862 protein-coding genes, 8 tRNA genes, 1 other RNA gene, 4 pseudogenes and 4 riboswitches (1 of these 879 running past the window's edge) are annotated in these 903,297 nt (G+C 66.2%); of the genes and pseudogenes, 549 read left to right on the top strand and 326 right to left on the bottom strand.

Features of this window, described 5'->3' with window-relative positions:
- Positions 1–1,223, bottom strand: partial view of a chromosomal replication initiator protein DnaA gene (gene dnaA / locus NNX34_RS05630; RefSeq protein WP_146359770.1) — the 5' portion only. 199 nt of this gene lie to the left of the window's left edge; only the first 1,223 of its 1,422 coding nucleotides appear in the window; the start codon lies at positions 1,221–1,223; its stop codon lies off the left edge, out of view.
- A gap of 525 nt (positions 1,224–1,748) precedes the next feature.
- Here dnaA and rpmH point away from each other — a divergent pair.
- The 8 genes from rpmH (at position 1,749) to NNX34_RS05590 (ending at position 7,716) form a co-directional block, all read left to right on the top strand.
- Positions 1,749–1,886 (top strand): 50S ribosomal protein L34, encoded by a 138-nt coding sequence (rpmH, locus tag NNX34_RS05625; protein ID WP_022892375.1) that lies wholly within the window; start codon positions 1,749–1,751, stop codon positions 1,884–1,886.
- 63 nt (positions 1,887–1,949) lie between these two features.
- Positions 1,950–2,297: a ribonuclease P protein component gene (gene rnpA, locus NNX34_RS05620; RefSeq protein WP_227920389.1), complete on the top strand. Its 348-nt coding sequence runs from the start codon at positions 1,950–1,952 to the stop codon at positions 2,295–2,297.
- A gap of 30 nt (positions 2,298–2,327) precedes the next feature.
- A complete protein-coding gene (gene yidD, locus NNX34_RS05615; protein ID WP_255765516.1) occupies positions 2,328–2,699 on the top strand; it encodes a membrane protein insertion efficiency factor YidD in 372 nt (123 codons plus the stop codon).
- Between the two features lie 9 nt (positions 2,700–2,708).
- Complete coding sequence (gene yidC / locus NNX34_RS05610; protein WP_255765515.1) at positions 2,709–3,671, top strand: membrane protein insertase YidC; 963 nt, start codon at positions 2,709–2,711, stop codon at positions 3,669–3,671.
- Positions 3,668–4,213, top strand: a complete 546-nt coding sequence (locus tag NNX34_RS05605; protein WP_255765514.1) for a R3H domain-containing nucleic acid-binding protein — start codon at positions 3,668–3,670, stop codon at positions 4,211–4,213. Before yidC ends, NNX34_RS05605 begins: the two co-directional genes overlap by 4 nt.
- A gap of 40 nt (positions 4,214–4,253) precedes the next feature.
- Positions 4,254–4,886: a 16S rRNA (guanine(527)-N(7))-methyltransferase RsmG gene (gene rsmG / locus NNX34_RS05600; protein WP_255765513.1), complete on the top strand. Its 633-nt coding sequence runs from the start codon at positions 4,254–4,256 to the stop codon at positions 4,884–4,886.
- Positions 4,887–5,280: 394 nt separating this feature from the next.
- Positions 5,281–6,168 (top strand): ParA family protein, encoded by an 888-nt coding sequence (locus NNX34_RS05595; protein WP_370646978.1) that lies wholly within the window; start codon positions 5,281–5,283, stop codon positions 6,166–6,168.
- 105 nt (positions 6,169–6,273) lie between these two features.
- Entirely contained in the window at positions 6,274–7,716 is a 1,443-nt protein-coding gene (locus tag NNX34_RS05590; RefSeq protein ID WP_255765512.1) for a ParB/RepB/Spo0J family partition protein, read from the top strand.
- A 2,953-nt stretch (positions 7,717–10,669) separates the two neighbouring features.
- Here the strand turns inward: NNX34_RS05590 and NNX34_RS05585 are convergent.
- Positions 10,670–11,956, bottom strand: a complete 1,287-nt coding sequence (locus tag NNX34_RS05585) for an MFS transporter (protein WP_255765511.1) — start codon at positions 11,954–11,956, stop codon at positions 10,670–10,672.
- Between the two features lie 59 nt (positions 11,957–12,015).
- Between NNX34_RS05585 and NNX34_RS05580 the strand changes: the two genes are divergently transcribed.
- Entirely contained in the window at positions 12,016–12,579 is a 564-nt protein-coding gene (locus NNX34_RS05580) for a transcriptional regulator (RefSeq protein ID WP_255765510.1), read from the top strand.
- A gap of 77 nt (positions 12,580–12,656) precedes the next feature.
- Here NNX34_RS05580 and NNX34_RS05575 read toward each other — a convergent pair whose 3' ends face one another.
- A complete protein-coding gene (locus tag NNX34_RS05575) occupies positions 12,657–13,916 on the bottom strand; it encodes a DUF1116 domain-containing protein (protein WP_255765509.1) in 1,260 nt (419 codons plus the stop codon).
- A gap of 74 nt (positions 13,917–13,990) precedes the next feature.
- Here NNX34_RS05575 and NNX34_RS05570 point away from each other — a divergent pair, with 74 nt between their 5' ends.
- Complete coding sequence (locus tag NNX34_RS05570) at positions 13,991–14,665, top strand: class I SAM-dependent methyltransferase (protein WP_255765508.1); 675 nt, start codon at positions 13,991–13,993, stop codon at positions 14,663–14,665.
- Here NNX34_RS05570 and NNX34_RS05565 read toward each other — a convergent pair.
- The 6 genes from NNX34_RS05565 to NNX34_RS05540 all read right to left on the bottom strand — a co-directional run bounded on the left by NNX34_RS05565 (position 14,662) and on the right by NNX34_RS05540 (position 21,361).
- Positions 14,662–15,855 (bottom strand): peptidoglycan-binding protein, encoded by a 1,194-nt coding sequence (locus NNX34_RS05565; RefSeq protein WP_255765507.1) that lies wholly within the window; start codon positions 15,853–15,855, stop codon positions 14,662–14,664. The genes NNX34_RS05570 and NNX34_RS05565 overlap by 4 nt on opposite strands.
- Before the next feature lie 6 nt (positions 15,856–15,861).
- Positions 15,862–16,188 (bottom strand): thioredoxin, encoded by a 327-nt coding sequence (gene trxA, locus NNX34_RS05560; protein ID WP_229951243.1) that lies wholly within the window; start codon positions 16,186–16,188, stop codon positions 15,862–15,864.
- Positions 16,189–16,215: 27 nt separating this feature from the next.
- On the bottom strand, positions 16,216–17,259 hold the full coding sequence (trxB, locus tag NNX34_RS05555; RefSeq protein WP_255765506.1) for a thioredoxin-disulfide reductase: 1,044 nt from the start codon (positions 17,257–17,259) through the stop codon (positions 16,216–16,218).
- Positions 17,260–17,437: 178 nt separating this feature from the next.
- Entirely contained in the window at positions 17,438–18,940 is a 1,503-nt protein-coding gene (locus NNX34_RS05550; RefSeq protein ID WP_255765505.1) for an ABC transporter substrate-binding protein, read from the bottom strand.
- Positions 18,941–19,106: 166 nt separating this feature from the next.
- The gene (gene murJ, locus NNX34_RS05545; RefSeq protein WP_255765504.1) at positions 19,107–20,720 is read right to left on the bottom strand and encodes a murein biosynthesis integral membrane protein MurJ; all 1,614 of its coding nucleotides are present in this window, start codon (positions 20,718–20,720) and stop codon (positions 19,107–19,109) included.
- 110 nt (positions 20,721–20,830) lie between these two features.
- On the bottom strand, positions 20,831–21,361 hold the full coding sequence (locus NNX34_RS05540) for an NUDIX hydrolase (RefSeq protein WP_255765503.1): 531 nt from the start codon (positions 21,359–21,361) through the stop codon (positions 20,831–20,833).
- A gap of 143 nt (positions 21,362–21,504) precedes the next feature.
- Here NNX34_RS05540 and NNX34_RS05535 point away from each other — a divergent pair, with 143 nt between their 5' ends.
- The 5 genes from NNX34_RS05535 (at position 21,505) to NNX34_RS05515 (ending at position 27,903) form a co-directional block, all read left to right on the top strand.
- Positions 21,505–23,031, top strand: a complete 1,527-nt coding sequence (locus NNX34_RS05535) for a CCA tRNA nucleotidyltransferase (protein WP_255765502.1) — start codon at positions 21,505–21,507, stop codon at positions 23,029–23,031.
- The gene (locus tag NNX34_RS05530; protein ID WP_255765501.1) at positions 23,028–23,684 is read left to right on the top strand and encodes a histidine phosphatase family protein; all 657 of its coding nucleotides are present in this window, start codon (positions 23,028–23,030) and stop codon (positions 23,682–23,684) included. The genes NNX34_RS05535 and NNX34_RS05530 overlap by 4 nt, the downstream gene beginning before the upstream one ends.
- A 691-nt stretch (positions 23,685–24,375) precedes the next feature.
- Complete coding sequence (locus NNX34_RS05525; RefSeq protein ID WP_255765500.1) at positions 24,376–24,681, top strand: hypothetical protein; 306 nt, start codon at positions 24,376–24,378, stop codon at positions 24,679–24,681.
- A gap of 184 nt (positions 24,682–24,865) precedes the next feature.
- The gene (gene mshA / locus NNX34_RS05520) at positions 24,866–26,110 is read left to right on the top strand and encodes a D-inositol-3-phosphate glycosyltransferase (protein ID WP_255765499.1); all 1,245 of its coding nucleotides are present in this window, start codon (positions 24,866–24,868) and stop codon (positions 26,108–26,110) included.
- A 107-nt stretch (positions 26,111–26,217) separates the two neighbouring features.
- Positions 26,218–27,903 carry a formate--tetrahydrofolate ligase gene (locus NNX34_RS05515; protein WP_255765498.1) on the top strand — a complete coding sequence of 562 codons (1,686 nt, stop codon included), beginning with the start codon at positions 26,218–26,220 and terminating at the stop codon, positions 27,901–27,903.
- A 92-nt stretch (positions 27,904–27,995) separates the two neighbouring features.
- Here the strand turns inward: NNX34_RS05515 and NNX34_RS05510 are convergent, their stop codons facing one another.
- Complete coding sequence (locus tag NNX34_RS05510) at positions 27,996–29,081, bottom strand: inositol-3-phosphate synthase (protein WP_255765497.1); 1,086 nt, start codon at positions 29,079–29,081, stop codon at positions 27,996–27,998.
- A 197-nt stretch (positions 29,082–29,278) separates the two neighbouring features.
- On the opposite strand from NNX34_RS05510, the gene NNX34_RS05505 reads away from it, so the two are divergent.
- The 5 genes from NNX34_RS05505 to NNX34_RS05485 all read left to right on the top strand — a co-directional run bounded on the left by NNX34_RS05505 (position 29,279) and on the right by NNX34_RS05485 (position 35,953).
- Positions 29,279–30,739 carry a glycosyltransferase family 87 protein gene (locus tag NNX34_RS05505; RefSeq protein ID WP_255765496.1) on the top strand — a complete coding sequence of 487 codons (1,461 nt, stop codon included), beginning with the start codon at positions 29,279–29,281 and terminating at the stop codon, positions 30,737–30,739.
- Positions 30,736–31,827 (top strand): peptidoglycan bridge formation glycyltransferase FemA/FemB family protein, encoded by a 1,092-nt coding sequence (locus NNX34_RS05500; protein ID WP_255765495.1) that lies wholly within the window; start codon positions 30,736–30,738, stop codon positions 31,825–31,827. Before NNX34_RS05505 ends, NNX34_RS05500 begins: the two co-directional genes overlap by 4 nt.
- Positions 31,827–33,281, top strand: coding sequence for an NAD(P)/FAD-dependent oxidoreductase (locus NNX34_RS05495; protein WP_255765494.1), 1,455 nt, complete (start codon positions 31,827–31,829; stop codon positions 33,279–33,281). Before NNX34_RS05500 ends, NNX34_RS05495 begins: the two co-directional genes overlap by 1 nt.
- A gap of 421 nt (positions 33,282–33,702) precedes the next feature.
- Positions 33,703–34,647, top strand: coding sequence for a hypothetical protein (locus tag NNX34_RS05490; RefSeq protein WP_255765493.1), 945 nt, complete (start codon positions 33,703–33,705; stop codon positions 34,645–34,647).
- A 256-nt stretch (positions 34,648–34,903) separates the two neighbouring features.
- Positions 34,904–35,953 carry a hypothetical protein gene (locus NNX34_RS05485; protein ID WP_255765492.1) on the top strand — a complete coding sequence of 350 codons (1,050 nt, stop codon included), beginning with the start codon at positions 34,904–34,906 and terminating at the stop codon, positions 35,951–35,953.
- Between the two features lie 30 nt (positions 35,954–35,983).
- On the opposite strand, the gene NNX34_RS05480 is transcribed toward NNX34_RS05485, so the two are convergent.
- On the bottom strand, positions 35,984–36,304 hold the full coding sequence (locus NNX34_RS05480) for a putative quinol monooxygenase (protein WP_227920318.1): 321 nt from the start codon (positions 36,302–36,304) through the stop codon (positions 35,984–35,986).
- Positions 36,305–36,404: 100 nt separating this feature from the next.
- Between NNX34_RS05480 and NNX34_RS05475 the strand changes: the two genes are divergently transcribed.
- From NNX34_RS05475 to NNX34_RS05410, 14 genes are all read left to right on the top strand, one after another.
- Positions 36,405–38,087 (top strand): ATP-binding cassette domain-containing protein, encoded by a 1,683-nt coding sequence (locus NNX34_RS05475; protein WP_255765740.1) that lies wholly within the window; start codon positions 36,405–36,407, stop codon positions 38,085–38,087.
- 14 nt (positions 38,088–38,101) lie between these two features.
- Positions 38,102–39,334 (top strand): MFS transporter, encoded by a 1,233-nt coding sequence (locus NNX34_RS05470; RefSeq protein ID WP_370646958.1) that lies wholly within the window; start codon positions 38,102–38,104, stop codon positions 39,332–39,334.
- A gap of 66 nt (positions 39,335–39,400) precedes the next feature.
- On the top strand, positions 39,401–40,408 hold the full coding sequence (locus tag NNX34_RS05465) for an ATP-binding cassette domain-containing protein (protein ID WP_255765491.1): 1,008 nt from the start codon (positions 39,401–39,403) through the stop codon (positions 40,406–40,408).
- Complete coding sequence (locus NNX34_RS05460; protein WP_255765490.1) at positions 40,405–41,247, top strand: ABC transporter permease; 843 nt, start codon at positions 40,405–40,407, stop codon at positions 41,245–41,247. Before NNX34_RS05465 ends, NNX34_RS05460 begins: the two co-directional genes overlap by 4 nt.
- A 33-nt stretch (positions 41,248–41,280) precedes the next feature.
- Positions 41,281–42,210, top strand: coding sequence for an ABC transporter ATP-binding protein (locus NNX34_RS05455; protein ID WP_255765489.1), 930 nt, complete (start codon positions 41,281–41,283; stop codon positions 42,208–42,210).
- A gap of 113 nt (positions 42,211–42,323) precedes the next feature.
- Positions 42,324–43,277: an ABC transporter ATP-binding protein gene (locus tag NNX34_RS05450; RefSeq protein WP_255765488.1), complete on the top strand. Its 954-nt coding sequence runs from the start codon at positions 42,324–42,326 to the stop codon at positions 43,275–43,277.
- A 4-nt stretch (positions 43,278–43,281) separates the two neighbouring features.
- On the top strand, positions 43,282–44,157 hold the full coding sequence (locus NNX34_RS05445) for an ABC transporter permease subunit (protein WP_255765487.1): 876 nt from the start codon (positions 43,282–43,284) through the stop codon (positions 44,155–44,157).
- A gap of 162 nt (positions 44,158–44,319) precedes the next feature.
- A complete protein-coding gene (locus NNX34_RS05440) occupies positions 44,320–45,600 on the top strand; it encodes a M18 family aminopeptidase (protein WP_255765486.1) in 1,281 nt (426 codons plus the stop codon).
- Between the two features lie 201 nt (positions 45,601–45,801).
- Positions 45,802–46,152: a 30S ribosomal protein S6 gene (gene rpsF, locus NNX34_RS05435; RefSeq protein ID WP_227920298.1), complete on the top strand. Its 351-nt coding sequence runs from the start codon at positions 45,802–45,804 to the stop codon at positions 46,150–46,152.
- A 34-nt stretch (positions 46,153–46,186) separates the two neighbouring features.
- On the top strand, positions 46,187–46,756 hold the full coding sequence (locus tag NNX34_RS05430; RefSeq protein ID WP_255765485.1) for a single-stranded DNA-binding protein: 570 nt from the start codon (positions 46,187–46,189) through the stop codon (positions 46,754–46,756).
- A 150-nt stretch (positions 46,757–46,906) separates the two neighbouring features.
- Complete coding sequence (gene rpsR, locus NNX34_RS05425; RefSeq protein ID WP_003800144.1) at positions 46,907–47,146, top strand: 30S ribosomal protein S18; 240 nt, start codon at positions 46,907–46,909, stop codon at positions 47,144–47,146.
- 18 nt (positions 47,147–47,164) lie between these two features.
- Positions 47,165–47,614, top strand: a complete 450-nt coding sequence (gene rplI / locus NNX34_RS05420) for a 50S ribosomal protein L9 (RefSeq protein WP_146359901.1) — start codon at positions 47,165–47,167, stop codon at positions 47,612–47,614.
- Between the two features lie 574 nt (positions 47,615–48,188).
- Positions 48,189–49,571 carry a replicative DNA helicase gene (gene dnaB / locus NNX34_RS05415; RefSeq protein WP_229951200.1) on the top strand — a complete coding sequence of 461 codons (1,383 nt, stop codon included), beginning with the start codon at positions 48,189–48,191 and terminating at the stop codon, positions 49,569–49,571.
- 52 nt (positions 49,572–49,623) lie between these two features.
- Complete coding sequence (locus NNX34_RS05410; protein ID WP_255765484.1) at positions 49,624–50,244, top strand: cell division protein CrgA; 621 nt, start codon at positions 49,624–49,626, stop codon at positions 50,242–50,244.
- A gap of 34 nt (positions 50,245–50,278) precedes the next feature.
- Here the strand turns inward: NNX34_RS05410 and NNX34_RS05405 are convergent, their stop codons facing one another.
- The gene (locus NNX34_RS05405) at positions 50,279–52,276 is read right to left on the bottom strand and encodes an APC family permease (protein WP_255765483.1); all 1,998 of its coding nucleotides are present in this window, start codon (positions 52,274–52,276) and stop codon (positions 50,279–50,281) included.
- A gap of 677 nt (positions 52,277–52,953) precedes the next feature.
- On the opposite strand from NNX34_RS05405, the gene NNX34_RS05400 reads away from it, so the two are divergent.
- Positions 52,954–53,745, top strand: coding sequence for a transglycosylase family protein (locus NNX34_RS05400; protein ID WP_255765482.1), 792 nt, complete (start codon positions 52,954–52,956; stop codon positions 53,743–53,745).
- A 107-nt stretch (positions 53,746–53,852) separates the two neighbouring features.
- Here NNX34_RS05400 and NNX34_RS05395 read toward each other — a convergent pair whose 3' ends face one another.
- Positions 53,853–54,191: a MoaD/ThiS family protein gene (locus NNX34_RS05395; protein WP_255765481.1), complete on the bottom strand. Its 339-nt coding sequence runs from the start codon at positions 54,189–54,191 to the stop codon at positions 53,853–53,855.
- A complete protein-coding gene (locus NNX34_RS05390; protein WP_255765738.1) occupies positions 54,169–55,293 on the bottom strand; it encodes an exo-alpha-sialidase in 1,125 nt (374 codons plus the stop codon). The genes NNX34_RS05395 and NNX34_RS05390 overlap by 23 nt, the downstream gene beginning before the upstream one ends.
- 175 nt (positions 55,294–55,468) lie before the next feature.
- Between NNX34_RS05390 and NNX34_RS05385 the strand changes: the two genes are divergently transcribed.
- The 5 genes from NNX34_RS05385 (at position 55,469) to NNX34_RS05365 (ending at position 60,115) form a co-directional block, all read left to right on the top strand.
- Positions 55,469–56,401 carry a DUF4031 domain-containing protein gene (locus NNX34_RS05385; protein ID WP_255765737.1) on the top strand — a complete coding sequence of 311 codons (933 nt, stop codon included), beginning with the start codon at positions 55,469–55,471 and terminating at the stop codon, positions 56,399–56,401.
- Positions 56,398–57,693 carry an MFS transporter gene (locus tag NNX34_RS05380; protein WP_255765480.1) on the top strand — a complete coding sequence of 432 codons (1,296 nt, stop codon included), beginning with the start codon at positions 56,398–56,400 and terminating at the stop codon, positions 57,691–57,693. The genes NNX34_RS05385 and NNX34_RS05380 overlap by 4 nt, the downstream gene beginning before the upstream one ends.
- Positions 57,694–57,703: 10 nt before the next feature.
- A complete protein-coding gene (locus NNX34_RS05375) occupies positions 57,704–59,062 on the top strand; it encodes an MATE family efflux transporter (RefSeq protein ID WP_255765479.1) in 1,359 nt (452 codons plus the stop codon).
- A 59-nt stretch (positions 59,063–59,121) separates the two neighbouring features.
- Positions 59,122–59,676 (top strand): hypothetical protein, encoded by a 555-nt coding sequence (locus NNX34_RS05370; RefSeq protein ID WP_255765478.1) that lies wholly within the window; start codon positions 59,122–59,124, stop codon positions 59,674–59,676.
- Between the two features lie 76 nt (positions 59,677–59,752).
- On the top strand, positions 59,753–60,115 hold the full coding sequence (locus NNX34_RS05365) for a hypothetical protein (protein ID WP_255765477.1): 363 nt from the start codon (positions 59,753–59,755) through the stop codon (positions 60,113–60,115).
- A gap of 4 nt (positions 60,116–60,119) precedes the next feature.
- Here NNX34_RS05365 and NNX34_RS05360 read toward each other — a convergent pair whose 3' ends face one another.
- The 3 genes from NNX34_RS05360 to NNX34_RS05350 are packed head-to-tail and all read right to left on the bottom strand — an operon-like array spanning position 60,120 to position 64,026.
- Positions 60,120–61,016, bottom strand: coding sequence for a glycosyltransferase family A protein (locus tag NNX34_RS05360; RefSeq protein WP_255765476.1), 897 nt, complete (start codon positions 61,014–61,016; stop codon positions 60,120–60,122).
- A complete protein-coding gene (gene rfaE2 / locus NNX34_RS05355) occupies positions 61,013–62,587 on the bottom strand; it encodes a D-glycero-beta-D-manno-heptose 1-phosphate adenylyltransferase (RefSeq protein WP_255765475.1) in 1,575 nt (524 codons plus the stop codon). The genes NNX34_RS05360 and rfaE2 overlap by 4 nt, the downstream gene beginning before the upstream one ends.
- Positions 62,584–64,026, bottom strand: a complete 1,443-nt coding sequence (locus NNX34_RS05350; RefSeq protein WP_255765474.1) for an aldehyde dehydrogenase — start codon at positions 64,024–64,026, stop codon at positions 62,584–62,586. Before NNX34_RS05350 ends, rfaE2 begins: the two co-directional genes overlap by 4 nt.
- Positions 64,027–64,316: 290 nt before the next feature.
- Here NNX34_RS05350 and NNX34_RS05345 point away from each other — a divergent pair, with 290 nt between their 5' ends.
- The 6 genes from NNX34_RS05345 to NNX34_RS05320 all read left to right on the top strand — a co-directional run bounded on the left by NNX34_RS05345 (position 64,317) and on the right by NNX34_RS05320 (position 69,517).
- Positions 64,317–65,471, top strand: coding sequence for a glycosyltransferase family 9 protein (locus NNX34_RS05345; RefSeq protein ID WP_255765473.1), 1,155 nt, complete (start codon positions 64,317–64,319; stop codon positions 65,469–65,471).
- 150 nt (positions 65,472–65,621) lie between these two features.
- Positions 65,622–66,683 carry an ABC transporter substrate-binding protein gene (locus NNX34_RS05340; protein WP_255765472.1) on the top strand — a complete coding sequence of 354 codons (1,062 nt, stop codon included), beginning with the start codon at positions 65,622–65,624 and terminating at the stop codon, positions 66,681–66,683.
- Positions 66,684–67,535, top strand: a complete 852-nt coding sequence (locus NNX34_RS05335; protein WP_255765471.1) for an ABC transporter ATP-binding protein — start codon at positions 66,684–66,686, stop codon at positions 67,533–67,535. It abuts the gene before it with no gap.
- Positions 67,532–68,353, top strand: a complete 822-nt coding sequence (locus NNX34_RS05330; protein WP_255765470.1) for an ABC transporter permease — start codon at positions 67,532–67,534, stop codon at positions 68,351–68,353. Before NNX34_RS05335 ends, NNX34_RS05330 begins: the two co-directional genes overlap by 4 nt.
- Entirely contained in the window at positions 68,353–69,135 is a 783-nt protein-coding gene (locus tag NNX34_RS05325; RefSeq protein ID WP_255765469.1) for an ABC transporter permease, read from the top strand. Before NNX34_RS05330 ends, NNX34_RS05325 begins: the two co-directional genes overlap by 1 nt.
- A 154-nt stretch (positions 69,136–69,289) precedes the next feature.
- On the top strand, positions 69,290–69,517 hold the full coding sequence (locus tag NNX34_RS05320) for a hexameric tyrosine-coordinated heme protein (RefSeq protein ID WP_227920259.1): 228 nt from the start codon (positions 69,290–69,292) through the stop codon (positions 69,515–69,517).
- 26 nt (positions 69,518–69,543) lie between these two features.
- On the opposite strand, the gene NNX34_RS05315 is transcribed toward NNX34_RS05320, so the two are convergent.
- From NNX34_RS05315 to NNX34_RS05300, 4 genes are read right to left on the bottom strand one after another with little or no spacing between them, the layout of a single operon-like run.
- Positions 69,544–70,020: a MaoC family dehydratase gene (locus NNX34_RS05315; RefSeq protein ID WP_255765468.1), complete on the bottom strand. Its 477-nt coding sequence runs from the start codon at positions 70,018–70,020 to the stop codon at positions 69,544–69,546.
- 39 nt (positions 70,021–70,059) lie between these two features.
- Positions 70,060–71,256, bottom strand: a complete 1,197-nt coding sequence (locus NNX34_RS05310) for an acyl-CoA dehydrogenase family protein (RefSeq protein WP_255765467.1) — start codon at positions 71,254–71,256, stop codon at positions 70,060–70,062.
- Positions 71,253–72,182 (bottom strand): amidohydrolase family protein, encoded by a 930-nt coding sequence (locus NNX34_RS05305; protein WP_255765466.1) that lies wholly within the window; start codon positions 72,180–72,182, stop codon positions 71,253–71,255. The genes NNX34_RS05310 and NNX34_RS05305 overlap by 4 nt, the downstream gene beginning before the upstream one ends.
- 14 nt (positions 72,183–72,196) lie before the next feature.
- Positions 72,197–73,147 (bottom strand): SDR family NAD(P)-dependent oxidoreductase, encoded by a 951-nt coding sequence (locus NNX34_RS05300; RefSeq protein ID WP_255765465.1) that lies wholly within the window; start codon positions 73,145–73,147, stop codon positions 72,197–72,199.
- Between the two features lie 176 nt (positions 73,148–73,323).
- Here NNX34_RS05300 and NNX34_RS05295 point away from each other — a divergent pair, with 176 nt between their 5' ends.
- The gene (locus tag NNX34_RS05295) at positions 73,324–73,776 is read left to right on the top strand and encodes a MarR family winged helix-turn-helix transcriptional regulator (RefSeq protein WP_255765464.1); all 453 of its coding nucleotides are present in this window, start codon (positions 73,324–73,326) and stop codon (positions 73,774–73,776) included.
- 123 nt (positions 73,777–73,899) lie between these two features.
- Here the strand turns inward: NNX34_RS05295 and NNX34_RS05290 are convergent, their stop codons facing one another.
- Together NNX34_RS05290 and NNX34_RS05285 are read right to left on the bottom strand one after the other, a co-directional pair.
- Positions 73,900–75,237 carry an MFS transporter gene (locus tag NNX34_RS05290; RefSeq protein ID WP_255765463.1) on the bottom strand — a complete coding sequence of 446 codons (1,338 nt, stop codon included), beginning with the start codon at positions 75,235–75,237 and terminating at the stop codon, positions 73,900–73,902.
- Between the two features lie 52 nt (positions 75,238–75,289).
- Positions 75,290–76,798: a long-chain fatty acid--CoA ligase gene (locus tag NNX34_RS05285; RefSeq protein WP_255765462.1), complete on the bottom strand. Its 1,509-nt coding sequence runs from the start codon at positions 76,796–76,798 to the stop codon at positions 75,290–75,292.
- Between the two features lie 298 nt (positions 76,799–77,096).
- Here NNX34_RS05285 and NNX34_RS05280 point away from each other — a divergent pair, with 298 nt between their 5' ends.
- The 3 genes from NNX34_RS05280 (at position 77,097) to NNX34_RS05270 (ending at position 78,667) form a co-directional block, all read left to right on the top strand.
- Positions 77,097–77,534, top strand: a complete 438-nt coding sequence (locus tag NNX34_RS05280; RefSeq protein WP_255765461.1) for a hypothetical protein — start codon at positions 77,097–77,099, stop codon at positions 77,532–77,534.
- Between the two features lie 234 nt (positions 77,535–77,768).
- Entirely contained in the window at positions 77,769–78,251 is a 483-nt protein-coding gene (locus NNX34_RS05275; protein WP_255765460.1) for a helix-turn-helix transcriptional regulator, read from the top strand.
- A gap of 5 nt (positions 78,252–78,256) precedes the next feature.
- Positions 78,257–78,667, top strand: coding sequence for a VOC family protein (locus NNX34_RS05270; RefSeq protein WP_255765459.1), 411 nt, complete (start codon positions 78,257–78,259; stop codon positions 78,665–78,667).
- Positions 78,668–78,677: 10 nt separating this feature from the next.
- Here the strand turns inward: NNX34_RS05270 and NNX34_RS05265 are convergent, their stop codons facing one another.
- Positions 78,678–79,883 carry an ROK family protein gene (locus NNX34_RS05265; protein WP_255765458.1) on the bottom strand — a complete coding sequence of 402 codons (1,206 nt, stop codon included), beginning with the start codon at positions 79,881–79,883 and terminating at the stop codon, positions 78,678–78,680.
- Between the two features lie 96 nt (positions 79,884–79,979).
- Between NNX34_RS05265 and gap the strand changes: the two genes are divergently transcribed.
- The 5 genes from gap (at position 79,980) to NNX34_RS05240 (ending at position 83,600) form a co-directional block, all read left to right on the top strand.
- Positions 79,980–80,987 carry a type I glyceraldehyde-3-phosphate dehydrogenase gene (gene gap, locus NNX34_RS05260; RefSeq protein WP_255765457.1) on the top strand — a complete coding sequence of 336 codons (1,008 nt, stop codon included), beginning with the start codon at positions 79,980–79,982 and terminating at the stop codon, positions 80,985–80,987.
- A 152-nt stretch (positions 80,988–81,139) separates the two neighbouring features.
- Positions 81,140–81,736, top strand: coding sequence for an RNA polymerase sigma factor (locus NNX34_RS05255; protein ID WP_255765456.1), 597 nt, complete (start codon positions 81,140–81,142; stop codon positions 81,734–81,736).
- Positions 81,702–82,754, top strand: coding sequence for a CU044_5270 family protein (locus NNX34_RS05250; protein WP_255765455.1), 1,053 nt, complete (start codon positions 81,702–81,704; stop codon positions 82,752–82,754). Before NNX34_RS05255 ends, NNX34_RS05250 begins: the two co-directional genes overlap by 35 nt.
- Before the next feature lie 85 nt (positions 82,755–82,839).
- Positions 82,840–83,331 carry a DUF2975 domain-containing protein gene (locus NNX34_RS05245; protein ID WP_255765454.1) on the top strand — a complete coding sequence of 164 codons (492 nt, stop codon included), beginning with the start codon at positions 82,840–82,842 and terminating at the stop codon, positions 83,329–83,331.
- The gene (locus NNX34_RS05240; RefSeq protein ID WP_255765453.1) at positions 83,331–83,600 is read left to right on the top strand and encodes a helix-turn-helix transcriptional regulator; all 270 of its coding nucleotides are present in this window, start codon (positions 83,331–83,333) and stop codon (positions 83,598–83,600) included. The genes NNX34_RS05245 and NNX34_RS05240 overlap by 1 nt, the downstream gene beginning before the upstream one ends.
- Here the strand turns inward: NNX34_RS05240 and NNX34_RS05235 are convergent.
- Positions 83,597–85,270, bottom strand: coding sequence for an FAD-binding protein (locus tag NNX34_RS05235; protein ID WP_255765452.1), 1,674 nt, complete (start codon positions 85,268–85,270; stop codon positions 83,597–83,599). The two genes, NNX34_RS05240 and NNX34_RS05235, sit on opposite strands and share 4 nt — an antisense overlap.
- Positions 85,271–85,349: 79 nt before the next feature.
- Between NNX34_RS05235 and NNX34_RS05230 the strand changes: the two genes are divergently transcribed.
- A complete protein-coding gene (locus NNX34_RS05230) occupies positions 85,350–85,955 on the top strand; it encodes a TetR family transcriptional regulator (protein WP_255765451.1) in 606 nt (201 codons plus the stop codon).
- A 3-nt stretch (positions 85,956–85,958) separates the two neighbouring features.
- Here the strand turns inward: NNX34_RS05230 and NNX34_RS05225 are convergent, their stop codons facing one another.
- Positions 85,959–87,374 (bottom strand): PLP-dependent aminotransferase family protein, encoded by a 1,416-nt coding sequence (locus tag NNX34_RS05225; protein WP_255765450.1) that lies wholly within the window; start codon positions 87,372–87,374, stop codon positions 85,959–85,961.
- On the opposite strand from NNX34_RS05225, the gene NNX34_RS05220 reads away from it, so the two are divergent.
- Positions 87,373–88,311: a DMT family transporter gene (locus tag NNX34_RS05220; protein WP_255765449.1), complete on the top strand. Its 939-nt coding sequence runs from the start codon at positions 87,373–87,375 to the stop codon at positions 88,309–88,311. The genes NNX34_RS05225 and NNX34_RS05220 overlap by 2 nt on opposite strands.
- Before the next feature lie 22 nt (positions 88,312–88,333).
- Here the strand turns inward: NNX34_RS05220 and NNX34_RS05215 are convergent, their stop codons facing one another.
- The 7 genes from NNX34_RS05215 to NNX34_RS05185 are packed head-to-tail and all read right to left on the bottom strand — an operon-like array spanning position 88,334 to position 95,029.
- Positions 88,334–89,125 carry an SDR family oxidoreductase gene (locus NNX34_RS05215; protein WP_255765448.1) on the bottom strand — a complete coding sequence of 264 codons (792 nt, stop codon included), beginning with the start codon at positions 89,123–89,125 and terminating at the stop codon, positions 88,334–88,336.
- A 56-nt stretch (positions 89,126–89,181) separates the two neighbouring features.
- Positions 89,182–90,540, bottom strand: coding sequence for a PfkB family carbohydrate kinase (locus NNX34_RS05210; protein WP_255765447.1), 1,359 nt, complete (start codon positions 90,538–90,540; stop codon positions 89,182–89,184).
- Positions 90,537–91,163: an SIS domain-containing protein gene (locus NNX34_RS05205; protein WP_370646956.1), complete on the bottom strand. Its 627-nt coding sequence runs from the start codon at positions 91,161–91,163 to the stop codon at positions 90,537–90,539. Before NNX34_RS05205 ends, NNX34_RS05210 begins: the two co-directional genes overlap by 4 nt.
- On the bottom strand, positions 91,160–92,416 hold the full coding sequence (locus tag NNX34_RS05200) for a glycosyltransferase (protein ID WP_255765446.1): 1,257 nt from the start codon (positions 92,414–92,416) through the stop codon (positions 91,160–91,162). The genes NNX34_RS05205 and NNX34_RS05200 overlap by 4 nt, the downstream gene beginning before the upstream one ends.
- Positions 92,413–93,441, bottom strand: coding sequence for a glycosyltransferase (locus NNX34_RS05195; protein ID WP_255765445.1), 1,029 nt, complete (start codon positions 93,439–93,441; stop codon positions 92,413–92,415). The genes NNX34_RS05200 and NNX34_RS05195 overlap by 4 nt, the downstream gene beginning before the upstream one ends.
- The gene (locus NNX34_RS05190) at positions 93,438–94,499 is read right to left on the bottom strand and encodes a glycosyltransferase family 9 protein (protein WP_255765735.1); all 1,062 of its coding nucleotides are present in this window, start codon (positions 94,497–94,499) and stop codon (positions 93,438–93,440) included. Before NNX34_RS05190 ends, NNX34_RS05195 begins: the two co-directional genes overlap by 4 nt.
- Positions 94,496–95,029: an HAD-IIIA family hydrolase gene (locus NNX34_RS05185; RefSeq protein WP_255765444.1), complete on the bottom strand. Its 534-nt coding sequence runs from the start codon at positions 95,027–95,029 to the stop codon at positions 94,496–94,498. Before NNX34_RS05185 ends, NNX34_RS05190 begins: the two co-directional genes overlap by 4 nt.
- 157 nt (positions 95,030–95,186) lie before the next feature.
- Here NNX34_RS05185 and NNX34_RS05180 point away from each other — a divergent pair, with 157 nt between their 5' ends.
- Positions 95,187–96,125, top strand: a complete 939-nt coding sequence (locus NNX34_RS05180) for a glycosyltransferase family 9 protein (RefSeq protein ID WP_255765443.1) — start codon at positions 95,187–95,189, stop codon at positions 96,123–96,125.
- On the opposite strand, the gene NNX34_RS05175 is transcribed toward NNX34_RS05180, so the two are convergent.
- From NNX34_RS05175 to NNX34_RS05150, 6 genes are all read right to left on the bottom strand, one after another.
- Positions 96,122–97,156, bottom strand: coding sequence for a S66 peptidase family protein (locus tag NNX34_RS05175; protein ID WP_255765442.1), 1,035 nt, complete (start codon positions 97,154–97,156; stop codon positions 96,122–96,124). The two genes, NNX34_RS05180 and NNX34_RS05175, sit on opposite strands and share 4 nt — an antisense overlap.
- Positions 97,157–97,218: 62 nt before the next feature.
- Complete coding sequence (locus tag NNX34_RS05170) at positions 97,219–98,016, bottom strand: sigma-70 family RNA polymerase sigma factor (RefSeq protein WP_255765441.1); 798 nt, start codon at positions 98,014–98,016, stop codon at positions 97,219–97,221.
- A 103-nt stretch (positions 98,017–98,119) separates the two neighbouring features.
- Positions 98,120–98,449, bottom strand: a complete 330-nt coding sequence (locus NNX34_RS05165) for a hypothetical protein (protein ID WP_255765440.1) — start codon at positions 98,447–98,449, stop codon at positions 98,120–98,122.
- Positions 98,450–98,546: 97 nt separating this feature from the next.
- Positions 98,547–98,969, bottom strand: a complete 423-nt coding sequence (locus NNX34_RS05160; protein ID WP_255765439.1) for a hypothetical protein — start codon at positions 98,967–98,969, stop codon at positions 98,547–98,549.
- 283 nt (positions 98,970–99,252) lie between these two features.
- On the bottom strand, positions 99,253–101,643 hold the full coding sequence (locus NNX34_RS05155; protein ID WP_255765438.1) for a trypsin-like serine protease: 2,391 nt from the start codon (positions 101,641–101,643) through the stop codon (positions 99,253–99,255).
- Between the two features lie 353 nt (positions 101,644–101,996).
- The gene (locus tag NNX34_RS05150) at positions 101,997–103,316 is read right to left on the bottom strand and encodes an LPXTG cell wall anchor domain-containing protein (RefSeq protein WP_255765437.1); all 1,320 of its coding nucleotides are present in this window, start codon (positions 103,314–103,316) and stop codon (positions 101,997–101,999) included.
- A 324-nt stretch (positions 103,317–103,640) separates the two neighbouring features.
- Between NNX34_RS05150 and NNX34_RS05145 the strand changes: the two genes are divergently transcribed.
- Complete coding sequence (locus tag NNX34_RS05145) at positions 103,641–104,621, top strand: DMT family transporter (protein WP_255765436.1); 981 nt, start codon at positions 103,641–103,643, stop codon at positions 104,619–104,621.
- A gap of 195 nt (positions 104,622–104,816) precedes the next feature.
- On the opposite strand, the gene NNX34_RS05140 is transcribed toward NNX34_RS05145, so the two are convergent.
- Positions 104,817–106,358, bottom strand: coding sequence for a long-chain fatty acid--CoA ligase (locus NNX34_RS05140; protein WP_255765435.1), 1,542 nt, complete (start codon positions 106,356–106,358; stop codon positions 104,817–104,819).
- Positions 106,359–106,479: 121 nt separating this feature from the next.
- On the opposite strand from NNX34_RS05140, the gene NNX34_RS05135 reads away from it, so the two are divergent.
- Genes NNX34_RS05135 through NNX34_RS05120 form a run of 4 tightly spaced genes read left to right on the top strand, consistent with a single transcriptional unit; the run spans position 106,480 to position 109,154 of the window.
- Positions 106,480–106,953: an RNA polymerase sigma factor gene (locus NNX34_RS05135; protein WP_255765434.1), complete on the top strand. Its 474-nt coding sequence runs from the start codon at positions 106,480–106,482 to the stop codon at positions 106,951–106,953.
- Positions 106,940–107,569: a methylated-DNA--[protein]-cysteine S-methyltransferase gene (locus NNX34_RS05130; protein ID WP_255765433.1), complete on the top strand. Its 630-nt coding sequence runs from the start codon at positions 106,940–106,942 to the stop codon at positions 107,567–107,569. Before NNX34_RS05135 ends, NNX34_RS05130 begins: the two co-directional genes overlap by 14 nt.
- Complete coding sequence (locus NNX34_RS05125; protein ID WP_255765432.1) at positions 107,566–108,249, top strand: alpha-ketoglutarate-dependent dioxygenase AlkB; 684 nt, start codon at positions 107,566–107,568, stop codon at positions 108,247–108,249. Before NNX34_RS05130 ends, NNX34_RS05125 begins: the two co-directional genes overlap by 4 nt.
- Positions 108,246–109,154 carry a DNA-3-methyladenine glycosylase gene (locus NNX34_RS05120; RefSeq protein ID WP_255765431.1) on the top strand — a complete coding sequence of 303 codons (909 nt, stop codon included), beginning with the start codon at positions 108,246–108,248 and terminating at the stop codon, positions 109,152–109,154. Before NNX34_RS05125 ends, NNX34_RS05120 begins: the two co-directional genes overlap by 4 nt.
- Before the next feature lie 17 nt (positions 109,155–109,171).
- Here NNX34_RS05120 and NNX34_RS05115 read toward each other — a convergent pair whose 3' ends face one another.
- On the bottom strand, positions 109,172–109,552 hold the full coding sequence (locus NNX34_RS05115) for a DUF1304 domain-containing protein (protein WP_255765430.1): 381 nt from the start codon (positions 109,550–109,552) through the stop codon (positions 109,172–109,174).
- Between the two features lie 221 nt (positions 109,553–109,773).
- Between NNX34_RS05115 and pstS the strand changes: the two genes are divergently transcribed.
- From pstS to NNX34_RS05100, 3 genes are all read left to right on the top strand, one after another.
- On the top strand, positions 109,774–110,889 hold the full coding sequence (gene pstS, locus NNX34_RS05110) for a phosphate ABC transporter substrate-binding protein PstS (RefSeq protein WP_255765429.1): 1,116 nt from the start codon (positions 109,774–109,776) through the stop codon (positions 110,887–110,889).
- A gap of 126 nt (positions 110,890–111,015) precedes the next feature.
- Positions 111,016–111,216, top strand: coding sequence for a hypothetical protein (locus NNX34_RS05105; protein WP_227920152.1), 201 nt, complete (start codon positions 111,016–111,018; stop codon positions 111,214–111,216).
- 78 nt (positions 111,217–111,294) lie between these two features.
- The gene (locus NNX34_RS05100) at positions 111,295–112,773 is read left to right on the top strand and encodes a mannitol dehydrogenase family protein (RefSeq protein ID WP_255765428.1); all 1,479 of its coding nucleotides are present in this window, start codon (positions 111,295–111,297) and stop codon (positions 112,771–112,773) included.
- A 24-nt stretch (positions 112,774–112,797) separates the two neighbouring features.
- On the opposite strand, the gene NNX34_RS05095 is transcribed toward NNX34_RS05100, so the two are convergent.
- Positions 112,798–113,529 (bottom strand): GAF and ANTAR domain-containing protein, encoded by a 732-nt coding sequence (locus NNX34_RS05095; protein ID WP_255765427.1) that lies wholly within the window; start codon positions 113,527–113,529, stop codon positions 112,798–112,800.
- A gap of 59 nt (positions 113,530–113,588) precedes the next feature.
- Positions 113,589–114,539: a lantibiotic dehydratase C-terminal domain-containing protein gene (locus tag NNX34_RS05090; RefSeq protein WP_255765426.1), complete on the bottom strand. Its 951-nt coding sequence runs from the start codon at positions 114,537–114,539 to the stop codon at positions 113,589–113,591.
- A 377-nt stretch (positions 114,540–114,916) separates the two neighbouring features.
- On the opposite strand from NNX34_RS05090, the gene NNX34_RS05085 reads away from it, so the two are divergent.
- From NNX34_RS05085 to NNX34_RS05070, 4 genes are all read left to right on the top strand, one after another.
- Positions 114,917–116,464, top strand: a complete 1,548-nt coding sequence (locus tag NNX34_RS05085) for an ATP-binding protein (protein ID WP_255765425.1) — start codon at positions 114,917–114,919, stop codon at positions 116,462–116,464.
- Between the two features lie 56 nt (positions 116,465–116,520).
- Positions 116,521–117,666, top strand: coding sequence for a zinc-dependent alcohol dehydrogenase (locus NNX34_RS05080; RefSeq protein WP_255765424.1), 1,146 nt, complete (start codon positions 116,521–116,523; stop codon positions 117,664–117,666).
- A 16-nt stretch (positions 117,667–117,682) separates the two neighbouring features.
- A complete protein-coding gene (locus tag NNX34_RS05075; RefSeq protein WP_255765423.1) occupies positions 117,683–118,258 on the top strand; it encodes a hypothetical protein in 576 nt (191 codons plus the stop codon).
- Between the two features lie 111 nt (positions 118,259–118,369).
- Positions 118,370–118,963, top strand: coding sequence for a DUF1992 domain-containing protein (locus tag NNX34_RS05070; protein ID WP_255765422.1), 594 nt, complete (start codon positions 118,370–118,372; stop codon positions 118,961–118,963).
- A gap of 3 nt (positions 118,964–118,966) precedes the next feature.
- Here NNX34_RS05070 and NNX34_RS05065 read toward each other — a convergent pair whose 3' ends face one another.
- From NNX34_RS05065 to NNX34_RS05050, 4 genes are all read right to left on the bottom strand, one after another.
- On the bottom strand, positions 118,967–120,007 hold the full coding sequence (locus tag NNX34_RS05065) for a hemolysin family protein (protein ID WP_227920127.1): 1,041 nt from the start codon (positions 120,005–120,007) through the stop codon (positions 118,967–118,969).
- Positions 120,000–121,361, bottom strand: a complete 1,362-nt coding sequence (locus NNX34_RS05060) for a hemolysin family protein (RefSeq protein WP_255765421.1) — start codon at positions 121,359–121,361, stop codon at positions 120,000–120,002. Before NNX34_RS05060 ends, NNX34_RS05065 begins: the two co-directional genes overlap by 8 nt.
- Before the next feature lie 543 nt (positions 121,362–121,904).
- Positions 121,905–122,417 (bottom strand): CarD family transcriptional regulator, encoded by a 513-nt coding sequence (locus NNX34_RS05055; RefSeq protein WP_255765420.1) that lies wholly within the window; start codon positions 122,415–122,417, stop codon positions 121,905–121,907.
- Between the two features lie 296 nt (positions 122,418–122,713).
- Positions 122,714–123,553 (bottom strand): formate/nitrite transporter family protein, encoded by an 840-nt coding sequence (locus NNX34_RS05050; protein WP_255765419.1) that lies wholly within the window; start codon positions 123,551–123,553, stop codon positions 122,714–122,716.
- 230 nt (positions 123,554–123,783) lie between these two features.
- Between NNX34_RS05050 and NNX34_RS05045 the strand changes: the two genes are divergently transcribed.
- The gene (locus NNX34_RS05045) at positions 123,784–124,533 is read left to right on the top strand and encodes a response regulator transcription factor (protein ID WP_255765418.1); all 750 of its coding nucleotides are present in this window, start codon (positions 123,784–123,786) and stop codon (positions 124,531–124,533) included.
- Positions 124,530–126,074, top strand: a complete 1,545-nt coding sequence (locus tag NNX34_RS05040) for a cell wall metabolism sensor histidine kinase WalK (protein ID WP_255765417.1) — start codon at positions 124,530–124,532, stop codon at positions 126,072–126,074. Before NNX34_RS05045 ends, NNX34_RS05040 begins: the two co-directional genes overlap by 4 nt.
- A gap of 13 nt (positions 126,075–126,087) precedes the next feature.
- Here the strand turns inward: NNX34_RS05040 and NNX34_RS05035 are convergent, their stop codons facing one another.
- Positions 126,088–126,618 (bottom strand): GNAT family N-acetyltransferase, encoded by a 531-nt coding sequence (locus NNX34_RS05035; protein ID WP_255765416.1) that lies wholly within the window; start codon positions 126,616–126,618, stop codon positions 126,088–126,090.
- A gap of 157 nt (positions 126,619–126,775) precedes the next feature.
- On the opposite strand from NNX34_RS05035, the gene NNX34_RS05030 reads away from it, so the two are divergent.
- Positions 126,776–127,591 (top strand): DUF1295 domain-containing protein, encoded by an 816-nt coding sequence (locus tag NNX34_RS05030; protein WP_255765415.1) that lies wholly within the window; start codon positions 126,776–126,778, stop codon positions 127,589–127,591.
- Positions 127,592–127,854: 263 nt separating this feature from the next.
- Positions 127,855–128,514, top strand: a complete 660-nt coding sequence (locus tag NNX34_RS05025) for a TetR/AcrR family transcriptional regulator (protein WP_255765414.1) — start codon at positions 127,855–127,857, stop codon at positions 128,512–128,514.
- Here the strand turns inward: NNX34_RS05025 and NNX34_RS05020 are convergent.
- The 7 genes from NNX34_RS05020 to NNX34_RS04990 form a co-directional block, all read right to left on the bottom strand.
- Positions 128,511–129,668 carry an alpha-hydroxy-acid oxidizing protein gene (locus tag NNX34_RS05020; RefSeq protein WP_255765413.1) on the bottom strand — a complete coding sequence of 386 codons (1,158 nt, stop codon included), beginning with the start codon at positions 129,666–129,668 and terminating at the stop codon, positions 128,511–128,513. The genes NNX34_RS05025 and NNX34_RS05020 overlap by 4 nt on opposite strands.
- Positions 129,669–129,724: 56 nt before the next feature.
- On the bottom strand, positions 129,725–130,366 hold the full coding sequence (locus NNX34_RS05015) for a GNAT family N-acetyltransferase (protein ID WP_255765412.1): 642 nt from the start codon (positions 130,364–130,366) through the stop codon (positions 129,725–129,727).
- A gap of 28 nt (positions 130,367–130,394) precedes the next feature.
- Positions 130,395–131,258 (bottom strand): hypothetical protein, encoded by an 864-nt coding sequence (locus NNX34_RS05010; protein WP_255765411.1) that lies wholly within the window; start codon positions 131,256–131,258, stop codon positions 130,395–130,397.
- 99 nt (positions 131,259–131,357) lie between these two features.
- Positions 131,358–133,442, bottom strand: a complete 2,085-nt coding sequence (locus tag NNX34_RS05005) for a xanthine dehydrogenase family protein molybdopterin-binding subunit (protein ID WP_255765410.1) — start codon at positions 133,440–133,442, stop codon at positions 131,358–131,360.
- On the bottom strand, positions 133,439–134,518 hold the full coding sequence (locus NNX34_RS05000; protein ID WP_255765409.1) for a xanthine dehydrogenase family protein subunit M: 1,080 nt from the start codon (positions 134,516–134,518) through the stop codon (positions 133,439–133,441). The genes NNX34_RS05005 and NNX34_RS05000 overlap by 4 nt, the downstream gene beginning before the upstream one ends.
- Complete coding sequence (locus NNX34_RS04995; RefSeq protein ID WP_255765408.1) at positions 134,515–135,135, bottom strand: (2Fe-2S)-binding protein; 621 nt, start codon at positions 135,133–135,135, stop codon at positions 134,515–134,517. Before NNX34_RS04995 ends, NNX34_RS05000 begins: the two co-directional genes overlap by 4 nt.
- Before the next feature lie 213 nt (positions 135,136–135,348).
- Positions 135,349–135,425 (bottom strand) — tRNA-Met (locus tag NNX34_RS04990).
- 45 nt (positions 135,426–135,470) lie between these two features.
- Between NNX34_RS04990 and NNX34_RS04985 the strand changes: the two genes are divergently transcribed.
- From NNX34_RS04985 to NNX34_RS04970, 4 genes are all read left to right on the top strand, one after another.
- Complete coding sequence (locus tag NNX34_RS04985) at positions 135,471–136,406, top strand: metal-dependent hydrolase (RefSeq protein ID WP_255765407.1); 936 nt, start codon at positions 135,471–135,473, stop codon at positions 136,404–136,406.
- Between the two features lie 204 nt (positions 136,407–136,610).
- Entirely contained in the window at positions 136,611–137,993 is a 1,383-nt protein-coding gene (locus tag NNX34_RS04980) for a sugar ABC transporter substrate-binding protein (RefSeq protein ID WP_255765406.1), read from the top strand.
- The gene (locus tag NNX34_RS04975) at positions 137,994–138,938 is read left to right on the top strand and encodes a carbohydrate ABC transporter permease (RefSeq protein WP_255765405.1); all 945 of its coding nucleotides are present in this window, start codon (positions 137,994–137,996) and stop codon (positions 138,936–138,938) included.
- A gap of 103 nt (positions 138,939–139,041) precedes the next feature.
- Positions 139,042–139,833, top strand: a complete 792-nt coding sequence (locus tag NNX34_RS04970) for a carbohydrate ABC transporter permease (RefSeq protein WP_255765734.1) — start codon at positions 139,042–139,044, stop codon at positions 139,831–139,833.
- Between the two features lie 37 nt (positions 139,834–139,870).
- On the opposite strand, the gene NNX34_RS04965 is transcribed toward NNX34_RS04970, so the two are convergent.
- The gene (locus NNX34_RS04965) at positions 139,871–140,344 is read right to left on the bottom strand and encodes a VOC family protein (RefSeq protein ID WP_255765404.1); all 474 of its coding nucleotides are present in this window, start codon (positions 140,342–140,344) and stop codon (positions 139,871–139,873) included.
- A gap of 498 nt (positions 140,345–140,842) precedes the next feature.
- Between NNX34_RS04965 and soxR the strand changes: the two genes are divergently transcribed.
- Together soxR and NNX34_RS04955 are read left to right on the top strand one after the other, a co-directional pair.
- Complete coding sequence (gene soxR, locus NNX34_RS04960) at positions 140,843–141,322, top strand: redox-sensitive transcriptional activator SoxR (protein WP_255765403.1); 480 nt, start codon at positions 140,843–140,845, stop codon at positions 141,320–141,322.
- Positions 141,323–141,429: 107 nt separating this feature from the next.
- Positions 141,430–141,912 (top strand): nucleoside deaminase, encoded by a 483-nt coding sequence (locus NNX34_RS04955; RefSeq protein WP_255765402.1) that lies wholly within the window; start codon positions 141,430–141,432, stop codon positions 141,910–141,912.
- A 39-nt stretch (positions 141,913–141,951) separates the two neighbouring features.
- On the opposite strand, the gene NNX34_RS04950 is transcribed toward NNX34_RS04955, so the two are convergent.
- Positions 141,952–142,476, bottom strand: coding sequence for a GNAT family N-acetyltransferase (locus NNX34_RS04950; RefSeq protein WP_255765401.1), 525 nt, complete (start codon positions 142,474–142,476; stop codon positions 141,952–141,954).
- A gap of 125 nt (positions 142,477–142,601) precedes the next feature.
- On the opposite strand from NNX34_RS04950, the gene rlmN reads away from it, so the two are divergent.
- Entirely contained in the window at positions 142,602–143,858 is a 1,257-nt protein-coding gene (gene rlmN / locus NNX34_RS04945) for a 23S rRNA (adenine(2503)-C(2))-methyltransferase RlmN (protein ID WP_255765400.1), read from the top strand.
- 97 nt (positions 143,859–143,955) lie between these two features.
- Here the strand turns inward: rlmN and purB are convergent, their stop codons facing one another.
- Positions 143,956–145,371, bottom strand: coding sequence for an adenylosuccinate lyase (gene purB, locus NNX34_RS04940; protein ID WP_255765399.1), 1,416 nt, complete (start codon positions 145,369–145,371; stop codon positions 143,956–143,958).
- A 308-nt stretch (positions 145,372–145,679) separates the two neighbouring features.
- On the opposite strand from purB, the gene NNX34_RS04935 reads away from it, so the two are divergent.
- Together NNX34_RS04935 and NNX34_RS04930 are read left to right on the top strand one after the other, a co-directional pair.
- Positions 145,680–145,922, top strand: coding sequence for a hypothetical protein (locus NNX34_RS04935; protein ID WP_255765398.1), 243 nt, complete (start codon positions 145,680–145,682; stop codon positions 145,920–145,922).
- A gap of 2 nt (positions 145,923–145,924) precedes the next feature.
- Positions 145,925–147,271, top strand: coding sequence for a WXG100 family type VII secretion target (locus tag NNX34_RS04930; RefSeq protein WP_255765397.1), 1,347 nt, complete (start codon positions 145,925–145,927; stop codon positions 147,269–147,271).
- Between the two features lie 45 nt (positions 147,272–147,316).
- Here the strand turns inward: NNX34_RS04930 and NNX34_RS04925 are convergent, their stop codons facing one another.
- On the bottom strand, positions 147,317–147,748 hold the full coding sequence (locus NNX34_RS04925) for a phage holin family protein (protein WP_255765396.1): 432 nt from the start codon (positions 147,746–147,748) through the stop codon (positions 147,317–147,319).
- A 41-nt stretch (positions 147,749–147,789) separates the two neighbouring features.
- Between NNX34_RS04925 and NNX34_RS04920 the strand changes: the two genes are divergently transcribed.
- From NNX34_RS04920 to NNX34_RS04905, 4 genes are all read left to right on the top strand, one after another.
- Positions 147,790–148,929, top strand: a complete 1,140-nt coding sequence (locus tag NNX34_RS04920) for a histidinol-phosphate transaminase (protein ID WP_255765395.1) — start codon at positions 147,790–147,792, stop codon at positions 148,927–148,929.
- 143 nt (positions 148,930–149,072) lie between these two features.
- Positions 149,073–150,299: a pyruvate dehydrogenase (acetyl-transferring) E1 component subunit alpha gene (pdhA, locus tag NNX34_RS04915; RefSeq protein WP_370647224.1), complete on the top strand. Its 1,227-nt coding sequence runs from the start codon at positions 149,073–149,075 to the stop codon at positions 150,297–150,299.
- The gene (locus NNX34_RS04910) at positions 150,296–151,273 is read left to right on the top strand and encodes an alpha-ketoacid dehydrogenase subunit beta (protein WP_255765394.1); all 978 of its coding nucleotides are present in this window, start codon (positions 150,296–150,298) and stop codon (positions 151,271–151,273) included. The genes pdhA (NNX34_RS04915) and NNX34_RS04910 overlap by 4 nt, the downstream gene beginning before the upstream one ends.
- 46 nt (positions 151,274–151,319) lie before the next feature.
- Positions 151,320–152,756, top strand: a complete 1,437-nt coding sequence (locus NNX34_RS04905; RefSeq protein WP_255765393.1) for a dihydrolipoamide acetyltransferase family protein — start codon at positions 151,320–151,322, stop codon at positions 152,754–152,756.
- 24 nt (positions 152,757–152,780) lie between these two features.
- Here the strand turns inward: NNX34_RS04905 and NNX34_RS04900 are convergent, their stop codons facing one another.
- Both NNX34_RS04900 and NNX34_RS04895 read right to left on the bottom strand, forming a co-directional pair.
- The gene (locus tag NNX34_RS04900) at positions 152,781–154,076 is read right to left on the bottom strand and encodes a PLP-dependent aminotransferase family protein (protein ID WP_255765392.1); all 1,296 of its coding nucleotides are present in this window, start codon (positions 154,074–154,076) and stop codon (positions 152,781–152,783) included.
- A 103-nt stretch (positions 154,077–154,179) separates the two neighbouring features.
- Positions 154,180–155,148, bottom strand: a complete 969-nt coding sequence (locus NNX34_RS04895) for a helix-turn-helix transcriptional regulator (RefSeq protein WP_255765391.1) — start codon at positions 155,146–155,148, stop codon at positions 154,180–154,182.
- 477 nt (positions 155,149–155,625) lie between these two features.
- Here NNX34_RS04895 and NNX34_RS04890 point away from each other — a divergent pair, with 477 nt between their 5' ends.
- Positions 155,626–156,585 (top strand): lantibiotic dehydratase C-terminal domain-containing protein, encoded by a 960-nt coding sequence (locus tag NNX34_RS04890; RefSeq protein ID WP_255765390.1) that lies wholly within the window; start codon positions 155,626–155,628, stop codon positions 156,583–156,585.
- 31 nt (positions 156,586–156,616) lie between these two features.
- Positions 156,617–156,805: a hypothetical protein gene (locus NNX34_RS04885; protein ID WP_255765389.1), complete on the top strand. Its 189-nt coding sequence runs from the start codon at positions 156,617–156,619 to the stop codon at positions 156,803–156,805.
- A 66-nt stretch (positions 156,806–156,871) separates the two neighbouring features.
- On the opposite strand, the gene NNX34_RS04880 is transcribed toward NNX34_RS04885, so the two are convergent.
- Positions 156,872–157,432, bottom strand: coding sequence for an NADPH-dependent FMN reductase (locus tag NNX34_RS04880; protein ID WP_255765732.1), 561 nt, complete (start codon positions 157,430–157,432; stop codon positions 156,872–156,874).
- A 112-nt stretch (positions 157,433–157,544) separates the two neighbouring features.
- Between NNX34_RS04880 and NNX34_RS04875 the strand changes: the two genes are divergently transcribed.
- Positions 157,545–158,141: a TetR/AcrR family transcriptional regulator gene (locus NNX34_RS04875; RefSeq protein WP_255765388.1), complete on the top strand. Its 597-nt coding sequence runs from the start codon at positions 157,545–157,547 to the stop codon at positions 158,139–158,141.
- Positions 158,142–158,143: 2 nt separating this feature from the next.
- Here the strand turns inward: NNX34_RS04875 and NNX34_RS04870 are convergent, their stop codons facing one another.
- Complete coding sequence (locus NNX34_RS04870) at positions 158,144–158,635, bottom strand: MarR family winged helix-turn-helix transcriptional regulator (protein ID WP_255765387.1); 492 nt, start codon at positions 158,633–158,635, stop codon at positions 158,144–158,146.
- A gap of 316 nt (positions 158,636–158,951) precedes the next feature.
- Here NNX34_RS04870 and NNX34_RS04865 point away from each other — a divergent pair, with 316 nt between their 5' ends.
- Complete coding sequence (locus NNX34_RS04865) at positions 158,952–160,286, top strand: MFS transporter (RefSeq protein WP_255765386.1); 1,335 nt, start codon at positions 158,952–158,954, stop codon at positions 160,284–160,286.
- Positions 160,287–160,354: 68 nt separating this feature from the next.
- Here NNX34_RS04865 and ald read toward each other — a convergent pair whose 3' ends face one another.
- Positions 160,355–161,473 carry an alanine dehydrogenase gene (gene ald, locus NNX34_RS04860; RefSeq protein WP_255765385.1) on the bottom strand — a complete coding sequence of 373 codons (1,119 nt, stop codon included), beginning with the start codon at positions 161,471–161,473 and terminating at the stop codon, positions 160,355–160,357.
- Positions 161,474–161,596: 123 nt separating this feature from the next.
- Positions 161,597–162,055, bottom strand: coding sequence for a helix-turn-helix domain-containing protein (locus NNX34_RS04855; protein WP_255765384.1), 459 nt, complete (start codon positions 162,053–162,055; stop codon positions 161,597–161,599).
- Positions 162,056–162,223: 168 nt separating this feature from the next.
- On the opposite strand from NNX34_RS04855, the gene NNX34_RS04850 reads away from it, so the two are divergent.
- Both NNX34_RS04850 and NNX34_RS04845 read left to right on the top strand, forming a co-directional pair.
- Positions 162,224–163,369 carry an alcohol dehydrogenase catalytic domain-containing protein gene (locus NNX34_RS04850; RefSeq protein ID WP_255765383.1) on the top strand — a complete coding sequence of 382 codons (1,146 nt, stop codon included), beginning with the start codon at positions 162,224–162,226 and terminating at the stop codon, positions 163,367–163,369.
- Positions 163,366–164,376 carry an alpha/beta hydrolase gene (locus NNX34_RS04845; RefSeq protein ID WP_255765382.1) on the top strand — a complete coding sequence of 337 codons (1,011 nt, stop codon included), beginning with the start codon at positions 163,366–163,368 and terminating at the stop codon, positions 164,374–164,376. Before NNX34_RS04850 ends, NNX34_RS04845 begins: the two co-directional genes overlap by 4 nt.
- On the opposite strand, the gene aceB is transcribed toward NNX34_RS04845, so the two are convergent.
- Positions 164,373–165,971 carry a malate synthase A gene (aceB, locus tag NNX34_RS04840; protein WP_255765381.1) on the bottom strand — a complete coding sequence of 533 codons (1,599 nt, stop codon included), beginning with the start codon at positions 165,969–165,971 and terminating at the stop codon, positions 164,373–164,375. The genes NNX34_RS04845 and aceB overlap by 4 nt on opposite strands.
- Positions 165,972–166,075: 104 nt before the next feature.
- Positions 166,076–166,717, bottom strand: coding sequence for an RNA polymerase sigma factor (locus NNX34_RS04835; RefSeq protein ID WP_255765380.1), 642 nt, complete (start codon positions 166,715–166,717; stop codon positions 166,076–166,078).
- A gap of 201 nt (positions 166,718–166,918) precedes the next feature.
- Here NNX34_RS04835 and NNX34_RS04830 point away from each other — a divergent pair, with 201 nt between their 5' ends.
- From NNX34_RS04830 to NNX34_RS04810, 5 genes are read left to right on the top strand one after another with little or no spacing between them, the layout of a single operon-like run.
- Positions 166,919–167,479 carry an Asp23/Gls24 family envelope stress response protein gene (locus tag NNX34_RS04830; RefSeq protein ID WP_255765379.1) on the top strand — a complete coding sequence of 187 codons (561 nt, stop codon included), beginning with the start codon at positions 166,919–166,921 and terminating at the stop codon, positions 167,477–167,479.
- Between the two features lie 30 nt (positions 167,480–167,509).
- On the top strand, positions 167,510–167,689 hold the full coding sequence (locus NNX34_RS04825; protein ID WP_227919989.1) for a hypothetical protein: 180 nt from the start codon (positions 167,510–167,512) through the stop codon (positions 167,687–167,689).
- Positions 167,686–168,093 (top strand): alkaline shock response membrane anchor protein AmaP, encoded by a 408-nt coding sequence (locus NNX34_RS04820; protein WP_255765378.1) that lies wholly within the window; start codon positions 167,686–167,688, stop codon positions 168,091–168,093. Before NNX34_RS04825 ends, NNX34_RS04820 begins: the two co-directional genes overlap by 4 nt.
- Positions 168,090–168,704 carry a DUF6286 domain-containing protein gene (locus NNX34_RS04815; protein WP_255765377.1) on the top strand — a complete coding sequence of 205 codons (615 nt, stop codon included), beginning with the start codon at positions 168,090–168,092 and terminating at the stop codon, positions 168,702–168,704. The genes NNX34_RS04820 and NNX34_RS04815 overlap by 4 nt, the downstream gene beginning before the upstream one ends.
- A 31-nt stretch (positions 168,705–168,735) precedes the next feature.
- Entirely contained in the window at positions 168,736–169,365 is a 630-nt protein-coding gene (locus tag NNX34_RS04810; protein WP_255765376.1) for an alkaline shock response membrane anchor protein AmaP, read from the top strand.
- Positions 169,366–169,372: 7 nt separating this feature from the next.
- Here the strand turns inward: NNX34_RS04810 and cycA are convergent, their stop codons facing one another.
- A complete protein-coding gene (gene cycA, locus NNX34_RS04805) occupies positions 169,373–170,863 on the bottom strand; it encodes a D-serine/D-alanine/glycine transporter (protein ID WP_255765375.1) in 1,491 nt (496 codons plus the stop codon).
- Positions 170,864–171,154: 291 nt separating this feature from the next.
- A riboswitch (glycine riboswitch) is annotated at positions 171,155–171,260 on the top strand.
- Positions 171,261–171,408: 148 nt separating this feature from the next.
- Between cycA and gcvP the strand changes: the two genes are divergently transcribed.
- The 7 genes from gcvP (at position 171,409) to NNX34_RS04770 (ending at position 181,073) form a co-directional block, all read left to right on the top strand.
- Entirely contained in the window at positions 171,409–174,258 is a 2,850-nt protein-coding gene (gene gcvP / locus NNX34_RS04800; protein ID WP_255765374.1) for an aminomethyl-transferring glycine dehydrogenase, read from the top strand.
- Positions 174,259–174,270: 12 nt separating this feature from the next.
- Complete coding sequence (gene gcvT / locus NNX34_RS04795) at positions 174,271–175,401, top strand: glycine cleavage system aminomethyltransferase GcvT (RefSeq protein ID WP_255765373.1); 1,131 nt, start codon at positions 174,271–174,273, stop codon at positions 175,399–175,401.
- A gap of 318 nt (positions 175,402–175,719) precedes the next feature.
- Complete coding sequence (gene gcvH, locus NNX34_RS04790; protein WP_255765372.1) at positions 175,720–176,097, top strand: glycine cleavage system protein GcvH; 378 nt, start codon at positions 175,720–175,722, stop codon at positions 176,095–176,097.
- A complete protein-coding gene (gene glyA, locus NNX34_RS04785) occupies positions 176,094–177,401 on the top strand; it encodes a serine hydroxymethyltransferase (RefSeq protein WP_255765371.1) in 1,308 nt (435 codons plus the stop codon). Before gcvH ends, glyA begins: the two co-directional genes overlap by 4 nt.
- 11 nt (positions 177,402–177,412) lie before the next feature.
- Positions 177,413–178,828 (top strand): L-serine ammonia-lyase, encoded by a 1,416-nt coding sequence (locus NNX34_RS04780; protein ID WP_255765370.1) that lies wholly within the window; start codon positions 177,413–177,415, stop codon positions 178,826–178,828.
- Between the two features lie 131 nt (positions 178,829–178,959).
- Positions 178,960–180,510 carry a sodium:alanine symporter family protein gene (locus NNX34_RS04775; protein ID WP_255765369.1) on the top strand — a complete coding sequence of 517 codons (1,551 nt, stop codon included), beginning with the start codon at positions 178,960–178,962 and terminating at the stop codon, positions 180,508–180,510.
- 140 nt (positions 180,511–180,650) lie between these two features.
- Positions 180,651–181,073 (top strand): ChaB family protein, encoded by a 423-nt coding sequence (locus NNX34_RS04770; protein ID WP_255765731.1) that lies wholly within the window; start codon positions 180,651–180,653, stop codon positions 181,071–181,073.
- A gap of 9 nt (positions 181,074–181,082) precedes the next feature.
- Here NNX34_RS04770 and NNX34_RS04765 read toward each other — a convergent pair whose 3' ends face one another.
- Positions 181,083–181,859, bottom strand: coding sequence for an SDR family oxidoreductase (locus tag NNX34_RS04765; protein WP_255765368.1), 777 nt, complete (start codon positions 181,857–181,859; stop codon positions 181,083–181,085).
- 186 nt (positions 181,860–182,045) lie between these two features.
- Between NNX34_RS04765 and ctaD the strand changes: the two genes are divergently transcribed.
- From ctaD to NNX34_RS04730, 7 genes are all read left to right on the top strand, one after another.
- On the top strand, positions 182,046–183,800 hold the full coding sequence (gene ctaD, locus NNX34_RS04760) for a cytochrome c oxidase subunit I (RefSeq protein WP_255765367.1): 1,755 nt from the start codon (positions 182,046–182,048) through the stop codon (positions 183,798–183,800).
- A gap of 197 nt (positions 183,801–183,997) precedes the next feature.
- On the top strand, positions 183,998–185,809 hold the full coding sequence (locus tag NNX34_RS04755) for an L-lactate permease (RefSeq protein WP_255765366.1): 1,812 nt from the start codon (positions 183,998–184,000) through the stop codon (positions 185,807–185,809).
- Positions 185,810–185,851: 42 nt separating this feature from the next.
- Positions 185,852–187,240: an FAD-binding oxidoreductase gene (locus NNX34_RS04750; RefSeq protein ID WP_255765365.1), complete on the top strand. Its 1,389-nt coding sequence runs from the start codon at positions 185,852–185,854 to the stop codon at positions 187,238–187,240.
- 131 nt (positions 187,241–187,371) lie between these two features.
- Positions 187,372–188,256, top strand: a complete 885-nt coding sequence (locus NNX34_RS04745) for a Rieske 2Fe-2S domain-containing protein (RefSeq protein WP_255765364.1) — start codon at positions 187,372–187,374, stop codon at positions 188,254–188,256.
- A 32-nt stretch (positions 188,257–188,288) separates the two neighbouring features.
- Positions 188,289–189,266, top strand: coding sequence for an aldo/keto reductase (locus NNX34_RS04740; protein WP_255765363.1), 978 nt, complete (start codon positions 188,289–188,291; stop codon positions 189,264–189,266).
- A 117-nt stretch (positions 189,267–189,383) separates the two neighbouring features.
- Positions 189,384–190,088: a TetR/AcrR family transcriptional regulator gene (locus NNX34_RS04735; protein WP_255765362.1), complete on the top strand. Its 705-nt coding sequence runs from the start codon at positions 189,384–189,386 to the stop codon at positions 190,086–190,088.
- Positions 190,081–192,600, top strand: coding sequence for an MMPL family transporter (locus NNX34_RS04730; protein ID WP_255765361.1), 2,520 nt, complete (start codon positions 190,081–190,083; stop codon positions 192,598–192,600). Before NNX34_RS04735 ends, NNX34_RS04730 begins: the two co-directional genes overlap by 8 nt.
- Before the next feature lie 95 nt (positions 192,601–192,695).
- Here the strand turns inward: NNX34_RS04730 and NNX34_RS04725 are convergent, their stop codons facing one another.
- The gene (locus NNX34_RS04725; protein WP_255765360.1) at positions 192,696–193,937 is read right to left on the bottom strand and encodes a multidrug effflux MFS transporter; all 1,242 of its coding nucleotides are present in this window, start codon (positions 193,935–193,937) and stop codon (positions 192,696–192,698) included.
- Positions 193,938–194,027: 90 nt separating this feature from the next.
- Between NNX34_RS04725 and NNX34_RS04720 the strand changes: the two genes are divergently transcribed.
- The 3 genes from NNX34_RS04720 to NNX34_RS04710 all read left to right on the top strand — a co-directional run bounded on the left by NNX34_RS04720 (position 194,028) and on the right by NNX34_RS04710 (position 195,391).
- The gene (locus NNX34_RS04720; RefSeq protein ID WP_255765359.1) at positions 194,028–194,483 is read left to right on the top strand and encodes a MarR family winged helix-turn-helix transcriptional regulator; all 456 of its coding nucleotides are present in this window, start codon (positions 194,028–194,030) and stop codon (positions 194,481–194,483) included.
- A 94-nt stretch (positions 194,484–194,577) separates the two neighbouring features.
- On the top strand, positions 194,578–194,937 hold the full coding sequence (locus NNX34_RS04715) for a VOC family protein (protein ID WP_255765358.1): 360 nt from the start codon (positions 194,578–194,580) through the stop codon (positions 194,935–194,937).
- Positions 194,938–195,025: 88 nt separating this feature from the next.
- Positions 195,026–195,391: a VOC family protein gene (locus NNX34_RS04710; protein WP_255765357.1), complete on the top strand. Its 366-nt coding sequence runs from the start codon at positions 195,026–195,028 to the stop codon at positions 195,389–195,391.
- Positions 195,392–195,419: 28 nt separating this feature from the next.
- Here NNX34_RS04710 and NNX34_RS04705 read toward each other — a convergent pair whose 3' ends face one another.
- Complete coding sequence (locus tag NNX34_RS04705) at positions 195,420–197,282, bottom strand: ABC transporter ATP-binding protein (protein ID WP_255765356.1); 1,863 nt, start codon at positions 197,280–197,282, stop codon at positions 195,420–195,422.
- A 93-nt stretch (positions 197,283–197,375) separates the two neighbouring features.
- Between NNX34_RS04705 and NNX34_RS04700 the strand changes: the two genes are divergently transcribed.
- The 3 genes from NNX34_RS04700 (at position 197,376) to NNX34_RS04690 (ending at position 200,697) form a co-directional block, all read left to right on the top strand.
- A complete protein-coding gene (locus tag NNX34_RS04700) occupies positions 197,376–197,879 on the top strand; it encodes a MarR family winged helix-turn-helix transcriptional regulator (protein WP_255765355.1) in 504 nt (167 codons plus the stop codon).
- 371 nt (positions 197,880–198,250) lie between these two features.
- Positions 198,251–199,063, top strand: a complete 813-nt coding sequence (locus NNX34_RS04695) for an alpha/beta fold hydrolase (protein ID WP_255765354.1) — start codon at positions 198,251–198,253, stop codon at positions 199,061–199,063.
- Positions 199,060–200,697: a PAS domain-containing sensor histidine kinase gene (locus tag NNX34_RS04690; RefSeq protein ID WP_255765353.1), complete on the top strand. Its 1,638-nt coding sequence runs from the start codon at positions 199,060–199,062 to the stop codon at positions 200,695–200,697. The genes NNX34_RS04695 and NNX34_RS04690 overlap by 4 nt, the downstream gene beginning before the upstream one ends.
- Here the strand turns inward: NNX34_RS04690 and NNX34_RS04685 are convergent.
- Both NNX34_RS04685 and NNX34_RS04680 read right to left on the bottom strand, forming a co-directional pair.
- Positions 200,681–201,145, bottom strand: coding sequence for a MarR family winged helix-turn-helix transcriptional regulator (locus tag NNX34_RS04685; RefSeq protein ID WP_255765352.1), 465 nt, complete (start codon positions 201,143–201,145; stop codon positions 200,681–200,683). The genes NNX34_RS04690 and NNX34_RS04685 overlap by 17 nt on opposite strands.
- Position 201,146: 1 nt before the next feature.
- Positions 201,147–202,889 carry an MDR family MFS transporter gene (locus NNX34_RS04680; protein WP_255765351.1) on the bottom strand — a complete coding sequence of 581 codons (1,743 nt, stop codon included), beginning with the start codon at positions 202,887–202,889 and terminating at the stop codon, positions 201,147–201,149.
- 212 nt (positions 202,890–203,101) lie between these two features.
- On the opposite strand from NNX34_RS04680, the gene NNX34_RS04675 reads away from it, so the two are divergent.
- Positions 203,102–204,484 (top strand): DUF2254 domain-containing protein, encoded by a 1,383-nt coding sequence (locus tag NNX34_RS04675; protein ID WP_255765350.1) that lies wholly within the window; start codon positions 203,102–203,104, stop codon positions 204,482–204,484.
- On the opposite strand, the gene NNX34_RS04670 is transcribed toward NNX34_RS04675, so the two are convergent.
- The gene (locus NNX34_RS04670) at positions 204,481–205,239 is read right to left on the bottom strand and encodes a sulfite exporter TauE/SafE family protein (RefSeq protein WP_255765349.1); all 759 of its coding nucleotides are present in this window, start codon (positions 205,237–205,239) and stop codon (positions 204,481–204,483) included. The genes NNX34_RS04675 and NNX34_RS04670 overlap by 4 nt on opposite strands.
- A 47-nt stretch (positions 205,240–205,286) precedes the next feature.
- A complete protein-coding gene (locus NNX34_RS04665; RefSeq protein WP_255765348.1) occupies positions 205,287–205,877 on the bottom strand; it encodes a rhodanese-like domain-containing protein in 591 nt (196 codons plus the stop codon).
- A 102-nt stretch (positions 205,878–205,979) separates the two neighbouring features.
- Here NNX34_RS04665 and NNX34_RS04660 point away from each other — a divergent pair, with 102 nt between their 5' ends.
- A complete protein-coding gene (locus NNX34_RS04660; protein ID WP_255765347.1) occupies positions 205,980–206,237 on the top strand; it encodes a metal-sensitive transcriptional regulator in 258 nt (85 codons plus the stop codon).
- A gap of 42 nt (positions 206,238–206,279) precedes the next feature.
- Here the strand turns inward: NNX34_RS04660 and NNX34_RS04655 are convergent, their stop codons facing one another.
- Complete coding sequence (locus NNX34_RS04655) at positions 206,280–207,677, bottom strand: rhodanese-like domain-containing protein (RefSeq protein ID WP_255765346.1); 1,398 nt, start codon at positions 207,675–207,677, stop codon at positions 206,280–206,282.
- 428 nt (positions 207,678–208,105) lie between these two features.
- Between NNX34_RS04655 and NNX34_RS04645 the strand changes: the two genes are divergently transcribed.
- Together NNX34_RS04645 and NNX34_RS04640 are read left to right on the top strand one after the other, a co-directional pair.
- Positions 208,106–208,672: a GNAT family N-acetyltransferase gene (locus NNX34_RS04645; RefSeq protein ID WP_255765344.1), complete on the top strand. Its 567-nt coding sequence runs from the start codon at positions 208,106–208,108 to the stop codon at positions 208,670–208,672.
- Between the two features lie 96 nt (positions 208,673–208,768).
- Positions 208,769–209,911 (top strand): serine hydrolase, encoded by a 1,143-nt coding sequence (locus NNX34_RS04640; protein ID WP_255765343.1) that lies wholly within the window; start codon positions 208,769–208,771, stop codon positions 209,909–209,911.
- 23 nt (positions 209,912–209,934) lie between these two features.
- Here NNX34_RS04640 and NNX34_RS04635 read toward each other — a convergent pair whose 3' ends face one another.
- Positions 209,935–210,663 carry a GAF and ANTAR domain-containing protein gene (locus NNX34_RS04635; RefSeq protein ID WP_255765342.1) on the bottom strand — a complete coding sequence of 243 codons (729 nt, stop codon included), beginning with the start codon at positions 210,661–210,663 and terminating at the stop codon, positions 209,935–209,937.
- A gap of 184 nt (positions 210,664–210,847) precedes the next feature.
- Here NNX34_RS04635 and NNX34_RS04630 point away from each other — a divergent pair, with 184 nt between their 5' ends.
- Together NNX34_RS04630 and NNX34_RS04625 are read left to right on the top strand one after the other, a co-directional pair.
- A complete protein-coding gene (locus NNX34_RS04630; protein WP_255765341.1) occupies positions 210,848–211,234 on the top strand; it encodes a hypothetical protein in 387 nt (128 codons plus the stop codon).
- 41 nt (positions 211,235–211,275) lie between these two features.
- Positions 211,276–212,079: a MerR family transcriptional regulator gene (locus NNX34_RS04625; RefSeq protein ID WP_255765340.1), complete on the top strand. Its 804-nt coding sequence runs from the start codon at positions 211,276–211,278 to the stop codon at positions 212,077–212,079.
- Positions 212,080–212,147: 68 nt separating this feature from the next.
- On the opposite strand, the gene NNX34_RS04620 is transcribed toward NNX34_RS04625, so the two are convergent.
- Positions 212,148–212,900 (bottom strand): glucose 1-dehydrogenase, encoded by a 753-nt coding sequence (locus tag NNX34_RS04620; protein ID WP_255765339.1) that lies wholly within the window; start codon positions 212,898–212,900, stop codon positions 212,148–212,150.
- A 165-nt stretch (positions 212,901–213,065) separates the two neighbouring features.
- Between NNX34_RS04620 and NNX34_RS04615 the strand changes: the two genes are divergently transcribed.
- From NNX34_RS04615 to NNX34_RS04605, 3 genes are all read left to right on the top strand, one after another.
- Entirely contained in the window at positions 213,066–213,467 is a 402-nt protein-coding gene (locus NNX34_RS04615; protein WP_255765338.1) for a VOC family protein, read from the top strand.
- Between the two features lie 195 nt (positions 213,468–213,662).
- A complete protein-coding gene (locus NNX34_RS04610; protein WP_255765337.1) occupies positions 213,663–214,067 on the top strand; it encodes a cupin domain-containing protein in 405 nt (134 codons plus the stop codon).
- A gap of 28 nt (positions 214,068–214,095) precedes the next feature.
- Positions 214,096–214,941 carry an aldo/keto reductase gene (locus tag NNX34_RS04605; RefSeq protein ID WP_255765336.1) on the top strand — a complete coding sequence of 282 codons (846 nt, stop codon included), beginning with the start codon at positions 214,096–214,098 and terminating at the stop codon, positions 214,939–214,941.
- 19 nt (positions 214,942–214,960) lie between these two features.
- Here the strand turns inward: NNX34_RS04605 and NNX34_RS04600 are convergent, their stop codons facing one another.
- From NNX34_RS04600 to NNX34_RS04575, 6 genes are all read right to left on the bottom strand, one after another.
- Positions 214,961–215,500 carry a hypothetical protein gene (locus NNX34_RS04600; protein ID WP_255765335.1) on the bottom strand — a complete coding sequence of 180 codons (540 nt, stop codon included), beginning with the start codon at positions 215,498–215,500 and terminating at the stop codon, positions 214,961–214,963.
- Positions 215,497–215,742 carry a hypothetical protein gene (locus tag NNX34_RS04595; RefSeq protein WP_255765334.1) on the bottom strand — a complete coding sequence of 82 codons (246 nt, stop codon included), beginning with the start codon at positions 215,740–215,742 and terminating at the stop codon, positions 215,497–215,499. Before NNX34_RS04595 ends, NNX34_RS04600 begins: the two co-directional genes overlap by 4 nt.
- A gap of 96 nt (positions 215,743–215,838) precedes the next feature.
- The gene (locus NNX34_RS04590; RefSeq protein ID WP_255765333.1) at positions 215,839–216,135 is read right to left on the bottom strand and encodes a hypothetical protein; all 297 of its coding nucleotides are present in this window, start codon (positions 216,133–216,135) and stop codon (positions 215,839–215,841) included.
- A gap of 15 nt (positions 216,136–216,150) precedes the next feature.
- A complete protein-coding gene (locus NNX34_RS04585) occupies positions 216,151–217,317 on the bottom strand; it encodes a DUF4232 domain-containing protein (protein WP_255765332.1) in 1,167 nt (388 codons plus the stop codon).
- Between the two features lie 57 nt (positions 217,318–217,374).
- On the bottom strand, positions 217,375–218,337 hold the full coding sequence (locus tag NNX34_RS04580; RefSeq protein ID WP_255765331.1) for an alpha/beta hydrolase: 963 nt from the start codon (positions 218,335–218,337) through the stop codon (positions 217,375–217,377).
- A gap of 18 nt (positions 218,338–218,355) precedes the next feature.
- Positions 218,356–218,763, bottom strand: coding sequence for a hypothetical protein (locus tag NNX34_RS04575; RefSeq protein WP_255765330.1), 408 nt, complete (start codon positions 218,761–218,763; stop codon positions 218,356–218,358).
- A gap of 199 nt (positions 218,764–218,962) precedes the next feature.
- On the opposite strand from NNX34_RS04575, the gene NNX34_RS04570 reads away from it, so the two are divergent.
- Complete coding sequence (locus NNX34_RS04570) at positions 218,963–221,359, top strand: excinuclease ABC subunit UvrA (protein ID WP_255765329.1); 2,397 nt, start codon at positions 218,963–218,965, stop codon at positions 221,357–221,359.
- A gap of 40 nt (positions 221,360–221,399) precedes the next feature.
- On the opposite strand, the gene NNX34_RS04565 is transcribed toward NNX34_RS04570, so the two are convergent.
- The 3 genes from NNX34_RS04565 to NNX34_RS04555 form a co-directional block, all read right to left on the bottom strand.
- A complete protein-coding gene (locus tag NNX34_RS04565) occupies positions 221,400–222,872 on the bottom strand; it encodes a DUF2252 domain-containing protein (protein WP_255765328.1) in 1,473 nt (490 codons plus the stop codon).
- 107 nt (positions 222,873–222,979) lie between these two features.
- Positions 222,980–223,111: a hypothetical protein gene (locus tag NNX34_RS04560; protein ID WP_255765327.1), complete on the bottom strand. Its 132-nt coding sequence runs from the start codon at positions 223,109–223,111 to the stop codon at positions 222,980–222,982.
- A gap of 49 nt (positions 223,112–223,160) precedes the next feature.
- Positions 223,161–224,117, bottom strand: a complete 957-nt coding sequence (locus NNX34_RS04555; protein ID WP_255765326.1) for a D-2-hydroxyacid dehydrogenase family protein — start codon at positions 224,115–224,117, stop codon at positions 223,161–223,163.
- A 255-nt stretch (positions 224,118–224,372) separates the two neighbouring features.
- Here NNX34_RS04555 and NNX34_RS04550 point away from each other — a divergent pair, with 255 nt between their 5' ends.
- Complete coding sequence (locus tag NNX34_RS04550; RefSeq protein WP_255765730.1) at positions 224,373–226,268, top strand: FAD-binding monooxygenase; 1,896 nt, start codon at positions 224,373–224,375, stop codon at positions 226,266–226,268.
- Between the two features lie 109 nt (positions 226,269–226,377).
- Complete coding sequence (locus NNX34_RS04545) at positions 226,378–227,079, top strand: hypothetical protein (protein WP_255765325.1); 702 nt, start codon at positions 226,378–226,380, stop codon at positions 227,077–227,079.
- Between the two features lie 78 nt (positions 227,080–227,157).
- Here the strand turns inward: NNX34_RS04545 and NNX34_RS04540 are convergent, their stop codons facing one another.
- The 3 genes from NNX34_RS04540 to NNX34_RS04530 all read right to left on the bottom strand — a co-directional run bounded on the left by NNX34_RS04540 (position 227,158) and on the right by NNX34_RS04530 (position 229,463).
- Positions 227,158–227,967 (bottom strand): SDR family oxidoreductase, encoded by an 810-nt coding sequence (locus tag NNX34_RS04540; protein WP_255765324.1) that lies wholly within the window; start codon positions 227,965–227,967, stop codon positions 227,158–227,160.
- A 9-nt stretch (positions 227,968–227,976) separates the two neighbouring features.
- Positions 227,977–228,621 (bottom strand): hypothetical protein, encoded by a 645-nt coding sequence (locus tag NNX34_RS04535; RefSeq protein WP_255765323.1) that lies wholly within the window; start codon positions 228,619–228,621, stop codon positions 227,977–227,979.
- A gap of 104 nt (positions 228,622–228,725) precedes the next feature.
- Positions 228,726–229,463 (bottom strand): SDR family oxidoreductase, encoded by a 738-nt coding sequence (locus tag NNX34_RS04530; protein ID WP_255765322.1) that lies wholly within the window; start codon positions 229,461–229,463, stop codon positions 228,726–228,728.
- A gap of 115 nt (positions 229,464–229,578) precedes the next feature.
- Between NNX34_RS04530 and NNX34_RS04525 the strand changes: the two genes are divergently transcribed.
- Complete coding sequence (locus tag NNX34_RS04525; protein ID WP_255765321.1) at positions 229,579–230,511, top strand: AraC family transcriptional regulator; 933 nt, start codon at positions 229,579–229,581, stop codon at positions 230,509–230,511.
- Here NNX34_RS04525 and NNX34_RS04520 read toward each other — a convergent pair.
- Both NNX34_RS04520 and NNX34_RS04515 read right to left on the bottom strand, forming a co-directional pair.
- Positions 230,508–231,812: an LssY C-terminal domain-containing protein gene (locus NNX34_RS04520; protein WP_255765320.1), complete on the bottom strand. Its 1,305-nt coding sequence runs from the start codon at positions 231,810–231,812 to the stop codon at positions 230,508–230,510. The genes NNX34_RS04525 and NNX34_RS04520 overlap by 4 nt on opposite strands.
- Positions 231,813–231,819: 7 nt before the next feature.
- The gene (locus NNX34_RS04515) at positions 231,820–232,059 is read right to left on the bottom strand and encodes a hypothetical protein (protein ID WP_255765319.1); all 240 of its coding nucleotides are present in this window, start codon (positions 232,057–232,059) and stop codon (positions 231,820–231,822) included.
- Between the two features lie 132 nt (positions 232,060–232,191).
- Positions 232,192–232,258: riboswitch (guanidine-III (ykkC-III) riboswitch) on the top strand.
- Positions 232,259–232,268: 10 nt separating this feature from the next.
- On the opposite strand from NNX34_RS04515, the gene NNX34_RS04510 reads away from it, so the two are divergent.
- From NNX34_RS04510 to NNX34_RS04495, 4 genes are all read left to right on the top strand, one after another.
- On the top strand, positions 232,269–232,583 hold the full coding sequence (locus NNX34_RS04510) for a multidrug efflux SMR transporter (protein WP_255765318.1): 315 nt from the start codon (positions 232,269–232,271) through the stop codon (positions 232,581–232,583).
- A gap of 31 nt (positions 232,584–232,614) precedes the next feature.
- The gene (locus tag NNX34_RS04505; protein ID WP_255765317.1) at positions 232,615–233,301 is read left to right on the top strand and encodes an ABC transporter ATP-binding protein; all 687 of its coding nucleotides are present in this window, start codon (positions 232,615–232,617) and stop codon (positions 233,299–233,301) included.
- 3 nt (positions 233,302–233,304) lie between these two features.
- Positions 233,305–234,849: a DUF6297 family protein gene (locus NNX34_RS04500; protein WP_255765316.1), complete on the top strand. Its 1,545-nt coding sequence runs from the start codon at positions 233,305–233,307 to the stop codon at positions 234,847–234,849.
- A gap of 108 nt (positions 234,850–234,957) precedes the next feature.
- The gene (locus NNX34_RS04495; RefSeq protein ID WP_255765315.1) at positions 234,958–235,509 is read left to right on the top strand and encodes a dihydrofolate reductase family protein; all 552 of its coding nucleotides are present in this window, start codon (positions 234,958–234,960) and stop codon (positions 235,507–235,509) included.
- 58 nt (positions 235,510–235,567) lie between these two features.
- Here the strand turns inward: NNX34_RS04495 and NNX34_RS04490 are convergent, their stop codons facing one another.
- The 3 genes from NNX34_RS04490 to NNX34_RS04480 form a co-directional block, all read right to left on the bottom strand.
- The gene (locus NNX34_RS04490; RefSeq protein WP_255765314.1) at positions 235,568–236,353 is read right to left on the bottom strand and encodes an NADPH-dependent F420 reductase; all 786 of its coding nucleotides are present in this window, start codon (positions 236,351–236,353) and stop codon (positions 235,568–235,570) included.
- Positions 236,354–236,421: 68 nt separating this feature from the next.
- Positions 236,422–237,462: an FAD-dependent monooxygenase gene (locus NNX34_RS04485; protein WP_255765313.1), complete on the bottom strand. Its 1,041-nt coding sequence runs from the start codon at positions 237,460–237,462 to the stop codon at positions 236,422–236,424.
- 83 nt (positions 237,463–237,545) lie between these two features.
- Complete coding sequence (locus NNX34_RS04480) at positions 237,546–238,262, bottom strand: DUF4386 domain-containing protein (protein ID WP_255765312.1); 717 nt, start codon at positions 238,260–238,262, stop codon at positions 237,546–237,548.
- 57 nt (positions 238,263–238,319) lie between these two features.
- Between NNX34_RS04480 and NNX34_RS04475 the strand changes: the two genes are divergently transcribed.
- Positions 238,320–239,066, top strand: a complete 747-nt coding sequence (locus NNX34_RS04475) for a TetR/AcrR family transcriptional regulator C-terminal domain-containing protein (protein ID WP_255765311.1) — start codon at positions 238,320–238,322, stop codon at positions 239,064–239,066.
- A 42-nt stretch (positions 239,067–239,108) separates the two neighbouring features.
- Here NNX34_RS04475 and NNX34_RS04470 read toward each other — a convergent pair whose 3' ends face one another.
- Positions 239,109–239,387, bottom strand: a complete 279-nt coding sequence (locus NNX34_RS04470) for a hypothetical protein (protein ID WP_255765310.1) — start codon at positions 239,385–239,387, stop codon at positions 239,109–239,111.
- A 453-nt stretch (positions 239,388–239,840) separates the two neighbouring features.
- Between NNX34_RS04470 and NNX34_RS04465 the strand changes: the two genes are divergently transcribed.
- From NNX34_RS04465 to NNX34_RS04455, 3 genes are all read left to right on the top strand, one after another.
- Positions 239,841–240,608, top strand: coding sequence for an Ltp family lipoprotein (locus NNX34_RS04465; RefSeq protein WP_255765309.1), 768 nt, complete (start codon positions 239,841–239,843; stop codon positions 240,606–240,608).
- Between the two features lie 161 nt (positions 240,609–240,769).
- Positions 240,770–241,339 (top strand): sugar O-acetyltransferase, encoded by a 570-nt coding sequence (locus tag NNX34_RS04460; RefSeq protein WP_255765308.1) that lies wholly within the window; start codon positions 240,770–240,772, stop codon positions 241,337–241,339.
- A 117-nt stretch (positions 241,340–241,456) separates the two neighbouring features.
- A complete protein-coding gene (locus tag NNX34_RS04455; RefSeq protein WP_255765307.1) occupies positions 241,457–242,605 on the top strand; it encodes a Vms1/Ankzf1 family peptidyl-tRNA hydrolase in 1,149 nt (382 codons plus the stop codon).
- Between the two features lie 13 nt (positions 242,606–242,618).
- On the opposite strand, the gene NNX34_RS04450 is transcribed toward NNX34_RS04455, so the two are convergent.
- Complete coding sequence (locus NNX34_RS04450) at positions 242,619–243,257, bottom strand: bifunctional 2-polyprenyl-6-hydroxyphenol methylase/3-demethylubiquinol 3-O-methyltransferase UbiG (RefSeq protein WP_255765306.1); 639 nt, start codon at positions 243,255–243,257, stop codon at positions 242,619–242,621.
- A gap of 352 nt (positions 243,258–243,609) precedes the next feature.
- Here NNX34_RS04450 and NNX34_RS04445 point away from each other — a divergent pair, with 352 nt between their 5' ends.
- Positions 243,610–244,566 (top strand): lantibiotic dehydratase C-terminal domain-containing protein, encoded by a 957-nt coding sequence (locus NNX34_RS04445; RefSeq protein ID WP_255765305.1) that lies wholly within the window; start codon positions 243,610–243,612, stop codon positions 244,564–244,566.
- 54 nt (positions 244,567–244,620) lie between these two features.
- Here the strand turns inward: NNX34_RS04445 and NNX34_RS04440 are convergent, their stop codons facing one another.
- The 6 genes from NNX34_RS04440 to NNX34_RS04415 form a co-directional block, all read right to left on the bottom strand.
- Positions 244,621–245,382: an SDR family NAD(P)-dependent oxidoreductase gene (locus NNX34_RS04440; RefSeq protein WP_255765304.1), complete on the bottom strand. Its 762-nt coding sequence runs from the start codon at positions 245,380–245,382 to the stop codon at positions 244,621–244,623.
- A 27-nt stretch (positions 245,383–245,409) separates the two neighbouring features.
- The gene (locus NNX34_RS04435; protein ID WP_255765303.1) at positions 245,410–246,411 is read right to left on the bottom strand and encodes an acetamidase/formamidase family protein; all 1,002 of its coding nucleotides are present in this window, start codon (positions 246,409–246,411) and stop codon (positions 245,410–245,412) included.
- A 148-nt stretch (positions 246,412–246,559) separates the two neighbouring features.
- On the bottom strand, positions 246,560–247,549 hold the full coding sequence (locus NNX34_RS04430; protein ID WP_255765302.1) for a glycosyltransferase family 2 protein: 990 nt from the start codon (positions 247,547–247,549) through the stop codon (positions 246,560–246,562).
- Positions 247,550–247,676: 127 nt separating this feature from the next.
- Positions 247,677–248,510: a class II fructose-bisphosphate aldolase gene (locus tag NNX34_RS04425; RefSeq protein ID WP_255765301.1), complete on the bottom strand. Its 834-nt coding sequence runs from the start codon at positions 248,508–248,510 to the stop codon at positions 247,677–247,679.
- A gap of 48 nt (positions 248,511–248,558) precedes the next feature.
- On the bottom strand, positions 248,559–249,476 hold the full coding sequence (locus NNX34_RS04420) for a PfkB family carbohydrate kinase (RefSeq protein ID WP_255765300.1): 918 nt from the start codon (positions 249,474–249,476) through the stop codon (positions 248,559–248,561).
- An 88-nt stretch (positions 249,477–249,564) separates the two neighbouring features.
- A complete protein-coding gene (locus NNX34_RS04415) occupies positions 249,565–250,443 on the bottom strand; it encodes an SIS domain-containing protein (protein ID WP_255765298.1) in 879 nt (292 codons plus the stop codon).
- Between the two features lie 138 nt (positions 250,444–250,581).
- Here NNX34_RS04415 and NNX34_RS04410 point away from each other — a divergent pair, with 138 nt between their 5' ends.
- From NNX34_RS04410 to nagA, 8 genes are all read left to right on the top strand, one after another.
- Positions 250,582–251,379 carry a DeoR/GlpR family DNA-binding transcription regulator gene (locus tag NNX34_RS04410; RefSeq protein WP_255765296.1) on the top strand — a complete coding sequence of 266 codons (798 nt, stop codon included), beginning with the start codon at positions 250,582–250,584 and terminating at the stop codon, positions 251,377–251,379.
- A gap of 198 nt (positions 251,380–251,577) precedes the next feature.
- The gene (locus tag NNX34_RS04405) at positions 251,578–252,858 is read left to right on the top strand and encodes a Gfo/Idh/MocA family protein (protein WP_255765295.1); all 1,281 of its coding nucleotides are present in this window, start codon (positions 251,578–251,580) and stop codon (positions 252,856–252,858) included.
- Entirely contained in the window at positions 252,858–254,201 is a 1,344-nt protein-coding gene (locus NNX34_RS04400; protein ID WP_255765294.1) for a sugar ABC transporter substrate-binding protein, read from the top strand. Before NNX34_RS04405 ends, NNX34_RS04400 begins: the two co-directional genes overlap by 1 nt.
- A 4-nt stretch (positions 254,202–254,205) precedes the next feature.
- Positions 254,206–255,186 (top strand): carbohydrate ABC transporter permease, encoded by a 981-nt coding sequence (locus NNX34_RS04395; RefSeq protein ID WP_255765293.1) that lies wholly within the window; start codon positions 254,206–254,208, stop codon positions 255,184–255,186.
- The gene (locus NNX34_RS04390; RefSeq protein WP_255765292.1) at positions 255,179–256,099 is read left to right on the top strand and encodes a carbohydrate ABC transporter permease; all 921 of its coding nucleotides are present in this window, start codon (positions 255,179–255,181) and stop codon (positions 256,097–256,099) included. The genes NNX34_RS04395 and NNX34_RS04390 overlap by 8 nt, the downstream gene beginning before the upstream one ends.
- A 20-nt stretch (positions 256,100–256,119) precedes the next feature.
- Positions 256,120–257,859: a DUF4832 domain-containing protein gene (locus NNX34_RS04385; RefSeq protein ID WP_255765291.1), complete on the top strand. Its 1,740-nt coding sequence runs from the start codon at positions 256,120–256,122 to the stop codon at positions 257,857–257,859.
- Positions 257,860–257,946: 87 nt separating this feature from the next.
- The gene (locus NNX34_RS04380; RefSeq protein ID WP_255765290.1) at positions 257,947–258,924 is read left to right on the top strand and encodes an ROK family protein; all 978 of its coding nucleotides are present in this window, start codon (positions 257,947–257,949) and stop codon (positions 258,922–258,924) included.
- Positions 258,921–260,042, top strand: coding sequence for an N-acetylglucosamine-6-phosphate deacetylase (gene nagA / locus NNX34_RS04375; protein ID WP_255765289.1), 1,122 nt, complete (start codon positions 258,921–258,923; stop codon positions 260,040–260,042). Before NNX34_RS04380 ends, nagA begins: the two co-directional genes overlap by 4 nt.
- A gap of 58 nt (positions 260,043–260,100) precedes the next feature.
- Here nagA and NNX34_RS04370 read toward each other — a convergent pair whose 3' ends face one another.
- A complete protein-coding gene (locus NNX34_RS04370) occupies positions 260,101–260,664 on the bottom strand; it encodes an MOSC domain-containing protein (protein WP_255765288.1) in 564 nt (187 codons plus the stop codon).
- A gap of 243 nt (positions 260,665–260,907) precedes the next feature.
- Here NNX34_RS04370 and NNX34_RS04365 point away from each other — a divergent pair, with 243 nt between their 5' ends.
- Positions 260,908–261,906: a hypothetical protein gene (locus NNX34_RS04365; RefSeq protein ID WP_255765287.1), complete on the top strand. Its 999-nt coding sequence runs from the start codon at positions 260,908–260,910 to the stop codon at positions 261,904–261,906.
- A 49-nt stretch (positions 261,907–261,955) separates the two neighbouring features.
- On the opposite strand, the gene NNX34_RS04360 is transcribed toward NNX34_RS04365, so the two are convergent.
- The 3 genes and pseudogenes from NNX34_RS04360 to NNX34_RS04350 form a co-directional block, all read right to left on the bottom strand.
- Entirely contained in the window at positions 261,956–262,198 is a 243-nt protein-coding gene (locus tag NNX34_RS04360) for a hypothetical protein (RefSeq protein ID WP_255765286.1), read from the bottom strand.
- Between the two features lie 353 nt (positions 262,199–262,551).
- Complete coding sequence (locus NNX34_RS04355; RefSeq protein WP_255765285.1) at positions 262,552–263,322, bottom strand: DUF4839 domain-containing protein; 771 nt, start codon at positions 263,320–263,322, stop codon at positions 262,552–262,554.
- Between the two features lie 177 nt (positions 263,323–263,499).
- A pseudogene (locus NNX34_RS04350) lies at positions 263,500–263,781 on the bottom strand (alkene reductase); the annotation flags it as partial.
- A 354-nt stretch (positions 263,782–264,135) separates the two neighbouring features.
- Here NNX34_RS04350 and NNX34_RS04345 point away from each other — a divergent pair.
- The gene (locus tag NNX34_RS04345; protein ID WP_255765284.1) at positions 264,136–264,561 is read left to right on the top strand and encodes a hypothetical protein; all 426 of its coding nucleotides are present in this window, start codon (positions 264,136–264,138) and stop codon (positions 264,559–264,561) included.
- A 67-nt stretch (positions 264,562–264,628) separates the two neighbouring features.
- Here the strand turns inward: NNX34_RS04345 and NNX34_RS04340 are convergent, their stop codons facing one another.
- Positions 264,629–265,708 carry an alkene reductase gene (locus tag NNX34_RS04340; protein WP_255765283.1) on the bottom strand — a complete coding sequence of 360 codons (1,080 nt, stop codon included), beginning with the start codon at positions 265,706–265,708 and terminating at the stop codon, positions 264,629–264,631.
- Positions 265,709–265,924: 216 nt separating this feature from the next.
- On the opposite strand from NNX34_RS04340, the gene NNX34_RS16115 reads away from it, so the two are divergent.
- From NNX34_RS16115 to NNX34_RS04300, 8 genes are all read left to right on the top strand, one after another.
- Positions 265,925–266,626 (top strand): DUF4145 domain-containing protein, encoded by a 702-nt coding sequence (locus NNX34_RS16115; protein ID WP_370647222.1) that lies wholly within the window; start codon positions 265,925–265,927, stop codon positions 266,624–266,626.
- A 228-nt stretch (positions 266,627–266,854) separates the two neighbouring features.
- Positions 266,855–267,979, top strand: a complete 1,125-nt coding sequence (locus NNX34_RS04330) for a GTP pyrophosphokinase family protein (RefSeq protein ID WP_255765281.1) — start codon at positions 266,855–266,857, stop codon at positions 267,977–267,979.
- A 122-nt stretch (positions 267,980–268,101) separates the two neighbouring features.
- Positions 268,102–269,571, top strand: a complete 1,470-nt coding sequence (locus tag NNX34_RS04325) for a fumarylacetoacetate hydrolase family protein (protein ID WP_255765280.1) — start codon at positions 268,102–268,104, stop codon at positions 269,569–269,571.
- Positions 269,568–270,275 (top strand): GntR family transcriptional regulator, encoded by a 708-nt coding sequence (locus NNX34_RS04320; protein ID WP_255765279.1) that lies wholly within the window; start codon positions 269,568–269,570, stop codon positions 270,273–270,275. The genes NNX34_RS04325 and NNX34_RS04320 overlap by 4 nt, the downstream gene beginning before the upstream one ends.
- A gap of 60 nt (positions 270,276–270,335) precedes the next feature.
- Positions 270,336–271,853 carry a 5-carboxymethyl-2-hydroxymuconate semialdehyde dehydrogenase gene (gene hpaE / locus NNX34_RS04315; protein WP_255765278.1) on the top strand — a complete coding sequence of 506 codons (1,518 nt, stop codon included), beginning with the start codon at positions 270,336–270,338 and terminating at the stop codon, positions 271,851–271,853.
- A gap of 49 nt (positions 271,854–271,902) precedes the next feature.
- Positions 271,903–273,000: a 3,4-dihydroxyphenylacetate 2,3-dioxygenase gene (gene hpaD, locus NNX34_RS04310; RefSeq protein WP_255765729.1), complete on the top strand. Its 1,098-nt coding sequence runs from the start codon at positions 271,903–271,905 to the stop codon at positions 272,998–273,000.
- Between the two features lie 99 nt (positions 273,001–273,099).
- Complete coding sequence (gene hpaH / locus NNX34_RS04305) at positions 273,100–273,885, top strand: 2-oxo-hept-4-ene-1,7-dioate hydratase (RefSeq protein ID WP_255765277.1); 786 nt, start codon at positions 273,100–273,102, stop codon at positions 273,883–273,885.
- Positions 273,870–274,670: an HpcH/HpaI aldolase/citrate lyase family protein gene (locus NNX34_RS04300; RefSeq protein WP_255765276.1), complete on the top strand. Its 801-nt coding sequence runs from the start codon at positions 273,870–273,872 to the stop codon at positions 274,668–274,670. Before hpaH ends, NNX34_RS04300 begins: the two co-directional genes overlap by 16 nt.
- Positions 274,671–274,736: 66 nt before the next feature.
- Here the strand turns inward: NNX34_RS04300 and NNX34_RS04295 are convergent, their stop codons facing one another.
- Entirely contained in the window at positions 274,737–275,423 is a 687-nt protein-coding gene (locus NNX34_RS04295) for a M23 family metallopeptidase (protein WP_255765275.1), read from the bottom strand.
- 223 nt (positions 275,424–275,646) lie between these two features.
- On the opposite strand from NNX34_RS04295, the gene bsh reads away from it, so the two are divergent.
- From bsh to NNX34_RS04280, 3 genes are read left to right on the top strand one after another with little or no spacing between them, the layout of a single operon-like run.
- Positions 275,647–276,594: a choloylglycine hydrolase gene (gene bsh / locus NNX34_RS04290; RefSeq protein WP_255765274.1), complete on the top strand. Its 948-nt coding sequence runs from the start codon at positions 275,647–275,649 to the stop codon at positions 276,592–276,594.
- A gap of 48 nt (positions 276,595–276,642) precedes the next feature.
- Entirely contained in the window at positions 276,643–277,539 is an 897-nt protein-coding gene (locus NNX34_RS04285) for an alpha/beta fold hydrolase (RefSeq protein ID WP_255765273.1), read from the top strand.
- The gene (locus NNX34_RS04280; RefSeq protein WP_255765272.1) at positions 277,539–277,991 is read left to right on the top strand and encodes a MarR family winged helix-turn-helix transcriptional regulator; all 453 of its coding nucleotides are present in this window, start codon (positions 277,539–277,541) and stop codon (positions 277,989–277,991) included. The genes NNX34_RS04285 and NNX34_RS04280 overlap by 1 nt, the downstream gene beginning before the upstream one ends.
- On the opposite strand, the gene NNX34_RS04275 is transcribed toward NNX34_RS04280, so the two are convergent.
- Positions 277,988–278,404 (bottom strand): hypothetical protein, encoded by a 417-nt coding sequence (locus NNX34_RS04275; RefSeq protein ID WP_255765271.1) that lies wholly within the window; start codon positions 278,402–278,404, stop codon positions 277,988–277,990. The two genes, NNX34_RS04280 and NNX34_RS04275, sit on opposite strands and share 4 nt — an antisense overlap.
- A 31-nt stretch (positions 278,405–278,435) precedes the next feature.
- Positions 278,436–278,636 carry a hypothetical protein gene (locus tag NNX34_RS04270; RefSeq protein WP_255765270.1) on the bottom strand — a complete coding sequence of 67 codons (201 nt, stop codon included), beginning with the start codon at positions 278,634–278,636 and terminating at the stop codon, positions 278,436–278,438.
- A gap of 105 nt (positions 278,637–278,741) precedes the next feature.
- Between NNX34_RS04270 and NNX34_RS04265 the strand changes: the two genes are divergently transcribed.
- The 5 genes from NNX34_RS04265 to NNX34_RS04245 all read left to right on the top strand — a co-directional run bounded on the left by NNX34_RS04265 (position 278,742) and on the right by NNX34_RS04245 (position 284,472).
- Positions 278,742–279,299, top strand: a complete 558-nt coding sequence (locus NNX34_RS04265) for a GNAT family N-acetyltransferase (protein ID WP_255765269.1) — start codon at positions 278,742–278,744, stop codon at positions 279,297–279,299.
- A gap of 248 nt (positions 279,300–279,547) precedes the next feature.
- Positions 279,548–280,720, top strand: coding sequence for a substrate-binding domain-containing protein (locus NNX34_RS04260; protein ID WP_255765268.1), 1,173 nt, complete (start codon positions 279,548–279,550; stop codon positions 280,718–280,720).
- Positions 280,720–282,375 (top strand): sugar ABC transporter ATP-binding protein, encoded by a 1,656-nt coding sequence (locus tag NNX34_RS04255; protein ID WP_255765267.1) that lies wholly within the window; start codon positions 280,720–280,722, stop codon positions 282,373–282,375. The genes NNX34_RS04260 and NNX34_RS04255 overlap by 1 nt, the downstream gene beginning before the upstream one ends.
- Positions 282,375–283,445 (top strand): ABC transporter permease, encoded by a 1,071-nt coding sequence (locus NNX34_RS04250; RefSeq protein WP_255765266.1) that lies wholly within the window; start codon positions 282,375–282,377, stop codon positions 283,443–283,445. Before NNX34_RS04255 ends, NNX34_RS04250 begins: the two co-directional genes overlap by 1 nt.
- Positions 283,446–283,515: 70 nt before the next feature.
- The gene (locus NNX34_RS04245) at positions 283,516–284,472 is read left to right on the top strand and encodes a LysR family transcriptional regulator (RefSeq protein WP_255765265.1); all 957 of its coding nucleotides are present in this window, start codon (positions 283,516–283,518) and stop codon (positions 284,470–284,472) included.
- 32 nt (positions 284,473–284,504) lie between these two features.
- Here the strand turns inward: NNX34_RS04245 and NNX34_RS04240 are convergent, their stop codons facing one another.
- From NNX34_RS04240 to NNX34_RS04185, 12 genes are all read right to left on the bottom strand, one after another.
- The gene (locus NNX34_RS04240) at positions 284,505–285,509 is read right to left on the bottom strand and encodes a fumarylacetoacetate hydrolase family protein (protein ID WP_255765264.1); all 1,005 of its coding nucleotides are present in this window, start codon (positions 285,507–285,509) and stop codon (positions 284,505–284,507) included.
- Positions 285,502–286,620, bottom strand: coding sequence for an amidohydrolase family protein (locus NNX34_RS04235; RefSeq protein WP_255765263.1), 1,119 nt, complete (start codon positions 286,618–286,620; stop codon positions 285,502–285,504). Before NNX34_RS04235 ends, NNX34_RS04240 begins: the two co-directional genes overlap by 8 nt.
- On the bottom strand, positions 286,617–287,744 hold the full coding sequence (locus NNX34_RS04230) for an FAD-dependent monooxygenase (protein WP_255765262.1): 1,128 nt from the start codon (positions 287,742–287,744) through the stop codon (positions 286,617–286,619). Before NNX34_RS04230 ends, NNX34_RS04235 begins: the two co-directional genes overlap by 4 nt.
- 44 nt (positions 287,745–287,788) lie before the next feature.
- The gene (locus tag NNX34_RS04225) at positions 287,789–288,769 is read right to left on the bottom strand and encodes a cyclase family protein (protein WP_255765728.1); all 981 of its coding nucleotides are present in this window, start codon (positions 288,767–288,769) and stop codon (positions 287,789–287,791) included.
- A 26-nt stretch (positions 288,770–288,795) separates the two neighbouring features.
- The gene (locus NNX34_RS04220; RefSeq protein ID WP_255765261.1) at positions 288,796–289,770 is read right to left on the bottom strand and encodes a fumarylacetoacetate hydrolase family protein; all 975 of its coding nucleotides are present in this window, start codon (positions 289,768–289,770) and stop codon (positions 288,796–288,798) included.
- Between the two features lie 4 nt (positions 289,771–289,774).
- A complete protein-coding gene (locus NNX34_RS04215; protein ID WP_255765726.1) occupies positions 289,775–290,794 on the bottom strand; it encodes a VOC family protein in 1,020 nt (339 codons plus the stop codon).
- A gap of 83 nt (positions 290,795–290,877) precedes the next feature.
- On the bottom strand, positions 290,878–292,137 hold the full coding sequence (locus tag NNX34_RS04210; RefSeq protein WP_255765260.1) for a glycosyltransferase 87 family protein: 1,260 nt from the start codon (positions 292,135–292,137) through the stop codon (positions 290,878–290,880).
- Positions 292,138–292,271: 134 nt separating this feature from the next.
- The gene (locus tag NNX34_RS16110) at positions 292,272–293,063 is read right to left on the bottom strand and encodes a GNAT family N-acetyltransferase (protein ID WP_308219718.1); all 792 of its coding nucleotides are present in this window, start codon (positions 293,061–293,063) and stop codon (positions 292,272–292,274) included.
- Between the two features lie 186 nt (positions 293,064–293,249).
- Positions 293,250–294,215: a hypothetical protein gene (locus tag NNX34_RS04200; RefSeq protein ID WP_255765259.1), complete on the bottom strand. Its 966-nt coding sequence runs from the start codon at positions 294,213–294,215 to the stop codon at positions 293,250–293,252.
- Between the two features lie 139 nt (positions 294,216–294,354).
- Positions 294,355–295,383 (bottom strand): hypothetical protein, encoded by a 1,029-nt coding sequence (locus NNX34_RS04195; protein WP_255765258.1) that lies wholly within the window; start codon positions 295,381–295,383, stop codon positions 294,355–294,357.
- On the bottom strand, positions 295,380–295,718 hold the full coding sequence (locus NNX34_RS04190) for a PadR family transcriptional regulator (protein ID WP_227919600.1): 339 nt from the start codon (positions 295,716–295,718) through the stop codon (positions 295,380–295,382). The genes NNX34_RS04195 and NNX34_RS04190 overlap by 4 nt, the downstream gene beginning before the upstream one ends.
- Before the next feature lie 288 nt (positions 295,719–296,006).
- A complete protein-coding gene (locus NNX34_RS04185; RefSeq protein WP_255765257.1) occupies positions 296,007–296,483 on the bottom strand; it encodes a MarR family winged helix-turn-helix transcriptional regulator in 477 nt (158 codons plus the stop codon).
- Positions 296,484–296,529: 46 nt separating this feature from the next.
- Between NNX34_RS04185 and NNX34_RS04180 the strand changes: the two genes are divergently transcribed.
- Positions 296,530–297,444, top strand: coding sequence for an EamA family transporter (locus NNX34_RS04180; protein ID WP_255765256.1), 915 nt, complete (start codon positions 296,530–296,532; stop codon positions 297,442–297,444).
- Positions 297,445–297,455: 11 nt separating this feature from the next.
- Positions 297,456–298,349 carry a dihydrodipicolinate synthase family protein gene (locus tag NNX34_RS04175; RefSeq protein ID WP_255765255.1) on the top strand — a complete coding sequence of 298 codons (894 nt, stop codon included), beginning with the start codon at positions 297,456–297,458 and terminating at the stop codon, positions 298,347–298,349.
- A gap of 324 nt (positions 298,350–298,673) precedes the next feature.
- Here the strand turns inward: NNX34_RS04175 and NNX34_RS04170 are convergent, their stop codons facing one another.
- The 4 genes from NNX34_RS04170 to NNX34_RS04155 all read right to left on the bottom strand — a co-directional run bounded on the left by NNX34_RS04170 (position 298,674) and on the right by NNX34_RS04155 (position 304,480).
- Positions 298,674–301,643 carry a molybdopterin cofactor-binding domain-containing protein gene (locus NNX34_RS04170; RefSeq protein ID WP_255765254.1) on the bottom strand — a complete coding sequence of 990 codons (2,970 nt, stop codon included), beginning with the start codon at positions 301,641–301,643 and terminating at the stop codon, positions 298,674–298,676.
- Positions 301,640–302,506: a xanthine dehydrogenase family protein subunit M gene (locus tag NNX34_RS04165; RefSeq protein ID WP_255765253.1), complete on the bottom strand. Its 867-nt coding sequence runs from the start codon at positions 302,504–302,506 to the stop codon at positions 301,640–301,642. The genes NNX34_RS04170 and NNX34_RS04165 overlap by 4 nt, the downstream gene beginning before the upstream one ends.
- Before the next feature lie 9 nt (positions 302,507–302,515).
- Positions 302,516–303,661, bottom strand: coding sequence for an XdhC family protein (locus tag NNX34_RS04160; RefSeq protein WP_255765725.1), 1,146 nt, complete (start codon positions 303,659–303,661; stop codon positions 302,516–302,518).
- Between the two features lie 288 nt (positions 303,662–303,949).
- A complete protein-coding gene (locus NNX34_RS04155; protein ID WP_255765252.1) occupies positions 303,950–304,480 on the bottom strand; it encodes a DUF3995 domain-containing protein in 531 nt (176 codons plus the stop codon).
- Between the two features lie 238 nt (positions 304,481–304,718).
- On the opposite strand from NNX34_RS04155, the gene uraD reads away from it, so the two are divergent.
- The 9 genes and pseudogenes from uraD (at position 304,719) to NNX34_RS04110 (ending at position 313,300) form a co-directional block, all read left to right on the top strand.
- A complete protein-coding gene (gene uraD / locus NNX34_RS04150; protein ID WP_255765251.1) occupies positions 304,719–305,246 on the top strand; it encodes a 2-oxo-4-hydroxy-4-carboxy-5-ureidoimidazoline decarboxylase in 528 nt (175 codons plus the stop codon).
- Positions 305,243–305,584 (top strand): hydroxyisourate hydrolase, encoded by a 342-nt coding sequence (gene uraH / locus NNX34_RS04145; RefSeq protein ID WP_255765250.1) that lies wholly within the window; start codon positions 305,243–305,245, stop codon positions 305,582–305,584. Before uraD ends, uraH begins: the two co-directional genes overlap by 4 nt.
- Before the next feature lie 3 nt (positions 305,585–305,587).
- Positions 305,588–306,535, top strand: coding sequence for a factor-independent urate hydroxylase (gene pucL / locus NNX34_RS04140; protein WP_255765249.1), 948 nt, complete (start codon positions 305,588–305,590; stop codon positions 306,533–306,535).
- Entirely contained in the window at positions 306,535–308,049 is a 1,515-nt protein-coding gene (locus NNX34_RS04135; RefSeq protein WP_255765248.1) for a nucleobase:cation symporter-2 family protein, read from the top strand. Before pucL ends, NNX34_RS04135 begins: the two co-directional genes overlap by 1 nt.
- Positions 308,033–309,361, top strand: coding sequence for an aldolase (locus NNX34_RS04130; RefSeq protein ID WP_255765247.1), 1,329 nt, complete (start codon positions 308,033–308,035; stop codon positions 309,359–309,361). The genes NNX34_RS04135 and NNX34_RS04130 overlap by 17 nt, the downstream gene beginning before the upstream one ends.
- The gene (locus NNX34_RS04125) at positions 309,361–310,185 is read left to right on the top strand and encodes a bifunctional allantoicase/(S)-ureidoglycine aminohydrolase (RefSeq protein WP_255765246.1); all 825 of its coding nucleotides are present in this window, start codon (positions 309,361–309,363) and stop codon (positions 310,183–310,185) included. The genes NNX34_RS04130 and NNX34_RS04125 overlap by 1 nt, the downstream gene beginning before the upstream one ends.
- Positions 310,185–310,973, top strand: a pseudogene (locus tag NNX34_RS04120) (hydroxypyruvate isomerase family protein); the annotation flags it as partial. The gene NNX34_RS04125 and the pseudogene NNX34_RS04120, both read left to right, overlap by 1 nt.
- 33 nt (positions 310,974–311,006) lie before the next feature.
- Positions 311,007–312,374 (top strand): allantoinase AllB, encoded by a 1,368-nt coding sequence (allB, locus tag NNX34_RS04115; RefSeq protein WP_255765724.1) that lies wholly within the window; start codon positions 311,007–311,009, stop codon positions 312,372–312,374.
- 80 nt (positions 312,375–312,454) lie between these two features.
- Positions 312,455–313,300 (top strand): CoA ester lyase, encoded by an 846-nt coding sequence (locus NNX34_RS04110; protein WP_227919561.1) that lies wholly within the window; start codon positions 312,455–312,457, stop codon positions 313,298–313,300.
- Here NNX34_RS04110 and NNX34_RS04105 read toward each other — a convergent pair.
- The 3 genes from NNX34_RS04105 to NNX34_RS04095 form a co-directional block, all read right to left on the bottom strand.
- On the bottom strand, positions 313,297–313,884 hold the full coding sequence (locus NNX34_RS04105; protein WP_255765245.1) for a dienelactone hydrolase family protein: 588 nt from the start codon (positions 313,882–313,884) through the stop codon (positions 313,297–313,299). The two genes, NNX34_RS04110 and NNX34_RS04105, sit on opposite strands and share 4 nt — an antisense overlap.
- An 8-nt stretch (positions 313,885–313,892) precedes the next feature.
- The gene (gene rraA / locus NNX34_RS04100) at positions 313,893–314,360 is read right to left on the bottom strand and encodes a ribonuclease E activity regulator RraA (protein WP_255765244.1); all 468 of its coding nucleotides are present in this window, start codon (positions 314,358–314,360) and stop codon (positions 313,893–313,895) included.
- A gap of 201 nt (positions 314,361–314,561) precedes the next feature.
- Positions 314,562–315,128 (bottom strand): TetR/AcrR family transcriptional regulator, encoded by a 567-nt coding sequence (locus NNX34_RS04095; protein WP_255765243.1) that lies wholly within the window; start codon positions 315,126–315,128, stop codon positions 314,562–314,564.
- A gap of 115 nt (positions 315,129–315,243) precedes the next feature.
- Between NNX34_RS04095 and NNX34_RS04090 the strand changes: the two genes are divergently transcribed.
- Positions 315,244–316,782, top strand: coding sequence for an MFS transporter (locus NNX34_RS04090; RefSeq protein ID WP_370646944.1), 1,539 nt, complete (start codon positions 315,244–315,246; stop codon positions 316,780–316,782).
- A gap of 106 nt (positions 316,783–316,888) precedes the next feature.
- Here NNX34_RS04090 and NNX34_RS04085 read toward each other — a convergent pair whose 3' ends face one another.
- The gene (locus NNX34_RS04085; RefSeq protein ID WP_255765242.1) at positions 316,889–317,329 is read right to left on the bottom strand and encodes a universal stress protein; all 441 of its coding nucleotides are present in this window, start codon (positions 317,327–317,329) and stop codon (positions 316,889–316,891) included.
- 221 nt (positions 317,330–317,550) lie between these two features.
- Here NNX34_RS04085 and NNX34_RS04080 point away from each other — a divergent pair, with 221 nt between their 5' ends.
- Positions 317,551–318,459: an SDR family oxidoreductase gene (locus NNX34_RS04080; RefSeq protein WP_229950751.1), complete on the top strand. Its 909-nt coding sequence runs from the start codon at positions 317,551–317,553 to the stop codon at positions 318,457–318,459.
- 449 nt (positions 318,460–318,908) lie between these two features.
- Here the strand turns inward: NNX34_RS04080 and NNX34_RS04075 are convergent, their stop codons facing one another.
- Complete coding sequence (locus tag NNX34_RS04075) at positions 318,909–320,102, bottom strand: hypothetical protein (RefSeq protein ID WP_255765241.1); 1,194 nt, start codon at positions 320,100–320,102, stop codon at positions 318,909–318,911.
- Between the two features lie 296 nt (positions 320,103–320,398).
- Here NNX34_RS04075 and NNX34_RS04070 point away from each other — a divergent pair, with 296 nt between their 5' ends.
- Positions 320,399–320,899 (top strand): DUF456 domain-containing protein, encoded by a 501-nt coding sequence (locus NNX34_RS04070; RefSeq protein WP_255765240.1) that lies wholly within the window; start codon positions 320,399–320,401, stop codon positions 320,897–320,899.
- A 42-nt stretch (positions 320,900–320,941) separates the two neighbouring features.
- Positions 320,942–321,697, top strand: a complete 756-nt coding sequence (locus NNX34_RS04065) for a class I SAM-dependent methyltransferase (protein ID WP_255765239.1) — start codon at positions 320,942–320,944, stop codon at positions 321,695–321,697.
- 3 nt (positions 321,698–321,700) lie between these two features.
- On the opposite strand, the gene NNX34_RS04060 is transcribed toward NNX34_RS04065, so the two are convergent.
- On the bottom strand, positions 321,701–323,182 hold the full coding sequence (locus NNX34_RS04060) for a S10 family peptidase (protein WP_255765238.1): 1,482 nt from the start codon (positions 323,180–323,182) through the stop codon (positions 321,701–321,703).
- A 175-nt stretch (positions 323,183–323,357) separates the two neighbouring features.
- Here NNX34_RS04060 and NNX34_RS04055 point away from each other — a divergent pair, with 175 nt between their 5' ends.
- Positions 323,358–324,239 carry a manganese catalase family protein gene (locus NNX34_RS04055; protein ID WP_255765237.1) on the top strand — a complete coding sequence of 294 codons (882 nt, stop codon included), beginning with the start codon at positions 323,358–323,360 and terminating at the stop codon, positions 324,237–324,239.
- A 64-nt stretch (positions 324,240–324,303) separates the two neighbouring features.
- On the opposite strand, the gene NNX34_RS04050 is transcribed toward NNX34_RS04055, so the two are convergent.
- Complete coding sequence (locus NNX34_RS04050) at positions 324,304–325,806, bottom strand: DHA2 family efflux MFS transporter permease subunit (protein WP_255765236.1); 1,503 nt, start codon at positions 325,804–325,806, stop codon at positions 324,304–324,306.
- Between the two features lie 245 nt (positions 325,807–326,051).
- Here NNX34_RS04050 and NNX34_RS04045 point away from each other — a divergent pair, with 245 nt between their 5' ends.
- Entirely contained in the window at positions 326,052–327,413 is a 1,362-nt protein-coding gene (locus tag NNX34_RS04045) for an MFS transporter (protein ID WP_255765235.1), read from the top strand.
- A gap of 4 nt (positions 327,414–327,417) precedes the next feature.
- Here NNX34_RS04045 and NNX34_RS04040 read toward each other — a convergent pair whose 3' ends face one another.
- From NNX34_RS04040 to NNX34_RS04020, 5 genes are all read right to left on the bottom strand, one after another.
- The gene (locus tag NNX34_RS04040; RefSeq protein ID WP_255765722.1) at positions 327,418–327,807 is read right to left on the bottom strand and encodes an META domain-containing protein; all 390 of its coding nucleotides are present in this window, start codon (positions 327,805–327,807) and stop codon (positions 327,418–327,420) included.
- Positions 327,807–328,802: a magnesium and cobalt transport protein CorA gene (locus NNX34_RS04035; RefSeq protein WP_255765721.1), complete on the bottom strand. Its 996-nt coding sequence runs from the start codon at positions 328,800–328,802 to the stop codon at positions 327,807–327,809. Before NNX34_RS04035 ends, NNX34_RS04040 begins: the two co-directional genes overlap by 1 nt.
- Before the next feature lie 34 nt (positions 328,803–328,836).
- Positions 328,837–330,762, bottom strand: coding sequence for a heavy metal translocating P-type ATPase (locus NNX34_RS04030; RefSeq protein WP_255765234.1), 1,926 nt, complete (start codon positions 330,760–330,762; stop codon positions 328,837–328,839).
- A 74-nt stretch (positions 330,763–330,836) separates the two neighbouring features.
- The gene (locus tag NNX34_RS04025; RefSeq protein WP_255765233.1) at positions 330,837–331,553 is read right to left on the bottom strand and encodes an IclR family transcriptional regulator; all 717 of its coding nucleotides are present in this window, start codon (positions 331,551–331,553) and stop codon (positions 330,837–330,839) included.
- A gap of 77 nt (positions 331,554–331,630) precedes the next feature.
- Positions 331,631–331,855, bottom strand: a complete 225-nt coding sequence (locus NNX34_RS04020) for a hypothetical protein (protein WP_255765232.1) — start codon at positions 331,853–331,855, stop codon at positions 331,631–331,633.
- 147 nt (positions 331,856–332,002) lie between these two features.
- Here NNX34_RS04020 and NNX34_RS04015 point away from each other — a divergent pair, with 147 nt between their 5' ends.
- Positions 332,003–332,512 (top strand): DinB family protein, encoded by a 510-nt coding sequence (locus tag NNX34_RS04015; protein ID WP_255765231.1) that lies wholly within the window; start codon positions 332,003–332,005, stop codon positions 332,510–332,512.
- Here NNX34_RS04015 and NNX34_RS04010 read toward each other — a convergent pair.
- Positions 332,509–332,916: a four-helix bundle copper-binding protein gene (locus NNX34_RS04010; protein ID WP_255765230.1), complete on the bottom strand. Its 408-nt coding sequence runs from the start codon at positions 332,914–332,916 to the stop codon at positions 332,509–332,511. The genes NNX34_RS04015 and NNX34_RS04010 overlap by 4 nt on opposite strands.
- 222 nt (positions 332,917–333,138) lie before the next feature.
- Between NNX34_RS04010 and NNX34_RS04005 the strand changes: the two genes are divergently transcribed.
- The 7 genes from NNX34_RS04005 (at position 333,139) to NNX34_RS03975 (ending at position 336,635) form a co-directional block, all read left to right on the top strand.
- Positions 333,139–333,211 (top strand) — tRNA-Ala (locus tag NNX34_RS04005).
- A gap of 92 nt (positions 333,212–333,303) precedes the next feature.
- Positions 333,304–333,591: a hypothetical protein gene (locus NNX34_RS04000; RefSeq protein WP_227919498.1), complete on the top strand. Its 288-nt coding sequence runs from the start codon at positions 333,304–333,306 to the stop codon at positions 333,589–333,591.
- A 124-nt stretch (positions 333,592–333,715) separates the two neighbouring features.
- A complete protein-coding gene (locus tag NNX34_RS03995; protein WP_255765229.1) occupies positions 333,716–333,856 on the top strand; it encodes a hypothetical protein in 141 nt (46 codons plus the stop codon).
- Positions 333,857–334,062: 206 nt separating this feature from the next.
- Positions 334,063–334,239: a hypothetical protein gene (locus tag NNX34_RS03990; protein WP_255765228.1), complete on the top strand. Its 177-nt coding sequence runs from the start codon at positions 334,063–334,065 to the stop codon at positions 334,237–334,239.
- A gap of 24 nt (positions 334,240–334,263) precedes the next feature.
- Positions 334,264–334,770: a GNAT family N-acetyltransferase gene (locus NNX34_RS03985; RefSeq protein WP_255765227.1), complete on the top strand. Its 507-nt coding sequence runs from the start codon at positions 334,264–334,266 to the stop codon at positions 334,768–334,770.
- A gap of 99 nt (positions 334,771–334,869) precedes the next feature.
- Entirely contained in the window at positions 334,870–335,763 is an 894-nt protein-coding gene (locus tag NNX34_RS03980) for an ABC transporter ATP-binding protein (RefSeq protein WP_255765226.1), read from the top strand.
- Positions 335,760–336,635, top strand: a complete 876-nt coding sequence (locus tag NNX34_RS03975; protein WP_255765225.1) for an ABC transporter permease — start codon at positions 335,760–335,762, stop codon at positions 336,633–336,635. The genes NNX34_RS03980 and NNX34_RS03975 overlap by 4 nt, the downstream gene beginning before the upstream one ends.
- 15 nt (positions 336,636–336,650) lie before the next feature.
- Here the strand turns inward: NNX34_RS03975 and NNX34_RS03970 are convergent, their stop codons facing one another.
- Genes NNX34_RS03970 through NNX34_RS03960 form a run of 3 tightly spaced genes read right to left on the bottom strand, consistent with a single transcriptional unit; the run spans position 336,651 to position 338,215 of the window.
- Positions 336,651–337,208, bottom strand: a complete 558-nt coding sequence (locus tag NNX34_RS03970; RefSeq protein WP_255765224.1) for a GNAT family N-acetyltransferase — start codon at positions 337,206–337,208, stop codon at positions 336,651–336,653.
- Positions 337,205–337,666: a hypothetical protein gene (locus NNX34_RS03965; RefSeq protein ID WP_255765223.1), complete on the bottom strand. Its 462-nt coding sequence runs from the start codon at positions 337,664–337,666 to the stop codon at positions 337,205–337,207. Before NNX34_RS03965 ends, NNX34_RS03970 begins: the two co-directional genes overlap by 4 nt.
- 24 nt (positions 337,667–337,690) lie before the next feature.
- Positions 337,691–338,215, bottom strand: coding sequence for a GNAT family N-acetyltransferase (locus NNX34_RS03960; protein WP_255765222.1), 525 nt, complete (start codon positions 338,213–338,215; stop codon positions 337,691–337,693).
- 106 nt (positions 338,216–338,321) lie between these two features.
- Between NNX34_RS03960 and trxB (NNX34_RS03955) the strand changes: the two genes are divergently transcribed.
- The gene (gene trxB, locus NNX34_RS03955; RefSeq protein WP_255765221.1) at positions 338,322–339,299 is read left to right on the top strand and encodes a thioredoxin-disulfide reductase; all 978 of its coding nucleotides are present in this window, start codon (positions 338,322–338,324) and stop codon (positions 339,297–339,299) included.
- A 2-nt stretch (positions 339,300–339,301) separates the two neighbouring features.
- Here trxB (NNX34_RS03955) and NNX34_RS03950 read toward each other — a convergent pair whose 3' ends face one another.
- The 7 genes from NNX34_RS03950 to NNX34_RS03920 all read right to left on the bottom strand — a co-directional run bounded on the left by NNX34_RS03950 (position 339,302) and on the right by NNX34_RS03920 (position 345,666).
- Positions 339,302–340,558 carry an Nramp family divalent metal transporter gene (locus tag NNX34_RS03950; RefSeq protein ID WP_255765220.1) on the bottom strand — a complete coding sequence of 419 codons (1,257 nt, stop codon included), beginning with the start codon at positions 340,556–340,558 and terminating at the stop codon, positions 339,302–339,304.
- Positions 340,559–340,720: 162 nt separating this feature from the next.
- A complete protein-coding gene (locus tag NNX34_RS03945; protein ID WP_255765219.1) occupies positions 340,721–341,212 on the bottom strand; it encodes a DUF5684 domain-containing protein in 492 nt (163 codons plus the stop codon).
- Positions 341,213–341,273: 61 nt separating this feature from the next.
- Positions 341,274–341,636, bottom strand: a complete 363-nt coding sequence (locus NNX34_RS03940; protein WP_255765218.1) for a DUF1622 domain-containing protein — start codon at positions 341,634–341,636, stop codon at positions 341,274–341,276.
- Between the two features lie 161 nt (positions 341,637–341,797).
- A complete protein-coding gene (locus NNX34_RS03935; protein WP_255765217.1) occupies positions 341,798–342,094 on the bottom strand; it encodes a hypothetical protein in 297 nt (98 codons plus the stop codon).
- 62 nt (positions 342,095–342,156) lie between these two features.
- Positions 342,157–342,597, bottom strand: a complete 441-nt coding sequence (locus tag NNX34_RS03930; RefSeq protein WP_255765216.1) for a hypothetical protein — start codon at positions 342,595–342,597, stop codon at positions 342,157–342,159.
- A 121-nt stretch (positions 342,598–342,718) separates the two neighbouring features.
- Positions 342,719–344,185: an amino acid permease gene (locus NNX34_RS03925; protein ID WP_255765215.1), complete on the bottom strand. Its 1,467-nt coding sequence runs from the start codon at positions 344,183–344,185 to the stop codon at positions 342,719–342,721.
- Between the two features lie 125 nt (positions 344,186–344,310).
- Complete coding sequence (locus NNX34_RS03920) at positions 344,311–345,666, bottom strand: GntP family permease (RefSeq protein WP_255765214.1); 1,356 nt, start codon at positions 345,664–345,666, stop codon at positions 344,311–344,313.
- A gap of 250 nt (positions 345,667–345,916) precedes the next feature.
- On the opposite strand from NNX34_RS03920, the gene NNX34_RS03915 reads away from it, so the two are divergent.
- The gene (locus NNX34_RS03915) at positions 345,917–346,936 is read left to right on the top strand and encodes a GTP pyrophosphokinase family protein (RefSeq protein WP_255765213.1); all 1,020 of its coding nucleotides are present in this window, start codon (positions 345,917–345,919) and stop codon (positions 346,934–346,936) included.
- Between the two features lie 25 nt (positions 346,937–346,961).
- Here NNX34_RS03915 and NNX34_RS03910 read toward each other — a convergent pair whose 3' ends face one another.
- Positions 346,962–347,882, bottom strand: coding sequence for an SMP-30/gluconolactonase/LRE family protein (locus NNX34_RS03910; RefSeq protein ID WP_255765212.1), 921 nt, complete (start codon positions 347,880–347,882; stop codon positions 346,962–346,964).
- A 103-nt stretch (positions 347,883–347,985) separates the two neighbouring features.
- On the bottom strand, positions 347,986–348,648 hold the full coding sequence (locus NNX34_RS03905; protein WP_255765211.1) for a nucleoside/nucleotide kinase family protein: 663 nt from the start codon (positions 348,646–348,648) through the stop codon (positions 347,986–347,988).
- Positions 348,649–348,898: 250 nt separating this feature from the next.
- Here NNX34_RS03905 and NNX34_RS03900 point away from each other — a divergent pair, with 250 nt between their 5' ends.
- From NNX34_RS03900 to NNX34_RS03875, 6 genes are all read left to right on the top strand, one after another.
- Positions 348,899–349,195 (top strand): hypothetical protein, encoded by a 297-nt coding sequence (locus NNX34_RS03900; protein WP_227919463.1) that lies wholly within the window; start codon positions 348,899–348,901, stop codon positions 349,193–349,195.
- Between the two features lie 144 nt (positions 349,196–349,339).
- Positions 349,340–349,709, top strand: a transfer-messenger RNA (tmRNA) gene (gene ssrA / locus NNX34_RS03895).
- A 140-nt stretch (positions 349,710–349,849) separates the two neighbouring features.
- Entirely contained in the window at positions 349,850–350,902 is a 1,053-nt protein-coding gene (locus tag NNX34_RS03890; protein WP_255765210.1) for a glucose 1-dehydrogenase, read from the top strand.
- A gap of 98 nt (positions 350,903–351,000) precedes the next feature.
- Positions 351,001–351,288 carry a hypothetical protein gene (locus NNX34_RS03885; RefSeq protein WP_255765208.1) on the top strand — a complete coding sequence of 96 codons (288 nt, stop codon included), beginning with the start codon at positions 351,001–351,003 and terminating at the stop codon, positions 351,286–351,288.
- Positions 351,289–351,456: 168 nt separating this feature from the next.
- Positions 351,457–352,215, top strand: coding sequence for a trimeric intracellular cation channel family protein (locus NNX34_RS03880; RefSeq protein ID WP_255765207.1), 759 nt, complete (start codon positions 351,457–351,459; stop codon positions 352,213–352,215).
- 224 nt (positions 352,216–352,439) lie between these two features.
- Positions 352,440–353,819: an NAD-dependent succinate-semialdehyde dehydrogenase gene (locus tag NNX34_RS03875; RefSeq protein ID WP_255765206.1), complete on the top strand. Its 1,380-nt coding sequence runs from the start codon at positions 352,440–352,442 to the stop codon at positions 353,817–353,819.
- Positions 353,820–353,863: 44 nt separating this feature from the next.
- Here the strand turns inward: NNX34_RS03875 and NNX34_RS03870 are convergent, their stop codons facing one another.
- From NNX34_RS03870 to NNX34_RS03810, 13 genes are all read right to left on the bottom strand, one after another.
- Positions 353,864–354,907 (bottom strand): ABC transporter substrate-binding protein, encoded by a 1,044-nt coding sequence (locus NNX34_RS03870; protein WP_255765204.1) that lies wholly within the window; start codon positions 354,905–354,907, stop codon positions 353,864–353,866.
- 26 nt (positions 354,908–354,933) lie between these two features.
- The gene (locus tag NNX34_RS03865; RefSeq protein WP_255765203.1) at positions 354,934–355,827 is read right to left on the bottom strand and encodes an ABC transporter permease; all 894 of its coding nucleotides are present in this window, start codon (positions 355,825–355,827) and stop codon (positions 354,934–354,936) included.
- Complete coding sequence (locus NNX34_RS03860; protein ID WP_255765202.1) at positions 355,824–356,591, bottom strand: ABC transporter ATP-binding protein; 768 nt, start codon at positions 356,589–356,591, stop codon at positions 355,824–355,826. Before NNX34_RS03860 ends, NNX34_RS03865 begins: the two co-directional genes overlap by 4 nt.
- Positions 356,588–357,553: a DUF6282 family protein gene (locus NNX34_RS03855; protein ID WP_255765201.1), complete on the bottom strand. Its 966-nt coding sequence runs from the start codon at positions 357,551–357,553 to the stop codon at positions 356,588–356,590. The genes NNX34_RS03860 and NNX34_RS03855 overlap by 4 nt, the downstream gene beginning before the upstream one ends.
- 164 nt (positions 357,554–357,717) lie before the next feature.
- The gene (locus NNX34_RS03850; RefSeq protein ID WP_255765200.1) at positions 357,718–358,194 is read right to left on the bottom strand and encodes a GtrA family protein; all 477 of its coding nucleotides are present in this window, start codon (positions 358,192–358,194) and stop codon (positions 357,718–357,720) included.
- A 142-nt stretch (positions 358,195–358,336) separates the two neighbouring features.
- Complete coding sequence (locus NNX34_RS03845) at positions 358,337–359,899, bottom strand: ATP-binding protein (protein WP_255765199.1); 1,563 nt, start codon at positions 359,897–359,899, stop codon at positions 358,337–358,339.
- A 7-nt stretch (positions 359,900–359,906) separates the two neighbouring features.
- On the bottom strand, positions 359,907–360,722 hold the full coding sequence (locus tag NNX34_RS03840; RefSeq protein ID WP_255765198.1) for an alpha/beta fold hydrolase: 816 nt from the start codon (positions 360,720–360,722) through the stop codon (positions 359,907–359,909).
- A gap of 221 nt (positions 360,723–360,943) precedes the next feature.
- Positions 360,944–361,486, bottom strand: coding sequence for a dihydrofolate reductase family protein (locus NNX34_RS03835; RefSeq protein ID WP_255765197.1), 543 nt, complete (start codon positions 361,484–361,486; stop codon positions 360,944–360,946).
- Between the two features lie 77 nt (positions 361,487–361,563).
- The gene (locus NNX34_RS03830) at positions 361,564–363,021 is read right to left on the bottom strand and encodes a benzaldehyde dehydrogenase (protein ID WP_255765196.1); all 1,458 of its coding nucleotides are present in this window, start codon (positions 363,019–363,021) and stop codon (positions 361,564–361,566) included.
- 63 nt (positions 363,022–363,084) lie between these two features.
- The gene (locus NNX34_RS03825) at positions 363,085–364,119 is read right to left on the bottom strand and encodes an ABC transporter permease (protein WP_255765195.1); all 1,035 of its coding nucleotides are present in this window, start codon (positions 364,117–364,119) and stop codon (positions 363,085–363,087) included.
- Positions 364,120–364,164: 45 nt separating this feature from the next.
- Positions 364,165–365,724: a sugar ABC transporter ATP-binding protein gene (locus NNX34_RS03820; RefSeq protein ID WP_255765194.1), complete on the bottom strand. Its 1,560-nt coding sequence runs from the start codon at positions 365,722–365,724 to the stop codon at positions 364,165–364,167.
- An 83-nt stretch (positions 365,725–365,807) separates the two neighbouring features.
- Positions 365,808–366,926 (bottom strand): sugar ABC transporter substrate-binding protein, encoded by a 1,119-nt coding sequence (locus NNX34_RS03815; protein ID WP_255765193.1) that lies wholly within the window; start codon positions 366,924–366,926, stop codon positions 365,808–365,810.
- Positions 366,927–367,069: 143 nt separating this feature from the next.
- The gene (locus NNX34_RS03810) at positions 367,070–368,074 is read right to left on the bottom strand and encodes a helix-turn-helix domain-containing protein (protein ID WP_255765192.1); all 1,005 of its coding nucleotides are present in this window, start codon (positions 368,072–368,074) and stop codon (positions 367,070–367,072) included.
- A 205-nt stretch (positions 368,075–368,279) separates the two neighbouring features.
- Between NNX34_RS03810 and NNX34_RS03805 the strand changes: the two genes are divergently transcribed.
- Positions 368,280–370,073 (top strand): thiamine pyrophosphate-requiring protein, encoded by a 1,794-nt coding sequence (locus NNX34_RS03805; protein WP_255765191.1) that lies wholly within the window; start codon positions 368,280–368,282, stop codon positions 370,071–370,073.
- Positions 370,074–370,157: 84 nt separating this feature from the next.
- Here the strand turns inward: NNX34_RS03805 and NNX34_RS03800 are convergent, their stop codons facing one another.
- From NNX34_RS03800 to NNX34_RS03790, 3 genes are all read right to left on the bottom strand, one after another.
- Entirely contained in the window at positions 370,158–371,444 is a 1,287-nt protein-coding gene (locus NNX34_RS03800) for an ammonium transporter (protein WP_255765190.1), read from the bottom strand.
- 243 nt (positions 371,445–371,687) lie between these two features.
- On the bottom strand, positions 371,688–372,284 hold the full coding sequence (locus NNX34_RS03795; RefSeq protein WP_255765189.1) for an HdeD family acid-resistance protein: 597 nt from the start codon (positions 372,282–372,284) through the stop codon (positions 371,688–371,690).
- A gap of 160 nt (positions 372,285–372,444) precedes the next feature.
- Entirely contained in the window at positions 372,445–373,122 is a 678-nt protein-coding gene (locus NNX34_RS03790) for a phosphoribosyltransferase (protein ID WP_255765188.1), read from the bottom strand.
- 136 nt (positions 373,123–373,258) lie between these two features.
- Here NNX34_RS03790 and NNX34_RS03785 point away from each other — a divergent pair, with 136 nt between their 5' ends.
- The 5 genes from NNX34_RS03785 (at position 373,259) to NNX34_RS03765 (ending at position 379,303) form a co-directional block, all read left to right on the top strand.
- Positions 373,259–374,011 carry an SDR family oxidoreductase gene (locus NNX34_RS03785; protein WP_255765187.1) on the top strand — a complete coding sequence of 251 codons (753 nt, stop codon included), beginning with the start codon at positions 373,259–373,261 and terminating at the stop codon, positions 374,009–374,011.
- Positions 374,012–374,128: 117 nt separating this feature from the next.
- Positions 374,129–375,094: a RimK family alpha-L-glutamate ligase gene (locus tag NNX34_RS03780; protein WP_255765186.1), complete on the top strand. Its 966-nt coding sequence runs from the start codon at positions 374,129–374,131 to the stop codon at positions 375,092–375,094.
- Between the two features lie 81 nt (positions 375,095–375,175).
- A complete protein-coding gene (locus NNX34_RS03775) occupies positions 375,176–376,864 on the top strand; it encodes a long-chain-fatty-acid--CoA ligase (RefSeq protein WP_255765185.1) in 1,689 nt (562 codons plus the stop codon).
- Positions 376,865–377,081: 217 nt separating this feature from the next.
- A complete protein-coding gene (locus tag NNX34_RS03770; RefSeq protein ID WP_255765184.1) occupies positions 377,082–378,041 on the top strand; it encodes a DUF2382 domain-containing protein in 960 nt (319 codons plus the stop codon).
- Between the two features lie 458 nt (positions 378,042–378,499).
- Positions 378,500–379,303 (top strand): hypothetical protein, encoded by an 804-nt coding sequence (locus tag NNX34_RS03765; RefSeq protein WP_255765183.1) that lies wholly within the window; start codon positions 378,500–378,502, stop codon positions 379,301–379,303.
- Positions 379,304–379,340: 37 nt separating this feature from the next.
- Here the strand turns inward: NNX34_RS03765 and NNX34_RS03760 are convergent, their stop codons facing one another.
- The gene (locus NNX34_RS03760) at positions 379,341–380,237 is read right to left on the bottom strand and encodes a LysR substrate-binding domain-containing protein (RefSeq protein ID WP_255765182.1); all 897 of its coding nucleotides are present in this window, start codon (positions 380,235–380,237) and stop codon (positions 379,341–379,343) included.
- Between the two features lie 140 nt (positions 380,238–380,377).
- On the opposite strand from NNX34_RS03760, the gene NNX34_RS03755 reads away from it, so the two are divergent.
- Positions 380,378–383,845: a bifunctional proline dehydrogenase/L-glutamate gamma-semialdehyde dehydrogenase gene (locus tag NNX34_RS03755; protein ID WP_255765181.1), complete on the top strand. Its 3,468-nt coding sequence runs from the start codon at positions 380,378–380,380 to the stop codon at positions 383,843–383,845.
- Here NNX34_RS03755 and NNX34_RS03750 read toward each other — a convergent pair.
- Positions 383,842–385,485, bottom strand: coding sequence for an AMP-binding protein (locus NNX34_RS03750; protein WP_255765180.1), 1,644 nt, complete (start codon positions 385,483–385,485; stop codon positions 383,842–383,844). The genes NNX34_RS03755 and NNX34_RS03750 overlap by 4 nt on opposite strands.
- A gap of 186 nt (positions 385,486–385,671) precedes the next feature.
- Here NNX34_RS03750 and NNX34_RS03745 point away from each other — a divergent pair, with 186 nt between their 5' ends.
- Complete coding sequence (locus NNX34_RS03745) at positions 385,672–386,436, top strand: SDR family NAD(P)-dependent oxidoreductase (RefSeq protein ID WP_255765179.1); 765 nt, start codon at positions 385,672–385,674, stop codon at positions 386,434–386,436.
- A gap of 18 nt (positions 386,437–386,454) precedes the next feature.
- On the opposite strand, the gene NNX34_RS03740 is transcribed toward NNX34_RS03745, so the two are convergent.
- The gene (locus NNX34_RS03740; RefSeq protein WP_255765178.1) at positions 386,455–386,688 is read right to left on the bottom strand and encodes a hypothetical protein; all 234 of its coding nucleotides are present in this window, start codon (positions 386,686–386,688) and stop codon (positions 386,455–386,457) included.
- A gap of 113 nt (positions 386,689–386,801) precedes the next feature.
- On the opposite strand from NNX34_RS03740, the gene NNX34_RS03735 reads away from it, so the two are divergent.
- The 4 genes from NNX34_RS03735 to NNX34_RS03720 all read left to right on the top strand — a co-directional run bounded on the left by NNX34_RS03735 (position 386,802) and on the right by NNX34_RS03720 (position 392,248).
- Positions 386,802–387,128 carry a DUF6221 family protein gene (locus tag NNX34_RS03735; protein WP_255765177.1) on the top strand — a complete coding sequence of 109 codons (327 nt, stop codon included), beginning with the start codon at positions 386,802–386,804 and terminating at the stop codon, positions 387,126–387,128.
- 65 nt (positions 387,129–387,193) lie between these two features.
- Positions 387,194–389,380 (top strand): 4-alpha-glucanotransferase, encoded by a 2,187-nt coding sequence (gene malQ / locus NNX34_RS03730; protein WP_255765176.1) that lies wholly within the window; start codon positions 387,194–387,196, stop codon positions 389,378–389,380.
- A 290-nt stretch (positions 389,381–389,670) separates the two neighbouring features.
- Complete coding sequence (locus NNX34_RS03725) at positions 389,671–390,684, top strand: ABC transporter substrate-binding protein (protein WP_255765175.1); 1,014 nt, start codon at positions 389,671–389,673, stop codon at positions 390,682–390,684.
- Positions 390,685–390,688: 4 nt separating this feature from the next.
- Positions 390,689–392,248 (top strand): long-chain fatty acid--CoA ligase, encoded by a 1,560-nt coding sequence (locus NNX34_RS03720; RefSeq protein WP_255765174.1) that lies wholly within the window; start codon positions 390,689–390,691, stop codon positions 392,246–392,248.
- Positions 392,249–392,329: 81 nt separating this feature from the next.
- On the opposite strand, the gene NNX34_RS03715 is transcribed toward NNX34_RS03720, so the two are convergent.
- The 4 genes from NNX34_RS03715 to NNX34_RS03700 form a co-directional block, all read right to left on the bottom strand.
- Positions 392,330–393,559 carry an ABC transporter permease gene (locus NNX34_RS03715; protein ID WP_255765173.1) on the bottom strand — a complete coding sequence of 410 codons (1,230 nt, stop codon included), beginning with the start codon at positions 393,557–393,559 and terminating at the stop codon, positions 392,330–392,332.
- Positions 393,556–394,437 (bottom strand): ABC transporter ATP-binding protein, encoded by an 882-nt coding sequence (locus NNX34_RS03710; RefSeq protein WP_255765172.1) that lies wholly within the window; start codon positions 394,435–394,437, stop codon positions 393,556–393,558. The genes NNX34_RS03715 and NNX34_RS03710 overlap by 4 nt, the downstream gene beginning before the upstream one ends.
- A gap of 107 nt (positions 394,438–394,544) precedes the next feature.
- Entirely contained in the window at positions 394,545–395,303 is a 759-nt protein-coding gene (locus NNX34_RS03705) for a response regulator transcription factor (RefSeq protein WP_255765171.1), read from the bottom strand.
- Positions 395,304–395,374: 71 nt separating this feature from the next.
- Entirely contained in the window at positions 395,375–396,778 is a 1,404-nt protein-coding gene (locus NNX34_RS03700) for a sensor histidine kinase (RefSeq protein WP_255765170.1), read from the bottom strand.
- 233 nt (positions 396,779–397,011) lie between these two features.
- Between NNX34_RS03700 and NNX34_RS03695 the strand changes: the two genes are divergently transcribed.
- Positions 397,012–398,187 carry a M20 family metallopeptidase gene (locus NNX34_RS03695; protein WP_255765169.1) on the top strand — a complete coding sequence of 392 codons (1,176 nt, stop codon included), beginning with the start codon at positions 397,012–397,014 and terminating at the stop codon, positions 398,185–398,187.
- A gap of 66 nt (positions 398,188–398,253) precedes the next feature.
- The gene (locus NNX34_RS03690; RefSeq protein WP_255765168.1) at positions 398,254–398,712 is read left to right on the top strand and encodes a hypothetical protein; all 459 of its coding nucleotides are present in this window, start codon (positions 398,254–398,256) and stop codon (positions 398,710–398,712) included.
- A 9-nt stretch (positions 398,713–398,721) separates the two neighbouring features.
- Here the strand turns inward: NNX34_RS03690 and NNX34_RS03685 are convergent, their stop codons facing one another.
- Positions 398,722–399,255, bottom strand: a complete 534-nt coding sequence (locus NNX34_RS03685) for a hypothetical protein (RefSeq protein ID WP_255765167.1) — start codon at positions 399,253–399,255, stop codon at positions 398,722–398,724.
- A 368-nt stretch (positions 399,256–399,623) separates the two neighbouring features.
- On the opposite strand from NNX34_RS03685, the gene NNX34_RS03680 reads away from it, so the two are divergent.
- The 9 genes from NNX34_RS03680 (at position 399,624) to NNX34_RS03640 (ending at position 407,585) form a co-directional block, all read left to right on the top strand.
- On the top strand, positions 399,624–400,181 hold the full coding sequence (locus NNX34_RS03680) for a hypothetical protein (RefSeq protein WP_255765166.1): 558 nt from the start codon (positions 399,624–399,626) through the stop codon (positions 400,179–400,181).
- Positions 400,181–400,789, top strand: a complete 609-nt coding sequence (locus NNX34_RS03675) for a hypothetical protein (RefSeq protein WP_255765165.1) — start codon at positions 400,181–400,183, stop codon at positions 400,787–400,789. The genes NNX34_RS03680 and NNX34_RS03675 overlap by 1 nt, the downstream gene beginning before the upstream one ends.
- Before the next feature lie 173 nt (positions 400,790–400,962).
- Positions 400,963–401,667 (top strand): DUF6308 family protein, encoded by a 705-nt coding sequence (locus tag NNX34_RS03670; protein ID WP_255765164.1) that lies wholly within the window; start codon positions 400,963–400,965, stop codon positions 401,665–401,667.
- Between the two features lie 334 nt (positions 401,668–402,001).
- Positions 402,002–402,448 carry a hypothetical protein gene (locus NNX34_RS03665; protein ID WP_255765163.1) on the top strand — a complete coding sequence of 149 codons (447 nt, stop codon included), beginning with the start codon at positions 402,002–402,004 and terminating at the stop codon, positions 402,446–402,448.
- Positions 402,449–403,193: 745 nt separating this feature from the next.
- Positions 403,194–403,835, top strand: coding sequence for an ABC transporter permease (locus NNX34_RS03660; RefSeq protein ID WP_227919365.1), 642 nt, complete (start codon positions 403,194–403,196; stop codon positions 403,833–403,835).
- Positions 403,828–405,111 (top strand): ATP-binding cassette domain-containing protein, encoded by a 1,284-nt coding sequence (locus NNX34_RS03655; protein ID WP_255765162.1) that lies wholly within the window; start codon positions 403,828–403,830, stop codon positions 405,109–405,111. The genes NNX34_RS03660 and NNX34_RS03655 overlap by 8 nt, the downstream gene beginning before the upstream one ends.
- The gene (locus NNX34_RS03650) at positions 405,108–405,887 is read left to right on the top strand and encodes an ABC transporter permease (RefSeq protein ID WP_370647220.1); all 780 of its coding nucleotides are present in this window, start codon (positions 405,108–405,110) and stop codon (positions 405,885–405,887) included. The genes NNX34_RS03655 and NNX34_RS03650 overlap by 4 nt, the downstream gene beginning before the upstream one ends.
- Positions 405,887–406,888, top strand: coding sequence for a glycine betaine ABC transporter substrate-binding protein (locus NNX34_RS03645; RefSeq protein WP_255765161.1), 1,002 nt, complete (start codon positions 405,887–405,889; stop codon positions 406,886–406,888). The genes NNX34_RS03650 and NNX34_RS03645 overlap by 1 nt, the downstream gene beginning before the upstream one ends.
- Before the next feature lie 10 nt (positions 406,889–406,898).
- On the top strand, positions 406,899–407,585 hold the full coding sequence (locus NNX34_RS03640; protein ID WP_255765160.1) for a DUF6308 family protein: 687 nt from the start codon (positions 406,899–406,901) through the stop codon (positions 407,583–407,585).
- Between the two features lie 29 nt (positions 407,586–407,614).
- Here the strand turns inward: NNX34_RS03640 and NNX34_RS03635 are convergent, their stop codons facing one another.
- Entirely contained in the window at positions 407,615–407,911 is a 297-nt protein-coding gene (locus NNX34_RS03635) for an EthD family reductase (RefSeq protein WP_229950574.1), read from the bottom strand.
- Positions 407,912–408,051: 140 nt separating this feature from the next.
- On the opposite strand from NNX34_RS03635, the gene NNX34_RS03630 reads away from it, so the two are divergent.
- From NNX34_RS03630 to NNX34_RS03615, 4 genes are all read left to right on the top strand, one after another.
- Positions 408,052–409,143, top strand: coding sequence for an NAD(P)-dependent alcohol dehydrogenase (locus tag NNX34_RS03630; RefSeq protein ID WP_255765159.1), 1,092 nt, complete (start codon positions 408,052–408,054; stop codon positions 409,141–409,143).
- A 106-nt stretch (positions 409,144–409,249) separates the two neighbouring features.
- A complete protein-coding gene (locus NNX34_RS03625; protein ID WP_255765158.1) occupies positions 409,250–409,798 on the top strand; it encodes a thioesterase family protein in 549 nt (182 codons plus the stop codon).
- A 95-nt stretch (positions 409,799–409,893) separates the two neighbouring features.
- The gene (locus NNX34_RS03620) at positions 409,894–410,523 is read left to right on the top strand and encodes a dihydrofolate reductase family protein (RefSeq protein WP_255765157.1); all 630 of its coding nucleotides are present in this window, start codon (positions 409,894–409,896) and stop codon (positions 410,521–410,523) included.
- Between the two features lie 80 nt (positions 410,524–410,603).
- Positions 410,604–411,359, top strand: a complete 756-nt coding sequence (locus NNX34_RS03615) for an IclR family transcriptional regulator (protein WP_255765156.1) — start codon at positions 410,604–410,606, stop codon at positions 411,357–411,359.
- 117 nt (positions 411,360–411,476) lie between these two features.
- Here the strand turns inward: NNX34_RS03615 and NNX34_RS03610 are convergent, their stop codons facing one another.
- Positions 411,477–413,117, bottom strand: a complete 1,641-nt coding sequence (locus tag NNX34_RS03610) for a hypothetical protein (RefSeq protein WP_255765155.1) — start codon at positions 413,115–413,117, stop codon at positions 411,477–411,479.
- Between the two features lie 317 nt (positions 413,118–413,434).
- On the opposite strand from NNX34_RS03610, the gene NNX34_RS03605 reads away from it, so the two are divergent.
- Complete coding sequence (locus tag NNX34_RS03605) at positions 413,435–414,841, top strand: OFA family MFS transporter (RefSeq protein ID WP_255765154.1); 1,407 nt, start codon at positions 413,435–413,437, stop codon at positions 414,839–414,841.
- 124 nt (positions 414,842–414,965) lie between these two features.
- A complete protein-coding gene (locus NNX34_RS03600) occupies positions 414,966–415,400 on the top strand; it encodes a DUF5956 family protein (RefSeq protein ID WP_255765153.1) in 435 nt (144 codons plus the stop codon).
- Here NNX34_RS03600 and NNX34_RS03595 read toward each other — a convergent pair.
- Complete coding sequence (locus NNX34_RS03595) at positions 415,394–415,900, bottom strand: hypothetical protein (protein WP_255765152.1); 507 nt, start codon at positions 415,898–415,900, stop codon at positions 415,394–415,396. The two genes, NNX34_RS03600 and NNX34_RS03595, sit on opposite strands and share 7 nt — an antisense overlap.
- Positions 415,901–416,013: 113 nt before the next feature.
- Here NNX34_RS03595 and NNX34_RS03590 point away from each other — a divergent pair, with 113 nt between their 5' ends.
- On the top strand, positions 416,014–417,051 hold the full coding sequence (locus tag NNX34_RS03590; protein WP_227919338.1) for an NAD(P)-dependent alcohol dehydrogenase: 1,038 nt from the start codon (positions 416,014–416,016) through the stop codon (positions 417,049–417,051).
- Positions 417,052–417,100: 49 nt separating this feature from the next.
- Here NNX34_RS03590 and NNX34_RS03585 read toward each other — a convergent pair whose 3' ends face one another.
- From NNX34_RS03585 to NNX34_RS03575, 3 genes are read right to left on the bottom strand one after another with little or no spacing between them, the layout of a single operon-like run.
- Positions 417,101–418,198, bottom strand: coding sequence for a phosphotransferase family protein (locus NNX34_RS03585; RefSeq protein ID WP_255765151.1), 1,098 nt, complete (start codon positions 418,196–418,198; stop codon positions 417,101–417,103).
- 5 nt (positions 418,199–418,203) lie between these two features.
- The gene (locus NNX34_RS03580) at positions 418,204–419,469 is read right to left on the bottom strand and encodes an acyl-CoA dehydrogenase family protein (RefSeq protein ID WP_255765150.1); all 1,266 of its coding nucleotides are present in this window, start codon (positions 419,467–419,469) and stop codon (positions 418,204–418,206) included.
- Positions 419,470–419,500: 31 nt separating this feature from the next.
- On the bottom strand, positions 419,501–420,289 hold the full coding sequence (locus NNX34_RS03575; protein ID WP_255765149.1) for an SDR family oxidoreductase: 789 nt from the start codon (positions 420,287–420,289) through the stop codon (positions 419,501–419,503).
- Positions 420,290–420,408: 119 nt separating this feature from the next.
- Here NNX34_RS03575 and NNX34_RS03570 point away from each other — a divergent pair, with 119 nt between their 5' ends.
- Positions 420,409–421,020 (top strand): TetR/AcrR family transcriptional regulator, encoded by a 612-nt coding sequence (locus NNX34_RS03570; protein ID WP_255765148.1) that lies wholly within the window; start codon positions 420,409–420,411, stop codon positions 421,018–421,020.
- Between the two features lie 3 nt (positions 421,021–421,023).
- On the opposite strand, the gene NNX34_RS03565 is transcribed toward NNX34_RS03570, so the two are convergent.
- Complete coding sequence (locus NNX34_RS03565) at positions 421,024–422,997, bottom strand: acyl-CoA dehydrogenase family protein (protein ID WP_255765147.1); 1,974 nt, start codon at positions 422,995–422,997, stop codon at positions 421,024–421,026.
- A 201-nt stretch (positions 422,998–423,198) separates the two neighbouring features.
- Here NNX34_RS03565 and NNX34_RS03560 point away from each other — a divergent pair, with 201 nt between their 5' ends.
- The 13 genes from NNX34_RS03560 to NNX34_RS03500 all read left to right on the top strand — a co-directional run bounded on the left by NNX34_RS03560 (position 423,199) and on the right by NNX34_RS03500 (position 435,042).
- Positions 423,199–423,828, top strand: coding sequence for a TIGR03085 family metal-binding protein (locus NNX34_RS03560; protein WP_255765146.1), 630 nt, complete (start codon positions 423,199–423,201; stop codon positions 423,826–423,828).
- Positions 423,829–424,027: 199 nt separating this feature from the next.
- A complete protein-coding gene (locus tag NNX34_RS03555) occupies positions 424,028–424,444 on the top strand; it encodes a helix-turn-helix domain-containing protein (RefSeq protein WP_255765145.1) in 417 nt (138 codons plus the stop codon).
- 53 nt (positions 424,445–424,497) lie between these two features.
- Complete coding sequence (locus tag NNX34_RS03550) at positions 424,498–424,842, top strand: bifunctional 3-phenylpropionate/cinnamic acid dioxygenase ferredoxin subunit (RefSeq protein ID WP_255765144.1); 345 nt, start codon at positions 424,498–424,500, stop codon at positions 424,840–424,842.
- Positions 424,843–424,874: 32 nt separating this feature from the next.
- Positions 424,875–426,083 carry an FAD-dependent oxidoreductase gene (locus tag NNX34_RS03545; RefSeq protein ID WP_255765143.1) on the top strand — a complete coding sequence of 403 codons (1,209 nt, stop codon included), beginning with the start codon at positions 424,875–424,877 and terminating at the stop codon, positions 426,081–426,083.
- A 158-nt stretch (positions 426,084–426,241) separates the two neighbouring features.
- A complete protein-coding gene (locus NNX34_RS03540) occupies positions 426,242–427,291 on the top strand; it encodes an iron-siderophore ABC transporter substrate-binding protein (protein WP_255765142.1) in 1,050 nt (349 codons plus the stop codon).
- Between the two features lie 143 nt (positions 427,292–427,434).
- Complete coding sequence (locus NNX34_RS03535; RefSeq protein ID WP_255765141.1) at positions 427,435–428,670, top strand: mechanosensitive ion channel family protein; 1,236 nt, start codon at positions 427,435–427,437, stop codon at positions 428,668–428,670.
- Between the two features lie 110 nt (positions 428,671–428,780).
- A complete protein-coding gene (locus tag NNX34_RS03530) occupies positions 428,781–429,092 on the top strand; it encodes a PRC-barrel domain-containing protein (RefSeq protein WP_255765140.1) in 312 nt (103 codons plus the stop codon).
- Between the two features lie 60 nt (positions 429,093–429,152).
- Positions 429,153–430,262, top strand: coding sequence for a YihY/virulence factor BrkB family protein (locus NNX34_RS03525; protein ID WP_255765139.1), 1,110 nt, complete (start codon positions 429,153–429,155; stop codon positions 430,260–430,262).
- A gap of 178 nt (positions 430,263–430,440) precedes the next feature.
- Positions 430,441–430,995, top strand: coding sequence for a TRAP transporter small permease (locus NNX34_RS03520; protein WP_255765138.1), 555 nt, complete (start codon positions 430,441–430,443; stop codon positions 430,993–430,995).
- Positions 430,995–432,266: a TRAP transporter large permease gene (locus NNX34_RS03515; protein WP_255765137.1), complete on the top strand. Its 1,272-nt coding sequence runs from the start codon at positions 430,995–430,997 to the stop codon at positions 432,264–432,266. Before NNX34_RS03520 ends, NNX34_RS03515 begins: the two co-directional genes overlap by 1 nt.
- 51 nt (positions 432,267–432,317) lie before the next feature.
- The gene (locus tag NNX34_RS03510; protein ID WP_255765136.1) at positions 432,318–433,346 is read left to right on the top strand and encodes a DctP family TRAP transporter solute-binding subunit; all 1,029 of its coding nucleotides are present in this window, start codon (positions 432,318–432,320) and stop codon (positions 433,344–433,346) included.
- Between the two features lie 32 nt (positions 433,347–433,378).
- Positions 433,379–434,341: a phosphotriesterase-related protein gene (locus tag NNX34_RS03505; RefSeq protein ID WP_255765135.1), complete on the top strand. Its 963-nt coding sequence runs from the start codon at positions 433,379–433,381 to the stop codon at positions 434,339–434,341.
- 5 nt (positions 434,342–434,346) lie between these two features.
- Positions 434,347–435,042, top strand: coding sequence for a TetR/AcrR family transcriptional regulator (locus NNX34_RS03500; RefSeq protein ID WP_255765134.1), 696 nt, complete (start codon positions 434,347–434,349; stop codon positions 435,040–435,042).
- An 85-nt stretch (positions 435,043–435,127) separates the two neighbouring features.
- Here NNX34_RS03500 and NNX34_RS03495 read toward each other — a convergent pair whose 3' ends face one another.
- Complete coding sequence (locus tag NNX34_RS03495; RefSeq protein ID WP_255765133.1) at positions 435,128–436,510, bottom strand: APC family permease; 1,383 nt, start codon at positions 436,508–436,510, stop codon at positions 435,128–435,130.
- 66 nt (positions 436,511–436,576) lie between these two features.
- On the opposite strand from NNX34_RS03495, the gene NNX34_RS03490 reads away from it, so the two are divergent.
- On the top strand, positions 436,577–437,554 hold the full coding sequence (locus tag NNX34_RS03490; protein ID WP_255765132.1) for an NAD(P)/FAD-dependent oxidoreductase: 978 nt from the start codon (positions 436,577–436,579) through the stop codon (positions 437,552–437,554).
- A gap of 7 nt (positions 437,555–437,561) precedes the next feature.
- Here NNX34_RS03490 and NNX34_RS03485 read toward each other — a convergent pair whose 3' ends face one another.
- Entirely contained in the window at positions 437,562–438,608 is a 1,047-nt protein-coding gene (locus NNX34_RS03485) for an NAD-dependent epimerase/dehydratase family protein (protein ID WP_255765131.1), read from the bottom strand.
- Between the two features lie 150 nt (positions 438,609–438,758).
- Between NNX34_RS03485 and NNX34_RS03480 the strand changes: the two genes are divergently transcribed.
- The 9 genes from NNX34_RS03480 to NNX34_RS03440 all read left to right on the top strand — a co-directional run bounded on the left by NNX34_RS03480 (position 438,759) and on the right by NNX34_RS03440 (position 448,683).
- Positions 438,759–439,817 carry a glutathione S-transferase family protein gene (locus NNX34_RS03480; protein ID WP_255765130.1) on the top strand — a complete coding sequence of 353 codons (1,059 nt, stop codon included), beginning with the start codon at positions 438,759–438,761 and terminating at the stop codon, positions 439,815–439,817.
- Between the two features lie 104 nt (positions 439,818–439,921).
- Positions 439,922–441,061, top strand: coding sequence for a FecCD family ABC transporter permease (locus NNX34_RS03475; protein ID WP_370647219.1), 1,140 nt, complete (start codon positions 439,922–439,924; stop codon positions 441,059–441,061).
- Positions 441,062–441,156: 95 nt separating this feature from the next.
- A complete protein-coding gene (locus NNX34_RS03470) occupies positions 441,157–442,131 on the top strand; it encodes an iron chelate uptake ABC transporter family permease subunit (RefSeq protein WP_255765718.1) in 975 nt (324 codons plus the stop codon).
- Between the two features lies 1 nt (position 442,132).
- A complete protein-coding gene (locus NNX34_RS03465) occupies positions 442,133–443,050 on the top strand; it encodes an ABC transporter ATP-binding protein (RefSeq protein ID WP_255765129.1) in 918 nt (305 codons plus the stop codon).
- A gap of 110 nt (positions 443,051–443,160) precedes the next feature.
- The gene (locus tag NNX34_RS03460) at positions 443,161–444,162 is read left to right on the top strand and encodes a siderophore-interacting protein (RefSeq protein ID WP_255765717.1); all 1,002 of its coding nucleotides are present in this window, start codon (positions 443,161–443,163) and stop codon (positions 444,160–444,162) included.
- A gap of 72 nt (positions 444,163–444,234) precedes the next feature.
- The gene (locus NNX34_RS03455) at positions 444,235–445,263 is read left to right on the top strand and encodes an iron-siderophore ABC transporter substrate-binding protein (RefSeq protein ID WP_255765128.1); all 1,029 of its coding nucleotides are present in this window, start codon (positions 444,235–444,237) and stop codon (positions 445,261–445,263) included.
- Positions 445,247–446,350 (top strand): iron ABC transporter permease, encoded by a 1,104-nt coding sequence (locus NNX34_RS03450; RefSeq protein ID WP_255765127.1) that lies wholly within the window; start codon positions 445,247–445,249, stop codon positions 446,348–446,350. The genes NNX34_RS03455 and NNX34_RS03450 overlap by 17 nt, the downstream gene beginning before the upstream one ends.
- Positions 446,347–447,432, top strand: coding sequence for an iron chelate uptake ABC transporter family permease subunit (locus NNX34_RS03445; RefSeq protein ID WP_255765126.1), 1,086 nt, complete (start codon positions 446,347–446,349; stop codon positions 447,430–447,432). Before NNX34_RS03450 ends, NNX34_RS03445 begins: the two co-directional genes overlap by 4 nt.
- Before the next feature lie 297 nt (positions 447,433–447,729).
- The gene (locus NNX34_RS03440) at positions 447,730–448,683 is read left to right on the top strand and encodes a M23 family metallopeptidase (RefSeq protein ID WP_255765125.1); all 954 of its coding nucleotides are present in this window, start codon (positions 447,730–447,732) and stop codon (positions 448,681–448,683) included.
- 39 nt (positions 448,684–448,722) lie between these two features.
- On the opposite strand, the gene NNX34_RS03435 is transcribed toward NNX34_RS03440, so the two are convergent.
- Positions 448,723–449,685: a diacylglycerol kinase family protein gene (locus NNX34_RS03435; RefSeq protein WP_255765124.1), complete on the bottom strand. Its 963-nt coding sequence runs from the start codon at positions 449,683–449,685 to the stop codon at positions 448,723–448,725.
- A 129-nt stretch (positions 449,686–449,814) separates the two neighbouring features.
- Here NNX34_RS03435 and NNX34_RS03430 point away from each other — a divergent pair, with 129 nt between their 5' ends.
- The 10 genes from NNX34_RS03430 (at position 449,815) to NNX34_RS03385 (ending at position 460,462) form a co-directional block, all read left to right on the top strand.
- On the top strand, positions 449,815–450,591 hold the full coding sequence (locus NNX34_RS03430) for an SGNH/GDSL hydrolase family protein (protein ID WP_255765123.1): 777 nt from the start codon (positions 449,815–449,817) through the stop codon (positions 450,589–450,591).
- Between the two features lie 212 nt (positions 450,592–450,803).
- Positions 450,804–452,390: an MFS transporter gene (locus NNX34_RS03425; protein ID WP_255765122.1), complete on the top strand. Its 1,587-nt coding sequence runs from the start codon at positions 450,804–450,806 to the stop codon at positions 452,388–452,390.
- A gap of 136 nt (positions 452,391–452,526) precedes the next feature.
- The gene (locus NNX34_RS03420) at positions 452,527–453,021 is read left to right on the top strand and encodes a MarR family winged helix-turn-helix transcriptional regulator (protein ID WP_255765121.1); all 495 of its coding nucleotides are present in this window, start codon (positions 452,527–452,529) and stop codon (positions 453,019–453,021) included.
- A gap of 98 nt (positions 453,022–453,119) precedes the next feature.
- Positions 453,120–454,262: a glucose-1-phosphate adenylyltransferase family protein gene (locus NNX34_RS03415; RefSeq protein WP_255765120.1), complete on the top strand. Its 1,143-nt coding sequence runs from the start codon at positions 453,120–453,122 to the stop codon at positions 454,260–454,262.
- Between the two features lie 374 nt (positions 454,263–454,636).
- Positions 454,637–454,873, top strand: a complete 237-nt coding sequence (rpmB, locus tag NNX34_RS03410; protein WP_146360594.1) for a 50S ribosomal protein L28 — start codon at positions 454,637–454,639, stop codon at positions 454,871–454,873.
- Positions 454,873–455,040 carry a 50S ribosomal protein L33 gene (gene rpmG / locus NNX34_RS03405; RefSeq protein ID WP_227919278.1) on the top strand — a complete coding sequence of 56 codons (168 nt, stop codon included), beginning with the start codon at positions 454,873–454,875 and terminating at the stop codon, positions 455,038–455,040. The genes rpmB and rpmG overlap by 1 nt, the downstream gene beginning before the upstream one ends.
- 2 nt (positions 455,041–455,042) lie before the next feature.
- The gene (gene rpsN, locus NNX34_RS03400) at positions 455,043–455,348 is read left to right on the top strand and encodes a 30S ribosomal protein S14 (RefSeq protein WP_146360596.1); all 306 of its coding nucleotides are present in this window, start codon (positions 455,043–455,045) and stop codon (positions 455,346–455,348) included.
- 483 nt (positions 455,349–455,831) lie between these two features.
- A complete protein-coding gene (locus tag NNX34_RS03395; protein ID WP_269440137.1) occupies positions 455,832–456,119 on the top strand; it encodes an HU family DNA-binding protein in 288 nt (95 codons plus the stop codon).
- Between the two features lie 180 nt (positions 456,120–456,299).
- A complete protein-coding gene (locus tag NNX34_RS03390; RefSeq protein WP_370647217.1) occupies positions 456,300–458,510 on the top strand; it encodes a cytochrome c oxidase assembly protein in 2,211 nt (736 codons plus the stop codon).
- The gene (locus tag NNX34_RS03385) at positions 458,510–460,462 is read left to right on the top strand and encodes an NHL domain-containing thioredoxin family protein (RefSeq protein WP_255765117.1); all 1,953 of its coding nucleotides are present in this window, start codon (positions 458,510–458,512) and stop codon (positions 460,460–460,462) included. The genes NNX34_RS03390 and NNX34_RS03385 overlap by 1 nt, the downstream gene beginning before the upstream one ends.
- 99 nt (positions 460,463–460,561) lie before the next feature.
- On the opposite strand, the gene NNX34_RS03380 is transcribed toward NNX34_RS03385, so the two are convergent.
- The 11 genes from NNX34_RS03380 to NNX34_RS03330 form a co-directional block, all read right to left on the bottom strand.
- On the bottom strand, positions 460,562–461,539 hold the full coding sequence (locus tag NNX34_RS03380; RefSeq protein WP_255765116.1) for a hypothetical protein: 978 nt from the start codon (positions 461,537–461,539) through the stop codon (positions 460,562–460,564).
- Positions 461,540–461,641: 102 nt separating this feature from the next.
- Complete coding sequence (locus NNX34_RS03375) at positions 461,642–462,901, bottom strand: ABC transporter ATP-binding protein (protein WP_255765115.1); 1,260 nt, start codon at positions 462,899–462,901, stop codon at positions 461,642–461,644.
- Positions 462,902–462,942: 41 nt separating this feature from the next.
- Positions 462,943–463,785, bottom strand: a complete 843-nt coding sequence (locus NNX34_RS03370; protein WP_255765114.1) for a carbohydrate ABC transporter permease — start codon at positions 463,783–463,785, stop codon at positions 462,943–462,945.
- Entirely contained in the window at positions 463,786–464,748 is a 963-nt protein-coding gene (locus NNX34_RS03365) for a carbohydrate ABC transporter permease (protein ID WP_255765113.1), read from the bottom strand.
- Positions 464,745–466,067, bottom strand: coding sequence for an extracellular solute-binding protein (locus NNX34_RS03360; RefSeq protein WP_255765112.1), 1,323 nt, complete (start codon positions 466,065–466,067; stop codon positions 464,745–464,747). The genes NNX34_RS03365 and NNX34_RS03360 overlap by 4 nt, the downstream gene beginning before the upstream one ends.
- A 140-nt stretch (positions 466,068–466,207) precedes the next feature.
- Positions 466,208–467,134, bottom strand: coding sequence for an AEC family transporter (locus tag NNX34_RS03355; protein WP_255765111.1), 927 nt, complete (start codon positions 467,132–467,134; stop codon positions 466,208–466,210).
- A gap of 9 nt (positions 467,135–467,143) precedes the next feature.
- Positions 467,144–467,605: an aspartate 1-decarboxylase gene (gene panD / locus NNX34_RS03350; protein ID WP_227919251.1), complete on the bottom strand. Its 462-nt coding sequence runs from the start codon at positions 467,603–467,605 to the stop codon at positions 467,144–467,146.
- A gap of 113 nt (positions 467,606–467,718) precedes the next feature.
- Positions 467,719–467,792 (bottom strand) — tRNA-Gly (locus NNX34_RS03345).
- A 117-nt stretch (positions 467,793–467,909) separates the two neighbouring features.
- A complete protein-coding gene (locus NNX34_RS03340; protein WP_255765110.1) occupies positions 467,910–468,188 on the bottom strand; it encodes a protealysin inhibitor emfourin in 279 nt (92 codons plus the stop codon).
- Positions 468,185–469,252, bottom strand: coding sequence for a M4 family metallopeptidase (locus NNX34_RS03335; RefSeq protein ID WP_255765109.1), 1,068 nt, complete (start codon positions 469,250–469,252; stop codon positions 468,185–468,187). The genes NNX34_RS03340 and NNX34_RS03335 overlap by 4 nt, the downstream gene beginning before the upstream one ends.
- A 137-nt stretch (positions 469,253–469,389) precedes the next feature.
- Positions 469,390–469,872, bottom strand: coding sequence for an SseB family protein (locus tag NNX34_RS03330; protein ID WP_255765108.1), 483 nt, complete (start codon positions 469,870–469,872; stop codon positions 469,390–469,392).
- Between the two features lie 69 nt (positions 469,873–469,941).
- Here NNX34_RS03330 and NNX34_RS03325 point away from each other — a divergent pair, with 69 nt between their 5' ends.
- The gene (locus tag NNX34_RS03325; protein ID WP_255765107.1) at positions 469,942–470,796 is read left to right on the top strand and encodes a tryptophan 2,3-dioxygenase; all 855 of its coding nucleotides are present in this window, start codon (positions 469,942–469,944) and stop codon (positions 470,794–470,796) included.
- 22 nt (positions 470,797–470,818) lie between these two features.
- A complete protein-coding gene (dcd, locus tag NNX34_RS03320; protein WP_227919236.1) occupies positions 470,819–471,439 on the top strand; it encodes a dCTP deaminase in 621 nt (206 codons plus the stop codon).
- Between the two features lie 203 nt (positions 471,440–471,642).
- Here dcd and NNX34_RS03315 read toward each other — a convergent pair whose 3' ends face one another.
- Complete coding sequence (locus NNX34_RS03315; protein WP_255765106.1) at positions 471,643–473,019, bottom strand: MFS transporter; 1,377 nt, start codon at positions 473,017–473,019, stop codon at positions 471,643–471,645.
- 201 nt (positions 473,020–473,220) lie between these two features.
- On the opposite strand from NNX34_RS03315, the gene NNX34_RS03310 reads away from it, so the two are divergent.
- The 6 genes and pseudogenes from NNX34_RS03310 to mnhG all read left to right on the top strand — a co-directional run.
- Positions 473,221–476,247, top strand: a complete 3,027-nt coding sequence (locus tag NNX34_RS03310; protein ID WP_255765105.1) for a Na+/H+ antiporter subunit A — start codon at positions 473,221–473,223, stop codon at positions 476,245–476,247.
- A complete protein-coding gene (locus NNX34_RS03305) occupies positions 476,244–476,729 on the top strand; it encodes a Na(+)/H(+) antiporter subunit C (RefSeq protein WP_255765104.1) in 486 nt (161 codons plus the stop codon). Before NNX34_RS03310 ends, NNX34_RS03305 begins: the two co-directional genes overlap by 4 nt.
- Positions 476,726–478,336, top strand: coding sequence for a Na+/H+ antiporter subunit D (locus NNX34_RS03300; RefSeq protein ID WP_255765103.1), 1,611 nt, complete (start codon positions 476,726–476,728; stop codon positions 478,334–478,336). The genes NNX34_RS03305 and NNX34_RS03300 overlap by 4 nt, the downstream gene beginning before the upstream one ends.
- Positions 478,333–478,929, top strand: coding sequence for a Na+/H+ antiporter subunit E (locus tag NNX34_RS03295; protein ID WP_255765102.1), 597 nt, complete (start codon positions 478,333–478,335; stop codon positions 478,927–478,929). The genes NNX34_RS03300 and NNX34_RS03295 overlap by 4 nt, the downstream gene beginning before the upstream one ends.
- Entirely contained in the window at positions 478,926–479,186 is a 261-nt protein-coding gene (locus NNX34_RS03290; protein WP_227919225.1) for a monovalent cation/H+ antiporter complex subunit F, read from the top strand. The genes NNX34_RS03295 and NNX34_RS03290 overlap by 4 nt, the downstream gene beginning before the upstream one ends.
- Before the next feature lie 4 nt (positions 479,187–479,190).
- A pseudogene (mnhG, locus tag NNX34_RS03285) lies at positions 479,191–479,559 on the top strand (monovalent cation/H(+) antiporter subunit G); the annotation flags it as partial.
- 209 nt (positions 479,560–479,768) lie between these two features.
- Here the strand turns inward: mnhG and NNX34_RS03280 are convergent.
- Positions 479,769–480,032: a DUF4235 domain-containing protein gene (locus NNX34_RS03280; RefSeq protein WP_227919224.1), complete on the bottom strand. Its 264-nt coding sequence runs from the start codon at positions 480,030–480,032 to the stop codon at positions 479,769–479,771.
- Positions 480,033–480,123: 91 nt separating this feature from the next.
- Positions 480,124–480,258: riboswitch (TPP riboswitch) on the top strand.
- A 90-nt stretch (positions 480,259–480,348) separates the two neighbouring features.
- Between NNX34_RS03280 and NNX34_RS03275 the strand changes: the two genes are divergently transcribed.
- Genes NNX34_RS03275 through NNX34_RS03265 form a run of 3 tightly spaced genes read left to right on the top strand, consistent with a single transcriptional unit; the run spans position 480,349 to position 483,397 of the window.
- Positions 480,349–480,966 carry an ECF transporter S component gene (locus tag NNX34_RS03275; protein ID WP_255765101.1) on the top strand — a complete coding sequence of 206 codons (618 nt, stop codon included), beginning with the start codon at positions 480,349–480,351 and terminating at the stop codon, positions 480,964–480,966.
- A gap of 2 nt (positions 480,967–480,968) precedes the next feature.
- A complete protein-coding gene (locus tag NNX34_RS03270; protein ID WP_370647215.1) occupies positions 480,969–482,597 on the top strand; it encodes an ABC transporter ATP-binding protein in 1,629 nt (542 codons plus the stop codon).
- Positions 482,594–483,397 (top strand): energy-coupling factor transporter transmembrane protein EcfT, encoded by an 804-nt coding sequence (locus NNX34_RS03265; RefSeq protein WP_255765100.1) that lies wholly within the window; start codon positions 482,594–482,596, stop codon positions 483,395–483,397. The genes NNX34_RS03270 and NNX34_RS03265 overlap by 4 nt, the downstream gene beginning before the upstream one ends.
- A gap of 20 nt (positions 483,398–483,417) precedes the next feature.
- Here the strand turns inward: NNX34_RS03265 and NNX34_RS03260 are convergent, their stop codons facing one another.
- Complete coding sequence (locus tag NNX34_RS03260) at positions 483,418–484,305, bottom strand: aminodeoxychorismate lyase (RefSeq protein WP_255765099.1); 888 nt, start codon at positions 484,303–484,305, stop codon at positions 483,418–483,420.
- Positions 484,306–484,416: 111 nt separating this feature from the next.
- On the opposite strand from NNX34_RS03260, the gene cls reads away from it, so the two are divergent.
- Complete coding sequence (gene cls, locus NNX34_RS03255) at positions 484,417–485,865, top strand: cardiolipin synthase (protein WP_255765097.1); 1,449 nt, start codon at positions 484,417–484,419, stop codon at positions 485,863–485,865.
- A gap of 3 nt (positions 485,866–485,868) precedes the next feature.
- Here cls and NNX34_RS03250 read toward each other — a convergent pair whose 3' ends face one another.
- Positions 485,869–486,459, bottom strand: a complete 591-nt coding sequence (locus NNX34_RS03250; protein WP_255765096.1) for a hypothetical protein — start codon at positions 486,457–486,459, stop codon at positions 485,869–485,871.
- A 63-nt stretch (positions 486,460–486,522) separates the two neighbouring features.
- On the bottom strand, positions 486,523–487,326 hold the full coding sequence (locus tag NNX34_RS03245) for a methyltransferase domain-containing protein (RefSeq protein WP_255765095.1): 804 nt from the start codon (positions 487,324–487,326) through the stop codon (positions 486,523–486,525).
- Positions 487,327–487,582: 256 nt separating this feature from the next.
- Between NNX34_RS03245 and dnaK the strand changes: the two genes are divergently transcribed.
- The 5 genes and pseudogenes from dnaK to NNX34_RS03220 all read left to right on the top strand — a co-directional run bounded on the left by dnaK (position 487,583) and on the right by NNX34_RS03220 (position 492,606).
- On the top strand, positions 487,583–489,469 hold the full coding sequence (gene dnaK / locus NNX34_RS03240; RefSeq protein WP_255765094.1) for a molecular chaperone DnaK: 1,887 nt from the start codon (positions 487,583–487,585) through the stop codon (positions 489,467–489,469).
- 2 nt (positions 489,470–489,471) lie between these two features.
- Entirely contained in the window at positions 489,472–490,116 is a 645-nt protein-coding gene (locus tag NNX34_RS03235; RefSeq protein ID WP_255765093.1) for a nucleotide exchange factor GrpE, read from the top strand.
- 137 nt (positions 490,117–490,253) lie between these two features.
- The gene (locus tag NNX34_RS03230) at positions 490,254–491,252 is read left to right on the top strand and encodes a DnaJ C-terminal domain-containing protein (RefSeq protein ID WP_255765092.1); all 999 of its coding nucleotides are present in this window, start codon (positions 490,254–490,256) and stop codon (positions 491,250–491,252) included.
- A 69-nt stretch (positions 491,253–491,321) separates the two neighbouring features.
- Positions 491,322–491,720: pseudogene (locus NNX34_RS03225) on the top strand (heat shock protein transcriptional repressor HspR); the annotation flags it as partial.
- Between the two features lie 151 nt (positions 491,721–491,871).
- Complete coding sequence (locus NNX34_RS03220; RefSeq protein WP_255765090.1) at positions 491,872–492,606, top strand: MOSC domain-containing protein; 735 nt, start codon at positions 491,872–491,874, stop codon at positions 492,604–492,606.
- A gap of 222 nt (positions 492,607–492,828) precedes the next feature.
- Here the strand turns inward: NNX34_RS03220 and NNX34_RS03215 are convergent, their stop codons facing one another.
- From NNX34_RS03215 to trmB, 3 genes are read right to left on the bottom strand one after another with little or no spacing between them, the layout of a single operon-like run.
- The gene (locus tag NNX34_RS03215) at positions 492,829–493,479 is read right to left on the bottom strand and encodes a class I SAM-dependent methyltransferase (RefSeq protein ID WP_255765089.1); all 651 of its coding nucleotides are present in this window, start codon (positions 493,477–493,479) and stop codon (positions 492,829–492,831) included.
- The gene (locus NNX34_RS03210) at positions 493,476–494,474 is read right to left on the bottom strand and encodes an NYN domain-containing protein (protein ID WP_227919205.1); all 999 of its coding nucleotides are present in this window, start codon (positions 494,472–494,474) and stop codon (positions 493,476–493,478) included. The genes NNX34_RS03215 and NNX34_RS03210 overlap by 4 nt, the downstream gene beginning before the upstream one ends.
- 5 nt (positions 494,475–494,479) lie before the next feature.
- The gene (gene trmB, locus NNX34_RS03205) at positions 494,480–495,346 is read right to left on the bottom strand and encodes a tRNA (guanosine(46)-N7)-methyltransferase TrmB (RefSeq protein ID WP_255765087.1); all 867 of its coding nucleotides are present in this window, start codon (positions 495,344–495,346) and stop codon (positions 494,480–494,482) included.
- Between the two features lie 286 nt (positions 495,347–495,632).
- Here trmB and NNX34_RS03200 point away from each other — a divergent pair, with 286 nt between their 5' ends.
- A complete protein-coding gene (locus tag NNX34_RS03200; protein WP_255765086.1) occupies positions 495,633–497,258 on the top strand; it encodes a DEAD/DEAH box helicase in 1,626 nt (541 codons plus the stop codon).
- Between the two features lie 79 nt (positions 497,259–497,337).
- Here the strand turns inward: NNX34_RS03200 and NNX34_RS03195 are convergent, their stop codons facing one another.
- The gene (locus NNX34_RS03195) at positions 497,338–497,799 is read right to left on the bottom strand and encodes a pyridoxamine 5'-phosphate oxidase family protein (RefSeq protein WP_255765085.1); all 462 of its coding nucleotides are present in this window, start codon (positions 497,797–497,799) and stop codon (positions 497,338–497,340) included.
- An 87-nt stretch (positions 497,800–497,886) separates the two neighbouring features.
- On the opposite strand from NNX34_RS03195, the gene NNX34_RS03190 reads away from it, so the two are divergent.
- Entirely contained in the window at positions 497,887–498,351 is a 465-nt protein-coding gene (locus NNX34_RS03190; protein ID WP_255765084.1) for a YccF domain-containing protein, read from the top strand.
- A gap of 16 nt (positions 498,352–498,367) precedes the next feature.
- On the opposite strand, the gene NNX34_RS03185 is transcribed toward NNX34_RS03190, so the two are convergent.
- Positions 498,368–500,323, bottom strand: a complete 1,956-nt coding sequence (locus NNX34_RS03185; RefSeq protein ID WP_255765083.1) for a penicillin-binding transpeptidase domain-containing protein — start codon at positions 500,321–500,323, stop codon at positions 498,368–498,370.
- A 330-nt stretch (positions 500,324–500,653) separates the two neighbouring features.
- Here NNX34_RS03185 and NNX34_RS03180 point away from each other — a divergent pair, with 330 nt between their 5' ends.
- Both NNX34_RS03180 and clpB read left to right on the top strand, forming a co-directional pair.
- Complete coding sequence (locus tag NNX34_RS03180) at positions 500,654–501,250, top strand: SRPBCC domain-containing protein (protein ID WP_255765082.1); 597 nt, start codon at positions 500,654–500,656, stop codon at positions 501,248–501,250.
- A gap of 115 nt (positions 501,251–501,365) precedes the next feature.
- On the top strand, positions 501,366–503,987 hold the full coding sequence (clpB, locus tag NNX34_RS03175) for an ATP-dependent chaperone ClpB (RefSeq protein ID WP_255765081.1): 2,622 nt from the start codon (positions 501,366–501,368) through the stop codon (positions 503,985–503,987).
- A gap of 82 nt (positions 503,988–504,069) precedes the next feature.
- Here the strand turns inward: clpB and NNX34_RS03170 are convergent, their stop codons facing one another.
- On the bottom strand, positions 504,070–505,731 hold the full coding sequence (locus NNX34_RS03170) for a septum formation family protein (protein WP_255765080.1): 1,662 nt from the start codon (positions 505,729–505,731) through the stop codon (positions 504,070–504,072).
- Between the two features lie 277 nt (positions 505,732–506,008).
- Between NNX34_RS03170 and NNX34_RS03165 the strand changes: the two genes are divergently transcribed.
- Complete coding sequence (locus NNX34_RS03165; protein ID WP_146361664.1) at positions 506,009–506,242, top strand: DUF3073 domain-containing protein; 234 nt, start codon at positions 506,009–506,011, stop codon at positions 506,240–506,242.
- Between the two features lie 159 nt (positions 506,243–506,401).
- Here NNX34_RS03165 and purM read toward each other — a convergent pair whose 3' ends face one another.
- From purM to NNX34_RS03140, 5 genes are all read right to left on the bottom strand, one after another.
- Entirely contained in the window at positions 506,402–507,511 is a 1,110-nt protein-coding gene (gene purM / locus NNX34_RS03160; RefSeq protein WP_255765079.1) for a phosphoribosylformylglycinamidine cyclo-ligase, read from the bottom strand.
- Entirely contained in the window at positions 507,508–509,067 is a 1,560-nt protein-coding gene (purF, locus tag NNX34_RS03155; RefSeq protein WP_255765078.1) for an amidophosphoribosyltransferase, read from the bottom strand. Before purF ends, purM begins: the two co-directional genes overlap by 4 nt.
- 50 nt (positions 509,068–509,117) lie before the next feature.
- Complete coding sequence (locus NNX34_RS03150) at positions 509,118–509,438, bottom strand: hypothetical protein (protein ID WP_255765077.1); 321 nt, start codon at positions 509,436–509,438, stop codon at positions 509,118–509,120.
- A gap of 80 nt (positions 509,439–509,518) precedes the next feature.
- Positions 509,519–509,884 carry a sterol carrier family protein gene (locus NNX34_RS03145; protein WP_255765076.1) on the bottom strand — a complete coding sequence of 122 codons (366 nt, stop codon included), beginning with the start codon at positions 509,882–509,884 and terminating at the stop codon, positions 509,519–509,521.
- Positions 509,885–509,888: 4 nt separating this feature from the next.
- Positions 509,889–510,893, bottom strand: coding sequence for an asparaginase (locus tag NNX34_RS03140; RefSeq protein WP_255765075.1), 1,005 nt, complete (start codon positions 510,891–510,893; stop codon positions 509,889–509,891).
- A gap of 306 nt (positions 510,894–511,199) precedes the next feature.
- On the opposite strand from NNX34_RS03140, the gene purD reads away from it, so the two are divergent.
- Entirely contained in the window at positions 511,200–512,543 is a 1,344-nt protein-coding gene (gene purD, locus NNX34_RS03135) for a phosphoribosylamine--glycine ligase (RefSeq protein ID WP_255765074.1), read from the top strand.
- Positions 512,540–513,445 (top strand): phosphoribosylaminoimidazolesuccinocarboxamide synthase, encoded by a 906-nt coding sequence (locus NNX34_RS03130; protein ID WP_255765073.1) that lies wholly within the window; start codon positions 512,540–512,542, stop codon positions 513,443–513,445. Before purD ends, NNX34_RS03130 begins: the two co-directional genes overlap by 4 nt.
- A 66-nt stretch (positions 513,446–513,511) precedes the next feature.
- Here the strand turns inward: NNX34_RS03130 and NNX34_RS03125 are convergent.
- The 3 genes from NNX34_RS03125 to NNX34_RS03115 form a co-directional block, all read right to left on the bottom strand.
- A tRNA-Pro gene (locus NNX34_RS03125) sits at positions 513,512–513,588 on the bottom strand.
- Positions 513,589–513,731: 143 nt separating this feature from the next.
- On the bottom strand, positions 513,732–514,682 hold the full coding sequence (locus tag NNX34_RS03120; RefSeq protein WP_370647213.1) for a metallophosphoesterase: 951 nt from the start codon (positions 514,680–514,682) through the stop codon (positions 513,732–513,734).
- Complete coding sequence (locus NNX34_RS03115) at positions 514,682–517,009, bottom strand: transglycosylase domain-containing protein (RefSeq protein ID WP_255765072.1); 2,328 nt, start codon at positions 517,007–517,009, stop codon at positions 514,682–514,684. Before NNX34_RS03115 ends, NNX34_RS03120 begins: the two co-directional genes overlap by 1 nt.
- A 35-nt stretch (positions 517,010–517,044) precedes the next feature.
- On the opposite strand from NNX34_RS03115, the gene NNX34_RS03110 reads away from it, so the two are divergent.
- The 3 genes from NNX34_RS03110 to NNX34_RS03100 are packed head-to-tail and all read left to right on the top strand — an operon-like array spanning position 517,045 to position 518,586.
- On the top strand, positions 517,045–517,203 hold the full coding sequence (locus NNX34_RS03110) for a DUF4177 domain-containing protein (protein WP_227919175.1): 159 nt from the start codon (positions 517,045–517,047) through the stop codon (positions 517,201–517,203).
- Positions 517,200–517,682 (top strand): RidA family protein, encoded by a 483-nt coding sequence (locus NNX34_RS03105; protein WP_255765071.1) that lies wholly within the window; start codon positions 517,200–517,202, stop codon positions 517,680–517,682. Before NNX34_RS03110 ends, NNX34_RS03105 begins: the two co-directional genes overlap by 4 nt.
- Positions 517,675–518,586 (top strand): NUDIX hydrolase, encoded by a 912-nt coding sequence (locus tag NNX34_RS03100; RefSeq protein ID WP_255765070.1) that lies wholly within the window; start codon positions 517,675–517,677, stop codon positions 518,584–518,586. Before NNX34_RS03105 ends, NNX34_RS03100 begins: the two co-directional genes overlap by 8 nt.
- Before the next feature lie 102 nt (positions 518,587–518,688).
- Here the strand turns inward: NNX34_RS03100 and NNX34_RS03095 are convergent, their stop codons facing one another.
- A complete protein-coding gene (locus NNX34_RS03095; RefSeq protein ID WP_146360700.1) occupies positions 518,689–519,366 on the bottom strand; it encodes a Crp/Fnr family transcriptional regulator in 678 nt (225 codons plus the stop codon).
- Positions 519,367–519,586: 220 nt separating this feature from the next.
- Here NNX34_RS03095 and NNX34_RS03090 point away from each other — a divergent pair, with 220 nt between their 5' ends.
- Entirely contained in the window at positions 519,587–520,768 is a 1,182-nt protein-coding gene (locus tag NNX34_RS03090) for a MarP family serine protease (protein WP_255765069.1), read from the top strand.
- A gap of 31 nt (positions 520,769–520,799) precedes the next feature.
- Here NNX34_RS03090 and aroQ read toward each other — a convergent pair whose 3' ends face one another.
- The 3 genes from aroQ to NNX34_RS03075 form a co-directional block, all read right to left on the bottom strand.
- Entirely contained in the window at positions 520,800–521,264 is a 465-nt protein-coding gene (aroQ, locus tag NNX34_RS03085; protein WP_255765068.1) for a type II 3-dehydroquinate dehydratase, read from the bottom strand.
- Positions 521,261–522,559 (bottom strand): MFS transporter, encoded by a 1,299-nt coding sequence (locus NNX34_RS03080; RefSeq protein WP_255765067.1) that lies wholly within the window; start codon positions 522,557–522,559, stop codon positions 521,261–521,263. The genes aroQ and NNX34_RS03080 overlap by 4 nt, the downstream gene beginning before the upstream one ends.
- A 139-nt stretch (positions 522,560–522,698) precedes the next feature.
- Complete coding sequence (locus NNX34_RS03075) at positions 522,699–523,271, bottom strand: TetR/AcrR family transcriptional regulator (RefSeq protein WP_255765066.1); 573 nt, start codon at positions 523,269–523,271, stop codon at positions 522,699–522,701.
- A gap of 90 nt (positions 523,272–523,361) precedes the next feature.
- Here NNX34_RS03075 and NNX34_RS03070 point away from each other — a divergent pair, with 90 nt between their 5' ends.
- Complete coding sequence (locus tag NNX34_RS03070; protein ID WP_255765064.1) at positions 523,362–523,784, top strand: organic hydroperoxide resistance protein; 423 nt, start codon at positions 523,362–523,364, stop codon at positions 523,782–523,784.
- 68 nt (positions 523,785–523,852) lie between these two features.
- On the opposite strand, the gene acs is transcribed toward NNX34_RS03070, so the two are convergent.
- Positions 523,853–525,841, bottom strand: coding sequence for an acetate--CoA ligase (acs, locus tag NNX34_RS03065; protein ID WP_255765062.1), 1,989 nt, complete (start codon positions 525,839–525,841; stop codon positions 523,853–523,855).
- Positions 525,842–526,146: 305 nt separating this feature from the next.
- Here acs and NNX34_RS03060 point away from each other — a divergent pair, with 305 nt between their 5' ends.
- Genes NNX34_RS03060 through NNX34_RS03050 form a run of 3 tightly spaced genes read left to right on the top strand, consistent with a single transcriptional unit; the run spans position 526,147 to position 528,929 of the window.
- On the top strand, positions 526,147–527,400 hold the full coding sequence (locus NNX34_RS03060; RefSeq protein WP_255765060.1) for a hypothetical protein: 1,254 nt from the start codon (positions 526,147–526,149) through the stop codon (positions 527,398–527,400).
- 51 nt (positions 527,401–527,451) lie between these two features.
- On the top strand, positions 527,452–528,249 hold the full coding sequence (gene nth / locus NNX34_RS03055; protein ID WP_255765059.1) for an endonuclease III: 798 nt from the start codon (positions 527,452–527,454) through the stop codon (positions 528,247–528,249).
- On the top strand, positions 528,246–528,929 hold the full coding sequence (locus NNX34_RS03050) for a CoA pyrophosphatase (protein ID WP_370647212.1): 684 nt from the start codon (positions 528,246–528,248) through the stop codon (positions 528,927–528,929). The genes nth and NNX34_RS03050 overlap by 4 nt, the downstream gene beginning before the upstream one ends.
- 9 nt (positions 528,930–528,938) lie before the next feature.
- Here the strand turns inward: NNX34_RS03050 and NNX34_RS03045 are convergent, their stop codons facing one another.
- The gene (locus tag NNX34_RS03045) at positions 528,939–530,651 is read right to left on the bottom strand and encodes a bifunctional 3'-5' exonuclease/DNA polymerase (RefSeq protein WP_255765057.1); all 1,713 of its coding nucleotides are present in this window, start codon (positions 530,649–530,651) and stop codon (positions 528,939–528,941) included.
- Positions 530,652–530,765: 114 nt separating this feature from the next.
- On the opposite strand from NNX34_RS03045, the gene NNX34_RS03040 reads away from it, so the two are divergent.
- Positions 530,766–531,032: a hypothetical protein gene (locus NNX34_RS03040; protein ID WP_255765055.1), complete on the top strand. Its 267-nt coding sequence runs from the start codon at positions 530,766–530,768 to the stop codon at positions 531,030–531,032.
- A gap of 7 nt (positions 531,033–531,039) precedes the next feature.
- Here the strand turns inward: NNX34_RS03040 and NNX34_RS03035 are convergent, their stop codons facing one another.
- Positions 531,040–533,463, bottom strand: a complete 2,424-nt coding sequence (locus NNX34_RS03035; protein ID WP_255765053.1) for an alpha/beta fold hydrolase — start codon at positions 533,461–533,463, stop codon at positions 531,040–531,042.
- 245 nt (positions 533,464–533,708) lie between these two features.
- On the opposite strand from NNX34_RS03035, the gene ssd reads away from it, so the two are divergent.
- From ssd to NNX34_RS03000, 7 genes are all read left to right on the top strand, one after another.
- On the top strand, positions 533,709–534,881 hold the full coding sequence (gene ssd / locus NNX34_RS03030; RefSeq protein ID WP_255765052.1) for a septum site-determining protein Ssd: 1,173 nt from the start codon (positions 533,709–533,711) through the stop codon (positions 534,879–534,881).
- A gap of 2 nt (positions 534,882–534,883) precedes the next feature.
- The gene (locus NNX34_RS03025; protein WP_304659727.1) at positions 534,884–536,128 is read left to right on the top strand and encodes a TadA family conjugal transfer-associated ATPase; all 1,245 of its coding nucleotides are present in this window, start codon (positions 534,884–534,886) and stop codon (positions 536,126–536,128) included.
- 7 nt (positions 536,129–536,135) lie between these two features.
- Entirely contained in the window at positions 536,136–536,891 is a 756-nt protein-coding gene (locus NNX34_RS03020; RefSeq protein ID WP_255765050.1) for a type II secretion system F family protein, read from the top strand.
- A complete protein-coding gene (locus NNX34_RS03015) occupies positions 536,888–537,499 on the top strand; it encodes a type II secretion system F family protein (protein ID WP_255765049.1) in 612 nt (203 codons plus the stop codon). The genes NNX34_RS03020 and NNX34_RS03015 overlap by 4 nt, the downstream gene beginning before the upstream one ends.
- 150 nt (positions 537,500–537,649) lie before the next feature.
- Positions 537,650–538,021 (top strand): DUF4244 domain-containing protein, encoded by a 372-nt coding sequence (locus tag NNX34_RS03010; protein ID WP_255765048.1) that lies wholly within the window; start codon positions 537,650–537,652, stop codon positions 538,019–538,021.
- Positions 538,022–538,105: 84 nt separating this feature from the next.
- Entirely contained in the window at positions 538,106–538,534 is a 429-nt protein-coding gene (locus NNX34_RS03005) for a TadE family type IV pilus minor pilin (RefSeq protein ID WP_255765047.1), read from the top strand.
- Complete coding sequence (locus tag NNX34_RS03000) at positions 538,512–539,171, top strand: hypothetical protein (RefSeq protein ID WP_255765046.1); 660 nt, start codon at positions 538,512–538,514, stop codon at positions 539,169–539,171. The genes NNX34_RS03005 and NNX34_RS03000 overlap by 23 nt, the downstream gene beginning before the upstream one ends.
- 17 nt (positions 539,172–539,188) lie before the next feature.
- Here NNX34_RS03000 and NNX34_RS02995 read toward each other — a convergent pair whose 3' ends face one another.
- Entirely contained in the window at positions 539,189–541,528 is a 2,340-nt protein-coding gene (locus NNX34_RS02995; RefSeq protein WP_255765045.1) for a DEAD/DEAH box helicase, read from the bottom strand.
- A 70-nt stretch (positions 541,529–541,598) separates the two neighbouring features.
- Positions 541,599–542,252, bottom strand: a complete 654-nt coding sequence (locus NNX34_RS02990; protein WP_255765044.1) for a GNAT family N-acetyltransferase — start codon at positions 542,250–542,252, stop codon at positions 541,599–541,601.
- Positions 542,253–542,335: 83 nt separating this feature from the next.
- Between NNX34_RS02990 and NNX34_RS02985 the strand changes: the two genes are divergently transcribed.
- The 7 genes from NNX34_RS02985 to proC all read left to right on the top strand — a co-directional run bounded on the left by NNX34_RS02985 (position 542,336) and on the right by proC (position 552,602).
- Positions 542,336–543,229 carry a rhodanese-related sulfurtransferase gene (locus NNX34_RS02985; protein ID WP_255765043.1) on the top strand — a complete coding sequence of 298 codons (894 nt, stop codon included), beginning with the start codon at positions 542,336–542,338 and terminating at the stop codon, positions 543,227–543,229.
- A 158-nt stretch (positions 543,230–543,387) separates the two neighbouring features.
- Positions 543,388–545,193 carry an FAD-dependent oxidoreductase gene (locus NNX34_RS02980; RefSeq protein WP_255765042.1) on the top strand — a complete coding sequence of 602 codons (1,806 nt, stop codon included), beginning with the start codon at positions 543,388–543,390 and terminating at the stop codon, positions 545,191–545,193.
- Between the two features lie 98 nt (positions 545,194–545,291).
- Positions 545,292–546,911, top strand: a complete 1,620-nt coding sequence (locus NNX34_RS02975; protein WP_255765041.1) for a methyltransferase — start codon at positions 545,292–545,294, stop codon at positions 546,909–546,911.
- Between the two features lie 166 nt (positions 546,912–547,077).
- Positions 547,078–549,813, top strand: a complete 2,736-nt coding sequence (gene topA / locus NNX34_RS02970) for a type I DNA topoisomerase (RefSeq protein ID WP_255765040.1) — start codon at positions 547,078–547,080, stop codon at positions 549,811–549,813.
- 25 nt (positions 549,814–549,838) lie between these two features.
- Positions 549,839–550,861, top strand: coding sequence for a Ppx/GppA phosphatase family protein (locus tag NNX34_RS02965; RefSeq protein WP_255765039.1), 1,023 nt, complete (start codon positions 549,839–549,841; stop codon positions 550,859–550,861).
- A 2-nt stretch (positions 550,862–550,863) separates the two neighbouring features.
- Positions 550,864–551,697 (top strand): sugar phosphate isomerase/epimerase, encoded by an 834-nt coding sequence (locus NNX34_RS02960; RefSeq protein ID WP_255765038.1) that lies wholly within the window; start codon positions 550,864–550,866, stop codon positions 551,695–551,697.
- A gap of 59 nt (positions 551,698–551,756) precedes the next feature.
- A complete protein-coding gene (gene proC / locus NNX34_RS02955) occupies positions 551,757–552,602 on the top strand; it encodes a pyrroline-5-carboxylate reductase (RefSeq protein ID WP_255765037.1) in 846 nt (281 codons plus the stop codon).
- 694 nt (positions 552,603–553,296) lie between these two features.
- Here the strand turns inward: proC and NNX34_RS02950 are convergent.
- On the bottom strand, positions 553,297–553,965 hold the full coding sequence (locus NNX34_RS02950; RefSeq protein ID WP_227919084.1) for a TrkA family potassium uptake protein: 669 nt from the start codon (positions 553,963–553,965) through the stop codon (positions 553,297–553,299).
- Positions 553,958–555,367, bottom strand: a complete 1,410-nt coding sequence (locus NNX34_RS02945) for a TrkH family potassium uptake protein (RefSeq protein WP_255765036.1) — start codon at positions 555,365–555,367, stop codon at positions 553,958–553,960. The genes NNX34_RS02950 and NNX34_RS02945 overlap by 8 nt, the downstream gene beginning before the upstream one ends.
- A 110-nt stretch (positions 555,368–555,477) precedes the next feature.
- Here NNX34_RS02945 and NNX34_RS02940 point away from each other — a divergent pair, with 110 nt between their 5' ends.
- From NNX34_RS02940 to NNX34_RS02920, 5 genes are all read left to right on the top strand, one after another.
- On the top strand, positions 555,478–556,686 hold the full coding sequence (locus NNX34_RS02940; RefSeq protein WP_255765035.1) for an acetoin utilization protein AcuC: 1,209 nt from the start codon (positions 555,478–555,480) through the stop codon (positions 556,684–556,686).
- Between the two features lie 49 nt (positions 556,687–556,735).
- Positions 556,736–557,215, top strand: coding sequence for a helix-turn-helix transcriptional regulator (locus tag NNX34_RS02935; RefSeq protein WP_255765034.1), 480 nt, complete (start codon positions 556,736–556,738; stop codon positions 557,213–557,215).
- Between the two features lie 103 nt (positions 557,216–557,318).
- Positions 557,319–558,659, top strand: a complete 1,341-nt coding sequence (gene gdhA / locus NNX34_RS02930; protein WP_255765033.1) for an NADP-specific glutamate dehydrogenase — start codon at positions 557,319–557,321, stop codon at positions 558,657–558,659.
- A gap of 197 nt (positions 558,660–558,856) precedes the next feature.
- Positions 558,857–559,069, top strand: a complete 213-nt coding sequence (locus NNX34_RS02925; RefSeq protein ID WP_227919077.1) for a helix-turn-helix domain-containing protein — start codon at positions 558,857–558,859, stop codon at positions 559,067–559,069.
- 209 nt (positions 559,070–559,278) lie between these two features.
- Positions 559,279–559,377, top strand: coding sequence for a 30S ribosomal protein bS22 (locus NNX34_RS02920; RefSeq protein WP_003792170.1), 99 nt, complete (start codon positions 559,279–559,281; stop codon positions 559,375–559,377).
- Between the two features lie 135 nt (positions 559,378–559,512).
- On the opposite strand, the gene NNX34_RS02915 is transcribed toward NNX34_RS02920, so the two are convergent.
- The gene (locus tag NNX34_RS02915; RefSeq protein ID WP_255765032.1) at positions 559,513–560,325 is read right to left on the bottom strand and encodes an HAD family phosphatase; all 813 of its coding nucleotides are present in this window, start codon (positions 560,323–560,325) and stop codon (positions 559,513–559,515) included.
- Between the two features lie 66 nt (positions 560,326–560,391).
- Here NNX34_RS02915 and NNX34_RS02910 point away from each other — a divergent pair, with 66 nt between their 5' ends.
- Together NNX34_RS02910 and NNX34_RS02905 are read left to right on the top strand one after the other, a co-directional pair.
- A complete protein-coding gene (locus NNX34_RS02910) occupies positions 560,392–560,643 on the top strand; it encodes a glutaredoxin family protein (RefSeq protein ID WP_255765031.1) in 252 nt (83 codons plus the stop codon).
- On the top strand, positions 560,643–561,401 hold the full coding sequence (locus NNX34_RS02905) for a redox-sensing transcriptional repressor Rex (RefSeq protein WP_255765030.1): 759 nt from the start codon (positions 560,643–560,645) through the stop codon (positions 561,399–561,401). Before NNX34_RS02910 ends, NNX34_RS02905 begins: the two co-directional genes overlap by 1 nt.
- Here NNX34_RS02905 and NNX34_RS02900 read toward each other — a convergent pair.
- The 3 genes from NNX34_RS02900 to NNX34_RS02890 all read right to left on the bottom strand — a co-directional run bounded on the left by NNX34_RS02900 (position 561,357) and on the right by NNX34_RS02890 (position 564,924).
- Positions 561,357–563,276 (bottom strand): hypothetical protein, encoded by a 1,920-nt coding sequence (locus NNX34_RS02900; RefSeq protein WP_255765029.1) that lies wholly within the window; start codon positions 563,274–563,276, stop codon positions 561,357–561,359. The genes NNX34_RS02905 and NNX34_RS02900 overlap by 45 nt on opposite strands.
- Positions 563,277–563,444: 168 nt before the next feature.
- Positions 563,445–564,164, bottom strand: coding sequence for a hypothetical protein (locus tag NNX34_RS02895; RefSeq protein ID WP_255765028.1), 720 nt, complete (start codon positions 564,162–564,164; stop codon positions 563,445–563,447).
- 220 nt (positions 564,165–564,384) lie between these two features.
- Entirely contained in the window at positions 564,385–564,924 is a 540-nt protein-coding gene (locus NNX34_RS02890) for a YceI family protein (protein ID WP_255765712.1), read from the bottom strand.
- A gap of 158 nt (positions 564,925–565,082) precedes the next feature.
- Here NNX34_RS02890 and NNX34_RS02885 point away from each other — a divergent pair, with 158 nt between their 5' ends.
- Genes NNX34_RS02885 through ccsB form a run of 5 tightly spaced genes read left to right on the top strand, consistent with a single transcriptional unit; the run spans position 565,083 to position 570,055 of the window.
- A complete protein-coding gene (locus tag NNX34_RS02885) occupies positions 565,083–565,745 on the top strand; it encodes a histidine phosphatase family protein (protein WP_227919063.1) in 663 nt (220 codons plus the stop codon).
- Between the two features lie 59 nt (positions 565,746–565,804).
- A complete protein-coding gene (locus NNX34_RS02880; protein ID WP_370646931.1) occupies positions 565,805–566,440 on the top strand; it encodes a TlpA family protein disulfide reductase in 636 nt (211 codons plus the stop codon).
- Between the two features lie 5 nt (positions 566,441–566,445).
- Positions 566,446–567,243, top strand: coding sequence for a cytochrome c biogenesis CcdA family protein (locus tag NNX34_RS02875; protein ID WP_255765027.1), 798 nt, complete (start codon positions 566,446–566,448; stop codon positions 567,241–567,243).
- Positions 567,243–569,027, top strand: a complete 1,785-nt coding sequence (locus tag NNX34_RS02870; protein WP_370647210.1) for a cytochrome c biogenesis protein ResB — start codon at positions 567,243–567,245, stop codon at positions 569,025–569,027. The genes NNX34_RS02875 and NNX34_RS02870 overlap by 1 nt, the downstream gene beginning before the upstream one ends.
- A complete protein-coding gene (gene ccsB, locus NNX34_RS02865) occupies positions 569,027–570,055 on the top strand; it encodes a c-type cytochrome biogenesis protein CcsB (protein ID WP_255765026.1) in 1,029 nt (342 codons plus the stop codon). The genes NNX34_RS02870 and ccsB overlap by 1 nt, the downstream gene beginning before the upstream one ends.
- Before the next feature lie 126 nt (positions 570,056–570,181).
- Here the strand turns inward: ccsB and NNX34_RS02860 are convergent, their stop codons facing one another.
- Complete coding sequence (locus NNX34_RS02860; RefSeq protein WP_255765025.1) at positions 570,182–570,553, bottom strand: PLD nuclease N-terminal domain-containing protein; 372 nt, start codon at positions 570,551–570,553, stop codon at positions 570,182–570,184.
- A gap of 84 nt (positions 570,554–570,637) precedes the next feature.
- On the opposite strand from NNX34_RS02860, the gene NNX34_RS02855 reads away from it, so the two are divergent.
- The gene (locus tag NNX34_RS02855; protein ID WP_255765024.1) at positions 570,638–570,943 is read left to right on the top strand and encodes a DUF4229 domain-containing protein; all 306 of its coding nucleotides are present in this window, start codon (positions 570,638–570,640) and stop codon (positions 570,941–570,943) included.
- A gap of 23 nt (positions 570,944–570,966) precedes the next feature.
- Here NNX34_RS02855 and NNX34_RS02850 read toward each other — a convergent pair whose 3' ends face one another.
- From NNX34_RS02850 to NNX34_RS02840, 3 genes are read right to left on the bottom strand one after another with little or no spacing between them, the layout of a single operon-like run.
- Positions 570,967–571,851 (bottom strand): 1,4-dihydroxy-2-naphthoate polyprenyltransferase, encoded by an 885-nt coding sequence (locus tag NNX34_RS02850; protein ID WP_227919052.1) that lies wholly within the window; start codon positions 571,849–571,851, stop codon positions 570,967–570,969.
- A gap of 48 nt (positions 571,852–571,899) precedes the next feature.
- A complete protein-coding gene (locus NNX34_RS02845) occupies positions 571,900–573,036 on the bottom strand; it encodes an AMP-binding protein (RefSeq protein ID WP_255765023.1) in 1,137 nt (378 codons plus the stop codon).
- 7 nt (positions 573,037–573,043) lie between these two features.
- Positions 573,044–573,997, bottom strand: a complete 954-nt coding sequence (locus NNX34_RS02840; RefSeq protein ID WP_255765022.1) for a 1,4-dihydroxy-2-naphthoyl-CoA synthase — start codon at positions 573,995–573,997, stop codon at positions 573,044–573,046.
- 149 nt (positions 573,998–574,146) lie between these two features.
- On the opposite strand from NNX34_RS02840, the gene NNX34_RS02835 reads away from it, so the two are divergent.
- From NNX34_RS02835 to NNX34_RS02800, 8 genes are read left to right on the top strand one after another with little or no spacing between them, the layout of a single operon-like run.
- Positions 574,147–577,866, top strand: a complete 3,720-nt coding sequence (locus tag NNX34_RS02835; RefSeq protein ID WP_255765021.1) for a nitrate reductase subunit alpha — start codon at positions 574,147–574,149, stop codon at positions 577,864–577,866.
- Complete coding sequence (gene narH / locus NNX34_RS02830) at positions 577,866–579,623, top strand: nitrate reductase subunit beta (RefSeq protein WP_255765020.1); 1,758 nt, start codon at positions 577,866–577,868, stop codon at positions 579,621–579,623. The genes NNX34_RS02835 and narH overlap by 1 nt, the downstream gene beginning before the upstream one ends.
- The gene (gene narJ / locus NNX34_RS02825) at positions 579,620–580,318 is read left to right on the top strand and encodes a nitrate reductase molybdenum cofactor assembly chaperone (RefSeq protein WP_255765019.1); all 699 of its coding nucleotides are present in this window, start codon (positions 579,620–579,622) and stop codon (positions 580,316–580,318) included. The genes narH and narJ overlap by 4 nt, the downstream gene beginning before the upstream one ends.
- Positions 580,315–581,130 (top strand): respiratory nitrate reductase subunit gamma, encoded by an 816-nt coding sequence (gene narI / locus NNX34_RS02820; protein WP_255765018.1) that lies wholly within the window; start codon positions 580,315–580,317, stop codon positions 581,128–581,130. Before narJ ends, narI begins: the two co-directional genes overlap by 4 nt.
- Before the next feature lie 33 nt (positions 581,131–581,163).
- Complete coding sequence (locus NNX34_RS02815) at positions 581,164–582,396, top strand: MFS transporter (protein WP_255765017.1); 1,233 nt, start codon at positions 581,164–581,166, stop codon at positions 582,394–582,396.
- Between the two features lie 38 nt (positions 582,397–582,434).
- A complete protein-coding gene (locus tag NNX34_RS02810) occupies positions 582,435–583,175 on the top strand; it encodes a histidine phosphatase family protein (RefSeq protein ID WP_255765016.1) in 741 nt (246 codons plus the stop codon).
- Complete coding sequence (locus NNX34_RS02805; protein WP_255765015.1) at positions 583,156–584,037, top strand: NAD(P)H-hydrate dehydratase; 882 nt, start codon at positions 583,156–583,158, stop codon at positions 584,035–584,037. The genes NNX34_RS02810 and NNX34_RS02805 overlap by 20 nt, the downstream gene beginning before the upstream one ends.
- Positions 584,038–584,078: 41 nt before the next feature.
- Positions 584,079–584,843, top strand: coding sequence for a CPBP family intramembrane glutamic endopeptidase (locus tag NNX34_RS02800; protein ID WP_255765014.1), 765 nt, complete (start codon positions 584,079–584,081; stop codon positions 584,841–584,843).
- Between the two features lie 65 nt (positions 584,844–584,908).
- Here NNX34_RS02800 and NNX34_RS02795 read toward each other — a convergent pair whose 3' ends face one another.
- The 3 genes from NNX34_RS02795 to NNX34_RS02785 form a co-directional block, all read right to left on the bottom strand.
- Entirely contained in the window at positions 584,909–585,346 is a 438-nt protein-coding gene (locus tag NNX34_RS02795; RefSeq protein WP_255765013.1) for a VOC family protein, read from the bottom strand.
- Between the two features lie 112 nt (positions 585,347–585,458).
- A complete protein-coding gene (locus NNX34_RS02790) occupies positions 585,459–585,863 on the bottom strand; it encodes a hypothetical protein (RefSeq protein ID WP_255765012.1) in 405 nt (134 codons plus the stop codon).
- Positions 585,864–585,878: 15 nt separating this feature from the next.
- Positions 585,879–586,011, bottom strand: a riboswitch (SAM riboswitch).
- Positions 586,012–586,741: 730 nt separating this feature from the next.
- Positions 586,742–587,761 carry an LLM class flavin-dependent oxidoreductase gene (locus NNX34_RS02785; protein WP_255765011.1) on the bottom strand — a complete coding sequence of 340 codons (1,020 nt, stop codon included), beginning with the start codon at positions 587,759–587,761 and terminating at the stop codon, positions 586,742–586,744.
- A gap of 74 nt (positions 587,762–587,835) precedes the next feature.
- Here NNX34_RS02785 and NNX34_RS02780 point away from each other — a divergent pair, with 74 nt between their 5' ends.
- The 3 genes from NNX34_RS02780 to NNX34_RS02770 all read left to right on the top strand — a co-directional run bounded on the left by NNX34_RS02780 (position 587,836) and on the right by NNX34_RS02770 (position 590,963).
- Positions 587,836–588,387: an alpha/beta hydrolase gene (locus tag NNX34_RS02780; protein ID WP_255765010.1), complete on the top strand. Its 552-nt coding sequence runs from the start codon at positions 587,836–587,838 to the stop codon at positions 588,385–588,387.
- 10 nt (positions 588,388–588,397) lie between these two features.
- Positions 588,398–589,465 (top strand): ATP-dependent DNA ligase, encoded by a 1,068-nt coding sequence (locus NNX34_RS02775; RefSeq protein ID WP_255765009.1) that lies wholly within the window; start codon positions 588,398–588,400, stop codon positions 589,463–589,465.
- Between the two features lie 115 nt (positions 589,466–589,580).
- Positions 589,581–590,963, top strand: a complete 1,383-nt coding sequence (locus tag NNX34_RS02770) for an FAD-binding oxidoreductase (protein ID WP_255765008.1) — start codon at positions 589,581–589,583, stop codon at positions 590,961–590,963.
- 42 nt (positions 590,964–591,005) lie between these two features.
- Here the strand turns inward: NNX34_RS02770 and NNX34_RS02765 are convergent, their stop codons facing one another.
- Positions 591,006–591,953 (bottom strand): SGNH/GDSL hydrolase family protein, encoded by a 948-nt coding sequence (locus NNX34_RS02765; protein ID WP_255765007.1) that lies wholly within the window; start codon positions 591,951–591,953, stop codon positions 591,006–591,008.
- Between the two features lie 241 nt (positions 591,954–592,194).
- Between NNX34_RS02765 and paaZ the strand changes: the two genes are divergently transcribed.
- Positions 592,195–594,270: a phenylacetic acid degradation bifunctional protein PaaZ gene (paaZ, locus tag NNX34_RS02760; RefSeq protein ID WP_255765709.1), complete on the top strand. Its 2,076-nt coding sequence runs from the start codon at positions 592,195–592,197 to the stop codon at positions 594,268–594,270.
- Between the two features lie 31 nt (positions 594,271–594,301).
- Here the strand turns inward: paaZ and NNX34_RS02755 are convergent, their stop codons facing one another.
- Complete coding sequence (locus tag NNX34_RS02755; RefSeq protein WP_255765006.1) at positions 594,302–594,952, bottom strand: CGNR zinc finger domain-containing protein; 651 nt, start codon at positions 594,950–594,952, stop codon at positions 594,302–594,304.
- A gap of 206 nt (positions 594,953–595,158) precedes the next feature.
- On the opposite strand from NNX34_RS02755, the gene NNX34_RS02750 reads away from it, so the two are divergent.
- Positions 595,159–596,463 (top strand): MFS transporter, encoded by a 1,305-nt coding sequence (locus tag NNX34_RS02750; RefSeq protein ID WP_255765005.1) that lies wholly within the window; start codon positions 595,159–595,161, stop codon positions 596,461–596,463.
- Between the two features lie 19 nt (positions 596,464–596,482).
- Here the strand turns inward: NNX34_RS02750 and NNX34_RS02745 are convergent, their stop codons facing one another.
- The 3 genes from NNX34_RS02745 to paaI are packed head-to-tail and all read right to left on the bottom strand — an operon-like array spanning position 596,483 to position 599,066.
- Positions 596,483–597,193: a TetR/AcrR family transcriptional regulator gene (locus NNX34_RS02745; protein ID WP_255765004.1), complete on the bottom strand. Its 711-nt coding sequence runs from the start codon at positions 597,191–597,193 to the stop codon at positions 596,483–596,485.
- A gap of 29 nt (positions 597,194–597,222) precedes the next feature.
- Entirely contained in the window at positions 597,223–598,575 is a 1,353-nt protein-coding gene (gene paaK, locus NNX34_RS02740; protein WP_255765003.1) for a phenylacetate--CoA ligase PaaK, read from the bottom strand.
- On the bottom strand, positions 598,572–599,066 hold the full coding sequence (gene paaI / locus NNX34_RS02735) for a hydroxyphenylacetyl-CoA thioesterase PaaI (protein ID WP_255765002.1): 495 nt from the start codon (positions 599,064–599,066) through the stop codon (positions 598,572–598,574). Before paaI ends, paaK begins: the two co-directional genes overlap by 4 nt.
- 198 nt (positions 599,067–599,264) lie before the next feature.
- On the opposite strand from paaI, the gene NNX34_RS02730 reads away from it, so the two are divergent.
- From NNX34_RS02730 to NNX34_RS02705, 6 genes are all read left to right on the top strand, one after another.
- Positions 599,265–600,110: a DedA family protein gene (locus NNX34_RS02730; RefSeq protein ID WP_255765001.1), complete on the top strand. Its 846-nt coding sequence runs from the start codon at positions 599,265–599,267 to the stop codon at positions 600,108–600,110.
- A 374-nt stretch (positions 600,111–600,484) separates the two neighbouring features.
- Positions 600,485–601,783 carry an ABC transporter substrate-binding protein gene (locus NNX34_RS02725; protein ID WP_255765000.1) on the top strand — a complete coding sequence of 433 codons (1,299 nt, stop codon included), beginning with the start codon at positions 600,485–600,487 and terminating at the stop codon, positions 601,781–601,783.
- Between the two features lie 90 nt (positions 601,784–601,873).
- Positions 601,874–602,833 (top strand): carbohydrate ABC transporter permease, encoded by a 960-nt coding sequence (locus NNX34_RS02720; protein ID WP_255764999.1) that lies wholly within the window; start codon positions 601,874–601,876, stop codon positions 602,831–602,833.
- Complete coding sequence (locus NNX34_RS02715) at positions 602,830–603,774, top strand: carbohydrate ABC transporter permease (protein WP_255764998.1); 945 nt, start codon at positions 602,830–602,832, stop codon at positions 603,772–603,774. Before NNX34_RS02720 ends, NNX34_RS02715 begins: the two co-directional genes overlap by 4 nt.
- A 2-nt stretch (positions 603,775–603,776) precedes the next feature.
- Positions 603,777–605,243: a GH1 family beta-glucosidase gene (locus NNX34_RS02710; protein WP_370647209.1), complete on the top strand. Its 1,467-nt coding sequence runs from the start codon at positions 603,777–603,779 to the stop codon at positions 605,241–605,243.
- The gene (locus NNX34_RS02705; protein ID WP_255764996.1) at positions 605,240–606,292 is read left to right on the top strand and encodes a LacI family DNA-binding transcriptional regulator; all 1,053 of its coding nucleotides are present in this window, start codon (positions 605,240–605,242) and stop codon (positions 606,290–606,292) included. Before NNX34_RS02710 ends, NNX34_RS02705 begins: the two co-directional genes overlap by 4 nt.
- Here the strand turns inward: NNX34_RS02705 and NNX34_RS02700 are convergent.
- Together NNX34_RS02700 and NNX34_RS02695 are read right to left on the bottom strand one after the other, a co-directional pair.
- Positions 606,289–608,466, bottom strand: a complete 2,178-nt coding sequence (locus NNX34_RS02700) for a S9 family peptidase (RefSeq protein ID WP_255764995.1) — start codon at positions 608,464–608,466, stop codon at positions 606,289–606,291. The genes NNX34_RS02705 and NNX34_RS02700 overlap by 4 nt on opposite strands.
- A 171-nt stretch (positions 608,467–608,637) precedes the next feature.
- Positions 608,638–609,237, bottom strand: coding sequence for a hypothetical protein (locus NNX34_RS02695; RefSeq protein WP_255764994.1), 600 nt, complete (start codon positions 609,235–609,237; stop codon positions 608,638–608,640).
- 164 nt (positions 609,238–609,401) lie between these two features.
- Between NNX34_RS02695 and paaA the strand changes: the two genes are divergently transcribed.
- The 7 genes from paaA to NNX34_RS02660 all read left to right on the top strand — a co-directional run bounded on the left by paaA (position 609,402) and on the right by NNX34_RS02660 (position 614,456).
- Complete coding sequence (gene paaA / locus NNX34_RS02690; RefSeq protein ID WP_304659653.1) at positions 609,402–610,361, top strand: 1,2-phenylacetyl-CoA epoxidase subunit PaaA; 960 nt, start codon at positions 609,402–609,404, stop codon at positions 610,359–610,361.
- A 2-nt stretch (positions 610,362–610,363) separates the two neighbouring features.
- Positions 610,364–610,798 carry a 1,2-phenylacetyl-CoA epoxidase subunit PaaB gene (paaB, locus tag NNX34_RS02685; protein ID WP_255764992.1) on the top strand — a complete coding sequence of 145 codons (435 nt, stop codon included), beginning with the start codon at positions 610,364–610,366 and terminating at the stop codon, positions 610,796–610,798.
- Positions 610,795–611,613 carry a 1,2-phenylacetyl-CoA epoxidase subunit PaaC gene (paaC, locus tag NNX34_RS02680; protein ID WP_255764991.1) on the top strand — a complete coding sequence of 273 codons (819 nt, stop codon included), beginning with the start codon at positions 610,795–610,797 and terminating at the stop codon, positions 611,611–611,613. Before paaB ends, paaC begins: the two co-directional genes overlap by 4 nt.
- Positions 611,614–611,618: 5 nt before the next feature.
- Positions 611,619–612,170 (top strand): 1,2-phenylacetyl-CoA epoxidase subunit PaaD, encoded by a 552-nt coding sequence (paaD, locus tag NNX34_RS02675; RefSeq protein ID WP_255764990.1) that lies wholly within the window; start codon positions 611,619–611,621, stop codon positions 612,168–612,170.
- A gap of 4 nt (positions 612,171–612,174) precedes the next feature.
- Positions 612,175–613,308: a 1,2-phenylacetyl-CoA epoxidase subunit PaaE gene (gene paaE / locus NNX34_RS02670; RefSeq protein WP_255764989.1), complete on the top strand. Its 1,134-nt coding sequence runs from the start codon at positions 612,175–612,177 to the stop codon at positions 613,306–613,308.
- A 9-nt stretch (positions 613,309–613,317) separates the two neighbouring features.
- Positions 613,318–614,085, top strand: a complete 768-nt coding sequence (locus NNX34_RS02665) for an enoyl-CoA hydratase/isomerase family protein (protein ID WP_255764988.1) — start codon at positions 613,318–613,320, stop codon at positions 614,083–614,085.
- A 122-nt stretch (positions 614,086–614,207) separates the two neighbouring features.
- Positions 614,208–614,456: a DUF6480 family protein gene (locus tag NNX34_RS02660; protein WP_255764987.1), complete on the top strand. Its 249-nt coding sequence runs from the start codon at positions 614,208–614,210 to the stop codon at positions 614,454–614,456.
- A 128-nt stretch (positions 614,457–614,584) separates the two neighbouring features.
- Here the strand turns inward: NNX34_RS02660 and NNX34_RS02655 are convergent, their stop codons facing one another.
- Positions 614,585–615,037: an Lrp/AsnC family transcriptional regulator gene (locus NNX34_RS02655; protein ID WP_255764986.1), complete on the bottom strand. Its 453-nt coding sequence runs from the start codon at positions 615,035–615,037 to the stop codon at positions 614,585–614,587.
- A gap of 184 nt (positions 615,038–615,221) precedes the next feature.
- Between NNX34_RS02655 and pdhA (NNX34_RS02650) the strand changes: the two genes are divergently transcribed.
- The 5 genes from pdhA (NNX34_RS02650) to NNX34_RS02630 all read left to right on the top strand — a co-directional run bounded on the left by pdhA (NNX34_RS02650) (position 615,222) and on the right by NNX34_RS02630 (position 621,391).
- Positions 615,222–616,439 carry a pyruvate dehydrogenase (acetyl-transferring) E1 component subunit alpha gene (gene pdhA, locus NNX34_RS02650; RefSeq protein ID WP_255764985.1) on the top strand — a complete coding sequence of 406 codons (1,218 nt, stop codon included), beginning with the start codon at positions 615,222–615,224 and terminating at the stop codon, positions 616,437–616,439.
- A gap of 68 nt (positions 616,440–616,507) precedes the next feature.
- Positions 616,508–617,611 carry an alpha-ketoacid dehydrogenase subunit beta gene (locus tag NNX34_RS02645; protein WP_255765708.1) on the top strand — a complete coding sequence of 368 codons (1,104 nt, stop codon included), beginning with the start codon at positions 616,508–616,510 and terminating at the stop codon, positions 617,609–617,611.
- On the top strand, positions 617,608–619,194 hold the full coding sequence (locus tag NNX34_RS02640; protein ID WP_255764984.1) for a dihydrolipoamide acetyltransferase family protein: 1,587 nt from the start codon (positions 617,608–617,610) through the stop codon (positions 619,192–619,194). Before NNX34_RS02645 ends, NNX34_RS02640 begins: the two co-directional genes overlap by 4 nt.
- Before the next feature lie 62 nt (positions 619,195–619,256).
- Entirely contained in the window at positions 619,257–620,117 is an 861-nt protein-coding gene (locus tag NNX34_RS02635; protein ID WP_255764983.1) for an MBL fold metallo-hydrolase, read from the top strand.
- 41 nt (positions 620,118–620,158) lie between these two features.
- A complete protein-coding gene (locus tag NNX34_RS02630) occupies positions 620,159–621,391 on the top strand; it encodes an MFS transporter (protein WP_255764982.1) in 1,233 nt (410 codons plus the stop codon).
- Here NNX34_RS02630 and NNX34_RS02625 read toward each other — a convergent pair.
- Positions 621,388–622,323, bottom strand: coding sequence for a phosphatase PAP2 family protein (locus tag NNX34_RS02625; RefSeq protein ID WP_255764981.1), 936 nt, complete (start codon positions 622,321–622,323; stop codon positions 621,388–621,390). The genes NNX34_RS02630 and NNX34_RS02625 overlap by 4 nt on opposite strands.
- Before the next feature lie 86 nt (positions 622,324–622,409).
- On the opposite strand from NNX34_RS02625, the gene NNX34_RS02620 reads away from it, so the two are divergent.
- Positions 622,410–623,411 (top strand): o-succinylbenzoate synthase, encoded by a 1,002-nt coding sequence (locus NNX34_RS02620; protein ID WP_255764980.1) that lies wholly within the window; start codon positions 622,410–622,412, stop codon positions 623,409–623,411.
- A 31-nt stretch (positions 623,412–623,442) separates the two neighbouring features.
- Here the strand turns inward: NNX34_RS02620 and NNX34_RS02615 are convergent, their stop codons facing one another.
- Both NNX34_RS02615 and NNX34_RS02610 read right to left on the bottom strand, forming a co-directional pair.
- Positions 623,443–625,071, bottom strand: a complete 1,629-nt coding sequence (locus tag NNX34_RS02615; protein ID WP_255764979.1) for a DASS family sodium-coupled anion symporter — start codon at positions 625,069–625,071, stop codon at positions 623,443–623,445.
- A gap of 109 nt (positions 625,072–625,180) precedes the next feature.
- Positions 625,181–626,269: a tartrate dehydrogenase gene (locus NNX34_RS02610; protein WP_255764978.1), complete on the bottom strand. Its 1,089-nt coding sequence runs from the start codon at positions 626,267–626,269 to the stop codon at positions 625,181–625,183.
- Positions 626,270–626,499: 230 nt separating this feature from the next.
- On the opposite strand from NNX34_RS02610, the gene menD reads away from it, so the two are divergent.
- Positions 626,500–628,266, top strand: a complete 1,767-nt coding sequence (gene menD / locus NNX34_RS02605) for a 2-succinyl-5-enolpyruvyl-6-hydroxy-3-cyclohexene-1-carboxylic-acid synthase (protein WP_370647207.1) — start codon at positions 626,500–626,502, stop codon at positions 628,264–628,266.
- A 46-nt stretch (positions 628,267–628,312) separates the two neighbouring features.
- On the opposite strand, the gene NNX34_RS02600 is transcribed toward menD, so the two are convergent.
- Positions 628,313–628,933, bottom strand: coding sequence for a DUF3237 domain-containing protein (locus NNX34_RS02600; protein ID WP_255764977.1), 621 nt, complete (start codon positions 628,931–628,933; stop codon positions 628,313–628,315).
- A gap of 141 nt (positions 628,934–629,074) precedes the next feature.
- Between NNX34_RS02600 and NNX34_RS02595 the strand changes: the two genes are divergently transcribed.
- On the top strand, positions 629,075–630,376 hold the full coding sequence (locus NNX34_RS02595; protein WP_255764976.1) for an MFS transporter: 1,302 nt from the start codon (positions 629,075–629,077) through the stop codon (positions 630,374–630,376).
- Between the two features lie 24 nt (positions 630,377–630,400).
- Positions 630,401–631,312: a LysR substrate-binding domain-containing protein gene (locus NNX34_RS02590; protein WP_255764975.1), complete on the top strand. Its 912-nt coding sequence runs from the start codon at positions 630,401–630,403 to the stop codon at positions 631,310–631,312.
- A gap of 71 nt (positions 631,313–631,383) precedes the next feature.
- Here the strand turns inward: NNX34_RS02590 and NNX34_RS02585 are convergent, their stop codons facing one another.
- The 5 genes from NNX34_RS02585 to NNX34_RS02565 form a co-directional block, all read right to left on the bottom strand.
- The gene (locus NNX34_RS02585) at positions 631,384–632,133 is read right to left on the bottom strand and encodes an amino acid ABC transporter ATP-binding protein (protein ID WP_255764974.1); all 750 of its coding nucleotides are present in this window, start codon (positions 632,131–632,133) and stop codon (positions 631,384–631,386) included.
- Positions 632,134–632,138: 5 nt separating this feature from the next.
- Positions 632,139–632,924 (bottom strand): amino acid ABC transporter permease, encoded by a 786-nt coding sequence (locus tag NNX34_RS02580; protein WP_227918949.1) that lies wholly within the window; start codon positions 632,922–632,924, stop codon positions 632,139–632,141.
- A 74-nt stretch (positions 632,925–632,998) separates the two neighbouring features.
- On the bottom strand, positions 632,999–633,787 hold the full coding sequence (locus NNX34_RS02575) for a basic amino acid ABC transporter substrate-binding protein (RefSeq protein ID WP_255764973.1): 789 nt from the start codon (positions 633,785–633,787) through the stop codon (positions 632,999–633,001).
- Between the two features lie 169 nt (positions 633,788–633,956).
- Entirely contained in the window at positions 633,957–634,736 is a 780-nt protein-coding gene (locus tag NNX34_RS02570) for a basic amino acid ABC transporter substrate-binding protein (RefSeq protein WP_255764972.1), read from the bottom strand.
- A 186-nt stretch (positions 634,737–634,922) separates the two neighbouring features.
- Entirely contained in the window at positions 634,923–636,272 is a 1,350-nt protein-coding gene (locus NNX34_RS02565) for an isochorismate synthase MenF (protein WP_255764971.1), read from the bottom strand.
- A 119-nt stretch (positions 636,273–636,391) separates the two neighbouring features.
- Here NNX34_RS02565 and NNX34_RS02560 point away from each other — a divergent pair, with 119 nt between their 5' ends.
- From NNX34_RS02560 to NNX34_RS02550, 3 genes are read left to right on the top strand one after another with little or no spacing between them, the layout of a single operon-like run.
- The gene (locus NNX34_RS02560) at positions 636,392–637,102 is read left to right on the top strand and encodes a demethylmenaquinone methyltransferase (protein WP_227918937.1); all 711 of its coding nucleotides are present in this window, start codon (positions 636,392–636,394) and stop codon (positions 637,100–637,102) included.
- Positions 637,099–638,427 carry a geranylgeranyl reductase family protein gene (locus NNX34_RS02555; RefSeq protein ID WP_255764970.1) on the top strand — a complete coding sequence of 443 codons (1,329 nt, stop codon included), beginning with the start codon at positions 637,099–637,101 and terminating at the stop codon, positions 638,425–638,427. Before NNX34_RS02560 ends, NNX34_RS02555 begins: the two co-directional genes overlap by 4 nt.
- Before the next feature lie 49 nt (positions 638,428–638,476).
- Entirely contained in the window at positions 638,477–639,532 is a 1,056-nt protein-coding gene (locus tag NNX34_RS02550) for a polyprenyl synthetase family protein (RefSeq protein WP_255764969.1), read from the top strand.
- 68 nt (positions 639,533–639,600) lie between these two features.
- Here the strand turns inward: NNX34_RS02550 and NNX34_RS02545 are convergent, their stop codons facing one another.
- From NNX34_RS02545 to NNX34_RS02530, 4 genes are all read right to left on the bottom strand, one after another.
- Positions 639,601–640,089, bottom strand: coding sequence for an HIT family protein (locus NNX34_RS02545; protein WP_255764968.1), 489 nt, complete (start codon positions 640,087–640,089; stop codon positions 639,601–639,603).
- 7 nt (positions 640,090–640,096) lie between these two features.
- The gene (locus NNX34_RS02540; RefSeq protein WP_255764967.1) at positions 640,097–640,525 is read right to left on the bottom strand and encodes a hypothetical protein; all 429 of its coding nucleotides are present in this window, start codon (positions 640,523–640,525) and stop codon (positions 640,097–640,099) included.
- 117 nt (positions 640,526–640,642) lie between these two features.
- On the bottom strand, positions 640,643–641,272 hold the full coding sequence (locus tag NNX34_RS02535) for a putative glycolipid-binding domain-containing protein (RefSeq protein ID WP_255764966.1): 630 nt from the start codon (positions 641,270–641,272) through the stop codon (positions 640,643–640,645).
- A 9-nt stretch (positions 641,273–641,281) separates the two neighbouring features.
- Positions 641,282–642,691, bottom strand: a complete 1,410-nt coding sequence (locus NNX34_RS02530; RefSeq protein WP_255764965.1) for a PucR family transcriptional regulator — start codon at positions 642,689–642,691, stop codon at positions 641,282–641,284.
- Between the two features lie 146 nt (positions 642,692–642,837).
- Here NNX34_RS02530 and NNX34_RS02525 point away from each other — a divergent pair, with 146 nt between their 5' ends.
- The gene (locus tag NNX34_RS02525) at positions 642,838–644,268 is read left to right on the top strand and encodes a gamma-aminobutyraldehyde dehydrogenase (RefSeq protein WP_255764964.1); all 1,431 of its coding nucleotides are present in this window, start codon (positions 642,838–642,840) and stop codon (positions 644,266–644,268) included.
- Positions 644,269–644,318: 50 nt separating this feature from the next.
- Positions 644,319–645,674, top strand: coding sequence for a 4-aminobutyrate--2-oxoglutarate transaminase (gene gabT / locus NNX34_RS02520; RefSeq protein ID WP_255764963.1), 1,356 nt, complete (start codon positions 644,319–644,321; stop codon positions 645,672–645,674).
- Between the two features lie 31 nt (positions 645,675–645,705).
- On the opposite strand, the gene NNX34_RS02515 is transcribed toward gabT, so the two are convergent.
- On the bottom strand, positions 645,706–647,538 hold the full coding sequence (locus tag NNX34_RS02515) for a DUF222 domain-containing protein (RefSeq protein WP_255764962.1): 1,833 nt from the start codon (positions 647,536–647,538) through the stop codon (positions 645,706–645,708).
- A gap of 286 nt (positions 647,539–647,824) precedes the next feature.
- Positions 647,825–648,934: an EamA family transporter RarD gene (rarD, locus tag NNX34_RS02510; protein ID WP_255764961.1), complete on the bottom strand. Its 1,110-nt coding sequence runs from the start codon at positions 648,932–648,934 to the stop codon at positions 647,825–647,827.
- Positions 648,935–649,087: 153 nt separating this feature from the next.
- Here rarD and NNX34_RS02505 point away from each other — a divergent pair, with 153 nt between their 5' ends.
- The 10 genes from NNX34_RS02505 (at position 649,088) to NNX34_RS02460 (ending at position 658,990) form a co-directional block, all read left to right on the top strand.
- A complete protein-coding gene (locus tag NNX34_RS02505) occupies positions 649,088–650,509 on the top strand; it encodes an FAD-dependent oxidoreductase (protein ID WP_229950156.1) in 1,422 nt (473 codons plus the stop codon).
- Positions 650,510–650,671: 162 nt separating this feature from the next.
- On the top strand, positions 650,672–652,036 hold the full coding sequence (locus tag NNX34_RS02500) for a GAF domain-containing protein (protein ID WP_255764960.1): 1,365 nt from the start codon (positions 650,672–650,674) through the stop codon (positions 652,034–652,036).
- A 100-nt stretch (positions 652,037–652,136) separates the two neighbouring features.
- Positions 652,137–653,660, top strand: a complete 1,524-nt coding sequence (locus NNX34_RS02495) for an aldehyde dehydrogenase family protein (RefSeq protein WP_255764959.1) — start codon at positions 652,137–652,139, stop codon at positions 653,658–653,660.
- A gap of 82 nt (positions 653,661–653,742) precedes the next feature.
- Positions 653,743–654,762, top strand: a complete 1,020-nt coding sequence (gene adhP, locus NNX34_RS02490) for an alcohol dehydrogenase AdhP (RefSeq protein WP_255764958.1) — start codon at positions 653,743–653,745, stop codon at positions 654,760–654,762.
- Positions 654,762–655,157, top strand: a complete 396-nt coding sequence (locus NNX34_RS02485; protein ID WP_255764957.1) for a DUF779 domain-containing protein — start codon at positions 654,762–654,764, stop codon at positions 655,155–655,157. The genes adhP and NNX34_RS02485 overlap by 1 nt, the downstream gene beginning before the upstream one ends.
- Positions 655,158–655,259: 102 nt before the next feature.
- Positions 655,260–655,625, top strand: coding sequence for a hypothetical protein (locus NNX34_RS02480; protein ID WP_255764956.1), 366 nt, complete (start codon positions 655,260–655,262; stop codon positions 655,623–655,625).
- A 156-nt stretch (positions 655,626–655,781) separates the two neighbouring features.
- Positions 655,782–656,351 (top strand): TetR/AcrR family transcriptional regulator, encoded by a 570-nt coding sequence (locus NNX34_RS02475; protein ID WP_255764955.1) that lies wholly within the window; start codon positions 655,782–655,784, stop codon positions 656,349–656,351.
- A gap of 271 nt (positions 656,352–656,622) precedes the next feature.
- Positions 656,623–656,922: a DUF4193 domain-containing protein gene (locus tag NNX34_RS02470; protein ID WP_146360892.1), complete on the top strand. Its 300-nt coding sequence runs from the start codon at positions 656,623–656,625 to the stop codon at positions 656,920–656,922.
- Between the two features lie 80 nt (positions 656,923–657,002).
- Entirely contained in the window at positions 657,003–657,656 is a 654-nt protein-coding gene (locus NNX34_RS02465) for an NTP transferase domain-containing protein (protein WP_255764954.1), read from the top strand.
- Positions 657,657–657,799: 143 nt separating this feature from the next.
- On the top strand, positions 657,800–658,990 hold the full coding sequence (locus NNX34_RS02460) for a TerC family protein (RefSeq protein ID WP_255764953.1): 1,191 nt from the start codon (positions 657,800–657,802) through the stop codon (positions 658,988–658,990).
- Here the strand turns inward: NNX34_RS02460 and NNX34_RS02455 are convergent.
- A complete protein-coding gene (locus tag NNX34_RS02455; protein WP_255764952.1) occupies positions 658,987–659,781 on the bottom strand; it encodes a hypothetical protein in 795 nt (264 codons plus the stop codon). The two genes, NNX34_RS02460 and NNX34_RS02455, sit on opposite strands and share 4 nt — an antisense overlap.
- A gap of 89 nt (positions 659,782–659,870) precedes the next feature.
- Between NNX34_RS02455 and NNX34_RS02450 the strand changes: the two genes are divergently transcribed.
- Complete coding sequence (locus tag NNX34_RS02450; protein WP_255764951.1) at positions 659,871–660,647, top strand: glycosyltransferase family A protein; 777 nt, start codon at positions 659,871–659,873, stop codon at positions 660,645–660,647.
- 93 nt (positions 660,648–660,740) lie between these two features.
- Here NNX34_RS02450 and idi read toward each other — a convergent pair whose 3' ends face one another.
- Positions 660,741–661,262 (bottom strand): isopentenyl-diphosphate Delta-isomerase, encoded by a 522-nt coding sequence (idi, locus tag NNX34_RS02445; RefSeq protein WP_255764950.1) that lies wholly within the window; start codon positions 661,260–661,262, stop codon positions 660,741–660,743.
- 35 nt (positions 661,263–661,297) lie between these two features.
- Between idi and NNX34_RS02440 the strand changes: the two genes are divergently transcribed.
- Genes NNX34_RS02440 through NNX34_RS02415 form a run of 6 tightly spaced genes read left to right on the top strand, consistent with a single transcriptional unit; the run spans position 661,298 to position 666,603 of the window.
- On the top strand, positions 661,298–662,365 hold the full coding sequence (locus tag NNX34_RS02440; RefSeq protein WP_255764949.1) for a polyprenyl synthetase family protein: 1,068 nt from the start codon (positions 661,298–661,300) through the stop codon (positions 662,363–662,365).
- Positions 662,366–662,368: 3 nt separating this feature from the next.
- Complete coding sequence (locus NNX34_RS02435) at positions 662,369–663,304, top strand: squalene/phytoene synthase family protein (RefSeq protein ID WP_255764948.1); 936 nt, start codon at positions 662,369–662,371, stop codon at positions 663,302–663,304.
- Between the two features lie 2 nt (positions 663,305–663,306).
- Entirely contained in the window at positions 663,307–664,986 is a 1,680-nt protein-coding gene (crtI, locus tag NNX34_RS02430) for a phytoene desaturase family protein (RefSeq protein WP_255765706.1), read from the top strand.
- Positions 664,986–665,378: a lycopene cyclase domain-containing protein gene (locus NNX34_RS02425; protein ID WP_255764947.1), complete on the top strand. Its 393-nt coding sequence runs from the start codon at positions 664,986–664,988 to the stop codon at positions 665,376–665,378. The genes crtI and NNX34_RS02425 overlap by 1 nt, the downstream gene beginning before the upstream one ends.
- Positions 665,375–665,719, top strand: a complete 345-nt coding sequence (locus NNX34_RS02420) for a lycopene cyclase domain-containing protein (protein WP_255764946.1) — start codon at positions 665,375–665,377, stop codon at positions 665,717–665,719. Before NNX34_RS02425 ends, NNX34_RS02420 begins: the two co-directional genes overlap by 4 nt.
- A gap of 35 nt (positions 665,720–665,754) precedes the next feature.
- Positions 665,755–666,603 (top strand): prenyltransferase, encoded by an 849-nt coding sequence (locus NNX34_RS02415; protein ID WP_255765705.1) that lies wholly within the window; start codon positions 665,755–665,757, stop codon positions 666,601–666,603.
- A 69-nt stretch (positions 666,604–666,672) separates the two neighbouring features.
- On the opposite strand, the gene NNX34_RS02410 is transcribed toward NNX34_RS02415, so the two are convergent.
- Positions 666,673–668,163, bottom strand: coding sequence for a catalase (locus NNX34_RS02410; protein ID WP_255764945.1), 1,491 nt, complete (start codon positions 668,161–668,163; stop codon positions 666,673–666,675).
- A 50-nt stretch (positions 668,164–668,213) separates the two neighbouring features.
- Positions 668,214–668,663: a Fur family transcriptional regulator gene (locus NNX34_RS02405; RefSeq protein WP_255764944.1), complete on the bottom strand. Its 450-nt coding sequence runs from the start codon at positions 668,661–668,663 to the stop codon at positions 668,214–668,216.
- 160 nt (positions 668,664–668,823) lie between these two features.
- On the opposite strand from NNX34_RS02405, the gene NNX34_RS02400 reads away from it, so the two are divergent.
- Together NNX34_RS02400 and NNX34_RS02395 are read left to right on the top strand one after the other, a co-directional pair.
- Positions 668,824–669,576, top strand: a complete 753-nt coding sequence (locus NNX34_RS02400; RefSeq protein WP_255764943.1) for an alpha/beta fold hydrolase — start codon at positions 668,824–668,826, stop codon at positions 669,574–669,576.
- Between the two features lie 92 nt (positions 669,577–669,668).
- Complete coding sequence (locus tag NNX34_RS02395; RefSeq protein ID WP_255764942.1) at positions 669,669–670,307, top strand: alpha/beta hydrolase; 639 nt, start codon at positions 669,669–669,671, stop codon at positions 670,305–670,307.
- A gap of 7 nt (positions 670,308–670,314) precedes the next feature.
- Here NNX34_RS02395 and NNX34_RS02390 read toward each other — a convergent pair whose 3' ends face one another.
- Positions 670,315–671,058, bottom strand: coding sequence for an MBL fold metallo-hydrolase (locus tag NNX34_RS02390; protein WP_255764941.1), 744 nt, complete (start codon positions 671,056–671,058; stop codon positions 670,315–670,317).
- 120 nt (positions 671,059–671,178) lie between these two features.
- Here NNX34_RS02390 and NNX34_RS02385 point away from each other — a divergent pair, with 120 nt between their 5' ends.
- The 3 genes from NNX34_RS02385 to NNX34_RS02375 all read left to right on the top strand — a co-directional run bounded on the left by NNX34_RS02385 (position 671,179) and on the right by NNX34_RS02375 (position 674,167).
- The gene (locus NNX34_RS02385) at positions 671,179–672,450 is read left to right on the top strand and encodes an MFS transporter (protein WP_255764940.1); all 1,272 of its coding nucleotides are present in this window, start codon (positions 671,179–671,181) and stop codon (positions 672,448–672,450) included.
- 123 nt (positions 672,451–672,573) lie between these two features.
- On the top strand, positions 672,574–673,446 hold the full coding sequence (htpX, locus tag NNX34_RS02380) for a zinc metalloprotease HtpX (RefSeq protein WP_255764938.1): 873 nt from the start codon (positions 672,574–672,576) through the stop codon (positions 673,444–673,446).
- A 43-nt stretch (positions 673,447–673,489) separates the two neighbouring features.
- Positions 673,490–674,167 (top strand): histidine phosphatase family protein, encoded by a 678-nt coding sequence (locus NNX34_RS02375; protein WP_255764937.1) that lies wholly within the window; start codon positions 673,490–673,492, stop codon positions 674,165–674,167.
- Positions 674,168–674,252: 85 nt separating this feature from the next.
- Here the strand turns inward: NNX34_RS02375 and NNX34_RS02370 are convergent, their stop codons facing one another.
- Complete coding sequence (locus tag NNX34_RS02370) at positions 674,253–674,744, bottom strand: YajQ family cyclic di-GMP-binding protein (protein WP_227933012.1); 492 nt, start codon at positions 674,742–674,744, stop codon at positions 674,253–674,255.
- A gap of 134 nt (positions 674,745–674,878) precedes the next feature.
- Between NNX34_RS02370 and NNX34_RS02365 the strand changes: the two genes are divergently transcribed.
- From NNX34_RS02365 to NNX34_RS02340, 6 genes are all read left to right on the top strand, one after another.
- On the top strand, positions 674,879–675,217 hold the full coding sequence (locus NNX34_RS02365; protein ID WP_255764936.1) for a hypothetical protein: 339 nt from the start codon (positions 674,879–674,881) through the stop codon (positions 675,215–675,217).
- Between the two features lie 163 nt (positions 675,218–675,380).
- Positions 675,381–675,462 (top strand) — tRNA-Tyr (locus NNX34_RS02360).
- Between the two features lie 92 nt (positions 675,463–675,554).
- Entirely contained in the window at positions 675,555–675,992 is a 438-nt protein-coding gene (locus NNX34_RS02355) for a MarR family winged helix-turn-helix transcriptional regulator (protein WP_255764935.1), read from the top strand.
- A 62-nt stretch (positions 675,993–676,054) separates the two neighbouring features.
- Positions 676,055–676,456: a thioredoxin gene (trxA, locus tag NNX34_RS02350; protein ID WP_227918870.1), complete on the top strand. Its 402-nt coding sequence runs from the start codon at positions 676,055–676,057 to the stop codon at positions 676,454–676,456.
- A 227-nt stretch (positions 676,457–676,683) separates the two neighbouring features.
- The gene (fdhA, locus tag NNX34_RS02345; protein ID WP_255764933.1) at positions 676,684–677,904 is read left to right on the top strand and encodes a formaldehyde dehydrogenase, glutathione-independent; all 1,221 of its coding nucleotides are present in this window, start codon (positions 676,684–676,686) and stop codon (positions 677,902–677,904) included.
- 291 nt (positions 677,905–678,195) lie between these two features.
- Positions 678,196–679,788, top strand: a complete 1,593-nt coding sequence (locus NNX34_RS02340; protein ID WP_255764932.1) for an ammonium transporter — start codon at positions 678,196–678,198, stop codon at positions 679,786–679,788.
- A gap of 7 nt (positions 679,789–679,795) precedes the next feature.
- Here the strand turns inward: NNX34_RS02340 and NNX34_RS02335 are convergent, their stop codons facing one another.
- Positions 679,796–680,080 (bottom strand): putative quinol monooxygenase, encoded by a 285-nt coding sequence (locus tag NNX34_RS02335; RefSeq protein WP_255764931.1) that lies wholly within the window; start codon positions 680,078–680,080, stop codon positions 679,796–679,798.
- 63 nt (positions 680,081–680,143) lie between these two features.
- Positions 680,144–681,124 (bottom strand): DNA-3-methyladenine glycosylase, encoded by a 981-nt coding sequence (locus NNX34_RS02330; RefSeq protein ID WP_255764930.1) that lies wholly within the window; start codon positions 681,122–681,124, stop codon positions 680,144–680,146.
- A gap of 124 nt (positions 681,125–681,248) precedes the next feature.
- Here NNX34_RS02330 and NNX34_RS02325 point away from each other — a divergent pair, with 124 nt between their 5' ends.
- Together NNX34_RS02325 and NNX34_RS02320 are read left to right on the top strand one after the other, a co-directional pair.
- Complete coding sequence (locus NNX34_RS02325) at positions 681,249–682,628, top strand: cystathionine beta-synthase (protein WP_255764929.1); 1,380 nt, start codon at positions 681,249–681,251, stop codon at positions 682,626–682,628.
- A gap of 70 nt (positions 682,629–682,698) precedes the next feature.
- On the top strand, positions 682,699–683,844 hold the full coding sequence (locus NNX34_RS02320; RefSeq protein ID WP_255764928.1) for a cystathionine gamma-synthase: 1,146 nt from the start codon (positions 682,699–682,701) through the stop codon (positions 683,842–683,844).
- Here the strand turns inward: NNX34_RS02320 and NNX34_RS02315 are convergent.
- Both NNX34_RS02315 and NNX34_RS02310 read right to left on the bottom strand, forming a co-directional pair.
- Positions 683,841–684,284: a hypothetical protein gene (locus tag NNX34_RS02315; protein ID WP_255764927.1), complete on the bottom strand. Its 444-nt coding sequence runs from the start codon at positions 684,282–684,284 to the stop codon at positions 683,841–683,843. The two genes, NNX34_RS02320 and NNX34_RS02315, sit on opposite strands and share 4 nt — an antisense overlap.
- Positions 684,284–685,462: an amidohydrolase gene (locus tag NNX34_RS02310; RefSeq protein ID WP_255764926.1), complete on the bottom strand. Its 1,179-nt coding sequence runs from the start codon at positions 685,460–685,462 to the stop codon at positions 684,284–684,286. Before NNX34_RS02310 ends, NNX34_RS02315 begins: the two co-directional genes overlap by 1 nt.
- Positions 685,463–685,620: 158 nt before the next feature.
- Between NNX34_RS02310 and NNX34_RS02305 the strand changes: the two genes are divergently transcribed.
- From NNX34_RS02305 to NNX34_RS02295, 3 genes are all read left to right on the top strand, one after another.
- A complete protein-coding gene (locus tag NNX34_RS02305) occupies positions 685,621–686,910 on the top strand; it encodes a glycosyltransferase 87 family protein (RefSeq protein ID WP_255764925.1) in 1,290 nt (429 codons plus the stop codon).
- Positions 686,911–686,919: 9 nt separating this feature from the next.
- Positions 686,920–687,600 (top strand): MOSC domain-containing protein, encoded by a 681-nt coding sequence (locus tag NNX34_RS02300; protein ID WP_255764924.1) that lies wholly within the window; start codon positions 686,920–686,922, stop codon positions 687,598–687,600.
- Between the two features lie 344 nt (positions 687,601–687,944).
- The gene (locus NNX34_RS02295) at positions 687,945–689,843 is read left to right on the top strand and encodes a DEAD/DEAH box helicase (RefSeq protein WP_304659652.1); all 1,899 of its coding nucleotides are present in this window, start codon (positions 687,945–687,947) and stop codon (positions 689,841–689,843) included.
- 120 nt (positions 689,844–689,963) lie between these two features.
- On the opposite strand, the gene NNX34_RS02290 is transcribed toward NNX34_RS02295, so the two are convergent.
- Positions 689,964–691,337 (bottom strand): protein kinase, encoded by a 1,374-nt coding sequence (locus NNX34_RS02290; RefSeq protein WP_255765703.1) that lies wholly within the window; start codon positions 691,335–691,337, stop codon positions 689,964–689,966.
- A 183-nt stretch (positions 691,338–691,520) separates the two neighbouring features.
- On the opposite strand from NNX34_RS02290, the gene NNX34_RS02285 reads away from it, so the two are divergent.
- The 8 genes from NNX34_RS02285 (at position 691,521) to NNX34_RS02250 (ending at position 695,834) form a co-directional block, all read left to right on the top strand.
- Positions 691,521–691,592 (top strand) — tRNA-Thr (locus NNX34_RS02285).
- A 75-nt stretch (positions 691,593–691,667) separates the two neighbouring features.
- Positions 691,668–691,741, top strand: a tRNA-Met gene (locus tag NNX34_RS02280).
- 243 nt (positions 691,742–691,984) lie between these two features.
- A complete protein-coding gene (locus NNX34_RS02275; RefSeq protein WP_255764923.1) occupies positions 691,985–692,551 on the top strand; it encodes a type 1 glutamine amidotransferase domain-containing protein in 567 nt (188 codons plus the stop codon).
- 81 nt (positions 692,552–692,632) lie between these two features.
- Positions 692,633–693,583 carry a DUF2797 domain-containing protein gene (locus tag NNX34_RS02270; protein WP_255764922.1) on the top strand — a complete coding sequence of 317 codons (951 nt, stop codon included), beginning with the start codon at positions 692,633–692,635 and terminating at the stop codon, positions 693,581–693,583.
- 58 nt (positions 693,584–693,641) lie between these two features.
- Positions 693,642–693,881, top strand: a complete 240-nt coding sequence (locus NNX34_RS02265) for a hypothetical protein (RefSeq protein WP_255764921.1) — start codon at positions 693,642–693,644, stop codon at positions 693,879–693,881.
- A complete protein-coding gene (locus NNX34_RS02260) occupies positions 693,878–694,327 on the top strand; it encodes a MaoC family dehydratase N-terminal domain-containing protein (RefSeq protein WP_255764920.1) in 450 nt (149 codons plus the stop codon). The genes NNX34_RS02265 and NNX34_RS02260 overlap by 4 nt, the downstream gene beginning before the upstream one ends.
- Before the next feature lie 5 nt (positions 694,328–694,332).
- Entirely contained in the window at positions 694,333–694,764 is a 432-nt protein-coding gene (locus NNX34_RS02255; protein ID WP_255764919.1) for a MaoC family dehydratase, read from the top strand.
- Positions 694,765–694,769: 5 nt separating this feature from the next.
- Positions 694,770–695,834 (top strand): UDP-N-acetylmuramate dehydrogenase, encoded by a 1,065-nt coding sequence (locus NNX34_RS02250; RefSeq protein WP_255765702.1) that lies wholly within the window; start codon positions 694,770–694,772, stop codon positions 695,832–695,834.
- Positions 695,835–695,855: 21 nt separating this feature from the next.
- Here the strand turns inward: NNX34_RS02250 and NNX34_RS02245 are convergent, their stop codons facing one another.
- The 8 genes from NNX34_RS02245 to NNX34_RS02210 all read right to left on the bottom strand — a co-directional run bounded on the left by NNX34_RS02245 (position 695,856) and on the right by NNX34_RS02210 (position 704,276).
- Entirely contained in the window at positions 695,856–696,347 is a 492-nt protein-coding gene (locus tag NNX34_RS02245) for a hypothetical protein (RefSeq protein WP_255764918.1), read from the bottom strand.
- A 138-nt stretch (positions 696,348–696,485) separates the two neighbouring features.
- Positions 696,486–697,628, bottom strand: coding sequence for an aspartate-semialdehyde dehydrogenase (gene asd / locus NNX34_RS02240; RefSeq protein ID WP_255764917.1), 1,143 nt, complete (start codon positions 697,626–697,628; stop codon positions 696,486–696,488).
- 10 nt (positions 697,629–697,638) lie between these two features.
- Positions 697,639–698,349, bottom strand: a complete 711-nt coding sequence (locus NNX34_RS02235) for a dihydrofolate reductase (protein WP_255764916.1) — start codon at positions 698,347–698,349, stop codon at positions 697,639–697,641.
- A gap of 10 nt (positions 698,350–698,359) precedes the next feature.
- Positions 698,360–699,163 carry a thymidylate synthase gene (locus NNX34_RS02230; RefSeq protein ID WP_255764915.1) on the bottom strand — a complete coding sequence of 268 codons (804 nt, stop codon included), beginning with the start codon at positions 699,161–699,163 and terminating at the stop codon, positions 698,360–698,362.
- Between the two features lie 77 nt (positions 699,164–699,240).
- Complete coding sequence (locus tag NNX34_RS02225; protein ID WP_255764914.1) at positions 699,241–700,209, bottom strand: NUDIX hydrolase; 969 nt, start codon at positions 700,207–700,209, stop codon at positions 699,241–699,243.
- On the bottom strand, positions 700,209–702,434 hold the full coding sequence (locus NNX34_RS02220; protein WP_255764913.1) for an RNA degradosome polyphosphate kinase: 2,226 nt from the start codon (positions 702,432–702,434) through the stop codon (positions 700,209–700,211). Before NNX34_RS02220 ends, NNX34_RS02225 begins: the two co-directional genes overlap by 1 nt.
- An 89-nt stretch (positions 702,435–702,523) precedes the next feature.
- Positions 702,524–703,513, bottom strand: coding sequence for a mycothiol synthase (gene mshD / locus NNX34_RS02215; RefSeq protein ID WP_255764912.1), 990 nt, complete (start codon positions 703,511–703,513; stop codon positions 702,524–702,526).
- 58 nt (positions 703,514–703,571) lie between these two features.
- On the bottom strand, positions 703,572–704,276 hold the full coding sequence (locus tag NNX34_RS02210) for a response regulator transcription factor (RefSeq protein WP_255764911.1): 705 nt from the start codon (positions 704,274–704,276) through the stop codon (positions 703,572–703,574).
- A gap of 193 nt (positions 704,277–704,469) precedes the next feature.
- On the opposite strand from NNX34_RS02210, the gene NNX34_RS02205 reads away from it, so the two are divergent.
- The 4 genes from NNX34_RS02205 to NNX34_RS02190 all read left to right on the top strand — a co-directional run bounded on the left by NNX34_RS02205 (position 704,470) and on the right by NNX34_RS02190 (position 707,687).
- Positions 704,470–705,162 (top strand): hypothetical protein, encoded by a 693-nt coding sequence (locus tag NNX34_RS02205; protein WP_255764909.1) that lies wholly within the window; start codon positions 704,470–704,472, stop codon positions 705,160–705,162.
- 312 nt (positions 705,163–705,474) lie between these two features.
- Positions 705,475–706,074, top strand: coding sequence for an FABP family protein (locus NNX34_RS02200; protein WP_227918809.1), 600 nt, complete (start codon positions 705,475–705,477; stop codon positions 706,072–706,074).
- Positions 706,075–706,134: 60 nt separating this feature from the next.
- Positions 706,135–707,226, top strand: coding sequence for a folate-binding protein YgfZ (locus NNX34_RS02195; RefSeq protein ID WP_255764907.1), 1,092 nt, complete (start codon positions 706,135–706,137; stop codon positions 707,224–707,226).
- A 59-nt stretch (positions 707,227–707,285) separates the two neighbouring features.
- Entirely contained in the window at positions 707,286–707,687 is a 402-nt protein-coding gene (locus tag NNX34_RS02190) for an ankyrin repeat domain-containing protein (RefSeq protein ID WP_255764906.1), read from the top strand.
- A 16-nt stretch (positions 707,688–707,703) separates the two neighbouring features.
- Here the strand turns inward: NNX34_RS02190 and NNX34_RS02185 are convergent, their stop codons facing one another.
- The 5 genes from NNX34_RS02185 to NNX34_RS02165 form a co-directional block, all read right to left on the bottom strand.
- A complete protein-coding gene (locus tag NNX34_RS02185; RefSeq protein WP_255764905.1) occupies positions 707,704–708,420 on the bottom strand; it encodes a GNAT family N-acetyltransferase in 717 nt (238 codons plus the stop codon).
- A 152-nt stretch (positions 708,421–708,572) separates the two neighbouring features.
- Positions 708,573–709,604, bottom strand: coding sequence for a 6-phosphofructokinase (locus tag NNX34_RS02180; protein ID WP_255764904.1), 1,032 nt, complete (start codon positions 709,602–709,604; stop codon positions 708,573–708,575).
- A gap of 71 nt (positions 709,605–709,675) precedes the next feature.
- Positions 709,676–709,918: a PspC domain-containing protein gene (locus NNX34_RS02175; protein ID WP_227918799.1), complete on the bottom strand. Its 243-nt coding sequence runs from the start codon at positions 709,916–709,918 to the stop codon at positions 709,676–709,678.
- 78 nt (positions 709,919–709,996) lie between these two features.
- Positions 709,997–710,383 (bottom strand): hypothetical protein, encoded by a 387-nt coding sequence (locus NNX34_RS02170; protein ID WP_255764903.1) that lies wholly within the window; start codon positions 710,381–710,383, stop codon positions 709,997–709,999.
- 2 nt (positions 710,384–710,385) lie between these two features.
- Positions 710,386–711,900, bottom strand: a complete 1,515-nt coding sequence (locus NNX34_RS02165; RefSeq protein ID WP_255764902.1) for a PspC domain-containing protein — start codon at positions 711,898–711,900, stop codon at positions 710,386–710,388.
- A gap of 134 nt (positions 711,901–712,034) precedes the next feature.
- On the opposite strand from NNX34_RS02165, the gene NNX34_RS02160 reads away from it, so the two are divergent.
- On the top strand, positions 712,035–713,423 hold the full coding sequence (locus tag NNX34_RS02160) for an ATP-binding protein (protein ID WP_255764901.1): 1,389 nt from the start codon (positions 712,035–712,037) through the stop codon (positions 713,421–713,423).
- On the top strand, positions 713,420–714,082 hold the full coding sequence (locus tag NNX34_RS02155) for a response regulator transcription factor (RefSeq protein WP_255764900.1): 663 nt from the start codon (positions 713,420–713,422) through the stop codon (positions 714,080–714,082). Before NNX34_RS02160 ends, NNX34_RS02155 begins: the two co-directional genes overlap by 4 nt.
- Positions 714,083–714,088: 6 nt before the next feature.
- Here NNX34_RS02155 and NNX34_RS02150 read toward each other — a convergent pair whose 3' ends face one another.
- A complete protein-coding gene (locus NNX34_RS02150) occupies positions 714,089–715,309 on the bottom strand; it encodes a pyridoxal phosphate-dependent aminotransferase (RefSeq protein ID WP_255764899.1) in 1,221 nt (406 codons plus the stop codon).
- Between the two features lie 273 nt (positions 715,310–715,582).
- Here NNX34_RS02150 and NNX34_RS02145 point away from each other — a divergent pair.
- From NNX34_RS02145 to rplL, 8 genes are all read left to right on the top strand, one after another.
- Positions 715,583–715,655: transfer RNA gene (locus tag NNX34_RS02145), tRNA-Trp, on the top strand.
- An 84-nt stretch (positions 715,656–715,739) separates the two neighbouring features.
- On the top strand, positions 715,740–716,021 hold the full coding sequence (gene secE, locus NNX34_RS02140; protein ID WP_227918785.1) for a preprotein translocase subunit SecE: 282 nt from the start codon (positions 715,740–715,742) through the stop codon (positions 716,019–716,021).
- Between the two features lie 96 nt (positions 716,022–716,117).
- Positions 716,118–716,891, top strand: a complete 774-nt coding sequence (gene nusG, locus NNX34_RS02135; RefSeq protein WP_230021194.1) for a transcription termination/antitermination protein NusG — start codon at positions 716,118–716,120, stop codon at positions 716,889–716,891.
- Positions 716,892–717,020: 129 nt separating this feature from the next.
- Positions 717,021–717,452, top strand: coding sequence for a 50S ribosomal protein L11 (gene rplK, locus NNX34_RS02130; RefSeq protein WP_227918781.1), 432 nt, complete (start codon positions 717,021–717,023; stop codon positions 717,450–717,452).
- A gap of 113 nt (positions 717,453–717,565) precedes the next feature.
- The gene (gene rplA, locus NNX34_RS02125; protein ID WP_227918778.1) at positions 717,566–718,273 is read left to right on the top strand and encodes a 50S ribosomal protein L1; all 708 of its coding nucleotides are present in this window, start codon (positions 717,566–717,568) and stop codon (positions 718,271–718,273) included.
- Positions 718,274–718,406: 133 nt separating this feature from the next.
- Positions 718,407–719,486 carry a GNAT family N-acetyltransferase gene (locus tag NNX34_RS02120; protein WP_255764898.1) on the top strand — a complete coding sequence of 360 codons (1,080 nt, stop codon included), beginning with the start codon at positions 718,407–718,409 and terminating at the stop codon, positions 719,484–719,486.
- Positions 719,487–719,814: 328 nt separating this feature from the next.
- On the top strand, positions 719,815–720,384 hold the full coding sequence (gene rplJ, locus NNX34_RS02115; RefSeq protein ID WP_227918774.1) for a 50S ribosomal protein L10: 570 nt from the start codon (positions 719,815–719,817) through the stop codon (positions 720,382–720,384).
- Positions 720,385–720,445: 61 nt separating this feature from the next.
- Complete coding sequence (gene rplL, locus NNX34_RS02110) at positions 720,446–720,820, top strand: 50S ribosomal protein L7/L12 (RefSeq protein ID WP_227918771.1); 375 nt, start codon at positions 720,446–720,448, stop codon at positions 720,818–720,820.
- Positions 720,821–720,947: 127 nt separating this feature from the next.
- Here the strand turns inward: rplL and NNX34_RS02105 are convergent, their stop codons facing one another.
- Positions 720,948–722,183, bottom strand: coding sequence for an acetyl-CoA C-acetyltransferase (locus NNX34_RS02105; protein WP_255764897.1), 1,236 nt, complete (start codon positions 722,181–722,183; stop codon positions 720,948–720,950).
- Positions 722,184–722,681: 498 nt separating this feature from the next.
- On the opposite strand from NNX34_RS02105, the gene rpoB reads away from it, so the two are divergent.
- The 18 genes from rpoB (at position 722,682) to tuf (ending at position 746,293) form a co-directional block, all read left to right on the top strand.
- Entirely contained in the window at positions 722,682–726,182 is a 3,501-nt protein-coding gene (rpoB, locus tag NNX34_RS02100) for a DNA-directed RNA polymerase subunit beta (protein ID WP_255764896.1), read from the top strand.
- A 192-nt stretch (positions 726,183–726,374) separates the two neighbouring features.
- Positions 726,375–730,265, top strand: a complete 3,891-nt coding sequence (locus tag NNX34_RS02095; RefSeq protein ID WP_227918767.1) for a DNA-directed RNA polymerase subunit beta' — start codon at positions 726,375–726,377, stop codon at positions 730,263–730,265.
- A gap of 133 nt (positions 730,266–730,398) precedes the next feature.
- Entirely contained in the window at positions 730,399–731,166 is a 768-nt protein-coding gene (locus tag NNX34_RS02090) for an IclR family transcriptional regulator (RefSeq protein WP_255764895.1), read from the top strand.
- A gap of 162 nt (positions 731,167–731,328) precedes the next feature.
- The gene (locus NNX34_RS02085; RefSeq protein ID WP_255764894.1) at positions 731,329–732,612 is read left to right on the top strand and encodes an MFS transporter; all 1,284 of its coding nucleotides are present in this window, start codon (positions 731,329–731,331) and stop codon (positions 732,610–732,612) included.
- Between the two features lie 80 nt (positions 732,613–732,692).
- A complete protein-coding gene (locus tag NNX34_RS02080) occupies positions 732,693–733,889 on the top strand; it encodes a 4-hydroxybenzoate 3-monooxygenase (protein WP_255764893.1) in 1,197 nt (398 codons plus the stop codon).
- A 115-nt stretch (positions 733,890–734,004) separates the two neighbouring features.
- The gene (gene pcaH / locus NNX34_RS02075) at positions 734,005–734,829 is read left to right on the top strand and encodes a protocatechuate 3,4-dioxygenase subunit beta (protein WP_370646920.1); all 825 of its coding nucleotides are present in this window, start codon (positions 734,005–734,007) and stop codon (positions 734,827–734,829) included.
- A complete protein-coding gene (pcaG, locus tag NNX34_RS02070; RefSeq protein ID WP_255764892.1) occupies positions 734,829–735,395 on the top strand; it encodes a protocatechuate 3,4-dioxygenase subunit alpha in 567 nt (188 codons plus the stop codon). Before pcaH ends, pcaG begins: the two co-directional genes overlap by 1 nt.
- Before the next feature lie 2 nt (positions 735,396–735,397).
- Positions 735,398–736,813 (top strand): lyase family protein, encoded by a 1,416-nt coding sequence (locus NNX34_RS02065; RefSeq protein ID WP_255764891.1) that lies wholly within the window; start codon positions 735,398–735,400, stop codon positions 736,811–736,813.
- Positions 736,810–737,622, top strand: coding sequence for an alpha/beta fold hydrolase (locus NNX34_RS02060; RefSeq protein WP_255764890.1), 813 nt, complete (start codon positions 736,810–736,812; stop codon positions 737,620–737,622). The genes NNX34_RS02065 and NNX34_RS02060 overlap by 4 nt, the downstream gene beginning before the upstream one ends.
- Before the next feature lie 52 nt (positions 737,623–737,674).
- On the top strand, positions 737,675–738,031 hold the full coding sequence (gene pcaC / locus NNX34_RS02055; RefSeq protein WP_146361690.1) for a 4-carboxymuconolactone decarboxylase: 357 nt from the start codon (positions 737,675–737,677) through the stop codon (positions 738,029–738,031).
- A 59-nt stretch (positions 738,032–738,090) separates the two neighbouring features.
- On the top strand, positions 738,091–739,290 hold the full coding sequence (locus NNX34_RS02050) for a thiolase family protein (RefSeq protein WP_255764889.1): 1,200 nt from the start codon (positions 738,091–738,093) through the stop codon (positions 739,288–739,290).
- Between the two features lie 32 nt (positions 739,291–739,322).
- Positions 739,323–740,006: a 3-oxoacid CoA-transferase subunit A gene (locus NNX34_RS02045; protein ID WP_255764888.1), complete on the top strand. Its 684-nt coding sequence runs from the start codon at positions 739,323–739,325 to the stop codon at positions 740,004–740,006.
- Positions 740,003–740,668, top strand: coding sequence for a 3-oxoacid CoA-transferase subunit B (locus tag NNX34_RS02040; RefSeq protein WP_255764887.1), 666 nt, complete (start codon positions 740,003–740,005; stop codon positions 740,666–740,668). The genes NNX34_RS02045 and NNX34_RS02040 overlap by 4 nt, the downstream gene beginning before the upstream one ends.
- A 19-nt stretch (positions 740,669–740,687) precedes the next feature.
- Positions 740,688–741,470 carry an IclR family transcriptional regulator C-terminal domain-containing protein gene (locus NNX34_RS02035; RefSeq protein WP_255764886.1) on the top strand — a complete coding sequence of 261 codons (783 nt, stop codon included), beginning with the start codon at positions 740,688–740,690 and terminating at the stop codon, positions 741,468–741,470.
- A 341-nt stretch (positions 741,471–741,811) separates the two neighbouring features.
- Positions 741,812–742,186, top strand: a complete 375-nt coding sequence (rpsL, locus tag NNX34_RS02030) for a 30S ribosomal protein S12 (RefSeq protein ID WP_146361060.1) — start codon at positions 741,812–741,814, stop codon at positions 742,184–742,186.
- 1 nt (position 742,187) lies between these two features.
- Positions 742,188–742,658 carry a 30S ribosomal protein S7 gene (rpsG, locus tag NNX34_RS02025; protein ID WP_146361062.1) on the top strand — a complete coding sequence of 157 codons (471 nt, stop codon included), beginning with the start codon at positions 742,188–742,190 and terminating at the stop codon, positions 742,656–742,658.
- Between the two features lie 110 nt (positions 742,659–742,768).
- On the top strand, positions 742,769–744,883 hold the full coding sequence (fusA, locus tag NNX34_RS02020) for an elongation factor G (RefSeq protein WP_255764885.1): 2,115 nt from the start codon (positions 742,769–742,771) through the stop codon (positions 744,881–744,883).
- A gap of 219 nt (positions 744,884–745,102) precedes the next feature.
- Complete coding sequence (gene tuf, locus NNX34_RS02015) at positions 745,103–746,293, top strand: elongation factor Tu (protein WP_227918747.1); 1,191 nt, start codon at positions 745,103–745,105, stop codon at positions 746,291–746,293.
- A gap of 49 nt (positions 746,294–746,342) precedes the next feature.
- Here the strand turns inward: tuf and NNX34_RS02010 are convergent, their stop codons facing one another.
- Genes NNX34_RS02010 through aroA form a run of 3 tightly spaced genes read right to left on the bottom strand, consistent with a single transcriptional unit; the run spans position 746,343 to position 752,702 of the window.
- On the bottom strand, positions 746,343–748,367 hold the full coding sequence (locus NNX34_RS02010; protein ID WP_255764884.1) for an FAD-dependent oxidoreductase: 2,025 nt from the start codon (positions 748,365–748,367) through the stop codon (positions 746,343–746,345).
- Between the two features lie 7 nt (positions 748,368–748,374).
- The gene (locus NNX34_RS02005) at positions 748,375–749,640 is read right to left on the bottom strand and encodes an acyl-CoA dehydrogenase family protein (protein ID WP_255764883.1); all 1,266 of its coding nucleotides are present in this window, start codon (positions 749,638–749,640) and stop codon (positions 748,375–748,377) included.
- Positions 749,637–752,702 carry a 3-phosphoshikimate 1-carboxyvinyltransferase gene (gene aroA, locus NNX34_RS02000; RefSeq protein WP_255764882.1) on the bottom strand — a complete coding sequence of 1,022 codons (3,066 nt, stop codon included), beginning with the start codon at positions 752,700–752,702 and terminating at the stop codon, positions 749,637–749,639. Before aroA ends, NNX34_RS02005 begins: the two co-directional genes overlap by 4 nt.
- A gap of 844 nt (positions 752,703–753,546) precedes the next feature.
- Between aroA and NNX34_RS01995 the strand changes: the two genes are divergently transcribed.
- The 36 genes from NNX34_RS01995 to glmM all read left to right on the top strand — a co-directional run bounded on the left by NNX34_RS01995 (position 753,547) and on the right by glmM (position 780,898).
- Positions 753,547–758,706, top strand: coding sequence for a hypothetical protein (locus NNX34_RS01995; protein ID WP_255764881.1), 5,160 nt, complete (start codon positions 753,547–753,549; stop codon positions 758,704–758,706).
- Positions 758,707–758,918: 212 nt separating this feature from the next.
- Entirely contained in the window at positions 758,919–759,050 is a 132-nt protein-coding gene (locus NNX34_RS01990; protein WP_255764880.1) for a hypothetical protein, read from the top strand.
- Between the two features lie 509 nt (positions 759,051–759,559).
- A complete protein-coding gene (gene rpsJ, locus NNX34_RS01985) occupies positions 759,560–759,868 on the top strand; it encodes a 30S ribosomal protein S10 (protein WP_146361073.1) in 309 nt (102 codons plus the stop codon).
- A 17-nt stretch (positions 759,869–759,885) separates the two neighbouring features.
- A complete protein-coding gene (gene rplC, locus NNX34_RS01980; protein ID WP_255764879.1) occupies positions 759,886–760,542 on the top strand; it encodes a 50S ribosomal protein L3 in 657 nt (218 codons plus the stop codon).
- A gap of 4 nt (positions 760,543–760,546) precedes the next feature.
- Positions 760,547–761,161, top strand: coding sequence for a 50S ribosomal protein L4 (gene rplD / locus NNX34_RS01975; RefSeq protein ID WP_227918737.1), 615 nt, complete (start codon positions 760,547–760,549; stop codon positions 761,159–761,161).
- Entirely contained in the window at positions 761,158–761,463 is a 306-nt protein-coding gene (rplW, locus tag NNX34_RS01970) for a 50S ribosomal protein L23 (RefSeq protein WP_104052736.1), read from the top strand. Before rplD ends, rplW begins: the two co-directional genes overlap by 4 nt.
- 30 nt (positions 761,464–761,493) lie before the next feature.
- Positions 761,494–762,333, top strand: coding sequence for a 50S ribosomal protein L2 (gene rplB / locus NNX34_RS01965; protein ID WP_146361090.1), 840 nt, complete (start codon positions 761,494–761,496; stop codon positions 762,331–762,333).
- A gap of 12 nt (positions 762,334–762,345) precedes the next feature.
- Complete coding sequence (rpsS, locus tag NNX34_RS01960) at positions 762,346–762,627, top strand: 30S ribosomal protein S19 (RefSeq protein WP_104052734.1); 282 nt, start codon at positions 762,346–762,348, stop codon at positions 762,625–762,627.
- A gap of 38 nt (positions 762,628–762,665) precedes the next feature.
- Positions 762,666–763,031, top strand: a complete 366-nt coding sequence (gene rplV, locus NNX34_RS01955; protein ID WP_227918735.1) for a 50S ribosomal protein L22 — start codon at positions 762,666–762,668, stop codon at positions 763,029–763,031.
- The gene (rpsC, locus tag NNX34_RS01950) at positions 763,032–763,874 is read left to right on the top strand and encodes a 30S ribosomal protein S3 (protein ID WP_227918732.1); all 843 of its coding nucleotides are present in this window, start codon (positions 763,032–763,034) and stop codon (positions 763,872–763,874) included. It abuts the gene before it with no gap.
- Positions 763,875–764,291: a 50S ribosomal protein L16 gene (gene rplP, locus NNX34_RS01945; RefSeq protein WP_055239353.1), complete on the top strand. Its 417-nt coding sequence runs from the start codon at positions 763,875–763,877 to the stop codon at positions 764,289–764,291.
- A gap of 2 nt (positions 764,292–764,293) precedes the next feature.
- Entirely contained in the window at positions 764,294–764,623 is a 330-nt protein-coding gene (rpmC, locus tag NNX34_RS15995) for a 50S ribosomal protein L29 (protein WP_304658988.1), read from the top strand.
- Positions 764,620–764,925: a 30S ribosomal protein S17 gene (gene rpsQ / locus NNX34_RS01935; RefSeq protein WP_279326965.1), complete on the top strand. Its 306-nt coding sequence runs from the start codon at positions 764,620–764,622 to the stop codon at positions 764,923–764,925. The genes rpmC and rpsQ overlap by 4 nt, the downstream gene beginning before the upstream one ends.
- A gap of 381 nt (positions 764,926–765,306) precedes the next feature.
- Positions 765,307–765,675, top strand: coding sequence for a 50S ribosomal protein L14 (gene rplN, locus NNX34_RS01930; protein WP_055239356.1), 369 nt, complete (start codon positions 765,307–765,309; stop codon positions 765,673–765,675).
- Between the two features lie 3 nt (positions 765,676–765,678).
- Positions 765,679–766,038 carry a 50S ribosomal protein L24 gene (gene rplX, locus NNX34_RS01925; protein ID WP_227918730.1) on the top strand — a complete coding sequence of 120 codons (360 nt, stop codon included), beginning with the start codon at positions 765,679–765,681 and terminating at the stop codon, positions 766,036–766,038.
- A complete protein-coding gene (gene rplE, locus NNX34_RS01920; protein WP_227912807.1) occupies positions 766,038–766,607 on the top strand; it encodes a 50S ribosomal protein L5 in 570 nt (189 codons plus the stop codon). The genes rplX and rplE overlap by 1 nt, the downstream gene beginning before the upstream one ends.
- A 90-nt stretch (positions 766,608–766,697) precedes the next feature.
- Positions 766,698–767,096: a 30S ribosomal protein S8 gene (rpsH, locus tag NNX34_RS01915; protein ID WP_146361106.1), complete on the top strand. Its 399-nt coding sequence runs from the start codon at positions 766,698–766,700 to the stop codon at positions 767,094–767,096.
- Between the two features lie 18 nt (positions 767,097–767,114).
- A complete protein-coding gene (rplF, locus tag NNX34_RS01910) occupies positions 767,115–767,651 on the top strand; it encodes a 50S ribosomal protein L6 (RefSeq protein WP_255764877.1) in 537 nt (178 codons plus the stop codon).
- 2 nt (positions 767,652–767,653) lie between these two features.
- A complete protein-coding gene (gene rplR / locus NNX34_RS01905) occupies positions 767,654–768,037 on the top strand; it encodes a 50S ribosomal protein L18 (protein ID WP_227918722.1) in 384 nt (127 codons plus the stop codon).
- 29 nt (positions 768,038–768,066) lie between these two features.
- On the top strand, positions 768,067–768,747 hold the full coding sequence (gene rpsE / locus NNX34_RS01900; RefSeq protein WP_227918719.1) for a 30S ribosomal protein S5: 681 nt from the start codon (positions 768,067–768,069) through the stop codon (positions 768,745–768,747).
- Positions 768,747–768,959, top strand: a complete 213-nt coding sequence (rpmD, locus tag NNX34_RS01895) for a 50S ribosomal protein L30 (protein WP_227918717.1) — start codon at positions 768,747–768,749, stop codon at positions 768,957–768,959. The genes rpsE and rpmD overlap by 1 nt, the downstream gene beginning before the upstream one ends.
- Before the next feature lies 1 nt (position 768,960).
- Positions 768,961–769,416: a 50S ribosomal protein L15 gene (gene rplO, locus NNX34_RS01890; RefSeq protein WP_255764876.1), complete on the top strand. Its 456-nt coding sequence runs from the start codon at positions 768,961–768,963 to the stop codon at positions 769,414–769,416.
- A 245-nt stretch (positions 769,417–769,661) separates the two neighbouring features.
- Positions 769,662–770,972, top strand: coding sequence for a preprotein translocase subunit SecY (gene secY, locus NNX34_RS01885; RefSeq protein WP_255764875.1), 1,311 nt, complete (start codon positions 769,662–769,664; stop codon positions 770,970–770,972).
- On the top strand, positions 770,969–771,541 hold the full coding sequence (locus NNX34_RS01880; RefSeq protein ID WP_255764874.1) for an adenylate kinase: 573 nt from the start codon (positions 770,969–770,971) through the stop codon (positions 771,539–771,541). The genes secY and NNX34_RS01880 overlap by 4 nt, the downstream gene beginning before the upstream one ends.
- Before the next feature lie 45 nt (positions 771,542–771,586).
- A complete protein-coding gene (gene map / locus NNX34_RS01875) occupies positions 771,587–772,411 on the top strand; it encodes a type I methionyl aminopeptidase (protein WP_227918708.1) in 825 nt (274 codons plus the stop codon).
- Between the two features lie 245 nt (positions 772,412–772,656).
- On the top strand, positions 772,657–773,481 hold the full coding sequence (locus NNX34_RS01870; protein ID WP_255764873.1) for a glycerophosphodiester phosphodiesterase family protein: 825 nt from the start codon (positions 772,657–772,659) through the stop codon (positions 773,479–773,481).
- Between the two features lie 170 nt (positions 773,482–773,651).
- Positions 773,652–773,873, top strand: a complete 222-nt coding sequence (gene infA, locus NNX34_RS01865) for a translation initiation factor IF-1 (protein WP_055239372.1) — start codon at positions 773,652–773,654, stop codon at positions 773,871–773,873.
- 83 nt (positions 773,874–773,956) lie between these two features.
- Positions 773,957–774,070 (top strand): 50S ribosomal protein L36, encoded by a 114-nt coding sequence (gene rpmJ / locus NNX34_RS01860; protein WP_012397712.1) that lies wholly within the window; start codon positions 773,957–773,959, stop codon positions 774,068–774,070.
- A 201-nt stretch (positions 774,071–774,271) separates the two neighbouring features.
- The gene (gene rpsM / locus NNX34_RS01855) at positions 774,272–774,649 is read left to right on the top strand and encodes a 30S ribosomal protein S13 (RefSeq protein WP_227903828.1); all 378 of its coding nucleotides are present in this window, start codon (positions 774,272–774,274) and stop codon (positions 774,647–774,649) included.
- 65 nt (positions 774,650–774,714) lie between these two features.
- Positions 774,715–775,116 carry a 30S ribosomal protein S11 gene (gene rpsK / locus NNX34_RS01850; protein WP_049829160.1) on the top strand — a complete coding sequence of 134 codons (402 nt, stop codon included), beginning with the start codon at positions 774,715–774,717 and terminating at the stop codon, positions 775,114–775,116.
- Between the two features lie 181 nt (positions 775,117–775,297).
- Positions 775,298–776,308: a DNA-directed RNA polymerase subunit alpha gene (locus tag NNX34_RS01845; RefSeq protein WP_146361126.1), complete on the top strand. Its 1,011-nt coding sequence runs from the start codon at positions 775,298–775,300 to the stop codon at positions 776,306–776,308.
- Positions 776,309–776,373: 65 nt separating this feature from the next.
- Positions 776,374–776,919 carry a 50S ribosomal protein L17 gene (gene rplQ, locus NNX34_RS01840; RefSeq protein ID WP_227918703.1) on the top strand — a complete coding sequence of 182 codons (546 nt, stop codon included), beginning with the start codon at positions 776,374–776,376 and terminating at the stop codon, positions 776,917–776,919.
- Between the two features lie 38 nt (positions 776,920–776,957).
- Complete coding sequence (locus NNX34_RS01835; protein WP_255764872.1) at positions 776,958–777,887, top strand: tRNA pseudouridine(38-40) synthase TruA; 930 nt, start codon at positions 776,958–776,960, stop codon at positions 777,885–777,887.
- Positions 777,888–778,207: 320 nt separating this feature from the next.
- On the top strand, positions 778,208–778,651 hold the full coding sequence (rplM, locus tag NNX34_RS01830) for a 50S ribosomal protein L13 (RefSeq protein WP_227918698.1): 444 nt from the start codon (positions 778,208–778,210) through the stop codon (positions 778,649–778,651).
- Between the two features lie 39 nt (positions 778,652–778,690).
- Positions 778,691–779,188 carry a 30S ribosomal protein S9 gene (gene rpsI / locus NNX34_RS01825; protein WP_227918696.1) on the top strand — a complete coding sequence of 166 codons (498 nt, stop codon included), beginning with the start codon at positions 778,691–778,693 and terminating at the stop codon, positions 779,186–779,188.
- Between the two features lie 339 nt (positions 779,189–779,527).
- On the top strand, positions 779,528–780,898 hold the full coding sequence (glmM, locus tag NNX34_RS01820; RefSeq protein WP_255764871.1) for a phosphoglucosamine mutase: 1,371 nt from the start codon (positions 779,528–779,530) through the stop codon (positions 780,896–780,898).
- Between the two features lie 38 nt (positions 780,899–780,936).
- Here glmM and coaA read toward each other — a convergent pair whose 3' ends face one another.
- Entirely contained in the window at positions 780,937–781,920 is a 984-nt protein-coding gene (coaA, locus tag NNX34_RS01815; RefSeq protein WP_255764870.1) for a type I pantothenate kinase, read from the bottom strand.
- Between the two features lie 120 nt (positions 781,921–782,040).
- Here coaA and glmS point away from each other — a divergent pair, with 120 nt between their 5' ends.
- The 13 genes from glmS to tsaD all read left to right on the top strand — a co-directional run bounded on the left by glmS (position 782,041) and on the right by tsaD (position 797,964).
- Positions 782,041–783,927, top strand: coding sequence for a glutamine--fructose-6-phosphate transaminase (isomerizing) (gene glmS / locus NNX34_RS01810; protein ID WP_255764869.1), 1,887 nt, complete (start codon positions 782,041–782,043; stop codon positions 783,925–783,927).
- A 13-nt stretch (positions 783,928–783,940) separates the two neighbouring features.
- Positions 783,941–784,291, top strand: coding sequence for a holo-ACP synthase (locus tag NNX34_RS01805; protein WP_229949943.1), 351 nt, complete (start codon positions 783,941–783,943; stop codon positions 784,289–784,291).
- 10 nt (positions 784,292–784,301) lie between these two features.
- On the top strand, positions 784,302–785,861 hold the full coding sequence (locus NNX34_RS01800; RefSeq protein WP_255764868.1) for an NAD(P)H-hydrate dehydratase: 1,560 nt from the start codon (positions 784,302–784,304) through the stop codon (positions 785,859–785,861).
- A gap of 48 nt (positions 785,862–785,909) precedes the next feature.
- Positions 785,910–788,090, top strand: a complete 2,181-nt coding sequence (gene glgX, locus NNX34_RS01795; protein WP_255764866.1) for a glycogen debranching protein GlgX — start codon at positions 785,910–785,912, stop codon at positions 788,088–788,090.
- Entirely contained in the window at positions 788,087–790,423 is a 2,337-nt protein-coding gene (gene treY / locus NNX34_RS01790) for a malto-oligosyltrehalose synthase (protein WP_255764865.1), read from the top strand. Before glgX ends, treY begins: the two co-directional genes overlap by 4 nt.
- Entirely contained in the window at positions 790,420–792,162 is a 1,743-nt protein-coding gene (gene treZ, locus NNX34_RS01785) for a malto-oligosyltrehalose trehalohydrolase (protein ID WP_255764863.1), read from the top strand. The genes treY and treZ overlap by 4 nt, the downstream gene beginning before the upstream one ends.
- Positions 792,163–792,301: 139 nt before the next feature.
- Positions 792,302–793,348, top strand: coding sequence for an L-glyceraldehyde 3-phosphate reductase (mgrA, locus tag NNX34_RS01780; RefSeq protein WP_255765700.1), 1,047 nt, complete (start codon positions 792,302–792,304; stop codon positions 793,346–793,348).
- Positions 793,349–793,873, top strand: a complete 525-nt coding sequence (locus tag NNX34_RS01775) for a GNAT family N-acetyltransferase (protein ID WP_255764862.1) — start codon at positions 793,349–793,351, stop codon at positions 793,871–793,873.
- On the top strand, positions 793,870–795,120 hold the full coding sequence (gene alr / locus NNX34_RS01770; protein ID WP_255764861.1) for an alanine racemase: 1,251 nt from the start codon (positions 793,870–793,872) through the stop codon (positions 795,118–795,120). Before NNX34_RS01775 ends, alr begins: the two co-directional genes overlap by 4 nt.
- The gene (gene tsaE / locus NNX34_RS01765; RefSeq protein WP_255764860.1) at positions 795,120–795,644 is read left to right on the top strand and encodes a tRNA (adenosine(37)-N6)-threonylcarbamoyltransferase complex ATPase subunit type 1 TsaE; all 525 of its coding nucleotides are present in this window, start codon (positions 795,120–795,122) and stop codon (positions 795,642–795,644) included. The genes alr and tsaE overlap by 1 nt, the downstream gene beginning before the upstream one ends.
- Positions 795,645–795,701: 57 nt before the next feature.
- Positions 795,702–796,370 carry a tRNA (adenosine(37)-N6)-threonylcarbamoyltransferase complex dimerization subunit type 1 TsaB gene (gene tsaB, locus NNX34_RS01760; protein WP_255764859.1) on the top strand — a complete coding sequence of 223 codons (669 nt, stop codon included), beginning with the start codon at positions 795,702–795,704 and terminating at the stop codon, positions 796,368–796,370.
- A 29-nt stretch (positions 796,371–796,399) separates the two neighbouring features.
- Positions 796,400–796,885, top strand: a complete 486-nt coding sequence (gene rimI, locus NNX34_RS01755; RefSeq protein WP_255764858.1) for a ribosomal protein S18-alanine N-acetyltransferase — start codon at positions 796,400–796,402, stop codon at positions 796,883–796,885.
- Positions 796,882–797,964 carry a tRNA (adenosine(37)-N6)-threonylcarbamoyltransferase complex transferase subunit TsaD gene (gene tsaD, locus NNX34_RS01750; protein WP_255764856.1) on the top strand — a complete coding sequence of 361 codons (1,083 nt, stop codon included), beginning with the start codon at positions 796,882–796,884 and terminating at the stop codon, positions 797,962–797,964. Before rimI ends, tsaD begins: the two co-directional genes overlap by 4 nt.
- A 78-nt stretch (positions 797,965–798,042) precedes the next feature.
- Here the strand turns inward: tsaD and NNX34_RS01745 are convergent, their stop codons facing one another.
- Positions 798,043–799,188 carry a glutamate--cysteine ligase gene (locus tag NNX34_RS01745; protein ID WP_255764854.1) on the bottom strand — a complete coding sequence of 382 codons (1,146 nt, stop codon included), beginning with the start codon at positions 799,186–799,188 and terminating at the stop codon, positions 798,043–798,045.
- A gap of 158 nt (positions 799,189–799,346) precedes the next feature.
- Between NNX34_RS01745 and NNX34_RS01740 the strand changes: the two genes are divergently transcribed.
- A complete protein-coding gene (locus NNX34_RS01740; RefSeq protein ID WP_255764852.1) occupies positions 799,347–800,159 on the top strand; it encodes a shikimate 5-dehydrogenase in 813 nt (270 codons plus the stop codon).
- Positions 800,160–800,189: 30 nt separating this feature from the next.
- On the opposite strand, the gene NNX34_RS01735 is transcribed toward NNX34_RS01740, so the two are convergent.
- Complete coding sequence (locus tag NNX34_RS01735) at positions 800,190–801,407, bottom strand: methyltransferase (RefSeq protein ID WP_255764851.1); 1,218 nt, start codon at positions 801,405–801,407, stop codon at positions 800,190–800,192.
- A gap of 54 nt (positions 801,408–801,461) precedes the next feature.
- Here NNX34_RS01735 and NNX34_RS01730 point away from each other — a divergent pair, with 54 nt between their 5' ends.
- The 5 genes from NNX34_RS01730 (at position 801,462) to NNX34_RS01710 (ending at position 806,390) form a co-directional block, all read left to right on the top strand.
- Complete coding sequence (locus tag NNX34_RS01730) at positions 801,462–802,637, top strand: MalY/PatB family protein (protein WP_255764850.1); 1,176 nt, start codon at positions 801,462–801,464, stop codon at positions 802,635–802,637.
- 120 nt (positions 802,638–802,757) lie between these two features.
- Complete coding sequence (locus NNX34_RS01725) at positions 802,758–803,126, top strand: DUF6507 family protein (protein WP_255764849.1); 369 nt, start codon at positions 802,758–802,760, stop codon at positions 803,124–803,126.
- A gap of 166 nt (positions 803,127–803,292) precedes the next feature.
- On the top strand, positions 803,293–804,462 hold the full coding sequence (locus NNX34_RS01720; protein ID WP_255764848.1) for a hypothetical protein: 1,170 nt from the start codon (positions 803,293–803,295) through the stop codon (positions 804,460–804,462).
- Between the two features lie 96 nt (positions 804,463–804,558).
- On the top strand, positions 804,559–804,978 hold the full coding sequence (locus tag NNX34_RS01715) for a hypothetical protein (protein ID WP_255764847.1): 420 nt from the start codon (positions 804,559–804,561) through the stop codon (positions 804,976–804,978).
- A complete protein-coding gene (locus NNX34_RS01710; RefSeq protein WP_255764846.1) occupies positions 804,978–806,390 on the top strand; it encodes a hypothetical protein in 1,413 nt (470 codons plus the stop codon). Before NNX34_RS01715 ends, NNX34_RS01710 begins: the two co-directional genes overlap by 1 nt.
- A gap of 10 nt (positions 806,391–806,400) precedes the next feature.
- On the opposite strand, the gene NNX34_RS01705 is transcribed toward NNX34_RS01710, so the two are convergent.
- From NNX34_RS01705 to NNX34_RS01685, 5 genes are all read right to left on the bottom strand, one after another.
- The gene (locus tag NNX34_RS01705) at positions 806,401–806,700 is read right to left on the bottom strand and encodes a hypothetical protein (RefSeq protein WP_255764845.1); all 300 of its coding nucleotides are present in this window, start codon (positions 806,698–806,700) and stop codon (positions 806,401–806,403) included.
- A 193-nt stretch (positions 806,701–806,893) separates the two neighbouring features.
- Complete coding sequence (locus NNX34_RS01700; RefSeq protein WP_229949906.1) at positions 806,894–807,652, bottom strand: ABC transporter ATP-binding protein; 759 nt, start codon at positions 807,650–807,652, stop codon at positions 806,894–806,896.
- A gap of 37 nt (positions 807,653–807,689) precedes the next feature.
- Positions 807,690–808,706 (bottom strand): iron chelate uptake ABC transporter family permease subunit, encoded by a 1,017-nt coding sequence (locus NNX34_RS01695; protein ID WP_255764844.1) that lies wholly within the window; start codon positions 808,704–808,706, stop codon positions 807,690–807,692.
- Positions 808,699–809,739, bottom strand: coding sequence for an ABC transporter permease (locus tag NNX34_RS01690; RefSeq protein WP_255764843.1), 1,041 nt, complete (start codon positions 809,737–809,739; stop codon positions 808,699–808,701). The genes NNX34_RS01695 and NNX34_RS01690 overlap by 8 nt, the downstream gene beginning before the upstream one ends.
- Positions 809,740–809,806: 67 nt before the next feature.
- Positions 809,807–810,748 carry a siderophore ABC transporter substrate-binding protein gene (locus NNX34_RS01685; protein WP_255764842.1) on the bottom strand — a complete coding sequence of 314 codons (942 nt, stop codon included), beginning with the start codon at positions 810,746–810,748 and terminating at the stop codon, positions 809,807–809,809.
- 335 nt (positions 810,749–811,083) lie between these two features.
- Between NNX34_RS01685 and groES the strand changes: the two genes are divergently transcribed.
- The 11 genes from groES (at position 811,084) to NNX34_RS16105 (ending at position 825,681) form a co-directional block, all read left to right on the top strand.
- Positions 811,084–811,380 (top strand): co-chaperone GroES, encoded by a 297-nt coding sequence (gene groES, locus NNX34_RS01680; RefSeq protein WP_146361179.1) that lies wholly within the window; start codon positions 811,084–811,086, stop codon positions 811,378–811,380.
- Positions 811,381–811,456: 76 nt separating this feature from the next.
- Positions 811,457–813,067 (top strand): chaperonin GroEL, encoded by a 1,611-nt coding sequence (gene groL / locus NNX34_RS01675; RefSeq protein WP_255764841.1) that lies wholly within the window; start codon positions 811,457–811,459, stop codon positions 813,065–813,067.
- A 213-nt stretch (positions 813,068–813,280) separates the two neighbouring features.
- Positions 813,281–814,798, top strand: a complete 1,518-nt coding sequence (gene guaB / locus NNX34_RS01670) for an IMP dehydrogenase (RefSeq protein ID WP_227918618.1) — start codon at positions 813,281–813,283, stop codon at positions 814,796–814,798.
- Between the two features lie 139 nt (positions 814,799–814,937).
- Positions 814,938–816,077 carry a GuaB3 family IMP dehydrogenase-related protein gene (locus tag NNX34_RS01665; protein WP_255764840.1) on the top strand — a complete coding sequence of 380 codons (1,140 nt, stop codon included), beginning with the start codon at positions 814,938–814,940 and terminating at the stop codon, positions 816,075–816,077.
- Between the two features lie 64 nt (positions 816,078–816,141).
- The gene (locus NNX34_RS01660; protein ID WP_255764839.1) at positions 816,142–817,866 is read left to right on the top strand and encodes a glycerol-3-phosphate dehydrogenase/oxidase; all 1,725 of its coding nucleotides are present in this window, start codon (positions 816,142–816,144) and stop codon (positions 817,864–817,866) included.
- Between the two features lie 100 nt (positions 817,867–817,966).
- Positions 817,967–818,443 (top strand): PTS sugar transporter subunit IIA, encoded by a 477-nt coding sequence (locus NNX34_RS01655; protein ID WP_255765699.1) that lies wholly within the window; start codon positions 817,967–817,969, stop codon positions 818,441–818,443.
- A gap of 55 nt (positions 818,444–818,498) precedes the next feature.
- Entirely contained in the window at positions 818,499–819,314 is an 816-nt protein-coding gene (locus NNX34_RS01650) for an SURF1 family protein (protein ID WP_255764838.1), read from the top strand.
- Complete coding sequence (locus NNX34_RS01645) at positions 819,311–819,727, top strand: DUF3817 domain-containing protein (RefSeq protein ID WP_255764837.1); 417 nt, start codon at positions 819,311–819,313, stop codon at positions 819,725–819,727. Before NNX34_RS01650 ends, NNX34_RS01645 begins: the two co-directional genes overlap by 4 nt.
- 83 nt (positions 819,728–819,810) lie before the next feature.
- Positions 819,811–821,400, top strand: coding sequence for a glutamine-hydrolyzing GMP synthase (gene guaA, locus NNX34_RS01640; protein ID WP_255764836.1), 1,590 nt, complete (start codon positions 819,811–819,813; stop codon positions 821,398–821,400).
- A 147-nt stretch (positions 821,401–821,547) separates the two neighbouring features.
- On the top strand, positions 821,548–825,393 hold the full coding sequence (locus NNX34_RS01635) for a DUF4011 domain-containing protein (protein ID WP_370647206.1): 3,846 nt from the start codon (positions 821,548–821,550) through the stop codon (positions 825,391–825,393).
- A gap of 3 nt (positions 825,394–825,396) precedes the next feature.
- Positions 825,397–825,681, top strand: a complete 285-nt coding sequence (locus NNX34_RS16105) for a hypothetical protein (protein WP_370646914.1) — start codon at positions 825,397–825,399, stop codon at positions 825,679–825,681.
- 19 nt (positions 825,682–825,700) lie between these two features.
- Here the strand turns inward: NNX34_RS16105 and NNX34_RS01630 are convergent, their stop codons facing one another.
- The 3 genes from NNX34_RS01630 to NNX34_RS01620 all read right to left on the bottom strand — a co-directional run bounded on the left by NNX34_RS01630 (position 825,701) and on the right by NNX34_RS01620 (position 827,617).
- A complete protein-coding gene (locus NNX34_RS01630; RefSeq protein WP_255764835.1) occupies positions 825,701–826,444 on the bottom strand; it encodes an SAF domain-containing protein in 744 nt (247 codons plus the stop codon).
- Positions 826,445–826,645: 201 nt separating this feature from the next.
- Positions 826,646–826,945 carry an FmdB family zinc ribbon protein gene (locus NNX34_RS01625; protein ID WP_255764834.1) on the bottom strand — a complete coding sequence of 100 codons (300 nt, stop codon included), beginning with the start codon at positions 826,943–826,945 and terminating at the stop codon, positions 826,646–826,648.
- A gap of 54 nt (positions 826,946–826,999) precedes the next feature.
- The gene (locus NNX34_RS01620) at positions 827,000–827,617 is read right to left on the bottom strand and encodes a 5-formyltetrahydrofolate cyclo-ligase (RefSeq protein WP_255764833.1); all 618 of its coding nucleotides are present in this window, start codon (positions 827,615–827,617) and stop codon (positions 827,000–827,002) included.
- Between the two features lie 65 nt (positions 827,618–827,682).
- On the opposite strand from NNX34_RS01620, the gene galU reads away from it, so the two are divergent.
- The 4 genes from galU (at position 827,683) to NNX34_RS01600 (ending at position 831,591) form a co-directional block, all read left to right on the top strand.
- On the top strand, positions 827,683–828,588 hold the full coding sequence (gene galU / locus NNX34_RS01615) for a UTP--glucose-1-phosphate uridylyltransferase GalU (protein ID WP_255764832.1): 906 nt from the start codon (positions 827,683–827,685) through the stop codon (positions 828,586–828,588).
- Between the two features lie 6 nt (positions 828,589–828,594).
- The gene (locus NNX34_RS01610) at positions 828,595–829,209 is read left to right on the top strand and encodes a GNAT family N-acetyltransferase (protein ID WP_255764831.1); all 615 of its coding nucleotides are present in this window, start codon (positions 828,595–828,597) and stop codon (positions 829,207–829,209) included.
- 81 nt (positions 829,210–829,290) lie between these two features.
- On the top strand, positions 829,291–830,310 hold the full coding sequence (locus NNX34_RS01605) for a hypothetical protein (protein WP_255764830.1): 1,020 nt from the start codon (positions 829,291–829,293) through the stop codon (positions 830,308–830,310).
- A 30-nt stretch (positions 830,311–830,340) separates the two neighbouring features.
- Entirely contained in the window at positions 830,341–831,591 is a 1,251-nt protein-coding gene (locus tag NNX34_RS01600) for a phosphotransferase (RefSeq protein WP_255764829.1), read from the top strand.
- A 19-nt stretch (positions 831,592–831,610) separates the two neighbouring features.
- On the opposite strand, the gene NNX34_RS01595 is transcribed toward NNX34_RS01600, so the two are convergent.
- Complete coding sequence (locus NNX34_RS01595) at positions 831,611–832,087, bottom strand: Lrp/AsnC family transcriptional regulator (RefSeq protein ID WP_227918579.1); 477 nt, start codon at positions 832,085–832,087, stop codon at positions 831,611–831,613.
- Positions 832,088–832,226: 139 nt separating this feature from the next.
- Here NNX34_RS01595 and NNX34_RS01590 point away from each other — a divergent pair, with 139 nt between their 5' ends.
- The 8 genes from NNX34_RS01590 (at position 832,227) to NNX34_RS01555 (ending at position 839,904) form a co-directional block, all read left to right on the top strand.
- Complete coding sequence (locus tag NNX34_RS01590) at positions 832,227–833,468, top strand: MFS transporter (RefSeq protein WP_370646974.1); 1,242 nt, start codon at positions 832,227–832,229, stop codon at positions 833,466–833,468.
- Positions 833,469–833,504: 36 nt separating this feature from the next.
- Positions 833,505–834,425, top strand: coding sequence for an N-acetylglucosamine kinase (locus NNX34_RS01585; RefSeq protein ID WP_255764827.1), 921 nt, complete (start codon positions 833,505–833,507; stop codon positions 834,423–834,425).
- The gene (locus NNX34_RS01580; RefSeq protein WP_255764826.1) at positions 834,415–834,852 is read left to right on the top strand and encodes an NUDIX hydrolase; all 438 of its coding nucleotides are present in this window, start codon (positions 834,415–834,417) and stop codon (positions 834,850–834,852) included. The genes NNX34_RS01585 and NNX34_RS01580 overlap by 11 nt, the downstream gene beginning before the upstream one ends.
- A gap of 171 nt (positions 834,853–835,023) precedes the next feature.
- Positions 835,024–836,124 (top strand): ABC transporter ATP-binding protein, encoded by a 1,101-nt coding sequence (locus tag NNX34_RS01575; RefSeq protein WP_255765698.1) that lies wholly within the window; start codon positions 835,024–835,026, stop codon positions 836,122–836,124.
- 1 nt (position 836,125) lies between these two features.
- Positions 836,126–836,884 carry an ABC transporter permease gene (locus tag NNX34_RS01570; protein ID WP_255764825.1) on the top strand — a complete coding sequence of 253 codons (759 nt, stop codon included), beginning with the start codon at positions 836,126–836,128 and terminating at the stop codon, positions 836,882–836,884.
- A 2-nt stretch (positions 836,885–836,886) separates the two neighbouring features.
- A complete protein-coding gene (locus NNX34_RS01565; protein WP_255764824.1) occupies positions 836,887–837,648 on the top strand; it encodes an ABC transporter permease in 762 nt (253 codons plus the stop codon).
- Positions 837,648–838,598, top strand: coding sequence for an ABC transporter substrate-binding protein (locus NNX34_RS01560; protein ID WP_255765697.1), 951 nt, complete (start codon positions 837,648–837,650; stop codon positions 838,596–838,598). The genes NNX34_RS01565 and NNX34_RS01560 overlap by 1 nt, the downstream gene beginning before the upstream one ends.
- An 88-nt stretch (positions 838,599–838,686) precedes the next feature.
- Positions 838,687–839,904, top strand: a complete 1,218-nt coding sequence (locus tag NNX34_RS01555; RefSeq protein ID WP_227918526.1) for a pyridoxal phosphate-dependent aminotransferase — start codon at positions 838,687–838,689, stop codon at positions 839,902–839,904.
- Between the two features lie 20 nt (positions 839,905–839,924).
- On the opposite strand, the gene NNX34_RS01550 is transcribed toward NNX34_RS01555, so the two are convergent.
- Complete coding sequence (locus NNX34_RS01550; RefSeq protein WP_229949868.1) at positions 839,925–840,161, bottom strand: exodeoxyribonuclease VII small subunit; 237 nt, start codon at positions 840,159–840,161, stop codon at positions 839,925–839,927.
- A gap of 48 nt (positions 840,162–840,209) precedes the next feature.
- Positions 840,210–841,478 carry an exodeoxyribonuclease VII large subunit gene (xseA, locus tag NNX34_RS01545; protein ID WP_255764823.1) on the bottom strand — a complete coding sequence of 423 codons (1,269 nt, stop codon included), beginning with the start codon at positions 841,476–841,478 and terminating at the stop codon, positions 840,210–840,212.
- Between the two features lie 146 nt (positions 841,479–841,624).
- Between xseA and NNX34_RS01540 the strand changes: the two genes are divergently transcribed.
- From NNX34_RS01540 to NNX34_RS01515, 6 genes are all read left to right on the top strand, one after another.
- Complete coding sequence (locus NNX34_RS01540; RefSeq protein ID WP_255764822.1) at positions 841,625–842,452, top strand: hypothetical protein; 828 nt, start codon at positions 841,625–841,627, stop codon at positions 842,450–842,452.
- A 67-nt stretch (positions 842,453–842,519) separates the two neighbouring features.
- Positions 842,520–843,605 carry a 4-hydroxy-3-methylbut-2-enyl diphosphate reductase gene (locus NNX34_RS01535; protein WP_255764821.1) on the top strand — a complete coding sequence of 362 codons (1,086 nt, stop codon included), beginning with the start codon at positions 842,520–842,522 and terminating at the stop codon, positions 843,603–843,605.
- A gap of 21 nt (positions 843,606–843,626) precedes the next feature.
- Positions 843,627–844,712, top strand: coding sequence for a redox-regulated ATPase YchF (ychF, locus tag NNX34_RS01530; protein WP_255764820.1), 1,086 nt, complete (start codon positions 843,627–843,629; stop codon positions 844,710–844,712).
- Between the two features lie 352 nt (positions 844,713–845,064).
- On the top strand, positions 845,065–845,631 hold the full coding sequence (locus NNX34_RS01525; RefSeq protein ID WP_146361237.1) for a hypothetical protein: 567 nt from the start codon (positions 845,065–845,067) through the stop codon (positions 845,629–845,631).
- Positions 845,632–846,873: 1,242 nt separating this feature from the next.
- The gene (locus NNX34_RS01520) at positions 846,874–847,263 is read left to right on the top strand and encodes a hypothetical protein (RefSeq protein ID WP_255764819.1); all 390 of its coding nucleotides are present in this window, start codon (positions 846,874–846,876) and stop codon (positions 847,261–847,263) included.
- A gap of 422 nt (positions 847,264–847,685) precedes the next feature.
- Positions 847,686–847,994: a hypothetical protein gene (locus tag NNX34_RS01515; RefSeq protein ID WP_255764818.1), complete on the top strand. Its 309-nt coding sequence runs from the start codon at positions 847,686–847,688 to the stop codon at positions 847,992–847,994.
- Positions 847,995–848,307: 313 nt separating this feature from the next.
- Here NNX34_RS01515 and NNX34_RS01510 read toward each other — a convergent pair whose 3' ends face one another.
- Positions 848,308–850,173 (bottom strand): hypothetical protein, encoded by a 1,866-nt coding sequence (locus NNX34_RS01510; RefSeq protein ID WP_255764817.1) that lies wholly within the window; start codon positions 850,171–850,173, stop codon positions 848,308–848,310.
- An 841-nt stretch (positions 850,174–851,014) separates the two neighbouring features.
- Here NNX34_RS01510 and NNX34_RS01505 point away from each other — a divergent pair.
- The 3 genes from NNX34_RS01505 (at position 851,015) to NNX34_RS01495 (ending at position 858,030) form a co-directional block, all read left to right on the top strand.
- Positions 851,015–851,527, top strand: coding sequence for a hypothetical protein (locus NNX34_RS01505; protein ID WP_255764816.1), 513 nt, complete (start codon positions 851,015–851,017; stop codon positions 851,525–851,527).
- A 174-nt stretch (positions 851,528–851,701) separates the two neighbouring features.
- Positions 851,702–854,740 carry a DEAD/DEAH box helicase gene (locus tag NNX34_RS01500; RefSeq protein WP_255764815.1) on the top strand — a complete coding sequence of 1,013 codons (3,039 nt, stop codon included), beginning with the start codon at positions 851,702–851,704 and terminating at the stop codon, positions 854,738–854,740.
- Positions 854,737–858,030: a sacsin N-terminal ATP-binding-like domain-containing protein gene (locus NNX34_RS01495; RefSeq protein WP_255764814.1), complete on the top strand. Its 3,294-nt coding sequence runs from the start codon at positions 854,737–854,739 to the stop codon at positions 858,028–858,030. The genes NNX34_RS01500 and NNX34_RS01495 overlap by 4 nt, the downstream gene beginning before the upstream one ends.
- 242 nt (positions 858,031–858,272) lie before the next feature.
- On the opposite strand, the gene NNX34_RS01490 is transcribed toward NNX34_RS01495, so the two are convergent.
- Entirely contained in the window at positions 858,273–858,839 is a 567-nt protein-coding gene (locus NNX34_RS01490) for a TetR/AcrR family transcriptional regulator (protein WP_255764813.1), read from the bottom strand.
- 89 nt (positions 858,840–858,928) lie between these two features.
- On the opposite strand from NNX34_RS01490, the gene NNX34_RS01485 reads away from it, so the two are divergent.
- From NNX34_RS01485 to NNX34_RS01475, 3 genes are all read left to right on the top strand, one after another.
- Positions 858,929–859,942: a hypothetical protein gene (locus tag NNX34_RS01485; RefSeq protein WP_255764812.1), complete on the top strand. Its 1,014-nt coding sequence runs from the start codon at positions 858,929–858,931 to the stop codon at positions 859,940–859,942.
- 137 nt (positions 859,943–860,079) lie between these two features.
- A complete protein-coding gene (locus tag NNX34_RS01480; RefSeq protein WP_255764811.1) occupies positions 860,080–860,610 on the top strand; it encodes a putative immunity protein in 531 nt (176 codons plus the stop codon).
- Positions 860,611–860,695: 85 nt separating this feature from the next.
- Positions 860,696–861,136: a GNAT family N-acetyltransferase gene (locus NNX34_RS01475; RefSeq protein WP_255764810.1), complete on the top strand. Its 441-nt coding sequence runs from the start codon at positions 860,696–860,698 to the stop codon at positions 861,134–861,136.
- On the opposite strand, the gene NNX34_RS01470 is transcribed toward NNX34_RS01475, so the two are convergent.
- Positions 861,133–861,744, bottom strand: coding sequence for an NAD(P)-dependent oxidoreductase (locus NNX34_RS01470; protein WP_255764809.1), 612 nt, complete (start codon positions 861,742–861,744; stop codon positions 861,133–861,135). The two genes, NNX34_RS01475 and NNX34_RS01470, sit on opposite strands and share 4 nt — an antisense overlap.
- A gap of 382 nt (positions 861,745–862,126) precedes the next feature.
- Between NNX34_RS01470 and NNX34_RS01465 the strand changes: the two genes are divergently transcribed.
- From NNX34_RS01465 to NNX34_RS01440, 6 genes are all read left to right on the top strand, one after another.
- Positions 862,127–863,779 (top strand): ABC transporter substrate-binding protein, encoded by a 1,653-nt coding sequence (locus NNX34_RS01465; RefSeq protein WP_255764808.1) that lies wholly within the window; start codon positions 862,127–862,129, stop codon positions 863,777–863,779.
- A 135-nt stretch (positions 863,780–863,914) separates the two neighbouring features.
- Positions 863,915–864,841, top strand: coding sequence for an ABC transporter permease (locus NNX34_RS01460; RefSeq protein WP_227918490.1), 927 nt, complete (start codon positions 863,915–863,917; stop codon positions 864,839–864,841).
- Positions 864,834–865,787, top strand: a complete 954-nt coding sequence (locus tag NNX34_RS01455) for an ABC transporter permease (RefSeq protein ID WP_255764807.1) — start codon at positions 864,834–864,836, stop codon at positions 865,785–865,787. Before NNX34_RS01460 ends, NNX34_RS01455 begins: the two co-directional genes overlap by 8 nt.
- Positions 865,784–867,478, top strand: a complete 1,695-nt coding sequence (locus NNX34_RS01450) for an ABC transporter ATP-binding protein (protein WP_255764806.1) — start codon at positions 865,784–865,786, stop codon at positions 867,476–867,478. The genes NNX34_RS01455 and NNX34_RS01450 overlap by 4 nt, the downstream gene beginning before the upstream one ends.
- 337 nt (positions 867,479–867,815) lie before the next feature.
- Positions 867,816–869,738, top strand: coding sequence for a translational GTPase TypA (gene typA, locus NNX34_RS01445; protein WP_255764805.1), 1,923 nt, complete (start codon positions 867,816–867,818; stop codon positions 869,736–869,738).
- 113 nt (positions 869,739–869,851) lie between these two features.
- Positions 869,852–870,184, top strand: coding sequence for a hypothetical protein (locus NNX34_RS01440; protein WP_255764804.1), 333 nt, complete (start codon positions 869,852–869,854; stop codon positions 870,182–870,184).
- Positions 870,185–870,269: 85 nt separating this feature from the next.
- Here the strand turns inward: NNX34_RS01440 and NNX34_RS01435 are convergent, their stop codons facing one another.
- Positions 870,270–870,512: a hypothetical protein gene (locus NNX34_RS01435; RefSeq protein ID WP_255764803.1), complete on the bottom strand. Its 243-nt coding sequence runs from the start codon at positions 870,510–870,512 to the stop codon at positions 870,270–870,272.
- 140 nt (positions 870,513–870,652) lie between these two features.
- On the opposite strand from NNX34_RS01435, the gene fdxA reads away from it, so the two are divergent.
- From fdxA to NNX34_RS01420, 3 genes are all read left to right on the top strand, one after another.
- Positions 870,653–870,976 (top strand): ferredoxin, encoded by a 324-nt coding sequence (fdxA, locus tag NNX34_RS01430; protein ID WP_227918473.1) that lies wholly within the window; start codon positions 870,653–870,655, stop codon positions 870,974–870,976.
- On the top strand, positions 870,973–872,148 hold the full coding sequence (gene dapC / locus NNX34_RS01425) for a succinyldiaminopimelate transaminase (protein WP_255764802.1): 1,176 nt from the start codon (positions 870,973–870,975) through the stop codon (positions 872,146–872,148). Before fdxA ends, dapC begins: the two co-directional genes overlap by 4 nt.
- A 233-nt stretch (positions 872,149–872,381) precedes the next feature.
- A complete protein-coding gene (locus NNX34_RS01420) occupies positions 872,382–873,674 on the top strand; it encodes a citrate synthase (RefSeq protein ID WP_255764801.1) in 1,293 nt (430 codons plus the stop codon).
- 140 nt (positions 873,675–873,814) lie between these two features.
- Here NNX34_RS01420 and galE read toward each other — a convergent pair whose 3' ends face one another.
- From galE to dapD, 3 genes are all read right to left on the bottom strand, one after another.
- Positions 873,815–874,831, bottom strand: coding sequence for a UDP-glucose 4-epimerase GalE (gene galE / locus NNX34_RS01415; RefSeq protein ID WP_255764800.1), 1,017 nt, complete (start codon positions 874,829–874,831; stop codon positions 873,815–873,817).
- 61 nt (positions 874,832–874,892) lie between these two features.
- Positions 874,893–875,762, bottom strand: a complete 870-nt coding sequence (locus NNX34_RS01410; protein WP_255764799.1) for a hypothetical protein — start codon at positions 875,760–875,762, stop codon at positions 874,893–874,895.
- Positions 875,763–875,774: 12 nt separating this feature from the next.
- A complete protein-coding gene (gene dapD, locus NNX34_RS01405) occupies positions 875,775–876,752 on the bottom strand; it encodes a 2,3,4,5-tetrahydropyridine-2,6-dicarboxylate N-succinyltransferase (RefSeq protein ID WP_255764798.1) in 978 nt (325 codons plus the stop codon).
- 33 nt (positions 876,753–876,785) lie between these two features.
- On the opposite strand from dapD, the gene dapE reads away from it, so the two are divergent.
- The gene (gene dapE / locus NNX34_RS01400; RefSeq protein WP_255764797.1) at positions 876,786–877,877 is read left to right on the top strand and encodes a succinyl-diaminopimelate desuccinylase; all 1,092 of its coding nucleotides are present in this window, start codon (positions 876,786–876,788) and stop codon (positions 877,875–877,877) included.
- Between the two features lie 111 nt (positions 877,878–877,988).
- Here dapE and NNX34_RS01395 read toward each other — a convergent pair whose 3' ends face one another.
- The 4 genes from NNX34_RS01395 to NNX34_RS01380 all read right to left on the bottom strand — a co-directional run bounded on the left by NNX34_RS01395 (position 877,989) and on the right by NNX34_RS01380 (position 881,413).
- The gene (locus NNX34_RS01395) at positions 877,989–878,894 is read right to left on the bottom strand and encodes an amino acid ABC transporter permease (protein WP_255764796.1); all 906 of its coding nucleotides are present in this window, start codon (positions 878,892–878,894) and stop codon (positions 877,989–877,991) included.
- Positions 878,891–879,568 (bottom strand): amino acid ABC transporter permease, encoded by a 678-nt coding sequence (locus NNX34_RS01390; RefSeq protein ID WP_227918455.1) that lies wholly within the window; start codon positions 879,566–879,568, stop codon positions 878,891–878,893. The genes NNX34_RS01395 and NNX34_RS01390 overlap by 4 nt, the downstream gene beginning before the upstream one ends.
- An 88-nt stretch (positions 879,569–879,656) precedes the next feature.
- The gene (locus tag NNX34_RS01385; RefSeq protein WP_255764795.1) at positions 879,657–880,514 is read right to left on the bottom strand and encodes a glutamate ABC transporter substrate-binding protein; all 858 of its coding nucleotides are present in this window, start codon (positions 880,512–880,514) and stop codon (positions 879,657–879,659) included.
- 119 nt (positions 880,515–880,633) lie between these two features.
- Positions 880,634–881,413, bottom strand: coding sequence for an amino acid ABC transporter ATP-binding protein (locus NNX34_RS01380; RefSeq protein ID WP_255764794.1), 780 nt, complete (start codon positions 881,411–881,413; stop codon positions 880,634–880,636).
- 149 nt (positions 881,414–881,562) lie between these two features.
- Here NNX34_RS01380 and NNX34_RS01375 point away from each other — a divergent pair, with 149 nt between their 5' ends.
- From NNX34_RS01375 to NNX34_RS01350, 6 genes are all read left to right on the top strand, one after another.
- A complete protein-coding gene (locus tag NNX34_RS01375) occupies positions 881,563–882,330 on the top strand; it encodes a TIGR00730 family Rossman fold protein (protein ID WP_255764793.1) in 768 nt (255 codons plus the stop codon).
- Positions 882,331–882,377: 47 nt separating this feature from the next.
- Positions 882,378–882,716, top strand: a complete 339-nt coding sequence (locus tag NNX34_RS01370) for a DivIVA domain-containing protein (RefSeq protein WP_255764792.1) — start codon at positions 882,378–882,380, stop codon at positions 882,714–882,716.
- Positions 882,713–883,291, top strand: coding sequence for a DNA-3-methyladenine glycosylase I (locus tag NNX34_RS01365; RefSeq protein ID WP_257794792.1), 579 nt, complete (start codon positions 882,713–882,715; stop codon positions 883,289–883,291). The genes NNX34_RS01370 and NNX34_RS01365 overlap by 4 nt, the downstream gene beginning before the upstream one ends.
- Positions 883,281–884,516 carry a hypothetical protein gene (locus NNX34_RS01360; protein ID WP_255764791.1) on the top strand — a complete coding sequence of 412 codons (1,236 nt, stop codon included), beginning with the start codon at positions 883,281–883,283 and terminating at the stop codon, positions 884,514–884,516. Before NNX34_RS01365 ends, NNX34_RS01360 begins: the two co-directional genes overlap by 11 nt.
- A 146-nt stretch (positions 884,517–884,662) precedes the next feature.
- Positions 884,663–884,830 carry a DUF3117 domain-containing protein gene (locus tag NNX34_RS01355; RefSeq protein ID WP_146361313.1) on the top strand — a complete coding sequence of 56 codons (168 nt, stop codon included), beginning with the start codon at positions 884,663–884,665 and terminating at the stop codon, positions 884,828–884,830.
- 10 nt (positions 884,831–884,840) lie between these two features.
- Positions 884,841–886,478: a M17 family metallopeptidase gene (locus NNX34_RS01350; protein ID WP_255764790.1), complete on the top strand. Its 1,638-nt coding sequence runs from the start codon at positions 884,841–884,843 to the stop codon at positions 886,476–886,478.
- Between the two features lie 33 nt (positions 886,479–886,511).
- Here the strand turns inward: NNX34_RS01350 and map (NNX34_RS01345) are convergent, their stop codons facing one another.
- Positions 886,512–887,282, bottom strand: a complete 771-nt coding sequence (gene map / locus NNX34_RS01345; protein ID WP_255764789.1) for a type I methionyl aminopeptidase — start codon at positions 887,280–887,282, stop codon at positions 886,512–886,514.
- A gap of 50 nt (positions 887,283–887,332) precedes the next feature.
- The gene (locus tag NNX34_RS01340; RefSeq protein ID WP_227918438.1) at positions 887,333–887,968 is read right to left on the bottom strand and encodes an O-methyltransferase; all 636 of its coding nucleotides are present in this window, start codon (positions 887,966–887,968) and stop codon (positions 887,333–887,335) included.
- Positions 887,969–888,243: 275 nt separating this feature from the next.
- On the opposite strand from NNX34_RS01340, the gene sigE reads away from it, so the two are divergent.
- From sigE to NNX34_RS01325, 3 genes are read left to right on the top strand one after another with little or no spacing between them, the layout of a single operon-like run.
- On the top strand, positions 888,244–888,852 hold the full coding sequence (gene sigE / locus NNX34_RS01335) for an RNA polymerase sigma factor SigE (RefSeq protein ID WP_227918437.1): 609 nt from the start codon (positions 888,244–888,246) through the stop codon (positions 888,850–888,852).
- A 3-nt stretch (positions 888,853–888,855) separates the two neighbouring features.
- Positions 888,856–889,785, top strand: a complete 930-nt coding sequence (locus tag NNX34_RS01330) for an anti-sigma factor (RefSeq protein ID WP_255764788.1) — start codon at positions 888,856–888,858, stop codon at positions 889,783–889,785.
- 48 nt (positions 889,786–889,833) lie between these two features.
- Positions 889,834–890,292: a Sec-independent protein translocase TatB gene (locus NNX34_RS01325; protein ID WP_255764787.1), complete on the top strand. Its 459-nt coding sequence runs from the start codon at positions 889,834–889,836 to the stop codon at positions 890,290–890,292.
- Between the two features lie 27 nt (positions 890,293–890,319).
- Here the strand turns inward: NNX34_RS01325 and NNX34_RS01320 are convergent, their stop codons facing one another.
- The 3 genes from NNX34_RS01320 to NNX34_RS01310 are packed head-to-tail and all read right to left on the bottom strand — an operon-like array spanning position 890,320 to position 893,387.
- On the bottom strand, positions 890,320–891,516 hold the full coding sequence (locus NNX34_RS01320; RefSeq protein WP_255764786.1) for an Mrp/NBP35 family ATP-binding protein: 1,197 nt from the start codon (positions 891,514–891,516) through the stop codon (positions 890,320–890,322).
- A 4-nt stretch (positions 891,517–891,520) separates the two neighbouring features.
- Positions 891,521–892,108, bottom strand: a complete 588-nt coding sequence (locus tag NNX34_RS01315) for a DUF1003 domain-containing protein (RefSeq protein ID WP_255764785.1) — start codon at positions 892,106–892,108, stop codon at positions 891,521–891,523.
- Positions 892,101–893,387 (bottom strand): magnesium transporter, encoded by a 1,287-nt coding sequence (locus tag NNX34_RS01310; RefSeq protein ID WP_255764784.1) that lies wholly within the window; start codon positions 893,385–893,387, stop codon positions 892,101–892,103. Before NNX34_RS01310 ends, NNX34_RS01315 begins: the two co-directional genes overlap by 8 nt.
- A gap of 119 nt (positions 893,388–893,506) precedes the next feature.
- Between NNX34_RS01310 and NNX34_RS01305 the strand changes: the two genes are divergently transcribed.
- Positions 893,507–894,409 carry a general stress protein gene (locus tag NNX34_RS01305; protein WP_255764783.1) on the top strand — a complete coding sequence of 301 codons (903 nt, stop codon included), beginning with the start codon at positions 893,507–893,509 and terminating at the stop codon, positions 894,407–894,409.
- Between the two features lie 276 nt (positions 894,410–894,685).
- Here NNX34_RS01305 and NNX34_RS01300 read toward each other — a convergent pair whose 3' ends face one another.
- Positions 894,686–896,269, bottom strand: a complete 1,584-nt coding sequence (locus NNX34_RS01300) for an aminopeptidase P family protein (RefSeq protein ID WP_227933096.1) — start codon at positions 896,267–896,269, stop codon at positions 894,686–894,688.
- Positions 896,270–896,381: 112 nt separating this feature from the next.
- Between NNX34_RS01300 and NNX34_RS01295 the strand changes: the two genes are divergently transcribed.
- The gene (locus NNX34_RS01295; RefSeq protein WP_255764782.1) at positions 896,382–897,239 is read left to right on the top strand and encodes a PHP domain-containing protein; all 858 of its coding nucleotides are present in this window, start codon (positions 896,382–896,384) and stop codon (positions 897,237–897,239) included.
- Positions 897,240–897,293: 54 nt separating this feature from the next.
- Here the strand turns inward: NNX34_RS01295 and NNX34_RS01290 are convergent, their stop codons facing one another.
- Together NNX34_RS01290 and NNX34_RS01285 are read right to left on the bottom strand one after the other, a co-directional pair.
- Positions 897,294–898,190, bottom strand: coding sequence for a site-specific DNA-methyltransferase (locus NNX34_RS01290; RefSeq protein ID WP_255764781.1), 897 nt, complete (start codon positions 898,188–898,190; stop codon positions 897,294–897,296).
- 17 nt (positions 898,191–898,207) lie between these two features.
- Positions 898,208–899,842 carry a DEAD/DEAH box helicase gene (locus NNX34_RS01285; RefSeq protein WP_255765695.1) on the bottom strand — a complete coding sequence of 545 codons (1,635 nt, stop codon included), beginning with the start codon at positions 899,840–899,842 and terminating at the stop codon, positions 898,208–898,210.
- A gap of 444 nt (positions 899,843–900,286) precedes the next feature.
- Here NNX34_RS01285 and NNX34_RS01280 point away from each other — a divergent pair, with 444 nt between their 5' ends.
- Together NNX34_RS01280 and NNX34_RS01275 are read left to right on the top strand one after the other, a co-directional pair.
- Complete coding sequence (locus NNX34_RS01280) at positions 900,287–901,000, top strand: ferritin-like fold-containing protein (protein WP_255764780.1); 714 nt, start codon at positions 900,287–900,289, stop codon at positions 900,998–901,000.
- Positions 901,001–901,068: 68 nt separating this feature from the next.
- The gene (locus NNX34_RS01275; RefSeq protein WP_255764779.1) at positions 901,069–901,947 is read left to right on the top strand and encodes an SGNH/GDSL hydrolase family protein; all 879 of its coding nucleotides are present in this window, start codon (positions 901,069–901,071) and stop codon (positions 901,945–901,947) included.
- A gap of 135 nt (positions 901,948–902,082) precedes the next feature.
- Here the strand turns inward: NNX34_RS01275 and NNX34_RS01270 are convergent, their stop codons facing one another.
- The 3 genes from NNX34_RS01270 to NNX34_RS01260 are packed head-to-tail and all read right to left on the bottom strand — an operon-like array spanning position 902,083 to position 903,280.
- A complete protein-coding gene (locus NNX34_RS01270) occupies positions 902,083–902,382 on the bottom strand; it encodes a hypothetical protein (RefSeq protein ID WP_255764778.1) in 300 nt (99 codons plus the stop codon).
- Between the two features lie 12 nt (positions 902,383–902,394).
- On the bottom strand, positions 902,395–902,619 hold the full coding sequence (locus NNX34_RS01265) for a DUF3107 domain-containing protein (protein ID WP_227918419.1): 225 nt from the start codon (positions 902,617–902,619) through the stop codon (positions 902,395–902,397).
- Between the two features lie 46 nt (positions 902,620–902,665).
- Complete coding sequence (locus tag NNX34_RS01260) at positions 902,666–903,280, bottom strand: TetR/AcrR family transcriptional regulator (protein WP_255764777.1); 615 nt, start codon at positions 903,278–903,280, stop codon at positions 902,666–902,668.
- Positions 903,281–903,297 lie beyond the last annotated feature (17 nt).

The raw sequence follows: 903,297 nt of genomic DNA, 5'->3' as shown, positions 1-903,297 counted from the left end.
CGTGCGGTGACCAGGGTCCGGGTCCGGGACTTGCTGCAGAGTTCCTCAAGGCTGATCTGGAAATAGGCTGCCGTCTGCCCAAGAATGGATGCGGCAGTAATTTCCTGGGCGCCGTCGTCGGTAATCAGGTCCTTAAGGACGATTTCGGCCAGGCCCACGTCTACCTGCTGCCGGTTCAGGCTGGCGAAGGCGGTCACGCGGATCAGTGCGCCTTCAAGCTCCCGGATGTTGGTGGAGATCTTGGACGCGATGTATTCCAGGACGTCATCCGGAGCGCTCAGGCTGTCGCCGATGGCCTTCTTCCGCAGGATGGCGATACGGGTTTCAAGTTCCGGCGGCTGCACATCCGTCAACAGGCCCCACTCAAACCGCGACCGCATCCGTTCCTCGAAACCGGAAAGCTGCTTGGGCGGCAGGTCGGAGGTGATCACAACCTGCTTGTTGTGGTTGTGGAGGGCATTGAAGGTGTGGAAGAACTCTTCCTGGGTGGCGTCCTTGTTGGCCAGGAACTGAATGTCATCAATCAGCAGGATGTCCACGTTGCGGTACAGCTGTTTGAAGCTGGCGCCTTCGTCATAGCGGATGGAGTTGATGAAGTCGTTCGTGAACTCTTCCGAATTCACGTAGCGGACGCGGATCCCGGTGTACAAGTGACGTGCATAATGCCCGATGGCGTGAAGGAGGTGGGTCTTGCCCAACCCGGAGTCCCCATAGATGAACAAGGGGTTGTAGGCCTTCGCCGGCGCTTCGGCCACGGCTACGGCCGCTGCATGGGCAAACCGGTTGGACGAACCGATAACGAAGGTCTCGAAGACGTACTTGGGGTTGAGGCGGCCGAATTCCTGGCTGGTGCTCGGCGGCGTCGGGGAAGGAGCACCGCTTTCGCCGGAGGGTACGGGGCTGGGGGCCGCCGGCTGCTCTTCGGGTTCCGGTTCGGCTTCAGCCACGGGAGTGAGGTCCGAGTCGATGACGAACGCACACTGGATATCGGCCTGGAAAACGCCGCGCAGGACTTCATCGAGGATGTTCTTCAGCTGCGTCTGCAGCACTTCACGGGTCAGTTCGTTGGGAACGGCTACCAGAAGGGTCGTACCGATCAGGCCCTGGGCCTGCGCAAGCACCACGAATCCACGCTGTCGGGGAGTGACCCTGTCATCGGTCTCCAGAGTCCGAATGACCTTGCGCCAAGAGCTGCCAACATCGTTGATTTCGTCCGTACCCACAAAAACCTCTCATGACGCCCTGCGGCTGTCTAAGAAAACTCGGGATCCCGGTGGGGATCCCGGCACTTCATCCACAGAGTTATGCACAGATAGTGGATAAAGTACCCGTCGCCAAGCCTAGAGGATGATTTCCCTTGGTGGTAGCTGGAAATCCGCCTGCACAAGGGCCTGTTGGCTCTCTCACAGGACCTATGGACGCAGGATACCCACAGCAGTTGTCCACAGCTGTTGAAAAATCTGGGTGCACAACCGGATGTGCGGACTATCCACAGGGTATCCACAGTCCGTTGCGGGCTGTGGATTACTCCGGGGCTGAGCCCGGTTTGACTGGTGCCCCCGTCTCACCTAACGTTGAGTAGTCCTTTGTGTCTGCTATCTGTACTCACACATGCCCTGCAGGGGTTCTGGAAATCAGGGTCCAGGTCCGGGCGAGTACAGACAGACACATGAAAAAAGCGCCGCTTGTTCTTCCCCCTTGTCGCAACAAGTGCCGGCGCGACTCAAGATTGTCTTGGAGTAACTACCGTGAGCAAGCGGACTTTTCAGCCGAATAACCGCCGTCGTGCCAAGAAGCACGGCTTCCGCCTTCGCATGCGTACCCGTGCCGGCCGTGCCATCCTTTCCGCACGCCGTGGCAAGGGCCGTACCGAACTGTCGGCCTAAATAACCTCAAAGTTTGTCGATGCTGCCTCTTAGCAGCTTTACTCCGGATTCCAGGTGGTCATAATGCTGGCCGTGCGGAACCGGGTAAGGGCATCGGCAGATTTTTCTCGTACTGTACGTTCCGGTGCCCGCAGTGGGCGCCGGAACGTAGTGCTATATGCGCTTCCTACGGGTGACCAGCCGAGCCGCATAGGCTTTATAGTGGCCAAATCCGTCGGGAACGCGGTGACACGCAACCTCGTTAAGAGAAGACTGAGGGAAGCGGCAGCGCAGAGCCTCGCTCTTCACCCCACCGGGTTTGACGTAGTGGTGCGGGCCCTGCCTGCTTCCGCGTCGGCGTCGTGGCCGGTACTGAGTGCCGACTACCACAGCGCTTTGAACGCCTGCATAGCCAAACTTTCGCAGCTTTAGACATGCCAGGTGAGGAAGGATGAGCCAGCGATGAGGGACTCCGGATCTATTCCGTTGAGGGCCTTGATTGTTGTTGCCCGTTTTTTATGGAACCTCCCGCGCATGCTCCTCATCGGCCTGCTGATGGCGTACCGGAAGACCGTTTCCCCCCTCTACGGGCAGGTCTGCCGATTTTTCCCATCGTGTTCCGCCTATGCCCTCGAAGCAGTCACCGTCCACGGAGCCGTCAAGGGTTCCTGGCTGGCTTTCCGACGGCTTATCCGCTGCCATCCTTGGAACGGCGGCGGCGTGGACCACGTACCTGATGGACACCGGATTTGGGACTCAAAGAAGGTCCCGAGGATCATTGTGCTGAATCACCCCGTGATTCCAGCTGACGAAGACAGCCGCTCGGCGGCCTGAGGAGAGTAAATGGGTTTCTTCGAGACGATACTGTTCCCCTTTAAGTGGGTAGTGTCATGGATCATGTGGGTCTTCCACGAGGGATTCGTTTTCCTCGGGATGGATGCCGCATCCGGGTGGACCTGGACGTTGTCCATCATCGGCTTGGTGATCGTGATCCGTGCCGCGTTGATTCCGGTCTTCGTCAAGCAGATCAAGGCGCAGCGCGGCATGCAGTCCCTGCAGCCGGACCTGCGCAAGCTGCAGCAGAAGTACAAGGGCAAGACCGACCAGCTTTCGCGTCAGGCAATGACGCAGGAGCAGATGGCCCTGTACAAGAAGCACGGCACCAACCCGTTTGCTGCCTGCCTGCCCATGCTCGTGCAGATGCCGTTCTTCTTTGCCCTGTTCCAGGTGCTGAACGGGATCTCCACCTCGAATGCCGAGGGCAAGGGCCAGGGCGCGCTGTCGCACAGCGCCATCCAGCAGTTTGACGAGGCCACCATCTTCGGTGCCCCGCTGTCCTCCTCGCTCCTGCACGGTTTCGGCGACGAAGGCCACTTCTCGGTTGTAGTGCTCTCGATCATCATGATCCTGGCGATGACCGCTTCGCAGTTCATTACGCAGAAGCAGATCATGTCCAAGAACATGTCCGAAGAGGCACTTGCCAGCCCGTTCATGCGCCAGCAGAAGATGATGCTCTACGTACTGCCCATCGTCTTTGGCGTCGGCGGCATCAACTTCCCCATCGGTGTGCTCATCTACTGGACCACCACCAACCTGTGGACCATGGGACAGCAGTTCTTCGTCATCCGGCGGATGCCTACCCCCGGCTCGCCGGCGGCAAAGGCCCTCGCCGAGCGCCGTGCCCGCAAGGGCCTGCCGATGGCGCCGCTCCTCGGAGAGAAGAAGGGCGAGGCACCGGTCGAGGTCCCCGCGGCACCCAAGGGCCAGCGCGTCCAGCCCGCGCGGAAGAACAGGAAAAGGAAATGAGCACTGAGCACATTGACGACCCCGTAGTTCCCCTGGAAGAAGCCGAGGAACCTGTTCAGGCGCGCACCGGGAGGCTCGAGGAAGAAGGCGACGTAGCCGCCGACTACCTGGAAGAGCTCCTGGATATCGCCGACATCGACGGGGATATCGACATTGAGGTCCGAAACGGCCGGACGTATATCTCCGTAGTGTCCGAGGAAGGCGACGACGCCGCTCTTCAGGCACTCGTGGGACGCGATGGCGAAGTGCTTGAGGCATTGCAGGAACTCACGCGGCTGTCGGTGCTGACAGCAACGGAAAACCGCTCCCGCTTGGTCCTGGACATCGTTGGCTACCGTGAAGAACGCGGCGGCCAGCTGCAGTCCATAGCTGAGGACGCAGCCAAGCGTGCCAAGGAAACCGGGCAGGAAGTGGCGCTCGTTCCCATGAGCGCCTATGAGCGCAAGATTGTTCACGACGCCGTGGCCGAGCTTGGCCTGGTCAGTGAATCCGAGGGTGAAGGCGCGGACCGCCACATCGTCGTTTCCCTGCCTGCTTCCTAGTTATCCCCGCCCGGCAGTGCAGACAAGGAATATGAAGTAAGTGGTTGAAACAACTCCCGCAGAACTGGACGCCGCCCGGAAGATCTTCGGTGACCGCCTGGATCTGGCGCAAAGATACGTAGAGCACCTCGCGACGTCGGGCATGGAACGGGGACTCCTCGGCCCGCGGGAAGTTCCGCGGCTATGGAGCAGGCACGTCCTGAACTGCGCCGTGGTGGCCGAGCTGATCCCTGTGAATGCCGCCGTCGCGGATGTCGGCAGCGGTGCCGGGCTGCCCGGGTTGTGCCTGGCCATTGCCCGGCCTGACCTGTCCATGACGCTCATAGAGCCCCTTGAACGGCGGGTCATATGGCTGAACGAAGTCGTTACGGATCTTGGACTCGACAACGTCCGCGTAATCCGCGGCCGTGCCGAACAGGTAGTCGACGAGGTAAATGTGGATGTGGCCACCGCCCGGGCCGTTTCGGCCCTCGGCGGATTGGCCGGACTGACAGTACCCCTGCTGCATGGCAGGGGGCAGGTGCTGGCCATCAAGGGCCGCAGCGCTGAAGAAGAAGTGCAGAAAGCCGCGAAAGCAATTCGCAAGCTGGGCGGACGGGATACCGCAGTGCTGACCGTAGGGGCGGATGTACTTGAAGAACCCACCACGGTGGTACGCATCTCCGTAGGGTGAGAAGCCCGACACCTCAGCTTTCATGCACACACCCATGCCGGTCCCGGGGAATGGCCGCGAAGCGGATAGTCTAGATGAACTAATGCCTTAACGCTTTATGTTGGAAAGTGAGCATGACCAGGTGAGTGCGCGTGATTCTGCCGCAAAACGAATTCCTCCCTTCGCCGCACTCGGTTCTGCCCTGTCCGCCTCATTCGGTAGAAAGCAACCCCAATTGGTTGTGGAGAAGCCGGCCGCCGTTTCACGTGAAACGGTGCCGGCCGAGCCGCTGGAACCCGCCAAGCCGCTGGAACCCGCCAAGACTGAAAGCAGTGCCGCACTCGTGCAGGCCCCCCGAGCTATCGAAGGTGGTGTATCCGAAGAAGCCGCTGCTGTGGCGACCTCGGAAGACGTTATGGATTTGATGGACGAGAGCACCCCGCTGGCGCGGGAACTGGCTAGTGAAAACCGGCGTCGGGAGAAGCTCCGCGGACGCGTTCTGCCGCGGCCTCCCCAGACGCGCATCATGACGGTGAGCAACCAGAAGGGCGGGGTGGGAAAAACGACCACCACGGTCAACCTTGCTGCTGCTCTGGCGACTGCCGGCCAGAACGTCCTGGTTATCGACATCGATCCGCAGGGAAACGCATCAACGGCCCTGGGAATCGACCACCGTGCTGACGTGGAGAGCATCTACGACGTGCTGATTGATGACCTGCCGCTGGCAAATGTGGTTGCGCAGTGCCCGGACATCAGTAACCTCATCTGCGCTCCGGCCACGATCCACCTCGCCGGGGCGGAGATCGAACTGGTATCGCTGGTTGCGCGTGAACAGCGTTTGAGCCGCGCCATTAACGTCTACGCGGCCGAACGGGAAAAGCAGGGCCTGGAGCGTCTGGATTACATATTCATCGACTGCCCGCCGAGCCTTGGCCTCCTCACCGTCAATGCCTTTGTCGCGGCAAGGGAAGTCCTGATCCCAATCCAGTGCGAGTACTACGCGCTCGAGGGCCTCAGCCAGCTGCTGAAGAACATCGAAATGATCCAGAAGCATTTGAACGCCGATCTGGTTGTCTCCACCATTCTGCTGACCATGTACGACGGTAGAACGAACCTTGCCGCACAAGTCGCCGCCGAGGTGCGCGAGCACTTCCCGGAGCAGGTCCTGCGCGCCGTCGTGCCGCGCTCCGTGCGCGTTTCGGAGGCTCCCAGCTACCAGCAGACGGTCATGACCTATGACCCGTCTTCAACGGGTGCGCTGTCCTATTTGGAAGCGGCAGCCGAGATAGCCCAGCGCGCCTAGTGACACCCCGGCGGGGTTCGGCTGCCAGCTTGGCTCCGCGCCATAGAATACTCTCACAATCAATCCGTGCCGCTTGAAGTGCGGGCATAAGGGAAGGACTTACCCATGGCCGAGAAGCGTCGGGGTTTAGGCCGCGGTCTGGGAGCTTTGATTCCTAGCAGTGCGGAACCTGCGGAGACAGAAAACTCGAGCCAGGGAACCGTTACTCAGGGACGTCCGGCTGATTTGTTCTTCGCCGCAGCCGATGAGTCCCGCTCACAGTTCGGTGGTACGGGTCCGCGTAAGGGCGCGGGGATCAATAAGGAAGCGCTTCGCGGTCCGGCAAAGAAGTCAACAACGCGCAGCTCTGCGGCCCGTTCGGGAGTCCGTACCGACAAAGGTGTGGAGCCGGAAGTGCCCAGCCCTGTCCCCGCTGCCAAACCCGATGACGCCACGTCTGTAGGGACGGATGCTGGGACCACCCCGGCTTCCGCCCAGGCTTCCGGAAGCAAGGGCACCAAGCGGGCTTCCAAGGCCTCTCAGGGGGCTGTGGAGGTGGCGGCGAAGGCCAAGGATCCCGAAAGTCCTGAGACCGCCGCAGAAGACGTGCAGTCGGCACCTGCTTCGCTGCCGGTCCCCGCGGAGGCCGCCCCGAAAGCGTCGAAGCAGGCAGCTGCTGCCCCGGTGGAAGCGGATGTTTCCCGTGAAACATCGTCCCCGGATTACAGTGGTGAGGATGGCCTGGTCCAGGTTCCCGGCGCGACGTTCGCCGAGCTTCCCATTGATTCCATCCACCCGAACCGTAAGCAGCCGCGGTCCGTCTTCGATGAAGACGACATGGCCGAACTGGTGCATTCCATTAGGGAAATCGGCGTGCTGCAGCCGATTGTTGTTCGCCCCTCGCTCGAGGAGGATGCGGAACACCCCTATGAGCTTGTTATGGGTGAACGTCGCTGGCGTGCATCGCGCGAAGCTGGACTATCCTCGGTGCCGGCTATCATCCGCTCCACACAGGATGTCGATCTCCTCCGCGACGCCCTCCTGGAGAACCTGCACCGGAGCCAGCTGAACCCGTTGGAAGAAGCTGCGGCTTACCAGCAGCTTCTGGACGACTTCGGCTGCTCCCACGAAGAACTCGCAGACCGCATCGGACGCTCACGTCCGCAGGTAACCAACACCTTGCGGTTGATGAAGCTTCCGCCGTTGGTTCAGCGCCGGCTGGCGGCTGGAGTTCTGTCAGCGGGGCACGCACGCGCGTTGCTCGGGCTGGGTGACCCGGCGGAGATGGAAAAGCTGGCCCAGAAAATCGTGGCGGAGGGCCTTTCCGTTCGTGCCACCGAAGAGATCGTGTCGCTGGCCGACGGCCTGCGGAAGCCGGCGAAGACTTCCAAGCCGAAGATCGGTGCACGCCACGAACGGCTGGACTACCTGGCAACGTCTCTGGCTGACCGCCTGGACACGAACGTCAAGATCACCCTTGGAGCACGAAAGGGCAAGGTCAGCATCGAATTCGCTAGCGTGGATGACCTGAACCGGATTATGGGCGTCCTCTCCACACCCGGAGAGTAGCTCCAAGCTCGGCGAGCTTCCCTAAGGGCCGGTGTTTCACGTGAACACCGGCCCTTTCGGCTTTCCGGGCACACCTGGGTGGGTAGGGTGCGGGATAACCAGCCGGCGCGAAGGCTGGCCGCAGGAATGCACCCGCAACCGCGGGCCAGCTGAGCAAACCAACAAAGGGCCGGATGAGCGGTACCCCCGCCACTGTCGGCTGTAACCTGCACCAGGTGCGTGAGGCCTAAACCCGCTGCCTGTGGGGCCTGTCCGCCCCGGAGCTGTCCGTACCGGGTAGCGAAACAAGACGGCATGCCCCTTCTGTCGTATTTCGCGCGCCGTCCTACAGTCTGGGCTTACGTGTTTCACGTGAAACACGTAAGACTCGTTCAGGTGTCCTCACTCCGGGTGCCTGCTCGCTGACGTGATTACCGCACTCGTTGCCGCTCGGACCGAGTGAGTCGACGTTTCACGTGAAACCTACCTCCCGCTGCGTCGGTACGTCCGGCATCCGGACCCTGCAACTACCTTTGCGCCGCGGGTCGTCCGGGGCATCCTCTCGTAGTTGAATGCCGGTCCAGTTGTAGGTAAGGAGCTGGATGGAGTCGTATGGAGCCAAACCGCGAGTATCGCAGGAACCAGGCTGCGCCTATTTGCTGGACGTAGTCGGCGGTCCATTTGCGTAGTTAGGTGCTGCAACTCTCTACGTAAGTTGGGGGTCACTGAGCTCAGTTTGGAGGTTCGTCGCAACGGCACCCAATGGTGCGGTTGATTATTAGAGCGGCGAGGCCCGGGTAATGTGCAGTTTTGGCTCCAAAAAATCTTCGCGGGCCACCCTCAGGTCGGCCTAGCTTCCGTGTTTGGCAGACTTCTTGCCGGGCCGGACGGGTCTATAAGCCGGAGCAGCTATACAGCAGGCGGTGTTTCACGTGAAACGATGCCTTGGCTGCAGCCAGCACCCGGTACTGCAGTCCACGAAAAGCCATTCGTCCACTGACCGGGTCGAATCAGGCCGTGCGGTCGGCTTCGGTAGCCGGGTGGACGCCGCGCGCAATGGTAGTTTGCACGGTCCTTGCAGAGCTCCAATGTCTATGCAATCGGCCTCCTTACAGGTCCAGGCAGAAGGGTTACCACCTCTCCGCCGCCAGAACTGACGTCCCGGACGTCCAGTCGGTAAGCCGGATAGGAAACGCAATCAGCGCTTTGCCTGCCAAACACGCGTATAGGGCGTCGGTCATGCACCGGCATGGGAGCTTGGCATGACGTGCCATAGGGCGTATGCCCGTGACGCCGAATAGAGGATAGGGGCGGGGTTTCACGTGAAACATTGTAGAAGGCGGCCAACCACGACGTGTGGCTAGCCATGCAGATGACATGTCCAACCGCCGTACACGGTAGAGCGCGGCCGGATTGGGGCCTGCAAAGCGGCTCTCTGTGCACCCCGTCGCAGCAAAGGCTGCGTATGAATTCTTAGAACTGGGGCCAGCGCCTGGCGGTGTTTCACGTGAAACTGGGGCCACGGCGCCCTCCAGGGGAACCCCTCCCAAGGTTGCTGTGCCGGGGATGGCAAGGCGTGGGTGCTAGGAATCGTACTCTCTGGAGCGGCTTTAGGCGCGGCCTGGGATGGCAGGGATGTCTTCGGCGGGTTACCCCGTGCACCGACCGGTTCTCTGTCAGCCTGCGTGCCCTGCCTGCCGCCGGCTTGCGTGCCCGACTGTCTGCCGGCCTGCCCGCCCTGCCCTGCAGGCAGGCCTGCGTGCCCGCCTGCGTGCCCGCCTGCCGGCCTGCCCGCCTGCCGGCCCACCTGCCCGCCCTGCCGGGTCATAGGCACGCTCTGGGCGGCCCCCCGGCACACCAGTTTCCAATGCCTATCTTCCTTTTGCCGGGCGTCAGGGAGTCGTCCAGAGAGCCGAGAATGCCATCAAGCTACCGGCGCACGCTACCGCCGATACAGCCTCCCGTTTCGGTTCTCGGATGCGCGCTCAGTGCGCGTTGCCTTGTTTTCGTGTGGCGAGTCCTATGACCTATCGTCCGCAACTAGACGATATCTACCCCCAACGCTGCCTTAAAAACGTCGGATCTCCGGTGGAAACAACTACACACTGCTGCTTCAGAGAACATCTAAGCGAAGGCAAGAAGGGAATCGAACCACGAACAATGGTGGCAGCGGATGTGTGGCGGGTCCCTGGAGTCGGGTTCGTGGCGTTTCCAAGCTCTGCCCAGGCGGAAGCGCTGCAGCGGATATCGCCGCTTGGCGTAAACGCGGCCCTTGGCGTATGTCTAGCTGCGCCGTCCCAACACCACGGGTATGCCTTGATAGAGGCGGATTGTGTGCAGGGCTGTCGAGTAGGGACTTGTGTGGGAAGTGAAGTGAAGTGAAGTGGAGTGCGGTGAAGGGCAGTGCACTGCTGTGAACGGCAGTGCAGAGCAGGGCAGGGCAGGGCAGGGAGGGTGGGGGCAGGGGCAGGGGCAGGGAGGGAGCTCACTTGTCTTGCGCAGCCACGCTCGTGCCGACGATTGCCTGCCGCTCGGGGACCCTGCCCAGCGTGCGGCAGCCCCGGTGGGGCTCGGCTTCACCCGGCCCGTGACGTGTCTGGTGCAGTGAGGGAGCCCTCCCGGAGCCTGAGGATGTTATTCATCCACCCTGATCGACCATGTCATTCATTGCCGTCGGGCGGGTAGGAACGAATACGGCGTAGTTGCGCCGCTGCTGGATCCTGGAGGAAGAGAGAAGCAGTCTGTGGTCGACAACGATTATGCTTTCACTCTCAGCCCCCAACGCTCAGTATTGAGCACCCGGCACCCGGCACCCGGCACCCGGCACCCGGCACTCAGCCCCCACCCCCCCCGGCGCCCAGCACCAAGCAGCGCACCGCACACGCAGACCAAGTCCGCCATCGGCGTCGTGTTTCACGTGAAACGCGACGCCGAACTTGTACTCGGCGTCAGCGGTGGAAGAACATATGAAGGCTTACGGGCCGGAAGGCGCGGTCGATGCCGGCTGTTCATCGGGTAGCTTCCGCATGCTCCGCAGGGGAGACAAGGTGACGGGCAGGAAGGCGACACAGGCCGCCGCCGCCGCGATCCACAGCGCCGCCTCAGCTCCGTATAGCTGTCCAAGCAGGCCGCCTAGCAGCGCGCCGACGGGCTGGGTTCCCCAGACCAGGAAACGCATGGTTGCGTTCATGCGGCCTAGCAGGCGGTCCGGAGTCAGTCTTTGCCGGAAGCTCACCTGCGTGACGTTGTAGACGACCATGCCGAAGCTGGCCACAGCAAGCCCGGCCGCGCCGAGCCAAACCGACCATTCGCCCCCCGCCGCAGGCATCAGGAGCGCAAAGGGAGCTGTCGCCGCCACGGACCAACAAATGGCGGGTCCTTCACCCAGCCACAGGGTCAGTCGACGGGTAGCCAGGGCGCCGGCAAGGCCGCCCACCCCGAGGACCGAAAAGACTATGCCGATTTGGTGCGCGCCCAGGCCGACTTCTCTAGGAAGGAAGAACACCAGCATCGCCATGTAGGCCGCGAAAGCCAGGTTGAACAGTCCTGTGGACCCGGCAATCGCCCGCAGCAGGGGGTTGCCCAGGACGAAACGCAGGCCCTCTGCGATGTCCGTGCCCAGCCGGGATCCCGGTACCGGCTCCGGCTTGGGCTGCCGGTGCCGCATACGCCCAACGAATAGTGCGGACAACCCCATCGCGATGGCATCCAGGGCCAGGGCAACAGGTGCCGTCAGCCAGGCGATCAACTGGCCGGCTGCGACCGGACCAGCGAGTTGGGCAACCGAGTGCACCGTTTCCAACTTGGCATTTCCTTCAACCAAATGGTCACGCCCGACAAGGCGCGGCAGAAAGCTCTGGTAAGCGACGTCAAAAAAGACGCTGAAAACGCCGATGAGCAGCGCCACGACGTAGAGCTGCCAGACTGTCAACACCCCGAGCCACCAGGCGAGCGGAACAGTGAGCAGGACCGCTGCCCGAATCAGGTCCGACGAGACGAGCACGTGGCGGTACCGCATCCGATCGACCCAGACCCCGGCGGGCAAGCCAATCAACAGGAACGCAGCGGTACTCAGGGCCGAAAGCAGCCCCACTTCGAATTCACTGGCAGTCAGCGTCACCACCGCCACGAGTGGCAAGGCGAGACTGGATACCTGCTGCCCAAGTTGGCTCAAGGAGGTGGAATAGAACAGGAATCGGAAGTCACGGTCCCGCAGGACGCCGCCAGGAACCGTGGCTGCGCCGCCGTCTTCAGTCGTCATGCGGTTGACTCTGGTCAATCGATTGATATTTGTCAATAGCACTCTGGTATTCTGCACACATGACAGAGGAGAGCGGCCAGGTCCCTCGGCGTTCAGCGAGTGAGGAAGAGGCGAAGGCTCTTGCCTCGGCAATGCGTATCCGCATTTTGCGGCTCTGCATGAAAGAGCAGCTGACCAACAAGGAAATTGCAACCATGCTCGGCGCCAACCCGGCAACGGTGCTTTATCACGTCCGCAAGCTGGTCTCGGCAGGCTTCCTCGAACCCCAAGAGGCGCGGTCCGGACCGAGTGGCGCATATGAGATCCCCTACCGTGCCACGGGGAAGTCGTGGCGGTTGAATCTCGACGGCCGGGATCTGCGCTTGCGGGGCGCAATGATCGGTGCGTTCGTGTCCGAGGTGGGACAGCTCCCTGCATCGGATCAGGTCGGAATCTCCCGGCTGGGTGTACGCCTCACGGAAGAAGGACATGCCCGGCTCCTCGAACGTGTCCAGTGCCTGCTGGATGAGTTCGAGGCCGAAGAACCGCCTGAGGGCAGCACCCACTACTCGGTCTTTATGGCCATCCATCCTGATCGGCACCCGGAGCAGAATCCGGAAAGAGGAGGTGAGGGCAACCCTTGAGGGTTTAGGCGGGTCATATCGGACGAAGACGCCGGGCTGCGAGGCGGCAGGAAACGTGTTGTTTCACGTGAAACGGATCAGACGATTGACTGCAGGCGCTCGATTGCGTCGATAAAGGGTTGCAGCGGCGGGGTGAAATAAATGGCGCCGGCAAGTCCGCCGCTCCGCAGTGTCGCCCCGATGTGCACCGGAGGTACGAGGCGGCGCTCCACGATCGCGACAGCGTCCATACCCCAAGGGACCCCGCGCCCGCCCAGTGCCGGAATCCGCATCGTCGGGTGCTCCGACGATGCAACCGCGTACAGGGAGCTCGTCAGTTCCATCATTTGCGCCGGAGTCCCGACGGAGACCGGACTCAGGGCCGGAGCCGCCGCCGCAGCGGCGCCCCCCAGCCCCAGCGTTTCCATAATCAAGCTGTCACCACCGCTGTACCCCAGATCGGCGGGCGTCCAGGGCGCCATGATTCTTCCGGGAAACCCGGAGATCGGCGGTAGGGGTGCGCGGAACCACTGGCCCGGCAAGCCGGAAACCCGGACTGCGAACTCCTTCTCGTTCATCGCCATGGCCGTGACGATTGAGCTCCCTGGAATTGAGTCTGATCTGTCCGCAATAACCTTTGCGGCTGCCATCGCGACGTGCAGGAAATGGAATTCCGCTGTGTCGAGGTAGGCCAGCAACGCAGGGGTCTCCGGGGCATTGCCCCGGAGGTGGACGAGGCGTTCCAGGACGGCGTTCCGGAACAGCAGCCCGGCAGCAGTCTGCCTGCCGTGCAGTTCGTCGCCCATGGCCAGCGCCCGGGCCATGATCGGCAGGAGCGGTATCGGAGATGCCCGGAGGATACGTGCCAGGGCCGGCGCCACTCGGTCCCTGATGCGGGCCAGGTTGGCGTTGACTGCTGGTCCCTGGGAGCCGAACGTAAGGGCCCGCGTCCCCGCGCCTTCATTCGTCCTGCATGTAGCGGTGCGCCCGGACAGACGGTCCTGTACAACCAGTACGGGCATGGAGGCGGAACAAACGCCCGTTAGCGAACCTACGGCACCGTACTCGTGGCAGGAGGCCAGCCGGATCGCGCCGGAGCGGAGCAAGCCGTCAGCCTCTGCCGGAGAGGCTGCAAGTCCTTCGAATACAGCCGCGCCGACAACCGCCAAGCGTTGGCAACCCGTGTAATCCTGCCACCGCATCAGCGGACCCGAGACGAGGATGATGTCCTTGGCCATGCCCGGAACTGCCTCCAGGGCCGGGAGAACGTCGATCAACTCGGGCTCCGCGGAAAGCATTGCCTCGACAGCTGCTTCGTTGGCAGAGAGTCGGGAAGCATCCCTTGTCGTCGTCGTCACATTATTTCCGTCGCCATGGCATTCCCCGGACCGTCATGCCAGAAGCATGGCATACGGCACGGTACGTTGGTGCGATGAACGAGGGAGCCCTGCACAGTGTCCCCGGCGCCGTCGCCCGGGCCTACAACCTTGTTTCCCAGGCCTACGCGGAGCTGATCCCCACTGCCGGCAGGGAGGGAGACCCGGAGGACGAGCTGGACTTGGCCATGGTGCGCAGGTTCGCCGGTTCACTGCCGTCCGGGGCGGCCGTCCTGGATGCGGGGTGCGGAGCCGGCCGAATGATTACCTATCTCGACACCCTGGCGCCGCTGGCCATCGAAGGGTGCGACATTTCCGCAGGCATGGTCCGGCAGGCCCGGAAGGCACATCCGCATCGGCAGTTCGAGGTCACGGCGATGTCCTCGTTGCCGTACGGCGACGGGTCATTTCACGGGGTTCTGGCCTGGTATTCGATTATCCATACCCCGCCTGCAGGGCTGCCGGCGGTTTTCGCCGAGTTTCGACGGATCCTGCGTCCCGGCGGCCGGCTCCTGTTGGGTTTTCAGGCAGGAACGGGTTCCCGTCGAATAACGACGGCCTACGGACATACCGTGGAACTCACGGGCTACCTCCACGACATCCCGGAAACCGCCGCGCTGCTGGAGGGCGAAGATTTCCAGGTTGATGAACACCTGCTCCGCTCCCCGACAGCTGCGGAACGCTATGCGCAGGGGTTCATCAGCGCCGGGAAAAGCGGCAGAACGGCCTAGAGGCCGGAAACCCGCCTGGTAGCCGGCTCTTCCGTCGGGTTGAACTTGAGGACGTCGTCCAAAGCCAGGGTGCCCGTGGGCTGGTCCTCCTCCTCGAGGAGGTACAGGCGCTGGATGCCAATCACGATTGAATCGGCAACCGTCTGGCGGAAAACCGGATCGGCGAGGCGCTCGGCGTCGTGCGCATTGCTGAGGTAGCCCAGATCGAGGCCCACGGAGGGTACACCGGGCACCTTGAGCGTGTCCCAGGTCCGGGCATGCACGCCCAGATTGTCCAAGTCGGTACGGGCACCCAGTTCCTTCAAAAGCAGGACGGCGGCCCTGTGGCCGATGGGGGAGCGTGCCTCACCGGTACCGGGTAGGCCCCAGTAGTAGGCAGCCATCCCCGAGGCGGCCTGCTGGTCCAGCCAGTCACAATGGATATCCAGGTTCAGGCTGGGCACGTTCCGCCGAGACCCCGATTCGGTGGCCGCACCGCTTTGCTGCGGAACCAGCCGGGCACCGAATTCACGCAGGATGCGTTCTACACGCCCGGCGATGTCAGTGGTGACCAGCAGCTCGGTCAGCGGATCCCCGCTGAGCCGCTCGACGCCGTGCGGAGACACCAGCCGCGCACGGCCGATGTTCACGGAGATAACACGTCCGCGCAGGGCCGCGGTTGATCGGTCCAGCCGTTCGTAGTCGCGCAGGGCGAACGCCTGGCTCGGCGAGATGGCGCGGTTCACGCGGGACATGGAACGCATGGTGTCGGCGTCGCACACGCCGGTACCCGGCAGCCCGAGGTTCTGCTGCAGCTCGGCCACGGCGTAGCGGGTACGCACCCCGAAACTGCCGTCGATGTGGCCGTAGTAGAACCCCAAGTGGGACAGGTGGCGCTGGAGTTCGGCGACGTCGTCGCCCCGCAGCTGCCCGCCCTCAACATAGTTCAGGGTCCGGTCGCCAAAGCGGAACTGCGCTTCGGACAAGGCCCGCTGGGTGTCCGGACCGGCAACGCCGTCGACAATCAGGCCTCGGCTCTGCTGGAACGCGCGGACCGCCGCGTCAACGTGGTCATCGAAAATAGTCGGATCGTTTACCGCGTCCGGTGCCAGGTAGGACAGGGTGACGCCGGCGCGCAGCAGCGCTTCACGAAGCGCCACCACACGCCGGCTGGCATCCAGCCTCCGCAGGCTTTCACCATGCACACTCATTGCTGTTTACTTCAGGAAGGCCGCGAATTCCTGCTCCAGGACCTGCTTCGGCTTTGCGCCGATGGAAGTCGCCGCAACCTCACCGCCCTGGAACACGTACACCGCCGGGATGGAGGTGATGCCGTACTGAGCGGCGATCGCGGGGTTTTCATCCACGTTCACCTTCACAACGTCCACCTTGTCGCTGTACTGGGCGGCAATATCGTCGAGGATGGGGGACAGCATGCGGCACGGGCCGCACCATTCAGCCCAGAAGTCCACGATTACGGGCTTGTCCGCGGTCAGGACATCGGTACCGAAAGAAGCATCGGTTACTGCTTTTGCACTGCTCATTTTTGCTCTCCTAAGCGAGGAACGGAATTAGAGGGCTGCGTGTTCGGAAACAGCCTCGGACGGCGGGGTGGGGACCTCCGCCGCGGTGGGGACGGAATCGCCCAGATCGGCGAGGTAGTGCTCGACGTCGACGGCGGCCACACAGCCGGAGCCGGAGGCGGTGATGGCCTGCCGGTAGGTCGGATCGATGACGTCGCCCGCCGCGAAGACGCCCGGAAGGGACGTCTTGGAGGTGCGTCCGAGGACCGCGATGGTGCCCTCCTCGGTGAGTTCAAGCTGGCCGCGGACCAGGTCCACCCGGGGGTCGTTGCCGATGGCCACGAACACACCCGTGACGGGAAGCTCGGATTCGGAACCGTCCTTGGTGCTGCGCAGCACGAGGCCGGTGACCTTGTCCTCGCCGCGGATGGCGGCTACTTCCGAATCCCAGGCGAAGCGGATCTTCTCGTGGGAAAGGGCCCGCTCCTGCATGATCTTGGAGGCCCGCAGGCTGTCGCGGCGGTGCACCACGGTTACCGAAGAAGCGAACTTGGTCAGGAACAGTGCTTCCTCCAAAGCGGAGTCGCCGCCGCCGATGACGGCGATGTCCTGGCCCTTGAAGAAGAAGCCGTCGCAGGTAGCACACCAGCTGACACCGCGGCCGGAAAGGCGCTTCTCGTCCGGCAGTCCCAGTTCACGGTAGGCGGACCCGGTGGAGATGATGACTGCACGGGCGCGGAAGGTCTCGCCCGTGCCGATCGTCACCGTTTTGATGTCGCCGGTCAGGTCCACCTCGGTGACGTCCTCGAAAAGGATTTCGGTGCCGAAACGGGCGGCCTGCTTTTCGAAGTTGGCCATCAGGTCCGGCCCCATGACGCCTTCGGGGAAGCCGGGGAAGTTCTCCACATCGGTGGTGTTCATGAGCTCCCCACCGGCGGTGACGGAGCTCGCAATCAGGAGCGGCTTCAGATTGGCACGTGCCGCGTAAACGGCTGCCGTGTATCCGGAAGGGCCGGAACCGACGATGATGACCTCGCGGACGTCGCCGGCAGCAGCGGCGCCGTCTGTGGCAACGGAGTTTGCGGTGCTCACTGGGGGGTGTTCCTCTTCCTTGTTGAACTACGGTGTCGAACTAAAAATACGGACCGATCCGAAAGGACCGATTCATAAGTGGATCACCCGGCACAACGGATACCGGGTCCAGCTTATTCCGGCAGCCCGGCGCTGGACATGCTCATCACAGCCGGACGGCCGGTCCGGAGCGTAGTAGTCAGGACACGCCGATTTCGGCGATCCTGAGTCCCCACGGGTAAGCAGCCTGGACCCCGTTAAGCCGGGGCAGCTGCGTGAAGTTGACGATCACGTAGCGGGCAGTGGCAGCCTGGCCATCCGTCTTCGGCACCGGAATGCTGGTGGTGGGACCGGTAAAGCCGCTCTGGGCAACCGACGTCGCACCCTCCAGGTCCGGAGTGTCGTTGAGCATTACGGAGAAGCTGCCGCCCGTGCCGTTCAGCTGGGTGATGTTGACCTCGTTGACCGCCGAATCCGCACCCAGGTCCACCACCAAGGCCAAGCTGGGGGCGAGCCCGCCGAACGTGTCACTGGCGTAGACGTAGCTGGACCAGTACGAGGACGGGTTGCCGTCGATGATCTGCGGCAGCGCGCCGTCGTTGGCCGAATCAAGCTGCGGATTGCCTGGAACCAGACGTGTGATGCCGGCAATCTCCGGTGCCGGTGCAGGTGCGGCGGCGTCCGCGCTCGGGGCGGCCTGTGCAGCCTCCTGCGTGGGGGCGGTGGATGCACCGGCTTCCGGGTCGGATCCGAAGATATCGCCCATTTTGCCCAGCTGGGAAACCGCCAGCACCACTGCGAGGACAAGCACGAGGCTCAGGACCGCTCCGATAAGCACGCGGCCGGACTTGCGGTTCGGCTTCTCCTCGGCGCTGTCCTCTTCGTAGTCGTCGTCCGGATCGCCGTACCCGTAGCCGTCATCGTCGTAACCGCCTGCCGCCAGGGCGGACTTGGGGAAGGTCGACGCAGAGCGGGAGTTCCGTTCCGGAACCGGTGCCGACTGGGGCTCGTCATCTTCCCACTTGGTGACCTTTGCCGGCCGGGCTTCTGCGGCGGACTGCTTGGGCCGGGTAGTGGGAGCCGGGGGAACGTTGGCACCGCCGGTGGCGGCCTCTGCCGGAGCGTCGGCGGCCTCGCCGAACTGAAGATCGCGCTCCGCCGCAGCGGCCCCGGCTCCGGTTCCGGCAGCAGCCCCGGCTCCGGCAGCAGCAGCGTTGCGTCCGAACCGGGGGAGCTTGGGCTTGTGCGACCCGGAGAGCAGCGGCTTGCGCGGCTCGCGCTCCTCATGTTCGACGTAGCGGTCTTCTTCGACGGTTTCCGGTTCGCGGGAACGGGGCATGCCGAAGATTTCCGAGCCCAGGGTGTCGGTGAAGAAAGGCTCGACGTAGGGGGCATCGCGCTCAATCACGAGATCCAGGAGATCCGCCGCGCTGGCGGTATTCGTGATCAGGTACGTGCGGCCGTCGCTGACGCCCAAATCCAGCACCTGGACATTGCCATGGCGTTCACCGGTGGCGATTTCGCGGGCGCTTGCCGAGACCTGGCTGGCATTCATGGGGGCGGCTACGAGGATGCTGACGGAACGGTTCAGGACCTGGTCCACACCATCGAGCACCATGTCCTGCTCAGCTGAAGCGAGTACAAGGGCTGTCACCTTGTAACGTCCGCCCAGCACTGAACCGACGTCTACGGACTGTGGCACGTGTTCCTCCCATGAAAACGGCAATAAGACTGCGTCAGGCTTATCTGACATTGCGTACTCGGATGTTCGTTCACGGACACGGAACACGGCCGGCTGCCGCAGTCCTGAACTGCCTGCTTTGTTCCCATGCTACCCGTGCCGAAAGCAGAATGCCGGAAGCGGCACTTTAGGGAGTCCGCCGGAGTTTGGCAAGGAGCGGTGCCAGGAACGCGTCCAGCTCGGAGACCTTCAGAACCCGCAGCATGAAGTAGTACGCCACGGCCATCAGGGAGCCGCAGACCACCAGGACCACTGTGGCGGAAGGCACCGACTGCCAGGCGAAGCCGTCGGCCGAGTACCCGCCCAGCAGGGCCAAGGCGGCCGAACCGACGGCGCCGGCGGCCAAAGCGGCAACCACGAGCCGGACGTGGACGTCGAAGACCCGGGCTCCGCCGTAATCGCCGAGGCTGCGGCGGAGGAAAATATGGCTGAGGACGACGGCCGCGACGTTGCCCAGGGAATAGGCAATTGCCAGGGCGAAGATGATCTGGTCCGCCGGCAGGGCGGCCGCCCCCAGGGCAAGCGCAATGCCGAAGGCCGACAGGATCAGCTGCATAACGAGCGGGGTCTTCGCGTCCTCGTTGGCATAGAAGGCACGGTTCATCAGGAAGGTGGCACTGAGGAAGGGCGCGGTGATGGCCAGCAGCACCAGCACCTGGGCCTGCAGCGCGGCGGAAACATTCGATCCGCCGCTGAACCAGATGCTGATCGGTCCGGCCAGGACAATCAGCACCGCAGAGCAAAAGACAGTGGCCACCCCGATGGCCCGGAGCCCCTGTGAAAGGGTCTCCCGGACGCCGTCGTAGTTTTTCTCCGCATAGGCGTGGGACATCTGGTTGAAGAGCACCGTGGCGAGGGACAACGTGATGACCGAGTGCGGAATGATGTACAGCATCGACGCCGTTTCCAGGTTCATCTGCCCGGCAATCTCACGGCCCATGGCTTGGTATTCCGGCCGCGCTTCCGAGGCGATCGTGGCCACGGCCGTGTAGACCAGGTAAGCGCCGTTGCCCACGAGCATGGTGATGATCGTCCACTTGGCCACCTTCCCGGTTTCCCTCAGGCCCACCCCGCGAAGCCCGAACGAGGGACGCAGCCCCAGGCCCAGGCGGCGCAGCGGGACCAGCAGGACCACTGCCTGCATCACAATGCCGAGGGTGGTGCTGCCGGCCAGGATGAGGGTGGCCTGCGAAGTCCAGTTCTCCGGCGAGAACGACGACGTCTCCTCCCTGCCGATGAACGTAATGAAGACGAGCAGGCCGGCGATCGCGATGATGTTGTTGACCACGGGCGCCCACATATAGGCACCGAACCTGCCGTTGGCGTTGAGGATCTGCCCGATCACCGCGTAGGCGCCGTAGAAGAAGATCTGCGGGAAAAGCCAGTAGGCGAAGGTGGTCGCCAGCGTCAGCTGGTCCGGGCCCAGCGACAGGACCGTGGACAGGATCACGGGTGCCGCGAGCGTGGCCACGAGGGCTATGCCGGCGAGCACGAGGAGGCAGAGCGTGAGGATCCGGGAAACGTACTCGGCACCCCGGTCAGGCCGCTTGCTCGCCTTGATGATCTGCGGAACCAGCACTGCGTTGAAGACACCGCCGGCCACCATCAGGTAGATAAAGTTCGGCAGCACGTTCGCTGAGCTGAAGATATCGGTGACCAGTCCGGTGCTGCCGATGGCGATTGCCAACAGGGCGGTGCGGACCAGTCCAAGGACACGGGAAACCAGGGTTCCCGATGCCATCACAACACTCGAACGCGTAGTACTGGGGGCTATGTTCTTTTCGGCCATCGTGACCCTATGTTCTCACCTCCGGTACGGATTGCCTCAAACGGCGCTGCGCACCGGGGGAGTCACAGGTAGCGGGGGAGGATCTCGCGGGCGAGGTCCGCGATGCGGCGCTCGTTGGGGAAGGAGAGCCTCCGGCCGAGCTCCGCCAGCGGAACCCAGGCGACGTCCACAGCTTCGTGGTCCGGATCGTTCTCGATGGTCAGGTGCCCGCCGCAGGCTTCCAGGAGGAAGTGGTGGACCGTCTTATGCACCCGGTGCCCGCTGACCGTAAACCAGTAATCGATGCTGCCCAGCGCCGTCAGGATGCGGCCGTCGATGCCCGTTTCCTCCGCAATTTCGCGGATGGCAGCAGCCTGGCTGTCTTCGTCGTTTTCCGGGTGGCCCTTCGGCAGGCACCATTCCAGCCGGCCGCCGCGGTTCAGGCGGGCAATAATCGCCACGTGCAACTGCTCCGTTGAGGTGTCGACCACAATCCCGCCGGCAGAAACCTCCTCCACCGTGGGGAGGGGGGCATGTACCGAATGCGCACCGGCGCCACCCATTGACGCAGTCAACGGGGTCCGCTTGGGCGCGCTCGGTACGGGATGGGCCATACTCCCACTGTAACGATCTTTGCCGGGGGATGATGACTGTTATGCGGGCTGCCGGAGAGGAAGCGGGAACCCTCGGCGTGTCCGCGCTCCGGCTCCCACCCCTTGTCGGCCTTCACCGTTTTATCTGGCAGGCTTAAAGCACTATGGTGCACCTTTTTGATAGTTCGGCCTTGAAGTCCCCGCTACCCGAGGTGATCCCGGAACTCGGGGCGCGTTTCGAGGATGCCGGGTACGAGCTTTCGCTCGTAGGCGGTCCCGTCCGCGACCTGTTCCTGGGCAGGGTTTCCCCGGACCTGGATTTCACCACCAACGCGCGCCCGGACGACATCATCCGGGTGATCAAGGGCTGGGCCGACACTTACTGGGAGATCGGCCGGGAGTTCGGCACCATCGGAATGCGCAAGGACGGCTTCCAGGTGGAGGTCACCACCTACCGTGCCGATGCCTATGATCCCGACTCCCGCAAGCCCGCCGTGGCTTTCGGCGACAAGCTTGAAGACGATCTGTACCGCCGCGACTTCACCATGAACGCAATGGCGCTGCGGCTGCCGTCGATGGAACTGGTGGATCCCTTTGGCGGAGCCCGCGACCTGCATGCCGGTATGGTGCGTACCCCCGGTGCGCCGTCGACGTCGTTCTCCGACGATCCGCTGCGCATGATGCGGGCCGCACGGTTCGCGTCCCAGCTGGGCGTGGAGGTGGCGCCGGACGTTTTTGAAGCGATGCGGGACATGGCCGGGCGGATCGAAATCATCTCCGCCGAACGGGTCCGGGACGAATTGACCAAGCTGATCTGCGGCAAGGCGCCGTGGACCGGCGTGAACCTGCTCGTGGAGAGCGGCCTGGCCGACCACGTGCTGCCCGAGGTCTCGGCACTGCGGCTCGAGATTGACGAGCACCACCGGCACAAGGACGTGTACCAGCACTCGCTGACGGTCCTCCGCCAGGCGTGCGAACTGGAAACCGACAGCGACGGTCCGGTGCCGGCACCGGATTTCGTGCTGCGCTTCGCGGCCCTGATGCACGACGTCGGAAAACCCTCCACCCGCCGTTTTGAGTCAACCGGGTCTGTGAGCTTCCTGCACCACGACGCCGTCGGCGCCAAGCTGACCGCGAAGCGGATGAAGGCCCTGCGGTTCGACAATGACACCATCAAGGCCGTGGCCCGGCTGGTGGAACTGCACATGCGCTTCTACGGCTACGGCGATGCAGGCTGGACCGACTCGGCAGTGCGCCGCTACGTGAACGACGCCGGTCCGCTGCTGCAGCGGCTGCACCGGCTCACGCGCTCCGATGTCACCACCCGCAACCGCCGCAAGGCCGAACGGCTGGCTTTCGCCTACGACGATTTGGAGCAGCGCATTGCTGTCCTGGCCGAGCAGGAAGAGCTGGCCGCGATCCGTCCGGACCTGGACGGCGAACAGATCATGGCCCTGCTGCAGATCCGTCCCGGGCCGGTGGTGGGCCGCGCGTACCGGTTCCTGCTGGAGGAACGGATGGAAAACGGTCCGCGGAGCGAGGCCGAAACAGCGCAGCTGCTCCGCGCCTGGTGGGCGGAACAGTCCGAGAACCCGATTGCTGCCGCTGGCACAGCACCTGATACAACGGAAAAGGAACCCCAGCGGGAACCGGAAGTATCAGGTACGAATGTGAAGGACAGCGAAAAATGAGCAACGGGGAAAACTTCGGACCGGCAGTTCCGGACCTGACTCCGTCCGGAACCCGGCTGCCCCGCCTCTGGCTGCTGCGCCACGGGGAAACCGAATGGTCCCGGGAAGGCAACTACACCGGCCTGACGGATATCCCCCTTACGGCCGAGGGGGAAGCCCAGGCTGAGGCCGCGCGGGCCAAGATCGGTCCGGTGACCTTTGACCGGGTACTGACCTCTCCGCTGATCCGTGCCCGCCGCACCGCCGAACTGGTGGGTTACCCCGACGCCGAGGTGGTTCCGCACGCCCACGAGTGGGACTACGGCGACAACGAGGGCCGCAACAGCCGGCAGGTCCGCGCCGAGAATCCCGGGTACCTGATCTGGAAGGACGGCGTGCCCAACGGGGAGACCCTGGCACAAGTTGCCGCACGGGCCGACCTCATCATCTCCTCCGTGCAGGCCGGCTGCGGCACCGAAATGGACCGCGACCCCGAGGCGACGCCGGTGGAGAAGGTCCTGCTCGTGGCGCACGGCCATTTCCTCCGTATCCTGGCGGCCCGCTGGCTCGGCCTTGCCCCGGAGATGGGCCGGCACTTTGCGCTCAGCACCGCAGCGGTCTGCACCCTCGGTTGGGACAAACACACGCCCGCCGTTGTCGGCTGGAACCTCTAGTACCGCGATACGGCCCTGCCCGCACGACCCTGGAATAAAAGTTTTTTAGGGAATTTTGTGAAAGTGCTTGGCAGGGCCGCGAACTCTGTTGTACCTTTCTTTTGCGGGCACATTAATTGTCCGCAATAGACCGAACTGGATTCCCTGCTTATGTAGCTGCTTCTGCAGCCACGCCAGGCTCCAGTACCCCGGGTACCGCGAACAGGAGGTGGAGATTGATGAACACTAATGGAATTCACATCGTAGTTACCGGTGGCAACACCGGCGGCAATCTCCGGCCGTCCTTCCGGAACCCGCAGGTACCGCCTTCGGTCCTCCCCGGTCGGCCCTATGCCGCTTCCCGGTTTACCGTGACTGCCAGCTGGTCGGCCGTTTCAGCGTAAACGCTGCCGGCCCGGCAAGCCGTCCACGCCACCGGGGCAAGCACCGCGCACTCCCGTCCGACTCCACACCCGCTCTTTCAGCACCCCTCGTTTCCAGGGGAAGTTGGCGGAACGCGTGTATCGGGTGTGTGCGGAACCGCAGCCGGAATTCCCCTTTGAAAGACATTGCCGCGTCATGGTCGGGTATTTCCCGCAAATCGCCTTGACGTCGCTTTAACGTCCTTTATCGGTTTCCTGCGTCATTTCGACCTCCTTTTATCCGCTTATTCTTTTGCGCCCTTTTTCGCGCCTTCCCGTCGGAGCTTCCAATGCCAGAATTGCCCCTGCCCAATACCACTCTGCCCAAAACCAACCAACCCGGCCCACGGCCCGGACTCCAGGACCGGCTGCCCAATGACGCCGCCGGCAGCGACGAGCCGCTGCTGCCCCGTGCCCGGCCTCCGGAACAGGCCGCTCCTGTCCTGCGACGCGCAGCCAAGGGGGTGTACACAATGCTCAAGCGCCTGCGGAGCTCCTTTCTCCGTTCCAATGCCGTCCACCATGCCCGGATGGACGCGGCCCTGAAAGGCGAACAGGGTCACCTGCTGATGCACTACTTCAATTCCGTCAAGTAATCGAAGTACCCGCCCGGACCCGTTCAACCGGCACTGCCCGGCGCCTCCCTTGGGGTGCCGGGCAGTGCCGTGCCCGGCGTCCGGAGGTGAGGGGACGGACGTGTTCTGGCTGACAGGAAACAAAGCTCGAGCCCGTGGCGTTATAAAGTCGATAGAGAAAGATAACGGTCAGGAAGGGAGCGAAGTGCCCCAGGTCAAGCGTGTGGCCATGCTCTCCCTTCATACCTCCCCGCTTGAACAGCCCGGGTCCGGTGATGCCGGCGGCATGAACGTCTACGTCCGGTCCGTCGCCCTCGAACTGGCACGCGCAGGTACTGAGGTGGAGATCTTCACCCGGGCGACCGACCCGCTGCAGACCGCCGACGTTGCCCTGGCCCCCGGGGTGAAGGTTCGCCACGTGGTTGCCGGTCCCGTCCGCAAGGTGGCCAAGGAACAGTTGCCGTACCTGGATCTGGCCGGCGCGGTGGCAGAATCCCAACCGTTCCTGCTGGACGGCGGTTTCGACGTTGTCCACTCCCACTACTGGGTTTCAGGCGCCGCAGGACTATCCGTGGCGCAGCAGTGGGACCTTCCGTTGGTCCACACCATGCACACCATGGCTCGGGTCAAGAACCTGCAGGGGCAGCCCGGCGAGGCGCTCGAGCCGCAGATCCGGATCGACGGCGAGGAGCAGATAGTCCGCGGCGCCACCCGGTTGATAGCCAATACCAGCACCGAGGCAGCCGAACTGGAAACGCTCTACGGAGCCGATCCGGAGTCTGTGGACGTGGTGGCGCCGGGCGTGGACCTGAATGTGTTTTCACCACGCGGCAGGCCCGGAGTGCAGGCCGGAATGGGCTTCCTCCCCGGGGTCTTCCATGTGGTCTTTGCCGGCCGGATCCAGCGCATGAAGGGCCCTCAGATCCTGGTGGAGGCCGCCGCCGAGCTGCGCCGCCGCCGGCCGGACATTCCCCTGCGCGTAAGCATCCTCGGCGCCGGCAGCGGCTCCTCCGTGCTTGACCTGGCACCGCTGGTCCGCCGGCTGGGACTGCAGGACACGGTGTCCCTGCGCCCGCCGGTCGAGCCGCACCAGCTCGCTGCCTGGTTCCGGTCCGCCGACGTTGTGGCCGTGCCTTCCTTCAGCGAATCATTCGGCCTGGTTGCCCTCGAGGCCCAGGCCTGCGGCACCCCAGTCCTCGCCGCCAACGTGGGCGGGCTGCCCAAGGCCGTGCGCAACGGCAGCAGCGGCGTTCTCGTTGACGGCCACGCCCCGGGCCGGTGGGCCGCCGAACTGGAGGCACTCTACGACGGCACCGACCGCCGTCGTGCGCTCGGAGAAGGCGCGGCCGCCCATGCCCAGGCGTTCGGCTGGCGCCGGACAGCCATGCTGACGGCGGAAAGCTACCGCGAGGCAGCGGACCAGTTCGCCAGCCGTTCCGTGCGCAAGTAGGCCGAAGCAGCCCCCGCGGGCCGGCACTGCTGGTAGCTTGGCTTCCATCCAGCGACCAGCAGCCGTCCAGCGAATCCGTTGACGGCACAGCGGAAGGAACGCAGAACATGCGTATCAGTGCCGATATGCCCTCGGACCTCGAAATTTCCCGGGCGGCCCGCCTGCTGCCGATCACGGAGATTGCCCGCGCCGCGTCGATTCCCGACGCCGCCCTGGAATCCTACGGACGGTACAAGGCGAAAATCGACCCGGCGCTCCTGCGGGAGGATTCGGTCCGCGGCCGGGTGGTCCTGGTGACGGCCATGAGCCCCACGCCTGCCGGCGAAGGCAAATCAACTGTGACGGTGGGTCTGGCGGACGCCCTGCACCGGGCCGGGGAAAACGTGATGATTGCCCTGCGTGAGCCGTCCATGGGTCCGGTTCTCGGTATGAAGGGAGGCGCCACCGGCGGCGGCTACTCGCAGGTGGTGCCCATGGAGGACATCAACCTGCATTTCACCGGCGATTTCCACGCCATTACCTCGGCGAACAATGCACTGGCCGCACTGCTGGACAACCACATCTTCCAAGGCAACCAGCTGGGCCTGGATCCGCGGCGCATCACCATCAAACGCGTCCTGGACATGAATGACCGCGCCCTGCGCGACGTCGTCATCGGCCTCGGCGGACCGGCCCAGGGCGTGCCGCGGCAGGACGGCTTCGACATCACCGTGGCCTCGGAGGTGATGGCTGTTTTCTGCCTCGCCCGGAACCTGGCGGACCTCACGGAACGCCTGTCCCGGATCACCGTCGGCTACACCTACGACCGGCGGCCCGTCACCGTTGCCGATCTCGGCGCGCAGGGCGCCATGACGCTGCTGCTGCGCGACGCACTGAAACCGAACCTGGTGCAGACCCTGGCCGGTACCCCGGCCCTCGTCCACGGCGGGCCGTTCGCCAACATCGCGCACGGCTGCAATTCGGTCATTGCCACGTCCGCGGCCCTCCGCCTGGCCGACCTCGTTGTGACGGAAGCCGGCTTCGGGGCGGACCTCGGGGCGGAGAAGTACCTGGACATCAAGTCCCGGGTGGCGGATGTCGCCCCGGACGCCATAGTGGTGGTGGCCACCGTCCGTGCCCTGAAGATGCACGGGGGCGTGCCCAAGACCGGCCTGGCGGCGGAGAACCTTCCTGCACTGCGGGCCGGCGTCGTCAACCTGCACCGGCACCTGGAGAACGTCCGCCGGTTCGGGATCAACCCCGTGGTGGCGGTCAACCGCTTCAGCACCGATACGGACGCCGAACTGCGCTGGCTGATGGACTGGTGCGCCGAGCAGGGCGTCAGCGCCGCGGTGGCCGAGGTGTGGGCGCACGGCGGCGGCGGAACGGGCGGCGATGACCTTGCTGCGGCGGTGCTCCGGGCCCTGGAGCGACCGGCGGACTTCCGGTTCCTCTATCGGGACGAGCTGCCGGTGGAGCAGAAGATCCGGGCCGTGGCCCGGGAGATTTACGGTGCCGCCGACGTCGAATTTGCCCCGGCCGCGCTGCGCCGGCTGGAGGAGATTGCGGCGCGGGGACTGGAGCACCTGCCGGTCTGCATGGCCAAAACGCCGTACTCCTTCTCCGACGACCCCGCGGCCCTGGGCGCGCCGTCGGGCTTCACCCTGCACGTGCGGGATCTGTCCATCAAGACCGGGGCCGGCTTCGTGGTGGCCCTGACCGGGGCGGTCATGACCATGCCGGGATTGCCCAGGGAACCTGCGGCGCTGCGCATGGGTGTCGCCGCGGACGGGACGCCGAGCGGACTTATCTAGGATTCAGGTTCGGGGCCCGGGGGAGGACCGGGCACGGCAAGGCCCCCGGTCCCGGAGCGTTCCGGGGACGGGGGCCTTGTGCTGCCGGGGTCCTAGCGCTCGACCTCGCCGCGGATGAACTGCTCTACCTTTTCCTTGGCGAGGTCATCGTTGTACTGCTCCGGCGGCGACTTCATGAAGTAGCTCGAGGCCGAGAGGATGGGCCCGCCGACGCCGCGGTCCAGGGCGATCTTGGCGGCACGCACGGCATCGATGATGACGCCGGCGGAGTTGGGGGAGTCCCAGACCTCCAGCTTGTACTCCAGGGACACCGGAGCGTCGCCGAAGTTGCGTCCCTCGAGGCGGACGAAGGCCCATTTGCGGTCATCGAGCCACGCGACGTAGTCCGACGGGCCGATGTGGACGTCGTCGGCCTTCAGGTGGGCCGAGGTATTGGAGGTGACGGCCTGCGTCTTGGAAATCTTCTTGGATTCCAGGCGCTCGCGTTCGAGCATGTTCTTGAAGTCCATGTTGCCGCCGACATTCAGCTGGTACGTGCGGTCCAGGATAACGCCGCGGTCCTCGAACAGCTTGGCCATGACGCGGTGCGTGATGGTGGCGCCGATCTGGCTCTTGATGTCGTCGCCGACAATCGGCACGCCGGCGGCGGTGAACTTATCCGCCCACTCCTTGGTGCCGGCAATGAAGACGGGCAGCGCGTTGACGAAGGCGACACCGGCGTCGATGGCGCACTGGGCGTAGAACTTCGCAGCCTGCTCGGAACCGACCGGCAGGTAGCAGACCATAACGTCCACCGCGTTGTCCCGAAGGGCGGCAACAATGTCCACCGGCGACGCATCGGATTCGGTGATGGTTTCCCGGTAGTACTTGCCCAGCCCGTCGAGGGTGTGCCCGCGCTGCACGGTGATGCCGGTCTGCGGGACGTCGGCGATCTTGATGGTGTTGTTCTCGCTTGCGCCGATCGCATCAGCCAGGTCAAGGCCGACTTTCTTGCTGTCGACGTCGAACGCGGCAACGAACTGCACGTCATTGACGTGGTATTCGCCGAACTTCACGTGCATCAGGCCAGGGACGGTTTCGTTGGGATCGGCGCTTCGGTAGTACTGGACACCCTGCACCAGCGAAGCTGCGCAGTTTCCAACACCGACAATTGCCACCCGGATGGGGTTCTCGGACACGGTTCTCCTTTGAAGAAAAATGTTGAACGCTGCGCCCCCGGCGCAGACAACCTCCACAGTCTACGTGCTTGGCATCACATCTTCGGTTTGGGTCCGGACCGCCGGGTCATCAAGGGGCATTTTCCCTCGTTACCCCGTCCGTTTCCCCGGTTCCCCGCCGGGACCGAAGCGATGGTTCGCTAGTGGATACTGGACCCATGCAGCCCAACTCCCGGCGCGGCCCGCAGCGCATTGCGGCGCCCTCCCGCAACGATCCGTTCCTCAGGAAGTTCGCGGAAGGCATCGGCGGCCCCATGGGCCGCCACGCCGCCCCGGGCATGGTCTCGCCCGGATTCTTCACCGTGGAACGGGTGCTGGTCCTGTTCACGATCGTCTCCGCGCTGCTGGCCGTCCTGGTTAAGACTCCCTGCCGTGCGGGCGGTTGGGGCACTCCGGACCAGTTTTACTCCGCCTGCTATTCGGACTGGCCGGAGCTCTTCCGTACCCGGGGGATAGGCGACGGCGTTTTCCCGTTCCTGACGGAGGGCACCCTTTTTGAGTATCCGGTCCTCCTGGGACTCCTGGCCGGTGCCACCGCACTGGTGGTTCCCGGCGAGGGCGGCACGGCCCTGAGGTCGCTGCAGTATTTCGACGTCAACGCGCTTCTGGCCACGGGGGCCTGGATTGCCACGGTCATAGCAACCATGCGCCTGGCCGGGCGCCGGCCGTGGGACGCAGCCATGGTGGCCGTCGCCCCGGCGGCGATCCTGTCGGTGTTCATCAACTGGGACATTTTCGCAGTGATGCTGGCCACGGCCGGCATGCTGGCTTTTGCCCGGAACCGTCCGGTGGCAGCAGGAGTGCTGATCGGGCTGGGTGCCGCATTGAAGCTCTATCCCGTGCTGATTCTCGGCGCCGTGCTGGTGCTCGCGCTGCGGACGCTCCGCCTGCGGCCGGCGGTGCTGACCTTCACGGCTGCGGCAGCAACCTGGCTGGCCGTCAACCTGCCGTTCCTGCTCCGCGATTACGAGTCCTGGCGCTTCTTCCTCACGTTCACCGCGGAGCGCCCGGCGGGCTACTCGTCGATCTGGTTCGCCTGGAACCTGACCGTGGAGCGGGCCGGCGGAACCGGCGTCGGACCCGAATTCATCAATCTGTGGGCTTACCTGCTGTTTGCGCTGGCGTGCCTTGGAATCGCCGTGCTGGCGCTGCGCTGCGGGCGGCGGCCGCGGCTGGCGCAGCTGGTTTTCCTGATTGTGGCGGCATTCGTCCTCACCAACAAGGTGTACTCGCCGCAGTTTGTCCTCTGGCTCATTCCCCTGGTCGCCCTGGCCCGGCCGAGGTGGCTCGACTTCCTGATCTGGCAGTTCTTCGAAGTGATGCACTGGTGGGCTATCTGGATGTACCTCGCGAAAGAGACCTCCGGCGGAGCGGCCGAGAACAACCTCGATTCGCCCTACTATGTGCTGGCGGTGCTGGGCCACGTGCTGGCCACGCTCTATCTGATGTTCCGGGTGGTGTCCGACATCCTGGAGCCCGACGGCGACCCCGTGCGCCGGCACGGCGTCGACGATCCGCAGGGCGGACCGTTCAACGGCGCCCCCGACCGCTGGGCCCTGCGGCGGCGAAGGCCGGTATCCTTGGAAACGCATGCGGCCCCGGCGAAAGAAGCACAGTGACCCCCGTTCCATACCGTTCCGAGCAGCTCAGCCACGAGGAGTTCGAGGCGCTCGCCGCCGCGCACCCCGATGTGGTGATCCCGCTGGAGCAGACCCCCTATTGGGCGGATTTTGAGCGGAAGCTTGGCCGCAGCCCCTACGGCATCTGGGCCTATTACGACGGCGGCACCCTGGTTGCCACCGCCAGTTACCTCCGCTCCGAACGGCGGCTGCGGCCGTCGCTGGTGGTCGTTAACGGCCCCACCTGGTTCACCACGCGCACGCACAACGCCGAGGCCCGGCTCGTTTCCACCGTGCAGGAACAGTTCCGGGCCGATCCCGCCGTGGACCCGCTGTACATCCGGATGCAGATCGCGCATCCGCAGCCACCCGTCACCGGTCCGCTGGAACACGGCTGGTACGAACGGGAAATCGTCGTCGACCTGACTCCGGATACGGACGAAATCTTCGCGTCTTTCCGTTCCAACGCGCGGAACCTGATCCGCAAGGCGGAGAAGCTGGGCGTCAAGGTCCAGACCATCGAGCGCGCACGCTGGGCGGAGGTGTTCCGCACCGAACTCTTCCCCATCATGCAGGAAACGGCTTCGCGGGACGGCTTCTCGAGTTTCGAGTCCTCCTTTTACGAAACCCTGCTTACCGAACTCGGTGACCATCTGCGCCTCATGGTGGCCTACATGGACGGACAGGCCGTGTCCTGGCTGATCACCACCGAGTACCGCGGCTACTCCGTCTACTACTTCGCGGCGAGCTCGCACAGCGCCCGCAAGACCAACGCGCCCTACCTGCTGCTCTGGGAGGCCTTCAAGGTCCTCAAGGAAGCGGGCAACACGGCGTGCGGGCTGACCGGGATCGTCAGCGACAACTACCCGAGCCTGATTAACGTCACCACGTTCAAGCGGAACTTCTCCAAGACCGTGGTCACCATCCCCACTACCTATGACGTTCCCCTCCACCCGCTGCGGTACGCTCTGGTGGCAAACGCCCTGAAGCTGCGGCGCGAGGCGCCCGCGAAGCTGCGCAGCCTGCCGGCCTCCGCCAAGGGTTTGGCCGGCCGGATCCCCGGACGGAAGGGCGAAAAGGCGGCCTAATGAGCGATGTCAGTGTAGTCGGGGCCGGTCCCAACGGACTCGCGGCTGCGGTCATCATGGCCCGCGCCGGCCTCAAGGTCGAGGTGTTCGAAACCCAGTCCACGGTGGGCGGCGGCAGCCGCACCAAGGAACTGATGGCACCCGGCCACCTGCACGACATCTGCTCCGCAGTGCACCCCATGGCCCTGGCCTCTCCGTTCTTCCGCAGCTTCGGACTGGACCGGCGGATTGACCTGGTGGTGCCGGAGATTTCCTACGCCTCACCGCTCGACGGCGGACGCGCCGCACTGGCGTATCGGGACCTGGATCGGACGGTGGAGGGACTCGGAAGGGACGGTGCCGCCTACCGACGGCTGATGGAGCCGCTGGTCCGGCGCAGCGAAGCAGTCACTGAATTGCTGATGGGTTCCCTCCTGAGCGTCCCCCGGGATCCGATTGCGCTGGCGTGCTTCGGCCTGGCCGCCCTGGACCAGGGCACGCCCCTGTGGAACCGGCGGTTCGTGGAGGACGCTGCACCGGCGCTGCTCTCCGGCGTAGCGGCGCATCCGGTGGGGAAAATGCCCTCCCTGCCCTCCGCCGGAGGCGGCTTGATGCTCGGGACGCTCGCCCATTCAGTCGGCTGGCCCATCCCGGTAGGCGGTTCCCAGGCCATCGCCGAGGCGATGGCCGACGATCTGCGGGCGCACGGCGGCAGGATCTCCACCGGCCACCGCGTCACCTCCCTGGACGAGGTGGCCGGCTCCCGGGCCGTCATCCTCGATGTCTCTCCTTCGGTGCTGCTGGAGCTGGGCGGGGACCGCCTGCCGCCGCGCTATGCGCGGGCGCTGGAACGCTTCCGCTACGGCAATGCCGCCTGCAAGGTGGACTTCATCCTCTCCGGTCCGGTCCCTTGGGCGAATCCGGAAATGGCCCGTACCGGCACCGCCCATCTGGGCGGCACCCGGGCGGAACTGGCCGCAGCGGAGGCCGACGTCGCGGCCGGCCGGCACCCGGCCCGCCCCTACGTCCTGTTGTCCCAGCCCAGCGGCTTCGATCCCACCCGGGCCCCCGCGGGCCGTTCCGTGCTCTGGTCCTACTGCCATGTGCCCGCCGGATCCACGGTGGACATGACGGAAGCGGTCACGGCGCAGATCGAGCGTTTCGCGCCGGGCTTCCGGGATGTGGTTGTCGATTCGCGGGTGACGACGGCGGCGGACCTGGCCCGGTACAACGCCAACTATGTGGGCGGGGACTTCGGCGGCGGGGCAGTGACGCTGGCCCAGATGCTGATTCGGCCGGTCCTGTCCCCGAAGCCGTGGCGTACGGCGCTTCCCGGTGTCTACCTCAGTTCGGCCTCCACCCCGCCGGGGCCGGGCGTTCACGGGATGGGCGGCCTGCATGCTGCGAAGCTGGCACTGAAGGACGTGTTCGGGCTGCCGATGCCCTCACTGGAACCTGCGCAGGGAGCCCGCTAGGGACCTCCGCCTCCCGGTTATCCGGGGTTCCTCGGCACCCCGTTTCCCGCCCTGCCGTGATTGTGACCCATGCCATAAAGCCTTGTATGTTATCGGTTACCGGCACCGTAGCCGGGGTACTTGAACTGGGGGACAAGTCATGGGGGACAGACAAATGGATAGCCACGGTCCGGTTGTTGGCGCACAGGGGAACCAGGGGGCTCCGCCGCCGCCCGGTCCGGGCACCGAGCTGCAACAACCACAGCAGCCGTACCAGTCCAATCCCCCTGCTCCACAGGCACCGGGACCGCAGGGGCAATGGCCCCAGGCGGCTCCTCCGCCACCCGGGGGACCCGGACTGCCGGGACAGGCATCGAAGCAGCCGAACCCGAAGCGGCGTAAAGGCCTGATCATTGCCGGCAGCGTTGCGGCTGGATTGCTGGTGATTCTGGGCGTCGGAGGGTTCTTCGGCTACAAACACCTCAGCGAGACGACTTACAGCCCCCGGGTGCAGGCAGAGGAGTACCTCCAGGCACTCGTCGACGCGGACGTTGAACGCGCCATGGAAATGGCTCCTGCCACCGGGGATGAGCTGGACTACTCGTTGATGACGAACGAAATTTACTCGAAGGCCACCGACAGGATCAGCGGATTCGAAGTGACCGATGTGGTGGTCAACGACGGCACCGCTGACGTGACCGTGGACGTCAAACAGGGGGACGACACCCAGGCCATGAAGCTGGACCTGTCAGAGAACGGCACGGAGGCAGTGTTTTTCAAGAAGTGGAAGCTGGACGCCCCGCTGGGCTCCTGGTCGCTCCGCTACACGCTGGATGAGGATGCCTCCGAACCTGCCGTAAACGGCGTCAGCGTGGAAATGCCCGAGGACGGCAGGAAGCTGGCCGTGCTGCCGGGCGAGTACACCTTCAATGCACCTACCGGAACGAAGTTCGTCAGCTACGGCGGGGACGAGAAAATGTCCGTCCGCCTGGACGGCCAGGAATCATTGATGGGGGTCGCATTCATCCCGGAGATCACGGACGCGGCGCGCGAGGAGATTAAGGCCCAGACAAAGGCGCACCTGGAAAGCTGCCTGAAGCTGACGGAACTGCAGCCCAAGGGCTGCCCCAACCAAGCGGACGGCGAGGATCCCAACAACTTCCGCAACATCAAATGGAGCATGGCCAAGGAACCCGCTTACGAGTCGATTGAGGGGGACCCGTCATTCCCGTTCTCGGTGGAGCTAGTAAACGGGCAGTTCACCCTGGATGCGGAAATGAAAGAGGGTGACGAGTGGCGGGCCATGAAGGGAACTGTTGAGCTCTACTCGCTGCCCGCCATGGTGGACATCCAGGGCGAAACGATCACCATGACTTTCGCCGACTAGCAGCAGGCGGCCCCGCCGGATCCGGCGGGGCCGTAATTGTTACCTCCGTCATAAAACCCGATAAGTTATCGAGTGCCGGCCGCGCAGCCGGGTACTTGAACCGGGGGAACAAGTCATGGCGGACCAGAATGTTGATTACTACGGGCCGGGGGCGGGGGCAGGGGTGTACCCAGCCTCGCCGCCGCCGGGAGCTGGCAGCGAAAACCGGCAGCAGTGGCCAAAACAGCAGTGGCCGCCGCCGCCCGGACAGAACGGCATGCAAGGACAGGAACCGCCCAAAGCCGACCCGTCGCAGCGCAACACCCTGTTGATCGCCGCCGGCGTTACCGTCGCCGTGCTGGCGGCATTGGTTGCGGGAGGCTACTTCGCCTTCAGGCACTTCAACGAGACCGTGTACGGCCCGCAGGTGCTGGCCGAAGAGTATCTCCAGGCAATTGTCGACGGTGACGTGGAACGGGCCATCGGCATGGGTCCCGACCTTGACTGGGAGGACTACTCCCTGATGACCAACGAGGTGTACGCCGAGGCGGAAAACACAATCACCGGCTTTGAAGTGACCGATGTGGTGGTCACCGACGGCCAGGCTGTCGTGAGCGTGGACATCGAACAGGGCGGCGACAGCCATGCCGTAACACTGGATCTGCGCACCGCCGGCAGTGAAGCGTTGTTCTTTCGGAAATGGAAGCTGAATATCGGCCTGGGGAGCACCCAGGTGCACTACATCCTGCGGGGAGACGCCACTGCCGTCGCTGTCAACGGGGTGGACATCCCCGGCCAGGACATGGAGGCGCTCCGCAGAAGCACGTTGTTTAATTTCCTGCCCGGCGACTACATCCTGGGTGCCGCTACCGGCAGCCCTTATTCCGGCTATCCGGACCGGGTGGTGAGCGCGCGCCTGAACCCGGACGGCGCTGCGGCTGTACGGGCGGGAACCGTCGACCTGAAGCCGCAGGTCACGGAAGCCGGCCGCGGGGAAATCGAGGCCGGGCTAACGGCGCACCTCGAAAAGTGCATGAAGGCGACTGAACTGATGCCGAAGGGCTGCCCGAACCAGTGGACGGCCGAGGATCCGGATAGTTACCGGAACATCTCCTGGAGCATGAAGACTCCGCCCACCCTCGACCCCATCGAAAGCGATCCCACGGGACCGTTCTCGGTGCGGGCCGTGGACGGGGAATTCATCCTGGACGCCGAAGTGAATCGGGGCGGTTCGTGGCAACCGGAGCGGGAGAGCTACCAGCTTTACTGGATGTACGCCGAAGTGGAGATCAACGGCGAGGAACTCTCCCTCACCTTCGCTGACTGACAGCACTCCGGCTCCGGACGAAAAGCGGCCCTATTCGACCGTCAGCTCACCCATCCGGGACCATTCTTCGCCCTCAATGACGGTGTTGATGATCTTCGGGGTTTCCACCAGCGCCGGGACCATGTCCTTCATGGCCTGCTGGAAGTGGTCGCTCTGGACGTGGGCGGCCGCGGCGTCGTCCTTGAACGCCTCCACGAGGACAAACTCGTTGGGGTTTTCCAGGCTCCGGGACCAGTCGAACCAGAGGTTCCCCGGCTCGGCCCGGGTGGCTTCGGTGAAGCCGGCGGTCAGTTCCGGCCAGCGCTCGGTCCACTCGGGCTTGACGAGGAACTTGACGGTTATGAAGATCATTTCAGTCCTGCTTTCGCTGATTCTCGGGGTTTTCATCGTATGCCCCGACGGCGGCACCGGGCCACCGGAGGGAGGGACGGAAGGATGGGAAGATGGGTACGTGGCGCACCTCGACGTATCCAACATTGACTATTTCCTCTCCGACGGACGGCAGCTGCTCAACGGCGTCAGCTTCAAGGTCGGCGACGGGCACAAGACCGCTCTGATCGGCCCCAACGGCACCGGAAAAACCACCCTGCTCCGAATCATCGCCGGTGACCTGATGCCGGACGAGGGCACGGTTTCCCGGTCCGGGAACATGGGCATCATGCGCCAGTTCGTCGGGCAGGTCCGGGATGACAGCACGGTCCGCGACCTGCTCGTCTCGGCCGCGCCGCCGGCACTTGCTGCCGCTGCCCGCGAAGTGGACGCCGCCGAGCTGGCCATGATGGAGCACGACGACGAGCCCACCCAGATGCGCTACGCCACCGCCATCACCGAATGGGGCGACGTCGGCGGGTACGAGCAGGAGACCGTCTGGGACGAGGTGACCATGGCGGCGCTCGGGCTGCCCTTCGACCGGGCGCAGTACCGCAAGGCCGCCACCCTTTCCGGCGGCGAGCAGAAGCGGCTGGTCCTGGAAGCGCTTTTCGCCGGCCCCGACGAGCTCCTGCTCCTGGATGAACCGGACAACTACCTCGACGTGCCCGGCAAACGCTGGCTCGAAGGAAAACTTGCCGCCTCCAAGAAGTCCGTGCTGTTCGTCAGCCACGACCGGGAGCTGCTGGACAACGCCGCCACCCGCATCGTGACCCTGGAGCCGGGCATCAACGGCGCCTCCGCATGGATCCACGGCGGCGCATTCGGCAGCTACGTCAAGGCCAGGGAAGACCGCAACGCCCGGTTCGAGGAACTGCGCCGGCGGTGGGACGAGGAGCATCTCAAGCTCAAGGAACTCGTCAACATGTACAAGAACAAGGCCGCGTTCCGCTCGGACATGGCCAACCGCTATCACGCGGCCCAGACCCGGCTGGCCAAGTTCCTGGAAGCCGGGCCGCCGGAGGCCCTGCCGGTGGAACAGAACGTCAAGATGCGGCTGCGCGGCGGCCGCACTGCCAAGCGCGCCGTCGTCGCCGAGAAGCTGGAACTGACCGGACTGATGAAGCCGTTCAGTACCGAGATCTGGTTCGGCGACCGGGTGGGGGTGCTCGGCTCCAACGGCTCCGGAAAATCCCACTTCCTGCGCCTGCTGGCCCTGGGCGGCAGCGATCCGGACCGGGAACACGAGCCGGTGTCGGAGGTGGAGCTCGCCCCGGTGCCGCATGCCGGCTCGGTGAAGCTGGGTGCCCGCATCCGGCCCGGGTTCTTCGCCCAGACCATGATGCGCCCGGACCTGGCCGAACGGACCCTGCTGGACATCCTGCACCGCGGCGACGAACACCGCTCCGGGCTGGGCCGCGAAGCAGCCGCGGGCGCCCTGGACCGCTACGGGCTGGCCGCCTCTTCGGAGCAGAAGTTCGAGTCGCTCTCCGGCGGCCAGCAGGCGAGGATGCAGATCCTGCTCCTGGAGCTGTCCGGCGCCACCCTGCTCCTGCTGGATGAGCCCACCGACAACCTGGACCTGCACTCGGCCGAGGCGCTGGAAAAGGCCATTGACGCGTTCGAGGGGACCGTCCTGGCGGTCACCCACGACCGCTGGTTTGCCCGCAGCTTCGATCGGTTCCTGGTGTTCGGCTCCGACGGCAGGGTCTACGAGTCCGAGACACCGGTCTGGGACGAGAAACGCGTGGAGCGTGTGCGGTAGGGGACAATACTGGCGTGAACGAAAACAGTGCGCAGCCCCTCAATGATGCCGCCCTCCGCCATGAAACCGGAGTGAATAAGGCGCTCATCGCCGTCTTCGTGATCTTCGGCCTCAACGGCTTGGTGTTTGCCAGCTGGGCAGCCCGCATTCCGGCCGCCGCAGAGGATTTGGGGATCGGCGCCGCCGGTGTTGGCCTGCTCCTGCTGTTCTCGGCCATCGGATCCGTGGCCGCGCTGCCGCTGGCCGGTTCGGTGGCGCAGCGCATCGGCACCGCAGGCACCGTGCGCGCCGGTGGAATTACGACGTCGATAGCCTCCCTCGTCATAGCCGCCGGACTCAGCCTGGGGTCGATTCCGCTGACCGGTGCCGGTCTGCTGGTCTTCGGCGTCGGCATTGCCGGCTGGGATGTCGCCATGAACCTGGAAGGGGCCGACGTCGAACGCCGGGTGGGCCGGACGGTGATGCCCAAGTTCCACGGCGCCTTCAGCGCCGGGGCGTTTGTGGGTGCCATGATCGGTGCGTTGCTCTCCTGGGCGGGAATCTCGCTGTCCCTGCATCTGCTGGGCATCCTGACGGTGGTCTGCGTGGCGGTGCTGATCGTGCCGCGGAACTTCCTCCAGTTGCCGCACGCATCTGCAGGCCACGGCGCCGACGCGACGGCTAAACCCTCCCGGTTCGGTGCCTGGCGGGAGGGCAGGACGCTGCTGATCGGCGTCGTCGTCATGGGCGCAGCCCTCACCGAAGGTGCGGCAAATGACTGGGTTGCCAAGGCGACCGTGGACGGACTGGGCACCAGTGAGTCCGCCGGCGCCGTGATGTTCGGCGTCTTCGTGGCAGCCATGACCCTTACCCGCTGGTTCGGTGCCCGGCTGATCGACCGGATGGGCCGCGTACCGGCGCTGCGGGTGTGCATGAGCGCCTCCCTGGCCGGACTGCTGCTCTTCGTTTTCGCCCCGAACCTCGGTCTCGCCGCCCTCGGCGCCGTGCTGTGGGGCATCGGTGCGGCCCTGGGCTTCCCGATGGGCATGTCTGCCGCGGGGGAAGATCCGGTCCATGCCGCGGGCCGGGTATCGGTGGTGTCCACCATCGGCTACATGGCCTTCTTCGTCGGACCGCCGGTGCTGGGTTTCCTGGGCGAACACTGGGGCATACGCAACGCCCTGCTGGTGGTGGGCGCAGCCATGCTGGTTTCCATTGCTTTTGCTCCGGCCGCCGCCGAGCAGAAGGCCGAGTCCGAACCCGCCTAAAGCTGCGGACCGTTTCTGTCCGCAAAGCACGGGCGCGGGGGCCCTTCCCGGTCCTACCCTCGACCCATGTCCTTTTCACCACAGTCCACGCCGTTGATTTCCGCCGAGGGGCTGACCAAGGTCTACTCCTCGAAATCCGGTCCCGTGCATGCCCTGGACGGACTGGATATCACTGTCCCTGAAGGAACGGTGACCGCTTTGCTGGGCCCCAACGGGGCCGGGAAAACGACTGCCGTCAAGGTCCTCACCACCCTGATCCGGCCCGATTCGGGCACAGCCGCCATTGACGGCATAGACGTTCTCTCCAACCCCAAAGAAGTACGCCGGGTCATTGGAGTGTCCGGCCAGTACTCCGCCGTGGACGAAAACCTCACCGGTATCGAAAACCTGGACATGGTGGGGCATCTGTACCACCTGCCTGCCCGGCGCGCGAAGGAACGCGCGATCGAACTTATCGACATGTTCGAGCTTTCCGACGCCGGCAACCGGCCGGTCAAGGGCTATTCCGGCGGCATGCGCCGCCGCCTGGATCTCGCCGGCGCGCTGGTGAACCAACCCCGGGTCCTGTTTCTGGACGAACCGACAACGGGGCTGGATCCGCGGTCCCGGATCGCGCTGTGGGGCGTCATCACCGACCTCGTGGCCCGGGGAACCACCCTGCTGCTGACCACCCAGTACCTGGAGGAAGCGGACCAGCTGGCAGACAAGGTGGCCGTGATCGATGAGGGGAAGGTTATCGCCGAGGGGACCTCGGATGACCTGAAGGCACAGATCGGCGGGCACCGAGTGGCGGTGGCCCTGCACCGCCAGGAGGACGCTGACGCAGCGCTGACCATCCTGGGCCGGCACGGTTCGGGCGATCCGCACGTTTCCGGCGACGGCCGGACCCTGGAGGTCGCCGTCGTCGACGGTCCCGCAGCGCTCCAGCGCATCCTGTCCGAGCTGGAGGCCGGCGGCATCGAACTGCACGACGCCGGCATCCGCCGCCCCACCCTGGACGACGTCTTCCTGCAGCTCACCGGCAAGCCGACCGCAGAGGACAGCGAAACGGAGAAAGAGGAGGCACGCCGATGAGCGCGGCAGTATCCGCAACCGGCATCCGGACCGGCACCCCCAGTCTTCCGGCACGGTGGGCAGGGGACGGGTGGACCGTCACCAAACGGAACCTGATCAAGATCAAGCGGTCCCCGGACATGATCATCTTCGCCGTGCTGCAGCCGATCATGTTCGTGCTGCTGTTCAGCCAGGTCTACGGCGGGTCCATTGCCGTTGCGGGGACGGATTACACCCAGTTCCTGATGGCGGGCATCTTCGCCCAAACCGTGGTGTTCGGGTCCACGTTCTCCGGCTCCGCCATGGCGCAGGACCTGAAGGAGGGGATCATTGACCGCTTCCGGACCCTGCCGATGAGCCCGTCCGCGGTGCTGATCGGCAGGACCAACGCCGACCTGGCGCTCAACGGGATCTCCATGCTCATCATGATGGGTACCGGCCTGCTGGTGGGCTGGCGGGTGAACTCCACGCCCGGCCGGTTCGTGGCCGCCATCGCCCTGCTGCTGCTGTTCTCCTACGCCTTCAGCTGGGTCATGGCCCTGCTCGGTATGTCGGTGCGTTCACCGGAGACAATCAACAACGCGTCCTTTATGATCCTGTTTCCGATCACCTTTATCTCCAACGCATTCGTGCAGAGTTCCACCCTCCCCGGTCCGCTGGAGGCTTTTGCGGACTGGAACCCGGTCTCGGCACTCGTGCAGGCCGTGCGCGAACTGTTCGGCAACCTCGGCACCGCCCCGGTGCCGGACACCTGGCCGATGCAGAACGCCGTTGCCACGGTGGTGATCGGCGCGGTCGTGATGCTCGTCGTCTTCGTCCCGCTGGCGGTACGGAAGTTTGAGTCGATCAGCTCCCGGTAGCGGGGCGGAGCCCTTCGGAAACGAGGATCAACCATGATTGAGGCCCGCAGCCTCGCCAAGGTCTTCGGCGGCAAGACTGCCGTCGACGGCATCTCCTTCGATGTCCAGCCCGGCAAGGTCACCGGCTTCCTCGGCCCGAACGGGGCCGGCAAGTCGACCACCATGCGCATGATCATGGGGCTCGACCATCCAACCGCCGGCAGTGTGGAGGTCAACGGACGGCCCTACGCCGACCATAAGGCGCCCCTGCGGGAGGTCGGTGCGCTCCTGGAGGCAAAGGCTGTCCACCCTAAGCGGACGGCATACAACCATCTGCGGGCGCTCGCCGCCAGCCACGGCATTCCCAGGGAACGCATCACCGAGGTCATCGAACTGACGGGCCTCGGAGCGGCGGCCAACAAACGCGTGGGCGGTTTCTCCATGGGGATGGGCCAGCGGCTGGGAATCGCCGCGGCGTTGCTGGGAGACCCCCGCACGCTTATCTTCGACGAGCCGGTCAACGGACTGGACCCGGAAGGCGTGCAGTGGGTCCGGCATCTTGCCAGGGGCCTGGCCGCGGAGGGCCGCACGGTGTTCATTTCCTCGCACTTGATGAGCGAAATGGCAGTGACCGCCGACCACCTGATCGTGATCGGCCGCGGCAGGATCCTGGCGGACGCACCCATGGACCAGGTCCTCGCCGGCAGCGGGCGTGAACGCACCCTGGTGCGCGCGGACGACGTCGATGCCCTGGCGGCCGCAATAGGTTCGGACGGCGTGGAAATACGCCGGCCGGCACCGGGCCAGCTCGAAATCCTCGGGCTGTCCGCCCGCGGGATTGCCGAAGCCGCGCTGTCACGGCGGATCCTGGTCACGGAGCTGACCCCGCTGCAGGCATCCCTGGAGGACGCCTATATGGAGTTGACCCGAGGAGAGGTCGAGTACCAATCCCGGGACATCGGGCAGGGTCGGGGAAACCCCTAGTCATCCCTAAGGGGGACCCCTGATTCATCCCTTGGACCGGTCCCGTTGCGGCGCCGGCCCTCTATGGTGGAGGTAGACCCCCCAGCTTTTGCTTCCCAACGTGAGGATCACCCATGATCGAGGCATCCGGCCTCTCCAAGCGCTACGGCGGAAAAACAGCCGTCGATAATGTTTCCTTTACTGTCCAGCCGGGCAAAGTCACCGGCTTCCTGGGTCCGAACGGGGCCGGTAAATCCACCACCATGCGCATGATCGTGGGCCTGGACCGGCCCACCGCCGGCAAGGTTCTGGTCAACGGCAAGCCCTACGCCCAGCACAAGGCGCCGCTTCGCGAGGTGGGAGCCCTGCTGGATGCGAAGGCCGTGCACACCAAGCGCAGCGCGTACAACCATCTGCGGGCGATGGCAGCCACCCACGGTATTTCAACCAAGCGGATCAACGAGGTCATTGAACTCACCGGCCTCTCTCCGGTGGCGAAAAAGCGCGTGGGCGGCTTCTCCCTGGGCATGGGCCAGCGGCTGGGCATCGCGGTGGCGCTGCTGGGGGATCCGCACACGGTCATCCTGGACGAACCGGTCAACGGCCTGGATCCCGAGGGAGTGCTCTGGGTGCGGCACCTGGCCCGCGGGCTGGCATCGGAGGGGCGTACGGTCTTCCTTTCCTCGCACCTCATGAGCGAAATGGCACAGACCGCAGATCACCTCATCGTGATCGGCCGCGGCAGGATCATCGCCGACGCTCCCATCAGCGAAATCATCGCCGGAGAGGACAAGGTCCGCACGCTTGTCCGCACGGACAGCCCGCGGGAGCTGTTGCTTGCCCTGGACCGCCCCGGGGTTGCCGGTGTGGAGAAGGAAGGCGGGCTGCTGGAGATCACCGGCGCCGATCCGCGCCTGATCGCCGAAACGGCACTGGAGCGCCGGATCCTGGTGTACGAACTGACACCCCAGCAGGTGTCCCTCGAGGACGCCTACATGGAACTGACACGCGACGACGTCGAATACCGGTCTCAGGACCTGCCGCAGGACCTTGTTCCTGCGGGCGCTGCCTCCGGGAAGGGGAACTAGCACCGTGAGTACTGCTACATCAACTAACAAACACGGCGCGCCCGCCCCGACCGGCTCCGGTGTCAACTTCGGCCGGGTCCTCAAATCCGAGTGGATCAAGGTCAACACCGTACCCTCCACCGTCATCCTGCTGGCCATCACGGTTGTGGTGATGGTCGGCCTGGCCGCCCTGGCGGCCTGGCAGGTGGTGGCCGTGCTGGACATGATCAGCTCGGCGAGCACCCCCGAAGAAGCCATGGCGTTCGGCGATCCGAAGATATACACCGATCTGGTGCCTGAAATACCCGCCAGCGGCCTGTTCTTCGGCCAGCTGCTGATCGCTTCGCTGGGCGTGGTGCTGATCGCCTCGGAGTGGGGCACCGGCATGATCCGCTCCACGTTCAGCGCGGTCCCGAAGCGGATCCCCGCACTGCTGGCCAAGGCCCTGGTCATTGCCGTGATCTCCTTCGTCATCGGCGCCGGCGCCGCCTTCATTTCCTTCCTGGTGGCACAGCCAATCCTGGACAGCGGGGACCTCAGCCTGTCGCTGGATGACAACGGCGTTCTCGCCAGCATCCTGAACACCGGTACCTGCCTGGCCCTGATCGCCGTGTTCTCGATGGCGATCGGCACGCTGCTGCGCAACACCGCCGGGGGAGTGGTCACCGCCATCGGCATCATCTTCGTACTGCCGCTGGTGGTTCAGATTGTGCAGGGAATCGCCGACTGGATCCCCGACGCCGCGCGGTTCCTGCCGAGCAACGCCGGCACCCAGCTGGTCACCGCCGGGGCCACCGCCGAAGGGGCCCTGACCCAGCTGCAGGGCGGCCTGGTGTTGGCGGCCTGGGCCGTGGTCCTGCTCATTGCTGCCCTGATCGTCACCAAGCGCCGCGACGTCTAAGGGAAACCCGGACTTCGGTGAAGGCGGCGGCGGAAGAACGGCCGCCCCCGCCTTCACCGGACATCACCTCCACAACCCCCGGCAATGGTCTTGCCGGGGGTTCTTTACGTCCCGGAAGGCCGATGGTTACGCCGGGGCGGCGGGCTCTGGTTGAATCGGAGCATGTCTGACGCATTGGCCCACATAAATGACCTCGGCGCGTTTGTCAGCGCCTCACCCTCCAGCTTCCATGCGGCGCGTGAAGGCGCGCGCCGCCTGGCGGAGGCAGGGTTCACGGAAGTACTCGAGACCGGGGATTTCCCGCGCTCGTCCGGAAAATTCTTTGTGGTGCGCGACGGCGCATTCATCGCCTGGGTCACGCCTGAGGCCGCCGGCCCCGCCACCGGGTTCTCGATCTTCGGTACCCACACCGATTCCCCGTCCTTCAAGCTCAAGCCCCGGCCCACCACCGGACGGCTCGGCTGGCTGCAGGCCGGCGTCGAAGTCTACGGCGGCCCGCTGCTGAACTCCTGGCTGGACCGGGAGCTGCAGCTTGCCGGGCGGATGGTCACCCTGGCCGGCGAGGAGCGGCTCGTGGAGACCGGCCCGCTGATGCGCTTTCCGCAGCTGGCCATCCACCTGGACCGGGCCGTGAATGAGGGCTTGAAGCTGGATAAACAACAGCACATGAACCCGGTCTGGGGACTGGGGGACCCGTCCACTTCCGACCTCGTGGCTCTGCTGGCGGCCAAGGCCGGCCTGGCGCCGGAGGAGATCGGAGGCTACGACATCGTTGCCGCCGACACCCAGGAACCGCAGGTTTTCGGCGCCGAGGGGGAGTTCTTCGCCTCCGGGCGGCTGGACAACCTTTCCTCTGTCCACGCCGGCGTCGTCGCACTTATCGCGGCCGACGTCGCGCCCACCGCTCCGGTTGCCGTCCTCGCGGCGTTCGACCATGAAGAGGTGGGCAGCGGCAGCCGGTCCGGCGCTGCCGGACCGTTCCTCGAAGATGTACTGCTGCGGATCGGTGACGGACTCGGCGCGACGACGGCGGACCGTGCCCGCGCGATGGCCGCCTCCTTCTGTATTTCCGCGGATGTCGGCCACGCCGTCCACCCCAACTACGCGGAGCGGCATGATCCCGCCAACCACCCGGTGCTCAACGGCGGGCCGCTGCTGAAGATCAACGCCAACCAGCGTTACACCACCGACGCCCCCGGCATGGCCCGCTGGGCGAGCCTCTGTGCGGCCGCCGAGGTGCCGTACCAGGAATTCGTTTCCCACAACTCCGTCCCCTGCGGCTCCACCATTGGACCCCTGACCGCAACCCGGCTCGGCATCCGGACCGTAGATGTCGGGATTCCCGTACTTTCCATGCACTCGGCCCGGGAAATGGCAGGCGTGCAGGACCCCCGGCGCCTGGCCGCAGTGGCACAGTTGTTCTTCGCGGCGGGGGTGGCCTGACCCGGACGGAAGGGTCGGCGGATCCCGGCGTGTCAATCCCGTCCCGGGAAATCGGATAGGATAAGAAAGTCTGTGCTGTCGGCTTCGGCCGGCAGATTCCCCCCGCTGCGGATCAGCTGCATGCCGAGGGGAGACAACGCAAAAGAACCTCCTGTTACGGAAATGCCGTGACCGTATAGCCCAAAGGAGGTGGGTTCACAAATGCGTGCTTATGAACTGATGGTAATCATCGACCCCGAGGTCGAAGAGCGTACCGTCGAGCCTTCGCTCGACAAGTTCCTCAATGTTGTCCGCAACGATGGTGGAACCATCGACAAGGTAGACATCTGGGGCCGTCGTCGACTGGCCTACGAAATCCAGAAAAAGACTGAAGGCATCTACGCGGTGGTTAACTTCACCGGTACGCCTGCAGCAGCAGCCGAGCTTGATCGCCAGCTGAGCCTCAATGAGACCATCATGCGCACCAAGATCATCCGCCCGGAAGAGCAGAAGATCTCGAAGAAGGATGCCAAGAAGGCCGCTAAGGACGCTGCAAAGGTTTCCGCAGAATAATTTCGGCAACCCGTACTGATATCAGGAGGCTTTCATGGCAGGCGAGACAACAATCACCGTCGTCGGTAACCTAACCAACGACCCGGAACTGCGGTTCACTCCGTCCGGTTCGGCAGTGGCGAACTTCACCATTGCCTCGACCCCGCGGACCTTCGACCGTCAGTCCAACGAGTGGAAGGACGGCGAAACGCTGTTCCTCCGCGCGTCTGTCTGGCGTGAAGCTGCTGAAAACGTCGCCGAGTCCCTCACCAAGGGAACCCGCGTAGTTTGCCAGGGCCGCCTGAAGTCGCGTTCGTACGAAACCAAAGAAGGCGAAAAGCGCACCGTAATGGAGCTTGAGGTCGACGAAATCGGCCCCTCGCTGCGTTATGCCTCTGCCAAGGTCACCCGCACCCAGCGCTCCGGCGGTGGCGGCGGCGGCTTCGGCGGCAACAACGGCGGCGGTGGCGGTGGCGGCTTCGGCGGCAACTCCAACTCCGGTTGGGGCGGCGGCCAGCAGCAGCCCGCGCAGTCCGCACCGGCTGACGATCCCTGGGGCGCCCCTGCGGGCGGCAACTCCGGTGGATGGGGCAGCGGCCCGGATTCGAACGATCCGCCCTTCTAAACCTCTTCATCCGAAGAGCGGCGACCCCCATTCGGGAGAAGCGGCCCTTCACCCGGCGCCTTCGGGCGCCATCCTCAGACGGCAACCGCCGTCGAGCCCATCCCGTGGAAAATGTATCCACGGGCTCCACTAGACATAAGGAGCTCCACGATGGCTAAGGCTGAACTTCGCAAGCCCAAACCAAAGTCCAATCCCTTGAAGGCCGCTGACATCACTGTCATCGACTACAAGGACGTAGCATTGCTGCGCAAGTTCATTTCCGACCGCGGAAAGATCCGCGCTCGTCGCGTAACTGGCGTCACCGTGCAGGAACAGCGCAAGATCGCCCAGGCAATCAAGAATGCCCGCGAAGTTGCTCTCCTGCCTTACTCCGGCGCTGGCCGCGGCTAAAGGAAAGGAACCTAACTCATGGCAAAGCTCATTCTGACCCACGAAGTAACCGGTCTCGGCGCTGCCGGCGACGTCATCGAGGTTAAGGACGGTTACGCACGTAACTACCTCCTGCCCCGCGGCTTCGCTCTGACCTGGACCAAGGGTGGCGAGAAGCAGGTTGAGTCCATCAAGGCTGCCCGCGCTGCCCGCGAGCACGCTTCCCTGGAAGATGCTCAGAAGCAGGCTGCTGCTCTCTCCGCCAAGCCGGTCAAGCTGACCGTCAAGGCCGGCGAGTCCGGACGCCTCTTCGGTACCGTCAAGCCCGGCGACGTTGCCGCTGCTGTCGAAGCCGCCGGTCTCGGCGCCATCGACAAGCGCAAGGTTGAACTCCCGACGCACATCAAGTCGGTTGGTTCCTTCCAGGCCAACGTCCGCCTGCACAACGATGTTGCAGCTGTCATCGACCTCGAGGTCGTTGCAGGCTAACGTCTGACGCAGACACCAAAGCACCCTCCTGCCTTCGGGCCGGGGGGTGCTTTTTTGTGTGGGGAACCGCTGATCCGGCCGCCGTTCAGCATGCCCCGGCAGCAGACGTACGCAATCCATGCTCCGTTGAGACTGCTGTTGTGGATATCGCGGGGGGTATTTGTGGATTTCGGCACTCTTAGGCCTGTTTTGAGCTGCTGTCAACACGGCACCGGCAGCCGGGCGCGGCGGAAAAATAGTTTGTTTACACAGGTGTGGACAAGCGTTTGCCCTAGTCAGAGCCCCTTTTGTGGAAAAAACTAAGATTTATCCACATGCTTATGCCCAGCCTGTGCACAAGACACGCCGCGTTATGCACAGCCTGTCCACAGGACCTGTGGATAACTCGTTTGTCGGTAGGGCGAAGGAGGCATACGGTTGCGGTGAATCCCTTCTTCAGACGCATGTCCGCCGGCTCGGATCCGTCAGCACGCCGCCGCCGTTCCGGCGATAGTCAGTGCGGGCTGATAGAGATAAGCAAGCCCTCCGGCAGGGCAGGGATCGAAACGTCTTAGCCTTTATGGAAAGGGTCACAGTGTCGCTCACGCATACGGACTCCCCGGCATCAACATCAAGTCCGGACTTCGCGAGGACACCGCCGCAGGACCTGGTTGCAGAACAATCGGTGCTTGGCGGCATGATGCTCTCCAAGGACGCCATCGCAGACTGCGTGGAAGTCCTGCGCGGGCTGGACTTCTACCGCCCTGCACATGAGGCCATCTACGAGGCCATCATTGATCTCTACGGCCGCGGGGAACCGGCCGATGCCGTCACCGTTTCGGATGAACTCACCAAGCGGGGCGAGATTGGCCGGATCGGCGGACCGGCCTACCTGCACGAGCTGATCCAGTCCGTTCCCACCGCGGCCAATGCCGGCTTCTATGCCGAAATCGTGCGCGAGCGGGCGGTTCTCCGCCGCCTTGTTGGTGCCGGCACCAAGATTGTCCAGTTGGGCTACTCCAACGAGGGCATGGAAGTGGATGACATTGTCAACGCTGCCCAGGCCGAAATCTACGCCGTGGCCGAGCGGCGGACTGCTGAAGACTACGTGCCCCTGAAGGACATCATCGAGGGCACGGTGGACGAGATTGAGTCCGCCGGGCACCGCGGCGAAGGCATGACCGGCGTGCCCACCGGCTTCTACGAACTGGACGAGCTCACCCAGGGCCTGCACCCGGGCCAGATGATCGTTATCGCTGCCCGTCCGGCCGTCGGCAAGTCCACCTTCGCGCTGGACTTCGCCCGGTCCGCGGCCATCAAGAACAACATGACCACCGTCTTCTTCTCCCTCGAAATGGGCCGCAACGAAATCGCCATGCGCCTGCTCTCAGCTGAAGCGACCATCGGGCTTCAGGACCTGCGCAAGGGCACCATCAAGGACGAACAGTGGGGCAAGATTGCCACCACGATGGGGCGCATGAATGATGCGCCGCTGTTCATCGATGACAGCCCGAACATGTCCCTGATGGAGATCCGTGCGAAGTGCCGCCGCCTGAAGCAGCGCCACGACCTCAAGCTCGTGGTGCTGGACTACCTCCAGCTGATGTCCTCGGGCAAGCGCGTGGAATCCCGTCAGCAGGAAGTCTCCGAGTTCTCACGTGCCCTGAAGCTGCTGGCCAAGGAGCTCGAAGTCCCCGTGATCGCGTTGTCGCAGCTGAACCGAGGTTCGGAGCAGCGCACCGACAAGAAGCCCATGGTCTCCGATCTGCGTGAATCGGGCTCCATCGAGCAGGATGCGGACATGGTCATCCTGCTGCACCGCGAGGACATCTACGACAAGGAATCGCCGCGCGCCGGCGAGGCCGACGTCATTGTGGCCAAGCACCGTAACGGCCCCACCAAGACCATCGTCGTAGGGTTCCAAGGCCACTATTCACGCTTCTCGAACATGGCGGTTGAGGGCGGCAGCGGCTTCTAGCCGCCGCGTCCACCCCTCCACCGCTTTCCCCCACCGCCGCAGGAGATCCAGCATGCCCAAGTCCAAGCCCCGCAAGAAAGCCGTTTCCAAAAAGAAGCAGGCCCGCCGCGCCGAGCATGAAGTCAATGCCCTGCTGCGCGGCGAAACCGCCTACTTCAGCGATGAGGCAGAGGCACTGCTGACCGCCCGCGGCTGGATCAGCGAGCGGGACCAGCCCGGCGGCCCTGACCAGGGCGACGCCTGGTACTGGATGCCGTCCCAGCTGCAGGCGTACCTGGAGGAAGGCGAACCCGTCCCCACCTCCATCTACCCGTCTTCCGAGAGCACCTTCGTCAGCCAGCTGGCGACACCGGACGGCTCCGTTCCCCCCGTGGCACAGACGGAGTACGACTCCCTGGCGGAACTTGAGGCGGACCTGGACCGGCTGCAGGCCTACCGGGTGCCCGACGGCGAGTGGACTGTCCTGGGCGGAGGCCCGTCCGCTGAAGAGACCCCCGGCGATCTCATTGACTCGATTACCGAGGAATGGGAGCTCATTGCAGAGCTCATCCACTTCCCGTACAGCAGCGACGCCGGTGCGCGTTCCTTTGCTGTCGTGGAGCAGGCCGTGCAGGACGGCAGGCTTACTGAGTACGCCTACCGGTCGATCCTCGCCGGCCGCGCCGGAAAGTAGGCGCCCCCGGGGGAGTAGGCGCCCCCGGCCGCGCCTAGCCCCGGTTTGAAGCGCCGGGGCCGCCCGCCGGCTCTCCGTGGGCGTCGTGGCTGGACGCCAGCTGCCACGGCACGGAGGCAACCATGATGGCCGGCTCGAAGTGGAGCCGGGCCTTGATGCGCAGGGCGGTCTGGTTATGCACCAGCTGCTCCCACCAACGGCCCACCACGTACTCCGGAATGTAGACCACGAACAGTTCCCGCGGCGCGTTTCGCCGGGCATCGCGCAGGTACGCCAGCACCGGGGAGATGGTCTCGCGGTACGGCGAGGAGAGGACCGTCAGCGGCACGGGAATCTGCAGCCGCTCCCAGTCAGCCAGCGTGCGGCGGGTGTCCTCCGGATCAAGATCCACAATGATCGCGTTCAAGCTGGAGGGACGGGACGCCCGCGCATAGGCAATGGCCCGCAGTGCCGGCTTGTGGACCTGTGAAATCAGGATCACCGCATTGACCCGGGAGGGCAGGGCCAGGCCGTGGTCGTCAGCGCTGAGCGCCAGCTCGCGGGCAACCGTGTCGTAGTGGACCCGGATGCTGTTCATGATCACGTAGAGCACGGCCATGGCCAGCAGGGCAATCCACGCGCCGTGGGTGAACTTGGTGATGATGACGATGAGCAGCACCAGTGCCGTCATGCCGAAGCCGAGGGAGTTGATCGCCCGGGAACGCTGCATCCGGCGTCGTACGTCCTTATCCCGCTCGGTGCGCAGCTTGCCGGTCCAGTGCCGGATCATACCCAGCTGGCTGGCGGTGAAGGAGACGAAGACCCCGACAATATAGAGCTGGATCAGCTGGGTGACATCGGCGTCGAAGGCCACGATGAGCACCAGGGCGCCCAGACCGAGCGAAATGATGCCGTTGCTGAACGCCAGCCGATCCCCGCGGGTGCGCATCTGGCGCGGGAGGAACCCGTCCTTGGCCAGGATCGAGGCCAGCACGGGGAAGCCGTTGAACGCGGTGTTGGAGGCAAAGACCAGGATCAGCCCGGTGGCGGCCACAACAAGGTAGAACGCGATGCTGCCGTCGCCGAAGATGGTCTCCGCCAACTGGCTGATCACCGGATGCTGCACGTAGTCCTCGCCCACGGGTGAACCGTTGGATGTGAGCTGGGTGGCCGGGTCCTGGGCGACGTGGACCTTGGTGAGGTTGGCCATGGCGATGATCCCGCCGATCATGGCCGCGGAAATCACGCCCAGGAGCAGCAGGGTGGTGGCGGCATTGGCGCTCTTGGGTTTGCGGAACGTGGGGACGCCGTTGCTGATGGCTTCAACGCCGGTCAGTGCGGCTGCGCCGGAGGAAAAGGCCCGCAGCAGCAGGAGGACGCCGGCAAGTCCTACGAGCCCTTCGTCGAAACCGGATTCCCGCACCAGTTCAAAGGATGCCGAGGGGGCCTGGCGGAGGTCTCCGCTGAGGAACTGGAGGAAGCCGGTGAGGCACATGCCCAGTACGGAGAGCATGAAGATGTAGGTAGGTACGGCAAACAAGGCGCCGGCCTCCCGGATGCCGCGCAGGTTCACCAGGACCAGTACGGCCACCCCGATCACGGCGATGGTGGCCTGGGTGCCGTGCAGCGCGGGGATGGCCGTCACGAGGTAGGACGCCGCCGAGGACATCGACACAGCGACGGTGAGCACGTAGTCCACCAGCAGTGCGGAGGCGACGGTCAGGCCGGCGGGCTTGCCCAGGTTGGTGCTCGCGATTTCGTAGTCGCCGCCGCCGGATGGATAGGCGTGGACGTTCTGGCGGTAGGACGCCACCACCGTGAGCAGGACGACAATAACGGCCAGCCCCACCCAGGGGGACAGGGTCACGGCAGCCACGCCGGCCAGCGCCAGGGTAAGGAGAATCTCATCGGGCGCATAGGCAGCAGATGAGAGGGCGTCCGAGGCGAAAACCGGGAGCGCAATCCGCTTGGGGAGGAGGGTGTGCGAGAGCCGTTCGTTGCCGTAAGGACGCCCGACCAGAATGCGTTTGAGCGCATTGAAGAATGTGAGCACGAGGACCAACGTTAGACGGGTCCGCCTGCACTGTCCAGAAGCGGAAAAACGCGGCGCTGCGCCCTTCAAGGGCCGGGGCGCGACTGGGTCCCCGGCACCGTCCGGAACCCGGGCGCCGGTATCGGCGCGATCACCGGAGCATGATCTAGGACACGTTGAATAACGGTATGGCTGTTGCACATGGGGTGGGAACGGGTCTCGGCAAGAAGCTGTAGGCGGCGGACGTCCGCACGGCGTCTGCCGGCGTTCTTTTGATGGCGTTCCTCACTGCTTTGAGGGTGACCCGGATCACGGAAAACGCGTCCTGGGCCCCGAAAATGAATACGTGACGGAATCTACAAAAACGGGTGTGGATTGTACTTCTGCCGCTTATCTACGCGGATCTGGAAAAGATAACGATTCGTGCATATTAGATATCGATTTGATCTCGATAAAAGACTCCCTTACGTTGGTTAAGGCCCTGATCGAGGGCTGGACCGCCTGACTGAATCGAAGTCGGCGGCGGCCGCTACTAATGCTGGTGCGGCCTCAAACCAGTAAGCCTGATGCCACGCGTCCACTGCACGTCGCCGCTGCGTGGCATCCAAGAAGACCTCTATCAATATGGGGAAGGCGACGGCGTGCAGACGCCCGGGGACGGGATGAGCGCAGGTGGAACCCGTGGGAGCACAAAACTTATGAAGAACCAGAAGATCCGTCGTATCGTACGTCGCGGCCTGGCTACCGCCGCCATCACCGGTGCTGGCGCTGCCGGCCTCGCCGGCCTGGCCGCTCCGGCAAACGCAGCCTCCATGGACTGGGATGCCCTTGCACAGTGCGAGAGCGGTGGAAACTGGGCTATCAACACCGGCAACGGTTTCTCCGGCGGGCTGCAGTTCACGCCCAGCACCTGGGCAGCCTTCGGCGGTACCGGCAACCCGGCAGACGCCAGCCGCGAGCAGCAGATTGCCGTCGCTGAGCGTGTCCTGGCTGAGCAGGGCCCCGGCGCCTGGCCTGCCTGCACCGCCAAGCTGGGCATGACCGGCGCCACCGCCAACCCGCAGGCCGCCCAGCCTGCTCCGGTTGAGCAGGCTCCTGTCACCGAAGCCGCTCCGGTTGAGACCTACACCGAGCCTGCTCCTGTGGTCGAAGCCGCTCCGGTTGAGACCTACACCGAGCCCGCTCCGGTTGAGACCTACACCGAGCCTGCTCCGGTGGTCGAGGCCGCTCCGGTCGAGACCTACGTACAGCCGCAGACCGTTGCCCCGGCACCGACCAGCGTCCCGGTTGAGGCCGTTGCTCCGGTACAGACCCCGGCTCCGGCCCTGTCCGGCGAGACCTACGTCATCCAGGCCGGCGACACCCTCTCCGGGATCGCCGAGAAGCTTGGCATCGAGGGCGGCTGGCAGGCGCTGTACAACGCCAACCTGGACACCGTTATCCACCAGGACCTGATCTTCACCGGTCAGACCCTGCAGCTGCCGGCCTAGTCACGGCAGCGTGAGTCTTCGGTAGCTGTTCCGCCTTAGTGCGGCGATCGAAGCAGAACGGGCGCTTTACGCGAAATGCGTAAAGCGCCCGTTCCTTTTAACAATCCTCATCCGCCGGCGATCGACTGCAGGACCAGAAGCTCCGCGCGGGCGGGCAGCACTGTGGAAGCGCCGTCCAGGTCCCGGATGTCCTCGCCGTCCAGGTACAGGTTCACATAGCGGCGCAGCTCCCCGGTCTCGTCACAGATCCGGCGATACACACCGGCGAAATCGGACTGCAGGAGCGCCAGGACATCCGCAACGGTGATGTTTTCCGGTGTGCCTTCGCCAGGCGCGGGACGAAGCGTCAACAGGCGGCGTCCGTCCGCGGCGTCGGCCAGCGCCGCCGGGAGCAACAGCTCGACGTCGGTGCGGCCGGGAGCGTCAGGCCGCGACGGCGCGGACACAGAGCACATCCGGAAGATTGGCTGCCACCAGGTGAAAGCTCTCGCCCTCGTCGGCGCTCGCATACACCTCACCGCCGCGGGTACCGAAGTAGATGCCGGCGGGATCGGCGTCGTCCACGTAGGCGGCATCGCGCAGCACGGCGTTGAAATCATAGGCGGGCAGGCCGGCGTCGAACCGCTCCCAGCTCCCGCCTGCATCTGTGCTGCGGTATACCGCCGGGCGGCCCTGCGGCGGATTGCGTTCCCCCGCCGAGCCCAGCGGAATGGTCCAGATGGTATCCGGGCGGGTGGGGTGGGCAAGCATCACGAAACCGAAATCCGCGGGAAGGCCGTCCGCAATGGACAGCCACTGTCCGCCGGCGTCGTCGCTGCGGTACACCCCGCCGTGGTTCTGGGCGTATAGCCGCTGCGGGTTGCCCGCGTCCCGGGCAACCTTGTGCACGCACTGCCCGAACTCGGGATATTTCTCCGGCATAAAATCCGCGATGATGCCGGTGTTGAATGCGTCCCAGGTCTCCCCGCGGTCATCGGAGCGGTAGACCCCGCCGCTGCTGATCGCCACGTGGACGGAATCGTCGCTCGGGCTGGGCAGGACCGTATGGGCGGCCGGGCCGCCGTAGCCGGCACCCCATTGGGTGCGGTGCGGGTGGTCCCACAACCCCCGCACCAGTTCGAAGTGCTTGCCGCCGTCCTGGGAGCGGAACACGGAGATCGGTTCGCAGCCCGCCCAGACAACGCCCGGCCGGTCCGCGCTGTCCGGCGCCAGCTGCCAGATGCGCTCCAGCGAGGCGCCGGTGTCCTCCGGAAAGGCAATGGCCGCCTGCTCGGGTTCCTGCCAGGTCCGCCCCAGGTCATCCGAAATCGCGACATTGGTGCCCCACCACTCGGACCGGACACCGGCCAGCAGGCGCGGGGTCCCGCTGCGGGCGTCAAAGGCCAGGGACGGGACTTCCGTCATCGCAAACTCCGGCCCGCGCAGCTCCCAGTTGCGGCGGTCGGGGCTCGTGGCCAGCCACAGGCCCTTGCGGGTTCCGATGGCGACGACGGTGGAGGCACCGGGGGATGCGGCGGCGGGCACGGCAGCGGGGTCGGCGGCGGGCATCGCTTCGGGCACGGCATCCATGCGGTTATTCCAGCACCGGGGGGTCCCCGGAACAAGGGGTTGCGCAAAGACCGGCTGCCCGGCGGTCCGACGGATGCGCTGCCGCATGGAAATTGCTGCCCCGGGTGCGATAGACATACAGGATGCTGTTGCTGCAGCCGGAAACCCGGCGTCCATGATCTACATCGATCCGCCGATGTGGCCGGCGCACAACACCCTCTTCTCGCACCTGATCTCCAACTCCGGGCTGGACGAGCTGCACGCGTTCACCCGGGCGGCCGGCATCTCGGACCGGGCGTTCGACGGCGACCACTACGACGTGCCCCGGGAACGCTATGACGCGCTCGTGTCGCTTGGGGCCGTGCCGGTCAGCTGCGGTGACCTGGTCCGCATCCTGATCTCCAGCGGGCTCCGGATCCCGGCGAGGGAGCGTCCCTCTGCCCTTGCCGCCCCGCTGCGCCACCGGTGGAACCGGCTGCTTCCCGGGACCCCGGAGCTGGGCGAACACCTGCTTCAGCTCTGGAATGAACCGCACCGCCGCTACCACGACCGCAGGCATCTGCTGCAGGTCCTGGAGGCCCTGGACCTGCTTGCCGGCGGCGAAGTGCCCCGCCCCGTGGCCCTGGCCGCCTGGTTCCACGATGCCGTGTACACCGGCCGGGCCGGCGCCGATGAGGATGCCTCGGCCCGGCTGGCGGAGCAGCTGCTCTCCGGCGCGGGCGTAGCTGCGGCCGAGACCGCCGAATGCGCACGGCTGATCCGCCTGACCGCCAGCCACGATCCGGCTCCGGCGGACGGCAACGGCGCGCTGCTCACGGACGCGGACCTGGCCGTGCTGGCCCGCGATCCGGCGGGCTATGCCGCCTACCTGCAGGCGGTCCGCGCCGAGTACGCGCACCTTTCAGCGGAGGACTTCACTGCCGGACGACGCCGGGTGGTCCGGCAGCTTGCCGCAGCCGATCCGCTCTACCGGACGCCCGCCGGCCGGCAGCTCTGGGAGGAACGGGCCCGCCGTAACCTGGCTGCGGAACTGGCGGAAGACCCGTCCGGGGCATCGAGGACCGCGCCCGCCGGCCCGGCCCGGGACGCGGCAACGGACCAGCCATGACGAGACGCGATGACGCGCCCGGGTTCAGCGGCCAGTTCACCGGGCACCGGCGCGGCAGCCCCGGCTACCGCGGCGTCCTGGTGGGACTGGCCGCGGCCGGTGTGGCTACCTTCGCCCAGCTGTACTCCCTGCAGGGAGTCCTGCCCGAACTCGCTGCCGATCTGGGTATCTCCGCCTCGTCGGCGGCGTTGACGGTTTCCGCAGCCACCCTCGGACTCGCCGTCACGGTGATTCCCTGGTCCGCCGCAGCGGACCGGTTCGGCCGGCTGCCAGCCATGCGCCTGGCAATCCTGGCCGCCGTGGTGCTGGGCCTGGCCGTTCCGCTCAGCCCCAATCTGCCGATGCTGCTGGGACTCCGCTTCCTTGAGGGGGCGGCGCTGGGCGGGATTCCGGCGGTGGCGCTGGCTTACCTCAGCGAGGAAGTGAGCAGGCTGCATGCCGCAGTGGCGGCCGGGACCTACGTTTCGGGCACCACCATCGGCGGTCTCGCGGGCCGGATCCTGGCCGCACCCCTGGCGGAATTGGTGAACTGGCGGGTGGGTGTAGCCGCGGTGAGCCTCCTGGCAGCCGGAGCCGCAGTCGTTTTTATGCTCACCGCACCCCGCCAGCACGGTTTTGTCCCCGTCCGCCGTGCCGCCTCCGGACACGGCCTGGCTGCGCGGCTGGCGGCGAACCTTCGCAGCCCGCGGCTGCTGGCCCTGTATTCACAGGGCTTCCTGCTGATGGGCGGGTTCGTGGCGGTTTACAACTATCTGGGTTTCCGGCTGGGCGAGCCGCCCTTCGGGCTGCCCCAGAGCCTGGCCAGCTCCCTGTTCCTCGCCTATCTCGCCGGAACCTGGTCCTCCCGGGCCGCCGGTACCCTTGCGGCCCGGCTTCGCGGCGGGCGGAAGCCGGTGCTGCTGCTGTCCCTCGGTGCCATGGCGGTGGGTCTTGCCCTGACGCTGGCCGAGAACCTTCCGGCCATCGTGGCCGGACTGCTCGTCTTCACCGCCGGTTTCTTCGCCGCGCATTCCATTGCCTCCGGCTGGACTCCGCTACTCGCCCGGGAGGGGCGGGCACAGGCCTCCTCGCTCTACAACCTCTTCTACTACACCGGGTCCAGCCTGCTGGGCTGGGTGGGCGGCTATTACTTCCAGCAGGGCGGCTGGCTGTTCCTGGTGGTTTTTGTCGGCGTGCTGCTGCTGGCGGCGGCACTGGCGGCCGGCCTGGTCCTGCGCAGCAACGACGACGACGGCGGCGCCGGGGCGGCGGACCCCGCAGCAGCGGCACCGGACAACGGACGCAAAACGTAGGCTGGATGGTGTGAAGACCGAAGCCGACCTTTCCTCCCGGCGGCTCAGCCGCCGGATCCTGGCCCTGGCCCTCCCGGCGCTGGGCGCACTGATTGCCGAACCCCTGTTCCTGCTGGCGGATTCCGCCATTGTCGGGCACCTCGGCGTGGCCCAGCTGGCCGGCGTGGGCCTCGCCTCCACGGTGCTGCAGACCGCCGTCGGGCTGATGGTCTTCCTGGCCTATTCCACCACCGGCACGGTGGCGCGCTACCTCGGCGGCAACCGGCAGCCTGAGGCGCTCGCCGCGGGACGGGACGGCATTGCCCTGGCCGTCCTGTTGGGCGCCGTGCTTTCGACCGCGGGGTACCTCTTCGCTCCACAGCTGTGCAGTGCCATGGGTGCCACCGGTGACGTGCACCGCTACGCCGTCGATTACCTGCGCTTTTCGATGCCCGGCCTGACCGCGATGCTGGTGGTCCTGGCCGCCACCGGCGTCCTGCGCGGGCTGCAGGACACCCGCACCCCGCTGGTGGTTGCCACGGCCGGCTTCGCCGTGAACATCGGGCTGAATTACCTGCTGGTCTACGGGTTCTCCCTGTCCGTGGCGGGATCTGCCCTGGGCACCAGCATCGCGCAGTGGGGCATGGCGGTGTTCTACCTGATCGCGGTGGCGCGGATGGCACGCTCCCAAGGCGTGCCCCTGCTTCCCGCAGTGTCGGGGATCCGGGCCACCGCCCACGTGGGTTCGTGGCTGATGCTGCGGACGCTGAGCCTGCGTGCCGCCGTGCTCGCGACCGTCCTGGTTGCCACCGCGCAGGGACCGGAATCCCTCGCGGCCCACCAGCTGGTCATGACCGTGTTTACCTTCCTGGCGTTCGCGCTGGACGCCCTGGCCATCGCGGCGCAGGCAATGATCGGGAAGGAACTGGGAGCCGGAGATACCGTGACGGCCCGCGCGCTGACCCGGCGGATGATTGTGTGGGGTGTGGGCTTCGGCGTCATCACCGGAGCCCTGTTGGCGCTGGTGGCGCCGGTGGCAGGGGTGCTCTTCACCAGCGACGCCGGAGTGCAGCAGGCCATGACCGCCGGGCTTTGGGTCCTCGCGGTTTCGCAGCCGATCTGCGGTCTGGTGTTTGTGCTGGACGGCGTGCTGATCGGGGCGGGGGACGCCAGATACATGGCGCTCACCGGCATGCTGAACCTGGCCGCCTATCTGCCGCTGCTGATCTGGGTGCACGCTGCGGGGCTGTCCGGCGCCGGGGGGATCGCCTGGTTGTGGGCGGCGTTTGCCCTTGGCTACATGAGCGCACGCGGAATCACCTTGTCCTGGCGGACCCGGCGGGACGCCTGGATGGTGACCGGTGCCCGGGCCGGAGCAGGGAGCGACTAAGCTTGACGGTGGCCAACCGGCCACCGAAATGACGCAAAAGTGAAAGCGGAGGCTCTGCAGTGGGCGCATCCAATCCCGGAGCACCTTGGGGACCCATGCTGGTCCGTTCAATGGTCGCAGCAGTCTACGGCGTGCTGACCGTGTTCTGGCAGGACCCCACCGAGCCCGTCCTGGTGGTTGCCGGCGGCACGTATCTGCTGCTCACCGGCGTCGCACTCTGGCCCATGCTCACCGCGGCACGCGGACACGGCAACGTTCGGGCTTTCCTGCTGGTTGAAGCCGCCGCCTACGTTCTGGCCGGTGCGGCCACGCTGGTCTTCGCCTCGGCCGAGGCATTCCGGGCCGCGGCTGCCGCCGCCCTCATCCTCGGGGGAGTCCTGGAAATCATCCTCTGGGTCCGGAACCGCAGCGGCTTCCTGCCGGCCCGTGACTGGCTGATCACCGGTGCCGCCGCCCTGGGGGCCGGCATCCTGGTGCCGCTCGTCTACAGCCTGGGTGTCCGCGCCTTGCTCGGCGTGACCGGTGGCGCGGCGATCATCATTGCGGTGATCGTGGCCATTTCCGCCCTGGGCGCCCGGCATGATTCCCGTGCAGCCGTGGACGAGCAGGCATAGGCCGTAAACTAGGTAACGCGCGCGGTGCATCTACGCTCCGATCCGCGCCACCCCAACGCAGCAGGAGGCAATCATAGTGGCGAACAGCTCAACCGGTGGACCGCAGAGGCGGAACTCCGTTAAGGCACCGCTGATTTTCTCTGCCGTGCTGGCGTTGATTGCCGGCATTGCCACCATGATCTTCGCCACCGGGGGAGCGGAGCAGGAACTGAGGTTCGACCTCGGGCTCATTGCCGTCGGCATTGCGTTCATCGCGTCGCTGCTGGTCTCTTCGCTGCTGCTGATGACGGAGAAACCGAACCCCGAGCACCTAAGCCAGGGCTCGGGTGTCCACCGCAGTTCGGCAAAGATCCCGGGCGGTGCGGGAAACGTGGGCAAGCCAACCGCGCCCGCAACGGATCAGGACGATTCGCCCCGGCCCGCGGATCCCACCGCCTGAGCAGCTAGATCTCCCGTCCGCTGGACGGGTCGCACCCGCCGGTGCCCAGAATGAGCTCAGCAGCGTCAGCGGACCGGTCGGTAACCGTGGTCGGCGACTCCAGATGCACTGCGCCGGAGGGAATCATTCCGGCGCCGCCGAACCTCTCCATTACCCGCCACTGGGCTGCCACGTCCTCCCCGGCGTGCCCCGGCGGCAGCTGGTCCCAGAACCCGAAGCCGCCGCACGCAAGCAGGGACTGCCGGTCATAGAGGACGCACGCCCCCACCCAGGCGATCCGGTACAGCCGCCATTCTCCCGGCGGAATCCCGAGTCCGGACGCCACATGTGCCAGATTCGCGGCGTTGTGCAGGGTCCAGCGTGAGAAGCCCGGCTGGTTGCGGCGGATCCGCTCCGGCTGCACCTGTCCGTTCTCCCAGGCCTCGAACGGCTGCTGTTCCTCGGGCCGCCGGTCGGTGAGGTAGGACAGCCCCTGCACGGCCGCCCCCACAAACCCGCCGCCGGACGCCGCCAGGGCCGCCGTCAGCCGGGCCAGCATGTCCGGTTCCAGCCAGACGTCGTCGTCCAGGAACAGGACCAGCGGAGCGCCGGCCTGCCCAAGCAGGAAGTGCCGCTGTTCGGCCAGCCCCCGGGCCGGCAGGTGCCTCAGCAACCGGACCGGACGGCCCTGCGCCTGCAGGACCCGGACCATCGCTTCGGCGGCGGGATGGTCCCAGGACGGGACGTCGGTGCTTTGGTCGCTGATGACGACGGCGAAGTCCGGCCCGTCCTGCGCGGCCAGCCCGGCGAGGGTGACCGCGAGCTCGGCCGGCCGGTTGCGGGTCGGAATCAGCACGTCCACCGCCGCCGCACTGCCCGCCTGGGGTGGGCGGGCCCAGTCCCCGGACCAGCGGCGCGTCACGGCGGGATCCCGGAGCCGTTCCCGCCAGCGGTTGCTTCCGAGCCGCCGCTGCCCGCGGGGTTTCCCTCAGTCCCGCCGGGACCATTCCCGGTGCCGCCGGACCGGATCCGGGACACCAGTGCAGTGGTGGAGTGGTCGGAAACATAGTCCAGGATCAGCACCCGGCCGCCGCACTCCTCCACCACCGGGGTTTCAGCCAGCATCTGGGCGGAGTAGTCCCCGCCCTTGGCGTAAACATCCGGGCGCAGCTCCCGGATGAGCGGAATCGGCGTGTCCGTGTCGAACACGGTCACGTAGTCCACGCAGCTGAGCGCGGCAATGATTCCGGCCCGGTCATGGACGGGATTGATGGGACGGCCCGGTCCTTTCAGCCGTCGGGCGGACGCATCGCTGTTCAGGGCGACCACCAGTATGTCGCCGAGCTGTTTGGCCTGGTTCAGGTACCGGGTGTGCCCGCGGTGCAGGACGTCGAAACAGCCGTTGGTCAGGACAATCCTGCGCCCGGCGGCACGTTCGACGGCGGTCCGGGCCAGGAGATCGGCCTGGCTGAGTGCCGTGTCGGCAAAGCTGTCCAGATGCTTTTCCAGGTCGGCGGTGCTGCAGACGGAGGTGCCGGGCCGCTGGACCACAATATCGGCGGCGTTCTGCGCCAGGTCCGCGGCGGTGGACAGGGGCAGGCCTGCGGCCCGGGCCAGCGTCAGGCAGGCAACGAAGGTGTCGCCTGCTCCCGACGCCTGTTTTTCGGCGGCGGGACGCGCCCAGGTGCGGTGGAACCCGCCGTCCGCGCCGATCACGGCCGCGCCGTCGCGGTCCAGGGTGACGGCTGCCGCTGCCGCACCGGCGGCGGCGAGCAGGGCCGGTGCAGCGGTCCGAACCGCTGCCGCCCGGTCATGCCCCAGCGACTTTGACCCGCCCAGCAGTTGCGCGGCTTCGGCGGCATTCGGCGTGACCAGGTCGGGGGACAGATGGGCCCAGCCCGCGGCGTCGTGGGCGTCCACGACGGTGAGGCGGCCGCCGCGCAGTGCCACCAGGGCGTCGTGGACGGCCCCGTGCAGCAGCCCGGTGCCGTAGTCGCAGACCACCAATGCATCGGCGCCCTCCAGCAGTGCAGGCACGGAAGCCGCCAGCAGTTCTTCTGCCTCCGGCGGGAACCGCCCGCCGTCGTCGAGCCGGAACAGGACCTGTTCCGCGGCGACAATCCGGTCCTTCGTGGCGGTCTGCGCGTCGGGGTGCCGCACCATCCCGCGCAGGTCCACGCCCGCCTCTGCCAGGATGCCGCGCAGCCGGTCACCGGCGGCGTCGGTGCCGGTCAGTCCGCCGAGCCGGACCCGTGCTCCGAGCGCCTGCAGGTTCATGGCGGTGTTTCCCGCACCGCCGGGTGCGTAGTTTTTCCGCTGCACATCCACCACGGGAGCCGGGGCCTCGCGGCAGAACCGTTCGGTGACCCCGGACCACCAGCCGTCCAGCATCACATCGCCGATGACCGCTATGCACAGGGAGGCGGCCGCGAGGCGATCAGGGAGCCCGGGAGCGAGGCTGCGGACCTCCCCGGGGTTCCGGAAGTCCGTCACTCCGGTATTCCCGGTGCCGCGGTGCCCGGAGAGCCGACGTGGACCACCTTTACGAGGGAGAACTCGTCCAGCAGTTCCGGGCCGTAGCCAAATCCTCGGCCGCTCCGGCGCCGGGGCTGTGCCGAACCGCCCGGGGCGCCGCCGAACACGGCGTTGATCTTCACCGTGCCCACGTCCAGGCCAGCCACTGCCTGCTGCGCGTGGGCAATGCTGCCCGTCAAGACCGTGGCGGCCAGCCCGTAGGACCCCGCAGCGGCGAGGGCGAGCCCTTCGTCGAAGCTGTCCACCACCTGCACGGCGGCCACCGGGCCGAATGTTTCGGCATCGAAGACCTCCATCCCCGCCGAGCAGTTCAGCAGGACGGTCGCGGGGTAGTGGGCTCCGGGTCCTTCCGGTAATGCGCCGCCCTCCGCAACCGTGGCGCCGCGGCCCAGCGCCTGGGTGACCTGCTGGTGCACGGTGTCGCGGAGCCGGGTATCCACCAGCGGCGCGACCGCGTGCGCGCGGTTGCGCCGCCGCGCTTCGGCCATCAGCTCGGCGCAGAACACATCCGCGATGTTGCGGTGAACGTAAATGCGCTCCACCGAGGTACAGATCTGTCCGCTGTTGCTGAATGCCCCGACAGCTGCCTGTCCGGCCGCCCATCGCGGATCCACATCTGCATCAACCAGCAGCGGATCGTTGCCGCCGTTCTCGAGAATGACGTGGGCTCCCGTCAGGGCGGCCGCCCGGGCAATCCTGGCGCCGGTCGCACTGGAACCCACGTGTGCCAGGACGTCCGCCCCTGCCTCCATGGTCAGCTGGGCACCCACGTCCGGGCCGCCGGTGACCGTGGTGAGGACACCGGCGGGGAACAGCGGAGCGAGGATCTCCCCGAGCAGTTTCCCGGTGTGGGGAGAACGCTCGCTGGGCTTGTGAATCACCGTGTTTCCGGTGACCAGCGCCGCGCCGATCAACCCGGCGGCGACGGCCACCGGGTCGTTCCACGGAGTCAGCACCACGGCGACACCGCGAGGCCCGGCTACCGTGTAGTCCGCAGCCAGCGATGCACCGCGGAGGCTATGCCCCCGGTGCACAGGGCCAAGTTCGGCGTATTGCTCCAATGCGGCCACCCCGGCCTGCACCCCGGCAAGGGCTTCGGTCCCGGGCCGTCCGGTCTCACGGGTGTTCCACTTGGCCAGTTCGGCGGCCCGCAGCTCCAGGGCAGCGGCGGCGGCGCGCAGGAGGCGCCCCCGCTCTGCGGGGTCGGTGCCCGCCCACCCGGGCAGGGCGCCGCGGGCTGCCGCCACGGCGGCGCGGATGCCGGCCCGTCCGTCCTGCTCCACCCGACCCACCGGCGTTCCGTCCCGGGGATCGAAAATGGTGAGCGGCTCGGGGGAACCGGCGGGGTGCATCGGGGAGGCGGGCCGGGGAGCCGGCGGCTGGATGGTGGTGGACATGCTGCTCCTTGTCGCGCGTTGTATAGCTCCCATACCCCGTTTCCGGCGGATTCAGACAGGCGCGGAAAGCAGGTGCGGGGCTGCAGGCGGCGGCACGGGGTTCCGGCCGCCTCGACGGACTTATGCCGTCAGCGGCATATATTGCCGGAGCCTTCTGGTCCTTCGGACCGCGATCCGCCGCGGCCAACTGGAGGAGACACCTCCCTTGGGTCCGGCGTCGCCAGCACCTATGGTGAGTGCCCACAGGGCAGACCGGCGCGGCACGCGCGTCCTCGGCGAAAGGAAGCCCAATGAAGCAGCAGACCACGGAACAGCGCGGGCCGCTGCACCCGCCTGGCGACCGGGCGGGGCTCGTCCGCGGTGTCGGCCCCCTGGCCGCACCCTTTCCGGCGGTGAAGAAAATCGCCGTGCTGCGCGGCGGAGGGCTGGGGGACCTGATGTTCGCCCTGCCTGCGGTCGAAGCGCTCGCCGCCGCCTATCCGTCCGCGTCCATCACGTTGCTTGGTACTGCACTTCACGCCGCCCTGCTGGCGGACCGGCCCGGGCCGGTGCAGCGGGTGGAGGTCCTGCCCGCCGCCCCCGGCATTGCCTCCGGACCGGCGGACCCGGCGGCCGTTGAGGCATTCCTGGCCCGGATGCAGCGGGAGCGGTTTGATCTGGCCGTACAGGTGCACGGGGGCGGCCGGAATTCGAACCCCTTCCTGCTCCGCTTGGGGGCACGGCACACAGCGGGGACCCGCACCCCCGATGCTGCTGCCCTGGAGCGGAGCATTCCCTACATCTACTACCAGCACGAGGTCTTCCGGGCCCTGGAAGTGGCCGGGCTCGCCGGGGCCGCCCCCGTCAGCCTGGACGCGCAGCTGCCCGTCCTGCCCGAAGAAGCAGCAGCGGCGCGGGCCCTGGTATCGCCGGGCCGGAACCTGGTGACCCTGCACCCCGGGGCCACGGACCCGCGGCGGCGGTGGCCGGCGTCGTGCTTCGCGGAGGTGGCGGTGCGTGCCGTCGCCCGGGGCTGCCAGGTTGTGGTGGTGGGCGACGACGCCGACCGGGGCCTCGCGCAGGAGGTTGTGGACCTTGCGCTCGCCGAGGCCGGACCCGATGCGCCCGTCCGCTCACTCGCCGGCGAACTGGGCATCGGCACACTCGGAGCCCTGCTGCAGGCCAGTGCGGTGATGGTGGGCAATGACAGCGGGCCCCGGCATCTGGCGCAGGCGGTTGGCGCGGCCACGGTGGGGATCTACTGGTTCGGCAACGTCGTCAACGCCGGGGCGATGGGCCGCACCCGGCACCGGGTGCACATGTCCTGGGTGTCGGAGTGCCCCGTCTGCAAGGCGGACGTCACGCAGGTCGGCTGGACGGCGGAGCGGTGCGAACATGACGATTCGTTTGTGGCGGAAGTGCGGACCGCAGATGTGTGGGCCGACGTCGACGAGCTGCTGGGGTAGCGCCGGGATCCCCTTGATGCCAGCGGAGGAGAGGGAGTTTACGGCACCGTAACGGACCGATACCGCACCGTAACAGGGGGTGTCCGCCGCAGAAACAAAGCGTTCGTAGGCTCGGGATTCATCACCCCGCACCTACTGAAAGCGGTACCCATGAACGTCCTGCCCCGGTTGCGCACACGCGCCGCGAATACACGAATCCTGCTCGGCACACTCGCCGCGTCCAGCCTTCTGATGGTCACCGCCTGCGGCGGGTCTGCCGACGCCGGGGACGCGGAGTACGACACCCTGGACGTGAACCTGTCCTGGATCAAGAACGCCGAATTCGCCGGTGAGTACTTCGCCGAGGAGAAGGGCTATTACGCGGATGCAGGCTTCTCCGAGGTGAACCTCATAGCAGGCGGTCCCGGCGGCACCTCGACGGAAACCATGGTCCTCTCCGGCGGCGCCCTGGTGGGAACCTCCAGCCCCATGGGGGTGGCCCCGGTCATCGCGGAGCAGGACGCACCGCTGAAAATCATCGGCACCACCTATCAGAAGAACCCGTTCGTCATCATCTCCCTGGGTTCCCTGCCCATCACCACGCCGGAGGACCTCGTTGGCAAACGGATCGGAGTGCAGGCCGGCGTCAACGAAACACTCTTTGACGCCCTGCTCGAGGTCAACGGGATCGATCCCGGTTCCGTGGAAAAGGTCCCGGTGCAATATGACCCGCAGCCGCTGGTCAACGGGGATGTGGACGGATTCTTCGGCTACCTCACCAATGAAGTGCTGACACTGGAGCAGGCCGGGCATCAAACCGCCGTACTGCCCTTCGCCGACAACGGCCTCCCGTTCATCGCAGAGAGCTTCGTGACGACTGACGAAGCCATTGAAACCCGCCGGGAGGAACTCAAGGCATTCCTGAAGGCGACCGCGCAGGGATGGAAGGACGCCGTCGCCGACCCCGAGGAGTCCGCACGGCTGGCCGTCGAGGTCTACGGCACGGACCTGAACCTGGACACGGCCAAGGAGACCCGGCAGGCCGAGGAACAGAACACCAAGCTTGTTGTATCCGCGGATACCGAAGCCAACGGATTGTTCACCATCTCGGACTCGCTGATCGCGGAGAACCTGGAAATCCTGAAACTGGCCGGATATGACCTCACCGCCGAGCAGGTGTTCGACATGAGCCTCCTGGCCGAGGTGTACGAGGAAAACCCGGAGCTGAAGTAGATGCAGTCCGAACACGCCCTGGCACCGGCTTCCCCGGGCATCACAGCACCCGGGGAAGCCGCCCGGCCGGGCAGCGGCACGGGAATCCGGCTGACGAATCTCGGTAAGACGTTCGGATCGGGGCGGAAAGAGGTGACAGCCCTGGCGGAGACCAACCTCGTCACCGACCGCGGATCCTTCATCTCCCTGCTGGGTCCTTCCGGCTGCGGAAAATCCACCGTGCTGCGGATCCTGGCCGGGTTGGAAACACCGACCACCGGGGAAGTCCTTGTAGACGGAAAGTCGCCCCAGGATCTCCGGCGCGGCCATGAACTGGGCATCGCCTTCCAGGACTCGGCGCTGCTGCCGTGGCGGAGCGTGTACACGAATATCCGGTTGCCGCTGGAGGTCGCCGGGCGTGCAGCGGATGACGCTTATATCCGCGAGCTGATCAATCTGGTGGGCCTGGAGGGATTCGAAAAGGCCCGGCCCGCGCAGCTCTCCGGCGGCATGCGGCAACGCGTTTCGATTGCGCGGGCGCTGGTTCTGAAACCGTCGGTACTGCTGCTGGATGAGCCCTTCGGGGCCCTGGACGATATGACCCGCCAGCGCCTGAACCTTGAACTGCTGCGGATCTGGACCGAGAAACCCGCCACGACGCTGATGGTCACCCACGGAATTTCCGAGGCCATCTTCCTCTCGGACACGGTGGCGGTGATGAGCCCGCGTCCCGGCCGCGTGAAGGAGGTCATCACCGTGGACCTCCCGCGGCCGCGCACCCCGCAAATGATGCGGACCCCCGAATTCCACGCCCTGCACGACCACGCCTCCGAGCTGCTTTTCGGCGGGCCGTCCTCCGCGGAGGCATCATGACCCGCGTGCCGCCGTGGGCCGTGGGGGTCACCGGCGCGGCTGCCGTACTGGCCCTCTGGTGGGTAGGTGCGGCCACCTTCCTCAGTGGCATCGGCGCCGCAGGCGACGGCGGCCCCGGAGCCATCCCGACCCCGTGGGAGGTGCTCGCCCAGGTGGGGGCCGACGGATGGGGTTTCTACTGGCGCAATGCCGCCGTGACCCTGGCCGAAGCCGGCGCCGGTTATCTGTGGGGCAACGCCCTGGCCCTGCTGCTGGCGTTCCTGGTGCTGTTGGTCCCGCGGCTCGAGCAGCTCGCCACGCAGCTGGCCGTCGTCAGCTACTGCCTGCCGGTGGTCGCCGTCGGCCCCGTGATCTTTATTGTCCTGGGCCCGCCGCGGTCCGGAGAGTCCTCGGGAACGGCGGTGGCACTGGCTGCACTGTCGGTGTTTTTCACCACGATGGTCAGCGCCCTGGCCGGGTTGAAAGCGGCGGACCGTGCCTGCCTGGACATCGTCACGGTGTTCGGCGGCCGCCGGATCCATCAGTTGCTCAAGGTCCGCATCATTGCTGCCCTGCCGTCGGTCCTGGCTGCGTTGAAAATTGCCGCACCGGCCGCGTTGCTTGGTGCCATCCTCGGTGAGTACGTGGGCGGAGTGGACCGTGGACTGGGGCCCGCGATGGTCAACGCGCAGCAGACCCTGGAAGTGGCACGGGTATGGGGTGTGGCGGGTGCCTGTGCCGCCCTGGCCGGTTCCGCCTACGCGGTGCTGGGGCTCCTGTCCCGATTTGCTGTTCCGTGGGCCTCCGGCGCGCCGGGTGTCCGGGTGGGCGGCCTGTGATGGGCGCGCTGGTCCGGTCCGTCGGCCGGATGCTGCTGGGCCTGGCGGTGTCACTGGCCGTGGTTGGTGCGCTCTGGATCGGGCTGCTGAAGGTTTTCGACGTGTCCGCCTACATCGGCAAGGGACCGTGGGAGGTCTGGACATTCCTGGTCCTGGACCCGGAGGCCGCAGAGAACCGCGCGCTGGTCGGCGGGCAGCTGGGACAGACACTGCTCGACGCCGGCATGGGGTTCGCCGCCGGAATGCTGGCCGCGCTCGCCGCGGCCTGTGTCTTCACCCTGTTCCGCGGGGTGGAGCACGCTCTGATGCCGCTGGCCATGCTCCTGCGCTCGGTGCCGCTGGTGGCACTCGCCCCGATGATCATCCTGGTCTTCGGCCGGCAGGAAGCTGCGGTGGCCGCGATGGGCGGCATTGTGGTGCTGTTCCCCGCGCTCGTCACCATCGTGTTCGGCCTGCGCTCCGCCTCACCGGCCATGCTCGAAGTGGTGCAGGTGTACGGGGGCAGCCGGTTCGATGCCTTCCGGAAGGTGGCGGTGCCGACAGCAGTGCCCGCCCTGTTCACCGCGCTGCGGGTCTCCATTCCCGGGGCACTGACCGGGGCGTTGCTCGCGGAGTGGCTCGCCACGGGGCAGGGAATCGGCTACGGGATAGTCTCCGCGGTGTCCCGGGCGCGGTATGACCAGGTGTGGGCCGCCGTCGTCGCCGTGACCTTGGCCTCGATCCTGCTGTACGCGGTGGTTGCCGCAGTGGAGGCGGCCCTGAAGCAGCGCGCAGGGACGTAGCCTGCCACCCGCCGTCCCGGCTCCGGGGGAGGGCAAAGCCGAGGAAACGGTTGAGTGCCGGGCGGCGCGGCGCAAGACTGTTGGCGTCGGGTGTATCCGCCCGCGTGCGCCGAGCCGGCAGGCCGGCGGACTTTGAAAAGACAGGACGGACACCATGGAGCTTGTTCCGAACAATTCCCTCAAGTGCGCCACCCCGGAGGAAGGCCGGCAGCTGGCCATTCAACTGGCGCTGCAGACCGCCTTTGCCATCCAGCCGGACGGGCAGGCGGAGCACATCATCCGGGATGCCTATGCCAACAACCCGGACGGCATCATTGCGGCCTCACACGTGGTTGCCACAGAGTTCGCGACCGTTGCGGCCGCGAACAACTACTGGCGCTAGTCCTCCGGCCCGCCTGCCCCGACCGCCTAGGCGTACAGCCGGCTGAGGAACCGGGCAATGACTGCCGGGCGCTCCTGGCCCTCGATTTCGATGGTGAGGTCCGCGACCACGTGCAGGCCGTTGCCCTTGACCTCCTGGACCTCGGCGATCGCGGCGGTCATCCGGATCCGGGAACCGACCTTCACCGGCGAGGTGAAGCGGACCTTGTCCAGGCCGTAGTTGACCTTTGTCTTGACGCCCGTCACGTCGAACAGCTCGCCCCACATCGGGATCAGCAGTGACAGCGTCAGGAAGCCGTGGGCTATCGGGGCGCCGAAAGGGCCGTCCTTGGCCCGCTCCGGATCCACGTGGATCCACTGATGGTCGTCGGTGGCATCGGCAAACAGGTCCACCTGCCCCTGGGTAATGTCGCGGTACGCCGAGGTGCCGAGGTTCTTGCCGATGAGGTCCTTGACCTCTTCGAACGCTACGACGGTCTGGGCGGAGGCGGGTGCTTCAGTCATGGAAACTCCTAGGTTGCTGGACGGATACGGCGGAGCGTGTCAGGCGAAGGCGCTCTTGCCGGTGACTGCGCGGCCTACGACCAGCGCATTGATTTCGTGGGTTCCCTCGTAGGAATAGACGGCCTCGGCGTCGGCGTGGAAACGGGCGACGTCGGTGGCCAGGGTGATCCCGTTGCCGCCGACCACTTCGCGGGCCAGGGCAACGGTTTCACGCATGTGCAGGCTGATCCACATCTTCGCCAGGGCGGAATCCTCATCCCGGAAAATCCCTTCCTGCTGGCGCTCCGCGAGGCCTGCCACCAGGTTCAGGGACGCGGTGACGTTGCCCAGCATGCGGGCAAGTTTTTCCTGGACCAGCTGGAAGCTGCCCAGCGACCGGCCGAACTGTTCGCGGCTGCGCACGTACCGCAGGGCAGCTTCGTATGCTCCGGCCTGGATGCCGGTGGCAATCCAGGCCACGTCGGACCGCATGGCCCGCAGCATCGCCGCGACGTCCTTAAAGGAGTTCACGTTGCCGAGCCGCCGGGATTCAGGAACACGGACACCGTCGAGGTAAATATCGGCGTTCTGCATCATCCGCAGAGACGTTTTGCCGCGGATCTTTTCGAGCCGCACCCCGGCTGCTTCGCGGTCCACGAGGAACCCCTTGACCTGTCCGTCGGCGCTGTCCCGGGCGAAGACGGCCAGGTAGTCGGCGGTGAACGCCCCGCCGATCCACCGCTTGGCGCCGTCCAGGATCCACTCCTCGCCGTCGCGGCGTGCCGACGTCGCCAACCCGCCGGCAATGTCCGAACCGTGCTCGGGCTCGGTCAGGCAGAACACGCCGGTCATCTCAAAGGAGGTGATCAACGGATCCCACTGGGCGAACTGCTCCGGCGTTCCGCCTACCCGGCACGCGGTGCGGAACAGCCCGGCCTGCGCGGTGTAGTAGGTGGCAAGCGAGGCGTCGGTGCGGGCCAGTTCGAAGATCCGGAAGCCGTGGTAGAGCGCGCGGGGTTCGGCGCCGTCCGCGGTGAGTTCCTCCGGCACCATCAGGTTCAGCTCCCGCAGCGGGCCGTCCAATTGGTACGGGAACTCCCCGGCCTCCCAGTATTCCGCCAGCAGCGGCCGGGCTGAGTCCTCGAGTACCCGGCGCAGGCGCCGCAGCGGAGCCTTCTCCGCCTCGGTCAGCCGCCCCTCGACGTTGAACGGATCGCAGTCCGGGTACAGGCGCGGCTCGGTCAGCAGCCCGGTCATGCGCTTTCCCCTGCGCTGGCGGCGCCGGCGGCAGCACCGGCAGCGGTATCCAGCCCGAGCAGGCGCACCGCGTTGTCCTTCAGGATCTTCGGGCGTACTTCATCCTTGAAACTCTGCTGCTCAAAGGCACCCAGCCACTTCTGCGGGGAGATCAGCGGATAGTCGGTGCCGAACAGGACCTTGTCGGCCAGCATCGAGTTGGAAGCCCGGACCAGGGACTCCGGGAAGTACTTCGGCGACCAGCCGGACAGATCGATCCAGACGTTGGCCTTGTGGGTGGCAATGGAGTTGGCTTCGTCCTGCCACGGCACGGAGGGGTGGGCCATGATGACCTGCAGCTCCGGGAAATCCGCGGCGACGGCGTCGAGCAGCATCGGGTTCGAATACGCAAGCTTGATGCCGTAGCCGCCGGGCAGCCCGGCCCCCATGCCGTTCTGCCCGGTGTGGAACAGGGCCGGGACGCCCAGGGCGGAGATGGCCTCGTAGATCGGATAGAACTGCTGGTCCGAAGGATCGAAGCCCTGCAGCGAAGGGTGGAACTTGAAGCCCTTGACCCCGTAGTCCTCCACCAGCATCCGCGCCCGGTCCACGGCGCGGCTGCCCTGCAGCGGATCCACTGAGCCGAAGGGGATCAGTACGTCGTTGTTGCGCGCCGCGCCCTCGGCAATCTCCTCGATGGAGTTCGGTTCATGGCCCAGCGCGGTGGTGGCATCCACGGTGAAAACGACGGCGGCCATCCGCCATTCGCGGTACCGCTCGGCGATGGTGTCCAGGGAGGGGCTGCGGTCCTCGGACTTGAAGTACTTGGCCGACGCCTCGGTGAGGGCTGCCGGCAGCGACGCGTGGCCGTGGTCGGAGCACTCGATGTGCACGTGCATGTCGATGGCGTCCAGGGACGCGAGGTCCAAGCCGTATTCGTAGCGCATATCGGTCTCCGTCCCTACCGGGCCTGCGGTTCGGGCTGCAGTTCCTCGGGCAGCGGAGGCATCTTCTCGCCGACCGGCTGCAGGTTCCCCTCCAGGAGCGCCGGGAACTGCTCGCGCAGGGCCTCAAACGTCCAACCGCCCTCACGGTATTCGGTGACCACGGGTACGGGGTGGGAGAAGATCTGCAGCCGGTCGCCGCCGGCGCCGATGACCTGCCCGGTGATCCCCGCCGCGTCGTCGGAGGCCAGGTACGCAACCAGCCCGGCGACGTCGGCGGAGGTGCCGAAACCCAGGTCCTTGCGGAAGAAGTCCGGCATCGGTTCGCCGCGGCGGTCAGCCTCGACGGCGGCACGGAAGTAGGGGACAGTCTCGGTCATGGCGGTGGCGGCCACGGGAATGACGGCGTTGGCGGTGACGCCGGCCTTGCGCATTTCCAGCGCCCAGGTGCGGACCATGCCGACAATGCCGGCCTTGGCGGCGGCGTAGTTGGTCTGCCCGAAGTTGCCGTACTGGCCGGTGGGGGAGCCGATGGTGATGATCCGGCCGGCCACGTTGTTTTCCTTGAAATACCGGTAGGCCTCGCGGGCGCAGGTGAACGTTCCGCGCAGATGCACCTGGATCACGAGGTCAAAATCCTCGTCCGTCATCTTCAGCAGCGACTTGTCCCGCAGCACACCCGCGTTGGTGACCAGGATGTCCAGGCGACCGAAGGCGGACACGGCGCCTTCCACCAGGGCTACGGCGGCCTCCGTGGTGCCTACCGGGGCGACGACGGCGACGGCCCGGCCTCCGGCGGAAGTAATCATTTCGACGGCGCGGTCCGCTGTTTCCTGGACCACGTCATTGATAACGACGGCGGCGCCCTGGCGGGCGAGTTCGGCGGCGTAGGCCAGCCCGAGGCCCTGGCCGGAGCCGGTGACAACGGCGACCTTTCCGGCGAGTGCACCAGTGGATTCAGTGGTCATGCGAAGCTCCTTTGCTCAGGCCGGCCGCATGTGACTGCGGCCACGTTGCGGCGGTATTCCCATTCCACGGCATATCATTGAAAAAGTCAACAGTTAATATCCTCACTTATTGGGAGAAGCGACTATCTCCTAGGATGGGGTTCTGACCGTGCCCCTGCCGAAGGATCAAACACTCCATGAGCACCTTCCCTGACGGCGTTGCCGCCCGCTTCGCCGCTACCGATCTCGGTGCCGAACCCGTCTTCCTGATGGCCCGCGCCGCGTCCATGGGCTCGGCCGAGGCCAACCGCCGGCTGGCCGACCTCGGCCTGAAGGTGCGCCACTACTCCGTGCTGTCCCTGGCCTGCAGCGGAGCGGCGCCAACACAGCGGGAGCTGAGCCAGTTCCTGGTGCTGGATCCCAGTCAGATCGTGGCCATCATCGACGAGCTGGAGAGCCGCGGCGCCGTCGAACGCCAGACCGACCCCCGGGACCGCCGCTCAAAGGTCATTGCGCCCACCAAGGACGGAGACGAGCTGTATGCACGGGCCAGGGAGGCAGTGGTCGGAGCCACAGCGGCCTCCATGGCGCAGCTCTCCGCCGCCGAACAGGACGAACTCCGCCGGCTGTTGCAGCAGGTTGCTTTCTAGCTGCCGCGGGCTGGGCCGGGGAGTGTCATCCCGCTTCCGGGACAGACCCCTGAAGCGGGGGGCCGGACGCCGTAGTGCCGCATCCTCTAGCAGCGGAGGACGCGGCACTGTTTTGAGGCGGGGTCAGTGCTCGTGCGTCTCCAGGTCATAGTCCTTGGACTCGCGGGTCAGCAGGATGAAGATGGCACTGATCAGTGCCATTCCGGCCAGGTACCAGACCACGGGCCCGGTGTCCCGGCCGCTGGAGGCATAGATCGAGGACAGGATGCCGGGTGTGAAGCCGGCACCGAGCAGGGTGGCGAACTGGTAGCCCAGGGACGCACCGGTGTACCGGGCGGTGGTGCCGAACTGTTCGGAGATGAACGCGGCCAGCGGTCCGTAAATGGCGGCATGGAAGAGCAAGCCCAGCATAAAGACGGCGAAGATCAGCCAGACGTTGCCCGTCGACAGCCAGGAGAACATCGGGAAGATCATGGCGATGAACAGCACCAGGCCGGCGACCATGACCGGACGGCGGCCCAGCCGGTCGGAGAGCCGGCCCATACCCACCACGAACGCGACGCTGAGGATGGAAGCGGCGGCGAAGACGTAGAGGACCGACTGGCGCTCGGCTCCGTGTTCGACGGCGTAGCTCACGGCGAAGGTGGCCAGGAATACCTGCAGGGCAAAGCCCGAGGCTCCGCCGAGCATGGTGAAAATCAACGCACGCGGCCGGCGCAGCACCTGCAGGATCGGCAGCTTGGGCTTGGCGTAGCCCTGATCGGCTGCTTCCTTCTCCACGGCTGCCTTGAAAATGGGGCTTTCGGAAACGCGGGAACGTACAAAGAGTCCCACCACAAGGAGCAGCGCCGAGAGCAGGAACGGAACCCGCCAGCCCCAGGACAGGAACTGGTCCTCCGGCATGGAGGCGAAGAGGCCCAGGATGAACGTGCCGAGGGCCGCACCGGTGGGGGCTCCGGCATTGGTGAAGGAGGCGGCGAATCCGCGTTTCCCCTTCGCTGAGTGCTCCAGTGCCATGAGGGCGGCTCCGCCCCATTCGCCGCCTACGGCAATGCCCTGGCAGACGCGCAGCAGGATCAGGATCACGGCGCCCCAGGAACCAATGGTGTTGGCGCTGGGGATCAGGCCGATCAGGGTGGAGGCGATGCCCATGATGAGCATCGACAGAATAAGCATCTTCTTGCGGCCCAGCCGGTCACCGAAGTGCCCGAACACGGCACCGCCCAGCGGCCGGGCAAGATAGCCGGCGGCGAAGGTGCCGTAGGAGGCGATGGTGCCGGCCAGCGGATCCAGGTTGGTGAAGAAGACATGCGGGAACACCAGTGCCGAGGCGGAGGCGTAAAGCAGGAAGTCGTAGAACTCGATGGTCGAGCCGAGGTAGCTGGAGAGAATGACCCGGCGGGCCTCGTTCTTTCCGGTGCGCAGCGCCGGGGCGGCCGGAGCGTCAGGAGCGGATGACATGGTTTCCTTCGAAGGGGAGTGATGGATGGCGGGGTTGCGGGCCGGGACCTGCTCAGGCACCGGCACGCAGGACGTGCTTTTGGATCTTGCCGGTCGCGGTGCGGGGAAGCTCGGTAACGACGTTGATCCGGCGCGGCAGCTTGTAGGTGGCCAGCCGCTGGCTCAGCTGGGTGCGGAGGTCCTCGCTGGTGCGGGAGTCGCCGTCGGCCAGGACAATGAAGGCCAATCCGGTTTCGCCCCACTTCGAGTCGGGGATGCCGATGACCGCTGCATCCCGGACGCCGGGGATGTTCAGCAGAGCGTTTTCCACTTCGGCGGGATAAACGTTCTCGCCGCCGGAAATGTACATGTCCTTGATCCGGTCCTTGATGTACATGTATCCGTCTTCGTCCACGACGGCGATGTCACCGGAGTGATACCAACCGTCAGCAAGTGCCTTGGCGGTTTCTTCCGGCTTGTTCCAGTAACCGGACATCACGTTGGGGCCCCGGACGATCACTTCTCCGGGCGCACCCGGCGGCACGGGCTTGCCGTCGAAATCCACCACCTGATGCTCCGTGAAGAAATGCGAACGGCCCGCTGAGCCGGCTTTCGTAACGCCGTCACGTGCCTCGAGCATGCACACCCCGGGACCGGTCTCCGTCATGCCGAAGCCCTGCATGATGGCCGCCCCCTTGCCCGCCCAGGTGCGGATCATCCGTTCGGGGACCGGTGATCCTCCCACCATGAATCCACGAACCGAGGACAAATCCGCATCGGCAAACCCGGGGTGCTCGCTGAGTGCATCGAGCATGGCCGGAACCATGAAGGAGGAGGTGACTCGGGAAGCGGCGATTTCGCGCAGTACGGCCTCCGGCTTGAAGGAGCGGTGGATGATGATCCGGCCGCCCAGGGTGAAGGCGGGCAGGGTCATCATGTTCAACCCGGCAATATGGAACAGCGGCGCCACGGCCAGGTGCACCTCGTCCTGCCGCAGATCGACGCCGATCAGCGCGTTCACGTACTGGTAGAACAGATTCTGGTGCGAAAGCATCGCGCCCTTCGGCCGGCCGGTGGTGCCGGAGGTGTACATAATCAGGGCGAGATCCTCCATCTCGACGCCGTCCGGCACCGGATCCTCGCTGCCGGCGGAGAGGAAGTCTTCGAACCCGGTTCCCGGCCCGCCGCCGTCCACGCTCAGCCACCGCTCGACGTCGAGCTCCGCGGCGAGCTGTTCAATGTTCTCCCGCTGCTCATCGGTGTAGACCACGGCCCTGGCACCGCAGTCGCGCAGGATGTAGTCCACCTCGGCCTGCCGCAGGCGCGGATTGACCAGGACGCAGGCGGCGCCGATCAGGCCGGCGGCAAAGAAGGTTTCCAACAGGGCCGGATGGTTGAAGCCGACGTAGGCCACGCGGTCTCCGCGGCGGATCCCGGCGTTGAGCAGGGCATTGGCCAGCTGGCGGACGCGGCGGTCCACGTCCGCGTAGCTCCACTCGCGACCCTCGAACACGATCGCCGGATCATGCGGGCGTACCTTTGCCCGCCGTGCCGGCCAGGAACCGATTCCCAGATTCACCATGACTCCTTTGTCGTGAGCTAGTTCACATCAAAACCATTGGAACAGCAATCTATTGATAAAGTCAATGATTGTTGAAGCGGACGACGGCGAAGGTGTTGGGCGCCCGGCGCGGTCGAAGATGATCGAGGCCTGACCGGAATGCTGGCGAGGGGCCGGATATCAACGGGCTGAATCCCGCCGCCGGCATCTCCCTGGTGCGCGTGCCGCTGGCCCTCAGCTGCTTTTGAGAATTCTCAAAGCAACAAGTTCGAGGATGGTAACCGTCAGCAAACCACTTATTCGGAGGTGAAACAGCACCATGGGTATAGGCAGCGGAGCTCGGAAAGTCATCGTCTGGGGCGGCGGTGCCCTTGCCGGTGTGGGCCTGCTGGTTGCCAGTTTTTTTGCGGGTACCGCCGTAGCGGAGAACCCGGAGTTTGAGCAGGCCGGCTCCACCGCCCAGGAACAGGACGCCGGGGACAACGAGAGCCGGGACTTCTTCGACGAGCAGGACGAGCAGGACACCCGGGACGAGCAGGACACCCGGGACGAGGAACGCCCGGATGCCGACGGCGAGGCGGAACAGGGTCCGGACGGCCAAGGTCCCGAGCAGAAGGACCCGGACGCCGAGGAGGGTGAAGGCCGGTACGACGACGACGGCCGCCACCACGGCCGGCACCATGACGACGGCCACCACGTCGGCGGACCGGATGAGGACCGGGAGAACCAAAGCGGGGACGGATCGGCCCCGGCGTAGTTTCCGCAGTCAAAGGGCCGGGTGCAGCGGCACCCGGCCCTTTCTGTGTCGAGCGACCGGTTCGCTCGTGTTCTTGAAGTTCATCGCGCGGATTTCGGTATCCTGCCGCGCCCTGAAGTGGAACCATGGCAAAAAGGGCCGGCGGACAAATCGATCAGGAATCAAGAAGCGCCTTCCGCCCGCCCGCCGGTAGCGTGAGGGAACACCGGACAGGACAGCAGCAGGGAAAGTGCGATGAGTGTCGTATCAGCAGCCGTGGACAAGGACGGAGGATCCGGCCGGGCATTGGAGAACTCCCGCCGGCTCGCCGACCTGGCCCGACTGCGTCGGGTGCGGGACCGGATCGACCGAGAGTATGCCAAGCCACTGGATGTCGAAGCGCTGGCACGCGGGGTATTTATGTCGGCCGGACACCTCAGCCGCCAGTTCCGCCTGGCCTACGGGGAATCGCCGTATTCGTATCTCATGACCCGGCGCATTGAACGGGCCATGACGCTGCTGCGCTGCAGCACCCGGAGCGTCACCGACGTGTGCTTCGCCGTGGGGTGCTCCTCGCCGGGTACCTTCAGCACACGCTTTACCGAGCTGGTGGGGGTCCCGCCGGGAACCTATCGGCGGCTGGCTGCAGAGCAGGAGCCGGACCTGCCGGGGTGCGTGAGGCGCACCGTGCAAAGACCGATCAGGAAAGGGCGGTTTTCGCCGTCCCAGAGAGGGTGAGCCCGATGGACATCTCCATCAATGCGGTATTTCTTCCCCAGACCGATCCCGATGCTTCGCTGGCGTTCTACCGCGACGTGCTGGGCTTCGAGGTCCGCAACGATGTCGGCTACGGCGACATGCGGTGGATCACGGTGGGGCCGCCGGACCAGCCGGGAACTTCCATTGTGCTGGAGCCGCCCGCAGCGGACCCCGGCATCACTGACGCCGAGCGCAGGACCATCGAGGAAATGATGGCCAAGGGCACCTATGCCGGGATGATGCTGGCAACTGCCGATCTGGACGCGGCATTCGAGCGCGCCGTCGCCGGCGGAGCGGAGGTGGTCCAGGAGCCCATGGAGCAGGACTGGGGAGCGAGGGACTGCGCGCTGCGGGACCCGGCGGGCAATCAGCTGCGGATCCAGGAACTGCGGTAGCCTCCCGGCCCTACTCCCGGCGCGGCTCGGGCACCAGGTCCAGGAGGTGGGTTTCCACGTAGTCCAGGGCCAGGCGCACCGCACCGGTGGGCACCAGCATGGTGCCCAGGTTCGAAACGGCGACCCGGGGCGGTTTCACCACGTACCCGTTCAGCTCACGCGTCATGGCGGGCAGCAGGGCAGTGGCCGACGCCGCCACCGCGCCGCCGATCACGATCAGCCGAGGATCGAAGAACGAGGACACCAGTGCCAGTACCCGGGCCATCCGGCGGGCAATCCGGTCCAGGATTTCTTCGGCCACCGGGTCTCCGGCCTCGGCCGCTTCGAACACCAGCCGGGCCGAGGCGCGGTTGGTATCCGGTCCCACGAGTTCGCGGATGCGGCCGTTGTGCCCTTCCTTCAGTGCGGCACTGCCCCAAAGGCGGGCAAGCTTGGCAATGCCGTCCTCGTTGCCTACGCCTTCCACCAGGTCCAGCGCACCCATGGCGCCGGTGCCGCCGGTCGCACCGTGCAGCAGGCGGCCGGACTCGATGATGCCGCTGCCGAGGCGCTCGCCGGCCAGGATCACCGCCAGGTCGTTTTCGCCCGCGCCCACCCCGCGCCAGCGTTCGGCGAGGGCTGCCAGCTTGGCATCGTTTTCCACGAGCAGCGGCCAGCCGCGGGAATCGCTGAAGATGGTGCTCAGTCCGAGATCGAACATCGGCGCCACCTCCTGCCCCGGGGCGACGTCGCCGGCGCCGGTGACCTGCGCGGCGATGCCCATCCCCGCGCACAGCACGGCCGACGGGGAAATCCCTGCGTCCTGCAGGGCGGCATCGACGGCCTCGGTGACCACGCGCCGTCGTTGTTCCGGTTCGCCGCCGTGACGCGGGAACCGTGCCTCCGATTCGCCGACGACGGCGCCCGCGAGGTCGGCGACCAGTACCCGGACGGTGGCGATGCCGACGTCGAGCCCCAGGACATAGCCGGCACTTTCGTTGAATTCGAACCGGCGGGCGGGCCGGCCTTTTTGCCGGTCGATGCGCGGGGACTCCGTTTCCCGGGCCCAGCCTCGGGCAATCAGGTCATCACACACGGCAATGACGGTGGCGCGGGTCAGGCCGGTGGCGTTGATCAGGTCGGTGCCCGTGACGGAGGGGGCAGCACGGAGCACCTCCAGCACCGCGCGCAGGTTGGTGCGGCGCAGTAGCTGCGGAGTGTTTGCTGAGGCGTCCATGGAAGTGCCCTTTGACGTGTGGCGGTAATAACAGCATAATTATAGGAGACAATAAATTTAGTTCCTAAATTTAGTTTCAGCATCAAGGAGGCACCAGTGACGGTACGCGTCGGAATCAACGGTTTTGGTCGGATTGGCCGCAATTACCTGCGGGCAGCCCTGCAGCACGGCGAAGGGTTCGAGGTTGTCGCAGTCAACGACCTTGGCGACCCCGCGCAGCTGGCCCACCTGCTCAAGTACGATTCGGTAGCCGGACGCCTGGCCGAGAAGGTCACCGTCGAAGACGGAAACCTCGTGGTCGGCGGCCACACCATCAAGGTCTTCGCTGAGCGCGATCCCAGCAACCTGCCCTGGGCCGACCTCAACGTGGACATCGTCATCGAATCCACCGGCTTCTTCACCAACGCCGAGGATGCACGCAAGCACATCTCCGCCGGCGCCAAGAAGGTCCTGGTTTCCGCACCGGCCAAGGGCGACGCGTTCACCGTGGTCATGGGCGTGAACGACGGCGACTACGACGCCGAGAAGCACGACGTCATCTCGAACGCTTCCTGCACCACCAACTGCCTGGGCCCGCTGGCCAAGGTCCTGAACGACGCCTTCGGCATCGAAAAGGGCCTCATGACCACCGTGCACGCCTACACGGCAGACCAGAACCTGCAGGACGGCCCGCACAAGGACCTGCGCCGCGCCCGTGCCGCAGCACTGAACATGGTTCCCACCTCCACCGGTGCCGCCAAGGCCATCGGCCTGGTCCTGCCGGAACTGAAGGGCAAGCTGGACGGCTTCGCCATCCGCGTTCCCGTCCCCACCGGTTCCGTCACCGACCTGACCGTCACGCTGGAAAAGGAAGCCACGGTCGAGGAGATCAACGCCGCCTACGCCAAGGCTGCACAGGATCCGCGCTGGGCCGGCATCCTCACCTACACCGAGGATGAGATCGTTTCCTCGGACATCGTGGGCGATCCGTCCTCCTGCATCTTCGACTCCGGCCTGACCCGCGTCATGGGCAACCAGGTCAAGATCGTCGGCTGGTACGACAACGAGTGGGGCTACTCCAACCGCCTGGTCGACCTGACCGGACTGGTTGCTTCCAAGCTCTAACAAGCAACAACGCACGACGGCGCCGCGCCGGACTCCCTGTGAGTCCGGGCGGCGCCGTCGTCGTTTAATGTGCAGGTTGCTGAAACAGGGGAAAGACGAAAAGAAAATCGGGGGAACCGTGAACCATTTGCGGTGAGCGGGCATTACAGGGTGTGAACACAGACAAAGAGATTGTGGAGCGGTCGCGGAGCGCCCCCGCCACATTCGGGGAACTCTATGACCGGCACGCGCCGGACATCTACCGGTACGCGGCCCGCCGTGCCGGTGACTTTGCCGCCGAAGACGTGATGGCGGAAACCTTCCTGGTCGCCTTCGAAGGCCGGGCCGGCTTTGACGGGCCGGCCGAAGCCGTGCGGCCCTGGCTCTTCGGCATCGCCACCAATTTGCTGCGCCGGCACCATCGCGCCGAAGCGCGCATGCTGCGTGCCCTGGCCCGAAACGGCGGCCGCGGACATTCCGCGGACGGGCTCGATGCGGTGGACGCGAAAGTGGATGCCGACGGCGACCGGTCCCGGATCGGTGCGGCCCTGCATGCGCTGGCACCGATCGAGCGGGAAGCCATCCTCCTCTACGCGTGGGCGGACCTGACCTACGACGGAATCGCCACCGCCACCGGCGTGCCTATCGGCACCGTCCGCTCCCGCATCAACCGTGCCCGGCGCAAGCTCCGGGCCGACCTCGGCTTTGCCCTTTTCGACGATATGGACAGTGATCATGGACGAACTGCACCTGCTCCGCACAACGCGTAACAGCACCGGAACGGTACTCCCGGCCGTCCTGGCCGCCGGGCGGGAGAAACTGATGCAAAAGGCCGCGGAAGAGGAATCCTCCCGTCGCGCGGCGGGCCCGGTGCACGCCCGGCGGCCCTGGCGCCGCACTCTGTTGGCCTCCGCCGCGGCTGCGGCGCTCGTTGCAACGCTCGTGGCGGTGGACGTCGTCGGAGCCAATGAACGCCCGGGTGCGACGGCGGAGGCGGCCTTGGTCCTCAACGCTGCGGCGACAGCCGCGATCAACACGTCTGATCCCGTAGTCCAGCCAGGCCAGTACCTGAAGATCGAAACCACCGGCGTGATAATGATGTTCGAGCGCGGGCCCGCAAATGAAGCCACTCACCGGTGGCTAGCCAGTATGGACCGGCAGATGTATGTGCCGGCGGATAGGACCGGGGAATGGGTCTGGGCTTCGGAGCCCAGCGCACCGGTGCAATTCTTCGGCGAAGGTTCGCGGCAGGCGTCCGAGAGGATGGCGGCGGAAAGGCGGGCCTTCGGAATGCCGATGGAAGGCGAAGTGCTGCGTGCACCCGGCGGGCAATGGGGCGGCTCCGACTGGTATGTCCTCAACGATATGTCGCTGAACGAGGTGATTAAAAGCGCCCCCCGCGACCCGGACGAATTGTTGAAGATGATCTATGCACAAACTGAGGGCAACCACTGGAACACGGAGGCCGAAGCCTTCATGGCCTTCGCGAATATCCTGCGTACGGGAGCCGTTCCTGCGGACCTGCGTGCTGTGATCTACCAAGCCATTGCGCTGATTCCGGGAGTATCCGTGGTGGACCGCGAGGCCACGTTGGACGGGCGGACCGGAGTCTCCCTGGGAATGAAAAGCAGCAATTACCGGGCCAGGATGGAAATCATCATCGACCCGGCGTCCGGCCACGTGATCGGCGAGCGGGAGGTGCAGCTCAGGGAGGACAAAGGGGTCCCGGCGGGCACCGTGACTGCTTGGACGGCAATCACCGCCTCCGTGGTGGATTCGGCGCCCTAGTTTGCCGGAACCCCTTGCTGGACCTCTCGATTGTCGATAAGTATTGATTGTCCTTCAATCGAAGTGGTCCGGTAGGGAGAGCCTGATGGGAAAATCAACCATCCTGGCATTGCGGATAGTGCTGGTGCTGGTGTTCCTCGGCACCCTGTTTGTGCAGGCCGTGCTGGTGCCGCTGTTCGGCGTCGACCTGGCCGAGGCGGGCGCCGAAGCCGTCCGTGTGTCGGTCCTGGTGATTGTGGTGCTGGGGGTCCTCGCCTTCCAGGTCTGCCTGGTCTGCGTCTGGCGCCTGCTGACCATGGTGCGGCGGGGAACCGTGTTTTCCTCTGCGGCTTTCCGTTACGTGGATGTGGTGATTGGCGCGCTCTCGGTGGCAGCCCTGCTGCTCTTTGCACTGGGGGCCGTGCTGGCACCGGGGGAAGGGGCGGCTCCCGGCATTGTCCTGCTGATTGGCGGCATGGGGGTGACCGTTGCGGCCGGTGCCCTGCTGGTGCTGGTGATGCGCGCGCTGCTGGCCTCCGCCGTCGATACCGCGGCCGAGGCCAGCCGCCTGCGCGCCGAACTCGGCGGGGTGATCTGATGCCGATCATTGTGGACATCGACGTGATGCTGGCGAAGCGCAAAATGCCGGTTGGCGTGCTGGCCGAGCGGATCGGCATCACCCCGGCGAACCTGGCCGTGCTGAAGAACGGCCGTGCCAAGGCGGTGCGGTTCACCACTCTGGCTGCCCTTTGCGAGGTACTGGACTGCCAGCCCGGGGACCTGCTGCGCTGGGAGGCCGGTGAAACGGACGGGGCCGACGACAGCGGCGGGCTCCTCGTCGCCGTGCCCCGCCAACCGGCAGACTAGGCCATCGATTCATCTGCCGCGTCCGTGAGGATCTGGCCTCCTTGCAGGTCTTCCCGCCCGGAAGCCGTGTCTTCTGCCAGTGCGGCTTTTAGTCGGGCGGCAGCGTGCTGTCCGGCACGGCGGCCGCTGAAAATGCAGTCTGCGAGGGATAGTCCGCTGACGTAACTGTTGGAACAGACGCCGACGGCATTGCGGCCAGCGGCATAGAGGCCAGGGATAAGCGTCCCGTCCTGCCGTTTCACCAGCCCGGACTCCCCGTCCACCACCAGTCCGCCCAGCGTGAGGCCCGGAATCGGATAGAACGGCGAGGCATCAACGGAAATGTCGTAGGCATAGAAGGGAGCCTTGCCTACGGGAACGGATAGTTCAGGAGCTTTATGGGCGGGATCGCCGGCGCCGCTGGCAATACCTTGGTTGTAGGCCTCTACGGTTTGCTGCAGACCCGAGGCATCAACACCGATTTTCATCGCAAGCTCCGCGAGGGTATCCGCTTTCTTGTGGCCCACGGTCAGAAGGAAGGCGACCTGTAACTTTTGGAAAATCTGGGTCTGGGACCGGACCTGGCCGCGCGCTTTCTTCCAACTCACCGAGTCATAGACGGCCCAGCCCTTGCCGCCGAACTCCCGCATCAGCACGTTGCCGTGGGTGGCCCCGTAGAGATCCTCGTTCTTGATCCGGCGGCCGTTCAGCCCCACGGTAACTCCTTCTATGAAGGCGCTCGGCGGGGAGAGGAACCGCCAGGCCGTCACGTTGCCCATCTTGGCCGTGGCTCCGCCCGCATCCATGCCGAGCTGGATTCCCGACCCGTCATCCGCCGGTGTTCCCAGCGGGGAAATCCCGGTAAATTCCGGGGCGTAACGCTGGACCCATTCCTGGTTGTAGATGAAGCCTCCAGCAGCCAGAACCACTGCTGTCGCGCGGGCTTCCTTCTCTTCGGCGCCGTTTTCCCACAGGCTCTTGATCTTCGCCACCGGTCCCTTCACCAGACCGGGGGCCCAGTTGCCCAGCTTCCCCGTGAGCCGGGTCAGCCGTGCGTGTTCCGCCGCATTGGCATGGTCCTGCCCGAGTACGCGGTACCGCACCCCCACCACGCCGCCGTCCTCCACGATCAGGTCACTCACTTGGGCCAGTGGAACAAACACCACCCCCTTCCGCCGGGCGGCGGCAGCGAGGGCTGACCACAGCACCTTGCCTGAAGCCAGTCCCTTGGCAACGGCGCGGTGTCCACGCGGCGCGGGTTCGGCGGTGAGGTTGTACGGATAGGCCTTCTCGTTGCCGGAAAAATACAGGTAGTGCTGATCGGTGGGGTACGACGTCTTGTAGGACGGAACGCTGCTTCCGAAGACCACTCCCTGCTGCTCCAGCCAGGTGATTGTTCCCGGGCTCTGGGCGCAGAAGCGGCGAAGCGTTGAGTCGTCAACACTGTTTCCCGCCTCCTGCCGCAGGTAGTTGTAGAGATTCTCGACGGTGTCTTCGTACCCGGCCTCGCGTTGCTGCCGGGTGCCGCCACCTGCATAAACGACGCCTCCGGAAAGGGCGCTCGCTCCGCCGCCGTAAGACCGGTCCAACACCAACACCCGTGCTCCGTTGTCGGCTGCCTCAATGGCTGCTGCCGCACCTGCGTCTCCGTACCCCACTACGATCACATCGAACTGCTGCACTTCGGGCATAACGACCTCCTTGTCGGTACCTCAATTCCGGCAGAGTCTGCCATAACTCGCAGAACCGGACAAGGGCTACGGTTGAGCCATGAGTTCGAGCAGACGGGCACCGGGACGGCCCCCGCTTCTGGAAGACGTTGAATTGCGTGCACGGGCATTCGACGTCGTCGTCCGGCAGGGCTACGAAAACGTCACCGTTGGAGACATCGCGGCGGAGGTAGGAGTAAGCGTCCGTACCCTGCATCGATACTTTCCTGCCAAGGCGGACATTGTCTGGGGAGCCGTTGACTCTGCTTTTGAGGCGTTGAAGCAGGGGTTCGATCAAGCGGGAGAGGACCTTCCCCTCATCGACCTCATCATCGCCGCCGTCACGGCGGCGTTCGGCGAACCCGATGAACATTCCGTGCTCAGCCGCCAGCGCATGCGGCTGATCGTGACCATCCGCGAACTGCAGTCCAGCCAGTCGGAGATGTACCAGTTGTGGCACGGTCAACTGGTAGAGATCATCTCCAGGCGACTGGGTGAACCCGAGGACGGACTCCGACCGAGGGCGCTGGCCTCGGCCGTGCAGGCTGCGATCATGGAAGCCCTCGCGTTCTGGGCATTCCAGGATGATGCAGACACGCCTTCGGCGGTTGTCGCCAAGGCGCTGAGGGCGTTCGAGCTGTTGAATGCGGCGGCGGCGCGGGACTAGCGGTCAGCCGTGCCGGTGCTGCTCCAGCACCCGCCCCAGGATGCGCGCCCCCTCGCCGAACGCACCGGGATTCGGCCCGGAGTAGTTCAGCCGCAGATAGGCACCGGCCTGCTCGGCCGGAAACCACTCGTTCCCCGGTGCCACCCGCACGCCGGCGCTTTCGCAGTCCCGGGTGAGGGCGGCGAGGTCCGTGTTGTCCGGCAGGCGCACCCACAGGTTGAGTCCGCCCTTGGGGACCGCCTCCACCTGGGCTAGCGGAGCGTGCTCCCGGAGCGCATCAATCAGCAGGTCCCGCCGTCCTGCCAGCTGGGGCCGCAGCTGGCGCAGATGCGTGCGCCAGGCGGGCTGGGTGACGACGTCGAGCGCCACCGCCTGCAGTATTCCGCTGACATACACGGAGGATGCCTGGAAATCCGCCAGCAGCCGTTCGCGTGCAGGGCCGCGGGCAATGATGGCCGCCACCCGCACCGCCGGGGAAATGCTCTTGGTGAGGGAGCGCAGGTACACCACGTGCCCGCCGTCATCGCGGGCGGCCAGGGGCGCGGGATCAGCGGCAATGCCGAAGTCATGTGCCCAGTCATCTTCGATCAAAAACGCCCCGTGCCGCCGTACGGTCTGCAGCACCTGGTCGGCCCGCTGCCGCGACCAATAGGCACCGGTGGGGTTGGCGAAAGCGGGCTGGGCGTAGAAAGCCCGCGCACCGGTCTGCGCGAAGGCGCGTGCCAGCTCCTCCGGGTCCGGTCCGTCACTGCCGCTGGGTACCGGGACCACCTGCACTCCGGCCTGCGCGGCGGCCAGGATGGCGCCCCAATAAGTGGGGGATTCCATCAGCAGCGGACGTCCGGACCCCACGAGGGCGCGGAAGGCGGCGCTGAGCCCGATCTGGCTGCCGGGGAGGATTACGACGTCGGAGGCTGCCGGAGGTGCCACCCCCGGCGGGGCATCCCTGCCCAGTTCGGCGGCAAACCAGGCACGCAGTTCGGGCAGCCCGGCGGCGGGGGAGCGGGAGAGGGCGGCGTCGGTGCGGGCGGCGCGGGCGAAAGCTGCCCGGACCAGGCGTCCGGGCAGCAGCTCCGGGTCCGGATAGCCGGAGTGCAGCGCAATCACGTCATCCGCCACGGACCGCATGGCGGTGGAGAGGGTGGGCAGGCTGCGCGGAGCGCCGAGGGCGGCGGTCTGCCAGCCGTAGTCGTGGGCACGGGCAACGGTGCGGGCGCGGACGAAAGTTCCTGCACCGGGCCGGCCTTCCACCAGGCCCAGGGATGCCAGGGTCCGCAGCGCTTTCTGCACCGTGACCGGGCTGGCTCCGTGCCGTGCCACGAGCTCCCGGGTGGACGGCAGTTGCGCTCCGGGAGCCGCAGCCGAGATCCACGAGCGCAGGTCTGCCACGATCCGGTTCGCACTGCTACTATCTGCCATGAAGCCACATAATAGCGCTACTCTCCGAGTGCCAACAGTGCTACCGCCCAGCCGCGAGGGCCTGTGGTGGGGCCTGCTCGGCGTCACCGCCTTCTCCTTTACCCTTCCCTTCACCCGACTCGCCGTGGCGGGCGGCATGGCGCCGCTTTTTGTCGGATCAGGCCGGGCGGTGGTCGCCGCCCTGCTCGCTGCCGCCGCGCTTGCACTGACCCGGCAGCGGCTGCCCCGGGGCACGCAATGGGCGCGCCTGGCCCTGGTAGGCGGCGGCGTGGTAGCCGGTTTCCCGCTGCTGACCTCCTTCGCACTCGCCACCGCCCCGGCCAGCCACGGCGCCGTTGTCACCGCCCTCCTGCCCGCCGCCACCGCCGTTATGGCAGTCCTGCGCACGCATGAGCGTCCGCCCCGCCGGTTCTGGGTTATGGCAGCGGTCGGGGCAGCGGCCGCCGTTGGGTTCGCGGCCCTCCAGGGCGCCGGGCTGGCCGGGCTGCACCCGTCGGACCTGCTGTTGTTCGCCGCGGTGATCGCCGGAGCGGTTGGCTACGCCGAGGGCGGCATCCTGACCCGGGAGCTGGGTGCCTGGCAGACCATTTCCTGGGCGCTGGTGCTCGCCTCGCCGGTGATGGCAGGCCTGACTTTGTTCAGCCTTGCCGGGAGGGCACCTGCCGGCGGCCCGGGGGAATGGGCTGCCTTCGCCTACCTGGGTGTGGTGAGCATGTTCCTGGGCTTCTTCGCCTGGTACCGCGGCCTGGGCATCGGCCCCATGGCCCAGGTCAGCCAGGTACAGCTGGCCCAGCCGGTGCTGACCATCTGCTGGGCAGCCCTGCTCCTGCATGAGCAGCTGACCTGGGCCACCGTCCTGGGCGGGCTGGCCGTCATCCTCTGCGCCGGCGTCGCCGTGCGGACCCGCGGACGGAAGGCGCCGCCGTCGTCCGCGTGACCGGCACGCACCGGAGCCGGGCTCAGGGCCAGGAATCCTCCTGATCGTGGCAGATCAGCATTTCACGGACTTCGCAGCCGACGGGCTGGCCTAGCACAAAGAGGATTGCCGCGGCCACGTTTTCCGGATCGTTCAGCCGTGAATCGTCCTGCGGGCGGTACTGCTCGGTGCGGTCCTCGAAAAACCGCGTTTTCATGCCGCCGGGAATCATGGTGGTCACACCCACCTGGCCGCGGGTCTCGGCGGCCAGGGCGCGGCTGAAGCCGATCACCCCGAACTTGGAGGCGCAGTACGCCGTCGCATCGGAGACGGCCTTGAGCCCCAGCGTGGAAGCCACGGTGATGACCCGGCCGTGGGAGGCGGCCAGATACGGCAGGGCGGCGCGGACCACGGAGACCGTGCCCAGCAGGTTCACGCCGATGACCTTTTCCCATTCCTCCGCCGCCACGTCTTCAAGCCGGCCGCAGCGGTCAATACCGGCGGCGGTGACCACGGCATCGAGTCCGCCCAGGATCTGCGCCGCCTCCCGGACGGCCGCTTCCACGCCGGCGCGGTCCGCCACGTCCACCTGCACGGCCTTGGCCTCCGTGACGGCGCTGATATCCCGGTCCAGCACCACCACGGACCCGCCGGCGGCGGTCACGGCGGCACTGACGGCGGCGCCCAGCCCGGAGGCGCCGCCGGTGACCAGCACCCGGCCGGTAAACACCGCGGGAAGGGGGCGCGTTTGGAGGAGGGGGTCCGGAACCGGGAGAGGACCGGGCACAGGATCGGGCAGCGAAGCCGGCGCGGGGGCCGCGGGGAACAGGGTCATGGGAATTCCTTTCGACGGAGTTATTAGGGGGCAGTGGAGCCAGGGGCCGGGGCCGCTCAGCCGACCTTCGCGAGTGCGGAGGCCAGGGCCGTGGTGGAACGGGCCGGATGGAACGGGACGGTGACCGTTTCCCCGCCCCAGGAACGGATCAGCGCGGCCTCCGGAAGTTGGTCTTCGCGGTAATCCCCGCCCTTGACCCAGATGTCCGGGCGCAGCCGCTCCAGCACGGCGGCCGGGGTATCCTCTTCGAAGACCAGGACCCCGTCCACGCATTCCAGGGACTGCAGCAGTTCCGCCCGGTCCCCGGCACCGATAATCGGGCGCTGCTCTCCTTTGAGCCGCCGGACGGAATCGTCGGAGTTCAGGCAGACAATCAGGCAGTCGCCCAGCCCCCGGGCCGCCAGCAGGGTGCGGGCATGTCCGGCGTGGAGCAGATCGAAGCAACCGCCGGTGGCCACCACGGTTCCGCCGCGCGCCCGGACCTGCGCCGCCGTCGCCATCGCGTCCGGTGGTTCGGTGCCGAAGATGGGGTCTTCCGCGTCCAGTCCGGCCACCCCGCCGGCGGCCAGGAAAGAGGCCGCCGCCTGCACCGCGCCTTCGGCGGCGGTTTCCAGCCCGTCGCCGTCGAGCAGCCGCACGGCGAGGGACGCGGCAAACCGGTCTCCGGCACCGCATGCGTCCTCGGCGGAAACCTTCGGGGCCGGAAGGATCTGTGCCAACCCCGCTGCGGGGAGGGCCAGCGCGCCCTGCGTCCCCAGGGTGAGCACCACGGATTGGCTTTGCCAGCGGGTCAGCAGTTTTTCCGCCGCCCGAAGTGCGGCCGGAACCCCGCCCGGTGTCTCCCCGGCAGCGGACAGGGCCTCAGCCAGGTTCGGCGTCACTGCCGCAACCCCGGGCACCGGATCGGCCCCGGCCGGGTGCGGGTCCCAGACCACGGGGATACGCCCTGCCAAGGTCTCCAGCAGGTCCCGGAGGGCCGGGTTGGCCGTGAGCCCGCGGCCGTAGTCGGCAACCACCACCGCATCGGCCGCCGCGACCACGGACAGCATCTGCGCGGTGACCGCAGGGACCGGGGCGGGGGAGCAGCCCTGGTCGAAGCGGACCACGGCGTGGGTGCCGGCCCGGATCCGCGTCTTTACCGGGGTGGGAGCGTCGGACGGGCCGGAGGTCAGGGGGATGCCGGCCAGCGCGGTCCGCAGCAGCCCGGAGGCGTCGTCGTCGGAGAGTACCGTCACCAGATGGACCTGCCGGCCGTCCCGCTCCAGCAGGCGCGCCACCAGGCCCGCTCCGCCGGCCCGGCGTCCGACGTCGTCCACGTCCACCACGGGCACGGGCGCATCGGGGGAGAGGCGCTGGGCCGAGCCGGAAATGTCCGTGTCCAGCAGGACATCACCCACCACTACGATTGTCTTCACGCGGTTCCTCCTGCAGCGGTGAGCCGTTCAATCTCGGCGTCAAAGGACCGGCAGAGCGCATGCAGGGCAACCAGATGGGCCTCCTGGGCATTTGCTGCCGGTGCATCAATGGCAATGAAGTCCTCACAGGCCGCCGCGAGCGGATTCGGCGCCCGGCCGGTCAACGCCCAGGTCCGCAGCCCGGCAGCGTGTGCGGCCTGCACTGCGGCCAGCAGGTTGGGGCTCGCGCCGCTGGTGGAGAAGAGGATGAGGACGTCTCCGGGCCTGCCGTGGCCCCGCACCTGCCGGGCGTAGAGCTGGTCGAAGCCGTAGTCGTTGGCGATGGCCGTCACGGCTGAGGTTTCGGCATGCAGGGCAATCGCGGAAAACGGGCGGCGCTCGCCGTCGAACCGTCCCACCAGTTCCGCGCTCAGGTGCTGGGCTTCGGCCGCGGACCCGCCGTTTCCGGCGGTCAGCAGCCGGTGCCCGGCCAACAGGCGGGCCGCCAGCTCAAGGCCCCATTCCGTCAGATGCCGGGCCTGCCGTTGGAGGGAGAGCAGGGCGGGCTGCGCCTGGGCCAGGTGGTCCAGCACTGCCTGCTCCGGCCCGGAGACGGGCGCGGTGACCGGTGATTCGATGCTCACAGCGCCTTCCCTCCCAGCGACTGCAGCCGTCCGGGCCTCGCCGCGGCGCCCAGCGCCAGCTGATAGGCCTTCTCCGTCTCCAGCGCCACCCGGTCCCAGGAGTAGCGGGCGGAGGCGCGCTGCTTGCCCGCTGCGCCGAGCCGCCGGGCGTAGCGGGGGTTCTGCAGCAGCTCCGAGAGCGCGGCGGCCAGGGCTGCCGGATCCCGTGGCGGCACATGCAGGCCGGTTCTGCCGTGGACCACGGTGTCGATCAGCCCGCCCACTGCCGAGGCCACAACGGGGACTCCGCACGCCATCGCCTCCAGCGGCACGATCCCGAAGGGTTCATACCAGGGCGCGCACACCACGGCATCGGCGCTGCGCAGTACTGCGGGCATTTGTTCGCGGGGGACCTGGCCCCGGAGCAGCACCCGGTCCGCCACATCCAGGGACCGGGCGAGGGCCAGCAGCCGGCGGGCCTCCGGATCCGATTCCAGTCCGGCACTGTCACTGGAGCCGCCGACAATCAGCAGCTCCACATCTTCCAGGCCCTCGTCCCGCAGCAGTGCAAGGGCCCGGATGGCCAGGTCCACGCCCTTGCGCGGCACCAGGCGCCCGACGGCGGCAATCCGGTGCCGCCGTCCGCGTGGTTCCGCCGGTCCACTGGAAGAGAAGAGGGACAAGTCCACGCCGCAGGGCGCAATGGAGATCCGGCTGCCAGGCACCCCGATGGCCTTGAGTTCGAAGACCTCGTCCGAACAGGTGGCCAGCACCCGGTCCGCCCGCCGGCCCACGGAGGGTTCCAGCCAGGCCCGTTCCGGCGGGGAGGTGTCCTCGGCACCCTGATGCCGTTTCTTCACAGTGCCCAGGGCGTGGAAGGTGTGGACCACCGGCACGCCCTCGTCTCCGGCGCTGCGCGCCGCCTCCAGTGCGGCGAGCCCGGACATCCAGAAGTGCGAGTGCACGACGTCGGGCGGTTCGGTTCCCCAGTCGGCCAGCACGCCGCCGGCCAGCTGCCCCATGTACGGCAGCAGGTCATCCTTGGGCAGCGGCAGGGCCGGACCGGCGGTCAGGTGCACTACCTCCAGGCCGTCCTGCACCTGCACCCGGTCCGGGAGCCCGGGATCGTCCCGCCGCGTGTACACCTGCACGGTGTGGCCGCGGGCGGCCAGCGCCACGGACAGCGCGGCCACATGCACGTTCTGGCCGCCGGCATCCACCCCGCCCAGTGCGGCCAGCGGACTTGCATGTTCGGACACCATTGAGATTCTCACTGTTGTCCCCCTCCTGTTGATGCCGGTGCGGTTCCCGCGGCCGGAAGAAACGTTGCGGCGGAAACCGTCTCGGTTAGCAGGTCCGCGAAGAGCCGGTCCCAGTCGGAGAGGAACCGCTCCAACCCGTACCGGGCCAATGCCGCCGTACGGGCGGCCCGGCCGCAGGCGCGTGCCTGCTCGGGCTCGGCCAGGAACATCCGCGCCGCCCGGACCAGCTCGTCGGGATCGTTGCTGGCCACCCCCGCCTCCGGCGGGATTGCCCGGACCGCTTCAGTGGTTGCAAGGGCCAGGACCGGCAGTCCCAGATGCATAGCCTCAAGCAGGGACAGGCCCAGCGACGTCCAGCGCATCGGGTGCAGGTAGGCCCGGCAGCCGGCCAGTTCCCGGTGCAGCCTGGCAACGGGCAGGTCGCCGCGGACCAGCAGGCGGTCTGCGCCCAGCAGTCCGGGCAGCCGTTCCGTGCCCATCCCGAAGATTTCCAGCGGTGCGGCCCGGGCAAATCCGGGCAGGAGATCGGTGCCGGCCACCCGGCTGCGGCGGACCGGCTCGTTCACCACCACTCCCAGATGCGGGCGCTCCCCGGTGTAGCGGTAGCCGGGGTCGGGGATGCCGTGTTCGATCACCCGTACCGGCGCCCTCCCGGTGTCCCAGAACAAGCGGTTGAACTGCGTGACGTGCACAACCGGGATGTCCGTTCGGCCCGCCAGCGGATGCCGGGTCTCGGGCACGTTGCCGCGCGGGGTGTTGTGTTCCAGGTACACCGCCGGAATGTCGCGGCCGGGCCGCCTGCCGAGCAGGCGGGTGCAGGCTTCGATCTCTTCGGGACGCTGCAGCACGACGACGTCGATCTGCTGTGTGCGTAGATCTTCCGGCACCACTTCCACGGCAGCTGCCGGCCAGGACCGGCCGCCGCGTCCCAGCCCCCAGCCATCCCGTGCGGGAGTAGCCGGCAGCAGGTACTCATGGGCGCCGCGGACAAAGGCCTCCATCCAGCCGCCGTGCACGTGCCACAGCAGAATCCTCATCGGTGCCTCATTTCACGGTGCGTCTGCAGCGACGGCACGCCGGTGACCAGGCGCTGCACCGCTTCCACCACCTGCTCGGGGGAAACGCCGGAGAGGCAGGGATGCCCGGGCACCGGGCAGATCCGGGCACGGGTTCCGCTGCAGGCAGCGTGCTGGTTCCCCAGCAGTTCCAGCGGAACCCCGTAGGGCGCCCACCGGATGGCGGGCACCACGGGTGCGAAGAGGCTCACCACCGGAGTGCCTGCCGCGGCCGCCAGATGGGCCGGCCCGGTGTTTCCGGCCACCACCGCGTCCGCTCCGGCCAGGACTGCCGCCAGCGTGGCCAGATCCGTGCGTCCGCCCAGGTCCAGGCCGGCCACCGCCGCCACGGTGGCGGTCAGCTCCTTCTCTCCGGGGCCGCCGGTGACCACCACGCGGAAGCCGGCGGCGGTAAGCAGTTCGACGGCGGCGGCATGGTGCAGCGCCGGCCAGGCCCGGGCCGGGACGGCGGCACCCGGATGCACCGCGATGTAGGGTCCGGTGCCCACCAGGTGGGAGACGTCGGGCAAGGGTCCCAGCCGCAGCCGGCCGTCGTCGCCGGCGGGAAGCGGAAAACCTGCGGCGGCAGCGATCCGCAGCGCACGTTCCGGCTCCGGCTGGTCTTCGGGGAAGTCCTCCCCGGGTTTGAGCCGGTGGGCCAGTAAGGCACCGGCGTAATCCGTGGACGCCCCCGTAATAGTGCGTACCCCGGCTTCGCGGAGCAGCAATGCCAGGGGCAGCGGGGACTGGTGGAAGGACGTCAGGATCACCGCCTCCTCGGCTCGGACGGACCGCACCATGACCCGCAGTGCCTCCAGCAGGTCCCGGGAAGGTTCCGGGGCAGGATTCAGGATCCATGGGCAGGACCACTCCAGCACCTGCGCGACCCCGGGCAGCAGCCGTCCGGCGGGCGCCCCCTGCGGACCGCACAGCAGCACCGTTTCCACCTCCGGTGCCGCCGCCACCGCCCGGACGGCAGGGCCCGCGAGCAGGACGTCCCCGGCGCCGTCGAGCCGGGCCACCAACACCCGGCGGCTCATCGGCTGCCCCACAGCAACTCCACGGCCTCGGCCAGGTCGCCCGCCACGAGCGGAGCCGCGGCGGTTTCCTCGGCACGGGTAGCGGCGGTGGGCACCAGCACGCCGCGTGCACCGGCGGCCGCGGCGGCTCCGACGTCGGCACCAATGTCACCGATGACGGCGACTTCTGCCGGATCGAGCCCCAGGCGGCGGCTGGCCCGCAGCACCATGCCGGGCATCGGCTTGCGGCAGGCGCAGCCGTCGCCCGGTGCATGCGGGCAGATTTCCCAGACATCGAACGGTCCCAGCAGGCCTTCGACGGCGTCGTTCACTCCCGCTACTTCTTCGGCGGACAGCATTCCGCGGCCGATGCCGGACTGGTTGGTGATTACCCCTACGGCCACGCCGGCTTGCCGCAGCCCGGCCAGCACCTCGACGGCGCCGGGCACCGGCCGCACGCGCGCCGGATCCGCGTTGTAGGGCACGTCAAAAATCAGCGTGCCGTCCCGGTCAAACAGGACGGCACGCGGCGGCGACGGCAAAAATCCCATACCGCATCTGTTCCCCGCCGGAAGGGAAGCTAAACACCGCGGGGACCACTTCTTAGACAACCGGATCAGCCGCCCCACGCGTATCCCGCGGCACAATCTTCTGGCAGGATGTGGACGTTCTGGCAGGAGTTGACCCGACCGGAAGGAAACTGCGCCCATGTCCGAGGTGCCCGAGCGTCCCGAACTGCTGGTGCTGCGAGCCTTGAAACTGGGGGATCTGCTGGTTGCAGTTCCGGCGCTGAAGGCCCTGCGGCGGGAGTATCCGGAGCACCGTATCCGGTATGCCGCGCAGGAGTGGCTGCGTCCCATCCTGCCGCTCACCGGCGCCGTGGATGACCTGCTTCCCCTGCACGGCCTGGATGTGCCCATTCCGCTCGAACCCGGACAAATCGACGTGGCCGTGAACCTGCACGGCAGCGGTCCGGAGAGCTGCAGCCGGATCGAGGCGCTGCAGCCCCGTCGCTGGATCGGGCACGCCGGACCCGGATGGGACGGTCCGCCGTGGAAGGACGGCGTCCACGAACGCGAGCGGTGGGCAGGACTGCTGTCCTGGCACGGCATCCCGGCGGATCCGCTGGATTACCGGTTGGCTCCGCCGCCGGCGGCGGAAAACGCACCGGAAACGGTAGTGATCCATGTGTGCGCGGCCTACGGCAGCCGGCTCTGGCCCGCGGACCGGTTTGCCGACGTCGCCCGCGAACTCGCCGCCACCGGTTCCCCGATTCTCTTTACGGGCAGCGGGTCCGAGCGGCAGCGGGCGCTCGCCGTCGCCGCCGCCGCCGGGCTTGGGGCGGAGTGCGTTGTGGCCGGTGAGCTCCGGCTGGACGAGTTCGCCGCCGTGATTTCCCGATCCCGGCTGGTGATCTCGGCCGATACCGGTGCGGCGCATCTGGCGTCGGCCTATGCCCGGCCGTCAGTGGTTCTGTTCGGCCCGGCGCCGGTCAGTGAATGGGGTCCGCCGCCGGGCCCGCACATCGCCCTGACCGACGGAAGCCGACGCCGCGGAGACACCTTCGCCGCGGATCCGGACCCTGCGCTGCTGGCGGTCACAGTGGAGGACGTCCTGGCCGCCGTGGAGAAGCTCGAGGCGCTCTAACGGTCGCTGAGGCGCAGCCGGCCGCCGGACGCGTCCACCGTTAGATCCGCCCGCCCGCCGATCGGCAGGGTCAGCTGCGGCTGGGTGTGCCCGAAATCCACGTTCGCCAGAACCGGCAGGCCGGCCAGGGCAGGCTGGGCCGCGATCTCCTGGAGATGCGGCAGCGTGATGCCGCTGGACGCCTGGAACCTGCCGATGACCAGACCCTGAATATCTTCCGCGTCCGGCTGCTGGAGCAGGGAGGTGAGGTCACGGGCAAACGTCATGGGATCGGTGGAGGCATCGTCCTCCAGCATGAGGACGGCGCCGGCCAGCGGAGGCATCTGCGCGGTCCCCTGCAGGAGGTTCAGCGTGCACAGGTTTCCTCCGATAATGCGGCCGGAGGCGCTGCCCTGCTGCACTGGCCACCATCCGGTCCCCGGCCGGGGACTGCGGTTGTCCTGGTCCAGGAACCAGGCATCGTCGGTCCACTCCGGGGAGGGGGAAAGCTCCATCCGGTAGCCGTTCACCAGCGCGTCCTCGAACCACTGCTGCGTTAGGTCAAAGTGATCCCGCATACCGAAGCTGGACCAGTGCGGACCGGAATAGGTCACCAGGCCGGTGCGGGCGAAGATCGCGTTCTGCAGCGCCGTAATGTCGGAATATCCGCACAGGATCTTCGGATTGGCGGCAATCAGGTCCCAATCCAGATAGGGGAGCAGTTCGTTGCTGTTGAAGCCGCCGATGACGGTCAGGATGCCCTTGACCTCCGGATCCGCAAACGCGTCATGCAGGTCGGCAACGCGGGAGGCGACCGATGTGGAGTCGAAAATGTCGCGCTCATCCACGTGGCGGCCGTAGGAAAGCCGCAGGCCCAAGTCGGCGAAACGGCGTTCGATGAGGGCGCTGTGATCGTGTTCGGCCACCATGGCGCGGCTGGCCGCCGGGGCAATGACGCGCAGCAGGTCGCCCCTGGCCAGTTTGGGCGGGACGGTGGCTGGCGGGACTCTATTTTCCGGGCTGGCAGTTTCCGGAGCGGCGGCAGGATCCATGCTGGAACGGTAACAGGGCGCCGTACGGTATCCGGGGAGGGCAGGGCAGGCCGCGCGGCGGTTCAGGCGGTTGCGCTGCCCCTGGCCGCGGGCGTCGCTGCTTGGCTGAGTGGCTTGGGCGCATCCAGCAGGTCATGCTGCAGCCGCACCAGGATCCTCGCCAGTCCGCGGGAGACCTGCATCTGGGTCAGGCCCAGCCGCTCTCCGATGGCCTGCTGGGATTCCTCGTGGAAATACCGCAGGAACAGCAGCTCCTTGTCCTGGTCCGTCAGGTCCCGCACGGCGCGGCGCAGCATGGCAAGGTTCTCGGCCCGCTCCAGCCGGCCATCGGCTACGGCCCATTGTTCAGCGCCGGTGGTGTCCGCCAAGGCTTCGAGGGATTCCGGGCGAAGGCTGCTCTGGCAGTTCAGTGCTTCCGAAACGGCTTTCGCGGGAACTCCCAATGCCTCGGACAATTCACGGAGTGACGCTTCCCGCCCCAGTGTCTGCAGGAGTTCCGGTTGCAGCCTGGCGATGGCGGTCCGCAGGTCCTGGAGCTGCCTCGGCGGCCGGACAACCCAGGAGTGATCCCGAAGATAGCGCTTGAGCTCGCCATGAATGGTGGGAACCGCGAAGGCGGGAAAGTGCGGGCCGACGGTAGGGTCAAAGCGGCGAACCGCCTTGATCAGGCCCATGTAGGCGACCTGGCGCAGGTCCGCCAGCTCGCGCCCTCTCCCCGCGTAGGCGGCGGCAGCCGTTTCGGCGATTTCCCGGTACCGGAGGACAAGTTCGTTGTGCAGCGCCTGCTGCAGGTCACCGCGTGCCTGGCGGGCCTTTTCAAACGGAAGCAGGGAGGACGGAACACCGGAGAAATCGCTCATGAGCAGCACGGGTTTTCAGGAGCAGGTCCGGCCCCCTGCTGGACCGCCTGATCAGGACACCAGAGCGTTCAGGGGTTATCAATAGTCCGGACCACCTGTTTTGTTACTGCTTCTTGAGCTCTCGGTGGAGCAGAAGGTATAAGCGCCGTGAACGGTCCGCATCCTCCGGCACGGCGGGCCCGGCTCCGTTTGCCGCGCCGGCCCGGTCCACGGAGCGGTGCAGGACCAACGCGGCGACGGCGGCCGCAGCCACCGGCACGCTTCCCAGGGCAAGCATAAGACTGCAGTACATCCACAGGAACATCAGGGTGGGCGGGGTGCCGAGCGGTGCCTCCAGGAATCCGGTGGCCAGAACCAGCCAGAACGCCGCACAGACGGCGAGGAGAATCCACGCGGTGCGGCGGCTGAGCAGGGTGAGCAGCTTTTGTTCCATGGGAACATCCAGACAGGAAGAACGGAGGTGCCGCCTGCTTGACCCATCAACCCTAGGCCCGCAGGCGGCTTCACCGCCGGTTTTGCGGAGCTTGTCCCTACTTTGTGGACAGCGGGGTTGCCATTCCCGCTGATTCCTCCACAATTACGGATATTTCCCCGGCCGGTGCCTGCTCGTCGGCTGCCGATTGCAGCGCGGCGACCTGATCCGCTGGGACCTGGACAGTCACCGCGCCGGCGCGTCCGCTGGTGCTGATCGAGTGCACTTCCAGGTCCGGAACGGGCTTGGCCGCGAGCCAGGCCTGCACTTGGCTGCGGGCCTGCTGCAGTTGGTCGGCGTTGAACGCCACGAGGACCGGCTCTGCACCGGCGTCGCGCACCTTGGCCTCGGCCTCCGGACCGGTTACCGCGACGTGGAGAACGCCGCGGTCAATCCAGCCGTCCGCGTAATCGGCTCCCAGCTCATTCTTGAGGCGCGCGTGCAGCAGCAGGAGCTGGGCAGCGGGTCCGTCCGTTGTCATGGTTGCATCCGATCCTGGTTGAGGTGACGTGGCAGTGCCGGATGGTGAATCCGGCGGGGCGCCCGGGCCTTCGTCTGCGGATAGCGGCGCGCAGCCGGTAACCGCGCCTGCGGCGATCAGGGTCGCCAGGGCGACCCCGGCCAGGGATCGGGCTGAAAGCAGGTGGAGCGACGGCGGCGTCCGGTTTCGGATCATGATTCCTCCTGGTGCGTGACAGTAGCTTAAGTCAAAGCGGGTCCCGGCCGTTGGCAGGGACCCGCTTCAGTGTGTACCGCTGGTGCTGTTAGGCGTCGACGGAGACCCGGCGGCGCTTGTTGTACATCAGCGCTGCAGCACCGGCGGCGAGCAGGGATGCTCCGCCACCGGCCAGCAGGGCGAGGTTGGCGGCGCCGGTGTCAGGCAGTCCGCCACCCGGATTGGCGGCCGGAGCCGGGTTCACCACAACCGGAGCTGCGGTGACCGTGATGCCCGCGGAGGCGTCGGCCGACGGAGCGCTGTTGATGGTCTGGACGGCCGTGATTGCGTAGTCGCCCGCGGTCAAATCGCCCATCGGAACAGACCAGTTGCCGTCTTCGTCCACGACTACGGCCTCGAGGGCTTCGTCATCGACCGCAACGGTCACCTCGACGCCGGCGGTGCCGGTACCGGTGATTTCGTTGGGGAGTGAACCTTCAACGAACTCCTGGCCGTCAGTGGGGGAGGTGATCACCGGAGCGTCGGGTGCGACCGTAAGGTTCAGCGTCGCTGCCCCCGAGTCTTCCTTGCCGGCAATGCCGCCCTGGACTGCGGACAGGTTGTAGACGCCGTACGTCAGCGGTTCCTCGAGGGTTACCGACCAGTTGCCTTCGTCGTCGACCTCGGTATCGAGAACTGCAGCCGCAGCTACTTCCTCTTCCTCGGCGTCGCCCGGCACGGTCAGGGATACGGTGGCGCCGGCTACGCCGGTGCCTTCAATGGTCTCAATGGAATGCAGCACTGTGGCGGGAGTCGTGAAGACCGGAGCCGGCAGGGGAGCTTCCTTGACCGTCAGTTCGAAGTTGCTGACGGTGGACTTGTTGAACCCGTTGATGGCCTGCGCGGTGATGGTGAGCTTTTCGTCGGCCGGTACCAGGGTCGGTGCCTTGAAGGACCAGGTGCCGTCCGCGGCGACCTCTACCGTCGAGTCGACGCCGTCGACGGTCAGGTCCACGGTCTTGGCGCCCGTTGCGGTGCCGGTGATGACCGCGTCGGTGTCAACGGTGCCGTTGTTCGCCGGGCTGGTCAGCGCGGGTGCGTCCAGGTGGATGGCGAGGGTGTAGCCGGAGAGCACGGGCATGGCACGGTGGAGGTCGGCGCCCGTGACCTTGCCGGAGCCGGGTACGCCCGCGCTGATGAGGCCTACGGCCAGGTTGCCGGAGATCATGGATCCGCCGGAGTCGCCCTGCGCAGCCTGGAGCTGGGCTTCAAACCCTTCAACCCAGGAGCCCTCAACGTTGACAAGATGATCACTCTGCAGGATGGTGCCGCAGGTCCAGAACGTTGTCCGGCCGGACTTGCAGATCGGTGCGCCCACGACGGGAGCGGTGGATCCGGCGATCTTCACCGTGGTGGCGGAAAGATCATCAACGTTCTCCCACTGCAGGGTTTCCGGCAGCAGGGTCAGCTCGGGGTTGATGTCGTCGATGACGCCGATATCGGTACCGGGATCGGTCTCGGTGCCGCCGAATTCATAGGTGGCACTGAAGAGGCCCAGGTCGTAGTCATGATGTTCGAGAGTGGTTTCGGGGAATGCTCCGTCCGGGCAGTGCCCGGCGGTGATGGCCGCAGCCTCGCCGTCGGCGTTGAACCCGGCGAAACCGATGGAGCAGGCAAAGGCACCTTCGGCGGTCTCGAAGAGGTAGCCCGAACCATTCGGAATGTCTTCAAACTTCAACGTGGTCCCGTGGTCGTAGGTGACCGTGACGTTTGAGTACAGGTCGGCGAACTCCTGGGGCGTCATCAGTGCAGCCGCGCTGCGGGCCTTAGGGGAACCCAGCGCTTCTGCGGGCTCGCCCACCCTGAGCTCAAACCCCTGGTCGAAGTTGCCGCTGACTGACTGCAGCTTGTCCGCACTGCCCGTTGCTGCCGCGTACTCGGCCAGCAGGCTCCGGAGATCCGATGCCCGCTTTGCTTTTACATCAGCCGGAGCTTTGTCCTCGGCTGCTTCGGGAGCTGCAGCTTCGGTTTCGGCGGGCTGGAGTGCGGGGGACGCCGCGGGGGCCGGTTCTGCGCTGGGAGCCTCCACAACCGGGGCCTCAGGCTTAACGACTGTGGCGTCGAGTTCGGTAGCGAGTGCCTGGAGTTCTTCTCCGCTGCCGGTGATAACCAGGCTGCCGTCGAGGACCTCAATGCCGACGAAGCCCGCAGTGGCCTTGAGCCGCTCGAGGTTGTCCGAGGCTTTCTTGCCGAGGTCGCCTGCAGCCACGAATTCGTCGACGGTCATGCCGAGGTCGCGCTGGAGGGCCTCCTCGAGACCGGGAGCCAGTTCTCCGGTGCCCTGCATTGCAGCGGCGGGTGTTTCGCTCGTGGTCGGCTGCGGGGTGTCCCCGGTATCAGCCATGGCCGGGCCGGCGATGAATGCGCCGCTCACCGCCAGAAGGGCAGCGGCGCTAAGGGCGCCTACCCGTGCGTAGAGCGGGCGTGAACTTTCCTGCATGAAATTTTTCCCCCATAAAACATCGACCACCGGCGTTTCCGTGCAGGCGCACGTACGGCACCTGGAGATTGCGGAGGTAATGAGACTGAAAATGCTGATTTTGTGCTGATCCCGGTCGATTCTATGAAAGACCGTTATCCGGCCAGTGAATTCAGCCGGCTGGAATTGAAGCGCCAGGTAACCGAGATCACAGACACGCGAAAGAATAGCGGTCATCATACGGTATGGCAAGGCTTGTGTATGGGCGCTTTGCATGCCGGGCCCAACGCCACCGCGTTCGCGAAAAAGGGCATAAACGCGAGGCGGGCCCCGGCTATTCGCCGGGGCCCGCCTCGTTTACTGCTTAGGAATTCCTATGATTCGGAAGCCGCGTTGCGGCGACGGTTGAACAGCAGGGCTGCACCACCGGCGGTGAGGAGAGCTGCTCCGCCTCCGGCCAGCAGGCCCAGGTTTGCCGCACCGGTGTCGGGCAGTCCGCCGGCTCCCGGGTTTCCGGCCGGAACGGGATTGACGGTGACGGGCGGAGCAACAACTGCAGCCGTAACGGTGAAGCTGGTGTCGGAGAAATCGGAGATTGCATCCCCGACGGCCTGGATGGCAACAATGTTGTGGGCACCCTCAGCCAAAGGAGTCAGCGGGACGGACCAGTTGCCGCTGGCATCGGCGACAGTTGCCTGGATCGCGAGTTCATCCACATCGGCCTCACCGTCGAGGTCGAAGTCGACCACGAGCTCGACGTCCGCACCGGGCACCGCGGTGCCGGTGATTGCTGCCGGCAGCTTGTTGACGGGGACTTCGGCACCCTCGCCCGGGGTGGTGACCACCGGAGCGGCGGGGACCACATCGATGAAGTCGGTGATTGTCTCGGAGCTTTCCTTGCCCTCCTGCGACTGCACGAGGGTCAGGTCATAACCTCCGTAGCCCAGCGGCGTCTCGAGGGCCAGCTCCCAGCTGCCGTTCTCGCCAACCGTGACAACTCCGGTAATCGGTGCTGCTACGTCCCCGGCGATCGTGATCGTGACGGTGGCTCCCGGCACGCCGTTGCCGGTGAGAACCTTCAGGGAGTCCACGACGCGGGTCGGGGTGGTGACTCCGGGTGCCGGCAGTGGTGCATCTTCAAGGGTCACAACGACAGTGGTGGGTTCTGACCGGGTGTCGCCGTTGATGGCAACTATCGTAAGGGTCAGCGTAGCCCCCCCTTCCGCAGTGAAGGTGGGCGCGAGAATACTCCACGTGCCGTCTGCCGCTACAGCAATGGTGTCCGGCTTTGCTCCATTGATGGACAATTCCACGGAGGTTGCCCCCGGAGCTGTTCCCTTGATGAGGTGGCTCGTCTTAATGACATCACCATCGGCCAGATTGGTCGTGGGCGGCGCCAGAACTGCGGGTGCGGTGGGTGCCTCGGTGGCCGGTGCGGTCGGTTCCTGGGTGGCCGGCGGCGTGGCCGGTGCGGTGGGTTCCTGGGTGGCCGGCGGCGTCGTCGGCGGCGTGGTCGGTTCCTCGGTGGGCGGCGGCGTCGTCGGCGGCGTAGTGGCCGGCGGCGAGGCGGGTGCCGACGGGTCCAGCTCTCCGGCCATCGCGGGGCTGGCAATGAATGCGCCGCTGACTGCCAAAAGGGCTACGGCGCTGACGGCGCCGACCCGTGCCGAAATGTTGCGTGAATTTTCCTGCATGAAATTTTCCCCCATAAAACCGTCAACCTCCGACGTTTCCATGCTGGTAAGGCGGCAAATGGACAATGCGGAGGAAACGAGACTGAAACTGCTGAACAAGTATTTGAAGTGCGCACAGTATTGTGCGCCATCAATAAGTGGTACCTGCACCGGATAGAGACCCATACCGCAGGTAAGGGCGAGAATAGCGTGCCTCTCCTCAGATAGCAAGGATGCGGATTATCCGGACAAAGAGCATATTGAAAGCGCTCCCCGGGCCGGGTAGCGTCGCCGTCGTAATCCCGGACCATCAGTCCCGGGCTGTCCTAAACCGCAGGGAGATTCATGGCACGGGCGCGGACAAAAGGCAGCCAAACGGCACTGCGGCCGGGAGCGGCCGGGATTCTCGTGGCGCTGGCATCGTCGGCGGTGTTTGGATTGTCCGGATCCTTTGCGAAGGCGCTGCTGGAAACCGGTTGGAGCCCCACCGGCGCCGTTGCTGTCCGGATGCTCGGAGCAGCACTCGTCCTCGCGGTTCCTACTGCGTTCGTCCTGCGCGGACGCTGGAGCCAGGTGCGGAGCAACTGGCGCACCATCGTACTGTTCGGGTTCATCGGGGTGGCCGGTTGCCAGTTCTTCTATTTCAACGCGGTGGAGCGACTGTCCGTGGGGGTTGCCCTGCTCCTGGAGTTCCTTGCCCCGGTACTGATGGTGCTTTGGATCTGGGTCGCCACGCGACGCCGCCCCGGCATCCGCACGGTCCTTGGCACGGTGGCCGCCGTGGCGGGGCTGGTCCTGGTCCTGGACCTGGGCGGGAGCACACGGATTGACCCGGTGGGAGTGCTGTGGGGACTCGCCGCCGCGGTCTGCCTGGCGAGCTATTTCTTCATCACCGCCAAGCAGAACGATTCCCTTCCGCCATTGGTGCTGGCCACGGGCGGGATGTTCGTGGGCGGTGCCACCATGGCCGCGTTGGGCCTCACCGGCGTCCTTTCCCTGGATTTCAGCACCACGGATGTGGACCTGGCCGGCTGGCGGACCGCATGGTGGGTCCCGCTGATCGGCCTGGTGCTGTTCTCCACGGTGCTGGCCTACGTCACCGGGATCATTGCGGCCCGCTCCCTCGGCTCGCGGGTGGCCTCGTTCGTGTCCCTGACCGAGGTGCTGTTCGCCGTCCTATGGGCGTGGCTGCTGCTTTCGGAGCTGCCACGCCCCGTCCAGCTGGCAGGCGGGTGCCTGATTGTTGCCGGTGTTGTGCTGGTCCGTTCCGACGAATCGGCCGGGCTGCCGGGGGAGGCAGCGGCCGACGTCGAGCCCTACGCCTAGCCGCCGCTTAACCCTTCAATTCCCGCAACGCCTGCGGGCCGCAAACTGGAGACTGGCACTTGCTGGCCCTTCCGCGGGCACCGGAGGGGCCTGGAGGAAGGCGGCTTTAATATTCTCGCGAGCTCTGCGAGCGGAGAATTTCGTTGCCGCCGTTCCAGGCCCCGTAGGGGCCTAAAGGCCCCAGGCCCCGGGCCGCTACACCCCGGGCGCCTCAGCCGCCAGGGGAGCGGAAACCTTGATTTCCCGCTTCAGGATCTTGCCCGTGGGCCCCTTGGGCAGCGCGTCGGTCAGCTCGATCCGGCGCGGATACTTGTACGCGGCCAGCCGGTCCTTGGTGAACTGCTGGATGTCTGCGATCAACTCGTCCCGTGCTGCGTCGTCAGCGGGCATTGCTTCTTCACGAAGTCCGACCACCGCCACGATTTCCTCGCCGTGCAGCGAATCGGGGATGCCGATGACCGCTGCTTCGGCCACGGCCGGGTGCTCGTAAAGGACCTCTTCGACCTCACGCGGGTAGACGTTGTAGCCGCCGCGCAGAATGATGTCCTTCTTCCGGTCCACTATGTAGATGTTCCCGTCCTCGTCGAAACGGGCCAGGTCCCCGGTGCGGAACCAGCCGTCCGGGATGGCAGCGGCCGTGGCGTCGTCGTTCTTCCAGTAGCCCTTCATCACGCCGTCGCCGCGGACAGACAGCTCCCCGACCTCGCCGACCGGAACGTCGTTGCCGTCCGGGTCCAGCATCCGGACCTCCGTCCCCGCCACGGTTTTACCGATGGAGCCGGGCCGGCGGTCGCCGCCGGGAACATTGAAGGAGACAATCGGCGAGGTCTCCGAGAGGCCGTAACCCTCCAGGAGTTCGATGCCGAAAACCTCCTCGAACTCGTGCAGGATTTCCAGCGGCATGGCGGAACCGCCGGTGATGGCTCCGCGCAGGGATGACAGGTTGGTGGTCTTGACCGCCGGGTGGCGGAGCATGCCCACGTACATGGTGGGCACGCCTTCGAAGATGGTTACGCCGTCGCGCTCGATGATCTCCAGGGCCTTGCCCGCATCGAAACGAGGCAGCAGGCTGATGGACGCGCCGGACAGGACGGACGAGTTCAGGGCCGCGGTCTGGCCGAACACATGGAAGAAGGGCAGGCCGCCGAAGTGGACATCCGTCTCCACCGTGTTCAGCAGGGACTGCGCCACGTAGGCGTTGGTGAGGAGGTTCCGGTGCGTGAGGGCTGCGCCCTTGGGCCGTCCCGTGGTTCCGGAGGTGTAAAGGATCACCGCGGTGTCCTGGTCATCCACTTCAGCCACTTCGGTGCGGCTGTCCGCACCGGCCAGCAACTGCAGGAATGCGGCCGAATCCACGGAAACCACCTCCACTCCGCCGGCCTCTTCCGCCCCGGCAGAGACTTCCCCGGCCACGCCTTCCCACGCGAAGGCAATCCGGGCACCCGAGTCCTGCAGGTGGTAGGCCACCTCGCGGGCCTTCAGCAGCGGGTTCATGGGAACGACGACGGCGCCGTGGCGCAGGGCGCCGAAGTACAGGAACGCCATCTGCGGGATGTTCGGCATCACCAGCGCAACGCGGTCTCCGGGCTCCACGCCCCGGCTGGCGAGGAAGCCGGCAACCTTGGCGCTCATGGCGTCGAGGGCCGCGTAGGAGACTACGGTTTCATCTAGCTTCAGGGCTGTCCGCTCCGGAAAGCGCGCCACCGTGTCGGTCAGAATGCCGGCGAGGTTGTGCATGGGGTGATCTCCTTTGATCTGCGACGTAGAGGGAAGTCTAGCCACCGCCGTCGGACGCGGGAAACTTTCTTGACCCGGCGGCTCACAAACGGAGCGCGGAAAACGTCTACCGTATGTGGAAGTGAAACCCTTTGAGCAGATTGTCCGCGAACACGGCCCGTCCGTGCTGCGCGTCTGCCGTGCCGTCGTGGGCCCGGACCAGGCCGAAGATGCGTGGTCCGAAACGTTCCTCGCCGCCCTGGGCGCCTACCCGGACCTGCCCGAGGGCGCCAACGTCCAGGCCTGGTTGGTGACCATAGCCAAGCGGAAGGCCGTGGACCAGCACCGTTCCGCCGCCCGAAACCCGGTTCCGGTGGACGAAGTCCCCGAACCGGTGAGGGCACCGCAGGTGGACACCGACGGACTGTGGTCGGCCCTGAAAACCCTGCCGGTCCGCCAGCGCGAGGCGCTCGCGTACCATCACCTCGCCGGGCTCCCGTATGCCGAAGTGGCCCGGCTGCTCGGCGGCAGCGAAGCCGCCTGCCGCCGCTCCGCGGCAGACGGGATCAAGAAACTACGAACCCTGTATGAGGAGGACCGCCATGGCATCCTTTGAGACCACCGACGCCGGCCCCTCCAGTGCCGGGCTCCTGGACCCCGACCCCCGCGAGGGCGCGGTCCTTGCCGCCCTGCATTCCCGCCTGGCCGCAGGAGCCGGGTTAGCCGGGCTGCTGGACGTTGCCTACACCGTCATCGACAGTCCCGTGGGCCGGCTCATCCTTGCCGCCACCGACGCCGGCCTGGTCCGGGTCGCGTTCGAATGCGAAGGGGTGGATACCGTGCTGCAGGACCTCAGCACCCGGATCAGCCCGCGGATCCTCGAGGCTCCGGAGCGCCTGGCCCGTCCCGCCGCCCAACTCCGCGAGTACTTCGAAGGGACCCGGCGCAGCTTCGACCTGGACCTGGACCTGCGGCTCACCGCCGGATACCGGCGGACCGTGGTCCAGGCGCTGCAGCAGATCGGTTACGGGCACACCTCCACGTATGCGGGCATAGCCGCACTGACCGGAAACCCCGGTGCCGTCCGGGCTGTGGGCACCGCCTGCGGCCGCAATCCGCTGCCCCTGGTCATCCCCTGCCACCGGGTCCTGCGCTCCGACGGGACTACCGGCGGCTACCGCGGCGGTCCCGCCGCCAAGAAGATCCTCCTCGACCTGGAAGCCGCCGCATGAGCAACTCCCTCTTTCCCCGCGAACGATCCGAACCCGCCGTCGGCGCCGTCCATGTGCCGGGCTGGCTGCCGCCGGAGAAACAGCAGCGCATTGTCCAGGCCTGCCGGCAGTGGGCCATCGGGCCCGTTCCCATGCGCGCGGCCGTCCTCCCCGGCGGGCACACCATGTCCGTGCAGACCGTATGCCTGGGCTGGCACTGGCAGCCCTACAAGTACACGCGGACGGCCGACGACGTCGGGGGCGGCCGCGTTGCCGAGCTGCCGGACTGGCTGGTCGAGCTGGGCCGCGACGCCCTACGCGAGGCCTATCGGCAGCCCGACGGCGGGTACGCCCGGGACGATTTCCGGCCGGAGAACTACACCCCCGATACGGCGCTGATCAACTACTACGCCGAGGGCGCCCACATGGGCATGCACCAGGACAAGGACGAGAAATCCAGTGCACCGGTGGTATCCATCAGCATCGGGGACACCTGCGTTTTCCGGTTCGGGAACACCGAGACGCGGACCCGGCCCTACACCGACTTGGAGCTGGAATCCGGAGACCTGTTTGTCTTCGGCGGTCCCTCCCGGTTCGCGTACCACGGTGTTCCGCGGACCCTGGCAGGCACGGCGGACCCGGCATCCGGCCTGCCCGCGGGGCGGATCAACATCACGCTGCGCATGACCGGACTGTCATGACCGAGGGGGCGGCCCTGGCAGGCAGGCAGCGGCGTCCACTCCGGCACCGCGGCCCCTTCGCCTGGGAACCGCTCGCCGGTGCCCTGCAGGCGCACGCCGTGCCCGGCCTGGAGCGGGTTACCCGGACGGACGACGGCGCTACGGTCGAGCGGTTGCTGGAGGGAGCTTCGTCCCCCGTGGCCGTGGCAGTGTCCCTGGCGGACGCCGGAGTAGTCCTCGACCTGCCCGCGCTGCCCGCGGCGGAGGAAGCCGCCCTCATATCAACGGTCCGGACCTGGCTGGACCTGGATGCCGATCCGGGCGTAGTGGACCCGTTCCTCTCCCGATTCGAGCTGCTGGAACCCCTGGTGAACAGGCACCCCGGCCTGCGGGTGCCCGGCTCCACGGACGGCTTTGAAACCGGCGCCCAGACTGTCCTCGGGCAGCAGGTATCCCTCGCGGCCGCCCGGACCTTCGGCTCCCGGCTGGTTGCGGCGTTCGGGGAGCCCGGGCCGAACGGGTTGTCCGCTTTTCCGACGGCGGAGCGGCTGGCAGCAGTGCCGGCCGCCGAGATCCAATCCGCGGTCCGGATCACCCATGCCCGTGCCCGAACTCTTTCTGCGCTGGCCGAAGCCGTGGCCGGTGGCCTGCCGCTGCGCCCGGGAGCGGAGCCGGCGGCCGTGCGCACCGGCCTGCTGGCCCTGCCCGGAATCGGACCGTGGACAGCGGACTACCTGGCTGTACGGGTGCTGGGGGACCGGGATGCCTACCCGGCCGATGACTTGGTGTTGAAACGCGCTCTCGGGGTGGGGAGCGGGCGGGAGGCAGCCCTGCTTTCGCAGCCCTGGCGCCCGTGGCGCTCCTACGCCCTGTTCCACCTGTGGACCCGGGCAGCCTACGCGGTGCCGGCCCCCGCTGCGCGGTAGCTTCCGCCCGCAGCCCGTCAGGTCCCGAGCAGCGCAAAGACGAGGGACAACGCCGCCGGACCGCCCTGCACCAGGGACAGCCTGCCCATTCTCCTGTCGCTGAGCACCAGGACCACCGCAGCGAGCAGCATGCACGCAGTGGTGAAGGTCATCAGCGTCAGCCCGGCCACGGCATTACCGGCGACAAGCAGGACCACACCCAGTCCTGCGCCCACCGCCAGGAACAGGTTGTAGAACCCCAGGTTGTAGGCCAGTTGTGCGGTGGCCGCGGCATTGGTTCCCCGCAGCTGAAAGATCGCCGCGGTTTCCGGCTCGGCCCAGCGCAGGGATTCGAGCATAAAGAAGTAGAACGCCACGGCGGCGGCTACTACGGCAAAAATTGCGGCGGCAATCAGCACGGGCACTCCTTGCGGATGCGGGGGCTGCCGGCGCAGTCGCGCCCCAGCAGTGTTCTCCGCAGTGCCGTCAATGCTGACAGCAGACCCCGGCGATCCTCAAGGGGGAAGGGGTTTTCGGTTGGCAGGCGGGACCGATTCCCCGCTAGCCTTGAAAGGGCAGCATTTTTGTACCTGCCTCCCCGGCGCTGGACGCCGTATCCGCTTCTTTGGAAGGACACCCCTTGCGCCCGATCCGCCCCGCCCGTTCCCTGGCCACGGTGGTGCTGGCAACGCTTGCCCTGACCGCCTGCGGATCCGATTACCCCCTCGGTGACGCCCAGCGCGAGGCTGCCGAGAACAGCACCTCCAACCTCACCGGAGTGCTGTCCGGCGCCGGATCGAGTGCCCAGGGCCCTGCAATGGATTCCTGGATCGCCGGTTTCGGGACGCTGCATCCCAAAGTCCAGCTCCAGTATTCGCCGGACGGCTCCGGTGCAGGGCGCAGCGCGCTGCTGGCCGGTGCGGTGAACTTCGCCGGGTCCGACGCCTATCTGCAGGAAGAAGAGATAGAGGACGCCAAGGCAGTCTGCGGGCCGGAGGGTGCCCTGGACATTCCCGCCTACATTTCCCCGATTGCCGTGGCGTTCAACCTCCCCGGCATCGAGTCGCTGAACCTGGACGCCGTCACCATTGCCCGGATGTTCCGCGGCGAGATTGACACCTGGAACGATCCGGCCATCGCCGCACTCAACCCGGGCGTGCAGCTGCCTGAAACCCGGATCACTCCCGTCAGCCGGGCGGATGACTCGGGCACCACGGAGAACTTCACCGAATACCTGCACGAAGTGGCGCCCGATGCCTGGCCGGATGCACCGTCCGGAACCTGGCCGGGAGGGCTGCAGGGCGAGAATGCACAGGGAAGCTCCGGCGTCGTCAGCACGGTGACACGCACCGAGGGAGCCGTCACCTACGCCGACGACTCGGTGATCGACGATTCCATGGGCACCGCCAACCTGCTCGTCGGAACCGAATTCGTGCCGATCAGCGCCGAAGCGGCAAGCACCGCCGTCGAACAGTCCAAGCGCGTCCCCGGACGCGGGGAACATGACATTGCGCTCCAGCTGGACCGGCGGACCACGGCGCCGGGGGCCTACCCGCTGGTGCTGGTTTCCTACCAGATCTACTGCAGTTCGTATGATGACGCCGACCTCGTCGAGCGGGTGCGGACCTTCGGCCAGTACGTGGTGAGCGAGGAGGGGCAGCAGACCTCCGCGGAAGCAGCGAAGAGCGCCCCCATCCCCGAATCCCTGGCCGAAGAGGCCCGCGAGGCGCTGGAATCCATCACCGTCCGCGACTAGTTCCACGGGCCTGCGGTGCTACCTGCCGGTAGCACCGCAGCTTCCCCTGCTGCTCTTTCGTTGCCCTCTTGCGCCCCCTCATTGCCGGTGTCACCGTGGATTTACGCAACGCTGAAGGGGGCTGCTGTGGAACCCATCCGAATCGAACGCTGGTGGCCTTACCTGGACGGTTCGGCCAAGGACTGGTTGAGGCACAATCTCCGCCAGGACGGCCTGCCGCCCAAGGTCCAGGACCGGATTGCCGAGGCCGGCGGCCCCGTCATGGACCCCATCCTCGCCGAGCCGGACTGGGCCTTCATCGAACTGGACGCCCAGGCCGTCGAGTAGGGGTGCGGCACCAAGGCTGCTATGGGAGGGGCCGAGCCAATCTGCTAGATTGGCCGCACCCCGGCCTAAGGCGGCATTATGACCAAGCTCAGTGACGAGTCCCTGCCCCATCTCCCGCAGTCCATTGCCCGGCCCGGCTATGACCGCTCCCGGCTCAGCACCGGCATCGTGCATTTCGGTGTCGGAGGATTCCACCGGGCACACCAGGCGATGTACCTGGACCGGCTGATGAACGCTGGCAAAGCCCTGGACTGGGCTATTTGCGGAGTGGGTGTACTGCCCTCCGACGCCGCCATGAAAACCGTGATGGACAGCCAGGACTGCCTGTACACCCTGGTCCTGAAGCACCCCGACGGGGCCCTGGAAGCCCGCGTGATCGGCTCGATTGCCGAGTACCTTTTCGCACCCGAGAATCCCGAAGCGGTCATTGAAAAAATGGCATCCCCGGCCACGCGCATCGTCTCCCTCACGATTACCGAGGGCGGCTACAACATCAGCGACACCACGGGAGAATTCGATCCCGGAAATGCCGGCGTCGCGGCGGACCTGCAGCCCGGTGCGGTGCCCTCAAGCGTCTTCGGCCTGGTGGTCGAGGCACTGCGCCGCAGGCGCGAGCGAGGGCTGGCACCGTTCGCGGTGATGTCCTGCGACAACGTCCCGGGCAACGGCGAAGTGGCGCGAAAGGCCTTCGGGGAGTTCGCCCGGCTGCGGGACCCGGAGCTGGGCAAGTGGGTGCAGGAGGCTGTTTCCTTCCCGTCCTCGATGGTGGACCGGATCACTCCGGCGACCACCGATGCCGACCGCGCGCTGCTGTCGGAGGAGTTCGGCGTCGAGGACGCGTGGCCCGTGGTGGCCGAGGACTTCGAGCAGTGGGCACTCGAGGACGCCTTCCCGCAGGGCAGGCCACCGTGGGAAGACGCCGGTGTGAGCATGGCGACGGATGTGGAGCCGTACGAGCACATGAAACTGCGCCTGCTGAACTGCGGCCACCAGGGCCTGGCCTATCTGGGCTACCTTGAGGGCTACCGCTATGTGCATGAAGCAGCCCGTGACCCGCAGCTGGCACAGTTCCTACTGGACTACATGGATAAAGAAGCCACGCCCACCCTGCTCCCCGTCCCGGGCATCGATCTGGCCGAATACAAGAAACGGCTGCTGCAGCGCTTCGGCAATGAACACGTCCGGGACACCCTCGCCCGCCTGTGCGCTGAAAGCTCGGACCGGATTCCAAAGTGGCTGGTTCCTGTGGTCCGCGAGAACGTGGCGGCCGGCGGCGAAGTCTCCCGTTCCGCTGCGATCATTGCCGCCTGGGCACGTTACGCCGAGGGCGTGGATGAGGCAGGCGAACCGATACGGGTTGTGGACCACCGGCGGGACGAGGTAATGGCCGTAGCCGCCCGGAACCGGGAGGATCCGCTGGCCTTCATTTCACAGCAGCAGTTCTTCGGCGATCTGGCCTCCGATGCCCGGTTCACGGAAGCGTACCTATCCGCTCTGGGGACCCTGCACCGCAGCGGAGCCGGGGCTGCCGTCGCCGCACTGGTGGACAAGGCCTGACCGGACAGCGTCCAGAGGCACGCCCTAGTCGACGAAGTGGGTTTTCACAGCCTGCGAGGTCACGGACTGCACCACGCGCTCGGCGACGTCCCGGAGTTTCACGTTCCGGTTGCTGGAGGCGTCGCGCAGGATTTCGAAGGCCGCTTCCTGGCTGCATTTGTTCTGCGCCATGACAATGCCCACGGCAACGTCGATGGTGGTCCTGGCTCCCATGGCCGCGCGGAGGTGATCGGCGGTGCTCCTGTGCCGGGCGATCTGGACGGCCAATTGCAGGGTAACTGCCGCCTCGGCGGCGAACATTTCGGCTGACCGGATGATGTCCGGCGTGAAGTGACCGGCGTCCCGGGCATACAGGTTGAGCCCGGCACCGCCGTCGTTACCGAGGATGAGCGGAACGCCGAGGATGGAATAGAAGCCGCGGTCCCGGATGGCATCCGCATACTCCGGCCACCGCGGGTCGGTGCGCACGTCTTCCACCACGACGGTCCGCCCTGTCCGCGAGGCCCGCATGCACGGCCCGTCTCCGAAGCCGTACTGGACTTCGTCCAGCGCCCGCGCCGCCTCGCTGCTGCTGGCCACGGTGGTGCCCTGCTTGTTCCGAAGCAGGGTCACCCCGGCCAGGACTTCGGCATCGCTGCTGAAAAGCTCAGCGGCACGCATGGCGAACCCCTCAAGGAAGAACTCCACCGACTCAGTCTGCAGAATTAGCTGCTGCAATTCAGCTGCAACGGACTGCTGGTCCGCGGTTAGGCTCATACGCTGATTCTATCGCCGCCCGGCCCCGCACCCGTCCGCGCATCCGCTGCCCGCCACGCCTAGGTGGCCTCCACCAATTCGGTTTCCTTCTCCCTGCTCCACGTCCTGGCATAGACCCCGATCAGTGCCTCCTGGCGAAGCGTGAATCCCAGCCGGTTCAACAGGCCGTGCGCCTGGTACACAGTGAGGTGCTGGGCGCTGCGGCTGGCTCCGGCCTTGTCTGCCCGGTAGAGGTAGGTGTCAATGGTCCGCAGCCAGCGCCGGCGCCAGTTGGTGACGGCGGGTTCGGAGGCGGTGGCCATCATCAGCCGGTGCACGGGCATCAACTGGGCCTGGGCCTGCGCACCGGTAGCCTTCTGCACTCCGGCAGCCCGCGGATCGGAAGCGGTGCAGCTATGGAGATGGCTGTCCCAGTAGTACTCCCAGGAAACACGACGGCGGTCCGGCCATGTGGAGGCCCGCGGTCCCTTCATCATGGCGTAGGCCGAATCGAAGAGAAGCAGGGATGCCAGCGCCGATCGGTTCTGTGCCTTCGCAAACCGGGCGGTTGCCCAGAGGCAGAGATCGGAGGAAAGCTCGAAGACTTCCTCTGCCAAGGCCAGCCCGTCAACGCCGCCGTAGCGGGCCAGGTCCGCTTCGACCGACGGCAGCAGCGCGTCCGTGCCGATTGTCCGGTCCAGCACCGGTTCGTTGAATTCATGCTCCACCGAGAGGCTGCGCACCGGATCCCCGGATTGCTCCTGCAGTGCCCCCAGCAGGGACTGAAGCCGATCCAGGGTTTCCACGGGGGCAAGTACCCGAAGCCGGACCTGCGCATTGGACGGCTGCATGCGTCGGGTATAGAACCAGCGCTTGGTTCCGCAAAGCCTCGCCTGCGCAACGAGGGGGGTCACAAGTTCACCGATGATCCGGTCTGCCAGTTCGAAACTACCGGCATCTACAGTCAGGTTCCACCATGTGGGGTGAGGAGAGGGGCGGGAGGGGGTGCGGAGCGCGGCTGGCTGGGTCATGGCCATCCTTTCGGTGCTTGTTGTGCTGAGCCACCCCACCCGGAACGCCCATTCCAGCGCGTCCCGGGATGGAAGTCTTTCCCAATCCAGCGGCCGTGTCCACCACCTGAGGTTCCTCGCTGCGAAGACGGGCGGAACCCATCCCGAAGCGCTCGATTAGTAGTAATATCTCCTGCTTGTGCACGCAGGTCCGAGGGCGCCGTGCAGCCGTGCCGCCGGACCTGCAGAGGCCGGGAATGGGGCAATTCCGTCATATTTACAGAAACCGCAAGCAGGCTGATAAATTGTTTGGCCGGGCACAAGACTTCTTCGAATATCCGATGAATGCGGGCCCCGGAAATTGTCCCTGCATAACTTGTTCTTCCAAAAGGTCCGGCATGCCCATGATTTCCCGCCGTTTTCCGCGCATCGGCCGGCAACGGACGTCCATTCCGGACTGGCCGGCCCTTTTCCACTGTTCCCCGTCCGGATACGTTGTGGTTTCCGGGCAGGGCGTCATCCTGGAATCAAACTCCACTTTCGCGGCGTGGATCGGCCGGAACCGGAGCGCGCTCGCAGGCACCGTTTTTGCCGATCTCCTTTCGCCCGAAGACCTGCTGGAATACCAGCGCTGGAGCGCGGCACACACAACAACACCTGCAGCGAGTCTAAGCGTCGACTTCAACGGAGCCGGAAACACCAGGCTGCCGGCTCACATCTCGGCGGTCCGGACCGCCTCCCGCGGCCGCACCGTGGACCTGATCACGGTTTTCCCCATGCCCGGAAGGCGCAGGTATGAACGCGACCTGGTTGATGCGCTCCAGCAGGCCGAAGCCGCAGAAGCCGCACGCGGTGCTGCCGAGCGCGCGGCCAAGGAGCGGGAATCACTGCTGAAAACCATCCTGGACACGGTGGACGTGGGGGTGCTCGTGGTGGATGACGAGGGCCGGGAAATCCTCGCCAACGCCCATATGGAGGCCAGCCGGACCATATTGGGGGCCGAAGACCTGAGCGACTTCGAGTCCGGAGCGTGGTCTGTCTACGGTCCGGACCGGATCACACCGCTTCCGGACGAGTTGCTCCCCATCCGCCGTGCCGTTGCCGGTGAATCCTTTTCGCAGCAGATCATGTGGATCGGCACCGGCGAGGGCAAGATGGCGGTCAGCGTGTGTGCACGCCCGGTGCGGAACGGAGGGGACTTCAAGTGCTCGGTCCTGGCATTCAGCGACGTCACCCAGCTGGTGCGCGCGCTGGCGGCACAGGGTGAGTTCGTGGGTAATGTGTCCCACGAGCTGCGTACACCCCTGACGTCCATCCTCGGCTACCTGGATATGGCCCTGGAAGAAGAAGGACAGTTGCCGGGCACGGTCGAATCGGCCCTGCAGGCAGCGGTTCGAAATTCCGAGCGGCTGCTGCAGCTGGTCTCCGATCTGCTGTCCGTGGCATCCGACAGCGGCGCGATGGAACTGCAGGAAGTGGATCTGGCTTCCACCGTCGCAGCCGCCGCCGATTCCTTCCGCCCCCACGCGCGGATCAACGGGGTGGAAATCGGTGTTGAGGTGGCGGCCGGGCTGCGGGCCGTGGCGGACGAAGGCCGGATCCGGCAGGTGCTGGAAAACCTGGTGTCCAATGCCGTCAAGTTTTCACCCGGCGGCGGAACGGTGCGGATAGGGGCGCGGAGGCAGGATGAAGCCGTGGTGATTGAGGTCGCCGACACCGGCATCGGCATGACGCCGGCGGAGCAGGAACAGGTCTTCAGCAAGTTCTTCAGGTCCGGGCAGGTTCTCACCGCGGCCATCCCCGGGGCAGGATTGGGCCTGGTGATCACCCGCAGGATTGTGGAAGAGCACGGGGGGAGCATCGACTTCAGCAGCGAGGCGGGGCGGGGAAGCGTCTTCACCGTGAAGCTGCCGGCGGCTGGGCCGGGTACAAGCTTGCAAAGTTAGTAAGTCTGCTTATCGTTAAGGGGCCAGATCCGGCTTCAGAGCGAGGAGACTGTCCAATGCGAGCGATGGTGTACCGAGGGCCCTACAAGGTGAGGGTGGAAGAAAAGGACATACCGCCGATCGAGCACCCCAATGATGCCATCGTGCGGGTCACCCGGGCGGCCATCTGCGGCTCCGATCTGCACCTTTACCACGGCCTGATGCCGGATACCCGGGTCGGCACGACGTTCGGCCACGAGTTCATCGGAGTGGTGGAGGAAGTCGGATCGTCCGTGCAGAACCTCAAGGTCGGGGACCGTGTGATGGTCCCGGCCAACATCTACTGCGGATCCTGCTATTTCTGCGCACGGGGGCTCTACTCGAACTGCCACAACGTCAACCCCAACGCCACGGCCGTAGGCAGTCTCTACGGCTATTCGCACACCACCGGCGGTTACGACGGCGGCCAGGCGGAGTTCGTCCGGGTCCCGTTCGCCGACGTCGGACCCTCCCTCATCCCCGAGTGGATGGACGAAGAAGACGCCCTGATGTGCACCGATGCACTCGCCACGGGCTATTTCGGCGCCCAGCTGGGGGACATCGTCGAAGGTGACACCGTAGTGGTTTTCGGTGCCGGCCCGGTGGGTTTGTACGCCGCCAAGTCCGCCTGGCTGATGGGCGCCGGCCGGGTGATCGTGATTGACCACCTGGACTACCGGCTCGAAAAGGCCCGGACCTTCGCCCACGCCGAGACCTACAACTTCACCGAGTACGACGACATCGTGGTGCACATGAAGAAGATCACCGACTACCTGGGTGCCGACGTCGCAATCGACGCCGTGGGAGCCGAGGCTGACGGTAATTTCCTGCAGCAGGTTACGGGCACGAAGCTCAAACTGCAGGGAGGGTCCGCAGTGGCACTCAACTGGGCGATCGACTCGGTACGCAAGGCCGGCACCGTGTCCGTCATGGGCGCCTACGGTCCGCTCTTCAGCGCCGTGAAGTTCGGAGACGCACTGAACAAGGGCCTGACGCTGAACATGAACCAGACGCCGATGAAACGGCAGTGGCCGCGCCTGTTCGAGCACATCAAGGCCGGCTACCTCAAGCCCAGCGAGATCATCACGCACCGGATTCCGCTGGAGCACATCGCCGAGGGCTATCACATGTTCTCCGCCAAGCTGGATAACTGCATCAAGCCCGTCATCGTCCCCGGTTCCTGAAAGGAAGGACACTGCAATGGCCTACACGCCGCAAAAGCCGACCCGAACCCCGTCCAGCGAGGAACTGCGCGCGCGGATCCCGGGCTGGGGTGTTGACCTCGATCCTCGGGACCGTCCTGCCGTGCCCAAGCTGCAGTTTGATCCCACCCTCAGCGGCGCGCATTGGGAATTCCCGGAACGGCAGGAAGAAAAGTTCCCGCGGGAGCGCTCGATCGAGCACAAGTTCCTCACCCCGGTGTTCGGCACCGCCTGCCCGCCCAAGGGACTGTCCGGCGTGATGCGCCGGTACGCCTACCGCCGGTACAGCGAGGCCCGTGCGGCCCACTGGTTGATCCTGCTCGCCGCGGACCGCGTAGACGCCGTGGAGAGCCATCTGGCTTCCTTCGCGACCCTGCACCCGGATAATCCGATCACGGAGACCGGGGTGCTGAGCGAGTTCACCCGCCACGGCGTCTCCTCCCGGGTGGGCCGGAAGCGGGCGGACGTCAATCACCAGTGGATCGACCCGATCATCGTCGGCGGCCCGTGGCTGCTGGCCGGTGCGGGCGCGGCTACCGCCGTCGGCGCCATGGTGCGCCGGCTGCGGAAGTAGCGCGGAACCGGGCACGCCTTCGTCGTGTCTGCCGTTGGTCCTTAGTAGGAATACCGGAGAGGTCCGAATCGGTTAAGACACCACACGGGACACGTTAGGCGGCGGGAGATCATGGACGGCAGGGGCGTTGAGCAGTACCGGCGCAGGATGGAACGGGCCGCACAGCTGCGGGCGGCGGCGGCCGGCGGAGGGCTCGACGATGAAAACCTCCAGCGTGCAGAGGCCGAGGAAGGGCTGCGGCACAAGCGCCGGAAAGTCGACGACGCCGCCAAAGCCGATTATCTGGTTCGGGATGCCATGGCCCGGGGCGAATTCGACAACCTGTTGTACGCCGGAAAACCTATCCCGAACCTGGGCGACGGCCATGATCCGGACTGGTGGATCAAGGGGCTGATGCAGCGCGAGAACGTGACTGGATTGGGACCCAAGGCCATCCTGCTGCGCACGGAAGACGCGGAACTGGACGCTCGGCTGGACACGCGGTGGACCGAAAAGCAGGTTCGGGAGATCGTCCAGGATTTCAATGCGCGTGTCATCGATGCGCGCCGCCAGCTCGAAGGAGGTCCGCCCGTTATCACGCGCACCCGCGACGTCGAGAAGGAAGTGCAGCGCTGGCGGGAACGGAAGGCGGAGGAAGCCGAAAAAGAAGCCGCCGCCGCTCCGGAACCGGAGCAGCGGCGGCCTTGGTGGAAACGCAGGCGCTAGGCGTTAGACGGTGGTGGCGTCGTGGACTTCGCCCACCAGCTCTTCGATGATGTCCTCGAGGAACAGGACACCCGTGGTGTTGCCCTTCGCGTCAAAAACCCGCGCCACGTGGGCGCCGGTGCGGCGCATGGTGGCCAGGGCATCCTCCAGCTCGCTGCCCCGGTAAGCGGACGCCAGGCGGCGGATCCGCTTGGCGGGCACCGATGCGGCGAACTCGTCCGGCGTGGTGAGGTCCATGACGTCCTTCAGGTGAAGGTAGCCGTCGGGGTCGCCGTCGTCGTTGGTGAGGATGTACCGCGAGTAACCGTGGACGTCCACAGCCTGCTGCAGGTCCGCAGGGGTTGCGGTCTCGGGCAGCAGCACCATCTGGCTGATCGGAACTTCGACGTCGGCCACGGTCTTCTCCGTGAACTCGAACGCGGCCGTCAGGGTACCGCTGCGGTCTGAAAGGACACCGTCACGCGTGGACTGCTCCACGATGTTCGCGACCTCGTCCAGGGTATAGGCGCTGGTGGCTTCGTCCTTAGGCTCCACCCGAAACAGGCGCAGGACACCGTTTGCTATGCCGTTCAGCGTCCAGATGATCGGACGGACAATGCGGGACACGATCACCAGGGGCGGAGCCAGCAGCAGTGCGGCGCGGGTGGGCACGGAGAACGAGATGTTCTTCGGCACCATTTCACCCACCACCACGTGCAGGAACGTCACCAGCAGCAGCGCCACCACAAACGCGATAATGCCGATGGCGTCTGCGGACAGCGGAGTCAGGCCCAGCGGAATCTCCAGCAGGTGGTGGATGGCCGGTTCCGAGACATTCAGGATGACCAGGGAACAGACGGTGATGCCAAGCTGGCTGGTCGCCAGCATCAGCGTGGCGTGCTCCATGGCCCACAGGGTGGTTTTCGCGGCCTTGCTGCCGGCTTCGGCCTTGGGTTCAATCTGTGACCGGCGGGCCGAGATGACGGCGAATTCAGCACCGACGAAGAACGCGTTGACCACCAGCAGCACTACGAGCCAGATGATTCCGGGCAGGTATTCACTCATGGGTCAGGTCCTTGGTCAGCGAGTCGACAATGCGGTCATGGGCGCTCACCGGGGTCTCCAGCGAGCCCGACGGGGTGAAGCGCAGGCGTTCGATGTGGTTGCGGACCACCCGTTCCACACGGAGCGTGCCGCCCTCGATTTCCACTTCGTCGCCCAGCTCCGGCAGCCGGTCCAGTACGTCCGTGACAAAACCGGCGATGGTGTCATATTCCTCGCCGTCGGGAACCTCGACGCCGGTGCGGTCCAGGAGTTCGTCCGGCCGGAGCGAGGCGTCGAAGGTGATGGCGCGGCCCGTGCGGACGACGCCGACGCGCGCGCGGTCGTGTTCGTCCTCGAGTTCGCCCACAATCTCCTCCACGAGGTCTTCGAGGGTGACGATGCCGGCGGTGCCGCCGTGCTCGTCGGACACGATCGCGACCTGCAGGCCCTGGGCGCGCAGCAGTCCCAGCAGCGTGTCAACGCCCATGGACTCGGGTACATGCAGCGGTTCCACCATGAGTTCTGCGGCCGTGACGGAGGTCCGTGCGGCCAGCGGTACGGCGAAGGCCTGCTTGAGGTGCAGCACGCCCAGAACGTCGTCCGAATCGCGTCCGATCACGGGGAAGCGGGAATAGCCGGTTGCCGTGGCAACGGCGACCACCTGTTCGGCAGTGTCGGACTCGTGGACCGTCCGCATGCGGACCCGGGGGGTCATAACGTCCGCCGCGGAGTGTTCGGCGAAGCGCAGAGTTCGGTTCAGGAGCACGGCGTGGTCCAGGTCCAGCACGCCTTCCAGCGCTGAACGCCGAACCAGGGAGCTGAGTTCTTCGGCGCTGCGTGCGCCCGAGAGCTCTTCCTTGGGTTCGATGCCGAAGGACCGGATGATGGCGTTCGCCGTGTTGTTGAACAGCAGGATGACGGGCTTGAACACCGTGGTGAAAACGGTCTGGAAGGGCACTACCAGCTTGGCGGTGGCCAGGGGGAGCGCCAGGGCAAAGTTCTTGGGAACCAGTTCGCCGATGATCATCGAGAAGATGGTGGCGAGGAAAATGCCGGCGACGGCGCCGATGCCCGGCACCATCCCCTCCGGCAGGCCCAGCGCCGTGAGCGGGGAGCGCAGCATCGAGCTGATTGCAGGTTCGAAGGTGTACCCGGTCAGCAGGGTGGTCAGGGTGATGCCGAGCTGTGCGCTGGAAAGATGGGTGGAGGTGATCTTCAGCGCGTTGATTGTGGGATTGAGGCGTTTCTCGCCCTTGTCGCGGCGGGACTCAAGGTCCGCACGGTCCAAATTGACGAGCGCAAATTCGGAGGCGACAAACAGTCCGGTGCCGACGGTGAGGAGCAATCCTACGCCGACCATGAGCCATTCATACATGGGGCTGCCCCTCTCTCGTGATAGCCGGTGCAGCCGGAGTGGGCACAGTCTGCAGGTCGGTCAGGACGGGGAGGGGCATGGGTTTATGTGAGGGAGGGTCATCCATAGTCCAAGGAATGTTACAGGATGGACCTGTTTGCTGTTCCAAGGTTTCCTTCAGGCTGCAGCCGGAAACCACGTCAATGCCTACCAGCTGCCCTGCCCGTGCCGATACGTGGGCTCGTGGTTGGTGGAGGCCGCCACCCGGTGCTGGCGCACCAGGCAAAACGGGTCATAAAGTTCGATCCCCAGCCGGCCGGTGCCGGGCACGGGCTGGCAAAAGCAGGTGCAGGGAAAGTTCACGGGCGCCTTTCCGGGCCCTCGCATCAAGGCCCTCGAAGTTCTCTCGATCCGCAGCGGAGGGTCCCCGCGGGAAGCGGAAACCGTCCTACTTTCCTTGATACAACGCCAGCGCGTCCTGAGCCAAAACGGGCAGTTTCCGCAGCCTTCCCGTCCTTCCGCACGCCGGTGGAATGCGGAAGGACGGGAAGCGGCGGCCGGGAACTAGCTGGTCGCCAGCTCCGGCTCGCTAACCGTTTCCATCAGGACGGAATCGAGCAGGTCACCGGCGTCCTCCGCTGACGAGGATCGGGCCAGGGCAAGTTCGGAGACAAGCAGCTGCCTGGCCTTCAGCAGCATCCGCTTTTCCCCGGTGGACAGGGGGTGGGTCCGCTCGCGGCACCACAGGTCGCGGACAACTTCTGCGATCAGGCGAAGTTCACCGGTGGACATTTTGCCTTCGTTGGCCTTGAACCGCCGGGACCAGTTGTCCGGTTCCATCCCCACGGGTCCGCGCAGCACCGTAAACACGGCCTCTACGCCGGCGTCGTCGATGACGGAACGTACCCCTACGTCTTCGGCGTTGTCCGCCGGGAGCTTGATGGTCAGTTCAGTCGCGTGGACGCGGAAGGTCAGGGTTTCCCGCTCCACTCCCTTGACTGTCATGGGGGAAATATCGGTAACGGTGACGGCGCCGTGGTGCGGGTACACCAGGGTCTGCCCGACGGTGAAATTCAAAATGACGTCCCTCTGTTCAAATGGTTCCGAGCTTGCTTCGGAAGCGGGCTCCCGAGACCGCTTGGACCTGTCCGGGCCGGTCACCGGTGAAGGGTGACGGCCGGGCGCGCGGGCAATAGAGAAGGAGTCAATTTCCAGGCGGGAGGTGCGGATCTTGCTGAAAAGGTTGACGGATTAGTCGTTGACTGTCCGGCTCGCGGTCCCCACGCTGTCCCGTCAGCTTATCCTCCCTGCGCAAGTGCCTTCTTTTCGGGGCCGCTGGCAGTGCTTGTTTCTGCCGCTCGGCGCACTTGCGCTCAGGCTTTCCCCCGTGAGGCGTCGGGGTCCTCGGGTGCCTCACTGCGCCGCTGTGCCACCAGTTCCTTGGTGCGCACCAGCCGCAGTGCCGTGACCAGCACCAGCCCGCCCAGCATGTTGAACAGCAGGGTGTAACCGAACCAGCCCAGCCATTCGAGGTACGTGATTTCCGCGCCGGAGATGATCGCGCCGAAGATCAGCAGCGAGTCCAGGATGGAGTGGAAAAGCTGGAGCCCGGCGAGCAGGAAACCGCCGATTACCGTCGCCACGATCTTTGCCGGGTCCGAGGTGGTTCCCTGCTGCATACGGCTCATCAGGGTGATGGTGCTGCCGCCCAGAACCGCCAGTGCCACGGTCTGGAGTGAGAAGGGCGCCTCGGTAAAGTGCGACGCCGATGTTGCCACCGTGGACGACCACTGCGGAAAGGCCTGCATCACTATCCACATGAAGATCCAACCGCCGGCCAGGTTGGCCAGCAGGGTCCCGCCCCAGAGCTTGGCGAGCAGTTTCATGCTGCCTTCCCTTGCGGCAACTGCCGCGACGGGCATGAGGAAGTTCTCCGTGAACAGCTCGCTGTGGGCCAGGAAGAGGGCGATCAGGCCGACACTGAATGCCAGGCCCGCCAGGAGGTGGTCTCCCGTTTCATGCATCACGGCGAGATAGGCCATGACGCCCAGGCCAACCTCCATGCCGCCGAACACCCCGGTCACCAGGATGGTCCGGAAGGTGCGGTGCAGCCGTTCTGCGCCTTCCGTCACCGTCTTGTCGAAGGATTCCTTAAGTTCGTCCTCCACCGGCGCTGCGGACTCTCCGATTTCGCTGCGGCGTTCCTCGCTCATGGCGTCCTTCCGGTGCGGCTGGATCTTTCTGGATGCGGTGCTGTTAAACCATAAAGCGGCCGGGGCGCGGTTCAATTCCCATTCCGTGAGTCCGTACCCGTACCGGCTTCGCACAGACATGGCACAGTCTCAGCACAGGGTGGAGACAGCAGGGAAAATACCGGGACGCAAAAGGGAACTTTGCGCTTACGCTTGACCCAGCCACCGGCACCGAGCCAAAGGACGTATTCATGGCACACGTTTCGTCCCAATCGCCCACGGGTAATCTTCCGCGCCTCGCGCACCCGGACGGGAGTCCGATCCGGGCGCTGGTGGTCGACGACGAGACCAGCCTCGCGGAGCTTGTTGGCATGGGCCTGCGGATGCTGGGCTGGAACGTCGTTACTGCAGGTAATGGACTCGGTGCGGTCTCTGCTGCCCGCGAATTCCGGCCCGACGTCCTGGTGCTGGACGTGATGATCCCCGGGGTCAACGGGCTTCAGGCCCTGCAGAAGATCAGGACCTTTCTGCCGCAGGTTCCCGCTCTGTTCCTTACCGCCAGGGATGCCGTGGAGGACCGTATCTCAGGGCTGGCCGCCGGCGGGGATGACTACGTGACCAAGCCGTTCAGCATGGAGGAACTGATGCTCCGCCTGCACCGCCTGGTGCAGCGTTCCGGGGCCGCGGCGTCGGGTTCGGACGAACTGGTGGTCGGCGACCTGGTGATGAACCTCGAAACCCGCGAGGTCATCAGGGGCGGGGAGGACATTGCCCTCACGAATACCCAGTGGGAGCTGCTGCGGTACCTTATGGAAAACCCGAGGCGGGTGCTGAGTAAGGCGCAGATCCTGACGAATGTCTGGAACTACGATTTCGGCGGCCAGGCGAACATTGTCGAGCTGTACATTTCCTACCTGCGCAAGAAGATCGACGTCGGACGCCCGCCCATGATCCATACGGTCCGGGGCGCCGGCTACGTGCTTAAACCGGCGGCCCCATGATCCACGCGGGTACTCGTCCGGCTGCCGGGGGATCGCAGATACGCAGCCATCCGCTGCGCACCAAGCTCATACTCACCACCCTGGCGCTCCTGACTGTGACCTGTGCGGCGTTGGGCATTTTCAGCCACGTGGCCATGGACCGGTATCTCACTGGAGTGCTCGACGACGGATTGGAACGTGCGGCGGCCAGAGCCGGGTTCCGCCCCGGCCACTCTGCGGGGGAGTATCCGTCGCCCCAAAAGGAGCCGGCCCCGGGCACCGCCGGCACGGACAACGGAGCCGGGGAACGCGGTGACGGCAGCGACTACCAGTCCGGCCAGCGCCCGGGCTCCCTGAATGCCTTCTTCGAGGACGGCGCTGCCCGCCGATCCACGCTTGTGCTTGAGGACGGCTCTGCGGTGTCGCTGAACGGGGCAGATCTGGAACTGCTGGCGGGAATGGATCCGGCCCGCGGCCCCCAGGACATGAACCTGTCCAGCGAGCATTACCGGGTGGATGCGTTCCCCTCCCCGCCCGGCGCCGGGAACGGAATGCTGGTCACCGGACTTTCAACGGCGCAGCGGGAGAGCACCCTGGCCTCGCTCGATCTGACCATGGTTGTGCTGTCCCTGGCCGGCCTGCTCGTCACCGGGTTTGCGGGCACAATGATCATCCGCCGCTCGCTGCGCCCGCTGGATGAGCTGGCCGCCGTCGCGACCTCCGTATCCAAGCTGCCGCTGGCCTCCGGAGAGGTGGAGATTCCAGTCCGTGTGCCCCCGGCGGCCGCGCGGCCCGGGTCCGAAGTCGGAACGGTGGGGATGGCCCTGAACGGCATGATCGATCACGTTACCAACGCCCTGCGCGCCCGGCAGGACAGCGAAACGAAGGTGCGGCGGTTCGTTGCCGACGCCAGCCACGAGCTGCGCACGCCGCTCACCTCGATCCGCGGGTACACGGAGCTGGTCCTGCTCAGCGAACACGTCAGCCCTCCGGGCCGCGCCGCATTGGAACGCGTGGACAGTGAGTCCAAGCGTATGTCCGCGTTAGTTGAAGACCTGCTGCTGCTGGCGAGGCTGGACGAGGGCCAGCGGGGCGAGCGGACCGGCGTCGACCTCACCGAACTGATCGTGGAGGCAGTCAGCGATGCGCAGGTCTCGGCCCCGGAGTATCAGTGGACGCTGATGCTGCCTGATGAACCGGTAGTGGTGTCCGCCGTCGAGCCCGAGCTGCGGCAAGTGCTTATTAATCTGCTTTCCAATGCCCATAAGCACACTCCTCGGGGGACCCGCGTGGAAATCGGACTGCAGGCAGGAGCAACCTGGGCCACCTTGACGGTGACGGATGACGGCCAGGGGATAGAGCCGGACTTCATCGATTCACTGTTCTCCCGGTTCAGCAAGGCCGATTCCGCGCGGACGGGGAATACGAGCAACACGGGGCTCGGCCTGGCCATTGTCTATGCCCTCGTTGCGGCCAACGGGGGGACCATCGAGGTCGAGAGCAAACCCGGCCGCACCAGCTTCACCGTGGCCCTGCCGCTGGCTGGTGCGGTAGCGGTCTGAGCCCGTCGGGCAGTTATTCGGGCAGGCCGATCCAGTACCGCCGCGTGCCGTCCCGGCTGTCCTCGTAGACTCCGCCGTTTTTCTCGATGACCGCCCGGGATCCGGCGTTGTCTTCGGCGCAGGTGACGAGTACCCGTGCAATGCCGAGATCACGGGCAACCGGCAGGGCGTCCTGAAGTGCGCGTGCGGCATGCCCCTGCCGGCGTGCGGAGGGCCGGACGCTGTAACCAATGTGGCCACCCTGCTCGAAGAGGAAATCATTCAGGGTGTGCCGGACGGCAAGCGAACCCAGGAACTCATCGCAGTCCACCAGCCACAGGTAGGTGCAGGGCACCAAGCCTTCCTGTCGCGGTGTGTCGGGGAACCGTTCCTTGACCAGGCTGTCGACGAAACCGGCAAAGTCCCCGGCAATTTCCGTGCGAATGCGCTCTTTCGAGGTGTCCCCGTACACGCCGGAACCGTCCATCCTCTCGCCGTTGAATTCTTCGGCCGCGGCCAGCCAACTGTTCCGGAAACGGACATCGGGGGTAATCAGGGTTGCCATTGGCAAAGTGTAGGGCTATTCCGCAATCGAGCCTGAATTCTCCGCATTAGTTCGATATCCGGAAGGTCTGCCCGGTTGTGTTCCCTGTATTACCTATGAATGCAGGGTCCCGCGGTGAAGGGTTCCGCAGACAGGGAACCGAACGTATCCTCCGAGGATGGACCCGGTTCGCGTTTGTTTGGAGATATTCGCCGCTGCCTGCGCCGGAACCTGGGTGCTGTCACTGATCACCCGGGAATACTCCTGGACAGACCGCATCTGGTCCGTCATTCCGCTGGCCTACCTTTGGGTGTTTGCCGTCGCGTCCGACGGCGACCACCGGGTAACGCTGATGGCGGTCCTGGTTACGCTGTGGGGCGTCCGGCTGACGTTCAATTTTGCCCGCAAGGGCGGTTACGCCCCGGGCGGCGAGGACTACCGGTGGGGGATCCTGCGCCAACGGCTGAAGCCGTGGCAGTTCCAGGCCTTCAACCTGCTGTTCATCAGCATCTACCAGAACATCGTCATCTGGGTGATGACCCTGCCGGTGCTGACCGTCTATCAACACCCCGGAGTGCTCACGGGTTGGGACTGGCTGCTGGCGGTCCTGTTCCTGGCCGCGCTGGCTTCAGAGACCGTGGCGGACCAGCAGCAGTGGAACTTCCAGCAGTGGAAAAAGGCACTGCGGACCGCCGGCCGAATTCCGCCGGCCGACTTCCTCCGGACGGGACTGTTCCGGTACTCGCGCCACCCGAACTTCTTCTTTGAACAGCTCCAATGGTGGATCTTCTACGGTTTCGCCGTCACCGCCTCGGGGGAGTGGCTGCATTGGACGCTGGCAGGGCCGATCCTGCTGACCCTGCTCTTCGCCGGGTCCACCGCCTTCACCGAGAGCATTTCCCTGGCACGCTACCCCGACTACGCGCGGTACCGGCGCCGGACCTCCCCGCTCGTTCCGCTCCCTCCCCGCCGGGGTTCAAAGCACGCCCGCTAGGGGGGAAGGCAAGGCGGAAGGTTGAGTGGGCCGCCGGGCACCGATCCGCGCCAACAGCTGTCTCCTCAGTCACATTCGACGGTTTTGGGAACGGCAGGTTCTTCTACAGGTGTTGAATAGGGCAGGATAGAAACGTACCGGTGCTGTTCCCGGCGAACCGCTGGGCCGGTTACAACTAAAAGTTTGCGGCGTCCCCCAGCGCCGCGGCACGGAAGGGCTTCGCTTCGGCGGGGCCCTTCCGTGTATCTGAGAAGATTGGTCGCATGCCCGGACTGCACCGCCCAAAGCCGCATCGGCACTCACCGTCGGATGAGCCGCGGATAACGCGCACCCGGGACGCGCTCGAGGCGGGACTGTGGGAGCTGCTTCGGGACCACGACCTCGCGGATATCAGCGTGGCTGCACTCTGCCGGCAGGCAGGGGTGCACCGCACCACTTTCTACGGACACCACCGGAACATTTTCGACTTCGCCGGCTCGGTATACGCCGGCGTCGTGGACCGGCTTGGCACAGTTGAACTGGACCAACGCGGCACCGGCCGGACAATCGCGGAGATCGGGGACCTGTACGTCGAGTCCATCCGGCAGATCCTGCAGCACACCAAGGCAGAACAGCGGGTCTACCGGGCGCTTTTTCACACGGAGACCTTCCTGGGGATCCTCGCCGACCGGCTAAACGCGCGGATTCTCCTGGCACTGCATGTCTGGCGGGCGCACAACGCGCCGCCGGCGGCCCTGGACCTGGACACGACTGCGGCCTTCCTGGGCGGCGCCTATGCCTCCTGGTTCGAACATTGGGTGGTCAGTGACGACGACGACGCCGAGGCCTGGCTGGGTTCCCTGCGGAACCTGCTGCCCGCCTGGTGGCCGCGGGACGGTCTTCCCCCGGCATCCCCGGCACCCCCTGCGCCGCGTAGCGCCTAGAGCCGGTGCAGGGATCCGCGCAGCGAGGCCAGGTCCGGGTAGCCGTTGACCGCCATGGTCAGGTCGGCTTCGGCGAGCAGGCTGCGCATCACATGTGTCACCCCTGCCTGCCCGGCCGCCGCCAGGCCATAGACGTAGGGCCGGCCGATCCCCACCGCTGTAGCTCCGAGTGCCAGCGCGCGGAGGGCATCCACGCCGGAACGCACGCCTGAATCGAAAAGCACAGGGGCGCCGTCGGCCGCCTCAACGACGCCCGGCAGGCAGTCAATTGCCGGGATGCCGCCGTTTGCCTGCCGTCCACCGTGGTTGGAGCAGTAAATGCCGTCCATCCCGCCGTCCAGCGCACGCCGGGCGTCGTCAGGTGAGCAAATGCCCTTGAGGATGATCGGCAGCGAGGTCAGGGACCGGAACCACTCCAGGTCCTCCCACGTCATGGTGGGGTTGCCGAACAGCGAGGCCCACAGCATTACGGCAGCGGCAGGGTCCGGTGACCCCTGGTCGGCCAGGAGCTTCCGGAACCGGTCATCGGTCAGGTAGTTGGCCAGGCACTGGCCGGACAGCATCGGCAGGTAGGCGGCACTGAGGTCGCGGGGCCGCCAGCCGTTCACCCACGTATCCAACGTGATGACAATGCCCGAGTACCCGGCTGCTTCGGCGCGGTGCACCAGGGACTCGGCCAGCTCCCGGTCCGCCGGCGGGTAGAGCTGGAAGAACCCGGGGGTTTCACCGGCGGCTGCACGGACCTGTTCCAGCGGAGCGGCGGAGAGGGTGGACGCCACCATCGGGATGCCCAGCTCTGCGGAAGCGGCAGCCGTCGCCAGGTCGCCGTCGTCAGCCACTGCGCCCAGCACCCCCACCGGAGCGAAGAACAGGGGAGAAGGCAGCCGGTGCCCCAGCAGATCAATGCCCATGCTGCGCCGGGCGGCTCCGACGAGCATCCGCGGCATGATGCCGAGCCGCTCAAAGGCAGCCACATTGGCACGTTGGGTGTGCTCGTTGCCGGCACCGCCGGCCACGTAGCCCAGGATCCGCGGATCCATCCTGCTTTCTGCCAGGTCCTCCATGGCGGCGGAGCTCATGGGCAGATCCGGCAGGACGCCGCGTGCGCCGTTCATGTAGATGCCAAGCTGATAATCGCCGTAGTTCGTGCTCATGGAGGCTCCGCCTTTTCTTTCCGGCCGCTTTGCCGGTTTTCCGCTTTGCCCGGATGCTACTCCAGCGGCGGCGGGGCATCCTGCCGACCCGCGGCGAAACGTTCCAGCCGTTCCTCCAGGCCGGCGCGGACTGCCGGCCAGTCGTCGGCCAGGACCGAGTACACCGCGGTGTCCCGCCAGCTGCCGTCGGCGCGGCGTTTGTCCCGGCGCCTGATGCCCTCGAAGACGGCACCGATCCCGCTGATCGCCGCGCGGGAACGGGTATTGAGCGAGTCCGCCTGGATGCTGATTCGTCCGAAACCGGCTGCAAAGGCGGAGCCGAGCAGGAGCAGCTTCGTTTCTGTGTTGACCGCAGTGCCCCAGACCGCGGGAGCGTAGGCGGTCCACCCCAGCTGCGCGGATTCGCCGGGCAGGTCCAGATCAGCGAGGCTGCTGGTCCCCACGACGGCGCCCGGCGTATTGCCGTGGACCAGCCGCACCGCGAACGGCAGCTCGTCCCAGCGGTAATAGGCGCGGGCCCAGGCAGTGAACCCGTCCAGATCGGTGTGCAGCCCGGCGGGTCCGCCGCCGTAGCCACCGGCAAAGACCTCAGGAACCGCAATGGCCCGGTGCAGGTCCGGGATCAGGTCCAAGGTGAGCGGCTCGAGCCGGACAAACCGGCCGGAAAGAACCGAGTGCCGGGGCCGTGCGGCGCTCATGCGGTCAATCCGGCGTTGCCTGCCACGCTCAACCCGCCGTGACCTGGAACTTGTTGCGCCAGTCCGTGATCAGCCATTCGCCCGCGTCCTGCCCCGGCCGCGAGCAAAGCGTCATGGACGCCTCGATAACCTGTGTGTTGGTTCCGGGTTCGCCGACACCGGGCGCCACCTCCATTTCCGCGGATGCGGAAATCTCGGTGACGATGCTCTTGTTGTCGTCAGCCAGCCACACCTCGAGGACTTCGATGTCCAGCTTTGTGAAGCGTGACCGGTCCGGTTCGTAGACATACCGGTAGGAATCGCCGTAACGCTCCTGATGGAAGGTGCTTTGCATAACGACTCCACCAAAGGGCGAACCGTCGTTGAGGCTCTGCTGAGCCATGCCTTGGAGCTCCGGAGCGATCCGCTGCCCATTCGCGGCCCACCATTCCTCCGGCGTCCAGGCGCCGCCGTTAAGCGGGGAGTCGAGCCCTTCCTCGACCATAAAAGCCAGGTTGTTCCGGTGCGCTTCCTCGATTTGCGCCTGCGAGTACAGGGAAAGCAGCTTCGGCTCCACCACCGCCGGATCGAGGGTCCACGCCGGATCATCTTCGGCCGGCGAAACCTGCAGGTAGGTTCCGTGGGCCGTCTCCACGTTGCCCTTGACTCCCAGCCCGCGCTGGGAAGCGGACGACGTCGGCGGCGGACTCGTCGTCGGCGGTGCCGAGGGGGAGGGCTTGGCCTTCACTGATGCTTTTTCCGTCGATTTCACTGCGGGCGACGCCGAAGGCGAGCTGGAAGCGGTGGACCTGCTGGTGTCGGTGTTCGCCGGGTCGGTGCCGCAGCCGGCAAGGACGGTCACCAGCAAGGCCAGACCCGCTGCGGCCGGGCGCGGGCCGGCTGAAATACCCATGGTCACGATTCCCCCAATCGGAACACACCGATTCCCGGTGCGGAAAGCGCCAGTATAGGGCGGGAATTCCGGCCGAGCGCACCGCCACGGGCAGCCCGGTCAGGCCAGGAACTTGTCCGGGGTCAGCGGTAGGTCCCGGATCCGGGTGCCGGAGGCGTTATAGGCGGCATTGGCAATGGCCGCAGCGCTGCCCACAATCCCTATTTCTCCGATGCCGCGGGCACCCAGCGGGCCGGCATGCTCGTCACGGTCCTCGATCCACAACGCCTCCATGTCCAGCACGTCCGCGTTGGTGGGGATGTGGTATTCCGCAAGGTCGGAGTTCACGAAGATCCCGAACCGCGGATCCAGCACCCCTTGCTCGTGCAGTGCCATGCCCAGGCCCATGGTCATGGCGCCGAGGAACTGGGACCGGGCCGTGCGCGGGTTGATGATCCGGCCGGCGGAAAACACCCCGAGCATGCGGGGGACCCGGATCTCCCCGGTATCCGCGTGGATCCGGACCTCGGCGAAGTGCGCACCGAAGGAATACAGGGCAAGGTTCGCAGCCTCCGGGTCTTCCGGTGGCTGCGCTTCCGTGTGGGCCCCGGGGGAGGGATGCTCGCCGTGATCCTCCCGGAAGGCACGCGCGGCGGCAATGATAGTGCCGCCCCAGCTGGCCGTCCCCGAGGAACCGCCGGCCACGCTGGCAGTCGGGAACCGGGTGTCACCGATGCCCAGCCTGATCCGGTCCACCGGCACCCGCAGGGCATCGGCGGCGATCTGCGTCAGGGCGGTCCAGCTGCCCGTGCCGATGTCAGAGGCACCGATCTGCACCGAGTAGACGCCGTCCTGCTCATACTGGATCCGCGCCGTGTTCGAGGGCTGGCGCATGAAGGGGTACACGGCGCTGGCGGTACCCATCCCCACCAGCCAGCCGTCCTGCTGAACGGAGCGTGGGCGGGCCACCCGGTTCTCCCAGCCAAATCGCTCGGCCCCGAGGTCGAAGCATTCCAGCAAGTGCCGACTGGAGAACGGATTGCCGGTTTCCGGGTCCACCTCCGGTTCGTTGCGTCGGCGCAGCTCGATCGGATCCAGGCCGGCCGCCGCCGCCAGCTCATCCATGGCCACCTCGGGGCCGAACATGCCCGGGCACTCGCCGGGGGCCCGCATCCAGGACGGCACCGGAATATCCAGCGGCGCCAACCGCGTGCTGGTTCGCCGGTTAGGGGCGGCGTACATCATCCGAAACGGCGCCGGGGTCTGCTCGGCGAACTCCTTGATCCGGGAGGTGTGTTCCAGGATGTCCAGCGACATGGCGGTGAGCCGTCCGTCGTCGGCCGCACCCAGCCGGACGTGCTGGATAGTGGGGGTTCGGTGGCTGGTCAGCGTGTACATCTGCTGCCGGCTGACAGGGAACTTCACCGGCCGGCCGTCCGTGCACTGCGCGGCCAAGGCCGCCATCACCACCTGCACGTGCGGCATACCCTTGGATCCGAAGCCGCCTCCCACGTGCGGCGCGATGACGCGGACCTGCTCCTCATCAAGACCCAGCACCTGCGCCAGCGTGCTCTTCACCGCGTGGACGCCCTGCGTGGAGTCCCAGAGGGTCATGACGGTCCCGTCCCACTGCGCCACCGTGACGTGCGGCTCCAGCGGGTTGTTGTGTTCGGGCGGAGTGGAATACGTCGCGTCGATCCGCAGTGCGGCGGTGTCAAAGGCGCCGTCAAAATCGCCCTGGCTGCTGTCCGTCGGGGTGCCGGCGTTCAGCTCCTCGGGGGCATACAGTGCAGGATCGTCAGCGCGCAGCTGGGCGGTGAACGGCTCCTCCGTGTAGGTCACCTGCACGGCAGCGGCTGCCTCCCGGGCGGTTTCCGGGGTCTCGGCCAGTACTGCAGCCACTATCTGCCCCCGGTAGCCCACGCTGGGATCCTGCAGGACCGCCAGTTCCCGGTCCGAGCTGTCTGCCAGTCGGGGAGTGGTCTCCGCTGTAAGGATGGTCAGGACCCCGTCGAGGGCCTCCGCTGCGGCGGTCTCCACCCGCTCCACCCGCCCGCGGGCAATGGTGGAAAGCACGGGATAGAGGTGGACGGGGTTCTCCACCGGCTGTTCATAGGCATAGGGCGCGGTGCCGCGGACCTTAAGTTCGCCGTCGAGCCGTTCATACGGGGTACCGATGGCGGAAGCGGGCATCAGCTTGCTCATGAGTTCAATTCCTCCCAGCCTGCGTCATCCGGGCCGCCGGGCCCTTCCGGATGGTCCGTCCCCGGTGCACTGGCGTCCGGCCTGGCGGTGCCGGTCAGGTCCCGCAGCACTGCGGCCAGGGTGTTCCGGACCATGGGCACCTTGAAGCCATTCCCGTTGAGCGTCTCGGCGTGCCTTAGCTCGGCATCCGCGGCGGCCCGGAAATTGTCCTCGGTGGCTGCGGCCCCGCGGAGCACCGCTTCGGCCTGGAGCGCCCGCCAGGGTTTGTGCGCCACTCCGCCCAGCGCTATCCGCACGTCCCGGATCACCGGGACGGCGGCGTCGTCGTCGTCCAGTTCCAGTGCCGCGGCCACGGAAACCAGGGCGAAGGCGTAGGACGCACGGTCGCGGACCTTGCGGTACGCGGAACGGGCCGGTGCCGGCGGGAGTTCAACGGCGGTGATCAGCTCGCCGTGGTCAAGCACCGTGTCCTTCTGCGGCTCGTTGCCGGGCAGCCGGTGCAGATCGGATACGGGGAGCACTCGTTCGCCCGCGGGGCCCATGACGACGACGGCGGCATCCAGGGCGGCCAGCGCCACCGCCATATCTGACGGATGGGTGGCGACGCAGTCCTCGGAGGCGCCGAGGATGGCGTGGTACCGGGTGTAACCCTCCAGTGCGGAGCAGCCGGTGCCGGGCTCCCGCTTGTTGCATGGCGTAGTGGGGTTCTGGAAATACACGCAGCGGGTGCGCTGAAGCAGGTTTCCGCCGGTGGTGGCCAGGTTCCGCAACTGGCCCGAGGCTCCGGCTAGCAAAGCTTGGGACAGGGCGGGGTAGCGGCTGCGGATGAACGTGTTGGCCGCCAGGTCCGCGTTGCGCACATTCGTACCGATCCTGACCCGCCCGTCTTCCTGCACCTCCACCGTGTCCAGCGGCAGCCGGGAGATGTCCACCAGCAGGGTGGGTTGGGCGACGCCGAGCTTCATCCGGTCCACCAGGTTGGTGCCCCCGGCCAGGAAAGCGGCCTCAGGGTTGCCGCTCACCAAGGCGACAGCCGACGCGACGTCCTCGGCGCGGTGATAATCGAACGGGATCATGCGCGTTCCTCCGGATGCTCGGGCATCGATTCCGCGGTGGGGGAGTCCGCCACTACCGGAACCTCCGGGTCGGGCGCTCCGCCCCGCCGTGCCGCGGCTGCTTCGGCGGCTTGCCGGACGGCGGCAACAATGTTCACGTACGCCCCGCAGCGGCACAGGTTTCCGCTCATGCGTTCGCGGATTTCAGCATCGGTGAGGTCTACGCCGCCCTCGGCCCGCAGATCTTCCGTGGCCGTGGATGGGTGCCCGGCGGCGGCTTCCTCGATGATGCCCGCGGCGGAACAGACCTGCCCCGGAGTGCAGTAACCGCATTGGAACCCGTCCTGTTCCAGGAAAGCGCGCTGGACCGGGTGCAGTTCGCCGTCGGGCGTGCCGCCGGCCAGGCCCTCGGCCGTGATTACCTCGGCGCCGTCATGGGCTACGGCCAGGGCGAGGCAGGAATTGGCGCGGCGCCCGTCCAGGAGGACCGTGCAGGCGCCGCATTGGCCGTGGTCGCAGCCCTTCTTGGGGCTCGTGACGCCCAGCTGGTCCCGCAGCGCGTCCAGGACCGTGGCGCGGGTATCCACCGTCAGGGTGCGCGGTTCACCGTCCACCTGCAGGGTTATTCCGGCTTTCATGAGATGTGGCCCACCTCTCCCTCGCGGTTTGTTCTCGCAACCTACCGGAGGGGATGTGGTGGAGACAACCAACGATGAGATCTATTGGTGATCATCTGCACTCTTGTGATTTAGAAGGCCCTGAAACCGCAGTGGTTCCCTTCGCTGCCTGCAGGAGCGCGAGCCAGGACAAAAAAGATCCCGATCCGGGTTTCCGGATCGGGATCTTTTTCTTGGTTGCGGGGGCAAGATTTGAACTTGCGACCTCTGGGTTATGAGCCCAGCGAGCTACCGAACTGCTCCACCCCGCGGCGTGGTATCAACTTTACCGCAGATCCGCCGCACAGCGTAATCCAGTGGCCGGGCTCACAATTTCCGCCGTCCGGTTCGGTACGCTGGGGCGGGTGAGCCTGCCGAAAACCGATACCGCCGTCACCTATCCCGCCGGAGCCCTGACGGGCACGGGAGCCGTACTCCACGTGGAGACAGTGCCGGACGGAAGGCTTGCGGTGCTCCTGGACACCACTCCCGTACACCCGGTGGACGCCGGCTGGCCGGACCAGGGGCCGGACCGGGCAACGCTAACGACGCCGGACGGCCGCGAGGTGCCCGTGCTCGACTGCGTGGTCGGGGCCACGGACGGCACCGCATTGTTCCTGGGCGGGGACATCCCGGTCCGCAAGGGCACCGAGGGCTGGGTGTTCGCGGTGGTTCATGTGCTGCCGGGAGATACCGGCATTGCGGAGGGAAACCGTGTCGAGGTCCGGGTAGACGGCGAACACCGGGCCGCTCTTTCTGCCGGGCACACAGCCTGCCACCTGGCGGCCCTTGCCCTGAACCGGCAGCTGGCCGGGGCATGGAAAAAGGACGTGCCCGCAGACGCGGCCGGCAACCCGAACTTCGACGCCCTGGCGATCGAGACAACCACGATTCTGCCCGGAGGTTCCCGGGACGTTTACCGGTTGGGGAAGTCACTGCGACGCAAGGGCTTTTTGCCGGACGCGTTGCTGACGGACCCTGCCGCCGTGGAAAAGGGTGTGAACGCAACGTTGGCGGAGTGGGTGGCCTCCGATGCGGAGGTCCGCATCGAGCGCGAATCGGACCTCCTTACCGGCATGCGCCGCTGGGTCTGCGACCTGCCCGGCGGATCGGTCGGCATTCCCTGCGGCGGCACCCATCTGGCCTCCTTGGCCGCTGTTTCCGAAATTGAAGTGCGGTTGAGCTGCGAACCCGGCGAGGGAGCCGCGGAAGTAGTTATGGATACCATTTGCACCCGCACCGGATCGGCTTAGCCGGCAAACGATTCCCGGCCTGCCGCCGCGGGTATTCCTCAGCGCCCTCTTTCGACAGCATTCCCCGCTGCCCCTTGCCTCCGGAAATGCCTTGCGCCAATTGATCCGGTAACCCAGGGATAACCCTTGCCCGCTCGAATGGATGAACGTAGTGTTCCGCGCACGTGAGCGGAACCGCTGTCTCAAATGAGCAAAGGTGACCAGATGAGATTTCGACGCAGCAGGGGGAATCGCAACCACAGCCGTTACCGGCTTCGAACGGGTCTGGCATCCGCGGCCGCAGCCGCCCTGGTGCTGACCGGCTGCGGCGGTTCTGAGGCGGAGGGCGGGGATGAGATTGTCGTAGCAATTGTCTCCAACCCGCAGATGCAGGACGCAATCACTCTTCAGGACGAATTCAAGGCGCAGTATCCGGACATTGACGTCAGCTTTGTGTCCCTTCCCGAAAACGAGGCACGGGCTAAGATCACTGCCTCTGTTGCCACGCAGGGCGGGGAATTCGACGTCGTGATGATCTCCAATTATGAAACGCCGATGTGGGCGGAAAACGGCTGGATCACTAATCTCCAGGACTATGCCGATTCCACCGAGGGATATGATCCCGACGATTTCGTCCCCACTATCCGTGAGGCACTGAGTTACGAGGGAGATCTCTACTCCGTTCCGTTCTACGGTGAATCCTCCTTCCTCGTCTACCGGCAGGACCTGTTCGACGAAGCCGGCCTGACCATGCCGGAAAGCCCCACCTGGGAAGACATCCGCGGCTTCGCCGAAGCACTCAACGATCCGGAAAATGACATGGCCGGTGTCTGTCTGCGCGGGCTGGCCGGCTGGGGTGAGGTCATGGCGCCGCTGGACACCATGATCAATACCTACGGCGGCCGTTGGTTCGACGAGGACTGGAACGCCCGTTTGGATGAGCCCGTAGTGGAAGAAGCCGTCACCGATTATGTGGACCTGGTGCAGAACTACGGGCAGGCCGGTGCCGCCACCAGCGGCTACGGGGACTGCCTGACCCTCTACAGCCAGGGAAACACGGCCATGTGGTACGACGCCACGGCCATGGTTTCCGCCATTGAGGACCCCGCGTCCTCCCTCGTAGTCGGGAAAAGCGGATACGCGCCGGCACCCGTCAAGGAGACGGAGTCCGCCGGCTGGCTTTACAGCTGGTCCCTGGCCATCCCCACCACCAGCAACTCCAAGGACGCTGCCTGGGACTTTGTTTCCTGGATGACGGATAAGGAATACATCCAGCTTGTGGGCGAGGAGATCGGCTGGGAACGGGTGCCGCCGGGCAGCCGGCTCTCCACCTATGAGATCCCCGAATACGCCGAGGTGGCAGAGGCCTATGCCGAGCCGACCCTGGATGCCATGGCCGGGGCATCCCAGGAAAACAGCATGGTCCGCGGTGTGCCCTACACCGGGCTCCAATTTGTCGGTATCCCGGAGTTCCAGGATCTGGGCACGCGGGTGGGGCAGCAGATTTCGGCGGCCATAGCCGGGCAGCAGACAGTCCAAGAAGCGCTGGAACAATCCCAGGGATACGCCGAAACGGTGGCGGAAAGCTACCAGGACGGAGCGGGTTAAATGTCCACGTTGGTAGAGCGGCAACAGGTCCGCGCCAGGAAGGCCGCAACGGAGCGGGAGGGCGGGGGAATGTCCTCCGCCGAGGGGTGGCGGCGGCGGCTGCCGCTGTTGCCGGCCCTGATTTTCACCTTGATCGTGACGCAGGTGCCCTTCCTCTTCACCATCTGGTACTCCCTGCAGAACTGGAACCTGCTGCGGCCGGAAGGAAACCAGTTTGTGGGGCTGGGGAACTACATCGATATTTTCTCGGACTCCACGTTCCGCGGGGCGGCGCTGAACAGCGTCCTCTTCACCGTGGCCTGTGTTTTCTTCGCGATGTTGCTGGGCATCATCTTCGCCCTGTTGCTGGACCGCAGTTTCGCAGGCCGGGGAGTGGTGCGTACCCTCCTGATCACCCCGTTCCTGATCATGCCGGTGGCGAGCTCCCTGCTGTGGTCCATTTCAATCCTCAATCCGAGCTACGGCCTGCTGAACTGGGTGATCGGGCTGGTGGGCATCCCGCCGGTGGACTGGACGTCGCAGCACCCGATCGTGTCCATCCTGATGGCGCTGGTGTGGCAGTGGACGCCGTTCATGATGCTGCTGGTGCTGTCCGGGCTGCAGGCGCAGTCCAAGGACGTGCTGGAAGCCGCGCAGGTGGACGGCGCGGGGTGGTGGCGGACGTTCATCTCGGTGACGTTGCCGCAGTTGCGCCGGTACATCGAACTCGGAATCCTGCTTGGCGCCATCTACGTGGTGAACACCTTCGACCAGATCTACCTCATGACCGCCGGCGGACCCGGGACGGCCAGTGCAAACCTGCCGTTCTACATCTACCAGCGGGCTTTCCTTGGCTTTGACATCGGCCAGGCCGCTGCCATGGGCGTGGTGGTTGTCATTGCCACCATCATTGTGGCCACCCTGGCCCTCCGCCTGATTTTCAAGAGCTTCGACGTAAAGGACTGACGACGTGGCTACCCAGACTGCTGCACCTACTCCCGCCGGGAAAGAAACAACTCCCGCTGCCAATACCGTTCGGAAACCGGCCCGGCGTTTCAACTCCGCACCCATCCTCACCACGGTGACGTGGGTCCTGGCACTGATTTTCTTCTCACCGGTGCTCTGGATGGTGCTGACCTCCTTCAAGCAGGAGTCCGCCGCCGCATCCGATCCGCCGGTGTTCTTCTTCGCCCCCACGCTGGACCAGTACCGGGCGGTGCTGGACAGCGGGGCCGGAAGCTATTTCGCCAACTCCGCGATTGCCACCGGCGTCTCCACCATCCTGGTGGTCATCCTGGCGGTGCCGGCCTCCTATGCCCTGAGCATCCGGCCGGTGAAAAGGACCTCGGACGTGCTGTTCTTCTTCATCTCCACCCGCATGCTGCCGGTAGTGGCCGTGATTATGCCGATCTACGTGATTGCCGGGCAGCTGAAGGTGTTGGATAACGTGTGGACGCTGGTGGTGTTGTACACCTCGATGAACCTGCCCATCGCCGTGTGGATGATGCGCTCGTTTTTCCTGGAAGTGCCCGGCGAGGTGCTCGAGGCGGCGCAGATGGACGGAGCCGGGCTGATGAAAACCCTCCTGCGGGTCCTAATGCCCATGGTCGCCCCCGGCCTTGCCGCGACGGCATTGATCTGCGTGATTTTCGCCTGGAACGAGTTCTTCTTCGCACTGATCCTCACGGCGGGCCAATCGGCTACGGTCCCGGTCTTCCTGGTGTCCCAGATGACCAGCGAAGGCCTGTTCCTGGCGCAGCTCTCGGCAGCATCGGTGCTGGCTTCGCTGCCGGTGGTGATTGCCGGGTGGGTGGCGCAGAAGCAGCTGGTCCGCGGCCTGTCCATGGGCGCGGTCAAGTAGCCGGCACGCGCCTTGACCGGGCCGCACCGGAGCCCGGTCAAAGCGCGGAGTTCTGCTCCTGGACCGTGGCGTTGGAGGAAACCTCGAAGGTGCGCTCGGGCGGCTCGACATTGGAGGGATCCATCCACATGAACTCCCAGACGTGTCCGTCCGGGTCGGTTGCCGAGCCGCTGTACATTCCGGGCATATGCTCCTCAGCCGGCGCGTAGAGGGCACCCCCGCCGGAGGCGCAGGCGGCCAGGAAACGGTCCACTTCGTCCGTGCTGTCGCAGCTGATGCAGTTCAGTACTTCCTTGCCTGCCGAGGCCAGGTGCGGCGTGTCCCCTTCGGGGAGGAAGCCCTGGTAGAAGTCCTGCTGCAGCAGCATCACCACGATGCTGTCCGAAATGACGATGGCGGTGGCGTTTTCATCACTGAACTGCGGGTTCTTGGTGAATCCGAGACCCAGATAGAAGTTCTCTGCAGTCTTGAGGTTCGCCACCGGCAGGTTGGGGAAAATCATGCGTTCCATGTCTGGTCCTTCCTTCGAAGCCCGCGGGTGCCCTTCGCGGCGGAGAACCCGCGGTGGAGGTGCGTTCGGGTAGCGCGCTGTTCCTTCACAATCCCACTGCCCGCCCCTGCTGACAACGGGTACCCGGAACGATCGGCAGCGGATCCGGGGCTCCGCCCACGACGGGCTGTCACGGCCACGATTCACTCTAGAAAGGAAACCTCCTCCGGTCCTCAGTGGAAAGGGAAGAGCAAGTGTCCGCTCTCGGACAGTACCCTCGCCAGCAGGTCTGCAGAACGCTGATCGCGAGGCCTTCCCTGCGGAGTCTGCCGGGGATCGGACTCGAGTCCGGGAAGACTGCGGCGGTTCTTCTTGGCCTGTCTGCGATTCATGGCGGTGCCTCCCTTGTGGCTCCCCTTTCGGGAGCTTAGGGTTACAGCAAACGTGCTCAAGTGCACTTGAGGTCAAATCCCCGTCACAGTTCTTCGGTTGCCCGACAGCGTGCGCAACACTGGACGAGTGAACCAACCACCACGCCAATTGCTGGCTATCGGCGAGGTGGCGGAGCGCGCCGGTATTTCGGTGCCTGCCGTCCGCTACTACGAAGAGCGCGGATTAATCGTTTCCTACCGCACCAGCAGCAATCAGAGACAGTTCCCGCGCCACGTCCTGCGCCGGCTGGCTGTCATTTCCGCAGGCCGTCGTATCGGTCTGTCGCTCGAGGAAGTGGGTGTTGCCCTGGGCGGGCTACCTGTGGACCGGGCCCCCACGAGAAGCGAGTGGGCTGCCATGAGCGCCGACTGGTCACGGATGGTCGCCGGAAGAATCCGCGTACTTCAGGCGTTGCAGGCGTCCCTTGACGGCTGCATCGGATGCGGATGCCTGTCCCGGGAACGGTGCGGGATCTTCAACCCCGGCGATCAGGCAGCACTGGAGGGACCCGGCTCCCGCTGGGAGCGTGAGGCCCGCGGCAAGGCAGGAAACGATTTCGCATCATGACGCAGCCCATATTCCCCTTGTCCCAATAACTGCTAGTCTCACTGCTGCGAAGGCGGGCCGGACACTTCCGGCTATCTACCTGGCACAACCGGACCAAGGGAGAAGCCATGAGCAGCACTTCGGACGATATTTACCTGGCCCAGGCCATTCGCCTTGCCACGGAGAATGTGGCCAACGACGGCGGACCGTTCGGTGCCGTCGTCGTCACCGCCGAAGGCGCGGCGTTTGAGGGCGTGAACCGGGTGACAGCGAACAACGATCCCACCGCGCACGCCGAAGTCACGGCCATCCGCAACGCGTGCGCCACCCTGGGCACCTTCGACCTCACGGGTGCGGTGCTCTACACCAGCTGCGAACCGTGCCCCATGTGCCTGGCGTCCTCGCTCTGGGCCCGCGTGGACCGCGTGGTTTTTGCCGCGGACCGGCACGACGCCGCCAGCGCAGGTTTCGACGACGCCGCCTTCTACGAATTCTTTGAAACGCCGCTGGACCAGCGCTCCATGCAGGTCACCCAGCGGGGTGTGGAGGGCACCCCCTCGATGGCCCCGTTCAATGCCTGGACCGCGGCGTCGGAGCGGATCGACTACTAGGCTCTGGCTCGTCCGGCGCTCGCAGCGGGCCTCGGACGCCTAGAGCCGGTGCTCCAGCGCGGCGCCGATGGTCTTGGAATAGCAGGTTGACCCATCGGAGGCGATATACGGGCCGAAGTTCGGCACCACCCGGTAGCCGGCGTTCTCGTAAAAGCGGTGACCGTCCGGCTGGGCGGAGCCTGCTTCTGCCGTAAGGACAGCGAATCCCATCTGCTTCGCGCGTGCCTCCAACGCCCCGAGGACCGCCGTCGCCACTCCTGAACCGCGGGCATACGGCAGGACATACACCCGCTTGATCTCCGCCGTCGTGGTATCCAGCCGCCGAAGCCCCCCGCAGCCCAGCGGCTGGCCCGTGCTGCGCTCGTAGGCGATGAGGAAGACTGCGGAATCGGATGCGCGCGGCGGATTGGGGTCGTGTTCCGCGGTGCCGTAGCGGGCGTCCAGTTCCGCCTGCTGGGCTTCGCGCAGGTCAGCGCCTACGGGGTTGCTCCACGGCACTTCGCGGATCCGCAGGTGCGGGGTGGAGTAGGGACGGAATCCGGAAAAGGGTCGCAAATCCGACATGCTGCCTCCAGCGTCAGGGGTAGTGCTTCCACGCTAGGAGCCCGGGGTTTCACCCGTGTTTCGGCAGTGTGCCGTCCCGGCAAAAGGAATGTTCCGGATATGCGAACCGTGCGAGAATAGTAGCGATGTCAACTGTCGATTCTTCCCCCGAGAAAAACACCGCCAAAAAGCAGCGCACCGCCCGCGCGCTTCCCACCGCCACCGGACTACAGGTCCGCCCCGCCACGGAGGGCTGGGAACAGGCCAAGGAGCCCGACGGCCGGCCGCTGCTGCAGTTCAAGTCGCCGCGCGTGTCCCAGCCGCCGGCGCATCTGGCCGATATGACGCTGGCCGAACGCCAGGAGAAGCTGAAGTCCCTGGGCCTGCCTGCGTTCCGCGCGAAGCAGCTGTCGGTGCACTACTTCCAGCACTACACCACCGACCCCGAAGCCATGAGCGACCTGCCGAAGGAACGCCGTGACGAGCTGGTGGGCGAAATGTTCCCCACGCTGCTCACCGAGATCAAGCGCCTGACCACCGACAACGGCGACACGATCAAGTTCCTCTGGCGCCTCTTCGACGGCTCCCTCGTCGAGTCCGTGCTGATGCGCTACCCCGGCCGCATCACCCTATGTGTCTCCAGCCAGTGCGGCTGCGGCATGAACTGCCCGTTCTGCGCCACCGGCCAGGCCGGCCTGACCCGCAACATGTCCACCGCGGAAATCCTGGACCAGATTGTCCAGGCAAACCGCGTGATCAAGGAAGGCGGCCTCGGCGGCAAGCGCCGCGACGGCGGCCACGATGCCGAGCGCGTCACCAACATTGTCTTTATGGGCATGGGCGAGCCGCTGGCCAACTACAAGCGCGTGATGAACGCCGTCCACCGGATGGCCGCCGAGGTTCCCGAAGGCCTGGGCATGAGCGCCCGCAACATCACCGTCTCCACCGTGGGCCTGGTGCCGGCCATCAAGAAGCTTGCCGAGGAGAACATCCCGGTGACCTTCGCACTGAGCCTGCACGCCCCGGACGACGAACTGCGCGACGAGCTGATCCCGGTCAACAGCCGGTGGAAGGTGGACGAGGCCCTGGACGCCGCGTACAACTACTACCGCGTCACCGGCCGCCGCGTCTCCATCGAGTACGCGCTGATCAAGGACATGAACGACCACGCCTGGCGTGCGGACCTGCTGGCCAAGAAGCTCAATGCCCGCGGCCGCGGCTGGGTGCACGTGAACCCCATTCCGCTGAACCCCACGCCCGGTTCCATCTGGACGTCGCCGGAGCCCGAGGTCATGCAGGAGTTCATCAACCACCTGATCGACGCCGGCATCCCCACCACCATCCGCGACACCCGCGGCAAGGAAATCGACGGCGCCTGCGGCCAGCTCGCCGCGGCGGACTAGCACCGGTAACGACTTCTTAACCACTTAACGACGACGGCGGGAGGCCGGGCTGCGAGCCCGGCTCCCGCCGTCGTCGTTTTGGCTTAAAGCGGGCAGCCTATTTGAGGTGGTCCACCAGGGTGTCCGCGATGCCCGTGTACTTGGCGGGGGTGAGGGCCTGCAGGCGGGCTTCCGCCTCGGCGGGGAGGCCAAGCCCGGCAATGAATTCCTTCATCCGCTCGGCGTCCACGCGGTGGCCGCGGGTGAGGTCCTTGAGCCGTTCGTAGGGGTTTTCCATGCCCTCAACGCCGGCCACGGCTTCGGCGCGCATCACCATCTGGATGGCTTCCCCGAGCACCTCCCAGTTGGAGTCCAGGTCAACGGCCAGGACCTCTTCGGCGACGTGCAGCCGCTGGAGTCCCTTGGCGACGTTGGAAATTGCCAGCACCGAGTGTCCGAAGGCCACACCGATGTTGCGCTGCGAGGAGGAGTCGGTGAGGTCGCGCTGCCAGCGGGAGGTGACCAGGGTGGAAGCCAGGGTGTCCAGCAGTCCGTTGGAGATTTCCAGGTTTGCTTCGGCGTTCTCAAAGCGGATCGGATTCACCTTGTGCGGCATGGTGGAGGAGCCGGTGGCGCCTTCCACGGGGACCTGCGCGAAGTAGCCAATGGAGATGTAGCTCCAGACATCCGTGCAGAAGTTGTGCAGGATGCGGTTGAAGCGGGCGATGTCTGCGTAGAGCTCTGCCTGCCAGTCGTGGGATTCGATCTGCGTGGTCAGCGGGTTCCAGGCCAGGCCCAGGCCTTCCACGAAGCTGCGCGCCACCTGCTGCCAGTCTGTCTGCGGAGCCGCGGCGTAGTGGGCCGCGTACGTTCCGGTGGCGCCGTTGATCTTGCCCAGGAACTCAGTGTTGCGGATCCGACGCAGCTGGCGGGTGAGGCGGTAGACGGTGACGGCCAGTTCCTTGCCCAAAGTGGTGGGGGTGGCCGGCTGTCCGTGCGTCCGGGACAGCATGGGCACGGTGCGGGTGTCCTCCGCCATCCCGGCAATCTGGTCCACCAGGTCCTGCGCGGCCGGCAGCCAGACGTTTTCGACGGCGCCCTTGATGCCGAGCGCGTAGGAAAGGTTGTTGATGTCTTCGGATGTGCAGCCGAAGTGCACGAGGCTCTTCAGATTCTCGAGACCGAGGGCCGGAAGCCTGTCGGCAATGTAGTACTCGACGGCCTTGACGTCGTGCACGGTGCGCTTTTCAATTTCGCCCAGCTCGGCCACGGAGTTGCCGTCGAAGCCCGTCACGATTTCCCGCAGCTGGTTCTGCTGGTCTTCCGTAAGCGGCGCGGTGCCCGGCAGGACGGCGTTGGAGGTCAGGTGAATCAGCCATTCCACCTCCACATGGGTCCGGTCCCGGTTAAGTGCGGCTTCGGACAGGTAGTCCACCAGCGGCGCGGTGGCGCTGCGGTAGCGGCCGTCCAGCGGGCCCAGGGCGATAGCGGGGGATACGGAGGCGAGGGAGACACGGGGTTCGGATGCGGCCATGCGGCAATTCTTTCATGCCGGCGCAGCGCTGTTGGTGTGTGACTCATCGCTGCTCTGCGGTTTTGCCCTGGGTCGGCACACTTTCCCTCGACACCCGGGCATCACCGTGCACAGGTCCCGGTTGTTTCCACCGGAGGCGTGCGGAACCCGCGGTCCGGTGACATGCACGGCACCCTTGACGGACCGGCGTCGTTCTTGAGCGGTCCTGGTCCCGACCCCTCCTGACCCGGCCCTGCACCCGGAAGGCCTGGGCCGGTTCATTCGAGATGTGGACAATCCGTCACCCGAGGGAGGAAACGATGAACCAAATGGCTGCTGCAGCGTACGCGGCGGAGACGGAACGGTTGCTTTTGGCGTTCGCTGTAGAAACCGACGAACTGGAGCATGAGGTTGCCGCCGCCGCAGTTGTCCAGTGGGAGTCTCCCGCGGCAGACGCGTTCCGGCAGGAGCTCCTTGCCATAGCGCAGCGGTTTCCCGACGTTTCGCTGCAGCTGCGGTTCTCCGCGGGCGAGCTGCAGCAGGATCCGCTCATGTTGGCTGCGGGGAGCTGACAATGGCGGAGATAGGAACCTGCGACCGGCCGATGTACGAGGTGCGGGGCGGGGCCGCAGGTCTCCTGGTCCAGTACGAGGACCTGGTCCGGGTTGCGGGCAGGTTGGAGTCGACCGCGGACCGCGTGCGGCTGCTCGGGCAGAGGGTGGCGGAGCTTTGGCTGGAGGTCGGGGCCGTTGGCGGCGGTTCGGCGCCGGCTGACCGCGTGCGGTTGCGGATGCAGGAGGCGGCCCACACCCTAAAAACCTCCGCTGCCGCCGTCGATGCCCTTACGGGCGGGGTGCGCGGGAGTGCCCGTGCCTATGCGGAAGCGGAAGGCCGGATCAAGGAACGGACGCCGTCCATCGGCCTGTTCCCGGTGAACCCCTGGTTCGTCCGCGGCTCCTATCCGCGGGCTGAGTGGTGGTTCCCAACCCTGCGGCAGTCAGAGACGGGCCTTGCCGATCCGGCCTCCGAAACCTTGATGAACGCTGCTTTGCTCCTGCTTTACGGAGCCGGGAGGGGGAAGCTGCGGCCGGTGGAGGTATCGGAGCTGCCCGGCGAACAAAGCCGCGTACGCCTGGACGGAACTGCTGCCGGGCTGCTGGAGCGGTCGAAGGTACTGTTGCGGGAAAACAGGCCAGGCGTGATCGAAGTCCTGCCGGTCACGGGGAGCGACGGAAAGAAGACGTTTGTTGTCACCCTTCCCGGCACGCAGAGCTCCGGCATTTCCCCCGGAAGCGAGAACCCGTTCGATGCCATGGGTGTCTTCGAACCTTCGCTGAAAGACAGTTCGTACGTTACGGCGGGAGTGCGGGAGGCCTTGCGGCTGGCCGGGGCGGAAGCGGAGGATGCCGTCATCCTTTCCGGTTACAGCCAGGGCGGGGACCATGCCATCCGCGTTGCCGCATACCTGGCCGAGGAAAGCGACTACAACGTGGCGTACCTGCTGACCGCCGGCAGCCACACCGGAGCCGCCGACCTGCCCCCGGGCGTCCCCGCACTGCACCTCGAGCATGTGCAGGACTGGGTGCCCGGGATCGACGGCATCGCCAATCCTGATACACCGGACCGGGTCACCATGACCCTGACAAATCCGGTGGCCACACCGGTTGGGGAGGACGCCGGTTTGGGTCCCGGGCACCGGCTGGACAATTACCGTCGGGGTGCCGCGCTCGCAGACGCCAGTGATGATGCGTCGCTGCGGGCCTCTGTGGCATCCCTCGGCGCCGCCGTTGCGGCCGGAAGCGTTGCAACCAGGCACTTGTACCGTCTCTCCCGGGAAGAACTGCCGCAGCGGGAAGTGAGGGTTGTGCCGAGGCCTTCGCCGGGGCCGAGGAAGGACTACCGGCCGCCCGTCGGACCCTAGCTTTCCGGAAGATCGAAGCGGTTCGCCTCCCGCTTCAGCTGGGGGCTAGTTGCGGCTCCGGCTGTAACTCCGGTTCCGGCTCCGCCTGCCGGTGACCGTATCCAGGACCAGCGACACAAGGCTGATGACAACAGCGCCCAGAACGGCGGTCCAGAAGAAGGAATCGACCTCGAAGCGGATGGGAGTGTAGCTGCTGAGCCAGGCGGTGAGCTCTAGCATGGCGGCATTGATGACTATCCGGAACAACCCCAGGGTCAGGATGGCCAACGGCAAGGTCAGTCCCTGCGCGATGGGACGGACCAGGGCGTTCACCACGCCGAAAATCAGGCCCACAAAAAGATAAGCGAGCACCGTATCGATCACCGGATCACCGCTGAGGCTGCCGGTCGGCGCGCTCACCGTGAGGCCCGGTAAAAGCCAGCCGGCCACCCAGAGGGCAACGGCGTTCAGGACTATCCGCAGCAACAGAGAGAACATGCCCCCATGCTGGCAGAAAACGGACCATTACTGTTAACGCCATGACCACTACCGAGAATGACACCGACGCAGTTGAAGTTCCCGCACCCGGCGTCGCCCCACGGCCCGTTATCGGGATGCTGCCCCAATACGCCGCCGGCAAGCCGCCGGTGGTTGTAGAAGGGCTGCAGAGCTACAAACTCTCTTCCAATGAGAACCCGTTCCCGCCGCTGCCCGCCGTGCTGGATGCGATAAACGCTGCCGCGACGGTAAACCGGTATCCGGATCCGCTTTCCACTGCCCTGCGCAATGAACTCTCCACCTTCCTGGACGTTCCTGCGGAAGACATCGTTACCGGCGGCGGCAGCTTGGGAGCACTGAATCAGCTGCTCGCCACCTTTGCCGGACAGAACATGGACGGAGCAGCAGACGAGGTTATCTACCCCTGGCGTTCCTTCGAGGCCTACCCCATCAGCGTCGGCCTGGCCGGCGCCCGGAGCGTCCAAATACCGCTGAACTCCGACGGCACCCATAACCTGGCAGCCATGGCCGAAGCGGTCACTGACCGGACCAAAGTGATTCTGCTGTGCACCCCCAACAACCCGACCGGCCCGGTCCTGACGACAGCACAGGTGGAGGACTTCCTCCGGCGGATCCCCACCCACATCATTGTGGTCATCGATGAAGCGTATGAGGATTTTGTCCGGGACGAGGAAGCCGTCAACGGCGTCGAAATGTACCGCAGGCACCCCAATGTGGTGGTGCTGAGGACCTTCTCCAAGGGTGCTGGACTGGCCGGACTGCGCGTGGGCTACTCCATTGCGCACGCGCCGATCACCCAGCACCTCCGGGTGGCGGCTGTCCCGTTTGCCGTGTCCACCATCGCCGAACAGGCGGCCGTGGCCTCCCTCCGGCACCACGACCAAATTGTGGAGAGAATACAAGGACTCGTTGCTGAACGAACCCGGGTGGTGGAAGGGCTGCAGGCGCTGGGCTGGTCCATTCCTGCTGCGCAGGGGAACTTTGTATGGCTGGCCCTGGGCGAAAATACCCCCGAGTTTGCAGCACTGGCGGGGCAGCAGGCGCTGGCTGTCAGGGCCTTCGGTAACGAAGGTATGCGAGTGACCATCGGCGAAGAGGAAGCAAACACGCGGTTCCTGGCGTTATGTGCGACTTATACAAAAGGCCCACGCGTTTCCTAGCGTGTCTTAGGTAGGGCCGGAAGCCGCACCGTCGTTAGGCTTTGGAAGGTAACTTCCACTTATATGCGACACAGGGAATGTATTCCCTGCGAGGTATATTTCCAGCGCGGTGCGGCTTTGGGCTGTCCAGGCAAGGAGAAGGCATGGACGTAGGACATTTGCCGGCCAGTGAATTCGACTCGGCCGGACTAGAGCAATCCCTCATGGGTGCTCCGGAGGAAAACCCTGTCCCCGACATGGTTCAGCTGCTCAGTATCGACGGCGAGCTCCTGCAGGACGAGACCTACGGCAGCTACGTCCAGGGCCTGACTTCCGAGGAACTCCGCGGGTTCTACCGCGACATGTTCCTGGTCCGCCGGTTCGATGAAGAAGCCACCGCCCTTCAGCGGCAGGGCGAACTGGTGATGTGGGTTCCGCTCACCGGCCAGGAAGGCGCGCAGATCGGTTCCGGCAGGGCCCTGGAGCCGCAGGATTACGTTTTCCCCACTTACCGGGAACACGGCGTCGCCTACACCCGGGGCCTGGAACTCGCCCAGCTGCTCCGGCGGTTCCGCGGCATCTCCCACGGAGGCTGGGACCCGCGCGAGGCCAACTTCCACCTCTACACGCTGGTGCTGGCCGCCCAGGTGCCGCACGCGGTCGGCTATGCCATGGGAATGGCCCGCGACCGGCTGGTCGACCCCAAGCTGCCCGAAGCCGCCACTGTTGCCTACTTCGGCGACGGGGCGAGCTCCGAAGGCGACGTGCACGAAGGCATGGTCTTTGCCGCGTCCTACGACGCACCGGTGGTCTTCTTCTGCCAGAACAACCACTGGGCCATCTCCGTGCCCACCGAAGTCCAGTCACGCATCCCCCTGGCCAACCGGGCACAGGGCTACGGCTTCCCGGGAGTGCGCGTTGACGGCAACGACGTCCTGGCCGTCCACGCCGTGACGCGCTGGGCGCTGGAACACGCCCGTTCGGGCGGCGGTCCGGTGCTCATCGAAGCCTTCACCTACCGGATGAGCGCGCATACGACGGCGGACGACCCCACCAAATACCGCCTCAGCGCCGACGAGGAAGCCTGGCTGGACCGGGACCCGCTGCTGCGGATGGAAAAGTACCTGCGCCGCCAGGGGCTGGCCGATGATGCGTTCTTTGAGGACCTCCGCGAGGAAGGCCGCAGCATGGCCGTCCGGCTCCGCGAGAACGTCCAGCAGATGGAGGCGCCGGGCTTTGAAGACGCCTTCGCCGACGTCTACGCAGAGGCCCATCCGCTGATCCGCGAAGAGCTGGATGAGCATCGCCGGTACGAAGCCGGATTTGCCGGCGCCGACGACGACGCCAGCCCCGCCACCACCAACCCCGCAGCCCCGGAGCACACCGCATGAGCACCACCATGACCATGGCCAAGGCCATCAACGCCGGTCTGCGCGCAGCCCTCGAATCCCACCCGAACTCCCTGCTCATGGGCGAGGACATCGGTTCCCTGGGCGGTGTATACCGGGTCACCGAGGGCCTGTTGGCCGACTTCGGTGCGGACCGCGTTATGGACACACCCCTGGCTGAATCCGGAATCATCGGGACCGCCATCGGCCTGGCCCTGCGCGGCTACCTGCCCGTCTGCGAAATCCAGTTCGACGGGTTCGTCTTCCCGGGTTTCAACCAGATCACCACCCAGCTGGCGAAAATGCACTCCCGCAGCGAGGGGGCGCTCAGCGCACCCGTGGTCATCCGGATCCCGTACGGCGGCGGCATCGGCTCCATTGAGCACCACTCGGAATCACCCGAAGCGCTCTTTGCCCACACCGCAGGTCTGCGCATCATCACGCCGTCGAACCCCCAGGACGCCTACTGGATGATCCAGCAGGCCGTGGCCTGCAAGGACCCGGTCATCGTCTTCGAACCCAAGCGCCGTTACTGGCTCAAGGGCGACGTCGACACCACCGCCCCGACCTCGGATCCGTTCTCTGCCCATATCGTCCGCGAAGGAACCGACGCAACCATCGTCGCCTACGGCCCGCTGGTCCCCGTCGCCCTGGCCGCAGCCGCAGCGGCTGAGGAGGACGGACGGTCCGTCGAGGTGGTGGATCTGCGGTCCATTTCACCCATCGACTTCGACACCGTGACCGAGTCCGTACGGAAGACGGGACGGCTGATTGTCACCCACGAAGCCCCTACCTTCGGCGGGATCGGCGGCGAGATCGCCGCACGGGTGGCCGAACGCGCCTTCCTGTCCCTGGAAGCTCCGGTGCTTCGCGTGGGTGGCTTCCACATGCCCTACCCGGTAGCGAAGGTCGAGGAACACTACCTGCCGGACATCGACCGCCTGCTTGAGGCGCTGGACCGCTCCTTCGCCTACTGATGCGCCTGCCCGCCCGCCTACACTCCATGACGAAGAACGAGTTGCAATGACTGAAAAGACATTCCGCCTGCCGGACGTGGGCGAAGGCCTGACCGAAGCCGATATCGTGCAGTGGAAGGTGTCGCCGGGGGACACGGTTGCCGTCAATGACGTGATCGTGGAAATCGAAACGGCGAAGTCCCTGGTGGAACTTCCCTCCCCGTTCGCCGGCACGGTCTCTGCCCTGATGGTGGCGGAAGGCGAAACGGTCGACGTCGGCACGCCCATTATCAGCGTGACGGTCGACGACGGCGCCGGCAAGGCGCCGACGGCGGCAGGGAAGCCTGCAGCCTCCGCGCCGGAAGAGGTTCCCGCGGAAACCAACCCCATGCCGTCCGCAGCGGCAGGGGAAGCTCCGGCAGCCTCGCTGACCGGCACCGGCCCCAAGCCGGACGCGGTGCGTCGCCGCCCGCGCCGCCCCGTATCCTCCGGTGCGCCGGCGGCCGCGAAGCCGGAACCAGCCGCAGGGTCGGCTTCGGCCGCTCCCGCCGCTCCGGCCCCGGCAGCTCCAGCTCCGGCGTCGTCCGGCACCGCAGCAGTCCAGGACCGGGTCAACCGGCTGATCCAGCGCGTGCTGGCCAAACCGCCGGTCCGCAAGGCTGCCAAGGACCTGGGCATCAATCTGGCGGACGTCACCGCCACCGGAGCCAGCGGCGAGGTAACCAAGCAGGACCTGATCAGCTACCAGGCCCAGCGTGAAGCAGAGCGCGAGTCGGCCGGCGACTTCTGGTCCCCGGGTGACGGTGCCATTGATTCGCGGATTGAACGGATCCCCGTCAAGGGAGTGCGCCGCGCCACCGCAAAGGCCATGGTGGAAAGCGCCTTCAGCGCACCCCACGTCAGCATCTTCGTCGACGTGGATGCGTCCCGGACCATGGAGTTCGTGAAGCGGCTGAAGGCGGCCAAGGACTTTGAAGGCATCCGGGTTTCACCGCTGCTGATCCTGGCGAAGGCCGTCATCTGGGCGGCCGCACGCAATCCGTCCGTCAATGCCACCTGGGCCGGCGACGAGATCCTGGTGAAGCACTTCATGAACCTCGGGATTGCGGCGGCCACCCCGCGGGGACTGATGGTGCCGAACATCAAGGATGCGCAGGAACTGTCCCTGAAGGAACTCGCGATCGCCCTGAACACCCTGGCGGCAACGGCCCGAGAGGGACGGACCCCGCCGGCCGATATGCGGGGCGGCACGCTGACCGTGACCAATATCGGTTCGCTGGGCATCGACACAGGCACCCCGATTATCAATCCCGGCGAGGTGGCCATCGTGGCGTTCGGCACCATCAAGCAGAAGCCCTGGGTAGTTGACGGCGAGGTGGTGCCGCGCTGGATCACCACCCTGGGCGGTTCCTTTGACCACCGCGTGGTCGACGGCGACCTGTCTGCCCGCTTCATGGCGGACGTCGCCTCAATCCTGGAAGAGCCTGCACTGCTCCTGGAGTAGGCCCTTACGGCGCCGGACGGGTCCTCAGCGGACCCTTACTTCGCCGACGGCGGCACTCAGGATCGGTGCCAGCCGGCGCACACCCTCGGCTATGTCTTCGGAGGAGACGGCACTGAAGGCCAGCCGCAGCTTGTTGGAGGGGCCCTCGCCGGGCGTGAACGCCGCACCCGGGATGAAGACTGTCCCGGCGTCGATCGCTTCATAGAGCAGGGGATAGGTGTCCACACCCTCGGGCAGCGTCACCCAGATGAAGAACCCGCCGTCCGGCCGGGTCCACGTGACACCCTCGGGCATGTGTTCGTCCAAGGCATCCAGCATCGCGGAGCACCGCTCGGCGTAGAGGCTGCGGGAGCTGCGCACATGGCCCATCCAGTCGTACTCGCGCAGGTACGCGGAGACCAGCATCTGGGTCAAAGGCGAGGGACAGAGGACCACGGCCTCGCAGGCGAGGTAGAACCGCCGGTAAAGGTGGCGGGGGACCAGCGCCCAGCCGAGCCGGACTCCGGGGGCGAAGATCTTGGAGAACGAGCCCAGGTACAGCACGTCCTGGGCGTTCCCTGCCCGCATCGGGGTCAGGGGTTCGCCGTCGAACCGGAGGAGGCCGTAGGGGTTGTCCTCCAGGATCAGGATGTTGTTCCGTCGGCAGATTTCCACTACCGCCTGCCGGCGGTCGGCGGTCAGGGTGACGCCGCTGGGATTGTTGAAGCTCGGGATCGTATAGAGCAGCTTGATGGTTTTGCCTTCGGCACGAACCTCGCGGATCCGCTGCTCGAGTGCCTCCGGGACGAGGCCGCCGTCGTCCATCGGGACGGTGCGTACATCCACCTCATAGGCCTCGAAGGCATTCAGCGCCCCTACGTACGTGGGATCCTCGCAGAGGATGACGTCTCCCGGATCGCAGAAGACCTTGGCTGCGACATCCTGCGCGGACTGCGAGCCGGTGGTGATGACGATGTCGGCCGGATCGGCGTCGAGGATGCCCTCCGCAGCCATGACCTCGCATGCCTGCGTGCGCAGCTCTTCCATCCCCTGCCCGCCGCCGTACTGCAGCGCCTCAAGCCCGTGTTCCGCAATAATGCGCTGGGCGGTCCGGCCGAGGTCTTCCAGGGGGAGCGAACGCAGATAGGGACTCCCGCCTGCCAGGGAAATCAGGCCCGGACGGATGGAAATGTCGAAGACATCCCGTACCGCGGACTGCTTGATGTGGAAGGCGCGGTTGGAGAACAGCACCTCGTGGCGATGGGAGCCGGCGGCGCGTTCCAAAGCGGCCATGGTGTCAACGGGCAGTTCTACGGCATCGGAGAATTCCTCGCGGGTCATGCCACCCATGCTAACCCCAATAGTTGACCGCCAGGCAACGGCTGTTTAGTACACCAATGCCGGGCACTCCGGGTCCGGCTGAACCCGATCAACCGGTGGAGCCTTAGATCCAGCCGGCCTTGTGGGCCTTGATCCCGGCCTGGAACCGGCTCTCCGCACCCAGCTCCTCCAGCATCCAGGCGATGTGGCGGCGGCAGGTCCGCACACTGATGCCAACCCGTCGGGCAATGGCCTCATCCGAATAACCGGCAGCCAGCGCCGTGAGGACGGACCGCTGGGTGCTGGTAAGTCCCTCCCTGCCGGGGTCGTCAATCAGGAACGGCTCCGCCAAGCCCCACGCAAACTCGAAGAGCAACCCGAAGATACGGATCAGGTTGGTATCCCGCACTACCAGCCCGGCAACGTCGCCGGGGTGCAGATCGCGGGCCACCACCGCCACTTTGTCATCGAAGATCAGTGTTCTCAGCGGCATGTAGGGAAGGGTGCGGAACTGCCCTCCTGCTTGGGTAATAACTTCCACGGCTTTGCGGGTGGGCACATGGTCCCGCGTGCTTGCGTGGTACAGGGTTTGCCGGCGGACGCCGCTGCGAAGGAGATCCAGGTCCTTCTGCACGCTTTCCTCATGGATGTCTGCGTTGGCACCCTGTCCCGGACGGGCGATCAGCACACGGTCGGTGGCGCTGCGCCCGTACTCGATCAGTACCCGCTGGACTTTCTCCTGGTCCTCGACCACCTCCACCGAGGAATCGGCGGCCAGGCGCTTGCGTGCCTCGACATAGGCCGGGGTCAATGCCGCCATTTCCCGCCGGCGGGTGCTGATTCTTCCGCGCAGTTCCAGCAGGGTCCGTTCGTCCGGATCCACCAGTTCCGCGAGGGCAACATCAGGGGAAACCGCCGTGTAGCTCGGGCAGTCCGCGCCCTGCTGCAGCAGGAGGCAGCTTGCGGTCAGTTCGGAGATGGCGCCATCGATTACCTTGCTGGTGTACCCCAAGGCCTCGGAAGCCTCCTTCGCCGTCCACCCCGGACGGCTCACGGCAAAGCGGTAGACGTCGAGCGAAACCTGAGACAGCACGGCGAATCCTTTCAAAGCATCAGCTGTAGCCCCCACAGCTACCCTACCCAGCGGGCCCGGTTTCCGGGCCGCATGTGACAAAAGTGTTTTGTGACCGCAACACACTTTGGAATGCAGGACATGGCCGGTTAATGCCAACGGCGGCGGTGCAAAGTTCCTGCCGCGGAAAACCTCAGGCCATGGGGCTTTCCGTCCCGGCTGCAACAGGGATAAGCAACCCCGAGGGTCCACATCCGGACATGTCAGGAACCGGGCAGCGGAGGCTATTTACAGGCCGTGCAGCGGCGGGGGAAGCTTTCGGAGTCAATCAAGGCGCCGGCTGAGCAACAGCCCAAGACCCAAGGGGGATAGCAATCATGAAGAGCTGGGATTGGTTCTAACTGAGGCCCCCAAGGGGCCATAGACAAGTAACTCGAACACTAGAACACTGAAAGGCCGCCCAGTGGCGGTAACCGCACCCCGAGGGGAAAGACGCATATGAGCCAGCTAGCTGCAGTTCGACCAGCCTCACGGACGCAACCGGGCACTCATTGGTGGTCGCTCTCCATTCATACCGGGGGCTTTGATGTAGCGGACGGCATCATCGGAGAACTGGTTACCCCGCTGGCGGCTCAGGCCCAGCTCCTGGGCGCGCAGCGCTGGTATTTCACGCGGTGCTCGGATCCGGCCAACGCACATGTAAAACTCCGGGTGCTCGCACCTACAAGCACGCTGGACCGGCTGCAGTCGCTGATGGTGGCCCTGCAGGACCAGTCCAGCGGTGTCATCGGCCACCTCGAAACCAGCCAGCAGTTCAGTGAGCCGGCAACGGACCGGCTCAGCCCCGGAGGCGGCGAGCCGCAGGACCCGCGCATTGAAGCAGACCTCGCGAAATACGGCGGTGTGGAAGGACTTTCCCTCGCCGAAGAGGTTTTCGAGCTCTCTTCCGATCTGGCGAGCTGGGCCACCGCACGCTTCCCCAAGGTCCAGAACCGCTGGGCACTGGGATCGCTCCTGCTGTTCGATGCGGCCCGGAGCATGATGAAAGGACCCCGGGCATCAGCGTGGCCGGACCGGCGCCGCCTTTCCTGGGACTACTACTGGGACAGCCACCTGCGTAGCTGCACGGCAGGGTTCGGCCCGCGGGCCGCCGGTGTGCGGCAGGCCATGACCGTCCAGGTGGGCGCCAAGGTCATGCCCACCCACCGGCTAATGGCAGCGACGGCAGCCGAATCCGCCGTCGAAAACTGGCGGCGGCGCTGGTTCCGGGGCATTGACACGTATTTGTATCGGGCGGACAAGGCCCGCCTGAGCCGTAGCGCCCAGCACCTGACGGTCTACCAGGCGCACATGCTCCTGAACCGCCTGGGCCTGAGCCTCCGCGAGGAAGCAGCCATGGGATTGTACGCACGGACCTGGAGTCCGGAACGGGAATCAGTTCTGCTCGATAAGCGCTGAACCTGCGCACAATGGGAAGGGGGCCCATCCGGTGGCCGATCATGAAGAAGTAGTGGTAGCGGACGCGCAGGAACTCGGCACGGTCCTCGGTTGCTCGGAAGACGTCCTGGCGGATCTGAAAAACAGCGGAGTGCTGGCGCCCTACGGCGAAGCCTGGAATGTTGGCCCGGCGCGTGAATACCTAAGGGACGCGGCCTGGGCGGACGAGGTCTGGTACTAGCAGGACGCCGAACGCAGAAGAGGGACGGACCCGTGACGGTCCGTCCCTCTTTTCTGTCTGTTTTGCCTAGGCTACGGAGACAGACGCCTCAGCGAGAACGCGGACGGCCTCGCCGAGCTGGGCCACGGTGTCCGGGTCATCCTGCGGGTGCAGTCCGGCGTAACGCGTTACGGATCCGCCGATGGCCAGGCGCACTTCCTCGACTACGCGGGCGCCGGCGATACCGACCGACTTGCGTGCATCGTCCTGTGCCCAAACGCCGCCGTACTGGCCGAAGGCGGCACCGATGACGGCGGTGGGCATACCGGAGATGGCACCGGCGCCGAAGGGGCGGGACAGCCAGTCAATGGCGTTCTTCAGCACTGCAGGCATGGTGCCGTTGTACTCGGGGCTGATCAGCAGCAGGCCGTCGGACGCAGCGGCGGCGTCGCGCAGTATCTGTGCTGCCTCCGGGACGAGCCCCTCCAAATCAATGTCCTCGTTGTAGAACGGAATTTCGCCCAACCCCTCAAAGAGCTTCACCTCGACGCCTTCCGGAGCGCCGGCGGCTGCGGCTTCAGCGAGCTGGCGGTTGATGGAACCGGCGCGGAGGCTGCCGACGAGGGTCAGGATGGTGGTGCTCAAAATTGGAACTCCTGTCTTGGCCGCGCCGCCTTGGGGGCACGGGCACGGATTCTTCTTCAAGGCCTTAAGCGGACTACAGTCCGATTTTATTCCCCACGGCGATACACTGGCCCGCATGGGCGGGAGAGGACCATCACAAGCGGGTATCCGGGTGGATGCCGCCCGGAACCATCACCGCCTGCTCGAAGCAGCTTTGGAACTCGTGGCCGCCGGCGGTGCGGACGCCTTGACGATGGATGACCTTGCCGAGCGCGCACACGTGGGCAAGGGGACGGTGTTCCGGCGCTTCGGCTCCCGTGCCGGCTTGATGCAGGCGCTTCTGGACCATGCCGAGCAGGGGTTCCGGACCGCCTACCTGTTCGGTCCGCCCCCGTTGGGGCCAGGGGCGCCGCCCAGGGACCGGCTGCTTGCCTTCGGCCGGGCACGGTTGGCATCGCTGGCCGTGACCGGCGAGCTGGCCCGGGCCGCCGACGTCGATCCCCGGACCCGCTACCAGCATCCGTCCCGGAGCCTTGCACGCCGGCACCTCGCCGGGCTGCTCCGGCTGACCGGCACGGTTCCGGACCCGGAACTCGCCGCCTACCAGTTGATGGCCTTCCTGGATGCAGGCCTGCTTCTCCACCTGCGCGGCGAGGAAGGCATGAGCCTGTCCCGCCTGGAGACGGGGTGGGAGGAGCTGGTGGGCGCGCTTGCCCGCCCCGCGGGTTCCTGAGCTCAGGGTTCCTTCTGCGTGCCGCCTTCGGGCTGCTCGAGCCGAAGCGAGGAGATGAGGGTGCGCAGCGCCTGCCGCAGTTCCTGGCTGTCCTCTGCGTCCAGGGTCGCTTCCGCCTGGGCCAGATTGGCGCACTCCATGACGTTGAGGCCTGCCTCCGTAACCGACCAGATCCCGGATCCGTCCCGGGCGGAGTATCCGGAGGACTGGAGCTGCAGGAGGTGGACTCTTATAGCCGTTGAGGACTGGCCGGCGGCCTTGGCCAGCTCAGCTTCCGTAGCCGGCGCTGAGGCAAGGCAGCCAAGCAGGTGAAAGCTGTCCCGGTTCAGGCCGAACCGGTCCAGTGCACTGTCTGAGGCGATGTGTTTTACATGGGCAGCTGCCGAGAGGAGCCGGGGGAAATAGCCCGGTGCCGCGGCGGGCTCGGAACCGGAGACGGGGTTCAGGCCGGGGGTGGGGCCAGAAGCTGGTTCTTCGCCGCGGGCCGGCGTCACGCTGCCGCCCACGATGTGCGGGAGCTGACGGACAAGCGCGTAACCGTGGTCTCAGGGGCGCTCAGGAAAAAGGTGTCGCGGGGGCAGACGTGGCGAAACGGCACTGGTTCCTCGGAGGTGATAAAGGTCGGGTGCGGCTGGCAAACAGCCTGTGGCCACGTCTTGACCAAAGGTCATCCTATTGTGAAGTATCCACGCCGGACAAGCGGGAACAGGCCGCGCCGCGGCCTGCTGAGCCGGTGCCGGGTCCGTAACGATTCCGATGTCGGGCGACACGGAATCTTTTTGTGACGTAGTTCTCAGTTAGCTTTGTTTGGTGCAAATTAAGGAACGGATCGAAGATTCGCGGATGAGCCCCCGGCAGGTGGCTATTATCGCCATCTGCACCACCCTTTACATGATCGACGGCTTCGATGTCCTGGTCATGGCCTTCAGCGCCAGCCATGTAGCCGAAGAGTGGGGATTGAACGGTGCACAGCTGGGCTACCTGCTCAGCGCCGCACTCGTGGGCATGGCCGTCGGATCCATCTTCGTCTCGACGGTCTCAGACATTATCGGGCGCCAGAAAACGCTGCTGATCGGTGTCTGCATTGTCGCCGCCGGCATGCTGGCCTCCTACTTCGCCCCGAACTATGGGGTGCTGCTGATTCTGCGCCTCCTGACGGGCGTGGCCATTGGAACGCTCCAGTCCACCATCAGCGTCTTTGCCTCTGAGTTCTCCAACGCCAAGCGCCGATCCACTGCCCTGTCCCTCGTCAGCATCGGACAGCCGATCGGCGGCGTCCTCGGCGGCCTGATCAGCGGCGTCTTGATCAGCCAATACGGCTGGCGTTCCGCGTTCCTGTTCGGCGCCGTCGTCACCCTCCTGATGATCCCGCTGGTGATGAAGGTATTCCCGGAATCCGTCGACTACCTGTTGACCCGCCGGCCGGCCGGCGCACTGGAACGGGTCAACCGCAGCCTGCGGGCCATCCGGCAGCCGGCCGTGGATGAGCTGCCGGAATCCGTCGCCGTCGAGCAGAACAAATCCCGTTTTGCGGACGTCCTAACCGGCTACAACGCCCGCCGGACCATCCTGCTGGCCATGGCCTACTTTGTCCTCATGGCGAGCTTCTACTTCGCGAACTCCTGGACCCCTCGACTGATTGCGGAAAGCGGTTTCACCGCCCAGGACGGCATCAACGCAGGAGTGCTTTTCAGCGTCGGCGCGATTGTCGGCGGCGTCCTGCTGGGCCTGCTGGGGGCGCGCTTCCCCATGCGCAGGGTCCTTGCCGTGTTCTTCGTGATTGGGGCAGCCACCTTCGTCGTGTTCGCCAACTCGACCAACGGTTCGCTTGGCTGGGCCCTGTTCGCGGCGGCGCTGGTAGGGTTCGGCTCCAATGCGCCCATCGCAGGCATGCTGGCGATCAGCCCCACCTACTACACGAGCGAGGTCCGCGGGACCGCCCTGGGACTGGTGATCGGCATGGGCCGCATCGGCGCCATCATCTCGCCGATCCTGGCCGGCACCCTGATGGACGGCGGCTGGACGCCCGGTGACCTGTACTTCCTGTTCGTTATCCCGATGGCACTGGGCGCCGTCATCATTTCCATGCTCGGCCAGCCGGTCCTTCGCGGCCCCAGCCCCAAGGCTGCCGCACCGGTTCACTGACTCCCGCCGTCCGATCCGCCGCCGTCCGATCCAAACGGCCGCGGACCGGACGGTCGCCGGTGGAACTGCTAGGAAGTCACCAAATCAGGCCACTCCGAGGCCAGCTCCAACCCGTGGGCTGCAGAGACCGATGAGTGGGTGACGCGGCCGCCGGCGATGTTGAGCCCGTGCGCGAGGTCCGGGTGCTTCTCAAAGGCGCCGGCCACACCGAGGCTGGCCAGCGAAACCGCGTACGGCAGCGTCACGTTGGTCAACGCGTAGGTGGACGTATTCGGAACCGCACCGGGCATGTTGGCCACGCAGTAGAACAGGGAGCCGTGCACCCGGAAAGTCGGATCTTCGTGCGTGGTGGGGTGGCTGTCTTCGAAGCAGCCGCCCTGGTCCACCGCGATGTCCACCAGTACGCTTCCCGGCTTCATCCGCGAAACCATCTCATTGGTGACCAGCTTCGGAGCCCGTGCCCCGGGGACCAGTACCGAGCCGATCACGAGGTCCGCATCCACTACGGCCCGCTCGATCTCGAAGGCGTTGGATGCCACCGTCTTGATCCGGCCGGCATACAGCTCATCGAGCTCCCGCAGCCGGTCGATATTGATGTCCAGGACCGTGACGTCCGCATGGGCGCCTACGGCCGCCGCCGCCGCGTTGGTTCCGGCCACGCCGGCCCCCAGCACCACGACCTTGGCCGACCGGACACCCGGAACGCCGCCCAGCAGCAGGCCGGGCCCGCCCGCCGGGGCCATCATGGACTGCGCACCTACCTGGACCGAAAGCCGCCCGGCTACTTCGGACATGGGTGCCAGCAGGGGGAGGGCCCGGCCGCGCTGCACGGTCTCATAGGCGATCGCGGTGACTCCGCGGTCCAGCAGTGCAGCCGTCAGTTCCGGCTCCGCGGCCAGATGCAGGTAAGTGAAGAGGATCAGGCCCGGCCGGAAATGCCGGTATTCGGAGGCAATGGGCTCCTTGACCTTGAGGATCATGGCTGCCTGGGCCCAGACGTCGTCGGCTGAGTCCAGGATCTGCGCCCCGGCGGCGGTGTATTCCGCGTCCGTAATGTTCGAGCCGGTGCCGGCACCGCTTTGTACCAGCACCTGGTGGCCATGGGAGCGCAGTTCGTGCACGCCCGAGGCGGTTATTGCTACACGGAATTCATTGTTCTTGATTTCCTTGGGGATACCGATGATCACAGTATTGCTCCGTCAGTAGGGTCAGCCGGCGGGGTGTCCGCCGACACATCCCCAGCATAGGTCCCCGCCACACGGCCGTGCAGTGGCACCGGGAGCCGGTTTTCCGCCGGCGGACTTCCGGTATCAGGTGTCGGGAGTCTCCGCGCTGTTCCCGGTTGCTTCCCCGGCTGCTTTGGCTGCCCTCGCGGCCTGCTGCGAGTCGAGCCAGGCCTGGACGTCTTCCATCCGGATACGGCGGTGCGAGCCGCGGTATTGGACCGGGATAATCCCGGCATCCGTCAGGTTGCGCAGGTAGGTATGGGAGATGCCGGCAGCAGCGGCCGCCTGGGAAGTGGTCAGCAGCGGCACGGATCCGGCCGGAAGCGGTGGATCCACCGGCGCCGCCGGCTCCGACGACACAGTCACGGGGGCGCCCGCCGCGAGACGGGACAGCAGGTCCAGCACAGCGTCCCGGGCGGCGTCGGGCAGCCGCAGCGCCGTACCGTCCACGAAGACGGTGACATCGCCGGCAGCCAACGCGCGCTTCAGCGCAAGGGTGTCTTTGTCCGGCAGCGCCGGTACGGTCCTGGAACTCTCATTCATGGCCCTAATCTTGCCAGTGGAACGGCGGGCGGGCGGGCACCGGTGCCGTGTTGAGGCGGTTCGGGCAGCGGAAACAGCGGGACGGCCCGGGTTCTTCGTGGTGGAATAGTGCTGGCGTATCGCGAAAGGGACCGGAAGCCGGTTCGAAATCTACTCGAGGGAGAGTTCATGGGCACCGAGAGCACCCGGTCCATCCGCGGCGCGGTCCTGCAGACCATCGGCGCCCCGCGCCCCTACGCTCAGTCCCGGCCGGTGGTGGTCCAGGACATCCAGCTGCAGCCGCCCGGGCCCGGGGAAATCATGGTGCGCATCGAGGCTGCGAGCCTGTGCCACTCGGACCTGTCGGTGATAAACGGCAGCCGGGTGAGGCCGCTGCCCATGCTGCTCGGGCACGAGGCCGCGGGCAAGGTGGAGGAGCTGGGCGAGGGCGTGGACGACCTCGCCGTCGGACAGCGCGTGGTGATGGCCTTCCTGCCCCGCTGCGGTGAATGTGCGGGCTGCCGGACCGAGGGCAAGATGCCCTGCATCCCGGGATCCGCAGCGAATAATGCCGGCACGCTGCTCGACGGCGGGATGCGCCTGACCGCCGCGGACGGCGGTGAAGTACGCCATCACCTCGGCGTCTCCGGCTTCGCCACGCATGCCGTGGTCAACCGGAAGTCAGTGGTACCCGTCGATGACGACATTCCGCCGCACGTGGCGGCCCTGCTGGGGTGCGCCGTCCTCACCGGTGGCGGCGCGGTGCTGAACCCGGCCCGTCCGGGCAAGGACGACGACGTCGCGATCGTCGGGCTCGGCGGCGTCGGCATGGCTGCGCTCCTGACGGCACTGTCCCTGGACGTGCACAGTGTGATCGGCATTGACTCATTGCCGGAGAAACTGGCGCGCGCCCGGGAGCTCGGAGCCGATGCCGTGTATACGCCGCAGGAGGCGCTCGACGCCGGCATCCGGCCAGCGCTGGTGATCGAGGCTGCCGGCCATCCCCGCGCCTTCGAAACGGCCGTACGGATCACGGCCCCCGGGGGTACCACCGTCACGGTAGGGCTGCCGGCCCCGGACCAAACCTCCGAAATCACGCCGCTGACGCTGACCGCCGAAGCCCGGACCATCATCGGCAGCTACCTCGGTTCCGCCGTTCCTGCCCGGGACATCCCGGTTTACGCGCAGCTGTGGCGGGAGGGGAAACTACCCGTGGAGGAACTGGTCTCCTCCACCATTGCGCTGGAGGACATCAACTCGGCCATGGATACCCTGGCGGACGGCCTCGCCATCCGCCAGGTCATCCGCTTCGAGCCCGACGGCGCTTCTGCATGAGCAAACCGCGCCGGTGGGAACCGGACATCCTGGGCGAGGAATTCGACCAGCTGACCCTGGACCTGCCCGGCGGCAAGGTTGCCACCCTGGTCCGCTACACGCCGTCGGACACGCCGCCCGACCCGCCCGCGTCCGGGCCGACGGCGGATGTCCTCTACGTGCACGGCTGGTCGGACTATTTCTTCCAGACCGAGCTGGCGCGCTACTGGGCCGGGCAGGGCGCGCGGTTCTTCGCCGTTGACCTGCACAACTACGGGCGCAGCCTGCGCCCGGGGGAGGAACCCGGCTATGTCCAGGACCTCCGCGACTATGACGCGGATGTGGGTGCAGCGCTGGAAGCCATGGGGCAGGACGCGGCCGACGCCCGACCGCTGATCCTGCTTGGGCACTCCACGGGCGGCCTGACGCTGGCGCTCTGGGCACAGCGCCACCCCGGCCGGGCCGCAGCCCTGATCCTGAACAGTCCGTGGCTGGAATTCCAGGCCACGGAACTGGCCCGCCGGGTTATTTCGCCGCTGGTCAGCCTGGAGGCCCAGCATCACCCGCGCCGCCCGTTGCCGCCGGTTGACCCCGGAATCTACACCCGGACGGTGTCTGCGGCGTTCGGCGGGGAATGGCAGTACGACACTGAATGGCGTCCCGTGCGGGGGTTCCCGGTCACGGTCGCTTTCCTGCATGCAGTGTTCTCCGCCCAGGCAACGGTCGCCGCGGGACTGCAGCTGCAGCTGCCTGTGCTGGTGCTGCTGTCAGACAACAGCTACCTGCATCCACGCTGGTCGGAAGATGCGGCGCGCTCCGACGTCGTGCTGGACGTCAACGTGGTGGCTCACCGCTCGCTCTCCCTGGGCTCCACCGTGAACGTGGACCGGATCCCCAATGCGATGCACGACGTGTTCCTGTCCGCACCGGCGGTCCGGGCCCAGGCGTACAACGCCATTACCCGCTGGGGGAGCGGCTACCTGCGGGCCCTGCCGCACTTCGGCAAGGCCCGCCCGCCCGAGGGCTAGTCGATCAGCTCGTACGCCGGCAGGGTCAGGAAGTCCGTGTAGTCCTTGGACAGGCTGATCTCCCCGATGATCCGGCTGGCCGGCTCGAAGTACCCCGTGAACATTTCGTCCGACACCTCCCCGCGCAGCCGTTCCGTTTCTTCGGCCAGGATCCGGCTGACGAGCTCCTCGGTGACGGTCTCGCCGGTATCCTCAAGCACCACGTTGTTGCGGACCTGCTGCCAGACCTGGGAGCGGGAAATCTCCGCAGTGGCAGCGTCCTCCATCAGGTTCCGGATGGCGACGGCACCGTTGCCGGAGAGCCAGACGGCCACGTAGTTGACGGCCACATAGAGGTTGGACCGCAGCCCTGTTTCCGTGATGGAGCCTTCGGCGGTGCTGACGTCGAGCAGGTCGGTGGCCGTGACGGACACGTCTTCACGCTGCCGGTCCACCTGGTTCGGCTTGTCGCCCAGGACGTCATCGAAGACCTCCCGGCAGACGGGCACCAGATCAGGGTGGGCCACCCAGGAACCGTCAAAGCCGTCGCCGGCCTCACGGGTTTTGTCGGCCTTCACTTTAGCCAGGGCGGCGGCCGTCACCTCAGGCTCACGCCGGTTGGGGATGAAGGCCGCCATGCCGCCCATGGCAAAGGCACCGCGCCGGTGGCAGGTCTTCACGAGCAGTTCGGTGTAGGCGCGCATGAAGGGTGCAGTCATGGAGACGTCGGCCCGGTCCGGCAGCAGGTAGTCCTTCCCGGCGTCGCGGAAGACCTTGATCATGCTGAAGAGGTAATCCCAGCGCCCGGCGTTCAGGCCGGAGGCGTGATCGCGCAGTTCGTAGAGGATCTCCTCCATTTCGAAGGCGGCCGGAATGGTCTCGATCAGGACGGTGGCCCGGACGGAGCCCTGCGGCACGCCCACGTACTCCTCGGCGAAGTTGAAGACGTCGTTCCAGAGCCGTGCCTCCAGATGGCTTTCCATCTTGGGCAGGTAGTAGTACGGTCCCTGTCCGTTGTCCAGCAGCTGCCGGGCATTGGAGAAGAAGTGGAGTCCGAAATCCACCAGGGCGCCAACGGCAGGTTCGCCGTCGATCAGCACATGTTTTTCGGGCAGGTGCCATCCGCGCGGGCGCATTACGACGACGGCGAGCGGGGCATCGGTGCGCAGTGCATACTCCTTGCCCTCGGGTGAGGTGAAGGAGAGGTCATTGCGTGCGGCACGGTAGAGGTTCACCTGCGAATCCACCACGTTGTGCCAGGTGGGGGTGCAGGCATCTTCAAGGTCGGCCAGCCAGACCTTGGCGCCGGAGTTCAGGGCGTTGATGGCCATTTTGGCGGGGGAAGCCGGGCCGGTCATTTCCACCCGGCGGTCCTGCAGCGCGGCGGGTGCCTCGGCCACCTTCCAGTCTCCGCTGCGGATGTCGGCGGTCTCGGGCAGGAAATCCAGCCGGCCGGTGGAGGCGGCTTCCTGGCGGCGGACGGCGCGGGCGGCAAGCCGCTCGTCGCGGGTGCTGCGGAAGCGGCGGTGGAGTTCCTCGATGAATTCCAGCGCTTCGGGGGTCAGGATGTTTTCCGATCCTTCGGCGGGCGAGGAGTCGGTTACTTCAATGGCCATAATGATTCTCCCTGTGGCAATGCCGGTGGACAGCAATAAAAGTGATGCCGGTTACTTCTTCCGTATCGTGGATATTATTGTCTGACAAGTGGAATTACAAGGGATTACCGCCACGGCGTCATGGCTGCTGACAGGTGTTCGCGGGCCCGCGACAACCGTCCGCGCACGGCCTGCGGGCTGATCCGCAGCGCAGCGCCGATCTCCGCATAGCTCTGTCCATGGACTTCACGCAGCAGCCAGCAGGCCCGCTGATCCGCAGGAAGCAGGGAGAGGGCCCGCCGCAGGGCGTCCAATTCTGCCGCCACCTCCGCCGTGCGGTGCGGATCCGCTTCCCGGTCCGAGTCGCGGGCGGTAGCGACCGCGGCGGCGTCGGCCAGCGGATCGGCGCCCGGCAGGTCCTGCGGGTGGGAGGTCCGGTGCCGGAGGACGTCCAGGCAGCGGTTAGTGGCCGTCCGGTAGACCCAGCCGCCGAAGGCTTCCTCCCGGGTCAAGGTCGGGAGCATCCGCCAGCCGGCCGTCAGCGTGTCCTGCACGACGTCCTCGGCATCACCGCGGTCCCGAAGCATGCGGTAGGCGAGGCGGAACAACCTGCGCTGGTAAATGGCCACAAGATACTCGAAGGCGGGCAGGTCTCCTCCGCGGGCCAGCGCAACCAGGGCCGCCTCGTCCGGATACCGGTTCCCCGGCCCGGTGCGCGGGGATCTCCCGCCGTTATGCGCCGCCTGCGGCAGCTCGGATCCCGCCATGGTGTCCCTGTCCCGTCCGGCAGCGGCCGGACGTGGCTCGATTGTCCCAGAACGGCGGCCATGACGGAATAACCGCAGGACGGACCGGGCGAAAGACGGCCGAAGTCCCGGTTCTGCCGTGACGATTCGGTCCTTCGCACGTCATTAACTCTGTAAGGGACGCGCGCGGTGCATCCGCAATGAACGCAGGAGATGATTCCCATGGCAGATCCATCAAAGACAGCGGGGGCAACGTCCGCTACGGCCAATCCGCAGGGTGCCCAGAGTATGCAGACCGGACAGGGTTCACCCCAGGGGCAGGGCGGCTCCTCCGCGTCGCCGTCGGCTGACGCCGAGCGCCGGACCGGACCGCTGCACACACCCCGGGGCGACACCACCATCGAGGAAACCGTGGTGCAGAAGCTGGCAGGCATGGCCACCCGCGAGGTGCCGGGCGTGCATGCCATGGGCAATGCCGCCCGGCGTGCCTTCAGTTCCATGACCGAAAGGATCCCGGGCTCGCAGACCAACGTCAGCAACGGCGTCACGGTGGAAAAGGGCGAACGCCAGGCCGCGATCGACGTCAGCATCGTGGTGGAGTACGGCTTCTCCGTGGTGGAGGTGAGCCAGGGCATCCGGCGCAACGTCATCCGGTCCGTGGAAAACGCCACCGGCCTGGAAGTGCTGGAGGTGAACGTGAATGTCACCGATGTCCACCTGCCGGATGAGAACGAGGACCAGGACGACCAGCAGCCCTCCAGCCAGTCCAAGAGCCTGGAGTAAGGGCCGTACAACAACCAAAAGGAGGACTCCATGTCCGCAACGCGGTGGTGTCTGTTAATCGGGCTGGTGCTGGGAATCGTGCTGGCCTTCGGCGGTTGGCTGGCGTTCCTCATTACGCTGCTGTTCGGCCTGATCGGGCTGCTGGTGGGGTTGGTGGCGGATGGGAAGGTGGACGTGGCGGGAATGCTCGGTAAAGCGTCAAGCCGATGAGCATTCCCTCGGCTCCGCCGTCGCTGGTTTCGGGGCGGGATGCCGATGACCGCGGCGAAACCGTCCTGGCCCGGCGGGTGCTGGAAAAAACAGCCAGCCAGGTAGCCCGGGACGAAACGTTTGCAGGCGGAAGCTCCGGAGGATTCCTCGGTATCGGCAGCCGGGCGGATCTTTCCGCACGGCCGGATGCCAGCGTGGAGTTGGCCGGAAACGTCGCCAGCCTCAAGGTCACTGTGGGGTTGCCCTATCCGATGCCGCTGCGCCAGGCCACCGAGCAGCTGCGCCGCCGGATCACGGAGCGGGTCACCGAGCTGACCGGAGTCCAGGTGCGGCAGGTGGACATTACGGTTGCCTGGCTGAAGCCGCCGCAGCGGGATACGCGTGGTCGAAGGAAGCTGCAATGAACGCGAAGATCCCGCCGCCGGTGTCCATGCGGCGCAGGCCCAGCCGCTCCGTTCCCGCAGCAATTTCCGCCATCGTGATGCTGGCGCTCGGTGTAAGCCTGGTCTGGGCCGCCGTCGCCCGCCTCATTCAGGGGAGCTGGCCGGCCTTCGTGACGGAACCGCTGGGTTGGCTCTCCGAGACCGGGTGGGACAGCACCCGGGGCTGGACCGGTGCCGTAGTGCTGCTCCTGATCGGGCTGATCCTGCTGCTGTGCGGAATGGTCCCCGGCGACTTCTCCGCACTGCCGCTGCGGGCAAAGCCGGTGAATATGCCGGGGCTGCCCGGAGCGGGGGAAGCGGGCGGCGTTCCGTCGGTCCGGGGAGGGGAAACCGTGGTGATGAGCCGGCGTGCAGTTGCGCGGTTGGCGGCATCCACCTGCGACCACATTGACGGGGTGGCCTCCGCCTCCGCGACGGCGTCCTCGCGCAAGGTCCATCTGGATGTGCGGACGGCGCTGCACGGCACCACCGATCTGCAGCACTGGGTGGTGGACGGGGTGCGCTCCCGCCTGGCGGCCACCGGACTGGATCCGGTGCCGGAAGTCACGGCAACCATTCGGACGCGGGACTGACAGACGGGACCAGGAGAGGAAGGCAGGGGCAATGAGGCACCATTCAGGCAGGGCCAACCGGACGTGGCTGATTATCCTCGGGGTCCTGTTCCTTGCGGCAGGAGTGCTGGCAGCACTTATTGCCAGCGGAACCCTGGACCGCCTCATCGGGGGCAGCCCGGGCCGTTCGGACCGGGTGCTGTCCGAATCCGACGGCCAGGGGTTCCTGGCCGGGGAGTACGTGCCCTGGGGCATGCTGCTGGCCGGGGTGATCCTGGGCATCCTGGGGCTGTGGTGGCTTCAAGCCCAGATTCCCCGGGCCCGGCCGGCGGGGACATTCCGGTTGCAGGAAGACCCGGCGCACGGCGTCACCGTGTGTGATCCGCAGGTGCTGGCCTCCGCCGTCAGCAATGAGACGGATCAGCTGCCCGGCGTGGTGGGCTCAACCGTCCGCCTGCGCGGCACTGCGGACGAGCCGGACCTGGCCATGAAGGTGACGGTGAATTCCGACGCCGACGTGCAGGGCGTGATCGCCCGGATCCAGCAGGAAGTGGTGCCGCACCTGGTCTCGGCCCTGGAGGTGCCGCTGAATACCTTCGGACTGGAGATAGACGCCAGCAGCAAAGCCGGTGCCCCGGGAGGCGGCGCAACGGTCAGCTCCCGGGGAACGGTGGTGTACTAGGCGCCGCTTATGGCTTCGCAGCGGGGAGCGCCGCGCGCTCGCGGGCGACGTCGTCGTGGTGTGCAGCCACCCGCGCCTGATGCACGGGGGTCCGCCGCAGGACGGCATAGACAATGCCCAGCAGGACGAACCACGCGGGGGTCACGAGGAGCGCCTGCAGGGTGTCTGCCTGGGTGGTGAGCGTCCACAGGATAAACACGAAGAACGCCAGCACGAGGTAGGCCATCACGACGCCGCCGGGCATCGGAAACTTCGACGCCTCATGCAGCTGCGGCCGGCGCCTGCGGTACACCAGGTAGCTGATCAGGATGATGGACCAGACGAACATAAAGCACAGGGCCGAAATGGTGCTCACCAAGGTGAATGCCGCGCTGACGGATTCGCCCGCGTACAGCAGGGCGACGCCGGCCAGCAGGAAGGTGCAGGAGAAGAACAGCGCGTTCTGGGGGACCTTCCGCCGGGAGAGGCGGCCGAACTGACGGGGAGCATCGCCCTCCTGCGCCAGGCCGAAAACCATACGCGAAGTGGAATATATCCCGGAATTCGCTGAAGATGCCGCGGATGTCAGCACTACGAAGTTCACGATGGCTGCGGCGGTGCCAAGCCCGGCCAAGGTGAACATACCCACGAACGGGCTTTCGTCGGCGCTGAATTCGTCCCACGGGATCACAGCCATCAGGACGGTCAGGGCGCCTACGTAGAAGAGCAGGATACGGATCGGAATGGAGTTCACGGCCCGGGGCAGGTTCTTTTCCGGATCCTTGGTTTCCGCCGCGGTGGTGCCCACCAGTTCAATGCCGACAAACGCGAACACCGCGATCTGGAAGCCGGCGACAAAGCCCATGGGGCCGGTGGGGAAGAAACCGCCGTGTTCCCAGAGGTTGCCGAAGCCGGCGGTAACCCCGTCGCCGTGCGTGAAGCCGGTCAGGATCATGACCAGCCCAACTACGATGAGCGTCAGGATGGCGACGATCTTGACCAGCGCAAACCAGAATTCGGTTTCGCCGAACGCCTTGACCGTCGGCAGGTTCAGGGCCAGCAGGACCAGGATGCAGGCCAGGGCCGGGATCCACAGGGGAGCGTTGCCCCACCAGAAGGTGACGTAGTGGGCAATCGCCACCACGTCGGCAATGCCGGTGACCACCCAGCAGAACCAGTAGGTCCAGCCCGTGAAGAAGCCTGCCCAGGGACCCAGCAGGTCCGCGGAGAAGTCGGTGAAGGACTTGTAACGAAGGTCGGAGAGCAGCAGCTCGCCCATGGCCCGCATAACGAAGAAGAGCATGAAGCCGATGATCGCGTAGACGAAGATCACTGACGGGCCGGCCGCGGAGATGGTCTTGCCTGACCCCATGAACAATCCCGTGCCGATGGCCCCGCCGATGGCCAGCAGCTGGATGTGCCGGCTGGACAGGGAACGGGCGAGGTGGGGTTCTTCCGCACTGTTTTGCGGCGCGGAAACAGAACTGTCGCTTGGTGGGCGGGTTATGTGCTCAGACATTGAAATCTCTCTTTTAGGCACCCGCCGGCAGCTCATCCGCCGTAATCGCCTATGCCGCCCGATAAGGCAAACCTGGATGTTGGCGCTGCCGCCGACATTTCAGTTTGGAAGCCGTTAACAGGCCCCGTCAAATTCAGGCAGCTGTGACGTTGCAGGTCACACGGGGGTTCGGAAGGCTTCCCGGGCGGAAGCCGGCACCCGCGCCCGGGCGTGTCTGAGGGTTGAGGCGCTGCCGGGGGCAGGCTAAAGTTGGCCGTGTCACATCAGCAGTTCCAACTGAATATGCCTTTATCAGCCGTGGCGGGAGAGTCCCGCCGGATGCGCATCAGCATCGGCGGGCGCCGTAGGAGCAAACCCTCCCCGGGAATCTCTCAGGCCCCCGTACCGCCACAGCGAGGCAACTCTGGAAAGCAGTTCCCGGCCGCGCCGGAAACTCACCGACGGTGCAAGCGGAAGTACACCCGCGGAATCTCTCAGGTCCAATACAGAGCGGGGAGGAGCCGTCGCCGTCGACGTACCCCCGTCTGCCTTTCCTGGAGCCTCACATGCCTGTAGAACCGTCCTCCTCTACTCTTGCCGCCGCGTTTGTGGACCGGCACATCGGTGCCCGCGCCGACGCCGTGGAAACCATGCTCAAAGCCGTCGGCTACGACTCCCTTGACGGTCTGGTGGACATGGCCGTCCCCGCCGCGATCCGGCAGAATTTCCCGTTGGTCCTGGATCCGGCGAAGAGCGAAGAGGAAACCCTCGCGGCCCTGCGGAGGATTGCCGGGAAGAACAAGACGGCCGTCCAGATGATCGGCCAGGGCTACTACGGCACCCACACCCCTCCGGTGATCCTGCGCAACGTGGTCGAGGACCCGGCCTGGTACACGGCCTACACCCCCTACCAGCCCGAAATCTCCCAGGGCCGGCTCGAAGCGCTGCTGAACTTCCAGACCATGGTCCAGGACCTCACCGCCCTGCCCATCGCCAACGCGTCCCTGCTGGACGAAGCCACTGCCGTGGCCGAGGCCGTGCTGCTGATGCGCCGGTCCAACAAGTCCCACAGCAACGGCGCCATCGTGCTGGACTCGGAGCTCTTCCCGCAGACCATCGCCGTGGTGAAGGGCCGGGCCAAGGCGCTCGGCTTCGACGTCATTGTTGCCGACCTTGCCGACGGCCTGCCCGAAGGCGAGCTGGCCGGCGTTGTGCTCCAGCAGCCCGGCGCCTCCGGCGTGGTGCGCGACTCCTCCGCCCTGATCGCCGAGGCGAAGGACCGCGGGGCGCTCGTCACCGTGGCCGCGGACCTGCTGGCCCTGACCCTCATCACGCCTCCCGGTGAGCAGGGCGCGGACATTGCCGTCGGCTCCGTACAGCGCTTCGGCGTTCCCCTGTTCTACGGCGGACCGCACGCCGCCTACATGGCCGTCCGCAAGGGCCTGGAGCGTTCCCTGCCCGGCCGCCTGGTGGGCGTCTCCAAGGATTCCGCCGGCACCCCCGCCTACCGCCTGGCGCTGCAGACCCGGGAGCAGCACATCCGCCGCGAAAAGGCGACCTCGAACATCTGCACCGCGCAGGCGCTGCTGGCCATCGTGGCCTCCATGTACGCCGTCTACCACGGCCCCGAAGGCCTCACCGCGATTGCCCGCCGCGCCCACGATTCCGCCCGGGCGCTGGCTACCGCACTGAAGGCCGCTGGCGTCGAACTGCTGCACGAGTCCTTCTTCGACACCGTTACTGCCCGCGTTCCCGGCCGCGCTGCGGAGGTCATCGCCGCCGCGGAGGCGAAGGGCATCAACCTGCGCCGGATCGATGCGGACACCGTGGGTATCTCCGCCGACGAAACGACGACGCCGGCCGTGATCGCCGACGTCGCCGCAGCCTTCGGTGCCGCCTCCGTGGAAGCGGCGGACGGCTTCGACCTGCCGGCTGGGATCCTGCGTACCTCGGAGTTCATGACGCACCCGGTGTTCTCCTCCTACCGCTCCGAAACCCAGATGCTGCGCTACCTGCGCCGCCTCTCGGACCGCGACCTGGCCCTGGACCGCACCATGATCCCGCTGGGCTCCTGCACCATGAAGCTCAACGCCACCGCCGAAATGCAGGCCATGACCTGGCCGGAGTTCGCCTCCATCCACCCGTTCGCTCCGGATTCCCAGACCGAGGGCTGGCGCGAACTGATCGCGGACCTGGAGGAGAAGCTCGCGGTCATCACCGGCTATGACACGGTTTCCATCCAGCCCAACGCCGGTTCGCAGGGTGAACTGGCTGGGCTGCTTGCCATCCGCGGCTACCACCACTCGCGCGGCGACGAACAGCGCACTGTCTGCCTCATCCCCGCCTCGGCGCACGGCACCAACGCCGCCTCCGCAGTGCTGGCCGGCATGAAGGTGGTGGTGGTGGCCACCGCCGACGACGGCGCCATCGACCACGCGGACCTGCGCGCCAAGATCGATGCGAACCGCGAAAACCTCGCCGCCATCATGATTACCTACCCCTCCACCCACGGCGTGTTCGACGACGACGTCCGCGACGTCTGCGAAGCGGTCCACGAGGCCGGCGGCCAGGTCTACATTGACGGCGCCAACCTCAACGCGCTGGTCGGCCTGGCGCAGCCGGGTGAGTTCGGCGGCGACGTGTCCCACCTGAACCTGCACAAGACCTTCTGCATCCCGCACGGCGGCGGCGGTCCCGGCGTCGGCCCCGTGGCAGCCAAGGCGCACCTCGCGCCCTTCATGCCCGGCGATGCCGCCACCTGGACCGGCGGCGAGGACATTCCCGTGTCCGCGTCCCGCTTCGGCTCCGCCGGCGTGCTTCCCATCTCCTGGGCGTACGTCAGCCTGATGGGCGGTGAAGGCCTGACCAGCGCCACCAAGCACGCCCTGCTCGCGGCGAACTACGTGGCTGCCCGGCTGAACGAGTACTACCCCGTGCTCTACACCGGCAAGGGTGGACTGGTGGCGCACGAGTGCATCCTGGACCTGCGGGAACTGACCGCCAAAACCGGCGTTACCGCCGAGGACGTGGCCAAGCGGCTGGTGGACTACGGGTTCCATGCCCCCACGCTGTCCTTCCCGGTGGCCGGCACCCTGATGGTGGAACCCACCGAGTCCGAGGACCTGGGCGAAATGGACCGCTTCATCGACGCGATGATCGCCATCCGTGCCGAAATCGACCAGGTGGCGGCCGGGGACTTCACCCTCGAAGGCAGCCCGCTGCGCAATGCCCCGCACACCGCCGTCGTCGTGGCAGCCAATGAATGGGACCGCGCCTACCCGCGCGAACAGGCCGCTTTCCCGCTGCGCAGCCTGCGCATGGACAAGTACTTCCCGCCGGTAGGCCGCATTGACGGCGCCGCAGGGGACCGGAACCTGATCTGCTCCTGCCCGCCCATCGAAGACTTCGAAAACTAGAAGGAACATTCCATGACTGAGAAGTACACGGCGCTCTACGAGGCGCACAAACAGCTGGGCGCTTCCTTCACCGACTTCGGCGGCTGGCAGATGCCCCTGAAATACAGCTCCGAGTTGGCCGAACATAAGGCCGTGCGCAGCGCAGCCGGGCTGTTCGACCTCTCCCACATGGGTGAAGTGGAGGTCTCCGGGCCCGACGCCGGGGCGTTCCTGGACTACGCCCTGGTCGGCAAACTCTCCGCAGTGAAGGTGGGACGCGCCAAGTATTCGCTGATCACCAACAACGACGGCGGGATCATCGATGACCTGATCAGCTACCGGCTCGCCGACGATTCCTACCTGGTGGTGCCCAACGCGGGCAACGCGGACACCGTGGCCGCCGAACTGGCGTCCCGCGCCGAGGACTTCGACGTCGCCGTGAACAATGTCTCGGCGGAAACCTCGCTGGTTGCCGTCCAGGGCCCGGTGGCCGAAGCGATCCTGCTGGACCTGGTCCCCGCCGATCAGGCTGAGACCGTCACCGGGATGAAGTACTACGCCGCGGCCACGGTGGGCATCCGGGCGGGGGAGCGGACCTTGGACCTGCTCGTGGCCCGCACCGGGTACACCGGCGAAGACGGGTTCGAGATCTACGTCTCCAACGACGACGCCGCGGCCCTCTGGTCTGCGCTGCTGGCTGCGGGTGAGGACCGGGGGCTGATTCCGGCGGGTCTGGCCTGCCGCGATTCGCTCCGTCTGGAAGCCGGGATGCCGCTCTACGGCAACGAGCTCACGCTGGACACGGACCCGTACGCCGCAGGCCTGGGGCCCGTCGTCGCCCTCTCCAAGGAGGGGAACTTCGTGGGGCGTGCCGCCCTCGAAGCCCGGAAGGCCGCCGGACCGGCCCGCCGCCTCGTGGGCCTCAAGGGCTCCGGCCGCCGTTCGGCGCGCAGCCACTATCCGGTCCTCAGCAGCGACGGCGAAACGGTCATCGGCGAAGTCACCTCCGGTGCTCCCAGCCCGACCCTCGGCTTCCCTATCGCCCTCGCCTATGTGGATACGCCATTCACGGAGCCCGGCACGGCCCTCTCAGTGGACCTCCGTGGCAAACCCGAACCCTTCACGGTTGTGGAACTTCCGTTCTATAAGCGCAGCAAGCAGTAACGCCCAAGACAAAAAGATTCTTGTGACGGCGGCGCGGGGTGACGCTGTGGGCAAGGTACAGACAGCGGCTCACGTGTGTAGGTGAGCACGTTTCTGACACCTTTGAACGGTGCGCGCGGCGCGGCGTTCGTGTAGCCCCGCATCGCCGAACGAGGAACGAGCGAGGCAGTGAAAGATCCAGGGTCCCCTCTCCGAGCTTGCGAGGAGGAGGGCAGGATCTGGAACGCTAAGGGCGGCAGAATGCCGCGCTTCCGACGCCCCGGCCTAGACTTTGAACCAGACCCGAACGCACCCGACACAGCTTCGAAAGGCAAACAGATGAGCAAAGTAAACGCAGGACTCCGCTATTCCGCCGAACACGAGTGGGTAGACTCCTCGAGCCCCGTCCGCGTCGGCATTTCAGCTGTCGCCGCAGACGCCCTCGGCGATGTCGTCTATGTTGACCTTCCTGCCGTCGGCGACACCGTGACCGCCGGCGAAACCTGCGGCGAGGTTGAGTCCACCAAGTCCGTCTCGGATCTCTACGCGCCGGTGTCCGGCGAGATCGTGGAGATCAACCAGGAGGCCATCGACAATCCGGCCCTCCTGAACGAGGACCCGTACGGTGCCGGCTGGCTGTTCACCGTTAATGCCACGAGTGAAGGCGCACTGCTCAGCGCCGAGGAATACGCGGAAAAGAACGGCGGCGAACTGTGAGCGATTACCTCAACGACTCCCTCGCGGTAGTTGACCCCGAGGTCGCAGCGCAGATCGACAACGAGCTCCGCCGGCAGCAGCAGGGCCTGGAGATGATCGCCTCCGAGAACCACACCGCCGTTTCCGTCATGGAAGCCCAGGGATCGGTGCTGACCAACAAGTACGCCGAAGGCTACCCGGGACGGCGCTACTACGGCGGCTGCGAATTCGTGGACGTCATTGAGCAGCTGGCCATCGACCGCGCCAAGTCCCTGTTCGGTGCGGGCTTCGCCAACGTCCAGCCGCACTCCGGCGCGCAGGCCAACGCCTCCGTTATGCACGCCCTGATCCGGCCCGGAGACACCATCCTGGGCCTGTCCCTGGCGCACGGCGGGCACCTGACGCACGGCATGAAGATCAACTTCTCCGGCCGGCTCTACAACGTGGTCCCCTACAACGTGTCCGAAGAGGACCACCGCGTGGACATGGCCGAAGTAGAGGCCCTTGCCAAGGAACACCGGCCCAAGCTGATCGTGGCCGGCTGGTCCGCCTACGCCCGCCAGCTGGACTTCGCCGAATTCCGCCGCATCGCGGATGAGGTGGGTGCTTTCCTGATGGTGGATATGGCCCACTTCGCCGGTCTGGTGGCCGCGGGACTGCACCCCAGCCCCGTCCCCCACGCCCACGTGGTCACCACCACCACGCACAAGACCCTTGCCGGTCCCCGCGGCGGCATCATCCTGTCCAACGACGCCGACATTGCCAAGAAGATCAACTCTGCAGTGTTCCCGGGCCAGCAGGGCGGACCGCTGGAACACGTGATTGCCGGCAAGGCGACAGCCTTCAAGATTGCAGCCACCCCCGAGTTCAAAGAGCGGCAGGAGCGCACGCTCGCCGGCGCCCGGATCCTTGCCGAACGCCTGCTGGCCGACGACGTCGCTGCCGCCGGCATCTCGGTGGTCTCCGGCGGCACGGATGTGCACCTGGTGCTCGTGGACCTGCGCAATGCGGCCCTCAACGGCCAGGAAGCCGAAGACCGTCTCGCGCAGATAGACATCACCGTGAACCGCAACGCCGTGCCGTTCGATCCGCGGCCGCCCATGGTGACCTCGGGCCTGCGGATCGGCACCCCCGCCCTGGCCACCCGCGGCTTCGGTGAAGACGCATTCCGGGAAGTCGCGGACATCATTGCCCAGGCTCTCATCGCCGGTGAGGACACCGATCTGGCACCGCTGCGCGAACGAGTTACCGCTCTCGCGCAGGCCCATCCGCTGTACCCGGAGGTGGCGGATCTCGCTGCTGCCCCCGCTGCGGCAAACCGTTAGGAAGCACTACCTTGGCTGTCGGCGTTTTTGACCTGTTTACCGTGGGCATCGGCCCATCGAGCTCCCACACGGTGGGGCCGATGCGTGCCGCTGCCGTGTTCGCGGCGGAGCTGGTCGACGCCGGCAGCCTGGCCGACGTCGCCGGCCTGAGGGTGGACCTGTACGGTTCCCTCGCGGCGACCGGCCGGGGCCACGGCACCATGACTGCAGTGCTGCTGGGTCTGGAGGGCTTCGCCCCCGAACTCATCCTGCCCGAACAGGTGGAGCAGCGGCTGGCCGACATTGAGGCGACCCGGAAACTGCAGCTGTGCGCGCAGGTTCCCGGTGCAGTGGCCTGCCCGCTGGAGTACGGCGAGGCGGACATCGTGCTGCACCCGCTGACGGTGCTGCCGCGGCACACCAACGGCATGAAGTTCGCCGCCCTGGCCGCCGACGGCTCCGTGCTGCGGGACGCTACCTTCTTCTCCGTGGGCGGCGGCTTCATTGTCCGCGAGGGTGAAGAACGGGCGGATGCCCTGGAACTCGAGGCCAGCAAATCCGACCTGCCGTACCCCTTCCGCACCGCCGTCGAGCTGCTGCAGCACTGCACCGGCAGCGGACTGAGCATTAGCGAAGTGATGCTGGCCAACGAGCTGGCCTCCCGCACCGAAGCGGAGATCCGCTCCGGCCTGCTGCACATCCGCGACGTGATGGAGGAGTGCAAGAACTCCGCCATCCGCCGCACCGGCCTCCTGCCCGGCGGACTGAAGGTCCGCCGTCGTGCGCCGGCCTGGCACACCCGGCTGCGCGCCGAGGATCCGAACCGGGACCCGAAGTTCTGGCAGGAATGGGTGAACCTCGTGGCACTGGCCGTTAACGAGGAAAACGCCTCCGGCGGGCGCGTAGTCACCGCCCCCACCAACGGCGCGGCGGGCATCATCCCCGCAGTGATGTTCTACGCCACCCACTACGGTCCGGGCATGGAGAACGCCACACCGGAGCAGCGCGACGACGTCGTGGTCCGCTTCCTGCTTGCCGCCGCCGCCGTGGGGGTGCTCTACAAGGAGCAGGCCTCCATTTCCGGCGCCGAGGTGGGCTGCCAGGGCGAGGTGGGATCGGCGTCGTCCATGGCCGCCGCCGGGCTGGCCGAAATCCTGGGCGGTACCCCGGAACAGGTGGAAAACGCCGCCGAGATTGCCATGGAGCACAACCTCGGCCTGACCTGCGATCCGATCGGCGGGCTGGTGCAGGTGCCCTGCATCGAGCGGAACGCCATCGGCGCCGCGAAGGCTGTCAATGCCGCCAAAATGGCACTTTGGGGCGACGGCGAACATCGGGTCTCGCTGGATGAAGTCATTGTGACGATGCGGGAAACCGGCCGCGATATGAGCTCCAAGTACAAGGAAACCGCGCTCGGCGGGCTGGCCGTGAATGTGGTGGAGTGCTGACCGGCTGTCTCACGTACAGCGTGTGATTTGTGCGATACCCCTGTGTTAAGCGAGGCTATGTTGTCGCATTCGACAGCACACTTACTTGAAACAGGGGTTCGAACCAAATGAACGCAGCTCGGGCAGTCTCCATGGCACCGGCATCTGAGGACGGTGGGTTGCTCGGCACCATCGACTCCGCGGTCAACTCCTTTTTCGAACCGATTACCACCGTGTTCTCCGGGATCGTGTTCTTCCCGGTCAGCATCGGCGACTTCAGTTTCCCCGTAGTGGTCGCCTGGCTGATCCTCGCCGGCATCGTCTTCACTTTCTACTTCGGCTTCATCCAGTTCCGCGGACTGAAGGTGGCCACCCAGGTGGTCCGCGGCAAATTCTCCTCCAAGGATGATCCGGGGGAGGTGCCGCATTTCCAGGCCCTTACCTCCGCCCTGTCCGGCACAGTCGGCCTCGGCAACATCGCCGGCGTCGGTGCGGCCATGGCCCTGGGCGGTCCCGGCGCAACCTTCTGGATGATCCTGGCCGGCCTGCTGGGCATGGCCTCGAAGTTCGCGGAATGCACGCTCGGCGTGAAGTACCGCGAAGTCCATGAAGACGGCTCGATCAGCGGCGGTCCGTTCAAGTACCTGCCGGTAGCCTTCCGGCGCCTGGGCCGCTGGCCCGCGAAGATCCTCACCGGAATCTTTGCGGTAGCGATCCTGATCTTCGGCATTGCCGGCGGCAACATGTTCCAGGCCAACCAGACCTTCGCGCAGATCCAGAACGTCACCGGCGGCGAGGACGGTCTCCTCGGCAGCGCGGGCGCGGCCCTGATCTTCGGACTGGTCCTGGCGGCCCTGGTGGCCGTGGTGATCCTCGGCGGCATCAAGTCCATCGGTGCCACCACTTCCAAGCTGGTGCCGGCCATGGGTGGCATCTACATTCTGGCCTGCCTGTTCGTCATCATCGTCAACTTCGAGAACGTGCCGGCATCCTTCGGCGCCATCATCGAGGGGGCGTTCCGTCCCGAGGGCTTCGCCGGCGGCATCTTAGGCGTTATGATCGTGGGCTTCCAGCGGGCGTCCTTCTCGAACGAGGCGGGCGTCGGTTCCGCAGCTATCGCCCACTCGGCGGTCAAGACCCGCCGGCCGGTCAGCGAAGGCTTCGTGGCGCTCTTCGAACCGCTGGTGGACACCGTGCTCATCTGCACCATGACCGCCCTGGCCATCATCATGGCCTCCACCCCCAGCCTGCAGGCAGGAATTGACCAGGTCCAGGCCGGAGGCGACGCGCCCGACGGCGTCATCCTCACCTCCGATGCGTTCGCCACCGTCCTGCCGTGGTTCCCGATCGTGCTCTCCATCGCCGTGGCGCTCTTCGCCTACTCCACCCTGATCACCTGGTCCTACTACGGCCTGAAGTCCTGGGAGTACCTCTTCGGCCGCGGCAAGCGCCGCGAGATCGCCTACAAGGTCATCTTCCTGCTCTTCACCGTGGCCGGCTGCGTCCTGTCCTTCAGCCAGGTCATCAGCTTCGCCGACGCCGCGCTCTTTGTCTGCGCGTTCGTGAACCTGCTCGGCGTGTACCTGCTGCTGCCCGTGATCAAGAAGGAAATGAAGCAGTACCTGGCAGACCGCAAGAGCGGAAAGCTGGAGATGCTGGGCATTGACGACGACGACATCGAGGCCGCCGCCGCCACCGCGTAACCGTGCGTCGGGCACGTGCCCTTGCTGCCAAACTCCTCCGCCGCTTCCGGGTATCGCCCGGAAGCCGCGGGGGAGTTTTTGGTTGAGCCCGTGCCGCGCAGGGTGGTAGACCGTAAGGAAATCTACGGACAGGGATGACGATGCCTAAGACCGGCAAGAACGACCGCGCAGTGAAGAGCGAACTGCCTTCGACCCTGCAGCGCTCGGATTCCAAGGCTCAGAACACGTTCGCCAAAACCTACGATTCCGCGGTGGAGGAATACGGCGACGGCGAGCGGGCCGCCCGGACGGCGTACGCCTCCCTCAAGCACACCCACGAAAAAGTGGGCGACCACTGGGAGGAAAAGGAGCAGAAAGGACCCTCCGATGCCCGTGCTGCCGAAGGGCGTACTTCGTCCAAGAACACGGCCGGAGGAGTGGACGCCAACGCGTCCAAGGCGCACTTGTACGAACTCGCGTCCCGGCTGGACATTCCCGGCCGCTCGAAGATGACCAAGGACGAGCTGGTGGAGGCGCTGCAGAAGGCCAGCGAAAAGCAGACCCGGAAGGCCCGGGAAAGCTAGCGGCGGGCCCTAGCCGCGGCCGCCGAAAGGCATCCCGGCCGCGGTAACCAGCAGTGAGCGGACATTGGCCGACGCCGGGGCGGAGGCCATAAACAGCACGGCGGCAGCGGCCTCCTCCGCGGGGAACGAGGGTTCCTCGGCCCGGGTGCCGTTGGCCTGCAGCGCCCCCTGCCCGCCGCCGATCCCCGCAAGCAGGTCGGTGGCGGCGTTGCCGATGTCGATCTGCCCGCAGGTGATGCCGAAGGGGCGCCCGTCCAGGTCTATGGCCTTGGTCAGGCCGGTGACCGCGTGCTTGGTCGCGGTATACGCCGCCGAAAGTGGACGGGGCGTGTGCGCCGACACCGAGCCGTTGTTGATGATCCGGCCGCCCTGCGGGGACTGGGCCTTCATGTGCCGCACGGCCGCAGCGGCACACAGCATGGTGCCGGTGACGTTGACCGCCAGGGTCCGGTTCCAGTCCTCGATGCTCAGCTCGTCGATGCTGCCCGTGGGACCGAACGTCCCGGCATTGTTGAACAACACGTCTATCCGCCCGAATGCGCCGACGGCCGCGGCGAAAAGCCGCTCGACGTCGTCGGGCACCGTTATGTCCGCGGGCACCACGAGTGCCGCTTCGGAGCCGGCGGCGGTTTCCTGCAGCTCCGCCTCCCGGCGGCCGGCCAGGACCACCCGGAAACCGGCGGACAGGAAAGCCCGGGCCGTGGCACGGCCGATCCCCGACCCCGCCCCGGTAATAACGGCGGTCAGGGGCGGAGGTGTTTCGGTCGAACGGGTCTGGTTGTCCATCATTGCATTGTGCCTTGCCCTTCCTCCGGGCGGCACCGGTTCCGGAACGGGCCTGCCGCATCGCGTGCCGCTGCCTGCTGATTCCCGCAGGGGTCTGGCGGGCTGTCCGCCGCCGCCATACGATACCAAGCACAGTCTCGGATGTTCCTGGCAGGGCAGTACCCTTCGGCGGATCGGGATAGTTCCATGTCGACAGTGAAATACACCGCGGAACCGGACGGAACGTTTGTAGCGCCCCGGGTGGTGCCGGTGTCCAGGGGGCGGATCGTCGTCAACTGGATCACCTCCACGGACCACAAGACCATCGGCTACATGTACCTGATCACGTCCTTCGTCTTTTTCTCGCTGGCCGGTGTGATGGCACTGATTATCCGCGCCGAGCTGTTTGAACCGGGGATGCAGATCCTGCAGACGCGGGAGCAGTACAACCAGCTCTTCACGATGCACGGCACCGCCATGCTGCTGATGTTTGCCACTCCGCTTTTCGCCGGCTTCGCGAACGTGATCATGCCGCTGCAGATCGGGGCGCCCGACGTCGCGTTCCCGCGCCTGAACGCCTTGGCATTCTGGTTCTTCCTGTTTGGCTCGCTGATTGCACTGTCCGGGTTTATCACCCCGCAGGGCACCGCGTCCTTCGGCTGGACAGCCTATACGCCGCTGTCCAACGTCGCGTTCAGCCCCGGCCTCGGCGGTGACCTGTGGGTCTTCGGACTGGCGTTATCCGGCTTCGGCACCATCCTGGGCTCGGTCAACTTTGTCACCACCATCATCTGCCTGCGCGCGCCCGGCATGACCATGTGGCGGATGCCGATCTTCACCTGGAACACCCTCGTGACGGCGATTCTGGTCCTGATGGCGTTCCCGCCCCTGGCCGCAGCACTGTTCGCCCTGGGCGCGGACCGGCGCTTCGGGGCGGACATCTTCAACCCGGAACGCGGCGGCTCCATCCTCTGGCAGCACCTGTTCTGGTTCTTCGGCCATCCCGAGGTCTACATCATCGCGCTGCCGTTCTTCGGCATCGTCTCCGAAATCCTCCCGGTGTTCAGCCGGAAATCCATTTTCGGCTACAAGGGCCTGGTGTTCGCCACGATTGCCATCGCCGCCCTGTCGATGACCGTTTGGGCGCACCACATGTATGTGACCGGCGCCGTTATGCTGCCCTTCTTCTCCTTCATGACCATGCTGATCGCAGTGCCCACCGGGGTGAAGTTCTTCAACTGGATCGGCACCATGTGGCGGGGGTCCATTACCTTCGAAACCCCCATGCTCTGGAGCATCGGCTTCCTGATCACGTTCCTCTTCGGCGGACTGACCGGCATCATCCTGTCCTCCCCGCCGCTGGACTTCCACGTCTCGGACACGTATTTCGTGGTGGCGCACTTCCACTACGTGGTGTTCGGGACCGTGGTCTTTGCAATGTTCGCGGGATTCTATTTCTGGTGGCCCAAATTCACCGGGAAAATGCTGAACGAACGGCTCGGCAAGATCCACTTCTGGCTGCTTTTCCTGGGTTTCCACACCACGTTCCTGATCCAGCATTGGCTGGGCGTGCTGGGGATGCCCCGGCGATACGCCGACTACCTGGTGGAGGACAACTTCGCCGGAATGAACCAGCTCTCCACCATCGGATCGGGCATCCTGGCGCTGTCCATGATTCCCTTCTTCTGGAATGTCTACAGCACCTGGCGGCACGGCAAGAAGGTCGAGGTGGATGATCCGTGGGGCTTCGGCGGATCGCTGGAGTGGGCCACTTCCTGCCCGCCGCCGCGGCACAACTTCACCTCGCTGCCGAAGATCCGCTCGGAACGGCCCGCGCTGGACCTCCACCATCCCGAACTGATGGCGCGCGCGAACTCCGACACGAATTCGCCGGCGGAAAAACTGTTCGGTGCTGCGGATATGGGCAGCGAGCAGCCGCGCAATCCCGATCCGCGGCAATAGGTAACTACTGCAGCCGCCGCCGCGGTTCCCGGGCCCTTACCGGCAGGGAACCGCGGCGGCGATTGTGTTTACGGCGCTTCGGTTTGGCTGAGCCGATTTTGTTCCGGGTGGTCACCAGCCGTTGACCCTGCCAAGGGGCGGGCCTAGGGTCAACGCATCATCACCGTGGATGTGGAAACAAAAACAAAGGAGTTTTTGTGACGACTGCTGCTGCGTTCCAACAGCCCCTCGACCCGATTGCCGGTTCCCTGGCCCTGTCCGCCATCCTGGCCGCGCTGCCGCTGCTGATTCTGTTTGTCCTGCTGGGCGTGTTCCGGATGAAGGCCTACCAGGCGGCACTGATCAGCCTGGCACTGTCCATCATCCTTGCCGTCGTGGGCTGGAAGATGCCGGTGGGGCAGGTCCTTTCAGCCACGGGGCTCGGCGCCTTCTATGCCATCTTCCCCATCCTCTGGATCCTGATTAACGCCCTGTGGATCTACAAGCTGACCGTGGCAACGCCGTGGTTTGAGGTCCTGGGGCGCACCATCCGCTCCATCTCGGACGATCTGCGCATCCTGTCCATCCTGATCGCCTTCTGCTTCGGCGCCCTGCTGGAATCCCTGGCCGGCTTCGGAGCGCCCGTAGCCATCGCGGCTGCCATGCTGATGGCCGCAGGCATGAAGCCGCTGAAATCCGCCATGGTCGCCCTGCTGGCGAACACGGCGCCGGTGGCCTTCGGCGCCATGGCGGCACCGATCATCGCGCTGAACGGTGTCACGGGCATCCCGCTGCAGGAACTGTCCTCCATGACCGGACGGCAGACACCCTTCATTGCGCTGGTGGTTCCGCTGATCCTGGTCTTCCTGGTGGACGGTAAACGCGGTCTGCGGCAGACGTGGCCGGTAGCACTCGTCGCCGGAGCGGCCTTCGGGCTGGCACAGTTCGCGGCCTCGAACTTCTTCATTGTGGAACTGACCGACGTCGTTGCCGCCGTCGTGACAGTAGTGGCAGTACTCCTGATGCTCCGGGTCTGGCAGCCGTCCGAGATCATCGGCATGACCGGTGAAACCCGCGAGGCCGAGAAGGCAGGGGAAACCGCGTCGGTGTCGGAAACGGAATCCGTCGGAACGGACACCCTCACCGGAGCGGGCCGCGGTTCCGCACCAGGGGCCGGAACCAGTGCCGCAAGCGGAGGGGCTGCCGGGGGAGCAACCGCCGTGGGCGCGGGGGCCGACGGCGGGGAGGGAGACGGAGCTGCCAGCGGCACCACCACCGGACGGCCCTCCGGACACGATGTCTGGATGGCCATCGCACCTTATCTGGTGATCATCGTGGTGTTCTCCATTGCCCAGGTTCCCGTGGTCAAGACCTGGCTGACCAGCATCGGCAGCACCACGTTCCTGTGGCCGGGACTCGACGTCACCGGAAACAACGGCAAACCGGCGGCTGCCCAGACACTGCGTTTTGACCACATCCGGGCCACCGGCACCCTGCTGCTTTTCTCCGGCATCATCACCATGGTGCTGTACCGGATCGCGGCGGGCCGCGGAGTACGCGTCTACGGAGAAACGCTGAAGCAGCTGCGCTGGACCATCCTGACCGTCTGCTCCGTGCTGGCCCTGTCCTTCGTGATGAACCTTTCCGGCCAGACCACCACCCTCGGGGTCGCCCTGGCCTCCGCGGGAAGCTTCTTCGCACTGCTTTCCCCTCTGCTGGGGTGGATCGGCGTGGCCCTTACGGGTTCCGACACCTCCTCGAACTCCCTGTTCGGCGCCCTGCAGGTAGCCGCGGCCAACGAAACCGGGCTGTCGCCCACGCTCATGGCCGCAGCCAACTCCTCCGCAGGCGTTATGGGCAAGATGCTTTCGCTGCAGAACCTGGCCATCGCCTCCGCCGCTGTAGGCCTGGAGGGGGCGGAAGGAACCCTGCTGCGCAAACTCATCGGCTGGAGCCTTGGCCTGCTGGCGTTCATCACCGTGCTGATCTGGCTGCAGTCCACGTCGATTCTTGGCTGGATGGTCCCCTAATCCCTGCCCGAACCACCTCCCCGAACTACAAGGAGAAGTCCCGTGAGCACGCACTCCCTCAACCCGGTTCCCGCTAACACTGCCGGCTCCGGCAGCACCGTCCTAAGCGGCTTCCCTTCCGTTTCCTTCCTGGAAGCGGACCGGCAACGGGTGAGCACCGACAGGTCCGGCTTCGTTCCGGAATCGCTGCCGGACGGCGTGGTGCTCGCCCGCACCGCCGACGACGTCGTCGCCACCCTCAAGTTGGCCACCGAACACCGCATACCCGTGGTTCCGCGGGGAGCCGGCACCGGGCTCGCCGCGGCGTCGTCCTCCCGGGCCGGGGAACTGGTGCTCGATGTTTCGGGCATGAACCGGATCCTGCGCATCGACCCCGTGGAGCAGTTGGCCGTGGTGGAGCCCGGAGTGCTCAACGCCGACCTCAATGCGGCCGCCGCGGAGTATGGGCTCTTCTATGCACCGGATCCGGCAAGCACCGCCATCTGCAGCATCGGCGGCAACATCGCCACGAACGCCGGCGGCATGCGCTGCGCCAAGTACGGCGTCACCCGGGAATCGGTGCTGGCCCTGCGCGTGATCCTGGCGGACGGACGGGAACTGCGGACCGGCCGCGAAACCATCAAGGGTGTCAGCGGCTATGACCTCAACGCCCTGATGATCGGTTCGGAGGGGACGCTGGGGGTGGTGGTCGAAGCCACGCTGCGGCTGCGCCCGCTACCGGTGCATACCGCCACAGTGGCTGCCTTCTTCCCGGACGTCACCGCCGCTGCCCAGGCCGCGTCCGCCGTCGTAGCCGCCCGGATCCAGCCGTCCGTGATGGAGCTGATGGACGGACAAACGCTGGAAGCGGTGGATATGGCCATGGGGACGGATTACCGCTCAAAGGGCGGAGCGTTCCTGCTGGTGCAGACGGACGGGTACGGTGCGTTCCTTGAACAGGACGTGGTGATGGACGTCCTGACGACGCTGGGCAGCTGCGAAAGGGCCGTCGACGACGAGCACGCCGCCGCGCTGATCACTGCGCGCCGGGAAGCCATCCCCTCACTGGAGAAGCTGGGCCGGGTGTCGATCGGCGATATCGGCGTTCCCCGGGGACGGCTGGCGGAAGTGGTGACTGGGCTCGAAGAAATCTCCGCGCGCACCGGGGTCCGCATCTTCACCATCGCGCATGCCTCCGACGGGAACCTGCATCCCATGATCGTGCTGGATCCGGAGGACTCGGTCACCACCGGTCCGGCGAAAGCGGCCCTGGGGGAGATGTTCCACCTTGCCCATGGACTGGGCGGCACCCTCACCGGCGAACACGGCATCGGGCTGCTCAAGCGGGATTGGCTGGCAGAGGAGCTGGGCGAGGTATCCCTCGAGGTCATGCACACCATCCGCACCGCCCTGGACCCGCTGGGCATCCTCAACCCGGGAAAGGCGCTCTAGGCCGGGCCGGCCCCCGGGACCGGCGCAACAGTAGCCGGGGGCGCCGCGGTGCCGGGGTTTCGGTGGCGCACGCCCCAGACGGGGCCTACCCTGTGCAGTCCACCAGCTGTTTATCCCCGTGAGGAGGGGCCATGCGCCGACTGCCCTTGGTTACTGTTGCCGACAAACTGGAAAACGCGGGCTGGCTGGACCCTGCAGCCGGCTGGATGGCGAAGACCGTGAAGTCGGTGCTGCCCTGGCCTGCCGTCCGGGACGTCCTGCACGGCGTCCCCTTGGGACATCCCCTGCACCCGCTGATGATCGTGGTGCCGCTGGGAGCGTGGGTTTCCGCTGCCGTGCTGGACGTGCTGCCCGGTAACGAGCGGGCCGCCCGGACCCTGGTTGGCGTGGGCGTAGCAGCGGCTGGTCCCACGGCGCTCGCGGGCGCCGCGGACTTCTCCCAGCTGGATACCGAACAGCGGCGCACCGGAATTGTGCACCAGGGCGCCAACGCACTCGCCGTCGGCCTCTATTCCGCCTCCTGGCTGGTGCGGGGGCGGGGCCGGACGGGCCTGGGCCGGGTCCTGGCCTTCACCGGCCTTGCAGTCACCGGTGCCGGCGGCTTCCTGGGCGGACACCTGTCCTACCGGCAGGGGGCGGGAGTCAACCGCAATGGGGACTTCGCCGGGAAGGTGCCGGAAGGCTGGCACTCGCTGGGACCCGCGGCGTCGTTCGCTTCGGGGGTTCCGCAGCCGGCCCGGCTCGGAACGGTGAACCTCATGGTGCTTAAACGGACCGACGGCGCCGCGGACGGTGCGGTTTCCGTCCTGGCGGACACATGCAGCCATCTCGGCGGTCCCCTGCACGAGGGTGAGCTCCGCCAAGTGAAAAACGAGCTGTGCATTGTCTGTCCCTGGCACGGCAGCACGTTCTCCGTGCAGTCGGGTGAAGTGGTGCACGGACCGGCTACCTCCCCGCAGCCGGTTTTTTCCACCCGGATCCGGGACGGTCTGCTGGAAGTGAGCGTTAAGCCTTAAACCTGTCCGCTGCACTACGCAAGGAGCCTGCAATGCGTACAACTTCACTGGGAGCCAATGGTCCAGAGGTCGGCGTCATCGGCCTGGGTTGCATGGGCATGAGCTACGCCTACGACATGAATGCGGAACGCGACGACGAAACCTCTATCTCGGTAATCCGCGGAGCGATCGAACTCGGGACCACCCTGATTGACACCGCCGACGTGTACGGCCCCTACACCAATGAGGAACTCGTGGGGCAGGCGTTGAAGGACGGCTACCGGGAGCGGGTGGTGCTGTCTACCAAGGTGGGGCTGGAGGTCAGCAACGAGGCCCCGGCTGCCGGAACCATGCCCGGACTGAAGAAGGACGGCCGCCCCGAGCACATCCGCGCATCCATCGATGCGAGCCTGCGCCGGCTCGGCACCGATCACGTGGACTTATACATCCTGCACCGGGTGGATCCGCAGGTGCCGCTTGAGGAATCCTGGGGCGCCATGGCCCAGGTGGTCCGTGACGGCAAGGCCCGGGCCATCGGCCTGTCCGAGGCCGGCGTGGAACAGATCCGGCTGGCGCAGACGGTGCATCCGGTGACCGCCGTGCAGTCCGAACTCTCGCTCTGGACCCGGGACCGGCTGGCCGACGTCGTGCCCTACTGCGAGGAGCAGGGGATGGCGTTCCTGCCCTTCTCGCCGCTGGGCCGCGGTTTCCTCACCGGCCGCTTCACCTCCTTCGACGACCTGCCCGCTGATGACATGCGCCGCAGGCTTCCGCGCTTCCAGCAGGAGAACCTCAAGGCAAACCTCGCCATTGTGCAACGGGTGCACGACGTCGCGGCACGGGTGGGGGCCACGCCCGCCCAGGTGGCGCTGGCGTGGACGGTGGCCCAGGGCCGGCGGGTAATTCCGATTCCCGGCACCAAGACCCCCAAATACCTGCGCGAAAACGTGGGTGCCGGGGACCTGGTGCTCAGTGGCGAGGACCTGGCATTGCTCAATGACGCACCGCAGCCGGAGGGCGCCCGGTACTGACCCGGCGGATCGCGTCAGGCCCCGCCCACTGCCGTCAGATCCGCGCGGACCTGCTCGGGTATCGACGCCTTCCGGAATCGTTTGCACCGAGTGCAATGATGCACGTAGTGTAGAAACGTGCTCACCACCCTCCCGGTTGAAGACCGCCGCAAAGCGCTGAAAAGCCGCCACCGGCAGGACATTGTTGCTGCCGCGGCCGCGCTGATGGACGAACGCCAGGCCACGGACTTCACCGTGGACGAGTTGGCGCAGCGCGCAGACGTTTCGCGCCGCACGGTGTTCAACCACTTTGCCTCCATCAACGACATTGTCTCGGAGGTGTGCAGCGACATACTCAGCGCCGCCGTCGCCAGCCTGACCGCCGTCCCGGCGTCCGACGGCCCGGCCGTGCTGGACGAAATTGCCGAGGCCTTCCGCAAGGCGGACCTGGTGGCACCCATGGCCTACCTGAACCGCGTGCTCGGCGACGGCGGGCCGGCGGTGACGGCACATCCCATGGCCCTGCGGGCCTTCACCGAGCTCAGCGAACGGCTGTCAGCCGTGATGCTCAGCCGCCACCCCGAGGCCGACAAGCTCAGCGTGCACCTTCTGGTGGGCGCCCTGACCAGCGGGCTTGGGGTGCTGTACCACCACTGGCATTGCGCCACCGGCGCCGTCGACACCCCGGAGTCCCGGCGCAGCTGGGCGCGGATGCTGGACCAGCTCCTCGAAACCGTCCGTACCGGCCATGCCGCCGGACCGGCCGGCCAGGCCGGCCAACCCTGCCCTAGTTCCGTAGTTTCCTCCAACCATCCCTCTAAAGGACAGACTCTCAATGGCTGAATTCCTCTACCGCCTCGGAGCAGCTGCAGCCCGCCGTGCACGCACTGTGCTGGCGGCGTGGTTCGCAGTGCTCGTGGTGGCCGGCGTGGCCTTCACGCTCTTCAGCGGTACCCTCACCACCGCGTTCTCCATTCCCGACACGCCCACCACCCAGGTCACCGAACGCCTGCAGGAAAAGCTTCCGCAGGCATCGGGCGGCTCCGGCTCCGTGATGGTCCAGACGGAGGACGGCTCCCGCTTCACCGACGCCCAGCAGCAGGAAATCACCGCTCTGGTGAACAAGGCAGCCGAGATCGACGGCGTGGAAAACGTCATCGATCCGTTCGCCACCGAGGCGGACCGGGCCAAGCAGGGGCAGGAGCTCGAGGCAGGCCTGGCGCAGGTTGAGGCGGGCCGCGCCCAGATCGAGGACGGCCGCGCCCAGCTGGAGGCCGGGCAGGCCCAGCTCGACACCGCACGGCAGCAGGCCGAAGCAGCCGGCGCCCCCGCCGAAATGATGGCGGCGCTGGACGCGCAGCAGGCCGAACTGGATGCCAAGCGCGCGGAACTGGACGCCGGCAGTGAAGAGCTGGAAGCCGGCGCGGTGCAGGCCGAACAGGGTGCAGCCCTGCTGGACATGGCCAAGGAGATCCGCATGGTTTCCGAGGACGGCAGCGCCGCCATCCTGAACGTGACCTTCACGGATACGCAGATGGAAGTGACGGAGGAAACCAAGGACGCCCTGGTGGCCGTCTTTGAAGACGAGCCTATCGACGGGGTGAAAGTGGATTACTCCGCCGAGATCTCCGCCGCGGTGCCTGCACTCTTCGGCATCGGTGAAGTAGTTGGCCTCGTCATCGCAGGAATCGTCCTGTTTGTGATGCTGGGGACCCTGATCGGTGCCGGCCTGCCGCTGCTGACCGCCCTGATCGGTGTGGGCATCGGCGCCCTCGGCGCGCTGGCCTTCTCCGGCGTCGTCGAAATGGCGTCGGTAACCCCCGTACTCGGCCTGATGCTTGGCCTGGCAGTGGGCATTGACTACGCACTGTTCATCGTCAACCGGCATCGCCGGCAGCTCAAGACCGGCCTCTCCCTGCAGGAATCCATTGCGCTGGCCAACGGCACCTCCGGCAACGCCGTGGTGTTCGCCGGTGCCACCGTGTTCATCGCCCTGCTCGCCCTGAACATCACGGGCATCCCGTTCCTGGGCCTCATGGGAACCGTGGGGGCAGCCTGTGTTGCCATCGCTGTCCTGGTTGCGGTCACCCTGACCCCGGCACTGCTGAAGCTTGTAGGCATGCGCATCCTCAGCCGCAAGGAACGCGCTGCCATCACCCCGGCCGAGGGCGCCGACTCCAAGGAAGGCCGCCCGCAGCTCGCCGAGGCCAAGCCCATGTCGACCGGCCGTGCAGTGATCACGGTTGTTGCCTCCATTGCCGCGCTGCTGCTGCTGGCGGTGCCTTCCATGGACCTCCGGCTGAACCTTCCCGACGGTTCTTCCGAATCCCACGACACCACCCAGTACCGGGCTTACGCTGCAGTCTCTGAGAAGTTCGGGGAAGGCCAGAACGGCCCGCTGCTGCTGGTGGCCGAGCTGCCCGGCGAGCCTAGCGAAGAGGAAGCACTGGTAGCCCAGAACGAGATTGCCAGCGCCATCTTCGACCAGGACGATGTGGCGGCAGTGGCCCCCATCGGTACCTCCGAGGACCGCAGCGTGGCCGCCTTCCAGGTGATCCCGGAAGAAGGCCCCACGAGCGAATCCACCGAGGCCCTGGTGAACTCGCTGCGCGGCATGTCCCCGATTGAGGGTGAGAACGGCGACTACGAGATCGGCGTGGCCGGCTCCGCCAGCGGCAACATCGACATCTCCGAGAAGCTGGGCGAAGCCCTGCCGCTCTACCTCGGCGTGGTGGTGGGACTGTCCCTGCTGATCCTGATCCTGGTGTTCCGGTCCATCTTTGTTCCGATCATCGCCACGCTCGGCTTCATCCTGTCCTACTTCGCCGCGCTCGGCGGCGTGGTGGCCATCTACCAGTGGGGCTGGCTGTCCGGCATCTTCGGGGTGGAAACCCCCGGCCCGATCCTGAGCTTCCTGCCGACCATCCTGGCGGGCATCCTCTTCGGACTCGCCATGGACTACATGCTCTTCCTCGGTTCGGGCATGCGGGAGGCCTACGTCCACGGAGCCCCTGCACGCCTCGCCGTGGCGCAGGGCTTCCGCGCCGGCCGCTCGGTGGTTGCCGCGGCCGCCATCATCATGGCGTCCGTGTTCGGCGGGTTCATCTTCTCGCACAGCACGATGATCCGGCCGATTGGTTTCGCCCTGGCCTTCGGTGTCCTGGTTGATGCCTTCGTGGTCCGGATGCTGCTGATCCCGGCTCTGATGCACCTTGCCGGCGACAAGGCCTGGTGGCTGCCGAAGTGGGTGGACAAGATCCTGCCGGACGTCGACGTCGAGGGCGCGTCCCTGGAACGCCGCCATCCGCACGTCGATGAGCAGCACTCAGAGGTGGAGGAACCGGTCCGGAGCTAGTTTCCGCCCGTTTCCTGAGAACAAAAGGTGCCGCCCTTCCTTCGGGAAGGGCGGCACCTTTTTGGTTCGGGAATGGGAGTCCGGGAAGAGCGTGCCTAGACGGCTGCGGCCTCTTCGGCCGGAGCTTCCACGGACGCACGCGTGAGCAGCAGGAAGGACGCGGCGGCCAGGACCAGGAAACCGAGCATGGCGACGCCCATCGGCACGCCGGTCTCTTCGCCCCACAGGCCAACCAGCGGGGACACGAGGGCTGCCAGCAGGAACTGCAGGGAGCCCAGGAAAGCGGAGCCGGTGCCGGCGTGGTGCCCGGCCTCTTCGAGCGCCAGCGCCGTGGCGTTGCCGAAGATCAGGCCCAGGGAACCCTGGAAGACGGCGAACAGCACCAGGGTGGGGACTGTCGGGGTGCCGTTGGACACCGAAATGAGCATGCCGGCAGCCGCCAGGACGGCGACGGACAGGCCAACGGCGATCATCAGGCGGTACGGTGCCTTGCCCGCCAGGGCGGCAGCTACGGCACTGACGATGGTGATGGCGACGGCGTTCATGGCGAACACGAGTGAGAACCGGGTTTCGGACATGCCCAGGATGTTCTGGATGACGAACGGGGAGGCGGCGATGTACGCAAAGAGGCCAGCGAAGGAGAAGCAGAAGGTCAGCAGGTAGCCGGTGTAGTTGCGGTTGCGGAGTACTTCTCCCGCCACGCGGAAGGTGGTCTTGAGGCCGCCGCGGTTGCGGTCGGCGTCGGGCAGGGTTTCCTTCACTCCGAACAGTGCGCCCAGGAACATCAGCAGGACCAGGACCGCGAGGACCCAGAACACCATCCGCCAGCCGCCGGCGGCAATGATGCCGCCGCCGGCCAGCGGGCCGATCACGGGGGCAATGACGCTGATCATGGTCAGCACACCCAGCAGCTTGGCAGCTGCCGCGCCGCGGGAGGTGTCCGAGACAATGGCGCGGGCCAGCACAATGCCGGCGGCGCCGCCGAGGCCCTGCAGGAAGCGGGCGGTGGCCAGGATTTCAACGTTCGGGGCAGCGGCGCAGAGCACGGTGGCCAGCAAGGCAACGAAGGAGCCGACCAGCAGCGGCTTGCGGCGGCCGACGCCGTCGGAGAGCGGGCCGATAACCAGCTGACCGAGGGCCAGGCCCACCAGGAACGCCGTCATGGTGAGCTGGATGCCGGTGGCGCTGGTGTTCAGGTCATGCGCCATGTGCGGGAAGGCCGGCAGATACATGTCGATGGACAGCGGGGCCACCGCGGTCAGCAGGGCCAGGATGCCCGTCAGCATGCCGGCGTTGGGCCGCTTGGAGGGCGGTGCGGGGAGCGTGGTGCTCGTCATGGAAAACCTTCTTCTAAAACCGTTTAAGTGCCGAGCGAGCATAGCATATGTAGACATATATATCCTAAGATATGCGCTAGGATCGTTGGCATGACGAACGACGGCGCATCGGCGGCAACGCGCGAAATTGCGGACCTGCTGCGCGATCTTTCCTGGAACATCCACCGGAAGGCGCCCGAGATCACCGGGATCGAACCGCTGCCCAACACAGAGCTGGCCGTGCTCAAGCATGTGCTGGACAACCCGGGCCTGACGGTCACGGAACTCGCCCGGCTGATGGGGCTGAAGCAGAGCAATGCCAGCGCCGCCGTCCGTACGCTGGCCGACCGCGGGCTGGTGACGCGGTCGAGCAGCCCGACGGACCGGCGGGTCAGCCTCCTGCTGCCGACGGAAGAGGCGCGGGCGCAGAACGAGGTCATTGCCCACGCCTGGGCGGGGCCGATCCGTGCCGGGATCGAGCGGCTGAATGCCGACCAGCGGGAAGCGCTGGCGGCGGCATCGGGGGCGCTGGTTGCCCTGAACCGCACCATGCAGGCCCGGGGCTGAACGCCTGCTGCCGGTTCACACCGGCAGCAGAAAGGTAAACCGGCGGCCGAAATTCCCGTGACAGCCGGCGGCATGGGGTCCTAAGCTTCCGGCCATGGCTATCGCACGCGTTCCCAACACTGTTATCGACTGCCCGGATCCCGAGGCACTCGCCACCTTCTACGGCACCCTCCTGGACTGGAAGGTGGGTGTGGACGACGACGGCTGGGCCGACATCACCGACGTCACCGGCCAGCGCTTCGCCTTCCAGCGGGTGGAGGACTACACGCCGCCGGCCTGGCCCGGCCAGGACGTTCCCCAGCAGATGCATATCGACGTCGATGTGGATGACCTGGATGAGGCGGAAGCCGCTGTCCTCGCCCTTGGCGCCACCAAGCACGAGTACCAGCCGGGGGAGACCTTTCGGGTGTTCCTTGACCCGGCCGGCCATCCGTTCTGCCTCTGCGTCGGCTAGCAGGATGACTGAAGCCCGGCGCCCGCCCGGCATCGGGTGGGCAGAAATTCCGTGACAGCCGGCGGCAGGGTGCTCTAAGGTTCCAGCCATGGCTATTGCACGAGTACCCAGCACGGTTATCGACTGCCCGGACCCCGAGGCACTCGCCCTCTTCTACGGCGCCCTCCTGGACTGGAAGGTGGACCTGGACGGGTACGACGGCGACTGGACCGAAATCTCCGACGTCACCGGCCAGCGCTTCGCTTTCCAGCGGGTGGAAAACTACACTCCGCCGGTCTGGCCGGGCCAGGATGTTCCCCAGCAGATGCATATCGATGTCGATGTGGACGATCTGGACGAAGGGGAAGCCGCGGTTCTCGCGCTTGGGGCAACCAAACACGAGCAACAGCTGGGGAGGACTTTCCGCGTGTTCCTGGATCCGGCAGGTCATCCGTTCTGCCTCTGCCAGGCCTAGCCGTCCGGGGCGGCCGGCGTCCCGCAGATTAGCGGGCGAGGTTGTCCTCCAATGTGGCGGTGTGCGCGGCAAGCCGGGCGAACGCGCCCTCGGCCGCCCGCAGCTCGGCGGGCGTGCCCGCTTCGATGACCCGGCCGGCGTCGAGCACCACCACCTGATCCGCATTCTCCACGGTGGAGAGCCGGTGCGCGATGGTCAGCGTGGTGCGCCCGGCGGACAGCAGCTCGAGGGCTAGCTGCACCTGCGCTTCGGTGGTGTTGTCCAGCGCCGAGGTGGCCTCGTCCAGGACGAGCACCGGCGGATTGCGCAGGATGGTGCGGGCAATGGCGAGCCGCTGCTGCTCCCCGCCGGAGAAGCGGTGGCCGCGCGCACCCACCAGGGTGTCCAGGCCGTCGGGCAGGGCGCCGACGGTGTCGGCCATCTGCGCGGCGGCAAGCGCGGACCAGAGCTGCTCGTCGGTGGCGTCCGCCTCGGCCAGCAGCAGATTCTCGCGGATGGAGGCATGGATCAGGTAGGTCTCCTGCGAGACGACGCCGACAATCCGGGCGAGGTCCTCGGGGGCCAGGTCGCGCACGTCCACGCCGTCGATGGTGACGCGGCCGGAGCCGGTGTCATTGAGCCGCGGCAGCAGGGACGCCAGGGTGCTCTTGCCGGAGCCGGTGGGGCCGACGACGGCGGTGGCGGTCCCGGCGGGCAGCGTCAGGTCGATGCCGTGCAGGACTTCCGTGCCGTCGTCGTACGCAAAGTGCACGTCCTCGAACCGCACGTCGCCGCGCACGGTTGCCGGGTCCAGCCGGACCGGATTTTCGGCCGGCCGGATCTGCGGCTCGAGGTCCAGGTACTCGAAGATCCGGCTGAAGAACGCCAGCGCGGTCACCCACTGCACGCCGATGTTCAGCAGCCCCATGACCGGCCGGAAGATGCCGGCCTGCAGTCCGGTGAACGCCACCAGGGTGCCGATGGTCATGCCGCCGCTGGTGGCGGGGAAACCGGCGGCGAGGTAGATGACGGCCGGAATGGCGGCGAAGACAATCTGCATGGTGGCCATCCGCCAGCGCCCGGCGAGCTGGCTGCGCAGTTCCAGTCCCACCAGGGTTTCGGAGCGGGCGCGGAACCGGTCGGCGTCGCGCGGACCGGTGCCCAGCGTTTTGGCCAGCCGGACGCCCGAGACCGAGAGGCCCTCCTCCACCTGGGTGTGCAGGGCGGCGAGCTCGCGCTGGCGTTCGTCGGTGACGTCGCGGCGGATCATCGCCACGCGGCGGGAGAGCCAGATCGCCGGCGGGAGCACCACCAGCGAAATCAGGCTCAGGCCGGGGGAGAGTGCCACCATCGCCACGGCGGTGGCGACCGCCGTCGTGAGGTTGGATGCCACGCCCGTGGCGGTGGTGGTGACCACGGACTGCATGCCGGAGATATCGTGCGTGAGCCGGGACTGCACCTCCCCGCCGCGGGTGCGGGTGAAGAAGCCGAGCGACTGGGCCTGCAGATGGGTGAAGAGATCCACGCGCAGGGTGTGCATAACGCGCTGGCCCATGCTGGTGGCCAGCCAGGTCTGTACGACGCCGATGGCGGCGGTCAGGGCGGCCACGCCCACCATGGATGCGGTCAGGAACAGCAGCAGCCGGGTGTTGCCGTGCGGCAGTGCGTCGTCAATCACCGCGCGGACCAGGAACGGCTGTGCCAGGCCGACCACCGACGAGGCAGTGATCAGCAGGACGACGACGGCGATGGTCCCCTTGTGCGGGGCGAATAGTGCGGCGATGCGCCGCAGGTGAACCGGATGCCGGTTCAGTTGCTTTTGGTCGGCGGGATTCAGCTTTGCGGGGCCGCGGCCGCCGCCTGGTCCCCTGCCGCTTCCGGGGCCTTCGGGGGCCGCTTCGGGAATAGCCATGGTTCCTCCTGTCGCTGCCGGAAGATGCGATTCGGCAGCTAATGCAGAGGTTACCTCATTATGTGGTTACCGCGAAATGGGTAGACTGTTTTCATGACTGATGCTTCTGCCGATCCGGCCGCCCTGGGGGAACTGATGCATACGGCGTTCCGCGGACTGCGGAAGCGCTGGATGCAGCAGCTGGCCCCGTATGACCTGACGCCGCACCAGTTCCGGGCGCTGAGCGCCGTGGCACGGGCAGCGGCGCACGGGGCGGCACCGGACACGGCCGGGGTCGGCTGCGAGCCGGGGCTGCGGCTGAAGGAACTGGCGGAGCGGCTGCGCATTGCCCCGCGCTCGGCCACGGAGGTGGTGGACCAGTTGACTGCCAAGGGGCTGGTGGAGCGCCGGGCGCATCCGACCGACCGTCGGGCTACCCTGCTGACGCTGACGCAGGCAGGGGAGCGGCTGCGGGAAACGGTGCTGGCGGACCGGAAGCGCGAGGCGGACGAGTTCTTTTCCGTCCTGGAGCCGGGTGACCGGGCGGAGCTGGCGCGGATCCTGGGGGAACTTGGCGGAGGCAGGGACGGGTCCCGGCAAAACATGATGGAAAGCTAAGCAGCCTGATTTTCTCCTGTGGCGGTCGCTCTGTTAGATTTCGAACGGGAATTCCACGCATTGCTGCGTGCCTTCCTTGGCGGCAATTTGCCGGTGATTGAAAAAAGTCTCGATATAAGGTCTCTATTTCATGTGTAAAACGAGCGGTAAGTCCCTCACCCGGGCGGGTTTCGCGGCCCCGGCACGGCCCGCACTAAGTTCCTCGCCGCCCCCGAATCCTGCCCGCCCCTTGTAGGGCGCCGGCGCAGGACGGCCAGCGTACACAGCAGCTGCCGCGCGCCCCACGGGATGCCCGTGCCTTTCTCGCTCTTTTCCATCCGCTGAACCGCCCCGCTCACGCTTCGAACGGATCAACCGAAAGCAGGTGCAGGATGAATGCCCAGGCAGTAATCCAGCGCAACAACGTCCGGGTGCTTGGACGTCCCGATGGCCCTGTGCTGCTGCTGGTCCAGGGCTTTGGCTGCGACCAGGTGATCTGGGACCCGATCCTGCCGTTCTTCACGGACGCCTACAAAGTGGTGCTGTTTGATCATGTAGGAACCGGGGAGGCCGATCCGGAGGCTTACAACGCAGCAAAATACGCTGATCTGGAAGGTTATCTGGGCGACCTCATCGAGGTGCTGGATGCCCTGGATGTGCAGGACGCCACCATCGTGGGGCACAGCATTGCCGGCACCATGGCGCTGGCCGCCTCAGCGCGCACCCCTCGGATTGCACGCCTCATCCTGCTCTGCACCTCGCCCTGCTACGTCAACGACGAGGGCTATTCGGGTGGATTCGCCCCCGGCGACATCCAGAAGGTTATTGATGCGGTGGAGGCCAACTACCCCCTCTGGGCGAGGACGATGAGCGCGGGCATAGCGGGAGCGGACGCAGGCCCGGAGATCAATGACATATTGGCGGACCGGCTGTGCCGGTTGCATCCGGAGTACGTGCGGGACTTCCTGCGAATGAGCTTTGCCACGGACATCCGGCACCTGCTGCCCCTGGTATCTGTTCCGACCCTGGTGCTGCAGTCGCGGGCCGACCCGCTGACCCCGGAAACGGCGTCGTTGTACCTGCACCGGCATCTCCCCGGCAGCACGCTTGTGGAACTGGAAACGCGCGGCAACATGCCGCACATCATCAACCCCCGAGAGACGGCCGAGGCCATCCTCCAGTACCTGCCGACGGTTCAGGCATGACCGGCGCGACCAGCGCAGCGGCGGATGGTCCGCAGGCCGGCGACGGCGTGTACGAGGAGCACTTCCACGCGGCGGCTTCCGGGTACCTCGTCCTCACCACGGACGGAACGATCCTGGATGCCAACCGGACGCTGGCCTCCTGGACCGGGCATTCCCGGGAGGGGCTGCTCGGAGGCAACATCATTGACCTGATGCCGTTGGCAGACCAGGTGGTCTTCACCTCCTACGCCGTACCGCAGCTGGCCGTGGCGGGATGCTTCAACGAAATGGCGGCGGAGCTGGTATCCGCAGACGGGGACCTGATTCCGGTTCTCCTCTCCGGCGTGCGCTCGGAGGAAAAAGACGCCCGAGACGGGGCCGGCGTGGACCGGATCGCCGTCTTTAACGCCTCCGAACGCAGGCTCTACGAGCGGGAGCTGGTGGCTGCCCTGCGCAAAGCCGAGGCGGCTGAAGCAGCGCGGGCCGCAGCGGAAGAAGAAACCCGGGAAAAGCAGAAGGCACTGGAGGAGAAAGACCGCGTCCTGCAGGCGAATCTGGCGAAGAGCAGGGAGCGCGAAGCCTTACTGGAAACGGTGCTCAACACGATCGACGTCGGCCTGCTTGTGGTGGATGCGCAGGGCAGGACCATGCTGACAAACGCCCACCTCCAGTCCGCCTGGAACAGGGTGCAAACGGATGTCACCCCGGGCGGGGACCGGCCGATTTTCGGTCCGGACCGCGTCACGCCCCTGTCCGATGTCGAGAGTCCGGTGAGGCGGGCCGTCGCGGGTGAGTCCTTCTCGAACCGGTTGGTATGGTTCGGGTCCTTGGACCGTGGAAACCAGATGGCCCTCAATGTCTCCGCCCGGCCCATCAGGGCGGAAGGAGTGGTTTCCGGATCGGTGATCGTCTACAGCGATGTCAGCCGGTTGGTCCATGCCGTCGCGGCCCAGGAGGAATTCGTGGCGAGTGTGTCCCACGAACTGCGGACCCCGCTGACTTCGATCATGGGTTACCTTGACCTCGCGCTGGACGAGGAGGGACTGTCCCCGGTGGTGACCTCAGCGCTGAATGTTGCGCTGCGCAACTCGGAACGACTGTTGGCGCTGGTGTCCGATCTGCTGTCCGTAGCGTCCGGAGCCACCAAAATGGACCGCCGGCCGGTGGACCTGGCCGAAATCGTGCGGGCAGGCGTGGTGTCGGTATCCCCGAAGGCTACTGCGGGACGGGTAGACCTGGTGTCGGAGATTCCGGCCTCGCTGACGGCTGATGCGGATCCGCAGCGCCTGGCCCAGGTGGTCGATAATCTGCTGTCCAACGCCGTGAAGTACTCCCCGGACGGGGGAACGGTGACAATCCGCCTCGGGCAGGACGACCACGCGGTCCGCCTTTCCGTGGCAGACACCGGGATCGGAATGAGCGAAGCAGAACAGGAAAAGGTATTCACCAAGTTCTTCCGGTCCCGCCGTGCTGTCGCCTCGGCGGTGCCCGGGGTCGGGCTGGGCCTGGTGATCACCAAGAACATTGTGGAATCGCACGGGGGAAAGCTGAGCTTCGTCAGCAGTCCGGGGCAGGGAAGCGAGTTCACGGTGTCCCTGCCCCTGCCCCTGCCCCTGGCCGCGGAAACCGCGGCCGGAATCAGTCCCGCTCGTTAAGCTTCTTCAGCAGGTCGGTAAGGTTCTGCAGCTCGGACGAAGTCCAGCTCCCGAGCCGGTCCCGCAGGAGGGCCCGCTTCGCCGAGTGGGCATTCTCGAAACGGGCCCGGCCTTCCGGCGTCAGGTCCAGCAGCTGGACCCGCCCGTCGGAAGGGTTCGCCCGGCGGACCACCAGGCCCAGGGTTTCCAGCTGTGACACGGTCCGGCTGAGCAGGGCCTTGTCCACCTGAAGGGCCTCGGCCACGCTGCCCTGCGGACATTCGCCGCCGCGGTACAGGGTCATCAGCACCGTGAACCCCAGCGGCTGCACGCCCGGATGAACCGCTGCGGCGGCGTCCTTGAACGTCCCCCGAGCGGCGGCAAGCATCACCGAAAACTCGCGCTCCACTTCCAGGACGGCGGACTCGAAGGTGATGTTGTCAGCGTCCCCGGCTGCCGACGTCGTCACCCTATGCGTTGTTCTTCCCGGCCGGAACATCCTTTCCGGGCGCTACGTCCGGATCCTGCCCGGCTGCCTCTTCGGACACGGCGGCTACCGTTTCTGCAGTGGTCCCGGAGTCCTTCCCGGACGCCGCAGCAGCTTCTTCGGCCTGCATCTTCTCGTGCCGGGTCAGGCTGCCCAGCGGCAGGTTCGGCAGGAAGAGCACCGCCAGCAGGGTCAGGATCCCCAGCGGGGCGGCGATCATGAAGATGTGCGCCACCGAGGAGCCGTACACGGATTCCACAATGAGGCGCACGGATTCGGGCAGCGCTTTCACATTCGGGATGCTGCCGGAGGCCAGCGACGCGGCGACCGCCTTGCCCTCCTCGCCCAGCGCGCCGATGGCGGCCATCAGCTCGCCCTGCTTCTCGGCCAGACGGTCCGTCACCTGGGTGGCCAGCACCGCGCCCAGCGCGGAAACTCCGACGGTGCCGCCGATGGTGCGGAAGAAGTTGATGCTGGAGCTGGCGACGCCGAGATCCCGGGTGGAAACGTCGTTCTGCACCACAAGCACCAGGTTCTGCATCACCATGCCCACGCCGGCGCCGAGCAGGAACATGTACAGGGAAACCAGCCCGAAGTTCGTGTCATATTCGATGGTGCCCATGAGGACCAGGCCCACCGTCAGCAGCACGGAACCGACCACCACGTAGGCCTTCCATTTGCCGCTCTTGGTGATCATCCGGCCCACGATGGTGGAGATGATCAGCAGGCCTGCCATCATCGGGATGGTCATCAGCCCGGACATGGTCGCGGATGCGCCGCGGGCCAGCTGCATGTACTGGGACAGGAACACGGTGGTGCCGAACATGGCGACGCCGACGGCGAGGGAGCCGATCACTGCGAAGGTGAAGGTCCGGTTGCGGAACAGGGTCAGCGGGATCAGCGGCTCCGGGGCCTTCAGTTCCACGGCCACGAACGCGGCCAGGCCCAGCAGTGAACCGCCGACCATCCATGCGGTGGCCGCACTGGCCCAGCCGAAGTCGGTGCCGACCAGGGAAACCCAGATGAGCAGGCAGGACACGGATGCCGAAAGCAGCACGATGCCGGCGTAGTCGATCTGCACCTTGCGCTTCTTCAGCGGCGGCAGGTGCAGGGTCTTCTGGATCATCACCAGGGCGACGGCGGCAAGCGGCACGGCAACGTAGAAGTTCCAACGCCAGTTGACGGTGTCCGTGATGACGCCGCCGATCAGCGGCCCGCCCACCGTGGACAGGGCCATCACGGCGCCGAACAGGCCCATGTACCGGCCGCGTTCCCGCGGCGAAACAATGTCCGCCATGACAATCTGGGTCAGCGCGCCGAGGCCGCCGGCGCCGATGCCCTGCACCACGCGCATGGCGATCAGCCAGTCGGTGTTATGCGCGAAACCTGCCGCGGCGCTGGCGACAATGAAGATGATCAGGGCCAGTTGGACCAGGACCTTGCGGTTGAGCAGGTCTGCGAGCTTGCCCCAGATCGGGGTCGAAACCGCGGTGGCCAGCAGGGTGGCGGTGACCACCCAGGTGAAGGCGGCCTGGTCGCCGTCGAGGTCCGAGATGATCACCGGCAGCGAGGTGCTCACCACCGTATTCGCCAGCATCGAGACGAACATGCCCAGCAACAGGCCGGTCAGGGCCTGGAGAACGGCACGGTGCTTGCGCTTTGCTTCAGCCCGCACCTCGGCTCGGGTTGTGGGTGCGGCGCCCTGCGGGGCAGGGGAAACGGACATGGGGTACTCCAAAAAGCCGAACGACGGTTAAAGGTTGATTTATATCAACGGTACGTCCGGGGTTTTTGCTGCCCTGACCAGATGCGCCCCTCGGTGACTGATCTCATGGGGGAAGGTGACGAGGTCGTCTTCCGGGTGTGGGATCGGAGCGCGCAGCGGTGAAGCCGGGCACAATGAAGGGTGGCCGAGATTCCGCTTTCCAAGGGGCACCGATGAGCAATACCGTGCATGGTTCGTCCACCTTCCCGCCGCACCACCCGGGCCTGGAGCCGCGCTTCCGGGTGTCCCGGGAGGCACTGCGTGCCTCCCTCTGGTTTTGGCCCACCTGCGCCTCGCTTGCAGCGGTGCTGCTGACCCTGCTGCTGCTGCAGGTTCGCCCGGGTGACGACGTCGCGTGGGCACGCTGGATCTGGCCGGCCGGCGTCGATGCCGCGAGCAGCCTGCTGCAGACCGTGGCCACCAGCGTGATGACGGCAGCGACCGTGACGTTCTCCCTGACCGTGGTGGCACTGCAGCTGGCCTCGCAGCAGTTTTCGCCCCGGCTGCTGCGCGACTTTGCCCGGGATGCCCGGACCCAGACCATCCTGGGCGTGCTGATGGGAACGTTCATGGCGTCCGTCACCGGCCTCTACGGGATGGAGGTGGACCGCTCCGTCCCGGTGCTGGTGGTAGGCCTGGTCTACGTGCTGGGGATTGCCAGCGGCGTGGTGCTGCTCCTGTTCATCGGGCACATCACCCGGTCGCTGCGGGTGGACACCATGATGCTCAACGCGCATCAGGGCTGCCTGGCGGTGCTGCGCGAAACCTATCCCGCATCCGATACCGGCGAGGTGCAGGACTTTCCCCGGCCCGACGGCGGCACTCCCGTGCCGGTCGGCCGCAGCGGCATCGTGCAGGCAGTGCACGCGAAGCCCCTGGTCCAGATGCTGCACGAACACGGGCTGACTATGCGGATGGAGGTGCAGCCAGGCGACCACGTCACCATCGGAACGCCGGTGGCCCGGGTCTGGAGCGACGACGGCGGCCCGGTCCCGCTGGGTGCCGTGCGCGAGTCCCTGGCGGGTGCGCTGGAGATCGGCTATGAACGGACACCGGAGCAGGACGCCGCGCTGGGGCTGCGCCAGCTGACCGACATTGCGGTCAAGGCCATTTCCCCGAGCATCAATGATCCGATCACCGCCGCCCATGCACTGGGCTACTGTGCGGATCTGTTGGTGGACATCTCGCGCCGGCGGCTCGGCCCCGAGGGGCAGGAAGATCGCGACGGGGTGCTGCGCCTGGTCACTGTGGGCCGTGACTACCGGTACTTCTTGGACCTGGTCTGCGGACCGGTCCGCCGCTTCGCGGATTCCGAACCGATTGTGCTCACCGCCGTGCAGCGCCTGCTGCGTGACTGCGCGGCCACTGCCGTCAATGAGAACCAGCGCGAGGAGATCCGCCGGCAGTCCTCGATGGTGCTCGAGAACACCTCACGGAACCTGGCGGTGGCTGACGGGCAGGAGGTCCGCGACATGGCCCGCCGGGTGGAGGAGGCCTTGGCCGGGGACCTGGAAGCCGCCTTCGGGGACCGGGCGGGGGAGACCCGCTCGGTCTAAGGCAGCAATTCCATGGCCAGGACGAAAATGCCCATGGCCAGCACGAAGAACCCGAAGCCGCGGCGCAGTGAGGCCTCGGGAATGCGTCCGACCAGCCGGGCGCCGATCAGCGATCCGACGATGGCCGCCGCAGTGACACCGCCCACCAGCGCCCAGTCCAGGGACACGGTGGTGAGGTAGCCGGCGAGGCCGGCGAAGGACTTCAGGGAAATGACCACCAGCGAAGTTCCCACCGCCACGGGCATGGAAAGCCCGCCCAGCAGGGCCAGCGCCGGGACCACCAGGAAGCCGCCGCCGGCGCCCACCAGGCCGGTCACCAAACCCACCACCAGGCCTTCCACAATGACCTTCCCCACCGGGAGTTCCTTGCCATGGGATTCCACCGCCCCGCCCTTGCGCCCGCGGATCATCGCCGCCGAGGTGGCGATCATCATCAGGGCAAAGGCGACCATCAGCACCGCTCCCGGTATCCGCCCGCCGAGCAGGCCGCCTGCAAACGCCCCTGCCATCCCGGCCGCACCGAAGAGCAGCCCGGTGCGCCACTTCACCCGGCCCTTGCGGGCGTGTCCGACGGCGCTGAAGGCCGAGGTGACGCCAACAACGAACAGGGAGGAGGCAATGGCTTCGCGGGGGCTCATGCCGGCCACGTAGGTCAGGATCGGGACGGTGAGGATGGACCCGCCGCCGCCGAGCAGGCCGAGCGAGAGCCCGATCAGCACGGAAAGCAGGAGGGTCGCGGCGAGGGGAACGGTCATGGGTGGTGTCCTTGAAAGTGGGGCAGTGGTGGTGGATGCGGGCCGGGTCAGCGCTTTGCGGGCAACGCGCTAATGGCCGACTCCGCCGTGGGCTCGGATGCCGCCTTGTTCCACGGCATCTTCGACAGGGCCTGGCCCATGGCGCAGGTATTGGTCGCAGCGGAGAACGTCAGTCCGGCACCGATTCCCCCGGCCAGCAGCCGCACCTTGGGGGAGACGAACCGGCCGCCGGCGAGGCCGGCGATCACCAGGGAGCCTGCGGCCATACGGACCTGGCGCTCCAGGGACCAGCGCTGGGCCCCTCGGACGACGTCGCCGCCGGCCGCGGCGAACGCGGGAACTCCTCCGGTGAGGACCTGGGCGGTGTTGATGCCGGTGCCGCTGAGCCGCCCGCGGGCCTGTTCGGCGCGGACACCGGACTGGCAGACCAGCACCACGCGGTCGCCCAGGCGTGTGGCCAGTTCATCGGTGTGCTCGGACAGCAGCGGCAGCGGCACGTTGTAGGAGCCCCGGATGTGCATGCTTTCAAACTCGGCAGCGGAACGGACGTCGAGGATCACGAGGTCCTCGTGCCGGCCCATCCAGTTCTGCAGGGTGGCGGCGTCGAGCTCGGTCACGGGGGAGGCGGAGGAGGCCATGGGGCCCTCATTTCTGTAGGTAGGTAGGTCTGCGGGGAACGCTGGAGCGAAACCCCTGGGGGTATACTTCCGGTAGGAAAACCACCACCGGAGGAGAAATCCATGCAGCTGGACAGCAACGAACTCGCACCCGTCATCAACCGGTTGAAGCGGGCTCAGGGGCAGTTGGCTGCCGTCACCCGCATGCTCGAGGAGGGGCGGGACTGCAAGGACATCGTCACGCAGCTGGCTGCTGTGTCGAAGGCCCTGGACAAGGCAGGATTCGCAGTCATCGCGGCCGGCCTGGAGCAGTGCCTGCTCAAGGAGGACGGTTCGATGGACAAGAAGGACCTCGAAAAGCTCTTCCTCTCCCTGGCCTAGGCGGCAGGGGCGGCGGTTCGCCTGCCGCCCTGCCAGCGGAAATCAGCTGTTGTTGCGGGCCTGCATGCCGGTCCATCCGGCGTAGCTGCCGTCCAGTTCGACGACGTCGTACCCGGCCCGGCGCAGGGCGCTGGCGGCCACGGAATTGCGCACGCCGCTCTGGCAGTACGTCACGATGGTCCCCTCGTCCGGCAGCTGGTCCAGGTTCCAGAGCACCCGGCCGGCACTGAGCTGCTTGGATTCGGGGATATGGCCCGCGGCGTGCTCGGTGCGGTTGCGGACATCAAGGACCAGGGCAGCGTCGAAGCCGTCCAGCTCCTCCGGCTGGATCAGGCGCGGCAGAGCCTGCGGCAGGCCGTCCAGGGTGGTGGTGAATCCGGCCACCCGGTCAATGCCGACCCGGACCAGGTGGTCCCACATCTCCTGCGCAGAGCCCTGATCGGCGGCGAGCAGCACCAGCGGGCGCTGGTCGGTTTCGGGGTCGACGGCCCAGGCGCCGAAGCTGGCGGTCTTGGTGCCTGCGGGGATGTTGACCGATCCGGAGACGGTTCCCTTGTGGACCTGGCCGTTCGGACGGGTGTCCACGAAGGTGAGGGTGTCCTGCGCCAGCCCGCGGGCGACGTCGTCCGTAGATAGTTCCTGCAGCGGTGCGCGTTCGCCCATCACGGCCGGACCCTGCCGGTTTTCGCGCTTCATCCGGCCGAAGTAGGCGTGCGCATCGGGCTGCCCGTCGAGCAATTCATCCACGAAGCCCTGCTCGTCATTGGCGGCAAGGTACTTGCCCCACCATGCGTAGAGGCGTTCGTAGCCCACGGTGGTGGAGGGGAGTGCGCCGAGCGCCTTGCCGCAGGCGCTGCCCGATCCGTGGCCGGGGTAGACCTGGATGTGGTCGGGCAGGGTCAGGAACTTCTCCTGCAGGCTGCGGAAAATCTGCCGCGCGCCTTCGAAGCGGGTGTCCACGCCGCCGGCGGCTTCATCCAGCAGGTCGGGGCGGCCCAGGTCTCCCGAGAAGACGAAGTCGCCGGAGAGCAGGTAGCCGGGTTCGCTGCTGAAGGCGCCGTCGGTGACCAGGAAGGAGAGGTGTTCCGGCGTGTGGCCCGGGGTATGCAGGGCCTGGAGGGTGATGTTTCCGAGGGAAACGGTGTCGCCGTCGTGCAGTCGGGCTGCCTCGAACCGGTACTGCCAGTCGGTGCCGCCCTCGCCGGAAACGTACATTTCGGCGCCGGTGGCGGCCGCGAGCTCGCGGGTGCCGGAGAGGTAATCGGCATGGATGTGGGTTTCGGTGACTGCGACAATGCGCATGCCGTTGGCGGCGGCGAGCTCCAGGTAGGTGTTGATGTCGCGGCGGGCGTCCACCACCACGGCCTCGCCCTGGCGCTGGCAGCCGATGAAGTAGCTTGCCTGGGCCAGGTCCTCGTCATAGATGCGTTCAAGCAGCATGGAATCTCCTTTTGGGGGTTTTGGACACCCCCTGGGGTATTGGTCTGATTCGACGGTAATACCTCCGGGGGTATGCAGGCAAACCGGAGGAGCATGCTTTTGCATACCCTAGGGGGTATCTGCCACGATGGTGGAGGGGCACCAAGTCCGGTAGGAAATCGAGCCAAGGAACAAGCAAAAATGTGCAGAGCAGTAAAGTGCGGCAAATGCGGCAAGACCACGTGGGCCGGATGCGGAAACCACGTTGACCAGGTGATGCGCGGGGTGCCGAAGGCGGACCGCTGCAGCTGCGGCGCGGAAGCGAAAGCTACAGTCGGCGCGCAGCCGTCCGGCGGCTGGCTCGGGAAACTGTTCGGCCGGAAGTAAGCGACGTCCGGGGCAGGCCGCGCCTCCGGCCACCGCAGGTGCGGCTGTGGCAGGCTGTCGGCATGGAAACCAGCACCGGCATGCCAGCCTGGCCGTCCGCAGACCCGGAGCACGGCAACGTGCGCCTGCGGCCCTTCCGGGATGAGGACGCGGCCACGGTCATGGAGATGTCCCGGGACGAGTATTTCCCCGCCATTGGCACTCTTGCCGGGAACGCCAGTGTGGAGCAGGCGATGGAGTGGGTGGAGCGGCAGCGGAACCGGTACGCGGAAGGTGCCGGCTTTTCCTTTGCGGTGGCCGACGCCGGCACCGACCGCTGCGTGGGTCAGCTGGGGCTGTGGCTCCGGGAGCTGGCGAAGGGCCGCGCCCAGGCCGGCTACGGGATAACTCCGTCGGCCCGCGGCCACCGGTTTGCCGCCTCGGCACTTCTCGCCGCGTTGGAGTTCGCTTGGACCATTCCGGAACTGCACCGCGTGGAGCTGTACATCGAGCCCTGGAATACCGCCTCCATCCGCACTGCCGAACTCGCGGGTTTTGCGCGCGAAGGACTATTGCGCAGCTACATGGAGATTTCCGGGCAGCGGCGGGACCTGCTGGTTTATGGAGCGGTCAGGGGACACGAGGGGTAGCTGGCGCCGGGACGGTGCACCCGCAATCATCCGCTCCGGCACACACGCGGCCCTCGTCCGTTGACGCCCCGCCCCGCGGAAGCGGACAGTTGAGGAATGCCAGGCATCGCCGCACCCCTCTGGGACAGGCTGACCGAGACCGTCCAATCGGGCTGGTGCCCGGGACTGGTGGCAGGGGTCCGGATCAACGGGCAGACCGAAGTCTTCGCCACCGGGTCACTGGGACTCGACCAGTCCGAGCCGATGGCCGAGGACACTCCGTTCCGCATCTCCTCGCTGAGCAAGCTGATCGGCGGCGCCCTGGCCATGAGCCTGGTGGCCGACGGCGCGCTGGGATTGAATGACGAGGCCGGCCGGTGGCTGCCGGGGCTCGCAAACCTGCGGGTGCTTCCCACGCCGGATGCCCCTTTGACGCTGACGGTCCCGGCCCGCGGCCCCGTCACGGTGCGCCACCTGCTGACCTTCACCGCCGGCCTCGGCGTCGACTTCGATCCGACCCCGTACGTGGCGGCCACCCAGGACTTCCTCTGGGGACCCAACCCGCCGGACATGACCCCCGAGGAGTATCTGGCCCGGCTCGGCAGCCTGCCGCTGGCCTACCAGCCGGGGGAGCGCTGGATGTACCACGCCAGCGCGGACGTGCTCTCGGTCCTGCTCGCGGCAGCCACTGTCACACCCCTGGACCAGCTGGTGCAGGAGCGGATCAGCGAACCGTTCGGGCTGACTGGCACCGGCTTCCCGACGGGCACCGAACATTTCCCGGTGGTGTACGCGGTTAACGACGACGGCGCGTTGTTCGAGGCGGTGTCCTACCGGGATGCCATGGCGGGACCGCCGAAGTTCGCGTCCCTGGGCGGCGGCATGGTCTCCACCGTGCCGGACTTCATGCGCTTTCTCACCGGGCTCGCGGATGACACGGTGCTGCCGGCCGAGCTGCGGCACCAGATGACCGCGGACCAGCTGACCTCCCCGCAGCAGGTCGGCGTGGCTGAAGTGGCAGGTCCGGACGAGTCCTGGGGGTTCATGACCGCCGTGCAGACCGGGCGCGGGGCGCCTTGGTCGGAGCCGGGCATGTGGGGGTGGGCCGGCGGATCCGGCACCAGCGCCGCCGTTTATCCCGACGGGGACATCGGCGTCGTGTTCACCCAACGGTTCATGGGTAGCCCGCAGGAGCATTTCGATTTCTTCTGGGAACCGTTCGGGGAGCTGCGGGAGAGTATTCGGAATACCGCTACTTAGTCGGCCGCGGCCTGGAGGTCTTCCTATGCGAAGTGGGTTGCTACCTTGGCAGCGGTCACCGACTCGACCAGCCGTTCAGCCAGCTCGCGCAGCTTGATGTTCTGGTGGCTGGACGCCCGCCGGAGGATGCCAAAGGCTTCCTCCTGGGTGCAGCGGTTCTGTCCGGCAACGATACCGACGGCAATGTCGATGGCGGTGCGGGATTCCATGGCTTTGCGCAGATCGTCGCTGTCGTCTTTGTGGTTGGCGATTTGAACGGCAACCTGCAGCGTCACGGCAGCTTCCGCCGCATAGTCCTCCACGGCATGCACGAAATCATCGGTGAAAATACCGGTGCTCTTGCCGTACAGGTTGAGGGCCGCGCCGCCGTCGTCACCAATGAGCAGGGGGACGGCGAGCATGGAATAGCAGCCCAGGCCATGGATAGCCTCGAAGTACTCAATCCAGCGGGAACCGGTGCGGGTATCCGGCACCAGCGTCAGCTCTCCGCTCTCCGCCGCGTACAGGCACGGACCGTCGCCGTACCCGTACTGGAGTTCATCGAGCTTGTTGGCCTCGGTGCTGCTGCTGGCCACGGTCTGGGCGCGTTTGTCCCGCTTCAGGGTGATGCTGCAGAAGAGCTGGTCCGGGTCGCTGAAGAGTTCCGCAGCTTGTCCGGCGAAGGCTTCAAGAAAAAGCTCCATGCCCGGGTTGTCCAGAATGAGTTGCTGCAGCTGCGCCGCAACTGAGGTTCCGCGAGTAAGGGCTGTCATTGCAACAGCTTACCCAACGTGCTTCTCCGCGAGACGGTTGGGAAATGGTCCACGGACGACGGCGCGCGGCCGGCGGCAACGCGGCCTGAACTTACGCGTTACGCTCCGGATGGGACCGACGAGCTCTAGGATAAACGCAGTCCCGAAGCGCAGCAGAAACACAGCACCGTAGAAACGAGGCCCCGTGTCCACGCCCCACCCTGATCCGCAGAACGACCACTACCCCTACCCAACAACAGCGGAATCGGGGGATCGTCCCCCGGCGTCGGCTCAATTCCCGTCCTACCCGGCGTCTGCCCAGCTGCCCGGCGGGCGTGCAGCGGGGGAGGGCTTTAAGAACCAGTCGCTGCTCTTCGGTGTGCTCGGCCTGTTTGTCGCTGGATTCGTCCTCGGTCCCATGGCCATTTACTACGCCCAGAAAGCCGAGGCGCTGAATGTCCCTGCAACTGCGGGCAAGGTGCTCGGCTGGGTCAACGTGGTTATGTGCGCCATCACCGTGGCTATCTTCCAGACGCTGATTTACTTCCTGGTGTTCGCCGCGGTTACCGGGTTTGGGGGCCGCGCCATCTAAGTGCTTGACCCTGACACAGTGGCAGGCAGGAGAACTGAGACATGCTATCCATCGGAGCCTTCGCGCAGATCGGCCAGGTGACCCACCGCATGCTGCGGCACTGGGACACCGCCGGGCTGCTCGTCCCGGCCCACGTGAACGAGTTCAGCGGCTACCGCTCCTACGATCCCTCGCAGCTGGAACGGCTGCACCGGATCGTCGCCCTCCGCCAGCTCGGCTTCGGCCTGGAGGAAGTTGCCTCCATCCTCGATGCCGGCGTCGACGCCGACCGGATCGCCCGGATGCTCCGCATCCGGCGGGCCGAGGTGGAGAGCGAACAGCGGACAGCGGCCGCGAGGCTCCTCGACGTGGAACGACGGCTCCATCTCATTGAAAAGGAAAATGCCATGTCCCAGATCGAAATTGTGCAGAAGTCCCTGCCCGCGGTCCGTTTGGCCGCCCGCACCGCCGTCGTCTCCGAACAGCACGAGGTGGCCGCCGTCGTCGGGCCGTTGTTCGACGCCGTGGCGAAGGCCCTGGCACCCACCGGCGCATCCCTGGATAGGCCGATCGCCCAGTACGAGACGAGCGAAAACGGCATGCACATCATGGCCGGGTATGCCGTCTCCACTGCAGGTCCCGACGGCGTGGAGCTGGTGGATCTGCCGTCCGTCCCGACGGCCATCTGCGGTGTCCACCTCGGCGCCATGGACCGCATAGGGGAAAGCTGGCAGGCCGTGCATACAGAGACCATTGCCCGCGGCTTTGTTCTCTCGGGTCCGTGCCGCGAGGTGTATATCCGTGCGGCCTCCGATGACCAGTCGGACTGGGTCACGGAGCTGCAGCAGCCCGTCCAGCCGGCGTAAGGAAACCTGCCCGAGGACAAGCACCGCGGACCGGCGCCGGGTGCGCCGGTCCGCGGATCTCCGCCGCTTTAGACGTTGTAGATCTTCCCGGCGGTGATCCCGCCGTCCACCACGAACTCCGCGCCCGTGGAGAAGCTGGACTCGTCGCTGGCCAGGAAGACGACCACACTGGTGACCTCTTCCGGAGCCGCCGGCCGGGTGAGGGTGGTTTCGGTGAAGTCGATCGGCTTCTGCCTGCCCATCACGGCGGTCATCGGGGTCTGGATGGACCCGGGGTGCACCGAGTTGACCCGCACGTGGGACGCGGCGAGTTCCAGTGCGGTGGACTTCGTCAGTCCGCGCAGGCCGAACTTCGACGCCGTGTAGCCGTGCATTCCGGCAATGCCCTCCAGCCCGGCGGTGGAGGAAATGTTGATGACCGACGACGGCGCGGACGCCTTGAGCGCCTCGACTGCTGCGGACATGCCGAGGAAGGGTCCGGTCAGGTTGATGTCCAGTGCCCGCTGCCAGCGCTCCGCCGGGTATTGGCCGAGCGGGCCGCCGTCGAGGATGCCGGCGTTGTTCACCAGGATGTTGAGCCCGCCGAAGGTGTCCAGCGTGGCTGCCACGGCGGCCGCCCAGTCCTCGGCGCTGGTGACATTCAGATGCACGTAGCGGGCGGCGTCGCCCAGTTCCGCGGCCAGGGCGGCACCGGCGTCGTCGTTGATGTCGGCGATCATCACCTTGGCGCCTTCACGCACGAAAGCGCGCGCATGGGAAGCGCCCATACCGCTGGCTGCGCCGGTAATCAGGGCTACTTTGTCTTTGAGTCGTTCGCTCACGGTTGGATCCTCCTGGTTGGATTGCCGGTTTCCACGGCACGTTCGGCGCTGGGGTGGGGCGGGGCCCTTTTTCGATCGTACGGCGGCGGAATCGGGCAATACCCGACGGAGTGGCCCCGTTGTGGGCAGTGTCATATCCGCAGGAAACCCTTTAGGCTCCTCCTCATGGCATCCCTGATCTCCCACACCTCCTTCGACAGCCTCGACGCCTACGGGCAGTCCGTGTTCTGGCGGCGGATCCTCGGCTTCCGGGAAGACCCGGAGGACCCGAACCGGCCCGGCGAGGAGGAATGCATGATCTTCTCGCAGGACGGCACCCAGCGGCTGCTGTTCATCGAGGTTCCGGACGCCAAGCAGATCAAGAACCGCGTCCATCTGGACTTGAAGCCCGCCGAAGGTACCCGCGACCAGGAACTCGAGCGACTCCTGGGGCTGGGCGCCCGCGAAGTGGACGACCGGCGCAACGCGGACGGCACCGGGTGGGTGGTGCTCGCCGATCCGGAGGGCAACGAATTCTGCATCCTGCGCAGCGACGAGGAGCGCCGGGCGTCGGCGGCAGCAGTCTAAGGCCGCTGATCAGAAGGGCTGGTGCCGGCGCGGAACTGCCGGCACCAAATTGGCCGTCCGGCGTAGAAACGGTGCGGAGAGCCTCCCGCCTGCCGGTCACAGCTTGTAATCTCGAAAGGCCCATGGCGGCCGAATGACCGCAGCATCCGCGGCCACCCGTACACCCCGCCGAACCCGTTCGCCCAGGGAGCCCCCATGCAACTGGAACCGCGCAGACCCAGCACCAAGGGACCGGCACACATGTTCACCGGCGACGTTTGGTTCGAAGTCATTGCGGCACCGCAGCCGGCACCGTCCCGGATGCGTGTCAACGCCGTGCACTTTGCTCCCGGCGCCCGCACCGCCTGGCACGTCCACGCCGTTGGGCAGACCCTGCACGTCACCGAAGGCTACGGCCTGATTCAGTCCCGGGGCGGGGACATCCTGACGATGCGCCCCGGAGACACCGTCTACACCCCGCCGGGGGAGTGGCACTGGCACGGCGCCGCCCCGGACAACCTCATGACCCACCTGGCCATGTGGGAGGCCCCGCTCGACGACGGCGCGGAGTCCGACTGGGGCGACCTCGTCACCGACGAGGAATACGGTACCCGGCCCTGATTTCGGATGACCAACGAGAGGAAAGCCGATGGAAAACGTGACCCTGAACAACGGCGTCGAAATGCCGATCCTGGGCTTCGGCGTGTACCAGGTCCCGCCGGACGAGACCGAAGAGGCCGTGACCAACGCGCTGGCCGCGGGATACCGCTCGCTGGACACCGCCGCGGCCTACCAAAACGAGGCCGCCGTGGGGCGTGCCGTGCAGAAGAGCGGCCTGGCACGCAACGAACTGTTCATCACCACTAAGCTCTGGATCCAGGACAACGGTGAGGCCACCACCACGCGCGCCTTCGAGGCCTCGCTGCAGAACCTGGGTACGGAGTACGTGGACCTGTACCTGATCCACCAGCCGTTCGGCGACGTCTACGGCGAGTGGCGGGTGATGGAACAGCTCTACAGCGACGGCGCGGCGCGGGCCATCGGGGTCTCGAACTTCGCCCCTGACCGGCTGGTGGACCTGGTCATTCACCACGACGTGGTTCCGGCGGTGAACCAGATTGAAACCAACCCGTTCTACCAGCGGGCGGTCGAAAACCAGCTGATGAGCGACCGCGGCATCCGGCACGAGTCCTGGGCACCGTTCGCCGAGGGGAAGAACAACCTCTTCTCCGATCCCACTCTCTCGGCCGTCGGCGAGGCGCATGGGAAGTCCATTCCCCAGGTAGTGCTCCGCTGGCTGATCCAACGCGGGATAGTGGTGATCCCGAAATCGGTCCGGCCGGACCGGATGGCGGAAAACTTCGACGTGTTCGACTTCGAGCTCAGCCCCCAGGAAATGGCCGCGATTGCCGACCTGGACACCGGGAAGTCCATGTTCTTCGACCACCGGGACCCCGAGGCTGTGGCCCGGTTGAGCGGGGTCACTTTGGAGTAGGTTCGGGCGCCCGGGTGTCTTACTTCGTTTCGGGCGCCCGATGCAGGTCCCGCACGAGGTAGAGCCACGGGAAGGACCGGCTCCCCACCTGCCAGCCGTCCGTTTCGTAGTGGGAGGACGGCCGGGTCCAGAGGACGCGGCGGTGTTCCCACTGGGTGTCCGTCTGCAGCATCCGGTGCCGGAGCATGTCGACGCCGATGGTGCGCCAGCCGAGCCGCCCGGCCAGTTCCAGCTCGGGCATTTCATCGAAGGCCGTGACCGGGCCGAGCCAGCGCTCGCGGGAACCGGGGGCCTGTTCCGCCGGGCGGGCACCGAAACGCTGTTGCACCGCCTGCCGGGTCATCCCCAGCTCACGGCCCAATGCGGCCCAGCTGACTCCCGCGCTCCGGGCCGCCGCGACGGCACGGTGCTGCAGCTGCTGGCTGGCCTGCTCGGCGGCTCCCGCCCTAGCCACCAGGGCGAGGTGGTCCTCCTCGGTGAGGGTCCCGGCGTCGTCGTAGTCGCCGAGGATCAGTGCGCCGATCTGTTCCTGCAGATCGGTGACCGGGCCGCGGGTCACGGCTGTTCCCCGGCATCTCGGCTGGGCAGCCAGTATTCGGTGCCGCTGCTGTCCGTGTTTCCCCGCCGGACCTGCGTGACGGCAAGGTACACGCTGAGCGCGATCAGAGCGAAGCCACCGCCCTGGCAGAGGCCCTTGGGGAAACCATGCAGGTCAAGCAGCAACCAGATGGCAAACAGAGCAACACCAACCAGGAACATCACTGCGGCGTAAACGGCGGTGAAGATGCGGAAAGTTCTCATGGTGTCAATCAAAGCTTGACGCCATCGAAACGTCAAGGATTTGTTGACACTTCTTTTTCCGGCTTGCGGTACTCGCGTATTAGGGGGCCGCGGCGGCTAGGGTGCGGGCATTGGTGCACCATCAGCGGTGCCCTGAAAAGAAGGTGCGCTGAAGAGAAGAGGAGCAGACGTGGAACGTTCGGTGTTGTCGTTGTGGTCATCCGGGTCGGTGCTGTCCATCGGGTCGAAGAACTCGGTGCTGTCGATCGGCAGTGTGGGATCGGCGTGTTCGATCGGTTCGATCGGATCGTTTGGGTCGGTGCTGTCCATCGGATCCGCGCTATCCGCGGCGGCGGTGATGTCCTGGCTGTCCGTCGGGTCGATCATGTCTTCACGGTCGAAGGCGGGGGTCATGGCCGCAGGGAAGGCCTAGCCTGCGGGCGCCCAAGCTGTGACCGTCAGATAGCCGGGTTCCGCCAGATCGATGTCCGCCTCCAGTTCCTGCCGCTGGGTCCCGGAGTAGGGCGCCACCAGCAAAGTGCCTACCCGGACCATGCCCGCGCCGGCCGTACCGCGCCAGCCGATCGAGGCCGCTGCTTCCTCGCCCGGGGCCAGCGTCACCGGCTCCACCGGAGGATCCTCGGTCATATGGGAGCCGCCGTGCACCGCGGTGATGCCCATGACCCAGCCATCGCTGCTCTCGAAGTCCAGATCCGGGTAGCCCTGCACCGTGCAGGACCGTGTTCCCGTGTTTCGCACGGTGATCTGCGCTGCCCGGTGGCCCGTGGCCGCATCCCACCCGCCGATCGAGGACTCGACTTCTTCACCGGTGCACCACAGCGGATCTGGCTCGGAGAGGGCGGCACCCACCGGGGCGGCACCGTAAACCGTTGGCTCCGGAGTGGGCGTCGCGGCAGGTTCCGGGGCCGGCTGCGAGGGGTCGCGGGCGGTGAGCGGAAGCGCAACCATCACGGCTGCGGAGAAAAGGGCGAATGCCCCCAAGGCCCAGCCACGCTGCCGAACCCGGGCGGTGAGGGCGGGTTCCTCCGGAACCCGGGCTGCGTGACGTTTCTCCGGCAGATGGGAACCCGCCCCGTCGGAAGCGGGGGCGGAAAGGAAGGTGGCCACGAGGGCCGGCACCCAGCCCCAGGCAACCCCCCAATACGCTCCGGTGAGCAGCGAGGGCCCAAGCAGGTCAAAAATCCACTGTGCCCGGCCCAGGGGCCATTGGGCTAGGACCGAAGCCACGGCCAGCACCGCTGAACCGGCCACGGCCGCCAGCGTCACGCTCATCCAGTTGGCCAGGAAGAGCGCGCCCCGGGTACCGGTCTTCCTGCTATCGGGCAGGAGCACCAAGGTGAACGCGGCCACGGCCAGGGCTGTTAACCCGGCCACCAGCACCAGGCCGGAACCGTCTAGGAGAGATTTGATGCGGACCGGCATAGTGTCCGGGGAGACCAGTGAAGCCAGATGGATCGGTATCCGGCCGTTCCCTGCGGTCAGCAGCGCTTCGAAGGCCCAGCCGGAAATCAGCCAGAGGGCGGCGACGGCGGCGGGTAGAAGCAGCGGTTTCAATCTTGCGGAAGAGTTCCCCATGCCGCGAGGGTACCCCGTCATCCTCAAGCCGGACCCGGCAGCGGTGCGTGCGGGAAGTTACCGGACCCTTGCCGGTGCGAGTTGCCGTCGCAGTTCAGCGCACAGTTCCGCCAGCGCCTGCGGGGCGCTGCGGCACAGCCGCGGGAAGGCCAGGTAGCCGTGCGGCATCCCGACATAGGTGGTGACGCGGACGGGAACGCCCGCCTTGCGCAGCACTTCGGCGTAGCGCAGCCCGTCGTCGCGGATGGGGTCGTGTTCGGCTACCTGGATCAGTCCCGGCGGCAGCCCGGTGTGGTCCAGTGCGAGCAGGGGTGAGGCGTACGGGTTGCTGCGGTCTTTCAGGTCAGGGACATAGAGGCTGCCGTAGCGGAGGATGTCTTTCTTGGTGAGGATGGGTGCGTTGGCGTTTTCCTCGATTGACGGGCTGCCCAAGGTCATATCGGTGGCGGGGTAGATCAGCCCCTGGAACGCGATGGCGGGACCGGACCGGTCCCGGCACATCAGCGTCAGTACCGCCGCCAGGTTGCCTCCGGCACTGTCGCCCACCACGGCGAGCCGGCCGGCGTCGGCCTCCCATTCATCGGCACGGGCGGCCACCTCAAGCAGCGCCGCATAGCAGTCCTCGGCGGCGGCGGGCCAGGGATGCGTCGGCGCCAGCCGGTACTCGAGGGAAACGACGACGGCGCGTGCGTCCCGGGCGATGGTGCTGGCCAGCGAGTCATAAATATCCAGGTTGCCGACGGTCCAGCCGCCGCCGTGGATCAGGACCACCAGCGGCAACGTTCCGTCGGCGTCCTTCGGCCGGTACACCCGGACGGGGATCCGGCCCTCCGCACCCGCGGCGGTGTCGTCCTTCAGCTTTACGCCGGATGCGACGCCGCCCAGCACCCAGTCCAGAACCGGGTTGTGCTTGATGGTGCGCTGCTGGTCAGCGAGGATCTGTTCCTCGCTCTTGTGCGCCACCGACACCCTGCCCAGCACCTTGCCCACCAGCCGCACCCGGAGATCAAGCTTTGCCATCGTGAACCTTCCTTCTGCTTACCGGCACAGCCAGGGAACTTCCTCCGCTGCTCCGGACGGGCTATACCCCCGGCCGCCCGGGGCGCCCTCGCACCACTCGCTCACCAACGCCCCGCCGAGGCTCAGCGTAACGGGAAGCGCACCCACAAGGAGCAGCATCCCGGTGAGTGTTGAACATAGCCAGGCCTGGCCCGCAGAGGTGGCACGCCGCAACACGATATAGGCAGCTACCGCCCCGAAAAACGTGAGAAGAAAGGGCAGGAAGCGCAGAGCCTGGTCCCAGGTGGAGCCCGTCCCGGCGAGGGCGGACTGGAGGGAAGCTGCAGCCAGGACCGCCCCGATTAGGGCCGGTACCCCGCAGATGGCCCACACGATCATTGCCAAGGCCAGCGGCGCCTGGGGAGGGGGTGCAGCGTATGCGGGCATGCGCCCGAGTGTAGCTCAGGCGCCGATGTGCAGGATCGGCCAGGCCTTCCGCGCGTGCGGAAAAGCCGCGCCTGCCGGGACCCGCCGTCGTCGTTCCCGTCAGCCGTTGCCGCGCCGGAAGCGACCGGGCAGAATCGGACCGTCGGTGAAGGCACGGGACAATGAGGCCCGGGTACCGGCCTGGGCGGATGGAGCGGCAATGAGCACGGACACTACGACGAGCACGGGCACCGGGGCTGCGCCGCACGCCGCGGACAGCCATGACGTGATCCGGGTGCAGGGTGCACGGGTGAACAACCTGCGGGATATCAGCATCGAGATTCCCAAGCGGCGGCTAACGGTGTTCACCGGGGTGTCCGGCTCCGGCAAGAGCTCGCTGGTGTTCGGCACCGTGGCCGCCGAATCCCAGCGGCTGATCAACGAGACTTACAGTGCCTTTGTGCAGGGCTTTATGCCCTCCCTGGCCCGGCCGGAAGTGGACCTGCTGGAGGGACTGACCACTGCGATCATTGTCGACCAGGAACGGATGGGTTCGAATCCGCGCTCTACGGTAGGCACCGCCACGGACGCCAACGCGATGCTGCGGATCCTGTTCAGCCGGCTGGGTCAGCCGAACATCGGCCCGCCCAACGCGTATTCCTTCAATGTCCCGTCCGTGAAGGCATCCGGCGCCATCACGGTGGAGCGGGGCGACGGTAAGACCCGGGCGGAAAAGGCGGTGTTCAACCGGCTCGGCGGCATGTGCCCGCGCTGCGAGGGGACGGGAGCGGTCACCGACTTCGACCTCACGGCACTGTTCGACGGCGCGAAATCACTGTCCGAAGGCGCCATCACGGTGCCGGGCTACAGCATGGAGGGCTGGTTCGGGCGGATCTACGCCGGCTCCGGGTTCTTCAACATGGACAAGCCGATTGCAAAGTTCAACAAGCGCGAGCTGCATGACCTGCTGTACAAGGAGCCCACCAAGATCAAGGTGGAGGGCATCAACCTCACCTATGAAGGGCTGATCCCCAAGATCTCCAAGTCCATGCTGTCCAAGGATCCCGAAGCGATGCAGCCGCACATCCGCGCCTTCGTGGAACGGGCCATCACCTTCAGCACCTGTCCCGAATGCGACGGCACCCGGATCAGCCCGGAGGCACGGTCCTCGAAGATCGGCGGCCTCAACATCGCCGATGTCTGCGCCATGCAGATCAGCGACCTCGCCGGGTGGGTGCGCGGCCTGAAGGAACCCTCGGTGGCGCCGCTGCTGGCCGGACTGCAGCACCTGCTGGACGCCTTCGCCGAAATCGGGCTGGGCTACCTCTCCCTGGACCGCCCCTCGGGCACCCTCTCCGGCGGGGAGTCTCAGCGGACCAAGATGATCCGCCACCTGGGCTCCTCGCTGACCGACGTCACCTATGTCTTCGACGAACCGACCATCGGCCTGCACCCGCACGACATTGCCCGGATGAACCAGCTGCTGCTGCAGCTGCGGGACAAGGGCAACACGGTGCTGGTGGTGGAACATAAACCGGAAACCATTGCGATTGCGGACCACGTGGTGGACCTGGGGCCGGGCGCCGGCACCGAAGGCGGCACGGTGACCTTCGAGGGACCGCTGGAGGAACTGCGGCAGAGCGGCACCCTGACCGGCCGCCACCTCGGGGACCGGGCGCGGCTCAAGGACTCGGTGCGGCCGGCGTCGTCGTCCCTGGAAGTGCGCGGTGCCGCCACCAACAACCTGCGCGACGTCGACGTCGACATTCCGCTGGGCGTGCTGGTGGTCCTCACCGGGGTGGCCGGCTCCGGCAAGAGCTCGCTGATCACCGGGTCGGTATCCGGGCGGGACGGCGTGGTGACGGTGGACCAGGGTGCCATCCGCGGCTCCCGGCGCAGCAACCCGGCCACGTACACCGGTCTGCTGGAACCGATCCGCAAGGCGTTCGCGAAGGTCAACGGGGTGAAGCCTGCCCTGTTTTCCTCCAATTCCGAAGGGGCGTGCCCGTCCTGCAACGGCGCCGGCGTGATCTACACCGAGCTGGGCGTGATGGCCACGGTGGAATCGGTGTGCGAGGACTGCGAAGGCCGCCGCTTCCAGGCGTCGGTGCTGGAATACACGCTGGGCGGGAAGGATATTGCCGAGGTGCTGGCCCTGTCAGTGGCCGAGGCGCAGGAGTTCTTCGGCGACGGCGAAGCCCGCACCCCGGCCGCACATAAGATCCTGAGCCAGCTGGCCGACGTCGGGCTCGGGTACCTGCAGCTGGGGCAGCCGCTGACCACGCTTTCCGGCGGCGAGCGGCAGCGGCTGAAGCTGGCCACGCATATGGGCGGCAAGGAAGGCGTCTTTGTACTGGACGAGCCGACCACCGGGCTGCACCTGGCCGACGTCGAGCAACTGCTGGCCCTGCTGGACCGGCTGGTGAATGCCGGGAAGTCCGTGATCGTGATCGAGCACCACCAGGCGGTGATGGCGCATGCGGACTGGATTATCGATCTGGGTCCCGGTGCCGGGCGGGACGGCGGGAGCATCGTGTTCGAGGGGACCCCGGCGGATCTGGTGGCGGACGCGTCTACGCTGACCGGCCAGCATCTGGCGGCGTACGTGGCGGGGTAGGTTTGCTGCCGGCAGGGTTTTTCCCCAGCGGCAGCCGCTCCTAGACCCCTTCGACCGCGGGCAGGCGCCCGGAACGTACCGCGTCCGCGAAGGTCTGGTAGTCCTGCTCGTTTTGATCTGCGTACCGCTCGCAGAAGTCGGTGATCGACTTATCGAACTTCTCGCTCTTGCCAAGATAGGCCGCGATCGCGACCGGGTCTCCCGATCTGGCGTGGGCCCGGGCCAGTGTCCAGCCGCAGGTGCGGGCGTAAAACTCCATCCCGCGGGGTTTCATCGTTTCCACGACCACTGAGCCCTTCATATCCCGCAGCTGGCGCCAGTACAGGTACCGGTTTTCCTGCACGCCCTTGGTCCAGCCCAGGAAAATGTCGCTGGCGGCCTGCATCCTTCGCTGGCCCTGCACTACGCGCTGTCCCGGCTGGCGGTATCTGCTTTTGGGCAGGTGGTCCTCAAGGACTGACCGTGTTGCTTCCTTGACCTGCAGGAACAGCGGGTCGTCTGAATCGCGGCCCTGAAGCAACGCGATAAAGCCCCGGGTGCCGACGCTGCCCACACCCACCACCTTGCGGGCGATGTCGACGATTTCGAAGCGCTCGAGGAGGTGGCGCCTGTCGTCCTGCAGAGTGGCCCGGTAGGACCGGAGCTGCTCGCGGGATTCCTCCCACATCTGGTCCGCGGATAAACCGTATGAATCACCGAACTCCCTGAGGGGGATGACGATCGGCGGCTGGCTGACGATTCGGTACTTCCCGTCCACGAGCTCAGCCAGCTTCGCGAGTGCCTGCAGGCTGTCCCGGGAGCGTGCCTTCCGGGCGGTTTTCTCCGCCGTCTTTCCGATCTGCTTCGCCGCCTTTTTCGCCGCCTTGCCCTTGCCGGTGTCCGCCCCCAGCTGGATCGTCGACAAAATATCCTGCTCCGTCAGACGCGCGTACCAGATGTCCATGGTTCCCATTTGTGCGAACTCACGCATCGCTTCGCGGTAAGCCCGAACCGCGGCGAGGGTTGCCGAGCGCGCGTCTTCGTTGGAGAAGGAGTTGTTCCTGGCCGCAATGGTGAAACTCGCGGTCATCCGCAGCACGTCGTACTCGAATGGTCCCGGAAGCGTTTCGTCGAAGTCATTCAGGTCGAACATCAGGATCCGCTCGGGGGAGGCGAATACGCCGAAATTGGACAAATGGGCGTCGCCGCACAACTGGGCGGTCAGCCCCGATCGAGGCGTGTCCTTAAGGTCGGCAGCCATGATCTTGGCCGCACCGCGGTAGAAGGTCAACGGCGAGTCAAGCATCCGGCCGTGGCGCACCGGCACGAGGTCCGGATCGCGGGTGAGGTTCTGCTCTTCGATGAGCGCGACGGGGTCCGGGCGGTCGGGTGCGGGAACCCAGCCCTGATGGACGGAGACGGGTATTGTCTCCCGGCGGTCCTTGCCTGCTGCCACGCGTTCCGTAACGCTCGGGTGCTGAACCTCGATACTGGCCATGATCGGCGACCTCTCTGCAACGGCTTGTTGCGCCATCCGGCAGGTCCTGCGGGGGCCGGGCTCTGAGCGGCGGCCGACGTCCAAAGAATAGCGGATTGGCCTCTCCGAGGGGATGGGCCCGGCGTCCGGAATGCGGCGAAAGCTCACCCTTCGGGCCCGGCCGCCTGCGCACCCCGCACCCGGTGCCGGACCTCGCGGTACAGCAACTCGAAGGTGGTGACCCGGTGCGTTTCATCCGAGATGCGGGCATGCGGCGGGCGCGGCAGATGCGGCATGGCACAAAGAATAGAAGTCCGCGGCCCCGCCTAGAAGACCGGCCGGCGCCTAGAGTTCCCGGATCGGGGTGCCGGCCAGGAACGCCGAGATATCCTCCACCACCTGCGGAAAGAACGTGCGGTAGTTCCGCTCGGTGACGTAGCCGAGGTGCGGGGTTGCCAGGACGTTGGGCAGCTCCCGGAACGGGGAATCTGCGGGCAGCGGTTCTTCGGCAAACACGTCCAGCCCGGCGCCGGCAATCGTCTGCTGCCGCAACGCATGGAGCAAGGCGGGCTGGTCGACTATCCCCGCCCGGGATGTATTGATCAGGAAAGCGCCCGGCTTCATCAGCGCCAGTTCTCCGGCCCCGAGTAGCCCGCGCGTCCGGTCGCTCAGCACCAGATGGATGGAAACGACATCGGACGCCGCCAGCAGCGCTTCCTTGGAGGGAGCGAGTCGGGCTCCGGCGGCTTCGGCACGTTCGGCGGTGAGATTCTGGCTCCAGGCGAGGACCTCCATCCCGAACGCAGCGCCTACCCGCGCCACCTGTACCCCGATCTTCCCCAACCCCAGCAGGCCGAGCGTGGCGCCGTGCAGGTCGGTGCCGATGGTCTGCTGCCAGGGTCCGCGGTCCCGGAGTGCGGTTGCCTCCGGGACCAGGTGCCGGGACAGCCCCAGGATCAGCGCCCAGGTCAGCTCAACGGGCGGGGTCGAATTGCTGGCCGTCCCGCAGACAGTCACACCCCGCTCCCGGGCCGCGGCCAGATCGATCGAGGCGTTGCGCGCCCCGGTGGTCACCAGCAGTTTCAGGCGGGGCAACCGGGCGAGCAGGCTCGCGGGAAAAGGGGTGCGCTCGCGCATGATGACGACGACGTCGAACCCGGCCAGGCGCGCGGCTACGTCGTCCTCGTCGGCCAGGTGGTCGGAGAAGACGGTCAGCTCAACCTGGCCCTCCAGGGAAGCCCAGTCGGCGAACCGGGTGGCGGCTTTCTGGTAATCGTCGAGCACTGCGCATGTAACAGACATGAACTCTTCCCTGGTGGCGGTGGACGGACGGGGAACGGCTGGGAACAAAGTACCGCGGCCGGCGGCAATGCCGCTCCCCGGCTCCGGCAGGCCGAGGGGGAGTGATACCGGAAAGACACACGGCGCCGTCCTGCTTGTGACCCACGTCATGTCTCCGGTACGGTGACTACACCCCGGCGGTTCGACTATCGAACGTTCTGTTCAAATAACGAACACGATCGGCGGCACCAACGGCACAACGAAGTGAGGACCCCCGTGCAGTTCCACCACCACGGCTACGTATCCGGTGACCCCCGCATCCAGCCCGCCGCCGGCACCGGCGTCGACCGCCCCGCAGACCTGCCCGACAAAGTGGACGTGCTGATCGTCGGCTCCGGTCCCGCCGGGATGGTCACCGCCGCACAGCTCTCGCAGTTCTCCGGCGTAACCACCCGAATCGTGGAGCGCCGGGACAGCCGCCTCGCCATCGGCCAGGCGGACGGCATCCAGGCCCGCAGCGTGGAAACCTTCCAGGCCTTCGGCTTCGCCGAGGAAATTACCGCCGAGGCCTACCGCATCACGGAGATGTGCTTCTGGCGCCCGGACCCGGAAAACCCGGAAAACATCGTCCGCTCCGGCCGCGCCTTGGACGACCCCGCCGGAATCAGCGAATTCCCGCACCTGATCGTCAACCAGGCCCGCGTGCTGGACTACTTCGCCCGGTTCATGGCCAACTCACCCACCCGCATGCGGCCCGACTACGGGTTCGAGTTCCGCAGCCTGACGGTCGACGACGACGCCGAGTACCCGGTCACCGTCACCCTCCTGTCCACGGCCGGCCCGGACGAAGGCACCGAACGCACGGTTAAAGCCAAGTACGTGGTGGGCTCCGACGGCGCCCGCAGCAAGGTCCGCGACGCCATCGGCTGCACCATGGCCGGAGACAAGGCGAACCACGCCTGGGGCGTGATGGACGTGCTGGCCAACACCGACTTCCCCGATATCCGCACCAAGTGCGCCATCCAGTCCTCCAACGGCGGCAGCATCCTGCTCATCCCGCGCGAGGGCGGCCACCTGTTCCGCATGTACGTGGACCTCGGCGTTGTGCCCGAAGGAGACAACGGCGCCGTCCGGAAGACCTCCGTTGACCAGATCATCGCCAAGGCCAACGGCATCATGGCACCCTACACGCTCGACGTCCGCAACGTCGCCTGGCACAGCGTGTACGAAGTGGGCCACCGGCTCACCGACCGGTTCGACGACGTCCGGCCCGAGGACCTCGGCACCCGCACCCCGCGCGTCTTCATCACCGGCGACGCCTGCCACACGCACAGCGCTAAGGCCGGCCAGGGCATGAACGTCTCCATGCAGGACGGCTTCAACCTGGGCTGGAAACTCGGCCACGTGCTGGAAGGCCGCAGCCCCGAAACCCTGCTCTCCACCTACTCGGCCGAACGCCAGGTGGTGGCGAAGAACCTCATCGACTTCGACAAAGAGTGGTCCACGCTCATGGCGAAGAAACCTGAAGAGTTCGAGAACCCCTCGGATCTGGAGGACTTCTACGTCCGCACCGCCGAGTTCCCGGCCGGGTTCATGACCGAATACACCCCCTCCATGCTCATTGCAGAGCCGAAGCACCAGGACCTGGCCGCCGGCTTCCCCCTCGGCAAGCGCTTCAAGTCCGCACCCGTGCTGCGGGTCTGCGACACCAACCCGGTGCAGCTGGGCCACCAGGCGCGGGCGGACGGCAAGTGGCGGATCTACGTCTTCGCCGACGCCGCGGCCGCCGGCTCCCCCTCGCCGGTCACCGAGCTGGCCGAATGGCTGGGCACCGCGCCGGACTCCCCGCTGGCGGCCACGCCGGAAGGGGCGGACCGGGATGCCTGGTTCGACGTCAAGGTGATTTACCAGCAGGACCACACGGGCATCGATCTCGGCGCCGTGCCGGCGGTGTTCAAGCCGCAGGTCGGACCGTTCCAGCTCGATGACCTGGCGAAGGTCTACGGCACGGACCCGACCGCCGACATCTTCGAGGCGCGCGGCATTTCCCGCAACGGCGCCGTGGTGGTGGTCCGCCCGGACCAGTACGTGGCCAACGTGCTGCCGCTGACGGCCACGGCGGAGCTCGCCGGGTTCTTCGCGCCCCTGCTGCCGGCCCGCCAGCAGGCGTAACCGGTTCCCAACGTACGACGACGGCGGCGCCTTAGGTGCCGCCGTCGTCCCGCGTTAACGGCAGTGCGGCTGGCAGACTGCCCCGTATGGACCCATTCGAAAGGCACCAATGAGCTATACGCAGTACCCCATGCCCAGTCCGCCCAAGAAGGCGTCACTCGGACCGGTTGGAAAGACGGCCATTGCAGTGACCGCTTTCCTGCTGGTTATGGCCGTAGTGGCGGTAGGAGTCTTCATCGCGAGGGGTGGAGACGGGTATCAGGACCGTGATTGGGCAGACAAGGTGGACTCCATGGTCGACTCGCTGCTCCCGATGGTGTCCGGCGAGGTGGACGATCCCCACGGCGACGAGTTCGATGAGTTCTGGAAAGACCCGGCGATGAATACCCCGGAGGCCACCGCCCTCACGGCCGCGGTGACAGCTCAGTGGGAGTCCCACTTCCGCACCAACCAGCTTCAGGCGCAGGGATACCTGTCCAAGATCGAGGATGCGGACGCCAAGGCGAGGGCCCAAGAGAAGATGGACCAGCTTGACCGTGCGTTTGCCGACGACCGACCGGCGCGTGGAAAGGTGGTCATCTTCGAGGACCTGTCCCCGTTCCTCTCTGCGAGTTGCGACCCGGACGACAGCGACAAAGACCTGATCAAGTTCGACTCCTCCGGGAACCCCAAGCCACAGTTCACCAATCGCAACACGCGGGCCGGTACTTGGCCTTCGGACCCCGATTTTGAAGCGCGGGTTAAGCCCCTGATCGCGAAGGCGTACCCGGAGATGTATGACGCTTGGCTCTCCGAGCGTTGTAGCAAGTAACCCTGGGCGGGACCTTTGCCGACGCGGATGAGGCTTTCGCCTACGCCGAGGGCGAAGATGACCGGAGCCTTAAACGGTTCAGCCCCGCCGGAAACCGCCCTCGGTGCTGATCGTCTGCCCGACCACCCAGCGGCCCTCGTCGGACACCAGCCAGGCGATCAGCCGGGCCGGATCATCGGGGGCGCCGATGTGGCCGCCGGGGAACCGGGACCCGACGTCGTCGAGGACTTCCAGCGGACGGTCCGCCGTCGCCGGATCCAGGTAACCGGTGTTGACCGGCCCCGGATTGACGGTGTTAAGCAGGATCCCGCGGTCGGCGAGGTCAGCCGAGACTGATGGAGTGATGCCGGCGAGGGCGGCCTTCGAGGTGCAATAGGCAATTTCATCTGGCATCGTCCCCAGCAGCTGTCCACTGGTGAACCAGATGACCCGCCCGCCCGTCCGTCCGTCGTGCTGGTCGGCGAAGCGGGCGGTGGCGAGCAGCACGGAGCGGGCATTGACGGCCCAGTGCGTGTCCAGCATGGCGGCGTCCAGTGCCTGCAGCCGACCGTCGCCCCCGCTGCGGGCATGGTTGCAGATCAGAATGTCCAGGTGACCCAGGGCTGCCGCGGCGTCGCGGATCAGGGAATCGGGCGCCTCGGGTGCAGCGAAATCGTGTTCACCGTGGGCAAGCCGGGCGCCGGGCTGCAGCCGTGCCCGCAGCAGGTCCATCACTTCGTCGATGTCCTCGGCACCCCACGGCTGTTCGTCGTCGTGCGGCGCGAAGTGCTGCAGGTACAGGCTGGCACCCATATCGGCCAGGCGTGCGGCAACGGCGAAGCCAATGCCCCGGCGGCGGCTCACGCCGGTGACGACGGCGGTGCGGCCGGTCAGGGGAGGGGTAGTCATCGGGCCATGCTAGCGGGAGGACTCCGCGGACCTGCGGAAGGACGAGCAGCTGCCCTTGAAATACTCCCGCAGCTGAGCGGGATCTCCGGCCTGTGCAGGGGCAATCACGGAGGCATCAAAGACTTCGGGGTTGACCATGAACTCCTGCGTTGAGGGCAGGGAGGTGTACTTGGCTAGGTACTCCATGCTGTGGTCCTGGCCCGCCGCGTCTCCGCTGTCGAGGGCCTGAAGGTAGGAATCCATCCACGCGCAGAGCCAGTAGCCGGCGACCGTGGTGTCCTGGACTCCGTCCTGGATGCTGATCCCTCCCTGCTGGGTTCCGGACGAGGGGTCGCTGAAATTTCTGAGTTCGATCCGCCATTCGATCCCGGCCGGCAGCGGCTCCGGGAACTCGGCGATGGCTTCCGCCACCGCCTGGTCGAAGCAACCGGGTGCGATGCTCACGTAGCCCCCGGCCGGGTCGATCCGCAGACTTTCGCCGCCCGGGCAGGGCCGCAGGGTCATTGTGGGTTCCGGGGTGGGACGGGCGCTGGCCTCGGCGCGGGCCAGCGCCTCGTTGCTTTCCGCGTCGGTGGTTCCGCAGCCCGCAAGCATGCCGGTGAATAGGACGCCGGCTGCGGCAATGCCCATCGCTGCGGTAAATCGAGTTTTCATGTGTCCCCCCGGTCTACGCAGACAATAGCCGAGCAGGGATCGGGGGGATAGCCGCATTTTTTGGCGAGCAGGCCGGGGCTAAGCCGTCCGGACGCGGGTTCGTCCTACCAAGGCAAGGGACCGTCCTCATCGCTGAAGGTGCCGGTGGGTCCGTTGGCCGGGATGGTGGCCATCCGGACGGCGGCCCTGGCACCCTGCTCCGGGGTGCGTGTTCCCCGCCAACCGTTCAGATCCGTGGCAACAAAGCCCGGGCAAACCGCATTGACCAGGATGCCCTCCGGCGCCAGCCCTTTCGCATACTGCAGCGTCAGGGAGGTCAGGGCCGTTTTGGACGGGGCGTACCCGGCGGCGATCGGGTCGGCATTGGCCGGATCGGATACTGCGGCGAGGGATCCGGCCACGCTGGAGACGTTGACGATCCGAGGGGCCTCGGAGAGGCGCAGCAGCGGCAGGAAGGCGGCGGTCACGGAGATGACCCCGAAGAAGTTGGTCTCGAAGACGGAGCGGATTTCATTCACGTCCGCCGAGCCCGGCTGCTGGGCAGCAAAGCTGACTCCCGGCGTCGCCACAATCCCGGCGTTGTTGATCAGGGCATCCAGCCGCCCGAAGCGGCGTTTGACCTCGTCCGCAGCGGCCGCCACCGAGGCCGGATCGGTCACATCGAGGACGACGGCGACGGCGTCTCCACCCTCCGCGCGCACGGCCGCGGCAGCCCGCTCACCGGCGTCGGCGTTCCGTGCGGCTACCACCACGGTGTGGCCGAGCGCCGCCAGCTGGCCGGCAATCTGCCGCCCAATACCTTTGTTGGCTCCCGTGACGAGGGAAATCATGCTGTCATTCATGGCACTCCTTGAAAAAGCGGTTTCTTCCGGGTTGTGGAAGATACCTCCACTCTGTCTCCTCTATTCGGGACTGGGAATAAGGAAAAGTCCGCATTTCTTGCCCTAGAGTACAAACATGGTTTCCGACCGTTTATCCGAAGTCCTTGATTTCATCCAAGTCCGGGGCGTCATTTCCGGCAGCATTGCCGTGCACGGCCGCTGGGAAACGGAGGCAAGGATAGACGACGACATGAAGTTCTTTGCCGTGGTGCAGGGCAGCATGAAACTGGCGACCGACGGCCTTGAAGAACCACTGCATTTGGAGGCGGGCGACGTCGTCGTACTTAACGGCCGCACCTGGCTGCGGCTCCACGGCGGCAGCGGAGACGCAGTGCCCGCCCGCCTCGATCCCCCCGCCAGCGGCACCTTTGTCCGGGCGGGGGAGGGCGAGCCCGGAACCGAGGACATCATCATTGGCGGCCGGGTGGCGGTAAATACCGTGGGCAGGGACCTGCTGCTGCAGGCGCTTCCGCCCGTGGCCCACGTCCGGTCCGGCACCGACGCCGCACCCCACCTGCCCATGCTGATTCGGCGTCTTTTCGACGAAGTTTCCCGGCAGCAGATCGGCTCCGGGTTTGCGGTCCGCCAATATGCGCAGCTCCTGCTGCTGGACGTACTCCGGTCCTTCATCACCGATGCCGAACTCCCGCAGGGATGGCTGAAGCTGATAGCCGATGAACGGCTCCGCCCGGCCCTGGCCCTGATCCATGCCCCGGGGGCTCCGCCGCCGAGCCTGGCGGAACTCGCGAACGCAGCCGCCATGTCCCGCACCGCCTTCGCGGAGCGGTTTCGGGACGTTGCCGGCACTCCGCCCCGCGCGTACCTGAACAACTGGCGCATGCTCGTGGCGCAGCGGGAACTGAGGTCCGGGGATACCCGGATCCGGTCATTGGCGTTGGACCTCGGTTTCTCCTCCGAGAGCGCCTTCAGCACAGCGTTCAAGCGCAGCGTGGGCGAATCGCCGTTGCATTACCGGTCCCGGGTGCGGGCGCTGGAGTCGGTGGATTAGCTCGCGCTGGCCGGACGACGACGGCGGGTGTGGGCGTAGATTCGAGCCTGATCGCCGGACAGGGCGAGGATCAGTAGGACGTCAAAGGCGTAGCCGAACAAGTTGGTCCGCAGCGCGGCCTCGGGTCCGGCGGACACGGCGGCCACCTGCACGGCAATGGCGACCGAGCTCAGGGACATCGCGGTGATCCGGGCCCGGTTACTGCCGCGCAGAATGAGTACTGCCAGCACAACCTCCACCCCGGCGAAAACGGTGAGCGAGACGCTGGTGGGAGCATAGGCACGGCCCAGCTCGGCAACGCCGCGGCTCTGGGTGCCCAGCAGGTTGATCACCGGGGAGATATCGGTCAGGTGGACCAGGAAGGGCGCCGCCACCGCCAGGGAGGCGAATCCGCGCAGGAACACCAGAACGGCACCGAAAATAACCGCAGCCGGCGGCCGGTCCGGGGCGGCAGCTGTGTCGACGGGCACGGCCGGGCCGGTCTCCGGGAGCCTGCTCAGGTCCGCCACCGGCAGGTCCCCGTCGGTGACAATTGAGTCCCCGCCGCCGTTGCGGGAGTGGTATCCGGTGGAGAAGTTCTTGATGACCTCCACGGACACCGCGGGGGAGGCTTCCCGGAGGGAGTTGATCAGGTAGTCCCGTTCGGCGTCGATGTTCTCGCCGACCCGGTGCGTGACCTGCAGGGTAAACAGGGATAAACCAACGGCACGGTCAAAGGACGCGGCACCCAGCCAGTCCGCGGCAATGCCGCCGGGGAGCATCCAGCCCTCGGGGCAGCGCCAGAAACGGACATGGTGGCGCTGCCGCGGGTTGCCGTGCATTTCCTGCTCGTAGGCAAAATCCTGCTGCCGGTCGAACAGGAGCAGGGGGCTCACCGGGGCGTGGATGTAGCTGCGGTGCAGCAGGGTGGAGGAGACAATGCGCCAGCTGCTGGCCAGGGTCACCGGGTCCGCAAGGTGCCAGCCGGCCTTTTCCAAGGCGCCCCGCAGCTGCGCCTCGCTGCCAAGGAAGGCCAGGTTGACGGCGTCGCCGAACAGGCCGGCATTGGTGCGGGTGCGGCCCATGAAGTAGTTGGGAATGAAAATCTGCGTCAGGACGCGGTCCAGGCGCGGCAGCACCAAGTACGCCAGCGCGGCCCAGAACACCACCAGGAACCAGATATGCCGCTGCTGCAGGCTTTCCTCCAGCAGCAGCACGGCGAACCAGGCTGCACCGATGCCGCTGAACGTGAAGAAAGCCCAATCGACGGCGGTTGCGCCGGGTCCGCCGTCGGACTCCGCTGCGGTGCCCGGCTGGATCATCCGGAAGTCATAGCCCCGGCACTTCGCCGTTTGCCCGGGCCTCAATCCAGTCCACGGCCGCATCCGGCAGGTAATAGGCCCCGCTGCCGTCCGAAGCCATGCCGCGGCTGCGGGAGATCTCCTCCACCACCCACGGCTCTACGGCGTCACCGTTATTGGCGGTCAGCCACTCGCGGGACTCGGAGGTGAGCATCGGCCACCAGAGGGCAATGTCCAGGTCATCGCGCTCAAACTGTTCATCAGTCATGGCTAAAACTCTGGCACTAACGGACCGGATGGTCGACGGTCTGCGCTTCCCGGTTACCAACCGGCCGGAAATTCCCGGGCCCACCCGCCGCGAAGCCGGGTTGCCCCGGAAAACCGGACGTGCGACCGTGGAAGGGAGGCCGCGACACGGTCTCCCGGACGAGGGGTGCCGTACCCGGTGTGCGACAAGACGGCCCAAGGGAGACTCTCATGTCATGGATTGTTCTGGTGCTGTCCGGCGTCCTGGAAGCAGTGTGGGCCACCGCGCTGGACAAATCGCAGGGGTTCAGCCGGTTCTGGCCCTCGGCCATCTTCGTTACCGCCCTGCTGGCGAGCATGGCCGGGCTCGCCTACGCCATGCGGGAACTGCCGCTGGGCACCTCGTATGCCGTCTGGGTGGGCATCGGCGCCACGCTGACCGTCATCTACGCCATGGCCACCGGCGCGGAATCCGTGTCCCTGCTGAAGATCGTGTTCCTGGCGATGATTGTGGGCGGCGTGATCGGCCTGAAGTCGCTCCACTAGACGGCGCCCCGGGCCCGCTAGATTAGACGGCATGACTGCTGCGGGGGCCGTGCTCGAGATTTCCAACCTACTGGTGGGCTACGCCGGTGCACCCGTCTGCGGCGCCATCACCGCGCACGCGGACGCGGGGGAGATCCTCGGCGTCGTGGGCTTCAACGGTGCGGGCAAGTCCACCGCCGCCCGCACCATCGCCGGGAAACAGCTGATGCTCGACGGCGAGGTGCGCGTCCACGGGCTGCCCGCCAACGAGGACGCCATCCCGTTCCGCCGGCAGGTGGCCGCACTCTTCGATGAGGACGCCTTCTTCCCCTCCCTGTCGCTGCGGGAACATCTGCAGCTGGTCGCCCGCGGGCACGGGGTCGCGGACCCGGACGCCGCCGTCGACGCGGAACTGGACTTTTTCGGCCTGCAGGACCGCGCAGACGCCGTCCCGGAGTCCGTCTCCTCCGGCCAGAGGCGGCGGCTGCTGCTCGCCTCGGCCCTGATCCGGCCGTCCTCCCTGCTGATCCTCGACGAACCGGAACAGCGCCTGGACCCGGTGATGCGCGAACGGGTGGGGAAGCGGATCCGCCAATACGCCGACGACGGCGGCACGGTTCTGCTTGTGACCCACGATCCGGCGTTGCTCCTGGCGACCGCGGAACGCTGCCTGCTGATCGATGACCAGGTGCAGGAGATCGAACCGGCCCGGGCCGCGGCCGAGATCGCGGGCCGGTAACCCGTGACCCGCATCGAAGCCGCCCCGAGGGCGACGGAGTTCAACCCGGCCCGCTACACTCGTGCAGCCTCGCGGGAACACCGCCGGGGCAGTGTCCGCGTCCGGGATGTGCTGCTGGACGCCTATGCCACCTTGCTGGGAGTCGGAACCATTGGCGCTCTGGCCGGGGGACTGGTGCTGGCGATGCGGAACGAGGTCGCGAAGGCCCTGGGTTCCGGAACCGGCAGCCGCCGCACTGTTATCACCGCGGACTGGACCGCCCTGCACGACGGCGCCGCGGCGACCGTCCTGCTGTTCGCGGCCCTGGCTGCGGTGTTGGCCGGTGCCCGGAAGCTCGGGCCGGTGGCCGTGGCCTCGGCCGAGGGGTACTGGTGGCTGAGCCTGCCCGTGGACCGTCGCCCCTTCCTGGCCGGACCGCTGCTCCGCCGAGCAGGCCTGGTCTGGGCCGGAGGTGCGGTGCTATATCTGCCGGTCGGCTTCATCAGCGACCTGCAGGCACCATTGCAAGGCCAGTTCCTCGGTGCCGCCGTCTTCGGGCTGGCGGCGGTCTGTGCACTGTTGCTGGCGGCCCTGCGGCAGTCGGCGGGGACCGGTTTCCCGGGCGGAACAGCGGGTACGGCCGGCGGGCTGGTGCTGCTGGTCCTGCTGAGTTTCGTTCCCCGGCTGGCCGCCGCCGGGGAGCTATGGCCGGCCGCCGCAGCGTTGGCCGCCGTCGTTGGACTGTGGGCGCTGGTGTTCGCACGGATAGGTGCGATCCCGGGCCGTGAGCTGATCCGGGGCGGCGGGGTGTCCGGGCACGCCGGTGCTGCGCTGTATCTGATGGACACCAACGAGCTTGGCCGGGCGTTCGCCGGCACGCCGAAGGTCCGGACGACCTCCCGCGCGCGGCGCTGGTACGCCAGGGGAGCGCGCACCCCGTTCGGCGCACTGCTGCGGGCGGATGCCACCGCATTCCTGCGCACCCCCGGGACCTGGGGCCGTCCCGTACTGCTGCTCCTGCTCTGCATCACGGTTCTGCTGTCCGCCGGACAGCAGCCCGCGCCGCTGCAGCTGGTCATCATCCTGCTCACCATCTGCGCGGTGGTTCCGGCGCTGGGCACCCTGGCCCGGCAAACCGCAATCACACCGGGGCTGGACGCCCTGCTGCCGCTGTCCCCGGCACTGGTGCGGCTGAGCCGGACGGCCCTGCCCGCGGCCGCACTGATGATGTGGTCCGCAGGGTTCTGCGCCGTCCTGGTGCTGCTGGGTGCGGGCAGCCCGGCGCTGATCGGGCTTGGCGCGCTCGCCGGGGTCGGGTTCGGTGCTGCGGCGGTCCGGGGTGCGTACCGGCCGCTGCCGGACTGGACCGCTCCGCCGACCGAAACCGTGTTCGGTCCGGTGCCCACAGCGCAGACCGGATCCCTGGCCCAGGGGCTGGATGCGATCCTGCTGGCCGCGGTGCCGTTGCTGCTGGGCCTGTTCCTCGGCTACGTTCCCGTAGTGCTGCTGCTGGCCCAGGCGGTCTTTTCCGCGGTCTGCGTCCTGCTGGTGATGTATTCGCGGAAATAGGACGGGCGGCAGACTCGATGGCGCACTGGGCCTTACGTGAGCAGTGCTTCGCGGTGCATGCGCGCCAGCGCCCTTGTGCAGGGAAAGACCCGGGGGTTGAGTTGCGGGATGGGATCCCTTACATACTCCATGAACTGCTCACTGGACGGGTACGGCGCCGACGCTGACGGCAACTTCGCCTGGTTGGAGCCGACCGAAGATTTTCTTGCCTCACACTCCGAGGACCTGGAAGACGCGACCGCCGTGCTCTACGGGCGGCGCATGTACGAAACCATGGCCGTGTGGGAAACCGATCCAACCTTGGCCGCGGGGCCGCCGGGGGCAGCCCGGTTCGCGGCGGCCTGGACGGCGGTGCCCAAGGTCGTGTTTTCCTCCACACTGCAGGATGTTTTCACCGGGCGGACGACTTTGGAACGCACCCTGACTCCGGAAGCCGTGGAACGGGCCAAAGCCGCGGGAAACGTTATGATCGGCGGCCCGGAACTGGCCAAGAGTGCTATGCGCATGGGGCTGGTGGACATTGTGTCGCTGGTGATCTGTCCGGTAATTGCCGGCGGCGGTCCGCGGGCCCTGCCCGACGGGTTGCCGCTGGACCTTCGCCTGCTGCGGGAACAACGCCTCGACAACGGGGGAGTCCGGGTGACCTACGCCGTGGGCTGAGGCGTGCTTTCTGCGCGGCGGCTGGATCGGAACCAACCGCCGCGCACCCTGCTCCCGCCTAGAAGAGGCGTTCGGCCACGTTCACCCGGGTGGCCGACGTCAGAGCGGACTCGACCTTCGCCTTGGGTGTTGTGCCCGGAACCGAACTCATCAGCTGGTCATCGGGCGTGCCGGCATCCGCGAGGTAAAGACGGGTGTAGCCAGCAGAGTCCGGCTCAAACCTCCAGCTCTCGGCGACTGTGCCGGCGTCGACGACGTCGAAGCCCAGTCCGTCGATGAGTGCGGCCGCCTCGGCCTTGGCTGAGTCGTCGTCGGACGCGATGGGCAGCGCGGAGCGGTCAGCGGACCCGGCGGGGCGGGCCAGAAGCGGAATGTGATGGGCCAGGATGTTATTGAAGGCCTTGACGTACTGCGCCCCGGGAAGCCGGCTCTGCACCAGTTCACTGGTGGTCACCGTGCTGTCATCAAGCTCGGCGATCCGCCCGTCCCGGGACGGGTAGTAATTGCTGGTGTCCAGGACGATTTTGCCGGCCAGCAATCCATCCGGAAGAGCGGAAACCGCATTCAAGGGAATGGAAAGCACGACGGCGTCGCCGAGTTTTGCGGCGTCTTCCACCGTTCCGGCCTGGGCCAGCGGCCCGAGGTCGGCCACCAGTTCCGTGAGCGTTTCAGGTCCCCTCGAGTTGGCAATCACGACGTTCATGCCCGCCGCAACCGCGAGACGCGCGACTGCCGATCCGATGTTTCCGCTTCCAATGATGCCCAATGTCGGCATTGCGTATCCCTTCGATGATGTTTCGTTGGACTGGCGCGGGTGTACTCCGGCAGTCCCTAAAGGAGGCAACTGCCCGTGCTGCGGAGGAATTCCCTCGGACGAAGGCGTCCAGGACGGCGGATTCCGGGCGGAAAGTGCTAGGCGAACCGTGCCCCGGCGGACATCGCGAGGTTTCGGGCTCCGGTGAAATGCTCGGCCGTGGCGACACGGTTCAGCAACCGTGCCGCCCGGACCATGAGGTTTCCCCGCCGACGCCGGCCGGCGTCGTAGCGCTGCAGGCCGGCGGTGACGTCGGGAGCCGAACTGAGTGCGTCAATCAGGGCCACCGCGTCCAGAAGAGCGTCACAGGCACCGCGGCCAAGGTTCGGCGCCATGCCGTGCGCAGCGTCGCCCAGCAGTGCCAAGTTGCCGGAAACGTAGGACGGGAGCGGCGGAACGTCGAACAGTTCCCGGTAATCCATCGGGCTTCCGTCCAGTTTCCCCAGGACCCGGGCGACGTCCGGATGCCACCCGCGGTAGAGGCTGCGCAGCAGTTCTACCCCCTGGGCGCCGATAGCCTCCGGGGAACCCAGCGGAGGAAGGTCTGTGGAACGGAGGCAGGCAAACCAGTTGGTGCTACCGGCATCCAGCGGGGTAATGCCGAACAGGCGGCCGCGCCCCCACGTCTCGCTGACCCCGCCGGCCGGGCCGGGTACAACGCCGCGAAAGGCCACTGTTCCCAGCGCCCGGGGCGGTATTCCGTTGCAGGCGGTGCGCAGGCGGCTGAAGATTCCGTCGGCGGCCACAACAACATCCGCAGAGGGCAGGGTTGAGGGCCCTGCAGCCGGTGAATTCCATTGGATAAGCCCGGCAGGCAAGTCCCCGGCCAACGCCTCCAGCAGGACGGTGCGCGGCACCAGGCGGGCGGTCCGGCTGCGGCCCATGGCGGCGATCTGGCTGCCGTCCGGTTTCAGGATCCGTGCGCCCTGCTCTACCACCGAGCCGGCGCGGACTGCGTCACCGGCGCCCAATGCGTCGAGGGCCCGCATCGCCTCGGGCCACATGGCCAGCGCCGTTCCGCTGCCGGGAAGGTTTGCGCCGCGTTCGAGCACCTGGACCGACCATCCTGCGCGGAGCAGCCCCCGCGCAACGGCGGTTCCTGCGATACCCGCTCCGACGATCAGTGCTGAACCGCGCATGCGTGTCTCCTCATCATCAATGGTCCGGTTCCGTCGGGCTCGGGGCGGCCCCCGTCTGAGGGTGATTCCGTTCCTGCGGGAATCTACGCCGCCTGCTGCCTGCTGTCGACGTCGGCCGCCAGGTCCGCGGCGGTCTCCCGAGGCCGTCGGAAACCGACGACCGTCAGGTAGATCCCCAGCGACGCCTCCCAGATGATCTCCGGGAGCGTGGCCAGCGCGGAGGGAACCGAAGACTGTTCGTAGGCGCCGAAAAGCACGGCAATACCGGACAGCGACATCAGCGGACCGCCGACCAGGCCGAACAGTGCCATCGGCCGCGGCACCAGATGCGATCGGTACATCAGGAACCCGAGCAGCAGGCCGTTGCCGATACCCACCACGAACCCCGGGCCGAGCAGGAACGTCCAGTCATGCACCGTTACCAGTGCCCGCGCCACGGGCAGGTATTGCCCGGCGTCGGCACCCCCAGTCTGCCGCAGCGTCACCACGGTGAGCACGCTGAGAATCCCGAAGGCAATAAGCGCGCACTCCATGATCCGGGCCGCAACATAGCCGACAGCGGCAGTCTCGCTGTAGCGCCGCAGCACGGGAAACAGCACGACGGCGGTCCCGATGTTCGCGACGATCAGCACCAGTTCGCAGACGGCGCCGAGCAGGATCCGGGTGTCGGCGCCGGGTCCGGCGAGGTAGTTGGGGTCGGTGAGCAGCGGTGCGTACAGTGCGGCCCCGGCGATGGCGGAGGCGAAGGTGAGGAGGAAGAGGATCCCGGCGGTCCGGGCCGTGCGGTTAGAGGTCTGCATGACGCTCCTGTAGGCCAAAGGTGTACGACGTACACCCGATGCGATGAACTTAGGTGTATGTCGTACACTCTGTCAAGCATCGATTTCCGGGAAGGCGGCCCTGTGGGACAGGTATCCAAGGCACGGCAGCAGGAACCGTCCGCGCGGCGTCCGCGCCTGAACCGGGACGCCGTGCTGCGCGCCGGCGTCGAACTGGCTGACCAGGTGGGCACCGACGGCTTCACCATGCGCACGCTGGCGGACGAACTCGGCGTGGTTCCCATGGCGCTGTACAAGCACGTGGCCAACAAACAGGAACTGCTCGAGGGCATGGTGGACCTGGTCTGGGCCGAGGTCACGGAACCGGAGAGTGCGCGCGGCTGGAAACAGGCCGTGCGTGATCGAGCCGCCTCCCTCTGGGCCGCATTGGTCACGCACCGCTGGGCGGTGGGGCGGATGGAAGCGGCAGGCCGGCCGGGGCCGGAGAGCCTGCGCCAGCACAACGCGATGCTGGGCTGCCTGCGGCAGAGCGGATTCACGTTCCGCGCCGCCGTCCACGTCATGAGCCTGCTGGATGCCTACGTGTACGGCTTCGCCCTGCAGCAGAAGACGCTGTCCTTCGAAACCCCGGAGGAGTCGGCCGAGGCCGCCGCCGACACCCTCAACGGGGAATCGGCGGAGGCTGCGGCCCGGTATCCGTACCTGCTCGAAGTGGTGGGCGAGCTGGCGAAGCAAGGCTACGACTACGACGCCGAATTCAACGTCGGGCTCGACGTGCTGTTGGACGGCATCGAAACCCTGCGGGGCTCCTGGCGGGACGGCTAGGTTCGTCGGAGCGAGATCATCATTTCTTTGACGGCTTGATACTCAGCAGTGCGCTGATACGCCTCGAAAAAGCTGCTGTTCCCGGTAGCTTTGAGGCTCGGACGGAAAGTCTGACTTGAAAGTATTGATGCTCATTTCAGCACCCACTTCGCCACGAACCGGGTTGAACCTTGTTTCATAGTGATAAGCGACTGCCGTCCCTTCATGGGTTGGGGCAATCTGCTCACCCGGGATTTTCTGATATTCGAGCGGAACAGGTGCGATAGGCCCGGCGACCACCGAGTCATTGACTGCTGGAAAACCTGCGACAAAAGCAGCCATCTGCCTTCCTCGCGCATCCTGCACGATGAGGGACGTGGACACTTCGTTCGGGACCGACGTGGGATTGGAGACCACTGACCATTCGGAGGGGTAATCGAACTCGAACATGCCGTCGGGGGTAACGTACGTCGAAACCCGAGGTGTGGAGACCGCCGGTTGAAGAATACGGTGGCTTTGAGGCATGGATTTCAATATCCCCTGATTTTATCGCTGATCGCAACATGAAACTCCGACAATCAGTAATTTATAGGAGATCCCGCGCTTTCGACGTGAGAGCAGGCGTGCTCCGTCGGATAATATGTCCGGGTCGACCTAATTGTTCCGGTATTTGCCAGGTGTGCGGCAACTTCGGAATCGACCGTAGTTGCAATCTCCGCTGCGGCGAAGACATGACGCTTTGACATCGTCGACTACTGAAGCACAACCCTGATAACAGAAAAGGCAAACACCTTAATGAGCACTACCGAAACAAGCTATAAACCCGTTATCGGCACCGGGAAGTCCTTTGTCGTGACATGGCTGCTCGCGCTCTTCCTGGGCGGGCTGGGTATCGACCGGTTCTACCTGGGCAAGATCGGGACCGGTGTCCTGAAGCTCCTGACGGGTGGCGGTTTCGGCATCTGGACGCTGGTTGACCTGATCATCACCCTGACCGGGAACCAGAAGGACAAGCAGGGCCGCCCGCTGGACGGATATCAGCAGAGCAAGAAGACGGCGTGGATCGTCACCATCATCGTGTGGGTCCTGAACGTCATTGTTTCGGTGATCATGATTGTCACCATGACGGCGACAATTAGCGCGGCTGTTCAGGAAAGCCAGAAGGCATCGGAGACGAACAGCACTACGCTGTCCAGCCCGGCCCCGGTCTCCTCCGCGCCGACCGAGGAGGCACCAGCTGCTCCTGCCGTTCCAAAGAACAATGACAATGTGCAGGCGCTGAACAGTGCCACGTTCTACAGCGACTCCCTGCACATGAGCAAGGCCGCCATCCAGGACCAGCTGGGCGGGGAATACGGCCAGTACACCCCGGAGGCCGCGCAGTACGCCGTCGATAACCTCAAGGCCGATTACAAGACCAACGCGCTGGAAGCCGCGAAGTCTTTGCAGAAGGAAAACCCTATGCCCCTGGATGAGCTGCGGGATTACCTCGCCAGCACCGATATGTACGGCGCAATGTTCACCCCTGAGGAAGCCGACTACGCCATTCAGAACCTGAAGTAGTCCCCTTCCGCAAGACTCCGATGCCGGCCGGCGGCTGACGACCCGAGGACGACGACGGCGGGGCGAATGCAGCGGCATTCGCCCCGCCGATCCGGGAGCTGTTGCCACCCCGCTGCACCGGTGCAACGGTAGGACGGGTAGGCCAACCGACAAGGGGCACCATGGACCTCGAGGAACTGCTCGCGGCGCTCAACGCAGGCGAAACCGTTACCGCCGGATCACCGCTGCATGAAGCCATGCATCACGCCAGCCAGACCGCCCTGCAGGTTACCGGCGAGCTCAACGGCGGCTACCATGAACCGGCCCGGGTGCGGGAGCTGCTCTCCCGGCTGACCGGGAAACCGGTGGACGAGACCGTTGCCCTGTTCCCGCCGTTCTCCTCCGACTTCGGGAAGAACATCAGCCTGGGGAAACGGGTGTTCATCAACGCCGGCTGCCGTTTCCAGGACCAGGGCGGGATCCGCATCGGCGATGACTGCCTGATCGGCCATAACGTTGTCCTAGCCACGCTCAACCATGATCTGTCGCCGGACCGCCGGGCGGACATGCATCCGGCGCCGGTCACGCTCGGCCGGAACGTCTGGCTCGGCTCCAACGTCACGGTCCTGCCGGGGGTGACGGTCGGCGACGATTCCGTGGTGGCCGCCGGCGCCGTCGTCACCAAGGACGTTCCGGCTCGGGCCCTGGCCGTCGGGTCACCGGCACGGGTTCTCCGGCACCTCGCGGATTAGACCGGCGGCGGCAGGCGTGTGGCGTGCGCAGCCCTTTAGTTGCCGTGAACGCCGGTGTTAGCTTGAGGCACGGATTGAATCGATGTGCGGGAACACCCGTACGGGATGGAGATCGCCATGACTGAACACCTCCACAAATACGCCGACCTGTACCGGAAACAAGGACCCTGGTGCGCGGCCTATGTCGATGCCGGGGCCGGAACGGTGGAAGGCCGGGAAGCGGCCGAAGTCCGCCCGGGCGCTGTCCGGAGGGCGCTGGCGGAAAAGGGGGCTCCGCCGGCGGACCTTGAGGCCATGGAAGCCGCGGTGGCTCCTGCCTACGGCGTGCCCGCCCCGGTGTCGCGCTTCGTCCTAGTCCGGCAGGGGACGGAGGAACTGAACGAACTCCTGCCCGGCCCGCTTGTCGGCCCGAAGCACGTTTCCGTGGGGCCCGTTCCGGACCTGCTGCCGCTGCTCAAGCACCGTCCGGAAGAATTCCCGTACATCGTTGCGGAAGTGTCGCGGGAAGGCGCCGAGATCCGGCTGGCACACGTGGGCCGCCCCGGTCCCGCCAGCATCCAGGATGTCGCAGGCTCCACCGAGGACATCCGCAAACTCTCCGCCGGCGACGGCTGGGCGCAGGACAAGCAGCAGCGCAGGACCGAAGGCATCTGGCGCCGGAACGCGGACGAGGTCGCCGGCCAGATCGACAGCATCGTGGACAGCAGCGGTGCCCGGCTGATCGTGCTCGCCGGTGATGTCCGTGCCCGCGGACTGGTGCAGGACCAGCTCGCCGAAGCGCACCGGAACCTGGTCCGCATGCTCGATTCGCATACCCGTACCGGCGGTGCCCATCATGAGGGTTTCGAGGACCGCGTCCAGGAACTGATTGCCCTGCAGTGGGCGGACGAGCAGGAACAGATCATGGACCGCCTCGCCCTGCAGCAAGGGCAGGCCAACCCCGAGTCGACCACCGGCATCGGTGCTGTTGTCCAGGCCCTTCAACAGGCGCAGGTGGACATGCTGATCCTGAATGACACTGCGCTCGCCGACCACCGGTTGTTGGCCCTCGCCGTCGAGCCGTGGGTGGCCACTGCGGAGGAGCAGGCGCTGGGCTCAGACGTGCTGGGCAAGGTTTCCGCTCCAGTGGCCCTGCTGCGCGCGGCGGCCCTGACCGATGCTTGCCTCCTTCTGGTGCCCGACGGCGTCCTGCCCGCCGGAGCCGGCGTCGCCGCGCTGCTGCGCTGGCCCACCGGCCCCGAAGCTCCCGGCAGGAACGCGACCTAGGGGCAGTCGCGGATTAGCGCTCGCGGACGGCCTGGACGACGACGTCGCGCAAGGTGACCTGGCTGCCGTCCGGCGCGGTCATGGAGCGCGGATGTTCCTCGGCGACGGTGATGCTCCATGTCGCCGGATCCAGCAGCGCCCGGATGGCTTCGGCAGTCACGACCGTGTCGGCCGGCGGGTGGTGCCCGTGCGCTGTGGTGGCCTCGTCGTCGTGCGCGTGCCCGACAATCAGGAGGGTGCCGCCCGGTGCCACCCACTCCGCGACCCGGGTATAGAACGTCAGCTGCGGCATGGCCGGGTGGGCGTAGTTGGTGGTGACCAGGTCAAAGCGGCGTCCCGGTTCCCAGGAGACCAGGTCCGCCTCGATCCAGTCCACGCTGCCGGACAGTGTCTGCGCTTCGGCACGCCGGGACGCTGCGGCGAGGGCAGATGCCGATACGTCCGCACCCACTACCGTCCAGCCGTGCGCGGCCAGTTCCAGGGCTTCCGCGCCCGTTCCGCAGCCGGCGTCCAGCGGCGTGCCTGCCGGGAGCTCCGCCGCGAGGCGCGCCACGTAGGGGTTCGCGGGCGGCTGGTGGCCGCCGGCCGGGGCGGTGTCCGGGGCCTCGTGCCAGTGCTGCTCCCAGTAGTCCTTGTCGAAGCTGTGTGTCATTGTTCCAGCGTAGTCCGGGCCGCGCCGGAGGTAGCTGGAGGTGTCCTCCTGCAGCAAGGCGGTGGCATCGCTGCACCTGGTGACGGCGCCGAAGCCGGTGTGGTGCAGTGGGCGTCGCTGGTTCGCAAAACCCATAGTCGCTCAGCATGCGAAGGAAAAGCCCCCCTGACACAAATATGAAATTTCCTAGAGCCCGTATGGACATTCATATTTTGGCAACACAGTGTTGGCGACACCCTGTTGGGAACGCAGTTGGGAACGCGCCTACAGAAGCCACGACGATCATTTTGGGGATGATATGAGCCGCATAGTGCAATCAAACACTGTTCATCGAGAGGCAACTACCCGTCCTGTGCAGCACCACGCCAGCACAACCACCCTGTGGTCCGTCCTGAGCATAGAGCCCGAGCGGAGGGATGCGGGTGATGAAATAGTCCGCCGTATTGTGGGCCCGCTGTCTTCCCAACTGCGGGTCGGGGAGGGGAACCGGTTCCGGTTTTCACGCAACCTGGAATCCGCCCATCCGGCCGTAGTCCTGCATTTGCTTGCCACCGACGACGTCGTTAAGCGCCTATGGAAGTTTGCGCACGCGCTGGCGGACGAAAGCGCTGCCACACTGGGCCCCGTGAAGATCTCCCAGGCGCCGGACATCATTTATCCACCACGGCCGGGCGAACCGGTACCTGAGGTGGTGGAAGCGGGGCTTGCCCGGTTCGGTGGGCCAAAGGGCTTGGAACTGGCTTCCGGGATTTCCGAGGTGTCTTCGGACCTGGCTTTGTGGGCAGTCAACCGCTTTCCCCGCCTCAACATGCGCTCGATGCTGGCTGCCCTGCTGCTCTACGACGCCGGCCACGCCATGATGTGCGGACCCCGGTCCGCTGTTTGGCCCGACCGCAGAACCACTAGCTGGGACTTCTACTGGAACGCTCATCTGCACGCCTGCACAGGATCTTTTGGCGCGCAGTCGGAGCATGCGCGCAGGGCAGCGATGGCGCAGATGGCACCGCGGGTTATGCCCGCGCACAGGGTGATGGCCGCCCTTGCCGCGGAGTCGGCAGTGGATGTCTGGCGGAAGCGCTGGGCAAGGACCGTCGATGAATATTTGTACCGGGCAGACAAGCAACGCATCAGTCGCAGTGCGCAGCAGCTGGCTACGGGGGCCAGCCAGCTGGCACTGAAACAGCTGGGCTTCCCGCTCCGGGAACAGGGGGCACTCGGGATCTACGCGCGTGCTTGGAGTAAGGATATTGAAGCGAAGTATTCCGGTGAGGAGAGCTCGTCGCAGCCGTCGAAGCCGGGTAGGAAATGACGGTGTAGGCGGCACACGCCAGGGGCCACCGCTTATGCTCGGGACCACAATTTCCTAGAACTGGATCCCCCGGGAGAGGGCGCCGTCCGCCAGGACGTTCGCTCCGGTCATCCGGGAGGCGCGCGGGCTGGAGACGAACACAACGACGTCGGCCACCTCCTGCGCGCTGCCCATCCGCCCGGTGGGATTCAGCGCCATGGACGAGGCGAACATCTCCGGACTGTTCCGTTCCATGCTCTGCCAGACGCCGCCGTCGTGATAGGTGTTGCCCGGCGACACCGTGTTCGCGCGGATCCCTGTCCCGGCCAACTGGAAGGCCAGCCCTGCCATATAGGCGATCAGCGCGGACTTGACCGTTCCGTACGGGCCGGACGCGAAATCCACCTCCCGGCCGGAGACGCTGGAAATGGCCACCAGCGACGGCGACTCGCTGCGCCCAACATGCGGGACCGCAGCCTGCATCAGGCGTACGGTGCCCATCAGGTCTACCCGCAGGCACGCTTCCCACGATTCGGCGCTGTCGTCGATGGCCAGGGCGCTGACGTTGCTGACCACCGCGTCCAAAGCGCCGAAGCGTCCGGCGACGGCATCCACCCAGGCGGCCACGGCATCGCCGTCGCCCACGTCCAGGACGGCGCCTTCCACCTTCACCCCGCTGCCGGCCAACGCCGTTTCGGTAGCGGTGATTTCCGCCGCGTCCCGGGCACAGAAGGCCACGTTGGCCCCTTCCGCGGCGAACGCTTCCACGATGGCCCGCCCGATTCCGCGGGTTCCGCCGGTGACCAGTGCCGTCTTGCCGTTCAACTGCAGATCCATGATTCCTCCGGAGCGGGTTGTCGGGTCTTAGAGAAGTTCTTCGCTGCGCCGGCGCAGGTCGGCGTGCAGCCCGTCGTAGGCCGTGGCGGGCGGGAACAGGGCCTTGCGTGCCTTGACCACCACGGAGTAATTGGCGTCCACGGCGTTGGCGATCGGGGCCTGCGCTGTCTGGGTGAGCAGCTGGTAGGCGTCCATCTGGTGCAGGCCGAAGAGCTCACCGAACCAGCGCACCATCTCCACCTGGCCGATGCGCCAGGAATCCTCCATGGGCCGGGACGAACCGACGGCCATCCACTCGGCATCGGTCTCCAGCCTCGGCCAGGCCGGGGCTCCGCCCTTGATCAGTTCCACCAGGATCGTGGAATGCATGGCCCCTTCCACGGCGGTGCCGCAGGCTTCACCTTCGCCCTGGCGGTAGTGCCCGTCTCCGATGGAGAACAGTGCGCCCGGCTGGTTCACCCCGAGGTACACGGTGGTTCCGGCCTTCACCTCCGGGGCGTCCATGTTTCCGCCGAAGCGTTCCGGGACCAGGGAGGAGCGGACCTCCCCGCCGGGAGGAGCCACCCCCACCGTTCCCAGCATGGGTTCCAGCGGCAGGGCGACCTCAAAGTTCCCGAACCGGGCGGAGAAACCGACGGTGGATCGGGCCGAGTCCACGTGGTAGATCCAGGTGGTGTCCGGCAACGGATCCTGCAGGAAAGCGGTCCGGTCGGTGCTGGTGAGCCCGCCGAAGAACGGGATGGTGGCGGAGGCGCCGTAGCTTCGCGCCGGGGTCAGCTCCACGATGTGCAGGGCGAGCGTATCGCCGGGTTCGGCACCCTCGACGTAGAACGGCCCGGTCTGCGGGTTGACGAAGTTGAGGTCGACCTTTTCGCTGGACAGGTCCTCGACCGAAGTCAGCGCGTTGTTGAACGCGTCCTCGGACCAGAGCTTCAACGCGGTTCCCGGCCGGACTGTCATCACGGGCTCAGCCCCGCCGAAGGTGTACACCAGCTGATCCGGACGCGGGCGGTACTCAAGGATTTCCATGGGGCCGGATGCTATCGAAGGATTCCGGTTCTGGATACACGCGGCGTCGGGCTTGCTCCAGGCGAAGCGGCGGCGCCGGCCCGGTTTCCATCGAAACCGGGCCGGTAGCCGGAGCGCCGGGCGTCTTGCTCTCCGAGGACGTCGTCTCTTACGCCCTTGAGGGCAAACGATCCTTGAGGCGGCGGTACCGGCGGCGGATGAGGCTAACGAGGCTTGCGTCGCTGACTGCGGCTTCCAGAAGTCGCGCCCGTTCCTCTGCCCTCTCTGTTTGGGCCTTCAGCTCGTGCAGAAGGCTCTCGGAATAGTTGAGCCGCTGGTGCAGGTGGTGGAAGTGTTCCTCGATCGATCCCTCCAGATGCAGCAACGGGGCGATGCCTTGGCTGCCCGCATATTCCCGGAGGTAACGGTCGCGGACCACCCGGTCGTAGAGCCTATGCGCTTCGTTGCCCGCGAGGACACTGTTAGCGGTCTCGTCTGTGGCCTCCAAACGTTGCCGCCAGAAGGCGAGCGGCTCACCGTCGATGAACCCGACGGGGTGCACCTGCATGACCCGAAGCAGGAATTCCCAATCCCCGACGGCGGTCAGGTTCTCATCGAAGCCGCCAACCTCTTCGTGGAGTGAGCGCCGGTACAGCAGGGAAATGGGAACGCAGCGGTTGTAGCGCAGGATTTCGCCCAGCAAAAGCGCCGGCACTGCGGGGCCGAACGGTGCACGTCCGGTTTCCGTGATGGTTTCCCCGTCCAGGCGCTCGTAGACGATTTCAGTCCGCACCCCCACCGCGGCGTCGGTGCTGCTGTCCAGGTATTCGACGGTCCGGGCGAGGAAATCCGCGTGCCAGGTGTCATCGTCGTCGTGGATTACCAGATACTGCGACGACGACGCCGCGATCCCGGCGTTCGAAGCGGCTTCCATTCCACGGCTGGTGGCGTGGTGGATGACGGTCACCCGGTCCTCGAGTTTGTCCTTGAAGCCATTCACGAGTTCATCGACCACGGCCGCCCGACCGCCGTCATTGACGATGACGAGATGCCAGTTCTGGAATTTCTGGTCGAGCACATCTCCGATTGCACGCTTCAGCAGAACCGGGCGGTTCTTTGTGCGCATGATGATTGCGACGTCGGCGGTACGCATCTGCATGGTTGCCTCTTTCTTGGAAACAGTTGGCGGGGAGCGGCTATCCTTCTCGCCATTCTTACCCATTTCCGGCGGAGGGCCGAACGCGGCAAACTGCCGTGGTGCCCCTTGCACCGGCCCGGCGGAACGGTCAGGGCGCGAGCAACCGCAGCAGGCGGGCGACTTCGCCGGCCACCGCGTTCCGGGCAGGAGTGATGTACTTGCGGGGATCAACAAGTGCGGCATCGGCATTGAGCGCCTGCCTGGCCGCGGCGGTGAAGAGCCCGTTGAGATGGGTGGAGATGTTGATCTTGGTCATCCCGGCACCGACGGCGCCGATTAACTCCTCATCGCTCAATCCGGAGGAGCCGTGCAGGACAAGGGGGACACCGGCACAGGCAGCCAGTTCTCCTATGAGCTCCCGGTCAACGGTCGCAACCCGGGCGGTCATGGCGTGTGAGGTTCCCACGGCGACGGCGAGGGCATCCACCCCGGTGGCGGCCACAAAGGCGGCCACCTCGTCCGGACGGCTTCGGGCGCCGGGGGCGTGCACGCCGTCCTTTCCGCCGACCTCGCCCAGCTCGGCTTCCACGAAGACCCCATGATCGTGGCAGAACTCAACGACTTTGCGGGTAGTTGCCACGTTCTCCTCATAATCGAGGGTGGAACCGTCAAACATCACGCTCTGCACCCCGAATTCGACGGCGGTGTACACAAGCTGAAGGTCTTCGGCATGGTCGAGGTGCACGATTGCCGGCACGCTTGCCGTGCGCGCAATGGCCAGGCTTGCCGCCATGATGGGTTCAAAGGACCCGTGGTAACTGACCGTGTTTTGGCTGATCTGAAGAATCACCGGCCGGCCCGCCCGCTCAGCTCCGGCCACGATGGCCTCCGCATGCTCAAGCAGCACCACATTGAAGGCGCCGATTCCCTGGCGGGCCGCGCTGGCGTTGGCCACGAGGTCGAGTTCAGTGGACGAGTTCATGAATACCCCAGGGGTCGGTAGTGGGCGGGAGGGTGAATGGCATGGCGCCTAGCGGTGCGCCTCAAGGCGTTCGCTGAGCAGGGTGAGGTGGGCGGGATCAATCGCTCCCGCTGTCGGAGCGAGCACCGCGGCGGCGCCGACGACGGCGGCCCGTCGAAGCGCCTCCGGCAGGGTCGCGCCGCCCACAAGTGCCGCCACGAGGCCGGCGGTCGTTGCGTCTCCGGCCCCGGTCGGATTGCCCGAAACGCCAGGCACGCCCGGCTGGGATTCGCGGGTTCCGTCACTGGAGGCGAGGACGAGGCCTGCCGCGCCCCTCGAGGCGATAACGCTCCCGGCGCCCTGCTCCAGCAACCGGGCAATGCCCGACTCGAGGTCTGCGGATCCCGTGGCCTCGAGCAGCTCTGCCTCGTTGGGCTTCACCAGATGGGCCCCGGCGCCGGCCGCGGCAACCAAAGCCGGCCCCCGGGCATCGACAATGACGAATGCTCCCGCGGTCCGGCCCGCTGCAACCAGCGAGGCGACCTGGCGGGGCGTGGTGCCGGGCGGGAAGGATCCGGCGATGACGAGGAAGCCGCCGGGTTCGCAGTTCTCCGCGGCCGCAGCCAGAAGAAGGTCCCAGCCCTGTGGGCCGAGGGAACCGCCGGGTTCGGCATAGAGCGTCGGATGCGCCAGGTCGTCAACAACTGCAACCGTCGTGCGGGTCTCATGGGCGGCATCAATGTTTACGGCCGCTACTCCGTCATCGGCGAGCTGCGTGCGGATCGACTCCCCGGCGGCGCCGCCGAGCGGCTGAACGGCCAAGGCATCCACACCCAACTGCCGGAGCACCTGCACCACGTTGATGCCCTTGCCGCCGGCACGACGCCGCACGCGCAGGACACGCACGGTCTCGCCGAGCACCTGCCGTGCCACGTTGTAGGTGACATCCACCGCCGGGTGCGGCGTGATCACGACTACGCGCGCCACGGCCCGGCCCTCAGCGCGGACACGACCCCGGACTCCCGCGCCCCGAAGCCGCCGGTTACCCCGCCGCGCAGGCTGCTTCCCGCAGCGGTCATGTCAGGACAACGGAGCGGGTCAGCGAGCGGGGATGGTCGGGGTCAAGGCCGCGGGACTTCGCCAGGCCCACGGCGAAGCGTTGCGCCACCACCAGCCCGGCCTGCGGGTCCAGATCGTGGTGCAGGAATCTGGCACCCGTCGCGGCAACCTCTTCGGCCAGTCCGGCCGGGGGTTCGCCCAGGCTCCAGACCAGCCGGCCGGGCTCGGCAATCGAGATCGGCCCGTGCCGGTAATCCATGGCCGGATAAGACTCCGCCCAGAACTGCGCGGACTCGCGGGTTTTCAGGGCAGCCTCATACGTGAGGCCGACCGCGAAGCCGCGGCCGACGAACGTGCATTGGCCCGCGGTGAGCAGTTCATCAACCGGAATGCTCAGCGCTGCCTGCACGTCGGTGAGCAGGGGCTCGATGTCTTCGCCGAGATGGACGCGCAGCAGAGTCAGCACCGAGGTGGCGAACCGGGTCTGCACCACGGACTGCTCGTCGGCGAACGGCAGGGCGATAACGGAATCCGCCGCGGCCCCGGCGGGGGAATCGGCCACGGCCGTGATCAGCGTGGTGGGGGTCGACCCCAGTGATTTCAGCAGATCCACGATCTCCGTGGTGGTGCCTGAGCGGGAGATGGCGATTACCCGGTCGTAGTCCCGGCCGGCGGGGTATTCACTTCCGGCATAGGCGTCGGTCACGCCGTGTCCTGCCTTCTCACGCAGCACGGCGTAGGACATGGCCATGAACCAGCTGGTTCCGCATCCGATGACGGCAACCCGCTCGCCGCTGCGGGGAAGCCTCTCGGCGATCTCGGGCACCAACTGGGCAGCGAGCCTCCAGGTGTCGGGTTGGGAGGCAATCTCTGCTTCTACGAAGGTGGCAGGCATGGGCTTCTTTCGGTCACAGGGGGCGGTGAACAAACTAAGATTGGTTTTGATCGATATACCGTTAGTTGAGCAGAATCAATCAGGGTTAGCAAGGTTTTGTGTGAGAAAATGACCAGATAACGAAAGGTTGGCCGTCAGATGACCCAGCAACAGCGCCTGAATGTCGTACTTGATCTCGTGAGCGAACGGGGGAGCGTCTCGATCGCTGAGGTGAGCGAGGCGCTCGGAGTCTCCACTGCCACCGTGCGGCGCGACCTCAATACGCTCGCCGACCAACGCCTGGTGACGCGTACCCACGGCGGTGCGGCAGCACTTGGGTCCGGCTACGAACTGCCCCTGCAGTACAAGATTGCCCGCCAGGCGGACGCCAAGGGCGCGATCGCCAAGGCCGTGGCCGACCTCATCCACCCCGGCGAATCGGTGGGCCTCAACGGCGGCACAACAACCAGTGAGGTGGCCCGGATGCTCGGGCGCAGTGCACAGCTGCATCCGGTCGGAGATGCTCCGGGCGTCACGATTGTGACCAACGCGCTCAACATCGCCTACGAGATGTCAGTGCGCGAGCACATCAAGATTGTCGTCACGGGCGGGGTGCCGCGGCGCCAGTCCTATGAACTCATCGGGCCCCTCGTGGCCGCGTCATTGCGGGACTTCAGTATCGATACGGCGGTTCTCGGCGTCGACGGGCTCAGTGCCGCCTTCGGGGCGACAACCCTGCATGAGGGCGAGGCGGAGGCAAGCCGGGAAATTGCTGCGGTCTCGCGGAGGGTCGTCATCGCCGCCGACTCGACCAAGCTGGGGCGCAGCACCTTTGCCCGCATCTGCCCGCTCGCGAACATCGACGTCCTGGTCACCGACCAGCCCGTCGCCCCGGACCTTGCTGCGGAGTTTGCGGCGGCCGGAGTGGACGTCATCGTGGCGGCAGCAGTCCGGTAGCGCCGGTACCCTCCCGGACTCCCGCGGACTCTCCACTCCGGCACGCGGCGGGCGGGCAGCGCCAGGAGGCCGGTCGGCGTACCTGGAGGTTGTAGCCTCGGGCGTGGAACAGAGCAGCTGCGCCACTGCGTTTTGTCACAAGATGATCACTTTGGATTAGTTAGTGACAAATTCGTGCACGTGCTGCAAGATGGCGTCATGCACAATGATCCGGAATCCCAGAGCGCCGCCGCCCCAGCCGCAGGGGCGGCTCCGCTTCGGGTGGCCGTGATCGGTTTCGGGGCCCGCGCTGCCATCGCCGGGAACGTGGCCCTGGCCCGCCCGGGTGCCCGTGTCGTCGCCGTCGTTGAACCCCATGAAGCCGGCCGTGACCGCGCCAGGCGGACCTACCCCGATGCCGTGCTCCACACCGAGCTTGACGCCCTGATTCGGGAAGGCGGCATCGACGCCGCGATCGTGACCTCCCCGGACCACACCCACGAAGCCATCGCGGTGAAACTGCTCAAGGCGGGTATCGCTTCCTATCTCGAAAAACCCCTGGCGATCACGCTCGAGGGGGCGGACAGGGTCCTCACCGCAGCAGCCGAATCCGGCACGCTGCTCTACGTGGGCCACAACTTCCGCCATTCCGGTGTGGTCCGGGCGATGCGGGAAATCATCGAGCGGGGTGAAATCGGCGAGGTCAAGGCCGTCTGGGTGCGGCACTTTGTGGGCAACGGCGGCGACTACTACTACAAGGACTGGCACGCTGACCGCTCAAAGACCGGCAGCCTGCTGCTGCAGAAGGCCAGCCACGACATCGATGCGGTGCACTACCTCGCCTCGGGATACACCCGCCGGGTGGTCGCCATGGGGGAGCTGATGGTTTACGGCGGCGTCACCGACCGCCGCACCCGGCACGGCGAAACCATGCCCGACTGGTTCTCCTACGACAACTGGCCGCCCGGCCGGCAGACCGGGCTCAACCCGGTGGTGGACGTGGAGGACCTGTCCATGATGCTGATGACGCTCGATAACGGCGTGATGGCCAGCTACCAGCAGTGCCATTTCACGCCCGACTACTGGCGCAACTACACGGTGATCGGCACGGAAGGCCGGCTCGAGAACGTCGGCGACACCGCCGGCGGCAGTATCAAGGTCTGGAACCGGCGCCGTGAATGGCAGGTCGCGGGTGACCTCGAATATCCCATTGACGGCGCAGCCAGCGGCCATGAAGACGCAGACCTGCTCACGATGACTGAATTCTTCGACGCCCTGGTCGACGGCGCCCCCACAGTTGTCAGCCCGCGCGCGGCCCGGGAAGCGGTCGCGGCGGCTTACCTCGCCGCAGAGTCCCTTCGCAACGGGTCGCGGGCCATCGACGTGCCCGCCCTCCCGGCGCATGTCGCCCGGCACTTCCCGCAAACGCCGGCCCCGGTGACCACACCGGCCACAGACTCCATTCACACCGCGCAATCAACCCTTGGAAGGACCTCCTGATGAAAAACCTGTTCCCTTCTGCCGCTTGGCGCTCCGCCCGGCGCACTCCCGTACGCCCGCCCACCCGGCGGGTCGCCGCCGGGGTCGCGCTCGGCGTCGGGCTGGCCATGGTGACCAGCGGATGCGGTTCGAATGCGGAGTCCGCCGAGCCGGGCGAGTATTCGGCTGCCGACAAAGACCTGACCGCAGAGATCACCTACGGGGTGTGGGACAAGAACCAGGTGGCGGCGATCGAAGAGAACATCACCGCGTTCAACGAGGAGTACCCGAACATTGACGTCTCGGTCAATGTCACGCCCTATGCCGAATACTGGACCAAGCTGCAAACGCAGGCCTCCAGCGATACCCTTCCTGATCTCTTCTGGATCAACGGCCCGAACATCGGTCTCTACGCCTCGAACGGCAAGCTTGAGCCGATTACCGGCGCCGTTGACGCGGGCGATATCGATCCGGCCAACTATCCGGAAGCACTTGTTGACCTGTACACGATCGACGACGTCCGGTACGGCGTGCCCAAGGACTTCGACACCATCGGCATCTGGGCCAACAAAGCCCTCTTCGAGAAGGCCGGCGTGCCGCTGCCCACAGGGGACTGGACCTGGGAAGAGTTCCAGAAGACGGCTGCCGACATCTCCGCGGCGCTGGCTGCCGACGGCTCATACGGCGGTGCCGGCGGAATGGACGGCCAGACCACGTACTACAACACCATCTTCCAGGCCGGCGGCACCGTGATCGAAGACGGCACATCGGGCTACTCCTCACCGGAGACGCAGGCAGGAATCCAGTTCTGGACCGACCTGATCGCCAACAACGGTTCGCCGTCCATCCAGCAGCTCACGGACACGACGGCGGACCAGTGGTTCACCTCGGGCAAGCTCGCCATGTACTGGGGCGGCAGCTGGTTCCGCTCGGCGCTGACCGATACGGAACTGGAAAGCGACGTCGTGGTGCTGCCGCTGCCGCAGGGCGAGGAACAAGCCACCGTGATCCACGGCGTGGCGAACGTTGTCTCGGCAACATCGAAGGAGAAGCAGGCGGCGCAGGCCCTGCAGGCCTTCCTGGCCAGCAAGGAGGCGCAGCAGCAACAGGGCGACGCCGGAGCGGTCATCCCCGCCTTCGAAGGAACCCAGAGCGCATTCACCGGTTCCATGCCCGAGGCCAATCTCCAGGTATTCCTTGACGCACTCGACTACGCCCAGCCCCTGCCGGTAAGCAAAAACTCCGCCGTGTGGAACGCCTTTGAGACAGACTTGCTGCCGCAGGGGTTCTCCGGGGAGAAGCCGGTGAAGGACACAGCGGATGAGCTGGCAAGCAAGATGAACGCTGCGCTCGCCGAAGAATGATGCCATGACGACAACTGACCGCCGTGCAGGCCGCCCCGCGCCGTCCCAGGAGGACGGCGCGGGGCAGGCCCGCCCGGCCCCGCTGCCCGGACCGGCAGGGAAGCGCAGGCGCCCCGGCAGGGACGGATTGTGGCCGTGGTTCTTTATTGCGCCGCTGGTGCTCGGCATCGCCGTGTTCTACCTGTGGCCGATTGTCCAGACCGTCGCCATGTCCTTCACGGAGACAGGGCCGTTCGGCGGGTCGACCTTTGCGGGCCTGCAGAATTACACCGAGTTGCTGGCCGACCCGCAGCTGTACCGGTCGCTGGGCAACACGCTGCTGTACACCGGCATTGTGATGCTGGGGATACCCATCGCGGTCTACCTGGCGAGCCTGCTGAACCTTCCGGGCCTGCGCTTCGCCTCCGTCTACCGGGTGCTTTTCTTCCTCCCGTACGTCGCCATGCCGACGGCGGTCGCCATGGTCTGGCGGCTCATTTTCAACGGCGATTTCGGGCTGGTGAACTACGGCCTGGGATTCCTGGGCATTGACGGGCCCTACTGGATCAGCACGCCGGTGTTCGCAATGGTGGCGGTGGCGATTGTGGGGCTGTGGTCCTCGCTCGGATTCAGCCTGATTGTGCTGGCTGCAGGGCTCAAGAACATTCCGCCGGAACTCTATGAAGCCGCCGAGCTCGACGGTGCAACCCGCTGGGGACAGTTCAAATCCATCACCGTTCCGCTGCTTTCACCCAGCGTCTTCTTCGTCACGATCGTTACGGTCATCTCCAGCTTCCAGCTCTTCGACCTGCTCTACGCGATCCTGGGCAGCAGCAACCCCGTCCTGCCCAAGAGCATGTCCCTCGTCTACTTCTTCTACCGAGAAGGATTCGTCAACAACGACAAGGGGTTCGCGGCCGCGATCGCCATGGTGATCCTCCTGATCATCGGCTTCGTCACCCTGCTGCAGTTCCGGTTCCAGAAGAAGTGGGTGCAGAGTGACTAACAGGTTAATGCCCGTGCGGATGCCCGATGCGGTGCCGGAGACGGCGTCGAAATCGCTGCAGCGGAAGTCCCGCGCCCGGGCGAGGGCACGGGCCCGACGGCGGGGCGGCTCCCACGCCGTGGCGCACATTGTGCTGGGACTGGGTGCACTGGTCATGGCCTTCCCCTTCGTGTGGCAGATCATCATGTCGCTGTCCACCAACGCCGAGGTCCAAAGCGTCACGCCGGTGTTCTGGCCGGCGGAGCTGCAGTGGTCGAACTATGCGGAGGTCTTCGAGCGGCTGCCCTTCCTGGGCCAGCTGCAGAACTCCGTGGTGATTACGGTGATCCGCACCCTGGCACAGATCCTCTTCTGCACGCTGGCCGGCTATGCCTTCGCCCGGATGCGTTTCCGCGGCCGGTCGGTCCTGCTCGCCCTGGTGCTGTCGATCCTGATGGTCCCGTCGCAGGTTTACCTCCTGTCCCAGTACCAGATTGTGCAGGGCCTCGGGCTGCTGGACAGTGTGGGCGGCCTTGTCCTGCCCGGCCTTTTCAGCGCTTTCGGGACCTACCTGATGCGCACGGCCTTCCTGAGCATGCCCGCGGAGTTGGAGGAAGCCGCACGGCTGGACGGCGCGAATCCGTTCCAGATTTTCTGGCGGGTCATGCTGCCGCTGGCGCGGCCCACCATGAGTGTCCTGGCCATCACCACAGTGCTGTGGTCATGGAACGAGTTGCTCTGGCCGCTGGTGGTAACCACCTTCAGCGACCGGATGCCGTTGTCTGCCGGGCTGGCAACCCTGATTGGCGACCGTACTACGGACTACCCCGTGGTGATGGCCGCGAGCCTGCTGGCCATGGCGCCGGTGCTTCTCTTGTTCATCTTGTTGCAGCGCCGGGTTATTGACGGCCTCGCCTCAAGCGGCCTGAAGTAATCCTCGACATCTGGAGAATCATGAAAAAACCTACGCTGGCGGTTCTTCTGGCTGCCGCTGTCGCCCTTGCCGGGCCGGCGGCAGCAGCCGTCGCCCTTGACCCCGCACCCGCCGCCCCCTCCGTCTACGTGCCGGGCGATACGGCCGCCACGGTGGCCTACGAACCCAGCAACGAGGTGATCGCCAACCCCCAGCGCGGGTTCTACCACCACACCGAGACCCACTACCGCGCGGACGGTTCGGGCTACGTCCCGCTCGATGCAGCGGCCCTGGCAGCACTCCGGCCGCAGGGCATAACGCAGATCCTGCGGGTCTTTTACCTGGAGAAGTTCGCAGCGGACCCGGTCCTCGATGAGGAGTTCCTGGCGCTGGTCCAGGCCGACTACGACACGGCACGTGAAGCCGGAGTGTCGGTGATTACGCGGTTCGCCTATGTCCAGGGCGGTGCCTGGCCCTACGTGCCGCCTTACGGAGACGCACCCCTGGACGTGGTGCTTGCGCATATCAAACAGCTTGGACCGGTGCTGCGCGCGAACTCCGACGTGATTCCAGTAGTGCAGAACGGGCTGATCGGGTTGTGGGGCGAGGGCTACTACACGGATCACTTCGTGGCAGACCCGGCGAATCCCGGCGTCGTGACCCCGGAGGACTGGGCCAAGCGCTCGGCCGTCACCCAGGCCCTGCTCGATGAGCTGCCCGCAGACCGCGGTGTCCAGGTGCGCACGATGGCCTCGAAGCAGCAGATGCTCGGAGTGCCCGCCGCGGCGTCGAGTGCAGTCACGGCCGCGGAGGCGTACACGGATACCGCCATAGCGCGCACCGGACACCACAACGACTGCCTGCTCGCCGCCCCGGACGACTGGGGCACCTTCCTTTCGGACCCGATCACCCTGGACCAGGAGTACCTGGCCGCTGACAGCCTCTACGTTCCGGTGGGCGGCGAAACCTGCAACGTGAACCCGCCCCGGTCGGAATGGGAAAGCGCCTCGGCCGAACTGGCCCGCTATCACTACAGCTACCTCAACACCGACTACAACCGGGACGTGCTGAATTCCTGGGGCGAGGCAGGGCTTGCCGAGACGGCGAAGAGGCTGGGCTACCGGTTTGTTATGGAGTCCTCCTCCGTTGCACCGGCGGATGGCTCCGCTGTGTCCACTGCAGCGGCGGATGAGTCCGTGGTGGTTTCCGTTGACGTACGCAATGACGGGTGGGCCGCCCCCTATACGCCGCGGACGGCCCTGCTGGTGCTGACCGGCAGCGATGGATCCACAACTTCGGTGCCGTTCACGTCCAACGCCGATCTCCGCCGCTGGCTCCCGGGAACAACCAACACGTTGTCCACCACGCTGAGCCTGTCCGATCCGGCGCTCGCTTCCCTGGCCGAAGGCAGCTATCAGCTCGCGGTTGCCTTCCCGTCATCCGATCCGGGTACCGCAGCCGATGCCCGGTTCGCCGTGCAGGCCGCAAATATCGGCACCTGGAATGCGTCTGAGGGCACGAACCTGTTGGGACAGACCGTAATGATCGGCTCCCGGGCCGCGGTGCCCGGGCCGGTGACTCCTGAGCCGTCGACGGCGCCGGTTGTGCCGCCGGTAGCGACTACGCCAGCCCCGCCCGCCCCGCAGGTGGATGTCCTTGCCAACACCGGCGGCGGACTGGGGCCTGTCTCCGCTCTCGCGCTGGGCGGTTCCGCCCTGCTGGCCATCCTCGTCGGCGGTGCCTTCCTGGTCTATCGGCGGCAGCTGGAGCGGCGCACCTGACGCCCGGGAATACCCGGATCCCTGCAGCTGCCGGGGGATCATTGGCCCGTTGGGTCATCACAACGCCGCTACGACGAGGAAACCAGCATGTCCCTACCAGCCATATCGCTCGGTGCCGGATCTTCAACGGTCCTGGCCTTCGACGTCGGCGGAACCTACATCAAGGCAGGTGTGGTCGGACCCTCGGGCCGGCTGCAGGCGTTCTGCCGTGTTCCGACTCCCCTCGACAAGGCCAGGCCCGCAGAAGCAGTGCTGGACCGGATCGCGGCGCTTGCCCGCGACTTTAGGAGCGAGCTGCCCGAAAGCCGGATCGAGGCCGCGGGAGTGATCGTGCCCGGGATTGTTGACCCGGGCACGGGAACCGCTGTCTATTCCGCCAACCTCGGCTGGCGGAACTATCCCTTTGCGGAGGAAGCGGAACGAAGGCTGGGAATCCCCGTGGCGTTTGGACACGACGTCGCTGCCGCCGGAGACGCGGAAGTGCGGTTGGGCGGGGCGAAGGACTTCCGGGACGTCCTGGTCATCGTCATCGGAACCGGGATCGCCGCCGCCGTTTTCTGCGAGGGCAAACGGGTCACGGCCGGGGGATATGCCGGCGAAATCGGGCAGGCCCTTGTCCCGGCCGGTTCGCTGACCGGTACTGCCACGCTGGAATCCGTGGCGTCCGCCGCCGCCATCGCCCGGAGGTATGCGGCACAGGCGGGGCACCAGGTGGACGGTGCCCGGGAGGTGGCGGACCGTGCCCTTCAGGGGGATGCGGTGGCGCGGCGGGTCTGGGGCGACGCCGTGGACGCCCTCGCCTTCAGCATCGCCCAGTGCGCCAACATTCTTGGGACGGAGGCCTTCATCATCGGCGGCGGGTTGTCCCAGGCCGGTGATGCCCTCCTGGTTCCCCTGCGCGAGCGCCTGGACCGGCTGCTGGGATCCGCCCGGCGTCCGCACATCCTGTGCGCCCGGCTGGGCCAGGATGCCGGCTTCATCGGAGCCGCCCTGAACGCGCGGGAGTTGCTGCTGAACCGGCCTGCCCGTCTGTCACCGGAATCCGCACCGTCAGGAACCGCATGATCGTCGAAGCCGCAGCGGTGCTCACCCCCGAGGGCATGCACGAGCCGGGCTGGGTCGAAGTGGACGGCGAGGACATTACCAGCGCCGGTCCCGGCAGCCCTCTCCGCCGGGCTGACTACAGTCTTGACGCCACGGTGGTTCCAGGATTCATCGATGCGCACGTCCATGGCGGCGGCGGGTACTCCTTCAGCGACCCGGAGGTCAACGCTGCCGATCGTATTGCCGCCGTCCATCTGGCACACGGCACCACCACCATGATGGCCAGCCTCGTGACCCGCCCCCATAACGAACTCGTGGCCAGTGTTCGCGGCCTTGCAGGAAAGGTGCGGGACGGCGTCGTCGTTGGTGTTCATCTGGAAGGCCCTTGGCTGAGTCCTGACCACCGGGGTGCGCACGCGCCCGAATTCCTGCAGGAACTGCGGATGCCGGAGTTGCTGGAACTCCTCGAGGCCGGGGCAGGGGCCATCCGGATGGTCACCCTGGCGCCGGAGTTGGACGGCAGCCGCGAAGCCATTGCGGCAATCACCGCGCATGGAGCAAAAGCGGCCGTCGGCCATACCGGTGCCACGTATGCCCAAACCCTGGCGGCCATCGAGGCCGGTGCCCGCATTGGCACGCACTTGTTCAACGGCATGCGTCCGGTGCATCACCGCGAACCTGGACCTGCGATTGCACTATTGGAAAACAGTACGGTCTTCGCCGAAGTCATAGCTGACGGCGTGCACCTGCACCCGGCGACTGTCCGTACGGTGTTCAACAGCCCGTGCCGCACGGTCCTGGTCACCGATGCCATGGCCGCCGCCTGCGCCCCGGACGGCCGCTATGCCCTGGGCGGTGTCGCGGTGGATGTGCGTCAGGGGCAGGCGCGGGCCGTTGAGGGCGGAAGCATTGCCGGCAGCACACTGACTCTCGACGCCGCCCTGAGGTACACCGTGAAGACGGTGGGCATACCGCTGCCCAAGGCCGTCGAAGCACTCACCGGGAGCCCGGCCGCGATGCTTGGCCTCAGCAACGTCGGCCGAATCGAAGCGGCCCGGCGCGCTGATCTGGTTGCCCTGGACGGCGACCTGGCAGTGAAGGCCGTTATGCGCGCAGGCCAATGGGTTAGCGGCCCTTGAAAGGATGGGCCCGGACGCTGCCTTGGCCGCCGCCGTGCCCACCTTCAACGCAGGAGTTTCAGACGCACTTGAGCCGGCGATGCGGCCCGGTCGGAACCTCCGCGCGGATTTCGTCGTCGACGCTCACCAGCCCGCCTGCCAGCACGATGCCCATGATTCCCGTCTTCCGCACGACCTTTCCCGCGCTGTCGCGGGGCAGCACTGCTTTGAGCAGTCCGGTTCGGAAGCGGTCAATCTGCCGGCAGGGATTCCGCAGGCCGGTTACCTGAACGACGGCGGCGGGTCCTATGTGTAGGAGGGTTCCCTCGGGCAGGTGCAGGAGGTCGATGCCGCGGGTGGTGATGTTTTCCCCGAGGTCGCCGGGACGTACCTCGAAGCCGTCCTGCGCCAGTTCGTCGAACAGCTCCGCATGGATTAGATGCACCTGCCGGAGGTTGGGCTGTGTCGGGTTGGACCGCATTTTGTACAGATGCTGCACGGTGGTGCCGGAATGCGCATCTCCGTCAACGCCCAGCCCTTCCACCAGCAGAACCGAGTCCACCTGGTCCTTGCTGAAGTTGTGCCTGCTGCTTTGACTGACCGAGACCACTGTCGATCCTTGGGGATTCCATCTGACAGTCATTGACGGATCATTTCATATCCCGCCACGGCCCACGGGAAGGGTCCCGGAGCACGCCAACCGTGACGGGAAGTCGGTTCTCCCAACTCGACCTAGACCGCGTACCTCCCGGCAGTCGATGCGCACCGGCCCAAGAGGACACGAACAGGTAATGATTTGGGGGGCCGGTATGGACTTACACGTTTTGGGAACACAGGATGAAGACAGTACAAACACCCATGTCAGACAATCATTCTTGGGGATGAAATGAGCCGCGTCATGCAGTCGAATACTGTTCAGCGAGGTGCTGCTACCCGCCCTGTGAAGCAGCACCCAAGCACAACCCTGTGGTCCATCCTGACTATTGAGCCGGAGCGTAAGAATGTCGGCGACGACATTATCCGCCATGTTGTTGCCCCTTTGCCCTCCCAACTGCGGGCTGGGGAGGGGAGCCGGTTTCGGTTGTCACGCAGCCCGGAATCCGACCGTCACGCCGTGCTCCTGCATTTGCTTGCCACCGACGACGTCGCTCAGCGCCTATGGAAGTTTACGCACGCGCTGGCGGACGAAAACGTTGCCACGCTGGGTCCCGTGAAGATCTCCCACTCGCCGGGGCTCGTTTATCCGCCGCTGCCGGGCGAACCGGTACCTGAGGTGGTGGAAGCGGTATTTGCACGGTTCGGGGGGCCAAAGGGCTTGGACCTGGCAACTGAGATTGGCGAGGTCTCCATGGATCTGACTTTGTGGGCGGTCAACCGCTTTCCCAGCCTCAACACGCGCTCGATGCTGGCTGCCCTGCTTCTCTTCGACGCCGGCCACGCCATGATGCGGGGCCCCCGGTCCGCTGTTTGGCCCGACCGCAGAACCACTAGCTGGGACTTCTACTGGAACGCTCATCTGCACGCCTGTACAGGTTCTTTTGGCCCGCACGCTGCGCAAGCGCGCAGGGCAATGAGGACCCGGATTGCACCCCGGGTTATGCCCGCACACCGGGTGATGGCCGCTCTTGCCTCAGAGCCGGCAGTGGATATCTGGCGGAAGCGGTGGGCAAGGGCCATGGATGAGTATTTGTACCGGGCAGACAAACAACGCGTCAGCCGCAGTGCGCAGCAACTGGCAATGGGGGCTAGCCAGCACGCACTCAACGGGCTGGGCTTCGCGCTCAGGGAGCAGGCGGCCCTTGGCCTATACGCGCGTGCGTGGAGTAAGGAAATTGAAGCGCAGTATTCCGGTGAGGAGCGCGCGTCGCAGCCGTCAAAACGGTAAGAAACAACGGCGTAGGCGGTACCGGCTAGTGGCCGCGGAACACCTCGTTCTACATCGGTTCTCCCAAGGATCTGGGGTGCGGGTCCGGGTTTTTCCACCCGCCCCGGTGCGTCATGGACGGTTCGACTGGTTCCGGTGCCCGCCGCACGACAATAAGGATCGTGGCAATGGGCCCTAACAGGAGCGATAACAGGAACCAGATCCAGCGGGAGCGATTCTTCTGCTCGGCAAGGCCGGCATTTATCAGCGCCACCATGAACCAAAATGTGCCGGTAGTTACGTAATCGTCCATTGACCCACCTAACCACAAGCCGCAATACACCGAAGCGCGGACAGGCCGTTGGCAGCCGAGCATGAACGAGCATCCCTGTCCCATGGGCGCCGCCCAGTTGACGCTTTGGCTCGCGCTGCGAACCATTTCCAGCTACCCGCCGAACTGCAACCGAGTAAGCACAAACTTCGGTTTATGCAGCTCCTGGATGGTCTTGAGCGTGGCCTCCGACAACTCGGACGCATTGATCAAGCAAACAAAGTTCGCGCACGAGCCAACGATTTCGATCGGCGCTATCCTCTACCAGCAGATGAGGGGTGAGGGCGGGGGTGCGGCCTCGTCTGGCATGGTCGTTCAGGACCACCAGCCCCCAGCTACCGGAATTCGGTGCTGACCGGCTTAAGAATGAATTGGCAAGGGACGCTCTCGTACTCGACGACTTGAGCCGTGATTCGCACGTTGTCGCCCACCCCTATCGTGTCCGGACGGTTGTCGTCTGCGTAGCGCAGATCGGAGACGGTGTTCACGTCCCTGTATTGGAAGAATGGGCCAGATGAAGTTGTTTCGCTGAAATCTCCCGCGCTAATCAAGATGTCGTAACGCGTGGTGTAGCCACCATGAAGTTGCATGGCGCCAATATTCGCGTCGAAGGCAATGGTCTGCCCCTCGTATTTGGTGGCGAAGTCCCCAACCGCACTACTGCAAGTGTCCGTGATCAGAAGCTCCGCCAGATCCGTGTTGTTCTCTACGGTGAGCACCGAATCTTCAACTGGCTTGGCTGAGACCGTCGTCTCGGTGGCTTCCTCACTTGGGGTAGCTTCTGCTGCCGACGTGGAAGCCGGTGCTGCTGTGGTTGTTTCGACAACCACAGGCGCCGGAGGAGCGGCAGTACCGGGTTCCTCATCGAAGAGACCGAAAGCGGCAGCGACGGCAATCAGGACCGCTAAGGCGCCGCCCGCCACCGCCATCAAACGCCAAGGTAACTGACGCTTCGCGCGGCGGAACGTGATCTCGGTGCGCAACGTCCCTTTGTCCTGTGAGACGAGCTCCCACCCTAACTTTTCCCACTTCGCAATTGTCCGGGCTTCAGTGCTGCGAATTGCCTGCACGGATTTCAACTCATACTGCACATCGCCGTCAGCCATGCGGCTTCCCGACCCCCAATCGGTTTTTCTCAAGAATGAACCACCGGAGCATAGCAAGTGCAGTGCGGGACTTAGCGCTGCGGATCGCCAAAAGGTTTTAGATAGTGTCGTCTGGCGTCCCATACAAAACGGCAGGCCTCCCGCATCACGCGGAAGGCCTGCCGTCGTTCGTTTCGGCTAGGAAACCGGAGCCAGCTCCGGGTAGTCCGTGTAGCCGGCGGCACCGTCGGTGTAGACGGTGGCCTGGTCGATCTCGTTCAGCGGGTGGTCTTCCTGCCAGCGGCGGGCCAGATCCGGGTTGGCGATGACCGGGCGGCCGACGACGGTGGCGTCGGCGAGGTTCTCCTCGAGCAGCATGATGGCGTCCTCGCGGCTGGTGACCGTGCCGAAGCCGGTGATCATCAGCACCGGGCCGCCGAAGCGGTGGCGCAGGCCCTGGACCAGCTCGTCGGCCGGATCCGCATTTCTAAGCATTTCTCCGGTCATCGGGCAGAGCATAAACCGGTAGAATCTTTCTGTTGCGAATGGCGGGATCGGTCAGGGCAAGCGCTAAGACCCTTTTCATGAGTGGCGCTGAACGTCGCTCCAATCACTCCAGTCAGGCGGACTCCTTCCCGGGATCAAAGTGCCAGAAGAAGCCAAAATCGCGAGCTCAGATCATCCAGTAACTACGTGCTGACCTGAGCTAACGGGTGCTGACCTGAGGTAACGGCGGGTATCTCAACGTGACGACAGACCACTTATTCAGGGACGCCATTCTTCCCAAGTGACGAGGCGGCCCTGCATGGAAAAATGAAGATAGGAACAAATCGCATGACCCATCCGCCGCTGTATCCTCCGGCACCGCCCCAGGGGATCGAGGCAAAGAAAAAGCCCCGATTCATCAAGAAAGCACTGGCATACGTGGGAGTCGCTCTTGCCGGGGCTCTGGTGGGCGGCGCCACCATCGCCGTGACGATCGAACCAGAAATAGTTGAGAAAAAAGTTGAGATCGTCCGGGAAGTTGAAAGCACAGTCGACCTGTCGTCCTGCGAAGACTTCATGTATTCGGCGGGCGCGCTACTGGACATGTATTCGAAAGCAGTCGGTCTCCAGACCAGCAGTATAGGTGCTGCTGCCGACCGGGATATCTCCCTGCTGGAAAGCAACAACAGCCAGATGTCCGATCTCACCGATCGCAGGGACGACGAAGAAGCGAAGTTCTTCATATACGCCTCCTCGTGCAAGGCGCTTTTCTAACTCCGCAGAAGCGCGGTACGGCGAAGGCCCCGATGCAACTGATTACACCCGGGCCCCGCCGTATCGGCTAGGAAACCGGAGCCAGCTCCGGGTAGTCCGTGTAGCCGGCGGCACCGTCGGTGTAGACGGTGGCCTGGTCGATCTCGTTCAGCGGGTGGTCTTCCTGCCAGCGGCGGGCCAGGTCCGGGTTGGCGATCACGGGACGGCCGACGACGGTGGCGTCGGCGAGGTTCTCCTCGAGCAGCATGATGGCGTCCTCGCGGCTGGTGACCGTGCCGAAGCCGGTGTTCATCAGCACCGGGCCGCCGAAGCGGTGGCGCAGGCCCTGGACCATGGCGTCGGCCGGATCCGCGTGCAGAATGCTGAGGTAGGCCGGCTTCAGATCGGCGATGCCGTCCACCAGGGCGGTGTAGGTGGCGGTGACGTCGGCGCGGTCGGTTTCCAGCACGCCCTGGATGTTGTGCTCCGGGGAGATGCGGATGCCGGTGTGCTCGGCGCCGATGGCGTCGGCCACGGCGCGGAAGGCCTCGATGACCAGGCGGGCACGGTTCTCCGGGGAGCCGCCGTAGTTGTCCGTGCGGGTGTTGGAGACAGGGGAGAGGAATTCCTGCAGCAGGTAGCCGTTGGCACCGTGCAGCTCGACGCCGTCGAACCCTGCCTTCATCGCGTTCTCGGCCGCGGAGACGAAGTCCTGCACGACGCCGGGGAGTTCGGCTTCGGTGAGGGCGTGCGGCACCGGGAAGGGCTGCTTGCCGTCGTAGGTGTGCGCCATGCCTTCAACCGCAATGGCGCTGGGGGCGACGACGGGGCGGCCGCCGTTGATGTTCTCGTGGGCAACGCGTCCGGAGTGCATCAGCTGGGCGACGATCCGGCCGCCGGCGGCGTGGACGGCGTCGGTGACGCGCTTCCAGCCGGCGACGTGCTCCTCGGTGACCAGGCCGGGCATCAGGGCGTTGCCCTGGCCGGTGAAGGAGGGGTAGATGCCGTCGGTGATGATCAGGCCCATGGAAGCGCGCTGGCGGTAGTGCTCGACCATGATGTCGGTGGGCACGCCGTTGCGGTCGGCACGCACGCGGGACATCGGTGCCATGACGAGGCGGTTGGGCAGTTCCATGGTGCCGACGGTCAGCGGGGTAAAGAGTTTCACTAAGTGGGGTTCTTTCTGTCGCTCTAGCGAGGCTCGGGTACTCCCGACCCGCAGTTCGTATATTGAGAGGAACGGTGGGAGCAGCAGGGGATATTCCGGAAGTGTGAGACGTCACGCCCAGCGTGACAGGTCTCTGCCATGTTCACTTTGGGCATATGGGTTAGACACAGCTTAGGTGCAACATCTGCCTGACTTTTGGTCTGAGATCATGACGATATGACATCCCATAATCCTGATTCCCTTCCGACTCCTTCAGATCCAACGGGCCCATGCCCTTGGTGTGGCCGCATATCAAACTTCGCAAAACGGCAACAGAGTCAGTCTCTTACCGAGCTGCATAATGCCGCAGTCGGGTCCTACCCAGATCTCAGGGTTTCGGTCCTTCACTGTGCTGGTTGTGACAAAGGAACGGCTGTTATTACCAATAACAGCGGCACAGGCGTGATGTGGTGGCCCGCGCCTGGCGCGGGAATACTCGACTCTCAAGTAGATAAAGGTGTTGCCTCTGCCTACGACGAGGGTATGAAGTGCCTATCTATGGGGGCGTATCGCTCCGCAGCAGTGATGTTCCGATCAGCGTTGCATTTGTACGTGAAGGACCGAGGCAGCCTGGCTGCTCAGGGGGAACGTCACTTGAAGGTCGCCTTGAAGCACATGAAAAACGACGGTGTTCTGCATGGTTCGCTTTGGGATTGGGCCGACCGCCTGAATCAGCTTGGCAATGAGGGTGCGCATCCCGAGGACTACGACGACATAACCCAAGCCGAGGCAGAGGGGTTGAGCAAATTCGTACGGCAACTTATTCGACTCGAGTATGAAATGCCCGCACAGCTTCTACGTGACCAAGGCCTTCTGCAAGAGGTCGAAGACCAGCAGCCTTCTTCCTCGCACGGGGATTCCACTAGTGTGCGGGTGTGACCGTGCACCTTAACAATCAGATGGTTACCTTATGCAATCTTGTGGTCAGAAAGAAGTGCAAACGTACCCGTGTGGCTTGCCTAGGATCAGATGACGGCGACATGCCACGGATTGCTGGAGTAGACGCTATCCCCTTTAACATCTGGGGCTCAGTCGCAGGCACGGCACAGGTAGGAGGACACGATTAAGTCCTCGGTCAGGCGAATACGGGACGATACTCTTATTTCTATGGACAAACCACGAAGCGGCTCTGAGGGGTACACCGCAGCTGTAGCAGGAATGGCAGAATTCGGCCAAACCGTAAAACGCTTGATGTCGGAGCTCCTCCTCAGTAAAGAAATAGTGGTCCATACCATTGATTTCCGTGTGAAGGCGGAGCAAAGCGCAAGACGTAAAATGTTGCGTCTTGATGCCGCGAACCAAGGATATGAGAAACTACACGACCTGCTGGGGCTACGCGTCACTTGTTACTTTTCTGACGATGTTGACCGCATAGTGGAACTTATCGAACAACAATTCGATGTAGATCCGGGAATGTCGATCGATAAGGGAAAGCAGCTCGGTACGCGAGAATTTGGGTATCGCTCTGTGCATCGTGTTGCAAAGATTAGCCAAAACAGAGCGGGTCTGGCGGAATATTCCCGCTATGAGTCGTTGCGGTTTGAAATTCAAATACGCACGGTGCTTCAGCATGCATGGGCTGAGATCGAGCACGATTTGGGGTATAAGCAGGAGACAATCCCTGAACCGATGAGCCGCCGTTTCTCAATGTTGGCTGGCGTCCTTGAGCTCGTTGACTATGAGTTTATGGCGCTGCGCGATGAACTGGCGCAGTATGAAGAGCGGGCGGATAATGCAGTGAAGGCTGAAGCCACGGATCTACCGCTGGATCTAGCGACCCTCACAGCCTTGGTTAAGCATGAGTCCAAGTTTGTTGAGCTGGACAGTGAGCTTGCGGCGTTTGCAAAGACCGGAGTTCAGTCAGGTGTCGACACAGACTATCTTGAGCAGCGGCTCGCTGATCTCAGAAATTTGGGGCTAGATACCGTTACTGCCTTGCGGTTGGCGATAAAAAATTGGGAAGTCCACATTCTGGCCTTTGCGCCTAGCTGGATGGATTATCTAGATGAGAGGGACTTTTATGGTTCTATGGGGCCAACTGATGAGGAACCTTTCGCGGCTGGTGTCAGTTTCTATTACCTTTGGCTTGTTATTAACCTTGAGTCCGTTTCGAAGGGCGCTCCGGTGCCGGGTAGTAGATTCGACGATTCAAGGGAGGCACTCCGCGTTTGGGAAGAAACCCTTGAGCGCGCCGGAATGCCCCCTGAGCTGCCCTCCGCTATGGAGAGCTAAAACCATGCACCTGCCCGTCCTGCTTAGTTGACTTGTAGAACCTGGACGACCTACCTCTTGACGTGACCCCGACAACATGTGACCCTGATCATATACGATTTCGTACTTGATCCAGGAGAGACATGGGCAACGACGCCACCACGGACACGCTGAAGCAGGCCGGCAAGGTCATCGCCGTCCACATCAACTACCCCTCCCGGGCAGCGGAACGCGGACGCACCCCGGAACAGCCCTCCTACTTCCTCAAGCCCGGCACCTCTCTCGCCCTGACCGGCGGCAGCGTAGAACGCCCGGCAGGCTGCGAACTGCTCGGCTTCGAAGGCGAAATTGCCCTCGTCATCGGCAAGACCGCCCGCCGCGTCAGCATCGAGGACGCCTGGAGCTACGTCGGGGGAGTGACCGCCAGCAATGACCTGGGCGTGTACGACCTGCGCTGGGCTGACAAAGGCTCCAACCTCCGCTCCAAGGGCGGCGACGGCTTCACCCCGGTCGGCCCGGCCGTCCTCAACGCGGCCGACGTCGACCCCGCCAACCTGCGCGTCCGCACCTGGGTCAACGGCGAACTCGCGCAGGACGACACCACCGCAGACCTGCTCTTCCCCTTCGCCCAGCTGGTGGCCGACCTCTCCCAGCTGCTCACCCTGGAACCGGGCGATCTGATCCTCACCGGCACCCCCGCCGGTGCCTCCGTGGCCGTCCCCGGCGACCGCCTCGAAGTGGAAGTCGACGTTCCCGGCACGGACCAGACCACCGGGCGCCTCGCCACCACGGTCACCGACGGCACGACGCCGCTGGCTCCCTTCGGCGCCCAGCCTCGAATCGACGATAAGCAGCGCGAAGAAGCCTGGGGCTCCGCCGAAAAGGCTGGCCTGACCCCCAAAGAACAGCCCAAAACCCTCACCCCGGTACTCAAGGCCAAGCTCGAATCCGTCGCCACCGCCACCCTGTCCTCACAGATGCGCGCCCGCGGCCTGAACAACGTCTCCATCGACGGCCTCACCGGCACCAAAACCGGCCGCAAGGTGGTGGGCACCGCCCGCACCCTGCGCTTTGTCCCCAACCGCGAGGACCTCTTCAAGTCCCACGGCGGCGGCTACAACGCGCAGAAACGCGCCATCGACTCCGTGGGCGAGGGCGAAATTCTGGTCATGGAAGCCCGCGGCGAAAAGAGCACCGGCACCCTGGGCGACATCCTCGCCCTGCGCGCCAAGCACAACGGCGCCGCCGCCATCATCACCGACGGCGGCGTCCGCGACTACTCCACCGTCGCCGGCATCGACCTGCCCGTCTACTGCGCCAACCCGCACCCCGCCGTCCTCGGCCGCAAGCACGTCCCCTGGGACACCGACATCACCATCGCCTGCGGCGGCGCCACCGTGCAGCCCGGCGACATCATCGTGGCCGACGACGACGGCATCCTGGTCATCCCGCCGGCCATCGCCGAGGAGCTGGTGGAGGCGTGCATCAAGCAGGAACACCAGGAAGATTTCATCGCCGAAATGGTGAAGGCCGGCCACGGCGTCGACGGGCTCTACCCGATGAACGCCGCCTGGAAGGAAAAGTACGAGGCCTGGGCAGCGGAACAGGCATGAGCGCAGCAGCCAACGGCAGCGGGCAAGCTCCCAGCACCGCCACGGGCACCGGCTCCAAATCGGAACAGGCCTACAGCCAGCTCAAGGACCGCATCCTCGGCGGCGAAATGAGCCCGGGCTACCGCCTGGTGCTCAGCAGCATCGCCACCGAGATGGGCTGCAGCGTGGTCCCCGTCCGGGAAGCCATCCGGCGGCTCGAAGCCGAAGGGCTGGTGCACTTTGTCCGCAACGTCGGCGCCACGGTGGCCGGCATCGACCCGGACCTGTACCTGCACACCATGCAGACCCTCAGCATCATCGAAGGTGCCGCCACCGCCCTGGCCGCCCCGAGCATCACCGCCGGAGAACTGGCGAAAGCCCGGGAATTGAACAACCAGATGCGCGAGGTCCTGGCCAACTTCGACCCGGTCCGCTTCACCGCCCTGAACACTGAGTTCCACGCCCTGCTCTACGCCCGCTGCCCCAATCCGCACATCCTGGACCTGGTCCACCGCGGCTGGAACCGGCTGGGCCGGATGCGCTCCTCCGTCTTCCGGTACGTCCCGGACCGGGCGTACGCGTCAGTGCAGGAGCACGACGCGCTGCTGGACCTGATCGACGCCGGCGCCCCGGCCGCCGACGTCGAGCACGCCGCCCGCGCGCACCGCACCAGCACACTCAACGCCTTCCTGGCCCAGAGCCACCAGCCGCCCTCGCCGATCTGACGATCCGCTGAAGAACTTCTAAAGCCTCCCGATCTAAAGAAGCACACGAAAGAGGAACCCATGAGCACGCACTTCGTCCCGGAGAACCTGCCCACCCACATCCAGCACTTCATCAACGGCAAGTTCGTGGACTCCGCCAACGGCGCCACCTTCGACGTGCTGGATCCGGTCACCAACAAGACCTACGCCACCGCCGCCGCGGGCCAGAAGGAAGACATCGACGCCGCTGTCGCTGCCGCCCGCGAAGCCTTCGTGAACGGCCCGTGGCCGAAGATGAAGCCGCGCGAACGTGCCCGCATCCTCAACAGGATCGCCGACGCGGTCGAGGCCCAGGAAGAACGCCTGGCCGAAATGGAAACCTTCGACACCGGCCTGCCCATCACCCAGGCCAAGGGCCAGGCCCTGCGCGCCGCGGAGAACTTCCGCTTCTTCGCGGACCTGATCGTCGCCCAGTTCGACGACGCCATGAAGGTCCCCGGCAGCCAGATCAACTACGTGAACCGCAAGCCCATCGGCGTCGCCGGGCTCATCACCCCGTGGAACACCCCGTTCATGCTCGAGTCCTGGAAGCTCGCCCCGGCGCTGGCCACCGGCAACACCGTGGTGCTCAAGCCGGCCGAATTCACCCCGCTCTCCGCCTCGCTCTGGGCCGACATCTTCACCGACGCCGGTGTCCCCGCCGGCGTGTTCAACCTGGTCAACGGCCTGGGCGAGGAAGCCGGCGACGCGCTGGTGAAGCACCCGCAGGTCCCGCTGATCTCCTTCACCGGCGAAACCACCACCGGGCAGACCATCTTCCGCAACGCGGCGGAGAACCTCAAGGGCATGTCCATGGAGCTCGGCGGCAAGAGCCCCTGCGTCATCTTCGCCGACGCGGACCTCAACGCCGCGATCGATTCCGCCCTGTTCGGCGTCTTCTCCCTCAACGGTGAACGCTGCACCGCCGGCTCCCGCATCCTGGTCGAACGCCCGGTCTACGACGAGTTCTGCGAACGCTTCGCCGCCCGCGCCAAGACCATCGTCGTCGGCGACCCGCACGATCCGAAGACGCAGGTGGGCGCCCTGGTGCACCCCGAACACTTCGAGAAGGTCGCCTCCTATGTGGAGATCGGCAAGACCGAAGGCCGCCTGCTCGCCGGCGGCGGCCGGCCCGAAGGCCTCGAAGAAGGCAACTACATTGCGCCCACCGTCTTCGCCGACGTCGCCCCCGACGCCCGGATCTTCCAGGAGGAAATCTTCGGCCCCGTCGTCGCCATCACCCCGTTCGACACCGAAGCCGAAGCCCTGGACCTGGCCAACAACACCAAATACGGGCTGGCCGCCTACATCTGGACGTCCGACCTCACCCGCGCGCACAACTTCGCGCAGAACACCGAGGCCGGCATGGTCTGGCTCAACAGCCACAACGTCCGCGACCTGCGCACCCCGTTCGGCGGCGTGAAGGCCTCCGGCCTGGGCCACGAGGGCGGCTACCGCTCCATCGACTTCTACACGGACCAGCAGGCCGTGCATATCACCCTGGGCAAGGTCCACACCCCCAAGTTCGGGACCGACGACGCCGCCAAGGTCGACGGCTAACCCTTCCCCGACACTTCCCCGCCTTTTGCAAAGGAGCAAAACCATGGAGATCCAAAACCGCATTCCCACCCCCAGCATCGCCCCGCCGGACATCGTCCGCTGCGCCTACACGGACCTGGTGGTCACCGACCTGGAACGGTCCCGGAAGTTCTACGTGGACGTCCTGGGCCTGCACGTCACCGAAGAGGACGAGAACGCGATTTACCTGCGCTCCCTGGAGGAGTTCATCCACCACAACCTGGTGCTGCGCAAGGGCCCGGTGGCCGCCGTCGCCGCCCTGGCCTACCGCGTCCGCACCCCCGAAGACGTGGACGTGGCCGAGGCGTATTACAAGGAACTGGGCTGCCGCACCGAGCGCCGCAAGGACGGCTTCGTGAAGGGCATCGGCGACTCCGTGCGCGTGGAGGACCCGCTGGGCTTCCCCTACGAGTTCTTCTACGAAGTGGACCACGTCGAGCGCCTCACCCAGCGCTACGATCTCTACTCCGCCGGCGAACTGGTCCGCCTGGACCACTTCAACCAGGTCACCCCCGATGTGCCCCGCGGCCGCGCCTACCTGGAGGACCTGGGCTTCCGCGTCTCCGAGGACATCAAGGATTCCGACGGCGTCACCTACGCCGCCTGGATGCACCGCAAGCACACCGTCCATGACACGGCCCTGACCGGCGGCGACGGCCCGCGCATGCACCACATGGCCTTCGCCACGCACGAAAAGCACAACATCATCCAGATCTGCGACAAGATGGGCGCCCTGCGCATCTCCGACCGGATTGAACGCGGCCCCGGCCGGCACGGCGTCTCCAACGCCTTCTACCTCTACATCCTGGATCCGGACGACCACCGCATCGAGATCTACACGCAGGACTACTACACCGGCGACCCGGACAACCCCACCATCACCTGGGACGTCCACGACAACCAGCGCCGCGACTGGTGGGGCAACCCCGTGGTCCCGTCCTGGTACACCGAGGCCTCCCTGGTGCTGGACCTGGACGGCAACCCGCAGCCGCTCACCGCCCGCACCGAAACCTCCGAAATGGCGGTCACCATCGGCGCCGACGGGTTCTCCTACACCCGCCCCGACGACGACGCCGGCAGCTCCTCCGGCGAGGCCGCGCAGGGCTTCAAGATCGGCACCCAGCTCTAGACCGCGCCCGACGACGGCGCTGAAGCCGGCGCCGTCGTCGTCGCATCCCTTCCCACGCACCCCGAACACGCCGCACTCTCCGAACACAAAGGAATCGCCGTGCTAGATAAACAGACTCTCCGGGCGGTGGCCGACGAGCTGCTCGAAGCCCAACGCACCCGCACCCCGGTGCCGCGCCTGACCACGCGCTACCCGGACATGACCATCGATGACTCCTATGCCGTGCAGAACCTGTGGCGGGAACGGATGATCGCCTCCGGGCGGTCCCTGGCCGGCCACAAGATCGGCCTCACCTCCAAGGCCATGCAGGCCGCCACCGGCATCACCGAACCCGACTACGGCGTCATCCTCGATGACATGGTGCTGGAAAACGGCTGCACCGTGGAGTGGGACCGGTACACGCACCCGCGGATCGAGGTGGAGCTGGCGTTTGTGCTGGGCAAGCCGCTCTCCGGGCCGAACTGCACGCTGTTCGACGTCCTGGACGCCACGGACTACGTGGTGCCCGCACTGGAAATCCTGGACTCCCGGATCGAGATGGAGGGCCGCACCATCGTGGACACCATCGCGGACAACGCGGCGATGGGCGCCATGGTGGTCGGCGGGAACCCGGTGCGGCCGGCCGACGTCGACCTGCGCTGGGTGTCGGCGCTGCTTTACCGGAACCAGGGCATCGAGGAAACCGGCGTCGCCGCAGGGGTGCTGAACCATCCCGCCGCCGGCGTGTACTGGCTGGCGAACAAGCTCGCCGTGCACGGCACTTCGCTGGAGGCCGGGGAAATCATCCTCGCCGGCTCCTTCACCCGCCCGATGTGGGTATACAAGGGCGACACCGTCTTTGCCGACTACGGACCGTTGGGAACCATCACATGCCGCTTCGAGTAGAGGAAACCTTCGCCGCCCGGCTGGCCGCCGGGGGCCGGCAGACCGGCATGTGGGTCTGCTCCGGCAGCCCGCTGGTCGCCGAAATCTGCGCCGGGTCCGGGCTGGACTGGCTGCTGATCGACGCCGAGCACAGCCCCAACGGGATCGAGTCCCTGTTGGCCCAGCTGCAGGCCGTGCATGGCTATCCGGTCACCGCGGTGGTCCGCCCGCCGATTGGGGACGCGGTGCTGCTCAAGCAGTACCTGGACCTGGGGGCGCAGAACCTGCTGATCCCCATGGTCGACACCCCGGAACAGGCGGCCGAACTGGTCCGCGCCGTCCGGTATCCGCCGCACGGCATCCGCGGAGTGGGCAGTGCCCTGGCCCGCGCGTCGCGCTGGAACCGGATCGAGGGGTACCTCGAAAACGCCGCGGAGTCCGTGACCCTGCTGGTGCAGATCGAGACCGCCGCCGCCGTCGAAAACGTGGAGGCGATTGCCGCCGTCGACGGGGTGGACGGGCTGTTCATCGGGCCGGCGGACCTCGCCGCGTCCATGGGTCACCTCGGCCAGCAGGAACATCCCGACGTTATTGCCGCCGTCGAACACTGCATCCGGATGGTGAAGGCTGCCGGGAAACCGGTGGGCGTGAATGCGTTCGGCGAGGCCACTGCCCGCCGGTATATCGACGCCGGCGTGGACTTCATTCTGGTGGGCGCCGACGTCGCGCTCCTGGCCCGGGGCAGCGAGGCCCTGGCTGCGAAGTTCATTTCAGCTGCGGACGACGGCGCCCGGGCGAGTTACTGACAGAAGTCCGGCCCGGCAAGTCCGGCGCCGCCGGCCTCGGCGGCTGATCGCGCACGCCCCTGCCCCCTAGGGCGCTTCAACCGTCGAAGCTTCCTCCGGCAGCATGTTCTCCCGTGGGATAAACGTGCTGCCGCGGGCGGGTTTCTCACCGAAGGACCGGAAAACCAGCGGCAGCCCGCGGGCGGTCCACGGATCTGTTCCGTCCATCGCCTGCACATGCACGTGGGGCTGGGTGGAGTTGCCCGAGTTTCCGCAGTCCCCGAGAGGCTGGCCCTCGCGTACGTGCTCGCCGGTGCCAACCCGGATCGAGCCGGACCGCAGGTGCATCACCCCGACCACCGGGCCGCCGTCGGCCGTTTCGATGAGGACGTAGTTCCCGGCAATCGCACCGGCGCCCTGCCGCAGCCGGGCCTGCTGGCCGAGGACATAGGGGATGAGGGCCAGCTGCGACCGGCGGGCCTCGTGGTCCGCTTCGCCGTCGTGCACGGTAACCACCCGTCCGCTGACCGGAGCCAGGATCGGGCGACCGAAGGCGAAGAACAGCTCCGGAGGCTCGGTGCCGAACGCGGTACGCCAGCTGACCGCGGGAGCCGACCGTCCGGCGTCGTCCACGCCCACGAAGTCGATGGCGTAGGTGGTGGCGAGCAGATGCGTGCCGTGGCTGGGCACCCGCCGCAGGGGACTGTTCTGCACCTTCCATTTCCCGGTGAAGGGGAGGGAGACCTCCAGCGGGGCCTCGGGGGTGTTCATCATGGTTCCCTTTATAGGCACGCCGCCCTTCGCGCACGATGACCTGCGCGGTTTCGGGTTCGAGAAGGGCGGGGAGACTGCCGCGGACACGGGGTTCGGACCTAACCTGAAAGCGCACGGAGGGTGCGGGCTGGTTGGCACCGTAACTCCTGGGCAACTTCTCCGGCATAGGTCCACCGAACAGGCGAAGCACCGTCAGGGCTTCGCCGCAACAGGGAGCATCCATATGTGCACAGGCATCAGGTTCTCGGACGGCAGCGGCAACCTCTATTTCGCGCGTAACCTCGACTGGACGTCTGACTTCGGGGAGCGGGTGGTGGTGACGCCCACCGGGTACGCCACGAAGTCGCCCTTCGGGGCGGTGCCGAAGATCCAGCATGCGGTCATCGGCATGGGCATCGTTCAGGAAGACACGCCCCTGTACTTCGACTGCGGCAACGACGCAGGTCTGGCCGTCGGCGGCCTCAACTTTCCGGGGTACGCGGAGTACGCGTCCGAACCGGCCTTCGGCGCGGTGAACGTTGCCGCCTTCGAGTTTCCGCTCTGGGTGGCCTCCCAGTTCTCCACCGTGGACGAGGTCGAGGCCGCACTGGACGACGTCGTGATCGTAGACAAACCGATCAACGAGAAGTACCCGAGCTCGCTGCTGCACTGGCTGATCGGCGACTCGACGCGATCCATCGTGGTGGAGTACACACACGACGGCATGCACGTCTTCCACGACGACGTTGACGTCCTGGCCAACCAGCCCGGCTTCGGCTGGCACCACGAGAACCTGCGCAACTACCTCAATGCCTCGCCCGATTTCCCCGAGGAGGTTGTGCTCAACCAGGCACACTTGGCCCCGTTCGGCTCGGGGTCGCTGATGCGGGGGATCCCCGGCGACTACTACTCGCCGTCGCGGTTTGTGCGCGCGGCCTACGTCCACGCGCACTACCCGCCCAAGACGACCGAAGAGGACAATGTCAGCCGGGCGTTCCACACCCTGCAGGGGGTTGCGATGGTGGACGGCAGTGCGGCCATGGGCTCGGGCGAGTTTGAGAAGACCACCTACACCGGGCTCTTCTCGTCCCGGACGATGACCTACTACTGGAATACCTATGAGGATCCGGCGATCCAGAGCGTCGCGCTGGCCGACCATGCGGCCGACGGAACGGAGCTTGTGGTGGTGTAGGGCTTCGAGGGGTACCCGAAACCCGCTGTCCCGTGTAGATTACTTCGCATGCGAAATAATAGTGTGTCAGCCGTCACGTCCGAACGGATCAGCATCCCCGTCCCTGCGGGCGGCGCGCTCGCCGGCACTCTGCGCCTGCCGGCCGACGACGCGCCCCGCGCCGCCGTCGTCATCCACCCCGCCACGGCGGTGGCCGAGCGGCTGTACACCGGCTTCAGCGAGTACCTGGCCGAAAACGGCTACGCGGTCCTGACCTACGACTACCGCGGAACCGGTGCCTCCGGCAGCCCAAAGGCCAACCGGAAGCTGCGGATGCGCGACTGGATGGGCCAGGACGTGCCCGCCGCCGCGGACTGGATGGCCGCGCGGTTCCCGGACCTGCCGCGCCTGGCCGTAGGGCACAGTATCGGCGGACATGCGATGGCCCTGAATAACGGCACGGACGGACTGCTGGGGTTCGTGGCCGTGGCTTCGCACGCCGGGGTCACCAAGACCATCCAGGATCCGAAGGAGCGGCTGCGCGTGGGACTGGTCCTGCGGGTCCTCGGTCCGCTTACCGGCCGGCTGCTCGGCGCCGTGCCGGGCCGGAAAATGGGTCTGGGCGAGGACATGCCCGGCGGTGCCATGCTCGAGTGGAGCTCCTGGTCCCGCCGGCCCAACTACTTCTTCGACGACCCGAGCATGGACGCCGCCGAACGCGCAGCCCGGGTCAAGACCGAGGTGCTGTCCATCGGCTTCACCGACGACCTCTGGGCCACGCCGGGACAGATCAACGCCATCTACAGCCGGCTCACCAACGCCCCGCTGGAGCGGCGTACCTACTCGCCCGACGACGCCGGGGTACCCACCATTGGGCACATGGGCTTTTTCCGGCGCGGCGTCAAGGACAAGCTGTGGCCCGAGATCCTCACCTGGCTGGACGGGCGGATCGCGAAGCAACGGTGATGCAGGGCGACGTCGGCGGGACGGGTGGCGCTGGCCGGCGTCCGCCGCGGCTGATCTTCCTGACGCTGACCGCCGAGCGAAGGCTGCGGCGGTGGATCGGACGCCGGGGCGAGGACCGCGGACTGAGCGCACCGGCCGCCGGGGTGCTGCTGTATCTGGCCACCCGTCCCGGCGCGAGCACCGGCGAGGTGGCCGAAGCAGTGGATGCCTCGCCGGCCGGGCTGAGCGGGCTACTGTCCCGGCTGGAAAAGGCCGGACTCATCACCCGTGCACCGGATCCGGCCGACCGCCGGACCATCCGGGTGAACCTGACCGCCGACGGGAAGGCCGCGCTCGGCGTCGTGCAAGCGGCCCTAAGCGAGTTGAACGGGAAGATTACCGACGGGTTCAGCGCCGAGGAGCTGGCCGTCGTCGCGCGCTGGCTGCAGCATGTGGGCCGGGTGCTGGACTAGGCCGGGTCGGCGAGTGATAGCCCGCTGTCTGCAACGTCCTGGGCAAGCCGGATCGTCGCCTTCCACCCCCACACGGAGGTTGTCCTGCCCACATAGAGCGGGCCGTACCACCGCTCCTGCCCTGCATCGTTCGGCTCTGCATTCCCGATCACCTGCAGGTGACCTTCGGTGAAGATCTCGATCCGGGTCAACGCCCGTTCCAGCGGGACGAGTCCCGCCACCTCGGCGGTGCCGGGCGCCGATCCGCCGCGCCAAGGCAGCAGGGCCACGATGAAATTCTTGCGCTTCAGAGGCCGGACTTCCACGACCTGCAGGCACGCCCAATTGCCGGACAGGCCCTGTACGGGGACCAGGTCACCGACCATGAGCGAGGTGGCGGAAGTCGGCGAGAAAGGGAACGTTCTGGGGGTCATTGGGGTCATTGAAGGCTCGGGCCGATCCGGCTCAGACCGCTCCCGGGCGGAAGCCCCGGTAGCCAAGTGCCGCGGCGAAACCGAGCCAAATGGCACCGGAAACGTAGTCGAACCATTCGGACGCGTTTCCGAAAGCGAGTATTGAGAACATCAGCATGGCGACCGCACCACAGAAATACGTGACGGCGTCACTTGAGCGGTTGTCGGATTCGGTACCCCCGGGAATTGTCATGCTCGGAAGAATACCTTGCTGCCCATGATCGGGTGACAGGTCAGGGGTTCGATTCCCCTGAGCCTGTTGAGCGGAACCGGGGGAAGCGCCGCTTAGGATGGGCGCATGCGCCAAGACCCGAGCGACTGGACTCCCCTGAGCACCGAGCGACTGCTGCTGCGCAGGCTCGAACGGGCGGACTACGATGCCGCCGTCCGGATCCACACGGACCCCCGGACCAACCGGCACAATCCGCATACCCCCACCGTGGAATCCGTGACAAGGAGCCTGCAGGATTTCCTGGACCACTGGGACCGGGAGGGCTTCGGCTACTGGGCGGTGGCCGAACACGAGGCGCCGGAGACCGTCGTCGGTTTCACCGGACTGCAGCGCGCCGTGGTGGACAGCCGGACCATCCTGAATCTGTACTACCGCTACGACCCGGCGGTCTGGGGCAGGGGCTACGCGAAAGAGGGAGCGGTTGAAGGGGTGCGCCTCGGCCGGAAGCTGATGCCGGAGCTGCCGATCCTGGCCCGCACGACGACGACGAACACCGGCTCCCAGCGAACCGCCCTCGCCGCCGGCCTGGGGCACTTTCCCGGGTTGGACCGGGAGTATGCCGGGGTGCCGGAGATGTACTTGGCCCTGGGCTGGCCTGGGATCTCCGGCGGAGACCCGTCCTAGCTGTTGGGAAGACTGCGGCCGGTCCTGCCTCGGTTCCTGGTTTCCATTCCCGCAGCGTTTCTGGATACCTGCAGAGTTTCCGGATAACAGCCGGCCCAAGTGTTCCTTTGTGGGGCCCGCACACGTGGTTATCCGTTTCGCAAATACGAGGTATCCCAATTAGTCTCTTCCTCACATAGTCCGGCTCCTTCACAGTGGTTGCAACGTGATGTACGTCACGTTCAACTTTGACTGTCAATGGAGACCCGATGAGAAGCACGAAGCCGAGAATGAAGGTCCCGGGCGCACTCAGCGCCTTGCTGATTGCCAGCCTCGCTCTGGCATCCTGCAGTACGGCAACTGCAGAGAATGAACCCGCTGACACACAATCCGCTTCGGCAGCCACCTCCGGGAACACCGACGCTTTGGCCGCCGCTTATGAAGGTACGGTTGGCACCCCGCCCACCGAATCGGTTCCAGTCCCTGAAGGCCTCACGGCCTGGATTGTCTCCTGCGGGCAGTCACAAGTGACCTGCTCGACACCTGCCCAGGCAGCAGCGGATGCAGCGGAAGCCATCGGTTGGCAAAGCAACATCTGTGACGGCCAACTCAATCCCAACGGCTGGGCCAGCTGCATCCGTCAGGGTGTGGGGGCCAACGCGGACGTCATCCTTGTGATGGGCCAGGACTGCTCCAGTTTCCAGGGACCCCTCGAGGAAGCCCGTGCGGCAGGAATCACTACGGTCGGGGTCGGTGCAAACGACTGTGACATCGACGGCGGTGAGCCGCTGTACTCCGGCATAACCCAGAAGCTGGACGGACTGGACAACGAGCAGTGGTGGAACATGGTCGGCCAACTGCAGGCAGACTGGCTGATCGGCCAGACCGACGGCGATCTGAAGCTGCTGGAAGTGACGTTCGCCGACGCCAGGTTCGGGCCCTGGATCAGCGACGGCCTGAACGCCGAACTTGCGGACTGTGACACCTGCGAAGTCGTGGGAACACTGCAGCTGAGCAACCAGGACGCAGCGACCGGCACCATGGCGCAGAAGCTCTCCACCGCCCTGCTCCAGGCGCCGGACGCCAACGCCATCTCCGTTCCGCTGGACGGCTGGTTCCTGGCAGGTCTCTCGCAGGCGATTGTGTCTTCCCAGCGTTCTGACAAGCTGGCCGTCATCGGGACCTTCGGCCAACGCAGCAACCTGGACCTGATTGCGGCAGGCGAAGGCCAGGATGCATCAGTTACCTTCAGCCTGGAGTGGGACGGCTGGTCCGGTGTGGACACCGCTCTGAGACTGCTGGCTGATCAGGAGATTGCCGCCTCCGGCGTCGGGCTCCAGGTGGTGGACGCGGAAACCAATATGCCCGCCGACGGCACCTCCTTCACGTACAACCCGGAAATCGATTTCAAGCAGGCCTATCTGGAGGCTTGGGGCAAGTAGTGGCTGCTCATAACGAAAACCGCCGTTCCGTGCCCGCGGCAGCCGCGGGCACGGAACGTGCGGATGACCAAGCGGGGACCGTTGCCTTGGCCGCACACGGGCTGGTGAAGTCATTCGCCGGCGCCAAAGCGCTCTCGGGCGTGGACCTGACGGTCAACGGCGGAACCATCCATGCGCTGCTCGGGGGCAACGGGTCGGGCAAATCGACACTGATCAAATGCCTCGCCGGCGTCTACCAGGCCGATGCTGGCACGATCAGCATCCACGGAGAAAACCTTCCGGCCAGGCAGGTGACCCCGCGCCGCGCGCGTGCCGCCGGACTGAGGTTTGTTCATCAGGATCTTGGCCTGTTCGACTCCCTGAGCGTGGCGGAGAATTTCGCGCTGGACGCGGGTTTCCCCACCAATCCGCTGCATGGGATCCGTTGGCGCGAATTGCAGAACCGGGTGGACGGGTTGCTGGCGCACTACGCCATAGCGGCCCGGGCAACCGACAGATTGGGTTCGCTGCGGCCCAGCCAAAAAACCATGGTGGCCGTGGCCCGAGCCCTCGCCGACCAGCAGGACAGCGAATACACGCTGCTGCTGGACGAGCCGACGGCGTCTCTCGCTGAGGACGAGTCCAGGGAACTGATGGCGGCACTGCGCTCCCGTGCCAACCACGGGCAGACAATCGTGCTGGTGACGCACCGTTTCCGTGAAATCGAGGAAGTTGCAGACCACGTAACAGTGCTCCGCGACGGCATCGTCGCCGGCGGCGGACCCGTGGCCGATACGTCCATCGCTGCCATCGTGGACATGATGTCGGGCGCCGGACCCGCCGGACCGGCCAGCGCCGCCGGCAATGACGCGGTGCTTCGAACTCCGGCGCCGCCGGCCCCGGAGGCCGGCGCGCAGAGCCCCCTCTTTGAAGGCAGGGACCTTTCCCGCTACCCGCTGACAGACGTAAACCTCTCGGTGGCATCCGGTGAAATCGTGGGCCTGGCCGGCCTGGCCGGGTCAGGCCGCTCCACCGTCCTGCGCGCGATTTTCGGAGACACCTCCCTGACCGGAGGAAGCATGAGCCTGGCCGGTGCACCCCATGAACCGTCCTCTCCCGCGGACGCAGTCCGTTCCGGCGTCGTCTTCGTACCGGAAAACCGCCACCGGGACGCAGCCTTCCTGGACCTCGGAGTACGGGAAAATGCCTCCGCCACCGTCATCGGGCGCTACTGGCGCAGGCTCGTGATGAACCTGCGGATGGAACGCGATGAGACCCACCGGCTGCTGGCCGACCATTCGGTTCGCGCTGACGGAATAGAGATCCCGATCAGCAGGCTCTCCGGCGGCAACCAGCAGAAGGTGGTCCTGGCACGCTGGTTGCGGCGAAAACCCCGGCTGCTCCTGCTCGACGAACCAACACAGGGAGTCGATGTGACCTCCCGTCGGGATATCTACCGGTCCCTGCGGGACATCGCGGCACAAGGGTGCGGAGTGCTGGTGGCCTCCAGCGACCTCGACGAACTCGCCGAGCTGTGCGACCGGATCCTGGTCCTGGTGGAAGGCCGTATCGTCGCCGATCTTGACCCCGCGGACACCGGACGCAGCGCGCTTGCCGCTGCCGTGATGGCCGCAAATCACCCCGTCCGTGCCCCTCAAGAAGGATCAGAAGACTAATGGACAGCAGCCACGCACCGGCAGGATCCCTCGAGGCCCGGAAGGCCAAAGTTTCCGGCCAGGCCGGGGCGGAAAGCTCCCGGTCCCGGCCACAACGCAGGGAGGGAAGCCGGCTTCTGGGCGCGCACCTGGAACGTTTCGCCCTGCCGCTGCTGCTGGTCCTGATCATCGCCTTCTTCGGCGTTTTCCCGGCCAGCTCCTCCATCTTTCTCAGCGGAGCCAACGTCTCCGTGGTGCTGGCCAACCAGTCCGTCGTTACCCTCGTCGCCCTCGCCCTGATATTTCCCCTTGTCGCAGGACACTTTGATTTCTCGGTTGGCGGTATCGCGGTCCTGAGCAGCGTAGTTACCGCGGCCTCCATGGCGCATTTTTCGCTGCCGCTGTGGCTGTCCTGCCTGCTCGGGGTGGCAGTCGCTGCGGTGGTGGGAGCGGTAAACGGGCTGCTTGTGGCACGGTTTGGGATGAACGCCTTCGTCTCCACCCTTGGCATGGCCACACTTTTGGGCGGACTCATCCAGTGGTACACCGGCGGGCTGGCCATCATCGGCGTGGATCCGGCGTTCACGACGTTCGGCAGCAGCAGCTGGCTGGGCCTGCCGCGGGTGGTGTTCGTGGTGGCAGTGCTCGCTTTCCTGGCCTGGTATCTCCTGACACATACTCCCTTCGGCCGCGCGCTCTACGCCATTGGGTCCAACAACCGGGCCGCCGTCCTGGTGGGCCTGCCGCTGCGCCGGTACACCCAGACCGCCTTTTGCCTCTCCGGCACTCTGGCCGGGCTGGCAGGAGTCATCCTTGCGGCACGAACGGGCGGGGCCAATGCGGACAACGGAACCTACCTGCTTTTCCCTGCCCTGGCAGCTGTCTTCCTGGGCGCCACCGCCATACTGCCGGGCCGTTTCAACGTGGTTGGGACCGTGTTCGGAGTGCTGTTCGTGGCGGTCAGCGTCAGCGGCCTGACACTGAGCGGCGCTGCCAACTGGGTGGACCAGGTCTTTAACGGCGTGGCGCTTCTTGTCGCCGTCGGGCTGTCCAGTTATCTCGGCCGGCGCCGTTCGGGCCAAGGGACGTAGTGGAAGGGAGGCTCAACCGCCCCGATGGGAAGAAGACGAGCCAAGTAGCCGCTCGCCTATGCTGTCCCGCATGAAGTCCATCGATCTGAACCTCCTGCCGACGCTTCAGGCCCTGCTCCGGCTGCGCAATGTCTCGAGGACGGCGGAACACCTGCAGCTGAGTCAACCGGCTACAAGTGCCGCCCTTTCCCGGCTGCGCCGCTATTTCGACGACGAGCTGCTCGTCCGTTCCGGCAGGCACTTCGAGCTGACCCCGCTGGCGCAGGATCTGGTCCCGCTGGTGGACGAAGCGCTGCAGGGCCTGGACCGGGTCACCGGCATCCGGAGCAGGTTCGATCCCTTCACCAGCGACCGCGAGTTCACCATCGCAGCGTCGGACTACGCAGCAACGGTGGTCCTGGAACCGCTGCGCGGCATCCTGCAGGTCGAGGCACCCGGTGTCAGCGTCAACGTTGTCTCGGGGGATGCGATGCCCCTGCATCAGGCCGATTTCACCCGCTGCGACCTGATGGTCGGACCCACCGGGTACTCCCTGCCCGGGGAGAAAAAGGCGGTCTTCCGGGACAGCTTTGTGGCGGTGGTCGATTCCGGGAACCCCATCCTGCAGGCGGACCCCCTCCGTGCGGAGGACTTGGGCAGGCTTCCGCACGCGGTGGGCAACTTCGGCGCCTCGATCAAAACCCCTGCGGACCTCTTCTGGGAAACGCTGGGAATTCAACGCCGGGTCGCCGCGCAGGTATCCGGGTTGCTTGCCCTCCCGCTGCTCGTCGAAGGGACGGACCTGGTGGCGGTGGTTCCGAAAATGCTCGCCCTCAAATCGCAGCGGGGAGCAGGGATTTCGATCATCGAATTTCCCGCGGAAACGGAACCCGTGCTGGTGGAGGCCATGTTCTGGCACCCCAGCCGGGCCGAAGACCCGGCGAGCCTGTGGCTCCGTTCCGTGGTCCAGCGCGCCTGCGCCCAGCGGCACCCGGAGAGCACCGTCGTGACCCGCCTGGCGGAGGTCGGCGGGCCACCGCAGCCCTGACGTTCAGCCCCGCGCCGCCGCAGCCCTGACGTTCAGCCCCGCGCCGCCGCGGCGCCGTCGTAACTGCGCGGCAGGCGCCGCCGGGGCCGGGCACGCACCAGGGTGGATGCTTCACGGCGGGGTCCCACGGTGTTCGTGATGGTGCCGATGCCCTCCACCGTCATACTGACGCTGTCCCCCGTCTGCAGGGGAGGCGGAGCCTGATCACCGAGACGTCCCCACAGTTCGGCAAGACAGCCGCTGCCGCAGGTGCCGGACCCCAGCACGTCGCCCGGAAGCACCCGGGAATCCTGCGACGCGTAGGCCACCAGCTCGGCAAACGGCCAGCCCATGTTGGACAGCAGATCCTCTCCGACCCGAGACCCGTTAACGTCCACGCTCATCTGCAGGGCCAGGAAACCGTCGGTGTCGTGCCGGTGGGCGAATTCGTCGGCAGTGACAATCCACGGACCCAGGGTGCCGGCGAAGTCCTTTCCCTTGCACGGACCCAGGCTGACCTTCATCTCCCGGCGCTGCAGGTCCCGGGCGGACCAGTCGTTAAAGACTGTGTAACCGAAGATGTGCTGCTGCGCCTGCGCTGCGCTGAGGTTGCTGCCGCTGCTGCCGGGAACCCGCCCGATGACGGCGGCGACCTCCGTCTCGAAATCCAGTTGGCTGCAGCCAGCCGGGATGGGAATCTCGTCACCCGTGGCCCGGATGGTGTGCGGATTGCTGAAGTAGAACGTGGGGGCCTGGTACCACTCCTCCATAACGCCGGGCGTGCCGTCGATGCTGATCCGCATTCCCTCCACGTGTTCCTCGAAGGCAACAAAGTCACGCAGGGTGGCCGGCACCAGCGGAGCCAGCAGCACCACGGCGGACAGCGGCGCGGACGAGGCGGCTCCGATGACCCGTTCCGCGGTTGCCAGGGTCTCGCCCAACCCGGCTTCGAGCAGGTCGTTGGCAGTCTGTCCTGCGGGCAGCCCGTAGGCCCGGTCCTCATGGATGAAGCCGGAGCGGATTTCACCGCCGTCGTTCCAGCGTGCGAGCTTAACCATCGATTTCAATTCCTTCCCTGGGTGCGGCACCACTGGCGCCGGCCTTGGCACGGCCGGCCCGGATCCCGAGCGCTGCGGCATTGCCGGCGAGGATTGCCTGTTCCTCCCCGACGGACAGACCGGCGGCCCGGACGTCCCCTACGGGGTCTTCCGAGCCCATGTCGAACGGGTAGTCGGAGCCCAGCAGGATCCGGTCCGCCCCGGCGGCCCCGGCCAGTGCGCGCAGTTCGACCGGACTGTGGGTGAGCGAGTCGAACCACAGGCGGCTGATGTACGACGACGGCGGGGCGGCGCACACGTGTGCGTCCGGCCTGACCCGCCAGGCATGGTCGGACCGGCCGAGCGTGCTGGGCAGGTAGCCGCCGCCGTGCGCCGCGATGATCCGCAGCTCCGGGTAGCGGTCCAGCACCCCGGCGAAGATCAGGTGGGAGAGGGCAACGGCGTTCTCCGCCGGCTGCGAGACGGTATTCGCCAGGTAGAACCGGTCCAGCCGCTCGTCCAGCGAGCAGCCGAAAGGGTGCAGGAAAACGAGCGCTCCGAGTTCTTCGGCCCGGGCCCAGAAAGGCTCCAGGCGGGCGTCGGACAGTTCCACGGTCCCGGCGTTCGGTTCCTGCCCGGGGAGACGGTCGAATCCGGGGGCGTAGGACCCGATTTCCACCCCCAGCAGGCCGCAGTCCAGCACCGCATGGTCCAGGGCCGCGACCATGGCCTCCGGGTGCTGCAACGGAACCAGTCCCAGTCCCGCAAGCCGGCCGGGGGCGGACGCCACCAGCTCCATGACCGCGGTGTTGGCACGGCGGGCGATTTCCCCGCCGAGTTCGGGACCGGCGAAATAGTAATAGTGCGACGGCGAGGGCGAGACCAGCTGCACGTCGACTCCCGCGGCATCCATGTCCGCGAGCCGCCGGGACAGGTCCACCAGCCGCGGCCAGCGTTCCCGGATCATGGCGCCGGAGATTTTCACCGATGCGGGTCCCTGCCGGCGGGCATCGAGCTCCTGTGCAGCAGCAAACTCCGCCGGAGCGCAGGCCGCCACATACTCCTGCAGCGTCGGAAGGACCACGTGGGCATGGACGTCCACCACCGCGGGCAGGGACTCTTTTCCGGTCATGCGGGCTGGCTCACGGTTGCCGCTACGGTGGCGATCACGCCCGGGACGTCGGCGTCCCGCATCCGTCCTTCGAGCATCCACTGTCCCAGCTGCACCGATCCGCGGATGACGGTGCGGGCCCGTTCCAGCCGTCGCTGCGTGAAGGCCGTCCAGAGGGAGTCATCCAGCGTTTCCCGGCTGGTCAGCAGATCCGCCAGGACGGCTCCGTCTTCCACGGCCATGGCTGCCCCCTGGGCGATGGTGGGCGGGCAGCTGTGGGCGGCATCGCCGATAATCACGGCCCTGCCGCGGTTCCAGGGTCCGTCCACCAAGTGCGCAGTGAACCGGGTGTAGTTGATCCGCGCACTGTGGTCCAGGCCGGCCCGGATCTCCGTCCACGGCCCGCCGTAGGCTGCCGCGAGTCCGGCCATGATCTCCGGTCCGTCCTCCACCCTGCGCTCCTGGGCGTCCTCGACCAGATAGGCGTACATGCTGTCCTGGCCGGTGGGGCAGTACCCGGCAATGTAGCAGGGCCCGCCGTAGGTCAGATCGGTGCGGACCACATCGGCCGGCCGGTCCACGAACGCCCGCCAGATTCCCATTCCGGTGGGCTCCGGTTCGGTGGTGATCCCGATCGCGGCCCGCACCGCCGAGTGCAGTCCGTCGGCGCCGATCAGCAGGTCATAGGGAAGGCGGTCGCCGTCGTCGGTAATGACGGTGACTGAACCCGTGTCCTGTTCCACCCCCTTGAGCCGCCTGCCGTAGCTGATCCGTACTCCGGCATCGGCGGCGCGGCGCCGGAGCGCGTCGGTAAGGTCCGGCCGGTACATGCCCAGGGTGGCGGGCAGGTCCGGCCCGCCGGTCCGGACGTCGTCAACCACGGACAGCACGGTTCCTGCCGGATCCGGTGCGCGGAAGCCGAGCTCGCTGAAGGCGAAGCCCTTGGCGGCAATTTCGTCCCAGATGCCGAGGTGCCGGAAGATCCGCAGGGCGTTGCCCTGCAGGGTGATGCCGGAGCCGAGCGGGGACGGGGCCGCTTCCTTCTCCAGGACTTCCACGTCCACGCCGGCGTCGGCCAGCAGAATCGCCGCCGTTAATCCGGCTGCGCCCGACCCGACAATGCCTACCCTGTTCACAGCTGCCATGATGCAAACTCCTTTGTTTTCATTCCGGCGGATTATGTATCGGCTTATTTCACGGCGATGGGATTGACCGGCGAGCCGACGGCGCCGGTGATGGGCAGCGGGGCCGCCGTCAGCAGAAAGTCATATTGGCCGTCCGCCGCGCAGGACGCGGCAAGCTGCTCCGGATCCCACATTTCGCCCAGATAGAGGCCCAGGTTGGGGATGGCGATCTGGTGCAGCGGCTGGAACGCGGTGTCGAATTCGTTCGGCCGGACCTCGAACCCCCACGTGTCGGTGGCGATTCCGGCGATCTCGCTGCGGTGCAGCCAGGGCGCCATGCTGAAGGACAGTCCCGGCGCCGGCCCGCCTGCGTAGTCCCCCCACCCCTGCCTCAGGGTCCGGGCGTATTGGCCGGTGCGCAGCACCACGATGTCACCGCGCCGGATCTCCGAGCTGGGCCCCTGCTGCTCGATGGTGGCCTCGATATGCTCGGCGGTGATGGCGAATCCGTCCGGCAGCTCCCCGTCGCCGCTGCCCGCGCCGGGTCCCAGTGCCCGGCCGACGTCGAGCAGCACGCCCCGGGTGACGATCCGGGCCGCCGCGGTCTGGATTCCGGTGAGCTGGTCGCCTTCGCTGGTCACCACCGCACCCGCCCGCCGGCCGTTCCAGGCCTTTCCCCGGTCGAAAATGTGGCCGAGCCCGTCCCACTGCGTGGAGCACTGCAGCGGCATCGCGATGAAGTCGTCGGCGCCTCCGATGCCGTGCGGAAAGCCCTGGTTGCCGAACTCCGCTTCCGTGCCGGTGTCGGTCATGGTGTGGACGGGGTTGATCCGGCGGCGCCAGCCCTTCTGCGGACCGTCGGTATTGAACGGCTGGGACAGGGAGAACGTCTGGCCGGTGCGGACCAGCCGGGCTGCCTCCACCCGCTTGGCCTCATCGATGAAGTTCAGGGTGCCCAGGACGTCATCCGGCCCCCAGCGCCCCCAGTTGTTGTGCGCAGCAGCCATCGCCTCGATGCTTCCCAGCGCGTCGTCGCGGCGGATCATCTCCTGGTCTTCGGCATTGATTCCGGTCACGGTGCCACCTCATCCCTGCAGCGCACGAGCTGCGTTCCCAACCCGGTAATCGTGCCTTCCATAACGTCGCCGTCGCGGAGCATCCGTCCCCAGTGGGCCCCGTTGCCGGCGGGGCTGCCGGTCAGGATCAGGTCCCCGGGCAGCAGCGGCATCTGCTGGGAGGCATGCGAAACCAGCTGGGCCACGGTGAAGATCATGTCGGCGGTCGATTCTGCCTGCATGGTTTCGCCGTTGAGCCGCAGCGTCACCATGAGGTCCTGCGGATCGGCCACGAACTTTGCCGGCAGCACCAGCGGTCCCGTCGGCAGGAAACCCGGGGCGTTCTTGGACCGGTACCAGTCACTGCCGATGGCCGGCATGTCCTTGCGGAAGACGAGGTCACGGGTCGTGATGTCGTTGACCATCGTGTAGCCGAAGACGTACTCCAGGGCATCTTCGGGGCTCACGCGGAAGGCCCGCTTGCCGACGACGGCGGCGAGTTCCAGCTCCCAGTCATGGGCCTGGCTGTAGCCGGGGAGCACCAGGTCCTCGGTGGCGGAGGCCATCGCCGTCGGGAGGCCGATGAAAAAGTACGGGGTACCCTCGGCGGCCCGCCGGTCCATCGTGGCGGCGGTCCGTTCCCGGATCTCCTCGTCCGTGCCTTCACCGTCGCGGTGCGCCACTGCCAGGTCAATGACGTGCTGGCGGTAATTGGCCCCGGCCTGCAGGACCTGCTGCGGCCGCAGCGGCGCGAGCACCGTGAGGTCCGCGTAGTCGAGCCAGCCGGCGGCAGCACCGGCGGACTCTTCCGCGAGCCGGTCCAACTGGCCCTCGGCTTTGTCCCAGTGTTCGACCACCGCTTCCAGGGTGACCCTGTTTCCGGGCAGGTCCAGGTTCGCGTCCGTCAGCGGCAGGACGCGGCCGCCGGTTTCCAGTCCGGCCCGGGGCTCGCCGGTGCCCGGGTCCCGAAACGTGATCAGCGAGTAGGTCATCGATTCAGCCCCTGCCGTGCTTGGCGTAGGGGTTGAGCAGCGCTTGTTTCATTTCCTCCGAGGCGCCTTCCTCCGTGGCGGTGAACCCGTCCGCCAACGGGAAGGATTCGGTCAGCGAATGCGGCATGGCCCCGTTGCGGTAGAAATTGTTTGATCCCTGAGAGGGTGTCCAGGTGCGCGGCTCCCAGTCGGGGACGTAGTTGCGGTAGCCGCCCGAGTTCAGTTCCACCCGCAGAGCGCTCGGCTCCCGGAAGTACAGGAAGTTCTGCTCACCGATGCCGTGGATGGAGGGTCCGTATTCCATCGGGGTGCCGTTTTCCATCAACACGTCCGCGGCGCGCAGCAGGTCCTCATGGGTGTCCACCCAGAACGCGATGTGGTTGACGCGTCCGGCCCGGCCCGAGGTGTCCATGACCACCCCCAGATCGTGCGATTTTTCATTGGTGGTAAGCACGGAGAAGACCGTGATCGGTGCTTCGTCCAAGGTGGTGAAAGCCATGATCCGGAAGCCCAGGGCGGCGCTGTACCAGTCGGCGAACCCGGTGACGTCGCTGCTGGCCACGGTCACATGGTCCAGGAATCGCGGTGCCGCGGCGTGGCTGCTCCGGCGTTCGGGCCGGTCCGGGTAGATGGATGTCCAGCCGGGTTCCGCTACGTACGGCTCCACCTCGTAGAACAGTTTCATCGGGTGCCCGTAGGGGCCGGTGAACTGATAGGCCTTGCCGTGCGCGTGCCCGCCCGGAATCCATTCGCCCTGCACCCCGGCGGCTTCCACATTTGCCGCCGCCGCCTCGAGTGCCTCAGCGGACGCCGTGCGCCAGGCCATGTTCGCCAGGGACGGTTCTTCCCCCGGCCGTACCACCAGGCTGTACCGGTAATGGTCGCCCCAGCAGCGCAGATAGGAAACGCCGTCAAGGGAATCAACCAGGCGCATGCCGAAGTTCTCGACATAGAACCGGGTGGAGGCCTCGACGTCGGGGCTGGTGATCTCCAGATGTGCCAGATGGGAGAGGAGTCGTTCCACGGGCATTCTCACATTCGCTAGGTGCTGAGCTTTTCAGAACCTAACTGTGATCGCCATCACGTAGTTGTGGAAGCAGTCTTTTCCTATGGCAGGTATCCATGCAACGAATGGTCACGCGCCGGCACCGGCGCGGTGGCCCAGAACGCCAGTGCCGCGACCGGCAGCACCACGCCCAGGCCCGTGAACAGCTCCAGCGCCGCCGGGCCCTGGCCGCTCACGACGCCGGTCAGCATCATGGTGACGGTGATCGAGGACAGCATAAACACCGGCACCATCACCACCAGCAGGGCGATGCCCGCGCCGCGGACCCCGGCCCGCCGTCGTCGCACCGCCACCCACAGCGCCGGCAGCACCAGCGCAATCCAGACCCAGTGGTGGAACCAGGAAATCGGCGAGATCGCGAGCATCACCACGGCGTTCGCACTGATCGCCGCCACCGTGTCACCGCGGGCGTCCGAGCGGCGGATGGCGAAGAAGCCCAGCACGACGACGGCGGCCGAGGCCAGCAGCCAGAGCGGACGCTGCAGCGCCTCGGGTGTGCCCAGATGCGTGAGCAGCGAGTTCAGCGACACGTTGTACATGTCCGTGGTGTCCCCGACACGGTCGGAATCGAAGAGCGAGTCGAGCCAGAACACGCGGGACTGCTCCGGGGACGCCAGCCAGCCGACGGCAATGGTGGCGGCGAAAGTGAGGCCCATGGTGAGGATGGCCCGCCAGTCCTTCCGGACCAGGAAGATCAGCCCGAACGCCAGCGGGGTGAGCTTGATGCCCGCGGCCAGGCCGATGAGGATGCCGCGCGGAAGCTTTGACGACGGCGGCCGGAGCAGGTCCGCGACGATCAGGAGCATCAGCATCGGGTTGATCTGGCCGAAGCCCAGGCCCTCGCGCCACGGGCCGAGCACGCCGATCAGCAGGGTGGCGAGGACGGCAACGCCTGTGCTGCCGCCCAGGGCGGTGTGCAGCCGCGGCGGCAGCACCTTGTTTTCCGTGAGGTAGCGGGCGACCAGGAAGGCGGTCAGCACCAGGCAGGCGCACGACGTCGCGGTGAGCAGGACCAGCCCCACGGCCTCGGGCAGGACCGCGAACGGTGTCAGCAGCAGGGCGGCGAAGGGCGGATACGTGAACGGCAGGCCGCGGGTGTCCGTTTCGACCAGGCTCGGGTCATACAGGCGATGCTCGCCCAGGCCGAGGAACGCCCGGGCTCCTTCGCGGTACACGGTGAAATCCAGGCCGTGGATCTGGGCGCCGAGGACCACCAGGAGCAGCGCAACCGGAAGGCCGAGCGCGAGCCAGAGGATCCGGGTGCGGGTGCGGGACGCCGGGTCCGCCGTTGATATTGCCATGCCTGCCAGTTTAGACGGCGGCGTTCCGGCGGCTTGTTTGGAATAGCGGGCTGGACCGGCCGGGCAGATGCGGCCGTGCGGTGCCCGGCGTCGTCGTGCTCTTTATTCCTTGGGTGTTTCGCGCGTGCTGAAGGTCAGCGGCGTCTCGGGTTCGGGATCGGGGCCGCCGCCAGGGCGCGCTGTGCTGCGAGAATTTCGGTCAGGGTCCCGGGCTTGGCATAGACCTTGCCCTCCGGGGAGGCATCCGGGACGGCGGCGGCTTCCGCCGGGCCGGTCGCGGCGGCCCGCAGGTCCAGGCACATGAAGGTGCTGTTGGGATCGGCGCGGTAGCTGCCGAACGGCGGGCACGGGGTGAATCCCGAACGCTGATACAGCCGCCTGGACGAGGCGAAGAACTCCTGGGTTCCGGTTTCCAGCAGCAACGCGATGTAGCCGCGGGCGCGGGCGTTCGTGATGATCTGCTGCAGGAGCATCTGGGCAACACCCCGTCCGCGGGCGGACTCGACCGTGCGCATCGAGGTGATTTCGCCGTATTCACCTGCTGCGCCTCCGAACAGGGGAGGAAGTTCCTTCAACGCGCCGCAGCCCAGCAGGGTGCCGTCCTCGCGGACCGTCCAGAACGTGACGGAGGGGTCCCGCAGGGACGGAGGAGTCAGGCCGGCGGCTACCGTTCCCGCGGGATACAGCAGGTCCCGGTTCTCTGCGAGCAGGGCCCGGACATCCCCTTTGCCCGGATCGTCCCGGATTACGCTCACCCGGTGCGCCTCCAGGGCGCGCGGGCCGGCCTGCCCTCCCCGGACGGCGGGGCGCGTGTCGCGGAGGTCCGGGATAACGGGCAGGGCCGCCGTCGTCGCCTGGCCCGCTCCGGCGAACGGGACCGGACCCGGAACGCGGATCGGCGGCGGCGTGGGGATGTAACCGGGCATTTCTACTTCTTCCAACTCTGAAACGGAGACGGGCTCCCGAATGTCTTCCGGGACGTCGACTGTTGTCCCGGCAGAACCCGTCCGGCGACGCCGCCGGAGTGCAGCTGCGGGGACCCGCCGCGTCTTCTCAGCCAGAGTCTAACCGGTGCCCGCCGTGACGGCGGACACCGGCATGGCTGGGTCGGGTTAGCGGACCGTGAGTTCCCGTGCGGCGGCGGCAAGCTCGGCGATCCGGGGGTTGGCCTTCTCCAGCTCGGCTGCGTGCTCGGCGACAACCTCTTTCTTGGTCTCAAGGATCAGGGCGTCGAATTCATCCCGCACGCCCGTTTCCACGGAGCAGTTGTAGTACTTCACGGCCAGGGCCGCTTCGGCGGGAGTGGGCGCATACGTGATTTCAACGTCGGCGGGAATGATCTCCACCCCGGAGGCCTGCTTCGGGCCGCTGCGTTCGGGGTATTCCACCGCCGTACCGAGCTCGACGTCCGACGTGAAGCCGTACAGCTCGCCGGACGCCGGCGTCACCGGCACCCCGGCGTCGACCAGGCACTGGACCACTTCCTGCTGGAGGGGGCCCAGGGCCTCAAACGTCCGGTCAGCCAGGCCGCCGGCCAGTTTGCTGCTGAGCCGGTTGTAGTCGATCAGGCTTTGCTCGGCGTTTTCTCCCAGTGCAGCCCAGGCTTTTGTGTTGCAGGCTTCGGATACTGCCTCGAAGGCGTCGTCATGCACAAAGACCTTGGCCGGTGACGGGCCGAACTGTTCACCGCGGAGCCCGCCGGCCGTAGCGTCCTGCACGCTTTCGAAGAACGCGTCATCGACGGTGAGCTGGTCCAGCAGATCAGCGCGCCACTGCACTGCCGGTTCCTCCGGGATGAACGCCTCGTATTCGGGATAGCCGTTGTCCGCGTAGCACTGGAAGCGGAGGGTGTCCTGGGCAAGGTGGATGGCGTCCATATCTTCGGCCAAATAGATTTCGAACGGGTCGGCCGAGGACTCCGAAACCGGTGCCAGGCCGGAATCGGCGGCACAGCCGGCGAGAGCGGCGGCTCCGAGGGCGATGACCCCGAGGCCGGCAAGATAACGACGACGCCGGGCCGGTGCGGCGGGGTCGGAGGCCGGTGCGGGCGCAGCGGGGGAGAGTCGGTTGCGGTTCATGGTGTGCCTTTCGAGACTGGATCCAGGGTGCGGTGCCGGACCAGCTCATCGGGAGCATGTCCGTAGAACGACAGCAATAATCAGGTGGAGCAGGCAGTGCTGGTGGAGCGAGTGGTGCAGGGAAGCTGAGGGGTGCAGGTCAGGCGGTTCGGAGCCGGCGGAAGCGGAGCTGCCGGTCCGCGGCGGCCAGTGCTGCCGTGGCCAAGGCCAATCCGAGGAACGCCCATTCCCAGTGGGCGGTAACTGGGCCGGGTAAGCCCGAGGCGGCAAGCCAGGTTTCGAGGGAACCTCCGGACCAGAGTCGGACCAGCAACGGCGTCGATGCCACGGCCAGGCCAGTAGTCCAGGGGATCATCCGGCTTCCGCTGACCAGAACCATTCCGACGGCCAGCATCAGCGCCGCCGCTGCCAGCGTCAGGGACCGGGCATCAACGGCAAGCACGCTCGCCGCGTCGTAGAAGAACAGGGCAGCGCCGCCGGACAACCGGCTGACGGCCAGCCACAGACCCGCCAACGAGACACCGGCCGTGACGGCCCCCAGCAGGACGCGGCGGGAAGCACTGGCCGCGGGATTGCCGATGAGGGCCAGCAGTGCCAGGCCGCTGAGCACGAGCATGGGAGTAAGCGGCGGTGCGAGGATTCCCGCGACGGCGCCGGAGAGGGGAATCAGCGGAGCTGCCACTGCCGCGCTGAGATGCAGTGTCCGGCGCAGGGAGTGCCGGTTGGCCAGCGCAGCAACGAATCCGGCGAGCAGTGCCAGGTAAACCGCCGCGGCCGCCGTCGTGAACGGTCCCGCGGCCAGGAACGCCTCTCCGAACCCCTCGCCCGTGGGGCGCCAGCGCAGCGTGCCCGGCCGGACCCACGGCCCCCATTCGCCCAGCAGTGTCAGGGCGAGCGCAAGGTAGGTGGCCAGCACGGTGGCAGTGAAGGCGATGCCGTTGCGTCGCCGCCGGCCCACGCTGCCGAGCAGTTCCAGGCCGCGGGTAGCCAGGCCGTTGCCTACGAGGTTGAGCAGTTCGGCCGGGGTGGCCTTGGTGCGGTGCTCGGAACGGGCGACGTAGAGCAGTACGCCGATCAGTTCCTCGCCCTGCTCCCGGCGCCAGCGGCGCGGGTAGGCTCCCAGCGCCCGTGTGTAGGTGGCCTCCAGTTTGGAGGCTCCGCCGTTCATGCTCCGGCCTGCGCTGCACGCAATCGCAGCTTCGACATGGCCTGGCGGGCGTTGGCTGCCAGACGGTCCGCTTCCTTGGCGAGGGTGGCGGCGCCGCCGTCGGTAATCCGGTAGTAGCGGCGGGCTCGGCCGTCCACCACGTCCTCGCCGGAAATCTCCACCAACCCGTCTTCCCGCAGCCGGTCCAGCACCCCGTAGAGGGTGCCGGGCTGCAGCTTCACCCGGCCGCCGGAGAGATCCTTCGTCTCGGCGATCAGGGCGTAGCCGTGCTTGGGTCCGTCAGCCAGGGCCGAGAGGACCAGGAAGGTCGGTTCGCGCATCTCATGCTTGCTCATGCCCTGAACGATAGTCAGAAAAACTGAATATAGGGAAGAAATGAATATAACGGTTAAGTCACGGTTGTTTCAGTGCTGCCTGGGCTATGGGATCCGGGCCGATTCCCTTCGGTTTGTGGCCAATCCTGCGCTTTGTGGCAATCCCTGCGCTGCGCGGCGCAGGGATCCGGACAAACCGCAGGGATCCGGACAAACCGCAGGATTTTCCGGGTCCGACGGCCACGCCAGTAGGGAAGCCGTGAATGTGGAAGGGCCTGCAGCAGCGGACCCGCAAGCGGAAGGGAACCGTCAGTTGTCCAACTTGGCCAGCAGTGCTGCCAGCGACTCCCGCTCGCCGTCGTCAAGGACGTCCAGCAGCCGGTGTTCGGTGGCCACATGGTCCGGAAGGGCGGCGTCGACGGCGGCCCGGCCGGCGTCGGTCAGGGTCACCTGCTTGCCGCGCCGGTCCGAGGAACTGGGGGAGCGCAGGACGTATCCCTGCGCCTCCAGCCGGTTCAACCGCTGCGCTATGGCGCTGGAGGTGACCATGGACCCTGCAGAGAGGTCCTTGGGGCTGAGTGTGTAGGGCGGGCCGGAACGGCGCAGCGTGGCCAGCACGTCGAAGGAGGCCGCATCCAGGCCGTGCTTGGCGAAGGTTGCAGCAAGTTGTTCATCGAACCGGCGGGCCACCCGGGACAGCCGGCCGACCACGGCCATGGGGGAGACATCCAGGTCCGGCCGTTCCGCTGCCCACTGCCGGAGAACCATGTCCACGTGATCGCTCATGGAATGCACCCTAGCAATTAACTAAGCACTTAGCTATATTGGCTAAGTGCTTAGCAAAACTGGACTTCTGACTACGACGACGGCCCTGGCTCCGATCGTCTGGGGCACCACCTACATCGTGGCCGCCGAGCTGCTGCCGCCGGACCGGCCACTGCTGGCCGCCCTGCTGCGCTCGCTGCCCGCGGGCCTGCTGCTGCTCCTGCTGGTCCGGCGGCTGCCCCGCGGCAGTTGGTGGTGGCGCTCGGCAGTATTGGGGGTGCTGAACATCGGGCTGTTCTTCGCGCTGCTGTTTGTGGCCGCGTACCGGCTGCCCGGCGGCGTCGCTGCCACTGTTGGTGCGGTGCAGCCACTGCTGGTGGCGCTGTTTGCCTCGCGGTGGATCGGTGAACGCCTGACCGGACGGAAGTTAGCGGCAGGCGTGGCCGGGCTGGCCGGCGTCGGGCTGCTGGTGCTGCAGGCGCAGGCGCGGCTGGATGCGCTGGGTGTGGCCGCCGCGCTCGGAGGAGCGGTGGCCATGGCGGCGGGGGTGGTCCTGACGAAGAAGTGGGGCACCCCGGACACGCTGCTGGCGGCCACATCCTGGCAGCTGGTGGCCGGCGGGTTGTTCCTGCTGCCGGTGGCCTTGCTGGTGGAGGGTCCACCGCCCGCACTGACCGGCGTCAACCTGGCCGGGTACGCCTACCTCGGCGTGATCGGCACGGCGCTGGCCTACTGCCTCTGGTTCCGCGGCCTGCACCGGCTGCCCGCCTCAAGCACGGCACTGCTGGGGCTGCTTAGCCCGGTGGTCGCGGCGGCCGCCGGCTGGCTGCTCGCCGGGCAATCGCTCAGTCCCGGCCAGTGCCTGGGCGCGGCGATGGTTCTTGCCACCCTGGTGCTGGCGGGGCCGGCCGGACATCGGCGTGCCACGGCCGCGGCGGTGCGCCCGCATGATGTGCTGGGCCGGTCGGTTTCCCCACGCTGAAACGAGCTCCCGTGTTCACAGGTCTGTCCGCCTTTCCCCTGACACCCGTTATCCACGACACGGTGGATGAGGACCTCTTTGCCGCGCTGGTCCACCGTGCGGTGGAGGCCGGGGTGGATTCCATCGGTGCGTTGGGGTCCACCGGCAGTTACGCCTATCTGTCCCGGGAGGAACGACGCCGGGTGGCAGCGGCCGCGGTGCAGGCGGCCGGGGAGGTGCCGGTGATCGTGGGGATCGGGGCGCTGCGGACCTCCGATGTCCTGCGCGGAGCCGAGGATGCCCAGAACGCCGGTGCCGCCGGCCTGCTGCTCGCGCCGGTGTCCTACCAGCCGCTGACGGAGGACGAGGTGGCGGGCCTGTTCGAGTCCGTCTCCGCCGCCAGCTCAGTGCCCATCTGCATCTATGACAATCCGACCACCACCCGGTTCACGTTTACGAACGAGCTTTATGCCCGGCTCGGCGCCCTTCCGCAGGTGGAGGCCGTGAAGATTCCGCCCCGGCCGGTGGACGAAGCGGACCAGCGGATCCGTGAGGTGCGGGCCGCGCTGCCGGACCGGATGGCACTGGGGGTCAGCGGCGACGAGTTTGCCGCCCCGGCCCTGCTCGCCGGCGCGGACGTGTGGTTCAGCGTGCTGGGCGGCACCCTCCCGGACCTGGCGCTCGCCATCACCCGCGCCGCTCAGGCCGGGGATGCCGAGACTGCCCTGCGTTTGTCGGCACAGCTGGCACCGGTCTGGGACCTGTTCCGGGATTTCGGCAGCCTGCGCGTGACCTCGGCATTGGCGGCGGAGCTTGGCCTGCTGCCGGTGGAGAACCTGCCCGCCCCGCTGCGGCCCCTGTCCGCGGACGTTCAGCGGAGGATCGGCGGGGTGCTGCGGACGCTTCGGGGCTCAGCGGCCGGTTAGCCCACGGCGCATCCCGCCGCAGGACGCAAAACTCCTCCGCTTCGGGAAAACCCCTCGGTTTGTGACAAATCCTGCCTCGCGCGGCGCAGGGATCCGGACAAACCGCAGGGAATCGGACAGATCGCAGGGATTCGCTCCTGATCTCCGGGCTACAGACGTCGGGCTACACCGTCGGAGCCTCCCGCTCAGCCGGAGCCGCCGCAGGACGCAGAACCCCTCCGGTTTGGGAAAACCCTGCCGGTTTGGGAAATCCCTGCCACGGCGCAGCGGAGGGATTTCCCAAACCGGAGGGAAAATGCACAAACCGTAGGGAAACCAGTCGACCTACACGGCAGGAGCCGGCGCAGCCTCCGGTTCCGCAGGCGCGGCAGGAGCCGGCGCAGTCTCCCGCTCAGCCGCAGCCTCCGGTTCCGCGGCAACCTCGGCCGGAACCCGGACAGCCCGCAGCCCCAAATACACCCGGTCCCGGGCGAACGGTGTCCGGGCGAACCGGATTCCGGTGGCATCCCGAAGCGCATTGGCCAGCGCCGGCGCCACGGGGTTGAACGGGCTTTCGCTCATGGACTTGGCGCCCATCGGTCCCAGCGAATCGTCCGTCTCCGCGAAGAAGATCTCTGTGCGCGGCACGTCGGCGAATGTGGGGACGTGGTATTCGCGCAGGATCCGGGTCTCCACCGTGCCCTCGGCGTCAATGCGCACCTCCTCGAACAATGCCGCCCCGAGAGCCTGGGCAATGCCGCCCTCGATCTGGCCGCGGCACTGCATCGGATTCACGACGACGCCGGCGTCCGCAGCGTGCACGCTCTGCAGGATCCGGATCTCCCCGGTCCCGGCGTGCACCGCCACCCGGAAGCCCTGCACGTTGAAGGCGACCGACCGCGGGGTGCCGCCCCACCGGCCCTCCGCGGACAGGTCGATGCCCTCCTCGCGGGCCCGGACGGCGACGTCGGCCAGCGGGATCCGTTCGCCGCCGCACTCCACGGCGTCCGCCAGCAGATGCACCTGCGCCGAGGTGGAGCTAAACAGGGACGCGGCGAAGCCCTTGAGCAGGGTGGCCAGTTCCTCCGCAGCGGCCAGCGACGCCTTGCCCGCCACCACCGTGCCGGTGGAGCCGTACGCACCGGTGTCGTGGTCCACCAGATCGGTGTCCGCCTGCCGGATCAGCACCCGGTCCGCGGTGGTGTGCAGCGCCGTCGAGGCCAGCTGCGCGTGCACGGTGGTGGTGCCGTTGCCGAACTCAGCAGTGCCGACGTCGAGCCCGTACCGGCCGTCCTCACGCAGGGAAATCTTCGCGTGGCTGATGTGCCCGCGCGGCGGCACGGTGTCGATCATGGCGACGGCGCTGCCCTCACCGATCAGCCACCCGCCGTCGTCGGCCGCGTCGGACGGGTCGGCCGCCCCGGACGGCCCGGCTGAAACAAGCTCCGCCCCGGAGGTCTCCGGCTGCTCCCGCCCCGCAGCCAGCGCACCGGACACCAGCTCCAGGCATTGGTCCAGGCCGTAGCTGCCGTAATGCACGTCTTCGGCAGGTTCGGGGGAGGTGGAGACCATGCGGTCGCCGTGCGCCACCACGTTGCGGCGGCGGAAGTCCAGCGGATCCATGCCCAGGTCCCGGGCCAGCTCATCCATGGCGGATTCGATCGCGTAGATCATCTGGCTCAGCCCGTAGCCGCGGAACGCCCCGGAGGGCAGCGTGTTGGTGTAGACGGAGCGGGCGTCCACTTTCTTGTTGGCGCACCGGTAGACGGCCACGGATTCCCCGCAGCCGTGGAACATCACGCCGGGGGCGTGGTTGCCGTAGGCGCCGGTGTTGGCGGTGACATCAAGGGCCAGCGCGGTCAGGGTGCCGTCCGCGGAGGCTCCGGCGCGGACCTTCACGGCGAAGGGGTGCCGGGTGGTGGTGGCGGTGAACTGCTCCTCGCGGGTCAGTTCCAGCTGCACCGGGCGCTTCAGCTTCAGCGCGGCCAGCGCGGCAAGGTCCTCGGTGAGCACTTCCTGCTTGCCGCCGAACCCGCCGCCCACCCGGCCGGCGAGCACGCGCACCGAGGCAAGCTTCAGCCCGAAGATCCGGCACAGCGTCCGCCGGACGAGGAACGGCACCTGTGTGGAGGTCCGCACCACCAGGCGGCCCAGGTCATCGAAGTACGCGATCGAGCCGTGCGTCTCCAGTGCGACGTGCTGCAGGCGCTGGCTGTAGTAGGTGTTTTCGTGCACGACGTCGGCCGCTGCGAGGCCGGCGGCAACGTCGCCGACCTCGGAGTGCAGTTCCGCCACGACGTTCCCGGCGGTACCGGGGTGGACCTCCGGAGCGCCGGGCGCCAGGGCCGCCTCCGGATCCAGCACCGCGGGCAGCAGCTCATACTCGACCTTCAGCGCACGCACGCCTTCGGCCGCAGCGCCCACGGTGTCGGCGACGACGGCGGCCACCCGCTGGCCGCGGAACCTGACCACATTGTCCAGGACCCGGGTGTCGTCGGGGTCGTCGGTGTGCAGTTCGTGCTGGGCGGTGGAGAAGAGCTGGTCCGGGGCGTCCTCGTGGGTGAGCACCGCTTCAACGCCGGGCACGGCCAGGGCGGCGCTCGCATCAATGGACAGGATCCGGGCATGTGCGTGAGGGGAGCGCAGGATCTTCAGGTGCAGCAGCCCGGGCAGGTCCTTGGCCGGGACATCCAGGGTGTAGCGGGCGCGGCCGGTGACGATGTCCGGTCCCGCCGGAGCGGCCACGTTGACGCCGACAGTCCGTGCATCGCCGGTCTGCGCGGGGGTCGCTCCGCCGGAGGACGGCTCGGCGCCGGCGGTGCTCGTTTCAGTGTGCCGGTGCCCGCAGACAGCATCTTCGATGCTCCGGTAACCGGTGCAGCGGCAGAGGTTTCCCTTGAGGTTCCGGGGCAGGTTCTCCTTCTGCTGATCGTCGAAGGTCGCTGCGGTCATCACCATGCCGGCGGTGCAGAACCCGCACTGGAAGCCCTGCGCGTCCAGGAACTGCTGCTGCATCGGATGCAGGGCAGCGCCGTCGGCCAGCCCCGCGCCGTCGGCCAAGCCCTCGCCGCCAGCCAGCCGCGCCGTGTCGGCCAGCCCCTCGATGGTGGTGATCTCCCGGCCCTCGGCCCGGACCGCGGGGTAGATGCAGCTGTGCACGGGTTTTCCGTCCACATGCACGGTGCACGCGCCGCAGTCGCCGGCGTCGCAGCCCTTTTTGACGCCCAGGTTGCCCTGTTCGCGGAGGAAGGTGCGCAGGCACTGCCCGGGGAAGGGCTGGGCTTCCACCTCGGCGTTGTTGATCCGGTAGGTCACAGGGAGCCGTCCTCGGGTGCGGGTGCGGGTGCGGGTGCAGGTCCGGCAAGTTCGGCGCGGATTTCCTCCGCCAGCCGGTAGGTCATGTCCTGCCGCCATTCGGGCAGCCCGTGCACGTCGTCGTGCCAGAGCCCGGCATCAATCGCATCCTCCAAGCCGGCGCGCAGGTCGGCGGCGTCCGGCACCGCGGAAAAACGCAGCTGGACCGGACGCTTTGTGGCCGCAGTGACGGTCAGGACAAAGCAGTCGTCCTCGTCGACGCGGCCGATCAGGAGCACCCCGGACCGGCCCAGATTGGTCAGCGAGAGCCGCCGGAATGCAGTGCGTGCCCGCAGCGCGGCGGCCGGGAGCGAAATGCTGCGCAGCAGTTCCCCCGGCGCCAGCGCGGTACGCCCGTCGCCGGTCACGAGTTCGGCCACCGGCACCCGGCGGGAAGTGCCGCCGGGGGAGTGGATCAGTCCGACGCCGTCCAGCGCCGCGGTCAGCGAGGTCATGGGCCCGGCGGGCAGGCCGGTGCAGATGTTCCCGCCCACAGTGGACACGTTCCAGACTTTGAAGGAGGCCACGAAGGAGTCGCAGCACGGCTGCACCAGGTCCAGTGCCGGCCAGGCCTGCCGCAGTCCGGGTGCGGCGGCGTCCGGGAATCCATACAGTTCGGCGATGGTGCAGGTGGCGGCGACCTCGAGTCCGTCGTCGTTCAGCACCAGCGGCTCCCAGTCAGCGGCCGTGACATCCAGCAGCCGCTGCAGGGTTTCACTGCCGTAGGAGAACAGCACAGTGCCGCCCGCGAGCCAGGCGTCTCCGGGACGCCAGCGCTGCGGGTCCGCGGTGCGGATCAGCTCGGAAACGGTGGGTAGGTCCATGGGATTTCCTCAGCTGGCGCGGAGCCTGTTGGTCGGATGGATGGGGCCGGAAACATCGCGCAGCGGTTGTCCGCTGGCGGCGGCTCCGGACCGGGCAGCCACGATCTCCGCGAAAACGGATACTGCGGTCTCCTCGGGGGTGGCGGCACCGATGTCGAGCCCGATGGGGGAGTGCAGCTTCGCCAATTCGGGTCCGGCCAGCCCGGCTGCGTGCAGTGCAGCCAGCCGCGCGTCGTGGGTCCGGCGGGACCCCATTGCCCCGACAAAGGCCAGCTCCAGACGCAGGGCCTCGGCCAGGACCGGGACGTCGAACCTGGCGTCGTGGCTGAGTACACAGACCACGCTGCGGGCATCCAGCCGCCCGGCCGACGCCTCCCCGCGCAGGTACGCGTCCGGCCACTGCACGTGCACCTCGTGGGCATCGGGAAACCGCTCCGGCATGGTGAACGCAGGCCGCGCGTCGCAGATGGTCACGTGGTAGCCGAGCATCCGTCCCTGCCGGGCAAGGGCGGCGGAAAAGTCGTTGGACCCGATCAGCACCAGCCGCGGCGGTGCCAGCCGGGACTCCAGGAACAGGACGGCGCTGCCGCCGTCGCACTCCGGACCGCCGGGCTCTCCCAGTTCGACGACGCCGGTGCGGCCGGCCGCCAGCAGCGGAGCGAGGCGGGCTGCGGCACGCGCCGGGTCGAGGCCCAGCATCGCGGCCAGCGCGGGGCCGTGGGCGGAAAGCAGACCTGCAGGCGTGGCCCCTGCCGGGTCCCCGATCAACAGCGGAACGGAAGCCGCGCCGTCGTCGATCCTCCGGAGCAGTGCGCAGGGCTCGCCGGGCGGCGGAACGGCGGGGACCGTGCCGGAGAACACCGGGGAGATGAAGACTTCCAGGGTGCCGCCGCAGCTCAGCCCGACGGCGAACGCGTCGGAGTCGCTGTAACCGAAGGACTCGAGCCGCGGGCGGCCGTCGGCGAGGACCTCCTCGGCAGCGGCGACGACGGCTGCCTCCACGCAGCCGCCCGAAAGGGAACCGGAAATCACCCCGGTGCCACTGACCAGCATGGTGGTGCCGACCGGCCGGGGAACAGAGCCGGAGGCGCGGACGATGGTCGCCGCGGCGCAGGGAATCCCCCCGGCCGTGGCGGCCGCCAACTCTTCCAACATGTCCAGCACTGCGGCCTACCCTCCGGCAACCCGGCGGCAACCGCCACCGGCTAGCCCAGCAACCAAAGCGGTGAGTTCCCCCTGCGGGATAGAACGGGCAGGGGCCTTAATTCCGCAAAACAATGAAACATTTCAAAAGCGCATTACTTTGTACCTGCCGGCCGCAAAAGAATGTTCTTTCCGGCACCGCAAATCCGATCCAAAACCTCCAGGGCTCCGGTAATTGCAGGGAAGCGTACCACGCGGTTCTTTCCGGCGGGATACCCCGCCGGAAATGGCGTGCTGTCCTCAGCGGGCGCGTTCCCGCGGGTTATCCAGTCCGGTACGGGACAGTACGAGATAGCCGAGCAGGGCTCCACCCCACAGCAGGAACAGCGGGTCCCAGAGCCAAGCATGCCCGATCGTCGCCATGCGGTCATACCCGGTGTCCGGGCGGATCAGCCCGGCCAGCACGGCATTGCTCACCACCGTGTTCGCACCCCCGTACAGCACCAGCACCACGGCGCCGATCCAGCTCAGCGTCCGCCAGAGGCCCGGCTTCGGCACCCTGCCGTACGCCGCCGCCGCGGGAATCAGTGCGGCCGCGGCCTTGAAAGCGGCCACGGCTCCCAGCAGCACCCCGGTCCGCAACGGCGCCTCAGTGGATTCCTGTACGGCCCACTGGCCCACGGTATCCAGCAGCCAGCGGCCACCCAGGGCCCAGTAGAAGCTGAAGCCGGCGTGCAGCAGGCCAGCGGCGCACGCCGTCCAAAGACAGGCACGGCCGAGCCCGGTCGGGGCCTGCCGGCGGCCTGCCTTCCGTTCACCGGAGGAGTCCATGGAAGTCATTGTGGAAGCCGGCCGGCCGGACAGGAAGCACCCGCGGAACAGCGCACAAATTAACCTGCAGTAATACTGCAGGTTTAATAACGGGCAGTTCCTTGACAGATACTGCGGGGGCGCACAGACTGTCCCAAATATAAATTCCGTTCCGGAACATCGAATCAAGTCGGCGTCGCCGATGGTCAAGGGTGTCCAGCGCCGGCGGCGGATGAGTTCTGACTGAAAGCTGACACCCGTGCCCCCAGAAGACACGCCTCCAGAAGCAGCGGACTTCCTTGCCGCCTTCAACGCCGCGTCCCGGCCGGATGCCGAAGCGATGCTGCGGCCCTGCGTGGACATTCCCCGCTGGTGCAACGAGGTGGCCGCCGCCCGGCCGTTCGCCACGCCCGGGGAGCTGCTGAGTTTCGCCGAACTGGCCGCCCCGGATTTCACCCAGGCAGAGATCGACGCCGCCCTGGCCCACCACCCGCGCATCGGTGACCGCGCCGACGGCACCGGCGCTGAAGCCCGATTCTCCCGCGGCGAGCAGGCGTCCGTGAGCGGGCTCGAGGGGATCCAGGACCGGCTGCGGGCCGGCAACCGCGCGTACGAAGACCGGTTCGGCCGCGTCTTCCTCATCCGCGCAGCCGGCCGCAGCGCGGAGGAAATCCTGGCCGTCCTCGAAGAACGGCTGCAGAACACCGACGCCGAAGAACTCCCGGTCATTGCAGCCCAGCTGCGCGACATTGCCATCCTCCGACTCGAAGGACTGTTGAACGCATGACCCGCAGCCACGTCACCACCCACATCCTGGACACCGCCGCCGGCAGGCCCGCCGCCGGCGTCGCCGCCTCCCTCTGGTCCCTGCACGACGGCGGCGAGACGCGGGTGGGGGAGGGAACCACGGACGGGGACGGCCGGATCGGCAGCCTCGGCCCGGCGGAATTGGAGCCGGGCACGTACCGGATCGACTTCGCCACCGGCGACTACTTTGACGCCGCCGGAACGGACACGTTTTTCCCCAGCGTCTCCCTGACCTTTAGCCTCACCGACCCGGCCCAGCACTACCACGTGCCGCTGCTGCTGAGCCCGTTTGCCTACTCCACCTACCGAGGAAGCTGAGCCATGACCGAAGCAACGCAGGCCCCCGCGGGGGTCAACACCTCCACCGCCAGCACCGAATCGAAGATCGTGCTCGGCCGCAACCAATACGGCAAGGCCGAAGTCCGGCTGGTGAAGGTCACCCGCGACACCGCCCGGCACTCCCTCGAGGACCTCAGCGTCACCTCCCAGCTGCACGGCGACTTCGAGGCCGCCCACACGCAGGGGGACAACTCCTCCGTGGTGGCCACCGACACGCAGAAAAACACCATCTACGCCTTCGCCCGCGACGGCGTCGGCTCGCCCGAGGCGTTCCTGCTGCGCCTGGAACAGCACTTCACGGGCGGGTTCGGCTGGGTCACCGGTGGACGCTGGGCCGCGGAGCAGTACTTCTGGAACCGGATCAGCGACCATGACCACGCCTTCGCCAAGGACAAATCCGAAATCCGCACCGCCGTCCTGCTGTCCGAAGCCGGCAGGCAGCACCTGGTCTCGGGGATCAGCGGCCTGACGGTGCTCAAATCCACCGGCTCGGAGTTCCACGGTTTCCCGCGGGACCGCTACACCACCCTCGCCGAAACCACGGACCGGATCCTCGCCACGGACGTCACCGCCAAATGGCGCTACGCCCCGGAGACGGACCTGGCCGCCCTGGATTTCAACGCCCTCTACGCCTCCGCACGGACCCTGCTCCTGGACGCCTTCGCCGCCACGCACTCCCTGGCCCTGCAGCAGTCCATGTATGAAATGGGCAAAGCCGTGATTGCTGCCCACCCGGAAATCGTGGAAGTGCGCCTCTCCCTGCCGAACAACCACCACTTCCTGGTGGACCTGGCACCTTTCGGCCTGGACAACCCCAACGAAGTCTTCTTCGCCGCGGACCGGCCCTACGGGCTGATCGAGGCGTCCGTGCTGCGCGAGGGCACGGACCCGGAAGCGCCGGTCTGGAACACCGTAGGCGGGTTCTGCTGATGAGCCGCGCGCACCGCGCCGCGCCGGCGCGGGCCGCCGCCCGCCCCGAGGACGCCCGGCTGCCGCTGGGCAGCACGTTCGCGTATGGCTTCCAGCACGTGCTGACCATGTACGGCGGGATCATCGCCCCGCCGCTGATTGTCGGCACCGCCGCCGGCCTGGATTCCACCGACGTCGGCATGCTGGTGGCCGCCTGCCTGTTTGTCGGCGGCCTGGCAACCCTGCTGCAAACCGTCGGCATTCCCTTCTTCGGCTCCCAGCTGCCCCTGGTCCAGGGCGTGTCCTTCGCCGGAGTGGCCACCATGACCGCCATTCTCGACGGCGGCGGCGGGCTGCAGTCCGTCTTCGGCGCCGTGATCGTCGCGTCCCTGATCGGGCTGCTGATCACCCCGGTGTTCGCCAAGGTGATCCGCTTCTTCCCGCCGGTGGTCACCGGTGTCGTGATCACCACCATCGGACTGACCCTGATGCCCGTGGCGGCGAACTGGGCCATGGGCGGCAGCAGCGCCGCGCCGGACTACGGCAGCGTCTCCAACATCGGCCTGGCCGGGCTGACCCTGCTGCTGGTGCTGCTGCTGAGCAAACTGGGCAGCTCCACCATTTCCCGGCTGTCCATCCTCATCGCCATTGTCCTGGGCACGGTCTTCGCCCTCATCACCGGCAAGGCCGATTTTTCCGGGGTGGGCACCGGCCCCGTGTTCGCGTTCCCGCAGCCCTTCGCTTTCGGGCTGCCTACCTTCGAGGCGGCGGCCATCATTTCCATGGTGATCGTCATCCTGGTGACCCTCACCGAAACCACCGCGGACATCATCGCCGTGGGGGAGATCGTGGACACCAAGGTGGACGCCAAGCGGATCGGCAACGGCCTGCGGGCCGACATGCTTTCCAGCGCCCTGTCCCCGGTGTTCAACTCCTTCACGCAGAGCGCCTTCGCCCAGAACGTGGGCCTGGTGGCCATCACCGGAGTCAAGAGCCGCTTTGTGGTCAGCGCCGGCGGATTGATCCTGGTCATCCTTGGCCTGTTGCCGATCCTCGGGCGGGTAGTGGCAGCCGTGCCGACGCCGGTGCTCGGCGGCGCCGGAATTGTCCTGTTCGGCACGGTGGCGGCCAGCGGTATCCGCACCCTGGCCAAGGTGGACTACCGGGACAACATGAACTTCATCATCGTTGCCACGTCCATCGGCTTCGGCATGATCCCGATTGCCGCCCCTACCTTCTACGACCGGTTCCCCACCTGGTTCGGCACCATTTTCCACTCCGGCATCAGCTCCGCCGCCGTCATGGCCATCCTGATGAACATCCTGTTCAACCACATCCGCTCGGGAAACCCGAAGGACCCCTCCGTCTTCGCCGAAGGCGCCGACCGGATTGTGCGGGTCGAGAACCTGGCGGCGCTGAAGGAGGGCGACCATGTGCAGGACGGCAAGCTGCTGGACGCCGACGGCCAGGAAATCCCGCTGACCACCACCGGAACCGAACCCCATGAGGATCTCCACCGTGACACCAACCCTTGAGTACGACCCCGTCCTCGGCGCCGAGCACCTGGCCCGGCTGGACGCCGTCCTCGCGGACACCGACCGGCTGCTCGCAACGGCCTACCCCGGCGACGACGGCAGCCGCCAGCCCGTGCACACCGTCTACATCCCGGCAGACCGCTGCGTGCCCGCACTCCCCGGAACCTGGGGCGAGGAGGGGCTGGCCGCGGTGGCGGAGCACGGCAGCCTCGCCGGGCTGGCGGACCAACTGGGGATCGGCGCCGGGACGGCCGCCGCCGTCGTCCCGCTGGTCGAGGCGAAGCTGCGCACCGAACCGATCGAGGACCTACGCCTGGACTTCGAGGACGGCTACGGTATCCGGCCCGACGACGAGGAGGACGGCCATGCCCGGCAGGCGGCCGCCGCCGTCGCCGAGGCGGTGGCTGCCGGGACCGCCCCGCCGTTTGTCGGCATCCGGTTCAAGTCCTTCGAAGCTGCCACCCGCGCCCGCGGCGTCCGCACCCTGGACCTGTTCCTGGCCGGCCTGCTGGCAGCCGGGCCGCTGCCGGACGGACTGGTGCTGACCCTGCCCAAGGTCTCCACCGTGGAACAGGTCGAGGCCATGGTCTACATCTGCGAACTGCTGGAGGACGCCCACGGGCTGCCCGCAGGACGGCTCCGGTTCGAGGTCCAGGTGGAAACCCCGCAGCTGATCCTGGCCGCCAACGGCACCGTGCCCGCCGCGCAGCTGATCCACCGGGCCAAGGGCCGGGCCAGCGCCCTGCACTACGGCACCTACGACTATTCCGATTCGGTGCAGATCGCCGCGGCCTACCAGTCCATGGAGCATCCGGCCGCGGACTACGCGAAAGCCGTGATGCAGGTGGCCGCCGCCGGCACCGGCGTCCGGCTCTCCGACGGCTCCACCAACATCCTCCCGCTGGGTACACCCGCCGAGATCCTCTCGGCCTGGCAGCTGCACGCCCGGCTGGTGCGCCGATCGCTGGAACGCGGCTTCTACCAGGGCTGGGACCTGCATCCGGCGCAGCTGCCCACCCGCTTCCTGGCCACCTATGCCTTTTACCGGGAGGGGTTCGACGCCGCCGCGGTGCGCCTGCGCAATTACGTGCAGAAACGCGGCGGCAGCGTCCTCGACGAGCCGGCCACGGCCCGTGCGCTGGCCCGGTTTGTCCACCGCGGGCTGCTGTGCGGAGCACTCACCGAAGCCGAGATTGCACGGGACACCGGGCTCACCGGCGTCGAACTTGCCGCCCTCGCCCATCCAGCCGCCCGGCCCACCCCCACCCCCACCCCCATCGCCTCCGCCACCACCGAAGAAAAGGTCCGATAGTGAACACGCCCCGCTACTACGCCCCCGAGGGCGGCCTGCCCGCACAGACCGATCTGCTCACCGGACGGGCCGTGGTCACCGAGGCCTACACCGTGATTCCCCGCGGCGTGCTGCGGGACATCGTGGTCAGCGTGCTGCCCGAATGGACCGATACCCGCGCCTGGATCCTCAACCGGCCGGTCGCCGGAGGGGCCACCACCTTCGCCCAGTACCTGATGGAGGTGGCTCCGGGCGGCGGCTCCCGCGCCCCCGAGCCGGAACTTGAAGTGCAGTCCTTCATTTTCGTCCTTGAGGGCACCCTGACCGTCCGCCGTCTGGGCCGGGACCATGTGCTGACTCCGGGCGGGTTCGCTTATCTGCCGCCGGAAACGCTGTGGGGAGCGTTCAACGAGGGGCAGGAAACGGTGAAGTTCGCTTGGATCCGCAAGGCCTACCAACCGCTGGTCGGGCATACTCCGGCGCCGGTATTCGGCAACGAGGCGGACATCGCGCCGACGCCGATGCCCGGCACGGACAACAAATGGCGCACCACCCGGATGATCCCGGTGGACGACGTCGCCTATGACATGCACGTGAACGTGGTGACCTTTGAACCCGGCGCCGTGATTCCCTTCGCCGAAACCCACGTGATGGAGCACGGGCTGTACGTACTCGAGGGCAAGGCGGTGTACCGGCTCAACCAGGACTGGGTGGAGGTGGAGGAAGGCGACTACCTGTCCCTGCGCGCGTTCTGCCCGCAGGCCTGTTACGCCGGCGGCCCCTCGAACTTCCGCTACCTCCTTTATAAGGACGTGAACCGCCAGGTCCTGCTGGGGGGCCGGTGATGCACGAGGGCGCCCGCTCCGGTTACTCGGTGAACTGCTCCATCCTGTTCACCGAACTTCCCCTGCTGGAACGTCCGGCCGCCGCGCGCGCCGCGGGCTTCGACACCGTGGAATTCTGGTGGCCGTTTACCGAACCGGTCCCGCCGCAGGCACAGGTGGCCGAGTTTGAGGCAGCCATCCGCGACGCCGGGGTGCGCCTGGGCGCTTTGAACTTCGACGCCGGGGCAATGCCTGCGGGCGAACGCGGCCTGCTCTCCCTGCCGCACCGGGGAGCTGATTTCCGGGCCAACGTGCAGGTGGTGGCGGGAATCGGGGAACGGCTGGGCTGCCGGCTGTTCAACGCCCTCTACGGCAACCGCAATCCCCGCTTCAGCCCTGAGGAGCAGGATGCCGAAGCCGCGCGGAACCTGCTCGAGGCGGCCCGCGCCGTCGCGCCCTTCGGCGGAACCGTGCTGCTGGAACCGCTCAGCGGCGCGCCGGACTATCCCCTGAAAACGGCTGCGGACGTCTTCGCGGTGCTGGACCGGATGCACCGCGCCGGGGCGGCCAACACGGCGCTGCTCGCCGATTTCTACCATCTGGCGGTGAACGGCGACGACGTCGCGGCGCTGGTGGCGGCCGATGCCGGCCGGTTCGGGCACGTCCAGATTGCCGATGCTCCCGGCCGCGGCGCGCCCGGAACCGGAAGTCTGCCCCTGGCGGAGTGGGTCCGGGCGAGCCGCAGCGGCGGCTACCGGGGGGATATAGCGCTGGAATACGCGGCACCGGCTTCCGGGGCTTTTGACTGGCTGGATCCGGAGGCGAAGTCAGCGTCGGCCCCCGTGGCGCCGTCGAAGGAATCCGCCGCGACACCGGAGGCAGGCCGCTATGACCTGGTGATCCGCGGCAAGGCGGTCCTCACCCCGGAAGGAATTGTCCCGGCGGAAGTGGCCGTGCACAACGGCTCGATTGCCGCCGTCGTCCCGCTGGGCACCGGGCTGGCAGGGGAGCGGCAGCTGGAACTGGCCGAGGACGAAACCCTGCTGCCCGGACTGGTCGATACCCATGTGCACGTGAACGAGCCGGGCCGCACCGAGTGGGAGGGATTCGCGTCGGCCACCCGGGCGGCAGCGGCCGGCGGGGTCACTACGCTGATCGACATGCCGCTGAACAGCATCCCACCCACCGTGAACGTGGAGGCGCTGGAGACCAAGCGGGCCTGCGCCGAGCCGCAGGCCGCCGTCGACGTTGGATTCTGGGGCGGAGCCGTCCCCGGGAACGAAACGGACCTGCGTCCCCTGCATGACGCCGGCGTGTTCGGCTTCAAGTGCTTCCTGGTCCACTCCGGCGTCGACGAATTCCCGCACCTGGAACCGGCGGAAATGGAAACCGTCCTCGCCGAACTGAAAACCTTCGACGCCCTGCTGATTGTCCACGCCGAAGACCCGGACAAGATCCAGGACACCCCGGCCGGCTCGCGGTACGCCGGCTTCCTCGCCTCGCGGCCGCCGGAAGCGGAAAACACCGCCGTCGGACAGGTCATCGAGGCGGCACGGCGCACCGGGGCGCGGGCGCACATCCTGCACCTGTCCTCCGCCGAGGCGCTGCCCCTGATCCGCGCGGCGAAGGACGACGGCGTCCGCCTCACCGCCGAGACCTGCCCGCACTACCTGACCCTGACCGCCGAGGAGATCCCCGACGGCGCCACGGCGTTCAAATGCTGCCCGCCCATCCGCGGGGACGCGAACCGGGAACAGCTCTGGGCCGGGCTGGCGGACGGAACCATCGACTGCATCGTCTCGGACCACTCGCCCAGCACCCAGGACCTGAAGGACCTGGTGCGCGGGGACTTCGGCGTGGCCTGGGGAGGGGTGTCCTCGCTGCAGCTGGGCCTGCCGCTGATCTGGACCGAGGCCCGCAGCCGGGGAATCCCGCTGGAACGGGTGCTGCACTGGATGTCCACGGCGCCCGCAGCGTTGGCCGGCCTGGACCGGAAGGGCGGCATTGTTCCGGGCAAGGACGCCGACTTCGCGGTCTTCGCGGCCGGAGATACCTTCACCGTGGATCCTGCCGCCCTGCAGCATAAGAATCCGGTCACGCCCTACGCGGGGAAGCAGCTCAGCGGCGTCGTGCGGCGGACGCTGCTGGCCGGCGTCGACGTCGACCCCGCCGCTCCGGCCGGCCGGCTGCTGCGCCGGGGCGCGGCGTAGCCGGACCGATTGCGTGACGGTGCCCACATGACGCCCGTCGCATTTACGCAACCGCCGACCCTGAAAGTAATGTCTTCTGTATGGCCCCTTTCCGAAACAGCCGAGCCGCTGCCCTTCCCGCAAAACTGTCCCGTTCCTGGCTGCTGGCGTCCGCCGCAGACGAAGCGAACTTTGCACCGGCGCTGGCGTCCGAAGCTGATTCGGTGGTCTTCGACATGGAAGACGCCGTTCCGGCCGGCGGCAAGGCCGAAGCCCGTGAACGGGTTGTCGAGGCCCTGTCCACCGGCATGACCGCGTGGGTGCGCGTCAACGGCATCGAAACCGAGTACTGGGCCGATGACCTCGCCGCCCTCTCCAAGGCCCCGGGCCTGCGCGGCGTGATGCTCGCGATGACCGAAAAGCCCGAGCAGGTCACCCACACGGCCATGCGGCTGCAGGCCGGCACCCCGGTGCTCGCCCTGGTGGAATCGGCCCTGGGCATCGAGAACGCCACTGCCATTGCCAGCGCGCCGGGCACGTTCCGCCTCGCGTTCGGCGTCGGCGATTTCCGCCGCGACACCGGTGCATCGGATGATCCGATGGCCCTGGCCTACGCCCGTTCCAAGCTCGTTGTTGCTTCCCGCGTCGGCCAGCTGCCCGGCCCCATCGACGGTCCCACCGTCGGCGCACTGGGCGAGAAGCTGCTGGACGCCTGCAAGGTCACCCAGAGCATGGGCATGACCGGCAAGCTGTGCCTGATGCCCGAGGCGACGGACTTCATCAACCAGGGCCTCTCGCCGAGCGGCTCGGAAATCACCTGGGCCCACGAGCTGCTGGAAGCGCACGCAGCCGGAGCAGTGGTGGGCGACGGCTCCTACCTGCCGCGCCTGGCCCGCGCCCAGAAGATCTCCTCGCTGGCGGACTCCTACGGACTCTGGAACGCCTAAGCGGGGTTGTCCGCCCGCTCCAGCAGCTGCAGCACCAGCCGGGTGAGCGTGAACGCCGCGTCCATGTCGTAGTCCGGCAGGCTGATGTCAGCGAACAGGTGCGAGGCACCCATATAGAGGAAAAGGTCGGCGTCCGGCGTGGACGCGGCCAGGTTCTCCGCGGCGTCCAGGTCCCCGCTGTCCACGAATTCCTCATCGGCGTCCATGCCGTGGATCTGCACCGGCACACCGGCCGGCCAGGTATCACCGAAGGGACCAAGCGGCACACAGGCGCTGACCAGCACCGCGCCACGTGCGCCGGGGCGGGTCTGCGCGAGCCGCTGGGCCGGGATCACTCCGAGGGAGAAGCCGATATAGACCATGTCCTCCGGGAACCGGTCTGCAATGCTGACGCCCAGTTCTTCGATGGTGTCCATGCCGATCTCCTGGGCATAGGCCACTCCGTCCTCCAGATCGGTGAACGTACGTCCGTCATAGAGATCGGGCACCGTCACCGTGTGGCCGGCCTCGCGCAGGACCTCAGCGAAGGCATCCATGCCGGAGGTCAGGCCGAGCGCGTGGTGGAAAAGCAGGACGTTGGCCATCGGGACTCCTAGGGTTCGACGAGGATCCCGTCCTCGTCGGCGTAGAGCACTGCGCCGGGACGGAAGGTGACGCCGCCGAACTCTACGGGCACATCCACCTCGCCGACAGAGTTTTTGGCGCTCTTGCGCGGATTCGAGCCCAGTGCCTTCACGCCCAGGGGCAGCTTGGCGACGGCGGCACGGTCGCGGATGGCGCCGTTGATGACGACGCCGGCCCAGCCGTTCTCCACGGCGGCCCCGGCAATCAGATCTCCCATCAGTGCGGTGTTCAGCGACCCGGCGCCGTCGACCACCAATACCGCGCCCTCGCCCGGGGAGTTCAGCAGGGACTTGATGATGCCGTTGTCCTCCAGGCAGCGGACGGTGCGGATGGGGCCGGTGAAGCCCACATGCCCGCCCAGGTCCTGGAACTGCAGGGACACCGAGGCCAGCTCGTCGCCGCGTTCGTCGTACAGGTCAGCTGTGCTTGTGTTCATGGAACCACTGTGGCAGACGGCACAGCAGTGAATCATCGTGCCACGCCGAGGGTTGGCCCTACGCCGGCCCTCGGTTTGTCCGGATCCCTGCAGTTTGTCCGGATCCCTGCGTTGCGCGGCGCAGGGATTGTCACAAACCGCAGGGTTTTTCCCAAACCACGGGGAATTCCGCGCCGGACACTGCCGGGTGTCCCCGGAAGGTTACGTCTGCGCCTGCTGGGCGTGGGATTTCAGGACATCCACGATTTCCAGCAGGTCGGAGACGGAATGCGTGCGGCTGTCACGGGTGGCCTGCGGCCAGCCTCCGGGAAGGCCCTCGTTGTAATACAGACCGTCGGCCAGCAGGGTGATGGCACGGGCAATGCCCGGATCGCCCACCTCGTCATGGACCAGGTCGAACCAGCTGTGGTGGATGTCCTGCAGCAGCTCCGAGGCCACGGGATCGGATGCCTGCGCCAGACGGACGACGCCGATCAGTGCCCGGTCCAGCTCGCTGCCGACGTACACGGAGCTGCGGACCAGGTACCGCGCCGGCCCTTCCGGATCCTCGCGCATGGTCTGCAGGTCTGCCGCGGCGAGGCTGCGGAGCTTTTCGATCAGGGCCCCGGCCATCGCTTCCTTGTTCTTGAAGTGATACAGCAGGCCGCCTTTGGAAACCTCGGCGCGGGCGACGACGGCGTCCAGGGTGGCGCCGCGGGGGCCTTCATTGATGAGGAGCTCCTCATAGGCATCGAGGATGCGGTCCCGGGCGGGACGAGTGTTGGGCATGCTTTTACGCTACGCCATCAGCGGACGAAACAGCCGCAATTTGGCTACCATACAGTCTAGACGGTACAGTACTTCGGTGGGGTTTTCCCTGCCCAGAATCCGTGAAAGATCAACCTTGAAGGAGGAAGCCGTGCTGGCGGTCCAGGAAAAACCCGCAGTTACGCGTGCAGGAACGCGTGAATGGTGGGGACTCGCAGTCCTGATGCTGCCCGTTCTGCTCATCTCCATCGACAACAACGTCCTGAGCTTCGCCATCCCGTCGCTCTCGCAGGCGCTGGCACCCACCGGCGTCGAACTGTTGTGGATCGTGGACGTCTACGCCCTGGTCCTTGCCGGCCTGCTGGTGCCCATGGGCAGCCTCGGTGACCGGATCGGCCGGCTCCGCCTGCTGATGATCGGCAGTGTGGGCTTCGGTGTCTTCTCCCTGGTGGCCGCGTTTGCGCCCTCCGCGGCGCTGCTGATCGTGGCCCGTGCCCTGATGGGCGTGTTCGGTGCCATGCTGATGCCCGCCACCCTGTCGCTGATCCGCAACATCTTCACCGACCCGTCCCAGCGCCGGATCGCGGTGGCCATCTGGGCTGCCGGCTTCTCCGGCGGCGCGGCCCTCGGCCCGATCGTGGGCGGCGTGCTGCTCGAGCACTTCTGGTGGGGTTCGGTGTTCCTGCTGTCCATCCCGGTGCTGCTGCCGCTGCTGATCTTCGCCCCGATACTGCTGCCCGAATCCAAGGACCCCAGCCCCGGCGCCGTCGACATTCTCGGCGTTGTCCTGGTCATGGGCGCCATGCTCTCGGTCACCTACGGCATCAAGGAGTTCGCGCACGACGGCGCCGCGGCCGGCCTGCCGTTCATCGCCGCCGGCCTGGTGTTGGGCTTCTTCTTTGTCCGCCGCCAGCTGTCGCGGGAAAAGCCGATGCTCGACGTCCGGCTGTTCCGGAACCCGGTCTTCAGCGGCTCCATCGCCGCGAACCTGCTCAGCCTGTTCGCCATGGTGGGCTTCATCTTCTTCCTCTCCCAGCACCTGCAGCTGGTGGTTGGACAGACGCCCATCGAAGCCGGCCTGACCATGCTGCCCGGACTGGTGCTCACCATCATCACCGGCCTGGCCGTGGTGCCCCTGGTGAAACGGGTCCGCCCTGCGGTTGTGGTGGCCGGCGGGCTGCTCTTCAACGGAGCCGGCTATGCCCTGGTCTTTGCTGCGGGGGAGTCGGTGACCGTGCTCCAGCTGATCATCGCGTTCCTGCTGCTCGGCGTTGGGGTGGGGGCTGCGGAAACCATTTCCAATGACCTGATCCTGGCCAGCGTTCCGCCGTCCCGTGCCGGATCCGCCTCGGCCATTTCCGAGACGGCCTACGAGATCGGGTCCGTCCTGGGCACTGCCGTGCTGGGCAGCATCCTCACCGCGGCCTACCGCAACGGCGTCCAGGTCCCGGCCGGTTTGACCCCGGAGCAGACGGCTGCCGCCGGGGAAACCCTGGGCGGCGCCGTCGAGGCTGCCCGGGACCTGCCCGCAGATGCTGCCTCGGCGCTGCTGCATTCCGCGCAGACGGCCTTCGACTCCGGCGTCAACATCACCTCGCTGATCGGCCTGGTCACCATGGTGGTGGCCGCCGCGGGTGCGGCCGTGCTGCTGCGCCGGGTTCCGGCTCACCGGTAGTTCTGGTCCGGCAGCTCCGGCCCCGGCCCCTGTCCGGCCCGGCCCTGGTCCGGGGCCGGGGCCGTCCGGGCGTCCCGCGCCTTCCGTATAGACGATGCAGGCTGGTTTAGTCCCGGTGGGGACGCGCAATCAGCACCGGGCAGTAGGCGTGCGCGGCCACAGCGGTGCTGACCGAGCCAAGCAGCAGCCCGGCAAAACCGCCGCGTCCTCGGTTGCCCACCACCAGCATCTCCGCCCCGCGGCTGGCTTCCATCAGCACCCGGGCGGTTTGTCCGGCCACCGCTGACTGGGTGAGACCCTCCGGAATGCCCTTCCCTTCGAAGGCTGCTTCCACCGCCTCGGCCAGGCCCCGCTCGGCTTCCACCCGCGGGGACCATTCGGTGGTGGGAAACGGCGTGGCGAGCATTGCCGGAAACTCCCACACCGAGATGGCCTCAATGCGGCATTCCAGCAGGTCCGCCAGTCGGCGGGCCAGGCGCAGCGCTTCCAATGACTCCTCTGAGCCGTCCACGCCAACGACAATCCGCTTCCGGGTTCCTTCAGTCATGATGTTCCTTCCAAGGCAGTTGGATATGCAGCAGTTTGCGCCCCCGGCAGCGGGCAGGGCCATAGCAGCGGCGATTTGTGCGGCGGAACCGCAGACTTGAGCAGAAGCGCCAATCGGGCATAGGGTAATAAGCATGCTTACGTTAGCGTGAGCGACCGCCTTTCACGGCGGCCCTAGCCGGACCGCCCGAATGGACTGACCTACCGAAAGTGGGAACTTCTATGACAAACGGCAACAAGTCGGACCAGTACACGTTCCAGAACCCCGTGGACCGCTACCCGTCCATCGCACCGCCCATCCAGGACCAGCCCGAGCCGGGCCTGGACAAGGACATGACCCCGCACGTGGACCACGGCGAGGACACCTACCGCGGCACCGGACGCCTGGAGGGCCGGAAGGCGCTTATTACCGGCGGCGATTCCGGCATCGGTGCGGCTGTGGCCATTGCGTTCGCCCGTGAGGGTGCCGACGTCGCCATCTCCTACCTTCCCGAGGAGGAGCCGGACGCCCAGCATATTGCCGAGGTGGTCGAGAAGACCGGCCGTAAGCTGGTGAGGCTTCCCGGTGACCTCAAGGATCCCGAGTACTGCCGCCAGCTGGTCGAGGATGCCGTTTCGGCCTTGGGCGGGCTGGACATCCTGGTCAACAACGCGGGCAAGCAGATTGCCGTGGAGAACCTTGAAGATCTCTCCGACGAGCAGCTGGACCATACGTTCAAGACCAACATCTACTCGTTCTTCCGGGTGACGAAGGCCGCGCTGAAGCACCTGCCGGCCGGATCGAGCATCATCAACACGACCTCGATCCAGGCCTACGAGCCGTCCGCCGACCTGCTGGACTACGCCAGCACCAAGGCGGCCATCAACAACTTCACCAAGGGCCTTGGCCAGCAGCTTGCACCCAAGGGAATCCGTGTGAATGCCGTGGCACCGGGTCCGTTCTGGACCCCGCTGCAGCCGTCCGACGGACAGCAGAAGGAAGCGCTGACGGAGTTCGGCCAGAGCACCCCGCTGGGCCGTGCGGGCCAGCCCACCGAACTGGCTCCGGCCTACGTCTTCCTGGCGTCGCCGGAATCCAGCTACGTGATCGGCGAAACGCTGAACGTCAACGGCGGCACCCCGTCCCCGTAACGTCTGCGGTTTCATCCCGTTAGAGCTGAGGCCCCGCAGATGCGGGGCCTCAGCTGTTTAAGTTGTCGGGCACTGATTCCTGCTCGCCTGGCACTGTGGCCCGCACGGCATCCCAGGACGTGGTGCAGGTGTTGCTGGCGGGGTCTCAGGCGCCACTTCCGCACCGAAGCGTGGGACGTCCTGCTCGTCGCGGACACAGCGTCCCACGAAATGTGCTGTTGCTGTTGCTGGTGAGGTCCCAGCCGTCGCTTCCGCACCGGAGCGTGGGACGTCCTGCTCGTCGCGGACACAGCATCCCACGATGTGGCGCCGGTGTTGCAGGTGAGGTCACAGGAGCCACTTCCGCACCGGAGTGTGGGACGTCCTGCTGGGGGAGGGGACCAACAAAAAACGGCCGCTGCAATCCCCGGAAACCGGAGGTTGCAGCGGCCGTTAGGACGGACAACGTCTTAGCGGACGACGGTCTCTTCCGTGCGGAAGTCTGCACGGTCAATACGGCGGTGGTAACGCATACCGGCCAGGCCGCCCAGGATGGCGCCGAGCAGGGTGGCCAGCAGGCTGGCAGCGACGGCGATCCAGGTGCCGGCGTCCATGCCTTCCAGGTTCTCGGGCAGCGGCGCAACCGAGTTGAGCTGGCTGATGCTGCGGATGTCGTTGCCGAAGATCAGGCCCAGGACGATGACGACGGCGGCCGCCACCAGTGCCCAGAGCCATACGGCCAGGCCCTGCTTGGCGCCGTTGAAGCGGGCCATGCGCCCGGCGACGTATCCGCCGGCAAAGTAGGAGAGCAACAGGACCAGGAGCATGATGATCGCGCCGATGATCCCGGCGGACTGGTTGGCTGCTGCAGATTCCAGCGCCTGGCCGAGGTTGGTTTCAGCCGAGAGGCCCACGGCAGCGCCAATCGCCGCAGCCAGCGCCGAAAGCAGCACCACCATTCCGGTAGCGGTCAGCCAGCCGAAGAACGCCGCACCGAACTTGAAGCCGCCGAAGCGTTCCTTCTCCCGGGCCAGCAGTGCCTCACGGTTGGGCAGGGCGGCCTCGCGGGTGTGCACGGCGTCACGGCCATCAATTCGGCCGTCCCGGTCCTGGTCGCGTACGACGCCGCGGTCATCGTTCCGGTCGTCGCGGGCGTCGCGTCGATCATCCGTCGTGTCGCCGGCGTTCATGGCGTGCCGGTTCTCGGCGTCGCGGTCAGAATCGCGCTCAGTATCTGCGTCACGGTGGTCACGCACGGCAGATACCGATGTTGCGCCGCGGTGCTCGCCGGTGCCGTCGGTATCGGGGGAGCGGGTGGCGGTGACCGGTGCAACCCGGGTGTGCGTATCTTCGGAGCCGGAATCGGCGCCCGAACGGGAATCGGAGACCGGCATCGCGCGGCCGGCGGCGTCGTCGTTCGCGGTGCCCGCTACCGGCTCGGCGGCATGGCTGCCTGCGCGGCGTCCGGTGGCATGCGACGGAGAAGAGGAGGCGGTGTCGGTGTCCATGGCCCGGGTAGCGGTGTCCTCCCGGTGACCGTCCACGGGAATAGCCTGGCTGTCGTCGACGGGCGCCGGCCGATCGGACCGGTCCCGGAACGGGCCGCCGTCAGAGGCTCCGCGTCCGGTGTTGGAAGCGTTTGTGTTCCCTGGTTCGGTGCTCATTTACTGCTCTCCTGTTTTCCGTCCGGTGAATCGGGCTGAAGATGCCACCTTATAAGCATCCTTAGTAGTTTCTCCACCCGGCGGTCCGAGCCACGCCGGGGATTTCGGGCCCGGCGGACCGGGTAAAGGCTCCAGTTTGGGAAAACCCGACCGGTTTGGGAGATCCCTGCCACTGCGCAGCGGAGGGATTTCCCCAACCGGCAGCGGAATCCCCAACCGGCAGCAGAATCGCAAAGGCCGAACCGCCCCGGCGGGCAAATACGAGGGGAGTGGACAGCTGGTGGAACACTGGGGGAATGGATCCGGACCTTCTTGTAACCATTGCCGCAGCCCTGGTGATCGCCGTGGGCCTGATCGGCATTGTGGTGCCCGTGCTGCCGGGCAGCATCCTGATCCTCATTGCCCTGCTGGGCTGGGCCCTCGGAGTGCAGAGCGCGCCGGCCTGGTGGTCCTTCGGGATCGGTGCCGTGCTCCTGATCGCCGGCATGCTGTCCAGTGCCTTCCTCACCGGACGGCGGCTTAAGGAACGGGAAATCCCCAAGCGCTCCATCGTGGCGGGCGTGGCTGTGGGCATCGTTGGAATGTTCACCATTCCTGCCGTGGGCCTGTTCATCGGGTTCGCCGTCGGCCTGCTGCTCAGTGAGTGGCTGCGCAAGCGGGACCTGCCCACCGCCTGGTCCTCCAGTGTGGCCACCCTGAAGGCCATGGGCATCGGGATCCTGGCCGAACTGGCGCTGGCGCTGACCGCAGGCGGACTCTGGGGCGGGGCTGTCTGGCTGCACTTCGCCACCCGGTAACACCGTTCCCCGGGGTGAGCCGCGTGGGTAAGGTCTGGCGTTATGAGCGAGCCGCCGATCAACCGCAGCCTGCGGTCCGTTGATGATCTCCTGAGGCTGATGGACGGGCTGTTTGCCCGTGACTCGGTCCGCTGGACCCATGACGCAGGCAGCACCTGGTGGAACAGGTTCTATGCCGACCGGACCCGGCCCGTCCCGTTCTTCGCCGACAAACCCGACGAAAACCTGGCCCGGTGGGTCAGCGACGAAGTGTTCGCGCCGACGAGGGTACTGGATATCGGGTCAGGTCCTGGCCGCAATGCCCTGTTCCTGGCGGAAAACGGTTATACCGTGGATGCCGTTGATCTCTCATCCGAGGCCGTGGCGTGGGGCCGGGAACGTGCCGCAGCGCGGCGGCTGGAGGTCTCATTCACCTGCGGCGACGCCTTTGCCCCGCCGCCGGAAGCGTTTTCAGGAACGTATGGACTGGTCTACGACTCAGGGTGCCTGCACCACCTTCCCCCGCACCGCCGAATCAGCTACCTCCAACTGCTGAAGCGCACCCTCGCGCCCGGCGGCTATCTGGGGCTGGCCTGTTTCGCCCGGGGCCGGATGGGCTCGGAAGCTCCCGACGAACAGCTCTACCGCGACGGGACATTCGAAGCGGGAATTGCCTTCAGCCCTGACGACTTGCGGTGGGTTTTTGCGGACTTCGAAGAAATCGAAATCCGCCCGATGGCCGCTCAGGAACAGGACTCGCCCTGGTTTGGGGAATCTTTCCTGCTCACCGCACTGTTCCGCCGCCCGCCGGCCCCCTGACCCCTAGGCCCCGGTCACGAACCCCGCGAGGTTCCGCAGCTGGTCGGCACGGCAGCCGGGGTTCACGTACATCATGTGCCCGGCCTCGTAGTAGTGGTGCGTGAACCGGGACCGTGCTTCATCGCTCAGCCGCATGTGCGCCCACACGTACTCCGCGGCGAAATGCGGCGTGGCGCCGTCGTAGTAGCCGTAGTCCACGTGCACGCGCAGCGCCGGGTTGTGCACCAGCAGCCGTTCCAGGGTGCCGGTGACATCCACGGGCACACCTTCGAAGGTCTTGTAGCTCCACGGCTGGACCCGGCCGCTGAGGATTTCGTAGGGGAGATCGTTCTCGTAGCCGAGCTCGGCGCGGACATAGTGGTTGATGGCCGCTGAATAGGGGCCGTTGATGGCCACCAGGCTGGGATCGTCCCAGTTGATCCAGTCCTGCTGGTGCGCCGGCGCGGCGGTAAACCGGCCGTCAATGCGCCCCACGGCCAGGTTGTCCTCCCGCAGCAGCTCCGCGGAGAACATCGCGTAGTCCCAGCGCAGGTTGGTACGCCGGATGAAGCCCTCACTCAGGGTGGTGATGGCGGCGAGGCGGGCGACGACGTCGTCGTACTCCTCCGCGCTCAGCCGGGACCCCTGGGTCAGCGCATATCCGTACTCGCGCGCGGCGTAGGCTTCGGCTTCGCGGACGACGTCGGCCAGCTCGCGGCCCGGAAGCCGGCCGTGGAAGTGCGCGATGGCGGCGTAGGTCGGCAGGTGCAGCGCATAGGGAGTGTCCCGCCCGGGTGCGAAATCCAGGGTGGCCAGGTTCAGGACAGTCGAAATCAGGCCCAGACCGTTGACCGCCAGTCCGTAGGCGTCGAACAGCTTCCCGGCCACGGCCACCGCGCGCAGGGTGCCGTAGGACTCACCCACCAGGTACTTCGGGCTCAGCCAGCGGTTGTTCCGCGTGGTCCAGAGCCGGATCACCTCGGCCACCAGATCCCGGTCCTCCTCGAACCCGTGGAACTCCGCGGCGTCGTTGCCGTTCACCACCCGGGAGAAGCCCGTGTTCACCGGATCGATCAGCACCAGGTCCGCGTGTTCCAGCAGAGTCTGCGGGTTGTCCACCAGGTCGAACGGGGGAGGAGTCAGGGAACCGGCGTCGCCCGAGTCCACCATCCGCGGGCCCAGCAGCCCCATATGGAGCCAGACGGAGGAGGAACCCGGCCCGCCGTTGAAGGCAAACACCACAGGGCGCCGGTTGGGGCCGGTCTCCGGCGCGTCCGCCGTGTAGGCGACCAGGAAGATCTCCGCCTTGGGCCGGAAGCCGTCCGACTTTCCGTCGCTGAGTTCTTCCTTGCGGAAGACCATCCGTCCGGTGGTGGTGGTGTACCCCAGGCCCGAGGGCAGGGTGTGCCGGCGGACCGCGAAGTCGTCGGTGACGTCCGGTGCCGGGTTCGCGTCCGGATCGGCGGGGGCGGAGGCAGCGGTGTCGGGGCGTTCCTGGGAGACCATGGCAAGGACACTACCCGTGTCTCGGCCGATTACCCGGGAGGTGGGGCCGGCAAGTGCACTGCCTGCTCTTCCGCGGATTCCGGTGCGGGTCTACGTTGGAAACACCGTGACCGGCCACGGCACCCCGCAGAGGGAACGCCGATTCCGGCGCCGGTCCACAAGGTGCGGAGGCATTATGTTTTTCCATAAACAGGAACTCCAGTTCAAGTCCACCCCGGAGAAGCCGGATGCGGTGTTTGCCCGGAAGCTTCAAGAGGCACTGGGCGGCCAGTACGGCGAAATAACGGTAGCCATGCAGTACGGATTCCAGTCCTGGAATGCGCACATTCCGGGCAAATACCGGGACCTGCTGTACGGCATTGCCGCAGAGGAAATGGGCCATGTGGAAATGCTGGCCATCATGATTGCGCAGCTGCTGGAAAAGGCTCCGCTGGGGGTTACCGACGACGCCGTCCAGAACGATCCCACGGTTGCAGCGGTGATGGGCGGCATGGACGTGCAGCACGCCATCGTGGCCGGTGCCGGTGCCCGCCCGGTGGACAGCAACGGCAATCCCTGGACCGGCGGCTACATCACGGCCAGCGGCAATATGCTGGCGGACTTTACGTCCAACGCCAACATCGAAATGCAGGGCCGCATTGCCGTTGCCCGGCTCTACCACATGACCGATGACCACGGGGTGCGGGACCTGCTGGCGTTCCTGCTGGCCCGGGACACCATGCACCAGAACCAGTGGACCACCGCGGCCCTGGAACTTCAGGCGGAGAACATGGAACAGCTACCGGTACCCAGCAACTTCCCGCTCAACAAGGAACACCGCGAGGTGTCCTACCAGTACCTGAACTTCTCCGACGGCGAGCACGCCAAGGAAGGGTCCTGGGCCAAGGGGCCGACGCCGGACGGCAAGGGCGAATTCAGCTACCACGACGGTCCCACCACCCGGGCCCCGATGCCGCCCCCCACCCGCCCGGACGCCCGGTACTACGGGACCACGGACATCCCCAATCCGGTCGAGAAGGCAGCCGGCGCCGTGCAGGACAAGCTGAACAAGGAATAACCCCTGCCGGACGCAAACCGGGCGGAGCCGCAGAGGCTCCGCCCGGTTTTGCGCTGTCCGGGGTTTAGCCCTTCGAGGAGGTCCGTGCCGCTTCCCGGGCCCCGCCCGAGGTGAGTTCAGGAGCAGGTTTGGCGTAGAACAGCGAGGCCAGCAGGGCAAGGAGGATGACGGCCGCGGGCAGGTACAGGGACTGCCCCATGGCCTCGGAATAGCCGGCTTTGAGGGCTTCCGGGAACACGCCGCCGGCCGGTGCGGTGCCGCCGTCGGCCGCACTTCCGCCCAGGTGCGCCGTCAGCCGCGACTGCATGACCGCGGCGATGGCGCTGCTGCCGATCACCGCGCCGAACTGCCGGGTGGTGTTGTAAACGCCGGAACCGGCACCGGCGACGTCGGCCGCGAGGTTGCGCGTGGCGGTCAGCGACACCGAGGGCCAGATGCATGCGTTCGCCAGTCCCATGAGGGCCATCGGCAGGAGAAGGTGCCAGTAGGGGACGTCCGGGCTGAGGATGGAACCGAGCCAGATGAGGGATGCCGCCATGGCAGCGAACCCGAACACCGCAATGAACCGGGGGTTCCCGCGCTGGACGATTTTGCCCGCAGCCGGGGCGAGGACTCCGGCCAGGACGGCCATCGGGGCCAGCAGCAGAGCCGCCTGGGTTGGGCTCAGCCCGCGCACGTTCTGCGCAAAGAGGATCACCGGCAGCGAGAACGCGGTGACGGCGAAGCCCATGCCGGTGATGGAGATGTTGGCCAGGGAGAAGTTGCGGTCCCGGAAGAGCTTCAGCGGCAGGAGCGGCTCGGCGCGGTTCAGCCGCTGCCAGAGGACAAAGAGCCCCAGCAGCACCACCCCGGCAATGATCAGGGACCAGACGGACAACGGCCCGGCAATGGTTCCCCAGTTGTAGCTTTCGCCTTCCTGGATGCCGAAGACCAGGCAGAACATCCCCGCCGCGCTGAGCAGCACGCCCAGGTAATCGAAGCGGTGCACGGCGGTGGGGAGCTGCGGCACCAGCCGGTAGGCCAGGATGAAGCCCAGCACGCCCACCGGCACGTTGATGAAGAAGATCCATTCCCAGCCCAGTCCGTCGACCAGCACACCGCCCAGGATCGGACCCACGAGGGTGGCGACGCCGGCGGTTGCGCCCCAGAGGCCCAGTGCGGTGCCGCGCTTGTCCGGCGGGAAGATCCGGGTAATCACGGACATGGTCTGCGGGGTCATCAGCGCAGCGCCGAAGCCCTGGGCCACACGGGCGAGGATCAGCGCGTCCACGCTGTGCGCAAAGCCGCACCAGAGGCTGGAGAGTGTGAAGACCACCAGTCCGATCAGATAGACCCGGCGCGGGCCGAACCGGTCACCGAGCCTGCCGGTAATCAGCAGCGGCACGGCGTAGGCCAGCAGGTAGGCGCTGATCACCCAGATCACCTGGTCGAGTCCTGCGCCCAGGTCCGCCATGATGGCGGGGGTGGCGATGTTTACGATCGTGGAGTCCACCAGGATCATGAAGAACCCGATGACCAGGGACCAGAGCGCCGGCCACGGTTTAAGGTCCGGCTGGGAGGTGTTCAAGATGCGTTGCTGCCGTTCGGTCGAGAAAGCGGTGAGGGCGGAAAAGAGCCGAAGTCTATTGTGGACCTTTCTTCCCTGTGCGCACACCCCGGGCGGTTCCCCCGGGGGAATTCCGTGATGTCCTGAAACTCGCCGGTCCGGGTGAGGTGCCCGACGCCGGGGCGGGCGTACGATGCCAGCATCCGGCTGCGGGGACCGGGTTCGTTTTCCACGTCACTGTCCGTCTCAAAACAATGGAGTTTTAGATGAGTGTCAATGCCGCGTCCGCCGTGCCTTCTTCCCGCCGGATGAGCCGGGAGGAACGCAAGGTCCTCGCCGGAACCCTGGTCGGCACCACCATCGAGTGGTACGACTTCTTCATTTACGCCCAGGCTGCCGGCCTGGTGCTGGCCACCTTGTATTTCGGTCCCATCAACGACGGCCCCCTGGGCCAGGTGGTCTCCTTTGCGACCATCGGCATCAGTTTCCTGTTCCGTCCCCTGGGCGCCGTCGTGGCCGGACATCTGGGAGACCGGATCGGCCGGAAGAAAATGCTGGTGTTCACGCTGGTCATGATGGGTATCTCCACCGCCCTGATCGGTGTGGTGCCCACCTACGCGCAGATCGGCGTCGCCGGTCCGATCCTGCTGATTGTGCTGCGCATTATGCAGGGCTTCTCCGCCGGCGGGGAGTGGGGCGGGGCCGCCCTGCTGTCGGTGGAGCACGCCCCGGCGGGCAAGCGCGGGTTGTTCGGCGCCTACCCGCAGATCGGCGTGCCGGTGGGCATGATCCTGGCGACGTTCGTAATGTACGTGCTGAGCACGAGCCTGAGCGAGGAGGACTTCCTGGCCTGGGGCTGGCGGATCCCGTTCCTGGTCTCGGTGGTACTGATCATCGTCGGCTACTTCATCCGCCGCTCGGTGGCCGAGAGCCCCATTTTCAAGGAGATCCAGGAGCGAAAGAAGGAATCGTCCGCTCCGCTGGGCCAGCTGTTCCGGCACAACAGCCGCGAGGTGATCCTCAGTGCGTTGATTTTCATTGCCAACAATGCGGCCGGGTACCTGGTCATCGCCTTCTTCGCCTCTTACGCCACCGGTAAGCCGACCGCGGGCGGCCTGGGAATGGACCGGCCCTCGGTACTGCTGGCCACCACGCTGGGATCCTTCGGCTGGCTGATCTTCACGCTCTACGGCGGGATCCTTTCCGACCGGATCGGCCGGGTCCGCACCTTCCAGATCGGCTACGCCTGGGTGTTCCTGTGGTCGGTCCCGATGTTCCTGCTCATCGACACCACCAACATTGTGCTGTTCGCGGTGGCGATTTTCGTCCTGACCATCGGCCTGGGCCTGTCCTACGGTCCGCAGTCAGCGATGTATGCCGAGATGTTCCCGGCCCGGGTGCGGTACTCGGGTGTCTCCATCGGATATGCCCTCGGGGCCATCCTGGGCGGGGCGTTCGCGCCGACCATTGCCCAGGCGCTGTTGAACGAGACCGGCTGGTCGCCGTCCATCGGCCTCTACATCATGGTGCTGTGCGTGGTGTCCTTTGTGGCCGTGACCATGGTGAAGGAAACCAAGGGGAACGACCTGCACGTGGAGGGCTCGCCGAAGCAACAGTCCCGGCACTAGCGCCCTACCGTTCCAGGACGCCGATTTCGTTGCCGGCCTGGTCATAGATCCGCAGGGTGCCGCCGTCGACGTCGGCCGCGGCACCCGCGGCGAGCCATGTGTCCATTCCGGGCGGGCAGGCCATCAGGGTAGTGGCCATGTCCCGGAGGGTGACGCGGTTGCCGGAGACGGTCCAGTGCCCCATCAAACGGTTGCAGCCGTCCGTGCCGCTGACCCGCCCGTCGGGGCTGAAGTCCAGGGACGGTGCGTCCGGATTATCGACGTCGCCCCACGGGCCGGTCACATCGGCGGCCGAACTCCCGCCGTTTCCGCCGGGATCCGGGGAAGCACCGGCGTTGTTCCCGCAGGCGCTCAGCAGCAGCGCGCCCGCCAGTACGGGGAGCAGCAGCCGCATCAGAGCCACTTGTTCCGTTTGAAGGTCACGTACAGGATGGCGCCCATCCCGAACATCGCCACGATGGCCAGCGGATAGCCGAACTGCCAGCCGAGTTCGGGCATGTGGTCAAAGTTCATGCCGTAAATGGTGCCCACCAGGGTGGGCGCAAAGAGGATGGCAGCCCACGAGGAAATCCGCTTCACCTGTTCGTTCTGTTCAATGCTGGTTTCCGCCAATCGGTTGGAGGCAAGTGTCGAGGACAGGGTGAGCGCATTCTCCAGGATGGCGCGGTAGGCATTGACGCGGTCCACCAGACGCAGCACGTGGTCCAGCACGTCCCCGAGGTTGTCATGCAGGTCCGCCGGGATGCCGTACTGCTCCGCGTTCTGGCGCAGTTCGCCCACCACGTTTTCCAGCGGACTGATGGCGCGGTGGAACTGGATGACTTCGCGGGAGAGCTCGTAGATGCGGCGGGGAACCTCGGCGTCGCCGCCGAACAGCTGGTCCTCAATTTCGTCAATGTCGTTCTCCAGCCCGGCCGCGACGGGAGCATATTCATCCACCACCTGGTCCAGCACCGCGTAGAGCACGGCCTGCGGGCCGAGTGCCAGCAGGTCCGGCTCCTGTTCCAGCCGCTTGCGGACACGGGTCAGGTCCGGCGATTCGGCGTGCCGGACGGTCACGACGAAGTTGGGGCCCACAAACAGGTGCAGCTCACCGAACTCGACGCGTTCGACGTCGTCCAGGTAGCGGGCGGGCCGGAGCACCAGGAACAACTGGTCACCGTACTGCTCGAGCTTCGAGCGCTGGTGGCCGGCCAAAGCGTCTTCGACAATGAGCAGGTTCAGGCCGAACTCCTCGGCGACGGCCAGCAGCTCCACCTCGTCCGGGCGGTACAGGCCGATCCACGCCATGCCGCCGGAGCTGCGGGTCAGTTCGAACGTTTCATCCAGGCTGTCCGGGTTATGGTGGCGCTTGCCGTTCACATACACCGCATTGTCGACCAACGTCATGGACATTCCCCTAGCGTCTAAACCAAAAAACCCGTCAACGGCCGGGCACCGGGCGGCGGCCACTGCCCATTATCCCTGCCCGCCGGTCCCCGTGCCGCTCGGAGCCGCGAGCGGGACGGCGTCCAGCCCCGTGCAGTGCGCGCAGGGCATTGAGGATGGCGGCCAAATCCACCAGTTCCTGGGTCAGGGCACCGGCGACCGCCGGAATGTACCCGAAGGCTGCCACCAGCATCAGGGCCACGCTCAGCGCGATGCCGAGCCGGATGCTCTGCAGCGCCACCCGGAGCGTGTGCTGGCCGATGTCGACGGCGACGGCCACGCGGGAGAGGTCGTCGGCGGCAATCACCGCGTCGGCGGACTCGCCCGCCGCGGTGGAACCCCTGGCACCCATGGCAATGCCGACGTCGGCCGCCGCCAGCACCGGTGCGTCATTGACGCCGTCGCCCACCATCAGGACCGGCCGGTCGGGCAGGGCGGCAACCGCCCGGACCTTATCCGCCGGCAGCAAACCGGCGGAGACCTGCGTAATGCCCAGCTCGTGGGCGACGCTGTGCGCGGTTCCGGCGGCGTCACCGGTGAGCATCACCGTGGACCGGACTCCCAGCCGCCGCAGGTCCTTGAGCGTGGCCGCGGCATTGGGGCGCACGGTATCGCTAAGCACCAGGGTGCCGGCGAAGCTGCCCTCCACCCCTACATAGACGGCGAGTTCGCCGGGCCGCAGCGGCTGTTCCGCCGGGTCCGCGCCCGTGCCGGCAATGAACCGCTGCTTGCCCACCCGGATCCTGCGGCCGCCGATCAGCGCTTCCACCCCGTTGGTCGCCGTCTCCGAGGCGTAGTGGGCAGGCAGCAAAGCCAGCCCCCGCGCGGTGGCCGCGGACTGGACAGCGGCGGCCAGCACATGGGAGGAATACTGCTCCGCGGACGCAGCCAGGGCCAGCAGCTCATCCTCCGTGAACGGCGGCTGCGGATGCACTGCCACCAGTTCCGGCCGGCCGACGGTCAGCGTGCCGGTCTTGTCGAAGGCGGCCGTGCGGATCCGGGCAAGCTGTTCCAAGGTGGCGCCGCCCTTGACGATGATGCCGTGCCGGGCAGCCCGGCTCATGCCGCCCATAAAGGCCACCGGGGCAGCGATCAGCAAGGGGCAGGGGGTGGCCAGGACCAGTACCTCCGCAAAGCGGCCGGGATCGCCGCTGGCCAGCCAGGCAGCGCCGGCAATCAGCAGGGAAAGCCCGGTGAACGGAAGGGCGTACCGGTCCGCCAGCCGCACCAAGGGTGCCCGCGACGCCGCGGCCTCCTGCACCAGGGCCACAATCCGCTGGTACTGGCTGTCCGCCGTCGTCGCCGTGGCACGGATACGGACGGCAGCGGTGCCGTTGACCGACCCGCTGAGCACCGTCTCCCCGGCGCTGCGCAGGGCGGGCAGGGATTCGCCCGTGAGTGAGGATTCATCGAACTCCGCGGCCGGATCCAGCAGGATGCCGTCCACAGGCACCAGCTCGGCGGGCCGGACGAGCAGGATGTCGCCGGGCCGGACCTCGGTGGCGGCAAGGTCGACGACGGCGTCCGCTTCCAGCCGGTGGGCCTGCTGTGGTGCGCGTTCCAACAGGGCATCAAGCTCGCTGCGGGCCCGGCCGGCGGCATAATCCTCCAGCGCCTCGCCGCCGGAAAGCATCAGCACGATGATCAGCGCGGCGAGGTATTCGCCGACGGCGATGGTGCTGAGGATGGCAATGACGGCCAGGATGTCCAAACCCCAGTTGCCGGCACGGATGTTCCGGACCATCCCCGCGGCGGTCTGCAGTGCCACGGCGCCCGCGTACAGGCTGGCCGTCCAGGCCGCGGCGGTACCGGCGTCGACGGCGAGCAGGGCAAGGACCGCCAAGCCGACCAGCAGCGTGGCGAACACCAGCGGATAGCGGCGCACCGCGTCCGGGATCCTGGGTATTCTGCTGCTCCTCATGCCTTCAGTTTTAGGCCGGTTGCGGAGCAGTTTCCAGCAAGATAATGCTTACCTAAATTTTCCCGGCGAGGCTCTCAGCGGAGGGCCGCTTCAATCCGCCGGGCGGTTTCGGCCAGCCGCAGTCCCATGGCGTCTTCGTCCTTACCGGAGCCGAAGTACACCACCGACACCGCGGCGGGCAGCTGGCCTGCGGCAGTAACCGGAGCGGCAACGGCGGAAACCCCCTCGATGACCTCGTTGTGGCTGACGGCGTAGCCGCGCTCACGGGCCACACGGCTTTCGCTGCGGTACTTCTGCCCCGGGGCCAGCCGGTCCCACTGCTCTTCCGTCATGGCGGACTGGATCGCGATCCCGGGAGCGCCGGCGGTGAAGGAGTGCCGGGTGCCCGGGCGTTGGATGAGGGCGGTGCGGCTGTGGGTGGGTTCCACGGTCATCAGGGTGACGCAGTTCTGCCGGTCCCAGACCGCAACAAAGGCCGTCATGGACAGCTCGTTGGCCAGCACGCCGAGCTCGGGCAGCGCCGCCGACTGCAGGTCCCGCGACACGCCCCGCGCCAGCGCCGCGAGGCCGGGTGCGGCCGAAACCCGGCCGGCGTCGTCGCGCATCACCAGGGAGTGGGATTCCAGAGTCCGCAGGATCCGGTAGGCGATGGAGCGGTGTACCCCAAGTCGTTCGGACAGTTCGGCAATGCTCAGGGCACCCTCCGCGTCCGCGAGGAGTTCCAGGGCGCGGATGCCGCGGGAGAGGGTCTGCGACTGGGAGCCGGCTCCGGTTGGCTCTGGGGGTGTCATGGGCCAATCCTAAGCGCACGGCCCTGCGTTGCCGTGCCGTGACGGGAGGCGCCGGATGCCCCGTTACGGGCCGGCCGTTACACGCCGCGGCGGCGGCTGAGCAGCCCGGACATCAGCAGCAGCAGCCCGCCCGTGAGCGGCCAGAGGATGTACATGCTCAGCAGTGCACCGAAGGAAGCGACCACGAGGCTGGCCAGCATGGTGCTGCAGACCAGGATCATTCCCAGAACAATCCGAGCCTGGCCGCGGTGCGGCGAGGGAATGGGCGGAAGCCATGCGGGACGCTCATCTGTCCAGCTCATGCGAGCCATTTTAGGACTGCGCGGCGAGGAAGGAACCGGTCCGCGGCCTGTTTTCTGCGGCGGCCCGGAAACGGCCTCTTCCCGGACGCCGGACCGGCGTGAAACGATGGCAAAATCCTGCCGCCAACCCTGAGGGAGCCTGCCGCGATGGACGAAAGCGATCTCCTTATCGATGCCTTCGGACGGCTCCCCGGCGCAGTCCGGCGGGCAGTGAACAATCTCGACGCCGGTGCACTGAATCACCGCCCCTATCCGGACGGAAACTCCATTGCCTGGCTGATTTGGCACCTGAGCCGGGTGGAGGACCACCAGATTGCCGAGGTGTCGGGGCAGGAGCAGGCCTGGACCGCCGACGGCTGGGCCAAAAGGTTGGGGCTGCCGCTGGCGGTGGAGGACACCGGCTACGGGCATACCTCCGAGCAGGTGGCGCTGGTCCAGGTGCACTCCGCGGAGCTGCTGCTGGGCTATTACGACGACGTGCATTCCCGCACCGAGGCCTTCGTCTCGGGACTGTCGGGCGAGGACCTGGGCCGGATCGTGGACCGGGCCTGGGATCCGCCGGTCACGCTGGGCGTCCGGCTGGTGAGCACCTTCGCGGACTGCCTTGAGCACGTGGGGCAGGCGGCGTATGTCCGGGGAATGGTGCTGGCGCACTAACCGCGTGAGGTCAGCAGTTTTTCGCAGGCGTTGATGCAGCGGCGGCAGGCTTCCGCGCAGATCCGGCAATGCGGGTGCATCGCGGCGTGCTGCTGGCATTCCTCGGCACACGCGGCGCAGGCTGCAATGCAGGCATGCAGCAGGCTGGCGGTCGCCGGCCCCGTGGCACCTGTTCGGGACAGCACTGCGGACGTGGTCGCGCAGATCTCGGCACAGTCCAGGTCGATGCGGATGCAGCTGACCAGCTCGCCCACCATTTCCTCGCTCAGGCAGGCGTCCGCGCAGGCATTGCAGACCTGAGCACATTCACCGCAGGCCAGCAGGCACTCGACCAGGAGGCGGGGATCCGATGTGCGGGGGCCGGCGGCGGGATGGTTTTCGAGCATTTCGGTGATCAGGGCCATGGCATTCTCCTTGGTTCCGGTGTGCTTTGCGCAGGACCGCTCTCCGCGGGCGAACCGTGCCGGTTCCTCGACGGTAGCGAGGGTCCCGAGGCATTCCTAGGGTGCCGGGGGTTTGGTGCGGGCCCGAGCACGTGTTTAGAATCGGTGTAGCCTAGCGGGGTCGGTTGTTCGGCCGTTTCGATCCGTAGTTCGGACCGGGTACGACGCCGCGCGGTGCAGTTTGGGGCTTTAGCTCAGTTGGTAGAGCGTTTCGTTCGCAATGAAAAGGTCAGGGGTTCGATTCCCCTAAGCTCCACAGGAAAACCCCCGGGAAACCGGGGGTTTTTGCTTTCTCCGGAGCGGTCCCTCCGTGACGGGGCGTCCCGGAGGGACCGATAGAGTTGGTCCATGAACAACTTCAAGCAGAGTGCAGCGCTCATCTCCTGGGGCGGCGCGATTCTGTTCCTCGGTGCCCTCTTTATCCTCTTTTCGGCCATGGATGTCCTGATGTCATCAGGTGCTTATTCCGATACGCACAACAGCGTGATGTTCCTGTATCTGGGTGTGGTCGTCGCCATCGCAGGTGTTTCGATGCTCCTCGTAGGCATTCACCGCGTAGTTTCCTCGTTGGGTGTGCCAGGAAATCCCGCCGTGCAGGATCAGCCCGTGCCTAACGAGCCGGCAAACCTCGCCTAGCCGCATTTCCCGGTGACCGGGCGTGTTCCGCGGCGGAGGCCGGTGCCGGGCCATCAGCCCAGGGGTGTTAGACACAACACGCTTCATGCGGGCAGGGGACCCGTACCGCGCCTAGGCTGAAAGCATGAAAGTCACTGGCATCATGCGTCCTATCGAAACCCGGGAATTGGAAGCCGAGGGGGAGGGATTCCTCGAAGCCCGGGAAGCACTCCAGTCCCAGGTTCCGGAAGGCTGGCAATTGATTATGGTGACCACTCATCAGTAAGTGCTGAATTAGCGGTACCGGAAGTCCCTAATATAGTTCTTTAGCGATACCGTGAGTCCCTTTTATTTTGAAATACTCCTGAAAAACCGCGGATTGCAGCAGGATCGCGGCACCCACTTGGTCCGTCAATAGCGGAATAAAAGAACGGTGCCGGAAATGTTTGATTTACCGGTGACATAATCCGGGGTGCGTGTCATGATTTGCCAATGCCGACCCGTGAAGAAATAGAAGCAGCACGTACTCCTGCAGGTGGTTTCACCAAACAGCAGCTTGAGTTGTGGGGTATCTCCTGGCCGCCCCCGCGCGGCTGGCGCCTCCGCCTCGAAGAAGAAGCCGAAAAGTCCGCCCTGACCGGAAGCCAGGACCGGATCGGCGCGCTCTAGAACCCCGCACGCTACACTTCCCGAATGTCCACCACCTTCCGCAGGATGACCCCTGACGACGCCAGTGCGGTCACTGCCTTCCTGGCCTCAAACCGGTTCCCCTTCCATGTGAATACGGCGCCCGACGAGTTCCAGGCGAACAAGCGGGTGGCGGAGGGGCACTTCTGGAGCAAGGAATCCCAGGGGTACTGGGTGCAGCACGGCGGCAAAGACATTGGGTTGGTGGTCCTGGAGGACCTTGAGGACGACAACCCTGTCTTTGACCTTCGCCTGGCGGAAAGTCAGCGCGGCCGCGGACTGGGCGTGGCGGTGGTTCGGGCCTTGTGCCGGCTGGCCTTCACCGAATTGCCGGATATTGTCCGGTTTGAAGGCCAGACACGGGAAGACAACATTGCCATGCGTAAAACGTTCCTGCGGGCAGGGTTCGTCAAAGAGGCCCACTACCGGCAGGCGTGGCCGACGGCGGATGGCACCCGGCTTGCCTCCGTGGCCTATGCGATACTTCGCTCGGACTGGGAAACAACACGGTGACTCCACTGGACTTCGACGACCTGCTCCTGGATGCATAGAACCGCAAAAAGCTAGGGGAGCCAATTGGGAACTACGGATGCCGCAATTTCCGTTCGGGGATTGACCAAACGCTTCGGCCGGGTGGCGGCCGTGGACGATTTGTCCTTTGACGTGGAGCCAGGGAGCGTTTTCGCCTTCCTGGGTGCCAACGGTGCGGGGAAGTCCACCACCATTTCCTGCCTGACCACTGTCCTGCCGTTCGACGCCGGGACTGTCGAGGTAGCCGGGCACGACGTCCGCGGCAGCGGCGGCGGCGTCCGTGAAGCCATTGGGGTGGTGTTCCAGGATTCGATGCTGGATCCGATCCTCACCGGCCGGGAAAACCTTCAAACCCGGGCACGGTTCTATTCACCCGACAAAGCGGCCAATAATGCCCGCATTGATGAGCTGGGCCGGATGGTCGGCCTGGGGGAATTCCTCGACCGGCGCTATGCCACCTATTCCGGCGGAGAACGACGCCGCGTGGACATCGCCCGGGCGCTGCTGCACTCGCCGTCGATCATCTTCCTGGACGAACCCACCGCCGGCCTGGATCCGGCCAGCCGTGCCCTCGTCTGGTCCACCATCCACGACCTGCGGGAAAACCACGGCCTCACCGTTTTCCTGACCACCCATTACATGGAGGAAACCGAGGAAGCGGACCGGGTCTGCGTGATTGAGAAGGGGCAGATCATTGCCGACGGCACGCCCACCACGCTGCGCGCCGAATACAGCAGCAGCATCCTCTCCATCACCTCCTCCGACCCGCAGGCGCTGACGTCCCTGGCCCGCGACGCCGGGGTCGATGTCGCCGGGGTGGACGGCAACGTGCTGCGGCTGCGGGTAGACCGCTCCGATACCGCCCGCCGCCTCCTCGCGGCGCACGGCGACAGCGTCCTGGACTTCGAATTCCGCCACGGGACCATGGATGACGTCTTCCTGGCCCTGACCGGCCGGCAGGGGGAAGCAGCATGAACGTAGTCCTGGACATCACCGGCCGGAACCTACGCCTGTACTTCCGTGACCGGCTCAACCTGTTCTTTTCCCTCCTCGGCGCCCTGGTCCTGTTCCTGCTCTACACCCTGTTCCTGGGCAACCAGCAGACCGAAGGCCTGGCGGAAATGTTTCCGCAGGCCGCCGAGGAGGACATCAAGGGTTTTGTGGACGCGTGGATGTTCGCCGGGATCGTGGGTATCACCGCAATCACCACGGGGCTCGCCGCGGTGAACGTGATCGTGGATGACACCGCCAGCGGGCGTTTCCGGGACTTCCTGGTGTCTCCGATCAGCCGCGGGCAGCTGGTCCTGGGGTATCTGCTCTCCACCGTCGCGATCGCGCTGATCATGACCACAGTCGTGCTGGCCGTGAGCCTGGGATACCTGGCCGCAGTGGACGGCGTGGTGCTCACGGCGGGCCGGTTGGCCCGTACATACGGTTACCTGGTGCTTAGCTGTATCGCCTTCGGGTCGCTGAGCGCCTTCATCGTCACTTTCGTCCGTACCCCGGGTTCTTTCGCGGCACTGTCCACACTGGTAGGCACCATCCTCGGCTTCGCTGCCGGCTCCTACATTCCGGTGGGGGCTTTTCCCGAGGGAGTGAAGAACTTCGTCAGCGCGCTGCCCTTTATGCAGGCCTCCATGGTGGTGCGCCAGGAAATGACCGCCGGACCCATGGACGCCGTGACGGACCAGCCCGACGCCGTGGCCGCGGTGCAGGATATTTTCGGAATTACTGCACAGGTGGGGGACTGGTCAGTGCCCACCGGCTACGTTGTGGCTGTACTCGCGGCCATGGTGGTGGTCTTCGTCCTGCTGGCGGCGCTGCGGATCCGTTCCCGTATCCGCTGAGCGCCAGGCTGAGCGTCAGGGGCGGGCGTCGTCGGCAAGGACGGCCATCGAGATCGCGTCCACCCATTCCCCGTCCCAGTGCAGCGCTTCTCGGCGCCGGCCCTCCACCACAAACCCGCACTTTTCATACACACGCCGTGCCCGCGGGTTGAACTCGAAGACCTCCAGTTCAATCCGGTGCAGTCCGAGGTCGTTGAAGGCATGGCCCAGCACCGCGCGGGTGGCTTCCGTGCCGTAGCCCTGTCCGAAGACCTTCGGGGAGGACAAAGCGATGCGGAACCCTATCGACTCGTTGTCCGGGTCCAGGTCATTCAGCACTACCTCGCCCACATAAACACCGTCCTCGGCGCGGATTATTGCCCAGTCCGCCCGGTCTGCTTCACCGGCGCGGGTCTGCAGCCAGCTCCGGATCTGCTCCGGAGTGAAAACCGCGTGGGTGCCGGTCAGCCTGCGGCCCTCCGGATCCTGCAGTGCCGCCCACGCGCCGTCGAAGTGCTCCGGTCCCAGCGGCTCGAGCCGCAGGCGGTTCGTGGTGAGCGTGGATTGCTGCGCGAAGAGGTTCCCGGCAATCATGCGGCGGTCCCGGTATCGGCTGCCGCTTCGATGCGGGTGCCCAGGTTCTGCAGGCCGGAGCGGATCATGGCACCGTAGCCTTCGCTCCCGAGCTCCTCGGCAAGGGCCAGGCCCTGTTCCAGATGGCCGCGCGCACGCCCGGGCTCGCCGCGCCGCAGGTAGCCGTCCCCGAGATTCAAATGCAGCGAAGGAGCGAAACCTCCCGCCGACGGGATGCCCAACGGTGCAAGATCTTCGTCGCTGACCCCGGCATGTTCCGCAAGGGCGGCCTCGTCCCATGAGATCTCCGCGTCGAGGTCCGTTTCCGTGTCCGCGAGGTAGTGCGCCAGGACGCATCGATAGGCGTGCTGGTCCGGCACCGTATCCTCCCAACATGCCAGCAGTGCCTGCTGTCCTGCGGCCTTGTCTCCGCCCAGAGCCACCGTGACGGCGGCCGTGATCTCTGTCCAGGTTGTCATTCGAGCGATCCTAGCGGACCGGCGTCAGTTGCCTCCCGCCGGGAGTTCATAAACGATCTCCAGCCCGTCCTCGTCATCCCATTGCTCACCTGTGGCCACGAACCCGTACTGTTCCACCAGCCGCCGGGAGGCACCGTTATCCGGGCTGATGGTTGCCCGAACGGTGCGGATCGAGGGTTCCCCGGCAGCCACGGCAAGCAGCGCCTCCAGTGCGGCACGGGCGTAGCCCTGCCGCCGGTAGGCCGGGTCCACCGAGTACCCGACTTCCACCATGCCGTTGCCGTCCGGGGGGCCGTGGAACCCGGCCAGGCCCACCGCCCGGCCCAGTCCGGGGTCAAAGATGGCCCGGGTAATCCATGCCGCGTCCCCGGGATTCTCTTCCAGCTGCGCGCTCCGGATACGCCACAGCGGCTGCCGGTCCTGGGAAAAGTGCTCGGTAAGCTCCAGAGGCGCCTGCCGGTTGGCGCCGGGCAGGTCACCGGCGGCAAGCGCATCAATCACGCCGCGGGGAAGCTGGATCAGTTCAATGGGTTTGAGTGCCGCTGCCACTACTGGCTCCTTTGCCGATTCCGGCACCGCTTAATGCGCCCGGGCTACCGACCCTAGCCTCCTCCCCGACAGACTTGAAGGACCGCTGCAGCGAAGGGAAGAGCAGATGGGTACAGATTCCGTCCTGATCATCGGGTCCGGTCCGGCCGGTTACACCGCAGGGATCTACGCCGCCCGGGCCGGATTGAAACCCCGCATCCTCGCGGGCTCCGTCACCGCCGGCGGCGCCCTGATGAACACCACGGAGGTGGAGAACTTTCCGGGTTTTCCCGACGGTATCCTCGGGCCCGACCTGATGGAGAACCTGCGCAGGCAGGCGGAGAAATTCGGCGCCCTGGTGGAGTACGACGACGCCGTGTCAGTGGAGCTGGGTGCCCACACCAAGCGGGTGGCCACGGGCAGCGGGGAAACCTACAAGGCCCGCAGCGTCATCCTCGCCACCGGCTCCGTCTATAAGGAGCTGGGGCTGCCGGAGGAAAAACAGCTCAACGGCCGGGGCATTTCCTGGTGCGCCACCTGCGACGGCTTTTTCTTCCGCAACCAGGACATCGTGGTGGTCGGCGGCGGGGATTCAGCCATGGAGGAGGCACTGTTCCTGACCCGTTTCGCGGCGTCGGTGACCGTCGTCGTACGCCGGGACACGCTGCGTGCCTCCCGCATCATGGCGCAGCGGGCCCGGGACCACGCGAAGATCCACTTTGAGTTCAACAGCGAGGTCACTGCGATCCACGGCACGGACAAGGTCACGGGCATGACCCTTACGGACACCGTCACCGGCGCCACGCGGAATCTGCCGGCGCAGGGGGTTTTCGTCGCCATTGGCCATGCCCCGCGTACCGATCTCCTGGCGGGACAAGTGGATCTGGATCCGGAGGGGTACATCAGGGTCGCGGCTCCGAGCACGCAGACCAACCTGGACGGGGTCTTCGCGTGCGGCGACGCCGTGGACCACCGCTACCGGCAGGCGATTACCGCTGCGGGCACCGGCTGCTCCGCTGCGCTGGACGCCGAGCGGTATCTCGCGGCTCAGGCGGATGCCGACAGCATCGCCACCGCACTGGTGGAGGGGTCGCTGAAAGGCTAGCCTCAGGCACCGGTGAAGGTCAGCACCAGCAGGGTGACGTTCAGCCCGACCAGCAGCACCGAAACCAGCACGCCCAGCCCCGTGGTCCACCAATGGTTGCGGTGGCTCCCCATCAGGTCCCGCTGCGCAGTCAGCCAGACCAGCGGAATCAAAGCGAACGGAATGCCGAAGGAGAGGATCACCTGGCTGAGGATCAGGGCCCAGGTGGGATCGATGCCGACGGCGAGGATCGCCAGCGCGGGGAGCAGGGTAATCAGGCGGCGCAGCAGCATGGGGATGCGCACCTTCAGCAGGCCCTGCATGATTTCGGCACCCGCATACGCGCCCACCGACGTCGAGGCCAGGCCGGATGCGAGCAGTCCTACAGCAAACAGGGTGGCCACCACCGAGCCCAGCGAGGCGGCAATGGCGGCATGGGCGCCCTCGAGGGTATCGGTCCCTTCCACACCCTGCAGCGAACCGGCGGCGAGCAGCAGGATGGCCAGGTTCACCGAGCCCGCCACGGCCAGGGCAATGGTCACGTCCCATTTGGTGGCCTTGATCAGCCGGGTGGTGGTGAGGGAAGCGGTGCGTCCGGGGAAGCGGTCCCGGGTCAGGGCGGAGTGCGCATAAATGGCGTGCGGCATCACGGTCGCGCCCAGGATGGATGCAGCGAGGAGCACCGATTCGCTGCCTTCGAAGCGAGGCACCAGGCCTTCGACCACGGAGCCGCCGTCGGGCGGGTTGAGGAAGACGCCGGCCGTGAAGCCGACGGCGATCACCAGCATCAGCGTGACGATGACGTACTCGAAGCTCCGGTGCCGGCCGCTGTTCTGCAACTGCAGCACCACCATGGAGATGGCGCCGGTAATGATGCCGCCCAGGAACAGCGGAAGATCAAAGAGCAGCCAGAGCGCGACGGCGCCGCCGATCACCTCCGCGACATCAGTGGCCATCGCGACGAGTTCAGCCTGCAGCCAGTACAGCCGCCGGGCAGGTTTGAGTCCGATGCGTTCCCCGAGGAGTTCGGGCAGGCTGCGGCCGGTGACCAGGCCCAGCTTGGCCGAGAGGTACTGGATCAGCCACGCCATCACGTTGCCCGTCACCACCACCCAGACCAGCAGGTAGCCGAACTTCGCCCCTGCAGTCATGTTGCTGGCAACGTTGCCGGGATCCAGGTAGGCGACCCCGGCTACCAGTGCGGGGCCAAGCAGCCACAGGATATGGCGGGGGCGCGTTGCGGGGCGCGGGGTGTCGGGGAGCTGGACGGTACGGGCCATGACAGCAACCTAACACCTTAAGTTCGGCGTGCCTAACAATTCTTCGGGGGCAGCCTGAGTAGCGGTGAAATCCCGTGTCCCGCCGACGGGTGCCGGTGCAAAGCGCAAAGAAAAGGCGCGCATCCGCGGGGGGATGCGCGCCTTGTACGGGCGGGGTGTGGGTTAGTGTCCGGCCGGCGCGTAAGCGGGCTGGTTCGGGTTCTTGGCCAGGTCGAAGGGACCCTTGCTGGCCTGCGGACCGAAGTACCGGGCGGAGCCGTAGGAAAGGTAGAAGTACACAAAGACGCCGAAGAGAATGATCAAGACGGCAATCAGGACGCCCTGGCCGAACACCTTCGCAAGGTTGATCGCCAGGAGCACGGCTGCCACGATGTTCAGGACCGGGACCAGCATGGCCAGGAACCACCAGCCGGACATGCCGGCGATGCGGAAAAGCACCACCTGGGCGTAGACGGGGACAAAAGCCTCCCAGGGCTTGCGGCCGGCCTTCTTGAACATGCCCATCATGGCCAACCCACCGACAACGATGCCGATGATGCCGAACACGAGCATGGAGCCAACGAGGGCGCCGGCCCCAATGGTTGTTTCCTGCGTAGTTGTGCTGAATTCGGAGGCAGAAAGAACAGACGGAAGAATCGAGACTGGATTGATCATGCCGAGAACGATATTTGGTCGAGTGCTTATGTCAAGGCCCGGGGCCGTGTTTATTGAACCGTTATTCGTTCTTGTTCTTGAGTTCTCCCACCGGCCGCTTCCATGGCAGGGAACCGGTGACTTCCAGCTGCAGCGAATAACTTAAAAACGTGCGGATAAGCACGATTATGGCAAGTATTCCCACCGACTCGAAGGTAGGGGTCACAGCCACCGTGCGGATAATGTCTGCAGCCACCAATAACTCCAGTCCGAGCAGAATGCTTCGCCCCAGCCGCTGCCGGTATTCCTCATAGACCGGGCCGCGCCGGCGCATCGCAGCGGCGGCAGCAGCGATGGTGGCGGCCACGGCACCCAGGACGATGGCGGCTACTCCCGCCAGGTCCATCAATTCCCCCACGGATTCGATCAAATGCTGAAAGTCCATGCGTCAACGTCCTGCCGCAAACACCGCCGGAACAGAGTTCCGGGTGCGGCGGTTACGCCGCACCCTTCCATCAGTCCCTTTCTGCAGTGAGGGGTCAAGAGGGCACCGGCAGCGCAGCGCTGCTTCCATGCGAATCCGGGGCAGGGCGAATCCGGGGAGGGTCAGGCGGCGGCGGGGGAGGACTGGTAATAGAACCGGAAGTCGTCGTAAGGGTCGCGCCAGGCGGAATCGTCCCGGGCAATCCGGCGCACAGTGGAAGCCGGAGTCCACCGGTTATGGGCCTGGCCGTCGTCGTCAATCCAGTGCAGGAGGACCTCCGTGCGTGTCCAGGCCACGGCCTTTCCATCAACGCTGCCGTTTCCGGTCCGGCAGCGGACGTAGGGTTCCCGGCGGTAGCGGGCGTGGGTGACAGGGCCGGCGGGGGCGGAGGGCATTCGGGTGCCCAGTGAGGAACTCATGACCTCCACAATGGCAACCGCCTCTGACATTCCTGCCGTTGGGGCTGCCTCGCCGGTGCAGGCTAGGAAGCGCGGTCCCGCCATTTGGCGGCGGCACGGCTGGTGAGGGCAGCGCCACGGACCGCGGCACGGCTGGTCAGGGCGGCACCGTGGACGGCGGCGCGGCGGGGCATCATCCGGATTACGGGCGCCAGGCCGTTGCCGTGTACCTCCCCGGCCTGCGGTGCAGCAGATGGTGCTGCGTGTCCCTTCGGCCGGTTGAGCACGAGGTACGCAATACAGATCGGGAGGAAAAGCAGCGAAATAAGCGTGAGCGTGCTGAGGGCAAACACGGCAAGAGCAGCATGTATGGGTGAACCGAAAAGGGCGGCGACAAAGTCCGCGGCGCCAAAAAGCATCCATAGCCAGAAAACCGCAATCAGTACGAGCCCGCTGCGGGCACGGCGGAAAAGCATGGTGGACCGCCTCGGTGCAGAAGGCATGGCCTGAGACTGACTGCCCATTCGGTTATTCTCCCCAACTGAGGGTCCATTTTTTCGGAACCCCTAAGGCAGATAATAGCCGCTATTTATTGAATTGGAAGGAAGGATGCCGCGCCTCGTCCTGTGTTGGCAGCTCCTGCAGTCAGTTTTCCGGCCGGGGATTCATCTTGAGGCTCCGATGCCGCGGACTGTTTGGATTCAGCAGGGAATGCCTGTACCCATAGAACGCGTAAACCAGCACCCCGATGACCAGCCAAATACCGAAACGCAGCCAGGTTTCCCAGTGCAGCTGCAGCATCAGGAACCCCGAGGCGAGGACGCCGAACGCCGGTACCCACGGCATCAGCGGGAGCCGGAATTCCCGCGGGGCGTCCGGCTGACGGTAGCGCAGCACAATCACTGCCACGCAAACCACCACGAACGCGGCCAGGATGCCGATGTTGGTCAGATCTGCCACGGCACGAATGGGGAAGAATCCGGCCAGCAAAGCCGAGGTGCCGCCGGCGATCCAGGTCACCCGCTGCGGCGTGCCCCGCTTGTCCGTTCCGGCGAACCAGCCCGGAAGCAGCCCGTCCCGGCTCATGGCGAACCACACCCGGGTCACGCCGAGCAGGAACGTAAGCATCACGGTAAGGATGGACAGCACAGCGAAGGCTGAAATGACGGTGGCAATGACGGGCAGCCCGACGGATTGGAACGCGGAGGCGAAACCGGCGGTCGGGCTGATGTCCCGGTAATTCTGCATTCCGGTCAGTACCAGCGTGGCGAGGATGTACAGGACCATCGCGATGGCCAGGGAGAGCAGGATGGCTTTGGGCATGTGTTTCTTGCCGTCCGTGGCTTCCTCGGCGGCGGTGCTCATGGCGTCGTAGCCGAAGACGGCAAAGAAGACGGTGGCTGCCCCGGTGAACACCGCCCCGAAACCGCTGGGCAGGAACGGGGTGTAGTTGTCCGCGTTGATGTAGAAGAACCCCAGTCCCACGATGAACACGATCAGCAGGACTTTCAGGCCCACGGCCACCAGTTCAAAGCGTCCGAAGGTCTTGGTGCCGCGGCTGAGGATCCAGGTAATGAACAGGCAGACGACGGCGGCGGGCAGGTTGATCAGCCCGCCCTCCACCGTGTCCCCGGTTCCCTGCATCCAGATGGGCATCTCGATGCCGAAACCGGCGAGGAACTCGGTGAAGTAGCCGGAGATGCCGATGGCCACCACTGCCACGATTGCGGTGTATTCCAGCAGCAGGTCCCAGCCGATGAACCACCCGATCAGTTCGCCCAGCGCCACGTACCCGTAGGTGTAGGCGGACCCGGCGCGGGGCACCAGTCCGGCGAACTCGGCGTAGGACAGGGCCGCCGCGGCGCTGGCCAGGCCGGCGACCAGGAAGGAGAGCAGCACGGCCGGGCCCACGGGGGCGGCGTCGGGACCGCCGTTGGCCACCAGGCCGGCGAGGGTGAAGATCCCGACGCCGATGATGCCGCCCACGCCGATGGCCGTCAGCTGCCAGAGGCCAAGGCTCTTGAACAGCTTGTTGCCGGTTTTCTCCTCGTCGATTTCCTCAATGGGCTTGCGGCGAAGGACGGAACCGCCGCTGCCGGGGACTGTGGACATGTCTGCTCCCCTCCGCGCCCGGCGGGACCGCCGGAATCAAGGTCTACGGCTTCAGCTACGGCAGAAGTATGGACCTTCATCGGCCGGCGGGGTACCCCGCCGCCTTCCAGCGGTCGCCGAGCGCCTCAGAGCAGGAACAGGCTCAGGACCCAGACCGCTGCGAAACCTGCAATGCCCTGCACGGCAGTGGCCGGTGTCAGCGTGCGGTAGGCGGTGGCAGTCGGGATGCGGCTGAACTGGGAGACCACCCAGAAGTACGAGTCGTTGGCGTGTGACACGACCATGGCGCCGGCGCCGATAGCGAGGACCGCGAGGACGGGCCCGGCTCCGCCGGCCAGTCCCAGCGGTTCCAGCAGCGGCAGAAGCATGGCCGACGTTGTCACCATGGCAACGGTGGAGGAACCCTGGGCCGTCTTCAAGGCAGCTGAAATCACGAACGGCACCGCAATGCCCAGGCCCAGCGTTGCCAGGTTGTCGGAGAGGAAAGCGGTGATGGAGCTCTTGCCCAGCACCCCGCCGAATGCAGCCCCGGCGCTGGTGATCAGCAGGATGGGTGCCGCCAGCACAATCGAGTCCGAGATCTGGGTGTTGAAGGTGCTGAGCCTGCCTTTGCCGCGCAGCAGGAACACCGCCGCCAGCAGGCCAAGCGCAAGTGCGACCACGGGAGTTCCTACGAAGACGGCGGTTGCGGCCAGGCCGCCCTCACCCATCGGGGCGCCGGGCAGCTTGGCTATCGAGGACAGGCAGATCAGCGTAATCGGCAGCAGGATCGGCAGGAAGGCCATAAAGCCGCTCGGCAGCGTTCCATACTGTGTCCTCAGGTCCTCGTAGCTGACCTCCACCTCTTCGGCCGGAACGGGCAGCAGTTCAATGTCTTTTTTCAGGAACCGGTTGGCGTAGAGCAGGGCGGCACCCGCCGAAACCGCGGCCACCACCAGGCCGAGGCCGATCAGCAGGCCCAGGCTGTCCACCACATTCAGGTTGGAGGCGGCGGCCAGCGGTCCGGGCGTGGGCGGGACCATCGTGTGCGTGGCATACAGGCCGGTCATCAACGCTATGGACATGGCGACCAGGGATACCTTGGCCCGTTCAGCCATGGCCTTCTTCAGCGAATTGAGAATGATGTAGCCGGAGTCGCAGAAGACGGGAATAGAGACGATGTAGCCAATGATGCTCATGGTCAGGGTCGGAAACCGCGTCCCCAGGACCTTGATCAACACATCAGCCATGGCGATGGCGCCGCCGGACCGCTCCAGGATCACGCCGATCATCGTGCCGAAAAGGATCACCAGGCCGATGTTGCCCATGGTGTTGCCGAACGCCGTCGTAATTGTCGGGATGATTTCATCAACCGGCAGGCGAAACGCAAACGCGCCGATAAAGGCAGCGGCGAGGAGGGCGAGGAACGGCGAGATTTTGAGCTTTGCAGTGACGGCGACGATGCCGACGACCAGCAGCAGCAATATCAACAGATCAATCATGGTTTCCTAAAAGTGAAAAACTTCGATGTTTATCAACAGGGCAAATCATGGAATCACGGGTTTTCCCGAAGTCCAAAACGCGGTGCAGCCCGCTGCGTAACGCAACGGCGGCTGGGACTGGGCGGCGGCGTCCGTGGTCGCCCTGCACCTCTGCGAACCCTTGCGGGGCTTGGGAGGTCCGCACAGAATTGAGGCAATCGCTCCACGCCGCACACCCGTGTCGGCGGACCGCCGGGGGAACAGGTTGTCAATGGAACTTCTGCCAACGCACAGCATGCGGATCAATGACTGGTTGGGCGACTATGCAATGAACCTGGGCCGCTACCAGGGCGCGGAGGAGGGCATCCACGGTGCAGTCCTTGCCCGGCTGGCCGACGACGGATTGAACTACCACCACATCCAGCACCGGGTGAAGGCCATCGACTCGCTGGGGAAGAAGCTTGAACGGCGGACCGAGGACGGAGCGCCGCGGTATATCAATGGGCTCAATGACATTGATGACCTGATTGGCGTGCGGATCATCCTCTTCCTGGAATCGGATATCCCTGCTGCCATGGAGGCGTTGTCCGGCACCTTTGAAGAACTGGACCACGTGGACAAGTCCGCCGAGCAGAAAATACGCGGCGATTTCGGCTACTCCGGGCAGCACCTCATCCTCCGGGTCCCCACCGGCAATCCGCCGTCGGGCTGTGAATTGTTCGGCGGGCAGCGGTTCGAAGTGCAGTTCCGCACCATCCTCCAGCACGCCTGGGCCGAGTTCGAGCACGAAATCCGCTACAAAGGCACCGGCCCGGTACCGCCGGAGGTGAACCGGGCGTTCACGCTCGCGTCCGGACTGATCGAACTGGCGGACCGCGAGTTTGATGCCATCAACCACGTGGTTGCGCTCCAGCGGGTGCGCGGGGAAGCCCGCAGCGCCGGAGCTTCGAGCGGGGATGAACTGACCGCTGCCGCGCTCCGCGAGGTGCTCGAGCAGGAACTGCCGGAACATCCGCGCAGCCGTGCCGACCACTATGACTGGCTGGTGCAGGCGCTGGAAGCCAACACCGTCTATTCACTGGCCGAGGCCACCGCACTGCTGCGCTCGGCCGACTGGCCGTCCCTGGCCTCCCGGCTGCGGTACCGGTTTCCGCCGGGCCATGTCCGGGCCGCCGATGACTTCCTGCTGGAGCAGTGGGGCCGGGGTTACATCCAGCGCACGGCGCACCTGAGCGATGACGGCACCCGGCGCGGAAAGCTGGAATACCGGCTGCGGCGGCTGCTTGCCTGAGCCGCCGCCGCAGCCGCCGTCGTCGTTACCGCTTCGTACGCAGGGCCGCCGCGGCGTCGCTGGCCGTAGTGCGGATCCGGTACAGGCTGGTGGTTGCCGTCATATACAGCGTCCGGCCGTCCTGCCCGCCGAAGCAGACGTTGCTGACGGTTTCGGGCACCGGGATGTGCTCGAGCAGCTCGCCGGCCGGTGAAAACACCCGCACGCCGTCGCCGCCGGAGGACCAGATGTTCCCGTCCGTATCCACCCGGAACCCGTCGGGCACACCGGGGGCAACGCGCACGAACACCCGGCCGTTCTTCGCCTGCCGGCCCTCGACGACGTCGTAGGCACGGATCGGGTTGCCCTCGGACTGCGCCGGGCCGTACGGCGAGACGGCCTCTTCGGCGGTGTCGGAAACGTAGAGGACGGATTCGTCTGGGGAGAACGCCAGGCCGTTGGGGGCCATGATGTCAGTGATCACCGCGGTGAGCTCGCCGGTGGCCGGATCAAAGCGGAACACGTACCGGTCTCCGTACTCCAGTTCGCCGGGGTGGCCTTCGGCCGGGTTGTCGATCCCGTAGGAGGGATCCGAGAACCAGATGGTGCCGTCGGACTTCACGACGACGTCGTTGGGCGAGTTGAAGCGGACCTCGCCGAAGCGGTCCACCAGGGTTTCCACGGTGCCGTTGCGGTCCCGTTCCACGGCCCTGCGCCCGTGCGAGCACTGCACCACAGAGCCGTCCGCGTCCAGCGCCCGGCCGTTGGTGAACTCGATGTCGGAGCCGTAGACGCTGAGCTCGCCGGTGGTTTCGCTGTATTCCAGGATCCGGTTAGACCGCACGTCGCTGTAGCGCACCGCGTTGCGCTCCGGGACCCAGACGGGACCCTCCGCCCAGACCGCGCCCGTACCCACCTGCTCCAGCGAGGCTCCGTCTTCCAGCAGTGTCGAGGGGCGTGCGTCCATTGCGTTGTCTCCTTCTGAAGGTCCGGCCGGGCCTGCTTTTCGTGCGGGTGGTCTGCGTCCTTTTATACGCGAGGCTGCGGCGCCCGCCCAAAGGCACCCCTCGTCACGTCCAGGCCGGGCGGATGACGACGTCGGCCCGATGTATGGACTCCTGGACCAGGCGCGCATTGGGGCCGTCGACGTCCCGGACCCAGGCGGCGGCCGCTTCCGGCGTCTTCCCGAACCGGACATGCCGCTCCACCAGGCGCTGCACGCGTTGGTCTTCGTCGGGCTGGCAGTACCAGACCTCGGTGCACCGGGAGCGGACCTCACGCCAATCCGGGCGGTCCAGCAGCAGATAGTTCCCCTCCGTCAGGATCACCTTCGCTGCCGGAAACACCGGAATGTCGCCGGCCAGCGGCTGTTCCAGCGTCCGCTCGAAACCGGGCGCGTAGACCACGGCGGTCCGCGGTGACCGGAGGCGTTCCAGGAGCGCCGCATAGCCGTAGGCGTCGAAGGTTTCCGGGGCGCCCTTGCGCGCCAGCAGCCCGAGACGGGTCAGCTCCCGGTCCGAGAGATGGAAGCCGTCCATGGGAATGTGGGCAAAGCGCTGCGACTCGACGTCGTCGACGGCGCCGTTCAGCTCGCGGACCAGGGATTCCACGAGGGTGGTCTTTCCTGCTCCGGGGGCACCGGCGACGCCGATGACTACGGTTCCAGCCGAAGCCGAGGCCAGCGCCGAGATCCGGTTTTCCAGCTCCGTGAGTAGGGTTCGGGAATCTGCCACGGTCCTCCGATCGTGCCTCCGCTGTTGGCGGGCACCAGTCTACGACGGCGGCTGCGGTCCCCGCGGGTGCCGTCCCGCGCAGAGGGTCCCACGCTGTGGTGCTGATGGTACGGGAGTGGTCACACCAGGTGTCAGGCGTACCACCGGCTGGGATCTCGTGCCGTCCGCCGCCCGGTTGGTCCAACGCAGGAAGCGGGCGGCACGGACCCCGGCATAAGCTGGAGGTGTTGCCTATTTCGAGGAGAAAACCTTGTCCCTGCTGACCCCTTTGATCACCTCCGCCGGCCTGATCGGCGGCTACCAGACCGCCCGCTCCACCGGTAACCGCCAGCTGGGCGGAGCCGTGCTCGCCGCCGCCGGAGCCGGTGCATTTGCCCTCTGGAAGCGAGACGCCGGAACGGGCACCGCCGCGGCACTGACCGCAGGCTATGTAGCCGCCTTCGGCCTCTCCCATCCGCTCGCCAAGAAGATGGGCGCCTGGCCTGCCGTCTACACCGTCACGGGTGCCGTGGCCGCGGCGTCGCTGGTTTTCGGCCGACGCCGCTAGCCGCCTGGCCGGTCCGCGCCTCCTCATATCCCGCACCGCATCAAAGGTGCGGCCGAGCGGGAATGTTCCGCGGGCCGGCGTCGTTAAACTCTCTGGACGGCCCGGTAGGGTCGCCGCCGGAAACGGTGCTTGGTAACTCAATACGGGGATGATCGGTTTCGACGATGTTTGTTGAGCCAGGGGAAGCGGGCCGAGAACGCAGAGTTATCTCGTTAACGCTCTCTGCAAAACAATAAGTGCCAAACCTATGCGCACTGACTTCGCTCTCGCTGCCTAAGCAGCCGGAGTAGTCCGTCAGCCCGGAGTCGCTCTCGCTCCGGATCCTGGCGTCGTTTAGAGGGCCACTGCCGAACACTCCCGCCGTCGGGGTGTTCGGGACATTTTGACGGCTGGGCCCGGATCAGCCACCTGTATGCAGGATGGCTGGGGCCGAGAAAATCCGACGCATACTGCGCCCGGAGAAGCCCTGACAAAACAACACCGGACGGGGGTTCGATTCCCCCCATCTCCACCATATTTTGAAGGCCTGCCCCCATGGGGCGGGCCTTCATTGTTTCCGCTGCCGTTTCGCCTCTCCCTGTGCCGAGTCTTACCGGCGCGGCCGCGGCGCTAATCTGGGATACAGACAGCAAGCAGCCGCGGGAAGGAAACCACATGCAGGCATTGATAATTACCCCCGGGCAGAAGGACTCGCTGGAGCTGCGGGATCTTCCCGAGCCGGAAGCCGGTGAAGGCAGCGTGCTGGTGGAGACGCTCGCGGTGGGCCTGTGCGCCACCGACCGCGAAGTCATTGCCGCCGAATTCGGCACCGCACCCGAGGACCGGGACTACCTGGTGATGGGACACGAGAACCTGGGCCGCGTCGTCGAGGCACCCGAGGGCTCGGACCTTGCCGCCGGGGACCTGGTGGTCGGGATTGTCCGCCGACCCTGTGCGGAAAACTGCCGGGCCTGCGCCGCCGGCGAGTGGGACATGTGCCTGACCGGAACCTACACCGAACACGGTATTGAAGGACTCGACGGTTTCGCGCGCGAATACTGGCGCGGGGACCCCGATGACATGGTGAAGCTCGAACCCTCCCTGGAACGCGTAGGGGTCCTGCTGGAACCCGCCACCATCCTGGCCAAGGCCTGGGAACAGATCGACCGGATCGGCGGCCGCGCCTACTTCCGGCCGCAGGTTGTCGCCGTGACCGGCGCCGGGCCCGTGGGACTGCTCGGTGCCTTGTTCGGGGTGCAGCGCGGACTCGAAGTGCACGTCTTCGACCTGGAAGAGGACGGACCGAAGGAGAAGCTGACCAAGGAACTTGGCGCCGTCTTCCACACCGACACCCTCCCCGAATCCGGCATCAACCCGGACATCATCATCGAATGCACCGGCGTACCCACGGTGATCAATGACGTGCTGCAGCACGGCGCCAAAAACTCGGTCACCTGCCTCACCGGAGTCTCCGAGGCCGACGGCGAGCAGCCCGTGGACCTGGGTGCCCTGAACCTGAACCTGGTGATGGACAACCGCGTGGTCTTCGGCACCGTCAACGCCAACCGCCGCCACTACCTCAAGGCGGCCGCGGCCCTGGCCAAGAGCGATGCACGGTGGCTTGAGCAGCTGATCTCCCGCCGGGTTCCGCTGGCGGACTATGCACAGGCCTTCGAGGACCGCGACGGGGACATCAAGGTGGTGCTGGACCTGCGGGACGACGCCTGACCCGTCCGCAGGCTATTTCTACTGGGCGGCTTCGGTGATAGACAGAAGGGACGGAAGCCGCCCCGGCGGCCACGGCAACCTGCATTGGAGGCACGCATATGCGTAAGGACGCTGACCAACCGGTAATTCCCGACGGTTCGGAGGGGGACCGGGCCGAGCAGTCACTGCCCGCGGTTCCCGGTGCAGGCGATGCCGGACCGGAAGGTGAAATCCACCGGGACGGTTCCGAGGCGGACGGCATTGAGCAGGACATTCCCGCAGTTCCGGGCGCAGGCGACGCCGGACCGGAAGGTGAAATCCACCCGGACGGGTCCGAGGCCGACATCCTGGAACAGAAAGCAGACGTACCGGGGAGTGACGAGGACTATCCGCCGGGGGACGGCTGATCCCGTTTAGCCCCGTTGGTATTTGTCACGGTGGCTTCCGGTTCATTCCGCCGCCGGCTGTAAAACCCCCGGTTTGTCTGAATCCCTGCGGTTTGGGTGAATTCCTCCGCTGCGCAGCGGAGGGATTTGCACAAACCGCAGGATTTTCCGGGCCCGCAGCCACGTAGAATGAACGGCGGCAGAACGGGCAACGGAAACAGCAGGAGCGGCGTGGATCTTTTCGACCCGAGGGTGGTGTTCGACGCCGTCGATCTCGCCGGGGTGCTGGCGAACGGAGTCCTCGGCGGCGCGGTCGCGCGGCAGCTGCGGATGGACCCGGTGGGTTTCCTGGTCCTGGCGCTCACCTCGGCGTTGGGTGGCGGCGTGTTGCGTGACACCCTCCTGCAGGCCGGCACCCCCGTAGCGCTGACAAACCCCGCTTATCTCTTTGCAGCAATCGCCGGAGCCGTCATTGCCTATGCCATTGAGCTCAAGGGCAAATGGGCCAACCGGTTCCTCATTGTGATCGACGCCTTCGCGCTGGGCTGCTGGGCCGCCACCGGCACGGCCAAGGCGCTGGGGCTGGGGCTGGAATGGCTGCCGGCCATCCTGATCGGCGTTGTCACCGCCGTGGGCGGCGGCATGATCCGCGACATCGTGGTGGGCCGCGTGCCGGCCATTTTCGGCGGCAACACGCTGTACGCCACCGGTGCCCTCGTGGCCGCCGTCGAAATGGTGATCCTCTATCAGCTGGGCCTGCAGAACGTGGGCATGGGCGTGGCCATCGGCACCTGCGCCGTGCTGTGCACGGTGGCCCGCCGCCGCGGGTGGCGGCTGCCCGGACCGGGGGAGTTCAGCGTCCGGCTGAGCCGTCGTCCGCGCACGGAGGACCGGAGAAGCTCGGGCCAGGGCTGGCCGCGGCCTAAGTTCTGGAAACTCCGCCGCTGAGCCGACGTCGGCCCGCCGTCGACCTGCCGCTGAGCCGCCGTCGACCTGTCCGGGCCCGCCGTCGAGCTGTCCGGGACCGACAGGTGCCGAGGGCGTGCCGCCAGCCACGGCTCCGCTTTGCGGTAATTCGCGCCGCAAAGCCCCTGAAACAAGAACCGACGCGGATTTAGTCCCGGAAATCCAGGCTTTCGCAGACTGGATTTGCAGGGAGTAGCGTGGCAAATATGAGTGCTTACAAGAGCGTAAATCCAGCCACCGGAGAAACCCTTCAGGAATTCGCTGAAGCCACCGACGCCGAAATCAACCAGGCCGTCACTGCAGCACATGAGGCCTTCGCCAGCTGGCGGAACGAGCCCGTGGAGAACCGCACCAAGGTCATCACCCGCGTTGCGGAACTGTACCGGGAACGCGCCGAGGAGCTCGCCAAGCTGATTGCCCTCGAAATGGGAAAGCCGCTGCGCGAGGCGAAGAATGAGGTTGCCCTCTCCGCCAACATCTACGAGTACTACGCCACCCAGGGCCCCGGCTTCATGGCTGACGAGCAGCTCGACGTCAAGGGCGGCGGCAACGCCGTGGTCCGCACCGAGCCCGTGGGCGCGCTCCTGGGCATCATGCCGTGGAACTACCCGTACTACCAGGTGGCCCGCTTTGCCGGCCCCAACCTGATGCTCGGCAACACCGTGCTGCTCAAGCATGCGAACAACTGCCCGCAGTCCGCCCTGGCGATGGCACAGATCTTCGCCGACGCCGGCGTACCCGAGGGTGCCTACGTCAACCTGTTCGCCACCAACGAGCAGGCCGCGGACATCATCGCGGATGCCCGGATCCAGGGCGTGTCCCTGACCGGCTCCGAGCGGGCAGGCTCCGCCGTCGCCGAGGTGGCCGGCCGGAACCTGAAGAAGTACGTCCTCGAACTCGGCGGCAGCGATCCGTTCATCGTCCTCGACACCGAGGACCTCGACACCACCGTCAAGGCCGCCGTCGCCGGCCGGATGGGCAACGGCGGGCAGGCCTGCAATGCCGCCAAGCGCTTCATTGTGATGGAGGACCTCTACGACGATTTCGTGGAGAAGTTCACCGCCCGGATGGCCGCCATTGAACCCGGCGATCCGCTGCAGCCGGAAACCCGTTTCGGCCCCCTCTCCACGCAGGCTGCCGCAGACGGCCTGGTGGAGCAGATCCGCGACGCCGTGGACAAGGGTGCAACCCTGCACACCGGCGGCAGCCTGATCGACGGACCGGGTGCCTTCGTGCAGCCGACCGTGCTGACCGATGTCACGCCGGAAATGCGGGCGTTCTCCGAGGAGCTGTTCGGCCCCGCCGCCGTCATCTACAAGGTGTCCAGCGAGGAAGAAGCCATTGAACTGGCCAACAACTCCCCGTTCGGCCTGGGCGGAGCGGTGTTCAGCGCCGACGAAGACCGCGCCCTGAACGTCGCCGACCAGCTGGAAAGCGGCATGGTCTGGATCAACGGCACCTCCGGCACGCAGGAAGACCTGCCCTTCGGTGGCGTCAAGCGCTCCGGTGTGGGCCGCGAGCTGGGACGGTTCGGCATGGCCGAATTCGTCAACAAGAAGCTGATCCGCACCCCGCAGAAGAAGTAGTAGGTCCGGCAGGAAACCCGGGGCGGCCTACCGCCCCGGGTTTTTTATGCCTGTGAGGTTTCGAGGACGAAACCGGCGTAGTCCGGTGCCTCGTCCACCAACCCGGATTCGGTGTGGAAGGCCGATGCCACTTTGTAGGACTCCTCGGTGACCTTCGTGGAGGTGGCGATTTCCTTGGGCAGCAGGGCCACCAGCGCATCGACGGTCTGCGGTTGGGTGTCCTTCAGGTACTCGCCCAAGAGGGTCCGGGCCTTTTCCGGGTTTTCCTGGATCAGTGCCAGCGACTTATCCAGTGCCCGGTTGAATCCGTCCACGAGATCCTGTTTGGCCTCGATCTGGGCGCCCGTGCTGAACACTGCGCCGTGGATAGGCGACCGCAGCGTTTCGATATCGCCGCGGGTCGGGGAGATGTAGATGCTGCCCTCGCCCGCGGTTTCAACCTGCTGTCCGATCGGCTGGAAGAAACACAGTGCGTCCACCCTGCCGGCGGTCAGCGCGCCGATAGCGGCGGTGGCGGCACTGCCGATGTTGACCATCGTGGAATCTGTCTGGGCGTTCTTGCCGATCTGCTTGAACAGGTACGTCATGAGCGCTTCCGTGCCGCTGCCCGGTCCGGTGATGCCGATCTGCTTACCGACCAGCGCCTGGATCCGTTCCTCGAGCGGTGCGTCAGCGGAAGGACCGTCAAAGTTGTTCCCCACCACCACGTCCACGTAGTACTCGGTGACCAGGCCGCTGACCAGTTTCGCGTCGTCGTCGATCTTGTACAGGTTGAACGCGTCGGTGATGACGCCGGCGCCGAGATCGATGCTGCCCGATTTCAGGGCGGCGGCCACCTTGGCACCCGTTCCGAGCCGGGGGCGTTCTCCCATGGTCACTCCTTCGGCGGTGAAGAAGCCCTCCTGCTCGGCTACGAACAGGGGGAAAAACGCTATCGAGTCGCTGATCTGGCCCACATTCAGCACTCCCGGATCGGAGCTGCCCGCGTTGTTGGCGCAGGAGGCCAGGGCGGGCACGGCGGCGATGGCGGGAAGGACGAGCATCGACTTGAGCATGCTGCGTCTGGAGGGGGTAACCGTTTCAAACATTGGAGTTCCAATCTGTGGAGGAAGAGTTAGTGCTCGTCCAGCGGCTTCCAGCGGTTGATCCGCTTGCTGAGGACGGCGACGCCGGAGTTCAGGATGGTGGCAACGATGGTGAGCACCACCAGGGTGGCGAAGACGCCGGCAGTGTCGAACTGGGCGGCTGAGGCGTTGATCAGGTAGCCGAGTCCCTGGTTGGACGCGACCAGCTCGCCGATGACCGCACCGATCAGTGCGTACGGGATGGCTACCTTCAAGCCGGTGAGGAAGCCGGTCATGGAGGAGGGGAGTACGACCTTGAAGGCGACATGGCGGCGGTTGCCGCCCATCAGCCGGACTGCGTCGATCAGGCCGCGGTCCACTTCGCGGACCCCGGCGGCGGTGTTGAGGAAGACGAGGAAGAATACCGTGGCAGCTGCCAGCAGCACCTTCATGTCCATGCCGATGCCGAACCACACGATGAACAGCGGTGCCAGGGCAACCTTGGGGATGGAATACAGGGCGAGCATAAACGGATCCAGCACCTGGTAGAGCAGGTTGAAGGAGGCCAGCAGGTATCCCACCAGGGCGCCGGCAAGGGCTCCGAAGAAGAACCCGAGCAAGATCTCCTGCAGGGTGATCCAGGTGTGTGTCCAGAGCGTGCCGTCAGCGATCCAGTCCACCAGCCGTTCCAGGATCAGGCTGGGCTTGCTGATGAAGGTGATATCGATGACCGGTCCTGCGGTGATCTGCCACAGGGTCAGGAAGGCCACCAGTACTGCCGCACGCAGGCCCCAGACGATGGTTGAGTGGCCGAACTTGTCCCACCAGGTGCGGTTCAGGTTTTCCTTGACGGGACCGGATCCGGCCGCCAGCGGCGGTACCCGGCCTGTTCCCGGTGCGGTTGCCGCCGGCAGCGCCGGCTCGGCCGCGGATGCAGCGCTCATGCCGTGGATCCTTCCTTGAGGGCGGCAGCAAGCTTCTTGTGCAGCGCCACGAATGTGGGGTCGATCCGGGTTTCATCCACCGAGCGGGGACGCGGAATATTGATCGGCTCATCCAGCAGGATCCGGCCGAGCTGGCCCAGGACCACCACGCGGTCGCCGAGGAGGAGGGCCTCCTCGATGTCATGGGTGACAAAAACCACCGTCTGCCCGGAGCCCTGCCACAACCGCAGCAGCTCTTCCTGGAGTTCGTTGCGCAGCTGTGCATCCAGCGCTCCGAAGGGTTCGTCCATCAGGAGGGTCTTCGGTGCCCCTGCCAGCATTCGGGCCAGGCTGGCCCGGCGCCGCATTCCGCCGGAGAGTTCCCGGGGGTAGTGGTTCTCGAATCCGGTCAGTCCGACCTTGGCGATGAGTGACTGCGCCACCTCCCGGCGCTTCTCCTTGGATTCGCCGCGGATTTCCAGCGGCATTTCGACGTTGCGAACGACGTCGCGCCACGGCATAAGCGTGTCCGACTGGGTCAGGTAGCCGATGTCCACGTTGGGGCCGTTCAGCACCGCGCCCTGGTAATGGACGGTTCCCGAACTGGGCCGGGTAAGCCCGGAGAGCAGGTTCAGCATGGTGGATTTCCCGCAGCCGCTGCGGCCGAGGATGCTGACGAATGTGCCTTCCTCGATGGAGAGGTCAAAGTCCCGCAGGGCAACGGTGGCGGTGTCATCGCGCTCGAACTGCTTGCTCAGCCCGGAGATTTCCAGCAGGGAGCTCATACGGCCTGCACCTTGCCCCGGTGGTGGGACGGGGCATCCGGCAGCGGGTCCGCGCCGGCCAGCCAGCGGCTGTTATGCACAGTCATCAGCCGGACCTCTTCCTCCGTGAAATCCTGCGCCAGCAAAAGGTCCGCGGCGATGGCCAACCCGTCCTCCACAGGAGGGTTGAAGGGCTGGCCGAGGTCACTGCTGATAACCGAGTTTTCCGGGCCGGCATGGCGGATGTTGGAGAACCAGAGGTCCCAGGACACTTTGCCGGTGAGGGGAGTGGTGAGGCACCGCTCCAGCAGTGCACCCTGCTCGGCCAGCTCCCGCTGCTGATCCAGCAACATGCGCTGGGAGGTGAACTCCGGGTGGGTAATCACCATCCGGCGCACGCCCAACTCCACGGCTGCCGGAATCAGGCTGCCGGATTCGTCGGCGTGCAGGTGGCCGGTGGCAAGCGTCATGTCATGCTTTGCGATCAGCTCCAGGACCTGGCGGGCCTCCGGGACCAGCCCGCCGCCGGATTCCACCTCCACGGCGGGGGCGGCCATTCCGGCGGCGCGCAGGTCCTCCTGCAGTTGGGCCCACATGGGCGGGGTGGCGCCTTCGGGTTCTTCGGCGAGGCAGGACCGCTGGTTTGAACTGTCCACGGTAGGCAGCCAGACAAACTGGGCTCCGCCACGCGCGGCAATCTCCACGGCGATAGGGTTCAGGCCCCCCACGGAGGCATTGAGTGTGATGGCTCCGAGGACATCCACGCCCGGGTGGACCTTGCGGACGACGGCGGCGCGCTCTGCGGTGGGCGTGTAGTGGGACTTCAGCACAAATCCGGCCATTCCGAGCTCTGCGAAACGGGCGGCTAGATCAAGGTCGTCAATTCGGCGGCGCATAACGTCCGGCGCAATGTGCACATGGACGTCATAGGCGTCCCGGACTAGGTCCCGTGCGCGGGCTGAGGGCTGGTGATGGTCGGACATAAGGCTCCCTTGCCTGATGAGCGGTTGGTGCCCAAATTGTCGCCAATAATGTCAACGGTTGTCAATCCGGAAAAGTGAGCTGCTTCACAATCCGGGCAGGACAACAAATAACGCCGACGCGAAATGCGCCGGCGTAGGAACTTCAGTGGGGGAAAAGGGGGCAGCTAGGCCGAGCGGGTGTTTTCCGGTTCCGGTTCCGGTTGCCCCGCGCGGTCGCTGGGACCGTTGAACACCACATACCGGTACGCGAAGTAGCGGAAGATATTGCCCAGGCCGATGCCCACCACGTTGCCCGAAATGTTGTCCGCAAAGGTGCTGCGGAAATCCAGCACGTAGTGGGAGATGAACAGGCAGCCGGTGGAAATAAGCAGCCCCACCAGATTGGTCAGGGCGAAAAGCAGCGTTTCACTGCGGATGCTCCGGGTGCGTAGCTTCCGGAAGGTCACGTAACGGCTGCCCAGCCACGAAACGGTGGTGGCCGCCGCTACCGAGATGGTCTTGGCGGCGATGGGGCTGTCCGGCACGAGGGTGGCAGAGAGAATATTGAACAGGACTACGTCAACCACGAAGGCGACGGCGCCCACTGCTGAAAACGAGCCCAGACGGCGGACGATTGCGCGCACCTTGCTGGTTTCTGCCATTACCGAAAAATCCATTCAACGCATTGCTGCGGGACGCAGCTTCCTGCCCTTGCCGGTGCACACACGCGGGGAGGGACTTTTACCTTTCGGATGATGGCACAAAGTGCATTTGGCCTCAAAATCCTTGCAGACGCAAGCCGGATCAGGGCAGTGTGACCGTAAAGACAGTGCCCTTGCCGGCCTCGCTTTCCATCGCGATGGTGCCCCCGTGCTCTTCCACAATCCGCTTGGTGATGACCAGCCCCAGCCCGACGCCGGGGATCTGCGCCCGGCGTGCGGTGCCGGAGCGGAAGAACTTAGTGAAGACCTCCGCCTGCTCGGCCTCGGTCATGCCGATGCCGGAGTCCGCTACCCGAAGGACGGTGGCACCGGTTTCGGCGCGCCAGGCGCTGACCGTCACCCGGCCGCCGTCGGGCGAGTACTTCACCGCGTTGGAGAGCAGGTTGTCCAGCACCTGGGAAATGCGCTTGGGATCGACCATGGCCGGCAGGGTCTCGGGAACCTCGGCAACGATGGTCACCGCGTTGATTTCGGCACGCGGTGCGGCGGAGGTGATGCCGGAGCGGACCAGTTCGCTGAGGTCCGTGACTTCCTGCTGGACATTGGCGGAGCCGGCCGCGGCGGTCAGCAGGTCCGAGACCAGGTGCAGGAGCTTCTCGGAATTCCGCTGCGCCACCTTCAGCGAGGAGGCCACATACGCCGGGATGGCATCTTCTTCGTCCAGCGCCAGTTCCAGGTAGCCCATGATCGAGGTCAGCGGGGTGCGCAGCTCATGGGACACATTCGCCACGAAGTCGTCCTTCGCCGCCACGGCGTTCACCAGGCCGGTGACGTCGCTGTAGGCGATCACGGAACCGCGGAAGGCGTCGTCGTCGCCCTTGACGGAGCGGGCCGAGACGCTCAGCGCCTTCTGCTCCTCGCCGTTCCCGTACCAGACGAGTTGGTCCGAGAAGGACTGGCCGAGGGCTGCCCGCTTCACCGGGCGCTGGTCCACGGGGATCGGTGTGGTGCGGTCCGGCCCGAAAATGTACATCTCCGCTTCGGTGGGGCGGGTGGTGAAGGACGGGGCCGCGAGGCGCTCGTGGAGCTGCTGGCGGGAATTGGTAAGGATGCGGCGGCCGTCCTCGTCAATGACCGCCACGCCCACCCGGATGGTGTTCAGGATGGTTTCCAGCATCGACTCCTTGCGCAGGCTTTCCATCAGCGAGGCCTGCAGCACCACATCCTTTTCCTGCAGCACCACTGCCTGGGCGGTGAGGCTGGCTTCGGCCTCGGCGCGGGCGGCCTCGGCGTCTTCGGCGGTGCGCAGGGCCGAAATGAGGTCACGCTCGTACAGCCGGCGCTCGTGCGCATAGAAGGCAACCACCTGGTCAAGGGCGGGCCTCCCGCCGGCCGCGGGGGAACGGGTGGCGGAGAGCAGGACCGGGATGCGCTGGCCGTCGGGTCCCAGGAGGTCGACGGCGAGTTCGGCAAACGCGGCGTTCAACGCCAACTGCGGCATGGCGTGGGTGGTGTAGACAATCCGGTCGCCCACGGGCAGCAGCTTCAGGAAGCTGGTGCCGCGGACGTCCTCCAACGCCTTGCCGATCCATTTCTGCGCCGTGCCGTTGGCGTCCACCACGGTACCGTCCGCCAGGGTGATGAAGTACCCGGCCGGAGCGGTTTGGGACAGGGCGCGGTAGTCAAGCCGGAAATCCAGGTCCATGATGCTCCTACTTTGCCTGTTGCAGGTAGGCGAGGATGATGTCCGCGGTTTCCTCGGGAGCGCTGACATGGGGGAGGTGGCCGGTGGCTTCCATCTGCACCAGCGTGCTTTGCGGGAGGTGTTCCTGCAGGTAGCGGCCCACATGGTCCGGGGCGAGCAGGTCCGCGGAGGCCTGCATGATCAGCGCGGGGACTGAGACCCGGGGCAGCAGGCTGCGGACGTCGCTCAGGAAAGCCACGCGGGCAAACTGGCGGGCAATGCCCGGGTTGACCCGGCAGAAACTGCCTTCGAGTTCGGCGCCCAAAGCCGGAGCTGCCGGGTTGCCCATGATCACCGGCGCCATGGTGGCGGCCCAGACGAGGTAATTGGTGTCCAGGGACTCGAGGAGGTCATCGAGGTCGGCGCGGCTGAAGCCGCCTTCATAGCCGTCCTCGGGGTAGTCCATATAGCTGGGTGACGGTGCAACCAGGACGATGCGGGCGAGGCGCTCGGCGGCGGTGGCGCCGGCGGCAATGGCCATCATGGCGCTGACGCTGTGGCCGATGAAGGTGACGTCCTGCAGGTCCAGGTCTTCGCACAGTTCCAGGACATCGGCGACGTAGCCGTCCAAGGTGGCGTACTTGGCCGGGGTGTAGGCGGCGAGATCGGAACCGCCGGCACCGACGTGGTCGAAGAGAACCACTTTGTATTCATCGGTGAAACGCGGCAGTACCCGGGACCACATGCCCTGGTCGCAGCCGAAACCGTGGGCGAAAAGCAGTACCGGTCCGTCCGCTCGTCCCAGGACGCGAACATTGTTCCGGGTGCGGATATCTGTCTTCATTTACCTGTACGCCTGCTTTTCTTCTTATGCCGTGCCCGCATTGCCGTGAGCGGAGTCTCAGCAAACATTACAGGTGTAATACCGCTTAAACGGCCAGCCGGGCCGCGGACGGAAATGCTGTTCGGCGGGGCTGTCGGTAATGCAGGGAAAACGGGTTGGCCTGGGCCGCATTCACCGACCGCAAGTGCCGTGGTTACCGTTTGTTTCCCGGCAAACGGTCTTTACGGCACTTGCGCCACGGCATAGCGGAGCTCGGCAGCGCCGCCGTTGAACTGCGTGCTGGCGATCAGCCGCATGGGTGCGGTGGGGCCGGCCACCGGAAGCAGGCGCCGCCCGCTGCCCAATGCCACCGGCATGTAGGTGACCCACAGTTCGTCCAGCAGCCCGGCCTCGGCGAACTGTGCCGCCACATTGCCGCCGCCCACCACCCAGATGTTCCCTTCTCCCGCCGCGTCCCGAGCCTCCCGGAGCACCTCGCGGACGTCGCCGGAGGCAAACCGGACGTCCCCCTCCGCCGGGCCGGACTCTTCCCCGTGCGTGAGTACCCAGCACGGCTGGGTGTACTCCCAGCTGTCCGGTTGCTCCGCCCGGACCCAGCGGTAGGTTTCCGCCCCCATGACCACCGCGCCGACGTCGGCCATGAACCGGTCGTAGTGGTCCTGGAACGCCTCGAAACCGAACTGGAGCAGCCAGTCCAAACGGTTGTCATCGGTGGCAATAAAACCGTCAAGGGAGGACGCGACGTAATAGATGACCTTGGGCATGGGATGAGGATAGCCCGTGGTATCCGAAGGGACGTAGAGTCAGGCGGACCTGGTCGGCCGGAATAAACGGATTCCGCCTAGAAGGGATATCCGGCAATTCCGGGCCGCATGGTCAGCCACTGCGTCTCGGTAAACGCTTCGATGTTGGCGCCCGCCCCGCCGAAACGGGAACCCGTGCCGGAGGCGCCCATCCCGCCGAACGGTGAATTGGCTTCATCAGAGACGGTTTGTTCGTTGATGTGCACTTTTCCCGAGATCATGCGGTCTGCCACCTCCATCGCCAACCCCACCTCACCCAGCACGCCCACGGAAAGGCCGTATTCGGAGGCATTCGCCAGCTCGACCGCCTCATCGACGGTCGAGAACCCCAGCACGGGGGCCACCGGACCGAAAATCTCCTCCGTCCAGGCGGGGTTGTCCGGCGTCAGCTCCGTCAAGACAGTGGGCTGGTAGAAGAGGCCCTCATAGTTTCCACCCGCCGCAATCCGGGCACCGGCGTCCTTGGCCGCCCGTACCAGGCGATCAATGTTGTCGCGCTGGCGCTCGTCGATGATCGGGCCCAGCGCTACGCTGCCGGTGTGCGGATCACCGACCGGCAGCGCCCTGGCTTTGGCCGAGAGCCTGTCGATGTACTCCTCCAGCAGGGATTCGTGGACCAGATGGCGTCCGGTGGTCATGCAGATCTGTCCCTGGTGCATGAAGGAACCGAAGGCGCCGGCAGACGCGGCCAGTTCAATGTCGGCGCCGGGCAGCACGATCAAGGCGTTGTTGCCGCCCAGCTCCAGGTGGGCGCGCTTGAGCAGGCGGCCCGCAGTCTCGCCGACCTTGCGCCCGGCCGCCGTGGAACCCGTGAAGGAGATGATGCGTACCTCCGGCGCTTCCACCAGGGCCTGCCCAACGTCGGCACCCCCGGGGAGCAGCTGCAGGACTCCGGCAGGAAGGCCGGCCAGTTCGAAGATGCGCATGATGGACACGCCGCCGGAGACGCTGGTGCGGGGGTCCGGCTTCAGCAGTACGGCGTTGCCGAGCGCCAGGGCCGGCGCCACCGACCGGATGGAGAGGATCAGGGGGAAGTTGAAGGGGGAAATCACCGAAACGACGCCGGCAGCCCGGCGCCGCGCGAAGGACCAGCGGTTTTCATTGGAGGTCAGCACTTCCCCGGCAGGGTGGGCGGGAAGCGCCGCCGCTTCGAAGCATTCGTTGGCGGCAATGTGGGTCTCCAGCGCCGCCTTTGCCTCGATTCCGCCGGTTTCGCGAATGATCCATCCTTGGATCTCCTTGGCGTGGTCCTCGAAAAGCATCCCCGCCCGCCGCAGCACCGCGGCACGCTCCTCCGGCTTGGTCTGTGCCCATGCCTGCTGCGCGGCAGCCGCCCGGGTTGCGGCGGCAAGGGCATCGGCGCGGTCCGCTGCCCCAACGGCACCCAGGACAAGCCCGGTGGCGGGTTCGACGACGTCGATAACGCCGCCGGCCCCGGCCGTCCAGGAATCGGTGTGGATTTTTCCGTGCCAGGCGGATGTGGCGAGGATGGACATGGCTGCTCCTAGATTGCGGTGAAACAAGATGGCTGCGAAGGATTGGTTCCCTTGCGGGAGGGATCAGGCCGGGGTGGAGGCACCTTGACCGGGTGGTGTTTCTGCCGGGGTGGAACCCGCTGCCGCAGAGGCCGGACGCACGGCCCGCGTCTTGCGGCGCTGCACCAGCGTGGCGGCTGAGACGGCGATCAGCAAAGCTACCCCGTTGAAGACGTTCGTAACCCAGGTCTTGGCGCCCAGGATGACCAGCCCGTTGGCTCCGACGGCAAGCAGGTACACGCCCGTTACAGTGCCCCAGACGTTGAAGTAGCCGGCTCGGATGGCCGTGGCACCCAGGAACGCAGCGGCGTAGGCCGGCAGCAGGAATTCCGGGCCAAGGTCCGGCGTCGCATTTCCAGCGCGGGAAGCCTGCAGCGTTCCGGCAAGTCCGCCGAGCAGTCCGGCGCCGATGAAGGCCGCGGCCAGGTATCTCTTGGTGCGCACCCCGGACAGTTCGGCGGCGTCGCGCCCCAAACCGGTGGCCCGCAGGTATCGGCCGAAGGGAGTGCGTTCCAGGACAAACCAGAGGATGAGGGCCGCGGCGAGGAAATAGAACACAACTACCTGCAGCCCGCCGGGCAGGCGGAGCCCGGTCAGGGCCGAGAACGCATCCGAGGAATGGGTGATCAGCGTGGAATTGGTCAGCAGCAGGTTCAAACCGGCCAGGATGGTGGCCATGCCCAAGGTCGCAATAAAGGCGTTGACGCCGACGACGATGGTCATGAACGCGTTGATGGCGCCGATCAGCATTCCCAGGGCAAGCGTGGCGAGCAGGATCAGCGGCAGCGGCAGGCCGGTACCGGCCAGGACTATTCCGGTGATGGTGCAGATACCGAGGTTGGCACCCACGGAAAGATCGAACTCTCCGGCGGCCAGCGGCAGGATGACGGCCAGTGCCAGGATGCCCGGGACCGCCTGGTCGGCGAGGATTTGCCGGAAGTTGCCGGACGTCGCGAAGGTATCCGGCATAAGCAGCGCGAAGACGGCGATCATCAGTACCAGGAAGACCACGATGCCGTAGTTCTTCATGAGGATGCCGGGGTTGAGGCGGAGGTTCACTGTAGAGGCTCCTTGGTGGGGTGTGCGTAGTAGGTGGGGCGGGGCCTAAGCCGGTGCGCCGGTCTGGCAGGCGAGGGCGATTCCGTCCTCGGTGATTTCCGGCCCGGAGAGCTCGGCGGCGATCCGGCCGCGGTCCAGGACCACCACGCGGTCGGCCAGGCCGACGAAGTCGTCGTAGTCGGTGCTGGCAACCAGGACCGCCACGCCGTCGTCGGCAAGTTCCTTGAGCAGCCGGCTGATCTCCTGCCGGGCCAGTGCGTCAACGCCCTGGGAGGGTTCATCCAGCAGCAGCAGCAACGGCGTGCCGCTCGCTGCGCGTGCGACAACCACTTTCTGCTGGTTGCCGCCGGAGAGGCTGCGCACAGGTGCGGCGAGGGACGCGGTCTTCACCAGGAAGCGGCGGGAGAGGTCCTCCGCGGCGGCCTTCTCCGCAGCGCGGTTTATGACCGGTCCGCGGGTATACCGGCGGAGGCGCCCGAGCGTCAGGTTTTCCCCGACCCCCAGGTCCAGGACGACGCCGTCCCGCCGGCGGTTTTGCGGAACGCAGGCCACCCCTGTCGTGATTGCGGCTGCAGGGGAATCCGGTGCGTACGGCTTGCCGGCCAAGGTCATGGACCCGGCGGAGGGCTGTTGGGCACCGGCGATCAGGCGGACCAGTTCGCTGCGGCCGCAGCCGACCAGGCCCGTAACCCCCACGATCTCGCCGGCGTGCACATCGAGGTCGATGCCGTCCAGCCGGGGTCCGCTGAGTGCACGGGTGCTCAGCAGCACCGGGCCTTCGCGTTCCTCGGCGCTGCGGACGGCGGGGGACTCCAATTCGCGGCCGATGACCAGGGAAACGACCGCGGCAGCGTCACGTTCGCCCAGCGGCTCGTCCGCAACGAGCAGGCCGTCGCGGAGCACGGCGACGTTGTCCGCGATGCGGCGGACCTCCTCGATCCGGTGGCTGACATAGACGGCGGTTCCGCCGTGGCCGCGCAGCATGTCCAACAGGGCCAGCACGCGGTCTGCCTCGTGCGCGGGCAGCGAGGCGGTGGGCTCGTCCAGGATCAGGATGTTGCGGCGGAGCGCGTCGACGTCGGCGGGGGCGCCGTCGTCGACGCTGCCGGAGCGGTGCTGGAAGGCACGGGCGATCCCCACCATGGTGCGGGTGGAGGGGGTGAGGTCACCGACCAGCCTGCCGGGATGTTCGTCGATGCCCAGAAGTTCCAACGTGGCTGCCACGTGGGCGTGTTCCTTCCGGAGCTTCACCGGGGAAAAAGCGGTGCGGGTAAAGAACCCGTCGGAAAGCGCAAAGTTGTCGGCGATGGTCAGCGCGTCCACGAGTCCCAGGTCCTGGTGAAGGAACCGCAGGCCTGCGGCGTGTGCGGCCGCGGGTGTAAGCGGCAGTTGCAGGTCCTTGCCGCGGACCGAAAGGCTTCCGCCCGGATCCGGTGCGTAGACCCCGGCCAGGATCTTGATCAGCGTCGACTTTCCGGAGCCGTTCATGCCCAACAGCGCGGTCACTTTGCCGGTCTGGATGTCGAGGCTGACGCCGTCGAGGGCCCGTTGTCCGGTAAAGGTCTTGCTGATTCCGCGGATGCTCAGGGCTGCGGTGTGCTCCATGGGTACTCCTGAATGTGTGGCAGCGGGAAAGCGGTATACGGCCGGCCCGGATAACCGGGCCGGCCGCGTGGGTTCCGCGGAAACTACCCCGCGTTCTCCCACAGAGCCGTGAAGGCTGACTTCCAGTCGGAGTCACCCGTCCACGGCAGCTCGGGCAGGGTCTCCTGCAGCACCATGCGTTTGGGCATTTCGATGACCTGGTGCCCGCTGGCACCGTTGGCGAAGAGATTGTTCATCTCATGCACGGACAGGTAGCCCGTGTGCTCCATCGGCTTGATGACGTCCGCGAACTGGCTCTTGCCGTCCTTGATCAGGTTCAGGTTGGCGGAGTTGCCGTCGTAGGAAACCATCTTGATCTTCTCGCCGTTGGCACTGCGCTCCACGGTGGCCTGGGTGGAGACGACGGCGGCACCGGTGTGGGTCCAGATGTAGTCGATGTCCGGGTTGGCGGTCAGGGTGGCCTGGATCTGCGGCGGCAGTCCGGACTGCAGCTGGGACATCTGCGTTTCGATGGTCTCGACGATCTCGCAGCCGGAGCAAAGCTCGGGGAGCCACTTCTCGAACGCCTCGGTGCGCGCCGTGATGGACGGGAATGCCGGGTCGGTGGTGAGCAGGATCTTCGCGTCTCCGCCGCTGTCCTGGGCGATGGCAGCAGCCATCATCTTGCCCGAGACCTCCTCATCCGGCACAACCTCGACATCGAAGCGGTCATCGGCAGGGGACATGCTGTTGACCAGGAAAATGCCTGCTTCCCGGGCCTGCTTCAGCGAAGCATCGATCTGGTCACCTACGGCGGCGGTGAAGATGATGCCGTCGGCACCGAGCTGGATCGCCTGGTCGATGGCCTGGCGGGCTTTTTCCGGATTGCCGGCCGGATCGATCATGCGGGTTTCCCAGCCAAGGGATTCAGCCGCTTCCATGGCAGCGTCGGCTCCGCGGGCGCAGGCTTCCGACGAATAGGTGCAGGGAATGACCACGATGCTCTTGTCTTTCGCGATGGCCGCGGACTCCGTCGGTACCTCTTCTTCGAGGGGCTTCTGGAAGTCGGTGAGCATGGTCTCGAGCGCCGCTGTGTCCACGGACGAGGAACCGGTCTCGGCGGCGTCGGACGCAGTGCCGGCATCGTCACCGCAGGCGGCAAGGGACAGGACCAGTGCCGGGACAGCGAGCAGCCCGAGCAGGTGGCGGGGAGAGGTTTTCATAGGGTCCGGAGCCTTTCGGAAATGACACTGGGTGTGATGTAGCTCCCACTGTCACCGGCAGGGCAGGCCCGCTGAAGGCCTGGTCCGGAACAGACAAGCCGATGTCCGGATTCGGCAAGGTTCACATTCCGGAAAAGGCCGGCTTAGTCCGCCTGGCGTGCCGCCGCTGAAACGCGGGCGTCGCGGGGAGTGCAGCCGTACTCCAGGCGGAACGCCCGGGAGAAGTGGGCGGCCGAAACGAATCCGACGGACGCCGCGACTGCTGCGATGGAGGTGGCGGCGTGGGCCGGATCTGCCAGCAGCTCCTGGGCGCGGGTCAGCCGGGTCTCCAGTACATACCGAGCCGGGCTGGTACCTGCCTCGGCGAAGACCCGGGTCAGGTGGCGTTCGCTGATCCCCACCGCACGGGCTATCTGGGCCAGGGACAGGGCCGGCCGGCCCAGATGTGCACCGATGTAACCGCGGGCGGCTGCGAGATAGGCCAGCGAAGGCGCGGCCCCGGGCTCGCCGGTAATGATGGAGAACATTTCCAGCACGCTCCGTTCCAGCTCGTCCGTATCTTCAACCGGATCCCGGAAAGCCCCTAGTACAGCGTTGGCCGTGGTGTTTGCGTGCGTGGCGGCGGGTGACCCGGCGATGCGGAGTACCCGCGGACGGAAGTACTCCTCGCGGGCCGACTGCTCTCGCAGCACCGTGCGGGGTACCTCCACGATGACCTGGCGCATATCCGTGGAAAAGCCGTACATAAAAGGCCGGTTGGCGTCATAAACGACGGCTTCGCCCGCGGCCAGGGTTTCGCAGCCGGCGTCGTGGTAGAAAAACGCCTTCCCCTCGAGCAGCAGGCAGAGCATTACGGCGTCGACCGGGTTCCTGCGGATATTCTCCGGCGCGCGTTCAATCACATGGTCATTCCCAATGATGTGCGTCAGCCGGATCCGGGGCAGCGCAAGGTTGTTCTGGGTGGCCAGGAGGCTGCGTTCCGAGAGGGTGCTGCAGCGCAGCCCGAACAGCGCCTGCTCGTTGTACTCCTCCCACAAATCCAGCCGTTGGCGCAGCGGCGCCTGTGCGGTGGAAAACCGGCTGGTCCGGCGGGCTCCTTCAAGGGGGTCGAGAGGTGCGGAATCGTTCATCGGAACGGGAATCGGCACGGCCGGAGCCTCCAATCGGGCATCTTTGTCACGAATCAGGAGCAATGCACCCAAGGGTACGTGGATGTGGTGCACGTCACTATACGGAAGTATGCGGTGGAGATGGCGCACCTGGTGCCTGCTGTGTCGCCCCCGGGTTCCCGGGGCAAGCACTCAATGCAATAGTGTGGCCGTATCGTAAGCATGCTGATTACAGGAGGCTTCCATGAGTGAGCGGCTCGTAGCGGATCTGATTGTCGAACGCCTGAAGGCCTGGAATGTGGACCGGGTGTTCGGCTACAGCGGAGACGGCATCAACACGGTCCTGGGTGCGATGCGCCGCAGCGGCGACCCCGAGTTCATCCAGGTCCGGCACGAGGAAAATGCGGCCTTCATGGCGGTGGGGCATGCAAAGTACACCGGCGGGGTAGGGGTGATGATGTCCACCCAGGGGCCCGGTGCCATCCATCTGCTCAACGGCCTGTATGACGCCCGGCTGGACGGGGCACCCGTGGTGGCCATCGTCGGGCAGCAGTCCCGCAGCGTGCTGGGGTCCTCCTACATGCAGGAAGTGGACCTGATGAACCTGACGCGGGATGTTGCCTCGGCGTTCCGCCAGCAGATCAATTCCCCCGAGCAGGTCCCGCTGGTGCTGGACCGCGCGTTCAAGAAGGCGATGGCCACCGGCACGCCCGCCGTCGTCATCATCCCGCATGACGTGCAGCAGGCCCCGGCCCCGGAACTGGAACAGGAGCACGGCATCCTCAACACCGTTCCGGTGTTCAGCCCCGCGCGGACCTCGCCGGACCCGGCGGACATCCGGGCCGCCGCGGACCTGATCAATTCCGGCGAGCGGGTGGCCCTGCTCGTGGGGCAGGGCGCACGGGACGCCCGCGCCCAGGTAGCCGCCCTGGCCGAGAAGATCGGTGCGGGCATCACCACCAGCCTGCTCGGCAAGCCGTACGTGGATGAAACCCTGCCGCTGGCCGCCGGAACCATGGGACACCTTGGCACCAGTTCCGCCGGCTACGTGATGGACAACTGCGACACCCTGCTGATCATCGGGTCCAGCGACCCATGGACCGAGTTCTACCCGAAGCCGGGGACGGCGCGCGGGGTGCAGATTGACCGGGACGCTTCCGCGATCGGGAACCGTTACCCGGTGGAGGTCGGCATCACCGGAGACACCGTAGCCAGCCTGGACGCCCTGATCCCGTTGCTGGAAGCTAAACCGGAGGCTCCATGGCGGCGGCAGGTGGAGGAAAGCGTGCGCCGCTGGCACGAACTGGCCCGGGTGCGGGCCATGACGCCCGCCGATCCGGTGAACCCCGAACGCGTGGTCTACGAGCTGAACCGGCGCCTGCCGGACAACGCGCAGGTGGCGGTCGACGTCGGCAGCTCCGTGTACTGGTACGCGCGGCAGCTGCACCTTCCGGAGGGCGTCCCGGCGCACCTGTCCAGCACGCTGGCCAGCATGGGCTGCGCCGTGCCGTACGGACTGGCCGCGAAGCTGGCGTATCCGGACCGGCCGGTGGTGGCGCTCTCCGGGGACGGTGCCATGCAGATGGCCGGGGTGACCGAACTGATCACCCTGAGCCGGCTCTGGCAGAAGTGGGAGGATCCGCGGTTCGTTCTCTGCGTGCTGAACAACCGCGAGCTGGCCGAGGTCACCTGGGAGCAGCGCGAAATGGAGGGCGATCCGCGGTTCGAGGACAGCCAGTCGCTGCCGGACTTCAAGTACGCCGAGTACGCCAAGCTGCTGGGACTGGAAAGCATCCGGGTGGAGGATCCGGAGCTCCTGGGTGAGGCCTGGGATGTGGCGCTCGCGGCCACCCGGCCGTTCCTGATCGAAGTGGTCACCGATCCCGCGGTGCCGCTGCTTCCGCCCTTCCCCAGCGGTGCGGCCCAGGCCGAAACCATGAAGGACGGCCTGGCGCAGGAAGGCGCCGCGGGCGAGCATTCACGCCGGCTGCTGGACATCTACCTCGAGCAGGAAGAGGGCCTGTACCGGGACCTCTGAGCCGGCCGGGGCCGGAAACAACCCGGCATACCGGAACGGGCGCACCCGCGGTGGGTGCGCCCGTTCCTCCTTTCGGTGCCCGTCCTACGTGCGGGTCGGCGCGCCGAGCTCCACGGGTTCTTCATCATTCAGGTACGCGGATTCGGAGTGCGCCATGAGGTCGATGCCCTTGAGTTCACTCTCTTCGGGGATGCGCAGGCCGATGGTCAGCTGCAGCACCTTGGCAATCAGCCAGGTCACCACGAAGGAGTAGACCAGTACGGCTCCGCAGGCGACTGCCTGGCTGCCGAGCAGGGAGAAGCCGCCGCCGTAGAAGAGGCCGCTGACCCCGTTGGGTGCAGCCTCGGTGGCGAACAGGCCAATCAGGAGGGTGCCCAGCAGGCCGCCGACGGCGTGTACCGCCACCACGTCCAGCGAGTCATCGAAGCCAAGGCGGAACTTCAATTCGATGGCCAGGGAGCAGACCAGCCCGGCGATCGCACCGATGGCGACGGCGCCCAGGGGGCTTACCGCCCCGCAGGCCGGAGTAATGGCCACCAGGGCGGCGATCAGGCCCGACGCCGCACCAAGGCTCGAGGAGCGTCCCAGCCGCAGGCGTTCCATCAGCATCCAGCCGAGCATGCCCGCAGCTGCCGCGACTGCCGTGTTGAGGAAGACGACGGCTGCTGAGTGCCCGGCGCTGAGGGCGGACCCGGCGTTGAAGCCGTACCACCCGATCCAGAGCAGGCTTGCTCCCAGCAGGATCAGCGGCCTGCTGTGCGGCTGGCCGTGCGAGTGCGGCCAGCCTTTGCTGCGGCCCAGGACCAGTGCCAGGGCCAGGGCGGCAACGCCGGCGTTCAGGTGCACCGCGGTGCCGCCGGCGAAGTCGATGGCGCCCAGCTGGTTGGCGATCCAGCCGCCGACGACGGTGCCTTCCGCGTTGTCGAAGGCGAACACCCAGTGTGCCACCGGGAAGTAGACCAGCGTGGCCCAGAGTCCGGCGAAGACCATCCAGGCGCCGAACTTCATCCGTCCGGCCGCGGACCCGGCAACCAGGGCGGTGGTTACGCACGCGAACATCAGCTGGAAGGCAGCGAACAGGGCCACCGGGATGGCCGCGGCCGGATCTTCAGTAAGGAGTGCGGAGAGGCCGAGGTATTCCATCGGGTCGCCCAGCAGGCCCATGCCGCCCAGCGAGTCGCCGAACGCTGCGGAGTAGCCGTAAAGCACCCAAAGGACGGCCACGAGGCTGGCCCCGCCAAAGCACATCATCATCATGTTCAGGATCCGCCGTGAGCCCACCATGCCGCCGTAGAAGAAGGCGATCCCGGGGATCATCAGGCAGACCAATGCGGAACTGGCCAGCAGCCAGGCTGTGTTTCCAGAGTCCATGGAGGTACTCCCGTTCGGGTTGTGCGCCCGTTCCTGCCTCTGCCGATGCAGCCGGGCGGAGAATATGGACGGGCCAGCCCCCCGCGGCTGACCGGCACCCCGGTACCGGCGGCGCTGGTTTAAGCATGGGGCCGGTATGTTACGGCCGGGAGCGCCTGCAGGTTAGCGCTGCGTTAACGCGGTCTGGATGTCTGCTGGGAGGTTTCTGGACGTGCACGGCGGGTTGCGGGCGCGGCTGGCGGACTAAGCGGTGCGTGGCATGCCGCGGCCGAAGGCGAAGGCACGGACAATCTGGAGTGCACCCAGGACCACAAGGAAGATCCCGCCGTAAATCACCAGGACCGCGAGGGTTTCCAGGGGGAGGAAGAGCACCACTATCCCGGCGAGGATGCTCAGGATCCCCAGCACAATGGCGAACCAGCGGGACCCGCCGCGGTCCGATTCGGCCAGGGCCATCACGCCCTCCACGATCCACGCAATCCCGATGATCAGCGCCAGCGCCGTCAGGGTTTCGGCGGGGTTCCGCATGGCAATGACGCCCACCACCAGGAGCGCCAGGCCCACCAGGATATTGAGGATTTTCAATCCCGCACCCAGCCCGGTGAAGATGCCCAGCAGGATGCGGACGGCACCGGCAATGATGAAATACAAGCCGAAGAGGGCCGCCAGCACCTCAAGCGTCGCTCCGGGCCAGAAGAGGATAAGCAGCCCAAGGACCACGGAAACCACCCCGGTGATGGCCAGTCCGAGGCGGATGCCGCGGACGACGGATTTGGCCAGGTTCATGGCGTCCAACGCAAACCCGCCCTCTTGCTGGAACTCGCTGCCTGATGCGGACATCCTCAAGACCTCCAAAGATATTCCCCCATCGGCCCGGCTGGCCGGTCTCCCCAGTATCCGGTGCCAACGCCCCGCTTCTCTAGGGAACAGCCGCGGAACCAGCCGTCTGGACCCGGATCGTCGCTGCGGCCCGCCTGTGCCGGAGGGTTGGGTGCGCCCGTCAGGGGCCCAGCAGGTCCCGGACCTCGGCGTCGGTGGTCTGGCCGAACCGGCGGTACGCCAGTCCCACGGCGTCCAATCCGCTGTGCGGCCAGGGCACCACGACGTCGTCGGCCGGCGGGCTGAGCAGCTCCGCCGCACTGCCGCACGCTACCGGCGCAGCGGCGACCAGGCGGGCCGGGTCCTGCTGCCGGACGGCGCCAAGGGCGGCACGCATGGTCGCTCCGGTGGCCAACCCGTCATCCACCGCAATGACCGTGCAGCCGGCAATGCGCCGTTCCGGTGATCCTTGGCGGAACAGGTCCTCCCGGCTCCGGACCTCGCCGAGCTGCTGCTCGACGGCGGCCGCGAACAGGGCCTCCGCGTCCTGCGTGCGGCTGCGCCAATACCGGAGCACGTCCTCGTTGCGGACAATGCAGACCGTTCCAGCGATGCCGGCGACTGCGCCGGCCGCCAGTTCGGGCTGTTCCGGATAGCCGATCTTCCGCACCACCACCACATCCAGCGGGGCGGACAGTGTGCGGGCCACCTCGGCTGCCACGGGAACCCCGCCGCGGGGGAGGCCCAGGACCAGCAGGTCCGGTGCACCCGCGTAGGGGAACAGCCCGACGGCGAGCGCGCGGCCGGCGTCGGCGCGGTCCTGCCAGCGCGGGGAGGGGGCGGAGTTCGAGAAAAACATGGGATGGGCGGATCCGGTGGGACGGAAAATCGGGTTCGGGTGCTCCTCCCAAGCTAGGGACCGCCGCAGGCACCGGCAAGGGGTCCACCCAACCCGCTGCGTTGCCAAACCGGGGCCGGCATAGAAAGGTGTCCTTATGACGCAGACAGCAGTTGTTACAGGAGCCACTTCCGGAATCGGCGCGGAGTTCGCCCGCCAGCTGGCGCAGCGAGGCTATGACCTGGTGCTCACCGGCCGGAACACCGAGCGGCTGGAATCCACCGCGGCGGAACTGGCCCGGGACTACTCCGTGAAGACCGAGTGGATCGCGGCCGATCTCGCCACCTCCGAGGGAGTGGACGCCGTCGCCGACCGTGTGCAGAAGCCCGACGTCGGACTGCTGGTCAATAACGCCGGATACGGTCTGAAAAACGACTTTGCCCGGAACGAACTGCAGGCCGAAATCGACCACCTGAATGTGCTGGTGGGTGCGCCGCTGCAGCTGAGCCACGCCGCACTGAACGCGATGCAGTCCAACGGCGGCGGCCGGATCATCAATGTGGCCTCCGTAGCCGGCTTCATCCCGCGGGGAACCTACAGTGCCGCCAAGGCATGGGTCATCAACTTCAGCCGCTGGGCCAACCTCTATTACCGGGGCCGCGGCATCACCGTGACCGCCGTATGCCCGGGGTTTGTGCACACGGAATTCCATGCGCGCATGGAAATGGACAAGAGCGTTTACCCCAAGTGGATGTGGCTCAGTGCGGACCGCGTGGTGCGTGAAGCCCTGGCCGACGCCTTTGCGGGCAAGGGCATTTCCATTCCGTCCAAGCGGTACCGGGTGCTGGCCACGGTGGGCAGCCGGGCACCGCAGGCGCTGGTGGCCCGGCTGGCGGGCCGGGGGCGGTAGGGGGCCGCCGACGTCGGGCGTCACGGAAGCTGGCGGAGCCGTGGCAGCGGGCCTAGGGTTGCCCTGCACCGCCTGCCCTCTCCGGGGCCGACGACGAAACCGGTGAAAGCGAGTTCCATGAGCACCCCCACGGTCTATGCCCTGCATGAGAATCCCGAATGGTTCCCTCCCTTTGCCCGCGCCTTCGAGGCCGAAGGCGTGCACGTGGAGGAATGGCTGCTGACGGACGGCGTCCTGGACCTGGACTCGGTGCCGCCGGAGGGGATTTTCTGGTCCCGGATCAGCGCCTCCTCGCACACCAGGGACCATGGCCTGTCCAAGGACTACGCCCGGGCGGTGCTGTCCTGGCTGGAAGCGCACGGACGGCGCACGGTCAACGGCCGCCGGGTGCTGGAACTGGAAATGAGCAAGGTGGACCAGCTGACCGCGCTGCGCGCCGCGGGCATCGACACCCCGCGTACCGTGGCCGCCGTCGGGCGCCACCAGATCCTGGCCGCGGCCAAGGAATTCCCCGCACCGTTCATCACCAAGCACAACCAGGGCGGCAAGGGGCTCGGGGTGCGGAAGTTCGAATCCCACGGGGAACTGGCGGACTACGTGGCGTCGGCGGACTTCGAGGAGCCTGCGGACGGCATCACCCTGATCCAGGAATACATTGTTGCGGCCGAGCCCTTCATTACCCGGGCGGAGATTGTGGGCGGGGAATTCGTCTACGCCATCAAGGCGGACACGGCCCGCGGCGGGTTCCAGCTCTGCCCGGCGGATGCCTGCGCCATCGACCCGTCCACCGGCAAGCCGATCATGCCGCCGGGCGCCACCATTGCACCGGATGCGGACACCCAGCTGTTCAGCCTGCGGGAAGATTTCGACCATCCGGTGATCGGGAAGTACCTCGAGTTCGCCCGCCGGAACCGGCTGGAGGTCTGCGGCATAGAGTTCATCGAGGCCGCCGACGGCCGCCTGCTGACCTATGACGTAAACACGAACACCAATTACAACGCCGCCGTCGAAGCCGTGGCACCGCGGTCCGCACCCCGGGCCCTGGCCCGGTACCTGGCGTCCCTGGCGCCGGCCGCGGAATAGCGTGGTGCGGCTCAAGTTTTTTATCCACAGGGCTGCGGCCTCGATATAGTCGTGGTATCGCCCAACCTGAAGGAGACCTCCATGTCCGCTGCCCTGGAACCGCATTGGGTCAAGAACTACCAGCCCGGCGTTCCCGCGCAGATTGAGCTGCCCACCGAATCCCTTACCGCCATGATGGAAGACGCCGTGGAGCGGTTCGGCAGCAAGGTGGCCCTGGAATTCTTCGGCGCCGAAACCACGTATCGGGACCTGGGGGACCGGATCAACCGGGCCGCCGAAGGCCTGCGCAAGCTGGGGGTGCGGAAGGGCCACCGGGTGGCAATCATCCTGCCCAACTGCCCGCAGTACCTCATCGCTTTCTACGCCGTGCTCCGGCTGGGCGCCGTCGTCGTCGGCCACAACCCGCTCTACACCGAGCGCGAGCTGCGCCACCAGTTCGAGAACCACGGCGCCAAGGTGGCCATCGTCTGGGACAAGGCAGTGGAGAAGGTACAGGAATTCCCCGGTGACGTAGCCGTGGAAACCATCGTGGCCGTGAACATCACCAAGGCGATGCCCCGGATCAAGCGGATGGCCCTGGCTCTTCCGGTCCCCTCCCTGCGGCGCACCCGTGCGGGCCTGACCGCCAAGACCGAGCGCACCATGTCCTGGGAGGAACTGCTCGACAACGCTCCGCTGTCCGCGGACCACCCCCGCCCGGTTGTTTCCGATCTGGCGGCCCTGCAGTACACCTCGGGCACCACCGGTATCCCCAAGGGCGTCATGCTCACGCATTACAACCTGCGGTCCAACGCCCTGCAGGGCAAGGCCTGGATGCACGGTGCGCAGGAGGGCAAGGAAGTCATTTACGGCGTGCTGCCCATGTTCCACGCCTTCGGCCTCACCCTGTACCTGACCTTCTCCGTCCTCACCGGGTCGAGGCTCGTATTGTTCCCCAAGTTCGATGTGGACCTGGTCCTGACCGCCGCGAAGAAATCCAAGCCCACCGTCTTCTGCGCCGTCCCGCCGATCTACGAAAAGACCGCGCACGAGTCCAAGAAGCGCGGCGTGGACCTGTCCACCATCCGCTACGCCATTTCCGGGGCCATGACCCTGCCGGCAGCCACGGTGAAGCTCTGGGAAGAGGTCTCCGGCGGCCTGCTGGTGGAGGGCTACGGCCTCACCGAATCCTCTCCCGTGGCCCTGGGCAACCCGTTTGCCGAGTCGCGCCGCAACGGCACCATCGGTGTTCCCTTCCCCAGCACCGAGATGCGCGTGGTGGACCCGGAGAACCCCGTGAACGACGTCGAACCCGGTGCCGCCGGTGAGCTCCTGGTCCGCGGGCCGCAGGTCTTCGCCGGCTACTGGAACAACCCCGAGGACACCGCCGAGGTGCTGCTCGACGGCGGCTGGCTGCGCACCGGCGACATTGTCACCGTGGACGAAGACGGCTTCGTGAAGGTGGTGGACCGCCGCAAGGAACTCATCATCACCGGCGGCTTCAACGTCTCGCCGTCGGAGGTCGAGGACGTGCTGCGCACCCACCAGTACATCCTCGATGCCGCCGTGGTGGGCCTGCCCCGGGCCGACGGCGGCGAGCAGGTGGTGGCCGCCGTCGTCCTGCAGGAGGGCGCCGAGCTTGATGAAGCCGCCCTGCGCGCCTACTGCCGCGAGCGGCTGACCCCCTACAAGGTGCCGCGGAAGATCGTGGTTATCGAGGACCTGCCCAAGTCCATGCTGGGTAAGGTGCTGCGCCGCCAGGTGCGGGACGCCCTGCTGCAGGACGCGTAGTCCCCTCCTCGCAGCAAGTACCTATTGACGGGTCCGGAGGCGGGGGGCTGGAATTGTAAGTGGGCTTGGTATGTATGCCAGGTTCCTCACCAGTCAACCAGCCGGCCCGGAGCCGCAGGCGGATACCGACCGCCTTGTCCTCTGTCTCCGATCAGGCCAGTGGTGAATTACCGCCGGTCAACCGATTCGGCGGATTCGCTGTCGCGAGGAGAACAAGATGATCACGAATCAGCAGGTCGAAGGACTCATGAGCGGTTCGGGCAACGTAGTTGGCTCGAACGGTGACCGTATCGGTTCCGTTGGTACCTTCTACCTGGATGACCAGACCGACGAACCGGCATGGGTCACCGTGAACACCGGCCTCTTCGGCACGTCGGAAACGTTTATCCCGCTCAGTGAGGCAACCGTCGAAGGTGTCGACGTCCTCGTGCCCTACTCCAAGGAAGAGGTCAAGAACGCGCCGCACATCGAAAGCGACGGTTCGATCAGCCCCGAGGAGGAAGTCACGCTCTACCGGTACTACGGCTTCAGCTACGACGACGGTTCTTCGGAATCCGTCTCTGAAACCGACACGATTACCGAGACGCGGGACAGCGGCATGCGGGGCAGCGACATGAGCAGCGGTACCTCCACGGTGTCGGAGAGCCAGAGGTCCGGGACGTCCAGCAGCAGCGGGACGTCCGACCTTTCTTCCAGTTCCTCCAGTTCGGGATCCAGCGGGGACGACTCCATGACCCGTTCGGAGGAGCGCCTGAACGTCGGCACCGAGAACCGGGCGGTGGGCAAGGCCCGGCTGCGCAAGTACATCGTGACGGAGACCGTCACCAAGCAGGTGCCGGTCAGCCACGAGGAAGTGCGGATCGAGCGTGAGCCCATTACGGATGCCAATGCGGGGGATGCCCTGTCAGGTGCCGAACTCACGGAAGACGAGCACGAGGTGACGCTCCATGCCGAGGAGGCTGTGGTTTCCAAGCACACCGAGCCGGTGGAACGCGTCCGCCTGGACACCGAGACGGTGACCGGCACGGAGAGCGTCTCCGAAGAGATCCGCAAGGAGCAGATCGACACGGATGTCAATGATTCCTCCTCCCACGGGAAAAAGTCCGGCGGGTCGGGGTCGGGGTCCGGTTCGGGTTCCTCCGGGTCCACCGGGTCCGGGTCCGGCGGCAGCCGCTAGGTCCTGGCTCTCTTAACACGCACGACGCTTCATCAGCACGACGGCGGGTCCCGGGTTTCCGGGGTCCGCCGTTTTGCTGTGTCCGGTCGGGGGACTGCTTTGTTGCTCCGCTGGACCGGGGCTATTGAGCAGACGAAGGTTTTGCGCGGGCGGCCCGGGGGCACCTGCATCTAGTGGGCAGATAACGGGGTTATCGGGCGGCCATAACCCCATTTACTGCTCAGTCGATGAGTTGTGCAGGCTGGAGTATCCGCAGTGCCAGCACAGCGTCCCACAGGGTGGTGCTGCTGTTGCCTTGTGGGAAATCATCTGCCCCAACGGCACCACCGGATGGGATGTCCTGTCCTGTCCTGCCCCCGGCCCCGGCCCGAAGCCCGGTCCACAGCGGCACCAAAAGCCCTGCCGCTCCGGTGCAGGTGCTAGGTTGGGGCAACTGTCTACGAAGTCCCGGGGGAACCATGAGAAAAACCGCAGCCATTCCGGTCCTGGCCCTGCTGTTCGTCACCGGCTGCAGCGCGGAAGCAACAGAGCCCGAAGCCTCCTCCGCCCCTGCCGCCGCCGCGCCGGCTGCCGGGTCAACAGCCGACACGGTGGCTCTGGACTCGGCAGAGGAAACGTGCCGCAAGCTCCTCGGGACCGACGGTAACGGCCCCCTCTACCGGGCGATCTACTTCGTGAAAGACAACGGTTCAACGTTCGGCTTCGAGGGCTCCGACGGTGCGGGTGCAAGCGCGCTCAACACGGAAGTCCGCGGTATTGCCGACAGCGCCCCGGAGGGTATGGATGCCCTTTTGAAGGAGTTGGCAGCTCCGATTGAAAGCGCCATGCCGGTGGCCGGGGACTCCGGTGCAGCCCTGCACTTCGATATCTATGCCTGGAGAAACGCTGTTTCGGAGATCCTGGCCCAGTGCGCGCCCTATGAGGCCGCGGCCGGCGACGCCGGGGCAGCACCCGATGTGTCAGCTCCGTCCAAAGCGGGCGAGACCAGCGCGGCGTTCCCGGGCTACCCACTGATCGTGAACGCCGCCTCCGTGGATTACCGGGTGGCCGCCTGGTTCGACAGCAAGCTCGTCGACGGGCTGGTGGTTGCGCTGGCGCCGGGGCTGTATGCGGCGTTCGACCCCAACGTTCCTGACCTGTCGTCCTACTACGTTCCGGGCGGCGTGGCCGGGGACCGGGCCATGAAGGCAACCGTCTTTCCCAACTCAGGCGGCGCCGCCAGCTGGTCCGGAGTGAACCCCGGCCCTGAGGAACCGCAGTAGGGCCGGCAGGAGAACCCGCCCGGCAGGGACCGCGCACCTAGGACACCAACCGGGCCGTCCGCTCCAGGACCTCACGGCACGCGAGAATGGCCGGACGCCGGCTCCCCGCCTCCCGGACGGATGTGAAGATGGTCCGCCGCGGCCGGCCCGGCAGATCCAGCAGCCGGACGGTCGGTGTGCGGCCGGTCCACACAAGTTCCGGCATGAGGCCGACGGCGTTGCCGGACTCGATCAGCCGGATCTGCGCCTGCAGGTCAGCCGTTTCATACCGGACGTCCGGTTCGAACCCGGCCTGCCGGCACGCCTGCTCCGCCCAGTGCCGGGAGGCGGCGCCGCGCGGTTCCATGACCCAGGCCCGGGAGGCGGTGTCCGCGATGGAGCGGATGTCCCCGCCGTCCGGGGAATCGGGCACTGCCAGCTGGATGGCGTCCGTGGTGAGCTGCACGCGGTCAAGGCCGGGATGCCGGGGCGCGGCATGCCCGGGGTACTGTTCGGCGATCACCAGGTCGAAATCCCGGGCCCAGGTTTCATACAGTGCGGTTTCGGGTTCGCGCTGGGTCATTTCGATCCGCACCTCGGGATAGTCCCGCCCCAGGATGGTGAGGGCGTCCGGCATCAGGGCCAGTGCCGCCGACTGGAAGACGGCCACCCGGACCGTTCCCGCCACGGTGGTCAGGGACTCGGCCAGATCCGCTTCCGCCCGCTCCATGGCGTCCAGGATCCCGGCGGCGTGGTCCACCAGGATCTCGGCCTGCGGAGTGAGGGTGACCCGGCGTCCGGTCTTCCGCAGCAGGGGCACCCCTACCTCGCTCTCCAGCAGGGCCAACTGCTGCGACACCGAGGAGGGACTGAAGTTCAGGGCCGCGGCAACAGAGGCCAGCGTGCCCCGGACCTTGAGTTCGCGCAGCAGCCGCAGCCGGCGGATATCGAGCACGCGGGCACCTTTCTGATTGGTAAGCAGAGCCAAAGTGTATCGGTCGGAAAAGATCGCTTTATCTAATTGAACAACGGGCGGATACTTGGTCAGTACCTTCGGGGGGATAACTACCTGTTAGATGAAAAGAGCACCGACTAATGACCGATACCTTTGAGGACCGCGCCAGCGCCGACGCCGCCCCCAGCGCCGGGCTGGCAGAGCAGTCCGTAGCCCTCGTCCGCCGCTGGCTGACCGAGGCCTCGGCCGTCCCCGTGGACGCCTCCGCCGCGCAGCTGGCCGGCGTGCTGAAGGACCCGGACGGCCTGGGCTTCACCGTGGGCTTCGTCGACGGCGTCGTGCGCCCCGAAGACATCCGCGTCGCAGCCCGCAACCTCGCCGCCCTGGCCCCCCGCGTCCCCGGCTTCCTGCCCTGGTACATGCGCGCGGCCGTGCGTGCCGGCGGCATCCTCGGCCCGGTGGTCCCGCAGATTGTCATTCCCGCCGCCCGCAAGGTGCTGCGCGAAATGGTCGGGCACCTGATCGTGGATGCCACGGACGCGAAGCTGGGCAGGGCCATCGCCGGCATCCGCAAGGACAACACCCGGTTGAACATGAACCTCCTCGGCGAGGCCGTCCTCGGCCAGCACGAAGCAGCCCGCCGGCTGGAAGGCACCCATGCCCTCCTGGCCCGCGACGACGTCGACTACGTCTCCATCAAGGTTTCCTCCACCGTGGCGCCGCACTCCCCGTGGGCGTTCAACGAGGCCGTGCAGCACGTCATCGAATCCCTGACCCCGCTCTTCCGCCGGGCCGCGCAGTCCCCGGTGAAGAAGTTCATTAACCTGGACATGGAGGAGTACAAGGACCTGGAGATGACCATGGCGGTCTTCACCGGAATCCTCTCGCAGCCCGAGTTCAAGGACCTCGAAGCCGGCATCGTGCTCCAGGCCTACCTCCCGGACGCCCTTTCGGCCATGATGCGCCTGCAGGAATTCGCTGCCGCCCGCCGCGCCGACGGCGGTGCCGCCATCAAGGTCCGCGTGGTCAAGGGCGCCAACCTGCCCATGGAACAGGTGGAAGCCTCCCTGCACGGCTGGCCGCTGGCCACCTGGCACACCAAGGCGGACAGCGACACCAACTACAAGCGCGTCATCAACTACGCCCTGCACCCGGACCGCATCAAGAACGTGCGGATCGGCGTCGCCGGACACAACCTGTTCGACGTCGCGTTCGCCTGGCTGCTGGCCGGGGAACGCGGCGTGCGGGACGGCATCGAATTCGAAATGCTGCTCGGCATGGCCGCCGGCCAGGCCGAGGTGGTGCGCCGCGACGTCGGCAGCCTGCTGCTCTACACCCCGGTAGTGCACCCCGCGGAATTCGACGTCGCCATCGCCTACCTGATCCGCCGGCTGGAGGAAGGCGCCAGCTCGGAGAACTTCATGTCCGCCGTGTTCGAACTGGCTGACAACGAGGCATTGTTCGAACGCGAGAAGCTGCGCTTCCTGGCCTCGCTGGAGAACCTGGACACCGCCGTTCCCGCCCCGCACCGCGTGCAGGACCGCAACCTTCCCGCCGTGGCTGCCGCTACGGACAGCTTCGACAACACCCCGGACAGCGACCCGTCGCTGCCCGCCAACCAGGCCTGGGGCCGGGGCATCCTCGCCCGCGTCCCCGGTTCCGAACTGGGCAAGGCCGCCGTGGCCGCTGCCGCCGTCGGCACCGAGGCGGAGCTCGACGCCGTCATCAACACCGCCGTCGCCAAGGGCAAGGCATGGGGTGCACTCAGCGGTGCCGAACGCGCCGAGGTCCTGCACCGCGCCGGCGAAGTCCTCGAGGTACGCCGTGCCGATCTGATGGAGGTCATGGCCGCCGAAACCGGCAAGACCCTGGACCAGTCGGACCCCGAGGTTTCCGAAGCCATCGACTTCGCGCATTACTACGCAGAGCTCGCCCGCGAACTCGACAACGTGGAGGGCGCCCGCTTCGTACCGGCCCGCCTGACCGTGGTCACCCCGCCGTGGAACTTCCCGGTAGCCATCCCGGCCGGTTCAACCCTCGCCGCCCTGGCCGCCGGGTCCGCCGTCGTTATCAAGCCCGCCCGCCAGTCCGCGCGAAGCGGTGCCGTCATGGTGGAAGCGCTCTGGGAAGCCGGCGTTCCGCGCGACGTCCTGCAGCTCGTCCAGCTGGGTGAAAACGAACTCGGCCGCCAGTTGATCTCCAACCCGGCCGTGGACCGTGTGATCCTGACCGGCGGCTACGAGACCGCCGAACTGTTCCGCTCCTTCCGCCCCGACCTGCCGCTGCTGGCCGAAACCTCGGGCAAGAACACCGTGATCGTCACCCCGAGCGCGGACTTCGACCTCGCCGCCCGCGACGTCGCGGCGTCCGCCTTCGGGCACGCCGGGCAGAAGTGCTCCGCCGCTTCGCTGGTGATCCTGGTCGGTTCCGTGGCCAAGTCGCCGCGCTTCCGGAACCAGCTCGTGGACGCCGTCCAGTCACTGAAGGTCGGCTACCCCGAAGATCCCACTACGCAAATGGGCCCGGTCATCGAGCCCGCCGCCGGCAAGCTCCTCAAGGGACTCACCGAGTTGGGCGAAGGCGAAACCTGGCTGCTGAAGCCGGAACAGCTCGACGAGAGCGGCCGGCTGTGGAGCCCGGGCATCCGCACCGGTGTCCGCCGCGGCTCCGAGTACCACCGCACCGAGTACTTCGGCCCGATCCTGGGCGTTATGACCGCAGCCACCCTCGAAGAGGCCATCGACATGGCCAATGACATCGACTACGGCCTCACCGCCGGGCTGCATTCCCTCGAGCCGGCGGAAATGGACGTCTGGCTGAACCGCATCCAGGCGGGCAACCTGTACGTGAACCGCGGCATCACGGGCGCCATCGTCCGGCGCCAGCCGTTCGGCGGCTGGAAGAAGTCCGCCGTGGGCGCGGGCACCAAGGCCGGCGGCCCGAACTACCTGATCGGCCTGGGCAACTGGGAAGCCGTCAACGGCACCTCCGACGAGGCAGCCGCCGAGCTGCCCGCCGCCGCGCCGGCAGCACGCCTTGTCGCTGCCGCCGAATCCGCAGGCTCGGCGTTCACCGCCGACGACGCCGCGTTCCTCCGCCGCGCCGCCAACAGCGACGCCCGCGCCTGGAACGGCGAGTTCGGCACCGCCAAGGACGTGTCCGCCCTGTCCGCGGAGCGGAATGTCTTCCGCTACGTACCCGTTCCGGTGACTGTCCGCCTCGCCGAAGGCCAGCCGGCGGCCCTGCTGGTCCGGGTCCTGGCCGCAGCGCTGACCGCCGGATCGGCAGTCACCGTGTCCACCGCCGTCGACCTCCCGGCCGGCCTGCGGGCCGTCCTGACCGAACTCGGACTGCAGTTCCGGGTTCAGGACGACGCCGCGTGGCTGGCTTCCGCTGCTTCGCTGACGTCCGGGCGGATCCGGCTGATCGGCGGCTCCGTGCAGGCGCTGGCCGAAGCCACCGGCGGAACCCCGGACATTGCCGTCTATGCCCAGCCCGTCACCGAGTCCGGCCGCCTGGAGCTGCTGCCCTTCCTGCATGAGCAGGCCGTCAGCATCACCGCGCACCGCTTCGGAACGCCGAACTTCCTCTCGGACGCCCTGATCTAGGCGTTCACCGGAGGTTCGGAATCCGACGCCGAGCGGGAAGCACGCAGCAGGAAACGCTGCAGCTTCCCGCTCGGCGTTTTTGGCAGCTCCTCCACGAAATGCACCGCCCGCGGATACGCATGGGCGGCATACTGCGTCTTGACCAGCTGCTGCAGTTCCGCCGCCAGCTCGGGGGAGCCGGAGCCGGAGCGGAGCACCACGTAGGCCTCGAGCCGTTCTCCGCGCAGCTCGTCCGGAACCCCGATCACGGCACTCTCCGCTACCTCCGGGTGCGTGGCCAGCACGGATTCGACCTCGAACGGGCCGATCCGGTAGCCGGCCATGATGATCACATCGTCATCCCGGGCGGAGAAGTAGGTGTACCCGTCGGCATCGCGTGAACCGGTGTCTCCGGTGTAATACCAGCGGCCGTCGCTGCTGTAGCGTTCGGCGGTTTTCTCCGGGTTGTCCGTGTACCCGCTGAACCACATCAGCGGGCTGGCCGGAACGTCAATGGCCACCCGCCCCTTCTCGCCGGACGCGGCAGGGGAGTCCTCTTCCAGCGACAGCACTTCGGTGCGGTAGCCGGGCAGGGCGTGGCCCATCGAGCCAGGCCGGATCTCGCGGGACACCGAGTCCTCCCAGCCGTTCACAATGCACATCCCCATTTCCGTCTGCCCGTAGTGGTCCCGCACCGCGGTACCCAGGCAGCGCGTGGCCCAGCTGATGGTTTCCGCGTCCAGGGGCTCACCCGCACTGGAGGCGCGCTGCAGCGCCAGGGGGCCGACGCCGTCGGGCGCCTCGGCCCGGAGCGAGCGGAAAATGGTGGGCGCCGCGGCGAAGTTCGTAACGCGGAACCGGTCCAGCACCTCCCAGCACAGCTTCGCGCTGAAGCTGCCGCGCAGCAGCAGGTTCCGGCGGCCCGCCGCCAGCGGAGCGAGGATCCCGTAATACAGGCCGTAGGCCCAGCCCGGATCGGCGGCGTTCCAGAAGACGTCCCCTTCCTGCACGTCCAGTCCGTAGTGGAAGTAGGCGGAGAACGCTTCGAGCGCCGAAACCGGCACCGTCACGCCCTTCGGTGCGCCGGTGGTGCCCGACGTGAAGATTTCCACGAGCACCTCCTGCGGGTCCAGGACTGCCGCCGGCATTCCCGGCTGTTCGGCGGAGAGCAGCTGTGTCCAGTCCAGGGCATCCGCGGCGCCCGCGGTGTCCAATCCGCCGGCGTCCGTGCCGGCGCCAGTGCCGGCGGCCAGGACCGTAAGGCCCAGTTCCGGCACTAGGGGTGCCACCTTGGCCAGCTGGTTTTCGTCGGCCACCACCAGCCGGGCACCGCTGGCGGCCAGGCGTACGGAAATGGCCGGCGTGGCAAAAGCCGTGAACAGCGGCACGTGGACGGCGCCCAGGCGCCACAGACCCAGCAGCACCGTCACCAGGTCACCGCTCTTGCCCATCAGGGTTGCCACCCGGTCCCCGCGGCGTACCCCCAGCCGGGCGAAGGCTGCAGCGGCCCGCTCGGAGCCCGCCTGGAGTTCTCCGTAGGTGAGGTCGGTGGCGGAAAGGTCCTGCTCAATGACGGTGAAGGCAACAGAGTCAGCGGGATGCCGGTCGCACAGCAGTGCGGCGGGCGCCACCGGTTCCTGGACAGTGAGGGGGTTGAACATCTTATGCGGCTCCGTTCCATCAAATGTGCCGTGGATCACTCCCCGGCCGTAATCTCCATGCTAGGCCGACGCCGGCTTCGCCGGAGACATTGTGTCCTCACCGGGCAGCGGCCCATGATGGGGATCGAACGCCATGGGGCCGGCGGGGACGGGCCGGGACCGGCAGGACAACCGGAAGGCGGAACCATGGAGCAGCTGCTCATCGGGAAGAACGCGGTGATCTACGGCGGAGGGGGAGGCATCGGCGGCGCCGTGGCGCAGGCCTTCGCCCGGGAAGGTGCGCGGGTCTTCCTCGCAGGGCGCACGCCGGAGCCGCTCGAGGCCGTGGCGGATCGGATCCGGCATGCCGGGGGAACGGTGGAGACGGCACTGCTGGATGCCACCAATGAGCGGGCGGTTCGCGAACATGCGGACGACGTCGCGGCCGCGGCCGGCAGCCTCGATATCTCCATGAACGTGATCCAGCACGGGGACGTGCAGGGAACGCCCATGGCCGAGATGTCCGTCGCCGACTATCTGCGGCCGGTCGCCACCGCCGTCCAGACCTTTTTCCTGACCTCGCAGGCGGCCGCGAGGCACATGATGCGCCAGCGCTCCGGGGTGATCCTGGTGTTCGGCGGCTCGGGGGACCCGGTGCCCGGCCTGTACCTGGGCGGACTGCAGACCGCCTTTGAAGCGATGGAATCCATGCGCCGCCAGCTTTCCAGCGAACTGGGGGCCTACGGGATCCGGGTGGTGACCCTGCGCAGCGGCGGCGTTCCGGAAACCCTGCCGGAAAACATGGAAGGCGCCGGCGAGATTGCCGACGCCATGATTCGCTCCACCATGCTGGGCCGCGCTGCCACGCTGGAGGATGTGGGCTACGCAGCGGCCTTCGCTGCTTCGGACCGGGCCGCCAGCATGACCGCCGCAACGCTGAATATCAGCGCCGGCGCCCTGATTGACCGGTGACCGCAGCAGGGGGTGCGGCTACAGCTTCCAGAGGCTGAAATCGTCCATGCTGGCCGCAGTCCGTTGACCGGTGGACTCATCGCGGATCCAGACGGTGGACAGGCCCGGGGCCGTGTCCTGGACCTCGCCGTGGAAATAGGTGGTGCCGCCGCTGCGTGCTTCAACGATGTCTCCGCGGCGGAGGGAACGGATGCTGCGCACGCGCTTGGCACGTGCTGTCTTTTTGGGGGAGTGGGTATCGGCTACCGGCAAAAGGCATCTCCTCAATTAGTTGATACTTACACTAACGAGCGCTTGGCCGTTAAATATTCCCGTTCGCGCATGGACCACTGACCGGCGGGCGGTCCGCCGGGTAGGATTCGGCCATGGATATCGTGGATTTCCTGGTCATCCGCTTCCAAGAAGACATCTCCGAGGCCCGCAAACTACTGGCATCTTCCGACGTTTCGCTCTCGGACCGCTGGTATGAGGAGCGGCTGCTGAAGGAATGCGAAACCAAGCTCATGCTCATCGAGATCATCGGAGGTGCCCGCCGCCATGCACTTTCACGCATGGTCGTGGACCCCGACGACGATCCCCAGTTCCGTGAGGAGCTGGAGTGGACCACGTTGGCGCTGTCCGCCCTCGCCGCCGTGCACGAGGACCATCCGGAGTTCCAGGACAACTGGCGCCTGACGCAGGAACGCCCTTAGCGGTACGTTCGCTGCCAGCGATGGAAGAACGTGCGGCGTTGTCCTGCGGGCCATAGATTGGTTCCATGAGTGAAAAGCCAAAAGCCCCGTCCGCCCGCCCTGATCCGGACGCCGCCGGCCTCCTCCGCCAGCTTGCCGACTTTCACAAGGTAGCCACCACCTTCACCGGCTGGGACGGTTCCGAGCAGCAGGTATCCGACTCCACGCTGCGCAGCGTCCTCTCCGCACTGGGCCTGGCCGTCGAATCGGAACAGGACCTGGAACGGTCCCTCGCAGAGTCAAAGGCGGCCGCCTGGAAGCGCCCGCTGCCGCCGACCGCCGTCGTGCGCCAGGGCAAGCCCGGCAGCGTGCCCGTCCACCTGCCGCCGGGCAGCACCGCAAAACTGACCCTGCGGCTGGAAGACGGCTCAGAGCAGGAACTCGCCTGGCCTGAGCAGCCCGAGGAGGAACGGGACATCGACGGCTCGGCCGTGGCACGCACCCTGGTTCCCCTGCCCGAGGGGTTGGAGCTGGGCTGGCACACGCTCGAAGCGGCAAGCGGCGACATCTCCGCCACTGCCGTTCTGGTGGTCACCCCTGACCGGCTCGACACCGCGGACAAGCTGGAAACCGAGCGCGCCTGGGGGGTGCAGGCCCAGCTTTACTCGGTCCGCTCCTCCCGGTCCTGGGGGATCGGGGACCTCACCGACCTGGCGGATCTCGCCGCCGTCGCCGGCACGGATTACGACGCCGGGTTTGTCCTGATCAACCCGCTGCACGCCGCGGAACCCGTCCCGCCGATTGAGCCGTCCCCGTACCTGCCCACCACCCGGCGGTTCTTCAACCCGCTGTACATCCGGGTGGAAGCCGTGCCGGAATACGCGTACCTGACCGACGGCCAGCGGCAGGCCGCTGAAGAGGCGGCCCGATCCCTGTACCCGGCCAACACCTCCGCGGCGGAACTGGACCGCGACGCCAGCTACGCGGCCAAGCTGCGCGTACTGCAGGACGTGTACCAGGTGGAACGCAGCCCGAGCCGGCAGAAACAGTTCGACGCCTTCAAGGCCGACGCCGGGCAGGGCCTGGAGAACTTCGCCCGCTGGTGTGCCCTGGCCGAGGAACTGGCCCCCGGCGCACCGGAGTGGGCCGAGGCCACGGGCCCGGACAGCGACTACGTGATCAGCCGGCTGCCCCGGCTGCAGGAACGCATCGACTTCTTCAAGTGGCTGCAGTGGATCTGCGACGAACAGCTGGAGGGCGTGCAGCTGGCAGCGAAGAAGGCAGGCATGGGGATCGGCGTGATCCACGACCTCGCCGTGGGCGTGCACCCCAGCGGCGCCGATGCGTGGATGCTGCGCGACGTGCTGGCCTCCGGCATCTCCGTCGGCGCGCCGCCGGACATGTTCAACCAGCGCGGCCAGGACTGGAGCCAGCCGCCGTGGCACCCCGGACGGCTGGCCGACTCCGGCTATGCCGCCTACCGGGACATGATCCGCACCATCCTCCGGCACGCCGGCGGCATCCGGGTGGACCACATCCTGGGCCTGTTCCGGCTCTGGTGGATCCCGCAGGGTGCCGGATCCCCGGGCGAGGGCGCGTATGTCTACTACGACCATGAGGCGATGATCGGCATCCTCGCGCTGGAAGCGCAGCGGGCCGGCGCCGTCGTTATCGGTGAGGACCTGGGCGTCTTTGAGCCGTGGGTCCAGGAGTACCTCGGGGAGCGCGGGGTGCTGGGCACCTCCATCCTGTGGTTCGAGCAGACCGAGGACGGCCCGCGCGATCCGGAGGAATACCGGGTGGGCGCCCTGACCAGCGTGAACACCCATGACCTCCCGCCGACCGCCGGCTACCTGGCCGGTGAACACGTGAACCTGCGCGAATCCCTTGGCCTGCTCAACCGTCCGGTGGAGGAAGAGCGGAAGGCAGACAGTGAGGGGCAGGAAGCCGTCCTGAATGCGCTCCGGCAGCGCGGGCTGCTGCCCGAATCCGCCTCCGAACAGGTGGCCGGCCAGATGCACGGCGAGGAAGTGCAGCAGACGGTGGAGGCGCTGCACGAATTTATCCTGCAGACGCCGTCGGTGCTTCTCGGCGTGGCCCTGGCCGACCTGGTGGGAGAGAAAAAGACCCAGAACCAGCCGGGGACCGCCGATGAGTATCCGAACTGGCGGATTCCCCTCTGCGGTCCCGACGGCGAGGCGGTGCTGTTGGACGACCTGGAACAGAACGAAAGGTTCCGTTCCCTGGCGGCCCTGATGCAAAAGGGGATCTAGGCTTATACCCCGCCACCCCGCCCCCGCCCCTCGCCCCCGCCTCGCCGGCGGGCGTTGCGTCGGGCGTTGCGGTGGCCACGGTCAAGCGCCGGTGCGGTGGTCTGCTTTGCGGACCACCGCACCGGTTTTTTGTGCGCTCCCTGGGCCGCTGCCGGTATGCGGGAACAAATACTGTTGACATTCTCAACGATCCGGGGTGACATGGAGCCAGCCACCGGCACGGGTTCAGGGAGCCCGGTCCGGGTAACGGCCAGGGCACCACTCTTACCACCACAATGAAGAGGTAGGTCATGAGGAACACGATCACCAGGAAACTGTCCACGGCTGCGGCAGGCGGAGTTCTGCTGGCACTGGCTCTGACGGGCTGCTCCGGCGGTTCGACCTCCGGATCCGACGCCGAGTCGTCGCCGTCGGGCAGCGAAAGTTCCGGCAGCGGTGAACTTCAGCAGGTAGTGGTGGGGGTGTTGTCCATCGCGCCGTCCTCGGCTATGCAGTACGGCATCGATGAAGGCATTTTCGAGAAGCACGGGCTGGAGATCGAGCTCCAGCGCGGCACCGGCGGGGCAGCCATGCTGCCGGCGGTCTCCACCGGCGACATCCATTTTGCCGTGGGTAACCCGCTGTCGGTCATGGTGGCCAAGGACAAGGGCCTGGATATGAAGATCGTGTCCGGGTACTCCAATTCCCTCGCCGAAGGCGATGACATCAACGGTGTGGTGGCCCGCGCGGACTCCGGGATCACGTCCTTCGCCGATCTGGAAGGCAAAACCACCACCGTCAACGCGGTCAATACCCAGGGCGATCTGACCATCATGGAAAGCGCCGCCCTGGCCGGCGCCGATCCGGAGCAGCTCAACTTCAACGAGCTGCCGTTCCAGGATATGGAAGCCGCGCTCGAGCGAGGCAATACGGACGCGGTCTGGCTGCCCGAGCCTTTCCTGAGCCGCGCCCTGGCCAATCCCGACTACGTCCTGGTTGGCTATCCGAACCAGGAAGCGGTCGCCGGGATGCCTACGATGGTCACGTTTACCTCCGGCCGGTATGCGGACGAAAATGCGGAAACCGTCACGGCCTTCAAGGATGCCGTCACCGAAACGCTCACCTCTGCGCAGGCCAACGTCGACGACGTCCGCGCCACCCTTCCGACGTTCATGGGGATGGACGCGGCAGTCGCCGAGAACCTGAAGATGGAGGAGTTCGACGGCGAACTTCGAAGCGACGAGCTGGATGACCTGGGCGCACTCATGCTGAAGTACGAGTTTGTGGCAAAGGAACCGGACGTCGATGCCATGACGGTGCAGTAGCACCATGGAGAATCAGGGGCTGGGATCCTGGATACACCGCCGGCACCTGAAGTCCGCCGGCCGGACTGCACTGGTCTTCCAGGGCCGGAACATCAGCTACACGGAGCTGGACGAGCGGATCAACCGGCTGGCACAGGCGCTGCGTGCCTCCGGCGTGGACCACGGCTCCCGGGTGGCTTTCCTCGGGGATAACCATCCCGCATTCCTGGAGACGTTTTTTGCGGCCGGAACGCTGGGTGCCGTCTTCGTTCCGTTGAACACCCGGCTGGCGCCGCCCGAAATTCAGTTTGCGCTGCTGGATTCGGGCAGCTCGGTACTGGTGTACACCGGTGCGCTCGCCCGGCTGGCGCAGCTGGGGTCGGCCGGCACCTCGGTGACGGTTCGGCTGGAGGTGGCCGACGGCGCCGCCCCGGCCGACGGTCCGGTAGCGGCCGGAGCGGGCGGAGAAGGAGTGTCCGATTTCGACGCCGTGATCGCCGCGGCGTCGCCGGACCGGCTGGACCTGCCGGTTGCGGGAGACGACGGGGCGATGATCCTCTACACCTCCGGCACCACCGGCCGGCCCAAAGGCGCCCTGCTGTCCCACGCGAACCTGGCCTGGAACTGCTACAACGTGCTGGTCGACTACGACGTGTCCGGGACGGAGGTCGCACTGATGATCTCCCCGATGTTCCACGTCGCGTCCCTGGACATGGGCGTGCTGCCGGTGCTCCTCAAGGGCGGCACCGTGGTGCTGGAAACCCGGTTCGAACCGGGCCGCACACTTGCCGCGATTGAACAGTATGCAGCCACCTACATCAGCGGCGTGCCCACCACCTACCAGATGCTGTGCGAGCATCCGGACTGGGACAAGCGGGACATCAGCTCGCTGACCACCATCACCTGCGGCGGATCCGCAGTGCCGCTCCGGGTCCTGGAGGCCTATGAAGCCCGCGGCCTGTCCTTCTCCAACGGTTACGGAATGACTGAAACGGCCCCGGGCGCCACGGCGCTTCCGGCCGCCCGATCGAGGGAAAAGGCCGGTTCCGCCGGATTGCCGCACTTCTTCACCGACGTTCGGATCACGGGTCCGGACGGCGGGGTGCTCCCGGCGGGAGAGGTGGGGGAGATCCAGATTTCCGGACCCAACGTCATCCGCTCCTATTGGAACCGGCCCGACGCCACCGCGGAAGCCTATGCCGACGACGCATGGTTCCGGTCAGGGGACATGGGCTATTTCGACGACGACGGGTACCTGTTCATCTCCGACCGGCTGAAGGACATGATCATTTCCGGCGGAGAGAACATTTATCCGGCCGAGGTCGAGCAGGTTATTGCGGAGCTGGAAGCCGTGGCTGCCGTTGCCGTGATCGGGGTGCCGGACAGCAGATGGGGCGAAGTCCCCCGCGCGGTCATCAGCCTGCGGGAGGGATACGCGCTGACGGCCGAGGAAGTGCAGGAACACCTCTTCGGCCGCCTGGCACGGTACAAAGTGCCGCGCACGGTGACGATGGTCGAGGACTTTCCCCGAACGGCGAGCGGAAAGATCCGCAAGGCCGAACTGCGCCGGCAATATCCGGACTGACTGCAGCACAAATGAAAGCACAAATGAAACAGGCGGGGAGCCGATGCTCCCCGCCTGCCGCTGTGATGCTCCCCGCCGGGGCTACTGCTCCAGCTTCATGGCCTTGCGCAGCGTCAGCGAGCCTCCGCTCTGCAGGACGGCCCGCCGGTAGATCTTGGCGCCAAAGCCCAACAGTGCGTAGGCCGCGGCCAGCGCAATGGCCAGCGATGCGAAGGTCTGCCACAGCGGCACCTCCGAGCTGAGCATCCGCACGGGCATCGCCACGGAGGAAATCACCGGCACGAACGAGGCGATGACCAGCAGCTGGCCCTTGGCAAACATCCCGGCAAACAGGGCGGCGAAGATGATTGCCATGACCGGGGTGGAACTGCTGTTCAGGTCCTCGGACCGGCTGGCCATGGCCCCGAGCATTGCCCAGCCGGCGGCCAGGATCAGGAACCCGACGAGGAAGAAGACCAGGAACCAGCCGGACACCGGAATGATGGAGCCCACCATGTCCGCCGTTCCGGTCAGGTTCAGCGCCAGCAGGGCTGCCCCGCCGTACAGTGCCAGCTGCACCACGGCCAGGACGGTGTTGCCGATCACCTTGCCGTAAAGGAGCTGGCGGATGGGAATGGCGGTAGCCAGGATTTCCACCACCCGGTTCTGCTTCTCCTCCAGCACGGAGGTGGCAATCGCCATGCCGAAAATGATGGTGGCCATATAGAAGAGGAAGCTGAACGCGAAGCCGACGACGGCGGCGATCCCGGCCTGCTCGGCGTTGCCTTCCAGCAGCGCTTCTTCCAGCTCGCTGCCGGCGGTCAGTTCCGCCGCCGTTGTGCCGGCCGCTGCGGCGTTGGCACTGAGGACATAGCTTGTCAGGGCCTCGGAGACCGGCCCGCGGATCCCGGAACCGATTTCGTCCTTTCCGGTCAGGGTCCAGCTGCCGTTCTCCGCTTGGATCAGTGCGGCATCGGCCTCCTCGTCGCGGACCAGCTGCAGGGCAGCCTCGGGGGAGTCTGCCGTTACGGCTTCGAAGGAGGTGTTCCCGTCGCCTTCCTGTCCGGCGGCATCCGCAGCGGTGATGATTTCGGCGGCGGCGGAATCTGCCACGGCCACCGTATGGTCCGAACCGCGCGAGGACATGTAGGCGTTGAAGAGGACGCCGCCCACGATCAGCAGCAGGGTCACCAGCGTGGAGAGCAGGTAGGTGCGGTCGCGCATCTTGACCATGACTTCGCGCAGCGTCACGATGGCCCAGGCGGGCGTGTTGTCAGGGGTTTCCGGAGCTCGCCCGGGCTTGGCCACGGGGGTTCGGGTTGCGGTGCTCATGCTGTCACCTCACGGTAGATGTCGCTCAGGGACGGACGGATGGGGGCGAATTCCTGTACCGTGCCGCGGGAGAGGGCGGCGGCCAGGGTGCGCTGGGCGTGGGCGTCGTCGTCGAACTCCACGAGCGCGGAGGGGCCGGCGACGTCGATGACGGTGAGCCCGGTTTCCTCGCGCAGCCAGCCGGCGTCGGGAGAGACCGTGATGCGGTGCCGACGGGGTGCCGTGGCGCGAAGCTCGTCGCCGGTTCCGGCGGCCATAAGGCGGCCGCCCTGCAGGACCACCAGGTTGTCGCAGAGCCGGTCCACCAGGTCCAGCTGGTGGCTGGAGAACAGGACCGGCACACCGGCGGCGGTGCGTTCGCGCAGCAGCTCCACCATGGAGTCGACGGCGACGGGGTCCAGCCCGGAGAACGGCTCGTCCAGGATCAGGGCGGTAGGCCGGTGCAGCAGCGAGGCGGCGATCTGCACGCGCTGCTGGTTGCCCAGGGAGAGCGATTCGAGCTTGTCCTTGCTCCGGTCGGCCAGGTTAAACCGGTCCAGCAGTTCCATTGCCTCACGGCGGGCAGAGGACTGGCTCATCCGGTGCAGCTGGCCGAGGTAGACCAGCTGGTCGATGATTGGCTGCTTGGGGTAGAGGCCGCGTTCTTCGGGCATGTACCCGAACTGGGCGCGCTGGGCGGCGGTCACGGGGGACCCGTCCAGCAGCACTTCGCCGGACGTGGCGGTCAGGACTCCCATGACCATGCGCATGGTGGTGGTCTTGCCTGCGCCGTTTGCACCCACGAAGCCGGTCATACGGCCGGACGGAATGTCGAACGTGACGTCGTCGACGGCGGTTTTGTCCCCGAAGCGTCGGGTGAGATTGCGGACCTGCAGCATGTGCTGCTCCTTCCCCGGAAGAGGCCGGGCCTAGTGATGAACTTCTGCTTCGAGCTTAGGCAAAAGAGCAGCACGGCGGATCGGCCGCGGGATGGAACCTTCCCGGGTCAGCCGGCGGCCGGCTTGTCCCCCGGGAGGATGAGGCCGGACTCATAGGCGAACACCACTGCCTGCACCCGGTCCCGGACCTGGATCTTGCTCAGCAGGTTGGAGACATGGGTCTTGACGGTCGCCTCGGCCACGAACATCCCCGCGGCGATCTCGGCATTGCTCCGGCCCGCGGCAACATTCACGAGCACTTCGCGCTCGCGGGAGGTCAGCGAGTCCAGGAGTTTCTGCTGCTGGGCGGACCCCGACGGCGGGCGGGTTCCGACGGCGGTGGCCGGGGCAGCGGTTGGGTGGCCGGTTGGCAGGGCAGCGGCACCGGCGGCCTCGGCATGCAGCTGCCGGGCGAAGCGTTCGATGACCCGCACCGTCATTTCCGGTGCCAGCAGGGCGTGTCCGCCGGCGACGGCGTGCACCGCCGCCACCAGGTCATCCGGATCGGAGTTCTTCAGCAGGAAGCCGCTGGCGCCGGCGCTGATGGCATCAAAAAGGTAGTCGTCGCGTTCAAAGGTGGTGAGGATGATGACCTTCGCGGTGCCGGCCTGCACTACCTGCTCGGTGGCCCGGATCCCGTCCAGGACCGGCATCTGCACGTCCATGAGGATGATGTCCACGGGGTGTGCCGCAGCAAATGCCACCGCCTCGGCGCCGTTGGCGGCCTGGCCCACCACCTCGATTTCGTCCTCCACGGAGAGCATCATGGCAAAGCCTGCCCGCAGCAGGGCCTGGTCATCAGCCAGCAGGACCCGGATCGGTTCCATTACTTACGTTTTCCCTTTCGAAGGAGTTCTGCCGGCCCGCAGCATGCGGCCTTCGGCAACCACGGTAACGGTCAATGGAGCGGAAACCGGACCCGGACGCGCCAGCCGCCGCCGGACCGCGGTCCGATTTCGGTGGTGCCGCCGTGCAGGTCTGCCCGTTCCCGGATGCCCCGGATGCCGAACCCGGAGCCGGCGGTGCTGCCGGTGCGCGGCCGGCCGTTGTCCACGGTCTCCACCTCCGCCCAGCTCTTGCCGGTCCCCGTGGTGCCCGTGCGGAGGGCGACGACGGCGGAGCCTGCGGTGGAGTGCCGGCGGACGTTGGCGAGGGACTCCTGGACGGTGCGGTAAATCGAGAGGCCCAGCGGTGCGGGGACCCGGTCCAGCGAGCCGGGTACATCTTCGGACCGGTGATATGACACGGACAGGCCCAACTGCTCGTGCTCCGCCACCAGGGCCGGGAGGTCCGCCAGGCCGGGCTCCGGGGTGCGCCGCGCGCCGCCGTCGGACTCCGACCCCGGTTCCTCACCGGCGCGGAGTACGCCCAGCAGGGACCGCATCTGTTCCACTGCTTCGCGGGAGGAGGCTTCAATGGTCTGCAGGGCGCCCGCGGTGGCCTCGGGTTTCTTCTCCAGCACCCGCCGGGCCGCGCCGGCCTGGACGCCGATCACCGCTATGTGGTGCGCGACGACGTCGTGCAGCTCCCGGGCGATGCGCAGCCGTTCATCCAGCACCGCCTGCCGGGCCAGTTCCGTCGCCTGGAGTTCCAGCTGGGCGGACTGTTTGACCAGCAGTTCGCGCTGGTGCGCACTGCGCCAGGCACTCATGCCGAACATGATGGCCCCGCCGAAGAAGGCAGCGTTGATTGCCAGGTTGTAGAGGGCCAGGGACGCCAGCGGCGGCAGGAAACCGCGGTAGGAGTCATCGCCCTCCATGATTCGTTCCAGCATGCCGTCGTAGGCGGAGGAGACGGTGAAGGAAAGGATCACCCACAATGCCATCACGGCAATAACCACGGTGGTGCCGAGCCAGAGTATCCGGCGGTCCTTCGCCCAGGCCACGGCGGTGTAGAGCGAGGCGAAATAGGCCGCCTGGAAGCTCGTCTGTGTGGCGACCATGGGCACCAGCAGCCCCAGGCCCAGGAACACGGCGCTGCAGATCAGCATGACGGCCACCGGGTATCGTCGGCGCACCACCAGGGGCAGGATGATCAGGGCCAGCGCCAGATGCTGGAACCAGATGGGCCCGGTTTCCCCGGCCAGGGCACCGATGCCGCGGCTCACCTCCATAACGAGCGCGGAGATCAGCAGCAGGATGATCGTTCCGATGACGTCGTGGCGCTGCTGCGTGCGGGTGGGTCCCGGGCGTTCCCAGTCCTCCCCGGTGCGCCAGGGGAGCCGGGCGAGCCAGCCGGGCCGGGTCCGTGCGTTCCGTGCCGGGCCGGCGTCGGCCGTGTCGAAGGCCATGGTCTCGATCATGCTGCCCAGTCTAGGAGCTGCACCGCGGGCAGGGGGTCCGCCGCAGGGATGAACGACCTGCGGCGGATGAAGCGCACTCCTTGCCAGGAGCCCCGTTCACCGCCGTCGTCGGGCCGGAACCGGTGCGGTTGGGGCCGTCCCCCCTGTGCTGGAGCGAAAGGAGTGATTTACTGCGTAGGTAGCGGCAGTCCGAACGGCAGCCGGCCATCAGCGTAGATGACAGGACTTCAAGCATGTTTGTACAGGAAGCACAGGCGATCCTGCCTGATCTGGTGGCCCTGCGGCGGGAGCTGCACCTGGATCCGGAGACCGGGATCAACCTGCCCCGGACGCAGGAAAAGGTCCTCGCCGCCCTCGAAGGGCTGGACCTGGAAATCACCCTGGGGGTGAAGACCACCTCCGTGGTCGCCGTGCTGCGCGGCGCCGAGCCCGGTCCCACCGTCCTGCTGCGCGGGGACATGGACGCGCTGCCGGTAAGCGAACTGACCGATCTGGACTATGCCTCCACCAACGGATCCATGCATGCCTGCGGGCACGACCTGCACGTCGCGGGCCTGGTGGGGGCCGCCCGGTTGCTCTGCGCCCAGCAGCAGGACCTCTCCGGCAACGTGATCTTTATGTTCCAGCCGGGGGAGGAGGGCCACGACGGTGCAAGCCTGATGCTCGACGAGGGGGTGCTCGACGCCGCCGGGGAACGTCCCGTAGCCGCCTACGGCATCCACGTCCGGCCCGGACCGCTGGGAGTCTTCCGCACCAAGCCCGGCACGCTGATGGCCGGCGCGAACGAACTGCGGATCACAGTGAAGGGCTCCGGCGGGCACAGCTCCCAGCCGCAGACAGCCATTGATCCCGTGCCCGCGCTGACCGAAATCGCGACGGCGCTGCAGACCATGGCCACGCGCCGGTTTTCCGCCTTCGACCCGATCGTGCTCACCGTGACCCAGCTTTCCGCAGGGGAGGCAATCAATGTCATTCCGGATACGGCCAGCCTCGGCGCCTCGGTCCGCACCCTCTCGGAGGAATCCCTGGACCGGGTGATCGTGGAGTCCAAGGCGCTCGCCGAGGGCATTGCCGCCGCGCACGGCTGCAGTGCGGAGGTGGACTTCACCATCCGCTACCCCGTTACCTGCAACGATCCTGACCGGACCCGGGAAGCCGTCACCGGGCTGCGGGAGATCTTCGGCGAGGACCGGGTGCTGGAATCCCGTGACCCGCTGATGGGATCGGAGGACTTCTCCCTGGTGCTCAACGAGGTCCCCGGGACCTTCATCTTCCTCGGTGCGACGCCGCCGTCGGTCAATCCGGTCACCGCTGCCTGGAACCATTCACCGCGCGTGGTCTTTGACGACTCGGTGCTGGGGGACCAGGCGGCCGCTCTGGCGCAGCTGGCCTACAACCGGCTGACTTGAGCTGGGCTGAGCTGCCGTTGACTGCGCCCCTGCCCCGGCCCGGGCAGGGGTGTTAGCGTCGGGACCATGTCTGCCATCTCGAAGGTCCTTGCCCTTGCCTCCCGCCCCGCGCCGCCGACGTCGAAACCCCGCCGCATCGGCGCCGTTGCCCTCGGTTCGTTCCTGGCCTTCGCCGGGACCTCGCACCTGACCTTCGTCCGGCAGGAATTCCAGGCCCAGGTGCCGGACTGGGTTCCGCTGAACGAGGATGCCGTGGTGCTGCTCTCCGGCGTGGCCGAAATCAGCCTGGGCGCGGCGCTGATCCTGCTGCGGAAACGCCGGGTGCCGGTTGGGCTGGCCGCCGCTGCGTTCTTCATTGCGATCTTCCCGGGCAACATTTCCCAGTACGTCACCCACACGGACGCGTTCGGCCTGGATTCGGACCGCGCCCGGCTGGTGCGGCTGTTCTTCCAGCCGCCGCTGGTGCTGTGGGCGCTGTGGTCCACCGGGGCGTGGAAGGAACTGCGGGCGGCGCTGAAGGGCTAACCCGGCGGGTCAGGGCGCGGCCTGTTGCATCCTGGCGCGGCGTTTCTCTTCCCGAGCCGCCGCCTTCGCCTGCAGCAGCCGGGCCTTCTCCTTCTCCCGCCGCCGTTTGTCCCGACGGCGGGAGCGCCGTGCCCGGCGTCGTTCCTCGTTCCGTTCCTCGAGCTCGAATTGGGCCGCCTCCCACTCCCGATACCACCGCGGCAGCAGGAGGGGTCGGAGGAACTTCGGCAGGAAGTAGATATGGATCATCACCACGGTCATGCAAAACACGGCGGGAGCCAGCATGAGCCCACGCGTCACACCGGGGTCCACGCCGAGCACCTCCAGTCCGAGGAGAATGTCCACCGCGGTCATGGGCAGCCCCGCCCAGAACATCATGAATCCCAGCCGGGAGTGCTTTGCCGTTGAAGGGTAACTGGACGGACCTGCCCAGGACGTCCAACGGCCGGAATATGCGAGGATGCCCGCCGTGAGCAGGACCGGACCGGCGCATATTGCGAGGGCAGCGAATGCAATGACGGCAAACTGCGGTGGGGAGTCCATGGCGATCACTCTAGGGGACAGGGTTCGGGGTTAAAGTGCCTTTCCCTTACAGATGGGTCTCGCCTGCCGAATGTATATAGGGGCGTGCACCCGAAAGCGGTCGCGCGTGCGGCGGCGGTGTGCACACCCGCCTCGATCCGCACCAGCGAAAAGACCCACGAATGTCGCAGCAGCACGCCAGTCAGTCCACCCCGGAGCAGCCACCGGTTGGAGGACCAGAAACCGCAGAGATGCTTACTGTCGGCTCAGTACCTCCTCCGCCACCTGCGCCGGATGCCGATACCCCAGCGTCCCCGCGGGGTAGGAAAGCACGAGGAGACCGGCGCACGGCCACGAACCCTGTGGACAAACCACTGGTGGACCGACAGGTGGCGAAGCGTAAAGCCGCACGGATCTGGCTAGCGGCCGCCGGCGTCGTACTGCTTGCCGGCGGCGCTGTAGGTGGACATTTCCTGACCGACCCGACCCGGAGCGAGGAATACATCGCGCTCTCGGAAGAATCGGCGCAGCGCCAGTCGATGCTCGAGAAGTCCCAGGACGACTACAACGTCATGAAGGAGGACTACAACAAGCTCTCCAGCGGCATATACGCCCGGGAGCTGAAGGTAGGGGAGCGGGAAGAAGCTGCCGCAAAGGCCGAGGCCGATGTGGAAAAGCGCGAATCTGCCGTCACCGCCGCGGAGAAGCAGAAGGCAGCCGACACCATCAGCGACGGCACCTGGACGGTGGGCACCAACGTTTCGCCGGGGACGTATACAACCGCGGCCGACGTCGGCTCCAGCTGCTACTGGGGAATCTACAGAAGCGGTTCGAACGGTGACGACATCCTGCAAAACGATCTGCCAGGCGGAGGCCGTCCCACCGTCACCCTGTCCGAGGGCCAGGACTTCAAGTCCAGCCGATGCGGCAAGTGGGAGAAGCAGTAATGACGCAGGAAGACGCAACGAACCCGGGTCCGCAGAACCCCGCCGACAGCACGGAGAGTGCGCGGATGAAGCCTATGCCGCCGCTGCCTCCAGCCCCTCCAGCACAGTCCGGGCCGCCCGCGCAGTCCGGGACCGGACCGGTGAATCCCGCGGCACTGCCGTTCGGTATGACGCCGTACCCGCCTACCGTCCAGTTGCCGCCGTCCCGGCGGAACTACGCATTGTTCGCCGGTGCTGGGCTTGTTGTCGGTCTGGGTGCTGGGCTCCTGCTCGCGCAGATTGACTTGCCCTCCAACTCCACCGCTCTGGTTGACGCTGTGGAGCTCTGCGATCTCACGGACCAGTCGGGTATCGCCCTTGGCGACGAGGGGCAGAGCTTGACGATGTCCGGTCAGGGTAACGAGACCTTCGGTTATGGAGCCGAATTCGCAGATATCCAATGTGTGCTGGCCGCCATTGATATGCCTGACAGTGTGAGCAGCAGGTTGGGGAATACCCGGGCACTGGACGGAACTCAAACTGCTCAATGGGGTGAGTTCTCCACCTTTTGGAACTACCACCCGGATGACGGCATGAACGTGACCGTTGAGGTTGTTGGCGAAAAGTAGCCGAGCCGTTCACCAGGCCCGGACCGGCCTCAACCGACCGACGGAATCTGAGGTGCTGAGGCACCAGGGCGAGTCGAGAAGCGTCCCCTGCGGGATCCGCAGGGGTCGCTTCTGTACTATCAACGGACTGGGGGAGCGGCCGCTGCCCTGCCAACTACTGGGGGACTCACGCCGTGCACATTCCGGAAATACTCACTGAAGAACAGACCGACAATGCAGTCACGCTGCTCAGCAACTACTACACCCAGCTCGGTTCCAAGGGTCGGGTCCGCACCGGGGCCCGGTTCGACACCTGGGCCGGAGGTGGAGACGCACCCGACGTCGTGAACACCATCACGGCCGATGACATGCTCGCCGCCTCGTTCCTCTCCGTCCGCTTTTCCCCGAGAGCTTCCATTGGCATCCTTGAGACGCGCTGCGAAGACATCACCGCACTGCTTGCCCAGATCCCCGTTGATCTGGACCTGACGGCCCTCAGCCGCGACGAGGTGGAGAAGTTCCTCGGTGAAGATGGCCCGGCCTGGCAGCTCTGGAACATCCTCCGCGGAAAGGATCTTCAGAAGAAGGAAAAATGGGGGATTGGACCAACCAAGGCGAGCAAGCTGCTGGCCCGGAAGCGTCCCCGACTGATCCCCATCTGGGACTCAGTGGTGAAGAACGAGACGAAGCTGAAGGGCTCCCTGACCCAGTGGGATGACTGGTACGAGGCGCTCACCCAGGACGGCGGCGCCCTCGCCCTCCACCTCGATGAAATCCAGCGCCGCGCAGAGCTCCCACACCCCGTTTCCCGGCTCCGCGTCATGGACGTGGTCCTGTGGATGCACGGCACCGGCGGCGGAGTGCCCCAGCCTCCGGCCGGCGAAGACGAAGAGGCTTAGCTCTCAGCGTGCGTCTGTTGTACAAATACCGGGGTTATCCCCACGGAGAAGCCCCGGTATCTGTACAACCGGCGCGGAGAAGCCCCGGTATCTGTACAACCGGCGCCGCCCGCACTATGAACGCGTGCGGGCCCATGAATCGCGTAGACATACCCACCTAATGGGGCTCCTGCTTCCGGTGTGACAACAGCTGGCCGCACAGTGATTGGGAAATCCCAGGAAACGCCGCCTTCCGTACGGCTGACGCCGCCTGAGAGCAGCTCGGCAGCATCGCCTGCCGGCGGAAATCCGGATCGAATAACTTAACGCAGACAACGATGGGGGACGAATGACAATGAACAGGCTGCTCACCGACGAGGAAGTGTTCGCAGAGCACCGGCGGCTCCTGGCCCGTGGGGAGAAGCGATTCCTTCATCGGACGGAGTTTGGCAATCTGCAGAGCTACGCCTCGGATGAACTCGGGTTCCGACCCGACGGTGCTCCGCCGTCGGATCACCCCACTTCCTGGGTGCGGGGGGTGATCCTCCTCATCATGTATGCCGTATTCATTCTCTTTTTCGCCGGTGTTGGCCTTTTCCCGTCAGACGACTGGATCTTGAGAGTCCTCGCGGCGATTCTCGTTGCGGTGATGCTCGGTTGTTCTTTCCGGCTCGCCGCGGCGACGCGAAAGGAATTCCGGGCCGCGAAAGTGCGGAAGCAGCGCGGGCTTCCGAGGCCCGGCCGCCAGGGTGTGGTTGCCCTGCCGGACGTTGTCGATGGGCGTTTCGGTTTCCGGCACTGACCGGACGCCGCCCGCTGCGCAGGGGTCCTCGTCGCCCGCTGCGCAGGGATCATCTTCGCCGGGGCGCGAAGAATCGGTTGCCGTAAATCCGGTGTACAGATAACGGGCTTATGCCGGCCGAATAACCCCGTTATCTGTACACCGGACGAGGCTTAGCCCCGTTATCTGTACAACCGACGCCGCCCGCACGTTCATAGTGCAGTAGATGCTGCCCGCGGGCCGGTGAGGGGGCACCTACTGCACTATGAACCGGTCCAACCGCTGAACCGCCACAGAAAATCCCGCCCAGTGGTGCTCCTGTTCCTGGTGTGACAACAGCTGCCACAAGGGTCCCAGAGAGTGTGGGAATCCAGTTGGGCTGGCCCATCGGTGCTGCCTTCTGTACAGCTGATGCGGCCTGGGGCTGCGGCGGACAGCATCAGCTGTACAGAAGGTGAGGCCTATCGGGAAGCCGGCACTCCGAAGGCCCCCAAGCCCGCACTCCGAAGGCCCGGAAGCCGGCCCACTCGCCGGCCCCCACCCGCCCCCAGGCCCCGCCCGCCTGTTGCAAAAACATCACGTTGTACGGGTTTGGAGCTTCTCGGAGCGCTTTGTGAAGCAGGTAACGGTAAGGTTGCTGGGTAGTTTTCGCTCGGACACCAAACCCGGACACCAAACTCGGACACCAAACTCCGACACCAAACACGGACACCAAGCGCCGGGCGGCGACAAGAAACATACGTAACCAAAGTGAAGAGGTCTTGATGTGTGGGAATTCGTGGCGGACCGGTATCAGCAGATCCTGTTCGCCGGATGGCAGCACTTCAGCCTAGTTGTCCAGTGCCTGATCCTGGCCACGGTCATTGCCGTGGTTATTGCGGCCCTGGTTTACCGCAATAAGACCCTCAGCGGAGTGGCCAACGGCGTCTCCGCGGTAGGCCTGACGCTGCCGTCCTTCGCCCTGATCGGCCTGCTGATCGCACCCTTCGGGTTCGGTGCCGTGCCGGCCGTGATCGTGGTGGCGTTCTATGCCACCCTGCCCATCCTGCGCAACGCGGTGGTGGGCCTGGCCGGGATTTCCCCGACCGTTGTTGAATCCGCCCGCGGTGTCGGCATGAGCCGGCTGCGCACGCTGCTGCGCATCGAACTGCCGCTGGCCTGGCCGGTCATCCTTGCCGGCGTGCGCGTGTCCGCCCAGATGGTGATGGGTATTGCCGCCATCGCGGCCTACGCCCTCGGCCCGGGACTGGGCGGCTTCATCTTCACCGGCCTGTCCCGCCTCGGCGGGGCCAACTCCCTCGAGTCCGTGGTGGTCGGCGTCGTCGGCGTCATCCTGCTGGCCCTGATCCTTGACCTTCTCCTGGTCGGCCTCGGCCGGCTCACAACCCCGCGAGGTATCCGTGTCTGAGACTCTTTCCCCAACCACCGGCGCCAAAGCCACCGCCACCGGCATCCTGCTCGAAGACGTCACCAAGCGCTTCCCCGGGCAGGACAAGCCGGCGGTCGGCGGCCTGACCATGGAGATTCCGCGGGGCAGCATCGTGATGCTGGTCGGCCCGTCGGGCTGCGGCAAGACCACCACGCTGAAGATGATCAACCGGCTCATCGAGCCCACCAGCGGACGGATCATCCTCGACGGCGAAGACGTCACCGGGATCGACGGCGACCAGCTGCGCCGCGGGATCGGCTACGTCATCCAGGCCGGCGGGCTCTTTCCGCACATGACCGTGGCGGCGAACATCGCCGTCGTCCCCAAGATGCTCAACTGGGACAAGGACCGCATCCAGGCCCGGGTGGACGAACTGCTCGAACTGGTCTCCCTGGATCCGGCCCTGTACCGGGACCGGTACCCGAAGGAGCTGTCCGGCGGGCAGCAGCAGCGCGTGGGGGTGGCCCGTGCGCTGGCCGCCGATCCGCCCGTGCTGCTCATGGATGAACCGTTCGGCGCCGTGGACCCGATCACCCGCCAGCGGCTGCAGGACGAACTGCTGCACATCCAGTCCGAGCTGCACAAGACCATCGTCTGCGTCACCCATGACTTCGACGAAGCGGTGAAGCTGGGGGACTGGATCGCCATCTTCGACGAGGGCGCCCAGCTGGTCCAGTACGACTCCCCGGAACGGATCCTGGCCAACCCCGCCAACGAGTTCGTGGAGAACTTCATCGGCTCCGGCGCGGGCCTGAAGCAGCTCACCCTGACCCGCGTGAACGAGGTGGAGCTGGCGTCCCCGATTACCGCCGTCGTCGGCGACCTTGCCAGCGACACGCTCTCCCGCCTGCAGGGCGCCGGCGAGCAGAACGCCGTGTTGCTGGACGAACGGGAGCGGCCCATCCAGTGGCTCTCCCGCCGCCAGCTCAGCCGCCTGGACCGGCACACGGACGCCGTTGATGCCAAGCTTCCGGTGATCAGCGAGCATTCCACGCTCAATGACGCGCTGGACACCATGCTGGTCTCCAGCACGGGCGCCGCACTGGTGACGGGTCCGCGGGACCGGTTCCTCGGCCTGGTCACCGTCCAGACCGTGATGGAAGCGATCACCGCAGCGAACGACGCCGCGCAGCAGGGCTCCTCCGGCGCCCCTGTGGGCCTCAACAGCGGCGGCATCCGACGCGGCACAGAGACAGACGCGCAGGCGGCGGTGCAGGACGACGCCGGTGCTGCCGCCGGCCAGGGCACCCGATGACCGCCGTTTCCACGGCCGCCCAGGCCCGGACCGAAGCCGAAAGCGGCGCCGGCCCGACATCCTGGCGGCCGCTGCTGCTGCAGCTGGCCGGCATCGCGGTGGCCTTCGGGCTCCTGATGCTCTGGCTGACCACCGCCGAGCTCAGCGTCACCGAGCGCACCACCCTGGCCCCTGCAGCACTGTGGGACTACACCGTCCAGCACCTCCTGCTCACCGGGGTGTCCGCGGTGATCGTGCTGGTGATCGCCATCCCGCTGGGCGTGCTGCTCACCCGCGGACGGATGCGCCGGGTCACCGGACCGATCATGGCGCTGGCCAACATCGGCCAGGCGGCGCCGGCCATCGGGCTGCTGGTGCTGCTGGCCTTCTGGGTCGGGTTCGGCTTCCGGGCTGCCATCGGTGCGCTGGTGGTCTACGCCCTGCTGCCGGTCATGCGGAACACGATGGTGGGCCTGCAGCAGGTGGACCCGCGCATCGTGGAGGCCGGCCGCGGCGTCGGCATGAGCAACGCCCAGGTGCTGTTCCGGCTGGAACTGCCGCTCGCGGTGCCCGTGATGCTCTCCGGCGTCCGGACCGCCCTGGTGCTCCTGGTAGGCACCGCCACCCTGGCCACCTTCGTCAACGGCGGCGGGCTGGGAATCCTCATCACCACCGGCGTGAACCTGAACCTGACCACCGTGCTGGTGGCCGGAGCCCTGCTGGTGGCGCTGCTGGCCCTGGTGGTCGACTGGATCGGGCGCCTGGTCGAGCACGTCGCCCGGCCGAAGGGACTCTAATGAAAAAGCAGCCAAACGCACGCGTCCGCCTCGCTGCCGCAGGAGCCGCCGCCGCCGGCCTGTTGCTTGGAGGCTGCGGACTGCAGCCCGCAGCCTCCTACGTGCCGGAGGCGGACCCCGGGCTGATCCAGCCCGTCGAGGGCCTGCCCGACGACGCGAAACTCACCGTCACCAGCAAGAACTTCACCGAACAGCTCATCCTGGGCAAGATCGCGGTGCTGGCCACCAAGGTAGCCGGCTTCGACGTCACCGACCTGACCAACGTGCCCGGCAGCCAGCCGGCCCGGGAGCTGCTCCTGTCCGGGCAGGCCGGCATGACGTGGGAATACACCGGCACCGGATGGATCGCCTACCTCGGCCAGAGCGAAGGCATCCCGGACAAGCAGGAACAATGGCAAGCCGTGCATGACGCGGACCTTGCCAACGGCGTCACCTGGGGCGATCCGGCGCCGCTGAACAACACGTACGCCATGGCCATCCGCAGCGAAGCGGCCGAGGAACTGGGCGTGGACAGCATCTCCGATATCGCCAACCTGCCGGTGGAGGAGCGCACGTTCTGCCTCGAGGCCGAGTTCAATTCGCGTCCGGACGGCATGAACCCGCTGCTGGAAAAGTACGGCATACCGCGCGGGGCGCCCAACGGCGTGCCGGACGCCAATATCGGCATCTATGACACCGGTGCCGTGTATTCGGCGACCGACGCCGGGGAGTGCAACTTCGGCGAGGTCTTTGCCACGGACGGACGGATCGATTCGCTGGGACTGACCGTGCTCGAGGATGATCTGGCCTACTTCCCTGCCTACAACGCCGCGCCGGTCTTCAATACCGAGGCGCTGGAGGAATATCCGGAGCTGGTAGACATCTTCGCGCAGGTGTCCCCTTTGCTTACGGACGAAGAACTGCGCAAGATGAACCTTGCCGTAGACGTCTACGGCCAGGAGCCTGCCGACGTCGCCTTCGACTGGATGGTCGAGAAGGGCCTGATTACCGCTCCCGAGTGAGGTGGACACCGTGGACCTTCCAGCCATCCTCGACGCCGGCCACGTCGACGACGCCGCCGGCCTGCTGCACCGCTACTACACGCAGAAACTGACCTCCGGGCATGTGCGGACCGGGGCAAGGTTCGACACGTGGGCCGGCGGGGGAGACTCCCCGGGGGCCGCCAACCGGATCACCGCCGATGACCTGGTTGCCCTGGCCCTGCTCGGCGAGGAAATCAAGGGACCGGCGGTGGTGGGGCTGCTCGAGACCAAGGCCCCGGAGATCGGCGAGCTGCTGGAACTGATTCCGGTGAACCTGGAGCTGGCGGACGTTACCGGCGTCGAATACGTCCACGTCCTCGGCAAGGACAGCCCGGCATGGCTGCTCTGGGAAGTGTTCCGGGGCTACCGGGGCGGGCAATGGAAGATGGGTCCCATGAAAACCAGCAAGCTGCTGGCCCGCAAGCGGCCGAAACTGATTCCGATCTGGGATTCGATGGTCGCCCGCAGCATCGGGGCGGGTACTTCCCTCACGCAGTGGGAGGAGTGGCATGCGCTGCTCACCGACAATGACCGGGAACTGGCCCGGCGACTCGATGCTGTCCAGGACCGGGCGGCCCTGCCGGTCCGGGTTTCCCGGCTGCGGGCCATGGACGTGGTGCTGTGGATGGACGCCAAGCAGCGCGGTTTCCGGGCGGCGCCGGGCGACGACGACTGAATTGCCGGGCCGGTGGAAGACGCCGGCGGCTAGTTCCGGTAGGTGAACACGGTCAGCCCGCCGGTCGCGAAACGGGGGATATCGGCGTTGGCGGCCTGCCCCTCGGCGGTGGTCAGGGACTCCTGCATGGCCGATTCGTCGTCGAAATCGGCTTCAAACAGTGCAAAATACGGCGGCTGCTCCTCCGCCGACCTCAGCTCCTCGGAAGCCCGCAGCTCGCGGAGGCCGGGAATGTTGCGCACCAGCGGCAGGTGTACGTTGCGGTAGTGCCGGCGGAAGGCAGCCGGGTCCCGCGGCTGCCGGAACAGAACAACGAGGGTGTGCATGCAGAAAAGGTAACGCGGCCGGCGGCAACGGGACAGGGGGTTGGTCCGGCGCCGTTAAGGACAGGTAGTGCCGCGCCGGACTAGAGTCCTCAGTACGCCGGGACGCCATGCCCGCGGACCCGCAACGAAGAGGAACCCTTATGTCACTTTCCACCAGCCCAGCCGCGACGCCGACGCCGGAGCTTCCGGACAGCATGCGCGTCTCGGTCCTGCGCGTCCCGGCCGCCGGGGGTGAAGGTACCGACAGCCACGCCTCCAACCAGCTCTCCGTCGATGAACGCCCGCTTCCGCAGCCGGCGCCGAACGAGGTGCTGGTCCGGGTGGCCGCCGTCGGTGTCTGCGGCAGCGACGTGCACTACTTCCGGCACGGGCGGATCGGGCAGTTTGTCGTGGAGGAGCCGCTGGTGCTCGGGCACGAAGCGTCCGGGACCATTGCCGCCGTCGGCACCGCCGTGGACCCGGAGCGGATCGGCCAGCGCGTGTCCATCGAACCGCAGAAACCCTGCCGCCGCTGCGGGCAGTGCAAGCAGGGCCGCTACAACCTGTGCCCGGACATGGCCTTCTACGCCACCCCGCCGGTCGACGGTGCCTTTGCCGAATACGTGGCGATCGAGTCCGATTTCGCCCACGCAGTCCCGGACACCGTCTCGGACGAAGCCGCGGCCCTGATGGAGCCGCTGTCGGTGGGGATCTGGGCCTGCCGGAAGGCCGGCGTCGGGCCCGGACAGCGGGTCCTGATAGCCGGAGCCGGGCCGATCGGCGTGATCATTGCCCAGGTGGCGCGCGCTTTCGGTGCCAGCGCCGTGTACATCAGTGACATCGCGCAGGACCGGCTGGACTTCGCCGCCCGGCACGGAGCCACGCACACCGTGCATGCCTCCCAGCAAGTGGACGGGCTGGGCGTGGATGCGTTCATTGACGCGTCCGGAGCTCCCAGCGCGGTCCGCGCAGGCATCCGGGCGGTGGCCCCGGGCGGACGGGCCGTGTTGGTGGGCATGGGCGCCGAGGACGTCGAACTGCCGGTCGGCGTCATCCAGAACCGCGAAATCTGGCTCACCGGCGTCTTCCGCTATGCCAACACCTGGCCGACGGCGATCTCGCTGGTGGCAGAGGGCAAGGTGGACCTGGACGTGCTGGTCACCCATGAGTTCGGGCTCGGCCAGGTGCGGGAGGCGCTCGAGGCCGGGCAGGAACCGGGCGCACTCAAGGCCATGGTCCAGCCCTGGCGCTGACGGACGGCGCCGCGGAGTCCGGCACCGGTTCGCGCGGAGCGGACCGGGAAAAGAAAACTCCGCGGCGCACCTCGACACTAAGTTACTGAGCGGTAATATAGCGGGCATGCACCTCATTCTGCGCACCATCCTGACCCTGTTCCGCGCCCGACGCCGGCCCAAGCTGGGCTTCTTCGAGACCTCCTCAGTGCCCGCGAAGGTCCTCGTCACCGACATCGACTTTGCGATGCACCTGAACAACGGCATGTACTTCTCGATGATGGACCTGGGCCGCTTCGACCTGCTGGTCCGCAGCGGCGTCTGGGACATCATGAAAAAGCGCGGCTGGAGCCCGGTGGCGAACAACGAAACCATCAGCTTCCGAAAATCCCTGCAGCTGCACCAGCAGTACAGCATTGAAACCCGGGTCATCGGGTTCGATGAACGGGCCATCTACATTGAGCAGCGCATGGTGGCGGACGGCGAGATCTATGCCAGCGCGGTCATCTGCACCCGTCTGGTATCCAAGAGCGGCCCGGTGAGCAACGAGGAGATCTTCGAGGCCGTGGGTGCCGTCCCGCCGTCGGACCTGGAACTGCCGGAGTGGATCAACGACTGGCGTGCCGCCGTCGCGCTGCCGAGCACCCGCCGCCCCGCTCCGCACACCTGGGCCTAAGCGGTGCTCCGGTCCCGGGCGTTGCCCGGGACCGTTGACACCCCCGGATGCCGGGCCGAACCTAGAAGCAGGGGGACCTAGGAACGGGGTGCTCGGTGAAGCTGACGGTCAACACTTTTCTGACGTTGAACGGCGTGATGCAGGCTCCGGGCAGCGTGGAGGAAGACCCGTCCGGCGGTTTCACCGGCGGCGGGTGGCTGACTCCGCTTGCTGATCCTGACCTGGAGCAGATTGTCTCCGAGTGGTACGCCATGGCCGATGCACTGCTGCTCGGGCGCAACACGTACGACATGATGCAGCCCTACTGGGAGGCCGCGAACCAACCCGGGGACTTCATTGCCACAGCACTGAACCGACTGCCGAAGTATCTGGTCTCCACCGCAATGCCGTCGGCGCCCTGGCACAACACGCATCTGCTCGAAGGGGAGCTGGTCTCGAGCGTGGAACGGCTGAAGTCCCGGCGCAGCGGCGAACTCCAGGTGCATGGCAGCTATCAGCTGGTGCAGGCGCTGGCGGCGGCCGGGCTGGTGGACGCGTACCGGCTGCTGATTTTCCCGGTGGTGGTGGGCCAGGGCAAGCGGCTCTTCGAAGACATCCGCGAGGCCGCCTCCTACAGCGTCTCCCGGCCGCAGACCACCCGCTCCGGAGCCATCTGCGTCACGCTGCACCCCGCCGCGCTGCCGGCCGAAACGGGGTCCGACGCCGGATCCGGAATGTCCGCCTGACGCCGTTCAGTCAGGCCCAAATAAGGAAGAAGTTTTCCGCTCTGCGATAAAGTGGGGGCAATTCGTGGGGAGGGGCAATCATGGCTGAACGGGCCGCCGGATCCGGCGTGCAGTCAGTGGAACGGGTCTTTGAACTGCTGGAGCTGATTGCCGACGCCGGCGGGGCAGTGACGCTGAGCGAACTTGCCGCCTCCACCTCCCTGCCCCTGCCCACCATCCACCGGCTGCTGCGCACCCTCGTGGGCCGGGGCTACGCCCGGCAGCTGCCCAACCGGCGTTACGCCCTCGGGCCGAAGCTGATCCGGCTCGGGGAAGGCGCCAACCTGCAGCTCGGTGCGCTGGCGATGCCGCAGCTCAAGGGCCTCGCGGACGATCTGGGCGAGACGTCAAACATGGCAGTGCTCGACGCCGACATGGTGGTTTATGTGGCCCAGGTTCCCTCACGGCATTCCATGCGGATGTTCACGGAAGTCGGCCGCCGGGTGCATACCCATGACACCGGCGTCGGCAAGGCGATCCTGGCGCAGCTGCCGGATGAACAGGTGCGGAGCATCGTGGGCAGGGCGGGCATGCCCACCCCCACCGGTCACAGCCTGGGCAGCGTCGATGCGCTGCTGGCGGATCTGGCAGGCATCCGGGAGCGCGGGTACTCCGTGGACGAGCAGGAACAGGAACTCGGGGTGCGCTGCTTCGCCATGGCTGTCCCCAACGCGCCCACGCCGTCGGCGGTTTCCGTCTCGGGGCCTGTCTCGCGGGTGGATGAAGCCTTCGCGGACCGTGCGGTGCCGCTGCTGCGCGCAGCCGTGGAGCGGATCTCCGCCGAGCTGAACCGCTAGGACATTTCCCGGGAGCCTTTTCGGGCAGCCTTCCCGGGCACGGAAAAGGGCAGGTGCCGCGGCTGCGGTACCTGCCCTTTTCTCAGTGATGCGAGGTGATGCGGTGCTGCCCGGACCTTAGTGCTGGTTGCCGCGGCGGGTGCCGGCGATCAGCATGCCGATCGGAACCAGCAGCAGGAGCAGCGGGATGAGTACGGCCAGGATCTTCGGGGAGGTGAAGATTTCGCCCGGGGTCAGCGCCGTGGTGCTGGCCCGCATGGTGTCTGCACCTTCGGAGATCTTGCCGTTGCCGTCGGCCAGGGTCTTGCTGCCTTCGGCCAGTTCGGTGTTGCCGTCGGCCAGCTTCTTCGCGCCGTCCTTCAGGTCGCTCGTGCCGGCGGTCAGCGTCTTGCCGCCGTCGTCGAGCTTCACAACGCCCTCGTCCAGGGACTCGGTGCCGGTGACCAGGCGGCTGGTGCCGTCGGAGAGGCTGATGGTGCCGTCGTAGATCTTGTAGTTGCCGTCGGCCAGCGTGTAAGCGCCGGTTTCCAGGGTGTCCAAACCGGTGGCGAGGGTTCCTGCGCCGGTGGCGAGCTTGCCGTTGCCTTCGGCCAGCGTGTACGCGCCGGTCTCGAGGGTCTTCAGGCCGGTGTTCAGCTCGGTGGCACCTGCGGAAAGCGTTCCTGCACCGTCGTAGAGCAGTTCAATTCCTGCAGCAGCTTCACCGGCTTTGGTGGCGAGGTAGGGAGCCGCAGCGGGATCGTTGAGCTTGCCGAGGCCCGTGGCGATGGCTCCGGTGCCATACAGGGTGCCGTCCTGGTCATATACCGGGGTCCCATCCGCGTTTATGTCGTACGGGATAGGGCCGTCAGTGTTGGGGTCGTAACCGGTGATGCCGTTGTCAATGCCGGCAACCAGTTTCTCCAAACCTTCGAGTTTCGCGGCGGCCTCGAGAATTCCCTGTCGTGCCTCGGGCAACGCCTGAATGCTGGCTAGGAATTCGAGCTTGACGCGAGCAGCCGACTTGCCGTCCTTGCTGTAAGGGGTCAAATCCGCGGCAATATTGGCTGCAGCCGTTTTGCCGTCTTCGCCGGGAGTGGCGTGGATGCCTTGCCACATCTGCAGTGTGCCGTTGCTGACCTTTACGGAGCCGGGAGCAAGCTGGCCGATGCCATCGGCCACAGATTGTGCACCGGTAGCGAGTGCGGGTGCGCCCTCGGCCAAAGGGGCCATCTTCGTGTACAGCTCGTTGGCGCCGGCGGCGAGGTCGTCGGAGCCAGCTCGTGCCGTCGTCGCACCGGCAGCCAGCGTGTTGGCGCCGTCGGCAGCGCTGTAGGCGCCGGCGGTCAGCGTGCCCGCACCCGTACGGGCGTTGGTGGCACCGGCAGCAAGCTTGTTGGCACCCTCGTTGGCGGCCTCGGCGCCGGTGAGAAGCTTGACGGCTCCTTCATCCAGCGTGGTGGCGCCTTCTTTCAGGGTCGTCACGCCGGCCTTGGCGGAGCCGATGCCCTTGGCCAGGGTGTTGGCGCCCGCGTCAACCTTTTCGGTACCTTCCGAGAGGTCCTTGGCGCCGGTCTGCGCCTTCTCGGCGCCGGCCTTCAGGTCTCCTGCGCCGGTGGAGGCGCGCTCGGCGCCGTCGCTCAGCTCCGTTGCGCCGCTGGCAACCTTGCCCGTAAAGAGCACGAAGAAGGCGAGGAGGAGGACCAGGAACAACGCCAAAAGTACGGTTAAAAGTGTGTGTGGGCGGCTGGAGGCGCGCCCGGACGTGGAACTCGTCATTGAATATCCTTCTTCTGCTTCTTACGATTCGAGACTGACTAAGCGGCGAGCGGCAAGGACGCAGCCTCCGCGGATGCAAGGTGACCGGGTCCGTCGCTACGTTGAGACGTAATCAGCCAAGACCAGTGTGATGTCTGTTACATCTAAGCTACCCGCGGGTAACAAAGCAAGGCTTTTTCGAAATTAGTTACCGATGAGTAGGTTGCGCGGTATGTTTTGCTGCGCTAGTGGTACTCAGCGTGTCGAATCCATGTAACCCAGCTCACACCGGGCATCGTTGAGTGCAGACAGGATCGGCGCGAGATAAGGGAGTCTGTATGAGCTGGCTGGACCGCGACCGCACAATCGCCCCGCCCGGATTCAATCGATGGCTGATTCCGCCGGCTGCGCTGGCCGTACACCTGTGCATCGGACAGGTCTACGCCACCAGCGTCTACAAGACGGCGCTCGTGGAATACTTCGGCGCCAGCCTCACCCAGATCGGCATCATCTTCTCCATCGCCATCGTGATGCTCGGGCTCTCCGCCGCCGTGATGGGCACCTGGGTGGATGCCAACGGACCCCGCAAGGCCATGTTCGTTTCGGCCATGTTCTGGGTAAGCGGCTTCCTCATTGGTGCCTTGGGCATCTTCACCGGGCAGCTCTGGCTGCTGTACCTCGGCTACGGCTTCATCGGCGGCATCGGCCTGGGCATTGGCTACATTTCCCCGGTCTCCACCCTGATCAAATGGTTCCCCGACCGGCCCGGCCTCGCCACGGGCATGGCCATCATGGGCTTCGGCGGCGGTGCGCTGATCGCCAGCCCGCTCTCCTCGGCACTGCTCACCTTCTTTGACCCCGAATCCGGCACCCCCGGATGGGTGGCCAGCGGCGACGCCGTGGGCAAGCTGTTCCTCACCCTGGGCGCCCTCTACCTGGTGTACATGCTCTACGGCGCCTGGAGCATCCGGGTGCCGGCAGCGGACTGGAAGCCCGAGGGCTTTGACCCCTCCACCGTCGCCTCCAAGTCCCTGGTCACCACCAATCACGTCTCGGCCGCCAACGCCATCAAGACCCGACAGTTCTGGCTGGTCTGGATTGTGCTCTTCTGCAACGTCACCGCAGGCATCGGCATCCTGGAACAGGCAGCGCCCATGATCCAGGACTTCTTCCGCCAGCCCGACGGCGCCTCGCTGGTGACGGCCGCCGTCGCCGGCGGTTTTGTCGGCCTGCTCTCGATCGGCAACATGGGCGGGCGCTTTGTCTGGTCCGCCACCTCCGACCTGATCGGCCGCAAGCGCATCTACATGATCTACCTCGGTGCCGGCGCTGTCCTGTACGCCCTGCTGTCCTTCTTCGGAGACACGTCCACCATCCTCTACGTGGCCCTGGCGTTCGTGATCCTGTCCTTCTACGGCGGCGGGTTTGCCACGGTTCCCGCCTACCTGCGGGACCTCTTCGGCACGTTCCAGGTCGGTGCCATCCATGGCCGGCTCCTCACGGCCTGGTCCGCTGCCGGCATTGCCGGTCCGCTGATCGTCAACTCCTTCCTGGATGCCCAGGGCACCCCGGGGGAGCTGACCGCGGCGGCGTACTATCCGGCACTGCTGACCATGGTGGGACTGCTGGTGGTTGGCTTCATCGCCAACCTGCTGGTGACGCCGGTTGCGTCCCGCTACCATGAACCCGCGAAATCCGAGCCGGCGGCCCCGGCCCGGACCGCCACCCAGGACGGAGAACGCTGATGACCAAGGCAAAGTTGACGGTGAGCTGGCTGCTGGTGGGGGTCCCCCTGGCCTACGGGGTGTTCCAGACCCTGACCCGGGCCGCGGCGCTCTTCGGCTGACCGAGGTACCGCGGATCACGGGTATGGGGCAGGACATGGCCGGCAGTTGGAATGAGGTTCGGATCCTGCCGCCGGAAGCGCGGCCGGACTCCTATACCCAGCTGCCGTTCACGGGCTGGTTCCTCATGATGGGATGGGCGGCGAGGGCGCAGCACACCTACCGCCATCCCGGCACACTGTATGAAACCCTGCCCACCCAGGAGCTGTTTGCCCCCGAGGACGAGGAATGGGTCTACCAAATGACCAATGACTATCTGGCGCTGGTCGGCGTTCCGCCTGTCCCGCGCGGATACGTCTGGTTCCTGGCCCGGCCTGCAGGGATCACCTCGGATGAAGCCCTGTGGCGGCGGCTGAACGAAAAGATCGATGAGGTGGGAGGCATACCCCACTTCGACGGCCCCGCCTACGTCACGGGGGCCTATCCGGTCATCGCGGAGGCGGTGCGGCGGCTCTACTGATGGGGCTTCGAAACCTTGGCGTCCTTCGAGTCCATCACCTGGTCCATGACCAGGGAATAGAGCACCGCTGCCATTGCCATGACGGGACGGGGCCGGGCCACTCGGCGTCGGACCAGCCACGCTTCGACAGCCTCATCCAGTACGAGGCTCAGTGCCGTGATCCCGCTGACGGCTGCGCCCATCAGCACAGCCAGACCCGTCAGCGCAATTCCCGGCATCCGCCTCTGGGGCCCGGCTGCACGCACGTAGGAAGGGGCGGTTGCGGAATCACCCCCGGCCCCGACCGTGAACGGGGTGACGAGGTCAACCGTTCCGGCGGCGGCCAGCTCCCTCCCTTTTCGCATGCCCCTGCTGAGGGCCACGACGCCGATGGCGCCCACGGCTGCGCCCGGTACAAGAACATAGGCGCGGCGCAGTCCCGGGGACCAGTCGGCCGGCCGCGACAGGGTAAAACCGCCGACGGCAGCGGCAATCGTGAGTGACAGCGGAAGATTCTTCATGGCCCACACGGTACCTGCCGCCGGAGGGGCTGTGGAACCGGGAACGCGGTGCAACGATTGAAGTGCAAATCCATCCATCGCGCCGCTGCCGGTGCGGAGAGCAGGAGTATGCCATGAAGGCCCTTCAATACCGCGCCATCGGCCAGCCGCCCGAAGTGGTGGAGATCGATACCCCCGAACCCGGCCCCGGGCAGGTCCGCCTGAAGGTCACCGCCGCCGGGGTCTGCCACTCGGACGAATTCATCATGAGCCTCCCTGAGGAGGAGTACATCTACGGTCTGCCCCTGACGCTGGGGCACGAGGGTGCCGGCGTGGTGGACCGGGTGGGCGACGGCGTGCAGTACATCGAGGAGGGCACGTCCATGGCCGTCTACGGGCCGTGGGGCTGCGGGATTTGCTACGAATGCTCCAGCGGCCGGGAAAACTACTGCCGCAACGCCGCGAAATTCGGCATTGTCCCGCCCGGGCTCGGTGCACCCGGGGCCATGGCCGAATACCTGATTGTGGACAGCCCCCGCCATCTGCTTCCCCTCGGGGACCTGGATCCGGTGCAGAATGTGTCCCTGACCGACGCCGGGCTCACGCCGTACCACGCGATCAAAGGCTCCCTGGAGAAGCTGCCCTCCGGTGCCACCGCCGTCGTCATCGGCGTGGGCGGGCTGGGGCACGTGGCCGTGCAGATCCTGCGCGCCATGACCGCGGCCACCGTGGTGGCGCTGGATATCGACGAGGCGAAACTGAACCTCGCCACCGACGTCGGCGCGCACTACACCTTCCCGTCCGAGCCGGGCGCAGCGGACCTGGTCCGGGACCTGACCGGCGGCAGGGGAGTGGACGCCGTCTTTGACTTCGTGACCAACCAGGCCACCCTGGACCTGGGCCAGGCGATGGTGGGATCGCAGGGCGACCAGGTGCTGGTGGGGGTCGGCTCGGGCACCGTGTCGGTGGGCCTGGCTGCCACAGCCGCCTGGGAAACCTCCATCCGTGCCCCGTACTGGGGTTCGCGGTCGGAGCTGTTCGAGGTGCTGGACCTGGCCCGGGGCGAAGGCATCAACGTGCATACCGAGGTCTTCAGCCTGGACGAGGCCCCGGCGGCCTACGAGAAGCTGAAGAACAACCAGCTGATCGGCCGCGCCGTCGTCGTGCCGTAACTCCGGCGCGGAAGCTACAGCGGCGCGGAAGCTGCAGCGGTGCCGGAAGTTACAGCGGTGCCGGTGCCAGCCCGGCGAACCCGGCGGCGGACCGCAGCAGCTGCGGCACGCCGGCCTCCAGCGACGGGGCGAATATCCGGTCGTTGGGGCGCTCGCCCTTGAGCCAGCGGGTATAAATGGCCTCGCAGAAAATCGATGCCTTCCACAGGGCCAGGGCCTGGTACCAGGGCAGCGCTGCCAGATCCAGGTCCATCCGCTGCCGGTATGCCTCAATGACATCCTCCCGGGTGTAATAGCCCGGGTAGCGGGTCACTCCGGTGAGCTCCAGCGGCGTAGCGACGCTGCCCGGCTCGGAGTAGGTGGCGGTGAGGTAGCCCAGATCGGCCAGCGGATCGCCGATGGCGGACATTTCCCAGTCCAGGACGGCGATCACCCGGGCGGGGGACTGCGGGGCGAACATCAGGTTCCCGGGCCGGTAATCTCCGTGCAGCACCGAGGCGGCCTGGCTGTCAGGCACGTTGTCCGCCAGCCAGCTGCCGATCCGGGCCACCTCGGGAAGGTTGCGCATGGTGTTGACCTCCCACAGCCCGGAGAACCGGGCCACCTGCCGCTGCAGGTACCCCCCCGGCTTGCCGAAGGAGGCCAGGTCCCCGCTGCTGACATCCACGGAATGGATGCGGACCAGGGCGTCGACGACGGCGGCGCTGGTGGCCCGGCGGTCCTCCATGGCGGACAGTGCGGTCGGGATGGTGTTGGTGATGACCAGTCCGTCGAGGAAGCCCATCACGTAAAACGGCACCCCGAGCACGGACTCGTCTTCGCAGAGGGCCAGGATTTCCGGCACCGGCACACCCTGCACGCGCAGCAGCTGCTGGATCCGGGCTTCGCGGACCATGTCATGCGTGGAGCGGGGCAGCGGCGGGCGGGGGCCGCGCCGCAGCACAAAGTCATCATTCCCGCGCCGGATCCGGTAGGTGATGTTGGACTGCCCGTCCCCGATCTGCGCCCAGGACAGCGGCCCCGAACCCAGTCCGTGTGCGTCGAAGAACGCCGTCACTTCATCCAGGATCAGCAGCGGAGGGGAGGCCAAGGACTCGGCCTGGGAACGGGTGGCTACAACTTCGGTGCCGTCGGCAGTGGTGTGCATGGGGTTCAGGCTTTCGCTTCGGCGGGGAATCCGGCGTCGTCCGCGGGCGCCGGGCGGGACACATCGGAAAGATCCGGAGCGCCGCGCTCCGTTTCCCGGCGGCGGCCGGCGGAAGCGCGGCGGGCAATGGCCCACTTATGCGTTTCGTTGGAGCCGTCATAGATGCGGAAGGCGCGGACCTCGTTGAGGTAGGAGGCCAGCGGCAGCCGGTCGGTGACGCCGTCGCCCCCGCACAGCTGCAGGCTCCGGTCGATCACCCGGTACACCGCCTCCGAGGTGTGGGCCTTGGCCACCGAGGACAGCGCCGAACCCGCCTTGGCATCGGTTTCCAGCAGGGCGGCGGTCTTGGTGATGATGGCGTCGGAAGTCTCTATATCGATGACGGACTGCGCGATCATTTCCTGGGCCAGGCCGAGTTCGTTCATCACCGAGCCGAAGATCTCCCGGCGGTTGGTGCGGTCCAACGCGATATCCAGGGACCGCCGGGCCAGGCCGAGCCAGCGCATGCAGTGGGTCAGCCGGGCCGGACCGAGCCGGACCTGCGCGTACCGGAAGCCTTCCCCGGGTGCGCCGAGCACGGCGGCGTCCGGAACAAACACGTCCTCGAAGTGGACGTGCGGATGCCCGCCGCCGATCGCCCGGTCCATGGTGTGCAGCTGCTCGCCGATCCGCACTCCGGGGGCGTCCATGTCCACCAGGAGCATGGTGGCCCCGGCGGGTGCGCCGGCCACCGCGTCGGTGCGCACCATGGCAATGCAGAAGGTGGCGTTGTTGGCTCCGCTGGTGAAGCGCTTGTGCCCGTTGATCAGCCAGCCGCCGTCCACCTTCGCGGCGCTGCTGCGCAGGGCGGCGGGGTCCGATCCGGCGCCCGGGTGCGGCTCGGTCATGCCGAAGCAGGAGCGGGCCTCGCCGGAGACCAGCGGGGCGAGGTAGCGGCGCTTCTGCTCCTCGCTGCCGATCAGGTGCAGCATGTGCATATTCCCCTCATCCGGGGCCATGCAGTTCAGTACCGAGGGGCCGATCAGCGAATAGCCGGCCTCCTGGAAGACGGGGGACCAGTACGCCAGCGGCACCCCCTGCCCGCCGTACTCGCGCGGTGCGTGCGGGGCGAAGACTCCGGCGGCCTTCGCGGCGGCACGCAGTTCCTCCAGCAGCGCCTCCGGAACGACGGCGCCCGGCCGCGGTTCTGCGGGCATTACCGTGCCGCGGATGAACTCGCGGGTGCGCAGGCGGAGGTCTTCGATTTCCGCAGGCAGGGAAACAGTGCTCATGAGTGGTCCTTAGGGGATGCGGTGGGAGCGGTCAGGCCGAGCCGCCGGCCACGAGCAGGCCGCCGTCGAGGTTGATGATCTGCCCGGTGATCCAGGCGGCGTCGTCGGAAGCCAGGAAGGCGGCCGCGCCGGCGACGTCCTCCGGGGTGCCGAGCCGCTTCAGCGGGTAGGTGGAGCTGACTTTCTCTTCGCGGCCCTCATACAGGGCGCGCGCAAACTGGGTCTTGACGACGGCGGGCGCCAGCGCGTTCACGCGCACCGTGGGGGCCAGCTCGACGGCGAGGGTGCGGGTGAGCTGTTCCACGGCGGCCTTGCTGATGCCGTAGAAGCCGATGCCGGCGGCCGGGGTCTGCGCCGAGACCGAGGAAAGGTTCAGCACCGATCCGCCGCGGCCGAGGAAATCCAGGGCCTCGTGCGCGCAGACGGCGGAAACCCAGGCGAGGGTGCCCAGCACGTTGACGTCCAGGATTCGGCGGGCGGCCTCCGGGTCCAGCTTGCTCAGGGGTCCGTACACGGGGTTCACGCCGGCGTTGTTGACGAGAATGTCCAGCCGGCCCCAGGTCTCGGCCACGGTGTCCAGCACCTCGGCCCGGTGGTCCGGATCATCGGATTTGCCGGCTATCGCCAGGACGCTGCCTTCGGGGAACTCGGCGGCGGCTTCCTTCAGCGGTCCGATGTTGCGGGCAGTGATGCAGACCTTCGCCCCTTCGGCCGCCAGGCGGTGTGCGATCGCCAGCCCGATACCGCGGCTGGCTCCGGTGACAACGGCTGTTTTGCCCTCGAGGCGCCGCCCGCCTGCAGACTGCTCCGGTTTGGTCATGTGCTCCGCCAACTTCCGTCTCCAACCACTACCGAGCGACCGCTCGGTACGGTTAGTCTGGTGCAGGCCCCGTAAAGTGTCAAGGATCACACCGGGTATTCGACCATCGAGGGGACGCCATGACCGCAGTCCGTACGCAGCCCGACTGGCGCGACTTTTCCGTGCCCGCCCTGCCGCCGCTGCTGCGCAACGCGCTGGACTGCTTTGTGGAGCACGGCTACCACGGGACCAGCATCCGCACCGTGGCCACCCGGGCCGGCTTGTCGGTGCCCGGGCTCTACCACCACTATCCGTCCAAGCAGGCGCTGCTGGTGGGGATAGCCGAATCCGCGATGGCGGATCTCTACGCCCGGAGCACCGCCGCCCTCGCCGAGGCGGGCGAGGACGTCGAGGACCGCTTTGCCCTGCTGATCGAATGCCTTGTCCTGGTCCATGCCTACCGCTGGGAACACGCGTTCATCGCGGCCAGCGAGATCCGCAGCCTGGAGGGCACGGCCCGGGCCGCGCACATCGCGGCCCGGGACCGGCAGCAGAGACTCCTCGACGACGTGGTGTCAGCAGGCGTCCGCAGCGGCCGCTTCGCCACCGGACATCCCAAGGACGCCAGCCGGGCGGTCACCACCATGTGCACCGGAGTGTCCCAGTGGTACCGCGCCGGAGGTCCGCTCAGCCCGGAGGAACTGGCGGTGCGCTATGTGCAGATCTGCCGCGGTGCGGTGGGAGCGACGTAAGGCTCACCGGTACCGGCGGTGCAGGTTCTCCTTCGGTTCGTCGCCGAGGGCCGTCTCCGAAATCCACGGACCCGTCCCCTCGGATGCATCCAGCACACCGTTTTCCTGCCAGGTGTAGCGACCGTCCAGGACTCCCTTGGACAGCCGCCGGTCGGACTCGTCGGAGTTGTGCCACAGCCCGTCGAACAGGGACTCGATCCGCACCCGGGACTGCCGGCTGAAGGCGTCCGCAAGCTCGAACGCGCTTTCACCCTCCGCCGGATCCTCGCGCCGGATGTTCAGCGCGCGGACGCACGAGGCCGAGATCGCGAAGATTTCCGCGCCGATGTCCACAATCCGGCCCAGGAAGACCTGGTGGTGTTCCAGTCCCGCCTGCCAGCGGGCCATGCCGAGGAACGTGGAACGGGCCAGCCGGCGGGAGGCCCGCTCGGCGTAGCGCAGGTGCCGGGCCAGCAGGCCGAACTCGGCGTAGGACGTGGGGACGTTGCCCTTGCCCGCGGCGAGCGTCGGCAGCCACTTGCCGTAAAAGCCGCTGGCCTTCAATGCAGCCCGCGCCTTGGCGCCCACCGGGGCGTCCGCCACCGCCAGGTCCCCGGCCGCGGACAGATGCGCGTCCACGGCTTCCCGCGCAATGAACAGGTGCATGATCTCGGTGGAGCCCTCGAATACCCGGTTGATGCGGAGGTCCCGCAGCTGCTGTTCGGCCGGGACCGCGCGCTCGCCGCGGGCGGCGAGGGAATCTGCGGTCTCGAAACCGCGTCCGCCGCGCACCTGCACCAGCTCGTCGGCAACGTTGTAGGCCATTTCACTGGCCCAGAGCTTCGCCAGTGCCGCCTCGATGCGGATGTCCTTGGTGCCGGCGTCGGCGAGCTGGGCGGAGAGTTCGAAGACCGCCTCCAGCGCGAAGCTGGTAGCCGCAATGTAGGCGAGTTTCTTGGCCACAGCCTCGTGCCGGCCGATGGGCCGGCCCCACTGTTCCCTGGCACCGGACCAGCCGCGGGCAATCTTCAGCGACCACTTCCCGGAGGCCGCGCACATGGCCGGGATGGAGAGGCGGCCGGTGTTCAGCGTGGTCAGGGCAATCTTCAGGCCCTGGCCTTCGCGGCCCAGCCGGTTGGCCGCCGGAACGCGGACATTGGTGAAGCGGGTGACCCCGTTCTCGATGCCGCGCAGGCCCATGAAGTTGTTGCGGTTCTCTACCGTGATGCCGGGGGAGGACATTTCCACCACGAACGCGCTGATGCCGCCCTTGGAACCGCCGTGCGGCGGAACGGCGGCCATCACCACCACCAGTTCGGCAATCACGCCGTTGGTGGTCCACAGCTTGACGCCGTCAATCACGTATTCGCTGCCGTCTTCGGAGGGGATGGCCGTGGTGCGCAGCCGCGCCGGGTCCGATCCGACGTCGGGCTCGGTGAGCAGGAACGCGGTCACCGCCCCGGCGGCGCAGCGCGGCAGGTACTCTTCCTTCTGCTCCTCGGTGCCGAAGACCTTCACCGGCTCCGGCACGCCGATGGACTGGTGGGCCGAGACCAGTGCCCCCAGGCTGGGGTGCACGCTGCCCAGGAGCATCAGGGCGCGTCCGTAGTTCAGCAGGGACAGTCCGAGCCCGCCGTAGTGCTGGGGGATCTTGATGCCGAACACCCCCAGATCCGCGAGTCCGCGCAGGTTCTCGTCCGGAATCACCCCGGTGCGTTCAATGGCCAGTCCGTCCATGGTCCGGCAGTACTCGGTCAGGGCTTCCAGGAACAGCTGGGCGCGGGCCTCCTCGTCGAGGTCCGCCGGCGGCAGGGAGCCGACCAGGTCCAGGTTGTAATTGCCGAGGTAGATCCCCTTGGCGAAACTCGGGCGGGATTCCCCGGTATCGCGTGCTGCTTCAGTTGCGTTGCGGGCGTCCTGTTCGGTGACCACGCGCTCTTTGATTCTGCTGGCACTTCGGTTGCGGCCAGCGTCTTGGGAAAGATCAGTGGTGCTCATGGGATTTCTCCTCCGTCATGGCTGCACCGTGGATCCGGCACCGTGTCCGGCCTCGCAGCCCACTGTGGGGACCATGCTACGCGTCAGTAGGTAGGGGTAAAGGGGGTGCGGTGGCTAATGTTGGCCGCAGGCCGTAAAGCCGGAGGGAAGCTCCCGGAAAAGGGAGAAAACCGGCAGGGGTTCAACGTGAAGGAGATCGACATGGCATGGGTGGAGACGGAACGCGCGGAATTGGTCCGGACGCTGCGGGAGGCGGATCCGCTGGCGCCGACGCTGTGTGAGGGATGGGATGTGCGCCGGCTGCTGGCCCATCTGGTGCTTCGTGAGCACGCGCCCTGGAAGATTGCCGCCGATGCGGTGCAACGGTCCAAGCCGGGGCAGGAAAAGCAGCTGGGGATCGAGGCCGCCGCCGCGGGCACCCCCGAAGGCTATGCCGCATTGGTGGACCGGTTCGCCGCCGGTCCGGCCCGTTTTTCACCGTTCCGGCTGGATGCGGCGAACCTGGTGGAATACGTCATCCACCACGAGGACATCCGCCGCGGGGGAGCAGCGGCAGCGCCGCGGGAACTTCCCGCAGGGGAGCAGCAGGCCCTGTGGAAGCAGCTGGGCCTCATGGCCCGGATGGGCTACCGCGGCAGCCCGGTGGGCGTGGAGCTGGCAGCGCCCGGTTCCGGCCGGCGCCGGGTCAAGGGCGGCACCCCGTCGGTGCTGATTTCCGGAGACGTGGTGGATCTCGCCCTGCATGCCATGGGAAGGCGCGCGGCGGCCAATGTGAGCATCGAAGGCGGGGGTGACACGGTCCGGGCGTTCCGCCAGTGGGCCGCCCGCTAACTTCGCCCGGCTTGACAAGTACCCCCTCTTTGCCGTTGAAATAGTAAGCACACTGATTGTTTCAGCGGAGCAGGACCGCCTACCAATGACGTATCAGGGAAGCAGGAAGATGCAGAACGAGGGGGACTGGGAACCCGTGCGGCTGCTCTCAACGGCTGCAAGACTGGTAAGACGAGAAGTAGATAACAAGCTCCGCGCCGTGGGGCTGACCCAGGAGCGCGTGACGGTGCTGCGCGTGCTCCTGGCGGAGGGGCCCATGCGGCGCGCGGAGCTGGCCAGACGCCTGCGCGTCACCGCGCAGACCCTGGGCACGGCGCTGGTGAGTATGGCCGCGCAAGGTCTCGTGGAAGAGGTGTCGGCGGAGACCGTCGGCCGCTCCGGACGATGGATGGCCATCTCCGAGCGCGGACAGAAACTGCTGGCGGACGCCGAAAACCTGGAGCAGGACGATTCCACGGCCGGAATCGGTCCGGAGCTGCGATCGGAGCTGATTGCGCTCATCCGCGGCCTGGAGCATGGCAAGCAGCAGCGGCCTTCCGGCACGCCGCCCCTGGCCGGGGTGCAGCAGAACGGCTCCCCGCTGGCGGCGGCCTCCGAGCCTCCGCTGCCGGGGTAACGTGTTGACCTAAGAGCAGCACGTTATTGGCCTGGTGCCGGGGAAGGAAGGGCATGAGCGAGGGTATCCGCGTTGCCGATGTTGACGAGATAGACGAGGGCGAAGCCCTGACCGTGGACGCAGAAACGGCGGGCACCTCGGACGATATCGCCGTGTTCCACAGCGACAACGGACGCTTTTATGCGCTCAATGACACCTGCACGCATGAGGATGCCTCCCTTGCCGACGGGTGGATCGAAGGGGACGAGGTGGAATGCCCCGTCCACTCCGCACGGTTCTGCCTCCGCACCGGTGAAGCCCTGTGCCTGCCGGCACTCATCAACACCAAGGCGCACCGCGTTGATGTGCGCGACGGAGCCGTGTGGCTCTACCCGAACGAGAGCCCCCTCAACGTTTGACGGCCCCTGCAGCCCCCGCGTCCATTGCTGTAGTGGGCGGCGGAATCGCCGGCTTCAGCGCCGTCCGTGAACTCCGGCGGCGCGGCTACGCCGGCACCCTCTTCCTGGTGGACCCCGCCGGGCTGCCCTATGACCGGCCGCCGCTGAGCAAGGCCTTCCTCGCCGGAACCCTGGACCGGCTCCGCCTGCAGCTCGCCCCGGAACAGTGGTACGAAGACAACGGCATTACGGTGCTCGCCGACGCCGTGGACAAGCTCGACGCCGGGAACGGCACCGAGGCGCCAGTCCTCGCGTTGGCCTCGGGCAGGGACCTCGCCGCCGACGTCGTCCTGCTCGCCACCGGCGCCCGGGCCCGCCGGCTGCCGCTGCCCGGCATGGACCTGCCCGGAGTCTTCACCCTGCGCAGTGCCGACGATGCCCGTGCCCTGCAGGGGCACCTGGCTGCCGGCGCCCACCTGGTGATCCTCGGCGCGGGACTGGTCGGCGCCGAGGTGGCGGGAACGGCCCGCGCGCTGGGAGCCGGCGTCACGTTGGTGGATCCCGCCGAACTGCCGTTCGCACAGGCCGTGGGCCCCGCCATGGCCGGTTACCTGCACCACCTCCACGCTGTGCACGGGACAGGGTATGTGCGGGGTGCGGCGGCAGCGATCTTCCCGGACGGAAACTCCCTGCGGGTGGAACTGGCGGACGGAGGCAGCCTGGCCGGCACCGCCGTCCTGGTCGCCGCGGGCAGCGAGCCCGAAACGGCGCTCGCCGAAGCCGCAGGACTCGCCGTGGACGGCGGCCTGCTGGTGGATGCATCCGGCCGCACCACCCATCCGCGTATTTTCGCCGCCGGTGATTCCTCCCGCCGCCTCGGCCCCGACGGCGTGCCCGGCCGCCGCTATGAACACTGGGATGCCGCCCGCCGCACCGGCGAAGCGGCCGCTGCCGGAATGCTCGGCGCCGAACCTCCCGCCGGCACCGCGGACTGGTTCTGGTCCGACCGCTACGGCGTGCACCTGGAAGTGGCCGGCAGCATGGCCGTCCCGGGGCGGACCGTGCTCCGCGGCGAGCCCGGCTCCGGATTTATGGTGTTCCGGCTGGGCCTGGACGGAGCGCTGGCGGGAGCGGCCGCCGTTGACGGCGGAACCGCTGTCCGGGCGGCCCGGAAGCTCATTGAATCCGGCCGGATCCTCGACCCGGCGCAGCTGCAGGACCCGGCCGTCGACCTGCGCCGGCTGGCCCGCGCGAAGGCCTGAAACAGGCGGCGGACACCGGGCCCGGAGGCATTTCCAGACCCCCGGATGGATTACGAAAGGTTAGCGTTGCGTAATTAGGGAAAACCTAGGCTAACCTTACTTTTGGATCCGCGACCGCTGGGTCCGTTCCGTTCGTTTAGTGATCCAAGGAGCCCCACATGGCCCTGTCCCGGATGCGCCGCGTTGCCGCTGCGGCCGCCGTCGCCGTTCTGTCCCTTTCCGCCTGCTCCACCGGTGCCGCGGGGGAAAACGAATCCTCCGGCAGTGCTGCAGCTGCGGAAGACCAGTTTCCCGTGACCATCAAGCATGCCTTCGGCGAGACCACCATTGAAGGGGTTCCCGAGCGGGTAGCCGCCGTGGCCTGGGCCAACGCCGAAACCGCGCTGGCACTGGACGTGGTTCCCGTGGGGATGCCGCTGATCGAATTCGGCGGCAATGACCAGGGCACCACTCCTTGGATTGACGAGGCACTCGAAGACCTGGATGCATCCATCGGATCGGAAAACGCTCCGGTGCAGTACTCCGAGGCTGACGGCATTGCCTTCGACGACGTCGCCGCCACCGACCCCGACGTCATCCTCGCCGCGTACTCCGGCTTGTCCCAGGAGGACTACGACAAGCTGAGCAAGATCGCTCCCGTGGTGGCCTACCCCGAAACCGCCTGGGGCACCTCGTGGCAGGACACCGCCACCATGATCGGCGAAGCGCTCGGCAAGAGCGACGAAGCCGAGCAGCTGGTGGCAGACACCGAACAGGCCATCACCGACAAGGCGGCCGAATACCCGCAGCTCGAGGGCAAGTCCTTCATCTACGGCAACCTCGCCCCGGGTGCGGAGAACTCCGTCTACACCGCGCTGGACAACCGCCCCAAGTTCATGGAATCCCTGGGCCTCACCATGGCACCGGTGGTAGCGGAGAACACCAAGGGCGACGAGTTCTACATCCCCTGGTCGGATGAAAACCTCAACCAGCTGGATTCCGACATCTTTGTCAGCTGGGTGGCCAGCGAAGAGGTAGCCGACAGCATTGCCTCCGACCCGCTGCTGGGGCAGATCCCCGCTGTGAAGAACGGCGGCCTCGTGGCCGACGCCGACCCGACGCGCGTCTTCTCCACCTCGGCCATCAACGTGCTCAGCATCCCCTACGCCCTGGACAACGTGGTGCCGATGATCGCCGACGCCGCAACGGCGGCCGACGAGGCAAAGTAGGACCCGTTACCTCCGCCTTCCCCGGAAGGCGCAGCGGACACCCCGGAATCCTCCGGGGTGTCCGCTGTTTAACCGCCCGGCGGGCAGGCTCCGCCCGATCCCGCCGCGGGGCCTGATTGGACAGCCACCCACGGCTGTTTGCAATGATCGAAGGTATGGAAGACCTGCTCTCGCTTGCTGTCAGCTTTAAACCGCTCTTTGCCGTGCTGGTGGCAGTGGGTGTGGCCCTGATCGTGGCCCGGATCCTGCGGGAAGTGGTCCACCGGGCCTTCCGCAAGACGCCGGGTATCCGGGAGATCTCCGTCAACGCCCGGAACCCGCTGCGGCTGGGGCTCTCGCTGATCGGCGCGCGGATTGCCCTCGGAGCGACCGCTGCCGGTGCCTCGTGGCTGCCGGCTGTGGATTACGTGCTGGTGCTGGGACTGATCGGGGCCGTGGCGTGGCTGGGCGTGGTCCTGCTGCTGGTGATCGAGGCCATGATCCTCACGAAGTACAGCACGGACACCCGGGACAACCGCCGGCTGCGGCGCTTGAAGACCCAGGTGATCCTTGGCCGGCGGGTGGGCATAGCCGTGCTGATCACCATTGGCGTTGCCTGCGTGCTGCTGACTATCCCCGAGGTCCGCGCACTCGGTGCCGGCATCCTCGCCTCCGCCGGCGTGCTGTCCATTGTGGCCGGCCTCGCCGTGCAGGGGACGCTGACCAATGTCTTTGCCGGCATGCAGCTGGCCTTCACCGACGCGATCCGGGTGGACGACGTCGTCGTGGTGGAAGGCGAGTGGGGCACCATCGAGGAAATCACCATGACGTACGTGGTGCTCCACATCTGGGACGACCGCCGCCTGATCCTGCCCTCCACCTACTTCACCACCACGCCGTTCCAGAACTGGACCCGCCGCCAGTCGGACATCCTGGGCACGGTGGAATTGGACCTGGACTGGCGTGTGCCGGTGGGGGACCTGCGCACCCTGCTGAAGGAAATCCTCGCGGACACCGATCTGTGGGACCAGCGCACCAGCGTGCTGCAGGTGACGGACGCCGTGAAGGGCCTGGTGCGGATCCGCATCCTCGTCAGCGCCGTGGACAGCGGCACCCTGTTCGACCTGCGCTGCCTCATCCGCGAAAGCATGGTCGCCTATCTCCAGGAATGGCATCCGGATGCCCTGCCGCGCCAGCGCTGGGAAGAAGTCCGTCCCGCCGGCAGCGCGGTGCACAGCGGCCCGCGTGCCGCGTCGGTTCCCCGCAACGAGGACACCAGCGACTCGCAGTTCTTCACCGGAAGCATCGATGCCGTGGAGCGCCGGGTGAACTTCTCCGGCCCCGGTGAAGAGGTCTTCGCCGAACGGGAGGAAAACGCCGTCGACGGCGAGCCGCGCTGACTTCCCCGTTCCCCGCCGGACGGTCCGCCCGCAGGTGTTGACAGCAGGGCTTGCGCCGGGCGGCAATAAGAACCCCGGCAGTTCGGCCGGGCCGGCGAAGGGACGAGAAGATGGCGGATGCATTCACGCTCCACGAAATCCAGGGCTCCAGCGTTTGGGCGAAAGACGGCGAGCGGCTGGGGCTGGTGGGTGAAGTGCACCTGGACCGCGCCACCGCAGAGCCGGTCTGGATCTCGGTTGACCTGGGCCTGTTCGAACCCCAGGAACACTATGTTCCGCTGGCCGGTGCCCGCCGCGACGGCCAGGACATCTTCGTGAACTACTCCAGGGACCAGGTGGCGCACTCGCCCGGTGCCAATCCGGAGAACCCGCTCAGCTCCGGCGAAGAGGCCGTCCTGATGGACTATTACCGGATCCGCTGAGTTCCGCGGATCCGGGTGCGGAGCGGGATCCCTTTGTTGGTAAGAACGCTTACTAATACGATGGGGGCTGAACATCCATCCCAGCAGGAGGCCGCAGTGGCACAGGACACCAACAGCAAAGCCGAGACCGCACCCAGTCCGGACGATGCCAGTAAGCCCGATAAACCCACCGAGGTATCCAAGCCCAGTTGGAAATACATCCTCAAGAAGACGCTCCGTGAATTCTCCAAGGACCAGTGCACCGACCTTGCCGCGGCCCTGACCTATTACACCGTCCTGGCGATCTTCCCGGCGCTGCTGGCCATGGTCTCCATCCTGGGAATCGTGGGACAGGGCGAGAGCACCACCAATGCCCTGCTGGACTTCGTTAAGCAGTTTGCGCCCGAAGACGCCGCCAAGGTCATCGAAGGACCCATTGAGCAGCTGACCTCCTCCAGCGCTGCCGGCCTCACGCTGATTATCGGTATTTTGGGCGCCCTCTGGTCCGCCTCCGGCTTCGTGAAGGCGTTTGGCCGTTCCCTGAACCGGATTTACGAAGTCGAGGAAGGCCGGCCCGCCTGGAAGCTGCTTCCCACGCAGCTGCTCGTGACCCTGGTCCTGGTCCTGATGGCGGCCGCGCTGCTGCTGATGCTGGTGATTTCCGGCCCGATCGCCGAAGCCATCGGCAATGTCATCGGCCTGGGCAGTGAAGCGGTAACCATCTGGAACATCGCCAAGTGGCCGGTCATGGTGATCTTCGCCGTGCTGATCATCGCAGTCCTCTACTACGCCACCCCGAACGTCAAGCAGCCCAAGTTCCGCTGGATGAGCATGGGCTCGCTGATTGCCCTCGTGATCCTGGCGATCGTGACCCTTGGCTTCAGCTTCTACGTTGCAAACTTCGGCAACTACAACGCGACCTACGGTGCCATCGGCGGCGTGATCGTGCTGCTGCTGTGGATCTGGCTGGCCAATCTGTCCCTGCTCTTCGGTGCGGAGTTCGATGCCGAGGTGGAGCGCGGCCGTGAGCTGCAGGCCGGCATCCAGGCCGAGGAATCCGTGCAGCTTCCGCCGCGTGACACCCGCCAGACGGAGAAGCGCCAGGAGCAGGAAGAGAAGGACATTGCCGAGGGTCGGAAGCTGCGCCAGCAGCACGCCGGCAAGGACTACGACGACGACCTGCACGAGTAACCGTTAGCGCTCTGTAGAGCCACGCACACCGGAAGCGCCCCGGACCAATTGGTCCGGGGCGCTTCTGCGTGCCGGGGTGGTGCCGGTGGTTACCAAAACGTGAGTTGTCTCACAATGTATTAACTAGTAAGTTACAAACGATCGGCAGGGCTGCCGACGTTGTTGACGAAGGAGTCAAGTGCCGGACAAGCAGAAGCCACCACCCGGAGAACAGGGGCGGTGGGGAAGAATCGCGGCGGTCATCACCCGCATTGAAGTAGTTATCGGAGCAGTCTCGCTCATCACCATCCTGGCCATGGTGTTCCTGCAGGCGCTGCAGCGCTACCTGCCCGGAGGGGGTTTCGCCTGGACCGGCGAACTGGCCCGCTTTGCGCTCATCTGGCTGACCTTCGCGGCAGCAGGCGTTCTGGTCAGCACCAACGGGCATATCGCACTGGAAATCGTGGATGCCATCCCCAACCAGATGGTGGTGCGCTGGGCCCAGGTGGTTGCGCTGCTGGTAGTTGCAGCTACCGGAATCGGACTGACCATCGAGGCATTCGCACTCATTGACTCGCAGCAGATCATCAAATCTCCTGTGCTGGGTGTTCCCATGTCCTGGGTCTACATCCCGGTGCTTATCGGAGTCATAAGCCTCGCGATCAGGGCATTGATCGCCGCCGTACTCGTCGCCAGGAACGGGCCGATGCTCACGGAATACGACACCGACGAGGGTACGGAGGCAGTCCTGTGATGCTCGCCTTCCTCGGTCTCGCCATTGCCGTACTCCTCATCATCCGTGTCCCCGTGGCAATCGCGTTCCTCGGCCCGTCACTGGTGTACATGATGATGAACGGCCGCTCTCCGGGGAGTGCGCTGCGCGAGGTAGCCAACGCAGCCGACAGCTTCCCGCTGCTGGCCGTGCCCCTCTTTATCCTGCTCGGAGCCCTTGCCAACCACGCCGGAATAGCCGACCGACTGTTCCGCTTCGCGATGGCCGCTTTTGCCTCCGTGCGCGGCAACCTCGGCTACGTGAGTGTGGGCGTCAGCCTCGGCTTCTCCTGGATGAGCGGATCAGCCGTCGCAGACGCCGCAGCGCTGGGCAAGGTGGAAATCCCGGCCATGCTCCGCAACGGGTACAGCCGCCGCTTCGCTACCGGTGTCGTGGCGTCGTCGTCGCTCATCGCGCCGGTTATGCCGCCGAGCATTCCGGCGGTCATCTTCTCGGGGCTGGCTGCCGTTTCCACCGGTGCCCTGTTCGCAGCCTCCGTGCTGCCGGCATTGGCCATGACCCTCGGGCTCTGCATCGTTGTCTTTGTCCTGGTGCGGCGGCAGCCCAACATCGTCCGGGGTACCTTCGACAAGGCCGAGTTCACCGCCTCGCTCAAAGGCGTGGCACTGCCCCTGCTGGCGCCGATCATCATCCTCGGCGGCATCCTCGGCGGCGTCTTCACCCCCACCGAAGCCGCCGCCGTGGGCGTGATGTACATGCTCCTGCTGGGAATCGTTCAGCGCAGCCTTTCGCTGGCAGGACTGCTTGCCGCCATCCGGGAAACCGTCCTCACCACCTCGGGCATCATGCTGATTGTCGCCAGCGCGTCCCTCCTGGGCTACATCCTTGCGCGGGAGCGGCTGCCGCAGATGCTGACGGAGGCGATGTTCGGCTTCACCGACAACCCCACGGTCTTCCTGATCCTGGTGGTCCTGCTGGCACTGGTGCTCGGCACCGTCATTGACGCCACCGCAATCCTGGTACTCGTGGTCCCCATCCTGATGCCGATCGCGGTGCAGTACGGGGTGGACCCGATTTCCTTCGGTGTGCTGCTGATTATCGCCCTCATGATCGGCCTGCTGACGCCTCCGGTGGGAACGGTTCTTTTCGTTACCTCTGCGGTGTCCAGGACCCGGATCGGCGAAGTCTTCCGCGGATCCCTGCCGTTCACCATCCCGTTCCTGGTGATCCTGGCGCTGATTGTCGCGTTCCCGCAGGCCCTGCAGGTACTTCCAGGCCTGTTGGGTCTCTAAACCGATGAACCCCAAAGCAACAGACACGCACAACCGATGAGAGGAACAACCATGAAAGTACAACGAAGCAAGCACCTGGCCCTGGCCGCCCTGGCTGTGTTGCCGGCAATGATGCTGGTGGGCTGCTCGGGCGGCAATACGGAATCCGACGGAGGAAGCGGGGGCGGAGAGGAAATCGAGCTCACCCTTGCCCACAGCTATAACGAGGACCAGCCGCAGCACCGCTGCGGAGCCCAGGTCATCGCTGACGAGGTAGCGGCGGCAGACGTCGGGGTGTCGGTGGAAATCTTCCCGTCCAGCCAGCTTGGCGGCGACGCGGACCGTATCTCCTCAGTCGCCTCCGGGGACGTCGACATCGATATCCAGGGGGCTTCAGCCCTGGGATCGGTCTACGAGCCCATCAGTGTCCTTGACGCCGCCTACGTCTTCGAGGACGCGGACCACCTTGCCGCCTTTATGGCCAGCGACGAATCGCAGACCGTGATTGACGGTTTCGCGGATGCCGCAGGGGTCCAGACCCTGGGCGCGTGGTCCGCCGGGGCCCGGCAGTTCACTGCCAACAAGCCCGTCACCGAACCTGCCGACCTTGAGGGACTGCGGATCCGTTTCCCCGGTTCACCCCAGTTCCTGATGAACGCAGAAGCCCTGGGTGCATCCGCCACCGAGGTGGCCTATGAAGAGCTGTACCTCGCGCTCCAGCAGGGCACCGTGGACGGTCAGGAAAACCCGATCACCAACATCAAGGCGCAGAACCTTGCCGAGGTGCAGGATTACTTGAGCATGACCAACCACCAGCTCAACACGAACCTCATTATTGCGGGGCCGGTCTGGAACGAGCTCTCGGAAGAACAGCAGGAGGCAGTGAACGCCGCCGTGGAGAAGGCCGTCACGGAGGTTACGGCCTGCGTTGAGGAGGACGAAGCCGAAACACTGGCCCAGTGGAAGGCCGACGGTGCCTGGGAAATCGTCGAGGACGTTGACGTGGACTCCTTCCGCAGTGAAGCCCTTGAGTACCTGGAAGGGGAGTACAGCGGAGACTCCCTGGCAGTGTTCGAGGCAATCCGAGCTACGGCTGACTAACCGGCGTGGGGTCGACGACGGCGGCGCGCACCGTGCCAACCTTCACCGGGGACATCCCAGCGGATGAGCTCGGGACAACCCTCATCCACGAGCACGTTTTTGTAGGGCATCCCGAACTCGACCTCAACCTGCCCCATCCCGAATGGGATGAGGAGCAGGCGGTTGAGAAGGCCGTAGCGGGTTTCGAGCGGCTTTACGCGCTCGGGGTGCGCACCGTCGTCGACCTCACAGTGCCCGGGCTGGGCCGCGACGTTGCACGCGTGCTGCGTGTGGCGCGGCGCAGCCCGGTGCGGCTGGTGGCAGCCACTGGTTACTACACCGCCGACGGGTTGCCGCAGTTCTTCCGGACCCATGGTCCCGGCGGGCTGGTGGACTCGGCAGATCCGCTTGTTGAGCTCTTCCTTCGGGATATCCGGGAGGGAATAGCCGGCACGGACATTCGGGCGGGCATGCTGAAAGTCTTCTCCGACGCAGAGGGGATCACCCCCGACGTGGAACGTGTGTTCGCGGCGGCTGCGCAGGCACATCTCGAGACCGGGGTGCCGGTGACCACGCACTCACATGCACCATCCCGCGGCGGCCTAGACCAGCAGCGGCTGCTGGCCCGGCTGGGAGTGCCGCTGGACCGCGTGGTGATTGGCCACGCAGGGGATTCCGGGGACCTGGACTATCTGATGGCCCTTGCCGATTCCGGATCCTTCCTGGGATTCGACCGGTTCGGGATGGATCACGTGGTCTCCGACGCGCAACGGTTCCGGGTGCTCTGGGCGCTCCTTAGCCGCGGGTACGCTGATCAGATTGTGCTCTCGCATGACGCGGCTTTCTTCAGCAGGATCACCCCGCCGTCATGGCGCGAGCGCGCCGTGCCGAACTGGCACATGGAAAACGTGCATACCCGGGTGTTGCCGCGGCTGCGGGAACTGGGGCTGAATGAAACGGTCCTCGCAACCATGATGATCGATAATCCACGCCGCCTATTGGCACACGGGCCATAATTGAGATGAAAGACGGTGAACTTATCACCAGCCATTCCGTGCAGCAGCACGAGACACTGCGAAAGCGCGACCCCGAGCGCACACGAGCCGAGATCCTCGCGGTATCGACCGAGGTTTTCGCCGCCCAGGGATACTCCGGGGCGCGCGTGGATGAAATTGCGGACCGGACCCGCACCACGAAGCGGATGATCTACTACTACTTCGGCAGCAAGGAACAGCTCTACCTCGCGGTGCTCAAGAAGGCGTACAGCGGTATCCGTGAGGCCGAGCGCGCCATCCAGGTTTGCAGCCTGGAACCTACCGAAGCCATCCGCCAACTCGCCGAACTGACCTATGACCACCATGTCCGCAACAGCGATTTCATTCGGCTGGTCATGATTGAGAACATCCACCGGGGCGTCTTCATCCGGCAGATTGAATCAATGCGCGAGATTGTGGAGCCGGCCGTCGGCATGCTGGACGAGATCCTCACCCGAGGGCAAAGCGAGGGAGTGTTCCGCCATGACGTGGACGCCTTTGACGTGCACCTGCTCATTAGTGCGTACTGCGTTTTCCAGGTGGCGAACCAGTACACCTTCGGCTATCTCTTCGGCAGGGACCTGCACGCCGCGCCGCTGAGCGGGCATCTCCGGTCCATGCTCGGCGACGTGGTCGTGTCATGGCTGCTGGCACCGGAGGGAACGGCCCGGCCGGTCACCTGAAGTGAAACCGCCCCGGACCAGCTGGTCCGGGGCGGTTTTGCGTGCGGGGCGCGGCCGGAGGATTCCCGGATCGAGAGTTTGGCGCCTACCGCTCCTGCGTGGTTTCGGTGCTGCTTTCCTTCGACCTGCCCGCACCGCGGCGGCCCTTGGCGCCGAGGTTCTTGCCCTTGGCCAGGAACCGGGCTCCGAACAACAGCAGCCCGATGGCCATCAGCGCGCCGGCCCGCAGCCAGACGGTGCCGTCCTGCTGGGTCAGGAGCAGCAGGCAGGAGGCGATAGCGAGGTACGGCATCACAATCGGAGCCTGGAAGTGCTTCTCCTCCACCTTGTCCTTGCGCAGCACAATCACGGCGACGTTGGTGCTCAGGAAGACGAAGAGCAGCAGGAGGACCACGGTCTCGGCCAGCGACGCCAGTCCGCCGGTCATGGTCAGGATCATGGCGACGGCGGTGGTGGCGATGATGGCCACCCACGGGGTCTTCCGGTTGGGCAGCACCCGGCCGAAGACGGCGGGAAGCAGGCCCTGTTCCGACATGCCGTAGGTCAGCCGCGAGGACATGATCATGGTCAGCAGGGCACCGTTGGCCACGGCGACCAGGGCCACCAGGCTGAAGAGCCAGTCCGGAATACCGAAGCCGGTGGCGCTGACGACGTCGAGCAGCGGTCCAGAGGACCCGGCAAGGTCTTCGGTGGGCAGGGCAATGGATGCAGCCAGTCCGATCAGGACGTAGACGAAGCCTGCGGTGAGCATCGCCGCGAAGATGGCTTTCGGGTACACCCGGCGGACGTCCCGGACTTCCTCGGCGATGTTGGCAGAGACTTCGAAGCCCACGAAGGAGTAGTAGGCAATCACCGACGCGGCGAGGACCGCCGTGCCCGGATTCACGCCTACCGGGAACTGGGTGATCTGCTCCGTGAAGCCTTCGCCCTTACCCAGCATGAGGCCCACCAGCACGATCACCAGGACCAGCCCGGAGAGCTCGATAATGGTCATGACCACGTTGCTGCGCACCGATTCCGTAATGCCGCGGGCGTTCAGCAGCGCCACCAGCAAAAGGAACACGATGGCGGCGGGGACCGGGGGGACGTCCAGGAACGGACTCAGGTAGTCGCCGGTGAATGCCAGTGCCAGTCCGGCCGCACTGGTCACGCCGGCGGCGAGCATGGCGAAACCGACCAGGAACGAAATGGCCGGCACTTTGAAGGCACGCTGGGCGAACACCGCGGCGCCGCCGGCCTTCGGGTACTTCGTCACCAGCTCGGCGTAGGAGGCGGCGGTCAGCAGCGCAAGCACCAGGGCAACCAGCAGCGGCACCCAGATGGCACCGCCCACCTGGCCCGAAACCTCGCCCACCAGTGCATAGATACCCGCACCAAGTACGTCGCCGAGGATGAACAGATACAGCATGGGGCCGGTGATGCCCTGCTTGAGTTTGGAGGCAGGCTTTTCCTGCGTGGTTTCTTCCATGCGGAAAAGTCTAGACAACATAGTAAGAATGCTGATGATTTCCGCCGGATCCTGTAAAAAGTAGCTATGACCAGTTCTGAATCTTCCCCTGCTGCTCCCGAATACGACGTGGTGATCGTGGGCGGCGGCATAGCCGGACTCACCGCTGCGCTGGTCCTGGGGCGGGCCCGCCGGCGGGTGGTGGTGCTCGACGCCGGGTCCCCGCGTAACGCTCCTGCCGGCCATGTGCATGGTTTCCCCACGCGAGACGGCATGCCGCCGGCCGAACTGCTTGAGCTCGCCCGCGCCGAGGTCCGCGGCTACGGCGTGGAACTGGCGGAGGCCACCGTGGCCGCCGTGGAACCCTCCGGCACGGTCAGGACCGGCGACGGCGGAGAGTTCCGCGGCCGGCAGTTGATCCTGGCCACCGGGCTGCGGGACGTCCTGCCGGACATCGAGGGCCTGCACTCGCGCTGGGGCCGCGACGTGCTGCAGTGCCCCTACTGCCACGGCTACGAAACAATCGACAAAAAGCTGGCCGTGCTGGGAACCGGGGAAACCTCCATCCAGCAGGCACAGCTGGTCCGCAGTTTCTCGGAGCATGTGGTGCTGGTGCTGCACGGGGACATTTCCCTCAGCGAAGAGGACGCGTCCGGCCTGGCCGCCATGGGGATCCGGGTGGTGGACGGCACAGTGGCGGAGCTGAGCGTCGAGAACGATGCCCTGGCGGCCCTGGTGCTGGCCGACGGGCAGACCGTTCCCTGCGAAGCGCTGTTCCTGGAGCCCGCCGCGGAGATGGACACCGGGCTGACCGAGTATCTGGAAGTGGACGACGACGGCTGCATTGTCACCGACGAAATGGGACGCACCAGCCAGGAGCGGATCTGGGCCGTGGGCAATGCCACCGATCCGTCCGCCCAGGTGGTCGCCGCCGCCGGCGACGCGTACCGGCTGGCAGTGGTGGTCAACGCCAAGCTGCTCGAAGAGGATCTCGGGCTGGCGGTGGCCGCCGCACGCCCGGCAGCAGGCATGGTGGAAGCAGCGGACCTGCGCGAAGCGGTCTAGGTACCGGCTAGCGGCGCACCTGGCTGCGGGGTGCCAGCAGCGGAGAGCCGGCCACGCCGTCGCCGTCGCTCATCCCGTCCAACACGAACTGCAGGGCTTCCAGCGAGGTGCGCCGCGGCTGCCAGCCCAGCTCTTCGCGCGCCCGGGCGGTGTCCATTACCGGCACACCGGCGGCCAAGTCGATCCAGCCCGGATCCGAGGCCTGCAGGTGCGCCGCCCAGGTCAGGCCGACGACGGCGCGCACCAGTTTCACCGGCACGTTCAGGACCCGCTTGGCGCCCAGCACCCCGGCCAGGAGCTCGGGCGTTATGACCGGATCGGCGGCAATGTTGAAGGCACCCTCCGCGCGCTGGTCCACCACGCGCCAGTAGGCGTCGGCCATGTCATCGGCGTGGACCGCCTGGAAAACAAACTCGCTGGGCAGCGGGATCAACGGCAAGCGGAGCTTGTTGAGGATGAACTTGGGGATCACCCGGCCCACAAAGTAGACGCCGATCTCGCTTCCGGCGTCGGAGGAGAAGACCAGCCCCTGCCGCAGCCGGGCCACGGCGATCTCCGGGTACTCCAGTTCGAACCGGTCCAGGAGCGCTTCCTGCTCGCCCTTGTGCCTGCTGTAGTGCGAGCTGGCAATGCCGCGCGCCGGCCAGGATTCATCCGTCAGCCGGTCTTTCGGAGCCGGGCTGTATGCACCCACAGAGGAGGCGCAGACAAACTGCCGGACCCCGGCGGCGGCCGCCGCGGCCAGCGCATTCTCCGTGCCCTTGACGTTGACCCGGTGCAGCTCGGCTTCGTCGCGGTTGGGCTGGATCAGCCAGGCAAGGTGGATGACCGCATCGGACCCGCGCAGCGCCTCGGTCAACTTGTCCACGTTGGCGGCGTCGCCGACGTCGATGCTGTGCCACTCGACGTTGTTGTACGGAGGCAGCGAGGTATCCGGAATCCGGCGGGCAATCCCCACCACCTCCAGATCGCCGCGTTCGCTGCGGGCCTCGGCAAGCCGGCGCAGGATCGCCGTTCCAACGTTTCCGGTTGCTCCGATAACCGCTACTCGCATGGTCCAGTTCCTTCCGTTGAACTGCTGCCGGCGTTGGATTCGACTCTACCGCCGCGCCCGTTTTCCGGCAGCCCCGAACGCAGCCCGGAACGCATCGCAGACCGCCGGCCGACCGCCCGCGGCAGGGCGCAACGCGTTAGTCTGGTGGGCATGACAGCTCAGGGATCAGCTCCGGCGGACAGCTCCGCGCACAGCACCAAAGGCGCCTATGTCACCGGCGGCACCGAATACACGCGGGACACGAACTACATCGAAACCCGGATCACCAGGGACGGCCGGGACGGCTACCCGGTGGAGGCCGGACGCTACCGGCTGGTCGCGGCGCGCGCCTGCCCGTGGGCCAACCGGACCATCATTGTCCGGCGGCTGCTGGGCCTGGAGGATGCCATCTCGCTGGGCCTGCCCGGGCCCACCCACGACGCCCGCAGCTGGACCTTCGACCTGGATCCGGACGGAAAGGACCCGGTGCTCGGCATTGAACGGCTGCAGGAGGCCTTCTTCCGCCGCGTCCCCGGCTATCAGCGCGGGATCACCGTCCCGGCGATCGTCGACGTTCCCACCGGTGCCGTGGTGACCAACAACTTCCCGCAGATCACCCTGGACTTCTCCACCGAGTGGAAGGAGTTCCACCGCGAAGGTGCTCCGGACCTGCTGCCCGCCGAGCACCTGGCGGAAATGGAACAAGTCAACAAACGGATCTTCACCGAGGTGAACAACGGGGTGTACCGGTGCGGCTTCGCCGGCTCGCAGGAGGCCTACAACGCGGCCTATGACCGTCTCTGGGCTGCAATGGACTGGCTGGAGGACCGGCTCTCGACACAGCGCTACCTGGTGGGGGACACCATCACCGAGGCGGACGTCCGGCTGTTCACCACCCTGGTGCGCTTCGATCCCGTCTATCACGGGCACTTCAAATGCAACCGGAACAAGCTCACCGAGATGCCCGCCCTGTGGGGATACGCACGGGACCTGTTCCAGACACCCGGCTTCGGCGACACCGTGGACTTCGAGCAGATCAAGGCGCACTACTACATCGTCCACGAGGACATTAACCCCACCGGGATTGTGCCCAAAGGACCGGACCTGTCCAACTGGCTTTCGGAGCACGGCCGCGAGGAGCTGGGAGGCCGGCCCTTCGGCGACGGAACCGCACCCGGACCGGTGCGGGAATCGGAACGGGTTGCCCCCGGACACGGCGCCGGCAACTAACCCGCGGCAGGCGTCCTAATACGCAACATAAACGTTTCTTAAAGGCAGTAACCATAGGCTAGCCTTACTTAAGAAATTGCCTGTTGCTCTAGGGAGGTGCCTACGTGAGCGTTGCCGCACGCCCGTCAGGCGTTCCCCGCCAGCGCGGCTCCCGCGTGCACCTCACCGAAGCGGCTTCCGCCGCGGGTACGACCACCGGTCCCGGCACCGAACCTGTTATTTCCCGTCCGGACACCGCTGGAAACCGCCGATCCGGACGACGTTTCGGCCTGCTCCTCCTGACCCTTGCGGTCCTTGCCGTGGCATGCGCCGCGTCCGTCGCCATCGGTGCCCGGCCGGTCGCCCCCGGCACCGTCTGGGAGGCCTTTACCGCCTTCGACCCGGCCAACGGAGACCATGCCGTGGTCCACGCACGCGTTCCGCGCACGGTCCTGGGCCTGGTCACCGGCGCGGCCCTCGGCCTGGCCGGTGCGGCCATGCAGGGCGTGGCCCGCAATCCGCTGGCAGACCCCGGCATCCTGGGCGTCAACGCCGGAGCGGCGTTCGCCGTGGTGCTGGGCATCTACATCTTCGGCGTCACCAACCTCAACGGCTACATCTGGTTTGCCCTGGCCGGCGCCGCCGGAGCCGCCGTCGTCGTTTACCTGGTGGCGAGCCTCGGCCGGGAAGGCGCCACACCGGTCAAGCTGGCCCTGGCCGGCGCAGCGCTCAGCGCCGGATTGATGTCCCTGCTCAGCGCCGTGCTGGTTTCCAGCCAGCAGACCCTGGACACCTTCCGCTTCTGGCAGGTGGGCAGCGTGTCCGGACGCAACTGGGACACCATCGTCGCGGTGCTGCCGTTCCTGGCGGCCGGCGCCCTGATCACCGTCTTCGCCGGCCGGGCCCTGAACGGCCTGAGCCTGGGTGACGACGTTGCCCGCGGGCTCGGCCAGCGCGTGGGACTCACACGGGGGATCACGGCGCTGGGCGTGGTGCTGCTGTGCGGTGCTGCCACCGCCGCGGCCGGCCCCATCGCGTTCATCGGCCTGGTCATCCCGCACGTGGTGCGCAGTTTCACCGGCCCGGATTACCGCTGGATACTGCCCTTCTCCATGCTCCTCGCCCCGGCACTGCTGGTCACCGCCGACGTGGTGGGCCGGGTCCTGCTGCCGCCGGGGGAAATTCCCGTCGGGGTCACTACCGCAGTGATCGGCGCGCCGGTCTTCATCTGGCTCGTGCGGCGGCGGAAGCTGGCCGAACTGTGAGCACCGCCGTCGAGACTCCCCGCGGACCCCGCACCGCACCGGCCGGTGCGGCAGAAGCGGTCCGCGCCGCCCGGCGACAGGGACGCCGACGCCGGGTGCTGGTGCCCTCGCTGCTGGCCGCCGCGGTGTTCGTGCTGTTCGCGGTCTACGTGCTGCTGGGCACCTATACCTTCACCATCCCGGATTTCTTCCGGATCCTGTTCGGGGAGCAGATCCCCGGTGCAACCTACATCCTGATGGAGAGCAAGCTTCCCCGGGCCGTCATCGGCACCTTGATCGGGGTGGGGTTCGGGATAGCCGGGGCGGTATTCCAGACGCTGCTGCGCAACCCCCTGGCCAGCCCCGACATCATCGGCATCAGCTACGGCGCCAGTGCCAGCGCGGTGGGTGCAATCGTGCTGTTCGGCGCCGCCGGGACCACGGTGTCCGTCGTCGCGCTGATAGGAGCGCTGGTGGTGGCCCTGGCCATCTACCTGCTTTCCCGCCGCGGCGGTGCGGCGGGTTACCGGCTGGTGCTGGTGGGTATCGGCTTCGCCGCCGTGATGCAGGCACTGGTGAGTTTCCTGCTGACCCGGACGGACATCCGCACCGCCTCCGAAGCGCTGGTGTGGCTGAACGGTTCCCTGAACAACAGCAGCTGGGACCGTGCAGCGGTCCTGGTCGCCTTCCTGCTGGTGCTGCTTCCCGCCGCGGCCGTGCTCTCCCGCAGCCTGCGGGGACTGGAACTCGGCGACGACGCCGCTGCCGGCCTCGGTATCCGCGTTGAAACAGCGCGGCTGGCCCTGATCATCGTCGGCGTAGGCCTGGCCGCCGTCGCCACCGCGGCAGCCGGCCCGGTGGCCTTCATCGCGTTCCTCTCCGGACCCATCGCCCGCCGGCTGATGGGCGGGGAAGGCACACTGCTCACCGCCGGACTGGTCGGCGCCTGCATTGTCCTGGCAGCGGACTTCGTCGGTGCCAACCTCATCCCCGGCGTCACCCTGCCCGTGGGCGTGGTGACCGGCGCCCTCGGGGCCCCTTTTCTTCTGTGGCTGCTGGTCACGTCAAACCGCGTAGGCCAAGGAGGCTGACATGGAGAACCTGCTTTCCGCTGAAAAGCTGGAGCTCGGATACGACGAGCGCAAAGTGGTGGACTCGCTTTCGCTCACCCTCCCCGCCGGGAAAATCACGATCATCGTCGGTGCCAATGCCTGCGGAAAGTCCACCCTGCTGCGGGGCCTGGCCCGGCTGCTGAAGCCCACCGCCGGCACCGTCTACCTGAACGGCAAGGACATCTCCGCCGTGCCCAGCCGGCAGGTGGCGCGCACGCTCGGACTGCTTCCGCAGACCCCCACTGCCCCCGAGGGGATTACCGTGGCGGACCTGGTGGGCCGCGGCCGCTACCCCCACCAGGGCTGGTTCCGGCAGTGGACCTCCGCCGACGACGACGCGGTGGCCGCCGCACTGGCCGCCACGGACACGGTGGACCTGGCCGGACGCAGCGTGGATGAGCTTTCCGGCGGCCAGCGCCAGCGGGTCTGGATTGCCATGGCCCTGGCACAGGAAACGGACATCCTGCTGCTGGACGAACCCACCACCTTCCTGGACGTCACCCACCAGATCGAAGTCCTGGACCTGATTACCGACCTCAACCGGCGGGCCGGCACCACCGTGGCCATCGTGCTGCACGATTTGAACCTGGCCGCCCGTTACGCGGACCACCTGGTAGCCATGAAGGACGGGAAGATTGCCGCGGAAGGCGCCCCGGCCGACGTCGTGACCGAGGAACTGGTGGGCACCGTCTTCGGGCTGGCCTCCCGCGTTATCCCGGACCCGGTGTCCGGCACGCCGATGGTCGTCCCGCTTGGCCGCCACCACAGCGCCGCGCCGGAAACGGAATCGGAGCCGGAACCCGAACCGGAGCCGGAAAAACCACGGGGCTACCTGCCCAATCCGGGGGACGGCCAGCGCCGGTCCGGCATCAACGAGCCCATGGAGGCCGCATCATGACGCACGTCCGCTCCGCCAACGGGGCAACTGCGGCTTCCGCCGCAACCGCCGCACCAGCCGCACCCGTTCCGGCCCGCCACGGCCGCCGGGCCCGAAGCGCCGGCGCCGTGATGTCCTTCGACGTTGAGGTCAAACGGATTGCCCGGGTGGGTACCAACTTCCAGCGCGTCACCTTCGCCGGTCCCTGCCTGGCCGACTTCGGCGTGCAGGGACTGACCCATGACCTGCGGATCAAGGTGATTGTTCCCTGCGTCGACGCGGACGGCACCTCCCTGCCGCTGCCGGACCTGTCCACGCTGGACGCCGGCTGGTACCAGGCCTGGCTGAAGCTGGATCCGGCCACCCGCGGCTGCATGCGCACTTACACCGTCCGCGATGCACGCTGCTCCGGACCCGAACCGGAGATCGACGTCGACTTCGTGATGCACTTCGACGAGGACGGCAAGGGCGGGCCGGCTTCCAGCTGGGCGGCCTCCGCGGAACCGGGGGACCGGGTCTGCATCATTGGACCGAACGTTGCCCAGTGCGTCACCGCCGAGTCCTACGGCGGCGTCGAATGGCGTCCCGGCATGGCCCGGCACGTGCTGCTCGCCGGGGATGAAACCGCCGTACCGGCCATCACCGCAATCCTGGAGTCGCTGCCCGAAGACGTCACCGGCCACGCCCTGATGGAAATTCCGTCCAGCGGCGACCGCCAGGAGGTCAGCACCAACTCCGGTGTGCAGATGATCTGGTTGGCCCGCGGCACCCGGCCGCACGGCGAACTGCTCGACGCCGCGGTGCGGCAGGTCGTGGCGCTGCCGGGCTGGGCATCGGTGGAGACGGCCGACGGCGCACCGTTCCGTCCCAGCCCCACCCTGCGGGAACCCGAGGAAGTCAACGTGGACGAGGCCATCCTGTGGGAAACCCCGCAGCGGCTGGATCCCGCCGTGGTGGAAGCCTCACGGAATCCGCACGCCCCGTCCGGTGCCCTTCCCTTCTATGCCTGGATTGCCGGCGAGGCTGCCGTGGTGCGCGGCCTGCGCCGCTACCTGGTGCGCGACGTCGGGATCGACCGCAAGCAGGTGGCCTTTATGGGCTACTGGCGCAAGGGCCGCGCCGAGCTTTCCTAACGGATTCCCCACCTGATTTTTCATTCGACGGGCCTGCCACACGGCGGGCCCGTCCTCCTGAGAGGAAGAACCATGAAAAGAACTCCGATTGCCGCTGCGCTGGTGGTCCCTGCGGTCCTGCTGGCCCTGAGCGGCTGCGGCGCAGACGCGGGGGACAGCCCGGAGGCCGGGGCAAGCACCGCAGGGTCGGAGCACTTCCCGGTAACCATCGACTCCGCCCTGGGGCAGGCCGTGGTTGAGGAAAAGCCCGAACGCGTGGTCACCATCGGCTGGGGCTCCGCGGACACCGCCGTCGCGCTGGGCACCACGCCGGTGGGCGTCGAAGAAGTCACCTGGGGCAACGACGAACACGGCAACTACCCGTGGGTCAGCGAAGCCATCGAGGAGCGCGGCGACGATTTCCCGGCCACCTTCACCGGAGGGCAGGACATTGACATTGATGCCATTGTTGCCCTGGAACCGGACCTGATCCTGGCCCCGAACTCCGGCATCACCCAGGAGGACTTCGACATCCTCAACGATCTCGCTCCCACAGTGGCCTACCCGGAGCAGGCCTGGAACATCAGCTGGGATGACCAGATTTCGCTCATCGGCAAAGCCCTCGGCGAACCGGAGGCAGCACAGGACGCAGTTGACGGCATCGGACAGTCCCTTGCGGACAGCGCCGCCGAGCATCCCGAGTTTGCCGGAAAGACCTTCGCCTATGTCTGGGGCGGCGGCGCCCCCGGCTCCCTGGTGCTTTACAACGAGGGTGACGCACGCGTGGATATCCTCACCGCGCTGGGCATGACCGTGGCCCCCGAGGTGCGGGACATTCCCTCGAGCGAGGGAAGCTTCACCTCGGACCTGGGGCTGGAGAACGCAGGCAAGCTGAACGACGTCGACGTGCTGTTCACCTGGTACAACGACGAAGCCGAGCAGCAGCGCACCGAAGAACAGCGGCTTTTCGCGCAGATCCCCGCGGTTGAACGCGACTCCGTGGTGCGCAGCCTGGACCGCCAGGTCGGCATGGCCTCCAGCTTCCTGACGCCGTTGAGCGTTCCGTGGGTCCTGGATCGGTTCGAGCCGATGATTGAAGAAGCAGTTGCCAAGGTCGACTAATTCGACGCCTGGCTTGGTTCCGGCGCAGGCCGGAAACCCGGGAGCGGCCGGTGCAGGTGCGCAGGCCGCTCCCCGGCGTCCGCTGCTGGGCGCCGGGCGCGGGACGGCACTGCTGGCCGCAGGGCTGGGCATGTTGTTCCTCGCGGTCATCACCAGCCTCGCCGTCGGCGCCCACCAGCTGAGCCCGGCGGAGGTCGCGGCCTCGCTGTGGACGGAAATCAGCGGCACCGGCAGCACCTATGCAGATGACGTGGTAGCCAGCCGGATGCCGCGGACCGTCCTGGGCATGGTGGCCGGAGCCGCCCTGGCCGTGGCCGGGGTAATCATGCAGGGCCTGACCCGCAATCCGCTCGCGGATCCCGGCATCCTGGGCGTCAACGCTGGAGCCGCAGCCGCGATGGTCACGGGCATGGCGTTCTTCGGCCTCGGCGCCACGAGCGCGAATGTCTGGGTAGCCCTGCCCGGTGCCCTGCTCACCGTAATGGTGGTGTACGGCCTGGCCTCCGGCCGGCGCGGTTCGACGCCGGTCCGGCTGGTGCTGGCCGGCACCGTGATCTCTGCGGTGCTGCTCTCCTACATCCAGGCCATTGCCCTGACCCGGCCGGATGTGTTCACCATGTACCGGTTCTGGGCAGTGGGGTCCCTGAGCGGCCGGACCATGGAACAGGCCTATGACGTGCTGCCGTTCTTCCTGGTGGGACTGGTTGCCGCCCTCGCCACCGGCCGGACCCTGAATGCCCTGGCACTGGGCGAGGAAGCCGCGGCATCACTCGGACTGCGGCCGCAGACCGCCAAGGTCACCGGTGCCCTGGCCGCCGCTCTCCTGTGCGCCTCGGCGACCGCCGCCGTCGGGCCCATCGGCTTTGTCGGCCTCGCGGTGCCCCACATCGTGCGCAGCTTTACCGGCCCGGACCACCGCTGGCTGCTGGTCCTGAGCGCCGTTGTCGGGCCTGCCCTGCTCCTGTTTGCGGATGTCGCCGGCCGCCTCGTGGCACAGCCCGGGGAAATGCTTACCGGCGTCATCACCGCCCTGCTGGGCGCACCGCTGCTGATCCTGGCCGTCCGCCGGATGCGGGCAGTGGCATGAGCGGCGTCCGCACCGTGCCGGGGAACCGCACCACGCGCGGCGTACGCACGGCACCCGGAACCCGCACCTTCCGCCTGGGGAAGCGCGTGAGCTTCCAGTACCGCAGGCGCAGCCTCCTGATCTGCCTCCTCCTGACCAGCGCACTGATCCTGGTGGGAGCATTCACGCTGACCGCAGGGGAGCTGGGGCTGACCTGGCGCGAGTTGTTCGGACTTGCCGTCTCGCCGCCGGAGGGAAGTGCTTCCTTTGTGCTCGAACGGCTGCGCGGGCCGCGGTTCCTGACCGCAGTGGGCGCAGGCATCGCGTTCGGTGTGGCCGGATCCCTCTTCCAAACGGTCACCCGCAACCCGCTGGGCAGTCCCGAGGTGGTTGGTTTGACCAGCGGTGCGGCTGCCGGAGCCGCCGCCACCACGCTTTGGCCGGGCTACCTGCCCGTACCCGTCGCCGCGATCCTGGGCGGTGCCGTGGCAGTGGGACTGGTCTGGCTCAGTACCGGCCGCGGATTCGCGCGGCCCGGGAAGCTGATTGTGGCCGGTATCGGCATTTCCGCCGTAGCAACCGCCCTGACCTCGCTGGCGATGACGACTGTGGGGGAACAGCAGGCGCAGACACTGGCCTTCTACCTCAACGGGTCCCTGGCTTCCCGGTCCTGGTCCCATGTGGCCACGATCGCCGTCGCCGTCGTCCTTGTACTGCCCGCCGCGGCAGCACTGCAGCGGCAGTTGAACCTGGTGTCCCTCGGCGATGACATAGCCGCCGGGCTCGGCGTCCGGGTGGTGCGTACCCGTACGGTCGCCGTCCTACTGGCGGTGGTGTTGGCTGCAGCGGCCGTCAGCGTGTGCGGGCCCGTGGCGTTCGTGGCCCTGGTTGCCCCGCAGATCGCGCTGCGCCTGCTCGGGGTTTCCTCACCCGGTGTTGTCGCACCGGCGCTGGTAGGTGCGCTGGTACTGACGCTGTCCGACTTCGCCGTCCAGCAGATCGACGTCGGTGCGGCCCTTCCCGTGGGCATCTTCACCGCGGCCCTGGGCAGCCTCTACCTGGGCTACCTGTTGTTCGGGGAAGCACGCAAGGGCGTGCTCTGAGCCGGACCGGCCGTGGGCCCGGCGTTGGCGAGAGCCCTGACACGGGGGTGCCGGACATGGGTCACGAGGTGTGTTGGGATTGGCCACAAAAGGGGGACCGGCGGCCTCTTGGTTCCTAAAATTAAAAGCGGGCCGGATTGCCATGCGGAGGACCGGGATGGTCCCGCAGGTACGTTCCAATCCGGCTTGAGTGCTCCAGGGAACCCGGTGAAGGCTACCCGGGCCCGGAGAACGCAACGGACGGCAGAAAGTCCGGATCACAGAAGAGTCCTTGACCAACGCACACTGAGGTGATTGTTGACCGAGCACTTTTTAGACTCCGCACATTCAAAGAACTCCGATTCCTTCCCGGCGGGCGAACAGGCTCCCAAGCGAAATCCCCTTGATCTCCGGATCTCCGCCGAACGCGTGCGGGCCCGCGCAAAGGACCTGCGCGCCCAGGCAGGGACGCTCCGTACGCGGGCTGAAGACCTGAGCGGCCGTGCGGCCAAGGAGGCGGGGGCCCGGGCAAAGGAACTGGGGGCCCACGCCAAGGTGCTGGGCGCACGGACCAGGAACTGGATCCAGGAGAACGATGCCCCTAACCGGCGGACCGGCGCACTGTCCATCGCCGCCGCCGTCGCTATCGGCGGGCTCGTCACCGGAACGGCCGGAGCAGTCGAACCGGACCTGCGGATTGAACGCCAGGTTGTGGTGTCCGAGGTGCCCACAGTCCACCGCACGGACGGCGGAGACGGTACGGACGGCGCGGACGCCGGTGCCCCGGCAGCGGAGGCGCCCGAACCGGCACCTGCGGCGGAACCGGCTGCAGCGGAACCGGCCGCCGATCCTGCTCCGGAACCGGTTGCCGAACCGGACCCGGGACCTGTCCCGCCCGTGGACGACATGGTGGTCACGTCTCCGTTCGGCAACCGGAACAACCCGCTGGCCCCGGGCGCCTTGGAATTCCACACCGGAACGGACTTCGGCGCGGTGACCGGAACCCCGGTGAAGGCCATGCTCGGCGGCACCGTCACCGAAGCCGGCTGGCATACCACCGGCGGCGGCGGGCTGCGCGTGGTTGTTGACCACGGCGACGGCCTGCAGACCACCTACAACCACCTCAACAGCATTGACGTGAGTGTGGGGCAGGCCGTGGACGCTGGCGCGGTGGTGGGTGGAGTCGGCAGCACCGGCAACTCCACCGGGCCGCACCTGCACTTCGAAGTGCTGCGCCACGGGGACTACGAAGACCCGATGGGCTGGTTGTAACCGGGCCGTCCGGAGACGGCCCGGTTCACGGGTTACGGGTTACGGCACCGGGTTGGTGAGGACCGCAGGGTCCTTCTTGCCGTGGGGCATCCGGATGCGCAAGGCACTGGCATCCATCTCGAACAGGATATGGGTGGCGTTGCCCAGATGGTCGCCGTCCATTTCGAAGTCCAGCGGCGACTCGGCCCACACCTCGGCACGCTTGCACTGGTAGTACTCCACTGCGGTGCTGCTGCCCTTGCCGCGGCGCAGCAGCCCGGTCACCACGCCAACCCAGCCCAGCTTGCCCTTGGGCGCCAGGGTCAGGATGTCGAGCAGGCCGTCATCGAGTTTGGCACCCGGGAAAATCTCCAGGCCGCCGGTGATCTTGCCGCAGTTGCCACCCATGACGCTGCGGAGGCGGCGGTGGACCGGCTTGCCGCCGTCAATCGAAATGGTGGTCTTCACGGGCTTGCCGGGAAGGTTCCGGATGCCGGCGTCGACGTACGCCAACCAGCCGATCTTGTCCTTGAGCGTGTCCTTGGTGTCCGCCATCATGCCGGCGTCGTAGCCCAGCCCCGCCATCACCAGGAAAGTGTCACTGTCCACGGCTTCGTCAACGGTGACGTGGACGACGTCGATGCGCCGCTCCGTGCCGTTGAGGGCGGCGCGGACCGCCTGCTCCGGGTCATCGACGCCGATGTCAAGGTTGCGGGCCAGGAGGTTGCCGGTGCCCAGCGGCAGCAGGCCCATGGGGAAGGAGGTGCCGGCCAGCTCCGCGGCGACGCAGCGCACTGTACCGTCTCCGCCGGCGGCAATCACCAGGTCGACACCGGCTTCCATGGCCTTGCGCGCCATGGAGTGCCCCGGGTCCGCTTCCTCGGTGTCGAAGAACAACGGCTCATCCCAGCCTTCGTCGGCGCAGATTTCCGCAACCCGCACCCGGACGTCAAAATCCGTCTTCTTGATGGGGTTCACAATGACGGCGGCACGGGGACGCGACTGGGTGTCTGGGCTGGTCATGGTGTCCTTATCGTAAGCATGCGAACTATGGTCCGGCTCTGAGTCTAGCCCGGCACGGAGCCCGTCGGCGGCGTGCGCGGCATCCTGCTTGGAACGGGAGTTTCCCGAGGAAGCTTGTAATCTGTGGTGGTGACTTTCAAGCAGCGATACGTGGCCCTGGGTGATTCGTTTACGGAAGGCGTGGGGGACGAGGATGAGACCCGTCCCAACGGCGTGCGTGGCTGGGCGGACCGCGTGGCCGAGCAACTGGTGCTCGCGGACAGCTCCTGGGGGTATGCGAACCTCGCCATCCGCGGCAAGAAGCTGCACCAGGTCCTGAACGAGCAGGTGGATGCCGCCATCGCGCTGTCGCCCACGCTGGTGACCATCTATGCCGGGGGCAATGACATCCTGCGTCCCAAGGTGGACATTGACGCCATAGTTGCCGCCTACGACGCCGGGATTGCGAAGCTGTGCTCCAGCGGTGCCGCGGTGCTTGTCTTCACGGGATTCGATTCGGGCAACTCCCCGGTCTTCGGCCGCACCCGCGGACGCACGGCGATCTACAACGAACTGGTCCGCGAGGCGGTGGAGAAGAACGACGCCGTGCTGGTGGACTACTGGCGCATGAAGAACCTCCAGGACGAACGGTACTGGGCCGTGGACCGCCTGCACATGTCCCCGGCCGGTCACATGCTGACCGCCAAGAAGGTGCTGGAAGTGCTCCGCGGAACGGACGCCATTAGCACTCCGGAGCTGGAGGAGCTGCCCGCGCGCAACCGGGTGGAGCAGCTCCGCCGGGATGCCCAGTGGGCGCGCGAATACCTCGGTCCGTGGGTGAGCCGCAGGCTCCGCGGAGTGTCTTCCGGGGACAACCTCAGCCCCCGTTATCCGGACCTGACGCACCCGCCGCTGCCCGCTTCGTAAACGCCCGTGCGGGAAATCACATATGCGGCGATAAGTACGCTGTTTGTCTACCGAAACCGCTCCCGGCCCCTGCCCTGACAAGGGAAATTACGTTCCTCGATTCGGTGGATGCACCGCATTTTTCCTAAACTTGTAGGCCTGCCCGGCACCGTGTGGTGTTCGGGTGGTTGCTTCTGTCTCCAGCAGCCGACTTCGATCGAGGGAAGGCCCACATGCCGAAAGATGCACCCCCCCACGTCTCCGGAACCCCGGATTCACCGTCCAGACCGACGGCCCGCAAGACCCGCAGGTCCCCCCTGCGGCGCCGCCGTCTTGAGGTGGACGACGTAAATGTCGTCGACAAGTCCATGATGAAAAAGGCTGTCGGCGGCACGGTTGTCGGCAACACCATGGAATGGTTCGACGTCGGTGTCTACGGCTACCTCGCCGTCACCATGGGTGCCGTCTTCCTGTCCGACGCCGACAAGGACGCGCAGCTGCTCTTCAGCCTCGGCGTCTTCGCTGCCACCTTCATCGCCCGTCCGCTGGGCGGCGTCGTCTTCGGGCGCCTCGGCGACCGTATGGGCCGCCAGAAGACCCTGGCCATCACGCTGATCATGATGGCCGGTTCCACTTTCGTCATCGGCCTGCTGCCCAGCTACGGCACCATCGGCATCTGGGCTCCGATCCTGCTGGTGCTCATGAAGCTGCTGCAGGGCTTCTCCACCGGCGGCGAGTACGCCGGTGCCACCACCTTTGTTACCGAATACGCCTCCGACAAGCGGCGCGGCTTCCTCGCCAGCATCCTGGACCTGGGCAGCTACCTGGGCTTCGCCCTGGGTGCAGCCGTCGTATCGGTAATGCAGCTGCTGCTCTCCGACGCCGACATGGTGGACTGGGGCTGGCGCATCCCGTTCCTGGTTGCGGGGCCGATGGGCGCCGTCGCCATTTACTTCCGGCTCAAGATCGAAGAATCCCCGGCGTTCCAGGCCACCCTGGATGCACAGGAAGCCGGCGCCAAGGCCGGCGACGAAACCGAGTCGCTGGGCACCATGGGCATTTTCCGTGCCTACTGGCGTCCGATCGTGCTGGCCATGGTCCTCGTGGCCGCAGCCAACACCGTGGGCTACGCGCTGACGTCCTACATGCCCTCCTACCTGACGGATTCCAAGGGCTACGATCCGGTCCACGGCACCATGCTGACCATCCCCGTGCTGGTTCTGATGGCACTGTGCATTCCGCTCACCGGCAAGCTCTCCGACCGCATCGGACGCCGTCCGGTGCTGTGGATGGGTGCCGGCTCCACCATCGTCCTGGCCGTTCCGTCCTTCTGGCTGATTGGCCAGGGTCCGGTTGCCACCACCCTGCTTGGCCTGGCGCTGCTCGCCGTCCCGGTGACCTTCTACGTGTCCAACCTGGCCTCCGCACTGCCGGCGCTCTTCCCGACTGCCAGCCGCTACGGTGCCATGGGCATCTCCTACAACTTCGCCGTTGCCATCTTCGGCGGCACCGCGCCGCTGATCATGCAGGGCCTGATCACCCTTACGGACAACGACATGATGCCGGCCTACTGGCTGATGTTCACCTCCGTGGCGGGTGCCATTGCCGTGGGCGTTATGAAGGAATCGGCCAACCGGCCGATGCCCGGTTCCATGCCGAGCGTGGACACCCACGCCGAGGCACACGAACTGGTGGCCGGCCAGGACGAGAACCCGCTGCTCGACGTCGATTCGCTGCCGTTCGACACCCTGGGAAGCCAGCAGGCGCCCTCCACTGCACAGCCCGCTGACAACCGCGCGGAGCCCGGCGTCAGCCGCTAACCGCAATACCGCCAGCCACAGGAGCCGGCCGGACGCCCCGCGCGACCGGCCGGCTCCTGCCGTTGGGCACCGGTTGGAGCGCAGCCCCAACCCTGCGATCATTGAAACGTAAAGCTTTGACGAGAGGAACGCCGGGATGACTGAGAGCACCCCCCGCTGGCTAAGCGCCCCGGAACGGCAGGCCTGGCTGGCCCTGTACGCGGTATCGGGCCTTCTCCCGGCCGCGCTCGACGCCGATCTGTTCCGCCGTGCGCGGATCACCCTCTTCGATTACCACGTCCTGGCCATGGTCTCCGAGGCCGAAGGCAGGTCCCTGCCGATGAGCGAGCTGGCCGCGCGCTCCAACGCTTCGCTGTCCCGGCTTTCCCATGTGGTGAAGAAACTGGAGCAGCGCGGCTGGATGTCCCGGACTCCCTCGCCTGCGGATGCCCGGGTGACGACGGCGGCACTGACGGATGAAGGCATGGCCGCCCTCGAAGGACTCGCGCCGGAACATGTTGAATCCGTCCGGAAGGCGGTCTTCGATGCCCTCTCCGACGAAGACGTCGCGGATCTGGAACGGGTGGGAAAGAAGATACTCGCCCGCCTCGACCCCGGCAACGGCATTCTCGGGCCGAATCAGGCACCGTAGCGCCAAAGTCAACTTGTTGCCCGGGTGCCTGCCCTTGTTAACGTGGTTAGTACTGAGCTAACGCTCGATATCCACGGCACGATGAGAGGCACCACAGCATGCGCGTACCCCGAATCCTGACCGTAGTCCTCGCCGGCGGTGCCGGCGGACGGTTGGGCAGCTTAACGGACCACCGAGCGAAACCGGCCATCCCGGTTGCCGGGTCCTACAACCTCATCGACATTTCCCTCTCCAACCTGCACAACAGCGGCTTCGGCGATGTCTGGATTGTGGAGCAGTACAAGCCCCAGTCGCTCAATGACCAGATGGTCAGCGGGCGGCCCTGGGACCTTGACCGCACCCAGGGCGGGCTGCGGGTGCTTCCGCCCTTCCAAGGCGGCGACGGCGAAGGCTTCGCCCAGGGCAACGCGGACGCGCTGTACCGCCAGGCGGAGTACATCCGCGAATTTGATCCGGACCTCGTGCTGGTGCTCAGCGCCGACCATCTCTACCGTCTGGACTACCGCGACGTCGTCGAAACGCATCAGGCAAACGGGGCGGCCCTGACCCTGGTCACCACGAAGATCAACAACAACCCGGGAGACCACGGGGTGGTCGAGGTAACCGACGGGCTGGTCACCGGATTCGAGTACAAGCCCCAGGACCCGAAGACGGACCTGGTGGCGGCGGAGATCTTCCTCTATGACACCGATGTCCTCCTGAACGCACTGGACACCCTGGTGAAGCGGGACGGCCAGCTCGAGGATTACGGCGACCAGCTCATTCCCTACCTGGTGGAGCAGGAAAAGGTCGTGGAATACCGGCTGCCGGGGTACTGGCGGGACATGGGCACGCCGCGCAGTTACCACCAGGCGCACCTGGACCTGATCGAGGGCAACGGCCTGGATTTTGATGATCCGCAGTGGCCGATCCTCTCCGCCAGCCCGCGGCGGCTGCCGGCCTATGTCGGGCCGAACGGTGTCGCCGTGGAGAGCCTGCTGTCTCCCGGTGCCCGGGTCGAAGGCAGCGTCCGCCGCAGCGTTCTCAGCGCCGGTGCAGTAGTGGAGGCCGGTGCCGAAGTGGATTCCTGCGTGCTGCTGGACGGCGTGGTGGTCCGGTCCGGAGCGCGGATCGCAAACCTGATCGTGGACTCCACGACGGTGATCGGCGGAGGGCGGAAACTGGACGGCGCGGAGCTGGATCCCGAAAACGGCGTGGCCGTGGTGGGACGCGATTCAAAGGCGGACGCGCCGTCGTCGTGATACCCGGCACGCAGGTACCTCCGAGTTTGAACGAAACGCCCGTTGCCCCTAGGATAGAGAGGCGTTAAGTCGTGTGTGTGTTAACCTGTTCCGCTCCGCGCGGGCAGGGGAGTATTTGCACGGCCACCCGTATAAACCTAGAATTGAAGGCTGTCGAGCCGGGTTCTCCCGTTCGGCTGCCTGAACTTCACCGTCTTCCCCGCGGCGAGGCACTTCGGCTGGATCTCACCCCGCCAGGTTAACCTCCGGAAAGTCGCAGTAATAACGGTGTCAAAACTGGTGGCGGGACGCTCTTTATGGCAGGTGCTTAGGCGCTTCCGCCTTGTGTCTGTTTTTTGAGGACCGTCATATTTACTACAACTGGAGGAGAGATCATGGCAGCTTACTGCCAGGTAACCGGAGCCATCCCCGGCTTTGGTCACAGCATTTCGCACTCGCACCGCCGCAACAAGCGTCGGTTCGACCCGAATATTCAGAAGAAGCGCTACTGGGTTCCGTCCCTGCGCCGCAACGTGACGCTGCAGGTTTCTGCACGCGGCATCAAGACGATTGACATCCGCGGCATCGACGCTGTTGTTACCGATCTGATCGCGAAGGGTGTGAAGCTGTAGTGGCTAAGGACAAGGACGTACGTCCGATCATCAAGCTGAAGTCCACTGCGGGCACCGGCTACACCTACGTAACTCGCAAGAACCGTCGTAACGATCCGGATCGTATGGTTCTGAAGAAGTACGATCCCAAGATCCGCCAGCACGTCGATTTCCGTGAGGAGCGCTAAGAATGGCAAAGAAGTCCAAGATTGCCCGCAATGAGCAGCGCAAGGTTGTTGTTGAGCGCTACGCTGCCAAGCGCCTCGAACTGAAGAAGACCCTGGTCGACGCTAACGCTACCGACGAAGCCCGCGAAGCTGCACGCCTCGGCCTGCAGAAGCTTCCGCGCAACGCTTCCCCGGTCCGCCTTCGTAACCGCGACCAGATTGACGGCCGCCCCCGCGGTACCCTCCAGAAGTTCGGTATCTCGCGTGTGCGTTTCCGCAACATGGCCCACGCAGGCGAACTGCCGGGCATCAAGAAGTCCAGCTGGTAAGCACTGCCTACCGCTTTAGAAGGACGGTCCCTCAACGGGGCCGTCCTTCTTGCTGTTAACGACCCTTTTGCGGGCCGGCCTCACCGGATGGAATTCCCTGACAAGGATTTCGCTGTCCCACCCGTCCGGAGGCCGGTCCGGCACTGATAGCGCAGATATCGGGGTTACGGGCCCCGGATAAGCCCGTTATCTGCACACCGGATGCGGGGCGGGGTCGGCCGAGGCCCCGCGGCGGAGGAACAAGACCCGCGGGCGCCGGCTCCGACGGCCCCGCCGGCAACCGCATATCACGGGACCAGCTTCCACGCGAGTTGACTGCTTATTGAGGGCAAAAAGCCACTTTTCGGCCGGGTTATCGGGAAAAATCCGCTAAATGCAGGGGTTTTTGCCGGAGTTGGGGGTCCAAGCTGGTAAGTTTTCGAACAGCGGCGGTTTCGCATCCGCGTTCCGCTCGAGTTACCCCAGAGTCCAGGAGGACATAAATTGGCTATGAACCGCAGTGAACTTGTTGCCGCAGTTGCAGAAAAGTCCGGCAACAGCCAGACCGCAGTCAACGGCGTGCTGGATGCCGTCTTCGACATCTTCGTAGATTCCGTTGCCAAGGGCGAGAAGATCACCATCCCGGGTTGGCTGGCAGTTGAGCGCACCGACCGCGCTGCACGTACGGGCCGCAACCCGCAGACCGGCGAAACCATTCAGATCCCGGCAGGCCACAGCGTCAAGCTGACCGCCGGCTCCAAGCTGAAGGCTGCCGTCTCCACCAAGAAGTAGCAGAACACCAGCGGCAACCTGCCGCAGCATTTGAGAGGGCCGGCATCGCGAAGATGCCGGCCCTCCCGTGTTTTCGGGTACCGGCCGGGGAGCCCAGCCGAAATGCCGCCGCGGCCGCACCGGCTGCAAACCCGTGACAGCCGCGACAATGATTGGCCCTATTTTTACAGCGGGTAGAGAATGGGTACTGTGCCAAAATCCGTCAAAACCCAGACCGATCGCCCCGCCGGCAGTTCGCGGCTTCCGCAGCACGGCAACGGGGGCGACCCAAGCGCAGCAGGGGCGAGCAGCAGCGCTGTTCCCGGCGTGCGCACCGGCTGGCTTGCAGCCGCCGGCGCCCTCGCCTTCATCGCCCTGGCAGCGGCCATGCTTTTCACCGGTGCCGCCGGAGCAACGCAGCTGGGGGATCCCGGATCGCTGACCCGCTGGGCGCTCCCCGCAGCGAAGGCCGTGCAGAATATTTCCATGGCTGCCGTTATAGGCTCGCTTGTTTTCGCCGTGACGATCCTGCCCAAAAGCCTGAATTTTCGACGCGTGCGGAAAAACACGTCCGGCCGGCCTGCACCTGCTGAGCCCGAGCATCCTGCGTTCACCCGTGCGCTGACCCTGACCTCGGTTGCCGCGGTCATCTGGACCCTCTCCGCGCTGGCGGTGATGGTGTTTACGTACTCGGATGTTTCCGGGCTGCCGCTCGGCACCGACTCCACTTACACGGCGGGCCTGGCGTCCTTCCTGACTGACTTTTCCACCGGCCGGGCCTGGCTGGCAGTGAGCATCATCGCCGCCGTAGTCACCGCACTGTCCTTCGGCGTGCGGTCCCTCGGCATGCTGGCCTTCACACTGGTCCTCGCCGTCGGCGCCCTGCTCCCCACCGCCCTGATCGGGCACTCCGCCGGCGGGGACGATCATGCCGCAGCGGTGAACTCGATCGGGCTGCACCTGCTGGGTGTATGCCTTTGGATCGGCGGAATCATTGTCCTGGCCGTCGTATCCAGGCAGCTGGGTTCCATCACGGGCGTAGTCCTTGCCAGGTTCTCGGCCCTCGCCGGCTTCGCCTTCGCGCTGGTGTTCCTCTCCGGCGTCGTCAATGCGTCCCTGCGGATCAATTCGCTGGACCAGCTGGGGACGCCTTGGGGCGGCCTGGTCCTCACCAAAGCCGGGCTCACGCTGCTCCTGGGCGTTCTGGGGCTGATGCACCGCAACTGGATCATTCCGCGCCTCGCCGGTTCCCACCCGTCCCGTACCCCGGTGCCCGCCGGCACGGCAGTCCCCAACGGCGGGCTTTCGGCCCAACGGGTGCTCTGGCAGCTCATTGCCGTGGAACTGGCCGTCATGGGTGCCGTGTCCGGCGTGGCCGTGGCCCTGGGCCGCACCGCGCCGCCGCGTTCCGAAGAGCTTCCCCAGGATGCCTCCCCGGCTCGTATCCTGACCGGCTACGACCTTCCGCCCGAGCTGACGCCGGAACGCTACCTCACCGAGTGGCGGCCGGACTGGCTCTGGGTTGCCGTCATCCTGACGCTGGCGACGTCCTATCTCATCGGCGCGGTGCGTCTGCGCCGCCGCGGAGACAAATGGCCGGTCCGGCGCACGGCCTGCTGGCTGGTTGGCCTGCTGGCCCTCGGCTACATCACCTGCGGCGCGCCGCAGGTTTACGGCATGGTCCTGTTCAGCACGCACATGCTGGCGCACATGGCCCTGACCATGGTGGTGCCGCTGTTCCTCGTCCTGGGGGCACCGGTCACCCTGGCGCTCAAGGCACTGACGCCCCGCACCGACGGTACCCGCGGGATCCGGGAATGGATCCTCATCGGAGTGCATTCACGCTTCTCGAAGATCATCACCAACCCGATCGTGGCCGCCGTGAACTTTGCCGGCTCCATTGTGGTCTTCTACTATTCGGACCTCTTCGGGCTGGCCCTGCGCGAACACGTTGGGCACGAGCTGATGGTGGTGCACTTCCTGCTGACCGGTTACATCTTCATCCTGACGATGATCGGGATCGACCCGCTGCCCGGCCGCGCGCCGTACCCGCTGCGCCTGGTGATCCTGCTCGCCACCATGGCCTTCCACGCCTTCTTCGGAGTGGCGGTGATGGGCGGAACGGCATTGATCCAGGCTTCCTACTTCGGGAACATGGGCCGGGAATGGGGACTGTCGGCCCTGGCGGACCAGCAGCTGGGCGGTTCGTTGATGTGGGGAATCGGTGAAATTCCGACCCTGTTCGTGGCCATCGGGGTGGCTTATCAGTGGTCCAAGAGCGACGCCCGGGAAACCCGGCGGCTGGACCGCGCAGCGGAGCGGAATAATGACGCCGATCTGACTGCTTACAACAACATGTTTGCAAACCTGGCACAGCGTGATGCCGGGACCCCGGACCAAGGAGATCGTTAATGACTGAAACCGTGCGCGCCGGATACCGGGTGCGGGCCTCGGAGCTTGAGGGCCGCAACTGGCTGAACACCGGCGGCCGGCAGCTGAACCTGGAGGATCTCCGCGGCAAGATCGTGTTGCTGGATTTCTGGACTTTCTGCTGCATCAACTGCCTGCACGTGCTGGACGAGCTCCGGCCCCTGGAGGAAAAGTTCTCCGACGTGCTGGTCACGGTGGGAGTCCATTCCCCGAAGTTCGAGCACGAAGCGGACCCGGTGGCCCTCGCCGCCGCCGTGGAGCGCTACGAAATCCACCACCCCGTCCTGGATGACCCGGAGCTGCTCACCTGGCAGGCCTACACCGCCCGTGCCTGGCCCACCCTGGTGGTCCTGGACCCCGAGGGGTACATCGTGGCGCACCTGTCCGGCGAAGGGCACGCAGCGGGCCTGGAATCGCTTGTGGCCGAGCTTGTGGAGGAACACGAGGCCAAGGGGACACTGCACCGCGGCGACGGCCCCTACGTCCCGGCAGAACCCACCGCCGGGGACCTGCGGTTCCCGGGAAAGGTGACCGCCCTGCCCGGGGGTACCTTCCTGGTTGCCGATACGGGCCACCACCGCCTCGTGGAGCTGGAAGCGGACCTGACGGGCGTCCGCCGGACCATCGGCGACGGCACCAAGGGCTGGCGGGACGGCGACGCCGGGACGGCACGCTTCAACGAACCCCAGGGTGTGGCCCTGCTGCCTGCCGACGTGGCGGAAAAGGCAGGGTACGACGTCGTAGTGGCGGACACGGTCAACCACCGCCTGCGTTCGGTGAACCTCGCTACCGGTGCCGTCCAGACCATCGCCGGCAACGGCGTGCAGCGGCTGCTGGACGCCGGGAACCAGACCAAGGCGGGTGCGGCATCCGCCGGATCCGGTGAAGCCGCGGGGGACAGTGCCCCCTCCGATTCCTCCGACCTGCTGGGCGCCGACCCGCTCAACATTTCGCTGTCCTCGCCGTGGGACCTGGTCTGGTCCTCGAAGCTGCAGCGGCTGGTCATCGCCATGGCCGGCACCCACCAGATCTTCAGCTTTGATCCGGTAACCGGGGCCGTAGCAGTCCTGGCCGGCACGGGACTGGAAGGCCTGCTCGACGGCGCCGCCTCCGCGGCCTGGTTCGCCCAGTCCTCCGGCCTCGCCGAAGACAACGAGGGAAACCTCTGGGTGGCGGACTCCGAGACGTCCGCCCTGCGCAAGCTGTCCCTGGACGGCACCGGCATCCAGGTGGAAACCGCCGTCGGCACCGGCCTGTTCGACTTTGGCTTCCGCGACGGCGCCGCCTCCCAGTCCCGGCTGCAGCACCCGCTGGGCGTAGCCGTGCTGCCGGACGGTTCCGTGGCCGTTGCCGACACCTACAACGGTGCGGTGCGGCGCTACGATCCGGTCACGGGCACCGTCTCCACCCTGGCCCGCGGACTCTCCGAGCCTTCGGACGTGCTGGTGGACAACAGCGCCGCCGAACCGCTGCTGATTGTGGTCGAGTCCAACCGGCACCAGCTGGTCCGCCTGCCCATCCCGAAGGAAGCCCAGTCCGTGGATGAAGGCGCCCGGCAGACGCAGCGGCCGAAGACCCCCGTGGAAGCCGGACCAATGTCCCTGACGGTGCGCTTTGCCGCTCCCAAGGGCCAGAAGCTCGATGACCGCTGGGGCGATCCCACGCAGTTGAAGATCTCCGCCTCCCCGGAGGCACTGCTCGTTTCCGGCGGCGGTACGGCCACGGGGCTGACCCGTGAGCTCGTGCTCTCCGACACGGTGACGGATGGAGTACTCCACATCACCGCCCGTGCTGCCGCCTGCGACGGAGAGCCGGGCGGGGAGATCCCGGACCACGCGGCCTGCCACATGTACCAGCAGGACTGGGGCATTCCGGTAGTGCTGCAGGCCGGCGGCGAGTCCGAGCTGGTCCTGGACCTGCGCGGACTGGACTGAGCACCTCTTCCCTGACAGGGCGGCCCTGACCGGGCCCGCTTAACGACGCAGGCGGCGGCATGGGAATCCATGCCGCCGCCTGCGCTTTGTTGAGGGCTGCTAGTCGACCTGCGGGCTCAGCGTGACGTTTTCGCCGTCCACGCGGAGGGAAGCACTGAAGGTGAAGGGCTCATCGGCCACCAGCGGGCTCTTGTCGCCGCTGAAGAGGTCCACCTGGGTGGCGGTGACCTGCGCGGTGCCGCTCAGCGGGCTGAGCACCCAGGCGCCCTCAGCCTGGGTCAGTTCAACGTCGGGGTAGTCGGTGATGCTCCACCTGATTGGCTGGTCCACCCGGTTGTTGGTGAGGTGGTAGAACGGGCAGCCCGGAGGCGCCAGACGGTCAGCGGCCGTGCAGTCGTCGAGGAACTCGCGGATACCGGCATCAATCTTGGAAACCAGTTCCTTGGTTGCCTCCGGCACGAGGGTGAGCTGCGGCTCGGCGTCGTCCGACACCAGGATCTCCCGCTCCGCGGCGGCCAGGTACTGGCTGTCATAGGAGGCCGTCACCCGCGACGCCGGGAAGGCGGCGAACGTATTGGCGCCCTCCGGGAGCGTTACCCGGACCCCGTTGAGGGTCGCTTCCCGCAGCGCCGGAGCATTGACCTGAACGGTCGGCAGCGTGGCCGGCGCAAAGTCCCAGGTGTCGAAGAAGAGCCAGCGTTTGCCGGTGTTCTCCAGCACGAACCTGGTTGTTCCCTCGGCCTCGCCGTAGGCGTAGTCCACCGCAACCTCGACGCGGTTCCCGCCGATCTCCTCGGCGTCGCCGATTTGACGCACCTGCTGCCCCTTCACGGAGGCACGGAGGGCGTCGCCGTCCAGCAGTGCGGCGTTGGCCTCAGGGACCTGCGCGTTGAGCATCCCGAGTGCCTGTTCGCCCTCGCCGTCGGCCAGCTTCTGCAGATAGCTCTCGACGTGTTTCTCGGGGCCGTACGTCTTGGCGTTGACGAAGTAGATCACGACGACGGCGGCCGCGATGGTGAGCATGAGGGCAAGCAGCCAGGCGGCTACTGCCTTGATTACCGGTGATGTTCCCTGCACTGCTCTTACGTTACCTGCCCGGACGGACGAAGGCCGGATCGGTTTCCCGTCCGGCCTTCGTGTCAGCTGCCCTGGGGGAGGGCTGTGCCAGTTGTCCCGCTGCTAGGACGCTGCCGCCGGGACGGACTCGTGGGCAGCGGCGATCTCCTCGGCCCGGGCAGCATTGGCTTCCTCGGTCAGCTCGGCGCCCGCTGCGGCGTCGCGTGTGAGGTTTTCACCGGTTTCCGGGTCGAAGAGGTGCACCTTGCGGGTGTCCAGCCACAGCTCGGCGTCGCGTCCGCCGCGGATCCGGCTGGCGGCGTCGAGCGTCACCACCACCTGCGGGCGCAGCTCGTCGGCGTCCATGTCCCGGGCCAGGTTGTTCAGCAGCTCGCGTACCTCGGGGGTGGGGTCGAAGTGGATGTACCCGTACTGCTCGTTGCCCAGCCACTCCGTATGCGTGATCGGTGCCGTGAACGTGGAACCGTGCTGCAGCTTGCTTTCCTCCACGAGGGAGGCATCCTCGAAGAACTCCGGGCGGATGCCCACCAGCACAACCTGCTTGCCGGCGGCCTTTGCTGCCTTGTCTTCGGGGACGCGGATGTCGCCGACGGCGGTCTTCAGCACTCCGTCCTCCAGCGTTGCAGGCAGGAAGTTCATGGAGGGGGATCCGATGAAGCCGGCCACGAACAGGTTGATGGGCTGTTCGTAGAGCTCGCGCGGGGAGGCGACCTGCTGCAGGATGCCCTTCTTCAGCACCGCCACACGGTCACCGAGCGTCATGGCCTCGGTCTGGTCGTGGGTCACGTAGACGCTGGTGGTGCCCAGGCGGCGCTGCATCTGCGCAATCTCCGAACGCATCTGGCCGCGCAGCTTCGCGTCCAGGTTCGAGAGCGGCTCGTCGAAGAGGAACGCATCGGCCTGCCGGACGATAGCGCGGCCCATGGCCACCCGCTGCCGCTGGCCGCCCGAGAGGTTGGCCGGCTTGCGGTCCAGGTGGTCCGTCAGTTCCAGCGTTGCGGCGGCATCGGTCACGAGCTTGCGGACCTGCTCGTCGTTGTACTTACCCTTGTTCAGGCGCAGCGGGAACGCGATGTTCTCGTAGACGGTGAGGTGCGGGTAGAGCGCGTAGTTCTGGAACACCATGGCCAGGTTGCGGTCGCGCGGTGCCTTGTCATTGACGCGCTCTCCGTTGATAAGCAGATCGCCGGAGGTGATGTCCTCCAGCCCTACGATCATGCGCAGCAACGTCGATTTTCCGCAGCCCGACGGGCCCACCAGGATGATGAACTCGCCGTCGGCAATGTCCAGGCTGACATCGTTGACGGCCGGAAAACCGTCGCCGTACTTCTTGACGAGGTTCTTGAGGGTGATAGATGCCATGGTTAGGGATCCTTTTCTTCAGTCCGGGTGCCGAAAGGGAACTAGCCCTTGACGGCGCCCTGGGTTAGGCCGGAGACGATTTGGCGCTGGAACGCGAGCACCAGGACAACTACGGGAATGGTGACGATGATCGCCGCGGCGGAGATGGCACCGGTGGGCTCCTCGAACTGTGAAGCGCCGGTGAAGAACGCCAGGGCTGCCGGTACCGGCCGCGCCGCCTCGGTGGAGGTCAGCGATATGCCGTACACGAAGTCATTCCAGGCGATGAAGAACGCAATGATCGCGGTGGTGAAGACGCCGGGGGCGGCCAGGGGAACGATGGCCTTGCGGAACGCCTGCCACGTGGTGGCGCCGTCAACCTGGGCTGCCTGCTCCAGCTCCCACGGGATCTGCCGGAAGAATGCCGCCAGGGTCCAGATGGAGATCGGCAGCGTCAGGGACAGGTAGGGGATGATGAGTCCGGGCCACGTGTCGTAGAGCCCGATGTTGCGCCAGAGGTTGAACAGCGGGGTCACGATGGAGATCACCGGGAAGATCGAGACACCCAGCGCCGTGGTCAGCACCAGTTTCTTGCCCGGGAAGTCCAGGCGGGCAATTGCATAGGCGCACAGGGTGGCCAGGATGACCGCGATGAAGGTGGCGATCAGGCAGATGCCGATGGAGTTGCGCAGGCTGCTCAGGAACAGCCCCTGCGCGTCGCCGACGAGGATCTGCTCGTAGTTGCTCCATGACCAGTTGGTCGGGAGGAAGGTCCCGGAAGTCAGGTCGCTGGGCAGCTTGAACGAGGTGGCCAGGATCGATGCCACGGGGAACAGCGCGTACAGGACAACCAGAACCGAAATAATGGTCCAAATTGTCCGCCGTTTGGCAGGTGAGGACTTCACTTATTTACCCCCTCGTGCGCCGGAAAGGTCTACTTTGAACAGTTTGATGGCGATGAAACAGATGATGATGACGCAGATGAACAGCAGCACCGACACGGCCGAGCCCATGCCGATTTCCAGGCGGGTAATCGAAGTCCGGTAGGCCAGCAGCGAAAGCACCTCGGTGCCGTACGCGCCGTTGGTCATGATGTAGACGTTGTCGAAGATGCGGAAGGCGTCCAGTGCGCGGAACAGGACGGCGACCATGATGGCGGCCTTCATGTTCGGGATGATCACCTTGGACATCCGCTGCCACCAGGACGCACCGTCAACCTCTGCCGCTTCCGTCAGCTCGCCCGGAACCTGGGCCAGGCCCGCCAGCAGCAGCAGGGAGATGAACGGGGTGGTCTTCCAGATTTCAGAGGCCATGATGACGGACAGTGCCGTCCAGGTGTCGGCGAACCAGTTCAGGTCCGAGTCGATACCGGGCACCCAGTTGAACCAGCTGTTGATGTAGCCGGAGTTGATGTCGAAGGCATAGAACCAGGCGAAGGCGGAAACCACGGTGATGATGCCGTACGGCACGAGGATCGCGGTGCGCAGCCAGCCGCGGACGGCCTTCAGTGCGCTGTTCATCACCAGGGCCAGGGCAAAGCCGAGAATCAGCTCGACGACGACGGTGATGACCGTGATCAGCACCGTCACCCCCAGGTCCCGCCAGAACAGGCCGTCCGAAAGGATGGTCGCGTAGTTGCCCAGTCCCACGAACTCCCGGTCCGCCGGGGCGGTCAGGCGGTACTTGAACAGCGATTCCCAGAGCGCCAGGAGGATCGGATAGGCGGTGACCGCGAGCATGATGATGAAGGCGGGCCCGGCGAGCCAGAAACCCAGCCGCCGCTCCGCTTTGGCGCGGTCGCTGAGGGGCTGTTTGGACGGAGTGGGCTTGGCCGGGGCGTCCCGGACCGCTTCGACGGAAGTGCTCACAGCAGTTTCTCCCCTCTAAGGACTGCGAGAATGAATTCCTGGCTCTCGGCCGGGGTGGTATCGGGGTTGACGTCGCTCGGCGGAGTCCAGGTCTGCTGGATGCCGGTGGAGATCTCGTTGTAGTAGGGGGTCTGCGGCCGGGGCACGGCCAGTTCCAGCGAGTCCCGGATGACCGGGGCCATCGGGAATGTCTCTTCGATCCCCGGAGCGTTGTAGGCCTCTTCGTTCGACGGCGGGTTGCCGTTGGTGGTGAAGTACTGGGCCTGGTTCTCGGGCGAGACGATGCATTCGATGGCCTCGAACGCCAGGTCGGGGTGCTCGCTGTTGGAGCCCACACCGAGGTTGATGCCGCCCAGCGGGGGAGCCGTATCCTCGCCCTCGTTCATGGCCGGGTAGAGGGCCCAGCCGATGTCCTCGATGAGGGACGCAGGCAAGGCACCCTCCTCGACCGACGCGTTGGTGGCCGGCCAGACGAAGGGATAGTTGACCATGAACGAACCCTGGTCACCCTGGAACTGGATCATGGAGGTGTTTTCCGTCTGGGTGGGCAGACCGGGACCGCCCAGGCCCTCCTTGCCGATCGTGGAGACAACCTCTGCTGCCTGCTTTCCGGCCTCGGTGTCGAGACCCAGCTGCAGTTCATCCGCCGACGCGTCCGGATTCTGCACGATTTCACCGCCGGCAGACGCCACCAGGGCGTTCACCCACACGGTCATGGACTCCGCGCGGGCGCCCTGGACGCCGATGTATTTATCCTGGCTCTGCGCGGCATCGATGATCTGGTCCCAGGTCACCGGCTTGGTCATGTCCAGTTGTGCAGCCTCGGCCACGGATTTGCGGTACCAGAGGATCTGGGTGTTGGCCCAGAACGGTACGGCCACCACTTTGTCTTTCCACTTTGCGCCGGCCAGGGCGCCTTCCAGCACGCCCTCCGTGGTCCGCTCCGCTACGTCATCGGGTACGGGTGCCAGGTAACCCGGCTCCGCGTACTCGGGAACGTTGGGTGGATCCAGGCTCATGATGTCCATGCTCTTGTCCCCGGCAGCGAGGCGCCGGGCCAGCTGTTCGCGCTGGGAGGCGGCATCGTTCGGCAGCAGGGAGGTCTCGATGGTGTACGCGCCCCCGGAGGCATCGCTGCACTGCTTCGCCAGTTCGGCCTGCCCGCCGGCATCCGGATTGATGTACCAGGTCAAGGTGGGTGCTGCGCCCTCGTCGGATCCGCAGCCGGTCAGGAGGGTTGCGCCCAAGGCCAGAGCAACGCCGGCCGCAGCCCGTGCCCCTTTCCGGGTACGACCCCAGTATCTTGCGTCGTTTGGCATCGGTACTGTGCCTCCACCTCGTCGTAAGTGTCCCCTGCGGCGTTGCCTGAGACGGGCCGCACACTAAGCAGCCTTCAGTTTGACCATATGCCTTGAACGTAATTTACGCCACATTCCTGCCGGTCAAACCGGGCGTTTCATCAGGTCAGCAGGGCTGCGGCCAAGACCAGCACGGGCAGCGAGGCAATGGTGGTGAGCAGCACGGTGTCCTTGGCCACCAGCACGCCTTCTTCGTAGCGGGCAGCAGCAACGAAGACATTCTGGGCGGTGGGAAGGGCAGCGGTGACCACGACGGCGAAAAGCAGGTGTCCTTCCATCCCCAGGATGAAGCGGGCCAGCAGGAAAGCCAGCAGCGGTTGGACAAGGAGCTTGAAGGCAGAGGCGAGGATGACGTCGGCCCGCCTGCCGCCGTCGGCATTCAGGGGCCGCGACCCCACCAGCGAAAGCCCGAAGGCAAGCAGCATGGCGGGAACCGCTGCACCGCCGATCAGGGACACCGGTTCATGGATGATTTCGGGCAGCTGCGTGCCGGTGGCGGCCAGCAGCAGGCCGATCAGCGAGCCGACGATTATCGGGTTGCGGACCACCTGCGCGGCGAAAACCCGGACTGAGGTCCGCCGGCCGCTGGTGGCCGAATCCATCATCATCAGGAAGAGCGGGGTGAAGAAAGCGAGCTGGAAAATCAGCACGGGTGCGATATAGGCGGCGTCCCCGAGGACGTACACGCAGATGGGCAACCCAAGATTGGCGGCATTGACCAGGGACGAAGACATGGCCGAAATAAGCATTTCCGGCAGCGGCCGGCGCAGCCACCAGCGGGTAATGAGCACATAGAGGACCGCCGTGGCCCCGGCGCTGGCGGCGGCCACCAGCAGCGGAAACGAGAAGACAGTGGGCAGGTCCGCATCGCTGAGGGTAACGAGCAGGAGCGCGGGCGATGCAACGAAGAACGCCAGGCGGCTCAGTACGGTCTGGGCGTTTTCACCAAGTATGCCGAGCCGGCCGATGGCATACCCGGTAAGGATGATGATCCAGACAACGGCGAATCCGGTGAGTACCCCCAGCACCGGATGCTGCTATCTGGCTTCGGCTGCGGCGCCCGGGTTGCCGGCCATGACCTGAGTGTTGTCCAGGGCCAGCGGAGGACGCTCGGTGCCTTCCGTCACGGCCTCGGCCGGGTCCGTCCCCAGTTCCAGGATCCGGTTGGCGGAATCAACGTGGACAACCGTCGGCACGAAGGAGCGGGCCTCATCGGTGGTCATATCGGCATAGGTAATGAGGATGACCGTGTCGCCCACATGCACCAGGTGGGCCGCTGCACCGTTGATGCCCAGCACCCCCGAGCCGCGTTCGCCGGCGATGGTGTACGTCTCAAGCCGGGCGCCGTTGTCGACGTCGACGATCGAGACGAGCTCGCCGGGCAGGATGTCCGCGGCTTCAAGGAGGTCAAGGTCAACCGTCACGGACCCCACGTAGTGCAGGTCGGCATGGGTCACCGTGGCGCGGTGGATTTTGGACTTAAACATTTTCCGGTTCATCGCGGATAAGTCTACGCCGAATACCCCGGACTTTGAGCCGGGGGTTGACACGCTGACAGCGAAAGTGCAGGTGCAGCACAGCGCAGGGGAAGGGGTGGAGTCTTGCCCCGAAGTGGAGCGGGCGACGGGAATCGAACCCGCGTATCAAGCTTGGGAAGCTAGCGCTCTACCATTGAGCTACGCCCGCAGTGTCCGGAAGGAATCCGGCACAGCTCCTAACTTTACATGGAACCCGCCGGTTGCCTAATTCGTTTGCCGGTGCTGCCGAAAGGTTTCCGGACGGGTTGCCCAAACACCGGCCGGCCTAGTCTTCGGAGCCCTCGCCGGGTTCGGAATCGGCGCCGGCGCGGGCCCGCTCCACGAGTTCGCGCCACCTGCCCTTGACCTGCCGCTCCGGGATGGTGACGGCGGCCGGGCCCACGGAGATCTCATACGTGAACCGGTCCGGTTCGCTGTCCGGGGCTTCGGGCGGATCGCTGAGGAGCGGCAGCCACCGCTCCTGTGCCTCTTCGGAGCTGACCTGCGTGCTCCAGGTGCGCTGCATGCCCGCAAAGCCGCCGCTGCGCACTACAACCAGTCTCATACCAAGACGTTAACCTCTTTCCATGCGGCCTGCACAGCAGTACTTTCCTCCGTCCCCGCTCCGTACCGTTTTTCCGCTGCGGTGACCGTGGCGGCGGCGAAGACGGCGAAGGTGGCGTCGGAGGGAAAATTCCGTTCGGTGATGGTGTCGTACCAGATCTGGCCGGCGCGTTCCCAGGCATACCCGCCCAGGGCTTCAGCCACCAGGTAGAAGGCGCGGTTGGGGATTCCGGAGTTGATGTGGACACCGCCGTTGTCCGCCGCGGTCTTCACGAAGTCAGCCATGGACGCCGGCTGCGGATCCTTGCCAAGCACGTCGTCGTCGTAGGCAGTGCCCGGTGCCTTCAGGGACCGCAGTGCCTGCCCCTGCACCAGGTCCGTAAACAGGCCTTCGCCAACCAGCCAGCCGGCCTGGTCCGCTGTCTGTCCCAGCAGTTTCTGCTCGACCAGGACGCCGAAGACATCCGCTACTGATTCGTTGAGTGCCCCGGACTGGTCACGGTAGTCCAGCTGCGCGGTGTACTGGATGATTCCGTGGGCCAGCTCGTGGCCGATCACGGTGAGGGATTTGCTGAAGCGTTCAAACACCTCGCCGTCGCCGTCTCCGAGCACCATCCGGGAACCGTCCCAGAAAGCATTGTCGTAGGCGTGTCCATAGTGGACGGTGGCCTCCAAGGCCCGCCCCGCGCCGTCGAGCGAGGATCGTCCGTAGGCATCGCTGAAGAGACGGTACGTGGCGCCGAGGCCGGCGTAGGTTTCGTCCACCGCCGGGTCGCCCGTGTCCGGTTCGCCCTCGGTCCGCACTACCGTGCCCGGCAGTTCCTCCAGGCCCAGGGCATCGGAGATGGTGCGGCGCAGGGACGGGGTAAACGCCGTGCCTGATCCGCGGGACGGCGCAGAACGCGGCGCCGAGCGCGCGGATTCCACGCCGTCGATCCCGGTCAGGGCGCGGCGGGCCGCCTTCGCCGCCGTTGCCTTTGCAGGGTCTTCGGCGGCGGCCAGGCGGGCAAGCAGATACGGCGGAACGATGGAACAGATCGAAGAAGCAACGCTTGAGTTGGTCACGGTACAGCCCTCCCTCTGTTGTGAGGTTCCCCAGCGTAGGCCCCGGCACTGACACTGCAAGCGCTAGGCCTGCAAAAACGGCATCAAATGGCCATAACGCAACCTAATCGGCTGTTTTCGACCCTTCTACGGCTGGATCAGTCCTGTTCCGTGCCGGCAGGGTCCTGTGCCTGCGCGGCGGCCTTTTCGGACGCTTCGACAAGTGAAGCCACAACGTCCGGGCCGATCTCCAGCCCTACTTCGTGTCCCGGATTGACGGACATGCCGTATCCCGGGGCAATGCTGCGGATGGTGGCTTCGCCGCTGGCCTTGACGACCACCGGTGCTGCTTCGCGCAGCTGCGCGGGGATGCGGTCCGCGGAGGTGAAGGTGGCAGCCACGGAGTAGTCGGCGTCCGGGGCCTTCAGGACCACTGCCTGGAAGGTGGAGGGATCGTCGGCCTTCGTCAGGCGCCCCACGCTGAGCAGTTCCGACGTCCAGATGACGGACATGACCTCGCGGTTGGTGAGCCTGCCCTCACGGCCGGCGGTGATGGCTTCTTCAAGCGCGGCGCCGGGCGCTTCGACGTCGTCCTGGGCCAGCGGCATTGTCGGGATCTCGGGGGTGTTGTCCGGTTCCATGGGGACTCCTTCTCAGGGCTCGGTGCCAAAACCCCAAGTCTGGCATATGGAGCGGATACCGTGGTGGGCATGAGTCCGAACGAGAACACCCGCAGCCTCGAAGCAGGCATCGAGCGGGACTTCAGCGACAAGATGAGCTACGGGTCCTACCTTGCCCTGGATGAACTGCTATCCGCGCAGCATCCGGTGAGCAGCCCGGAGCACCACGACGAGATGCTGTTCATCATCCAGCACCAGACCTCGGAACTGTGGCTGAAGCTCGTCCTGCATGAGTTGCTGGCCGTGCGTGCACGCCTGGCGGCGGATGACCTGCGTTCGGCCATGAAGGGAATTGCCCGGATCAAGCACATCCAGCGCTCGCTGACTGAACAGTGGTCCGTGCTGGCGACGCTGACCCCGTCCGAGTACTCCGAATTCCGCGATGACCTGGGCGCCTCGAGCGGCTTCCAGTCCTACCAGTACCGTGCCGTCGAGTTCCTGCTGGGCAACAAGAACGAGGCAATGATTGCGGTGTTTGCGGCAGACCCCGCCGCTCAGGAGCTGCTGTCCGGCCTGCTTTCCGAAACCAGCATCTACGACGAGTTCATCCGCTATCTTGCCCGCCGCGGCTATGCCGTGGCGCCGGAGCTCCTGGACCGCGACGTGACGCAGGCACATGTGTATGACGAGTCACTGCTGGCGGTCTACAAGTACGTCTACGAAAACGCCGCCGGGAACTGGGATGTCTATGAGGCCTGCGAAGAGCTGGTGGACCTCGAGGACAATTTCCAGCTGTGGCGTTTCCGACACCTGAAAACCGTGGAACGCACCATCGGCATGAAGCGGGGCACGGGCGGTTCCAGCGGTGCCGGCTTCCTGCGGCGTGCCCTCGAACTGACGTTCTTCCCCGAGCTCTATGCGGTGCGGACCGAAATCGGCCGCTAGGGGCATGCGCTATTTTTGAAGAGTGCTGATTTCTGACCGCGACATCCGAGCCGAGATTGCCGACAACCGGATTGCCCTGGACCCCTATGACCCCGCCATGGTCCAGCCTTCCAGCGTCGATGTGCGCATCGACCGCTTCTTCCGGCTATTCGACAACCATAAGTACGCCCACATCGACCCCTCGCAGGATCAACCTGAGCTGACCCGCCTGGTGGAAGTGGATCCGGATGAGCCGTTCATCCTCCACCCCGGGGAGTTTGTCCTGGGTTCCACCTACGAGCAGGTGACCCTGCCGGACGATATCGCCGCGCGGCTGGAGGGTAAGTCCTCGCTGGGCCGGCTTGGGCTGCTGACACACTCCACGGCGGGCTTCATTGATCCCGGCTTCTCCGGCCACGTCACGCTGGAGCTTTCCAACATGGCAACGCTGCCCATCAAGCTGTGGCCCGGCTCCAAGATCGGCCAGCTGTGCTTCTTCCGGCTCAGCTCCCCGGCGGAGCACGCGTACGGCTCGGGCCGCTACGGCAACCGGTACCAGGGCCAGCGGGGCCCGACGGCGTCGCGCAGCCACCTGAACTTCCACCGCACCGATGTCACTGCTGCGTCGAATGACGAGGACACGGCGGGCGTCAGCGCCTCCTAAGGGCTGGCGAGGACGCGGCGGGACCGTCCGGCTGGAGGGCCTGGCGGAGGCGGCACCGTCCGGCTGGAGGGCCTGGCGGAGGCGGCTTTAATATTCCAAGCGAGCTCTGCGAGCGAAGGAATTTCGTTGCCGCCGTAGCCAGGCCCGTAGGCCGGTCCCGGGGCCAGGCCCGTAGGCCGGTCCCGTAGCCAGGCCCGCGAGCCCTACTCCTTACCGACGGGCAGAGCGGTCCGTGCAGCGGGGGAGCGGACCGGGAGCAGCACCAGCAGGCCGATCAGCAGCACGGCCATGATGCCGATGATGCCGTACCGCTGGGAGCCGAAGATCACGATGCAGGTGGAGAACAGCATGGGGGCCAGGAAGCTGACCGCCCGCCCGGTGGTGGCATAGAGGCCGAACAGCTCGCCTTCCTTCCCTTCCGGGGCGAGCCTGGCGAGGAACGCCCGGGACGCTGACTGGGCCGGGCCCACGAACAGGCACAGCAGCAGGCCGAAGATCCAGAACGTGGTGTCGCCGGTCCACTGCAGTCCAAACAGGTCCTGGTCATCCGGGCCCAGCACCACAATGGCCGTGCCGGCAAGGATCAGTCCGATCAGCGAACCGACGATCACGGCCTTGGGGCCGGAGCGGTCATCGAGGAAGCCGCCGACCACGGACCCGGCGGCGGCGACCACGTTGCCGAAGATGGCGAACATAATCACCTCCGACAGTTCCCAGTCGAAAGTGCCGGACGCGATAACGCCGCCGAAGGTGAACACTGCCGCCAGGCCGTCGCGGAAGACGGCGCTGGCGAGCAGGAAGTAAATGGTGTGCGGGTCGGTCCGGAAGAGGGCCTTGATGCGCTTGAAGAGGAGCTTGTAGGACGCAAGAATCCCCAGCCGTGCCAGCGCCTCCTGCCGGGGAACCTCGGGCACGGTGAACATCAGCGGCAGGGCGAACAGCAGGAACCAAACGGCGGAAAACAGTGCAACGAAGCGGATGTTCATTCCGTCCTCGGAGGTGACGCCGAACCAGCCGACGTCGGGCTGCACAAAGCCCACGAGTACCAGCGCCAGGGCAGCGATTCCGCCTACATAGCCCATGGCCCAGCCCAGGCCGCTGATTTTGCCGACGGTAGCCGGTGTGGAGATCTGGCTGAGCATGGCGTTGTAGTTCACGCCCGCAAATTCGAAGAACAGGTTTGCCGCGGCGATCAGTGCCACACCCAGGATCAGATAGTCGGGCGACGGGAAGACGAACCAGCACGACGCGACCAGGGCGCAGGTCAGCAGGGTGTTGACGGTGAGCCAGGTGCGGCGGCGTCCACCCGCGTCCGACCGTTGGCCGGTGACCGGCGCGAGGACGGCCACGGCGACGCCGGCAAGGGCGAGGCCGGCGCCGAGGACGGCGGAGTTCTCGTCTTTATCCCCGAATTGGGCGGACGTCAGGTAGACGGTGAACACAAAAGTGGTCATCACTGCATTGAAGGAAGCGGACCCCCAGTCCCAGGCAGCCCAGGCCGCCACCTGTTTCCAGCGTGCAGGTGCGGAGGCGCGCGGCGCGGGGACACCCGGAGACGTATTTTTTGTGCTGAGACTCATGCCGCTGAGCCTAGCGGCTGCCGCGGCCCGGAACGGTATTCAACCCCCAAAACGCCGGTGGCCGGTTCCGGTGCGGAACCGCCCGAATAGGAGGGCGTAGGTATGCCATGGGTAGAATGTACATACGACCTTGACCGCCCCCCTTGATAACTGCAGCCAAAATCAGGCTGAAACATCGACGAAAAAGCCCGGGAGATCATAGTGCTGTTTGTGCTCACCGTTTTGTTTACGGTGGCATTGGTTGCGCCCTTGGTGTTCCGCAAAGTCGGCCGGTCGGCGTTCTACATCCTCGCGGCCTTCCCTGCCGCCGCGTTCATTTGGCTGATAGCCACTTTCCCCCGGTACACCGGTGCAGACCAGACGCTGGCCTCCGGCGCCCCGAACGCGCCGCCGTCGGTCACCATTGCCTGGATTCCCGACCTCCGGGTGGAACTGGCCTTCCGGATGGACACCCTTGCGGCCGTGCTGTCCATCCTGATCCTCGGCGTAGGCGCCCTGGTCCTCTTCTACTGCGCCCGGTACTTCCGGCCGAATGACCCGAAAATGGGCAGCTTCGGTGCCCAGCTGCTGGCGTTCGCCGCCGCCATGTTCGGCTTGGTTACGGCGGATGACCTCATCCTGCTGTTCATTTTCTGGGAACTGACCACCATCCTTTCCTACCTGCTGATCGGGTACTCGGCGCACCGGCTCTCTGCCCGCCGCGCGGCCCTGCAGGCACTGATCGTCACCACCTTCGGCGGCCTGGCGATGCTGGTCGGCATGATCATGCTCGGCACCGCCGCAGGGACGTACCGGATTTCGGAAATCCTGGCGCAGGCACCGGAACTGGTGAACGCCGGGACGATGGTCAACGTTGCCATCGCCCTGCTGCTGGTCGGCGCCGTCTCCAAATCCGCCCTCGTGCCCTTCCACTTCTGGCTGCCCGCCGCCATGGCGGCACCCACCCCGGTCAGCGCCTATCTGCATGCCGCCGCGATGGTGAAGGCCGGCATCTACCTCATTGCCCGGCTGGCCCCCGGCTTCTCCGAGACGCTGCTGTGGCACCCCATCGTGCTGCTCCTGGGCCTGACAACCATGCTGCTGGGCGGCTGGCGCGCCCTGCGCCAGTACGACATCAAACTGATCCTCGCCTACGGCACGGTCAGCCAGCTCGGTTTCCTTACCCTGGTGGTGGGCCTCGGCAGCCGGGAGGCCGCAGTCGCCGGGATGGGCCTGCTCCTGGCGCACGGCTTCTTCAAGGCGACCCTGTTCCTGGTGGTCGGGATTATCGACCACCAGGCCGGCACCCGGGACATCCGCAAACTCTCGGGAATCTTCCGGGCAGCACCGAAACTGGCCGTCGTCGCCGTCATCGGTGCGGCATCCATGGCCGGTGTGCCGCCGCTGCTGGGCTTCGTGGCCAAGGAATCGGTCTATGAGACCTTTGTGCATTACGGCGAGCAGCAGGGCACCATCGCCGCCTGGCTCCTGCTGGCCGGCGTGGTGACCGGTTCCATCCTCACCTTCGCCTACAGTGCCCGCTTCATCTGGGGCGCCTTTGCAGCCAAGGAGGGCCGCACACCTACCCCGTTCAAAGCGGTGTCCTGGTCCTTCCTCGCCGCTCCGGCGATCCTGGCCGGTGTCACAGTACTGTTCGGGCTCTGGCCTGCACCGCTGGATTCTGCGATTGCGTCCTACGCGGATCTCTTCCCGGCCGAAGGCAAGCCCACCCACCTGGCCCTCTGGCACGGCCTGACCCCGGCGCTGGGCCTGACCGTGCTCACCCTCGGGGTCGGCGTCGTCCTGTTCCTGCTGGCCCGGCAGGTAGAGGACCTCCAGCGGGACGTGGCCTTCCCTGTCGACGCCGAGCGGTCCTACCGAGGCGCCATCGGGGTACTCGACGACGTCGCCGTGTGGGTTACCGGGCGCACGCAGCGCGGTTCGCTGCTGTTCTACCTGTTCGTCATCCTGACCATGGCGATCCTGACGCCGCTGACGGCACTGATCCTGCGGTCCGCGCCCCTGCCGCAGGACTTCCGCTGGTTCGATACTCCGCTGCAGGCCGTGATCGGCGCTGCAGTGGTCCTGGGCGCCGTTGCCGCGGCCCGCGCGACGAAGCGTTTCCTGGCCGTGCTGATGGTGTCCGTCAGCGGTTACGGCATTGCGCTGATCTTCGCGCTGCAGGGAGCCCCGGACCTGGCCCTCACCCAGATGCTCGTCGAAACCATTGTCCTGGTGGCGTTCGTGCTGGCCCTGCGGTCCCTGCCGGCCCGCTTGTGGAAGCGCGAGCCCAAGCGCCACCGCTTCCTGAGGGCACTGCTGGGCATCGCCTTCGGCGCCAGCATGGTCGTGTTCGCCATGACCGCCATGGCTTCCCGTGTCGCCACGCCCGTATCCCTCGACTTCCCGCAGCTGGCCTACGACGGCGGCGGTGGTTCCAACATTGTCAACGTCACCCTGGTGGATATCCGTGCCTGGGATACATTCGGTGAAATCACCGTGCTGGCCATCGCGGCCACGGGCCTTGCCTCCCTGATCTTCGTCCGCGGACGCGGCGACAAGCGGCGCCGTGCCGAGGGCGTGGCCAGCGGTTCCGTGGACCGGGGGCGGGAGCAGTTTGCCCCCACTGCCCGGCGCCAGGCCACCCTCGTTATGGCCCGCAGGTTCTCCAGCGTGGGCCGTGACGCCTGGCTGGTGGCCGGCCGGACGCTGGCGCCCGAGCGCCGGTCCATCATCTTCGAGGTGATTACCCGGCTGCTGTTCCACTCCGTCATCCTGTTCTCCGTCTACCTGCTGATTGCCGGCCACAACCTGCCCGGCGGCGGGTTCGCCGGCGGGCTGATGGCCGGACTGGCGCTGACCATCCGTTACCTGGCCGGCGGCCGCTTCGAGCTGGCCGAAGCCAGCCCGGTCAGTGCCGGAACGCTGCTGGGCGGCGGCTTGGGCGTGATTGCCCTGTCCGCTGCGGCGCCGCTGTTCTTCGGCGGGCAGATCCTGCAAAGCGCAATCCTCAAGTTCACCTGGCCGATTTTCGGGGAGGTCAAATTCGTCACCTCCACGATCTTCGACATCGGCGTGTACCTGGTGGTGGTGGGGCTGGTGCTGGATGTCCTGCGCAGCCTGGGCTCGGAGATCGACGAGCGCAGCGAGGGTGATGCCGACGACGAGGACGACGACGAAAACACTGTGGAGGAACCGGAAATCATCGACGTTGCCGCCCGTCCCGAAGAGGAAGAGGTGTCACGGTGACTGTTAACCTCACCCTCCTCGTGGTCATGGGGTGCCTGTATGCAGCCGGCATCTACCTGCTGCTTGAGCGGAGCCTGACCCGGGTGGTGCTTGGCCTGGCCATGCTCACCAATGCAACGAACATCCTGCTGCTCGCCACCGGCGGGCCGGCGGGGCTCGCACCGATCTTCAACAAGGACATTGCCGCGGATGCCTACAACGATCCGCTGCCGCAGGCCTTCATCCTGACCTCGATCGTCATTTCCTTCTCGGTCACCGCCTTTATGCTCGGCATCATTTACCGGTCCTGGGTGCTGGGCCGGCAGGACGAGGTCCAGGACGACGTTGAGGACCGGCGCGTGGCAAGCCAGAGCAGCTTCGACGCCGAAGATGACGCAGACGTCCCGGAGGACACCACGGAATTCACACCGCCGGAGGAAGCCGAAGAGGCTCCCGGCTCCCAGCGCGGCAACACACCAAACGAACCGGAGGTGAACCGATGAACACAGCCAGCCTTGCACCGCTGGCGGTGGTGCTCCCGGTCTTCGGTGCCGCCCTCGCGTTCATCCTGATCCGGCACCAGCGCGCCCAGCGGGTAGTCAGCATCAGCATCCTCAGCGGAACCCTGATCCTGGAAATCGTCCTGCTGGGCTCCGTCTGGACGGCAGGCGCGCAGGCCGTGAACCTGGGTGCCTGGCTTCCACCGTTCGGCATCACCATGGTGGTGGACCAGTTCTCCGCGTTGATGCTGGTGGTCTCTTCGGCGATCAGCCTCTCCGTGCTGATCTATGCCGCCGGCCAGGGCATGGCCGACGGCGACGAAGACGGACCCATTTCGATCTTCCACCCGACCTACCTCATCCTGGTGGCAGGCGTTTCCAATGCCTTCCTCGCCGGGGACCTGTTCAACCTGTACGTGGGCTTCGAAATCCTGCTGACCGCCAGCTATGTCCTGATGACCCTCGGCGGGACAACGCCGCGGATCCGCGCCGGCGTGACGTATGTAGTGGTCAGCGTGGTGTCGTCGCTGCTGTTCCTGATTTCCATTGCCATGGTCTACGCGGCCACCGGCACCGTGAACATGGCCGACCTGGCCCTGAAGCTCGGCGAGCTGGATCCGGCGACCCAGCTGATGCTGCACCTCATGCTCCTGGTGGCATTCGGCATCAAGGCCGCCATTTTCCCGTTGTCCTTCTGGCTGCCGGACTCCTATCCCACCGCACCGGCCCCGGTCACCGCTGTGTTCGCCGGCCTGCTGACCAAGGTGGGTGTGTATGCCATGGTCCGCACCGAGACCCTGCTCTTCCCCGGGGACAGGATCAACACGCTGCTGATGGTGGTGGCGGGGCTGACCATGCTGGTGGGCATCCTGGGTGCCCTGGCGCAGACCGACATCAAACGTATGCTCTCCTTCACCCTGGTCAGCCACATCGGCTACATGGTGTTCGGCCTGGCGATTGCCTCCGTGATGGGCATCGGTTCCACCGTGTTCTACGTGGTGCACCACATTACGGTGCAGACTTCGCTGTTCCTGGTGACGGGCCTGATCGAACGCCGCGGCGGAACCGCCAACATGGACCGGCTCGGCGGGCTGGCACGGCTGTCGCCGCTGCTGGCGGTGCTGTACTTCATTCCCGCCATCAACCTGGCCGGCATCCCGCCGTTCTCCGGCTTCCTGGGCAAGCTCGGCCTGATGCAGGCGGGCGTGGACCTCGGCACGCCGCTGGCCTACGTCCTGGTCGGTGCAGGAGCCGCCACCAGCCTGCTGACCCTGCTGGTCATGGCCCGGGTCTGGAACCGTGCATTCTGGCGTACCCCCGAGGATGCCGTGCACCCGGATCCCATCCTGCTGGCCACCAGCACCGACGGATCCAGCCTGCGCAGCTCCGAGCATGTCATCGAGCATGCCACGGGACGGTTCTCCGGCAGGGAGTCCGTGGACCTGCTGCCCCGGACCATGGTGTACCCGACCGTGGGCCTGGTTGCCCTCGGCGTCGCCCTGACCGTGGCTGCCGGACCACTGTTTTCCCTCAGCGACGACGCCGCCCGGGACCTGCTGGACCGCACCCCGTACATTGAAGCGGTACTGGGCGAGGGGGCAGCACAATGACCAAGGAAGCACGCATGCGCAGCCGGTCCCGCGTTCCGCTGCTGCAGGAACTGCCCCTGCTGATCTGGCTGGTGTTCCTGTGGGGGGCGCTGTGGCAGGACTTCAGTGCCGGGAACCTGGTCTTCGGGGCGGTGATCGCCTTCTTCGTGGCGAACATCTTCTACCTCCCGCCCGTGGAACTCAGCGGCAGGTTCAACCCGCTCTACGGGCTGCTCTTCGCCGGACGCTTCCTCTACAAGCTGGTGCAGGCCAGCTTCCATGTGCTCTGGCTCGCGCTAGTCCGCGGCCCGCGGATCCGCAACGGGGTCATCGGGGTGAAGCTGCGCAGCCGCTCGGACCTGCTGGTCACGGCCACCGGCCACGTGCTCTCCCTGATCCCCGGCTCGTTGATTGTCGACGTCGACCGTTCCACCTCGACCCTGTACCTGCACGCGCTGAACGTGTCCACGGCGGAACAGGCCGAAAAGGTGCGGGCCGATGCCCTGGACGCCGAGGCCTGGCTGATCCGCACCCTGGGAACCAAAGAGGAGCTGGCCGCCCTGCGCGCCGAAACCGCTGAAACACGGAAACGAAAGATTGGAGGCCGGGCATGATGAGCGCAGCTGTGGTGGCCGTGTCCGTCATGTTGGCAGTGGCCGGCGCCGGCGCCATTTACCGGATTGCCCGGGGCCCCTCGATCCTGGACCGGGTACTGGCCTCGGACGTGCTGCTGGCCATTGTGGGTGCGGCCCTGATCACGGACATGATCGTTTACCGCAACCTGGACTACCTGGCCCTAGTGGTCGCTATCTCCCTGATCGGCTTCATCGGCTCCGTGACCGTTGCCCGTTTCGTAACGGACAGGCGGTAGCACCATGGAGGAGACCGTCTATGACGTGATCACAGCCGTGCTGATGCTCGGCGGCGCCCTGATGTCCCTGGCCGCCGCCATCGGCCTGATCCGATTCCCCGACCTGCTCAGCCGTATGCACGCAGCCACCAAACCCCAGGTGCTGGGGCTCCTGCTGTTCCTGCTGGCCATGGCCGTGGAATTCCGCAGCTGGAAGCTGCTGCCGATCCTGTTCGTGGCCTGGATCTTTATGCTCCTGACCGCACCGGTCTCGGCCCACATGGTGGGCCGCGCCGGTTACCGGACCAAGCACCTGCGGCCTGAACTGCTGGTCATCGACGAACTGGACGACGTCGTCGAGCGTGCACAGCGACTGCTCCGGGAAGCGGAAGAGGAAGTGCTCGAAGACGAGGATGACGATCCGCGCGTGGACGACGATCCGGGGCACAGCTACACCGGGGAGCTCGACGACGACGAGATGCTGCGCGCCCGCGGAACCGGCGCAGGCGGGGCGTTAAACAGCGACGCCCAGCGCCCGGGGAAAAACCCCGAGGGCTGAGCGCGGCTCCTCCGCCAAAGGCGGAGGCTTCGATAATCGAAGGCTTAGACGATTTCCGGCGTCTTCTGGTAGCGCTGGATGGCCCGCTGCGTGCCGCGGTTGGTCAGCACGCGGATGACCTGGCTGACGGCACCCGAAACCACGGCGAACGCCACGGCGGAACGGAGGCTGTTTTCCAGGCTGCCCTCGGCATCCTTCGGCGGCTCGTTGCCGGTGGCCTTGGTCCAGGCGAAGTCCAGCACCTTGGCGGCGACGATTCCGGAGAGGATGCTCGCTCCGGTTCCGAGCAGTTTGAGGATCAGGTTCATGAATACTCCTAGCTTCGGGCGTTTTTCCTAACCCTACGGTACCTGTTTGCCCGTCGCCGGATCAGGAACACGTGTGTAGAGTGGAACCGCAAACATACGACAGGGGAGCGCCGTCCCGCAGCAGGTCTTCGGACCGCGAAGGACAAGGCGCTGAGAGTGCGGATATCCGCAGACCCTCGAACCTGATCCGGTTAGTACCGGCGAAGGGAGTCGAGAACTCAGGGAAATTCCCCGTTGGCCGGCAACGGCCCGCGGGGAAGCGCGCCGGTTTACCGGTGCAGCATCACCCTCCCCTCCTGACCTCAGGAGGATATTCATGAAAGACCAATCCGCAGCACCCGACCGCACCCGGCCCGCAGCCCCAAGGCGTTCCTGGCGGGTGGTGGACATTGTTGTTGCCTCCGTCCTCGCGGTGGCCGTGGGCGTGATCTTCTGGGCCTGGTCCCTGGGCTACGCCGGGATCAGCGTACTCACCGCGGCGTTTCCGCCGCTCGCCGGGCTTTACACCGGCGGCTGGCTGATTGCCGGGGTGCTGGGCGGGCTCATCATCCGTAAACCCGGCGCGGCGATCTACTGCGAGATGCTGGCCTCAGCCGTGTCAGGCGTGCTGGGCACGCAGTTCGGCCTCTCCGTGCTGCTTTCGGGCTTCCTGCAGGGCCTGGGCGCCGAGCTGGTGTTCCTGCTGTTCCTGTACCGGCGGTTCTCCCTTCCCGTGGCACTGCTGGCCGGGCTGGGGTCCGGCCTGTTCCTCGGCCTGAGCGAAAACGTCCTGTACAACGTGGAATGGGCTGCACAGTGGCAGCTGCTGTACGTGCTGCTCACCTGCGTCTCGGGAGCGGTCATTGCCGGCGGGCTGTCCTGGCTGGCGGTCCGCGCGCTGGCACGGACGGGTGCCCTTGCACCCTTCGCATCGGGTCGGACGGGAACGGCGTAACGGTGCTGTTCGGGAAGAAGGGCGGGAGACGCCCGCCTGCAGCGGCTTCCATTCCGTTGCGGGACGCCGCCCCGGGCTCCCGACGCCGGCCCCGCCCGGCCGCCGTCGCAGCCCGCGGCTGGGGCTGGCAGCACGGGGGACGGACCGGCTCGGCGGTGGCGGGCCTGGACCTGGTGATTTCCCCGGGTGAGCGGGTGCTGCTGCTGGGTGCTTCCGGCGCTGGAAAGTCCACGTTCCTGCACGCCCTTGCCGGTGTCCTCGGCCCGGATACCGGCGGGGAGGAACATGGGGTCCTGACGCTCGACGGTGTCCATCCCGCGAACGCCCGCGGACGGACCGGGCTGGTCCTGCAGGACCCCGACTCCCAGACCGTCCTGTCCCGGGTCGGAGACGAAGTGGCCTTCGGTGCAGAGAACCTGGCCGTTCCGGCGGCGGAAATCTGGCCGCGGGTGCATGCGGCACTGGCCGACGTTGGACTGGAGGTTCCGCTGGACCGATCCACGGCCGCGCTCTCCGGCGGACAGAAGCAACGCCTGGCCCTCGCGTCAGTGATGGCCATGGAACCGGGCCTCCTGCTGCTCGATGAGCCGACGGCCAACCTGGACCCGGACGGCGTGGTGGAAATCCGCGACGCCGTGACCCGGGTGCTGGACCGCACGGGTGCCACGCTCATCGTGGTGGAGCACCGGGTGGATGTCTGGGCCGGCGTTGTGGACCGCGTTGTTGTCCTCGCCGCCGGCGGCGGCGTGCTGGCGGACGGTTCCCCGGAACAGGTACTGGGCAATCCCGCGCACCGCAGCACCCTGGCGGAGTCGGGTGTCTGGCTGCCCGGTACCAGGCCGGAAATTCCTGGCGGACCCTGGGCGTCGGCTGCGGCCGGTCCCCGGCTGCTGGAGGCCCGCGGGCTGGCCGTTGCGCGTTCGCTCCGCGGTCCCGCCGTGCTCACCGGAGCGGACCTGAGCCTGGACGCCGGCACCGCCGTCGGGATCACGGGACCGAACGGTGCAGGCAAATCCACGCTTGCCCTGACTCTCGGCGGCCTGCTCCGGCCAAGGGAAGGAACCCTCACCGCGGCCCCGGCCCTGGCCGGCGCGGCCCGCCCGGAACCCGGCCGCTGGACCTCCGCGCAGCTGGTGGACCGCATCGGCACCGTCTTCCAGGAACCCGAGCACCAGTTCCTGGCCAACACCGTGCTGGACGAACTGGCCTTCGGGCCGCGGCGGCTGGGCCGGGAGACGGACGCGCAGGTGCTGGCCCGGGTGCACCACCTGGCGGAACGGCTCCGGCTGGACAAACTGCTCGAGGCCAACCCGTTCACGCTTTCGGGCGGGGAGAAACGCCGCCTGTCAGTGGCAACCATGCTTGCCACGGAGCCGTCCATCCTGCTGCTGGACGAGCCGACCTTCGGACAGGACGCCCGCACCTGGGCAGAACTGGTGGCCCTGCTGCGCGGCCAGTTGTCGGAAGGGCGCTGCGTGGTTTCCGTGACGCATGACGCCGAGTTCATCGATGCGCTGGCCTCCCGGAACCTCCGGGCGGCGGGCGGGGTGCTCACCCCTGGTATTCCTGCCGGCCCCGGCGTTCCTGCCGACGACGCCGGAACCGCAAGCGACGTCCGGGTGCGGCGATGAGCGCTGCAGCTGCCGCGGCTCCGGCCCGCCCCGCCGGCACGTTCCTGGCCCGCGCCAACCCGCTCTCCAAGCTTGCCGCGGCTGTGCTGCTGACCCTGGCAGTACTGGTGACGGTGGACTGGGTGAGTGCCGCCGTCGTCCTCACCGCCGAACTGGCCCTGCTGCCGCTGCTGCACATCCGGATCGGAACGCTGGTCCGGCGGATCTGGCCGCTGCTGGCCGCGGCGCTGATCGGTGCGTGGGGCACGGCGCTGCTGGCGGAAAAGACCGGGACGGTGCTGCTCGAGGCCGGGCCGCTGGTGTTCACCTCCGGCTCCGTAGCCGCGGGCATCGCCATCGGGCTGCGCGGCCTGGCGATAGCCCTGCCGGGAATCTACCTGCTGGCCACCACTGATCCCACGGACCTGGCCGATGCCCTGGCCCAGAAACTGGGGCTGCCGCACCGCTTTGTCCTGGGCGCGTTGGCGGCCATGCGTCTGGTGGGGCTGCTGGTGGAGGAATGGCGCACCATCGGACTGGCCCGGCACGCCCGCGGTGCGGGACCGGATGCCGGGGGAGCGGCCCGGCTGCGGGGGTTCGCGGGGCAGTCCCTCGCGCTGCTGGTGCAGGCGATCCGCCGGGCCACCCGCCTTGCGACGGCAATGGAAGCGCGCGGCTTCGGCGCCGCGGAACGGACCTGGGCTCGAACGTCGACCTTCAGCGGGGTGGACGCCGCGGTGTTCGGGGTGGGGGCGGCCGTGTCCGCCGCTGCCGTGGCAGGCGCGGTGGCGGCCGGCACGTTCAACTTCATCCTGACCTGAGGCATCCCGGCCCGGCCGGCTCAGAGGGCCGCGTCCGCCAGCTTGGTGAGTTCGGCGTTCAGGACCTCGGAGAAGGGCAGTTCCCTGCCGTCGATGGAGCGCACCGGCACCAGCAGCCGGATGCTGGACGCCAGCCAGACGCCGTCGGCCGCGAACAGGTCTTCGGGCACCAGCGGCCCGTATCCCAGTTCCCAGCCGGCGGCTTCGGCCGCACGGAAGAGGGCATCCTGCGTGGTTCCGGCCAGGATGCCGCTCCTGCGCTCCGGAGTGAGCAGGGTGCGCACGCCGTTGCGTTCGCGGGCCAGCACCACGGTGGACGTGGGCCCTTCGAGGACCTTGCCGTCGGAGGAGGTGAAGATTGCGTCATCGGCGCCGTTCGCGCGGACGTAGCGCAGGGCCGCCATGTTCACCGCGTAGGAGAGTGTCTTGGCGCCGAGCAGCAGCCACGGAGCCCGGGCGGCCGCCAGGCTGTCATAACCGCGGTCCAGGAGCAGGACCTTGATGCCCTCCATACGCTGCCGTGAAGCATCGGCGGCAGGGGTGACCTGCACCCACGCCGTGGGCGTGCCGGCGCCCTCGACGCCGCGGGTCACCACAAGCTTCACCGCCGCCCGGGCAGGGGACCCGGTGCCGGCGGTTTCCGCCTCCGCGTGCAGGGCGAGCGCCGTGGCAATGGCCCGTTCCCAGGCGCCGCGCGGGGGAATCTCCAGCTCCAGCAGCCGCGCGGAGGACGCCAGCCGGTCCAGATGGGCATCCGGCTTGCGGGGCACGGAATCCACGGCCAGCAGCGATTCGAAGATCCCGTCTCCGCGGGTCACGCCCAGGTCATTGATCATCAGCTGGGGGACTCCGGCGTCGGCCGGGCGTCCGTCGGGAAAGGCGGAATCCAGGAAAACCAGAACAGTCATGGGCCCAGCCTAGCCGCGGCGGGCCCGACCAGCGCGGCCGGACCGATAGGCTGTCTGGAAGGCGGCGTCGGGGAGGAGCAGGGTGTGTGGTGGTCTGTGTCGGGTTTTGACGTGTCCGGGTGGACAGCCGTCGTCCTGACCACGGTGGATTATGCGATCCGGATCATTGCCCTGGGCGTTGTACCCGGCAACCGCCGTCCCACCACCGCTATGGCCTGGCTGTTGTGCATCTTCTTCCTGCCGATTCCCGGGATCATCCTTTTTTCCTTCTTCGGCAACCACCGGCTGTCCGAGCACCGGGTGAAACGGCAGGCCGAAATCAGCCGCCTGGTCCGTGAAAACACCAAGGAACTGGAAACCGAGGGCACCAATTACGACGGCCCCGAGTGGGTGCTGAATGCGGCGGAACTCAACCGCCGGCTGGGATCCTTCCCCACCCTGGACGGCAACAAGGTGGACCTGCAACGTGACTACCACGAGTCCGTTTCCGAAATGACCGAGGCCGTGGGGAAGGCTACGCGGTACGTCCATGTGGAGTTCTACATCATGGGGTACGACGCCGTCACCCGCGACTTTTTCCGAGCCCTGAATGACGCTGCCGCCCGCGGCGTCACCGTCCGGCTCCTGTTTGACCACATCGGCACCCTCCGCATCCCCGGTTACCGGAAGCTGCTGCGCGAACTGCGCGGCAGCGACATCCAGTGGCGGCGGATGCTGCCGGTCAATCCCTTCCGCGGGCGCTGGCGCCGGCCGGATCTGCGCAACCACCGCAAGATCCTGGTGGTGGACGGGGATGTGGGCTTCACCGGCTCCCAGAACCTGGTGGAACCGGCCTACAACAAACGCCGCAACCGCCGGTCCGGACGCAAATGGGTCGAACTGATGGCCCGGATGGAAGGGCCGGTGGTGGATGAACTCAATGTCGTCTTCGCCACGGACTGGAACGCCGAGACCGACGAAAACCTGGAACGGGAACTGAGCCTGTACGAATCGTCGTCCAATCCGGGCGGCGTCACGTGCCAGGTGGTGCCCAGCGGCCCCGGCTTCAGCACCGAAAACAACCTGCGCCTCTTCGCGTCCCTCATTTATTCGGCGAGCGACCGCATTTCCATCACCAGCCCGTACTTCGTCCCCGATGACACGCTGCTTTACGCAGTGACGACGGCGGCGCAGCGAGGCGTGGAAGTGGAGCTGTTCGTCTCCGAGAAAGGCGACCAGTTCCTCGTGGACCACGCGCAGCGCTCCTATTACGAGGCGCTGCTGCGGGCGGGGGTCCGGATCTACCAGTACCCCAAACCGCTGGTACTGCATGCGAAGCACTTCACCATCGACAATGAGGTGGCGGTGCTGGGGTCCAGCAACATGGACATGCGCTCCTTCTCGCTGAACCTCGAGGTCTCGGTGATGATGTTCGACGGCACCATCGTCGAGCAGATGCGCCGCATCGAGGACACCTACCGCGCACTGTCCAAGGAGCTCATCCTGGACAACTGGGTGGGCCGGCCGCTGTGGCAGCGGTACATCGACAACGTGGCCAGGCTGACGGCGACCCTGCAGTAGTCCCTAGCCGGGAATGTTCCCCGGTTCCGGCTGCAGCCGGGACAGGACGGTCCCCAGCGCTGCCGCGGCGTTCCCCTGCGGACCCACGAGCCGTACGGTGAGATCCGCGGCGGAGGCGGCGTCGTCGTCGGCCGCCCAGCGCCGTTCCTGCGCCGCCCACCGTTCCCAGTGCGGAGCATAGGTTCCTCCGTCGCGCTCCAGCGCGACCCGGCGGCGGACGCTTTCCTCACCCGCCACCCAGATCGTGGTGTCCAGCAGCTGCCGGGCAGCGCGGTGGGCGGCGCCGACGCCTTCGAAGACCACGGCGTCGGCCGGTTCGGTTCTCTGCCAGCCGCCGCAGCGTCCGGCGGCCCAGTCCCAGGACTGCCAGCGGGCCGCCCGTCCCTGGGCGAGCGGGCGCAGGATGTGCTCGCGGTAGTAGGTCATTCCCGCTTCCAGCCCGTCCCAGCCGGGGTAGACATCCTCCAGATGGAACACCCGCACGGAACCGGAGCGGGACAGGGCAGCGGCAATCCCGGCGGCCAGGGTGGTTTTTCCGGCGCCGGAGAAGCCGTCCACCGCAATGAGCAGGGGTGCGGCGGGGCTAACCGGCATCGGGGGAGTTCCCGGTGCACACGGTCATGATGGCGGACATTCCTTAACCCTAGCCAGAAACGGTCAGGCCCTGAGGAGCAGTTCACCGCAGGGGATCAGGAACCAGCCGTCCGGGGCACCGGCCCACTCCTGCCAGCCGGCGGCAAGCTGCGCCAGCAGGTGGCTGTCCGCCAGTCCGCGTTCCTGCGCCTGCTCCGCGAAGGCGGAGTGCAGTACGCGTTCGGACCAGGAGTCCGCGTGCCCGCGCCGCTCTTCCGGTGTTGCGTAGAGCCAGTTGGAGGATGAGGGTGTGACGTCGGTGAAGCCGGCCTCCAGCGCCCAGGCCAGCAGGTGCCGGCCGGCATCGGGCTCAGCGGAGTTGCCGCGGGCAATCTCCTGGTAGATCCGCATCCACTCCGCCAGCGCGGGCGTGGGCGGATGCCAGATCATGCCGGAGAAATCGGCGTCGCGCACCGCCACCAGCCCGCCCGGTTTCGCGACCCGGCGCATTTCCCGAAGCGCGGCCACCGGGTCCATCAGGTGCTGGAGCACCTGGTGGGCATGGACAACGTCGAACGTTTCGTCCGGAAAATCCAGGTCATAGACGTTCCCGGCAACAAAGGAGGCGTTGGCCAGTCCGCGTCCGGCCGCCCGTGCCCGGGCCTGGACAAGGACGTCTTCGGAGGAGTCCAGGCCCACCACCGGGCCCGGAGCCGCAAGCGCGGCGAAGTCGGCGGTGATGCTGCCCGGGCCGCAGCCGACGTCGAGAATGCTTACTCCCGGCTGCAGTTCCGGCAGCAGATACGCGGCGCAGTCCCGTGCCGTGCGGAGGGCATGGGCGTCCACCACGCTGCGGTGATGGCCGTGGGAATAGGTTTCGGAAGCCATGGCAGGACCCTACCGCCCGGCCAGCCGGAGAAGGGGAAGGTCCCGCTGCCGTGTTCCGCAACCTCCGGGCGCAAAGTTGAGCCTGAGACGCTCAAGTTTGTTGACAAAGAAGTACTGCTGAGTAAAGTTGAGTGCAGAACGCTCAATTGCTCTACGTGGCGATCCGCGGACCCCTACCTGGCAGATTCGACTGCAGGTTTGGTCCGGGCGGAGCCGTCACGAGATGCGGGTTTCTCCAAGGAAAGAGGAAGCAAATATGTCACGTGCAGTAGGTATTGACCTCGGTACTACCAACTCGGTTGTCTCGGTCCTGGAAGGCGGCGAGCCCACGGTTATCGCCAACGCCGAAGGCGGCCGCACCACTCCGTCCGTCGTAGCCTTCGCCAAGTCCGGCGAAGTCCTGGTAGGCGAGATCGCCAAGCGCCAGGCAGTCAACAACATTGACCGCACCATCGCTTCCGTCAAGCGCCACATGGGCACCGACTGGAACGTAGACGTGGACGGCAAGAAGTACACCGCCCAGGAGATCTCCGCCCGCATCCTGATGAAGCTGAAGAACGACGCCGAGGCGTACCTCGGCGAGAAGGTCACGGACGCCGTGGTCACCGTTCCCGCCTACTTCAACGACGCCGAGCGCCAGGCCACCAAGGAAGCCGGCGAGATTGCCGGCCTGAACGTGCTGCGCATCGTCAACGAGCCCACCGCTGCTGCCCTGGCCTACGGCCTGGACAAGGGCAAGGAAGACGAACTCATCCTGGTCTTCGACCTCGGCGGCGGCACCTTCGACGTTTCCCTGCTGGAAGTCGGCAAGGACGAAGACGAGTTCTCCACCATCCAGGTCCGTGCCACGGCCGGCGACAACCGCCTCGGCGGCGACGACTGGGACCAGCGGATTGTCGATTACCTGCTGAGCCAGGCCAAGGCCAAGGGTGCTGATCTGTCCAAGGACAAGATCGCCCTGCAGCGACTGAAGGAAGCAGCGGAGCAGGCCAAGAAGGAACTCTCCTCGGCTACCTCCACCAACATCTCCCTGCAGTACCTCTCGGTCACCCCCGAAGGCCCGGTCCACCTGGACGAGCACCTGTCGCGTGCCAAGTTCCAGGACCTGACCAAGGACCTGCTGGACCGCACCAAGAAGCCGTTCAACGACGTCATCAGCGAAGCCGGCATCAAGGTTTCGGACATCGACCACATCATCCTCGTGGGTGGTTCCACCCGTATGCCCGCCGTCTCCGAACTGGTGAAGGAACTGGCCGGCGGCCAGGAGCCCAACAAGGGCGTGAACCCGGACGAGGTTGTGGCCGTGGGCGCTGCCCTGCAGGCCGGCGTGCTGAAGGGTGAGCGCAAGGACGTCCTCCTCATCGACGTCACGCCGCTGTCCCTCGGCATCGAAACCAAGGGCGGTGTGATGACCAAGCTGATCGAGCGCAACACGGCCATCCCCACCAAGCGCAGCGAGACCTTCACCACCGCGGATGACAACCAGCCGTCCGTGGCCATCCAGGTCTTCCAGGGCGAACGCGAGTTCACCCGCGACAACAAGCCGCTGGGTACGTTCGAGCTGACCGGCATTGCGCCGGCTCCGCGCGGCGTTCCGCAGATCGAGGTCACCTTCGACATAGACGCCAACGGCATTGTGCACGTGTCCGCGAAGGACAAGGGCACCGGCGCCGAGCAGTCCATGACCATCACCGGCGGGTCCTCCCTCAACAAGGAAGACATCGACCGCATGGTCCGCGAGGCCGAAGAGCACGCCGCGGAGGACAAGAAGCGCCGCGAGGCCGCCGACATCCGCAACTCGGCCGAGCAGCTCGCCTACTCGGTGGACAAGCTCCTCGCCGACAATGACGACAAGCTGCCCGAAGACGTCAAGACCGAGGTCAAGGGCGACGTCGACGCGCTGAAGAAGGCGCTCGAAGGCACGGACAACGACGACGAGGTCAAGACTGCGTTTGAGAAGCTGCAGGCTTCCCAGACCAAGCTGGGCGAAGCTATCTACGCCCAGGCCTCCGCCGCCGGTGCTGACAGCACCCCCGGTGCCGCTGACGGTGCTCCGTCCGGTGACGGCTCTGCCGCAGGCAGCGCTGCCGGTGACGAAGACATCGTTGACGCCGAAGTTGTCGACGACGAAGAAAAGAAGTAATCATGCCGGCGGAAAACGAGCACGGGAACACTCCCGAAGGTGAAGAGCCCGTAAAGGGCCAGGAAACGCCCGGCTCGGGCGAGACTGCGGATTCCGCCAACGGTGGCGCGGCAGGGGAGGAAGCTTCGGCTTCCGCCCCGGCCGCCGGGGCCGACGGAGATGCACTCTCCCAGGCGGAACAGATCCTGAACAACGCCGACGTACCGGCCCAGCCTGCCGCATCCGGTTCACCGGAAGCCGCTGAACTGCGCAACGACCTGCTGCGCCTGCAGGCCGAGTACGTGAACTACCGCAAGCGGGTGGAACGCGACCGCGACGTCGCCCGGGACATGGCTGTCATCGGAGTGCTGAACTCCCTGATGCCTGTCCTGGACGACATTGACGCCGCGCGCCAGCACGGCGACCTGGCGGAGGGACCCTTCGCCGCGATCGCTACCAAGCTGGAAAACTCGCTGAAGACGTACGGACTCAGCCGCATCGATGAGACCGGGGTGGAGTTCGATCCGAACATCCACGAGGCACTCATCCAGCAGCAGAGCGCGGACGTCACGTTCGATACGGTGACGCAGATCCTGAGGGCCGGCTACAAGTCCGGCGACCGGGTCCTGCGAGCCGCGCAGGTGATTGTTTCGGTTCCGGAACAGTAGTTGCACCGTGTCCGGGGCCGCCGTAAAGCGGCCCCGGACATTTTTCCATCGGCAGGTCCCGCAGCAGGGGCAGCAGGCCCGGCAGCCGTGTTTTCGCGGCAATGCAGCGGGATTCGCAAATGAGGAAGGGACACCAATTGGCTAGTCAGGATTGGGTCGATAAGGACTTTTACAAGATTCTGGGTGTTCCCAAGGATGCGTCCGACGCCGACATCAAGAAGGCGTACCGCAAACTGGCGCGGAAGTACCATCCCGATCAGAACCAGGGCGACGCCAACTCCGAGCGGATGTTCAAGGACCTCTCCGAGGCGTATTCGGTCCTGTCCGACGCCGAGGAACGCCAGCAGTATGACGCCATCCGTGCCATGGGCAGCGGCGCCCGGTTTACTGCCGGCGGCCCCCAGGGCGGCGGCGGCGGTGCCGGCGGAGCCGGCTTCGAGGACATCTTCGGTGACCTGTTCGGCCAGACCGCACGCGGCGGCGGCCGGCGGACCACCTTCAACGCGGGCGGCAGCAACATCCCGCCCGAATTCGCCGACCTTTTCGGCGGCGGCGGCTTCGGCGGCGGCGGTTTCGGCGCCCCGCCGCCCACCAAGGGTGCCGACCGCACGGCCAGCACCACCATTTCCTTCGCCGGGTCCATTAACGGAACCGTGATCGGCCTGCGCGAACCCAGCGGCGAAGTGGTGGAGGTCCGGGTGCCGGCCGGCGTCAAGGACGGCCAGAAGATCCGGGTGCGCGGCAAGGGCCAGCCCGGCGCCGCAGGCGCGGGGGACCTGATGGTCACCGTCCACGTCACGCCGCACGATTTCTTCACCCGCGAGGGCAACAACATCCGGATCCACGTTCCGGTCTCGTTCCCCGAGGCCGCCCTCGGTGCGACCATCGAGGTGCCCACCCTCACCTCCGACACCGTCCGGCTCAAGGTACCCGCCGGAACACCGTCGGGACGCACCCTGCGGGTCAAGGGCCGCGGCGTGCACACCTCCAAGGGCAACGGGGACCTGTTGGTGACTATCGACGTCGCCGTTCCCACCCACCTGAACAAGGACGCCCGGGAAGCCGTCGAGGCATTCGCCGACGCGACCAAGGGCGAGGACCCCAGGGCCGGATTGGCAGCAAAAGCACGGTTGTAATTCCGGCGCTCCGCTCCCCGGAGGGTGAACTTCCCGCGTTACCATTTCAACAGCAGTGAAGGAGGAACAATGGGCATAGACGTCAATGCGCCTATCTTCGTGATCTCCGTTGCCGCTGAGCTCGCGGAGATGCATCCGCAGACCCTCCGGCAATACGACCGGCTCGGGATTGTCCGTCCCAGCCGGGCTCCGGGGAGGTCCCGCCGTTACTCCCAGCGCGACATCGAACTGCTGCGCGAGGTCCAGAAGCTCTCCCAGGAGGGGGTCTCCCTCGAAGGCATCAAGCGGATCATGGAGCTGCAGAACCAAGTCACCGGCCTGCGCCAGCGGATCGTGGAACTCTCCACCGAACTGGACGAGGCCCAGCGGCGCGCCCCCGACCGCAGCCGCGTCTTCGCTGCCGGGCTCGCCGGCGACGTCGTCACCCTCAGCCGCGGGCAGCGCCCGCCGGCCGCCGCCACCGCCGTGCAGCAGTTGGGCCTGGTCTCGCTGATGGAACGCCGGAGCCGGCTGCGCGCGCTTCCCGCAGGCAAGTCCGCCGAACGGAACTACGCCGACGACGGCTACATCCAGTCGCTCTAAGCGCCGGCCTGCAGGGCCTTTATGACACAATGCCGGGATGCCATATGAGGAAACCCCCGTAGGTAGCGTCCAGGCGTTGTACCGCTATCCGGTCAAGTCGACCGCGGGCCAGGCGCTGCGCGCCTCCACCGTGACCGACAGGGGATTGCAGCATGACCGCCGGTGGGCGGTTTACACCGACGACGGCGGCATCGCCAGCGGCAAACGGACCCGGCGCTTCCGCCCCGTGCCCGGGTTAATGCAGTGGTCCTCCAGGATCGAGGACAGTGAAACTGCGCCGTTGCTGCTGAGCCCCGAGGGCCGTCAATATCGAGTCGATGATCCGGCCGCCTCCCGGGCGCTGAGCGCGGCCTTCGGCCGGGAACTGACCCTGCGGCCCGAAACCGCTGTCAGGCACCATGACGAGACACCCCTGCACCTGGTGACCACATCCTCACTTGCCGCACTCGAGGGCCTGGCCGGTGCGGTGGATGAGCGCCGCTTCCGTGCCAACATCGTCATCGACACCGGTTCCAGGCCGGCGTTCTGCGAGGACCGATGGGTCGGCGCCGAACTGGTTCTCGGCGGCGAGGTCATTCTGTGTCTGGGGGAGGGGATGCCGCGCTGCGTGATGATCGACCAGGCGCAGGCCGGTGTTCCGGCGGAGCGCAAGGCGTTGAAGCTTCTCGGCGCGCACCACTCCGCTGAATTCGGGCTCCAGGCGCATGCCGTGCAGACCGGGAAGCTGCGGGTCGGAGACGTCGTCACCCTTCGCCGCAACCGAACCGCGTAACGGCTAGGTGCCGTCGCTCTGGTCAGGACCCGACGAGTCCGGTTCCGGGGGTCCGCCGTCCAGCGTCATAAACAGATCGATGGAAACACGGCCGGACATGGTGCCCTCCCCGTTTTGATGACGGCACTGGTAACCGTGCCGGGCACCATGCTCGCGACGCCGCGTTGCACCTGTCAATGAGCGGGAGGCGAGCAGGCGGTCCCCCGGGAAGCAGCCGGAGGGCTAGCGCAGCCGCCGTGCGCGAAGCACAACATCCTCGGTGTGGTGGGCGCCCGCACCGCTGGCAACGTGCCGTGGGCGGGTTTCGTCGACCTCTGTCCGCCAATCGTCATCGAGCAGTGCGGCCACGTCGGCAACTCCCACGTACTCGTGAAGGTCAATTCCGCGGGCCTTCGCTTCCTCCGCAGTGGGCGGCGGATGGTGCACCCACAGGAGAACCCCGCCCGGCGCGACGGCGCGAAGCAGCGCGTGTTCCGCTTCGTTCCCGTCAGTCCGCAGGAGTACGGGGTACTGCGCCGAAACCAGGTCAAAGGAGGCCGGCGGCAGGGCAGCCTCGACCAGACCGGCATGCACCCACTCCACCCGGACCGAACGCAGCCCGGCCTGGCGGGCCGCCCGGGCGAGGGCTACCCCCGAGACGTCCAGTGCAGTGACGTCCCACCCCTGTTCCGCCAGCCACAGGGCGTCTGCACCCTCACCGCAGCCCACATCCAAGGCGCGGGCAGGCCGGAGCCGCCGGGCCTCGCTGACCAGCACGGCATTCGGCTGCCCGCTCCACAATTCGCTGCTGCCGGCGTAGCGCCGGTCCCACAGCTCCTCAACGGCTGCAGGATCCCGCGGCTGGGAATCGGAGGGCTCGGCGCTGCGTGTCACCGGCGGGTGTCAGCCTCCGGGCGAAGACGGATAAGGCGCTGGGGTCCGTCGTCGTCCAGCTCCACCAGGTCGCCGTGCGAGGAAAGGAAATCGGTGAAGGACCGGAAGCCCAGCGGCTTCTCGTTGAAGGCCGGGTCCATCCGGCGCATCTGGTTCTTGACCGTGCCCGTGTTGAGCCACTCGTCGGCGTCGCCCTTGGCGTGGCCGATCTGCAGGGCCCGTACGAGGAGTTCCGTGGCGAGGACACCCGGGTCGACGTCGTCGGCGGGTTCCGGCTCCTCAAACCCGGCCTGTCCCGTGTGCGAGAACATGGGGACCGTAGTGAGCCTGCGGGCAGGGGCGGGATCGGGCTGGGAATCCGTCGGGGCCGCGGTTTTCCCGGCAGCGGTATCCGCCGCGGCCGGAGCGGCGGCTGCGGCTTCGATGCCGGGAAGTGAGTCGTAATCCTCGAATTCATCGCAGGCCGCAGCGAGGGACGTGCTGGTTGACCCGGCGACGCCGATGCCGACGACGAAGCGGCCGAGCCGCTTGGACTTCTGCGCGAGGGCAATGTAATCGCTGTCGCCGGCCACGATGATGACATGGGTCAGGTCGGGCAGGCGGAAGAGGTCTTCGACGACGTCCACGGCGAGGCGGATATCCGCCCCGTTCTTGGTTCCGCGCGTGGTGGTGGTGAACAGCTGCGTGAGGTCCACTGCCCGGGACATCAGCTGGCGCTGGTAACTCGCGTTCACCGGCACCGACCAGTCGGCATAGGCGCGGTTGACCACGAGGGTGCCGAAGGAAGCGGCGAAATCGATAATGGCGTTGAAATCGACCGTGGCGGCGGTGAGCTTGGCGGCAACTTCGGGATCCGCCTCGCGGTTCGTCCGGTCGAAATTGCGGATACCGTCGCGCTGGAACGCGTTGCGGCCATGCAACTGCTGATAGCGCGAGATGACAATGTTGTCGAAATCGATGTAGAGGCCGACGCGTGCGTCGTTCGGTTCAGTCATTTCAGTTAGATCCTTCGGTAAGCAAGGTCGAAAATCAGTCGGCCGGCCTCGTGGGCCTTGTTCTCGAAGCTGGTCAGGGTCCGGCCTTCGAAGCGCGGGGCCCAGCCGCCGCGAGTATCGACGTCGTCTTCCGGGGCCTTGTTCTCCAGGCCCTCCCGGTGCACGCGCGTCAGCGGGCTTTCTTCACCGGCACGCTCGCCGGCGTGCAGATTCTCGAACCGCGCCGATGCATCCAGCACCTCGCGCATCTGCACGGCGTAGTCGGACCAGTCGGTTGCCAGGCGCCACGTGCCGCCGGGCTCCAGCACCCGGGCCACCAGCTCCGCGAAGGATTCCTTGACCAGGCGGCGCTTGTGGTGGCGGGTCTTGTGCCAGGGGTCGGGGAAGAACACCCAAACCTCCGCCACGGACCCGGCCGGGAGCATGCTGGCCAGCACCTCCGGGGCATTTGCCTGGACCACGCGGATATTCGTCAGGCCCTTCTGGCCGATCCGCTGCAGCGTCTGCGCCAGGCCGGGAAGATAGACCTCCACGGCAAGGAAGTCCTTGTCCGGATTCTTCTCGGCGGCATGGGCAACGGCCTCGCCCAGGCCGGAGCCGATTTCGACGACGAGGGGAGCGGTGCGCCCGAACTCGACGGCGGCGTCGAACACGTACCCGGGGTGCACCGAGGTGTCCGCTTCGTCACGCGGGACATCAACCACGAAGCGGTCGGAGAGTTCGTCCCAGGCCTGCTGGCGGCGGCCCTGCAGGCGCGAGCCGCGCCGGACAAAGGACACCGGAGAGCGGAAATGCTGCTCCTCGTCGGTGCCGGCGGCGGGATCCACCGGCCCGGTTTCGGCGGCGTCGGGCAGGGCTGGTTCAGTAGTCATTACTGTTAATGCTATCGGCTGCCGCGGGTCCGGATTTCACCGCAGCCCCCGCCCCGATTAGGAAAGTTTCCGCATTGCGGTAAACTGGAGGCAGATGTTGGTCCTGCCACTGTTGAACCGTGCTTAAAATCCAAGGTTTAAACAGTGTGTGTAAGCAGTCCAGCCTGCGTCGATGAACGCTTTCTTTTGTCCCGCTTCAGTGCGGTAGACACTGTCTGACTTTTCTTCGGCGAACCCCCGGCCCAAACGGCGTTGGGGGCCTCTTACCGAAAGTTGCCTGTCTTTAATGACCACTTTTGCTGCCCTTGGTGTGCCCAAGGCACTTGTTTCCTCCCTCGCCGCCGCCGGAATTGACGAGGCCTTCCCCATCCAGGTGGAAACCCTTCCGGACACCCTCAAGGGCCGCGACGTCCTGGGCCGCGGCCGCACCGGCTCGGGCAAGACCCTCGCCTTCTCCCTCCCGCTGGTCACCCGGCTGGCCGAGAATGAGGCAGCCTACCGCCGCCGCCCGAACCGCCCGCTGGGCCTGGTCCTGGCGCCGACCCGCGAACTGGCCACGCAGATCAACAACGTGATTGAGCCTCTCGCGAAGGAACTGGGCCTGAACACCACCGTGATTTACGGCGGCGTGTCCCAGCAGCGCCAGGAAAAGGCACTCAAGGCCGGCGTCGATATCGTCATCGCCTGCCCGGGCCGCCTCGAAGACCTGATGAAGCAGAAGGTCATCAGCCTCGAGTCCGTCGAGATCACCGTCCTGGACGAGGCCGACCACATGGCGGACCTCGGCTTCCTGCCGGTTGTCCAGCGCCTGCTGGACCGCACTCCGGAAAAGGGCCAGCGGATGCTGTTCTCCGCCACGCTGGACAACGGCGTGGACAAGCTGGTCCGCCGTTACCTGTCCAACCCGCTGACGCACTCCGTCGATGAGCCGCAGGCAGCGGTGTCCACCATGGAGCACCACGTGCTGCTGGTCCAGGACCAGACCGCCAAGAAGCTGCTGGTCAAGGAACTGGCCGGTGGCCAGGGCCGCCGCATCATGTTCATGCGCACCAAGCACCACGCCCGCAAGATGGCCCAGTTCCTCACGGACAACGGAATCCCCACGGTGGACCTGCACGGCAACCTGTCCCAGAATGCCCGTGACCGCAACCTGGCGGAGTTCGCGTCCGGCGACGTCCGCGTCCTGGTCGCCACCGACGTCGCCGCCCGCGGCGTCCACGTGGATGACGTTGAACTCGTGGTCCACATTGATCCGCCCACGGAGCACAAGGCCTACCTCCACCGTTCAGGCCGTACGGCCCGCGCCGGATCCAGCGGAACCGTGGTGACGCTGACCCTCCCGGAGCAGAAGAGCGAGGTGTCGAAGCTGATGAAGGCTGCCGGCGTCGACGTTTCCATCGAGAAGGTCAGCCATAATTCGCCGTCCATCGCCAAGCTTGTCGGCGAACGCGCGGCCGTTGTGGAACCGCACGTCCGCGCTGCGCAGCTTGCAGCCAAGTCCCCGCAGCAGGGCGGCGGCCGCTCCACCGGCGCCAACGCCCAGCGCAAGCGCGCAGCCCGCAGCACGGGTGCTCCCCGCGCCGGCGGACGCGGCGGTACAGGCGGACGCGGCCGCGTTTCGGCTGAACGCCCGGACCGCAGCGAACGCAACGACCGCGCAGCAGCAGGCGACGACCTGCGTACGCAGCGTCCGGCCCGGTCTTCGGACGGACGCCGCAACAGCGCATCGGCTGCGACCGCATCCGGCCGTAACCGCCGCCCGGCAACCGGCCAGCGCGCCGAGGGTGCCGGCGGCGGCCAGCGTGCAGGCGGAGCCTCCCGCGGCGCCGGTGCAGCTTCCGGCCGTCCGGCACGCGCCGCCGGTCCCCGCCGCGCCACCGCGCCGGCGTCGAACGAACGCCGTTCCCGCTAAGGCATAGCAACAGCCGAAAGAGGCGCCGCACCCACGAGGTGCGGTGCCTCTTTTGGCGTCTGCTTTACGCGCGAGCGGGCTACTCCGTGTAGAGCCCCATTCCACGCAGCACATTGCGGCGGGCAGCATTGGAGAGAAGGAACCGGCGGCCGGTTGTCAGTTCCGGATCAATGCGGACAAACGCGTTTTTCGTCCCCGCCTGCCAGGGGAAGAGCGGGAGTTCCTCGGAATCCAGGATCTCCGAGAAGTCTTCGAGCAGGGTGGCGCCGCCCTTGAGCACCACGCTCCAGGCGGAGGACAGCGTGTCATCGTAACCGTCAATTTCGAACGCAACCCGATTGCCCGAGAGCGCGCCGGCCAGCTTGGTTCCGGTCGCGGTGCGGAAAACCACCGTGCCGTGGTCAACGGCGAAGTTAACGGGGAAAATTTCGGGATGTCCGTCGACAATTACGGCGAGCCGGCCGAACTTGGCTTGTCGGACGTAGGTCCAGCACTGGCTGGAAGTCAGGTGGTCTGCGGGGTTCTCGTCGCTGATCGGCATGGCGCCAGTCTAGGACAGGTGCAGGCGGGCGGGTATGCAGGCGGCGAAGCCGTGGCTAATGAGTACCGGGTAGAGAACAATGGAGCCATGAAAGCGATCCTGAACGTCATCTGGCTTCTGTTCGGCGGTATCTGGCTTGCCCTCGGTTATGCACTGGCGGGTGTGATCTGCTGCCTGCTGATTGTCACCATCCCGTTCGGTATCGCATCCTTCCGCATCGCCAACTATGCGCTCTGGCCGTTCGGTCGGACGGTCGTGGACCGGGGCGGGTTCACCGGCCCGCTCAGCCTGCTGGGAAACATCATCTGGCTGCTGCTGGCCGGCATCTGGATCGCCATTGGACACATCCTGACGGCCATCCCCATGTTCGTGAGCATCGTCGGGATTCCGCTGGGCATCGCGAATTTGAAGATGCTGCCGATTTCGCTGATGCCGCTGGGCAAGGTCATAGTGCCTACGGACACCTGGCAGATCACTCCGTACGCCGGGAACGCGTACCGGCAGCCGGGCTACCAGGGCCGGGTTGCACCCCGGCAGCAGTGGCCCTCCTGAGCCGTTCCCTTCGCGGTTAGCCCTGGGCGCCCTCAAGGAAGGCCTTCATCAGCGGCCCGCCTGAGGTGGAGCCCCGCTCACCCTGCTCCACGAACACCGCAACGGCCAGGTCGCCCTGGATCGCCAGCACCCATGCGTGGGTTTCCGGCGGCGTCTGGCTGCCGAACTCAGCGGTTCCGGTCTTGGCGAGCACGGGTTCGCCCGGCACGCCGAGCAGCATCTGCACTCCGCCTTCGGCGACGACGGCGCGCATCATCTCCCGCAGCGATGCGGCTTCCTCTGCCGTGAGGTTCCCCGGCACCGGAGCTGTCGTTTCAGGAGCGGAAGCGGTGGGAGAAGCCGAAGCGGACCCGCCGGCCGGGGCCGGCGAGGCGGATTCCCGGATCAGCGTGGGGGAGACCCGTTCACCCTTGCCGATAGAGGCACCGGCAACCGCCATGGCGAGCGGGGAGACCAGGACCTGCCCCTGTCCGATCAGCGAGGCTGCATGTTCGGTGCCTTCAGCCTCCGCCGGCACGGAGCCCAGGAACGCGTCCGTGCCGATCGAAGCATCCACACCGATACCCAGGTCTCCGGCGGCAGCGGAGAGGCCCTGCTGGGAAACGGTGCCCTGGGCATTGAGGAAGGCAGTGTTGCACGAGTTCGCGAATGCCGTGCGCAGCGGGATGCTGCCAGTGGCCTCGGCCGGGTAGCCGGGGACGTTGTTGAACTTCCGGCCGTCGACGTTAAGTTCGGACGGGCACTCCACAGTGCTGTCCGGTGTGGTGCCGTTACGCAGCATTGCCAGCGCGGTGGCTGTCTTGAACGTGGATCCCGGCGGGTACTGGCCCAGGAGGGCGGTTTGCTGGCCTTCGCTGCCGGGGCCGTTCGCCACGGTCAGGATTTCGCCGGTGGAGGGCTGGATGGCCACGATGGCGGACGCCGACGGCTCCTGCTCCAGGACTTCCTCAGCCAGCTGCTGCAGCCGTGGATCCAGGGTGGTCTGCAGATCAGCACCCGTCTGCGGGTCGATGCTCTTGACGGTGTCGCTGGTTCCGGCTGCATTTTCGACGGTGACTGTTACGCCGGGACTGCCTTGGAGCTGCGGGTTGTACTGCTTCTGCAGCCCGGACAGACCGGTCTGGTCCCCGGCGGACACCCTGCCCTCGGATTCCTCAACCAATTCCGCAGTCGCCTCGCCCACTGTGCCCAGCAGGGCACGGGCAAAGCTGCGGGTGGGCGCCAGGATCCGCTGCGCGGGTATGGCAAGTGCGCCGGGGATGGCTTCGATGGCCGCCGGGGTTGCCGGTCCCTCAGCTTCCTCGCGCTGGACAAGCGCCTCGACAAAGGCTTCGGGGCCGGAGGCCTGCACCTGGGCGGTGTACGAGGATGGGTCCAGCCCCACCAGTTCGGCCAGTGCCGCCGACGAGGACGCGTACTGCTCCTCGGAGAGGTCCGGCTTGTTGATGCCGATGCGGAGCACCGGCCGCGCGTTCATCAGCGGTTCCCCGTTGCGGTCGAGGATGTCTGCGCGGCCGCCTGGAGTAGTGGAGCGGACCAGCCGATCGCCGTCGAGAAGGGGACTGAACAGTACGGATGGTGCCCACTCAACCAGCCACTTGTCGTCTTCTCCGCGGCGGAGCTGGGCGGAGCTCTCATAGGTCCAGTCCGGCTCCGAATCACTGTTGACGTCCCAGGCGTAGGTCAGCCGTGCGGTGGCGGCGGCGTCGTCGTCCTCGTCTTCCTCAACGCCGGCCACCGCGACGGCAGGGCGGATCGGGCCCATGCCGGCGAGCAGCTCTTCCAGCTCGGCATTCACGTCGGCGGGAGTGCCCGCCGTAAAGGCAGACGCCGAAACATCCATCTGGCTCAGGCCCTCCGCCAATTCGGCGGCGGCGTTGTCAGGCGCCGGCTTGTCCCCCGAGCAGGACACCAGGGTCAGGGCCAGGGCGGCCACGGCAAGGACAGAAACGGAAGTACGGTTTTTCCCCATCCGCACAGGCTACCCGGGGTGGGTCCCGACTATGGATTCGGGACACGCAAAGGACGGTGCGGAATCTATCAAAGGGATTTGCGCTGTTCCGATTTCCTGGATGCGGCTCACAATCGGTGCCCGTCTGCTGTGATCCCGGGGCCGGTTTGCCCCGGTCGGGAACCCTGTGCAGGGCATGTTTTCCCTGCTACGGTTTTTGGAAACGGCCAGGGACGTGGCCTTATAAATACAACTCGCTTCCACCGGCACCCTGCGGACAGCCGGAACGGCCGCAAAGGCCGCTGGAGGACCGGATCGGTTGCCGGTTGTTCTACGGCAGGAGTGGGCAAAATGTCCGATCTGGACATAATTCTCGAGAAGACGGTGCGGTCCTACGGGCGGCGGCAGATCCAGGCCGGCCACGCACTGATGATCGTCATGGCACGCGATATCCCATACCCCATCGGAGAAGTGTGGTCCGCCCTCGCGGATCCGGAGCGCTTGGGTCAATGGGTGGCGCTTCCCGAAGGGGACCTGCGGCGAGGCGGCACCTACAGTCTCCCGGACGGATCCCACGGAGCGATCCTCCGTTGTGACGGACCCCGCCTTCTGACCGTGTCCTGGGCGCGGGAAGGAACCTCCGCTGCCGAGGTGGAATTTCACCTGACCGGGGAGAACGGCGATACCCGGCTGGAACTGCGGTACGCCTCGGTGCGCAAGGGATTCGCGGTAACCGCGGCCCCCGGCGCAGGACTCTGGACCGGCGGTGCGGGGTGGGAATACTTCCTCGACGTCCTGGAAGAGTACCTGGCCGGGAATATCCCCGAGGAGCCGCCCGGGATCCGTTTTGAAATCGAAGCAGCCGGGCCGCTGGCACAGCTCTTTGAAGCGCGGAACGAACGCTGGCGAAGGACGGCAGACGAATTCGACCGGGAGCACATCCCCTAGGCGTCCCCAGCCGCGGTGGTGCGGTAGAGAACTTTACTTCAAAAGTTGAGCGAACTAGACTCAACTTTGTTTAGCATTGCGGAAGCATTCTTCGCTGAGGTTTTGAGGAGCCACCGTGGAAACCAAATTCACGAACAAGAGCCAGGAAGCACTTTCGGCTGCGGCCATGAACGCGAACACTGCGGGGAATCCACAGATTGAACCGGCGCATCTGCTGAAAGCGCTTATGGACCAGCGGCAGGGGGTCGCCGTTGCCCTCCTGAAGGCTGCAGGAATCAATGTGGACACCGTCAGCGCCGCTGCCAGCACCGCCATTCACCAGCTGCCTTCCTCCTCCGGCAGTTCAGTGGCGCAGCCCCAGTTTTCCAGGCCCCTGCTTCAAGTCATCAACGCGGCGCAGCAGGAGGCAGAGAAGCTGGGGGATGCCTTTGTCTCCACCGAACACCTCCTGCTCGGGTTGTCCCTCGACAACGGTCCCGCAGGAAAAGCGCTTCGGGACAACAACGCCGGGCACGACGCGCTCAGCGCCGTGCTTCCAACCGTACGAGGAGACCGCAAAGTGACCAACGCTGATCCGGAGAACACCTTCCAGGCCCTGGAAAAATTCAGTACCGACCTGACGGAAATGGCCCGCTCGGGCAAGCTGGACCCCGTGATCGGGCGGGACGCCGAGATCCGGCGCGTCATCCAGGTGCTCAGCCGCCGTACCAAGAACAACCCGGTACTCATCGGCGAGCCGGGCGTGGGCAAGACGGCCGTCGTCGAAGGACTGGCCCAGCGCATCATTGCAGGGGACGTGCCCGAGAGCCTGAGCGGCAAGACCCTGCTGTCCCTTGACCTTGGATCCATGGTCGCCGGCGCCAAGTACCGCGGCGAGTTCGAGGAGCGGTTCAAGGCCGTGCTCGAGGAAATCTCCAATGCCGAAGGCCAGATCGTCACCTTCATCGACGAGCTGCACACCGTAGTAGGGGCGGGTGCGGCCGAAGGGTCCATGGACGCCGGCAACATGCTCAAGCCAATGCTGGCGCGCGGAGAGCTGCGGCTGATCGGCGCCACCACGCTGGACGAATACCGCGAAAATATCGAAAAGGACGCGGCATTGGAGCGCCGTTTCCAGCAGGTATACGTGGGCGAGCCCAGCGTCCCGGACACCATCGGCATCCTGCGCGGCCTGAAGGAGCGGTACGAGGCCCACCACAAGGTCGCCATCGCCGACTCCGCCCTGGTTGCCGCCGCAACGCTGTCCAACCGCTACATCACCGGACGCCAGCTTCCGGACAAGGCCATTGACCTGGTGGATGAGGCTGCTTCCCGCCTGCGGATGGAAATCGACTCCGCGCCCGAGGAAATCGACGAGCTCCGGCGTGCCGTGGACCGGCTCACCATGGAGGAGCTCGCACTGGCGAATGAAACGGACGAGGCCTCGATTGAGCGGCTGGCCGTCCTGCGCGAAGACATGGCCAATAAAAAGGAACAGCTGGCCGCGCTCAACGCCCGGTGGGAAGCCGAAAAGGCAGGCCTCAACCGCGTCGGTGACATCAAGGCCCAGATTGACGAGCGGCGGAGTGAGGCGGAGAAGTTCCAGCGCGACGGCGACCTCACGGAAGCCTCCCGCATCCTGTACGGCGAAATCCCGGCTCTCCAGAAGGAACTGGAAGCAGCGCAGCAGGCGGAGGCGAACAGTTCCGGAGAAGAAACCCGTGAACTGATGGTCTCCGAGGAAGTCACCGCAGACGACATTGCCGAAGTGGTCTCCGCCTGGACGGGTATCCCCGCCGGGCGGATGCTGCAGGGCGAATCCCAGAAACTACTGGATATGGAAGAAGCCATCGGCTCGCGCCTGATCGGGCAGGGCAAGGCCGTGGCGGCGGTCTCGGACGCCGTGCGCCGCTCGCGGGCAGGCGTCAGCGACCCGGACCGTCCCACCGGTTCCTTCCTGTTCCTAGGCCCCACCGGCGTCGGCAAGACCGAGCTGGCGAAGGCCCTGGCGGACTTCCTCTTCGACGACGAGCGGGCCATGGTCCGCATCGACATGAGCGAGTACTCCGAGAAGCACGCGGTATCCCGCCTGGTGGGTGCGCCTCCCGGATACGTGGGCTATGAAGAGGGCGGCCAGCTCACCGAAGCAGTGCGCCGCCGCCCCTACTCGGTGATCCTGCTGGACGAAGTGGAGAAGGCACATCCGGACGTCTTCGACATCCTGCTGCAGGTGCTCGACGACGGCCGGCTGACTGACGGACAGGGCCGGACGGTGGACTTCCGCAACGTCATCCTGATCCTGACGTCCAACCTCGGGTCCCAGTTCCTGGTGGACCCGGGCCTGACCGAGGAGCAGAAACGCGAATCGGTGATGTCCATGGTCAACGCGAACTTCAAGCCGGAGTTCCTCAACCGGCTCGACGACGTGATCCTGTTCGATCCGCTGAGCCTGGAGGACCTGACCCGGATCGTGGACATCCAGGTGCGTGCCCTGGCCAACCGCCTCCACGAGCGCAGGCTGGTGCTTGACGTGACCGATGCAGCACGGGAATGGCTGGCGCTGACCGGCTACGACCCTGCGTACGGTGCCCGGCCCCTGCGCCGCCTGGTGCAGCGTGAAATCGGCGACCAGCTGGCCCGCGGGATCCTGGCCGGAAAGATCAGCGACGGCAACACGGTCCTGGTGGATAGGCCCGCAGACGGTCTGGACGGGGACGGGCTGGTGGCCGAGCCCGGGCTGACGGTGGCAGCGGTCTAGGTCCGAAGACCAAAAGGCGCGCGGCGGATGATGCCCGCCGCGCGCCTTTGTGCTGTTTGGCTGCGCTTACTCCCGTACCCGCTTACTCCTGCACCAGGGACTCGGTGAGGTCCTGGCCCTCGGGGGCGAAAACAATGCAGTCCACGCGGCGGTCGCCGGAGGCCCAGGTCTGCTCGGTGGGGATGGACTTGGTCAGCTTCAAGCCCGGGGACTCCGCGGCGGCGTCGGCATACTCCACGGCCTTGCAGACCTCGTTGACCCGCTCCTCCAGGGCGCCGGTGCCGGGGAAGACAGCATCCTCGGTGTAGCTGTCGGTGGCGACCAGCTGGGCGTTGTGCGGTGTTTCGCAGGTGACTACGGTGGCGCCGGAGTTGACGTCGTCCCAATCCTTCAGGCACGCTCCCTCCACCAGCTCCAGGGGGCTCACATCCTCGGAGATGACGCCTTCCTCCTTGTCGTTAAAGACGAACACGAAAAGCAGGATGGCGACGACGGCGGCGAGCACAACGCCGCCGAGTACCAGAAGCAGGCGGGTGTTGCTCTTGCTCTTGCCGCTGCCCTTTGCCGCGGCGGGAGCGATGCCTGCCGCCGTCCCTGCCCCTGTTGCGGAGGCCGTGGTGCCGGAGGCTGCGCCGGGCTGCCTGGAGGCTGCTGTTGCCCCCGCTGCCTGGCTTTCGGCCAGCCGGCGTGACCGGCGGGTGTCGCCCGCCGGCACAGCTGCCGTAACGGGCTCCGGTTCGCCGGACGCAGCAACCGGGGCGACTGCTCGCTCCTGGGGTGCGGCGGTCATCGGTGCGGCCGCGTTGATGCCATGCAGGGGATGCGGTTCAGTGTCCCCTCCGGACGGCTCCTGCTCCGCTTCAGCGGCCGGTTCAGGTGTTTCACCGGGCGCCGGAACGTCTAGCCCTGCGGCGGCTTCACCTTCGCCGCCATCGGCTTTGGGGCCCTCAGCCTCGTCGGTGCTGTCGGGCACGGCTTCAGTCTCGGTGCCCTCGGCGTTGGAGTTAGCTGCACCGTCACCGTGGTCCGCGGCGTCTTCCGTGCCGTCGGTGCCGTCCGGCACTGCTTCGCCTTCCGTGCCGTCCGGCACGGCTTCGCCTTCCGCGCCGTCCGGCACGGCTTCAGCCTCCGCGCCGTCGGCCGCAGCGGTACCGGCAGCTGAACCGGAGGCCGTTGCCTCGCCATCTTCGGGTGTTGAACCGGAAAGAGCGGTCGTCTCGTCAGTTTCTCCAGGCCCATCGGTGCCGGCGGCGTTAGCATCCACCTGGACTTCGGTCCCGGCAGGAGCCGGTTCAAGTCCGGACAGGCGCCCTGCTTCCGCCGCGTTGGCCTCGGCTGCAGCGGTTTCCGAGGCAACCTGGTCGAGGGCCGCTGCTTCCACGGCGTCCTCACTCAGGGCCGGCTCGGCCAGGGAGGGTTCTTCCAGTTCGAGGTCCTCGGGTGCCACCACCACCGGCTCCGCGGGAAGCTCCAACGCAGCGGTTTCGTCGCCGTCGCGTTCAGTCCCGGCGTCCGTAGCCAGTGCAGTCGCTGCGGAGCCCGCGCCGTCAGCCCCTTCGGCAGCCATGTCAGGCTCCCCGGCACCCTCGAAACTGCGTTCCCAGACACCGGCGTCGTGGTTTCCGTCTTCGGAGAGCCACGCGGGGGAGTCCGAATGCGCGCTCAGATCGGGGAGGGCTCCCGGCGTACTGTCCTTCTCCGGCGGCGGATAAACCGCTTCCGGTGTACTTTTCTGATCGCTCATGGTGAACGTCTGTCCTCCCTGTAGGCGGTGGCATGATGCACCCCAAAACTGTCTCTACCCCTGACTTTAGCCAATATCAGAGGGTGGGCGCAGGGACCGGCGTGCCGGAGGCCCTGTGCTAATGCCCCGGGAATACTCCTCGCCGCGGTCAAGGGGGCACAAGCCAGCGGGAAAACATGTAACCTGTACTTACGACAAATTGACCAAATATTCCGGGGCCCTCGTTCATCTGCCCGAACGACTAACCTCCGGATCGACGCAAAAAGGGGGTCACGCCATGGGGCGCGGCCGTCAAAAGGCAAAAGCAACCAAGCAGGCTCGGGAGATGAAGTACTTCACCCCGGCCACGGACTACTCGGCGCTGCAGCGTGAGCTCTCAGGACCGACGAGTCGTCCATCCAGTCGATATCCCGAGGAGCCGGCTGAGCCCGACTACTCGGCGTACGAAGATAAGTACGCGGATCAATTTGGCGACGATGACGATGATGAGGGTAACCGCCGCGTAGGCTAGCGGTAATTTCCTCAACGACGTTGGCCAATTGCCTCCTTCAGCGGATCACCTTAGGGTGGGTCCGCTGATTGGCGTTAAGCCTGTAAGTAGGTTTCTCTTAGGTCAAGGCCCCGCACCGGCGTATCCGGTGCGGGGCCTTGCTCTACCCGGCCGGAGCGCTCAGGCGTAGGTCCCGACCAAGCGGACGGCACCGCCGTCGACGCCCTTGGCGCCCTGCACAAAATCGGAATCGGCGCCGGACGGCGTTTCAATCCCGCCGACGGTGCCCATGACCCATGCAGGGACGCCGCGGGCCGCGAGGCGCTCGAGGGCGGCCTCCGCGCTTCCTGCATCGACGATCGCCACCATGCCGACACCGAGGTTCAGCGTCCGTTCAAGGTCCGGCTGAGGCACGTTGCCCAGTTCAGCGATCAGCTTGAACACCGGCGGCAGTTCCCAGGTGGAGCGGTCCACCGTGGCCTGCAACCCCTTCGGCAGCACACGGGCCAGGTTTGCTGCCAACCCGCCGCCGGTCACGTGGCTGAAACCATGCACTCCGGCCGCCTCGTAGCGGGCGAGGTCAAGGCAATCCGCGGCGTAGACGCGGGTAGGTTCGAGCAGTTCCTCGCCCAGGGTGCGTCCCAGTTCGGAAACCTGGCGTTCAAGCTGCCACCCGGCATGGTTGATGACGCGGCGGACCAGGGAGTAGCCGTTGGAGTGGATCCCCGAAGATGCCATACCGATGACTACGTCGCCGCGGCGCACCCGGTCCGGGCCGAGGAGCCGGTCCGCCTCCACCACACCCGTGGCAGCGCCCGCGACGTCGTACTCGTGCTCACCCAGCAGGCCCGGATGCTCGGCGGTTTCCCCGCCGACCAGCGCCGTGCCGGCCACCTCGCAGGCCGCCGCGATGCCGCGGACTATGTCGGCGATGCGCTCCGGCACCACCTTGCCGCAGGCGATGTAGTCCGTCATGAACAACGGCTCGGCTCCCACCACCACGATGTCATCCACCACCATGCCCACGAGATCGAAGCCGATGGTGTCGTGGATGTCCATGGCCTGCGCGATGGCAACCTTGGTTCCGACGCCGTCCGTGGACGTTGCGAGCAGCGGCTTCCGGTAGCTGAGCAGCCGCGAGGCATCGTAAAGGCCGGCGAAACCGCCCACTCCGCCCAGCACCGACGGATTGTGGGTGGCCTTGACGGCCGCCTTCATCAGTTCAACGGCTTTATCGCCGGCTTCGACATCCACTCCTGCGGACGCGTAGGTGATGGAGGTGGCGTTCATACGGCTTCTTTCTTTTCGGCGTCGGTAAGCAGGTTCTCGTATTCGCTGTCCGGTCCCGGGTCACAGCCGTTGGATCCGGCGGCTTCCGCGGGATTGGCAGGTTCCAGCAGGTTCTTCCCCAACCGGTCCGCGGCGGGCAGTTCGATCGGGTAGACACCGGTGAAGCACGCCGTGCACAGCCGTTCCCGCGGCTGCAGGGTCGCATCGATCATGCCGTCTTCGGAAATGTACGCCAGGCTGTCCGCACCGATGGACGCGCGGATTTCCTCCACGGCAGCGCCGTTGGCGATCAACTCGGCCCGGGACGCGAAGTCGATGCCGTAGAAGCACGGCCACTTCACCGGGGGAGAGGAGATCTTCACGTGGACCTCGAGGGCGCCGGCTTCGTGCAGCATCCGGACAATGGCACGCTGCGTATTGCCGCGCACGATGGAATCATCCACCACCACTACCCGCTTGCCGCGGATTACCGATTCGAGGGCGTTCAGCTTCAGTTTGATGCCGAGCTGGCGAAGGGTCTGGCTGGGCTGGATGAAGGTACGGCCAACGTAGGAGTTCTTGACGAACCCGTGGGCAAAGGGAATGCCGGACTCCTCGGCGTATCCCACTGCCGCCGGGGTGCCGGATTCCGGAACCGGGATCACGATGTCCGCCTCGACCGCGTTTTCCCGTGCCAGCTGCCGGCCCATCTCGACCCGGGATTCGTAGACCGACCGGCCGGCAATGGTGGCGTCGGGGCGGGCGAGGTAAACGTACTCGAACACGCAGCCGGCCGGCGTCGGCTCCCCGAAGGTGCGGCTGCGGACCCCGGATTCGTCAATGGCAATGAATTCGCCCGGCTTGATTTCCCGGATGAAACTGGCTCCCACCGTGGCGAGGGCGGAGCCTTCGGAGGCCACCACCCAGCCACGCTCCAGCCTTCCAAGCACCAGCGGCCGGACGCCGTAGGTGTCCCGCGCGGCGTAGAGGGTGCCCTCATCCATAAACACAAAGGAGAACGCGCCGCGCAGTTTCGGCAGCAGCTCCATGGCCGTGTCCTCCAGGGAGCGTCCGTCGCTGCCGTTGAGCAAAGCGGTGACCAATGCCGTGTCGGAGGTGTTGCCCTGGGCGATTTCGCCGGAGCGGGGCCGGCCTTCGCGCTCGAGGATCAGTTCATACAGTTCAGCGGAGTTTGTCAGGTTGCCGTTGTGCGCCAGGGCCACGGTGCCGCTCGCGGTGGCGCCGAGGGTGGGCTGGGCATTGGCCCAGTGGGAGGCTCCGGTGGTCGAATACCGGCAGTGCCCCACCGCAATGTGCCCCAAAAGGGTATTGAGCGTGGTCTCGTCGAAGACCTGGGATACCAGCCCCATGTCCTTGTATACGCTGATGCGGTTGCCGTCGCTGGTTGCTATGCCGGCGGACTCCTGTCCGCGGTGCTGCAGGGCGTACAACCCGTAATAGGTAAGCTTCGCCACCTCTTCGCCGGGGGCCCAGACTCCGAAGACTCCGCAGGCATCCTGCGGGCCTTTTTCTCCGGGCATCAGATCATGGGAAAGCTGTCCGTCTCCACGTGCCATGTGTGAATTGTCTCATGGACAACCGGCGGCGCGGGCTGTGCGCGCAACCGTTACGACGACGGCTGTTCCCGGCTCTCCGGTTCCGCGGGATCTACGCTTTCCACCATGGACCGGCGGGCCCTGCGGACACTGATCCAATCCAGGATGAGGGCGGTCAAGGCGCCCAGCAGCAGCCCCGGGAGGCCGAACATGACGGTGAAGAACCCGAGGGTGGCTTCACGCGTGAAGCTGGGGTTCTCGGCCCCGCCGTAAGCGACGAAGAGGGCAGCAATAAACCCGGCAACCACTCCCAGTGCCAGGAAAGGGACGAAACGGGGAGCGCGGCGGACCGTAATCTCGCGGCGCTCAGGGCTGTGCTGCTCGGAAACCATGCTTCGATTCTACCGGCCGGGCACTCTCCCGCTTGCCGATGGAAACCAGGCGCGGACGGGACGGATCCCGGCCGGGGATCCTAGGACCCGGTCCGGAAGAGCGGCAGCACCTCGGAAAGGTCCGCGCGCAGCCCCGAGGCGGCCACCTTCCCCGCGGCAACGGCGTCGGCCCAGGACTGCCGGCCGGTGACCAGCGCCAGCCAGGTGGCGCCGTCGGTCTCGATGACGTTCGGGGGAGTGCCGCGGGTGTGCCGGGGGCCGGCCACGCACTGGGTCACCCCGAAGGGCGGAACCCGGACCTCGACGCTGTTGCCGGGGGCGCGTTCGGCAAGTTCCTCCAGGGCATACCGCACTGCCATGGCAGTGGTGCCGCGGTCAGTTGCCCCGGCTGCCGCTGCCTGCAGGGCGGCCCTGCCGTCTTCGCCCGAGATCCGGCGCCGTGCCACGCTTCTAGCCCAGCAGCGCCGTGACCGGCGCACCCAGCCGCAGGCTTCCCACGGGCTGTCCGCCGCCGAGTACCGGCTGCATGATCTTGGTCAGCACCTTCTCCACGGCCAGCGGATCGACGGCGCCGCTGGCAGCCAGCAGCGTCAGGCCCACCAGGGATGCGGCGCGGGTATTGCCGTCGAGCATCTTCAGCGCCACGGCAACGCCGGTGTCGGTGCCCAGCACCAGGACACCCTCGGCGCCGTTCTTGGCGATGATCCCCAGGTCCTCCATCACAACCGAGTTCTCGCGGCCGTGGCCGTGCACCGCCCACGGGTAATCGAGCATCGCGGTGGCAACCGTTGCCGCACGGGCGTTGCCGTGCTTGCCGGACGGCGCCTTGGCCAGCCGGCCGATGCCGCGGGCCAGGCCGGTCAGCGAGACAGCGGCCAGCGGCGCGCCGCAGCCGTCCACCGCCCAGTGCTGCACGGTTTCACCGGTGAATTCCTCGATCACCTCTGCGATGCGGCGCTGCAGCGGATGCTGGGGATCCAGGTAGGTGGCGTGGTCCCAGTTGTTCTCGGTGCACGCCCAGAGGAAGGCGGCATGCTTGCCGGAGCAGTTGAATGCGATCCGCTGCGGCCCCTTGCCTTCGCGGATGAGTTCATTTCGAGCCTCGGTGTCCTGCGGCCAGTCCTCGGGGCACTGCAGGTGCCCCTCGGTGACGCCGGCGGCGGCCAGCATGCCGCGTACGACGTCGGTGTGTTCCCGGGAGCCGACGTGGCTGGCGGCGGCAAGTGCCACCTGCGGCCCGCGCAGCGGCACCCCGGACTGCATGGCCGCGACGGCTTGGAACGGCTTGAGCGTGGAGCGGGGGAAGATCGGCGTGGTGATGTCACCGAGTTCCGTGACCACGGTGCCGTCGGCGGCCATCACGACGGCGGAGCCGATGTGGCGGGATTCAATAAAACCGTTGCGCTCCAGCACTGCCAGTTCAACGGCGTCGGACGCGGTAAAAGTTGCGTTCATGTTCTTCAGTCTAAAGGGGTGCGGGGGGCGAACCGGCGATGACGGCCCCGGCACCGCCGTCGATCTCGCTGCCCCCCGCTGTTCCTCGGTATGCGCCGCACCGCTGCAGCGCCCGCACTTCCACTATCGATCCGCCTCGGGGCTACCTGCAAGGGACGTCGGCCTGCAGGTACCGGACGAATGGCAAATAGGTAGCCACGGATGCCAAGCTGCCGCGGGCAGGCATCCCGGCGGCAATCCGTGCCGCGGCGTCATGTTGGGCAGGTGCTTTCAGGCGGTCCATCCCAGCAAGTACCCTGATCTACTGTGAAGGTTCTCGTAGTAGGCCCCGGCGGCCGCGAACATGCCCTTGTCCGAGCGCTCCTAGCTGATCCCTATGTCCGCGAGGTCCACGCGGCACCCGGGAACGCAGGCATTGCCCAGCTGGTGCCGGTCCACCCGGTCGAGGCCACCGACCCCTCCGCGGTCACGGAACTGGCCCGCTCCCTCGGTTCCGACCTGGTGGTCATCGGACCGGAAGCACCGCTCGCGGCAGGTGTGGCCGACGCGCTGCGGGAGGCGGGGTTTGCCGTGTTCGGTCCGTCACAGGCTGCCGCCCAGCTCGAAGCTTCCAAAGCCTTCGCCAAGCAGGTCATGGCGGCCGCCAACGTTCCCACGGCCATGGCGCGCATGGCCGGCACCATGGAGGAAGCCGCCGACGCACTCGACACCTTCGGCACTCCGTACGTGGTCAAGGACGACGGGCTGGCCGCGGGCAAGGGCGTGGTGGTGACTTCGGACCGGAACGAAGCACTGGAGCATGCCCGCGCCTGCTTCGAGGCGGGCGGAACCGTGGTGATCGAGGAATTCCTGGACGGCCCCGAGGTCTCGCTCTTCGTGCTCTCGGACGGACGGCATGTGGTGCCGCTGGCTCCGGCCCAGGACTTCAAGCGGATTTTCGACAACGACGCCGGCCCCAACACCGGTGGCATGGGCGCCTACTCGCCTGTGGACTGGGCACCGGCCGGGCTGGTGCAGGACGTAGTCCGCCGGGTTGCGCAGCCGACCATCGACGAAATGGCTTCCCGCGGCACCCCTTTCGTGGGCGTGCTTTACTGCGGGCTTGCCCTGACGACGCGCGGGGTGCGGGTCATCGAATTCAACGCCCGCTTCGGTGACCCGGAGACGCAGGCGGTGCTGGCCCGGTTGAAGACACCGCTCGGCGGGCTGCTGATGGCGGCGGCCAAGGGGGAGCTGGACGCCATGGAACAGCTGAAATGGGACCCGCGCCCCGCCGTCGCCGTCGTGGTCGCAGCAGAAAACTATCCGGGCAAGCCGAGGACCGGTGACCGGGTGCGCGGGCTGAAGAAAGCCGGGCGGCTGGAGGGCGTACACGTGCTGCACGCCGGGACCAAGCTCAAGAAGGACAAAGTGCACAGCGCCGGCGGGCGGGTACTTTCCGTTGTCGCGCTGGGTTCGGACCTGAACGAGGCGAGGGACCGTGCCTACGCCGGCGTCGATCTGATCCGGCTCGAAGGGTCCCAGCACCGCACCGATATTGCCTTGAAGGCTGCCCGCGGCGAAGTGCGGGTTCCGGAAGGCAGCTCGGGGCAGCCGGGCAGCACCGCCGAGCCGGAGGCCGAAGTGGCCCGCGAAGGGAAACTCGCATGAGCGACGGTACGGGCCGTGCGCCCCAGCTGCCCGGCTGGCGGCATGTGTATTCGGGCAAGGTGCGCGATCTGTACGTGCCCGAAGGGGACGGGGACGACGCCGGCCGCGTGCTGGTAGTGGCCAGCGACCGGATCAGCGCGTATGACCACGTGCTGGCCACCACCATTCCGGACAAGGGGCGGATCCTCACCCAGCTCAGTCTTTGGTGGTTTGACCAGCTGGGGGACATCCCGAACCATGTGATTTCCGCCCGGGAGGGTGTTCCGGAGACGGTGGCCGGCCGGGCGATGATCTGCAAAAAGCTGGAGATGTACCCGGTGGAGTGTATTGCGCGCGGTTACCTGACCGGCTCCGGGCTGGCCGAGTACCAGGCCTCCCGCACAGTATGCGGGTTGCCGCTGCCTGCCGGGCTGGTGGACGGTTCGCGGATTGAACCGGCCGTGTTTACCCCCTCGGCCAAGGCCGAGCAGGGCGAACATGACGAGAACATCACCTATGAGGCAGTGGTGGACACAGTGGGCCCCGGCACGGCGGAAGAGCTGCGTACGCTGACGCTGCAGATCTACACCCGGGCAGAAGCCGTGGCACGGGAACGCGGGATCATCCTTGCGGATACCAAAGTGGAGTTCGGAAAGGATCCGGTGACCGGTGCGGTCACTTTGGGGGACGAAGTGCTGACCCCGGATTCGTCCCGTTTCTGGGACGCGGCACTGTATTCACCCGGCCAGGCCCAGCCGTCCTTCGATAAGCAATATGTGCGGGACTGGCTTACCTCACCGGCCTCGGGCTGGGACCGGTACTCCGATGCGCCGCCCCCTGCCCTCCCGGACGACGTCGTCGAACGCACCCGGAGCCGGTATGTGGAGGCCTACGAACGGCTTACCGGGGAGAAGTTCGTCTAGTCCCGGCATGTGCTCTTGGCACCTTAACGCAAAAGGGCCGGTCAGATTTCTCTGACCGGCCCTTTCTGGTCGGGGTGACAGGATTTGAACCTGCGACCTCGTCGTCCCGAACGACGCGCGCTACCAAGCTGCGCCACACCCCGTAACCACTGTTCCGCTGAAGTGTTTGACGACCTCGCGAAGCAACTTTACAAGGATACTAGACAAATCCCGATTCCGCGAAACGGACGTCTTGAACCTCTCCGGCGGCCGCTGCGGAAGGGCCGGTCCGGAGCCGGATCCGGGCTTAGGTGTCCCGCGCCGTCAGGGTCAGCAGGACTGCCTCGGGACGGCAGGCAAAGCGCACCGGTGCGTAGCGTGAGGTGCCGATGCCGGCGGAGACATTCAGCGGCACCCGGCGTCCTGCGTGTGCCCAGGAGGTCAGGCCGCGGGCCTGCCAGGTCGGCAGGTCGCAGTTGCTGACCAGGGCGCCGTAGCCGGGAATGCAGACCTGTCCACCGTGGGTGTGCCCTGCGAGGATGATCTCGGCGCCTCCGCCGGTGAACTCGTTGAGCACGCGCTGATAGGGAGCGTGGGCGACGCCGATCTTCACTTCGGGTGCTGCGTTGTTTCCCGTGGATGGGGATGCGCCGGACGGAGCAAAGCCCTGATATTTGTCCCGTCCCAGGTGCGGGTCATCCACTCCGGAAAAGTTCAGGCGCAGGCCGGGCAGGTCCATCACACTGCTGGTGTTGGTCAGGTTCTGCCAGCCGGCGTCCTGGAAGGAGTCGAAGAGGCTGCCCCAAGGCAGCTTCTCAGGTTCGCGCCGATGCTTGGAGGGGCCGGTGAAGTATGTGAACGGATTCTTCAGGACCGGGGCGTAGTAGTCGTTGGAGCCCGGGACAAAGACACCCGGGAAACGCATCACGGGTTTCAGCGCCTCAAGCACGGCTGGTACTGCCTGCGGGTGGCTGAGATTGTCGCCGGTGTTGACTACCAGATCCGGTTCCAGCTCAGCCAGGCCCTGCAGCCAGCGGACTTTCCGCTCCTGGCCGGGAACAAAGTGGATGTCCGAAAGGTGCAGGACCCGCAGGGGAGCGCTTCCGGTCGGCAGGACCCGGACGGTTTCTTCACGGACACCGAAGAGGTTCCGTTCTATCAGGGAGCCGTAGGCGAAGGCCGCAGCGCCGGTGCCGGCGAGGCCGCCGGCCAGCCATGCTGCCTTCCGCACCACAGAGGTGAGGGTCGAATCAGCCACTAGCCGTTACCGCCGCCGTTGCCGCCGCCGTTACCGTTGCCGCCGCCTTCACCGCCGCCGTTACCGCCGTTACCGTTGCCGCCGCCTTCACCGCCGCCGTTGCCGCCGTTACCGTTGCCGCCGCCGTTGCCAGGCCCCTGATCTGCGGCAGGGGAGGCCGGCGGGGAAGCCGGCGGAGTGGCGCGGGGCGGTGCCGTGTTGCCGACCATGCTGGCCGGGGGAGCGGTAAACGCGTTGGCTTCGTACTGGCCGGCAATCCGCTGGATGTAATTCTTCCAGGAGGGACCGGCGATCAGGGAGCCGTCGATTTCCGGGTAGGTCCGTCCGCCGATCAGCTTGTCGGACATGGTGGTGTTATTGGCTTTCCAGTTGCCGATCCACGAGGCGGTGACCATTCCGGTGCTGTAGCCCATGAACCAGGTCTGCGAGCGGGTGTCGTTGGTGCCGGTCTTGCCGGCGGTGGGAACACCGACCTGCAGGTTCACACCGGAACCGTTGGTCATCACCCGCTGAGTGGCCATATTGACGCCCTGGGCAACCTCTTTGCGCATCACCTGCTCGCAGGACTGCTCCGGAACCGGATATTCGGTGCCGTCGGCGCCGGTGACGGACTCAAGCGCAATGGGGTCACACTTCATGCCTTCGGCGGCAAGAGTAGCAAAACCGGTGGCCATGGACAGCGGAGAGGCGTCGCCGCCGCCGCCGAAGGTGGACGGCGGGTCGACGGAGAGCATGTCCTCTTTGCCTTCCGAGCTCTTGCCGTTGTGGATTCCTGCGGCAAAGGCGATTTCCTGGAAGGAGCACAAATCCAGCTGGTTGATCTCCGCGAGGGTGATGGTGTTGTAGGACTGCGCCAGGCCGTCCAGGACGGTGGTGCTCTTGTAGTTCGTGTCGCCGTAGTTGATGGGCGTCCACGGTTCAAGTGCAACGTAGCGGCCGCCGGGCAGGCACTTGGCGTTCCAGGAGTGCCCCGCGGGGTAGGTGCGCTTGGACCCGTTCAGGGTGGTGTTCAGGGTTTTGCCCGAATCCAGCCAGGCAGCAACTGTGAACGGCTTGTACGTGGACCCGGGCTGGAAACCACCCAAGCCGTTGAGCGGTTTGCTTGGATCACCGTCTTGGTTGACGTCCACGTTGAAGTTCTGGACGGAGTTGCCGTCCGCGAGTTCCGGCGTGTACCGGGTGTTCTGGGCCATGGTCAGGATCTTGCCGGTGCCCGGTTCGATGCTGACCATCGCGTGGCCGATCTCAGCGTCGGTGGTGTCCGGATTGGCCGTTTCGTTGACGGCTGTCTGCGCGGCATTCTGGAACGTTGGGTTCAGGGTGGTCTTGATGGTCAGGCCGCCGCGCTTGAGCAGCTTGTCCCGATCTTCCTCGGTGGCGCCGAAGTTCTCGTCGTTGAGCACAAGGCGTGTTACGTAGTCACAGAAATAGGGGGCCTGTGAGGCACCAACGCAGTTGCTCGATACCGGCGTGATCTGCAGGTCCAGTCCGGTGGCAACAGCGGCGTCGAAGTCTGCCTGCGCGATGCGGCCCTTATCCAACATGGCCTGGAGCACCAGGTTCCGGCGTTCCAGGGCGCGCTCGGGGTTCAGCTCCGGGCTGTAGAAAGTGGGACCGTTGACGACGCCGGCCAGCAGGGCCGACTGGGCGATGGTCAGGTCCTTGGCATCAACGTTGAAGAAGTAGCGGGCCGCAGCCTGGACGCCGTACGTGGTGCCGCTGAACGGAACGATATTGAAGTAGCCCTCAAGGATTTCGTCCTTGCTGAGCTCTTTTTCCACCGCAATTGCAAGCTTCATTTCGCGAAGCTTGTCGCCAACCGATTTACCGCCGCTGAAAACAACTTCCTCGTTGTTCTGCATGTTGGTGTCAATGATGACGTTGTTTACGTATTGCTGGGTGATGGTGGAAGCACCGCGCGTGCTGTCACTGGTGGCATTGGACACAAGGGCCCCCATGATGCCCTGCAGGTCCACCCCGCCGTGATCGTAGAACCGGTCATCCTCGATGGCCAGCATGGCATCCACCATATTCGGCGACACCTGGTCGAGGGTCACCGGCTGGCGGTTCTCCTCGTACACCGTGGCGATCAGGGAGCCGTCGTTTGCGTAGATCTTTGACGGCGTGGCCAGTGCCCCGCGTTCCAGCTCCGAGGGAAGCTGGTCAAAGAACTGGATGGATCCGGATGCGGCTGTGCCTGCTGCTGCGGCTACGGGAACCAGGAGACCGGCAGCCAGGACTCCGCAAAGAGCACTGATGCCGAAGAACGCGACGAGCTTCCCGAGAGTGGTCGCCGTGTCAAAGAACGGTGATTTGCGTGCTGCCATGCGAGACAGTCTACAAGCACGTTACGCTTTCCCTTATGACCAAATGGGAATACTTCATTACGCCTCTTCCACTGCACACACCCGGCCAAGTCCTCAATATGCACGGGGACGAAGGCTGGGAACTGGTACAGATCGCTTCGGCGCCGAACGGAACCGGTTCCGTCGCCTACATGAAACGCGAAAAAAACCAGTGACCAGCGCTGCCGGTGCAGTCTCGGCTGTTGAGGTCAGGCTCCGGGAACTGGGCCTGAGCCTTCCCTCCGTCGCGTCTCCGGTGGCCGTCTACGTTCCGGCCGTGATCACCGGAAACCTCGTCCACACTTCCGGCCAGCTGCCGTTTGTGGACGGGGTCCTGCCGGCCACGGGCAAGGTCGGTGCCGAAGTGGGCGCAGAGGAGGCCGCGTCCTACGCGGCCATCTGCGCCGTCAATGCCCTGGCTGCCGTGAAGGCTCAGATTGGTGACCTTGACCGCGTGGTACGGGTGGTGAAGGTGGTGGGCTACGTCGCCTCCGACCCTTCCTTCACCGGCCAGCCGGCCGTCATTAACGGTGCTTCCGAGCTGCTGGGAAATGTCTTCGGCAAGGCGGGAAGCCATGCCCGTTCCGCCGTCGGTGTCGCGGTCCTGCCCCTGGACGCGCCTGTTGAAGTAGAAATGATCGTTGAATTTGCCTAACTCCACAGTCCGGCTTTTCCCGGTAGCCCCCGCGGACCGGGTGGCGGCCCAGACTTGGTTCGAGCGCCCCGACCGCACGCCCCGCAAACCGCGGCTGGCGTCCTCGGTGGTGCTGCTGCGGGACTCCCCGCGCGGTACCCAGACGTACCTTTCGTACCGGCGCGGCGAATCGCCCCTGGGTAAGGTCGCCTTCCCGGGCGGCAGCATCGAAGAGAACGACGACGCGCAGGTCGCGTGGTACGGTCCGGCCCCGGCACTGTGGGCGAAGTCCATGGGTGCCGACGACGCGCGGCTCGCCCGCCGCCACGTCGTGGCCGCGATCCGCGAGTTGTTCGAAGAAACCGGCATCCTGCTCGCCGGCCCCGACGAGTCCACACTGCTGGAAAGCAACCGCGGCCCGGAATGGATGGCTGCACGAACGGCCATTGCCACCCAGGAGGCATCCTTCCTGGAGCTGCTTGGAAAGCGCGGCCTCGGCCTGCGCACCGACCTTTTGCGCCCGCTCTCCAACTGGCACAGCGCCGACTTTGCGCTCCGGCGCTTCGATACCCGTTACTTTGCCGCGGTCCAGCCGGTGGGCCAGGACGCCACCCTGCTGGAGGGTAAAGGTGTCTGGGCAGACTGGAAACCGGCGGCGGAAGTCATTGCCGCGCGGGACAGCACCGAGTTGGGCGACGAAATCGGCCAGCAGGACACGACCGGGCTGACCCTGGGCGAACTGGTGGTTCCCGCCGTCGAACTCACGCTGGAAAAGGTAGCGTCCGCCCGAGGCTGTATCGCGTATCTTTCGAGCCGCCGGCCCGCGGCCGTTTACCAGCCGGAACTGGTCGAGGTTGATGGGAAGCCCTGCGTAGCCGTCCGCCCAGGTGGCGGCACCGAAGGATCCTCCCAGCACGGGCGCTAGCCGGCCTCGGCTCGGCCGGTGCACAAACGTGCACGGATCTCAAACAACAACGGCGGCGTCGGTCGCAGGGACCGACGCCGCCGTTGTTGGTGTTTCGTGCCTTTAGCGGGAGCGCTGGCGCAGCCGCTGGACGTCAAGAATGACAACCGCGCGGGCTTCCAGGCGCAGCCACCCACGCTGGACAAACTCGGCGAGGGCCTTGTTCACAGTTTCGCGGGAGGCGCCAACCAGCTGGGCCAGCTCCTCCTGGGTGAGCTCGTGCGCAACCAGGATGCCGTCGGTCGCGGGACGGCCGAAGCGGTCCGCCAGGTCCAACAGCGCCTTTGCCACGCGGCCCGGAACGTCGGAGAACACGAGGTCCGCCAGGGACTCGTTCGTCCGGCGAAGCCTGCGGGCCAGTGCCTGCAGCAGCTGGACGGAAACCTCGGGGCGGGTTTCAATCAGGGCGCGCAGGTTCTCGTGCCGCAGGCCCGCAAGGCGGGTTTCGGAAACGGCGGTTGCCGTGGCGTTCCGGGGCGAGGGATCAAAGAGGGCCATCTCGCCGAACAGTTCGCCCGGGCCGAGGATCGCCAGCAGGTTTTCCCGACCGTCCGGGGCGGAGCGGCCAAGCTTGATCTTGCCGGAGACGATGAAATAGAGCTGGTCGCCCTGATCGCCTTCGCGGAAGACGGAGGCGCCGCGTGAGAGGTCGACCTCAGTGAGCTCTTCGGTCAGGGCGGCGAAGACGTCGTCTCCCAGAGAGGCGAACAACGGCGCGCGGCGCAGTACCTCGATATCCATGAAATCTCCTGTAAATAGTGGTCTCTCCTTATTATCTTGCCGCACGTCACCCCCTAGTGATACCTAAAGCACGTTTGTTCACCGATAGGTCCGAAAAAGAGGGCAGGACCACAGGCGCCGGGTCAATCCTGATAACGGGTTCCGGAGGTTGTCCCTATAAACTCGCACTGCAGCGGCCTTCCACCGCCCGGCCACCCGATTGACACGCTTGGAGCTCTTTGTGCTCGGACTGACACTTCTGGACATCATCCTGCTCCTCGTCCTGATCTTCTACCTCGTTGCAGGACTGCGCAACGGACTGGTGGTGACCCTCGGCGGGATCGTGGGATTCGTTGCCGGCGCCGTTGGCGCCTTCTTTGCCATTCCGCTGGTTGCCGAATGGGTTCCGGATAACGGCTGGCGGCTGACGGTGGTCATTGCCACGGCCGTCGTCCTGGTGCTCGTGGGCCACGCGGCCGGAGCCGCGCTTGGCGGAATGATCCGCAGGTGGCTGAATTTCCCGCCGCTGAAGTTCCTGGACCGCGTACTCGGCGGTGCCGCCAACCTTGTAGTGGCAGCGCTGGTCATGGCCATGCTTGCCTTCAGCGTGACGACGCTGGGCGTTCCGTTCCTGTCCCAGCAGATTGCCGCCTCGAAGGTACTCACCACCATTGACGATGCCACCCCCGAGCAGGTGAAGACCTGGAGTGCGCAGATTCGTTCCTTCACTGTCTCCGAGGGGCTGCCGACCATCCTTGACAGCGCCGCACCCCAAACGGCTGTCCCGCCCAGCGCGGAGGTGGACTCCGAGGAGCTGCGGACCGCGTCGGCGTCGGTCCTCAAAATCACCGGCACGGCGTATCAGTGCGGTCAGAACCAGACAGGGTCAGGCGTTGTGGTGGCGGATGACCGCGTGCTCACCAACGCCCACGTGGTTGCCGGCGTGAACGAACCGGTAGTGGAGGTTCCCGACGGCAGCGTGCTCCCCGGACGGGTGGTCCACTTCGATTCAGCACGCGACCTGGCCGTCCTCGCTGTGGAAGGGCTCGACGCCGATCCCGTCCCCGTGGGCGAGCCGCTTGCGGCCGGCACCACCGCGGCCTTTGCCGGTTATCCGGCAGGCGGCCCGTTCCGGCTGCAGGCCGCAAGCGTCGAGGGCCTGTCCAACGTGTCCGTCCGGGATATCTACGGAACCTCCCCAACGGTGCTGGAGGTCTACACCCTGGCCGCGAACGTGCAGCAGGGTAATTCCGGCGGGCCGCTGCTGGACATGGACGGCCGCCTCGCCGGCATCATTTTCGCCAAGACCACCAGCGACCAGCCGATCGGCTATGCCCTCTCACTGGCTGAGGTCGGCCCTGTGGTTGACGCCGCACCGGGTTATGACAGCCCGGTTTCCGCCGGCCAGTGCACCAGCAAATAATCCTGCCCCAGCTACGCCGTGCCGGCCATGGCTACTCCGCGGCCCGGCCGCCCGCGGACCCGATCAGGTAGTCCACCGCCATGCGGTAGCCGCTGATACCGGCCCCGCAGATCACTACCTCCGCCACTGCGGAGACGAAGGAGTGGTGGCGGAACTCCTCGCGGCGGTGGATGTTGCTCAGGTGAACCTCGACCACCGGCAGCTCCACGCCGGACAAGGCGTCCGGGATGGCCACCGACGTGTGGCTGTAGGCACCGGGATTGATGACAATGCCGTCCGCAGTGCCGCGCGCCGCGTGGATGGCATCGATCAGATCGCCTTCGTGGTTGGACTGGACACAGTCCACGGTCCAGCCGTGGGCGGAGGCCGCGGCCATTGCCGCGGCCTCCACATCCGCCAGGGTGGAGCTGCCGTAGATCGCCGGTTCGCGGGTGCCCAACAGGTTCAGGTTGGGGCCGTTAAGGACGAGGAGGTTGCGGGTTCCGGCTGCAGTCATGGCTTAACTATGCCGGAGCTTGGATAAGAAGGCTGCACGGCGGCCGTGTTGCGCGCTGTCATGCGGCGGGCGGCCAGCGCGCCGGCAATGGTGATCAGGGACATCAGGGCCAGGACGACGCCGGGATGCCACCACGCACCGCCGGTTGCATTGGAGAACACCTGGGTGATGGACGGGGTGAATCCGGAGAGGATGCCGGCCAAGCTGTAGGCCAGGGACATAGCGGTGAAGCCGGTTCGGGCCGGGAACAGATCCGCCATCAATCCGCCCAGTGCCGCCCACGCCGCCGTCGGCGCGATGCCGCCGATCAGGATGGTCAGGATGTAGACCGGCGCGGTGGCGTTGCTGATGATGAAGTACAGCGGGAAGGAGATCAGCAGGGTGGCCACGGCTCCGGCCATCACCATCCGCGCCGAACCGATCCGATTGGCCAGGAAACCGAACGCGGGGATGGTTGCCAACTGCAGCACCGAACCGACCAAGGCCGCGTTCAGGACTGTGGATTCGGACAGCCCAAGCACAGTTGTGCCGTAGGACTGGGTGTAGGTGGTCATCAGGAAGTAGGAGCCGATACCCAGCAGTGCAGCCGCGGCCGCCACCAGGACTGCAGCCCACTGGGTGCGGAGCACCTCCAGCAGCGGAACCCGGGTGATCTGGTGCGCCTGTGCCACGCCCTTGAAAACGGGGGTTTCATCGATGGCCAGCCGCAGGTACAGGGCGATGCCCATAAAGGGGAAGGCCAGCAGGAACGGAATGCGCCAGACCCCGGCCGCCAGGTCCTCGTCGGAAACCTGGGTGAGCAGCAGGAAGATGCCGGTGACCATGATGGTGCCTACCGGCGAACCGATCTGCGGGATGGCCGCGTACAGCGCCCGCTTTCGGGGAGCGGCGTGCTCGGTGGCAATCAGGATGGAACCGCCCCATTCACCCCCGACGGCCAGGCCCTGGAGCAGGCGCAGCGCGACCAGCAGCAGCGGCGCCCAGATCCCGATGGTGTTGTAGTCCGGCAGCAGGCCGACGGCTCCGGTGGCGGTACCCATCAGGACGATGGTTCCGATCAGGGACGTTTTGCGTCCTACCCGGTCACCGATGTGGCCGAAGAGAATGGCGCCCAGGGGCCGGGCGATGAAGCCCATGCCCAAGGTCAGGAAGGACAGCAGGATGCCGGTCGCTGCATCCACGTCGGGAAAGAAAATCCGGTTCAGGATCAGGGCTGCGGCCGTGCCGAAAACATAGAAGTCGTAGGACTCCAAAGCGGTGCCGATAAACGAGGCGCCCGCAACTTTGCGGGCCATCTTGGAAGAGGAGGGGGTGGGGGGTGCGGCTGGTGCGGCCGGTGCGGGTGTAGTAGACACAGACAGGAATTGTCCTAGCAGTGGCGGCTTTCACCAAGTCCATGAGTCCAATGTCACATTGGTCCGGATTTCCGCGGATCTAGGAGGGCTGTCCCGGTTTCGGGAGGCGGGGAAGAACCAGCGCTCTTCCGGCGGTGATCAGTGCCGGTTCGACGGCGGTGCCGTCCGCCACGTATCCATGCACCATTGCGCCGTCCCGCAGCATCAGCAGCTGGTCCGCGAGCTGTCCGGCGTCCGCGATGCCCAGCTGCTGCAGCCGTTCGGTGACGAGGGAATGCAGCCACGCGCGGTGCTCGGAAACAACCACCCGGACGGGATGGCCGGGGTCCGGATATTCCGCCGCCGCATTGATGAACGGGCAGCCGCGGAAGCCTGCGCTGCAGGCCTCGGCACCCATCGCTTCAGCGAACTGCAGCAATCCGGTGCACGGATCCGGGTCCAGCTCCGCGGCCCGTGCCCGCATTGCCGCCGACTGCTCCCGCAGGTAAGCGACCACGAGGTCATCCTTCGAGCGGAAGTAGCGGTAGAAGGTCACCTTCGTGGTGCCGGCAGCGGCAATGATCTTGTCGGCACTGACTGCCCGGATTCCCTCTCGGTAAAACAGGAGAGAGGCCTGTGCCAGGATGCGCTCCCGCACGGATGTAGCTGCCATCATGGTTCCCCTGACTCCCTCACTTGCAGTAGACGTACTAGTTAGTCTACCTTGAGGTCTACCGACTTTTCCCCACAAAAGGAGTTCCCCATGAGCGCTTTGTACACTGCCGCCGCCACCGCCACCGGCGACGGCCGCAACGGTGAAGCCCGTAGCAGCGACGGCAAGCTCGAGGTGAACCTGTCCACTCCGACCGAAATGGGCGGTTCCGGCGAAGGTACAAACCCGGAGCAGCTTTTTGCCACCGGCTACGCCGCATGCTTCCTCTCCGCACTGAAGATGATTGCCCGCGCGGAAAAGGCACCAATCTCGGATGCCGCCGTGACGGCGGACGTCAGCATCTTCAAGAACGACGACGGCGGCTTCAAGCTGGGCGTTGAACTCCACGTGGAGATGTCCGGCGTCGACGAAGCCACTGCGGACAAGCTGACCCAGGCCGCCCACCAGGTCTGCCCCTACTCCAACGCCACCCGCGGCAACATCGACGTGAACCTGGACGTCACCGTCGGCTAAGCCGCACGGTTAAACAACGGCAGGTGCCGTCCCGATCAGGGGACGGCACCTGCTGTTGTCTGCGGGGCCTACTTCTTGAGCGAAGCCGCAATCTGCTGCATCACTGTATTGTCCGCCAGCGTGCTCGAATCGCCGGCTTCGCGGCCCTCGGCCACGTCCTTGAGCAGCCGGCGCATGATCTTGCCGCTGCGGGTCTTGGGTAGTTCGGGAACCACCAGGATGTGCCGCGGCTTGGCGATCGGTCCGATCTCCTTGCCCACGTGGTTGCGCAGGGTGGTGACAATGTCGTCGTCGTCCTTTGCGCTGCCGCGCAGGATCACGAAGGCAACCACGGCTTCTCCGGTGGTGTCGTCCGCAGCGCCGACGACGGCGGCTTCGGCCACCGACGGGTGACTGACCAAAGCGGACTCGATCTCCGTGGTGGAGAGCCGGTGCCCGGAGACATTCATAACGTCGTCCACGCGGCCAAGGAGCCAGATGTCGCCGTCCTCGTCCTTCTTGGCGCCGTCACCGGCGAAGTACATGTTGTCGAACCGGGACCAGTAGGTCTCCTTGAAACGTTCCGGGTCACCCCAGATGCCGCGCAGCATGGACGGCCAGGGTTCCTTGACCACGAGGAAACCGCCGGACCCGTTGGGCACCGATTCGCCCATCTCATCCACCACGTCCACTGAAATGCCGGGGACGGCCACCTGGGCAGAGCCCGGTTTGGTGGCCGTGATGCCGGGCATCGGCGCGATCATGTGGGCGCCGGTTTCCGTCTGCCACCACGTGTCCACGATGGGGGCGGGGTGTTCCTTCTTGCCGCCGTTGGCGCCGATGACCTGCCGGTACCACATCCATGCTTCGGGGTTGATCGGTTCGCCCACCGAGCCCAGTACCCGGATGGAGTCGAGGTTGTACTTCTGCGGAATGTCCCGGCCCCACTTCATGCAGGTGCGGATGGCGGTGGGCGCGGTGTAGAGGATGGAGACCTTGTACTTCTCCACCAGCTCCCACCAGCGGCCCTGGTGCGGGGTATCCGGGGTGCCTTCGTAAATCAGCTGCGTGGCTCCGTTGATCAGCGGGGCGTAGGCGACGTAGCTGTGGCCGGTAACCCAGCCGATGTCCGCGGTGCACCAGTACACGTCCGTTTCGGGGTGCAGGTCAAAGGTGTTCAGGTGCGTAAAGGCAGTCTGGGTGAGGAACCCGCCGGTGGTGTGCAGGATGCCCTTGGGCTTTCCCGTGGTTCCCGAGGTGTAGAGGATGAACAACGGATGCTCGGAGTCGTGGGCTACGGGGGTGTGCTCGGCGCTCGCAGTGTCCACGACGTCGTGCCACCAGCGGTCCAGGCCGTCGTTCCACTCCACGGGCTCGCCGTTGCGGCGGACCACCAGCACGTTTTGGACGGTATGGCCGTCCTTGGCGAGGGCTTCGTCCACGGCGGGCTTGAGTGCGCTGGGCTTGCCGCGGCGGTAGGAGCCGTCCGCCGTGACCACGAGCTTCGCCTCGGCGTCGTCGATCCGGCTGCGCAGGGCGTCGGCGGAGAAACCGCCGAAGACCACCGAGTGCACGGCGCCGATCCGGGCGCAGGCCAGCATGGTGATAACCGCTTCGGGGATCATCGGCAGGTACACCGCTACGCGGTCGCCCTTGGCGACACCCAGGGATTCGAACGCATTCGCCGCCTTCTTGACCTCTTCGGTCAGCTGCGCATAGGTGTAAGTGCGCGTATCCCCGGGTTCGCCCTCGAAGTAAATGGCCACCCGGTCTCCGCGGCCTTCTTCGACGTGCCGGTCCAGGGCGTTGTACGCCGCGTTGAGCTTGCCGCCGACAAACCATTTGGCGAACGGAGCATCAGTCCAGTCCAGCGCCTGGGTGAAATCCTGTTCCCAAGAGAGAATGCTCCGCGCCTGCCGCGCCCAGAATTCGGGACCCTCGGCTGCCGCCTCCTCGTACAGCGAGGGCCGGGCCACTGCAGATGCTGCAAATTCGGCACTCGGCGGGAAGCTCCGGCTCTCATGCAGCAGGTTCTCGAAGGCGTCTCCGTGCTTCTTTGCAGGGGACTGATCAGACATGGTTGAACCCTTTCACTTCGCTGAAAATCCATCACTAGGGGAATCGTGCATGGCTGCAAACCACCCTATCCCCGGATTTACGCCACTGTGTCCGCGCTCACATAATCGGTTACAAAACGGCGCGATTATGCGGTGAGCGGTATGTCACTCCGCCGGGACGCGCCGCCCCCGCGCTAGTCTGCCTCGCCGTCGTTGATTAGGCTGTCTGAAGGAAGCAACCGCCTACGTACCGTAGATGCGCACCTCCAGTTCTTGTCCGCACCCCGTGCGGACAAGGGGCAGGGGGGTCGTGAATGGAGATCAGTATGAACAACCCCCCTGTTGAGAACGAGGCCCGCACCACGGCCGGATCTTCGGAAACCGGCGGACACCCCTCCGCGACGGACAAGGGCCTGCAGGCACATCCGGCCGCCACGGACCAGGAAGCCCTCGTTGGGCCCTTCGGGCTTCGGGACACCGTTGTAGGCGCCTCGGTCCTGGTGATGCTCGTGGGCAGCATCCTGCCGTTCTTCACGGTGACCCGCCTCGGGTTTGAAGAGGACTTCAACCTTTGGAATGCGTTTTCCCTGTTCTTCATCGGCATTGGCATCCTGCTGCCGCTGCTGGTAGCCGGACTGTTTGCCGGCCGCCGCCTCGCGCCCAAGATGAAGCCCCGCGTCGGATCGCTTTCCCTGGACCAGTTCGCCTCCGTGACTGCTGTGCTGGCCCTGGCGTTCTTCTTCATCCAGACGGTGACGGACTTCAGCGTCGGCGCGATGGTCGCACTGGTCGGTTCCCTGGGCCTGGTGGTGTCCACCACCCTGGCGCCGCACCTTCCCTTCTTTGCCCGGGAATTCCGTAACCGCCCCGAGTCTGCTGCCGCGCTGACTGCCCGCGACGCTTTGCCGCTGCGTCCGCGTCCGGCCCGCCCGAAGCCTGAAGCGAAGCCGGAGACGGAGAACGCCGCCGGCGCCCGCCGTTTCACCAACCCGCTGCGCCGCAACGAGGACACCCGCACCACCGTGCATGACGCGCCGAGCCAGGGCGGCTCCGAACTTTCCGCTCCGGGCGGCACCGCCGTCGTCGGAACCTCCACCGCCGGGGCGGCAGCGGCCGCTCCCGCCGCCTCCGCGCACGCTGCCTCCGCCCCCTCGACGCAGGTTTCCCCTGCCACGGCATCCCCGGCTACGCAGGCGCAGCCCGCTGCCGCTCCGGCCGCCGGAATGCAGGCCGAGGAGCCCATGGCCGCCACGACCGTGAATCCGGTGGTCCGCGACGCCGGAACCCCCGAAACGTCCGCAGCAGGGGCCCACGAAGCCGAAGCCGGCAACGCGGAACCCATTACCGCTACCCGTGACGAGTCCGAGGCAGTGGTCGAGGCGTTCTGGTTCGCCGTGGGGACCCCCCGCCAGATTGTCGACGAGCGCACCGGCCTGCCGCTGTTTATGTTCCACCCGGGTGACTGGGAACTGGGCCTGGAAGACCGCGGCGACGAATTCCTTGTCCAGGACAAGCGCACCGGACGCATCGGCGTGCTGCGCGACCTCAGCAACATTGAGCGCGTCGACGCCGACCAGTAGGCCGTTCGGGCCATCAGCAGTATCCAACCGTCAGTAGAAGGACACCCAGCAGTGGCAAAGGCAACCGGCAGCGATCCGTCCCTCCTCGCTTTGAAGCGGAGGGCACGGCGGATCAACCGGATGCTCGGCGAGGTTTATCCCTACGCCGTGGCCGAGCTGGACTTCACCAACGCGTTTGAGCTGCTGGTGGCCACTGTGCTTTCGGCGCAGACCACGGACATCCGGGTCAATGCCGTCACGCCCATCCTCTTCGCCCGGTACCCCGACGCCAAGGCGATGGCGGAGGCCGACGAGGAGACGCTGCAGGAGATAATCCGGCCCACCGGATTCTTCCGTGCGAAAGCGGCCAGCGTGAAAGCTTTGTCCACCCGGCTGGTCGACGAGTTCGACGGCGAAGTGCCGGACCGGCTCGAGGACCTGGTCACCCTGCCCGGCGTCGGCCGGAAGACCGCCAACGTGGTGCTTGGCAACGCTTTCGGCGTTCCGGGAATCACGGTGGACACCCACTTCGGGCGCCTGTCCCGCCGGTTCGGCTGGACCACTGCCACGGACCCGGTGAAGGTGGAAGAAGACGTTGCGGCGCTGTTCGAGCCGAAGGACTGGACCCCGCTTTCCAACCGGGTGGTGTTCCACGGCAGGCGGGTCTGCCACGCCAAGAAACCCGCCTGCGGCGCCTGCGCCGTCGCCCAGCTCTGCCCCTCCTACGGTGAAGGCGAGACGGACCCCGAGAAGGCACGCAAACTGCTCAAGTATGAGCTGGCCCCCGGCCGCGAGGAACTGCACGCCCGGATGATGGCCGCCGAAACCCGGGTCCAGCTGCGGGCCGCCGGCTTCGGCCTGGAAGCATGAGCGCCTACGCCGATCTGCGGGCGCTGGGTGTCTCCGCCGCCGCCCGCACCACCTACTTCGACGCGAACCTGGAGCTGATGCGCCGCAGCGTGGATCCGGCCACGGCCCGCCGTGCCGCCGTGCTGATTCTCTTCGGCAACCTGGATGACAAGCCCTCGGACTTCCGTTCCGCCGGGGTCCCCGCCGAACTCGATGTCCTGCTGATCGAGCGGGCAGCCACACTCAACGACCACCCCGGTCAGGTGGCCTTTCCCGGCGGCTCCCTGGATGCCGGCGACGCCGGCCCGGAAGCCGCAGCCCTGCGCGAAGCCCGGGAGGAAACGGGACTGGACCCCGACGGCGTCACGGTCCTCGGGACCCTGCCGGAGGTGGGGCTGCCCGTCAGCAACTTCCTGGTCACCCCGGTGCTGGGCTGGTGGCACCGGCCCACGCCGGTGGACGTGGTGGACTACGGAGAGTCCGCATCGGTGTTCCGCGTACCGGTGGCCGACCTGCTCAATCCGGAAAACCGGCGGACCGCCGTCATCACGAACGGCTCGCGGACGTACCGTTCGCCGGCCTTCCGCGTGAACGGAGTGCTGGTTTGGGGCTTCACCGGCATCATCCTCAACGCCGTGCTGGATGAACTGGGCTGGACCCTGCCTTGGGATGAGGGCCGGGACATCGTTCCCGCGCTCTAGTCGGCGCTGCTACTTGGCGTCCGCGTAGGAGTCCACGGCAACTGCAACCACCGGGAACTCCAGCGGAATCGGCCCGAACAGCAGCCGTGTGGCCGCCGATGCTGCCTCCGTTACCAGCGCGCTGACCTCCTCGACCCGTTCGGCGGGGACCTGGAGCATCACCTCGTCATGCAGGAAAAAGACCAGTTCCCCGGCGGGGGAGGACGACGACGCCGCCCGCAGCCGCCGTCGTATCTCCGCCAGCCAGCACAGCGCCCATTCCGCCGCCGTCGCCTGGACCACGAAGTTGCGGGTGAACCGGCCATGGGCGCGGGCGAGAGAATCGGCGCGGCGCTGCTCCTCGGCGCTGGTGCTTTGCTGGGCGCGGAGCCAGCGTTCCGAAACAGGCGGCGAACTGCGGCCCAGGTGGCTGCTGACCACCTGCCCGGCCTCCCCTGCCCGGGCGCCGCGTTCCACTACGCCGATGGCCTGCGGGTAGGCACGGGTCAGCACCGGCATCAGCCGGCCCGATTCCCCGCTGGTGGCACCGTACATGGCCCCGAGCATTGCCATCTTGGCCTTGGCCCGGTCGCCGTCGAAACTGCGGTCGGCGATGCCTTGGTAGAGGTCCTTGCCGCGGGCTGCTGTCGCCAGTGCATTGTCCTGCCCCAGGGCGGCGAGGACCCGGGGTTCCAGCTGCGCGGCGTCGGCCACGATGAGCCGGTGGCCGGGGTCCGGGCGAACGGCGTCCCGCACGGTCTTGGGGATCTGCAGCGCCCCGCCGCCGCGCGAGGCCCAGCGCCCGGACACCACGCCGCCCACCACGTACTCGGGCCGGAAGCGGCCGCCGTCCACCCAGGCATCCAGCCAGGCCCACCCGTTGGCGGTCAGGAGCCGGGACAGCTTTTTGTACTGCAGCAGCGGCTCGATGGCGGGATGGTCCTGCTGCTGGAGCTCCCAGGAGCGGGTGCTGTGCACCTCGATCCCGGCGCGGTGCAGGGCACGCAGCAGCTCCTGCGGGGAGTCCGGGTTGAAGCCGGGGTTGCCCAGCAGCCGGCGCAGCTCCGCGGCGAGCTGTTCGAGCTTTTCGGGGCGCTGGCCCTCCGGGGGCCGGGGGCCGAGGGTGTCCCGGAGCATGGCTTCGTGGATGTCCCGGCGCCACGGGATGCCGGAGTTTTCCATTTCCACGGCAATCAGGCCGCCGGTGGACTCCGCGACGGCCAGCAGGTTCAGTTTCGCCGGGGACGCGGCACGCGCGATCGCATCCAGTTGGTCCGCCAGCTCGGCGGCGAGCTCTGCAGCGGTGGCCTGCTGCGGTCCGGCCGCCGCTCCGGCGGGGGCATCGAGGGTATCGAAGATGGAGGTCTGGTCGGGGGAGTGCTGGACCGGGAGCAGCTGGCGGGGTGCCGGGTCTGGAGCCTCTTCCGCGGCGCGCAGTTTTTCGATGTAGGGAGTGGAGGGCACCGACTCGGCGAACCGCAGGATCCCGCGGACCAGCGCGAGGTCGTGGCAGCGCTCCACCGTGAGTCCGGCATCCAGCAGCCGGAAATAGACTGCGCGGGCGGATTCCCAGACCCAGCGGACCGGCTGTTGTTCATAGTGCCGAACGGCCGCGGCCAGCCGGTCCCGGGTAATGACGACGGCGGGCGCGGAGGGAACGCCGGCGTCGTCGGTTTCCTGCAGGGTCCAGGTCTCGTCCTTCGCCTGGGCAGCGCCGGTGCCGGGTGCGAGGACGATGTACATGCTTCTATTCTCACCCGGAACCGGCAGCACCGTGCTTAGCTGCTTCGGGCGGGGGAACCTGCGGTGCGGCGATAGGGGAGACTGGAAGCTCACCAACTCTCAGGGCGGAACCACTTGATCACTCTTCAGCAGGACAATGACGGCTTTATTCGGATGGACCGGCATTTCCCGGCCTCCGCCTCCATCGCGGTCCGCTTCAGCGACGGAACCAGCGAAGTGCTCACCGGCGTCCGGCTGAATCAGGCGTACGACGACGCCGTGGCCGTTTTCCGCGCAAAGAACCATCTGGATGCCAAGGGTTTCTCCCGCGTGCCGAAGAAGGTTTTCCCCGGCGCCAACAAGATCAATGTCGTTCCGGTGCAGCCCGGGATGGGCGACTAGCTCAAACTCACGCCGATTCCACGGTGCGGGCGCCCAGGTGCCCGGTGACGAGCCTCAGCAGTTCGGGCACCACCGCGGGGGAGAAGTAGTGGCCCATACCGGGGATTGTGGCCAGCCGTGAGCCGGGTATGGCGGCCACCGTCGCGGCGCCCCCGCTGGGATGCACAATCGGATCCCGGTCGCCGTGGATGACAAGTGTCGGTACCCGGATTCCGGCCAGGGCCCCGGTGCGGTCGGCGGAGGCATGGATGGCGCCGAGCTGCCGGGCCCGGGCCGTCCCGCCGTCCGGATAGGCTCCGCGGTCCCAGGCCTGGCCGGCCAGTTCGGCTTCCGTCGCCGGATCCGCCGGGTGGGTCCGCCCGGAAAGATGACGCATCATGGCCACGCGTGCCCGGATGAACTCCTCGCGGGTCCGCGGCGGCCGTGCCGCGAACCGGCGCTTGGTGGAGAAAGCTGCGGCACCCACGTCCCGGGCTCCCGTGGTGGAGATGACGGAGGTCAGGGTCAGGACGTGGTCCGGGTGATGGGCGGCCACGGACTGGGCGATCATGCCGCCCAGCGACATCCCCACCACATGGGCCTTGCCCACCTGCAGGTGCTCGAGCAGCCCCGCGACGTCGTCGGCCATGTCCTCAATCCGGTAGGCGCCGGGCATCGGCCGGGCGAGTGCCTGATGCAGGAGGGTGGGGGTGGGGGTGTCCATTCGGCCGGAGCGTCCGACGTCCCGGTTATCCGGCCGGATGACGCGGTAACCGGTAGCGGTCAGGCCCTGCACGAATTCCGCCGGCCACGCCGCCAGGTCCAGTCCGAGGCCGGACAAAAGGACCACCGGCTCGCCGTCGTCGGGCCCCTCGATCCGGTAACACAGCCGCAGCCCGGACTCGAGCGTGACGAACCGGTCCTCCGCCGAATTGTCGGCGCCGCCGGCATCGCCGCTGAAGTGCAGGTACTCGTCCGCCAGCGCGCCTTTCTGCAGGTCCCTTCGGTCGGCCAGGAAGTTCATGGTCATCAGCCAGGGAGCCTGGTCGCCCTGCCGGGGCAGGGACGACAGGCTGCGCTGGACATACCCGGCGCCAAAGTCCAGCAGCGGCCGGGTGGGCATGCCCGGCGGCGCCACGGGGACGGCCGATGTGTAGCCGTGCCGGTCCATGGAGCTGAGCAGCCGCGAGAACCACTGCGTCAGCAGCCCGACCTTCAGCGTCCAGGAAGCGTTGGTGTAACCGATGGCGAAGGCCATGTTCGGGATGCCGCTGAGCATCACTCCGCGGTAGGCAACGTGCTCGGCCAGGTTTACCCGCACGCCGTCGAGCTTCAGTTCCATACCGCCCAGCACCTGGACGGTGAATCCGGTGGCGGTCACCACGACGTCGGCCTCCACTTCCTCTCCGGAAGCCAGCCGGAGGCCGCGCTCGGTAAACCCGGTGGTCCGGCCGGTCACCACGGTCGTGTTGCCGCTGCGCAGGGCGGTGAAGAAATCGCCGTCCGGCACCGCGCACAGCCGCTGGTCCCACGGCCGGTACGGCGGGTTCAGGTGCTTATCCAGCTCAAAACCCTCCGGCACATTACGGGACTGGATACCGCGGATGAGCTTCCGGGCAAGGTTCGGCCAGCGCTGGCAGAACACCCAGATGGCCCGCTGGCGGCGGGCACTGACCTCGGCCATGATCCGGCCGGTGCGTTCGGGCCCGACGACGCCGCGCAGCCGCCGGGCCAGCGGATCCTCCGCCGGGACGGGAAGGATATAGGTAGGCGTGCGCTGGACCATCGTCACGCTGGCGCCCATCTCCGCCAGCGCCGGAACCAGGGTGACGGCCGTAGCGCCGCTGCCAAGGACCGCAATCCGTTTCCCTGCGACGTCCAGTTCCTCGGGCCAGTGCTGCGGGTGCACTATCGGTCCGGCGAATAGTTCCCGGTCGGGGAGCTCCGGCGCGTAGCCCTCCCCGTAGCGGTAGTAGCCGGCAGCGTTGAAGATCCAGCCGGCGGTGAGCTGCAGGATCTCCCCGGTCCCCACCGGTTCGGCTGGGACAAGGTCGGGGCCGGCTTCCGGCGTCCGCGTGCGCTCGACCGTAACGGTCCAGTGCGCGTCCCGGCTGGACCAGTCCGCGGAGAGCACGCGGTGGTGGTAGCGGATCAGGGAATCCACGCCGTATTCGGCGGCGGTCTCCTTGAGGTAGTGCAGGATGCTCGGGCCGTCGGCAATGGCTTTCTCTTCACGCCACGGACGGAAGTCATAGCCGAAGGTGTAGAGGTCCGAGTCGGAGCGGATTCCGGGGTACCGGAAGAGGTCCCAGGTGCCGCCTGCACGGCCGCGGGTCTCCAAGAGGGCGACGGAACGCCCCGGATGGTCCATGCGCAGGCGGCAGGCCGCGCCGATGCCGCTCAGGCCGGCGCCGATGATCAGCACGTCCAGGTGTTCCATATCGGTTTCCATGACTCCCTGCTTCCTTCGCCGGCACGCCGCTGTGCCGGATTGTCGGTGCCGAACCGTTGCTGAACCGTTCCTGCTGCAATGTCCGCTCCCGGTTAGCGCCGACCTTATCGGATTCCTTCGACGGTAGCTGATGCGGCCGGAGGCGGCCGGACCTTTCCTCCACAACCTTCTTGCCGGCAGCAGTTCCTCAGGATGCCTCGGCCGGCAGATACACCGGGCCGGTCCTCGGTGCGACGGTGAGGCGCATGGATATGGAACGAGGTGCGCCGGGCACCGGCCCGACACGCACCCGACGGTTGCCGGAAACACGGCCCGGCCGCAGGCTGCCGGGCACGGCTGGCGGGGACGCCGTCGTCGCTGTGCTCGTGGCCGCGGATCAGGCGCTGCAGGATGAAGTGGCCCGGGTCGCTGCAGCTGCCGGCGTGGAGATTCCCGTGGCTCCGGATATCCCAGAGGCGATGGCCTTGGTACCGGATGCGCTGCTGCTGGGCACCGGGCACCTCCGGTTCCTGGCCGAACAAGGAGGGCCGGGTCGCGCGCTCGCCGCTGCGGGAGCCGGTTCGGCAGGAACGGGGAAGCCCGAGGTCATTGTGGTCAGCCTGGCGGAGGACTCCAGCGTCTGGGACGCGGCTGCGGGAAGTTCCGCGGGCCGGGTCGCGGTCCTCCCCGCAGCGGCCGGCTGGCTCGCGGGCTTTCTCGGCAGACGGCGCAGCCTCGCCGGAGGTACGGTCCTGGGGGTCTTGGGCGGCGGGGGAACCGGTGCCTCCACCGTGGCGTGCTGGTTGAGTGCCAATGCCGCTGAGATCGGCCACTCGGTGCTGTTGCTGGAGGGGGATCCCTGGGGAGCCGGCTTGGAGTGGGCTTTGGGGGCCGCCGATCTGGAGGGGATCCGCTGGCCGGATTTGGAGGGGCTAAGCGGCAGCCTGAATCCCGTGCAGCTCGCGGCCGGGTTACCGGCGCTCGCCGGCTTTTCGCTTTTGAGCAGGGGGACAGGGTTCCCTCCGGCTGATGAGGCTGTTGCCGCGGCGGTCATGGACGCAGCGCGGAGCGGATATCAGTTGACCATCGTTGATCTGGGCCGGACCGTCGGCGCAGCGTCGCTGCTGCGTTTCTGCGACCAGGTGCTGTTGGCGGTGCCTGGCCGGACAGGCGGGGTCCTGGGGGCGCAGGCATTGCTGCCGTACCTCCGGGAAGTGCCGGCCCATGTAGTGGTGCGCGGGCCGCTTGGAAACGGATTGGACGAAGTCCTGGTGGCCGAAGCCCTGGGGTTGCCGCTGTCCGGTTACCTGCCCTTCCAACGGGGAACCGGCGGGGAGTACGGCCAGGCGCTGGCGGGTGCGGGACGCCGGCGGATCCGGCGCGTATCGCAGCGGATTCTGGCGAGGGTGTTGTCCGGGCCGGTTGGGGCAGCGCCGTGAGTATGTCCGGTGCCGGCAGCGGGGGAGTTCACCGCCCACGGCGTGGCCAGCCGCTTGGTCAGCCGCTTGGCCCGGATCCGCTGTTGGCACGGGTGCGGGACCGGATGCTGGCACGCTCCGAACCGGTGACCGGAGCACGGCTCGCGGCAGCGGTGCAGGCCAGCGGGCAGCTCCTGGGGTCCGAGGGGACACTGCACGCGGTGGACCGCATGCGCGCCGAGCTGCAGGGCCTGGGCCCGCTTCAGCCGCTGGCATTGCTTCCCGGCGTCAGCGACATCCTGGTGAACGGTCCGGACCGGGTCTGGGTGGATGCCGGCCGCGGCTTGGAACTTACGGCCATCCGGTTTGCCTCGGACTCGGAGGTGCAGGCACTTGCCACGCGCCTGGTGGCGGCCGGGGGTCGGCGGCTGGACGATTCCTGTCCCTGCGTCGATGTCCAGCTGCAGGGTTACCGTGTGCATGCAGTGCTCCGCCCGGTTTCCACCGGGGCTACGCTCCTGTCGGTCCGTATTCACCGGAGCCGGTCTTTCACCCTGGCGGAACTGATACGCGGCGGAACCCTGGACCGGGAGTGTGAAGCCCTGCTCCGCGCCATTGTCCGCCGACGCTTGAACTTTCTCGTCAGCGGAGCCACCGGCACCGGGAAAACGACGCTTCTCTCCACGTTGCTTTCCCTAAGTGGACCGCAGGAACGGCTGGTGCTGGTGGAGGACGCAGCGGAACTGGAACCGGACCATCCCCATGTGGTGGGCCTGCAGAGCCGACACGGAAACGTGGAGGGCAGCGGGGTATTGGATCAGGCCGAACTGGTGCGGCAGGCCCTGCGCATGCGGCCGGACCGCCTCGTGGTGGGGGAGTGCAGGGGAGCCGAGGTCCGGGAACTCCTGGCAGCGCTGAACACCGGCCATGACGGAGCCGGCGGAACCATTCACGCCAACTCCGCCGCGGGAGTGCCTGCCCGGTTGGTGGCGTTGGGCGCACTTGCCGGTATGGCGCCGGAAGCAGTGGCACTGCAGGCGGCAGCAGCGCTGGACGTGGTGGTCCATCTGCACCGGTCGGCCGGCACCCGCACTATTGCCGAGATTGCGGTCCTGGTGATCGCCGAAGGAAAACTGACTGCCGTTCCGGCCCTGGTCCTCAGTGGAGGGGAATACCGGCGCGGCAGCGGGTGGCCCGAGCTCGAACAGCGGCTGGAGGTACGGGCAGCCGCTGAAAACGGTGCCGGATCCGTGCCGGCGGGCAGTTAGTGTCGGCGTGGCAGGGCTGACCGTCGCGGTACTCCTCGCCACGGCAGCGGCCCTGACACTCGGGGCTCCGCCGCGCCGGCCGCCGGTTGCCCGCCGCAGGTCTGCGCGCGTAGCGGACGGCCTTCTTCTCCGGCGGCGCCGTCGCCCTCGCCCAAAACTCGACGGTGATGCCCCGGCGCTGCTGGTGCGGGAACTGGCGGGGCTGCTGGCGGCGGGACGCTCGGCCCATCGGATCTGGGCGGACGCAGCCACACTGTACGAAGCACCCGCTTCAGCGGAGACCCCCGTTCACCCCTTTTCCCCGGTGCTGCAGGCGGCCGCGGCGTCGGCAGCGCTGGGTCTTAGTCCGGTGTCGGTGCTTGCCGCCGCGGAGCGGGCAGGCAGCCGGGAAACGGATCCGGCGCTGCAGCAGCTGTGGTCCGGTTTGGCTGTCTGCCTGCGGGTATCGGAGCGGAGCGGCGCCCCGCTAGCCGCTGTGCTCAGCCGGTATGCCGGGCAACTGGAAGCCGCCCGTGATGCCGCCTCCGACCGGGAAGCGGCAATGGCCGGCCCGCGTGCCACCATGCGGCTCCTGACCTGGCTGCCGGGCGGCGGGATCCTCCTGGGCTACCTGCTGGGCGGCAACCCGCTGCAGATCCTGACGGCGACGCCCCTGGGGTGGCTTGCGGCTGCAGCCGGAACCGGGTTCTGGCTGGCAGGGCGTCTGTGGTCTTCACGGCTGGCGCGGAACGCCCAGGCTCCGGTGCAGGGCAATTCCGGATGACCGGCCTGCTGGTGTTCGCGCTCCTTTCGACGGCCGCCCTGCTCCTGACCGGATCCGAGGAGCGTCCGCGGCAGCAGCACCTCCGGCAGAGGATCGAACCCGGGTCGGAGGGCAGCACCGGTGATCCCGCCCTGATGCTGGACCTGATTGCAGCGATGTTGGAAGCGGGACAACCGCTGCCCTCGGCGTTGGCCATCCTGCGTGACGGCGTGGATCCGGCTACGTCCCGGGATCTTGACCGGCTCCTGCAGGCACTGGACCTCGGAATTCCCTGGGATGCCGCGTGGCAGTTGTCCGCCGGTTCCGCCTCCGCCGGAGCGCAGCCAGCGGGTGGGGAACGGGTATCCCGGGTCAGCGGAATGCCAGCCTCGGCACTCGCGGCACTCGGTCCGGCGCTGCGCTTCACAGCCGTTACGGGGGCACCGTCAGCTGCGGTGCTTCATTCCCAGGCGGACGCCCTTCGGCGGCGCCGGCAGACGGAGAGCAGGCGGCGCGCAGCGGCGCTCGGGGTTCGTCTGGTGATGCCGCTGGGGCTGTGTTCGCTGCCCGCGTTTGTGGCTTTGACCGTGGTGCCGCTGCTGATGTCCCTGCTGCCAGGGTGGAAATAACCAGTTTCGGCAGGACTGGTTTCACCTGTTTGTTCCTCCACAGCCCACCGCCGGACCGGGGTTGTCCCCATCGGCGTCCGGGCTGCAACCGTCGGCCGGCGGCCGGAGGCAGGCTCGAAGTTCAGACCCTTTCAGCAGGAGGAAAGACACATGCCACACAGCACCAGATCCGTTGCCGCACCATCCCAGGCCGCTGCCCGCTCCGAAATGGATGGGGGAGGGCAGGACAGACGGCAGGCCTGCCCGAACCCGGGATCGGACGGCAGCAACGGGGTGTACAGCCTGTCCGGGCGCACTGCCGCGGATGCTCCCCGCCTGACACTGGTGAAGCCGCTGCTGGCGACGCAGGAACCGGTGGATCCGTCGTGGGATGACCGAGAGGCCGGCATGGCCACCGCCGAATATGCCATTGCCACGCTCGCGGCCGTGGCTTTTGCGGGTTTGCTGGCCATCATTCTGGGCGGTGACGAGGTCCGCGGCATGCTGGTCTCGCTCATCCGGTCCGCGCTGACTTTGGGGTAGGCGAAGGAAGGAGCGCGGAACAGTGCCCACGGGACAAACATGTCTGGACCAGCCGTCACAGCGGAGTCGGCGGGGATCACAGCCGTGAAACCACAGGACGCGAGGCAGAAGATGACAGCCGCCGGTGCGGCACGCGAAACTCCGAGACAGAGCGACCGCGGAGCGGTGACAGCCGAGTTCGCGGTGGCGCTGCCAGCCATTGTGCTTGTCCTGGTGGGCGGGCTGACCGGTATTTCCGCAGGTATCACCCAGCTTCGGCTGGAGGAGGCAGCCCGGGCGGCGGCGCGTGAGGTCATGCGCGCAGATCAGCCCGCCGCGGCGGCTGCAGTTCAGCGGCTGGCCGGCGATTCGGCCGAGCTGATCCTCTCTGTTGAGGGGGCATGGACCGCTGTGGAGGTCCGCAGCTCCCTGACCCTGCCCGTGCTGAGCCTGCTCCCGCTGGAACTCTCCGCGGACGCCGTCGCTTTCCCGGGGGACGGAGGCCTGCCGCATGGCATTCCGTCCACCGGATAAACCCCAAGCCGACGTTGCGGCAGGAGCCCGAGGGGATCCCGAAGCCAGCCGTCCGGAAGGCAGTATGGAAGGCAGGACGGAAGGCAGGACGGAAGGCAAGGCGGAACCGGCCAACCCCGGAGCTGCTAACACCGAGCCGAATGACCGGGGTGCCGGTACGGTTGCCGCGCTGGCGATCTGCATGGTGTTGCTGGGGTTCTCCGTGGTCGCGCTGGTGATGGTGCAGGCATCGGTGGCTGCTGTAAGGGCCGCCGCTGCCGCGGATCTCGCCGCGCTCGCCGGTGCGGATGCCCTGCGCGGGCTGGGGCCGTCCGGAGCCGCCCCCAGCGCGGACTACGCTGCCGGCATTCAGGGTTTCAGCGGCCTCGATGCCGGTGCGGGCGCCGACTCCGGCAATCAGGGTTCCAGTCGCCTCGATGTCGATGTCGATGCCGATGCCGACACCGGTGCAGGTGCCGCTTCCCGCACCGGGAATGCCTGCAGGGTGGCCGGAGAAGTGGCCGCGCGCAACAACGCAGCACTGCGCGACTGCACTGCCGATCCACGTTCCGGCTCCGTCACCGTGGAAATGGAAGTGCAGGTCCCGGCGCTTCCGGTGCCGGCCACGGCCCGGGCGCGAGCCGGACCTCCCGGCTAGGTCTGGCGGCCGTCCGGCTAGGAGGTCAGGGCCAGGGCCTCCGGAGCGTGGTCCAACAGCACATTCAACAGCGTGACGGCACCCTTCTTATCCAGCGGATTGTTCTTGTTGCCGCACTTGGGGGACTGCACGCAGGAGGGGCAGCCGCCGTCGCATTCGCAGGCACGGATGGCATCGCGGGTCGCAGCCAGCCAGATCCGTGCCGCCTCGTAACCTCGCTCGGCAAAGCCGGCGCCGCCGGGATGCCCGTCGTACACGAAGATGGTCGGCTTCTCAGTGTCTGCATGCAGGGCAGTGGACACCCCGCCGATGTCCCAGCGGTCGCTGGTCGCCACGAGCGGCAGCATGCCGATGGAAGCGTGTTCGGCGGCATGCAGGGAACCGGGGAAATCAGCAGGGGCAAGCCCGGCCGAGACGAGGAACTTCTCATCTATGACAAACCACACGGCCTTGGTGAACAGTTCCTTGGCCTCCAGTTCCAACGGCTCCTCACCGAGGATCTCGTTCGAGATCAGGGCCTTGCGCTGGTAGGAGACCACCTGCGTGGTGACCTTCACCGTGCCGAAGCAGACCTGGATGCCGTTCCACTCGGAGGTGCGGTCCGTTTCCAGCACCTCTACCTGGGTAATGTCACGGGCCTGGGTGTAGAACTCCGGATTGGTGCGGGTGACCATGGCGCAGTGGTCGGCCTCGTTAAGCTCATCCACCAGGAACGTCTGCCCCTGATGGACGTAGATTGCCCCGGTGTGCGCCTGGTACTGCGCCTGCGGGGAGTCCATGGTGCCCAGCAGCGTGCCGGTTTCCGTCTCGACGATGTTGATCGGCCCGCCGCCGGCCGCCCGCAGGTTGACCATGGACGCGGCGCTTTCCGGATGCGTCCAGAACCAGCCGGAGGGCCGGCGCCGCAGATAGCCCTGGTCCACGAGCTGCTCCAGCAGCCCGCCCGCGGTGGGACCGAACAGCTCCCGTTCGTCCGGAGTTATCGGCAGCTCGGCTGCGGCAGCGCAGAGATGCGGTCCCAGCACGTACGGGTTGGACGGGTCAAAGACCGTTGCCTCCACGGAAATGTCGAAAATGGCCTCGGGATGGTGCACCAGATAGGTGTCGAGCGGATCGTCGCTGGCGACAAAAGCGGCCAGCGCATCCTGCCCGGACCGCCCGGCCCGGCCGATCTGCTGGAACAGCGATGCCCTGGTGCCAGGCCAGCCGGCAACCAGCACCGCGTCCAGCCCGGAAATGTCTATGCCCAGTTCCAGCGCCGAGGTGCTGGCGATACCCAGCAGTTCACCGCTGCGCAGCCGCCGTTCCAGCTCCCGCCGTTCCTCCGGCAGGTAGCCGGAACGGTAGGCCGCCACCCGGTCCGGCAGGGATGGATGTACCTCGTCCAGCAGCCGCCGGGTGATGGTGGCAATGGTTTCCGCCCCGCGGCGGGATTTGATGAAAGCGATGGTGCGGACCTGCGCTGCGACCAGGTTGGCCAGCAGATCGGCGGTCTCCGCCACCACTGTGCGCCGCGACCGTGCTCCGTTCTCGCCCTTCAGCTCGGTCAGCTGCGGCTCCCACAAGGCCACCGTGGTGGACCCGTGCGGCGAATGGTCCTGCGTCACGGCGGTGACCGGTGCACCGATCAGCCGGCTGAAGGAATCCGACGGTTCGGCGGAAGTGGCCGAGGCACCGATGAACACCGGATCGGCACCGTAGTACCGGCAGATCCGCCGGAGTCGGCGCATCAGGTTGGCGACATTCGAACCGAAGACCCCGCGGTAGCTGTGCGCCTCGTCGATGATGACGTATTTCAGGCGGCGGAAGAACCGCGCCCACCAGGCGTGGTTCGGCAGGACGCCGAAGTGCAGCATGTCCGGGTTGGCGAGCACGAGGTTGGCGTGGTCCCGGATCCAGCGCCGGGCACCCGTGTCCGTGTCGCCGTCGTACGTCTCGGCCCGGACCGTGGGAAGCTGCAGCGACTTGACCGCGGCAAGCTGATCGGCAGCCAGCGCCTTGGTGGGGGCCAGATACAGTGCGACGGCGCCGGAGGGCTCCAGCGTGGCGCGGTCGTCGAGGGAAGTGCGGTGGATCGCGTCCAGGACGGGCAGCTGGTAGGCCAGCGACTTGCCCGACGCCGTGCCGGTGGCAATGATCGTGTGCTGCCCGCTGTGTGCGGCTTCGGCGGCTTCCATCTGGTGCGCCCACGGCTCGTGGATGCCGCGGCGCTGGTAGGCGGCAACGACGTCGGGGTGCGCCCATTCGGGCCACGGCGCGGTGACGGCACGGCGCGCAGGAATATGGTGCACGTGCATCAGCTGCTCGGGCTCGGCGCCGCCGCCCAGCAGCGGAATCAGGGAATCATGAAGAGCCACGTGCTCATTGTCCCACCCGGAAATCCGCGGGCACGCATGTTCACTGCCGGGGGAAAAGGGGGTACGAAGGTCAAAGCCGCGGCTCGAACATAACGACGGCGGCGAGGGACTCCCAGCCCAGGTACCGGTAGAGCTCCTGCCCGTCCAGCGAGGCGATAAGCAGCCCGGAATCGGCGTCGTCCTCCAACGCCAGCGCGGTTAATGCCCGCATCACGTAGCTTCCCAAGCCCCGGCGACGGTACGCAGGCTCCGTGATGATCCGGTCAAACACGGCGTAGCCGTCGATCACAGCGACCCGTCCCTGCGCTATCGGCTGCCCCGCGTCAAGCACCGTTACGGTGCCCACCTTGTTCTCGTGGGTGCTTTCGGTCTCATAGCCGTCCCACGGCAGCACGGGGTATTCGATGTCCTGGCCCGCCATATCGGCGACCATCAGGACCTCGTCGCTTGAACGGATGTGCAGCCCGTACACGGACGCCGCCCCATGGATTTCGTGGACCCGCGTGGTCACGATGGTGAACAGCCGGGTGGGGCTGTGCCGGGCGGAAGAAGCCAGGGCGGCGAACTCGTCGTGGGAGGGTTCGAGCGCGAAATACTCCCAGTCATTGGTCCGGTCATGCAGGAGTGCCGCCGGAAAGCGGCCCTCATGGCGGGTCCGGTACCCCCGGGCCTGGGCCCACCCGGAGACCCAGGTCTCAAGCAAATCGTCATCCAGCGCTCTCATAGATGCACACTAGCGGCCACCCGGTGCGAACGGTATGCATCCGAGATGAAATGCGGATGCCTGCCTCGGTCTACCCTTGTCTTGTGGCACTGAACCGAATCGCACTGTATTACGCTTTCACTCCTCTTCCCGACCCGGAGGCAATCCGCCTCTGGCAGCGCGCGCTCTGCGAAAAACTGGGCCTGCGCGGGCGCATCCTGATCTCGCAGGACGGCATCAACGGCACCGTCGGGGGAGAGCTGGACGCCGTCAAGGCCTACGTCAAGGCCACCCGGGAATACCCCGCCTTCAAGAAGATGGACATCAAGTACTCCGAGGGCTCCGCGGAGGATTTCCCGCGCCTGAGCGTGAAGGTGCGCAACGAGATAGTGAGTTTCGGCGCACCGGGCGAATTGAAGGTGGACGAAAACGGCGTGGTCGGCGGCGGCACGCACCTGCGCCCGGAAGAACTCCACCAGCTGGTCGAAGAGAAGGAAAAGGCCGGCGAGGAAGTGGTCTTTTTCGACGGACGCAACGCCTTCGAAGCGCAGATCGGCAAGTTCAAGGGCGCCGTGGTGCCCGACGTGTCCACCACGCATGACTTCATCGCCGAACTGGAATCGGGCAAGTACGACGACCTCAAGGACAAGCCGGTGGTCACCTACTGCACCGGAGGCATCCGCTGCGAGGTGCTCTCCAGCCTGATGGTGAACCGCGGGTTCTCCGAGGTCTACCAGATGAAGGGCGGTATTGTCCGGTACGGGGAAACCTACGGCGACAAGGGCCTCTGGGAAGGCTCGCTCTACGTCTTTGACAAGCGGATGCACACCGAATTCACGGACGACGCCGTGACCATCGGCCAGTGCGTGCGTTGCCAGGCCCCCACGAGCAAGTTCGAGAACTGCTCCAACCCGTCCTGCCGCAAGCTGACCCTGTACTGCGCAGACTGCGCATCGGACCCCGCCACGCTCCGCTGCCCCGACGGCTGCGACGGGTAACGCCCCAAACTTACTTAGGCTGCGGCTAACTGCCTATATACTTCCCCACCCGCCGTTGTTAGCATCGCGGCACGGGCGCTGGCGCCCGGAACAGGCCTGAGCGGAACCGGCGTCTGCCGGGCACCCCGGATTCGGGCGCAGCCCAAAGGCGGGGGAATATGGAAACGGTTGACACGGCAGACGCCGCAAAGAAGACAAATGAATGGGACCGGATAGTCGATGTCCTGGTGGTGGGATCGGGCGCAGCCGCGCTGACAGCGGCCATCACCGCAGCGGACGAGGGACTGGATGTCCTGGTCGTGGAAAGCACCAAGCTTTGGGGCGGCACCACCTCCATTTCCGGCGGCGGTCTCTGGATGCCCAACAACCCCCTGATGAAAGAGGCAGGGGTGCAGGACAGCCAGGAGAACGCGCTCACCTATATGGAAGAGGTGATTGCCGACGTCGGTCCGGCCTCCTCGCGCGAACGAAAACTCGCGTTCCTGCGCACCGTGCCCGAGGTCGTGACGTTCCTGGGCGGTCTCGGGGTGCAGTGGATGCGCTCCAAGGACTACCCGGACTACTACCCGGACCGGCCCGGCGGCATGGTCGGACGTTCCCTCGAGGTGAAGGCCTTCGACACCAAACTGCTGGGGCCGTGGTTCAAGCAGTCCCGTCCGGCGGCATCTGGCATCCCCGCGCCGCTGGCCACCGACGACGTCTGGGAGCTCTCCAGGGCCTGGTCTACGCCGAGCGGGTTCATCCGCGGTGCCCGCTTCGTTTTCCGCACCCTCGGGGGCCTGGTCCGGGGCAAACGGCTGTACGGCCTGGGTGGAGCCCTGTCCTCCTCGCTGATGTACATCGTGCGTAACCAGCAGACGCCGGTCTGGCTCTCGGCACCGCTGACGGACCTGGTCCAGGATGACGACGGCGCGGTGCTGGGCGCCGTCGTCCGCCGTCAGGGACGGGACGTCCGGATTCGGGCAAGGCGCGGCGTGGTGCTGGGCGCCGGCGGCTTTGCACGAAACGCCGAATGGCGGGAAAAGTACCAGGGCCTGGAGAAGGAATACTCCTCGGCGCCGGAAGGCGACCTCGGACAGGCCATCGACATTGTGGCCTCCCGGGGCGGCGCGCTGGCGCTCATGGACGATGCCTGGTGGGGGCCGACCGCCGTCGGGCCCAAGGGAAAGGTCACCTTCACCCTTGCCGAGCGGTCCATGCCGTTCTCCCTGGTGGTGGACGCTGCGGGCAAGCGGTTCCTGAACGAGTCCGAATCCTACGTGGATTTCGGCCACCACATGCTCGAGAACAACAGAAAAGTACCGGGCGATCCCGCCTGGCTGGTGTTCGAGGCCCGGCACGCCCGCCGCTACCTGTTCAACGCCCTGCTGATCGGGCGCAAGGACTGGACGCGGCAGGGACTGCTGCTTCGGGACGACACGGTGGAGGGGCTGGCGGAGAAGATGGGTGTGCCGCCGGCCGCCCTGCAGGCCACTGTGGAACGGTTCAACGGCTTCGCGCGGACCGGGGTCGACGAAGATTTCCATCGCGGCGACACCGTCTATGACAACTACTACAGCGATCCGCGGGTGAAGCCGAACCCGAACCTGGGTCCGCTGGAGAAGGCGCCGTTTTCCGCCGTGCGCCTGTACCCCGGAGACCTGGGCACCAAGGGCGGACTGGTGACGGACGCCGATGCGCGGGTGCTCCGCGAGGACGGCAGCGTCATTCCCGGCCTGTATGCCGCGGGAAACACCACGGCGTCCGTCATGGGCCGGACCTATCCAGGGGCCGGGGCAACCATCGCACCGGCCGTGGTCTTCGGTTACCGTGCTGCCCGGCACGCGGCGGCCCACGGGCTCTCCGCTGTGGACCCGGCGGAGGCAACACCGGCGGCATTTGAGTCAGCACCGGCGGAGGCAACACCGGCAGCACCGGCAGCAACACCGGCGTCGGCGGCCGGAGTGCAGGGCACGGCCGGGTAGCGGGCTCTCCGGCAGGGCGGACGGGCATCCGGATGCGAAGGAGGTGCCCGTCCGCCGATTGCACGGACCGCCGATAGCGCGGCCCTAGACTGGGGGATGTGATTGATTTCTCTTCCGTTCCTTCTGCACCCCTGAGCCGCGACACCTGGCTCCTCAAGGCGCTCGCCGCCGATCTGGAGGAGGCCGGATACACCGTAAACGGTGTGGCCGGGTTCCTAGGCGAGGCCGCCTCGGCGGCCCTGCAGCGGGACCAGCTGGTTCCGGCCCTGCTGGCCTGCCGTGCGGAAGCGGAAGCGGCTTCTCCCCGTCGAGTGGCGGTTCCCATCCAGCTTTGGCTGTTGGGGGAAACGGCTGAGCGGGCCGAACTGGACAGCGCGTTCCCGCGCACCGGCACCGAAGGCCTGCTGGAACTCGGACTCATTGAACGCGGACGCATCTTCGGCACCTTCCGGGCAGCAGTGGACCTGCGCCCCTACGGCACCGACGACGGCGGCTCCGGTTCCGCCGGGAATCCAGACGGTGACCTCTGGGTGGCCAGCGACCTGGGCAGCCACCAGCGGCCCGGCGTGCTGCGCCGCGACCACGTCCTCGGCATCGGGCAGGCCTCCCTGAGCCTGGCCCAGCTCACCGTACGCGCGCCGGTGGGACGTGCCCTGGATCTGGGCACCGGATGCGGGATCCAGGCCTTCCATCTGCTCCGGCACGCGGACCACGTCACGGCAACCGACATTTCCGAGCGAGCCCTCGGCTTCGCCCGGTTCAACCTGCTGCTCAACGCCCCCCAGCTGGACATCGATCCGGACCAGCCCGAGGAGCGGTTCACCCTCCGGCTCGGCAGCCTGCTGGAGCCCGTGGCCGGCGAAAAGTTTGATCTGGTGGTCTCCAACCCGCCGTTCGTCATCACTCCGCGCACCGGCGGCGGCGACGATGAGAGGTACACCTACCGCGACGGCGGCCTGGCCGGTGACGGCATCGTCGCGGCCCTGGTGGCCGGACTGGAGGAGGTCCTGCGTCCGGGCGGCACCGCCCAGATGCTGGGCAACTGGGAGATCCCGGCCGGCCGGGACGAGGAATGGTCCGCCCGGCTCGAGGAATGGCTTCCGGACGGGACAGACGCCTGGGTCATCCAGCGTGAAACCCTCACCCCGACGGAGTACGCCGAAATGTGGCTCCGCGACGCCGCGCAGGGCCGCGAACGCGAGGAATACGCTGCGGCGTACGCCGGTTACCTGGCGGATTTCGCTTCCCGGAATGTCGGCACTGTGGGGTTCGGCTCACTTTGGCTGCGCCGACGCCGGAAGCCCGGCGCCGAACCGCTGCGCAGGTTCGAGGAAATCACCCATCCCATCGAACAGCCCGTGGGCCCGCACCTGGATGCCGCCGTACGCCGGTTCGACTGGGTCAGCAGCCGCACCAAGCTGGAGACCGTGCACCTGCTGGTTGCCGACGACGTGACGGAGGAACGCCATCAGCGCCCCGGAGCCGAGCATCCCGGGGTGATTCTGCTCCGTCAGGGCGCGGGACTGCGGCGGACCAACCTCATGAGTACGGAGCTCACCGGGTTCGTGTCAGCCTGCGACGGCGAGCTCTCCGTGGGACAGATAGTCTCAGCCCTCGCCGCCCTGCTGGACCGCCCGGAACCTGAGTTTGGCGAAAACCTGATCGCGGAAGTGCGTAATCTGGTCTTGGACGGGTTCCTCGTTCCGGACCGCTGGTAGGCACTGCGCCTGTCCCGGTGCAGATCATGCCTGCGGTGCTTTCCGGTTACCCTAGTGCTGGGGCATCGCGCATACTGTCTGTGGATGTACCGGACTGCCGATGCACCAAAGCGCCGGAACGACGCGCCCCGAACTTATTTGAACCACCCCGTTACGTAGGAGAACAGTGCCAGTTAAGGCAACGGACAAGAAGACCGGCAAGAAGAAGCTTGTAATTGTCGAGTCTCCGGCCAAGGGCAAGACCATCGCCGGATACCTCGGCGAAGGCTTCGAGGTGACGGCGTCGATGGGTCATATCCGTGACCTTCCGCAGCCCTCCGACCTGCCCGCCGAGTTGAAGAAGACGGGTGTCGGCAAGTTTGCCGTGGACCTCGACAATGACTTCGAGCCGTATTACGTGGTCTCCGCGGACAAGAAAAAGAAGGTCGCCGAGCTCAAGGCAGCCCTCAAGGACGCCGACGAACTCTACCTCGCAACTGACGGTGACCGCGAAGGTGAAGCCATTGCCTGGCACCTGCTCCAGGTGCTCAAGCCCAAGGTCCCGGTGCACCGCCTGACCTTCCCCGAAATCACCAAGGAAGCCATCCAGCGCGCCCTGCTGGAAATGCGCGACGTCGACGTCGCCATGGTGGATGCCCAGGAAACCCGCCGTATCCTTGACCGGCTCTACGGCTACGAGATTTCCCCGGTGCTGTGGCGCAAGGTTGCCCGCGGCCTGTCCGCCGGACGCGTGCAGTCCGTCGCCACCCGGCTCGTGGTCGAACGCGAGCGGGAGCGCATGGCGTTCCGCGCGGCGTCGTACTGGGACCTTGTGGGAACCTTCGCCACGGAAGCGGCCGAGAAATTCAAGGCCCGCCTGGTTTCCGTCGACGGCTCCCGCGTAGCCACCGGCAAGGACTTCACCGACCGCGGTGAGCTGAAGTCCAAGACTGCCGTGCACCTGGACGAAGCAGCAGCCGTGTCGCTTGCCGCCGGCCTGGAATCGGCCGCGTTCAGCGTCCGTTCCGTCGACACCAAGCCGTACACCCGCCGTCCGGCCGCGCCGTTCACCACCTCCACCCTGCAGCAGGAAGCCGGCCGCAAGCTGCGCTTCTCCTCGCGGGTGACCATGCAGGTGGCCCAGCGGCTGTACGAAAACGGCTACATCACCTATATGCGTACGGACTCCCCGGCGCTGTCGGACCAGGCCATTAACGCCGCCCGCCGCCAGGCCTCGGAGCTTTACGGCCCCGAGTACGTGCCCGAAGCCCGGCGCGTCTACAAGGGCAAGTCCAAGAACGCCCAGGAAGCGCACGAGGCCATCCGCCCCGCCGGTGACTCCTTCCGCACCCCGGCGCAGGTGGCCTCCTCGCTGCGCGGCGACGAGTTCCGGCTCTACGAGCTGATCTGGAAGCGTACCGTCGCCTCCCAGATGGCCGACGCCAAGGGTTCCACGGCATCCGTGCGCATCGGTGCAGTGTCCGCTGACGGGCGCGACGCCGAGTTCTCGGCTTCCGGTACGGTCATCACCTTCCGCGGCTTCATGGCTGCCTATGAAGAGGGCCGCGACGCCGTCCGCGACGACGACGAGGCCGAGGGCACCGAAGGCGCCCGCCTGCCGGTGCTGAAGGCCCAGGACACCCTGACCGCTGCAGACATCGCTGCCGGCGGCCACGAGACCTCCCCGCCGCCGCGTTTCACTGAAGCGTCGCTGGTGAAGATGCTCGAAGAACTCGGCATCGGCCGCCCCTCCACGTACGCCGCCACCATCTCCACGATCATGGACCGCGGCTACGTGACCAGCCGCGGCCAGGCCCTCGTGCCGAGCTGGATCGCGTTCTCCGTGGTCCGCCTGCTGGAGGAACACTTCACGGATTACGTCGACTACGACTTCACCGCGGAGCTCGAAGAGGACCTGGACCGTATCTCCCGCGGCGAAGCCGGCCGGGTGGAGTGGCTGAACCAGTTCTACTACGGCGACCGCGTGCAGACCGGCCTGCACACCATCGTGAACGACCTCGGCGAAATCGATGCGAAGGCGATCAACTCGATCGAGATTGCCGACGGCATTGTGCTGCGCGTGGGCAAGTTCGGCCCCTACCTGGAGCGTCCGCTGCCCGCAGACGCCCCCGAAGGGACCGAGCCCGAGCGGGCGAACGTTCCCGAGGACCTGGCCCCTGACGAACTCACCGCCGAAAAGGCCGTGGAACTGATGGAGACCGCCGCTCCCGAAGAGCGCGTGCTGGGCACCGATCCGGAGACGGGCCGGACCATCGTGGCCCGCAACGGCCGCTACGGCCCGTACGTGATCGAGCTGATTCCGGAACCCACCGAAGAGGACCTGGCGAACCAGCCGGTGGAGTACTACAAGAACGGCAAGCCCAAGCCGCCGAAGAAGCCGGTGAAGGTCAAGCCGCGCACCGGTTCGCTCTTTAAGTCCATGAGCGTGGAAACGGTGACCCTGGACGAGGCGCTGAAGCTGATGAAGCTGCCGCGCGTCCTGGGCACCGACGCCGAGGGCAATGAGATCACGGTGCAGAACGGCCGGTTCGGTCCGTACCTGAAGAAGGGCACGGATTCACGGTCGATCGGTTCCGAAGAGGAGATCTTCACGATCACGCTCGAGCAGGCGCTGGAGATCTATTCCCAGCCCAAGCAGCGCGGCGGCCGCCAGGCTGCGGCACCGCTGGCTGAATTCGGTGCCGACCCCGTGTCGGAAAAGCCGATTGTGGTGAAGGACGGCCGCTTCGGTCCCTACATCACGGACGGCATCACCAACATCACGGTGCCCCGCTCCACGGCCATCGAAGAGCTGACCCGGGAGCAGGCCATTGAGCTGCTGGCGGAGAAGCGCGAGAAGGGCCCGGCGAAGAAACCCGTGAAGAAGCGCGCGGCGCCTCGGAAAGCTCCGGCGAAGAAGTAGGGGCCGGTAGAGCGATAATGGAATCATGCGCCTAGGCGTTCTCGACATCGGGTCCAACACCGTCCACCTCCTGCTGGTGGACGCCCATCCCGGTGCGCGTCCCGTCTCCTTCGCCTCGCACAAGCGCCCGCTGCAGCTGGTGTCCTATCTGGACGCCGACGGTGCGATAAGCGAGGCCGGGCAGGACGAACTGATCGGGTTCGTCAACGAGGCCTGGAACTTCGCCCGCCGGCACGGCGCGCAGGATCTGCTGGCCTTCTCCACCTCGGCCATCCGGGAATCGGCCAACGGCGCCGAGGTCCTGGCCCGGGTGCAGCGGGAGACTCCGGTGCAGCTGGAGGAACTCTCCGGCGGAGACGAAGCGGCGATGACTTTCCTCGCCGTCCGCCGCTGGTACGGCTGGGGTGCCGGTTCCATCCTGGACCTGGATATCGGCGGAGGTTCCTTCGAAATGGCACTGGGCCAGGACGAGCTTCCGGAAATCGCCCGGTCCCTGCCGCTCGGTGCCGGACGGCTGACCCGGGACTGGCTTCCCGAGGATCCGCCCTCGCCCAAGAGCATCAAAAAGCTGCGCAAATACATCCGCGGCATGGTCGGGGAAGCGGCTGAGGAGTTCAGCGCCTTCGGCCGCCCGGACCTCGTCGCCGGAACGTCCAAGACCTTCCGGTCGCTGGCGCGCATTGCCGGCGCCGCGCCGTCGGCCGCCGGACCGTTTGTGCCCCGCGTGCTCACGTTGGAGGACCTGTCCCTCTGGACCAAGCGGCTGGGCGCCCTGAGCGCCCGGGACCGTGCCGGACTGGACGGTGTGTCCGCGCTGCGCGCACCGCAGATGCTCGCCGGAGCGCTGGTGGCGCAGGCCGCCATGGAAGCCTTCGACGTGCAGTCCCTGAAGATCTGCCCCTGGGCGCTGCGCGAGGGCCTGATCCTGCGCCGATTCGACACGCTTCGTTTTGAAACACCCGGCGACCTGCCCCGCGGCCCCGCCGAAGGGGAGGAATTCCTCGTGGCTGCAGGGGCGGGTCCTTCGTCCAATGGAAAGCCAAGCTGAACATGCCGACGTCCCTCCCGCAGCCCGGACGCGCCGCTATTCCGGTGGCGCTGTCCAGCGCTTCCGTGTACCCGCTGTCCGTACATGACACCTTCGCGGTGGCTCATGACCTGGGCTACGACGGTGTCGAAATCATGGTCACCAACAGCCAGGTCAGCCAGGACCCGGACTCCCTCAGGGAGCTGAGCGAGCAGTACCGGCAGCCGATCCTGGCCATCCACGCTCCCACCCTGCTCCTGACGCAGCAGGTCTGGGGTGCGGCATGGACAAAGATTGAACTGTCCGCGGCGATGGCCGCGGAAGTAGGTGCTGCCACCGTGGTGGCGCACCCTCCGTTCCGGTGGCAGACGGGTTACGCGGAGAACTTCGCCGAAGGCGTGAAGGACATCGCCGAACAATACGGCGTCACCATCGCCGTGGAGAACATGTATCCGTGGCGGGTCCGGGGGCGGGAGGCCAAAGCCTACCTGCCGCACTGGAACCCGATCCCCGAACCGTATGAAAACGTCACCTGGGACTTTTCCCACGCTGCCATCGCCGGTATGGACTCCTTTGAACAGATCCGTAAACTCGGGGATCGGCTCCGGCACGTCCACCTGACGGATGGAACTCCCAACGGCAAGGATGAGCATCTGCTGCCCGGCGAGGGTACGCAGCGGTGCGCCGAGGCGTTGTCCTACCTGGCCGACGGCGGTTTCGACGGCGTGGTGGCCGTGGAGGTCAGCACCCGAAAGGCGCGGGGAGCGGGGGAGCGCGAGGAACAGTTGAAGCAGACCCTGGAGTTCGCGCGGGAACACCTCAGGCCCAAAGCCGTCCTGGCCGGACACGACGCCTAATAGCCGGCGGGCTTTGCCGGTCCGAACCGGCGTATTAGCGGCATGACAGAATCGAAGTCATGGAAAGCGCACAGAATCCCCGACTGACATTCCTTGGGTGCGGCTCGATGAACGAAGCCATCCTCGGCGGAATCCTCGCCGGAGGCCTTGCCGCCGAGCAGGTAACCGCCACCGTCCGCCGCGCCGAACGGGCTGAAGAGCTTCGCACGGCCCACGGCATCACCGTCCTTGCAGGCAGCGAGGATCCGGACGCGAACCGGAAAGCCGTCGCCGAAGCCGACCTCGTCATTGTGGGCGTCAAGCCCGTGGGCGTGGCTGACCTGCTGCGCGAAATCGCTGCGGACCTGCCCCGCGGCGCCGTCGTCCTCAGCGTGGCTGCCGCCGTGCCGCTGGCCCTGATGGAGTCGCTGCTGCCGGAAGGCCAGTCCGTCATCCGTGCGATGCCCAACACCCCGTCCCGCCTCGGCCGCGGCGTCACGTCCATTTCCGCCGGCCGTTCCGCGGGCCCCGACGCGATGGACCTGGCCCGCCGCGTGCTGTCCGCCACCGGCACCGTGGTGGAGGTGCCCGAAGAACAAGTCGACGCCGTTTCCGCCGTCAGCGGTTCCGGCCCCGCCTACGCGTTCTACCTGGCCGAGGCCATGGCCCGGGCCGGCGTCGAGCTCGGCCTGGACCCGGATCTCTCCGCCCTGCTGGCCCGCGAAACGGTGGCCGGCGCCGGGTACATGCTGGCCGAGCCCGAGGCCGATGCTCCGGCCCTGCGCCGAGCCGTCACCAGCCCCAAGGGCACCACGGAAGCGGCCATCCGGACCTTCGACGAGCTGAACCTTCCCGGCGTGATCGAGGCCGGTGCCCGTGCGGCAGCGGCTCGGGCCGAAGAAATTACGAAGCAGCTGACTGCTTAGGCTGGTTTCCTGGCTCCGCCGGCTGGATCTGTTGGGTCCGCGTCTGGGCCCGTGGCTGGGCCGGCCGCGCCGGCCTCCGGGCCTGGCTCCGGCGGCAACGAAATTCCTACGCTCGCAGGGCTCGCTCGGAATATTAAAGCCGCCTCCGCCAGGCCCTACGGCCGGACGGTAACGCTGCCATCTCCGGCAGGCCCTACGGCCGGCTCGTTTCGCTGCAAGTCCAGCACTGCGCCCAGGATCCCCTCGGTTTGTCGGGTTCCCTGCGGTTTGTGACAATCCCTGCGCCGCGCGGCGGAGGGAAGTGCACAAACCGCAGGGCTTTGGACAAACCGCAGGGTTTGCGGTCGGTCGACAGGCATCACCGGCGCTGCCGGCTGGGCGGGTTGTTGTGATTCCTTCTGCCGCCTTTGCCTCGGCGACTGCGCGCATCAACGAGTCCGGTGCCCGTGCGGCAGCGGCCCGGGCATCGGAAATCGCGAGGCAACGCACCGCGCAGCTCTGTCTAGCTCTACAGAGGGGGTGCGTGCAGGTGCGAACCACCGGAAGGCGTGGCGGAGGCGGCTTTAATATTCCAAGCGAGCTCTGCGAGCGAGGAATTTCGTTGACGCCGGAGCCACGCCTGGCGGCGACCCACAGGTGCCCCGCAGCCTGAGCCTCCCCTGAAGCCGGCCCGGCAGGCTACCGGAAAACCGACCTACGGCCGGGCCGCAAACCGTTCCAGCAGATCCACGTGCCCGGACACGATCAGGGTGTCGCGGCTGGAGACCTTGGTATCGGGCTGCGCGTAGGTGAAGTCCTCACCGGGGGATTTCACGCCGACCACGGTGACGCCGTACTTCGCCCGTACATTGGACTCGCCCAGGGTGAAGCCCTGCGTCTCCTTCGGCGGGTACATCTTCACGATTGCGAAACCGTCATCGAACTCGATGAAGTCCAGCATGCGGCCGCCCACCAGGTGCGCGGCACGCCGTCCGGCGTCGGCCTCCGGGTAGATCACGTGGTTCGCCCCGATGCGGGTGAGGATCTTGCCGTGGGCCGGCGTGATGGCCTTGACCCACAGGTGCTCAATGCCCAGGTCCACCAGGTTCACGGTGATCAGCACGCTGGACTCGATCGAGGTTCCCACGCCCACGACGGCGGCGGAGAAGTCCTCGGCGCCCAGTTGTTTGAGTGCCTCGATGTTGGTCGCGTCGGCCTGGACCACGTGCGTCAGCAGGCCGGACGCCTTCTGGACGAGCGCCGGATCGCGTTCCACGGCCAACACCTCGCGGCCCTGGCGGACCAGCTGCTCGGCGGTGGCGGCGCCGAAGCGGCCGAGTCCGATGACCAGGACCGGTGCGTTGTGGGGAGGTCTGTCAGCCAATGATCGGCCTTTCTTCGGGGTAGTGGTAGAGGGTGCTGCGGTGGCGCACGGCAAGTGCCGCGGCAAGGGTGATGGTGCCGACGCGTCCGGCGAACATAAGCATCGACAGGACGTACTTCCCGGACGGCGGCAGGGCTTCGCTGAGGCCGGTACTCAGCCCCACCGTGGCGAAGGCGGAAATAACCTCGAAGAGGACCGGCTCCAGGGACTCATTCGTGATGACCAGCAAGGCCGACGTGGCCACCGCCACCAGGGTGGCGCCCAGGATGGTCACCGAGATAGCAACCCGCATGGCGCCCTGCGGGATGGTGCGGCCAAAGGCCCGGACGTCGGCGTCGCCCCGGGCCTCGGCCACCACGGCCAGGAACAGGACGGCGATGGTGGTGACCTTGATGCCGCCTGCCGTGGAGGCGGAACCGCCGCCGGCGAACATCAGCATGTCGGTAAGGAGCAGGGTGCTGGAGTCCAGGTCCGTCATGGAGACCAGGTTGAAGCCGCCGGACCGGGTCATCACCGAGGCGAAGATCGAGTGGATGATCTTGTCCCCCAGGGACAGGTCCCCGATGGTGCTGGTGTTGAACCACTCAAAGGCGCCCCAGATTATCGCGCCGGCCACCAGCAGGATGGAGGACACCAGCACGGTCAGCTTGGTGTGCAGGTTCCATTTGCTGACCCGGGCACGGGTCTGCAGCAGGACCATGATGACCGGAAAGCCCAGCGAGCCGATAAATACACCGAGCATCAGCGGAATGAGGATCCACAGATCTTCTTCGTACGGCACCAGGCCGTCGGAGTGCGGGGTGAAACCGGCGTTGTTGAACGCGGAAATGGAATAGAAGACCGCATGCCAGATTGCCTGGCCGGGGGATTCACCCAGGATCATGAACCGCGGCGCCATGATCAGGGCCAGGGCCAGTTCAATGACGACGGCGGTGCTGAAGACGATGCGCAGCAGGTGGCCCACTTCGCCGAGCCGGCCCGTGTTCATGCCTTCCTGGGCCATGAGCTTGCCGCGGACGCCGAGCCGCTTGTTCACGGCCAGTGCCAGCAACGAGGCCAGGGTCAGGATGCCCAGGCCGCCTACCTGGATCGCGATCAGGATCAGCACCTGCCCGAAGGTGGACCAGTAGGTGGCGGTGGAGACCACGGTGAGGCCGGTGACGCAGACCGCCGAGACCGCGGTAAAAAAGGCGTCGTGCAGCGGCGCGGATTCTCCGCTGCTGGAAGCGGCAGGCAGGCTCAGCAGGGCGGTGAAGAGCAGGATGACCAGGCTGAACACGATAAGCGCCAGCCGCGCGGGCCGGCCGGTGACCAGCCCGCCCACAAACTCACGGATCCCGGCAACGATGGCGGGACCGCTGTGCTGCTCTTTCTCCAGCAGGGATTGCCGTGGGATTGCCATGGGTGGTCCAGTTCTTTTCCGCGGTGGTTCCGCTCAGTAGTAGCACTTATCCGGCAGATGGGCGCGGACACCAATATCAGAGTAGCGCCCGCATCACGTAGCCTGTCTGCATGATCAGTTCCGGGCTAAGCCTTCCCATTATGCCGACGTGCATTGTCTGGGATGAATCCATGCTGGCTTACGATTTCGGCGCAGGCCATCCGATGAGCCCGGCGCGCCTGGACCTGACGGCCCGGCTGGCCCGTGAACTGGGTCTTTTCGACCTCGAAGGCGTCTCCATGGCCGAGCCGTACGTCGCCTCGGCGGCCGACCTGCTGACCGTCCACGGCTTCGATTACATCAGCGCCGTGCAGGCAGCCGGAGCCGACCCCGCGAACTGCAACACCCTGCTGGGACTGGGCACCGAGGACACGCCGGTCTTCGCCGGCATGCACGAAGCAAGCGCCCGGCTGGTCGGCGGTTCCCTGGCCGCCGCGGACGCCATCCTCTCCGGCGAGGCGACGCATGCGGTCAACTTCGCCGGCGGCATGCATCACGCCGGCTATGAAAAAGCGTCCGGATTCTGCGTCTATAACGACGCCGCGGCCGCCGTCGCGCGGCTCCTTGCCAACGGTGTGCAGCGGGTGGTGTACATCGATGTTGACGCCCACCACGGTGACGGCACGCAGAACATTTTCTGGGACGATCCGCGCGTTATGACCATCTCGCTGCATGAAAGCGGACTGACCCTGTTCCCGGGAACGGGATTCGCCAACGAAACCGGCGGCAAGGCAGCCGAAGGAACCGCGGTCAACATTGCCGTACCGGCGCGTACCACCGACGCCGGCTGGCTGCGGGCCTTCCACGCAGTGGTACCCCAGCTGACTGAGGCCTTCGCCCCGGAAGTGATTGTCAGCCAGCACGGCTGCGACAGCCACACGGATGATCCCATGACCAGCCTCCGGGTCAGCGTGGAGGCCCAGCGGCAGGCTGCCCTGACCATCAGCGACCTGGCCGGCCGCCTGTGCGAAGGACGCTGGATTGCCACCGGCGGAGGCGGCTACAACGTTGCCTCCGTGGTGCCGCGGTCCTGGGCATTGCTGATGTCGGTGGCTGCCAACGGTCGGGTGCGTCCCGCCACCCCGCTGCCCCCGGCCTGGCGCGACTACGTGCTGGAGAAGCATGGCGTGAAGACGGGCGAGACGCTGGGTGACGGGGCCGATATCTGGTGGCGTTCCTGGGAAGTGGGCTACGACCCGAATGACGAGATCGACCGGACCGTGATGGCCACCCGCAAGGAACTGTTCCCGCTGCACGGGCTGGATCCTTGGTTCGACTAGGCGGTTCCTCGGGGATGCTCCCGGTCCCATATCCGCTAGGGTAAATGCCATGGTCTTTGACGATGTGTTTGCAGTAATCGCGGAAGGTACGCGGCGTGAAATCCTGGGCGCCCTGCGTACCGGCGACAAGTCCGTAGGGGCACTGGTGGAGGAACTCGAGGTCAGCCAGCCCACGGTCTCCAAGCACCTGAAAGTGCTGCGCGAAGCCGGACTCGTCTCCATGCGGGCCGAAGGCCAGCGCCGGTACTACTCCCTGGAAACTGCTCCGCTCGAGGAACTGGTCCTGTGGCTGCGGGCCTTTGAGCTCGCGTCACTCACGGAGTCCCGCCTGGCATCCGTTTCTGCAAGCCCCCAACCCGCCACCGCTGCTGCCGCAGCGGCCGGTGCGCTGGTGCCCGGCGCCGCAGAGACCCGCTCGCTGCCGGTGGACGCCGGCGTGCAGAACCTCGGCCGCACGGTGGGACGGGCCGCAGAGCGGGCCGCCGACCTGTTCGGCCAGTTCCCGAAATTCCGCCGCCGCCGGCCCTAGGGACGCGGCCCGCAGGCACTTTGGCCCGCCTTGCATCGCATCCCCGGCATCCGCGGGGCTAGCGTAGTCCTAACCGGGGAATCCAATCTCTAAGGAGCAGCACATGGAACGTGTACTGACGCGCGTACGCGACGACGTCTTCCGCCGCAATCCCGGGGAAACCGAGTTTCACCAAGCCGTCGTGGAAGTCTTCGACTCCCTCGCCCCAGTGCTGCGCAAGCATCCCGAATTTGCCGAGGCCGCGATCCTGCAGCGGATCTGCGAGCCCGAAAGGCAGATCATCTTCCGGGTGCCCTGGGTAGACGACAAGGGCCAGGTGCAGATCAACCGGGGCTTCCGGGTGGAATTCAACTCTGCCCTCGGCCCGTACAAGGGCGGACTCCGGTTCCATCCCTCCGTGTACCTGGGCATCATCAAGTTCCTCGGTTTCGAACAGATCTTCAAGAACGCTCTCACCGGCATGCCGATCGGCGGCGGAAAGGGCGGCTCGGACTTCGACCCGCGGGGCAAATCCGACGCTGAAGTGATGCGCTTCTGCCAGTCCTTCATGACCGAGCTGTACCGGCACATCGGCGAGTACACGGACGTTCCGGCCGGTGACATCGGCGTTGGCGGCCGCGAGATCGGTTACCTCTTCGGACAGTACAAACGCATCACGAACCGCTACGAATCAGGCGTCCTCACCGGGAAGGGCGTGAGCTGGGGCGGATCCCTGGTCCGTCCCGAGGCCACCGGCTACGGCGCGGTGATGTTTGTCGAGGAGATGCTCAAAACCAAGGGCATGAGCCTGGACGGGCAGCGGGTGATTGTCTCCGGCTCCGGCAATGTGGCCATCAACGCCATAGACAAGGCCCAGATGCTCGGCGCCACGGTGGTGGCCTGCTCGGATTCCGCGGGCTACATAGTTGATGAAAAGGGCATTGACGTTCCGTTGCTGCGGCAGATCAAGGAAACGGAGCGGGGCCGGATCTCGGAATATGCCGAGCGCCGCGGACACTCCGTGAACTACGTGGCGGAGGGTTCCATCTGGAACGCGGGAGCCGGCGTCGCCCTGCCCTGCGCCACCCAGAACGAACTGGACGAAGCGGACGCGCTGGCATTGATCAAGTCCGGGGTCCGGGCCGTGGCCGAGGGTGCGAACATGCCGTGCACTCCGGCCGCCATCAGCGCCTTCCAGGCCGCCGGGGTGCTGTTCGGCCCGGGTAAGGCGGCCAACGCGGGCGGCGTCGCCACCTCCGCGCTGGAGATGCAGCAGAACGCGAGCCGGGACTCCTGGTCCTTCGAGCATACGGAACGCCGGCTCAGCGAGATCATGGTCAACATCCACGAGCGGTGCGCCCGGACTGCGGAGGAATACGGTTCCCCCGGCGACTACGTAGTGGGCGCCAACATCAGCGGCTTCGTGAAGGTAGCCGATGCGATGCTGGCCCAGGGCGTGATCTAGACCGGCTTGCACTGCCCGGGCCCCGCGGCCGCGGAAAGAACTTCCACTATGGTTACTCCTGCCACTACAGTAGGGACCATACGGGGCCATCAGTGACGCACGTCGCAACCGGCCGGTGACGCGATATCCTTCAGCCGCAGGTGCTCCACATGGCTTGCTGTCGGGAGCGGCGGCAATGAGCAAAGGAACGGGACTAAATGGCAGACGAGGGAAACTTCTCGGATGTGCGGTTTCTGACGGTATCGGAAGTTGCCGACGTCATGCGGGTCTCCAAGATGACTGTGTACCGGCTGGTCCATTCCGGCGAGCTGCCGGCCGTCCGTTTCGGCCGGTCCTACCGTGTGCCGGAATCGGCCGTCCAGAAGGTGCTCCGCGACGCCGTTATTGACCGGCGTACAGACACTGCCTAAGCCCTGCCCCGGGTATCCGTCTTCAGATAACAGCGACGGAGTGGACCGTTCCCGGCTGCTGTTCCGGGCTGGCAAATTCCACAGCCCCGAAGCTGTACCCTGTTAAGGAACGTTTTAATCGAAAGCCAGTAACTACCGGCAACCAGCCCCTGTGCCCACGGCAACAGGGGAAGGGAATCGGTGACTCCTAATAAGTTTGTGAGGACTCTGTGGGTTCAGTAATCAAGAAGCGCCGCAAGCGTATGGCCAAGAAGAAGCACCGCAAGCTGCTTCGCAAGACCCGCCACCAGCGTCGTAATAAGAAGTAGATCCTTCTTAGCGACCGTTGTCAGCGGGCCCCGCTGCATGTGCAGTGCCGGGTCCGCTAAGGCAGAGCCCGCCAGTCCCCAGGGATAGGCGGGCTCCGGTTTTTAAGCAGCCGGGCGGCTAGCTCTGCCGGGCTGTCAGCGGGCCCGCACCCAGGAGAACCCCCGCCACAGCCCGTAGGCAGCCCCGGCAACGGTTGCGGACTTCAGGCCCAGTGTTGCCGCCCTGCGGCCTGAACGGAAGTCGTACACGGGCCAGTTGCGCTCACGGGCATGACGGCGCAGGCGCGCGTCCGGATTGATCGCCACCGGATGGCCCACCAGACTCAGCAGCGGAACGTCGTTGTAGGAATCGCTGTACGCCCAGCAGCTTTGCAGATCCAGGCCTTCCTTCTCGGCCAGCGCCCGGACACCGGCAGCCTTGGCCGGCCCATGCAGGAACTCACCCACCAGTCGCCCGGTGTACATGCCGTCGGCGACCTCGCTGACTGTGCCGAGGGCGCCGGTGAGATCGAGCCGGCTGGCGATAACCGAAGCAACTTCGATGGGCGTTCCGGTGACCAGCCAAACCGGCCTGCCGGACTTCATATGCTGCTGGGTCAGCGCCCGGGTGCCGGGCCAGATCTTGGAGACAATCATCTCGTCGTAGACCTCTTCGCCCAGCGTGCGCACGTCCTCCGAAGAGAGGCCGGTCGCGAAGGCCAAGGCGGCGTCGCGGACCGAGTGGACGTCCTTGAGGTTTTCACCCTGCAGCATGAACCTCAGCTGCTTGCTCGCGAAGCCGGCTGCTTCACGGATGGTGAAGACTTTCCGCTGGTACATCTTCCGGCCCACATGGAACAGGCTGGCACCGCGCATGAGCGTATTGTCGACGTCGAAAAAGGCCGCTTCGCCAGGTTTGCCCACCGCGTCTGTGGTTCCGGTGGCTCGGACTACAGTGGCTCGGGGCATGGTCCGAGTCTACGCAAAACCCGGCCTGAGCGCGGAAATCCGACGTATTGGGGCTATTTTGGACATATGAGTGAATCCGTCGGACCGGAAGTCGTCCTCCTTACCCGGCCGGGCTGCCATTTGTGCGAAGACGCCCGCCTGGTGCTCCGGCGCGTGGGGGAGGACCTTGGCATCCCCTGGCAGGAACGCAGCGCGGAGGAAGACCCGGAACTCGCCGCCCGTTTCGGTGAGGAGATCCCGGTGTTGTTCATCGACGGCGTCCAACGGGACTTCTGGAAAATCGACGAAACACGGCTGCGGCGTCTGCTGGGGTCGTGATGGCATCCGAGGAAGTCCGGTCGGAACGAGCCGATCTGGAGGGCGGGACGGCCAACAGCGGCCAGGCGGCCGGAACGTCGTCGGCCGCAGCGGGCGAAGGGCGGCACATACCGCCGGCGTCACTGGCGCGGTTGACCATCTACTTGAGGGCGCTGTCCGCCATGCTGGCCGACGGGATAGAGCGTGTGTCCTCTGAAGAGCTGGCTGAAGCCGCCGGCGTCAATTCGCCCAAGCTGCGCAAGGATCTGTCCTACCTGGGGTCCTACGGGACCCGCGGCGTCGGATACGACGTCCCGTATCTCAGCGGACAGATTTCCGCCGCTCTTGGCCTGACATTGAACTGGCGGGTGGCCATAGTAGGAGCCGGCAACCTCGGCCGCGCCTTGGCAGGCTATCCCGGGTTCGGCTCGAGGGGCTTCGAGGTTGTGGCACTGTTCGACGCCGACCCGATGGTGATCGGCCAGGAGGTGGGCTGGCTAAGGATCAGCCCGGTGGACTCGCTGGAAGCAGTGCTCGCGAAGACCGGGGCAAACATGGCGGTGCTTTCGGTGCCCGCCGAGGTTGCCCAGGATCTATGCGACCGCCTCGTGGAGTCCGGGATTACCAGCATCCTCAGCTTTGCTCCCGTAGTGCTGCAGGCGCCCGAAGAAGTCCAGATCCGCAAAGTGGACATGGCGACCGAACTGCAGATCCTTGCCTACCACGCACAGCGCTCACAGGTTTCGCAGATCGCCGCCCGGGCCCGTCTGGCGCGCTAGGACCGGATCCGGCTGCAGGGGTTCCGCCTGGTCCCCGAGACGATGGTGCGGTTTTGCCTGGTGCCGTTGTGGCCCGAATGGCTGCACCGAGGGTACCCGCGGGTGGAACCACGGGGCTGCTCCCTTGGTGAAGGTGATCGCGGCTCCTGCGACACCCAGGGCTGCAGCGAGAGACTGGGTGCCGGTTCCTGCGTTCATCGCGTAGAACAGTGCGGTGCCGGCAAGGACCGCGGAGACTACCCGCGCCCAGCGCCGCTTGTCCCGAACGGCAACCGCAAGCAGCAGGGCGGTTCCCATGATCACCAGGGCATAGGCGATCGCTATCGCCGCGAGCGTCCTGGCATAGTGGGTGCCGGTCACTCCGTACCGCTCGAGGAGGGCAAGGGCAGGCGGCAGCGAATCAGGTACGGGCATCCGGGAAACGGTTGAAAGGGTGCCCCACAGATTGATCAGGCCCGCACCTGAAATCAGCGCGAATGCGGCTGCAATGGCAGGAACCGGGTTGCCGGTTTTCGCCGGCAGCCGGCGTTGCACGGCCCGCACCACCACGGCTATCGCGTGCCCTGTGGTGCGGGCTGCCACTGAGGTGGTGTGTGCGACGGCGCGGGCACCGACGGCTGTGACGCGCGCTGCGGTTCGGGCACCGACGGCTGTGGCGTGCGCTGTGGTTCGGGCACCGACAGCTGTGGCGTGCCCTGTGGTGCGGGCTGCCACGGAGGTGGTGTGTGCGACGGCGCGGGCACCGACGGCTGTGACGCGCGCTGTGGTTCGGGTACCGACGGCCGTGGCGTGCCCTGTCGTGCGGGCTGCCATCGAAACGGAGCGTGCGACGGCGCGGCCACCTACGGCTATGGCGTGCGCCGTTGTTCGGGCTGCATTGGAGATGGCATTTCCGATGGTGCGAACTACCACGGCACCGGCGTGCGCCGTGGTGCGGGCGGCCGTCGCAACGGCGTCAGCGACAGCGCGGGCGGCCGACGAAACGGAACGTGCAACGGTCTGGGCCGCCACCGACACCGCATGGGCGGCAGCCCGCGCCCCTGCGACCGTCGCGTGTACGGCGGATTGGGTCGCCGCCGATGCTGCGTGTGCAGCGGCCAGTATCCAGTTCCAGACGGCATGGGCCACGGCTTGGAGCCATGCGGAGGCGGCACGGGCTCCGGCGCCGACACGGTTGGCCCCGGACTGGACCGCAGCGCTGGTGGCATGGGCACCGGCCTGGACCTGAACGGATGTTGCATGCGCCCCGGCGTGGACACCTGCAGAAGTTGCCTGGGCCCCCGCTTGAACCCGGAACGAAACGGCGTGTGCCCCCGCGCGGACCCGAACAACCCCCGTGCGGACGCCGGCAGAGGTGGCCCGGGCTCCCGTTCGGGCTTGGTTGGAGGTGGCCTGCGCCGCGGCTTGGATCCGAGTGGACGCACGGCGCACCAAGCTGCGGAGCCAGGCGTAGGCTCCCTGCACTCCTATGCGGAGCCAGACGACGGTCCCGACCGCCCCGACCCGAAGCCAGGCGGATATGCCACGCAGGCCTGCGCCCAACCACGCAAAGGTGCCGCGAATACCGCTGCCAATCCAGGCGACGACACCCTGGAGCCCGGCCCGGAGCCAGAGGTAGAAGGCATGGCCGCTGCCATTCTCCCCGGTCGCTGAGGATGAGCCGGGTTCAGGGGAGGTAAGTTCCTCCCGGTCCGGAGAGCCGCGGCCGGGATCGGAACCTGCTGTGGAGCCCCCGGATACCGTCGGGGGGTGGAGCGGTGCTTCCGGGATGAAGATGTTGGCCCCTGCATACTCCGGAGAATCGACTGCCCGGTGCAGATAGCGCAGGGGAATGCGTGTTTTTTGTTGTTGCGGGTTAGGAAGCAGAGCTGCCATGGTCCTCCCCTTCACGGCGGAACGGCACCTCCGGGGCACCTTGCGAAGCAACTCGCCGCCGGAGGAGAACACAACGCTACGCGGGCACGGCCGGTGTGTGACCCCTCCACTGCGAAACCCGATCCGGCAAGGGAAAAGTCCCGCCGAAACCGACGGGACTCTGCGAACTCAGTAGGGGTAGAGCGGAGCCTTGCGGAAGTACGGGGTGGACGGCCGCAGATACAGCATCACGATCCCGGCAATTCCCAGGAGGCTGGAGGCCAGCGAAATCAGGCTCAGTGGTGAGGTGAAGTAAGCGCCCAGCATGGTGAGGATGCCGATCAGGGAGAAGGCGGCAAACACGGTGCCTAGAATGCGGGCCCAGTTTTTCCCCCTCCGCACAAAGAGCGCGATCAGTAGGTAGATTGCAAAGCCGATCAGGGCCACGACGATGCCAAAGGAAATGAGGAAGGAGCTCACGCCTTCTTCGTCCAAACCGGTTTCCGCGAACGCCTCCTGCTCCTGGGACGTCATGATCGACGGCAGGCTGAAGGAGGTGATGATGTTGTTGATGAGGCTCAGCACGCCTGCCGCAATGATCAACCAGGATCCGATGATGACCTCGCGAGGGGCAGGGCCCTTCGCCGGTTTGACCGGCGGTGCATAGGAGTAGGGCTGGGCGTAGCCGGAGGGCTGGGTGTAGCCGGAGGGACCGGACTTGTCGTAGGGGCCGCCAGGGGCATACTGGCCGTACTGCGGCTCCGGGCGGGAGCCGGGACCGGATCCGGGAAGGGTGAATCCATCGGGATTCGCAGCGCCGCCTGCACCCGCGGGGCTGGTGGGGCCGTCCGGATTGGTCGGGTGGTTGGGCTCGCGCCCTGGCTCGGGAGTGTTTTCTGGTGTGCTCATGTCCGCCTGCTTGCTGGTTGGTGTCTCGAAGCGGCTGGACGAAGGTGCCATCGGCGTGGCCGGGGCGCCCCCGCAGCCAAACATCCAGCGTATCGCGGTGGGGCCGGGACGGTCAGGGGTCCCGGAAAGATGGCCCCGGAGCGCACCCCGGAAAACAGCCCCAAAAAAACGGCCCCGGACCAATGGGTCCGGGGCCGCCCTGTGGGGGGGATATGGGGGTCTAGGCTGCTACGAAGGCCGCGTCGACGTTGATGGTGACCTTGTCGCCCACCAGGACGCCTCCGGTTTCCAGTGCCGCGTTCCAGGTCAGGTCGAAGTCCTTGCGGCTGATCACCGTGCTGGCGGAGAAGCCGGAGCGGGTGGCGCCGAAGGGATCCACGGCCACACCGTTGAACTCCGTGTCCATGACGACGGAGTGGGTGATGCCCTTGATCGTCAGGTCGCCGGTGACCTTGTAGGTGGAGCCGGCGCTTTCAATTCCGGTCGCAGTGAACGTCAGCTCCGGGAACTGCTCGACGTCGAAGAAGTCCGCGCTCTTGACGTGGGCGTCGCGGTTGGCGTCGTTGGAGTTGAAGGAGTCAGCGGCAATGACGGCAGTTACCACGGTGTCAGCCAGGGTCTCGCCGACCACGAGCGTGGCCTCGACCTTGTCGAAGTTGCCGCGGACCTTGCTGATGCCGGCGTGACGGACGGTGAAGCCCACTTCGCTGTGGGAGGCGTCGAAATTCCAGGTTCCGGTGGTGAGGCCGCTGGGGATCATGGAGAGCTCCTTCTGGTAGCGGTGCTGCCGGGAGGCCCCGACGGCACTTTCATGCATTTGCATACAGTGTTGCACGGTTTGGTTAAAGGTTCAAGTGAAATGGGCCTGTCGATTTCGAAGATTTAGCTGACGGCTCCAACTCTGCGAAACTGGGACACATGTCCCGCTCATCCATACACCTCGTGCGCCACGGTGAAGTCTTCAATCCGGACAAGGTCCTTTACGGACGCCTTCCGGAGTTCCATTTGTCCGACCTCGGGCGCCAGATGGCGGACCGGGTGGCGGAACACTTCATCGAAGAGCGCAGCAAGGGGGCCAACCTGGTCTACCTGGTTGCTTCGCCGCTGACCCGGGCCCAAGAGACCGCCGCCCCGCTGGCGGCCGGACTGAACCTGGAGATCGCCACGGACGAGCGGATTATTGAGGCGGAAAACCGCTTTGAGGGTATGTCCCGCATCAAGAGCCAGCTGCGCAATCCGCGCTACTGGCCGCTCCTGCGCAATCCCATGCGGCCTTCCTGGGGGGAGCCGTACGCCAAGCAGGTTGCCCGTGTGATGTCCGCCGTTGATGATGCGCGGATGCGCGCCGTGGAACTCGGCGGAGATGATGCCGAAGCCGTTTTGGTCAGCCACCAGCTGCCGATCTGGGTCACCCGGCTCGCCGCCGAGGGGCGGAAGCTCTGGCATGACCCCCGCCAGCGCGAGTGCACATTGACCTCCGTCACCACCCTGGAGTTCGACGGTGCCGTACTCACCGGCGTGCGCTACGCCGAGCCCAGCGCGGACCTCCTTCCCGGTGCAGCAAATGTTCCGGGAGCATAATAGAATTACTACGCGTTGTAGAAGTGGCTCCTCCCTGCCGCGATGAAAGCTGGAAATCCTTGAAGAACCGCACACGCCCTGCTGAGCCGGAAGCCCTTGGACGCCGTTCCTTCCTTCGGCTCGGTGCCGGGCTGGCCCTCGCCGTCCCCTTTGCCGCAGCTGCCGCCGGCTGTTCCACGGATGACCCCCTGGCCGAGCAGGCCAACGCTGGAGACAACAAGAACTACATTGCCGGAGACGGCTCCGTCACTGAATACGACGCCGCCGAACGCGGCGAAGCGGTGCAGTTCTCCGGTTCCCTGTTCGACGGCACCGAGGTTACCTCCGCCGACTGGGCGGGCGACGTCGTCGTACTCAACTTCTGGTACGCGGCCTGCGCCCCGTGCCGGAAGGAAGCCCCGGACCTGGTGGAGCTGCACGATGAGTTCGCCGGTGCCGGTGCCCGCTTCTACGGCGTGAATATCCGGGACGAGAAGGCCACCGCGGAAGCCTTCGAACGGAACTTCAACATTCCGTACCCCAGTTTCCGGGACAAGGACGGCGGCGTGCTGCTGGCCATGACCAACTTCGTTCCGCCGTCGGCCGTACCCACCACGCTGGTGCTGGACCGGCAGGGCCGCGTGGCTGCCCGCATCCTCGGACTGGCAGACAAGGGCACCTTGAAGGCCCTGATCAGCGACTCGCTGGCAGCGTAGGGACAGTGTCCTTCCTTACTGCCGTCGTGGCCCCGGTGACCGAGTCCACCGCCAATACCTTTGCCGACACCGTCCTGAACGGGTCCGTCCTGCTGGCTATCCCCGTGGCTGCCCTCGCAGGCCTCGTATCCTTCCTTTCCCCCTGTGTGCTGCCCCTGGTTCCGGGCTACCTCGGCTATGTCACCGGGTTGACCGGCGTCGACCTGCAAAAGCAGCGGCGGGGACGGATGTTCGCCGGCATTGGATTGTTCGTGCTCGGCTTCTCCGTGGTCTTCGTGGCCCTGGGCGCCGGAATCGGACAGCTGGGTGCGTGGTTGAAAGGCTCCGAACAGGCGTGGATCTCGCAGGTCCTCGGCCTCGTTGTGATCCTGCTGGGCATCGTGTTTATGGGCGGCATGAGCTGGTTCCAGCGGGACCGCAAGATCGAAGCCAAGCCGCCGGCCGGGCTCTGGGGAGCTCCGGTGCTCGGCATCACCTTCGGGCTGGGCTGGGCACCGTGCATCGGCCCCACGCTTTCGGCAGTCCAGCTGCTTTCCTTCTCCGGCAGCGACGCCAGTGCCGCAAAGGGAGCCCTGCTGACCTTCGTGTACTGCCTCGGACTGGGGCTGCCTTTCCTGCTCATTGCCGTCGGGTTCCGCCGCGGCATGGGAGCCCTTGGCGTCTTCCGCCGGCACCGGCTGGCCCTGCAGCGTTTCGGGGGCGGCATGCTGATTGCCCTGGGCCTGTTGATGGTCAGCGGAGTCTGGAACCAGTGGATCAACCAGCTCCAAGGTTGGTTGGGTAACGTGACCCTGCCGATCTGATGCCGAAACCCAGTGAAGAACAGACGACCAATGAGAACACCTTGACCCCGGGACCGGATGACGTGACAGACAAAGCAACAACGCCCCGCCCGTCCAACCCCCGCCCTGCCAAGGGACGCCGGGATGACGTTGCGCTGCCCGCCCTGGGGCTGCTTGGCACGCTGCGCTGGGCCTGGAACCAGCTGACCAGCATGAAGACGGCGCTGTTCCTGCTGCTGCTGCTCGCCGTCGCCGCCGTGCCCGGATCACTGTTTCCGCAGCGCCCCGCCGATCCCTCGGTAGTCACGCAGTACATCAAGGACAATCCCGAAACCGGGCCCTGGCTGGACCGCTTCCAGCTTTTCGACGTGTATTCCTCCGTCTGGTTCTCGGCGATCTACCTGCTGCTGTTCATCTCGCTGATCGGCTGCGTGATTCCCCGGGCCAAGGCCCACTTCAAGGCCATGCGTTCCAAGCCTCCGCGCACCCCGAGCCGTCTCTCCCGGATGCCCGAATACGGCACGCTGACGGTTCCGGCGTCGATGTCTATGACGCCGGCCGAAGCCGTGCGCGACGCCGCGAAGATCCTGCGCCGCCGCGGTTACCGTGTGGATGTCCGGGACGCGGACGGCGACCGACCCTCCGTCGGAGCCGAACGGGGCTTCGCCAAGGAACTGGGCAACCTGGTGTTCCACACCAGCCTGATCGGCGTCCTGGCCTGCGTGGCTCTGGGCGGGTTGTTCGGCTACAGCGGACAGAAGATCGTGGTGGAGGGGGAGTCCTTCGTCAACACCCTCGTCAGCTACGACACCTTCACGCCCGGCTCCAACTTCACCGAAGCCCAGCTGAGCCCCTATTCGCTGACACTGGACGACTTCCAGATCGAGTTCGACCGCGAATCCGAGACCCACTACGGACAGCCCCTGGACTTCACGGCGAACGTGACCGTGAAAGAAGACCCCGAGGCCGAGCCCGAGGAACAGGTCCTGAAGGTCAACTCGCCCCTGACGCTGGGCGGCACCCGGGTGTACCTGGTGGGCAACGGCTACGCCCCGGTAGTGACCGTGCGCGACGGCGAGGGCAACGTGGCGCTGGAAGGCCCGGTCGTGGCCGTTCCCACCGACGCCATGTACACCTCCCTTGCCGTGATCAAGGCCCCGGACGCCAAGCCGGACCAGCTCGGCTTCGTCGGATTCTTCCTGCCCACCGCCATGATCGACGAAGCCGGAGTCAGCTACTCCGGCGACCCGGATCCGATCAACCCCCAGCTGAACCTCAACTCCTACTACGGCGACCTGGGGCTGGACGAAGGTGTGCCCTCCAACGTCTACGTGCTGGAAACCGAAGACCTGACCCCGCTGAACAACCGCGACCTCGACGCCGGCGGCATTGTGCTGGGCGCCAACCAGACCTACGAACTCCCCGACGGCAAGGGATCCATCACCTTCGACGGCCTCAAACGGTACGCCGCCCTGGACATCCACTACGATCCGGGAAAGACCGGCGTCCTGGTGTTTGCCGTGCTCTCCCTGTCCGGTCTGGCTGCCTCGCTGTTCCTGGCACGTCGGCGGGTCTGGGTGCGGGCAGGCCAGCATCCCGACGGACGGGTCATGGTCGAATACGGGCTGCTGGCCCGGGGCGAAGATCCCCGGCTGACCAGTGAAGCAGCTGCGCTCCGCGGACTGTTCGCGGAGAAGTGGTTGGCACGGCAGGACGCAGAAGGACAGAATGTTGGACGGGCCACCGTCTCCGCAAACGCAACGGCGGACAGCAATGCCGCAGAAAATCCAGGTAAGGACCAGTAATGCCCTCCATCGATTACACCCTCGCCCTTTACAGTGAGCGCTTTATGCTGCTGGCGGCGTTCGCCTACACGGTCGCCTTCCTGGCGTTCGCGTGGGACCTGGCAAAGAGCAGCAAGACCATCCGGGCGGTGGAGAGCCGGCTGGAACAGAAGACCGCCGTGCGTGAAGCCGTTCCCGCCGGCTCCGGCAACGGCTTCGCCCGGGACTGGGATGCCGACGGCAGCCGCGAGGCACAGACCGCTGACAGCGCCATGGGCTACACCGGTCCGCGGCGCAACGCAGCCCGGGTAGGCGTTGCCCTGACCGTGCTGGCCGCAGCCGTCCACGCGGCCGGCGTCATCACCCGCGGCATGGCCGCGCACCGGGTTCCCTGGGGCAACATGTACGAGTTCTGCACTACGGGCGCCCTGGTGGTGGCCGTGGTGTTCCTGCTGGTGCTGACCCGCCGGGACCTGCGCTTCCTCGGCACCGTGGTGGTGGGCCTGGTGCTGGTTATGATGATGGCCGCCACCATCGGGTTCCCGACGCCGGTGGCGCACCTGGTTCCCGCGCTGCAGAGCTACTGGCTGATCATCCACGTTTCGGTTGCCGTGATTGCGTCCGCACTGTTCACGCTGACGTTCGCCATGTCCGTCCTGCAGCTCCTGCAGGCGGACCGCGAAACCCGGATCCGCTCCGGCCGCAAGGAACGTCTGCCGTTCATGCGCATCGTGCCCTCCGCGCAGAGCCTGGAAAACCTGTCCTACCGCATCAACGCAGTGGCTTTCGTATTGTGGACCTTCACCCTCATGGCCGGCTCCATCTGGGCCGAACAGGCGTGGGGCCGGTACTGGGGCTGGGACACCAAGGAAGTCTGGACCTTCGTTATCTGGGTGGTCTACGCAGGCTACCTGCACGCCCGTGCCACCCGCGGCTGGACCGGAACCCGTTCCGCCTGGCTGTCGATCGTCGGCTACCTCTGCGTGGTCTTCAACTTCACGATCGTCAACATGTTCTTCTCCGGCCTGCACAGCTACTCCGGCGTCTAACTCAACCCGGGTCCAGCCCACAAGGGCTTGGCTGCCCGGCCCCGCAGGCATGGAAAGACCCGTTCCGGGACATCCGGAACGGGTCTTTTTATGTGCAGCTATGGCTGCGAAGTTGCTGCAGGGGCCTCAGGCGCCGGGCTTGCCGTCGTCGTTCTGTTTGTCCCTGCCTTCTTCCTTGGCCCGCAGCGCGGCCTCCCGGGCCCGCAGCTCGGCTTCCTTCTGTGCCTGGCGGCGCCGGACCTCGAGATTGCGCAGGAACTCCGGATCGTCGTCGGGCGCCGAGGGGCGCCGCGGCTCGCGCGGGCCGGGCCCGGCGGAGGGCCGGCCGAACAGGAACCAAAGCACTGCGCCCAGGACCGGAATGAGGACGATGGTGAACATCCAGGACACCTTGGAGATGCTGCGCACCTCGTTTGCCCGGGACATGAGGCAGTCGATAACGGCGTAAATGATCACGGCAGCGACGATGATGACGCCGAACAAGACAAGACGGGGCATACGGACATTGTAGTGGAGGGCACGGTCCGTGGCGTCGGATGGACGGAAGGAACACCGGGGACGCCGAGCGCCTAGAATGAAGGCGTGGCTTTCTGGAAATTTACTGCTCTCCGCCTGGGTTTGGTGGCCGTCTTCTTCGTGATCTGCATGGTGCTGCAACTCGGCCTCCTGCTCTCGGCGCTTGCCGCCGCCGTCCTGGCCTGGTGCGTGACCTACCTGTTTGCCCGCGATATGCGGGACGAAGCGGCCCGTACGGTACAGCGGCGCTTCACCGAGGAACGTGCACCCAAGCGCAACCGCGGCGAACTGGATGATTCCGCGGCGGAGGACACCTTGGTGGCCGAGAACCCGGACGTGCAGATCGACAACGACCGCCGCCGCGACGCCTAGCCTGCCGCGGCGACGCGGTAAACCTAGGCCAGCAGCCGCGTGAGGACGAGTCCGGCGCCGTAGAGCACGCTGAAGCCGAGGTTGATCAGACCGGTGTGCTTCAGGACCGGGATCAGGCTGGAACCCTTTTTACCCGTGAGCATCAGCCCGCAGGGCAGGATGCACGCCGGAATGAGCAGCAGCACCAGCAGGATCCACGGGTAGCTGCCCGCGATGAAGAGCGGCAGCAGCAGCGCCAGGGCCAGCATCATCACGTAGCTGATCCGTGCCGCACCGTCGCCCAGCCGCACGGCGAGGGTCCGCTTGCCGGCCACCCGGTCCGTGGGGATGTCCCGGACGTTGTTGGCCATCAGCAGGGCCATGGCGATCAGGCCGGTGCCGATGGCGCCCAGCACCGAGGCTGTGTTGATTTCCAGCGCCTGCGTGTAGGTGGTGCCCAGCGTGGCCACCAGTCCGAAGAACACAAAGACGAAGATGTCGCCCAGCCCCCGGTAGCCGTAGGGGTTCTTCCCGCCGGTGTAGCCCCAGGCAGCGGCAACGCAGCCGATGCCCACGAGGATCAGGTACGGCGTGCCGGCCAGGACCACGAGGGCCACTCCCGCCAGCATGGCGGCGGCGAAGCAACCGAACGCCGCGTACTTGACCTGCTTCGGGGACGCCAGCCGGGAACCGGTCAGCCGCAGCGGCCCCACCCGGTTGTCATCCGTGCCGCGGATGCCGTCCGAATAATCGTTCGCGTAGTTCACGCCCACCTGCAGCAGTACGGCAATCAGGGCGGCCAGGACGGCACGGACGGGAGAGAAACCCCCGAGGTCGTACGCGGCGGCGGATCCGATAATGACCGGCGCGATTGCCATCGGCAGCGTCCTGGGGCGGGCGCCTTCTAACCATTGGGCGGCTGTAGCCACGGTGTTGTTCCTTAGTTCTTGAGTTGAGACAGGTGCGTAAAAGACGGGTCAGTGCCGCGCGGCGGCCAGCAGCCGCAGCAGCGTCATGCGGTCCGCCTTGCCGTTGGGCAGCAAGGGCAGGGATTCAAGCAGCAGGACCACCTTCGGGACGGCAGCGGCGCCCAGCCGGGAGCGGACGGCATCTCGGATCAGTTCGGGGTCCACGCTGCCCACGACGGCGGCGCCCACCCGGGAGCCCCATTCGGCGTCGTCCAGGCCCAGCACAAAGGCCTGGTCGACGCCGGCAACCGTCTCCACTGCCTCGGCCACGGCCTGCGCGGAGACCTTGATCCCGCCGCTGACAATGACGTCGTCCAGCCTGCCGGAGACGGTGACCCTGCCGGCGTCATCCACTGTGCCGGTGTCATCCGTGCGGAACCAGCGGCGTCCGGAGTTGAACCGGAAACGGTCCTCGGTCAGGTCCGGCCGGCCCATGTACCCGTCCGAAAGGACGTCACCGGCAATCCAGAGGCGCCCCTCCCACCGGATGACGTCGACGCCGGGCAGCGGCACGCCGTCGTAAACGCACCCGCCGCAGGTTTCGCTCATCCCGTATGTGGTCACAATGTTCAGCCCGTAGCCGCGGGCCTTTTCCAGCAGGGGAGCGCCGGCCGGAGCGCCGCCGAGCAGGATGGCGTTGAACCGGCGCAGTACGCGCAGGGTTTCCGGCGCCGGATCCTGCAGCAGGCGGTGGAGCTGGGTGGGCACCAGCGAGGTGAAGCGGTTGCGGTCTGTCATGTCCTCGGCGGCGCGGGTGAACACCTCGGCGCTGAACGGCACGGACAGGTCCATGAAGACCGGCTGCGTCCCGGCGTACAGGGAGCGGACCAGGACCTGGATGCCGGCAATGTAGTTGACCGGCAGGGCCGCCAGCCACTGCCCGTCCGCCTTCAGGGCCATGGCGGTGGCCATCGAGGACGCAGCCAGCGCGTCCGTGCTGAGCATGGTCTGCTTCGGGGTGCCGGTGGAGCCGGAGGTGCTCACCACCAGGGCAATGTCGTCATTGGGCAGTTCGCCCTCGAACGTCTGGTCCGGATCGGTGTGCGGCGCCACCGCGGGGCCTTCACCGGCCAAGGCATCGGCAAGCGGGGAGAGGAGCATGCCGGCGTCGAAGCCGGGGGTAATCAGGACTGGGAGCAGTTCCAAGGGGGTCCTAGAAGTAGTAGGGGAACGAGGACCAGTCCGGGTCGCGTTTGGCAAGGAATGCTTCCTTGCCCTCCACCGCCTCGTCCGTCATGTAGGCCAGCCGCGTCGCCTCGCCGGCAAAGACCTGCTGCCCGGCCAGGCCGTCGTCGGCCAGGTTGAAGGCGAACTTGAGCATCCGGATGGCCTGCGGCGACTGCCGGGCAATGTCTGCGGCGTATTCCAGGGCGACCTTTTCGAGGTCCGCGTGGTCTACGGCTTCGTTGACGGCGCCCATGGCCACCATCTCCTCGGCGGAGTACTCCCGGGCGAGGAAGAAGATCTCGCGGGCCTTTTTCTGCCCGATCTGCCGGGCCAGGAGCGCCGAGCCGTAACCGGCGTCGAAGCTGCCCACGGTCGCGTCGGTCTGCTTGAACTTGCCGTGCTGGCGCGAGGCGATGGTCAGGTCCGAGACCACGTGCAGGCTGTGGCCGCCGCCGGCTGCCCAGCCGTTCACGACACTGATGACCACCTTGGGCATGGTGCGCATCAGGCGCTGCACTTCCAGGATGTGCAGCCGGCCGGCGCGCGCCGGGTCGATGGTTTCCTTTGTTTCTCCCTCGGCGTACCGGTACCCGTCTCGGCCGCGGATCCGCTGGTCCCCGCCGGAGCAGAAGGAGTGGCCGCCGTCCTTGGGGGAGGGGCCGTTGCCGGTGAGCAGGACGGTGGCGACGTCGGGCGTCATCCGGGCGTGGTCCATGGCCCGGTACAGCTCGTCCACGGTGCCCGGACGGAAGGCATTGCGGACCTCCGGCCGGTTGAACGCGATACGCACGGTCGGCAGGTCACGCACGACTGCGCCGTCGGCGTCGCGCTCCACCTGGCGGTGGTACGTCATGTCCTGCAGGTCCTCGAACCCGGAAACGAGACGCCACTGCTGCGGGTCGAAGATATCGGACACCTGTACTGGAAGTTCTGTGCTCACAAACCGAGTTTATCGCCAGTGGGCAAAACCGCCGGACGGCGGGCTCCCGTCCGGCGAAGCACCCGCCCGGGCACCGGTGTGCCCGGCTCCGGGGCCAGTTCTCCGCTTACCCCTGTCGGGTCCGTGCGCCCTGCCCCAAGCTTGTAGGTATGGCTGGCTCCGTTTCGGGGATCGATGGCCCCGCATCCGATGCAATGCTCTCTCTCGGCAGGTTCTTCACCCGGTGGGATGAAACGGGTGACGGACGGGCCGTGTTCCGGGAAGGCGGCCGTGAGGGGGACGCCTTCTACCGGAACCGGTGGAGCCACGACAAGGTGGTGCGCTCCACCCACGGCGTGAACTGCACGGGCTCCTGTTCGTGGAAGGTGTACGTCAAGGACGGGATCATCACCTGGGAGGCGCAGGAAACCGACTATCCCTCGGTGGGGCCGGACCGGCCGGAGTATGAGCCCCGCGGCTGCCCGCGCGGTGCGGCCTTTTCCTGGTACACCTATTCCCCCACCAGGGTCCGGTTCCCCTACATCCGCGGGGTGCTGCTGGAAATGTACCGGGAGGCCAGACAGCGCACGGGGGACCCGGTGCTGGCCTGGGAAGAGATCGTGAATGATCCGCAGCGCCGCCGGACGTACCAGCAGGCCCGCGGCAAGGGCGGGCTGGTGCGCTCCAGCTGGGCCGAAGCCCTGGAGATGACGGCCGCAGCGCACATTTCGACGATCAAAAACTACGGACCGGACCGCTGCACGGGCTTCTCGCCGATTCCGGCCATGTCCATGGTGTCGCACGCGGCCGGAGCGCGGTTCATCAACCTCATCGGCGGGGTGATGAACAGCTTCTACGACTGGTATGCGGACCTTCCCGTGGCCAGCCCGCAGGTGTTCGGCGACCAGACGGACGTCCCCGAATCCGGGGACTGGTGGGATGCCACCTACCTGATGATGTGGGGCTCCAACATCCCGGTGACGCGCACCCCGGATGCGCACTGGATGGTGGAAGGGCGCTACCGCGGGACCAAGGTGGTCTCCGTCAGCCCCGACTATGCAGACAACACGAAGTTCGCGGACGAATGGCTGCCGGCCGCCGCCGGCTCCGACGGCGCGCTCGCCATGGCCATGGGACACGTGATCCTCAAGGAAAACTTCGTGGACCGGCGCGTGCCGTTCTTCGAAGGCTACGTGCTGCAGTACACCGACCTGCCGTTCCTCGTCACGCTCGAGGAGCGGGACGACGGCACCGTGGTCCCCGGAAAGTTCCTCACCGCCGCGGACCTGGGACGCCGCGAAGCCAAGGCCTCCGACTCCGCGTTCAAGACGGTCCTGCTGGACCGCGAGGCCGGCACACCGGTAGTGCCCAACGGATCGGTGGGCTTCCGGTACAACGAGGCCGACGCCGGCAAGTGGAACCTCGACCTGCAGGGCGTGGTGCCGGCACTGTCCATCGCGGATGCCGCGAGCGTCCGGCAGGGGACCAGCCGGGTGGACCTGCCCGCCTTTACGGACCCCGGGGGCACGGGGTCCGTCCTGCGCCGCGGCGTGCCGGTGACCACCGTGGCGGGAAAAACCGTCACCACCGTGTTCGATCTGATGCTTGCCCAGTACGGACTCGGGCGGAACGGCCTGCCGGGGGACTGGGCGGCGGGCTACGACGACGCCGCAACCCCTTACACTCCGGCGTGGCAGCAGGAGGTCACCAACGTGGCCCCCGAGGCAGTGATCCGCACGGCCCGGGACTTCGCGGCCAACGCGGAGAAGTCGAACGGCCGGTCCATGATCATCCTCGGCGCCGGCATCTGCCAGTGGTACCACGGGGACGTGACCTACCGGGCCATCCTGGCTCTGCTGATGCTCTGCGGCTGCCAGGGCCGCAACGGCGGCGGCTGGGCGCACTACGTGGGCCAGGAAAAGTGCCGCCCCATCACCGGCTGGGCGGCCATGGCTTCGGCCGGGGACTGGAACCGGCCGCCGCGCTTTATGATCGGCACCGCGTTCTGGTACATGCATACCGACCAGTTCCGTTCCGACGGCTATTCCTCCGACTCGATGCAGTCACCCCTGGCCAGCGGACACCTGCGCGGTCTGCACACCGCCGACGTCATCGCGAAGTCCACCCGGATGGGCTGGATGCCTTTCTTCCCCCAGTTCGATGCGAAGAACTCCCTCGATGTTGCCGACGAGGCGGCTGCAGGGGTGGCCCGGGGCGAGGCGCCCGACGAGCCGGGGTGGGTGGCGCAGCAACTCAAGGACGGGCGGCTGCGGTTTGCCGTGGAGGACGTGGACGCTCCGGAAAACTGGCCGAGGACGCTGATCCTGTGGCGGTCGAACCTGCTGGGCTCCTCCGCCAAGGGGGAGGAGTATTTCCAGAAACACCTGCTCGGCACGCTGAACAACGTGATGGGCGCGGATCACAGCGAGTCCCGGCCGCGCGACGTCGTCTGGCGTGAAGACGCGCCGCAGGGCAAGCTCGATCTGCTGGTTTCCGCCGACTTCCGGATGACGAGCTCCACGCTGCTGTCCGACGTCGTGTTTCCCGCTGCCACCTGGTACGAGAAATACGACCTTTCCTCCACGGACATGCACCCCTACGTGCACGCGTTCACGCCCGCCATCCCGCCGCCGTGGGAAGCGAAGACGGATTACGACCTGTTCCGCCTGCTCTCGGAGGAGTTCTCCCGGCAGGCCGCCACGCACCTCGGCGTGCGGAAGGACATGGTGGCCACGGCGCTGACCCATGACACGCCCGGAGAGATCGCGCAGCCCGGCGGGAACGCCCCGGACTGGAAGGGCACCGACATCCCCGCGGTTCCGGGAAAGAACCTGCCCTCCCTTGCCGTGGTGGAGCGGGACTATACGGCCATCGCCGAGAAGTTCGCCGCCGTCGGACCGCTGGCGGACAAACTGGGATTCACCACCAAATACGTCAAGTACGACGTGACGCGGCCCTTGGAACAGCTGGCCCGCAAGCACGGCGTCTTTGACCGGGGTGCAGCGGCGGGCCGCCCGGCCGTGGACACCGACGCCCGCATGGCCGAGGCGATCCTGCTCCTCTCCGGTACCACTAACGGGGAACTGGCCGTGCAGGGGTTCCGGACCCTGGAGAAACGGACCGGAACGCCGCTCGTGGATCTGGCCGAGGGTGCCGAGGACCGGCAGATCACCTTCCGAGACACCCAGGACCGGCCGACGCCGGTGCTGACCTCCCCGGAGTGGTCCGGCTCCGAGACCGGGGGCCGGCGCTACGCACCGTTCACGATCAACATCGAACGGCTCAAGCCCTTCCACACCCTGACCGGGCGGATGCATTTCTTCCTCGACCATGACTGGATGCTGGACATGGGCGAGGCCCTGCCGATCTACCGGCCTCCGCTGGACATGCACCGCCTGTTCGGGGAACCGCAGCTGGGCACCCGCGGGGAGCTCTCCGTGGCAGTGCGCTACCTGACCCCGCACAACAAGTGGTCCATCCACTCCGAATACCAGGACAACCTGCTGATGCTCTCGCTGTCCCGCGGCGGAACCTCGGTTTGGATGAGCCCGCAGGACGCCGCCCTGATCGAGGTATCGGACAACGAGTGGGTGGAATGCGTGTCCAACTCCGGGGTGCTGGTGGGCCGGGCGATTGTCAGCAGCCGGATGCCGGCCGGAGTGATTTACGTCTACCACGCGCAGGAACGCATCATCGATGTGCCCAAGTCCGAAGCCACCGGCCGGCGCGGCGGCATCCACAACTCCGTGACCCGGATCCTGGTCAAACCCACCCACATGATCGGCGGGTATGCCCAGCTGTCCTGGGCCTTCAACTATCTCGGCCCCACCGGCAACCAGCGGGACATTGTCTCCGTGGTGCGTAAACGTTCCCAGGAGGTGCAGTACTGATGCGGATCATGGCGCAGACAGCAATGGTGATGGCGCTGGACAAGTGCATCGGCTGCCACACCTGTTCGGTGACCTGCAAACAGGCCTGGACCAACCGGGCCGGCACCGAGTACGTGTGGTTCAACAACGTGGAAACCCGGCCCGGGCAGGGGTATCCGCGCAGGTACGAAGACCAGGAGCGGTGGAAGGGCGGCTGGGAGCTGAACAACCGCGGCAGGCTAAAGCTCAAAGCCGGCGGGAGGCTGGCCAAGCTCTTCGGCATCTTTGCCAGCCCGGTCCAGCCGGAGCTGAACGACTACTACGAGCCCTGGACCTACGACTACGAAAACCTGATCAACGCACCGGCCGGCAACGACTTTCCCGTGGCCAAGCCCAAGTCCCTGATCACCGGCAAGGACATGAAAATCACCTGGTCGGCCAACTGGGACGATGACCTGGGCGGGTCCGAGCGCACCGGCGGGCAGGACCCGGTGCTGGAGAAAATGCGCCGGGACGCGGAGGAGAAGGTGAAGCTGGAATTCGATTCCACCTTCATGTTCTATCTGCCGAGGATCTGCGAGCACTGCCTGAATCCCTCCTGCATGGCTTCCTGCCCATCGGGCGCAATCTACAAACGCGAAGAGGACGGCATTGTGCTGGTGGACCAGGACCGCTGCCGGGGCTGGCGGCAGTGCATCACCGGCTGCCCGTACAAGAAGATGTACTTCAACCACCGCTCCGGCAAGGCGGAGAAGTGCACGTTCTGCTATCCGCGCATCGAGGTGGGCATCCCCACGGTCTGCGCCGAAACGTGTGTGGGCCGGCTGCGGTACATCGGGATCTTCCTGTACGACGCCGACCGGGTCACCGAAGCCGCGTCCGTGCCCAACGAGCAGGACCTCTACGAGGCGCAGCTGGACCTGATGATGGACCCCAATGATCCGGAGGTCATTGCCGGCGCCCGGGCCGAAGGCATCCCGGAGGACTGGCTGGACGCCGCGCGGCGCTCGCCGGTCTACGCCCTGGCCAAGGAAATGCGGGTGGCGCTGCCGCTGCACCCCGAATACCGCACGATGCCGATGGTCTGGTACGTGCCGCCGCTGTCCCCGATCGTGGACGTGTTGAAGGAGCAGGGGCACGACGGCGAAGCGGCGGAGAATCTCTTCGGCGCCATCGAGGCCCTGCGGATTCCGGTGGAATACCTCGCCGAACTGTTCACAGCAGGGGACACGGACCTGGTCACCGCAGTGCTGCGGAAACTCGCCGCCATGCGCGCCTACATGCGGAACATCACCCTGGGTGATGAGCCTGACGAGCGGATCGCGGCCGACGTCGGCATGACCGGCGCGCAGATTGTCGCGATGTACCGGCTGATGGCCATTGCGAAGTACGAGGAGCGGTACGTGATTCCCGCCGCGCACGCGGAGGACGCGCACAACCTTGAGGAGATCGGCTGTTCCCTGGATGTGGAGGGCGGCCCCGGGATGGGGCAGACAGGGGTCTTCGGCGAGGCTTCCGGGCGGCCGATGCCCGTGGCGGTGGAGAACTTCGAGGCCCTGCAGGCCCGGCAGCGCGGGGAGGACCCGACGGGCAACGGCAACCTGGGCGGGCGGGTGAACCTGCTCAACTGGGATGGACGGGGCTCTCCGCAGGGGTTGTTTCCGGCCAACAACAACCGCGGCGCACCCGATGAGGGTGCCGGCGAGGGCATGGGCGCGGGCTACGACCAGGCTGAGGGCGACGGGCCCGGTTCGGATCAAGGCAGGGCTGATAAATGAGCCTGCTGGAGAAGCTGCTCGGCAAACCCGGGAAGGGCACCCTGGCGCCCGAGCCCTACGCCGATGCCCGGCCGGGCCGCAGCCGGGTGATCCGGCAGGCCGCTGCCCTGCTGCTCGAATACCCGGACGAGCAGCTGGTGGAACTGATCCCGGGAATCCGCGCGGCCCTGGCTGAAGCCGGGGCACCGGCGGAGGAGCTGGAGCCGCTCTTCGCCTGGCTGTCGTCCCGGCCGCTGCCGGATGTGCAGGCGGCCTATGTGCAGGAATTCGACCTGTCCAAGCGGCACAGCCTGCACCTGACCTACTGGACCGACGGGGATACCCGCCGCCGGGGCGAGGCACTCGCCGCCTTCAAGGAGATCTACCGCTCCCACGGTGTGCTGCCGGAAGGCACCGAGCTGCCGGACTACCTGCCCCTGGTGCTGGAATTCGCCGCCAAGGTTTCTCCGGAGGACGGTTACGAACTGCTGCAGCGCTACCGTCCGTCAGTGGAACTGCTCCGGCTGGCCCTGCGGGACGACGACCTGCCCTACGAGGGCGTCCTCACCCTGGTCTGCTCCACCCTTCCCGGTGTGTCACCTGAGACCCAGGCCGCCGTGATGCGTACGGCGGGCTACGGCCCGCCCACCGAAACCGTGGGGCTGGAACCGTACAGCTCCCGGCTGCTGCCGGTGAGCGAAAGGAGCCACCCATGACTGCCGTACCCGCACCGCTGGACGTGCCGCCGCCGGGGAACGTGCAGGTGGGTGTGGACGACGTCATGCTTTGGGGAGTGCTGCCCTATCTGGTGCTGGCCATCCTGGTGCTCGGCTCCATCTGGCGGTACCGGTATGACCAGTTCGGCTGGACCACCCGGTCATCCCAGCTCTACGAGTCCCGGCTGCTGCGCATCGCTTCCCCGCTCTTCCACTTCGGGATCCTGGCGGTGATTGTGGGGCATTTCGTCGGATTGGTGATTCCGAAAACCTGGATGGATGCGATCGGGCTCAACGAGGACACCTACCATTTCTTTGCCCTGAGCGTGGGCATCCTGGCGGGCGTAGCCACGCTGGTGGGGATAGTGCTGTTGATTTACCGACGCCGGACCACCGGCCCGGTCTTCATGGCCACCACCCGCAATGACAAAGGGATGTACATCTTCCTCCTGGCTGCGATCCTGACCGGACTCGCGACCACGGTCTTTTCCGTTTTCGACACGAACATCGTCAACTACCGGGACACCGTGGCGCCGTGGTTCCGCTCCATCTTCATCCTGCAGCCCGACATCACGGGAATGACGGCTGCCTCCATGTCCTTCAAGATCCATACGGTCTTCGGGCTGGTGCTCTTTGCCCTCTGGCCCTTCACCCGGCTGGTCCATGCGTTTACCGCGCCCGTGCACTACCTGTTCCGGCCCTACATCGTCTACCGCTCACGGGGCCGGCGGCCGGTTCCGGGGGCTAGGACGCCGCGCGGCGGCTGGGACCCCGTGGGGACCCCCGACCGGGACCGCCCGGGCACACCTTAGGAACCGAGTTCATCTGGCGGAAGGCAGGCAGCCATGTCCACAGCATCTTCTCCTCCGGCCGCAGGCGCAGACCTCCGGTCCGGCCAGCTGCGGAACCTGATCGTCGCAACCATCGCCTCCACAGTGGGGTTCTGGGCCTGGACGATCATCGGACCGCTCTCCAGCCGCTACGCCGCAGACATGGACCTGGGTGCCGGACAAACCTCGGTCCTTGTGGCCATGCCGATCCTGGTCGGCTCGGTGGCCCGGATCCCCGTCGGCGCCCTGACGGACCGCTACGGCGGCCGCGTTATGTTCACCGTGATCCTGGGAGTGACGGCGCCGCTGGTACTGCTCACCGGAATCGTCGGCCAGCAGGGTAACTTCCCCTTCCTGGTGGTCATCGCGTTCTTCCTCGGCATCGCCGGGACCGTCTTCGCGATCGGCATCCCCTTCTGCTCCGCCTGGTACGAACGCAGCCGGAAGGGCTTCGCCACCGGGGTGTTCGGGGCCGGCATGGTGGGGACGGCCGTGTCGGCGTTCTTCACCCCGCGGCTGGTGGCCGCCGTCGGCTACATGGGCACCCACATCACCATCGCCGTCGTCGTCGCGGCCATGGCAGTGCTGAGCTGGCTGATCCTGCGCGAATCCCCGGCCTGGTCAAGACCCACGGAACCGGTGCTGCCGAAGATCACCCACGCCTTCACCCTGCGCGTCACCTGGCAGCTGTGCTTCCTGTACGGCGTGGTGTTCGGTGCGTTTGTGGCGTTCTCCAACTACCTGCCCACCTATCTGGGCAATGTCTACGATTACGATGCGACCGCGGCAGGAACCAGGACCGCAGGCTTCGCCGTGGCCGCCGTCATCGCCCGGCCGATCGGCGGCACCATCGCGGACAAGGTCGGGCCGAAACTGGTCACGCTCGCTTCCTTTGCCGGCACGGCAGTCCTGGCCGTTATTGTTGCCCTCCGGCCGGAGGAGGAGGAGGTCTACGGTACGGCGTTCATCCTGATGGCCTTGTTCCTGGGGCTGGGCACCGGCGGAGTGTTCGCCTGGGTGGGCCGTGCCGCTCCGGCGCAGGACGTGGGCACCGTCGGCGGGATTATTGCCGCCGCCGGCGGGCTCGGCGGCTACTTCCCTCCGCTGCTCATGGGGGCAACCTATGATCCGGCGAACCGCAGCTATTTCGTGGGCCTGATGCTGCTAGCGGCCTTTGCAGCCGTCGCCCTGCTGCTGACGTTCACGGTGCGCAACGGCGGCAAGGTGGATACCCGCTCCGGTACCTGAGCCCTTGGCCTCCGGGGACCGGCGGGTAGAGTCGGAGCATGGGTGCAACTGAACTGATTCTGGTCCGCCACGGTGAATCCGCCGGCAACGTGGCCGCTACCCGCGCAGGCCGCGAGGGCGCCGAACGTATCGACCTTCCCTGGCGGGACCCCGATGTCCCGCTCAGCTCCGACGGCGAGCAGCAGGCGGCAGCGCTTGGCCGCTGGATTGCCGGGCTTCCCGCCGAAGAGCTGCCCGAGTCCGTCTGGTGTTCGCCCTACCTGCGGGCCAGGCAGACGGCCGAACTGGCGGGGCTGGCCGGCCTCACCGGTGGCATGCGGATTGATGAGCGCCTGCGGGACCGGGAACTCGGGATCCTGGATCTGCTGACCTCCGCCGGCGTCGTGGCGCGTTTCCCCGGGGAAGCCGAACGCCGGTCCTGGCTGGGGAAATTCGCCTACCGTCCGCCGGGCGGCGAGTCCTGGGCCGACGTCGCGCTGCGGCTGCGGTCGGTGTTCCGGGACCTCGACGACGAGGAAGACGGCAAGCGTGTGGCGGTGGTTTGCCACGACGCCGTGATCCTGCTGATCCGCTACGTGCTGGAACGGATGAGCGAGCAGGAACTGCTGGACACCGCCGCCGCCAACAGCGTGCGGAACGGCTCAGTCACCCGGCTGGTGCGCCCCACCGGCACCGGGCCCTGGAAACTACACACCTTCAACAGCGTGCTCCACCTGCAGGACAGCGGAGCACCGGTAACCGAACATGCAGGAGAAACCGATGACATCCACCCCCGTTGAGCTTGTTACCCCCGCACTGCTGCGAGGCTGGCGGCTTTCCACCGAGGCCTCCGGCAAGGAGGACCGCGGCACCGTGCTGGTGATCGGCGGAGCGCGCAGCACCCCGGGAGCGGTGATGCTGACCGGGCTTGCCGGACTGCGGGTCGGCGCCGGCCGCCTGACCATGGGGTTGGCGGAATCGGCGGCGATCGCCGTCGCCGTGGCCATCCCCGAATCCGGGGTGGTGGGACTGCCGGAGGAAGACGGCGGGATTGACGGCGCGGCGGCCGGCAAGCGGCTCGAATCCGATCTTTCGACGGCGTCGGCAGTAGTGATCGGCCCCGGCCTGGACGACGCCGAGCAGGCCGCAGCGCTCCTGCGGTCAGTGGTTCCGCTGCTCGGGGAAAAGACACAGGTGGTACTGGACGCCTTTGCCCTCGGAGTGCTGCCCGGGCTGCCGGAACTTTACGACACCCTGGCCGGCCGGCTGGTCCTGACCCCGAACGGTGCTGAAATCCTGCGCCTCCTCGAGGACGAGGATGCCGACGAAGACTCCCTGGACCTGCCGAAAGCCTCCCTGGAGGTGGCACGGAAATACCGGGCGGTGGTCAGCGCGCACAACGTCATTACCGCTCCTGACGGAAGGAGCTGGGAAGTGCCGGCCGGGAACTCGGGCCTGGGAACTTCCGGGTCCGGGGATGTCCTTGCCGGTGCGGTGGGCGGGTTCCTTGCCCGCGGTGCGACGCCGGAACAGGCAGCGTGCTGGGGCACCTATCTGCACGCGGTGAGCGGGGACCGGCTCTCCGCCTCGCGGGGACCGCTCAGCTTCCTGGCGCGGGAGCTGCTCGAGGCCATGCCGCCGGTGATCGCGGAGTTGAGCTAGCGAGGGCTGTATCCCGGCGGAACGGCCCATATCCTGAGGTAATGACAGCGAACGAATACCGGACCGGCCCTCCGGGGCGACCTGCGGCCCACATTCCGTGGCTTTCCTACCGTTTCACCCGCCGTGACGCCGTGGCAGCAGGTTTCTACGTGGTGTTCCTGCTGGTCCTGAGCTTTGCGCCTGGACTCGTTATGCCTGTCCTGGTGATGCTGGTTCCGGATCCGGTTGCAGCCGCCTACGTCCTGAACCTGGCGTTTTACGGGGTCGCAGGCCTCCTGGCTTTCCTCGCGGCCCGGCCCTACGTGGTGCGGGAAACGAAGATTCTGGCTACCCGGCCGGTGCTGTCCCTGTCCCTGATTCCGGCCGGCGTCCTCGTCATGCTCATTGTCACCATGATCGGGGCGTTGCTGAGCGGGCAGGTCGAAACGGCGGTGAACCAGGAAGCCGTCGAGGGATTTGTGGGGTCCGTATCGCCGTGGCTGGTGGTGCCGCTGCTGGTGGTGCTGGCGCCCTTTGTCGAGGAGTACATTTTCCGCCACCTGCTGATCGGCAAGCTCAGCCGGTACTGGAACCTCTGGGGATGCTGCATCCTGTCGGTCCTGTTATTCGCCTCCATCCACATTGTGGGCAAGGAATCCCTGACCCTGCCGGTGCTGATGCCCTACCTGGCGATGGGCGCCACCCTCGTAGGCATCTACGTCTGGGCCGGAAACAACTTCATGCTTTCCTACGGTGTGCACGCCGCGAAGAACCTGCTGGGCGTCATCCTCCTCTACAGCGTGCCGCCGGAGCTGTTGCAGCAGTAGCTGCTGCCTGCGTAGCTGCCGCGTCCCAGCGTCCGCCTTCTCTACAAGGGTGAGTACCGGCGTCGTCAACCGATGCAGAATTCGTTCCCTTCCGGGTCGGCCATGGTGTACCAGGATTGCGGCCCCTGGCTGGCTTCATAAAGGAAGGTGGCTCCCCGCTGTTCCAACCTGGGGCGTGCTTCCTCCTTGGCCATGTCATCCAGAATCACGTCGAGGTGGATCCGGTCCTTGACCGTCTTGGGTTCCGGCACCGTCTGGAACAGGATGCGCAGCCGCCCGCGCCGGCCCACCTGGTCGGGCGGGCAAATGGCAGCGACATCCCGCCAGACCCGGACGCCGTGGTGTTCCACTACGTCCGTCGGTGAGGCGAGGCCCTGGTCCAGGGCGGATTGGAGGACCTCCTGGTCGGTGGGTTCCCTGGCCCATTTGAGGGTTTCGGCCCACCAATCCGCTTGGTTGAGGGCATGGGTGCAGTCCACACAGATTTGTACGTTGTATGCCATGGCGCCCAGCGTAGGTTCGCGGCCGCTCCGGGCCACGGGTATTCGAGACTGCTCAGTTCAGCGCGCTTGCCCGGCTCCGGCATTCATACGAATCCCGGAGCCGGGCAAAAGGCTAGGAGCCGGCCTTTTCGATCCGCTCAGTTTCCGGGGCCCGAACCAGGGAGCCGTTGCATGGAACCACCCGTTCCGGCCGGGCCAAGTAGAAAAAAGAACTCCGGGCATCCGAGTCGAATCCGCCGGGCACCATCAGTGTGGAATAGCGCTGGCACCACTGCGGGGTATCGACGGCGGCCGCGAGCGCGGTGGCGACGGCCGGAACATTGTGGAACCACATCAGGTGCTGGGTACCTTCGGACACCAGGTAGATGAGGTCCAGCTGCGGATCCGCCGTGACTTCGACGTCCGACCACTGTTCCCAGCCCTCGAGGCGGCGGCTGTGGATCCAATGGATGTTGTGCCCGGGGGCGAAGCCGCTGCAGTTGCTGAGACCGGATTTGCTGACACTGGAGATGCTCACAGTGGGTTCCTTTGCAGGTTGTCCTTGCCTGCGACGAATGACGCAGGCCGCTTCGTCATCCGAACCACCCGCCGAACAATGGGGTTGGTGTGGGGCCAGTCGGAGCTTTTGTGCCCGGTAAACCGGGCGAAGGCCACATCTCGTGAAGCTGAAAACTACTCTAGCGGAGGCCACTGACATTTCGACAGTGGACCGTTTCAGAGGGTGCCGCTGGGTGGGCGTGCGTCGTGTGGGGGTGCGCCGGGCGGACCGGAACGGCGGCAACGAAAATCCCTGCTCGCAGAGCTCGCAAGGATTATTAAAGCCGCCTAACCCGGTCCGTCCGGCGCCTACGTTCCGCACCTCGCCTGCCGTCCGGTGCCTACGTTCTGCACCTCGCCTGCCGTCCGGTGCCTACGTTCTGCACCTCGCCTTCCGTCGGCGCGAGGACCTCGGGGGCGACGCCCGTCCCTCCCAGTCGAAGATGTACGCAGGCCGCGTCCTGGTTGGGACGCTGCCCGCGGCCGGAGGGCCTGGAGGAAGGCGCTCCGGCACCTACAACCGCCACCGGAGGAGCTGGGCCCAGCCCGCCCCGGAAGGTGCTGGACACCACGCGCCGCCACCGGAGGGGCTGGAGGAAGGCGGCTTTAATATTTCCCGCGAGCTCTGCGAGCGGGGAATTTCGTTGCCGCCGTTCCAGCCCCGCAGGGGGCGGACCCGGCTGGACCCGGAGGACCCGGCGGACCCGGCGGACCCGGCTGGACCCGGAGGACCCGGCGGACCCGGCGGACCCGGAGGACCCGGCGGACCCGGCGGACCCGGCTGGACCCGGAGGACCCGGCGGACCCGGCGGACCCGGCTGGACCCGGAGGACCGGGCGGACCCGGGCCAGACGAGACTTACCGCCAGCCGGCCCCCGGCGCCACAAGCTTGACGATGCTCTCCAGCAAATGCGCGTTGTACTCCACGCCCAGTTGGTTCGGCACGGTCACCAGGACAGTGTCGGCTTCCTGCACCGCAGCATCCGCGGCCAATTCGGCAGCAATGACGTCCGGTTCACCGATGTAGCTCTTCCCGAACCGGGCCAATCCGCCGTCGAGGTGGCCCACCTGGTCCCGGCCCTCGGCCTGCGCGCGCAGCCCGAAGTAGTGCCGGTCCTGCCCGGTCACCAGCGGAATGATGCTGCGGCTGACGGACACCCGCGGGGTGCCCTGGTGTCCGGCGTCGGCCCAGGCCTTCCGGTACACCGCAATCTGCTCGGCCTGCAGCTGGTCGAACGGCACCCCGGTGTCCTCGGTCAGGAGCGTGGAGCTCATCAGGTTCATGCCCTGCTCACCGGTCCACTTGGCGGTGGCCCGGGTCCCGGACCCCCACCAGATCCGCTCCGGCAGTCCGGGGGACAGCGGGTCAATGGCCATGGCTCCGGTGCTGCCGGTCATGGCCGGATCGGCCTGCGCCACTCCGGCGCCGGCAATGGCGGCACGGAACACTTCGGTGTGCTGCCGGGCCATGTCGGCGTCGGAGGAATCCGGGCCGGGAACGTAGCCGAAGGACTCATAACCGCGCAGGGCGGGCTCGGGGGATCCCCGGCTGATGCCGAGCTGCAGCCTGCCGCCGCTGATCAGGTCCGCCACTGCGGCGTCTTCTGCCATCGCCAGCGGATTCATGTAGCGCATGTCGATCACTCCCGTGCCCAGCTCGATCCTGCTGGTCCGCGCGGCCATGGCGGCGAGCATGGGGAAGGGGGCGGAGAACTGCGGGGCAAAGTGGTGCACCCGCATATACGCGCCGTCGACGCCGATTTCCTCGGCGGCGACCGTCAGCTCAATCTGCTGCAGTATTGCGTCCTGCGCACTGGGAGTCATCGACCCCACAGCATTCCGGTAATGTCCGAAGGACAGGAATCCTATTTTCTTCATAAAAGCTCCAGCGCCGGAAGCGTCGGCAGTATTCCCGGTCACCTGCGCCGAACCAGCGAAAGGAAACAGCCCTCATGCACATCACCATGGTCCCGGGCTATCAGGGCTCACCGCCGGAGCAGTGGCAGAGCCGCTGGGAAGCGGAGCTGCCGGACGTCACCCGCATCGCGCCGTCGTCGTGGGATGAACCCGAGCTTCAGGACTGGATGGCGGCGCTGGACCGGGCCGCCGGCGCGCAGAAGGGGCAGACGGTCCTCGTGGCCCACAGCCTGGGCTGCCTGGCCGCGGTGGAGTGGCTGCATCGAAACCCCGACGGCGCCCGCGGAGTGTTCCTGGTCAGCCCGCCGGATCCCGTTGCCGCCTCGTTTCCGCAGGCCGCGGAAACGTTCCGGAATCCGCGGATGCAGGAACTGCCAGTGCCCGGCCTCCTGATTGCCAGCGAGAGCGATCCGTACTGTGCGCTGCCGTCCGCCCAAAGCATCGCTGCGGCTTGGAAACTGCCCGTTATCAACGCCGGCGAGCTCGCCCACATCAACGAAAAGAGCGGGGTGGGCTACTGGGAGCAGGGCCGCGACCTGCTCACGGCCTTCACCGCAGGGCTGGGGGAACCGGCCGCAATCGGATAAGAATGGGCACATGGACCTTCCAGTGATGCCCCCGGTTGCGCCGATGCTGGCCAAATCCGTCAGCGCCCTGCCCCGCGGGGACTACCTGTACGAACCCAAATGGGACGGATTCCGGTCCATCATTTTCCGGGACGGCGACGACATCGAGATCGGCTCCCGGAACGAAAAGCCGATGACGCGGTATTTCCCCGAACTCGTCGAAGCGCTCAAAGCGAACCTGCCGGAGCGGTGCGTGCTGGACGGCGAGATAGTTATGGTGGCTCCGGACGGCAAACGGCTGGACTTCGAACTGCTGCAGCAGCGGATCCATCCCGCCGCCAGCCGGGTGAAGCTGCTCGCGGAGGAAACTCCGGCCCGGTTCGTGGCCTTCGACCTGCTGGCCCTGGGCGACGTCGACTACCGGAACCGGCCGTTCTCCGAACGCCGGGAGGCCCTGGTGCAGGCGTTGAAAACGGCGCAGGCACCGGTGTCCGTCACCGCCGCCACCGACGACGCCGACCGGGCGCAGGACTGGTTCGGCCGTTTTGAAGGTGCCGGCCTGGACGGTGTGGTGGCCAAACCCCTGGCCGGCCCCTACGCGCCGAACAAGCGCACCATGGCCAAGCTCAAGCACGAACGCACGGCGGACTGCGTGCTCGCCGGCTACCGGGTGCACAAGTCCGGCCCCGATCTGATCGGCTCCCTGCTGCTGGGGCTCTACAATGACGACGGCGTGCTGGTGAACGTGGGGGCGGCAAGTTCCTTCCCGATGGACCGCCGCCGGGAACTGTTCGAGGAACTCCAGCCGCTGGTCGCCGTCGAGGACGGACACCCGTGGGCCGAGGGGGAGCAGGAGAAGGGGACGCGCACCCCGCGCAACTCCGAGGGCAGCCGATGGAGCGGGAAAAAGGACTTCTCTTTCGTGCCGCTGCGCCCGGAACGGGTGGTGGAGGTGCGCTACGACCACATGGAGGGGGAGCGGTTCCGCCATGTGGCCCAGTTTTCCCGCTGGCGGCTGGACCGCACGCCCGAATCCTGCACTTATGAGCAGTTGGAGGAACCGGTGAAGTTCGACCTGGCGGAGGTGCTCGGGAGCTAGCGGAAATTGTCCGGCGGGGCTAGGCAGGGAAGCACTTCGGTGCCTAGCATTTTTTGGCGGCATCTCCGGTCCGCGGGCCCGGCGGCCGCGGACACCCGCCCACAAGGAGCCAAAGATGATCCAGGCAGCCGACCTCGAAACCCTCCGCAACGTTGTCCACGGCCCGCTGAACAGCCCCGGGGAACCGGGGTACGCCGTCGACACCGCCGGCTTCAACCCCTCGGTGATCCAGCGTCCCGATGCCGTGCTCGGGGCAGCCGGCGTCGAGGATGTACAGAATGCCGTCCGCTGGGCAGCTGAGCGCGGCATTCCTGTCGGGATGCAGGCGACCGGCCACGGTGCTGCCGCCTTCATGGACGAGGGCCTGCTGATCAACACCTCCCGGCTGCAGGACCTGGCGGTGGACCCCGACGCCGGCACGGTCACTGTGGGTGCCGGCGTCCGCTGGCGCTCCGTGCTGGAGGAGACAGTGCTGCTCGGGCTTACGGGCCCGCACGGCTCCTCCGGAACCGTGGGAGTGGTGGGCTACTCGGCCGGCGGAGGGCTGCCGCTGATGGGCCGGGCGCTGGGATTCGCCAGCGACCATGTGCAGGCTATCGATGTAGTGACTTCCGACGGCAGCCTGAGGCACCTCGAAGGAGGCAGCGCCGAAGACGCCGGGTTGTTTGCGGCGCTGCGCGGCGGCAAGGGCAATTTCGGCGTCATCACGTCCATGACGCTCGGGTTGACCCCGTTCCGGGAGTTTTACGGCGGCGGCATCATGTACCCGGAAGATGCCGGTCCGGAGGTGCTGGCTGCGTTCCGAGCCTGGACACCCCAGCTGCCGACGGATGTTTCAGCGTCCCTGGCCTTCCTGCACCTGCCGGATGTCCCGTTCCTTCCCGAGGAACTGCGCGGTACCGCGCCGGTGCACCTGCGGTTCGCGGTGTTCGGCAGCCGGGAAGAGGGCGACACGCTGCTGGAACCCATGCGGCATGTATCCGCGCCCTTCATGGATACGGCCGGGCCGATGGACTACGGGGCAGTAGGCAGCATCCACATGGATCCGGACGAACCGGTGCCCGGCCTGGACCGCGGGACCCTGCTGGCCGAGCTGCCCGATGAACTGGCGGCCGGTTTGCTGGGCCAGGTGGGGCCGGGATCGCATACTCCGCTGATGATGACGGAAATCCGGTTGATGGGCGGATCCCTGGCTCTGGATCCTCCGTTCGAGGATGCGGTGTCCGGCCGGCAGGCAGGCTTCAACCTCTACTCCGTGGGACTCAACGTCCCGCCGGCTGCGGACGCCACAGCAGCGGCCCTGGATCTGCTCGACGTCGTCGTCGGCCCCTACACTGCGGGTGCGCTGGTCAACCTCAGCGGACCGGCACGCACGGAGGCGGGCGCCCAGCCTGCGTGGGATCCGGAGGTTTTCGGACGGCTGCAGGCGGCCAAGGCCGCCTACGATCCGCAGAACCTCTTCCGGTTCGGCCACGCGGTTCCGCTGCCGGCCTCCTGAGAACGGTTTCTGTGGCTGGGTCGACCCGTACGGAAGGTGGCGCTACCGATGGTGCCCTCGCCGGCAGCCGACCCCGAACTCGCTGCCTGCGTCCTCGAGGATGGCCGCGGTGTAGCCCTCCCGGTAACCCGTCTCCGTGGGGTGCAGGTTGTACGGGCTTGCAGTGTCGAAGATGATCCACGAATCGGCGGAACCGACACCGTGCCCGGCAAACTCGTCCACCACGTCCACAAACACCCCGTCTTCGGGAACCTGCGCGGCGATGACGGCATTCAGGGCGTCGGTGCCGCCATTGAACAGGGCCTGTGCCTCGGCACTGAGCGGTCCCGGAGCGCCGGCTTCGAACAGATGCGGGTATCCGGTAACCACCAGGGTGGCCCGTGGCGCCGCCTCGGCAATACTGGCAAATGCCGCAGCCAGCTGCGGTGCCAGCGCGGTTTGGGCGTAAGCGGTGGCCTGCTCGATGGCCGGTGCGCAGGTGACCGGCAGCTGCGCCCCGGCGCAGGCGGCCACCACGGCACCGAACCGGACGTCGTTGCCGCCGATCGTCAGGGTCACGACGTCGGTCCGGGCGTTGAGCTCGCCGTAGGCTGAGGCATTGTTGATCTGTTGGGGCAGGTCCACCGGCGTGTCGGACGGAGTGCTTAGGGCCGTGGCGCCGGCGCAGGTGGCGTCAGCTTCCAGATCCACCCGGTTCAAGGCGTCCAGCAAGGCGGGGTAGCCCTGTGCGGTACGGCCGCAGGCGTCCAGTAGGGGGCCGCCGCCGTAGCCGGAGGCGTAGGAATCTCCGAAGGCCACATAGTCGACGTCGCGTCCCCAGCCCTGACCGCCGCCGTGCCCGCCGCCGTGGCCACCTCCATGCCCGTGCCCGACGCGGGAATCGGATTCGTGGCCGCCGGCAGTGGCCGGGGCAGTGCCTCCGGCCAGGAGGGCGGCGGTGGTCAGGGTGAGGACAGCCAGACGGCGGAACAGCAGCGGTTTGGGGCTCATCATCGTGCTCCTTAGCGGGGTATTGCAAACGTTCGAGGGCAGAAGTCTGTCGCAGGGAGGGGGCAGCGGCAACCAGCAGTACGCTGTCGCGGCACCGCGGCAGTATTTAAAGTCCAACGGGTGTGGGAAGGGCCGCTTTCGGCTAGGGTGTCGATATACCGACCGCATGGTCAGTAATCCTGCGGCGACGATGCCTGCAGGAGAGCAGCTGCGGTTTCTTCCCGTTTCGAAAGGCACCGAAATGACGGCCACCGCCATCGACGTCGAAACCGTTCCCAGCTACGTCCGGGGGGCCTGGTGGACACCGGATCCCGCAGGAGCCCGCGGCACCGAAGTGCACGATGCCAGCACCGGCGAGCTGCTGGCGCTGGTCAGCAGCGAGGGTCTGGACACCGCCGCCGTCGTCGACTATGCCCGAACCGTTGGGCAGGCCGAACTGGGGAAGTCCACCTTCCACCAGCGGGCCCTGCTGCTCAAGGAACTTGCAATGCACCTCAATGCGCAGCGCGAGGAGCTGTACGCCGTGTCTGCCCGCAGCGGCGCCACCCGGACCGATTCCCTCGTGGACATTGACGGCGGGATCGGCGTCCTGTTCGCCTACGGTTCCAAGGGCCGCCGCGAACTGCCGAACTCCACCGTGATTGTCGACGGCGCCGTGGAACAGCTCGCCAAGGACGGCTCGTTCCTCGGTGAGCACATCTACACCCGCATTCCCGGCGTCGCCGTGCAGATCAACGCCTTCAACTTCCCGGTCTGGGGCATGCTGGAAAAACTGGCCCCGGCGTTCCTCGCCGGGGTGCCGAGCATCGTCAAGCCCGCCAGCCCCACGGGGTACATCACGGCAGCGGCCGTGCGGATGATCGTGGACTCGGACATTCTTCCCGCCGGATCCCTGCAGCTGATTTCCGGTTCCGCGCGGGACCTCCCGGATCACCTCGATTACCGGGACATGGTCTCCTTCACCGGCTCGGCCTCCACCGCCGAACGATTGCGTGCCCATCCGCAGATCGCCGTCGGCGGTGTCCGCTTCACGGCGGAAACAGATTCGCTGAACGCGGCACTCCTGGGTCCGGACGCCGTTCCGGGTACCCCCGAGTTTGACGCCTTCATCCGCTCCCTGGTCACAGAAATCACGGCCAAGGCCGGCCAGAAATGCACCGCAATCCGCCGGGCCATCGTCCCTGCCGGGCTCGTCGATGACGTGGTTTCCGCCGCCGGGGAGCGCATCCGCGGGCGCGTGGTCCTGGGCGATCCGCGTGCCGACAACGTGACGATGGGTGCCCTGGCCTCCCGGGAGCAGCTTGACGGGGTCCGGGAAGCGGTGCAGCGGATGCTGGCGGCCGGCGCCCAGCTGGCGCTGGGATCGCTGGACGCCCCCGACGTCGTACGCGCCGACGGAAGCGAGGGAACCTCGCCGGACGGCGCCTTCATGGAGCCGCTGCTGCTGACCTGGCCGGACAGCGACGCGGATGCCCTGCACAATATCGAAGCCTTCGGCCCCGTGGCCTCGGTGGTGGGCTACACCGACGCCGCCGACGCCGTCCGGCTGGCCGCCCGCGGCGGAGGATCGCTGGTCGCCACGGTCTGCACCAATGACCCGGACGTGGCCCGGGAAATGCTTACCGGCATCGCCGGACACCACGGGCGGGTATTGTTCCTGAACCGCGAAGACGCCCGCTCCTCCACCGGGCACGGTTCGCCTGTGCCCCACCTGGTGCACGGCGGTCCGGGTCGTGCCGGCGGCGGCGAGGAGCTGGGCGGCATCCGTGCGGTGCGCCATTACATGCAGCGCACCGCCGTGCAGGGCTCACCGAATATGCTCACCGCCCTCACCGGTATCTGGCATCCGGGGGCGGACCGCCGGTTCGACGCCGGCCATCCGTTCCGCAGGCACCTCAGCGAGCTGCGGGTGGGTGACGCCGTGCGGTCGGACCTGCGGGAAGTGACCCTCGAGGATATTGCCGCCTTTGCGGAGACCACCGGGGACACGTTCTACGCCCACACGGACGCTGCAGCCGCGGAGGCGAATCCGTTCTTCCCGGGCATCGTGGCGCACGGCTACCTGCTGCTGTCCTGGGGTGCTGGCCTGTTCGTGGATCCCGCGCCGGGGCCGGTGCTGGCCAACTACGGACTGGAAAACCTGCGGTTCCTGACGCCGGTGGCCGCGGGGGACTCCATCCGCGTCACGCTGACCGCCAAAAGGATCACGCCGCGTGAAACGGACGGGTACGGCGAGGTGGCCTGGGACGCCGTCCTGACCAACCAGAACGACGAACTGGTGGCCACCTACGACGTGCTGACCCTGGTGGAGAAGTAAGTCCCGGAATGGGGCGGGCCAGGAGTCCGGGCTAGGCATTCCGTTTGCGGTAGGCCTGCATCTTTGTGCGGGCGCCGCAGATCTCCATGGCGCACCAGGTTCCGCCCCGGTTGCGTGAAGTGTCAAAGAAGACCCAGCGGCAGACGTCCCGGCGACACGCTTTCAGACGCTGAAGCTGGGCGGGGTCGGCATGGACCAGGACGGCACCGATGCGGGCGAGTGCCTCGCGCACCGGGGGCTGGGGGACCGGTTCGACGCGCGGCTCTCCTCCGGAGGCCACGACCCGAACGGGAAGCTGCTCCAGGGCACGGTCCAGGCGCTCCAGGCCGACGACGGTGTCGGGTGCCGGCGTGCCGTGCAGGTGCCCGCCGTCGTCGTGCGCAGCCTCGCTGTGCCCGCCGTCGTGGTGCGTGAGGAAGAGGGAACGCAGCCCCTCCCGAAGTTCGATCGCCAGGGCAAGGTCCTCATCGGTAGCCTGCGTGCCTGCCCCGACGAGCCCGTAGCTGCCCAGCCACGCCGTCAGGCTGTCGGTGTTGTCCAGGGCGTCCTGCCCGGCTTCCCGGTCGGCAGTATTGGCGAACACCTGGAGGAGCCGCAGGGGAGCAGGGGCCGGTGCGCGCCCGCCCGGCTCCGGGTATCCGCTGTCCGCAGGAACATATGGTTCCGGAGTGTTACCACTCATAGCTGATTGCCGGTAACGTATGCCGGAGCAGCGGAAAAGGACAGGCCGTCAGGGGACCCAGCTATGCACGCATCAGCTCGATCGAGGATGGCTCGTCGTCCCGACCGCCTGGCTCGATTCTTCGTCGCAGCGGGTCTCCCTTTCCGGCACATGCCTTCATTATTGCCTGTCACAACCGCAGCCGCCGTACAGCCGAGGGCCGCGGCATGAAGGACCCTAGCTGGGTGCTGCTGCGCACCGACCGCAGTTTCCGCCGCTACTGGCTGGGGCAGGGCGCTGCCAGCGCCGGGGCCCAGGTCACGGGCATCGCGGTTCCGCTGGTTACAGCCATCGCCCTCGATGCCGGGCCGGCGGCGGTCAGCCTTGTCGCTGCGGCCGGCACCCTGCCGTACCTGCTGTTCTCGCTGGTGGCCGGGCATCTCCTGCAGGGACGGGACCAGCGGCGCTCCATGGTGGCGGCCGATCTTGCCCAATGCGTGCTTCTGGCCCAGATTCCCCTGGCCTGGGCCGGGGGATGGCTCAGCGTCCCCCTGCTGGCCGCCGTCACCTTCCTCAGCGGCTGCTGCGCGCTGATTTTCGGGTTATCGGCCTTCGCCTTTGTGCCCGCGCTCGTTGCGGACCGGGACCTCGCGCCGGCCAACCGTGCCGTCCAAGCAACTCGAACCGTCACGGAGATCAGCGGCCCGGGGCTGGCCGGCCTGCTGGTCTCGGCGGTGGGTGCTCCCGGCGCCTTGATTGCCACCATGCTCGGGCACCTGGCTTCCGCTGCGGGAGTAGCCTCGAGCCGCCCCCGGTCCCGGACTGTCGGTGCGGGCTCGACGGCGGTGGTCCCCGGCCCCGAGCCCGGCCGATCCTCGAAACCCGCCCCGTCCAAGGAGAAGCGGCCCACCATCCTCACCGGACTGCGGATCCTGTTCGCTGACCGCCATCTGCGCGCCTTGACCGTCCATGCGGCCACCTATAACGCCGCGGAACAGATCCTGATGCTGAACCTGATTCTCTGGGCGGTGCAGCAGCAGGACGTCGGTGTTGGTGCCTATGGCCTGGCGCTGGCCGGAGCCGGTGTCGGCGGCCTTCTCGGGACGCTGACCGCGCTCCGCCTGGCCGACAGAGCAGGCCTTGGCCCGGCATTTGCCGTTTCGCTGGTGCTGTCCTGCGCGGTGCCGCTGCTGCTGCCGGTCTGGCCGGTCACCGGGTGGACCCTGGCTGCTGTCATTGCTGCGGTCATGCTGCTGCGGGGCATCGGCGAGGGCAACGCCAATATCTACTCGCTGACGATGCGCCAGCAGCTCATTCCGCGGGATGAACTCACCCGCTCCGCCGGTGCCTATACCCAGGTGATGTACGGCTCCATTCCGCTGGGCGCCCTGCTGGCCGGCGTCGTCGGCGAAACGCTGGGGGTCCGCGCCGGAGTCCTGATCGGCGCCGTCGGGCTGGTGCTCTCCGCGGTGCCGATGCTCACCCCCGCGTTCCTGCGGCTCCGCACCATCCCTGTCCCTGCCGCCGCCTGACGGCTGCGGGGACACATGCTCAGGCCCGGCGGGTGTGCAGCCCGTCGAAGACCATGGTGATGATGTTGTCTGCGAGCTTCTGCGCGGGCAGCGGCCCGCCGGGTCGATACCATTCCACGATCGAGTTGATGGTGCCGAACAGCAGGCGCGTGGTGGTGCGCGGATCGATGTCGCTGCGCACCGACCCCTCGCTGCGGGCCGCGTCCACGAGCCCTGACACCCGGTGGTCGAACTCGCGGCGGCGGGCCAGGGCACTGCGTTCGATTTCTGTGTTGCCGCGCAGGCGCAGCAACAGCGTCACGAACGGCAGTCGCTCAGTCAGCACTTCGATGGTGCCGCGCAGGACGAATTCCAGCCGGGCATCCGCCGCACCGGCCGAAGCCCGAGGATCGTCCAGCACGGCCTCGAGTCCGTCCAGCGCATGGTCCAGCGCCAGGCGCAGCAGATCGCCCTTGGACGTTACGTGGTGGTAGATCGCGGACTTCGTGATGCCCAGATTCTCGGCCAGGATGCCCATGGACGTGGCTTCATAGCCGTGCCGGTTGAACACGTCCACGGCCACGTTCAGCACCGTCTGCTGGTCATATCCGGGCCGGCCGCGGCGCGGTCCGGATGCCGGTCCGGCCGCAGGCTCGGACCCGGGGTCGACGGCGGCAGCGGTCTGCTCCGGTTCAGTCTCGGCAGCGGGAACGGGAGCAGGTTCGGAGGAAGCTCCGGCGGCGGCAGGCATGGCGCTATTTTCCCACGTCAACGGGCGGTTCACTGCGCCGGGGCGGTATCGGTGACGCGGCGCAGGTCGTAGATCCGGCGCAGCTTGCCGCTGGAGCGTGCCAGCGTCCCGGGGTCGACCACCTCAACGAGGCAGGAGGAACCGACGTGGATCTTGACCTGCGCGGCGAGTTCCAACGCAGCCGCCGCGGAGTCCGGCGTCGTGGCGTCTTCCCGGCGCTCAATCCGGACCGTGAGCTCATCCAGGCGTTCCGGGCGGGTGATTTCGAGCTGGAAGTGCGGGCTCAGCGCCGGGATGCGCAGCGCGATTTCCTCGATCTGGGTGGGGAAAAGGTTCACTCCGCGCAGGATGATCATGTCGTCGCTGCGGCCGGTGATGCGTCCCATCCTGCGCATGGAGGGCCGGGCCGTTCCGGGCAGCAGACGGGTCAGGTCATGGGTCCGGTAGCGGATGATCGGCAGCGCCTCTTTCGTCAGGGAGGTAAAAACCAGCTCGCCCGGCTCGCCGTCGCCCAGGACCCGGGTCTCGTCAAACGGGTCGATGATCTCCGGCCGGAAGTGATCCTCCCAGATATGGGCCCCGTCCTTGCTCTCCACGCACTCGCCGGCCACGCCGGGCCCCATGACTTCCGAGAGTCCGTAAATGTCGCACGCGTCCAGGTCCATCAGCGTTTCGAGTTCGTGCCGCATTTCCTCGGTCCACGGCTCGGCCCCGAGGACCGCGTTCTTCAGCGAAGTCGAGCGCGGATCGATGCCGGCCGCTGTCATGGCGTCGGCGATGGCCAGTAGGTAGGTCGGCGTGCAGAGGATGGTGTCCGGTTCGAAGTCCACGATGAGCTGGACCTGCCGCTCCGTCTGCCCGCCGGAAACGGGGATCACCGTGCAGCCGAGTCTCTCCGCGCCGAAGTGGGCCCCCAGCCCGCCGGTGAAGAGACCGTAACCGTAGGCATTGTGCACCTTGTATCCCCGGCGCACTCCGGAGGCACGCAGGGAACGGGCCACCAGGGTGCTCCAGCGGTCCAGGTCCCCGGCGGTGTAGCCGACGACGGTGGGCCGCCCCGTGGTTCCGGAGGACGCGTGGATGCGGGCCACCTGCTGCTGCGGGACGGCGAACATCCCAAACGGATACGTCGAGCGCAGGTCCTCCTTCGTGGTGTACGGGAACCGTGCGAGGTCGCTCAGTTCGCCCAGGTCGGAGGGGTGCACCCCGGCGTCGTCGAACTTGCGCCGGTACAGCGGAACCCGTTCGTATGCGTAGGCGACGGTCTGCTTCAGACGCACCAACTGGAGGGCCTCCAATTCGTCCCGGCTCATACGTTCCTCCGGGTCCAGCGTCGAGGGATCGGCTGCGGCGGACTTGATCGGAGGAGAGGGGGCTTTCATGGGCGGCTTTCGATCGAGGCGCCGGACGGTGTCCGGGCGGGGTTGGGGATGGTGCGTGAACGTCCGCGGAAGAGGGCGACGACGGCGGCGGTCCCGTCGGGGCGTTCGGACCGCACCTCCACGTCGTAGACGCCGCTGCGGCCGTTGCCGGCACGGTGCTCGGCGGAAGCCGTCAGCCGGTCACCAGCCCTGGCCGGAGCCAGGAAGGTGACGTCGGCACCGGCAGCCACCGTGATGTGTTCCCGTTCCCGTGCCGGCCCGCCGCCTTCCGGATTGCAGGCCAGGGCGAAGGCCGTGTCGGCAAACGCGAAGACCATCCCTCCGTGCCCGATGCCGAAACCGTTGACCATCTGCGGGCGGAGCAGCATCGAAATACGTGCCGTGCCGGGGCCGATGTCCAACACGTCAATGCCCATCCAGGCCGAGGCGGCGTCGTCGACCAGGAGGGGATGGGCAGGGGACGCGACCCCGGGAACCTCGGTGTCAGCCATGGGACCTCTTTTCTTTACCGAATGTTCATTAGGTAATCCCGCCAGGTGTTCGGCTGTCAAGGATTCCGGCCGTCCCGGTCGGCAGCCGCCTGCGGACCGAACTTCCAGACAGTCGGGGAATGGCCGGGGGCAGTGGCGTAACCTAGTGAGGTGACTCTCTCTGCGGCCACAGCCGTTTCCGGTCCTGTCCGCCCTCCAATGTCTTCCCTTTTGCCTGAGTGGCTGGACCCCCAGGTATTCCTTGCCGACCCGGCCCTCGCGCCGTGGGTGGTCCTGATGGTCTGCGGCATCGTGTTCGCAGAAACCGGGCTGCTGATCGGCTTCTTCCTGCCGGGGGATTCCCTGCTGTTCACCGCCGGGCTCCTGGTGGCTACGGGCACCATCGATATCAACGTGTGGCTGCTTGCTGTCCTGGTCTTCATCAGCGCCTTCGTAGGCGACCAGACCGGCTATTACATCGGCAGGAAGGCCGGCCCCGCCGTCTTTAACCGGCCGGACAGCAGGCTCTTCAAGCGGGAGAACGTAAGGCGCGCCCAGGTGTTCTTTGACCACCACGGCGGCAAAGCCGTGATCCTGGCCCGGTTCGTACCGGTGGTTCGGACCTTCACCCCGGTGGTGGCCGGCGTTGCCGAGATGAAGTACAAGGCGTTCGTTTCGTTCAACGCGGTGGGTGCGTTCGTCTGGGGCGTCGGCGTGACCCTCCTGGGCTACGTCCTCGGCGACCGCGTGCCCTTTGTCCGGGAAAACCTGGACCTGATCTTCGTGGCCGTGGTGGTGCTCTCCGTGATTCCGATTGTCATTGAGGTCCTGCGCCAGTCCCACAAGGCCGTCACCAAGGATGATGACGAGGAGGACGACGGCGAGGACAGCGGCACCGAAGCGGCTGCGTCAGCAAAGGAAGCCGGTACCGTACCGGAGCGCAACGCCGAGACCGGACGTGCCGCCGACGTCGTCGAACACTCCGGCCGGCACACCGGTTCCGCGGAAGCCCGCCGCATCACCGCACCGAAGCCCAAGGTGGAAGGCGCAGGAGCGGTCGAGTAGCCGTCGAAGCCCCGGCTGGAGAACGTCCAGCGCAAGCAGGCCCGGACCTTTTGGTCCGGGCTTTTTTGTGCCCGCCGGAGCCGTACGGCGGGGCATCCCTCGGTAACGATTTCATAACCGCCGCGGCCCCATCAGGGGGTTGACCTGCGGATACGCAGCTGGGGTGATTCTTTGCGGGGAGTGTGGGAGCGCTCCCACTTGACATGTGATTCAGCCTACATCACGATGGCCTGAGCTTGTGGGAGCGCTCCCACCGTTTTATCTTGGCCGCCGGTTCGGCAGCAGGGCGCATCCGTAAGGCAGCGGCACGGAACGCGCGGAGGTATCGCGGACGCTCGTGCTTCGATACCCGGATTATGACAAAGGAGTCAGCAATGAGTACCAAACCCACTTCCGCCGGCCGTGCACGCCGCGGACCTGCGCTTGCCGCATCCGTTGCAGCCGCAGCCCTTCTCCTGACCGCATGCGGCGGGGGCGACGACGGAGCTTCCGAAGGCGACGGGACGGTGACGCTCAGCGTCAGTACCTTCAATGAGTTCGGTTACGAGGACCTGTTCAAGGAATACGAGGAGGCAAACCCCAACGTCAAGATTGTCCATGACAAGAAGGCGACGTCGGACAATGCGCATGACAACCTGAACACCAAACTCGCTGCCGGTTCCGGGTTGTCGGATATTGAAGGCATCGAGGTGGACTGGCTGCCCGAACTGAAGCAGTACCCGGACCAGTTTGCCGATCTTGCCAGTCCCGAGGTTGAGGGCCGTTGGCTGGACTGGAAGACCGAAGCCGCCACCACCGAGGACGGCAAGCTGATCGGTTACGGCACCGATGTTGGCCCCGAAGGCGTCTGCTACCGCGCTGATCTCTTCGCCGCTGCAGGCCTTCCGACGGACCGCGAGGAAGTTGCCGAGCTGCTGGAGGGCGACTGGGACCACTACTTCGAGGTGGGCGAGCAATTCACGGAAAAGTCTGATGCCGCGTGGTATGACTCGGCCATGGCTGTGTACCAGGGCCAGATCAACCAGGTCCAGAACGCCTACGAGGAAAATGACGGCACCGTCATTGCCACCGAGAACCCGGAGGTGAAGGACATTTACACCAAGGTCCTCGAGAACTCCGTGGACAAGGACCTCTCTGCCCATCTGGAACAGTGGTCCGACGACTACACGGCAGGTTTCCAGAGCGGCGCCTTCGCGACCACGCTGTGCCCGGGCTGGATGCTTGGCAGCATTGAGGGCAACGCAGCCGGCGTTGAAGGCTGGGACATCGCCAACGTGTTCCCCGGCGGCGGCGGCAACTGGGGCGGCTCGTACCTGACGGTTCCCTCGCAGGGCAAGAACCAGGAAGAGGCCATCAAGCTGGCGCAGTGGCTGACAGCGCCCGAGCAGCAGATCAAGGCCTTCGAGTCCAAGGGGACCTTCCCGAGCCAGGTCGAAGCGTATGAATCCGAAACCCTGCTGGGCTCCACCAACGAGTTCTTCAACAACGCACCGGTGGGCGAGATCCTGGTGGACCGGGCGGAAGCCGTCACCATGACGCCGTTCAAGGGCCCGAACTACTTCACCATCAACACGTCGATGGCACAGGCACTGAACCGGGTGGACGTGCTCAAGACGGATGATGCCGACTCCTCCTGGAAGAAGTTCGTAGCCAGCGTGGACGCTCTGCAGTAATCCCTCCAGGCCACCGGTGCCTGCGGCTGCATACTGCGTCGCAGGCACCGGACCACCACTTCTTGCCCTCGCAACGTTAGGAAGAAACCCATGGCCGTCACCGTCAAGCCGCCCGCCGCGCGGACGCCGGTACGCCGGGTAGGGTTCAGCAGCAGGCTGGCCCGCTGGGACGTCAAAGTCTCCCCGTACCTCTATATCTCGCCGTTCTTTATCCTGTTCTCAATCGTGGGACTGTTCCCGCTGATCTACACCGGATGGGTCTCGCTGCACAACTGGAACCTCATCGGCGGCAACCTCGGATTCAGCGGCACGGAGAACTTCACCTTCGTCCTGTCCCAGCCCTACTTTTGGAACGCCGTCGGCAATACCTTCAGCATCTTCCTGATCTCGGCCGTTCCGCAGATCATCGTGGCCATTGCCATTGCTGCGGTGCTGGACGCCAACCTGCGCGCCAAGACATTCTGGCGCATGGGTGTGCTGCTTCCCTACATTGTTGCGCCGGTGGCTGTGGGACTCATCTTCGGCAACCTCTTCGCCGACCAGTCCGGTGCCATCAACGGTGCGCTGACGTCTTTGGGGCTGAGCCCGGTTCCGTGGCATGCCAATCCGCTCGCCAGCCATGTGGCTATTGCCGTCATGGTGGATTTCCGCTGGACCGGCTACAACGCGTTGATCTTCCTGGCAGCCATGCAGGCGGTTCCGCGGGATATGTACGAAGCGGCAATCATCGACGGCGCCAGCCGCTGGCGGCAGTTCATCTCGGTGACTGTCCCCATGCTGCGGCCCACCATCATCTTCGTGGTCATCACCGCAACCATCGGCGGACTGCAGATTTTCGATGAACCGCGTGTGTTCGACAATTACGGGCTGGGCGGAGCTGACCGCCAGTGGCAGACCCTGACCATGTATATCTGGGAACTGGGCTGGGGCCAGCGCAACCTGGGCCGGGCGTCAGCAGTGGCATGGCTGTTGTTCGTCATCATCGTTCTCATTGCGGCACTCAATTTCCTTATCACCCGACGCATCGCCACCCAGGGAGGACGGAAATGACTTCCGTACCCATGGTCGAACAGACCGCCGGCCGCAAGGCCGCCGAAGCAGCCAAACGCCGCCGGGACCGCGGCGGTGCGCAGCCTCCGCGCCCGTCACTGGCGCGCGGGCGGAAGACCGGCGGTTTCAACCGCCGGCCGGGCTTCCTTACCTACGGACTGCTGGGCGCCGTCATTCTTGGATCGGCGCTGCCGATCCTGTGGTCCGTCCTGGTGGCGAGCCACGACAGCACAGTGATCGCCAAGGGTGTCCCGCTGATTCCGGGCGGCAACTTCTTCGCAAACGCAGCGACGGTGCTGGATACCATTCCGTTCTGGAAAGCCCTGGGCAACAGCATCCTTGTCTCCACTGTGACTGCTGCTTCCGTGGTGCTCTTCTCTTCCATGGCAGGTTTTGCCTTCGCGAAGCTGCGCTTCAAGGGAAACAAGGCACTGCTGGTGTTCGTAGTGGCCACCATGGCCGTTCCTACCCAGCTTGGCGTCATTCCGCTGTTCATTGTGATGTCCAAGCTGGGCTGGACCGGCACCATGGGAGCGGTCATCATCCCCGGGCTGGTCACTGCCTTCGGCGTGTTCTGGATGACCCAGTACCTGCAGGACGCTCTGCCGAACGAACTGATCGAGGCGGTGCGCGTGGACGGTGCCAATATGTGGCAGGCGTTCTGGCACGTGGGCCTGCCGGCAGCACGCCCGGCTGCGGCGATGCTGGCACTCTTCACCTTTGTCGCCACCTGGACCAACTTCTTCTGGCCGTTGATTGTGCTCAATGCGCAGAACCCGACCCTGCCGGTGGCGCTGCAGCAACTGCAGTCCGCGCGCTTCGTGGACTATTCGGTGGTCCTTGCCGGCGTCGTACTCTCTACCATTCCGCTCTTCATTGTCTTTGCCGTCGCCGGACGGCATCTGGTTGCAGGAATCATGCAGGGAGCGGTGAAGGGATGACCATGAACAACAACTCCTCATTCCCGTCCGGATTCGTGTGGGGTGCGGCGACGGCGGCCTACCAGGTGGAGGGCGCTGCTTCGGAAGACGGCCGGAAGGATTCCATCTGGGACACTTTCAGCCGCGTTCCCGGGGCCGTGGTGAACGGTGACAACGGGGACATCGCCTGCGACCACTATCACCGGATGGACGATGACGTGGCCCTCATGAAGTCACTGAACCTGGACTCTTACCGGTTCTCCACGTCCTGGGCACGGATCCGGCCCGACGGCGGCCCGGTCAACGCTGCGGGGCTGGATTTCTACAGCCGGCTGACGGATTCGCTGCTCGAGGCCGGGATTCAACCGTGGCTGACCCTGTACCACTGGGACCTGCCGCAGGCCCTGCAGGACCAGGGCGGCTGGGCCAACCGGGACACGGCATACCGGTTTGCCGACTACGCCCTCAGCGTCCACGACGTACTGGGGGACAGGGTGACGGCCTGGACCACCCTGAACGAGCCCTGGTGCTCCGCCTACGTGGGCTACGCCAGCGGCGAGCATGCGCCCGGACTGCAGGATCGAAAACTCGCGGTTGCCGCGAACCATCACCTGCTGCTGGCACACGGACTTGCCGTCCAGGCGCTCAAGGGCCGGGACGCGGGCCTGGACACCGGCCTGACCCTGAACTTCACGGTCGCCGATCCCGCCGATCCGCAGAACCCCGACGACGTCGACGCAGCCCGCCGCATCGACGGGCAGTTCAACCGGATGTTCGCGGACCCCGTCTTCCACGGGAAATACCCCGAGGACGTGGTGGCGGACCTGGCTCCCTACGGCTTCGAATCCCACGTCCAGGACGGAGACCTGGCGGTCATCAGTTCCCCTATCGACTTCCTGGGGGTGAATTACTACCACGGTGATGCCTTCACCAAGACCCCGCCGACGGAACCCCTGACGACGGCGGCGCCGTCGGCACGTCCGACGGCGAGCCCGTATCCTGCCGCGGACGGGATCCATGCCGTGCGGCGCGGACTGCCGCAGACGAACATGGGCTGGGAGATCCAGCCCGAGGGACTTCGGCGGCTGCTGAACCGGCTGCAGCACGACTACACCGGGCCGGCGGGCGTGCCGCTGTACATTACCGAAAACGGTGCAGCCTTCGATGACGACGTTGTGGCCGACGGGACCGTCCAGGACCTGGACCGGCTCGACTTCATCCGCTCGCATCTGGCAGCGGTGCAGGAGGCTGTGGCGGACGGCGTCGACGTCCGGGGCTACTTTGCCTGGTCACTGATGGACAACTTCGAGTGGGCCTGGGGCTACGCCAAGCGGTTCGGGATTGTGCACGTCGATTACGAAACACTGCAGCGCACGCCCAAGGCCAGCGCCCGCTGGTACGCGGAAGCGGCAGCCGCCAATGCCCTGCCCCCGGGCTTGCCGGTACCGGGCACCGCAACCCCTGCGTATGTCGTATCGTCGAAACGATGAGCACCCTTAAGCCCGGGCCCCGGAGCGGGTCGGTGAAACCCCGGCGCAGCAGCCCCACGTTGGAAGATGTGGCGGCGCTGTCCGGTGTTTCCCGCTCGACCGTTTCCCGAGCCATCAACGGCGGTGCCCGGGTCAGCGCCCAAACGCAGGCCGCCATTGACGCGGCGATCGGGGAACTGGGGTTCACGCCCAACCGCGCGGCCCGTTCCCTGGCCACCAGCCGTGCCGATTCCATTGCCCTGGTGATCCCGGAGCCGGATGGCCGGGTCCTGGTGGATCCCTTCTTCGCCATGACGTTGAACGGAATCACGGAGGCTTTGAAGGATACCGAGGTGCAGCTGGTACTGCTGATTGCCCGGCAGGGCGAGAAGGAAGGGCAGTTCATCCGATACCTGCGCAGCGGCCACGTGGACGGAGCCATCATCGTTTCCCACCACAAAGCCGACGCCCTGGAAACCGAACTGGCGGACGCAACGCTGCCGGCCGTGTTCATCGGCCGGCCGTGGCAGGACCGTGCCGGACTGGCTTTCGTGGATACGGATAACCGGACCGGCGGACTGCTCGCTGCCCGGCACCTTACGGGCCGCGGCTACCGGCGGATCGCCACGGTCACCGGACCGGCGGACATGACAGCCGCCCAGGACCGGACCGAGGGGTGGCGGCTGGGACTGGCCGAGGCAGGGCTCGAACCGGCCGGCGTCGAATCCGGACACTTCACCACCGAGGGCGGTGCCGCAGCCGCCGCCCGGCTGCTCGACGCCGACCCGGGCATAGACGCGATCTTCGCTGCATCCGACCCGATGGCCCTGGGTGTGCTGGAGGTCCTGCGCGAGCGAGGACTGTCCGTGCCCGGCGACGTGGCGCTGGTGGGATACGACAACCACCGGCTCGCATCCTCCAGCACGCCGGGCCTGACCACGGTGGTCAACCCGATGGTCGAGATGGCCCGGCGGGCCGCCGAGATGCTGCTGCGCGAAATCGAGGAGCCCGGTTCACATCTGGAGCCCGTCGTCTACCCGCCGGAACTGGTGGTCCGGGAGTCCGCCTAGGCCGCGTTTTCCCGGCGGGCAGCCGGCAGCAGTTCCCGGGCGCCGAGTGCGGACAGGATGAACGCGTAGTCCCACGCCCGGTCCTTCCACGCCTCGTACCGGCCCGATGCTCCGCCGTGGCCGCCGTCCATTTCGATCTTCAGGACAATCGGTTCGCTGCCGGTAGTGGTCTCGCGCAGCTGCGCCACCCACTTGGCCGGTTCGACGTACAGCACACGGGTGTCGTTGAAGCTGGTGACCGCCGCGATCTGCGGGTAGTCCACGGCCCGGATGTTTTCGTACGGGGTGTACTCCTTCATGTACCGGTAGACCTCCGGATCGGTGATGGGGTTTCCCCATTCCTCCCATTCCAGGGCCGACAGCGGCAGGTCGGGATCCAGGATGGTGGTCAGCGCATCCACGAAAGGCACCTGCGCCACGATGGCGCGGTACTTTTCCGGGGCCAGGTTTGCGACGGCGCCCATCAGCAGCCCGCCGGCGGAACCGCCCATTGCGGCAATCCGGTCCGGATCCGCCCAGCCCGAGGAGGCAACCCAGTCCGTGGCATCCACGAAGTCGGTGAAGGTGTTCTTCTTGTTCAGCTTCTTGCCGTTGTCGTACCAGGCGCGGCCCATCTCCCCGCCGCCGCGGATGTGCGCCACCACGTAGACGACGCCGCGGTCCAGCAAGGACAGCCGGGCGATGTTGAATGCCGGATCCATGCTGAGTTCGTAGCTGCCGTACGCGTAGACCAGCGCCGGGTTGCTGCCGTCCCGCTGCAGGTCCGCCCGGCGGATGACGGAGAGCGGAATGCGGGTGCCGTCCGCCGCCGTCGCCCATTCGCGTTCGGCGACGTACTCCTCGGAACGGTAGCCGCCCTTCACGGGGGTTTCCTTCCGCAGTTCCAGCTCACCGGTGGCCAGCACGTAGTCGTAGACGCGCGGCGGCGTGAGGTAGGAGGTGTAGCTGAGGCGGATGATCGGGGAATCGAACTCGGCGTTGGCCAGGTTGGCCGTGTAAAGCTCTTCGTCGAAGGCCGGTTCCACGGGCGTGCCCTGCGCCGGAGTGCCGAGGCCGTCCACGGGCAGGATCTGCACCCGCTCGGTGGTGTCCTTGCGGACCGACACGAGCACATGGGTGCGGGTGACGGCGGCACCGTTCACGCGCACGGTGTCATCGTGCGCAATGACGGTCTCCCAGTGCTGGTCCGCCAGCGGCTTGGCGAATTCCTCTTCGGCGACGAGCGAGAGCATCGAGTTCAGGGCGTTCCGGTTGTGCGTCACCAGGTATTTGCGTGCTCCGTCCAGGGTCAGCGGCTCGGCTTCGTAAAGGATGCGCTCGCTGCGGGGAATCAGCGTGCGGACGGTGCCGGAGGGGTCGTCGAAGTCCAGGACCCGGTATTCGCTGTATTCGGAGCTGCTGATGCCGATGAGCAGCTGCCGGCGGTCGGCCGAGAGGTCGAAGCCGGTCCACATGGCAATGTCGTCTTCCTGGTAGATGACGACGTCGTCCTCCACCGGGGTGCCGAGCGTGTGGGCCTTGACCTGGTAGGGACGCCAGGAATCATCCACCACGGTGTAGAAGACGCGGCGGCCGTCGGGGGCGAAGGCCAGTGAGTAGAAGACGTTGGAAATGACGTCCGGCAGCAGGTCGCCGGTGCGCAGATCCTTGATCCGCAGCGTGAACCGCTCGTCTCCGGCGTTGTCCTCGGAGTAGGCCAGCAGGTTGCCGTCTTCGGTGACCGCCAGGCCGCCGAGCGAGAAGAAGGGCTTGCCCTCGGCCTCGGCGTTGCCGTCCACGAGGATCTGTTCGCCCGGAACCGGAACACCGGGGACCACGGCGGGCGGCGTCCAGTCGGCGTCGAGGTTCCCGGTGTCCTGGGCAGCCGTGCGGCAGTGGATGGCGTACTGCTTGCCTTCCTCGGTGCGGGTGTAATACCACCAGCCCTTTTTGCGTGCCGGAACGGACAGGTCCGTTTCCTCGGTGCGGTTCTTGATTTCGTTGAAGATCTGTCCGCGCAGCTCTTCCTGGTCTGCCGTCATCGCGGCGGAGTAAGCGTTCTCTGCCTTAAGGTGTTCCACCACCTCCGGGTTTTCCTTCTCCCGGAGCCACTCATAGTTGTCAATGAACGTGTCACCGTGGCGGGTGCGTTCGGTGGGGACTTTCTTGGCAACCGGAGGCAGGGGAGTAGTCATGCTTCGAATATATCCATCCCGGCGGCGGCGTCGAAGGACCGCGCTGCCGTTATGCTCGCGGCTTAGCCCCGCGGCCGGTCTCCGGGGTTGGTCTCCGAGGTTGGCAGTGGGCCAATCCCGGGCGGTTAATCCCCGGTCAGGTTAATCCCCGGGGGCTAGTCCACGGGCCGGCTAGTCCCCGAGCAGCAGCCAGGCGCAGAGTGCACCGGCGGCGAGGAAGAGTGCCCAGTTCACTGCCACCACCAGCAAAGTGGAGGTAAAGGAGCGCGCGGAGGCTTGGTGCCGGGGAAGCAGCACCGGCTCGGGCGCCGGACCCTTGCGGAACTGGCCCCACAGGCTCGTTGACAGCAGGACGCCTCCTCCGCACAGGGCCAGCGGGAGCGCCGGCAGCGAGAACAGGATCATCTCCGGTGCGAACAGGAACAATAGGGTCTCCATCAGGAGGCAGGCCGCCAGCAGGAGGGCCGGCCGCCGCAGGGATCCCCAGGTGGGATTCACTGCGTAAAGCGGGCTGACTCCGGCCACCACCATGGCGGTAAGGGCCAGCAGCAGACCCGGAACGGTGACGCTGACGGTCGCCTCTTCAGCAGTCACGGCTGCCGACACGGCAAAGAAACCCAGCAGACCCAGAAGCGTGGGGACGATGACGGCCGCAGCCGACGCCCGTCCCGTCGGTCCGGTTCCGACCAACTCCGGCGAGGGTCCGCTGCTGTCCGAAGCTACACCCGCGCGGATGGCCCGACGGCCGGCGTCGGGCTCTGGAACACCCATGACTTTCCTTTCCGCAACGCAACGTCTACTCACCAGTTTTACATGGCCTGCCCCTTGACGGGCCCATTCCGCCTCCATATCCTGAACGAACGGTCGGTAATTATTAAGCGGGGCGGCTACCGGTCGGAATGACTGCTAATCGGCGCAATGAAAGCGGAGAAACCATGAGCGGGCAAGAGCACTTTGACGCACTCATTGCAGCGGATGCCCGGGTGGAGCCGCGGGACTGGATGCCAGAGGGGTACCGAAAGACGCTCGTCCGGCAGATCTCCCAGCACGCACACTCGGAAATCATCGGCATGCAGCCGGAAGCAAACTGGATCACCCGTGCACCGTCCCTGAAACGCAAAGCGATCCTGATGGCGAAAGTGCAGGACGAAGCAGGCCACGGCCTCTACCTCTACTCCGCCGCTGAAACCTTGGGCACCCCGAGGGACCAAATGACTGCCGACCTTATTGCCGGCAAGGCGCGCTACTCGAGCATCTTCAACTACCCCACGCTGACGTGGGCGGATATGGGTGCCATCGGCTGGCTGGTGGACGGTGCCGCCATCTGCAACCAGGTCCCGCTCTGCCGTGCTTCCTACGGTCCCTACGGGCGGGCCATGGTCCGGATCTGCAAGGAGGAGTCCTTCCACCAGCGGCAGGGCTTCGAGATCCTGCTGGAACTGGCCAACGGCACCCCCGCGCAGCGGGAGCTGGCCCAGGACGCCATCAACCGCTGGTACGCCCCCTCGCTGATGATGTTCGGACCGCCGGACGATGATTCGCCGAACTCCCGCCAGTCCATGGCGTGGAACATCAAACGCTTCTCCAACGACGAGCTGCGTTCCCGTTTTGTCGGCATGATTGTGGAGCAGGTGAAGGTGCTCGGCCTGACCCTTCCCGATGCGGATATCCGTTACAACGAGGAGACCGGACGCTGGGAACACGGGCCGCTGGACTGGGACGAGTTCTCCGAAGTCCTCGCCGGCCGCGGCCAGTGCAACTCACAGCGGCTGGCCCGACGGCGGGAAGCCCACGAAGACGGTGCCTGGGTGCGTGAAGCCGCGGCGGCCTATGCCGCCCGCCAGGCCGGCCGCAGCAGCGAAGGCGCGATGTCCAGCGAAGCGGGGGCGGCGTAGCCATGACGGGCGGATCAACCACGGGCGACGACGGTTCGAAGCCTGCCCTCTCGGGCACGGGTACGGCCGCAGGGAACGACGGCGGCGCGGCGCCGGGTGCCGTACGCGATGGTGGCCTGCAGCCTGCGGGCACGCCAACAGGTACACAGACCCCCACTGCGTCCTGGCCGTTGTGGGAAGTGTTTGTCCGCTCCTCCCGGGGCCTGTCCCATGTGCATGCCGGTTCGCTCCATGCACCGGACGCGGATATGGCGGTACGCAATGCCAGGGATCTCTACACCCGGCGAAACGAGGGTGTCTCGCTCTGGGTGGTGCCGGCGTCGGCCATCATCGCCAGCGATCCCGACGCCAAGGGACAGTTCTTCGAATCCCCGCAGGGCAAGGATTACCGCCACGCCACCTACTACACCAAGTCGGAAGGGGTGAAGCACCTGTGAGTTCAGACAGCGCCACCCGGATTACACCGGGCAACGCCCTGCGGCCGGAGGACATTGCCGCCGCGGGAACGCGTGCGGATCCCGACGCCGCCGCTTACGCCCTGCGCCTGGGCGACGACGCACTGGTACTGGCGCAGCGGCTCGGCTGGTGGATCTCCCGGGCACCCGAGCTGGAAGAGGATGTGGCACTGGGGAACATTGCCCTGGACCTGATCGGGCATGCCCGGTCCTTCCTCAGCTATGCCGGCAGCGCCGACGGCCGTACCGAGGACGATCTCGCGTATTGGCGGAAGGAAACAGAATTCCGCTCCGTGCATCTGGTGGAACAACCCAACGGTGATTTTGCCCGCACCATTGCCCGGCAGCTCGTGGTGTCCTTCTACCAGTTCGAGCTGTACGGCGCGCTGCAGCATTCCACGGATCCCACCCTTGCAGCGATCGCGGCGAAGGCGGTCAAGGAAGTGGACTACCACCGGGACCACAGCGCACAGTGGGTGCTCCGGCTCGGCCTGGGCACGGACGAATCCCGACGCCGGATGATCCGTGCGCTCGAACTGACCTGGCCGTACGTGGCAGAGCTGTTCGACGACGACGAGCTTGTGGCTTCGCTCGGCGACCGTGCCGTTCTGCCCTCGTCCCTGAAGCCTGCCTTCGACGGCAACATTGCCGGCGTGCTGCGCGAAGCGGAACTGGACCTGCCCGCGGTGCCGCCTGCTCCCGGCGGCGGCCGGCGCGGACGGCACAGCGAACATCTGGGTTATCTGCTGGCCGAGATGCAGGTGCTGGCCCGCGAACATCCCGGCGCATCGTGGTGAGCCTGATGGAATCCTCCCTGCGTCCGGCGGACCCTGCCGTGGAGAACCCGGTGGAACGCTCGGTGCTGCGTCCGGCGGACCCTGCCGCAGCAGCAGCCTGGGATATCGCCGCCACGGTCTGCGACCCCGAAATCCCCGTACTGACCATCGAGGACCTGGGTGTGCTCCGGCGGGTGGAGGTCATCGGCGCGCGGGTGTTGGTGGCCGTTACCCCCACCTATTCCGGCTGCCCCGCCATGGACGCCATCCGGCAGGACGTCGCCGCCGCCCTGGATGCTGCCGGTTATCCCAGCGTCCAGGTTTCCCTGGAACTGGCTCCGGCGTGGACCACCGACTGGATGAGCAGTGCAGGCAAAGCAAAGTTGGACGCCTACGGAATCGCGCCGCCGTCGGGACAGGCCGCTGCGGGGCCCGTGCGGGTGGGCCTGAGCGTGAAATGTCCCCAGTGCTCCTCTTTGAATACCCGTGAGCTGACCCGCTTCGGCTCCACGTCCTGCAAGGCGCTGTGGGTGTGCGGCGACTGCAGGGAACCGTTCGACTACTTCAAGGTGCTCTGAAGCCATGACAGCCCTTCCCGAAGCGCCGGCCCGCCGCGGCGCCTTCCATCCACTGACCGTGGCCGCAGTGCGCCGGTTGACCGAAGACGCCGTCGAGGTCACCTTCGCGGTGCCGTCCGGGCTAGTGGAGGCCTACTCCTATCTGCCGGGACAGTACGTTGCCCTGCGCACGGTGCTGGACGGCACGGAACTGAGGCGCAGCTACTCCATCTGCGCCGAACCGAAGCCCGGCGAACTGAGGGTTGCCGTCAAGCGGGACCTGGGCGGGTTGTTTTCCTCCTGGGTAAACGAGCATTTGAGGGCCGGGGACGTGCTGGATGTGATGAGTCCGGCCGGCAGCTTCATCTCCCGGCACGCCCCGGGCCAACCCGGACTGGAAGCGGTGCACGGGCAGGTGTTTGCCGCCGTAGCCGCAGGGTCCGGCATCACCCCGGTGATCGCAATTGCCCGCACCGTGCTGGCGTCGTCCGACAGCACGCGCTTCGACCTGGTCTACGCCAACAAGGCGGCCATGGATGTGATGTTCCTGGAGGAGCTGGCGGACCTGAAGGACCGCTACCCGTCCCGGTTCGCCCTGCACCACGTCCTCTCCCGCGAGCAGCGGATTTCGCCGCTGCTCAGCGGACGGCTCGACGCCGGGAAGCTCACCACCCTGATCGACTCGGTGCTCCCTGCAGCAGCTGTCGATGAGTGGTTCCTCTGCGGCCCGTTCGACCTGGTGCAGTTGTGCCGTGATGCGCTCGCCGAACGCGGGGTCGACCCGGCCCGGGTGCGTTTTGAACTCTTCACCACCGGGCCTCCCGACCGCCCGGAAGGTTCCGCCGGCCGTCCGGTCCTGCCCGACAGCTCGGGAGAGAACTTCGACATCACCTTCCGGCTGGACGGACTGCAGGGCAAGGTGGCCAGCCCGGTGCACGCCCGGGAATCCGTGCTCAACGCAGCCCTCCGCGTCCGCCCGGACGTGCCCTTCGCCTGTGCCGGCGGTGTCTGCGGAACCTGCCGGGCCAGGCTGGTTTCCGGCACCGTGGACATGGAGGAGAACTACGCGCTGGAACCGGAGGAACTGGAGCGCGGCTACGTGCTGACCTGCCAGAGCCGGCCCACCAGCCCGGAGGTGACCGTTGATTACGACTTCTAGGAGCACCCGTTGATTGAACTCGACATCCACGACGGCGTGGCCGAAGTGGTCCTGAACGCCCCGCAAAAACTCAACGCCCTGGACGGCCGCGCCCTGGCGGACCTGGGGCAGGCGTACGACGACGCCGCTGCCGCGGGCGTGCGGGCGCTTTTGCTGCGGGGCGAGGGCAGGAGCTTCTGTGCAGGGCGGGACCTTTCCACTGTCTCGCCGGACCACGACGATGCCCGCGGCTATCTCGTGGATGACCTGTTGCCGCTGCTGCAGAAAATGTCTGCCTTTCCCGCGCCGACGTTCGCTGCTGCCCAGGGTGCGTGCCTGGGAGTGGGGCTCGGATTGTTGGTGGCCACCGACGTCGTCTACGTAGCTGCCGACGCGAAGATCGGCTCGCCGTTCGCGAACCTGGGTGCGGCGCTGGACTCGGGTGGACACTGGCTGTTCACGGAACGCCTGGGGCCGCACCGCACGCTGGACCTGATCTACACGGCGGAACTGATGAGCGGTGCGGAAGCGGTGGCTGCCGGACTGTTCAGCCGCGCCATGGACCCCGCCGAACTGCTGGACCGCACCCGTGCCACGGCCTTGAGCGTCGCCTCCGGTCCCACGCAGGCCTTTACCGCGTCCCGGGAACTCGTGGCACAGATCCGCGACCGGCGGCTGGGTTTCTGGGAGGCTCTCGATGCGGAGAACACCGTGCAGGAAAAGCTCAGCGGAACACCCGACTATGCGGAGGGCTTCAAGGCCTTCCTGGCCAAGCGCAAGCCCGTTTTCCAGGGCTGACGTGTTCCTGCTCAGCTTGTGATGCGGTGGACACCGGACTACCTTGGAGGTAACTCGTAAGCATGCTTACAACAGGTGCTTGCCGGCGCTGGAGAACCCTGAGACACCAAGGAGGCAGGAATATGGCCGAAAGCTATAACCCGAACAATGACCCGGCGAACCCGGATAAGCCGAAGGATGCGCAAAAGGGCTCCAATACGCAGGAGGGCACCGGCAACCACGCCCACAGCGAGGCTAAGGCAGGGAGCACCAATCCGGATCCGATGGACGGCAACATCACCGGCCTCGAGCCCGGCGGCGGCGTTCCTCCGGGAGAGACCCCTCCGGCCGAGGATCAGATGAGCACCGACCAGGGCCATGACGAAAACTGACCTGCCGGACTGGATGAACGCCTGGACTTAAGAAGCTACCCGGGCAGCGTCCGGGCAGACATAAAAAGCAGACGAAAAAGCAGGGCCTGCAGTTGCGGGCCCTGCTTTTTGCCTTCCCTGCTGCGACGCTAGCGGGTATCGCGTTCCTCGAAGACCAGGAACGTCTGAGTGTCCAGGACACCCGGCATGGACTGCAGCTGGTCGAAAATGACCCTGCGCAGGTGAACGTTGTCCTCCGCCCGGACCAGCACGATAACGTCGAACGAGCCGCCCACCAGGGCAATGTGGTGGATCTCCGGCACCTCGCTGAGCCGGTCCTTCAATTCCCGCCAGGCGTGCTGGCGGACCTTCAGCGTCACATACGCAGAAGAACCCAGTCCGGCCTTCTCCGGATCTACCAGCGCGGTGAACCGGCTGAGGACTCCGGACTCGGTGAGGCGGGCAATCCGCGAGTAGGCGTGCGCCCGGGAGATATGGACCGCCTGCGCGACGGCGGTAAACGAGGCCCTGCCGTCGGCCCGCAGGACGGCCAGGATTTTCCGGTCAATGTCATCCAGCGCCTGCACCTGCGTTGTAGTCATAATGTCCACGCTCTCCCCAAGTAATCTGCGTCACATTTGCAAGGTGTCCATCAGATTACTCCCGCAGGCCGCTGGCGTCCAAGATTTCGCGGAATGCTGGTAACAATTCAGCGCCCGAAAGCATACTGGCAAGACAGAAGTTCCGCGTGCAAGGATGCCGCGGTACTGCGGACGGAGGCTCGCGATGACCATCTCTACCGACAGGACCCGCCAGGCTGCCTTTGGCACCGAAAGCGGTTCCGGGAGCGTCGATGCCCTGTTGCCCTCGGACGTCCCCGTCCAGCTGATAGATGCCGGCGGCGCAGCCCGCCAGGATTCCCGGTACGCGATGCCCGCCGATGAAATGCTGCTGGATGCCTATGCCCGTCTGGTGGCGGGCCGGCGCATCAATGACCAGGCCAACGCCCTGGTGCGTCAAGGACGGCTGGCCGTCTACCCTTCCTCCCATGGGCAGGAAGCCTGCCAGGTAGCTGCCGCTGCGGTGCTCCAAACACAGGACTGGCTGTTTCCCACGTACCGGGACAGTGTTGCCGTGATGTCCCGCGGTGTGGACCCGCTGCAGGTGCTGACGCTGTTGCGCGGAGACTGGCACAGCGGGTATGACCCGTACGAGCACCGGGTGGCACCGCAGGCCACCCCCCTGGCCACCCAGCTGCTGCACGCCGTCGGCGTTGCGCACGCCGCGAAACTCAAGGGGGAGGACACCGTGGTGCTTGCCCTGTGCGGTGACGGTGCCACCAGCGAGGGCGACTTCCACGAAGCGCTGAACTTTGCCGCGGTGTTCCTTGTGCCCGTGGTGTTCTTCATCCAGAACAACGAATACGCCATCTCGGTGCCGCTGAAGAACCAGTCCGCGGCGCCGTCGCTGGCCCACAAAGCCGTCGGATACGGCATGCCGGGGGAGCGGGTGGACGGAAACGACGTCGCCGCCCTCCTCTCCGTCCTGGGCGCGGCAGTGCTGCGGGCACGCGAAGGCGGCGGACCGGCACTGGTGGAAGCACATACCTACCGCATGCAGGCCCACACCAACGCGGACGACGCCACCCGGTACCGTTCGGCGGAAGAAGTGCAGGACTGGTTGCCCCGGGACCCGCTGGCCCGGACCCGCACCTACCTGCGCGGCCGCGGGCTGCTCGATGATGCACGCGAGGATGACCTGGCCGCGGCGGCCGAAGCGCTCGCGGCAGCCATGCGCGAGGGCCTGAATGCCGACGTTGAACCGGACCCGCTGGCGCTGTTTGAACACGTCTATACCCGGCGAACACCGCAGCTGGCGGAACAGTCCGAGGTGCTGCGCGGTGAACTGCAGCGCGACGTGCTCGAACGCGATGCGGTGGTCCGCAACGCCGACGCAGGCCCGGGCGACGCCGGGAACCCCGCAGATCCCGGCGCTTCGCGGTGACACCTCCTGATCCGAAAGGCAGCACCATGGCAGCAACTCCTACGGTCACTGAGCCCCGGACGGGGGAGATGGCCGACGCCGGGGCAGAGTCCGGCCCGGAAATCCTGACCTTCGCCAAGGCGCTCAACACCGCGCTCGCCGACGAGATGGCGGCCGATCCGACGGTGGTGGTTTTCGGAGAGGACGTGGGTCCGCTCGGCGGGGTCTTCCGGATCACCGACGGGCTTACTGCTCGGTTCGGAACCGGCCGCTGCTTCGACACTCCGCTGGCCGAATCCGGGATCATGGGCATGGCCGTGGGCATGGCGATGAACGGTCTGCGTCCGGTGGTGGAGATGCAGTTTGACGCCTTCGCCTATCCTGCGTTCGAGCAGGTGGTCAGCCACGTGGCGAAGATGTCCAACCGCACCAGGGGAAAGGTGAAGCTTCCGCTGGTGATCCGCATTCCGTATGCGGGCGGGATCGGCGGGGTGGAACACCACTGTGATTCCTCCGAGGCCTACTACGCGCACACCCCCGGCCTGACCGTCGTCGCGCCGGCAACCGTAGCGGACGCCTACACGCTGCTGCGCGACGCGATCCGGCTGAATGATCCCGTGGTTTTCCTGGAACCGAAGAAGCTCTACTGGAGCAAGGAACCAGTGGACCTGGCCGTCCTGCGCCGCGCCGCCGATGACGCGCTGCGCACGGGCCAACAGGTTTCGGGCGGGATCGGCACCGCAGCCGTGGCACGCACCGGAACGGATGCAACGTTGGTGGCTTACGGGCCGTCAGTGTCGACGGCACTGGCTGCAGCGGCAGCCGCCGAAGCAGAGGGCCGGTCCCTGGAAGTCATCGACCTGCGCTCGATTGTTCCGTACGACGACGCCACCGTGGACGCGTCCGTCCGGCGCACCGGACGCGCAGTGGTCATTGCCGAAGCACCGGGGTTTGCGTCTGTCGCTTCGGAAATCGCGGCCCGCATCTCCGAACGCTGCTTCCATTCCCTCGCCGCACCGGTGCTGCGGGTGACCGGCTTCGATGTGCCGTATCCGGCGCCGAAGCTGGAACACTGGTTCCTGCCCGGAGTGGACCGCATCCTGGACGCCGTGGATGACCTGCAGTGGGAGGAGCCGGAGGCTCCCGGTGCCGGCACCGGCCCCCGAATCTCTGCTTCGGAGGATCCCCGATGAGTGTTCGTACCTTCCTGCTGCCGGACCTGGGCGAGGGCCTGACCGAGGCGGAACTCGTCCACTGGCTCGTGGCGGTGGGGGACACGGTGGTGGTGGACCAGCCGGTGGCCGAAGTAGAAACGGCAAAGTCCCTGGTGGAAGTTCCGTCCCCCTTTGCGGGCCGCGTGTCGCAGTTGCACGGCCAGGCCGGCGAGAGTGTCGACGTCGGGCGTCCGTTGATCTCCGTGGACACTGCGGCTGCGGCAACGGTGGGGGCCGGTCTCGCCGCCGGAATGACAGCGACGGGAACCGGGGAAACGATGGCACCTGCGGCGGCCGTTGGGCCGGCGGAAGCGGCCGAAGCAGTAGCGGCTGCGGCATCGGCCGGCGAGACTGCGGCAGGGGAAGCCTACCGGGAGGAAGAGAAGGCAGGGTCCGGAAACGTCCTTATCGGCTACGGAACCCCGGCCAACGGTCAGTCCCCGCGGCGCACCCGTGCGCCGCGGCGGCGGACGGTCGCGGCTGTCGGCCAGGTTGCCGGCCCCTTTGCGGGCGCGGTTGCCGGTCAGGTCGCCGGCCAAGTTGCCGGCCAAGTTGCCGGCACCTCGGCTCGAACGGAAGCTCCGCGTTGTGTATCCCCTCTGGTCCGCCGCCTGGCCCGTGACGCCGGATTGACGCTGGCGGATGTGGCCGGCAGCGGACCCGACGGGCTGATCCTGCGCCGCGATGTCGAAGCCGCAATGGCGTCCGCTGGGGTCGAAGACACTGCCGGCGAAACCAGGGGCGTGACCACCGGAGCCACCGGCGAATCCGGGGCCGCAACGGATCCGAGGACGCGGCTCACCGTCACCTCGCGCACTCCGGTGCGCGGCCTGCGGCGCACTGCCGCCGAAAACCTGAGCCGCAGCCGCAGCCTGATCCCCGAGGCGACCGTGTGGGTGGACGTGGATGCCACGGCCCTGATGGACCTGCGCACGGACCTTTCCGGGCAGGGGAAGGACGCACCGTCGCTGCTGGCTTTCCTGGCCCGATTCACGCTGGCCGGACTCACCCGGTTCCCGGAACTCAACACCCGGTTTGTGCCTGCGGAGGAGAGAGTCGGTGCGGGCCCGGGGGAGGACACACGGGATAACGCGGACGAGGCCAAGGACGGCCAACAGGCCGTGATTGAGGCCTTCGACGGCGTGAACCTGGGCATCGCAGTGCAGGCTGAGCGCGGGTTGATGGTCCCCTCGGTTCGGCGGGCGGACACCCTGTCCACTCGGGAACTGGACGCGGAGATCCGCCGTCTCACCTCTGCTGCCCAGGCCGGCCGGGCGACCCCCGCCGAACTTTCCTCAGGCACATTCACGCTCAACAACTACGGTGTCTACGGGGTGGACGGCAGTGCTGCCATCATCAATTACCCCGAGTCGGCCATCCTTGGAGTGGGACGCATCATCGAAAAACCATGGGTGGTTTCCGGCCAGCTCGCGGTCCGGAAGGTCACCCAGCTGACCCTGGTGTTCGATCACCGCGTCTGCGACGGCGCGACCGCCGGAGGCTTCCTGCGCTACGTTGCCGACGCCGTCGAAAACCCGGGCCGCGTGCTGGCGGACCTGTAATACGTGCCGCAGACAGCCACCCGCGATAGGTTGGAAACCGGCCGGCGAAAAGGAAAGCTGACATGACAGAAACACCGCAGCAGCACATCCCCACCCAGCGCAGCTGGAAGGAGGTCGCACCCCGGGTCTGGGTGCGCGCCAATGCTGCCTTTGCCGTCAACACCGGGCTGGTGATCGGGGACGATCGGGCGCTGCTGATCGATACCGGAGCAGGCCCCGGCATGGCGCAGGAAATTTACGATTCCGCCCGGATGCTGACCGACCTGCCGCTCACGGCCGTCAACACGCACGCCCACTTTGACCATTACTTCGGCAACGCCCTGATGCTCGCCAACGGCGTCGAGGATATCTGGGGTACCGCCGGATGCGCCGCGAGTATCCGTGAAAACGGAAACAGCCACCGTCCGCAGGCCGCCGACGTCGAACCCGGGATGGCTGCGGCCATGGGCGAAAACACGGAAATCGCCGAACCCACGAAGCTGGTGGAGGACGCACCGGTGGACCTGGACCTGGGCGGCATCTCCGTGACCCTCTTCCACCTCGGACGCGGCCACACGGACCACGACCTGCTGGTGGGAGCCGGGGACGTGCTCTTCACCGGCGATCTCGTCGAACAGGGCGCCGATCCGGCCTTCGAGGATTCCTTCCCCAAGGAATGGATCCGCACGTTGGGGAAAATTTCGGCGCTCGAGGACCTGTACACGGTTTTCGTTCCGGGGCACGGCAAGCCCGTCACGGTGGATTTCGTGACCACTCAAATGAACAAGATGCGCACGGCCGTCGCCGTCACCCGCAGCGCCATGGACCAGGCCTCGGTGGACATGACGAAGGCAATTCCCATCCTGCCGTACGGGCCGGACCAGTCCCGGGCATTGCTCACCCGCCTGCGGACCCTTGCCCGGTGGAAGTGGCTCAAGCAGTAACCAGACCCGGACCGGAACCGGTTTGGAGATAGTCTGGGGCCGTGCCAGCGGATGATTTCAGCCTTCGGAAAATAGCTGTCCCGGCCTACGGGCCTACCCTGCTTTACGGGTTGGCGACCGGAGCCATCCTGCCGGTCATCGCGCTCAGCGCCCGCGATCTGGGCGCCACCGTCGCCCTGGCGGCGCTGGTCATCACCCTTACCGGCGTCGGTTCACTCCTGACGAACGTGCCTGCCACGATTGTGACCACGCGGTTCGGGGAGAAATGGGCGCTTGTCGCTGCTTCGGCCTGGTGCGCGCTGGCGATGGTCCTTGCCGCGGCAGTCCCGGTGCTGGCGGTTTTCGCCCTGGCCGTCTTCATGGTCGGTATGGCGGGGTCGGTCTTCGGGCTGGCCCGGCAGAGCTACCTGACGGAAGCCGTACCGGTGAACTTCCGGGCACGGGCCCTGTCCACACTTGGCGGGGTGAACCGGATCGGCGTCTTCATCGGCCCCTTCGCAGCCGCCGGTGCAATCCACTTCTTCGGCACCACCGGGGCGTACTGGGTGGGTGCCGCGGCCGCCGTCGGCGCCGGGATCCTCAGCCTCCAGGTACCGGATCTTGCGGTCCGTTCCGGTAGGAGCGGATCGGGGATGGTGTCCAAAGCCGACGCCGGCCCCGCACCCACCGTGCGGTCCATCCTGCGAAGCCATGCACGGATCTTCCGGACCATCGGCATCGGGGTGCTGCTGATCGCTGCCGTGCGTGCGACACGGCAGGCAGTGATTCCACTCTGGGGCCAGCACATCGGCCTGGACCCCACCGCCACGGCGCTGATCTACGGGCTCTCCGGAGCCATCGACATGCTGATCTTCTATCCCGCGGGCAAAGCCATGGACACCTGGGGACGGCGTTCGGTGGCGGTGCCCTGCATGCTGATCATGGGGCTGGGCCTCGGGCTGCTACCGCTGGCTTCCGAGGCAACCGGGCTGCTGCTGGCTGCACTGCTGATCGGGTTCGGCAACGGCATCGGCTCCGGGATCGTTATGACCCTCGGTGCGGACTTCTCGCCTTCGCCCGGACGTCCGCAGTTTCTGGGCATCTGGCGGCTGCTGGCCGATCTGGGGACCATGGGCGGCCCCGGCATCCTCTCCGGAGTGACTGCCCTCGTGTCGCTCTCGGCAGGGATCGGGGCCACCGCTGTCCTGGGACTGCTGGGGGCCGTCGTGCTCTGGATCTGGGTTCCCGGGCGGAAGGCCGCAGGCAATCCGCTGACCGCCGGGCAGGCCCGCTAGCGGCGATTGCCCCGGGAACCGCCCGCTACCCGTGCGGGGTCTCCGGCCTGCTGGTTGAACAGCCAGCAGGCGAGGGCGCTGACGAGGAAGCCGACACCCACTATCAGGGTCAGGCCCGCCCAGAAGTACAGCGGTGCGGAGGTGCTCACCGCCGTCGGGTTCCAGCGGGCATAGAAGTACAGTCCCAGGCTGGCAGCCGTGGCCAGCACTCCGGGCACGGCGCAGATCACGGCAATCACTTTCGCTGTTCCCTGTGCCGCTCCGTTGGCGGGCCAGCGGTTCCAGTCCGGGTTGGTCCGCATCATCACCAGGCCGCCGACAAGGGTCCAGGCGGCGACCACCAGGAGCGAAGCGACGACGTCGGCCGGCCGGTGCCAGAGGTTGAGGAAGGTGGCCGCGCCCGCGAGCACGGCGTAGCTGCCGCCGAAGAGGGCAACCAGGGGCCGCCAGCGCGGCGAGGCGAGCAGGAAGACCGCCGCGGCTGCAGAGGCGGCCAGCGTGGTGTGGCCGGACGGCAGCGAGTTGAAATCCAGGGTCACCACCCCGCGGTCCGGCCGGTCCAGCACGGTCCGTTTCAGCAGCTGGCTGCTGACATTTGCTGCTCCGAAAGTGCCGAGGGCAATCACCGCCGGTGAAATCCGGTGCCGCAGGATGGATACAAAAACCACCACAATCACGGCTATGAAGACGGAGATCAGCGGCAGCTCGTCGAGGAAGGCGATCACCGGCCGTTCGGTGGCAGGTGCAATCAGCTCCGCTTCCTGGAAAGCGGACTCATCGGCGAGCTGGCCGGTGGTGGTGCGGACGAAGAACCAATACGTTGCGGCAACGCCGGCAGCGCAGAGGAGGGCCGCGAACAGAAAGAGCGCCGGATTATGCGCAGCCGGTCGTTCGGCACGGGCGCGCTGTGCCAGCAAGTTGCGAGTATCCATTGCATCCAGATTGCCACATCATCGTGGTCCTTACCTGTTCGACCCGAAGCGGGCAGCCGGCGAGCGTCAAAGCGTAGGCTGGCAGGGTGCCGAACAATCCTGACCTGTCTGCCCTCCTAGCCGGAGCCCGCGTGGTCTCCATTCCCATGCGGGTGAAGTTCCGCGGCATCCTGCACCGCGAGGCCCTGCTGATCGAGGGGCCGGCAGGCTGGGGCGAGTTTGCCCCGTTCCCGGAATACTCCGACGCAGAGGCCTCACCCTGGCTCGCCTCGGCCTTGGAAGCGGCCTGGCAGGGCTATCCCGCAGCGGTGCGGAAGGCCATCCCGGTGAACGGCACGGTCCCCGCCGTGCCGGTGCACCAGGTGGAGGGCGTGCTGGCCCGGTTCGGAAATGTCCCTGCCGTGAAGGTCAAAGTGGCTGAAACCGGCCAGACTCCGCTTCAGGACCTCGCCCGGGTGGCCGAGGTACGCCGGTTGCTGCCCGACGCCGGTATCCGGGTGGACGCCAACGCCGGCTGGGACGTGCCCACCGCCGTCGACACGCTGACCCTGCTGGCCGAGGCCGGGCTGGAATATGCCGAACAACCCGTAGCGGGCATTGACGGCCTGCGTGCCGTCCGGACCGAGCTGCGCCGGCGCGGAGTTCCCGTGCTGATCGCCGCCGACGAAAGCGTGCGGAAGGAAAGCGACCCGCTGAAGGTCGCCCGGGAAGACGCTGCGGACCTGATCGTCATCAAGGCGGCCCCGTTGGGCGGGGTACGCCGGGCGGTCGAGATTGTGGCGCAGGCCGGGCTGCCGGCCGTGGTGAGCTCCGCCATCGACACATCCGTGGGAATCCGTACCGGCGTCGCGCTGGCCGCTGCGCTGCCCGAGCTGCCCTATGCCTGCGGGCTGGGTACCTTGTCGCTCATGGCCGGAGACGTGACCGAAGAATCGCTGGTGCCCGACGGCGGTGCCCTGGCCGTGCGGGACGTGCCGGTATCCGAGGAGCTGCTCGAACGGTTTGCCGCCCCGCCGGAGCGTCGGAAGTGGTGGCTGGACCGGTTGGAGCGGGTGCATGCGCAGTTGGTGACGGCCCGGCAGCGTTAGGATACCGAGCCGCGCATATGTCACGCCGGCGTCAGCCGCCGATGCCGGTGACCCCCACCATGATGGGCACAATGCTGATGATGAGCGCTGCCCCGAGGATGTCGAAGACGAGTCCCGTGCGGATCATCCTCGTGATGGGTATGGTTCCGGACCCGTAGACAATGGCGTTCTGCGGCGTCGATACCGGGAGCATAAAGCCGAACGACGCCGCGAAGCTCGCCGCCAGGGCGGGGATGAACGGGTCCACGTCCATCGCTATGCACAGGGGAATCACGATGGGTACGACGACGGCCGCAGACGCGGTGTTGCTGGTGGTTTCGGAGATAAGGATCGCCAGGATCACCGAGAAAGCGGTGATGGTGATGACGCTGGTGACACCCAGGGTGTCGGAGGCGGTGGTTCCTATGGTTTCGGCCAGGCCCGTTGCCGAGAGCAGGGAACCGAAGATGATGCCGGTGCCGAAGAGGATGATGGTTCCCCAGTCGATCTTGGCGGCATCCGCCCAGGTGAGGGTGGCTTCGCGCTTCTTCCAGTCGGTGGGCAGGATGAACAGCAGCGAGGCCCCGAGCACTGCCACGATGCCTTCGTCCAGCCTGTCGTCCAGGAAGATGTACTGCCCGGAGTCCGTGCCGAAGATGAGGCTCGCGAACGCGGGGAGCAGCCAGAGGGTGACGGTAAAGCCGAAGGCGATGAGGGTGTTGACCTCCGCCCGCTTCATCTTGCCCTGCTCGGCCTTTTTCTCGCTGATGAACCCGTCAACGCCTTCAATCCTGCGGATCTCGGGCTTGTTGAGCAGGAACATAACGAGCGCGAGCACGATGAACATGGCGAGGCAGAGCGGTGCAGCGGTAGCGGTCCACTGGGCAAACGAGATGCGCACCCCGGTCGCTTCCTCAATCAGGCCCCGGCCGATGAGGTTCGGCGGGGAACCCACGGGCGTGAGCAGGCCGCCGACGCTGGCGCCGTAGGCCAGCATCAGCATCAGTGCGGCACCGACGCGCAGGCGCAGCGGATCGAAGTCGGATTTGACGGTGCCACGGGCCTGCATAAGTTCGCCGATGACCGTCAGGATGCCCAGGGCAGTAGGCAGGAGCATGGCCACCGTCGCGGTGTTCGAGACGAAGGCCGAGAGCAGGCAGGTGATCACGCCGAAGGCGGTGATGATGCGGTAGGTCGATTTTGCCACTCCCGGGATGGACAGGACGGCGAAGGCCAGCCGCTGCGCGATGCCGTGCTTGAGCATGGCCTGGGCCAGTATGAAGGCGCCGATAAACGTGAAGATGGTCGTGGAGCCAAAGGGCTGCAGAACCTCTGCGGCCGGTGCGATCCCGAGGATCACGACGGCGGCAACCCCCATGAGGCCACCCACGGGGATGGGCACCGGTTCACAGATCCACAGGATGATCACCCCGAGCAGGACGGCAGCCAGCAGTTGCTGGGTCGGGTCCATCGCTGTGGGCAGGAGGGCAAAGACGAGTGCAACGGCCGGGGCGAGGAACAACCCCAGCGTCTGGCGTGCCCGCTCAAACTTCTCCTCACGGGGAGAGAGGGACTGTTCGCTCAGGCTTCGGAACGTTTTCCCGCCCAGCAGGGCGGCTTTCACATCGGTGAACCCCGGCGTCTTCGGGGCCGGCATGGACAGCGGCACATTCTGGGACATCTTCGTCCTCCGCATATTGGGTGCATTTTCTCGGTTCGACGGGCCGCGGCCCGTGGTGTGCCGCCGTGGAGCTGAAGCGGCAACATACGACCGTCGAAACCCCTTCGGGTTATCCGGCGGCTACGGCACTGATTTCATCGGCTATGGCCTTTCCCAGCTGTTCGGTGGTTCCGCTGCCGCCGAGATCGGGCGTGAGGGAGACGTCTGACCGGGCCAGCACGTTCTCGAACGCCTGGACCACGGCGGCGGCTGCTGCCTGCTCGCCCAGGTGCTGCAGCATCATGGACGCGCTCCAGATCTGGCCGATGGGATTCGCGATCCCCTGGCCGGCAATGTCCGGAGCGGATCCGTGGACAGGTTCGAAAAGGCTCGGGAAGCGGCGTTCGGGGTTTATGTTGCCGCTGGGCGCGACGCCGATGGTGCCCGTGCATGCCGGGCCCAGGTCCGAGAGGATGTCGCCGAAGAGGTTGCTGGCCACGACCACGTCAAACCTTTCGGGATGCAGCACGAAGTGCGCCGTAAGGATGTCGATGTGGTAGCTGTCGATCCTCACATCTGCGTACTTGCCGGACATTCGAGCTACCCGCTCGTCCCAATACGGCATGGTCACCGAAATTCCGTTGCTTTTGGTGGCGGAGGTCAGGTGCTTCTTGGGACGGCTGCGGGCCAGGTCGAATGCGTACTTGAGGATGCGGTCTACACCGGTCCTGGTCATGACCGTTTCCTGGATCACCGTTTCCCTGTCGGTGCCCTCGAACATCCGCCCGCCAATGCTGGAGTACTCGCCCTCGGTGTTCTCGCGGACAACGTAAAAGTCGATGTCCCCGGGCCGGCGTCCGGCCAGCGGACTCCGAACTCCGGCCAGCAGCTTCACCGGGCGGAGGTTGACGTACTGGTCGAAGTGGCGGCGGAATTGGAGGAGGCTTCCCCACAGGGATATATGGTCCGGAACCGTCTCAGGGGAACCGACAGCGCCGAAAAAGATGGCATCGAAACCCTCAAGCTGCTCAACCCAGTTGTCGGGCAGCATCCTGCCGTGCTTGAGGTAGTAGTCGCCGTTGGCAAAATCGAAGTCGGTGCTTTTCAGGGTGAAGTCAAAAGCCTCAGCTGCGGCAGCCAACGCCCGCATTCCTTCGGGCACCACTTCCTGTCCGATCCCGTCTCCGGCGATGGTTGCGATTCTGTGGGTCTGCGTCATAGCGGACCTTCCGGTCTCGGCGCGCCTGTGCGCCGAACGAGTCTCAAGGTGCTGGTTCCAACAGTGTAGGGACGGCGCGAAGCTACGGTTAGACCTTCCGGGCAAAGCATTATGTCCCGTTCAGAAAGAAGGGATTCGGCTCGGCGTGCAGCTCGGATCGGGAGCCCATGCCCAGCGACCCTGCACTGCGGCTGCTACGGCCCGGATGTCCCGAACCCTAGGATGGAAGGGTGAACGGAACCCCGAAGTCTCCCAACCCGTCCTCCGCCTCCGGGCCGTCTGCCTCCTCTGCGGCCGGCACTCCTGACCCAGTGGATGGGTCGCGGACCGGATTGAGCTCCCTGCAGGCAGCCCGCTCCGCCGTCGCCGCCTTGGCTTCCGCAGGAGTGCGCGACGTCGTCCTGGCCCCGGGATCGCGCAGCGCACCGCTGGCCTACGCGCTGGCGGAAGCGGAACTGCAGGACCGGATGCGGGTGCACGTACGGATAGATGAACGGGTTGCCGGCTTTACTGCCCTCGGCCTGGCGCGCGGCGGGCGCCGTCCCGCAGCCGTCGTGACGACGTCGGGCACTGCCGTGGGTGAACTGATGCCTGCCGTGATGGAAGCCCACCATGGCGGCGTTCCGCTGGTGGTCCTCTCCGCGGACAGGCCGGCCGAGCTGCACGGCACCGGTGCCAACCAAACCACCGTGCAGCCGGGCCTCTTTGCGCATTTCCCGGTGACGGCTGCGGATGTGGAGGCCGGCACCGATCCTGCCGAAGCCATTTCCGCCGCCCTGGCCCGCCTCGGCAACGGCATTCCCGTGGGACCGGTGCACGTGAACCTCCAGTTCCGGGATCCGCTGACGCCCGGCGAAACCGACCCCTTGTTCCTCGAATCCGGTTCCATTCCGGAGGCTTTGCCTGCCTCCGCACCGGTTCCGGCGGAGGACCGGGTCCCCGCCGCCGATCCGCCGATTCCCGGCGCTCACCGCACCGTGGTGGTGGCGGGTGACGGCGCCGGGGAGCTCGCTGCGCTCTTCGCCCTGCGTGCCGGGCTGCCGCTGCTGGCGGAACCGTCCTCCAACGCCCGCTTCGGTCCCAACGCCGTGGGTGCGTACCGTTTGCTGCTGCCGGAACTCGGTCCGATGATTGAACGCGTTGTCGTGTTCGGCCGCCCCACGCTCTCCCGTCCGGTCGCCGGGCTGCTGGCCCGGACCGACGTCGAAAAAGCCCTTTACCTGCCCCGGCCGGTGAACTGGTTTACCGAGGGACGGCGACCGGAAACCATCATCAGCGACATTCCCGGACTCTTCGAGTTCGCCGGAACCGGTGCGCCCGGCTGGCTTGAGCAGTGGCGGACGGCCTCGGAAGCGGCCATGAACACGCTGAACAACCTGCTGGAACAGGAGGCCGGGCTCACAGGCCTGCAGGTCGCGGACCTGGTGTGGGACGCTGCAGACGCCAACCTGGTACTCGGTTCCTCCAACGTCATCCGGGACATGGACCTGGTTGCCTCTCCGGGCTGGCATCCGCTGGACGTGTACGCCAACCGCGGCCTGGCCGGAATCGACGGGACCATTTCCACGGCCACGGGCATTGCGCTCGCCAACGGCATTCCCACCCGGCTGCTGCTGGGTGACCTCACATTCCTGCACGACGCCGGTGCCCTGCTCCTTGGCGACGGGGAGGATGAGCCGGACCTGCAGATCATCGTGTTGAACGACGCCGGCGGCGGCATTTTCTCCGTCCTCGAACATGGTGCACTGGGGGAGGACCCCCGGTACACGGCCTTGGTGGAACGATTCTTCGGGACACCGCACCGTGCCGATCTGGCCGCACTGTGCCGCGGCTACGGTGTCCGGCACCAAGTGATCCGCTCTGCCGACGAACTCGAAGCCGCCCTGGCCGAACCGGTCCACGGACGGTCGGTGCTGGAAGTACGCACCGCGCGCCAGACGCTGCGCAGCCTGCATCAGCAGGTGCAGTCGGCTGTGGGGGCAGCGGTGCGGAGCTAGGGCTGCGCGGGTAGGGCTGGAAAACGTCCCTTCGCGCATCCTCCACCTAGTCGAGGACCCAGATGCTGATCCGAACCGCCGAGGGAAGCCTCGTACCCGAACCAACGAGGATGCGGGAGGATAGCCAGGCCCATTCGGGTCCGCCCGAGAGCAGCCGGGGCGTGCATCGAAAGTAGATGCGTGCGGGATCGACTTCGTCGCCGCGCACCAACGCGGCAATGTCCTCGGCTGATCCAGACCGAACGCCGAAATTGGTGACGTAGATCCGCTCTCCGCTGTCCGTCTCGATCGAATACTTGGCTTCGAGCTCAGTGAGGGTAGCTGAGCGCAGCAGTTGGAAGTCCGCTCCGCCCGGCAGGACCTTGCCGTTGAGCAGCGGGCCCCGGACCGTGCCCCCGAGGATCGGGATAAGGCGTCTGGTGCCTTCGGTGGTGGGCCCGATTTCGAGGGGTTCCCCGATATCGATGACGAAGGTGGCCAGGAAAACCATTCCCGGGGTGCTGGGCGGCTGGGCATCGTGTGATGCTGCAGCCGGGGCCGTGGAGGCGCCCGCCGCCGGGGCCGGGGTTTCTCCCGGAGCTTCTCCCGTCGCCGGGGGGACCGATTCGCCCGTGCCGCGGGAGCTGTCAGCGCCGCTGCTGCCGGTGCCGGATGTCTGCGTCGTCATGGCTTTGACGGTACCTCTGCCGGAGGGCAGCCGGGATGGCTGTATTTCCGACATGGCATGGTGGAAATAACTCGTTGAGGTTTTCAACGGTCACGGCGACACTGTGAGGACATGAGTCCACCCGCTCGATGAGGAGCCGCAATGACGCAGAGTTACGAGACCGCTCCACCCCGCGCCAGGGGGCGGAAAGGCAAGGATCTGCTGGCCGTAAACATCGGCAACGCACTCGAATGGTTCGACTGGAACATCTATGCGATCTTCGCGCCCTTCTTTGCGGCCCAGTTCTTCGTTTCCGATGACCCGATTTCCAGCCTGCTTTCAACCCTCGCCGTCTTTGCCGTTGGATTCCTCATGCGTCCGGTGGGCGGCTGGGTCTTCGGCCGGATTGCGGACGAGCGGGGCCGGCGCTTCAGCCTCACCCTTGCCATCCTGCTTGCGGCGGTGGGAAGCCTCGCGATCGCCGTGGCGCCCACCTTTGAATCGGTGGGGGCTTTCGCCGCGGTCATCCTGTTGCTGGCACGAATGCTGCAGGGGCTCTCCCACGGCGGTGAAACCGGATCGGCGTTTACCTATCTTGCGGAAATGGCACCGAAGGAGAAGCGGGGGCTGTGGTCCAGCACCCCGTGGCTGGGAGTGGCAGCCGGCACAATGCTTGCCACAGGCCTCGGCGTGCTGCTGACCGCTCTCTTCACGGCAGACCAGATGGCAGATTTCGGCTGGCGTATTCCCTTCGCCGTCGGGGCCGTGCTTGGCCTTTATGCCATCTACATCCGCCGGACCATGAGTGAATCCGATGTCCACACTGCGGCCAAGGAAGCCGCAGGCGGAGAGCGTCCGACCCTCTCGGCAGTGTTGGCCGAGCTGGGCCGGGAGCGGGCAGCCCTGCTGCGCATTGTCGGACTGACCATCAGCGGCGTCGTCGCCTTCTACACCTGGTTCATTTTTGCGCCGGGCTACGCGGCCCGGGAGTTCGGGATGGATCCGAATGCCTCCCTCGTGGCCGGGCTGCTGGGCCAGTCGGTGTTCCTGCTGGCTGTGCCTGTCATGGGCAGGCTCTCGGACAAGTGGGGCCGCAGGCCGGTGCTGATGGTCTTCGCTGCCGGCTTTGCGTTGATGGCCTTCCCGCTGGAAGGCATGCTCAGCGGCAATCCGCTTGCGCTGTTCGGCACGATGGCGATCGGCTCCGTGCTGCTGGCGGCCAACTGCGCACCGCTCGGGGCAGTGTTCTCCGAGCTGGTGCCCACCCGGCTGCGCGCCACCATCATCGGGATCGGCTATGCCACCTCCGGGGCTATCTTCGGCGGGACCGCGCCCTACCTGAACACGTGGTTGTCGAGTCAGGGCATTCATTGGATTTTCGTCGCCTATATGGTTGTCTTGTGCCTGATCAGCGCGTTGGTCATCATCAAGATGCCCGAGACCAAGGGCACCGAGCTCCGGTAGCCGGATCGAGCGGGGAGGCGGGCAATGCCGAAGTTCACCCTCCGCCAGCTCGAGTATTTCCGGGCCGTTGCTTTGAACGGCAGCATCAGTGCGGCAGCCGAAGCGGAGCGGGTTTCGCGCTCTTCGGTTGCAGCGGCCCTTGATGACCTCGAATCGGCCCTGGGCAGCGCCCTCTGTATCCGGACTAAGGCCCAGGGGATCGATCTGACTGCCAACGGGCGGATCATCCTCGCCAGCGTTGAAACGATTTTGGACGATGTAGCGGAACTCCAGCAGCTCGGCAGCGGGACCGAGCTAAGCGGAACGCTGACAATCGGCTGCTTCCCGTCCCTTGCCCCCACCATGATTCCGCTCCTGTGGCAGGACTTTGCCCGCGATCACCCCAAAGTGAAGCTGGACGTAGTCACAGGCAGCCGTTCGGAATTGGTGGAGAAGCTGGCCCGCGGGGAGGTGGACCTGGTGCTGGCCTACAACCTGCATGAGTTCGATTCCGTGGAGTCCGCGGCGCTTTATGACACCTGCATGCACGCGATCCTCGCGCCGGCGCATCCGCTGGCCTCCCAGCCGAGCGTCTCTGCAGCTGACCTGGCAGAGGAACCGCTGCTATTGATGGACGTGCCGCCGTCTGCCGACGATATTCTGGGCTATTTCTCGTCGTTGGGTCTGTCTCCGCGGATCGGGTTGCGCAGCCAGCAATTCGAATTCATCCGCTCATTGGTAGCCCGTGGTGCAGGGTATTCGCTGTTCATCCAGCGTCCCCGCACATCCACCAGCTATGAAGGCCTGCCGGTTATTGCCCTGCGGGTTGTGCCGGCGCCGCCGCTGGAGCGTGCGGGAATCGGATGGTCAAGCCGTCGGCGGCTTTCCCGCCGGTCCAGGGCTTTCATTGACCTGGTCCGGGCCCGCGCGGCTGATCTTGCGCCGGAGCCCGTATAGGAGCGGTGATTCCACGAAAACAGCCCTTCCGGACAAAGCCGGAAGGGCTGTTTTTTTTGGGGGGAACCGGGTTAGAGAACCTTGGAGAGGAACGCCCGGGTGCGCTCGTGCTGTGGGTTGCCCAGGACGTCTTCGGGACGGCCCTGCTCCACGACGACACCGCCGTCCATGAAGACAACGCGGTCGCCCACTTCGCGGGCGAAGCCCATCTCGTGGGTCACCACCATCATGGTCATGCCTTCCTCGGCAAGCTGGCGCATCACGGCGAGCACGTCACCAACGAGTTCCGGGTCCAAGGCGCTGGTCGGCTCGTCGAACAGCATCATGTCCGGATCCATGGACAGTGCGCGGGCAATGGCCACACGCTGCTGCTGGCCGCCGGAGAGCTGTGCGGGGAAGGCCGTTGCACGGTCCTCCAGACCCACCTTGGCGAGGTTCTTCAGCGCCACCTTGGTGGCTTCCTCCTGGCCGCGCTTCTTCGCCCGGCGCTGCGCCAGGGTCAGGTTGCGCAGCACGTTCAGGTGAGGGAAGAGATTGAACTGCTGGAAGACCATGCCGATCCGGGTGCGTACCTTGTCCAGGTCCGTGTCGGGATGGGTAATGTCAACGCCCTCCACCAGGACGGTGCCGCTGGTGGGCTCCTCCAGGCGGTTGACGCAGCGCAGCAGAGTGGACTTGCCGGAACCGGACGGACCGATCACGCAGACCACTTCGCCCTGGTCTACATGGAAGTCGATGCCTTTCAGCACCTCGTTGCTTCCGAAGGACTTGTGAAGGTTGCGGACCTCGATGGCAGGGGCGTTGGTGTTCGGGACGCTCATGGCTGCTACCTGCCTCTCTGGTTGTGTCGTTCAAGCTTTGCCACCAGCTGGGTCAGCGGCAGCGTAATGATCAGGTACATCAGGGCAGCGAGCACCAGGGGTGTGGCGTTTGCGGTCTGGGACACGGAGTCACGCGCAAACGTGGTCAGCTCGCGGTCCTGCAGTGCCATACCGGCAATGAACAGCAGCGAAGTGTCCTTGATCAGGATGACCAGTTCGTTGGTCAGCGGCGGCGTGATGATCCGGAAGGCCTGGGGCAGGGTCACGGAAATCATGGTCCAGGTCGGACCCATGCCCAGCGAACGGGCAGCCTCGGCCTGACCGGAGGGCACTGCCTGGATTCCGGCACGGATGGTTTCGGCGATGTAGGCGCCGGAAACGATGATCAGGGCCAGGAGCCCTGCGCCCGCGCTGCCTCCCGGCGGACGCCAGTCAAAGGCGATCGGCACGGCGAAGGCGAACCCGAAGATCACCAGCAGTGCGGGGAGTCCGCGGAAAAGTTCGATGTAGGCCGTGGCGGCCCAGCGGTACGGCGCTACCGGGGAAAGCTTCATCAGCGCCAGCAGCAGGCCCAGGAGGAGCCCGCCGGCGAAAGCAATAACGGTATAGATAATCGTGTTCTTGACCGCCACCGTGATGATGGTGGGGAAGGCCTCACGGGCCACCTCGGCGTCGAAGAAGTTCTCGCCGATGGCTTCCCAATCGGCAGCCAGCACTACGGCTACGAGTGCGATGACGAAAACGGCGTACAGGACGCCCCGGAACAGGCGTCTGCGGGTGGAGGGTTTCAAAGTGGGGAGCCTTCCAAGGAAGAAAAGGGGTCGTCCCGGGCACCCGGGCCCGGGACGACTCAGTGGTCTAGGCGTTATTCGGTGAAGTACTTGTCGTAGATTTCCTGGTACTTGCCGTTGTCCCGCAGCTTGGTGAGCTGCTCATTGACGGCGGAGATGAGTTCGGTGTTGTCCTTCTTCATGGCGAAGCCGTAGGACTCATCCGTCTCATACTCTTCGGCGATGGTGAATTCACCATCCTCCGTGTGTCCAATGTTCACCGGCAGGTCCTGGAGCACAGCATCGACGTTACCGGACTGGATGGCAGGGAAGAGTTCGGCATCGCTCGGGAAAGCCACGATTTCCGCTCCGGGAGCATTCTCGCGGGCGTAGGACTCACCCGTGGTGTTTCCCTGGACGCCGAGCTTCTTGCCCTCCAGGTCCTCGATGCTCTTGATGTCCGAGTCGACGGGGACCAGCAGCGACTGCAGCGAGTCATAGTACGGATCGGCGAAGCCCATGGCCTCTTGACGTTCCGGGGTGATGGTGATTGCGCTGGCCTCAAGGTCACACTGTCCCGCCGCGAGCACGGTGCCGCTGGCAATTCCCTCGAACCCGGCGTCCTGGACTGCGAGTTCAAGGTCAAGACCGGTCGCGATCTCCTTGACCAGATCCATGTCGAAACCGGTGTATTCGCCGTTCTCTTCATACTCGAACGGAACGTACGGGATGTCCGAGCAGACTGTCAGCGTGCCTTCGGATACCAGGTTGTATCCGTTGGCAGCGTCGTCGGAGGCTCCGGCGTCGTCACCACCGCAGGCGGTCAGCGAAAGGGCGCCGATAGCCAAAAAGGCGAAGGCGGCGGTGCGGGCTTTGTACGGCATTGGTTAACAACCTTACGTCGGACGGTGTGAGCAGTCTCACCCGTAGCTGGGTATTGGGATGCAGTCTAGAGCGTACGTAGTCCATATTTCGGTAATGTGTCCGCCACTGTCGGCAGCAAAACAGAAGCCCCGTGGCGTGCCGTACTGCGGCACCCGGTTCCCTGGGCTGCTACTTCGTGAAGAACCGGTCATGGAGCTCCTGGTACTTGCCATTCTCCCGTAGATCAGCAAGCTGTTCATTCACCTTCGAAACCAGTTCCTCGCTGCCTTCCTTCTTCATGGCGAAGCCATAGGACTCACCCGTCTCGAAGCTCGCTGAGATCCGGAACTTGCCGTCCTCGGTGTGGTCCTGGTTCACCGCGTGGTCCTGGAGGACCGCATCAATGTTTCCGGCCTGCAGTCCCTGGAACAGCTCCGCATCGGTCTGGAAGGACATAATCTCTGCGTCCGCGGCGTTTTCCCGTGCGTAGCTCTCACCGGTTGTGCCCTGCTGGACCCCTACCTTCTTGCCCTTGAGGTCTGCCAGGGAAGCAACCGAGGAATCGGCAGGAACCAGGAGGGTCTGAGGCGAGTCATAGTACGGGTCCGAAAATGCCAGTTTCTCGGCCCGCTCATCGGTGATGGACATGGCCGCGGCAATCACATCGCACTGGCGGGCGGCCAGTACGGTTCCGCTCTGCAGGCCGTCGAATCCAACGTTCTGCACCTCATGCTCCAGGCCCATGCCCTTGGCAATTTCGCGGGTGAGCTCGATATCGAAGCCGGTGAACTCACCGTCCACCACGTATTCGAACGGCTTGAAAGGAACGTTGGAGCACACCGTGAGGGTGCCCTCGTTGACGGTCGTGAGACCGGACTCCGCGGAGTCGTCTCCTCCGCCGCAGGCGGTCAGGGACAACGCTCCGATAGCAAGGAAGGCGGCAAGAGTGGTGCGGGCTTTGTGCGGCATTGCGATTCAGAACCTTAGGTCGGCAGGAACAGAAGAGGCCGCAGGCGGAAACCAAACCGTCTCCAGAGCGGCATAGGGCGGAACGGCCACGACGGCACGATCCGAGTTTCTATTCTACCCACTGTAAATTTATGCAACGAACCAAACGGTTATGCAGCCGGTCTCCGCAGGTGGGGGCGAGGGGCCTCAGGAGCCGGCGGGAGAGGATGCGAAATCGGGGTTGCGCACCGGAACGGCGCGGGGCCGGTCCAAGCCCAGGGCCTCAAGCATTGGACGGAACTTGCTCCAGGTTTCCTCTAGTTCCGCGGCAGGATTGGAGCCGGCCACAATTCCACAGCCTGCATAAAGGCGCACTTCCGTGCGGCTCTCGATCACAGCGCCGCGCAGGGCGATACCCCATTCACCGTTTCCGGCAGCGTCCATCCAGCCGACGGGTCCGGAGTAGGGGCCGCGGTCCATGTGTTCAAGCTCACTAATAAGTTCGCCGGCCACGCTGGTGGGGAAGCCGCAGACAGCGGCAGTGGGATGCAGCGCTTCGACCAGGGTCAGGGGTGTGGGAATCAGTCCGCCCGCATCCCGCGCGAGCTCGGCAGTGACGTCGGAGGCCAGATGCCAGACGTTGGGCAGTTCAAGGACAAACGGCTCCGTGTGGGAAGTCATCGACGAGGTGAAAGGCTCAAGGGACCGGGTGAGGGAATCGATGGCAATTTGATGCTCGTGCTGCTGCTTGGCGGACCCGGCCAGCACCCGCTTGGCGTAGTGGGGATCGTCGGCAGGAGCAGTAGCGCGGTCCAGTGTTCCGGCCAGCACGCGTGCCTCGGCGGTGCCGTTTTCGACCTTGATCAGCATCTCGGGCGTGGACCCGATCAAGCCGTCCACCGAATACGTCCAGCAGTCGCGGTAGCGCACGGCCAGTTCACGCAGTACCTGTGAAGCCACGAGGGGGCTGCCCAACTCCACGGCAATGTCGCGGGCCAGGACAATCTTGCTCAAATCGCCGGCTGCTACATGGGCCACCGACCGCGCCACGGCATTTTTCCACTCCGACTCACTCAGGATGCCCGGCAGGACCCGGTCGGCGGGATCGCTTTCCCGGTAGAGCGGAAGATCGTCCAGATAGCGGGCCAGGGCGGCCTTCGCTGTCTCCGCGTTTAGTTCCGCTTCGGGATCCGCGGTTGTGTACGTCACCCAGCCGGCGCCGTCGCGCAGTCCGACGACGATTTCCGGAACCACCAGGCGGGATTCAAAGGGGGAGCGTTTGGAAAAAGCGAAGGAGCCAAAGGCGACGATGCCGGTGCCGGGAGTGTTAAGAGGGTTCTCGACGTCGGCTTCCGCAAGGAGGGACCGCCACCATTCCTGTGCGCGGGCAAAGCGCTCGGGGCCGCTGGAAGTGAAGCGGGCCGCTTCGCCAAAGCCGACCAGTCCCTCCTGGCGCCGAATCCAGCACAGTTGCTCGTCAAGAACCAGATACTCCAGGAGACCGATGGCGGCGGAAAGCTCACCGACGGGCACTGTCACAGAACGCAGGGTGGTCATAGTGGTTCCAGACTACTCCGCCGTAGGTACCTGCCCGATATCGGGGTCCGTGGCTGAGAGCAACACGACAGCGCAGCGGCCGGTTCGGCGGCCCTCCCATTGTTTGAGACAATGACAGAGTGAACCGCGCATCGTTGGAAAAACGCCCGGATGAAGTTGCTGCCATGTTTGATGACGTGGCACCTAAATACGACGTCGTAAACGACGTGCTGTCCCTGGGGCAGACGCGCCGCTGGCGCCGCATTGTGGTGGACGCCGTCGGAGCCGTGCCCGGACAGCGGGTCCTGGACCTGGCCGCCGGCACCGGCACCTCAAGTGAGCCCTACGCGGACGCGGGAATCGACGTCGTTGCCTGCGACTTCTCGCTCGGGATGCTCAAGGTCGGCAAGCGCCGCCGCCCGGATATCGACTTCGTTGCCGGTGATGCCACCAACCTGCCGTTCGAAGACAACTCCTTCGACGCCTCCACCATCTCCTTCGGCCTCCGCAACGTCAACGAGCCGAAAAAGGCCCTGGCGGAAATGCTCCGGGTCACCAAGCCCGGCGGCCGCCTTGTCATTGCGGAATTCTCTTCGCCGGTCATTCCGGTGTGGCGCACCATGTACACCGAATACCTGATGCGTGCCCTTCCTTCGATCGCCCGCAAGGTCGCCTCCAATCCCGATGCCTACGTCTACCTCGCCGAATCCATCCGGGCCTGGCCGAACCAGGACGGCCTGGCCGCCTGGATTGCGGAAACCGGCTGGCAGGATGTTGCCTACCGCAACCTGACCGGCGGCATCGTGGCTGTGCACCGCGCCGTCAAGCCCGGAGGGCATCCGGCCAAGTGAAGGTCCTTATTGTCGGTGCCGGCCCGGCCGGCTCCACAGCCGCGTACTACCTCGCCTCTGCAGGGGTGGATGTCACCGTTCTCGAAAAGACCGCTTTCCCGCGGGAAAAGGTCTGCGGCGACGGACTGACCCCCCGCGCCGTGCGCGAAATCCAGTTCCTGGGCCTGCCGCACGAAGAAGCCGAAGGGTGGCGCCGGAATAAGGGGCTACGCCTGATTGCCGGCGGCCGGACACTGGAACTGCCGTGGCCTGCGCTCTCGGATTTCCCCGATTACGGCCTGATCCGCACCCGTCTCGGTTTCGACGAGGCCCTTGCCCGCCACGCGCAGGCTGCCGGAGCGAAGATCCTTGAGCGGCACACAGTGGTCTCTGCCATCCGCGGCGACGACGGACGCGTGGAAGGTGCAGTCGCCAACATCCTGGATGAAAACGGGAGGCGCACAGGCGAACGGCGGGAGTTCTTCGCCGACGTCGTCCTGGCTGCCGACGGAAACTCGAGCCGGACCGCCCTGAGCGTGGGCATCGAAAAACGCGACGACCGTCCCATGGGCGTGGCCGTGCGCACCTACTTCGAGAGCCCGCGCACCAATGACGACTGGATGGAAGGCTGGCTGGAGCTTCCGGATGCCTCCGGCAACCCGCTGCCCGGCTACGGCTGGGTCTTCGGAGTGGGAGACGGAACGTCCAACGTCGGCCTGGGCATCCTGAACTCTTCCAAGGAATTCGGAAAGCTGGACTACCGCAAGGTCCTGCGCGACTGGACCGCCGGCATGCCCGCAGAATGGGGCTTCACCCCGGAAAACCAAGTGGGCGAGATCCGCGGGGCAGCCCTGCCCATGGGCTTCAACCGCACGCCGCACTACTCGCCGGGGCTGCTGCTGCTCGGCGATGCCGGCGGCATGGTCAGCCCGTTCAACGGTGAAGGCATTTCCTACGCGATGGAATCGGCCCGGTTTGCGGCCGAACACATCATCGAAGGCTCCGGGGCCGCACTGGCGCCGGGCCTGCTCACATCACGGGCCGCGTTCGACGTCGAACTGCGCGCCTATGCCGGTCACGTGCGGGATGAATGGGGCAGCCACTTCACGCTCGGCCGCATTTTCGCCGCCATGATCGGCCGCCCCGCAGTCATGAAACTGGCACTGCGCACAGGAATGCCGATTCCCGTGCTTATGCGTTTCGTGGTGCGTATGCTCGCTAACCTGACGGACAGCAGTTCCAAGGGCATAGAGGATAGAGTGATTGCCTTACTGGAAATGCTGGTTCCGCCGGCAAGCAACCAAGGAACGCCGATAACTCCCCGGCAGCCCGCGCAGCACCCGTGACTTCTATGCCTGTTGTCCACCCGTTCCGACAAATAGTGAGTCTTGAACAGTGACTGAATCCACCAACACCAGCCCGGAAACCGTGCCGGCCACTTCCGCACTGCCGCCGGGCTTCGCCCTGCTGGCTGAGGACCCGAGGCTTGGCCCTTCAATGGCCGCATCCCTGGAGCAGGTGGAACTGCGGCTGCGCGAAGCTGTAGCCAACTCCGATCCCTTCGCCGACGTCACCTCCCGGCACCTTGTGGAGGCCGGCGGCAAGCGGATCCGCCCGCTCCTGACCCTTCTGGCTTCCCATCTCGGTGCCGAGAATGCGCCGGAAAAGGTTATCCAGTCGGCCGTGGTCGTCGAGCTGACGCATCTTGCCACGCTCTACCACGACGACGTGATGGACGAGGCACCGTACCGGCGCGGAGCCCCGACTGCGCATGAACTCTGGGGCAACTCGGTTGCCGTGCTCACCGGCGACCTCATCTTCGCGCGGGCTTCCAGCCTGGTCTCCGCCCTGGGCGGCCCGGCGCTGGCTATCCAGGCACACACGTTCGAGCGGCTGTGCCTGGGCCAGCTGCATGAAACCGTCGGCCCTGCCGAAGGCCAGGATCCGCTCGAACACTACCTGTCCGTCATCGCGGACAAGACCGGATCCCTGATTGCCGCCTCCGGCCAGTTCGGTGCATTGTTCTCCGGTGCGGGCCAGGAAACCATCGACATCATGGTTGAGTACGGCGAGAAGGTGGGCATCGCCTTCCAACTGGCCGACGACGTCATTGACGTTACGGGCAAGCAGGCGAAGTCAGGGAAGACGCCGGGCACAGACCTGCGCGAAGGCGTTCCCACCTTGCCCGTGCTGCTGCTCCGACGTGCCGCAGCCGGCGGGGATGCCGAGGCCGCAGCCGTGCTCGAACTGGTGGAAAAGGACTTGAGCTCGGACGAGGCGCTGGCCGAAGCCGTAGCTGCCCTGCGAAGCAGCCCGGTCACCGAACAGTCCTGGGAAGTTGCACGCAGCTGGTCCGAAGACGCCGTAGCTGCCCTCGCACCGCTGCCCGACTCCGTCGTGAAGGAAGCCCTGGCCGCTTTTGCGCGAGCCGTGGTCAACCGCGAGGTCTAGGTTCTGCTGCCGGGCCGGCTGATTCCCGAAATTCCTCGCACGGCTGCAGTTTCCTGCTGGAACTGCGGCTACAGGACCGCGCGCAGCTCGGCGGCCTTGCGGGCCCGGACAGCCGGCGGCACGATGGGCCGCTTGGGTGTGAAGTAGAGCCCGTCGTCCGTCCAGCGAGGGAGCACATGCTGGTGGTAGTGCCAGACGTGCTGGCTCCCTGCGGGCTCGTTGTGCTGCCTAGTCGTGACACCGTCGGGGTGCCAGGCCTTCTTGATGGCCACCGCCATATCCCGGGTCACGAGCATGATCCGTGCCGCGACGTCGTCGGGCAGCTCATAGAGCAGTTCGTAGTGCCGGCGCGGCGTGACGAGGACGTGGCCCGGCTCAGGATCGAAACCGTGTGAAGCGATGAACGCAAGCACCAGCTCATCGGAGTAGATCAGGTCCCCGGGCTCACAGAGGTTTCCGGGATACCGGAATTCGCCCGAGGCCATGTCGCAGAACGGGCACTCATACCCGTCCGGCGCGTGGCTTTTCCAAGCTGTTTCGGGGAAAACGTCCTTCATCGACGACTCAGTCCTCGTCTTCATCCTCTTCGAAGACCCACTCGAACATGTCCAGGACATACTCGCTCAGGGTGCCTTCTTCGCTCTGCCAGTCACCGCGCGCGTTGTTGCGGCGCCACACGATGGGGTCGGGAACGTCCAGCTGGTCGGCACGGATGCCCCAGACGAACTTCTCGTCCTCATCTTCGAGGAAGAGCAGGTAACCGTCTTCGATCTCCAGCTCGTCCGGATCCCAGAAGAAGTGGAAGGCCTCCATCAGGTCTTCGCATCCGCCGAGCGCGAGGTAGAACTCACGCAGTACCAGCGGGATGTTGAAATCGTGGGCAGCCAGCATCGAGTCGAGCTCCCCTTCGGGGATGCCGTCCTCTTCCCTCCAGTTGTCCTCAAGGTACTTGGGGACCAAGGCGCGGAACCGATCCAGGAAAATGTCACTCATGTGGTCTCCAAGCGTGCGTTGAGTGGATGTATTCCAATCCTAGCCGGGACACGGAGCGGGTCCGGACGTGGGGAACCTTTGCGGAGCCTGGCAGCCTGGGACCTTGGGCCCTGTGCCCTAGGGCAGGCGTGTGGCCAGTCCGGGATAGTCGATGACCATGCCGTCGGCGTCCACGGTGAGTTCGGCGGTGAACCCGCGGTTGGCCGAGCTGTAGAGGACGACGGCGTGGCCCGCGTCAGGGGAGTAGGCCCGCACCTGTGAATACACCTGCTTGCCGGGCAGGACCCGCAGGCTGGGCATTTCCACCCAGGCCATTGTCAGCTGTGTCTCGTCCGGGGGAGCGGAATCGTTCAGTAGGTCCAGCCGCAGGATCGGCATGGTGTTAGTCAGCGGGCACAGCCCGAGGTCACAGTCCTGAGCTTCGTCGAGGCTGCGCGGGTCGGCGATCCCGGGGGCGGGCAGGTCCGTGAGTCCGGACGTGGTTGTCTCCGCGCTCCATCTGCCCTCGGTGCTGCGTTCGAGCTCCAGGCTCCGGGACCAGCCCTTTCCCGTCACCTCTACCGTCAGCCGCCGGGTGACCCACCCCGGGATGGTGGAGAGTGTCCAGGATGCCCGGTATTCGGCGGTGACAGAGGTGCCGGCTGCGGCTAGCTCCCGGTCCCGGAAGGAGACCACTACCGTGTCCGTACGCTCCGGATCGTCCTGTCCCTGCCAGCGGACGGTCCGGGCCTGCGCGGTTGTAGTCATCCCTACAGGTTAACTGCCCAAGCGGCGGACGTTCAGCGCAAGGTACAGGTGTACCCGGTCTGCGGTCACCGCCGGGTCGTATCCGGTCAGCTCGGCAATCTGTGCCAAGCGATAGCGGACAGTGTTGCGGTGCAGGCCCAGATCCGCGGCGACGGCGGCCACGGATCCGTTCAGGAGCAGGTAGGTGTCCAGGGTGGGAATCAGTTGCGCGCCGTGCCTGCTGTCGAAGGCGACCAGAGGGTCCAGGGCTTCGGCTGCCAGATCCGATAGCGGAACATCGCGGCTGGCCATCAGCAGGGACGTGAGGTTCAAACGGTCGGGTTCGTTCACAGCTGCACCGTTGCGGAGTGCCTCCCGTGCCTCGTAGTAACTCCAGCGCAGCCCTGCTGTTTCGGTGTACGAGCCGCCGATCCCCACCTTTGCCGTCAACCCTGCTCCAAAGAGATACGCACTCAACTCAGCGGCCAGCCCGTTCGCGTCGGCAGCGGGAACCACCAAAGCCAGCCGGTTTTCATGAAGGGCAGTGGGCGCGCCGTTGAACCCCGTCGGCAGCGGGAGAGCAGGCAGGGTGCGGATCTGGCCGGATGCTACTTCCACCAGAAGCACGGCTTGCCGCAGGTCCGGGTCGATACCCGCAGCCTGCAGCCTCACAGCAGCGTCCTGGCCTGCGAGCCGGCCATCCACCACGTCTCCCAGGAGCTGGCCGGTGACGGCCCTGCTGCTGGCCCGCCTGGCGGCCTGGTTGTTCAGCTCCACGCCGATCAGGCTCTGCGCGTAGGCAATGATGTCCGGTTGTACAGACGGTTCGGCAATCGCCAAGGTGCAGCGGTCCCGCATTCCGGTGGGGACGGGGATCCGCCGCCAGGAAGGATCGGGGTCGGAGGTCGCGAAGACCGGTGCGCCGTATTGGAAGAGGGCAACGTCGGCCTCCACCAGTTGGGAGAGTTGTGCTAGCAGCCGTGGCAGTCCCTTGCCGCTGAGCAGCGCCTCTGCCAGCACCTGATGGCCGGAAAGCAATTGGTGCAGCTGCGCGACGTGCTGGGCAGAGAGGGAATCCGCAACCCGCTTTCCCAGAGCCATGAACGGTGTGCCGTAGGGGACCTCGAATACGGGCATGCCGAGTCGGTCCGCCTCGGCGAGCAGGGGAGCCGGCACCGAGGCGTGGCTGAGGCCGGTGCCGAAACCGATTCCTAGCGCTCCGGCCCGCTCCACGCTTTGCACAAAGCGTTGCTGGGCCGCACTGCTGCCGTGCCGCAGACCGGTAGTCAGAACCACCTCTCCGCCGCCGAGGAACGGAGAGGGATCTTCCAGTTCGGTCACAGCAACCCACTGAATAGGCCGTGGAGACAGGGGCGCAGACCCGTGGCGCGTCAGTTCCAGCCCGCCCGCCGCCAGCAGGTCCGAGAGTGTGATCGACATTGCACCACTATAGACCGCGGACTTTTATGCGATCGCACTGCATTTGCCCCAGATGGCTGTGCAGGCGGCCGTATGTGTGACCTGCGCTTCACAGTAGGTTTGGGGTAATCGAATACGCACCCGCCCGCCCCGAAAGGACGTCCGGCATGGCTGAGACACTGCAGAACTTCATTAACGGCGGGTTTGTCCCGTCCCGCGGAACCGAGGTGCTGGATGTCGTGAATCCCACCAACGGCGAAGTGGTTGCCGTGTCGCCCATATCCGTGCAGGCGGACGTCGACGCAGCAATGGATGCAGCCGCGGCGGCGTTCCGTACGTGGAAGCGCACCACTCCCAGCGAACGCCAGCGCATGCTGCTCCGTCTGGCGGATGCCTTTGAAGCCCATTCCGACGAATTGGTGGAAGCCCAGCACCGCAATACGGGTCAGGTTCGCTCATTGATTGCCGCAGAAGAAGTGGCCGTCGGGGCGGATCAGCTCCGCTTCTTTGCCGGTGCGGCCCGGCTTCTGGAGGGAAAATCCGCCGGCGAGTACATGGAAGGCTTTACCTCCTTCATCCGCCGCGAGCCGATCGGCGTCGTCGCCCAAGTGGCTCCGTGGAACTACCCGCTGCTGATGGCGGTCTGGAAGATCGGTCCGGCGCTTGCCGCGGGAAACACGGTGGTGCTCAAGCCCTCCGACACCACCCCCGAATCCACCTTGGTTCTGGCCCGTCTTGCGGCGGACATCTTCCCTGCCGGCGTGTTCAACGTAGTGCTGGGCACGGGTGCCACCGGTGAGCTGATGGTTGAACACCCCGTGCCCGGCCTGGTTTCCATCACGGGGTCCGTGCGGGCAGGCATCGCCGTGGCCTCCGGTGCGGCGAAGACCCTCAAACGGGCCCACCTGGAACTGGGAGGCAAGGCACCCGCAGTCGTATTTGCAGACGCAGACCTGGACCGGACCGCCACGGCCATTGCCGAATTCGCGTTCTTTAATGCCGGCCAGGACTGCACTGCCATCACCCGCGTCCTGGTGGAGGATTCCGTGCACGATGCACTGGTGGACAAGCTGGTGGCTGCTGCCAAGGAGTTGAAGACCGGCAGCGACAACGACGAGGAAAACTACTTCGGTCCGCTGAACAACATCAACCACTTCAACGCCGTGAATGCCGTGATCGAAGCTCTGCCCGCGCATTGCCGTGTGGAGACCGGCGGACGGAGGGCAGGGTCCAAGGGCTTCTTCTTCGAACCCACAGTCATCACCGGTGCCCGCCAAGACGACGACGTGGTGCAGAAGGAAACCTTCGGCCCGGTCATCACCGTGCAGAAGTTCGACAACGAGGAGCAGGCCGTGGAAATGGCCAACGACGTCGAATACGCCCTTGCCTCCAGCGTCTGGACCACGAACCACGGCCGGGCCATGCGCCTGTCGCGGGATCTGGATTTCGGAGCCGTCTGGATCAACACGCACATCATGCTCACCGCCGAGATGCCGCACGGAGGCTTCAAGAGTTCCGGTTACGGCAAGGACCTCTCCATGTACGGCGTGGAGGACTACACCCGCATCAAGCACGTGATGAGCGCGCTGGACGCCTAGCCCGGCATCCGAACCCTGTTCCTCACGCAGTACTTCCGAAAGGCAATCCCATGAGCATCTCCGTCACCACCCCGAGTTACCGCATCGAACAGCGACGCCGGATTACCGGCACTTTCCCGGGCCCGAAGTCTGCGGCGCTGGAGGCGCGGCGTGCTGCAGTTGTTGCGAAGGGCGTTGCCTCGAGCATTCCCGTGTATGCCGCTGACGCCGACGGCGGCATCATCGTGGACGTGGACGGCAATGCCTTCACTGACCTGGGCTCGGGCATCGCCGTGACCAGCGTGGGTGCCTCCGATCCAGCCGTTGTCGCCGCCGTGCAGGAACAAGTGGAGCACTTCACGCACACGTGCTTCATGGTGACGCCCTACGAGGGGTATGTGGCCGTTGCCGAACGTCTTGCTGCCGTGACTCCGGGGGACTTCGAAAAACGGACCGTGCTGTTCAACTCCGGTGCCGAAGCGGTGGAGAACGCCGTGAAGATTGCCCGCTCGGCTACCGGGCGCGACGCAGTGGTCGCTTTCGACCACGCGTACCACGGCCGCACCAACCTCACCATGGCGTTGACGGCCAAGGCCATGCCTTACAAGACAGGGTTCGGACCGTTCGCTCCGGAGGTCTACCGGATGCCCATGAGTTATCCGTTCCGTGAAGAGAACCCGGACCTGACCGGCGCGGAGGCTGCGGACCGGGCCATCCTGGCCATCGAGAAGCAGATCGGTGCGGACCAGCTTGCCGCGCTCCTCATTGAACCGATTCAGGGTGAGGGCGGATTTATTGTTCCTGCGGAGGGATTCCTGCCGCGGCTCGCGGAGTGGGCGCAGGCCAACGGCGTGGTCTTCATCGCGGACGAGGTGCAGTCCGGCTTCTGCCGTACGGGCGAATGGTTTGCGGTACAGCACGAAGGAGTGGTTCCGGACCTGATCACCATGGCCAAGGGGATTGCCGGAGGGCTGCCGCTTTCGGCCGTCACGGGACGCGCGGAATTGCTCGACGCTGTCCACCCCGGGGGTCTGGGAGGTACATATGGCGGTAACCCCGTGGCCTGCGCAGCTGCGCTGGCGGCGATGGACACCATGGTTTCCCAGGACCTGGCCGGTCGGGCCCGGCACATCGAGGAGCTTGTGCTGCCCCGGCTGCAGTCACTTGCAGTGGAAGGCGGCGTCGTTGGCGATGTCCGCGGACGCGGTGCCATGCTCGCGATGGAATTCGTCCAGCCGGGTACCAAGGCGCCCGACGCCGAGACGGCGAAGGCTGTCGCGGCAGCCTGCCTGCAGGAGGGCGTTATTGTGCTGACCTGCGGAACCTACGGGAACGTTATTCGGCTGCTGCCGCCGCTGACCATTGACGATGAGCTCCTGCTTGACGCGCTTGAGGTTCTGGAGGCCGCCGTCCGCGCCCGGAGCTGATGCCGTCACGGAAGGTCCTTGCGGTGAGGCGTCAGGTTCCGTTTGGAGTTCCGCCGGAGGCTGGGAAACCAGGGTGGAAGTAGGTGTTCCGCAGCGGTCTGCGCTCCGGATCCACGTAAGCCGGCGGCCGGAACCAGGGAATGCCGGCCTGCATTGATACGTGCCAGTTGCCCTGATGGATCAAGTGGTGGTGGAAGGAACACAGCAGCACCCCGTTTCCGATGCTGGTGTCTCCGCCCCGCTCCCAGAAGGTGACATGGTGCGCTTCGGTCCAAGGTCCCGGAACTGTACATCCGGGGAAAGCGCAGCCTCGGTCGCGGGCGTGGAGGGCCTTCCTCAGGTGGGGAGGGAAGAGTCTTGCCGCACGGCCCAGGTCCAGCACCTGTCCCTTGGATCCCAGGACTACCGGAATCAGGTCCGCGTCGCAGGCTATGCGCCGGACAGTCCGGGTGTCGATTGGTCCGGAGAAGGCAGCGATGCCAGGCGACGGAGAACGCGATGTTTCGGTGTTCCTGTTATCCGGACCATTGGCGGAATGCGGTTCGTCTGGGCGATCCCCGCGGATCGTGCGGTTCCTCGCGTCCGGCTCGCCAGTTGCGTTCGTCAGCCCCAGCAAGAGGGCGTCATGACTGATAGTGACCATAACTTGGGGACGCAGCCCTCCGGAAGCGGGCAGGCCCCCGGAAGCCAGGGCAGCGCGGACAGCGGCGAGCAGCCCCTCCAAGAGCAGTTGCGGGCGGGTGGGCCTGGGCAGCCGGTCAAGGATATGGGGGTGCGGAGGTGAATCCTGTCCCGCTGTTGCCGGTGTAAAAGCTCCCTCAGCGGGAATGTGCCGCTCGGGCTGAGTGCTGCCGGGTGTGGTCGCGCGGTCCGGATTGGTCGCAGGGCGGGGTTCTGTCGCGCAGCCCGGTGATGTCGTGCAGCCCGGTTCGGTCGCACTGCCGGCTGATGTCGCGCAGCCTGGCTCGGTCGCACTGCCGGGCTCGGTCGCACTGCCGGGCTCTGTCGCGCAGCCTGGCTCGCTTGCACTGCCGGGTTCTGTCATGTGGTCTGGTTCCGGTGTGCCGCGGTTGGTACCGTCCTGGCCGTTCACCCGCGGGTTGGAGGCGCTGTTCATCAGGGTGGTGAGCGCCTCGTGCTGTTCGTCGGTGCAGTAAATGTGGAGATGGTTCAGTCCATTTCGGCGCCGTCCCGGGAAGATCCCTTGGAAACGGACGAGCTCTTCCTCGCTGGGTGGCCGTTCCTGGTCCAGCAAGGCGGTCCAGTGTTTCGCCGTACGGACGAGAAAATCATGGTCCTGATGGGAGCCGATATCAGTGAGCTGCTTTTCCATGGCGTCGAGAGCCTGTGGTTCCATCCGCGGAAGCGCTTCTTCCAATGCATGTGCAATCACATCCGCATCAGCTGCAGCGAGAGCGGCATCAGCACATGCCTCAGCTAACTGCGGATACGCGGGTGGGCGACTCCCGCCTGTGACAGTGGTTGTGGGAAGGACAGCTGAACCGAGTGCCAGCCGGCGGCGCGCTTCGGCGCGTGAGATCCGAAGGCGGGCTCGCATGAAGTCCGGAGTGCTCCGGAACTCCCGCAGGCCGCCCTCGCCAAACGTCTGAGCGGGTCTCTGCCGATCGATGGCCGCGGCTGCGACCAGCTTCAGGTAGTCCGTAACGCGTGTTATACCTTCAACGGCCGCAGCGAAATCCACCGCGTCCTGAAAACCTAGAAGATCCCAGGCCTCAGTCGCGTCTTCACAGAGGTCACGGGCTTCCGCGACGAGCGATTCCGCACGCTGCATCAGGCTCACACCTGATGTAGCGACGGACAATTCCGCCGGTAGCTGCAACTCGCTCAAAGTTTCCGAAGCCATCCAACAAGCCTGCCGGAGTGGAGCGACTGATGGTCCGGTGGGGCCCGCGTTGGGGACAACAATCAAGACGCGCTGTCCAGGGCCCAGGCGGGGAGGACTAGTCGGCAGACCGCCGTAACCTCGCCAGTCCGCCTCTAACAACGCAGCCACCCGGATAACCTCGCCAGACCGCCCCTAACCACACAGTCCGCCCCTAACCACACAGGCCGCCGGAGCAGGCCCGATCGGGGTGGTTCGGGACGGCCGGGTGGGCGTGGTTAGGACATCTGCTTCGCTGAACTAACCCCTAGACAGCCGCCGCAGCACGCAGCCGCCGGTTGCGGCGGGGTCCGCCGATCATGTCGACCGTCAGCATCACCAGTGCGAGCCAGACGAGGCCGAAGCCCGCCCAGCGCTCGGGCGGCATCGCTTCCTTGAACACGGTCAGCGCCAGGATGAACTGCAGGGTAGGCGCCAGATACTGCAGCAGTCCCACAGTGGACAGCGGCAGGCGGCGTGCAGCCGCCCCGAAGAAGATCAGCGGCACGGCAGTGATGATGCCGGACGCGACCAGAAGCCAGAGATGCCCGGCCCCGTTGGTAGTCAGCGTGGCCGCTCCGGTCACCGAAAGCCAGATCATCACGCCGACTGCAATAGGTGTGAGCACAGCCGTTTCAATCGTCAGGCTGGAAACTGCGTCAACACGCGAGCCGATGCCCTTCTTGACCAAGCCGTAGAACCCGAAGCTGAAGGCCAGGGCCAAAGCCACCCAAGGCACGGTTCCGTACGCAAAGGCCAGGACCAGAACGGCAATGAAGCCCACTGCCATGGCGGCCCACTGGAGCGGACGCAGTTTTTCCTTGAGCACCAGCACGCCGAGCAGGACCGACACGATCGGATTAATGAAGTAGCCCAACGCTGCTTCCACTGCGTGTTCGTTCAACACGGCCCAGGAATACGTCAGCCAGTTCACGGCGATCAACAGGGCAGCGCCCGCCAGGGTTCCTACTGTGCGGGGGTTCCGTCCGGCGGCAAGCATCGGCTTCCAGGCCCGCATGACGGTGAGCAGGATCGCGCAGAACACCAGTGACCAGACAACGCGGTTGGCAACGATTTCCACCGCACCGGCCGGCTTGAGGACCATGAAATAGAGCGGAAGCAGACCCCAGAGCCCGTACGCACCAATTCCGAAGAGGATGCCGGGAAGGTTCTCGCGTCCCGTCCCGGCATGCCCGGACGACGACGGCCCGGACGACGACGGAGCAGCGGACTGGTCCGGCGCACCTGGCGCCCCGGACGAACCGGCGGTCGCACCGGCGGACGGGCCCCCGGACAGACGGGAGGACGCGCCGGCACCCTCGCCGGGCATGGCGGTACGGACGCCGCGGCGGGCGGGGACAGGCTTTGAGAAAGGCACGCAGGGCTTAACGCGCCTGCACCCGTGCGTATTCCCAAGGCGTCCCGCACCCGTTTTTTCGAGCCGTTTAGACGGTGGCGAACCCGGCATTTAGAATAAATAACTGTGTGTTAATTGCGCACCCAGAAGCTCAGAAGAGAAGAAGGACTATCAGTGACTAACCCTGCCGCGGACAGCGCCCAGCGTCCTTTGAGGGTCGCCATTATCGGCGCAGGCCCCGCCGGTGTTTACGCCGCCGACATCCTTACCAAAGCCGATCGGGACTTCGAGGTCAGCATTGACCTCTTCGACCAGTACCCCGCGCCCTACGGGCTCATCCGCTACGGTGTGGCTCCCGACCATCCCCGGATCAAGGGCATCGTCAACGCCCTGCATAAGGTGCTGGACCGCGGGGACATCCGATTCCTGGGCAACGTCAACTACGGCCGCGACCTGACGCTGGCAGACTTCCGGCACTTCTATGACGCCATCATCTTTGCCACGGGCGCCATCAAGGACGCCCCGTTGAACGTGCCCGGCGTCGATCTGGAAGGCTCCTTCGGCGGTGCGGAATTCGTGTCCTGGTATGACGGGCATCCGGACGTGCCGCGCGAATGGCCGCTGGACGCCAAGGAAGTGGCAGTGATCGGCAACGGCAACGTGGCCCTCGACGTCGCCCGCATCCTTTCCAAGCACGCCGATGACCTGCTCACCACGGAAATCCCGACCAACGTCTACGAGGGCCTGAAGAAGTCCCCGGTCACCGATGTGCACATCTTCGGCCGCCGCGGACCGGCGCAGGTGAAGTTCACGCCGCTGGAACTGCGTGAACTCTCGCATTCGCGCGACGTCGATATCGTCCTGTACCCCGAGGACTTCGAATTCGACGAAGGCTCCGACGAGCAGATCCGCACCAACAACCAGACCAAGACCATGGTCAACACCCTCACCAACTGGCTGGTGGAGGAGCAGGACACCGGAGCTTCCCGCCGCCTGCACCTGCACTTCCTGCACAGCCCCGTGGAGATCTATGACGATCCCGCTGATCCGGGCAAGGTCGCCGGCATGAAGTTCGAGCGTACCGAGCTGGACGGCACCGGGAACGTCCGCGGCACCGGCGAGATTGTCGATTACCCGGTCCAGGCCGTTTACCGGGCCATCGGGTACTTCGGCTCCGAGCTGCCCGAAGTGGGCTACGACGAGCAGCGCGGCGTGATCCCCAACGAGGGCGGCCGCGTCATCAACGAAGACGGCGCTCCGGTGCCGGGCATCTACACCACCGGTTGGATCAAGCGCGGCCCCGTGGGCCTGATCGGCCACACCAAGGGCGACGCGCTGGAAACCATCGGCTTCCTGCTCGAGGACCGGCTGAACCTGCCGGCCGCCACGCATCCGGACCCGTCGTCGATCATTGAGCTGCTGGAAGAGCGCGGCGTCAAGTACACCACCTGGGAAGGCTGGCTGAAACTGGATGCCTATGAGCGCAGCCTCGGCGCCTCCTACATCCACCCCGACCCGCTGACCGGCGAACTCGTCCGTGAGCGTGTCAAGGTGGTCGACCGCGAGGAAATGACCCGCATCTCCCGCGGCGAGTAGTCGTAAGCAGCACCCTGCAGTTCCTCTGGCCTCCGCCGGTCCGCGCATGGGAGCATATCCAGCAAGGTGTGTTCCCTACCGGACAACGTCCATTCCGAGACGTTGTCCGTTTATCAGCGTGGATAGGCGGGGGCCGTGCGCATTGCGGCGCGAAATGAAGGTTTGGCCCAGAACGGGCAGTCCGGTGTCCTGCCGCGGATACCGGCGGACGCGCTGCTTCGCAACGCCCTCCGGGCCCACGAGTCGCTCGGTGCCGGCAGCGGCTGGCTGGACCGGCTTAGGCCTTCCATCCGGGAGTCCTGGCAGCGTTCGCTGCAGCACCACTCGGACCCGGACGTTTCGCGTCCCGAGTTGGTGTTCGACGACGCCGCCCTGGACCGTTACCGTGCCGCGCATCCGCTCGCTGCCGTGATGCCGGTAATCCGCCGCCTGCTCGTGGAGCCCGGAGAGGACTCCGGGCTGTTGGTGGCCGTAGGCGATGAACTGGGCCGCCTGCTGTGGGTCGACGGCGATGCTGCCCTGCGCCGCCGCGCGGAAGGCATGCTGTTTCTGCCCGGCGCGGATTGGTCCGAACGAACGGTCGGCACCAGTGCGCCCGGAACCGCCCTCGCCACAGGGGCCGACGTGCAGATTGCCGGACCGGAGCATTTCAGCCGGCTTGTGCACTCCTGGAGCTGCACCGCCGTGCCCGTGCATGACCCGGACACCGGTTCCGTGCTGGGCGTCGTGGACGTCACAGGCGGCCCCGAAGCCGTCGCTCCGCACACGCTCGCCCTAGTCCGGGCAGCTGTCGCAGCCGCCGAAGCCCGGCTCCAGGTCCAGCGGCTGCAGGCCCGCCGGGATACCCGTAACGGATCATCCACCGCCTCCGGAGCTCCGCTGCGCCGTCGTACCCGCCGGAAGCCCCCGCAGCCTGTCCCCGACTCCACGGAAAGCCTGGAGCTGCTCGGCCGGGACCGGGCCGTCCTGCATATCAACGGCAGGACCGTGGAACTCAGTTCCCGCCACGGCGAACTGCTGGCCGTGCTGGCACTGCACCCGGGCGGGCTGACGGCAGAGGAACTCGCCTCCCTTGCCTACCCCGATGGCGGGCAGGCAGGCACGGTGCGCGCCGAGATGCTGCGGCTGCGCAACCTCATGGAAGGCGTGGCCGCCGGAACCGAGCCGCTGGTGCCGCGCTCCCGCCCCTACCGCCTGGCCCGTCCGCTCGAAGTGGACGCCGCACAGGTCCTGCGGTTCCTGGAACACGGCGCCTACCGGTTGGCCCTGCGGAGGTACGGCGGACCGGTGCTGCCGCGTTCGGAGGCGCCCGCCGTCATCCGGCTGCGGACCGAGGTCTCTGCCGTACTGCGCCAGGCCATGCTGTCCGACGCCGGTGCAGACACCCTGCTCCAGTACCTGCACCTGCCGGAGGCAGAGCACGACGCCGAGGCCTGGCAGCTTGCCCTGCGTGTGCTTCCGCCGCGCTCGCCCCGCAGGGCCGCCGTCATCGCCGCCCTGGAACGGATCGAACGGGACCTGGCCTGAAGGCACAAACCTTTCGTTGCAACCTGCTTGCAACGTTGCGCTCCGTAGCCTCGGGGATGTCCGCAACCGACACCGACGTCGAACGCACAAGGAGCGCAACATGACCGTTTACGCACAGCCAGGCACCGAAGGCTCGAAAGTCACCTTCAAACCGCGCTATGACAACTGGATCGGCGGCGAATGGGTGGCCCCGGTCAAGGGGGAGTACTTCGAGAACATTTCGCCGATCAACGGCCGGGCATTCTGCGAAGTGGCCCGCGGTACATCGGCTGACATCGATCTCGCGCTGGACGCCGCGCACAAGGCCGCCGGGGCCTGGGGCAAGACTGCGGTAGCCGAACGGGCCCTGGTCCTGACCCGCATCGCGGACCGGATCGAAGCCAACCTCGAAATGCTCGCCGTCGCCGAAACCTGGGACAACGGCAAACCGATCCGGGAAGTCCTGGCCGCCGACCTGCCGCTGGCCGTCGACCACTTCCGCTACTTCGCCGGCGCCATCCGCGCCCAGGAGGGCGGCATCTCCCAGATCGACGACAACACCACCTCGTACCACTTCCACGAGCCGCTGGGAGTAGTGGGACAGATCATTCCGTGGAACTTCCCCATCCTGATGGCCGTCTGGAAACTGGCTCCGGCGCTGGCGGCAGGCAACGCCATCGTGCTGAAACCCGCCGAGCAGACGCCGACGTCGATCCTGGTCCTGATGGAACTCATCGCGGACCTGCTGCCGGCAGGCGTGCTGAACGTGGTGAACGGCTTCGGGGTGGAAGCCGGCAAGCCCCTGGCATCCTCGAACCGGATCCGGAAGATCGCCTTCACCGGTGAGACCACCACGGGCCGGCTGATCATGCAGTACGCCAGCCAGAACCTGATTCCGGTGACCCTCGAGCTGGGCGGCAAGAGCCCGAATATCTTCTTCGCCGACGTCGCCGCCGCCGATGACTCGTTCTACGACAAGGCGCTCGAAGGCTTCAACATGTTCGCCCTGAACCAGGGCGAGGTCTGCACCTGCCCGTCCCGTGCACTGGTCCAGGACTCCATGTATGACTCCTTCATGGCGGACGCACTGGCCCGCACGGCACAGATGATCCAGGGCAATCCCCTCGATACCAACACCATGGTGGGCGCCCAGGCGTCCAACGACCAGTTGGAGAAGATCCTCTCCTACCTGGATATCGGCAAGCAGGAGGGTGCACGGGTCCTCGCCGGAGGCGAGCGGGCCCACTTCGACGGCGACCTTGCCGGCGGCTTCTACGTCCAGCCCACCGTTTTCGAGGGCACCAACAACATGCGCATCTTCCAGGAGGAAATCTTCGGTCCGGTGGTTTCCGTGACCCGGTTCTCCGACTACGGGGAGGCCATGGCCATTGCCAATGACACGCTGTACGGCCTTGGTGCCGGTGTCTGGTCCCGGGACGGCAACACCGCCTACCGGGCAGGACGCGATATCCAGGCCGGCCGGGTATGGGTGAACAATTACCACGCCTATCCTGCCCATTCCGCTTTCGGCGGCTACAAGTCCTCCGGCATCGGCCGCGAGAACCATGCCATGATGCTGGACCACTACCAGCAGACCAAGAACCTGCTGGTCAGCTACGCGGAAAACAAGCAGGGGTTCTTCTAAGCGGCCCGCGGACCTGCCTAGGCTTGGGTGTCACTCGCTTTCCACTGGAATTACCCTAAACCGCTGACAGAACGAGGACCCCATGGCAAGCATGCAGGCAGCAGTAGTGAACCAACTCGGTGAAGGCCTCTCCATCGAGGAAATGGCGGTGCTTGAACCAGGTCCGGGCCAGGCGCTCGTCAAGCTGGTGGCGACTGGTGTATGCCATACGGACCTCCATGCCGCAGACGGTGACTGGCCCGTGAAGCCGACTCCGCCGTTCATCCCCGGCCATGAGGGGGTGGGGGAAGTGGTGCAGGTCGGTGAAGGGGTTACCGACCTGCACCCGGGCGACATGGTGGGCAACGCCTGGCTCGCCTACGCCTGCGGTGTGTGCGAGTACTGCCGGACCGGCTGGGAAACCCTGTGTGAGCAGCAGAAGAACAGTGGTTACTCGGTGGACGGCTCCTTCGGCCAGTACATGCTGGTGGATGCGCGTTTTGCGGCGCGCATCCCTGACGGGGCCGATCCGCAGGAAATCGCTCCGGTCCTCTGCGCAGGCGTCACGGTCTACAAAGGACTGAAAGTCAGCGAGGCACGGCCCGGTCAGTGGGTCGTTATCTCCGGCATAGGCGGTCTGGGACACGTGGCAGTTCAGTACGCCATTGCCATGGGCCTGCGCGTCGCCGCCGTGGATATCGCAGATGACAAGCTGGAGCTGGCCACGAGGTACGGAGCCGAGGTTGTGGTCAATGCGAGCAACGAGGACCCGGCCGAGGTTATCCAGGAAAAGACCGGCGGTGCGCACGCAATACTGGTCACCGCGGTGCATCCGACAGCCTTCGCACAGGCCATCGGAATGGCCCGGCGCGGCGGGACGATTGTCTTTGTCGGGTTGCCGCCGGGGGACTTCCCGGCCCCGATCTTTGACACCGTGCTTAAGGGCCTCACCATCCGGGGGTCGATCGTGGGTACCCGCCAGGACCTGGCGGAGGCAATCGACTTCTACGACCGCGGACTGATCCACCCCAACATCACCGTCCGCAGCTTGGAAGAGATTAATGACGTGATGACTGAACTCCGAGAAGGCCGTGTTGATGGCCGTGTGGTGATTGGATACTGATGGATTCTTCGCTTGCTTCTCCGCTGGAAGCGGCTGCCGCACTGCCCGGGGAGACGTTCTCCCGGGTGGCGCTGACGCCGCAGGCACAGGCCCTGCTGCTGCGGCTGCGGCCCATCCACGGTGCGCTGATGTTCCACCAGTCCGGAGGCTGCTGTGACGGGTCCTCGCCCATGTGCTTTCCGAAGGGGGAGTTTCTCACTTCAGATGCCGACGTCCTTCTGGGGGTCTTCGACCTGGCAGGTGAGGAACTGGAGTTCTGGATGTCGCGTGAGCAGTTTGAGTACTGGAAGCACACCCATCTGACCGTGGATGTTGTCTCCGGACGGGGAAGTGGGTTTTCCGTGGAAGCACCTGAGGGTAAACGCTTCCTTATCCGGTCCCGTCTGCTTGACTAGGATCCAAATAGTAAGCTGACTGTTGAACCTGCCGTTTTGAACGGTAGGGTGCAGTGGACGGAACTTATCAAGGCCCCGTGAGGGCAGGAGAAGAGGAAGACCATGGTAAAGAAGTTTGTATTTCTGGCGGGCGCGGGTATTGGCTACCTGGTTGGCTCCAAGGGCGGCCGCGAAAAGCTGATGCAGCTTTGGAATGACCCGAAGGTGCAGGAAACCGTTTCCCACGGCACCGACTGGGCGAAGGAAAAGGCCCCGGGCCTGCAGGACAAGGTTACGGGCGTCGCCAAGGATGCCGCCTCCAAGGTCACCGGTTCCAGCAGTGGATCCGGCTCTTCCGGCAGCACCGGATCCGGTTCCACCGGGTCCTCCACGGGTTCTTCCGCGGCCGGCAGCACGGGAACCAATGGTTCCTACACCTCCGGCGGCGAGCAGAAGATGTCTCCGGCCGAACCGCAGCCTGAGGCATAACCGCAAAGAGCAAGAGAAGCACCGGACAGGCAGGCGAAAACCTGTTTGTCCGGTGCTTTTTCGTTCCCCTTGCCCGTCGTGCAAAGTTGCACTTAGTGTATTGGCGTGGCAGCAGGAGAAACAGCCGCCCCCTCACGGCGGGAACAAAACAAATCGGTGACACGCGCAGCCATCGCCGCGGCTGCCCTCAGCTTGGTCCGCAGTAACGGCCCGGGCAATTTCACGGTGGACGACATCGCGGAGCGGGCCGGCGTCTCGCGCAGGACCTTCTTCAACTATTTTTCCAGTATTGAAGCGTCGCTTACGGTGGCCATGGAAGGATTCCTGGAAACCGTGCTGGGCCACTTCGAGTCCCGTCCGCAGGCCGAGAACATCGTGGAGTCCATGCTGGAGGCCCTGACCGCCCCGGCGGACCCGGAGCGGCTGGCGGTGACTGCCGAGCTCTACGCCATTGCCCAGGACAACCCGGAAATGTTGCGGTTCCAGCTGGAGGCCTGGAACCGGGCGGAACAGCGCATCGTCGCTTCCATCCGGCAGCGATTGGGCGATGCCGCGGATCCGTTCTACAGCTCCTGCCTGGTGGGTTCAGTGCTGACCTGCGGGCGAAGCGCCTTTGCCCAGTGGGAACGGCGCACGCAGGGCGCTATTACCCCGGCGTCACTTAAGCTGCTGGAAGAGCTGTTTGCCGAAGCGATTGGCTTCCTCCGCAACGGATTCAACCGTTAACAAGTCCCGCCGAAAAAGCGGAACCAGCACGTCTGGACGCACGTTGGGTAGGAAAGGGTGCGCGGGGGACCGCATAATGGACCCGCGGACGGCTTCCCGGCATAACGCGCACTTTCGGCGTCCGCGGGGCGGACGCCCAAGGTCCGGAGAAAGAAAAACGGCAGCCGAACGGCCGATGGGAACAGTACGAGACCGTACAACCGTTATGTTCGGCTAGTATCGAGTGCCCCGGAAACAACATAACTACGGATTTGGAGTGTGAGCCGAGAATATGGCTACAGATTATGACGCGCCGCGCAAGACTGAGGAAGAAGCCGGCCCGGCTTCTATCGAAGAGCTTCAGGCACGGCGCAGTGACAAGCAGTCTGCCGTAGTTGACGTGGATGAAACCGAGGCAGCTGAAGGATTCGAACTGCCCGGCGCAGACCTGTCCGGTGAAGAACTGCTCGTCCGCGTAGTGCCGCCGCAGGAAGACGAGTTCACCTGCAACTCCTGCTTCCTGGTCCGCCACCGCTCCCAGCTGGCCGTCGAAAAGAACGGTCTGGCCTACTGCAAGGACTGTGAAGGCTAATAACCCGAAACCTCAGCCGTCGCACCACCTAGGGTGCGGCGGCTGCCTGTTTAAGTCCGGACCGGAGTGGGGACAGACCAATGATCGGAACGACGACGGCGGTCCTGCTGGCTGCCGGTGCCGGCAGACGCCTCGGCCGCGGACCGAAGGCGCTGCTGCCTTTCCGCGGGCGGCCCCTGATCGAGCATCAGGTCGCGGTGCTCCTGGCCGGCGGGTGCACCCACGTGGTCGCGGTGCTGGGCGCCGGTAGCGCTGACATTTTGGCCTCAGCTCGGCTGCAGGATGCTGCACCGGTCGTGAATCCACAGTGGGAGCTGGGAATGGGCACCAGTTACCGTTGCGGGATTTTGGCGGCACTGGCCCGGGAGCCGGAGACCTCGGTCCTAGTGGCCCTGGTCGACCAGCCCGGACTGACTCCGGCCGTGGTCTCCCGCGTCCTCGCCGCGGGGCAGCCCGGCAGGATCACCGCCGCCGGCTACCGGGCGCCGGATGGGAAGTTGCGGCGCGGACACCCCGTTCTGTTCGATACTGCTGTGGCCGCGCGAAGCCTGGAACCGGAGGCAAGCGATGCAGGGGCTGGACATGCAGGGGAAAGGAAGCCGGGAACCAATCCGGATTCCGGGGCCCGTGCGTTCCTCGCCGCCCATCCGGAGCTCCTGGATGTCGTGGACTGTACCGATCTGGCCGATGGGCGGGACGTGGACTGCGATGCGGACCTGGCCCTGTTAGACTGAGGGCTTCGTAGGGGAGTATCCCAGAACGCAGATATCCGTCAACACGTGGAGCACCGACGCTCCGCCGGGTTCAGCGGCCAGCCAGTCAAGGTGGCGGGAGAGACCTATGCTCCTTCGGCATACCCTACGAAAGCAGAGATTCCATGACTGTTTCCCCCTTGGTCTGGGGAGTGACCATCGCGGTCATCCTGGCCCTTTTGGCCTTTGATTACTTCTTCCACATCCGCAAGGCGCACATCCCTACGCTGAAGGAAGCGGCCATTTGGTCCTCCATTTACGTAGGCCTGGCCTTGATTTTCGGCGGTGTTGTCTGGGTCCTTGGTGGAACCCAGATGGGCACCGAGTACTTTGCCGGATACATCACCGAGAAAGCGCTTTCGGTGGACAACCTGTTTGTCTTCCTGATCATCATGGCGAGCTTCCGGGTTCCGCGTGAAGACCAGCAGAAGGTCCTCCTCTTCGGCATCGTCTTCTCCCTGATCGCCCGTACCGCGTTCATCCTTCTCGGCGCCGCGCTGATCAACTCCTTCTCCTGGGTCTTCTACATCTTCGGCCTGATCCTGCTGATCACCGCGGGCAACCTGCTCAAGCCTGAAAGCACGGAGGGCGACGACGAAGCCAACAACTTCATCATTCGGCTCGCCCGCAAAATCTTCCACACGTCGGACACATACGACGGCGACAAGCTCTTCACCATGGAGAACGGCAAGCGCGTCCTCACCCCGATGCTGCTGGTGATGGTGGCCATCGGCGGCACCGACATCCTCTTCGCGCTCGATTCCATCCCCGCGATCTTCGGCCTGACGCAGAATGTCTTCATTGTCTTCACCGCCACGGCGTTCTCCCTGATGGGCCTGCGCCAGCTCTACTTCCTCATTGACGGACTGCTGGACCGCCTGATCTACCTCAGCTACGGCCTGGCAACCATCCTGGCGTTCATCGGCGTCAAGCTTGTCCTGCACGCCCTGCATGAGAACACCCTGCCGTTCATCAACGGCGGCGAGCACGTTCCGGTTATCGAGATCACCACCGGCCTCTCGCTCTCCGTCATTGTGGGCGTCCTGCTGGTGACCGTTGTTGCGTCCCTGGTCAGCCCGGCCGGCAAGGCCATGACCGCCGTGAACAACGCGCGGCGCCATGCGGATTCGTACCTGGACCTGTCCTACACCGCCGATCCTGCAGAGCGGGAACGGGTCTACAAGGCCCTGTGCGATGAGGAACAGGACATCCTGAAGATGGACCTCAAGTACCGCAACAAGGTCAAGGACATCGAAGAGATCCGCGAAACCGTAGCCCGCGCCCACAGCGAGCACGAGCGGTACCTCTCCCGCTAGCGATAACAGCCGGCGGTGATCCGCCGGCAGTGCAGGGCATTCCGGGCAGCACAGCTGCCCGGAATGCCCTTCGCAGTTAAGCCCGGATGCGCCGGGCCACAGCCGGCTACCAGCGGCCGCGGGAACCCGGGCCACAGCCGGCTTTGCCAGCGGCCGCGCGAGCCCGGGCTAGCGGTGGGTGCGGTGCGGCAGCGGGGCATTCGGCCGGCACCGGACCGGCGGACCGCAAAACCCAGGCACAGACCGGCCGCCAGCGCGCCCAGCCCTCCGGCGGCCAGATCTCCCATGGTGTCCGCGTACCCGACGTTGATGCTTACATCCACGTACGTGTGGCCCCACCACTCACCGATTTCCCAGAGCACACTCATCCCCAATCCCAACGCCAGCACCAGCAGGGGAACCACCACGGGGAGCGAGGGGGAGTGACGGTGCGGGCGCTGGACGGCAGGTACTGCGCCGAACTGCACCAGCAGGAAATAGGCCATCACGGCCAGCGCCCCTGTGGTGGCAAAGTGGATGGCGAGATCCCACCAGGAGATGCGGGCGTAGAGGTCTGCCACGCTGCTCCACGCCGCGGCCAGCAGCACCACGCCGTAGGCGGCGTCGAAACCAGGGAAGACCGCCAGGGCACGGGAGACCAGAAGCCCCAGCAGTACCAGCAGGAACAGAGCCGTTTCCACCGGTCCGAGCAGTACCAGCGCCGTCAGGACACTAAGCACTCCCAGTGCACGTACCGTGTCGGCAAGGTATGCCTGCCGGGACTCGGGCGGGCGGAGCAGCGCATCGATCATTCTCATACGGTAGCCCGGCACCACTGACCGAGGCAGTGGGCACCGGAAACGGGCCGGGAGAACCAGTGGCTCCACGCTAAACTCAGCCCATGCCTTCTGAGCTTCCGGCAGTTGCCGTGGTCATCCCGTGCCGCAATGATGCCGCCCTCCTGGAAGCGTGCCTGGAGTCCCTGGCCGGACAGAGCCTGCAGCCACGGGAAATAGTGGTGGTGGACAACAACAGCAGCGATGCCAGCGCGGAGGTTGCCCGGCGGTTCGGGGCCCGCGTGGTTTTCGAACCGGCTGCGGGAATCCCTGCCGCTGCCGGTGCCGGGTACGACGCCGCTGCTCAGGGCCTCGACGCGGACGCCATTATTGCGAGATGTGACGCCGATTGCGTCCTGCCCCCGGACTGGATTGCGCGCATAGCTGAAGCCTTCGCTGCCGACCCGCAACTGGAAGTGCTTAGCGGTCCCGGTGTTTTCTACGGGATGCCCCGCCTCCCGGCGCTGCTGCTCTCCCGGTTGTATCTGGGGTCCTATTACCTGGCCATGGGTTCAGCTTTGGCCCACTGGCCGTTTTTCGGCTCGAACCTGGCTCTGCGTGCCGGAACCTGGCAAGCGGTCAGTGGCGAGGTGCATAGGAAGGATGCGCAGATGCACGACGACGTCTGCCTCAGCTTCCATCTCGGCCAAGGCCGTCGCTGCCGCCGGGATCCGCACCTGACCGTGGGAATGGCGCCGCGGGCGGTGCAAAGCCGGGCAAACGTGGCCCTGCGCTTCCGCAGGGCCTTCCACACCCTGTCCGGCCACTGGCCCCAGGAATACCCCTGGGTCCGCTGGGCCCGGAGGTTCGCGGGCAGCAAAACCGCCGCACCGGCAAACTGAGCGCCTGCCGCGCAGCAGGCCCAACCCACACCGTCAGGCAGCACGCACACACAGCCAGGCCGACCCCACACCGCCAGGCAGGCCGGACCGGATCTAGGGGTAGAGCAGCGGCAGCTGCAGCACCAGCCAGGGACTGAACGCCCAAGGCGTCAGCCGAACCGCCGGAACAAGCTGCGCCGGATCCGCCCACTCCCAGTCCATGACCTCGTCCGGTGCCGGGACCGGACCGGCGTCGGCCACGGCCGTGTAAACGGGGCAGATCTCATGCTCTACGATCCCCGAGGCATCCACGGCACGGTAGCGGAAATCCGGCAGCCGCAGCGTCAGGTCCCGCACCTCGAGCCCCAGCTCGCGCCGGGCGCGCCGGGTCACGGCGTCCTCCGTAGCTTCTCCTGGACCGGGGTGGCCGCAGAAGGAATTCGTCCAGACTCCCGGCCAGGTCAGCTTGGACATCGCCCGGCGGGTAACCAGCAATTCGCCGCGGGTATTGAAGACGTGGGTGGAGAACGCCAGATGCAGCGGCGTGTCAGTGGTGTGCACGGCGGCCTTGTCGCGGGTGCCCACGGGACGGCCGTCATTGTCTACCAGAACCACGTGTTCTGAGCCGTCTGTCATTTCTTCCCCTAGTCCCATACGTGTTTACTTTACCTATGCAGATGCACCCCCCGCTCGACCTGTCTATCGGCCAGGACCTGGTCGAGACCGTTCTGAACCGGTTCTACGAGCGGGCCAAAGACCGCGCGGCCAAACTGGGTCCCGGCTACCTCTCACTGTGGCAGGCACTGGAAAACTCGACCGCCGGAGGCAAGCGGGTGCGCCCGCGCATCCTCTTGACGGCTTACCTGAACCTCGGCGGTACCGACACGGCGGCAGCGGCCAGGGTAGGCGCCGCTTTCGAACTGCTGCATACGGCCCTGATCGTGCACGACGACGTCATCGACCTGGATTTCACCCGCCGCGGCCATGAAAACGTCTCCGGCGTCTATCGGGGGCTGGCCGCCGCCGCAGGCGTTGAAACAGGCGCCGCCCGGCACCGCGGGCTCTCCGCCGGGGTCATTGCAGGGGACCTGGCCTTGACCGGCGCATTCCGCATGCTGGACAGTGCCGAGGTGGACACCGGCATCCGGTTACGGCTGGCCGAGATCCTGGACGAGGCCGTCTTCGCATCCGCCGGCGGAGAGCTGATCGACGTCGACCTTTCCTTCCATCCGGATGCCCCGCCGATCGCCGAAATCCTGCACATGGAGCGGCTCAAGACCGCCGTCTACTCCTTCGAAGCGCCGCTGCAGGCCGGGGCTGTGCTTGCCGGGGCACCGAACGACGTCGTTACCACCCTCGGCCTCTACGGCCGGGACATCGGGATTGCCTACCAGGTGGTGGATGACCTGCTGGGGGTTTTCGGCACGGAGAGCGCCACGGGCAAGTCCAGTTTTTCGGACCTGCGCGAGGGAAAGCGGACGGTGCTGGTTTCCTATGTGGCACAGAAGCCGGAATGGGCAGAACTCTCGGGCCTGATCGGCAACCCCGAGCTGACCGCCCGTGATGCCGCCCGCGCCCGGAAACTGCTGGTTTCCTCCGGGGCCCGGGACCATGCGCAGCAGCTGGTGCGGGAATATGCAGACCGGGCCCGCCAGCACCTGGACTGCCCTGCGGTCACCCCCGGGCTGCGCGCCGCCCTGTCGACAGTGGTTGACGACGCCGTGAACCGGGGACGGTAGTCGGTGGCAGCTGAGCAGGGCCTGCCCCTTTATAACGCCGTTGCGCGCCGGACTTCGGCCGTGCTGATCCGGTCCTATTCGACGTCCTTCGGGCTGGCCTCCCGGCTGTTGCCGGCCCGGACGCGCCTGCAGATTGAAACCATCTACGCGCTGGTCCGGCTGGCGGACGAGATTGTCGACGGCGTGGCGGCGGCCGCACTGGTGCCCCGTACCGAGATCGGCGGGCTCCTCGATGAGCTGGAGGCGGACACGGAACGTGCCCTGCGCACCGGCTACAGCGTCAATCTGGTGGTCCATGCGTTCGCACTGACGGCGAGGGAAACCGGCATCGGAACGGACCTCACCCGCCCGTTCTTCGCCTCGATGCGCGCGGACCTGGACCAGGTGGAACACACCGAGGCCACCTTCAACGAGTACGTCTACGGCTCCGCCGAGGTGATCGGGCTGATGTGCCTGCAGTGTTTCCTCGACGGAGTTCCGCTGCCCGATGACCAGGCCAAGCGGCTGCACGAGGGCGCCCAACGGCTGGGGGCGGCCTTCCAGAAGGTCAACTTCCTGCGGGATCTCGCCCAGGACTTCGAGACCCTGGGACGCAGCTATTTCCCGGGCGTCACCGTGGCAGCGTTCAGTGAGGCGGACAAGCACCGGATCCTGGCCGGCATCGATGCTGACCTGCTGGTTTCGGGTGCCGCGGTGGCGGAGCTGCCGGCAAACTGCAGGGCCGCCGTCGCACTGGCCCAGGACCTGTTCGGTGAATTGGCCCGCAGGCTCCGGAACACTCCCGCCGAACAGCTGCGGACCACCAGGGTGCGCGTCCCGAACCCCGTGAAGGTCCGCATCGCAACGCGTGCGGTTCTGACCCGCCGGGTCGCCGGTCCTGTCGGGCTCCGGCACGACGGCGGAAACCAAGCTGTCCCGGGAAACGAAAGGCAACCATGAGAATGCGTCCGCGCACCGCCGTCGTAATCGGCGGCGGGATCACGGGACTGGCCACCGCGGCACTGCTGTCGCGGGAAGGCCTGGAGGTTACGGTGTTGGAGAAGCAGCCGGAGACCGGGGGACGGGCCGGCAGCTGGGAGACCGGAGGGTTCCGCTTTGACACGGGGCCGTCCTGGTACCTCATGCCCGAGGTCTTCGACCACTTCTTTCGGCTGCTGGGCACCACCGCTGCCGAACAGCTGGAGCTGGTCCGGCTGGATCCGGGGTACCGGGTGCTCTTCGAGGACACCGCCGAACCGGTGGACGTGGCCGCCACCCGGGACGGCAACATTGCGTTGTTCGAGTCGCTGGAACCCGGTGCCGGAGCCCGGCTCGAGGAATACCTGGAGTCCGCCGAAGAGGTCTATGCGATGGCCAAGAAGCGGTTCCTGTATACAACGTTTGCCTCGTTCCTGCCGCTGCTGCGCCCCGATGTCCTGCGCAGCGGCCCCCGGCTGGCCAGGCTGCTGCTGGAACCGCTGAGCACCTTCGTTGCCCGGCGTTTCACGGATCCGCGGATCCGGCAGATCCTGGGCTACCCGGCCGTTTTCCTGGGCTCCTCGCCGTTCACCACGCCCAGCATGTACCACCTGATGAGCCGGCTGGACCTGGCGGACGGGGTGCTTTATCCCATGGGCGGCTTCCACCGGATAGTCTCGGTCATTTCCGACCTGGCGCGTGCAGAGGGCAGCCGGGTCATCACCGGTGCCGAGGTCACCAGGATCCGTACGTCCGCGCAGGACAACCCCACGGGCGGCCGGGCCCGCTTCCCGCGGGGCAAGCCCCGCGCCGTGGGCGTGGAGTACCGGGATGCCGGCGGCTCGCTGGTGTCGCTGGATGCGGACCTGGTGGTTTCAGCAGCGGATCTGCACCACACCGAGACCACCCTCCTGCCCCCGGCACTGCAGACCTATCCGGAGGAATACTGGGAGCACCGGGTCCCCGGCCCCGGCGGGCTGCTGCTGCATCTCGGCGTGGAGGGGAAACTGCCGCAGCTGGAACACCACACCCTGCTGTTCACCCGGGACTGGGAAGCCAACTTCGAGAAGATCTTCGGCCAGGAGACCTCCGTGCCGGATCCGGCCTCCCTGTACGTCTGCCGTCCGAGCGCGACGGACCCCGACGCCGCGCCGGAAGGACATGAAAACCTGTTTGTGCTGGTGCCGGTACCTTCGGATCCGTCGCTGGGAGCCGGCGGGATCGACGGCGCAGGGGATCCCCGGATCGAGAAGATGGCCGACGCCGTCATCGAGCAGCTTTCGTCCTGGGCCGGCATTCCCGATCTGGCCGAACGCATCATCATCCGCCGCACGGTGGGACCGCAGGACTTCGTTGCCGACCTCAATTCCTGGCGCGGAACCCTGCTGGGACCGGCGCACATCCTGAAGCAAAGCGCGTTCTTCCGCGGAACGAACGCCAGCCGGAAGGTGGAGGGGCTGCTTTACGCCGGCGGGTCCACCCTGCCGGGCATCGGCCTGCCCATGTGCCTGATCAGTGCGGAGCTCGTGCTCAAGCGGCTGCGCGGGGAAACGGGCACCGAGGCGCTGCCGGAGCCCGCTCCGTGGTCCGCGCAGGTGCCGTCCGGCCAGCTGTCCGAAGAACAGCCCGCGGCCCCGCAGCCGTCCGCTGAGGCGGGAGCGTAATGGGCGTCCTGTACCTGCTTTTCCTGCTGCTGTCCCTGGGCTGCATGGTGCTCCTCGACCACCGGTTCCGGCTGTTCTTCTTCGCCGACGCACGTAGGGCGGCAGCAGTGCTGGCCATCGGAGTGCTGTTCTTCACCGGCTGGGACCTGGCCGGCATCGGCTCCGACATCTTCTACCGCGGCGAGACCCCGTTTATGCTCGGCCTGACCTTGGCACCGCACCTGCCCGTGGAGGAGATCTTTTTCCTGGCCTTCCTTTGCTACCTGACCATGGTGCTCTTCGGCCTGGTGCGCCTGGCCGCGGACCGGGCCGGCGCCCGGGCCGCCGCACGAAACACCGACCGGGCCGGCGGACCCCCGGCCCGCAGGCCGAGCGAGAGGACCCGGCCGTGACCTACTGGACCCTCAATGCCTTCTTCCTCGTACCGGCAGCCCTGATCTGCGCAGCCGCCCTGCTGGGCCGGAACCGCCCGCGGCACTTCGCAGCCGCGGCGGCCGTCACCGCCGTCGTCCTGTTGGCCCTGACCGCCGTCTTCGACAACCTCATGATCCGCGTGGGCCTGTTTTGGTACAACGAGGACCGCATATCCGGAGCCTTTGCCGGCGCTGCGCCGCTGGAGGATTTCGCCTACCCGCTGGCGGCCGTCCTGCTGCTGCCGGCGCTCTGGGCGCTGCTGCCAGGACGTGCCCCCGCGCCCGGAGGCGCCCAGCCGAACCCGAAGGAAACACCGTGAGCCCCGCCGCCACCTCGACCGCGGGAACCCTGCGGATGCTGCTGGTGTCTTCGCGGCCGCTCTCCTGGGTGAACACTGCGTATCCGTTTGCCGCCGCCTATCTGCTCACCACCGGGCAGATAGACCTGACCTGGGTCATCGGTACGCTGTACTTCCTGGTTCCCTACAACCTGGCGATGTACGGCATCAATGACGTCTTCGACTACGAGTCGGACCTGCACAATCCGCGCAAGGGGGGAGTGGAAGGCGCCGTCCTGGACCGCGGTTTCCACCGCATCACATTGTGGGCAGCGGTCATCACCAACGTGCCGTTCCTCGGGGCCTTGATCCTGCTGGGAAGCCCGCTGTCCTGGCTGGTGCTGGCAGTCAGCGTCTTTGCAGTGATTGCGTACAGCGCACCCGGACTGCGGTTCAAGGAACGCCCCTTCCTGGATTCCATGACCTCGAGCACCCACTTTGTCAGCCCTGCAGTTTACGGCCTGGTCCTTGCCGGCGCGGTCTTCACTCCGGGGCTCTGGGCAGTCCTGGGGGCGTTCTTCCTCTGGGGCATGGCCAGCCAGGCCTTCGGAGCGGTGCAGGACGTGGTGCCGGACCGGGAAGGGGGGATCGGATCCATTGCCACGGTGCTGGGGGCGCGGCCGGTGGTATGGCTTGCCGCCGCTGCGTATCTCGCCGCCGGCCTGCTGATGCTGCTGACTCCCTGGCCGGCGATGCTGGGCGGGCTGCTGGCCCTGCCCTACATCCTCAACCTGGTGCCGTTCCTGCGGATCACCGATGCCGGGTCCGGTGCGGCGAATGCCGGCTGGAAACGGTTCCTGAAGCTGAACTTCCTCACCGGTTTCCTGGTGACGCTGCTGATCATCTGGTACTGGCCTACGCGGTAGGAGGCAGGACAGACAGCAGCGGCCGGCCCCCGAAGGGACCGGCCGCTGCTGGTTTAGCGGGTGCTGGAATTACTCAGCAACGCCCACGAACTCGGCCTTTTCGTTGGCCGTGGTTTCGCCCTGTGCCAGGGAAAGGCGCAGCTTCTCGCCCAGGGTCGCGTCAACGTTGGTCCAGTACTGGATCGCAGCTTCGCGGATGTGCGGACGCTTCACGCCGGAGATGGCGCCGGTGATGGTTTCCAGGAAACGCTGCTTGGCGGCGTCGTCGTAAACCTCGCGGTACAGGGTACCTGCCTGGACGAAGTCGCTGTCCTCGGAGTGCAGGGTCGCGGCGGCACGCACCAGGGCGCCGTCGTTCTCCCAGCTGCCCGAACCGGCCAGCGCTGCATCGGCCGCGGGGCCGCCCAGCGTGTTCGGTGCGTAGACCGGAGTCTGCGGGGAATTGTAGGAGAAGCGCATGGCGCCGTCCTGCGAGTAGTTGTTAACCGGAGCCTTGGGTGCATTGACCGGCAGCTGGTTGTAGTTGGCGCCGATGCGGTAACGCTGGGCGTCCGGGTAGGAGAAGATGCGGGCCATCAGCATCTTGTCCGGGCTGGCGTCGATGCCGGGAACCAGGTTCGCGGGAGACAGGGCAACCTGTTCGATCTGCGCGAAGAAGTTTTCCGGGTTGCGGTTCAGGGTGTGGGTACCCACCTTGATCAGCGGGTAGTCCGCGTGCGGCCAAACCTTGGTCAGGTCGAACGGGTTGAACCGGTACGTCTTGGCATCTTCGTACGGCATAACCTGCACGTGCAGGTCCCAGGACGGGAAGTTGCCGGCCTCGATGGCCTCGTACAGGTCGCGGCGGTAGTAGTCGGCGTCGGCGCCGGCAATCTTCTCAGCCTCGGCACCGGTGATTTCATGGTTGCCCTGGTTGGACGTGAAGTGGTACTTCACCCAGAAGCGCTCGCCGGCGGCATTGATCCACTGGTAGGTGTGCGAGCCGAAGCCGGGCATTTCGCGCCACGACGTCGGAAGCCCGCGGTCGCCCATGAGGTAGGTGACCTGGTGGGCGGACTCGGGGGAGTTGGTCCAGAAGTCCCACTGCATGTCCGCGTCGCGCAGGCCGGAACCCGGAAGGCGCTTCTGCGAGTGGATGAAGTCCGGGAACTTGATGCCGTCGCGGATGAAGAACACCGGAGTGTTGTTGCCGACGATGTCGTAGTTGCCCTCGCTGCTGTAGAAACGCAGGGCGAAGCCGCGCACGTCGCGCCAGGTGTCGGGCGAACCCATTTCACCGGCAACTGAGGAGAACCGCTGGACGGTTTCGGTGACGGTGCCCGGCTGGAACACAGCGGCACGCGTGTACTTGGAGACATCCTCGGTGACAACGAACTCACCGAATGCGCCGCCGCCCTTGGCGTGCACGATGCGCTCCGGAATACGCTCCCGGTTGAACTGTGCCAGCTTCTCGACCAGGTAACGGTCGTGAAGGGCAATGGCGCCGTCGGCGCCGGTGCTCAGCGAGTGGGCGTCGCTGGCAACCGGGGTGCCGGTCTGCGTGGTGGTGAAGTTGGACATACTTGTTCTTTCTCTGGTGCTGACAAAAGGGAGGAAAGGCTTGGGGCGGGCTACGAGGCTGCGGCGGCGCAGTCGGTGCAGATCCCGCGGTAGAGCACATCCGCAATCTGGATGGTCATACCGTGTGTGTTTCCGGGGGTGAGGCAGGGAGCGTGGCCGACGGCGCAGTCCACGTCCTCGATCCGTCCGCATTCAATGCAGATGGCGTGGTGGTGGTTGTCATTCACGCGGGTCTCGTACCGGGCCGGAGAATCGGGGGTTTCGATTTTCCGCAGCAGGCCTGTTTCGGTGAGGTCGGCCAGGATCACATAGACGGACTGCAGGGAAATATCCGGGAGTTCCCGGCGCACGCCGGCCGCGACGTCGTCCGCCACCGAATGCGGTGCGGAGTCGACGGCACGGAGTACGGCGAGGCGCTGCTTGGTCACCCGACGGCCGTGGGCGCGCAGCTCATCGGACCACCTGGCGGTGGTTTCCTCTGTAGCTGCGTTTCCGTTCATGTCCAACATCCTATCCTTATTCTGAGTTATTCATAATAAGGATCGCCTAACCTGGTCCGGTCCCGGTACGCTGGCCATAAAGCGTCCCGACAAGCGTCTCGACGGAACAGGAAGCAGAGGCACAGTGCCTGCAGCAGAAGCTCGAACGGGATTCCAGCGAGTGACGGTAGGGGGCACACAGGTGGACATCCGCACCTACCGCCGCTTTGACGACGCCGGGACACCCGACTGGCAGGAGACCCGCAGCGAGGTGGTCCTGGTGCACGGGATCGGTGCCTCGGAGCGGTACTACCGCCCGCTGATCTGGGAACTGGCGCGCACATCCATCGTCCATACGCTCGAGCTGCCCGGCTTCGGATCCACCCCGAAGCCGCGCAGGCAGCTGCAGATGGAAGACTTCGGGCGCATCGCCGCCGAGGCGCTCGATGCCGCCGGCATCCGGGGCGCCCAGTGGGTGGGCCATTCCATGGGCTGCCAGGTGGTGGTGGAAATGGCGCTCGCCGCCCCGGACGCGGCGTCCTCGGTGGTCCTGCTGGGGCCGACCATTAACGACGCCGAGCGCTTCGCCCCGCTGCAGGCCCTGCGGCTGATGCAGGACTGCCTGGTGGAACCACCGGCCGTCAACTTCATTCTGGTCACCGACTACCTGCGTGCAGGGCCGCGCTGGTATCTCTCCACGCTGCCCGTGATGATCCACCACCGCCTCGAGGAGCGGATCCGCGAGGTAAAGCCTCCGGTCCTGCTGGTGCGCGGCGGGAAGGATCCCGTGGTGCGCGCCGACTGGCTGGCCCGGCTGGCCCTTGCCCGGCCGGGTGCCGTGACGGCGGAAATCCCCGGCCAGCCGCACGTGATGATGTACACCCGTCCGAAAGAAACCGCCGAGCTGATGCGCACGGCGGCCGCCGTACAGTGACATCCTTCCGCCCTGGATTCCGTCCGCGCCGGCAGGGGCGGATCTTCCGGTGGGCGCGCCAGGCACGGGGCTGGGCCTCGGACTATGCATACGTGGCCTACTGGCAGGTGCACGGTTTTATCTTCCGCCGGGACCCGTCGGCGTACCTGCATCCGGAGGGTGAGGTACGGGCACCGGTAGTGCTGATTCCCGGTGTCTTTGAAAACTGGCAGTTTATGCGGCCGCTGGCGGACTACCTGTATGAGCGGGGACATCCCGTGCATACCGTGGCCCCGCTGGGCTACAACCGCGGAGCCATCGAGGACATGGCCGTGCTGGTGGAACGCTATCTGGTGGAACGGAACCTGACGGGCGTGCTGGTACTGGCGCACAGCAAGGGCGGCCTGATCGGCAAGCACCTGATGACCCTGCCGGACGGCGGGTCCCGGGTGGGGCGGATGATTGCCGTCAACACACCTTTCTCGGGCTCCGTCTACGCCAACCTGTTTCCGCTGGCCTCGATCCGGGCCTTTGCCCCGCGGGACCCGTTCCTGCAGAAGCTCCTGCGCAGTGTGGACGTCAACGCACGGATCACTTCGGTGTACAGCAGCTTCGATCCGCATATCCCGGCCGGGAGCCACCTGTCGGGCGCGCGGAACATCCAGCTGGAAACCATGGGGCATTTCCGGCCCATCGGGGATTCCCGGCTGCTGGAGGTCCTGGAACAGGACCTGGCTGCAGCCGAGCGGTAAAGGGAGGCTAGGACGCGCCGCGGGCCAGGGCCTGCTCCACAGCCGCCGCCGAGCCGTCCCGCCACGGCTCTCCGTGCCCGGTGAGCAGCAGGGGAGCATTGGTCTCGGCCAGCAGCGAGAGGGAAGCGAGCGCCTGGGCGCTGTCCGCGGTGGCCGCTCCCGAAACGATCTGCGGTCCCTTCGCGCCGGTGTAGGGATCCAGGGTGACCAGCGAGTCCCCGCTGATCAGGGCGCCGCGGTCCGGATAATGCAGTGCCACGTGCCCGGAGGTATGCCCGGGCGTGTGCAGGATCCGGGGCTTGCCCGGCAGGGCGTCGCCGGAATCCGCGGCCAGGCTGTGCACGTCGGTCACGCCGCGCACGTTCAGCGCTCCGGCGAGGGTCATCGCACCCAGGACGGGAACCGACTTGGGATAGCGCAGCGGATACAGGAACCGGTTGGTCTCGTGCCGGTAGCGGTAGGGATGTGCGGCAATGTACCGGTCGGCGTCGTGCACCAGGATCGGTGTGCGGTACTCCTGCCGCAGCCGTGCCGCAGTGCCCACGTGGTCGAAATGCGCATGCGTCAGCACCAGGGCCCGGACATCGCCGGCACCGTAGCCCAGTTCGTCGAGCGCGCCGGTCAGGTGCGGCCACATCCCCGGCAGGCCCGCGTCGATCACTGCGATGCCGTCGTCGTCCTCGACCAGGTAGACATTCACATGGGCATGCTCAATGCGGTGGATCCCATCGGCTACGTTGCGGGTAAACACGGTGGCTACTCCTTCGGCAGGGTGCGGGGCAAGCGGTTCCGTCCCATCCTAAGCATGCTTTCTATTACCGTGCGCGCGTGGTGCGCCGGAACCGGCCCGGCAGGACCCTAGACTGCTCTGGTGCCAAGACTGCTCGCTGACCTCACCCCGCTGCGTGAAAGCCCCGAATTCCGCCGGCTCTGGACCGGAACGGCGCTCTCCGCCGTCGGCACCCAGCTCACCCTCGTGGCGGTGAGCCTGGAGGTCTACGAACTGACGTCGTCGAGCTTCAATGTCGGTCTGCTCGGACTGGTGGGCCTGGTGCCCCTGGTCCTGGCCGGACTGTACGGCGGATCGGTGGTGGACGCGTATGACCGGCGCAAGGTCGCGCTGTTCTCGTCGGGACTCCTCTGGCTCAGCACCATCGGGATAGCCGCCCAGGCGTGGGCCGGAGTCGGCAACGTCTGGCTGCTGTACTTCCTCGTGGCCGTCAACGCAGGTGCCGGCGGGCTGAACCACCCGGCCCGCAGCGCCATCATTCCCCGCCTGGTCCGCCCCGAGCTGCTGCCTGCCGCCAATGCGCTGAGCATGATGACCTTCGGCCTGGCCATGACCGCGGGACCGCTGCTGGCGGGAGTGCTGGTGGCAAGGGTGGGCTACGGCTGGACCTACACCATCGACGTCGTTACCTTCACTGCCGCCATGTGGGCGCTGTACCGGCTGGCGCCCATGCCGCCGGTGGGCAAGGTGCAGAAGGCCGGGCTGGGCTCCGTGCTGGAGGGGTTCCGGTTCCTGGGCACCCGCCCCAATATCCGCATGACCTTCGTGGTGGACCTGTGCGCCATGGTCTTAGCCCAGCCCCGTGCACTGCTCCCGGCCATCGGAGCGCTGATGCTCGGCGGCGGCGCCGCCACCGTGGGGGTGTTGCTGGCAGCCACCGCCGTGGGTGCCTTCCTCGCCGGCCTGTTTTCCGGGCCGCTCGGGCTGGTGCGCCGGCAGGGCCTGGCGGTGCTCTGGTCCGTAGCGGCCTGGGGGCTGTCGGTGACGGCGTTCGGCGTGGTGGTGGTGCTGGCCGGACACAACGACGGCGCGGTCCCCTCCCGGTGGCTCATTCCCGCGGCGCTCGCGATGGCCTGCGCCGGGATAGCCGATTCCATCAGCGGTGTCTTCCGGTCCACCATCCTGCAGTCCGCCACCCCCGACGCCATGCGCGGCCGGCTGCAGGGTGTGTTCGTGGTGGTAGTGGCCGGCGGACCGCGGCTGGGGGACCTGGTGGCGGGCGTGGATGCCTCCCTGGTCGGGGAGGGCTGGGCGGCAGTGCTGGGCGGACTGATCTGCCTGGCCCTGGTGGCGGTGCTGGCCCGCACCCAGCCCCGGTTTGCCCGGTACGACGCACGGCATCCGGAGCCCTGAACCGCTCGTCGTAGCAGGAGCAGGAGCAGGAGCAGGAACAGCCCGCCCCGGTTAAACGTTGAAGTATATGGATAAAACCGAGAGTGCGGCCGGAAACGGCCTGCGTGAAAGGACCATGTACCCGTGCACCGACATTTCAACGGCCTCAAGACGGCAGCCCTGTTCGGCGTGCTTTTCGCCGTGCTGCTGGGAATCGGGGCCCTGCTTTCAAGCGGAACCGGAAGCCCGACGTTCATCTGGGTCTTCCTCTTTATCGGCCTGGCCACCACTGCGTACAGCTACTGGAACAGTGACAAGCTCGCCATCCGGGCAATGCGTGCCGTGCCCGTCACCGAGGCGCAGGCTCCGGAAATGTACCGGATTGTCCGCGAGCTTTCGCTGCAGGCCGGGGAGCCCATGCCGCGGCTCTACATTTCGCCCACCATGGCACCCAACGCCTTCGCCACCGGCCGGAACCCGCAGCACGCTGCGGTGTGCTGCACACAGGGCATCCTGGCGCTGCTGAACGAGCGTGAACTGCGAGGCGTGCTCGGCCACGAGCTGATGCACGTCTACAACCGGGATATCCTCACCTCCTCGGTGGCGGCTGCCATTGCCGGCGTCATCACCTCGCTGGGACAGTTCCTGCTGTTCTTCGGGGGCGGGGACCGGCGCAATGCCAACCCGCTGGCCATGATTGCCATGGCCGTCCTGGCGCCGATGGCCGCGTCGCTGATCCAGATGGCTATCGGCAGGACCCGCGAGTACGACGCCGACGAAGACGGCGCGAAGCTCACCAACGATCCGCTGGCACTCGCTTCGGCCCTGCGCAAGCTGGAGAGCGGAACCCAGCGTGCACCGCTGCCGAGCAATGACCAGAAGCTGGTGAACACCTCGCACCTGATGATCGCCAACCCGTTCCGTGCCGGCGTGCGCGGCCTGCTGGCCACCCACCCGCCCATGGCGGACCGCATCCAGCGGCTGGAACGCATGGCCGGGCGCACCCTGGGCGCCTGACGCCGTGCTGATCCGTCTCCTGCTGACGAAGTAGGCTTCGAGCATGCGACTGATACTTGTCCGCCACGGTCAGACCCCCTCCAATGTGGAGCATTTCCTCGACACCGCAGTCCCCGGACCGGGACTGACGGAGCTGGGGAGGGAACAGGCGGCGGCGCTGCCCGAAGCCCTGGGTCACGAACCCATCGACGGGGTCTTTGCCTCCAACCTGGTCCGCACCCAGCTCACCGCCGCGCCCCTGGCCGCCGCCCTGGGCCTGCCGGTCCAGATCCGCGACGGGCTGCGGGAGGTCTTCGCCGGCGACTTGGAAATGCGCAATGACCGGGACGCGATTATTACCTACCTGAAGACCGTTTACCGCTGGGTCTCCGGTGACACAGCCGTCCGGATGCCCGGCGGCCCGGACGGAGCCGAGACGCTGGGCCGCTTTGACGCCGTGGTCGAGGAACTGGCCGCCGAGGGGTTGAAGTCCCCGGTGATCTTCAGCCACGGGGCGATCATCCGGGCCTGGGCCACGGCCCGCGCCGAAAACGTGGGAGCGGACTTTATTGTCGCGAACGCCCTGAGCAACACCGGCATTGCCGTGCTCGAAGCGCGAGAGCTGCCCGATGGCAGTTTCGGTCCCTGGGAGCTGCTGACCTGGATGGGTGAACCCGTAGGCGGGGAAGAACTGGAAGACTACGGAGACGACGGCCCCGCTGCCGACGACGTCGCGCTCTAAGGCGACGTGCTGCTTAAAACCTTAAAACACAGACGGCGCCGTCCCCGCTGCGGGGGAGGCGCCGTCGCAAGTGCTCCGGAGAGACCTAGCGGAAGTTGATGAACTGCAGGTCGACCTCGAGGTCTGCGCCCTTGAGCAGGGCCATGGTGGCCTGCAGGTCATCGCGGGACTTGGAGCTGACCCGCAGCTCGTCGCCCTGGATCTGGGACTTGACGCCCTTGGGGCCTTCGTCGCGGATCAGCTTGTTGATCTTCTTGGCCTGGTCCTGGGCGATGCCCTCCTTCATGGAGGCTTCAATCCGGTATTCCTTGCCGGAAGCGTACGGCTCGCCGGCATCCAGGGACTTCAGGGAGATGCCGCGCTTGACCAGCTTGGACTGCAGCACGTCGAGTACGGCCTTCACCCGGTCTTCCGAGTTGGCCTTCATCAGGATCTTCTCGCCGCTGAAGTCCACCTCGGCGCCGACGCCCTTGAAGTCGTAGCGCTGGACGATTTCCTTCTGCGCCTGGTTCAGCGCGTTGGCCACTTCCTGCTTATCGATCTTGCTGACGACGTCGAACGTGGACTCGCTGGCCATTTCGGGGCTCCTCTAAGTTGGTGACTTTTCCTGGTACTTAGCGTAGTAGGTCCGAGCCCTGATGGCGCCCCGCTCCCAGCCGGTGCACAGCAAACACCCGGCGTCGTCCCATCGGGGCGGGGAAGGGTCAGGGGGTGGAAAACAATTCCGGTGCCGTCTCCCGTCCATCCTTCCGCCGTCCCGCAGCTGTCCGGATCCGCACCATGGCGGCCGGTTCCTTCCTGGCGGCAGCGTCCGCCGCGGGGCTTGGCGCCATTGGTGCCGCCCCGGCGAGGGCCGCACTGGTCCCCCCTCCGGTCTTGTCCGCTCTGGAATGCGCGACGCAGGCAGAAGGCACCGAGTGCGGAAGCCAGGAACGTCTGGCAGGCATCCGCGCCGACCTGGGGAACGCCGTGGCCTGGGGATCGGTGACCCAGGCGCAGGCCGACCGGTTCTACGCGCAGCTCGAAGACCGGATCTCACGGGGGCTGTAGGGCGCCCGCAGGGGCCGGAGGAGGTCCCGCGGCCCCTGCAGGCAGCGGCCGGAAACGGTCCGGCAGGACCCGGTTTGGGGCTCGATTCGTAACTTCGGAGAATCTTCGGTAAAGTTGTCTTGTCCGCAGCTGCTGCGGACAAGGTCTTCACTTGAAGACACTCGGCAGATTACCCGAGCGGCCAAAGGGGGCTGACTGTAAATCAGCTGGCAACGCCTTCACTGGTTCGAATCCAGTATCTGCCACAGACAAACCCGTCCTCACCACTGGTGAGGGCGGGTTTTTCCTTTCCCGGGGCCCTTGCGCCCAGAACTCCTAGATATTAGGCTCCCTAAATATGACTAGCGATCCCGCCCTGGACGACCTCGCCGAGGAATTCCGTGAATCCCTCCGGCTGGCACTGTACATTGCCCGCAACATGGACGCGGATACGGACATCAGCGCCACGCAGGTCAGCATCATGAAGATGGCCGCCGGCGAGGGGATGCGGGTGAGCGAGATTGCACGGAACCTCGGAGTGAAGGTCCCCAGCGCCACGGAGCAGATCATCCGCCTCGAGGGTGCGGGCCTCTTGAAGCGCAGCCCCGATCCCCATGATTCCCGCGGTGTCCGGGTGACTCTCACTTCGCAGGGAGGCGAAGTGCTTCAGGAAGCCAACGGCAGCAGGACGGCGCTGATGGCGGCCCTGCTGGAACAGTTGAGCAGCGAGGAGCGGAGCGCCCTGTCGGCAGCGCTGCCCGTCATCCGCCGGCTGACGAAACTGCCCGGGGCCTAGAGGCCTTCACCGGACAGCGAACAGCTACAGACAATGCCACCGGCCCCGGTTAGCGTTGGACCATGGCTACTATCGACATCACCGAAGCAACGTTCCCCGAGACCATCGAGGAAAATGACATAGTCTTCGTGGACTTCTGGGCGGACTGGTGCGGTCCCTGCAAGCAGTTTGCACCCGTGTATGAATCCGTTTCGCAGCAGCACGACGACATTACCTTTGCCAAGGTGGACACCGAGGCTGAGCAGGGCCTGGCAGCTGCCGCCGGCATCACCTCCATCCCCACCCTCATGGCGTTCCGTGAAAAGGTGCTGGTGTTCTCCCAGCCCGGAGCCCTGAATGCCAGCCAGTTCAGCGAACTGGTGGAAGCAGTCAAGGGCCTGGACATGGCGGCCGTGCACGAGCAGATTGCCGCGCAGGAGCGCGAGGCAGCAGCAGGCTCAAACGGCCAGGCCAAGCAGGCTTAGCCCCACCCGCTTTTCTTCAGGGAAGCATCCGCTCCAGGATGCTTCCCTGAGTGCGTTAAGCATGCCGTCCGGCCTACGCGGATTCGAAAACGCCACGTCTACCGTCGCCGCAGCGGTCGTTGTACTCTCGCTTCCATAAGGCGCACCGCCTGGGGAGCGCATGGGGGAGCGTACGGGGGAGCGAGCAGCGCGGACGTCAACGACGACGAGACGACAGCGAGGACAACATGAGTTCCAACCGAGGGATTGCCTATCTGGAACCGGGTGTGGTGGAAGTCCAGGACATCGACTACCCCACCTTCGAACTGAAGGACGGGCCGGGCGTTAACCCCGCCAACATCGGGCGCAAACTTCCACACGCCGCCATCCTGAAGGTGGTCACCACCAACATCTGCGGATCCGACCAGCACATGGTCCGCGGGAGGACAACGGCGCCGCCCAACCTGATCCTGGGCCATGAGATTACCGGGGAAGTGGTGGAAACCGGATCGGACGTGGAGTTCATCAAGGTGGGCGACCTGGTTTCGGTGCCGTTCAACATTTCCTGCGGCCGCTGCCGCAACTGCAAGGAACGCAAGACCGGCATCTGCCTGAACGTGAACCCCGACCGCCCCGGCAGCGCCTACGGATACGTCGATATGGGCGGCTGGGTGGGCGGCCAGGCCGAGTATGCCCTGGTGCCGTACGCGGACTGGAACCTGCTGCGGTTCCCGGACAAGGACCAGGCCATGGAGAAGATCCTTGACCTCACCATGCTCTCCGACATCTTCCCCACAGGCTATCACGGCGCAGTCACCGCCGGGGCGGGGGTCGGCTCCACCGTCTACATCGCCGGGGCAGGACCCGTCGGCCTGGCAGCAGCAGTCTCGGCACAGTTGCTGGGCGCCGCCGTGGTGATCGTCGGCGACCTGAATGAGGAGCGGCTGGCCCAGGCGCGCAGCTTCGGCTGCGAAACCGTGGATGTATCGCTGGGTGCTCCGCAGGACCAGATCGAAATGATCCTTGGGGTGCCGGAAGTGGACTGCGCCGTCGACGCCGTCGGGTTCGAGGCCCGCGGCCACGGTGCCGGGTCAAGCAGCGAGGCACCGGCCACTGTGCTGAACTCGCTGATGGACGTCACGGCTGCCGGCGGGGCACTGGGCATCCCGGGACTGTACGTGACCGGAGATCCGGGCGGCGTGGACGAGGCGGCGCAGAAGGGTTCGCTCAGCATCAACCTGGGTACCGGCTGGGCCAAGTCGCTGTCCTTCACCACCGGGCAGTGTCCGGTGATGAAGTACAACCGTGAACTGATGACGGCGATCCTGCATGACAAGGTGCAGATCGCCAAGGCCGTCAGCGCCACTCTGATCAGCCTGGACCAGGCACCGGAGGCCTACCGCGAGTTCGATTCGGGCGTGGCGAAGAAATACGTCATCGACCCGAACGGGATGGTGGGTTCGCACTAGTCAACCGGTCCGTCCGCTAAGCAGGAGGACGGACGAACAGCAGCACGGCCGGCAGGACCGAAACCAAATCGGTCCTGCCGGCCCGTCTTCGTGCCCGCACCCTTCTGATGCCTCCGGGCCCGGCGGTACGCTCAATTGGTCCGGGGTCCCGTCACAGCTTTTCGGGCCTCCGCCACTCGAACGCCCACGGCTTGATAAAAGCGGAGTTGGAAGCGGGGATCGTATGTGCGGCAACAGCGGAACAATCGGCAAAGCAGGAACCGGAACACCTGACACCCCGGGGAGCCGGGCATGAACGGGGCGGACACCGCGTGGGTGCTGATCTGCGCCGGGCTGGTGCTGTTTATGACCCCGGGCCTGGCACTCTTCTACGGCGGGATGGTTCCCGTCCGTAACGTCCTGACCATGCTGATGCAGAACATCATCCCGCTCGGAATCATCTCGGTGACCTGGATCCTCGTCGGGTACACCCTGGCCTTCAGCAACGGGGGCAACTCCGTGCTCGGCGAATTCGACGCCTTTGCGCTTATCGACGTCGACACTCCGCAGTTCCACACCGTTGCGGCGGGCGTGACCATTCCGACGCTGGCCTTCGTGGCCTACCAGATGATGTTCGCGGTGATCACTCCCGCACTGCTCACCGGTGCGACAGCCGGCAGGCTCCGGTTCGCCGGCTGGGTGGTTTTCCTTGCCGCATTCTCCATCCTGGTTTATCCGCAGGTGGCGCGCTGGCTCTGGCATCCAAAGGGATGGCTGTTCCAGCTTGGCGCCCAGGACTGGGCCGGCGGCATGGTGGTGCACGCCTCCGCGGGTGCCGCCGCCGTGGCGGTGCTGCTGGTGGTGGGCCGGCGGCGCGGGTGGCCAAACCTGCGGACCTCGCCCAACAATCTTCCGCTGATGCTGGTGGGCGGCGGCATTCTCTGGTTCGGGTGGTTCGGATTCAACGCGGGTGACGGGCTGCAGGCCAACGACATTGCCGCGCAGGCACTGATCAATACCCACGTGGCAGGATCGGCCGCGATGCTCACATGGTTGCTCGTGGAGCGGATCACCAGAGGGCACTGCACGCTGGTAGGAGCAATTTCCGGTGCAGTTGCGGGCCTGGCCACCATCACGCCCTGCGCCGGTTATGTCGGCACCGGGGCGGCCCTGCTGATCGGACTGATCGCGGGCTGCGTGTGCGTGGTGGCGGTGCGGCTCAAGAGTGTCCTGCATTACGACGACGCCCTGGACGTCATTGCCGTCCATTTTGTGGGCGGCGTGCTGGGGTCCTTCCTGCTGGGTTTCTTCGGGGACAGCTCAGTGAACCCGGCCGGAGATGACGGCATCTTCTCCGGCGGCGGGGGAATGCTGCTGTGGCACCAGAGTGTTGCCCTCGTTTCCGTGGTGCTCTTCTCCTTCGTGCTCAGCTGGGTCATTGCCGCCGTCATCTCCCGGACCATAGGGCTAAAGGAGCCGGGTGCGGAGCAGGAGGACCTGGACCGCGTCCAGCAGGACTCGTCCGCGTATTCACTCAGCGGAATCAGTGCCCGTCCCACGGCTGCGGGCCGGGCGGCGGTGGACGGAAGCCCCGGCGGCGACGCCCGCCACTCCGCCCCCAGCCATGTCATCAGCGCCTTGGTCAACACCGAGCGCATAGACGGGCTGCGGGATGCGCTGCTTATGGCCGGCGCCCGCTCCCTGGAGCTCTCCGAAACCGCTGTCTACTCCGGGAAGATCCGGAGCGATACTTTCCGCAGCGAAAAGCGGCTGATCGATTTCGATGAGCGGTTCCGGGTGCAGGCAGCAGTGGACCCGGAACACGAGGAAGCGGTGGTTGCGGTGCTGAAACGGTTCGGGGCGGAACCCGAATCCATCTACCGGATGGCAATCGCCCCGAACTGACGCCGGGTTAGACCCGTTCCACTTTGAGCGGTTCGGCCAGCAGGGCACTGAGGGATTCCTGCAGGTCCTGGAGGGCGGCACCGCGGGCATGGCGCTCCAGGTCCTCACGGGAGGCCCACTGCTCCGCCAGCACAATTGCCGACTCCGAGTCCTCGATGATTTCGTAGCGCAGGCAGCCCGGTTCCGTCCGTACCTGCTCAATGGCGATGTCCAGGGCCAGCTTCACGCGCATGTGCTCGCCGGCGTTGGGGACCATGGTGGCGCGGAGATTGATGGGGGTATTGGTTTCCATTCCCCCACCATAGGACTGTCCACGGAAACTGCCGTGCAACCGACCCAACACGCTGCCGATACCTCAGCGGCGGCGGTGGTCCATCGGGGCGAGCTTCGGTCCGTAGGTGGGTTTGCGGTAACCGCTGAGCATGATCATCCGCACCACCCGCTGGCGGTGTCCCCGCCAGGGTGCGAGCAGCTCCAGCATGCCGGCGTCGTCGGTCCGCTTCCCGGTGAGGGCCGCGCCCACGTAGGCGGCCAGATGGTAGTCGCCAACGGAGACGGAATCCGGAGCACCGTGCGTCCGCTGGGTGATTTCCGCAGCGCTCCACACGCCGATTCCCGGAACGGAGCAAAGCTTGGCGGTCAGGTCCTCGCCGAGCGGATCCCCAGCCAGCCGCTCCAGCCCCGAGGCGAGCGCACAGGCCCGCAGGATGGTGGCGGAACGGGAAAGGTCCACCCGTGCCCGGTGCCAGTCCCAGCTGGGGATCTTCCGCCAGGTCTCCGGGGCAGGGGAGGCTTTCATGCCCGACGGCGCCGGGCCGGGTGCGTCAACGCCGTAGCGGGTCACCAGGTAGCGCCAGGCGTAGTAGGCCTCCAACACGGTGACTTTCTGCTCCAGCACCACCGGGATCAGGCTGTCCATGATCCGGCCCGTGCTCGGCAGCCGCAGGGAGAGGTTCCGCCGCCGGGTCTCCGTGACCATCCGGGGCAGGGTCGCGAGGAACCCGTCGTCGTCAAAGCCGGACCAGTCGTCGTGTTCACCCAGCAGGGCGGGTACCGAGTCCAGCGCGCACCGGGCACCTGGCCCCCAGGCCCGGGCGCGGACCCGTGCGCCGGGGGCCGGGACGGGTTCCTCGCGAAGGTGCAGGGTAGCCGGACCTTCCGGGGTGAGGAAGGCCAGCCAGGCAACACCCGGGCCGAGGCGGATGGTCGGATCCTGCTTACCGCGGACCAGGATGCGCAGCGAGGTCTGCAGGCAGTACGGGGCGGGGGACTCCCAGCAGCGCACCAGACCGGAGGGAGCCTGCTGCAGCGCTGGACCAGCGGCAGTGAAGGACATGCAACTATCGTTGCACGTACCACCCCCGCTTCTGCCCGCACTGCCGGCTGCCCGGATGTGGCTTTTGCTACGCCGCGTTCCGCCCCCCATGCCACAGCGGGAAGGAAGAAGTACCGTGGGTCACATGAAGTATGCCAATACCGTCCTGGACCTGATCGGCAACACTCCCTTGGTGAAGCTCCACCACGTGACCGAAGGCATCAGTGCCACCGTCCTGGTGAAGCTGGAGTACCTGAATCCGGGCGGATCCGTGAAGGACCGCATTGCCGTGAAGATGATCGACACGGCCGAGCGTGAGGGGAAGCTGCTGCCCGGCGGCACGGTGGTTGAGCCCACCAGCGGCAACACGGGTGTCGGGCTCGCGTTGGTGGCCCAGCAGAAGGGCTACAAGTGCATCTTCGTTACCCCGGACAAGGTGGGGGTGGAGAAGCGGGACGTACTGCGTGCCTACGGTGCCGAAGTGGTGGTCACCCCGACGGCGGTCGCTCCGGACAGCCCCGACTCCTACTACGGAGTCTCCGACCGGCTGGTGCGCGAGATCGACGGCGCGTACAAGCCGGACCAGTTCTCCAACCCGTCGGCCCCGGCCAGCCACTACGAATCCACGGGACCGGAAATCTGGGCGGATACAGACGGCCGGGTAACCCACTTCGTGGCAGGCGCCGGCACGGGCGGCACCATTACCGGCACTGGACGCTACCTGAAGGAAGTCTCCGCGGACCGTGCCTCCGGGCCGGTACGCGTGATTGCCGCAGACCCGGACGGCTCGGTGTATTCCGGCGGCACGGGCCGCCCCTATTTCGTGGAAGGCGTGGGGGAGGACATGTGGCCGGACAACTACGATCCGTCCGTGCCTGACGAGGTGATTGCCGTGAAGGATGCGGACTCCTTCGCCATGACCCGCCGCCTCGCCCGGGAGGAAGGCCTGCTGGTAGGCGGGTCCTCCGGCATGGCCGTCACCGCGGCACTCGAGGCTGCGCGCTCGCTGGGGCCCGACGACGTCGTCGTGGTCCTGCTGCCGGACAGCGGCCGCGGATACATGGGCAAGATTTTCAACGACGAGTGGATGCGGTCCTACGGTTTCCTGCAGGACGGCGGGGAGCAGGCCACCGTCCGCGACGTGCTGGCCACCAAGGACGGCTCGCTGCCGGAACTGGTCCACACCCATCCAAACGAAACCGTGCGGGACGTCATCGCGATCCTGAACGAGTACGGCGTCTCGTATCTGCCTGTCCTCTCGCAGGAACCGCCGGTGGTCCTGGGCGAAGTCCTCGGATCGGTGGATGAGCGCTCGCTGACGGAGAAGCTTTTCCGCGGCGAGGCCAAGCCGACGGATCGGATCAGCGAGCACATGGGGCCGCGTCCGAAGCTGGTGGGTACGGGGGACACCGTGGCCGCCGCGCGTTCGAAGCTGCAGGAGGACGACGCCGTCATGGTTACGTCCGATGGCGCAGCCGTTGGCATGCTGACCCGGCACGACCTACTTTCGTACCTGAGCCTGTAACCCCGGCGCACCTTCGCAGGGGTGCTGCCTGCACCGATCTGCCGGTCCCTGCCGGCGCTAGGAGAACACCATGAGCAGCTTCAGTACGCGCGCCATCCATGCGGGGCAGGAACCGGATCCCACCACTGGCGCAGTCATTCCGCCCCTGTACCAGAGCACCACCTACGCGCAGGACGGCATCGGCGGCCTGCGCAACGGCTATGAGTACGGCCGCGGAACCAACCCCACCAGGGATTCGCTGCAGCAGCAGCTTGCTGCACTGGAAGGCGGCAGGCATGCCTTCTCCTTCAGCTCCGGGCTGGCCGCGGAGGACGCCCTCATCCGGGGGCTGCTGGCTCCCGGGGACCACATCGTCCTGGGCAACGATGCCTACGGCGGAACCTACCGCCTGATCAACAAGGTGCTGGGCAAGTGGGGAATCACCAATGCTGCCGTGGATATGTCCGACGCCGCGGCGGTTGCGGCTGCCATCGCCGCCGGGAACACGAAGATTGTCTGGCTCGAAACACCGTCGAACCCGATGATGAAGATCAGCGACATCGCCGCAACGGCACAGGCCGCGCACGACGCCGGCGCCCTCCTGGTGGTCGACAACACCTTTGCGTCCCCGTACCTGCAGCAGCCGCTGGCCCTGGGTGCCGACGTCGTCGTCCACTCGACCACCAAGTACATCGGCGGGCACTCCGACGCAGTAGGCGGTGCCGTCATCCTAAACGACGACGCCCTGGCGGAGGAGGTCGGATTCATCCAGTTTGCCGTCGGGGCGGTGTCCGCGCCGATGGAAGCCTGGCTGACCACCCGCGGGCTGAAGACCCTCGCGGTGCGGATGGACCGGCATTCCGCCAGCGCCATGGCCGTGGCGAAGTGGCTGAAGGAGCAGCCCGCCGTGGAGCACGTGCTGTATCCGGGGCTGGAAGAGCACCCGGGGCATGACCTGGCCAAAGCGCAGATGAAGGACTTCGGCGGCATGGTTTCCGTGTCCTTCAAGGGCGGCGAGGCGGCGGCCCGGAAAGTGGCCGAATCCACCCGGCTGTTCCTGCTCGCCGAATCCCTGGGCGGGGTGGAGTCCCTGATGAACTACCCCTCGGAAATGACCCACGCCTCGGTCAAGGGCACCGAGCTGGCCGTGCCGGAGAACCTGCTGCGGCTTTCGGTGGGCCTGGAGGATGTCGAGGACCTCATTGCGGACCTCGACCAGGCGCTGGGCCAGCTCTAGGAAGCCGTACCCCTGCGCCCCTTGCGCTTCTTCGGGTCGCGGAGCTGGAAATACCTGCTGCTCTGCGGCAGCCAGAGCAGCGCCGTGCAGGCCAGCAGCACCAGGCCTACGGCCACTAACGCCGGGCCGCGGAAGAGCAGCGGGAACCCGGCAATCACCCCGATACTGCTCAGTGTTTCCCGGGCGCTGCGCTTACCCGACCGCAGGCGCAGCACGCTGTAGGCGCTCAGGGCAGCAAGCACCAGGGCCAGGATCCCCAGCAGGGTCAGCGCAGCGCTGTCCTGATGCTGGGTCCGGGCCGAAATGATGAACGAGACGCCCGCTGTGGCCACCAGCGCGGCTGCCGCGAGCCATGCGGCGGCCGCTGCCCGGATGATGCGGGGCGGGCGGGTGCGAGGCGGGGGAGTACGCGGCGCGGGAGTGCCGGAACCCGGTCCCATCAGCGGGGCGCCACTATCTGTTCGCGGGCGTCAAGGTCATAGCGGTAGACCTCCCGGCCGCCGATCCATACCTTCAGCGCCCGCTGCATCACGTCCAGCGGATTGCCGCTCCACAGGACCAGATCCGCGTCCTTGCCGGGTTCCAGGGAACCGAGCCGGTCCGCGAGGCCCAGGACCCGGGCGGGATTGATCGTCACGGCACGCAGTGCCTCCTCGGGGTCCAGTCCCTCCTTCACCGCGAGCGCGGCTTGGTAGATCAGGAAATTGATGGGGACCACCGGATGGTCGGTGATGATGGAGATCTCCACCCCGGCAGCAGCCAGTTTCCCCGGATTGGCCATGCTGCGGCCGCGCAGCTCCACCTTCGAACGGGTGGTGAAGAGCGGACCGATGAGCACCGGGACGCCGCGTTCGGCCAGGACGTCGGCCAGCAGATGGGCTTCGGTGCCGTGATCCAGCACCAGGTCGTAGCCGAACTCGTCCGCAAGCCGCAGGGCGGTGCCGATATCGTCCGCCCGGTGGGCGTGCTGCCGCCAGGGGATTTCCCGCTTCAGCACCATGGCCAGGGCTTCAAGGTGCGGGTCGCGGGCGTTCGGGTCCGCCTTGCCCAGATAGTTCTGCGCATCCATAAAGGCCTGCCGGATCACCATCGCCGTACCCAGACGGGTGGAGGGGGTCTGCTTCTTGTCGCTGTAGATCCGCTTCGGGTTCTCTCCGAGAGCGGACTTCAGTCCGCTGGGCGCGCGCAGCACCATTTCCTCCAGGTAGCGCCCGTGCGTGTGCAGCGCCACTGCCTGCCCGCCGATCGGGTTGCCGGAACCGGGGTTGATATTGGCCGTGGTCACTCCGCCCGCCAGCGCGTCGTCGAACCCTGTGTCAAAGGGGTTGACGGCGTCCAGGGCGCGGACGCCCGCCATCACCGGGTCCGTCATCTCGTTGGAATCGTTGCCTGCCCAGCCTTCACCCTCCTCATGCACGCCGAGGTGGGTGTGCGCATCCACCAGCCCGGGCAGCAGCCACTGGCCTCCGGCATCGAGCACCTGGGCGCCTGCGGGCACCTCGACGTCGGGACCCAGCTCCCGGATCCGCCCGTCCTCGACGAGGACGGTGCCGTCGAAGGGCCTTCCGGTGACCGGAACCACATGGGCATTGGTGATGGCTTGAAGCGCGGGGGACATGGGGACCTTTCGCTTACTGATCTGGTCCGGCCAGCCTATCGCCTGCCTCCGGACGGGGGAGGCGGGGCGGGCTGCCCGGTAGACTTGCGGGTGTCAAGATCGACGAAAAAACGCTATGTAGCGCCACGTGCGCGGCCGGCAGTCTTACAGGGAGAACAATGGGCCAGATCCACCGATCCGCTTTTGTGCGGACCGTTGCGACCCTGGGGGCGCTGGCATTAGCCGGGCTGCTCGTATGGACAGCTTTCGACTTGTCGCCGCGCCACGGCCTCGACTTCAGCGTCTATCTTTCCGGCGGGCAGAGCGTCATCGACGCCGCCGGTGAACTGTATACGAAGTCGGTCCAGTACGACGCCGACAGCAGCCTGCTCTTCACCTACCCGCCTTTTGCCGCGCTGGTCTTTGCCGTGCTGGCGCCGTTCGGCCAGAGCGTGGGGCTGAACATCTTCACCGGCATTTCCATCGCCATTGCCGCAGCCACCGCCGTCTGGGCAGTGCGCTATGTCTTCCGCCGCAGGGGCGCAATGGATGTACTCCGCCACCCCTGGCTCCGGCCGCTGGCGATCGCCGGCACCGGGCTGATCGTGCTGCTCGGCCCGTGGCGCGAAACGCAGGCCTTCGGGCAGATCAACATCCTGCTCTTTGGACTGATCATGGCCGACTTCGTGATCAAGAAGGAAAGCTGGCCCACAGGTCTGCTGACCGGGGTGGCGGCCGGACTGAAACTCACCCCGCTGGTTTTCGGCCTGTACTTCCTGGCGCGGGGCGACTGGCGCGGGCTGCGCAACATGACCTACGGCTTCCTCTCAACCTTCGCCCTGGGCTTCCTGATCCTTCCGCGGGAATCCCGCACGTACTGGCTGGACCTGCTGCCGGACACCTCGAGGATCGGCGGTGCCGGCTACGTGGACAACCTCTCGATCAAGGGCGCGATCCTGCACTTCGGCGGCCCGGATTTCCCCGTCGACCTTCCGTGGCTTCTCCTGTCACTGCTGGCTGTCGCCGCTGCCGCCGTCGTCATCCGCATTGCCGGCAACCGCGGGCAGACCTTCACCGCACTGGCAGTCACCGCGCTGCTGATGCTCTTGATTTCCCCCGTCTCCTGGTCACACCACTGGGTCTGGGTGGCCCTCTTCATCCCTGTCCTGGCCCGGAACGTGATGGATGTGGAGCCGGAGCGCCGGAGACTGAAGATCACCGGGTTCCTCCTGCTGGCCTCCTCGCTGGTGATCTTCATATACTCGCCCAAGACCATCGGCGAACTGTTCAATGCGCCCAACCTGGACTCCCAGCTGCCCGAGCCGTGGCTGATGGCCTCCAGTGCCGGTGTCTTCTGGGGCATCGGGCTGCTGGCCTGGTGGTACGTCGACTATTGGGGCAGCCGCCCGCGCCAGTGGTGGCGAAACAATCCGCCCGGGTTGCAGCGGGCCACGGAGCCGCAGCCCTAGACTGCTGGCATGAGAACCGGTTCCCTGCTCGCCGTATGCCTGCTGCACGGCCTTCTGCCCACGAAGGACGCCACCGGCGTCACTGCCATCGACAAGCGTGCCGTGGCAGGACCGGTAAAGGTCCATCCCCTGGGGCTAACCGGAGACCTGCAGGCCAGCCGCAAGCATCACGGCGGCGAATCCAAGGCAATCTATGCCTATTCCCAGGACGACGCCGAGTACTGGGCCCGGGAACTGGGACGGGAGATCCCGCCCGGACTGTTCGGCGAAAACCTGCGGCTGGACGGTATTGACGCCACTGCCGCCCTGATCGGCGAGCGGTGGCGGATCGGTGCCGACGTCGAGCTGGAGGTGACCTGCCCCCGCACCCCGTGCCGCAACTTCCAGCGGCGGATGGAGGTGCCGAACTGGCAGCGCCGCTTCGCGGAGGCCGGCCGGGTGGGCACCTATCTGCGGGTCCGCCGCCGCGGCAGCATCGCTGCGGGGGACACGGTGGAAGTGGTGACCGCACCCAGCCATGGCGTGAGTGTCCGCGACGTCTTCCGTGGCCTCGACGCCGATCAGGCGGCGGCGCTGCAGGCGTCCCGGAGCGCCGGCGAGATCACGCTGTCACCGGAAATACTCAAGGTCCTGCGCACCATGTCGGCCAAAGCAGTGCGGTCCACGGCGGCAGTGCCGGCCGCGGGTTAGCCCTGTGCGCAGCCCTGCGCACAGCGCCTGTGCGCAAGCTCACCGGCTCCGACCACGCACCGGGCGCCGGGATGCCGTACACTGGAAAACATCCCCCACTCCGGTATTCCCTTATTTCCTACGGTTCAATCCGTACGGTTCGTTGTGTTGGGGCTCGCATCTAATGCGGGCAGATTCATCTTTCGGGGAGCGCCGGCAAAGAAATCGTCACACCGGTCGTAGGCACAATCCAGTGAAATCGGCCCACAGCTGTGACGGAAAGTCCTGCCTGGGATTGCAACAGCGCCGGACTTACGTCCTGCAGCCTATTGGTTGCCCGGTCCCGATTGAATGAGGATTACCTCTTGTCTGAAGCCACGCTGGAAAACACCAACGTCGAAAATGCCGCTCCCGAAACCGAAGAGAACACCGTGCTGTTCAGTGACTTCGGATTGGACGAGCGCGTCCTGGCAGCCCTGAAGGATGTCGGCTACGTAACGCCGTCTCCCATCCAGGCAGCTACCATCCCCCTGCTGCTCGAAGGCCGCGACGTCGTCGGCCTGGCCCAGACGGGTACCGGCAAGACCGCGGCATTCGCCGTTCCGGCCCTGTCCCTGCTCGCCGGCCGCCCGGCAACCAAGGACACCCAGGTGCTGGTGCTTGCACCCACCCGTGAACTGGCCCTGCAGTCTGCAGAAGCCTTCACTTCCTACGCCGTCCACATGGATGGCATCACCGTGCTTCCCGTCTACGGCGGTTCCGCCTACGGCCCCCAGCTCAACGGCCTTCGCCGCGGCGCCCAGGTTGTTGTGGGCACCCCCGGCCGTGTGATTGACCACATCGCCAAGGGTTCCCTGAACCTGTCCAACCTCGAGTACCTGGTGCTCGATGAGGCTGACGAAATGCTGCGCATGGGCTTCGCCGAAGACGTGGAGCAGATCCTTTCCTCCACTCCGGCGAGCAAGCAGGTTGCACTGTTCTCCGCCACCATGCCGCCGGCCATCCGCAAGATTGCCAAGAAGTACCTGAACAACGCTGCGGAAATCACGGTCAAGTCCAAGACCACCACCGGTGCGAATACCCGCCAGCGCTACGTGCAGGTCATGGGCCCGCACAAGCTGGATGCAATGACCCGCATCCTGGAAACCGAAGAGTTCGACGGCGTTATCGCGTTCGTCCGGACCAAGGCGGCCACCGAAGACCTGGCTGACAAGCTCAAGGACCGCGGCTACAGCGCCGCCGCCATCAACGGCGACATCCCGCAGCAGCAGCGTGAGCGCACGGTCGAGGCCCTCCGCGACGGCAAGATCGACATCCTGGTTGCCACGGATGTTGCCGCCCGCGGCCTCGACGTCGAGCGCATCAGCCACGTCGTCAACTACGACATCCCGCACGACACCGAGTCCTACGTCCACCGCATCGGCCGCACCGGCCGTGCAGGACGCACCGGCGACGCCATCCTGTTCATGACCCCGCGCGAGAAGTACCTGCTGCGGGCCATTGAAAAGGCAACACGCCAGCCGGTTGAGCACATGCAGCTTCCCAGCGTCGACATCGTCAACGAGAAGCGCCTGGCCAAGTTCTCCGAGAAGATCACGGAAACCCGTACTTCCGAAGACATCTCGGTATTCAAGGACCTGGTCACCAAGTACATCGCCGAGCACGACGTGCCCGCCGAAGAGGTTGCCGCAGCCCTTGCCGTCATGGCACAGGCCGGACGCCCGCTGCTGCTGCAGGAAGTCGCACAGGCTCCCGCCCGCCAGCGCGAGCGTTCCGAAGGCCGCAACGACGGCGTCGGCTCACGCGGCCCGACGCGCCCGCTGACCGAAGGCAATGCAACGTACCGCATCGCCGTCGGCCGCCGCCAGCGCGTGCTGCCCGGTTCGATTGTCGGCGCCATCGCCAACGAGGGCGGCCTGTCCTCCGCGCAGATCGGCGGCATCGACATCCGTGCAGACCACACCCTGGTGGAACTGCCTGCAGATCTGTCCAAGGACCAGCTGCGCGCCCTGTCCCGCACCCGGATCGGCGGCGAACTGATCCACCTCGAGCTGGACAAGGGACGCAAGCCGGCCCGCGAGCGTGAAGGCGGCGGCAGCTTCAACGACCGCGCCGACCGTGGCGGATTCAAGAAGGATTTCAAGAAGCGCGACGGCGAGCGTTCCTTCGGGGACCGCGGCAGCGACCGCCCGTTCAAGAAGCGTGAAGGCGGCTTCCGCGACAGCGCCGCTGCCGGTGCCCGCAAGCCCCGCTTCCGCGACTAGGAAGCCTGCGGCGCCGGAACCTAAGGCGCCGCAGCGCAACTCCGTATAACAAGAAGGACGCCTCCCGCTGCGGGAGGCGTCCTTCTTGTTATGCCCTGTGGCGCCGGGTTGCAGCTCCGGCTAGTGGACCGACCCGCCTGCGCGGCGGCTTTCGAGGCGCATTTCCAGGTCATTCATAACAATCGCGGCCAGGTCCGAGAGTGTTGCCGCATCCTCGGGGGAGAAAGTGCGCGTCTTCGTATCCAGGATGCAGAGCGTGCCCAGATTGAACCCGTCACTGGTCTGCAGCGGAACGCCGGCGTAGAACTGCAGGCCGAAGTCTCCGGCCACCAGCGGGTTGGCCAGCGTTCGCGGATCCTGCCGGGCGTCGTCGACCACATACACGCTGTCCTGCAGGATGGCGGAGGCGCACAGGCCGGGATCGCGGCCGATCTCGACGGCGTCGGTGCCGTGGTGGGACTTGAACCAGATCCGGTCGGTGTCCACCACGCTGACGATTGCCACGGGGACGTCGAAGAGGCGGGAGGCCAGGGCCGTGACCCGGTCGAAGGCACCGTCAGGGGGAGTGTCCAGCAGGTCATAGCGGCGGACCGCGTCCATCCGCTGGGCTTCGTCGGCGGGCAGGATCTCCGGGTCAACCCGGTGCCGGCCGCGCGCGGCGATGATCATGTCATACAGGACCTGGGAGACGTCGTGGGCGCTGGGACGCCCTGCAGCGTCCTGAGCGGTCATGGCGCGCAGCAGGGACACCCAGTCCGCTCCCAGCTCTGCGGGGATCTCAGGGTCCCGGAGAAGGCGCGCGAGGGCACTCTCCAGGGCGGGGCCGGGGAAGGCCGGCTCTCCCGTGAGGCACTGCAGCAGTACCAGGCCCAGCGAATACACATCGCTGGACGGTCCGGCCTGTTCGCCGCGGGCCTGCTCGGGGCTCATGAACGCCGCGGTGCCGGAGAAGGTGCCGTGCTGCGACTGCGGGTCGCCGGACACGAAGGCAACGCCGAAGTCGGTGAGCTTGGCCCGGAGCCGGGCATCGGCGCTGCGGTAGTCGAACAGCATGATGTTCGCGGGCTTGACGTCCCGGTGCACCACGCCGTTGTCGTGGATGTACTCCAGTCCGATGGCGAGGTCGTAGCCGAGCATCGCGGCCTGGCGGCGGGGCAGCCGGCCCTCTTTCAGCCGTTCGCGCAGATCGAGGCCCTGGACAAGTTCCATCACGAGGTAGATCAGCGGCGATTCCGGGTTGGACGTGTCCGATCCGGCATCCAGCAGGGTGACCAGGCTGTGGTGGTTCAGGCGCGCCAGGATCTTGGCCTCGGCGTCACTGCGCCGCAGGTCGATCTCACTGGTGGCTGACGGGCGGATGATCTTCACCGCTACGTCCCGGTCCAGGAACTCGTCCTTGGCCCGGTGGACGGTGCCCATGGCACCTGCCCCGATTTGATTCAGGAGCCGGTATCTTCCACCCAGGAAGAGACCTTCTGAAACATGGTTCGGCACTATGCTCACGTGCCCTCGCTTTCTCGTAGCATAAGCATACTGATAAACAGGGCAGGATTTGACCTTTTTTGCCGCACGGAACGGCGTGTCGGGCGGGCAGAAAGTGTCGCTGGTCACCTTTGGGCCAAACGGTCCATCTCGATTTCATGTTCCTGAAAAGTGCTGGTAGAGTTTTATGTCGTTGCCCCGATAGCTCAGTGGTAGAGCGCCATCTTGGTAAGATGGAGGTCCCGGGATCGATTCCCGGTCGGGGCTCTCAATGGGAGGGCCCGCGTTGCTAAGGCTGTTTGTTTTTGCAGAGGCCTATGTAGGGCGGGCTTTACTCATTTTGGCGGTGTAGCTCAGTTGGTTAGAGCGCACGACTCATAATCGTGAGGTCGGGAGATCGAGCCTCCCCACCGCTACAAACAGGGCAGGTCCTGGAGATTTCAATCTTCCGGTACCTGCCCTTTTTGTTTGCCCCGGGCCGGTGGCCGCGCACCGCCGCGCCGCTCCGACAGTCCACTAAGGTTGCTTATCATTGCCGGTTCTCCATAGGGTGGGCGTAGCGGGAAACCGAAAGGTTTCCCGATCCAGGCACCACCACCGTAGAAGCATCGCTGCGGCCCGCAGGTTTTCCGGCCGCAGCTGAAACGAACGGAGTCACCATGGCAGAGCACGATATTTCCGGCAAGAAGGTCGCTTTCCTCCTCACCGACGGCGTGGAGCAGATTGAGTTGACCAGCCCCTGGGAAGCAGTCAAGAACGCCGGCGGCGAGCCGGTCCTCGTGTCCCCGAAGAAGGGCACCGTCCAGGGCTTCGATGGCATGGACAAGGGTGAAACCTTCACCGTCGACCTGGACGTGGCCGACGCCGACGCAAGCGACTTCGACGCACTCGTCCTGCCCGGCGGCGTCGTCAACGCAGACTTCCTCCGCGTGGACAAGAACGCCCAGCAGTTTGCCCGTGCCTTCTTCGAGGCGCACAAGCCCGTGGCTTCCATCTGCCACGGCCCGTGGCTGCTGATCGAGGCCGGCGTCGTCAAGGGCCGCGACCTGACGTCCTACCACACGCTGGCAACGGACCTGAAGAACGCCGGCGCGAACTGGACCGACGAGGAAGTGGTGGTGGACCAGGGGTTCGTCACCAGCCGCAACCCGGACGATCTGCCGGCTTTCAACGACAAGCTCGTTGAGGAAATCGCCGAAGGGGAACACGCGGGCCAGCACGCCTGACACCTCCCGAAACACCGCCGAAGGGTGGGGTAACGTGAAAAACGTTATCCCACCCTTTTGGCGTTATCCGGGAGGTCCACCATGCCTGCAGCCGGGGGCACCGCAGCATCCGCCGACGCCGGCAGGTTCCTGTGTTCGGGGACCTCCTGGGACACGTCCGGCCCGAACCTGGCACTGCACCTTCCCAACGGGCAGGCCGAAAAGCAGCCGCTCGCTCCGGGCACCGAACTACGGTTCCGTGTCCTGGCGGACGCCAACGGCAACGAAAAGTTCTGCCTCGGCTCCTGGCAGGTGAACGACGACGGCGTCCAGTCCCACACTCCCTGTCCTGGCCAGGCTCCTGCCGAGCGCGGTTATCAGTGCAGCAGCTGCTTCATCCGGGACGAGGTGCGCGGCATCCACAACAGCCATCGGGTGGACAGCATCCCCGACGCGCTCCGGCGCTACCTGGATCAGCCGCACTGGCTGTACGTGGCCACTTTCGCCGACGGATCCACCAAGGTCGGCACTGCAGCGGACGGGCGCAAGCAGCTCCGCCTGGTTGAGCAGGGGGCCGTCCGTGCCCGATATGTCGCCCGTGCCGGCGACGGACTGGTGGTGCGGGTGCTCGAAGACGCCGTGACGGCCGTGGTCGGCCTGCAGCAGGCAGTCCGGGCGGGAACCAAAACGGCGGCGCTGGCCCGGCCCCTGGCCGCCGCGGAACTGGACGCCCGCAACGCCGAGGCCGCGGAGTCGGTGCGTTCCATGCTGCCGGACGTGGCGGTTACCGGTTTCCGGACGGCCGACGAAGTCTGGGAACCACCGGCCCAGTTCGCCACCGTGCTGGAAACGCCGTGCGAACTGTATCCGTGCGACCCGGCATCCGGAGAGCACGGCATGGTCATCCAGGCCGTCCTGGGCGCAACGGCCCTGGTCCGGGTGGACGGCGAAGAAACCCTGTTTGCAGCGGACCTGTCCCGGCTGAAGGGCCGCCGGCTGCAGTACGGTTCCTTCCGCACAGCCGTCCCTGCACTGCAGGCCGCGCTGTTCTAGCGGGAACCGCGCGCGCACCGTTTCGGGCCCTTCCCGCCCGCCCCTGTATTCTGAAGACATGCTAAATACCCCTTGGGAAACCGGCTCGCCCCTCTACCGGAAACTTGTCGTGAGCGCCCTGGCGCTCAGCGGCCTCGGGGTGCTGCTGGTACTTCTGGGAGCTGTCCTGGACAACCAGGTCCTGATGTACATCGCCCTTCCCCTGATTGTGGTGGGCCTGAGCACGCACCTGAGCGGTATGGTGATCCGCGCCAGGGACACCCGGCGCCGCATCAAGGGCATGGAGGGCAAAAAATGAGCATCAACCCCCAACTACAGGGACGCACGTACCCGGCAGGGGCAGCGTACTCCGTGGGCCGCGAGAAGATCCGCGAATTCGCTGCGGCCGTCAAGGCCACCAACCCGGCCCACTTCGACGTCGCCCGCGCCCAGGACCTGGGCTACGCAGACCTCGTTGCCCCGCCCACCTTCGCCATCATCGTTGCCCAGCGTGCCGACGCGCTGCTGGTTGCCGATCCCGATGCAGGCATCGATTTCTCCCGGGTGGTCCATGCCGATCAGCGCTTCACCCACCACCGTCCCATCGTGGCCGGAGACGAGCTGGTGGCCGAGCTGCACGTGGACTCCGTGCGGGCTATGGGCGACGGCGCCCTGATCACCACCCGCGCGGAAATTTCCACAACCGAGGGCGAGCAGGTAGCCACCACCCTTTCATCCATCCTCGTCCGCGGAGAGGGGCAGTAACCGCTATGTCCATTGCACTGAGTGAACTGTCCAAGGGTGCCGAAATCGGTTCCGCGGCGCTGGAAATCTCCCGCGCCGACCTCGTCCGCTACGCCGGTGCCTCCGGCGACTTCAACCCCATCCATTGGAACGAGCGCTTCGCCCGCGAGGTGGAACTGCCCGGCGTCATAGCGCACGGCATGTTCACCATGGGCACCGCAGTCCAGCTGGTGAGCGACTGGATCGGAGATCCGGGAGCGGTGATCGACTACCAGACGCGGTTCACCCGTCCCGTCTTGGTGGAGGACATCGACGGCGCCCCCGGGGCGGTCGTGGAGGTTGCCGGTGTCATCGGCGCCATCGACGCGGACAACTCGACGGCACGCGTGGATCTCACCGTGACCTTCAACGGACAGAAGGTGCTGGTCAAGGCACAGGCAGTGGTGCGGGTCTGGTGACTGCTTTGACCCGGATGCCGCTGGCATCCCTGACCACCGCACGCGTAGGCGGACCGGCCCGCCGCTACCTGGAAGCAGAAACCGAAGACGAACTCATCATCGCCGTCCGCGCCGCGGATGAGGCCGGGGAGCCGCTGCTCATCATCGGCGGCGGTTCCAACCTGTTGATCTCCGACGAAGGCTTCGACGGCGCCGTCATCCACATTGCCAGCCGCGGGCTGGACATCCGGGAGGCCGGGGACGGAACTGCCGTCCTGCGCGCAGAGGCCGGGCACCCGTGGGACGAGCTGGTGGCGTACACCCTGTCGGAGGGCTACTCCGGCCTGGAGGCGCTTTCCGGTATTCCGGGGCTGGCCGGAGCGACGCCGGTGCAGAACGTGGGTGCCTACGGCGCCGACGTCTCGCAGGCCATCACTTCGGTGCGGGCCTGGGACCGCACCGAGCGCACGGTCGTGGAATTCGCCAACGCCGATCTCGAATTCGGCTACCGGGATTCGGTGCTCAAGCGCAGCACGAAAAACGGCTCTCCCCGCTACGTGGTGCTGACCGTGGAGTTCGCCCTCTCCAAGGGGTCCACCAGCGCTCCGGTCCGCTACGCCGAGCTCGCCCGGGCTCTGCGAGTGGAGATCGGCGAGCGTGCCGACGCCGTGGACGTGCGCCGCGAAGTCCTCCGGCTGCGGGCGGGGAAGGGCATGGTCCTGGACGCCTCGGACCCGGACACCTACAGCACCGGTTCCTTCTTCACCAACCCCATCGTTGATGAGGAAACCGCAGCCGCGCTGCCGGCAGACGCTCCCCGCTACCCGGTGGCGGAACCCGGCAAGGTGAAGCTCAGCGCCGCGTGGCTGATCAGCCACGCCGGTTTCCGCAAGGGTTTCGGGCTGGCCCCCGAGGACGGCACCGGCGGGCGGGCCTCGCTGTCCACCAAGCACACCCTGGCCGTCACCAACCGCGGCGACGCCGCTGCCGAGGACCTGCTGGTGGTGGCCCGTGCGGTTGCTGCCGGCGTGGAGAAGGCTTTTGGTATCCGGCTCCACCCCGAGCCCCTGCTGGTGAACTGCGCGCTGTAGCGGTCTGGGGCACGGGAGGACTCAGCCGCCGGGATTGTCGCCGAGCGCGGGTCCCGGCGGTCCAGGTCCTTCCTCCGCAAGCCCCTTCCGTGCAGGGCCTTTCCGTGCCTCGGCAGCCGCTGCCCGCGCACTCCGGATGGCCGGGCGGTCCCGGCCCGGATCCAGCAGGCAGCTGTTGCACAGCCACTGGATCAGCCGGGGCGTCAGGGCCACCTGGGTGCGCCGGTCCTGCAGATCAGGCAGCAGCCACTCCGGCTCCAGGAAACCGCTGAGGGCATAGGCGAGCTCGTGGGCGCCGAACAGCCGGGCGAAGGCCGCTTCCGGCTCAAGGCTCCGCTCAAGCGCCAGCAGCGCCTGGTCCTCGACGCAGAGGATGCGTGCGCCCTCGGCCTCGAGATACCGGCGCAGCTGGAGCGCCACGCGGAGATAGCGGGCGCGGGTGGGGGTCTGCTTGCCGGCACAGCTGAAGGCGAAGAAAGTGTTAAGGACGAGATCCACGCTTTGCTTCTCCATGCGGACAACATGCCACCCGGCACTGACATTTTTCAGGCACTCCGGTTTCAAGCCGCAAACCGGTCTTGGGAGCCAACGCCCCTTAACGCAGCGCGGGTCCGCTCCACGGGGGAGCGGACCCGGAACGGGAACCGGAAATCAGAGGTTGCCGGTGGCGATGCGCAGCATCCGGCGCAGCGGTTCGGCGGCGCCCCAGAGCAGCTGGTCGCCGATGGTGAAGGCACTGATGTACTCCGGACCCATTTCCAGCTTGCGGATGCGGCCCACCGGGATGTCCAGCGTGCCGGTGACCGCCACCGGAGTCAGCTCGGCCATGGTGGCTTCCTTGGTATTGGGCACCACCTTGGACCATTCATTGTCCGCGTCGATGATCTTCTCGATCTCGGCCACGGAAAGGTCCTCGGTCAGCTTCAGGGTCAGGGCCTGGGAATGGGAACGCATGGCGCCGATCCGAACGCACAGCCCGTCAAACGGTATCCGTCCGTCGGTCCCGCGGCCCAGGATCTTGTTGGTTTCCGCACCGCCCTTCCACTCTTCCTTGGACATGCCGTTACCGAGGTCCGCATCGATCCAGGGGATCACCGAACCGGCCAGCGGCACGCCGAACTGGGAGGAGTCCATGGACGGGTTTTTCTGCTGGGCCAGGACGGCGCGGTCAATCTCCAGGATGGCCGACGCCGGATCGGCGAGGTTGGGCGCCACCGCAGCGTTCAGCGCACCGAACTGGTTCAGCAGTTCACGCATGTGCCGGGCGCCGCCGCCGGAGGCTGCCTGGTAGGTCATGGACGTGCCCCACTCGACCAGGCCGTTGCGGAACAGTCCGCCGAGGCCCATCAGCATGCAGGACACGGTGCAGTTTCCACCCACGAAGTTCTTCACGCCGCGGGCCAGGCCCGCGTCAATCACGTCACGGTTGACCGGATCCAGCACGATGATCGCGTCGTCGTCCATGCGCAGCGTGGAAGCGGCGTCAATCCAGATGCCGTCCCAGCCGGCGGCGCGCAGCTTCGGGAAGATCTCCGCCGTATAGTCGCCGCCCTGGGCGGTGACGATGATCGGCAGCTTGGCCAGCGCGTCGACGTCGTACGCATCCTGCAGCGGTTCAGCTCCGGCCGCGAAGGACGGCGCGTTGCCGCCGGCGTTGGAGGTCGAGAAGAACACCGGGTTGACCAGCTCGAAGTCGCCCTCGTCCTGCATGCGCTGCATCAGGACGGAACCGACCATGCCGCGCCAGCCGACGAAACCTGCACTGGGAAAAGCGGGAATGGAGGAAGAAGTCATGGTTTCCACTCTAGGCCAGCGGGTCCGCCGCGTCTTGGTTGTGTCCGTCACGGTCGTCTTCCCCGCGGTCCCGTGTCCAGAGGGCAATCCGGTAGCGGGTGCCGTTGGAAGACGTGTACCAGTCGGCGGCAGGACTGACACCGCTGAAGGTCCAGTCCTGGCCCAGTGCCGGGGCGAACGTGTCGCCTTCGGTTTCCACGTCGATGACCGTCACCACCGCGGTATTGGCCACGGAAACGGCTGCTTCATACAGCTGTGCACCTCCGATGATCCAGATTTCCGTGCTCCCGGAACTGGTTCGGGCCAGGGTCAGGGCATCCTCGAGGGAGCCGACGACGACGGCGCCGGCCTCCGCGGCTTCGTCCCGCAGTGCGGCACTGGAGGACACGATGATGTTTGTCCGCCCGGGCAGCGGACGGTAGGCAGCAGGGAAGGACTCCCAGGTGCGGCGGCCCATGATGACCGGGTGTCCCGCCGTCGTCGCCTTGAAGTGCGCCATGTCCTCGGGCAGGTGCCACGGCATGCCGCCGTCGCGTCCGATGACGCCGTCAACGGTCTGGGCCCACACCATGCCAATGACGGGTTCACCCTCGGGTACCGTGCCGCGCTCCTGGAGGACCTGGCCCAGGTCCGCGCCCTCACCGGAGCCGCCGCCTACCGGGAAGTAGCGGGTGGGGCCGGCCGGGGCGGCAGTAGTTGTTACGGGAAGGGACTCGGTCATGGTTGTCCTCTCAAACGGCGATCGGAGCTTTGATACCGGGGTGGTGCCGGTAATCGAGGACCTCGAAGTCCTCAAGGGTGTAGTCGAAGATGCTCTCGGGAGTACGGCGGATCCGCAGCTTCGGGTACGGGAAGGGCTCCCGGCTGAGCTGTTCACGGACCTGGTCCACATGGTTGTCGTAAATGTGGACGTCGCCGCCGCTCCAGACAAATTCGCCGGGCTCCAGCCCGGTCTGCTGGGCCACCATCAACGTGAGGAGCGCGTAGGAGGCGATGTTGAACGGGACCCCGAGGAAGGTGTCCGCGGAGCGCTGGTACAGCTGGCAGGACAGCTTCCCGTCCGCCACGTAGAACTGGAACAGGGCGTGGCAGGGCGGCAGGGCCATGTTCTCCACTTCGGCCGGGTTCCAGGCCGTGACGATGTGGCGGCGGGAATCCGGGTTCTTCCGGATGCCTTCGACCAGTTTCGCAATCTGGTCGATATGCCCGCCGTCGGGTGTGGGCCAGGAGCGCCACTGGACGCCGTAGACCGGGCCGAGCTCGCCGTCCTCGTCCGCCCACTCATCCCAGATGCTGACACCTTGTTCCTGCAGCCAGCGCACATTGGAGTCGCCGCGCAGGAACCAGAGCAGCTCAAGGGCCACGGATTTGAAGTGCACCCGCTTGGTGGTGATCAGCGGAAAGGACTCGCTCAGGTCGAAGCGCATCTGGCGGCCGAACACGCTGCGCGTGCCGGTACCGGTGCGGTCCGATTTCTGCGTTCCGTTGGCCATGACGTCGCGCAGCAGGTCTTCATACGGGGTAGGAATGCTCACCCGGCCAGTCTAGTTCAGGTCGGCACGCGGGCAGGGGGAATGCGAGGCGTGCCACAACGGCCCCTGGTCAGCCGGTGCTAGTCGTCGAAGGCCCGGTATTTTTCCAGGGACACAATCCGTCCCTCATCCGCACTGCTCACCTGGCAGATCACGGACTCGCCGGGTGCCAGGTACGGGTCCTTGGCAGGCAGCCCGTCGGCCATGTCCACGGGCATGTGCCCCGCCAGCACGTCGAAGACCAGGGGCAGCACCGGCCGGTGGGTGCACACCGCCACGGGTTTGGCCTTGTCGAAGAGGCCTTCAATGGCGTTCCGGGCCTTGCCCGGCTTGCGCTTGGCACTGTGCTCGGTAAGCGCGTCAACCGTCTTGAACTTGGTGCCTTCCGCCTTCACATACGGGCGGACGGTCTGCACGCAGCGCACCCAGGGACTGGAAACCACGCGTTTGGGCCGCCAGGCCACCAGCAGCCGGGAGACCGCCATGGCCTGCCGCAGGCCCGTAGCTACCAGCGGACGTTCGCCTTCTGCCCGGGTCCACGCGGACCGGGGCTTGGCCTTGGCATGCCGGACAATGATCAGCGGCCAGGTCCTCAGGCGCTGCTCGTTCCAGGCCGCCGCCAGTTCCTTCAACGGCAGTCTGTCCGTGGGGTTGGTGAGTGCCTCGGCGGCTTCCTCCGGGGTGCACCAGCGTGTGCCGTCCACTTCCTTGCCGTCCGGGCGTGCCTTGTCCGAGTCCACGTGGGAAGCCCAGTAGTGCACCATCTTCATGCCCGAAGCCACCGGGTAGAGCGTGGAGGGCAGCGGAATGCCGAGGCTGATCCTCAGGCCCACTTCCTCACGGACCTCCCGCACGGCGCATTCCGGAGTGGTTTCGCCTTCATCGAGCTTGCCCTTGGGCCAGGACCAGTCGTCATACCGGGGACGGTGGATCATGAGGACCTGCAGCTTGCCCTCCCGTTCGCGCCAGCACAGGGCACCCGCAGCCACTACCTTGACAGGGGTGTCTTCCTGGACCGGAGCGGCGGCGGGGGACTGAATTGCTTCCATCAGCGACGAGCCACGGAGCGCTGGCGGGAACGGGACGCCAGCAGCCAGGACTGCACGTCCTGCAGCGGGTTGCCTTCCTCGTCCTTGTGGTGGCGGATCCAGGCGCCCTCCGGATCCAGATGCCAACTTGCCGTGCCGGGATCCATGTACCGGTCCATCAGGCCGATCAGGTCGGCGACGTCGTCGCGGGCCACCAGCTGGACCAGGGCCTCCACGCGGCGGTCCAGGTTGCGGTGCATCATGTCCGCCGATCCGATGAAGACCACCGGGTCACCGCCGTTGGCAAAGGCGAACACCCGGGAGTGCTCCAGGAAGCGGCCCAGCACCGAGCGGACGGTGATGTTCTCGCTCAGGCCGGGTACACCCGGACGGACCGAGCAGATTCCGCGGACAATGACGTCCACCCGGACGCCGGCCTGGGAAGCACGGTAGAGGGAGTCGATGATCGCCTCGTCCACCATGGAGTTGACCTTGATAATCACGCGTGCGCTGAGGCCGGCCTTCTTGTTCGCGATCTCGCGCTCAATCCGGTCAATCAGTCCGGACCGGACCGAGCGCGGAGCCACGAGCAGCCGCTTGAACGTGGACTTCGGCGCGTAGCCGGAGAGCTGGTTGAACAGCTTCGTCAGGTCTTCGCCCACCTGCTCATTGGCGGTCAGCAGGCCCAGGTCCTCGTAGTAGCGGGCGGTGCGCGGATGGTAGTTGCCCGTGCCGATATGGCAGTAGCGGCGCAGCCCGTCCACTTCCTGCCGGACCACCAGGGACAGCTTGCAGTGCGTCTTCAGGCCCACGATGCCGTAGACCACGTGCACACCGGCCTGCTCCAGCTTGCGTGCCCAGGAAATGTTGGCCTGTTCGTCGAACCGGGCCTTGATTTCCACCAGTGCCAGGACCTGCTTGCCGGCCTCGGCGGCGTCGATCAGGGCGTCAACGATGGGCGAATCGCCGGAGGTGCGGTACAGCGTCTGCTTGATGGCCTGCACCCGCGGATCGGCGGCCGCCTGCTCCAGGAATGCCTGGACGGAGGTCGAGAAGGAATCGTACGGATGGTGCAGGAGGATGTCCCGACGTCGCATGGCCGCGAACACGTTCGCCGGCTTCGAAGTCTCGGACTCCTTCAGGTGGCGGTTGGTGTGCGGCACCTGCTTCGGATAGTGCAGGTCCGGCCGGTCGATCCGACTGATCGGGGAAAGGCCGCGGAGGTCCAGCGGCGCGGGCAGGACATAGACCTCGTCCGCTTCCACGCCCAGCTCGCGTTCGAGCAGTTCCCGGATATTCGGGTTCATCTCCGGGGTAACTTCCAGGCGCACGGGCGGCCCGAAGCGGCGCCGCAGCAGTTCCTTTTCCAGGGCCTGCAGGAGGTTCTCGGCGTCGTCCTCTTCCACCTCGAGGTCTTCGTTGCGGGTCACGCGGAACGTGTAGTGCTCAATAACGTCCATGCCCGGGAAGAGCTGGTCCAGATGCTGGGCAATGATGTCTTCAAGCGCGATGAACCGGGCCGTGCGTCCGGCCACGTTGCCCGCGCGGGGCCCGTCCACGGAGATGAGGCGGGGGAGCTGGTCCGGAACCTTCACGCGTGCAAAGAATTCCTTGCCGCTGACCGGGTTGCGGACCACCACGGCCAGGTTCAGGGAGAGGCCGGAAATGTACGGGAAGGGGTGGGCCGGGTCCACGGCAAGGGGAGTCAGGATGGGGAAGACCTTCGAAGCGAACTGCTTGTGCAGGCTCGCCTTGGCGGCGTCGTCCAGTTCGTCCCAGCTGACCAGGTAGATCTGCTCTTCCGCCAGCGCCGGCCGGATCTGGCTGGCGAAGACGTCCGCATGGCGCTGCTGCAGCCGGTAGCCCGCCGCCACGATTTCCTCGAGCTGTTCAATCGGGCTCTGGCCTGCAGCGGAGGGAACCGCCAGTCCGGTGGCGATGCGGCGCTTAAGGCCGGCTACCCGGACCATGAAGAACTCGTCCAGGTTCGAGGCGAAGATGGACAGGAAGTTCACCCGTTCCAGCAGGTACAACTCAGGGTCTTCAGCGAGTTCCAGGACCCTGGCGTTAAAGTGCAGCCAGCTGATCTCCCGGTCCAGGAACCGTTCCGGCGTGATATCTCCGCTGGGAACAAGGGCAGGACCGAAGTCCGGGATGTCGATGCGGTCCTGGGTGGCCCGCGGTGCCGACATCGCCTCTGCGGACCCGAAGGTCGAGCGGGGCTCTGCGTCGGTATCGAAACTCATAGTGTCTCCCTGAGGTGCTGGCGGCGGATCAGGGCAGGCGTTACGGGCGGACCGCCTGGCCCTGCAAACAACATTACAAGCTGCGCACCCTATGCGGGTGCGTACATTACGTCCTGGTCCCAGCGGACGAAGCCGAGCCGGCGGTACAGGGCGACGGCGGCGGTGTTGTCGGCGTCGACGTACAGCATTACGGCGTCCAGTCCCGCAGCGTGCAGGTGCTGGATTCCGGCTACCGTCAGGGCTTTGCCGAGCCCCCGGCCCTGTGCCTCGGGGTTTACGCCGACCACATACACCTCGCCGATGGGCGGGTGGCCTCCGGTGCCGGGGTGGACCTTGGTCCAGTGGAATCCGAGGATCGTGCCTTCCTCGTCCACGGCCAGGAGGAATCCGGCCGGGTCAAACCAGTCCTCGTCCATGCGGGCCTGCAGATCGGCAAGGCTCATGGAGCCCTGCTCCGGGTGGTGGGCAAAGGCCGCGGCGTTGACGTCCAGCCAGGCCCGCTCATCATGGCCGGGTTCGAAGGGGCGCACCGATACCCCGGCGGGGAACTGCGTTTCGGGCAGCGAGGCGTTGGATCGGCTCAGTCGCATCTTCCACAGGTCACGGACGGGACGGTAGCCGAATCGGGCGGCCAGCTCCACGGCCGCCTCGTGGTTTCCGTGCGACCAGGCAGCGGGCCGGGGGTCGCCGTCGCCGGTGGACGGGCTGTTCCGCACCGCATCCTGGACCGCGGCGGCAAGGGCCGTGCCGACGCCCTGGTTACGGTAGTTCGGGTGTACCACCAGTTCCAGCACCCCCGGATCCTTCGGAGTTTCGGATACCAGGACGGCGACGCCGGCCAGCCATTGTCCGCTGCCGGTGTCGGAACCGGAGTCACTGGCATAGGTGGTGAAGACGGAGAGGGTGTCCGGATCGGCGTCGGGGGAGCGCAGGTCCACGAGCGTCTGCTCGGACAGCGGCGGGTTGCCGTCCGAGTCCTGCGCGGCGGACGCCAGTTGCAGGATGTCGGCGAGGGCGGCGGGCTCGGGCGTGCCGCGGGTCTCGACTACGGGCCAGGCTGTCTGCGGTTCTTCACTCATGCCGAAAGCCTAGCGCGGCTGGTGCCCCTGCGCAGGGCACCAGCCGCGGGAGCAGGGCTCAGGCGTCCTGGCTGGCGGCTGCCGTGGTTTCGGCCCGCGAGCGGGTGAACCGGTAACCGACGTTGCGCACAGTGCCGATCAGCGTCTCATGGTCCGGTCCCAGCTTGGCCCGCAGCCGCCGTACATGGACGTCGACGGTCCGGGTGCCGCCGTAGTAGTCGTAGCCCCACACCTCGTGGAGCAGTTGGTCGCGGGTGAACACGCGGCCGGGATGCTGCGCCAGGTACTTAAGGAGTTCGAACTCCTTATAGGTCAGGTTCAGGGCCGTGCCGTTCACGCGGGCGGTGTAGCTTGCCTCGTCAATGACGACGCCGGAGGCGCGGATCTCGGTGGAGGGAGCCTCGGCTGTTCCGGCGCCCCGGGCCGCTGCCAGGCGCAGCCGCGCTTCCAGCTCTGCCGGGCCCGCGGAATCGAGGATGACGTCGTCAGCCAGCCAGTTGGGGGCTACGGCAGCCATCCCGCCCTCCGTGAGGATCAGGATGAGCGGGGTGCCCAGGCCCGTGGCTTTCAGCAGCTGGGTCAGGGACCGCGCGCCAACAAGATCCCTGCGGGCATCCACCAGGATGACGTCACTGGGATCGGTGTCCAGAAGGGCCGTAGGTTCCGCCGGCACCACGTGGACCTTGTGGTTCAGGAGTTCCAGCGCAGGCAGGACGTTAACCGAGGAACCCGAGCTGTTGGTAAGAAGCAAAATGTGCGACATAGGTCCTCCGAATGTTGGGCGCACACCATCGGGCAGTTTCCTTCGCCGATCCGCTTGGCTTGAAGTGATCGAAAGTATACCCATCGAGCTAACGGGCCTGTCGTTTTTCTTCTGGACGCCGTAATAAGGCAGGATAACTAGGGTGAAACTTTGGAGCTTAGCGGTGCCGGCGGCGCTTGCCATTATCGGTATCGTGAGCGCTTCCTACCTGTCCGTGCCCGCGGTGGCCGTGATCAGCGGTCTGGCCGCCGTCCTCACAGGTGTCTGCTGGCCGCACCTGATAGGGGTGCCTGCCCGCAAGACACAGGGCGCAACCCTGGGCCTGGTCGGCGCCGGAGCAGTGGCGGCAGCGTACTTCGCGCCCGCCGCGGCCATGCTGACCTGGTTGCCGGCCGCCGTCGCCGTAGGCGTCGGAGCGGTCTTCCTGATCCAGCTGCTCCGCGGCACCGGGCAGGCGCACCGGCTCGAATCCATCGTCGGCATCATCTCAGGCGTGCTGGTTACCGCAATGGGCTCCGGCTGGGTGGCCGCTGACCGTCTGGCCGGCACCGACGGGAATTCCGCGCTCCTGAGCATGGCCGGCAGCGCCGCACTGGCGGCCCTTGCCGTGACGCTTATTCCGCTCCCGGACCGGATGGCCGCCCCGCTGGGCCTGCTCGCCGGCGGACTGACCGCAGCCCTGGTGGCCCTGGCTGTGGCCGGCGTTTCCTGGCCGGCAGCAGCGTTCAGCGGCGTGGTGATCGCCGCCGTCGTGATGGCGTTCCGCCGGCTGGCACTTTCCCGCAACGATGCTTCCAACGCTGCAGGACGACTGGCGCTCGGCCTGGCCCCGGTGGTTACACTCGGATCCGTCGTCTACTTCCTCGGACGGCTCCTGGGCTTCTGACCAGCTGCATTCCCTGACCGGTTGCGCGGGGCGGCGGCGTTCGACCCCTCAACGGGGTTTGGCCCGCAGGTCCCTGTCATGATCGAATGGCGGGAAGGAAACTGTTCCTCCCGCGCGTTAGGATGTAGCCATGGTTGCTCTCGAAATTTTCTTTATTGCCCTGCTGGGCATCACCGGCCTCGCGATGGCCGGATTCGCTGCACTGGTTATCTCCCGCCTGTACAAGGGTCAGAAGTAAGCACCGGCCAGAAGTAAACACCGGCTTCGCCTGCCGGCACCAGCCACCCGTTACATCGAAGGACAGGTTCCACCATGCCAATGGAGATCCCCACCGATCTGACCCCGGAACTGGTACCGCTGTCCTGGCTCCTCGGCACCTGGGAGGGCTCCGGACGGCTGGGCGAAGGCGAGGCTGATTCGGAGCACTTCACACAGAAGGTCACGTTCACCCAGAACGGTCTGCCGTACCTGCAGTACACCGCGGAAAGCTGGCTCACCGATGAGCAGGGCACCCGCCTGCGGCCGCTGGCCGTCGAGACCGGATTCTGGGCCCTCGACCGCCCCCTGAACGACGCCGACGGCGGTCCCGGCCTGGTTCCGGCGGATATCGTGCCGGCCCTCCGCAGCGCTGACGAGGTCGAGGAGCTGCGCAATGACGCCGGTGGTTTCGATATCACCGCCACCATCGTGCACCCCGGAGGCATCGCCGAGCTGTACTACGGGCAGATCAAGGGACCGCAGATCCAGTTGAGCACCGATGTGGTGATGCGCGGCGTGAATTCCAAGGAATACTCGGCAGCCACCCGGATCTACGGGCTGGTCAACGGCGACCTTTATTGGCGCTGGGACGTTGCTTCCGAGGGTGAGGCCCTGAAGGCCCATGCCTCGGCCATCCTGAACAAGACCTCCTAAATAAAACCGGCAAAGCCGGCCGGAGGAATAGGCCCGAGCCGCTAGGACGTTGCACCTGATATGACGTATTCCAGCCCCCTGCTTTCCCGCCACGGCGCCGTTGAAGCCGGCGGACTCGACGCCGGTACGGCCTCGCACTACGGCGATCCGCTCCGCGAACAGCGCGACCTTGCCCGCGGCAGCGCCGTCGTCGACCTTTCCTTCCGCGGCGTGGTCACCGTCTCCGGCCCCGACCGCCTCAGCTGGTTGAACACGCTGTCCTCCCAGCAGGTGGCGGATCTTCAGCCGGGCGTGAGCTCGGAGCTGCTGCTGCTCAGCGTGCAGGGGCGGATTGACTATGACGCGCGGATCATCGACGACGGCGCCACGTCCTGGCTGCTGGTCGAATCCGCTGAAGCGCCGGGCCTGACCGAGTGGCTGCAGCGGATGAAGTTCATGCTCCGGGTCGACATCGCGGACGTCACTGACCAGTGGGCCGTGGCCGGTGCAACGGTTGAGGTGCCGCAGTGGGAGCAGTACCTGCGCTGGACCGATCCCTGGCCGCACATTGGTGCCGGCGGGTTTGCCTACACCGCCGTGCCGGAAGATGCCCACCCCGGGCTTGAGCGGCCCTGGTACGAATACCTGATTCCACGGGCCGGGTTTGATGCCGCCATGGACGCCTCCGGGCGCACCCTGGCCGGCTCCATGGCTTCCGAGGCCCTGCGCATTGCCGCCTGGCGTCCGCGGCTGGGCGCGGAGACGGACGAGAAGACCATCCCGCACGAGCTGGACCTGATCCGCACCGCCGTGCACCTGGCAAAGGGCTGCTACAAAGGCCAGGAAACCGTGGCGCGGGTACACAACCTGGGGCACCCGCCCCGCCGGCTGGTGTTCCTGCAGCTGGACGGATCGCAGCACACCCTTCCGGCCGCCGGCAGCCCCGTAATGCTGGGGGAGCGGCAGGTCGGCACCCTGACCTCGGTCGGCGCCCACTATGAAATGGGCCCCGTGGGCCTGGCAGTGGTGAAGCGGTCCGTGGATCCGTCCGTACAGCTGGTGGTGAACGACGACGGCGAGCTCTACGCCGCCGCGCAGGAACCCATCGTGGCTCCGGACGCGGGCGCCGTGGTGGGACGCGCCTCCGGCTTCCTGAAGGCACCGCGGCGCTGACCGCAAGCTTCCTTTTGCGCAAAAATGACAGCCAGAACATCAATACCCCCAGGAGCGCCATGAGCACCCCCGAATCCCGTCCCCCGATTGACGATGACGTTATCGAGCTCGCAGGCATGGTCTTTGATGCCGCGCGTGCCGGCGACACCGAAGGGATCCGCCGCTACCTTGACGCCGGCGTGCCCGTGAACCTGACGAACGGCTCGGGAGACAACCTGCTGATGCTGGCCTCCTACCACGGCCACGCGGACCTGACCGCGCTGTTGGTGGAACGGGGAGCGGATGTCAACACGCAGAATGACCGCGGCCAGACACCGCTTGCCGGTGCGGCGTTCAAGGGATACGTGGAGATCTTCCGGATCCTGGCGGAAGCGGGTGCGGATCCCGACGCCGGGTCGCCCACCGGGCGGGACACCGCCGGGTTCTTCAAGCGGCAGGAAATGCTGGACCTGCTCGGTTAGTGCGCGTGCGCGGTGCCTAGGCGTTCAGGGCCACGGAGGTGCGGCTTCCGGCGGGGATGAAACCGGATCCCACTGCGGTCCTGGCGGCGCCTACGTTGTCCATCCGGGCCCGCCACTGCGGGATCAAGCCGCCTGCCATGGCGTCCTCAAGGGCCACCGAACTGATGTAGCTGCCCAGCCCGCGCAGCCGGTGGCCCGGGGCGGTCAGCACGCTCATGTCCGCCAGGATTCCGTCGGTGATGCTGTATCCCGCACCTGCCACGGGGCGCGGCTCGTCCTGGGAATCGTCCACCAGGACAAAGACTTCTTCCTTCTCCGCCAGACCGGCCTCCGCCACGTCGTCCGGAGGGCACAGCCGTTCGAGGACGACGGCGAGAGCCGGTTCGTTGCTCACGGCAAGCTCGTCGAGCGGAATGACGCTCGGGAAAACGTCAGCGAAAAACAGCTGCTCGGCGCCCAGGACCCGTCCGCCGTGTTCCATGGACATCTGGATGAGCCCTGAATTGCGGGTCAGCTGCGCAGCGCTTTGGGTCCGGGCGCGGTCGGCAGCCCATTCGGGGCCGCTGAAAACCTCGGCACCGAAAAGGCGCAGGAAGCATGCTGTGTCGGCCTGGTCCTGGACGCTGTAGATGCGTTCGCCGGTGTCCGTCTCCGCCAGGGCATTATCCGCCAGGCCCAGATGGCGGGACCAGGCCAGCTGGATGATCGCGATGGTCCCCGAGTCCAGATTCATGGTTTTCAACCTACACCGCGGCATGCACACGCATGCAAACGCCCTGCCGGAGCATACGGAATCCTCAGCAAATGCACAGGATCGCTGACGGAATCCGTACGCCGGCGGCAGGGCGCGGCCGACGACGGGCCCGGCGAACCCGGCCCCCCGGCCTAGCCGAACAGGATGGCGGCCTCGTCGTAGCGGTGCTCGGGGACCGTCTTGAGATTGCCGAGGGCCTTTTCGAAGCCCACGTGCACAATGTCCGTACCGTGCAGCGACACCATGGTTCCCCACAGGCTGTCCACCACCGAATCCACTGCCGCCATGCCCAGGCGGGTGGCAAGGACCCGGTCGTAGGCGGTCGGTACACCGCCGCGCTGGATGTGGCCAAGAACCGTGGCACGGGTTTCGATGCCGGTCCGCGCTTCGATTTCCGGCGCCAGCAGTTCCCCGATGCCGCCCAGCCGCGGGCGGCCGAAACTGTCGAGGCCCCGTTCCGAGTGCGGCATTTCCATATCGGTGGTGACGAAACCTTCGGCAACAACCACCAGCGGGGCGCGTCCGCGGTCGCGGGCATCACTGACCCACTGGGCGATCTGCTCGATGCTGACCGGGTGCTCGGGAATCAGGATGGCGTGGGCACCGGCGGCCATGCCGGAGTGCAGGGCGATCCAGCCCACGTGCCGGCCCATGACTTCGGCCACCATGCAGCGGTGGTGGGATTCGCCCGTGGTCCGCAGGCGGTCGCAGGCCTCGGTGGCAATTTCCACTGCGGTATCGAAGCCGAAGGTGTAATCGGTGGCATCAAGATCGTTATCCACGGTCTTGGGCACGCCGACGATTTTCAGGCCGGCGTCCGTGAGCCGCTGGGCCGCCGCGAGGGTGCCCTCACCGCCGATGGCGATAACGGCGTCGATCCCGAGGCGTTCCAGCGTGGCCTTGATCTTCTCCGGTCCGCCGTTTGGGCCGTCAAACGGGTTGGTGCGGGACGTCCCGAGGATCGTTCCGCCCTGCTTTGAGATGCCGCGGACGCGGGAGCGGGGCAGGTCTATGATGTCGCCGTCGACCACGCCGCGCCAGCCGTCACGGAAACCGACGAACTCGATGTCCTCGTATTCCTTGATGCCTTTGAGGACGGCACCGCGGATCACGGCGTTCAGCCCGGGGCAGTCCCCTCCGCTGGTGAGGATACCGATCTTCATGTCATTACCCCTGGATCTGCTGGCGGTGGTTAGGTCCTGGCTTTGATTCTAGCCAGCAGACCGGTGGAGGACTAAGCGCGGGGGCTCACGAGGCGCTGGAGGATGATGGTTCCGTCCGTCTTCGGCAGCAGCAGCCATGCCACGACGTACGTGCCCAGGCCTACAAACGGCAGCAGGAAACTGAGGAGGACGCCGATCCGGACCAGGGAAACATCCCACCCGTAGGTTGCCGCGATGCCGGCGCAGACTCCGCCGACCCAGCCTCTCTGCCTTTTGATGGGGGAGGAGCGCACGATGCTGAAGAACTTTTCCATGTACTAAGCCTTATCTGATGGTGTTGAAATAGGGAAATAGGGGTACCGGTCCGCCGAGACGGTGACCGGGATAAGCCTTCAGCGGGAGCGGGTCCGCTGAAGGCCGGAAAGGAACCCGCCCACCAGGAGGGCCAGACCCGCACCAAGGGTGAGGCAGAGAACCAGCAGGACAGGATCCACCGAAAGGTTCACGGTGTTCACCAGCAGCAGGAGGACGGCCAGGACGGTCAGGACCAGGCCCCACACCACCGTGCCTACCTGCAGTGCGCGGGGCGGGACCGCAGCCGGGTTGTCGTCGGTCTCCACCGCCGCTGCAGCGGAGCCGCGGGGCTCCACCTGGTCCGTTTCGGGACTGCCGGGACCCGGGTCCGCGGCTGGTGCCGACGGCATCTCCCGGTTCGGGGCTTCGTAGCTTTCGGGTCCGTACTGGCGTCCCAGATAATCCCTCTCGTTGTCCTGTTCCATGGCTAGAGGTCGCTTTCTTCAGTCGTGACGAGTACGTTGCCCGCGAGTCCGCGGACATCAATGGTGATCCGGTCTCCGTCGGCGCCGTCGTTGAGCGTGCGCTCGTCGGACGGCTGCCACAGCCCGCTGTATTCCTGCCGGTCCGACCCGTCGTTGACCTCGACATTTCCCGCAGCCATGCCGAACCTGATGGTTACCGGCGCGTCGTCGGGCACGAGGATGGCGAGGTTCCCTGCGGCGACGCTGGCCGGGACCTCGAAGTTCCCCGAAGTCTCGGTCTCGCGCAGGTCAACGGTGCCGTTGGCGGCGATCACGGTGTAGCCGCCGCCCGCCTGGGCAGCGTCCCGGGGCACCCAGTCCGCATTGCTGGCCACCAGGAGGTTGGCGTTGACCATGCTGCCCTGGGTCAGGAGGGAAGCGACGAGTGCTGCTACTGCCACCGCGCCGATCCCGCCGGAGTGCCTGCCAACCACGCCCAGGATCACGATGCCGAAGCCCAGGACGGCGGCCGCCGCTGCCAGGGCAACGGATACCGGTGCGCCAAGGGAAAGGAGGTTGAGGTAGTCCAGGGCGAGGACGGTCCCGCCTGCGAGCAGGGCGGCACCGAACAGGGCCGCGGCGAAGGACCCCGGGGCTCCCGGGACGTGCTTTGCCTTACCGGCGGATTCGGCGTTCCGCTTCGATTCGGCCGCCGGGGGCGGCACCGGTCCGGACGGAACGGCAAACCCGCCGAGCGGTGCGGCGGCAAAGGGAGCCGTGCCGCCGGCGGGTGGAGAGCCAACAGGCTCGGTGCCGGCGGCGTCCATGCCGGGTTTCGCAAGCGATACGGGCTTCCCGGGACGGGCTTCCGGCGCGCTGGCCCCGGTACCGGCAGGAGGAGCGAAGGCGACGGTGCTGTCCGGGTCCGCGGACGCATCCGCAGCGGTCCTCTGCCCGGAAAGGTGGAACCGGCCCTTGCCTGTGGAGAACCAGTAAACGGCGGCCACGCCCGCACCGATCCAGAACAGTGTCCAGACGACGGCGCCGAACCAGCTGTCCGCGCCGAGGAAGGAAGCACCGGGCCCGCCCATGCCGAGGATGGTGAAAATGAGTGCTCCGGTCATGCCGGATGCCCAGTCGCCGCGGATCGCCTCTTCGAGATGGATCCTGCCGTCCGGTTCCGGGAGCAGTGCCCAGGCGACGCCGTAAACCAGCAGTCCGATGCCAAAAGCGCCGAGGACTACGAACAGTCCGCGGACAAGCACGGGGTCCAGCCCGGTGCGCGCAGCGATCCCGGTCGCGACGCCGCCGAACCAGCGGTCACCGCCGCGCGGAAGGCCAAGGGAGCGGACCCAGTTAAAGAAACCGCTGTGGAATCCGCCGGATGACTGTGCGCCGGGTCCTCCCGCGGGGGTCGAACCGGTGCTCGTGGAACCGTTGCCTGCCGCGTGGCTGCCTGCAGGGGCCGGACGATGCTCAGCGGAAGGACGCGCTGCGGGGCGTTGGGCCCCGGGATCAGGGGATGGGGAAGGGTTCATGCCTCCAGTCTTCTCCGGCCGCAGCCATACTGCATCAGGGACTACCCTGACCCGCCCCTGAACGGCCCCTGAAGAAAAGGAATTATTGCCGTCAGGGCCGGTGCCCGGCGGCTTCCCCGTGTTTGGATAGGTCCATGAGAGAACCCTTGGTGCGTCCCCGCGAACGGATCATTGCCGGCGTCTGCGCCGGGCTGGCCGCGCACTTGGGCTGGCCCGTGAAGCTGACCCGGATCGTCATGGCCGTGCTGGTGCTTGGCGCTGGAAGCGGGTTCATCCTCTACGGATGGCTGTGGATCATGGTTCCGACCCAGGAGGAGCAGGAGAAGAAGGAACAGGTATCCGCCAACCCGCGCAGCATCGCCGAGAACTATGCGAGGCAGCTTCGCGAAGGGACCGTTCCCGCCCGGCAGCCGGGTAAAACCGGGCAGCGGGAGGTCGCGGCGGGCATTGCCCTGCTCCTGGTGGCAGCTGCCTTTATTGCCCAGCGGTTGGGCGCCGACCTGAACTGGGGCTTGTTTGTTCCGGTCGCCGCCATCGCCGGCGGTGCGGTGTTGGCCTGGACGCAGCTGGACGAGAGCCGGCGGGCGGGGCTGATGAACAGCGCCGGAGCCGACCGGGCCTCGGGCATGATCCGCCTGGCGGCGGGCCTGCTGCTGGTGGTCGCCGGCGTGCTGGTGGTGGTCTCGGGCGCAGTGAGCTGGGATGTCCTGATGTCGGGGCTGTTGGCCTCCGCTGCCGTGCTGGCCGGCGTGGCACTGGTGTTCACACCGTGGGCGATAAAGCACTGGCGGGACCTGGAAGCCGAGCGGTCCGGACGGATTCGGCAGACCGAGCGGGCCGAAATTGCGGCCCACCTGCACGATTCGGTCCTGCAGACCCTGGCCCTGATCCAGAAGCGCGCCGGCTCGGAGCAGGACGTCATCCGCCTCGCCCGCGCCCAGGAACGGGAGCTGAGGCAGTGGTTGTATTCCGACCGTGCCCGGGCCGAAGACCACCTCGTGGAATGCATGCGCCGGATTGCAGCAGAAATCGAGGACGCCTACGGCCACCCGATTGAGCTGGTGGCAGTCTCGGATGCCGCACTGGATGAGCGGACCGAAGCCTTGGCCTCCGCTACGCGGGCTGCCATGCTGAACGCCGCCCAGCATGCCGGCGGCACGGTTTCGGTCTATGTTGAATGCAGGCCGGAGCAGCTTGAAGTCTTCGTGCGGGACCGCGGCGCCGGATTCGACCTGGACGCTGTGCCTGCTGACCGGATCGGCGTGCGGGGATCCATCATCGGACGGATGCAGCGTGCAGGGGGCAGCGCGGCCATCCGCAGCACTGCCGACGGCACCGAGGTTCGGCTGGTGCTGCCGCTGCCGAAAGGCACGGAAAACGGTGCCCGTGACGACGCACCCGGCGCGGCGAACAGCACGGGCAACGGCAGCACGGGCAACGGCAGCACGGCCCATGCCGGTGCAACACAGAAGATTCCCTCGACGGACAACCGCGTATCGAGCAACGGAGCACAACCCCAATGACGGTCCACCCCTCGCCGCCGATCGACGTCGTCGTGGTTGATGACCATGCCATCTTCCGCTCCGGCCTCCGAGCGGACCTCGACGCCCGCATCAACGTGGTGGCCGAAGCGGACAGCGTCGAAACCGCGGTTGCCGCGATCACGGCCCGTCGTCCCGCCGTCGTCCTCCTCGATGTCCACCTGCCCGGCGGCAACGGCGGCGGAGGTGCCGAAGTGCTGGCGGGGTGCGCCGGGCTGCTCGGGGTGACCCGTTTCCTAGCGCTGAGCGTCTCCGATGCCGCCGAAGACGTGGTCACGGTCATCCGGGCCGGTGCGCGCGGCTACGTCACCAAGACCATTTCGGGTCCGGAGATTTCCGACGCCGTCCTGCGGGTGGCCGGCGGCGACGCGGTGTTCTCGCCGCGCCTGGCGGGATTCGTGCTGGACGCCTTCGGCACGGCGAGCGTGGCCGCAGTGGATGACGAACTGGACCGCCTCTCGGCCCGTGAGCTCGAGGTCATGCGGCTGATCGCCCGCGGCTACAGCTACAAGGAGGTGGCCCGCGAGCTGTTCATTTCCGTGAAGACGGTGGAAACCCACGTCTCCTCGGTGCTGCGCAAGCTCCAGCTGTCCTCACGCCACGAGCTCACCCGCTGGGCCGCGGACCGCCGCCTGCTCTAGCAGCCCCTACCGGCCCTTGCCGAGGAAGTCCTGCAGGCGCTCCATCCCGGTGGCGAGGTCTTCGTCGCCCAGGGCGTAGGAGAGGCGGAGGTAGCCCGAGGGGCCGAACGCTTCACCGGGAACCACGGCAACTTCGACGGTGTCGAGGATCAGCGCCGCCAGCTCGGCGGACGTCTGCGGCCGGACCGGGCCTTCCTTGCCCGGGAACTCGCGCCCAAGCAGGCCGCGAACGTCTGCATAGGCGTAGAACGCGCCTTCGGGCATGGGGCATTCGACGCCGTCGATGGCGTTGAGGGCCGACACCATGGCGCGGCGGCGGCGGTCGAAGGCCTGCTTCATTTCATCCACGGCCGTCAGAGGTCCGGACACGGCGGCCAGGGCGGCCATCTGCGACACGTTGGACACGTTGGAGGACAGGTGGGACTGCAGGTTGGTGGCGGCCTTGATGACGTCAGCGGCCGCGATCATCCAGCCGACCCGCCAGCCGGTCATGGCGTAGGTCTTGGCTACGCCGTTCAGCACCACGACCTTGTCGCCCAGCTCCGGGGCCGCGGTGGCGATCGAGGTGAAGGGGACGCCGTCGTAGGTCAGGTGCTCGTAGATTTCATCCGTGATGACCCACAGTCCGTGTTCTGCCGCCCAGCGGCCGATTTCGGCGACCTGTTCCGGAGGATATACGGCGCCGGTGGGGTTGGACGGGGAAACGAAGAGCAGGACCTTGGTGGCCCCGGTGCGGGCTGCCTCAAGCTGCTCGACGCTCACCAGGTAGCCCTGCTCCGGGCCGGCGAACACCTCTACCGGGACACCGCCGGCGAGCCGGATGGCTTCCGGGTACGTGGTCCAGTACGGGGTGGGAACCAGGACTTCGTCGCCCGGGTTCAGCAGCGTAGCGAAGGATTCGTAGACGGCCTGCTTGCCGCCGTTGGTGACCAGGACCTGGGCGGGGTCAACGGCGTAGCCGGAGTCCCGCAGGGTCTTGGCAGCAATCGCCTTCTTGAGCTCAGGGAGCCCGCCGGCGGGGGAGTAGCGGTGGAAACGCGGCTGGCGGGCGGCGTCGACGGCGGCGTCGACGATGTAGCCCGGGGTGGGGAAGTCCGGTTCGCCCGCGCCGAAACCAATCACCGGGCGCCCGGCGGCCTTTAATGCCTTGGCCTTGGCATCCACTGCGAGGGTTGCGGACTCGGCAATGGAAGCGATGCGCTCTGAAATACGGCCGGTGGAAGACATGGGATTCCCGTCTGGTGTGTGGCGGCGGCTAACGTTTGCCGCGTCGGTCCTGCCGGACGACGGCGGCGTTCCCCAGTTTAGGCGCTTGGAATCCCGGCTGCAGGTCGGCACGGCACGGGGCGGACAGGCCCCGGTTCGACGGGACGGAAAAGTTTGCGTAGACTGGTTCTTCGGTGGTTGAGCACACCACGCTGCTTTGTGCCTTTCGGTCGGGGAAATAGTCTTCCGTTCGTTACGGCTACAATGGTGGCGGTAGGGTGAGTTTTCCTCCATAGGGTAGTGGCGCAATTGGTAGCGCAGCGGTCTCCAAAACCGCAGGTTGCAGGTTCGAGTCCTGTCTGCCCTGCGCAGAACTGTCATTTCCGGCAGCTCAGCAGTCCTTCATGGAATGAGCAGTCCCAGCGCTTGCTGCGATTGTGAACCGACACAGATGAGTGAGGCGAAGGTGACCGAGACAGCTGCCAGCAGCTCCAAGGGACACCCCTCCAGCGGGCCCAAGAAGCGCGGGTTCTTCGCCGGTATCGCTCTCTTCCTGCGCCAGGTGATTGCCGAGCTGAAAAAGGTGGTCACCCCCACCCGCAAGGAACTGCTGAGGTACACGCTCGTTGTCCTCGCGTTCGTGATGGTGATGATGCTTATCGTTACGGCTCTCGACTTTGCCTTTGGCAGGGGCGCACTGTGGATCTTCGGCTCGGGCGGCGGCGAAAGCTAGCCAGAGACCTAAGGTTCCCCCCGTTGGGCGTGGAACCGGAGACCATGAGCTAGTGACAAACCCGATAGTGCTCTGAAGAAGAAAGCAGGAATCTACGTGTCCGAGCAAGAACTCGAATCACAGATCAATGACAACGCTGATCTGGATACCGAGGATCAGATGACCGCAGCCGACGTCGACGAGGCGCCCGCTGCTGTTGATGCTTCGGCAGACGAAGAAAACGCAGCCGAAGAGGCTGCCGATTCCGCAGAAGACGCTGAGCCCGAGGAAGATCCGGCTGTTGCCTTCAAGGCAAAGCTGCGCCGCCAGGAGGGTGACTGGTACGTCATCCACTCCTACGCCGGCTATGAAAACCGCGTGAAGTCCAACCTTGAGACCCGCATCCAGACGCTGGACATGGAAGAGGACATCTTCGAAATCCAGGTCCCGATGGAAGAAGTCGTCGAGATCAAGAACACCACGCGGAAGATCGTCAACCGCGTCCGCATTCCCGGTTACGTCCTGGTGCGCATGAACCTCACCGACGAGTCTTGGGGCGTTGTCCGGCACACCCCCGGCGTCACCGGCTTCGTGGGCAATGCCCACAACCCGACTCCTCTGAGCCTGTCCGAGGTGTACTCGATGCTCGAGCACACGATCGTTTCCCCGAAGACCGAGGCCGGCAAGCCTGCACAGCAGCAGTCCTCCAACATTGCCGTTGACTTCGAGGTCGGCGAGCCCGTAACGGTCAACGAAGGCCCGTTCGAGACGCTCCAGGCCACCATCTCGGAGATCAAGCCCGAGTCCCAGCAGCTGGTGGTCCTCGTGACCATCTTCGAGCGCGAGACACCTGTGACCCTCGGCTTCGGCCAGGTCACCAAGCTCCAGTAGCTTTCAGATTTCGCTGTCCGCAGGTCCGCTTTAACCTGCAGGCAGCGTCCGGCCGCCAAGCCATGGCGGCCACCGCCCCGGACGGACGCTCCTGTCCTTCGGGAACATAATTTAGAGAAGGACCCTTTCATGGCCCCCAAGAAAAAGGTCACCGGCCTCATCAAGCTGCAGATCAACGCAGGTGCCGCCAACCCGGCTCCTCCGATTGGTCCGGCACTTGGCCAGCACGGTGTCAACATCATGGAATTCTGCAAGGCGTACAACGCTGCAACGGAATCCCAGCGCGGCAACGTTATCCCGGTGGAAATCACCGTCTACGAAGACCGTTCCTTCACCTTCATCACGAAGACTCCTCCGGCTGCACAGCTGATCAAGAAGGCTGCCGGTGTCGCCAAGGGTTCCGCAACCCCGCACACCACCAAGGTTGCCAACCTGACCCAGGCACAGGTCGAAGAGATCGCCACCATGAAGATGGAAGACCTCAACGCCAACGATGTCCAGGCAGCTGCCAAGATCATCGCCGGCACCGCCCGTTCGATGGGCATCACGGTACAGGGCTAAGTCCCCGTACTCGTTTCACATTCACATAACTGCCGCCGCCCCTGACGGGCGACGGCGCGTGGCAGGGCCCGGCGCGGTCCGACAGACCACAACTGCACAAGGAGAAAAAGCAGATGGCAAAGCGCAGCAAAGCATATGAAGCAGCTGCAGCCAAGATCGATGCGGACAAGCTGTACGCACCGGTCGAGGCTGTAGAGCTGGCGAAGGACACCAATCCTTCCAAGTTCGACGCAACCGTTGAGGTGGCTTTCCGCCTGGGCGTTGACCCCCGTAAGGCTGACCAGATGGTCCGCGGCACGGTCAACCTGCCCCACGGCACCGGCAAGACGGCCCGCGTCCTCGTTTTCGCGACCGGCGAGAAGGCTGAAGCAGCAATCGCTGCCGGCGCCGACTTCGTTGGTTCCGACGACATGATCGAAAAGGTTGCAGCAGGCTGGACCGACTTCGACGCCGCAGTGGCTACCCCGGACATGATGGGCAAGGTCGGCCGCCTGGGCCGCGTGCTCGGCCCGCGTAACCTCATGCCGAACCCGAAGACCGGTACGGTTACCCCGAACGTGGCCAAGGCCGTCACGGACATCAAGGGTGGCAAGATCGACTTCCGCGTCGACAAGCACTCCAACCTGCACTTCATCATCGGCAAGGTGTCCTTCGACGCCCAGAAGCTGGCTGAGAACTACGCAGCAGCTCTGGAAGAGGTCCTTCGCCTCAAGCCGTCGGCAGCCAAGGGCCGCTACATCTCCAAGGCGACCGTGTCCACCACGTTCGGCCCGAGCATCAGCGTTGACCCCAACGTCACCAAGGTTCTCGCCGACGCATAGTCAGCAGTAGTACCCGGGGATTTTCCCTAAAAGAGCGGCCGCAGCCTTTGCTGCGGCCGCTCTTTTGTGTCCGGCCGGTGTGCATCCCGATTCGGTTTTGGAGCCCGGGGCCGCGTGCGGCAGGATGTGTGCCATGACACAGCCGCCCGTTTCCATCGAACCGATTGCCGTCCCGCCCGCCCTGGACGCACCCGGCGCGGCGGACTTCATTACCGTTGCTGAACTGCTGAATGCCCAGCTTCGCGAGTTCTGGGGCAATGACGACTTTTACGGGCCGCCGCAGGCGCAGCTTGCCGGACGGCGCAGTACTCCCTCGCGCCGGCGGGAGATCCTGGCAGCCCGGGCCGGTGCCGACATCGTGGGTGCAGCCCTGGTCAACCTGCCGCTTACGGACAACCTCCACAGTGGAACGGTCAACGTTGTGGTGGCGCCTTCCGCCCGACGCCGCGGCGTCGGAACGCAGCTCTACGCCGCGGCGGAGCAACTGGCCGCGGCGGACAACCGGCGCATGCTCATGGCGGAGACGGACCATTTGCTCTCCGATGAGACGGGACCGATCGCCGGTACGGCGTCGCTGGTCCCGCAGGACGCCGCCGCCTTGTTCGCTTCCGCGTTGGGCTTCTCGCTGGAACTGGTGGACCGCGTCAGCCGGCTGGAGCTGGGAAGCCCTGCAGATGATGAAGCCGTGCTGGAACAGGCGCGGGCCGCAGCCGGAGCGGACTACGAACTCGTCTTCTGGAGCGGGGCGTGCCCCGCGGACCTGGTGGATGCCTACGCGCTCCTGCGGCAGAAAATGAGCATCGATGCGCCGATGGGGGGACTGGAGCTGGCGGAGGAAGCCTGGAACGAAGCACGGGTGCGGGAGTCCGAAGCGCAGGCCCGCGACATGGACGCGGAAGTCCTGGTCAGTGCCGCACGGAAGGTCGCGACGGGCGAGCTTGCCGGGCATACCGTTCTGGAAATCTTCCGCAACAACCCTGCCGTGGTTTACCAGGATGACACCCTGGTGCTGGAGGGCCACCGGGGGAACCGGCTGGGCATGCTGCTGAAAGCCGCGAACCTGGTCCGGCTCCGGGAGGCGGTGCCCGAAGCACGCCGGGTCTACACCTGGAACGCCGAGGAGAACCGGTACATGCTCTCCATTAATGAGCGGCTTGGCTTCCGGCCCATCGGCTACTCCGGGGAATGGCAAAAGGGGCTGTCCGCCGAGTGACACCCAGGTGCCGGCCGCGTGCGGCATCCGCCTGAAGCTGCCGCCGGCCCCGGGATTTGTTCCACGCCCCGATCTCCCGTACTCTGGAACTACCAAAGACCGTCGGTCGATGTGCATTCAATCCCACCGTAAGGCTGAACCTTCAGCCCGCCACTGTGGAACCCGGTTGGACAAACATCCGAAAGTCCCTTGATAGGGCGGCCTGCGCAGGTGAACGAACTGCACTCCGGAACAACGTGTCCGTAGAGTGAAGCCCCGTGCATCTGCCCGGGGCGTTTTTTATGTTCGGGACCCGATCCACCGGCACTATTTCCCCGGAAGGAGGGTTATGGCAACGCCAACAAAGGTGTCAGCAGTCGAGGAAATCACCACCGATTTCAAGGAATCGACCGCTGCTGTCCTAACCGAATACCGCGGGCTCACCGTTGCACAGCTCAAGGAGCTGCGTCGTTCGCTCGGCCAGGACACCAAGTACTCGGTCGTAAAGAACACCCTGACTGGCATTGCAGCCAAGGAAGCCGGCATCGACGCGTTCGAAGGCCAGCTTGCCGGACCTACTGCAATTGCCTTCATCAAGGGTGACGCAGTTGCAGCTGCAAAGAGCCTGACGGATTTTGCCAAGACCAACCCGCAGCTCATCATCAAGACCGGTGTCTTCGAGGGCAATGCCCTGGATGCCTCCGGTGTAGCCGCACTGGCTGCCCTTGAGTCCCGTGAGTTCCAGCTTGCACGCGTCGCCGGTGTCCTCAAGGCACCGATGTCCATGCTCGCCCGCACGGCTGATGCACTGCGCATGAAGCTTGAAGAGGAAAGCGGCGCCCCCGCTGCCTCCGCTGCAGAAGAGGCTCCGGCCGCTGCAGAAGAAGCTCCGGCAGCAGAAGCAGCCACCGAAGAGTAATTCCTCTTCTCCATCAATCTCCGGTGCCTGCGTGCACCAACTATAGGAAGGACGCCACACCATGGCGAAGCTCACCAACGAAGAGCTCATTGAAGCTTTCAAGGAACTGTCCATCATCGAGCTCTCCGATTTCGTGAAGCTCTTCGAGGAGACGTTCGACGTCACCGCTGCTGCTGTCGCAGTTGCCGGCCCCGCTGCCGGTGCCGCTGAAGCCGCTGAAGAGAAGACCGAATTCGACGTCATCCTCGAAGCTGCCGGCGACAAGAAGATCGCAGTGATCAAGGAAGTTCGCTCCCTGACCTCGCTGGGTCTGAAGGAAGCCAAGGACCTGGTTGACAGCGCTCCGAAGGCCGTCCTCGAAGGCGCCAACAAGGAAGCCGCTGACAAGGCCAAGGAAGCTCTCGAAGCTGCCGGCGCCACCGTCACCGTCAAGTAGTTTTTACTGCCTCACCGCGTAAAAACGCTTAGCAGAAGGCCCCGTTCCGAATGGAACGGGGCCTTCTGTGTTTATCTCGGGGCGGTCGCTCCGGGGCGGTCGCTCCGGGGCGGTTGCTCCGGGGCGGTTACGCCTCTTCGCGGTAAAGCAGCAGCGCCTCACCCTGCCCGCCGCCGCCGCAGAGCGCGACGCCGGCCCGGCCGGATCCGCGCCGGGCAAGCTCATGTGCTGCCGTGAGGGCCAGCCTGGCGCCCGAGGCCCCGATCGGATGCCCGAGCGCGATCGCTCCGCCGTGCAGGTTGCACTGTTCCAGGTCCATCCCCAGTTCGTTGAGGGACTGGACCGCCACGGCGCCGAAGGCCTCGTTGATCTCGATGAAGTCCAGGTCCGAGGTGCTCCAGCCGGCCCGGCCGAGCGCGGCGAAGAGGGCGTTGGAGGGCTGGGAATGCAGCGTGTTGTCCGGTCCCGCGACCTGGCCGGGAAGCCCGACGGCGGCGAGGACAGTCAATCCGTTGGCTTCGGCGTAGTCCCGGGTCGTGATGACCAGGGCTGCCGCGCCGTCGGACAGGGGAGAGGAGTTGCCTGCCGTGATGGTTCCTTCGGAATCGAACGCCGGACGAAGGCCGGCCAGCGTATCCACTGTGGTGTTGGGCCGCACGCCCTCGTCCGAGGTAAGGACCAGGGGCTCTCCGCGGCGCTGCGGCACCGTCACGGGAACGATTTCCGCGTCGAAGACCCCCGACGCCATGGCGGCTGCCGCGCGCTGGTGCGAGGCAGCTGCGACTTCGTCCTGCTCCAGGCGCTTGATGGCCAGCTTTGAATTGCCCCGCTCAGTGGAAATGCCCATGGAATCGTTGTCGAAGGCATCAGTGAGGCCGTCGTGGGCCACCGAATCCAGTGCGGAGATGTTGCCGTAGTTCCAGCCCTGCCGGGAACCGGGAAGCAGGTGCGGTCCGCGGGTCATGGATTCCTGGCCGCCGGCCACCACCACGGTGGCCTCGCCGCCGCGGATCAGCCGGGCGGCATCAATCACCGCAGCCAGGCCGGACAGGCAGACCTTGTTGACGGTGACTGCCGGGACGTCCCAGCCGATGCCGGCCTTGATGGAGGCCTGGCGGGCGGGGTTCTGCCCGCAGCCGGCCTGCACCACATGCCCCATGATGACCGAGTCGACATCCGCGGCATCGACGCCGGCTTTGTCCAGCGCGCCCTTGATGGCAAACGCGCCGAGCTCGACGGCCGTGAAGGCGGACAGCTGGCCGTTCAGGCGGCCCTGGGGCGTACGTGCGCCCCCGACAATAACCACTTCGGGAACGGCGGTGCCCTCGCGGGCTGCGGAGGTGCTTGTGGGTGCGTTAGTCACTCGTGCATCGCTTTCGTCGGTGTGTTCGTCATTGAAGACAGGGATAAGGCTACGCCACCCCGGCGCGCAGGGGGGAGAGCGCCGTCACAGGGGTCCGCGGCACTGCACACCATGCGGGCACGCATAAAACCGCCGTTGTGCGGTAAGGTATCTGTATCCGATGCGTGAACGGTGCGCCGGTGCAGCCTGTAGCTCCCCCTCGATTCCGGGATTAGACAGCCCGGAATTCGATCCCCGGAACATCCTTTCGGAGGGGTTGAGCGAAGCAGGGGTCAGATACCGGCTAGACTTGTCTGCCCATAATGCCCTATAGTGGATATTTGCTTCCTCCTGTTAACCTTCAGCCTTCATATAGCGGTGGGCTTCGTTCCGTGCCGGGCAGTATCCGCAACCTGTGGATAGGCCCCATGCCGGACAATGGGACGCACACGGACTCGGTCCGCATCGTGCAGGGGAGGAGGCGTGAAACACGCCTGAAGGTCTGTGGAAGGATCCCTCTTGGTCGCCTCGAGCACCTCTAATAACGAAACCGCTACTAATCCGGAGAACGCAGCTTCCCGGATTTCATTCGCAAAGATTCACGAACCGCTTGACGTTCCCAATCTTCTTGCCCTGCAGACGGACAGCTTTGACTGGCTCGTCGGCAACGAGCGCTGGAAGGCGCGCGTTGAAAAGGCGCGGGAGACCGGCGAACAGGGTATTGCCACCACTTCCGGCCTGGCTGACATCTTCGAGGAAATCTCCCCGATTGAAGACTTCCAGGGCACCATGTCCCTGAGCTTCTCGGAGCCGGAGTTTGCCGACCCGAAGTACACCATGGCGGAGTGCAAGGACCGGGACGCTACGTACTCGGCCCCGTTGTACGTTAAAGCCGAATTCATGAACAACAACACGGGTGAAATCAAGCAGCAGACCGTGTTCATGGGCGACTTCCCCCTCATGACCGACAAGGGAACGTTCGTCATCAACGGCACCGAGCGTGTTGTTGTTTCCCAGCTGGTCCGTTCCCCGGGCGCATACTTCGAGCGCACCGCGGACAAGACCAGCGACAAGGACATCTACACCGCGAAGATCATTCCTTCCCGCGGTGCGTGGTTTGAACTTGAGATCGACAAGCGTGACCAGGTGGGCGTCCGCCTGGACCGCAAGCGCAAGCAGTCCGTCACCGTGCTGCTGAAGGCACTCGGCTGGACCGAAGGCCAGATCCTCGAGACCTTCGGCGAGTACGACTCCATCCGGGCCACCCTGGAAAAGGACCCCACGGAAACCCGCGAAGATGCCCTGCTGGACATCTACCGCAAGCTCCGTCCGGGCGAGCCGCCCACGGTCGAGGCTGCCCAGACCCTGCTGGACAACCTGTACTTCAACCCGAAGCGCTACGATCTGGCCAAGGTTGGCCGCTACAAGATCAACCGCAAGCTGGGCATCGACAAGCCGCTGACGGATTCCGATGCTTCGGTTCTGAACAATGACGACATCGTCGCCATGATCAAGTTCCTCGTTGCACTGCACGCCGGCGAGAAGACGGTTCCGGGCAAGCGCAACGGCGAGGACGTCGACATCCGCGTTGAGGTCGACGACATCGACCACTTCGGCAACCGCCGCATCCGCGCCGTCGGCGAACTGATCGAAAACCAGATCCGCACGGGCCTGTCCCGTATGGAGCGCGTAGTACGCGAACGGATGACCACCCAGGACGTCGAGGCCATCACGCCGCAGACCCTGATCAACATCCGTCCCGTTGTTGCTGCGATCAAGGAGTTCTTCGGAACCTCCCAGCTCTCGCAGTTCATGGACCAGAACAACCCGCTGGCCGGCCTGACACACAAGCGCCGCCTGTCCGCGCTGGGCCCGGGCGGTCTGTCCCGTGACCGCGCAGGCATGGAAGTCCGAGATGTGCACCCGTCCCACTACGGACGTATGTGCCCCATCGAAACCCCTGAAGGTCCGAACATCGGCCTGATCGGTTCGCTGGCTTCCTACGGCCGCATCAACGCCTTCGGCTTCATCGAAACCCCGTACCGCAAGGTCGAGGAAGGCGTAGTCACCGACAAGGTCGACTACCTGACCGCCGATGACGAAGTTGAGCGCACCATTGCCCAGGCAAACGCTCCGCTGCGCGCCGACCAGCACTTCGCCGAGGACCTCGTCCTCGTCCGTGCCCGCGGCGGCTCCGGCGAGCCCGTCCTCGTTGAGCCCAACGAGGTCGAGTACATGGACGTCTCCCCGCGCCAGATGGTGTCGGTGGCTACGGCCCTGATTCCGTTCCTCGAGCATGACGATGCCAACCGCGCCCTCATGGGTGCGAACATGCAGCGCCAGGCTGTGCCGCTGCTCCGTTCCGAGCGTCCCGTCGTGGGCACCGGCATGGAGAAGTACACCGCCGTTGACGCCGGCGACTCCGTGACCGCCAAGAAGCCCGGTGTTGTCACCGAGGTTTCCGCTGACCTCGTCACCGTCATGAACGACGACGGCACCGAGACCAGCTACCCGATCATGAAGTTCGAGCGCTCCAACCAGGGCAACGCCTACAACCAGCGCGTGCTGGTCTCCGAAGGCGCCCGCGTTGAGGTCAACAGCATCATCGCCGACGGTCCCGCAACGGACCAGGGTGAACTGGCCCTTGGTAAGAACCTGCTCGTGGCATTCATGTCATGGGAAGGCCACAACTACGAAGATGCCATCATCCTGTCCCAGCGCATGGTCTCCGACGATGTCCTGACCTCAATCCACATTGAGGAGCACGAGGTTGACGCCCGCGACACCAAGCTTGGTGCCGAGGAAATCACCCGCGACATCCCCAACGTCTCCGAAGAGGTGCTCTCGCAGCTCGACGAGCGCGGCATCATCCACATCGGTGCCGAGGTTGAGGCCGGCGACATCCTGGTTGGCCGCGTCACCCCGAAGGGCGAAACGGAACTGACCCCGGAGGAGCGCCTGCTGCGCGCCATCTTCGGCGAGAAGAGCCGCGAAGTCCGCGACACGTCCCTGAAGGTGCCCCACGGCGAGTCCGGCACCGTCATCGGCGTCCGCATCTTCGACCGTGACAACGACGACGAGCTGCCCCCGGGCGTCAACCAGCTGGTCCGCGTCTACGTGGCCCACAAGCGCAAGATCACCGACGGTGACAAGCTGGCCGGCCGCCACGGCAACAAGGGCGTCATCTCCAAGATCCTCCCGATCGAAGACATGCCGTTCATGGAAGACGGAACCCCCGTCGACATCATCCTGAACCCGCTGGGTGTTCCGGGCCGAATGAACGTCGGACAGGTCCTGGAAATCCACCTGGGCTGGGCTGCCAAGCAGGGCTGGAAGATCGAAGGCGAGCCGGACTGGGTCAAGGACCTGCCGAACCTGCCGCGCGAAACCGGCCCCACCACTGTCGCCACCCCGGTGTTCGACGGTGCCAGCGAGGACGAGATCATCAACCTGCTCGACTCCACCAACGTGACCCGTGACGGCAACCGCCTGATCGGTGCATCGGGCAAGGCCCGGATGTACGACGGCCGCTCCGGCCAGCCGTTCCCGGACCCGATCTCGGTCGGCTACATGTACATCCTGAAGCTGCACCACCTGGTGGACGACAAGATCCACGCACGCTCCACCGGTCCGTACTCCATGATCACGCAGCAGCCGCTGGGTGGTAAGGCACAGTTCGGCGGACAGCGCTTCGGTGAAATGGAAGTCTGGGCCCTGGAAGCGTACGGCGCCGCCTACACGCTGCAGGAACTGCTCACGATCAAGTCCGATGACATCCATGGCCGCGTGAAGGTCTACGAAGCCATCGTCAAGGGTGAGAACATCCCGGAGCCCGGTGTTCCGGAATCGTTCAAGGTCCTGATCAAGGAAATGCAGTCGCTCTGCCTGAATGTGGAAGTCCTCTCCACCGAAGGCAACACGATTGAAATGCGTGACTCGGATGAAGAAGTCTTCCGGGCCGCGGAGGAACTGGGTATCGATCTGTCCCGTGCAGAGCCCAGCTCCGTCGAAGAGGTTTAGCTGGTAGATCCGTCCTGGCCGGCGCCAGGACGGTCCGGAACGGCGGCAACGAAATTCCGCGGCTCGCAGAGCTCGCAGCGGAATATTAAAGCCGCCTAACCCGGACCGGCAGGCGCCGGCCCTGATGGTCACCTTCAATCTTTTCCGCACCCGAGACATTCAGATTTAGAGAACAAGAGAGAACAGGGACCCATGTCCAACGATTCCACGTTCGGCCTCATGCGAATCGGCCTTGCCACCGCGGATGAAATCCGCGGCTGGTCATACGGCGAAGTCAAGAAGCCGGAAACCATCAACTACCGAACCCTGAAGCCGGAGAAGGACGGTCTTTTCTGCGAAAAGATCTTCGGTCCTTCCCGCGACTGGGAATGCTACTGCGGTAAGTACAAGCGCGTCCGCTTCAAGGGCATCATCTGTGAGCGCTGCGGCGTCGAGGTCACCCGTGCCAAGGTGCGCCGCGAACGCATGGGCCACATTGAGCTCGCCGCTCCGGTCACCCACATCTGGTACTTCAAGGGTGTTCCGTCCCGCCTGGGCTACCTGCTGGACCTGGCACCGAAGGACCTTGAGAAGGTCATCTACTTCGCTGCCTACATGATCACCTCGGTGGACGAAGAGAACCGCCACGCGGAACTGCCGAACCTGCAGGCCGAGCACGACGTGGAGCGCAAGCACCTCGTCGACCAGCGCGACTCCGACATTGCCGCGATCGCCAAGGACCTGGAAGGCGAGCTTGCCCGCCTCGAGGGCGAAGGCGCCAAGGCTGCCGACAAGAAGAAGGCACGCGACTCCGCCGACCGCCAGATGGCCAAGGTCCGCCGCGACGCCGACAACAACATCGAGCGCCTCGAGCAGGTCTGGGACCGGTTCAAGAACCTCAAGGTCGGGGACCTGGAGGGCGATGAAGGCCTCTACCGCGAACTGCGTGACCGCTACGGTCTGTACTTCGAAGGCTCCATGGGTGCCGAAGCCATCAAGAAGCGTCTTGAAGACTTCGACATGCAGGCCGAGTCCGAGAATCTGCGCGACATCATCCAGAACGGCAAGGGCCAGCGCAAGACGCGTGCCCTGAAGCGCCTGAAGGTTGTCAACGCGTTCCTGACCACCACGAACAGCCCGCTGGGCATGGTCCTGGATGCCGTTCCGGTTATCCCGCCGGAACTGCGCCCGATGGTCCAGCTCGACGGCGGCCGTTTCGCGACGTCGGACCTTAACGACCTGTACCGCCGCGTGATCAACCGCAACAACCGCCTGAAGCGCCTGCTGGATCTCGGTGCCCCCGAGATCATCGTGAACAACGAAAAGCGGATGCTCCAGGAAGCTGTTGACTCCCTGTTCGACAACGGCCGCCGCGGCCGTCCGGTCACCGGACCGGGCAACCGTCCGCTGAAGTCGCTCTCCGACATGCTCAAGGGCAAGCAGGGCCGCTTCCGCCAGAACCTGCTGGGTAAGCGCGTTGACTACTCCGGCCGTTCCGTTATCGTCGTTGGCCCGCAGCTGAAGCTGCACCAGTGCGGCCTGCCGAAGCAGATGGCACTGGAGCTCTTCAAGCCGTTCGTGATGAAGCGCCTGGTTGACCTCAACCACGCCCAGAACATCAAGAGCGCCAAGCGCATGGTCGAGCGTTTCCGTCCGCAGGTCTGGGACGTACTGGAAGAGATCATCACCGAACACCCGGTGCTGCTCAACCGTGCACCCACCCTGCACCGCCTCGGCATCCAGGCCTTCGAGCCGCAGCTCGTTGAAGGTAAGGCCCTTCAGCTGCACCCGCTGGTCTGCGGCGCCTTCAACGCTGACTTCGACGGCGACCAGATGGCAGTCCACCTGCCGCTGAGCCCCGAAGCCCAGGCTGAAGCACGCATCCTGATGCTGTCCTCGAACAACATCCTGAAGCCGTCCGACGGCCGCCCGGTCACCCTGCCCTCGCAGGATATGATCATCGGCCTGCACCACCTCACCACCAAGCGGAACGGTGCTGCCGGTGAAGGCCGCGTGTTCGGTTCCATGGCCGAAGCCATCATGGCCTTCGACATGGGCGAGCTGCACCTGAACGCACTGGTGAAGATGCGCGTGGACGGCTTCGTCCCCAGCGCAGGCCAGCCGGCACCGGAAGGTTGGGAAGAGGGCACTCCGGCCCTCATCGAAACCTCCCTCGGCCAGGTCATCTTCAACCAGACGCTGCCCGCGGACTACCCGTGGGTGAAGGAAGTTGCCGATAAGGGCCAGCTCTCCGCGATCGTCAACGATCTGGCTGAGCGGTACCCGAAGGTCGTCACGGCTGCAACGCTGGACAACCTGAAGGACGCCGGTTTCTACTGGGCCACCCGCTCGGGCGTTACCGTTGCCATCTCCGATATCGCGGCTCCGATCGACAAGCCCGCCATTATGGAAGGCTACGAAGCGCAGGCTGCCAAGGTTGAAAGCCAGTACGGCAAGGGCCTGATCGCTGAAGACGAGCGCCGCCAGGAACTGATCGACATCTGGAACAAGGCCACCAACGAGGTTGCTGCTGCAATGCGGGCGAACATGCCCGAGTTCAACAACATCAACCGCATGGTGTCCTCCGGTGCCCGTGGTAACTGGCTGCAGGTCCGCCAGATTGCCGGTATCCGTGGCCTGGTGGCCAACCCTAAGGGCGAGATCATCCCGCGCCCGATCAAGTCCTCCTACCGCGAGGGCCTGTCGGTGCTGGAATACTTCATCGCCACCCACGGTGCCCGTAAGGGTCTCGCCGATACCGCTCTGCGTACCGCCAACTCGGGTTACCTGACCCGTCGTCTGGTGGACGTTTCCCAGGACGTCATCGTCCGCGAGGAAGACTGCGGCACCGAGCGCGGCCTGAACGTAACCATCGCGGTTCCGGACTCCAACGGCGAACTGCAGCTGCACGAAGAGGTCGAGAACTCGGCGTACGCCCGTACGCTGGCCACCGACGTCACCGATGCACAGGGCAACGTCCTGGCCAAGGGCGGCGACGATGTGGGCGACGTCCTCATCGCCAAGCTGTTCGAAGCCGGCGTCACCGACATCAAGGTCCGCTCCGTACTCACCTGTGAGTCCGCCGTCGGTACCTGTGCGCTTTGCTACGGCCGCTCCCTGGCCACGGGTAAGACCGTGGACATCGGCGAGGCCGTGGGCATCATTGCCGCACAGTCCATTGGTGAGCCGGGTACCCAGCTGACCATGCGTACCTTCCACACCGGTGGTGTTGCTTCCGCTGAGGACATCACCCAGGGTCTGCCCCGTATCCAGGAGCTCTTCGAAGCACGTACGCCTAAGGGTGTTGCTCCGATCTCCGAGACCGCGGGCCGGGTCACGCTGGAAGAGACCGACCGCCAGATGCGTCTGGTTGTCACTCCCGACGACGGCTCCGAGGAAATCGCCTACCCGGTCCTGCGCCGTGCCCGCCTCCTGGTTGCCGACGGCGACCACGTAGAGGTTGGCCAGCAGCTGGTCTTCGGTGCGGTGGATCCCAAGCAGATCCTCCGTATCCTCGGCCCGCGCAAGGCACAGGAATTCCTGGTGGACGAAGTCCAGCGCGTATACCGCAGCCAGGGTGTGGGCATCCACGACAAGCACGTCGAGGTTATTGTCCGCCAGATGCTGCGCCGCGTCACCGTGATCGAGTCCGGCGATTCCGATCTGCTCCCGGGTGAGCTGACTGAACGCCGCCGCTTCGAAAGCGAGAACCGCCGCGTCGTTTCGGAAGGCAAGAAGCCTGCTTCGGGCCGTCCGGAACTCATGGGTATCACCAAGGCCTCCCTGGCCACCGAGTCCTGGCTGTCCGCAGCTTCCTTCCAGGAGACAACCCGCGTCCTGACGCAGGCTGCCATGGAAGGCAAGAGCGATCCGCTGCTCGGCCTCAAGGAGAACGTCATCATCGGTAAGTTGATCCCGGCCGGAACGGGCCTGCCCCGTTACACCGAGGTCACTGTCGAGCCGACCGAAGAAGCAAAGGCCAATCTCTTCACCGGCCCGAGCGCCTTCAGCGACTTCGACTACGCCGGCGTTGACGGCGGCCTGAGCCCTGAGTTCCACGCCATCCCGCTGGATGACTACGACATGGGCAGCGACTTCCGCTAACCAAGGCAACAGGCGCCGCGTGTAGCGCGCAGCGTCAACGGCAGGTCCCGCACCCCAGGGTGCGGGACCTGCCGCGTTTAACGGGCGTGCCGGATAGCTGCTGTGGCAGATAACTGCTGTGCGAAACTTAGACATGGCCAATTCCCCGAGCGGCGAGTCAATGACCAGCCGGATCGTGCGGGTGATCAGTGCCTTCGACGAAACCCACCAGGCCATGCCCATCGCCATGCTGGCCCGCCGTGCCGGGCTGCCGCTGTCCACCGCGCACCGGATCGTGAACGAGCTGATGGGGCACGGCTTCCTGCAGCGGGAAGCCGACGGCGGCGTCCGCCTGGGCCTTCGCCTGTGGGAACTGGCCAACCGCAGCTCCGCCGCGCTCGGCCTCAAGCAGATTGCCATGCCGTTTATGGAAGACATCCAGGCTGTGGTCCGGCAGCACACCCAGCTGTCCGTGCTGCGCTCGGATGAGGTTCTGTTCATCGAACGCCTTTCCAGCCACGGATCGGTGCTGAACCACGCGAAGGTCGCCGGGCGGCTCCCTGTCCACGTGTCCTCATCGGGGATGGTGATGATGGCCCACTCGCCGCGGCACGTACAGGAGGAGTACCTGGCGCAGCAGAACCCGGCTGCCTCCGAAGAAAAGCGGCTGCGTTCGTCCTGGGCAAAGATGCGCCTTGAGGGCAGCGCAAGCCTGCCCGGCGCCGTCGTTCCGGACACCACCGGAATAGCCGTGCCCGTCTTCGGCCCGGGCGGCACGGCCGTGGCTGCCATCGGAGTGGTGGTGCCCACCGGCAGCGAACACATCTCTTCGACCATCCCGGCGCTGATGACTGCTGCCCGCGGAATCTCCCGCGGCCTGGGCGTCCGGGCGGACGCCGCCGGGCCGCACTACCAGCGCTGACCCACCGGCAAGCCGTGGCCGGATCCGGCCGTGCCGCGTGGCGCTGCCGGCCGGCGGCGGACTCCCGGGTAATAGTAGTGCCGGGCCGGCAGCACATCCTGCCGGGACCTTCTCCGGCAATTCCGTGCCGGCACCAAACGGCGCGGCACAACGGGGGACAGAGTGGCAAAATCAGGGGCGGGCGTCTGGTCGCTGCCTGCTTTCCGTGGCCTGTGGCTGGCCACCACTGCGGTGCACGCCGGTCGTGATGTCGCCGTGTTTGCCGTGTCGGTGGGAATGATCTCCGTGCTCGGCGCTACGCCGTTCGAGGCCGGGCTGGCCGCACCCCTGAGCAGTGCCGGGCCGCTGCTTTTCGGGCTGGTGGCGGGGGTGGCTGTTGACCGGTGGGGGCAGCGGCGGACCATGCTCGCCATGACCTGGGTCCGTGCGGGAGCCTATGCCTGGGCCGTTGCCTCGTTCTTCCTGGGCTGGCTGGAGGCATGGCAGCTGCTGCTCGTCATCCTGGTGGTCGGGATTGCCGACGTGTTCTTTATGGCCGCCCATACCTCGGTGTTGCCGCGGCTGGTGGGACGGCACCGGATCGCCGATGCTGCGTCTTCGCTGATGGCCTCCGAGCAGGTGGTGTCCCTGGCCGGTCCGGCGGCCGGAGGGATCCTGGTGCGGCTTCTCCCGGCGCCGGCAGTGCTTGCCGTAAGCGCAGCCACACAGCTGGTCGCCGCCGCGGGACTGGCCCGGCTGCCCCCGGACCACCCGGCCCCGCCGAAGACGGACCGGCCGGGCATCCGGGAAGCCGTCGCGACGGGGGTCAGGTTCATCGCCGGCCACCGCGTTCTGCTGGCACTGATCATGACTACCACCACCAACAACTTTGCTGCCGGTCTCTACCAGGCTGCCGAGTCCTGGTTCATCCTTCACGATCTGGCAATGGACCCGGTGCTCTTCGGTGCCATCTGGTCCGTCAGCGCCGTTGGCGGCATCGTCGGCGCGGTGCTGGCCCCGCGTATCGGAAAGGCCATCGGCCCGCTCCGGGCAATGCTGCTGGCAGCGCTGATGATGCCGCTGAACTTCGCGCTCGTCCCGCTCACCGCACTCTGGCCGCATCTCGCAGTGCTGAGCATCGGGGTGTCGTTCACCCTTTTCGGCCTGGCTCTTGGCCTGATGATGGTGAACAGCTCGGCCCTGACCACTGCACTGATCCCGGATGAGCTGCTGGCCCGCGTGTCGTCCACCCGCCGAACCCTCACCCAGGGCTCCGTTGTGCTGGGCGGTGTCCTCGGAGCGGTGCTGCTGGGCTGGATCGGTGCTGTGCCGACCCTCTGGCTGGCCGTGGCCGTGGCGCTGGGCCAGTGCGTGTTCCTGCTGCGGATAGGAGTGCCCCGGCGGGGTGCGCTGCTGGCTTCGGAGCTCCCCGCGGCGCCGGATGCCGGCCGAATTCCCATTCAATGAGAATCACTTTGCTGCTCCCCGTGTGCCGGCAGTCACACTGGGAGGTAGTGTCCGCTACAAAGTTTTCAAGGGAGTAATAGATGGGCGCAGAGCGCACTATCCTCAAGACGCAGGTCGGCATTGTGGGCGGCGGCCCCGCCGGACTGATGCTTTCGCACCTGCTGTCGAAGTCCGGCATCGACAACATCGTTGTGGAGAAGCGGGACCGCGAGACCATCCGCACCACCCACCGGGCCGGCATCCTGGAGCACGGAAGTGTCCGCATGCTGACCGATTCCGGGGTAAGCAACCGGGTGCTTACGGAGGGGTACCGCCACGAGGGAATCGACCTGCGCTTCGGCGGCGAGAGCCACCGGATCGATTTTGAAGACCTGGTGGGGGAGTCCGTGTGGCTGTACCCGCAGAATGAGGTCTTCACGGACCTGGCCGCCGCCCGGGAACGGGACCACGGCGATGTCCGATACGGAGTCAGCGGAACATCCGTCACGGACCTGACGACGAGCACCCCTAAGATCCTGTTCACCGACAGCGACGGCCGGGACTTTGAAGTCCACTGTGAAATCCTGGTGGGCTCCGACGGTTCCGGGGGCATCTGCAAGCGCTCCATCCCCCAGGAAGCGCGCACGGATAACTTCATCGAATACCCCTTCGCCTGGTTCGGCATCCTCACCAAGGCTGCTCCCAGCGCCCCGGAACTGATCTACGCCAATTCCGACCGCGGCTTTGCCCTGATCAGCCAGCGCAACGACTCCGTCCAGCGGATGTACTTCCAGTGTGATCCGAACGAGGATGCGGACGCGTGGAGCGAGGACCGCATCTGGAACGAACTCCAGGCACGGGTGGACGGCCCGGACGGCTTCGAGCTGACCCGGGGCCCCATCTTCGAAAAGACCGTCCTGAAGTTCCGCAGCTATGTGTGCGAACCCCTGCGCTACGGCAACCTGTTCCTGGCGGGCGACGCCGGGCACACGGTTCCGCCCACCGGCGCCAAGGGCCTCAACCTCGCCCTGGCGGACGTGAAAGTACTGTTCGAGGCCATTGACTCGTTCTACGCCACCAAGTCCACGGACCTGCTGGACGGCTACAGCGACAAGGCACTGCAGCGGGTCTGGCGCGCGCAGAACTTCTCCTATTGGATGACGTCGATGCTGCACACCCGGGTGGACGCCAGCCCCTTCGAGCGCAAGCGTGCGCTGGGAGAGCTCAGCGGCGTCGTCTCCTCCCGGCACGGCAGCGCCTACCTGGCCGAGGCCTACACGGGCTGGCCGCACGACTAGCGTTCGCATAACGAACATCTGTACATCCATCGAACAGGCGGTGTAACGTGGTCTCGACCACGTGGATGCTTGGAAAGCCGGAGCGCGAGGGTGCGCTTCATTGAAAGGAAAACCCATGGAAATGGAAGAGAACCTTTTCTCGAACAGCCATGTCATCGAGAAGCTGGACGCGGCCGAGGCCTCGCAGGACCAGATCTCCGCTGAAATCGCCGCGGTCCACGCCGAGTACTCCAAGGGGGTGGACGACGGCGCCGCCGAGGAGACCCAGCCCCGCATCGATTTCTCGCCCTACCGTAGTTCCCTCCTGCGCCACCCCACCAAGGATCCGCACCATGTGGACCCCGAAACCATCGAGCTGTGGTCCCCGGCATTCGGGCACCAGGACGTCCACGCGCTCGAGAGCGACCTGACCATCCAGCACAACGGCGAACCGATGGGGGAGCGGATCATCGTCCGCGGACGCATCCTCGACGGCGACGGGCACCCCGTCCGCAACCAGCTGGTGGAAATCTGGCAGGCCAACTCCGCCGGCCGCTACATCCACAAGCGCGACCAGCACCCGGCACCGCTGGACCCGAACTTCACCGGCGTCGGCCGCTGCATCACCACCGACGACGGTTCCTACGAGTTCACCACCATCAAGCCCGGTCCGTACCCGTGGAAGAACCATTACAACGCCTGGCGCCCGGCGCACATCCACTTCTCGCTCTTCGGCACCGACTTCACCCAGCGCATGATCACCCAGATGTACTTCCCCGGGGATCCGCTTTTCGCGCTGGATCCGATCTACCAGTCGATTACGGACACCAAGGCCCGCGACCGCCTCGTGGCCACGTACGACCACAACATCACCTCGCATGAGTGGGCCACCGGCTACAACTGGGACATCGTGCTCACCGGCAGCAACCGCACCTGGATGGAAGACGAGGACGCAGAGTAATGAACGAGCAGAAGCTAACCGCCACGCCCGGCCAGACCATCGGCCCGTTCTACGGCTACGCCCTCCCCTTCGAGAAGGACAACCAGCTGCTGCCTCCGGGGATGCCCGGCAGCGTCCGGCTCCAGGGCACCGTGACCGACGGCGCCGGAGAAACCATTCCGGACGCCCTGCTGGAAATCTGGCAGGCCGACGCCGACGGCAATATCCCCCAGCGGACCGGATCCCTGGTCCGTGACGGCTACACCTTCACCGGCTGGGGCCGCACCGCCGTCGACAATGCCGGCAATTACACCTTCACCACGGTCAACCCGGGCCCCACGGAAGAGGGATCGGCCCCCTTCATCTCCGTCGTCATCTTTGCCCGCGGCCTGCTCAACAAGCTGCACACCCGGATGTACCTGCCGGACGACGAAGAGGCCCTGGCCCGCGACGCCCTGCTGTCCTCGCTGCCCGAGGAACGCCGGCGCACCCTGATCGCCACCCGCGAAGCGGACGGCGGACTCCGCTGGAACATCTGCCTGCAGGGCGAAGACGAAACCGTCTTCCTCACCTACCCCGGGGCGTAACCGTGGGTGCAGCGGACAGTGCGGACTACGGACTGCTCTCCCCGGCCTGGGCGGGCACCCGGGTCGCGGAACTGACCGGGGACCGGCAGCTGCTCCAGGCCCTCCTGGACGTGGAGCTCGAATGGGTGCGCGTGCTGGCCTCCGCCGGCCTGGCCGATCCGGAAGCTCCGGCCGCGGTGGCCGCCGTCAGCGATGCCTCCCGGTACGACGCCGCGTCCCTGGCCGAGCGGGCGCAGGGCGGCGGCAATCCCGTGATTCCGCTGCTGGCCGACCTCCGGACCCAGGCACGGGAATCTTCGCCGAAGGCCGCGGCCGCCATCCACCGCGGCGCCACCAGCCAGGACATCATGGACACCGCCCTGATGCTGCTGGCCCGCCGCGCCCTGGAAACCATCATCACGGATGCCGACCGTGCCGCCGCTGCCCTGGGAGCCACCGCCCGGCGCCACGCGGCGACCCTGTGCGTTGCACGGACCCTTACCCAGCACTCGCTGCCGTCCACCTTCGGCCTGCGCGCCGCCCAGTGGCTGCACGGGGTGGGCAGCGCCGCGCAGGGGCTGCGTACCGCCGCCGGCAACCTCCAGCTGCAGTGGGGCGGCGCCTCCGGAACCCTTGCCGCAGTTTCCCTGGCGGCCGGCTCTGCTGCCCCCGGGGCGGAGCGCACCACCGCCTTCGACCTCACTGCCCGCCTGGCCCGCGGCCTCGGCCTGGCCGAGCCCCTGGCCCCGTGGCAGACCAACCGGCTGCCGGTGACCGCCCTCGGCGCTGCACTGCAGGACTTCACCGCCGCGGCCGGAAAGGTTGCCAACGACGTACTGCTGCTCAGCCGGCCGGAAATCGGAGAGGTCTCCGAACCCCGGGCCGCCGGACGCGGGGGATCCTCCGCCATGCCGCAGAAGCAGAACCCCGTCCTGTCCGTCCTGATCCGCAGTGCGGCCCTGGCGGCACCCGGCTACGGCCTGCAGCTGAACGCCGCTGCCGCGGCCGCGGACGATGAGCGGCCCAGCGGCTCCTGGCACGTGGAATGGCAGGCCCTGCGCTCCCTGCTGCGCCTCGCCGGGGGAGCAGCCGCCAAGCTGGCCGAACTGGCCGAAGGCCTGCAGGTCTCCACGGACGCGCTGGCCCGCAACCTGGAATCCGCCGGGCCGCTTGTGGTCAGCGAGAAAATCATGGCCGTGGCCGCCCCGCTGCTCGACGACGGCGTGCCCGGACGCGGTAAGGAAATCATCGCCGACACAGTGGCCCGCTCGCTGTCCTCCGGCGAGCCCTTCGAAGAGCTGCTGCGCGCAGCCGTCCCCACCGAGGTCCTTTCCGATACGGAACTCAAAAGCATCCTCGACCCCGCCGAATACCTAGGGGAGGCCACCGCCCTCATTGAGCGGATCACCGCGGCCTACCCCGGAAAGTCCCCTGTATGAGCATCCCCGCCATCAAGGCCTCGCGCCTGTCCAACGCCGGCCCCGCGGCCCCCGTCCTGATCGCCGGCCCGTCGCTGGGCACTGCGTCCATGCCGTTGTGGAGCCGGGCCGCTGCCGCCCTGGACACCTTCACCGTCATCGCCTGGGACCTGCCAGGCCACGGTGCCAGCCCCGCTGCAGGGGAGTCCTTCAGCATCGCGGACCTGGCCTCCGCCGTCGCGTCGATGGTCACCGCAGCCCGCAGCGCCGGAGACATTCCCGCAGATGTGCCGGTCTTCTACGCCGGGGTGTCGCTGGGCGGCGCGGTAGGGCTCCAGCTTGGACTGGACCACGGGTCGCTGTTCGACGGCGTGGCCGTCCTCTGCTCCGGTGCCAAGATCGGCGAAACCGGAGCCTGGGAGGAACGCGCGGAAACGGTGCGTGTCCAGGGCACACCCACCCAGGTGGTCGGCTCGGGCCAGCGCTGGTTCGCCCCGGGCTTTATGGACCGGGAACCCGCCGCCGCTGCCGCCCTGCTCCACTCGCTGCAGGACGCGGACCGCTTCTCCTACGCCCTCTGCTGCCGCGCACTGGCGACCTTCGATGTCCGGGGACGGCTGCCGGACATCACTGTCCCCGTGCTCGCGGTAGCCGGTGCCGACGACGTCGTCACCCCGCCGTCGTTCGCGCAGCTCATTGCCGACCGGGTGGCCAACGGAACCGCCGCCGTCGTCGACGACGCCGCGCACCTGGTTCCGGTGGAGCAGCCGGCCGTAACCGCAGAACTGCTGAAGGACTTCTTCGGCGCCCAGTACCTTGAAGGGAAATAACGCTGTGATCGCAGACGCCGACAAGAGCCGGCAGGACGTGTACAACGAGGGCATGGCGGTGCGCCGCGAAGTCCTCGGTGCCGAGCACGTGGACCGCGCCAACGCAGGCAAGGACGAGTTCACCACCGACTTCCAGGACCTGATCACCCAGTACGCCTGGGGCACCATCTGGACCCGTCCGGGCCTGCCGCGCACCATGCGCAGCGCCATCACCCTGACGGCACTGATAGCCCACGGCCACCTGGAGGAGTTCGCCATGCATGTCCGGGCAGCGCTGCGCAACGGCCTGGACCGCGACGAGATCAAGGAAATCGTGCTGCAGTCCGCCATCTACTGCGGCGTGCCCTCCGCCAATTCCGCCTTCAAGGTGGCCCAGGGCGTCTTCCGCGAGATTGACGCCGCGGCCTGAGCAGGGCCTTCGTCCCTTCCAGCACTTCCAGTTTTCGCTTTCCAGTTCAAGGAGCACCGGTGAACCAGGCCTATATCTACGACGCAGTCCGCACCCCCTTCGGCAAATTCGGCGGCGCCCTCGCCGGCGTCCGCCCGGACGACCTGGCCGCCCAGGTCCTGAAGGCCTCCGTGTCCCGGGCGCCCGGCCTTGACCCCGAGCGGATCGACGAAGTGGTCTTCGGCAACGCCAACGGTGCCGGCGAGGAAAACCGCAATGTCGCCCGGATGGCCACGCTGCTGGCAGGCCTGCCCACCTCGATCCCGGGCACCACGGTCAACCGCCTCTGCGGCTCGTCCCTCGACGCGGCACTGATCGCCTCACGGCAGATCAACACCGGTGAAGCGGACCTGATGCTCATTGGCGGTGTCGAGTCCATGAGCCGTGCCCCCTGGGTGCTGCCCAAGAACGAGAAGCCCTATCCGGCCGGAGACCAGAACCTGGCCTCGACCACGCTGGGCTGGCGGCTGGTCAACCCGGCCATGCCGAAGGAATGGACTGTCTCCCTGGGGGAGGCCACCGAGCAGCTGCGCGAGAAGTACGGCATCACCCGGGAACGCCAGGATGAGTTCGCCGCAGCCTCCCACGCCCTCGCCGCCAAGGCGTGGGACGAGGGCAGATACGCGAACCTGACCGTCGCCGTCGACGGCGTGGACCTGGACCGGGATGAAAGCATCCGCGCCGGCTCCACGGTCGAGAAGCTCGCCACGCTGCGCACCGTTTTCCGGCCTGCGTCCGAGGACGTCTCCGGCGGCACCGTCACCGCCGGCAACGCTTCCCCCTTGAACGACGGCGCCTCCGCGGCCTGGCTGGGCAGCGAAAACGCTGCCGGCATCCTCGGCCTGGACCCGCTGGCCCGGATCGCCGGCCGCGGCGCTGCAGCCAACGAGCCGCAGTACTTCGGTTACGCCCCGGTGGAAGCGGCCAACACGGCGCTGAAGCGTGCCGGCATCAGCTGGAGCGACGTCGGTGCCGTTGAACTCAACGAGGCCTTCGCAGCCCAGTCACTGGCCTGCCTGGACGCCTGGGATGTGGACCCGGCCATCGTCAACGCCTGGGGCGGCGCCGTCGCCATCGGACACCCGCTCGGCGCGTCCGGCACCCGCATCCTCGGCACGCTGGCCCGCCGGCTGCAGGAATCTGGAGAGCGCTGGGGCGTGGCCGCGATCTGCATCGGCGTGGGCCAGGGCCTCGCCGTCGTGCTCGAAAACGCCAACTGAGAATCCAGTTACCGAAGACGTAAGGAAAAACCGTGCTCAACATTGTGCAGGACGTTGATGAGGCCGTTGCGCCCATCCACGACGGCGCCACCGTCATGATCGGCGGGTTCGGCCAGGCCGGACAGCCCGTGGAGCTCATCGAGGCGCTGCTGCGCCAGGGTGCCAGGGACCTGACCGTGGTCAACAACAACGCCGGCAACGGAGAACAGGGCCTGGCCGCCCTGATCGGCGCCGGCCGGGTGAAGAAAATCATCTGCTCCTTCCCCCGCCAGTCCGACTCGCAGATCTTCGACGCGAAGTACCGCGCCGGGGAGATTGAACTGGAACTGGTACCCCAGGGCAACCTCGCCGAACGCATCCGCGCCGCCGGCGCCGGCATCGGAGGGTTCTTTACTCCCACCGCCTACGGCACCCCGCTGGCCGAAGGCAAGGAAACCCGGATGATCGACGGCCGCGGCTACGTCTTCGAAACCCCGCTGCACGCCGACTTCGCACTGGTGAAGGCACTGCGCGCCGATAAGGCAGGGAACCTGGTCTACCGGAAGACCGCCCGGAACTTCGGACCGATCATGGCCGCCGCCGCGAAGACCGCAATCGTGCAGGTCCGCGAGATCGTGGACATAGGAGAAATGGACCCCGAAGTGGTGGTCACCCCGGGAATCTACGTCAACAGCCTGGTCCGCGTGGACCGGGAGAAAGCGCCGGCTGCAGCATGAGCAACCCGACCGAAAAACTGGGCAAGAACGACCTCGCTGCGCTGGTGGCGGCCGATATTGCCCCGGGGTCCTTCGTGAACCTGGGCATCGGCCAGCCCACCCTGGTCTCCAACTACCTGCAGCCGGAACAGCACATCACCCTGCATACCGAAAACGGGATGCTGGGCATGGGGCCCGAGGCCACCGGGGACGAGGTGGATCCGGACCTGATCAATGCCGGGAAGATTCCGGTGACCGAACTGCCGGGCGCCGCCTACTTCCACCATGCCGATTCCTTCGCGATCATGCGCGGCGGGCACCTGGACGTCTGTGTCCTGGGTGCCTTCCAGGTCTCCGCCTCCGGGGACCTGGCCAACTGGCATACCGGCGCTCCCGACGCCATTCCCGCAGTGGGCGGCGCCATGGACCTGGCCACCGGCGCCAAGGACGTCTACGTCATGATGTCGCTGTTCACCAAGGACGGGCTCAGTAAGCTGGTGAAGGAATGCAGCTACCCGCTGACCGGCGTCGGCTGCGTCACCCGCGTCTACACTAATGAAGCGGTCTTCCTGCTGAAGGAGGACGGCGTCCACGTCCGCGACACCTTCGGAACCACGTTCGAGGAACTGGCGGCAAAGATGGACATCCCGCTGATCCGCGCCGCGGCCGACAGCCAGCAGTAACCGACAACATAGGGGACACGTGAGCGAGACGGCATCGGCCAGTGACCAGTTCGTACAGTCGCTGGCCCGCGGCCTCACGGTAATCCGGGCCTTCGACGCCGACCACGTGCAGATGACCCTGAGCGAGGTTTCCCGCCGGACCGGACTGACCCGGGCCACCGCCCGCCGCTTCCTGCTTACCCTCGTGGAACTCGGCTACGTGCGCACCGACGGGCGGACTTTCGAACTGACCGCCCTGGTCCTGCAGCTGGGTTACTCCTACCTCTCCGGCCAGTCCCTTCCCCAGCTTGCGCAGCCGGTACTGGAGGACCTGTCCAGGGAAATCTCGGAGTCGACGTCGGCCTCGGTGCTGGACGGCGACGAGATCGTCTACATTGCCCGGATCCATACCCGGCGGCTGATGACCGTAGGCATCAGCGTTGGGACCCGGTTCCCGGCCTATGCCACCTCCATGGGCAGGGTCCTGCTGGCGGGGCTGCCGGAGGACCGGTTCGACGATTACCTGTCCAAAGCCAGCCTGAGTCCCCTGACGGAGCGCACGGTCACGGACCCGGCCCGCCTGCGCACCCTCGTGGCCCGGGCACGGGAACAGGGCTGGGCCATCGTGGACCAGGAGCTGGAACTCGGGCTGCGTTCCGTGGCCGTTCCCGTCCTGGACCCGCGGGGTAACGTGGTCGCCGCCCTGAACACGTCCATGCAGGCGACCATGGGGCTTACTCTGGAAGAGGCAGCCGCACGCGTGCTGCCGTACCTGCAGCAGGCTTCGGCCACGATTACCGCGGCCCTGAGTGCCCGCAGCTAGTGACGCTGCTCGCACTTTCCGCCGGGGCTCGTTAAGTCTGCTAGACTGAAAACCAATTGTTTGTGTGGCAGTGGATGAAGGCCGCTCGCGTGCCCTCCGTGGTGAGATACTCGGAGGAATGCATTCCGTAAGGAATGGGCGGGCCTGTTTCCGGGTTGCGGGGTCCTTGCGCAACGAATGCCACACTTTTGCACGCCTACGGTCGCTTTCGGCGAGAACATCGGAACTTCTCGGGGCATTGCGGCAACGACTTGAAGCGCGCCGCCCCTTTAGTTGGTTTCAGCCGGCAGCGGGGCGGGGCAACCAGAGAATTATCTCGAGAAAAAACGGAGAACACGAAAGTGCCTACGATTCAGCAGCTGGTCCGCAAGGGCCGCTCACCCAAGGTCTCCAAGACCAAGGCTCCTGCCCTCAAGGGCAGCCCGATGCGCCGTGGTGTCTGCACCCGCGTTTACACCACCACCCCGAAGAAGCCGAACTCGGCTCTGCGTAAGGTTGCACGTGTCCGCCTCAACGGCGGCATCGAAGTAACCGCTTACATCCCCGGTGTGGGTCACAACCTTCAGGAACACTCCATCGTGCTGGTGCGCGGCGGTCGTGTGAAGGACCTTCCCGGTGTCCGCTACAAGATTGTCCGCGGTGCCCTCGATACCCAGGGTGTCAAGAACCGCAAGCAGGCTCGCAGCCGCTACGGCGCGAAGATGGAGAAGAAGTAATATGCCCCGCAAGGGTCCGGCCCCCAAGCGGCCGCTCGTACTGGATCCCGTCTACGGCTCCCCGCTGGTCACGCAGCTGATCAACAAGGTTCTGGTAGACGGCAAGAAGTCCACCGCAGAGCGCATCGTTTACGGTGCACTTGCAGGCGCTCAGGAGAAGACCGGACAGGATCCGGTTGCAGCCCTGAAGAAGGCCATGGACAACATCAAGCCGAGCCTTGAGGTCAAGTCCCGCCGCGTTGGCGGCGCTACCTACCAGGTTCCGGTCGAGGTCAAGCCGGGTCGTGCAACTGCACTGGCCCTGCGCTGGCTGGTCGGCTACTCCAAGGCCCGCCGCGAAAAGACGATGACTGAGCGTCTGCGCAACGAAATCCTGGACGCTTCCAACGGTCTTGGTGCAGCTGTGAAGCGCCGCGAGGACACCCACAAGATGGCCGAGTCCAACAAGGCCTTCGCCCACTACCGCTGGTAATACGCCAAGCTGACGGCAGCCGCTGACGGCCCTGTGGCCCGCATTTGCGGGCCGCAGGGCTTCAGCCGGATAAGCGCCGTTGACGGAAGCAACCAAAAAAGGGAGAAACCGTGGCACTTGACGTGCTTACCGACCTGAATAAGGTCCGCAACATCGGCATCATGGCCCACATTGATGCCGGCAAGACTACTACCACTGAGCGCATCCTGTTCTACACGGGTGTCAACCACAAGATCGGCGAGACCCACGACGGTGCGTCCACGATGGACTGGATGGCACAGGAGCAGGAGCGGGGTATCACCATCACCTCCGCAGCTACCACGTGCTACTGGGACAACAACCAGATCAACATCATCGACACCCCGGGTCACGTTGACTTCACTGTCGAGGTTGAGCGGTCCCTGCGCGTCCTCGACGGCGCCGTTGCTGTCTTCGACGGCAAGGAAGGCGTTGAGCCGCAGTCCGAGACTGTCTGGCGCCAGGCCGACAAGTACGACGTTCCGCGTATCTGCTTCGTCAACAAGATGGACAAGCTGGGCGCTGACTTCTACTTCACCGTAGACACGATCATCAACCGCCTCGGCGCCAAGCCGCTGGTCCTCCAGCTGCCGATCGGCTCCGAAAGCGAATTCGAAGGCGTCGTTGACCTCCTCGAAATGCGTGCACTCACCTGGCGCGGCGACGCCAAGGGTGACGTGACCATGGGCGCCAAGTACGAAATCGAACCGATTCCCGCAGAACTGCAGGAAAAGGCCGAAGAGTACCGCGCACAGCTCGTTGAGACCGTTGCTGAAGCCAGCGACGAACTGATGAACAAGTACCTCGAAGGCGAAGAGATCAGCATTGCCGAGCTGAAGGCCGGCATTCGTAAGCTGACCATCAACTCCGAGGTCTACCCGGTTCTGTGCGGCTCTGCCTTCAAGAACCGCGGTGTGCAGCCGATGCTGGACGCCGTCGTCGACTACCTGCCCAGCCCGCTTGACGTCCCGAACATCAAGGGCCACGACATCCGCGACGAAGAGGTCATCCTCGAACGCGCCGCTGATGCCAACGCTCCGTTCTCGGCTCTGGCATTCAAGGTTGTGACGCACCCGTTCTTCGGCCGTCTGACCTACATCCGCGTGTACTCCGGTCACGCTGCTTCCGGCGCCCAGGTCATGAACGCGACCAAGCAGAAGAAGGAGCGCATCGGAAAGCTCTTCCAGATGCACGCCAACAAGGAAAACCCGGTCGAGGAAATCACGACGGGCCACATTTACGCCGCCATCGGCCTGAAGGACACCACCACGGGCGATACCCTGTGCGACCTTCAGGAACCGATCGTGCTGGAATCCATGAGCTTCCCGGAGCCCGTGATTTCCGTGGCCATCGAGCCGAAGACCAAGGGTGACCAGGAGAAGCTTTCCACGGCCATCCAGAAGCTCTCCGAAGAGGACCCGACCTTCCAGGTCTCCCTCGACGAAGACACCGGCCAGACCATCATCGCCGGCATGGGCGAGCTCCACCTGGACATCCTGGTGGACCGCATGCGCCGCGAGTTCCGCGTCGAGGCAAACGTGGGCAAGCCCCAGGTTGCCTACCGCGAAACGATCCGCCGTGCAGTCGCCAAGCACGACTACACGCACAAGAAGCAGACCGGTGGTTCGGGTCAGTTCGCTAAGATCCAGATCGCCATCGAGCCGCTGGATACGTCCGACGGCACGTTCTACGAATTCGAGAACAAGGTCACCGGTGGTCGCGTTCCGCGCGAATACATCCCCAGCGTTGACCAGGGTATCCAGAGCGCGCTTACTGACGGTGTGCTCGCCGGTTACCCGGTTGTCGGCATCAAGGCTACGCTGCTTGACGGCGCGTACCACGACGTCGACTCCTCGGAAATGGCGTTCAAGATTGCCGGACGGCAGGCTTTCAAGGAAGCCGCACGTATGGCAAGCCCTGTCCTGCTTGAACCGCTGATGGATGTTGAAGTCCGCACCCCTGAGGAATACATGGGTGAAGTTATCGGTGACATCAACTCCCGTCGCGGCCAGATGCAGTCCATGGAAGACGCAGCCGGCGTAAAGGTCATCCGGGCGCACGTCCCGCTGTCCGGCATGTTCGGCTACATCGGCGACCTGCGGTCGAAGACCCAGGGCCGCGCCGTGTACTCCATGTCCTTCAACAGCTACGCCGAGGTCCCGAAGGCAGTTGCCGACGAGATCATCCAGAAGACGCGCGGCGAGTAAAACTTGGAGGGTGGACCGGTTCACGCCGGGCCACCCACCGTGTGCGGCCGGTCCGGGCTTCGGCCCGGACCGGGCGCATAGCCAGACTGAGCGGCCTTGCGAGGCTGCTGCGGAAATCGGCAATTTCATCAAATAAACAGCCCCAAGTAGACTTACATCAGTTTCAGTTGCGAAAAGCGCGGCTGGAGATTGAGTCTTCTAACTCTCTAGGAGGAACCCGTGGCGAAGGCAAAGTTCGAGCGGACTAAGCCGCACGTCAACATCGGCACCATTGGTCACGTTGACCATGGAAAGACGACGTTGACCGCTGCCATTTCGAAGGTGCTTGCTGACAAGTACCCTGATCTGAATGAAAAGCGCGATTTCGCTGCTATCGACTCTGCACCTGAAGAGCGCCAGCGCGGCATCACCATCAACATCTCGCACATCGAGTACCAGACCGAGAAGCGCCACTACGCACACGTAGACGCCCCCGGCCACGCTGACTACATCAAGAACATGATCACTGGTGCAGCTCAGATGGACGGCGCAATCCTCGTGGTTGCCGCTACCGACGGTCCGATGGCACAGACCCGCGAGCACGTCCTGCTCGCCCGCCAGGTTGGTGTTCCCTACCTGCTGGTCGCACTGAACAAGTCCGACATGGTTGACGACGAAGAACTGCTCGACCTCGTGGAAATGGAAGTTCGCGAACTGCTGAGCTCCCAGGACTTCGACGGCGACAACGCTCCCGTCGTCCGCGTTTCCGGCCTGAAGGCTCTCGAAGGCGACCCCAAGTGGGTTGCAGCCGTCGAAGAGCTCATGGAAGCCGTTGACAACAACGTGCCGGACCCCGTTCGCGACAAGGACAAGCCGTTCCTGATGCCGATCGAGGACGTCTTCACGATCACCGGTCGTGGAACCGTTGTCACGGGCCGCGCCGAGCGCGGCACCCTCGCCATCAACTCCGAGGTCGAGATCGTCGGCATCCGTCCGGTCCAGAAGACCACGGTTACCGGTATCGAGATGTTCCACAAGCAGCTTGACGAAGCATGGGCCGGCGAGAACTGTGGCCTGCTGCTCCGCGGTATCAAGCGCGAAGACGTAGAGCGTGGCCAGGTTGTCGTGAAGCCGGGTTCCATTACCCCGCACACCGACTTCGAAGCCAACGTCTACATCCTGTCCAAGGATGAAGGCGGACGCCACAACCCGTTCTACTCGAACTACCGCCCGCAGTTCTACTTCCGTACCACGGACGTAACCGGCGTCATCACCCTCCCCGAGGGCACTGAAATGGTTATGCCCGGCGATAACACTGAGATGACCGTTGAGCTCATCCAGCCGATCGCTATGGAAGAGGGCCTCGGCTTCGCTATCCGCGAAGGCGGCCGCACCGTTGGATCAGGCCGCGTCACCAAGATCATCAAGTAATTTGATGGTTTAGCCTGAACCTCATCGGTTCTTAGCAGGGCCCCGTTGCTTATGGCAGCGGGGCCCTGCTGCTTTTAAGCCGGGGCCCGTCCTCCGGTTTCTGCCGGTCGAGGTGGCGCGCCACGGCGGTGCCGGCCGCCAGCCCCTGTTCGAAGGCACGGACCGCGTTCAGGCCCGAGGCGTCCAGCGCGCCGCCGATCACCGTACCGGGCATGCCGCGGGCGTCGCGCTGGAACCGGAGCGGGTTGTACGGCACCTGTCCCGCAGCCAGGACGACGGCGTCAGCCAGCAGGAGCGCCGTCGTGCCGTCAAGGTTCCGGACCCGGAGCCCGAGGGGAGTCACGTCCAACGGCGTGGTCCCGGCCAGGGTCCGGACGCCGGCAGCCCGGATGTCCTGCAGCACAGCCCACCGTGTGGACGGGCCGATGCCCTGCCCGATTCGGGCTCCCCGGCGCAGTATCGTCACGTCCCGGGGACCGCCCGCAACGCCGGGATCCGCCAGCAGGCGTGCAAGGTCCACTGCAATGCCGCCGGCACCGACAATGACCACACGGCGGCCCAGCGGGGCCGGGTCCGCGAAGGCCTGCCGGTAGTCCAGCACGGGGAGCAGGCCGGTGCCCGGCAGATGGACGGTCCGGGGCCGGACACCGGTGGCCAGCACCAGGTGTGAATAGCCGGCCAACTGCGCGGCTTCGGGGGCGGCGCCGGTCAGGACGCGGACGCCCAGCCGCGCCAGTTCATGGGTGAAGTAGCGGATTGTCTGCAGGAAGTCTGCCTTGCCCGGCACTTTGCCGGCCAGCCGGAACTGCCCGCCGATGGAGCTGTCCTGTTCATAGAGGTCCACGCGATGTCCGGCCAGCGCCAGGGTTGCCGCGGCCTGCATCCCCGCCGGGCCGGCCCCCACCACGGCAACCCGTGCGGGGGTGCTCACGGCTCGCCGGGGCGGCTTCAGCGGGAGCGGAAACTCTGTTTCGCGGCCGGCGCGCGGGTTGACCAGGCAGGAGACAGGCTCGGCGCCCAGTGAACGGTCGATGCAGGCCTCGTTGCAGGCTATGCAGGTGTTGACGAGGTTCGACGCTCCGCGCCGGGTCTTGGCCACGATCGCCGGGTCGGCGAGGAAGGGACGGGCCATGGAAACCAGGTCCGCGTGCCCGCAGGCCAGGGCCCGCTCCGCATGCTCCAGCGAGTTGATCCGGTTGCCGGCGATGACGGGCACGGGAACTCCCGCAGCCGCCAGGGCCGCGCGGATCTCCCCTGCAATGGCCATCCAGCGGCCATGCGGAACCATGCCCTGCACGGACGGGACCCTGGACTCATGCCAGCCGATGCCGATGTTGACGGCATCGGCCCCCTCCCGCGCCAGTGCGACCGCCAGGGCCGCCGATTCCTCCCGGGAGCTCGACCCGGCGACGAGGTCTGCGCCCGACGTCCGGTAGATGACCGGGTAGCCGGGCCCTACGGCGTCCCGGACAGCCTGCAGCACCGCCAGCGGAAAAGCCTGTCTCCTTTGCGGATCCCCGCCCCAGCGGTCCTGTCGCAGGTTGGTCAGGGGCGAGGCGAACTGGTTGATCAGGTAACCCTCGGACCCCATGATTTCCACGGCATCGAAGCCCAGGGCGCGGGCGGCAGCGGCACCCGCGGCGAAGTCCGCAAGCGTGTCTTCGATCTGCTTCGGCGTGAGCGCTCGGGGCAGCGTGCGTGAATAGCCTGAATACACCTCCGACGGCGCGGCCGGACGCAGCCCGTATGTGCCCTCCCGGGCGTAGCGTCCCGCGTGGAACAGCTGCAGGGCAAGCCTGCCGCCCGCATCGTGCACCGCGTTGAGCATCGGGGAAACCCGAGCGGCGGCTTCGGGCTCATTGATCAGCAGGTAGTTGGGTCCGCCGGCGCCGGCGCGGTTCACGGCCGCTCCGCCCGTGACGATCAGCCCGGCTCCGGCGGCCGCCCGTTCCGCATAGAACGCGGCCAGGGCGAGCGGGTCATCCTCCCGGTTCAGGTGCATTGAGCCCATGATGATCCGGTGGTCCAGCTGCAGCGGCCCAAGGGAAACGGGGGAGAAGACCCGGTCCAGCATGCCGGCGTCAGGGACGGGCGGCAGGAGCCGCGGACGGATCGGGAGACGGCTCGGGAGACGGATCGGGATCGGGCAGCGCGGCGTCGGCCGGTGTCTGGTCCCGGCGGAAGATACCGCGGGCGATCACGGTTTTCTGGATCTCATTCGTTCCCTCTTCGAAGCGCTGCGCCCGCGCGTCGCGGTACACCCGCTCGATGGGTGCGGACTTCCAGTAGCCGATGCCGCCGTGGACCTGCAGTGCCTTGTCGGTCACACGGGTGAGCATATCGACGGCGGTCAGCTTGGCCATGGAGGACAGCGAACCGGCGTCGGGAGCGCCGTCCTGCCAGGCCGAAGCTGCGTGCAGGGTCAAAGCGCGGGCAGCCTCGATATCAGCGGCGTTTTCCGCCAGCGCAAAGGCGATGGCCTGCCGTGCGGCGAGCGGCTTCCCGAAAGTGGTCCGCTCCAGGGCATGGGCAACTGCGAGCTGCTGGGCACGTTGGGCCAGCCCGACGCAGCTCATCGCCACGGAGATCCGGCTGGGGGTGAGGAAGCCGCCGAGGGCAACGGCGAGTCCGTCTCCCTCCGCTCCGAGTCGGTTGGCGACGGGGACCGGAGTATCCCTGAAAGCAAGGGAGGCATGGTCGGTGCCGCGGACCCCCATGGTCTGCGAGGTGTCTTCCACTTCGACGCCGGGCGCCTGCCGGTCCACCAGCAGCGCGACCGTTCCGCCGCTGCCGGAGCTGCCCTCCAGCCGGGCAAAAAGCAGCCAGTAGTCGCAGCGCACACCGAACGTGATCAGATGCTTGCGGCCGGTCAGGTAGTAGGTGTCGCCGACCCGCCGGACACTCGAGGTGATATCCGCTCCCGTGCCGTTGCCCGGTTCCGTGAGCGTGAAGGCGACCAGCAGCTCTCCTGCCACGGAGGGAAGGACGAATTTCCTTCGCTGCGCCTCGTCGGCATGCGGATTCATGGCCCGCCAGGTGCCGTTGACCACGTGCACGATCATGCGGACCGAAGCGTGTGAACGGGAGAAGACCTCCATCAGCCCCATCCACTGGACAAAGCTCAGCCCCCGGCCGCCCAGTTCCACAGGTGCCGCCAGGGAAAGGAAGCCAGCCTCGCGGAGTTCCTTCCACAGGGCATCGGGTGCGGTGCCGCTGGTTTCAATGCGGTCTGCCCATGACTCGCCGGGGCCCTCGACCCACGCGGTAACGGACGTGAGCAGCTCTCGGTATTCAGGGTCCGGGATACTGCTGCCCCTTCCGTCGGGTGCGATGGCTGCAGTGCTCACAGGCTGCTCCGATCCGGTGTGCCGGGCTTCGGCGGTCCGCCGCCGTCGGGGAAGCTGCGGGCCCTGTCCCGCAGCAGGAACTTCTGCACCTTGCCCACCGCATTGCGGGGGAGGGCATCAACCAGCTCGAGGCGTTCGGGCCAGTAATGCCTGGCGACGCGGTGCCGGTCGAGGAACCCGGTGAGATCACCCAGCTGCGGGCGCATCCCCGCCACGGGAACGACAAAGGCGCAGGCCCGCTCGCCCAGCCGGTCATCGGGCATGGCGGCCACGGCAACGTCCCGTACGGCAGGATGCCGGTAGAGCAGCTGCTCGATCTCGGCCACCGGGATTTTCTCCCCTCCGCGGTTGATGATGTCGCGAACCCGTCCGGTGATGCGCAGGTACCCGGCATCATCGAGGACGGCGGTGTCTCCCGTGCGGTACCAGCCGTCTTCGGTAAAGACTTCCTTGGTCAGGTCCGGACGGTCAAGGTACCCGTCAAAGACGGTGGGACTGAGAAGTTCGAAATTTCCTTCCACGCCGGGCGGCAGGAGGAGGCCGCCGTCGTCGACTATCCGGGCCCGCACACCCGCCAGGGCCCGCCCGTCGGTGCCCCACACTTTTACCGGTTCGTCCCCGGGCGACGCCAGGGTGGCCAGGCAGGTTTCAGTGGTTCCAAACGCACCGCAGATGCCCGCGCCCAAGACGCGTGTGGCGCGCTCGGCGAGGTGCCGGGGGACGGCGGCGCCTGTGGCAACGAAGATGCGCAGGCTGGGCGGAGCGGCGGTACCCGCGTCTACGGCGGCAACCAAGTCGGTGAGGAACGGGGTGGCTGCCTGGACGAAGGTGGCGCGCCACCCGCGCATGAGTTTCACGGCCCGCTCCACGTCCCAGACCGGCTGCAGGATCTGCGGGCAGCCGAGGACGAACGAGAGCCACATTCCGTACAGGAAGCCGGTCTGGTGGGCCAGGGGCGACGGGATGAAGACGGCGTCATCACTGGTGAGGCCCAGGTGCGCCGCTTCCATGGCCGCAGCGCGGCTAAGCGTTCCATGACGGTGCACCACACCCTTGGGTTCCCCGGAGGTTCCGGAGGTGAAAAGCAATTGTGCAGGATCCCCGGCGGTTGGCGCAGCACCGGGACGGAGGACAGCCGCAGGGGTAACGCGGCTCAGCACAGCGTCCCAGTCGTGGAACCGCGGGCCGCCGGCAACAGAGGGGAGGGGACGCCGCGGCGCGGCACTGGGCAGCACGAGGACATCCGCTACCTTGGGGGCGGGCACCGCATCGGCTCGGTCCGTGCGCTGCAGGAGCCCGGCCAGTTCCTCCGCAGGCCGGCGTCCGCGGAACTCCTCGACGGCAACGAAGACGCGGGCGCCGGCCCGGTTCAGTGCCAGCGCCACCTCCCGTTCCCGGAAGATCGGCATCACGGGTGCGGCGACCGCGCCGAGGCGGAGGACAGCCACGGTGAGGACAACGAACTCGCTTCGGTTGGGGAGCTGGAAAGCCACCCGGTCGCCCGGCCGCACCCCCAGCTCCAGCAGTGCTGCGGCGACGCGGTCGGCCTGCGTGTCGAGTTCGGACCAGGTGAGGTGCCCGGATACCCGCGGGCCGCCGTCGACCACCGCTGTTTCGTTGGGGCGTTCCGCCGCCCAGCGCCGTACCCAGTCCGGACCGGTGACGGACGCTGCCGCCTCCACTGCGGCCGGTCCGGAAATGCTTCGGGAGCGGCTTCCGCGTGCGGTCCGGGCCGGCCGGCTGCGGCGGGGACGCTGGATCACGCCGTCCTCGACCTTCATGCGCAGCCCGAAAGCGGTCATGGCCGCCAGGTATTCGGGGTAGGAAATGCGGTAGGCGTTTGGGTATGTGAGGGTGCTGCGTCCTTCTGCGGCTGAGGCCGCCACGGCCAGGGACATGAGGACCCGGTGGTCATTAAAAGAGGAGAGATCGGCCCCGTCCAAGCTGCCGACTCCGCGGACCACCAAGGTAGAGCCCTCCACGGTGAGGTCCGCGCCCATGGAGTTCAGCTGCAGCATGGCGGCCACCCGATCGGACTCCTTCATCCGCACATGGTCGATGTTGCGGAAAACGCTCCGCCCCTTGGCGAGGCACGCCATCACGGACAGCACCGGAAGCATGTCCGGGACGCGGCGGCAGTCGACGTCTACGGGTTGCAGGTCCAGGCCCTGATGGCGGACCCTCACCGCGTCGGTTGCCTGGTCGTAGTCCATCGGCACTCCCATCTGTGCCGCCAGGTCAAGGAAGTCAGCCTCGGGATGGTCGGATCCGGTTGAAGAGGTGGCGCTGAGTCCGGTAAGGGAAATATCTGCCGGATGCAGGGCCGCCGCCGCGATTCCGAAGGCCGCCGACCCGATGTCCGGGGGGAGCCGCAGGTCCGCGGGGACGGCCTGCTGGTCCGCCGGAATCCGGAAGCGCCTGAGGTCCTCGGAGGCCTCCACCTGCAATCCGAACCGCGCCATCATGGCGAGGGTCAGTTCCACGTAGCTGGATTCATTCTGCTGGCCCTCCACCACCACGGTGGTTTCGGAGCGGGCAAACGGTGCCAGCAGCAGAAGTCCGGAAATCCACTGCGAGAGGGTCCCGGAGATATGGACTTCACCGCCGCGCGGCCGCCCGTGGGCAACCTGCAGGGGAGGGCAGTCGTCGCTCGAGGCGATGTCGACGCCCATCTCGCGCAGGGCGGCCAGCAATGCGCCGATGGGACGGCGCTGGAAGTATTTCTGCCCGGTGACGACGACGTCGCGTGTCCCCAGCGAGGCGAGTCCGGCCATGAAGTACAACGTGGTTCCGGAGCTGCCGGCGGAGACAACGGCACGCCGTGGACGGTACGGCCCGCCGTGGACGATAAAGGTGTCATCCTGCACCTCTATTCCGGTACCGAGCTGGCGGAGCGCAGCCACCGTGTACTGCACGTGGCGGGCATCGGTCAGGCCGGAAATGCGGCTGGTGCCCGGAGCCAGGGAAGCCAGGATCAGCGCCCGGTGGGCGTGGTATTTGGAGTTGGGAACCTGCACCGTTCCGGTGATGCCGGAGTGCGTTCCGAGGACCGAAAGATACATGGCCGCAAGGCCCTTTCCGTTCGTGTGGGCGCCTTCCCCCTGGCTCCTCGTGCGCCGACGCTACCAGTTCGTTATCCGGGCGGGAACAGCCCTTGGCCCAGATCGTCAGGCGGAGCGCATTTCGGCCGGGGGTCGCCGGGCCGCCTTCCGGGTCCGGACCGGGACCGGCCGGCTGCCCCTTGGCCGCGGGCACGCGGGGACTGTTCCTGCACAGGACGCCCGGGTGCGCCACGCACGGAAAGATACGCACACCGGATCGAACAGTTGCCGGGATGTGAGGTGCAGCACCCTAGGATGGTCTCCAGTCGAACTCGAACCGGAAGGTAGCAGTTTCATGGGGGTCTTTCTCTTATTCCTGGCCGCAGCCGCAGCCAGTTTCGCCGTAGGGCGGTCGGCAGGCAAAAAAGCCGCCCGACCCCTCGACGGCCAGGGCAGGCCGCTGCCGCCGCCGGCCCAAATCTATGAGGACGGCTACCGGGCGGGATTCAGGGATGCAGCTGCGCGGTTCCGGCCACCGGCGACCATCCACGTTCCGGAGGGTTCGGCTGACTCGGATCCTGCCGCCGTCGCACCGGCTCCTGCTTCACCTGCCCACGGTGCACCTGCTGCTACACCGGCTCCGGCTGCCGCCGCGGCACCTGCCCCCGCTGCAGCCCCGGCACCCACTGCTTCGTATGTCTCTTCCTACACTGTTCCCTCGTCTCCGTTCCATGCTCCGTCAGCGGCTGTGCCCCCTGCCGGGGTGCCGGGCGGCCACCCGCCGACCGTCGCCCCCGTGCCTGCCGCACCGAACCGGAACGTTCCCGTCCAGCCCAGGCCGGTTCCCCCCAAGCCGGCTCCGCCGGTGAAGACGGAAGCCGAGCTGAAGGAAGAAAAACGCCGCCGGGACCTGCGCAACATCAACATCACGCTCTACTCCGCCAGCCTCCTGCTGGTGGCTGCCGCGGCACTGTTCATCGGGCTGGCCATCCCCGCAGAGGCGCGCTTCTTCGGAGTTGTCGCTGTCACGGCTTTGTTCTACGTTTCAGGACTGGTCATCCATGCCAGGAGCGCCCGCCTTCGGCCGGCAGCCGTAGCCTTTACGGGTACTGGCCTGGCCTTGATCCCCGTGGTCGGACTCGCCCTGTTCAATTTCGTGCTTCCGGACGGGCCTGCAGCCTGGCTTGTCACCTCGGTGGTTGGAACCGCGGCGTTCGCCTACGCCGCTGCAAAGATTGAAAGCCGGGTAGTCACCTATCTCGCCTTGACGTTCCTGCTGTCCTCGGGCCTGGCTTCCGGTGCGGCACTGCGCTGGGGAATTGTCTGGTACTTCCTCTTCACCGTCATCATCGCCACCCTGATCAGCCTCGCGGCGGTCCGGCGTCCGGGCTGGCTGAACAACCTCTATGTGGACGCATTTGTCCGCTCCCACCGCTATCTGGTTCCGGCTACGGCCATAGCCACCGTCCAGATCTCCGGCCAGCTGAGCGCGGCGCAGCTGGGAATCCTGTTCCTCACATTCGCCCTCTACTACGCAGTCATGCTTTGGCAGGGACCCGCCCGAAACCAGCTCGTCAACAGCTACGGACTGCGGGCAGCCGGCACCGTGGGACTTACGTCCCTGTTCTATTCCTTTACGGACAGCACCCAGCTGACGTTGCTCGCGTTCGCAGTGCAGGTCGCGGTCCAGACGGCAGGGGTCCTGGCACGCCGCCCCTTGTACGGGGCCGCAGCCCTGCTGCAGGTGGCTGCCAGGAGCACCGGGCTGCCTTTGGACGGGGAGATCGACGAGCGTTCCCGCCACGAGGCCGGTGCCGGATCAACAGGGGGGTCCGCTCCGCTGGCAACGGCGGCGGGACAGGGCGAAAAGCCCGCAGGTGTGTCGGCACCGCCGGCCCCGCCGGCCCCGTCATCTCCCGCCGCGTTCCCGCCGGCCCCGGCAGCCGAATCCGGGCCTGCAGCGGCGGCCATCAGCCTCAAAAAGAAACCGGCGGCTGCCCCCGAAGAGGCTGCACGCAGGTTCTTCCGCGTCGATGTGGCCGCCCTGCTGGTTCTGCAGGCGTGCACCGCACTGGCAGCCGGACTCTGGTACGTGGTTCGCGAATGGGAGTCTTCGGGAAGTTCCGCTGCCTTCACCGGAACCGCCGTCGTGGTCCTGATGACGTATCTGGCCGCTGCCTGGAAGCTGGGCGGACTGCTCGAGTATGCCGTCCTGGTGCCTGCCGCCCTGGCCTTCGTGCCCAACACATTGATGCCCGGTGACGCACTGTGGCCGGGCGTCCTGGCCACCGCAGTCCTCTCTGCCTACCTGGTGGTCCGTGCGGTGCGGGGCGGCGCGGAGGAACGCCTGGTATTCGTCCTCGCCGCACGTGCTGCGGCTGTCCTGCTGGTGGCCCTGACTGTCCTTGCATCCCTTGCCGGAGTACCCGGCGTGAATGCAGGAGCCTGGGGCCTCGTCACCGCGGTGCTCGCACTGACGGCCAACCAGGCGGTTTCCGTTGTCCGTACCCGGCGCGCGAAACCCGAACGCTTCCCGGGTGCCGCCATCACGGCTGCCGCTGCTGCCGCGGCGGTCCTGACCCTGCTGCTCCGCTTCCAGGAATCGCCGGGGCTGGCGTTGACCTTGCTGGGCCTGTGGACCGTTGTGGCCGGAAACGTTTTGACATCCGTGTTGCGGCCCTCCGGAAGGTATCTCCTTGCTGCACCGGCTGGCTTCGCGGCTGCTGCGCTTACGGGTGCAGGCGTCCTTGGCGTCAGGGGCTACGAACTGCTTGCAGCCGCTGCTCTTTGCTACTGTGCCGTCCTGGCCTGGAAGCTGGCACCCAAGACGCACCGAACCTATTACCTGGCGGCAGGACAGACCCAGCTGACTGCTCTGTCTGCCCTGATTGCCGCAGACCTCGGAGCAGGGGTGCACGGGATCTTCATTGCCATGGCGGTCTGCCTGGCTGCCCAGCATCTCCTGCGGGTCCTCCTGGACCGGAAACTCCGGGGGCTCGGACTCTCCCAGACACTCCTGTGGGCAACCGTCAGCGTGCTGGCGGCGCTGCCCCCGCTCTATTACCTCCTTACCTACACGGCGGCACGGTCGGAGACCGGAGTCGTCCTGCTGCTCATCGGTATCGGGTCCGCGGTCCTCACCCAAGGTGCCTACACACTTGGGGCGGCGGGACGGACGCACTTCGGTGAACGCGGCGAGGCCGGTACCGGTTTGCCGGCGCCCGCTGCCGCAGTCTCCCGCGGGACCGCCGGCGGCACCGGCAGTAGGAGTGTCCCCGGCACCAAGGCTTCGGTCGGAGCTGTCGCCGCAGCAGGACTGGTGCTGCTGATGGAGATCGGCGTACGGGCGGCGGAAGGCAACGGAGCAGTTGCCACCGTGGCCGTTCTCGCAACGGCGCTTGGTGTCAACGTGTTTACGGCGCTGCTGCTCCGCCGCAGCTGGCCGGCTCTGACTGCACCCGCCGGCTTCACCGCAGCCGCCGTCGTTGGAGCGGGCGTCCTGGGGGTCAGGGGGTACGAGATCCTCGTGCTGGCAGCCCTTGCCTACTGCACATACCTAGCCCTGGGACGCAGCAACCCCCTCCGTGGTGCCTACCTCCTGGCTGCCCACATCCTGGCGGTTGTCCTGGCCGGGCTGGCGGCGGCCGACCTGACCGGGGACGTGCACCGGGTCTTCGCTGCCGTGGCAGTCGGCATTGCCGTCGGACAGGTGCTGCGGGCCATCTTTGCCGGGATGCTGGAACCCCTGGGGCTTGCAGCATGGGCGCGGTGGGGCGGCCTGGCTGCATCAACAGGAGTTCCGCTGGCATATATCGGACTCCAGGGCCCGGCAGCGCAAAGCGGCATGCTGATGTTCCTTGTCGTCTGCGCCGCCGGCGTGGCAGTGTTCAGCCAATTGGCCGCCGTCGTCCGGGTGCGGAGGGGCAGGCCGCTGAAGTTTGCTGCCGAGTTCCTCGCCGCCGCCGCACTGGTGGCGCTGCTGGCTACTGCCGCATCCCGCGGGGTCGAGGGACACGGGACCGGCTGGACCTTGGCGTTGCTCTGGACCGCGCTGGCCGCAAACGCAGCCACATCGCTGTTGCTTCCCGACCGGTATGAAGCAGCGGCGCTGGCAGGATTCGCCGCTGCCGCGGCCGTAGGTGCCGGAGTACTGGGGCTGTGCGGCTACGAACTACTGGTTCTGGCAGCGCTGGCCTACTCGGCGCACCTCGCACTGAAGCGCTCGGAACCCAACCGCGGTCTATATCTCCTCGGCGTGCAGGGCCTGCTGGTGGTCCAGACGGTGCTCGTAGCCACCGACCTCGGCGTCGGCATGCACGGTCTGTACATTGCGGGGGCAATGGCTCTGGCGATACAGCAGTTGTTCCGCACCCTGCTGCATCGCCGGCTCGACGCCCATGGATACTCGGAAACGTCGCAGTGGCTGAGCATCGCATTGCTGGCCCTGCTTCCGATCACCTACGGATTCCTTGCCGGAACGGCAATCCAACGGGACGTCGTTGCGCTGCACCTGGTCCTGCTCCTCATCACCGCCGCGGCGGTGTTCACGCGGCGCCGCGCGGAAGGCCACCCGAGGTCAGCCTGGGTTGTTTATCCCGCCGCGTACGCTTTGGGTGTGCTGGGGCTGGTCCTCGCCGACCTGCTGGAGTTCAGCAGCCGGGGGCCAATTCCGGAACCGCTGCTCACCACCGGCGCGGCAGGATCGGTTCTGCTCGTCCTCGCAGCGGCGGCATTGTGCGGGGAAGCGCGCCGGTCCCTCGACGAGCCCACCCGTACGGCACTGCTGGTAACTGCCATCGGGTATACCTCTACCGTCCTTGCGATCAGCGCGGCCGCAGACAACCGCTTCCTGACGGCTGCTGCCTTCGTCCTGGGCGCAGTGATCTTCCTGGCGGTCTCCTATACGCGCAGCCTCACCTGGCTGGCCGTTGGGACGCCGGTCCTGCTCACCGTAGGAATGATGGTCCTGTTCCGGGGACTCTTCGACACGATCCTGGCCGGCAGCGGGGACACCGGCTTCGCTTCGCTGCTGCCGCTCTGGGGGACCGTGGCTGTTCTCCAAGCCATCCGCCTCCTTACCCCCGTCCGTCCGGTCGAAGAGTCCGGGACCGGTGGTGCGGCGGGCAGCATTTCGCCCTCGCAGCTCCGCCGGCGCATCCTGGGTTCGGCGTCGGCCCTTATCCCGGCTCTGGCCGCCATACCGGCAATGGCCCCGGATTCGTCCGCCGCAGCCGGTGCACTGACTGTGGTTGCTGCCTTGGCGTTGGCACTCTTGGAGGTTCCATCCCGATTCCGCGAGCAGGCAGTGCAGGCCGCCGTGCTGGTGACTGCACTCGCGGTGCAGCGGATGGGCTGGCTCGTCCTGGGCCACGTCAGCGGATTCTGGTCCCTGCAGTACTGGGCCACCGTCCTGGCCGGATTGGCGGCTTACGAGTTCCTTCGCAAACGTGACCGGCGGGGCACTGCGGTCCTGGTGGTTTCGGCCGTCATTCTTTCCGCCAGCGGTCTGTCCACTGTCATCTTCGGTGGAGGTGGAAAACAGCTCTGGGCGCTGGTGGCACATGCCGGGCTCCTGGCCTTCGGCCTCCTGGCCAGCAGACGGCTGTTCACCCTGTGGGGCGCGGCCGGTGTAGCGCTGGCGGTGCTTTGGTACCTGCGGGGCTACACGTTCCTGCTCCTGGCCCTGCTGGGTATCGGGCTGATCGCCCTGGCCGTCTGGCGGCTCACCCGCGTGCGGACCGATGACCCGGGGAATCCAACTGTTCAAACTACGCAGGGGACCCCACCGGCCATTCCGGTGCCGGTGCCCGGGTTCACTCAGTCGGGTTCGGCAACGGCGTTTGCTCCGCCGGCGCCACCGGCAGCGGTGTATCCGGCGCAGGGGAGTGCCTCGGCGGTCTTCGGACCCTCCACCACCGGCAGTGCCGATGGAGTCGGGCCTGCATCCGGGAGCAACGCCGGACCCGGAACGGACGCACACGGTCCGGGCCGTATGCAGGGACCCGAAGAGGACCGCACGCACTGACGGCCCGGCGGATCCTTGGCGCGTGCAGCGCAGGGGAGAGGCTGTTCTCCGGCACCGGCCAACCGGCTCCGGCCGACCTGGCCGGCTCCGGTGCCGGAGGGATCGGGGGAGGGACCAGCAGCAATCCCGTGCAAGGCGCAGACCGCCGCGCGCAGACTAAGGAGGAGCCCCGTGCCGCTGACGCCGGGCAACGGCTCCGCTAGGCTCGGAAGATGGAATTCCTTATCCTTCTGGTGATCGTGGCCGCAGTGGTGGCAGGTATCGGGTGGTCCCGTAAGCGGTTCCGCCCCGAAATCGAGCGGGCCAAGCGCATCCGCCGGTCCAACCGGGACGGCAGCTCCTGACTTCCAAGGCGCCGCCCTCGGTGCGTTAGACTGGTGGAAGTTAACACGCCGCCCGTTGAGGGGTTTACCCCGGGAGCAGCGTGAACGGACTTGGGCAGCCCGGCGTCGGGACCCTGGAGGGAGACCTCCGGAGACAGATACCTGATTAGCCATCTGTGCCCGAGTCTGGCAGACTAGAGAAGTTGTTCAAGCGCTTTTGTGCCCACACGCGCCCACGTTCCTGCGAACAGCAGGGGCCAGGCAGTGGTGAGATTTCGTCCCGGTCAGGATAATGCCTGATGCAGGGTCGGATCCTTCAGGGAAAGAGCCCATATATAACCCGCCCCTATTCTTGCTCGGCGTCGTTGGTCTCAACACCGCGACACGCCCGAGCGCGGGGGTCGGAGCCTCGGCAGGGTGAGGAACCCGGAATTATCCGGATTCAGTCTGTTGGAGGGGCGCCAGGCCGTAAGGCAGTTCGGTGCAAAAACTGTACAGAGAGCATTACTCGAAGAAAGAGGCACGACGCCATGGCGGGACAAAAAATCCGCATCCGGCTGAAGTCGTATGACCACGAGGTCATCGACGTATCAGCACGGAAGATCGTTGAGACGGTCACGCGTGCAGGCGCAACGGTAGTAGGCCCCGTGCCGCTGCCCACGGAAAAGAACGTTTACGTTGTTATCCGTTCGCCGCACAAGTACAAGGACAGCCGCGAGCACTTTGAAATGCGCACGCACAAGCGCCTGATCGACATCATTGACCCCACGCCTAAGGCCGTTGACTCGCTCATGCGTCTCGACCTGCCTGCCGACGTGAACATCGAAATCAAGCTGTAGGGGGGGAGCGGATACTTATGTCTACTTCACTTACACGCCAGGTAAAGGGACTGCTGGGCACCAAGCTCGGCATGACCCAGGTTTGGGACGAGAACAACAAGCTCATCCCCGTAACCGTCGTCCAGGCTGACTCCAACGTCATCACGCAGCTGCGCAACGCGGAAAAGGACGGCTACACCGCCGTTCAGATCGGCTACGGCCAGATCGACCCGCGCAAGGTGACCAAGCCGCTGGCCGGCCACTTTGAAAAGGCCGGCGTTACGCCGCGCCGCCACGTAGTTGAACTGCGTACCGCCGATGCCGACACTTACGAGCTGGGCCAGGAACTCTCCGTTGAGATGTTCGCGGCCGGCCAGAAGGTCGACGTCACCGGAACCTCCAAGGGTAAGGGCTTTGCCGGTGTCATGAAGCGTCACGGCTTCCATGGCGTTGGTGCCTCCCACGGTGCACACAAGAACCACCGTAAGCCGGGTTCCATCGGTGGCGCATCCACCCCGGGCCGCGTCTTCAAGGGCGTTCGGATGGCGGGCCGCATGGGCGCCGTCCGTCACACCACCATGAACCTCACGGTTCACGGTGTGGACGCCGAGAAGTCGCTCCTGCTGATCAAGGGTGCCGTTCCCGGCGCCCGCGGCCAGGTCGTCCTCGTACGCTCTGCCGTGAAGGGAGCTTAGTCTCATGGCTAACGAAACCACTGTTGAATTCCCCGCAGAGATCTTCGACGTTCAGACGAACGTACCGCTGCTCCACCAGGTGGTAGTTGCTCAGCTTGCAGCCGCCCGCCAGGGTACGCACAAGACGAAGACGCGCGCCGAGGTAAGCGGCGCAGGCCGCAAGCCGTTCAAGCAGAAGGGCACCGGCCGGGCTCGTCAGGGCTCCATCCGTGCTCCTCACATGACCGGCGGCGGCGTTGTCCACGGACCGACGCCCCGCGATTACAGCCAGCGCACCCCCAAGAAGATGAAGGCTGCTGCACTGCGCGGCGCCCTGTCGGACCGGGCACGCAACGGCCGTATCCACGTCCTCGAATCCCTGGTTGAAGGCACCAAGCCTTCCACCAAGGATGCACTGAGCGCCCTGCGTTCGGTTTCCGACCGCAAGAACCTGCTCGTTGTTATCGAGCGCGCCAACGATGTTGCCGCACTTTCCGTGCGCAACGTTCCGGCTGTTCACGTGATCTACGTAGATCAGCTGAACACCTATGACGTGCTTGTTGCCGACGACGTGGTCTTCACCAAGGCTGCCTACGACGAGTTCGTCGGCAAGAACACAGTCAAGGAGGACGCCAAGTGAGCGCGACCACCGCTAAGGATCCGCGCGACGTAGTGCTTGCACCCGTCGTCTCGGAAAAGAGCTACGGCCTGATCGACGAAGGTAAGTACACCTTCCTGGTCGACCCCCGCTCCAACAAGACCGAGATCAAGCTGGCCGTGGAGAAAATCTTCTCCGTCAAGGTCGACTCGATCAACACCATCAACCGTGCCGGTAAGCGTAAGCGGACCAAGTTCGGATGGGGACAGCGCAAGAACACCAAGCGCGCCATTGTCACCCTCAAGGACGGCACAATCGACATCTTCGGCGGTCCGCTCAGCTAGGGCGGAGACCACTTTAACGAGGAATAAATAATGGGAATCCGTAAATACAAGCCGACTACCCCGGGCCGTCGCGGCTCGAGCGTAGCCGACTTCACCGAAATCACGCGGTCGACGCCGGAAAAGTCGTTGGTACGTCCGCTGCCCAAAAAGGGCGGCCGTAACAACACCGGTAAGATCACGACCAGGCACAAGGGTGGTGGACACAAGCGTCAGTACCGTCTGATCGACTTCCGCCGCCACGACAAGGACGGCGTCAACGCACGCGTTGCCGAGATCGAATACGATCCGAACCGTACCGCCCGCATTGCCCTGCTGCACTACGTTGATGGCACCAAGCGTTACATCATTGCTCCGAACAAGCTCAAGCAGGGCGACTTCGTAGAGGCCGGCGCCGGCGCTGACATCAAGCCCGGCAACAACCTGCCCCTGCGCAACATCCCCGTGGGTACCACCATCCACGCTGTTGAACTTCGTCCGGGCGGCGGCGCCAAGATGGCCCGCTCCGCCGGTGCATCCGTTCAGCTCGTTGCCAAGGAAGGCCGCTTCGCCCAGCTGCGTCTGCCCTCCGGTGAAATCCGCAACGTTGATGTGCGCTGCCGCGCCACGATCGGCGAGGTCGGCAATGCCGAGCAGTCGAACATCAACTGGGGCAAGGCCGGCCGTATGCGCTGGAAGGGCGTACGCCCGACCGTCCGTGGTGTCGCCATGAACCCGGTCGATCACCCGCACGGTGGTGGTGAAGGTAAGACCTCCGGTGGACGCCACCCGGTCAACCCGAACGGTAAGCGCGAAGGCCGTACCCGCCGTCCCAATAAAGAGAGCGACAACCTCATTGTGCGTCGCCGTCGTTCCGGCAAGAACAAGCGATAGGAGCCTGGAAACATGCCACGCAGCCTGAAGAAAGGCCCCTTCGTCGACCAGCACCTGTTTCTCAAGGTAGCGGCCGAAAACGAAAAGGGCACCAAGAACGTCATCAAGACGTGGTCCCGCCGTTCGATGATCATCCCCGACATGCTCGGGCACACGATCGCCGTACACGACGGACGTAAGCACATTCCGGTGTTTGTCACCGAGTCGATGGTCGGGCACAAGCTCGGCGAATTCGCTCTGACGCGGACATTCCGCGGCCATGTGAAGGACGACCGCAAGGGCAAGCGCCGCTAGGCGCTGCTCTTTCGGCAGAAGACGAGAGAAGGAAAGCAATGGAAGCCAAGGCAATTGCGCGTCATATCCGCGTAACGCCTATGAAGGCCCGGCGCGTCGTCAACCTTGTTCGTGGCAAGCAAGCGAATGAGGCTCTGGCAATTCTGAAGTTTGCCCCCCAGGCAGCTTCGGAGCCGGTACTTAAGGTAATTCAGTCGGCTATGGCCAATGCACGTGTCCTCGCGGACCGTGACGGCGTGGCCTTCGACGAGGGTGACCTCTTCGTCAGCGAAGCATTCGTTGACGAAGGACCCACCATGAAGCGGTTCCAGCCGCGGGCCCAGGGCCGCGCCTACCGCATCAACAAGCGGACCAGCCACGTCACCGTGGTAGTCGCAACCCCTACGATCGAGGAGGAACGCTAAGTGGGACAGAAGGTAAACCCGCACGGGTTCCGACTCGGCATCACCACTGACCACGTATCGCACTGGTTTGCTGACAGCAACAAGCCGGGCCAGCGTTACAAGGACTTCGTCCGCGAGGACATCAAGATCCGTCAGCTGATGTCCACCGGCATGGACCGCGCCGGCATCGCCAAGGTTGAGATCGAGCGCACCCGTGACCGTGTTCGTGTGGATATCCACACTGCACGTCCGGGCATCGTGATCGGCCGCCGCGGCGCCGAAGCGGACCGCATCCGCGGCGAGCTCGAAAAGCTCACCGGCAAGCAGGTCCAGCTGAACATCCTCGAGGTCAAGAACCCCGAGATGGAAGCACAGCTTGTTGCCCAGGGTGTTGCTGAGCAGCTCTCTTCCCGCGTGGCTTTCCGCCGTGCGATGAAGAAGGCCATCCAGTCCGCACAGCGTGCCGGCGCCAAGGGTATCCGTATCCAGTGCTCCGGTCGTCTGGGCGGCGCTGAAATGAGCCGTTCCGAGTTCTACCGCGAAGGCCGTGTGCCCCTGCACACCCTCCGCGCGCAGATCGACTACGGTTTCTTCGAAGCCAAGACCACCTTCGGCCGCATCGGCGTGAAGGTCTGGATCTACAAGGGCGACGTTACCGCTAAGGAACTGGCTGCACAGCAGGCTGCTGCACCGTCCCGCGGACGCTCCAACGATCGTCCGGGCCGCGGCCCGGCCGACCGCGGTGACCGTGGCGGCGACCGCCGTCGTCGTCCCGAGCGCGGCGACAAAGCCGCCGCGCCTGCTGCTGCAGAGGCTCCGGCCGCTGAGGCAGCTGCCCCCGCAGCAGAAGGAGGACAGGCTTAAATGCTTATCCCACGTCGAGTCAAATACCGTAAGCAGCACCACCCGGGTCGCTCCGGCGCTGCAACCGGCGGCACTGCCGTCAGCTTCGGCGAGTGGGGTATCCAGGCTCTGACGCCTGCATACGTCACCAACCGCCAGATTGAAGCTGCGCGTATTGCCATGACACGCCACATCAAGCGCGGCGGTAAGGTCTGGATCAACATCTACCCGGACCGTCCGCTGACGAAGAAGCCTGCTGAAACCCGTATGGGTTCCGGTAAGGGTTCTCCGGAGTGGTGGGTTGCAAACGTCAAGCCGGGCCGGGTTCTCTTCGAACTCTCCGGTGTTTCCGAAGAGGTAGCTCGTGAGGCCCTGCGCCTGGCGATCCATAAGCTGCCGTTGAAGGCACGCATTGTGCGTCGCGAGGGTGGTGAATAGAAATGGCAGTTGGATCAAAAGAGCTGACAACCGAGCAGCTGGACGGCTTCGATAAGGACCGTCTCGTAGAAGAACTGCGCAAGGCCAAGGAGGAGCTGTTCAACCTCCGCTTCCAGTCGGCTACCGGCCAGCTGGAAAACCACGGTCGTCTGCGTGCAGTGAAGCGCGATATCGCCCGCATCTACACGGTGCTGCGTGAGCGCGAGCTGGGCATTCGTCCCGAGGTTGTCGCTCCCGTTGAGGAAGCAGCACCCGAGGCACCGAAGAAGTCAAAGAAGAAGGCTACCAAGTCTGAAGCTGAAGCCAAGGTCGCTGAGGATGATGCCAAGTGAGCGAAAACAAGAATGAGGCAGCAGTGACAACTGACGCAAACGGCGCCGATGCCCGCGGGTACCGGAAGACCGCACGCGGCTACGTGGTCTCGGACAAGATGGATAAGACCATCGTTGTCCAGGTTGAAGACCGCGTGAAGCACGCCCTTTACGGCAAGGTTATTCGCCGGACCGAGAAGCGCAAGGCCCATGACGAGCAGAACGCTGCCGGCATTGGTGACCTCGTGCTGATCGCCGAGACCCGGCCGCTGTCCGCTACCAAGCGGTGGCGCCTGGTCGAGATCCTCGAAAAGGCCAAGTAACCTAGTAGTAAGAAGTACCGGCCGGCCCGCCGGTGTGTTCCCCGCGACAAGCGGAGAACACGCCGGCACCGTCCACAGCGTGAGGGCCCCGGCCGCGTTATCATCTTCGATTTCGCTTCCGGGGCCTTTTCGCGATAAACTTGAAATCTTGTCTGTGTGGTGCGGAAGTGTGTCCGGAATCCGGTCTCGAACCGGGGCTCCGGTACTGCCTCCTCACCGCCGAATGAGACAAAAGCCCGATAATCTTGTTCGACGCCGCGCAAGGCGGCTGCACTGGCGTGCGGCCGGTCCGCCCGGCGTTGAGTACCAGTATTACGGGGTCCACCCATATCCGTTCCGCAAGGCTCATTTCGAGAACCGGCGCGACGACAGGAGTAATAAGTGATTCAGCAGGAGTCGCGACTGAAGGTCGCCGACAACACGGGTGCCAAGGAAATCTTGACCATCCGCGTTCTCGGTGGATCCGGCCGTCGCTACGCAGGCATTGGCGACACCATTGTTGCCACCGTCAAGGATGCAATTCCCGGCGGCAACGTCAAAAAGGGCGACGTGGTCAAGGCCGTCATCGTCCGTACCAAGAAGGAACGCCGCCGCCAGGACGGTTCCTACATCAAGTTCGATGAGAACGCTGCAGTGATCTTGAAGAATGACGGCGACCCCCGCGGTACCCGTATCTTCGGGCCCGTTGGCCGCGAACTTCGCGACAAGAAGTTCATGAAGATCATTTCGCTGGCTCCGGAGGTGCTGTAGTCCATGGCAAAAATCAAGAAGGGTGACCTCGTTCAGGTCATCACCGGTGCTAAGGCTGAGCGCGGCGGAGACCGCGGCAAGCAGGGCAAGGTTCTGAAGGTCTTCCCCGAGAGCAACCGCATCCTCGTTGAAGGCATCAACCGCGTCACGAAGCACACCAAGGTTGGCCAGTCCTCCCGCGGTTCCAAGACCGGCGGCATCGAGGTTGTTGAAGCCCCGATCCACGTTTCCAACGTCGCCATTGTCGACCCGGAAACCAAGAAGCCGACCCGCGTTGGCTTCCGCACTGAAACCGTCGAAAAAGATGGCCGTGAGCGCACTGTGCGTATCCGCGTGGCCAAGGGCTCTGGGAAGGACCTCTAATGACTGAGACTGTCACCAAGATCGTTCCCCGTCTGAAGACCCGCTACGCAGCGGAGATCAAGCAGACCCTGCAGGACGAATTCAACTACTCGAACGTCAACCAGGTTCCCCGCCTCGTCAAGGTGGTTGTGAACATGGGTGTTGGAGATGCCGCCAAGGACTCCAAGCTCATTGACGGTGCGGTACGCGACCTCACCCAGATCACGGGCCAGAAGCCCCAGGTCACCAAGGCACGCAAGTCCATCGCTCAGTTCAAGCTGCGCGAAGGCATGCCGATCGGTGCGCACGTTACGCTGCGCGGCGACCGCATGTGGGAATTCGTGGACCGCCTGGTCACCCTGGCGCTGCCCCGTATCCGTGACTTCCGCGGCCTGAACGGCAAGCAGTTCGACGGCAACGGCAACTACACGTTCGGTCTGACCGAACAGTCGATGTTCCACGAAATCGATCAGGACAAGATCGACCGCGTACGCGGCATGGACATCACCGTGGTTACCACCGCAAAGACCGATGACGAGGGACGCGCGCTGCTGAAGGCGCTCGGCTTCCCGTTCAAATCCGAAGATTAATTACTACGTAACAGGTCCGACGGAGATCCGTGAGGCGACGCCGCACGGGGATCCTGCAGGAAACCGTTACGAGGGAGGGCAAGAGCCCAAATGACAATGACAGATCCTGTCGCAGATATGCTCACGCGTCTGCGCAATGCAAACTCGGCATACCACGATTCCGTGTCCATGCCTTACAGCAAGCTCAAGGCGCGCGTTGCTGACATCCTGAAGGCCGAGGGCTACATCGCCGGCTGGAAGGAAGAAGAGGCCGAGGTCGGCAAGAAGCTGACCCTGGATCTCAAATTCGGTCCGAACCGCGAGCGTTCCATCGCCGGCGTTCGCCGCATCTCCAAGCCCGGTCTGCGCGTTTACGCGAAGTCCACCAACCTGCCGCACGTGCTGGGTGGTCTGGGTATCGCAATCCTGTCGACGTCGTCAGGTCTCCTGACCGACCGCCAGGCCGCCAAGAAGGGTGTAGGTGGGGAAGTCCTCGCCTACGTCTGGTAGCAGGGAAGGGAAAGAAAAATGTCACGTATTGGACGTCTGCCCATCCCGGTTCCTGCCGGAGTAGATATCGCCATCAACGGCAACGTTGTATCCGTCAAGGGCGCCAAGGGCGAGCTGAGCCACACTGTGCCCAGCCCGATCACGGCAACGCTTGAAGACGGCACCATCACGGTTACCCGCCCGAACGACGAGCGTGAATCCCGCGCCCTCCACGGCCTGACCCGCACGCTGATCGCCAACATGATCACCGGCGTGACCGAAGGCTACAAGAAGGATCTGGAAATCGTTGGTACCGGTTACCGCGTGGTAGCGAAGGGTTCGGACCTCGAGTTCGCCCTGGGCTACAGCCACCCGGTCCCCGTCGCGGCCCCCGAAGGCATCACGCTTACCGTGGTTGGCCCGACGAAGGTCACCGTGTCCGGTATCGACAAGCAGCAGGTGGGCGAGGTTTCCGCCAACATCCGCAAGCTGCGTAAGCCCGACCCCTACAAGGGCAAGGGTATTCGTTACGCCGGCGAGATTGTCCGCCGCAAGGTCGGAAAGGCTGGTAAGTAACCATGGCCATCAGCATTAATAAGAAGCGAAACAGCAAGAGCAAGTCTGCCCTGCGCAGCCGACGCCAGCTGCGTATCCGCAAGCGGATTTCCGGAACCGCGGTTCGTCCGCGCCTCGTGGTCAACCGCTCTGCCCGCCACATCTTCGTCCAGGTTGTCGATGACAGCCGCGGCGTAACCGTGGCTTCCGCCTCCACCATGGAAGCGGATCTGCGTGCACTGGACGGCGACAAGACCGCCAAGGCCAAGCGCGTCGGCGAACTCGTTGCTGAGCGGTCGAAGGCCGCCGGCATCGAAGCCGTTGTCTTTGACCGCGGTGGTAACCGCTACCACGGCCGTATTGCTGCAGTTGCAGACGGCGCACGTGAAGGTGGGCTGGCACTGTGACCGAGGTAAACAAGGAAAAGGAAAATCAGGTGACTGAAGCTACAGCTGCTGAGGCAACTGAGACCAAGGAAGCCGCAGCCACCGGTACCGACGACCGCCGCGGCGGACGTCGCGGCGAGCAGCGCGGCTCCGACCGTGGAGGCCGCGGCGAACGCGGTGGCCGCGGTGGCCGCGACGGCGGACGCAACGATGAGAAGGACAAGTTCATTGAACGCGTCGTGACCATCAACCGCGTTGCCAAGGTGGTCAAGGGTGGCCGTCGCTTCAGCTTCACCGCCCTCGTTGTTGTCGGTGACGGCAACGGCATGGTCGGCGTTGGCTACGGCAAGGCAAAGGAAGTTCCCTCCGCTATTGCAAAGGCTGTTGAAGAAGCCAAGAAGACCTTCTTCCGCGTCCCGCGCATCGGTGGAACCATCCCGCACCTCGTCCAGGGTGAAGCTGCTGCAGGCGTTGTCCTGCTGCGTCCGGCTTCCCCCGGTACCGGTGTTATCGCCGGTGGTCCGGTCCGCGCCATTCTGGAATGCGCCGGTATCCACGACGTCCTGTCCAAGTCGCTCGGGTCCTCCAACGCCATCAACATCGTGCACGCCACGGTTGATGCGCTGAAGCGCCTCGAAGAGCCCCAGGCAGTGGCAGCACGCCGCGGCCTTCCGCTCGACCAGGTCGTTCCCTACGCGATGCTCCGCAACATGCAGAAGGCAGGTGCCTGATGTCGACTCCGAAGAACGTCGTCGTTAGCACGGCTCGACTGGAAATCACTCAGATCAAGTCCACCATCGGTGGTAAGCAGAATCAGCGCGACACGCTGCGTTCACTGGGCCTGAAGCACATCGGCGACTCTGTCGTCCGTACTGCTGATGCAGTGACCGTTGGCATGATCAACACGGTTCCGCACCTCGTGAAGGTTGAGGAGGCGAAGTAACATGCCCGAAGAAAACAGAACTCTGAAGGTCCATCACCTGCGTCCGGCACCCGGTGCCAAGACGGCCAAGACCCGCGTAGGCCGCGGTGAAGGTTCCAAGGGTAAGACGGCAGGCCGCGGTACCAAGGGTACGGCTGCCCGCTACCAGGTCAAGGCAGGCTTCGCCGGCGGTCAGCTTCCGCTGCACATGCGTCTGCCGAAGCTGCGCGGCTTCAAGAACCCGTTCCGGGTCGAGTTCCAGGTTGTAAACCTGGACAAGATCTCGGAACTGTTCCCCGAAGGCGGCGCCGTGGATATCGAAGCACTGGTTGCCAAGGGCGCGGTTCGCAAGAACCAGCCCGTCAAGGTGCTCGGCTCCGGCGACATCACCGTCAAGGTTGATGTCCAGGCCAACGCCTTCTCCGCCAGCGCTGCAGAAAAGATCGCCGCAGCCGGCGGATCCACCACAACGGTCTAAGACCTCGTGGCGGGTCTGTTACCCTCCCCGTCCGGACACATTGCGTGTACCGGCAGGGGAGGGGCGCACGATCCAACGTTTCACCACTGAACTCCTGGCGGACCCCATCCGGTCCGCCGGGAGTTCAGTTCCGTTTAAGGCAACTACCGCGTCCAGTACGGCGTTAACGCAGTACGGGCCGCGAGCGGCTAGACTCTGTTTCTGTCACAAGTCCGGATCGGACTTTCCAAACTTCAGGAGGACGCTTGCTTAGCGCTATTGGCCGGGCTTTCCGGACACCAGACCTGCGACGCAAGCTGTTGTTTACGCTGGGAATCATCACTATCTTCCGCATGGGTGCTTTTATCCCGGCCCCGGGTGTTGACTACGGCAATGTGCAGCAGTGCTTGAATCTGGGTGCCACCTCCGGTGGTATTTACCAGTTCGTCAATCTCTTCAGCGGCGGTGCGCTGCTGCAGGTCTCCATCTTTGCCCTCGGCATCATGCCCTACATCACCGCCAGCATCATTGTTCAGCTGCTGCGCGTCGTGATCCCGCACTTCCAGGCCCTCTACGAAGAGGGTCAGCAGGGCCAGTCGAAGCTCACCCAGTACACGCGGTACCTCACCATCGCGCTGGGCCTGCTCAACGCGACGACGGTCGTCTCCCTGGCCCGCTCGGGTGCACTCTTCAACAACCAGTGCGCCCTGCCGATCATCCCGGACGACAACCTGGTCACCGTCCTGCTGCTCATCGTCACGCTGACCGCCGGTACCGGCGTCATCATGTGGATGGGCGAGCTCGTCACGGAAAAGGGTGTGGGCAACGGTATGTCGCTGCTCATCTTCACCTCGATCGCGGCGTCCTTCCCCAGCGCCCTTGGCGCCATCCTCAGCGCACAGGGCTGGACCATCTTCCTGGCCGTCATCGCCGTCGGCGTCCTGACGGTGGCCCTGGTCATCTTCGTGGAGCAGTCGCAGCGCCGCATTCCGGTGCAGTACGCCAAGCGCATGGTCGGCCGGCGGACCGTAGGGGGCACGAACACCTACATTCCGATCAAGGTGAACATGGCCGGCGTGATCCCCGTGATCTTCGCATCCTCCATGCTCTACCTGCCCAGCCTGCTGGCGCAGTTCAATACTCCCTCGCAGGGCACGCCGCCGGGATGGGTGGTCTGGATCAACAACTACCTCGTCAGCGGCGACCACCCGCTGTACATGCTGGTGTACTTCCTGCTGATCGTTTTCTTCACCTACTTCTACGTCTCCATCACGTTCAACCCGGACGAGGTCTCGGAGAACATGAAGAAGTACGGCGGCTTCATTCCCGGCATCCGGGCCGGCCGCCCCACCGCCGAATACCTGCAGTACGTGCTCTCCCGGATCACGCTGCCCGGCGCCCTTTACCTGGGCTTTGTCGCCCTGATCCCGCTGATTGCTCTGGTGTTGGTTGGAGCTAACCAGAACTTCCCGTTCGGCGGAACGTCAATCCTCATCATGGTTGGTGTGGGACTGGAAACGGTTAAGCAAATTGACGCGCAGCTCCAGCAACGTCACTACGAAGGGTTATTGCGATGACAAGAATGCTGATTATCGGGCCTCCCGGCGCCGGTAAAGGAACTCAGGCCGCTCGGATCTCGGACCGGCTCGGTGTCACGGCAATATCAACCGGCGACATTTTCCGCTCGAACGTGAAAGAGGAAACGCCCCTGGGCGTGGAGGCGAAGAAATACATCGACGCCGGCAACTTCGTTCCGGATACCGTCACCAACGCCATGGTCCGCAGCCGGCTGGCTGACGGCGACGTCGAATCGGGCTTCCTGCTGGACGGCTACCCGCGCACCGTGGCGCAGGTTGAAGAACTCGACGACATCCTGGCCGGCAACGGCCAGAAGCTTGACGCGGTACTCCTCCTGACCGCCGACGACGACGAACTCGTGGCCCGCCTGCTCCGGCGCGCGGAACTCGAGGGCCGCAGCGACGACACGGAAGACGTCATCCGGCACCGCCTGGACCTCTACAAGCAGCAGACGGCCGACGTCGTCGCCCGTTACGAGGACCGCGGAATCGTCACCCGGGTGGATGGCCTCGGCGGCATCGACGAAGTCACCGAGCGTGTCATGGAAGCACTGAAGGACCTGCGCTAAGAAAGTCCGGCGCAAAACGTTATCCGCTAGGAAGTTAGAAGACACATGTTCGGCCAGCCTCGAATCGAATACAAAACCAACGAGCAGATGCGCATCATGCGCGAAGCCGGCCTTGTATTGATCTCAGCGCTCGACGCGGCGGTCAAGGCCGCCGACGTCGGCGTCAGTACACGCGAAATCGATGCAGTATTTGCCCGGGTACTCAAGGAAGCGGGAGCCACCTCCAACTTCCTGGGGTACTACGACTACCCGGCCACGGTCTGCACGTCCGTGAATGAAGAAGTTGTCCACGGCATTCCGGGAGACCGGGTGCTGCAGGACGGCGACATCATTTCCATCGACGGCGGTGCAGTGGTGAACGGCTGGCACTCGGACTCCGCACGAACCGTGATCGTGGGTACGCCGGATCCGGAGGACCAGCGGCTGTCGGATGTCACCGAGAACGCCATGTGGCACGGCATTGCCGCTGCTGCCAAAGGCAAGTTCGTGGGGGACATCGGCGACGCCGTGGACGACTATGTCAGCAGCGTCCCGGGCAAGAAGCTGGGAATCCTCGAGGACTATGTCGGCCACGGCATCGGCACCGAAATGCATCAGGCACCCGATGTCCTGAACTACCGCACCGGACACCGCGGGCCGAAGCTGCGGCCGGGCCTGTGCCTGGCCATCGAGCCGATGCTGGTACGCGGCAAGATCCTCACCCGCACGCTCGATGACGATTGGACAGTTGTCACCGAAGACGGCAGCCGTTCCAGCCAGTGGGAGCACTCCGTCGCGATCCATGAAAAGGGGATCTGGGTGCTCACGGCGCCCGACGGCGGTGCCTCCCGGCTGGAACCGCTGGGGGTTACCCCGGTTCCGATTCCCTAGGGAATCCTCCGCATGCACTAAACCGGCAGGCCCCGTTCCTTCTAGGAACGGGGCCTGCCGGTTTTCCCGGGGCGGATGCGCAGACGCGACGGGCCGGCCTCGGTGCGGGCACGTGCCCGGGGGCCGGGGTCCCGCCGGCGGCCTGGATGAACTGCAGCTGATGTCACGGGGAATCCTTGGCGGACGGCCGGTGAAGAGTGGTGTTTTCCCGGCTTTCGAGCGGTCCGCCACCTTACCGTGAAGTCATGGCCTCGACGTACAGAGCAGCAGCCCCGGCGGCACGATCCCTGAGCAACCTGCCGGCAGTGATCGCCCACAGGGGAAACAGTTCGGCGGCACCGGAGAACACCCTTCCGGCATTTGCCGCGGCGGCAGCAGCCGGAGCTGCGATGATCGAAACGGATCTTCGCCTCACGGCCGACGGAACCGCGGTGCTCCTGCACGACGCGAAACTGGGCCGGACGACCAATCTGCGCGGGCGCGTGAGCCGCACCTCGGCCGCCCGGCTCGCCGTGGCGGATGCCGGTGCCTGGTTTTCCGAAAACCACAGGGGAGTGCCGGTGCCGACGCTCGGGGACCTCGTGACGTTCCTGTCCGACCGGCAGCAACTGGGGCTGGTACTCGAGTTCAAGGGAGAGTGGAGTCCCCGCGGGGTGGAGCCTGTGGCGGATGCCCTGTGGGCGGCGGGACTGAAAGACCGCATTCTCGTGCAGGCCTTTTCGCGGCGGACCGTAGCAGCCCTGGCCCTGGCCGCCCCGGAATTCCGGCGGGGACTGCTGGTCGGCACAGCACCGTCGGGCAGGCATGGAGAGACGGCGCTGCAGCGGTTCCTCTTCCGGGTGGAGGCTGCAGCGTGCAATCCCGGCGGGCGGTTCCTGGCCGAGCGCCCGGACCTGACGGCGCGGCTGCGTGCCGACGGGATGTCCGTGTATCCGTGGACCCTGGACCGCCCGGCACAGTGGCTGGAAGCCTTCGATGCGGGGGTGGACGGGATCATCACCAACCGTCCCGGCGCGCTGGCGGCGTGGGGAAACACCCGGTGCGGGAACTGGACAGCCGGAGCGATTTAACTTATGGGGGGTCTTCCCGTAGAGTTATCTGTTGGTTGTCTCTACATTCGTGCCCGGATTGACCGCTTTCGATGCTTTGTGCGCCGATGCGGTGGCTGGGCCGGTGGAACGGCCACATTCGAAAAACCGTTGCCGGCGTCAAGCCGGTGACACAGACGTTAGCGGAGGATATGGCCAAGAAAGACGGCGTCATTGAGATCGAGGGCTCGGTAAACGAAGCCCTGCCCAACGCGATGTTCCGCGTTGAGCTGGCCAACGGCCACATTGTGCTCGCACACATCTCGGGAAAGATGCGTCAACACTACATTCGCATCCTCCCTGGAGACCGCGTTGTGGTGGAACTTAGCCCGTACGACCTCACCCGGGGTCGCATCGTCTACCGCTACAAATAAACCGCTGCAAAGACGGACAGCGCACCGCTCAGCCGGTTCACTGACCGTTCAAGCTCAACCCTGCAACCACGCAAAGGAAAACCATGAAGGTCCAGCCGAGCGTCAAGCAGATCTGCGATAAGTGCAAGGTGATTCGCCGTAACGGTCGAGTCATGGTGATCTGCGAGAACCCGCGCCACAAGCAGCGCCAGGGCTAATCTGCTTCTCTAGCTCCGGAGCCCGAAAGGGCAACGGTAAGAGGGCCCCTGATTTCAGGGATCAGCCCACGCGTAGTTAATTGAATATGGCAGTGCAGCGTCTATACGCGTGACGCATACCCCCGGTACGGAGGCCGGGGACCTGGCAACAGGGACGCACTGCTTCAGACCTCCGGTAATAACCAAAGGAGAACCGCCGATATGGCACGTCTCGCTGGCGTTGACATTCCCCGCGAAAAGCGGGTAGTGATTGCGCTTACCTACATCTACGGCGTGGGCAAGACCCGTGCAGAGCAGACCCTTGTAGAGACCGGCATCAGCCCGGAAACTCGCGTCAAGGACCTCACCGACGCTGAACTCGTTCAGCTGCGTGACTACATCGAGGGCAACTTCAAGGTTGAGGGTGACCTCCGCCGTGAGGTGGCCGCCGACATCCGCCGCAAGGTTGAAATCGGCAGCTACCAGGGCATCCGGCACCGCCGCGGCATGCCCGTCCACGGTCAGCGCACGAAGACCAACGCTCGTACCCGCAAGGGCCCGAAGCGCACCGTTGCCGGTAAGAAGAAGGCCGGCCGCTAAATAAGCGGTCTTCGGCCACGGCCCGAATCCGGGCCACCTAAACCAAACTCTTTGTAGGAGAAGTAATGCCCCCCAAGACTCGTGGAGCGGTCCGCAAACCGCGTCGCAAGGATAAGAAGAATATCGCGCTCGGCCAGGCGCATATCAAGAGCACCTTCAACAACACCATCGTGTCCATCACGGACCCGTCCGGTGCTGTTATCTCATGGGCTTCCGCCGGTGAGGTTGGCTTCAAGGGCTCCCGTAAGTCCACCCCGTTCGCTGCTCAGATGGCTGCTGAAGCTGCCGCGAAGCGCGCACAGGAGCACGGCGTCCGCAAGGTCGACGTCTTCGTGAAGGGTCCGGGCTCCGGTCGCGAGACCGCCATCCGTTCACTGCAGGCCACCGGCCTGGAGGTTGGCTCCATTCAGGATGTCACCCCGAGCGCACACAACGGTTGCCGTCCCCCGAAGCGCCGCCGCGTATAAGCAGCACTGCGGTTCCGGTTTCCCCGGCGGGCAGCCCACTTTTCCAAGTGGGTTGCCCGCCGGAGGGCGCCGGTCCCGGGCTGGCTGTTAGCCGTCCAAGACGCCCGCGGAAGACCCGTCGTCGTCGTTTCCACCATTTGTGTTGCGTCATATAGCGGATGCTCGCTGAAAGGAAATGCAAGTGCTCATTGCACAGCGCCCCACCCTCACTGAAGAAGTCGTAGCCGACAACCGCTCACGGTTCATCATTGAACCCCTGGAGCCGGGTTTCGGTTACACCCTTGGTAACTCCCTCCGTCGTACCCTGCTGTCCTCCATTCCCGGTGCCGCTGTAACCAGCATCCGCATCGAGGGCGTGCTGCACGAGTTCACGACGGTTCCCGGCGTCAAGGAAGATGTCACTGAGATCATCCTGAACGTCAAGAACCTCTCGGTTTCCTCCGAGCACGACGAACCCGTTGTGGCTTACCTGCGCAAGCAGGGCCCCGGCGTGGTTACGGCCGCGGACATCGCTCCGCCGGCCGGCGTGGAGTTCCACAACCCCGACCTGCACATCGCCACGCTGAACTCGAAGGGCAAGTTCGAACTCGAACTGACCATCGAGCGCGGCCGCGGCTACGTGTCGGCCAGCCAGAACAAGTCCGGTGACCAGGAAATCGGCCGTATCCCGGTTGACTCCATTTACTCGCCGGTTCTGAAGGTGACCTTCCGCGTGGAAGCCACCCGTGTTGAGCAGCGCACCGACTTCGATCGCCTGATCGTTGACGTTGAAACCAAGGATGCCATTGCACCGCGCGACGCTGTCGCCTCTGCCGGTACCACCCTGGTTGAACTGTTCGGCCTGGCACGTGAACTCAACACCGCCGCTGAAGGTATCGAAATCGGTCCGAGCCCCACGGATGCCGCACTGGCAGCCGACATGGCCCTGCCGATCGAAGACCTCGAGCTGACCGTGCGTTCGTACAACTGCCTCAAGCGCGAAGGCATCCACACCGTGGGTGAACTCGTAGCCCGCTCCGAGGCTGACCTGATGGACATCCGCAACTTCGGCGCGAAGTCCATCGACGAGGTGAAGGCAAAGCTGGTTGAACTGGGTCTGTCCCTGAAGGATTCCCCTCCCGGGTTTGACCTGGCCGCCCGTGCCGCAGCTATTGAAGAGGACGAGTCCGAGTACTCGGACGACGAGCTCTAACTGAAGCAAATTCTTGCCGTTCGGGCCATTGAGCACCGCACGGCACCGTTTGAGGAGAAAAAGTAATGCCTACACCCACCAAGGGTAAGCGCCTCGGAGGCAGCCCGGCACACCAGCGACTGATGCTGGCCAACCTTGCCGCGCAGCTGTTCGAGCACAAGCAGATCACCACCACGGTGACCAAGGCCAAGCGTCTGCGTCCCTACGCAGAGCGCCTGATCACGTTCGCAAAGCGCGGGGACCTGTCCTCCCGCCGTCGCGTCCTGGCCCTGATCTCCGACAAGGGCATCGTCCACGAGCTCTTCACCGACATTGCTCCGGCAGTCGAGAAGCGCGACGGCGGCTACACCCGTATCACCAAGATCGGCAACCGCAAGGGCGACAACGCTCCCATGGCTGTCATCGAACTGGTCCTGGAGCCGCTTTCTGCCAAGCAGTCGGTAGTGGCCGAAGCCAGCACCGCTGCCGCTGCAGCCGCTCCGGCGCCTGCCGTTGAGTCTGCAGATTCCGCTGAGTCGGCAGAATCTGCCGATTCCGCTGAGTCCGCCGATTCGGCTGAGTCTGCCGACTCCGCTGATGAGGCTGTCGAAGCGACCGAAGAGAAGAAGTAATTCTTCGCTGAAGTCCCGGTGCCCTTAATATGGGTGCTATGACTATTGAAAGGCCCGCCGTCCCCGGAATGGATGGCGGGCCTTTCCGCGTCCGGATGGACCTCGCCTACGACGGTGCTCCGTTCTCCGGCTGGGCCGCCCAGCCCGGCCTGCGGACCGTCCAGGGCCTGGTCGAAGACGGGCTGGCAGTCCTGCTGCGCCGCCCGGTCCGGACGACAGTGGCCGGGCGGACCGACGCCGGCGTCCACGCCCGCGGCCAGGTGGTGCACTTCGACCTCACTGCATCCGAATGGCACGAGCTGGCCAGGGGGCGGGACATGGACCCGGGAGTCTCCCTGCGGCGCAGGCTGCACGGGGTGCTGAACAAGGAGCTGACCATGCCGGCGCGGGAAGCAGGCCTCCAGCGGCGCGCCGTGGATGCCCTGGGCGGAGCCGTGGAAGTGCTGTCGGCCGTCCCTGCCCCGGCAGGCTTCGACGCACGCTTTTCGGCCCTCTGGCGCCGCTACAGCTACCGCATCTGCGACCTGCCCGAAACCCGGGATCCGTTGTCCCGGCACACCACGCTGTGGTTCAAGGCACCCCTGGACATCGACCGGATGAACGAAGCCGCAGCCGGCGTGCTGGGCATCCGGGACTTCCTCTCCTTCTGCAAACCGCGGACCGGATCCACCACCACCCGTGAACTCCTGGAGTTCAGCTTCCACCGAGGCGGTGACGGAGTTATCAGCACCCACATCCAGGCTGACGCCTTCTGCCACAACATGGTCCGCTCGCTGGTGGGCGGCTCACTGCTGGTCGGCTCGGGGGAGCGGCGCCCCCAGTGGCTTGCCGAACGCATGTTCGCGCGGATCCGGGACTCGAAGTCACTCCTGGCCCCGCCGCACCCGCTGGTGCTGGAGGAAGTCCGCTATCCGGCCGACTCCGATCTGGCCCGGCGTGCCGAGCTGACCCGGGCGCAGCGCGAATAGCCGATCCGGGCGCTGCGGTCCTAAAATAGGGGCAAAACCAATATCCGGCGCTGGAGCCATAACGCGGGGACAGCTTTTGACCTGACTACTCAAGCAGGCTATTGTTTATAGTCGTTGTGCGTGTCCTACCTCGATAGGCCTATGCCCACGGGAGCGGCTCAGTTGCAGAGCCACCTGGCCCCGGGGAAATAGCCGAGATCTCAGGACCACTGGTTAATTCAGTCCTCACCTGACCATCCGGTAACGCATAGAGAAGCTGCACTGTCCATGGCATCCATGGGCGGCGCGCCACCTAAGAAGAAGAAACGAAGGCAAACACCGTGCGTACGTACACCCCGAAGCCCGGCGACATCAACCGCCAGTGGCACGTCATTGACGCCACCGACGTTGTCCTAGGCCGTCTTGCCAGCCAGACCGCAACACTGCTGCGCGGAAAGCACAAGCCGACCTTTGCTCCCCACATGGACATGGGCGATTTCGTCATCATCATCAACGCCGAGAAGGTTGCCCTGACCGGCGCCAAGCTCGAACAGAAGCGTGCCTACCGCCACTCGGGTTACCCGGGCGGTCTGTCCTCCGTCAACTACGCCGAACTGCTGGAGCAGAACCCGGTACGTGCAGTTGAGAAGGCCATCCGCGGCATGCTGCCCAAGAACTCCCTGGCTGCTGATCAGATCAGCAAGCTGAAGGTCTACCGCGGTGCCGAGCACCCGCACGCCGCTCAGCAGCCCAAGACCTACGAAATCAACCAGGTCGCCCAGTAGTTCTGGCCCGCCAACTAAGAAATTAATTCAAGGAGAATCGTGGCTCAGAACACTGAAGAGCTCAATGAAAACACCGAGGAGCTTTCGAGCTACACCTCGGAATCCTCTGACTCGGTTCAGGCCGACGTCAAGGAACGCCCCGCCCTGACCGTCCCCGGCTCCGCCGTCGGACGCCGCAAGCAGGCTATTGCCCGCGTGCGCCTCGTCCCGGGTACCGGCAAGTGGATCGTCAACGACCGCGAGCTCGAGGATTACTTCCCGAACAAGCTGCACCAGCAGGAAGTCAACGAGCCGTTCAAGCTTCTTGACCTCGAAGGCGCCTACGACGTCATTGCACGCATCCACGGCGGCGGCCCCTCCGGCCAGGCCGGCGCGCTGCGTCTGGGCGTTGCCCGCTCGCTGAACGAGATCGACCGCGAGAACAACCGCCCCGCCCTGAAGAAGGCAGGCTTCCTGACTCGTGACGCCCGCGTCATCGAGCGTAAGAAGGCCGGTCTCAAGAAGGCCCGTAAGGCACCTCAGTACTCCAAGCGCTAAAAAGCGCCTACCCGGGGTGTATTCGCTGGAGCGAATACACCCCGGGGCCCTCGGCGCTTTTTAGCGCTTGGCTCCACAAGCGCCGGTTTCAGGGCTTGGGTTCATAAGCGCCGAAGAGCGTGGGGTTTTACCAAAAGGCAGTCGCTACGGCGGCTGCCTTTTGGCGTTAATGCGGCCGCGGGACGTCGGCTTGACCACACAGCCGAGCGGTATCTGCCTGACTGGCGCACACTTTCGCGTTTCCCGTTTCGGAGACATGGGTGCACCGGTGGCAGAATGGGCCAGTAAGTTGCCCGTGAGCGGCTCCCGCTGTGGCTACAACCTGCTTGAGGATACGTAATGACTAGATTGTTTGGAACGGACGGCGTCCGTGGGCTGGCGAACGGGCTGATTACCGCCGAAGTTGCCCTGGGCCTCGCACAGGCCGCAGCAGTGGTGCTGGGCCATCGCCGGGTAGAACAGGGCCGTCGTCCGGTCGCTGTGGTGGCCCGGGACCCGCGCATCAGCGGTGACTTTATCTCCGCCGCCATGGAGGCCGGACTGGCCAGCTCCGGTGTTGATGTCTACGACGCCGGCGTTCTGCCGACCCCGGCCGCGGCGTACCTGGTTGCTGACCTCGGCGCGGATTTCGGCGTGGTGATCTCCGCCTCCCACAACGCTGCCCCCGACAACGGCATCAAGTTCCTGGCCCGCGGCGGGCAGAAGCTGGATGACGCCGTCGAGGACGCCATCGAGGCCGAAATGGCGCTGCCCAGCATGCGCCCCACCGGAAGCGAGGTGGGGCGGATCCACCGCTTCGCCGATGCCGAGGACCGGTACGTGGTCCACCTGCTGCAAACCCTCCCCAACCGCATCGAGGGCCTGAAGGTCGTCCTGGACTGCGCACACGGGGCAGCGAGCGGCTGCTCTCCCCAGGTCTTCGCCGACGCAGGTGCCGAAGTAGTGGTCATCGGCGCCGAGCCGGACGGACTCAACATCAACGAGGGTTACGGTTCAACCCACCTGGAGCAGCTGCAGGCAGCCGTGGTGGCGCATGGAGCCGACCTGGGTATCGCCCACGACGGCGACGCCGACCGCTGCCTTGCCGTGGACCATGAAGGCACGGTGGTGGACGGTGACCAGATCATGGCAATCATGGCCATTGCCATGAAGGAAGCCGGCAAGCTCAAGGACAATGCGCTGGTGGCTACCGTCATGAGCAACCTCGGCCTGAAGCTCGCCCTCCGCGAGGCCGGCATCGAGCTCATCGAAACCGGTGTGGGGGACCGCTACGTGCTCGAAGGGATGCGCCGCGGCGGCTACAGCCTCGGCGGGGAACAGTCCGGGCACGTCATCTTCTCCGAATACGCGACCACCGGAGACGGCGTCCTCACCGGCCTGCAGCTGGCGGCACAGGTTGCGCGGACCGGACGGACCCTGAAGCAGCTGGCCGGCGTGATGCAGAAGCTCCCGCAGGTGCTCATCAACGTCAAGGGCGTGGACAAGTCCGCCGTCGAGACCAACGAGCCGGTACGGCTCGCAGTCCAGCAGGCCGGGCAGGCACTGGGCGAAACGGGGCGCGTACTGCTCCGGCCCTCGGGCACCGAACCGGTGGTCCGGGTCATGGTGGAAGCCGCGGACATGGAGACAGCCGCCGAGACCGCACGGCGGCTGGCCGAAACGGTGGAAACCCATCTGGCCCTCAACGCAGGCGCCGGAGCAACGGTCTAGCAGCACTGCACCGGCGCGGGACCTAGTCCCGCGCCGGCCTACGTCTTGCGCAGGAGCATCCGCCGCACCGAGTGGTCCGCGTCCTTGGTCAGCACCAGCTGGGCGCGGCCCCTCGTGGGCAGCACGTTGGTGATGAGGTTCGGCTCGTTGATCCGCTTCCAGATGTCCAGGGCCGTGGCCCGGGCCTCTTCGTCCGTCAGATCCGCGTAGCGGTGGAAGTAGGATGCCGGGTCAGCGAAGGCCCCGGTGCGCAGCGACTGGAAACGCTGGACGTACCATTCCTCGATGTAGGAGGTGCGCGCGTCCACGTAAATCGAGAAATCGAAGAAATCGCTCAGTGCAAGGCCGGCACGCCCGTCGGCGCGCGTCCGGGCCGGGGCGAGGACATTCAGCCCCTCGACTATGAGCACGTCCGGCCGGCGGACCACTATCTCCTCGCCGGGGACAATGTCGTACGTCAGGTGCGAATACTTCGGCGCCCGGACCTCCTCGGCGCCGCTCTTCACCTCGCTGACAAAGCGCAGCAGCCGGCGTCGGTCATAGGATTCCGGGAAGCCCTTGCGCTGCATCAGCCCGCGGCGTTCCAGTTCTGCGTTGGGGTACAGGAAACCGTCCGTGGTGATCAGTTCCACGTTCGGAGTTTCCGGCCAGCGGCGCAGCATTTCACGCAGGACCCGGGCCGTAGTGGATTTGCCGACAGCCACGGATCCGGCCACGCCGATCACGAACGGGGTACGGGTGGTCTTCTCGCCGAGGAAGGTGGTGGTGGCACTGTGCAGGCGGCCTGCAGCCGCCACATACAGGTTCAACAGCCTGGAGAGCGGAAGGTAGACCTCCCTGATCTCATCCAGGTTCAGCTGGTCACCGACGCCGCGCAGCCGGAGGATGTCCTCCTGGTTGAGCGGGGAGCGTATCTCATGTGACAGCCGCGACCAGGTCCTGCGGTCCAGCTCGACGAAGGGAGTGAAACTGCTCTCGGGCGGCTGGGCCGCGGAGGACTTAACATGGCGTTCGGTCACCATAGGAATTCTGCCCTGAACAGCAGGCAAACCCAAACGGCCCGAAGCGCGCAATGATGCCGCAACAGGCGGAAGGACACCATGCTTTCGGCATCCGGTCCGCGGGCCGGTACGCTTAGTGCTATGTGTGGAATTATTGGATATGCAGGCCGCCCGGACGCCATTGCAGGTATTAGTGCAGGCGGGCACGGAGCTCTCGAAGTAGTAATGGAAGGCCTTCGGCGGCTGGAATACCGGGGCTATGACTCGGCCGGCGTCGCCGTACTCACTCCCTTGGGTATCGAATACCGCAAGAAGTCAGGCAAGCTGGCCAACCTGGTGGCCGAGCTGGAGGCGGCTCCCCTGACCCCCGCCACCACCGGTATCGGGCACACCCGCTGGGCCACGCACGGCGGCCCCACCGATGAAAACGCCCACCCCCATCTGGCGGACAACGGACGCCTGGCCGTGATCCACAACGGCATTATCGAGAACTTCGCCGAGCTGAAGGCCGAACTGCTGGCCGCCGGCGCAGAGTTTGTTTCCGAAACCGACACCGAGGTGGCCGCAGCGCTGCTGGCCTCCATCTACCGCGGCGAGGGCGACGCGGATCTGGCAAAGTCCATGCAGCTTGCCTGCCAGCAGCTCGAGGGTGCGTTCACCCTGCTGGCCGTCCACACCGATTCGCCCGGCACCGTGGTTGCCGCCCGGCGCAACTCACCGCTCGTCGTCGGACTGGGCGAAGGCGAGAACTTCCTGGGCTCGGACGTTTCCGGCTTTATCGACTTCACCCGCCGCGCCGTCGAACTGGGCCAGGACCAGGTGGTAACCATCACTCCTGACTCGGTCCTGATCACCGACTTCTTCGGGGAAGTCGCCGAAGGCACTGAGTTCTACGTGAACTGGGATGCAGCCGCCGCCGAAAAGGGCGGTTACGACTCCTTCATGGAGAAGGAAATCAACGACCAGCCGCAGGCTGTGGGGGACACCCTCCTGGGCCGGTCGGACATCGACGGACGACTCACCCTCGATGAGCTGCGCGTCAGCCCCGAGGAGCTCAAGAACGTCAACAAGATCATGGTCCTGGCCTGCGGAACCTCCGCGTACGCCGGACAGGTGGCCAAGTACGCCATCGAGCACTGGTGCCGGCTGCCGGTCGAGGTGGAGCTCAGCCATGAGTTCCGCTACCGCGATCCCATTGTCGACTCGAACACGCTGGTCGTGGCCATTTCCCAGTCGGGCGAGACCATGGACACACTGATGGCAGTGCGCTACGCCAAGGAACAGGGCGCAAAGGTCCTGGCCATCTGCAACACCAACGGCTCCACCATCCCCCGCGAATCGGACGCAGTCCTCTACACGCACGCCGGACCGGAAATCGCCGTTGCCTCCACCAAGGCGTTCCTGGCACAGATCACCGCCGCTTACCTGCTCGGCCTGTACCTGGCACAGATCCGCGGCAACAAGTTCCAGGGCGAGATCAAGGACATCCTTGCGGACCTCAGCAAGGTGCCGGACAAGATCCAGCAGGTGCTGGACAACTCCGGGCAGATCAAGGAACTGGCACAGCTGATGAAGGATGCCGGATCGGTGCTCTTCCTCGGCCGCCACGTCGGCTTCCCGGTGGCAATGGAAGGCGCCCTGAAGCTGAAGGAGCTGGCCTACATCCACGCCGAAGGGTTCGCTGCCGGCGAGCTCAAGCACGGCCCGATTGCCCTGATCGAGGAAGGCCAGCCCGTGTTCGTGGTTGTCCCGTCGCCCCGCGGCCGGGATTCACTGCACGCCAAGGTGGTTTCCAACATCCAGGAGATCCGGGCCCGCGGCGCCAAGACGATCGTGATCGCCGAAGAAGGCGACGACGCCGTCAAGGCCTACGCCGAGCACATCTTCTACGTGCCGGAAACACCGACGCTGCTGGCACCGCTGCTGACCACCGTGCCGCTGCAGATCTTCGCCTGCGAGCTGGCATCGGCTAAGGGCTTCGACGTGGACCAGCCGCGCAACCTGGCCAAGTCCGTCACGGTGGAATAAGGAGCGTCCCTCGGTGATTATCGGAATCGGCGTCGATGTAGTGGACGTGCCGCGGTTCGGCCGCCAGCTGGAGCGCACGCCCGGGCTCCGTGCCCGGCTGTTCGCACCGGCGGAACGGGAGTTGAACCTGCGTTCACTGGCTGCACGGTTCGCGGCGAAGGAAGCCGTGGCCAAGGCCCTGGGCGCCCCGGCCGGCATGAACTGGCAGCACTGCCAGGTCCTGCTGGATCCCGCCGGAGCGCCGCTGCTGCAGATTGACGGAACCGTGGCTGCCGTGGCGGAGGGCAAGGGCGTGCAGACCTGGCACCTTTCCCTGAGCCATGACGGCAACATGGCTACTGCAATGGTCATCGCCGAAGGCTAGGACAAAGCGCATGATCAGTGCGTACACCGGTACCGCGGTCCGCCGGGCCGAGGCCCCGCTGCTGGCCGAAGGCCGGGGCAGGGAGCTGATGCAGCGCGCAGCCTACGGGCTGTACGCGGCGACGGCCGCCCGGCTGGCGGCCCGCCGCGGACGCCTCTACGGGGCCGGTGTAACCGTCCTTGCCGGCAGCGGCAACAACGGGGGAGACGCGCTTTATGCCGCCGCCCGGCTGGCCCGGCGCGGAGCAGCGACGACGGCGGTGCTTACCTCCGACGCAGCGCACCCCGAGGCACTGGCGGCGTTCAGGGCGCAGGGCGGAAAGGTCCTGGCACTCACCGAGTCCAACGCCGTCGCCCTCGCCGATGCCGCCCTCGCGGCCGATGCCGTCATCGACGGCGTCCTGGGCACCGGCGGCAGCGGCGGTCTCCGCGGTCCCGTCCGCATAATCGCAGAGACACTGAACACGGCACGGCGGCAGGGTCAGGGCCCGCTGGTCGTGGCCTGCGACCTGCCCAGCGGCGTCAACGCCGACTCCGGCCGGGTGGACGGAACGTGCCTGCGGGCGGACCTCACCGTGACCTTCGGTGCCGTCAAAACCGGACTGCTCGCCGGCCCGGGCGCTGTAGCCGCCGGGGAAATCCGCTGCATCGACATCGGGCTCGGCCCGCACCTCGGAACCCCGGCCGCCTACCGCCTGTCCGGGGACGACCTGGCGTCCCTTTTACCCTTCCCCACGCCCGCAGACCACAAATACAGCCGCGGCGTGCTCGGCATTGCCGCCGGTTCGGAGACCTACCCCGGAGCCGCGCTGATGGCCACGGGCGCCGCTCTCGCCACCGGCGTCGGCATGGTCCGTTACCTGGGCCCCGACGCCGTAGCCCGGCTGATCAACCTGGCGCACCCCGAAGCAGTCTGCGGCTCAGGGACCGTAGGGGACACCCACGTCCAGGCCTGGGTGGCCGGACCCGGCGCAGGCAACGACGAGGACCAGCGCCGCCGGGCCGGCGACGCCATGGCCTCCGGGCTGCCCGCAGTGATCGACGCCGACGCGATCGCCGAGGTCCGCACCGGGCTGCACCCCGGCGTCGTGCTTACCCCGCACGCCGGCGAACTCACCGCGCTGCTGCGTTCCCTGGGCGAGGAGGCGTCACGGGCCGAAATCGAAGCAGATCCCATCCGCTACGCCCGCCTAGCCGCCCAACGCACCGGCGCCACCGTCCTGCTCAAGGGCTGGGCCACTCTGGCGGCGGCTCCCACCGGCGAACTCTACAGCCAGGCCGAGGCAACGCCGTGGCTGGCGACCGCGGGAAGCGGAGACACACTCGCCGGCATCCTCGGCGCCCTCCTGGCGACGGACCGCACCCCGGACACAGAGCGGGAACCGGGACACTATGCACGGCTCGCCGCGGCTGCTGCCCGTCTCCACGGCCGTGCCGGCGCGCTTGCCGCGGCTGACGGGCCGGTCCAGCCGTCCCTGCTGGCCCCGCAGATCCGGTCGCTGGTGGCGGAATCCACCCAACAGAGAAGCGGACGAATTCAAGTAAGCTCCAAGTCTGGGGTAAAAAAGTAAGTAGACATATCAATTACGTGTTGTCAGGGAACTAGTCAGGAGCACTACATGGAAGTTTGGCCGGGAGATGCCTATCCGCTGGGCGCAACCTACGACGGAAACGGCACCAACTTCGCTCTCTACAGCGAGGTGGCAGATTCCGTATTCCTGTGCCTGTTCGATGAGGACGGCACCGAGCACCAGATCCGCCTGACCGAGGTCGACGGGTATGTCTGGCACTGCTACCTGCCGCAGGTCATGCCGGGGCAGAAGTACGGTTACCGCGTGGACGGGCCGAACGATCCGGAGAACGGCAACCGGTGCAACCCGAACAAGCTGCTGCTGGACCCCTACGCCAAGGCCGTCGCCGGCGAAATCGACTGGGACCAGGCACTGTTCGGCTACAACTTCGGCGACGAACACTCGCGCAACGACGAGGATTCCGCCCCGCACATGATGATGGGCGTCGTCATCAACCCGTTCTTCGACTGGGACGGAGACCGGAAGCCCAAGGTCCCGTATCACCAGTCCGTGATCTACGAGGCCCACGTCAAGGGCCTGACCGAGCTGCACCCCGACGTACCCGAGGAGCAGCGCGGCACCTACGCCGGCGTCGCCCACCCCTCCGTAATCGCACACCTGCAGAAGCTCGGGGTCACCGCCATCGAACTGATGCCGGTGCACCAGTTCGTCAACGACTCGACCCTGCAGGAAAAGGGGCTGTCGAACTACTGGGGCTACAACACCATCGGCTTCTTTGCGCCGCACAACACGTACAGCGCCACCGGCGACCAGGGCCAGCAGGTACAGGAATTCAAGGCCATGGTGCGCGCGCTGCACCTCGCCGGCATCGAAGTGATCCTGGACGTGGTCTACAACCACACGGCCGAGGGCAACCACATGGGCCCGACCCTGTCCTTCCGCGGCATCGACAACGCGTCCTACTACCGGCTGGTGGAAGACGACAAGAAGTACTACATGGACTACACCGGCACGGGCAACTCGCTCAACGTCGGCAATCCGCACTCCCTGCAGCTGCTGATGGACTCGCTGCGCTACTGGGTCACGGAAATGCACGTGGACGGTTTCCGCTTCGACCTGGCCTCGACGCTGGCCCGCGAGTTCTACGACGTTGACCGCCTCTCCGCGTTCTTCGAACTGGTGCAGCAGGACCCGGTAGTGTCCCAGGTCAAGCTGATCGCCGAGCCGTGGGACGTTGGACCCGGCGGCTACCAGGTGGGCAACTTCCCGCCCCAGTGGACCGAGTGGAACGGCAAGTACCGCGACACGGTCCGCGACTTCTGGCGCGGAGAGCCCTCCACGCTGGGCGAGTTCGCCTCCCGCATCACCGGCTCCGCCGACCTGTACGAGTCCTCGGCCCGCCGTCCGGTGGCGTCCATCAACTTCGTCACCGCCCACGACGGCTTCACGCTGCATGACCTGGTGTCCTACAACGAGAAGCACAACGACGCCAACGGCGAGGACAACAACGACGGCGAGTCCCACAACCGCTCCTGGAACTGCGGTGTTGAAGGCCCCACGGACGACCCCTCCGTCCTGTCCCTTCGTGCCCGCCAGCAGCGCAACTTCCTCGCCACCCTGCTCCTGTCCCAGGGCGTGCCGATGATCGCGCACGGCGACGAGCTGGGCCGCACCCAGCAGGGCAACAACAACACCTACGCGCAGGACTCCGAGCTGAGCTGGATCAACTGGGAGACCATGGATGCGCCGCTGATGGAATTCACCGCCGCGGTCAACACCCTGCGTGCCGAGCACCCCACGTTCCGCCGGCGCCGGTTCTTCGACGGCCGTCCCGTGCGGCGCGGCGAGGGCGAGGCACTGCCGGATATCGTCTGGCTGAACGAGGACGGCACCACCATGTCCCCGGATGACTGGGACACCCCCATCAGCCGTTCCCTGGGTGTCTTCCTCAACGGGCAGGGCATCTCGGGCAAGGATGCCCGCGGACAGCGGATCACCGACCTGAACTTCCTGCTGTACTTCAACGCGCATGACGAAGCCGTGAAGGTCACCCTTCCGGCGAAGGAATACGCACCCATGTGGGACACGGTGATCGACACCGCCGGCGAATACGCCGACTCGGAGCCGGTTGCCGCGGACAGCCAGCTGACCGTGGCTGCCAAGTCCATGGTGGTCCTGCGGGCACACGAAGAGGAAGAGGAGCACGACCACTCCGTGGCCGCGTCCCTCGCCGCCATGGCCGCCCAAAACACCGAGGCCGCCGAATGAGGACACCCCTCTCCACGTACCGCCTGCAGATCCGCCCGTCCTTCACCCTGTTCGACGCCGCGGAACTCGTGCCGTACCTGGCTGACCTTGGCGTGGACTGGGTCTACCTCTCACCGATCCTCACGGCGGAAGAAGGCTCGGACCACGGCTACGACGTCACTGATCCTTCAGCCGTCGACCCGACCCGCGGCGGAGCGGAGGGCCTGAAGGCCCTTTCCGACGCCGCCCGCGCGGCCGGTCTTGGCGTGCTCGTGGACATTGTGCCCAACCACATGGGCATCGCCACACCGCACCGGAACAAATGGTGGTGGTCCGTGTTGGCCGAAGGCCGCGGTTCCCGGTATGCCGAAGCCTTCGACATTGACTGGGACGCCGGGAACGGGAAGCTGCGGCTGCCCGTCCTGGGTGACGGCGACAATGAGCTCGAGCAGCTCAAGCTGGCGGGCAATGAACTGCACTACTACGACCACCGTTTCCCGGTGGCCGAAGGCACCGCAGCAGAAGGCGACAGTGCACAGGACGTGCACGCCCGCCAGTCCTACGAACTGGTGAACTGGCGCCGCGCCGACAGCGAGCTGAACTACCGCCGGTTCTTCGGGGTCAACACCCTGGCCGGCATCCGCGTGGAAGAGCCCTGGGTCTTTGACGAGGCACATGCCGAAATTAAGCGCTGGTTCGACGAGGGCCTTGTGGACGGCCTGCGCATCGACCATCCGGACGGGCTCGCCGATCCCAAGGGCTACCTGGCCCGGCTGCGCGAGATCACGGGCGGAGCGTACATCCTGGTGGAAAAGATCCTGGAACCGGGCGAAAAGCTCGCCGCGGACTGGGAAACCGAAGGCACCACCGGCTACGACGCGCTGGCCGACATTGACCGGTTGTTCGTGGACCCGGCGGGCAGTGACACGCTGACCGCGCTGGTGCCCATGGAACCGTACGCACAGATGATCCACGGCACCAAGCGGGTCATCGCGGACGGCCTGCTGCACTCCGAGGTGCAGCGCCTCGTGCGCCTGCTCCCTGCGGACAGCGGGCTGGAACCGGAGACGGCTGCAGATGCGCTCGCGGAACTGCTGGCCTGCTTCCCGGTCTACCGCAGCTACCTGCCCGAAGGCGCCGACCACCTGACCGAGGCCGTCATCGCGGCCAAGGTGCACCGGCCGGACCTGGCGGCGGCGCTGGACATCCTGCATCCGCTGTTGAACCCGCTGCTGGGTGAAGACTCCGCGGGAACAGTGTCGCTTTCGAGTCTGGGCGAGCTGGCGGTGCGTTTCCAGCAGACCTCCGGCATGGTCATGGCCAAGGGCGTCGAGGATACGGCGTTCTACCGTTACTCCCGGCTGACCTCCCTCAACGAGGTTGGCGCCGACCCGGCACACTTCGCCGTATCCCCGTTTGAAATGCACACCCGGATGCTCCGCCGGCAGCTGGAACAGCCGGCGGCCATGACGGCCCTGACTACGCACGACACCAAGCGCAGCGAAGACACCCGGGCCAGGATTTCCGTGCTCGCGGAAATCCCGGAGGAGTGGAGCGAAGCATTCACCCGCCTCGACGCCATTGTTCCGATGCATGACGGGCCGATGGCGAACCTGCTCTGGCAGACCTTCGTCGGGGCCTGGCCGCTGAGCCGGGAACGTGCACACGCCTACGCAGAGAAGGCCGCCCGCGAAGCCTCCAGCAGCACCACCTGGACGGCTCCCAACGCCGAATTCGAAGAGCGGATGCATGCAGCCATTGATGCGGCGTTCGACAATCCGGACGTCAACGCGGTAATCACTGCGCTGGTCGAACGCGTCCGGGAGGCGGGGTACAGCAATTCGCTCTCCGCCAAGCTCCTGCAGCTGACCATGCCCGGTGTGCCGGATGTCTACCAGGGCACCGAATTCTGGGACCGGTCACTGGTGGACCCGGACAACCGCCGCGAAGTGGACTTCGCCCGGCGGCGCGAGGTCGCGGCGTCGTTCGCCGACGCCGGTGCCCCCGCCCTGGACGAGGACGCGACAGCGAAGCTGCTCGTCACCACCCGCGCCCTGCAGCTCAAGCGCGGCCGGCCGGAGCTGTTCACGGGATACGTCCCCGTAGCGGTGGAAGGACCTGCGGCCGAACACCTCTTCGGGTTCGACCGCGGCGGAGCGGTAACGCTCGTGACCCGTCTGCCGCTGGGGCTGCAGCGCCAAGGTGGATGGCAGGACACCGCCGTCGTCCTGGCTCCGGGCACCTACCGTGACGTGATCACTGGAAAGACGCACGAAAGCGGCGGCCGGCTGGCAGCTGCGGATCTGTTCGGCACCTATCCGGTGGCGCTGCTTGTTCGGGAGGACGGCAAATGAGGACCGACTTCGATGTGTGGGCGCCCAAGGCCGGCACCGTGACGCTGCTGGCCGACGGCCGGCGCCTGTCGATGACCCGCGGAGAGAACGGCTGGTGGCACGCCCAGCACGCCGAACTCACCGAGGACATCGACTATGGCTACCTCATTGACGACGCCGAGACGCCGGTGCCGGATCCCCGGTCCCGGCGGCAGCCCGAGGGCGTGCACGCACTTTCGCGCACCTTCGATCCGGATCTGTACCAGTGGCATGACGCCGACTGGGTCTCCCCGGGACTCGACGGCGGGGCGATCTATGAGATGCACATCGGTACCTTCACTCCCGAAGGCACGCTGGATGCGGCGATCGGCCGGCTGGACTACCTGGTGGACCTGGGTGTGCGCTTTGTCGAACTGCTGCCCGTCAATGCCTTCAACGGAACCCACAACTGGGGTTACGACGGCGTGCTCTGGTACGCCGTGCAGGAAACCTACGGCGGGCCCGAGGCCTACCAGCGGTTCGTGGACGCGGCCCACCAGGCCGGACTGGGCGTTATCCAGGACGTCGTCTACAACCACCTTGGACCCAGCGGCAATTACCTGCCGATGTTCGGCCCCTACCTCACCGAGGGGAAGGCGAACACCTGGGGGGACTCGGTCAACCTGGACGGCCCGCTCTCCGACGTCGTCCGCGAGTACATTGTGGACAACGTCCTCATGTGGTTCCGCGACTACCACGTGGACGGACTGCGGCTGGATGCGGTGCACGCGCTGCATGACGAACGCGCCGTGCACATCCTCGAAGAGATGGCCGCCGCGACGGACAAATGCGCGGAAGCCCTGGGGAAACCGCTGTTCCTCATCGCGGAGTCGGATTTGAACAACCCCCGGCTCATCACCCCGCGGAACGTCAACGGCTACGGCCTTGCCGGCCAGTGGTCCGATGACTTCCACCATGCCGCCCACACCAACCTCACGGGTGAAAACGGCGGGTACTACGAGGATTTCGATTCACTCGGTGCACTGGCGAAGGTCCTGCAGGAAGGGTTCTTCCACAACGGAACGTACTCCTCCTTCCGGGAGCGCGGCCACGGACGTCCGTTGGACAAGGAGGCAGTGACCGCACGCCAGCTGGTCACCGCCATCCAGAACCACGACCAGATCGGCAACCGGGCGGCCGGCGACCGGCTGAGTGCGACGCTGGGGTACGAACAGCTCGCCCTCGGCGCGGTGCTGAGCCTGGCCTCGCCGTTCACGCCCATGCTCTTCATGGGTGAAGAATTCGGGGCCTCCACGCCCTGGCAGTTCTTCACCTCGCACCCCGAACCCGAGCTGGGAAAGGCCACGGCAGAGGGACGCCTGAAGGAATTCGAGCGGATGGGATGGGATCCGGACACGGTGCCGAATCCCCAGGATCCGTCCACCTTCACCAACTCGAAGCTGGACTGGTCCGAGGTGGAACAGGGGGACCACGGCCGGCTGCTGGACCTGTACCGCAGGCTCCTGGCGCTGCGCCGCGAGACCCCCGACCTGATGGACCCGGACCTGCGCAAGGTCCGGGTGGACTATGACGAAGTGGGCCGCTGGCTGGTTATGCAGCGCGGTTCCACGGCGGTGGCGCTGAACTTTGCCGACAGCCCGCGCGAGCTGCCGCTTCCGTTCGGCCGGCAGGCGGAGGTGCTGCTGGAAACCGCACCGGCGAAGCTCTACGGCGATGCCGTGCAGCTGCCGGCCTACGGCGCGGCCATCCTGGCCGGCTAACAACACCGGCATCCAGCTGCAGCCGGCACCCGCAGGTACTTTTCCTGCCGGGTGCCGGCTGCAGCGGGTTAAACCCAGGTCCCGACGCCGGACCAACGCCGCGCGGCGTGAGCCCGGTAACAGTGGCAGTATGGTGCCCATGACTTATGTTGCTGCGGACAACCGATATGAATCCATGCCCTACCGACGCGTCGGACAGAGCGGACTCCAGCTCCCGGCGGTCTCGCTGGGACTGTGGCACAACTTTGGCGATGACAAGCCCTTTGAAACCCAGCGGGCCATCCTGCGGCGCGCCTTCGACCTTGGCGTCACCCACTTTGACCTGGCGAATAACTACGGGCCGCCCTACGGCTCCGCCGAAACCAACTTCGGCCGGCACTTCCGGGACGATTTCCGCCCGTACCGCGACCAGCTGGTGATCTCCAGCAAGGCCGGCTATGACATGTGGCCGGGACCGTACGGCAACTGGGGATCCCGCAAGTACCTGCTCTCCTCCCTGGACCAGTCCCTGGAACGCATGGGCCTGGATTACGTGGACATTTTCTACAGCCACCGCCCTGACCCCGAAACGCCCCTGGAGGAAACCATGGGCGCCCTGGACACGGCAGTACGGTCCGGCCGGGCCCTCTACGCAGGCATCTCCTCCTACTCGCCGGAAAAGACCATCGAAGCCGCCCGGATCCTGCGTGAAATGGGCACCCCGCTGCTGATCCACCAGCCCTCCTATTCCATGCTCAACCGCTGGGTGGAGGACGGCGAACCCAACCTGTTCACGGCCCTGGACGAAGTAGGCGCAGGATCCATTGCCTTCTCGCCGCTGGCCCAGGGGCTGCTCACCAACAAATACCTCAACGGTGTGCCGGAGGACTCCCGCGCTGCTGCCGGTAAGTCCCTGGACCAGTCCCAGCTTTCGGAGGAAAACCTGGAACGCGTGCGGGGGCTCAACGGCATTGCCGAATCCCGCGGCCAGAGCCTGGCCCAGATGGCCATCGCCTGGGTGCTGCGCAGCCGGGCAGACAGCGCACCCATCACCTCCGCCCTTGTCGGCGCTTCCAGCGTGAAGCAGCTGGAAGACTCGCTGGCTGCGGTGAACAACCTGGACTTCTCCGCGGACGAGCTGCGCAGGATCGACGAATTTGCGGTCGATTCCAAGATCAATCTGTGGGCAGCAGCCCTCGACGCGTAAATGGGTGCACTGACCATCCGGGAGGCCCGGCCCGGTGACTGGCCGGCCATCTGGAACCTGATGGAACCCATCGTGCGTGCCGGAGAAACCTACTGCTGGGACACCGGCACCACCGGGGAGCAGGCCCGGCTGTTGTGGCTGGAGCCTGCTCCCACGGTGGTGTTCGTAGCCCTGAAGGATGGAAAGGCGGCCGGGACCGCGCAGCTGCATCCCAACAAGTCCGGCAACGGCAGCCACGTCGCCAATGCCTCGTTCATGACCGCCTCGGAGTTCAGCGGCCAGGGGGTTGCACGGGCACTCGGCGAGCATGTGCTGGCCGAGGCCGCCCGCCGCGGCTATCGCTCAATGCAGTTCAACGCCGTGGTGGAAACCAACACCCGGGCGGTGGCGCTGTGGCAGTCCCTCGGCTTCTCGATCCTCGCCACCGTGCCCGAAGCCTTCCGGCATCCCGCCAAGGGGCTGACCGGCCTGCACATCATGCACCGGACCCTGGACGTGGACGGGAGTGAAAGAATGGGTACGTGAACTACCCTGAATTCCGGCCTCCGTCCGAACGTGCTGCCATAATCGACCTCGCTGCCATCCGGCACAATGTCCGCCACCTCTCCCACATTGTCAGCCCCGCGCGGGTTATGGCCGTGGTGAAGGCGGACGCCTACGGCCACGGTGCGGTTGAGACTGCGCGTGCGGCAATCCAGGCCGGCGCGGCCTGGTTGGGCGTGGCGCACATCAGTGAAGCGCTGGCGCTCCGGGCCGCAGGCATCGCCGAACCGGTCCTTGCCTGGCTGCACACGCGGGACGCCGAATTCGGTGAAGCGATCCGGGCCAACGTGGATCTTGGGGTCTCCGGCTGGGATCTGGACGCCGTGGTCGGGGCTGCCCGGGAGTTGGAAATGCCGGCCCGGGTGCACTTGAAGATAGATACGGGGCTGGGCCGCAACGGCTGCCCGGAGGATCTCTGGGAAGCCTTCGTCGGCCGGGCCCTGGCCTATCAGGAAGAGGGCCTGCTGCGCGTGGTCGGGATCTTCTCCCACTTCGCCGTCGCGGACGAACCCCACCGTCCGGAAACCGATGAGCAGCTGCGGAAGTTCCGCGAGGCGGTCGCCGTGGCCGAAGACGCCGGAGTGGACCGCGAAGTGCGGCACATCGCCAATACCCCGGGTGCACTGTCCCGCCCGGATGCCCACTTCGACCTGGTCCGCATCGGACTGGGTATGTACGGGCTGTCGCCGTTCGCCGGGCAGACCTCGGCGGAGCTGGGGCTGCGCCCGGCGATGAGCCTGAAGACCACTGTCGCTGCGTGCAAGGAAGTCCCGGCCGGCCAGGGAGTCTCCTACGGGCTGCACTACCGCACCAAGGAGCCGACCACGCTGGCACTGGTGCCGTTGGGCTATGCCGACGGCATTCCGCGGGTTGCCACCGGCGGCCCCGTCCTGATAGACGGCCAGACGTACCCGGTGGTGGGACGAGTGGCCATGGACCAGATGGTGATTGACCTGCATCGGACCGGCATTGCCGGCACCCCGGATTCCTTCGAGGGCCGGGAAGCCGTCCTCTTCGGCGGCGAGGGCCAGCCGAGCGTCGATGAATGGGCGTCAGCGGCCGGGAGCATCAATTACGAGATCATTTCCCGGATCGGCGGCCGGGTTCCGCGCGTCTATGTGGACACCGCGGCGGACAAAGACGTACCCGCCCCGCCCATCGCCTTGGAAGCCGCGCCCGGAGCTCCGGCGGCAGAAGGCGAACAGGCACAGGCGGTACAGGCCAAGTGATGCAGGAACCTGCTTGGGAAGCTGAATTCCGGACCAACGGGGCCGAAGAGACCCAGGCGCTCGCCGAACGCCTCGGCCGCGTCCTGCGCCGCGGGGACCTGCTGCTGCTCACCGGTGAACTGGGTGCGGGGAAAACCACCTTCACCCAGGGGCTTGGCGCCGGGCTCGGGGTGCGGCCCGGCATCATTTCGCCCACCTTCGTTCTGGTCCGTGAACACCCGAGCCTGGGGGACGGACCGGACCTGGTCCATGTGGATGCGTACCGGCTGGGCTCTGAGGGAGAGGTGGACGACATCGACCTCGAAGCCTCGATGGACCGCTCGGTCACCGTGGTCGAGTGGGGCCGGGGGCTGGTGGAGCACCTGTCCGACAGCCGGCTGGAGATCACCCTGGTCCGCGCCGTCGGCGGTGACGCTCCGGGAGCCCCGGCCACGGACTACTCCGACGAGGACACCGACGAAGAGCGCACCATCCGGCTGGCGGGATTCGGTCCGCGCTGGCAGCAGGCGCCGGACCTGGGCTGAACGCCCGCGGCAACTGCCCGGAAACGGCCATACGTGCCGCGCCGTAGAATAGGAACCGTGCTGATTCTCTCCATTGATACCTCCGCCATCGCCAGTGCGGCACTGCTCAACGGGGAGGGAGAGATCCTGGCGTCCTTCGCCACCGAAGACACCCGCTCCCACGCCGAAGTCCTTGCCCCCGGAATCGCCGGCCTGCTGGCCGACGCAGGGATAACCGGGCAGGACCTGGATGCAGTGGTCGTAGGGGTGGGCCCAGGCCCCTTCACGGGCCTGCGTGCCGGAATCGCCACGGCCCGGACCCTCGCCTTCGCCTGGGACAAGCCGCTGCACGGGGTCATGAGCCTCGACGCCATTGCGGTGGACGCCGCCCTGGACGCCTGGCGCCTGGGCATTGACGAATTCGCCGTGGCCACCGATGCCCGGCGCAAAGAGGTTTACTGGGCGGCCTACCGCAGCACAGGCGGCACACCGGAATTGTTGGACGGCCCGCACGTCTCGGACCCCGGCGGGGTTCCCGCGCTGCCCGTGTACGGGGCAGGAGCCGGCCTGTACCCGGACACCCTGCACGCCGTGGAGGGTTTCGCCGACGCGCAGCCCACCGCCGCGGCCCTGGGACGCACCGCCGTCGTCCGTCTGGTCCGCGGACTGCCGCTGCTGCCCAGCACCCCGCTGTACCTGCGCGAGTCCGACGCCAAGGTCCCCGGCCCGCGGAAGCGCGCCCTGTGACCGCCGCGGAAACCGTGCGGATCCGACGCATGGACACCGACGACATACCCGCCGTCGATGCACTGGAACGCCGGCTGTTTCCCGTTGACGCGTGGCCGCTGCAGATGTTCCACGACGAACTCGCCCAGACGTCCACGCGGTCCTACTACGTGGCGGTGGACCCGGCCGGAACCGTCATCGGTTATGCCGGCCTGATGTGCGTACTGCCGATCGCGGACGTCCAGACCATCGCCGTCGTACCCGAAAGCGAAGGAGCCGGCATCGGCTCCCGGCTGCTCACCACCCTGGTGGACGAAGCGAAGGAGCGCGGCGCCGAGGACGTGCTCCTGGAAGTGCGCGACGACAACCCGCGGGCCCAGCGCCTGTACCGCTGGTTCGGCTTCGAACAGATCCACGTCCGGCCGCGCTATTACCGCGACGGCGCCTCCGCGCTGATCATGCGCCTGCCACTGGCCGGCTGGTCCGGCGCTCCGGCGCCGGCCGGGACTGCAACAGAAACGAAGGACAGTAAATGAACCGCACCGACCCCCTGGTGCTTGGCATCGAATCCTCCTGCGACGAAACCGGAATCGGAATCGTTCGGGGGACCGACCTGCTGACCAACACGGTTTCCTCCTCGATGGAGGAACACGTGCGGTTCGGCGGCGTCATTCCCGAGATCGCCTCCCGGGCGCACCTGGACGCAATGGTCCCGGCGCTGCAGGCGGCCCTGGCCGAAGCGGGCGTGACGCTCGCCGACCTCGACGCCATTGCGGTCACCTCCGGCCCGGGCCTCTCGGGGGCATTGATGGTGGGGGTCAGCGCCGCGAAGGCACTGGCCCTGGCCACGGGCAAGCCGCTCTACGCCATCAACCACCTGGTGGCGCACGTGGGCGTGGGCGTGCTCGACGGCGGCGCCCTGCCGGAAAACCTCGGGGCGCTGCTGGTCTCCGGCGGGCATACCGAGATCCTGCGCGTAGCCGACCTCACGCGCGACGTGGAGCTGCTCGGCTCCACCATCGACGACGCCGCGGGTGAGGCCTACGACAAGGTGGCACGCATCCTCGGGCTGGGCTACCCCGGCGGACCGGCCATCGACCGGCTGGCGAGGGAAGGCAACCCGAAAGCCATCCGCTTCCCGCGCGGCCTGACCCAGCCCAAGTACATGGGCACCGCCGAAGTGCCGGGACCGCACCGCTACGACTGGTCCTTCTCCGGACTCAAGACGGCCGTGGCCCGCTGCGTGGAGCAGTATGAGGCAGCCGGCCAGGACCTTCCGGTGGCGGACATCGCTGCGTCCTTCCAGGAAGCCGTGGTGGACGTGATTACGGCCAAGGCGGTGCTGGCCTGCACGGAGCACGGTATTACCAACCTGCTCCTGGGCGGGGGAGTGGCAGCCAACTCGCGGCTGCGCGCCCTGACCGAGGAGCGCTGCGCCGCGGCGGGCATCAAACTGCGGGTCCCGCCGATCTCCCTGTGCACCGACAACGGCGCCATGGTGGCCGCGCTGGGCGCGCAGGTGGTTATGGCAGGCGGCGAACCCTCGGGGATCGGCTTCGGCACAGACCCGTCACTGCCGGTCACCAGCGTCCACGTGGCAGCGGCCCGGGCCTAGGACCGCACGGCTGCTGGCTCCGGCACGACGCAGAAGGGCCCCGCGGAATACCGCCGGGGCCCTTCTCGTGCGGGCGGCTTAGGCGCCGCGCAGCCGGCGGATTCCGTCGAAGACGACGGCGCGCAGGTCGCCGTCGTTCTCCTCCGCCACCCGGCGCTGCTGCTGGTACCCGGCGCCGCGCTCAATGATGGTCCGGACGTCGGCCAGCTCAGCGCTGCAGCCCAGTTCGGCGGCGATCGGTGCCAGCCGGGGCAGGACATCCTCGAGCAGGTGGTCGGTGACCAGCTTTTCGTTGCCCTCGGCATCGAGGATCACGATGGCTTCCAGGCCGTAGCGGGCCGCTCGCCACTTGTTTTCCTGGACGTGCCAGGGCGGCATGGTGGGGATGGTGCCGCCGGCGTCGATGATCGAGGAGAACTCGTGCACCAGGCACTGGGTGAGTGCGGCGATGGCGCCCACGTCCTGGATATCCGCCAATCCGTCGCAGACCCGCATTTCAATGGTGCCCAGTCCCGGAACGGGCCGGATGTCCCACCGGATTTCACTGATCGAATCGATGACGCCGGTGGTGAACATGTCCTGTACATAGGATTCATACTCGGTCCAGGAACCGAACTGGAACGGCAGGCCGGCTGTGGGCAGCTGCTGGAACATCAGGGCGCGCTGGGAGGCGTAGCCGGTATCGTCCCCGGACCAGAACGGGGAGGACGCGGACAGGGCCTGGAAATGCGGGAAGTAGTTCACCAGTCCGTCCAGGACGGGCAGCACCTTGTCCCGGCTGTCCAGTCCCACATGGACGTGGACCCCGTAAATGAGCATCTGCTGGCCCCACCACTGGGTCCGGTCAATGAGTTTGGCGTAGCGTTCCTTGTCCGTGACCGGCTGTGAACGCGGTGTGCTGAACGGGTGGGACCCTGCGCAGAACAGTTCAACGCCCATGGGATCGGTTACCTGCCGGACCGCTGCGAGGGAACGGGCAAGATCGGCCTTGGCCTCCGCGACGGTGCTGCAGATTCCGGTCACCAGTTCAACGGTGTTTTCCAGCAGTTCCTGCTTGATGTGGGGGTGCTCGTCATCAACATGCAGCGCGGGGTCGTTGACGTTCACGCCGCGCAGCACCTCATCCGCCACGGAGACCAGATCTCCGGTGGTGCCGTCCACAAGGGCCAGTTCCCACTCGACTCCCAATGTTGATTGGGCCGACTTGGCGAACTCGATTTCCAAACTGTCTCCTGCTTTATGCGTTACCACTGAAGTACCCGGACCCGCATCATTGCGTTGAGAACCGTACCAATCCTATAGCCGCAGGCGCCTGCTTCGGGCCCAGGGCCCGAACACGCCGGGAAATCGAAGCCAGCGGCCGGCGCGGACATAATAGGGGGATGCCGATCCTGAACAAAGACATGACCCTGTGCATTTCCCTGGCCGCACGTCCCAGCAACATCGGTACGCGGTTCCACAACTACCTTTATGACCAGCTGGGCCTGAACTACGTGTACAAGGCATTCGCCCCCGCTGACCTGGCACAGGCCATTGCCGGGGTGCGCGGGCTGCCCATCCGCGGCTGCGCCGTGTCCATGCCGTACAAGGAGGACGTGATTGCGCTCGTGGACCGGATGGACCCCTCCGCGAAGGCCATCGATTCCGTGAACACGATAGTCAACGACGACGGCGTGCTCACCGCCTACAACACCGACTACCTGGCCATCGCCCGGCTGCTGCGGGACCACCGCGTTCCGGCCACGCACTCGGTGCTGCTGCGCGGATCCGGCGGCATGGCCAAGGCAGTGGCCGCAGCGCTGCGGGACGCGGGGTTCTCCGACGTCACAGTGGTTGCCCGCAACGAAGCCGCCGGCCGTGCGCTGGCCGATCTTTACGACTTCGCCTGGCGGTCGGAGCCCGGCACGTCCACGGCGGACCTGCTCATCAACGTCACCCCGCTGGGCATGTCCGGGCAGGACGAGGACGTTCAGTCCTTCGGCGATGACGCCGTGGCTGCCGCCCGGGTGGTGTTCGACGTCGTGGCGCTGCCCGCGGAAACCCCGCTGATCGCTGCCGCCCGAGCGGCCGGGAAACCGGTGATCACCGGGGCGGAGGTCATTGCCATCCAGGCGGAGGAGCAGTTCGTGCTGTACACCGGTGTCCGGCCGACACCGGAGCAGGTCCGTGAAGCCAGCGAGTTCTCCCGGTCCTGACCCGCTTTCCGGTGCGGCCGCCCGCACCGCCTAGGCGGCCGGAACCGGTTCCACCACCAGGGCCACGCGGTCCTCGCCGATCCGGGTGAGGACCAGCGTGGCTTTGTTCGGACCTTTGCCGGAGCCCGTGAGCAGGGCCTTGCGGACCTCTTCCGGCGTCACGGACATGCCGCGCTTCTTGATGTCCAGGACACCGATGCGGTTTTCCCGGACCCAGGCCTTCAGCGCCCTGATGTTGTACGGGCGGACGTCTTGGATCCGGTAGGCGCGGGCGAAGGGAGTATCGCGCAGTTCCGGCGCGCAGATGTAGGCAATGTGCGGATCCAGGAGATGCCCGTCCAGGGTGGCCGCGACGTCGGCCACCAGCCCGGCACGGATTACGGCGCCGTCGGGTTCATACAGGTAGCCCTCGGCAGGCCCCATGGCCACGTCCTGGGCACCGGCGTCGTAGTCCACCGGGGAGGTCAGCTCCGCAGCGCCGCCGGAACCGATCACCAGGGCGGCACGCCGGACTCCCTCGCGGCGCAGCGCGTTGAACCACAGGGTGGCCTCGGTGACATCTCCGTCCACGGACACCCACTGTGCCTCGCAGTTGGCCGGCAGGGCCTCGTGCGGGATGCCCGGGCCCATCTTCACGCCGACGGGCAGGCCGGCATCCGCCAGGGACTCCACGAAGGACAGGGGAGGGGAGAAGGCCTCCGGGTCGAAGATGCGGGTGGTGCCCGACGTCGACGTGGTCCGGCGTGCCGGATCCAGCCACACGCCGTCGAACCCGGTCAGGTCGAAGTCCTCGGCACGGCCCTGGACCACCGTTGCCTCCGGCCAGGGCATGAGGTTGATGGTGGCTGCCGCAGCGGTGATCTCATCCAGTTCGACGGCGGTCACCTGCCGGTCCAGGGTGGCCAGGGCGAGGGAATCGGCGCCGATTCCACAGCCGAGGTCCGCCACCTTCTCCAACCCCGCCTCCTGGTAGCGGCGGGCATGCAGGGCGGCCACGTTCAGCCGGGTGGCCTGCTCCAGGCCGGGGGCGGTGAAGACCATGTGCTCTGCGAACGGGCCGAACTTACCGCGGGCCTTCATCCGCAGTTTTGCCTGCGTCAGCACAGCGGCCACCAGCTCGGGGGAATGCCCGGCCTTGCGCAGGTCCGTGTTCAGCTTCAGGGACTCGGATTCGAGGTAGGGGGGAAGCGAGTTCAGCAGCTGCCATCCCTCGGGGGTCAGAACATGGGCAAGGGAAGTATCGGGCATGCCCTCCAGCCTAGTTGTTCTGCCGGCGGGCACGTTAGCTGTAGGTTGGGCGGCATGACGAAGATCGCCGCCGAGCCGCTGGCCGCCCTGCGGGCCCGCACCAGCTACAAATGGCAGACCTATCCGGCGGACGTGCTGCCGCTGTTCGTGGCGGAAATGGACTATCCGCTGGCGGAACCGGTGCAGCAGGCCATCATCGACCGGGTGCTGGCCTCGGACACCGGGTATATCGCCGGGCCTCAGCCGGTGGCGCAGGCCTTCACGGGGTTTGCCGCGCGGACCTGGGCCTGGGCAGTGGACCCGGATGACGTGCGATGCACCACGGACGTGAGCGTGGCCATTGTGGAATGCCTGCGGCAGGCAGTACCCGTGGATGGGAGCGTGGTCATAACCCCGCCGGTCTATCCGCCCTTCTACGAGCTGCCGCTGGAAGCGGACTCCACGGTGGTGGAGGTACCGCTCCTGTTCGACGGTGAGGGCTGGGAATTGGACTTGGCCGGCATTGAGCGGGCCTTTGCCCGCGGTGCTGACGCCTTGCTGCTGTGCAACCCGCATAATCCGCTGGGCCTGGTCCACTCTGCCGGCACCCTGCGGGCGCTCGCGGACCTGTCCGTGAAATACGGCGTGGCCGTGATCAGCGACGAGATCCACGCACCGCTGACGTACGAACCGGGGGACTTCACTCCCTACCTCACCGTCTCGGAGAACGCGCGGGAATACGGCCTCTGCGTGACCGCCGCCAGCAAGGCGTGGAATATCGCCGGTACCAAGTGCGCGGTGATGATCGGCCAAAGCGACCGGACCCGGCTGATGCTGGCGTCCATGCCCGAGGAAGTCTCCGCGCGCACCAGCATCCTCGGCCTGCATGCCACGGCGGCGGCCTATAACGACGGCGGTCCCTGGCTCGCCGGGGTGATGGAGTCTTTGGCTGCCAACCGGCGCCTGCTGGCTGAGCTCCTGGCGGAGCATCTGCCGGGCGCGGGGTACCGTCCACCCTCGGCCGGCTACCTCGCCTGGCTGGATTTCCGGGCCCTTGGCTGGGGCGACGATCCCGCGGCGGTGGCCCTGCAACGAGCGCGGGTGGCGCTGGAACCGGGGCCGCGGTTCGGGCACCTGGGCGCCGGATTTGTCCGGTTGAACTTCGCCTGCTCCCCGGAGGTGCTGACCGAGGCCGTAGGGCGGCTCGCGGAAGCGGCTGGTCAGGCAGGACAGCGGGCCGGCCATGGGTAGTTCTCCCCATGGCACTAAACTGCGCGGACCGGTTAGGGTTCTCACAGCGGCGGCACTATAGGGTCCGGCCTGCGCGTAGGACAACCCGTTAGGTCGGGATGGGGACAACATGGGGGAATCATGAGTTTGAGCGGTTACACAATTCAGGTTGACGCTTGTTCGGGTCTGCTGACCCGGGTCCGGGACGACGAAGGAATCGCGGATGCCGCCACGTCGTTGGATAACGCCTATTCCCAGGCAACGGACGGTTGCGGGAGTGTCCCTGTTGCCGCTGCCCTGGAGGGAATACGCGAGATTGTGGCCCTTCAGGCCGAATGGGCCGCTGCGCGGGTGCAGAACGCAGTCGACGGCGTCGGCCAGGCTGTAACTGCCTATCTCGAAGGCGACCAGAAGATGGCAGACGACGCCTGCGGTGTCATGACCCAGGCCCCCGAACTGCCGATTGAGGCAGGCAGCGCCGGCGGCCACTCATCCGTGGCGGTGTACTGAGATGGCTTTTGACACAACGGGGCTCCAGGGCTGGCCTTCCCCTGCACAGCTGACAGCGGGTGCCGATGCGGTTCGCGGCGCAGGGCCCGAACTCGAAAACGCCATCGCGGACGCGTCCGCTCAATGGAATGGCCTGCAGGGCATCTACCAGGCGCCGGAGGCCGAGGTGGCCTACGGTGTTTTTGCGAATATCACCCCCCACGGCGGATTCGTCAGCTCCGCATGCGAGCAGGTAGCCAAAGCACTCCAGGAGTTTTCTGACGGAATTGCCCACCTGGAAACCGCACGCACCCAGGTCCTTGCAGATATTGCGGCCCATAACGCCTTTGTGAACAGCGATTCCTTTGGTGAGGAACAGCAGGACATGGCGGACCTCGGACGAGACACGCTGCAGGGCACGGTCAACCAATTGGCCGCAGAATTTGTTTGGCTGGAAGAGAACTGTGTATCCGCCTTGTCCGATACAACAGGGGAAACCAATCCGTTTTTCTCTTTTATGGCAACGCAGTTCGCGGGCGTGATGTTCAACGTAATGGACACTGCGCTTGGAGGAGTGCGGTTCCGCACTTCACAGCATCCCGCAGGACCGGGCGCGTACTACGACATCCGGCCTGAGCGAAACGATTTTCTTTACGATCGCAGCCAACGGTACAAAGACTACGTCGACAACTCGAACAAATTTCATGTTCCGCACGAGGAAGGACTGGGTGGAAAGGCCGTTAAGGGCGGCGGCTGGGTGCTCACGGTCGGCGGTGCCTATTTCACCTATCAGGACCAGGAACAGGAGGCGTACAACGACCTGCTGGCCAGCAACCCGGAGATGACGGAGGAGGAACGGCGCGCTGAGGCGAGCAAGATCGCGGGGTTCCGTACCGGCGCCAGCGTCGTCGGCGGGCTGGGGGCCGGCGCCATCGGGGCTGGCGTTGGAAGCTTCGCCGGCCCGGCAGGCACGGTTGTCGGCTTCATTGTCGGCTCTGCAGTCGGGTGGGCAATGGAGCAGCCCCTGGATGTACTGGGGGGCAAGACCGTTACCGAGTGGGCCGGAGATGGAATCCGCGAAGGATGGGATTACCTGAGCGGACCTGGGCTGGACCAGGCCCAGCAGGCCGCTGAGGCCTTGGCCGAACAGGCGGAAGAAGCAGCGGAAAACGCGTATAAGGCCGCGGAAGAAGCAGCGGAAAAGGCGCAAAAGGCTTTGGAAGACGCAAAGGAAACCGTCGACAGGGCCGTGGATGATGCCAAGGAAAACGTGGGCAAGGCCGTGGAGGATGCGAAGGAAAACGTCGAGAAGACAATTGACGGCGTGAAGGACCGCGTATTTGGCTGGACGGGATAACCGTCCCCCGGCAAATCCATGGGATAGATTAGGCTGACTCCGGCACGGGCGTGCCGCCGTCCCGCCGCACTAAAAGATCGGACGTGTGTCGAATTTATGAACGCCAATACTGTCGGGGCATTGATCCTGATTCCACTGGGCACCATTCTTATGCTTTGCGGTCTCCTCGTTTACAACGGCAGGTTCCGCCACTACCGGACCGGCCTCAACATTGTGCTGTCCGGAGAACCGGCGCTTGCCACAACCTACCTTGGTGCTGCTTTTATCCTGATGCCGCTGACGCAGTTCGCCATGGACGGCGGCATAAACGCGCTGGTGACCATGTTCTTGATCCTTCTTATGTTTATCGCAGGAATATTGGGGGTCCTGGGCAGTTTCTGGATGCCGCCGTTCCTGCAGCCGCAGTGGATAAGGGATGAAAAGAAGGCCGCTCGACGCCGGCGCATGGAAGAAGCTGCCAGGCGTACCAGCGGGGGCGGAATGTCGTCCCAGGCCGACGGACGGAGCAATTTCTGATGGACCCGTTTTCCGGTTTCGCGAGAGTCGGTTTCCGTGGTGTCAGTGCAGTCCTTCCGCCGGGATGGGAAGAGCTTCCCGGTACCGGCAGCATGTGGATCCTTGCGCACCCGCCCGTTCCGGTCGGCCGTTTCCGGCCGAACCTGGTCATCAGGGCCGGCAGCAACGGGGGAGCGTCGCTGCTGCGCCTGTCCACGGCGGGGCTGGCCGAGACCATGGCGACTCTTGCTCCGATCCACGTCCTCTCCGTTGACGAGTGGCCCAAGGTGTTTGACCGCGAGTCTGGCCAGGCACTGCCCGGGCGGCGGCACCGCTTTGTTTATGAGGCGGACGGGCACACCGTCTGTGTGGACCGTTGGGTCTGGGTCATCGGGGCAGGGGTTCTGGAAGCTACGGCAAGCTACGCGCTCGAGGACCACGTAGGCCAGAAGGCGCTCTTCGAGTACCTCGTGGACCAGTTGGAAATGAAGGACCATGGCGCAACGCATGTCCTGGACTGGTCGGGGTTTGACCTGGTCACCCGGTCCGACCCCATGCCCGACTATTTCGCTTCGGAACAGCGCAGGACGGTGGTGGAAGACCTTAGCCGGATTTCGGCCGAGCAGCCGTATGTCCCCGCCGGGATGGTGCTGCCGGCTGCCGCCGTCGAACTGTTCCAGACGCTTGGGCACCGGGAAAAGCTGGGGCGTTTTGACCTTGCAGGACAGCAGGTGGCCGTGCGGGAACTGGTCCGTTCGGATCTGCTGAGGGAATCGGGACAGGCCACGGTGAAGGGGAAGGACTACCTCACGCCGTTTGTCGATCCGGAGGCCCGCCTGACGCTCACTGCTCGGCGCGGCAGCGAGGTGCGGAACGCAGAAGTGTGGATGGCATCCGGTCGGGCCCTGCTGCTCGCCGATCCGTCGTTCTACGGTGCCGGTGATGTAATCGGCCGCGAGATCCGGCTGATGCGGGACGCGCACCTTCCGCTGGCCCTGGCTGCCTGGGCCGGGGTCGCCCCCGCATGGCCGCTCCGGCACGCACCGCTCGTGATCGATGAAGCCCGGTTTGATGCCCGGGTGGCCTCGGAATCGGCGCCGCTGCCCCCTGGATCGGATGAAGCCGTGGGGCGGCTTTGGAACGCGCCTTGGAGTAGTTGGTCCATCACGCATGTTGAGGCCTACGCAGGGTTCCGCTGGCTGCATGCCGCTGAAGCCGGCCACTACTCCGTAATCCCCGTTGACGGCGGTATGCGGCTGGACGCGCAGCCCTCGTCCCTCGTATGGGATGCGATCGTGCGGACCGTCCACACGGCTGCCACCGGGGCCCAGCTCGATCTCGGTACCGATGTTCCCTCCGCCTGGCTGCATGCCCGGATTCCTGCGCCGGCCGCACGGGAATCAGGGACAGGGTCTCAGACACCGGCACGCTGACCGGCTGGTGCTACGCCGGGGCCAGGATACTCAGCTGCCGGGGTGCCAGGGGGTCCGACGCAAAGCTGCCTGTAAGCACCGGCAGTTCGCCGGTCTCCGCACTGCGGATCAATCCCGCCATTGCAGCTTCAGTGATGGTGGCCTTCCTCAGGTCCAGGAGCACGTTGAGGCCCGGCAGGGCAGCGTTGGTGCGGCGGGCGAGCACGTACAGCACCCTGCAGTTCCCTTCCGTGATCTTCCCGCGCACCACCAGCCGCGCCTGGCGCAGGTCGACGTCGAGCCGGATGGCAACGCGCAGCTTGGGCTCCATGGGAGACCTTCCTGGAAGGGGTTAAGAAAGTGCGGCGGATTCCAACCTAGGAGTGCCTTTCCCCTCTGCGCAATGTGCCGGGCGGATACTGCCCCTCCGGGAGATGCTCTTCATCGGCGGATTACTGCTCTACCGGAAAAAGTTTGTAGGGCGCATTGTTCCTGACGAGGTTGTTTCGGTTCCCTATACGAAGCTAGGCGAAATAGACGCCGATCCGGTTTCCGTCGATCTCCTCGATCCGGATATCGATTTCATAGATATCCTTCAACACGTCCGGCTGCATGATGGCCGACGGCGGTCCCTGGTGGATCAGCCGGCCGTCGCACATGGCAATGATGTCGTCCGAGTAGCAGGAGGCAAAGTTGATGTCGTGGATGACCAGTACCACGGTCTTCCCGAAGTCGTCCGTGAGCCGGCGCAGCAGCCGCATCATTTCCACGGAGTGTTTCATGTCCAGGTTGTTCAGCGGCTCATCCAGGAGCAGGTAGTCCGTGTCCTGCGCCAGCACCATGGCAATGAACGCCCGCTGCCGCTGCCCGCCGGAGAGCTCGTCCACAAACCGGTCCGCCAGCGCCGTCAGGTCCAGGTACGCCATTGCCTGCTCGATGTGGACCTTGTCTTCGGGTCCCGGCCGGCCGCCGTTGTGGGGGTAGCGGCCGAAGCCCACCAGGTCCCGAACAGTCAGGCGGACGGTGAGCTGGTTGTCCTGGCGCAGGATCGCCATTTTCCGGGCGAGGTCCCGGCCGGGGGTGGAAACGACGTCGAGCCCGTCCACGGCAACCGTGCCGGAATCCATGGGCAGCAGCCGGCTGATCATGGAGAGCAGCGTGGATTTGCCCGCACCGTTGGGCCCGATGATCGAGGTGATGCCGCCTTCCTTGATCTCGCAGCTCACCCCGTCCACGACGACGGCGGAGGAGTAGCGCTTGGTGACGCCGTTGACGGAGATCATGAACAGGGGCCTTTCGGGCGGTGCAGGGGGAGGAAGGTCATTTCACGTTTCCCCTCAGGAGCAGGATGAGGAACACGATGCCGCCCACGAACTCGATGACGATACTCAGCGCAGTGTCGAAGGCGAAGATCCGCTCCAGCACCAGCTGGCCGCCCACCAGGGCGATGATTCCCAGCAGAACGGCAATCGGCAGCACCGAGGTATGCCGGAACTTCGCGCAGAGCTGGTAGGCCAGGGACGCAATGAGGAGCCCGAAGAAGGTCACCGGCCCGACCAGGGCCGTGGACACCGCGACGAGCACCGAGCAGATGATCAGCGTGGCGGTGACCGCCCGCTTATGGTCCACCCCCAGGTTCACCGCGGTCTCGCGGCCCAGGGCCAGGACATCGAAGGAGTGGCGCATCCGCCAGGCGACGGCACTGACAAGCGCGACGGCGGCGGCGGAGTAGCCCAGCAGGGCGGCGTCGACATTGTTGAAACTGGCAAAGAACAGGTCCTGCAGGATGATGAATTCGCTCGGGTCGATCAGCCGCTGCAGCAGCGAGGAGAAGCCGCGGAACATGGTGCCGAAGACAATTCCGACCAGCAGCATCAAGTGCAGGGATTTCCCGCCGCCGGTGAAAAGCCACCGGTACAGCAGGAACGAGAACCCGACCATCAGCAGCACTTCGAGGCAGAAGCGGATCGGCGCGCCCAGGGACAGCAGGGCACCGCCGCCCAAGGCAAACACCAGGACCGTCTGGATCAGCACATAGAGGGCATCGAAGCCCATGATCGAAGGCGTGAGGATCCGGTTGGCGGTGACGGTCTGGAACAGGACGGTGGAAACCCCGACGGCGTAGGCCACCAGGATCATGGAGCCCACCTTGATCGCGCGGCGCGGCAGGGCGTAGCCCAGGTTTCCGCGCAGCTCAATGGTCATGAACACCGCAACCAGTGCCGCCGCGACCAGGCCCAGGGCGATGATCCAGAAGCGGGCGGGAACGGTCCGGACGGGACGCCGGCGGTGCTCGGTAAGCGCTGCGGGCAGTGCGCTGGTGGATGGATCAGGCATGGGAACCGCGCTTGCGTAGGAGGAGGTACAGGAAGATGACGCTGCCTACGGCGGAAACCACTACGCCCACCGGGATTTCATACGGGTAGCGGATGGTGCGTCCGATGATGTCGCAGAGCAGGACGAAGCCCGCTCCGAAGACGGCGACCCAGGGCACCGCTCGGCGGACGTTGTCACCGATCAGCAGGGACACTAGGTTGGGCACGATCAGGCCCAGGAACGGAATGGAGCCGACGCTGACCACCACCACGGCGCTGATGAGCGAGACGATCACCAGTCCGAGCGCCATGACCCGGTTGTAGTTCAGGCCGAGGTTGGTGGTGAAGTCCTGCCCCATGCCTGCAACGGTGAAACGGTCCGCGGCCAGGTAGCCGATCAGGGTCAGGGCGCCGACAATCCAGAGCAGTTCGTAGCGGCCGCGCAGGACGCCGGAGAAGTCGCCGATCATCCAGCTGTTCAGCGTCTGGAGGAGGTCGGTGCGGTAGGCGAAGAAAGTGGTGACGGCGGAAATCACGCCGCCGAGCATGATGCCCACCAGGGGCACGATCAGTGTGTTGCGCAGCGGGATCCGGCGCAGGATGAGCAGGAAGAGTGCGGTTCCTGCAGCGGCGAAGACAGAGGCCGTGGACATCTTCAGGAACATGGAGGCGCCCGGCAGCAGCACGGTCACCGCCAGGATCCCCAGCTGGGCCGACTCCACCGTGCCGACGGTGGAGGGTTCCACGAACTTGTTCCGGGCCATCAGCTGCATGATCAGTCCGGCCACGCTCAGGGCCATGCCCGCCAGGACAATACTCAGCGTGCGGGGGAGCTGGCTGACCCAGAACAGCATGTGCGTGGTGGGATCCCCGGACAGCAGCGAGGCGAGCGAAAGGTCACCGACGCCGACGAAAAGGCTTACGGCCGCCAGCAGAACCACAACGCAGACCCCCAGGACCAGTGCGGCGGTTGAACGTACGAAGCGCCGCCGTTCCGGGGGAGCGGCGGCGGACGCGGGGGCCGGTTTATTCGCCGGCACGGCGGGGGCAGTCATATATCGGTATCCAGTTCCTCCGTGGCCCGGCACGGCCGGTGCCGGGCCACGGAGCGCAGAGGGGCGGCTAGAGAGCGTCGTGGACGGTGTTAACCATGGTGTCCACGTTGTTCAGGCCGTATCCGACCAGGTACCAGCTGGCGGAATCCAGCATGGTGATGTTTCCGTTCCGGGCAGCCTTGGTGCTCTTGACCAGCTCGTTGTCGAGCACGGCGGAGGCGGCTTCGCCGGAGGTGCCGACGGCTACGTCGCGGTCAATGACGAACAGGTGGTCCGGATCGGTATCCGCAATGTAGTTAAAGGAAACGGATTCGCCGTGCTTACCCTCGCCCTGAACCTCGGCGGCCGGTTCCAGGCCGAGGACGTCGTGGATGATGCCGAAGCGCGAGCCTGCGCCGTAGGCGGTCATTTCCCCGCCGCTGGTCATAACGATCAGGCCGTTGCCGGCGTCGGCGGCCAGTTCCTTGGTGTCTTCGACCTTGCCTTCCAGGGCGCCCAGCTTCTCTTCAACCAGGTCTTCCTTCTCGAAGATCGTGCCGAGGGTCCGGGTGTTTTCCTTGAAGGAGTTCCAGGAATCGGCGTTATCGACGCTGAGGTCGACGGTGGGGGCAATCTTGCTCAACTCTTCGTAAGAATCGGCAACCCGGCCGGAAATGATGATCAGGTCCGGAGCGCCGGCGTTGATCGCTTCGAAGTCGGGCTCTTTCATGCTGCCGATCTTGGTGATCTCTTCGGCGCCGTACTGGGAGAGGCTCTCCGGGAAGTTGGCGGCAGGCACGCCGTCGACGTCAATGTCGAGGGCATCCATCGTGTCGAGGGCGCCGAGGTCGAAGGTGTACACGATCTCCGGGTTCACCGGAACTTCGGTGCTTCCCTGGGCGTGCTCGACCGTCACGGTTGAGTCCTGCGCGGACTCGACGTCCGCATCTGCTGCTTCAGTGGAGCAGGCGCTGAGCGCGAGGAGGGACACAAGGGCGGTTCCGGCCAACAGGCGGGACTTCGTGATCATGGGGGGCTCCGGTGAGAGTCGATGTGCCTATCCGGGGGATTAGGTCACAGAAATGTTTTCTAATGATGCGCAGATGAAAACTATCCCGGTTAGGCGAACCTAAGCAAATCCCCTTCTTCATTTACCTGCCCGCCGGTACGGGGGAGAGGGGTGGACAGGCGGCACGCGCTGGCACTCACCTTGACCGAGTGCTAACCGTTGCATAAAGTCTGAGTTAGCACTCCGAACGTGAGGGTGCTAACTCCCGAAGGGAAAGCGCGAACCGGCACCGCGACGACGGCCAGCGCCAGACCAACGGCCCCATTCCGTTAGAAACTACGCAAAGGAGAGCCCGAGTGTCGGTCTCTATTAAGCCCCTTGAGGATCGTATTGTTGTCCGCCCCCTCGAAGCCGAGCAGACCACTGCTTCCGGCCTCGTTATCCCGGACACTGCAAAGGAAAAGCCCCAGGAGGGTGAAGTAGTTGCAGTTGGACCCGGCCGCGTTGATGACAACGGCAACCGCATCCCGGTTGACGTTGCCGAAGGCGACGTAGTCATTTACTCCAAGTACGGCGGAACCGAAGTCAAGCACGGCGGCCAGGAATACCTGGTGCTGTCCGCCCGCGACGTGCTGGCCGTCGTCGTAAAGTAGTTCCCCTGGAAAACCCCGGCCACGATTCTGGCCGGGGTTTTCTGATGCAGATGTAGTTGTCGGAAAGGACACACACATGGCAAAGCAGTTGGAGTTCAATGACTCCGCCCGCCGCTCGCTCGAAGCAGGCGTCGATAAGCTCGCCAACACGGTCAAGGTGACCCTCGGCCCGCGCGGCCGCAACGTCGTCCTGGCCAAGACCTGGGGCGCTCCCACCATCACCAACGACGGCGTCACGATTGCCCGCGAAATTGAGCTGGACGACCCGTACGAGAACCTCGGCGCACAGCTGGCCAAGGAAGTAGCCACCAAGACCAACGATGTTGCCGGCGACGGCACCACCACGGCCACCGTGCTGGCACAGGCCCTGGTCAAGGAAGGCCTGCGCAACGTTGCCGCCGGTGCTGCCCCCGGGCAGCTCAAGCGCGGCATCGAGGTGTCCGTTGACGCGGTAGCCAAGCGCCTGCTGGAGAACGCCAAGGAAGTTGAAGGCAACCAGGTTGCCCACGTTGCCGCCATCTCCGCGCAGAGCACCGAGATCGGCGAGCTGCTGGCCCAGGCCTTCGACACTGTCGGCAAGGACGGCGTCATCACGATCGAGGAATCCTCCTCGACGCAGACCGAGCTGGCCATCACCGAGGGCATGCAGTTCGACAAGGGCTACCTCTCGCCGTACTTCGTGACCGACCCGGAGCGCCAGGAAGCCGTCCTCGAAGACGCACTGATCCTGATCAACTCCGGCAAGATCTCCTCCGTCGCCGAGTTCCTGCCGCTGCTGGAAAAGGCGCTGCAGACCTCCAAGCCGCTGTTCATCATCGCCGAAGACGTAGACGGGGAAGCCCTGTCCACCCTGGTGGTCAACAAGATCCGCGGCACCCTGAACGTCGTCGCCGTCAAGGCTCCGGGCTTCGGTGACCGCCGCAAGGCAATGATGCAGGACATCGCGACCCTCACCGGCGCCCAGGTAGTCAGCCCCGACCTCGGCCTGAAGCTGGACCAGGTTGGCCTTGAGGTGCTGGGCTCCGCCCGCCGCATCACGGTTACCAAGGACAACACCACGATTGTTGACGGCACCGGCTCCGAAGCCGACGTCGCCGACCGCGTGGCACAGATCCGTGCCGAGATCGAGCGCACCGATTCGGACTGGGACCGCGAGAAGCTGCAGGAACGCCTCGCCAAGCTGTCCGGCGGCATCGGCGTCATCCGCGTCGGTGCAGCCACCGAGGTGGAGCTGAAGGAAAAGAAGCACCGCATCGAAGATGCCGTTTCCTCCACCCGTGCCGCACTCGAAGAGGGCATTGTGGCCGGCGGCGGTTCCGCACTGGTCCACGCTGCCCGCGCACTGGACACCGATCCGGAGGTGACGAAGCTGCAGGGCGACGCCGCCACCGCCGTCGGCCTGGTCCGCCGTGCACTGGCGCAGCCGCTGCGCTGGATCGCCGAGAATGCCGGTTCCGAAGGCATGGTCGTCGTTGCCAAGGTCGGCGAGCTGGAAATCAACAACGGCTTCAACGCCGCCACCGGTGAATACGAAGACCTGATTGCCGCCGGCATCATCGACCCGGTCAAGGTCACCCGCTCGGCCCTGCGCAACGCCGCCTCGATCGCTTCGCTGGTGCTCACCACCGAAGCCCTCGTGGTGGAGAAGCCTGCCGAAGAGGACAACGACCACGGTCACCAGCACTAATCAGCCCTGATCCGCGCCTTACGTGCGGAAATCGGCCCAGGCCCCGCCCCCGGAACACGTTTCCGGGGGCGGGGCCTCGCTGTTTTCCGTGGCATCCCTCACAGGCAGCAGATACCTTCGGGACGGAATAGGGGCGGGACCGCTTTCGTTTTACGATAGGTACAGGCTAAATCGGGCCTTTTCCTTCCTCTCATCCCCGAAAGAGGCGCAGCTTTGAGTCAGCAGTACCCAGAACACGATCCGTTCGGCTTCGTCGGCCTGACCTACGACGACGTCCTCCTGCTGCCCGGCCCGACGGATGTAATTCCCTCTGAAGCCGACACCAGCTCCCGGCTGTCCAAGCGGATCACCGTGCAGACTCCGCTGCTTTCCGCCGCGATGGACACGGTCACCGAATCCCGCATGGCCATCGCGATGGCCCGGCAGGGCGGCCTCGGCGTGATCCACCGGAACCTTTCCATTGCCGACCAGGCGGAACACGTCGACCGGGTCAAGCGCAGCGAATCCGGCATGATCACCAACCCGGTGACGATTTCCCCCGACGCCACCCTGCAGGAACTCGACGACCTCTGTGCGCATTTCCGTGTTTCGGGCCTGCCGGTGGTGGATACCGAAAACACCCTGCTGGGCATTGTCACCAACCGCGACACCCGCTTCATTCCGCGTGCCGACTATCCGAGCCGCAAGGTCGAAGAAGTCATGACGCGCATGCCGCTCATCACCGGCCGGGTGGGCATCAGCGCCGCAGAGACAATGGAGCTGCTGGGCAAGAACCGGATCGAGAAGCTGCCGCTGGTGGACGACGCCGGCAAGCTGCAGGGATTGATCACGGTCAAGGACTTCGACAAGGCCGAGCAGTACCCGCTGGCCACCAAGGATGACGAGGGCCGCCTGCGCGTCGGTGCTGCCATCGGCTTCTTCGGCGACGGCTACGAGCGTGCCATGTCCATGGTCGAGGCCGGCGTCGACATCCTCGTGGTGGACACCGCCAACGGCCACAGTGCAGGCGTGCTGGAAATGATTGCCCGCCTCAAGAAGGACCCGGCTGCCGCGCACGTGGACATCATCGGCGGCCAGGCAGCCACCCGTGAAGGCGCCCAGGCCCTGATCGACGCCGGTGCCGACGCCGTCAAGGTAGGCGTGGGGCCGGGTTCCATCTGCACCACCCGCGTAGTTGCCGGAGTGGGCGTCCCGCAGATCACCGCCATTTACGAAGCTTCCAAGGCCGCCATTCCGGCGGGCGTCCCGCTGATCGCCGACGGCGGCCTGCAGTACTCGGGCGACATCGGCAAGGCCATCGTGGCCGGCGCCGACACCGTAATGCTGGGCGGCCTGCTGGCCGGCTCCGCGGAAAGCCCGGGCGACCTGGTCTTCGTCAACGGCAAGCAGTTCAAGTCCTACCGCGGCATGGGTTCGCTCGGGGCCATGCAGTCCCGGGGCAAGAACACCTCCTACTCCAAGGACCGCTACTTCCAGGCCGACGTCCCCAGCGACGAAAAGCTGATTCCGGAAGGCATCGAAGGCCAGGTGCCCTACCGCGGACCGCTTTCCGCCGTGGCGCACCAGCTGGTCGGCGGCCTGCGCCAGACCATGTTCTACACGGGTGCACGCACCATTGAAGAGCTGAAGGCCAAGGGCAAGTTTGTCCGGATCACCCCGGCCGGGCTGAAGGAATCCCACCCGCACGACATCATGATGACGGCCGAGGCGCCGAACTACGGGCGCCGCTGACCCGTCCTCCCTGCCAAGGGCAGCCCCTGCGCACTGCGCTGGAGCTGCCCTTGGGCTTTAAGGGCTTGTTCTGCACTCGCGGCGGCCCGTTGCCGGCAGCTTTCGGGCCGACGCCGCGCACTGGGATAACCTAGGGAGCGTGAGTAACGAGATAGAAATTGGCCGTGGCAAGCATGGGCGCAGAGCCTACTCCCTGGATGACGTGGCGATTGTGCCCTCGCGGCGCACCCGCGATCCCCAGGATGTTTCCATCAACTGGCAGATCGATGCCTACCAGTTCGAGATGCCGGTCATCGGCGCCCCGATGGACTCGGTGATGTCTCCGGCATCAGCCATTGCCCTCGGCAGGCTCGGCGGCCTCGGCGTGCTGAACCTTGAGGGCCTGTGGACCCGGTACGAGAATCCGGAACCGCTGCTGGACGAAATCGCCGCCCTCAGCAGCGACAACTTCAACCCCGCCGCCACCCGCCGCCTGCAGGAAATCTATAACGCACCGATCCAGGCCGAACTGATCAGCTCGCGCCTGGCCGAAATGCGCGACGCCGGCGTGACTGTTGCCGGCTCGCTCACCCCGCAGCGCACCCAGGAGTTCTACAAGACCGTCCTCGCCGCGGGCGTCGACGTCTTCGTCATCCGCGGCACCACCGTTTCCGCCGAGCACGTGTCCAAGACCGTGGAACCGCTGAACCTGAAGCAGTTCATCTACGAACTCGATGTTCCGGTGATCGTGGGCGGAGCCGCCGGCTACACCCCGGCCCTGCACCTGATGCGTACCGGCGCGGCCGGCGTCCTCGTCGGGTTCGGCGGCGGCGCGACCACCACCACCCGGCGTGCGCTGGGCATCCACGCGCCCATGGCCACGGCCATCTCCGATATAGCCGAGGCGCGCCGGGACTACATGGACGAGTCCGGCGGACGGTACGTGCACGTGATCGCCGACGGCGGCATGGGCACCAGCGGCGACATCATCAAGGCGTTCGCGATGGGCGCCGACGCCGTGATGCTCGGTTCCGCGCTGGCCCGTGCCGAAGAGGCACCGGGCCACGGCTGGCACTGGGGGCAGGAAGCACACCACAGCGAGCTGCCGCGCGGCGACAGGGTCCGCTTGGACACCGTGGGACCGCTCAAAGAGGTCCTTTGGGGGCCGTCCCACCACACCAACGGCACCTCCAACCTCATGGGTGCGCTGCGCCGGGCAATGGCCACCACCGGCTACTCGGACCTGAAAGCGTTCCAGCGCATCGAAGTGCTGGTGTCCCCCTACCAGTACAGCCTGTAAATCCCGGCGCCCAGCCCATAGAGTGGACGCAGCTACGGCAGGACCCTAGAGAGGAACCTGGACCATGACTGCAGACGCCCTGAGCCCCGAGTACCGGACAGAAGCCATGGACAAGCTCCGGGCAACCACCGCGCCGGGCAATGAGCTGGACATCCTGATCGTCGGCGGCGGCGTGGTGGGCGCCGGCGCCGCGCTGGACGCGGTGACGCGCGGGCTGAAGGTAGGCATGGTGGAGGCCCGGGACTGGGCGTCGGGAACGTCATCGCGTTCCTCCAAGCTCATCCACGGCGGCCTGCGCTACCTGGAGATGCTCGATTTTGCGTTGGTCCAGGAGGCGTTGAAGGAGCGGGGGCTGCTGCTGCAGCGGATCGCCCCGCACCTGGTGAAGCCCGTGGCGTTCCTGTACCCGTTGACGAAGCGGTTCATCGAGCGGCCGTACGTGGGCGCCGGCATCTTCCTGTACGACACCATGGGCATGACCTCGGGGAACTCCCGCGGCGTGCCCATGCAGAAGCACCTGACCCGGCGCCAGACACTGCGGATGGCGCCGAGCCTGAAGGATGATGCGATGGTGGGGGCCATCCGCTACTACGACGGCCAGGTGGATGACGCCCGGTACGTGGCCAACATGGTCCGCACCGCCGCGCATTACGGCGCCGCAGTGGTGAACCGGCTCGCCGTCGTCGACTTCCTGCGCGAGGGCGAACGCGTGGTCGGGGCCCGCGTCCGCGACCAGGAAACCGGCAACGAGTTCGACATCGCGGCAAGCCAGGTGGTCAATGCCACCGGCGTCTGGACGGATGAAACCCAGGCCATGGTGACCGACCGCGGGCAGCTGAAGGTGCGCGCCTCCAAGGGCGTCCACCTGGTGGTTCCCAAGGACCGGATCCAGTCCACCGTCGGCATGATCCTGCGGACGGAAAAATCCGTGCTCTTCGTCATCCCGTGGGGGCGGCACTGGATCATCGGCACCACCGACACGGACTGGAACCTGGACAAGGCCCACCCGGCGGCCACCTCGGCGGACATCGACTACATCCTCGAGCACGTGAACCTGGTGCTGAAGACACCGCTGACCCGGGAGGACGTGGAAGGGGTCTACGCGGGGCTTCGGCCGCTGCTCGCCGGGGAAAACGACTCCACTGCCAAACTCTCGCGTGAACACGTGGTGGCCCACCCGGTACCGGGACTCGTGGTGGTTGCCGGCGGTAAATGGACCACCTACCGGGTCATGGCCAAGGACGCCGTGGATGAGGCTGCCCGGGCCCTGGACGAAAAGGTTCCCGAGAGCTGCACGCAGACCATCCCCCTCCTGGGCGCGGTGGGTTACAAGGCGGCCTGGAACCGCCGGCACCGCACCGCCGACGAGTACGGGGTGCACGTGGTGCGGGTGGAGCATCTGCTCAACCGCTACGGCTCCATGAGCGACGACCTGCTCGAGCTCATCAAGGCGGACCCGACGCTCGCGGAACCGCTGCCCGGCGCCGACGACTACCTGCGCGCGGAAGCCGTGTATGCCACCACGCACGAAGGTGCCCGGCACGTCGAGGACGTCCTCGCCCGGCGGACCCGGATCTCCATCGAAACCTTTGACCGGGGCGTCTCGGCCGCACCGGTGGTAGCCGAACTGATGGCGCCGCTGCTGGGCTGGGACCTTGAACGCGTGGAAAGCGAAGTCGCCCACTACCTTGCACGGGTCGACGCGGAACGCCGCAGCCAGGAACAGCCCGATGACAAGAGCGCCGACACCGCCCGCCTGGCGGCCGAGGACATAGCACCGCGCATCTAGTGCGGCACGGACTAATGGAAATGCAGAAAGCCCCTTGAACGAACACCCGTCCCCGAACGCTGAACACCCCTCGGAACCGTCCCGGAACGAAGAACTCACCCTGAACGAAGCCGGGGCGGTGCTGACCGAACCCGGGATCGTGATCCTCGGCATGGAGGCGGCAGACCGGTACGACGCCGCCGCCCAGTTGGCCGAGCGGTTGTACCGTGCCGGCCGGATCAGCAATTTGGAGGGGTTCCTCGAACAGGTCAGCGCCAGGGAACACCAAATGGCCACCGGCCTGCCGGGCGGAATCGGACTCCCGCATGCCCGCAGCGAATTCGTGCACAAAACCTCCATCGCAGTGGGCATCACCCGCTACGGGCACAGCGTGGATTTCGGAGCAGCAGACGGACCGGCGACCGTGATCCTGCTCATTGCCACGCCGGCGGCTTCCTTCTCCCAGCACCTGGAAGTCCTTGCCACCCTGGCCCGGTCCCTGTTCCGCCCGTCCTTCCGGGATTCCCTGCGCCGGGCCAATGACGCAGAGGTGATTGCCGAGCTGATCAATTCGTCCCTGGTCTTTTTCGACCACTGAAGCGGCCGCATACCGGCATTGGGTTTTCTACAGCTTGACGAAGTACCGTTAACGAGTGCTCAAAACTGCCCTGCAGCCGCGCTGGATCGCCGGCCTGCTCTTTGCCCTCGTCATCTCGACGGTCTTCGTGCTGTTGAGCCAATGGCAGTTTTCCAGTGCCGAATCGGAGGAAACCGGCGAGCCCCGCGCCACCGAAGACGTCCGGCCGCTGACCGAGGCTTTCACCCCGGGTAAGCCGATGTATGAAACCGAAGCGGACCAGATGGTTTCCCTCACCGGGTCCTTTGACCCGGACAAGTCCGTCCTCGTTCAGGAGCGGCTCCAGGACGGCGAGATGGGCTACTGGGCTGTCACCGCCTTCAACGTCGACGGCGCACCCTCGGGCGAATTCATCCCGGTGGTCCGCGGCTGGGTCTCCGACCCGGAAGACGTCACGAAGCCCCCGGCCGGTGAGGCCGCCGTCGTCGGGCGCCTGCTGCCTTCCGAGGCCCCGCTGCCCGCGACGCCCGAGGACGGACGGGTTACCGCCCTCTCCACTGCCGAACTGATCAATCTCTGGGACGCCCCCGCCTACTCGGCGTTCGTCACGGCTTCGGAAATCACCGTCGACGGCGAGCCCGTGGACAACGGCGGCATGGAAACCGTGGAGGTGGGTGCCCAGCCCGAGGAAACCCCGGTCAACTGGCTCAACATCTTCTACGCCCTGGAATGGATCGTCTTCGCCGGTTTCTCCGTCTTCCTGTGGTGGCGCCTGGTCGCCGACGAGCACAACCGCAGCCTCGAGGACGACGAATATGAGGACGAGTACGACGACTCCTCCGACGCAACCGAACCCGACCACGATCATCCCAGCAGTGAGGTAACCAAGTGAACGAATCCGCAAGCACCGCCAAGGCACCGAGGAAAAAGAAGCGCCGGTTCGGCGGTACCCACGCCCAGATTCGTTCAGCCCTGAAGTTCTACAAGGTCTTTTCCTACGTGACCGGCGTGCTGCTGCTCGCCCTCGTCGTGGAGATGATCGCCAAGTACGGCTTTGACACGGAGATCATCGTCGGCAGCGTCAACCTCTCCATCGGCGTGCTCATCCTGCACGGCTGGATGTACGTGGTGTACCTGCTGTCCGACTTCCGGCTATGGCAGCTGATGCGCTGGCCGTTCTCCAAGTTCATCCTGATTGCGCTCGGCGGCGTTGTGCCGTTCCTCTCCTTTGTGGTCGAAGGACGGATCCACAAACAGGTCCTGGCGGAGCTCGAAGCGCACCCTGAAGCGGCCAAGCGCTACTAGGGGAGAGGGTTCCGCCGGCCGCCCGCGTCCGGCGGAACCGGCCCGGTGTGCATGGCCGGGGGCGGGCCGACTATCCTTGAAACGTGACTAATCCCGCGACAGATCCCATTGAAGAGCGGCCCGTCCTTGTAGTGGACTACGGAGCGCAGTACGCCCAGTTGATTGCCCGCCGGGTGCGCGAAGCAGATGTCTACTCCGAGGTGGTTCCCCACACCTACAGCACCGAGCAGCTGCTCGCGAAGAACCCAGCTGCCATTATTCTCTCCGGCGGCCCCTCCAGCGTGTACGCCGAAGGCGCCCCCAAGGTTGACGCAGACCTGTTCGAATCCGGTGTTCCGGTCTTCGGCATCTGCTACGGCTTCCAGGCAATGGCTGCCGCCATGGGCGGCAAGGTCGCCAAGACGGGACTGCGGGAGTACGGTTCCACCGACGCACGCGTCATCGGCGGCGCCCGGTCCATCCTGGAAGGCACCCCGGACGAGCAGAACACCTGGATGAGCCACGGCGACAGCGTGCAGGAAGCCCCCGAGGGCTTCGACGTCCTGGCCAGCACCGCCGGCGCACCCGTCGCTGCCTTCGCCAACGAGGCAAAAGGCCTTTACGGCGTGCAGTGGCACCCCGAGGTCAAGCACTCCGCGCACGGCCAGGCCGTCCTGGAAAACTTCCTCTTCAAGGGCGCCAAGCTCGAACGCAGCTGGACCACCGGCAACATCGTCGAAGAGCAGGTTGCACGCATCCGCGCACAGGTAGGCAACTCGCGGGTTATCTGCGGCCTGTCCGGCGGCGTCGACTCCGCCGTAGCCGCCGCCCTGGTGCAGCGCGCCGTCGGGGACCAGCTGACCTGTGTCTTCGTGGACCACGGGCTGCTCCGCGAAGGCGAAGCAGAGCAGGTGGAACGCGATTTCGTGGCAGCCACCGGCGTTAACCTCTACGTCGCCAACGAGCAGGAACGCTTCCTGAGCGCCCTGGCCGGGGTCTCCGATCCCGAGACCAAGCGCAAGATCATCGGCCGCGAATTCATCCGCGCCTTCGAAGAAGCCGAGCGGGCCATCATGGCCCAGGCCGAAGCAGAGGGCGAGCCGATCCGCTTCCTGGTGCAGGGCACCCTGTACCCGGACGTTGTCGAGTCCGGCGGCGGTGAAGGTGCAGCCAACATCAAGAGCCACCACAACGTGGGCGGCCTGCCGGAGGACATGAAGTTCGAACTGGTGGAACCCCTGCGGGCGCTCTTCAAGGACGAGGTCCGTGCGGTCGGCGCCGAACTCGGCCTGCCGGCCGAGATCGTGGGCCGCCAGCCCTTCCCGGGCCCCGGGCTGGGCATCCGGATTGTCGGCGAGGTCACGCACGAGCGGCTGGAACTGCTGCGCCGGGCAGACGCCATCGCCCGCGCCGAACTGACCAGCGCAGGCCTCGACGACGAAGTGTGGCAGATGCCGGTAGTGCTCCTGGCTGATGTCCGCAGTGTCGGCGTCCAGGGCGACGGCCGTACCTACGGGCACCCCATCGTGCTCCGTCCCGTCTCCAGCGAAGACGCGATGACCGCTGATTGGTCGCGGCTTCCGTACGATCTGCTGGCCCGCATTTCCAACCGCATCACCAACGAAGTGGACGGAATCAACCGCGTGGTGCTGGATGTAACCAGCAAGCCGCCGGGAACAATCGAGTGGGAATAGCGTAAAGGGGACCGAGGACGGCCGTTTCGGCCGTCCTCGGTTTTGTCCCCCGCGTTGCTATGTTCGGGAAACCCGCCCCGACGCGATAGTTTTGAAGGTATGCCAATTTGGTCGAGAACGCGCGGAAGTGCAGAAAAGAGGGCACTAGTGTCTGAGCAGAATACCGGGGAGAATCCCTCGGACTTCCTGCTGCCGTGGCTGGGACAATTGGGACAGCACGCCGGAACGGACACACTGCTCCATTTCACGCCGTCCGCCGCCAACAGCATCGACCTGACGCACGCGCATCCCTCCGGCCTGGCCCAGTTGCTCGCCGGCCGGCGTACCCGCCTGTCGACCCTGCTGCGGGACCCGGACCAGTACGGTGCCGCCATGAAGGCGGGCCGCCTGCTGCGCGCGAAGATCTACGAGCTGGGCACCGACCGCGGCATCGACGTCGGCTACATGGCCGCGGGAACCGCGTCCTGGCGCTACGCCTCGGATGAAGCACTGCGTCCCGAGTCCCTGACGGCCCCCGTGCTGCTCACGCCCGTGGCGCTGACGGTCCACGCCTCACAGGATGACTATGAGCTGCAGCTGACCGAAAAGGCGGCGCTGAACCCCGCCCTGGTCCGCCACCTCCAGCATGAGCAGGGCCTGGACATCGACGTCGACGCGCTCACCCGCCTCGCCTACGGCACCGCCCGCTTTGATCCCCACCCCGTGCTGGAAAAGCTCCGCGCCGTCACCGGCAGCGTCCGCGGAATCAACATTGAACACCGCCTGCTGGTTTCCACCTTCGCCGACCTGTCCGACCTCAGCGAGGATCCGGCGCTGGACCCGGCCCATCCGATCCTCCGCGCACTGATCGACGCCGCCCGGGACGGCTCCACCGGTCCGGCCATCCCCGAACCGCTGGACCTGCCGGCCCTGGACGAGCGGGATCCCGCGGATGAGCTGCTCATCCTCGACGCCGACCGCCAGCAGCAGGAAGTCCTGGACCTGATCAACGCAGGCCAGTCGCTGGTAGTCTCCGCGCCGGCCGGTACGGGCCAGACCCAGACCGCGCTGAACGCCGTGGCGGCGCTGGCTAATGCCGGCAAATCCGTCCTGGTAGTGGCGGAACGGCGCAGCACCCTGAACCAGTTCGTCTCCGAGCTGGACGCGATGCAGCTTGGTTCCCTGGTCCTGCAGGCCAACGCCGGCCTCACCCAGCAGCAGTTGAAGGACCAGCTGGTCCGGGCCATCGTGCGGAACGAAAAGGCGCAGGCCCCGGAACTGGACAGCCTGCACAAGGTCCTGCTCGAAAACCGCCACCAGCTCCGCGACCACGTGAAGTCGCTGCACAACGTCCGCCGCCGCTGGGGATGCTCGCCCTACCAGGCCATGCAGTCCCTGGCCGAGCTGACCTCCATGAACCCGGCGCCGGCCACCACCGTCCGGCTCAAGCGGAGCGTCCTGGACAGCATCACCGACCGCACCGAACTCTCCGGCCGCCTGCGCCGGGCCGCCGAACTCGGCAGCTTCAGCCGGGCAGCTACCACCAGCCCGTGGTACGGAGCCAAGCTGCTCAACCGCAAGGAAACGGAAGAAGCGTACGCGCTGACCCAGACCCTTGCGGCGGACCTGCCGGCGCTGCGCGCCAAGGTCCAGGACGTGGCCGAGCATTCGGAAATCCGCCTCGGCGAAACATTTGCCCAGTGGGGCGAACAGCTGGAACTGCTGGTTGCCGTGCGCGAAAGCCTGGACAAGTTCACCCCGGACATTTTCGACCGCCCGGTGACGGACCTGATCTCGGCAACCGCGTCTTCGTCCTGGCGGCGGGAACGCGGCATCGATATGAGCTCCATGACCCGCTCCCGCCTGCGGCGCGTGGCCAAGGAATACGTCCGGCCCGGTGTGCATATTTCCGACCTGCACGCCTCCCTGGCAGAAGTCCAGCAGCAGCGTGCCGTCTGGACCCGCTACGCCACCACCCAGCGCCACCCGTCGGTGCCCACCGGCCTGGCCGAGATCAACCGTTCCTACCTGCTGGTCAAGCGCCAGCTGGATACCCTGACCGGCATCCTGGCCGAGACGCCGCTCCATCCTGACCTGGCATCCCTGCCGCTCGATGAACTTGAGAAGCAGCTCAGCCAGCTCGCGGGGGACCGGGAAACCCTCGAAACGCTGCCCGAACGGACCCTGCTGCTCGACGAGATGCGTGCCCAGGGACTGGGCGAACTGCTGGATGACCTGAGCGCACGCGAAGTCCAGCCCCGCCACGTGGGTTACGAGCTGGAACTGGCATGGTGGCAGTCCGCCCTCGAAGCCATGATCAGCGGCGACGATTACCTTGCCATGTCCGACGGCAACAGCCTGCGCCGCCTGGAAGCGGAGTACCGGCTGGCGGACAACGCCCACATTGCCTCGGGCGCAGCCCGGCTGCGTTGGAGCCTTGCGTCGCGCTGGCGCTCGGGCGTCCAGGCCGCGAAGGGTGCTGCCGAAGACCTGCGCGAGCTGCTCAAGGACGGCGAGCTGTCCCTGGACAGCCTGAGCCTGCAGTCCGAGGAACTCGTGTCCTCGCTGCTGCCGGTGTGGGCGGCCAGCCCCCTGGTGCTGCCGATGGTACTGCCCGAACACCGCCGCTTCGACACCGTGGTCCTCCTTGATGCCGAGTCCACCAGCCTGCAGTCTGCCGTCCCGGCACTGGCACGCGCTTCGCAGGTTATCGCCTTCGGTGACAGCTGCCTGGGCGGGCCGCGGCCCTTCACGATCGGTGTTGAGCCGGCCGGAACAGCACCGCAGCACGTTGAGCTGCTCAGCGCCTTCGAAGCGCTGGAACGCGTCCTGCCCACGCGCTGCCTGTCCACCGTTTACCGCGGCACCGACAAGGCACTGCTGCGCCAGCTCAGCGAGTCCTTCTACGGCGGACGCCTTTCGATGGTCCCGAGTGCAGACGAGGTCACCACCGGCCACCGCGCGCTCTCCGTGGAATACCTGCCGGACGGCACCGGCATGCCCAGCGCTGACCATGAGGGCGTGGAGAGTGTCGCGGCTGAGGTCAACCGCGTGGTTGACCTGGTCTTCGAACACATCCGCCGCCGCCCGCACCAGTCCCTCGGCGTCATCACCGCCAGCCCGCGCCACGCCGTGCGGGTGGCCGAGGCAATCCGTGTCCAGATGGCCAACTTCCCCTGGGCCGCGGACTTCTTCACGGCGAAGTCCGAGTCCTTCCGGGTAGTGCCGGTGGACCGCGCCGTGGGCATGGTCCGGGACTGCGTGATCTTCTCCCTCGGCTTCGGGCGTACCCCGCACGGGCGTGCCCTGCACAACTTCGGCCCGTTGTCGGCACCTGACGGACGCAAGAAATTCGTCACGGCCATGACCCGGGCCCGTTACAAGCAGCATGTGCTGACCTGCTTCCAGCCGGCAGACCTGGACCGCACGCGGCTGGGCTACGGCGCCCTGGACTTCTACGAACTCATCAAGCGGGAGCTCGATCCGGAAACCGCCAGGGAGGAAATCCCTGCTGCCGGAGGCATCATGGAGGAGGATCCGCTGGTCGCGGATCTGGTCGGCCGCCTGCGGGAACGCGGCGCGAAGGTCTGGGACCACTACGACGGCGCCATCGACATTGTCGCAGCGGCTCCCCATTCGGCCGGTCCGACCGGTACGCCGGCGCCGCTGGCCATCGAGTCCGACGGCACCGAACGCTACCGGGCGATGTCCGTGCGCGAACGCAGCCGGCTCCGGCCGCAGCTGCTTGAACGGCGCGGCTGGCGGTATATGCCGCTGTGGACCATTGAGGTCTTCAGCGACCCGTCCGCCTGCGCCGACCTGGTGAGCCGCTACCTCGAGCTGCCGGATCCTCCGGTCGGGCAGCAGCCCGTGCCCCGCAGTACGGTTACTCCCGAGGCCGGCACGGATGAGGCTGCCCGCCCGGCAGCCCAGGTCACGGTGACTCCGCACGGAAGCAGCCGGATGCGTGAACGGAGGTCGGGATCCGTCCCGGACAACGCAGCAGGAGAATGAGCGATGACTAAGGAACCCACAGGGAAGGCCGCGGCGGAGGAAACCGCCGCGGCCTCGGGGACCGGCACAACGGCAGCAGCGGGCGAACGCCAGTCCACGGATGGCAGCACCAGCGGCAGCAGCGGAACCCGCAGGCGCGGAAACCGCCGGGCGGTTTCGCCCGGGCCCGGCGGGCCGGCAGGGCTGCTGCCCGTCGTCGCCAAGGAAGATGATCCCCGGGCCTGGGGCGACAGCACGGAAGACAGCGAATCCTGGCTCCGGGAGCAGCGACCTCCGCACTGGGGGTAAGCTGCCCGCCCGGCCGCGGCTAGCCGCCCGTCAGGACAAGATAGATCCCTTCGTTCCCCGAAGCCGCTGTGAGCCGGGCAGCGTTCTCCCGGTCCGCGGCCACCACCACCAGGCCCTCGCCGCCGCCGTTGCCTGGCCAGCCGCCGCCCGCGGGCTCGCCGCCGGACACCCACAGCACCGGCACCGAGGCTGCCAGCACCACCGCGCTGCTGCCGTCCTCCGCATAGTGCCCCGGCTCGGCCCCCGCCCACGCCGCTTCGCCACCCGCAACAACGTTGACGAGTTGTCCGGGGCCCAGCAGATCGAGGACGGACGGGTCAGCCGGGCGCAGCGGCACGGCCACGGAACCGGGCGGGGCACCGGCCAAAAGTCCGGCACCGGCCAGGGAAATGTCCGTGACGGGACTGCCGCGCAACAGCGGCGTGGCGAGGCGCCTGCCCACCAGCGCGTCCGGCTGTTCGTGGGCGCCCGGTGGGACGGCTTCAGCCGGTAGGCGGACAGTTTCCAGTGTCCCGGAGTCCAGCACCGTACCGGCCGGCAAATCCCGGGCCGCGCGCACAATCACGGTCCGTTCCGCGGCCGCCGGTACCAGCGCTTCGACCGCAGACCCCGCGGCGGCGCAGCAGGCCAGGGCAGCAAGGAGGCGGCGGTGGCGGACAATAAAGCGGCGCATCCCTGAGAGGGGACCGCCGGAAACGGACGGCTGTCCCGGGTAGGCGGCAGCGCCGGGGGACACCTTGGCAGGGCGGCGGCGAAAAGGCATGGCACGACGCTAGCGGCTTTACGCCCCGTAACAGGGGCGGCCCTGCGCAAGGCCCAACGCACACGGGAACGGCCCGGCCGGAAAGGCCGGTGTGGAGGCGCAGTGCACAGTGGATACACGGGCAGGCGAACCGTACGGGCCGGTGCGGGACCGCAGTGCCTGGAGGCTGTGCTGCCGGGGAAGCAGGCCCGGCGGCAGGGCTTACGGCTGGGCGCTGCCGGAGCCTGCGGCGGCTGCAGGCGTGGACGTCCCGCTGCCGGAAGTTGTGGCCGGTGCCGAGGAGCTCTCGGTTTTGGAGGGGGCTGCAGGAACAGTGGAGGCAGCTTCGCGTGAATCGGTGCGGTAGAAACCGGAGCCCTTGAAGACAACTCCGACGCTGTTGAACTTCTTGCGCAGGCGGCCGCCGCACTCGGGGCAGACCGTCAGGGAGTCTTCACTGAAGGACTGCTGGATATCGAACGAATGGGAGCAATCCTTGCAGGCGTAGGCATACGTGGGCACTCTGGTAATCCTCCTTGGGGCACTCTCAAAGCTGGCACTCTCAAGCCTTGAGTGCTAAGTATACATGGGCTCCGACGGCACGGGCCGCCAGGCTTCGGGGGTGAGCACGGCGTCCACGGCCGCGTCCAGGGGAGTGGTTTCGAAGCTGTCGGCAGGAACGTATTCGTGCTCGAAAACCACTGCCACGGCAGCGGCAGGATTGCCGTCCGCCCGCAGCTTGGCCAGGAACCGGTCATAGTAGCCACCGCCCTTGCCCATCCGTCCGCCCGCGGCATCGGCGGCCAGCGCGGGGACAAGGACCAGGCCCAGCTCCGGCAGGTCGGAGGCGGCATAGCGTTGTCCAGCCGGTTCCAGCAGGGAAGCATGCAGTCCAGGCACCAACTCGGTCTCGGGGGTCCAATCGGCCCATGACAGCTGCCATTCGGGTTCGCACACGGGAACCACCACGCGGTACCCGGCCCTCACCAGTCCGGGGAGCAGCGCATCCATGCCCGGCTCGTTCCCCACGGAGAGGTAGCCGGCCACGGTTCCGCCCCTGGGTACCCGTTGCCGGACCCCCCGCAGCCCGATGCGGGCCAGTCCCTGAACCGCTTCGGCCCTGTCCTCCGCGGTCAACTCCCGCCGCAGCCGCAGGAAGTCCTTTCGGGCCTGGTCCTTCGCAAGCGCACACATACCCCCATTCTCTATAAGCGTGCTTATTTGGTGCAATCTAAGACCTCTTAGGTACGCTTACGACTATGACGACGTCACGCCCCTCCATAACCAAAGCCGTAATCCCCGCAGCAGGTCTGGGTACCCGCTTCCTCCCTGCCACCAAGGCGATGCCGAAGGAAATGCTCCCGGTGGTGGACAAGCCGGCGATTCAGTACGTGGTTGAAGAAGCCGTTAACGCGGGCATGCCGGACATCCTGATGATCACGGGGCGGAACAAGCGCTCCCTCGAGGATCACTTCGACCGCGTCCCCTTCATCGAGAAGACGCTGGAAGACAAGGGCGACCACGAAAAGCTTGCGATGGTGCGTGCGGCCTCCGAACTGGGCGAAATCCACTACCTCCGCCAGGGCGATCCCAAGGGCCTGGGCCACGCGGTGCTGCGGGCCAAGCTGCATATCGGCGACGAGCCCTTTGCCGTCCTGCTGGGCGATGACCTGATCGATGCCCGCGACGAACTGCTGGGAAAGATGGTCGAGGTCCAGGCAAAGACGGGCGGATCCGTCATTGCCCTGATCGAGGTTGATCCGGAACAGATCAGTGCCTACGGCTGCGCGGACATCTCCGTGGTCGAGGGCGAGGACTATGTCCGGGTCAACAAACTGGTAGAGAAGCCCGACGTCGACGACGCTCCCTCCAACCTGGCCGTGATCGGCCGTTATGTGCTGCACCCCTCGGTCTTCGGAGTCCTCGAAGAAACCGGCCCCGGCCGCGGCGGGGAAATCCAGCTTACGGACGCGCTGCAGACGCTGGCCGCCGCCGACGGCGAAGGGTCCGGAGTCTACGGCGTGGTCTTCCGCGGCCGCCGCTATGACACCGGTGACAAGCTGAGCTACCTCAAGGCAGTGGTGTCACTGGCTTCCGAACGTGAAGACCTCGGCCCGGCCCTTCGGGACTGGCTGAAGGATTTCACCAACACGCTCGAAGACTAATACCCCATGCGGGCGTCATGGCCGGTGACGCTGGAGAGTGACGATGTCATTCTCCGGCCGATCCGGCACCGGGACCGGCGGGAATGGACAGAGGTCCGTTCCCGGAACGCCCGCTGGGTAGGCCCGTGGGAGGCCAGCAATCCCGTCCCGGGCGGCGAACCGCCCACCTACGGTGACATGGTGCGCAGCCTCAACCGCCAGGCACGGCAGGACTCTGCCCTGCCGTTCCTCATCACGGAGCGGCAGGATCCCGCGCGGCAGCCGGCAATTGTCGGGCAGCTGACCGTGTCCACCATCGTGTGGGGGTCCGCGCGCATGGCAACCCTCGGATACTGGGTGGACCAGGGGAGGGCAGGGCTCGGAATTGTGCCCACTGCGGTGGCGCTGGCCACCGACCACTGCTTCCAGGCCCTGGCCCTGCACCGGATGGAAATCAACATCCGGCCGGAGAACGGCCCGAGTCTCCGGGTGGTGGAAAAACTCGGATTCCGGGACGAGGGACTGCGCGAGCGGTACCTGCATATCGACGGCAAATGGGCCGACCACCGGAGCTTTGCGCTCACGGCGGAGGAGGTGCCGGAGGGGCTGTTGAACCGCTGGAAGTCCCGCCGGGCACAATAGGCAACAACTTTCACAGCAGACACGCCGACACACCGAACGTAATGCGCGTACCGGGCGCCCGGAGCTTCTACGGTCATAAGTGTGGACTTCCCTCTTAACAGCTCACTGCTCGGGTCACTGCTCGGGTCACTGAACAGCTCACTGGTGCTGGCGCTGGCCGTTGCACTCTGGCTGGTGTGGGTAGGTCCGTATTTCTTCCGCCGTCCAGCTGCTTCCGGGGCCGAGGCACTCGCCCGGCCCGCCACACAAACGGCAGCACAGACAGCTAATACCATCCGCCCGCCCGCCTCACCGGACAAGGGGTCCCAGGGGATCATCATGAACAACATCAGCACTACACCCAGCGGGGGCGGGGCAACACAGTTCCAGAGCCATGACCAGCCAGCCCTGCGCCCGGCGCAGCAGGCACCGGCTTTCCGGATCCGCACCGGCCGGACAGTCCTGGCGGCCACCGGCCTCCTTGGCGTCCTTGCCGTTGTGGTCGGGACACTGCTTGCAGCCTTCACCTCCGTGTCCTGGCTCGTTCCCGCCGCCGGCCTGGCCGCCGTGGCAGCGGTGGTTGCGATGCTCCGCACGATCGCCCTGCGGGACCGCCGACGCCGGATGGAAGACGCTTTCCGTGCCGCCATGGGTCCGGAGCCCCGCCGCACGCAGAACCGGGCCGCCGTCGAACCCGATGAGGTTCCGGCACCCGCAGTCCAGGCGCCGGAGACTGAACCGCAGCCCGAAACCGTGCTCTTTGACCGCGAGTCCGCCGCCGTACCTGGCGAAAGCCCAGCGGCGGCAGGAGTCCCTGCCCGCGTTACCGCCGAGGAACTGCGCACCGAGGCCCTGAAGGTGGCAGCAGCCGCCGTCCAGCCCCCGGCCCGGCCCAGCACCACGCCGTGGCAGCCCGTAGAGCTCCCCAAGCCCATTTATGTAGATGCACCCAAGGCAGAGCGTCCGGCACCCGAACCGATCGTCCTTCCTGAAACGCCCCGGTCCCTGACCAAGACTCCGTTGCGTCCCGCCACCGCTCCCGCCTCCGTGCAGGCGGAGCAGGCACGCCCGGAAACCGGCAAAATCAACCTCGACGACGTCCTGCAGCGCCGGCGGGCCTAGGCACACCGAGGCAAGGCCGCGGCGCCTGCCGTGCCGGTCGAGCCCAGGCCCCGCCTTGGACGGGCCGCGGAGGCTGTCGCCGTCCTGGCCGGCCCCGCGATGCGGGGACCCCTGCAGGACCTGCTTCGGTCCCGCGGGCTGAGGCTTCAGCGCTGGAAACACCTGAGAAGCCACCACCGGCCGGGAGGCGCTGTTTCGGCCCTTTACCGGGTCCAGTGCCGCCGGACCGGGCCTGGATCCGGTCCCGACGTTGCCCTGACCCTTCACCTCGGTGCCACGACAGGCGACGTTGCCGCGGATGCCGCATCCGCCGGTCCCGACGTTGCCCCGGCACGGATTGCCGGGCTGGACCTGCGCCTGTGGTTCCACCCCCATGACCCCGTTCTCCGGTCCCTGCCCTGGGCCACCGACGCCGACGCCGTGGCGAGGGACGTGTTTGGCGCAGGCGGACCGGCGAGGTTATCGCTCGTTGCCTACCGGCCGCTGCGCCGGGCAGTAATCCGGGCGCGGCACCTGGACGATGCGGCCTATCTGAAGCTCCTCCCGCGGGAGCAGCTGCCTGCCCTGCGCCGGCGCCACCGGCTCCTCGAGGACAGCGGCGTGCCTGCCCCGCGTCTCCTGCCCGGCGCTTCCGCAGCCGTCCCTGAAGCGGTCATCCTCAGCGCACTGCCCGGCACCTCCCTCTTCCGGCTGCTGGTTGAGGACGACGCAGCCCCGTTAAGGCCCGAAGTCCTGCTGGATCTGCTGGAGGCCTTGCCGTCCTGTGCGCTGGACCTGCCGCTGCGCCGGTCCTGGGCCGATCGGGCCGAAGACTATGCCGCAGCTGCCGCCGCCACCCTGCCCAGGGAACGGGACAGCATCTTCGAACTCGCGGGTGGTATCCGGGAGGTGGTGGAATCGGCCCCGGCCGGCCCCCTGGTGCCGGTCCACGGCGACTTCCATGAAGGAAACCTACTGCTCAGCGGAGGCAGGGTCACCGGGCTGCTCGACATTGACGGTCTGGGCCCCGGCCGCCGGGTCGACGACCTGGCCTGCCTGCTGGGGCACCTGGCCGTCCTTGCGGCAGCGAATCCATCCCGGCCGCAGCTGGGGCAGGCACTGGCCGATTTTCGCCGGGTCTTCGAGGACACCGCGGACCCGTCCGCGCTGAACGCGAGGGCGGCCGGCGTCGTACTGACCCTTGTGTCCGGTGCCCGCGCCGCCAACGGCAGGAGCCGGACGCAGAATGCCGGGATCCGGCTCGCAGCCGCGCAGCGACTGCTTCGCGCCGCTGATCGATAGGAGCAGCAGCCGGGCGGAGTCAGGGAGCCGGCGGAACCAGTTTTTCCAGCAGCGGTTCGGTGCGGTAGGGGATGTGCTCATGCAGGGCCAGGACCGTTTCCGTACGGATCACGCCCTTGATCCGCAGGACGGAGCGCAGGGCCTGCTGCAGCTGCTGGGTATCCGTGGCGGTCAGGCGGCACCACACGTCGCCGCGGCCGGAGATCTCGTGCACTTCCAGCACCTGGGGGAGGGTGCGCAGCCCGGAGATGACGCCGTCGAGTTCGCGGTGGTTCACCTCGATGGTGACGAATGCCTGAACGTCATAGCCCAGCTGGGTCAGATCGACGTCACGCCCCGACCTGCGGATGACCCCGGCCCGCAGCAGGTGCCGGACGTGGGCCTGGGCGGTGTTGCGGGCAACACCGAGCCGCTCGCTCAGTTCGCTGATCTGCGCCCGGGGATCGCGCACCAGTTCCAGCAGCAGCCGGCGGTCCAACGGGTCCAGATTGGCCATCTAGCGCATCTCCTGTCATTTGCCCGCAACGATATTGAGCGATTCGATCAAAAGAACACTCTAATGTGCCTGCCCTGCTCCGTGACACTTCATCCTATAGAGGCATTAGCTACAAATAGGATGGAAGTGCCCCTTGACAGTGCTCAGTGAGCTGCGCATGCAGCCCGCCGCCCGCACCAGGCGGAAGGAGTGGGACGCGGCCATCCGGCCCCGGCTGCTCCTGACGCTGGCCGTAATGAGCACGCTGCTGATCGGCGCCAACCTCGCGACCCCGCTGTATCCGCTGCTGGGCCAGTCCCTCGGCCTGTCCTACTTCGGCGTAACGCTGGCGTTCACCTCCTACGTGCTGGTCCTGGTTGCAGGCCTGCTGCTGGTGGGCCACTGGTCCGACTACATCGGCCGCCGCGCCGCACTGGTGCTGGCCGGCGTCGTTTCCCTGGCCGGCGGATTGATTTTCGGCACCGCCACCGGAGTCGGCACCCTGATGCTCGGACGGGCCCTCCAAGGCGCCTCGGTTGCCCTGGCCACCGGAGCCAGCTCGGCTGCGCTGCGGGAACTGCTGCCGCATCGACCGGAATGGGCCACCCGCTTTACCCTGCTGGTTTCGGCGGGCGGCGTGGCGGCCGGGCCGGTCATCGGCGGGCTCCTGTCCCTGCTGCCCGCACCCACCATGACGCCCTTCCTGATCCATTCGGCGGTCCTGGCAGCGCTTCTGATTCCGCTCTGCATGCTGAAGGCCCGCCCGGCCATTTCCCTGGCCGAGGGCCGGCCGCTGGCCATGCTGCGCCCCCGCAAGCCCGCAGTCTCCCACCGCGCGCGTACCCAGTTCTGGATTGCCTCCACCACCGGGTTCCTCAGCTTCGCGGCCTTCGGGTTCTGTCTGTCCCTGGCACCCACCTACTTTTCCTCCATCGCGGGCACCACGTGGCGGCCCGCCATCGGGCTGCTGGCCGCACTTGCTCTCGGAGCGTCTGCAGTCAGCCAGCTCACCGGCATCCGCGGGCGGTACACGGCACCCGTGGGCCTTGCGGCCATGGGCACCGGCATCGCGTTGATCCCGGTGGCCGGAGCCACCGGAAGCCTGGTGCTCCTTACGGTTGCCTGCCTGATGGCCGGGTTCGGGCAGGGCATGGCGTTCCGCGTGGTGTTCAACGAGGTGGCCGCAGCCGTAGAGGCTGCTGAACACGCGCGGATCATCAGCACGGTCTATGTCATCACCTACCTCGGCAGCGCCATCCCGGTGCTGGGGCTCGGAGTGGCAGGCGGGATCTGGGGGCTGGACGTCTCCGTGGCCTGGTTCTCGGGACTGATCACGGCCGCCTGCCTGACCCTGGCTGTCCTGAGCCTGCGGCGGAACCGGCGCCGGAACGCCGCCGGCTAGGTTCGTCCGGCGGCCGCGGGAAAGTAGGGTGGACGAATGCAAGCATTCCCTCCTCCGGCCACCAACGACGTCGGCCACGACACCATCGGCCTCGATATCGGCGGTACCAAGACCCACGGCATCCGGCTGCACGGCGGCACCGTCACCGCCGAGACCGTTGCCGGCAGCGCCAACGTGCAGAACGTCCCGGTGCAGACGGCACGGGAGTGCCTCGCGGAAGTTTTCGCTGCGCTGGGGACCGACGGCGTGGGCCGGGTCATTGCCGGGTCCGGGGGAGTGGACACTGAACAGGATGAAGCCGCCCTGCGCGCACTCATCGCCGAGCACGTCCCCGGCGCCGTCGTGGAAGTCATCCATGACACCCGGCTGATCCTTGCGGCAGGGCAAGCCTCGGAGGGCATTGCCGTCATTGCCGGCACCGGCTCCGTGGCCTGGGGCATCAACGGCTCCGGGCGGCAGGCCCGTTCGGGGGGCTGGGGCTATCTCCTCGGCGACGAGGGCAGCGGCTACTGGGTTGGCCGCGAAGCCGCCCGCCACGCACTCCGCCGCAGCAACCTGGAACACGCACCGGATTCCCTCAGCCTTGCCCTGCTGAAGGCCTGCGGCGTCGAGGACCCCGACTCGCTGATCGGCCTGTTCCACGGCGCCACCGACCGCCGCTACTGGGCCGGGAAGGCGGGACTGGTTTTCCAGGCAGCGCTGGAAGGGAACCAGCCGGCCATCGACATCGTCAACCAATCCGCGGACCACCTGGCCGGGCTCATCCTCGATGTGGCCCGCCTGCTGCGCATCGGCGGTCCCGTAGTGATCGGCGGCGGGCTGGGCATGCACCAGACGCTGCTGCAGGACCTGCTGCGCAGCCGCCTGTCCGCAGCGGGGCTGACCGACATCCGCTTCCTCGCTGTCGATCCCGTTTTCGGGGTGGCTTACCTGCTGGGAGCCGGCAATGTCCGCTGACTTCGATGTCCGCGTCGGGGCCTACGCGGTGATCGTCCGTGAGGGGCAGCTGCTCCTGGCGCACTGGAACCAGCACGGCAACCAGCGCTGGACCCTTCCCGGCGGCGGATTGGAACTGGGCGAGGACGCCCCGACCGCAGCCGTACGGGAGGTCCGGGAGGAAACCGGCTACGAGGCGCAGCTCGACGGGCTGCTGGGAGTGGACAGTATTTTCATTCCTGCGGAAAAGCGCATGCGCGGCGAACCCCGCATGCTGCATGCCCTGCGGATCATTTACCGGGCCACGCTCACCGGCGGCTCCCTGCGCCACGAACAAGGCGGCAGCACGGACCAAGCCGCCTGGATACCGTTGACCGAGGTCCCGGCCCTGGACCGGACCGAACTGGTGGACGCGGGACTGCGCCTGCTGGACGCCCGACCTGTTTGACGCTGGACTACCCCCGCACGTGTGAAATACCGTGATGCTTCACGGCACGTCGCGAGCTGCCCCTGCACACCGGAATCCCCACGGAAGGCATGCACCATGACTGAGCCGCGAGAACCCGCTACCGGCCGACGAACCGAACCCGACACGCGATCCAGCGCTGCCGGACAGCCGATGATCCGGTTCCGTGCGGTGACCAAGAGCTACGGCGATGCTGCGCCGGCGGTCCGGAACCTTGACCTGGACATTGAGCGCGGTTCCATTACGGTCTTCGTCGGCCCGTCCGGATGCGGGAAAACCACCTCCCTGCGCATGATCAACCGGATGGTGGAGCCGACGTCGGGCACCATCGAAGTCGACGGCCAGGACATCTCCACGGTCAAGGCCGCGCAGCTGCGGCGGTCCATGGGGTACGTCATGCAGTCCTCCGGCCTGCTGCCGCACCGGACGGTGCTGGACAACGTGGCCACGGTGCCGCGCCTCAACGGCACTCCGCGGCGGGATGCCCGCCGCCGGGCCGCGGAACTGCTCGACGTCGTCGGGCTGGCGTCCAGCCTCGGCAGCCGGTATCCCGCCCAGCTTTCCGGCGGCCAGCAGCAGCGCGTGGGGGTTGCCCGTGCCCTGGCTGCGGATCCGCCGGTGCTGTTGATGGACGAACCCTTCAGCGCCGTGGACCCGGTGGTCCGGGCCGAGCTGCAGGATGAGCTGCTGCGGCTGCAGCAGGAACTGTCCAAGACCATCGTGTTTGTCACCCACGACATTGACGAAGCCACCATCCTGGGGGACAAGGTGGCCGTCTTCGCCACCGGCGGCCGGCTCGCCCAGTATGCCGCCCCCGAGGAGATCCTCCGGGCACCGGTCGATGACTTCGTGGCGGGTTTCGTGGGGAGGGACCGCGGCTTCCGGCACCTGTCCTTCCAGGACGGAAACGCCGTGCCCCTGCACCCGGTGCAGGTGATTGCGGCGGACCGGCTCGCTGACCGGAGCGCAACGGTCGACGGCGGCTGGGCGCTGTGCGTGGATGCCGACGGCGCGCCGCTGGGCTGGGTGCCGCCGGGACGCCGCGACGCGGTCACCACTACCGCGGACCTGGTGCCGGGCGGCTCCCTCTACCCGGCGGGCACCAGCCTGCGCCGGGCACTGGACGCCGCCCTGTCCTCCCCGTCCGGGCTGGGCGTGGCCGTGGACGCGGACGGGCGCGTAACCGGCGTCGTACAGGCCACGGAAATCCTGGCGCTGATCGAGGCCGCCCGCCTGCAGCGGACCGGGAGCTGACATGGAATGGTTCCTCGCCCACACCGACGACGTCTTTCGGCTCGGCGGGCTGCACCTCTACCAGTCGGTACTGCCCCTGGTCATCGGCGTCCTGATTGCCCTTCCCCTCGCACAGCTGGTGCGGGGCCGGCGGAAGATCCGGGGCTTCGTCCTGTCCGCAGGCTCGCTGCTGTACACCATTCCGTCGCTGGCCCTGTTCGTCACGCTCCCGGCCATCCTGGGCACCCGCATCCTGGATATCGCCAACATCATCGTGGCCCTGACCATCTATGCCGTGGCCCTGATGCTGCGGGTGGGCATCGACGCGTTCGACTCCGTTGACGACGGCGTCCGCCAGGCCGCGGTGGCCATGGGCTACCGGCCGCTGCGCCGGTTCCTCACGGTGGACCTGCCGCTGTCCGTTCCGGTACTCATCGCCGGGCTGCGGGTGGTTTCGGTCAGCAACATCTCCATGGTCAGCGTGGGCGCCCTGATCGGCGTCGAAAACCTCGGGTTCTTCTTCACAGACGGCCTGCGCCGCTTCTTCCTCACCGAGATCGTAGTGGGGATCATCACCACCCTGGTCCTGGCCTTCCTGATGGACCTGGTCCTGGTCCTGGCGCTGCGGCTGCTCACGCCCTGGACCCGCGCCGGCGTAACCGGCAGGGCGGGGCGACGCCGCGCCAACCGCAGCCGCGGCACGGACGGCGGGGGCCCGGCAGCCACCGCCCGGCCGGTGCCGGCGGCGGCCGCACCCGACGTCGCACTGAAGGGAGCGTAGGCATGGTTGGCATTCCGCGCACCGACTACACCAGCACCAACCCCCTCGGGCAGGGCCTCGAATGGTTGATGGATCCGGCCAACTGGAGCGGCGCGGCGGGCATCCCGGTGCGGACCCTGGAGCACCTGCAGTACACCGGGCTCGCCCTGCTGATCGCCGCGCTCATCGCGGTGCCGCTGGGCATGTTCATCGGGCACACCGGCCGCGGGCAGGTGGCGGTTGTGGCCGTCTCCGGGCTGCTGCGCGCACTGCCCACCCTGGGCATGCTCACCCTGTTCGTCCTGCTGGCCGGGCTGGGCCTGATGCCGCCCATCTGGTCACTGGTCCTCCTTGCCGTCCCGCCCCTGCTGGCCGGCACCTACGCCGGAGTTGCCTCGGTGGACCGCACCGTCGTCGACGCCGCCCGCAGCCTGGGCATGAGCGAATTGCAGGTGCTGTTCCGGGTGGAGGTCCCCAACGGGATGCGGGTGATCCTGGGCGGACTGCGCGGTGCCACCCTGCAGGTGGTGGCGACGGCCGCCGTGGTGGCGACGATCAACCTGGGCGGGCTGGGCCGCTACCTGATCGACGGCCTGGCACTGGGGGACTACGGGCGGGTCTTCGGCGGAGCGGTCATCATCGCCCTGCTGGCGCTCGCCGTGGACGCCGTGATTGCGTTGGGATCACGCTTTCTGATCCCGTCAGGACTCGGCCGCCTCGAAGCGGCCGGTAAACCGACCGGCAGCGGAGTACCCGCCGTCGGCGCACAAGGAGGAAAACAATGATGCAGCACCCGCGCCCCAATGCACGGCGGAAGGCGCTGGCCGTCCTGGCCGGCGGAATGGCCCTGGCCCTGGCCGGCTGCAGCGGAGGAGGGGATCCGCTGGAGAACGAAACCACGGCGGAAGCTTCCGGCAGCAGCACCGGGCAGACGCTGGTGGTGGGCTCAGCAGACTTCCCGGAGAGCAGCACCATCGCCGAGATCTATGCCGGCGCCCTCAACGCGGCCGGCATCGAGGCCGAGACCCGGCTCGGCATCGGATCCCGCGAGGTCTACATCCCGGCCCTGGAAGACGGCTCGATCGACCTGATTCCCGAGTACACCGGAGCCCTGCTGGTCCACACCGACCCGGAAACGGACCTGGTGGACGCCGGCGAGATCGTGGATTCCCTCGAGGAGAAGCTGCCGGAGAACCTGGTGGTCCTGGAGCCTTCGGACGCCGAGGACAAGGACGCCATGGTGGTCACCGCGGCCACCGCCGAGAAGTACCAGCTGGAGTCCATCGAGGACCTGGCAAAGGTGTGCGGTGAACTGACCCTCGGGGCACCTGCCGAGTTCGCGGAGCGCACCCAGGGGCTCGCCGGGCTGAAGGAGAAGTACGGCTGCGAGTTCAAGGAATTCACCGCCATCGGCGACAGCGGCGGTCCCTTGACCGTTGATGCCCTGCTGAACGACGACGTCCAGGTGGCCGACATCTACACCACCACTCCCGCCATCGAGGAAAACGGACTGGTGGTCCTGGAGGACCCGAAGCAGAACTGGCCGGCCCAGCAGGTTATCCCGCTGATCGCCGACGACCGCGTGAGTGACGAGGCCCGGGACGTACTGAATGAGGTCTCCGCGCAGCTGACCACGGAGGACCTGATTGCCCTGAACCAGGCGGTCAGCGGTGACCAGAAACTCGACCCGGCAGACGCCGCCCAGGACTGGCTGGAGGAAAAGGGCCTGGCCTGACCTGCGGGCCGCCCCTGCGTTACGCAGGCGGCGTTCCGGGCAGTGACACATACCCTGCCCGGAACGCCGCCTGTGGCATCCTAAAGAAATGGCAGAATTCAAGCAGTCGCATAAACTCCACAACGTCCTGTATGACATCCGTGGACCGTTGCTCGAGCACGCGCAGCGGATGGAAGCAGCAGGCCACCGGATCCTCAAGCTGAACATCGGCAATCCCGCGCCGTTCGGCTTCGAAGCGCCGGAAGCGATCCTGGTCGACATGATGCGGCACCTGCCCAAGGCCCAGGGCTACAGCGATTCCCGCGGCATTTTCTCCGCCCGCACCGCAGTGGTGCAGTACTACCAGGGCCGCGGGATCAACAACATCGACGTCGACGACGTATACCTGGGCAACGGGGTCAGCGAACTCATCACGCTCTCGATGCAGGCGCTGCTGAACAACGGCGACGAGATCCTTGTCCCCGCCCCGGACTATCCGCTGTGGACCGCTTCGGTCTCGCTGGCCGGCGGCACGGCCGTGCACTACCTGTGCGACGAATCCGAGCACTGGTGGCCGGACGTGGAGGACCTTGCCTCCAAGATCACCGACCGGACCAAGGGCATTGTCCTGATCAACCCCAACAACCCCACCGGCGCCGTGTACCCGGAGCATGTGGTGAAGTCGATCGTGGACCTGGCCCGCAAGCACGGCCTGATCATCTTCTCGGACGAAATCTACGAAAAGATCCTGTACGACGACGCCGTGCACGTTAACTCGGCCACGGTCACCGGCGACGACGTCCTCTGCCTGACGTTCAGCGGCCTGTCGAAGGCCTATCGGATAGCCGGCTACCGCAGCGGCTGGATGGCCATCTCCGGCCCGAAGCAGGACGCAGCGGACTACATCGAAGGCATCAACCTCCTGGCGAACATGCGCCTGTGCGCGAATGTGCCGGCACAGCACGCCATCCAGACCGCGCTCGGCGGGTACCAGAGCATCAATGACCTGATCCTGCCCGGCGGACGGCTGCGCGCCCAGCGCGACAAGGCGCACCAGATGCTCAACGACATCCCCGGCGTCACGTGCGAGCTGGCGCAGGGCGCCCTGTATCTGTTCCCGCGCCTGGACCCGGAGGTCTATCCGATCAAGGACGACGAACAGTTCGCCCTGGACCTGCTGAAGCAGCAGAAGATCCTGGTGTCCGTGGGCACGGCGTTCAACTGGGTGCGGCCGGACCATTTCCGGATGGTGACCCTGCCCAACGTCGAGGACATCGAAGACGCCATGACGCGGCTGGGCGAGTTCCTGAGCAGCTACAAGCCGTAGGGGGCAACCCCGCTGGTGCCTTACTCGCCGGTGGCTGAGCTGCGGGCAGCGTCCAGGCGCTGGCGGGCGCCCTCGAGCCAGGATTCGCAGCGGTTGGCCAGGTGCTCGCCGCGCTCCCACAGGGCCAGGGATTCCTCCAGGCTGGCGCCGCCGGTTTCGAGCCGTCCTACTACGGTCAGGAGTTCGTCGCGGGCCTGCTCGTAGCTCATGGCCTCGATGTCTGCGGGTACTGCGGGAACTGCCGGTGTTTCACTCATGTCTTGTCCTTTTCGGTCTTTGGTAAATGATCGGGGGAGCGGTGCAGGCTAATGGGTGCCTTCGGTGGCGGTCAGCTCACCGACGGCAACGCGGATCCGCAGCTGTGCGGCCGCCGGCACCGTGCCGGCGTCGCGCACCACGGAGCCGTCCTGCAACTGGACCACCGCGTAACCGCGGTCCAGGGTGTTCTGCGGGGAAAGCGCGCGGACCTGGGCGCGCAGGTGCCCGATCCGGTCCGCGTCCCGGCGGACCTCCGCGGTGATAGCGGACATGGCCCGGGAGCGCAGCCGGGAGATCTCTTCCTGGCGCCGCTCCACCATGGACTGCGGCGCCGCCAGGGCGGGACGGGACCGGATGTGGTTCAGCCGGTCCGTTTCCCTGCCCACCAGGGTGTTGAGGACCCGGCGCAGCTGCTGACGGGACTGCCGGATCCGGGCCAGCTCCTCGCCGACATCCGGTACCACCCGCTTCGCGGCATCGGTGGGCGTGGAGGCGCGCAGGTCGGCCACGTCGTCGAGCAGGGGACGGTCCGCTTCGTGCCCGATGGCGCTGACCACCGGAGTCTGTGCTGCCGATACCGCGCGGACCAGGTCCTCATGGCTGAAGGCCAGCAGGTCCTCCAGCGAGCCGCCGCCGCGGGCAATGATGATGACATCCACTTCGGGCATGGCGTCGAGCTCGGCCAGTGCGCGGCTCACCTCGGCGACGGCGTTCACGCCCTGGACCGCCACCTCCCTGACCTCGAACTCGACGGCTGGCCAGCGCAGTGCGGCGTTGCGCATCACGTCCTTCATGGCATCGGAGTTCCGTCCGGTGATCAGGCCGATCCGGCCCGGCAGCAGCGGCAGCGGCAGCTTGCGGTCCTCCCGGAAGAGGCCTTCCGCGGCCAGGGCATGCCGCAGCCGTTCAATCCGTGCCAGGAGGTCGCCCAGCCCCACCGGCCGGATGTCGCGGGTCTGCATGGACAGCCGTCCGGTCTTGACCCAGAAGTCCGGCTTCACCAGGGCCACCACCCGCGCACCGCGCTCCAGCGGCAGCTCCAGCCGGTTCATGACCGTGCTCCACGCGGTCAGGGAGAGCGACACCTCGGCGTCGACGTCGCGCAGTGTGATGTAGGAGGCGTTGGCCCGGCGGTTCAGCTCGATCACCTGGCCCTCCACCCAGGTGGCGGGGGCACGGTCGATGTAGCTCTTGAGGTTCTTCGAGAGCAGCGCCAGGGGCCAGGGGTTCTCCGGGGTCGTCTGCGCGGCAGTGGCAGGCAGCGTGGACTGCTCCGGGGTATTCTCGGGACTCAACGGTCCGCTGTCGTCTTGCATGAGGATGCTCCCGCGGTGGATTGGAACTGGCTCTCGGGCCGGCGGAGGAACCGGCCCAGGCTTAATGTCTATCAGGTGCTTCCCCCGGTCCGGTTCCGCCGGCCGTCCTCAACGCCCGCGGATCCCAACGGACAAGGAATTTCTTTATGCGCACATTCGTCTCAGCCGTCTTCGGCCTGCTCGCCGTCCTGCTGACTGCGGCGGCCTTCTGCGGGGCGTGGCTGAACACGAACGTGGTTTCGGAAAACGGCTTTGCCTCCCTCGGCGAGCCGCTGGCCCGGGACGAGACCTTCCAGCGCGAACTCGCCACGGCTCTATCCGCAGAGGCCGTCGGCGCGGTGGACGTGCCTGCTCCGCTGGCCTCTGTGGTGGAGCCGCTGATCACCTCGGCCGTGGAACAGGTCCAGGCACTGCCCGAATATCCCGAGGCGTGGAGCGAAACGCTGCGCCGCTCGCATGCGCTCACCTTCGGGGGCGCCGCGGACGGGTCAGGAGCGGCGCTGACGCTCGACGTCGCACCCCTGGTCTCGCTTGTCACGGGCAGCGTGGGGAACGAACTGTCCGTGGACGTGCCGGCTGCGGAGCAGGTACCCGTGGAAATCGGCGGAGCCGGGCACGCGGAGCTGATGCGAAACGCCGAGCGGGCGGGCGAGGCCTGGCCGGTACTGGCGCTCGCTGCCGCCGTCGCCGGTCTTCTGGCACTGCTGGCCGCACGACGCCGGTCCACCACCTTTGCGCTGATCGGCCTGGGTGTGGCGCTCGCCGGGGGAGTGCTGTGGCTGGGAGCGGGGATGCTGCCGGGCCAGGTCTCCGCACAGCAGTTCAGCAGTCCGGTGGCGTCCGCGTTCGCCGAGGCCTTTGCCGGAGAGGCCTCGGCAAGCCTGCGCACCTGGACCATCGGCCTGATGCTGGCCGGAGCCGCCGCGTTCGTGGCCGGGATGCTGGCACGGGTCCTGAGGGGCTCCCGGCGGTAGCTCCGCTGTGAGCGTACCCACGGCCTGCGGGGACGGGAACCCATGGCCCACCCGATAGCATGGGTGCATGACCAGCACAGTTATCTCCGTGCCTATGCCCACCGTGCCCCGGCGGCGCCGCACCCCCGAGGAAGTGGCAGCTGCGGCTCCCGTTTTCGGTCCGCGGCGCGTGCTGCTGGCTGCACCGCGGGGCTACTGCGCGGGAGTGGACCGGGCTGTCATTGCCGTCGAAAAGGCGCTGGAAGCCTACGGCCCGCCCGTGTACGTCCGCAAGCAGATTGTCCATAACCTCCACGTGGTCACCACTTTGGAAGAAAAGGGTGCGATCTTCGTGGATGAAACCGACGAGGTTCCCGAGGGCGCACGGCTGATCTTCTCCGCGCACGGCGTCTCACCCGCCGTCGTCCAGTCCGCCAAGGACCGGAACCTGCAGACCATCGACGCCACCTGCCCGCTGGTCACCAAGGTGCACCGCGAAGCCGTCCGGTTTGCCCGCGACGACTTCGACATCCTGCTGATCGGTCACGAAGGCCACGAAGAGGTCGAAGGCACCTACGGCGAAGCGCCGGAACACATGCAGATCGTCAACGGCCCCGAAGACGTGGACAAGGTCACCGTCCGGAACCCGGACAAGGTCATCTGGCTCTCCCAGACCACGCTGAGCGTGGATGAAGCCATGCACACCGTCAACCTGCTGCGCGAACGCTTCCCCTCCCTGCAGGACCCGCCCAGCGACGACATTTGCTACGCAACCTCCAACCGCCAGGCGGCCATCAAGAAGATCGCTCCGGAAGCGGACCTGGTGCTGGTGGTGGGTTCGGCGAACTCCTCCAACTCCGTCCGGCTGGTGGAGGTGGCGCTGGAGTACGGCGCCAAGGCCTCCTACCGCGTGGACTTTGCCAACGAGGTGGACGAAAGCTGGTTCGAGGGCGTGGCCACGGTCGGCGTCACATCCGGTGCCTCCGTTCCCGAAAACCTGGTCCAGGACGTGCTGCACCTGCTGTCCCAGTACGGTTACGGCGACGTCGAAGAGGTAGTGACGGCCGAAGAGGACATCATCTTCTCCCTGCCGAAGGAAATCCGCGCCACGCTGAAGGCCATGGGAGACTCCACCCTCGGCCTCGGCGGCCGCCGTCGTGCGGACGAGTCCTAGCGCCCGGTATCATTTACTAACGTGGCTCTTACTATTGGCATCGTCGGCCTGCCCAACGTCGGCAAATCAACCCTGTTCAATGCGCTGACCCGCAACAACGTGCTGGCGGCGAACTATCCGTTCGCCACCATCGAACCGAACGTCGGCGTCGTGTCCCTTCCCGATCCGCGGCTGGCCAAGCTGGCCGAAATCCACGGTTCGGCGCGCATCCTCCCTGCAACGGTGTCCTTCGTGGACATTGCCGGGATCGTCAAGGGCGCTTCCGAGGGCGAAGGGCTGGGCAACCAGTTCCTCGCCAACATCCGCGAAGCCGAAGCCATTGCCCAGGTTATCCGCGTGTTCGATGACCCCGACGTCATCCACGTGGACGGCAAGGTGGACCCGCGGTCGGACATGGAAACCATCAACACCGAGCTGATCCTGGCTGACCTGCAGACGCTGGAAAAGGCGATCCCGCGGGTGGAGAAGGAAGTCAAGATCAAGAAGCGCGACGCCGCGCAGCTGGCCGCCATGGAGGCCGCCCGCACCGTCCTGGAACGCGGCGACACGATCTTCTCCTCCGTGGCCAGCGACAAGCTGGACATGGAGCACCTGCGCGAACTGAGCCTGCTCACCGCCAAGCCGTTCATCTACGTGTTCAACGTGGACGACGCCGTGCTGGGCAACCCGGAGCGCCAGGCCGAGCTGCGCGAGCTGGTGGCACCGGCGGACGCGATCTTCCTCGACGCCAAGCTCGAAGCCGACCTGGTGGAGCTGGACGAAGAAGAAGCCCGCGAAATGCTGGAAATGAACGGCCAGGAAGAATCCGGCCTGGACCAGCTGGCACGCGTCGGCTTCCACACCCTCGGCCTGCAGACCTACCTGACTGCCGGCCCCAAGGAAACCCGCGCCTGGACCATCCGCAAGGGCGACACTGCCCCGCAGGCTGCCGGCGTCATCCACTCCGACTTCCAGCGCGGCTTCATCAAGGCCGAAGTTGTCTCCTTCGACGATCTGGTCGACGCCGGCTCCATGGCCGAGGCCAAATCCCGCGGCAAGGTCCGCATCGAAGGCAAGGACTACGTTATGGCCGACGGCGATGTGGTCGAGTTTAGGTTTAATGTATAGATTCTTCGTCTGATTCAATAGAAATGCCGCCCTCACCGGAAACATTGAGGGCGGCATTTCTTGTTTACGGACCGAGGGTTGTATCGTCACCAGCCTTCGCGGATCTCGTGCGGTACCGCCCGCGAGCCTTTGAAGAGGAATAGCCAACACGGGTCACGACTTAGTTCGCCTCCGGAGGCCCCGATCCCAGCGGACATTTCCGATCGGGGCCTGTAGCTTTGAGCGAACCATTTACTGAAGGCAGGTCGAATGCGATGCTTGGCACCAACGGCTGTTCTCCGTCCGGCCGACAAATCAAGGAGTCACTATGTGGGGAATGGGGCTTAGACGGCGGGCTGTTTGGCCAAAGGAAATGACCATCCGGATTGATGACCACGCGCAGAACCTGAAGATGCTTCTCTTTATCCGACAGGCATGGATGATCGCCCAGGACATCGAAATTCCGGAACTCAGCCCTGTGCCTGCGACGGGTGCATCGAAGATCCCGGCGTCAGCAAGCCGTGAGGTATGGGATGAACGCTGGAAGCAGCAATGGGACCGCAGCTGGGACTGGTTCAACGTAAGCACAGTTCAAAACGAACCGATCTCACAGGAAGAGATGCAAAAACTCTCGAGCCCTGGACAGGAACTCCACCCGATTGTGCCACCGTTCTGGCCCGTCGAATACGGCGAGGATGGGGTAGATCTGGTGGCCTTCAATACGTGGGATAAACAGACAACGCCGAACTTTCCTTCCCGGTCCGAACAAGATAGCCTTCCGGCGCTGGTTAAGGCATGGCAGGACGGGCTCACGACGATCATCGTACTGCCCTATTTGGGGTACTTTGCGCAGCGTCTCAACGGCAGTCATCTTGTCATCTCAGCTGAAACCAGGAACGACCCGAAACTCTACACTGAGGCACTCCAAACCAGTCGCTGATACCAAGAAGCGCCCAGGTGGCAAAGGACGGCGGCGCCGCTGGCAGGGTCCGGTGCCGCGCGCCGGCGGCAGGACCTCCGGCGCGGGAGCGGGGTTCCGTCAGCGGCCCATGCTGCCGCCGCCGGAGACATTCCTCAGATCAACCGGGACGTAACGCTCGGCTTCCCCTACCTCGAAGGTAATCTGACTGCGAATGTAAGAGGTTGATTGGCTACGGAACGTGGTGGAATTTAGGTTTAACGTATAGATTTCTCTTCTGAATCAATAGAAATGCCGTCCCCACCAGAAAACACTGGGGGCGGCATTTATTCTTAATAACCGGTATCCGTGCCGCCACTCAGCTCGGTTGCGACAAACCCCTGAGCATGGCGCCGAGGTTGGAGTGGAAGGCTCTCAGGCCATCGAGATTCATGTATAGGTTCGCGCTCTCCTGCGGGTCATCGCCCCCATCGTGGAACTGGAAGCGCAGGAGAGGCTGCGCGTCGTCTTCGTCCTGGGATGCGCTGAGGGCTACCCACGAGATTTCTGGTGGAAGTCCGCCTCCGCCTAGAGCCTCGAGTCGTTCCGCCATCGCGGGTGGAGTTGCCTCTTGCCTGCCGTCATCGTAGATAACGAAACGCGTGCAGCAGGAGTTATCCTCGGAATCGGTTTGGTGGTCGTCACACCAAGGCTTGCAATTCGGTGATGCGGTCATATCTTCCCCCAATAATTCGTTCTTTTGATCGAGGCTACGGGCAGTAGAGTCTCTGCCCTGCCAGGTTGCTGATTTGCTATCACTGACGTCCGTGAATGACGGTGATGCTGCGAGTGGGATCGTCAGTTTTTCATTCCTTCGCAGCCCTAGTCAGCATCCTGAGCTCGTTGTCCAGTGACTTCCGCAGTCGACGTTATCCGGTTAAGGAACGTGGTGGAGTTTAGGTTTGTGCTCTAACTTCTGAAGGCGCGGTGTGGGCGACCCCTACCTTGCGGTCAACCGTACCAGTGGTGACCAGATCTCGGGTTTTTGTTATCGACTTCAAGCAATCTTGTCTTCCTGTACGGAAAGGAGAACCGATGGACCTCGAAGATGCTCCCCACGGTGAATGCATTAGCTGTGGAGCCACTACTTTTTCTTGGTACCAGAAAGTGGACAACTGGCACTGTACAAGTTGTGACATTAAGTGCTCGTAGGTGCCATCTGTGCAAAGCTAAGAGCCCAGAGAGCGTGATCGCTCTGGGATTCACTAAGAGGGGGGAATTCGAATGACGGACTCTAACTTGAACGCGGCCGTCCAGCGACTCGTCGAAGCCAAAAAGCAGGCCATGGTCCGCAAGTTGGAGATCGAGGTAGCTCGGGAGCACGCTGAAATTGAGTGGCGGGCGGAGTACGAGCCGGTCGTTCGGAAAGTCGCGCTCGGCGTCGCGTACGATGTCGTGCACGTTACGGTCGCCGAGGTTTCGAAGTGGCTGCTCACGGAAGATGAAGTGGGGGAGAGGCTGGCTGATGCGCTCCGTGAGCATCACTCAGTCGCCGATCCGCTCGTATCGGAAATCGTCGCAACTGTGCGATCGGTTCTGTCCGCGCTAGTGGCGGATATTGAAATCGTTGATGAATCCGGCGATGATTCGGACGCGCGCCCGCTAGTCCCCTAGGTGACGATCGTTTCTGGAACGTATTCCTTTTGCGTAGATGGCACCCACGGCCCATGAGTCTTCCTTCATGCTGATCCATCTGAATACGAGGAAGAAACCACCTACGCCGGCCTGACTGTGGCATTGGGGGGGGCGTCAGCACCGTAGCCTTGGCGAAAGTCCCGGAGTATACGGAGACGGCATTTCATGCCCTTCCCGAGGTGGCCAGCAGAAAGTCTCCGGTCGAGCACGTGATCAATGGGTACCAGCGATTGCCGCGTGACGGTCCCGGCGGCACCGAGGCTAAGATCGTTGAAATCTCGTCTTACTTGCGAGGGGGCCGCGACTAACAGGCGCATGGCATACTGGCTGTGTCTAGAAGTGCGGTTTGCTTGTCGTCAGCGGTTGGTCTCACAAACCAGAGGACCGCTTCGGCGGGCCGAATGGGGGTAGGTCTTTTGGGTTTATTTGATTTCCTTTCGAAGAAGGAAAAGAGCTGGGACGAGATCAATGTCTACGTGGGTGAAACGCCCCCATGTCCTAATTGTGGAACTCCCTTGGTGAAGAGATTTGTCTACTCCGAGATGTACTGCCTCGACTGCCGCTACGGCCTAGACGATGACGATGACGACAGCGATGACGACAGCGAGACGCTAAATGTTTACGAAGCTGCTCAGATCTGGGCCTCAAACGGTAAGGATGAGGACTACATGTTCGGGTACTCCTGGACGGAACTCGAAGCGGCCCTCTAATGTCGCAGGTGGCTGAGGGTTCAGACGGTACAGCAATCAGGCGGGCCTTGGCACGGGAAAACAGCCGTAGTCCACAAGGCTCGCGATGAAGGTCTCACTCGGTGTTGGTGAACGCGGAATAGATAAGTTCGCGAACGGCTCGGTACAGGTTGCAGGATGTGACTTTTTCTACGGCCTTGAGCGTCTGCAGCCGCGGCATGCGGGGTTGTCCTGTGCTGCAGGCCCTGCAGCCACCATTAATGTTGCCGATGCCGCAGTAGAGATGCTTGCCGGGAGCTGGTCGGAAAACCTTGAGACGACGGGCCCGTTCAGCTCAGATGCCCATGTCGTCGTGGACACCGACGGTGGCGAACATGACCTTGCCGTCGGTGCCGCGCCAGAAGTGCAGCCGGCGGGCCGATGCGGTGGCGACCTGCAGGGCAACCCGCCAGGCGGTGCCGTACTCTGCGTCCTCGATGAAGCCGGTTCCAGCCTTGGGCCCACCGCGGAGCCGGTGCATGTCGCGGCCGGCGGATGTGTCGGCGATGCCGGTGAGAACCTCCACAACGACAGCGACAATCTTGGACCGGTCGACGCCCTGAATCCGGTCGACAGTCTGGAGGAATTTTTCCGTGAAGCCGTATTCCGCAAGAGGTGTTTCGGCCTTGGACGCGGCCGGGATCCGAGTCGCCCACTCTAGGTAGACATCGTGGCGGAACTGTTCGGCGGGGTCGGCGAACAGCGGTCCGGTGTCTGCGCCAGCAGAGATTTCCCGGGAGAGCTGACGGGCACGGGCAGCACGGGTCTGCTCCGTACGGACACTTTCCCGCAGGCGTTCGTTCTCATGGGCCAAGGCGGTGTTCTCAGCGGCTAGGGTGTCCGCATCACCGAGTGCCCGGGTGAGGTCCCCGACGAGTTCGATCCGCTCCCGTGTCAACAGGGCAACTTGCCGCTGGGCCTGGTCCAGGGCGGCGCCGCCGGGCCCGGGCGAGGGCACGGGGCCTGCCGACTTTTGATTTGAGGCCGTATGACGCAACGCGGTGGCCTCGGCTTCAAGGCGGCGGTTGGTTTCGTCGAGATCGTGAAGTGTCGTCCGGATCAATTCCAGGGCGGAGGTGACGTCGGTGTGCGCAGCAGCAGGGGGCGCCGACGAAGGCGGCGTCTCACCATCGTCGGCCGCGGCTGGCGCGTTGTCTTGAGTTGGGGCGTGTTCTTCCCCTTCTGGACCCGGTTTCGGTTCCGCGGGCTCATCGGACTCAGCGATCTCCACGGGCTGCGCGGCCCGAGGGCTCCAGACGATCCAGGGTTCGTCGCCGACGTAGAACGGCAGGGCCGGTGTGATTGACTCCGGTTCTGGGTCCTCCGCGGTGGAGAACTTCCAGCCCTTGCCATCGGCACGGCCGGAAAGCTCGACGCGGACGGCAATGACACTGCCCGGCTCTCGTGGGGAGGTGTGGCGGACGACCAGGCCGGGGAACAGGGCGATGCGCTTCTCGTTCAGGACCAAGGCCGGGTGGATGGTGCCGGCGGGGGCGTGGGCGACGGCTTCGGCGACGGTATGGATGCCGGAGGTGATGGTGAGCAGCCCGTTCTGGACGGTGCCGGTCAGCTTCTGGCCAGGCGTGAACAGGCGCTCCGGCTCGATTCCGGGCGCCAGGGTGGCGGTGTCGATGCGGGCCATGCCGTGAGCCAGTTTCACCAGCACCCCGTCCGGGGGCAGCAGCATGGAGACCTCGCACCCAACAACTTGGGGCACCGTCGAGCGGGCCGGTGTGCTTGAAGTGGTGACCGGAGGCGCGTACGGGTCCATCTTGTCGACGTCTTGGGCGAGGAGGTCGACAGCGTCGCGGGCTTCAGCGTCCGCGTAGGCCAGGCGGAGGACGGAAATCCTCTGGTTGCTGTGCCATGCATTCCCGGTCGGGTAGGAGCGGGCGGCGCCGCCGTAGACGGATGTCTCCTCAGGCATGGCCTCATCGAAGGGGTAAGCCACCGCAGGTGTGGCCAGGAGGTAGACCGTGGCCTTGTTTCCGAGACGCCCGGCGACGGCGGCCGGATCAATCCGTGGCCCGTCCTTGGTGGAGGAGATCACCACGACCGGGTGGTCCCGCTCCGGGTGGCAAAGGAATGCCGCCAGGTCGATGGCGTCACGGGGCGTATCGACCGTCGAGTAGGTGACGGCTGTCTCAGGTGCGGTGGTCAACGGGGCCTCCAACGGTGGGTATTCAGCCACCATGTGCGGACGACGGAGGCCACCTCCCCAAGGCGGGCATAGTACTGGGTGCAACGACAGCATAGCCGGAATGCGTAATCGAGCGTCGACCCGATCAATTGTGGGGTGGTGACGCACTTCGACCACCTAAGCCACTTGGGTTAGGCAACCGATACATGCTGCACACGTTCAAACAATCGGACTCACTGTAAGGAAATGCCGACGCGAAATTAATTGAAGTCGCTCTAGTGGGTGGCTCGTGCTAAGCCCTGTTCGAGTTCCAATACAATACCTGAACGAATGGCCCTAGATAAGGCTTGCGGATGCGCCGCTTGATGGTTCCGGGTCGTCGTGCCTCACCGCTATATAGCACGCCGGTATGGTTAAATGTGTCTTTGTTGACTTGCTGCTGAATTATGGTCAAGGGGAGTTGTAATGGCTTGTGCTGCGTGCGGATTTGAAGGCCACAACAGTCGCACCTGTGAGGGTCCCAACTGGCCCTGTCCGAACTGTGGCAAGCCGACCGCCAACATGACCGACTATTCCGAACGCCACGACAGTTCTTATTGTTCCCCATTCACTAGCCCGGTATGTTGGGACTGGCCAAAACCAGGCTCCGAAGGAGGACCGTCTTGACGCTCACCTGCACGTCATGTGACGAAAAAGTCGAAGACGAGACTGACTGGGACACGGAGTCCTAAATGTGCAACTCTTGCTTTGAGGTCACTGATGCATTGTTTTCTGCATGCAGGATCAATGCTTAGGGCGGATTCGTGCTCACGCCCAGTCGTGTGTGCAACCGGAATTACCGACATAAGGATAGAGTGACCGAGTGCCTGACCTCGATCAAGAAGACCCGTTCGACGGGGATCGGCCGCTCGAGCCATCATCACTTGGGCAGCCGAAGGACAAACCAGCAAAGTCTGAGTCCATTGGTGTGCGCAAGCATGAGGCGAAGACGGGCGAACAAGATATGAGCCAGATTCCGAGCCGGTGGGAGCGGATCAAGGAGCATAGAGCTTTCAAACCAGGCCTTGCTGTTGTCGGTCTTATGGCTGCTGTTGGGGTCACGCTCTTGATATCGAGGCCGGACGAAGGGACCGAGCAGCTTAGCTCCGCGGGCGCGGAGCGAGTCCCCGCGTCTACGTTGCCGGCTTCCGAGGGCATCGGCGAGGAGCCGAGCAGAAAGTCTCCCAACGAACATATGGTCAACGGGCACCAGCGTCTGCAGAAGTTCGGTCCTGACGGTACACAGACAAAGGTCGTTCAGGTCTCGCCCTACTCCCGTGGAGGCAGCGCCCAACAGTCGCGTAGCACGCTGGGCGAGTCAGAATTGCGATTGTAATTGTTGTAAGCGATTGGTTTCGTATCAGAGGATCGCTTCGGCGGGATGCATCAGGACGGTGAATTCTTGGGCTTCTTCCTTGCAAAGAAGGAGAAAGGCTGAAACGAGATCAATGTACACCACTTCGCCGGTGGACTGGTCTCGAAAATGCCTAATGGAAGGAAGAATTGCGTCATGTCTGTCGACGAAAAATCAACGATTGGTCCCGGTACGCTCGTTCGTCTTATCGCCCGTCCCGAGGTCAGTGGGGCGGTTTTAGGAACAGATCAGGTGGGTGGGGCGATTCGCTACTCAGTCTTCCATGACGGAGCGACGCACCAATATTTTGCCCCTCAGATTGAAACGGTTTCTAAGAACGATTCAGTTGCATCGGTAACTGCGAGCGAGCTCCATGCGGCGCTGACTGCTTTACTGCTGCTTGATCCCAACAGCGACTACCTTCATTCCCGGAACGCAGGACGAGTCGACTTCGAGCCGTATCAGTACCGGCCGGTCCTTAAACTTGTCCAGTCAGACCGCCCTCGCATCCTGATCGCCGATGACGTGGGTGTCGGTAAGACGATCGAAGCGTGTTTGATCATTAAGGAGCTTCAAGCACGAAAGAGGGCTGAGTCCGTTCTCGTGATCTGTCCGCGTCCGCTCGTGGTCGACGATAAGTGGCGAGACGAGTTAAAGCGTTTTGACGAGGATTTTGTTCATCTGGATAGCAAGACGCTCCGCTGGTGCCTCGAGGAAACCCTCCGGGACGGGTCTTGGCCAGTTCGCTACCAAAAAGCGATTCTCCCCTTCTCCTTGCTCGATGAAACACTCCTGACTGGTACGCGGACTGGTTCTAAGACGAAGGTAGCAAGCCTCAATGACCTTGCCGGTGAGTTGGGCTTCGACCTCGTAATTGTCGATGAAGCACACCACATCCGAAACCGTGAGACGAAGGCTTATCAGTGCGTTCAACGCTTTGTCGACGCCGCCGAAGCCGTCGTGATGCTCTCCGCGACCCCTATCCAGACCCACAGCCAGGACCTCTTCACGATCGTCAATCTCCTGCGAGACGACCTCGTCCTCGACTGGAATGACTTCCGCGTCATGCTCGAGCCCAACGAGCACCTCTTCAACGCGTCCCGAGCAGCACGCACCGCAGAGAATGACTGGCAGGCTGACGTCAAAGGCCACCTGCAGAAAGCGCTGCAGACGGAATGGGGCCGAGATGTACTCGCGCTGGATCGTCGCGTGGACGAGGTGCGTGAGCTACTGAACGACGCGCCCTTCGATGATCGAGCTCGCATCAGGGTCATCCGCTCGGTTGAGGCACTTAACACCTTCTCTGAGATCGTCACCCGGACCCGGCGGCGTGACATTGGCGAATTCACAACTCGAAAGCCGTCATCCCCCACGGTCCATTTCACCGATGCTCAACAAGCTGTCTATGACGCTGTACTCGCGCTGGGTGAGAAGATCGCAACATTGCGGACACCAGGGATTTCGGTCAAGTTCTTGATGTCTACCCTTCACCGGCAGGCAGCAAGTTCCATAACGGGACTGGCGCCCCTGATCACGGACCTTTTCGAGAACCGCCTGACTGGTACGGACGTCGACGGCGAGGAGGAGGTCATTTCCTTCACTCCCGAGCAGATTGAGGGCTTTCGGGTAGAGGCGTCCTCGATACAAGAGATGGCCCAGCGGCTCGACGACGAGCTTGACCCGAAAGCCGAACTGCTCAAAGAGATCATCGACGGCAAGACGGCGGACGCCAACAACAAGGTCCTGATCTTCAGTACTTTCCGGCACACCATCAGGTACCTCGAAACCCGGTGTCGCATGTGGGGAGTGCGCGTTGCAGTCATGCACGGCGGAGTACCCGACGACGACCGCAGGGCTATTCGCCGCCGATTCAAGCTCGACCGCTCAGATCCACAGGCCATCGACGTCATGATCTGTTCCGAGGTAGGAACCGAAGGCCTCGATTACCAATTCTGCGACACCCTGGTTAATTACGACATCCCCTGGAACCCGATGCGTATCGAGCAGCGCATCGGGCGCATCGACCGCCGGGGCCAGCGAAGCGAAGCTGTGGCTATCATCAACATCCTGACGCACGGCACCATCGAAGCGGAGATCTACGATCGGTGCCTCTCCCGCATCGGCGTCTTTCACCATGCGGTCGGAGGAAGCGAGCAGATCCTCGGCGACGTCACTGCCGCCATTGTCAACATCGCCACCAACCTTCAGATGGAGCCCCACGAACGACAGGCTGCGCTCCGACAACTCGCGGACAACGACATCGCACGCATTGAGGAAGAGCAACGGCTAGAAGATCAACAAGCGGACCTACTGGGATACACCGGCTCCTCATTTGAAGAGAACGTAGCGGAAGCATCTAGTGAATGGCTGAGCGCCCGCAAGATTTCCGCCGTTGTACGCAGATACTTCGAATCAGTACAGCCAGGCCGATCCATTGCACTCCGTCCAGGCCGCATCGCACGAGTACCACTCAACGCGGAGGCTGCTGCTCGAATAATCGACGAGCTCGACGCCCAGAACATCGATGCCCGTCACCTGAAGCGGCTGCTCCGCGGGGACCGGATCGTGCTGAGCATGACTACCGATCCGGAACTTACAGAAGAGGCGGGGAACGTCGAGCTCCTAAGTCCTAGCCACCCCCTTGTACTCCTGGCAGCTAGACGGTTTCACCTGTCTGATCCTGTTCATGTTTCCGCGGTCGTCACTTCGAAGGAGGTCGAACCCGGCGACTACCCTGTCGCTGTATACGCATGGACAAGGTTCGGCGTGCGAGATTCGTTGACATACCGATTCGTGGCCGAGGACGAGGCAATCGAAGAACGAGCAGCATCACTTCTCGCTGCTTGCACCGATAGTGGAGGCAAACACATTGAAGAGGTGCAGAGCGCCCGACTAGATGAGCGACATGCAACGGTGTGGACGCAGGCGAGAGCAAAGCACCAGAGCCAACACATAGCAGCAGTCGAGCGTCGCACCGTTGCCCTTTCATCCCAGAAAGCTCGTCGGCTCAGCATTATCGAACGCCAACTCGAGTCCGCAACCCACCCCGACATAATCGTCATGAAAGCTGGCGAGCGGACAAGCGCCGAAGCATCATTCGACCGGCTCATTTCAGCTCAACGGCAAGCTGCTAGCCGAGCAGACCTCGCCTCGCGCCACGTCGCCAGCATCCTGCTGAGAGTAGTAGCCCCATGACAATGTTCGATACCCTTACCGCGAACCGCCGGGCCTACATAGACGCCGCACGAAGCAACGGGTTCGAAGAGGGTCTCCGTAAGCTCCTCGCCGATCTGTACCCAGACAACGCACATTTCATCTACGAACTCCTGCAGAACGCAGAGGATGCTCACGCCCGAGAAGTGAACTTCGAGTTGAGAAACGACGGTCTCCTCGTCGAACACGACGGCTCCCGGATCTTCAATCTGCAAGACATCGAATCAATCACCGGAATCGGTCAATCTACCAAGGCCGATGAAGCCACCAGCATTGGGAAGTTCGGGGTGGGGTTCAAAGCGGTTTTCGCTTACACGCAGACGCCCCAGGTCCAGTCCGGTGAGTACGCCTTCGCTATCCAGGACCTGTTTGTGCCCACCCGTACCGAACCGTTCGCACGCAATCCGGACCGGACGACGTTCTGGTTTCCCTTCGACCGGCCGGGAAAGAACGCAGCGCAAGCCATCGTTGAGGTAAGTAAAGCACTCACCGAAATCTCCCGGTCCACCCTGCTGTTCCTCGACAACATCCGTCTCATTGCCACCACCTTCCTCGATGGCAACGTCCGATTGCTCGAACGTCGAGATCTAGACGAACATATCATCGAGATCGACAGCCTGCATGGGGACTCAGGACCAAGCTACTGGTACCGGATTCAAGGAACTGCACCCGTCGACGGCACGACCTTTCCCATCGCGGCCGCATTCTCCTTGACCAAAGGAGACAAGATGGCCGACAAGGGCATCGGGGGGTCACGTTCGAGCACAACGCTCGATGCACGCAACTTCACCGTGGAACCCGTCGATGGACGCGTATTCATCTACTTCCCTGCAGTCAAAGAGACCTCCGGACTCAAGTTCCATATTCACGCGCCCTTCGCATCCACCGTCGCTCGAGACAGCGTCCGTGAAGGGGACGGCAACGACGAACTCCTCGAAGGGATTGCCGCTCTCGTGGCGAACGCTTTACCCCACATGCGGGACGCAGGGCTACTCGACGACGGACTGCTCAGCGCACTGCCCAACAAGAGCGATGACCTTCCGCGCCGATACGAACCCCTTCGAAAACACATCATTTGGGCCTTCGAGACAACCCCAATCACGCCAGTCCTGAGTGGCAGCAAATACGACAACTCGACCCGCCTCATCAGATCAGTAAGCCCGTTGCGTGCAGCTCTCGACTTGAAAGACGCCGACTTCCTCCGAAGCATTTCGGTCAATATAGAGGACAATCCTGCGACGGGGTGGCTTCCCGAACGGGAAGGCAGGCCTCGCGCGTTCTTCAACTCACTAAATGCGATCGATTTCGCGACGAGCGAGCTTGGCGACGCCTTCGAACGCATCAGCCAGATCAGCGAGCAAATCGAATCATGGGGCGATGACGCCGGGGAGTATGAGGCCGAGGAATATGTCGAGGAGGAAGAGGAGGAGTATCGAGCCGAACTCCGGGCTTGGCACTCGTGGATCACCGATAAGAGTGACCCGTGGCTCAGGTCCTTCTACACGGCACTCGGACGGTTGGCTACGAGCGTTCGCAATCCCTATCGAAGCAGTGACCCGCGCTCCTATAGCTACGACGACACCTTCTCAGACAGTCTTCGCACCATACCTGTCCTTCGAGTGCAGGGTAGCGAAGGCATTGAACACGTAGCCGGCCCCAAAGCCTATCTACCGGCCGCCGCCGGTCTGCAAGCGTTTGGGCTTGTCCTGGACTCACTTGTCGCTTTTGACGAGGACGACGAGGGGGGGCAGAGACCGGAGGCCGCTGCCCTTCGCCAGTTCTACGCCTCGGCTGGAACTAAGAAATGGGATGCAGCCGCCCGGCTCAGCGCCCGCTTCCGCACCTACTCGAGTGTGCCGGCAGAGGTCACTCCTTTGCACGTGGAGGATCTCGTCAACCTCCAACAACTGATCAGCGAGCGAGCACTCGCTCCCACTTCCTACGCGAATGCGCCCATCCTTGTGGCAGAACGGGTGGATGGATCTCTTAGCTGGTCAGCGCCGTCCAACACTTTCATCGACAGCCCTTTCCGAGCATCCGGACTATCAGCGCTCTACAGATCAGACTCATTGGGCCGCACCCCCCCGCTGCAACTCGTCGCCGCCTACGATGAGCTCGAGATCGACGTTGCTGCACTGGCCGGGGAGATCGGCGCGATAACAGGAATCTCGATCAAGCGGACACCCATATGGCGTAACGCACAGTTCCAGAATTCTTGGCGCTTCCAGAACCGTGAGACCAGTAAAATTATCAATCAGGACTGGGTCATACCCGACTTCGCCGCCATCGTCGAAACCCATGATGCAAATCTTCTTCAGGGGCTCTGGGACGTCGTTGCACGCGCTGGGATGGACAAAGCAGGAGCGATCTATCGGGCCAATGCGTCCGCTGCCAGTCATCGAATTGAATCGCAGCTGATGCAGGCCCTGACTACGGTGCCTTGGATCCTGGACCGGGATGGCAACCTTCGATTACCCGCGGACACAACTGCTGAGGATCTCGCCGACGGGCTGGCCGTTCATCCTGATTCACCTCTTTTGGAAAGAGCACACTTCGGACGGCCCGCCCTCTTGCACGCGCAAAAGGAGCGAGGAGAGGAGGACGCAGCGAAGGTCCTTGGTTTCCCTTCTCCCGAGGCCGCTCTCCAGGCCAAGGAGATGCTCAAGGACTGGGACTTGTTCCAAGCATTCAAACAGCAGGAGAAGGGCCCTATTTTGCCCGAAGGACCCTCGCCAACGCCAGAGCGTCGCGCTCAGCGAGTCCGCGAGCAAGCAACCGACGCACCCTTGCGCCAGTACGCGGAGCGCATTCGACAAGTCCGCATTCAGGAGCCCGGGTTCCGGAGCACTGCAAAAAGCTATTTGACCGAGCTGTACTCGAACGAGGACGGAATCATGGTGTGCCAGGTCTGCAACACGGAAATGCCTTTTAAAGTGAGTGGACAGTACTACTTCGAGGCAGTGCAATTTGCCGGTGACGTAACACAGGACCTCACCGAGAACAGACTCGCACTCTGTCCGACCTGCGCCGCGAAGTACAGGCACGCCTGCTCAACTCCCGTTGAGGAGCTTCGGGAGGACCTGCTCACCCAGAAAGTAGGAGAGCGGGGAAGCGTGACCGTCTCCGTCACGCTTGCGGGAAAGGAACAGCAGCTGCGGTTCGTGGGAAAGCACGCAATAGACCTGCAAGCGGCGCTTGAAGCTCGGGAGATGTCAGGGGGCGCCGACCAGGACTGGGTTCTGCAAACCCATGAGGAGGAGTTTTTTCACTAGACCCTTCCCGTTTCGAAACGCGGCACTCGAGCACCGCCGCGGTTGATGCTGATAGAGACACCGGCCCCGACCAGCAGGGGCTGACCGAAGAGGGCCTTGACCCCGAAGCCGACAAACCCCGGTTAGCTCAGACGTTGCTTTGTTACGGAACGTGGTGGAGTTCCGCTTCAACGTCTAGTCGTGCTCCGAAAAAGCGCTTCCCGGATTTCGACCCGGGAAGCGCTTTTTGTTTTCGGGCCGCCCTACGAAGCCCGGCTCCACATCAGGTACGCCTGCGCCAGCTGGGCGTGCACCTCCGGCGCCGCTTCACGTATGGGGGAGATCTGCGGACGGGTGATCGTCGCCACCGCAACGATTACGTCCAGCGCGGTGAGCTCTTGCCGTACCACTCCCTGGGTTTTCAGCGCAGCGAGCACCTCGTCAAGGGCGTCAACTGCAGGCTGTTGCACCTGCGCCAGGGGAGTGGCGTTCAAATCCCGGGCGGCACCTGCCTGCAGCGCGAGGCCATCGGTCAGCGCACCCAGCTCCATGGACATCAGCTGCGATAAAAGCCGTTCCCACGACGCTGCAGCGTTCGTTCCAAGCCCGGCGCGGGCCTCGGTTGCGGCTCCCAGGATGCCTCCTACAGTGTCCTGCACCACGGCCCGGATCAGATCGTCGCGTGAGGGGAAATTGCGGTACAGCGTTGCGATGCCCACTCCGCTCGCGGCGGCTACCGTCTCCAGCGCTACGTCGCCGCCCCGCTCGGCAAATAGATGCCTTGCATGGTTGATGATTGCTTCTCTTCGCCGCGCAGCGTCAGCTCTCATCCCCGGCCCCCTTCAAGTTGACCTTCAGTCTAAACCGGAGGAATATCATCCGTAGAAGTGGAGGAAGTTCCTCCACAAACGAAGGATCCATGACAGCTCAAACGCCGACAACCGGCTCCCATCGAAAGCACGCAGCCATTTGGGCGGGCCTGACCGTCGGACTCTCGGTCATTCTGCTTGCACTCCTGATGCTCTTCATCTCACCCTCACTCCTTTCCGGACCGCGGGACCTGGGTCTGGGTGTAGTTGGAGCGCAGGAGAAGGCCGAAACGGTGTCGGAAACCCTGGAGTCCCAGTCGCCGGGCGCCTTCTTGGTCCAGGCCTATGAAAGTGCCGACGACCTGGAGCAGGGAATCCGGGACCGGGACATCGTCGGCGGTTTCGACTTCTCAGATCCGGAAGACATGCAGGTGTACGTTGCGAGCGCCGGCTCAACAGCCGTATCCGGGACCGTCAGCAACGTCGGCGCCACGATGGCCGGCAGCACGGGGCAGACGGCCGAGATTGTGGACGTGGTTCCGCTTCCCGCCGGCGACCCGACAGGTGTGGGCATCGGTGGCCTGGCCTTCCCCCTGGTCTTCGGCGGTATCGTGCCCGCCGTGGCGTTCCGCTCCATGCTGCCCGGGAAACGCTGGTGGATCTTGGCCGGCCTTACCGGCTTTTCAGTCGCCGGCGGGTTCGTGGTCGCCGCAGTTTTGAAGCACGTCTTCGGCAGCATTGAGGGTCCGCTGGTCCCGGTCGCGGCAAGCGTCGCCCTTGGCATCGCAGCGCTGGCACTGCCGCTCGCCGGCCTCTATGAGTGCTTTGGCACCAAAGGCTTCACCATTGCCGCCATGTCCATGATGTTTGTCGGCAACCCCTTCGCCGGCATCTCGACCAGTGCACAGTGGCTTCCCGCCGGAGTGGCTACGATCGGCCAGCTTCTGCCACCCGGCGCTGCCGGCACCTTGGTCCGCGCCGTGGCCTATTTCGACGGCGCCGGCGGAGGCGCTGCGGCCCTGACCCTGGGCGCGTGGGTCTTGGCGGGGATCGTGCTGTGGTTCAGCGGGCCGCGCATCGCGGCCGCCAAGGCTCAGAAAGCGGCAGCACTGGCGGCGGCCTGAGTCAGCTCAGGAACGCATGAGGACGGCAGCTTTGTAGAGCACGACGGCGACAGGTCGGTGCGTTCCTGCTCAGCATCCCGTGGTGTCGTCAACCAGCATCAGGCCGGGCCCGCAAGCCGGTGTGGCATCATCTGGGGATGGCCTCACCCCAGACCCTCAGCGATCCGAACCGGCGCACCATCGCGCGCTGGGCCGCAGCATGCGCTGAACGTGTCCTGCCGCTCTACAAAGCAGATGAAACGGCGGAAGAAACAGCCCGGGACGCACTCGCCCGCACCCGTGCATACAGCGCAGGATCAAGTACCGCCGCCGAAGAAATCAGCAAGCGGCTCATCGTCGTGAAGATCGCGAATGCCGCGACGACGCCGGCCGGCGCTGCGGCAGCCCGCGCCGTCGCCCAGGCAGCCGCGGTCGCCCACATGGGCGCTCACGCGTTGGGTGCGGCCGCCTACGCGGCAAAGGCAGTCTCGCTCTCAAGCGCGGATCATCCGGAAGCAGTCCATCAGGAGATTCGGTGGCAGCTGGCGAACCTGAGCGACGGCGAACGGGCCGTGCTGCGGCTGCTGCCACCCGTAGGTACGGACTCCGCCGGCCCACTGGGAGAAGGACTGCTGTTCCGCGGCATCCTGGGGGCAGTAATCCGTGAGATCCAGGCCGAAATTGCCTAGGCATGATCGGCAGGGTGGCGGTGTCGACTCCACGGCACAGGGAGAACACAGAGACACGTCCTGGACTGCGGCCCAGGACCACCCCGTGCCCGACGACGTCGCCCGCCTGCTCGCCACCGTGCCCGAATGGTTCGGGCAGCCGGACTCGAATGCCGAGTACATCGACGCTGCCCGAACCAAGGAAACCTGGACCGTGCGCGACGTCGGCGGTTCCGTCATCGGAGTGACCCTGGTCGATCGGCACTTTCCGCATGTGGCCGAGATCCACCTCACCGTGGTGGACCGCGCAGCTCACGGCTCCGGCGTCGGAACCACGATGCTGGCGGCCATCGAGGCCGACGCGATCAGCCGCGGCGTACACCTCCTTGAGGTGAAGACGCTGGGTCCGTCCCATCCGGACTCCGGCTACGCGCGAACCCGGCACTTCTATGAGAAGCGGGGATTCCTGCCCTTGGAGGAGACGGATCTCTGGGGAGAAGCCACGCCGTGCCTGATCATGGTGAAGCCGCTGGCTCCGGTGACCTAGCTGCTGACGCCAAGGGCCCTGCCGACGGCGGACTCGTCCGTCAGGAGGCTGAGCATGCAGGCGGCAAGGTCGGCCCGCGGAATGGAGCCCTTGAGTTTTCCGTTGTCCGTCGTCTCGAGCATCCGCCAGGTGCCGGACGGTTCCTTGTCCGTCAGGCCGGTGGGTCGGAGGATGGTCCAGTCCAGGCCGGAGCTTTGGACGGCGGACTCCTGGGCGTTGTGATCGGCCAAGGCTTTCGCAAGCACGATCCGGGTAATCAGTCCCAGCGGTCCGGGAAGCTGGGACGCCGAGTCCCCTGCGCCCAGCGAAGACTGCACCACAAGTCGTCGTACGCCTTCTGCCCGCATCGCGTCGATAACGGTCCGGGTAACGGCGCCGCGCTGATGATGGACGCCCTTTGCCCCTCCCACGGTGACGACGACGGCGTCGGCCCCGGACACCGCAGCGGAAACCGCTTCAGGATCCGTTGCGTCGCCGGTGAGGGCCAGGACGCCGGCCGGTGCACGACCGGACCGGGAGAGGACCGTGACCTCATGCCCTGCAGCCTGCGCGAGGGAAGCCAGCTGTGCGCCGGTGCCTTGGGACCCGCCGATAACCGTAATTTTCATGGAACCCTCTACTTCGCGTCGACATACGTTTGGTACCTCACGAGCATCCCACCAATATCTGCACCCGGACCCTACCCCTGCCCGGACGAGTGCCCGGACAAGTCACAAAAGCACCCAATATGACATGTCATTGCATGTAATACATCCCACGTATGCCAAATCGTTACCAGGCGGTATGGGCCGGTCTTTCCCCACGTCATCAGCGTCTTTGACGCAATGTGATCCACCACACGGTGTCCATACCGGCGCCACATGCCGGACTTGGTTACCTGACGGCAACAAAGTGGGCTTATGCTTTTGGCCTTGTGAGTCGGTTCACCATTTGGCAGAGCCGCAACGCCGGCGTCATCATCGCCGGCACCGAATAGAACTAGGAGGCGGAATGCGCGTCACACGCACTTCCAAAATGCTGAGCGTAGCGGCACTTGCCGCACTTACGCTGAGCGCCTGCGGTGGGGGATCCGACGAATCGGCCGAAGGCTCGGGTGAGACCGAAGGCAGCAACAACGCCGTGATCATCACCGCTAACGGCACCGAACCGCAGAACCCGCTGATGCCGGTCAACACCAACGAAGTTGGCGGCGGACGCATCATGGACCTGCTCTTCGAAGGCCTGGTCAGCTACGACGCTGACGGCAACACGGTCAACGAACTCGCCGAGTCCATCGAGACCGAAGATTCCCAGACCTACACCATCAAGGTGAAGGCGGACCAGAAGTTCACCAACGGCGAGGCCATCACGGCCAAGTCCTTCGTTGACGCCTGGAACTTCGGTGCAGCCGCCAAGAATGCCCAGCTGAACTCGTACTTCTTCGAGAGCATCGAAGGCTACGACGAAGTCAGTGCAGAAGGTGCCACAGCCGACACCATGAGCGGACTGGCCGTGGTGGATGACACCACGTTCACCGTCAAGCTCAGCCAGCCGGAATCCGACTTCCCGCAGCGACTTGGCTACACCGCCTTCTTCCCGCTGCCCGCCGGTGCACTGGAAGATCCCGCCGCGTTCGGCGAGAATCCGGTCGGCAACGGACCGTACAAGCTGGCCGGCGACGACGCCTGGCAGCACGAAATCCAGATCGACCTGGTCGCCAACCCGGATTACACCGGAACCCGCGTACCGCAGAACGGCGGAGTAACCTTCAAGTTCTACTCCTCCTTCGACGCAGCCTACGCAGACCTGCAGTCGAACGAGCTGGACATCCTCGACACCATTCCCAACATGGCGTTGAAGACGTTCAAGACCGATCTGGGCGAGGGCCGCTTCTCCGAAAAGGCGTATGCAGGCAACCAGACCATCACGATCCCCGGCTACCTGCCGGAGTTCTCGGGCGAAGCCGGAGAACTGCGCCGCCAGGCCATCTCCATGGCCATCGACCGGGGCGAAATCACCGACGTCGTCTTCTCGGGATCCCGTGAACCGGCCACCGAATTCACCGCTCCGGTCATCGAGGGCTACAGCGACAGCATCCCCGGCAACGAGGTGCTCGAGTTCAACCCCGAGAAGGCCAAGGAACTCTGGGAAGAAGCCGAGAAGGTTTCACCCTGGCCCGCCGACCAGGCCTTCACCATCGGCTACAACGCCGACGCCAACCACAAGGAATGGGTTGACGCCGTAGCCAACGGTCTGAAGAACAACCTTGGTATCAAGGCCGAAGGCAAGCCCTACGCAACGTTCAAGGAACTGCGCGCAGACGCTACCGCCAAGACCTTGTCCGGTGCTATCCGCACCGGCTGGCAGGCTGACTACCCGTCCCTGAACAACTTCCTCGGCCCGCTGTACGGCACCGGGGCAGGTTCCAACGACGGCGAATACTCGAGTGAAGAGTTCGACAAGCTCCTGGGCGAAGGCCTTGCCGCTTCCACCCCGGAAGACGGAGCCGAAATCTTCAACCAGGCCCAGGAAGTCCTGCTGAAGGACCTCCCCGTCATCCCGCTGTGGTACCAGGTTGCACAGTCCGGCTGGAGTGAAAACGTGGACAACGTTGAAACCGGCTGGAACGGCGTCCCTGTGTACTACAACGTCACGGCCAAGTAGCAGTATCTAGACCGACCGATCCGGGGCCCGGCCAGAAGGCCGGGCCCCGGCTTGTATTTCGGGTTCTATCAAGAACAGGCATAGAAAAAAGATGCGAGACTCCAATCCCCCACAGCTGGCAGGAGGCCACCCCTAATGGCCGGCTACGTCATTCGACGCTTCCTCCAAATGATCCCCGTTTTCTTCGGGGCAACATTCCTCGTTTATTTCCTCGTGTTCTCCCTCCCGGGAGACCCCATTGCCGCACTCTTCGGCGATAAGCCGGTTAACGAGGCCGTCGCCGCGCAGCTGCGCAGCCAGTACAACCTGGACCAGCCCTTCATCGTCCAGTACCTGCTGTACCTGAAGAACCTGGTCACCTTTAACCTGGGGGTCGACTTCTCCGGCCGCGAGGTTTCGGCCGTCCTGGCCCAGGCCTTCCCGGTGACCATGCGCCTTGCCGTGCTGGCCCTGCTTTTCGAAGCGGTCTTCGGTATTGCGTTCGGCCTCATGGCCGGCCTGAAGAAGGGCAAGATCTTCGACAGCACCGTCCTGGTTGTCTCCCTGATCGTGATCGCGATCCCGGTGTTCGTACTCGGCTTCCTGCTGCAGTTCCTGGTGGGCGTCAAGCTCCAATGGACCAGCCCAACAGTCGGCGGCGACGCCAGCTGGGCGGACCTGATACTGCCGGCAGTGGTCCTGGGCCTGGCGTCCTTCGCCTACGTCCTGCGCCTGACGCGCACCTCGGTCATCGAGAACATGAACGCCGACTACGTCCGCACCGCCACCGCGAAGGGGCTTTCCCGGCCGCGCGTGGTCACCGTGCACATCCTGCGCAACTCCCTGATCCCCGTGGTGACCTTCCTCGGGGCGGACCTGGGGGCGCTGATGGGCGGCGCCATCGTCACCGAAGGCATCTTTAACGTCCCCGGAGTGGGACAGCGACTTTACCAGTCAGTCATCAGGGGAGAGGGGCCGACGATCGTGTCGATCGTGAGTGTCCTCGTCTTCGTCTACGTCATCGCCAACCTCCTGGTAGACCTCCTGTACGCCTGGCTTGATCCGAGGATCCGTTATGCATAAAGACACCACAAACATCGAGCACTACGTCGCTCCGCTGGAGGAAACCCCTCTGGCGGCGACCGACAGCGTCAAGGACGACGTCCAGCCGCTGAGCCTCTGGGGGGAGGCCTGGCGCAACCTGCGCACCCAGCCGCTGTTCGTCATTTCCGCACTGCTTATCCTGCTGATCCTCACGGTCGCGGCTTTCCCGGGCCTGTTCACGAATGCTTCACCGGATGAAAACTGCCTGCTGGCCAACTCCAACGGCGCACCCTCGGCGGGGCACCCGCTGGGCTTCACCTTCCAGGGCTGCGACGTTTACGCCCGCGTCATCTACGGCACGCGCGCATCCCTGATGGTGGGAGTGCTGACCACACTGGCAGTCGTGATCATCGGCGGCATCGCGGGAGCACTGGCCGGCTACTACGGCGGATGGCTCGACGCCATCCTCGCCCGGGTCGGCGATATCTTCTTCGCCCTGCCGCTGATCCTCGGCGCCATCATCATCATGCAGCTGCCGACCTTCCGCGAGAACCGCACCGTCATGACGGTGGTCTTCACGCTGCTGATCTTCGGGTGGCCCCAGGTGGCCCGCATCACCCGCAGCGCCGTCATCTCGGTCCGCAACGCGGACTTCGTGGTGGCATCCCGCTCCCTCGGCGTTTCGCGGTTCTCGGCACTGGTGAAGCACGTTATTCCCAACTCCACCGCCCCCGTGATCGTGATCGCCACCATCTCGCTGGGCACGTTCATCGTTGCGGAAGCCACGCTGTCCTTCCTGGGCATCGGGCTCCCGCCGGGCATCATGTCCTGGGGCAATGACATCTCGGCCGCCCAGTCTTCGTTGCGGTCCAATCCCTCAACGCTGCTCTGGCCTGCGGCCGCCCTCTCCATCACCGTGCTGAGCTTCATCATGCTCGGCGACGCGGTCCGTGATGCTCTTGATCCGAAGGCGCGCAAACGATGACCATCAATACACAAAATGCGGCTGTGAAGCCCCTGCTGGAAGTCCGCGACCTGGCAATCACCTTTGCCACCGCAAACGGCGACGTGGAAGCAGTCCGTGACGCACACCTGACGATCATGCCCGGCGAAACCGTGGCCATCGTGGGCGAGTCCGGCTCGGGCAAGTCAACGACGGCGCTGGCGGCCATCGGCCTGCTGCCCGGCAACGGCAGGGTCAGCGCAGGCCAGATCCTCTTTGACGGCGAGGACATTTCCAATGCCAGCGCCAAGCGGATCCAGGAGCTGCGCGGCAACTCGATCGGCATGGTTCCGCAGGATCCGATGTCCAACCTGAACCCGGTGTGGAAGATCGGTTTCCAGGTCAAGGAAACCCTGCGCGCCAACGGGCTGCCCCACTCCTCGGCGGACATCGCCAAGGTCCTGGAGCAGGCCGGCCTGCCGGATGCGGCAAGCCGCGCCAAGCAGTACCCGCACGAGTTCTCCGGCGGCATGCGCCAGCGTGCACTGATTGCCATTGGCCTGTCCTGCCGGCCCCGACTGCTCATCGCCGATGAGCCGACGTCGGCGCTGGACGTCACCGTCCAGCGCCAGATCCTGGACCACCTGGGCACCCTCACGGAGGAACTGGGCACCGCGGTACTGCTGATCACGCACGACCTCGGCCTGGCCGCGGAACGTGCCCAGAAGGTCGTTGTGATGTACAAGGGACGCGTGGTGGAATCCGGGCCGGCCCTGGAAATCCTTACCAACCCCCGCCACCCCTACACACGCAAGCTCGTGGAATCGGCGCCCTCGCTGGCCTCCAAGCGCATCGACTCTGCGAAGAGCCGCGGCCTGGAGAGCGCAGACCTGCTCACCTCCGAAGACGATGCCAAGCTGAAGGCTGCGGATAACGTCATTGAGGTGAAGGACCTGACGAAGGTCTTCAAGCTCCGCAGCGGGCTCGGCAAGTCGACGGATTTCACCGCCGTGGACAACGTCTCCTTCGACATCAAGCGCGGCACCACCACCGCCGTCGTGGGGGAGTCCGGCTCGGGCAAATCCACAGTGGCCCGCATGGTGCTGAACCTGGAGACGCCCACCAGCGGCTCCATCCTGTTCAACGGGGTGGATATGACCACGCTGAACAGCAAGCGGATGTTCGAGTTCCGCCGCCGGGTACAGCCGATCTTCCAGGATCCGTACGGTTCCCTGGACCCGATGTACAACATCTTCCGCACCATCGAAGAGCCGCTTCGGGTGCACAAGATCGGCACCTCCAAGAGCCGCGAGGCCAAGGTGCGCGAGCTCCTTGACCAGGTTGCCCTGCCGTCGTCGGTGATGCGCCGCTTCCCGAACGAGCTCTCCGGCGGCCAGCGCCAGCGCGTGGCCATTGCGCGGGCCCTGGCACTGGATCCCGAGGTGGTCATCTGCGACGAAGCGGTTTCGGCGCTGGACGTCCTGGTGCAGGCCCAGATCCTGAACCTGCTGGCGGACCTGCAGTCGGAGCTGGGACTGAGCTACCTGTTCATTACCCATGACCTGGCGGTGGTCCGGCAGATCGCGGACTTCGTCTGCGTGATGGAAAAGGGCAAGCTCGTGGAGACCGGCACCACGGACGAGGTGTTCGACGCCCCTCAGCAGGCCTACACGCAGGCACTGCTGGCGGCCATCCCGGGCTCACGCCTGGAATTGCCGCCCGAAGTCGCCTAGCGGCCTCGCAGCACCTGCACTGAAGGCGGGGAACCGGACAGGTTCCCCGCCTTCAGTGTGTCCGGCACGGCCTCGGGTTTGCGCCTGTCCCGGGCCCTGTCCGCGACCCGAAACCACGCAGTCCGGTCCGCCTCTCAAAGGCACGCATTAGGGATCGTATGGTATTGCGACTAGAATGTTAGCGTGCCCGCTGACGGCGGGGCCTTCGGTGGATTCTGACTGGTGATTGAGCAAGCGATTGAATCAGCATTCGTACAGAACAGCCGGAAACGCCGGTACCAATCCGGCCGAAAAAGATACACCCCGAACTGATCTCCTATGAATTGAGTCCTCACGCATGTCAGAAACCAACACGGCTGTAAATACCGCAGTACGAAGCGATCTCCGCAACGTTGCGATTGTGGCCCACGTTGACCACGGTAAGACGACTCTCGTCGACGCCATGCTGAAGCAGACGAACTCGTTTGCCGCCCACGGAGACGTGGAAGACCGCGTGATGGACTCCGGTGACCTGGAGCGCGAAAAGGGCATCACCATCCTGGCCAAGAACACCACCGTGTTCTACAACGGTCCGGCCGCCAAGGGCGAAACCATCACCATCAACGTCATCGACACCCCCGGCCACGCCGACTTCGGCGGCGAGGTCGAGCGCGGCCTGTCCATGGTCGACGGCGTTGTGCTGCTTGTTGACGCTTCTGAAGGCCCGCTGCCCCAGACCCGCTTCGTGCTGCGCAAGGCGCTGGCTGCGAAGCTGCCGGTAGTCCTCCTGGTTAACAAGACCGACCGTCCCGATGCCCGGATCGACGAGGTTGTCAGCGAGTCCATGGACCTGCTGCTCGGCCTGGCCTCCGACCTTGCGGACGAAGTCCCGGACCTTGACCTTGACCTGGTCCTGAACGTCCCCGTTGTCTACGCCGCCGCCCGCGTCGGTGCAGCCTCCCTGGAGCAGCCGGCCGACGGCTCAGCCCCCGCGAATGACAACCTGGAACCGCTGTTCCAGACGATCATCGACCACATCCCGGCTCCTACGTACGACCCCGAGGGTGTCCTCCAGGCGCACGTCACCAACCTGGATGCCTCCCCGTTCCTTGGCCGCCTGGCCCTGCTGCGTATCTTCAACGGCACCCTGCGCAAGGGCCAGACCGTTGCCTGGGCCCGCCACGACGGCACCATGAAGACCGTCAAGATCACCGAACTGCTGGCGACCAAGGCACTGGACCGGGTTCCGACCGAATCCGCCGGACCCGGCGAGATCGTTGCTGTCGCCGGTATCGAGGACATCACCATTGGTGAGACCCTGACCGACGTCGACAACCCCAAGCCGCTGCCGCTGATCACCGTGGATGATCCCGCGATCTCCATGACCATCGGTATCAACACCTCGCCGCTGGCCGGCCGGGTCAAGGGTGCCAAGGTTACGGCCCGCCAGGTCAAGGACCGCCTCGACAAGGAACTGATCGGCAACGTGTCGCTGAAGGTCCTTCCGACCGAGCGTCCGGACGCCTGGGAAGTCCAGGGCCGCGGCGAGCTCGCGCTGGCCATCCTGGTGGAGCAGATGCGCCGCGAAGGCTTCGAGCTGACCGTTGGCAAGCCGCAGGTTGTCACCAGGATCGTTGACGGCAAGGTCAACGAGCCGATGGAGCACATGACCATCGACGTACCCGAGGAATACCTGGGCGCCGTCACGCAGCTGATGGCCGTCCGCAAGGGCCGGATGGTCAACATGGCCAACCACGGCACCGGCTGGGTCCGCATGGAATTCATCGTTCCCGCCCGTGGCCTGATCGGCTTCCGCACCAAGTTCCTCACGGAAACCCACGGTGCAGGCATCTCCTCGTCCATCGCCGAGGGCTACGAGCCCTGGGCCGGTCCGATCGAGTACCGTACCAACGGTTCGCTGATCTCCGACCGCTCCGGGGTCGTTACCCCGTTCGCAATGATCAAGCTGCAGGAACGCGGCTCCTTCTTCGTGGAGCCCACCTCCGAGGTTTACGAGGGCATGATCGTCGGCGAGAACTCCCGCGCCGATGACATGGATGTGAACATCACCAAGGAAAAGCAGCTCACCAACATGCGTGCCGCTTCCTCGGATACCTTCGAGAACCTGACCCCGCCGCGGAAGCTCACCCTGGAAGAGTCGCTCGAATTCGCCCGTGAGGACGAATGCGTAGAGGTCACTCCGGAGTCCATCCGCATCCGCAAGCTGGTCCTGAACGCGAACGACCGTGCCAAGGCCAACCGCGCCCGCGCCAAGGCCTAGTCATTTCCACCACGGCTGAAACCGGCAAGAGGTCCCCGCGCTGGCGGGGGCCTCTTGCGGCCGTTGCCGGCGGGATCCTGGCCGCGCTGCTGGGCACGTCCCTGCACGGCCACGTGGTGTATGCGGGCGACGACGGACTGCCCGTCGGTGCGTTGCTGGCCGTAGTGTTCAGCGGTGCCGTCGCCTTGCTGGTCGGCCTCTGGCAGCGCAGTGCACTGCTGAGTGCCGTCACCGGCGTGATCACCTACCTGGTGCTGGGGCTCTTTTCCCTGGACCTCGTCAGTGAGGTACCGCTGATCGTGACCGGTTCCTCCGCTCCGGAGCAGCCGCCGGTAGTGACCGCCGGACTGGTGTGGCTCTTCGGGCAGGCTTTGGCCACCGTCGCAGCTGTGCTGGTCTGCGCACGCGTGCTCGGCCGGGACCGGGCAGCCGGGACCGCCGCCTAAGGCATCCGCAGAACTTCAAGAGTGTGTAAAAAGGCCGCTGGAACATTGTGTTCCGGCGGCCTTTTTGCATGGGATTTGCATGGGGTTAAAGCGGACGTGTACGCGCAGCTCGGCGCGGGGGAGCGGGCGGGACGGTTTTGGCCGCCGTAACCAGCGGATACGCGATGGGGACCTCGCCGCGCCGGGTGGAGACCGTACAGCCGTCCGTCCCGACGTCGCTGAGGGTGCCCAGCGCGTCCGTGAAGCCGCCGTCGATCCGGTAGCGGACCACCACGCGGACGCCGGGCTGCAGGCCGCGCAGCAGCGCGGCAGGGTCTTCGGGCGTCATCCCTCCATCCTACGGCGGCGCCGGCGTCACCGGGACGCTCCGGCTGGGAGATAATGGACAAGGCTACTAACGTGGAACCAACACCCAGCGATCCGCCGTCCCTTGAGGCCGACGGTCCGCAGATCAGGAAGGCAAGGGACGTGACGTACGTAATTGCGCAGCCGTGCGTGGATGTAAAAGACAAGGCATGTATCGAAGAATGCCCCGTGGACTGCATCTATGAAGGCGAACGCTCCCTCTACATCCACCCGGACGAATGTGTTGACTGCGGGGCCTGCGAACCTGTCTGCCCGGTGGAGGCCATCTACTACGAAGATGACACTCCCGAGGAATGGGCCGAGTACTACAAGGCCAATGTCGAGTTCTTCGACGTCCTGGGCTCGCCCGGCGGCGCCGCCAAGGTAGGCAACACGCACACGGACCACCCGATCATCGCGGCCCTGCCGCCGCAGAACCAGGCATGAGCGCCGCGGCGTCCCGGGCCTTCGGGCTGGACCTGCCGGAATACCCCTGGGACGCCATGGCGCCCTACCAGCGCCGGGCAGCAGAGCACCCTGACGGAGCGGTGAACCTGTCCATCGGCACCCCCGTGGACCCGACGCCCCCCGTCGTCCGTGACGCGCTGGCAGCGGCTTCGGATGCCCCGGGCTATCCCACTACGCACGGCACCGCGGACCTGCGCGCCGCCGTCGTTGACTGGTTTGCCCGCCGCCGGAACGTGTCCGGGCTGGATCCGGCCGCCGTGCTGCCCACCGTGGGTTCGAAGGAACTCGTGGCCTGGCTCCCGCTGCTGCTCGGGCTGGGGGAGGGCGACGTCGTTGTCCGCCCCGTGGTGGCTTACCCCACCTACGATATGGGGGCGGTCTTCGCCGGCGCGACGGCGGTAGCGGCGGACCACCTCTCCGACCTGGACGAGCAGACGCGTTCCCGCGTACGGCTGGTCTGGGTGAACTCTCCGGGCAACCCCACCGGCATTGTGCGTTCCGCCCAGTCGCTGCGCACCCTCGTCGAAGAGGCCCGCGCCCTGGGCGCAGTGGTTGCCTCGGACGAATGCTATGCCGAACTGGGCTGGGGCCAGTGGGATCCCGCTGAAGGCGGCGAACCCGTCCCCAGCATCCTGGATCCGCGGATCAGCGGCGGAAGCACCGAGAACCTGCTCGCGGTGTACTCCCTGAGCAAGCAGTCCAACATGGCCGGTTACCGCGCCGCGTTCACAGCCGGAGATCCGGCGCTGATCGCCAACCTGGTCAACAGCCGGAAGCACGCCGGAATGATCGTCCCCGCGCCGGTGCAGGCCGCCATGGCCGCAGCGCTGCGCGACGACGCGCATGTGGCGGCGCAGAAGGACCGCTACCGCGCCCGCCGCAACCTGCTCGTCCCGGCATTGGAGGCGTTCGGCCTGAAAATCGAGCACTCGGAAGCCGGGTTGTACCTCTGGGCGAGTGCCGGCGAGGACACCTGGACCACCGTGGCCCGTTTCGCGGAACTGGGAATAGTGGTGGGCCCCGGCGTTTTCTACGGCGACGCCGGTGCCGGCTTCGTCCGGATTGCCCTCACCGGCACGGACGAGGGCATCCGGGCAGCCGCCCAGCGCCTGCACGCGGGGTCCGCGCCGGGCGGCCTGCAGCGCGGATAGCCCCGGCGCCCGGACCCCCGGACGGCGGAGGTGCCGCGGAGGAATAGTATTGGGCACTGCACCGTAAATACTGCGCCCAGCGATGTTGCGCTTGTACAACAGTGCCCGCCTCGATTAGTGGTAAGGGCACTGAAACCGGTAGCGTTTTAGCGAAATAGTTTAGTGGAATGCACTATGTCCGCCGGAAGCGGATGTACATAGCGGCGGTTTCGAAAACTCCTAAAGGAGAATTAATGACTGAGCAACCAAGTGCCAAGCTCCAGTACGGGCCAAACCCGGAAGACGAGCTTGTACTGCCCCGCGTTGCCGCAGCTGAAGGAAACAACGGTTACGACGTTTCCAAGCTGCTGAAGCAGACCGGCACCGTCACTTTTGACCCCGGCTTCATGAACACGGCGGCCACCACCTCCGCGATCACCTACATCGACGGCGACGAGGGCATCCTGCGCTACCGCGGGTACCCCATTGAGCAGCTGGCAAAGCACTCGAGCTTCCTCGAGACCTCGTACCTGCTGATTTACGGGGAACTGCCGACGCCCACCGAGCTGGAGAACTTCGACCAGCGGATCCGTCGCCACACCATGCTCCATGAGGACCTCAAGGGCTTCTTCGGCGGATTCCCGCGCGACGCGCACCCGATGCCGGTCCTGTCTTCGGCGGTCAGTGCGTTGTCCACCTTCTACCAGGACTCCCTGGACCCGTTCGACGAAGAACAGGTGGAGCTCTCCACGGTCCGCCTGATGGCAAAGCTGCCCGTGATCGCGGCCTACGCGCACAAGAAGTCCATCGGCCAGCCGATGCTCTACCCGGACAACTCCATGAACCTCGTAGAGAACTTCATGCGGCTGTCCTTCGGCCTGCCGGCAGAGCCGTACGAAATCGATCCGGACCTGGTCAAGGCCCTGGACCTGCTGCTGATCCTGCACGCGGACCACGAGCAGAACTGCTCCACCTCCACGGTCCGTCTGGTGGGCAGCTCCAACGCCAACATGTTCGCTTCGGTTTCGGCCGGCATCAGCGCCCTCTTCGGGCCGCTGCACGGCGGGGCCAACGAGGCAGTGCTGAACATGCTGCGCGACATCCAGGCCACCGGCATGCAGCCGGAGACCTTCATGGAAAAGGTCAAGAACAAGGAAGACGGCGTGAAGCTCATGGGCTTCGGGCACCGCGTCTACAAGAACTACGACCCGCGTGCCAAGATCGTCAAGGCCACCGCCCACGACATCCTGGCCAAGCTCGGCGGCAACGACGAGCTGCTGGACATCGCCATGCGCCTGGAAGAGAAGGCACTGGCGGATGACTACTTCATCGAGCGCAAGCTCTACCCGAACGTGGACTTCTACACCGGCCTGATCTACAAGGCCATGGGCTTCCCGGAGAAGATGTTCACGGTCCTGTTCGCCATTGGCCGCCTGCCGGGCTGGATTGCCCAGTGGCGTGAAATGATGCAGGACCCGCAGACGAAGATCGGCCGCCCGCGCCAGCTCTACACGGGCGCCCCGGAGCGCAACTACCCGCAGCGCTGATCGGTTTGTAAGACACACGAAAAAGGGAAGGTCCCCGGAGAAATCCGGGGACCTTCCGTTTTTCGTGTTGAACGCTTACAGCCCCGTCAGCACGGTTTCTGCGCGTAGGCCGGGCAGCGGTGCTGACGGGGCTGGAAGCCCTACGGGGCGGTGTAGCCCTCGGGGTTGTTCTTCTGCCAGCGCCAGTGGTCCTCGCACATGCTTTCCAGCGTGCGTTCAGCCCGCCAGCCGAGGTCGGCGTGCGCTGCGGCAGGGTCGGCGTAGCTTACGGCGGCATCTCCCGGGCGGCGCTCGGCGAACTCGTACGGGATTTCCTTGCCTGCGGCGGCGGAGAAGGCGGAGAGGACTTCCAGGACGGAAGAGCCGTTGCCCGTGCCCAGGTTCCAGCGGTGCACGCCGGGGGCCTCGCCCAGGTAGTTGAGCGCGGCGAGGTGGCCTGCGGCGAGGTCCACTACGTGGATGTAGTCGCGGACGCCGGTGCCGTCCGGTGTGGGGTAGTCATTGCCGAAAACCATCACCTTTTCGCGGCGGCCGACGGCAACCTGCGCCACGAACGGCAGCAGGTTGTTCGGGACGCCGGTGGGATCCTCGCCGATCCGGCCGGACTCGTGGGCCCCGGCAGGGTTGAAGTACCGCAGCAGGGCGACGCTCCAGCGTTCATCGGCGGCACCGAGGTCGCTGAGGATGTCCTCGATCTGCTCCTTGGTGCGCCCGTAGGGGTTCACGGCATCCATGGGAGAGTCCTCGGTGAGGGGAACCTCTTCGGATGCGCCGTAGACGGTGGCGGACGAGCTGAAGACGATGGTCCGGACATTATGCCGGTCCATGGCGTGGAGGAGGTTGATGGTGCCGACCACGTTGTTGGTGTAGTAGTACAGCGGCTTAGCCACCGATTCTCCCACTGCCTTCAACCCGGCGAAGTGGATGACCGCATCGATGGAGCGGCCGTCGAAGGCCGCTTCGAGCGCCGCTTCATCCAGCAGGTCGGCCTTGATGAATTCCGCCTTGCGGCCGGACAATTCCTGGACCCGCCGCAGTGATTCCTCGTTTGAATTCTGGAGGTTGTCCAGGACCACCACATCGTGGCCCGCTTCGAGGAGGGCGAGAGTGGTGTGGGATCCGATATAGCCGGTGCCACCGGTGACTAGAATGCGCATGGTTCTAAGCCTAAACGCTTCCTCGTCCGTATCCGCGGCGGCGGTGCCCCGGCGGGACCGTTTATTCGGCGGGGAGACTGAACGCGGTGACGGCCACCTGGCCGGGTACGGCGTCCGATTCCGCCCAGACGGCGGTACCCCGGTGCCAGGTCCGGCCGTCGTAGGCCACGGACTCGATCCCCAGCGTCTTGGCATTGGCGACGAACCACTGGGCCACGGACCAGCCGTAGGCACCCTCGACGTCGGCCAGATAGAGCGGGCCCAGCACGGACCCGTTCAGCGGTCCGTAGATTTCCTCGACGGCGGCAGCGCTCACCGCGGGATCGGCGGATTCGGCCGGCGCCCGCAGGGTGCAGGAGAGGGCGGTGGGGGTCTGTCCGGTCAGCGCCGAAGCGAAGGCACGGGCAGGGCCCTCATGCTTGGCGTACGCGTCCGGGAAGGCGCTGCGCTGGACCGCCTGGGCCGCTTCCGTGATCGGGAGCTCCAAGTACCCCGGGACCTGCTCCAGGCCGTTGTAGAAGGCGGTGGCGGCGTAGGCGGGGTCCATGACCTGCGCCTCGCTGCCCCATCCCTGCGACGGGCGCTGCTGGAAGAGCCCCCGGGAGTCCGGGCCGGCGTCGTCGCCGTAATCCACGTTGCGCAGCCCCGATTCCTGCAGGGCAGTGGCCAAGGCAATGGAGACGGCGCGCGGCGGCAGCCCGCGGGCCACCGCCACCCCGGAAATGATCGAGGCGTTCGCCGCCTGTTCCAGCGTCAGCCAGTATTCCGCGCCGCCCACGACGGCCACGCAGCGTTCAGTGATCACCGGTGCCTGCTTCTTTCCCGAGAGCGCGGAGACAGCGAACAAGGCGGCGAACGCCGCCACGCACAGCACCAGCAGCAGGACCAGCACCCGGAAGGAACGGGTTTCATGCTGCTGGAGCAGTTGCATGGCGTCCGGCCGCTAGTTCGCGTGCAGCGCGGAGTTCAGTTCCACGGTGCGTCCGTTGCGGGGCAGTGCCTCCACCGCACCGGTGGCGGAATTGCGGCGGAACAGCAGGTTCGGCACGCCCGAGAGTTCAGCGGCCTTCACCAGGCGGGGCTCGCCGCCGTCGAGGACGCTGACCCGGGTGCCGGCCGTCACGTACAGCCCGGCCTCCACCACGCTGTCGTCACCGATGCTGATGCCGACGCCGGAGTTCGCGCCCAGGAGGACACGTTCGCCCAGGGTGATCTTTTCCTTGCCGCCGCCGGAGAGGGTGCCCATGATGGAGGCGCCGCCGCCGACGTCCGTCCCGTCGCCCACCACTACTCCGGCGGAGATGCGGCCTTCGACCATGGAGGTGCCGAGGGTGCCGGCGTTGAAGTTGACGAAGCCTTCGTGCATCACGGTGGTGCCTTCGGCGAGGTGGGCGCCGAGGCGGACCCGGCCGGCGTCGGCAATGCGGACGCCGGAGGGCAGCACGTAGTCGGCCATGCGGGGGAACTTGTCCACCCCGTAGACCGTCACGGTGCCGCGGCTGCGCAGCCGCAGGCGGACCGCCTCGAAGTCGGCCACCGCGCACGGTCCGTGGTTGGTCCAGACCACGTTGGGCAGGGCGGCGAAGATGCCGTCAAGGTTGATGGTGTTCGGCTGGACCAGGCGGGCCGAGAGCAGGTGCAGGCGGAGGTAGGCATCGGCTGTGTCGGCGGGGGCGGCGTCGAGGTCGATCCGGGCTTCCAGCACTTCGCCGTGGGTGCCGCGGATACCGTCGGCCATGGCAACGGCGGCGGCATCGAGATCCTCTTTCAGGGCCTCGTCGAAAGCGGCATCACCCAGCAGGGGCTGGGGGAACCAGACATCGAGCACGACGCCGTCGGAGGTTACGGTGGCCAGGCCGAGGCCTGAGGCAGTACGGGTGTCGGGCGTTTCAGCGGGTGTGGGGGCAGCGCTTACAGTCATGGTTCCCAGTCTACCGAGCGGTACTGTGGGAGGGTGACTGATGCATCTGTGCCCTCCTTGGATCTTTTCGGCGACGTCGCGGACCTGACCGCGGCCCTGATGGACTTCGAGAGCGTTTCCGGAAACGAAACCGCCCTGGCGGATGCCGTCGAGACCGCTCTCCGTACCTGCCCCCACCTCGAAGTGTCCCGTGACGGGGACTCCGTGGTGGCCCGGACCCGGCTCGGCCGGGCGGAGCGGATCATCCTTGCCGGCCACCTGGACACCGTGCCGCTGCCGACGGTGCCGGGCTCGCGCGGAACCGTACCGTCGACGTGGGACGGGGACGTCCTCTACGGCCGCGGTGCCACCGACATGAAGGGCGGGGTGGCGGTCCAGCTGGCCCTGGCTGCCGCCCTCACCGAGCCCGCCAGGGATATCACCTACGTGTTTTACGACCACGAAGAAGTCGAGGCTTCCCTCAGCGGACTCGGCCGGTTGGAGCGCAGCCATCCGGACTGGCTGAAGGCGGACTTCGCCGTCCTCCTGGAGCCGACCAACGGAACCGTGGAGGGCGGCTGCAACGGCACCATGCGCTTCCATGCCACCACTACGGGCCGTGCCGCGCATTCCGCACGGGCCTGGATGGGGGAGAACGCCATCCACGCCGCGGCGGACATCCTGGTGCGGCTGCGCGACCACAAACCGGCCACGGTGAACGTCGAGGGCCTGGATTTCCGTGAGTCCCTGAACGCCGTCCGGATCTGGGGCGGGACGGCGGGCAACGTGATTCCGGATGCGGCCACCGTCGAAATCAACTACCGCTTTGCCCCGGACAAGGGCATCGAGGAAGCCGAAGCCTACGTCCGGGAGCTGCTTTCGGGGTTCGACGTCGTGCGCACCGACGCGGCGGCCGGCGCCCGGCCGGGGCTGACCCTGCCGGCCGCTGCGTCCTTCGTGGCCGCGGTGGGCGCCGAGCCGAAACCGAAATACGGCTGGACCGACGTCGCCCGCTTCAGTGCGCTGGGGATTCCCGCCGTGAACTTCGGCCCCGGGGACGCGCTGCTGGCGCACACCGATAACGAACACGTGCACGCCGCCGCCGTGAGGGAGTGCCTGGCGGCACTTCGGTCCTGGCTGAGCTAGGCCGGCCGCGGGTTCCGCCCCGTCGATTGAGGGCTTAGGCAGCAAAAGAGGAGAGGACCGGCAGGTGCCGGTCCTCTCCTCTTTTCGTTGGCTGTGTGGTTCCGGGTGCGGTTACTTTCCGGCACCCTTCGCCGGTGCGGCAGCCGGAACCGGGGCTTCGATGCCCTCGGGCTCGATCGTGTCTTCGATCTTCAGCACCTTGCCGGCCCGTGCACCCAGGCGCCGGGAGAGGCGCTGGGCGGCAAACGTGAGCAGCCAGTTGAGGGCAATGAAGATCGCTGCGGTGACCAGCAGCGCGGGCAGGATGTTGCCTTCGCCCGCAGCCAGGCGGCGTGCGTAGTCCAGCAGCTCGGTGTAGCCGATGAAGGTACCCAGCGCGGAGTCCTTCAGGATGACCACGAACTGGCTCAGCAGCGCCGGCAGCATGGCCACCAGCGCCTGCGGCATCTCGATGCTGCGCAGCGACTGGCCCGGCGTCAGGCCGATGGCCAGCCCGGCCTCGCGCTGGCCCTTCGGGAGACCGAAGACGCCGGAGCGGACCAGTTCCGCGATCACCGAACCGTTGTACAGGGTGAGGGCTATGACAACCGCGAAGAAGGGGACCTGCGCGGGCTCCACGGAAGTGGACTTGGAGAGGAACTGGTAGAAGAACACCATCATCAGCAGCACGGGAACCGCGCGGAAGAACTCCACCACGAGCCCGCAGGCCCAGCTGATCGGCTTGAAAGGCGAAAGGCGCCCGATGCCGAAGAGCAGGCCGAAGACAATCGACGTCACCACGGCCACGGCGGCAGCCTTCAGCGTGGAGAGCAGTCCCGGGAGCATGAAGTACTCCCAGGTCCGCCATTCCAGGAAGGGCGTCCATTTGGCGGCGTCGAACTGGCCCTTGTCCGCCAGCCCGGAGATCGCCACCCAGAGCAGCGCTGCGATCAGCAGCACGCCCAGGATGTTGCCGACCATGATGTTCCGGCGGGCCTTGGGCCCGGGGGCATCAAACAGGACATTCTGTGCGCTCATCGTGCGACCGCCAGTTTCTTCGAGGCCCAGGTGGTGAGCAGGCCGATGGGGATAACGATGATGACGTAGCCGATGGCAAAGGTCAGGAAGATCTGCGTCATCAGGTTCGGATTGAACTCGATCATGGTCTTCATCATGCTGGAGGTCTCCAGGGCGACGCCGGCCGTGGCGGCCACGGTGGTGTTCTTCACCAGGGCGATCAGCACGTTGCCCATCGGGGCGATGGCGCCGCGGAAGGCCTGCGGCATGATGACCAGCCGGGCTGCTTCCAGGAAGCCCAGGCCGATGGCCCGGGCGGCCTCAGCCTGTCCCAGCGGAACCGTGTTGACGCCGCTGCGGATGGCTTCGCAGAAGAACGCTGCGTGGTAGACAGTCAGCGACAGCACGGCAAGGCGGAAGAAGTTGGTGGTGAAGTCGCTGGACAGGCTGACATTCAGCTGCGACCACAGCGCCAGCGAGCCGAACACCATGATGATGGTCAGCGGGGTGTTGCGGAAAATGTTGACGTAGGCGGCACCGAACCACTGCAGGCTGGGGATCGGCGAGATCCGCATCAGTGCCAGGACGGTACCGAGTATCAGCGACCAGAGCGCCGCCCAGAAGGCAAGCTGGATATTGACCCAGAAAGCGCCGAGGACGTCGTACTGCTCGAAGAGGGCAGTAAAACCCTCCATGTTTCACCTCTTTACGGTGGAAGAAAGCCCGCAGCGGGGAAGCCGGAGATTATCGCCGGCTTCCCCGCTGGGGTGGAACGTGCAGGAACTAGGCGCAGGCGTCAGGCGTCGGCGGGTTCAGGTCTTCGTTGAAGGTGTAGTCGGCGCCTTCGGTGTTCTTCTTGATGGCTTCCTCCCACGCACCGTCCTGGACCATCTTGGTGATGGCGGCGTTGATGTCCTCGCACTTGACGATGCCGCCTTCCTTCGGCAGGCCGACACCGTACTTCTCCTCCGAGAAGGTGTTGCCGACAACCTTGAACTGGCCCTTGTTGGCGTCAGTGGAGGCCAGGCCGGCAAGGATGATGTCGTCAGTGGTGACGGCGTCAATGGAGCCGCCCTGCATGGCGGTCACGCACTCGGCGTAGCTCGGCTGCTCCAGCAGGTTCACGCCGGCGGCGTAGTTGTCCTTGATCTTCTGTGCGGAGGTGGAGCCGGTGACGGAGCAGAGGTTCTTGCCGTCCAGGTCCTCGGGACCGCTGATGTCGCTGTCGACGGGAACCAGGAGGTCCTGGCCGGCCACGAAGTACGGTCCTGCGAAAGCAACCTTTTCCTTACGGGCATCGGTGATGGAGTAGGTTGCGAAGATCATGTCCAGCTGGTCATTTTCCAGCATGTTCTCGCGCTGGGCGGAGGGGCTGGAAATGAACTCGATCTGGTCCTCGGGGTAGCCCAGCTCGTTGGCGACGTATTTGGCGACGTCGACGTCGAAGCCGGCGTAGTTGCCGCCCTCGTCGAAGCCCAGGCCCGGCTGGTCGAACTTGATGCCGATACGGATCTGCTCGCCGGAGCCTTCGGTGGCGCCTTCGCTGCTGCCGGATTCGGAACCGGAATCGCCGCCGCAGGCGGACAGGGTCAGGGCTGCAACTGCGGCGATGGCCGCAGCGGCGTAACGGGTCTTGCGCATGTTTTCTCCTTGCATTGCGGTCCTCCGCGCAAAAGCGGAGGACCTAGCCTCATAAGGGGTTGCTGCCTGCTGGTGAAACCCCGGTACTGCTGGTGGAGCGTGTAGTGCTTGGAACGGTTCTAGTGGGAGAGGATCTTGCCCAGGAAGTCCTTGGCGCGGTCGCTCTTCGGGTTCGTAAAGAATTCCTCGGGAGTGGCTTCTTCGACGATCTGTCCGTCGGCCATGAAGATCACCCGGTCCGCGGCCTTGCGGGCGAAGCCCATTTCGTGTGTAACGACCACCATGGTCATGCCGTCCTTCGCCAGGCCCACCATGGTGTCCAGCACCTCGTTGATCATTTCCGGATCGAGGGCGGAGGTGGGCTCGTCGAAGAGCATGACCTTCGGCTTCATGGCCAGCGCGCGGGCAATGGCTACGCGCTGCTGCTGGCCGCCGGAGAGCTGCGCCGGAAGCTTGTTGGCCTGGTTCGCAACGCCCACACGCTCAAGCAGTTCCATGGCCAGTTTCTTGGCCTCGGCGGGCTTGGACTTGCGGACCTTGACCGGTCCGAGGGAGACGTTGTCCACGATGGACTTATGCGCGAAAAGGTTGAACGACTGGAAGACCATGCCGACGTCGGCGCGCAGCTTGGCAAGCGCCCTGCCCTCGGACGGCAGGACGGCGCCGTCAACGGTGATTTCGCCGTCGTCGATGGTTTCGAGGCGGTTGATGGCACGGCACAGCGTTGACTTGCCGGACCCGGAAGGCCCGATCACCACCACTACCTCGCCGCGGGCGATGTCGAGATTGATGTTCTGCAGGACATGGAGGTCCCCGAAATGCTTGTTCACGTTCTTCAGCGAAACGAGCGGTGCAGCGGATTCAGGCACGGATCTACCTGGGGATGTGTCACTGGTCATAAGGAAAATCTAACCATTGATTATTGCCGGCGTGTGTCACGGGCCACCCGGGCACGTAATTGTGACGTAAGCGCAACCTGCCCGGAGCTAACCGTCGGCGATGGGCCCGGCCGCGTTGCCAGCGGCGCCATCACCGCTAGCCTAGAGGCATGCCTATCAGCGATGCCTCCAGTCCCATGTCCGAGCGTCCGCGCAAGCGGGGGCCGGTGGAGCTGCGCCGGGGCGCAGCCCTGACCCCTCAGTCGGACCGTTTCCTGCTGGACTCGGCGGGCACCACCCATTTCACGCATACCGACCCGTGGCGGGTGCTGCGGATCCAGAGTGAGTTCGTGGAAGGCTTCGGTACGCTGTCCGAGCTGGGTCCTGCCGTAAGCGTGTTCGGTTCTGCCCGCAGCGTTCCGGGATCGCGCTATTACAAGCTCGGGGAAGAGGTTGGCAGGCTGCTGGCTGAAGCGGGCCTCGCGGTGATCACCGGGGGAGGGCCCGGCTCCATGGAAGCCGCCAACAAGGGGGCCGTGGGGGCGGACGGCCTGTCCGTGGGCCTCGGGATAGAACTTCCCTTCGAGACCGGCCTGAACGAGTGGGTGGATCTGGGGGTCAATTTCCGGTACTTCTTCGTGCGCAAGACGATGTTCGTCAAGTACGCGCAGGGGTTCATTGTCCTGCCGGGCGGGTTCGGCACCCTGGATGAGCTTTTCGAGGCCATGACCCTGGTGCAGACGCAGAAGGTGACTTCCTTTCCGATCGTGCTGATCGGCACCGAGTTCTGGAATCCGCTGCTGGGCTGGATCCGCGAAACGCTGCTGGCGGAGGGCATGGTCGGAGAAGCGGACCTCGAGCTGCTGCACGTAGTGGATGACCCGGCGGACGCGGTGCGGCTGATGATCGCGGACAGTGCAGGACACGTTTCGCCCTAGCCGGACGGCCGCCGCCCGGGACCGGCCCCGTCTGGCACCATGGTCCTGTGACACTCCTCCTGGTCTTCCTTGCCATCGCCGTGCTGGGCCTGGCCACCGTATTCGGCATCGGCCGGCTGCGCCCGGGCTCCGCCGGCACCGTGCCGGCCACGGTACAGGGCCTGCCGGAGCCGGATCCCCGGCTCCCGCCCGTATTGCTGCCTGAGCACCCTGTTGCCGGCGACGTTTCCCGGCTGCGGTTCTCCGTGGCCCTGCGCGGCTACCGCATGGACCAGGTGGACACGGTTCTGGACCGGTTCGCCGCAGCACTCGAAGAACGCGACGCCCGGATCCGCGCGCTCGAAGCAGCGGGCCGGAGCAACCTTCCCGACGGAGAAGCGAATTGACTGCCGTGCCGGGTGCGGACGGGCGGCTGCGCTGCGGCTGGGCGCTGGCCAGCGAGGACTACCAGCACTATCACGACACGGAATGGGGGCGTGCCGTGGAGGGCGAAGCTGCCCTCTTCGAGCGCCTGAGCCTGGAAGCCTTCCAATCCGGCCTCAGCTGGATCACTATCCTGCGCAAGCGCGAGGCCTTCCGCGCCGCGTTCGCCGGTTTCGACCCGCAGGCCGTGGCGGCCTTTGACGACGCCGACCGGGCGCGGCTGCTGTCCGATGCGGGCATTGTGCGCAACGCCGCCAAAATCGATGCCGTGATCAACAACGCCCGTGCGCTGATGGAGCTGCCGGAGCATGAAAGCCTCGGCAGCCTGCTGGAACGGTACCGTGCTCCGGCAGACCGGCCCGCGCCGCAGGCACTGGCCGACGTCCCGTCCGCCACGGCGGAATCCGCGGCGCTGGCCAAGGACCTGAAAAAACGGGGTTTCCGGTTCGTCGGGCCGATCACCGCCTACGCGATGATGCAGGCCACCGGTTACGTCAATGACCACCTCGGAACCTGCTGGGTGCGTCATGGAAACTGAATCAGCTGAAAGGTCCTCCGTGAACCTCCGGGCAAAGACGGTGCCGAGCCGTGCCGCTGCCGCTGTCCAGCGGTGGCCGTGGTACCTCCAGGTCCTTGCCTTGTGGCTGGGGGCCCGCCTGTTTTCCTATGCCGTGCTCGCCGCCACCGCCCGGTTCCAGCCGGCAGGCCCGTGGTGGGACGCATCGCCGTCGTACTGGGACTTCATCAACATCTGGGACGCCGAGTGGTATTTCCGGATCTTCTCCGACGGCTATCCCGACAGCGTGCCGCGGGATGCGGCGGGCAATGCCGTGGAAAACGAGTGGGCCTTCTACGCACTTTTCCCGCTGCTGGTGCGGGGGCTCGACGCCGTAACCGGCCTGGGCTGGAACGTCCTGGCCCCCGTGGCCGCCACGGCGGCGGGCTTTGCCGCAGCGCTCGTCATTTACCGGCTCTTCCGGCTGCGGGCCGGGAAAGGCACCGCCATGTGGGGAGTGCTCTTCGTGGCGGTCTTCCCGGTGTCCCCGATCCTGCAGATTCCCTACGCCGAGTCGCTGAACCTGCTGCTTCTTTCCGGCGCCCTGTACCTCTTCCTGGCCGGGCGCTACCTCACCGCCATCCCGGTGGTGGCCCTGATGTGCCTCTCCCGGCCGGTGGGCGTTCCCTTCGCGCTCGCGGTGGGGTTGGTGCTGGTGGTGCGGTTCCTGCGACGCGGGCGGGTGCCGTTCCCTGCCGGTGAGGCGTGGCGGCTCACCGCCCTGGCTGCGGGAGCAGGCTTCTCCGCGCTGGCCTGGCCGGTCATCGCCTGGGTGTCCACCGGAGACATCCGCGCCTACACGGATACGGAAAGTGCCTGGCGCTTCGGGGACCTCGTTCCCTTCAAACCCTGGCTCACCATGTCCCAGCACCTTTTGGGGCCGCTGTTCGGCCCCGTGGCGCTGGTGGTACTGGTCGCAGGCGCCGCGCTCTACCTGATGTCCCCGCCCGTCCGGCGGCTCGGCCTGGAGCTGCAGCTGTGGTGTGCAAGCTATCTGCTTTACCTGCTGGTATTCCTGAACCCGCAGACCAGCACGTTCCGCCTTCTGCTGCCGCTGTTTCCGCTGGCGCTCGCGACAGCCTGGCTTAGCCGGTCCAGGGCCTACCGGGGGACCGTCGCGGTCGCCTTCGCGGTCCTGCAGACTGTCTGGGTGGTATGGCTGTGGCGGTGGACGCAATTACCCGGCGGCGGGGACTATCCACCCTGATTTGTGGCACGCAACACACGAAATTTCGTTTGCCCGGTACTTGTGCGGAATAATGACAGCAATTGCCGGGCGAATATTTTACTTCCATCGGCAGCGGATTACAGGTGGTCCGGGTAAACCGGGCGCTGTGAAAGGGGAATCTCGAAATGGCTGCGATGAAACCAAGGACGGGCGACGGGCCCATGGAGGTTACAAAGGAGGGGCGCAGCCTCATTTTGCGGGTGCCGATAGACGGCGGCGGGCGCCTGGTGGTTGAGCTGAATGTAGAAGAAGCAGGGAAGTTGAAAGACTGCCTTCTGGGCGTTACGGGCTAGCCTTTAATTCATGCAGCTGCCTCCGAAGCCAACAGACCGGACCGGATCCGTTCCGGCGTCGCCCTATGTCACCGCATCGCTGCCGGGAGTCACTGCCCTGGCTGCGTTGAATGCACGGACCGGGGAGGCGGAGTCCGGGACCGGACTGCATCCGGTCCCGGATGAAGGCGTGGACGTCCTGGCCGTGGCCATGACGCCGGCGCCGGACGGCTCCGGGCGGGAAGACGCCGACGAGGCAGCAAACCCGGTTCCCCAGCCGCGGCGCGGTGCCGTCGAAGCGGCGCTGCGGTACGGCGCCGACGTCGCTGACCGGGCCCGCCGCGCCAAAGTCACGGGCAGGGCGGGGGAGATCCTTGTGATCGAGCCGCCCCGCGGTGCTGCGGACCTGCCCGGAAAACTGATCTATGTTGGTGCCGGCGACGAGTCCGGGCCTGCGCTGCGGCGCGCCGGTGCCTCGCTGGCCCGTGCCACCATGGGCGCCAAGCGGGTGCGCGGAAGCGTGGTGGACGGGCTGGAACCGTCCGCCCAGGAAGCTTTCCTTGAGGGCTTCCTGCTCGGAGGCTACCGGCCGCCGCGTGCGGGTATCACCGAACCGCCGGCACCGATTGCGGAACACCTGGAACTGACCGGGCTGGACGCAGCGGCCGCCGAACGTGCCACGGTTACCGCACGGGCAGTGTGGACGGCCCGCGACCTGACCAACACGCCTGCCGAGACGGCCACGCCGGACTGGATGGCGGCACAGGCACGGATGATTGCCGGCCGCAGCGGGCTTCAGGTACGGGTCCGCGACGAGAACGATCTGCGCGCCGAAGGATTCGGCGGGCTGCTGGCCGTGGGCGGCGGATCCGAGCATCCGCCGCGGCTGGTCGAGGCCACTTACCAGCCCGAGGGCGGGGACCTGCCGCACGTTGTCCTCGTGGGCAAGGGCATTACCTTCGATTCCGGCGGCATTTCGCTTAAGCCGCGGGACGCCATGATGACCATGAAGACGGACATGGCAGGTGCGGCGGCAGTCCTGGCCGTGGCCGAGGCGGCAGCCGCGTTGAAGCTTCCCGTAAAGGTCACCGCGGTGCTGGCTTTGGCCGAGAACGCCATCGGCGCAGCTTCCTACCGGCCCGCCGACGTCGTGACCACCTACAACGGGACCACCGTCGAAGTGGGCAACACCGACGCCGAGGGCCGGATGGTCCTGGCGGACGCGATGGCCTATGCCGCCGCAGAGCTGGCCCCGGACGTGCTGGTGGACGTCGCCACCCTCACCGGTGCGGCGGCCCTGGGTCTTGGCATGCACCACGCAGCACTGTTCGGCAATGCACCGGGACTGCTCGCCCGGCTGGAGGCGGCAGGGAAGGCCTCCGGCGACGCCGTGTGGCAGCTGCCGCTGGTGGCGGAATACGGCTTTGTGCTGGACTCCGACATCGCCGACGTTTCCCACATAGCGCCGGTGCAGGCGAAATTCGGTGCCGGGGCGATTGTTGCCGCCCTGTTCCTGGAGAAATTCACCGGCGGCGTTCCGTGGGCACATATCGATATCGCCGGACCGGCACGTGCCAATAAGGACAGCCGGGAACTCACCAAGGGCGCGACAGGCTTCGGCGTGCGTCTTTTGCTGTCCTATCTTGCCGGCTTGGGCCGGACCGCCTGACAGGAGCGGTTTCGCCGTTGCTTTGGCCGTGCGCTACTTCGGCAGCGTGAGGATTTCGGCCCCGTCGTCGGTGATGGCGACCGTGTGCTCGCTGTGCGCCGTCCGGCAGCCTGTTGCACTGCGCAGGGTCCAGCCGTCGGCGTCGGTCACCAATTCCGCGGTGTCCGCCATGACCCACGGTTCCAGGGCCAGCAGCAGTCCGGGGCGCAGCTTGTAGCCGCGGCCCGGCCGCCCGGAGTTCGTGATGTGCGGGTCCTGGTGCATCGTGGAACCGACGCCGTGCCCGCCGAACTCGGTATTCACGGGATATCCCGCATCAGTAAGGACAGTTCCAATGGCAAAGGAAATGTCCCCGATGCGGGCGTCGGGACGGGCCGCCGCTATTCCAGCGGCCAGTGCCCGTTCGGTCACGGCGATCATTGCGGCGCTCTCCGGGGAGGGGGCCTTGCCGACGATGAAACTGATGGCCGAGTCTGCAACGATTCCCTTGAGTGATACCGCAAGGTCCAGTGTCAGCAGGTCGCCGTCGGCCAGGACGTAGTCGTGCGGAAGTCCGTGCAGCACGGCATCGTTGACGGACGTGCAGATGTAGTGGCCAAACGGCCCGCGTCCGAAGGACGGCGCGTAGTCGACGTAACAGGACTTGGCACCGGCCTCGAGGATCATGGTCCTGGCCCACCGGTCGATGTCCAACAGGTTGGTTCCCACCGTGCTGCGGGCCTTGATCGACTGCAGGATGTCGGCGACCAGGGCGCCTGTCTTCCTTGCCCGGGACAACTCGTCGGGGTTGAGGATCTCGATCATGTGGCACCTTTCCTGGGAGCCCTGCGTGCGGGCCGCTTTGGTGAGGCTGGCTAAGCGGTTTTCACGGCCAGCAGGAGGCCGTCACCGGTGGGCAGCAAGGCGGAGGCGAGGTCTTCGTTCTCCCGGATGGCCTTGCCCACCTTGCGCATGGTGTTGGTGGTGGCTTCGCGGACAGCCGGATCCGCTACCTTGCCGTGGTCCAGCGCGTCATTGACCACCAGCAGGCCGCCGCGCTTGAGCAGCCGCACCGCCTGGTTCACGTAGAGCGGGAAAGAGGGCTTGTCTGCGTCGATGAACACCATGTCGTAGGCGGCGTCCGTGAGGCGGGGGAGCACCTCGGCCGCGCGGCCGGAGATGGTGCGGGTCCGGTTGCCCGGGATGCCGGCCTCCGCATAGGCCTCGCGCGCCGCCCGGAGGTGGTCGACGTCGGAATCTATGGTGGTCAGCACCGCGTTGCGGCCCAGGCCGCGCAGCAGGCAGACGCCCGAAACGCCGGCTCCGGTGCCGACTTCCACAACCGTGGTGGCCTTGCTCGCAGCGGCCAGTACGGTCAACGCCGCACCTACGCCACTGGAAACAGCGCTGACGCCCAGCTCATAGGACCGTTCACGCGCACGGATCAGGACCTCATCCTCGGTAGGCAGTGCCTCCGTGTAGGACCAACTGGTCTGCTTGTCGGCGCGCATGGGTTTTTCACTTTCGGTCCGGAGGAATTCCTGCTCAGACAAGCTTAAGGCCAACGGGCGCAGAACCGGGTACGCACTGCCGCGCCTGCCTTGTCCCGGTACTAAAGGCGTGCTAACAGCCAACTCCCAGATTGATGCGTAAACATTGTTAATCAGTGATAAACGGCCCTCCAAGCGACCCTGGGCCCACCCGGATTCCTTGGACCCGACGGGAACTGCCCGGGCACACCGGGACTGCACTGGCGGCACGCAGGTTGTAAGGAAGGAGGAAGACTATGGCAACGACGCCGGACACAGCAGCCGCGGACATGGCTGCGGAGTGGGTACGACCCACTTGGGAGGAAGTGGTCCAGGCGCACTCGGCGAAGGTATACCGGCTGGCCTATCGGCTGACCGGAAACAAGCACGACGCCGAGGACCTGACCCAGGAAGTCTTCGTCCGGGTTTTCCGCTCGCTGGCCAACTTCCAGCCCGGCACCCTCGACGGCTGGCTGCACCGCATCACCACCAACCTCTTCCTTGACCAGGCCCGGCGGCGCAGCAGGATCCGTTTTGACGGCATGACCGAGGAAACCTCCAGCAGGCTGCCCAGCAACGGCCCGGGCCCGGAGCGAAGCTTCGAATTCAATAACCTTGACGTGGACATTGCCCGCGCCTTGGAGGAGCTGCCGCCCGACTTCCGCGCCGCCGTTGTCCTGTGCGATCTGGAGGGGCTTTCCTACGACGAAGTCGCCCGCGTATTGGACGTCAAACTGGGCACTGTCCGGTCCCGGATCCACCGCGGCCGGGCGATGCTGAAGGAAAAGCTTGCCCACCGGAACCCGCAGGTGCCGCCGGTTACCCGTCCGCTGCTCAACCTGCCCCGAGTCGCGGGAGCCAGCTGAATAGTGCGACACCCCAAACGGCATTTACGGAACTACATCGACGGCGAAACAACCCCGCAGCGCGAGCAGGCCATTGACGCACACCTGTCCCGCTGTGCCTCGTGCCGTGCCGTCGTCGCTGAGGAGCGCCGGCTGCGCAGCCGGCTGCGTTCCTTCCGGGTGCCCGATGCCGGTCCGGAACTTTCCGCCCGGATCGCAGGACGCGTGACGGCATTGCAGTCCGGCTGTCCGGAATCCGAAGCGGGTCAGCCCGGGGCGCCGGCCAAGGCGCTTGACCGGCGCAGCCACGCCGTGGCCGCAGTCGGGGCGGTAGCAGCTGCCGGGGCGGTGCTGCTTGGCGGCGCCTATTTTGCGGGCAGCATCCTCGAGGTTCCTGCGCAGGCCGGTGCACGTGCCGCCATGGCCGCCGGCTGGGAGGAAGTGGCCCAAAGCGGCAACCTCGAAGCCGAGCAGCTGCAGCTGCTCCGTGCACATGGCTGGACCTGCCCGGAACTGGCGGATCTGGGATTGAAACTGGAGTCCGCCCGGTCCCTCCGGGTCCAGGGGCGTCCCGCCGTGGAAATGACCTTCGCAGCAGACGGAGAGCAACTGCGGCTTGTGGAACAGCACCCGCTGCCGGGAGAGGATCGCCAGCCCGTAATCAACGCCATGACCGGCCGGCCCGTCTCCGAAGACGGGTTCTCGGTTGCGGGTTCGCAGGCCGGCCCGGCGGTCTTCGGATCGGCGGAGCATCCCGGACAGAAGGTCGTGGCAGCCGGCAGCGTCACCTATACCTTCGAGTCCAGCCAGCCGGAGAAATCGCTGCCCCGGGCGGTGGAGGAGCTTTCCCTGCTCGAATCCGCCCGCCTCGCCCGCACCGGCGACGATGCCGAGCCGATGGAACGCATTGTGCGGGGCCTTTCCATGTTCACGCGTACGGGCTGGAGCCTCTAGGGGAGCAGCGAGTAGCTCCCCGCTCCCGGGAAAAGGTAGTCTTCAAGAGTGGTAGGAATCAACGGTTACGAGTTCATCCTTCTGGCAATAATCGCCGTGGTGATACTAGGTCCCGAACGCCTGCCCGAATACGCCTCGCAGCTGGCCCGGCTGGTGCGGGAAGTGCGGCGGATGGCATCCGGCGCCCGTGAACAGCTGCGTGAAGAAGTGGGCCCCGAGATCGACGAAGTGGACTGGCGGAAGCTGGATCCACGGCAGTACGACCCGCGGCGCATCATCAAGGAAGCGTTGCTGGATGATTTCGACGACGCCGCCAAAGCGGTGAGCGGACGGCCGTCCGCAGCGCCCGCTCCGCCGGTTTCCGCCGCCCAGCCTGCGGCGGCTTCTGCCGTAGCCTCCCCGGCCGCCGCTGCCTCCCCGGCAGCAGCGAGCCGGCCGCCTGCGGTGAAACCGCTGGAACGCCTTGCCGCGGGCCAGCCTGCACCGTTCGACATCGAAGCAACGTAAGGCTGAGACCGGGCTGCCGCCCGCTGCCTAGACCGGGCTGACCCCGAGGCTGCGGCCGGCCAGGCCGCGCGGCCGGTGTGCCAGCTCCCGGGCAATCCGCCGCAGTTCGGCTGCGGCAGTCTCTCCGCCCGCCGGGGTGTTCCCCTCTGCATCGTCAGTGCCGTCAGCGGTTGCCGCACCGGCGTCGGCCAGTACTACCGGCAGGCCGCCGTCGCCGCCTTCGCGGAGGGCTACGTCGAGGGGGATGCTGCCCAGCAGCGGAACCGGATAGCCCAGGGTGTCGCCCAGCCGCCCGGACACCGCCGCGCCTCCGCCGGAGCCGAAGACCTCCAGGCGTTCGCCGCCGGGCAGCGCGAGCCAGGACATATTCTCGATCACGCCGGTGACCTTCTGCCCGGTCTGCCGGGCAACGCTGCCGGCGCGTTCAGCGACGTCCGCCGCGGCGCTCTGCGGTGTGGTGACCAGCAGGATCTCCGACCCCGGCAGGAGCTGTCCCACGGAAATGGCGATGTCCCCGGTGCCGGGAGGCAGGTCCAGGAAGAGGACGTCCAGGTCCCCGAAGTACACATCGGTCAGGAACTGCTCCAGGGCACGGTGCAGCATGGGTCCGCGCCAGGCCACCGGCTGGTTGCCGTCCACGAACATGCCGATCGAGATGGTCTTGATGCCGTAGGCCACCGGGGGCAGGATCATCTCATCCACGCGGGTGGGCGGCCGGGTGATTCCGAGGAGGCCGGGAACGGAGAACCCGTGGACATCGGCGTCGACAATGCCCACGCGCAGCCCGAGCGAGGCCATGGCCGCCGCGAGGTTGACCGTGACGCTGGACTTGCCCACGCCGCCCTTGCCGCTGGCCACGGCGTACACGCGGGTCAGGGAATCGGGGCGGTTGAAGGGGATGGTCCGCACCGGATCGCCGCCGCGCAGCCGGTCCTTGAGCGCGTTGCGCTGCTCCGGAGTCATAACGTCCAGGAACACGTCCACAGTGTTCACTCCGGGAACCGCGGCAAGTGCGCGTTCGACGTCGGCCGTGATGGTGTCCCGCAACGGACAGCCGGCAATCGTGAGCAGGACCTCGACTGCCACTGAGCCCCCGGCGCCTAGCCGCACCTCCTTGAGCATCCCGAGTTCGGTGATGGGCCGGCGCAGTTCCGGGTCCTGGACGGTGTCCAGGGCGCGGAGTACCTGCGCTTCCAACGCGGAAGCTGGTTCGGATACTGGCACGGCCTTAGCGTTCCCTTCCGCCGGGATTCAGTTTCGGCATGCTGTCGGTGCCCTCCGGCCGGCGGCGGCGCCGCGTCCCGCCGTCCTCACGGTCGTCGTTGGCCTCGAGGAGTTCTTCCAGCAGTCCGCGGATTTCGGAGCGGACATAGTCACGGGTGGCCACCTCACGCAGGGCAATCCGCAGTTCGGCGATCTCCCGGGTGAGGTATTCGGTGTCCATAAGGTTGCGCTCGGCGCGTTCGCGGTCCTGCCGGACGGAGACGCGGTCCCGGTCATCCTGCCGGTTCTGTGCCAGCAGCAGCAGGGGAGCGGCGTAGGAGGCCTGCAGCGACAGCATGAGCGTCAGGACGGTAAAGCCCAGGGCGGCGCTGTCAAAGCGGGCGGATTCCGGTCCCCAGGTGTTCCAGGCCAGCCAGACGAGGCAAAAGACCGTCATGTAGACCAGGAACTGCGGGGTGCCCATGAACCGGGCGAAATTCTCCGTGGCATGGCCGAAGGCGTCGGGGTTCGGGGAGAGCCGCGGCAGCCATCGGGTCCGTGCAGAGCGGGGAGTGTCGAGGCCGGTGGTCGTTGACTTGATCTTTTCAGCCATTTGTCCTTCCCTGCTGCGTTATGGGGCCGGTTTCGTCGGAAATGCGCCAGTCGTCCGGCAGCAGGTGGTCCAGGACATCGTCCACCGTGACCGCACCCACCAGGCGTCCGGCGTCGTTGATTACCGGCAGTGAGTTCAAGTTATAGGTGGCCAGCATCCGCGATACTTCGCTGATGGTGGCGTAGTCGCGGACCGGTTCCAGGTCCGTATCCAGGATGTTGCCCAGTGCCTCGGGCGGTGCCGAGCGCAGCAGTTGCTGGATGTGCACAACGCCGAGGTACTTCCCGGTGGGTGTTTCCAGCGGCGGCCGGCAGACGTAGATGGAAGAGGCAAGCGCGGGGGTGAGCTCTTCGCGGCGCACGTGTGCCAGCGCCTCCGCCACGGTGGCCTCGGGCGGAAGGATGACGGGCACGGGGGTCATCAGCGACCCGGCGGTGTCTTCCTCGTAGTTCAGCAGGCGCCGGACGTCGCGGGCGTCCTCGGGCTCCATCAGGGCAAGGAGCTCTTCCTTCTGCTCTTCGGGCAGTTCGTTAAGGAGGTCCGCGGCGTCGTCGGGGTCCATTTCCTCCAGCACGTCTGCGGCGCGCTCCACGTCCAGGGACTGCAGGATCTGGACCTGGTCGTCGTCGGGAAGTTCCTGCAGGACGTCGGCGAGACGTTCGTCCTGCAGTTCGCTGGCCACTTCGATCCGGCGTTTGCCGCTCATCTCGTGCAGGGCGTCGGCAAAGTCGGCGGCCTTGAGGTCGTCGTTCTGGGCGACGAAGGACGTGGCGGCCTGCGGGCCGGTGGCGTCCCAGTGGGCGATGTCCTTCCAGTCAAGGATCATCTGTTCTCCGCGCCGGCGGAGGGACCGCAGCCGGGAGGCCGAGCCGCCGCGGCGGACGAAGAGGTTGGAGACGTACCAGTCGCCGGCGCGGTTCTGCTCAATGGCGATGTCTTCGATGGTGGCTTCGCCGCTGCCGTCGCGCATCTGTACCCGGCGGTCGAAGAGTTCCGCGACCACCAGCATCTCTGCTCCGCGCTGTTCGAAGCGGCGCAGGTTGACCAGGCCGGTGCAGATGATCTGCCCGGGGTCCATGGACGTGATGCGGGTGAGGGGGACGAACACCCGTTTCTTGCCGGGAACCTCCACCACGATGCCCACGGCCTGGGGCGGGAGGCCCGGCCCGCGGTCCAGCACGACCGCATCGCGCAGCCGGCCGAGACGGTCACCCAGCGGGTCGAAGACGTCAAGGCCGAGCAGGCGCGCAATAAAGACTCGGGTTGGATTTGTACTCACCTTATAAGGCTACTTTGTGCCCGCCGGTAACGCGGTATCACGGGGTGCGAGGGAGGTGAGTCCGTTCACTGCGAGCGATACGTTCACCGTCCGGGGCAGGTATGCGCGAGAATGGAGCAATGTCGAACCTATTTGGTGCCACCCCTCCGCGTGATGCGGGCCGCAGCTTGCCCAAGGGTGAAACGGTGGGCCGCTACACGGCCTACCTCGACGCCCAGAAGGCCGTGGATTACCTTGCCGACAGCAAGTTCCCGGTCCAGCTGGTCTCGATTGTCGGCAACGAGCTCAAGTCCGTTGAACGGGTGACCGGCCGGCTGACCTACCCCCGGGTGGCGCTCTCCAGTGCAGCCACCGGTGCCTGGTTCGGCCTCTTTGTCGGGCTGGCACTGATGCTGTTCGGGGGCAGCGCCGCAGCGATCTCCATCCTTCCGTCCATGGCCCTCGGTGCCGTCTTCTGGGTCCTCTTCGGGGTTCTGGCCTACGCCCTGCAGCGCGGGCGCAGGGACTTCACCTCCACCAGCCAGGTGATTGCCACCAGCTACGACGTTATTGTTGCCCCCGAGGCGGCCAATGACGCACGGCAACTGCTGCACCGGCTGCCGATGGTCGGCCAGGCAGGCCACCCGCAGGCACCCGCTGCCCGGCGCCACGAGCCGATGCGTCCGCCCGCAGGCGGACCGCAGGCACCGGAACGGCCCTCCGGCTGGGCCAACCCGTACGGCCAGCCCGCTCCGGACTCCGATCCCGCAGGGCAGGCCCCGGCCGATGCCGGCAGCCAGGCACCCGCAGGGGCAGACCCGGCAGCTAAACCCGCGACGCCGCGGGGCCAGTTCCCGGACCTTCCGGACGGCCGCCCGCAGTACGGTGTCCGCCGTCCGGCGCAGCCTGCCGCACCCGAACAGACCGCACCGCAGCCCGCCGCACCGGAACAGGCCGCAGTGCAGCCTTCCGCTCCGCAGCCGGCCGCACCGGAACAGGATTCTCCGCAGGGTTCAGACCAGCCGGAGCAGCCGCGCCACTAGGTCCCTCGCTTCATCGCATGAGGCCCGCACCCCCAGGGTGCGGGCCTTTTTCGTGCCTTCGCTTCGGATTGGGTATGGCCCCTCGGTTTGTCGGGTTCCCTGCGCCGCGCGGCGCAGGGAACCCGACAAACCGAAGCGGTCCGGACAAACCGCAGGGATCGCGACGAATCGCAGTCTCCGGTCCGGGGAAGCTGTCGGACAGCATCCCCCGGTACGCAAAAAGGTCCGCATCCCTTTCGGGGATGCGGACCTTTTACCTGGAGGGGAAACCGGAGGTTACTCGGCAGCGTAGATGCCGGCCATCCAGTCCTCGACGTCGTCCGGGTTACGCGGCAGCGCGTCGCTGAGGTTCACGGGTCCGTCGGCGGTGATGAGGACGTCGTCCTCAAGCCGTACGCCGATGCCGCGGTATTCCTCGGGCACCGAGAGGTCGGTGTCCTTGAAGTAGAGGCCCGGTTCGATGGTGAAGACCATGCCCTCGGTGATGGTGCCGTCCAGGTACAGCTCGGCCCGGGCCTGGGCGCAGTCGTGAACGTCCATTCCGAGGTGGTGGCTGACGCCGTGGGGCATCCACCGGCGGTGCTGCTGGCCTTCGGGGGACAGCGCTTCCTCGAGCGGCACCGGCAGCAGGCCCCAGCTGTCCAGGCGTTCGGCCAGGACCTTGACGGCTGCAGCGTGGACGTCGCGGAACTTGGCGCCCGGCTTGGCGGCCTCGAAGCCGGCGTCGGCGGCGTCGAGTACTGCCTGGTACACCCGGCGCTGGACCTCGGTGTAGGTTCCGTTGACGGGCAGGGTGCGGGTGATGTCGGCGGTGTAAAGGCTTTCGGCCTCCACGCCGCCGTCGAGCAGCAGCAGATCGCCGGCGTGGACGGCGCCGTTGTTGCGGATCCAGTGCAGGACCGTGGCGTTGTTGCCGGAGGCGGCAATGGTGTCGTAGCCAAGGTCATTGCCCTCTTCGCGTGCCCGGGCAAAGAACGCGCCTTCGACGACGCGTTCGCCGCGCGGGTGGGAGATGGCGCGGGGGAGTTCCTTGACCACTTCGGTGAAGCCGTTGACCGTGGCGGCCACAGCGGCCTTCATCTGCTCGATCTCCCATTCGTCCTTGACCAGGCGGAGTTCGGACAGGGCTTCGGTCAGTTCGCCGTCGAGGGCGTCCAATGCGCTGAGGTCGGCGTTTTCCGGGTCCAGGGCGGTGTTGTAGCGGACGGTATCCACCAGCGCATCGACCATTTCATCGACACTGCGCAGCAGCCGTACCGAGATGCCGCCGAACTGCGGGTCTCCGACGTTGTTGGTGATGGCGGTCTCTGCCTCGTTGAGGTGCCGGGTGGGCAGGCCGATCAGTGCGCTGATCTCCGCCAGGCCGAGCCGGTCACCGATCCAGAAGGAGCCGTAGCGTGCGTTGGAGTAGAACTCGTCACTGTCCGTGCCGGCGAGCGGGCGGAAATACAGTACGGCGGTGTGGTTGCCGCCGTCGTCTCCCGCACCGGGTTCGGTGGGCTCCATCACGAGCACGGCATCCGGTTCGCGGTCCACGCCGAGGCCGGTCAGGTGCGCAAAGCCGGAGTGCGGACGGAAACGGTAATCCGTGTCGTTCGAGCGGACCTTCAGCGGGCCGGCCGGGATAACCAGCCGTTCCCCGGGGAAGCGCTCGGAAAGGGCGCGGCGGCGGCGCGCGGCGAAGGGTGCCACGGCGTCGGGTTCGGGAAGTTCGCCGGATTCCGCGGCCCAGCCGGAGGACATGAACTTCTTGAAGGCTTCGGAGGAGGGCCGCTGGGACCGGTTGTTGACCCGGTCTTCGAGCGGCTGGCCTTCGGAGGGCTCGGGCAGGGATGTCGTCGAATTCGCTTCAGTAGTCACCACTCCATCGTCTCACTGCGGCCGGGAGGGGCAAAACACCCAGGGATACCCGACCTTTCCGGTGCGGGCGGACCGGCAGGGAACCTGCCGTCCGGAGGCGTAGATTGAAAGCGTGAGAATTGACCTGCACACCCATTCCTGCGTCTCCGACGGCACCGAGCAGCCGGCAGATGTTATCGCCTCCGCTGCGAAGGCCGGGCTGGATGCCATTGCGCTGACCGATCACGATACGACGGCGGGCTGGGCCGAGGCCGCCGCTGCCGCCCAGGAGCGCGGCATCACTTTTGTGCCGGGTATGGAGGTGTCCTGCCGCAGCAGCGAGGGGATCAGCGTCCATGTGCTGTCCTATCTGCATGATCCGGCCCATCCGGGACTGCTTGAGGAGATCGCCCGGTCCCGCGCAGCCCGGGTCACCCGGGCCGAACTGATGGTGCAGCGGCTGGCGGAGGATTTCCCCATTGACTGGGACTCGGTGCAGGCGCAGGTGGCGCCGGGAGCAACCATCGGACGGCCCCACATTGCCGATGCACTGGTAGCCGCGGGCGTGGTCCCGAACCGGTCGGCGGCCTTCAGCGGCATCCTGACCGCGCGGTCGCCGTACTTCGTGGCGCATTACGCGCCGGATCCGGCACGGGCAGTGGCACTGGTCCGGCAGGCCGGCGGAGTCCCCGTCTTCGCGCACCCGGTGGCGTCCTCCCGCGGCCGGGTGGTGGGAGAGGAGACCTTCGCCGAAATGATCGACGCCGGGCTGCTGGGCGTGGAGGTCAACCACCGGGACAATCCAGACCAGGGCAGGGAATGGCTGCGCAGGCTGGCGAAGGACAATGACCTGCTCGTCACCGGCTCCAGCGACTACCACGGGACCGGGAAACCGAACCTCCTGGGTGAGTTCACCACGGAGCCGGCGGTACTGGAACGGATAGCCGCGCTCGGGACCGGCACCGCCGTCGTCGGCCCGTTGCCGCGGTAGTCAGCGCAGGCACGCCGCCGTGCCGGCAAAGCGGACGACGGCGCGGCGCGGACCTTAGGGGCCGGCAGCAGGAAGCGGTGAACCCGTTTCGGCGGAGACCACGGTGGCCGCCGAACCCAGCCGCCGGGCCATGACGTCGATCGCCTGCGGATTGGCGTCTACGCAAACGAACTTCCGGCCCAGCTTGGCCGCAACGGCGCCGAGCGTTCCGGACCCGGCGAAGAAATCCAGGACCCAGTCGCCCTCCCGGCTGCTGGCCGCGACGGCACGCCGAAGCAGGCCCTCGGGTTTCTGGGTGGGATAACCGGTCTTCTCGCGGCCGGTGGGGGAAACGATGGTGTGCCACCAGACATCGGTGGGCAGCTTGCCCAGTGCCACCTTTTCGGGCGTCACCAGGCCCGGGGCCATGTACGGTTCCCGGTCCACCTCGGCGTTGTCGAAGTGGTACGAATCCGGGTTCTTTACATAGACCAGGATGTTGTCATGCTTGGCCGGCCACCGGTTCTTCGCCCGGCCGCCGTAGTCGTAGGCCCAGATGATTTCGTTCAGGAAGCAGTCCCGGCCGAACAAGGCGTCCAACATGACCTTCGCGTAGTGCACCTCTCGGTAATCGAGGTGCACGTACAGGGTGCCGTCGTCGGCCAGCAGGCGCCAGGCCTGCGCGAGCCGGGGTTCCAGGAACGCCCAGTAATCCTCGAAGGCGTCGTCGTAGCTGGAGAGCAGGCCCTTGACCGTGCTGTAGCTGCGGCCCTTGAAACCGATCCGGTCGCCGCTGCCGTCGGCGCTGCGGACCATGGTGGTCTGCTGCCGGCGCTGGGACCGCCCGGTGTTGAAGGGCGGGTCCACGTAAATCATGGTGAAGGAGCCGTCCGGCAGGGTCGGGAGGAACTCCGCGTTATCCGCGTGTACCACCAGCGACCCGCCGTCGGGCGTCCATACAGGGTTGCTCATGCAGGCCTACGTCGGCGCTATTCGGCGGCCGGGCCGGTCTTGGGAACAACCTCGCCGTTGCGGCGGCGGGTCCGGCTGCGGCGCGGGCGGTCCGAGGCTGCGCCGTCCACCGCAGGTGCCGCGGTCCGGGTTTCAGCCGGGCGGGATTCCGCGGTCCGTGCTTCGCCGGTCCGTGCCTCGCCGGAGCGGGCGCTGCTGCGCCGCGATCCGTCGCGTGACCCGTCGCGTGTTCCGCCGCGGGGGTTGCCGCCGCGGGATCCGGCATCCCGGCCGGAACCGGAACGGCTGCCTTCACGGCTCGAGGAGTTGCTGCGGCCGCCGGATTTACCGGTCTCGCCGAGGTCCTCGATCTTTTCGGCATCAATGCCCGCATGGGTGCGCTTGTTGCGCGGCAGGCGTCCCTTGGTGCCTTCGGGGATATCCAGGTCGGTGTACAGGTGCGGGGAGGAGGAATAGGTTTCCACCGGCTCCGCCTGGTCCAGGCCCAGGGCCTTGTTGATCAGGCCCCAGCGGGGCACATCGTCCCAGTCCACGAACGTCACTGCGGTGCCCTTGTGCCCGGCGCGGCCGGTGCGGCCAACGCGGTGCAGGTAGGTCTTCTCGTCCTCGGGGCACTGGTAGTTGATCACGTGGGTGACGTCGTCGACGTCGATGCCGCGCGCGGCGACGTCGGTGGCCACCAGCACGTCCACCTTCTCATTGCGGAAAGCGCGCATGGCCTGCTCACGGGCGCCCTGGCCCAGGTCACCGTGCATGGCGGCGACGGCAAAGCCGCGGTCCACGAGTTCCTCGGACAGCTTGGCGGCCGTGCGCTTGGTCTTGGTGAAGATGATGGTGCGGCCGCGGCCGCGTGCCTGCAGGATGCGGGCCACCACTTCGGCTTTGTCCAGGTTGTGCGCCCGGTAGACCACCTGGCGGATGTCCTTCTTGGTCAGGCCCTCGTCGTCGGGATCCGCAGCCCGGATGTGGGTGGGCTTGGTCATGTAGCGGCGGGCCATGGACACGACGGCGCCGGGCATGGTGGCCGAGAACAACAGGGTCTGGCGCACGGCGGGCGTGGCAGCCATCAGCGTTTCGACGTCGGGCAGGAAGCCGAGGTCCAGCATCTCGTCGGCCTCGTCAAGGACCACCAGCCGCACGTTCTTCAGCGAGAGGTGCTTCTTGTTGTAGAGGTCGATCAGGCGGCCGGGGGTGCCGACCACGATTTCGACGCCGGCGGCCAGGGCCTCCGTCTGCGGCTCGTAGGCACGGCCGCCGTAGATGGTGACGATGCGGGCGCCGCGCCGGCGGGCGGCGGTGGTGAGGTCGCCCGCCACCTGGACTGCCAGTTCACGGGTGGGGACCACGATCAGGGCCTGCGGTGCGCCGGGGACGGCGAGTTCGGCGTAACCCTTGTCTTCCGGGCCCACCACCCGCTGCAGCGCCGGGATGCCGAAGCCGAGGGTCTTGCCGGTGCCGGTCTTGGCCTGGCCGATGATGTCGTGGCCGCTGAGCGCAACGGGCAGGGTCATCGACTGGATGGGGAAGGGGTGCGTGATGCCGGCGTCGGCGAGGGATTCGACGATGTCCGACCGGACACCGAAATCTGCGAACGTCAGTTCGGGGATTTCCGCGGCGTCGGCCTTGACGGCCAGGGTGTCCGCAACGGTCAGTGCTTCGGTGCTGTCATCGGCAGTGAGATGACGATCGTCATCAACCTGGGAAAGTTCAGTGTTCAATTAAATACCGTTCAGTTTAGGCAGCGCGGGGGCGCCAGGCTCGACGAGTGGCTGTTACAGCCCATTACGGAGCGGATGGCACGCACGCGGTGCGTCCAGCGGAAGCCGATCGCGGGCTAACAACTGCGGGCCGCCTGTGCTCCATTGGCCACGGCGGCGGCCGATAATTCAAGATCGCGTAGGGTTTGCGGGTCTGGTCAATACAGCAACAAAATGACACTTCTTATGCCACTTCTCATGACAATTCATACGACAGACGACCGGGCATCCAGTTTCTACCTTTCCAGTCTACCTGCCAGCCGCTGATCGCCGCGCATCCGGGGGCACGGCGCGGTTACGGCGCGGTCCCGGGCCGCGCCTGCAGGTACGCTGGCGGGTATGACTAACGGGCACCATTCGGATCATCCGGCCGCTCCCGGGGCGGCCCCGCAGCACTTCGGCGAGACGTATCAGCGGTTCCTCACGGATCTTTTCGGGGCTATCGCCTACGGCGAGCTGTCGGCGTTTGAACGGATGTCTTCCGATGCCCGGTTTTCCCCCACACTGCATGACCGTGCCACGCTCGGACGCCTGGCGGTGCATGAATACGCGCATTTCGAGTTGATCTGTGCCCGGCTCAGCGCCATGGGAGCGGACCCCGAAGAGGCCATGCGCCCCTTCCAACCCTCCGTGGACGCGTTCCACGACCGGACCCGGCCGGCGGACTGGTACGAGTCGCTGATGAAGTTCTACGTCACGGACGCCATTTCCGACGATTTCTACTCCGCGGTGGCGTCCCGGCTGGATGCCGAAACGAACAGCCTGTTCCAGGGCCTCAAGGCTACGGAGCAGCCCGGCGAAATCCTGCTCGGCAGGCTGCGGGAGGCCCTCGCGGATGACCCGCGGCTGGCCTCGAGGCTGGCACTTTGGGGCCGCCGGCTGGTCGGCGAAGCCCTGACCCAGGCCCAGCGGGTCCTGATTGAACGGGCCTTCCTGGGCGGGCTGTTCGACGACGGCGGCCAGGACGCCGTCGACGCCGAAATCAAGTCGCTCACGGCGCAGCTGACGCGAAACCACTCAAAGCGGATGAACCTCCTCGGCCTGACGGCTTAGCCCTGCGGTACGCTTCCCCCGTACGGATACGCTGGCTGCGGCCGGAAACGGGCTGCAGGGGGAACCTAGTGCGGGGGAAAGCAACACGGAAGTGGGTGCGGGGTGCCCTGGCCGTCGTCGTTTTTGCGGTCCTGTTTCTGGCCGTGGCAGCGGCTGCCCGGCCGGACCCCGGAGCCGGCGGGACGGTGCCGGCGCTTCCGTCGGGTGACGCTGCCTCTGCCTCTGCCTCTGCCTCTGCTGAAGCCTTGCCTGAGCCGGCGGTGAGCGGACCTGCGGAGAGCGAAACGGCTCCCACCACGGCTCCGGCTGCCGGATCATTGGTTTACATGCCCCAGACCGGCCGGATGATGTCCGTAGTTCCGGGAGTGGAGGACTCTGCCCTGGTGATCGGTGACTCGCAGGCTGGGCCGGATACCTGGGTGGGGCAGGGGCTGGAACAGGCCGGGTACCCTGCCATCATCAGGGGTTCAGGCGGAACCGGGTACGTCCAGGGGAACAGCACAGTGGCCGGATATGCCCGGGCGCTGGAGGCCCAACAGTGGCTGCTCCCGTGGGGTACGCCGCGTTTGATCGTGCTTCAGGGCGGCGGTAATGACACCGCCCATCCAGCCGCAGATATCCGTGCGGAAGCGCTCCGGCTAATCCGCGACCTGCGGCAAAGCTACCCGTCCGTCCGGATTGTCATGGTGGGGGTCATCGGTGACGGCACGGGACCACGCAGCGAGGTGGACCGGGTGCTCGCCGCCGTGGCCGCCGAACAGGGAATCGGTTTCCTTACCCCGGGGGACTGGTGGGCGCGGTATGGACTGAACGGCACACTGCGGCCGGACGGAAGGCACCTGAGCCCGGAAGGACACCGGGTGGCGGCCCGCGTGTTCGCAAGCGAACTGGCCCGGATGGTGCCGCCTGCCGTCCCGCAGGCGCGGCCCTATTATGCCGTGCCGTAATCCCCGTCATCCCCGTCGCCGTACCCGCGAACGGACCACGTGGGACACGAAGAAAGGGCGGTGCGATAGCACCGCCCTTTCGACGTTTTGTTGCAGGTCCAGCAGATCCGTTGCCGGTTCCCGGTCCAAGGGGACCTACAGGCGCAGGATGCGCTCCTTCTCCTCTGTGTCCGCCTTGGCGCGGCTGCGTCCGATCGGTACGGCCGCCACGAGCGGCGCCAGGATCGACACCGCCACCGGGATGGCCCAGCCGATCCAGTCCGCTTCGAAAGCGGTAACTCCGGCCGCGCGCAGTACCAGCCATGTGATGAGCGCAGCACATACGGAAATGCCCGGGAGCAGCAGCGCGCCGTAGAAGGCGCGGCGGCGGTCCGCAGCCCAGACCGCGAAGCCCGCGGCAACGGCGGTCAGCGTGACCAGGATCAGGCTAAGCATGGAAGCGGCGGGTTAGAGGGCGCCGAAACCGACGCGGCGGACTTCCTCGGCACCGATCTCGACGTAGCCGATGGATGCACCGGGAACCACGATCAGCCGGCCCTTGATGTCCTTGAGCCGGAGCAGGGCGCCGTTGGCGAGGGACTGCTCCACTGCGTCGGCGACCTCATCAGCGCTCTGGCTGGATTCGAAGACAATTTCGCGGGCTACATTCTGAATGCCGATTTTTACTTCCACCGTGGTGCCTCCTGATTAACGATTTAAGAACTGATCGAAATCTACTCTAGATCTCCTTGGGGAACCGGCTGATTCCGCGCCAAGCTAAACGGTAAACCAGCTCGCTTGCCGCATCGATGTCCAGGCCGCCGTCGGTTTCCAGCCAGTACCGGGCGCTGACCTGCGCCATTCCGGCCAGGGCGCGGCCGAGCAGGGTGGCCTCGAGGTGGGAAAGCTTGGTGTCTTCGGCAATGACGCCGGCAATGCTGTTGGCGAAGCGGGCATTGAATTCCTCAATACGGGCGCTGACCTCGGCGTCATTGGTGAGGTCGGATTCGAAAACCATCCGGTGCCCCTGGCTGTCCTGCGCCACGAAGCGGAAATAGGCCCGCATGGTTTCCCGCACCCGAAGCTTATTGTCCGTGGTGGAGGTCAAGGCGGTGCGCAGGAACTCCGTCAGCGTGTTCAGGTGGTTGTCCAGCAGGGCCATGTACAGCTCGCGCTTGCCAGGGAAGTGCTGGTAGAGCACGGGTTTGCTGACGTGCGCCGCTTCGGCGATCTCGTCCATGGCCGCACCGTGGAAGCCGTTATTGACAAACACTTCCTGCGCTGCGCTCAGCAGCTGCCGGCGGCGTTCCTCCCGGGGGAGTCGAACCGGTTTGCCGGCTGCCTGGTTACTCACTGGTGGACCTCTCAACA

It is taken from the genome of Arthrobacter sp. zg-Y1116, from assembly GCF_024385485.1.
Lineage (GTDB): Bacteria > Actinomycetota > Actinomycetes > Actinomycetales > Micrococcaceae > Arthrobacter_B.
Note: the sequence above shows the minus strand (reverse complement) of the source record. Positions and strands in the feature narration are given on the sequence as shown.

Excerpts from the sequence above, each read along its gene's own strand:
- rnpA (WP_227920389.1), top strand. The coding sequence starts at position 1,950 with ATGCTGGCCGTGCGGAACCGGGTAAGGGCATCGGCAGATTTTTCTCGT.
- yidD (WP_255765516.1), top strand. The coding sequence starts at position 2,328 with ATGAGGGACTCCGGATCTATTCCGTTGAGGGCCTTGATTGTTGTTGCC.
- yidC (WP_255765515.1), top strand. The coding sequence starts at position 2,709 with ATGGGTTTCTTCGAGACGATACTGTTCCCCTTTAAGTGGGTAGTGTCA.
- NNX34_RS05605 (WP_255765514.1), top strand. The coding sequence starts at position 3,668 with ATGAGCACTGAGCACATTGACGACCCCGTAGTTCCCCTGGAAGAAGCC.
- NNX34_RS05595 (WP_370646978.1), top strand. The coding sequence starts at position 5,281 with ATGGATTTGATGGACGAGAGCACCCCGCTGGCGCGGGAACTGGCTAGT.
- NNX34_RS05590 (WP_255765512.1), top strand. The coding sequence starts at position 6,274 with ATGGCCGAGAAGCGTCGGGGTTTAGGCCGCGGTCTGGGAGCTTTGATT.
- NNX34_RS05585 (WP_255765511.1), bottom strand. The coding sequence starts at position 11,956 with ATGACGACTGAAGACGGCGGCGCAGCCACGGTTCCTGGCGGCGTCCTG.
- NNX34_RS05580 (WP_255765510.1), top strand. The coding sequence starts at position 12,016 with ATGACAGAGGAGAGCGGCCAGGTCCCTCGGCGTTCAGCGAGTGAGGAA.
- NNX34_RS05570 (WP_255765508.1), top strand. The coding sequence starts at position 13,991 with ATGAACGAGGGAGCCCTGCACAGTGTCCCCGGCGCCGTCGCCCGGGCC.
- NNX34_RS05565 (WP_255765507.1), bottom strand. The coding sequence starts at position 15,855 with ATGAGTGTGCATGGTGAAAGCCTGCGGAGGCTGGATGCCAGCCGGCGT.
- trxA (WP_229951243.1), bottom strand. The coding sequence starts at position 16,188 with ATGAGCAGTGCAAAAGCAGTAACCGATGCTTCTTTCGGTACCGATGTC.
- murJ (WP_255765504.1), bottom strand. The coding sequence starts at position 20,720 with ATGGCATCGGGAACCCTGGTTTCCCGTGTCCTTGGACTGGTCCGCACC.
- NNX34_RS05540 (WP_255765503.1), bottom strand. The coding sequence starts at position 21,361 with ATGGCCCATCCCGTACCGAGCGCGCCCAAGCGGACCCCGTTGACTGCG.
- NNX34_RS05535 (WP_255765502.1), top strand. The coding sequence starts at position 21,505 with ATGGTGCACCTTTTTGATAGTTCGGCCTTGAAGTCCCCGCTACCCGAG.
- NNX34_RS05530 (WP_255765501.1), top strand. The coding sequence starts at position 23,028 with ATGAGCAACGGGGAAAACTTCGGACCGGCAGTTCCGGACCTGACTCCG.
- NNX34_RS05525 (WP_255765500.1), top strand. The coding sequence starts at position 24,376 with ATGCCAGAATTGCCCCTGCCCAATACCACTCTGCCCAAAACCAACCAA.
- NNX34_RS05515 (WP_255765498.1), top strand. The coding sequence starts at position 26,218 with ATGCGTATCAGTGCCGATATGCCCTCGGACCTCGAAATTTCCCGGGCG.
- NNX34_RS05505 (WP_255765496.1), top strand. The coding sequence starts at position 29,279 with ATGCAGCCCAACTCCCGGCGCGGCCCGCAGCGCATTGCGGCGCCCTCC.
- NNX34_RS05495 (WP_255765494.1), top strand. The coding sequence starts at position 31,827 with ATGAGCGATGTCAGTGTAGTCGGGGCCGGTCCCAACGGACTCGCGGCT.
- NNX34_RS05485 (WP_255765492.1), top strand. The coding sequence starts at position 34,904 with ATGCAAGGACAGGAACCGCCCAAAGCCGACCCGTCGCAGCGCAACACC.
- NNX34_RS05480 (WP_227920318.1), bottom strand. The coding sequence starts at position 36,304 with ATGATCTTCATAACCGTCAAGTTCCTCGTCAAGCCCGAGTGGACCGAG.
- NNX34_RS05465 (WP_255765491.1), top strand. The coding sequence starts at position 39,401 with ATGTCCTTTTCACCACAGTCCACGCCGTTGATTTCCGCCGAGGGGCTG.
- NNX34_RS05460 (WP_255765490.1), top strand. The coding sequence starts at position 40,405 with ATGAGCGCGGCAGTATCCGCAACCGGCATCCGGACCGGCACCCCCAGT.
- NNX34_RS05455 (WP_255765489.1), top strand. The coding sequence starts at position 41,281 with ATGATTGAGGCCCGCAGCCTCGCCAAGGTCTTCGGCGGCAAGACTGCC.
- NNX34_RS05450 (WP_255765488.1), top strand. The coding sequence starts at position 42,324 with ATGATCGAGGCATCCGGCCTCTCCAAGCGCTACGGCGGAAAAACAGCC.
- NNX34_RS05440 (WP_255765486.1), top strand. The coding sequence starts at position 44,320 with ATGTCTGACGCATTGGCCCACATAAATGACCTCGGCGCGTTTGTCAGC.
- rpsF (WP_227920298.1), top strand. The coding sequence starts at position 45,802 with ATGCGTGCTTATGAACTGATGGTAATCATCGACCCCGAGGTCGAAGAG.
- NNX34_RS05430 (WP_255765485.1), top strand. The coding sequence starts at position 46,187 with ATGGCAGGCGAGACAACAATCACCGTCGTCGGTAACCTAACCAACGAC.
- rpsR (WP_003800144.1), top strand. The coding sequence starts at position 46,907 with ATGGCTAAGGCTGAACTTCGCAAGCCCAAACCAAAGTCCAATCCCTTG.
- rplI (WP_146359901.1), top strand. The coding sequence starts at position 47,165 with ATGGCAAAGCTCATTCTGACCCACGAAGTAACCGGTCTCGGCGCTGCC.
- NNX34_RS05410 (WP_255765484.1), top strand. The coding sequence starts at position 49,624 with ATGCCCAAGTCCAAGCCCCGCAAGAAAGCCGTTTCCAAAAAGAAGCAG.
- NNX34_RS05400 (WP_255765482.1), top strand. The coding sequence starts at position 52,954 with ATGAAGAACCAGAAGATCCGTCGTATCGTACGTCGCGGCCTGGCTACC.
- NNX34_RS05390 (WP_255765738.1), bottom strand. The coding sequence starts at position 55,293 with ATGCCCGCCGCCGACCCCGCTGCCGTGCCCGCCGCCGCATCCCCCGGT.
- NNX34_RS05385 (WP_255765737.1), top strand. The coding sequence starts at position 55,469 with ATGATCTACATCGATCCGCCGATGTGGCCGGCGCACAACACCCTCTTC.
- NNX34_RS05380 (WP_255765480.1), top strand. The coding sequence starts at position 56,398 with ATGACGAGACGCGATGACGCGCCCGGGTTCAGCGGCCAGTTCACCGGG.
- NNX34_RS05350 (WP_255765474.1), bottom strand. The coding sequence starts at position 64,026 with ATGTCCACCACCATCCAGCCGCCGGCTCCCCGGCCCGCCTCCCCGATG.
- NNX34_RS05345 (WP_255765473.1), top strand. The coding sequence starts at position 64,317 with ATGAAGCAGCAGACCACGGAACAGCGCGGGCCGCTGCACCCGCCTGGC.
- NNX34_RS05340 (WP_255765472.1), top strand. The coding sequence starts at position 65,622 with ATGAACGTCCTGCCCCGGTTGCGCACACGCGCCGCGAATACACGAATC.
- NNX34_RS05335 (WP_255765471.1), top strand. The coding sequence starts at position 66,684 with ATGCAGTCCGAACACGCCCTGGCACCGGCTTCCCCGGGCATCACAGCA.
- NNX34_RS05330 (WP_255765470.1), top strand. The coding sequence starts at position 67,532 with ATGACCCGCGTGCCGCCGTGGGCCGTGGGGGTCACCGGCGCGGCTGCC.
- NNX34_RS05325 (WP_255765469.1), top strand. The coding sequence starts at position 68,353 with ATGGGCGCGCTGGTCCGGTCCGTCGGCCGGATGCTGCTGGGCCTGGCG.
- NNX34_RS05320 (WP_227920259.1), top strand. The coding sequence starts at position 69,290 with ATGGAGCTTGTTCCGAACAATTCCCTCAAGTGCGCCACCCCGGAGGAA.
- NNX34_RS05315 (WP_255765468.1), bottom strand. The coding sequence starts at position 70,020 with ATGACTGAAGCACCCGCCTCCGCCCAGACCGTCGTAGCGTTCGAAGAG.
- NNX34_RS05310 (WP_255765467.1), bottom strand. The coding sequence starts at position 71,256 with ATGACCGGGCTGCTGACCGAGCCGCGCCTGTACCCGGACTGCGATCCG.
- NNX34_RS05305 (WP_255765466.1), bottom strand. The coding sequence starts at position 72,182 with ATGCGCTACGAATACGGCTTGGACCTCGCGTCCCTGGACGCCATCGAC.
- NNX34_RS05300 (WP_255765465.1), bottom strand. The coding sequence starts at position 73,147 with ATGACCACTGAATCCACTGGTGCACTCGCCGGAAAGGTCGCCGTTGTC.
- NNX34_RS05295 (WP_255765464.1), top strand. The coding sequence starts at position 73,324 with ATGAGCACCTTCCCTGACGGCGTTGCCGCCCGCTTCGCCGCTACCGAT.
- NNX34_RS05290 (WP_255765463.1), bottom strand. The coding sequence starts at position 75,237 with ATGTCATCCGCTCCTGACGCTCCGGCCGCCCCGGCGCTGCGCACCGGA.
- NNX34_RS05285 (WP_255765462.1), bottom strand. The coding sequence starts at position 76,798 with ATGGTGAATCTGGGAATCGGTTCCTGGCCGGCACGGCGGGCAAAGGTA.
- NNX34_RS05280 (WP_255765461.1), top strand. The coding sequence starts at position 77,097 with ATGGGTATAGGCAGCGGAGCTCGGAAAGTCATCGTCTGGGGCGGCGGT.
- NNX34_RS05275 (WP_255765460.1), top strand. The coding sequence starts at position 77,769 with ATGAGTGTCGTATCAGCAGCCGTGGACAAGGACGGAGGATCCGGCCGG.
- NNX34_RS05270 (WP_255765459.1), top strand. The coding sequence starts at position 78,257 with ATGGACATCTCCATCAATGCGGTATTTCTTCCCCAGACCGATCCCGAT.
- NNX34_RS05265 (WP_255765458.1), bottom strand. The coding sequence starts at position 79,883 with ATGGACGCCTCAGCAAACACTCCGCAGCTACTGCGCCGCACCAACCTG.
- NNX34_RS05250 (WP_255765455.1), top strand. The coding sequence starts at position 81,702 with ATGGACGAACTGCACCTGCTCCGCACAACGCGTAACAGCACCGGAACG.
- NNX34_RS05245 (WP_255765454.1), top strand. The coding sequence starts at position 82,840 with ATGGGAAAATCAACCATCCTGGCATTGCGGATAGTGCTGGTGCTGGTG.
- NNX34_RS05240 (WP_255765453.1), top strand. The coding sequence starts at position 83,331 with ATGCCGATCATTGTGGACATCGACGTGATGCTGGCGAAGCGCAAAATG.
- NNX34_RS05235 (WP_255765452.1), bottom strand. The coding sequence starts at position 85,270 with ATGCCCGAAGTGCAGCAGTTCGATGTGATCGTAGTGGGGTACGGAGAC.
- NNX34_RS05230 (WP_255765451.1), top strand. The coding sequence starts at position 85,350 with ATGAGTTCGAGCAGACGGGCACCGGGACGGCCCCCGCTTCTGGAAGAC.
- NNX34_RS05220 (WP_255765449.1), top strand. The coding sequence starts at position 87,373 with ATGAAGCCACATAATAGCGCTACTCTCCGAGTGCCAACAGTGCTACCG.
- NNX34_RS05225 (WP_255765450.1), bottom strand. The coding sequence starts at position 87,374 with ATGGCAGATAGTAGCAGTGCGAACCGGATCGTGGCAGACCTGCGCTCG.
- NNX34_RS05215 (WP_255765448.1), bottom strand. The coding sequence starts at position 89,125 with ATGACCCTGTTCCCCGCGGCCCCCGCGCCGGCTTCGCTGCCCGATCCT.
- NNX34_RS05195 (WP_255765445.1), bottom strand. The coding sequence starts at position 93,441 with ATGAGGATTCTGCTGTGGCACGTGCACGGCGGCTGGATGGAGGCCTTT.
- NNX34_RS05190 (WP_255765735.1), bottom strand. The coding sequence starts at position 94,499 with ATGAGCCGCCGGGTGTTGGTGGCCCGGCTCGACGGCGCCGGGGACGTC.
- NNX34_RS05185 (WP_255765444.1), bottom strand. The coding sequence starts at position 95,029 with ATGGGATTTTTGCCGTCGCCGCCGCGTGCCGTCCTGTTTGACCGGGAC.
- NNX34_RS05180 (WP_255765443.1), top strand. The coding sequence starts at position 95,187 with ATGTCCGAGGTGCCCGAGCGTCCCGAACTGCTGGTGCTGCGAGCCTTG.
- NNX34_RS05175 (WP_255765442.1), bottom strand. The coding sequence starts at position 97,156 with ATGGATCCTGCCGCCGCTCCGGAAACTGCCAGCCCGGAAAATAGAGTC.
- NNX34_RS05170 (WP_255765441.1), bottom strand. The coding sequence starts at position 98,016 with ATGAGCGATTTCTCCGGTGTTCCGTCCTCCCTGCTTCCGTTTGAAAAG.
- NNX34_RS05165 (WP_255765440.1), bottom strand. The coding sequence starts at position 98,449 with ATGGAACAAAAGCTGCTCACCCTGCTCAGCCGCCGCACCGCGTGGATT.
- NNX34_RS05160 (WP_255765439.1), bottom strand. The coding sequence starts at position 98,969 with ATGACAACGGACGGACCCGCTGCCCAGCTCCTGCTGCTGCACGCGCGC.
- NNX34_RS05155 (WP_255765438.1), bottom strand. The coding sequence starts at position 101,643 with ATGCAGGAAAGTTCACGCCCGCTCTACGCACGGGTAGGCGCCCTTAGC.
- NNX34_RS05150 (WP_255765437.1), bottom strand. The coding sequence starts at position 103,316 with ATGCAGGAAAATTCACGCAACATTTCGGCACGGGTCGGCGCCGTCAGC.
- NNX34_RS05145 (WP_255765436.1), top strand. The coding sequence starts at position 103,641 with ATGGCACGGGCGCGGACAAAAGGCAGCCAAACGGCACTGCGGCCGGGA.
- NNX34_RS05140 (WP_255765435.1), bottom strand. The coding sequence starts at position 106,358 with ATGCACAACCTCGCCGGCATTCTGACCGACACGGTGGCGCGCTTTCCG.
- NNX34_RS05130 (WP_255765433.1), top strand. The coding sequence starts at position 106,940 with ATGGCATCCTTTGAGACCACCGACGCCGGCCCCTCCAGTGCCGGGCTC.
- NNX34_RS05125 (WP_255765432.1), top strand. The coding sequence starts at position 107,566 with ATGAGCAACTCCCTCTTTCCCCGCGAACGATCCGAACCCGCCGTCGGC.
- NNX34_RS05120 (WP_255765431.1), top strand. The coding sequence starts at position 108,246 with ATGACCGAGGGGGCGGCCCTGGCAGGCAGGCAGCGGCGTCCACTCCGG.
- NNX34_RS05100 (WP_255765428.1), top strand. The coding sequence starts at position 111,295 with ATGACCAAGCTCAGTGACGAGTCCCTGCCCCATCTCCCGCAGTCCATT.
- NNX34_RS05095 (WP_255765427.1), bottom strand. The coding sequence starts at position 113,529 with ATGAGCCTAACCGCGGACCAGCAGTCCGTTGCAGCTGAATTGCAGCAG.
- NNX34_RS05090 (WP_255765426.1), bottom strand. The coding sequence starts at position 114,539 with ATGACCCAGCCAGCCGCGCTCCGCACCCCCTCCCGCCCCTCTCCTCAC.
- NNX34_RS05085 (WP_255765425.1), top strand. The coding sequence starts at position 114,917 with ATGCCCATGATTTCCCGCCGTTTTCCGCGCATCGGCCGGCAACGGACG.
- NNX34_RS05080 (WP_255765424.1), top strand. The coding sequence starts at position 116,521 with ATGCGAGCGATGGTGTACCGAGGGCCCTACAAGGTGAGGGTGGAAGAA.
- NNX34_RS05075 (WP_255765423.1), top strand. The coding sequence starts at position 117,683 with ATGGCCTACACGCCGCAAAAGCCGACCCGAACCCCGTCCAGCGAGGAA.
- NNX34_RS05070 (WP_255765422.1), top strand. The coding sequence starts at position 118,370 with ATGGACGGCAGGGGCGTTGAGCAGTACCGGCGCAGGATGGAACGGGCC.
- NNX34_RS05065 (WP_227920127.1), bottom strand. The coding sequence starts at position 120,007 with ATGAGTGAATACCTGCCCGGAATCATCTGGCTCGTAGTGCTGCTGGTG.
- NNX34_RS05060 (WP_255765421.1), bottom strand. The coding sequence starts at position 121,361 with ATGTATGAATGGCTCATGGTCGGCGTAGGATTGCTCCTCACCGTCGGC.
- NNX34_RS05050 (WP_255765419.1), bottom strand. The coding sequence starts at position 123,553 with ATGAGCGAGGAACGCCGCAGCGAAATCGGAGAGTCCGCAGCGCCGGTG.
- NNX34_RS05045 (WP_255765418.1), top strand. The coding sequence starts at position 123,784 with ATGGCACACGTTTCGTCCCAATCGCCCACGGGTAATCTTCCGCGCCTC.
- NNX34_RS05040 (WP_255765417.1), top strand. The coding sequence starts at position 124,530 with ATGATCCACGCGGGTACTCGTCCGGCTGCCGGGGGATCGCAGATACGC.
- NNX34_RS05035 (WP_255765416.1), bottom strand. The coding sequence starts at position 126,618 with ATGGCAACCCTGATTACCCCCGATGTCCGTTTCCGGAACAGTTGGCTG.
- NNX34_RS05030 (WP_255765415.1), top strand. The coding sequence starts at position 126,776 with ATGGACCCGGTTCGCGTTTGTTTGGAGATATTCGCCGCTGCCTGCGCC.
- NNX34_RS05025 (WP_255765414.1), top strand. The coding sequence starts at position 127,855 with ATGCCCGGACTGCACCGCCCAAAGCCGCATCGGCACTCACCGTCGGAT.
- NNX34_RS05020 (WP_255765413.1), bottom strand. The coding sequence starts at position 129,668 with ATGAGCACGAACTACGGCGATTATCAGCTTGGCATCTACATGAACGGC.
- NNX34_RS05015 (WP_255765412.1), bottom strand. The coding sequence starts at position 130,366 with ATGAGCGCCGCACGGCCCCGGCACTCGGTTCTTTCCGGCCGGTTTGTC.
- NNX34_RS05010 (WP_255765411.1), bottom strand. The coding sequence starts at position 131,258 with ATGGGTATTTCAGCCGGCCCGCGCCCGGCCGCAGCGGGTCTGGCCTTG.
- NNX34_RS05005 (WP_255765410.1), bottom strand. The coding sequence starts at position 133,442 with ATGAGCAAGCTGATGCCCGCTTCCGCCATCGGTACCCCGTATGAACGG.
- NNX34_RS05000 (WP_255765409.1), bottom strand. The coding sequence starts at position 134,518 with ATGATCCCGTTCGATTATCACCGCGCCGAGGACGTCGCGTCGGCTGTC.
- NNX34_RS04995 (WP_255765408.1), bottom strand. The coding sequence starts at position 135,135 with ATGAAAGCCGGAATAACCCTGCAGGTGGACGGTGAACCGCGCACCCTG.
- NNX34_RS04980 (WP_255765406.1), top strand. The coding sequence starts at position 136,611 with ATGAGATTTCGACGCAGCAGGGGGAATCGCAACCACAGCCGTTACCGG.
- NNX34_RS04975 (WP_255765405.1), top strand. The coding sequence starts at position 137,994 with ATGTCCACGTTGGTAGAGCGGCAACAGGTCCGCGCCAGGAAGGCCGCA.
- NNX34_RS04965 (WP_255765404.1), bottom strand. The coding sequence starts at position 140,344 with ATGGAACGCATGATTTTCCCCAACCTGCCGGTGGCGAACCTCAAGACT.
- NNX34_RS04955 (WP_255765402.1), top strand. The coding sequence starts at position 141,430 with ATGAGCAGCACTTCGGACGATATTTACCTGGCCCAGGCCATTCGCCTT.
- NNX34_RS04950 (WP_255765401.1), bottom strand. The coding sequence starts at position 142,476 with ATGTCGGATTTGCGACCCTTTTCCGGATTCCGTCCCTACTCCACCCCG.
- rlmN (WP_255765400.1), top strand. The coding sequence starts at position 142,602 with ATGTCAACTGTCGATTCTTCCCCCGAGAAAAACACCGCCAAAAAGCAG.
- purB (WP_255765399.1), bottom strand. The coding sequence starts at position 145,371 with ATGGCCGCATCCGAACCCCGTGTCTCCCTCGCCTCCGTATCCCCCGCT.
- NNX34_RS04935 (WP_255765398.1), top strand. The coding sequence starts at position 145,680 with ATGGCTGCTGCAGCGTACGCGGCGGAGACGGAACGGTTGCTTTTGGCG.
- NNX34_RS04930 (WP_255765397.1), top strand. The coding sequence starts at position 145,925 with ATGGCGGAGATAGGAACCTGCGACCGGCCGATGTACGAGGTGCGGGGC.
- NNX34_RS04925 (WP_255765396.1), bottom strand. The coding sequence starts at position 147,748 with ATGTTCTCTCTGTTGCTGCGGATAGTCCTGAACGCCGTTGCCCTCTGG.
- NNX34_RS04920 (WP_255765395.1), top strand. The coding sequence starts at position 147,790 with ATGACCACTACCGAGAATGACACCGACGCAGTTGAAGTTCCCGCACCC.
- pdhA (WP_370647224.1), top strand. The coding sequence starts at position 149,073 with ATGGACGTAGGACATTTGCCGGCCAGTGAATTCGACTCGGCCGGACTA.
- NNX34_RS04910 (WP_255765394.1), top strand. The coding sequence starts at position 150,296 with ATGAGCACCACCATGACCATGGCCAAGGCCATCAACGCCGGTCTGCGC.
- NNX34_RS04905 (WP_255765393.1), top strand. The coding sequence starts at position 151,320 with ATGACTGAAAAGACATTCCGCCTGCCGGACGTGGGCGAAGGCCTGACC.
- NNX34_RS04900 (WP_255765392.1), bottom strand. The coding sequence starts at position 154,076 with ATGACCCGCGAGGAATTCTCCGATGCCGTAGAACTGCCCGTTGACACC.
- NNX34_RS04890 (WP_255765390.1), top strand. The coding sequence starts at position 155,626 with ATGAGCCAGCTAGCTGCAGTTCGACCAGCCTCACGGACGCAACCGGGC.
- NNX34_RS04875 (WP_255765388.1), top strand. The coding sequence starts at position 157,545 with ATGGGCGGGAGAGGACCATCACAAGCGGGTATCCGGGTGGATGCCGCC.
- NNX34_RS04855 (WP_255765384.1), bottom strand. The coding sequence starts at position 162,055 with ATGAATGAGAGTTCCAGGACCGTACCGGCGCTGCCGGACAAAGACACC.
- NNX34_RS04850 (WP_255765383.1), top strand. The coding sequence starts at position 162,224 with ATGGGCACCGAGAGCACCCGGTCCATCCGCGGCGCGGTCCTGCAGACC.
- NNX34_RS04845 (WP_255765382.1), top strand. The coding sequence starts at position 163,366 with ATGAGCAAACCGCGCCGGTGGGAACCGGACATCCTGGGCGAGGAATTC.
- aceB (WP_255765381.1), bottom strand. The coding sequence starts at position 165,971 with ATGGCCATTGAAGTAACCGACTCCTCGCCCGCCGAAGGATCGGAAAAC.
- NNX34_RS04835 (WP_255765380.1), bottom strand. The coding sequence starts at position 166,717 with ATGGCGGGATCCGAGCTGCCGCAGGCGGCGCATAACGGCGGGAGATCC.
- NNX34_RS04830 (WP_255765379.1), top strand. The coding sequence starts at position 166,919 with ATGGCAGATCCATCAAAGACAGCGGGGGCAACGTCCGCTACGGCCAAT.
- NNX34_RS04825 (WP_227919989.1), top strand. The coding sequence starts at position 167,510 with ATGTCCGCAACGCGGTGGTGTCTGTTAATCGGGCTGGTGCTGGGAATC.
- NNX34_RS04820 (WP_255765378.1), top strand. The coding sequence starts at position 167,686 with ATGAGCATTCCCTCGGCTCCGCCGTCGCTGGTTTCGGGGCGGGATGCC.
- NNX34_RS04815 (WP_255765377.1), top strand. The coding sequence starts at position 168,090 with ATGAACGCGAAGATCCCGCCGCCGGTGTCCATGCGGCGCAGGCCCAGC.
- NNX34_RS04810 (WP_255765376.1), top strand. The coding sequence starts at position 168,736 with ATGAGGCACCATTCAGGCAGGGCCAACCGGACGTGGCTGATTATCCTC.
- cycA (WP_255765375.1), bottom strand. The coding sequence starts at position 170,863 with ATGTCTGAGCACATAACCCGCCCACCAAGCGACAGTTCTGTTTCCGCG.
- gcvP (WP_255765374.1), top strand. The coding sequence starts at position 171,409 with ATGCCTGTAGAACCGTCCTCCTCTACTCTTGCCGCCGCGTTTGTGGAC.
- gcvT (WP_255765373.1), top strand. The coding sequence starts at position 174,271 with ATGACTGAGAAGTACACGGCGCTCTACGAGGCGCACAAACAGCTGGGC.
- gcvH (WP_255765372.1), top strand. The coding sequence starts at position 175,720 with ATGAGCAAAGTAAACGCAGGACTCCGCTATTCCGCCGAACACGAGTGG.
- NNX34_RS04775 (WP_255765369.1), top strand. The coding sequence starts at position 178,960 with ATGGCACCGGCATCTGAGGACGGTGGGTTGCTCGGCACCATCGACTCC.
- NNX34_RS04770 (WP_255765731.1), top strand. The coding sequence starts at position 180,651 with ATGCCTAAGACCGGCAAGAACGACCGCGCAGTGAAGAGCGAACTGCCT.
- NNX34_RS04765 (WP_255765368.1), bottom strand. The coding sequence starts at position 181,859 with ATGGACAACCAGACCCGTTCGACCGAAACACCTCCGCCCCTGACCGCC.
- ctaD (WP_255765367.1), top strand. The coding sequence starts at position 182,046 with ATGTCGACAGTGAAATACACCGCGGAACCGGACGGAACGTTTGTAGCG.
- NNX34_RS04745 (WP_255765364.1), top strand. The coding sequence starts at position 187,372 with ATGCGCCGACTGCCCTTGGTTACTGTTGCCGACAAACTGGAAAACGCG.
- NNX34_RS04740 (WP_255765363.1), top strand. The coding sequence starts at position 188,289 with ATGCGTACAACTTCACTGGGAGCCAATGGTCCAGAGGTCGGCGTCATC.
- NNX34_RS04730 (WP_255765361.1), top strand. The coding sequence starts at position 190,081 with ATGGCTGAATTCCTCTACCGCCTCGGAGCAGCTGCAGCCCGCCGTGCA.
- NNX34_RS04725 (WP_255765360.1), bottom strand. The coding sequence starts at position 193,937 with ATGACGAGCACCACGCTCCCCGCACCGCCCTCCAAGCGGCCCAACGCC.
- NNX34_RS04720 (WP_255765359.1), top strand. The coding sequence starts at position 194,028 with ATGACGAACGACGGCGCATCGGCGGCAACGCGCGAAATTGCGGACCTG.
- NNX34_RS04715 (WP_255765358.1), top strand. The coding sequence starts at position 194,578 with ATGGCTATCGCACGCGTTCCCAACACTGTTATCGACTGCCCGGATCCC.
- NNX34_RS04710 (WP_255765357.1), top strand. The coding sequence starts at position 195,026 with ATGGCTATTGCACGAGTACCCAGCACGGTTATCGACTGCCCGGACCCC.
- NNX34_RS04705 (WP_255765356.1), bottom strand. The coding sequence starts at position 197,282 with ATGGCTATTCCCGAAGCGGCCCCCGAAGGCCCCGGAAGCGGCAGGGGA.
- NNX34_RS04700 (WP_255765355.1), top strand. The coding sequence starts at position 197,376 with ATGACTGATGCTTCTGCCGATCCGGCCGCCCTGGGGGAACTGATGCAT.
- NNX34_RS04695 (WP_255765354.1), top strand. The coding sequence starts at position 198,251 with ATGAATGCCCAGGCAGTAATCCAGCGCAACAACGTCCGGGTGCTTGGA.
- NNX34_RS04690 (WP_255765353.1), top strand. The coding sequence starts at position 199,060 with ATGACCGGCGCGACCAGCGCAGCGGCGGATGGTCCGCAGGCCGGCGAC.
- NNX34_RS04680 (WP_255765351.1), bottom strand. The coding sequence starts at position 202,889 with ATGTCCGTTTCCCCTGCCCCGCAGGGCGCCGCACCCACAACCCGAGCC.
- NNX34_RS04675 (WP_255765350.1), top strand. The coding sequence starts at position 203,102 with ATGAGCAATACCGTGCATGGTTCGTCCACCTTCCCGCCGCACCACCCG.
- NNX34_RS04670 (WP_255765349.1), bottom strand. The coding sequence starts at position 205,239 with ATGACCGTTCCCCTCGCCGCGACCCTCCTGCTTTCCGTGCTGATCGGG.
- NNX34_RS04665 (WP_255765348.1), bottom strand. The coding sequence starts at position 205,877 with ATGGCCTCCTCCGCCTCCCCCGTGACCGAGCTCGACGCCGCCACCCTG.
- NNX34_RS04660 (WP_255765347.1), top strand. The coding sequence starts at position 205,980 with ATGCAGCTGGACAGCAACGAACTCGCACCCGTCATCAACCGGTTGAAG.
- NNX34_RS04655 (WP_255765346.1), bottom strand. The coding sequence starts at position 207,677 with ATGCTGCTTGAACGCATCTATGACGAGGACCTGGCCCAGGCAAGCTAC.
- NNX34_RS04645 (WP_255765344.1), top strand. The coding sequence starts at position 208,106 with ATGGAAACCAGCACCGGCATGCCAGCCTGGCCGTCCGCAGACCCGGAG.
- NNX34_RS04640 (WP_255765343.1), top strand. The coding sequence starts at position 208,769 with ATGCCAGGCATCGCCGCACCCCTCTGGGACAGGCTGACCGAGACCGTC.
- NNX34_RS04635 (WP_255765342.1), bottom strand. The coding sequence starts at position 210,663 with ATGACAGCCCTTACTCGCGGAACCTCAGTTGCGGCGCAGCTGCAGCAA.
- NNX34_RS04625 (WP_255765340.1), top strand. The coding sequence starts at position 211,276 with ATGCTATCCATCGGAGCCTTCGCGCAGATCGGCCAGGTGACCCACCGC.
- NNX34_RS04615 (WP_255765338.1), top strand. The coding sequence starts at position 213,066 with ATGGCATCCCTGATCTCCCACACCTCCTTCGACAGCCTCGACGCCTAC.
- NNX34_RS04610 (WP_255765337.1), top strand. The coding sequence starts at position 213,663 with ATGCAACTGGAACCGCGCAGACCCAGCACCAAGGGACCGGCACACATG.
- NNX34_RS04605 (WP_255765336.1), top strand. The coding sequence starts at position 214,096 with ATGGAAAACGTGACCCTGAACAACGGCGTCGAAATGCCGATCCTGGGC.
- NNX34_RS04595 (WP_255765334.1), bottom strand. The coding sequence starts at position 215,742 with ATGAGAACTTTCCGCATCTTCACCGCCGTTTACGCCGCAGTGATGTTC.
- NNX34_RS04590 (WP_255765333.1), bottom strand. The coding sequence starts at position 216,135 with ATGACCCCCGCCTTCGACCGTGAAGACATGATCGACCCGACGGACAGC.
- NNX34_RS04585 (WP_255765332.1), bottom strand. The coding sequence starts at position 217,317 with ATGGGGAACTCTTCCGCAAGATTGAAACCGCTGCTTCTACCCGCCGCC.
- NNX34_RS04580 (WP_255765331.1), bottom strand. The coding sequence starts at position 218,337 with ATGGCAAAGCTTGATCTCCGGGTGCGGCTGGTGGGCAAGGTGCTGGGC.
- NNX34_RS04575 (WP_255765330.1), bottom strand. The coding sequence starts at position 218,763 with ATGCCCGCATACGCTGCACCCCCTCCCCAGGCGCCGCTGGCCTTGGCA.
- NNX34_RS04570 (WP_255765329.1), top strand. The coding sequence starts at position 218,963 with ATGAGCACGGACACTACGACGAGCACGGGCACCGGGGCTGCGCCGCAC.
- NNX34_RS04565 (WP_255765328.1), bottom strand. The coding sequence starts at position 222,872 with ATGGCGCAACAAGCCGTTGCAGAGAGGTCGCCGATCATGGCCAGTATC.
- NNX34_RS04560 (WP_255765327.1), bottom strand. The coding sequence starts at position 223,111 with ATGCCGCATCTGCCGCGCCCGCCGCATGCCCGCATCTCGGATGAAACG.
- NNX34_RS04555 (WP_255765326.1), bottom strand. The coding sequence starts at position 224,117 with ATGTCTGTTACATGCGCAGTGCTCGACGATTACCAGAAAGCCGCCACC.
- NNX34_RS04545 (WP_255765325.1), top strand. The coding sequence starts at position 226,378 with ATGAGCTATACGCAGTACCCCATGCCCAGTCCGCCCAAGAAGGCGTCA.
- NNX34_RS04540 (WP_255765324.1), bottom strand. The coding sequence starts at position 227,967 with ATGACTACCCCTCCCCTGACCGGCCGCACCGCCGTCGTCACCGGCGTG.
- NNX34_RS04535 (WP_255765323.1), bottom strand. The coding sequence starts at position 228,621 with ATGAAAACTCGATTTACCGCAGCGATGGGCATTGCCGCAGCCGGCGTC.
- NNX34_RS04530 (WP_255765322.1), bottom strand. The coding sequence starts at position 229,463 with ATGAATGACAGCATGATTTCCCTCGTCACGGGAGCCAACAAAGGTATT.
- NNX34_RS04525 (WP_255765321.1), top strand. The coding sequence starts at position 229,579 with ATGGTTTCCGACCGTTTATCCGAAGTCCTTGATTTCATCCAAGTCCGG.
- NNX34_RS04520 (WP_255765320.1), bottom strand. The coding sequence starts at position 231,812 with ATGATCCAGCCGGGCACCGCAGCGGAGTCCGACGGCGGACCCGGCGCA.
- NNX34_RS04515 (WP_255765319.1), bottom strand. The coding sequence starts at position 232,059 with ATGACTGATGAACAGTTTGAGCGCGATGACCTGGACATTGCCCTCTGG.
- NNX34_RS04510 (WP_255765318.1), top strand. The coding sequence starts at position 232,269 with ATGTCATGGATTGTTCTGGTGCTGTCCGGCGTCCTGGAAGCAGTGTGG.
- NNX34_RS04505 (WP_255765317.1), top strand. The coding sequence starts at position 232,615 with ATGACTGCTGCGGGGGCCGTGCTCGAGATTTCCAACCTACTGGTGGGC.
- NNX34_RS04495 (WP_255765315.1), top strand. The coding sequence starts at position 234,958 with ATGGGATCCCTTACATACTCCATGAACTGCTCACTGGACGGGTACGGC.
- NNX34_RS04485 (WP_255765313.1), bottom strand. The coding sequence starts at position 237,462 with ATGCGCGGTTCAGCACTGATCGTCGGAGCGGGTATCGCAGGAACCGCC.
- NNX34_RS04480 (WP_255765312.1), bottom strand. The coding sequence starts at position 238,262 with ATGCAGACCTCTAACCGCACGGCCCGGACCGCCGGGATCCTCTTCCTC.
- NNX34_RS04475 (WP_255765311.1), top strand. The coding sequence starts at position 238,320 with ATGTCGTACACTCTGTCAAGCATCGATTTCCGGGAAGGCGGCCCTGTG.
- NNX34_RS04470 (WP_255765310.1), bottom strand. The coding sequence starts at position 239,387 with ATGGCTGCTTTTGTCGCAGGTTTTCCAGCAGTCAATGACTCGGTGGTC.
- NNX34_RS04465 (WP_255765309.1), top strand. The coding sequence starts at position 239,841 with ATGAGCACTACCGAAACAAGCTATAAACCCGTTATCGGCACCGGGAAG.
- NNX34_RS04460 (WP_255765308.1), top strand. The coding sequence starts at position 240,770 with ATGGACCTCGAGGAACTGCTCGCGGCGCTCAACGCAGGCGAAACCGTT.
- NNX34_RS04455 (WP_255765307.1), top strand. The coding sequence starts at position 241,457 with ATGACTGAACACCTCCACAAATACGCCGACCTGTACCGGAAACAAGGA.
- NNX34_RS04450 (WP_255765306.1), bottom strand. The coding sequence starts at position 243,257 with ATGACACACAGCTTCGACAAGGACTACTGGGAGCAGCACTGGCACGAG.
- NNX34_RS04440 (WP_255765304.1), bottom strand. The coding sequence starts at position 245,382 with ATGGATCTGCAGTTGAACGGCAAGACGGCACTGGTCACCGGCGGAACC.
- NNX34_RS04435 (WP_255765303.1), bottom strand. The coding sequence starts at position 246,411 with ATGGAAATCCTTGAGTACCGCCCGCGTCCGGATCAGCTGGTGTACACC.
- NNX34_RS04430 (WP_255765302.1), bottom strand. The coding sequence starts at position 247,549 with ATGCAGATGCGTACCGCCGACGTCGCAATCATCATGCGCACAAAGAAC.
- NNX34_RS04425 (WP_255765301.1), bottom strand. The coding sequence starts at position 248,510 with ATGAACTCGTCCACTGAACTCGACCTCGTGGCCAACGCCAGCGCGGCC.
- NNX34_RS04415 (WP_255765298.1), bottom strand. The coding sequence starts at position 250,443 with ATGCCTGCCACCTTCGTAGAAGCAGAGATTGCCTCCCAACCCGACACC.
- NNX34_RS04410 (WP_255765296.1), top strand. The coding sequence starts at position 250,582 with ATGACCCAGCAACAGCGCCTGAATGTCGTACTTGATCTCGTGAGCGAA.
- NNX34_RS04405 (WP_255765295.1), top strand. The coding sequence starts at position 251,578 with ATGCACAATGATCCGGAATCCCAGAGCGCCGCCGCCCCAGCCGCAGGG.
- NNX34_RS04400 (WP_255765294.1), top strand. The coding sequence starts at position 252,858 with ATGAAAAACCTGTTCCCTTCTGCCGCTTGGCGCTCCGCCCGGCGCACT.
- NNX34_RS04395 (WP_255765293.1), top strand. The coding sequence starts at position 254,206 with ATGACGACAACTGACCGCCGTGCAGGCCGCCCCGCGCCGTCCCAGGAG.
- NNX34_RS04385 (WP_255765291.1), top strand. The coding sequence starts at position 256,120 with ATGAAAAAACCTACGCTGGCGGTTCTTCTGGCTGCCGCTGTCGCCCTT.
- NNX34_RS04380 (WP_255765290.1), top strand. The coding sequence starts at position 257,947 with ATGTCCCTACCAGCCATATCGCTCGGTGCCGGATCTTCAACGGTCCTG.
- nagA (WP_255765289.1), top strand. The coding sequence starts at position 258,921 with ATGATCGTCGAAGCCGCAGCGGTGCTCACCCCCGAGGGCATGCACGAG.
- NNX34_RS04370 (WP_255765288.1), bottom strand. The coding sequence starts at position 260,664 with ATGACTGTCAGATGGAATCCCCAAGGATCGACAGTGGTCTCGGTCAGT.
- NNX34_RS04365 (WP_255765287.1), top strand. The coding sequence starts at position 260,908 with ATGAGCCGCGTCATGCAGTCGAATACTGTTCAGCGAGGTGCTGCTACC.
- NNX34_RS04360 (WP_255765286.1), bottom strand. The coding sequence starts at position 262,198 with ATGGACGATTACGTAACTACCGGCACATTTTGGTTCATGGTGGCGCTG.
- NNX34_RS04355 (WP_255765285.1), bottom strand. The coding sequence starts at position 263,322 with ATGGCTGACGGCGATGTGCAGTATGAGTTGAAATCCGTGCAGGCAATT.
- NNX34_RS04345 (WP_255765284.1), top strand. The coding sequence starts at position 264,136 with ATGACCCATCCGCCGCTGTATCCTCCGGCACCGCCCCAGGGGATCGAG.
- NNX34_RS16115 (WP_370647222.1), top strand. The coding sequence starts at position 265,925 with ATGACATCCCATAATCCTGATTCCCTTCCGACTCCTTCAGATCCAACG.
- NNX34_RS04330 (WP_255765281.1), top strand. The coding sequence starts at position 266,855 with ATGGACAAACCACGAAGCGGCTCTGAGGGGTACACCGCAGCTGTAGCA.
- NNX34_RS04325 (WP_255765280.1), top strand. The coding sequence starts at position 268,102 with ATGGGCAACGACGCCACCACGGACACGCTGAAGCAGGCCGGCAAGGTC.
- NNX34_RS04320 (WP_255765279.1), top strand. The coding sequence starts at position 269,568 with ATGAGCGCAGCAGCCAACGGCAGCGGGCAAGCTCCCAGCACCGCCACG.
- hpaE (WP_255765278.1), top strand. The coding sequence starts at position 270,336 with ATGAGCACGCACTTCGTCCCGGAGAACCTGCCCACCCACATCCAGCAC.
- NNX34_RS04300 (WP_255765276.1), top strand. The coding sequence starts at position 273,870 with ATGCCGCTTCGAGTAGAGGAAACCTTCGCCGCCCGGCTGGCCGCCGGG.
- NNX34_RS04295 (WP_255765275.1), bottom strand. The coding sequence starts at position 275,423 with ATGATGAACACCCCCGAGGCCCCGCTGGAGGTCTCCCTCCCCTTCACC.
- bsh (WP_255765274.1), top strand. The coding sequence starts at position 275,647 with ATGTGCACAGGCATCAGGTTCTCGGACGGCAGCGGCAACCTCTATTTC.
- NNX34_RS04285 (WP_255765273.1), top strand. The coding sequence starts at position 276,643 with ATGCGAAATAATAGTGTGTCAGCCGTCACGTCCGAACGGATCAGCATC.
- NNX34_RS04280 (WP_255765272.1), top strand. The coding sequence starts at position 277,539 with ATGCAGGGCGACGTCGGCGGGACGGGTGGCGCTGGCCGGCGTCCGCCG.
- NNX34_RS04275 (WP_255765271.1), bottom strand. The coding sequence starts at position 278,404 with ATGACCCCCAGAACGTTCCCTTTCTCGCCGACTTCCGCCACCTCGCTC.
- NNX34_RS04270 (WP_255765270.1), bottom strand. The coding sequence starts at position 278,636 with ATGACAATTCCCGGGGGTACCGAATCCGACAACCGCTCAAGTGACGCC.
- NNX34_RS04265 (WP_255765269.1), top strand. The coding sequence starts at position 278,742 with ATGCGCCAAGACCCGAGCGACTGGACTCCCCTGAGCACCGAGCGACTG.
- NNX34_RS04260 (WP_255765268.1), top strand. The coding sequence starts at position 279,548 with ATGAGAAGCACGAAGCCGAGAATGAAGGTCCCGGGCGCACTCAGCGCC.
- NNX34_RS04250 (WP_255765266.1), top strand. The coding sequence starts at position 282,375 with ATGGACAGCAGCCACGCACCGGCAGGATCCCTCGAGGCCCGGAAGGCC.
- NNX34_RS04245 (WP_255765265.1), top strand. The coding sequence starts at position 283,516 with ATGAAGTCCATCGATCTGAACCTCCTGCCGACGCTTCAGGCCCTGCTC.
- NNX34_RS04240 (WP_255765264.1), bottom strand. The coding sequence starts at position 285,509 with ATGGTTAAGCTCGCACGCTGGAACGACGGCGGTGAAATCCGCTCCGGC.
- NNX34_RS04235 (WP_255765263.1), bottom strand. The coding sequence starts at position 286,620 with ATGACCGGAAAAGAGTCCCTGCCCGCGGTGGTGGACGTCCATGCCCAC.
- NNX34_RS04230 (WP_255765262.1), bottom strand. The coding sequence starts at position 287,744 with ATGGCAGCTGTGAACAGGGTAGGCATTGTCGGGTCGGGCGCAGCCGGA.
- NNX34_RS04225 (WP_255765728.1), bottom strand. The coding sequence starts at position 288,769 with ATGATCCGCCGCGACGACGCGCTGGGAAGCATCGAGGCGATGGCTGCT.
- NNX34_RS04220 (WP_255765261.1), bottom strand. The coding sequence starts at position 289,770 with ATGACCTACTCGCTGATCACGTTTCGGGACCCGGGCACCGGCGAGCCC.
- NNX34_RS04210 (WP_255765260.1), bottom strand. The coding sequence starts at position 292,137 with ATGGCAATATCAACGGCGGACCCGGCGTCCCGCACCCGCACCCGGATC.
- NNX34_RS16110 (WP_308219718.1), bottom strand. The coding sequence starts at position 293,063 with ATGCCCGGTTACATCCCCACGCCGCCGCCGATCCGCGTTCCGGGTCCG.
- NNX34_RS04200 (WP_255765259.1), bottom strand. The coding sequence starts at position 294,215 with ATGAACCGCAACCGACTCTCCCCCGCTGCGCCCGCACCGGCCTCCGAC.
- NNX34_RS04195 (WP_255765258.1), bottom strand. The coding sequence starts at position 295,383 with ATGAACGGCGGAGCCTCCAAACTGGAGGCCACCTACACACGGGCGCTG.
- NNX34_RS04190 (WP_227919600.1), bottom strand. The coding sequence starts at position 295,718 with ATGAGCAAGCATGAGATGCGCGAACCGACCTTCCTGGTCCTCTCGGCC.
- NNX34_RS04185 (WP_255765257.1), bottom strand. The coding sequence starts at position 296,483 with ATGAGCGATCACGTGGACATGGTTCTCCGGCAGTGGGCAGCGGAACGG.
- NNX34_RS04165 (WP_255765253.1), bottom strand. The coding sequence starts at position 302,506 with ATGGACCTACCCACCGTTTCCGAGCTGATCCGCACCGCGGACCCGCAG.
- NNX34_RS04160 (WP_255765725.1), bottom strand. The coding sequence starts at position 303,661 with ATGTTGGAAGAGTTGGCGGCCGCCACGGCCGGGGGGATTCCCTGCGCC.
- NNX34_RS04155 (WP_255765252.1), bottom strand. The coding sequence starts at position 304,480 with ATGGACTCCTCCGGTGAACGGAAGGCAGGCCGCCGGCAGGCCCCGACC.
- uraH (WP_255765250.1), top strand. The coding sequence starts at position 305,243 with ATGACCCGCAGCCACGTCACCACCCACATCCTGGACACCGCCGCCGGC.
- pucL (WP_255765249.1), top strand. The coding sequence starts at position 305,588 with ATGACCGAAGCAACGCAGGCCCCCGCGGGGGTCAACACCTCCACCGCC.
- NNX34_RS04135 (WP_255765248.1), top strand. The coding sequence starts at position 306,535 with ATGAGCCGCGCGCACCGCGCCGCGCCGGCGCGGGCCGCCGCCCGCCCC.
- NNX34_RS04110 (WP_227919561.1), top strand. The coding sequence starts at position 312,455 with ATGGCCCCTTTCCGAAACAGCCGAGCCGCTGCCCTTCCCGCAAAACTG.
- NNX34_RS04105 (WP_255765245.1), bottom strand. The coding sequence starts at position 313,884 with ATGGCCAACGTCCTGCTTTTCCACCACGCGCTCGGCCTGACCTCCGGC.
- rraA (WP_255765244.1), bottom strand. The coding sequence starts at position 314,360 with ATGAACACAAGCACAGCTGACCTGTACGACGAACGCGGCGACGAGCTG.
- NNX34_RS04095 (WP_255765243.1), bottom strand. The coding sequence starts at position 315,128 with ATGCCCAACACTCGTCCCGCCCGGGACCGCATCCTCGATGCCTATGAG.
- NNX34_RS04085 (WP_255765242.1), bottom strand. The coding sequence starts at position 317,329 with ATGACTGAAGGAACCCGGAAGCGGATTGTCGTTGGCGTGGACGGCTCA.
- NNX34_RS04080 (WP_229950751.1), top strand. The coding sequence starts at position 317,551 with ATGACAAACGGCAACAAGTCGGACCAGTACACGTTCCAGAACCCCGTG.
- NNX34_RS04075 (WP_255765241.1), bottom strand. The coding sequence starts at position 320,102 with ATGAGCACCGAACCAGGGAACACAAACGCTTCCAACACCGGACGCGGA.
- NNX34_RS04070 (WP_255765240.1), top strand. The coding sequence starts at position 320,399 with ATGGATCCGGACCTTCTTGTAACCATTGCCGCAGCCCTGGTGATCGCC.
- NNX34_RS04065 (WP_255765239.1), top strand. The coding sequence starts at position 320,942 with ATGAGCGAGCCGCCGATCAACCGCAGCCTGCGGTCCGTTGATGATCTC.
- NNX34_RS04060 (WP_255765238.1), bottom strand. The coding sequence starts at position 323,182 with ATGGTCTCCCAGGAACGCCCCGACACCGCTGCCTCCGCCCCCGCCGAT.
- NNX34_RS04055 (WP_255765237.1), top strand. The coding sequence starts at position 323,358 with ATGTTTTTCCATAAACAGGAACTCCAGTTCAAGTCCACCCCGGAGAAG.
- NNX34_RS04045 (WP_255765235.1), top strand. The coding sequence starts at position 326,052 with ATGAGTGTCAATGCCGCGTCCGCCGTGCCTTCTTCCCGCCGGATGAGC.
- NNX34_RS04040 (WP_255765722.1), bottom strand. The coding sequence starts at position 327,807 with ATGCGGCTGCTGCTCCCCGTACTGGCGGGCGCGCTGCTGCTGAGCGCC.
- NNX34_RS04035 (WP_255765721.1), bottom strand. The coding sequence starts at position 328,802 with ATGACGTTGGTCGACAATGCGGTGTATGTGAACGGCAAGCGCCACCAT.
- NNX34_RS04030 (WP_255765234.1), bottom strand. The coding sequence starts at position 330,762 with ATGAGGAGCAGCAGAATACCCAGGATCCCGGACGCGGTGCGCCGCTAT.
- NNX34_RS04025 (WP_255765233.1), bottom strand. The coding sequence starts at position 331,553 with ATGACACCCCCAGAGCCAACCGGAGCCGGCTCCCAGTCGCAGACCCTC.
- NNX34_RS04020 (WP_255765232.1), bottom strand. The coding sequence starts at position 331,855 with ATGAGCTGGACAGATGAGCGTCCCGCATGGCTTCCGCCCATTCCCTCG.
- NNX34_RS04015 (WP_255765231.1), top strand. The coding sequence starts at position 332,003 with ATGGACGAAAGCGATCTCCTTATCGATGCCTTCGGACGGCTCCCCGGC.
- NNX34_RS04010 (WP_255765230.1), bottom strand. The coding sequence starts at position 332,916 with ATGGCCCTGATCACCGAAATGCTCGAAAACCATCCCGCCGCCGGCCCC.
- NNX34_RS04000 (WP_227919498.1), top strand. The coding sequence starts at position 333,304 with ATGAACAACTTCAAGCAGAGTGCAGCGCTCATCTCCTGGGGCGGCGCG.
- NNX34_RS03995 (WP_255765229.1), top strand. The coding sequence starts at position 333,716 with ATGAAAGTCACTGGCATCATGCGTCCTATCGAAACCCGGGAATTGGAA.
- NNX34_RS03990 (WP_255765228.1), top strand. The coding sequence starts at position 334,063 with ATGCCGACCCGTGAAGAAATAGAAGCAGCACGTACTCCTGCAGGTGGT.
- NNX34_RS03985 (WP_255765227.1), top strand. The coding sequence starts at position 334,264 with ATGTCCACCACCTTCCGCAGGATGACCCCTGACGACGCCAGTGCGGTC.
- NNX34_RS03975 (WP_255765225.1), top strand. The coding sequence starts at position 335,760 with ATGAACGTAGTCCTGGACATCACCGGCCGGAACCTACGCCTGTACTTC.
- NNX34_RS03970 (WP_255765224.1), bottom strand. The coding sequence starts at position 337,208 with ATGATTGCCGGGAACCTCTTCGCGCAGCAATCCACGCTCACCACGAAC.
- NNX34_RS03965 (WP_255765223.1), bottom strand. The coding sequence starts at position 337,666 with ATGACAACCTGGACAGAGATCACGGCCGCCGTCACGGTGGCTCTGGGC.
- trxB (WP_255765221.1), top strand. The coding sequence starts at position 338,322 with ATGGGTACAGATTCCGTCCTGATCATCGGGTCCGGTCCGGCCGGTTAC.
- NNX34_RS03950 (WP_255765220.1), bottom strand. The coding sequence starts at position 340,558 with ATGGCCCGTACCGTCCAGCTCCCCGACACCCCGCGCCCCGCAACGCGC.
- NNX34_RS03945 (WP_255765219.1), bottom strand. The coding sequence starts at position 341,212 with ATGATCAATCCAGTCTCGATTCTTCCGTCTGTTCTTTCTGCCTCCGAA.
- NNX34_RS03940 (WP_255765218.1), bottom strand. The coding sequence starts at position 341,636 with ATGGACTTTCAGCATTTGATCGAATCCGTGGGGGAATTGATGGACCTG.
- NNX34_RS03935 (WP_255765217.1), bottom strand. The coding sequence starts at position 342,094 with ATGAGTTCCTCACTGGGCACCCGAATGCCCTCCGCCCCCGCCGGCCCT.
- NNX34_RS03930 (WP_255765216.1), bottom strand. The coding sequence starts at position 342,597 with ATGGGCAGTCAGTCTCAGGCCATGCCTTCTGCACCGAGGCGGTCCACC.
- NNX34_RS03925 (WP_255765215.1), bottom strand. The coding sequence starts at position 344,185 with ATGTCCACAGTCCCCGGCAGCGGCGGTTCCGTCCTTCGCCGCAAGCCC.
- NNX34_RS03920 (WP_255765214.1), bottom strand. The coding sequence starts at position 345,666 with ATGATTGATCTGTTGATATTGCTGCTGCTGGTCGTCGGCATCGTCGCC.
- NNX34_RS03915 (WP_255765213.1), top strand. The coding sequence starts at position 345,917 with ATGGAACTTCTGCCAACGCACAGCATGCGGATCAATGACTGGTTGGGC.
- NNX34_RS03910 (WP_255765212.1), bottom strand. The coding sequence starts at position 347,882 with ATGGACGCACGCCCCTCGACACTGCTGGAAGACGGAGCCTCGCTGGAG.
- NNX34_RS03890 (WP_255765210.1), top strand. The coding sequence starts at position 349,850 with ATGCAGGCATTGATAATTACCCCCGGGCAGAAGGACTCGCTGGAGCTG.
- NNX34_RS03885 (WP_255765208.1), top strand. The coding sequence starts at position 351,001 with ATGCGTAAGGACGCTGACCAACCGGTAATTCCCGACGGTTCGGAGGGG.
- NNX34_RS03880 (WP_255765207.1), top strand. The coding sequence starts at position 351,457 with ATGAACGGCGGCAGAACGGGCAACGGAAACAGCAGGAGCGGCGTGGAT.
- NNX34_RS03875 (WP_255765206.1), top strand. The coding sequence starts at position 352,440 with ATGAGTGCTTACAAGAGCGTAAATCCAGCCACCGGAGAAACCCTTCAG.
- NNX34_RS03870 (WP_255765204.1), bottom strand. The coding sequence starts at position 354,907 with ATGTTTGAAACGGTTACCCCCTCCAGACGCAGCATGCTCAAGTCGATG.
- NNX34_RS03865 (WP_255765203.1), bottom strand. The coding sequence starts at position 355,827 with ATGAGCGCTGCATCCGCGGCCGAGCCGGCGCTGCCGGCGGCAACCGCA.
- NNX34_RS03860 (WP_255765202.1), bottom strand. The coding sequence starts at position 356,591 with ATGAGCTCCCTGCTGGAAATCTCCGGGCTGAGCAAGCAGTTCGAGCGC.
- NNX34_RS03855 (WP_255765201.1), bottom strand. The coding sequence starts at position 357,553 with ATGTCCGACCATCACCAGCCCTCAGCCCGCGCACGGGACCTAGTCCGG.
- NNX34_RS03850 (WP_255765200.1), bottom strand. The coding sequence starts at position 358,194 with ATGGCAGAAACCAGCAAGGTGCGCGCAATCGTCCGCCGTCTGGGCTCG.
- NNX34_RS03845 (WP_255765199.1), bottom strand. The coding sequence starts at position 359,899 with ATGGACCTGGATTTCCGGCTTGACTACCGCGCCCTGTCCCAAACCGCT.
- NNX34_RS03840 (WP_255765198.1), bottom strand. The coding sequence starts at position 360,722 with ATGAAGACAGATATCCGCACCCGGAACAATGTTCGCGTCCTGGGACGA.
- NNX34_RS03835 (WP_255765197.1), bottom strand. The coding sequence starts at position 361,486 with ATGCCCAAGGTCATCTATTACGTCGCGTCCTCCCTTGACGGTTTTATT.
- NNX34_RS03830 (WP_255765196.1), bottom strand. The coding sequence starts at position 363,021 with ATGTCCATCCTCGCCACATCCGCCTGGCACGGAAAAATCCACACCGAT.
- NNX34_RS03820 (WP_255765194.1), bottom strand. The coding sequence starts at position 365,724 with ATGGAGCACACCGCAGCCCTGAGCATCCGCGGAATCAGCAAGACCTTT.
- NNX34_RS03815 (WP_255765193.1), bottom strand. The coding sequence starts at position 366,926 with ATGAAAACCTCTCCCCGCCACCTGCTCGGGCTGCTCGCTGTCCCGGCA.
- NNX34_RS03805 (WP_255765191.1), top strand. The coding sequence starts at position 368,280 with ATGAGTGAGCGGCTCGTAGCGGATCTGATTGTCGAACGCCTGAAGGCC.
- NNX34_RS03800 (WP_255765190.1), bottom strand. The coding sequence starts at position 371,444 with ATGGACTCTGGAAACACAGCCTGGCTGCTGGCCAGTTCCGCATTGGTC.
- NNX34_RS03795 (WP_255765189.1), bottom strand. The coding sequence starts at position 372,284 with ATGTCCGCATCAGGCAGCGAGTTCCAGCAAGAGGGCGGGTTTGCGTTG.
- NNX34_RS03790 (WP_255765188.1), bottom strand. The coding sequence starts at position 373,122 with ATGTTTTTCTCGAACTCCGCCCCCTCCCCGCGCTGGCAGGACCGCGCC.
- NNX34_RS03785 (WP_255765187.1), top strand. The coding sequence starts at position 373,259 with ATGACGCAGACAGCAGTTGTTACAGGAGCCACTTCCGGAATCGGCGCG.
- NNX34_RS03780 (WP_255765186.1), top strand. The coding sequence starts at position 374,129 with ATGAGCACCCCCACGGTCTATGCCCTGCATGAGAATCCCGAATGGTTC.
- NNX34_RS03775 (WP_255765185.1), top strand. The coding sequence starts at position 375,176 with ATGTCCGCTGCCCTGGAACCGCATTGGGTCAAGAACTACCAGCCCGGC.
- NNX34_RS03770 (WP_255765184.1), top strand. The coding sequence starts at position 377,082 with ATGATCACGAATCAGCAGGTCGAAGGACTCATGAGCGGTTCGGGCAAC.
- NNX34_RS03765 (WP_255765183.1), top strand. The coding sequence starts at position 378,500 with ATGAGAAAAACCGCAGCCATTCCGGTCCTGGCCCTGCTGTTCGTCACC.
- NNX34_RS03755 (WP_255765181.1), top strand. The coding sequence starts at position 380,378 with ATGACCGATACCTTTGAGGACCGCGCCAGCGCCGACGCCGCCCCCAGC.
- NNX34_RS03750 (WP_255765180.1), bottom strand. The coding sequence starts at position 385,485 with ATGTTCAACCCCCTCACTGTCCAGGAACCGGTGGCGCCCGCCGCACTG.
- NNX34_RS03745 (WP_255765179.1), top strand. The coding sequence starts at position 385,672 with ATGGAGCAGCTGCTCATCGGGAAGAACGCGGTGATCTACGGCGGAGGG.
- NNX34_RS03735 (WP_255765177.1), top strand. The coding sequence starts at position 386,802 with ATGGATATCGTGGATTTCCTGGTCATCCGCTTCCAAGAAGACATCTCC.
- malQ (WP_255765176.1), top strand. The coding sequence starts at position 387,194 with ATGAGTGAAAAGCCAAAAGCCCCGTCCGCCCGCCCTGATCCGGACGCC.
- NNX34_RS03725 (WP_255765175.1), top strand. The coding sequence starts at position 389,671 with ATGAGGAACACGATCACCAGGAAACTGTCCACGGCTGCGGCAGGCGGA.
- NNX34_RS03720 (WP_255765174.1), top strand. The coding sequence starts at position 390,689 with ATGGAGAATCAGGGGCTGGGATCCTGGATACACCGCCGGCACCTGAAG.
- NNX34_RS03715 (WP_255765173.1), bottom strand. The coding sequence starts at position 393,559 with ATGAGCACCGCAACCCGAACCCCCGTGGCCAAGCCCGGGCGAGCTCCG.
- NNX34_RS03710 (WP_255765172.1), bottom strand. The coding sequence starts at position 394,437 with ATGCTGCAGGTCCGCAATCTCACCCGACGCTTCGGGGACAAAACCGCC.
- NNX34_RS03705 (WP_255765171.1), bottom strand. The coding sequence starts at position 395,303 with ATGGAACCGATCCGGGTCCTGCTGGCTGATGACCAGGCCCTGCTGCGG.
- NNX34_RS03700 (WP_255765170.1), bottom strand. The coding sequence starts at position 396,778 with ATGATCGAGACCATGGCCTTCGACACGGCCGACGCCGGCCCGGCACGG.
- NNX34_RS03695 (WP_255765169.1), top strand. The coding sequence starts at position 397,012 with ATGTTTGTACAGGAAGCACAGGCGATCCTGCCTGATCTGGTGGCCCTG.
- NNX34_RS03690 (WP_255765168.1), top strand. The coding sequence starts at position 398,254 with ATGTCTGCCATCTCGAAGGTCCTTGCCCTTGCCTCCCGCCCCGCGCCG.
- NNX34_RS03685 (WP_255765167.1), bottom strand. The coding sequence starts at position 399,255 with ATGGACTCCCCACCGCAGTTTGCCGTCATTGCATTCGCTGCCCTCGCA.
- NNX34_RS03675 (WP_255765165.1), top strand. The coding sequence starts at position 400,181 with ATGACGCAGGAAGACGCAACGAACCCGGGTCCGCAGAACCCCGCCGAC.
- NNX34_RS03665 (WP_255765163.1), top strand. The coding sequence starts at position 402,002 with ATGAACAGGCTGCTCACCGACGAGGAAGTGTTCGCAGAGCACCGGCGG.
- NNX34_RS03650 (WP_370647220.1), top strand. The coding sequence starts at position 405,108 with ATGACCGCCGTTTCCACGGCCGCCCAGGCCCGGACCGAAGCCGAAAGC.
- NNX34_RS03645 (WP_255765161.1), top strand. The coding sequence starts at position 405,887 with ATGAAAAAGCAGCCAAACGCACGCGTCCGCCTCGCTGCCGCAGGAGCC.
- NNX34_RS03635 (WP_229950574.1), bottom strand. The coding sequence starts at position 407,911 with ATGCACACCCTCGTTGTTCTGTTCCGGCAGCCGCGGGACCCGGCTGCC.
- NNX34_RS03630 (WP_255765159.1), top strand. The coding sequence starts at position 408,052 with ATGTCACTTTCCACCAGCCCAGCCGCGACGCCGACGCCGGAGCTTCCG.
- NNX34_RS03625 (WP_255765158.1), top strand. The coding sequence starts at position 409,250 with ATGCACCTCATTCTGCGCACCATCCTGACCCTGTTCCGCGCCCGACGC.
- NNX34_RS03615 (WP_255765156.1), top strand. The coding sequence starts at position 410,604 with ATGGCTGAACGGGCCGCCGGATCCGGCGTGCAGTCAGTGGAACGGGTC.
- NNX34_RS03610 (WP_255765155.1), bottom strand. The coding sequence starts at position 413,117 with ATGACGAGTTCCACGTCCGGGCGCGCCTCCAGCCGCCCACACACACTT.
- NNX34_RS03605 (WP_255765154.1), top strand. The coding sequence starts at position 413,435 with ATGAGCTGGCTGGACCGCGACCGCACAATCGCCCCGCCCGGATTCAAT.
- NNX34_RS03600 (WP_255765153.1), top strand. The coding sequence starts at position 414,966 with ATGGGGCAGGACATGGCCGGCAGTTGGAATGAGGTTCGGATCCTGCCG.
- NNX34_RS03595 (WP_255765152.1), bottom strand. The coding sequence starts at position 415,900 with ATGAAGAATCTTCCGCTGTCACTCACGATTGCCGCTGCCGTCGGCGGT.
- NNX34_RS03590 (WP_227919338.1), top strand. The coding sequence starts at position 416,014 with ATGAAGGCCCTTCAATACCGCGCCATCGGCCAGCCGCCCGAAGTGGTG.
- NNX34_RS03585 (WP_255765151.1), bottom strand. The coding sequence starts at position 418,198 with ATGCACACCACTGCCGACGGCACCGAAGTTGTAGCCACCCGTTCCCAG.
- NNX34_RS03580 (WP_255765150.1), bottom strand. The coding sequence starts at position 419,469 with ATGAGCACTGTTTCCCTGCCTGCGGAAATCGAAGACCTCCGCCTGCGC.
- NNX34_RS03575 (WP_255765149.1), bottom strand. The coding sequence starts at position 420,289 with ATGACCAAACCGGAGCAGTCTGCAGGCGGGCGGCGCCTCGAGGGCAAA.
- NNX34_RS03570 (WP_255765148.1), top strand. The coding sequence starts at position 420,409 with ATGACCGCAGTCCGTACGCAGCCCGACTGGCGCGACTTTTCCGTGCCC.
- NNX34_RS03565 (WP_255765147.1), bottom strand. The coding sequence starts at position 422,997 with ATGAGCACCACTGATCTTTCCCAAGACGCTGGCCGCAACCGAAGTGCC.
- NNX34_RS03560 (WP_255765146.1), top strand. The coding sequence starts at position 423,199 with ATGGCATGGGTGGAGACGGAACGCGCGGAATTGGTCCGGACGCTGCGG.
- NNX34_RS03550 (WP_255765144.1), top strand. The coding sequence starts at position 424,498 with ATGAGCGAGGGTATCCGCGTTGCCGATGTTGACGAGATAGACGAGGGC.
- NNX34_RS03540 (WP_255765142.1), top strand. The coding sequence starts at position 426,242 with ATGGCCCTGTCCCGGATGCGCCGCGTTGCCGCTGCGGCCGCCGTCGCC.
- NNX34_RS03535 (WP_255765141.1), top strand. The coding sequence starts at position 427,435 with ATGATCGAAGGTATGGAAGACCTGCTCTCGCTTGCTGTCAGCTTTAAA.
- NNX34_RS03530 (WP_255765140.1), top strand. The coding sequence starts at position 428,781 with ATGGCGGATGCATTCACGCTCCACGAAATCCAGGGCTCCAGCGTTTGG.
- NNX34_RS03525 (WP_255765139.1), top strand. The coding sequence starts at position 429,153 with ATGGGGGCTGAACATCCATCCCAGCAGGAGGCCGCAGTGGCACAGGAC.
- NNX34_RS03515 (WP_255765137.1), top strand. The coding sequence starts at position 430,995 with ATGCTCGCCTTCCTCGGTCTCGCCATTGCCGTACTCCTCATCATCCGT.
- NNX34_RS03510 (WP_255765136.1), top strand. The coding sequence starts at position 432,318 with ATGAAAGTACAACGAAGCAAGCACCTGGCCCTGGCCGCCCTGGCTGTG.
- NNX34_RS03500 (WP_255765134.1), top strand. The coding sequence starts at position 434,347 with ATGAAAGACGGTGAACTTATCACCAGCCATTCCGTGCAGCAGCACGAG.
- NNX34_RS03495 (WP_255765133.1), bottom strand. The coding sequence starts at position 436,510 with ATGGAAGAAACCACGCAGGAAAAGCCTGCCTCCAAACTCAAGCAGGGC.
- NNX34_RS03490 (WP_255765132.1), top strand. The coding sequence starts at position 436,577 with ATGACCAGTTCTGAATCTTCCCCTGCTGCTCCCGAATACGACGTGGTG.
- NNX34_RS03485 (WP_255765131.1), bottom strand. The coding sequence starts at position 438,608 with ATGCGAGTAGCGGTTATCGGAGCAACCGGAAACGTTGGAACGGCGATC.
- NNX34_RS03480 (WP_255765130.1), top strand. The coding sequence starts at position 438,759 with ATGACAGCTCAGGGATCAGCTCCGGCGGACAGCTCCGCGCACAGCACC.
- NNX34_RS03465 (WP_255765129.1), top strand. The coding sequence starts at position 442,133 with ATGGAGAACCTGCTTTCCGCTGAAAAGCTGGAGCTCGGATACGACGAG.
- NNX34_RS03460 (WP_255765717.1), top strand. The coding sequence starts at position 443,161 with ATGTCCTTCGACGTTGAGGTCAAACGGATTGCCCGGGTGGGTACCAAC.
- NNX34_RS03455 (WP_255765128.1), top strand. The coding sequence starts at position 444,235 with ATGAAAAGAACTCCGATTGCCGCTGCGCTGGTGGTCCCTGCGGTCCTG.
- NNX34_RS03445 (WP_255765126.1), top strand. The coding sequence starts at position 446,347 with ATGAGCGGCGTCCGCACCGTGCCGGGGAACCGCACCACGCGCGGCGTA.
- NNX34_RS03435 (WP_255765124.1), bottom strand. The coding sequence starts at position 449,685 with ATGACCAGCCCAGACACCCAGTCGCGTCCCCGTGCCGCCGTCATTGTG.
- NNX34_RS03425 (WP_255765122.1), top strand. The coding sequence starts at position 450,804 with ATGCCGAAAGATGCACCCCCCCACGTCTCCGGAACCCCGGATTCACCG.
- NNX34_RS03420 (WP_255765121.1), top strand. The coding sequence starts at position 452,527 with ATGACTGAGAGCACCCCCCGCTGGCTAAGCGCCCCGGAACGGCAGGCC.
- NNX34_RS03415 (WP_255765120.1), top strand. The coding sequence starts at position 453,120 with ATGCGCGTACCCCGAATCCTGACCGTAGTCCTCGCCGGCGGTGCCGGC.
- rpmB (WP_146360594.1), top strand. The coding sequence starts at position 454,637 with ATGGCAGCTTACTGCCAGGTAACCGGAGCCATCCCCGGCTTTGGTCAC.
- rpsN (WP_146360596.1), top strand. The coding sequence starts at position 455,043 with ATGGCAAAGAAGTCCAAGATTGCCCGCAATGAGCAGCGCAAGGTTGTT.
- NNX34_RS03390 (WP_370647217.1), top strand. The coding sequence starts at position 456,300 with ATGGGTACTGTGCCAAAATCCGTCAAAACCCAGACCGATCGCCCCGCC.
- NNX34_RS03385 (WP_255765117.1), top strand. The coding sequence starts at position 458,510 with ATGACTGAAACCGTGCGCGCCGGATACCGGGTGCGGGCCTCGGAGCTT.
- NNX34_RS03375 (WP_255765115.1), bottom strand. The coding sequence starts at position 462,901 with ATGGCATCTATCACCCTCAAGAACCTCGTCAAGAAGTACGGCGACGGT.
- NNX34_RS03360 (WP_255765112.1), bottom strand. The coding sequence starts at position 466,067 with ATGCCAAACGACGCAAGATACTGGGGTCGTACCCGGAAAGGGGCACGG.
- panD (WP_227919251.1), bottom strand. The coding sequence starts at position 467,605 with ATGAACCGGAAAATGTTTAAGTCCAAAATCCACCGCGCCACGGTGACC.
- NNX34_RS03340 (WP_255765110.1), bottom strand. The coding sequence starts at position 468,188 with ATGAGACTGGTTGTAGTGCGCAGCGGCGGCTTTGCGGGCATGCAGCGC.
- NNX34_RS03330 (WP_255765108.1), bottom strand. The coding sequence starts at position 469,872 with ATGGAACCGGACAACACCCCCGAGATCCCGACAATGCCGCTGGCCCAG.
- NNX34_RS03325 (WP_255765107.1), top strand. The coding sequence starts at position 469,942 with ATGAGTCCGAACGAGAACACCCGCAGCCTCGAAGCAGGCATCGAGCGG.
- NNX34_RS03315 (WP_255765106.1), bottom strand. The coding sequence starts at position 473,019 with ATGAGTCTCAGCACAAAAAATACGTCTCCGGGTGTCCCCGCGCCGCGC.
- NNX34_RS03300 (WP_255765103.1), top strand. The coding sequence starts at position 476,726 with ATGAACACAGCCAGCCTTGCACCGCTGGCGGTGGTGCTCCCGGTCTTC.
- NNX34_RS03295 (WP_255765102.1), top strand. The coding sequence starts at position 478,333 with ATGACCAAGGAAGCACGCATGCGCAGCCGGTCCCGCGTTCCGCTGCTG.
- NNX34_RS03290 (WP_227919225.1), top strand. The coding sequence starts at position 478,926 with ATGATGAGCGCAGCTGTGGTGGCCGTGTCCGTCATGTTGGCAGTGGCC.
- NNX34_RS03280 (WP_227919224.1), bottom strand. The coding sequence starts at position 480,032 with ATGAACCTGATCCTCAAACTGCTCGGAACCGGAGCGAGCATCCTCTCC.
- NNX34_RS03275 (WP_255765101.1), top strand. The coding sequence starts at position 480,349 with ATGAAAGACCAATCCGCAGCACCCGACCGCACCCGGCCCGCAGCCCCA.
- NNX34_RS03265 (WP_255765100.1), top strand. The coding sequence starts at position 482,594 with ATGAGCGCTGCAGCTGCCGCGGCTCCGGCCCGCCCCGCCGGCACGTTC.
- NNX34_RS03260 (WP_255765099.1), bottom strand. The coding sequence starts at position 484,305 with ATGACTGTTCTGGTTTTCCTGGATTCCGCCTTTCCCGACGGACGCCCG.
- NNX34_RS03250 (WP_255765096.1), bottom strand. The coding sequence starts at position 486,459 with ATGCCGGTTAGCCCCGCCGCACCCCTGCTCATTGCGGTGGACGGCTTC.
- NNX34_RS03245 (WP_255765095.1), bottom strand. The coding sequence starts at position 487,326 with ATGGCTTCCGAAACCTATTCCCACGGCCATCACCGCAGCGTGGTGGAC.
- dnaK (WP_255765094.1), top strand. The coding sequence starts at position 487,583 with ATGTCACGTGCAGTAGGTATTGACCTCGGTACTACCAACTCGGTTGTC.
- NNX34_RS03235 (WP_255765093.1), top strand. The coding sequence starts at position 489,472 with ATGCCGGCGGAAAACGAGCACGGGAACACTCCCGAAGGTGAAGAGCCC.
- NNX34_RS03220 (WP_255765090.1), top strand. The coding sequence starts at position 491,872 with ATGCCATATGAGGAAACCCCCGTAGGTAGCGTCCAGGCGTTGTACCGC.
- NNX34_RS03210 (WP_227919205.1), bottom strand. The coding sequence starts at position 494,474 with ATGACTGAACCGAACGACGCACGCGTCGGCCTCTACATCGATTTCGAC.
- trmB (WP_255765087.1), bottom strand. The coding sequence starts at position 495,346 with ATGACTACTGAACCAGCCCTGCCCGACGCCGCCGAAACCGGGCCGGTG.
- NNX34_RS03200 (WP_255765086.1), top strand. The coding sequence starts at position 495,633 with ATGACCACTTTTGCTGCCCTTGGTGTGCCCAAGGCACTTGTTTCCTCC.
- NNX34_RS03195 (WP_255765085.1), bottom strand. The coding sequence starts at position 497,799 with ATGCCGATCAGCGACGAGAACCCCGCAGACCACCTGACTTCCAGCCAG.
- NNX34_RS03190 (WP_255765084.1), top strand. The coding sequence starts at position 497,887 with ATGAAAGCGATCCTGAACGTCATCTGGCTTCTGTTCGGCGGTATCTGG.
- NNX34_RS03185 (WP_255765083.1), bottom strand. The coding sequence starts at position 500,323 with ATGGGGAAAAACCGTACTTCCGTTTCTGTCCTTGCCGTGGCCGCCCTG.
- NNX34_RS03180 (WP_255765082.1), top strand. The coding sequence starts at position 500,654 with ATGTCCGATCTGGACATAATTCTCGAGAAGACGGTGCGGTCCTACGGG.
- NNX34_RS03170 (WP_255765080.1), bottom strand. The coding sequence starts at position 505,731 with ATGAGCGATCAGAAAAGTACACCGGAAGCGGTTTATCCGCCGCCGGAG.
- NNX34_RS03165 (WP_146361664.1), top strand. The coding sequence starts at position 506,009 with ATGGGGCGCGGCCGTCAAAAGGCAAAAGCAACCAAGCAGGCTCGGGAG.
- purM (WP_255765079.1), bottom strand. The coding sequence starts at position 507,511 with ATGAACGCCACCTCCATCACCTACGCGTCCGCAGGAGTGGATGTCGAA.
- purF (WP_255765078.1), bottom strand. The coding sequence starts at position 509,067 with ATGGCACGTGGAGACGGACAGCTTTCCCATGATCTGATGCCCGGAGAA.
- NNX34_RS03150 (WP_255765077.1), bottom strand. The coding sequence starts at position 509,438 with ATGGTTTCCGAGCAGCACAGCCCTGAGCGCCGCGAGATTACGGTCCGC.
- NNX34_RS03140 (WP_255765075.1), bottom strand. The coding sequence starts at position 510,893 with ATGAACGCAACTTTTACCGCGTCCGACGCCGTTGAACTGGCAGTGCTG.
- NNX34_RS03130 (WP_255765073.1), top strand. The coding sequence starts at position 512,540 with ATGAGCGACGGTACGGGCCGTGCGCCCCAGCTGCCCGGCTGGCGGCAT.
- NNX34_RS03115 (WP_255765072.1), bottom strand. The coding sequence starts at position 517,009 with ATGGCAGCACGCAAATCACCGTTCTTTGACACGGCGACCACTCTCGGG.
- NNX34_RS03110 (WP_227919175.1), top strand. The coding sequence starts at position 517,045 with ATGACCAAATGGGAATACTTCATTACGCCTCTTCCACTGCACACACCC.
- NNX34_RS03095 (WP_146360700.1), bottom strand. The coding sequence starts at position 519,366 with ATGGATATCGAGGTACTGCGCCGCGCGCCGTTGTTCGCCTCTCTGGGA.
- aroQ (WP_255765068.1), bottom strand. The coding sequence starts at position 521,264 with ATGACTGCAGCCGGAACCCGCAACCTCCTCGTCCTTAACGGCCCCAAC.
- NNX34_RS03080 (WP_255765067.1), bottom strand. The coding sequence starts at position 522,559 with ATGGCCCGCAAAGTTGCGGGCGCCTCGTTTATCGGCACCGCTTTGGAG.
- NNX34_RS03075 (WP_255765066.1), bottom strand. The coding sequence starts at position 523,271 with ATGGCAGCTACATCCGTGCGGGAGCGCATCCTGGCACAGGCCTCTCTC.
- NNX34_RS03070 (WP_255765064.1), top strand. The coding sequence starts at position 523,362 with ATGAGCGCTTTGTACACTGCCGCCGCCACCGCCACCGGCGACGGCCGC.
- acs (WP_255765062.1), bottom strand. The coding sequence starts at position 525,841 with ATGTCTGATCAGTCCCCTGCAAAGAAGCACGGAGACGCCTTCGAGAAC.
- NNX34_RS03060 (WP_255765060.1), top strand. The coding sequence starts at position 526,147 with ATGAACAACCCCCCTGTTGAGAACGAGGCCCGCACCACGGCCGGATCT.
- NNX34_RS03050 (WP_370647212.1), top strand. The coding sequence starts at position 528,246 with ATGAGCGCCTACGCCGATCTGCGGGCGCTGGGTGTCTCCGCCGCCGCC.
- NNX34_RS03045 (WP_255765057.1), bottom strand. The coding sequence starts at position 530,651 with ATGTACATCGTCCTCGCACCCGGCACCGGCGCTGCCCAGGCGAAGGAC.
- NNX34_RS03035 (WP_255765053.1), bottom strand. The coding sequence starts at position 533,463 with ATGGAAACCGATATGGAACACCTGGACGTGCTGATCATCGGCGCCGGC.
- ssd (WP_255765052.1), top strand. The coding sequence starts at position 533,709 with ATGGATATGGAACGAGGTGCGCCGGGCACCGGCCCGACACGCACCCGA.
- NNX34_RS03025 (WP_304659727.1), top strand. The coding sequence starts at position 534,884 with ATGTCCGGTGCCGGCAGCGGGGGAGTTCACCGCCCACGGCGTGGCCAG.
- NNX34_RS03015 (WP_255765049.1), top strand. The coding sequence starts at position 536,888 with ATGACCGGCCTGCTGGTGTTCGCGCTCCTTTCGACGGCCGCCCTGCTC.
- NNX34_RS03010 (WP_255765048.1), top strand. The coding sequence starts at position 537,650 with ATGCCACACAGCACCAGATCCGTTGCCGCACCATCCCAGGCCGCTGCC.
- NNX34_RS03000 (WP_255765046.1), top strand. The coding sequence starts at position 538,512 with ATGGCATTCCGTCCACCGGATAAACCCCAAGCCGACGTTGCGGCAGGA.
- NNX34_RS02990 (WP_255765044.1), bottom strand. The coding sequence starts at position 542,252 with ATGAGAGCGCTGGATGACGATTTGCTTGAGACCTGGGTCTCCGGGTGG.
- NNX34_RS02980 (WP_255765042.1), top strand. The coding sequence starts at position 543,388 with ATGGAAACGGTTGACACGGCAGACGCCGCAAAGAAGACAAATGAATGG.
- NNX34_RS02965 (WP_255765039.1), top strand. The coding sequence starts at position 549,839 with ATGCGCCTAGGCGTTCTCGACATCGGGTCCAACACCGTCCACCTCCTG.
- NNX34_RS02960 (WP_255765038.1), top strand. The coding sequence starts at position 550,864 with ATGCCGACGTCCCTCCCGCAGCCCGGACGCGCCGCTATTCCGGTGGCG.
- proC (WP_255765037.1), top strand. The coding sequence starts at position 551,757 with ATGGAAAGCGCACAGAATCCCCGACTGACATTCCTTGGGTGCGGCTCG.
- NNX34_RS02945 (WP_255765036.1), bottom strand. The coding sequence starts at position 555,367 with ATGGCAATCCCACGGCAATCCCTGCTGGAGAAAGAGCAGCACAGCGGT.
- NNX34_RS02940 (WP_255765035.1), top strand. The coding sequence starts at position 555,478 with ATGATCAGTTCCGGGCTAAGCCTTCCCATTATGCCGACGTGCATTGTC.
- NNX34_RS02935 (WP_255765034.1), top strand. The coding sequence starts at position 556,736 with ATGGTCTTTGACGATGTGTTTGCAGTAATCGCGGAAGGTACGCGGCGT.
- gdhA (WP_255765033.1), top strand. The coding sequence starts at position 557,319 with ATGGAACGTGTACTGACGCGCGTACGCGACGACGTCTTCCGCCGCAAT.
- NNX34_RS02925 (WP_227919077.1), top strand. The coding sequence starts at position 558,857 with ATGGCAGACGAGGGAAACTTCTCGGATGTGCGGTTTCTGACGGTATCG.
- NNX34_RS02915 (WP_255765032.1), bottom strand. The coding sequence starts at position 560,325 with ATGCCCCGAGCCACTGTAGTCCGAGCCACCGGAACCACAGACGCGGTG.
- NNX34_RS02910 (WP_255765031.1), top strand. The coding sequence starts at position 560,392 with ATGAGTGAATCCGTCGGACCGGAAGTCGTCCTCCTTACCCGGCCGGGC.
- NNX34_RS02905 (WP_255765030.1), top strand. The coding sequence starts at position 560,643 with ATGGCATCCGAGGAAGTCCGGTCGGAACGAGCCGATCTGGAGGGCGGG.
- NNX34_RS02900 (WP_255765029.1), bottom strand. The coding sequence starts at position 563,276 with ATGGCAGCTCTGCTTCCTAACCCGCAACAACAAAAAACACGCATTCCC.
- NNX34_RS02895 (WP_255765028.1), bottom strand. The coding sequence starts at position 564,164 with ATGAGCACACCAGAAAACACTCCCGAGCCAGGGCGCGAGCCCAACCAC.
- NNX34_RS02890 (WP_255765712.1), bottom strand. The coding sequence starts at position 564,924 with ATGATCCCCAGCGGCCTCACCACCGGAACCTGGAATTTCGACGCCTCC.
- NNX34_RS02885 (WP_227919063.1), top strand. The coding sequence starts at position 565,083 with ATGTCCCGCTCATCCATACACCTCGTGCGCCACGGTGAAGTCTTCAAT.
- NNX34_RS02870 (WP_370647210.1), top strand. The coding sequence starts at position 567,243 with ATGCCGAAACCCAGTGAAGAACAGACGACCAATGAGAACACCTTGACC.
- ccsB (WP_255765026.1), top strand. The coding sequence starts at position 569,027 with ATGCCCTCCATCGATTACACCCTCGCCCTTTACAGTGAGCGCTTTATG.
- NNX34_RS02860 (WP_255765025.1), bottom strand. The coding sequence starts at position 570,553 with ATGCCCCGTCTTGTCTTGTTCGGCGTCATCATCGTCGCTGCCGTGATC.
- NNX34_RS02835 (WP_255765021.1), top strand. The coding sequence starts at position 574,147 with ATGGCTGGCTCCGTTTCGGGGATCGATGGCCCCGCATCCGATGCAATG.
- narH (WP_255765020.1), top strand. The coding sequence starts at position 577,866 with ATGCGGATCATGGCGCAGACAGCAATGGTGATGGCGCTGGACAAGTGC.
- narJ (WP_255765019.1), top strand. The coding sequence starts at position 579,620 with ATGAGCCTGCTGGAGAAGCTGCTCGGCAAACCCGGGAAGGGCACCCTG.
- narI (WP_255765018.1), top strand. The coding sequence starts at position 580,315 with ATGACTGCCGTACCCGCACCGCTGGACGTGCCGCCGCCGGGGAACGTG.
- NNX34_RS02815 (WP_255765017.1), top strand. The coding sequence starts at position 581,164 with ATGTCCACAGCATCTTCTCCTCCGGCCGCAGGCGCAGACCTCCGGTCC.
- NNX34_RS02810 (WP_255765016.1), top strand. The coding sequence starts at position 582,435 with ATGGGTGCAACTGAACTGATTCTGGTCCGCCACGGTGAATCCGCCGGC.
- NNX34_RS02805 (WP_255765015.1), top strand. The coding sequence starts at position 583,156 with ATGACATCCACCCCCGTTGAGCTTGTTACCCCCGCACTGCTGCGAGGC.
- NNX34_RS02800 (WP_255765014.1), top strand. The coding sequence starts at position 584,079 with ATGACAGCGAACGAATACCGGACCGGCCCTCCGGGGCGACCTGCGGCC.
- NNX34_RS02795 (WP_255765013.1), bottom strand. The coding sequence starts at position 585,346 with ATGGCATACAACGTACAAATCTGTGTGGACTGCACCCATGCCCTCAAC.
- NNX34_RS02785 (WP_255765011.1), bottom strand. The coding sequence starts at position 587,761 with ATGAAGAAAATAGGATTCCTGTCCTTCGGACATTACCGGAATGCTGTG.
- NNX34_RS02780 (WP_255765010.1), top strand. The coding sequence starts at position 587,836 with ATGCACATCACCATGGTCCCGGGCTATCAGGGCTCACCGCCGGAGCAG.
- NNX34_RS02775 (WP_255765009.1), top strand. The coding sequence starts at position 588,398 with ATGGACCTTCCAGTGATGCCCCCGGTTGCGCCGATGCTGGCCAAATCC.
- NNX34_RS02770 (WP_255765008.1), top strand. The coding sequence starts at position 589,581 with ATGATCCAGGCAGCCGACCTCGAAACCCTCCGCAACGTTGTCCACGGC.
- NNX34_RS02765 (WP_255765007.1), bottom strand. The coding sequence starts at position 591,953 with ATGAGCCCCAAACCGCTGCTGTTCCGCCGTCTGGCTGTCCTCACCCTG.
- paaZ (WP_255765709.1), top strand. The coding sequence starts at position 592,195 with ATGACGGCCACCGCCATCGACGTCGAAACCGTTCCCAGCTACGTCCGG.
- NNX34_RS02755 (WP_255765006.1), bottom strand. The coding sequence starts at position 594,952 with ATGAGTGGTAACACTCCGGAACCATATGTTCCTGCGGACAGCGGATAC.
- NNX34_RS02750 (WP_255765005.1), top strand. The coding sequence starts at position 595,159 with ATGAAGGACCCTAGCTGGGTGCTGCTGCGCACCGACCGCAGTTTCCGC.
- NNX34_RS02745 (WP_255765004.1), bottom strand. The coding sequence starts at position 597,193 with ATGCCTGCCGCCGCCGGAGCTTCCTCCGAACCTGCTCCCGTTCCCGCT.
- paaK (WP_255765003.1), bottom strand. The coding sequence starts at position 598,575 with ATGAAAGCCCCCTCTCCTCCGATCAAGTCCGCCGCAGCCGATCCCTCG.
- paaI (WP_255765002.1), bottom strand. The coding sequence starts at position 599,066 with ATGGCTGACACCGAGGTTCCCGGGGTCGCGTCCCCTGCCCATCCCCTC.
- NNX34_RS02730 (WP_255765001.1), top strand. The coding sequence starts at position 599,265 with ATGTCTTCCCTTTTGCCTGAGTGGCTGGACCCCCAGGTATTCCTTGCC.
- NNX34_RS02725 (WP_255765000.1), top strand. The coding sequence starts at position 600,485 with ATGAGTACCAAACCCACTTCCGCCGGCCGTGCACGCCGCGGACCTGCG.
- NNX34_RS02720 (WP_255764999.1), top strand. The coding sequence starts at position 601,874 with ATGGCCGTCACCGTCAAGCCGCCCGCCGCGCGGACGCCGGTACGCCGG.
- NNX34_RS02715 (WP_255764998.1), top strand. The coding sequence starts at position 602,830 with ATGACTTCCGTACCCATGGTCGAACAGACCGCCGGCCGCAAGGCCGCC.
- NNX34_RS02710 (WP_370647209.1), top strand. The coding sequence starts at position 603,777 with ATGAACAACAACTCCTCATTCCCGTCCGGATTCGTGTGGGGTGCGGCG.
- NNX34_RS02705 (WP_255764996.1), top strand. The coding sequence starts at position 605,240 with ATGAGCACCCTTAAGCCCGGGCCCCGGAGCGGGTCGGTGAAACCCCGG.
- NNX34_RS02700 (WP_255764995.1), bottom strand. The coding sequence starts at position 608,466 with ATGACTACTCCCCTGCCTCCGGTTGCCAAGAAAGTCCCCACCGAACGC.
- NNX34_RS02695 (WP_255764994.1), bottom strand. The coding sequence starts at position 609,237 with ATGGGTGTTCCAGAGCCCGACGCCGGCCGTCGGGCCATCCGCGCGGGT.
- paaA (WP_304659653.1), top strand. The coding sequence starts at position 609,402 with ATGAGCGGGCAAGAGCACTTTGACGCACTCATTGCAGCGGATGCCCGG.
- paaB (WP_255764992.1), top strand. The coding sequence starts at position 610,364 with ATGACGGGCGGATCAACCACGGGCGACGACGGTTCGAAGCCTGCCCTC.
- paaD (WP_255764990.1), top strand. The coding sequence starts at position 611,619 with ATGGAATCCTCCCTGCGTCCGGCGGACCCTGCCGTGGAGAACCCGGTG.
- paaE (WP_255764989.1), top strand. The coding sequence starts at position 612,175 with ATGACAGCCCTTCCCGAAGCGCCGGCCCGCCGCGGCGCCTTCCATCCA.
- NNX34_RS02660 (WP_255764987.1), top strand. The coding sequence starts at position 614,208 with ATGGCCGAAAGCTATAACCCGAACAATGACCCGGCGAACCCGGATAAG.
- NNX34_RS02655 (WP_255764986.1), bottom strand. The coding sequence starts at position 615,037 with ATGACTACAACGCAGGTGCAGGCGCTGGATGACATTGACCGGAAAATC.
- pdhA (WP_255764985.1), top strand. The coding sequence starts at position 615,222 with ATGACCATCTCTACCGACAGGACCCGCCAGGCTGCCTTTGGCACCGAA.
- NNX34_RS02645 (WP_255765708.1), top strand. The coding sequence starts at position 616,508 with ATGGCCGACGCCGGGGCAGAGTCCGGCCCGGAAATCCTGACCTTCGCC.
- NNX34_RS02640 (WP_255764984.1), top strand. The coding sequence starts at position 617,608 with ATGAGTGTTCGTACCTTCCTGCTGCCGGACCTGGGCGAGGGCCTGACC.
- NNX34_RS02635 (WP_255764983.1), top strand. The coding sequence starts at position 619,257 with ATGACAGAAACACCGCAGCAGCACATCCCCACCCAGCGCAGCTGGAAG.
- NNX34_RS02625 (WP_255764981.1), bottom strand. The coding sequence starts at position 622,323 with ATGGATACTCGCAACTTGCTGGCACAGCGCGCCCGTGCCGAACGACCG.
- NNX34_RS02615 (WP_255764979.1), bottom strand. The coding sequence starts at position 625,071 with ATGTCCCAGAATGTGCCGCTGTCCATGCCGGCCCCGAAGACGCCGGGG.
- NNX34_RS02610 (WP_255764978.1), bottom strand. The coding sequence starts at position 626,269 with ATGACGCAGACCCACAGAATCGCAACCATCGCCGGAGACGGGATCGGA.
- NNX34_RS02600 (WP_255764977.1), bottom strand. The coding sequence starts at position 628,933 with ATGACGACGCAGACATCCGGCACCGGCAGCAGCGGCGCTGACAGCTCC.
- NNX34_RS02595 (WP_255764976.1), top strand. The coding sequence starts at position 629,075 with ATGACGCAGAGTTACGAGACCGCTCCACCCCGCGCCAGGGGGCGGAAA.
- NNX34_RS02590 (WP_255764975.1), top strand. The coding sequence starts at position 630,401 with ATGCCGAAGTTCACCCTCCGCCAGCTCGAGTATTTCCGGGCCGTTGCT.
- NNX34_RS02585 (WP_255764974.1), bottom strand. The coding sequence starts at position 632,133 with ATGAGCGTCCCGAACACCAACGCCCCTGCCATCGAGGTCCGCAACCTT.
- NNX34_RS02575 (WP_255764973.1), bottom strand. The coding sequence starts at position 633,787 with ATGCCGTACAAAGCCCGCACCGCCGCCTTCGCCTTTTTGGCTATCGGC.
- NNX34_RS02570 (WP_255764972.1), bottom strand. The coding sequence starts at position 634,736 with ATGCCGCACAAAGCCCGCACCACTCTTGCCGCCTTCCTTGCTATCGGA.
- NNX34_RS02565 (WP_255764971.1), bottom strand. The coding sequence starts at position 636,272 with ATGACCACCCTGCGTTCTGTGACAGTGCCCGTCGGTGAGCTTTCCGCC.
- NNX34_RS02545 (WP_255764968.1), bottom strand. The coding sequence starts at position 640,089 with ATGAAGGACGTTTTCCCCGAAACAGCTTGGAAAAGCCACGCGCCGGAC.
- NNX34_RS02540 (WP_255764967.1), bottom strand. The coding sequence starts at position 640,525 with ATGAGTGACATTTTCCTGGATCGGTTCCGCGCCTTGGTCCCCAAGTAC.
- NNX34_RS02535 (WP_255764966.1), bottom strand. The coding sequence starts at position 641,272 with ATGACTACAACCGCGCAGGCCCGGACCGTCCGCTGGCAGGGACAGGAC.
- NNX34_RS02530 (WP_255764965.1), bottom strand. The coding sequence starts at position 642,691 with ATGTCGATCACACTCTCGGACCTGCTGGCGGCGGGCGGGCTGGAACTG.
- NNX34_RS02525 (WP_255764964.1), top strand. The coding sequence starts at position 642,838 with ATGGCTGAGACACTGCAGAACTTCATTAACGGCGGGTTTGTCCCGTCC.
- gabT (WP_255764963.1), top strand. The coding sequence starts at position 644,319 with ATGAGCATCTCCGTCACCACCCCGAGTTACCGCATCGAACAGCGACGC.
- NNX34_RS02515 (WP_255764962.1), bottom strand. The coding sequence starts at position 647,538 with ATGGCTTCGGAAACTTTGAGCGAGTTGCAGCTACCGGCGGAATTGTCC.
- NNX34_RS02495 (WP_255764959.1), top strand. The coding sequence starts at position 652,137 with ATGACCGTTTACGCACAGCCAGGCACCGAAGGCTCGAAAGTCACCTTC.
- adhP (WP_255764958.1), top strand. The coding sequence starts at position 653,743 with ATGGCAAGCATGCAGGCAGCAGTAGTGAACCAACTCGGTGAAGGCCTC.
- NNX34_RS02485 (WP_255764957.1), top strand. The coding sequence starts at position 654,762 with ATGGATTCTTCGCTTGCTTCTCCGCTGGAAGCGGCTGCCGCACTGCCC.
- NNX34_RS02480 (WP_255764956.1), top strand. The coding sequence starts at position 655,260 with ATGGTAAAGAAGTTTGTATTTCTGGCGGGCGCGGGTATTGGCTACCTG.
- NNX34_RS02470 (WP_146360892.1), top strand. The coding sequence starts at position 656,623 with ATGGCTACAGATTATGACGCGCCGCGCAAGACTGAGGAAGAAGCCGGC.
- NNX34_RS02465 (WP_255764954.1), top strand. The coding sequence starts at position 657,003 with ATGATCGGAACGACGACGGCGGTCCTGCTGGCTGCCGGTGCCGGCAGA.
- NNX34_RS02460 (WP_255764953.1), top strand. The coding sequence starts at position 657,800 with ATGACTGTTTCCCCCTTGGTCTGGGGAGTGACCATCGCGGTCATCCTG.
- NNX34_RS02455 (WP_255764952.1), bottom strand. The coding sequence starts at position 659,781 with ATGATCGATGCGCTGCTCCGCCCGCCCGAGTCCCGGCAGGCATACCTT.
- NNX34_RS02450 (WP_255764951.1), top strand. The coding sequence starts at position 659,871 with ATGCCTTCTGAGCTTCCGGCAGTTGCCGTGGTCATCCCGTGCCGCAAT.
- idi (WP_255764950.1), bottom strand. The coding sequence starts at position 661,262 with ATGACAGACGGCTCAGAACACGTGGTTCTGGTAGACAATGACGGCCGT.
- NNX34_RS02440 (WP_255764949.1), top strand. The coding sequence starts at position 661,298 with ATGCAGATGCACCCCCCGCTCGACCTGTCTATCGGCCAGGACCTGGTC.
- crtI (WP_255765706.1), top strand. The coding sequence starts at position 663,307 with ATGCGTCCGCGCACCGCCGTCGTAATCGGCGGCGGGATCACGGGACTG.
- NNX34_RS02425 (WP_255764947.1), top strand. The coding sequence starts at position 664,986 with ATGGGCGTCCTGTACCTGCTTTTCCTGCTGCTGTCCCTGGGCTGCATG.
- NNX34_RS02415 (WP_255765705.1), top strand. The coding sequence starts at position 665,755 with ATGCTGCTGGTGTCTTCGCGGCCGCTCTCCTGGGTGAACACTGCGTAT.
- NNX34_RS02410 (WP_255764945.1), bottom strand. The coding sequence starts at position 668,163 with ATGTCCAACTTCACCACCACGCAGACCGGCACCCCGGTTGCCAGCGAC.
- NNX34_RS02405 (WP_255764944.1), bottom strand. The coding sequence starts at position 668,663 with ATGAACGGAAACGCAGCTACAGAGGAAACCACCGCCAGGTGGTCCGAT.
- NNX34_RS02375 (WP_255764937.1), top strand. The coding sequence starts at position 673,490 with ATGCGACTGATACTTGTCCGCCACGGTCAGACCCCCTCCAATGTGGAG.
- NNX34_RS02370 (WP_227933012.1), bottom strand. The coding sequence starts at position 674,744 with ATGGCCAGCGAGTCCACGTTCGACGTCGTCAGCAAGATCGATAAGCAG.
- NNX34_RS02355 (WP_255764935.1), top strand. The coding sequence starts at position 675,555 with ATGACTAGCGATCCCGCCCTGGACGACCTCGCCGAGGAATTCCGTGAA.
- trxA (WP_227918870.1), top strand. The coding sequence starts at position 676,055 with ATGGCTACTATCGACATCACCGAAGCAACGTTCCCCGAGACCATCGAG.
- fdhA (WP_255764933.1), top strand. The coding sequence starts at position 676,684 with ATGAGTTCCAACCGAGGGATTGCCTATCTGGAACCGGGTGTGGTGGAA.
- NNX34_RS02340 (WP_255764932.1), top strand. The coding sequence starts at position 678,196 with ATGAACGGGGCGGACACCGCGTGGGTGCTGATCTGCGCCGGGCTGGTG.
- NNX34_RS02335 (WP_255764931.1), bottom strand. The coding sequence starts at position 680,080 with ATGGAAACCAATACCCCCATCAATCTCCGCGCCACCATGGTCCCCAAC.
- NNX34_RS02330 (WP_255764930.1), bottom strand. The coding sequence starts at position 681,124 with ATGTCCTTCACTGCCGCTGGTCCAGCGCTGCAGCAGGCTCCCTCCGGT.
- NNX34_RS02325 (WP_255764929.1), top strand. The coding sequence starts at position 681,249 with ATGAAGTATGCCAATACCGTCCTGGACCTGATCGGCAACACTCCCTTG.
- NNX34_RS02320 (WP_255764928.1), top strand. The coding sequence starts at position 682,699 with ATGAGCAGCTTCAGTACGCGCGCCATCCATGCGGGGCAGGAACCGGAT.
- NNX34_RS02315 (WP_255764927.1), bottom strand. The coding sequence starts at position 684,284 with ATGGGACCGGGTTCCGGCACTCCCGCGCCGCGTACTCCCCCGCCTCGC.
- NNX34_RS02310 (WP_255764926.1), bottom strand. The coding sequence starts at position 685,462 with ATGTCCCCCGCGCTTCAAGCCATCACCAATGCCCATGTGGTTCCGGTC.
- NNX34_RS02305 (WP_255764925.1), top strand. The coding sequence starts at position 685,621 with ATGGGCCAGATCCACCGATCCGCTTTTGTGCGGACCGTTGCGACCCTG.
- NNX34_RS02300 (WP_255764924.1), top strand. The coding sequence starts at position 686,920 with ATGAGAACCGGTTCCCTGCTCGCCGTATGCCTGCTGCACGGCCTTCTG.
- NNX34_RS02275 (WP_255764923.1), top strand. The coding sequence starts at position 691,985 with ATGGCAGAGCACGATATTTCCGGCAAGAAGGTCGCTTTCCTCCTCACC.
- NNX34_RS02270 (WP_255764922.1), top strand. The coding sequence starts at position 692,633 with ATGCCTGCAGCCGGGGGCACCGCAGCATCCGCCGACGCCGGCAGGTTC.
- NNX34_RS02265 (WP_255764921.1), top strand. The coding sequence starts at position 693,642 with ATGCTAAATACCCCTTGGGAAACCGGCTCGCCCCTCTACCGGAAACTT.
- NNX34_RS02260 (WP_255764920.1), top strand. The coding sequence starts at position 693,878 with ATGAGCATCAACCCCCAACTACAGGGACGCACGTACCCGGCAGGGGCA.
- NNX34_RS02255 (WP_255764919.1), top strand. The coding sequence starts at position 694,333 with ATGTCCATTGCACTGAGTGAACTGTCCAAGGGTGCCGAAATCGGTTCC.
- NNX34_RS02245 (WP_255764918.1), bottom strand. The coding sequence starts at position 696,347 with ATGGAGAAGCAAAGCGTGGATCTCGTCCTTAACACTTTCTTCGCCTTC.
- asd (WP_255764917.1), bottom strand. The coding sequence starts at position 697,628 with ATGACTTCTTCCTCCATTCCCGCTTTTCCCAGTGCAGGTTTCGTCGGC.
- NNX34_RS02235 (WP_255764916.1), bottom strand. The coding sequence starts at position 698,349 with ATGACCGAGTCCCTTCCCGTAACAACTACTGCCGCCCCGGCCGGCCCC.
- NNX34_RS02225 (WP_255764914.1), bottom strand. The coding sequence starts at position 700,209 with ATGGAAGCAATTCAGTCCCCCGCCGCCGCTCCGGTCCAGGAAGACACC.
- NNX34_RS02220 (WP_255764913.1), bottom strand. The coding sequence starts at position 702,434 with ATGAGTTTCGATACCGACGCAGAGCCCCGCTCGACCTTCGGGTCCGCA.
- mshD (WP_255764912.1), bottom strand. The coding sequence starts at position 703,513 with ATGAGTGAAGAACCGCAGACAGCCTGGCCCGTAGTCGAGACCCGCGGC.
- NNX34_RS02210 (WP_255764911.1), bottom strand. The coding sequence starts at position 704,276 with ATGTCGCACATTTTGCTTCTTACCAACAGCTCGGGTTCCTCGGTTAAC.
- NNX34_RS02200 (WP_227918809.1), top strand. The coding sequence starts at position 705,475 with ATGCCAATGGAGATCCCCACCGATCTGACCCCGGAACTGGTACCGCTG.
- NNX34_RS02195 (WP_255764907.1), top strand. The coding sequence starts at position 706,135 with ATGACGTATTCCAGCCCCCTGCTTTCCCGCCACGGCGCCGTTGAAGCC.
- NNX34_RS02190 (WP_255764906.1), top strand. The coding sequence starts at position 707,286 with ATGAGCACCCCCGAATCCCGTCCCCCGATTGACGATGACGTTATCGAG.
- NNX34_RS02185 (WP_255764905.1), bottom strand. The coding sequence starts at position 708,420 with ATGAATCTGGACTCGGGGACCATCGCGATCATCCAGCTGGCCTGGTCC.
- NNX34_RS02180 (WP_255764904.1), bottom strand. The coding sequence starts at position 709,604 with ATGAAGATCGGTATCCTCACCAGCGGAGGGGACTGCCCCGGGCTGAAC.
- NNX34_RS02175 (WP_227918799.1), bottom strand. The coding sequence starts at position 709,918 with ATGGAAAAGTTCTTCAGCATCGTGCGCTCCTCCCCCATCAAAAGGCAG.
- NNX34_RS02170 (WP_255764903.1), bottom strand. The coding sequence starts at position 710,383 with ATGGAACAGGACAACGAGAGGGATTATCTGGGACGCCAGTACGGACCC.
- NNX34_RS02165 (WP_255764902.1), bottom strand. The coding sequence starts at position 711,900 with ATGAACCCTTCCCCATCCCCTGATCCCGGGGCCCAACGCCCCGCAGCG.
- NNX34_RS02160 (WP_255764901.1), top strand. The coding sequence starts at position 712,035 with ATGAGAGAACCCTTGGTGCGTCCCCGCGAACGGATCATTGCCGGCGTC.
- NNX34_RS02155 (WP_255764900.1), top strand. The coding sequence starts at position 713,420 with ATGACGGTCCACCCCTCGCCGCCGATCGACGTCGTCGTGGTTGATGAC.
- NNX34_RS02150 (WP_255764899.1), bottom strand. The coding sequence starts at position 715,309 with ATGTCTTCCACCGGCCGTATTTCAGAGCGCATCGCTTCCATTGCCGAG.
- secE (WP_227918785.1), top strand. The coding sequence starts at position 715,740 with ATGAGTGAGGCGAAGGTGACCGAGACAGCTGCCAGCAGCTCCAAGGGA.
- rplK (WP_227918781.1), top strand. The coding sequence starts at position 717,021 with ATGGCCCCCAAGAAAAAGGTCACCGGCCTCATCAAGCTGCAGATCAAC.
- rplA (WP_227918778.1), top strand. The coding sequence starts at position 717,566 with ATGGCAAAGCGCAGCAAAGCATATGAAGCAGCTGCAGCCAAGATCGAT.
- NNX34_RS02120 (WP_255764898.1), top strand. The coding sequence starts at position 718,407 with ATGACACAGCCGCCCGTTTCCATCGAACCGATTGCCGTCCCGCCCGCC.
- rplJ (WP_227918774.1), top strand. The coding sequence starts at position 719,815 with ATGGCAACGCCAACAAAGGTGTCAGCAGTCGAGGAAATCACCACCGAT.
- rplL (WP_227918771.1), top strand. The coding sequence starts at position 720,446 with ATGGCGAAGCTCACCAACGAAGAGCTCATTGAAGCTTTCAAGGAACTG.
- NNX34_RS02095 (WP_227918767.1), top strand. The coding sequence starts at position 726,375 with ATGTCCAACGATTCCACGTTCGGCCTCATGCGAATCGGCCTTGCCACC.
- NNX34_RS02090 (WP_255764895.1), top strand. The coding sequence starts at position 730,399 with ATGGCCAATTCCCCGAGCGGCGAGTCAATGACCAGCCGGATCGTGCGG.
- NNX34_RS02080 (WP_255764893.1), top strand. The coding sequence starts at position 732,693 with ATGGGCGCAGAGCGCACTATCCTCAAGACGCAGGTCGGCATTGTGGGC.
- pcaH (WP_370646920.1), top strand. The coding sequence starts at position 734,005 with ATGGAAATGGAAGAGAACCTTTTCTCGAACAGCCATGTCATCGAGAAG.
- pcaG (WP_255764892.1), top strand. The coding sequence starts at position 734,829 with ATGAACGAGCAGAAGCTAACCGCCACGCCCGGCCAGACCATCGGCCCG.
- NNX34_RS02060 (WP_255764890.1), top strand. The coding sequence starts at position 736,810 with ATGAGCATCCCCGCCATCAAGGCCTCGCGCCTGTCCAACGCCGGCCCC.
- pcaC (WP_146361690.1), top strand. The coding sequence starts at position 737,675 with ATGGCGGTGCGCCGCGAAGTCCTCGGTGCCGAGCACGTGGACCGCGCC.
- NNX34_RS02040 (WP_255764887.1), top strand. The coding sequence starts at position 740,003 with ATGAGCAACCCGACCGAAAAACTGGGCAAGAACGACCTCGCTGCGCTG.
- rpsG (WP_146361062.1), top strand. The coding sequence starts at position 742,188 with ATGCCCCGCAAGGGTCCGGCCCCCAAGCGGCCGCTCGTACTGGATCCC.
- NNX34_RS02010 (WP_255764884.1), bottom strand. The coding sequence starts at position 748,367 with ATGCTGGACCGGGTCTTCTCCCCCGTTTCCCTTGGGCCGCTGCAGCTG.
- aroA (WP_255764882.1), bottom strand. The coding sequence starts at position 752,702 with ATGTATCTTTCGGTCCTCGGAACGCACTCCGGCATCACCGGAACGGTG.
- NNX34_RS01990 (WP_255764880.1), top strand. The coding sequence starts at position 758,919 with ATGGAATTCCTTATCCTTCTGGTGATCGTGGCCGCAGTGGTGGCAGGT.
- rpsJ (WP_146361073.1), top strand. The coding sequence starts at position 759,560 with ATGGCGGGACAAAAAATCCGCATCCGGCTGAAGTCGTATGACCACGAG.
- rplC (WP_255764879.1), top strand. The coding sequence starts at position 759,886 with ATGTCTACTTCACTTACACGCCAGGTAAAGGGACTGCTGGGCACCAAG.
- rplD (WP_227918737.1), top strand. The coding sequence starts at position 760,547 with ATGGCTAACGAAACCACTGTTGAATTCCCCGCAGAGATCTTCGACGTT.
- rplB (WP_146361090.1), top strand. The coding sequence starts at position 761,494 with ATGGGAATCCGTAAATACAAGCCGACTACCCCGGGCCGTCGCGGCTCG.
- rpsS (WP_104052734.1), top strand. The coding sequence starts at position 762,346 with ATGCCACGCAGCCTGAAGAAAGGCCCCTTCGTCGACCAGCACCTGTTT.
- rplV (WP_227918735.1), top strand. The coding sequence starts at position 762,666 with ATGGAAGCCAAGGCAATTGCGCGTCATATCCGCGTAACGCCTATGAAG.
- rplP (WP_055239353.1), top strand. The coding sequence starts at position 763,875 with ATGCTTATCCCACGTCGAGTCAAATACCGTAAGCAGCACCACCCGGGT.
- rpmC (WP_304658988.1), top strand. The coding sequence starts at position 764,294 with ATGGCAGTTGGATCAAAAGAGCTGACAACCGAGCAGCTGGACGGCTTC.
- rplX (WP_227918730.1), top strand. The coding sequence starts at position 765,679 with ATGGCAAAAATCAAGAAGGGTGACCTCGTTCAGGTCATCACCGGTGCT.
- rplE (WP_227912807.1), top strand. The coding sequence starts at position 766,038 with ATGACTGAGACTGTCACCAAGATCGTTCCCCGTCTGAAGACCCGCTAC.
- rpsH (WP_146361106.1), top strand. The coding sequence starts at position 766,698 with ATGACAATGACAGATCCTGTCGCAGATATGCTCACGCGTCTGCGCAAT.
- rplF (WP_255764877.1), top strand. The coding sequence starts at position 767,115 with ATGTCACGTATTGGACGTCTGCCCATCCCGGTTCCTGCCGGAGTAGAT.
- rplR (WP_227918722.1), top strand. The coding sequence starts at position 767,654 with ATGGCCATCAGCATTAATAAGAAGCGAAACAGCAAGAGCAAGTCTGCC.
- rpmD (WP_227918717.1), top strand. The coding sequence starts at position 768,747 with ATGTCGACTCCGAAGAACGTCGTCGTTAGCACGGCTCGACTGGAAATC.
- rplO (WP_255764876.1), top strand. The coding sequence starts at position 768,961 with ATGCCCGAAGAAAACAGAACTCTGAAGGTCCATCACCTGCGTCCGGCA.
- NNX34_RS01880 (WP_255764874.1), top strand. The coding sequence starts at position 770,969 with ATGACAAGAATGCTGATTATCGGGCCTCCCGGCGCCGGTAAAGGAACT.
- map (WP_227918708.1), top strand. The coding sequence starts at position 771,587 with ATGTTCGGCCAGCCTCGAATCGAATACAAAACCAACGAGCAGATGCGC.
- NNX34_RS01870 (WP_255764873.1), top strand. The coding sequence starts at position 772,657 with ATGGCCTCGACGTACAGAGCAGCAGCCCCGGCGGCACGATCCCTGAGC.
- infA (WP_055239372.1), top strand. The coding sequence starts at position 773,652 with ATGGCCAAGAAAGACGGCGTCATTGAGATCGAGGGCTCGGTAAACGAA.
- rpmJ (WP_012397712.1), top strand. The coding sequence starts at position 773,957 with ATGAAGGTCCAGCCGAGCGTCAAGCAGATCTGCGATAAGTGCAAGGTG.
- rpsM (WP_227903828.1), top strand. The coding sequence starts at position 774,272 with ATGGCACGTCTCGCTGGCGTTGACATTCCCCGCGAAAAGCGGGTAGTG.
- rpsK (WP_049829160.1), top strand. The coding sequence starts at position 774,715 with ATGCCCCCCAAGACTCGTGGAGCGGTCCGCAAACCGCGTCGCAAGGAT.
- rplQ (WP_227918703.1), top strand. The coding sequence starts at position 776,374 with ATGCCTACACCCACCAAGGGTAAGCGCCTCGGAGGCAGCCCGGCACAC.
- NNX34_RS01835 (WP_255764872.1), top strand. The coding sequence starts at position 776,958 with ATGACTATTGAAAGGCCCGCCGTCCCCGGAATGGATGGCGGGCCTTTC.
- glmM (WP_255764871.1), top strand. The coding sequence starts at position 779,528 with ATGACTAGATTGTTTGGAACGGACGGCGTCCGTGGGCTGGCGAACGGG.
- coaA (WP_255764870.1), bottom strand. The coding sequence starts at position 781,920 with ATGGTGACCGAACGCCATGTTAAGTCCTCCGCGGCCCAGCCGCCCGAG.
- glmS (WP_255764869.1), top strand. The coding sequence starts at position 782,041 with ATGTGTGGAATTATTGGATATGCAGGCCGCCCGGACGCCATTGCAGGT.
- NNX34_RS01800 (WP_255764868.1), top strand. The coding sequence starts at position 784,302 with ATGATCAGTGCGTACACCGGTACCGCGGTCCGCCGGGCCGAGGCCCCG.
- glgX (WP_255764866.1), top strand. The coding sequence starts at position 785,910 with ATGGAAGTTTGGCCGGGAGATGCCTATCCGCTGGGCGCAACCTACGAC.
- treY (WP_255764865.1), top strand. The coding sequence starts at position 788,087 with ATGAGGACACCCCTCTCCACGTACCGCCTGCAGATCCGCCCGTCCTTC.
- treZ (WP_255764863.1), top strand. The coding sequence starts at position 790,420 with ATGAGGACCGACTTCGATGTGTGGGCGCCCAAGGCCGGCACCGTGACG.
- mgrA (WP_255765700.1), top strand. The coding sequence starts at position 792,302 with ATGACTTATGTTGCTGCGGACAACCGATATGAATCCATGCCCTACCGA.
- NNX34_RS01775 (WP_255764862.1), top strand. The coding sequence starts at position 793,349 with ATGGGTGCACTGACCATCCGGGAGGCCCGGCCCGGTGACTGGCCGGCC.
- tsaE (WP_255764860.1), top strand. The coding sequence starts at position 795,120 with ATGCAGGAACCTGCTTGGGAAGCTGAATTCCGGACCAACGGGGCCGAA.
- rimI (WP_255764858.1), top strand. The coding sequence starts at position 796,400 with ATGGACACCGACGACATACCCGCCGTCGATGCACTGGAACGCCGGCTG.
- tsaD (WP_255764856.1), top strand. The coding sequence starts at position 796,882 with ATGAACCGCACCGACCCCCTGGTGCTTGGCATCGAATCCTCCTGCGAC.
- NNX34_RS01740 (WP_255764852.1), top strand. The coding sequence starts at position 799,347 with ATGCCGATCCTGAACAAAGACATGACCCTGTGCATTTCCCTGGCCGCA.
- NNX34_RS01735 (WP_255764851.1), bottom strand. The coding sequence starts at position 801,407 with ATGCCCGATACTTCCCTTGCCCATGTTCTGACCCCCGAGGGATGGCAG.
- NNX34_RS01730 (WP_255764850.1), top strand. The coding sequence starts at position 801,462 with ATGACGAAGATCGCCGCCGAGCCGCTGGCCGCCCTGCGGGCCCGCACC.
- NNX34_RS01725 (WP_255764849.1), top strand. The coding sequence starts at position 802,758 with ATGAGTTTGAGCGGTTACACAATTCAGGTTGACGCTTGTTCGGGTCTG.
- NNX34_RS01715 (WP_255764847.1), top strand. The coding sequence starts at position 804,559 with ATGAACGCCAATACTGTCGGGGCATTGATCCTGATTCCACTGGGCACC.
- NNX34_RS01710 (WP_255764846.1), top strand. The coding sequence starts at position 804,978 with ATGGACCCGTTTTCCGGTTTCGCGAGAGTCGGTTTCCGTGGTGTCAGT.
- NNX34_RS01705 (WP_255764845.1), bottom strand. The coding sequence starts at position 806,700 with ATGGAGCCCAAGCTGCGCGTTGCCATCCGGCTCGACGTCGACCTGCGC.
- NNX34_RS01700 (WP_229949906.1), bottom strand. The coding sequence starts at position 807,652 with ATGATCTCCGTCAACGGCGTCACCAAGCGCTACTCCTCCGCCGTCGTC.
- NNX34_RS01695 (WP_255764844.1), bottom strand. The coding sequence starts at position 808,706 with ATGCCTGATCCATCCACCAGCGCACTGCCCGCAGCGCTTACCGAGCAC.
- NNX34_RS01690 (WP_255764843.1), bottom strand. The coding sequence starts at position 809,739 with ATGACTGCCCCCGCCGTGCCGGCGAATAAACCGGCCCCCGCGTCCGCC.
- NNX34_RS01685 (WP_255764842.1), bottom strand. The coding sequence starts at position 810,748 with ATGATCACGAAGTCCCGCCTGTTGGCCGGAACCGCCCTTGTGTCCCTC.
- groL (WP_255764841.1), top strand. The coding sequence starts at position 811,457 with ATGGCAAAGCAGTTGGAGTTCAATGACTCCGCCCGCCGCTCGCTCGAA.
- NNX34_RS01660 (WP_255764839.1), top strand. The coding sequence starts at position 816,142 with ATGACTGCAGACGCCCTGAGCCCCGAGTACCGGACAGAAGCCATGGAC.
- NNX34_RS16105 (WP_370646914.1), top strand. The coding sequence starts at position 825,397 with ATGACTAAGGAACCCACAGGGAAGGCCGCGGCGGAGGAAACCGCCGCG.
- NNX34_RS01630 (WP_255764835.1), bottom strand. The coding sequence starts at position 826,444 with ATGCCTTTTCGCCGCCGCCCTGCCAAGGTGTCCCCCGGCGCTGCCGCC.
- NNX34_RS01620 (WP_255764833.1), bottom strand. The coding sequence starts at position 827,617 with ATGTGTGCGCTTGCGAAGGACCAGGCCCGAAAGGACTTCCTGCGGCTG.
- galU (WP_255764832.1), top strand. The coding sequence starts at position 827,683 with ATGACGACGTCACGCCCCTCCATAACCAAAGCCGTAATCCCCGCAGCA.
- NNX34_RS01610 (WP_255764831.1), top strand. The coding sequence starts at position 828,595 with ATGCGGGCGTCATGGCCGGTGACGCTGGAGAGTGACGATGTCATTCTC.
- NNX34_RS01595 (WP_227918579.1), bottom strand. The coding sequence starts at position 832,087 with ATGGCCAATCTGGACCCGTTGGACCGCCGGCTGCTGCTGGAACTGGTG.
- NNX34_RS01585 (WP_255764827.1), top strand. The coding sequence starts at position 833,505 with ATGCAAGCATTCCCTCCTCCGGCCACCAACGACGTCGGCCACGACACC.
- NNX34_RS01580 (WP_255764826.1), top strand. The coding sequence starts at position 834,415 with ATGTCCGCTGACTTCGATGTCCGCGTCGGGGCCTACGCGGTGATCGTC.
- NNX34_RS01575 (WP_255765698.1), top strand. The coding sequence starts at position 835,024 with ATGATCCGGTTCCGTGCGGTGACCAAGAGCTACGGCGATGCTGCGCCG.
- NNX34_RS01570 (WP_255764825.1), top strand. The coding sequence starts at position 836,126 with ATGGAATGGTTCCTCGCCCACACCGACGACGTCTTTCGGCTCGGCGGG.
- NNX34_RS01565 (WP_255764824.1), top strand. The coding sequence starts at position 836,887 with ATGGTTGGCATTCCGCGCACCGACTACACCAGCACCAACCCCCTCGGG.
- NNX34_RS01560 (WP_255765697.1), top strand. The coding sequence starts at position 837,648 with ATGCAGCACCCGCGCCCCAATGCACGGCGGAAGGCGCTGGCCGTCCTG.
- NNX34_RS01555 (WP_227918526.1), top strand. The coding sequence starts at position 838,687 with ATGGCAGAATTCAAGCAGTCGCATAAACTCCACAACGTCCTGTATGAC.
- NNX34_RS01550 (WP_229949868.1), bottom strand. The coding sequence starts at position 840,161 with ATGAGTGAAACACCGGCAGTTCCCGCAGTACCCGCAGACATCGAGGCC.
- xseA (WP_255764823.1), bottom strand. The coding sequence starts at position 841,478 with ATGCAAGACGACAGCGGACCGTTGAGTCCCGAGAATACCCCGGAGCAG.
- NNX34_RS01540 (WP_255764822.1), top strand. The coding sequence starts at position 841,625 with ATGCGCACATTCGTCTCAGCCGTCTTCGGCCTGCTCGCCGTCCTGCTG.
- NNX34_RS01535 (WP_255764821.1), top strand. The coding sequence starts at position 842,520 with ATGACCAGCACAGTTATCTCCGTGCCTATGCCCACCGTGCCCCGGCGG.
- NNX34_RS01525 (WP_146361237.1), top strand. The coding sequence starts at position 845,065 with ATGACCATCCGGATTGATGACCACGCGCAGAACCTGAAGATGCTTCTC.
- NNX34_RS01520 (WP_255764819.1), top strand. The coding sequence starts at position 846,874 with ATGACGGACTCTAACTTGAACGCGGCCGTCCAGCGACTCGTCGAAGCC.
- NNX34_RS01515 (WP_255764818.1), top strand. The coding sequence starts at position 847,686 with ATGGGGGTAGGTCTTTTGGGTTTATTTGATTTCCTTTCGAAGAAGGAA.
- NNX34_RS01500 (WP_255764815.1), top strand. The coding sequence starts at position 851,702 with ATGTCTGTCGACGAAAAATCAACGATTGGTCCCGGTACGCTCGTTCGT.
- NNX34_RS01495 (WP_255764814.1), top strand. The coding sequence starts at position 854,737 with ATGACAATGTTCGATACCCTTACCGCGAACCGCCGGGCCTACATAGAC.
- NNX34_RS01490 (WP_255764813.1), bottom strand. The coding sequence starts at position 858,839 with ATGAGAGCTGACGCTGCGCGGCGAAGAGAAGCAATCATCAACCATGCA.
- NNX34_RS01485 (WP_255764812.1), top strand. The coding sequence starts at position 858,929 with ATGACAGCTCAAACGCCGACAACCGGCTCCCATCGAAAGCACGCAGCC.
- NNX34_RS01480 (WP_255764811.1), top strand. The coding sequence starts at position 860,080 with ATGGCCTCACCCCAGACCCTCAGCGATCCGAACCGGCGCACCATCGCG.
- NNX34_RS01470 (WP_255764809.1), bottom strand. The coding sequence starts at position 861,744 with ATGAAAATTACGGTTATCGGCGGGTCCCAAGGCACCGGCGCACAGCTG.
- NNX34_RS01465 (WP_255764808.1), top strand. The coding sequence starts at position 862,127 with ATGCGCGTCACACGCACTTCCAAAATGCTGAGCGTAGCGGCACTTGCC.
- NNX34_RS01460 (WP_227918490.1), top strand. The coding sequence starts at position 863,915 with ATGGCCGGCTACGTCATTCGACGCTTCCTCCAAATGATCCCCGTTTTC.
- NNX34_RS01455 (WP_255764807.1), top strand. The coding sequence starts at position 864,834 with ATGCATAAAGACACCACAAACATCGAGCACTACGTCGCTCCGCTGGAG.
- NNX34_RS01450 (WP_255764806.1), top strand. The coding sequence starts at position 865,784 with ATGACCATCAATACACAAAATGCGGCTGTGAAGCCCCTGCTGGAAGTC.
- typA (WP_255764805.1), top strand. The coding sequence starts at position 867,816 with ATGTCAGAAACCAACACGGCTGTAAATACCGCAGTACGAAGCGATCTC.
- NNX34_RS01435 (WP_255764803.1), bottom strand. The coding sequence starts at position 870,512 with ATGACGCCCGAAGACCCTGCCGCGCTGCTGCGCGGCCTGCAGCCCGGC.
- dapC (WP_255764802.1), top strand. The coding sequence starts at position 870,973 with ATGAGCGCCGCGGCGTCCCGGGCCTTCGGGCTGGACCTGCCGGAATAC.
- NNX34_RS01420 (WP_255764801.1), top strand. The coding sequence starts at position 872,382 with ATGACTGAGCAACCAAGTGCCAAGCTCCAGTACGGGCCAAACCCGGAA.
- galE (WP_255764800.1), bottom strand. The coding sequence starts at position 874,831 with ATGCGCATTCTAGTCACCGGTGGCACCGGCTATATCGGATCCCACACC.
- NNX34_RS01410 (WP_255764799.1), bottom strand. The coding sequence starts at position 875,762 with ATGCAACTGCTCCAGCAGCATGAAACCCGTTCCTTCCGGGTGCTGGTC.
- dapD (WP_255764798.1), bottom strand. The coding sequence starts at position 876,752 with ATGACTGTAAGCGCTGCCCCCACACCCGCTGAAACGCCCGACACCCGT.
- NNX34_RS01395 (WP_255764796.1), bottom strand. The coding sequence starts at position 878,894 with ATGAGCGCACAGAATGTCCTGTTTGATGCCCCCGGGCCCAAGGCCCGC.
- NNX34_RS01390 (WP_227918455.1), bottom strand. The coding sequence starts at position 879,568 with ATGGAGGGTTTTACTGCCCTCTTCGAGCAGTACGACGTCCTCGGCGCT.
- NNX34_RS01385 (WP_255764795.1), bottom strand. The coding sequence starts at position 880,514 with ATGCGCAAGACCCGTTACGCCGCTGCGGCCATCGCCGCAGTTGCAGCC.
- NNX34_RS01380 (WP_255764794.1), bottom strand. The coding sequence starts at position 881,413 with ATGACCAGTGACACATCCCCAGGTAGATCCGTGCCTGAATCCGCTGCA.
- NNX34_RS01375 (WP_255764793.1), top strand. The coding sequence starts at position 881,563 with ATGCCTATCAGCGATGCCTCCAGTCCCATGTCCGAGCGTCCGCGCAAG.
- NNX34_RS01360 (WP_255764791.1), top strand. The coding sequence starts at position 883,281 with ATGGAAACTGAATCAGCTGAAAGGTCCTCCGTGAACCTCCGGGCAAAG.
- NNX34_RS01355 (WP_146361313.1), top strand. The coding sequence starts at position 884,663 with ATGGCTGCGATGAAACCAAGGACGGGCGACGGGCCCATGGAGGTTACA.
- NNX34_RS01350 (WP_255764790.1), top strand. The coding sequence starts at position 884,841 with ATGCAGCTGCCTCCGAAGCCAACAGACCGGACCGGATCCGTTCCGGCG.
- map (WP_255764789.1), bottom strand. The coding sequence starts at position 887,282 with ATGATCGAGATCCTCAACCCCGACGAGTTGTCCCGGGCAAGGAAGACA.
- NNX34_RS01340 (WP_227918438.1), bottom strand. The coding sequence starts at position 887,968 with ATGCGCGCCGACAAGCAGACCAGTTGGTCCTACACGGAGGCACTGCCT.
- sigE (WP_227918437.1), top strand. The coding sequence starts at position 888,244 with ATGGCAACGACGCCGGACACAGCAGCCGCGGACATGGCTGCGGAGTGG.
- NNX34_RS01315 (WP_255764785.1), bottom strand. The coding sequence starts at position 892,108 with ATGGCTGAAAAGATCAAGTCAACGACCACCGGCCTCGACACTCCCCGC.
- NNX34_RS01305 (WP_255764783.1), top strand. The coding sequence starts at position 893,507 with ATGTCGAACCTATTTGGTGCCACCCCTCCGCGTGATGCGGGCCGCAGC.
- NNX34_RS01290 (WP_255764781.1), bottom strand. The coding sequence starts at position 898,190 with ATGAGCAACCCTGTATGGACGCCCGACGGCGGGTCGCTGGTGGTACAC.
- NNX34_RS01280 (WP_255764780.1), top strand. The coding sequence starts at position 900,287 with ATGACTAACGGGCACCATTCGGATCATCCGGCCGCTCCCGGGGCGGCC.
- NNX34_RS01270 (WP_255764778.1), bottom strand. The coding sequence starts at position 902,382 with ATGCTTAGCCTGATCCTGGTCACGCTGACCGCCGTTGCCGCGGGCTTC.